Genomic DNA, 891,011 nt, shown 5'->3' on the forward strand with positions numbered 1-891,011 from the left:
TTGAGTAATGAGCTTTGATAATAAAAACCTTATACAAGGTGGACAAGTTGTTTTTTATATGATTAGCATGTTTTTGCAAATCAATAAAATTATCTTTAAATATTTGTCCATCTTTTTTTGTGTATTAGCTGTTTTTATTTTTTTTCCTAAATGCCACCAGTTTTAATGCTATTAAAATGGGGTATTATTATATAGCAAAGTTAAGTGCTTTCGGACTTAATGGTATATAACAATCAACTTAGGGACAAACTCTTTTTCTGCTAGAGCTAGTGATGTTTATAATAATCAATAACTTATAAAAGTTGGCCAATTTTTATTAAATCAAATCTATATATCGGCTATTAGCTCATTTGTTGTTTGTCTTTTTATTGTAACTATGAACAACTCTTCAAAAGACGGGTTTTTAAATCTATTTTTGAAATTCCAAATCTATTCCACCTATTAAAATAAAGCCCCATTTTTCAGCAAAAAGTCGTCAGAAAAGATATTGATTTTATTGAATTTATTTTTGTTGCCAAGTAAGCTAACAAACTACCTTCGGATGATTTTTTATTGCTATTAGTTTATAAATTTCATACTATTACCAAAAAGGAAGGTGATAATATGAAAAAAATTTTGTTAGTTTGTTTAATTGGGTTTGCTTTATTAGGTTGTGGTAAAAAGAAAGTAACTGAGGAAATGCTTATCGGGAATTGGGAATGTAGCTCAATCGAACAAAGAGCAAAATGGAAGAACGGGATGTTTCAAGACTATTCTACATCAATTGACCATGGAAAATCAGTTGTTACCTATTTAAAAGAAAACGATGATTTTTTTGTAAAATGGCCGGGTAGTAATGAAATGGTAAAGGAAGATTTTAAGAAATTGAATAGAAGTTATAACAGCACTTTAAATGGTATGAGGTTGTCTGGTTTCAACAGGTTTGAGTATATATCAGACAATGAGTTTAAGATGATTTCTGAGTTAGCAATAACGCAAGATAAGAAAGAAAACAATGAAAAAAGTAAAATATCAATGCACTGTACCAGAATACAATAACTATAAAACCGGAAAGAAATTATTTTTATTTAGTGCTATTTTATTAAATTCTCTAAGAGAGTTTTTTATTAAAAATTTATCAGTTCAGGCTTGATTTGTAGTGCTTCGGCAATTTTAATTCCTGTTGCTTTTCTTAACTTTTGGCTTTTTTCATATTGAGAATAAGCTGATTGGCTAATACCTATTTTATTCGCAACTTCAACTTCGAATAATTTTAAATACTCACGCCATGCTTGTGTAGGATAATAGTTATTATCAAAAACCATACTAACAACTTTGTTCGTTATACTTGTTTCAATATCGATTGTTCTATTCATTAATTATTTTTATGGCTAATCTTAATATAATTATTATGTTAGTGAAGTACTACCCCAGTTTTACCCTACGAATAAAATCTGATTTTAAAACAATCACTTTAAAGGCTTGCTAGATAAGGCTTTAGAATGGTACGCCCGGGTGGACTCGAACCACTGACCCCCACCATGTCAAGGTGATGCTCTAACCAACTGAGCTACGGGCGTATATTTGAAACACGTAAATATTAACGGGCAAATCGATTTGTATCAAGTAAAAAAATGAAAAATAGCTGTTTTTTTAGTCTGTTGAACAAAATTGGCTGCATAATGAACGTTATTTCTTTTCGGTTTAAAAAAAAAGTCATAACATGGTGGTTCAATGCAAGCTGTTTCCAAAAATTTTCTTATTTTTGGAATGAATTGTAAGTTTCTGTAAGTTCATGGTGGTTTGTTTAATTTAATTTCGCTATACTCGGCGCATTTCGTTAGGCGCTACATATTTAGGTTTGTATGTCGATAAAAGATCAGATAGAAGATGTTCTGCAAAATGTTTTTGGTTACAAGTCATTTAGAAATCAACAAAGAGAAATTATTGAATCTATTATCGATGGACGTGATACTTTAACCATTATTCCTACTGGCGGCGGTAAATCTTTATGTTATCAAATCCCTGCGGTTTTATTGCCAGGGACTGCTATTGTTATTTCGCCTTTAATTTCTTTGATGAAGGATCAGGTCGATCAGTTATTAGCTAACGGTATTCCTGCTGCATATCTTAATGCTTCTCAATCTGCGATAGAACAACAAGAAGTCATCGCAAAATATTTAAATCATTCAATAAAGTTGTTATATGTTTCACCTGAACGTTTGGGAGTGTACGCTTTTTCTACTTTAATTAATGAATATCCACCTTCATTAATTGCTATTGATGAAGCGCATTGTATTTCTCAATGGGGGCATGATTTTAGACCTGATTATCGTCAATTAGGTCAGTTTTCTACTCGTTTTCCTGAGGTGCCGATTGTTGCTTTGACCGCCACTGCCGATAAGATGACGCAATCTGATATCATAAATCAACTTAATTTGGTTGATCCGTTAGTTGTGGTAAGGAGTTTTGATCGGCCGAATATTCGTTATACCGTCGTTGACAAATTTAATCAGATGGAGCAGGTTATTTCGTTTGTTGAAACGCAAAAAGGCAACCCCGGTATTATTTATTGCTCAAGCCGTTCTCGAGTTGAAGATATGACCACTAAACTTGCTGCTCTTGGGTTTTCGGTTATGGCGTATCATGCAGGGTTGTCTAACAATGAGCGCCAACAGGCACAAGATGCTTTTTTAAAAGATGATGTGCAAATTATTGTCGCTACCGTTGCGTTTGGTATGGGTATTAATAAACCCAATGTGCGTTTTGTTTTACATGCGGATTGTCCACGAACGATTGAGGCTTATTATCAAGAAACAGGTCGAGCAGGGCGTGATGGCGTACCAGCCGAGGCGATGCTGCTATTTAATAGTAAAGATCTGAAGTGGTATCATCAAAAAACTGTTGAGAAAATAGATGGTAAGCATAAAGATGTGGAGCTGCAAAAGATCAATGCGATGGAGGCTTTTGCGCAAGGTTTGACTTGTCGGCGTATTGTGTTGCTGAGTTATTTTGGCGAAGAGCGAGCCGAACCTTGTAATAACTGTGATATTTGTTTGTATCCCCCTGAGATGTATGATGGTTTAATTGATGCGCAGAAGGTTTTATCTTGTGTTTATCGTGTTAAACAGCGTTATGGAGCACAATATATCGTTGATATTTTAAGAGGCTCTGCGCGGGCTCACATTAAAGAAGTTGGTCATCACAAATTATCGGTTTATGGTATCGGTAAGCAAAATTCATCGAACTATTGGCTTAGTGTTATTAGGCAGTTGATTTATTTGGGGTATTTAAATCAAGATATATCGAATTATACCACTCTTCAATTAACAGAAAAGGCGCGGTCAATTCTTAGGGGCGAAACCCCTTTATCTTTAGCTAAACCGCGTTTAGAAATCGTGAAAAAGAACCGCATAAATCGATATGCAAGATCAATTAATTTAACTGCGGTTTTATCGTACGAAGAACGAATTCTATTTAACAATCTTAGGCGATTACGTAAAGATATTGCTGATGTTGAAGATATTCCACCTTATATTGTTTTTAGTGATGCGACATTACTTGAAATGGTTCAAACCAAACCAGCAAGTAAAAAGCAATTAATTAACATTACTGGTGTAGGTAAAATTAAGTTAGAAAAGTATGGTAGTTTGTTTTTAGATGCAATAGATGAATTTATGGTCAAAAATTTTTAACATTTTGTACAAATAACATATGATAACCATTTCTAGAAAATTTTGATTATTGTGAAATTTATAATTAACCAATAAAAATAGAGATTTTTATGTCAATAATAAGCAATATGCCACAAATAATTTTATTTGCTACCATTATTAATTATAATTGAATATCAAGTCGATTAAGCTATAATGCGACAATTATTTAATAATTTACAGTTACAATGATTATCGGTTTTATTGGTGCGGGTAAAGTAGGTTGCACCTTAGCTAAGTATTTTTCTTTATGTGGAATGTCGATTGCTGGGTTTTATAGCCGATCTTATGAACATGCAAAAGAGGCAAGTGATTTTACTCATAGTCAAGCTTATGCATCGTTAGCTGATTTAGTTAATGATTGTGATTGTTTATTGGTTACTGTATCAGATAGCCAAATAGCCACTGTTTGGCAAGAACTTTGCCAATTACCTATTGCCAATAAATGGATCGGTCATTGCAGTGGGCTGTTGACGTCACATATATTTAGCCAACATAAAATTGTTCATCCATTTGCGTTTTCATTGCATCCTTTATATGCCATTTATGATAGATTTGAATGCTATACCGCTATGTCAGGTGTTTCTTTTACGCTTGAGGCAAATGAAAGTATTATCCCTCAATTAAAAAACTTTTTTGTTTCACTAAAAAATCCTTTAGCCATTTTACCTGCGAATAAAAAGCCTCTTTATCATGCGGCTTGTGTTATGTTGAGTAATCAAGTTATTGCATTGGTACAAATTGGTGTTGATTTACTTGACCAATGTGGGTTAGATACTGAGTTTAGTGAACAAGCTTGGCATCCGTTATTTTTAGGAAATGCTAAAAATATATGTAAAGTTGGGGTGATTAATGCTTTAACTGGACCTATAGAACGTGGCGATATTGAAGTTATCAAACAACATATAATGGCTATGCCTTCCGAATTAAAACCTATTTATCAGCAATTATCTGCTATTTTACTTAATATTAGTCGAACAAAGCATCCAAACAAGGACTATCGACAATTAGAACTGGAGCTGTTACCTTGAAAAATACGATTGCCACTTTAAAAGAACGTAAACAAAACCGACAAAAAATTACCATGCTAACTGCTTATGATTACACTACAGCCAAATTAATGGATGAAAGTGGTGTAGATTGTTTATTAGTGGGGGATTCTTTAGGTATGGTGATGCTAGGTTACGATAGCACCGTATCGGTTACTATGGAAGATATGATCCATCACTCCAAAGCGGTTGCAAGAGCCGCTAAGTCGGCATTTGTTGTCACTGATTTACCTTTTATGTCTTATCAAACATCTGTGTATGATGCAGTTTTCAATGCCGGTCGCCTAATTAAAGAAGGTCAGGCTCAAGCGGTTAAACTTGAAGGAGGGCAAGCATTTAGTGAACACATCAAAATGATTACGCAAGCTTCTATTCCGGTTGTTGCGCATATTGGACTCATGCCCCAATCTGTTCTTGCATTAGGGGGATACAAAGTTCAAGGTAAAGATTATCAAGATGCTAAAAATGTTGTTCTTGATGCATTAGCGGTTGAACAAGCTGGCGCGATTGCGATTGTACTTGAATGTGTACCTGCTGATTTAGCAAAATTGATCTCACAATTAGTGAGTATTCCAACTATTGGTATTGGCGCAGGTGTAAATTGTGATGGGCAAGTGCTAGTTTATCAAGATATGTTGTCTATGTATGATGGTGTTTCTTCAAAATTTGTCAAATCTTTTGCCCCAATTGGTCATCATATGAAACAAGCGTTTACTGATTATTGCCAAGAGGTAAAACAGCAACAATTTCCAGCTTCGATCCATGAATTTGCGATTGATAGTGAGGTAATGAGCAAACTTAAATCTGAGTTTCAATCATAAGGGATAACTAAATGAATGTTGTAACGACAATTGGACAAGTACGAGAGCAAGTTAAAGCTTGGCGGCAGGCTGGTTATAGTATAGGGCTTGTTCCAACCATGGGCTATCTGCATGAAGGTCATCAGAGTTTAATGGCTGCGGCTAAAAAAGATAATCAAAAAGTTATTGTGACGATCTTTGTTAATCCTATACAATTCGGTCCTTCAGAAGATCTTGCTAGTTATCCACGTGATTTAGAACGGGATAAAATCGCTTGTGAGAAGATGGGGGTAGATTTGATTTTTTGTCCAACTGCCAGTGAAATGTATGATGCTAATTTTAACAGCTATGTTGATGTTAATGGTTTAACAGATGCTTTATGTGGAAAAAGGCGTCCAGGGCATTTCAAAGGTGTTTGCACGGTTGTTACAAAATTATTCAATATCACACAACCTGATCGTGCCTATTTTGGACAGAAAGATGCACAGCAGCTAGCGGTAATTAAACGTATGGTCAGTGATCTGAATTTCGACATTGAAATTATTGGTTGCCCTATTGTGCGTGAAGCAGATGGACTAGCTAAAAGTTCACGTAATAGTTATTTGTCGGAATGTGAACGATCCGCCGCCGTGTGCCTTTATCAAGCAATTGAATGCGCTAATGCAATGATAAAACAGGGAGAAAAGTCGGTAACTGTTATAACAAAAGCTATGCATAATCTTATTGTCAATCAACCTTTAGCCAAGATTGACTATATTGAATTTGTCGATCTAGCATCATTAACATCGGTTGATAGGCTTGAGCAAGATAGTTTATGTGCACTAGCGGTTTATATTGGTAAAACACGATTAATTGATAATTTTATTTATCAACACCACTAATTACAAATTATATTTACAATGATAGATATCAAAAAACCGCTTAATATAAGGCGGTTTTTTTGTGCTATTCATCGTATTATAAAAATTTTTACAATTCGATTAAATCAATGAGTTTATTGTTCTGCTAATTTATTGTTTGGCTATTTTACTGTAGAATAGCAACCATTTTATGCCTTAAATCAGGATTGATGCATTAATTATGAAAAACACGACTTATAACCCACAAGAAATTGAACAACCTATTTATAAGCATTGGGAACAAAGCGGTTACTTTAAACCCAGTGGTGATAAATCACAACCAAGTTATTGTATTGCCATTCCACCACCTAATGTGACAGGTAGTTTACATATGGGCCATGCTTTTCAGCAAACCATTATGGATGCTTTGATTCGTTATCATCGCATGCAAGGTAATAATACCCTTTGGCAATCAGGAACCGATCACGCTGGTATTGCAACGCAAATGGTGGTTGAACGTAAAATTGCGGCTGAAGAAAATAAAACACGCCATGATTATGGGCGTGATGCTTTTATTGACAAAATTTGGCAATGGAAAGCCGAATCAGGCGGTAGCATTACTAAGCAAATGCGTCGCTTAGGGGATTCAGTTGATTGGGATCGTGAACGATTTACCATGGATGAAGGTCTATCAAATGCAGTGAAAGAAGTATTCGTGAGATTATATCAAGAAAATCTTATCTATCGTGGTAAACGCTTAGTCAATTGGGATCCAAAATTACGTACAGCTATTTCTGATCTTGAAGTTGAAAACCGCGAAGTTAAAGGTTCAATGTGGCATTTACGTTATCCGTTAGCTGATGGTGCCAAAACAGCCGACGGCAAAGATTATTTAGTGGTGGCAACCACTCGTCCTGAAACCTTATTTGGTGATACAGGGGTTGCGGTGAATCCTGAAGATCCTCGCTATAAAGATCTGATTGGTCAATTTGTGATATTGCCATTTGTTAATCGCCGTATTCCTATTGTGGGTGATGAACATGCTGATATGAGCAAAGGTACAGGGTGCGTAAAAATTACCCCTGCACACGATTTTAATGACTACGAAGTTGGGCGACGTCATCAATTACCGATGATCAACATTTTAACGTTTGATGGTGATATTCGTCAGCAAGCTGAAGTATTTGATACCAATGGTGAACCAAGCGATGCTTATGATCCAGTTATTCCAGCTCAGTTCCAAACATTGGAACGCTTTGCTGCTCGTAAAGCAGTCGTTGCAGAATGCGAATCATTGGGTATTTTAGAAAAAATTGAACCGCATGATTTAACCGTTCCATATGGCGATCGTGGTGGCGTTGTGATCGAACCTATGCTAACCGATCAATGGTATGTGCGAGCAAAAGTGCTTGCCGAGCCTGCTATTGATGCAGTAAAAAATGGTGATATCCAATTTGTACCAAAACAGTATGAAAATATGTATTTTTCTTGGATGAATGATATTCAAGATTGGTGTATTTCGCGTCAATTATGGTGGGGACATCGTATTCCAGCTTGGTACGATAATCAAGGTAATGTTTATGTTGGCCGTGACGAAGCTGAAGTGCGACGCGAAAATAACCTTGCCAATGATATTGAACTGAAACAAGATGATGATGTGCTTGATACTTGGTTCTCATCTGCACTTTGGACATTTTCAACGTTAGGTTGGCCGAATAATACTGATGATTTAGCCACATTCCATCCAACTAATGTGCTGGTAACTGGTTTTGATATTATTTTCTTCTGGGTAGCTAGAATGATCATGATGACCATGCACTTTATTAAAGATGAACATGGTAAACCACAAGTCCCTTTTAAAACAGTGTATGTCACAGGTTTAATTCGTGATGAAGAAGGGCAGAAAATGTCTAAATCTAAAGGAAACGTTATTGATCCTTTAGATATGATTGACGGTATCTCACTGCCAGCTTTATTAGAAAAACGTACTGGCAATATGATGCAGCCTCAATTAGCTGAAAAAATTGCTAAACGTACTCAAAAACAGTTCCCTAATGGTATTGAAGCGCACGGGACTGATGCGCTACGCTTTACTTTAGCAGCATTAGCCTCAACAGGGCGTGATATTAATTGGGATTTAAAACGTTTAGAAGGTTATCGTAATTTCTGTAATAAACTTTGGAATGCTAGCCGTTATGTGTTGATGAATACAGAAGGGCATGATTGTGGCTTTAAAGGTGGGGATTTAGATTATTCTTTAGCAGATAAATGGATTTTAGCCGAATTTAATCAAACTATTAAAGCTTACCGAGAAGCATTTGATACTTATCGTTTTGATTTAGCAGCTAATATTTTATATGAGTTTACATGGAATCAATTCTGTGATTGGTATTTAGAGCTAACCAAATCCATTTTAGCCAATGGCGAACCGTCACAGCAACGCGCAGCTCGCCATACGTTAATTACGGTATTAGAAGCTCTATTACGTCTTGCGCACCCGATTATTCCATTTATAACTGAAGCAATTTGGCAAAATGTAAAAGGCTTAATGAATATAAGCGCTGACACCATTATGTTACAGCCAATGCCTGCTTTTGATGAACAGCATTCAAATGATCAAGCAGTAGCCGATATTAATTGGATAAAAGATGTCGTGATTGCCGTACGAAACATTCGTGCTGAAATGAATATTGCGCCAAGCAAACCATTGCAGTTATTAATTCGAAAAGGCTCACCAACAGTGCATCGAATCATTGCTGATAACATCAATTTTATTGAATCATTAGCAAGATTATCTGAAATTGTTTTGCTTGATGATGGTGAAACAGGACCATTGTCGGTCACCAAACTGGTTGATGGCGCCGAATTGCTAATCCCAATGGCAGGATTAATCAATAAAGAAAACGAACTTGCGCGTTTAGAAAAAGAAATTGAACGCATCAATGGCGAAATTTCTCGTATTGAAAATAAACTATCTAATGCCAGCTTTGTCGATAAAGCACCAGCAGCAGTAGTTGCTAAAGAAAAAGAAAAACAACAAGGTTATATTGATGATAAAGCCAAACTGCAAGAGCAGTATGTCGCTATAAAAAATCTTTAATCTTTGTAATAAAAAAACCTCTCGTTTGAGAGGTTTTTTTATATTTGCTCATTTAAAATTTATAACCTACACCAATCATTGCAACCCATGGATCAAGCTTATAATTAGCGGTAACTTTAGTATTGCCTAAATGGGTAGTCGCTTTAGTTTCAATATCGATATAACGTATTTGAGCATTCAAAAGCCAATTATCATTTAAAGTATAATCAGCACCGACTTGTGCAGCCCAGCCCCAAGAACTATCGAGATCTAAACCATGAAATCCCGCTTTTTTGGCTTCGCCACTAAGTTTTTCGTCAAAAAAGAAGGTATAGTTGATACCCATTCCAACATAGGGTTGTAACTCATATTGTGAATCAAGTGGATACCAAACAGCACTTAATGTTGGTGGTAGATGTTTAATTTTACCTAAATGAGCACCAGCAAGCCCTGTTGAATTGCCTCCACCTAGTTTAACCTGGTGGCTAAAAGGTGTTGCAGCTAAGAGTTCGACACCAATATTATCCGTCACCATATATTGGAAATTTAACCCAAGTTGAGTATCGTTATCGGCTTTTGCTTTTAGATCACTTTTGGCTCCGCCAACTTTAACATGATCACTTTTATCTTGAGGGTGAACATAAACTGGCCCACCACGAACAATAATTTCATTTGCAGTATGTGCATAAGCTACCGCGCTGGATAATCCCATTGTGATAAGCATAGCAACTGATGATATTTTCATTTCTTTTCTCCCAATTTATTTATAATTCATTATATAATATTTAATTATGTTGAAAAAACGCACTATAGTAAAACATAGACTTATTTAATAATCTAGCAATATTGAAGTTTATCTCAAAATTTTACTAAATAAAATGAGATTGGTGATTTGCATTATTGCTTAAACCTATATACAATGTAGACTAATATTTCAGTGGGTTGTTAGCTCAGTCGGTAGAGCAGTTGACTCTTAATCAATTGGTCGCGGGTTCGATCCCCTCACAACCCACCATTCCTTAATTTTAACGTTTATCCAATCGCTAATCAAAATAAAAACTTCACAAAATATCGATTAAAAAAACTTATAAAAAAAGAGGGCTAACCCTCTAATTCTGTATAAAAGACTTATAAACCTGTTATTTTTAATCTTGAATGCGGGGAAAGGCAATCATCATATACTTGTTTGTCATCAGAAATTTTACATGTTTGTTTTAATCCTTCTATCAAAGTGCTCTTAACATTACCTGTTATTTCATCGACACTTTTGTTATATACTGTGTTATCCTTGAAGTTTAATAAGAAATTTATATCGTTCATGTCAAGAATACTTTGGTTATCTGATGATTTTTCACCTACTATTTTTATTTTCACTTTTTTATCTGGTGGTGTGTCCATATTTGTTAATACATCTTTATATGAATACGCGCAAGTAAAAGTAATAGAATCATTAGATAGGGCTACTTCATTCATTTTTTCTTTACTGATTGAGCAATCTTTAATCATTGGCGAGCTTAAAAATTGATCGATTTTTGAAGAGGTACTTTCCCCAATAAATTGGTAATAACTATAATTATAATTCTTGTTATTTTTGATATCATAAAATACGACTAGCTGTTTTTTGTCCTTTACAGCATCTTTAGCAAAATCTTCAAACTTCTCGGTATTTGAATCTCCACAGCCCATTAAAACTAAACTTAATAATGTAATACTACTTAATCCAATAATTTTATTCATTGTTTTATTCCCGTTCTACTTAGCATTAATTAATTTGTAGGTAATACCGTTTTTACAAACTTTTGTTGTGTATTTACCGTCAATATTTAAATTCATAGCAAGTGTGGCAATATCGAGATTACAATTTTTACTAATCTCATTCATAATGCCCATATAACCCAAACCATTTAAATTAGGGGCTTTTGAATCAAAACCGCTGGCTGTTGCTTTACCTGTTTTTAAATCATAAGTAATTGTGTTTTTATCACCACAACCAACCAAAACAAAACCTAAAACACTAACACACACAAAACTAATTATTTTTTTCATTTTATTGCCCTACTCCCGATGTATTATTTATTTTGTGATTAGCCTCTGAAAAAGAGTATTTATACACTGTTTTTGTACTATTATTATTAAAAAGAATTGTTAATTGTTTGAATAGACCATTAGAATTGCTTTTATTATAAAAAATTGAAACGAATGGAATAGTATCTAATGTAAAATCATGTTTACTATAATTATAATGGTATGCCCAAACTTCCTTACCACCATCAAAATATGTATTTACAGGATCTCCAAATGTTTTTCTTATCTGATTTTGAGTTGTTTTTCCTTCTTTTATTTTCGTTTTAATAGTTTCTTTTGTTTCATCTTTTAAAATCATCTGCCCATTTTCAGCTTTAGTCACACACCCAGACAATAAAAAACCTGTGGTTAACACAATGCTAATAAGTAATTTATTCATTCTTAATTCCTTATAACATTTATTAATTAATGCATAAATGTTAGCAATGTACTACCAACAATAATTAAAAATAAAAGCCAAATAGCAATACCAATAATTCCGCAAATAATTCCTGCTTTAGCAAACCCTAGGCCGTCTTTTTGGTTATTTATTACATCATTTTTACCTATTACACCCAGCACTATTGCTATAATCCCGACAACTATGTTAAACCCAGCCATTGGAAGTATTATTGAAATAATACCGCACACCATTGACGATATTGATAAATAACTTGTTGCTTTTTTTTGTTGTTCCATTTTGTCTCCATAAAAATTTATTAAATTTAAGTAAAGGTTAAGTTAAAGAGGTTGATTATTATATTATGATCGGTTTTACAGATCAATATATTATATTATAATAGGTTTTATCTATCATGATTGACTTTACTGATCGTTGTAATCTTTCAAATTTTTTTTAAAAGTAATAAGTTATGATGATAAGTATAATAAAGCGACTAAGTGGTGTTTTTTATTCTATTAACTTATATTGGTATAAAAGTATTACTAGAAGTGAAAGCATTACCTATAATTTAATCAGGACAACAGAACTACTAGATATTTTTCTATCTAGAAGGATAGGTACATCAATATGTAAGGAGTCATATAAAATAAAAAAAACAGCAGGTAAAAGTCATTTAATCTTGTTTTTAGAAGTAAAAGTGCAGGCTCGCATTTTAAAAATAAAAAGGCACTACAAAGTTCCTTATTTTTAGGTATAATAATTGCTATTATATAGAAATAACGGATCTGTTTTGGTATATGGTTTTGTTTTCATTTTATTGATAATCAATAAGTATTTTTAAAATAGAAGCCTAAGCTATCTAAAGATCTTTCTTTTCAAGCGTTAATAGCTATCTATCTTTACCTTTCTATCAAAATAAGGCAACAAAATATTGTTTTTATCTATTAACGTTTAACAGTTAATTAGATATTGATTTCTCTAAAACTTTAATTTTAGATAGTCAGCTTTTTATTTGACGATTATAGGCATTAATATGAACTCATATTTATTACTTTTTTTTGCAATTATTTGTGAAGTTATTGCAACTTCTTCATTGAAACTATCTGATGGGTTTACCAACATCACTTATTCCATTATTACAATTTTGGGCTATAGTGCTTCGTTTTATCTACTCTCGTTAGCATTAAAAACCATTCCTGTAGGTATTGCATATGCTATCTGGTCTGGAATCGGAATTGTGTTAATAAGTTTAATTGCATGGATCTTTTTAAAACAAACATTGGATCTAGCTGCATTAATTGGCATGGGATTTATCATGCTTGGTGTTGTGATTATTAATTTATTTTCGAAAGTGGCACATTGATTAATCATTTATTAAAATCGCTGCTATCGCAGTAAATCTTAGTTGATCTGAGCTGTTTCCTTTTTATTGTCTCTAGGTATTTATCCTAATCAATATTATAAGGTAACTTTTTATTGCTGTAATACGATTAACAGCCTAGTGGTATTTCCCAAATTTTGTATATTTGTTATTTAAAGATAGTAGTTAATTCTGTGACTAAATTCTGAACTTCGCCAAAATATTAGATAGTGCTCACCTCTATCATTTTATCGTTTTTGTAATCAATCATTGTTTTCATGCACCATATCTCCCTCTATTCAAAACACGAAAAACATATTAAGTTGCTATTTTTACTTACAAAAAATCCGTCAGAAAAGGTATTGATTTTATTTAAGTTTTTCTTGGTGTTTTTTTGTGCTAGCCGTGGCGGTGATAGTCTCAGAAGCGAAAGACAAGAGCCAAAACCGCCTTGATACCGGCACAATCAGCTTTAGTGATATCAAAAACAAAGCGGATTTTAAAGTTAGCCATGTTTCGGTGAGTGGAGGCACCGGCGACCGGGCGCCCCGACGGCGTATCAAAACAGTGGAAAAGAGTCCAGCATAACGCATTCAGCGGTAGAAAATGGGCAACTCATCATCCGTAATAAAGACGACCAAAAACAAGATATCAACGAACTAAGCCGAGATACCGAGCATGCGAATAACTCACTCAAACCGATATTTAACAAACAAAAAGAGCTAGACAAATTAGAATCGGTAGAGCTAGTTAAAGACATCGCTCAACAGGTAAAAGGAGTGATAAACAAATATGACCGCCTACAGGCGCAAAAAGAGGTAGATAAAAACAAGGAAGCGTTATCGAAAAAAGAAGCGGAGAAAGCCTATAATCAGTTAAGTGCGGAAGAGCAAGCACGGATTGATTTTAATAAATATTATGAAGACAATAAAGATTACTGGTATTCAGAGGCGGTAGACAGCCAATTACAAGCAAATATAATGAACGGACTGATTATAATTTTAATCGTTTAGAAGATCAAAACCATTCTACAGGTCAATTTTATTAATAGGGATAAATAATGCAAGATTACATTCTTAAGCTAATAGATATTAATCTATCTTTATTCAGTTTAGAGTTAGATAAAAACTTTATTATTATGGAAATATTGAACATGGATAATGGAGATGAAGTTTGTACTATATTAATTAATAATATTATTGATCTAAAATATAAAAATAATATAGATGAACATAATATTTTACCTGCATATATAGGTGAACTTGAAATCTCAAAAAATCCTGAAACAGGGTATTATTATCTTAAGATGCAAGGATGGATAGATATGACTTTAACTAGTTCAATATGTTCTATTAAATATCCAAGCAGTGATAATTTGTAGTAACTCAAACTGATGATCAATCATATTCTACGGGGCATTTTATGGAATAAATTATGAAATATGAAGATATATGTTTAGGAACTATTGAGTTTAGTAATTTGGGATGTGATCTGATTTTTGACATATGGAGTACTTGTGATGGGCATTCTTTACGAAAAATTCATTGTAAAAATGTGAAGGAATTTGAATGTAAAAATATGCTTGATGGTGAAGAGTTATTTGGTTCTTATATCGCACTCGTGAAAATAGAATCAAAAACTTTAATAATGGAGTCTGGAGAAGTGTGGATTAAGGTAATTAGCAATGAAATAACTTCCACTTTATAGATTAATAATTTCTAGTTAACCAGTAGAAAGTTTGTTTTTAAGTTACAAGTATTGAATAGCAAGTACAAGAATTAACCTATTTTATCCAACCTTAATAGTGAGTGTTGGGAAGAGGATGGGGCTGGCTTCATACATTGTGGTACGTACCCCACGGTGTAAAATCGCTTGTTGGATTGTGCCGCCGGTGCTTTGTCTGTGGTTGATTTGAGCTTGGAATGTATCTTAACCTGACAATTCTAACGTATATTATTGTATTCGTTATTAAAAAAAGTGACAGTTAATACTGTCACTAAATTCGATAATTAATTTTTTAATTACTAATTTTGGCTTAGCATACATTTTAGCCATTATTATTTGTATGCGCCATTGTAGTAAATAAATCCTACTTGTTGCATTTCTTATTGTGGCATATATCCCTCTATTCAAAACATAAAAAATACATTAACTCACTATTTTTATTTACAAAAAATTGGTCAGGAAAGGTGTTGATTTTATTTAAATTTTTTGTTGTTGTTTTTTGTGTTAGCCGTGGCGGTGATATCGTCAGAAGCGAAAGACAAGAGCCAAAACCGCCTAGACACGGGCACAATCAGCTTTAGTGATATAGAAAACAAAGCGGACTACAAAGTGAGTAGCAGCAGTGCAAGCGTTAGCTCGAGCGGTATGCCATCGATGCCAACCAGTCGCAATAAAAGCGAAAGTGAACGTTCGACCACGCATTCAGCGGTATCGGAAGGGACGATAATTATCCGCAACAAAGACGAACAAAAACAAGATATCAACGAGTTAAGTCGAGATACCGAGCATGCGAATAACGAGCTCAAACATATCTTTAACAAAGAGAAAGAGCAAGACATCATCGAGCAAACACAGTTAGTGAGTGAGATAGGTGGTGAAACGTTAACGATGCTCAACCATATAGACCGTATGCGAGCAGAATCAGAAGCGAAAAAAGCGGTTGAAAAGGAAAAAGAAAAAAATAAAAACAAGGGACTAACAGAAGAAGAACAACAAAAAATCTACGAAGAAGCTTACAAAGAAGCAATGAACAAAGGGATGTCGGCGATGGGCAGTAGCACCCGTCAAGGCATCGATATGGCCGTTAGCCTTATCAACGGCTTAATCAGTGGTGATATGACAGGGGCAGCCGCAGGGGCATTAGCGCCGAAGATAGCAACTATTATCAAACAACAGACCGAAGGAAACACCGTCGCCAACACGGTCAGCCATGCCATACTCGGTGCGGTGGTTGCTGAGCTGCAAGGCAACTCTGCACTTGTGGGTGGCATGGGTGCAGCGATAGGTGAACGGGGTGCAGAAGTGATTGCGGGGATCCTTTACCCCGATAAAGACATCAAAGACCTAAGCCAAGAAGAAAGACAACAAATTAGCGCCCTATCACAGCTTGCGACAGGTCTTGCGATAGCTGCTGCAGGTGGTGATATCCAAGATATCAATACTGGGGTAGCTGCGGGGAAAAATGCGGTTGAGAATAACCGACTACTTACCCCTACAGAAAAGAAACGTATTGAAGAGCTTGTTAAAGGAAACGAACGAGAAGATTTATTATATCGTGCAGCAGCTTGTGCATTAATTCATTGTTCAGCTGGATTAGCGGATGATGACCCAGATAAATCAGCGTATTTAGCACTAGAAGAGCTGGGTAATAGCCCTGAGTTAGAGTCTTATAGGGAACAATTGAAAGGTCAAACAGCTGAAATTGAAGTTGAATTGCCACTTTATATTACAGGAGGAATTAAATTATCTTATAAACAAATTGAAGAATTATTTGACTATACGACAGGTAATAAGATTTCAGATACAATAACCTATTATGATAGTGAATACAGTATAAGTACCCGAGCAGGAGGTACTCTTCAAGTTGGGATAGCTGTCTTAGAAGGAATGGCAGCAGTCGCATTATCACCGGGTTGCGTCTCAGGATTTGGGTGTTTACCAAGTGCATATTTAACATGGTCAATGGTTGATAATGGTGCGACTGGATTGATGGTCATTTACAATGGCAAAACTTATCATACGCAAACAGCACAAGGGCTTTCTAAGATATTAGGCATATCAGCATCAGATGCGGAATTGTTATTTTCACTCTCAACAGGTGGAGTTACTGCAAAAGGTTTGAGCGATTTAGCCTGGAAAGCTAGAGCTACAGGGCAGAAGTTATCGGCAAAAGAAGTAGAGCAAATAAGTCAGGATATTAATAGAGTAGCCGGAAAGGGAACGAATAGTGCAACACAGGCTGATGCAGCAAAATATTTTGGGCAAGAGCGAAAATATTGGAGCAAAGATCCTATAGAGTTTAATGGTAATAAGGTTTATCAACGTAATGATTTGTTTGATCCTAAATATATCGATCCTAAATCAGGAAAAACAAATTTGCAGCTTATGGAACAAGGAAGGGCACCAATAGGTTATGATGGCAAACCAATTAATTTACATCATATGACTCAACGACAAGACGGTCCTATTGCAGAGGTAACCCAAAGTTTTCATAAAGGTAACAGCAACACTATACATATCAATAATAATACTATACCATCAGGAATAGACCGAAATAAATTTAATCAATGGCGTTCTTCTTATTGGATAAATAGAGCCAATGATTTTAAATGATAGGAGGAATAACAATGAGTAAGTTAATTAATGTTATTGAGCAATTAAAAAAATTATCAAATGGAGAGGTAATCAATATACCTCTTCCTGATGATAATTTGCTTGATAATTATGAGAAAGAAATAAATTTCTGTTTTTCAAAAGATTATAGAGAACTTCTTAAAGAAGCAGATAATATTTTTTATGGAACAATTGAATTATTATCAGTTACTAAAGAAAAGAAATATCCTTCTGAATTATCATTTGTATTAAATGAAGCAAGGGAGCAAGGTTTACCTAATGATTGGTTACCAATATGTGAAGATAATGGTAGTTATTATTGTCTACTTCCTGATGATACAGTACATTATTGGACATTAGATGGTTATAGCGATGATTCTTGGAAAGATCTTGCAGATTGGGTTGAACAGGTATGGATTAATGGAAATTAAGTATGTTATCAATTAAAATGCAGTAGCTCAAACGTAACCCGACAAACCTAGCCTATATTAGTGTATTTTTCATTAAAAAAGTGACAGTTAATTCTGTCACTAAATTCTATAATTAATTTTTCAAGTGGTAATTTCTGCTTAGTATGCACTTTAGACATTTTAGACATTATTATTTTTATATACTATTTATTTACAAAAAAATCGGTTAGAAATAATATTGATTTTATTTGAGTTTTTATGTCTTTTTTAAGGCGGTTATGATATCACGGTGGGCAACAACACCGACTTAAAAGGTGCGGTGATAGCCTCAGAAGCGGAAGACAAGAGCCAAAACCGTCTAGACACGGGCACAATCAGCTTTAGTGATATCGAAAACAAAGCGGACTACAAAGTGAGTAGCAGCAGTGCAAGCGTTAGCTCGAGCGGTATGCCATCGATGCCAACCAGTCGCAACAAAAGCGAAAGTGAACGTTCGACCACGCATTCAGCGGTATCGGAAGGGACGATAATTATCCGCAACAAAGACGAACAAAAACAAGATATCAACGAGTTAAGTCGGGATACGGAGCATGCCAATAACGAGCTCAATCATATCTTTAACAAAGAGAAAGAGCAAGACATCATCGAGCAAACACAGTTAGTGAGTGAGATAGGTGGTGAAACATTAACCATGCTCAACCATATCGACCGCATACGCGCAACATCAGAAGCGAAAAAACAGCTTAAAAAAGAGCAAGAAGAAGCGGAAGAACAAGGCCTGGTTTTAACCGACGAGCAGCAACAAAAAATCTACGAAGAAGCTTACAAAGAAGCGATGAACCAAGGGATGTCGGCGATGGGCAGTAGCACTCGTCAAGGCATTGACATGGCGGTAAGCCTTATCAACGGCTTAATCAGTGGCGACATGAAAGGGGCAGCCGCAGGGGCATTAGCACCAAAAATTGCTACAATTATCAAACAACAGACCGAAGGAAACACCGTTGCCAACACGGTCAGCCATGCCATACTCGGTGCGGTGGTTGCTGAGCTGCAAGGCAACTCTGCACTTGTGGGTGGCATGGGTGCAGCAATGGGTGAGCGGAGTGCTGAAGTTATTGCGGGGATCCTTTACCCTGATAAAGACATCAAAGACCTAAGCCAAGAAGAAAGACAAAAAATCAGCGCCCTATCACAACTAGCGACTGGCCTTGCGATAGCTGCTGCCGGTGGTGATATCCTAGATATCAATACTGGCGTTGCTGCGGGGAAAAATGCGGTTGAGAATAATTCTGCAGCAATGCTAGCATGGGAGAATGAAACAAGACTCAATGAACAACTACAGCTTCTAGAATTATTTGATGGAGATGGTGAAAAAGTCAGTGCATATGTTCAAGGTGAAGGGAGAGGACAGCTTGACGGAGTTTTAGACGGAACTGCTAATACAGTATCAGGTATTATAGATACTATTATACATCCTATAGATACAGCTGTAGGTATGTATGAAGTGGTCACGAATTTAGATAAAGTTTATGATAATATAAAGGTTTCGGCAACTGAATGGCAAGAACTTTATGAATATGCTTTAGAACATGATCCTGAATCAGCGGGTTATATGATTGGATATGCCCAAGGAAGAATTGGGAGTGAAATTACTGGTGGATTTGTGTTGGGAAATGCTGCTTCAAAAGTTGTTCAAAAGGTAGCCCAATTAAAAACCTTATCTGGAGTAGCTGATAAAATTATTGCTTATAATAGATCTGGTAGTAGCTTAAAAGCTGATCCATCGCATAGAGCAGCAAGCTTCATTACCAAAGAACAACTTAAAAAAGGTAAGGTATTTACAATAACAGGCGGTGATGGTGTTAAGCGAACCTTATTACAAACAGAAGGTTCTTTTAATGGTAAAAGTGGTATATTTGAATATATTATAGATCCTAAAACTCAAAATATTACACATCAACGGTTTATTTCAGGTGGTAAAATAAATGGGAAACCTAATCAGAAGGTTAAATAATCATGAATTTTAATTTAAATAAAAATAAAATTTATCTAAATTGGAAAGATATTTCATGGGGATATCGGAATCATATTATTGGCTGGAAAGATGTCATCAATTATGCAAATGATATGATTATTAATGGTAGTAGTAATCAAGATGTATTTGAACTATCAATGGTTAATTCCTCTAATATTTTTAAGTTAGATGATTTATTGAATAAAATTGCTGGGTCTTTAGAGAATTATAGTAACGCAAAATGGTTATATATTTTGTTACTACAATTATATAATATTCGTAATGACATTAAAGATCCATTAGGTGAAGTAGAAGCAATTTATGAAAATTTTGATTATCCTGAAGAAATAGAGTCTTTCGTGAGATACATGCCTGTATCTAATGATTATGATCCTTCTAAGCATACTCAAGAGGAAAATGAAAAGCGGTTATATTTTAATTGGAAACAATATTTAGATAACCAAGAAAATATTTGGAAATAAAAAATGATTCTATCCCTATCCTAAATTTTGTATATTTACCAGTAAAAAGTGGCAGTTAATACTGTCACTAAATTTTATAATTAATTTTTACTTAGCATCACTTTAGGCATTATTATTTTTTATGCTCTATTGTAGTAAATAAAGCCTACTTGTTGCATTGCTTATTGTGGTATATCTCCTTCTCTTCAAAACATAAAAAAACACATTAACTCACTATTTTTACTTACAAAAATAAATCAGGAAAAACGTTGATTTTAATTGTGTTTTTTGGCGTTAGCAAAGGGGGCTTTGACATCAAGATTGGCAATAACATCGAATTAAAAGCAACAAACAAAGGTCTGGTTTTAACCGACGAGCAGCAACAAAAAATCTACGAAGACGCTTACAAAGAAGCGATGAACCAAGGGATGTCGGCGATGGGCAGTAGCACCCGTCAAGGCATCGATATGGCCGTTAGCCTTATCAACGGCTTAATCAGTGGCGACATGAAAGGGGCAGCCGCAGGGGCACTCGCACCAAAAATTGCCACCATTATCAAACAACAGACCGAAGGAAACACCGTTGCCAACACGGTCAGCCATGCCATACTCGGAGCGGTGGTTGCCGAGCTGCAAGGTAACTCTGCACTTGTGGGTGGCATGGGCGCAGCGATAGGTGAACGGGGTGCAGAAGTGATTGCGGGGATCCTTTACCCCGATAAAGACATCAAAAACCTAAACCAAGAAGAAAGGCAACAAATCAGCGCCCTATCACAACTTGCGACAGGTCTTGCGATAGCTGCTGCAGGTGGTGATATCCAAGATGTGAATACTGGCGTTGCTGCGGGGAAAAATGCGGTTGAGAATAACCGACTACTTACCCCTACAGAAAAGAAACGTATTGAAGAGCTTGTTAAAGGAAACGAACGAGAAGATTTATCATATCGTGCAGCAGCTTGTGCATTAATTCATTGTTCAGCTAGATTAGCGGATGATGACCCAGATAAAGCAGCGTATTTAGCACTAGAAGAGCTGGGTAATAGCCCTGAGTTAGAGTCTTATAGGGAACAATTGAAAGGTCAAACAGCTGAAATTGAAGTTGAATTGCCACCTTATATTACAGGAGGGGGTAAAGAGTCTTATAAAAAAATTGAAGAATTATTTGACTATACGACAGGTAATAAGATTTCAGATACAATAACCTATTATGATAGTGAATACAGTATAAGTACCCGAGCAGGAGGTACTCTTCAAGTTGGGATGGCTGTCTTAGAAGGAATGGCAGCAGTCGCATTATCACCGGGTTGCGTCTCAGGATTTGGGTGTTTACCAAGTGCATATTTAACATGGTCAATGGTTGATAATGGTGCGACTAGATTGATGGTCATTTACAATGGCAAAACTTATCATACGCAAACAGCACAAGGGCTTTCTAAGATATTAGGCATATCAGCATCAGATGCGGAATTGTTATTTTCACTCTCAACAGGTGGAGTTACTGCAAAAGGTTTGAGCGATTTAGCCTGGAAAGCTAGAGCTACAGGGCAGAAGTTATCGGCAAAAGAAGTAGAGCAAATAAGTCAGGATATTAATAGAGTAGCCGGAAAGGGAACGAATAGTGCAACACAGGCTGATGCAGCAAAATATTTTGGGCAAGAGCGAAAATATTGGAGCAAAGATCCTATAGAGTTTAATGGTAATAAGGTTTATCAACGTAATGATTTGTTTGATCCGAATTTGATGACAACTTGGACAGATAAAGGGAAAATAATTAAAGGAACAAATTTAGAAAGAATGGCATCTGGTCGAACACCTATTGGTCATGATGGAAATTCGATTAATTTATACCATATGACACAAAATAAAAATGGAGCTATTGCTGAAGTTACACAAACATTTCATCAACAAAATAAAACTGTGATTCATGTTAATCCTAATACTATTCCTTCGGGAATTAATAGAGGTGAGTTCAATAAATGGAAAACTCAATATTGGATCGAAAGAGCAAAAACATATAGGTAAAAATTATGAATGAAATAACAAAAAATGTACTAATTGAATTCATCAATAAAAACGAAAATATAGTTAATTTTGGTACTCCGGAAGATGCGGTTGATGAATCATGGATTTTAAAAGCTGAAAAATATTTAGGTTTTCCTTTAACTAATTCTTATAAATGGTTTTTACGTGAATACCGTGGTGGTGAAATATGTGGAGAGGAAATATACAGCATTTACGGATTAGATTTTGAATCGGTTAATGGTGGGGATATTATTTATCATCATATCATTGATATGAAAAATAACATTATAAAAAACACACAACTTGTTGTTAGCCAAACAGATTTTGGTGATGTGTATTATTTTGATTATACTAAATTTGATAATGGGGAATGTCCAATATACATTATGTTCCCATCTGCTGAATGTAAGTTTTATGCTACTAATTTTTATGAATTTTTATATAAAAGAATTAAAGATTATTTATAAGTTATAGTTTTTTAAACTCGTAAATCAATCTCTACAATCAACTTGCCCTGTTCAATCTTAATGATAACAGGGCTGCTCACATAAAAGCCGAATTGCTCAAGCGACCTGCCTTTAATGGTCAGTTGTGGTCTGGGGCTTTGTCTGTGGTTTATTTTTAGCTAAGAATATGTCTTAGCTATAGTTAACTCCTTGATAGTTAGTAGAGGTTAGTAGTGGTAGCAGGTTGCCGGCTGTTACTGCTGCGTTACTTGTTGTTTTATCTGTAGTAGCTCAAATTTAACCCGACAATCCTAGCCTATATTAGTGTATTCGTTATTAAAAATAAGTGACAGTTAATTATGTCACTAAATCCTGTAATTAAATTTTTTAAATCGCTAATTTTTGCTTAGTATGCACTTTAGTCATTACTATTTTTATACACATTGTAGAAAATAAAGCCTACTTGTTGCATTGCGCATTGTGTCATATTTCCTTCTATTTAAAACATAAAAAATACATTAAGTTACTATTTTTACTTACAAAAAATCGGTTGGAAAAGATATTGATTTTATTTGATTTTTTGTGCTGACCGTGGCGGTAATAGCCTCAGAAGCGGAAGACAAGAGCCAAAACCGCCTAGACACGGGCACAATCAGCTTTAGTGATATCAAAAACAAAGCGGACTACCAAGTCAGTAGCAGCAGTGCAAGCGTTAGCTCTAGCGGTATGCCATCGATGCCAACCAGTCGCAACAAAAGCGAAAGTGAACGTTCGACCACGCATTCAGCGGTATCGGAAGGGACGATAATTATCCGCAACAAAGACGAACAAAAACAAGATATCAACGAGTTAAGTCGGGATACGGAGCATGCCAATAACGAGCTCAATCATATCTTTAACAAAGAGAAAGAGCAAGACATCATCGAGCAAACACAGTTAGTGAGTGAGATAGGTGGTGAAACATTAACCATGCTCAACCATATCGACCGCATACGCGCAACATCAGAAGCGAAAAAACAGCTTAAAAAAGAGCAAGAAGAAGCGGAAGAACAAGGCCTGGTTTTAACCGACGAGCAGCAACAAAAAATCTACGAAGAAGCTTACAAAGAAGCGATGAACCAAGGGATGTCGGCGATGGGCAGTAGCACTCGTCAAGGCATTGACATGGCGGTAAGCCTTATCAACGGCTTAATCAGTGGCGACATGAAAGGGGCAGCCGCAGGGGCATTAGCACCAAAAATTGCTACAATTATCAAACAACAGACCGAAGGAAACACCGTTGCCAACACGGTCAGCCATGCCATACTCGGTGCGGTGGTTGCTGAGCTGCAAGGCAACTCTGCACTTGTGGGTGGCATGGGTGCAGCGATAGGTGAACGGGGTGCTGAAGTGATTGCGGGTATCCTTTACCCTGATAAAGACATCAAAAACCTAAGCCAAGAAGAAAGGCAAAAAGTCAGCGCCCTATCACAACTTGCGACAGGTCTTGCGATAGCCGCTGCCGGTGGTGATATTCAAGATGTGAATACTGGCATTGCTGCGGGGAAAAATGCGGTTGAGAATAATTATTTGAGTAAAGTAGTTATAAAAGGATGTTCATTAGCAGCACCTTGTAGGAGATTAGTTACTAAAAAAATTATAGAATATGGTGTTAAAGCTGGAATAACTGCTGCTGTTGCCCAATCTATTGCAGATAATATTTCCTCAGAAGATCTTGATCACCTTATTACATTGTTGATGATGGGAAATGATGAGATAACAAATCGGTATTTAAAAGAATTAGAGAGTATATATGCACCTAGTACAATCCTAATCCCTAATTATAAACCTAGATTTGGTAACCAAACTTTTGGTGATAGAATTTATAATGAATCATCCGGTAATAACGATAATAACAATAATGCAGTATCGGGTTCAGGAAGTGTTGCCGCTGGCGGTGCTCCGGGATTACCGCCTGATGATGATAAAGATAATAAGAAACCTAATTCAACCGAGAATATTAAAGAAAAGAAACTTGATGAGCTTCCAAATAATGTTAAAAATACATTTTCACAATATGAAAAAAATGGTTGGAATGGTAATTTTAATGGTCAGACTCCAGGAACTAATGCAGGAAGAATATTTAAAAATAGTGATAATCAATTACCTAAAGTTGATAGCAATGGAAATCCAATCACTTATAGAGAATTTGATGTCAATAATAGAATTCAAGGACAAGCCAGAGACGCCGAACGATTTGTTCGAGGAAGTAATGGTTCTGTTTATTATACAAATAATCATTATCAAACATTTATAAAAATAACCAAATAGAGATTAATTAAAATGAAGAACCAAATTATTCATATTAATAAAGAACAAGAAAATCAATATATTGAAAAGTTAAATTTCAAAAATTATTATATTGCAAAAATTGATGGATCAATTATTTCTACTACTAATGATTATATGAATGCAATAATTGTAGCTTTCCAATTTCCATCAGGTATTTTTTCAAACACAACGAGTATTGATGCTTATAACGATTGGATGAGAGATTTGACATGGATAGATCAATATGATGGATATATATTAGTTATAGAAAATTTTACAAAAATGATGAGTTGTTATCCTAAAGAAAAAGATCAGATTTTAAATGAATTTGATGAGACTATTTTTCCTTTTTGGGCGGAGGAAGTTACTCATACTGTAGTAGAAGGAAAAACAAAAGGTTTTATAGTATTACTTGTAGAATAAATTGATTTCATCTCAAGTAAGGTTTTAACTTACAAGTGTATAACTAATGCAGGTTTTATTTTTTACTAATCTAATTGAACTTGCATTAGCCGATCCAATGGAGATCAACTCCTTGAAGAAGCAGTACCAAAAACTTATGAGCGTTATTAAATGATTATAAGAACACAATAGCTATAGATCCTAATGAGCAGCCAAGATTAGAAGGATACCCAATACCTAAACCACAAGATCCTCTTCTAGGTTATCAACCTTTAGAACCAGATGAATTAGGTTCAACTCATACTGGTGGAAATCAAATTCCAGAAAATGATTGGCGGGATTATGCCCTAAATGCAGAAATAACTCGAGGTGAACATGCGGAAATTAGAAATAAACAAGGACGCCCTGTTGGTGAAGTGATTAATGATATTGAAAACTCAAGACCTCTGATATTCTTGTTCAGGATGATGGTCGATGGGGTATTTTAGGCCCTAATGGTAGAGTTCATATTATTGAACCGGATGGTGAAGTTGTTACTTCTTATAAAAATCCTAGAAACAATACGACAAAACGAATTAAAGATGGTCGTTGGGACGACCAAGTAGTGAAAAACTACAAGAGTTCAGGGATAAGTTTCCAATTATTTTAAGGGGTGAATTATGGAGTTATTAAAACAAGAATATGTAGCTAATGCAGTAACGTTATTTGATCTAAGACTTTCCGAAAGTGAAATTACTATATATTTAGATTGTGTCAATTTCATGTTGGAATACTGTACCAATGAGCAAATAAACCAACATACAGAATTCATGGATAAAGAAGAATTATCGTGGGTAAGAGATGATTTGTTAGAACTTCTAAAAGGCATTGAACATAAGGAGTTTTTGCCAGATAGATATAAGTAATAAAGAGATAATTCTTTTTTAACATGGTCAATGGCTGATAATGGTGTAATGGGGTTAATGGTCATTTATAATGGTAAAACCTATCACACGCAAACAGCAGAGGGGCTTTCTAAGATATTAGGCATATCAGCATCAGATGCGGAATTGTTATTTTCACTCTCAACAGGTGGAGTTACTGCAAAAGGTTTGAGCGATTTAGCTTGGAAAGCTAGAGCTACAGGGCAGAAGTTATCGGCAAAAGAAGTAGAGCAAATAAGTGAGGGGATTAATAGAGTAAAAGCTGGAAAGGGGACAACGCATACAGGAAATAAATTTGGAGAATACCTTGAGGACTTTAAACCATCTTCCACACCGGCAGAATTAGTTCAGCAACAAGCTGGTAAAGGTACTCAGGTAACGATCAATACTGAACATATTTTAAATGGTGAGATAAAAACTTATGCAAATGGTACCAAGGTTGGTACAGGAGGGCATTATTTAAAAGATCCGAATATTAGAGTAGATACATGGACAGGTGCTGCAGATGCTAATGGTGTCACAAAAGGTTATATATCAGTTAGAGATCCTGCAACTGGGAAATGGTATAAAAAACAAGCTGAAACAACCTTCTTCCCTGAGCATTGGTCTAAGCGCCAAACAGAAATGGAAATTAAAAGTGCTTTTGAAAACTCGAAACCACATCAAAAATACAAAAACATGTGGCAGGGAATGTCTTCAAGTGGAATAAAAATGGAAGATTATTATAAAAAACCAAATGGAACCGGAGCAACAGCATGGCCAATTTATAAAGGTAAAAGATAAATGAAGAGTAAAAAAATATTCTTATCTTGGTTAAATGAATATAAAGAATTTTGCCCGACAGGATTGTTATTTGATGAAAATATCAGATATACGCCTAAACAAGGATATGGAGTTTGTGAAATTGCTGCTTGGTTAGGTAACGATATTCAATATTCAATAAACTCAGTCAATATCTGGATTAACAATCTGACAGATTTAGAACATAGCCGAGCACCTGATGGCATGTTTGGCATTGGTAATGCTCACTGGGTATTGATTACTGGGGATTATGTTTTTATTGGTACTGAATATGTTGAAGAGCAACAAGTTATCATGACCAGAGAGCAGCTTTTATATGTGTTAGAGCAATATAAAACTTTTTTAGAAGGAGATTATAAAGATCCTAATAATCCGCCTGGACCTATTGATGTTGAGTTTATTGCTGAAGGTCAAGAAGCAATTGATATCTATAATGGATTACCAAACTCTCATCTGGTTCCTTACGCATGTTAACAAAACCCAGATCCCTAGAACGGGGATCTTTGATTACTTTCTAGAGCTGCAGTAGTTCAAACCCAACCCGACAATCCTAGCCTATGTTAGAGTATTCATTATTGAAAATTGACAATTGATACTGTCACTAAATTTTATAATTAATTTTTTAATTGGTAATTTTTGCTTAGTATGCACTATTGTAGAAAATAAAGCCTACTTGTTGCATTGCTTATTGTGGCATATCTCCTTCTGTTTAAAACATAAAAAACACATTAAGTTACTATTTTTTACTTACAAAAAATTGGTCAGGAAAGGTATTGATTTTATTTAAGTTTTTTGCGGTGTTTTTGTGTCTTTTCTTTGTTAGCAAAGATGGCTTGAACTGTGAACAGAACCCCAGTCAGGAGTGGCTTAGGTACAGTGATAGCTGTCGAGGGTAATGATATCTAAGGTGTGAATATAGGGGGCTGCAGATAAAAATTCAGTTGAGAATAATTTATTAAGTAATTAGGTTTTCTCCCAAATTTAATATTCACCCCCAAAATAGTTTGGGAAAATATTGTTTTTTTAATTATGCCAAGGCTCTTTAAAATAGATTTATTGATCGAATGTCTAATCTATATAGTATTTTGTTTTTTCAAACCTACTAATGAATTGTTTTCTAAGCCATAATGCTATCATTCTTTTTTTCTTATCTTTTTTAAATAGCTTTTTTCTATACTCAGAACGTTGCTTGATGAGTGGTGCTCTATCAGTATGTATTGATGAATTTAATAAATTCTTATCATTAGTTGTTATCAGACTGGGTAATGTTGCATATAATTTGATACCAGTACATAACTTCATTATTCTAAACATATCAGCTTCATAGCGAATAGGAAATAAAAATTTAATTAACTTTTTTGCGGTATCATGAGTGATGATATATCCATTGGCTCTAACTGCTCTTGTTACTTCAAAAACCTCAAAACTATCTAAGTTAAATTTTTTGTTAACAAGATAGTGAAAATCGGCAGTTAATAAAAAAATACCTTTTTTAGTATTTTTAGCTTTAAAGCTATTTAAGAAATCAGGTAATTTTTTATCTAATACGGCATCATCTTCGAGAATTAAGGCATAAGGTAAATTGTTTTGAATAATTTTTTTATATATATTTAAGTGACTGAGTGCACAGCCTATTTCACCCTTTGTTAAAAGGTTATTTGGATAATCGTAGACCGTATTTTGAATAAATGAATCAGATAAAGTATTGCCATCAATGGCATTGTAAATTTCAAAATCTAGTTTTAATTTCTCGCATTCTTTTTTGATGTGTTCTCTTTTTTTTGATTCTTTTTCTAAATTTATTATAAAAATCTTCATTTGTTTACCTTTTTTATAATGATCTCCAAATTGTAACATATCAATAAAAACTTATTAACAAATGATCTACAAAAACAGATGACTTAAGTATATACTCTTTATCAACTAAATTAGATTATCATGGGGTATATTAGTTGTGAGTAATTTAATTGTCGGTATTTATTTTCATCAATATTTTAAGGATCTTTTAGTATGATTTTAGGTAATATTAATCATTTAAGGTTAGTTCCTTATTTACCTTCCAGAATAAAACAATCTATTGAATATATTAAAGACAACGTCAATATTAATACACCTATAGGGCGCTATGATATTGATGGCGATAAGATGTTCTTTATGGTGTCTGAGAGTCAAACGCGTCATATTTATGATGCTAAGCCGGAATATCATGAAAAATATATCGATGTTCAGATTGTTCTGGAAGGGCAAGAGGGAATGGCTGTGAGCATGTTACCGCCCTATACCAAAATGTTAGACAATAAATTGGCAGAAAACGATATTGCTTTTGTCGAAACACCAAAAGAAGAAACCATGTTAATATTACAACAAAATGATTTTATTGTATTTTTGCCCAATGAGGTACATAAGCCGCTTTGTGCTGTTGGTAATAAAATTGAAACAGTTCGCAAAGTTGTGGTGAAAATAGCACTGGATTATTTATAATTAGATTAAGGATATAGGTATAATATGACGACAAATATCGCTGTGATCGGCGAATGTATGATTGAATTGTCGATGAAACAAGATTCGACTACGCGTAGCTTTGGCGGTGATACGCTCAATACATCTGTTTATTTATCTCGTTTATTAAAAGGCAATAATTTTTCGATTCATTATGTGACAGGGCTTGGCACTGATCCTTTTAGTCAAGAGATGTTAGATAATTGGCAAAAAGAAAATATTCAAACTGATTTAGTGCAAAGAATGTCAGATAAGATGCCTGGTCTTTATTCTATTGTAACCGATGAGCAGGGTGAGCGTTCTTTTTATTATTGGCGTAATGACGCTGCAGCTAAATTTTGGTTGCAAACAGCCGAAACAGATAAGATAACGCAGCAAATTGCACAGTGTGATTATGTGTATTTGAGTGGTATTAGTATTGCTATTTTGGATGCTGAAAGTATTCTTAAATTATTAGATCTTTTAAAACGTGTTAAGGCCAATGGTGGTAAAGTTATTTTTGATAATAACTTTCGTCCACGTTTATGGCGTAGCCTTGATTTGGCTCGTAGTGTTTATGCCGATATTCTTAGCGTTACCGATATTGCATTTTTGACGCTAGATGACGAAGATTTGTTATGGGGTAAATTGCCTTATGAGCAAGTTATTGAGCGTACGAGGAAGTTTGGTGTGACTGAAATTGTTATTAAACGTGGTAGCGATAGTTGCATTATTGATTCAGCTGAAGGTCGTTTTGACGTTCCAGCGAATAAGATCCCAAAAGATAAAGTGATTGATACTACCGCTGCGGGAGATTCGTTTAGTGCAGGCTATCTTGGTGCGCGTTTAAGTGGAAGAAATCCTTCGCAGTCAGCGTCACAAGGCCATTTAGTTGCAGGTACGGTGATACAATATCGTGGTGCAATTATCCCTGTTGATGCTACTCCTACATTAATCGATTAATTTATATCAGTAAAAGACGGTCATTTATGACCGTTTTTTATTTTAATTTAGAAATAAGTGTTTCAGTTGATATTTTTGTCAAAAAAACTTAGGGAAGTTTATATTTTGGTGTAAAAATTATCAAATAGTGTATTTGCCTATATAGTAGTATATTTAATCGATTATTACTGTTATAATATACAGTTAAATTTCTATTCATTTTGTTTGAAAAACACACATAAGAAGAGATCTATGTCAATCAAAGATATCGATATTCGTGGCGCTCGCACGCACAATTTAAAAAACATTAATGTAACCATTCCAAGAGATAAGTTAGTTGTTATCACCGGTCTTTCGGGGTCGGGTAAATCTTCGTTAGCATTTGATACTCTTTATGCGGAAGGGCAGCGACGTTATGTTGAGTCGTTGTCAGCATATGCTCGTCAGTTTTTATCATTGATGGAAAAACCTGATGTCGATCATATTGAAGGTTTATCGCCAGCTATTTCGATTGAGCAAAAATCAACTTCGCATAATCCGCGCTCAACAGTTGGAACCATCACTGAAATTTATGATTACTTACGTTTACTTTTTGCCCGAATTGGTGAGCCTCGCTGTCCAAATCATCATTTACCATTAGCAGCACAAACGGTATCACAAATGGTCGATAGTATTATGGCATTGCCAACTGAAAATCGATATATGCTGCTAGCCCCAGTGGTCACCGAGCGTAAAGGTGAATTTGTTAAGTTGTTTGAGCAATTAGCCGCTAGCGGTTATATTCGAGTAAGAGTTGATGGTGATGTCTATGATCTTTCTGATCCACCCATTCTTGAACTACAAAAAAAACATACCATTGAGGTTGTTGTTGACCGTTTCCGTATTCGTGATGATTTAAAGCTTCGTTTGGCCGAGTCGATTGAAACCGTACTTTCGATTACTAATGGCATTGTTAAAGTGGCAAATTTGGATGATCCTCAAGCTGAAGAATATCTGTTTTCGGCTAATTTTGCCTGCCCAATTTGTGGTTATAGTATTTCAGAGTTAGAGCCTCGATTATTCTCGTTCAATAATCCAGCTGGTGCTTGCCCTGAGTGTGATGGTTTGGGTGTGCAACAATATTTTGATCAAAAACGTATTGTCCAAATGCCAGAAGTTTCGTTAGCTGCAGGTGCGATTAAAGGTTGGGATCGTCGCAACTTTTACTATTTTCAGATGTTAAAATCATTAGCGGATCACTATAAATTTGATATTGATAAACCCTATGAAAAATTACCTGAAAAGGTAAAAGATATTTTATTAAATGGTTCAGGTGATACCGAAATCCAATTTATTTATTCAAATGATCGCGGTGATGTAGTTAAGCGTAAACATCCATTTGAAGGCATTATTAATAATTTAGCTCGTCGGTATAAAGAAACTGAATCACAAACTATCCGTGAAGAGTTAGCCAAATATATTAGCCATCGACCTTGCCCTTGTTGTGGAGGTTCAAGGCTGTGTACAGCAGCAAGAAATGTATTTATTAATGATACTAATCTACCAGCCATTAGTGATTTAAGTACTCAAAAAGCGAAAGATTTTTTCGATCAGTTGTCATTGACAGGGCAACGAGCTCAAATTGCCGAGAAAATCTTAAAAGAGATTAACGATCGCTTACAATTTTTGATTAATGTTGGACTTAACTATTTAACACTTTCGCGCTCAGCTGAAACTTTATCAGGAGGAGAAGCACAGCGTATTCGATTAGCTAGCCAAATTGGTGCAGGGCTGGTTGGCGTGATGTATGTGCTAGATGAACCTTCTATTGGATTACATCAGCGTGATAACACTCGTCTAATTGACACTTTAACGCATTTACGCGATTTAGGTAATACTGTTATTGTGGTTGAACATGACGAAGAAGCAATTATGGCTGCTGATTATGTGATTGATATTGGACCTGGAGCAGGGGTTCATGGTGGTGAAGTTGTTGCGCAAGGTACGCCTAAGCAGATTATGGCATGTAAAAAATCTTTAACAGGCCAATATTTATCTGGTAAAGAAAAGATTGAAATTCCAACTGTGCGCACCAAAGTTGATAAGAAAAAAATGTTATCACTTATTGGCGCTACCGGAAATAACCTTAAAGATGTGACATTAAATATTCCGGTTGGATTATTTACTTGTATTACCGGCGTGTCGGGTTCGGGTAAATCAACCTTAATTAATGACACCTTATATCCACTAGCCCAAAATGAACTCAATGGTGCCGAAAAAACAGAAATAGCGCCATATCAAGCCATTAAAGGGCTTAACCATTTTGATAAGGTCATTGCGATCGACCAAAGTCCAATCGGGCGTACACCGCGTTCTAATCCTGCAACTTATACTGGATTTTTTACTTCTATCCGTGAACTTTATGCCGGTGTACCCGAATCCCGTGCACGAGGCTATAATCCAGGACGATTTAGTTTTAATGTTAAGGGAGGACGATGTGAAGCTTGCCAAGGTGATGGTTTAATTAAAGTTGAAATGCACTTTTTACCCGATATTTATGTTCCTTGCGATCAATGTCATGGCGCTCGTTATAATCGTGAAACATTAGAGATTAAATATAAAGGTAAGTCTATTAACGAGATTTTGAATATGACAGTTGAAGAAGGGCGTGAATTTTTTGATGCAGTACCGATGATTGCTCGTAAATTACAAACCCTAATTGATGTAGGTCTTTCTTATATTACCATTGGGCAATCAGCAACAACATTATCGGGTGGTGAGGCACAACGTGTAAAACTTGCAAAAGAATTATCAAAGCGAGATACTGGACGCACTTTATATATATTAGATGAACCAACAACAGGGTTGCATTTTGCTGATGTTAAACAATTACTCACGCAATTACATTCATTGCGCGATAAAGGCAATACAATTGTTGTGATTGAGCATAATTTGGATGTAGTTAAAACAGCTGATTGGATTATTGATTTAGGACCAGAAGGCGGTAATGGTGGGGGAGAGATTATTGCTGAAGGCACACCTGAAGAGGTTGCTAAATCTAAGCATTCCTACACTGGAAAATATTTAAAACCATTGTTGGAAAAATAGTAATCCAAGTAGGGCGGCATTATAACTACTTAGCATAAATAGAGCGAGCGAAGTATAATGCCCGTTCTATTATTATTTTAATACCTACAAAATAGGTTAGATACAGATTTTAGCGTACTTATTAACATTTAGTGTTCAGGTATCAGCAGCAAGCGACAAATGGAAGGAGTGAGTGTGGCATTACAAATTATATTGATGATCATAATTGCCTATTTTTTGGGGTCGCTTTCTGGTGCTATGATTATCAGCCGTATTATGCATTTGCCTAATCCTTCAGAACACGGTTCGCACAATCCTGGAGCAACCAATATTTTACGGCTTAATGGTAAATTACCCGCCATTTTTGTGTTAATTTTTGATATGTTAAAAGGTACCATTCCGGTTTACATCTCTTATCGACTTGGCATTGCTCCTTTCTTTTTAGGTATTATAGGTATTTTTGCTTGTTTAGGGCATATATTTCCCTGTTTTTTTCATTTTCGTGGTGGTAAAGGTGTTGCCACGGCGTTAGGTATGATGGTCCCGATAGGATTTGATTTTACAGGTTGCTTTATTTTAACTTGGTTACTTATATTATTCATCACTGGGTACTCTTCTGTGGCAGCAATAGTTGGTTTTCTTATGGCGCCATTTTATGTTTGGCTATTCAAACCAGAGCTTACTTTACCGGTTGCTATGCTTTCTTGTTTGATTATTATTCGTCACAACAGTAACATTACGCGACTTTCAAAGGGTGAAGAACCGAAAAGTTATTATCGCAGTAAGAATAAAAAATAATCTAAAATTTATGCGTAATACGTTTAAATTTAGAGATTTCTTTCTGTAAAGCTGTTACGTGTTAACCATTATTGTATCGACTGTTTTTTCAGTAAATTTTTTCAACTTTTATCATTATTAAATAAAACAACAGAATAATTCTTGTTTGATAGATTATTGAAAAAAGGTATTATTAACTTAAAATTCAAATATGTGAGAACTAAATAAATTCATGCAAATAAGTCCATTATTAGAATCACTTATGCAAGCACTACGTTGTTTACCGGGCGTTGGTCCCAAATCGGCGCAACGCATGGCCTTTCACTTATTACAACGCAATCGACAAGGTGGCATAAAATTAGCTCATGAGCTACATGAAGCGATGATAAATATAGGTCATTGTAAAGAATGTCGAACTTTTACCGAACAAGAAATCTGTACGATTTGTGCAAATATTCGGCGTCAAAGTAGTGGACAGCTTTGCGTTGTCGAAACTCCCGCTGACATAGTTGCCATTGAACAAACAGGACAATATAGTGGTCGTTATTTTGTATTGTTAGGTCATCTATCACCATTAGATGGTATCGGTCCAAGCGATATTGGTCTTGATTTATTGAAAAACAAGTTAGCATCAGAATTGATTAACGAAGTGATTCTAGCCACTAATCCGACCGTTGAGGGTGATGCAACCGCCAACTATATTGCACAAATGTGTGCAGAGTTTAATGTGACAGCAACAAGAATTGCTCATGGTGTTCCAGTCGGCGGTGAGCTTGAAATGGTGGATGGTACTACCTTATCGCATTCATTTGTTGGGCGTCAAAAAATTGAATTTTAAATTTATTGAAGTTTTAGTACTTGGCTAATCTTTATCACAAAGATTAGAAATAAAAAGAGGTATTATATGAAGTATAAAGCTGTTGCCTTTGATATGGATGGCACGTTGCTAGCCAGTAATCGTTTAGTTTTGCCAGAAACAGTTGAGATGATAAAAAAAATCAGTGCTAAAGGTGTAAAAGTGATTTTAGTTTCAGGGCGTCACCACTCTGTAATTTATCCATATTACTATCAACTCAAATTATCAACTCCCGCAATTTGTTGTAATGGATCTTATCTCTATGATTTTGAAAAACTAAACGCTTTTGCAGCTAAACCAATGACTAAAGATCAAGCAAGAATGCTATTAAAGCTAGTTAATCATTATGGCATCCATACTTTAGTTTATACTGATCAAATGATGACTTATGAAGTGTTAGATGATCATCTAGAAGGCTTTTTTAAATGGGTAAAATCATTGCCCGAATTTTTACAACCAGAAATCAAAAAAGTAGAGAGTTTTGAAAACGTGATTGAACAATCTGGTGCTATTTTTAAATTTGCAACTAGTAGTCATAACCTTCCCGCCCTACAACAATTCTCAAATGCGGTGGATGCGCTAGATGTGTTTTCGTGTGAATGGTCCTGGTCAAATCGAGCAGATGTTGCGGTTAAAGGTAATACTAAAGGAAATGGTTTAACACACTGGGCTGAACATGAAAATATTGATTTAAGCGAAATAGTCGCTTTTGGTGATAGTTATAATGATATTAGTATGTTATCTATTGCTGGATTAGGGATTGCTATGGGGAATGCCGATAACGAAGTGAAAGCAAAAGCAAGTTACGCTATTGGCGATAATAATAACCCAAGTATAGCTGTTGAACTTGAAAAGCTATTTTTCTAATTGGTTTTCAATAAAATAGACTATGTTTGAAATTCTTTATCATGATAATGCTTTAATTGCGATTAACAAACCATCGGGTTGGCTTGTGCATCGCAGTTGGTTAGATAAAAAAAAAACAGTTGTTGTTATGCAAACATTACGAGATCAGATTGGCCAACATGTGTTTCCCGTACATCGACTTGATAGACCAACTTCAGGTGTGTTGCTGTTTGCCCTTTCTAGTTATGTAGCAAGACTTATGTCAGAACAATTTGCCACAAAACAAATTGAGAAAACATATCATGCTGTTGTGCGTGGCTATGTTGAAGGTGAAGCTGTGATCGATTACCCTTTAGTTGAAGAGTTAGACAAAATTGCTGATAAATTTTCTGATAAAAATAAACCAGCACAAGATGCAGTGACTTTATATCGAGGGATTAGCAAAATTGAACTTCCTATTAAAGTTGGTAAGTTTGATACTGCAAGATATAGCTTTGTTGAATTAAAACCACAAACAGGGCGTAAACACCAATTACGTCGTCATATGAAACATCTCTTTCATCCTATTTTAGGCGATAGTAAACATGGCGATCTTCATCAAAATCGTGCTTTTGCTAATTATTTTGGTGTTAAACGCTTGATGTTACATGCTAGTAAGTTAGAGATTTCTCATCCTCTTAACCATAAACCAATCACTATTGAAGCTAAATTAGATCAAAATTGGCAAGATATCCTTGTAAATTTTAAAAAGTAATGTTTCAAAATAAAGTTGCTTTGCGATTATCTTATTACATAGTATTATTTTAACTCTTTCCTTTGATGTTATCTGTATAGTTTAATCGACAGGAAAGAATGTAAAATATTTTATAAATTAGATTTTAATGGAAATAAAAATGAAATTACTAATGAAATTCTTAAGCGTTTTTTTATTGGCACTTATCGTTACAGCGTGTTCGACTGAAGATACTCCAGAAAAAGTATCCGAAAAATTTATCACTGCAATTTATAAAGGTGATACAGATACCGTTATGAATCTGATCAATTTCCCTAAAGATGATAATAACAAAGGTATGGATATGACAATGTTAGTGAAAAGCAAAATGCAAGAAGCGATTCAACAAGGGAAAAAATTTGCTGATGAACATGGCGGCCTTGATAAAGTTGAGTCTGCTCCTGCAGAATATACTAATGATGAAAAAACCATGGCTAAAGTAAAAACGACTGTTTTTTTCAAAGATAATACTAAAAAAGATGAAAGTGTCCTATCAGTAATCAAAACTGATAACAAATGGATGATTAATCTTAAATAAAAGGTAATATAGCAATGTTATATTAGAAAGGGTAGATACTATTTACCCTTTCTAGTTAAGAATGAATTTTGATGAACTACTGTCGCTTTTTCTCTATTATTTTTATTATGCTGGCAACGGTTGTTTTTGCTAATGAGTCTGTTTATTCTTCAAATCCAACCTCTAAATTGCCTTATTCAGTAAAAGTAGGGGATTGGATTTTTAGAAAAGGTATACAAACTGATAGCCTTATTGTCAAACAATTAGGTGGTGGTGATTTTTCACATATTGGCATGATTATATCGACTAATCCCGAAATTAAAATTATTCATGCGACCACGAGTGATGATGACAAATTTCCTAATCAAGTGATTGTATCGACCTTACCCGAGTTCATAGCTCCTGAATTAGCTGAAAAATATGCTATAGCAAGACCTAATTTTTTATCTGATGTACAACAACGGCAAATTGTCGATGATCTTCTAACCAAGCGAGGTAAAGCCTTTGTCTTAGCTCCTCGCGAACAGCCACACCTTTATTGTACAACGTTACTTTTTGATTCGATAACTAAGTTTCAATCCGATTTTAATGTTGAATGGAAATATACCTATTTTCCATCATTAAGCGGTACTTATTTATTTCCAAATGCGTTTGCAAATTATTCTGATATTACTTGGATTTATAAGTATCCCGAAGCATCAGAATAATTTGTAAAAATAAGTAAACCTTAAAAATTCAAATAAAAATGAAGCGATTGCTGTAATTATAATCTATTTAATCTTGACGACTAACCAAGCCAGTGCTACTATTTGTAACCTATTCAGATAGACCTCTAAGGCGCGTTGGCAGAGTGGCCATGCTGCGGATTGCAAATCCGTCTACCTCGGTTCGACTCCGGGACGCGCCTCCATTTCATATTAAATTAATTAATATTCTTAATTATTATTTAGGTTATAGTTAATTTTATAGTCTAATTCATTGGTATTAACTATGAGTTACTTTAATTATCATGCAAAAGCGAAGAAGTTAATCAAGGATGGTTACCTTATTAGGTATGAGTTTGTAGATAATTGGAATGGTATCAAGCCTGCATTAGTTTTATATTTTAGAGAGGTTAACCCCATGCCAGTTAGAGAATATCGATGGAATGAATATTTACCATTGTTGAATAACAAAGATTAACTGAGTTACAATTAATTTTTATATTAATAAATATATTAGACTTATCTTCTAAAAATGAAGGCCTATTTATCAAGTTGTAGTGCAATGTAAAGCAATACACGATCATCAAATTTAGACAGATTCAATCCAGTTATTTTAGCAATACTATTTAGACGATATTCTAAAGTATTACGATGTATAAATAACGCATCGGCTGTTTTGTTATTGTGTAGATTATGATTAAACCAAGTTATGAGTGTTTTTTGTAAAATTCCACTATGATCGGACGAGTTTAATCTTTTTAATGGTGAAAGCAACTCTTCTGCTTGCCAATCATGATTTAAACCATCTAAAAGGACAGGTAGAATTAATTCTTGATAGTAAAAATGACGACAATGTGGCATTCTTTTTTTTCCTACTAACATTGCTGTTTTTGCTGTTTGATAAGAACGTGCAATCATATCAATACCTTGTTGAAAATAGTTTCCTAAAGATATTTTAACCAAAATTTGGCAAGAGGTTTTAATATAGCTAACCAACTTTTCTAAGTTACCTTTGTGTTCAGCAAGATCCCAGCGGTTAAATTTATTTAATGCAGGAATTAGCATAACAATTTCAGTTAAAGATTTTATTGCAACAAGTTTACTTTTGGTAATGATTTGTAGTTCATTTTGAATATGCTGCAATTCACTCATTGCAGTTTGAATGCCTAATTGTCCACTATCTATTTCTATAATAACTGCTACTAGGGGGAAAGAAATATTAATATTAAGTTTTCTGCTCCATTCGTAAAGATCAGGAACTTCATTATCAGATTGGATAATAGATAAAATAAATTCTTCTTTCAATCGATTATCTTGAGATAATTGCTTTAGTAAAAGCTCTTGCTCCATCATCATTTCTGCAGACATACAGACTAATTTTGCAAATTGAGTGATTTCTGTAGGTTCTCCTGTAACGCCGATTACTCCTACAATTTCATCTTTTAACTTAAGAGGAAAATTGACGCCTGGTTTTACGCCTTTTAATTTTTTTGCTGTTGGATTATCAATCGTTACAACTCTTTTTTGCGATATAGCGAGCATAGCTCCTTCATGTAACTCTCCAATTCGCTCTATATCTCCACTACCAATAATTTCCCCACTACTGTTCATTACATTAACATTACAGTTAATAATTTTCATTGTTCGATCAACAATATATTGAGCAAGTTTTGGGGTGATGCTAACAGATTTCATCGATATAGATTCCTAATCTTATTGTTAATCAAAAGGTCATTTTTAATGTAATTAGTATAATTTTAATTTGTATAAATGATATTTATTTATATAATCTTTATAATTCAACTTTTACGAATCAAGATCATTAATTATGATGAATTGAGTTTAATTGCTGTTCTTTTTTTTATAAAAGAGGGAATAGTATTTCCATTATGCTATTCCCCATTTACTATTAATTTATTGTTAGGATTTCAGGTTTGGGTTATTTTAATCAAGCGAGCTATATTCTCACTGGTTCGTTCTATGTTTTGAAAACCATTGTTTAGTAATTCTTCTATTGTAGAAGCAGAAGGGATAATACCAAAAATAGTATCAATTCCTTCAGGATAGAGTTCTTCAATATTTCTTCCAATGGTGCCAGCCAAAGCAATAACAGGGACTTGTTGTGCTTTAGCAACTTGAGCTACGCCAAAAGGCGTCTTACCAAATTTAGTTTGGAAATCAATTCCTCCTTCACCAGTAAAACAAAAATCAGCTCCTTTTAATTTGTTTTTTAAATCACTATAACGAATAACGATATTAATTCCTTTTTCCATTTTACTATTGGTAAATGCCATTAATCCAGCACCTAATCCACCAGCAGCTCCTGCACCAGGAATTGTTGAGACATCTTTCCCTAATTGTGATTTGATGACAGAAGCATAGTGTTGTAGATTTTGATCTAATTGCCTAACCATTTCAGGTGTCGCCCCTTTTTGTGGTCCAAAAACTCTTGAGGCTCCTTTTTCACCACATAATGGGTTTGTAACATCGCTCGCGATAATAAACTCTACTCCATTGAGCAATGGGCTAACTTCGGATACATCAATTTTTGCTAGTTTATCTAAGACTCCACCTCCTTTACCTAACAATTGATTGTTATTATCATAAAATTTAATGCCTAAAGCTTGTGCCATTCCTGCACCACCATCATTAGTGGCACTACCTCCAATACCTAAAATGATTTTTTTTACACCGTGCTTTATACAAGCCAAAATCAACTCACCAGTTCCGTAAGTCGTGGTGATCAATGGGTTACGGTTTTCTTTAGGTACAAGTTGAATTCCACTCGCTGATGCCATTTCAATTACTGCAGTGGTTTTATCTCCTAAAATACCAAAATTAGCCATGACTTTAGTGCCTAATGGGCCCATTACTTCACAAGTATGCAATTTTCCATCTGTAGCATCAACTAATGATTGTGTAGTGCCTTCGCCACCATCAGCCATTGGCACATGAACAAATTTAGCATCAGAAAATACTTTTTTTATGCCAGATTCCATTGCTTTACAAACTTCTTTGGCTGTAAGACTTTCTTTAAAAGAATCTGGTGCCAGTACAAATGTTTTCTGTTTCATAAAATTATTCCTGATATTAAATAATGAATCCATATAATAAAGTCGCAATAAGTGTCATTGTTCCTCCAACAAGGGCTTCGTATGGGATTAGTTTCATACGTTGTTTAATTGACATATTCATACTGTTACCAGTTACATGGAAGTAATTTCCTTGAGGTAATGAATCAATAACTGTAGCACCTGTATGCATCATGACAGCTGCACTAATCGCCGGTATACCCATATTAGTAATTGTAGAACCGAAAGTTCCTGTTGCTAAAATAACACCAGTTGAAGTAGATGCAGTTGCTGCCGCCATTAGGACACCTGAAATTGGTGATAAATAATAACCTGAAACCCCCATTGATTGGATTATATTAATAACTTGGCTGGCAAGATTTGATGCACTAATTAAACCTGCAATAGCTCCAGCACCGACTAAAATAAGAACAGTTGGTGTCATTTTGTCTATTCCTGATTTTGTATACATTGCGATTTTACGATGCTGCCCCATAGCAAACATACCAATCATTCCTGCAACTGGTAGCACATACAATGCGTCAATTTTTAAATTAGCCAAAACATCAATATGACAAATATTACCAATTGGGCTAACCATTAGCAGAATTATTGCAGTAACTGGAGCAACAATAGCTTTTATCAAAGATGGAGTATTGTTTTTACCTTCTAGTTCATCCTTTTTTAAGGCAAGTACTTCTTGCTCCGTGATTTTATCTCCTTTATTTTTAATTAATGAGGCAATAACAACGGTTGCAATTAAACCAAATATAGCAGGAATAAAACCACCTATCATTACATCACTTAAACTTAAGTTAAAACCATTTGCTGCGGCAATAGTATTCGGATTTGGCGATATAATATTTCCTGCTTTACCTCCACCCGATAAGGCTAACAATAGAGCTAATCGTGATATTCCCATTTTATTACCAACAGATAAAGCAATCGGTGAAACGATTAATACTGCTACAGGAATAAAAACACCTGATGCAGTAATAATTCCTGTTGCAAGCGCTAAAGCTAATAGTGCTTTCTTTTCGCCTAATTTTTTCACTACTGCTTGAGCTATCGTTTCAGCTGCTCCTGATTCCATCATAACACCAGCCAAAATACCAGCTGCTAACACTCGAATCACTGTACCCATAATACTTTGCGTACCACTAATTAAAATAGATACAGTTTGAATTAGATTAGCACCACCAACAAATGCCCCAATTATTGCACCAAAAAATAACGAATAAACAGGATTTATTCCTCGCAAAATTAAAAATATAGCAATAAATAATCCTATCAGTGCTCCATACCAAGTAATTATTTCAGTCATTAGGTTACCTCTTATTTATTTCTATACAGCTAAGTTATATTAGTGATTAATTTTATTATTGTAGTAGTCATTGTGCTATGTAGTTTTGCCTAAAAATAATAATTAAAAATTAAAAAAAATTAGGCATAGTTACAAACTGGTGTGAATTCAATCACATTCTTTACTAAAATAACTTTGTAATTAGTGTAATGCTTTATATTGTCTAGCTTGATTATATAATTAATTTGCCAACTGATAGGCTAAAGCGTAAAATGCCCGTCCTATTTTGCTTAATCTATTACTAATTAGTAATACTGACCTGAAATCAGAGGCATTTTTAATGACAAATTTATATGCAAAACCAGAATTACTTTCTCCTGCGGGTTCTTTAAAAAATATGCGCTATGCATTTGCATATGGTGCAGATGCAGTTTACGCAGGCCAACCCCGATATAGTTTGCGGGTTCGTAATAATGAATTCAATCATGAAAATTTAGCAATCGGCATTAACGAAGCTCATGCTCAAGGCAAAAAGTTTTATGTGGTGGTTAATATAGCACCACATAATTCTAAGTTAAAAACTTTTATTCGAGATTTAGAGCCTATTGTAAACATGAAACCGGATGCCTTTATCATGTCAGATCCGGGGTTAATTATGTTAGTTCGTGAACATTTTCCTGAAATGGAAGTTCACTTATCGGTACAATCCAATGCAGTTAACTGGGCAACGGTAAAATTTTGGCATCAAATGGGATTAACTCGCGTGGTATTATCACGTGAATTATCACTGGATGAAATTGCTGAGATCCGTGAAAAAGTGCCCGAAATGGAATTAGAAGTATTTATTCACGGTGCGCTATGTATGGCTTATTCTGGGCGCTGTTTGCTTTCAGGTTATATCAATAAGCGTGACTCAAATCAGGGGACATGCACTAACGCATGCCGTTGGGAATATAAAGTCGCTGAAGGTAAAGAAGACGAAGTAGGGCAAATTGTTCATAAATGTGAACCGATACCAGTGCAACAAGTTGAGCCAACATTAGGTATTGGTCAAACAACCAATAAAGTATTCATGCTTGAAGAGTCAGGGCGTCCAGGCGAATATATGCAAGCTTTTGAAGATGAACACGGTACATATATCATGAACTCAAAAGATTTAAGAGCTGTGGAGTTAGTCGACGATTTAACTAAAATTGGCGTACATTCGCTCAAAATTGAAGGAAGAACCAAATCTTTTTATTATTGTGCAAGAACTGCGCAAGTGTATCGCCAAGCAATTGATGCTGCGAGTGAAGGTAAGCCTTTTGATCCTCGTTTATTACAAGAACTTAATGCACTTGCACATCGAGGCTATACCGAGGGATTTTTACGCCGTCATAAGCATGAAGAAATGCAAAATTACGAACATAGCCATTCGGTTTCAGAAAGGCAACAATTTGTTGGCGAGTTTAGCGGTGAGCGACTCAATGGCTTAGCTGAAGTTATTGTAAAGAATAAATTTTCTGTTGGGGATAGTGTCGAAATGATGACTCCCAAAGGTAATCAAAACTTCATTATTGAACGTATGGAAAACAAAAAGGGGCAACCCGTTCCAGCAGGACTAGGTGATGGCCATATTGTTTATATTCCAATACCTGAAGATATAGATCTTAATTATGCATTATTAATGCGTAATTTTGATTAGTAAATTGGACAATAATAACTGTTCGAGATAACCGAACAGTTATTATAAATCTTATTTTGTTATTGGCGAATTAAATCATCGCCATAACCAATCCACTTATATGTGGTTAAAGCTTCAAGACCCATTGGGCCTCGGGCATGTAATTTTTGAGTGCTAACAGCTACTTCTGCACCTAGACCAAATTGCCCACCATCAGTAAAGCGTGTTGATGCATTGACATAAACTGCAGCTGCATCAACTTGATTTACGAATTGTTCTGCATTAAGTAAGTTGCGTGTGAGAATTGATTCAGAATGACCCGTACCATATTCGCGGATATGCTCTACAGCCAGTTCAAGTGAATCAACAATAATTACGTTTAAATCTTTTGATAACCATTCTTGCCGTAATTCTTCATTTTTTACTGGTAGGATAGTTGCATTACCCGTTTTTAATATGTCATAACAGTTTTGGTCGGTATGTAATACGACGTTATTATCTACCATGACCTGATAAAGTTTTGGTAAAAACTTCTCCGCAATATTTCGATGGACTAGTAACGTTTCAAGCGTATTACAAGTACTTGGACGCTGAGTTTTGGCATTGACAATAATTGGTAGAGCATTATCAAAATCCGCAGTTTCATCAACAAAAATATGACAGACTCCAATACCTCCTGTAATGACGGGTATTGTCGAATATTCACGGCATAATTTATGTAAAGAGGCACCACCTCGAGGGATAATCATATCAATATATTTATCGAGTTTAAGTAACTCATGAATATATTTACGATCAGGATTATTAATACATTGAACAGCTGTTTGAGGTAAACCAACTTGTTTTAACGCTTTTTGGATGACAGAAATTATGGACGTATTAGTATTGATTGTTTCTTTACCTCCACGAAGTATTGCTGCATTACCTGTTTTTAAACAAAGAGCTGCAATATCAATTGTAACATTTGGTCGAGCTTCGTAAATCACTCCAATAACGCCAAGTGGCACCCTGTGACGGTGTAACTTTAAGCCGTTTTCTAAAGTAGAACCATCAATGATTTGACCAATAGGATCAGTTAATGAAACGACTTTTCGAACATCATTGGCAATAGATGATAGTCGCTCAGGTGTTAAGAGTAGACGATCTAAAATGGCTTCGTTTAAACCTTGTTCTTTCGCCGCTTGGATGTCCTTTTCATTTGCAATGAGTATACTTGCGCTATGCTGTTCTAATAAATCAGCAATAACCATCAAACTGTTATTTTTTATTGAGGTAGGACATTGTGCTAGTTGATATGAAGCAAGTCTAGCTGTTTTACCCATTTGCTGTAACATTTTTATCACCACTATTTTATATTGCTATTTGATTGTTTTATATTATTTATTTCTTTTAGTAATGATTGTTTATCATCATCAGTCATATAATTTAAATCTATCAAAATTTGCTTATGAGAAGCATTTTGTTTGTAGTCTATTCTTAAAAAATTATTTTCTTCAATGATAAACTCAATATTTTTTAATAGGATGCAATTCATTTTATTACTTTCATTGCTTCGCATCAAAGCATAGACAATAAAAAACAACGCAAAAAATAATAAATCAATTATTCTTAACTTACTGTTTTTTCCTACTGTTATATAGGTTTGACCCAAAATAATGTATTTTTCCGAACCGCGCAGCAATAAATAAATAATCATAAATATTATTGCTATACCTAATTGTAATGGCAGCTTTAAGGTTAAAGCAAGGCATAAAAAAATAACGAAAACTATAGATAATAGAATAAGGCCATTTTTTATATATTTTCGTTGATAAAATACTAAGTCTTGATTTTCTTTTTTCCAGTTATTTGAATAACTATTAACTTCAATACTCAATTTTCTTTTTTCCCACTTTTTTTGATAATAGTATTTTTTATTAAACGTAATTGTAATATTTTTAACGTTAATTTGTATATTTATAAATCATAAAATAATCAGGTTGATTTATTTTTTGAGAATTGGAAAATATTAGTTTTTTTATTGTCTTGCTTTTATTTATACTTTAAAAACACATACGTAATTTATTTAAAATTTCTTTTTTACGTCATTTTTTTTAAAATTTAAATGTTTTTTTAAAGTGAATTTTTTACGAGCGATTTTATTACAATATGAATAAATTCTTTTTATTCCATATTTGACCGATTAATTTTTTACTACGGGGAAAGCCCAAATTAACTATAAAGTTATGAGAAAAAATACTGCCTTATTGTTTAATTATCATATCATCTCGATGAACTGCAACAGGACCATATTCATAACCTATAATTTTGTAAATTTCTTGCGAATGATGCCCAGCAATTTGTCTTAAAGCATCACTGTTATAACGGCTAACACCTCGAGCAATATGTTTGCCTAAGCTATCACATATATCAATAACTTCACCGCGCGAAAAGTCCTTTTCAACTTTTATAATACCTTTAGGTAATAGCGAACTGCCATTATTTAAAATCGCATTAACAGCACCATCATCTAATAACACTTTGCCTGCTTTAGGTGCGCCAAATAACCAGTGTTTTCGGTGTTCTAATGGTGTCTTTTGAGGAATAAATCGTGTACCAACAGGGTGATTATTGATAATATCAATAATCACATTGGCTCTGTTTCCTGCCGCAATCACAACTTCAATACCCGCACTACCAGCAACTTTTGCTGCTTGTAGTTTCGTTGTCATACCACCAGTGCCAAGCCCTGAAACACTATCACCAGCAATGCTTAGTAATTTATCATCAATGTGATCTACTTCATGAATTAACTTGGCATTTACATCTGCTCTTGGATCGGCTGTATAAAGTCCTTCAATGTCGGTTAATAAAATCAGCTTATCAGCTTCGGCTAAAATTGCTGCTAGTGCTGATAAATTATCATTGTCTCCAACTTTTATTTCGGCGGTTGCAACAGCATCATTTTCGTTAATGACCGGAATGATATGATTATCCAACATGGCTTTTAACACATCTTGCGCATTTAAAAATCGTTCACGATCTTCAAGGTCGGCACGGGTAAGTAACATTTGGCCAATATAGATTTTATAGATAGAAAACAGTTGTTCCCAAAGCTGTATTAATTTACTTTGGCCAACCGATGCAAGCAATTGTTTTGATGCAACAGTATTAGGTAGAGTAGGGAAGTTTAAGTATTCGCGACCTGCTGCAATTGCGCCAGAAGTAACAATAATAATTTTATGTCCATCTTGATGTAAACATGCACATTGTCTTATCAGCTCAACTATTCGTGCCCGATCGAGTTGTTTTGAGCCAGCAGTTAACACACTGGTACCTAATTTAACAACAACAATTTGTTGTTTTTTATTGATCATAACATTGCTCTTATTTTTAATCATGAATTATAAAATAGACTCCATCCATTTTACTGATTGAGTAAACGCTTGATGCAAACTTTTTTGTAACTGTTTTTTAGACACTGTTACTACTTTATTTTGCTTAATTGAATGAATCAATTTTGCTTCACAAAGATTACTTAGCTTATCATCCTCAAATATGATATTCATTACTGGCACATGGCAAGCATGAGTTAAAAGGCCTTGATTTTTTAGTGAAAAGTATTTCAGTTCTGCCGCTAATTGCTGATTGGATATCGAAGGTAATGCCAAGCGACTTGCGAGCATATCTTTGTAGCTATTAGGTAGATTTTTTTGCAGCTCATTATCAACAAAAATTTGGTGAACAAATGGAGTGAAGTTAAATAATCCTTTTATTTTATTTGGCATTAAATAGGCCAAACGTGTAGCAATATGCGAACCAAAACGAAAGCCTGCAACAAAAACACGATGATCATCAACCCATGGCACAGAGGATAATTGCTCTAATATAGCTTGATGAATTTGGCTACTATTTTGTGTTAAAGCAAAGTTACGGCTATACCCAACTGTCGGTAAGTCAACAGTTAACATAGCAAATCCATGTGGGGCTAAAAACTCACTAAAATAACGATAGTAATCGATTTGCAAATTACCTAATGCATTACAGATTAGCACAACAGGGCAAACTTTTTCAGTTTTTGGTAGATGCAAAATTGCTTTGACGCTACGATTATCAACCTTAAATTCAAGCTCTTTAATCAAAAGAGGGGAAAAACTAAGCGCTTTTGTATAAGCTTGATAAGCACAAGTTTGGGCATACATTGCCAGTTCATCATTTTTAAAATGAGGATAACTGGCGATACTTGAAAATTCACTAGCAATAAGGTAATAATTGAGTAAATTGTTTTTATCTTCATTGGTAAGATTAGTTTTATCAATCGACTCTGCTTTAGCTTGCCAGATTGCTGCTTGGTTTAAAAATTCATAAATCCAGTTGCCAGATTGATAACCAACAACGGTGTCTAACCAGTTATCATTTGTATGATGTCTAGTTGAAGCGGCAATTTTTGATAAAACCGCTTCAGCTTCTAATTTAGGTAAACCACGCCAATGCCACAAAATGGGATTAATAATACGATACCATCTTGAATCAATTTCACCATCTAACGCACTAATACTACTGCCATCACTACTATCGATACGATTTATGAGTGTTGAAGTTTCAGGATAATCAAATTGTGGTTTGAATATCTGTGCCGTTAGATTTTCGGTAGTTGCCATAACAACTTTAATTTCCCTATTGATTATTTATGATCACAAATTGGTTTAACGAACATCACTCCAGTATCCCAAGGTTGTTCGATCCAGGTATCTTGAGCGATATCGACAACATAATCATCAACAAGTGGTTTACCTGCAGGTTTTGCAAAAATAGTAACAAAGTGTGCTTTTGGATACATTTCGCGGATAGTGTGAGCGGTGTTACCTGTATCGACTAAATCATCAACGACAATAAAGCCTTCACCATCGCCATTGGCCTGTTTTAATATTAGTTTTTCTCGTTGATGATCATGATCGTAACTTGAAATACAAACCGTATCGACATAACGAATACTTAATTCACGCGCTAAGATAGCCGCCGGAACTAATCCACCACGACTAACGGCAATAATACCTTTCCATTGATTAGCAGGTAATAAGCGTTCTGAAAGTTGGCGCCCGTAGGATTGTAACATTTCCCAAGTGACATTGAATTTTTTCTTTTCAGCAATAAGTTCTGCTTTGTGTTGTTTTTTTGCTTGGATTTCTTGTTCAGTTAATAAAGTTTGTTCTGTTGACATGTGTAACCTGCAATTTTAATCGGATGTAAGAATAAATAAATATTAATGGATTAAAAATAGATGTAAAATTGCACCTTATTATAGAGTGATTAGTTAAAAAAAACCACTCATTAATTTATTACTTACTTAATAATTGAGGTTATATTATGCTTTCTACCTTAACACCTAAATTTGTTTGGCAGATTTTTAATGATATTTGTAAAATCCCCCACCCATCTCACCATGAACAAATGATCACCAAATATATTGTCGATTTTGCCAATACTCATCATATCGATTGCAAACTTGATAAAGTGGGTAATATTTTATTAACAAAGCCTGCGACCAAAGGCATGGAAGCGTGCCCGTCGATTGCATTACAGGCACATATGGATATGGTGCCACAAAAAAACGAAGGCACTAGTCACAATTTTTTAACCGACCCAATACAAGCTTATGTTGATGGTGAATGGGTAAAAGCTAAAGGTACTACATTGGGTGCTGATAATGGAGTCGGACTTGCTTCTGCGCTTGCTGTTTTAATTGATCCAGCAGTTGAACATGGACCAATTGAAGTATTGGTAACCGTATCAGAAGAAACGGGTATGCATGGCGCCTTTGGTTTACAACCAGATTGGCTAAAAAGCCAATATTTAATTAACACAGATTCTGAAGACGAAGGTGAAATATTTACTGGATGTGCTGGTGGTGTTGACTTTACATCGACTTTTTCTATTACTTATGCAGTAATACCTGAAAAACATGATTGTTATATGAGCATTTCGCTTAAAGGGTTAAAAGGTGGCCATTCAGGTTGTGATATTCACCTTGGTCGTGGTAATGCAATAAAATTAATGGCTCGCTTTTTAGCGCAATATGCGCAAGATGTCTCATTTAGATTAGCCGATATCAAAGGTGGATCATTACGTAATGCTATTCCAAGAGAAGCCTTTGCTGAAATCACGCTAAACAAACAGGATTTACCTAAATTAGAGGCTATTATCAAGCAATATCAAACTATTTTACATAATGAGTTAGGGCATGTAGAACCCGCTATTGAAATAACATTATCAGAGGTTGAATCCAATAAAGTAAAACGCATATTAACCACTGAACATCAAGATAAGATCATTAATTGGTTAAATACAGCACCTAATGGTGTGGTTAGAATGAGTGATCAGCTTCATGGTGTGGTTGAAACATCACTTAATTTAGGTATTGTCAGTATTGAAGATAACCAATTTAATACCCATTTTTTAATTCGCTCTCAAGTCGATAGTGCTAAGGATGCTGTTGTATCAACACTGATATCACTTAGCCAACTCGTGAATGCCAATTATGAAATAAGTGGTGGTTATTCAGGATGGGAACCTAATTTAGATTCACAATTACTAAAACTGGCCAAAGATAAATATCACGAAATTTTTTCTCAGCAAGCGAAAATAATGGTGATTCATGCTGGGCTTGAATGCGGTCTATTTAAGCAAAGTTATCCACATATGGATATGATTTCAATTGGGCCAACGATTGTTTCGCCACATTCTCCAGATGAAAAGGTCAATATCCAAAGTGTTTATCGTTATTGGGAATTATTAGTAGCGATATTAAAATCAGCAAGTCTTTTAAAATAATCTACCGCGTTGCCTGCCGATCTTTATCGGTAGGTATTTAAAGTTTTTTGCTTGTATTTACTCAAGAAAATAAAATCATAAATTAGATTCACTTAAAATAGTAAGAAAAAATCCCCAAAAAAAACAAAATGAAATTAAATTCATAAAAAGTGAATAAAAATTCATTTTGGCACTTGTAATAGCCTTATAAATAACCTACTATATACAAATTATTGTATAAAAAATAGATAAGGATAGGTATGTTAAAGGCCATTATTGTAGGAGCAAGTGGTTATGCTGGTGCGAAATTAGCTTATTATTTACATAAGCATCCGCATATAGAACTTATTGCTTTAACAGTATCAGAAAACAGCCAAGATGGTGGTAAGCTTATTTCTGATTACGATTTACATCCCCAGTTAAAAGGTGTTGTTGATTTACCACTTATAGCCACTGCGGATTATTCGGCTTATATTAATGATGTCGATATCGTTTTTTTAGCTACTGAACATGCCGTTAGTCATAATATCGCCCCTTATTTCTTAGAATATGGTTGTACCGTTTTTGATTTATCTGGTGCGTTTAGAGTCAATTCCACCACTTTTTATACTGATTATTATGGCTTTACCCACCAACATCCAAAATGGTTAGACAAGGCTGTTTATGGCTTAGCTGAATGGAATAGTGAACAGATCAAAAGTGCTCAACTTATTGCAGTACCAGGGTGTTATCCTACCGCTTCGCAATTACCTCTTAAACCATTAATTAAAGAAGAACTACTAGACAATTCACAATGGCCTGTCATTAATGCCGTCAGTGGTGTGAGTGGTGCAGGGCGAAAACCTTCGCATAATAATATATTTTGCGAAGTGAGCTTACATGCTTATGGGTTATTCAATCATCGTCACCAACCCGAAATTGCGACACATTTAGGTCAAGAAGTGATCTTTACACCTCATTTAGGCAGCTTTAAACAAGGTATTCATGCCACAATAACTTGCCGAGTAAAAGAGGGCGTAACATCAAAAGATATTCTTACGGCTTTAAATAAATATTACCAAAATAAACCTTTAATCAGAGTCTATCAAAAAGATTGGCCGGCATTAAAATCTGTCATTGGTTTGCCTTATTGCGATATTGGCTTTGTATTAAAAGATCGCCATTTAATATTAATTTCTGTTGAAGACAACTTATTAAAAGGCGCAGCAGCACAAGCAGTGCAGTGTATGAACATTCGATATGGATTTGATGAAACCACATCATTATTATAAAAATGGATGAAATTATATTTAAATTCTGTACAAAAATTTGAACAAATTAGCAGTAGGTTAAATTCATAGGAAACTAAAATGAAACCATTAATTATAAAACTTGGTGGCGTATTACTTGATAACAAAGATGCCCTAAGTAAGTTATTTGTTGTTATTCGTGAATATAAAAAGAATTTTCAGCGGTCATTAATTATTGTGCATGGTGGTGGTACAGTGGTCGATTCATTAATGGATAGACTCTCTTTACCTGTGGTACGTCGAAATGGACTACGAGTCACCCCTGCTGACCAAATCGACGTTATTGTCGGTAGCCTTGCTGGCAGTGCCAATACCACTTTATTATCAGAAGCTAAAAAACAGCAAATAGCCAGTGTGGGACTCTGCTTAGCTGATGGTAATAGTGTAGAAGTCAAACAAATTTCGGAAGATCTTGGTTATGTTGGCGAAGCCAAAACCGGCGATCCTACATTAATAAACCTACTTGTTAATGCCGGTTACTTACCCATTGTCAGCTCGATTGGTATCACTGAAGAAGGGCAAATGATGAATGTCAATGCGGATCATGCTGCGGTCGCGCTAGCTAAAACCTTAAATGCTGACTTGATATTGCTATCTGATGTGGTTGGCGTACTTGATGAAAACAAGCAACGCATTGAATCACTAACGCAATCACAAGCCGATCAGCTGATTGCCAAAGGTATTATTACAGAGGGTATGGTCGTAAAAGTCAATTCCGCTTTTGAAGCTGCCAAAGCCTTAGGACGACCGATTGCAATTGCTAGTTGGAAAGAGTCTGACCAACTGATTCAATTATTTAACGGCCAATCAGGTACAACAGGCACAAGAATTATTGCTTAAATATTAAGCTGATATTATATTAAACTGGTTAGCTATATTTAACAATTTAAAGTAAAGGTCTCTAACTCATTTTTTACCGTAAGTTAATTTAGAAAGGGTGTAGCATGAAAAAAAGTGGAACAAAAAAGGTTGTATTGGCTTATTCAGGCGGTTTGGATACATCGGCGATTATTCCTTGGTTAAAAGAAAATTATGGCGGGTGTGAAGTTTATGCATTCGTTGCTAATGTAGGTCAAGATCCAAAAGAATTAAAAGATGTAGAAAAAAAAGCCAAAGCATCGGGTGCAGTTGCTTGTAAAGTTGTTGATTTACGAGAAGAGTTTGTTAAAGACTATGTATATCCCGTCTTAAAAACAGGGGCTTTATACGAAGGTACTTATTATCTTGGTACCTCGATGGCTCGTCCAATTATTGCTAAAGCACAAGTGGAATATGCGCTAGAGGTTGGCGCTGATACATTATGCCATGGTGCAACGGGTAAAGGTAATGACCAAGTACGTTTTGAAACCACTTATACCGCACTCGCGCCACAACTTAAAGTGATTGCACCTTGGCGTGAATGGGATCTACGTTCACGTGAAGCATTAATTGATTATTTAAAAGTCCGTAAAATTCCAACTACTGCAACCGTTGAAAAAATTTATAGTCGTGACGAAAATGCATGGCATATCTCAACAGAAGGCGGCGTGTTAGAAAGCACATGGAACCAAGCTAATGCTGATTGCTGGGCTTGGACTGTTTCGCCAGAAGAAGCGCCAGACAAACCAGAATTAGTGACCATTGGCATTGAAAAAGGTGAAGTGATTTCAGTCAATGGTAAAAAATTATCGCCTTACAACTGTGTTGCAACATTAAATAAAATTGGTGCAAAACATGGTGTTGGGAGAGTTGATATTATTGAAAATCGCCTAGTTGGCATTAAATCACGGGGTTGTTATGAAACGCCTGGCGGCACAATCATGATGACAGCATTACGCGGTTTAGAACAATTAATCTTAGATCGTGACAGCTTTAAATGGCGCGAACAACTTGGTTTAGAAATGGCATACGTTGTTTACGATGGACGCTGGTTTGCTCCATATCGTCGATCAATTCAAGCTGCAGCCGAAGTTTTAGCGCAAGATATGACAGGCGAAGTAGTGGTTAAACTTTATAAAGGTAATGCGACTGCGGTACAAAAGCAATCACCAAATAGCTTATACAGCGAAGAGTTTGCCACATTTGGTGAAGATGAAGTTTATGATCATAGCCATGCTGGTGGGTTTATTCGTCTATTCTCGTTATCATCACGTATACGTGCATTAAATGAAGAAAAGCAAAAACAACCTGCAAAAAAAGCTAAAACAGCTAAATCCGCTACTAACACAAAAACAGCAGCTAAAAAATCAGCAACAAAAACGAAAAAGTAAACGCTAATGCGCAAATAAAAAAGTGATAATAATAAATATATACAGGTTAAACCCTGTATATATTATTTTTATTCTTGATAAAATTTAAATTATTTAAGCAATTATTGAAGATAATATTGAGGTAATTATGGCATTATGGGGAGGACGTTTTAGTCAAGCGGCAGATCAACGATTTAAGCATTTTAATGATTCATTACGCTTTGACTATCGTCTTGCAGAGCAAGATATCATGGGTTCAATTGCTTGGTCAAAAGCATTGGTGACGGTTAACGTTATATCTTATGATGAACAAAAAAAATTAGAAAAAGCCTTAAATGAATTACTGATTTCGGTTCAACAAGATCCTAAACAGATTTTACAAAGTGATGCCGAAGATATACATAGTTGGGTTGAACAAAAACTGATCGAAAAAATTGGCGATTTAGGTAAAAAATTACATACAGGCCGAAGCCGTAACGACCAATCAACGACCGATTTAAAACTATGGTGTAAAGATCAGATTCCTTATTTAATTAGTACGATTAATCACTTGCGACAATCTCTGGTTATAACTGCCGAACAGCATCAAAATGCGATTATGCCCGGTTACACCCACTTGCAACGTGCTCAACCAATTACTTTTGCTCACTGGTGCTTAGCTTATTTTGAAATGCTTAGCCGTGATGTCAGTCGCTTACAAGATACATTAAAACGCTTAGACGTTAGCCCATTAGGCTCAGGAGCATTAGCCGGAACCGCCTATCCAATGGATCGTGAGCAATTGGCGCATTGGTTAGGGTTTGCTCGAGCAACTAATAATAGTTTAGATTCGGTGTCCGATCGTGATCATATTGTTGAATTATTAAATAACGCCTCAATAGGCATGGTACATCTATCGCGTTTTGCTGAAGATCTTATTATTTTCAACAGTGGCGAAGCCAACTTTGTTGAGTTATCAGATCGCGTTACGTCAGGTTCTTCACTCATGCCACAAAAAAAGAATCCCGATGCATTAGAACTGATTCGCGGCAAAGTAGGGCGGGTTACTGGTGCTCTAATGGGAACACTCATGACTATCAAAGGTTTACCTCTTGCTTATAATAAAGATCTACAAGAAGACAAAGAACACCTATTTGATGCGCTCGACACTTGGCAAGAATGTTTAGATATGGCCACACTAGTGTTAGAAGATATCAAAATCAACTATAAAAGCTGCCAAGAAGCCGCTAAACAAGGTTATTCAAATGCAACCGAACTTGCTGATTATTTAGTTGCCAAAGGCATACCATTCCGCGAAGCTCATCACATTGTTGGCGAAGCCGTTGTTGATGCGATAGCAAAGCAAAAAGCACTCGAAGAACTCTCGCTTGCAGAACTACAAAAATTCAGCCCCGTGATCAATAATGATGTCTATCCAATATTATCGTTAGAATCATGCTTAGCTAAACGCTGTGCTAAAGGCGGCGTTGCACCACAGCAGGTAAAATCAGCGATTGAAGTTGCCAAGCAACAACTTTCATAATCACCTATATCAATCTAATTACAACCATGCCGGCATTCGCCGGTATTTTTATGCTAAAACATATAGTTTCCTGAAACTTTTTTACAAAAAATCTGATTGTATATCTGTCCATACAGTGTAAAAATAGAATCCTTTTTTGAATGGATCAAAGTGAATCGTAATGAATAAAAGTTATAACTTTAGTGCAGGTCCTGCAAAATTGCCTGCTGATGTGTTAAAGCAAGTTCAAACTGAATTATTAAATTGGCGTAATACAGGCGCATCAGTTATGGAATTAAGCCATAGAGGTAAAGATTTTGATGCATGTGCTATTGAAGCCTCTAACGACCTGCGTGCAATTTTAAACATCCCTAATAATTATAAAATCCTTTATTGCCAAGGTGGTGCCAGAGCACAATTTGCCGCAGTTCCATTGAACATCTTAGGTAAGAGAACTAGTGCAGACTATATCAACAGCGGTTATTGGAGCCAATGCGCAGCCAAAGAAGCTAGCAAATATTGCCAAATTAATGAACAAAATGTTGTTATCAAACAAAATGGACTAACAGCTATTAAACCTATGTCAGAATGGCAATTAAATGATAATGCCGCCTATGTACACTATTGCCCAAATGAAACAATTGACGGGATTCAAATCTTTGAAGAGCCCAACTTTGACAATAAAACCGTGGTTGCTGACTTATCATCATGCATATTATCACAACCTATTGATGTAAGCCGATATGGTATTATTTATGCTGGTGCACAAAAAAATATTGGTCCATCAGGCATTACCATTGTTATTGTGCGTGAAGATCTTATTGGTTATGCGCAAAAAATCCTACCATCAGTATTAGATTACAAAATTTTATTGGACAACGATTCCATGTTTAACACGCCACCTACATTTGCATGGTATATGTCAGGCTTAGTATTTAAATGGATAAAAAGCCTTGGTGGACTAAAAGCAATGCAGCAACGAAACCAAGCCAAAGCGCAATTACTATACCAATTTATCGATCAATCCGATTTTTATCGAAATACTGTCGCAACAGCGAATCGATCAATTATGAATGTCACTTTTTTATCCCCAAATGAAGAACTAGATAAAAAATTTGTAAGCGAAGCAACTCAAGCTAACATTATTGGAATCAAAGGTCATCGTATTGCAGGTGGAATGCGTGCATCCATTTATAATGCGATGGATCAAGAAGGAGTGAATTATTTGATTGACTTTATGCGGCAATTTGAAAAACAAAATGGTTAAATTAATACAAGATATTATAATTCATTAATACCAATAAAAAAGGGAGGCAAAGCTCCCTTTCTTATTTAACTAGCCTTATTTACAACTATAAACATCACCAACCATAACCGCATCTGTTGGCGCAATATCCGAAATATATTGCATAGAAGTATCTTGTGCGTTATAAATCACATTCCCCCCCATTGCAGCAGCCTTATTCATCAGCTCAGAAGCTGCATCGCGAATTAGCTCGCTATGAGTTTTAAGGCCAGAAAAGAAACTACTACGACGTCCTTCCGCTTTACCCAATAACTGACAAGAAGCCGCAGGTTTAGTATCAATAAACTGAACTTGACTACCAGCAGAAGTAGGTTGATATTTAGAACCACTACAAGCACCTAAAAGCAAGGTTGCAAACATCGCAACACCAATAAATAATAATTTTCTGATAGACATAACATTTCCTCAACCAATAAAATAACTAACAGTAATAAACCAAATTATTGTATCAGTTTAATTAAACAAAAAATATCAGTAATTAAACTTGCATAAAATCCAATAAATTACAGTTTAATAAATAATCAAACCGACCTATTTTATTAATTAACTATAGCAAATTTGATTCAACTCTATTATAATCATAACCCTACTAACTCAGTAGCACACCCAAATGGCCCCTTAGCTCAGTTGGTCAGAGCAGTCGACTCATAATCGATTGGTCACTGGTTCAAGTCCAGTAGGGGCCACCATTCTAAATCAATATAATCAAAAGCTTACATTTAAAAATCACATTATGAAAATCAGTCAACTTTACTAAGTGGCGGTAAAATGGCGGTTAAATTTTTTATTACTATTATTAAAAAAATAAAGCCCACTAGGTGAGCTTTAATACTAATAATTCTAGTATTTTATAATTTTGCTTGTGCCATGACATTATAGAGTAGATCAGCGATACAACTCACCGCAATAATGAATTCGTTTTTATTGATATGATTTGAATTTAATAAAAATCGGGCGAGTAGTTCAGCTTGTTCGAGTTTTGCAAAGCTATCTAAGTTTAATTGAACAATATCATTTGAAGATGCAATGTTTAAAATCTGATGTTTCATGATTGAATTCCTTGTGGAGTAAATTTATTTAATCACCAACAGCACGCCAATACTGGAGGTGAACTGAACAAGGTTGGCGTACCGCTCCACAAGAATACGGCGAGCCTTTCGGCTCCCTTATCCAGCTCACCATTGAATAGGTACAACTAGATTATAGGCATAAAAATACCGCTTTTAGCGGCTATGCGCTTGTGGAATAATGCAGGACGCCAATCCTGATGTTAGATTTTGCTAACGTGGTTTTAATATACATGAAAAAAAGCGTGTTAGTCAACATTATAAAGTTGGGCTTATAGTTTTTAATTAATAGTTTGTTCTTTCTGCGTTCTTATATTTTGTGAAAAAGGTATTTTTACATTTGGGTTGGGGCAGTTACTCGGTACAATTGTTTCTGATATTGATTGCATCGCTGTAAAAGTATGGCCACAAAATATATTTGAACACTGATAATATTGTTTTCTGGTTAATTCGGATAACGCTTCACTTGAGCGAATAACGGCTTTTAATTTGCAGTGGGGACATTTCATTCTATCACCTGAGTATTAACTTTTAGTTAATTATATATTATTAAAAATTAACTTTAAATTTATTTTTGTAAGGTGTTTTTTATCTAATTAAGGAATGTTTATTGCTAATCGTATAAATATTTATTATAAATATCCTATACTATATGTAAAAAAATCTAGTAATGAGAGAAATATTTATTATGAAAAAAGAATATTATTGGTGGGATCTAGATGAGTCAAAATTTAAGGCAATACTTTATGATTCAATAAATATTTATTTTCTGCATGATCATCCATATAAAAATTGGGATGAGTTTGTTAAAATCGAACCTCATATGGCTTATGCCCATTTAATTTATGTTCGTTTTCATTCATTAGAACAACAATTTGTTGATTTAAGGGTGATCCCTCAAATGCTTGGTGTACAAAACATACCTTTAAAGTCTATTTTACAAGATATAAATAGGTATGATTGGCTTAAATCAATTGTAGATTTATCATTATATAGATTTTCGAGTATCCGAGACATTGTTTTTCACTTTGTTAATCAAGTTTTAGAACTTAACATTCCTGATCACATATTAAATATAAAACAACTCAGTAAAATTATTAAAAATTCTCATCCTGAAATTTTTAATATTTTAAAAATATTGGAAAATTCTGGATCTACACTCCGATTAGAAAGAAATGATAGGGCTCATAAAGGATTTTATAATTTATACACAGACGACGATGAAATGTTTAAAAATATGTCTTGGTCTGAACAAACTAATTCAAAAATCGTTGGTTATGATTTAGTTGCAGTTTATGAAGCATCAAGAGATAAAATTTATTCAATTTTTGTAGAAGAAGTAGAAAAAATATTTATTTCTTGTAATGAATTGCTTAATGAACTTTATCCCTTTTATCGAGATAAATATAAAATTCTTTCAGAAAATTCAAAATCAGGACCATCTCCCCATTTTAAAAACTATCATATGAATCATGCTTAGTTATTTGTTATTAATGGATATGTTATTCATACAAATTTAATCCAACTTAATTTCCAATTCCAAACTTGTCACAAATTCTCCCTGTTGTATTCATAGAGTGTGAACAACGGGGGATTATCCATTTTTATAAATCAATTTCTTATTTAAATCTTTGTACTGTTACCAGCATTTCGGGAAATAGGTATGAGTTATCCTCTGTTTTTGATTGCTCAAATTAGACAAACATTAATTAATTTTATATTAACTTTTAATTAAATCCAGTGTTATTCATTTTCTTCTTTAGGTTTTTCGTCATCTTCTAATTTAATTTCGAGTTCAACATAAGTGGTATAACCGCTGTTTGTGTCTAAGCTGTGCGTGCAACGGGTTATTGTCCATAGTGTTGAGTCGATTTCCTTTTTAAATCCTTCGACTGATGCGGGCATTTCTGGGTAAATGTCAGGACGCCCTTCAGCAAGGTTGATGCTAAATTGTGATGCGCCGCGTTGTAATTTGTACCATTCATTACGAGCCGCTCGGAAGGCGTTTTGTTTTGATGCGTATGTGTGCCGTAATATTTTTACGTTTCCATCAGCACCGACTAGCACGCCATTTTCATCTTTGTTTGTTTGGTTGTTTTTATTTTTTGTTTTTCGAGTTGCTTTGGTCTGTTGTTTTTGCTGTTGACGGTAGTCAATCCAATAAGCTTTTACACCCGTGTAAGCATTTCTATCGGCAATAGCAAAGCGGTGCTGGTCGCCAAGTTTGCGGGTGATTGTTGTTGTCGGGATGTCTTGACCATTTACTGTTTTTGCCAATCCTTTTTTGAAAATAATCAGCATGCCATTTTTTAATGTTACAGCGGCATTAAAATCGTTGTATAGGCGTGTTAAAAATGAAGCATCAGATTCGTTAGTTTGGTCTATATGGGCAATGTGTTCATGCTCTATACTTTTATCTATCCTGTATAGCAGATTGTGCCGTTTTGCGATTTCTTCAGTTATTGCCCCAAGTGTTGTATCAGAGTAGCTTTTTTCGCGTTTTTCGTTTAGTGAGTCACGCAAATTGGCGCTTTTGCCACGAATTGATAGTACGTCTGGCGTTCCGGAGTGCTCGCATTCGTCAATAGTGAAGATGTTTTGTAAAATGACGTTATCATTAACCCAGCCTAGTGATACGCTAATTTGAACTCCTCGCTTGGGTAGTTCAAGTTTGCCGTCGCTATCGTCTAATTCAATAGATATGGTGTCAGCATCTAATCCTCGATTATCAGTAATCTGCATCGAGATAAGACGTTTATCAAAGTTAGATGTAATATCTTTATCATCAATTGTAATTGTGTAGGTTGGTTGTTTCATATCATCCCTATAATATCAGCGAAAGGTAACCAGTCTGGTGGATCAACTTTTGTTAGTGATATAGTGAATTCAATCTTGCGTGGCGCACCATCTTTAAAAAATTCCGTTTTGGTTTTTTTTAAGTTGGTCATAACGAAAAAGCCAAGTGGTATGCCGGTACCTTCGATTAATGGCCACGAGTAACCAAGGTCGGCCATTCTTTCTAAAACTGCTAAACTTAATCTACCCCCCGTTAATTCAGGATACAATACGCCAGATAAGGTTATCGTTTCGTTATCACGACCAATAAATTGTAATGCTGAACGTTGATTTACACGTGAATTTGCTGGAAACCGCCAATCTTTATTTTCTTCCGCAGTCTGATACGGTATTGTTTTTAAGCTGAAAACAAATAAGCCATAACACATCATCATATTAATCGATATCCCTTAAACTTGATCTGTAGCGTGCTGATTGATTGCGTTCACGTCGTTCTATCTCTTTAGCCACACAACGTGCTAATTCTTGTTCATTCATGCTTGGGGTGGCATTTATTGTTATGTAATACTGTGATATACCAGAGGTACCACTAATAGGGCGGCGATTATCTACGACAACACCGCTTGAAAGTTGTGAACCTGTGGTTATTATGTTGTTTGCAAGTTGGCCAACACTTCGTATTGCGTCATTTTGATTTCGTTCAATACCGTTAACATACCCATCAACCGTGTGTCCTCCAAATTTTGCAAACAAACGAGAAGGGGAGTGAATGTCTAATGTGTTTTTAAATCGGTTGCTGATACTTTTCCCTAGTTGACTCATGGAGCGGAATGCATCGCTTTGGTTATGTTCGATGCCGTGTATATAGCCATCGATAGTATAACCGCCAAATTTAGCAAAAACTCTGGATGGTGAGTGAATATCTAAAGTGCTTTTAAACCAGTTGCTAATATTTGCGCCAAGATTTGATACTGTTTTTTTTGTTTCCTCCCATTTGTTGTTTATTCCTAGTATTAGTCCATCAGAAATATCGGATCCAATTCTTGAAAATTTATTCAATAGACCATTCTCACCAGTAAATATTTCCTCTATTTTTTGGGGGAGTTCACGGATTTTATTGGGAATTGATATTATAAACTCAATATCACTTTCAACTATATTATATAGTTTTCTAAATAGTCTTATTAGTCCTCTAATGATGTTACCCACTGACGTACCGAATGATTTACCAGCTTCTGTTGCGTTATCTAATTCTTTAGTAGTTAGCTGTACAGGTTGGAATAAATTATCAAACCAATTTATTAGACTGCTTATCTTGTTGCCAATCCAACTAAATAAGTCGCCAACAGTACGAACAATAGGCATTAGAAATGATAATTCGTCCGATATACCCGTCAACGATTTACATAAACCCTCCAAAAAGCCAATAAAAAAGGTGCTGATGGGTTGCCAGTATTTAGAAATTAATCCAGCAATGATAATAATATTTTTCCCTAGTGGATTGAATATTTTTGCCAACAATTTAATTATTTTATAAAAAGTCTTCCCAAATGATTCGCCAGCGCTTTCGACTTTTTTAAACTCATCTTTAGTTAATTGCATTGGTTCAAACAAATCACCAAACCAATTAATTAAACTACTAATTTTTCCACCAATCCACTTAAATATATTTCCAATAGTGGTGATTGTAGGCTTTAAAAATGCAAATTCCTTTTCGGTTTCAGATAATGATTGACGTAAACCGTTCCAAAACCCAATAAAAAAGGCGCTAACGGGTTGCCAGTATTTATAAAGCAAACTAGCTGCAGTAATAATCCAACCAATTGGGCCAAGAACAAAGCTAACTCCTCTGAGTGCAAAACCAAAAAATTGTAATATACGGGGCATTAATGTTGATTTGCCAAATATTCCAAATAATGAGCTTATTCTTTTAAATGGTAATCCAGTAAATCCAATTCCTCCAAGTAGAAGTTTTTTAGGTGATTTACCAATAGCTAGTATTGATCTACCGATTGATTTTAATATTGAGCCAGTTTTTTACCTGGCACAATAAATGATAATAATGTTTTGCTAAACGACGAAAACCCTTTTTTTGCAACATTCGTTTTTATAAATAAACCACCAAATGATAAACCAATTCTTGATAATATAAATCGGGTCATTAACATTGGGCCAAATACACTCATTAGCATTATTGCAAATGTACCAAATGCAGTGGTGATTGCTGCAAGCCCTGCGCCAACAACAACCAAGGCCTTACTTAATGCGGGATGTTTTTTTAAAAATTCACCAACACCGTGCAAAAATTTAGTTAAGCCCTGAATAGCAGATCGTAGCCAGTCATTGTTTTTTTCGAATAGTTCAACGCTGATATTTTCAAATGCGGCATGTAGCATTGTCATATCACCAGCTAAATTGTCGAGTTTTGTTTTTGCAACTCTGGCTGCTTCGCCATCATATTCCCCTTGCTCTCCACGCATTTTTTTCAAAAAGCCTGTTGATGCTTGAGTTAGCAAAACTTCAAATCCAGTTAAACCAATTTGCCCTGCAATTTGTTTATTTATTTGTGCTCGTTGTACATTGCCCATGTGCTTGGTGGCTTCAGATATTTCTGACATGATATCAACAACATCACGCATATTGCCGTTTTTATCGGCAACTTTAACTCCCAGTTTTGCTACTGCGTTTGATGTTCCAAGTCGTACTAAAATCTGACGTAATGTTGTACCAGCTTGGCTTCCTTGAATGCCTGCATTACCCATTACAGCAGTTAGTGTTGAAATAGTCTCTAAGCTTTGTCCAAAGCTAGCTCCAACTCCTGCGCTATATTTTAAGGATTCACCTAGCATAGGAATATCAACATTATTGCGAGTAAACATAGCTGTTAGAACATCAGCAACGTGATCCATTTTTTCTGCAGGTAACCCCATAGCCATTTGAATATTTGATGCAATATCTGCTGTAGTGCCGAGATCAACATCACCAGCGGCGGATAGATTCAGCATGCCGGGCATTGCTTTTAATATTTGATCTGGGTTATATCCCGTTCTACCTAAGAAATATTGTCCTTGAGCAACTTCGCTATCGGTAAATTTAGAGACTAATGGCAATTCTCGTGCTTGTTTTCGTAGCGCTAACATACGAGGATCTTTTTTGTCATCAATTCTTGTTACTGCTTGGGTTGCACTCATGCTGGCATCAAATTCGTAGCCAACATGTAGCAGGTTTTTCATGCTTCTTGCTACTGTTCGCCCCGTTGATAGGGCACCATAGCCAACACCGCCGAGTACAGCAACTCTTTGCATGCCGGTGTCGTATTTTGATCGAACTTGGTTTATTTTTTGTTGATGTTGGTTTAGTTGTTTTAGTCGTTCGGACTGCTGGCTAATGCTTTGATTGGCGCTAGTTATTTGGTTTTTTAATGTAACTTGATGTTGTGCTAAATTTTTAGTATTAATACCTGATTGTTGTAATTCTGCACGTAATGGCGTTAATTTATCTTTTAATTTTTTTGTTTCTGCTGTTGCTTTATTAAATTCGCGTTGCAGTTCCTTTGTTGGTGTAGATGTGTTTTTTAGTTCGAATGCCAATGACTTAGCTTTATTTTTTGCATCTTCAAACTGTTTTTTTAACTGAATAAAACCATCAACATTTTTTTGAATGTTGTTAAGTTGGTTTAATTGATTGCGTGTGTCTTTTAATTGCTGAGCTAATCCTTTAGCACCACTTGTAACGTTGCGAAGCGGTCGGCTTATGTTGTCGACACCTTTCAAATTAACGTTTAATTGTAAATTATTCATCAGTTGAACCGCTTCTTAGGCGGGCTTGTTCCCGCCATTCCATTAGTTCGGATAATGTAAACTCATACATAGCAGATGGTTGCCAATGAAATATTGAAGCAATATCTGCTATAGCATCTTCTACTCTGTTTGGGATCCCGTTGTTGCATTGTTCGATTTCTCTGACAAAAAACCAGCAATTACTTTTGTTATTTCGGAAAGGTCAATTAAATCTAAATTGAAAACTTCATGTTCAGCAATTGCTGGAGTTGCAATGCGTGGTAGTACTTTTGCTAGTGAATCAATATCTAGTTCGATAAAATCGACCAATTTTACTCCACGAAGATCACCCGTTAAAGGTTTGCGTATTGTTAATTCAGTAATAGTTGTTTTACCTGATTGTAAGCCTGATTTTAATTTAACTTGTTGTGTGTTTTGCATAACTTTTACCCTCATAATAATTTTATTGATAATTGTGATAGCCCTTGCGGGCTATGTTTGTTGATTTGTTAAACTCCGATTGCGTGACGAGCCTGCTTTAATCGGTCTTTTCCACCAATTTTGTCAATCATATTGATATAATCGATTTCTATAGTTTCTTCGTTGTCAATAACTTCCTTATAGTAGACGCAGTGTGTAGTAATCTTCGTTGAGTTACTTTCACCTTGTTTTAATTCGCCGCGATCTTGTTCTTTGTGCCGCCCAGTCATAATAATTTCGACTTTGATAAAATCTTCACTATCATCTTTTTGGTAAGCACCAGCAAAACGTAATTCAACACCGTTTAATAACCCGCCATGTTGTTTTAGTATTTCGTATGCTAAGCCGCCAATTGACCACTCAACAACTAACGCATCATCGTCATAACCAAGATCGATAGGTGCTGAACCAGGCATACCACCGCCGCGGAAATTTTCGAGCTTGCGAGTTAATTTGGGTGGCGTGAATGATTCAACCTGACCGATATAAGAAATACCGTTAACATAAAGGTTAAAGTGTTTGAGTTTTTTAGGTAAAGCCATTTAGTTGATCTCCGCTTAATTAGATGCTACAGAATTAGCCAGATCGACCAAATACTTGTCAGTAATGCGCTGGCGTAACATAAGGTTTTCTAATGGTGGTACTGGGGTGTAATCGTAATCAATATAGAGCTTACCCGCTTTTAGAATGTCTGGCGTGTTCGCTTCTGGATCAAACCATGCTTTGCCATCAACAATGTAACCGTTCGATTTTAATTCACGGAATTTGTTATTAATTGATTCGACTAGATCCCGGATTAATGATGCATGCATCGGTGCGTCAACTAATGCAAATTGTGCTTCTGCAATTGTATCCGCTAAAACTTGGGCGGTACGGGTGTAGTTTTCAAATGCAAATAGGCTATCAGCGGAACATGTGCGAGATCCCCAAAAGCGGTAACCTTGGTTACAAATTAATGTGGTTACTTCATGTTCGTTTAGGTAATTTGAATCAGAGCTTTCTTCTTGCAAATCCCAAAAGACATCATGAGAAATGCCCGTTACACCATTAACGGCAACATTTGATAATGTTTTATGCCAACCGACCTGTTGGTCGATTTTGGCACGCAAGCCAATAGCCCTAGCAGTTGCGGCCAATGTAACATTTTGTCTTTGTGTTGTATCAAAACCAACAAAATCAGGCCAAATTACCATGGCTTCACGCGCACCAAGTTGATCACGATAAAGCACTGCATCTTCTTTGGTTTTTGCTCCGTAAGCTGATAAGTAACAAAATGCACGCAATTTTTGTGCTAGCGATATTAATGCGGTTGCAACCGGTAACGAATCGTAACCAGGCACAGCCAAAATACGAGGTTTAACTTTAAGTTGGGTTTGTGCTGAAAGCAGGGCTTTCATGCCAGTATATTTGCCGTCGTTTGTTGTTGTACCAATGATATTTGCCGTTGTGTCGGCATCTGTTGCGCCTGTTTCAACACGCACAGCAACAATAACGGGTGAACACTGATCCGCAATGGCTTCAAGCGTTGGTTTTAGTGTTCCTTGTGAACCCGCTTTACCAATTACAGAGTTAACGTTGGTAATTAAAATCGGTGTGTTAAGTGGAAAAAGGTTAGCGTCCGCATCATCACTAGTACACACAATACCAATAACAGCCGTTGAAACTGTTCTGATTGCTTGTGTACCTTCATTAATTTCGATAACTCGGACGCCGTGATGGTAATCGTTGGCCATAAGATCTCCGTAGCAGTTTACATATGTAAGGTTGTAAAATAAATGTACGGAGATAGTTGCACATTAAAAAAAATGGTGTTAGTTGTTCAGGTTGTAGATTTTGTTTTTACAAGTTGAACAACTAACATCGATATTTTAAGTAACGTTTGGTTTTTCAGGCCAATTTATATCAGACTGGTTAATATCGACACGCATTAACAAGATCCGATATTTTTTCCATTGTTTAAGTTGTTCTTCTTCGTTTGCTTCTTGCATATCAAGATCAATGGTATCTTGAAGCACTGCTATTTTCCCGTTTGCTTCATTGATTAATGTATTTTTTGTAACTGTATTCTGCTCACAAAAATATTGATTACGTTTATTAACATCTTCAAACCATTTTTTTGTTTTTTCATTCCATTTATGAAAAGGAGAAGGTTTCGGATCAGAGTACGTTAAATCATTAAATATAACGCAACCTTTTTTCATTGCGTTATATAATTCGTCATGCTGTTCAGCTGTGATTTCAATAGAATCAACAGGGATTTCATGATTAATTTCATCTATATAAAATGATTGTGTTGTATGACTGTAAAAATGTTTCATGTTTAGAATCCTATAGCTATGTAAAAAAATCCAGTATCCGCATACGCACCCAACGGGCTTTTACACCAGCATTTGAAATGCGATTTAGATATTGGACCCGCAGCAGTAGAATTGACGCCAGCGTATCTATCACCGGTTATAATTGATACGCATAAATTTGGAAATGTTATATAAAATGGTACAATTTCTCCCTCTTGTCCTCTTGCTGATGTATATTGTGCTAATCCCCATTGAACAAATAACCCGTTAGGTAATTTAATGTAACCATTTTGAGTAAAAGAACTATTAAAATCACTGAGCGTGATTAATTCCGAGTCATTAAAGAAAGGTCGGTTTTTAAATACCGACAGCTCACTTACTTCATAAATAGAGTTTTTGCCATTCATTTTTTTTATGGCGGGTAACGCATTAATATCGACTGCATTTAAAATGATGTCTTGTTTTAATTCTTTGTTATTAATTTTACGTGTGATTGGTACATTCTTTTCTATACTCTCGTCAACATATTCACGAGTTGCCAATACAACAGAAGGATCGATTTTTATTGCCACAGAATCAACATTATCAACAACAATAATCATTCTGATAACTTGTGTTCGGCCACTACCTTCGGCAAGTTTTGGTTTGTATGTTGGCGGGCAGTTGCCGACCGCTATCAAATTGCCTTTATCATCATATAGACCAATTTCGTGAATAAACCAACCGCCCTCCGCCTCAGGTATAACTTGTTCGGCAATAATTTGATTTGGATTATTTTTATCAACAGAAAGCGTATTAATAGCGGCACGTCGCACTTCGTTAATAAGTTTAGTTTGAGTGGCTATGGGGTTTGGTATTGAACCATTACCGTCACCAACTGCCATATGGGTTAATTTTAGTTGTACACCCAGTGCAGTTGCATTAGCGAAAAGTTCCGCACCTAGTTTTGTTAATATCGTGTAGTAAGTTTGACTCATGGTTGTATGCTCATTGTATCGATTAAGTGAATAGTTGTGCCAATCTGACCTTTTGATGATGTTGTAATTGCTTGATTAATATATGGGTAGATATTCAATGTATTACCATCGTAACTGCTGACCCCAATTGTTGTGCTACCGCTTGTTACTAGTTGCAGTGATAAACCTGATAAATGCCGTGAAACAGGTTTAACATCATCAATGATACGGCTTAACTCTTGGTAAGATTCATCGGTAATACCCTTATCTGATATACCAATTTCAATTGCAAATGTGCCAGGTGTTTTGTTGTTTTGCCACCATTCGATAACATTTATCAAATAACCAAATGGTTCAACTGCACGGCGAATGGCTTCCTTGGTACCTTTTAGTTTGTGAATTTCGAATGCTTCAGCAATAACTTTGCGTTTTGTTTGTTCTGGCCAGTTTTCATCCCAGCGATCAACACTATATTGCCAAGCTAAATAGGGTAATAGTTCGAATGGGCAAGTTTTTGGGTCCCAAAGTGAACGTAAATGAATAGGTGGATCACAAATCATAGCTTGTGATAGATTTTTTTCAAGTTGAGTGGCAGATGGTGGTAATAGCGTCCTATTCGTCATAACCGGCAACCTCAACGTGATAATTTGTGCAATAACTGGCTTGTTCTCGATTGATTAATATATCTTGTGCAGGTTGTAGTAATTCGACACGTTGAACACCAGCAACATGTAATGCTGAAATTATTGCACTGCGATTAATTCTACGTCCAATGCGGTGTTTTTCGGTTATATAATCTTGCAAATTTTTGGTAGCCGCTTTTTTGATTGGTTCCGACTCGGGACCCGGATATAAATAAAGCTTGGCTTTTATTTCATACTCAATCAGTGTGACTGATTTAACCGTGACACGATCGGCAATAGGGCGACGATTGTCTTGATTGACAGCTTCGGCAACAATACGAATAAGATCGCTACTGGCTATACCATTATTTTCACGAGATAGAATGGCGAGAGTTACGCAAGCAGGTGCGGGGCTTTCGGCGGCGGCATCTAATACTCGACCGTCAGCACTGCGAGCATAAAACTCATAAGCGGCACGAGGACCAGCAACGGATAAACCTTCAAATGCGGCTTGAATTCGCATTCTAAAATCGCTATCTGATTCTTTTATTTCGGGGATTGATGGCGTGACTGTATTATCTTCGTGCTGAATGATTAAGCGATAAACATGAAAGTTAGCCCCTAGATTATCTAAGTCATTGCCTTTAGCGTGGGCAATCATTAATGCGTGCGATGCTTCGTTTATACGCTGGCGTATAATTAACTCATAATACGTGCTTTCTTGTAGTAGTTTAACGATTGGCTCACTTTCATATTGCAATGTTTTTGCCACTTCATTTTGTTGATCTGCTGGATATAGCGATATAAACTTTTCTCTACGTTGAGCAAATAAAGCTTCAAAGTCTAGTGACTCGATAATATCTGGTGCTGGTAGTTTTGATAAATCAGTTAACGTGGCCATGTTGCGATCTCTATGTCACTGGTAAAAGTTTGATTGGGTTTGTCTGTTCGTGAACCTGTTAATTGCATTATCAGTTTTTCTTTATCGGCAAAAACGTCTACAGCATCTAGTTTTATACGTGGTTCCCATTGATTTAATGCCATGACTGTCGCTGAAATGACACGCAATCTGGTTGCTTCGGTGTTTGGGTTGTCTAAAAGCAAAAATAAAAATGAACCATAATCACGGCGTTCAACTCGTGAGCCTATCGGTGTTGTTAAAATATCTTTAACTGATTGATTAATGTGATCCATATCAGTAATAGTTCTACCGTTCTGGCAATTCATTCCGATATAACTCATTTTTGAGGTCCCCCAGTTAGATCGCCACCAGCTTTGACTCCATTATGTTTATGCGTATCAAGTACAACCCCGTTTGATGACAATTTGCCTTGCTGATGAATTACGTTTCCAGTTAATACACCAGTATTACCGCTAGCACTGCCACCTGTTGCGCTAAATGATTTAAATGTCACATGATCACTACATTCAACAAGTGGTGTATCAAGGTGGATTTTGGTACCCGCTTTAGCGGTGATTTGTTCACTTGCTTCAATAACTGCAGTTTTTATGCCTTTTATGGTTAAACTGCTGTTTTTCGGTTCATATTCAAATGTTGCACCGTCTGGAAATGTTACTAAATAAGCATCTTCTGAAGTTGATGGCGCAGGGTTATCATTACAATAAAGGCTTGGTAATACGCAACCAAGTTCAAGATTACCATTTGGACTTAATATAAAAACCTGTTCACCAATAGAAGGGCGCCACCACGATCGGCTTTTACCTGCACGGTGAGTAAACCATGGTAACCAGGCAGTAACCAATTTGCCAGAACGCACTTTTACCCGATCGCCTTTGGTTTGACAAACAACGCCTTGGCGGATCAGGTTCTCAATTTTTCGTAATATATCGACTAAGTCGGCAGGGTGATAATTTTGCATAGCGTTATCATTAAGATTTACAGACAAATAATAAAGCGTACTAACTTGTAAAATCGATTTTTACAACTTACTGGCTAAGTGGGCGATAGTAATTTGCTCAATCGTGTTATAGTCGTGTTGATTGAATCCAAGCAGCTTTCTGGACGGATATTTAATTGTCCAATCATCTTTTTTATTCACTCGTGCACGCAATCCGTAATGATGAATGCGGGTTATACGAGATACCGAATTAATAAATTTTACAGTAGCGCAGTTGCTGTTTGCTGATATGCGTAGATATTTAGTTGTTCGTAGCTTGGTAAACATTTTACGGCGAATCTTTCCCGTTTTTTTTCGGAATGCTTGATGTCTTTTAGGTTCGAAAGATGTACCATCTGGTTGCCTTTGTGCTGTAATGCGTTTGCGGTTGCTTTCTCGTAATTTTTTGGCAATTTCGCGAGCTAACTTGGTGCGATTACTGTTATTTAGCTGAGTAAGTATGCCGTTTGCATACTCATGTAATTTGTTTAACTCGTCGGCCATATTTCGTTAACCCAATCAGGACGCATATCAATGGGAGGTTCGTCCGTAACGTGTTTGTATTCAAGCCCACTTGTCCCTTTTTTCACAATGACACGCTCAGTTAATTTAAGTTCAATACTGATATCAGCTGTATTATTGTTTAATTGCTCAATCTCAAATTTAATGGCGCCTTTTCTTAATTCTGGGTTTGCCATAAATTCTTGTTGATTGATATACATCCAGCTAATTATCGGCACAATCAGATAGTCAATTGGCTGTTCATAATCAGTAATGATCAGGTTTACTTTATACTCATATTCAAAACTAAGGCTTTTTGCGGCCGTTGCTGTTATGTCACCATCATCGACAAATATATGTAATTTATCGGGATTGGTTTTGATAAACAAATTGTTGTCTTCAAGTACTTTTCGAAGCTGGTTAATTTTTTTCATGCTGATCTCGTTGGCATTGATAAATCATTTCAACTTGAACCGCACATTGATGCCATGCTGTTAAGATGGTTTGATTATCGTCAATTAATGAACGATTTTGCCTTAAATTATTCATGGGAAGATAACAAGGCGTTACGGCTGGACAGCCAGTTTTGATAATCTTCACTTCTTTTGATTTCTGGCCGTGTGTACAACCGTTTAATAACATCAGGCAAATCAGTATCAGACCACATGCGTAATTGTTTATTTTCATTGATAAGTTGCTCCAACTGTTGTTGATATTGACGATTTAACGTATCAACTGCTTGCAGTTGATTTTTTTGTTCTATCAGTTTTTGTTCATTTGCTTGATACTGATCGCTAAGTTCAAGTAATTCATTGTTTTTATAATCAATGATTTCGATTAACTCTTGCTTATCATTCTTTAGTTGTAGATTACTAGCTTGTAATTGTTTGTTTTTAGTGCTTAATAGTTGATCTCGTAAATAACCAAACGACAAACAAAGTAGCAATAGTAACCACGGTAACAATTTACTTTTTAATAGATTTTGCATAGTTTTCGTATGCCTCTTTAAGTTTTGAGTCATAGCTATTTTTTTTATAAGCCGGACCGTTGTAGAGTTTGGCAAACGTTGAAAAATCTTTGTCTTTCATTGCTTGTAATAGCTTGCAATTCGATTTATGAGCAACAAAACGGTAAAACGCATCTAATTGCATTTCTTCGCTTTCTGTCATCTGTTGTTCAAATTGCTGAGCTGATTCATAGCCAAGTAGTTGCCAGTGGAACCCCATAATCTGAAATAAGCCCCAGCTAGCACTTTCAATTGCCGAATCAATATCAATTTGTTTGGCAAGCGTTAGCCGATAGTTTTCACGAGCACCACCTAAATAACCACCAGCGGTAGGGTTGATTAAATCTGGATAAGTATTTGTTAATTTTTCTACATCAAAGCCATGCTTTTTAAGCTGACGGTAAAAGATATGCCTTTCAAATAGAATCACAGGAAAACCGTTTTTAATGCCTGATGAGCGAGCCTCAATTTTGGTTACCGCTTGCACCATAGCCAGCTCAACTTCTAGCTTATTAGCCACATTTTGCAATTGTTCAGTTGTTATCATTGTTTATTTAACCTCTTATTATGCTGATGTTGATTTGGAGAACGGCAAAGCGTGCCAATGTTGCCTTTGCTTTTTAAAAAGCAGATCAGTAGTGCTATATTCATAACTACCTGAGCGCAGTAAGCACGGTTTAATAAACCGAAAGATGAGAATAAAAATACTGATGCACTTGATGTAATCATTAACCATGCTAGCCAGCTATATTTGGCTTTGTATTGGCAATTTTCACGATCGAATGTAAATAATCGAATAGCAATTAATAAACAAAGAAAAGCGTTAAGGGTTATCATGGTTTTCCCCCTTTAAATTTGTCGAATAAATCGGATGGATCATCAAACTTTTTAATTAACCAAAGGAGTAGCTTGACACTTACCGCCGAGGCGACTAATGCACCAAGTCCAAGCGGTACTTTTGTTTGAATATTTGACGGGAAAAAAGGGAGCAATAGATATAATGTTATTTCGGCTAGTAACATTCCTATCGCAAAAGATATAAAAAATAGAATAATACGCCGAAGTACTGAGATGCGTTCTTCACTAATCACCAGTAGAATTGATCCACAAAGTGCGCCTAAAATAATGCCGTTTTCGATATTTGGATAAATCATTGATATTGAAAACGCACTAATAACCGCCGTAAATGTTGTTGTAGTTGGCTCTGTCATTCCATTAATCCCATAAGTTTAATCGTTTTTTTTCTGGTTCTGGCACGGTTTCAGGCACATTTAATGCGGTGCCCATAGGGAGCATTGCCGGTAATTCGCATAGCATTGGGTTGTTTTGATAAATAATTTCAACAATCCCTTTTGTTTTGCCAAAAATTCGATACGCCAATGCGTCAACGGTTTCATTTTGCATTGCATAGATAATCATTAAATCAATTCCATGGTTGATCGTGATTTGCCCAAGATGTCACGAATTGCATAACGTGCATTGCGGTATAAGTTGCCCACGCTTTCGATGTTAGGTTCAATGTCACCTTTGACTTTTGCGGTTGCATCAAAATTAATATACTGTTCATTCAATAATGCATTTGCCCACGAATAAACCGCATGTTTGTATAAAATTAAATATTTTGATTCACCATTAATTTGCTCGTCATTTAAATTGTTAATTGATGTAATACCTGCCGCTTGCTTTGTTAGCCGCCAGTTATATAAGTCGTCATTTACTGCAATAATTGCACTGGCAATTGCTGTTTTTAATCGCTCAGTTGTGACGGTGCCGTCGAGCCGCTGAGTTTTTCGAACATCATTAACATTAATTGCTGGAAAAAACGAAATATTACTGATTTCGAGATTGTCAGCTTTGTTAGCGCTTGCGATAGCCGTAAAGTCGTTCATAATTTACCTTTGTTGATCGGCGGTGGACAAAAGCGCTAACATGTAAAATACATTTATTGCTTCTGTGCCGCCGAGGTGTGAGGGTTCACCCAGTTAAGAATCGGTCTTGTTTAAGGCCTTTTCTAATTCTTTAATAGCTGTTTTTACGCCTGAACTTTCGTCAAGTTCAAGTGCTCGTTTTAAATAGCCTAAAGCTTGCTCTGGCTGTGTTTCTTTTAACACATAGCCAATAGCTTTATTTAATTTTGCTCTGACCTGATCAAACATATCTTTATCAGCCACTAATTCGGCAAATTTAAGCAAAACATCAGCGTTAACTGTTTGCTTATTGCTAATTTGTGCTAGCGTTGTATTAGCTAATTCTTCGGTAATTAGTGTAGCGGTTTGGCGTTGGTACTCATCGGGTGTAACCCAATTGTGTTTTAATGCGTGTTCAGCAAGCGGGTAGGCAAGCTCAAATTGTTTAGTGTCAATCATCCATACCATTAGACGCATAAATACATCATCTTGCTGAGCATTATCAGACTCAAGCACGCCGTTAATCCAATCCATATATTCGGGAATAAGTTGCTTTTTAAGCTCAATTTTTGCTTCTGTTGATTGAAATTTTTTTAAACGAATACGATCGTTATTTAGCTTGGCTAGCATCATTTCGTAAGCGTTTATTGCTCGCAGGTTGTCTGTATTACGCTCCTTTTGAGCGTAATGTTTTTGTAAAAACTTTTGTGCTGGTGATATCATCTATCTTTCCCTTATCTGACTTCAATATTTTCAATTAAACAGCCGGCATCATAACGTTCTACAACAAAGGCTTCGTTGGCAGATTGGAAGTCTTCAATGCGATCACGTTTAGGATTGTCAATAATTTGACGGCGGGCTGTTTCATTTTGAATATAGATAGCTAAATTGCTAAAAGATGTAATTAGCATTGCTCCTTTAGGGAAGTAGGGCACTCGGTATGCTGGTAATTCACCAATTGATTTTTTAGCAAGTAAGATTTGACCCGCTACTTTTTCGGTGTTTTTATCTGCTTCGTTAGCAATAGGGAAGTACTTATCATGAAGTAATCCACGACCACAAATAACAACTAGATCGGTGTCTTCTGAATAAACTGGATCGATTAAGTTTTCAACGGCATCATAGACTAATGCGTCAAGGTTTTTATAGTCACCACCGTTGCTGGCAATAATAATTTTACCTGGCGTCACTGTACCTTCGTTCATTACTCTTTCAGGTGCATCTTCTCGGTAATGTTGTAACCAACCTTTATTTACATCTTGTAGTAAAGGGTATGTGGTTTTATTGGAAGTTGAAGCACGATGGGTACCATTAAATCCAATCATAATACGATCTAATGCTTTTTGTTTAATTAGGGCATCACGCAAAAGGGTTTGAAAGTTCTTTTTGTGGCGCCATGCATCCAATTTTGCATAACGGATTGATGTATCGTAGTTGGTTTGTTCACAACGATAACGGAATTGGTTTAGATCTGAGATATCTACAGCTTCACGTTCTTGTGCTGTGGTATCGGTTGTGCTGGCTGTTGTGCCTGTTACACCAACGCCAACTTTTTCACCTTCTTGGGCATCAACAAATTCAAAGTTAATTTTACTTAAGAATTCAGATGATTGCTGGGTGCGTTTTTCTAATGTTTGGTTTACCTCTGGATTGACAGCAAAACTTTCACTGGCATCATCAATGCCATTAAGCTGTGCAATGCGGTGTTTAAATCCATTAAATAACTTTCGGGTTTCATTTCTCATTATGGGGTTCCTAATTCAGTTAATCTTATTTGTTTGTTATCATTGGTTTTAATCGTCTGCTTTTAGCAGTCGGTTTCAGTGTCCATGGATCCGCCCGCCGAAATTGGCCGTTCTGGCGATTCGGGAAGTTCACTCAATAGCTCGACAAGCTCAGTATTTTGTTTTTTTACTTTGGTAAGTTCGTTGGTTAATTCAACAATTTTGGCATCAAGATTAGTAAAGCGTTCAGTTGTCGCCGTTGCGAACTGTTCGATAATCTCACCAAGTTGTACAAACTTAGTTGAGTCTTTTTCTGATTTACTTTTAAATAAACCCGTTAGACGATCTAACATGGCACTAAAAGCGGTATCATTTTGGGGATCCACCTCTTCAAAGTCGATCACTGTTTCTTCGGCAACAGTGAAAAGGTTATTGGGTGATTGTTTACGGCTAGCTAACGGGTTAACGTTTGCTTTTGCACTGAATTCTAAAAATTCGGTACCAAGGCTAGCAGGGTCGTCAGTAACAGCAAGACCAACAAGGTAAGCTTTGCCTGTGTCAGCAAATTCGGCATTAACTTCGATAGAGGTATAAACTTTTTGCTTAGCTTTATTAAGCTCAATGAGTTCATCGGTTGGTTCAATTTGTGCAAGTAATGCTAGCTTGCCAGCTAATGGACCGGTTTTGATTTCCTCTGCTCGTAATGCTAATACATCGCCATAGCGTTTGAATTGGCTATCAGGTGAATAACCTTTGATATGTTCCAAATTGATACGTGCACCATAAACATCACGATTATAGTTTTCTGCCATTTGCTCGATCCATTCTTTTTGGATCTTACGTCCGTCGGTGGTAGCACCTTCGACCGCAACACGAAACCATTTTGATTTAATTTTTTTTGACTTTTTAACTTCTGTGCCCATTGTTGTAATCCTTAGCTGATTGTTTTGCCTTATGTTGAATTGACAAACAAAAGAGAGCAATTCGGGCAACTTGTAAATTAGAGTTTTACAACCTGAACAAACATAAAAAAACAAAAATGATAGGTAAATTGGAGTTACTAAAGGAGAACACATGGTAAACGTCAATTTATTAGATCATTTAATTAGCGATAATACCGATCCAAGAAAAGCGGCCAGATCGCTGTATTGGGCTGGGTATCGTATTAGCCGTATTTCTGAATTGTTGAATGAAAATATTAATACTATCCATAGCTGGAAACGGCGTGATAGGTGGGATGAGTCAACCGTATTGGATAGGGTTAACGGCGTTCTTGAAGCGCAATTAATCCATCTTGTTATCAAGCCAAATAAAGAAGGCAAAGATTTTAAAGAGATTGATTTACTTAGCCGTCAACTGGAACGTACGGCCAGAATTGAAAAATATCAAAATGGCGGTAATGAAGTTGATTTAAACCCTAATATTGCTAACCGTAATGCCAAGCCGAAGCAAAAGCCTAAAACTAATCTTTTAACTGATGAGCAGATCGAAAAAATTAACGAACTATTTAATGATGGCTTATATGAGCATCAAAAAGTTTGGTACCGAGCTGGTATGCAAAATCGCATTAGAAACATAAATAAATCACGCCAAATTGGGGCAACTATGTTTTTTGCGCAGGAAGGGGCAGTTGATGCTGTGAATACTGGGCGTAATCAGATATTTTTATCCGCATCAAAATCACAAGCATTTCAATTTCGGCAATATATTATTGATTTTTTCCACGGTATCGATATGGATCTGAAAGGGGAAGTCATACATTTTCCTCATAATGATGCTCGCCTTTACTTTTTAGGTACCAACTCTAAAACGGCACAAAGTTATCACGGTAATTTATATCTGGATGAATATTTTTGGATTAATAAATTTTTAGAATTGCGTAAAGTTGCTTCGGGTATGTCTAGCCAAAAACGTTGGCGACAAACTTACTTTTCAACACCTTCTAGCATTAATCACGAAGCGTATAAATTCTGGACTGGCGAGCTATTTAATAAAGGGCGCAGAAAAGAGCAACGTATTAATGTTGATATTTCTCATCAGGCTTTAAAAAATGGCAAATTATGTGCTGATGGACAATGGCGTCAGATTGTCACCATTGAAGATGCGGAAAAACTTGGCTTTGATTTATTCGATATTAATCAACTAAAACTAGAATATAGCCCCGATGAGTTCGCTAATTTATTTTTATGTAATTTTATTGATGATTCATCATCAGTGTTTCCGCTATCCAGTTTACAGCCGTGTATGGTCGATTCTTGGGATGTTTGGGATGATTATAAGCCATTTGCAATGCGCCCACTTGGTGAACGGCCAGTATGGATCGGTTATGACCCGTCACATACGGGTGATAGTGCTGGTTGTGCTGTTGTTTCACCACCATTGGTTGAGGGTGGAAAATTCCGAGTCATTGAAAAGCATCAATGGACAGGTATGGACTTTGCCACACAAGCCGAAGCCATTCGAAAAATGACTGAACGCTATAACGTTACCTACATTGGTATAGATGCTACTGGGTTAGGCGAGGGTGTTTATCAACTAGTTAAGCAATTTTATCCCGCCGTAGTAGCATTTAAATATTCAATTGAAATTAAACAAAGACTAATTTTGAAAATGCAAGATGTGATCAGACGTCAGCGTTTAGAGTTTGATGCAGGTTGGACAGACTTAGCCCAATCATTTATGGCAATTCGAAAAACATTAACGGCCAGCCAGCGTTATGTAACGTATGTGGCTGATCGTAATGAAGATGTATCACATGCCGATATTGCATGGGCAACCATGCACGCAATTTATAACGAGCCGCTAGAAAGCATTGGCGGAGCAAACAGCAACAGCGGATTTATGGGAGTGTTTTAGTCATGACAGAATTAATACAACAAGATGAAAAAATAGAATGTTTTACGTTCGGCGATCGTGAGCCTTTAGCCGATGCCAAAGACTTATTAAATTATTTACAATGCACATCGTGCGGCAATTGGTATGAACCGCCAGTTAATTTCGATACGCTGGCCAATACCTTTAGTTCATCGTCATATCATAGCAGCCCGATATACGTTAAACGAAATATCTTAACCAGTACTTTTATTCCTCATAAATACTTATCACGTCAGGCATTCGAACGCATTGCTAATGATTTTTTAATATTGGGTAACTGCTATCTCGAAAAACGAACAAATATGCTAAAGCAAACCGAGGGGCTAAAACCAACACTGGCGAAATACACACGGCGAGGTGTTGAAGAAAACGAATATTGGTATATTGATAAATATTGGGAAGAACATAAATTTAAAAAAGGTTCAGTTTGGCATATGCTAGCACCTGATATAAATCAAGAGATTTACGGATTACCTGAATATTTAGCATCGATAAATTCTATTTGGCTAGATAACTCGGCTACCGTATTCCGTCAACGTTATTATAAAAATGGTTCGCATGCTGGGTTTATTTTATATTTGTCTAATCCATCACATAACGAAAAAGATATTGAAGAATTAAAGAAAGCATTACAAAGCAGTCGAGGACCTGGCAACTTCCGTAATTTGCTAATGTACTCACCAAACGGTAAGCCAGATGGATTAAAACTGATACCCGTTGGAGAAGTGGCCGCTAAAGATAATTTTGCAGACATCAAATCAGTAAGCCAAGATGATATCTTAACAGCACACCGAGTGCCACCATCATTGATGGGCATCACACCAAAAAACACGGGGGGATTTGGTGATCCAGAAAAAGCCTCTAAAGTATTTGCCCGCAATGAAATTAAACCGTTGCAAGATAGATTTTTACAGCTTAATGACTGGATGGGGGAGGAAGTTGTAAAATTTAACTCTTATAGCCTTGAATAACAATCACAAAACTAAAGCCCGAATGGGCTTTTTTATTACCTTCCATTCAAATTCTCTCTATAACGCTCATGTTGACACTTTTTTATTTATTGTGTGGTGATTAGTCCTTTACTCATTTTATCTATCAGTATGCTTGATTTTTAATATAATTGGGCATTTTGATGATGATTGAAAAGGTATAGATAAAATTGCGATGTTGAAACCCCACGTCACCATCGCATTAAAAGTGTGTGAAACTGTGCAGAATTGCAAATGCCACAAAAGAAGCCCTAGTATAAGGGCTTTGGCTATCCGAGATCCTTTTTAGATCTTGCGATTTCGTGCAGTGTAGGCGTGCATTTACTTTTGCATTGCTAGTATCATATTTTTTGCAATAGCTCTTATTACTGGAACGCATACACTATTTCCAAATTGTTTGTATGCTTGTACATCAGATACGGGGATTTTAAAATTTTCAGGAAATCCTTGTAATCTTGCTGCTTCTCTAGGTGTTAATTTCCTAGGATTTTTATTTTTTTGCTCGATTAAAATTTCACTTCCATCTTTATAATACCTAGCAGAAATTGTATTAGTATATTCGGAATCAAAATTGACGAGGCTATAACCAAATCCTTTACCTTTGGCTTTATTTTCAATTTTTCGCCTCTGATGTCCAGCCCACAGTCTATCGGAAATAGTGTATTTTTGATCAACATTCTTTTCCAAGATATCACCAACTTTTGTCGGTTTATTCAGCGGTTCAGGAAAAGAGAATTGAACTGCATGGTCAAGAAAACCAATGATATAAATTCGTTCTCTATTCTGAGGAATGCCAAAATCTCTAGCTTTTAAAACATCATAATAGACTTTATAACCGGCCTGTTCTAAATGCATCAGAATAGTTTTTAATGTATTACCTTTGTCATGTCCTTTTAGTTGCTTTACATTTTCTAGCAAGAAAGCTTTAGGTTTTCGTTTAAGTAAAATACGTTCGATATCAAAAAACAACGTTCCTCTTGTATCTGAGAAACCTTTTTTTAGTCCAGCTTGAGAAAATGGCTGACAGGGAAAACCTGCTAATAAAATATCATGCTCAGGAATATCCTCTTCACTAATCATGGTTATATCACCAAAAATATTTTCATTACCATGATTTTCAACATATGTTTTTATGGCATGCTGATCTATTTCTGATGTAAATACGCATTCAATATTATTAGATGCCAACTCAAAACCTAAACGTATGCCACCAATACCGGCGAATAAATCTATAATTTTCATAAAATTTAATTATCAATCCAATAACTTAATACACTAGGGATGTCCCTGTTGAAGTAAGTTTCAAAATCTATAACATTATGTCTAGATGCTAATTTTTTAGATATTTTGACAGAATTTAAAACAACAATAATAATATTATGTTGTCCCATTTGTTCTGCTTTGCTTTCAGAAATATCATCGTCAACAGTTAATAAATAAATATTTGGCAAATTAGAACGTTGAATTTCTTCAACTACTTCTTGCCAACGTTCCCTTAAAGTTGTTTTCATTGACCCGACGATAGTTCTATTTCTTAATTTTTTAAATGCCTCAACGCTTGGAAGAATGGAATCAACGACTTTACCTAATCCAAGATTATCAAAGGCTTTTTTACCAATATTAGCTTGTGACTCAAAAGAATATCCAAAATAATCGTATAATGAATAAATTATACCTTCAAATACTTTTCCTGCACGAGATCTTCTTGATTGTGTGTTACTTAAGCAAAGCTGATAAATATATGGACTTATATAACCAGAATAAACACCAAATAACTGATTTAAGCGAGTATAAAAATCCTCTTTTGACACACCAGATAGCGTTAATAATTCATCACTAATTTTATTTAATAAATTTTTAGGAGCATCAAAAATATTAGCAATTTCCTTCAAAATTTCGCCATTAAAAATTGATTCTTGTTTTAAAAATTCATCGTAAGATAATTCTCTCAGCTGTACAATTGCCTCTGAAATTCTTCCATTTTCAAGCAATTTATTTATAAAATCATGGTGGTTATTTCTTGCAATCGTAGTTGTTTCTTTTGGTGGAAGAATCAATTCTTTTCTTTTTGCTTTAATAAATTCTGAAAAACGTTTTTCTTCATCTTCGGGTAACCGAATTAGCGGAGTAAAATTATTAATCATTTTTTGCCTATAAGATAAAAATAGTCGGACAATATTACAGTAAATTTAATTTTTTATCTCGTTATTATTAGTGACAAATTCTTTTAAAGGTTCCAATAAATCACGAATCCAAAACAGTGTGATATCTTTATCACGCTCTGTTAGATGTTCGGATTCTGTTACAACACGGATAAGTAATTCAGCTCTCTCTACTTTTTTTGCTTTTTCTAATTCGTCCATTTCTAATACCTTACTGTTTTTATATACAGTATATTTATACAGTAATTTTTTAGCAAGAAAAAAGTAAAAAAATGTGATCAATGTCTAGTTGTATGATTTTATTACATAAAACCATGTAAAGCTAAAAATCAAACTCAACAAAATCATTTTTAACGGGCTTTCTAGGCCGACTTGGTGAATTGCTAACGATAAGATGCACACCGTTTAAAGTGTTATCTAATTTTAAATACTGGTTGTGGCTGATTTTTATACTTTCACGTAAATAAAGCCGGTTCACAGTGAAATTATCGTCAGGCAGGCCGATTGTTTTTAACTGTTTTCTAATTTCTTCACGCTGATCGCACTGCGGTAATTTTTTAATCTGCGTACAGTTATTGACAGAACTCCAAGGCGTGCGTGCCGCACGTTTTTTAAGGTCAAGGTCCTTGCTTGGTTTTTCTTTTTTAACTATTTTCCATTTAATAAGTCTTGTGCAAATAAAGGACGTTAGTCCCGATAATGGTGAAAATACGCCTTTTATTTTTTTAATTACTTCCTCATATTGATTCAATTCTTCTTCGTAAGATAGCCTGACTTTTAAATCTTTGCGTAAAACCATTGGACCACCTTGGTGATTTGTATATGCTGCCCAGTCGCCAATATCAGCGGACGCTAAAACAGGATCGATAATTTTATTTTCCACTTTTTGGCTTTTTAATCTTCGTAGTTCTCGCCAAACGGTGACAGGTGCGCCGCCTAATTGTTGGAATTGGCGTATTTTCCAACGGCTTGCCCATGCAGTAACAGCTTTAGATGTTTCTTTTAAGTTTTCACCAGTTTCATCATCTACTTCATTATCCAACGCATAACCGTCAATATTTTTAGAAATATATTTAGCGATGTAGCCAGTTGCTGAGCCTTTTTCTTTATCGATCATGGTAAATTCAAAGCGGTTTTTTGCGGCACCTTTTTCTTGTCCGTCTTCATCCATGGCATAGATCCACATTACTTTAAAAGCTGTTTGTAAATCTTCGGGACGCATAAAAACTAAAATATGCCAATGCGGTGTGCCGTCGTGATGAGGTTCTGCAACACGGAAGCCAAAAAACTTAATATCCTCACGATTAAGCTTTGCTCGAATCCTTGACCATACTTTACACAAATAGGCTTGAGTTTCACGTGGATTATTACCTTGCCAATTTTCGACAAATCCGCCTTTTGAGTAGGTACTATGATATTTTGAAGGAGCTGTTAATGTAATAAATGCACCGGTATAACCCATTTCATCAGCCAAATCTTCAAAGCCCCGCATTCGAGTCATTAGCTCAGCACGACGAATAGCTGGATTGGAAATTGATTTATATACCTGCAAATCAAGTGCTATTTGTTCGCCAGTTTCTTGATTTTCAATTGCCATTTGTTCTAAATATTTTTTATTGCGTCGCTTTTGTTCTTTCCATTCTGATTGGCAAGATTGACTGGCATACGGGGTAGCTTTCTTTTGTACTTGCCCAACTGCAATGGCTAAATGTTCATGTTGGAAATCTCGACGAGTTTTTAGCTTGTTATACCACCAATCCTCATTAGTTAATTTTGCCAACGCTCTGACAATATTTTCATTGGTTAACTTTCCATTTTTATAATCGGCAAAGTAGGGCGGTACGATATTGATGCCGTCAAGTTCATTTAAAACAGATTTATAAAGTTGATGCTCAAGCCCAAGCTGATTAACCTCATTGGCAGATAAACAAAATTCATGATCCGCTAATAAGTGTTGTATAAGTTTATCTATATAACGGGCAATTTCGACACTAAGTTCAGCAATTCGCTCTCTGCCAAATGTAGGTAAGTTATCAAACTCAGCAGAAAAGTTAATAGATAGTGTGCTTGGTTTAATAAATTCATATTGTTTATTAACCAGATCAAGTCTTGATTTAATATTACCGCCAAGTGTTTTACGCAAAAATGTATTGGCGGCTTTTCGGCTTTTTGTTTGAAATAATTTGATGTATTCATTTGCAAAATAGCTACTTAAAAAATCTGGCAAACCAGAAAAATAATTAGCTCTAAAATTATGATCTTCGGTATCTACTTGCCATAACTTTATTTCACTATATGAAAGCCCTTGTGGCATTTTAGGTGATAATGCATGTGGATTAACTGGCGTTCTGATAACTTCTTTATTTGGTAAAAACTTGCCGACCGTATCGTAAAAATCACGCATACCAGAAAGCAGAGCGTGTTTAACTCTATCACTTAATATTGGTAGGTTTTGCGTGATTGTGGTCATGTGATTTTCTCTAATCTTGTATGTTATACTGTATTTAAAAATACATAACAAAAAAAGGTGGCCAATATGGAAGATAAATACATTAAAGGCGTTGCAATTAGTAAGATTGATAGTGAAATAACCAAAATCATTGAACAAGTTGACGCAAGAGGTCTTGGCGGCAACCCAATGGTTATTGGAATACAAAATGAAGATGGCGTTGTATATCGAAAAATCATAACTTATGGTCTCGGTTCATATTTAGATTTAGTTCAAAGTATTGCTCGTTTGGGGCTTATCGATTTATATAAAGATGATTTAAACCCACATAAATACGATAGTTTATTTGTACATCCCTAAGATAGTTTTTCTCAAATGGTTGCTTTCATCTGTGCGGCCATGTTTATGTTCATATTTTGCAATATATTTAAGTTTGTCATTAGCTTGCGCTTTATTGCTCATCTGTTTGTTTTTCATAGTTTTTCATCCTTATTGTTAAATCATATCCGGCGTTAACACGCCGATAATTTCTTTTGCGGGCTGACGATTGCCGTTTGCTGCCACCGACCGCGGGGCGTCGATTTCGTAGATTTCGAAATCACTAAAAATACCCTTTACTATAGTGTTGTTACTGTTTGATACGATCGCAGTTGCTCCACGCCTGACAGCATGGACCAGTAAATCACGTAACAATTTTGTAACTGGGTAATTGAACTTATGGGGAGTGTAGCCAGTAAAAATATCGTTTTTAGTTCCTGAAATGTACGGCGGATCGCAATAAATAACGTCGCCTGCTTCGGCCATTTCTATCGACGCCCTAAAATCTGCCGCCATTAATGTAACTGGGACGGAGATCAGCTTGTTGCTGAATTCGATTAGTTCAGTTTTCGGGAAGTAAACCTTTTTATATTTGCCGTGCGGTACATTAAACTCACCTTTTTGGTTATAACGGCAAACACCGTTAAAGCAATGGCGATTTAAATAGATAAATTCAGCAGCACGTTCTAACGTAAATGGTTGCGTTATATTGCAATTAAAGCGGCAGCGAACTTCATAAAAATCGATGTCACTATCAAATAGTGATTGAGCGGTATTTACTAATTTGGCTAAGTCATCACGTAACCAACGATAAACGTTAATTAAATCACGGTTTTTATCAGCTAATATATAGCTACTATAATTTGTATTGATAAACACATTACCCGCCCCAGCAAACGGCTCTATTAGCCGCTTTCCGTCTGGCATGTGTGGTAATAACTGAGGAATAAGCCGACCTTTACCGCCGACCCATTTTAAAAAGGATTTTTCTAACATTTTTTTGAGCCTTAAAGATTGGGGCTGATTGCCCCCTTTCGTTTAATTGAAATATTCTTATTCGTTATATTCCGTGCTTACCTTTTGCTTCTAAAATCTGCTGACAATAAACACACAAACTACAACCCGGAACGGCGTCACGTCTTGCTTCTGGTATCGGCTCGCCACATTCACAGCAATAAAGTGATGATTTGCCGGTGTAAACTTTTCTTTTTGCAATCAAGTTATCAAGCTCTAATTGAGCAATGTCATTGGCTCGGTCGATAACATCACGCATCAGTTCCGGTTCTCATAATGTTGGTTACGCATCGCTTCGGCTTCTTGCTCTAACAGCTCCGCCGATTCGGTCGGTGTTAAGTAGTTGGTGCGGATATGTGTAGCTAGTCGTTCCAGCTTTGCAGTAAATACATCGCATAACCCGCTTTTGGTTTCGTTTTTAGCTTGTTTCAAGGCTTGCAGTAATGCATCGCCCGATAATGCTGTCATTTTCATTTATGCCACCTTTTTGGTTTCTTTTTTAAAATCTTCTTCTTCACATAGTGCGAATGCATCAATAATTGCTTGCAACCGACGTAAACCTTTCTTTAAGTCGTCGACTTCTTTATCTGTCAGATCGTCATATTGCATTTGCCAAGCATGAGTAAATTGACTATCTGAGTTATAAATTTCCGTTGTACGCAATTCGATGCCCGACGCACTCAGCAATAAACGTTTTTGCCCAGGCTTTAAATTGTTAAAAGCCGATCTGGCTAAACTGCGTTTACCGCTTAATATTTGGTGAAATTCACGCAAAAAACTACGTGGCTCAATGGTTTGAGTGCTTTGTGCTACATTCATCTTCATCACCTATTAACGGCTGATGCAACTTAATTACTTGCCCGTTTGACTTTTCGATATAGCCTTTCGGATTGTGTCTATTAGTCTGGATATAAATTAAAGTCGACTTATTAGCCGACTTTGGGCTTAAATAGATTGCGTGGCTCATTACTTATTCCTCTTTAATATTTAACTCAGGATTAAAGGCTTTAGCTCCCTCAAGGGTTAAAGCCACCATATTGATAAAAGTTGTAGAGCGGTCGTACTTGCCTGTGATTTGCTTTTTACGGATAGGAAGCTTGCCTTCACTAATGTATTTTTTTACTGTGCGAGGATTCATACCTGATACACGGGCAAATTCATCAACAGTGACATAAGGCGCTGAAATAGCTATTGATATTCTTGGCGTCATAGTGCATTATTCCTAGTTAGGTGTTTATATGTGTTTATATATAATAAAATTAGGATTTAGTTAATAATAAATTAACATTAAATAAATGTAAATAGGATTTTATTAATTTTTTTGAATCAAATACTAATTAGGTGATTAAGTTGTGAAAATCAATTTTGATACTGGTGGCGCAGATGTTTTAGACAGAGTTTTAAAAGCTTATGGTTTTAAAACTAAATTAATGTTGGCTAATCATTTGAATATATCTTCTGCAAGTCTTGTTCAACGCTATAAAAGGGATCAGTTCCCGTCAGATATAGTAGTGCGTTGCATGGCTGAAACAGGAGCTTCATTAGAATGGTTAGCTAATGGTGAAGGTGAATTTTTACCGAATGAAAAATCAAAAGAAGCCGTTCTAACAGATGAAACGCTAGAAAAGTTGGAACGACTGGCCAACCTGAAGGAAAAGGGTGCAATAACCGATCAAGAGTTTAACGAATTAAAGGCTAAATTGATTTGATAGGAGATTAAAAGATGACAAACAATCATCTATTTTCAAATAAAGTATTATTTTTATTTATGATTGTTTGTTTTTTTGCATTTGTTTCTTCTATTTCATTGGCAACTAATTACGACGAAAAATCTATAATGTTAAGTCTTTTTATTGTCGTTTTATTTTTCTTTTCAGCTTTAGGTTTTTTAGTATCTTTTCTGTTTTTGACCGTAAAAAAATTAATAACAAGCACCAACAAAGTAGTTTTAAAATTTAGTGGCATTAGTTTTTTAATTTTTTGCATATCAATTCTTTTGGCTGTATCTATTGATAAAGATCAGAATGAAGTGTTATTTTTGTCATCATCATTTGCAATTGTTATCTCTTTTTTTTCCTCAATAATATTTACTCTTTTCGTAGCAATACGTTTTATTTTATTCAAGTTAATATCATCCAAAAAAGAAGTTTCTCTTGTTAATGTTACAAATTCCAAACAAGTAGAAAAAGATAACAATCAAAAAGAAATAATAGAACAACATCTAGATTCTAATGTTAAACAAAAAAACAACAAGATGTCTAAAAGTTCACCTGAAAAAATTTTAAAAGCCAGAGCTAAAGCTAAAGCCAAAAAAGCAATTAAAGTAGAAGCAAAAAAAGAAAAGAAACAGAATCCAGTCAGAAGCATTTCTTACACACCTCCAACAGCAGAAGAAGAAAAAGAGAAAAAAGCTAAAGAACGTGATCGATATTTAAAAGATAATTTTGAATCTAAACTAAAAACATTGTGGAAAGGCTCAAAAGATATTGAGTTTTCTTATTCTGACGTAAATGATGATATTAGCCATCGTTATTTAAAATTAAATAAAGTATTGATTAACCAATATGGTGAAATTTATTTTTCTGGTATCTGTGCTATTCGTGATGAAATTCGAACGTTTAAAGTAGAACGCATTATGTCTACTATTGAATATGATTATCATGATTACTCTATTAAGCAGTTTTTAACCCGTGTATTACAAATTAGCAATAATGCTGAAAGTTCGAGGAAAAAAAGTAAAGCTAAAAAAGAAACATTTGATATTCATTTTACAGGGTTTAAACAAGCCGATAAACAACGATTAATCGAACTAGTAGAAGCAAAAGATCTAACAGTAAGAAAAAGTGTTACTCAAAACTTGCAAATATTATGCATAGGTTATAACGCTAGCCAAAACAAAATTGAAAAAGCACAAGAAATGGGAATTAGCATCATGAATGAAAGCGATTTCTTAAACTTTTTAGAAACTGGTGAGATATTGTTAGGGGAGTGATTGTGGACAAAAAAAATAAATCAAAAAAAATAACTTGTTATAGTGCATCAAGTTCTATATTACTAGAAAATAATGATGTTCCAAAAGATGGTGTTTTATTTAAGGATATAGGTTTTTTTGCTGTTGTTTTAACTGCTTTACTATATATGAGTGCATATGTATGCGAGGCAATAACTGCTGTTTATTATGGATTTGATATTGATTTAATATCATTACCAATGTCTACTATTATAAAAAATAACATGTTATCTTTATTTATAATTATCCCAGCAATGTTGCCAATTGTATTTGATTATTTAAGATGCTATCAAACATTGCCTTTAAATGTAAAACCAGTAAAAAAATTTCATTTACTTATCATTGTAATAATATTTGTATCTATATCTATTGGTATTTATAACTTTAACGAAAGTATTTTTTATAGGCTATTTTTACCTGTAACAATTATCTCGATTTTTTCTCTTTTATTTCTTTATTTTCTTTCTAAAATATTTCGATCAACTGGGTTTGTTCAATCATTTTTTTACCTTTTTATATGGATTATTATATGGCTTGTTCTTGTGGGAATGACATTTTTAAGTTTTATTTTAATGAGTGGTAAACATAAACAATATCAAATGTTTAATTATAACAACCAAAACTATGTTTTATTAAGACAGTATGACAATAACCTAGTCGCAAAAAAAATTATTACAAAGGAGCTAAATGGTCAAAAGGAAAACTGTTTTGACAATGAGATTTTATATTTACCAGTCAGCATTTTAGAAAAAGGATTAATTTTGAGAACTGTAGATGTCGTAGATAATTGTAAATAGCTAAGAGTTGAAAAATGACTGTACGTAAAAATAACGGCAAGTGGCTATTCGAAAAATACCTTGATGGTGGTCGTAGAGTTCGTAAAACTTTCGCCACCAAAGGTGAGGCACTTGCTTATGAAAGTTATTTAGAAGAGCAAACCAACGAAAAGCCTTGGTTAGGTGAAAAAATTGATAAACGCCATTTATCGGATTTAATTAACAGTTGGTACTCATTACATGGGCAAACGCTTAAAGACGGGCAAACACGCCTAAAAGCGATGTTATTTGCTTGTGAATGCATTAATGATCCATTAGCCACTCATTTTACAGCCAAACAGTTTACTAATTATCGTCAAAAGCGTATTGATGGTGAGATATTTCGAACAGATAGGATAAAGAATGTTGCCCCTCGTACAATGAATCTTGAATTAACTTATTTTAAAGCTATGTTTAATGAGTTAATTCGACTAGGAGAGTGGCAACATAGCAATCCGCTTGAAAGAATACGCCCATTTAAAACAGATGAGCAAGAAATGGCTTATCTTACTAAAGAGCAAATTCATGAACTCCTATTATCTTGTGAGCAAAGCACCGCTACCGATTTAACCATTATTGTTAAAATTTGCCTAGCAACAGGAGCAAGGTGGAGCGAAGCCGAAAGCCTAAAGGGCGCACAAGTTAAAGACGGAAAAATCACCTACATTAACACCAAAGGCAAACGTAATAGAACCATTCCAATTAGTGACAAACTCTTTAACGAAATCCCCAAAAAGAATGGTAGCTTATTTACTCCCTGTTACTCGGCGTTCCGCTCAGCAATCGATCGTGCAGGAATAGAATTACCCGATCGGCAACTAACCCACGTATTACGCCACACTTTTGCCAGCCATTTTATGATGAATGGCGGTAATATTTTAGTATTGCAAAAAATCCTCGGCCATACCGATATCAAAATGACCATGCGTTACGCACACTTTGCACCTGATCACTTTGAAGATGCGGTAAGGTTGAATCCGTTGGGTTCAAAATGATAAAAAAATTTATCAACGAAACTATAAATCAGCATTATATTTCCCAAGCGGAGCAAAGATTAAATGCAATTAATCCGAAAGCTAAACCTAGCAAGCAAAGAATATATTCATTTAATATTGTTAACCGAGAATCATTTAAAATTGAATTGGAAAATGATAAAGGGATGTTAATTGAGAATAATTTATCTATCTTTGATTTATATAGTTTTGACGTGGATGATGAATCTAAAAAATTACGTTATAACTTTGAATTATTATTTAATAAATATGAATCAAACATCATTATTCATACAAAAAGCTTACTTAAAAAAATAGATAATAGAGATAAAGATATTCTTAATGAATTGTTTAATATTTTTATACTTAAAACACTCAATTCACTTCGAAATCCTTTCTGTATAAAGAAAACAATTAATACTTTAAAACCAATTTTACAATATATACCAACTGACAAGAAATACCAAGAAACATATAGAAAGATAATAAACGGGGAAGTAAAACATCTGAATTATTTATATAACCTTTTAGGAGTAAGTAAAGAACAATACAAGTTATGGCTAAAAGGTTTATTTATGCTTTTAATAGAATTTGAGCATAAAGGGGAAAAAATTAACATGTTGGAGTCTTTTGCTAGAAATATATATGAAAATAAAGACAATTATAAAACAATAACTATAAATTGTTACGATAACCATTCGGTATTACTTTCAGACAGGGGCTTTAATAGTATTGAAGATAATGTAAACTCTATTATTGAATTTAATTTAAGTTCTTCGTCTTTTATCATTTATTCTTTCACAAATTTAAATAAATTTGCAGAATCACAAGGATGGATATCGGACAATCATAATAAAATGATTGAAAGATGTAAAGAAGTTCAAGGTAACATAATCCATGTTTATTATGATAGAAATAACATTGAATTATTAAATCGGTATAACAAAAGAACAATATATCAAGCTCATTCTCATGTTTATAGTGCAAAGAAATCATGGCGATAAAATGGCGGTTGAAAATATTTTTATATAGTAAAATATGTCTATATATGTATTTCTAACCGCTTGATTTGATTATAAGTTATTGATTTTAAATACAGCTTTAAAGAACTCATAATCGATTGGTCACTGGTTCAAGTCCAGTAGGGGCCACCATTCTAAATCATGATTTATATAATTTTTAAGCATTTCTTAGATTTTCCATTGTGCCATTGAATGAGCCTTGTGCCGTAAATGTGACGTTATTTGCGAATTCAAGCATGTGATCTGCGTTTGAATGGGCGTATTTATTCATCACCTCTAACGTCTCCCATCCATTAATATTCTTGAGCATAAAAAGTTCAATTTTCTGCGAAAAGCTTATAGTTATATATTATCTAGTTACCAGCCAATTCCCTTGCAGTATGTCTTTGTTGTTACAGGAGCGATGCTTTCAAAGTTATTTTTAATCATACATTGTTCAAAATAATAATTTGTATAAAATGGAATATCAGGACCTATTTCCGGATAATGATATAATATGCCATCTTTTGGAATATAACGAGCGCACGCCTTATTTAATCTATCAACACTAGGAAAGTTGTCATTGTCGTCATAAGCTAAAAATTTGGTGAGGATTTGTTCTGTTGTACCTGTCAATTTTTCAGTGCTTTTACCAAAATAATAGTTCTCAATATAATTGTGTTGAATCCAAACAGCATCAGGTAAATATTCTTGGGATATATGCCCATCAGTACATAACTGGGTAAAAATATTAATAAGAACAATTCTTGCATTCTCTGCTTCTTGGCTACATTTTTTAATATCGAGCTTTGAAGCTTTAGATTTTTTATTATCAACTGATTGCCAATATGCATTTTTATAATCATTGAATGTCGATTTAACTGTACCAAAAAGGCAAAGCTCTCCACGACTCGAACAAGACGGAACAATAACAACAATAATAGCAACAATAGCAATAATAGGAACAACAAAAAGCATTACTTTTAATTTAACCATTGATTATTCTTAATTCAATTTATGTGAACTCATTTTATATTATAAAAATCAAAAAAAAATTAGAAAATGCCATTTTCACCTAAATGGTGGGATTGTATATTTGACACAAAAAATAGCAACTAATGTCATTGATGATTATAATTCTAATTGCATTAAAAAATTAATTTTATTTAAACTCAGCATCACTTTTTTAACCACAAACATGCAAAAATGATGTTGTTTTATTTATTAAATAATTAAATTAGTTAATTTTTTAAGATTAAAATTTTAATAATTTTTTCAGTCTTTTTATTCTTACCTTTTTAGGCTGATTTAAAGTTATTAAAGATTGAACGTTATTTTGTAAAACCACCATTTTTATAAGATACAAAACCTACTTAATCTCTTGCAATTCACTAGCACTACACTTAATCGTGACTTGTAATCGATCAAATTGATCTTTAGAATCGATTTCCCAGCAGCTTTTCATGATTGGGTTGATTTTTTTGACTAATTCTACTTCTTCATAGTTGTAGCTGCAGCTAACCCAACTACCTCCTTCGTCGTAAATGGTGTTTACGCTCCAAGTTGCTTGATGTTGTTCACCATCAATGATACCGGTTTCTGGTTTTTGCTGGATTTTTTTAGCGGGATTATCGGAATAGACGCCAACGCCATCAAGCAATAATAATGCATCTTTCTTTTCAGAAACCGCCCAATCGTTAGGCAGGTTATTAATATCTAAATGAGCGGATTTAATTGTTACTGAGCTTGGACAAGTTATTTCGTCGGCTTGAGCTGTGGGTAAAGCACTCATCCAAGCTAAAATGACAATACTAAGGCTGATTATTTTATATTTCATGGATAGATCCTGATAAAACATTGAACGTGTAATTATGCCAATGTCATCAATAACGTCAAGTATAAAAATAAGATTTTATTAAGGTTTTTAAAAGTATTGGATATTTTATGGTAAATTTATAAGTGGATCGTTTTTTAACACAATAGTGATAAAAAATCAGTCAGGAAAGGTATTGATTTTATTGAATTTTTTTGTTTTGTTATTTTTAGTAAAATCAAGGGATTATCTAATGTAGATCCCATCAATGTCTCAAATTTAAGTCATTTTTGCATAACCTATTAATTGATTGTTGAATTTGTAGTTATTGTGTTGCATTATTCTTTAGATAAATACACTATACTGATATGAAAAGGAGTGCTAATTGAAATTAGTAACAAAATATATGTTCCAAAAAGTGCTAAACATTCGTCCCTTGCTTATAGCCTTTGCTATTTGTTATTTGTTTATGATTATTCTTATATTGGCGACTATTAAGTTTGATTCTTATTCAAATATTTACTTTCCTATTATTTATTTGTTTTTAGGTTTAACCCTATTGATCGAAGTTGTTTTATGTGTTTTGATGTTGATAAAACTGTTTACTGAGCCAAATACCTGCCAATTTACCTCGTTTTTAGGGCTGTTTTTCGGCGAACTGTTTTGTATTTTTTGGGGGGGAGCTGTTTACTTTAGTGCTGTTGCTTACAGTATTGGTTTAAATGAACTTTTTGTCTTTTTATGTGCATTTTTATTTCCTGTTATAAGTGGCTTGGCATATGGCATATTGTTTATTATTAAGGTATTAAGATGGTTGGTTTGCTTTGTGTTAAAACTAAAGTAACGCTATTTTAAGCACCCCCAAGAGCCCAATTTTTCAAAACAATAGCAATATCAAAAGGATTGATTTTATTTAAAAAAACAATGCAAAACTTAAATAAAATCAATATCTTTCCTGACGGTTTTTTGTGTGATAAAAATAACAATTTCATTGATTTTTTGTTGAAAAATTATACTTGCTTTTTTCTTAAATCAGCGCTTATATATACATTGATAAGCAATTGGGCTTATCGCCAATTTTATCAGGAGGAAACTTATCATGGTACAAAAATTTGCTCCATATGGTAGTGATGTTTCGGCTGGTACTTATAAGTGTGCCGATTGCGGCTATATATATTCAAATCAAAGCAAAAAATCGTTACCTCCTTGCCCTGATCATAATAAAAAGCCGCATAGCAAAAATGGTTGGTATATTATGTCTGGGCAGGGTGATTCAGTTAAAGATCCTCATCCAAATAAAAAGTGATTTTAGTCACTTAAAACGATTAAAGGCAGCCATTGGGTTGCCTTTTTTGATTGTGTCGATTTTAGATAATTGCTGTTTTGATGAATATTTTATTCTGTGTTATTTTTATCTGATTTTTTGTATAAAATAACAACATATTTAGGCTTATCGAAATCAATAATGCCATTAAAATAATATAACTTGATTAAGATTAAATGTAAGGAATCTTGAAGTGAAAAAACGAATAAAATTGGCTGCGCTAGTTTCTGCTTTTTTTATGATTTCGAGTGCGTATAGTGCCTAATTGCCTCCGTCAGCAAATATAACTAAAGCCTTTGCGGATAGTGCTAAAAGATCGATATTAGGCGAAGGTGGAACATTTCCCGTTAAAGTCGAAGCGGGTTACGAAGTCACTAATATTTTTTATAACCTTAATAACGTTGTTTTTGAATACAATATGCCAACTGATAGCCAAAGTGCATCAATGGAAGATATTATCAAAGGCATTAGGCTTGGTCTAAATGCACAATTTTGTGATAAGCAAGACGTGATTGATGTGTTACGTGCTTATGATATTAGCTTCTTGTTCCGCTTTCAATTCACTGATGATCGCATTGTACCTGCAACGTTATCCATTGATAATATTTGTCAAAAACAATAAGCAGATTATCGATTACATCTATATTATCTTTTTCTTTCTTTACTTTAAAAAATTGAAATAGTTAGTGTAATTGTATTTATAATTTTTAAGAAAGATTTTATCCTATCGAAAAATTTAAAAATCGGCTACGAGTTAGTGTAGTTTGTAGGGTTAAACAAACTGTTTATAACTTTAGATTTAGTGAATCGAAAAAGGAAATAACTATGAGACTGAAAAATAGATTAATAGAATATGCACAAACTTTAAATGAAGTTCAAGTTGATCAGCCTTTTAAAAAATTTCCTGATTATAAAGTACTTCGGCATAAACGTAATGGTAAATGGTTTGGTTTAATTATGTCAGTTGAGAAAAATAAATTAGGTTTTGGATCTAATGATATGGTAGAGATAATTGATGTGAAATCCGATCCAGAATTGATTTCTATAATAAAAAATAGTTCAGGTTTATTACCGGCTTACCATATGAATAAAAATCATTGGATCACAATAATGCTCGACGGTTCGATATCATTTGAACAAATCATAAATTTATTAAACCATAGCTATAATTTAACGATCTAAACTGTATGGATATAGCTTTTAGGCAATATATAATTAAGCAATTAGTTTATCCAATAACAAACATGTTATGGATGACTTCTTGAGTGTTTTTTATATAAACTATCTGATCAATGTTTTAGGTAGCATAAAAACCAGATATTGAGCAGATAGTTTAGTTGAAGTGACTCAAAAATCATATTTTGAGCCCACATTTCGCCACTATAAAGATGAGGGTTCAAATCACGAATGTCACGAAAGTTTGCAAAGGTGATATCATCTTTGGCAAAACTGTTAAGGCTAAAAGTGATAAAAGTTAGGCTATTAATACATTTTTAATTCGGTTAAATTTTAAATGCATATATAATCCAACAATAAGGCTGTTATAAGGTGCTAAAAATGTTGGATAAAATGAAGCAGTCTATTGTGAAATTATATTTACTAATATGACTCTAACTTTAGTCTCAGGTTGTAAAATAAACAGTAAATTTTATTATTGAAGATAGACAATAACAAAATAAACAGAAAATATTATGGAATTGCTTTATAATGTAAGCGGACAATCCACTTTTTATTTATTTAGGAATCATTTCATGTCATTTGACTCTCTTGGCTTAGACGCTGAGATTTTAAAAGCAATTCAAGAACAAAACTATACAGACCCAACTCCCATCCAACAGCAAGCTATTCCCGTCATTTTATCCGGTAAAGATCTTATGGCAAGTGCGCAAACCGGTACAGGTAAAACGGCAGGTTTTGGTTTACCCATTTTGCAAAAATGGGTAGAACAGCAAGCCCAAACAACCAATAAACTTGAGGCGAAAAAAGGCAAACGTCCTTTATATGCATTGATTTTAGCGCCGACTCGTGAGCTTGCTGCACAAATTGGCGAAAATATTCGTGAGTATAGCCGTTATTTACCCATTCGGTCGTTGGTAGTATTTGGTGGGGTAAGTATTAATCCGCAAATGATGAAACTACGTGGTGGTGTGGATGTCTTGATTGCAACACCAGGACGATTACTCGATTTAGTGCAACAAAATGCCGTGGATCTTTCAACGATTAAAATGCTAGTATTGGATGAAGCTGATCGCATGTTAGATATGGGCTTTATTCATGATATTCGCCGCGTGATTGCTAAATTACCTAAAAAACGCCAAAATTTGATGTTTTCGGCAACTTTTTCTGATGAAATAAAAGTATTAGCGCAATCGATTTTACATGCCCCTGAATTGGTTGCTGTTGCGAAAACCAATAGCGCTTCAGAGCAGATCACCCAATATGTGCATCGGGTTGATAAACGTCGTAAGCGTGAATTGTTGTCTTATTTAATTGGTAAAAATCAATGGCAACAGGTGTTGGTCTTTACTCGCACTAAATATGGTGCGAATCACTTAGCTGAACAGTTGACTAAAGATGGTATAAAAGCGGCAGCCATTCATGGCAATAAGAGCCAAGGCGCACGCACTAAAGCTTTGGCAGATTTTAAAAGTGGACAAATTAGAGCATTAGTGGCAACCGATATTGCCGCTCGCGGTCTTGATATTGAGTTACTTCCTTATGTGGTGAATTATGAACTTCCGCAAGTGGCAGAAGATTATGTGCATCGCATTGGACGAACAGGACGAGCTCAAAATGAAGGGCAGGCTATTTCGCTGGTATGCATTGATGAGCTTCCTCAATTAAAAGCGATTGAAAAGTTAATTAAAAAAACGATTCCAGAATTAACAACTCAAGGTTTTGAAGTTGATCCTAAAATTAAAGCTGAACCGATAAAAAAATCATCACAAAGGCGAGTACCCCAAAAAAGAGGAAGTGCAAACTCAAATCGATCGCCGCAGTTCAATCAAAATGGTGTGAAATCATCAAGCCGACATAATCACACTAAAAATAAACAACCTAATTAATATTTAATAATGTAGAAGGAAACTATTATGGTAAATCGCAGCAGACGTTTACGAAAAAAATTACACATTGAAGAGTTTAAAGAGTTTGGCTTTACGGTTAGTTGGTCTTTTGACGAAGGCACAAGCGAAGAGACTTTAGATAATATCGTTGATCAGTTTATTCTTGAAGCCATTCAACCCAATGGTTTAGCTTATGAGGGCAGCGGTTATTTAAATTGGAAAGGGATTATTTGCACCCAAAAATTAGGGAACTGTACTGAAGAACATCGTGACATTGTCACAAAATGGCTGGAAACTCATGGTCTGAAAAATGTTAAAGCTAGTCCACTTATTGATATTTGGTGGGATGAGTTAGATTTTTAATTTAATTATTTGAATTATTTCAGTTAGAAAAAAAGCCACATTAGTCAGTGGCTTTTTGTTATCAATTGATATGTTTATTCTAAACGTATCATTCAATTCCTTGACTACGCAAGTAATCTTCATAATTACCCGTATAATCAATTACTTTTTCTGGGGTAATTTCAACAATGCGTGTTGCCAGTGAGCTCACAAATTCACGGTCGTGTGAAACAAAAAATAGCGTGCCTTGATATAGCTCTAATGCCATATTGAGTGATTCGATAGATTCCATATCTAAATGGTTAGTTGGTTCATCCATAACAATAATGTTAGGGCGCTGCATCATCAATTTACCAAATAACATGCGTCCTTTTTCACCACCAGATAAGACCTTAACTTGTTTTTTAATATCGTCTTGTGAAAATAATAATCGACCTAGAATACTACGCACGGCTTGTTCATCGTCGTTTGGTTGTTTCCATTGGCTCATCCAGTCAAATACCGTTAAGTCACCTTCAAATTCGTATTCATGATCCTGCGCATAATAACCAATATTTGCGTTTTCAGACCATTTTATATCGCCTTGCTCAGGAGTCAGTTCACCCATTAGCGTTTTTAATAATGTGGTTTTACCAATACCATTAGTCCCTAAAATAGCTACTTTTTCGCCCACTTCAACCATGAGTTTAAGATTTTTAAAAAGAGGACCATTGTCAAATCCTTTGGTAAGGTCTTCAACAACAAGCGCATTACGAAATAGCTTTTTATCTTGCTCAAAACGAATAAATGGATTTTGCCGACTAGAAGCTTTGACTTCTTCAAGTTTGATTTTTTCAATTTGTCTTGCGCGTGATGTTGCTTGTTTGGATTTTGATGCATTGGCACTAAAGCGACTAACAAACGATTGCAGCTCACTAATTTGTGCTTTCTTTTTGGCATTGTCGGCTAACAAACGTTCTCTCGCTTGCGTTGATGCAGTCATATAATCATCGTAGTTACCCGGATAGATGCGCAATTCACCATAATCTAAATCTGCCATATGAGTACAGACCATATTCAAAAAATGGCGATCATGCGAAATAATGATCATAGTACTTTCGCGTTGATTTAAGGTATCTTCAAGCCAGCGGATTGTATCAATATCTAAGTTATTGGTTGGTTCATCGAGTAATAAGATATCTGGATTTGAAAATAGGGCTTGGGCTAATAATACCCGTAACTTCCAACCTGGTGCGATTTCGCTCATTAATCCATAATGTTGCTCAATTGGAATACCAACACCTAATAATAATTCGCCAGCCCGAGATTCGGCACTGTAACCATCCATTTCAGCATATTGGGTTTCTAAATCAGCAACTTTAAAGCCATCTTCTTCACTCATTTCAGGCAGTGAATAGATGCGATCCCGTTCTTGCTTGATCTGCCATAATTCGGTATGTCCCATAATTACAGTATCAAGGACGGTAAATTCTTCAAAAGCAAACTGATCCTGGCGTAATTTACCGAGTCTTTCATGTGGATCTAAAGCCACATTACCCGATGTAGGTACGAGATCGCCACCAATGATTTTCATAAAGGTGGATTTACCACTGCCATTAGCACCGATTAGACCATAACGATTACCGTTGCCAAATTTAACCGAGATGTTTTCAAATAATGGTTTACTGCCAAATTGCATTGTGATGTTATTTGTACTTAACACGAAAATTAACTCTCTTTAAAATGCGTTTCATTCAAAAGTAATCATTAGCTTTTGAGTGAAGTCGCTAAAATATGAATTGGCGCACATTATGCCATAATTAATCATTTTTGAGGATCTTTGTTTTAGATAACGGCATTTAGGAAGGGGATATTTAATTTAATTATTAATATATTGTAAAGTATAGGAAAATTTCGTGATGTTTACACTTCATAATTAACATAATCCTCTAAAACTCATAAGACGTTTTCTCCGAAATCGCTTTATGCGGTTTAACCATATTATAATAGTTAATAAATCGCTTAAGTTTTTGTTGTCTATCTTTTGAATCTTCGAATATTTGCAGATTATGCCACATCGCCATTAAAGTTCGTATGACTCTTTCTGCTTTTCTATTCGTTTGCTGGCAGGCAGGTTTTGTAAATTTTTGATTGATAGGATGATTATTACATGTTTTAACAAATAGGTATTCACATGTGTCTTGATATTCACGCCCATTATCGGAATAAATACATTCAATGGTATAAGGACATTGGGCTAACACATCATTTTGTAAAAAATAGTGCTGAGCTAAATTGGGATTTATCGGAGTAAATGATCGCATAGAGCTTACGTGAAAAATCATCGATACCAACGAATAAATAGTCTTTAGTTTGTTGTTTCGTTTCATTCTTAAGTAAAGGTAAAGGTAAAGGTTTGGTATCAACTTTAGATGAAAAAAAGTATAGGACAAAGTCAACATTGAAATTGACTCACAAACTCAAGCCATTGTTGATACTGTTGAACGAGTATTAGTCGCAAGAGAATGATAATATTAATCGAATTTGTGTCATATTTAAGCTAATTTGTGCTGATTATAGATTGAAAATTCCTTATGATGGCTTTTATTTAATAGTCAAAAGAGGCTAACATGCGTATTTTGTACAAAGCGAAAACCATTATTTATAGTACATTATTATTGAGTACAAGTTGCAGTTATGCGGCACAATTACAATTAACTAGCACTGATCTTGTCGATAGCGGGTTTACTGCTCGATTTATATCCAATCAATTTGGTTGCCAAGGCGAAAATATATCCCCGCAAATTTCATGGCAAAATCTACCCAAAGCGACAAAAAGTTTAGTATTAACTATGTATGATCCTGATGCACCAACGGGTTCTGGTTGGTGGCATTGGGTGATTGTTAATATTCCTGTACAAACGTCGTTTATTAAACAATCAGCAGGAAATAATCCCAATTTATTACCTAAAGGAAGTAGGTTAGTACGTAATGATTTTGGCGTGATAAATTACGGTGGTCCATGTCCTCCGCTAAATTCGACTCATCGATATCAATTTACACTTTATGCACTAGACATTGATCACATTGAGGTTGATGAACAAACCACACCAGCTCTAATTGGTTTTATTGCTAATTCGCATCAAATAGCGAAGGCAGATATGATTTACTCCTACTCACGTTGATATTGGTTAATAGGCTATTAGGATTATGGATTTTGCTTCAATTGGTCGAGTGACTTATATAACACAACGTTGTAATCAAACCCTAAAGCAGATTCAAAGCAATGATCCAATGATTGTCTATGTCATAAATGGCGAAAAACAGATTGAATGTGAGGGCGAATATTTTAAGGTAAAAACAGGTCAATTAGTCCTAATTCCAGCAGGTAATTTAATGAATATCAATAATTTTTATATTGATGATAAGGATTATCAAGCCATCTGTTATTCTTGGCATGCACAGTTACTAGACCAATTTGCTTTATCTCATCGTTATCAGAGTAGTCAAATTCTTAAAAAAATTAAAGTTGAAACAATATTACCTGAAACTTTTATTACTCGATTGATACAGATTAAAACAGAATTATTGACACATAATCAATGCAATTCTAATCTTGTTAAACATTTATTTATTGAATTATTAATCAGATTATCTGCATTTGGTGTGTATTTTCCCCTGAATAATAACCCGAAAATTAGCCAAAAAATTCGCGAAATTATTAACCAGCAGCCAGACAAAAAGTGGCAGGCAGCAGAAATTGCTAAACAATTTGCTATGAGCGAATCAACTTTACGGCGACATCTTGCTTTAGAAGGATATAATTTATCCAAAATTATCTTAGATATAAGAATGAATTTTGGTTTAATGCTGTTACAAACTACCCAAAAAACGATCCTACAAATTGCCCAAGAAGTGGGATATGAATCAGGCTCTCGTTTTGCTTTTTACTTTAAACAACGTTTTGGATTTTCACCAAAGAGGCTACGTTAGTTAATTTTTATCTATAACATTTTAATTTTATTTATTGAATTGTTTTTTATGCATGTTCATTACCATGGTTTCTCAAATTACTGTATATAGCGCTAGCAATCCCTACAGATTGTCAATTATTTTATCATAGTAATCAATTTTTATGATATAAAGTTTACAAGTGTTAAGCCAATTGATACGATCTATATCTAGTTATTTTTTATATTCATCAATTATGCTTTATCTTATTTTTGTGACAATTATTTGGTCATTCTCATTTAGTTTTATTGCGGTTTATTTAAGTGGACAAGTTGATGCTTGGTTTGCTGTTGTAATGCGAGTGCTATTTGCCTTTATGACTTTTATTCCATTTTTACGTTTTAAGAATATTCGTTTTAAGCAGATGTTGCTTTTAATGGGAGTGGGGGCATGTCAATTAGGGATTATGTACTTTTTTTATTATAATTCTTTTCAATATATTTTGGTGCCTGAAGTCCTGTTATTTACTATTTTTACACCAATTTATGTCACAGTTATTTATGATTTATTGCAGCATCATCCATTAAGGCTTAGCTATCTTTTAATGGCAATTATTGCGGTAATTGGCGCAGCTATTATTCGCTATGATCATATTAGTGCTAATTTTATTATTGGTTTTTTATTGATCCAGGGTGCTAATATCGTTTTTGCATTAGGTCAAGTAGGATATAAAAGGATTATGGAAGTTTATCCAATGCCCCAACATCAAGCTTTTGCGTGGGTTTATTTAGGGGCTGTGGTTGTTGCTATTTTAGGCTGGCTGTTGTTTGGTGATGCATCAAAATTACCAACAACTAGTTTGCAATGGGGAATTATTATTTGGCTTGGAATAGTGGCTTCTGGTGTGTGTTACTTTTTATGGAATTATGGTGCAACCAAAGTGGATTCGGGCACTTTGGCTATTATGAATAATGCGGTTATCCCAACAGGGATTTTGGTGAATGCGGTGATTTGGCATCAATCCATTGATTGGGGAAGATTTTTAATTGGTTGTACAGTTATTATTTTTGCCTTAATTTTGCATAATAAGTTTAAACGTATTAAATGATACTCAATCAATATTAAGCAAAAGGTAACTGCAACATAATAGATAAAATCAATGGCGTTGTGATAGAAGACAGCGTCGTTGATATTAGCAAACTAGAAGCAATAGGACCTTGCAACACTTCAAACTGCCTTGCCATCATATAACAATTTATCGCAATTGAAACCGAACTGAGTAATACCACCACTTGCAATTCTAAACTTGGTAGTCCGATGAGCTTACCTACAATATAAGTAACAACAGGTAACACTGTCAATTTTAATGCACAGATAGCTGTTGTAATTAAAAGTTTATCGCGAATTTTATATTCAGCCAGTCCCATTCCTAGAACAATTAATGAAAGAGGGGCGGTCATCTCACTCACCATTTTGGTTGATTTATCGATAAAGTTAGGTAACGGTAAACCAATAAAATTCACTACAATGCCTGTAAAAATTCCAATAATAATGGGATTTTTTGAAACATTTTTAAAGGCTTTAACAATCCCTTTAGTTGAAAATTTCCCCATTTGCACAAATTCAATAGAAACCGTCGCAAGCGTCCATAAAATTAATGCATTAAAGATAACGACAATGGCAACAATGGGGATGGCATCATCGCCTAATAACATTTTAATAATAGGAATACCAACAAACACTGTATTGGTGTAAATACTACCCATAGCAAATATTGTACTTTCTGAGCCATTTAACTTAAATATTTTTGATGCAATTAAGCAGCCAATTGCAAAGACGATAAAGGAGCCACCAAAAAAGACGAATAACAGTTTTATATCGATTTGCGAATGTTCAGAAAAATGGCTCATGATCTGAAACAGCATGATGGGAAATGCAATATAAAAGGTAAATTTGGTTAAGCTATCGGTGACTGTTTTTTGCCAACGACCTAGTTTAACCGCTAAAAAACCCAATAAAATTAGCATAAAAAGGGGCAGGGTAGATAAAAACTGCGCCCATAATGTAGTCAGAAATTCCATCGTTATTATTTTATTGATGATTGCGTATGAAGTACCATTCTAAGTCAGTTGAGCGTTTTGAATCAAATTGATAGCCCTCTAGATTAAAACTTTTAATATCGTCACTCTTTTCAATGCAATTTTTTATAATGTATCGACTCATCAGTCCGCGTGCTTTTTTAGCATAAAAACTGATAACTTTATAGGTATCTTTGCTTTGATCTAAAAAGATGGGCTGAATAATAGTTGCGTTTAATTGTTTTGGTTTGATCGCTTTAAAATATTCGTTTGAGGCTAAATTGATTAATGTGCGATGTGATGATTTGGCTAGTTCGCTATTAAGGTGTTGAGTTAATTTATCGCCCCAAAATTGATAAAGGTTACTGTTATCGCCATTTTTTAAGCGGATCCCCATTTCTAAACGATAAGGTTGAATTAGGTCAAGTGGTCTTAAAATACCATAAAGACCTGATAATATTCTTAAATGAGATTGTGCAAACTGTAGATCTTTATCAGTAAAATCTTCAACATGTAATCCTTCGTAAACATCACCTTTAAAAGCAAGTATGGCTTGTCTTGCATTTTCAAGATTAAAATCACTATGCCAATTTTTGAATCGTTCATAATTGAGTTCGGCTAATTTTTCGCTAATAGACATTAATTTAGCCAAACTCTCAACACTTAATTTTTGGCAATCTTCAATGAGTATTTTAGTTGAGTTAATAAATTGAGGTAATGTGTGATTTTTGGTTAATAATGGTGATTGGTAATCCAAAGTTTTTGCTGGAGAAATAATTGTTATCATAACGTATATAGCCTATTGTATTTTGCAATAAATAGGTTTATTTTACATCTAATTCAATCCAAAGGAGTAGCAAAATGAACATCGATAAAAAAGAAATACATGATATTAAATCTTGGGCTTCTGTTCGTGAAACCTCGATTGAAATTGCAGAGGCGATTTTTGAGCTAGCTAACCATGATGAAAAACTTGCTGAACAAATTTGGTCGGAAGGTAGTGATGAAGTGTTGAAACTCGCGTTTTCTAAAACCAAAGCCGATAAGTTGTTCTGGGGTGAGCAAACTATTGAGCGTAAAAATGTTTAAATCTTTATGAATCTAACTTTCTTAGGGACAAGTGCTGGTTCCCCAACAACAGAGCGCAATGTAAGTAGTATGGTACTTGATCTTAGACAAGAGAGGGGTAAGTTATGGCTTTTTGATTGTGGTGAGACAACTCAGATGCAAATGCAAAAAGCCAAATGTAGCCTCGCTAAACTTGAGATCATTTTTTTAACACATTTACATGGTGATCATGTATTTGGGCTACCAGGTGTTTTAACGTCCCGTTCTTTGATGCAAAATCAATCACCTTTAACATTGATTGCTCCGAAAGGAATTAAACAGCTTGTCGAAACAGTTATTGAAATTAGCTATTCTTGGTTAACCTATCCACTCAATATTATTGAACTTGAAGAAAATGGCATTGTTTTTGAAGATAATCAGTTTCAAGTTGAAGCAAAATTATTACAACACCGTGTGCCGTGTTTTGGTTATCGTATTATCGAAAAAGATCTACCAGCTCAGCTTGATATTGATAAATTAAAGCAAGCTAATATTCAGGCTGGTTCTTATTATAGTGATCTAAAAAAAGGCAAAAAGCTAGCTATTTTAGGTGATACCATACCTTGTCAAGCATCGATTGAGCTTGCTAATGATGTGGATTTGCTTGTTCATGAAGCAACACAAGAAAACGCACTAAAAGATAAAGCACTCGAACGTGGGCATTCTACAACCATTCATGCCGCAACCATTGCCAAACAGGCCAATGCCAAGCGGCTTATTATGACTCATATAAGCCCTAGATATAGTTTGAATGATAATAAAAAGTTAGTTAATGAAGCAAAAAGTGTCTTTGTTAATACTGAAATCGCTACCGATTTTGCAATCTTTCACGTTTAATTAATCAAATTTTTTTATTAAACTTCGCCGAGGTTATCGGCGAATTGAGATAATTGACTAAAGACAAAAATCCTTAATTAGCCTTTCTATAGTTACTTTGGTTGGTTTTAAAAAGTCCATGGAAATAAACTCATCCGGTTGATGTGCTTGTTCGATTGATCCCGGCCCTAATACAATTGTCGGCGAGATTTGATTTAAGTATGGTGCTTCGGTGCTATAGTTAACCGTTTCGGCACTATGACCGACTAATTTTTCAATATGCTGTAATGCCGGATGATCTTTTTTACATTCGTACCCCGGAATTGGCGCAACTTCATACTGTATCTCGATTCGATTTGGGTATTTATCCATAACGGGTTGTAGTGCTTCACAAAGCGCATGATAAAGTGAATCAACATTGTTATCGGGCAATACACGAATATCAATCACAAGCTCACAACAACCACAAATACGATTGGCTGCATCGCCACCATGAATAACACCTAAATTTAGGGTAGGGTAAGGTACGCTGAACCCGTCATTATGATATTGTTCTTTAAATTTTTGTTTTAGTACTAACAAGCGTTCAATGACTAAATTCATCACTTCGATAGCGTTAATACCTTTATCGGGATCGCTCGAATGTCCTGATTTACCAATTACTTTAATGGAATTAGAGATAAATCCTTTATGTGCACGAATTGGGATTAACGATGTTGGTTCACCAATGATAGTGCAGTCAGGTTGTAGTTTGGTATTCTTGGCAAAAAATGCCGCACCAGCCATTGATGTTTCTTCATCGGCAGTGGCAAGGATATAAATGGGTTTAGTTAACTTTTTAAGATCAATGTCACGTAGAGCATCTAAAATAAAGGCAAAAAATCCTTTCATATCAGCGGTACCAAGCCCATACAGCTTATTATTTTCTTCGGTTAGTTTAAAAGGATCTTTAGTCCACTGCCCATCGTCAAACGGGACAGTATCACTGTGTCCACTTAACAATAACCCGCCTTGTGTTTTATTTTCGCTGTTTGAATAAGTAGCTAACATATTATATTTATGGCGAGTATTAGGAACGGGTTGGATATCAATAACAAAACCTAAATCTTCAAACCAACTTGCTAACTTATCGATAAGTGGTTTATTAGAATAATCTAATTGCTCGTTAGTAACGTTACTAATTGTTGGTGTTGAAATTAATTCATTATATAGTGTTAAAAAAGATGGTAGCGTCATAAATGCACCTTTAAATGACAAATCGAAGATATACTTTTAATAATGTTATAAGCATACCATTTACATTATTTTTTGCATACAACTAACCACTTTGTTTCAATTAATGTTTTATGTTTTGATAGTATTCAATATGTACATTAACTAATGTATAGTTAGCTGATTATGAGTTAAATTGACTGCTAAATTTGTTGAATGTAGTGTTTTTTATGACTTTTATTCATGTTTTAGATAAGCATTTTATATAATAGGAGGAAGGGGAATAATTATATGAAAAATAAACAAAACAATATCATAAAAGTACGGCAAACATTACCTGATAATGTAAGCTTTATTGCAGAAGAAATTGATTATTTAGATTGTCAAAAAAAAGATATTTCTAAAAAATTGACAGCCTATGAAGCTTATAAAATGATGACATCTTATCAACCTAGATGGCTAAAAATACTCTTTAAAATAAGGGATTGTTTAGTGAAATTAATCGGTGTCAAAGCGATTAATGGATTTGATAGTTCTGCGGAAAATAAGCATCAACCAGACGAAAGCAATATGGCCGATTTTTTTACCATAACAGAGGAAACCAACGATAAACTGACATTAGTTGTAAAAGATTGCCATTTAGATGTATGTGTTTGTATTCGTGTTGTAGATAAAGGTAATGACATAAGTAAAAATACAGTATATTTAATTGCATCAGTTAAAAATCACAATATCTGGGGGAAATTATATATGTTACCCGTTGCTATTTTACATCCTTATATTGTTAATAAATTATTTGAAAATATAAAATAATAAGTCATTTATTATAAATAACTTATCAAGTTGTAATGAGCAGATCAGCTTTATTGCATAATACAGTGATGTTATTAATTTCAAATCTATAAATAAAATATAAAACCATCCTGCTTAATTTTTTAGCTTTTATTGCGATTGTTTTATGAACAGATATTATTTGCCATAAACATTTGATACTATCTAACCAATACAGTCAAATAACCTTTAACGATTTGTTATTTCGTTAAGATTTTCCATAAATCGTTTTAAAAAATAAGGTATTATATGAAAAATATAAGCAGGAAATGGATTGTTATTGCAGTTGTTATTATTGCTATTATTTTTATTTTATGGCAACAATTGAAGACAGATGGATATGGTTCGAATTTTGCTAGTGGTAATGGACGCATTGAAGCAACCGAAATTAATATTTCAGCTAAATTAGCTGGTAGAATTGAAAAAATTAATGTTGATGAAGGCGATTTTGTTAAAGCTGGCCAACCACTTGTGGTTATGCAGACTGACACCTTACAGGCACAATTAAACGAAGCACAAGCGCAATATGGGCAAGCAATCAGTAATGAGGCTAGTGCTCAATCACAAGTTGAATTAAAAATGAGCGATAAAGTCGCCGCTCAAGCCGACGTAAGTCAACGTGAAAGTGACTTAGATATTGCATCTAAACATTTACAGAGAACTACTGCGCTTTATCAGAAAGGTGCATTGTCCATCCAACAATTTGATGATGATACCGCTAAATTTAATAGTGCTAAAGCAGCGTTAGATTCAGCAAAATCTCAAGTTACAGCGGCAGATGCTGCCATTGCTGTTGCTCAGGCTGGTGTTGATAGTGCTAAAGCTGCTATTAATGTTGCCAGCGCTAATATAAGGCAAATTCAAGCTGATATCGATGATAGTACTTTAATAGCGCCTGTTGATGGTCGTATTCAATATCGCATTGCTCAGTTAGGTGAAGTTTTGCCGTCGGGCGGTAAAGTACTAAATTTAGTTAATTTGTATGATGTTTATCTAACTTTCTTTTTACCTGAAACTGTCGCGGGTAAGGTGGCTATTGGTGATGAAGTCAGACTTATTTTAGATGCGTTACCAGATAAAGCGATTTCAGCTAAAATTTCGTTTGTTTCAAGCGTTGCCCAATTTACGCCAAAAACCGTTGAAACAAAAGATGAACGTCAAAAATTGATGTTTAGAGTTAAAGCACAATTAAGCCCTGAATTATTAAAATGTTATATTACTCAAGTTAAAACAGGTTTACCTGGTGTGGCTTGGGTTAAGCTTGATCCTAAAACGCCATGGCCAGCTGGCTTATCTGATATTGCAAAATGTCCAACCGAATAATTGGAGATAGCAGATGTCAGATTCAGACAATAAGAATTTAGTTTTATTAAACCAAGCTAAATCCATTGATGATGCAGTGGTAAAAGTAAGCAATGTCACGCTGTATTACAAAAAAAACTGTGCGCTCAATAATATTAGTTTAGCCATTCCACCGCGATGCATGGTGGGTTTTATTGGGCCTGATGGTGTGGGAAAATCGAGTTTATTATCGCTGATTGCTGGTGCACATGTTATTCAAGAAGGCTTAGTGTATGTTTTAGATGGTGATATGAAAGACAAATCACACCGCAAAAACGTCTGTACACGTATTGCCTATATGCCGCAAGGATTAGGCAAAAATCTTTATCCTACTTTATCTGTTGAAGAAAATTTGCAATTTTTTGCTCGTTTGTTTGGTAATGATGCGGCTGAGCGTCGTCGCCGTATTGATGAATTAACGCGTAGTACTGGATTATATCCATTTTTATCTAGACCAGCAGGGCGACTGTCCGGTGGTATGAAACAAAAAGTTAGCTTATGTTCGGCGTTAATCCACGATCCTGATTTGTTAATTCTTGATGAACCCACAACGGGGGTCGATCCGCTCTCAAGAGCCCAATTTTGGCAGTTAATCAACAAAATCCGTAAACAACGACCACAAATGAGTGTGGTTGTGGCAACTGCCTACATGGATGAAGCCCAAAACTTTGATTGGTTGGTTGCGATGTATGGCGGTAAAATTCTTGAAACTGGCACACCAAAATCATTACTAGCTAAAACAGGAAAAAATAATTTAGATGATGCATTTATTCAGCTCATGCCAGAAAGCGCTAGACAAGGTTATCAAACTGTCGAAATTCCACCTTTAGATCTTAATAAAGATTTGCAAACAGCCATAGAAGCAAAAGATTTAACTAAACAGTTTGGTAATTTTATTGCAGTTGATCATGTTAATTTTTCAATTAAACAAGGTGAAATATTTGGTTTTTTAGGCTCAAATGGCTGTGGTAAATCAACCACCATGAAAATGTTAACGGGTTTATTACCGATTTCATCAGGTGAGGCATGGTTATTTGGTAAACCGGTTGATGCCAGTGATATTAATGTTAGGCGTCATTTAGGATATATGTCTCAAGCATTTTCTTTATATAGTGAGTTAACAGTCAAACAAAATTTAGTTCTACATGCGCGTCTGTTTGGTATTGAAGAAAGTAAAATTTCCGCTCGCGTTGAAGAATTACTGAAACGTTTTGGTTTAGAACAAGACGCACAAAATCTGCCCGATAGTTTACCTTTAGGGGTAAAGCAACGGCTTTCATTGTCAGTTGCCGTTGTGCATAATCCGCAAATTCTTATCCTTGATGAACCAACATCAGGCGTTGACCCCATTGCTCGCGATGATTTTTGGCGTTTAATTATCGAACTTTCTAGAAAAGATAAAGTAACGGTATTTATCACAACTCACTTTATGAATGAGGCCGCAAGATGCGATCGAATTTCATTAATGCATGCGGGTAAAGTATTAGCAAGTGATACGCCAGATAACATTATCAGCTCCAAAAATGCTAAAACATTAGAGGCGGCCTTTATTCGTTATCTTGTTGATGCAGGGGCTGATGATAGTAATGCAGAAGAACGCTCTGTTGAACCGCCAAAAGAAATACTCAATCAAGCAACAAAAACACTACCAAATCATCACCTTCAAGGATTTAGTTTTACCCGTATGATAGGTTGTCTATGGCGTGAGACTCTTGAATTATCTCGTGATCCTTTGCGAGCATTATTAGCGTTATTAGGCTCAGCAATTTTAATGTTGGTTATGGGATATGGCATTACGATGGATGTTGAAGATCTGCGTTTTGCTGTGCTTGATCGCGATCAAAGTGTAATCAGCCAAAATTATACTCTAAATTTGTCAGGCTCTAAACGTTATTTTATTGAAAGGGCACCTATCACTGATTATAACGATATGGATGCGCGGTTACGCAGTAATGACATTGCTTTAGCGATTGAAATTCCACCAAATTTTGGTCGTGACATACAACGAGGCGATCCTGTTGATATTGCCATTTGGATTGATGGGGCAATGCCGTTACGTGCCGAAACAATCAAAGGCTATGTGCAAGGCATGCATCTTGCTTGGTTAAGTGAAAAAGTAAAAGAAGTAACAGGAAAATCCTCAACTAGCTTGGCAAATATAGAAACAAGATATCGTTATAATCCTGATATTAAAAGCTTACCTTCCATGGTACCGGCGGTAATACCTATTTTATTATTAATGATTCCATCAATGCTGGCAGCTTTATCGGTCGTGCGTGAAAAAGAGATGGGGTCGATTATCAATTTATATGTAACACCAGTAACTAAAGCTGAATTTTTGCTAGGCAAACAAGTGCCTTATATCATTATTTCTATGTTTAGCTTTTTATTATTGTTATTTATGGCAATCACCATTTTTGGTGTGCCTGTAAAAGGAAGCTTGTTTACTTTGTGCCTAGCTGCATTTGCTTACTGCATTATTTCAACGGGTTTTGGCTTGTTGGCTTCGACTGTCACCCGTAGCCAAATTGCCGTTATCTTTTTAACTTGCGTAGGGACAATGTTACCAGCAATTCAATTTTCAGGATTGCTCAACCCTGTCGCATCTCTAGAAGGCGGTGGCCGTTATATTGGCGAGGTTTATCCAACAACGCATATGCTAATTATTGCTCGTGGTGTGTTTAATAAAGCGCTAGGTTTTATCGATCTGCATAATTCAATATTTGCTTTATTGATCACAATCCCTATTGTATTGGGTGCCAGTATTTTTCTCCTTAAAAAGCAAGAGGGATAGATATTATGCAAAGTTTAATTAATATTTATCGCTTAGGGATTAAAGAGTTATGGGGGTTATTGCGTGATCCTATCATGTTGCTATTAATTGCCTATTGCTTTACCTTTGATATTTATATTGCTGCAACGGCAACTTCTGACTCGTTACATCATGCCTCGATTGCCGTTGTTGATGAAGATAACTCACCCTTATCAAGACAAATTATTACAGCCTTTTATCCGCCAATGTTTAATACTCCTGTTAAATTATATTCAATGGATGATGTCGATCGTGGTATGGATACAGATAATTATACGTTTGCTTTAAATATTCCGCCTAATTTTCAGCGTGATGTGCTAAATAATCAAAATCCAGAAATTCAACTCAATATTGATGCAACAAGAATGGGGCAAGCGTTTGTCGGAAATGGTTATATAACACAAATTATTACTGGTGAAGTGACTGAATATGTCAACCGTTACAGTAAGGTAACAAATTTGCCAGTTAATATACAAGTGCATACCGCCTTTAATCCTAATTTAACGCGATCTTGGTTTGGTTCGGTCATGGAAATTATCAATATTGTGACAACATTATCTATTATCTTAACTGGTGCCGCCTTAATGAAAGAACGCGAACATGGTACGATTGACCATCTTCTTGCCATGCCTGTTACTCCTTTTGAAATTATGATATCCAAAGTATGGTCAATGGGACTTGTGGTATTAATATCAACTTGGGTAGCGTTGTTACTTGTTGTTCATAGTTGGCTAAATGTACCAATTGCTGGTTCGGTAGCTTTATTTTTGATTGGTGCAGCGCTACATCTTTTTGTGACAACGTCACTTGGTATCTTTATGGCAACAGTAGCAAAATCTACTGCGCAATTCGCAATGTTACTTATTTTAATTTTGTTACCATTACAAATGCTATCAGGGGGGAGTACTCCGCGTGAAAGTATGCCAGAAATTGTGCAAAATATTATGATGTTTGCCCCAACAACGCATTTTGTTGAATTAGGACAGGCAATATTGTATCGAGGTGCTGGCTTAAGTGTGGTCTGGACTTCGTTTGCATGGTTATTGGCAATTGGTACCGTTTTCTTTTTAATTGCTTTAAGGCGTTTTCGTAGTTCAATTGTGAATATGGGATCATAGCATTTATATAATTTGGTACATCAGTGTATGATGCGATGTTTTAGCCAACAACAACTATTAATTGTTCTTGTAAATATTGGCACAACACCGCTTACCCATTTATAATGAAAAAAGAAACTCTATTCTAGCTATTGAATAATAGCGCTTAATTACTATTTGGGCAAAATGGTGTTTATCGATAAAAATAAAAAGCTAAATAAGCTTTTTAAGCTAAAATTAGTTTAAATGGGATTACACATTTTACAATGTGGCATAAATGATTTACATTATGTTAATTATTAATTGACTATTAATAAGCAAATTTTTATATATTGTTTTCTCTTTTTATCTTCATTATATAAATATCAGCAAAATATCTTTATAGCAGTAATTTGATATAAAAAAATTAAATCAATTAATTAAATTTGATTTTAGTAGTTTTTATAGCAAATAAAATATGACGAAAACTGTTATTTAAAGAATTTTAGTGCAATATTAATTTTTACCATACTTTAACATTTGTTATTTTTTTTTACTTATTTGTTGTTTTTTAAAGAAATAAATTGCTATTTTTAGTAAATATCGAGCCAAATTTTCGTGTTTTTTTGTTTTTTTAAGACAGTCGAAAGATCTTGGTTGACACAAGGTCTATAAGAATCAGTATAATGCTTTCAAGTTACTATATTTTCATTGAAATATAACAAAAGGTTCCTATATTAATAATGTCTTTTATTAAGCATACTAAATGTGAAATAGCATTTAATAATAACAATTTACAACAAAAAGAACGCTGTTTTGCATGTAATAAAATATATGCGATTTTGTAATCACTTATTTTAGCTAGGTCTATAAATATAATCTCTAATCTGAAGTTACCGGCCATTACCGAATTTGTCTTTTAAGTAATATTATTTTAGGAGTTTTAAAAAAATGAATCTAATCTGGTCAGCAGTTGGACAAGTTGTTAGTTCTTGTCTTCCGGTTTTTTTGTTAATTTTTCTTGGTTGGTTCTGTGTACAACAAGGAATTTTTTCGAAGGATTCTAAAAAATTATTATCTGGACTGGTATCAAACTTTGTCTTTCCTGCATTGCTTTTTGTGCATACTTCTCATGCTAAACCATCACAAATATTTAATGGTATTTGGATGATTGCCTTTTTCTGCACTATGTCATTTTTATGGATAATTTGCTTTTTAACCAATAAATACATTTTGCATAAAGAGTTAAAATCAACAGCAATGAATGCAATGCTTTGCTGCTTTCCCAATATGGGCGGAATGGGGGTGCCTTTTTTAACGTTGATGCTTGGGGCAGCATCTACCATTTCGGTGGCGATTGCTAATTTTGTTGTCGCATTATCATTAATTCCAATGACAATCTTTTTATTAGAACTCTGTGATACTAAATTATCTGGCGGTAAAGTCACTGGGGATATGATCTTTAGTGCAGTAAAAAACTCGCTCATGAAACCGATGTTTTTAGCCGTGATTTTAGGACTAATTGTTAGTGTCACCGATGGAACCCAATGGTTACCTCATTTTGTATTTAACACTTTTGATATTATGTCAAATGCCTGTAACTTTATTTCGCTTATTGCGGTAGGTGTTGGTATTCATGGGGTTAAATTGAAATTATCTAAACCATTAATGGTCAATATTGTATTGAAAAGTTTTATTACACCAATTGTTGCACTTATTGCCGTATATTTATTTGGTATCACAGGGATGGAGGCTGAAGAGCTAGTATTCCTATTGGCAATGCCAACGGCATCAACAGCAGTTATTTTGGCTTATAATTGGAATGTTGAGCAAGAACAAGCATCAAGCATTTTCTTTGCATCAACGGTTCTATCTATCTTTATTTTACCAACTTTATTACTTATTATGGATTTCACCATTCCTGGTGTTGCTTAATAAATAAAGGCTAGATAAATGCCCTTGTTTTATTTGACTTAAACGAGGGCATTTTATTACTTATTACACATTTCTTGTAAGCGACTTTCCCTTAATTGCAATACAACCTCAGAATAAACCTATCCTATTGTTATAACAAAATACTGCTTTATTTCTTATAAAAAATCGGTCAGAAAAGGCATTGATTTTATTGGTTTTTTTGTAATGGTGGGGGATGATTGTATAAAACACCAATGTTATCAACTGATTTTATTAGTAAAATCATAAATGAACACTTTAAGTACTATTGATAGCACTAAGAACATAGCAAATTATTTAAGATAATAATTTGAAAGAAATAAATTGTCGTTTTTTTTATAAGAGTTAATTAGCTTTTTCGTTCTTTCAATCATTTCTTTACGAACATATTCAGGCTCTAAACAAATACATTGATGCCCAAAACTCATCAAAATACCATAACTATAATCATCGTCAATAAAGTTAAAATCCACAATATATTGTTTATCGTTTAATTTATGAAGATCTTGTTCATCGCAGTAATCTAAAATACGTTCTAAAATGGAATTATCTATTAATAATTTTATTTTAAAGACTCTTTTTTCCATGTCTTTTTCGAATGAAGAAAGTGCATCAGGCGTGGTTTGTTTAATAAATTTGGTATTCGTTATTTTTATGTTAGACATTTTAGACAGTTTAAATAGCCGAAAATCATTTCTACTTAAACAAAAAGCCTGCAAGTACCACTCTTTTTCTTTGAAAACGAGTTTATATGATTCAATTAGACGAGAATCTTGTTTATTTTTCAGTTTCATATACTCACAAGATAAACGCAATTGTTTATTTATTGCCGCTTTGATGATCGATATTTTATTATTAATATTCTGTTTAGAAAGCCAAGGCGATAAATCAACAGTCAGTTGGCTTAGATCATTTCTTACTTGATCGAGATCGTGTTTTGATAAAAGACTTTTGATCTTTTCTAGCGTTCTCACATTTTCATCTTCATTTAAAATTGGTGAGGATAATAAGTTCAGGCCTTTTAATAATACAATGACATCTTCTTTAGTGAATAAACCTTTACTAATTTTATAATTTTTTAAAATACTTATTACACCAGCACTTCCTTGATACGTAATAATGGGTATACCAGCTCCCTCAATAACTTGTATATCTCGATAAATAGTCCGCAATGATACATTTAATTTTTCTGCTAATTCTTTACCGCTTATTTTTTCTCTTTGAAGCAATACCATGATGATAGTAATTATACGATTAATTTTCATGCTTTATGTTTACAAAATAATTTATGTTAAATTTTAAATATGACATACAGTTGTCAGCAATGCTACATCATAATATAGATAACCAAAATTAAGTAAATTAAATTTTATCACCAAAAGGAAACAAAAAATGTTTAAACCTAATAGCGTTATTGTTTATGTCAAAGATGTCGATACTAGTACAGAATTTTACACAAAAATACTAGGACGCCCACCTGTTGAAACTTATCCTGGTTTCGCTGTATTTTTATTGAATGATAATTTTATTTTGGGGCTACAAGGGGCTGATGAAATAACTCCAAAGGCACCCAATCATTATGGTGGTTTTGAGTTGTCATTTAGTGATGTAACAAAAAATGATGTAGATGAGATTTATTCGACATGGAAGAAACTAAACGTCAAAATTGAACTTGAACCCCAAATGCTCGATTTCGGATACACATTTGTAGGAAATGATCCCGATGGTCATCGTCTTCGGGTTTGTGCTACCGACACTTCAAAGTTTGAATAAAACATTATCTTAATAAATTAAAACAATGTGGCTTTTATTTGTAAATACCCCATAATTAGTACAAAATAGACATAGAAAATCATGCTGATTGTTTTAGTGTTTTATACTCAATCGGCGTCATATTATTTAATGCTTTATGAGGTCTTTCGGTGTTATAACTGGTTAGCCATTCTTCGGTCATTCTCCTTGCTTGCTCTAGGTTGTTAAAAAGATACAAATCTAACACTTTAGTTCAATAAGTCCGGTTAAATCTTTCAATGTAACCATTTTGATATGGGCTACTGGGATAAATATAATCAAGAGTGATACCGTGTGATTTTGCCCCGTTGGAAAAGACTCTTCCAGTAAATTCCGGTCCATTATCTTCTCGTATTTTGTTGAGTATAAAACCCTAACACAAGAAGGATTATTTTCTACTTGAATCTTGTACTAAGTTTTGGGTATTTACATTAAAGTTCTTCGTTTCTTATTGTTATATATCATATTGTATATACTCAAACACAGTTTATTTTATTATATGTAATATATTAAATTAAATAATATCCAATTAGGGGAAATAAGGGGGATTAATTGTTAATTTGTATAACTTTCTTGGAGAAAATACCTATTCGTTAATTTATAAAACATCTAAGAACTGTCTAGTTAATCAGTATGTTAATGCTAAGCTAATAATAATTTTGTTTAATGTTTTATTTGTAACAACATATACTCATCTTTTTGTCTAATCCACTATGCACTTTAAATATCAGCAAACCGTAATTAAGGGCTGCACTCAAATTTATTAAATCTAAAATCATTGATACTAAATTTAAATGAAAATTTTTTGAATCCTTTTTTAATTTGGCTAGCTCTTTATTAGTGAGATTAATCTTTAACCATAAAAAAGAGAGGTAGATGATGAATTTTAAAAAAAATGTCCCTAGTTTTGAACGTGTATGTAGAGTTTTTATTGGCACGTGTATTGCTTGCTTGGGTTTTCTTTTTGCACCAACTAATTTAGTTATGTGGATAGCCATAGCAGTAGGATGTGTTTTAGCTTGTACTGGCGTTACGGGTTTTTGCCTTATGTGTTTTATCGCGAAAAGAAAAATAGATTAAATCATTAATTGTAGTTTTCCTTGAAGTTCGGTACTCATAAAAACTATTTACTTCAAGGAAGCTAAAGACTGTACTCAGATTTATTGCACTTAAATTCATTAAAATTAAATGAATTTTTTTTGAATTCTTTTTTAGTTTTATATGCACTTTATGTAAGCAGGTTTGCAACTTACATTTAAATGTGAATGGAAAACCATTTTCTTCGATTAAATTGCATACTAAACATAATAACTTTGGAGGCGAAAATATGTTTAAAAGTTCTTCTGTTGTAGTTCATTTGTTACGAGGGTGTCTAGGATTTGTTTTTTTAGGTCTAGCCATCTATTTTTTTATTCAAGGTACTCTGTTAACTGTAGTGTTAGGGGGTTTTTCTGCTATTTGCGGATTTGTGGTATTGCGAGGATGCCCTGCTTGCTGGGTTATAGGTCTCATTCTTACTATTTATAGTTCAGGTAAAACTTGTGAACCATGCGCAAAAAAAGATAAATAGTTTATATGCATATGTGAGGTGGTCGTAGATTGCATAGTTTTGACCCGAAATTTACTAGTTCTAATAGCTCTTAAAACAGAACTATGCACCCTATGTTTATCTAGAAGAATGAAAGCCATAACATGGTGATAGAGGTTAGATAAGATGTCGCAAGAAGATGAAAAAAATTATCTTCAAATAATATTCGTAAAAATTTGAAGAAATATATTTTGGGTGTGGGATTTATGATTGGTTGTATTGTACTAGTTCGAATGGTTTGGCATGGTTATTTTTTCGAAGAGACAAATAATGCTTATGTTCATGGGAATGTAAGTATTGTGCCCACTAGAGTACCTGAAATTATAACTGATGTTCTAGTACTTGATAATCATAAAGTAAGAAAAGGCGATTTATTAGCTATTTTAGGGGATAGTTACAATCGTTGTCATATTTTATGAGAGAGGTTATTCTTCATAAAGAATTATGATGTTATTACCTACTTTCGATAGTAAAAAATTGATGGCATTATATAATAGATATAATTACTAGTTATTGATATATATCTTATAGTTATCATATTTTTAACACTTAAATATTACAGATTTTTATATTCTATTTAAAAAAATATAAAATATTTGAATCCTTTTTATAGAATTAAATCTCTTCTATGTAGATAAATAAGGAGTGTTTATGAATAAAATTGATGAAAATCTTATCGTATTGGCTCGTTCTGGTGACCAAGTAGCTTTACTAAAATTACTTGAAATATGTCAACCAGATCTAAATCGTTTTTCAAGAAAAGTTTGTTCTAATGCTGAGGATGCTGAAGATGCAGTGCAGGTTGCTCTTTGGATTTTATATAAAAAAATAGAGGTCTTACGTACAATCTCTGCATTGTCATCATGGTTGTTTCGTATCATCGAACGAGAATGTTATCGAATTTTTAGGTCAAATAAAAAAAATTTTCATATGGCTCCAAATGAGGTAGAACAATTATATGATGCTAATTATATTAGTAGCTCAGAACAATCAGTCTTAAAAATTGACTTGAGTAGAGCAATAATTTCTCTTCCGGGCACTTATCGAACTGTCTTAATTCTAAGAGATATTAATGAATTAACAGCTCCAGAGGTGGCCGATATTCTTGGACTAAGCATTGAAGCAGTGAAAAGTAGACTTCATAGAGCTAGAAATATTGTACGGAAAAAATTGGAACTTAGTGGCCATTTTTCCTGAATATAATATTTAAGTGTCAGGATTTATAGTTTTTATAATTTTATAGGATTACTAATGAACACTATGAATATTAAACTAGATAATACTACTTATCGAGGAATAAAAATATAGGCGACTAAATCAGTAGGTTAGTCAAAGTTACTAAAGAAACTTATATAGCTCCTAGTATTAGTTTTGTACCAGATAACATTTCGCACAAAATTTTTATTCCTGGGTCTGGGTTAAATGGTCAACCCTATTGTTTTCTCGTTGATATACAAACTTCAAAAGTAAGGGTAAAGCGTAAACAGCGCATTCCTCCACGATGCCCGGAAAGGTTATTAGTACCCAATAAACAAGGTGAATGTTGGTCAATGGATTTTATGAGTGACAGTAGTGGTAATCAACGTCGCTTTAGGACATTCAATGTCATCGATGACTTTAATCGTGAGGCGCTAGGCATTGATATTGCAGTAAGCTTACCGGCAGGGAGAATTACCCGTTACTTAGATAAACTGGCTGAATATCATGGTTATCCAGTTATAACACCGAAAGACCTTATGAAGCATTAAATAATATGACGCCGATTGAATATAAAACACTAAAACAAGTAGTATTATTTTCTACTTGAATCTTGTACTAAGTTTGGGGTATTTACACTGTCATTGTCATCATTGATACTAATTCTAAAGAAGATTCCTTAATTAATGGGAACATTCTTCCTCTTCAACAACAATATGCTAAACAAGCAAATTATTGTACTAATAATAGTTAATATAGCTAATGTAAAATTGAAGGCACTATGATAACTCGTAATGATATCATTAAGCATAATTGACTGAATATTTGTAGCAACATTAGATAGTGGCGCGGTGAGATTTCCACTAGCTACTGAATTTATCCAGTCTTCTATTACATCGATTGACGAATTATATTTTATTAATAAATCCGGTAAAATACCATTAAGATTAGCGGTTAATAATGAACCATATAATACAACTGCTATGGCTTCACTACCTAAACGTAATGTATTCAATAAGCCAGCTGCCATACCTGTATGATGAGGTTCAACACAGCTTAACGCTAGCCCATCAACAAGTCCTGCTGTTAGTCCCATTCCAGCACCGATCATAAATAATGCAAAACCGATTAGGTATAGTTGTCCATCAACACCACCAACTAAAAACAATAAAATTACGCCAAAAATCATTAAAATAAGGCTAATAAATATAATAGATATTGCGGAGACTCCGGATGAAACAATTTTTCCTGCCAGTAAAGGGCAGAATAATACGGGAACAGTTAATGTGATCATGATAATGCCAGCATAAGAAGGGCTGAACTGCATAACGCCAATTAAATAACTTGGATAATAGGTAAGTAAAGTAACAAAGCTGAAACTAGCAACAACAGGAACGAGAATCAAACCTACATATTTTTTATTTTTTAATAGCGTTAGATTTAACACTGGATTAGTGATCGATTTTTCATACATTACAAATATAACACCCGAAAGAAAGCTAACAACCAACAATATTAATGTTTTTATATTTAACCATCCCAATTGGGCGCTTTCACTAATTGAAAACATTAATAGAAACAAAGCTATGGTGAAAATTATTGACCCAATTTTATCAAATGGATGTTGATGTCTAGTGAGATTATCTTTTGTTATAGTTGGTGTCATTAGTATTACTACAGCCAAGACAGCGGTATGTAATATAAAAATAGCTCGCCAGTTGAATAAGTCTAACAAAAAACCTGATATTGTTGGGCCAAATGTAATACCTATGCCCGCTGTTGTTCCAAAAAATGCGAATGCTTTAGTTCTCTTCTCTCCATCAAAAGTTTTGATTAGTATGGCACTTCCACACGAGAATATAGCAGCACCACCCACACCGGCCAAACCTCGAGCTATATCAAGCATTAAAGGAGTAATGGACATAGCGGATAATAAGGAAGCAACCGTATAGATAGTTGCACCTACTATAAATGATTTTTTATGACCAAAATTATCTGCGAATGATCCCCATAACAAAGTAAAACAAGCAAAGGTCAAATTAAAACTATTAACAACCCATTGTAGTGCAGTTAAATTAGCAGAGAGATCAGCACCTATAAATGGTAGTGCAATCGCGGTTCCTGAGATAGATGTTGGTACTACAAATACTGCAAGCAATATGGATATTAATACAATGGCTGTTTTGGGATTGTCAATTTTTTTGTTCATTTGTAAGTTCTCTAGTTAAATATTTTACAACTCGCGACAGGTAATGTGTTAGGGCGTCTCAAAATAATTCCCTCATCCCAAGACATATCTTTAATAAATTTTTGGTCTAAGCTCAAATCGGGCAACAATGTGAGTAGTGTTTTAATAACGGTACAAATTTCTAATCTAGCGAACTCTTGTCCCATACAGTTTTGCATCCCGTATCCAAGCTAAAAATAAATTTAGTTGAGTAAGATATGTTATACAAATGATGAGTAATACAAATTGATACTTGACGGAATACTTGTAACAATAGAGTTGCATCATAATATCCATTTTCTACATCATTAAAGTACATGTGAGTTTTTGGTAGTTGAGCAGCAATAACGTTGCTATTGTTAGACAATTGCTTCATGTCAGTGAGAAATACTTCATTGATAGCTATTCTATGAACTAGTTGTTTTTTAATTGTTTGACAATTTTCTAAGAGGATAGAGTTTTTTTTGTCAACAGAGGCGAGATTCATATTTATTCCCTTATTATTGTAAGTAATAAACTAAATAGTTTATGTTTTATTGATAATCTTGTAGTATGCTCAGCGGGTTGTATTTTACTTACACACAAGGTTTGAAATTTATCGAACCTTCTATTAATATTACATTTTTATCTAAATGTCAATTTTTTAAGCATTTAAATAAGAAAAAGAACTTATGAGAAAAAATGAATTTAATTAAAATATTTAAAGCATTAAGTGATCCAGCTCGTTTATGGATTATTCAAAGTTTAATACAAGATGCCCCTGGAGCTGAGAGGCATTGCACATCATTTGGGTTGCAATTAACAAAAGCTACTCGTTCACATCATTTCAAAATTTTAAGAGAGGCTGGACTCATATCTCAGGTAGATCGGGGGAATTGCTCTCTGGCAACTTTAAGAAGAAAAGAAATTGAAAAAGATTTTCCAGGCTTACTTGAGCTGATTTCTACTAAATGGAAACCCTCTGAAAAATTGTAGGAAGTATTTTCTCTAATATTTAAAAAAAGATTAAATTAACTTCCGCTATCCGCTCATTAAGTGACTTGTCCACGTTGACTAATAAACGCACCTTGCATGGGGTGATTACTGAGTTTAGTCAGTTATCAGTCAATATACCGGAGTTAATGAAACAGCCGCAGAAAATCACTTACAACGGCAATTTGATGTGGGTGATAAAAAGCAAATTGTTGTCGCGGATTTAACCTATATTCGAGTTAACCAACGTTGGAATTATTTATGTGTTTTAGTGAATTTATCCGATAGGCAGATTGTCGGTTATCATATTGGTAAACATAAAACGGCGAAGCTTGTCATGTCGGCATTAAGTCAAATTAAACAACCAACCATTATCGAGATTGAATTTATTTCATTCAGACCGAGGGTAAGAGTTTGATAATCGGTTGTTAGAGGCGTGTTTTAAGACATTTAATATCACGCATTCATTAAGCAAGAAAGGGTGTCCTTATGACAATGCAGTAGCGGAAGCGACATTTAAAACAATTAAAACCGAGTTTGTAAAAGGCCAACGTTTCAACTCAACAGCTGAGTTATAACGCGCTTTTTCGACTTATGCCTATTGGTATAATCAGAAACGATTACATTCTTCGTTAGGCTACTTGCCTCCCGTCGAATTAAAAAAACATTTACCCCCTTCATTTTTTGTTTGAAAATGTGTTGCCATTCCATTATTTATATTCTAAATATTAATTCCAAAGAAGTTGCTTCAACATCATTCGTGCGGTTTATCCCTATGTGCATAGGGAACAGTTTTTAGAATTAAAAGAGTTTCAGGTGAGGAGCGGTTTATCCCTATGTGCATAGGGAACAGACCAATTATAACATTTTGTTTTATAATTAAAATATTTTAGTTTAAATTTCTACCAACTTTTTTAATTATTCTTAAAATAACAATTATTTTATAAAACATTGTTTTTATTAAATTAATATTAAAAATAAAATAGAGAATATGGCGCTTTTTTTATTCTACCAATTAATCTTTAAATTTCTTATAGTTATAACATAGTTAGCAATAAAACAAGGTATTTCTTTATTAAAAAAAGCACAATTTTTGTTAAAAATATTCAGGAGTCTATACCGTTTCAACGTGAAATTATTTTAAATTTAATGAGTTAATAAATTTTATTGATGAAGAATAATATACTATTTAATGTATTTATTCCGATAATGGACGTGAATGTCAAGGCATAAGTAAACACCTATTTGTTAAAACAGGTAATAAACTATAATATCAATCAAAAAGTTACCAAACCAGCCTGCTCACAAACGACTGGCAAAGCGGAAAGAGTGATACGAACTTTGAATTGCGATGTGGCATCATCAGCCAATATTTAGCAATTCAAAAGATAGGCAACAAAACTTAAGCGATCTATTAACTATTATAATACCGTTAAACCGCATAAAGCGATTGCAGGAAAAACGCCTTATGCGTTTTTAAAGGATTATTTGAATCATGAAGTGTAAACAACTCGGCGTTTTCTTATTGCTAAATTATTACATCCCCAAAAACTTAGAAATTGTTTAGTATGAATTGTGGGCTAATTTTTTGAGTATCACTGAATTACTCTGTTCTATCTTGGAAAGTAAAATCACATTTAAACATTGATATAACTTGTTTTATAAATTCTAATGGACTAAGATCGATTTTATATTGGAGCGGGAAACGAGACTCGAACTTTATATGTAACCTGCTGTTATTAATGCATATTATTTACGCTATATAATTTGGTGTACTAGAAAGTGTACTAAATTTATAACGCTGTGAAATAATAACAGATACAGAGTAAAAAACAATATCTCAGATAAGTCTATCTTTTTAAGATTTTCGAATTAATACCATAAAGTAACTATTGTTATAATTTTTAAAACAGGTAAAATTTAGACAAAATAGCTATTTTAGCTAGAAAGGAGAAATAAAATGCCCACTAAAGTTCTAACCGCCTATGAGGTGAAAAACCGATTTGGTGAAGCTGTGCTTAGTGCACAAGCTTCACCTGTGACTGTCACTAAAAACGGTAAGCCCGTGTTAGTGATGATATCGATGGATGAATATCAGCTATTTGAAACGATGAAAAAGAACCATGTTGATGCACAAATCAAGCTAGGCTTAAAAGATATTGAAGAGGGTAGAGCAATTGATGCCGATACCTTCTTTAAGAATCTGTTAAAGGACTAATCGTGCTACCAATCAAAATTACTCAACATGCAGCCAAACAGCTAAAACATATTTATGAGTATTCCATAAAAAATTGGAGCCAAGAGAAAGCAAAAGAGTATATTTCCAATTTGCATAAAACTATCTCTTTGCTTGCTCAGTCGCCAAGTATTGCCATGCAATATGAAAAGGATATTTGCTATTTTCCCAGTCAAAGTCATATTATTTATTTTATTCAAGACAACAAGAAAATGATCGTTTTGACCGTGTTACATAAATCCTGTTTACCTAGTAATGATCCGATATTACAAAAATAATCAATACAGTTAAGCAGCGTCCGCTATTTTAAAATATTTTGTTAAACTCAATTAATCTGTTATCTTTATTACCGTTTTTTAAAACGCTGAGGTACTTCGATTAAATCCAGTAAAATATGTATATAATCACAATAAGCGCAATAGGTAAGAAAAAATTTTGATAGGTTAATTCGCCTTTTTTGCAAATAGTAGAATATATACGATTATATAAAAAGCCTGTATTATCAACTAATTTTTTTAGTAAAATAATCGATAAATACTTTAAGTTTCATTGAATTTTTATATGTTGAAGGATAAAGAAAACAAAACTCCCAAGTATTTCCTTTATTATACTCAGACAAAATTTCAACTAATTCTTTTCTCTTTAACTCTTCTTGTACAGAGAAACTAAAAAGTTGAACTATACCACCATCGTTTAAGGCTAAAAATTTAGTCGCTTGAATACTATCAAAGATTTGTATTTGGCTATTTTCAATATTGTCTTTACATATATTTTTATTCAAAAATGCCCATTGAAATCGTTTATTATTTTGACTAGAGCTAAAATTGATACATTTATGATTTATTAGTTCATCAGGACAAACAATCATGCCATTTTTTGTAAGATAATTTGGGCTAGCATATAATCCAGTTGTAGCGACAAACAAATTTTTTTTAATTAGAAATGCTTCTAGTCTTGTATTTTCTTGTATTAGCCTAACTGAGAGATCATATTCTTCAGCAACGAAGTCAATATTTCTATTAGTTACATGAAAATCAAGTTTTAAATTAGGATATTCTTCGGAAAAATTAGCTAGATAAGGAGATATTTTATAGTTAAAAAAGGTCTCTGGTACGCTTACTTTTAATTTACCCTCTATTGTATTTTTTTCAGTTTTAATAGAGTGTCCAGCATTAATTAGCATATCTAGTATTTCAGAGCATTTTTTATAATAGATACGCCCTTCCTGAGTCAGGTTGACTTGGCGTGTACTACGTGAGAACAAATCAAATCCGATTCTTTCTTCAAGTCTCTTAATAGAACGACTAACAGCAGCGGGAGTAATATTTAAGTATTCAGCAGTAACTGAAAAATTCTCATTTTCTGCTGCTACTAAAAATAACTCAAGGCTAGCGATATGCATAGTTTTAAACTTTTTTTTCATCGAATTGCTTTTATTTACGAAAAATAGCTACTATCGGAATATTTTATAATTTGGATTAATTGATCACAAGAAAAACTTCCTTGTAACCAACATAATGAATTACAAGGAATGTAAATACAATAGCTTATGCTACAAATTGCATCTTTCCGCCACCAAAAGACCAATTTATAGGCTCATTCTCTATTAAGCAAATAGCAACATCATCTATAGATATATCTAGTTGCCGAGATATTTGTTCCGCTATTTTGTAATACAATTGTAATTTACTTTGCTGTGTTCGCCCCTTATTCATTGTAATTTTGATAAAAATAAAGTTATTGCTATAACTAATATCCCAAAGTTGCTCGGGAGTGAGCTATATACAGTATCGGCGATGATTTTTCTTTTAGATTCAAAATTGTTATTTGTATAATAAATATCGATTAATGGTATATGTAATTCCTTATACTATTTTTTTTAAAATAAAAAATAATTGTTGCTCTTGATAAACTGGGTTATTAATTTGATGCTTTTCTATGAGGTGTATATGATCTACCAGATGGTGTTTTAAGCTCAAAGCCACCGTAAACATCAATTTATATTGCTCTTTAAGTTGTCTTTCAATATCTTGAAATTGACCTACAATAAATGAAAACTCATTCATGGCATCTGTGTTTCTAAGCATATAATTCTTGTATAGTACTAAATCAGCTATACATATCTCGTCAGATGTAAATGTTTCATATTTTTGCATCTCTCTAACCCTGTATTACGATCTATCTCAGCAATATGATGAATAGAAGTAACAACAAATAATATATTTTTCATCGAAGTGTTCCTTGTTTTAAAGTTAATGAATTTATTAATTTTATTAAGTGGGTTTTTTATTTCTTATTTTTAATTGATCTCATGAAAATATTATTAAGAATTAGTGCAATAATAGTGATTATCGCTCCTATAATTTCGGTATATGAAATGGTATGGCCTTGATAGATGCCAATAATAAAAGAAATGACAGGTACTAAATTTACAAAAAGAATACCATTGATAGCACCAAGACCATTGATACCAGCATTCCAAGTAATGATTACTAATGTTGTGGTAACAAGCACAAAAATATCAAATCCACTTGAGGTTAATGCATCCAAACTTGGAGGACTTGCAAAGCCTAAGAAAGACGCAGTTAAAGTAATTGCGATAATACTTATTACGCCAAGAGAAGAACTTAATGCGGTTACTCTTAATGCACTCCACTTGTATTTTGCAATTATCGTATTTGCAAAATAGGTATAAATAACCCAACAAGTTGTAGCGGCTAACAATAATAAATCACCAACAAAATTTGATGAGGCTATCAAATTATTGAAATCTCCATTTGTTATAACCAAAACAATTCCTACAAAAGCTAATACCGTGCATAAAATTGTTTTAATATTAGGTATATTGCGAGTAAGGATGGATGACAGAATAATTGATAACATTGGCATTAATGCTAATATAATTGTTGCATGTTCGGCAGAAGAAAAACCAATGCCGATAAAAGTAAGGAAGTTTAATCCGGCAAAACCTATCGTACCAAAAAACCATAACTGGAAAGTTTTTCCTTCCGTTTGATAACTTTTTTTGCCTTCTATAAGAAGCAGAACAGTGCTTACAAGCAGTGCACCAAGAACGTAGCGAATAAAAGTCAGATAGTAACCATCTATACCAGATGATACAGCATGTTTTGAGGCCGGATACATAATCCCCCAACCTAGCACTGTAATTAATAAATATAATGTGTATTTATAATTTTCTATTCTATTCTCTTTCATAAAAGCCAGCCTTGTTTTGCTTATTATTGTTCATTAACCTTTATAATATTTTTTTGAGAAAAGATCATTATTCTGCCTGTAATATCATTTATTACAGCAAGTAATAAATGATATTGCTTTGAACCTAAGCTTCTGATGCCGATCTTAATGCCGTGCGTCGCCTATTCGAATTGTTACTTAGATTTACTAAGGAAGATGTTCCTAGTTTTCAACTGATCGTTATAAAATATGCAAATCTAAGCGAACAATAGTTTCAGAATGCCTTAGTTGAAGAACCGTGGGCTAAACTACCTGTACTTGTTCCAGAAAATTGGTCACAAGAAAGAACCAGCTGATATACTTACAAAACTGAGCTTGTCTAATCTAATGATTTGCTCAGTGCTTATATTGTGCGGAAACTCATTATAATAATGTAAATTTTATTTGAATTTTGAAATAATTATTGTGTACTTGCAGATCGTTAAATAATTTATGCATGGATACAAAAAATATTCAATTCACTGTATGGGTTTGTTTCCAATCTAAAATAAATTAAAATGCTATATATACATCTAACCAACGTGTTTATCGTTATCCATTTTAATATTTTTGATAAATAATTTAAAAATAGTCATTAGATTCAAAAGTTACATCAGTTTTTAATGTATTTATATTTTATACGATAAAAAATATACCATCCCCTATAGCCCTCTATACTCAGCAATCAATTGTTTTATAACAGCTATCGGTAAAAATTAAAAATTGTGGAAAATAAATTGATAATTATCAATATAATCTATAAAAATAAATTGATCCTCGCCAAAATATTAGACAGTGCCCACCTCTATCATTTTTTCGTATTGGTAATATTGTTGTTCATATTGTTCAGGTGATACCCAGCCATTAGCTGAATGACGGCGTATCCGATTATAATAGATTTCAATATATTCAAATAGTGCTTTATTAGCCTGCTTCCTCGTTTTGTAGTAACAGTCATGAATAATATGTGTTTTGAGTGTATGAAAAAAACTTTCAACAACCGCATTATCAAAGCAGTTTCCTCTTCGACTCATGCTTTGCCTTAGTCCATATTGTAACAATAACTGCTTGAAATCAGCACTGCAATATTGGCTTCCTTGGTCACTATGAATGAGTACATTTTTAGGAAAATGACGCCGAAATAAGGCTTGTTTTAATGTATTACACACTAAATGACGGTCTATGTAGCGACTGGTTTGCCTAGCAATCACTTTTCGTCCATATAAATCGATAATCACCAACAAATATAACCAACCTTCACCCGTTTTAATATAAGTAATATCGGTTACCCATGTCGTATTCGGCTTATCAGGGTTAAATTGCCTATCTAACGTGTTGGGCGCAATATTGCGATGAGCAGTGTCTGTTTTATACTTGAATTTACGTTCTGCTTTACTCCGTAATCCTAATTGATGTATTAGATGAAACCTTTGTTCTTATAGAAAATGGAATGAACTATCCTTGCATATATTAAATTCATGATGAAGGTACTGCCACTACAATTCATCAAAATGAATGAGCCTATACAAATTTTTTCTGCATTTGAAGAAACTTTTATAGATATTTATAATGCGGAGTTTTTTAATGGTATCTATGATGATAGCGTATTTAAAAAATACAATATTCCATCCATCAATAAATTGCATGAAATATCCATAAAAGAAAGGCTGAATATTTGGCTGGTAGGATTGTAACTATCCCCTAAAATAGTACAGCAAAAAAGTAGAAAATTCTCTATGATAAAAGAAAAGGGGATTTAATTATGAAAAAAATGACTGAACATCAAATCGTAGCTATTTTAAAAGAAGCTGAAGCTGGTATTCCTGTCTAGGAGCACTGTCGTAAATTCTGGTGATTTTTTTGAGATACGAAACCTACTACGTTAAATTTAGTTTTTATTATACAAGGAGAATAAAGTGATAATTGCAGCCCTAAAGTTTAAAAAACCGATGCCTGAAATTCTTGCAAAACTGGACGAACATAATGTGTTTTTAGATAATTATTTCGCTCAAAATAAATTTTTGGCATCTGGACTTTTAGAGAGTAAAACAAGCGGTATAATTTTAGTAATGAGTGATTCGATTGAAGAAGCAAAAGATATTATGAAAAATGATCCTTTTTATATTTATGACCTCGTAGATTTTGACTACACGTTGTTTAATGCAACGAAATTATCGCCGAGTCTATCTTCAAAATAAATCGACTTTCTTAATTTAAAAGTATTCTTTGTTTACTCGAGATTTTTAACATACCTAAAGTCCTAAATAAATTGAATAATCGATCAGTTTTATCAATTGAAATAAAAAGGTGCTTTAAAAGCACCTCTGATTGCGGTACTGTCAAGTTAACTCATCATTGACGGCTTGTCTTGATAGCGGAATGACATAATCTGGAATAACGTGCCCGGCGTTGACTAAACGCTTAGATTGTTTAATTTCCCCTGCGGGGATCGTCCATACCTGATTATCTAAATCAAATTGTTCTGGTTTTGAAAACCTTAACTCACCTGGTCTAACCCCAGTTAATAACAACAACTTGAGTGCCAGTTTAGTTTGTATATCCCCCGGATAACGAGATAACGCTATTAAAAACCGAGGAATATCCTGCATCTCCAAGTGAGAGTTATTTTTTGGGGCTGGTTTAGGGAGAGCTAAAAAACCAATATCCGTGGTTGGATTGGTTTTGATTAACCCATCGAGCATGGCATGTCGGAAAATATCAATTAGCCAACATCGCAGCTTCTCAGCAATCGACAATGCACCACGTTTTACTTTACGTAACACTTGCTGAATATCTCTCAGGGTGATTTTCTCAATAGGAATAATGCCCAGTGTCGGTAATATATCTTTTTTAAAATAACGTTCAATTTAAGTTTTAGTCGAATTACGACGTTTAGGGCATCAATGCCCAACTTTTTAAATTTTAGGGCTTTTCATCTTGGGATAAACATTCCCAATGTCAATGAAGTGTTATGATGTGCTTCATATCCTTCTTCGTCCAAGATTTCCATTTTAGCTTGAGCAGCACGACGGTGCCCTGGACGGGGATCTGTTCCTTTGGCAATATCAGCGCGGTAATCATCACGCTTCAATCTTGCTTCTTTCAGTGACAGTTCTGGATAGGTGCCTAAAGAAATTCTCGGTTGTTTCCCTTGCCAACTGAATCGAAAGTGCCAATATTTACCGCCACAAGGGACGACACAAAGGCTTAAACCTTCATCATCATTGAGGGTATATCTTTTTTGTTTTGGTTTGGCATTACGAACGGCAATTTCAGTTAAAGCCATAATAAAACTCTCCTTTAGAAATCAAACTAAAAGGCAGAATTATTATATAAAATAAGAGGTTCGTTTAAAAGATAAAAGTGTACTATCCCGAACTCGAAGTGTACTAAATTTGAGTACCTGTGGGTATATTTGGGTACATCTCAGTATACGAAAAACAACTAAATATTAATTAAAAATCATTAAGTTGTATATTTTAGTACAGCTTTATACATCATGAATTGGAGCGGGAAACGAGGTTCGAACTCGCGACCCCGACCTTGGCAAGGTCGTGCTCTACCAACTGAGCTATTCCCGCGTAAGAGGTGTTTGTTTAATGGTGCCCGGGGCGAGACTTGAACTCGCACGGCCAAAAAGGCCGAGGGATTTTAAATCCCTTGTGTCTACCGATTTCACCACCCGGGCTCAAAACTGATTACTAAGAAGTAATTCGTTTTGAATGCAGTGCATTTTACCGATCTTATGATTTCAGTCAATAAAAATTTTAAATTAATCGTTTAATTGTTCAATGTTTGACTGATTATCACTTTAAATGCAGTATTTTGAATTTGAAAGGGGATGAGTAGTTTTGTTTATACGAACTTTTTGAACAAAACTACTCATATAAAAAAATGTTTAGATGGAAATATTAACTAAAAGTTATTCTTCTTCTAATAAATCGCTATGTGCTATCCATAAATATTGTAACATTGATAATAGCGTTAATACTGTTGCAATAAATAATGCTGCAAGACCTGCGTAAATAACAATGTCACAAGGGCGCCAAAGTAGCCAAGTTAGCGCTGTCATTTGTGCTATCGTTTTGATTTTACCAATTGACGAAACGGCTACATTGTTGCGTTTGCCGATTTCAGCCATCCATTCACGTAAGGCCGATACTATAATTTCGCGCGAAACGATAATAATTGCTGGGATTGAGATCCACCATGCTTGGTAATATTGGGTAATTAAAACTAGTGCAATTGTTACCATGATTTTGTCAGCGACTGGATCTAAAAATGCGCCAAATTTAGTTGTTTGACCTAAGCGACGGGCAAGATAGCCATCTAATACATCAGTCACGGCAGCAATTAAAAAAATCAATGCAGAAAAAAAACCAGACCATTTATAGGGAAACAAATAAAATGCCAACACAAAAAAAGGGATTAAAATAACTCGAAATAGTGTTAAGGCTGTTGGAAAATTAATTTTCATGTGACATAAACTCTTTTTTTATTTTATTAATCAATGTATTAGAGATTGATAAAAAACAGTCTTTTCTTAATGGTTATGTTGCCTGAAATATGTTATTTTTTCAATGTGTTATTGTTGTAAATTTAGATAAATTTTTTCAGCTAATGATTTTGATATACCTTGCACTTGAGCTATTTCGTCAATACTGGCACTTTTTAACTCTCTTAATCCGCCAAAATGTTTGAGTAGCGCTTGACGTCTTTTGGCACCAATGCCTTCAATATGCTCTAATGCACTGTCAGTAAGTTGCTTTGTCCCTTTTTTGCGTTGACCTACGATAGCATGATCATGTGATGCATTTCTAATTTGTTGAATGAGCAATAGTGCAGGGGAATGGTCATCAAGGTAATATCCCGTACCATGAGCTTCAAAAAAGAGGGTTTCTAATCCTTCTTTGCGCTCAGCTCCTTTAGCTACACCAATTAAAATAGGGTGATTTTTGTTCCAATTGACATCCAATTGTTCAAATACTTGTAGAGCTTGGTTAAGTTGTCCTTTACCGCCATCAATAAAAATAATATCAGGCACTTTTTCAGTTGGTAGCTCTTTTTTATTGTAACGGCGAGTTAATACTTGTTCCATTGCTGCATAATCGTCACCAGGTGTAATACCGGTAATATTGTAGCGTCGAAACTCAGATTTAATCGGTCCCTTATCATCAAACACAACACAAGATGCAATGGTATTTTTACCCATAAAATGGCTAATATCAAAACATTCCATTCGATTAATTTTGTCAATCCCCAAAAAGGCTTTCAATGCATCGTAACGTTGTTTAATTGTTGAGTTTGCTAGTAGTTTATTTTTAACCCCAGTTTGAGCATTCACAGTTGCAATATTGAGTAATTTAAGATTATCACCTTTGGGTTCATCAACCAGTTTAACTTGATGCTCAGCAATAAGTGACAGTGTCTCTTCCATTGGTTGTTTATCAGACAACGAAAAATTAAGTAAAATCTTTTTAGGGATATTTCTATTTTGATTGCCTTGCAAATAAAATTGTCCCAAAAAGGTTTCAATAACTTCTTCTAGTTCAGTATTCGATGGCACTTTAGGAAAATAAGAGCGATGTCCAAAGGTTTGACCATTTCGAATAAATAAGACATATATACAAGCCAAGCCTGATTCATAATGGAAACCAATGACATCAAGATTATCATTATTATTATATATAGCTTGTTTTTCATTAATATGTTTTATTGCTTGTAGTTGATCACGCAAAACCGCAGCCTTTTCAAAATTGAGCTCTTTACTGGCTTTTTGCATATCTTCGGTTATTTTTTGTAGTATTTGATCTGATTGACCGGATAAAAATAACCTAACATAGTTAACTTGCTCTAAATAGTCTTCATCACTGACTAAATCTGGAACACAAGGACCTAAACAACGTTTAATTTGATATTGCAAACAGGGACGAGTTCGATTTCGATAGGTTGTATTTAAACACTGTCTTATCGGAAACGTTTTTTGCAATAGTGTTAATATCTGTTTAACTGCATAACCACTAGGATAAGGACCAAAAAATTCATCTTTTTTACGATTAATTGCTCCACGATAAAGGGATAGTTGAGGATGCCTCTCTTTGCTTAGTTTTATAAACGGGTAGCTTTTATCATCCTTTAAAAGCACATTATATCGTGGCTGATGTTTTTTGATGTATGTCTGTTCAAGTAGCAGGGCTTCAGTTTCAGTATTGGTAATTGTAAATTCAACATGATGGATATGGCTAACAAGCATATCTGTTTTTAGTGTTTTTTTACTGCTATTAAAATAGCTTTTTAAGCGATTATTGAGATCTTTGGCTTTGCCCACATAAATAATCGTCTCTTTATCATTAAACATCTGATAAATTCCCGGTTTATGTGGGACTGTTTTCAAAAAGGAGGTTGAATCAAATTGGCTCATATTAGTTTTCGAATGTGAGGGCTTTTTTCTCTATAATTCTCATAATGGTGCTCAGTAAGCCATTTATCAAGAGGTATATTAGCCCAGCAACCACAAAAATAGAAAAATCATAGTAATCACCATTTAATTGATTACTATATCCCATAATATCCATCACTTGAATCATTGATACTAAGGCCGTGCCTTTAATCACAAAAATGACTTCATTTGAATAAGTTGAAAGAGCTCGTTTTAATGCATATGGCATGATAACTTTTAATGTTTGTTTTTTATTCATACCAAGCGCTTGACAAGCTTGCCATTGTCCTTGAGGTAAAGATTTTAGTGCACCATAAAAAATTTGTGTTGTGTAAGCTGCACTATTTAGTGTTAAGGCTAAGTATGCACAAAACCAAGATGATGAAATAAGTTCATAAAGGGCAGGCATTTTACTTAACGTATCACTAAATTGCGAAGGTCCGTAATAAATTAAAAATAGTTGGACAAGCAGTGGTGAACCCGTAAATATAATAATATAAGTACGAATAACTTTAGTTAATACATTTGAATTTAATGATAATAAACATGCTAAGACGATTGCCAGTAATCCTGCCGATAGAATTCCCAAAATACCTAAGCTTAAAGTATTAGGTAGACCTTGTAGTATGATTTTAAGGTAATAAATAAAATTATCAGACATAATACGACCTTATTAACTTTTTGCTGATGTTGGTTGTTCAAAATAAGTTGAACGTTTTTCAATTCGTGATATTACTTTTTTGCTTAAAATAGAGATGATGAGATAAATAATCATTGCGATGATATACCATAAAAAAGGTTGATTTGTTCGGGCAATAATGGTTTTAGTTTGCATCATTAAATCATTAATTGCGATGGTCGAAACTAGTGCGGTATCTTTTAACAAAATTAACCACTGATTACTTAATCCAGGTAAGGCATGACGCCACATTTGTGGCATTATAATACGGAAGAATGTGCGTGATTTACTAAGTCCAAGCACTTGGGCTGCTTGTCTTTGTCCGTTGGGAATTGCCTTGAATGCACCACGAAGCGTTTGTGATGCATAGACTGCGTACAAAAGTGAAAGTGCAGCAACACCACATAAAAATGGGTTAATATTAAAGTCTTGAATATCTAGCTGTATTGTCAATGAGGTAAAGTAAAGATTAACTGTAAAACCATCATTTATTAATATGAGCAATAAGGGTAATCCATTATAAATGGCGACAACAATTAATAGTTCAGGTAAAGCTCGAATCGTTAAATTAAATAGAGACATTAACCATGCAACTGGTTTGAATGGAGCTGATTCTAATAGCGTAAAAATAAAGGCAAAAAACATTCCTACAACTAACGATACCAAAGCTAATGATAATGTAATTAATGTAGCTTGCATTAGTGGCAAGATATATCCATCCATCAAAGATAGAATCCAGTTTATTCCATTTGTTAGAAAGTCTGACATAAAAAAACCGTTGTTAAATTAAAAAATAAACTCGCCGCAAAATATGCGGCGAGATCATAGCGAAGTCGAGTTTTACTGTTTAATAATTATTTATTAAACCATTTTTTATAAATAACATCTAATTCACCATTTGCTTTGAGTTTATCCAGAGCTTGGTTAAATTGATTTAGTAATTGATCATTGCCTTTACGAACTGCAATACCTAAACCTTCACCAAAAAATTCATGATCAGTGATTTTATCACTTAATGGTACAATATCAGAATCTTTACCTAGCCACTCACCAGCAACAATTGAACTTGATACGATTGCATCAATTCGTTTGGCTTTTAAATCTAAAAAAGCAAATTGATAACTATCGTAACTAACTTGTTTAATATCAGGGAATTTTTCATTTAGATATTTTGGATAAGTTGTTCCTTTTTGAACACCTACAGTTTTACCTTTTAATTGTTCAAGGTCAGTCAATGTATCTTTTAATGTAATGAATTGAATTGAGCTATCATCATAATAAATTTTGGTAAAATCAACTTGCTTTTGACGTTCTGGTGTAATATCAATTCCAGCTATAGCTGCATCAATTCGACGAGTTTTTAAACTAGGAATTAAGCCATCAAATGATTGATTGACAACTTTGCAAGAAGCTTTTATTTCATCACAAATTTTATTAATCACATCAATATCGAAACCAATGATTTCATTTTTTTCATCAGTAAATTCAAAAGGCGCATAAGTTGCTTCTGTGCCAATTGTTAAAGTGTCTGTTGCTTGAGCTACAAACGCTGTTCCTGCAAGAAAAATGGCTAGTAACGTTTTTTTCATATATCCACCTAAATTTATTTTAATTAATGTGACAAATAAGCTTTAAACTCTTCAGTTTGAGGATGAGCAAAACACTCCAGTTGTCCTTGTTCAATAATTTTACCGTGCTCCATATAAATGACTTGCGAAGCAACTTTATGTGCAAAATCGACTTCATGCGTAACGATAATTTGCGTAATACCTGTTTCAGAAAGTTCATTAATAATTTCAGCTATTTGTGATGTAATTGCTGGATCTAATGCAGCCGTTGGTTCATCAAATAATAATATTTTAGGTTCCATCATTAATGCTCTAGCAATAGCGACACGTTGCTGTTGACCGCCTGAAAGATGAAGAGGATAACGCTTTGCCATATCATCAATTTGTAATCTGTTTAAAATAGCCATTGCTTTATCGCTAGCTTCTTTTTTAGATAACTTTAATATTTGGCAAGGTGCTTCAATCAAGTTTTCTAGCACCGTCAAATGTGGCCATAAATTGTAGTTTTGAAACACCATTCCTACATTTTTACGAAGATGACGAATTGTTGATTCACTGATTTTTTCAGAAAAATCAAAATGTGAATTGGCGATAGTCATCTGTCCAGATGTCGGTATTTCAAGTAAATTAAAAACTTTTAATAAAGAGCTTTTTCCAGCACCACTCTGACCAAGTAATACAATAGTCTCACCAAGTGGATAGCAGAGAGAAATATCATTTAAGGCCTGATGTTTACCATAAAAACAGTTAATATGGTTTAATTCAATATTCATTGTTAGTCATACATTTTTTTGATGCGATAATTGATTAAATATTACATTTTTTTGCATAATAATGCAATCTAATTTATTAGACTATAAGTTTTTTTGCTCTGTTTTTATGCTTAAACACAACTTTCTTGAAATTTTTTTTACAAAATTTTTCTTTCTAAGAATGTTTATTGAACAGTAGAAAGAATCGGAATTACGGGACCAAGGTATTTAGGTTCTTTTTTTAGAACGTAAAGATCAATAAAAGCGCCAACGCGAGCAAACATTTCACGAATGCGAACTAGCTTCATGCTTTTAGGAGAAGGTACGGCAAAACATTGTGCTTGTATGCCTTGTGCAAGAGCAATAAAAATGGCTCGTTCACAATGAAATTCTTGAGTGATGATAGTAAAATCATTTGCATCAAAAACTTTATTCGCTCGAATAATTGAATCAAAAGTACGGAATCCTGCATAATCTAAAACAATTGAATCACTAGGAATACCTGCTTTGACTAAGTCCTTTTTCATGGTGATGGGTTCGTTGTAACTTAAAAGAGCGTTATCGCCACTTAGTAATAGATAATCAACTTTATTTTGCCAATAAAGATTGATTGCACCATCAATACGATTGCGATAAAAATCATTTAAACCACCACCTCGAACATATTTTGATGTGCCAAGAACAACACCAATCGCTCGATAGGGGAGTTTGTTTTCATCATGGTAAATATAAGGTGCAGTTTTATAACTGATCCAATAATCTAAACTGACAATTGCAATCATCGAAATTAAGCTGAAACTAGCAATACAAGCAATAAGCTTTTTTAATTTCATGCTAAAACCAGTTAAAAATAAGTACCATTATTGGAAATAAAAACGGAGCTGTCAACGATGTCATGACACCACATAAAACTAATGATAACGAACTATACGCACCTTCATTATAATCCACCTCAATACAACGAGCAGTACCAACTGCGTGTGATACAGCGCCAATAGATAATCCTCTTGCAGGTGCTGACTTTATTTTTGCTAAATTTAATATCTGGTGCCCAAATATACCACCTAGTGTACCAACAAATATTACACATAATGCAGCTATTGATGGAACACCACCTTGGCTACCTGCAATTGTGACCGCAATGGCTGTAGTAACTGATTTTGGTAGTACTGATGCAGCAATTTCGATATTTCCTCCTAACCAAAATACAATACAAACACCAGTTATCATTGATGCAAGTGAAGCGGTAAATGTAATAATCATTATTGATTTCCATCGCGCTTTAATTTGTGGAATAAGTTCATATAAAGGATAGGCTAAGGCAACAACAGAATAAGGTAATAACTCATTAATGATTTGTACGTTACGGACGTATTTGGTGTAATTCGTTTTAGTTATTAGCAAAATTGGGATTAGAACAATAACCGTAATTACTAAGGGATTAAATAGCGGATTTTTTATTTTAAACGACATTCTTCGAACAATGAGAAAAACACAAAGCGTTAATGGCAACATCCATATCATGGCTGATTATCCTCATTTTTTTGTGATTCAATTGAATTTTGGGGGACTGTTTTATGAAAATATTCTGTTAAAAAAGCGGTAAAAAGTAATACGATAAGAGTACCACCAACACAGCCAAATATAATTGGAATCCAATTTTGCAATAAAAGAGAATAATTATCCATAATCCCCATAGCAGCAGGAACAAAAAGTAATGTCATATAGCGCATAAAAAGATTACAACTATTTTTAATCCAACAAGTTGGGATTAACTGAAAAGCTAATAAAAAAAATAGGATTAGTAGTCCAATAATACTGCCAGGAATCATTATTGGTAATAATTTAGAAATTATATTACCCGCCCATAAACAGAGAGTTAAAACGAGTAAACCTCGACCATAACTAAAAGCAGTATAGTAGAAAGAATAAAGTCGATGTTTGATTGTGGCGTGCTTAGCTAAAAAATGTTTCATTATGTAAATGCTAATTATCTTAATCTTTAATTATGATGATTATGCCTACGTTAGAGTAGACTATATTTGTCTATATGATACGCCCGCGAAGATTAATTATCCAACTAAATAATGGCAATAGTTATAAAGTTCTTTAATTATTGCTAATTTTTTGGGGTTTTGAATATAAGTTTCTGCAAGTTGTTCTAATGTTAATAAGTAATCTTGTATTTTTGATGTATTGAGTTTATCACGACAATAATCTAGCCAGATTATTTGTTCTTGTTCTGTTAGTGTTTGTGGATAATTCCGTGCTTTGTATCTAAAAAATAGGGTTGCTAAGCGAGGGTCATCAAACGTTGGCGATAAAGTATCTAATAAATTAATTGGTGTTGTTCTAATCTTTTCACAACGTAAATTATCTTGTTTATTTAAAAAGCCAGCATATATTTGAGAATCAACATCAGAATGATGTGAGTAATTATCATCTATTATGAATAATTCTCTCATTTTATTTTGTAATATTTTTTGGTGCTGAAATAATTGTTGTTGATTGATCAAACAGTGGTTTACATCAAAATTAAACCTTTTTGCATTTTCAGGTAGTAGTGTTTTTATCGGGGCAACAATAGGGCATTTATTAATATGAATTAGTTTTAAAGGAATTCGTGATTCATTAAGCTCAAGATCTTCTGTTTTGGTATAAAGCTTTTCTTTAATTCTTTCTACAGGCAAATCAATAATTGAATTGATATCACCAGTTAAATCACAAACAATTACGGCGTTATTTTGTAATGGATGCCAAGCTATAGGGCAAACTAATGACATATTACCGCGATAGCTACCAAGCATACCCGATACGTGAACAATGGGTGTCATATTAACGGTATCAATAAGTTCTGCTACTTTATTTTTATTGCGTAATGTAAAAAAATAATTGAAAAGCTTAGGTTGTTTTTCTTTTACTAATTTGGCCATTGCAATAGTTGCATAAACATCAGACATCGCATCATGCGCATGTTCGTGCTCGATATTGTTTGCTTTTGATAAATGTTCTAAACGAAAGCTTGGTAGATTTTCATCATTGATTGGCCAATTAATTCCTTCTGGTCTTAGTGCATAACAAGCTCGAACTACATCAAGAAGATCCCATCTAGAATTTCCATTTTTCCAACTATAAGCGTAAGGATCATAAAAATTACGATATAAAATATTACGTGTTACTTCATCGTCAAAACGAATGTTGTTATACCCTAAAATACAGGTATTGGGCACACTAAATTCTTGATGGATTAGGCGAGTAAATTCTGCTTCACAAACACCTTTTTGATTGGCTTCTTGCGGGGTAATTCCTGTAATTAGTGCTGCTTCTGGGTTAGGCAAATAATCTTGGGCTTGTGAACAATATATAATTAATGGTTCTTTAATAATATTAAAATCTTTATCAGTTCGGACGCCAGCAAACTGTGCTGGCCTATCTAAAGAAGGGTTAACGCCAAAAGTCTCATAATCGTGGAAGTAAAAAGTCTGTTGTTCTTGATCGTTTTTCATTGTGTGATTTCGCTCGTAATTATTTTACTCTATTCCAGAAGCTATTATGTTTATTCTTGAACACAGATATGGTACTAAGGAGATTTTACCTGAATATTCGATTTTAGAAGACCTTACTTTATTTTTTACTAGTTGATAGGCACGCTTTCGATAATATTTGCCAGCTTTTCAAGTGTTAGTCTTAAAAATTTGGGCATGGTTTCTAATTCAATTGAGTCCATAAGGTTTTTTACATAAAGTCCCAATTCAGTATCTCCTTCAACAATTAAGCGGCGTTGAAAAAATAGGGTATCGGGATCTTGACGTCTAGTTGCTATCATAATTAAATCATTAGCATTAGCGATAAAGCTCACATCAGAAATTTCTTCTCGACTAACAACTAGTTTATTTCCGATCAGGCTTACAAACCAGATAAGTCCTAGATCTGTAACTTCAATTTTAAGCCAACGATTTTCTAAAAAATCAAGATCACCATCTTCTAGGGAATGTTCAAATTGTAAACGTAATAATTGTTCTATGGCTTGTTTTTTGATACTAAAAGGAATGCACCGCAAGGTAAGCCCCAAAACATGGGGCGCATTATTGACAAACTGTGAATGAATCTTGCTTAAGATTTGTTTTTTTTCTCCAATCATTTATGCATCCCCAGAAATCATTTTCTCATAAATATCCAAATCGGTATTTAAATGTTCAAAAACCTCTTCACTAACCTCATTACGAACTTTCATTTGTAAAAGAGCAGTACGTTCTGCACCTATAGCAACTAAACGCATACGTCTTTCTAAATTTTCTGCTTCAAGAGCTTTTTGTTCTAAATCTTTAAGACCGGTTCTACGCCTTAGCGAACCGATAACACGTGAGCCGACTTCATGAATAATTTCTTGATCTACTCGGTCTTCAGCTGTTTCTTGCAACAAATTATTTTGCATTTTTTCCAGGCTTACAATTGCCTCTTCAGCCATATGACCTTTTACAGTTAAAATTTCATTGGTTTGTTCTGAATTATCTAAAATAACACTACCTCTTAATAAGATAGGCAATATAATTACTGCAACAACCAATGAAATTAAAATAATACCGGTTGCAATAAAAACAAGCTGATAACGACCGCCAATTGTCATTGGAATAGACAATACACCAGCTAAAGTGATGGCACCTCGAACTCCAGCAAATGTTGAAATAAGCAGGTCTCGGTTTGAATAGGATCTGAATGCAAGAGGTCGTTTGGTTCCAAATGGCATTATAGGCATATGCTTCATTGCCCATAACCAAGCAAATCGAGTTCCCATTAATACTGCAAAAACAAATAGAACAATTAAACATAATTGCCATACTTCAATCGAGGTATCGATCTGATTTTCAGCAAAAGTATTGTGAAGAATACTTGGTAATTGAATACCTAATAACACGAATACAAAACCATTAAAGACAAACGTTAACATTGACCATGTACTATCTGATTGTAAACGCGCAGTTAAAGGAGCATTTCGCATCATACCAGAATGATTAACCGTCATACCTGCACTTACTGCAGCCAAAATACCAGAACAATGACATTCCTCAGCAATAATATAAGCGGCAAACGGAAGTAAGAATAATAATACGATTTGGATTGCAGGGTCATTGTGAGTCAGTTGATTTATTTTACGCAAAATACGTGCATATAACCAAGTAAATAAAACGCCAATAGCCAAGCCACCAATAGCAACTATAAAAAATTGTACGCTAATATCAAAGATGTTAAATACTGCATCACCAACTGCAATAGCAATAGCAAAATTCAAAGATACCAAACCTGAAGCATCATTCATTAATGCTTCACCTTCAATGATTTCCATCTTTTCTTTTTCAATACGCCCTTTACCAACAATTCCACTTAATGCAACAGCATCAGTTGGAGATAACACCGCAGCTAAAGCTAAACCTGCAGCTAATTCAACATTTGGTAATATCCAATGAAGAATATAACCTAATGCTATAATAGAGATAACAACTAAAACTAAAGCCAATCCGACAATTTCTCTACCATTGTATATGAAATCTTTTACTGATGTTTTGCGTCCATCAGCAAAAAGTAAAGGCGGAATAAATAAAACAAGAAATAGTTTTGGATCAAATTCTACATAAACGTTAAACGCCGCCAATATGCAACCTAATAATATTTGCATTAATGGTAGTGGAATTTGAATTGGTAACATTTTAACAACGACACCAGAAAGTGATACAATTAACACTAGAAGTAAAATTATTGAAAAAAGTTCCATAGCTTGTCTTTTATTTATCCTATAATCCTATTGTTTGCATTGATTATATCGGATCTTTAGTTAAATTTCAGGTGAAAATTTCATAGAATTATTTAAATTTTGGTCAAATGCAATTATTAATCAAAAAATAGTGATGTAATTAAAAGGCATTTTGAATGGAAAATTGGCAAAGAGCATTTATACTACATACCCGATCTTATACAGAAAGCAGTTTATTAGCCGATCTTTTTGTTGAAAATGTCGGAAAGGTAACAGTATTAGCAAAAGGAGCTAGAAGAAAGAGTTCAGCATTGAAAGGCATGTTACAACCTTTTACTCCACTCATTGTACAATACTCAGGCCAAGGTGAAATAAAAACATTGCGGCAAGTTGAAGCTATGTCGCTGGCATTGCCGTTGGTATCTGTTTTTTTATATAGCGCATTTTATTTAAATGAATTATTACATCGAGTTTTAGTTGCAGAAACTGAAATACCAACTCTTTTTGATGACTATTTAAAAAGTTTACAACAACTAGCTCAACAAGTACCAGCTGAAAATGTATTGCGAACATTTGAATTATCGTTATTAGAAAATTTAGGTTATCACATTGATTTTTTCCATTGTTATATTACTGGTGATGATGTTGTCAAATCTATGTATTATCAATATCAATCAGAAAAAGGTTTTATGAGCAGTTTATTGCAAAATAGTACTAGTTTTACAGGTGAACAAGTTTTGGCTTTAGGAAAACGTCAATTTAATAATGAAAATACGTTAAAAGCAGCTAAGCGTTTTACTAGAATGGCTTTAAAGCCTTATGTAGGGTCTAAACCTTTTAAAAGTAGAGAGTTATTTCTAAAAATTTAGGATCTTAAATTATTAAAAATAACTTTTAGTTAAACTTTATTAGAAACTTGATTAATTAATATATCAAGCTGATTTGCAAATTTTTCTCGGTCTTTATTGGTAAACATAGTTGGGCCTTTAGACTGTATACCACTGGCACGCATAGTTTCCATAAAATCTCGCATAGTTAATCGTTCTTTAATTGTATCAAGCGTATACTTTTCACCTCTAGGCGTAAGTACGAAAGCACCTTTATTTAAAACATCGGAAGCAAGCGGAATGTCAGATGTAATAACTAAATCATTTGTTTTGACTAACTCAATAATTTTATTGTCTGCAATATCAAATCCTTTTTCAACTTGTAAAGTTTTAATATAAGGTGAGAAAGGGATTGTTAATCGCTGGTTAGCAATCAATGTTGTATAAATTGCTTTGCGATTAGCTACACGATATAAAATTTCTTTAATTGGAGAAGGGCATGCATCAGCATCAATCCAAATATTCATAGCAACTATATCTATATTATTAATAGCTAGCAATTATAACTATTATTCTAAAAAACAACTATTTATTTTTATCGAATGTTTAAATGAATATGCTTTTTAGTTTATTTTTTGAATTTATTTAGAGTGATATAATAGTTATTTTTCTATTCAAAATCCTGATGAAAAGTGGTAGTATATCGGACCAATTTATTTAGTACGCAAGTGCGCTTTCGTGTGGCGCACCACTGTTATAAGGATTTATTATGCCAATTATTACTCTTCCTGATGGAAGTCAACGCCAATTTGATAAACCCGTTACCGTTTTAGAAGTTGCACAAAGTATTGGTGCAGGGCTGGCAAAAGCTTGTATAGCTGGGCGTGTAAATGGTGAGCGTAAAGATGCCTGTGATGTTATTGATCAAGACGCAACATTAGCCATCATTACCGCTAAAGATGAAGATGGACTTGAAATTATTCGCCATTCTTGTGCTCATTTATTAGGTCATGCTATTAAACAGCTATGGCCTGATACACAAATGGCAATCGGTCCAACAATTGATAATGGCTTTTACTATGATGTTGATTTAGAGCGCTCTCTAACGCAGGAGGATCTTGATGCATTAGAAAAACGGATGCATGAATTGGCTAAAAAAGATTATGAAGTAAAGAAAGAAATAGTTAGTTGGGAACAAGCTCGAGAAGTATTTTGGGAGCGACGTGAACCATATAAAATTGCTATCTTGGATGAGAATATCTCTAAAGATTCAAAACCAGCTCTTTATCACCATGAAGAATATATTGATATGTGTCGTGGACCTCATGTACCTAATATGCGTTTTTGCCACCATTTTAAATTGCAAAAAGTTGCAGGTGCTTATTGGCGTGGTAATAGTGACAATAAAATGTTACAACGTATTTATGGGACAGCATGGGTAGATAAAAAACAACTTGATAGCTATCTACAATTTTTAGAAGAAGCGGCTAAACGTGATCACCGTAAAATAGGTAAACAGCTCGATCTTTATCATATGCAAGAAGAAGCACCGGGTATGGTGTTTTGGCATAATGATGGATGGATTATTTTCCGTGAACTAGAGGTTTTTGTTCGTACAAAATTGAAAGAGTACGATTATCAGGAAGTAAAAGGTCCATTTATGATGGATCGTGTTTTGTGGGAAAAAACAGGACATTGGGGTAATTATAAAGAGTTAATGTTTGTCACTTCATCTGAAAATCGTGAATATTGCATTAAACCAATGAACTGCCCAGGACACGTGCAAATTTTTAATCAAGGTTTAAAATCTTATCGTGATTTACCATTACGTATGGCGGAATTTGGTAGTTGTCATCGAAACGAGCCATCAGGATCTTTACACGGATTAATGCGTGTTCGAGGTTTTACCCAAGATGATGCACATATTTTCTGTACTGAGGACCAAATTCGCAGTGAAGTAAACAGCTGTATCAAAATGGTTTATGATACTTATAGTACTTTCGGCTTTAATGATATTACTGTTAAGTTATCTACTCGCCCTGAAAAACGCATTGGTAAAGATGAAACATGGGATCTTGCAGAAAAAGATTTGGCTGAATGTTTAACAGAAAATGGTATTGAATTTGAATATCTACCTGGTGAAGGTGCCTTTTATGGTCCAAAAATCGAGTTTACCCTACATGACTGTTTAGGTCGCGCATGGCAATGTGGTACAGTTCAGCTAGACTTTATGCTGCCAGAACGTTTAGATGCAACTTATGTTGGTGAAGACAACGAACGTCATGTTCCAGTTATGATTCATAGAGCTATTTTAGGTTCAATGGAGCGCTTTATGGGAATTTTAACAGAGAACTGTGCAGGATTTTTCCCTACATGGCTTGCTCCATTGCAAGTTGCAGTAATTAATATTACCGATAATCAAGCTGAATATGCAAAACAATTAACCGCACAACTACAAAAAGTTGGGATTAGAGCAAAAGCGGACTTGAGAAATGAAAAAATAGGGTTTAAAATTCGCGAGCATACTCTTAAACGTGTTCCTTATATGTTTGTTTGTGGAGACAAGGAAATGGAATCAGGAACAATTTCAGTTCGAACTCGTCAAGGTAAAGATCTTGGTAGCTTTGAAGTGAAACATGTTATAGAATTGTTGCTTAACGAAATTCATAGTCGTTCATTAGAACAAATGAATTAATGATAAATTAATTTGGAGGAATGAGATATTAAAGTCAGTAAACGAATTCAGTCAACACGAGCACATAAGATCAACGATGAAATTACCGCTCGTGAGGTGAGATTAACCGGCGTCGATGGTGAGCAGCTCGGTATAGTAAGCTTAGATGAAGCTTTAAAACAAGCTGAAGAAGCAACTTTAGATTTAGTTGAAATAAGCCCTAATGCAGAGCCACCTGTTTGTCGAATTATGGATTATGGCAAGTTCCTCTATGAAAAGAGTAAAGCAACAAAAGAACAGAAGAAAAAGCAAAAGGTTGTTCAGGTTAAGGAAATTAAGTTCCGACCTGGTACAGACGAAGGCGACTATCAGGTAAAACTCCGCAGCCTGATTCGCTTTCTTGAAGATGGCGATAAAGCCAAGGTCACACTACGTTTTCGTGGTCGTGAAATGGCTCACCAACAGTTAGGTTCTGAAATGCTTGATCGCATTAAAGAAGATTTAGCTGATTTGGCGATAATTGAATCTTATCCAACTAAGATTGAAGGCCGCCAAATGATCATGGTGCTTGCGCCGAAGAAAAAGTAATGGTTCTACAAGTGAATTTTTAATTTATTGAAAATTACACCATTATTTTATTTTTATTAACAATGCGAAGTGGAAATTAATAAAATGCCTAAAATTAAAACTGTAAGAGGCGCAGCAAAGCGCTTTAAAAAAACAGCTTCTGGCGGCTTTAAGCATAAACAAGCTAACAAAAGCCATATCTTAACTAAAAAATCAACCAAACGTAAACGTCATTTACGTGGTTTGACAACTGTGTCAAAAGGCGATTTAGGTTTAGTTACTGCGTGTGTTCCATACGCTTAATTCATGGTTAATTATTTAGAGGATATAGTTTATGGCTCGTGTTAAACGTGGTGTTATTGCTCGTGCACGTCACAAGAAAATTTTAAAACAAGCAAAAGGTTATTATGGTGCTCGTTCACGTGTATATCGTGTTGCATTCCAAGCTGTAATCAAAGCTGGACAATATGCTTACCGTGACCGTCGTCAACGTAAGCGTCAATTCCGTCAATTATGGATTGTACGTATCAATGCTGCAGCACGTCAATGTGGTCTTTCATATAGTCGTTTTATCAATGGTCTAAAGAAAGCTTCAATTGAAATAGATCGTAAGATTCTTGCTGATATTGCTGTATTTGACAAAAATGCATTTGCTGCATTAGTCGAAAAAGCTAAAGCTGCACTGTAATAAGCTTTATAAGAGCCGAGTTATCTCGGCTTTTATCATTTTAAGTTTTAATTTTTTATTATAAAGAGTAATTTGATTATGAATTTAGTTATTTTTTGTTTGTTTTTTGGCTTCTTTAGTAATACTAATTCGTGAGGCAAAGAAAAAACAAAAAATGATTATAAAAGCCTCAAAGAGAGGCTTTTTTTATGTAATGAACAATAAGCAGGAGAACTGTATGTCTCAATTAGTTGAACTGGTAAATAATGCCAAATCCGCTATTGAAAGTGCTAATGACATTAATACGATCGAACAAATTCGTGTAGAATATTTTGGTAAAAAAGGCTATTTTACAATACAAATGGCTTCATTACGTGATGTTCCTGCCGATGAACGTCCAGCTGTCGGTCAAAAAATCAATGATGCAAAACAAGAAGTCATTGAAATATTAAATCAAAAGCGCAATCTTTTAGAGCGTCAGGCTCTTGATGCAAAACTAGCTAATGAAACAATTGATATTACGTTACCAGGAAAGTCACTTGAATTAGGTGGACTACATCCAGTCACAAAAACAATTAATCGATTAGTCGACTTCTTTGGTGAACTTGGTTTTGTTGTTGAAACTGGTCCAGAAATTGAAGATGACTACCATAATTTTGATGCACTGAATATTCCTGCTCACCATCCTGCCCGTGCTGATCACGATACATTTTGGTTTGACGCAAAACGACTATTAAGAACACAAACCTCAACCGTACAAATTCGCACAATGGAAAATCAAAAACCTCCAATCCGAATCATAGCTCCAGGAAGAACTTATCGTAATGATTACGATCAAACTCACACGCCAATGTTTCACCAAATGGAAGGTTTACTAGTTGATAAAAATATCAGTTTTACTCATTTAAAAGGGCTATTACACGATTTTTTACATTGCTTCTTTGAAGATGATATGGAAATCCGTTTTAGACCCGGTTATTTTCCATTTACAGAACCTTCAGCTGAAGTTGATATTAAAGCTAAAAATGGCAAATGGTTAGAAGTACTAGGTTGCGGAATGGTTCATCCTAATGTACTACGTAATGTGGGTATTGATCCTGAAGTATATGGTGGTTTTGCTTTTGGGATGGGGATAGAACGATTAACTATGTTACGTTACGGTGTCACTGATTTACGTTCTTTTTTTGAAAATGATTTACGTTTTTTAAAACAATTTAATTAATTCTGGAGATCAAAACATGAAATTTAGTGAAAGTTGGCTACGTGAATGGATCAATCCAGAAATTAGTAGCAGTACACTAGCAGATCAATTAACAATGGCAGGTTTAGAAGTCGATGATATTGAAAAGGTAGCAGGTGACTTTTCTGGTGTGGTCGTTGGTAAAATCATTGAATGTATGCAACACCCTAATGCCGATAAACTACGTATTACAAAAGTCGATATAGGTAAAGCAAAACCACTTAATATTGTCTGTGGTGCGCCAAATTGCCGTCAAGGATTAACCGTTGCTTGTGCAACTGTGGGAGCTGTTTTGCCTGGCGACTTTAAAATTAAAGCTGCTAAACTACGAGGTGAACCATCAGAAGGCATGCTTTGTTCTTATTCTGAATTAGGAATTTCAGATGAGCATAATGGAATTATTGAGTTACCTGATGATGCACCTTTAGGTATGGATATTCGCAACTATTTAAAGCTTAATGACGTTATAATAGATATTAGTGTAACACCAAATCGCGCGGATTGTTTTGGTATTGTTGGTATTGCTAGAGATATTTCAGCAGTTAACAATGTTGTTATGAAAGAACTAAAAGTCGACAGTGTACCAGCAACGATTACCGATACATTACCAGTTCAGGTTGATGAACCAAAAGCAGCACCACGCTATTTAGGTAGAATCATTAAAAATATTAATGTTAATGCAACAACACCTCTTTGGATGAAAGAAAAACTTCGACGTGGTGGAATTCGTTCAATTGACGCAGTGGTTGATATTACTAACTATCTATTATTAGAACTTGGACATCCAATGCATGCATTTGATTTGGCTCAGATAGAAAATGGAATTGTTGTTCGTTATGCAAAGGAAAATGAAAAATTAGTTCTACTAAATGGTAATGAAGTTAAACTTAATGATAAAACTTTAGTTATAGCTGATCACAAAAAAATCTTAGCGTTAGCAGGGATTATGGGTGGAGAAAAATCAGGCGTGACGAAATCGACTAAAAATGTATTTCTTGAGTCAGCCTTTTTTAATCCATTAACCATAACAGGCAGGGCTCGAGAGTATGGTTTGCATACAGATGCTTCACACCGTTATGAACGAGGTGTTGATCCTTTGTTACAATTTACAGCAATGGAAAGAGCTAGCCAATTATTAATTGATATTTGTGGTGGCGAAGTAGGTCCAATTATAGATATAACGCATCAAAATGAGCTTCCTACACAAGCAACTATTGAGTTACATCGTAATAAAATTGATCGTCTCATAGGTTATGAAATAGAAACAAAAAAAATCAGTGATATTTTAATTAGACTTGGTTGTGAAGTTGAATATAATAATAATGTTTGGATTGTAAAATCACCAAGTTGGCGATTTGATTTACACATTGAGGAAGATTTAGTTGAAGAGGTTGTCCGTATTTATGGATATAACAATATTCCAAATGCTAACCTTAAAATTGAATCAGTCATGAAACCTAAACCAGAAAGTCAAATATCGTTACGAAGAATAAAAGACTTATTAGTTGATAAGGGATATCAAGAGGCAGTAACATATAGCTTTGTTGATCCGAAAATTCAGCAAATCCTTCATCCTGAGCAAGCTGAAATAAAATTACCTAATCCAATTTCAAGTGAAATGTCAGTTATGCGTTTATCACTATGGTCAGGGTTATTAGATGCAGTTTTATATAATCAAAATCGTCAGCAAACACGTATCCGATTATTTGAAACAGGTTTGTGTTTTATACCTGATGAAAACTGTGAATTTGGTGTACGACAAGAACTAACGTTGTCTGGTGTTGTTTCTGGTTCTTTATATGAAGAACATTGGCAACTTCCTAAAAAGGATGTGGACTTTTACGATCTTAAAGGTGACCTTGAGACAATTTTTTCTCTTTTAGGCAATACCGAGCAAGTACAGTTTAAAAGAGCAAATCTTTCAGCCTTACATCCAGGACAAAGCGCAGCGATTTATTTAAATGAGGAGCCAATAGGATATTTTGGCGTCTTACATCCAGAAATTGAAAAAAAATTATCTTTAAATAGTAAAACGCTTGTTTTTGAAATAAATTTAGCTAAAATTAGTCAAAAAAGAGTACCTGTTGCTCATGACTTATCCAAATATCCGTCTAATAAACGAGATATTGCTATTATTGTTTCAAAAACAACACCTGCTGCAGATATTATTTCAGAGTGTATAAAAGCAGGTGGAGAGCAACTTATCAAGGTTAATCTTTTTGATGTTTATACAGGTGAAAATATCAAAGAAGATCAAAAAAGTCTTGCTATCAGTTTGATTTTGCAAGATAAATCGCGTACACTTGAAGAAGAAGATATAACAAACATTGTAAGCAAGTGCATCATTGCTTTACAAAATCGTTTTAAAGCCCTATTAAGAGAATAATAATATGACATTAACTAAAGCAGATATTGCAGATCGACTTGCCGAAAAATTTAACATTGATCGTCAAGAAGCTAAAGTCCTTGTTGAACTCTTTTTTGAAGAGATTCGTGTGGCTTTAGAAAAAGGGGAACCAGTAAAGCTATCTGGATTTGGTAACTTTGCAGTCCGTGATAAAAACTCACGTCCTGGACGTAATCCAAAAACAGGTGAAAGTGTAGATATTTCAGCTCGTCGCGTTGTTACATTTAGACCTGGAATCAAATTTAGAGAACGAGTAGAAAAGAACTTAGTTATTTAAATTACTAAAGTTATATTTTTCGTTACTCAATGTAATTGCCTTTCTTTTATTAGCAATATTAGAAAGGCTAGTTTCTTTTTTTATAAAAATAGTTGTATTAATTTCTTAAATAAAGCATAATATTTCCTCCTCAATGGAGTCTCTATGGGTCCTCTTGCAACATTTTTTTGCTCATCAGGTCAGGTCTGGAAGGAAGCAGCCAAAGTAAAAAATATGTGTGTGGGATGTGGCTGATAGGGTCTCCTCCAAGCCTCTCTGTTATTATCTAAATATTATTTGGATTGTGTTTAATAAACCAACAAGTCCTATTTAATCTTAAAATATACTTATATTTATAGTTGTATCTATGATTTATTTTTGCGATCATATACACTACGTATTTTTAATCAAAATATTACGATTTCATTTAATTATTCAAAAATTGATATATACCGAAAGAGAGAAAAATTATGATGCGAGTAGGGTTATTTATTCTAACTAACTTAGCCGTTATGTTTGTATTTGGAATTATCTTAAGCATTTTAGGTGTTGATTCACATAGTACGATAGGTTTACTTATTTTTGCAGCAATATTTGGTTTTGGAGGATCGTTTATATCTCTTCTTTTATCTAAGCGAATGGCTTTAAGATCAGTAGGAGGGCAAATTATTACTCAACCAAGTAATAATCAAGAACAGTGGCTATTTGATGTAGTTCGTCGTTTGTCAGCAGATCTTAATATAAAAATGCCTGATATTGCTATTTATGATGCTCAAGATGTTAATGCTTTTGCAACTGGTGCTACTAAAAATAGATCACTTGTTGCTGTGAGTTCTGGTTTGTTAAATGCTATGACTCAAGATGAAGCTGAAGCGGTGATTGGGCATGAAATGAGCCATATTGCTAATGGCGATATGGTTACAATGACTTTATTACAAGGTGTGCTTAATACTTTCGTTATCTTTATTTCTCGAATTTTAGCATCTGTTGTAGCGCAAGCATTGGATGACCGCAATCGTGGTTTATCACAGTTAGCGTATTTCTTGATAGTTATGGTTTTTGAAACAGTATTTGGTATTTTAGCAAGCCTTATAGCTATGTGGTTTTCTCGTTATCGAGAATTTCACGCAGATGCTGGCTCAGCTAAATTAGTTGGCAGTACAAAAATGATTGCAGCTTTAGAAAAACTAAAAACTAGTTATGAACCAAATGAAGATGCTTCCATCTTAGCATTTTGTATTAATGGTGCAAAAAAAGCGAAATTTTCCGAATTGTTTATGTCTCATCCACCGTTAGAAAAACGTATAGAAGCTTTACGAAATAGAACTTACCAAAACTAATACACGTTTTAGAATAAAAAGTATTGTTTTCCTGAAGATTTTGACAATTATTATTAAATTAACAATAATAATTGTCAAAAAAAGTTCAATCTATCAACTAGTTATATCCTAAAGAGTTTATAATGCCACCATATCATTGCTCCAAGAATAAATTAGAATTACTTAGCCCAGCTAAAAATATCGAAATTGCAAAGCAGGCGATATTACATGGTGCAGATGCCGTATACATTGGTGGACCTAATTTTGGTGCTAGGCATAATGCTGGCAATTCGATAAATGATATTGCCCAATTAGTTGAATTTGCTCATCGCTATTATGCAAAAGTTTTTGTGACTTTAAACACCATACTTCACGATAATGAGCTTGAACCTGCAAGGCAGCTAATTTGGCAATTTTACGATGCAGGTGTTGATGCATTAATTGTGCAAGATATGGGGATCTTGAATATGGACATTCCCCCCATAGATTTGCATGCTAGTACTCAAATGGATATTAGAACACCTGAAAAAGCTAAATTTTTATCCGATGTTGGTTTTTCACAAATAGTACTGGCTCGTGAGCTTAATTTAGCTGAAATAACCCAAATTAGTGAACAGGTTGATGCAAAAATCGAGTTTTTTATTCATGGAGCACTTTGTGTTGCTTATTCAGGACAATGTTATATTTCTCATGCACAAACTGGACGTAGTGCTAATCGAGGGGATTGTTCACAAGCTTGTCGTCTCCCTTTTACTTTAAAAGATGAGCAAGGTCGTGTTGTTGCTTATGAAAAACATCTACTATCAATGAAAGATAATAATCAATCTGACAATCTGCTTGAATTAATTAAAGCCGGTGTAACATCGTTTAAAATAGAAGGACGTTATAAAGATATAAGTTATGTTAAAAATATCACAGCATTTTATCGCCAAAAATTAGATAAGATTTTATCTGAATCATCTGAGTTATCCTCAGCATCAAGCGGTAAGACTGAACACTTCTTTACCCCTGATCCTAATCGAACATTCCACCGAGGAAGTACAGATTATTTTATTAATGGTAGAAAACCAAATATTGGAGCATTTGATTCACCTAAATTTATTGGCTTGCAAATTGGTGAAATAACCAAGGTTACGTCTCAAACTATTGATATCAAATCTGAAAGCACATTAACTAATGGTGATGGTTTAAATATACTAATAAAAAGAGAAATTGTTGGTTTTAGAGCCGATAAAGTTGAAAGGCTTTCGATTAATCTATATCGAATTTATCCAAATGAAATCCCTAAATCGCTTTTTTCAGTCAAATTACCTTATTTGGTTAATCGAAATCTCGATCATATCTGGCAACAAAATTTACTAAAAGAGTCAAGCAACCGTCGTATTGGTGTGTCATTTCAATTGAATAATATAGGAAATGGCGTTGAGCTAGTAGCCAAAAGTGAAGAGGGCATTTGCGTCAAAACAGAACTAAATGGCTATTTCGATCTTGCAACACAACCAGATAAATCACTAAAAAACATTAAAGATAATTTATCAAAGCTAGGACAAACCATATATCACTTAACTGGCTTCACAGCGAATTTATCAGAAATTTATTTTATTCCAAGTAGCCAATTAAACCAACTTAGAAGAGACACTATTGATAAATTAACTATAGCAAGATTAGAAAATTATCATCCTCAAAAACGTAAACCAGAACAAAAACCAGTTCCGATTTACCCTGAAAATCATTTGAGCTTTTTGGCCAACGTTTATAATCATAAGGCAAGAGAATTTTATACACAACATGGGGTCGAATTAATCGAAAGTGCTTATGAAGCACACGAAGTTAAAGATGATGTACCATTAATGACAACCAAACATTGCTTACGATTTGCATTTAATTTATGCCCTAAACAGGCTAAAGGAATTCAAGGTGTTAAAACTAAAGTAACACCAATGAAATTAGTTCAAAATAACGAAGAATTATTACTAAAATTCAACTGTAAAGCCTGCGAAATGCAAGTTTGGGGTAAAATCAAAAATCATATTTTAAAATTACCATTAGCAGGAAGTGATGTTATTTTAATAACCAAAAGTTAAAAATATTTAAAAGAATATTATAAAATTTAGATAAATAATTTGGTAGGAAATAGACAACAAAGTTCGCAATAATGAAAATTATTTAACATAATATAGATTATTAGTTCGTATAAAACCAAAGTATTAACTAAAATTAATTTTTGCATTGCAGAAAACATTTTTTCATAGAATTTTTATACTAAATATCAATTTTACATAGAATGAAATGTAATGATGAAGAAAGTCATATTAAAAACTGTTGTAATATCTTTAACTGCGTATGATGAAAATCGTACTATCGAATATTGGAATTCACAAAGAAGAAAGAAACGAATATTTAGCTAAATGTGGTAATGATGATGTAGATAGAAATTCACAAACTTGTAAAAACATGAATAATTCCAAAAAAGGTTAATTATCAAAAATAAATGTTCACATAGCGAGTATTTCCACTTGTCCAACCCCCAAAATCTAGAATTTTATCGGTATTTAAAACTTTTAAGAAAGATGTTACGGATTGTCTGATGCCAAAAATTTTTAAATTAGCGTCAGATTTTGTTGGTCGCATCTACAGAATTCACGTACGTTTATATTAGTGCGCATAATCTATATTATGTTAAATAATATATTTAAGTATATTTTGCTTGATCTATACGAACACTTTATTGTTATTTTTCTACTAATTTTTGTTTTATTTATAAAATATGATAATCTAATCAATCAACGAACTATGATTATTTTTTTCTGTTAATATGCAAAATATTTTTAAGACATTACGTTCAAAAAGTTATTCCGTCCCATGTGAATTCTGTAGTATCGGATCTCTTTGTATTCCTATATTACTCAATAATAAGTTAGATAATATATTAGACAGAAAAATGTCTTATGCTAAAGATGAAATTATAGTCAAAGCAAATACTCCTTTTACAAAGTTCTATATTATTCATTCTGGAGCATTAAAAACTTTTGTGACAACTCCAGATAATAATCAACAAATTAATGGCTTTTATTTACCTGGTGATATTGTTGGTTTAGATTCTATTTCAACTAAAATATACAACAATAATATTCAATCACTTACTAACACACTTGTTTGTGAACTTTATTATGACGAACTTATGTCACTAGTTGATACTCAAAAAAATGTTAGAGATATGGTATTTAATTTACTAAGTTCTAGTATTAATAATTATCAAAAATTAGTATTATGCTATTCACAGAAAAAAGCAGATGAGAGACTAGCCACTTTTATATATTCGCTTTATCGACACTATGAACAACGAGGTCATTCTTCATTAAATATTAAACTTATGATGAGTCGAGCTGATATTGCTAACTATTTAGGCTTAAAAATCGAAACTATCAGTAGAAACTTATCAAAGCTTCAGGAAAAAAACATTTTATCAGTTAGAGGAAAATATATATTTATTAAAAACTTAAATGCTTTGATAGATTTAGGCAATTAAATTTATTTATGTTAAAATAATCACAATAATTTATTGTAAGGTCTTAATATATGGCAAGTTTAAAAACGACATTTATTGCAGTAACAATGGCTTTATTCCCTCTTTCCTCATTTGCTGCTCAACAACTAACTGAGGAGCAAGCTAAAGAATTACAGTCATTTAAAAGTATAACTATTCGTGGAGCATTTTATACTGATAATGATTATGTTTTAGCTATGTCCAAAGCGGCAGATAAAGAAGGTGCAGTTTCTTTTTTCATAACCACCACCAATATTAGCCCTTCTAATGATACTTTGCGTATTGTTTACGCTAAATTATATAAAGCGGATGCTCCTAAAGCTGAAGAACAAACTGAAAATTTGCGCAAATTTGAAGGTGTCTATGAATATCCAAAATCTAAAGCAATTCGTTTAGAGCCTTTTAATATTGTGCGTATTCGTGGCTATTTTCCTAATGAATATGATATGAATCAAGCGATTGCTAAAGAAGCCTCTGCTAAAGGTGCTTACGCCTTTTATATTGATTCACGTTCTGAATTAGGTAGTAATATACAAGTTGCAGCCTATTTATTTAAAAAGGATGCACCTGAACGTAAACTACAACCAGAAGATGCTATTCCTTATGATTCTGAAGCAGGCCAACAAGCTCTAGCTAAAGGTGGTGATGCTGCAATGCAAGTTGAAAAACCAGGATATTATTCTCCATCAGCGTTTAATGAAAAGTTTTATGCAGATAAATTTAATAATAAAGTAAAAGTTATTGATCAATCTACTGATAAAATGAAAACTTCTGCTGCAACCAGTATTCATGAATCTGAAGTTACCAAGGTCGCAGCTGAACCTCAACGCGTTAATCGTTACACTGTCACCCTATCAGACGGACGAAAAATTCAAGAATTAAATGATGCAACTGCGGCTAAAATGGTGGCATTTGATACAATTAAATTCAGAGGTTATTATGTCACCGATCAGGAAATTTCTTATCAAGCAGGTAAACGAGCTATTGATGCTGGAGCCAAGTATTATCATATTGCTAGAGTAGCGCATGATTCAAATGGTCCGAATATAACTGTTTTTGTCGATCTTTATCGATAAACTCTAGATAACTGGGCGCATAAGCGCCCTATTTTTTATCGCACAAAGACCTTCATTCAATTAATAGTTATAGCTCAGATTTTACTTTGTCGATTTGTTGCTTAATACGTTTTACTGAAATTGGATATGCAGTACCTAACTGCTGAGCAAATAGATTCACTCTAAGTTCTTCAATCATCCAACGGATATTTGTTACTTTTTCTTGTGATTTTAAGTTTTCTGATAAGCTATTCACCCATTTTTCATATTGAACTTCAACTTCATCAATTATATTCATCGACTGCCTATCTTTAGTGGTATTCAACATTAGTTTTTCAATTCTTTTTTCAATCGCCAATAAATAACGATTGATATCTGGTAGTCTCTTATAGCTTGATTGTGCAACAAAGCCTTTATAAATAAGATGATCCATTTGCTTTTTTATATCAGATAAAGCAAAAGCTAATGATATATCAATTCGCCCCTTTAACTTTTTACCGATGTTGTAATATAAAGTCAAAATGGACTCAACTGTTTTGGCAATATCAACCACAACATCATTAATATGACTTTTGGTATAATCCAATAATGCCTCATAATTATCTTGGTTTTGAATTACCTGACCATTTTTTTCAATCAAATAGTCAACACCACAAGCAATGCAGTCATCAATTAAACTCAGTACCGTACCAAAAGAATTGAAGTATAAGCCTAATTTAGATTTATTTGGTAATTTTTCATGTAAGTACTTGATTGGTGATGGTATATTGAGTATAAGCAAGCGTCTTAGCCCTAGTTTTGTAAGTCTTTGTTGCTCATCTTGATTATCGACTAACTTAATGCTTACAGAATGTTGATTATCAATGATTGCTGGATAAGCTTTAATCGTATAATTTTTATGATTTTCTTCATAGATATTAGGCAAAGAGCCGAAATTCCACTCTGTTAAATTATTTTGTTCAATTTGAACCGTTTTCTTAATTGTTAAAGATGAAAATGCTTGTTGGAGTTGATTTTTGAGTTTTTCTTTTAGTAAAACTAGGTCTTTACTTACAGCAATTTCTTTATTATTACTATCAACAATGCTAAAAGTCATCTTCAAATAGTCAGGAATTTGCTCCAATTGCCAATCTTCAGGGGCAACTTTTACACCTGTCATTTTGTGAAATTCGGTTTCTAAACTTTCAAGTAAAGGTTGATTCGTTGAAATACCTCTACTCAAAAATGCATCAGCATAGTTTGGTGCTGGAACAAAATTTCGGCGCAATGATTTAGGTAATGATTTAATTAATGCAATAATTAAATCTTTTCTAAAACCAGGTACTAGCCAATCAAATCCCCTATTTTTGATTTGGTTTAATAGATTAAGAGGTATTTTTATCGTGACACCGTCACGTTTATGTCCGATATCAAATTGATAACTTAGTGCTAATTTCAAATTATCTTGATTCCAAAAATCAGGAAAGTCATTTAAATTAACCTGTTGTGCTGATTGTTTGATCAGCATTTCTTTCTCAACATTAAGAAAATCAGGATCTGATTTCTGTTTTTGTTTCCACCAAACATCAAAATGTTTAGATGACACAACCGATTTATCTATTCGCTTTTCATAAAAATTAAAAAGTTCATCATCATCTATTAAAATATCTTGCCGGCGAGATTTATGCTCAAGATCTTCAACTTCATTAATCAATTTTTTATTTTTTTTATAAAACTGATGGTTGGTAAACCAATCACCTTCAACCAAAGCGTGACGAATAAATAGAGAACGACTTAATTCAGGATCTATTTTACTATAATTCACCATTCGACTAGCAACAATAGGTAAACCAAATAATGTCACTTTTTCATTTGCAATAGTTGTCCCCTGTTTTTTAGACCACTTTGGTTCATTATAACTATATTTCACCAAATGTTTTGCTATGGGCTCAATCCATTCCGCTTCAATTTTAGCTACCGTCCTTCCCCATAGCCGGCTGGTTTCTATCAGTTCACTTGCGATACACCATTTAGGTTGATTTTTGAAAAGTGCCGAATTAGGAAAAATTGCAAATTTAATATTACGTGCACCAATATATTCATGCTTTTCAAGCTCTTTCATTCCGATATGGGATAATAAACCGCTTAGTAATGAAACATGTAATGAATTATAATCTGCTGCTTTACTATTTATAGGGAATGCTAATTGTTTAATGGTTTGTCTAATTTGTGTATAAACATCTTGCCATTCTCGAATCCGAAGGTAGTTTAAAAATTCTTTCTGACACAATCGTCTAAATTGATTTCCAGATAATATGGTTTGTTGTTCTTTAATATAATTCCACAAATTAATCAAAGAGATAAAATCAGATTCCTTATCAACAAAACGACGATGTTTTTCATCCGAGGCTTGCTGTTTATCAAAAGGTCTTTCTCTTGGATCTTGGATTGACAAAGCTGCCGTAATTATCATAATTTCTTTAGTACAACCTAATCGCCTTGCTTCAACCAGCATTCTGGCCAACCTTGGATCGATGGGTAATTGCGCTAAAATTTGTCCTATTTCAGTTAAATGATATCGATGATGTTTAGTAAATATTGCACCAAGTTCTTCTAACAATCGGATACCATCACGAATATATTTTGCATCAGGTGCTTCAACAAAAGGAAATGCCGCAATGTCACCTAACCCTAACGAAGTCATCTGTAATATTACTGATGCTAAATTAGTACGTAAAATTTCAGGATCGGTAAATTCAGGACGAGATAAAAAATCTTTTTCATCATATAACCGGATACAGATACCATCTGAAGTTCGTCCACAACGCCCTTTTCGTTGGTTAGCTGAAGCTTGAGATATTGGTTCAATCGGTAAACGTTGAACTTTAGTGCGATAACTATAGCGGCTAATCCTAGCTAAACCCGTGTCGATAACATATTTAATTCCAGGCACCGTTAACGATGTTTCTGCCACATTTGTTGCTAGAACTATTCGCCTTTTAGTATGCGATTGGAAAATTCGATTTTGTTCTGATGCTGATAATCTTGCATATAATGGTAAGATATCAGTATGACGAAGATCCAATTTATTAAGTGTATCGGCAAGATCTCGAATTTCTCTTTCACCAGTTAGAAAAATAAGTATATCACCATCACTTTCAGCTGAAAGTTCATCAATCGCATCTACGATGGATTGAAAATCACTATTTTTATCGTTGCAAGTATCATCTCTATCTAATATTGAAGGACGATATCTAACTTCAACTGGATAGGTACGACCAGACACTTCAATAATTGGTGCTTGGTTGAAATGTTTAGAAAAACGTTCCACATCAATCGTTGCCGATGTAATTATAACCTTCAAGTCTGGACGTTTAGGTAATAATTGCTTAAGGTAGCCTAAAATAAAATCAATGTTTAAGCTACGTTCATGCGCTTCGTCAATAATAATGGTATCGTATTGTAATAAAAGTTTATCTTTTTGAATTTCAGCAAGCAATATACCGTCAGTCATTAATTTAATCAGTGTTGTTTCACTAACATGATCAGAAAATCTGACTTTGAAACCAACTAATTGCCCTATTTCTGTTTTCAACTCATCTGCAATACGATTAGCTACTGAACGTGCGGCTAACCGCCTTGGTTGGGTATGACCTATAAATCCCTTGACGCCTAAACCCAACTCTAGACAGATTTTAGGAATTTGCGTGGTTTTTCCTGAACCTGTTTCTCCTGCGATTATGACCACTTGATGATGCTTAATTGCGTCATAAATTGTTTGTTTTTTTTCAACAACAGGTAGATTATCTGGAAAATCAATGTTCTTTGGTAATGATTCTATTCTAGCTTGGTAATGTAACTTAGCATTTTGTATAGCAGAATCTATATTAGCTATAGTTTGACTTTTTTGGGCAATTTTTATTATTTTGTGCTTATCTAAGAAAGTCATTGAATCAAGGTATTTTAATCGGTCTTGAGGTAACATAGAGAATCAGATATTTTTAATTAACGTCATAATTAGATTTAATTATAGCAAATTTAACCTATCATTAGGAGTTCATATGAAAAAAACATTATTGATAATTTCGCTATTTACTGTTGCTTTGGTTATGTCTGGATGCCATAAATCGAGTAAGATACAAGATACTGATCTTATGCATCATCGTTTTGTATTAATTAGTGCAAATGGTCAGCATATTCCATTAGATGAGCAAGCCCAGCTTATATTCAGTGAAAAAATGACTATCACAGGCAAAATGTGTAACCAGTTTTCAGGTCAAGTTATTTTAGATAAAAACAACATTAAAGGCACAGTTGCAATGACCAAAATGCTTTGTAATGATGATCAATTAAATCAATTAGATTATATTATTGATCAATTAATTACTAGTGGTGCTGAAATCAATTTAAGCAATAATCAATTGACCTTAAAGAACCACGAAAACGAGCTAATCTACCAACTTAAGGATCTAATGTAACTCTAATGTTTCGTTTTTTTTTATATATTAGACACAAATCGTTTTGTTAAGTTGCTAGAGTTCAATTATTTTACAAAACAATAAAATAAATTTAAGATAAAAACCTTTATTTAAAATACCGTTAAGAATATAATAAGAGCAATTTTTAAAGGATTTAACTTATTGATGAAATTATTATATTCTTCAAATGACTTGTGCAACTTGGGTAGCGGTTTAAAGCTACAAAAAATTCTTTTACCAATAATATTACCAATGCTTTGTCATTGGTTTTTTTTTGCGTAATACTGGTTTATCGAATTTTTAGATTGATTAAAAACTTTAACATTAAATAAATTACTAAGTAGATACTATTATGAAAAAGACAAAAATTGTTTGTACCATCGGGCCAAAATCTGAATCAAAAGAAATGTTAGCAAAATTATTAAATGCAGGCATGAATGTGATGCGTTTAAACTTTTCACATGGTGATTATGAAGAGCACGGCAACCGTATAAAAAACTTACGAGAAGTAATGCAAGAAACAGGTTTAAAAGCAGCTATAATGCTAGATACTAAAGGACCTGAAATCCGTACAATTAAACTAGAAGGCGGTAATGATGTATCACTTGTAGCCGGTCAAACATTTACCTTTACAACAGATAAAACAGTTGTTGGAAATTCTCAACGAGTAGCCGTCACTTATGAAGGATTTGCCCATGACCTTAAACCAGGTAATCGTGTGCTTGTTGATGATGGCTTAATTGCCATGGACGTTAAAGAAATCAAAGGTAACGAAGTTATCTGTACAGTTTTAAATAATGGTGATCTAGGTGAAAATAAAGGTATTAATCTACCGGGAGTTTCAATTAAGCTACCAGCACTTGCAGAAAAAGACAAAAACGACCTTATTTTTGGTTGTGAACAAGGCGTTGACTTTATTGCTGCATCATTTATTCGGAAACGTTCTGATGTTGAAGATATTCGTGCTCACTTAAAAGCTCATGGTGGAGAAGACATAAAAATCATCTCTAAAATTGAAAACCAAGAAGGTTTAGATAATTTTGATGAAATTCTTGAAGCTTCTGATGGTATAATGGTTGCTCGTGGAGATTTAGGTGTTGAGATTGCAGTTGAAGAAGTTATTTTTGCTCAAAAAATGATGATCAAAAAATGTAATAAAGCTTCTAAACCAGTTATAACTGCAACACAAATGCTTGATTCAATGATCAAAAATCCACGTCCTACTCGTGCTGAAGCTGGCGATGTGGCTAATGCAATTATTGATGGAACTGATGCTGTGATGTTATCTGGTGAAAGTGCTAAAGGTAAATATCCACTTGAAACAGTCAATGTTATGGCAACTATCTGTAAACGCACTGATAAAACAATTCCTGCCTCATTAGAATTAACATCCAAAGAAGAAAAATTAAGCATAACAGCCGCTGTATGCTGTGGTGCTGTAGAAATTGCTGAACGTTTAAATGCGCCATTAATTGTTGTTGCAACACGTAGTGGTAAATCAGCTCGTGAAGTTCGTCATTACTTCCCAAGAGCTCGGATTTTAGCGCTTTCATCAAGTCAAAAAACGGTAAATCAATTAGCAGTTACTAAAGGCGTGGAACCTATTTTGATTGATTCAATTAACTCAACGGACGATTTTTATCGTTTAGGTAAAGAGATGGCTTTAAAAGTGTGTGGCTTAAAACAGGGCGATATCATTGTGATGGTTTCTGGTGCGCTAGTACCGAGTGGAACCACTAACACAACATCAGTCCACCGTATCTAAACATTAAATTTCCAATCTATATAAAATAAAAGCTAGCTATCTGCTAGCTTTTTTTTTCACATAAGTTATTCTGTATAAAATATTGTTAATAAAATTTAAAAGACTAACATGATTGAAGAAAAAGTCCATTTACCTAAAGAGCTTAGCTGGTTATCTTTCAATCAGCGAGTTTTACAAGAAGCCGCAGATAAGAGTAATCCTCTTATTGAGAGAATACATTTTTTAGGCATATACTCAAGTAATCTTGATGAATTTTATAAAGTACAGTTTGCTAACTTAAAAAAATATGTACTTATAGAACAAGAACAAGCTCATTCTTCTTCTAATGCTAAAAACTTATTGCGCCAAGTAAATCAAAAAGTTATACAATTAGAATTACAGTTTGACCAACTCTATAATGAATTGTTATTGGAAATGGCTAGAAATCAAATCTTTTTGATTAACGAAAGACAGCTCTCATCATATCAAGAAAATTGGATAAAAAATTATTATAAACAAAATCTTAGACAATACATTACCCCTATTTTACTTGATAGTCACACTGAACTTATTCAATTTTTAAAAGATGATCATGCCTATTTAGCTGTAGAAATTATTTGTGAGGATAGCATCAGTTATGCACTACTTGAACTACCGACAGATAATATTCCTCGTTTTGTATTATTACCGTCAGAAGTATCAACTAAAAATAAGTCCATCATCTTTCTTGACAACATACTGCGCTACTGTTTATCCGATATTTTTAAAGTGTTTTTTGATGCCAAAGAATTAAATGCTTATTCAATTAACATCAATAGAGATGCTGAATACGAATTAAATACAGAGTTAGACAGTTTACTTGAACTGATGTCCCAAGGCCTAAAACAACGCTTAACCGCACAGCCAGTACGTTTTACTTATCAAAAAGACATGCCCAAAGCGTTGTTTGAATTATTGATCAATAAATTACGATTAACTGAACAAGATGCAATGCCTGGAGGGCGTTATCCTAATTTTAAAGATCTTGTTAAATTCCCTGATTTTGGACAAAAGAGCCTATTAAATAAAAAAATCCCAAACTTAAGTTATAATCGATTTAAACAATTTCGTAATGCATTTGATGCGATTAAAGATCGAGATGTATTACTCTATTACCCTTACTACTCTTTTGGCCATGTTCTAGAAATCATGCGACAAGCTTCGTTTGATCCTTCAGTTACACATATTCGAATGAACATTTATCGAGTAGCCAAAGACTCACGCTTTATTCACGCTGCAATTAATGCGGCCAATAATGGTAAAAAAGTTACCGTAGTTGTCGAATTACAAGCACGGTTTGACGAAGAAGCCAATATAAAATGGGCAAAGCGACTAATTAGCAGTGGTATTAAAGTTATTTATTCACAACCAAAACTCAAGATTCACGCGAAATTATTTTTGATCGATCGTAAAGAAAACGATGAAATTGTTCGCTATGCTCATATTGGTTCAGGTAACTTTAATGAAAGAACTGCACGAATTTATACAGACTTTTCACTGTTAACGGCAGATCCTGCTATTACCGAAGAAGTCAAAAAAGTCTTTAATTTTATTGAAAATCCATTTAAACCAGTCGCTTTCAATCATTTACTTGTCTCACCACAAAATACGCGATTACGATTCAATGAATTTATAGAACGCGAAATAAGCAATGCCAAAGCAGGTAAAAAGTCAGGAATTTATCTAAAACTTAACGCCATTACCGATAAAGAAATGATCGACGAACTTTACCGTGCATCTTGTGCTGGTGTGAAAATTAGAATAATTGTGCGCGGTACTTGTGTATTAGTGCCACAAATACCTAATTTAAGCGAAAATATTTATGTGACCAGTATTGTGGATCAATTTTTAGAACATGCTCGTGTGTATATTTTTGAAAATGAAGGAAAAAAAGACACTTACATCTCCTCTGCAGATTGGATGCCTCGTAATATCGATAATCGTATTGAAGTGGGCGTAAAAATCTTTGACTCAATAATAAAATCAACTATCCATAGTATTTTTGACATACAGTGCAATGATAATGTCAAAGCACGCATCATTGATAAAGATGCAACAAATAATTATGTGCAAAGAGGGAATAAGAAAAAAATTAGAGCCCAATATGCCATTTATGATTATTTGAAGCAGTTAGAATCATTTGCATAAGGACTTTAAAATGAATAAATTCAATGAATATGCGGTAGTCGATCTTGGTTCAAATAGCTTCCATATGGTAATTGCCCGGATCATTAATGGTGCAATACAGATTATTTATAAAAATAAAAAAAATATACACCTAGCAACAGGGCTTAATGCTAATAACAAATTGAGTGAATCAAGCATAATGCGAGGTGTGGAATGTCTTTCATTATTTGCTGAGCGATTAAATGGATTCCCTCCTGAACATGTTCGGGTCGTTGCAACTCATACATTACGAGTAGCAAAAAATAGGCATGAATTTTTAACAGCTGCAGCTAAGGTATTCCCTTTCCCTATTGAAATTATCTCAGGTCAAGAAGAAGCTCGTCTTGTTTATTTAGGTACAATGACTGCTGAATCAACATCGTCAACTGATACAAAATTTGTCATTGATATTGGCGGTGGATCAACTGAAATTGCAATAGGAAAAGGAAATGATTTAAACCCCGTGATCGTTGCTAGCCGTCCCATGGGATGTGTCACTTATACAAAACGTTTTTTTCATGAACAAAAAATTAACGCTACTTCCTTTCAACAGGCAAAACTTGCTGCAGAACAACAAATTGAAGGTATGATTAATGCAATAAAAAAATTGAATATTACTGCCGCATTTGGCACATCGGGAACCATAAAATCAATTTATCAGATATTGTTGGATCTTGGTGTTAGCGATGGCATTATTACACCGAAAAGGTTAGATGATTTAATTAGTTATGTTTTAGAATTCGATTATTTTTATGATATTGACTATCCTTCACTTTCCAAAGAAAGAAAAAACGTATTTGTTAGCGGACTGGCTATATTTAGTGGTGTTTTTAATGCACTTGGATTAGAGGCTTTACAATTTAGCCCATGTGCATTACGAGAAGGCGTATTTTACGAATTGATCGACGGCCCTAATTACCAAGATATTAGGCAAAATACCGCACAATCGCTTTCTGAGCATTACAACATAGATAAACGTCATGCTAAGCAAGTGGTTAAAACTGCAAAATATTTATTTTCACAATGGCAACAACAAGCATCAATGACTATTCCCCCTAATCTTGAATCTATTTTATATTGGGCTGCTCAGTTGCATGAAGTTGGATTAAAAATCAACTTTTCTTCGATCCATAAGCATTCAAGTTATATCTTACAAAACAGTAATTTACCTGGATTTAATGAAGAACAGCAGTTACTGTTATCTACTCTTGTCCGTTACCATAGAAAGTCGATAAATATTGATGCAATACCTTATTTTAGTTTATTTGAATACAAGCATATCATATCGTTAATGCAGATTTTAAGATTGTCTATACTAATCAATAATCAAAGAAATCCTGAAATTGATTTACAGGCATTTCAATTAAAATTATTAAAAAATAAACTCACTAATGTGACTTTAGAAATTAATCAAGATTTTGTTGAAAATAACAAATTAATATTGCTTGATTTGGAGCAAGAACAAAAATATTGGAAAACCGTCAATGATTGGAAACTATCGATTGTAATTAGTTAACAATAGAAACACATAAAAATACCGCCAACTAGGGTGGCGGTATTACAATATTAAGAATAAAATTATCTACTTGTTATTAACCAAGACCAATGATCTTCCACCACAAAATACCGACAGTAAAGACAATTACTAGATTCACAACACTACAAATGAACCCCACTTTCCACCATGTTTTTACTGGCACAAAGCCTTCTGCAAATAATAATGGATTTCTCGCATTTGCAAATTGAGTAATTGAACCAAAGTAATTAGTACAAATAACTAATGCAAAAATGGCGATGAGTTGTGGTACACCTAGGGCAATGGAAACAGATAAAAATACGGGAAATAGTGCGGCAATATGAGCATTCCCACTCGCAAAAAAGTAGTGTAAATAAACATAAGCAACACATAAAATAATTAAGACCAACACCCAACTACTTTCGCCTAGATGACCTTTTACAGCACTACCTATTGTGTCACCAAGCCATTTAGTTACACCCAATTTATTTACTTGGGCTGCCATCATAAGTAATGCCGCAAACCAAATTAATGTGTCCCAAGCCGCTTTTTCACCTTTTATATCATCCCAACTTAATACGCCAGTTAAGATTAAAATGGCCAAACCAATAAAGGCTGTAGTTGTTGAATCAATACCAATATTTTTGCCAAAAATCCAAAGTACTAATAATAAAAAAACAGTGCTCCCCATAATGATTTCTTTAACTGTAATTGACCCCATTTTTTTTAATTCTTCAGCAGCTAATTTTGGTGCTTCTGGAGTTCTTTTTAGTTCTGGGTTAGTTAGAAAATAAATTACCAAAGGAATCACAACAAATGAAACTAAACATGGCACAATAGCTGCTACAAACCATTGCCCCCACCCTAGTGTAATACCTAGCGATGTGGTGACTAATTTAGCGGCTAATAAGTTGCCAGTAAATGCCGTTAAGAACATTGCTGAGGTGATGTCATTCATATGACTAATTGTTAGCATTAAAAAGGTACCAATACGATTTCTTGATTCATCTTTAGGATTTGAATTAAAGTTAATGGCTAAAGCCTCTGCTATTGGATATATTACACCACCTGCACGCGCCGTGGTACTTGGAATAGCTGGTGCCAATGCAATATCAGTGACAGATAAACCATAAGCAAGCCCCAATGTATTTTTACCCAACATTTTAACAAGATAATATGCAATGCGTTTACTCAAACCAGTTTTGATAAAACCACGAGCGATCATGAAAGCAATCACAATCAGCCAAATAAGACTACTATTTAATTCGCTTAACGAGATTTTTATCGATTCAGTTGCGGAGGTTGCACCAGATGGTCTTAATACGGCAAAAACGGTAATTGCTAATAAACCAATTGCCCCAATTGGCATTATTTCAGCCACAATGCAAGCTATGGTAGCAACAAAAATAATACTCGTTTGCCAACCTTCTTGGCTAATACCTTCTGGTGGTGAGACATATAACCAAAGTAACGCGGAAATTGCCGCAATAATGATGAGCGCAGGCCATTTCACTGGAGGTTTCTTTACTAAATTCATAGTATTTTCCTTTTAAATTTAAATATTTTAATAAGTTAAGGTTTAATTCTGTTACAATTATGCTACTCTTCATACTATTATTGGCCAAATTTATCGCACTAACATCAGCATAAAAACCTCAATAAAATCAATACCTTTTCTGACAGCTTTTTATTGAAATTAGTTTCCTTTGAATTAAAATACATTAAACAAATCCAAGGAAAAAATATCAATAAAATCAGTATTTTTTCTGAAACATTTTTAATCAAAAATTTAATTTTAATCAGTTTTTATTTGATATTGAGTATCAATTTGTTGAAAAATAAAATTATCGGGGTTTACTAATATGGCTGTTTTATTTTTTAACAAAAAGATAGCCGACAAGTTTTGATGCTTTTGCAAGTATTGTCTGCTTTTATCAACTCCCCATCCATAAAAGACGGTTGAGTAAATATCACCCTCTAATGAAGAATCTGAAATGATAGTTACGCTTTCTAATTCATTATTTAATGGATAACCTGTTTGAGGATTTAATAGGTGATGATAAAGACGATCATTTTGTATAAAAAAACGCTCATAAATGCCCGATGTGACAACTGATTTATCTTTAACTTTTATAATTCCAGATAGTTTTCCATTAGTGGAAAATGGTTTTCTTAATCCTATGTGCCAATAGCCGTTACCATCTGTTAAAGATGAGCCTAATGTTAATACATTACCACCTAAGTTAATGATACCTTTGTACACTTGATGTTGGTGTAAAATTGATTTGACAACATCAGCAATATATCCTTTAGCAATTGCACCTAAATCAATTTCCATTCCCGGTTTTCTTAAAAAAACAGAATATGTATTTGCATCAAGTTCAATATTTTTAGGATCAATTAACAACAGTTTTTCTCTAATTAACTTAGCAGATGGAACTTGATAACCATTGAAACCAATTTTCCAAAGTTTAACTAAGGGACCAATAGCAAAATTAAAGCAACTATTAAAATATAGACTTATTTTTTGCGCTTGTTCAATCAAAGAAAAAACAGAACGGCTCACTATAACGGGGTGGTGTCCCGCAGCTAAATTAATAGACATAACTTCTGATGATGACCTGTTAACGGTCAGTTTATCCTCAAGCATTTTTATGGTTTGAAAAACAGCTTGCACTGCGGTTTCATTAGGCTCAAAAAGCATTAATGAAACCGTTGTTCCTATTAAATGTTGAGTGTATTCATAGTTTACATTTACCATGCTAAACAAGCTCAAAATAGTTGTAACAAATTAGTGTTTAATATAATCAGCCGCTTTTTTACCTGCTTGCATACCAAATATAATGATATCGGCGACAGCATTGCCACCAATACGATTAGCCCCATGAACACCACCTACGACTTCGCCGGCAGCAAATACACCTTGAATCACATGTTTATCGGTATTCAACACTTGTGTTTGGGTATTAATAGTGACTCCTCCCATCGTGTGGTGCACACCTGGTGCGATTTTTATTGCATAAAAAGGCCCTTTTTTGATCGGATGGCGCATGCCTGTTATTCTGCCAAAGTCTTGGTCATGCTTAGTTGACGTAAACTGATTGTAACGTTCAACCGTTTTAACTAATGCGTCGCCATCAATCGATAGCTTTTGTGCTAATTCTTCAAGAGTATTTGCTTGAATAACAAGCTCGTTTGCAACATACTCTTCAACGGCTCTGTTTTCATCACGAACCTGCTGATCAAACAAAATATAAGCATAATGTTCAGGTAATTTAATAATTTCAGCTGATACTTTATCCCTTGTATCAAGTTCATTAACAAATCGTTGACCTTTTTTCGATACCAGAATCGCTCCACCACCACGGATGGATTCAGAAATTAAATAAGACGTTGTCTGTTCAACCGTTGGATGGATTTGAATTTCACCCATATCGACGGTTCCAGCACCCAATTTTTCTAATATCACAATTCCAGAACCAGTTGCACCCTTATGATTAGTGGTCACAAATCCTTTAAGGTCAGGACGATATTTTTCAACCATTGCGGTATTGGCACTAAATCCACCAGTTGCAATAATAACTGCCTTAGCTTTTATTAAATGGATCGAACCGTCTTCTTCTGAAACTTTAACCCCTGTCACTTTATGATGCTCGGTGACAATTTCAGTCACAGCAGTATCAAGTATAACTTCAATACCTCGTTTATTAATATTTTTAACTAGACCACTAATTAAGAAACCACCAACAGCAGCACCACTTTCTGGTCGATGAGTCCGATCAATACTCATTCCCCCCGTTGTAGTAATCCCACTAAGTTCAATGTCATTATCATCTAACCAATTAATCGCATCTGGTGCATTTTCAACAAAATAACGAAGTAAATCAGGATTATTTTTGTTTTTACCTCCGGTCATGGTTTCTTGATAAAATAGATCTTTACTATCAACAATCCCTTTTCGTTTTTGGAATTTGGTTTCAGCCGCATTCATACCCGCTGAGGCTTTATTAGTATTACCACCTATTACAGACATTTGTTCAACAATAACGACACTTGCACCAAGATCATGAGCTTGAATCGCAGCAGTAAGCCCTGCTCCACCACTACCAACGACCACAACATCAAAAGCTCGATCATTAGGATCACCACCTTCGGCAATAATCGCTTCTTTATTAGATCTTGCCATCGCTTTGGTTACGGCTTTTTTAAACGCTTCACATTGTGTTGTTGCGCCAGAAATTGCATCAACATGTGAGCTATTTGAGTCAATAATCCTATGTTTAATTTCAGCAAAATTATCCAAAACTTCATTATCAAAATTTTGGGCATTAATTAATTGCATATCTTTTATAAAATCTTTACCTAGCTCAACATTAATTAAAAACTCATAAGCCTCATCATTAACTTTTTCTTGATAATGACCAGGTTTGAATTTTTTTACATTAAGATTCACATCACGAATCAAACTCTCGACAAGAGAAAAGCGCCATAAAGGTTCTGGAATATTAAGTGTTTCACGCTTATCACTATTAATAAATAATTCTAATTTCTCCCCCTTTTCAATACGGTCAACCCAATCAGGATAAGCAATACAAGCACGTCCTACAGCAACTAAATCATAACCATGCTCAATCGCATCATCCACATCACTTTGATTAACTACATTACCAACACCTACAACGGGAATTTTTGCTAATGTTGCAGAACGCATTGTCACATATTTTTTAATTAATGGAGTCGGATCTTGTGTATCAACAATTGATGGTCTAAGCGTATCGCCCATTGAAAAATGAATATAATCAAGTCCTTTTGCAGCCAATTTTTCAAGCAAATACATTGTGTCATCAAAACGAATTCCTGGAACTTCTAATTCTTCAGGAGAAAAACGGTATCCAACAATAAATTTAGATATTGCATATTGCTTAACCATATTGTGGGTAATATCTAAAACAGCAAGCGCGAATCGCGTACGATTATCACGGTTCCCTCCCCATTTATCATTTCTTTGATTTGAATTAGGTGAATAAAATTGCTGAATTAAATAAGTATTAGCGCCATGAATCTCTACACCATCAAAGCCAGCTTGAATCGCTCGACGTACAGCTTGACCAAACTTATCAATCATGTCGTCTACTTCTGCCGCTGTTAATTCAATTGGAGTGGGGGCATTTGGACGTGGGGCCGCAATAGCGCTAGGTCCAACTGGCGATTGGCCTCCGATAAGTTTAGGCTCCACCATTCTTCCACCATGATAAACTTGAATAACCGCTTTCGAACCCTTTTCTTTGATGGCTTGCGCTATTTTTGCTAACCCTTCAATCTTATCATCACTATTTAAACCAATAGCACCAGGAAATGCTAACCCTTTATTATCAACAAATCCACATTCGACAATAATGGTGCCAATTGATCCTGATCTTGCTCGATAATATTCAATCAAGTCATGCGTAACAGAACCATCATAAAAACCAGAACAAGTTGTCATTGGTGCCATCATTATGCGATTTTTAAGTTCAACACCATTAGGCAAAGTTAATGGCTTAAAAATATTTTCATTTCTCATTTTTTCATACCTAACCATTATCATTTAATCTTTATAGTTATCAACGATGATAACATTACCAATAGTCATTCTCCACTTAGATTAGTTTCATCAGTATTGAGTAATGATAAGTATCATTTTTTCGACATAAATTTTTTAGTTTTATTAATCAATTAGAAAATTATTGATATTAATAAAATAAGATTTTACCGATTTTTGATATTTTATCGTTTTTAAAGTATCGGATATATCATTAAAAATCTAAAAAAAAACACTGTAACTTTTTCATTTAGTTATATTTTTTTGTAATTTTTATGTTGAACTTTAAATTTATTGAGATAGAATACCTTGAAATATAAGGCAAAGAGAACATCGTAATGTTTGTAATACTAGCTAACAGATTAAGATCAACTTTCGATTTTCTATTTATCCTATTTTTAATCCTCCTTCATGGAGGATTTTTTTTTGGTTTAAAAAAACTTTTTTATTTCTATTTTCATTGCAAGGTTAATAATCAATTCTACGTTGAGAACACGTACAGTTAGGAGGCAATATGAAATCTTTAACACCTTTTTATGATCCAAGTATAAGCTACGAAGAAAATTATGCTCAAGGACCATTTGGACTTTTTAGGCAATTAGATAAAGCACAACAAGTATCAATAAAACCTTCAAAATTTTTAAATGTTGAGGTTAATTTACCATTTGGTCAACCTGCAGGCCCACTATTAAATGCAAACTATATCAAAGCTGCTTTTGCTTATGGATTCGACTTATGTGTATATAAAACAGTAAGAACTAAACTACATAAATGCCATCCATTACCTAATGTTTTATCAGTTCACCCTAACGGTAAATTATCGTGTAACTTAGATACGGTATTAGCTGATACCAATTACAGCCAACCATTATCAATAACTAACTCTTTTGGCGTTCCTTCTTTTGCTCCAGATGTCTGGCAACCTGATATGGCTGATGCCGTCAAATCAGCAGGGCACGGTCAATGTGTTATTGGTAGTTTTCAAGGTACACAAGGTAACGGTGAAATTGAAAAAGATTATGCTTTAGCAGCAAAATTAGTTCGGGAAACCAATGCACCTATTCTTGAGGCAAATTTAAGCTGCCCGAATGAAGGGGCTAGTAAATTACTTTGCTTTGATATTGATAAAGTTGAACGAATTGTTAATGAAATTAAAATGGCTGTTCCCGATCGTCCACTTATTTTAAAACTAGCTTATTTTGCTGATGATGAAAAAATTATATCATTACTCAATCGAGTAGGATCCATTATTGATGGTTTAAGTACTATTAACACGTTATCTGCAAAACCTGTTGATGCTCATGGTCATCCTGCATTAGGCGAAAATAGAAAAGAAGGTGGAGTTTGTGGTGATGCAATCCGTTGGGCTGGTTTAGATATGGTGAGCCGTTTAGCTAAATATCGTCAGGAAATGGATCTAAAATTTGCTATTGTAGGCGTTGGTGGTGTTAGTTCTAGTGAACATTATCATCAATTTATAAAAAGTGGTGCTGATGCGGTTATGAGTGCAACTGGTGCTATGTGGAATCCGCTCCTTGCGATAGAAATCAAAAAGAATCTTTAATTTGATAAATATTTCTAGTATAGGGCACTATGCCCTGTTTTTTATTTAAAATAATCAGGAATAGTTTAACAATAAAATTATAACCAATACTCATATTTGCTTAGTAGCACAGAAATAAAGAACGCTCAAGATTCTTACTAGCATAGGAAATGAATTATCAGAAAACACCACAAACAGATAAAAAAAGTATTGCAATAAAAAAAGCACTTTCGTGGAGTGCTTTAATCGATTGATATTCTTAATGAATTGGCGGAACGGACGGGGCTCGAACCCGCGACCCCCTGCGTGACAGGCAGGTATTCTAACCAACTGAACTACCGCTCCGCTTTTTTGATAGCTTTAATGTTAGAGCATTAAAGTAGGCATGATATTAAAGATTATTTTTATTCACGTCAATAAAATTCTATAAATAAATGTTCAACTGAATATAAAACAATCATTAATTCAAATTCCACAATGCTCCACCACATTTTTTATCAATTTTTTTTAAAACCGATTCATGTTCAGAAAGTTCATATTCTGTTGCCTTAATTACTTTTAAAGGCACACCATGGCGTTCAACTCTTTTTATTACATTAGATTCGGATGTAGATGAGTTATTATCCTCTGAACTAAAAGATAAAGTTGTCTGCCCACCAGTCATTGCTAAATAAACTTCGGCTAAAATTTCGGCATCTAATAATGCGCCATGCAATGTTCGGTGAGAGTTATCAATCTGGTAGCGTTCACATAATACATCTAAGTTATTACGTTTTCCTGGAAACAGACGCCTTGCCATAGCTAAGGTATCAGTAACAAGACAATGATCCGAAGTTTTAAAATCCAGTCCACAAAGACGAAACTCATAATCCATAAATCCCACATCAAACGAGGCATTGTGAATAATTAATTCAGCACCATCAATAAATTTGATAAAATCATGTGCTATATTTTTGAATATTGGCTTATCCTTAACAAATTCATCACTGATACCATGAACTTTAAAAGCACCTTCATCAATTAAGCGTTCTGGATTAATGTAGACATGAAAATGGTTACCAGTTAAACGACGATTAATGACTTCAACGGCACCAATTTCAATAATCTTATGTCCTTCATAGTGATTATTGCCACTTTGATTCATACCTGTTGTTTCAGTATCTAAGACAATTTGTCGCGCAGAATTATGTATCACTTTCTTCTCTTTTTATATCAACAATTGGGGAAAAACGTTTTTAATGGTATAGTCTAGCACTAAAATCTTTTAATGTTGATACCTACATAAGTGAAAGTAGCAACCAATTTTACTTATTTATAGAGTAATTATAAATAAATTAGAGTGATACTATTTATCGTTTAATTGGAATACGAAATAAATTAAAATAGTTATAAAAGAAATAAAAAATGTTAAAAAAAATCGAAATATATACTGATGGTTCATGTCTTGGTAATCCTGGTCCTGGTGGTTATGCTGCTATATTAAAATATAAGCAAACCGAAAAAGTATTATCGAAAGGCTTTTTTAAAACAACAAATAATCGTATGGAATTATTAGCTGCCATTGTTGCTTTAGAACAATTAAAACAACCTTGTCAAATTGAACTCTATTCCGATAGTCAGTATTTGCGAAATGGAATTATCAATTGGATAAACGGTTGGAAAAAAAATGGTTGGAAAACAGCTAGCAAACAACCAGTAAAAAATATCGATTTATGGAAAAAGCTTGATGAATTAGTACAAATTCACAAAATTAAGTGGATTTGGGTTAAAGGTCATGCCGGCCATATTGAAAATGAACGTTGTGATATTATGGCAAAAACACAAGCTCAATCCCCTACTTTGCAAGACACAGTATTTGAACAATCTATACAAGATTAATTAATGAAAAAATTTTTTTATGCAACTTTTATAAGTTTATCTACTTCTAAAGTAGGTTCTTCCTAAATAAAGCTAAAACGTAATATGTATCTATTGCATTTTAGCTTTAAAGATAATTATATTTGAATTTTAACCAATTTAGCTAATATTATTGAATTTTGAGAAGCCAGAAATAAGATTAATCATATTAACAAACATAAAATATTCCCCTTGAAATTTTACTGACTATCACCATATTGATTCCACAAACGGGGAATGTGAATAAAAAGTACAATATCTAAACACCGATATTTTCGCCCCCAATGATACCGATTAATTATTTTACTAATTAAGATAAAGCCTCTATTGGTAATTTTAACTTTGACGTAATAGCGGTACCTAAGCACAACGCTTTTAGTCGTGCTTATTTTTTCTGGCGATATTTTAATTTACATAGTTAATGAATATATCTTATTAAATTTAGCATTTGCAACTCAAATGCTACCCTATGATAAAAACATTAAAGACTATTTAGATTTGGTTTCAACAAAATCAGTAACATTACTGTCTATTTTGTCTAAAGAAAAGAAATAAGCTTATTTTTACAATGCATAAATATTAGTAAAAAATAGATTTAAATTTAACAATTAATTATATTTCTTTGCTTTTTTTTAGAAGCCAAAAAGACATTTTTTAGGTATAATGCCAAGCTTAATTTGAGTAAAAATCACAAACTAATGAAAAAGTTATTAATATTTACAGTGTTATGTTTATCTTTGAGCGCCTGTCAGAACCATGGCTATCAATACAATAATAGCGTCTATAAAAAATCTAACTCAAAATCAATAGTTACTAGTAGCATTAAGAGTGGTGGCATTAGTCACACTTCTGTCACGCAAAACCCTTGGCAATTCATGCTAACTCAAATCGATGTGAAAGTACCTGAAAATAGTCGCATCAAAGCAGAAAGAGAGCGGTTGTTACGTAATCCACAAGGATTTGAAACTGTTGCATTACGTTCGGAACCTTACGTTTATTACATTATTAATCAATTAAGAAAAAACGATTTACCTGTTGAATTAGCATTAATTCCATTGATTGAAAGTGCTTACGATCCATTGGCAACTTCACCTGCGCAAGCGGCTGGTTTGTGGCAATTTGTACCAATTACCGCTAAAGAGTATGGAATTAAACAAAATAGTTATTTTGACGGACGACGAGATCTTATTGCTTCAACAAGTTCAGCTATTTCGTTATTGCAAAACTTGAACAATCGTTTTAATGGCGATTGGCTATTAACATTAGCGGCTTACAACGCTGGTGAGGGTCGAGTCAGAAAAGCTATCGAAAAAAACCAAGCGAATGGTTTACCGACAAACTATTGGTCACTTGATTTACCAACTGAAACAATGCACTACGTGCCTAAAATTTTAGCCATTATTGATGTTGTAAAAAATAACAAACGGTATGGTATTAAGTTGCCTGATTGTAATTATGAAAATTCGCTGGTTCGTATTGATATGTCAAAAAATATCTCATTAGCTAAGGTAGCTAAGTATACGGGCCTACCGTTGAATGATTTAATGACATATAACGCTGGTTATGTTCAGCAAAAAGTCAATGGTCCGTTTCATTTACTAGTACCATATATTCATGCTCAAGAGTTATTTAAAAAACTGAAAGCAGAAAACTTAGTGGTAAATCAAGTTACCGAGCTTTTACAAGATGTACCGCATACCAATATGCCATTTGAAGTTAAATCAACGACAAGCATTCAATATAGTGCAATTGATAATAGAAAAACAAACTCTATTTTAACAGCTAATGCAAAATCTAATGGTAAAAAACAGATAACCTACCAGGTTAAAGTTGGCGATAATTTATATTCTATTGCACAAAATTATCGGGTTAAAATAACAGACATACTTCAATGGAATAATCTGAAAAACGCTCGTGTCCAAGAAGGTGATATTTTGACGATTAATATTGTGGATGCAAATCCAATCTAAAACTTACTAATAGAGGATTATGATCTGATGTGGTTGTGCTAATAATTTCTGCTGTATCAAGTCGTAATCCTCGATAAAAAACAAAATCAAGTGGCCTACCCATAAATTTTTTTCGAATATCAACAGAAAAACTAACAGGCTTAAGTTCAATTGAACGAACAAGATTATACAACAAATCAACTCGCTGTTTGCTCCATGCATTAAAATCCCCAGCCAAAATAACTGGGCCATTATGCTCTTTTATTCGAGTTAATAGCATACGTATTTGTTGCCGGTATATTTTTATACCAATGCTAAAATTTACAGCATGAATATTCGCAACTAATAATTGTTGCTTGGAATGATTAATAGGATAAATAGTAATCAAAGCAGATTTAGGAACTCGGATAAGTGGTTCCTTTTCTCTAAAAGAAAAAAGTGAAGTGGGTAATGAATCAGAAATTGTCATTACGCCTGCATAGATATCGTTAAAACAATATGCTGGGACATGATCCGCAATTTTATTATATTGTGAAATAAAATTAAGTAATGGTGGTGTTGTTTGGGCTTCTTGCAACAATATCAGTTTGGCTTTATCAGCATATTGTTGAAGTATATCAATACAATCAGATCTTTTTTGTTTAAAAATATTCCAAACTAAAATCGAAAATGATGTATGTTCAATTAACGGTTTATTACCTATTATTGGTTGATTAGGCAAGATCAACTCAACTTCGCTGCTTGCCTGATATCGTAACGTATAATATCGTTTTTTAAACATTTTTATCGTTCAATTTTTCCGCAAATATTCATCAAAAGTTAAAGTATCACTCTGCTCCTTCTTCTTCTGTTTTTCAATAGATAAATTGCGTTGTTGAACAAAATCACCTTCTGTTAATAATGCTAAGGGTTCTGCCATAAGCTGTTTTTTATATTGGCTTGCTAAAGCTAAACCAAATTTTGCTGTACCTAAATCACTTATTGCTTGTAGTGTTCTTGCTGATAAAGTTAATTCAGGTTGATCAAACATTAAGTCTAAACGCTCACAAACATTACGGTACCCCTGCTTGTCATCTTGATGATCTAAAACATCAGCAACACGTAATAAATCTTTGAATAATTGGTGTCCAACTTTGGCCAAAGGTTCTCGATAGCTATTGCAACCTATACCGATCTCAAGCCCTGGTTTTCGTCCTTCCATTATTACCCTATTCCAATTTAACTTGGCACACTCAAGTTCTTGACTGCTCATTTCAGGCGCAGGTGCTAGTGCACACCAAATTAAAAATAGATCGATAAATCGTATCTGTTCTTCAGTAATCCCCACCGGTGAAAATGGATTAACATCTAATGCGCGTACTTCAATATATTCAATACCGCCACGTAAAAGTGCATCCGACGGCGACTCCCCAGTCATTGTGACTCTTTTAGGTCGAATTGGCCCATAAAATTCATTTTCAATCTGCAATACATTATCGTTTAATTGACGATAATGACCATCAACTTTGATACCCAGTTTAGCAAATTCCGCTGATTTTGTATGCGTTGCTCGTTTTAATCCTTCTACATAACTATCTAAATGATTAAAAGTAATGCCTAGTTGTTTTTGTGCATTATTAGTATACCCAATATCGCTTAACCTTAAAGAGGTTGCGTAAGGCAAATAACAGTTACCATTTGTTTGTTCAATAAAGGCTTTTGCTTTTTGTGGATCTTGAATAAATGAGGAGCACATCGATGGTGATGATCCAAACAAATAAGGAATAACCCACCCAAAGCGATAATAGTTACGAATCAATGTAAAGTAGCCTTCAGAAATAACAGCTTTACCCTCTTCTGTATTTTTTACACCATCTCTTGCTTGCCAAAATGCCATGGGTAATGAAAAATTATAATGAACGCCAGATATGGTTTGCATCATTGCACCATAACGGTTTTTTAGACCTTCTCGATAAACCGTTTTAAAACGCCCTTCATTTGATGATCCATATTGAGCTAAAATAATATCTTCTTCATTGGCAACAAAACATGGCATACTTAATGGCCACATCATTTCATCATCAATATTTACACTAGCATAACGATGAAGATCGCGTAAAAACGTTAGCATATAATCGATATTGGTATTAACTGGTGTAATAAATTCTAGCATTGATTCAGCAAAATCAGTTGTTATCCAAGGATGAGTCAACGCTGCACCAATTTTTGCGGGGAATGAAGTTTTCGACAATGTCCCGTCAGGCAAAATGCGTAAAGTTTCACGTTCAACACCCCGTTGAATACCTTGTAAAATGGTGTAGTGTTTTTCTAACCAGTTAAGCGCTTTAGAAACATCAGGAATCATATTTTGCCTTCCTTAAATGAAATTATTTATTTTTTTATATTAACATAATTTGATATTAACAATGGTCTAATTTATAACAACCACCAAAATAAAAACTAGATATAATTTGTAATTTAATGATAAAAAAATGCAATTCACTCTTTTGTATTAGATTATCTATCTTTTCTTTGTAATAAAACCAAGACTTCCATATGTGAAGTATGGGGAAACATATCAAACAGTTGCACTTTCATGATTTGATAGTTGGATAACAACATCAAATCTTCAACTAACGAGGTTAAGTTACAACTTGAATATAAAATATAGCTTGGTTGTATATTTTCTAAATACTGCATAAGCACTTTTCCAACCCCTCGTCTTGGTGGATTAAGTAGTACTAGATCTGGAATATCTTGCTCAGTAATAGCGTATTGGGTAGCATCAAGTGATTTAAACGTTAACCGCTTAAAACCTAACTTTTTAGCTGATTTTGTTGCACATTCAATCGCATCTGGACTAATTTCAATTCCTGTTAGCTGGATTTGATTTTCAATAGCAAGACTAACACAACTTAAGCCAAAACCACCTACACCACAGAACAAATCCCAAATAGAGTGAATAGATAAATTTGTGACCCAGTCACTTGCAGTTTTATAAAGATTGCTGGCAACATCACTGTTTGTTTGAAAAAAACTTTTAGGCTTAATGAAAAGAGGAACGCCATTTAATGTCATTGGTAAAAATGAGGTGTCGGTTAAAACTAACTCTTCTTCCCCTTCTAAAATAGCTGCATGATTAGGTTGGATATTTATTGAAATTACCTTTAAATTTTGTATTTTATCTTGTAATTGTTTAAAAGAATTATTTATTTTTTCGACAAGTTTGTGCGATCTTAAAACAAATCGCAGCATAAAACAGCTTGTATTATTCTCTTTACTTTCAGTAACAATAACAAATTTCAACTCTCCTTTTCGCTTATTAATATTATAAGGTACAAGTCCCTGTTTACGGATGAAAGTTCGAACAAGTTTTAGGATGTTTTGCATACTATTTGAGTAAAGAGGACAATCACATAAATCGACCATCTCATTATCTGTTTGTATTCCTAAAATAGGTCTTTCAACAGTACCTAACACAGCCATTTTTGCTTTATTACGGAAAGCAAATTCATGACTAGCAAACGGCTCTACAACGTCATTAGGCTTAAATTGAGTTAATTGTTGTAACAGATTATTTTGTTTTTCTGCTAGTTGTGCATCATAGGGCTTATCCATCCACTGACAAGATAAACATTTTTTCTGCTGATAAAAACAACATTGCATTTCGATAAAACCCTTTTTTATAATGAGTTATTATATATATAAAACCTTATTAAAATAAGTATAAGTTTTATTTTATACTAAAACACATTCTTTCCTGAAAGTTTTTACAAAATTTTATAAGAATATAAGTAAAATGCATAATTAATCATCCAGTATGATTTGACGAAATAACGGGGTATGATAGGATATTGTCATTAATATTACAGGAAAAATTTAATGTCTATAAAGTTAAAAACCCCCGTCGAAATTGAAAAAATGCGAATAGCTGGAAAACTTGCAGCTGAAGTATTAGAAATGATTGAACCTTATGTTAAACCGGGCATTAGTACTGGTGAACTAGACAAAATTTGTTATGAACATATTGTTAATGTTCAAAAAGCTATTCCAGCTAATATTGGCTATAGTGGCTATCAACACACCAGTTGTATTTCAATTAATGATGTGGTTTGCCATGGTATTCCAAGTTTTGACAAAAAGTTAAAAGATGGTGATATTTTAAATATTGATGTAACAGTTATCAAAGATGGTTATCATGGTGATACTTCTAGAATGTACATTGCTGGTAAGCCAACTATCGCAGGTGAAAAATTATGCCAAGTTACACAAGAAAGCCTTTACGAGGCGATTAAAATTATCAAACCCGGCATACGTTTAAAGGAAATTGGTAAAACGATTCAAAAATATGTCGATAAGTTTGGTTTTTCTTCCGTTCGAGAATATTGTGGCCATGGTATTGGTGAAGTCTATCATGACGAACCTCAAGTTTTACATTATGACGCTGATGACGGCGGTGTAATTTTAAAACCAGGCATGACCTTTACTATTGAACCTATGATAAATACAGGCGATTGGCGTACCCGTACCATGAAAGATGGCTGGACAGTCAAAACCAAAGATCATGGTCTTTCGGCACAATATGAACATACTATTTTAGTTACTGAAAATGGTGTTGAAGTCTTAACATTACGTAATAACGAAGATTTTCCTCGCATTATTGAACACTAAATAAAGTGGATTCAACAATAAACTATTGTTGAATCCTTTCGCCTTATTACTTTGATAAATCTTAATATAATAAAGTATACAACTTACGTCGATAACTACTGGCCAATGGGTTACTTGTTCCTAATGCTGCTAGTAAATCAAGTAATGTTTTCTTCACTTGTCCGTCACCAACATTAAGATCTTTTGTTAGCGGTTTAAATAACAACTCTAATGCTTCCTCATGACGCCCTACATGCATTAATTGGGAAGACAATTGAATCATTAATTCAACGTTATCAGGGTGTTGAGCAAATTCTGCTTGTAATTGCTGTAATTCAGGAGAATTAGCGGCTTGTTCAAGTAGTTCTATTTCGGCTTGTAATCCATGATAACTTGAATTTTGATCTTGTAGAGGAATAGTTGCAAGCACTTCTTTTGCTTCATTTAGCTGTTTAAGTTCAATTTGTGATTTTATTAGCATTAATGCAATATCTGTTCTTGGTTTGCCCAGATGATCGGTAAGTGATTGCCAAGTTTGCCGTAACAGTGGTAATGCTTCTTCATACTTGGCTTCATGAAATAAATTTTGTGCTTCAATTAATTTAAGCTCATCTTCATTTGGTAGCACTTTTTCTAAAAAAGTTTTAATGGTTTCTTCAGACTGAGGTCCTTGAAAACCATCTACAGGTTGACCATTTTGAAATAAATAAACTGTTGGGATTGCTCGTAAACCAAATTGAGCAGCTAACATTTGTTGTTCATCACAATTAACACTTGCCAAAATAAATTGACCATGATGTTCATTAGCTAATTTAGTTAAAGTTTGAGTCATTGCTTCATAATTTGGACTTCTAGCAGACCAAAAATAAAATAGCACAGGGGATGTCGATGATCTTTCAATCACCTCTTGAATATTTTGCTCATTAATATCAAAAATAAATTGGTTTTGCATATTATGTCCTAAGGTATAATGATTTATTATTTATTTTTTAAAATTTTATCCATTAATCTATCAGGAAGCAAACGTTTAGCAATAGCCGCTATTTTGGTTATTTTTGTTACCCTGTAACGTATTTTAGGTTTATCATGTTCAAGGGCATGGAATAAGTAAGGCAACACTGCCTCGGGCGGCAAAGTAAATCGTTTAGCTATAGGTGGATTTTTTACCATATTCTTTTGCTCTGTCTGATTCACATTGTTTGAGAAATATGTCTTTAATGGGCCAGGTTCAATTAAACAAACCTTTATGTTGGTTTGTGCTAATTCCAACCTTAACACATCAGACCAAGCTTCTAAGGCATATTTGCTAGCTGAATAAGCACCTCTCCCCGGTGTTGCAACAATACCAACAATTGAACTTGTTTGAATAATGCGCCCTTCATCTTGCTTTAGCATGGCTGGAAGTAGTAATTGCGTCAACTGATGGGCACCAAAAAAATTAGTGGAAAATTGAGATTCTAACTGCTCTCGACTGATCGTACTTAATCGCCCATAAACACCGTAACCTGCGTTGTTAAATAACGCATATAATTTGCCTTCAGACAAAGCTAGAACTTCTTGAGCGGCTTGCTTGACCGAGTCTGGATTGTCAAGATCAAGAAGCACAGTTTCAAATCCTTGCTCAATAAGTTTTTGTTGGTCCAATGATTTGCGACACGAAGCAATAATACGATAACCACGTTTTTTTAAAGCAATGGCCGAGATTAGCCCTATTCCACTTGAGCAACCTGTAATAAATATTGTTCGCAATTTCAGCTCCGATTGATTCATATATTGTTAAATTTTTCTTCTCAAACTATGATAGCACATCTAATTTGAAGTTACCCAAACTAAGCCAAGAGGATCGTATGAAAATTGCTATTATTGCTGCAATGGAAGAAGAAGTAGCCATATTAAAAAGTAAAATCACCCATTATCACGTTGAGCGTTATTTAGGTTGTGATTTTCATTTAGGTCAAATTGCTGGTTGTGAAATCGTACTGCTCCAATCTGGTATTGGTAAAGTAGCTGCAGCATCAGGTACTACTTTATTATTAAATAATTATAAAGTAGATGCTGTTATCAACACTGGTTCGGCAGGTGGATTATCTTCCGACCTTAATATTGGTGATATTATTGTTTCAAAGGATGTTTTTTACCACGATGTTGATTTGACTGCTTTTGGTTACAAGCCAGGTCAAATGTCTGGCTGTCCTGTAGCGTTTGATGCTGATCAAAAATACCAATCATTAGCTAAAATCTGTATCAAAAAGCTCGGAGTTAATGCGATTGAAGGTTCAATTGGTAGTGGAGATGCTTTCATAAATGGTAAAAGTAATTTAGCAAGAATAAAACAAACTTTTCCGAATGCTATCGCTGTTGAAATGGAAGCCGCAGCTATTGGTCATGTTTGCTGGTTATTTAAAGTACCATTTGTGGTTGTTCGCGCTATCTCGGATAATGGAGATAGTGAATCTGCAGTTGATTTCCAATCCTTTTTAAAGTTAGCTGCAACACAATCATCACTCATTGTTGAATCAATGTTAAGTGAGCTTGCGTGAGTTATCTTTTTTGGTTTGACATATTAGGTACCATTGTATTTGCTATTTCTGGCGTATTATTAGCAGCTAAAAAAGAGATGGACCCAATCGGTGCCTTAGTACTAGCAGTCATCACCGCTATTGGTGGCGGTACAATCCGCGATATTGTTTTAAATCATGGGCCGATCTTTTGGATCACTGATTCCACTGATTTATATATTGCTATCACCACCTCATTAGTCACCATGCTCTTATTACGTTACTCATCATCAGTTATAGTCCCTAAATGGTTATTTTCTGTATTAGATGCAATCGGTCTTGCTGTGTTTGTGGGTATTGGCGTCAACAAAGCAATTTATTCTGACGTAAACAGCTTAGTGGCAGTTTGTATGGGAGTGATGACTGGCGTAGGTGGAGGTATTATTCGAGATGTACTTGCTCGAGACATCCCAATGGTATTTAAAACCGACATCTATGCTACTGCTTGCGTCATTGGCGGAACAATTCATGTTATCGCCTATAATGCATTCAAACTACCTTTGGAATATTCAACATTCATTGGTATTTTAGTTACACTGGTTATTCGATTATTAGCTATTTATCGTAACCTAACTTTGCCTATTGTTGGATTGAAAAATCATTAAATGCACCACAAACTGCACCTACACTTAATCAATAATCAAAGACAATACTGCTCAAATAAAGGTTTACGCCAACCTATTAATAATGCTGGCGTATTCCCCTTTTTATCGATTTTCCACTTTATGTATTGATTGATTAATCGACGTGAAAGCAATAAATCCTCACTAAGCCCTGTTTGTGAAGAAATAGTCAGTGCTGCTTGTTTTAACTCGCTAGTAATTTTTTTATAATCAGGATAGCTATTAACTCGGCGAATTGGTTGAACTTCAGGTATGGGAGTAGATAAAAGATCCAAAATTATTTGACCATACAAGCGAATTTCTTTTCCTTTCATACCTAACTTATCAAGTTCTCCTAATGATGTCGGTGAATAGCGTGCAATTTTCAATAATACTTCTTCATGTACTACAAAATTTATAGCAATATCGTGTTCTTTCGCTAATCTATATCGCCAGCTTGCTAATTTATACAACTGTCCTAAACTTTTCCCTTTCAATTGCCAACTATTTTTAATATTTAAATAAGCATCATTTGGATCCATTAATTCCGATTTATGGGCAACCACCATTTGGCATTCTTGATAAGCTGCTTGTAAATAATGGTTAGTGCTTAACTGAGACTTTAAAATATTAATTAATGGAAAAAGATATAACACATCATTAATGGCATATTTACACTGTTTTTCAGTTAATGGACGTTGTAGCCAATCTGTTCGGGTTTCACTCTTATCAAGTTCGACCTCTAAATATTTTTTTACTAAACTAGCATAACCACTACTTAATGGATTATCTAGAAAAGAAGCCAATATCTGGCTATCGACAATCGGTGTTGGAACACAGCCAAAATGATAAGAAAAGACCTCGATATCTTCACTACATGAGTGAAAATATTTTTCAATAGTTGGATTATTTAATATAGCCAAGAAAGCCTGCCAATCAGTAATATTAATTGGATCAATTAACGCTGCATGTTCGCCATTAAATACCTGCAGTAAACCCAAATGAGGGTAAAAGGTTCGGGTTCGAACAAATTCAGTATCTAAAGCCAAAGCCGAGCTATTTTCGATTTTTGAACAATAATCAGCTAACTGATCATTACTAACAATAAGTTGATAAGACAAAATCAAATTCCTGTTCAAATATATTTATTCATTGTGCGTATTTTTGTTAAAAACGATATCAATTACCACGATTTCGGAACGAGTCATTAAGCGAATTGGTGGTCCCCAAAATCCATATCCACTACTCACAATGCTGTTAAAATGATCATCTTCTTTTCTATAGAATCCATAAGTATTTTTATACATTAATTTTTCAATAATGTTGATAGGGAATATCTGCCCAGCATGAGTGTGCCCAGAAATCATCAAATCAACCCCCAATTTTTCTGGTTCATTAAGGTCTTTTGGTTGATGATCTAATAAAATAACTGGCGAATCTGTATTAGTGAACATGATAAGATCTGACAGTGAAGCCCTATTTACATTATAACGAAATGAAGAAAAATCATCTCGGCCCACTAATGTAACCCCAATATCATCAAAATAAATGATATCATCCTTTAGTACTTTCATACCGGCTTGCCTAAAAGCGTTAACGATATCTTCTTCTCTATTATTTTCTTGATTAGTCGCTAAGTATTCATGATTACCAAAAATAATATAAGTACCATATTTTGATCTTAATTGTTGAAATTGCTTATCGAAACCATTTTGTGTAAAAGGTTTTAAATATTTATCTAATGTATCACCCGTAATCACAACAAAATCAGCATTAAGTTTATTCACTTTATCAACCATTTGTTGAATAAATCGATTCGTCGTTAGTTCGTTAAGATGAATATCGGAAAGTTGAACAATACGTAAATGTTCAACTTTTGCGGGTTTATCAATTTTAACTTGGTAATGCACAATCTTTGGATTAATTGCCATTTCGTGACCAAAACAAAACAATAATACAGAGGCAACAATATAAACAATTTTAAGCCATAAATTGGGTTTAACCTTTTTTTTACTAAGCCAACGTACAATGTCAAAAATAAGTGAGGTAAAAACGCAACAAATCATCAAACCTATAATGACATTACAACATAATGGCAGCCAATAAGTTGATATATTATCAAATATTTTAGAAAAGATTAGCGATAATCCAGCTATAAAAACAACGATCCAATATATAAATCGATGACAGCCGATCAAATTAAAATCAAACCAAAATAGCCATCGTTTTCCGAGATAGATAGTTATTAAAACACTAACAACAATCGCTATAACAATAGTAATAAAATCGACAAAACCCATAATTATCCGAGCAATTGAATATAAAAAAATGATATGATAACAGAATTAATTTCTATAGTACCAATTAGTTTTATGGATACCAAAAAAGACCAGCTATTCTCGACACCCATTGATAAATTAGGCGATTGGACATTTGATGAAAAAGTCGCTGAAGTTTTTCCTGATATGGTGCAGCGTTCCGTACCTGGTTATTCTAATATCATCTCAATGATCGGCATGTTAGCAGAAAGATTTGTACAGCCTAATTCAACGATTTATGATTTAGGCTGTTCCTTAGGTGCTGCCACATTATCTATTCGTCGTCATGTTAATCACGAAAACTGCCATATTGTTGCGGTCGATAATTCCCAACCCATGGTTGATCGCTGTAAAAGGCACCTTGAATCATATAAAGCAAATACGCCAGTGGATGTAATTTGTGATGATATTTGTAACCTCGATATGCAAAACGCGTCAATGGTAGTACTTAATTTTACTTTGCAGTTTTTGACGCCCGCAAATCGCCAACGTATCTTAAATAACATTTACAGCGCATTAAATCCTAATGGTATTTTAGTACTGTCTGAAAAATTTAGTTTTAGTGATTCAACTGTTGATGAATTGTTATTTAATATGCATCATGATTTTAAGCGTGCTAACGGCTACAGTGAACTAGAAATCAGCCAAAAACGTAATATGTTAGAAAATGTCATGCTAACAGACACAATTGAAACACATAAACAGCGACTGTCTGAAGCTGGTTTTAAACATATAGATACATGGTTCCAATGCTTTAATTTTGGCTCGATTATTGCCATAAAATAAAAAGTTAATTTAAGTGTAATAAATAAGGATAATAGAATGATTGATTTTGGTGATTTTTACCAGATTATCGCAAAAAATAAACTGAGTCGCTGGCTAGAAGTATTACCAGCACAACTGGCAAACTGGCAAAATCAAAATATTGATAACCGTTTTAATCAATGGATCAACAGTATTAAACACTTACCGTCTATCATTCCAGATCAAATTGATTTACTCCATAGTGTATCTGTCAATAGTGAACAACCTATCTCGATAGGTGAACAGCAACGAATTACTCAACTACTAAAAAACATGATGCCATGGCGCAAAGGCCCTTTTCACTTATATGGTATTGATGTTGATACAGAATGGCGTTCAGATTGGAAGTGGGAACGCTTAATTAATCACATTGATAGTTTAGAAGGTAAAATTGTTTTAGACGTGGGGTGTAATAGTGGTTACCATTTATGGCGCATGATTGGTGCAGGAGCAAAACTCGCTGTTGGAATTGATCCTATGGCACTTTACCTATGCCAATTTGAGGCTATTCGCAAATTACTGGGTAACGATCAAAGAGCGCATTTATTACCACTTGGCATTGAGCAGCTACCCAAACTTGGTGCTTTTGATACAGTCTTCTCAATGGGTGTTTTATATCATCGCAGGTCGCCACTTGATCATTTATTTCAATTAAAAGATCAACTCGTTGAAGATGGTCAATTAGTACTTGAAACATTAGTCATTGATGGTGCTGAACATACAGCACTCATGCCGGGCGAACGCTATGCTCAAATGCGGAATGTTTATTTTATTCCATCTGTTCCAACAATGATTAATTGGTTAGAAAAATCTGGATTTTCTGATGCAAAACTGGTTGATATATCACTCACCAGTTTGGATGAACAACGTAAAACAGAATGGATGACATCGGATTCACTTGCAGACTTTTTAGATCCAACCGATTTAACCAAAACCATTGAAGGCTACCCTGCTCCAATGCGGGCTGTTTTTATTGCTAAGAAATAAAGTGAATTAATAATTATAAATGCCGAGGATTTCAAATGATTATCCAATCCCTTTTAATATTTACATTTTATGTATTGTAAGTGGTATTTTTATGTAGAATGTTATAATATTAAAAATAAAATATAAAAAAATTGTTAAAATTTTGAAAAGTATGCGTATTTAAATATAAAACATAATAAAAAAATGATTTTTAGATCTTTATATGAGGAATAGGAATAAATAATGGAATTACTAAAATTAATCTTGCAACTGCCTTTCTATATTTTGCAAAAGGCTTGGGAAATAATCAGTTATTTTCTGCTTTTTTTATTAATTTTAGCAAAAGGATTTTTTTGGTTATTTAGTCCAATTATCGGTGATATAAAATGGTCAACACCAGATTGGTTACCTAATGCAAAAAGATTTTACTATGCAGTAGGTTCTACATTAAAAAAAATAAAAACTTTAATTGGTGCAAGTATTATTTTGGGATTTATTGCTTACTTTTCTGGTAATTACGCCTATCATTGGTATTTAAATCGTCCAAAACCGATTGAACCAGCACCTGTAGTAATAAATACCTATTCAGCTGAATTAACCCCACCAAGTACAAGTGACGGTATAATATATATCCAATTCATCGGTGCTAAACGCCCACCAATTCCCCTAGAATCAATCAACAAAGATGAAATAACAGAAGGTATTACCATTTCACCAAACATTGAGGGGAAATGGACATGGTCAAATGATTCAATAATAAGATTCATACCAAAAGAGAGAAAGTGGCCACTTGGTATCGAATATACAGTCATATTGGATAAGTCAAAATTATTTGCTGAAAACAACGAACTAGAAAAAAATAGTGCAACCTTATCCTTTATTTCTCCTGATTTCGAATATAAGTTCAAAAATCGAGGTGAGCTTTATTCCAATCCTACAGAAACTAATGTTAGGAATGTCATAAATACAGTCAAATTTAGTCATCCTGTTGATAAGCAAAGTTTTGAAAAAAATATTGTTTTATCACTTTATGAAAAAGACAAGAAATATGACAGTTTTTACGAAAAAAACTATGATAAATTCTTAAACCATGTCGATTTTACTATAACCTATGGTGATAATGACAAAATTGCATATATAAAGAGTGCACCTATTCCCTTACTTGATAAAGAAGGTTATTTAAAAATGACAATTAACAAGGGGGTTATGTCAGCTGTAGGTGGTAGCGCAATGAATTACGATATAAATAATAATGTAACTGTACCCGATAAATATCATTTAAGCGTTACAAAAACAGAGCTTACATTGGTCGAAAAAAGCAACGAAAAAATACAGCAGGTATTAGTATTATCATTAAGTCATGCAGTAAGATCTGAAGATGTATCAAAAGCAATCAAAGTTTGGCAATTACCTGAAAATAAAAATGGTTCGTATAATGAAAAATATAACAATAGCACTTCTGGTAGATACGAAATAAAATATAATGTAACACCAGAAATACTCGAAAAAGCAACACCAATATCAATGAAACCAATTGATACTGAACTTACTTATCAGAATCAAATTAGCTTTGAATTCAAAACCGAACAAAACTCAAAATTATATATTGAGGTTAATCAACCTTTATCTTCTCAAGAAGGGTATTTTTTAAAACAAGATTATCAGACAATATTGACAGTTCCTAGTTACCCAACTTATCTTGATTTTGCTGCATCAGGTTCTTTACTATCCTTATCAGGCGAAAAAAAATTACCAATCGTTTCACGTAATTTAGAACAAATGAAGTTAGAAATGGATCGCGTTATTCCTTCACAACTTCAACATCTAGTAGCGTTTAATCAAAGCTACGAATTTAAAGATATGGATTTTGGTGAACTTGATAATGATCATTTTGTTGAAAAATACAGTATAACTAAAGATTTTACAGGAGCTCCAGAGGAAGTAAAATACACCAATGTCGATTTAACTCGTTACTTAACAGCCGATACAAACGGTAATAAAAATCGGGGTGTCTTTTTATTAAGACTTTATGGGAAAAAAACGAAAGATACTCAATATGAGTTCATGGCATCTCGTTTTATTGTTGTGACTGATTTAGGAATTATAGCTAAAAAATCGCTTGATCAATCAAATGATCTATTTATTCAATCGATAAGCTCAGGTGAACCAATTAGTAATGCTAAAGTTTCAGTATTGGGAATGAATGGAATCACTATTACTTCACAAAAAACTGATAGTAACGGCCATGTCCACTTTTCACCATTATCTGAATATTATCAAGGTATTAAACCACTTTTATATGTTGTTGAAAAAGGACGTGATTTATCATTTTTACCAATCAAAAGTTATGAAAGAAATTTAAATTTATCTCGTTTTGATATAGGTGGTATTCGTGAAACCATAGAAGGTGGAGAATTACGTTCACATATTTTTTCAGATAGAGGTATTTATCGTCCAGGTGATACATTCCACATTGGCACCATAGTTCGAGCACAAAATTGGGAAAATTCCTTGGAAGGGATCACTGTAGAAGCAGAAATTTATGATCCAAAATCCAATTTAGTACTAAAACAACCAATTGTACTAGATAAATCAGGATTTAATGAGCTTAGCTATAAAACCAACTATGAGTCCCCTACTGGTGATTGGTATATTAATTTATATTTAAAAAATGATGATGATGAATCTCGGGTATTGTTAGGTTCTAGTTCAATTGTTGTTCGTGAATTTGAACCCGATAAAACAACCGTATCCCTAAAATTATTACCAGAGATAAAAGATGGGTGGTTAAAACCTCAAGATATTCAGGCTGAAATCAAAGCCAAAAACTTATTCGGTACAGATGCTGCTAATCGACGAGTAACAAATACATTGATTCTTGAACCTTCAACCCCTTATTTTAAAAAATATGAGGACTACTATTTTTATCAAAACATTTCAGGGGGAAGAAATAGTTTTAAAGTTGAATTAGATGACAAAACAACAGATGAAAATGGTGTAGTAAAAATCGATCTTAATGAAAATATGCAAAGCTTTGAAGGCAACTATACATTAAGAATGTTAACAGACGTTTTTGAACCAGATAGCGGTCGAAGTGTTGCTGCAACAGCAAGCACCTTTGTATCACCAAATGATTATTTGGTTGGTGCAAAAGCTGATGGTAATTTAAGATACATTAATAAAGATTCGGTTCGTCATCTTGATTTTATAGCTATTAATCCTGCCCTAGAAAAAATAGAGTTATCTGATCTAAAACTTGTTTTAATTGAAGAAAAATATCTTTCAGTATTAGTCAAACAACCTTCGGGGGTTTATAAATACGAATCACGCCGTAAAGAATCGGTACTATTAGAACAGCCATTTAAGATTAGTTCTGAAAAAACAACATACGAATTAGATAGCAAAAATCCAGGTAATTATATTATCCAAATTAGAAATAAAGACGATGAGTTACTTTACCAAAGCAAATACTCTATTGTGGGTACAGCTAATATTACTCGTGATTTAGATCGTAATGCAGAACTAACATTAAAGATTAAAGATGCACAATATAATCCGGGTGACGAAATAGAGGTTTCAATCACTGCACCATATGTAGGTAGTGGTATTATTACCATTGAACGCGACAAAGTGTATTCTTGGAAATGGTTCCATACAGACACCACAAGCTCAGTACAAAAAATAACACTTCCGAAAGACATTAGTGGCAATGGTTATATTAATGTCCAATTTATTCGTGACCCAAATTCAGATGAAATTTTTATGAGTCCACTTAGTTATGGTGTTATACCATTCAAAATTTCAAATGAGCAATTTAACGATAAAATCGTATTACAAGCACCATCATTAATAAAACCTGGAGATACACTGCCAATTACGTTACATACAAATACGCCACAAAAAGCGGTTGTATTTGCTGTAGACGAAGGAATTTTACAGGTCTCAAATTATAAACTTAAAGATCCATTGAATAGCTTTTTACGCAAAAAAGCACTATCAGTAAGAACTTCACAAATTTTAGATCTTATATTGCCAGAATTTCGTCATTTGTTGACAGCTTCCGCTCCTGGTGGTGATGGTGATAATGATGATGTATTATCAAATCATTTAAATCCATTTAAACGCAAAGTAGACGAACCTGTATCCTATTGGTCAGGTATTATTGATGTAGATGGCGATAAAACCTTTGAATATAAAGTGCCTGATTATTTTAATGGCAAAATTCGTATCATGGCTGTATCGGTTGGTGATAAAACAATGGGACATACTCAAATGTCAACAACTGTACATAATGATATTGTTTTACAACCTAATGCCCCATATTTTGCTGCACCAGATGATGAGTTTGAAGTGTCACTAAATGTAACTAATCTGATTGAAAATATTGGAGACAAAGTCATTCCGATCGATATTAAGGTTTCAACATCCCCTAACCTATCAATTATTGGCGACAGTAACAAAGCTATTGAATTAGCTAATGGCAAAACTGGAGTTTTAAAATTTAATTTTAAGGCAACCGACAAACTTGGTAATAGCGATCTTCACTTTTCAGCCAACTATAATGATATTACAATCACACGTGATGTTAGCCTTTCAATAAGGCCATTAACTGAATACAGATTAATCACAAAAATGGGAAGAATGGAAGATCATAAACAAACGTTTACTGATTTTAGAAACATGTATAGTAACTTAAGTAAACGAGAAGCTGCCGCATCTTATTCACCATTTATACTAAGTAAAGGCCTAAGCACCTATTTACAAGACTACCCACACTATTGTTCAGAACAGATTGTAAGTCGAGCAATTCCTGCTTTAATAGCGAGTAAATATCGTGATTTTGATCTGGCTTCGAAAGAAGGGATAGCACCATTATCAGAACTATTCCAAGTGTTGCAATCTCGTCAAAATAGTGAGGGTGCAATTGGTTTATGGTACTCAACTTACAATGTTAATCCTTTTATTACATTATATGCAGTAAACTTTATGCTTGAAGCAAAAGAAATGGGCTATAAAGTACCTAAAAAAATGCTTGATAATGCTAATAAATATCTGCAAACAATTGCTGTATCTAGAGATAATAGTACTTATGGTTTAAGAGTCCGTGCTTATGCTATCTATTTATTAACAAGGCAAAATAAAGTAACAACAAGCTATTTAGCCTCTACCATGAGCGATCTTAATCGAAAAGAAGATTCATGGAAAAAAGATATAACGGCAATGTATTTAGCTTCATCTTATAAAATGTTAAAAATGGATAAAGAGGCAAATAAATTAATCAAACCTGTTTGGCAACAATTAGAAGCTGCATATGATCGTGCTTGGTGGCTAAACAACTATTATGATCCACTAGTCGTTAATGCAGGAAAAATCTATTTAATCGGCAAACATTTTCCTGAAAAAGTAAAAGATATTCCTGCGCAAGCATTAGAAAATATGGTTATCATGCTGAATGAACAAAAATATACTACTCAATCATCAGCAATGACAATATTGGCTTTAAGTAGTTATTCACAGAGCATTGAACAATCAAATTTATCTAAAGATACCCTTCAAATTAATGCAATATCAAAAGATGGAGAAAAACAAAGAATTATTGCAAGTTTAAATGGAATTTTGACTAAAGGTAGGTTTAATGTTCAAGATACGCAATTAAACATAACTAATAAATCAAGCTTACCTGCTTGGTATATGTTTTCCGAACAAGGTTATGACAAAGATATCCCTAAAGAGCCAATTAAAGAGGGGCTTGAAGTATATCGTGAATTTACTGATCTTGATGGCAAACCTGTTGAACAAGTCAAACTTGGCGATAAAATTAACGTAACAGTTAGAATCCGAGCACTAGCAGATGAAGGTGCAACTAATATTGCCATTGTTGATTTACTACCAGGTGGTTTTGAAGTAGTACAACAACCAATAGATTCTCAGGAAGAAGATTCTGACGAATATATTCAAGATAATGAAGAATACGATGACTATGAAGAAGATGATTATGAAGAAGGTGATTATGATGAAAATTATGGTTGGGTTTCACCAATTGGTATAAAAACAGGAAAACATACTTGGTATCCTGAATATACAGATGTACGTGAAGATCGTGTTATTATTTATGGTTCAACTTATAATAATAAAATACAAGAATTTACCTATCAGATCAAAGCAACCAATATAGGAACTTACAGTATTCCTCCTGCATTTGGAGAAGCAATGTATAATCGTGAGATTCAAGCTGTATCAAAAGGTGGACAAAAGATAAGCATCATCCCACAACAATAGTTATTTACAACTAACCATTCACTAAAACGGGCTTATGCCCGTTTTTCAATAAAAGAACCATTATATAGTTACTTTGAGTTGAATTAATTAACCCAGAATTATCAGTTGTTGAAGGTTTTGCTATAAAATTTAACGATTGATTACCGTAAGACAATGTATGCTTACCGTACTCAAATGTATAATTCACACTTGATTTTGCTGGAATGGTTAATTCCTTCACATCAACAATCACTTTAATTTCATTCGGGGTTGGGTTGTCAATCATACGATCAACTAAGCTAGACTAAAAGTTATCTGAACCAAAACAACCAACCAATGTTATATTGCAGACTAGCAACAAAAAATGTTTTATTTTTTCATCGCATTAATTTTTAAAGGTTTTAAAAAGAGCCAGATGTTATCATAAATTTAAAATGAGGTTGGGTCAGTTAATAATAAGCTAAATATAGCAGAATACTGTTTTGGAAGGCTTTATACATAAAAAAACAACTTCAAGCTGAAGTTCTTTTTGTGGACTTGGTGCCAGTGGTCGGACTCGAACCGACACGCTTTTAAGGGCGGCGGATTTTGAATCCGCTGCGTCTACCAATTTCGCCACACTGGCATTAAACGTGTAAATAAGTAAACGTTAGCATTATACTTAGCTTTGCAATATCTGCAACAAGTATTATCGTAAAGTGCTTTATATGCCTAAAAAACAAACTAATATCTAGGTTTCCATGCGGGTAATTTTTTAAGGATTATATAAGCCGTCTGCTTAGCTATTGCATTATCAATATTGTAATTTTTAGCATATTGTAATGTGACTTCATGCCATTTTTCATTAAATGTTTTCATTGTGCCATCTTTATGAGCACAATGCTTACAATATCTTTTAGACATATCAAGCAACGGATAATCAGCAATAGCCGTCATTGGCATGCCACAAGCAATACACATTTTCATATTCTAAATTCCAATAAAATTAAAAAAGTGACTCAATAATTGCCATCTTTATACGTATAAAAAATCCTACTCTTAGTTACACAAGATTACAATATACAATTAAAAAGAGATAAATAGATTTCAAAAATTAAGATCAAATTGTGATGTAAGTGGGTCTAATTGTGGTTGTGGTTGTGGTTGTGGTTGCTGTGATAATAAATAACGGCGCCTTGCTGCCCGTTGTTTGCATAAACGCAAAACATCTTGCTTTTGACTATCACTCAAAGTTAACCACTTAAAGCGTTCGTCTCTTGAGCGATAGCAGGTAATACAATAGCCTTGTTTATCAGTTTCACAAACTCGTTTACAAGGGCTTGGAATATCAAAAAATTCAATCTGATCCAATTTATTCCTCGTTTTTTAGACAAAGCGATATATTTACTAATGTTCTTTTAAGCCCAAACCTTTACTAAGCACTTTGAAACAGTCATCACAATCATGTGTAGCGGCATGGAGTAATGTTTGAGTCGGTGCGTGGATTAATTTATTGGTTAAACGATGGGAAAACTCAGCAAAAACATCGTCAATATTAGCACCCTGCTTGATAGCATTTAAAGCTTTTATTTGTAATTCACGCTTAATACTTTCCGCATTACTACGATACTGCTTAACATAAGCAACTGCATGTCTAGTTTTAATCCAATCAATGAAATGTTCAGCTTGTTCTTGAATAAGATATTGTGCTTCTTTAGCGGCAATAGCGCGTTGCTCTAAATTACTTTCAACCGTTTTTTGTAAGTCATCAATAGTGTAAAGATGCACATTATCAAGCTGATTAACCTCTTCCTCAACATCGCGAGGCACTGCTAAATCAATAAACAGCATTTGACGGTAATTCCTAGCGCGTAAAGTGCGTTCAACCATCCCTTTACCTATGATAGGTAAAGGGCTTGCTGTTGAACTAATCACAATATCAACATCTTTAAGTCGATTAGCAATATCAGGCAATGAAATGATTTCTGCATCAATACCAGCCGCAAGTTTTAATGCCTTTTCACGGGTACGATTGGCAATAATCACGTGATTAAACCCATGCGGTTTTAAGTAGCGAGAGATAAGTTCTATCGTTTCCCCAGCTCCAACAAGCATAATATTTAAATGAGAAGTATCAACAAAAAGATTGCGAGCAACTAAACAAGCGGCATAGGCAACGGATGCCGTATTAGCACCGATATTGGTTTCACTGCGGACAATTTTTGCTACATGAAACACTGTTTGAAATAGTTTTTTTAATTGGACGGATAAACAGTTTTGTTTTTGAGCAAAACTATATGCCTGCTTAACTTGTCCTAAAATTTGTGGCTCACCAATGATCATTGAGTCCAAACCGCTAGCAACCGACATCAAATGCTCAACAGCGTGTTGGTCGTCATACCAATAGAGTGAGTCTTGATATAACTCAATATCAAGATCATGAAATTGCCCCAACCAACTTTCTACAGACTGTTTTAATCTAAGATAGTCAGTTTGATGCTCATAACTCAAATAAATTTCTGTTCGATTGCAGGTAGACAAAATGACACATCCTTCAACCAAAGGATGTTGGTATAGGCTGTATAGCGCTTTATCGACAATCTCAGTAGGAAAAGCAAGTCTCTCCCTTAAAGCGACTGGCGCAGTTTTATGATTAACACCAAAAATTGTAATGGACATTGCATCGCTTCTTTTTTGAAGGTTATATATTGATATAATTATTTTATTTATATTAAACGAGCTCTAAACCTATATTATACATAAAAAAAGAATAAAGATTAATTTACATAGTTACTTTTTCTTATTCAGATAATTATCGGTTATAATACACTCATCGTTGACAACAAACACTAACAACTAAGAGTTACTTCATGTCTAAAATCAAATATGCTTTTATTATCGTGTTATCTTTATTTATTGCCGCTTGCCAATCTACTAAATCACAAAATTCAACTTCAGTTGAGCAACAATGGCAAGCTCACCAACAGAATCTACAACAAATAAATGCGTTTCAAGTAAACGGCAGTATTGCTTATATGAGTAATAAGTCTCGTAATTATGGTCGATTTTTAATTACCCAACAGTCAACAGATAATTACGAAGTCAAATTAACCACCCCCGTTGGTACCAATATTTTAAGCTTAAAAGCCGAGCCTAATTATGCACAACTGATTGATAAAAATGGTGAAAGTTATCAAGATGTCAACGTTGAAAATCTAATGAAAAAAATCTCTAACGTAAATATACCATTAAATTCTTTACATAATTGGTTAAAAGGATTTTCAGACAACAATAATGCTGACAAATTAGACAATTCAGGGCGCTTAATATCAACCGTCTTTATGCAAGGCAATAATAAATGGGCATTAAAAATTTCCAGTTATACAAATTATACCTATAAAAATAAAGAAATTTATTTACCTACAATCATTGAACTTACCCATGATGATGTAGTGGTTCGATTAAAAATTAGCAACTGGGTTTTACGATAACGGATAATATTTATGAAACAATGGTTATCACCCGCTAAATTAAATTTATTCTTATATATTACAGGCCGTCGTGCTGATAATTATCATAACCTACAAACGCTGTTTCAATTTGTAGATTATTGTGACATTTTGACCTTTACAGTCCGTCAAGATGACAACATAAAATTATTAACACCATTTGCTAACATTCCCGACGATAAGAATTTAATTACGATCGCCGCAGAACGATTAAAGTCGTATGCTAACAAAAAAAATATTGGTGTAGATATTACAATTAATAAAAAAATCCCAATGGGTGGTGGACTAGGCGGTGCTTCTTCCAATGCAGCCACTGTATTAGTCGCACTAAATCAGTTATGGCAACTGAACTTATCGACTGACGAATTAATTGAAATAGGTCAAACAATCGGGGCTGATGTGCCAATTTTTATTTATGGACATGCTGCTTTTGCTGAAGGCATTGGTGATCAATTCCAAAGCATCGATATTCCTGAACACTGGTACCTAGTCGCCTACCCCAATATTGAAATATCAACAGCAAAAGTCTTTAACGACCCAAAACTATGCCGTGATACGCCCAAGCTCAGTATGCAAGAACTTATCACTTTACCGTTTGATCAGTTTAAAAACGATTGTGAAAATGTAGTACGCGAGCGTTATCCTGAAGTTGGTAAACTCATAACTTACTTATCACAATTCGCTCCTAGTAGATTAACAGGTACTGGGGCTTGTGTTTTTACACAGTGTGAATCAGAGCAGCAAGCATTGGACATTCAAGGCAAACTTAAAACACTATCAGTCAATAGTTTTGTAGCAAAATCATTAAACAATTCACCATTATACAAAAAGTAAATAAAAAGAACTTAACCAACACATCATTAATTGGTTAAGTTTTTTTATTCTAACGTCTTTATTTATGACAAATTTTCAATATAAAAAATAGTTGTCGTTTTTTCGGTTGCAGCCGCTACTATATTATTTAATATGCATACTAATTATTAGATGTAATAAAATTAAGGCTTAAAAAATTATGGTTATTAGTAATGCGGACAAAATAAGAGAATATTATCAAGCTTTACTCACAAAAGATCAAAAATATGTGGGAATCTTTTATGCAGGGGTTAAAACGACATCAGTATTTTGTATTGCGACTTGCAGAGCAAGAAAACCAAAATTTGAAAATGTTGAATTTTTTAATACATTTAAAGCTGCACTTGATGCAGGATATCGACCTTGTAAAATTTGCAAACCAACTGAAAATGCTAATGAAGCACCTATTGACGTTACTAAAGCCGTCACATTAATTACAGAAAATCCTAAAACAAAAGTATCAGATACCATATTAAAAAAACATCAAATAAGCCCTGAAATGGTAAGACGCTGGTTCAAAAAACATTATGGAATCACCTTCCAAACTTATCAAAGGATGTACCGAATTAACCAAGCTTTTCAAGAGCTTAAAGTCAAAAAAAATGTTATTAATACTGCTTATAATACGGGGTATGAATCTTTAAGTGGTTTTGGATATACCTATAAAAAAATCATCAAAAACACGCCACTAGAAAGTATCAATCAAGACATTATTTTAATTAATCGTTTAACAACGCCATTAGGGCCCATGTTTGTATGTTCTACCAATCAAGGGATTTGCTTATTAGAATTTGTAGATAGAAGAATGCTAGAAACTGAATTCGAACAACTACAAAAACAGCTAAAAATGAAAATTATTTTTGGTGATAATAACCATATAAAACAGACAAAAAAAGAAATTGAAGAATATTTCCAAGGGAAAAGGCAACATTTTAATATCAAATTGCATACACCAGGAACAGATTTTCAAAACAACGTTTGGGATTGTTTAAAACAAATTCCTTACGGAAAACTAACCACCTATAAACAACAAGCAGAAAAGATTAATAATCCACAGGCTATACGTGCAGTGGCAAGTGCAAATGGATTTAATCGAGTTGCGATTATTGTACCTTGTCACCGAGTCATTGGCTCAAATGGCGAATTAATGGGATATGGTGGAGGCTTAGAGCGAAAACGTTGGTTAATTGAACACGAAAAAAAATATTCAAATCAAAACTAAATGTATTTACCTCAAACAAACTGTGTGAATATTGTATTTATTTGTAAAAAAAAGTAAAAAAACAAGTCAACGATTCTATTTTACTGCGATATTGTCTTTTGTTTATTGCCATGCCAAACGACGAGAGTATATAATGAAAAATTGTCCATTCTTATAGAAATGATATAGAGAACATTTAATATGACTCAATTACAAGAAAAACTCGCACTAATTAAAAATAGTATTATCACCATACCCGATTACCCTAAAAAAGGGATTCTATTTCGTGATATTACTAGCCTGCTTGAAGATCCTGTTGCATTTCGATCTTCGGTTGAGCTATTAATCGATCACTATAGAGATAAAAAAATAGATAAAGTGGTTGGCACCGAAGCGCGTGGGTTTATCTTTGCAGCTCCAATTGCATTAGCATTAAATGTTGGTTTTGTGCCAGTAAGAAAACCAAATAAGTTACCGCGTCACGTATTTAGAGAGGAATATCAATTAGAATATGGTACTGATACACTCGAAATTCACTCAGATGCTATTAATCCCGGTGAACGCGTATTAATTATCGATGACTTATTAGCAACTGGTGGTACAGTTGCAGCAACAGCAAAATTGATACAAAAAGCAGGCGGCATTGCTGAAGATGCAGCTTTTGTAATTAATTTACCCACTTTAGAGGGTAAAACTAAACTCACTGATATGGGAATTAATTGTTTTACATTAGTGGATTTTGAAGGTGAATAACCCATCTATTTAAAAAACATTTTTTTAGGGGTAATTTATATTACCCTTTTTATATATCCTCTATCACTTCTATACCGCTGTATAATCATCAATCGATAATTTACTCACAATATCCGCAACAATTTAGAATCAACAATAATTCAAAGCCAACACCATAAAAACAAAGTTGAATAAAAAATCAAATTTAAACTTGATTTAGTCCATTTAGTGAATTATTATTCAAAAATACAGCATAATTATAAAACAAAAGTGAGTTAAAAATGAAAAAATTTAGTCATATTATTGCAAGAACACCAGCTAAATCACTAATCAACGGTTTAACATCAGCTAACTTGGGCAAACCTGATTATCAAAAAGCCTTAGATCAGCACAACAATTACATCCGAGCATTACAACTGTGCGATGTTGATATCACAATTTTACCCGCCGATGAACGCTTTCCAGATTCGGTATTTGTTGAAGATGCAGTCCTTTGTACGCCATATTGTGCCATTATTACAAGACCGGGAGCCGAAAGCCGCAGAGAAGAAACTGAAATTATTGCTGATACCATCGAAAGATTTTATCCAAATAAAGTGGAAAGAATTAACGCACCTGGCACAGTTGAAGCGGGCGATATAATGATGGTTGAAAACCACTACTACATTGGCTTATCGGCTCGAACCAACCAAGCTGGTGCTAACCAAATGATAGCTATTTTAGAAAAGTACGGATTAACTGGCTCAGTAGTTAAGCTCGAAAAAGTGTTACATCTAAAAACGGGTCTTGCTTATTTAGAGAATAACAACTTATTAGCAGCAGGCGAATTTATCACTAAACCCGAATTCCAACACCTTAATATTATTGAAATCCCTGAGCAAGAAAGTTATGCGGCTAACTGCATATGGGTTAACGACCGCGTTATTATGCCTGCAGGCTACCCAATCACAAAAGGTAAAATTGCAAAGCTTGGTTACCAAGTTATCGAAGTGGATACCTCTGAATATCGAAAAATAGATGGTGGCGTAAGTTGCATGTCATTACGATTTTAAAATGATTGAATGAAAACCTACTAATACTCAACTTAACAATAAGCGAACTATGAATACACCAATACAAAAAAAGCTAGGCATACTTCCCCTTACTCTATTAGTTGTTGGCAGTATTGTAGGAAGTGGAATTTTTAGCCTACCGCAAAACATGGCCGAAGGGTCAGGGACTGCAGGGATTTTAATTGCATGGACAATAACCCTTTTAGGCATGTTCATGCTAACACGGGTATTTCAATATTTATCGATCCGATTTTACAAAATCAATGATGGATTATACGGCTATGTACGAGAAGGATTTGGCGATTATATCGGCTTTAATGCAGCATGGGGATACTGGATATCGGCATGGATGTCGTGTACTAGCTACTTAGTTATTTTATTTAGCGCATTAGGATCTTTTGATAGCTTAAACTTCTTTGGTCATGGCACCACATTACCGGCAGTTATTGCAGCTATTTTATTGTTATGGATAGTACATTATTTTGTATTGAAAGGAATATATCGCGCCTTTTTATTAAATTGTTTAGTTACATTAGCTAAAATTGTGCCTATTGGTTTATTTATTGTTTGTGTTAGCCTCGCCTTTAAAATCTCGACATTTAAGATCGACTTTTGGGGAACACCGCAATTAGGATCAATTATTGATCAAGTTGAAAACACCATGCTTTATACCGTTTGGGTCTATTTAGGAATTGAAAGCGCAACGGTTTATGCCAAAAGAGCCAAAAATATTATCAGTATTAGTCGCGCAACCTTTTTTGGCTTTGCCATTACCAGTTTATTACTTATTTGCGTATCTGTGTTATCGCTTGGCATTGTGCCACAGCAAGAACTGGCACAAATGAAAAACCCATCAATGGCCTTAGTCATTGAACGTGTCATTGGTAGTTGGGGGGCGACCTTGATCAACATCGGCTTAATCGTATCGGTCAGTGGAGGATTATTATCGTGGCTAATGCTAGCTGCCGAAATGCTATTTTTAAGCGGTCAAGGCAAACAGCACACGGTGCCAAGTTGCTTTGGTAAACTCAACAAAGCGGGTACACCTTCCAACGCATTATGGTTAACAACAAGCTTAATAACGGTATTAATTATCCTTGCTCATTTCAATCAATCGGGCTACAACACCTTAATCCAGTTATCAACATCAATGGTGCTGATCCCCTACTTGCTTTCGGCACTTTTTGTTTTCAAATTGGCTATTCAACAAGGCAAAGCCTATTTAATTATGATTGGCGCTTTAGGATCGATTTATGGAGTATGGTTGATTTATGCTGGTGGTACAACTTATTTATTACTTTCCATGATACTCTATAGTGTAGGACTATGTTTTTATCTCTATGCCAGAAAGGAACGATCTTTACCAGCATTTAGTTACTTACACGACAAAGTGTATGCTATTGCAATTATCCTATTAGCTGTCATCGCTATTTTATACTTCTTGATCTGATCATATTTAGTCGAGGCTTTTTGACAATCTCAAAAAGCCTCATATGAGCAAAAAATAAAAATATATAAAAGGAATACAAGCGACTTAAATAATAAATTATATTTGTATATAACATTAATTTTATGCTTTAACTTTTGAGGATGAAAATTTCTTTTATCAAGATTTATTACTTACTATTAAATAAATTAGATTCACTATGAAATTAAAAATAAGTAAGCATCTAAGCGTTATTTTCGAAACAGATAAAAATCAGCTAACAACCGTCTAAACTCTTGTGAATAACGTCCATCATCATCTCGCATACACAATTCCTGCGAATTAATCTTATTAGACTGAATTAATGAAAAAGCCATCAACGACAACGAAAAGCCTTTATCTGCACTATATCTAACATTCATCAATTGGTGTAAATATAACTGATTAGATTCACATAATAACCTAAACTGATTGGATAAATGATAAGGCAAAACTAAACAAAATTGACCTGCCGGGTTTAATAAACGCTTAACCGTGTCAATAAGCTGTTGAAAGTTTAAACTTTCGGTATAGCGTGCTAATTGCCTTTGCGGATTACGACAATCAATGGCGGATTCAAAATAAGGGGGATTGGTCACAATCAAATCATAGCCCACGGCATGACTTGGCTCAAATTGATTAATATCGATATTAATCGCATTAACCGAGGTAAACCCAGCTTGTTGGCTATTTTGCTGGCATTGTGCCACTGCCTGCACATCAATATCAATCGCATCAATTTGACAATGATTATGTTCTAATCGCTGGGCTAACATCAACGCAATTACGCCACAACCACAGCCAATATCCAGTATTTTTTGCGGAACAGAACGAATGGGCGCCCATGCGCCTAACAAACAACTATCGGTTGTTACCTTCATTGGACTTTTGTCATGCCCAACAAAAAAACGTTTAAAGGTAAAGCCACCTTTTTTTAATGGTAATGGATTATTGTGCATGTTTAAAATTTTTAAACAAAGGTTTATTTGACGCAATCGCATCAGCCCAGCGAGTGGGTTCAGGCAAGCGATAGCCACGCAAACATAAATTAACCCATTTTAAAGCACTATCTTGACTCACTCGGTGACCGGCCGAAATAAATAAAGGATTGCAATTATTTTTACTGCATAGCACCCAACCTATCTGCTCTTGCTTATCTTGCAAAGGTGTGACACTACCCGCTTGTTTTGGTAATGATTCATACTGACCACACAACTTTTTTTTAGCCACTCCAATCGTTGGCATATCTAGCAACAAACCTAAATGACTAGCAATACCTAAACGTCGAGGGTGAGCAACACCTTGCCCATCAACGAACAATAAATCGGGTTTCTGAGTTACCTGCTGCCATGCCTCGATCAATGCGGGATACTCACGAAAAGATAAATAACCGGGAATATAAGGAAACTGCGTTTTTATTCGAGCAATATGGTATTCAACAACTTTAAAATCAGGATAAGTAAGAACAACCATTGCAGCTCTAGTCACATGACCATCATCCTCAAAGCCTACATCGGTTCCACCAATAAATTTAACCGACTGACAAAACGCATCGGTTAATATAACTTGTTTTGCTAACGTCTGTTGTGTTTGCCTTAATTGTTCTAAATTAATAGACATTTTGATTCTGTTCAGTATTATTATCCACAATAAATTGATTTTACCAGAATTAGCATGCCATATACATTAGCAAATCCCGTTGAACTAACAGAAGAAATAAAAAAAAGCCGCTTTATTGTCAATGCTGCGCCAGTTACAACAGCCGAACAAGCCACCGACTTTATTAACCAAATCAGTGATCCCAACGCTACTCACAACTGCTGGGCATGGAAGATTGGACAACAATATCGATTTAACGACGACGGCGAACCCACCAGCACTGCCGGTCGCCCTATCCTTTCGGCCATTGAAGGGCAAGATTGTGACCAAGTGGTTGTGGTGGTAACTCGCTACTTTGGCGGTATAAAGCTGGGTACTGGCGGGTTAATTCGTGCTTATGGTGGTTCGGCTAGCCACTGCTTGCAACAAGCTGAGCTGATTGAACTTATTGCCCGTATTCCGTTGCAATTTCACTGCTATTATAGTGAATGGCCAATTATTGAAAATCGTCTAAAGGAGCTTGATGCCATTATTGAAAATCAAGAGTTTGATGCTGAAGGTGTCAAAGTCACAACAGGCATAACACAAGATAAATCGCAATTACTGCAAAAAAATATCAGCGACATCACCCGTGGACGCGTTATTATTGAGTTGTAAAAAACAATACTATATAATCAAATAATTAACTAACAACCATAAGGAATTATATGAAAAAAATACTAATATTGATTACTGCCGTGTTTTTATTCGGATGTAACGAAAAGACTTATACAGTAGAAGATTTTAAAAATAATAAAGAACTACTAGATGAATACCGTAAAAAATGTGAGAACGGTGAAATAGATGGTGATAGTTTAAATTGTCAAAATTCTCATAAAGCAATTATTTCAAAAAATAGAGTTGGTAATGCAAGCTGGAATTAATACAAATTTTAGTATTAACTAGCAACCATAAGGAATTATATGAAAAAAATACTAATATTGATTACTGCCATGTTTTTATTCGGATGTAACGAAAAGATTTATACAGTAGAAGATTTTAAAAATAATAAAGAACTACTAGATGAATACCGCAAAAAATGTAAAAACGGTGAAATAGATGGTGACAGTTTAAATTGTCAAAATTCTCACAAAGCAATGATTGGACTTAGTAGACCAACTAATACTGGAAAATGGACTGATTAATTTAAATGAATAAAAGCCACTCATGTGGCTTTTAAAATTTCAATATGTAGAATAAATTTTATTAATTAACTTCAACAGCACGAAGCATGCAGTCCTAGCCGACTCAGCGCCCAAAGCGGGACTGTTTGTTGCTATATTATCCTCTATTAGCACCGTAACCACCCCTGCGGCCCAAGGATTAAGGACTAAGCTATAAAAGCTAAGGTGTGGTGCAAATAGAGGAATAGATGTTGTAGCCTATGTGGCCGTCGGGCAAGGGTCTGCCGACGCTTTGGTCCCAGAGGATCACGATGCCCCAGCTAAAAAGAAGAGAGGAGGCCTTAGATTCATTCAGCCAGAAGGAGTAGCCGAAGTCGCTATTATGGTAGAATTCCATATTGCCCCACTCCGAGAAAAAACCAGCTCCGATATGACGCATGTAATAATTACCAGATGACCTAGGCGTGGCGCCATCTATACCATTTTGACATGGGAAATTAGTATTATCAACACCACACTTTGAGTTAGTTAAATCCCTGAGCCGTGCTACACGATAACCCAAACGACTACACCAAGACATCATTTCGTCAGACCAAAAATACCCTTTATTCCCCCGACTTACGAACCACTTCTGTAAGACAAATCCATACCTCACCTCACGACCATCACCATCCCTACCCACCAACTCAAACTTCTGTGGCAAAGATGGACGTTCAAGTGGACTAGGATTAGCTGACTGTTGTTGAGTATAAGTCGCCACAGGACCGCTTAACCATACCCTTGTTACATAACTGGATTTATCAGTAATCCATTTATCGTAGCTACTGCTTCGGCTTGGTCGCACCCAACGCACATCTGCCCTTATACGACCACTAGTGTTAACAGTCCAACTCAACTGGCTTCCATCCACTCCTGCAGGCATCTCTAAGTCAAAATACACCCCATTAGTACCCGTTGTAGGAAAATTTTGGCCATAAGATGATGAACGCGTTGACTGAGTTAAAAAACCCTTTGTAGGATTCCATATGTTAGATGGACCGGCATATTGAGGACGATATTGACGGCCAGTAGTACCACCATATAACAAATTCGGCCTTACCGACTGCACAAAAAAGAAACAATTTTCATTTGGACTGAAATAATAAGTCTCTCTGTCATTAGTGGTTGAAAATACACGACGATTTGGCACGCCATACTGTGTAGTTAAACTACCACCATCAGAGCTAAGACCTATTGTTAACTGATAAGGCGCCTTACATGCATCTAATGTATCATTAAGACGTACAGTATCTCCATTCTTATCATGTAACGAAAGCCATAAAGTCCCTGTCGCCGTTACACCTCCATCTCCATCATCATCTCCCCAATAATGATAACGATTGACTAAATCATTTAAACTCAAATAAGTGGTCGATGGTGGAAAAATAGTCTTTATATCACCCAAAGTACGCCATGTTGATAATACTATTGGATTTGTCCTACTTGATGTATTCGTTGACGGCGAGACCTTTACACCATGAGGCAACGTAATGGTGAGCAACGATTCAAGGTCTGTTACCTTGGTTTGGCCTCCATCAGATGTTAAATACGGCCCACTACCCTCAATAACCCTTGAGGTTTGCGCTGTTAAGGCCTGTGCACCAAATGAACACAACCAAAACAATAACGCCGCAATGCATAACGAAGACCTTAATAAGAACGATAAAAGATTGAATCTCTGCCTCGACAACAACCCTACCGATAAACTCGGCGAGTTCACTAAGCTAGATGATTTCGGTGATAAAAATAAGAATGGAGTCTGATTTTGACTACGATGATATTGAAAAAGATTTAGGGCGTAGGTTTGGCATGCCAGATGCCAGATGCCAGATGCCGATTATGATAGCGCATTTCGATTATCCTGTCAAGTAAATTTTTGTTTTATTTGAATTTTTTATAATTGACCGCTCAACTAATGAGCACTCCCTTGCTTTAAAAGCGCTTAAATTATAGTCGGTTGATTAATAATGCGCTAGTTTTTTTGTTAAAAATTTGTAAAGTTTTGTTAAAGGCTGCGTCAATCTACGTTGGTATACTGCTAGAAGCTGGTTTTGGGTGGTGTTTTTCGCCTAAAAACCACAGAATAAAAACTTCAATAAAATCAATACCTTTCCTGACCGATTTTTGGCAAAAAATAAAGTACTTTTTGTTATATGTGATTAGAATTAATTAAGTGTGTAGGTTTCGGAAGTTTGCTTTGGGTGTTCAAAGTAACTACCGTGATCACGTCCGATCTAAGCGGATTAGCAAATCTTCTGAGCAATCATCCTGCGCTTGACTGCAGATTGATAAAAAGGGTTAAATGAATTTTTGTTTTTTTGACAATGAGCAAATTTAATCATTAAAAACAGCCATATAATTAATTGATTTTATTTTTATTTTTAGTTTAATAATAAACCATTGTTACGCTGTGTTTTCTTCATGATAAAAATATCCCTTATTGCCTACATTCAATAATAAAATTACAATAATTTCTTTTAACCACTTACAGCAAAAACATGATCACTTACCACAATGCTACGTTAGAAGATTTACCATTTATTGTCGATGTCTATAATTCAACAATTGCTAGTCGTCAAGTGACTGCTGATACGGTACCTGTTTCTGTTGAAAGCCGATTAGAATGGTTTTACCAGCATAACCCTCAAAATCGTCCGCTTTGGTTAATTAAATATCAAGATCAACCTTGTGGTTGGATCAGTTTATCTTCGTTTTATGGGCGCCCTGCTTTTTATAAAACGGTTGAGATTAGCTTATATCTTGATCAGGATTTTCGAGGTAAAAAAATTGGTCAATTTATGGTAGATAAAATTGAACAATTTGCAAAACAAGCAGGAATTGAGGCAATTTTTAGTTATGTGTTTCGACATAATTTACCCAGTGTTAATTTATTTAAAAAAATGCAGTACCAACAATGGGGGCTTCTTCCAAAAATTGCTGAATTGGATAATGTTCAGCGTGATTTAGTAATATTGGGTAAACGATTAGATTAACCCGCCTATTACCAATAAATTCAACTATTCAAAAGGAATTTTAATGAGCACCTTAAATGATATTAAATATTACGCTAGTCAATCTAAAATCACCACGACGCTAGTAGTAATCAACATTCTGTGTTTTTTTGCATTTCGGCTACTTGATAGCCGCGGGTTTTCGCCACTAAATGAAAATCGCTTTTTAATTGATTGGGGTGCCGATATTGCGGAGCTAACTTTTTCTGGCCAGTATTGGCGGATGTTTACTAATTTATTTATGCATGTCAGTTTTACGCATTTAGCCATGAATATGCTGGCATTATGGAGCACTGGACCAATTTTAGAAAAGCGCATTCCCGCCATGGCTTTTTTAGGTATTTATCTTTTTTCAGGCTTAGTTGGAAGCTTATCAAGTGATATTGCAACTATCAATCACAATGTGATTAGCTGTGGGGCATCGGGGGCAATTTTAGGGATTATTACCGCTTTACTAGCTTATTGTTTGGTGTTTAAAACCAATATACAAGAAATGCCAGTCAAAGCAATGCTAGTTAGTTTGGTATTAACTGCAGGATTAGGCTTATTACCTTCAATCGATAATATGGCACATATCGGTGGCGCTTGCGCTGGGTTTGTGCTGGGTGGGCTGATTTCGTTATGCCTTAAAACATTCAAATACCCAAGTAAGCTAAGTTGGCTTATTATTAGCCTTGTATTTATTGTCACTGCATTGGGGATCTATGCACAATATATGCGCTATGCTTTACCTAGTGGTTATTACGTCTATTATTAACAATAAAAAGGCGCTGATTATCATCAATCAGCGCCTTTTTTATGCAAACTTGATACGACTAAAAGCTATTTAAAATCCGTGCAGGATCGATTTTACAAGCCCGTTTAGCTGGATAGTAACTAGCAATTAAGCTGAGTAACATAGCGGTAATAAACACTATTACTACATCAAATAGATGGATTTCAGAGGGTAAAAAGTCGATAAAATAGATATTACTATTTAGGATTTTATGCCCCAGCAATGACTCAACTCCACCCATAATATTCGACAGTTGCCAAGACAATATCACACCTAAAACAACACCCATTAAGCTACCAATTAATCCTGATATCACACCATACCAAATAAAAATATGCCGAATTAACCGATTGGTTGCACCTAGCGTTTTTAATATGGCGATATCTCGCTGTTTGTCTTTGACGGCAATGACAAGCGTTGACACAATGTTAAAACAAGCCACGCCAATCACTACAATCATGGCTAAATACATGATTTGCCGGATCATTTGAATATCGCGATACATAAAGCCAAAGGTCTGTTCCCAACTATTAAATGTTAGGGGTTCATCAAGGGCTAATACAGCCTGCCCTATAAGATTATTAGCTTGATAGACATCATTCACATTGACCATAATGCCTGTAACACTATCGCCCATACTTAGAAGTTTTTGTGCATCGGTTAAGGGGATCAATGCAATATTGTTACTTAAACTACCGCTTAACTCTAAAATGCCCACCACTTGCAAACGAACGCGTTTAGGCGGCTTGAGTTGGTTTGGCCCACTCGATACAGGAATTAATAAAGAAACCCATCCCCCTTCATTTATCGACAAGCTCTTAGCTAGCCCAGCTCCAATAATCACTTGCTGGCTATCGGGCTTAAACTCTTGCCATTTATTATTCAGGACATAATTAGGCAGTGCGCTAACTTGCACTTCTTGTTCGGGATCTAGCCCTTGTACTTGTACTGCGGCTAGTTTGCTGCCGTTTTCGATTAATCCGGTAAAATTAACAAACGGTAAGGCCGATACAATATGGCTGTTACTTTTGAGTTCTTGTTGAATATGTTGCCAATTATCTAAATTGCCGTATTCAGGATATAGTTGCCCATGTGGCACCACAGATAAAACCCGATTATGTAACTCGCGCTCGAAGCCGTTCATGGCACTTAACCCTATAATTAAAGCGGCAATGCCAATGGCGATACTGAGTGTTGAAATGATCGAAATCAACGATACCATACCACTTTTACGGCGACCTTTACGGAATTTAATGGCGGTAATTAAAGATAAATTCATACTAATTACCTATTCATTGATTATCTGATGATGAGTTATCAGATAGTTGCCCATCTCTCATCACCATTTGTTTATCAAGCTTATTAGCGAGCTCAAGATCATGCGTCACCACCAAGAACGCAGTGCCATGTTCGCGATTTAGTTTAATAAGTAAATCAAAAATCGCATCAGCAGTTGATTTATCAAGGTTTCCTGTTGGCTCATCAGCCATGACTAGTGCAGGGTTATTAATTAACGCACGCCCAATTGCCACACGCTGACGCTCACCGCCTGATAGCTCAGATGGACGATGATTAGCTCGTTTAGCCAAATTAACCGATTCAAGCATCGCCATGGCACGTTTTTTTGCTTCATTTGGGGATACACCACCAATTAATAATGGCATTGCGACATTTTCTAGCGCTGTAAAATCGGGCAATAAATGATGGAATTGATAAACGAAGCCGATTTCTTGATTACGTAGCTGCGCCTTTTCGACCTCGGATAATTGGTTAAGTTGTTTGGACTTAAACATAATTTCGCCCGAAGTGGGTTTATCAAGCCCACCTAATAGATGTAATAACGTGCTTTTACCTGATCCTGAACTACCAATAATGGCGAGTAATGATTTTGGGTAGATATCAAACGAGACATTTTTTAACACCTCGGTCACCATTTTGCCTTCGTTATAGGTTTTATAAAGGTTCTTGGCGCTTAGAAGTATTTGTGGATTATTCATAACGTAAAGCCTCGGCTGGTTGTATATTGGCTGCACGATATGCAGGATAAATAGTTGAAATTAGCGATAACATAAGCAATCCAATAATAATAAAAACAACTTGTGTTGGCTCAACCAATGATGGCAATTGAATGCCAGCAAACGATAAACCAAGCACTTGCATAATTTCGTTTAGATAACAAGCAAGTAACAGGCCAAATGCACTACCTAATAACGTGCCAATTACCCCTGAACTTGCTCCTTGAATAATAAAAATCAGCATGATTTTAAAACGAGACAAGCCCTGCGTCTTCAAAATCGCAACTTCGCCTTGTTTTTCCATAACGAGTAAACTTAGCGAGGTGATAATGTTAAAAGCGGCAACAATGACAATTAAACTAATCAATAAGCCCATAACATTTTTTTCCATTTTAATCGCTTGAAACAGCTCACCACGTTTAACACGCCAATCATTAAAAACTAACCCGTCTGGTAATGGAGTATTTGTTACAGAAGCGATATCAAGCGGTTTATCTAAAAATAAACGCCAACTTGTTATCATATTAGCAGGGTAACGTAACAAATTCCGAGCATCGGACTGATGAACATAAATTAGAGATTGATTAATATCATGATTAACTGAAAATAGCCCAACAATATTAAATAAGCGCTGTGAAGGAATGCGTCCAACAGGCGTAATTTGACTAGCATCTGTCACCATTAAGCGAATTTTGTCGCCAACGGTTACGCCTAATTGATTGGCTAATGTTTGCCCAATAATGACATTATACTGCCCTGCCTGCAAGTCCAAAACAGAACCACTATAGATATAATCATTGATTGGGTCATTATCTTCTGGCGTAATACCCATTAAGGTGCTCACAGTGATACTTTGCTCACTTTGCAAAACCACATCACCAGTAACTAAAGGGCTTATATGATTAACGCCTTGAATATGGATAAACTGTTCACGAGTAACAACATTAGGATCAATACGCCCCTGTGGAGTTGTGATCTGCGCTTGAGGTAGAAACTTCAAAATACTACCTTGCATTTGATCTTCAAGCCCATTCATGACCGATAAAACGACAATCAAGCCAATGGAACCAAGCATAATCCCAATCATCGACAACCATGACACAAAGCGACCAAACCCATCCGTTTTTTGCCCATACACATAGCGCAAACCAATAAAAAAGACTAATGGACGAAATATCTTTGACATAAACGTATATATTACCTAAAACTTTTTGACAAAGTTCTGCTAGTTAATTGCAAGGTGCTTATCATACAGGATTAAACAGTTATAGAAAACAACCACGTAATTACGTTATAATCTGTTGATAATTTTTCAGCAATATCAACAAATTCATCATGTCAAAAATACAACCTAGTTCAACATTAATTCCTCAAAAATCGGGTGAAGTAAAGCAAATTGGACAACTCATCGGTTCATCGTTGTCACAATTTTGTGCCCAAGTAATAGACGCACACGATGGTTTAGTGGTGATTATTACTGATGATATGCAACAAACCGCCCGCATACATGGAGAGCTTAAGCAGTTTTCGCCGTTTCCTGCTATCTTTTTTCCCGATTGGGAAACGTTACCTTATGATAGTTTTTCACCACATCAAGATATTGTATCAGAACGTTTATCCTGCCTTTATCATCTTGGTCATTTAACCAAAGGTGCTTTGATTTTACCCATCAATACCTTAATGCAAAAAGTCTGCCCTCAAAGCTATTTAGGCGGGCATGTGTTTATGATGAAAAAGGGTCAGCAAATTAGTCGTGAACACTTACGTTTACAACTTGAAAATGCAGGCTATCGCTCAGTCAGCCAAGTCATGGAGCATGGCGAATATGCTACTCGCGGCGAGCTGTTTGACATCTATCCAATGGGCAGTGATAAGCCTTATCGTATCGACTTTTTTGATAACGAAATCGACAGCATACGCACCTTTGATGTTGAAAACCAGCGAACGCTTAACGAAATTGAAGAAATCCAGCTACTACCTGCACATGAATTTCCATTTGATAAAGCATCAATTGAGCTGTTCCGCAGTAAATGGCGTGAACAATTTGAAGTAAGATTAGATGCAGAAAGCATCTATCAACAAGTTAGCAAAAATATTTTGCCAACCGGCATTGAATATTGGCAAGCTCTCTTTTTTAACGAACCATTAACACCACTATTTTCTTATTTTTTAGCAAATACCTTAATTATCAATACCGTTAATATTGAGCAATATGCTAACAAATATTGGCAAGATATTTCCCAACGTTATGAAAGCCGTAAAGTCGATCCAATGCGTCCATTGCTTGAGCCTGCAATTATTTGGTCTAAAACTGATGAAATTTTTGCCCATTTCAAAAACTACCCAAGAATAGTAATATCAAATTCGACAATCGTAGAATCGAATAGAAATATTAATTTACCTTATTCTGCATTACCTGAAATCGCCATTCAGATCCAACAAAAAGATCCTTATTGGCAATTTCAACAATTTGCTGATAATTTTTCGGGTAAAATCATCTTTTCGGTTGAGTCTGAAGGACGCAAGGAAGCGTTACAAGAAATTCTTGGCAGAATTCGTATTCATCCAACCACCATCAATCAGCTTGATGAACAAACCAATACGGATAACCGTTTTTGTTTAATGATTGGTACCAGTGAACAAGGCTTTATTGATCAACAAAAAAATTACGCTTTTATTACCGAAAACGAACTATTAGGTCGGCGCATTATTCGTCGTAAAAAAGAAAATAAACAAGCGATTAATACCGACTCACTCATTCGTAGTCTAGCTGAATTAACACCAGGAAAACCCGTTGTACATTTAGAGCACGGTGTGGGTCGTTATGCAGGTCTTACAACGTTAGAAACAGGCGGTATTACGGCAGAATATCTAATTTTGTTGTATGCCAATGATACCAAACTTTATGTTCCCGTTTCGTCATTAAACTTAATAAGTCGTTACTCAGGTGGCGATGAAGAAAACGCCCCACTGAATAAATTAGGCACTGATGCTTGGAGTAAAGCTCGGCAAAAAGCGGCCGAAAAAGTGCGTGATGTCGCAGCGGAGTTACTCGATATCTATGCCGAACGTGAAAGTAAACCCGGATTTCAATTTCAACAAGATCGTGAGCAATATGAACTATTTTGCCAAGGATTCCCTTATCAAGAAACTGATGATCAACAAAATGCCATTGGCGCTGTAATTGGCGACATGTGCTCGCCTTATGCCATGGACCGATTAGTCTGTGGTGATGTGGGGTTTGGTAAAACCGAAGTTGCCATTCGTGCAGCCTTTTTAGCTGTTATTAATCATAAACAAACAGCCGTTTTAGTGCCAACAACTCTACTTGCTGAACAACACTACGAAAGCTTTTGTGATCGTTTCGCCAATTGGCCTATTCGTATAGAGAGCCTGTCTCGCTTCAAAACAGCTAAACAACAAAAAGCCATTATAGAGGCTCTTGGCGAAGGCAAAATTGATATTGTGATTGGTACGCATAAATTGCTACAAGAAGATATCAAATGGAAAGATTTAGGTTTACTAATTGTTGATGAAGAACACCGCTTTGGCGTTCGTCAAAAAGAACGCATTAAAGCAATGCGAGCAAATATCGATATTTTAACGCTAACAGCAACCCCAATTCCACGAACACTAAACATGGCAATGAGTGGTATGCGAGATCTTTCGATTATCGCAACGCCACCTGCTCGACGACTGGCGGTAAAAACCTTTGTTCGAGAATATGATGATCTTGTGATTAGAGAAGCCATTTTGCGTGAAATTTTACGTGGTGGTCAGATTTATTATTTACACAATGACATTTCTGATATCGAAAAAGTCAGCGAAAAACTGGCAGAATTGGTGCCCGAAGCACGCATTACCATTGGTCATGGACAAATGCATGAACGCGACTTAGAGCGTGTGATGAATGACTTTCATCATCAACGCTTTAACATACTTGTTTGTACTACCATTGTTGAAACTGGTATCGACATTCCTAACGCTAATACCATTATTATTGATCGTGCCGATAAATTTGGTTTAGCTCAGTTACATCAACTCAGGGGGCGAGTTGGGCGTTCTTACCATCAAGCCTATGCTTATTTGTTAACGCCACATCCTAAATTACTCACTAAAGATGCTAAAAAGCGCTTAGATGCGATCGCATCCCTTGAAGATTTAGGAGCCGGCTTTGCCCTAGCCACACACGATCTTGAAATTCGGGGTGCAGGCGAGCTATTGGGTAGTGATCAAAGTGGACAAATTGAAACTATTGGCTTTAACCTTTATATTGAACTGCTTGATGATGCAGTCAAATCATTAAAAGAAGGCAAAGAACCCACACTGGAATCATTACTTAATAGCCAACAAACCGAAGTAGAGTTAAGATTGCCAACATTAATTCCTGATGACTTTATTCCCGATGTCAATACACGCTTATCGCTATATAAACGCATTGCTAGCATTGATGATCTAGACGAGCTAACCGACATTCAAGTCGAAATGCGAGATCGCTTTGGTCAATTACCCGATGCCGTGCTGTTTTTATTAGAAACCACCAAAATCCGTTATCATGCAAGCCAATTAGGCATTACCAAAATCGAATTTGGCGAAAAAGGCGGTTATATTGAATTTGGTCCAAATAATAAAGTGTCTGTCGATTACTTAATTCAAATAATTCAAAAAGAACCAAAAAATTATCGCCTAGAAAGCTCAAATCGATTAAAATTACAAAAATCAGAATTACAACGCAATGAACGTATTGAATATATTAAAAATTTGTTGACTAATTTTGCAGATCATCAAGAATGATAATTTAAAATATAATAAATAACTAAGAGAACAGGAATGAAAAAAACAACACTCGCTATGGGAATCGTTGCCGTATTAGGAGTTTCTTATGTTGGTACGGCATGGTACACAGGTAACATAATTGAAAGAGATATTGACAGCCAATTAGCGTTAATCACCAACAATATTAACCAAATTCAAGACAAATTTACCTTTAATATTGAAAAGAGCAATTACGACAAAGGAATATTCTCAACTAAACTCCATCTAAAAGTGACATCGTCACAAAATCAATCTTTTGATGAAGCTGCTACCCCCCAAAAACTATTTGATGATGATATCACTATCCACCATGGTCCTTTCCCTATTGCAGCCCTTGCCAAAGGTACATTTGTTCCACAAATGGCTTGGTTAGAATACGAAATGACAGAACAAACTAACCAAAGACTTTGGAAATTAGCGGATAATCAGCCATTTATTTCTGGGCATATGGGAATAAGTTATGGTGAATATGTCACTGCTAAATTGACAAGCAAAGCGATAAAATTTATGGATAACGACTTTGATATTGGCAAAGGTTATTTTACCTTTAGTGGCTATATTGATGGTACTGATATGACGGCTAATTTGCAATTAGATAGATTACCTTTTCTATCAGACGACACATACGACTTTAATGTTATCTTTAGTGACTTGAATCTGTCACTAACACCACTTAGCACACTAGATGAGGTAGATTACAAATTAAATATCGGTAATATAAAATACAGTTTTAGCACATATTCAATAGCAGGTTTGGATATTGATAACATTAAATCAACAGGTAAATTTAATTACAAAACCCAAGATATTGATTTGCAAGGCAGTATCGATAAAATGATATTAGAGTCTCCCCCATCGTTATATACCCCAAATATCAAGACATTGGTTTTTAATAATATTACTATGAAGCAAAAAAGTATCTTAAATAAGGCTTCTAATATAATTGATAATTCGTGTTTTGCTAATATTGATTCGATTATTTATGGTCAACAGAATCTAGGCAATATTCAGACCGATGTCGAGTTTCAAAGTTTGAATAGAGATTGGTCCAGAAACTTATTTGATATGAATGATATGAATTTAAACGATATCAATCTCAAACAGAATATCAAATTTTCACTCAATAAATTCAATTGGCACACGCCTGCAGGTGATATTAATATTAATATTAACTTAATGTTAGATGTATTTGATATATATGAGATGTCTCTTGTTCAAGACCCTTACGAAAATATTAATGCGATAAAATTCAAGCTCGAAGCACCATTTGACGTATTAGCGCGTATATCAGCACAAATAGAAAACCCTAACGATAATAACGTAACACCACAACAAATCACAAAAGCCAATCAAATGATACAATTGGTGGCTAACTTACTTAAATCTAAATCCAGCTTTTTAATGTTAAGCAATGGTAAAACTGATGGCTTTTATTTAGACTTGAACTTAGCTAAAGATAGTGACGAAGTTGAAGTGAATGGTAAAACAATGTCAAAAGAAGAATTCTTAGACAATTTATAACTCATCAGTCAACTTATCTAACTAATCTGATCCGCCAGTCATACTGGCGGATATTATTCAGCTGCCCTTTTCAAAAAAAATAAATTGATAAAAACCGACTTATTACCCTTAAAGAAACTAAAATAATCAAAAAATTATCGCCTATAAACTGCAAATCAATTAAAATTACTACAATAAAATTCAATAAAAAAAGAGAAGAAACAATGAAGAAAAGTGTAATCGCTATAGGCATTATTGCAATATTAGGATACGTTGGCTCGTCTTGGTATACAGGGAACGTAATCAAAAACAACATTGACAAAAAAATAGAACAAATTACACAAAAAATTGACAACGACCAAGATGGGTTTAGCATAACCATTGAATATAGTGATTATCGACAATCAATCTTTTCAACCAACCTACACCTTACTGTAAAGGTAATTCCAAAGAATTTTAGTTGGCTTATTGAAGACACAAAAACACTTTTTAATGACGATATCACCATCCACCATGGCCCATTCCCAATCATTGCCCTTTCAGAAGGGAAATTCACTCCACAGATGGCATGGATAGAATATGCAATGAGCGAAGCACTATCGCCAGAACTTTGGCAACTAGCTGGTAATCAACCATTTATTACAGCTAAGCTCGGTATGAGCTACCAAGAAAATCTCACCATAAAATTAGCCAACAAAGCGCTTAATCTTGTTGATTCAGATTCCAATAATAATTCTGAGATTTTGAGTTTTATTAATGGCTCCTTAGAGGTGTCTGATGGTGATATTAATATTGAAGTCAATAAACATCTTTCCGATTTACATGCCCAAGTGAATATAGATAAATTTATTTATAAAAACTATAAAAATTTCTCAAAACCACAAGTCACCCTACAGAAATTTAATTTATCAGCCTACCCAAATTCAGACAAAACAGGAATACATTATAATATCAATGCCGATAAGATTGCATTAGGCTCTCACAATCACTATATCGAACCGCGAATTACTTTTGATAATCTAAAATATCAAGGCGATACCCTTCATAAAACTGGTGTTATAATCCCAAATCATCATACCGAAATGGGAAAAATGACACTTGAATTTAATACCTCTTCGGAACCCGTTCCAGATGATCAAAAGATCATCATTAACAACTTAATGGTCGATCAAGAAAACATCTTCAACCCAACAAACAATACTGTTGATGGCTTATTAAAAGCCGATGCAGAATCGGTATTACTCGGTTTGCCAAATGTAGGCAGTGTTAGTTTAGATCTTAGTTACCAAAATATTCCTGTCACAATGCTATCTAATAATTTTGATTACACCGACTTTGATGACAAACAAACATCATTAAATTCCCAAATTTCACTAAATAAATTCCATTTTAAAAACACCATAGGTGAAGTTAATGCCAATGCTTTTGTAGCTTTATCAGGAATACGCTCAAGACTGGAACGTTTTATAATCAACATTAACAATATTGATAGCCTTAAACTAAACGTCGATGCACCATTTAACGTATTGGCTTATTTCTCAGCACAGCTCAAAACCCCAAATGAAGAAGCATTAACACCTGAACAAATTGAAAAAGAAAATTTATCAATAAAATCATCAATAGCGGAAAATAATTTTATCAAAATCCCACTATTTACCTTTGAAAAAAATAACATTGAAGGGGTCTATTCTGAGGTGGATTATGCCAAAGATAAACAAGAAGCAACATTAAATGGACAAATATTACCAATACAGGATTTTTTACAAAAAGTTTTTGGAGATAATTAATAACAATTAACAAAAAAGCAGCCCACTCATTTATTGGTGGTATATTAATTTAAACATAATAACAATGAATAGAACAAAACGCCTTATGAATACACAACAATCAATCTCATCAAACAAAAATCAATTCAAACGCACCATGAAAACTCGGCATCTTATTATGCTATCACTTGGTGGCGTTATTGGTACGGGTCTCTTTTTTAACACTGGCTACATTATTGCTACCGCAGGTGCAATTGGCACAATTATCGCATATCTAATTGGTGCATTAGTGGTCTACCTAGTCATGTTATGCCTTGGAGAACTCGCTGTCGCCATACCAGAAACAGGTGCTTTTCATACTTATGCCTCGCGGTTCATTAGCCCTGCAACGGGTTATACTGTTGCTTGGTTATATTGGTTAACTTGGACTGTCGCACTCGGCTCAAGCATTACCGCAGCAGGATTTTGTATGAAGCATTGGTTTCCAAATACACCTATTTGGGTCTGGTGTTCTACTTTCTGTACCGTGATTTTGGCATTAAACATCGTTACCGCACAATTTTTTGCTGAGAGTGAATTTTGGTTTTCGATTATCAAAGTGATCACCATTATCATCTTTATTATTGCTGGTGCAGCAGCTATTTTTGGCTTTGTCCCAATGAAAAACGACATCCCTGCGCCCTTTTTACACAATATTACCGATAATGGTTGGTTCCCTAATGGTGTTACCCCAATTATTATGACGATGGTATCGGTCAATTTTGCCTTTTCAGGCACGGAACTTATTGGTATTGCCGCTGGTGAAACAAAAGAACCAGAAAAGACCATTCCGTTAGCAATAAAAACCACAATTCTAAGACTTATCATCTTCTTTATTGGCACCGTTTTTGTCTTAGCAGCCTTATTGCCAATGGATCAAGCTGGCGTTATCGAAAGTCCCTTTGTTACCGTTTTTGAAAATATCGGCTTACCTTATGCTGCCGATTGTCTTAATTTTGTGATTTTAACCGCCATTTTGTCAGCTGCAAATTCGGGGCTTTATGCTTCTGGACGCATGTTGTGGTCGCTTTCCAACCAAGGTACATTACCAAAATGCTTCAGCAAACTTAATAAGACAGGCGTTCCAGCCTTTGCTATTTCCATCAGTATGTTAGGTGGCTTATTGGCATTACTCACAAGCATTATTGCGCCTAACACGGTTTTTGTTGCCTTGACAGCTATTTCAGGATTTGCCGTGGTGGCCGTTTGGCTAAGTATTTGCGCTTCACACTTCTTTTTTAGAAAAAGTTTAACTCGTGAGGAGCAAGAAAATCTAAAATATAAAGCCCCATTTTACCCACTTGTACCTATTTTAGGCTTTATTTTATGTTTAATTGCTTGTATTGGACTCGCATTCGATCCAGAACAACGTATTGCACTTTATTGTGGCATTCCTTTTGTGGTTGTCTGCTTTATTGCCCACCACTTTACCCAAGCTCATCAAAAGCGAGTGGCAAAAAATGAAAAATAATAATCCAATTGGTACACTGTTAAAGCAAAAAAAATACATCATTATTGATGGCGCACTAGCCAGCGAGCTACAACGTCGTGGTTGTGATCTTAACGACAGTTTATGGTCAGCAAAAGTATTAATCGAAAGGCCAGAACTGATCCGCCAAGTCCATTATGACTATTTTAAAGCTGGTGCTGATTGTGCGATTACCGCTAGCTATCAAGCTACACCATTGGGGTTTGCTAAAAAAGGGATTACACTAGAGCAATCCATCAAGCTAATAAAAACAAGCGTCGAGCTTGCCAAGCAAGCAAAGAGTCAATACCTAGATGAAACAAAACAAAATAAAACACTACTAATTGCTGGTTCAGTTGGTCCTTATGGTGCTTATCTTGCAAATGGTTCAGAATATACTGGTGATTATCAACTTTCTGAATCAGAATTTATCGATTTTCACTATAACCGCATCAAAGCATTGGTTGACGCAGAAGTCGATCTGCTGGCTTGCGAAACACTGCCCTCTTTTGCTGAGATCAAAGCACTTACAAAGCTTCTGAAAGAATTTCCAACTGTAACAAGCTGGTTTTCGCTAACATTAAAAGATCCCAATCATCTTAGCGATGGCACCCCATTATCTTTGGTCATTGAGCATCTTAATCACTGTCAACAAGTAGTTAGTATTGGTGTTAACTGCATTGCGCTAGAAAATGTCACTGCAGCGTTAGAATCGTTACAAAAACTTACGCAAAAACCGCTGATTGTCTATCCCAACTCTGGTGAACAATACGATCCAACCACCAAACAATGGCACAAAAATCATCACCACAGTTGCACCTTCACAAACCAATTACCCATCTGGATAAAACTAGGCGCAACATTAATTGGTGGCTGCTGTCAAACAACGCCAAACGATATTAACGAAATTGCAACGTTATTAAAAGGTAGCTAAATCACTTAATATTTGGGCGTAATAATTTATGATGTTCAACCTATCACATTCAAAAACGCCCAAAAACCAATAACAAAAATGCAATAAAAATCGGTCAGGAAAGGTATTGATTTTATTCAATTTTTTGTCGACATTTAAAGTGCAAAAAAATCACTCAATATTCGCATGCCGACACTTCATTATCTCTGGGGTCTGTTGTAAGCTTTCCATTAAACTATAAATAACACTGTCATAAGTTAGTAATGAGAGTTGCTCAAATGTGCTACCCATTGGTTGGCTTAACTTATCAACTCTTATAGGAATAATAACTATATTATCGGCTAATTTTGCCAAGGTCGAGGTGCCGTTTGTTGTGAATAATATGACTTTGACGCCCAAGTCTTTTGCCTGCTGTGCGTAGGCAATTAAACTTTTGGTTTCGCCTGAATTAGATCCTAAAATTAGCAAATCACCTTTATTGGCTTTGGGTTTACTAACTTCGGTAATTAAGCTGACCTTTAAACCTAAATGCATTAACCGATTGGCAAATGCACTTATCATTAACCCTGAACGCCCTGTTCCCGCTAAAAATAGATGGTTTGCACCAATAATCGCATTTTTAAATTCGTGTAATTGTGCTTCGTTGATTGTGTCTATTTGTGCCGCTATTTCAGTTAATATATTACTTAATATTGTTTTTATGCTCATTGCACTTTCCTTAATTAGTTGCCACTTTTAATTTTTCAATATTGTTTGCAATATCATTATTTTTAAAGATAAACCCACCCGAAACAATATTATTAGCTCCGGCTTTTAAGCATAGTGATAGGGTTTTATCAGTAATATTTCCGTCGACTTGAATATCATAAGAGTAATTATTTTTTTGCCGTTCTAAACTCAGTTGTTCAATTTTTTGTAATGTGAAAGGCAAAAAGGTTTCGTTTTTTTGTCCGGGATTAACGGTCATAACAAGGACAAGATCAACAAGCGGCAATAGCATTTTAATGTGTTCAACCGGTGTGCTTGGGTTGATTGCCAAACCGACTTTTATATTATTGTTTTTTATTTTATTGATGATAAACGAATGATGAACCGTTGCCTCATAGTGAAAAGTGATAATATCGGGTTTAGCTTCAATAAAATCGAAAATTGATAATTCAGGTTTTTCAATCATTAGGTGGCAATCTAAAATAAAATGGGTATGCGATTTCAAATTTGATACAAAACCAGTATTAAAACCTAAATTTGGGACATAGTGATTATCCATTACATCAATATGTAAATGCGTAATGCCTAGTGATTCAAGCGTATCTAACGTTTCTTTGATCAGGTAAAGATCTGAATTAAACAATGATGGAGACAAAATCATAATTATCACCTTTATTAACAGCCCATCAACATAAAATTAACATTGCGGGTTCTTTCTCGTAATGAATCCCAGTCAACAAAATAAATTCGCCCAAGTTCGCCCATAAGAGGCTTGCCATTCTTGATGATTAATACCAATGAAAAACTACCAAATAGCGATGATTTGATATGAGCATCGGTATTAAGCATTACCCATTTTTTAGCAGGATAATTGGGATCATTTAGACTTAAACCAAACTCAATATGCTTTGGTCCAGGGCTATTGTATTGATTTTCGCTAGTCATTTTAGGAACAATCTGCTCTAACACATTATTAATATCAACATGCAAATATTCGTCACCAAAAAAATTGGTGTCGTGCATACATTCATCAAAAAAAAGTGAACATGTCGTATGCGTTGTGGCGATGGTCAGTTGACCATTTTGGATATTTGATTGTGCAATAAATTGGTTTAATTCATTAGTAATATCGTGATAAGAGTGTCGACCAGATACCGTTTCAATTTTTATGGCGTGGTGATAAATGTTCATATTGGTATTATTCCTTGTTTATATGCCCCATTTACTTGTTTGCCGTTGGGCTAAATAGCAATGTAAATGGGGCTTAGTTTTATACACCTTATTTAATTTGATAATGCTAGATGGCTAAACGCTTTTTTAGTTCAGCAAAAAATTCGTTTAAACCAACGCCAGTCAACAAAGCTAAACCATTTATAACTTTACCCTTAATTGATTCTGGTACGATGGTAGTGCTAATAACTACGTCATATGTGTCTATTTTATTTAACTCATCGGCTATTTTTGATTGATAGATTTTGACACTTTCTGTTAATTTTTCATCATTTAGCCATTTAGTCACTTTACTAACAGCAATAGTTGATGTTGCATGCCCTGCACCACACATAATGAGTAATTTTTTCATAATCATGTTCCTTTTAGTACATTTCGATTTTTTTGATTTTATTGATATAAATTAGCGAGCATAAAATCACTAGAGCTAAACCTATCAATCCGATATAACCAAGATAGTTTAATAACAACACAAATAAGGTGACTGGCCATAAACCACATAAAATAACTGTGACAATGCCCGCAGTGCCCACATCATAGTTAGCTAAATGAAATACATCGGTAATAACCGGCGCTAGCCAAGTTGCCATATATAGGCAAATCACTAAATAAATTGTGCCCCCAATAATTGATCGAACAATATTTCCTTTAAAAAACGGAACCATCAAACAGATACCAAAAGCGTAGAAGGCTAAATCACCAAAAGGTAACACTTTATTACCCGGCAAGATTAAGGCTAATAGGAGTGAAACCGGAACCATAATTAATGCCGTTGCCATAACAGCGGGATGTCCAACCGTTAATGCCGCATCCATACCAATATTAACTTGCTTGCCATTAAGTTTTTTACTGGTGAATTCTCGAGCAGCTTCAGCAACCGGTAGTAAACCTTCCATAAACATGGCAACCATTTTGGGCATTATTTTCATAATTGCTGCGGTCGAAATTGCTAGCTTACCGATTTGCGGAACATCATAACCAGCTAAAATTCCCACAACTAAACCAATAATTAAACCAATAACGACCGTATCACCAAAAATACCGAACCTTTTGGTTAAAGTTTCTGAATCGGCATTTAATTGATTAAATCCAGGAATACGATCAAAGATCCAATTTAAAGGAATTGCCACAACAGCGCCCGACAAGGCCATTAAGTGAGTAATTGAAATACCTGGATAGCCAAAAAATGAACTTATCGGTTTTTGTAATAAGTCGGCTAAGAACCATTGCAACATAACAGCCGTGATACATCCAATAATCCCTACCCAATAAAATCCCGTTACTGAATAAGCCACTAGTCCTAAGAATATCGCAAACCAAAAATTCCAAATATCAACATTTAAAGTGCGCGTCCAACCGAGTGAAATAAAGATAAAGTTAATTATCAACGAAATAGGAATAAGCAGTAATCCTAACGTAGTTGAAAACGCCAACGGTCCACCTACTCCACACCCAATATCCATGATGCTTAATGATGTTCCGTATTGTTCCCCCATTTTTTGAATTGCAACACCTAAAGTGTCAGACAATAACGTGATCACTAAACCTAAACCGACTATACCAATACCGACAGTAATACCGGCCATAATCGCTTTGGAAAACGGCACTCTAAAAAATAAGGCGATAATAAAGATAATGATAGGTAAAAATACTACCCCTCCTAAATTTATTAGCCATTGAAAAATGTTAATCACACTATCCATTTTAGGACTCCTTTATAAAAGTTAACTTTCTATTTCACACCAGCTACATTTAAAATAGCGATAAATTCGTTAATTGAATGACATTGTTCCAATAATTTTATTTGTTGTTCATTTTGAAATAAGCCTATTAAGTTTTGTAAATTTTCAACTTGTTCATGAGGTTGTTTCATGGCAAGCATAAAAATAAATTTGACGGGAATTTTTTCGTTTTCATCAGTCATACATCTAAAAATGACTGGCTGTTTTAATGATGCAAAACAAATTTGTGATTGATTAACTCTTGATGAATCCGTATGTGGCAAAGCAAACCCAACAGAATTAACCAATAAACCAGTTGGATATTGTTGTTCTCTTTGTAAAATACCGTCTAAAAAATCTTGTTTAACTATCCCATTGCTAAATAACATTTGTGCCATTTGCGTGAGAACTTGCTCTTGATTTAATGCCTCGATATTTAAAAGGCATAACTGTTTATCAAAGTACATTTTTGATTCCTCTTTGATTATCCAAAAATAATTTTAGTTGTTTAAAGCTGGTGATATTTTTTAATGCTGATATAGCATGCTTGTTCGAAACAATTTCGTAAATTTCAGTAAATACTTCATTGATACTATTAATGTTTTTTTCAGAAAGGCTAACCATAATAATCACGCTAACATCAATAACACCCCATTTGATGGGTTTGCGTAAGGTCATAATGGATATACTAGATTTAGTCACAAACATCGGTGAGCCATGAGGTAAAGCGATACCATTTTCGATAGCCGTGTCGCCTATTTCTTCGCGCTGTAAAACAGAATCGCGGTAGTGAGAAGTGACATAACCTTTATCTTCAAGACGATGTATTAATTTGTTAAGACATTCATTTTTATTATCAATATTGACATTTAATTGAATAAGGTCAGGATCAACAAATTTTGCCATGGATGGATAACAATTCTGTTTTTCAGAAAAATCAGATTGTTTATTTAAGACATAATTGGCATATGCCTGAATAATATTTTGGTAGTCATTAGTATTTAGCAGTGAAGATATTTTAACAACTGGCTTATTCAGATTATTGATATCAAGTGTAGTAATAAATAAATCAACATTACTAAGATTGGTCGATGTCAATTTTGAAATCGAATAAACCTCAATATTATCTTTAGATGGTAATATTTTTCGAACTTTATTAAGAATTAGATTTGATGAACAGCAACCATATTGGCAAACAATCACAATATTATTAGCATCAGCAGCTTTATCTAACGCAATTTGAAAATGAATCAATAAAAATGAGATTTCGTGATCGTTTAAACAAATATCAAATTTACGTTCTAAATCAGAAAGTGCATACCACAATACACTAAATAATTTTGAATATTCGTGTTTTATTTCTTTTAATATCGGATTAATAATACGTATTTGTTTTTGCAAACGGGTAATCATGGGTGGAAAGTGAGATAACAATGAATGGAACAATTTGCTATCTTTCGATAAATCGATTCCTTCAATTTCGCCAATTTTTCTTATAATCTTGCGGATGATTTGTTCATAAAAACTATCATCAACTTTTACCGATTCATCGATAATTCGATGTGCAAAAAACAACTTACTGAGATATTTAATATCATTCGTTGAAAACTCAATGTTAAACGTAACCTCAAGCAGTTGAGCAAGATCGGATGCAATCAAATACGATTGCATATAACGGATATGGTTAAATAAAAAATCATCTTCTTCATCGATGGTATAACCTAGTGTTAACCGTTTTAATTGTATTGCTATCGATATTAATAATGATGATAAATAATATTCAGAGGATCGCTGAACGATTGATTCGTAATGTTCAAATAATAATTGGCTAATTTGCTCAAAAGAATCATCATCCATCAATGACTTCATAAGTTGATTAAGATAATAACTGTCTTGTTTATGAATATATAACAATAAAAAATGCTTAATAGCGCGTTGAATTTGATTTTCTTTACCCTCTACAATAATGGCTTTATGCGTGACATTTAGTAAGACATTTTCAGATGCTAATGAACGGTTAATAAACTCAATATCTTTATGTAGCGATGTTTTACTTACAATATAATCATCAGATAGTTGCTCTAATGAGACGTTTTCTTGATTTAATAAACAACGTTTTACAATATCTAATCGACGATATTCCGGTGTTAATCGACGTGAGTTTTTATTAAAATAGCCATGACTATTGTTTTGCTCTAAATAACCAATGACCGAATCAATACAGCCTTTATTTCCCTTCAGTATTAAGCCTTTGCGGGGGGATTTTTCGATATAAATATCGCTATTTGGGACGGTTAATAGCTGATCATTTAATTTCTCAATGTCAAAATAAATGGTTTTGGTCGAAATGGATAACTTTAAACTAAAATAGGCTGCTGGTCTAAATTCAGACTCTTTAAAAAGTAGTTTCAGTAACTCTATTTGTCTTTCCATTACCAAACTCCTTTTTCATGTTTTGTCGCAATACATTTATAACTCTATGCTTTAAAGTATAATTAGTTAAATAAATAAGACGATGACATTTTTTTCCAGATTAATCTGGAATTAGATGTAATTGAAGAAAACGGGAAAAAGAATATGTTGAAATAATAATGATAAAAGATGGCGTATTTATTGGGATTTTTTCTATGATGTTTTAGTTGGTTTAGGATTTAATCACGACAAAATTTTGTAATGCAGTCATAGCATTTTAAAATAGCTAAAATCTAACTACATAAAAACATTTCATAAAAATCGGATAGCATTTTTCTTAAATTAATCAATTTTGTCAATATAAAGAATTTGAAATAAAGCTTAATTTATTATATTGTTGCGAATCTTTTAATAAATAAGGAGTATTAAGTGTTAAGTAAAGCAATTAATTCATGGCTTGATGGCTATAAAAAAATATTTTGTTATAAAGGACGTTCAACTCGTAGTGAATTTGGATTTTTTCTTCTTATCCAATTTATAGTAATGTACCTCTCTTTTTCATTGCTATTCAATCTGGACAATATATTACCATCAGCTTTACTAGGGCTCTGTGTAATGTTGATTTTTATCACCACTTTTCTTGCAACATTGTCTTACAATGTTAGACGATTACATGATATAGGTCAAAGTGGTCTGTGGTGCTTTGTTTATCTTCTCTGTTCAGGAGCTATAATAATTGCATGTTTAATAATAAAACCAACTCCAGGTGAAAACCAATACGGACCTAACCCAAGAACATTGTCAAAATAACAAAATATCCCTTCACCTCACAAGGTGGAGGGATTGCAGTTTTATCTATATTCAATTCCTCGTTCTTAACTATTTTAAACCCTTTACTCTAGGTTTTAAAATAAGTCTCAGCTTGGCATTTTAATGATTTAATTAATGCAAATTTTTTGTTGCTAATACTCGCTCAACGGTATCAACAATCGCTTGAGTTTGTGAGTCGATTTCGATATTAACTTTATCTCCAACTTTTTTAGCGTCTAATGTAGTAATTGCAAGTGTTTCGGGGATTAGATGAATATGAAAGCAATTATCGCTAACTTCGCCAACTGTCAAGCTAGCGCCATCGATGCCAATAAAGCCTTTGTATAATACATATTTGCTAAATTGTGGTGGTAACTGTAACGTCATTTGACAATTGGTTGTGGTTTTTTCAATATTAACAATCGTTGCTGTGCAAGAAATATGACCAGACATAATATGCCCACCAACTTCATCGCCATATTTAGCACTACGTTCAATATTGACAAAATCTTGGATTTTTTTATCACCTAATGTAGTTAATGCTAAGGTTTCTTGCATAATATCAAACGACACCCAATCTTGCCCAAAACCTGTCACTGTCAAACAACAACCATCATTGGCAACAGATGCACCAATTTCAAGGTGATACATTAATTTATTGGGTAATTTGACTTTATACGTCCTTAATTTATCTTTATCTACAATATCAATAATCTGACCAACGCCTTGCACAATACCCGTAAACATATATATACCTCAATTATTCTTAATATTGAATATTCTATCGTAATCTGATTAGAATTTCCTATTTCTATTTTCTACTGGTATGATCGTTTTATATATTTATTGATCAATTACTATTAATATCGATAACAAATTCTTATCTCACTTTTATAAAGTAACTTTCTATTTCAGTGTATGGGCAAGGATACATTATTATGTTAAAACTAATTTTAGCCATTTCAATCGGCTCTGTGGCAGGTGGTTTATTGCGTTGGTTTTTATCGCTTAAATTGAATATTATCGCTTTTGCAATTCCACTAGGCACACTACTGTCTAATTTAGTTGCAGGTTATATTATTGGCTTTGCTATTGCCTTTTTTAACCACTCTAACCTTTCTGCCGAATGGCGTTTACTTGTCATAACTGGTTTTTGCGGTGGGTTGTCAACCTTTTCAACCTTTTCAGCTGAAATTGTTAACTTTTTACAAGAAGGTCGAATATCTTGGGGCTTAGCAACAATATTGATCCATGTAATTGGTTCAGTTTTAATGACATTTTTAGGTATTTTATCGTATCAATATTTACGTTCTTAAGATAATTCAATTGGAAATAATACAAAAAATAATCATAAATAGAGTTTACAACGCCAAAATACTGTATTAATATACACTGTATATAGAAACAGTATTGAGGTTATTATGTTAATTGAACATTCATCGCAACAACTTATGGCTATTCACTTTGAATCTCCTTTCCAACAACTGTTACAACAACAGCGACCTTTATTAAAATCATTGAATAAAGCCAAAAAATGGCAATTATGGTTATCAGATCGTCCAATGTTAAAACGTTCATGGATCAATACTGCAGGCCTAGACAAACAAAAAGTTGTCCATTTAAGTAATTTAAAAAATGAAAATTTAATATCGACGATAGAAAAGGCTTTACGAAGCAAAACTTGTAGTTATATCGTTGCTTGCATTAACGATCTTAATGAACAAAACAAACAGCGATTACAGCAAGCCGTATTATCAAGCAATACCTGCTTGCTTTTAGTTCACGATGAACAGTGTGGACAACTAATTCAATAGCATCAAGCACAAAATATGGTTAAGAAGACAAATACAATTGAGCGAGTTTTTTCCGATCAACTTTACCAATCCCTGTCATGGGTAATTGATCGATAATGACGATCTTTTTCGGCATTTGATAACGGGCAACTTGAGATTTTAACCAACCAACTAGTACTGTTTCGGTTATTTTTGTATTAGATGCTAAAACAACAAAAGCCACTAACCGTTGCCCAAATTCTGTATCAGGAACACTAATGATGGCGATATCTTTTATATCGGGATGCGACAGTAAGCTTTGCTCTAGTTCAAACGGATACACATTTTCGCCACCAGACACAATCATGTCATCTACTCGACCTTGTAGATAATAATACCCATTAGTATCCTTATCGGCTAAGTCTCCTGTTGCTATCCAACGATTACCTTGTGTTGACCAAGCACATTTGATATAGAGCTCGTTTCGCCCTTTTTTTGTCACTAATTTAGCACAAAGACCTCTAAGTGGTTTACCAATTGTAGTTGGCTCGATAGCTAAATCCTCTGGGGTGGCAATCATACAAACACCTGCCTCTGATGTTCCATATAAATTAAACAAAATCTTACCAAGACAATTTAAAGCTTGTTTAACCAACGTTGCGGTAATGGGAGCGCCACCGCTGATAATACAACGTAAGCTTTTAAGTTGATCTTCAGAATATGTTAGCATTCGATTTAACATTAATGGCACTAATGTAACCACTTCGATTTTATTGTAAGAAATTAATTGGCACGCTTTTGAAGCTTCAAATCGTTTGGTTAAAAACATGGTAGCACCTAACAATACTGACATACATAAAGTAGCTATCCCAAAACCATGATAAATCGGCGTTGCAATATAGATTTTTTTATAATGACTAAGATTCAATTTAATTAGCAATTGGAAAAAAGGACTCATAAAATTTTGCGCCTTACTACTACGACCAGCTATTTTAAAGCGTCCTGTCGTACCACTGGTTAAAACAGTTATTTTTGAAAAGTGTGTCACTTTAATTTTAGTTTGATGCATTAGCGGTAAGGCAGTTAACAAGGAATAAACGGACTGTTTACTTTCATGGTAAGTCGGCAATGCTTTGATGGGTGGCAGATTGGTGATTTCTGGATCATGAATAATCCAATCAAATTGTACATTATTGTTAATATCATTAAGTTGTGTTGCCGATAACTCCGTATTTAATAGATAAATATCAGCGCCAAGCCTTGCAACGGCAAATATTGTATGCACAAGATTAACGTGATTACTTGCGATAATAGCAATTTTTTGATGAGGTTTAATACCACAATACATCGCTAATTGCGTTGCCAAATGTTGAGATTGAGAATAAAGCGTATGGTAATTAATGCAAACACCATCTTCGTTAATCGCAATTTGCTCAGGGCAAAGCTTTTGACGAACATAAAGTAAAGCCATTAAATTCATACCGACAAGGCGAATACTAGCTAATAAATGCCAAATACCTTTAAAAGTCAACAATTGTGTTTTATACAAGGCTAGAATCGATTTTATCATTGTTTTTTCTTAATATAATAAGAATTTAATTTGCACCATACGCCATTAAAAATAACTGAAGCAAGTTGTCCAATAATAACCCACCATGGTTTATATTGACGTTTTTGGCTAACAAGCAAACGGCTAATAATGGTTGCTGCTTGACAGGGTTGCAGTGCAGGTAGTTTTTTATAGATTTTGGTTGGCGCTATCATTCGGGTTTTAACCAAAGGCAAATAAGCTGTAGAAACTTTTATTTGCCGGTTTTCAAGCTCACTACTGGCACAGCGTAGCCACTGATCAAAAGCAGTTTTAGACGCCTGATAAGCTGCCCAATTAACTGTTGGCGCTAACAGCACATTTATAGCCGACACATTAATAATGTGCCCTTTAGATTGTTGTAATTTAGGAATTAACGCCAAACACAATTTGACCGGTGCCAAATAATTTAGCTTGATGGTTCTTTCAAAATCATGCATACGATCTAGTGATTGCATAATTGGACGGCAAATCGATATGCCAGCATTATTAATAAATACATCAACATGGTAAGACGCTAAATAAGCAATAAAACTATCTAACTGTTCAACATCACGCAAATCGGCACAAAACAGATCGATTTTTGCTTTTTTGTTAGATAACGATTGCTCAATTAATTGTAATTTATCTGCAGTTCGAGCTACCAAAATAAGTTGACACTCAATATCGGATAAAAGATGGCACAAAGCTTCACCAATCCCAAAACTCGCCCCTGTAATAATAATAGTTTTATGCCGTAAACACTGCGCTAACTGACAAAAATTAGGTTTGCGTATGGGAAAAAGGAGACAATTAAGCAAGTTAGTCAAAATCTTCATCTATCAATAGTCAGTATTTTAATGTAACAGTATAAAATTAATGTTAAATAAGTCAATATGATAGCCCCTTTAACAAGGGCCCATTAAACAGCCAACCATCATCAGTGGAACAAAAATTGGAAATATAATCAATCCAGCCACATCACCTTTGATATCAAGATCCGAATCTATCTCGTGATTTGGTCTAACTAATACAGTTATTGATTTTGGCAATAAATATTGATCAGACAATGTATTGGCTTGCCTATAAACATTCCCTTTTGTTGTAAATAACACTTGATAATAACCATTTTTCAAAATCACATTTGATTTATACTTTTCGAGTAACTTTTTATCACTTAATCTCTTATTTTCTGGGATAAAATTGATATACTGAGCAGTAATTTCGCCATCTAAATTATCTTGATAAAAAATGATGGATACACTTTCAACATCATTTTTATATTCGGCTAAAAAATCACGATAATTTTTCAGTTTTTTTAACGCATCAGGGTGAGTAAATTGGTATGAGTATTGTTCAGACTCGGCAATAATACCGGTGTTTTCATCTACTTTTAATTTTATAATAGTGTCATTGGTTGGCAAAATTTTGACTTGCTTATGTGCACAACCACAAAGACAAAAAATAAGAATAAAAATAAATCCTTTCATTATAACCTTCCTGCTTTCAATATATTATATGCATCATTATTTTGTCCGTTTTTTACAATCCAAAATAGCCTAACAATATCTGCATAATTTTGATATAAATTATATGAACTTAAAAAATAATTCAAACAATCACTGTTGTTTTTTCAACTAACTGACCATTGATAATCTTTTAGCTCACTAATCAAAAAATCGATTAAACAACGCGTTCGGAGTGGTAACAATTTACGGCTTGGGTAAACCGCATAAATGTTCAAATCCTCAACTTTATAATCCAACAAAACACGCACCAACCGCCCTATTTTAATATCTTGACCAATAATAAAATCAGGTTGCAACGAAATACCGCCCCCTTGTAACATAATCTGACGACAAGTATCACCATTATTACAATAGATATTCGCCTTTAAATTAACCGACAGATCAACATTATCTTTATAAAAATGCCATTGCTCCTTTTTAGCCCATTGGCTATACATCACAATTTTATGATTAAACAAATCATCAGGATCATTCGGCATGCCATATTTAGCGATATAATCGGGCGAAGCGGCAACTATAATTTGCGTGGTTGCCAGTTTACGACTAATTAGCGAGGAGTTTTCTAACCGACCAATTCGAACAGCAAGGTCGTAGCCCTCTTCAAGCAGATCAACTACACGATCTGACAGCGTAATATCTAGCTCAATCTTAGGGTACTTATCGATAAATTTTTGCCATAAAGGCGCTAAATGTAAAATGCCAAAACTAACGGGCACATTAACCCGAAGTATACCTTGTGGACTTGCGTGATCTAAAGTGAGGCTGTTTTCTGCTTCTGCAGTAGCATTAATTATGGCTTTAGCTTGCAAATAAAAAGTTTGCCCTTCAAGAGTGATAACCATTTTGCGCGTGGTTCGTTGTAATAACCGTACTTGCAAGCGATCTTCTAACGCTTGAAGGTAACGTGATACCGCTTGCTTAGACATCTTTAACTTAACCGCAGCATCAACAAAGCTATTACAATCAACCACCGTCACAAAGACCATCATTTCTAGTAATTTATTAGATCTATCCATCTGCCTTCACCTACCAAACAATTGTTCCACTTATTATGACAATAAGTCACATAATAGCTTATTTATCTATAAAAAAATAACTATTAAGATAAACAAATAGTGCTAATCAATCACAATAATTAACTTACAGGAAAAATAAAATGAAACAATATCAAACCGATCTAGCCTCACTCATGTTACGAGTTGCATTAGGTGTCATGTTCTTGGCGCACGGATTAACCAAACTACTCGTCTTTACTCCAACAGGTACAGCACAATACTTTGAATCAATTGGCTTTCCGGGGTTTGTTGGTTATTTGACGATGGTATTTGAAATTGGCGGCGGCTTATTATTGCTTTTAGGCATCTTAATCCGCATTGTTAGTTCATTAACCGTAATTCAAATGGTTGTTATTGCTTTTATTCACTCGGTGAATGGCTGGTCATTTAGCAATGCTGGCGGCGGTTGGGAGTATCCTGCTTTTATGGCGCTAACAGCACTCAGTTTAGCATTGTTGGGAAGCGGTCGGTTTAGTGTGTTATCTAAAAATAGGGAATATTAGTAGGTAAAACTAGCGTTTTTTAAGGTTAAAAAACAACAGCAAAAAACTTTAATAAAATCAATACCTTTTCTGACCGTTTTTTGCTATATTACTTTTTGTGGGTTATCGTGTAGTTTTTTAACTATGTTTTTAGGACCAAGTCAGTTGGTGTATTTTCATATAATTAAATCAAAAACATTCGCATCTTAGTTGGAAGGTTGTAACCTAAGATGTGTATGTCGCTGATTTAACCGTATTCCTTTACTTTCTTCCTTTTTATCAGCAAGTTTGCATGAAAATTTTAGGTTGAAAATCTTGGATGATGAATAAGTGTTGTGCTAGCAGTGTTAATTTTACTGTTAGGTATATTATACCAAGGATTTAATAGATTCCATTAGTTGAATTAACACTACGGTGTCAAAGTACACAGCAAACACTTATCCTTACCACCAATTGCTTGGTTCTTCTTATTTATTTTATATTCATCATTAAATGACATCCAATTTTATTGATTCAGCGCCCAACTGTTGGGGCGCTGTTCTTTGTTAAATTGTACTCTATTTGTACTTTAATCCCCTCCGAAGCCTAACGATTAAGGACTAAAAAATAAAAGCTAAGGTGTAGAACAAATAACAAACTTGCCGCCTTCGGAGAGACGAGCTGCGCGGACGTAATTAAAGCCGTTGCCTGAATTAACTCGGAAGTATACGTTGTTATTTGGAGTATCCCTCGTCCAGTAACCATCAAAGACAGGAAAACCTATATCAATAGCATAAAAGGACAGACTACCCCATTCCGTGAAAAAACCAGCACCTATGTGACGTCTGTAAGAATTAAAAGCAGACAACGGCGTGGCACCATCTATGCCATTTCGACATGGGAAATTAGAATTATCAACACCACACTTCGCGTTAGTAAAATCCTTGACCTGTGGCAAAACATACCCCAAACTGCTACACCAAGAAAATTGGTTAGACCAACTATCTTTTCTACTCCTGCCATAGACGAACCACTTCTGTAAGACAAACCCATACTTCACCTCCTTACCACGATTATCCCTTCCCACCAACTCAAATATCTGCGGCAAAGATGGTTTTTCTAAAGGGATAGGATTAGCTGACTGTATTTGAGTATCACTCGCCCTAGGACCATTTAACGTGACTCGTGTTACATAACTGGATTTATCTCTAATCCAAGCATCAGCGTCTGAACCGCCGCTTGGGGATATGACTCTACCAGAACGCGGCTTTGTCCAACTCACCGTTGCCCTTATACTACCATTCGTAACAACAGACCACGTTAACTCACTTCCATTCACTTCTACAGGCATCTCTAAGTCAAAGTACAATCCATCAGCACCCGTCGTAGGGAAATTAAGACTGTAAGATGAAAAATCATTAGACTGAGTTAAAAAGCCCTTAGTAGAGTTCCATACGCTAGCTGAAATGCCATAATTATCATAAAGATTCGGCCTTGCAAAACAAGCGCCTAAAGGCTGATTCGGACTGATATAATATGACACCGCATGACCAAAAAAATAACTTACATTAGGTAAACCATACTGTGTTTTTAAATACCCACCAGTACTACTTAATGTTACCTTATAAGGAGCTCTACATATACTTAATGAATCACTACGACTTACTGTATTACCATCCTTATCAGTAAAACTTACCGATATACTCCCCGTCGCCGTGATTCCATTTGTACCCTGTCCATCTCCATCATCATCTCCCCAATAATTATATCTAGTGACCAAATCACTTAAACTCACTGAATTCATTGATGATGGGATTAACATATCTATATCTCCCAAAGTACTTCCCACATAAGGCAATCTTATCGGATTTGTCACACTTGATATATTTGTTGACGGTGTGATAACTCGACCATCCTGCAACTTAATAAATAATAAACTGTCTGTATTTGTTATCTTTGTTCGACCTCCATCAAACGTAAAATACGGCAGAGTTCCCTCAATGTTTTTTGATGTATACGCCGTTAATGCCATAGAACCTTGTGTATATAATAACAAGAACAATAGCACGAAGAACAACGATAATTTAGGTAATCTAAATAATTTAAGTAAATTTGGTAATTTAGATAGAAAAGATAAATACCTCGACCTTAGCGATAACCCTGCCGATAGACACGACGACCTCACCAAGCGCGATGAACTCAATAACTTCGGTGATAAAAATAAGAATGGAGTCTGATTTCGACTACGGTGAAATTGAAAAAGATTTAGGGCGTAGGTTTGGCAGGCCAGATGCCAGATGCCAGATGCCGATTATGATAGCGCATTTCGATTATCCTGTCAAGTAAATTTTTGTTTTATTTCAGTTTTTTATAATTGACTGCTCAATTAGCGAGCATTTCCTTGCTTTAAAAGCGCTTAAATTATAATCTGTTGATTAATAATGCGCTACTTTTTTTGTTAAAAATTTGTAAAGTTTTATTAAGAAGATGGAGTTAAGCTTTTGGTGGCATGCTTTGGGAAACGGTTTTGGTGGTGTTTTTTGGCTAAAAACAACCAAATAAAAACTTTAATAAAATCAATACCTTTTCTGACCGATTTTTGGATGAAAATAAAGACTTTTTTGTTTGTTGTGGTCATAGTGGATTAGATGCAGCGGTTTCGGACGTTTGCAGTTTAGTGTTCAAAATAGCGATGTCCGAAACTATTACCTTTATTGTTCTATTCGCATTTCCTCAAAAATTGATGTGACAATTTGATGGGCTTTTTGGGCTGCGGCTATTTGTTTGTCTATATAGGACTGACTGTAGTTTTGGGGTTGAATTGTGAATTCATCTTTTTGTGTTTCGGTTAAATCGTAGGTGTAATCAATATACGCATTTTTTTGATATAGGTAGACAGCACGACAATATTGGTTACCTTCATAATTAAGATTACAATAAAGAGTAAAAGGTTCTTTTTGTGGATGGAGCCAATTCGGATTATTTATGATTATATTATAGATTTTGTTGTATTTATTTCGATCATAAGAAACATATAAAGCAACGCCATTATCAAACTCTTTGTAGTTTTTAAGATGATGATAATCAAGTGGCGCTAAGTCGGTGTTGCCTTGTGTTAGTTGCTTGTTTAAGTCTTCGTTTAGTTTTGTTTGTAAATCTGGCCATATTCGATGACTAGGGACCATATTGTTGGTTGCTTTGATTGTAACATCTGATAACAAGATCTCACCTTGCTTTATGTTATCGCAGTATGCTTTTTGATTCGGCGTTTCAGGATGCCTGCACATTTTTTTAAAGGAATATGACAGTTCAACAACGGGCTTCGGTTCTGTTGCTGAAAATTTGTCACAAAACTCTTTAGTTGTAACATCTGTCATATTTACCCAAAATTCATTACCCCGACTATGTTGGGGATAAAGACGATAAACCGCATCATTCGCCAGTGAAATCAAACGTCCATTTTGCTTGCATTCGCTACTTGGGCGGCTGTTCCAGTATTCAATAAGCATCGGCATTCCAAGATAAATCGGCCAAAAAAAGGTTGCCAATAAGGGGAATACAACATAAACAACGGCAAGATTTAACTTTTGTTTTATGCCTTGGTAGTGTTTTTTGTGCATTTGGCAATAACGAAGACCAACTGGAAAGAGCGCTCCAGTTAACGAAAACAAGAAAAAATGAATATCAGTTGGGGGAAAAATGTATACCAACCACGCACCCACTATAATCATAAAGCCGATTTTTACTTTTTTATTTAATTTAGTATAAACAATAATAGTAGAAAGCAGATAAACCAAATAGAAAAAGGGAAACATTAGCGCCCATAAAAAAGGGTATACTTCAATATTATGGTAATAAGGGTGTAACATGATGACTAAGCCTTTCAATATTCTATATATAATTTATTGAATATAAATAACATAAATTAAATTAGACGTCAAAATTGTGTAGCTGTACTGCTGTTTTGAAGTTGTTAAGCTAATCACGCTGACTATTTTAAATAAAAAACTAGTTGCGAATAAACAAATTCTGTTATATTTTGTTCAGTAGCTTTAATTATCAACTCAGTTAAAGGTTTTTTATTTTTATGAATTGTTTTTGCGTTTTTATTACTAATGCTATTAGTACACATCATCATCACCATCATTCCTGAATAGTCTTCGGGCGATTGGTGCTGGAAGACATTGATCTTCCGGTGATATCGCAAAAGCAAGCAGAGAACCCTCGGAAGATCAAACTTCCGAGGGTTTTTTGTTTGTAGTTTATAAATTTTTAGATAACTTTGGAGAAAGATATGTTGGATAATTCGCGTTTACGCATTGCAATGCAAAAGTCAGGTCGCTTAAGTGATGAGTCAAAAAAGCTACTTGCCCAATGTGGCATTAAGATTAATCTGCAAGAACAACGGTTAATTGCTTTTGCCGAAAATATGCCCATTGATATCTTGCGCGTTCGTGATGATGATATCCCCGGGCTGGTGATTGATGGCGTTGTTGATATTGGGATTGTCGGCGAAAATGTTTTAGAAGAAGAAGTATTAGATAGGCAAGCCGAAGGCGAAGCTCCACAATTTAAAAAATTGCGCAGTTTAGATTTTGGTGGCTGTCGGTTGTCGATCGCAGCACCTCGTGATTTTGAGTATACAGGACCAGAATGTTTAAATGATTTGCGTATTGCCACCACCTATCCTCACCTGCTACGCCGTTATCTGGCACAATATAATGTTACCTTTAAAACCTGCTTGCTTAATGGTTCGGTCGAAGTTGCACCTCGTGCAGGACTTGCCGATGTAATTTGTGATTTAGTATCTAGCGGTGCAACACTTGAGGCCAATGGACTGAAAGAGATCGAAGTTATCTATAAATCAAAAGCCTGCTTAATTCAACGTCAAGGCGAAATGTCACCAATAAAACAGGCGTTAATCGATAAAATCATGACGCGTATTCAAGGGGTTATTCAAGCTCGTGAATCAAAATATATTATGCTCCACGCCCCTACCGAGGTGTTAGATGATATTGTTGCACTATTACCCGGTGCTGAAAATCCTACCATTTTGCCTTTAACTGGCGAGCAAAATCGGGTTGCACTGCATATGGTGAGCAGTGAATCGCTTTTTTGGGAAACGATGGAAAACCTAAAAGCGTTAGGTGCAAGCTCAATTCTTGTATTACCAATTGAAAAAATGATGGAGTAATAATATGAAACTCTCTTATTGGCAACAATGTACAAATGAACAACGAACAGCACTATTAACGCGTCCAGCGATTACAGCCTCTGATTCGATTAGCAAAACTGTTGCAGATATTTTGGCACAAGTTAAACAAGATGGTGATAAGGCATTAAAAGCACTAAGTAGCAAATTTGATAAAGTCCAAATTCAGCAGTTCAAACTCACCAAACAGGAAATCAACGCCGCCGCAGACCGCGTTAAGCCTGAATTAAAACAAGCAATGCAATTGGCAGTTGCGAATATCGAAAAGTTCCACCAAGCTCAAGTAAAACAGACCATTAAGCTTGAAACAATGCCGGGGGTAGAATGCCAGCTAGTTACTCGACCGATTGATTCTGTTGGGCTTTATATTCCAGGGGGATCAGCGCCTTTGTTATCAACAGTATTAATGCTTGCAATACCCGCTAAAATTGCTGGTTGTCGCCAGGTTATTTTATGTTCACCCCCACCTATTGCTGACGAGATTTTATATGCGGCAAACTTGTGTGGTGTCAGCGAAGTATATCAATTAGGCGGTGCACAAGCGATTAGCGCAATGGCACTAGGCACTGAGTCTGTTCCTAAAGTGGATAAGATCTTTGGTCCGGGCAATGCCTATGTTACCGAGGCTAAACGCCAAGTAAGTCAACATCTTGACGGTGCCGCCATTGATATGCCTGCGGGACCTTCTGAGGTGCTGGTTATCGCTGATAGTTCGGCAAACCCTGATTTTATTGCTGCCGATCTGTTATCACAAGCCGAACATGGCCCTGATTCGCAAGTGATTCTGCTTACCCCTGACGAGGTAATTGCGCAAGCGGTATCAATCGCCGTCGATAAGCAACTTGCCCAACTATCGCGCAAAGAGATTGCGGAAAAAGCCTTGAAAGAGAGTCGCTTAATTGTAACGAAAGATTTAACTCAGTGCATTAACATCAGCAATCGTTATGGTCCCGAACACTTAATTATTCAAACAGCCAATGCGGATGAATTAGTTGAACAAATCACCAGTGCTGGTTCAATATTTTTAGGCAATTGGTCGCCTGAATCAGTCGGTGATTATGCTTCTGGGACTAATCATGTACTGCCAACATATGGCTATACCGCAACATATTCTAGCCTTGGGCTGGCTGATTTTCAAAAAAGAATGACAGTACAAAAATTATCACCAGAAGGTTTAAAAGCAATTGGAAACGCAGTTGAACTTATGGCCGAAGCCGAACAACTCACCGCCCATAAACAAGCGGTTACTTTGCGCCTTGCGGCATTAAATTCAATAGGTTAAAAATAGGTGGATAACATGGATATCAATCAATTAGTCAGAAAAAATATTCAGAAACTAACGCCTTATCAATCCGCCCGTCGGATTGGTGGTAATGGCGATGTGTGGCTCAATGCGAACGAATACCCCGTCGCACCACATTTCGAATTAACCGAACAAACATTAAACCGTTACCCTGAGCCACAACCAGAAAATGTGATTCAGCGTTATGCTCAATATGCAGGTGTACAACCCGATCAGTTAATTGTTAGCCGCGGCGCTGATGAAGCTATTGAATTATTAATGCGTGCATTTTGCGAGCCTGAAAAAGACAGCATTTTGTACTGTCCACCAACTTATGGCATGTATCAAGTGAGTGCTGAAACGTTAGGCATAAAAACCAAAACAGTCCCAACCAAAGCCGATTGGCAACTTGATCTTGAAGGTATTGAGCAGCATCTTGATAGCGTTAAACTGATTTATGTCTGTTCACCAAATAATCCAACGGGTAACTTAATTGATCCTGAGGATATTAAGGCGTTGCTCAATATTGCCAACAATCGTGCTTTAGTGGTGATTGATGAGGCTTATATTGAGTTTTCCCCCGACTCAACGGTGGTGAGTTGGCTTGCTAACTACCCTAATTTAGTGGTGTTACGTACACTATCAAAGGCGTTTGCTTTAGCGGGGTTACGTTGTGGTTTTACGATTGCGAATAAACCAGTAATTGATGCATTACAAAAAGTCATTGCTCCCTATCCACTCGCTACGCCAGTGGCCGATATTGCAGCACAAGCTCTGAGTAAAGATGGCATTAATGCCATGAAGTTGCATGTAATCAATTTGAACAAACAAAAAGAAAAATTTGCCAATTCGCTAGCACAGTTATCAGTTGTTGAAAAAGTTTATCCGAGTTCTTCCAACTATTTATGTGTGAAGTTTCAAGATAATAAGGACGTGTTTAATATCTTATGGAATAAAGGGATTATTTTACGCGATCAAAGCAAGTCGATTGGCAAAAATAATATGATCCGAATCACCATTGGTACTCAAGCAGAGTGCGAGGCAGTTCTTTCGGCGCTTAAAGCAATAAAATAGGAGCAAAAATGTTACAAAAATACTTATTTATTGATCGAGATGGCACATTAATTACCGAACCTCCAGTTGACTTTCAAGTTGATCGTTTTGATAAGCTGGCTTTTGAACCGAATGTGATCCCTGCGCTTCTTAAATTGCAAGCCGCTGGCTATAAATTGGTGATGGTGACCAATCAAGATGGACTAGGTACTAAAAGCTATCCACAAGTAGATTTTGATGGACCGCATAATCTAATGATGCAGATTTTTAAATCGCAAGGCATTAATTTTGAAGATGTGCTAATTTGCCCTCACTTTCCCGAGGATAACTGCGAATGTCGTAAACCAAAAATCCAATTAGTGTTACCTTATCTTACTAGTGGTAAATTGGACAAACAAAATAGTTACGTTATTGGTGACAGGGTCACTGATATTCAGTTAGCTGAAAATATGCAAATCAAAGGGTTACGCTATCATCCTGAACAGTTAAACTGGCTTGAAATCGCTCAGCGGTTAACCACCGCAGATCGCTATGCTAAAGTTGAGCGTAATACTAAAGAAACCAAGATTTTAGTAGAAGTGTGGCTTGATCGCCAAGGGGGAAGTAACATCAATACAGGAATCGGTTTTTTTGATCATATGCTTGACCAAATTGCCACTCACGGCGGAATTAAGCTCAATATCCAAGTCGATGGTGATTTGCATATTGATGATCATCATACCATCGAAGATACAGGACTAGCCTTGGGCGAGGCGTTAAAAACAGCACTCGGCGATAAACGCGGCATTACTCGCTATGCATCAGTAATTCCGATGGACGAGTGTTTAGCAAAATGTGCAATGGATATTTCAGGCCGCCCTTATCTTAAATTTAAAGCGGAGTTTACTCACCCAAAAGTAGGCGATATGAGTACACAAATGGTTGAGCATTTCTTTTATTCATTGAGTTATGCTATGGCTATTACGTTACATATTGAAACCGAAGGCAATAATGATCATCACAAAATTGAAAGCTTGTTTAAAGCCTTTGCGCGCACATTAAAGCAAGCAATTAAAATTGAAAGTGATCGACTTCCTAGCTCAAAAGGAGTGCTATAAATGAACATTGTCATTTTAGATACTGGTTGCGCCAATCTTTCATCGGTGAAATATGCAATAGAAAGGCTTGGCTATCAGCCCATTATTAGTCTTGATCCTGATGTGGTATTGAATTCAGACAAGTTATTTTTACCGGGTGTCGGCTCAGCTTTATCTGCAATGCAAAAATTAGAAGAGCGTAATTTAATCGAACTGATAAGAGTTTGTACTCAACCTGTATTAGGGATCTGCCTTGGCATGCAACTTTTAGCTGATTATAGTAATGAAGGACATGTGCATACACTTGGCATAATTAATGAAAAAGTGATTGAAATTCCTGATTGTGGATTACCACTACCCCATATGGGTTGGAATCAAGTCTACCCAAAAGCAGGTCATCATCTATTTAGAGATATTCCTGATGGTGCTTATTTTTACTTTGTACATGGATACGCGATGCCACTATGCTCAGCAACAATAGCAGAAACCAATTACGGCGAAAGCTTTACCGCAGCCGTACAAAAAGAAAACTTTTACGGCGTGCAGTTTCATCCCGAGCGTTCTGGCTCAGCCGGTGCAAAATTGCTCAAAAACTTTTTGGAGATGTAACAATGGCAGTTTATCCAATGATTATCCCTGCGCTTGATTTAATTGATGGTAGCGTGGTGCGATTGCACCAAGGCGATTATGAGCAAAAACGTGATTATGGCAATCATCCACTTTTGCGCTTACAAGACTATGAAAAGCAAGGTGCTAAGCTGTTGCACTTGGTAGATTTAACCGGCGCAAAAGATCCTAATGCTCGTCAAATTTCATTAATACAAACGTTAATTAATGGCGTACAAGTTCCTATCCAAGTTGGAGGCGGAATTCGCTCTGAGAAAGACATACAATCATTATTATCAGCCGGTGCTGCTCGCGTGGTAATTGGGTCAACCGCCATCAAGCAACCAGAAATAGTTAAACAGTGGTTTAAAAAATACGGCGCTGAAAAATTGGTATTAGCACTGGATGTGCGCATTGATACTAAGGGCAATAAATATGTGGCGATTCATGGTTGGCAAGAAGACTCAAAACAGACATTAGAACAAGTGATTGAGGATTATCTACCTTATGGATTGAAACATGTGCTTTGTACTGATATTTCGAAAGATGGCACGCTCAGTGGTTCGAATATTAAGTTGTACCAAGAAATCAGTCAAAAATACCCACAAATTGCTTTTCAAGCATCTGGCGGTATAGGTCAATTAGACGATGTTAAAGCACTTGCCAATAGCGGCGTTGCAGGCGTAATTGTAGGGCGAGCTTTACTCGAAGGCAAATTTACTGTTCAGGAGGCAATTTCATGTTGGCAAAAAGGATAATTCCTTGTTTAGATGTTCGTAATGGTCAAGTGGTTAAAGGTGTGCAATTTCGAAATCACGAAATTATTGGTGATATTGTCCCTTTAGCAAAGCGCTATGCGCAAGAAGGTGCCGATGAGCTCGTTTTTTATGATATTACTGCTTCGTCAGATGGACGAGTAGTCGATAAAAGTTGGGTTGCAAAAGTGGCCGAAGTTATTGATATCCCCTTTTGTGTAGCTGGCGGCATTAAAACGATTGATGATGCAGGGCAAATATTAACCTTTGGCGCTGATAAAATTTCAATTAACTCCCCTGCACTTGCTGACCCTTCTTTAATTACAAGGCTTGCAGATCGTTATGGTGTGCAGTGTATTGTTGTTGGCATTGATACTTGGTATGACAAAGAATCAAACAATTATCACGTTTATCAATTTACTGGTGATGAAAAACGCACCGTTGCCACAAAATGGAACACACTTGATTGGGTAAAAGAGGTTCAAAAACGTGGTGCCGGCGAAATTGTATTAAACATGATGAATCAAGATGGCGTACGTAATGGCTATGATCTTGATCAACTTAAAGCAATTCGTGAGGTTTGTCATGTACCACTTATTGCTTCAGGCGGTGCTGGCACCATGGATCATTTTTTACAAGCCTTTAAAGAAGCCAATGTTGATGGTGCATTAGCGGCCTCGGTGTTTCATAAACAAATTATCAATATTAGCGAACTTAAACAGTATTTAGCTCACAATGGAGTAGAAATTCGATTATGTTAACTCAAAATAGCGATATAAAATTAGATTTACAGCAACTCGATTGGCAAAAAGTAGATCATTTAATGCCGGTCATTATTCAGCATTATGTTTCTGGCGATGTACTAATGCTGGGTTATATGAATCAAGATGCGTTAACTCAAACACAAGCTAGCGGTAAAGTCACTTTTTATTCACGCACTAAGCAACGCCTTTGGACCAAAGGTGAAACCTCAGGCAATTTTTTAAATGTGGTGAGTATATCAGCAGATTGTGATAATGATACTTTATTAATTTTAGTCAATCCCGTAGGTCCCACCTGTCACACTGGGTCTAATAGCTGTTTTACAAAGGCGAAAACCGAGTGGGGATTTTTGTTTGAATTAGAACAGTTACTTGCAGCACGTAAAAATGCCGATCCTAAATCATCCTATACAGCAAAACTGTATCATGACGGCACTAAACGTATTGCCCAAAAAGTGGGAGAAGAAGGTGTTGAAACCGCCCTTGCTGCGACAGTTCATGATCGAGAAGAGTTAAAAAATGAATCTGCGGATTTGGTTTATCATTTATTAGTATTACTCCAAGATCAAAATCTGTCACTACAAGATGTGATTGGCATTTTAAAAGCAAGGCATAAATAATAAAAATAATCAAAGTGCGAATCATATCGCACTTTCCTTTATATCTTTTTTATTATGATGAAAAATAAATTCACTTAGTACACAGGCAATTTTACCCCATTAAACATAGCTAATACTTCGATATTATTTTCACATAACATGAGTTTATCGATAGTTTGTCGATGCAAATGTGGTGAAAACTGCTGAATAAAATCATACATATAACTACGTAAAAATAACGAACGCGCAAAAACGATATAGGTTGTGCTGTAGGGGAATATATGGCCAGCATTCAATACAACAAAATCATCATCTGAAGTATTACTCACCGCCATTTTTGCGACAATGCCAACGCCTACTCCCAACTTAACATAGGTTTTAATTAACTCTGCATCTGTTGTACTAAAAACAATATTAGGCGACTGACGAGCTCGCAAGAAAGCTTGATTTAAATCTGAGCCATCGTTAGAGAAATCATAACTAACTAACGGAAATTTGGAAAGTTCTTCAATTGTAATTAAGCTGCTTTTGGCAAGCGGGTGATCTTTCATCACAATCACGGCTTGGTTCCAGTGATAGCAAGGTAAGGCAATCATATCATCGCTAAGCTGTGAAATGTCGGTCACAATAGCCAATTCGCTCTGTCCTGTTTGTGCTTGAGATATGCACTGTGGTGATGATCCTTGCTCCATATGCAAAGTAATATTCGGATATTGTTGCATAAACTGCCGGATCACAACAGGCAAGGCATAACGTGCTTGAGTATAAGTTGTGGTAATTGTTAATGAGCCTTGATTTGGCTGACTAAATTCTTTGGCAATAATTTTAATATCGTTAGATTTGTTGAGGATTTCTCGAGCAAGCGCAATAATTTTTTCACCGACAGGCGTCACTTCTGAAAGGTGCTTACCCACTCGGGTAAATATCTGAACGCCAAGCTCGTCTTCTAACAATTTTATTTGTTTGCTGATGCCTGGTTGAGATGTATACAGTTTTTCGGATGTTAACGATACATTGAGATCGTTATTGACGACTTCGACAATATAGCGTAATTGTTGCAATTTCATGACAAACAAAAGCTCCTTTAACTGTATGCTTTCTCCCTTTTAATCACATCTTAAAAGGGAGAATTGGTAAGGTAAGTCTTTTCACTGTCTAGCACAAACAATAATAACTATTTTTATACTAAAACATATACTTTCCTGAAACTTTTTAACAAAAGTTTAGTTGCTATTACCTATTTTTTACTATTAATCCATTTGCCATCTACGTATTGCATCACCCAACCTGTCGATTTACCATTAACTTCAGAGGTAACATATTGTTGTTTGCTTTTACGACTAAAACGAACAATGGATGGATTACCGTCAGGATCTTTACTTGGTGCTTCGGTCAAGTAAATAAACTTTTCTGGCAGGCGATCTTTAAAACGTTGTAACTCTTCAATCAACGGTGCACGTGTTTCTCTTGATTTTGGAAAATTATGTGCTGCCAAAAAGATACCTGCGGCACCATCACGCAATACAAAATGTGCATCAGATTTACTACATTGAAGTTCTGGTAAATCAACCGGATCTTCTTTAGGGGGTGCAACATCACCATTTTTTAAGATCTTACGTGTATTTTTACAATCAGGATTAGTACAGCCCATATATAAACCAAATCGCCCTGATTTTAAATGCATTTCTGAGCCACATTTTTCACATTCGATAATTGGTCCTTCGTAACTTTTTACTTTAAAGTTACCTTTTTCAATTAATGAACCATCACAAATTGGATTATTACCACATATGTGTAATTTACGTTCGTTATCAAGCAAATAACTATCCATGGCTGTATGACATTTTGGACAGCGTTTACGTGCTCTTAATGCTTCGGTTTCGGCTGTTTCAGCTTCTTCCAAAATATTTAAAGTTTCGTGCTCCGGAATTAAGTTAATGGTTTGTTTGCAACGTTCTTTAGGCGGTAACGCATAGCCTGAACATGCTAAAAATACACCTGTACCCGCAGTTTTAATGCCCATTTCACGACTACAATTAGGGCATTTAATTTCAGGCGTTAACACTAATGGATTTAGTTGCATACCACCTTTATCAGGCGCTTGTTCGGCAACCTCAAGATGCTGACTAAAATCATTGAAAAACTGGTCAAGTACTTCGCGCCATTCTTGTTTTTTATGGGCAATTTCATCCAATGCATGTTCCATACGTGCGGTAAAATCATAACTCATCAGATCATTAAAGTTTTCGCTGAGTCTATCAGTAACAATTTCACCAATTTTTTCTGCATAAAAGCGACGATTTTCCAAACGCACATAGCCGCGATCTTGAATTGTCGAAATAATGGTTGCATAAGTCGATGGGCGACCAATTTCACGTTTTTCAAGCTCTTTAACCAGTGATGCTTCGTTATACCTAGCAGGCGGTTTGGTAAAGTGTTGATTTGGATTTAAGCTGATTAAATCGAGTTTGTCGTTAACTGATAACGGCGGTAATATTTTATCTTCATTGCTTTTGGCTAGTTGCGGTTGTACTTTAGTCCAACCATCAAAGCGCAATGTACGACCTTTTGCTTTTAAGGTAAAATCGCCAGATTGGACTGTAATAGTAGTTGAGTTATATTCAGCCGATGTCATTTGACATGCCACAAATTGTCGCCAAATTAATTGATATAATTTACAAGCATCAGCATCAATATCACTAATTTTTTCGGCAAGAATGGTGACATCAGATGGACGGATAGCCTCATGTGCCTCTTGAGAATTCTTTTTGCTGCTATATACATTGGCTGACGTTGGTAGATATTTATCACCAAAATTCTTACCAATATAATCGCGTACCATTGTCAATGCATCCTGACTTAAATTGGTTGAGTCAGTACGCATATAAGTAATGTAACCAGCTTCGTACAATCGCTGCGCTAATGTCATCGTTTTTTTAACACCAAAGCCTAAACGCGTGCTAGCGGCTTGTTGCAAAGTCGAAGTAATAAACGGTGCAGTAGGATTACTTTTGGTTGGTTTTTGCTCAATGTTTGTTACATGATATTGGTTTTTATTAAGCTCAGCTAAGGCTATATCAATCGCAACTTTATCTTTTGGTTCGAACGCTTTGTTTTTGTAATTGGTGACCTGTAATGTTAATTGTTCTTTTTGAGCAGTCGTTAAATCAGCATAAAGATCCCAATACTCTTCAGGAATAAAAGCATGGATTTCGCGCTCACGTTCAACCACTAAACGCACCGCAACAGACTGAACACGACCTGCTGATAATCCACGTGCAACCTTTTTCCAAAGTAGTGGTGATAACATAAAGCCCACAACCCGATCCATAAATCGGCGTGCTTGTTGAGCATTGACTCGATCCATATCAAGCATTGATGGTTCATTAAAAGCGTTTTTAATTGCTGTTTTGGTGATTTCGTTAAAAACAACACGACGGTATTTACTCTCATCGCCACCAATAACATCTTTAAGATGCCAAGCTATTGCCTCTCCTTCTCTATCCAAGTCGGTTGCGAGATAGATCATATCAGCGTCTTTAGCCAATTTTTTAAGTTCAGAAACCACCCTTTCTTTGCCCGGTAAAATTTCGTAATGCGCTTTCCAACCGTTATATGGATCAACACTCATACGATCAACTAAAGCTTGCTTTTCAGAACGTTTAACTTTTTTCTCTACTTTGTTTTTTGTATCTTTTGTGTTTTTTTCAGCTCGTTGGCTGCTACCACTCACGGGCAGATCACGAATATGACCGACACTTGATTTAACCACGAAATCTTTGCCAAGATATTTATTAATCGTTTTTGCTTTGGCTGGTGATTCCACAATAACAAGGGATTTTCCCATAATAAAACCTTTTTATTCTGTTGTTTATATTATTTACTATCAAGCTTCACATCAAGAAGCGATAGTAAATCATCTTTAATTGTCGATACTTTTGTTGCATATTGATCTTTCTGCTCGGCATCTTCAATTAATTGTGTAATAGTTTGCGATAATGTACATCCACGACGTTTGGCTAAATTTGCTAATCGTTGCCAAACTAAAAATTCTAAATCAATGGACTTTTTTCGTGTATTTTGTTGTTCTGCATTAAAATGCCGTTTTCGTCTTGCCCGAATAGTTTGCTTCATTCGATTATCTAAGTCGGGATTTAAATGTGCCTTTATCCAATCAACAACTTTCGTTGGATTATGTTCTAATAATAGTAACTCATTGACAGCATGCTCTGCAGCGCTTTTTTCAATATAGCGAGTAATTAATTCGCCTTCTTTATGTCTTTTTACTAAATAGTGCCACTTCCAACCACATTCAAGGTTTTCTAGTTGTTGATATTTCATCGGCTCACCTTGTGACGCTGTAACTAAATAACTTATTTGTAGCATAACCTTGGCACACAATAAAGAAAATTATTACATTTGACAAATTTTTTATAAATCTGCTATCGTTCAGTTTTCATTTTTCTCTCTATGTTAAGGAATCACAAATAATGGCTAAGGCTGATGTTATTTACATTAATGGTTATATTTACACTGCCGACAAACAAGACACCATTTGTCAGGCAATTGCTGTTGCAAACGGCTATATTATTGCAACGGGGACTACACAGCAAATAAATAATAGTCAATATGTCGATAATCATACAACTGTTTACGACTTACAAGGCAAAACCATGATGCCAGGTATTATTGATTCGCATTTGCATACTTTTTGGGGAGGTATGCAATTATCGTCGTGTAATTTGAATTATCAAAGCTTAACTATTGATGATACGTTAGCTATTATACAACAATATTTAGATAAAGATTCTATCAGTGATAATACTCATTGGTTACAAGTTCGTGGCTGGCTAAGGCAAGAGGTTTTACCCATTGGCACAGATATTACACGCTTTGATCTCGATAGACTTAATACAAAACGACCTGTTATTTTGTTTTCAAATGACTGCCATACTTTAGTTGCCAATAGCATTGCTTTAGAGAAATTTGGTTTAGATAGAAACACCCCTGAACCAACCGATGGAAAGATTGGACGTACTGATGACGGTGAATTAAATGGTATATTAGAAGATGCCCCTGCCATGCGTGCGTTTGACAGTATATCTAAACTCACCGATGAACAAGCCGTAAACATTGCTAAATTATCGCAAGCAGAACTTAATAAACAAGGTGTTACGGCAGTTATGGATGCTCGAATTACTGAAACCCAAGCCGATGCATTTTTAAAACTACAGCAACAAAACCAACTATCTATTCGCTTATTTGGCGCGCGCGAGTTACCACCAGATGATGTATCATCAATAGAAGAAATTCCAACTTTACTGAGCAAAGTTAAACAGTTCGCCGCACGTTACGATGACAAAAACTGGCAACCTAAGCCGGGTATTAAAATATCGCATACTAAATTATTTGTAGATGGCGTAATGCAGGCACCTTTAATGACCGCACGCTTGCTTAAACCGTACAATTTAGCCGACGAAAAAGATCGTTACGGTGATCTTTATTATTCCATTGAAATGTTAGATGCTCTAATTCTTGAATCCGCAAAAGCTGGTTTTCATCCGCATATGCATACAGTTGGTGAAGGGGCTATTGAAGTTGTACTTGATGCCATTGAAAAAATGCGTAAAGCATTACCTGATGCCGATATTCGCCCAAGCACTGCGCATAATGAATTAAGTGCAGCACATCAATTTGCAAGGTATAAACAATTGAATGCTTGTGTGGTCTTTTCATTTCAATGGGCAGGATGCAGTTCGGCAATGGTTGAGCAATATCAAACCCTATTTGGTCCAGAACGCTATAGCGGTTTAGAAGCACATGGGCAATATATTGATGCAGGTGTAACATGCGCTTTTGGTAGCGATTGGCCAATTGATCCATTAAATGAATGGTACGATTTCCAAATTGCAATGACTAGACAAATCGATGCCGAGCATCCTCGGTTAAACAGTGATCGTAATCTAACCGCTATTGAAGTATTACGTAGTGCTACTATTAATGCTGCCTATGTACTAAAACAAGATGAATACATTGGGTCAATTGAAAAAGGTAAATTTGCTGATTTGATTATTTTAGATCGCAATCCATTTACCATCCCAGTAACGGATATGCAAAATGTCAAGGTACTAACAACGATTGTCGGCGGTCAAATAGTTTATCAGCAAGCATAGTTTAAACTTCAATTATTTATTAATGCATTGCTACACCAATCACGATTGGTGTAGCATGAGTCATTATTCAGCCTCTAGTCAACTTCAGCTACTGCCTCAGTTTCTACTGCTGTTGGTTTAGTTAAATGTAAAATAGCAGCAATAATTAATGCACCAATAAACATATCAATGACATACCACGCGGCTGCTTTAGTCACCCCACCTAATGCAACTAACCCGCCAAATGCTACCAATGATTCAATACCATTAATCATACCTAGCATACCTGCGATGGCTGTGCCTATCACAATAGCAATAATAACGCGCTTCGGATCTTTAGCCGCAAAAGGAATCGCACCTTCGGTAATACCCGCTAATGACAAAAAGAAAGCGGTAATGCCAAACTCTTTCTCTTCTTTGGTGTATTTTGAACGTGACACAATCAATGATGATACTGCTAATCCTAATGGCGGAATAGCACAGCACATACGAAATACGCCATTTGGACCATAAACTCCCTCAGCCATTGCAGCTAAGGTAAATGCAGTTGCGGCTTTACTACATGGCCCCCCCATATCTAGCGCGGCTAATATGCCAATACCAATACCTAAGAATGCGGCATTGACTTCAGACATACCTTTTAACGTTGCGACCATGGCTTTAACAAACCAATCAAGCGGATAAGATAGCCCATAAATGTAAAGTGGTGCCATCACAAGTATAGTTACAGTTGGAATAATCATCACAGGCATAACCGAAGCTATCACTGGATGAACTTTAACTGTTTTGAACCATTTAACAAAATAACCAATTAAAATACCAAAAATCATTGCACCAATAAATCCAGTACTGACTTGGTTAGAACCAATTGGATTATTTACCACATAGCCCATAATAAATGCAGGTGCTAAAGCAGCATTACCACCAATGGAATAAGCCATATAAGCAGCGAGCACAGGCACCATCATGGCAAAGCCATATAAGGCAACTTGTTTTAAATCAACAAAGAATTGATTACTTGGTAAAATAGTATCGTTTGTTACGTCACCTGTCATTAACACAATTGAAAAAAGTATTCCAGATGCGATAATAACGGGCAAAAACTTACTAATACCCGTATTTAATGCTCTAAATATCTCTTTACCGATACTATCTTTAACCACTTTAGTCGACATAGTTTCTGCATTATTAAAAATATTAACAGTATTTTTAACCGCTTCACCAGTACTCACTTTTATGACATTTTTATAAGGCTCAAGCCTATCGGCGTTTTCAATTGAAATATCAGTCGCTAATAAAATTACATCGGCACTTTTAAGATCTTGTTCGGTTAATGAATTTTCAATACCTGCGGCACCTTGTGTTTCAACCTTATAATCCCATCCTCGCTTTTTTGCTTCATTTTCAATTTTTTGCTTAGCAATATAAGTATGCGCCATACCAGCTGTACATGCACAAATCGCAACAATCTTTTTTTTACTCATATAATCCTCTGATTTTATTTGCTACAGATTGAATATCGCTTTTAAGCAAATCTTCGACAAAATCATCATTAGCTAAATTCGATGCTAATTTAGCAATAATGGATAAGTGCTCTTTATTGGCGTGTTCTGGCGCGCCAATCATCACGATTAACTTCACTTTATTATCATTATTCCAAATGATGCCATCGCTATATTTCCCAACAACAATAAATGGCGTTTTAACAGCACTACTTTTTGCATGTGGCAAAGCAATATCAGGTAACACATCAGTTTCCATCTCTTGTTCATGTGCCATTACATCGTCAAAGAAGGTTTTGACATTAGTTAAATAAGTTTGGCTAGTTTCAACCATTAAATGAATAACTGATGATTTTTGAGTAACAAAATCACCGGTTAAATCAACCGGTAAAACAGGAATAGACTGCATAAATAGCTCCTTTTAAGGATAATAGATTATTCATAATAACTTAATTTCCATTCTACTTGCATTGTAGATAAAATATACAATAATTTATTTACACTGACACTTACTTTGTCTAATAAATAATAGATTTGGATCACAAATATGCAAATCGAAGCGTAATCCTATAACTTAATAATCTAAATTAAATTGAGCTAAAATAACTCGTAAAGCACTTTAAAGCTTATAATTTGTTTGTTTAAGTACCTTTTTACTAAAAATTAACTTGCATAATTATCACAATATGGCAGAATTCCCTGCCGCTTTAAGCGGGTAAAAAAGGCAAAACTATACTTAGTAGTTTTTTATTGTTTTTTGGGACAGAGGAGCAAAGTCATGTCCGCAATAAAAATGAAACGAGTTTTAACCACACCTGCATTAATTGCATTTGGTTTAGCTTATATGGTTCCTTTGGGGATCTTTACCACTTATGGGGAAGTAACTGTTGCCAGTAATGGACACTTACCTATAGCCTATATCATCACCCTTGCCATGATTTTTTTCACTGCATTAAGCTATTGTCGTATGGCAAATAAGTTACCTATTGCTGGTTCTGCTTATTCTTATGTACAACGTACCTTTGGTGGAAAAGTTGGATTTTTGGTGGGTTGGGCACAAATCCTTGATTACCTATTTTTACCAATATTAAATTATTTGGTACTAGGTATTTACCTTAACGAAGCATTTCCTAGCGTTCCTGCGTATGTATTTGTACTTGGATCATTGATTAGTGTTAGTCTCTTAAATTATCTGGGTATTAAGTTGATTAATTCGGTGAATTTCACCTTAATTATTGTTCAGATGATTTTTATTGGGTTATTTATATTTTTGACTTTATTTAATGTGGATTTAACCCCTGAAGCAATGATAAAACCACTACAAGTCAATACAAGTGATTTTAGTGGTTTAATGTCTGGTGCCGCAATATTATGCCTTGCTTTTTTAGGATTTGATGCTATTGCCACCTTAGCAGAAGAGTCTAACGATGCTCAAAAATCGCTACCAAGAGCCATTATCTGGACTGTTCTTATTGCTGGTTGTATTTTTTTAGTGGTTTCTTATTGTGCTCACTTAGCTTATCCTAAATGGAGCGATTTTATCGATAATAAAGATACTGCAAGTTTAGATGTGGTTCGTCAAGTTGGTAATCTCAGCCAATTAGGTAGTAATTTTATGTATAATTTCTTCCAAGCGGCATATTTAACTGGTGTCTTTGCATCGGCTATGACCGCACAAACCAGTGTATCACGGATTTTTTATGCAATGGGGCGTGAAGGAGTGCTACCTAAACAGATTTTTTATAAAATTCACCCACGCTTTAGAACACCTTATTTATCGATTATCTTTGTTGCTTGCTTTTCATTGCTGTCATTAGTACTAGATCTTAATTTAGTGGTTTCAATGATAAGCTTTGGTGCATTAGTAGCTTTTACTTTCGTCAATTTATGTGTGATTAAAAGCTATTTAGGGAAAGGAAGCTCAAAAACAGCATCAATGCTATTTAAATATGGATTATTACCTGCAATTGGCGTGTTACTTTCATTATGGTTATGGACAAGCCTTGATGCGACAGCGATGATTGTTGGTTTAGTCTGGTTAGCGATTGGTTTTCTTTATTTACTTTATCTTACTAGAGGGTTTACACGAATGTTACCTTCGATTGATCATAAAGAACTAAATTCGATAATCAAAGACTAACGGTCTAATTAAAGAAATACGTCTACTCAAAGTATAAAATTAACGCCTTTTTATACAACTCCGTCGACCTAAGTCGACGGAATCAAGTGTTTAAATTGATGATTAGCTAAGCTAATTTAACAATTATTCACCAAAACCAGTAGCAAATAACTCACGAATTTCGTCCATTGCTGCTTGTTCATCTTCACCATCACAGATGATTTCAACCGTTGAGCCACCTTTTACGCCTGCACCAAGTAAACCCATCATGCTTTTTAATTTAATTGCTTTATCATTATAAACAAGCTCAATTGATGATTTATAACGACCAGCTAATTTAACTAGAGTTGTAACAGGACGTGCATGCAAGCCTGTTGAATTTTTTACTACCATTTGCTCTTTTAACATAATAAAGTCCTTATCTATATCTTAATGTTAATACAATGTTTGTATTTATATCATAAATTAAACTGTTTTGCTCATTTTTTACTGGAGATTTTTATATTCATTCACATAATTTTATTTTTTATAATTTATTTAAACTATGGCTATTTAAATATCATGTAAATTTTACACCCAAAAAAAACGTACAACATGAAAGAAAACTGGCGCACTGAAACAGATAGAATCTAGACGATCAAGCACTCCACCATGACCACCGATTAGATTTCCCCAATCTTTTATTCCTCTATCACGTTTGATTGCCGACATAACTAAGCCCCCCAAAAAACCTAATAAGGTGAGCATAAGTGAAATTAACCCAGCTTGCAAAAAACTAAACGGTGTTATCCAAAATAGGCAAGCACCAACAAAACTTGCAGAGAATATGCCACAAAGAAAACCTTCAACCGTTTTTGATGGCGATAAATTTGGGCTAATTTTGTGTTTGCCGAATAATTTTCCAAACACATATTGCAACACATCTGAAAGTTCAACAACCAAAACTAAAAAAGCAATCAAAAGAAGGTTACGATCTTGGTAATGGTCGATTGGCAATGTTAATAATGCCGGTACGCAAGAAATGCTATAAACTGTAATCATTAGTCCCCACTGCACTTCAGCCGTTCGTTCTAAAAAATTATCGGTTGAGCCAGTTATTGCCGCCAAAATGGCTAATAATAAAAAACCATAAACAGGAATAAAAATGCTAAACAATCCATACCACGACATAGCCACCAAAATAAATTGCAAAGGTAAAGCAATAAAATAAGCAAATATCAATGCATAAAAATCATAACGATTAACTGGCGTTAAACTTAAAAACTCTCGAAGCGCAATACCAGATGCCACAAAAAATAGAAAAATTACAGCCAATTTACCTAACAAAAAAGCGATACCAATAATGGCGACCATTATCCACCATGCATTAATGCGAGTATTAAGATTATCAATGACGCTATTTGGGCTTTTAAAACGTCGTTTTAATAGTAAGCCAATTATTGATGCAACAACCAATAACACACCAATACCAACAAATAACAATAAAGTATCGCGTTGATAATTAGACATCCATTTTCTCCTTATTGTATGTTTATCGCTTACTTAAATTTATAATTTTTAACGTTGAATCTTCTAGTTAAAATAAATAATGCCACTGATTAATGTTCCGATTAACAGCAATATTTGTAAAACAAGCCAGATAACTTGTTTTTTAAATAGCTTTATTGTCCCCTTTTGACGTTCACTAATGGAGCGTACTGATAGTTGGCGTGATTTGATTAAATTAAATTGTAGTAATGCATCGTCCAATTCAATAAGTGTGTTAGGTAACCGATCAACATTAATAACTAAATAATCAAATAGTTTTTTATCGAATTCGACTCGCAAGGCATAATATTTACTTATTAATCCAAGTAAAAAAGCGACAAGACAACAAATCGTAAACAAAAAAGATCCTATCCACCAACTTGCCATCATCCCAAAACATAATGCAATTATAGTGAGTAATAATGACAAAACATTTAATTGTTGACTTATCGCTAGCAAACTACAAAATATCACTAGTGTAGTTTGATTGGCAGCTTTTGTTGATTTTGTATTGTCACAACTTAACATACTAACTTCCTTTGTCTATTTGTAATAACCAATCCGATAAGATTAAACGTTGTTTAGCTGAAATGACGATGGTGCTACGGCGCGCTTTTACCATAGCAATTGCTGTATCTAAACTTGGTACTCTTTTCGTCAACAGTAACCAAGCAATAATGGCTGTAGCACTGCGTGAATAGCCCAAAGCGCAACAGACCAATAATTTTCCTTGCTGGTGATACTGCTCAATGATTTCAGCAACATCTTGGCACTGTTTAATAGTTAATGGAGTCATATCCAATACAGGAATCAGATGATAGTAACCTTTAAATTGTGTTATTGGTAATTCAGCACAAAGATCAACAATCGAAATAAAGTGATTTGACTGCAATGTATTATTGGCTGGTATTCGCCCCAAATAAACATTATCACAAATTAAATCTACTGACCTATTTTTAAAAGTCCACAACCGTGAATTAATCCACATAATGATAAAATAAGGTAGATATAAAATAGTAGTAGCCAGATTAAAATGACCATTAACCTGCTTTTGAAAACCTGCCACACCAAATAATAAGTAATTTACTGAAACCAATAAAAACGCGCCTGAAAACCATAATAGCCACAATGCCCAAGAATAAAAGTAAATAGCAATACAAAGCGACAATAAAAACAGTAAAAAATAGATGCTACTCCAAAGATATTGTTTAGGCCGTTGGCAATTTTTTATTGGTGATAGAGCATGATCAGGCCATAGCCAAATACAAAAACACCCAACCCAAACGCCTGTTGGAATGTCAAAAAAATGATGCTGCCAAGTAGTTAATACCGATATTCCAATTAATAAACACCAAATATGCAAAATATAACGCCAGCCACTACGAAAATAGCTAGCATAAAATTTCCACAAAATAACCAATAGTGTAACATGAAGCGACGGAGCTTGGTTAAAGGGTTTATCAAATCCCATCAAAATATCAAATAATCCCCCATACAATCCATCTAATGCAGGACGTTCAAAAGAAAATTTGAGCGGAAACAGCAAAAAACAGATAATGCAAATAATCTGAGCGGATAAAAGTCGAAAACAGAGAATTTTAAGAGTTCGATAAGAGTAAGCCAATAAAATTGCCAACCCATACATAAGATCTATCGACCAATAAGGTACTATAGTCCAAGGCCATAAAGGAATTGAACGCTCCCATCCAAAAACGATATTCCCTATATCACTTCGTGTAGCAGTAAACCAATTGGCAAAATTATAGCTAGTAAAAAAGAAAATAGTTAAGCTAACTAACCATACTAACTTATAAATAGTTAGCTTATCAAATCGTCGTTTTACTCTGTCCATGAATAATTATTTAATTCTTTGCGCTAGTGATACGGTAAAAATGCCCCACTGATCAATACGCATTGTAATTTTTTTAAAACCAGCAGCTGCAACTAACTGATCCATTTCAAGTTGAGTTCGTCTTCGCATAATCCAAGATTGACCATCACGATGTGATGTTAATGCTCTTGCTATAAATTCTAATTGTGGATGCCATGGTTGATTGGTATAAATTAAATATCCTCCTTCTGGTATTGACTCAGCAAGACCTGATAGAGAATCGCATAGCAACTGGTTATCACTAAACAGTTCATACAAACCAGATACAACAGCCAAAGTGGGGTTAGGTGATAATTGAGTTAGTTGCTCTCGACTAAAAGCATCACCTTTTTCAAAGCGAGCTATATTAGCTAAACCTTTTTCTGCTATTAATGCTTGGCCTTGTTGTACATTCATATCGCTATAATCTCGTAATAATACCGAATTAGGCTTATTTGTGATTTGATTGACTGTTTCTAAAATATATCGACCGTGCCCTGCTGCTATATCCACAATATCAACAGAACGATTATGCTCATAAAGTTTATTAATAGCCAGTTTTAATAATTCTTCAAGATGTGCTTTACGTTGCCGAATTCCACGCCAACCTATAGATTGTAAATAAATATAATCAAAAAAACGTCCTAGTTTTGATGTTCCTGATGGCTCATTGCGATAAACATAATCAAGCGTACTACCCGAATCAAAACCAGTATCAAAACCAAGTTTAATTCCATCAGAGAGTTTACTTGCATATTTTAAATTGGCTTTAATAAACTTCCAATATAATGGCTTAATCCAACCCGATGGTGGCATTGTTAAATTATCCGCCTCTTGCCTTGTATAACCAACACGATCTGCATTAACTAGTGATGGGGTACTTAGTTCATTGGCAAAACAACCAACAATAAATCGTCTTGCCCGCTCAATAGCAAACTTTCGATCTTTTTCACCAAAAGTATCATGATAAAAATCAGGCAATATATGAAACTCTTTTTGTTCGGTACCTAAATTATCATAAAATTGTTTTTGTGGTTTACGCCTTACCACATAATCTGAACCCGAGACCAATAACTGTGTTGGAACCCTAATGGCATTGGCATCTTTAACAATACGATCGGACACTGCATATAAATCAAGAAGTAATCGAACCGATATTGGTCGAGTAATTAATGAATCTTGAGTAAATGATTCCGCACGCTCCGTATCATGTGTTAACAATTTAGGTTTAACATAGCTATTAACAAAAAAATTACCTTTTAAATTATATAATAATTTTAACCCTGGTACGGCGAGTGGAACATATAGCTTAACACTAAATGCTGGTGATCCTAAAATCAATGCGCGAATATTGGGTACATAATCATGTACCCAAGCTGATGCAATCACTGCACCAACACTTTGGGCAATAATGGCGATATCTTCTTGATTAAGCCCATACTCATGGATGATATGCTCAATAAAACAGTTAGCATCTTTAATTAATGTTGCAAAATTAGGGGCATCACCGCGCTCGCCTTCCGATTTTCCATTACCTCTGGCATCCCAAGCAAATATCTGATAATCGGGTAGTTCTAATTCCTCAGCTAAGTGCGCCATGCGCCCTGAATGTTCATGTCCTCGATGAAAAAGCACAATTGCTTTAGAAAGATCTGTATTACTATCAACAGCAGGCCAATAGCGATAAAATAGCTGACACCCATCGTGACTAATAAAGGTTTTTTGTTGCTGTTGGCGCATGTTCTTCTCCTTGTTATTTGTTTGCTTCTTGCATACCTTTTCGGACTCGGTTAATGACTGTATAAATAAGTAAAAAACTGATAATCCATAGCAGTGCATTGATCCAACTTAAAGGTAATAGATAAGTTGCAATACCTAAACTTATCATCCCCAAAATAAGCGCACGATCACTTTTCCCCATCGGCCCATCATATCGTCTTGATGCACCAATCATCACACCTAAAATACCACTATATTCCGTTAAAAACGACAGCAGAACTACAAAAATAACTAAATAAATATTTACATCAACTAGTTGCGTAAAAATAAGTAACAGTGCACAGTCAGAAATCACATCACAAATTTCATTCAAATAAGCACCTAAGTTTGATTTTTGGTTGTATTCTCGGGCCAACATTCCATCAATAGCATTAAGTGCCATACGAATAAACATCCATAAAGGAATCAAGCCAAAAATCCATTGATATGATGCCAACAGTCCAACGATAAAAGCAATCACAACAGAGCCTAAACAAGCAAATAAGGTTACTTGGTTAGCTGTAATATTGGATTTATAAAGACGATCTGTATATGGACGGAGTAATGATTGAAATTTGGGTTTTAATTGATAAATTGATAACATCTACGTTCCTGTCGTCAAACCGACTGCTGTAATTAAATTTGAAAAACAATCTAACTATATCATTTTATAAGAATTAAACAATGCACAGTGATTGTGTATTGTTTAAATAAGGAAGCATAAAATATAAATAACTTATGAAAACGGCTAGCTGGTGATCCCAACTGGTATGAAATTTGGTATATATAAGTATTATTAAATCACACGCTTATGGACCTTTATATCGCATCAGCAAGATCAACACAATGACACAAGGTTTTTAGGTAATATATACTTTTGAGTATATATTACCAGATTAAATATGTTAATCGTTTAAAGACTACTTTTGGCTAAACCTTGCTTAGCAATTGTAATCACATTTTTCAAATCAACACCTTGTGCTTTCGCTGCAAAAATACAGCCACAATAACATTGTCGATAAACATCGTACTCTTTGCAAAGTTCGATAGAACGTTTATAACCATTATTTTTTTTAAAATCAGAAGGAAGGTAATTGACCGAGAAGATTTCTTGGATTTCAAACCCCAATTCATTAATTTTTTGGCTATTTTTTTTAGGACTAAGGGTTAATGCACTAGCAAAATAATCAAAACCCAGCTCTTGAGCTTTAATTGCAGCTAAATCCAAGCGCATTTTATAACAAAGATGACAACGCTCACCACCTTCGGGCGCATCACGCAAATGTTCGACTTGTTTAATAAATTCTGCAGGCTGATAAGGAGCTTCTAAAAACTGAACGTTATTACCCGTTTTTTCATTAAAATCAGCAATAAACTTTTGTTGCACTACGCTACGATATTCGTACTCAACACGCGGATGAATATTAGAGTTAGCAAAATAGATTGTAATATCGGCATACTGCGCCAAATATTCTAAAACATAAGTACTACATGGTGCACAACAGCTATGAATCAGTAGCTTAGGTCGAACTTCTCCCGATTGCCAATCAGCAATGACTTCTTTTAGAACAGAATCGTAATTAACTTTATTATGTGGATTTAATTTATCAAGAATAGTTTTAGCATTAATTAACATGAGGACTCATTTATTTGTTATTTTAGTGAATAAAGCCTTTATGGCTGGCTATAATATAATGATATACATAACCCTTCAAGATGAGCGTTAAATTTTTATATTTATAGTTAATTATCAAAACTTAATTTAAGAAATTAGTTTATCGTCATAAAGTTGAAATGATAAATTTATTAAAAAAAGCACCGCGCAAATCAATGCAAAACTTAGAAAGTACTTAATCAACGCTGTGTTTTTATTTTGATTTAAACACAGTAATTTTAATTTTTTTCTTCTCTAATATATGCAGACATTGCCTTTTGAATGCAACGTTTTTCTAACATGAATGCGATACAAAAATAAACAATGGTTAATATCCATAAATGCCAATATTGTGCGCTAAATTCAGCAAAACTTGCCCCCATTTGATTTATTTTTACTGAACCTACTATAGCTGGTACGGCTGGAAATATATCGCCGATCAAGTGGAACAAAGGCGGCATTAATTCTTTTGGCCAAGATAGTCCTGTAACAAAAAATATAACCATACTTGTCGGTATAATTAAACAAAACACATCACTGACCGTATGGACAACATGTGATATCACTTTACCTAACAACGCCGTAGAAAAAATAAAAGGAATAATAAATGATAACGAAACTGAAAGATGACTTAGTCGTGGTAACTCATACCAATAATTAGCAAATACGGTATAAATAATAAAATAGATTAAATAGAGTATTAAATAGGTCAATAATTTACCCGAAAGCAATAATAATGCTGAAGATGAAGCGTTATTCTGTTTTTTAATAAAATCTTGTTCAAAATTAGAGTTTTTGCTAAATAGACGACATAAAATACTGCCAATAAGTAATGTTTGATATAAGATCAAAATAAAAGCGGCAGGAATAATATAGGTTGCATAACCAGATTGAGGATTAAATAAGCTAATCAACTGGGAATTAAACGGCGAAACATTATTAGTCGCTACTGCAGGATCAACACCTTGAGCTATCTTTCGAGAAATTGAAATATTAGCGCCAAAATTACTAGCAACAGTATTAATAGCGGTTGCAACATTACTATAAATCAAAATATAGCTAGCATCACCATAATACAAAACGGGGCTCGTTTTCCCCTCTAAAATATGTTGCTGAAAACGATAAGGTACTAGTATTGCACCATATATTTTACGTTCTTCAATCTGCTTTTTAGCAGTTTGTAAATCCGCAATATGCAAATCTATTTTAATCGATTTATTGGCATCCATTTGCCTTATTAGCTCTCGACTATAGTTGGAATTATCTTGGTCAATAACGGCAATGGGCACATCTCGTATCGCTTCATTTAAGTAAGGTTGTGGATAAAAGAAAAAATAGATAAAAATCCCAACAAACATAACGCTAACTATCGCTTTAGTTTGGAAAATACGTTTTAATTCATCATAGGAAATTAATAGTAAAGATTTAATCATATTAACCGCCTACGGATTTTTCGTAAATGGAGAGTAATAAGCGCGACAACAACGCTCAATTGGATCAATAAATAAACAAATGGTTCTAATGAAGTTATTATACTTGGTGCTCTTAATGTTTGATCTAAACGAATCTCTATATACCACGTCACTGGTAATAAAGCACCCCAAATATAAGCAAAAGTATTCATTGCAAGACGAGGGAAAATAAGCCCTGTAAATCCAAAACATGGAGATGCAACTAAGCTTGCACTACCATAAGCTTGCGCTAGTGTTGAACCTGTTAAACCAAAAAAAACACCATATAAACATGAAGTTAAAATAAATCCCATTCCTCCAAGTAGAAGCAATACAAAATGCCCATTTAGTGGTAGATGAAAATAAGTGATTAAAATAATATCAAATAAACTGAGGCAAAATAAAAAATAGCAAAAATAAGGAAGAATGCGTCCCGATAGAAAAATTAAAATATTATGATTAGCCAATTGAAACGTTTTTTGATAACTTGTTACATCAAAGCGGTCACGAGTAATACTTGTTACCATTGCCATCATAATAATTATTTGCAAAATAGTGGGAATGATACCGCTAATTAAGGTATATAGGTAATTTAAGGTTGGATTATATAGTGGATGTAAACTTGTTGGGACAGTTTGCATTTGGCTTTCCGCCACAGGTGCCGCAATCCCCTTTTCTAACAAACCTTGCAAGACTATTTGGCTATTTGCCGTTTTCAATGCAGAACTCATAGCTCGGAAAATAATCGTACCAGCAGACATATATTGGTTATTATAAAAAGCCACAACTTCTGGTTGATGACCAGCTATAAGGTCTTTTTCAAACTCTGGCTGAATAAAAAGTACTGCATAAACATCTCCCTTAATCAAAGCATGTTTAGCAGAAGAAAGATCTTGATAACGTTTAGCTACTTGTAACTGCGGTGAAGCAGCAACTTGTTGGATCAGTAAACGTGATGATTTAGTTGTATCTTGATCAACAACAGCGATAGGTACCTGAGTAATAATGCCAGCATGGTACATGTAAAGAAATAAAAAAATAAATAATAAAGGATAGATGAAAACCAGTAAAAACAAAAAGCGTTGTTTTATTAATTTACTCAGTTCCCACCTAATCACTTTTAATAGCGAATTAGACATCAATGCCGTTTCCTTTTGTGTAAAATCGCCACCTGAGTGATTATTTTAATGAGATTGCCATTTTGTTGTGACACTCATTCCCGGACGAAGACCAGATACTTTATTGATCGGTTTAGCGCGCATTTCAAAAGTTTTCAGATCAAAATCTCCTGTTGCTTTAGTCGCTTGCCAATTAGCATATTGACCTAATGCATTTAATACAGTGACTTTAACATCAATAATTTGGTTATTTAATGCCGGTACCTTTACTTGAAACGTATCACCGACTTTAAGATTTCCCAGTAAATCTTCACGAATATTAAAGGTAAACCAAATATCATTTAAATCAATAATAGAATAAAGTGGCGTTCCTGGACTATACAATTGCCCTGTTTCGGCAACACGAGTCGTAATTTGACCACTAATAGGGGAAACTAAAGTCAATTCATTTACATCCGCTTTTACCTGAGATAAAGCGGCTTCAGACTGTTCTACCTGTGCATCAGCTAATTTTTTCTGTTCTATACTACTACCATTTTCGGCTAATTCTAAATTAGCTTTAGCTGCTTCATGAGCTTTAATTGCCGCTTGATATTGATTGAAAGATTCATCATAACTCTGTTTTGAAACCGTTCCATTTTTAGCTAAGCGATCAATTCGTTCATAGCTTGTTTGTGCTAAAACTAAATCAGACTTTGCTTTATCTAACTGCGCCTTTTGTACATCAATGGTTTCTGGCCTAGTACTATAAGTATTATCACGGCTCGCCATTGCTACTTTTAACTGTGCTTCTGCGGTTGTTAGTTGAGCTAATAATGCTGGACTTGAAAGGGTAAGAAGAGTATCGCCTTGTTTAACATCATCGCCGACATCATAATTAAACTGAATTACTCGACCTTGCACTCTGGCGGCGACATCGACACGGTTAGATTCAACCTCACCTTGTAATATAATCGTACTAGGTTGATTAGCAAGATATATAATGATAACCAAAGCAATAACAGCAATGATCGCTATAATCAAAGAAAGACGTTTTTTATGCATAAATTATATTTATAAATGATTAGAATAGAACGAGAATAAGATTATTGGCAATAATATAAAGCCAAATATGAAATTACGCAATAAAATATAGCGTTATATGTGTTAGCAATTTAAAAAAAACATTTATTTTTAGTTAATTTTGAATTATTAATATTTAAAAGACCAACATTAAATTATTTATCAACCAATTCCAAATGTATTTTTTAAGCATAAATTTATTTCTGTTAAATAATAGCGTTATAATAAATAGCATATTTTAATGTATAAATTTAGGCCTTAAATTGAATGTTGAAATTATTAGCCGCTTAAAAGAATTTCAAATATATAAAAAAAGACATTCAAATAATGTACTCTTATGGCGAGAAATTTACCCTTTAGCCATTCCTATACTCATTGAAAACCTATCAGTTATATTAATGGGTATTTTTAGTACATTTTTAGTTAGCTGGATAGGCAAAGCCGAGATGGCTGCCGTAGGTCTAGCTGAAAGCTTTAATATGATTATCATGTCATTTTTTATGGCTGTGGCGCTTGGAACATCGGTAGTTGTTGCCTTTAGCCTTGGACGTCACAACCGAAAAAAAGCCGTTGTTGCCGCCAGACAGTCCATTTCATTACTCATTATTATCTCAATTTTATTATTTATTCTTATCGAATTTTCAGGATATTGGATAATTGAAATTATCGCAGGTCAAGCCGAGGCCAATGTTAAAGAATTGTCATTAACCTTTCTTAGATTAACTGTATTAGGTTACCCTGCACTAGCCTTTATTTTGATTGGTTGCGGGGCATTGCGTGGAGCAGGAAATACTAAACTACCCATGTATTTAAACATTATCATGAATATCTTAAATTTATTGATAAGTTATGTATTAATCTACGGTATATTTGATTGGCAAGGGTTAGGATTTATTGGTGCAGGTATTGGCTTAACTATATCACGTTATTGCGGTATGTTTTTTATATTACTAGTATTAACGATCAAACCAAGCCGAGCACTTTTTATCCCTTTTAGAAGCTACTTTCATTCGTTTAATGCAAAAATTCTTATTGATATATTAAGCATCGGTTTACCTGCAAGTGTTGAATCGGTAATGTTTAATATAGGCAAACTACTAACCCAAACCTTTGTAGCAGGAATGGGTACATCAACCATAGCCGCTAACTTTATTGCGTTTTCAATCGCAGGCTTACTTAATTTGCCTGGAGGCACTTTAGGTGCCACATCTACGATCATCGTCGGTAAGCGCATAGGTATGGGACAAATATATCAACCAACCAGACAACTCAAATTTATCTTTCATTTAACTAATTTTCTATTATGCCTTCTAGCTTTTTTATCAATACCTTTTGCGGGATTATTAAGCTCACTATACACCAACGACCAAGAAGTTATTGACATAGCCAAACACCTGCTATGGTTTAATGCTCTATTCACCCCATTTTGGGCATCTTCGTTTGTCTTGCCATACGGCTTTAAGGGTGCAAAAGATGCCAGCTATACCATGTGGATAGCAATAGGCAGCATGTGGATGTGCCGAATTGTAGTTGGATATCTTTTAGGGGTTTATTTTTCATTTGGTGTGATAGGTGTTTGGTTTGGTATGTTTATTGATTGGATAATCAGAAGCCTATTCTTTTATCATCGATTAGTCAGTGGGAAATGGCTCTGGCGCTATAAAAAACAAGATAGAGAACTTTTATCTCAAGAAATAAAAAGCCTTGATTAACAAAGCTTTTTATAAAATATATCTATTTTAAAATTGAATCACTCCCATTCAATGGTAGCTGGCGGTTTTCCACTTATGTCATAAACTACTCGCGAAATACCATTAACTTCATTGATGATGCGATTGGATACACGACCAAGAAAATCATAAGGTAAATGAGCCCAATGAGCGGTCATAAAGTCAATAGTTTCAACCGCTCGCAGTGAAACGACCCAGTCGTATTTGCGACCGTCACCCATTACACCAACCGAGCGTACAGGTAAAAATACGGTAAAGGCTTGGCTGACTTTGTGGTATAAGTCTGCCTTATATAGCTCTTCAATAAAGATGGCATCGGCTTTGCGTAATAAGTCGCAATACTCTTTTTTAACTTCACCAAGTACACGCACACCTAAGCCTGGTCCTGGGAATGGGTGACGATAAAGCATGTCATAAGGTAGCCCAAGTTCTAAGCCTACTTTGCGTACTTCATCTTTGAATAATTCGCGTAATGGTTCAACTAAGCCCATTTTCATATCTTCGGGTAAGCCACCAACATTATGGTGTGATTTAATTACATGAGCTTTGCCGGTATCAGCAGCTGCCGACTCAATAACATCGGGATAAATAGTACCTTGAGCCAGCCATTTTACATCTTTTAATTTTGCTGCTTCTTCATCAAAAACAGCAACAAATTCACGCCCGATAATTTTACGTTTTGCTTCAGGATCTGCTTCACCTTTTAGTGCAGCTAAAAAGCGCTCTTCGGCATTTACTGCAATAATATTTAAGCCAAATTTATTACCAAACATATCCATAACTTGTTGTGCTTCGTTCAAGCGTAATAAGCCATGATCAACAAATACACAAGTTAACTGATCGCCAATGGCTTGATGCAATAGCAACGCTGTAACTGAAGAATCCACTCCACCTGATAAACCAAGTAATACTTTGTCATTACCAACCTGTTCTTTAATGCGCGCAATAGCATCAGTAATGATTGAAGATGGTGTCCAAAGTTTTTCGCAGTGACAGATATCAATCACAAAACGTTGCAATAACTCGAAACCTTTAACAGTGTGAGTCACTTCTGGGTGGAATTGAACACCATAAAATTGTTTTTCGTCATTAGCCATAATAGCAAATGGGCAAGTTTCAGTGCGACCAATCAGTGTAAAACAGTCAGGCAAGGCTGTTACTTTGTCACCGTGGCTCATCCAAACATCAAGTTGATTAATGCCTTGTTCACTTGTACTATCCAATATGCCATCAGTTAATTTTGACGATCCAACAAGATCCACTTTAGCATAACCAAATTCACGTTGATTAGAGCCAGTGACTTGACCGCCCTTACCAACTTGAATTGCCATAGTTTGCATACCATAACAAATACCCAAAACAGGTACGCCGGCATTAAAGACATACTCGGGAGCACGAGGGCTATTAGCTTCTGTGGTACTTTCAGGACCACCTGATAAAATAATACCTTTAGGATTAAATTGTTTAATTTTTTCTTCTGATACATCCCACGGCCAAAGTTCACAGTACACACCAATTTCACGAATTCTACGAGCAATTAATTGAGTAACTTGTGAACCAAAATCGAGGATTAATATGCGCTGTTGGTGGATGTCTTTTTTCATCAATTTTATTCCTAAACTATGAACTAATACAAAATTAGGCTGATATTGTACCATTTACCACATAAATTGAGAGCATTAATTAAAAACAATTATAAATATTTTATATTATTAATAATGTTGAAATCATCTTATTACAAAATTCAATAACAAGGTCATCAAATTCACCTTGTAATAAGTCAACAAATCAAAAATTGAATTGTCTTTACTTAATTAATAAGTGAACTTATAATAAGTTAACTTATCAAAAGGAGACGCTATGAATACCATTTCAATTTCTTTCATATTACCAACCAAAGCTAAACCAACTCAAATTTGGCAATACTATACTGATCTTAATTTAAGAAAATTATGGGAAACTGATCTTGAAGACTTTCGTATATTTGGTGACTTAAAAACAGGGGCTAAAGGTATTTTCAAATTACAAAATATACCGGAAATGGAAGTGACTTTATCAAAGATTATTGATGAGCAAGAATTTACAGAACAATTTGATATGCCTGAAATAGGTTTACTGTTTTTCTCACATCAAATTATTGAAATATCGCATAATCAATATGCTTTAAAATCAGAAATTTCTCTAAAACCGGATTCAAAAATGCATACTAAAGCATCCTATGATTTTATAAAACAGATTTCAGATGATATTATTGATAAAACTTACAAATTAAATGGCTTAGTTGAAGGGTAAATTATGACAAAGGACAATAAGTTTTTAACTCAATTCCAAACTGATTCTGAATCTATTGGTTTTGTTTTTATGAAAACTTATTCGTCCTGGCATACGAATATCAAAAATTGCTTGAAAAAACAGTCTATCACTCATCCTCAATTTATAGTGCTTGCAACGCTTGCTTATCTATCACAGCAACCAGACGAAATAACACAAGTTATTTTATCAAATAAAACAAATATCGATGTGATGACAATTTCCCAAATATTAGAAAATTTAGAAAAAAAGGATTATATAAAGCGCTCTTGCTCAATTAAAGATAGTCGAGCAAAATCCATTCAATTAACCCAAAAAGGATTGAATAAAACAAATGAAACTGTACCTTTGGTTGAACAGATAGATAAAGATTTTTTTTCAACATTACAAGGTGATAAAGAACAATTTATGAAAATGTTATTAACCCTATTAAAAACCAACATGGAGGGATAAAATCATTTATAAATTTTTATTATTTATTGTTTTTATCAACTTTGAATGCTTGGACTTGACTTAAAATAAGTTTTTGAAGAACTCATTACTTGGCTAAATTTAATAAAAAAAGGTGATATTGCATCACCTTTATCTATAGTTAAAACGTTTTGCTAAATTTATTTTGCAGCATTTTGTTCTTGTGCTGATTGAATTGCGGTTAATGCAATAGTGTAGACAATATCATCAACTAATGCACCACGAGACAAATCATTCACAGGTTTACGCATACCTTGTAGCATTGGACCAATCGAAACAAGATCAGCTGAACGTTGTACAGCTTTATAAGTAGTATTACCCGTATTAAGATCAGGGAAGATAAATACTGTTGCTTTACCTGCTACTTGTGAATTTGGTGCTTTCGATTTTGCTACATCAGGCATTACCGCAGCATCATATTGCAATGGACCGTCGATCATAAGATCTGGACGTTTTTCTTGAGCAATGCGAGTTGCTTCTTTCACTTTCTCAACATCAGCACCTTGACCTGAACTACCTGTTGAATAAGAGATCATTGCAACGCGTGGTTCAATACCAAAGGCGATTGCTGTATCAGCTGATTGAATCGCAATTTCTGCCAATTCTTGCGCATTTGGATCTGGATTAATTGCACAGTCACCATAAATATACACTTGATCAGGCATTAACATAAAAAATACTGATGAAACAAGTGAACTACCTGGTGCAGTTTTAATTAATTGTAATGGTGGACGGATAGTATTAGCCGTTGTATGCACAGCACCTGAAACTAAACCATCAACTTCATTTGCTTCAAGCATCATTGTACCAAGTACTACATTATCAGCTAATTGCTCACGAGCAATCACTTCTGTCATACCTTTATTTTTACGTAATTCAACTAAACGAGGTACATATTTTTCACGAATTAATTCAGGATCAACAATTTCAACACCTTGACCTAAACTCACGCCTTGAGAAGCGGCAACTTTACGCACTTCGTCCGGATTACCAATCAATACGCATTTAGCGATATTACGCTCAGCACAAATTGCAGCTGCTTTAACTGTTCTTGGTTCATCACCTTCTGGTAATACCACTACTTTTTTCGCATTACGTGCAAGTTCAGTTAATTGATAACGGAATGCAGGTGGCGACAGACGACGTGCAGAATTCACCACTTCATTTAATGATTTAACCCATTTAGCATCGATATGGTCAGCCATATAATTTTGGGTGTTTTCCATACGCTCTTTATCATCAACAGGAATTTCTAAATTAAATTGTTGTAAGTTAATCGACGTTTGGAAAGTGTTAGTTTTAACTGTAAATACAGGTAACCCCGTATCAAAAGCAGGTTGGCATAATTTTGCGATTTTTTCGTCGATTTCGTAACCACCGGTTAAAAGCACACCACCAATAGCTACACCATTCATAGCTGCTAAACTAATCGTCACTAATACATCAGCGCGATCAGCAGAAGTCACTAACAGTGCATTTGGTTGTAAATGACTAATAATGTTAGGCACACTACGTGAGCAGAAAGAGATATGTTTAATGCGGCGGTTTTTGATATCACCTTCATTAATAATTTTTGCGTCAAAATGTTTTGCAATATCAATAGAACGACAAGCACTTAAATCCATATTCCAAGGAATACATCCAAGTACTGGCAATGGGCTATGTGCATTTAAATCATCGATAGTGATTTTTTTATCATCAAACTTAGGGGTGTGATAAATTTCAGCAACATCAGGACGAGCAAGGCTTTGTTCTTCAACTGGCGCATTGACTTTATTAACAATCACACCAACGATTTTTTCGTTTTTAATGCCGCCAAAATTAGAACGAGCAATCTCAATACGATCTCTAAGTTGTTCAGGCGTATCTTTACCCATGTTGACCACAAAAATAATTTCGGCACCAAGAGTTTTAGCGATATTATTATTAAGCTCATTGGCAAAAGGATAATCTGATGTTGGTACAATGCCTTCAACCAAAACAACATCAGCGCCTTTCGTGTTTTCAGCATAAAGGGCTACGATCTCTTCCATTAACACATCTTGTTGATTTAAACCTAATAGGTTTTCAACATGGCTCATTTTAAGCGGTTTTAGTGTTGGAATTGAAGTATTATGACTAACTAAAGTTGTCGTATTGTCTGGCGCATCGCCACCCGCTCTAGGTTGTGCTACTGGCTTGAACACGTTTAAGTTAATACCTTGACGCTCCATAGCTCGAATAACACCAAGACTCACACCAGTTAACCCGACATTGGTACCAGTTGGAATGAGCATAATAGTACGAGACATAATTGTTACCTCTTAATTCTTTATTGTATAAAAACAAACCGCCATTTAGGCGGTTTTAAATATTTATTACGCAGTTAGACGCGCAGCATCTTGAGCGATGACTAGTTCTTCATTGGTTGGAATTACCATCGCAATAGCAGAACCATCTTTAGTGATTGTGCCACCTTTACCAAAACGAGCTGCTAAGTTACGCTCTTGATCAAGTTCAAAACCTAATATACTTAATTTGTTAAGTGCCATACGACGAACTTCTTCAGAGTTTTCACCAATACCACCAGTAAAGATGATAGCATCTAAACGACCGTCTAAAAGCATTGCATAACCACCAATATATTTAACTAAACGGTGAACAAATACATCTAAAGCATTTTTAGCATTTTCATCTGTTTCGTAATGATCTGTAACATAACGACAGTCACTACTTACACCCGTTAAACCTAATAAACCTGATTTTTTATTTAACAGGTTATTAATATCCGCAACAGACATTTTTAAATTGTCGTGTAAAAAGAACATAATAGCAGGATCGATATCACCACTTCGTGTACCCATGACTAAACCTTCAAGTGGTGTTAGGCCCATTGAAGTTTCAACACATTTACCGTTTTTAACTGCAGTGATTGATGCACCATTGCCTAAGTGACAAGTGATCACATTAGTTTCTTCAACTGGTTTATTTAACAATTTGGCAGCTTGTTGGCTTACATAATAGTGACTAGTACCATGTGCACCATAACGACGGACACCATGTTTTGTGTATAATTCGTTCGGAATCGCATATAAATATGCTTCTTTTGGCATTGTGGTATGGAAAGCTGTATCAAATACCGCCACGTTTTTATTTTTTAAGTGTGGAAACGCAGCAAACGCCTCGCGAATACCAATTAAATGCGCCGGATTATGTAATGGAGCAAAAGCAGCGGCATCTTCAATACCTTTTAATACTGAATCATCGATAACTACTGATTGAGTATATTTTTCACCACCATGAACAATACGATGGCCAATAGACTTAATACTATCTAATAATTCTGGTTTTTTTGGGAAGATACTATTAACAATAAATTTAATTGCTTCACTATGTGCAGCACCTGCACCTAAAGATGCTTCACCTTTAACGCCATCAAGTTTCCACTTAATACGTGCATCAGGCAGGTTAAAACATTCGGCTAATCCAGAAAGAAACTCATCACCGTTTTCAGGGTTTATAATAGCAAATTTTAATGATGAACTTCCGCAATTAAGAACAAGAGCGTTATTACTTGATGACATAGTAATTCCTATAGATTGAATAAAAAGATATATACCAATCAAAATTGGTAACTCTGCACATGATTTAAAAATCAATGTGACTACGCTAAGGTGACTTCTGATATCTTACTTTTTGAGATAGAATAAAAAGAGTCCCCAATTTGAATAGTACTATTTTAAGATAATAAGAAGTGAATGTCGAGGAGTCACAAAAATATGAATCTAATAAACACATATAAAGCTGGACAAAGGTATATGAAGCTTTGCCCGACAGACAAACAACTAGCACATTCATTTCCTGAAGTAAAAATCATTAACCACATAAAAACCGCAACTAAATACCTACCTCCTATCGTGATTAGTTTGCTGGTTTGGCAATATTACATGCCGGCACCAATTGCGGTCACAGCAATAACGATACTATTTACCTTAAGCCTGCCGCTACAAGGAATATTTTGGTTAGGTAAACGTGCCCTATCCCCCTTACCACTTAACTTAGTTGACTGCTATAATCAACTAAAAGGAAAATTAATTACTAAAAAAGTCATTGCCGAAAACGGTACCGAAGCCAACACATTAACATTTGAATCATTTATGAAAATCATAACATTAGCAAAATTGCACTTAGGCGATTATTTTGGTCAAGATAATGATACTCCCACCTTATAACAAAGACTAACAACAATGGCAAATTTACTCGCTACACTACAAAAGCAAATTGACCAATTAGAACAACAAGTTCATTTGGCAAACGAACAGAAATTTAAAGAGCCTTATTTTGACGAACAACTTTTTCATACCAATAAAATTGTAACGGATAAAACGTTTTACCTTGAAAAAATCAAACAAACGTATCACGCATTAGTTGCTAATATTGAATTAGAAAAAGTCGAACAAATTACTTTTTTATCAGAAACATTAGTCAACCAAATGGCGGCTCTGACGCGCGAACTTGCGACCCACAACTTGCGTCAAAAACAGCCCAAAACCATTATTGAAGAAACCCTAGCCCAAAAACACATGCGCCATTTAGATTATTTGCGCCGATTGCAAGAGATGAAATACGAGCTAGAACTATCGCAAGACGTCATTAACCAAAGCAAAATAGCCGCACTTGATAACCGAATTTACCGTTGTGAACAAGCTATTAAGAAGATTGAATTAGAGATGGAAAATGATGTTTCTGGATGAATTTAAAGAAAATTTAGATATTGCTCTTCAGGTTTAACCATCCGTTCATTAAATTATGCCTAAATAACTAAATTTCTACATTTTAATACAATTTAAATTAGGTAAAAAGTACTATTAAGCACTATATAAAAAGCATAATTAGTTATGCTTATGACCAAAACGAATATTGTTATAATTATTAATTAGTACCATCTTTTTTCGTTCTATTTATAATAATAAGTATTATTAGCAAAACAACGTCATGCTATTTCCTTTATAGCAATTAACAAGGATTCTAATATGAGTAAAATATTTGATGATAATTCACAAACCATTGGTCATACGCCACTGGTTCGTTTAAAACATTTTGGTCATGGTAACATATTAGCAAAAGTCGAATCGCGCAACCCTAGTTTTAGTGTGAAATGTCGTATTGCTTCAAATATGATTTGGGATGCTGAAAAACGCGGTTTATTAACCTCTGATGTTGAATTAATCGAACCAACAAGCGGTAATACAGGTATTGCACTAGCGGCTGTTGCTGCTGCTCGTGGCTATAAATTAACATTAACCATGCCTGAAAGCATGAGCATAGAGCGCAGAAAGCTTCTTAAAGCCTTAGGTGCAAATTTAATTTTAACTGAAGCAGCTAAAGGGATGAAAGGCGCAATCGAAAAAGCCGAAGAAATTGTGGCAAGTGATCCTAAAAAAAACCTCATGCTACAACAATTTAGCAATCCAGCTAACCCAGAAATCCACGAAAAAACAACTGGCCCTGAAATATGGCAAGATACCGATGGTCAAATCGATATTTTTATTGCTGGTGTCGGAACAGGCGGTACATTCACTGGCGTAACGCGTTACATCAAAAAAACACAAGGCAAAAATATTACCGCAGTTGCCGTTGAACCGACCAATTCACCCGTCATTAGTCAAGCACTAGCAGGCGAGCCTATCAAACCAGGACCGCACAAAATTCAGGGTATTGGAGCTGGTTTTATTCCGACAAATCTTGATTTAAGTTTAATTGATATAGTCGAAAAAGTATCGAACGAAGACGCTATCGAAACAGCACGCGAATTGATGGAAAAAGAAGGCATATTAGCTGGGATATCATCGGGTGCTGCTGTTTTTGCCGCGGATCGCTTAGCTAAATTACCTGAAAATATCAATAAAACTATTGTGGTTATATTGCCGTCTTCTGGCGAACGTTATTTAAGTACCGATTTATTTAGTGGCATTTTTACTGAAAAAGAACTCGGTTAAGTCAAAATTAGCAATATAGCATCAGTAAATAAAAAAACGTGACTCATCTAATAGTCACGTTTTTTTATGAACCTTAAGTTTCTCACAACCTTAACCTAATTATCCTGAATAATGCCAAAATGGCGATACGCATGTGGTGTTGCGATTCTGCCACGAGGTGTTCGTTGAATATAACCTTGTTGAATTAAAAACGGCTCGAGCACATCTTCTATCGTTTCGCGCTCTTCACCAATGGCAGCGGCAATGTTATCTAATCCAACTGGACCACCCATAAACTTTTCGATAATAGCCAGCAACAATTTGCGATCCATATAATCAAAACCCTCGTTATCAACATCAAGCATATCAAGTGCTTGAGTGGCAATTTTTTTGTCGATAACCCCTTTTGATTTTACATCAGCATAGTCGCGTACACGACGCAAAAGACGATTGGCAATTCGTGGTGTACCGCGTGAACGTTTAGCAATTAAATGTGCACCTTCGTCTGACAAATCCATACCCAAAAATTTAGCGCTACGACTAACAATATATTCCAAATCCTCAACCCGATAAAACTCAAGGCGCTGCACAATACCAAACCTATCCCGCAGTGGCGAAGTTAACGATCCGGCGCGAGTTGTTGCACCAATTAAGGTAAAGGGGGGAAGATCGATTTTGATCGAACGTGCAGCAGGACCTTCACCAATCATAATATCTAATTGGTAGTCTTCCATCGCGGGGTATAAAATTTCTTCAACGACAGGGGAAAGACGGTGGATTTCGTCAATAAACAGCACATCGTTAGGCTCTAAATTAGTCAGCATAGCCGCTAAATCACCAGCCTTTTCTAAAACAGGACCAGAAGTGGTGCGTAAATTGACATTCATTTCGTTCGCCACAATATTGGCTAAAGTTGTTTTACCAAGTCCTGGGGGGCCAAATATAAGTACATGATCGAGCGCATCACTACGTTGTTTAGCTGCTTGAATAAAAATCTTCATCTGCTCCCGCACTTGCGGTTGCCCAATATATTCGTCCAAACATTTAGGGCGAATAGCACGATCAAGTGATTCTTCTTCCTTTTGCGCCTGTGGGGCAATTAATCGATCCGCTTCAATCATAATAAATTCCTATTTATAATGCTGATTTTAAGGCTTCACGAATCAACGTTTCGCTATCCATATCTGGCTTGATGACTTTATTAATAATACGGCTAGCTTCTTGTGGTTTATAACCTAAAGCAATTAAAGCAGAAACGGCCTCGCCTTCAATTTGATTAGCTGATTTAAGAACGTTGCCTGTATCAACAATTGTACTAGCGCTTGATAATTGCTCTCCAAAACGCTTAATACGATCTTTCATTTCAACGATTAGCCGTTCAGCCGTTTTATTACCCACGCCCGGCAACTTAACTAAGGTTTTAATTTCGCCTTGTTCAACCGCACTAATAAATTGCGATGCAGACATACCCGACAAAATAGCTAATGCTAATTTGGGACCAACACCATTAACCTTAATTAGCTCACGAAATAACTCACGTTCCTGCTCTTGATTAAACCCATAAAGCACTTGAGCATCTTCACGCACAGCAAAATGAGTTAACACAATAACTTCCTTCCCGTTTTCAGGTAATTCATAAAAACAGGTCATCGGCATAAACACATTGTAACCGACTCCACCAACTTCAATCAGTACTTTAGGAGGTTGCTTTTCAATAATAGTGCCACGTAAACGACCAATCACAATATATCCTTAATAATAAAGCGTAATAATTAAGCAAATGATTAAAGTAGTTTACCTGATAGCAAAAAAATAATAAAGAAAAACTGTATAAATAGACAGGCATAATTAAAACATTGCCGAGTTGATTAACAAACTCGGCAATATAAAAGAGATAACTAACTAAATGAATGCGTTAACTTAAAACGGCATTTTAAAACCCGGTGGTAATTGCATGCCACCAGTTACTTGCGCCATTCTTTCTTTTTGTGCGTCATCTAAACGGCGAGCAGCATCGTTATAAGCAGCGGCAATAAGATCTTCTAACATCTCTTTATCGTCTTCTGCTAATAGTGATGGATCAATTTCAACACGTTTACAGCTATGCGTACCGTTAATAGTGACTTTAACCATACCCGCGCCCGACTCGCCAGTCACTTCTAATTTAGCGATCTCTTCTTGCGCTTGTTGCATTTTTGCTTGCATTTGTTGGGCTTGTTTCATTAAATTACCCAAGCCGCCTTTTCCACCTGAAAACATAATAATTCCTCGTTAAAAAATATAGCCACGATTATACAGGACGAACACTTGCTTCATCAATCTTGGCATCAAAATATCGGCAAATTGTTGCCACTTTTGGATCTTCGGCAATAGTTATTTTTGCCTGTGCTAGTTTTTGTTGATACAACTCTTCACGCATTTCGATTGGCGTCTTACGATTTTGATCATCATCAATAACAATCTTCACATCAAGCTCTTGATTGTGATATTTACAAAGTGCTTTTTTCACTTTAATCACATTCCCTGCCGAATTAATTAAGTGTTTAACTGCCGATCGCATATGCAACACTATCGTTCCATTATCTACTTGCTCAAAAGCGGAGTTAACCACAATTTGCTTAATCAAAGGCGACAAATCCAACTGCTCAATTTCAGCACACCATGCATCCTTTTGAGCCATTTCGGCAATCAATTTTTTGGTCATTTCGGGGGTCTTTTCACCATTAAGTGACTCTCGAAAAGCTTTTGTATCAACCACAACCTCTTCTTTCATAGCAATTAAGCCACTGGCTTGCCATTGATAATTTTCGGCTGTGATCTCTTCTTCCTCGTTCTCACAACTACCTTCATCGTTATCAGTATTGACTGACTCAACAGTTGCCGAGTTTTGTTTAATTCGTTCAAGTGATGCACTGACTACTGGAGTTTTGGGTTGAGCAACACTAGTCGCGCCAACCGCTTTAGACTTTTTTGGCTTTTGTTCCTCTTTCATCAACTGCATACGCATTTCTAAAATACTCTTAGTCACAGACGAAACATCTTCAGGAATCGCTACATCGTCAGTGGTTGATTTAATATTAGCCGTTTGCTCAACCTTTTGCGCTATAGCAGACGACGTATCACTCACTGGTTGCAAAGAATTTTGTGGTTGTTGTGATAAAGGCGAACTAAGATCTGATTGTTGCGTATTGACGGATGGTGATGTAGTTTGCGCTGAGTGAGTAGCAGAGATATTCTCAGGCTGAGCTACTTGTGGTGCGCTTGTTGTTGGTGCAGGGTCAGCATACTGAGTTTGCGACTGCATTTGCCCTTGTGGCTTCGTATTGCTTTGAACAGAAACAGGACTAACAGCAACGGGGGGAGTGACAGCATCAACCGCCTTAGGCATAAAAGCCAAAGCACGTAAAAAGCTCATTTCAACACCGATTTTTTTATCGGGAGCAAAAGCAAGCTCTTTACGACCCATCAACAAAATTTGATAAAACAACTGCACATCATTCGGCGACATATATTGTGCTAAAAAGCGGATACGGTCTTCGTTATCGGTATAATCACCTAATGCTGTTGGCACTACTTGTAATAACGCAATTTGATGCAACAAGGTAATGGTTTCGGCTAACAAAGTATCCCAATCCGCTCCCTGCATAGCAGCCGCTTCGATTTGTTGCATTAGTGCATTACCATCACCATGATGCAATGCCTCAACAAACGAAAACGGAATTGATTTATCAAGCGTACCAAGCATAACCGCCACCGAATTAGCATCAACCATACCATTACCAAGAGCGATGGCTTGATCGGTCAAACTCAGTGCATCACGCATACTTCCATTAGCGGCTTTTGCCAACATCCCAATCGCTTTAGGTTCGCTACTGATTTTTTCTAACTGTAAAATATGAGCTAATTGTTTGCTGATTAGCGCTGTATCAAGCACATTTAAATGCAAATGCAAACAACGCGACAAAATAGTAATCGGCAATTTTTGTGGATCCGTTGTCGCCAATAAAAACTTAACATGCTCGGGTGGCTCTTCTAGAGTTTTTAGTAATGCATTAAAACTACTGCGTGACAACATGTGGACTTCATCAATCAAATAGACCTTAAAGCGCCCTTTGGTTGGCAAGTATTGAATATTATCAAGTATTTCGCGTGTATCTTCGACCTTAGTACGCGATGCGGCATCAATTTCGAGTAAATCAACAAATCGCCCTTGCTCAATATCACGACAATTATCACAAACCCCACAAGGCGTTGCCGTAATGCCAGTTTCGCAATTAAGCCCTTTAGCTAACAAACGCGCAATTGAGGTTTTACCCACGCCACGCGTGCCTGAAAATAAATAAGCATGATGAACGCGACCAAGTGATAGCGCATTAGACAAAATTTTAAGGACATGTTCCTGCCCCACAACTTCAGAAAATGATTTTGGTCGCCATTTGCGTGCCAGAACTTGATAACTCATAATCACCATAACTTATTGTCGTTGAATTTGACGATAATCATACCATAAACCAATAAAATAGTCTTTAAACTGCCGATAATTGATGCAATATTAAACAATATAAATTACCTCACAACGAGGGAAAGTTGTTTATTGGTGAATTAATTTAAATAAGGGGGATGTAGACAAGCTATTAGTAAAAAGTAGTAGTTAGTAGGTTATCAATACAAATCGATAGATTTTTTAAGTGTTTGATTTTAATTTAAAAAAGGAAAATAAAAACTTCAATAAAATCAATACCTTTTCTGACCGATTTTTAATGAAAAATTGAAGCGTGTTTTAAGAATTAAAAGTAGTTATTGCTTTGGTTGTTTGCGGCTTATGTTGTTGTAGTAATTAACCACAACAGCACAAGCCCCATTTTACTAATCCCCCCAACTCCGCGGAGGCGCTGTTCTTTGCTATATTGCCTTCTTGTTGGCACCATCCGCCCCCGAGCCCTAAGTCTAAGAATTAAAGACTAAAAACTAAGGTACGGTGCAAACAACATGATTGCGGATCTCCGGAAAGTCGAGAAGGACCTTGCCGTCAATCGGGTTGACAGAAAACCACTGATTACCTGAAGCGTCGCTCGTCCAGTTTTCGTAGCGACCAAAGCCCGGACCGCTGTAACTTATCAACTGCCCCCACTCAGTGAAAAATCCTGCACCTATTTGTCGTTGGTAAAAATTATGAGATGATGACGGTGTTGCGCCATCGATTCCGTCTACGCACCGAAAATTAAAATGTATACCACACTTCGCGTTAGTTAAATCCTTTATATGCGGCATTCGATAACCCAAACTATTACACCAAGCTGTTTGAGTTTCTATATCAAAGAACTCATACCCCCGATTGACAAACCACTGCTTCAACATAAACCCATACTTGAGTATCACATTACCACTACTATCCTTACCCACTAACTCAAATGTCTGCGGCAAAACTGGCTTTTCAAGCGTACTAGGATTATCAGAAGCCACCTGACCAGGAGTTGCCCTAGGACCCGTTAATGTTACCCGAGCTACACGGGTTGTTCTATTAAAAATCCAATCATCACTTTTGTTTGGTCTTACCCATGTGACTGTAGCAGTTATCCCGCCCAAGGTGACAGGTGACCACGTCAACTCATTTCCATCTCCGCCACGGACAATTAAATCAAAATACAAACCATCAGCACCCGTAGTAGGAAAATTATTACCGTAAGATAACGGACTGGTTGACTGAACTAAAAAACCGTTGCCGGGATTCCATATGTTAGCTGGGCCTCTAAAATCATGTAAGCCATTATTGAGATTCGGCCTTATATAACAAATACTAGAATCATACGGATTGATATAATACGACACTGAGTAACTATCGAAATGGCTTGTATTAGGGACTCCGTACTGTGTAGTTAAACTTCCTTCTGTACTACTCAATGTTATCTTATATGGGGCCTTACAGGAATCTAATATATCATTACGACCTACCGTATTACCGTCCTTATCAGTAAAATTCACCGAGATACTACCCGTCACAGTAACACCATTGGTATCCTCACCATCTCCATCAGCATCTCCCCAATAATGATAGGTGTTCACTAAATCATTTAAACTTACTGAATCAGCTGATGGTGGTATTAACGTGCCTATATCCCCCAATGTAATCCCTGCATAAGGTAATCTTATTGGATTCATGGCATTTGATGTATTAAACGTTGGTTTAATGATTCGACCATCTGGCAACGTGATAGACAATAAAGTCTTCGCTGAAAACTCTTTAGTTCGCCCCCCATCAAACGTTAAATACGGCTCACTACCCTCAATAACGTTTGATGTACTTGACGACATATAAATCGATAACGCTTGTGTACCAAACGAACACGACAGTAACAACAATGCCGCAAAGACCGGGGAAGACTTTGATAAGGGGGATAAAGGCTTGCACCTTGACCTTGATGATACCTCAGACGGTGACGCTAAGCTCGATGATTTCGATAATAAAAATGAGAATGGAGTCTGTTTTAGACTACGGTGATATTGAAAAAAATTTAGGGCGTAGTTTTGACAAACTAGAATCCAACTATGGTAGCGCACTTCATTCATCCTATTAATTAATTGTTTTATTTTAATTTTTATAATTGCACGCTCAACTAATGAGCATTACTCTGATTTAAAAAATTTAAATTATAATTAGTTGAAAAATAATGTGTTGGCCTTTTTGTTAAAAAACTGTAAAATTTTGTCAGGATGATGGATAAGATTTTATCGGTATGTTTTGGGAAATGGTTTGGGTCGATTAAATAGACTAAATGCGAGAGTTTTGGACGTTTGTAGTTTTATGTTCAAAATAGCTACCATAACCACATCCTATTTAGAGGATTTTTTTGCAAAATAAACAGCTTCTAAAAATGCATTATGTGGGTTGTCTGGAAATTGCTTTAATGCCATAACTCCAACATGGTCACTTTGGTGTGGTGTAAAGGATCGGCGGGTATCGGGGATAAAGAAAGCGTCGTCCATTTTATGTAAGCAATGGATTTTACCATTTTTAAACAGTGTTTAGATAATAAAAAAAGAGGGACGTCCCTCTTTTTTATGAGCCTGCGCGATAATTAGGTGGCTCTTTGGTAATAAGAACGTCATGGACATGGCTTTCTTTCATGCCTGCGCCAGTAATACGGTAGAATGTCGACTTTGTACGTAAGTCATTAATTGTTGCGCAACCAGTTAGCCCCATGCAAGATCTTAAGCCCCCCATTTGTTGGTGAATAATTTCTTTTAGTGGACCTTTATAGGCAATGCGCCCTTCTATGCCTTCTGGTACAAGCTTGTCGGCAGCGTTGTCGGTTTGGAAATAGCGGTCAGAAGACCCTTTGGCCATTGCACCTAGCGATCCCATTCCACGGTATGATTTATAGGCTCTACCTTGGAATAACTCGATTTCACCTGGGGCTTCTTCGGTACCGGCAAACATTGAACCAACCATTACACAAGAAGCGCCTGCGGCGATCGCTTTAGCAATATCACCAGAAAAGCGAATTCCACCATCAGCAATAACTGGGATGTTGTGTTTTTGTGCCACTTCGACCGCATCCATAATAGCGCTAATTTGTGGTACACCAACACCCGTGACAATACGGGTTGTACAAATAGATCCAGGCCCAATTCCAACTTTAACCGCGCTAACACCTGCATCAATTAAGGCTTTGGCGCCTTCGGCTGTTGCAATATTGCCACCAATAATTTGTAGATCAGGATAAGCCTTTCTTGCTTGGCGAATACGCTCTAGTACACCTTCTGAATGGCCGTGTGATGAATCAATTAATAATACATCAACCCCCGCTTCAACTAATGCGGCAATGCGCTCTTCATTTCCGGCTGCAGCACCAACAGCAGCACCTACACGTAGGCGGCCTTTTTCGTCCTTACAAGCATTAGGTTTTTGTTCCGCTTTGTTATAGTCCTTGACGGTGATCATGCCTTTTAGGTGGAATCGTGAATCAACCACAAGAACTTTTTCAACACGGTGTTCATGCATTTTTTTCAGTACGATTTCGCGTTGCTCACTTTCTTTTACAGTAACTAAACGTTCTTTTGGCGTCATAACAGCTGTAACGGGTAAAGATAAATCAGTTGCAAATCGGACATCACGTGCGGTAATAATTCCGACTAATTCTTGGCTTTCAGTTACAACAGGAAACCCTGCAAAACCATATTCTTTTGCCAATTCAATTACTTGCCGTATAGTTGAAGTAGGTAAGACAGATACCGGATCTTGCACAATACCACTTTCATGCTTCTTAACACGTCTTACGTGATTAGCTTGGTTTTCGATGGACATATTTTTGTGTATAAAACCAATTCCGCCTTCTTGCGCTAGCGCAATAGCAAGATCAGCTTCAGTAACTGTGTCCATTGCAGCAGATAGCATTGGAATATTGAGCTTTATTGTTCGGGTTAGTTGAGTGCTAATATCGGCTGTGTTAGGTAATACCGTTGAGTGAGCTGGAACTAACAATACGTCGTCAAACGTGAGGGCTTCTTTAATTATGCGAGACATGACAATATTCACCATTGGGTTGGATTGTTGATAAAATATTGCCGAAGCATTTTACTCACTTTTACTATAAAAAACTAGCGATATTTAGTGTTAGATGCGATTTATTATCGCAAGCTATTTACGATTGGCCATTAAAATGTAGTTAACATCAATATTTGGTCCTAATTGAAATTGGTTTTTTAATAAATGGTATTCCATTCCTATTACATCACCAACAATAAGTTCAGCTTGTTCAACAAGTGTCATTAATTCTGATGGGCGAATAAAACGATTAAAGTCGTGCGTACCTTTGGGTACTAAGCGAGCAATATATTCTGCCCCATAAATTAATAATAATTTGGCTTTATGATTGCGATTGATGGTCGATAAAAACAGTTTGCCTTCGGGTTTAAGTAATGTTGCACAAGCCTGAATAATCGAAAACGGATCAGGCACGTGTTCTAATAACTCCATGCAGGTAATCACATCATAATGCCCTGGGTGTTGTTGTGCATGATCTTCAACCGTTTGTTTTTGATAATTGATCATAAGGCCATTTTGTTCGGCATGAATTTTGGCAACACTAAGCGATTCATCTGCAAGATCAATGGCGGTTACATTTGCTCCCAATTTGGCTAGGCTTTCAGACAAGATCCCACCACCACATCCTACATCAAGTACGGTTTTGTTAGTTAACGATCCACATTTTTGTTGTACATAATCCACTCGCAATGGGTTGATTATATGTAGTGGTTTGCATTTGCCATTTGGATTCCACCAATCGGCGGCAAGTTGTGAAAATTTGTCAATTTCGTTTTGGTCTATATTTTGTGACATAATGACTCTTTAGTATCAATAAAATCTAATATCAACTATATGCTATGTGCTTGTGATTATCAATAAATGGCCCTAATTATTCTTGTTTATAAAATAGCGACCATTGCAATCATCTTAAAATTAAATATCATATATGTCTATTTAACCTGCTAAATTTTCATACAGATTTAACTAATAACCTGAATAATATCTTGTTTATAGGTTTGTTTCATGGCATGATCAAAGGTTTATTAACAAAAAAAACACTATTCACAACGCTGAATTAAATTAATAAGACTAAAGGAAAAATATTAATGAGTACTGGTACTATGAAAAAAAACCACTCACAATGGAGCTCGCGCATGGGATTTATGCTTGCTGCGGCAGGCTCTGCTGTTGGGTTGGGTAATATTTGGAAATTTCCATATATGGCAGGTCAAATGGGCGGTTCTGCATTTGTACTTACCTATTTGCTATTTATGTTTCTTATCGGCTTGCCGATTTTAGTTTTAGAATGGCTAATTGGCCGTCGCGGGCAAAAAAACCCAATCCATACAATGGAGGATGTCGCTGTTGCAGAAGGCCATTCAAAATCTTGGCGCTGGGTCGGTATTATTGGTGTAGTAGGTTCTTTTTTAATCCTATCATTTTATAGCGTTATTGGCGGTTGGGCGACCGATTATATTTTTATAGCAGCTAAAGGCTCATTTGATGGAGCAAGTGGTGCAATTACTCAACAAATTTTTGATGATTTCCGTGGTAACGTAAGCCATTTATTAACTTGGCATACCATATTTATGGCCATCACTGCACTTATCGTTGCGTTAGGTGTTGGTGCTGGTTTAGAGCGTGCTTGTAAGCTGATGATGCCAGGATTAGGTATTTTATTATTAATTCTTGTTGGCTATGCGGCTTATGCTAGCGGTCCATCTTTTGGTGTTGCATGTGAATTTTTATTTTCACCTAATTGGTCAGCGTTAAATGGCACGGCTATTTTAGCGGCATTAGGTCATGCATTCTTTAGTTTATCGTTAGGTATGGGTATTATGATGGCATATGGTTCATACCTAGGACAAGACGTCAACTTATTGTCAACTGCGCGTACAGTTGTAATATTAGACGTTATTGTTGCCGTATTATCTGGTTTAGCTATTTTCCCTTTAGTTTTTGCTAACGGTTTACCTCCAGCAGTAGGAGAAGGCCTTATTTTCGTTACACTACCAATAGCATTTGGTAACATGGCTGGTGGTGCGATTTTAGGTATATTGTTCTTTATCTTCTTAACTTTTGCGGCATTAACGTCTTCTATTTCGTTACTTGAACCAACCGTTGAATTATTAGAAGAAAAAACTCCACTAGGCAGAAAAGCAGCAACGCTCACAAGTAGTATCGTCATTTGGGCTTTAGGTATTGCTTGTTTGTTATCCTTTAACTTATGGTCCGATGTTCAACTCTTTGATAAACACATTTTTGATTTATTAGACTATTTAACAAGTAAAATCATGTTACCAGTGACTGGTTTAGGCACTGTGATATTTGGTGCTTGGATGATGAACCAAAAACGTATCTGCTCAGAGTTAAATTTAAGTCCTTTCTGGTTTAGTATTTGGACTTTATTATCACGATTCGTTATTCCTGTTGCGGTAATTTTTATTCTTGTTTACGGGTTAATGTAATTGTAATTTAGTGTAACGTGTTTTTTTAGTTTAAAGCCTTGATTCATTCAAGGCTTTTTTTACCCTATTTTTGCGGCAGTTTTAGTTAAGTTTATTAACAAAAAATAACCAAACAATGTGTAAGAGATAAATTAATTTTCCCATTTCTATTGAAATCTTTTTTTTTATTCCCATATAGCAATACATCAATAAATCAAACCATTATGTTAATTTTATTCGGTTAATACTAACTGATAATGTACTAAGTAGACAGCGTAAAATAATAAAAGTTGTTATAGAAAATTTATTTTTGTCGTTAGAATTAATTGAAATAGCTAAATATAATAGAGGTACTAGTCAATGAGTAAGCAAGGCACTGAAACACGTGGATTTCAATCCGAAGTTAAACAAATCCTACATTTAATGATTCACTCTTTATATTCAAATAAAGAGATTTTTTTAAGAGAGCTTATTTCTAACGCATCTGATGCGGCCGATAAACTCCGCTTTAAAGCACTTGAAAATCCAGATCTATATGCTGGTGATGGTGAACTTGGTGTGCGTATTTCGGCCAATAAAGAAGCCGGCACTTTAACGATTGCCGATAACGGTATTGGGATGACACGTGATGAGGTGATTGAAAACTTAGGTACAATTGCTAAATCAGGCACTAAAGCATTTTTAGAATCGATTGGTAGTGATCAGGCTAAAGATAGTCAATTAATTGGTCAGTTTGGTGTAGGTTTTTATTCTGCTTTTATTGTCGCCGATAAAGTTACTGTTAGAACACGCGCAGCCACTGCAAAAGCTGACGAAGCGGTTAAGTGGGAGTCAGCGGGTGAAGGTGAATATACAATATCTGACGATAATAAAGAAACTCGTGGTACCGAAATCACTTTACACTTAAAAGAAGACGAAAAAGAGTTTTTAGATGATTGGCGTTTGCGTTCTATCATTAGCAAATATTCTGATCATATTTCACTTCCTGTTGAAGTACAAACCACTGACGAAGAGAGCAAAGAAGTTAAGTGGGAAAAAGTCAACAAAGCCCAAGCACTTTGGACACGTAGCAAATCAGAAGTCACTGATGAAGAATACAAAGAATTTTATAAACACTTGTCACACGATTTTGCTGACCCATTAAGCTGGAGCCATAATCGTGTAGAAGGAAAACAAGAATACACTAGTCTACTTTACATCCCTGCAAAAGCACCTTGGGATATGTGGAATCGCGATAATAAACACGGTCTAAAACTGTATGTACAACGCGTGTTTATTATGGATGATGCTGAACAATTTATGCCAAACTATTTACGTTTTGTTAAAGGCTTAATTGATTCAAATGATCTACCATTAAACGTATCGCGCGAAATTTTGCAAGACAACAAAATCACCCAAAACTTGCGTAATGCATGTACTAAACGTGTATTACAAATGCTTGAAAAACTTGCTAAAGACGACAAAGAACAATATCAACAGTTCTGGAATGAGTTTGGTTTAGTATTAAAAGAAGGTACTGGTGAAGACTTTGCCAACCGTGAAACAATTGCTAAATTACTTCGTTTTACGTCAACTCATACTGATAGCGATGCGCAAACTGTTGCGTTAGATGATTACATTAGCCGTATGCAAGAAGGTCAAGAAAAGATCTACTATATTACCGCTGACAGCTATGGTGCCGCTAAAAATAGCCCTCATCTTGAGCTATTCCGTAAAAAAGGCATTGAAGTATTATTATTGTCCGATCGTATTGATGAATGGATGATGAGCAATTTAACTGAATTTGATGGCAAACAGTTCCAATCTATTAGTAAATCAGACGAATCAATCGAAAAACTTGCCGATCAAGATAGTGAAGAGCAAAAACAAGTTGAAAAAGAACTTGAACCATTTATTGAACGAGTCAAAACCGCATTAGGCGATAAGGTGAAAGACGTTAAATTAACTCATCGGTTAACTGATACACCAGCAATTGTCACCACAGCTGCTGACGAAATGAGTACACAAATGGCTAAATTGTTTGCAGCAGCAGGTCAGAAAGCGCCGGAAATCAAATACACGTTTGAAATCAATCCAGATCATAAATTGGTTAAACGTATTGCCGATACACAAGATGAAAGCGCATTTAACGATTGGGTTGAACTATTACTTGATCAAGCTTTACTTGCTGAAAAAGGCTCGCTTAGCGATCCAAGCAAATTTATTCAAACCATGAATAAATTATTAGCGCAATAATTAAGCTAAATATCAAAATATTACCCGATACGCTTAGTCGATCGGGTTTTTTTTGTAATATTGGGTATTTGTCAATAACTGATCTAGCAAAAGTATGATACTTATCACACTTTTTTATATTTCTGCTTTCTATTTTTTGAGTGCGATTGATAATAGCTTATCTAAAAAGTTAGATTAAATATAATGAAAGTTCATAAAATACTAAATAATAACGTTGTTGTGACAATCGATGAAAAAGGGAAAGAGCTTATTCTTACTGGCCGTGGCATCGGTTTTAAAAAACGCGAAGGCGATTTAATTGATTCAAATCTTATCGAAAAAAAGTTTTCACTAGAAAACAAAGACACAGCATTCAAATTTACCGAGTTACTGTCGCAGATCCCACTTGAGATATTAACCACGTCTGAAATTATTATTAATCATGCGAAACAATTTATTGAAGGTGAATTACAAGATAGTATCTATATTTCGTTAACCGATCATATTCATTGGGCTATTGAACGCCATAAGCATGGTTTTGATATTCCTAATGGTTTTTTGTGGGAAATCAAAAAATTCTATCCTAAAGAATTTAAAATTGGTTTATATGCTCTATCGGTAATTAAACAACGCCTAAACGTAGAACTGCCAGAAGACGAAGCAGGTTACATCACATTCCATATAATTAATGCACAACTTAATGGCACTATGCCTAATATTTTTAATATGACAAAAATCATGCGCGAAATACTCAATATCGTAAAATACCATTTTAACTTTGAATATGATGAAAACTGCCTATCTTATCAGCGCTTTGTCACTCATTTAAAATTTTTTGCACACCGTATACTAAATCAACAATCCCAACCACAACAAGATGCTTCTTTGTATGAAATTATCCGCCAAAAATACAAAAAAGCCTATTTATGTACTAAGCAAATTGATCTGCATTTGATACATCAATATCAGCACCCGCTTTCTGATGATGAAAGTCTGTATTTAACCATTCATATTGAGCGACTGCGTACGGAACTTAAAAATTCATAATGTGAGGTAAATCACATTTTTGTGATCATTATTATAGAAGTCTTATCTATTCTGTAAATTTGTGCTAGTCTAAAAATCACTGAGTGGATTGTTACTGCAAAGTTAAAAACGTTTACTTTGCAAGCAAAACCTAGACCCAAAGCTTGGGGTCTAGGTTTTTTTTTGTCAAAAATAAGGATAAGGTATGAAAAACAAAGAGCTTGCCGAATCAATAATTAATAATATAGGTGGTAAAGATAACATCATCAGCCTAGTGCACTGCGCAACTCGTTTACGATTCGTCCTAAAGGATGAAACAAAAGCTGATGCCGAAGTGCTAAAAAAACAAAAAGGTGTAATAACCGTTGTACAAAGTAGTGGGCAATTTCAAGTAGTAATTGGCAATAATGTTGCTGATGTTTATAGTGACATTATGCAGTTAACTCATCTCAACGAAACCGACAACAAAAAAACTCAATCGAATAAAAAATCGGGGTTATTATCGAAACTAATCGATTTAGTATCAAATATTTTTATTCCTGTGTTAGTCGTCATGGTGGCAGGTGGTATTTTAAAAGGAGTGTTTGCGCTATTACAAACAGTAGATATTGTCCAAAAAGGCACACCAACTTTTAAGTTTCTAGATGCAATATCCGACGCTCCACTCTACTATTTACCGATGATTTTAGGCTTTTCTGCCGTTAAAAAGTTTGGTGGTAACCCTTATATGGGGTTAGCTATTGGCGGTGCATTGCTTCACCCAAGTGTAAGCAACATGATACCGGCAGGCAAACTTTTGCTAAAAACTGAACTATTTGGCATTCCGATTGACTTAATTCCTTATGGCTCATCGGTATTCCCAGTTATTTTAGCTGCATGGTTTTATTCGTTATTAGAACGAAATTTATATAAAATCATGCATGATTCATTCAAAAAATTCATTGCACCATTACTTGGCTTCATTATCACAGTGCCATTGACCTTTGCGCTTATTGGTCCTGCTGTAACTTATGGTAGTGCTTGTATAGCTGCTGGTATTGAATATTTGTATGCACTTAACCCAATTATTGCATCGATGATTTTAGCACCACTTTGGCAAGTATTGGTGATTTTTGGTATTCACTGGGGTCTTGTTCCGCTTTGTTTAAACAATATAGCAACTGTTCATCAAGATTTTCTATTACCAATATTATTTCCAGCCGTGTTTGCACAAGTTGGTGCAGTATTTGCTGTAATGCTAAGAGCAAAAGATCCAGAATTTAAAGCGCTAGCAAGTTCTTCGGTATTATCTGGTATTTTTGGTGTTACTGAGCCGGCTATTTACGGTGTTAACTTACCACTTAAAAGACCATTTATTATTGGTTGCTTATCGGCAATTATTGGTGGTGCAATTGTTGGTTATTACCATAGTGTGATTTATTCTTTTAGCTTTATTAATGTCTTTTCATTTTTACAATTAATTTCACCTGAACACGGCATTGATGAAAAATTTTACGCAGTTGTATTTGGTTGTATTATTTCGTTTATCGTTGCCTTAATCGCTACTTATCTGTTTGGCATTTCACAAGATAAAATTAGCATGATATCAAAAAATGATACTCAAAAAGACGAAGAAAATAACCAAGACAACACCAACCAAACTAATACCGACAGCGTCACTATTTTCAGCCCAATGACAGGCAAAGTTATCCCACTAAGCGAAGTTAACGATCCTACTTTTGCCAATGAATTGATGGGTAAAGGCATTGCCATCATCCCAACTGTTGGTCAAGCCGTAGCACCTGATGACGGTGAAGTAGTATCACTATTTAGAACAAAACACGCGATTGGTTTCCAAACGAATTCCGGTGCCGAAATATTAATTCATATTGGTATTGATACCGTAAAATTAGACGGGCAACACTTTCAAGCGCATATCGAAGCAGGAAGTAAAGTGAAAAAAGGCGATCTATTAGTTAGTTTTGATATCGACGCAATTAAACAAGCAGGATTTGAAGTAACCACACCGATAATTATAACTAATACTGATAATTATCAAGATATAGAGTGTATTTTTAAACAAGATATTACCAAAAATGGTGATGCATTATTATCGCTATCAGCAGATAAGGAGTAAAACATGTCAACACAATTTCCTAGTGATTTTTTATGGGGTGGTGCTATTGCCGCCAATCAAGTTGAAGGCGCATATCGCAAGGCAGGTAAAGGGTTATCAACATCAGACTGCACACCTAATGGCCTGTTTGGCGATATTATTGATCGAAACAAGCACGATATTAGTAGTATAAAAGACAACGCAATTGATTTTTATCACCGTTATCCAGAAGACATCGCTCTATTTGCTGAAATGGGTTTTACCTGTCTGCGTACATCTATTGCTTGGACGCGAATTTTTCCTAATGGTGACGAAAAGCAACCAAATGAAGATGGTTTAGCGTTTTATGATAAGTTATTTGACGAAATGGCAAAACACAATATCACGCCACTTGTCACCCTATCACATTACGAAATGCCCTATTATCTTGTAACTGAATACGGTGGCTGGGGTAATCGCCAAGTGATTGAGTTTTTTACGCGTTATGCCAAAGTCGTCTTTGAACGTTACAAAAATAAAGTTAAATATTGGTTAACATTTAACGAAATTAACATGTCATTACACGAACCATTTACAGGTGTAGGATTAGATAGAAACAGTACAAAACAGCAAATCTACCAAGCTATTCACCACCAACTTGTCGCCAGCAGCCGAGCGGTCAAATTATGTCATGACATCATCCCTGATGCCAAAATCGGTAATATGCTACTAGGTGCTGTTGCCTACCCATTAACACCAAAACCAGAAGACGTTTGGGCTACACATCAAGAAAACCACGGTTGGTTATTCTTTGGTGATATTCAAGTTAGAGGTTATTACCCAACCTATATGAATCGATTCTTTAAAGAACATAACATCAAGCTCGATATTACTGAACAAGACAAACAGGATCTAAAAGAAACCGTCGATTTTGTTTCGTTCAGTTATTACATGAGCTGCTGTGCAACCGCTGACGAGTCGCAAAAAACCAAAGGTAATATCTTAGATATGGTACCAAACCCTTACCTTAAAGCCTCAGAATGGGGATGGCAAATCGATCCTGTTGGTATTCGCTATCTACTTAACTTACTTTATGAACGTTACCAAAAACCATTATTTATTGTCGAAAACGGCCTCGGTGCCAAAGATACACTCGAAGCTGATGGTACTATCCATGATGATTACCGCATCAATTATATGAATGATCACTTAGTACAAATCCGAGCAGCCATTAACGACGGCGTTGAAGTCATGGGTTATACCAGTTGGGGGCCAATCGATCTTATTAGCGCCTCAAAAGCAGAGGTAACTAAACGTTACGGCTTTATTTATGTTGACCTAAACCAAGATGGTTCTGGCACATTAAAACGCTATAAAAAACAAAGCTTTTACTGGTATCAATCAGTAATTTCATCTAGAGGTGAGAATTTAAAATAGTCAGATAATTTAAGGGGGAATGATGATAACTAATTCCCCTATTATCCTAAAATAAATTTTGCAAAATGAGTGTGCCCTACTAACCGTTAGCCACTCAAGGAATATAACATGAAGAAAAAAACAATAAAAACGTTACTAACCAGTACGTTAATCATTATTACAGCTTTACTAACCAGTTGTGCCCACTCGCCATCTAAAGCAAAAGACAACAAGGCTGATGGTGATATAACAATCTACTTTGCTCGCCATGGTAAAACCTTATTTAATACCTATGATTTAGTACAAGGTTGGGCCGATTCGCCGCTTACAGATCAAGGTATTGAACTTGCACACTATCTTGGCGAAGGATTAAAAGATATCCAGTTTGATGCTTATTATACAAGTGATGCAGGGCGACAACGCGAAACCATGCAAGAGCTTCTTAAACAAAAAGGTGTTAAGGATTATAAAATTCGTGAACTTAAAGAATTACGTGAAGTATTTTTTGGCGGTTTTGAAGGTGGACCAAATAAAAAAATGGTTCGTGCTAGCATGAAACTAGCAGGATATAACTCTGTCGATGCGTTTTATAAAAATTACCAAGCTGGCAACCTAACTATAGATGTAATGATAAATTCAACTGCCAAAGCAGATCCCAAACACCAAGCAGAAAGTTACCAACAAGTGAAGGCAAGAACACAAGATGCGTTAAAAACCATCATCCAAAATGCACAACATAATCATGAAAAAACTATTCTCGCTATTTCATCTGGAATGTCAATGCAAGCGATGATTTATGATCTTACTGACAACAAAGATAAAAATAAACCGCTATCAAATGCAACAGTTGTTAAAATTACCTATAAAAATGGTCAATATAACGTGAGTGAAATTGGTAACATGACATATGTCAATAAAGGCAAATCCGCATTAAACAAATAAAAATAAAAATATAATCTATACATAATGGAATTTACTAAATAAAAAATGAATTTTAATTTTTTATTTAAACATAAGCTAGGAAATACAATAATGAAAGTAAAATATCTCACACTTGCATTGCTGAGTCTGTCAACTTGTTCGGCTCTAGCGGCTCAAGTGAACAATAATTCAGCCTTATATAATGCCTTTTTCACAGATTCTAAATTTAATTTTTCTACGCGTAATCATTGGAAATATTTAAAAGAAAATGCAGCCCAACCCAAAGAAGTACACAGTGCTTGGGGACAAGTATTTAGTTTTGATTATAATTCTGGTTATCTATTTGATACTATTGGATTTGATATTACCTATGATAACGTAATAAAATTGGGGGCCAGTGATTACTTTGCATCCCGTAACTTACTTTATAATGATGGTAAAGGCTATAACAAACACAACGCTCAAGGCTTTAATAAATTTACCCAACGTTATGCAAAAATTAAACTAGGAAACGACGACTTCAATTTAAAGGGTAAAGCAGGCTGGCATAGTTTGAAAGACTTTGGAATAATAAGTTCCGCTAAACATCTTACTCGCCATAGCTATCTTGGTTATAGTGGTACACTAAAATATGATAACATCTACTTTTCATTAGCCTATATCGATAGTACCCTTCCTCGAGAATCTGCTAAAAAATTACATTTTTTAACGGCCGATCGTAAAAAAGTCATCGATAACATTTCAACTGCTGAAATCGCTTATAAAGATAAAGATCTAACTTTGGATTATTCTTATGGTGTTGCTAAAGATTACCTAAGGCGCCACGTAGTTGAATTATCCTATAAACCAATGCAAAAATTGATTTTAGGCGGGCAATTCTATGGAAGCTATGCACTTGACAATTATGACGCCATGAAACAAAACAAAAAAGAGTTTGAAGATCATGCATGGCATTATGCAACTGATGTCGAATGGAAAGAAGATGACTGGAGCGTCAAACTTGGCTTAGCTTACACTGATGCTAACAAACACAATGCGATCGGATATTATAACCGGCATTTAGGTAAAAACACCCGAGGTCGCTTTAATGGGTTAGCCGCAGCAGGTGCTGACTATATGCGTGATGGAGAACTTGTCTTCACCAGTGTACTAACTTATGATTTTGTCAAAGATAACAGCACTGGATTATATATGAACTATGGTGAATTTAATTACAAACATGACACACTAAAAAATGGCGAAATAAATGTTTTCGACATATGGAAACCAACCAGCGGTGCATTTAAAAACCTGTCTATTTTATCTAAAGTAGGTTATGGATGGTCTTACAAAACCACCAGCGGATCAGATATTACACCAAAACTCGATAAACATGGAAAAGCCCAACGCTCACCAACACTTTCTGCAGAAACTGTTATTGATTACCGATTTAATTTGTTATAACTAAGGATAAAATATGAAAAAATTTATTATATTAATCAGCTCATTAATCATCGCTATTTCAACTCTATCACAAGCTTTTGCTGATGATGTTTACCTTTACGTCACTCGGCATGGGAAAACCATGTTCAATAACGTACATCGTGCTCAAGGTTGGTCAGATACACCACTAATAAAACCCGGTGTTGAAGTTGCCGAGCAACTTGGCCGTGGTTTAAAGGATGTCAAATTTATTGCTGCTTATTCAAGCGACTTGGGACGTGCACGTCAAACAGCTCGTGTGGTTTTAGAATCTAAAGGCGATACAACCATTAATATCAACGAAATGGAAGGCCTACGCGAAACCTGTTTTGGTGAATTCGAAGGCGATCTTGATCCAAACATGTGGACCCCTGCTGCACAGCATTTAGGTTATGCAACGGATAAAGATTTAATGGCGGATTTCGCAAAAGGAAACATCACCCTTAAAAAAATGATGGATGCCATTGCCGCTGTCGAAAAATCTGGTGAAGCTGAAGATTACAATAAAGTAAAAACACGTATGCAAGCCTCGTTAAAAGCCATTGCCGAATCAGCTAAAGCACAAGGTGGTGGTAACGTCTTAGTGGTATCTCACGGTATGGCTATCATGGCTATGGCTGAAGAATGGTTAGATAAACCAGTGACAGAGGGGCTTGGTAACGCAAGTGTCACTAAAATTCGTTATACTGATGATGGAAAATTTATTGTCGAAAGCTTAGGTGATATGAGTTATATCGAAAAAGGCAAAAACAAAACTAAATAACCGCAAAATATATGGCTCATTGATGAGCCATATTCCCTATTATTTACTATTCAAACAATATTGATAAATAAATTGGTAGTAATTATCATCATAAACAAGCATAATTTAACATCGTTTTTATCGAATAGAGTTAAAAGACAAGATGTTTTATTTATGCAACTATTCATCCCCAATGGGATTAATTACTCTAGCCAGCCAACAAAATAAGTTAGTTGGAGCTTGGATTGAAGGCGAAAAATATTTTGGTTATACAATTAACACTCAAACAGAAGAAAAACCTAATTTAGCTATTTTTAACTCGACAAAAAAATGGTTTGATGATTATTTTTCAGGAAAGAAACCGAATCTATCTCAACTTAAGCTTGCACCAAATGGCTCCCCTTTTCGACAGCTCGTATGGGAAATTTTATGTAATATCCCATATGGCAAAGTCACAACCTACGGTGATATCGCAAAACAGATCGCCCTGAAAACAAACCAAACAAGCATGGCTAGCCAAGCAGTAGGCGGCGCAGTTGGGCATAATCCAATATCCATTATCATCCCTTGCCACCGCGTTATTGGCGCAAACGGTAATTTAACGGGTTATGCTGGAGGTATAGATAAAAAAATTCAATTGCTACAACACGAAGGGGTCGACACCACACTATTTTTTGTGCCTAAACAAGGTCATTTAAGCACAATCTAAAAAAAACGAAATCTTTTTAATTTGTTTATTTTAGGTGATTGGTTATTTGTACATCATATTTACTTTCATCTATAATATTTACCCAACTTGGTATAATGGGTGTTCGACAGTAATAATTAGCTGAAGGCTGTATATCTTTATTTCTAATTTTTTGAAATTCTGGCGTTTGAGGATCATCAAATAGCTCAGGATCCCGACGACGATTCATTTTGGAAAACAAAAATTCTTCATACCAACTGTTGTGTAACCATGGTTTTGGATAACCTAAAGTGGCATAAATACGGTTACAAATAAAAGTTAACCTCCCACCAAAAACGAAGAAAAAAAAGAACACAAAAGCAACAAAGCCAATACAGCTTGTTTTGGTAATTTCTATCACTTCTAAAGAATCCCACTCATGATTGAATAATACGCTAATGAAAATAAAACCATCGGTACATAATATTATCGATCCAACACCAAACATACAATATTTCAGCAATTGCAACGTCGAAAGACCAACTCCTTTAGGAAAAAATAAAGCATGATATTTAGGAAAGCGGACGGCATAAGCTTGATATTTGTTCTTATCAATTTGTTTGACGACCATTTCGACGTAATCACCATTGTTAAAAGCGACATTTTCTAGCTTACCTTTAACTTTGACATTACCGATATAACAAACAAATGGTGTGCCTTTTAATAGCTTGGTTTGTAGTAACCCAAAAGTAAATAAACTAAGGACAAATTCATAAACAAACTTACATATAGCTGCGGTTATTAGAATAAATCCTCCCAGCATTTCGATAAATAGCCCCCAAATTGACTCAATAAAATCACAGTCTTCAGTTTTTTTATTTTGATCCTTTTCTTTATCTACTTTCAATATTTTTAAACGTCTTACTTTACCTTTTAATAAACTATACTTTCCCATTACTTTTTTTACTCCATTTAAGTAGGCTTTGCTTTTTTAAGCTAAAGCCCAACCCCTCCATAGTTAAATAGCGTGATAAATATCGGCATTATAAGTGTTAATAAAAAACCTTGAGCAATAGCTGCCGGTACAATGGCTATTCCCCCACCTTTTTGTAGCATTGGTAGGGTAAAGTCCATTGATGTTGCACCACATAGTCCTAATGTTGTTAATTGATAACGCTTAATCAATGTAGGAATTAAAATAATCGCACACAATTCTCGTAATATATCATTTAAAAATGTAGCACTACCAATAATTGGACCATGGGCTTCTGTCATTAAAATACCAGATAATGAATACCATCCAAAACCAGAAGACATGGCAAGACCAACACGCGTTGGTAGGTTTAAAATAAATGAGCCAATAACGCCTCCAAGGAAAGCACTTATCACAACCAATAGTGTTGTCACTATACCTATTTTGTTGAGTAGAATTTGCTTTATTGAAATATTATTACTACGTAGTTGAATTCCGATTAAGAATAATAAAAAAACCAATACAACCTGAGTAATGTTTTCAGCATATTGCCAAATAAATAATGGCAATAATCCACAAATAAACCCAATAATTAATGCAATACAAACACGTAATGACTCAATAATCATTTTAAAACGTGAAGCATAAGTATGATCTGTTTTATCTGCCTTGCGAGGGAAAATGTAATCAAAAATAATTAAAACAATAAAATTCCCACCAAATGTACAAATAAAAAGAACAATTGCATAATATAAAATAATTTGCAAATTAGTGGTTAAATTATCTAAATGAGCAAGCTCAGCGCCCATAATGAATAAAATAAGGTAAACCATCCAACTCAACGTTTGGTTAATTTTGGTCATCCAGCTGTTGTTTTTAATTTTAATTAAATAGCCTAAACCCAACGGTATTAGCGCAATAAGAATACCAAAATACATATTTTATTCCTTAACTATTCCTTGCTTACATTGTTAAATTATGGGGTAAGCATACGTTTTAATATATTACTACTAATCATTAGGTTAATGATGCTAACGTTTGCTCAATATTAATTTGAAGCTGATCCAATAACGCATAGCGGTTACGATATTCTGAGCGTTTTTTACTGGCAATTTCTTCAATTGATTTTCGATTAATTTGGTTTGGTAGTATAAATAAACCATTAGTATCTTGTTTTCCATCAAGGGTTAACCAAAAATCGTCATAATCAGACAAAATGCGTTCTTGACGGCTATTATAGCGCCAATTGTTATAAATATGAGTTTTGTTACCCACGGCAACAATTTGCGTTAATTGATAGTAACGGGCAACAGTTAATACAGCTTCAACTGCAACACGTTTAGGAAATAGCCCATAGCAGGCTTTAGTTGCTTTTTGTACGCGAGTACGTGCGTCATCGTGTCCTGTGCCTTGTAATCCAGCAATAAAGAGTGTTGGTTTGCCTTGATATTCAACAATTGAAAACGTTAATGTGGTTAAATCAATCCCATCGCTATCATAAAAATAAAGACTTACTTCGCCTTCTCTGGCAAATTTGTTACGGGCTTGAACGGCAATTTGGATATTCGTTTCATTTTTAACAGCAACATTCGCCAATACAAAAGGCGATTGCGGATTATAAAAAGCTTTAGTTACGCTATCGGGTTGTTTTGCTAAAAAGTCATAATGGTAGGCCAATGCATCATAACGTTCTTTTTGGCTCAAACAAGATGCCAAATAAGGACGTTGTAATTTACATGGTAAATTAGTTTGGCACGAGAAATAATAGCCAAGCAATGGATACTGTCTTAATTTATCAAGCCATTTGAGAGTAATTGGGCTTAAGAACAAGGTTCTTAAAAAAAACTTATAACGATAGGTCGGGTTAAGCCATAATTCGTTTAGCGATAATTTACCGGTATAGAGCCAGTTAAAGAGTTGCCATTTACTTTTTGGCTGAGACATATTCGTAATATTATTCATAAGTAGAACTTTAAATCGAGTTAGTTATTTTAACAATTATAGGGCGACTAAATTAATCAATACGGATTAGTTATTAATAAGTCATAAAAAAATCAAACAATAAGAGTACAACACAACTTTAGTCGGTGCAACCATTCCTACATTAAGTAGGTTAAAATTATATGAAAATAAAAAACGGTGAACTGGTCACCGTTTTTTAGTGATAATTTAGTTTATAAAAACTAATTATTGACCTTTAACTTCTTTTAAACCATTGAATGGTGCTTTTGAACCTAAAGCTTCTTCAATACGGATTAATTGATTATATTTAGCAACACGGTCAGAACGGCTCATTGAACCAGTTTTAATTTGACCAGCAGCTAAACCAACTGCTAAATCAGCAATTGTTGAATCTTCTGTTTCGCCACTACGGTGAGAGATAACAGCGGTATAACCGGCATCTTTAGCCATTTTAACTGCAGCGATAGATTCAGTTAATGTACCGATTTGGTTTACTTTAACTAAGATAGAGTTAGCAATACCTTTTTCAATACCTTGTTTGAAGATTTTAGTATTAGTTACAAATAAATCGTCGCCCACTAATTGAATTTTGTGGCCAAGAGCTTTAGTTTGGTATGCCCAACCTTCCCAATCGCTTTCATCTAAACCATCTTCAATTGATACGATTGGATATTGTTCTGTTAAACCTTCTAGATAATGAGTAAATTCTTGCGCAGTGAATTCTTTATTACCTTCACCTTTTAATACATATTTACCGGTTTCTTTGTTATAAAATTCAGAAGCAGCACAGTCCATCGCTAAAGTAATGTCTTTACCTAATACATAACCAGCTTTTTCTACCGCTTCTTTAATGCAAGCTAACGCTTCAGCATTTGAATCTAAGTTAGGCGCAAAACCACCTTCATCACCAACAGCAGTGTTCATGCCTTTAGCATGTAATACTTTAGCTAAGTTGTGGAATACTTCAGAACCCATGCGAATTGCTTCACGTACTGTTTTAGCACCAACTGGTTGAATCATAAATTCTTGTAAGTCAATGTTGTTATCCGCGTGCTCACCACCATTAATGATGTTCATCATTGGTAATGGCATTGAGTATTGACCTGGAGTGCCGTTAAGGTCAGCAATGTGTTGATAAAGAGGAACACCTTTAGCAGCTGCGGCAGCTTTAGCGGTTGCTAAAGATACGGCAAGAATTGAGTTAGCACCTAAATTAGATTTGAAATCAGTGCCATCTAAATCAAGCATGATTTGGTCAATAGCAGCTTGATCTAATGCATCTTTACCAACAACAGCTTTAGCGATTGGTCCATTTACGTTTTCAACTGCTTTTAATACGCCTTTACCTAAAAAGCGAGATTTGTCACCATCACGAAGTTCTAACGCTTCACGTGAACCAGTTGATGCACCTGATGGAACAATTGCAAGGCCAACAAAACCGCCTTCTAAATGAACTTCGGCTTCAACAGTTGGATTACCACGAGAGTCGATGACTTCACGACCATGTACTTTAACGATTTTTGCCATGTTATTTTCCTCTATATGACAGATATATTAAAAATTTTAATTCAAAACTATTTTTGTTGCTGCTCTTGATAAGCTTTGGCAGCCTTAATAAAACTACTAAACAGTGGGTGTCCATCACGTGGTGTAGAGGTGAATTCCGGATGGAACTGACACGCAACAAACCATGGATGATCTGGAACTTCAATGATCTCAACCAGCTTTCTATCCGTTGAAAGACCAGTCACTTTTAACCCAGCTTTAACCACTTCAGGTAATAAATTATTATTCACTTCATAACGATGACGATGACGCTCAGTAATCGACTCATTTTTATACATATCGTATACTAATGAATTAGGCTCTAAATGGCAAATTTGCGAACCTAAACGCATTGTGCCACCTAAATCACTATTTTCATTACGTTGTACTACATTGCCAGATTCATCGCTCCATTCTGTGATTAAAGCAATAATTGGGTTTGCACAATCTTTAACAAATTCGGTTGAGTTAGCATCTTTAATACCTGCAACATTACGTGCATATTCGATCATAGCCACTTGTAAACCAAGGCAAATACCTAAATATGGGATTTTGTTTTCACGCGCATAACGAGCTGCCATAATTTTACCTTCAACGCCACGATAACCAAATCCACCTGGAATTAAGATCGCATCTAAGCCTTGAAGTAATTCTGTGCCACGCGATTCAAGATCTTCTGAATCAATATAACGAATGTGCACCGTTAAACGATTTTTTAATCCCCCGTGTTTTAACGCTTCATTCACTGATTTATAAGCATCCGGTAAAGCAATATATTTACCCACCATACCAATGGTTACTTCACCCACTGGGTTCGCTTCTTCATAAATCACTTGTTCCCATTGCGATAAATCGGCTTCTTTACATTCAAGATTAAATCGTTTGCAAACGAAGGTATCTAAGTTTTGCGATTTTAATAACGCAGGTATTTTGTAAATAGAATCAACATCTTTAAGCGAAATAACAGCACGCTCAGGCACATTACAAAATAGTGCGATCTTAGCCCGTTCATGAGCAGGAATAATACGATCAGAACGGCAGATTAATACATCCGGTTGAATACCAATTGACAGTAACTCTTTCACTGAATGCTGCGTTGGTTTGGTTTTAACTTCACCAGCAGATGCTAAATAAGGCACTAACGTTAAGTGCATAAATAACGTGTGTTCACGACCCACATCCACCGCTAATTGACGGATCGCTTCTAAAAATGGAAGAGATTCAATATCACCTACTGTACCACCGATTTCAACAATGGCAACATCAAAACCTTTTGCCCCATCAATCACGCGTGATTTAATTGCATTAGTGATATGTGGTATAACTTGAACCGTTGCTCCTAAATAATCGCCACGACGCTCTTTGCGTAACACATCAGAATAAATACGACCTGTAGTGAAATTATTTTTTCGCGTCATTTTAGTGCGAATAAAACGTTCATAATGACCCAAATCAAGATCGGTTTCAGCTCCATCTTCAGTCACAAACACTTCACCATGTTGAATAGGACTCATTGTGCCCGGATCGACATTAATGTAGGGATCAAGCTTGAGCATGGTGACTTTTAAATTGCGGGCTTCTAAAATTGCAGCAAGAGATGCTGCGGCAATGCCTTTACCAAGAGAAGAAACGACACCGCCTGTAACAAAAATATAATTCGTGACCATTAATATTAGACCATTATTAATTTATTAGAACAATATTGCATCGATTTTTAGACATCAAAACCAATACAACATACAAGAATCAGACGGGAATGCAGTATAACAGAATCCGCCTTACCTCACAATTGAATAATGAGTTTTAATTGATGTTTTCATTGTATGGATTTGTAAAATTTTTTCTATTTTATTTGTTAGTAGCTCAACATAAGATGTTTAGATTAATAGATAAAATAGCCACATTGCATAGGCTATTTATAGCCATAATATTATATTGCATAGTGGCGCGTTTTTATCTATTCATTTGTTGAATATAAAATATTCAACAATATCCTAATCTGAAATCTTATCATTGCATTTAATAAATTCTTTAAGCTTTTCCATACTTTTGATTTCTAGTTTTCCTTCATTTTTTTCAACAATATCTAATTTAACTAGCTCACTCACAGCTCGACGATAAACACGATCGGTGGTACCAAAACGTTCTGCTTCTAAGTAGTTTTTTTGGAAACTACTTACTGGATGTATATTTAAATAATGCTGATAAAGATCGAACGCAATATTATAACAAATTGAATATAAAGTTCTCTTTAAGAAAATATCTAACGTATCTTGATAATCAAAAGCAATTGCAGTAGCAAAAAACAATGCTAATTTAGGGTATTCAATCAACGATTGATATAATTTATCGGCGCTAACAATTGACAATGTTAACGCCTCTTCAGCAATGATATCAAATTGGCATAAATACCCCGTAAAGAATTCCATTTCACCAAGAATGTGTTCATCGCAATCAAGCGTACCAAGATGAAAACGACGTCCATTAGCGGCTTCGTAACGGATAGAAATCATTCCATTATAAACTAGAACTAAATCATTAACCTTACAACCCTGACGGAACAAAACCGATTTTTCATCGACAATTTTTGTTTCAACAACACATTGTTTAATAACGGACTCAATCAAATTATTGTTATTTTTCCAATATGTACTAAACCGACCTTTATTTAAAGACTTCAACTGCATATAATTTTAGCCACCATCGTATAACTTATCGTTTTTATTCAAAAAATTATTTTTTAAAATATAACATTATTTTAATTAAAATTTATAACTAAAACTAAAATAATGACCGATACCGCTGGTTTTCCCTGCTCCAGATTTATTTTTAATCAATGACATATTATGAAAATACTTTAATCCATAACCCAATGCCATATGATCACTATGCCAATAAAAACCATTATACCATTCAATAGCATTATTACTATACAATGAGTTATCGGTTATTTTATTGGCGCCAAATTGATAATCAAAATAGCCTTGATAATTGATTGTACTTTGATTAGTAAATTGATAAATGGGTTTTGACCAACTTGTTGAATACATATAACCATCCCACTTACCTTCATTAGGTTCATTATAGTTTTCACGAACATAGCGCGCATAAACGTTCATACCCATCACACCAAACCATGGCATATCCACATCGGCGCCTATTCCTAAATATTGTTCAAACAACTCTCGATCACCAATATTATTTACACTAGCAATATACAACTCTTTAACTGCTCCAAACGAAAAATCCGATTGGAATAGACCATCAAGTGAAATTCTTGGTGAAATTTTAGCAAAGAAATTATCGCCCCCATATCGATCATCATGTTTACGATCAAAAATGTCGAAGATATCAACATAGCCATATAGATCCAAAACACCATATCGAGCACCAAACTCCGTCTCAAGATAAGTATCATTTTTTATATCATACGGTATTTTAGCATCGACACTTTGCATCAAATTTAACTGCAACCAACCATAATCATTTTTATGTAAGTTACCATCTTTATAATCAGCAGCATTAACGTTAGCAACACCAAACCAAATCAAAAGCATGCTTAATGTTAACTTTGATAATTTATAATAATTCCTCATGATATTTCCCTTCACTTCAGGTTATTTTTCCGCTTCAACAACTGAGAAATAACCAACATTACAATAATAACTGCATAAAAAACTGGAATTGCATTCATAATAATTTGCGTACCAAAATATTCTTGGAATAAAGAACTAATTGCAGGGCTAAACATTGCCCCAGCACTACCGCTAACAAGAATAAAAGACACATTTTTACTTGATGCATTTTTAACAAATGTAACCCCATAGGCAACAAAAGAGTTATATAGTGCAGAACAAACAAATCCATAGCCATAAGTGAAATAACTAATGTGATTAAGATCCTGAGTATTAACAATCGCAATTGTTATCACAAAGGCTAACAAAATGATTGTCATAAAAAAATGATGAATTTTAACTCGTGAAACAATAGCGGTTGAAACTAACGCCCCAATTAATGCAGCAGCCCAATATTGCGTAATGATATTTCCGGCATCTTCAAAGCTAATCGTAAATTTTTGACTAACAAAAAGTGGTGCCCAAGTTAGAAAAGTGTATAAAGCCAACATAGCCAAAAATAACCCTATACCAGCCGATAAAATGCCAAAATTCCATTCTGATTTTTGATTATTATTTTGTTTTTCAACCTCTTTAGAAGTTATGATCAAATCAAAATTGGTAACCAAAATAATCACTAGCGTCAATACCGCAATAAGACCCACCGTTAAATAGCTACTCGCCCACGATAAAGAATGGGTTAAAGCATAAGTGGTAATAAGCGGAAAGATAACACCAGCAATATTAAACGTTGCATCTTGCACAACCAACATAGTGCTTTGGACTCTATTTTGCCAAATAGAAACGACTATTGTTCCTGCGATACATAGCCCAACACCACCACACAAACCGATTAATGACATGCAAATATCTAACACTATTAATGAATTAGTGAAATACAACATCAATGTACATACAACAATAAGTATGTAACTTAATAGAGTGATGCGTTTGATACCAATAATATCGATCAAGAAAAAAGCTAAAATAGTACCAACTAACGCCCCACCATTAAGTAAAGAAAAGATAAAAGCAATCGTACTGACATCAGCATGAAAACATTGTGCAATCGGTTCGATTAACATACCAAATTGGCTGGCAAAACCCGCCATAATAAAATTAGCCAAAAAACTAATTAGGGTGAGTAACAGCTTATGTTTCATAACATTATCCTAAAAATGATTTAGCATGGTAATTCAAGGTTTAATAGCAACTTGTAAGGCTAGCTTAATCATATTGTTAAATGTCAGCTGTCTTTCTTCTGCAGAGGTTTCCTCACCAGTTAGGCAATGATCAGAAACAGTTAAAATAGCTAAAGACTCAATATTGAATTGTTGAGCAATACCATATAAACCGGCCACCTCCATATCAATACCTAGAACGCCTGATTTTTCTAAAGTACTAATTAACGATTCATCAGGATCATAATAAAGATCACCACTAAAGACATTGCCAGCCTTAACGGGGATATTCATAACTTTGGCAGTTTCATAAGCACTATGTAATAAAGAAAAAGTAGCAGAAGTAGCAATGTTATAACCATTTGCTCTTTTTTGATTAGTTATTGAATCAGTCCCAGCGGCAACGGCTAAAATCACATCACGCATTTTTACGCTGTGCTGCGTTGCACCTAAACTACCGATACGAATAATACGCTTTACATTAAAATCATTGATTAATTCATGGGCATAAAGCGTAATTGACGGAATCCCCATTCCGTGTCCCATAACAGAAACAGGAATACCGTTATATGTTCCGGTATAACCTAACATGTTACGTACATTACAAACTTGCTTTGCATCTGTTAAATAAGTTTCGGAAATAAATTTTGCTCGCAAAGGATCACCAGGCATAATAACGGTTTGAGCAAAATCATTTTTCTTTGCATTAATATGTGCTGTCATAATATTTCTTAACTATTTGAAAAAATGACCTTAAGTATAGTAATGGCTTTTCGCTTTCAACTAGGACATAAGTCCTAAACCCATGATCTATACCACATTTTTACAAAATTGCTTGATAGCTAACGAATTGTTGGATTGATAAGATTAGGTTTTTTTGGGAAGTTTTTGCCTTGGTGGTAATATAGCTATAGTTATATTGAATAATTTGGTGTGTTTTGAATTAAACGAAAAAATAAATAAAATCAATACCTTTCCTGACCACTTTTTGGATGTAATTACATTGTTTTTTAATACAAAAACAACTCACCCCAAAACACCTAAGATTATGTTGTTTGTCTTGCTCCGGCGTCAGAATGTGCCGACAACAGAGCAAGGTTAGCACGCCAAACAGGACGTTTGGCGAGTTTGTGGTGCGCCGGGAGCACGTCCACAAACAGTGCGTTAAGACCGACCGACGGCGTCGGACAAATTTGTCTGGAACAAATTTGAACATCTGAGCACAGCGAAGATGGCCTCGTAGAGGCGAGTATCAGGATGATACGAGTAGTGCCGTAGGCCACATTCTGTAGCCAAAGCGTGGGATTGCAAAGGGAATTAGCTTTAATTCCCTTTGTTCGGACGTGGTCACTGTAGCTATTTTATTCACCAAAGGTCAAAACGTCCGAAACCTTGCCATACTATAAATAGACCACGAATTTAAACCGCCACAGCCTAATCACTATAATTACCAACCACGCTTTCAGAGTTGGCGGCGGAGGCGGCGCGATTGTGGCTTCGCCGCAACAGCGCAACCCTAAGGGAAATGCCCCAACTTACGCGGGGGCTTTATTCTTTGATAAATTATCCTCTATCTGCACTATAACCCCCCCGTGGCCCAAGGATTAAGGACTATGAAATAAAAGTTAAGGTGAGGAGCAAACAGCGTAGCGGCTATCGGAAACGCTGTCGCTGTAGATGTCTCCGCTTTGTGAGTAGACATCGAATCCATTGCTACCTGTTGTGTCACTCGTCCAGTAGCCGTAGTGGACGAAGCCCACATCAGCGTAGCGGTACATGACGCCCCACTCCGTGAAAAAACCAGCACCTATGTGACGCTGATAATAACTAGCAGGTGAACTAGGCCTGGCGCCAGAAATAGAAGGACTATTTGTGCGCACCGCGTTAGTTAAATCCTTGACCTGTGGTAAACGATAACCCAAACTACTACACCAAGATATTTGATTATACTGACTATCCCATTTTTTACCACGATGGACGAACCATTGCTTTAACACAAATCCATACCTCACCTCATTACCTCGACTATCTCTACCAACCAACTCAAATTTCTGCGGCAAAGATGGTACGGCTAGAGGACTAGGATTATTTGTATTTATCTGAGTTCTATCCGCCCTAGGACCGCTTAACGTTACCCGTGTGACATAACTGGATTTATCTCTAATCCATTCATCGGCTTGTAGAATATTTCCATGTGGGTCTGTGAATGCACCAGAACGCGGCTTTGTCCAACTTACCGTTGCTCTTATACTACCATTCGTGACAACAGGCCACGTCAACTGACTTCCATCTACTCCAGCAGGCAACTCTAAATCAAAATACAATCCATCAGCACCCGTTGTCGGAAAATTTTGGTCGTAAGATGAATAATCATTAGATTGAGTTAAAAAGCCCTTTGTAGGACTCCATATGTTAGATGGGCCTGCGTAATGGGAATCGTCACGGATATTATTAACTGTAGCACCAGTACCACCGAAGTACAAATTCGGCCTTGCGTAACAAACTCGAGCAACAGTGTTATACGGGTTGATATAATAATCCACCGTAGCTCCACCGAAATTACTACTCCTTGGCACCCCATACTGGGTAGTTAAACTTCCTTCTGTACTTACTAACCTTACCCTATAAGGAGCATTACATATATCCAATGCATCACTACGATTAACAGTATTGCCATCCTTATCCGTAAACGATACCGATATACTCCCTGTAGCCGTTACTCCATTAGCCCCCTGTCCATCCCCATCATCATCTTCCCAATTACCCTGAACAACCAAATCATTCATACTAATTGAACTCTGTGATGACGGGACGACCATTGTTATATGACCTAAGTTACTCCCCACATACGGCAAACTTATCGGATTTGCTGCACTTGATGAATTAGTAGATGGTGTGATAACCCGACCATCCTGCAATCTTATAGACAACAAACTGTCTGCATCTGTTACCTTTGTCCGACCACCGTCGAACGTTAAATATGGCGCACTACCCTCTATTTCCTTTGATGTATTTGCCGTCAATGCTATAGAACACTGCGCATACGACAATAAGAGTAGCAACGCAAAGAACAACGGCAATTTAGGTAATCTAAATAATTTAAGTAAGTCTGATAATTTAGATAGAAAAGATAAGTGTCTCGGCCTTGGCGATAACCCTGCCGATAAACATGGCGATTTCGCCAAGTGCAATGATTTTGATAATTTAGGTGATAAAAATAAGAACTGAGTCTGATTTAGACTACAGCGAAAATGAAAAAGATTTAGGGCGTAGGTTTGGCAGGCCAGATGCCAGATGCCAGATGCCAGATGCCATGCATGGTAGCGCATTTCGATTATCCTGTCAAGTAATTTTTTGTTTTATTTGAATTTTTCACAACTGACTGCTTAACTGATGAGCTCTCTCTTGTTTTGAAAGAGATTGAATTATAACCGGTTGATTAATAATGTGCTAGTTTTTTTGTTAAATATTTTAAGGTTTTGTTAAGGCTTAAGTCAGCTTATGTTAGTGTGTTTTTGGGAAGGGTTTGGGTGGTGGTTTTGGCTAAAAACCACCAAATAAAAACTTTAATAAAATCAATACCTTTTCTGACCGATTTTTGAGCGGAAAATCAGGCCTTTTTTGGGTTGGTGGATAGAATAAATTGGGTGCGCAGGTTTCGGACGTTTTGACCTTGGGTGGACAAAATAGCTATTGTGACCACGTCCGAGCTAAGGGAATTAGAGCGAATTCCCTTAGCAATCCCGCGCTTGGCTGCAGAATGTGGCCTTCGGCTGCCCGACGCCGGTGCTCGGTCTTAACGCACCGTTTGTGATGCGTTCCCGACGCACCACAAACTCGCCAAACATCCCTGTTTGGCGTGCTAACCTCGCTCTGTTGTCGGCACATTCTGACGCCGGAACAAGACAAACAACATAACCATCTTTTTTGGAAGATATTATGTTTTTATAATTATATGATTTATTTTATTTTAATTAAACGCCTATACGGCGTTAAGGTTGATGCTCTAATTTTGTTGGTTTTCAATATCTTTCTAAACCGCCTATACGACGTTAAGGATTTTGATACACACTCAATTTACGGCTTTGATTTTCTAAACCGCCTATACGGCGTTAAGGAAGTTCTTATTTATGTTTCTTTAGTAATGAAATTTCTAAACCGCCTATACGGCGTTAAGGGCTGTTAAAACCAAATTCTGAGTTTGATAACTTTTCTAAACCGCCTATACGGCGTTAAGGTAGAACTCAAGATTTGATAAATCTTGTTGTATAAAGATAAACAACAATTTCATCTTTGAAAACCCTTTTTTTGAGGTGTTTTATAATTTGTTGATTTTATTTAATTTTAAATTTTCGTTAAAAAAAGGGTTTGGAGCGGTTAATTTGCTGTTATTAGGGTGCTATTCGTGGTTTTGTTGATTTGTTGTGTGTCAGCGCTTTGCTTAGGTTGTTTAAGTGATTGATTTAGCTTAAAAATAGCAAAATAAAAACTTCAATAAAATCAATACCTTTTCTGACCACTTTTTGGATGCAATTTCATTGCTTTTTAACACAAAAATAACTCACAAAAAGCACTAAAGGTTATGTAGTTTGTCTTGTTCCGGCGTCAGAATGTGCCGACAACAGAGTGAGGTTAGCACGCCAAACAGGGATGTTTGGCGAGTTTGTGGTGCGTCTGGAACGCGTCCACAAACGGTGCGTTAAGACCGAGCGGCGGCGTCGGGGAGCCGTAGGCCACATTCTGTAGCCAAAGCGTGGGTTGTCAGGGAATTCGCTTTAATTCCCTGACTCGGACGTGGTCACTGTAGCTATTTTGTTCACTAAAGGTTAAAACGTCCGAAACCTGCGCACTTAATTTATTCTATGTCGGACAAATTTGTCTGGAACAAATTTGAACATCTGAGCACAGCGAAGATGGCCTCGTAGAGGCGAGTATCAGGATGATACGAGTAGTGCCGTAGGCCACATTTTGTAGCCAAAGCGTGGGATTGCAAAGGGAATTAGCTTTAATTCCCTTTGTTCGGACGTGGTCACTGTAGCTATTTTATTCACCAAAGGTCAAAACGTCCGAAACCTGCTGTACTATAAATAGACCACGAAGTTAAACCGCTACAGCGTAATCACTAGGAATGCCAACCACGCTTTCAGCGTTGGCGGCGGGGGGCGGCGCTATTGTGGTTTTGCCACAACTGCCAACCTTAAGGGAAAACATCCAAACTTACGCGGGGGCTTTATTCTTTGTTAGATTATCCTCTATTTGCACCACAACCTCCCCGCGGCCCAAGAATTAAGGACTAAGCAATAAAAACTAAGGTGCGGCACAAACGCCATAGCGGCCGTAGCCATCACTGCTGTCGGTAACGGAGCCATAGTACGAGCTGACACGGAAGCCATTGCTACCTGTTGCGTCGCTTGTCCAGTAGTAGGGGTTGGCGAAGCCAGCAGCGTAGTAGCCCATGGCGCCCCACTCCGTGAAAAAACCAGCACCTATATGACGCATGTAAACATTATTAGATGAACTAGGCGTTGCGCCAAAAATAGAAGGATAATCTGTTTTGACTGCATTGGTTAAATCACTTACTCTAGCAAGACGATAACCCAAACGACTACACCAAGAGGATTGATTAGACTGAGCATCCTGTTTATCACCCCGATGGACGAACCACTGCTTTAACACAAATCCATACATCACCTCATTACCTCGACTATCCCTACCGACTAACTCAAACGTCTGTGGCAAAGATGGCAACGGAGTAAGCGGACTAGGATTACTTGTATTTATCTGAGCACTATCAGCCCTAGGACCGCTTAACGTTACCCGTGTTACATAACTGGATTTATCAGTAATCCATTCATCGGCTTGTCTGGTATATCCTTCTGGGTCTGTGAATGTACCAGAACGCGGCCTTGTCCAACTCACCGTTGCTCTTATACTACCATTTGTGACAACAGACCACGTCAACTGACTTCCATCTATTCCAGAAGGCAACTCTAAATCAAAATACAATCCATCAGCACCCGTTGCCGGAAAGTTTCGGTTGTAAGATGATGGACTTGTTGACTGAACTAAAAAACCCTTAACGGGACTCCATATGTTAGCTGGACCTGCGTAGCGAGGATTATCATTAGAAACAATGTCAGTAGTACCACCCATTAGCAAATTCGGCCTTGCATAACAAACAGGAGCAACAGTGTTATACGGATTGATATAATAATCCACCGTAGCTCCACCGAAATTACTACTCCTTGGCACCCCATACTGGGTAGTTAAACTTCCTCCTGTACTTACTAACCTTACCCTATAAGGAGCATTACATATATCTAATGCATCACTACGATTAACGGTATTGCCATTTTTATCCGTAAACGATACCGATATACTCCCTGTAGCCGTTACTCCATTAGCCCCCTGTCCATCCCCATCATCATCTTCCCAATTACCCTGAACAACCAAATCATTCATACTAATTGAACTCTGTGATGACGGGACGACCATTGTTATATGACCTAAGTTACTCCCCACATACGGCAAACTTATCGGATTTGCTGCACTTGATGGATTAGTGGATGGCGTGATAACCCGACCATCCTGCAATCTTATAGACAACAAACTGTCTGCATCTGTTACCTTTGTCCGACCACCGTCGAACGTTAAATACGGTGCACTACCTTCTATTTCCTTTGATGTATTTGCCGTCAATGCTATAGAACACTGCGAATACGACAATAAGAGTAGCAACGCAAAGAACAACGGCAATTTAGGTAATCTAAATAATTTAAGTAAGTCTGATAATTTAGATAGAAAAGATAAGTGTCTCGGCCTTGGTGATAACACTGCTGATAAACATCGCGACTTCGTTAAATGCAATGATTTTGATAATTTAGGTGATACAAATAAGAACTGAGTCTGATTTAGACTACAGCGAAAATGAAAAAGATTTAGGGCGTAGGTTTGGCAGGCCAGATGCCAGATGCCATGCATGGTAGCGCATTTCGATTATCCTGTCAAGTAATTTTTTGTTTTATTTGAATTTTTTACAACTGACTGCTTAACTGATGAGCTCTCTCTTGTTTTGAAAGAGATTGAATTATAACCGGTTAATTAGGAATGTGCTAGTTTTTGTTAAAAATTTTAAGGTTTTGTTAAGTGTATAAGATTAAGCTTTTGTTGGCCTATTTTTGGGAGGAATAGTTTGGGTCGTGTTTTTTTGAATAAAAAAACACAAAAAATTTCAATAAAATCAATACCTTTCCTAACCACTTTTTAAAGGTAAATTTTTTCTATAATCCAATTACTTATGCACTAAAAACAATAAATAGAATATAAAAGCCCAAAGTTTTACGGCTTTACCAAATAACATTGCTTAAATCATTCCTATACAAATGGTTTAGTTATCGTTCTTCGATAAAGCCTACATTTTTGCTATAAATCAGTTATAAATAGTCATTATGTTATTTTATTTTCATATGATTTAATTATTTTATTTTTTCGCTGCCGATTCGCAATTAATTTATAGCAAATGGTTATGCCATGAAGCAACGCTATTAAAGCAGTGATAATAAAAATAGAGATTCCGATAAATATAGGCGAGGTAAATGACAATAACTGTTCTTGATGGAATCTATATAAAAAATCATCATTAATAGTTAGATCTAAAATTGTGTTATCACTTTGATAATTAACCCCCGTCACTAGTCCTGAAACCTTCACTTTTCCGCCCTTTCCTAGTAACGCATTATAGTATGTTTCTGTCAGGCTTATATCTTTGTCATCGGGATAGCTGATTTTTATCTCTTGTGTATTTGCTAATGCTAAGCCGACACTTTGTGCTGAGTGTTGATAATCAGTTAGAGCTGTGTTTGCTTTTTCTAGGTAGTAAGATAACACACTTCTTTTTAAGTTATTGATTTGTGGTTCTAGGTGTTCAAGCATGCCGGCAACGATAATCTTTTCGTAGTTTGGGTGCTGTTTGCTATATTCAACAAGTTGAGGCCATTGATCGAGTGTGCTGGCGGTTGGTTTAATGGTTTGGAGTAAAATCTGCTTGGCTCGTCTACATTTGTCCTCATCTAACAATTGGCAGCTTTCGTCAACGGTTAGAATTATGCGATCAATATGTAATAGTTTGGTTAATATTACGCCAAATTGGTAATCCTCGTTGTAGTCTGTGTTTTTTCTGTTGTTTAGCTGTTTTTCAAGCTCTGTTACGTCATTATCTCGTGCTGTTTCAATTAATTTATCGCCAAAAAACGCGTATAACAAATCGTTCTCAAATGAGGCATCTTCGGCATTGTTTGCGGTTTGCTCGTTAATAAACACTTTATCGCAATGTTCTAAATACATGTTGCTTTGCGCATTACATGATGCGCCATTGAGTTTTATATTAACCAAGTCGCCCTTTTTGATTGGGCTGTTTTTTAAAGATTCGGCATCTTTAATGTTCCAAATACTGACATGGTCATTAAAAGGATAACTAGCCAGTGTCAAATTATCGGTGATATTAACTAATTTAAAGATGCTAATAGATAAAATAAGCGCTGTAACAAATAGTATTAGATTGCGCATTATAAATTTTGGCGGTCCAAATTCTTCTATTTCACGACTGATGGATAATGAATTGCCATAACGAAGCAGTTTTTTGCTATTTGCAACGATATCCATGTCGATATTTTCATTCGTTTTATCAGGCAGAAATGGAGCCCAATAAGCGGGGTATTTTAAAGTTAGATCATCACCAACGATCATTTGGTTTTTTATTTCATTTTTGTGTCGAATTTTCGTTTTTATGTGGTTAACATCTAATGTATAAGATTCAGCTTTACGAAAGTAAAAGAAAGCAGTAGCAGATAAACTAAGCGCGATAAATACAGGTAAAAAACTATCAAAAGAGTACCAGTACTTAGCAAATAACATCGCTGCTACCACTAAAAAAACGGCGGCAAATATGCCATTGTTTTTTTTACTTCGATTCGCCGATTCTAGAGGTGTTTCTTCACGCTGTTCGACTATTTCACAAGTAAACTTGCTTTTTAATTCAGTATCTTTATCAATTTTAATTATGCTGTCATTTGCATCAGTTAGGTTTTGTTCAAGTTCAAGTTCGACTTCTGCTTTTTGACTTTCCCAAGGCTTCGCAAAATGTGGTTTTAGGTTTGGTTGCTTTTGATTTTGTTGTGCTGTTTTTAGGTCACATTGATTGAGTTTGATCACTATTGCATAGTGTTCGGTAAATACGACTTGTACGATGTTGATGTCTTCAACGTATTGTTCCATGTCATAAGGAAAAAAGACAACGGTATCACCAATTCGATAAGTGTAGATAGGATCATTACGCTTATTAGATTGGTTAATAGCAATACAAGAACCAACAATAACTGAAACTGTTGGACTAACTAGTGAAGGTCCATGTTCATAAGGCCCTACCATAGACGGGTCGTTAAGATAAGGTTCAAGTAGTTGGTATTCTTCTTCTCTTATTGTTCGACTTAAGTTAGAGAAAAATGATAAACCATATTTGTTATTTTCATCATTGGAATTATCACTAAAATCAGCTAACGTGTCTAAACCATAGCCGTTAAAACTAACGGCAATCGCATAGCGCGATGTGAAAACGACTTCCACAACATTATAATCTAAAGCAAATAGTTGTAAATGATAAGGAAATAGGACTTCGATACCATCAATTTTGTAATAAAATTCGGTTTCTTTTGAATCGGTATAAAGACTATGGCGAACGCAGTCTCCCTCAATAATAGATACTTCAGAATTCACTAATGAAGATTGCAATTTATAAGGCTTAACCAATTTTTTATTGGTGAGATAAGGGGTTATCAGCTCAAGTTCTTCTGATGTTAATCTTCTTGTTGTTTGGCGATTATTTATACGCTCTTCTAGGTTTCTTCTGTTTTGTCGACGTTCATATTTAAAATCACTCCACTTCGCAAATCCGATTAAGGCACTAAATAACATGATTAGGAGTAAAATGATTTTTAAAGTAAAAATAGTATCCATTGTTTGGCGTTTTCCTTTTTATTTCAGTGTATTTCTATTTTCTTTATGTTTAACAATGTAGAAAACCAATGCGATTACATTTAATTTTCTATATAACAATATGTTATATAATAATTATATTATTCGATTTTTATATATAGCTAAAATTTTATTCTTACGTCGATGATTAGCCAACAATTTGTAACAAATTACAACGCTATTTAAAATCGAGACTAAAGCCGTAATCATAAAAACAGCAAGACTAACAAAAATTGGGGATACGAATGAAAATAGTTCATCTAAATTCGTACTGTAATGAGAGTTTGCCTTAATCTTCAAACCCGATATTGAATTATCATCTCGATAATAAATATCGCTAACTCGTCCAACAATGTCAATGTTCCCCGCTTTTGCAAATAGCACATCATAATAGTATTCTACATTTAATAATGAAACAGGCCCTGATTTGTCATTATTTATATGTTCTAGTTTGCCCATTTCTAAGTAACTATTTTCGGATAAATCAATCCTAAAACTTGATTTATTATGCTGATAATCTGAAACAACACTCTTTAATCTTGTGATTACATCTGCCTTCAATCTTGAGATTGAACTATCAAGCTTAGAAAAATTTCTGAGGGAAACAATTTCATCATGATTTGGATTAACTTCAGATATATTAACAACTTTTTCCCAATCAGATAAATCATCTGAAAACTGTATATTAAACAAGCCAGTCAACTCTTTCTTGACGCTAAAGCAATCGATTTCAGAAACTTTGCAAACTTTATTCACAGTAATTACGATTTTTCCAACATCTATTAGTTTTGTAAGTGATTCGTTGATATATCGTTGATGTTGAGATGATATCCTATTGATTGAATTATATAAATCAATCAATAGGTCTTGATGTTGCTCAGCTGCAATAACATCTTGATCAACACGAGTATTTATAAAATTATCGTCAAATAAATTTTTCATTGGTTCAGCTATTGATACTATGTAATTCGTTTCGATATCAATAGGTTGATTATTGATGAATAATGTATGACACCTATTTTCATTTTTCTTTTTATTTACATCGCATGATGCACCACTCATTTTTATATTAACTAAATCACCTTTTTGAATTGGACTATTTTTTAAGGTTGATTCATCCTGTAAATTTCTAGTGGTTATATTGTCGTTGAAAAATTGATAAGCTAACATTGCATTATCAACTAAACTTGTTTGAAAATAGACAACAGCAGATAAAATAGTTCCAGTAATTAAGAGTGTTAAATTATGCTTAGCAAATTTTGGTGCTCCAAATTGTTCGATTTCTTGGTTAATTGAAAGTGTATTTTCATAACGAATTAGCTTTCTATCACTTACTAATATGTCCATGTTTGCAGGCAAAGACGACTTTTCAGGAAGAAAAGGCAGCCAATGGTGGGGAATGTTTAAAATATAATCTTCACCAATGGTAACTTCTTTTTTAGAAACGTTTTTATTTTTAATTAAGCCCTTAATGCAAATTACGTTGTTTAAATCGTATTTAGATCTAGGCTGATACCAATAAAAGACAATGGAAAGTATCGTACTAAAAATAACTAAAATAAGGATGGTAGAATTATTGGAATGCCAATAGATAAGGGAAAACACAGTCATCAAAGTTAAAAAAATAGCTGATAATAGACCGTTACCTTTTTTATTTCTATTTTTTGATTCTAATGGTGTTTCTTCACGTTCCAACAATTTTACAAAATCTATTTTTTTGTCAGGGTTCGGTTTTACGCTCGCAACAGTGCCATTACTTGTTTGTTCATCTTCTGGCATTTTAGAATCAAAAGATTGCTCATACATCCAAGGTTCATCTAATTCTGAGCATATGATTCCGCCTTGAGATTCTGCGGCAGTTTTTAGATCATAATCATTGATTTTAACTACAAATGCATATTTTTCGGTAAAAACGACTTCTGCAACGTTAAAATCTGAAATATGGAGGTACATGTTATAAGGGAAAAAGAGTTCAATCCCATCAATCTCATAATAAAAAGATGTTTCTTCAGTATTCGTATATAAACTATAACGGACACAATTTCCTTCTATCTTTGATACTTCTAAATCAATTAATGATGATTGATATTTATACGGAAACACTAACCATTTATTATTCAGATAAGGTTCTAAAAGTTCAAATTCGTTTTCTGTTAATTTTCTTATTGATATGCGATCTTTAATGACATCCTTTAAATTTCGATTATTTGTATGTCTTTTTGAGCTATAGTTAATCCAAGAAAATATAGCAAGGCCTATTAAAAAAATCTTAATTAACCAATAAAACTCCATTTCACTATTTTCCTTATATTATTTTTTTATTCTAATATTTTTAATAACATTAAGGCGCACAATGCGCCTTAACTAAAGATGCTAACAATGAATATCGCTATTTAACTGTTTTTTCACTACGTGATAAACCAATAATCCCAGAGCGTACAGTTTCGACAATATTACAAGTTTCGCGAATTGAAGCTAAGAATGAGTCTAGCTTTTCACTTGTGCCCGATAATTGTACGATGTAATGAGTTGCAGTCACATCGACAATCGATCCTCTAAAAATATCGGCACAACGTTTTACTTCGTCACGCGCATCAGAACCTTTTGCGGCAACTTTGACTAGCATGATCTCACGCTCTACATGTGGTCCTTCGGTTAAATCATGCACGCGATAAACATTAACTAATTTATGCAACTGTTTTTGGATCTGTTCAAGAACATGCTCATCACCCGTTGTTTGAATCGTCATACGATGCATAGTTGGGTCTTCAGTTTGCGCGGTAGTAATTGTTTCAATATTAAAACCACGTTGTGAAAATAAGCCAATTATTCTTGATAATGCGCCGGGTTCGTTTTCGGTTAAAATTGATAAGATATAACGCATTAGGTTCTCTCCGTTTTACTAAGCCACATTTCGTTCATTGCCCCACCTCGCACTTGCATTGGATACACATGTTCAGTGGCATCGGTCATGACATCAACAAAAACCAACCGGTTTTTAATTGCTAACGCTTGTTTTAATTTTGGTTCAAGTTCTTCACGCTTGGTTATGACCATTCCAACGTGGCCATAGGCTTCTGCAATTTTGGCAAAATCAGGTAAAGATTCCATATAAGAACTGGAATGCCGTCCAGCATAAATCATATCTTGCCACTGCTTAACCATGCCTAAAAAACGATTATTTAAATTTAAAACCAGTACAGGTAGGCCATACTGTAATGCGGTTGATAGCTCTTGAATATTCATTTGAATACTGCCATCACCAGTTACGCAAACAACGGTTTTTTTAGGGAATGCCAATTTAACCCCTAAAGCTGCTGGTAAGCCAAATCCCATGGTGCCAAGTCCACCCGATGTAATAAAGTGACGCGGTTTGTCAAATGGGTAATAAAGTGCCGCAAACATTTGATGCTGCCCAACATCGGTTGCCACAAAGGCATCACCTTTGGTCAATTTGTATAATACTTCAATTGCTTCTTGTGGTTTAATGCTTTCTCCATCATGACGATAAGCCAAACAGTGACGAGCTCGCCAATGTTCGATCTGCTTCCACCAATCAACTAATGCATCCAAATCACGATCTACATTTAGCTCATCGATTTGAGATAACATTGTTTCAACCACCATTTTTGCATCGCCCACAACCGGTATACTTGCCATAATGGTTTTTGATATTGAAGTTGGGTCAATATCAACATGAATAATTTTTGCTTTTGGGCAATATTTTTCAACATTATTTGTTGTTCTATCATCAAACCGTGCACCTATAGCCAAAATGACATCGGCATTATGCATAGCCATATTCGCTTCATAAACACCGTGCATACCAATCATGCCAAGGTTATGTTTGTCTGTACCAGGAAAGGCGCTAATACCCATTAATGTTGAAGCAACTGGTAAATTTAGTTTTTTAGCAAACGTTTTGATTGCATCACTTGCATTGGCGGCAATCACACCACCACCAATAAATAAAACGGGTTTTTTAGCTGCTAAAAAAGTCGTTAACGCTTTTTTAATTTGCCCTTTGTGACCTTGTATCGTTGGGTTGTAAGAGCGCATGGTGACAGATTTTGGATAATGATAGTTATACTTATTGGCAGGATTAACCATATCTTTTGGCAAATCAATCACCACTGGCCCCGGTCTACCTGTCGATGCGATATAAAACGCTTTTTTAATCGTTTCAGGGATGTCTTTACTATCTTTAATTAAAAAGCTGTGTTTCACAATGGGGCGTGAAATTCCAACCATGTCACATTCTTGGAATGCATCGTTACCAATTAAATTACTCGCAACCTGCCCGGATAATATTACTAGTGGTACAGAGTCCATGTATGCCGTTGCAATGCCAGTAATGGTATTTGTAGCTCCAGGACCCGATGTAACTAAGACGACACCAACATCACCCGTTGCTCTTGCATAACCATCAGCCATATGTACCGCAGCTTGTTCATGACGAACTAAAATATGTTCAATGCCACCTAATGTGTGAATGGCATCATATATATCAAGAACACTACCACCGGGATAACCAAATATCTGTTTTACTCCTTGGTCAATCAAAGATTGAATAACCATCTCTGCGCCTGACAGTTTTGCCATGGTTGTTGCCTCCAATGTAACTGATTTGTCATTTTTAGAATCATTTTGCATCAACTTGTAAGTAAAATCAATAAAGTCAATTAGCTAAGTTTATTACAAGTAAAATTGAGCACTCACAATATTAATTTTTAAAATATTGTGAATAATATCCATAATCTATCAATTTTATTTAAATATTGCTGATTGATTTTATTGTTATTTTATTGTTTTTTATATACACTCAGAATCTAAGTATTTCTAGTCATAGCAGTACTAGAATTCTTCATTATTCAAAGGTATAAATATGAGCAATATTTCATCTAAACCAATCTCACTTGCTGACTGGCAATTGGTTAAAGTTACTGGCGACGATAGCCGTGTTTTTCTGCAAGGACAAATAACCAACGACATTAACCGACTTTCGGAACAATCAACACTCTATGCCGCTCATTGCGACAATAAAGGCAGAATGTGGAGTACTTTATTATTATTTCAACGCGGTAACGATATTTACTATATTGAGCGTAAAAGCGTTGTTAAAAAGCAAATTGCTGAACTGGCAAAATACGCTGTTTTTTCTAAAGTGACTATCGAACCAGTCCAAGATTTAAATATGATCGGTTTGGTCGGTGATGCGATTCCCACAGCAATCGCTACAAAATTAAGTGATATAAGCTGTTTAACTGAAAATAATATCACCTATATCAAAGTACCTTTACCGGAAATGCGCGTTATTATGATCACGCCAGAACCAATTCCGGATGATTTAAATCCATGTAGTGACTGGTTAAAACTTGATTTGCAAGCGGGTTATCCTATTATTGATGATAGCAATATGGCAATTTTATTACCGCAAGCCTGTAACTTACAATCTTATGATGCAATTAGCTTTGAAAAAGGCTGCTATTGTGGTCAAGAAATGGTCGCTAGAGCGCAGTTTCGTGGTGCTAACACTCGTGGAATGTATGTAATAAAAGGCACCAGTGATATTCTTCCTAAAATTGGCAATACGCTTGAATATAAACTTGCTGGTGGTTGGCGAGAAGGTGGACTGGTATTAGCCGTAGCCAAACTTGATGACAAAGACGGCATTTGTGTTCAAGTCGTTCTTAATAATGGTATTGATTTAAATACACCATTTAGAGTTTTTGGAAATGATAACAGCCGAATGACGTTTTAATTCTTTTTGATCAATAAGCTGGAATAACATCACGTTTATTCCAGCTGTCTTTGTGCCTATCGTTTTATCTTAGTTCGCAAGTTCTTGGTTAACAATTTCAATAAAATAGCTTACACCAGTTGTTAACACTTCATCATTGAAATTAAAGGCTGGGTTATGTAAGTTAGCACCTTTACCAGCACCTAGCCAAACATATACTCCTGGTATTTTTTGCAACATAAAAGCAAAATCTTCTGAGCCCATTGAAGGAAGAGGATCAATAATTACGTTATCTTTCCCAACGATTTTTTTAGCCGCAGTGATAGCAATATCGGCTTGTTTGGCGTAATTAATTGTCGCTGGGTAACGGCGTTGATAATCCACTTCAGCCTTAGCTTCAAAAGTTGTTGCAATACCTGTTGCTATTTGCTTAATGCGACTTTCAGCCATATCTTGCACTTGGGCACTAAATGTCCGAACCGTGCCACGAATCACTGCTTCTTGTGGTAACACATTCCAGGTATCACCACTATGGATTTGCGTTACGCTAACAACCAACGAACTTAAAGGATCAGCATTACGACTCACAATACTTTGTAAACCATTGACGATTTGTGTAGCCGTTACGATGGTATCTTTGCCAAGATGAGGAGCAGCAGCATGCGCACCCACACCTGTTATTTTGATTTCAAATACATCATACGATGCCATCATGGGACCATGATTGATATAAAAGTGATTTAACTCCATATTAGGTTGATTATGAATGCCATACACCGCTTCAATCGGGAATTGTTCAAATAAACCGTTTTCAACCATAACGCGTGCCCCGCCCTCGTTTTCTTCGGCAGGTTGAAAAATAACTACAACGGTACCAGCAAAATCACGGTGTTCACTCAAATACTTAGCCGTGCCGAGCAACATAGCAGTATGCCCGTCATGACCACATGCATGCATTTTGCCATGCGTGGTTGAGCAATAATCGATAGTATTTTCTTCAATAATATCTAATGCATCAATATCAGCCCTAAGCGCAATCCATCGCCCTTCTTGATTACCTTTAATAATGCCAACAACGCCCGTTGGTGCAAAATCAGTATATAACTCGGTAATGCCAAATGATTGCAGTTTTTCGATGATAAATTTGGTGGTGTTGACTTCTTCGAAAGCAGTTTCAGGATGAGCATGAATATGATGGCGCCATGCGATCATTTCGCTTTTCAGTTGGTTAATAGTATTTGATATCATGAATGATTCCTTAATTAGTGACTAACTTACAGCATAACACGCCGATTTAGCTAGCACTATAACGCGATTTTCACTTTTATAAAAATAACTATTTTTACTATGGATAGCAATTTTGGTTATATGTTGAATATATTAAACAGAATAATTACTTTATGCACTTTTAACACATTATTGATTAAATAATTTATTAAAATTAAATGGTTCCTAAAAATTTTTAACAATAATAGTAAAGCACATAACCCGATATTAATAAAAAAGGACCAAATGGAATAATCTTTGTAATATTTTGATTGAGTGCATATCGCAAAAAAAGATAGTACATAATCCCCAGTAACGAGGAAAAAAACAATAATAGGGGTAATAATGTATAAGGTAGCCAAGCTCCCAATGCAGCAAGTAGTTTGATATCCCCACCCCCTAATCCCTCTTTTTTAGAGATTAAATAAAATAATGTGGCGGGTATCTTTAATAACAGATATCCTAAAAAAATGCCCAGTAAAGCATCGGCTAACTCAATGTTTGTTATATTAAAATAGGCAAGCATAATACCTATCCACATCAACGGTTGCGTAAACAGATCAGGTAATAAATAGTATTTAAAATCAATGAACGCCAACAGCAAAAAATAGCAGCCAAGAAGCATTAAAATACAACTTTGAAAATTAATACCTTTATCAAAATAGATAATCGCAAATAATGCTGCGACAAATAATTCAACAATAAGATAACGACATGAAATCTTGGCTTTGCAATAATGACAGCGCCCTTTTAGTATTAGCCAAGCAACAACTGGTACCAATTGCCAAGCATTGAGTCGATGATGACAATGTGGGCAAGCAGATCGGTACACACTAATGTGGTATAAATATTGGCAAGGCGTCAGTGTTGGCAAATAGCGACAATAGGCGACATGCACAAAGCTACCCATGCAAAGCCCCAAACAGATGATCATAAACATTAGCATTAGTGAATCACCTCGCCCATTTGAAAAATAGGTAAATACATCGCCACAATTAAACTACCAATAATCAAGGCTAATACAAGCATTAATAATGGCTCAAACGCTTGTGATAGATTATCAGTTAAAGTCTGATTTTGCTCTTGATAATAGGTTGCTAGCTTATCAAGCATTAAATCTAACGTACCTGACTCTTCTCCCACAAAAATGAGTTGAGCGCATAAGTGGGGAAAGTGTACTTGCCGATGTAATACATGGCTAAATGAATACCCTTGTTCAATGTCTGTAATGATTTGAGAAAGACTATCACGATAAAGACCATAATAAGTGGTATTAGCCGCTGCAGCTAAACCGGCTAATAATGGTATGCCTGCTTTTTGGGTGATAGCAATGGTTTGAAAAATTTGGGCTAAGCAACTGGTTTTAATCACCTGACCGATAAAGGGAAATTTAATTACCATCGCCTCTATTTTATGGCGATAACGCACTTTTAAATAGCGTTGATAACATAAATAACTGATGAAAAAGACTACGCACCAAATTAACCAACTTTGTTGTAAATAGTTGGAAAAATCGATAATCGCTTGTGTAAAAGCTGGCAACTCGGCATCGAAATCTTGATAAATATCCGAAAATTTTGGTAAAACAAATAACAACATCACTAAACTTACAATTACCGCAACTAATAATAAAAATAGTGGATAACGCATTGCCTTTTTGAGTTTTTTTTGTAATTTTATTGATTTTTCAAGTAATAACGCCAACTGCTCAAAGCTTTTATCAAGCTGCCCTGTGAGTTCACCGGTTGCAATAATTTCGCAATACAGTGCAGAAAACACCTCGTGATGTTGCTGTAATACTTGCGATAAAAATTCGCCTTTAGCTACTTGTTGCTGAATATCAAGGAGCAGATATTGCCAGTGTGGTTTGGTTTGTTCTTGGGCGAGCAACTGTAATGTATCAATGATGGATAACCCCGCCTTTAACATAGTCGCTAATTGTTTGGTAATGATCAGCAGATCAGCACGATTAAAACTGCGTGCGGTAATAATATTACCTGCTTTGATCTTAATGGCGATTTTACCTTGTAACAATAACTGACGTTTAACCGCTTGTTGTGATTTAGCGATGATTTTGTGTTGATTAAAATCTATATCATACCAATAATAGAGCCGTTTCATACCGTATCACCCAATACGCGATTTAATTCAGCTAGCGTTGTAATGCCCTGTTTAACTAATATTTGCCCAGCCATTTTTAGCGAAGTCATATTTGAAGGAAAAATAGTTTGATTCGCTAATATCTGCTGTTGAATATTGGGGGTGATAACTAAAAGTTCGTATAGTCCAATTCGTCCTTTATAACCGCCAATACAATTAGGACAACCTGTGGCCAAATAATGTGGCTCGAGTTCATTTCCCAACCTAACCAAATCACTTGCCACCACTTTGCAATGTGGACATAGTTTCCTAACTAGCCGTTGGGCAACAACTAATTGTAGACTTGATGCCAACAAATAATTTTCAATGCCCATCTGTTTTAAGCGGGTTATTGCCTCGACACTTGAATTAGTATGCAAGGTTGAGAGAACTAAATGCCCTGTTTGCGCAGCTTGAATAGCAATTTCGGCAGTTTCACGATCGCGAATTTCACCAATCATCATTACATCAGGATCTTGCCGTAGTAAGGCCCGTAAGACCATAGCAAATGTTAACCCAGCTTTAAGATTAATAGCAGTTTGGTTAATGCCCTCAAGAGGAATTTCAATAGGGTCTTCAACACTGCAAATATTACGTTCGGTTTTATTTAACCATTTTAATCCACTATATAATGTGACTGTTTTACCACTACCAGTTGGTCCAGTAACTAAAATCAATCCTTGGGGATAATCTAGAATTTGTTTGAACGTTAATAGATCAGCATCAGTTAAGCCCAAGTCATTGATTGTTAATTCAGATTCATGATTATCCATTACTCTTAAGACAATCTTTTCACCATGCATAACCGGTAAAGAGGCTATACGCATTGTGTAACGGTCAATCACAAGTTGACCATCTTGGGGCAATCGATGCTCAGCGATATTTAACTTAGACATGATTTTTAGCCTTGCTGTTATCTGTTTAGCCAATGAAAGCTGTGGTGATAACATATCATGTAAAACACCATCAATGCGCATGCGAATACGATAGCTATGTTGGTAAGGCTCAAAATGAATATCCGAAGCGCGCTTTTCTAATGCTTCAAGCAACAATTTGTCGATACTTTCAATTAGTTGTTCTTCTTGCATAAAGGCGCTTCCTTATTTATTAATCGTCAAATACGAACATTAAAATTTAAAGATCTCTTCACAAGCGCTAGTTAAACTGGCATCGACTGGCGATGTGGTGCAAGCGCGAGTCCAATCTAAATTACCATGCGTGGCATTAATGGTTGGTGTCAGTGTGGTGGTTAACCCCGCTAAGGCACTAGTTCCAACCAAGGTAATAACGCCATTATTGACCGTTATTGAAGTTACATAGTTAGACGTTCGGCTTGCCGGTACACCATTATTACCATTACTACAATTGGTTAAACTGCCTTGCTCTACAGCACAAATTTCGACAGCCGTTTTATAAGATGTCATGGTTTGCAGCATATCAGTCAACGCCGCTTTTTTTACATATCCTTGATATGCAGGTACACCAATAGCCGTTAAGATGGCAATGACAATAATGGCAATCATAAGTTCAAACAACGTAAATCCCGATTGATTAGACATAAATACCTCGATTTTTCAGTCAATGATTTAATAGAAGAGCCTTTATAGCAAAACAAAAAAATGGAATAATAGCGAAGTAGTAAGTTTGGAAAGAAAAATCCATTACGCAATTTGTTATTACGTTGTATGCTCAATTTTTCGCGAAGCAGATCGCAAAACAAACAAATCCATACATCGGTTTATTAGATAAGTTGGAGTCAATATGTCCCTAAAAATTGTTAACGGTTGGTTGCAAGGTATAAAACACGTCGTTTCACCTTTTTATAATGAACGACCAGCCAATAAACCGATATCATTACTTGTTATCCATAATATCAGCCTACCGCCCAATCAATATGGAGGGCCTTATGTTGAACAATTATTTACAGGTCAGCTCGATCCTAATAAGCATCCCTACTTTACTTCAATTTATCAACTTGAAGTCTCAAGCCATCTGTTTATTCGGCGAGATGGCGAAATTATTCAATTTGTGCCATTTGATAAACGCGCTTGGCATGCAGGGAAATCCGTATTTGCAGGGCAAGAGAATTGTAACGATTTTTCAATCGGTATTGAAATAGAAGGATGCGATAGCGACAGTTTTACTGAACAACAATATCAGCAATTAGCGAACGTGACGCTATTATTACAACAAACTTATGGGATCGAAAACATAGCTGGCCACAGCGATATTGCCCCAGATCGTAAAACAGACCCTGGTCCCTGTTTTGATTGGCACTACTATCGAAGTTTGTTAGCGCAAAAATCACAAGAACAAAAGCTACTCAATCAAATCGAGCAAATTATTGCAGAGTTACAAAAAATCGATTTATGGCAAATCACACCACCAAAACCTGATGCATTTTTAAGCCAAGAGCCCTTTGCGCTTGACACCATGCAAGCACACGAATGGTTACAATGGATTTTTCTTCCACGAATACAAGCCATGATTGACGCTAAAGTAAACTTGCCAAAATTTGCTTTGCACCCATATTTTGAAGAAGCGTTAAAAGAGCAAGAACAAGATGTTAATCGCCTGCTCAATCTTATTAAACAGCTTGATGAATTATCATAAATTAACAAGATAAAATGTACCGCATTAATATACGGTACATTAGTGTGTAATAATGGTTAAAACCGAAAAAATCGAATAAAAATCGGTCAGAAAAGATATTGATTTTATTGAATTTTTTAAATCTAATTTCCACCATTCGATAACTGTCGATATACATTAACCGCTTGCTGATGGTTGCTATAAGTGGTTGAAAAGGTATGCCCACCTGTTCCATTCGCAACAAAAAACAGATAATTGGTTTTAGCTGGGTGCGCGGCTGCTTCTAATGAAGCAAGGCTTGGCATTGCAATGGGTGTTGGCGGTAGTCCCTCAATGACATAGGTATTATAAGGATTTTGGGTATCGGTTAAATCAACCCGCCTAATGGTACCTTTATAGTTATCACCTAAACCATAAATAATGGTTGGGTCAGTTTGTAACTTCATTTTGCTTTTTAGGCGATTAACAAATACCGAAGCCACATTTGCCCGTTCAGAGCTGATGCCGGTTTCTTTTTCAATGATCGATGCAATAATAAGTAGCTCATAAGGTGATTGGTAAGGAAGATTGCTATCGCGGTTATCCCAGATTTTTTGTAGATTACTTTTCATCGTCATATGTGCACGCTTTAAGATATTAATATCTAAAGTGTCTGCGGTATAAAGGTAAGTATCGGGTGATAACCAGCCTTCAATCGATCCTTCAATGCCTAATAATTTAGCAATTTCGTCCTCTGTTTTGCCTGCTAGGGTTTGTTGAATATACGGGGTGGTTTGAATAACATTTAACCAATCTTTAGCGCGTTTACCTTCAACAAATTGGATCGAAAAATTGCTCTCTTTGCCTGATACCAACAATTGCAAAAATTCTTCGACTGTCATATGTGGATGCAATTGATAAGTTCCTGCTTTAATGGATCTTAACGATGGGTTTAATTTGCATAAATAAGGTAGCAAATATGCGCTTTCGAGTAATTTACTTTCTTTAACTTGCTCAACTAACTGATGCATAGATGTGCCTTTTTTCAAAACAAACATTTGATTTTCGGCAGTGACTTGCATTTGCTTTGTAGAAAACTGCTGTAAAAAATAATAACCAATGCTAATTGAACCACCCGCAATTAAGATCAGGGTGAATAGAGTGTATAAAAATATCTTTTTAATCATAACTTATTTATCTAATATAATGAATTTTTGCGCGTGAAGTTAAGCGCGTTATTAATTCGTAAGCACTAATACCGGTGTGCTTAGCGATTTCTTCAACGGGGAGATCTGGTCCCCAAAATATGACTTCGTCACCAGGTTTTTCAAGGCTGTCGATGCCCAAATCAACCACAATCATATCCATTGAAACTCGACCAACAATAGGCACTTTACGACCATTAATCAAAACAGGGGTATTTTGTGGAATACTACGTGGATAGCCATCACCATAGCCCATCGCAACTACGCCGAGTTGAGTATCTTGTTCACAACACCAAGTCTGACCATAGCCAACCGATTCGCCTTGTTTGTGCTTTCGTACTGCGATTAATTCTGATTTAAATGTCATCGCTGGTTTTAAATCGGCAATTGGTGCATCAAAGGGCGAAACACCATACAAAGCAATGCCTGGACGCACAACATCACGCTGAGCCATTGGCCAAGCCAAAGTGCCACCCGATGCGGCAATCGAACATTTACCTATTAGTGATTTATCGTCAATTGAAGCAATAAACTGATCAAAGCATTCAATTTGCTTTAACGTTTGCTTTGAAGTGAGATCGTCAGCCGAACTAAAATGACTCATAATATTAATCGGTTTACAAACGACAGAACAGTTAGCTAAACGATAAAACTCTTCTTTAGCTTCATCAAGACAAAAACCTAACCTATGCATACCAGTATCGATTTTAAACCATGTAATAATTTGCTTTTCAAGCGGTGATGATTGCAGCACATCGATTTGCCATTTGCTATGAATAGCTGGTTGAACATTAAAATTAATCAAATCCCACATATCATCATGCGGAAAAAATCCTTCCAAAGCCACAATAGGCGTATTAATACCTGTGTTTCGCAATTGTATTGCCTCGGCAAGCCGCGAAACGCCAAAATAATCTACCTTATCGGCTAATAGCTGCGCAATTTCCTCAATACCATGGGAATAAGCATTGGCTTTAATAACCGCAACTAGCTGACTATTGGGTGCTATTTTTTTTAGATATTCAACATTATGAATAACGGATTGACGACTGACTTCAATAACGGCGATAGACATCTTATTACCTAGATTTTGATTAAGTGATTATTTTAAATTTTGTTTCTAATAATAACAAATTTTTATTTTTATATATATCTATTAGTGACTTAACATTATTTATAAATGGGTATCTTTTTATTTACATCGTTAATGATAATAGTTATCATTTGCATTATAACTAAAAATATCAAATTTTTACTGATATAGGAAATGATAAACAATGAAATTAAACGTAATCAAGCTTTATAGACCGACGTCATATATTGCAATGTTAACCCTTTGTTTTAGTGCTGATACTTTTGCCGAAGAAAACCGGACATCTTCTCATGACACCATTATCGTGACAGCTGATCGTAATGAAAAAAGCATATGGGACAGCGCTGTATCGGTTAATGCGATTAACCGTGATGATATTGAAAAGCAAAATGGTGATTCTGTTGCCGAGGTATTACGCGATATTCCCGGCGTTGAAATTACCGACAATTCGCTAGCGGGTCGTAAGCAAATTATGATTCGTGGCGAAGCACCATCGCGCATTTTAATGTTAATTGATGGGCAAGAGGTGACCTATCACCGCTCAGGACACGGTTCTGGAGCAGGTGTATTAATTGATATGGAATCAGTTGAGCGGATAGAAGTCATTAAAGGTCCTCATTCTGTCCTTTATGGTTCACAAGCCATCGGTGGTGTGGTTAATTTTATTACCCGAAAAGGTAGCAAAAACGGAGCTCTCCTTAATGGTGATGTTAAAGTTGTTTATAACCAATCAACTAATGGCTTTACCGAAATGGGCACGGTTAATGGCACAATGGATCAGATTTTTGATTATCGAATCAGTGGCACTCATGCCCAAAATAACGATCGTAAAGCTTATCAAGGCAAACTTCACAATACTGATTTCGGTAATGATAGTTTAAGTTCATGGTTTGGAGTTAATTTAGATAAGCATAAATTTGGACTTGCACTCGATCATTATAGACTTGATACTAAAACTTATTTTGATAAAGATAATAACGCTCCTTCAATTAAAGAATTTTGGGTCAAATTACCCAAATTGCAACGTGAAAAAATTGGTCTATTTTATGACTATAATATTGATAGTAATGTCCTTAAAAAGCTACATTATGATGCCTATGCACAAAAAATGAATCGTGAATTTAGAAATCATGTTGTTGTGTCACCAAGACCTATGATCAAAGTTAACACCAATACAGCCACAAACGATGAACAAAAGACTTATGGCATGACATTTCAATCCGATTTTATACCACATAAAAACATGAAACTAATTACCGGAGCACAATATCAACAAGATAATGTTGATCAAAATTCACATAACTCGTTGGTATCCAAAATGCCATCACCAAGAGCAAGCTATACTCAGCATAAATATTTAGCGAATAAATGGCAACAAACTAGTGTTTCTTTATTTGGACAGAACGATTGGGCAATAACTGATGATATATCTTGGAACATAGGCGCTCGTCAATATTGGGTTGAATCAAAACTCAAAAATGGAACAACGTCCCTAAATAAAATACCCGTTATAGGTCGCCCATCTACAACTTATACTATTGATGGAAAAAAGAAAGATCGCGATAACAATTTTGTTGTGTCGTCTGGATTAACCTATTCTGGCATTGAAAATACACAATTAAGAGCCTCGTTTGCACAGGGCTATGTTTACCCAACACTTTCACATCTTTATGCAGTTACCTCGGCATCAACCCAAACACTTTATGGTAATTCAAATTTAAAACCTGAAAAATCAAATAACTATGAAATAGGATTGCGCTACAATAACAATACTTGGTTAGTTGATAGCGCCATTTATTATTCTGCCGCTAAAAATTATATTACTGAAATGAGTTGTAATGGTTCGGCTATTTGTGATGGTGCATCAGGAGCTAATTTTAATTATTATAATAATGCTAACAAAGCCAACACTCATGGCTTAGAATTTAGCATAGAATATCTTGATCTAGCTTTTATCCCTTATGTTAAAGGCAATTATTTGCGACGTCAGATAAAAACTGAACGGTACACCACTTATGATTCAGGCAATCCGCGTTTTATGGGGAATGCGGGTATCAAACATACAGCTTATTTAGATTGGTTTGATATTGATTCTGATCTATTTATGCGATTTTCAACAAAAGCAACTCGCCGCAGTGATTCATCGGTTTACCGTTATAGTGGTTGGTCAACCCTAAATTTATCAACCACCACTTCATTTGGCACCAATCGCCAATACCGGATTGGTTTAGATATAAATAATATATTAAATAAAAACTATACAACCGCTTACGAAACCATACCTGCAGCAAAATTCCATGCACTACTTAGCGCAAGTATGAAATTTTAACACCTCAAAGATATAATTTAAGATAACAATCAAACCTATTCCATCCATTACCCGTTACTCTTTTTATAATTAGCGGGTAATATCACTGAAGTCAGTAGCCTATTATTTACTCAACAAATTCTTATAAAGATGCCTAAAAGCCATTACTGGATGATAGATGATCATCCTTGGGCCGGCATAGCGCATAACTTGTTTTATTTTTTGTTTATAATCCTTACGATAACAATGTTTTGGGCAACGCTCACAGGTTGTTTTGGCTTCACCAAAACGACACATTGTTAAACGTTGCATAGCATATTGCAATAGATCATTGCATTCATTACATAACTGGTAACGTGAGGTGTGATGATTTTGGTTGCAATATAAATAAATCATTGCACTCACTGTTGCTTTTTCTTGCTGTATTTTAGGACCAGTATTGTTTGCAACCATAAGACATACACATTAATGAAGAAAGTGGTAAAATAAAATCACCAAACTATGATTACAAGGATTTATTGTAATGGCAAGAATTATCAATAAAGACACGACTGTTTGCATGTCCCTTTCAGCCAGACCAAGCAATTTCGGTACTCGCTTTCATAATTATTTGTATGAAAAACTCGATCTTAATTACTTATATAAAGCCTTTACTACCAATAATTTAAAAGATGCAATTTATGGCATTAAAGCCTTAGCAATTCGAGGTTGCGCCATTTCAATGCCTTATAAAGAAGCTTGCATAGAATTTATTGATGAATTAGATGACTCGGTAAAATCTATTCAATCGGTCAATACGATTGTTAACACAAACCATCATTTAAAAGCATATAACACCGATTATATTGCGGTTGCCAAGCTCATTACCGAAAATAAAATCGATAATACTACACCATTTGTGTTAAAAGGCAGCGGCGGTATGGCTAATGCGGTGATTGGTGCTTTTTATGATGCAGGATTTAAAAATGGCATTATTGCAGCGCGTAACCAAGCAAAAGGCGAAGCGTTGGCCAAACGCTACGGTTATAAATGGGTCAAAAATGAACAAGACATATTGCCAAAACAAGCCAAACTGATTATTAATGTGACTCCAATTGGTATGCTTGGAGGTGTTGAATCTGAAGAGCTTGCATTCCCCTCTATCATGATAGAAAATGCCGATATTGTGTTTGATGTGGTTGCATTACCCGTTGAAACACCAATGATAAAATATGCCCAAAAGCTAAACAAAACCATTATTTCAGGTGCCGACGTCGCGGTGATTCAAGCTCTTGAACAATTTGTGTTATATACGGGCGTAACACCTAGCGAAGAGTTGGTGAAAAAAGCAGGTGAGTTTGCAAGACAAGGCTAAATAGTGTTATTCATTCCACTGAGTATATCGGTGGAATGAATAACAAATAGGTTATCACATCACCTGATGTAATTTGTTATACACAGCTAATAATTTTTGATGCATAGCAAATTGCGCTAAATTATCATTAGTCGCTTTATCGGCTGTAGCAGAGTCAGCCAAGCCAAAAAATGTTTTTTCGCCATTAGCGTATTGCCACATATCGTCAACACAAGCTTTACCATACATTTTATTAAATGCAGTTCGATAGTTGTTAAACTGTTTTTTGTCACGTTGCAAAATAAAGTTAACCAGCGTTTGCAAGCAACGATAATCATGATTGCGCTCTGGAGTAAATATAGACTCATTCATTTCAACTGTCCAATCAATCCATTGTTGTGCTTGCACTAGGTCTTTACCTGCCAATGCCAACATTGCTTTTAATTCACCAACGCGCAGTGTAAGCCAAGCATTATCGTTACCGGTTGCAATGCCAAGTAGTTCGCGAACACGTGCATAATCATCAAGACCTTCATCATCAAGCTGTTCAATAATGGCTAGGTACTGTTTAGCAGTGCGTTTTTGATAAGGTAACGACAAAATAAGATCACGCAGACCAATTGCCATATTGCTATTAGCAATTAAAAGATCTTCAGGGGGATAGATTTCCGACATACCAACGGCTAAAATTCGACAAGCATAAACGCCAAGATGCTCATAGTCCATAATTAACACTTCGGTGTTATGACGGGTAAAAATAGCCATTAAATTAGCAAATTCTTGCTCGGTCGTGCCTGAAAAGTCCCAATCGACAAATTCATAATCAGCTTGCTCATTAAATAGATCCCATGAAATCAAACCGCTTGAATCAATAAAATGGGTTTCTAAATTGCTAAGATCAGCAATATCATCATTATCAAAACTTGGTGGTGAAAATACATCAAGATCTTTTAAACTACGCCCTTGTAATAGTTCAGTCACAGTGCGTTCAAGTGCAACGCCAAAATTTGGATGTGCACCAAACGATGCATAACATGTTCCATTTTGCGGATTAAATAACACCACACAAATAACCGGAAACTCACCGCCTAATGAAGCATCAAAACAATAAAGTGGAAATCCCTCGCTTTCAAGCGCCTCAATGGCAGCTAAAACAGCGGGATAGCGATTAATAACTTCGGTTGGAATAATCGGTAAGCTAATGGCCTCGGCAATAATTTTGTTTTTCGTATAACGTTCAAAAATTTCCGATAACCCTTGCACTCGCGCTTCATTACGAGTATTTCCTGCTGACATACCATTAGATGCATATAAATTAGCAATTAAATTAACGGGCACATAGACCGTTTGCTTATCAGACTGCTGCTCAAACGGTAATGCGCAAATACCTCGCTCGCCATTACTTGATTGTAAATCAATTAAATCAGTTGCACTTAACTCATGATCGGGATCATAAAATTTAAGTAGTTTTTCAGATAATAACCCTTTAGGGAGGGAATTATCTTCAGGAATAGAGAACCATTTTTCGGTCGGATAATGCACAAAATCAGCATTTGCAGCTTTTTTGCCTAAATAAAAATCGGAAAAAAAGTAATTGGTTGATAATCGTTCAAAATACTCTCCTAATGCTGATGCTAACGCCGCTTTTTTGCTTGCACCTTTACCATTAGCAAAACACAGTGGGCACTTTGTATTTTGAATATGTACTGACCACACATTAGGCACAGGGTTGAGCCAAGAAGCTTCTTGCACTTCTAAATCATATTTTGTTAATTGTTGCTGAAAATAGTTAATGGAATCTTCAAGGGCTGCATCTTTGCCTGGGATATAAGTTTTCATAGTTAATCTCAAAATAATTTTATGTTATAATTTTCGATTCTTATCGCTTTTAAGAATTTATCACTTTATACGCAAATATAAAAAAATAGAAGTAATAAAATTAACCTACCTAAATAAGGAAATAAAATGAACAAAAAATTTGATTTTAAAGATCTTACCATTAAAGATTTTTTCTTCTTTAATAAAATGTTAACACCTTCATTTATTACTATCGTGTATTGGATCACATTAATTCTTATTGGCTTTAGTACATTGACTATGATATTAGGTAGTTTTGCTTTATTTGCTTATAGTTTTACTGCAGGTTTATTTACCTTTTTTACTGGTATTATTACCTTTGTTGTAGGATTTGTTTCAACTCGTATTGGTTTTGAATTGATTTGTGTGCTATTTAATATTAATCACAATATTCAAAAATTAGCTAACGAAAAAACAGATTCCGAAAAAACGGAAGAATTGTCTAACACCGATACTATTAATTAATAGTATTGATTCAACTATATAGGCAAAAAAGCGGGAACTAGTTCCCGCATTTTTTTTGCTTTTGTTGTAATCTATATTTTTAAATCAAAATAATCGGTTAACTAGCATTAAGCTCGCTAAGAGGCCATCTTGGTCTAACATTGATTGCTAAATCTGAATACTGCTTTGCTTTTAAATGAATCATCCCCGCATAAGCAATCATGGCACCATTATCGGTACAAAATTCGAGTCGTGGATAATAAACCTGTCCTTTACGCTGATGCATCAACTCAGTTAACCTATTACGCAGTGTTTGATTAGCGCTTACTCCGCCGGCTATCACTAAATTTTTAAATCCAGTTTGATCAAGCGCTCGCCGTGATTTAATTACTAATGTATCAACCAAGGCATCTTCAAAGGCTCTAGCAATATCAGCTTTAGTTTGCGCATCAATAATATGATTATCACTATGTTGATGAATGATATTGGCAGCGGCTGTTTTAAGGCCTGAAAAACTAAAATCCAGCCCAGGACGGTCGGTCATCGGTCGAGGAAAATGAAACCGAGCTCCATTACCCTGCTCAGCTAATTTCGACAATTTTGCCCCGCCTGGATAATCTAAACCAAGTAATTTAGCAGTTTTATCAAAAGCTTCGCCTGCTGCATCGTCAATGGATTCGCCAATAAGTTCATATTGACCAATACCTGTTACGCTAATAAGCTGTGTATGCCCACCCGAAACTAATAATGCAACAAAGGGAAATTCAGGTGGATTAGATTCTAACATTGGCGCCAATAAGTGCCCTTCCATATGATGCACAGCAATAGCAGGTACATTCCACGCATAAGCCAGCGAACGACCAATTGATGCACCGACCATCAAAGCACCAATTAAGCCTGGACCTGCTGTATAAGCCACACCAGCAATATCTGCTGGCACCACATTTGCTTCTTTTAATGCTGCTTGAATTAAAGGTACGGTTTTACGAATATGATCGCGCGATGCTAATTCAGGCACCACACCACCATAATCAGCATGCAATTTAATTTGTGAATAAAGTTGATTGGCAAGTAAACCATTGGCATCATCATAAATAGCAACACCTGTTTCGTCGCACGAAGTTTCAATACCTAGAATCTTCATTAATGTTTACCTGCAAAATCGGTAAGGTCTTCTTCACTCCAAAGATCTTGTTCAGTAATGTCTTTATCGGCAATGCGATGTTCCTCAGTTGCCCAATCGCCTAAATCGATAAGCTGGCAACGCTTGCTACAAAATGGACGGTACGGACTATCTTTACTCCATACAACTTGTTTTTGGCAAGTTGGGCAATTGACATATGTAGTGTTATCTTTATTCATTGTGACTCTTTTTTTTTAAAATTAGTATTTAGCAGTACTAACAACAAGCTAATTCAAATTCAATACTATCGCTATTCACGTTATCACAAGTATCAAGCGGTAAAAACCGAATGCTATAGCGTGACATATGACCAGACACTTGGGGATAGACATTTTTATCTAACGAAACCCGAATACGAATTAAATTAACATCACCATTGGTTTCTTGAAAAAAATTATTAGAACAAATAAATGGTTTAAATTCACCCATTTGTCTAATTAATTGCATATAGCATGTTAGAGATTTATCTAAAATTGACAAGTGTTGTAACCAATTTTCAACTTGAATATTACGCCTTTCTTGCGGAATTTTTAACCACAAATGGAACAAAGGCAAATCAAAACTACAACAACCTCCGGGGATCGTTAAACGTTGGCGAATAGCAGTAATAAAACGGTCGTCTTTTAATGGTTGCCCTAGGCGGGTTATCAGATTAAATTGAGCTAAAAAATAATCAAATTGGTGAATCAAGTTGTTAAGTAAATCATAATCCACACCATCAAAAGTTAGCCACAAGATTAACTTTTGTTTTTGTGATTCAAGTTCTTTAATCAAATCACCTTTTACATCGTTACGTTCAATAATTTCTAATAACTCAGACAGCGCGTGAAAAAAAATCAACGCATTATTTTGATCAAACTGACAATGCCTATTTAATTGATTTAACAAAAATTCAACACGAAGCCAAGTACGCATTTTTTCATTTAATGGATGTTCAAAAATAATGTTATTCATCAATCTAAATCTTACAATTAAAGTTATCTAAATATTGTTGATGCAATAAATTAACTTGTGCTGTTAGCCTAGCTAAATTATCATCATTTACAATAATATCATCAGCATAAGATAAGCGCTTTTTTAAAGACACTTGCGACAATATCATCTTTTTTGCTAATGACTCACTAATATTATCTCTTTTTACTAATCGCGCCAATTGTAACGACTCAGGAACATCAATGATTAGCACACGATCAGCCAGCGTATGCAAATTGTTTTCAATCAATAACGGCACAACCCAAATTACATAGGTTGTATTTTGCATAGCAATTTGTTTTTGAGTTTCTTGTTGAATAATAGGATGCAACAAATGATTAAGCCACAGTCGTTCGTGGTCATTATTAAATATAATTTCACGTAGCTGACTGCGATCAAGTTCGCCATTAGCAAGCAAAATTTCTTGGCTAAAGTGCTTAACAATTTGGTTAAACGCATCACTACCGACTTGCACAACTTGCCTTGCAATAATGTCTGCATCAATAATAGGTACGCCCAATTTGGCAAACAAATTGGCGATAGTACTTTTACCACTGGCAATACCGCCACTTAGTGCAACAACATAAGGCATAAGGCAAATTCCAATTCAACAAAAACAGGGCATCATTATAACATATAACTAGGTTGATCATATAACGTAAAATACAGACAAAAACTTAACAATTAATGGGATATTTATCGATAGTAAATTCGTAAACTTACTCACGTCAACGGAAAATTTATCGCCTACTGTCAAATAAATAGAATAAAACAGTTGTTTTATATCATTAGCTGTATATAATCACATGTATATGTATATAAAAACAGGACAAAGTAATGAAACCGTTAACCGAACGTCAACAGCAGATTTATGACTTAATTAAAGACAATATACAAACCACAGGTATGCCACCGACACGTGCTGAAATTGCCCAAAAGCTAGGATTTCGATCTGCCAACGCGGCTGAAGAGCACCTTAAAGCGCTTGCTAAAAAAGGCGCGATCGAAATGATCGCCGGCTCATCTCGTGGGATTCGTCTTTTACTTGAAAGCCAAGCTGAACAAAATGAACTTGAAGGTTTACCCCTAATTGGGCAAGTAGCTGCTGGATCGCCTATCTTAGCGCAAGAACACATCGAAAGTCATTACCAAGTTGATCCGTCACTATTTAAACCCCATGCTGATTTTTTACTAAGAGTACATGGTATGTCAATGAAAGACATCGGTATCTTAGACGGCGATCTATTAGCCGTACATAAAACTCAAGATGTTAAAAATGGTCAAGTTGTTGTTGCCCGTATTGACGATGAAGTTACCGTTAAACGCTTATCACGTAAAGGCAAACATGTTCATCTGCTTGCAGAAAATAGCGAGTTTTCTCCCATTGAAGTCGATTTAGAACAACAAAATTTTGCTATTGAAGGGCTTGCCGTTGGCATTATTCGTAATGGCTCTTGGATGTAATAATGTAGATGTATAAACAAAGATGGTATAGAATAGTAAGCAATAAAAAGTAGGAGATTACTATGTGGCTATTTTGGTTATACGAAGGTTTAGCATTTGTTGCAATCATATTGCTCATTTTTGGATATTGCCGTTTTAGAGGAATTGGTTTTTGGTCCCTCATTTGGAAATATTTAAAATGGTTCTCTTTAGCTGTACTTATTGTTTGGTTAGCCATCGCAATTCTTTGTCGAGTTGACTTATATAACGCTGCTCACTGCTATTTTAGAGGTGAAAGTATGCATGCAAACACCAAATATTCTATCTTTTTAGGTGAGTGCCAAGTTGAAACGCCTAGTGGCAGTTATGTTCCGATTGAGCGAGCTAGAGCATTACCAGGTTCAAGTAACCATGATCACGATGATGACCACAGCGACTCCGGCTCTACAAGTGAATTCTATCCTGTAAATTAATGTATTGAAAATAAATAAAACAATCAAAATCCGGCAAATGTTATTACAATTGTCGGATTTTTGTTTAAGTAATAAATTACAATCTAAATGATGAGTTGAGAGTGGATAAATCGGCAAACCCAATAAAGTTATCCATTGTTTTATTCATTAACTTTCTGAAAAGCCAAGCAACGCTGCTCTAATTTTTTAAAACCAAAAATTAACGTAAAGCTAACACAAAGATAAATCACCGCAGCAATCCCAAAGGCATGAAAAGGTTGATATGTTTCAGCATAAATATCACGTGCAATTTTCATTACATCTGGCACTGTAACCGTAAAGGCAAGCGCCGTTGAATGCAGCATAAAAATCACCTCGTTACTATAAGCAGGCAATGCAATACGAAACGCTCTTGGCAAAATAATATAACGATATAACTGAAAACGGCTAAACCCAAGTGCAGTTGCAGCTTGCATTTCGCCTCTAGGTACATTGCGCATGGCACCAGCAAAAACTTCAGTAGTATAAGCGCAGGTATTTAAAGTAAAGGCTAACACCGTGCAATTTAAACCACTTTGAAAAAAGTCACCCAGCCAAGCATAATTTTTAACCACACTCAATGTATAAATGCCAGTATAAATAATCAGCAACTGTACATATAAAGGCGTGCCCCGAAAAATATAAGTAAACAGCCAAATGGGTAATTTAATCAGCTTATTTTGCGAATTTCGCCCTACTGCTAACCCTAGCGACAAAATGCCACCCATTAAAACTGATAGAATCAAAATCCACAGCGTCATCGCCAGACCAGTGATATTATAACCATCACTCCATAATAGTGCTTGCCAATATTGTTGAATAATTTCTAGCATGAGTTCTTATAACTTAGTTTTGATTGTGCCAATGGAATAACGCCGTTCCAGCCACCATAACACGATATTCGATATTGACGTAAAAAACAGATAAAATGCCCCTGCGATTAAGGCAAACAATAAAGGTTGGTACAAGGCTTCACCTGCGTTTTTAGTGGCTTTAACTAAGTCCGATAATCCCAGTAACGACACCAATGCCGTGGCCTTTAACACCACTAACCAATTATTTGCAATGCCCGGCAAGGCAAAGCGCATCATTAAAGGAAACATCACATAACGAAACACTTGGACTTTACTAAGCCCAAGTGCCGTTGCCGCCGCTAACGTATTTTTAGATACAGCAAGATAAGCCCCTCGAAAGGTCTCGGTAAAATAGGCGCCGTAAATAAAGCCTAATGTAAAAATACCAGCCATTAATGGATTCACTTCAATAAAAGAGGCATTAAAATAATCGGTAATATTATTAACCAAAAACTGCAAACCAAAAAATATTAGCATCATTAGCACTAAATCAGGCACACCTCGAATTAACGACGTATAAGCCTGACAAAGCACATTACACACTTTTGAATCGGCCAACTTGCCCAGCGCACAAACAATGCCAAGTAGCATAGCTAACAGTAGCGATGCTAGTGCTAAAATAATGGTTAGCCATGCCCCTTGGCAAATTAACGAAATATAACCTTGCATGGTTTATTTTTTATTACCATACACATTAAAATCGAAGTACTTATTATTAATTTTTTGGTAAGTGCCATCGGCTAAAATCGCTTTTAACGCTTGATTAAAGGCTTCGCGTAATTCATTATCGTTTTTACGAAAGCCAAGACCCACCCCCACATCAAAATAGTTAGCATCTTTCAATTCATCGCCAGCAAAAACAAAACCTTTACCTTGTGGCTGTTTTAAAAAGGCATAACTTCCAGTAACTTCGTCTTGCAATGCCGCATCTAAACGACCCGCCACTAAATCCGAAAATACTTGCAACTGATTTTGGTAAGGGACAATTACCACGCCATGAGGACGCCACATTTCGTTGGCAAAATGTTCTTGTGAGGTACCTTGCTCAACCCCAACGCGCTTACCTTTTAACGATTCAGCATTAGGCATTAAATTAGTACCTTCTTTAACAATCAAACGCGAGTAAGTCATAAAAATCTCGTCAGAAAATGCAATCTGCTTTTTACGCTTTTCGGTCATCATCAGCGAAGAGGAAATCATATCAATCTTTCTTGATAATAACGAAGGGATCAATGCATCAAAGTCGGTCGATTGAAAGGTGCATTTAATGTTAGCCTTTTCACATAAGGCTTTAGTAATTTCAATGTTAAATCCTGTAATATTACCGTTAGCGTCAATAAAATCAAAAGGCGCATAAGATGTATCAGACCCAACTTTAATCGATTCAGGCAACGCGGCATAACTTGTTATAGGTAAGCTTAAACACCCCAAAATGGCTAACGCTTTTAATAAATTCTTCATAATTTATCTTCCTTCGTTTTTAGCTAAAGGCATAATATAGCGCGTTATGTTGTATTTTTATAATAAAAAAAAGTTATTATTGTTGTCCAAAAAATTAAAATTACTTAACTGTAAACACAAAAATAAAATTTTATTTGTAAATTAAAACACCACTTTTTAGCCTAAAAAACATTAATAAAATCAATACCTTTTCTGACCGATTTTTGTGCTATTTTTATTCTTGTAAAACATAGCTGAAAACGTTATCAATGCGGTCATTTTTGCGACTTAGCATATCCCCAATAATTCAACCACATCAAAAATCTAAATTAAAACCCCCCCCTTCGATTTGCGGCCCCCAGCTTATAGCTGTTATAATTTCCTCATCTTTCAAATTAGGATCACCTTTATGTACACCATTTATGGCATTAAAAACTGCAATACAATGAAAAAGGCCTTTACTTGGCTTGATGAGCATCACATCAATTATCAATTTCATAATTATAAAACTGATGGGCTGTCAGAAGCACTTTTAGATAGTTTTTTGCAATTGGTAGACTGGCAAAGTTTGCTTAATACTCGCGGTACCACATGGCGTAAGTTAGATGAGTCTGTCCGTGCACAGGTTGATAATGAGCAAGCAGCAAAACAGATCATGTTAGCCAATCCTTCCATTTTAAAACGTCCTTTGCTTATTGATGGTAAGCGTGCTTTGTTAGGTTATTCAGACGAACTTTATTCCCAATTTATTTCACAATCTAAATAAAATCGAGACCATTATGAATGAACCTGTTATTGTGCTAACCAAAGCACTCATTGCTGAAAAATCGATAAGCCCTGACGACAAAAACTGCCAAAAACTTATTATTGAACGATTAAAACCACTCGGTTTTATTATTGAAGAAGTCAATATTGGGCAAACCAAGAACTTATGGGCCTATCATGGCGATGCTACCGGCAAAACTTTGATGTTTGCTGGCCATACTGATGTCGTACCAGCAGGTGATGAAAGCAAATGGCTTTATCCGCCATTTTCACCAACGATTGATGAAAATGGCATACTTTATGGTCGTGGTGCATCGGATATGAAAAGTGGTGTTGCTGCCATGGTTTGTGCAGCAGAAGATTTTGTTAAACAATATCCTAATCACACTGGGCGCATCGCCTTTTTAATCACCTCAGACGAAGAAGCCGATGCAAGCGATGGCACAGTTAAAGTGGTCGATCTACTGATGAAACGCCAAGAGCGCATTGATTATTGTATTGTCGGCGAACCGTCGAGCGATACAGTGCTAGGTGATCAAATCAAAAATGGCCGCCGCGGTTCACTGACAGCCAATTTAATTGTGCATGGTATTCAAGGTCATGTGGCTTATCCTCATCTTGCTGATAACCCTGTGCATCGTTTTGCTCCTGCATTAAATGAACTGGTTAATACTGTTTGGGATGAAGGCAATCAATACTTTCCACAAACGACAATGCAAATAGCCAATATTAATGGTGGCACAGGAGCTGAAAACGTCGTGCCGGGTGAGCTTCGTGTACAATTTAATTTCCGTTATAGTAGCGAATTAACCGACGCAGACATTAAAACACGCGTTGAACAGATTTTACAAAAACATAATGTAAACTACACCTTAACTTGGCGGTTATCAGGCCATCCATTTTTAACACCACAAGGCGATTTAACCAATGCGGCTGCTAGCGCTATTAAGGAATTCACCAACATTGATACCAAACTATCCACCAGTGGCGGCACATCTGACGGACGCTTTATTGCCAAAATGGGATGCCAAGTAATTGAGCTTGGGGTACTTAACAAAACCATTCATAAAGTGAACGAAAATGCCAATTGCCAAGATATTATTACCTTAACCGCAATTTATCACCGCATTTTAGAAAAATTGCTGTTAGTATAGTATTGCTAGCATCGTGTTATTGGCATGTATGATTGCTATAGTTGGATGATTTCGATTTTAACTTAAAGGAGAACACGATGGAGTGGCTCAAAGATTATTGGTGGATAATTGTCGTTATTTTAATTGGGATTTTTATTAATACCATTAAGGCACTAAACCGATTGAGTTATAAAGCGTATCTTGAAAAAAAGAAAGGGATAAAACCTATCCCTTATCAAGATGACGACGATGATGATTGGCCGTCAACAAATTCAACGAAAAAAAAGTAATACTTCCCTTAACGAAAATCTTGGCTACCGCTGTCAAATAGTGCTTGATGACGGTAGCGATCAACCCACATTGCCGTTGCGCCACAAACCGCAATAGGCATAATAATTAAATTAAGCACCGGTACCATGGTAAAAAAGCTGACTAACATGCCAAAAGTTAAATTATCGACCCGATCTTGTTTAAGTAACTCACGCATACGTTGAAAAGTGATTTTGTGGTTATCAAAAGCATAATCGGCATATTGGATATTAATTTGCCAAGCCGTAAATAAAAACCAAATCACCGGCGTTACTGATTGCCCAATAACAGGAATAAAATAGGTCAACAGTATCGGAATGGCCCATAACAAATAATTAATCAATTTTTGAAATTCGCGACCAAAAATCCGTGGAAGATCTTTAATGATGCTCATCCACGATGTATCAACTGCTGGCATCCCTGTTAACTGCGCTTCGACTTGTTCAGCCAATAAACCATTAAAAGGTGCGGCAATAATATTTGTCACCGTACTAAAAAAATAACAAAACAAAATCACCAGCATTAAAATCACAATAAAAACTATAATATAGCCCAACCAATGCAACCAACCCGGCACATACGATAATCCCCAATCCACCATGCCAGTAATGGCAGTAAAAAACCAATAAAATAGTGCCGACATAACTACAATATTAGCAATTAATGGTAAAAAAACAAATCGCTTAATCCCCGGACTAAATGCTAACGACCAACCTTTAAAAAAGTATTCAATTCCTGTTGTTGGTTGACGTTTTGGATTGTGGTTGTTTGATTGGTTGTATGTTTGATTTTGCGAATAGCGATGTTGCATCTGATTTTCTAATTTATTATGCATCACATTCAGTTCCTTTTAAATTAAAACGAATTGAGTTAAAACAAATTCAGTCAAAACATGATGACTATTGTAAACATACCGCTTGATAACCTGCAATGGTGATCAGCTATCTTTACTGACTATTTCGGAAAATATTGCATTACTAGCCTGCTTTGCTAACCATGTTTTAACTTCATGTTTAACAGCTTGCATTAATGCATTTTTACCTGCAAGTTGGTATGAATCAATAACTAAAGGCTGATTATTTTTGCTTTTTAACAGTGCGGATAAAACAGGAAAAGAGAATACTTGAGATGATTGTTGGTGTATTTGTATATACCTATTTAATCGACATAATGCAGCATAACTGGCTTCGAATGGCCGATGATAGTGAGCAAATCCAGTAAGTTCATCTAAATCATTGACATCTAAATCTAATGATAATAGCCAACCGCCATCGCTGATAATCATATCGTTAAACGGTAAATCAATGATATCCTTCAGCCAATAGGCGTTACGCTGTAGTTTGTGTTTTAATTTATAGGTTAACAGTTCTCCAGATCGGGTGATTGGTTTAAGCGCCATAACCGAATAACTGCCACTACTAGCTTGTTTATGGCTGCTTACATGAACCAAGACAAAACCACAAGCGGTCCAAAATTGATAATTAGACGAGCTATAAGCAAAACTGACCGACACAAAATCTTTATTTTGCACTTTGGCATGATCACAAATCGTCTGCACCAGTTGTTTTGCGATATGCTGCCGTCGATAATCCTCCATAACCGCAATGCGGTTAACGCGAACTGAGCGCAACTTAGCCGCTAACCGTTCACCAGCATGAGCAACGAGCGATTGCGCCACTAAATTGCCTTTAGGGCGGCGTGTTCCTTGCCATACTTGGGTTATTAGGTTATCAGGCAAATTCCCCTCGGTAAGTGTAAGTGCCGCGGCAATTTGTTTATGGTCTATTGTTGCCTGCCAAACCGACAAATTTTGCGCATCAAACAGACGCCTTAAATCGATTAATGTGGTTTGATAGTGAGCCACTTTTAATAGATAAAAGATCGACCTTAAGGAATCAACATCATTGCGTTCAACCATTGAATATTGGGTTGATGATAGGCCTGTAACAGGGTTATCATCCTGAATTAATAAGCCATTAAGTAATAGCCGATCACTAAATTGCTCTAGCATATCACCTGCCTGCCAACGAATCGGGGTGTGTAGATGAAAATATTGGCATGCTTTACCTGATAGCAATTTCAACAAAAAGCCCTGTCCAGTACCTTCATATCCGTCAACGGTGGTGGTTAACAATATCCGACAATTATTGGCAATTGCCAGTTGTAGCAGTTTTTCGAGCATAGGTAACGGAATCATGGCTGCTTCGTCAATAATGAGATAATCAGCAAAATCAATCTTTGACTGCAAAATTAATTCATCAGGTGCAAAAAATGGCGTATCGGGCTTAGCAAAAGCAAAAAAGGTCGTCAATGCTGATTTATTGGGCGCAGTGACAATACTACGTTGATAATGGCTAAACATTCCTGCTAGTGCCGATTTACCCCGTCCGCGTTTAGCAACTAATACATTTATGGGCTTATTGCTATTTAATAACTGTTTTAATGTGGCTTGTTGTTCGGCTAAATCACAAGGATCATCGCTCATCACTAGCAAAGATGATGTAACGGATATAGCGTTTTTTGGCAAAGATGTTGAATTGATTGACACACCAAATTCGGCCAAAGTTTGTATTAAATGTGCAACAAAATTAGGTACAGTAATCGGATTTTGGCTTTCGTTCCAGCGCAAGCTATCTTGATCATACCAAGTGGACAGATCCTTAGGTAATAACAAAACCAACACACTACCTTTGACTAGCGTGCCAACCAACATGGCAAAAGCATCAAGATTAAATCCTGCCGTTGCATCAAAAATAGCATGTTGATACTGCTGGCCTAATAGTTGTTTGGTTTGATGGGGCTTGAGTACGTTGGCAATTAACGAACTAGGCAAATAATCAGGCTGATAGGTAACAGTTACCCAATCACCAACGTTCTGCTCAAGGATGGAGCTCAATTGTTCAAATAATTGCGTGCTCTCACCCTGTAACACCCATAGCATTCGGGTGCTGTTGGGATTGTGCATAAACTAACTTTTCCCAATTAATAGCGATAATATACCGGCAGCAATCAGTGGACCAACTGGAATGCCTTTGAAAAATGCAACACCAATTAGCGTGCCAATAATTAAGCCATTGATAATGGTAGGATGTGCACCAATGAGCGATATACCACGCGTGCCAAGCCACGAGACTAAAATACCCACCAAAATAGCTAATAGTGATTGCCAAGTAGTAAATGATTTAGCAATATCACCAATTTTTAACGATCCATCGGCCAATGGCACCATCATCGCGGCAGTTAAAATAACAATACCGATAGTTAAGCCATATTTATTTAAAAACGGGAAATAAGTGTCAAGCGGCGTTAATTTAAACAGTAACAATAACAGTACAGCAAATGTCACTGTGTTATTATGAGTTAAATAACACAGTGCCGCTAAACCCAAAAGAAGAAAAAAAGAGATATCAAACTGCGCAAACATTACAAAGGCACACCAATGCGTTTTGCCACTTCTTCATAAGCTTCAATCACTCCACCCAATCCTTGACGGAAGCGGTCTTTGTCCATTTTTTTAAGTGTGGACTTTTCCCACAGGCGACAACCATCAGGTGAAAACTCATCACCTAAAGTAATTTCGCCTTTAAATAAACCAAATTCAAGTTTGTAATCAACCAATATCAGCCCTGCTTTATCAAACAAATCAGTCAAAATGGTATTAATTTTAAAGCTGAGTTCTTTCATTTTGGCTAATTGCTCATCGCTAGCCCAACCAAAGGCTTTACAGTGTGATTCGTTAACCATTGGATCGTGCAATGCATCATTTTTTAGAAATAATTCAAATGTAGGAGGATTTAAAACCTGACCTTCTTCAATCCCTAAACGTTTAACTAAAGATCCCGCTGCGCGATTGCGCACTACACATTCAACTGGCACCATTTGCAATTTTTTAACAAGTACTTCATTGTCAGATAATAAGGACTCAACTTGAGTTGGAATGCCAGCTTGGCGCAATTGCGTCATAATAAAATAGTTAAATTTATTATTCACCATGCCTTTACGATCTAACTGCTCAATGCGTAAACCATCGAATGCTGATGTATCGTTGCGAAACTCAAGGATTAGTAAATCAGGGTTTTCGGTGGTATATACCGTTTTTGCTTTACCACGATAAAGCTCAGCCAACTTTTTCATGTTTATAACCTTATATCAAATTGCTTATAAATAATTAAGGAGCTATACGCTCCTTAAATTCCAAACTTATTCTTAATTTGTACTGCTCACGGCTGTTGCTGGTTTTTTACTTTCGGCCTTATTTTTTTCAGCTTCTTTATCTTGTGCTTTTGGCGGCGCTACACGCATTGAATCTGGTGCAACATCATCCATAATGTCATTAAACAAACCGACAACATAGCGTTGAACTTCAATTGGTTGTGAAGTTAAATCGTCAGTGCCACGAGTTAACGACGTGATCAAAATAGTGATTGTTTCGGTATCACCTAGCAATTGACGTTTAATTGAATAAGAAGCCTCAACCGCTTGCTCTTCATCCGCACGGATTATAAAAGCTTTATTTGTTTGAATAGCGTTGCTATCTTGGCTAGCGATTGAAATATTTCTTTTGCTTAAGCTATTAGGAATGCGTTCCCACACTTGATTACTTAATGGTGCATTAAAGGTAACTGAACCACTATTATAAACCGCAAAAGCATCTGGCACTGTTGGGATTGGTAAACTTGGCGGTCTAATATCCAATTGTTTGCCTAAATTGCCTTTAATCTCGGTTTTATCAACATAAAAGTCACTTGTTGCAGTTGGTACTGAAACGCCTTCGGGAATGATTAACGGTTTTAAAGAGGGAGATTGAAGATAATCTTCGTTACCTTCGACTTCGCGCTTAAAGTTCTGATCACTACCACAACCCGCAAGGAACAAAGAAGCCACAACGGACAAAATCGCCGTTTTTTTAAGGACATTGCTTTTAAATAAGGTTCTGTTCAATGTATTATTTAACATAGATATCTGCTTTTTAATTAAAGGTTATACAAAACTATTACAGTAAATTTGCCTCTTTTAACGCTTGCTCAACCGCTGGAATTGACGAAGTGCTTAGCGATACCAGTGGCAACCGAATTGTTGCGCTTTGCATTAAACCTAATCTTGCGCAAGCCCATTTAGCTGGCGTTGGGTTGGGTTCAATAAATAAATTATGATGTAAAGTCATCAAAGTATCATTTAAACTGCGTGCCTCTTTAATTTGGTTATTAACCACAAGCTGACAAACAGTTGCAACGGCTTTGGCTGCTACGTTGGCAGTGACCGAAATCACTCCATCGCCACCTAAAATCATAAAGTCTAAAAATGTTGAATCATCGCCACTTAATAATTTAAAATCAGGACCGACCAATTTGCGAGTTGGGTAAACTCTTGAAAGATCACCTGTTGCATCTTTTAACGCAACAATATTTTTGATCTTCGCTAAACGCCCAACGGTTTCAGGTTTAATATCACTACTAGTGCGCCCAGGTACGTTATATAAAATCTGTGGCAATGCAGTGCTTTCGGCAATAGCTTTAAAGTGTTGATACATGCCTTCTTGTGTTGGCTTATTATAATAAGGCGCAACAGTTAAGCAACCGACAACACCGATATTTTCAACCCGGCTGGTTAATTCAATAGCTTCCTTCGTTGCGTTTGCACCAGTACCAGCAATAATAGCAATACGCCCATCGGCATAATCAATTGTTCGTTTTATAACATCGATATGCTCATGGTGATCAAGCGTAGCCGATTCGCCAGTAGTACCGACCGAAACAATACCCGATGTCCCATTAGCAATATGGTATTCAACCAATTTTTTTAAGCTTACGTGGTCAACGTTTCCTTTCGTATCCATGGGAGTAACAAGTGCAACCAGACTTCCTGTAAACATAAAATGACCTCTCACATAATCGGTTTATAACATAGGGTAAAGAATAAAAAATCTGCGAATAAGTATGCGATATTTCTAAGGTAAATTCAACTTTTGTTATGCAGGATTATCAATATCAACAAAAATAACCTCAACACCATAACTACTCGCTAACCATTTCCCTAGTTTTTCAATACCATAACGCTCGGTTGCATGATGCCCTGCCGCATAGAAGTTAATACCATATTCGCGTGCAATATGAATGGTGCGCTCTGACACTTCGCCAGTAAAAAAGGCATCCACGCCCATTTGCGCTGCTTGTTCAATATAATCTTGTCCACCACCACTGCACCACGCAATGCGCTTAATCACTTGCGGTGCGTTATCACCACAAAACAGCACTTGCCGTTTATTATTATGTAACAGTTGCTCAAGCTGGTGTTTAAATTGTAAAGCTGTGAGTGGAGTATTTAGTGTGCCAGTAAAAAGTAAATCGATGATATCATTACGCTTATCGACCGAAATACCCAATAAATTAGCCAGCTCAATATTATTACCCAAAATGGGGTGACCATCTAACGGCAAGTGGTAACCATATAGATTAATATCGTTAGTTAATAGTGTTTTTATTCGTTGATATTTAATGCCGGTAATGGTTTGTACTTCATTCTTCCAAAAATAGCCATGATGTACTAGCACGGCATCGGCTTGTAGTTCGACTGCTTTATCTAACAATAACTGGCAAGCGGTCACGCCTGTCACAATCTTATTGACTTGCGCACGCCCCTGCACTTGCAGTCCATTTGGTGCATAGTCCCGATAACGAGCAATTTGCAACTCGTTATTAATAATCTGCTCTAATTCTAAGTGATGCATAATCTGCTCGGTTTTAAAATCATCAAAACATAGGGGATAATTATAATCGCTTTAGCTAATAAGCGCATCTACTCGTTTATCTTAATGTGATTTGCATAAAACTTAGAGAAAATAGATTAACAACAAACGCTTAAAGCCAATACTAGGCGAACCGTTTAAAAACTGGCATAATAGCCTTTTTTGACAAATAAGATAAATTGTTGTGCCAAACGCCAAATTATGTGAACGCTTTCGTGGATTTTATCCCGTTGTCATTGACATTGAAACCTCAGGATTCGATTCAAAACTCAACGCCATTTTAGAAATCGCCGCCATTACCTTAAAAATGACACCCGACGGCTGGTTAGAGCCAGATCAAACCTTGCAATTTAATGTAACCCCATTTAATGGAGCCATTTTAGAGCCCGCGGCACTCGCCTTCAACGGTATCGATCCTGACAATCCACTGCGCGCTGCCGTGGACGAAAGGCAAGCCTTAGACGAGATATTCAAAATGGTCAGAACAGGCATAAAAGACAGCAACTGCACGCGCGCGGTAATGGTTGCACATAATGCGCACTTTGATCACAGCTTTTTAATGGCAGCGGCTGAGCGCTCAGGCATCAAGCGTAACCCTTTTCATCCATTTGCTACCTTTGACACTGCATCGCTCAGTGGTCTAGTTTTTGGGCAAACGGTGCTAGCCAAGGCTTGCCAAGTGGCGCAAATCACCTTCGATCATAAACAAGCCCACAGCGCGCTATATGACACGCAAAAAACCGCTATACTTTTTTGTAAAATTGTTAATCGACTTAAATCGCTTGGGGGATGGCCTTTAGCGGCTATAGATAGTGAAACAGAGACACAACAAGAACAGAACCATAACAGTGCGCAATAAACTAAAAACGAATAAACAGATAAATACAATCGAAAATTAATTTACTCGTAGTATAACTCACACAAAAAAGCGCGCTAAAGTTGCGCGCTTAATTCGTCGCTTAATTAAGATTTATGCTTTTCAGCAGTTTGCTTAATAAGCGTTTGCAATTCACCAGCTTGAAACATTTCTAACATAATATCACAGCCACCTACTAATTCGCCTTCCACCCATAATTGTGGAAACGTTGGCCAATTAGCAAATTTAGGCAATTCGGCACGAATATCAGGGTTTTGTAAAATATCAACATAAGCAAATGGCTCGCCACATTGCGATAAAACCTGCACCGCTTGAGCCGAAAAGCCACAACTTGGCAATCTTGGCGATCCTTTCATATATAGAATAATCGGGTTTTCAGCAATTTGTTTTTTGATTTTATCGAGTGTTGTCATTTCGGTTGTCATGCGATTTCCTTGGTAATTTATTGTAATAATGTAAGCTATTTTAACGCACAATTGGGCTTGTTCCTACTGCTATCTTATAACCGAATTGCTTAATGGAGGTTTTTAGAGCAATTTATGGAGGCGTTGTTTTTGTGAAAAAACAGACAGAAAAAACCTTAATAAAATCAATACCTTTCCTGACCGATTTTTGTGGGGAATTTTTAGCTTTGGGTGGTTGTGTTTTGAGTGGTTTTGAGGGCCAAGTCAGTTGGCGTTTTGATATAACTAAATCAAAAGCCATTCCGCACCCCGCAGTCGGGAAGTTGCAACCTAAGATGCGCATATCGATGGTTTAACAATATCCCCTCACTCTCGTCCTTTTATCAGCAAGTTTGCGTGACAATTTTAGGTTGAAAGCCTTGGGTGATAAATAAATGCTGTGTTGTAGTGCTCATTTTATTGTTAGGCATATTATTCCAAGCATTTAATAGATGCCATTAGTCGAATTAACACCACTATGTTAAAGTACACAGCAAACACTTATCATTACCACCAACTGCTTGGTTATTCTTATTTATTTTGCCCTTGAGCCATCGAAAGCCACGCTTTCAGCGTAGGCGGCGGCGTGGGCGGCGCGATTGTAGCTTCACCACAACAACGCAACCCTAAGGGAAAACGCCCAACTTATGCGGGGGCGTTATTCTTTGATAAATTATCCTCTATCTGCACCATAACCGCCCCGCGGTCTAAGGATTAAGGACTAAGAAATAAAAGCTAAGGTGTGGTGCAAACAGCGTAAACGGTATCGGCAAAGTTATTGCGGTCAACTCTGCCGTCGCCCCCGTTGACAGCGAAGCCTTCGCTACTACTTACTACGTCGCTCGTCCAGTAGGTGTTGGGGACGAACTCCGCACCAGAGTAATTAATCATGCGGCCCCACTCAGTGAAAAACCCTGCACCTATGTGACGCATATAAGTATTATTAGATGAACTAGGTGTGGCGCCGACAGAACCTTGACACCAACTTCCTGAATTTTCACCAGAACAAACCTCATTGGTTAAATCTCTTACCCTAGCAAGACGATAACCCAAACGACTACACCAATTGGAGTGGGTAGACCGGTTACCCGTAGAAATACCCCGATTGACGAACCACTGCTTTAAGACAAATCCATACTTCACCCCATTACCATCACTATCCCTACCCACCAACTCAAATGTCTGTGGCAAAGTGGGTACATCTAGAGGACTAGGATAATTTGAACGTATCCGAGCACTATCCGCCCTAGGACCACTTAACTTAACTCGTGCGACAACTTTTCCCCTATCAACACTAGGAATCCAACTATCACTAGGTGTAACACTTGTCACCGTAGCTGTTATATTACCATTCGTGACAACAGACCACGTCAACTGACTTGCATTAACTCCAGTAGGCATCTCTAAGTCAAAATACAACCCATCGGCACCCGTTGTAGGAAAATTTTGGTCATAAGATGATGAACGCGTTGACTGAGTCAAAAAACCCTTTGTAGGACTCCATATGTTAGATGGGCCTGAGTAGCGAGGGTTGTCACTAGAATTGATGCCAGTAGTACCACCATATAACAAATTCGGCCTTGCCGACTGCATAAAAACCAAACAATTTGCATTTGGTTTGAAATAATAATACTCCCTGTCATTAGTGGTTGAAAATACACGTCGATTTGGCACGCCATACTGTGTAGTTAAACTAGCACCATCGGGGTTTAAACCTATTGTTACCCTATAAGGCGCCTTACATGCATCTAATCTATCATTAGGACGTACAGTATCTCCATTCTTATCATGTAACGAAAGCCATAAAGTCCCTGTCGCCGTTACACCATTAGTACCCTGTCCATCTCCATCATCATCTCCCCAATAATGATAAGTATTGACTAAATCATTTAAACGCACAAAAGTGGTCGATGGTGGAAAAATAGTCTTTATCTCACCCAAAGTACGCCATGTTGATAATACCATTGGATTTGTCCTACTTGATGTATTCGTTGACGGCGTGACCTTTCCACCATAAGGCAACGTAATGGTGAACAACGATTCAAGGTCTGTTACCTTGGTTTGGCCTCCATCAGATGTTAAATACGGCCCACTCCCCTCAATGACCCTTGAGGTTTGCGCTGTTAAGGCCTGTGCACCAAATGAACACAACCAAAACAATAACGCCGCAATCCATAGCGGAGACTTTGATAAGAACGATAAAAGATTGAATCTCTGCCTCGACAACAACACTACCGATAAACTCGGCGAGTTTATTAAGCTAGATGACTTCGGTGATAAAAATAAGAATGGAGTCTGATTTTGACTACGATGATATTGAAAAAGATTTAGGGCATAGGTTTGGCATGCCAGATGCCAGATGCCAGATGCCAAGTATGATAGCGCATTTCGATTATCCTGTCAAGTAAATTTTTGTTTTATTTGAATTTTTTATAATTGACCGCTCAACTAATGAGCACTCCCTTGCTTTAAAAGCGCTTAAATTATAACCGCTTGACTAATAATGCGCTACTTTTTTTGTTAAATATTTGTAAAGTTTTGTTAAGTGCATAAGGTTGAGCTTTTGGTGGCGTGTTTTGGGAAATGGTTTTGGTGAGGTTTTTTGAATAAAAAACAGCTAGAAAAAACTTTAATAAAATCAATATCTTTTCTGACCGATTTTTGGCGGAAAATTAGGTCTTTTTTTGTTTTGGTGAATAGGATGGATTGGGTGCGGTGGTTTCGGACGTTTTGACCTTTAGTGAACAAAATAGCTATCGTGACCACGTCCGAGCAAAGGGAATTAAAGCGAATTCCCTTTGCAATCCCGCGCTTTGGCTGCAGAATGTGGCCTTCGGCACTACTCGTATCATCCTGATACTCGCCTCTACGAGGTCATCTTCGCTGTGCTCAGATGTTCAAATTTGTTCCAGACAACTGTTGTCGGCACATTCTGACGCTGGAATAAGACAAACAATATAGCCATCCTTATTTGGAAAATATTATGTTTTTATAATTATATAATTGATTTTATTTGAATTAAACGCCTATGCGGCGTTAAGGGTCGTTGTTTTTTTACCCTGTACTTGCAGTATTTCTAAACCGCCTATACGGCGTTTAATTAGTGGTTTTCTTACTCTATTTATATTTTTATACAAACGTTACTTCCTTGCATAAATCTTTTTTTCTGAATCAGGAACCGGTTCGCCAACTTCCCTTGCAATTAATTCGAATTTGTTCTCGATGACATTTTTATAAAAGATATCAATAAACTGTTGAAAAGCTAGAAAGTTATCTTTGATTTCGGTGCTTGATGATGGTTTTTGTTCAATAGAAAAATCAAGTATTGTGTCTTTATTGCCAATATTTTCAATATTTAATTTGATACGGATACAATCCAATTTAATAGAGTCAAGAGTATGGATAAAGAAGATGTGGATTCGTTGTAGTGGGATTACCGTTGTTGGTCGTATTTCAGATGATAGGGTTAGGTTGTGTTCATCAATGCTGATTTGTAGATTTTCTTGCTGTTTTTTTACTGTAAGATAAAAGCCTAATCGAAAAGCCGCCGCGGTGATTATGAGATACCCAACACAGATGCCTACTGGCACCATCCAATTTTTTGAAGTACAAGTTAATAGAAGATAAATAAAAATTGCTGTTGGTATGATAAACACAAATAGAAGAAATAACATTTGGATAAAAGTGGAAAAGCCTTTATCTGCAGCGTGCACGGTAAATTTGTAGTTATGGTTCATTAGACACCTAAATATCCTATCCTGATTTTTTTAATTATAAATTAAAGCAATTGTTTTTTATATAAAAAATTAAAGTTATTTTTATTTTCAAACGGTTGTTATGGTGTTTATTTTAGTGGCATAAAAAAACCGACCATAAAGGCCGGTTTGTTGTTTGATGGTTAATTACTGTTTAGCTTCGATATTGTCGCCAACTAAATCTAGATGAATGGTTTTACCCGGAACTAGTTTGCCAGACAGTATTTGCTGTGCCAATGGGTTTTCGATCTCTTGTTGGATTGCTCGTTTTAGTGGTCTTGCCCCATAAATTGGGTCAAAGCCGACTTTAGCAAGTTGTTCCAACGCTGCATCCGAGATATCCAATTGGTAACCACGTTCATCTAACCGTTTTTCAACATGTGCTAATTGAATTTTTGCAATCGCTTTGATGTTTTCTTGACCGAGTGGGTGGAAGACCACTGTTTCGTCAATACGATTGATAAATTCTGGTCTAAAGTGTTTAGCAACAACTGTCATCACTAGCGCTTTCATTTCGTCATAACTTAGATCAACTTGACCTTGAATTAGGTCAGATCCTAAGTTTGATGTCATAATTATGACGGTATTACGAAAATCAACCGTGCGACCTTGGCCATCAGTTAAGCGTCCATCATCGAGAACTTGCAGTAAGATATTAAAGACATCTGGATGCGCTTTTTCGACTTCGTCAAGTAAAATGACTGAATAAGGTCGACGTCTAACTGCTTCTGTTAAGTACCCGCCTTCTTCATAACCAACATAACCCGGAGGTGCACCAATTAAGCGAGCAACAGAGTGTTTTTCCATAAACTCTGACATATCTATACGCACCATGGCATCTTCGCTATCAAACATAAAGTTAGCCAGTGATTTGCAAAGCTCGGTTTTACCTACCCCTGTTGGTCCTAAGAATAGGAACGATCCAATTGGTCTGTTTGGATCTGAAAGCCCTGCTCGGCTACGGCGAATTGCATTAGCAACCGCTAATACCGCTTCGTTTTGGCCAATGACACGTTTATGTAAAGCATCTTCCATATGTAATAGTTTGTCTTTTTCGCTCTCAAGCATTCTAGAAACCGGAATACCTGTCGCTTTAGATAGCACTTCGGCAATTTCGTTATCGGTCACTTTGTTACGCAATAACTTCATGGTTTTGCCTTCTAACTGAGTTGCTGAAGCAAGTTTCTTTTCGAGCTCTGGTATTTTGCCGTATTGTAATTCAGACATTTTGCTCAAGTCGCCAGCTCGACGTGCTTGCTCTATTTCAGTACGCGCTTTTTCTAGCTCAGCTTTGATGCTTTGCGTGCCCGAAACAGCTGCCTTTTCTGATTTCCATTCTTCTTCAAGTGATGCATATTCCTTTTCTTTTTCGGAAAGTTCATCGTTTAACATCTCAAGTCGTTTTTTACTGGCGTCGTCAGACTCTTTTTTAAGCGCTTGTTGTTCAAGTTTAAGTTGAATGATGCGCCTTTCAAGTCGATCTAAAGATTCAGGTTTGGAATCCATTTGCATACGAATGCTGGATGCAGCTTCATCAATTAAGTCAATTGCTTTGTCAGGTAACATGCGATCTGAAATATAACGATGCGATAACGTTGCCGCAGCCACAATTGCCGGATCGGTAATTTGTACATGATGATGCAGTTCATAACGTTCTTTTAAGCCACGCAAAATGGCAATAGTATCTTCAACTGTTGGCTCAGCAACATAGACTTTTTGGAAACGACGCTCTAATGCCGGATCTTTTTCGATATATTGACGATATTCATCTAGTGTTGTTGCGCCCACGCAGTGCAATTCTCCACGCGCTAATGCAGGTTTTAGCATATTACCGGCATCCATTGCACCATCGCTTTTACCTGCACCAACCATGGTATGGATTTCGTCGATGAACAATATTATGCGACCTTCTTCTTTTGCTAAGTCTTTAAGCACGGCTTTTAACCGTTCTTCAAATTCACCACGATATTTAGCACCCGCAATTAATGCGCCCATATCTAGCGATAAAACGCGTTTATTCCGCAATCCTTCAGGCACTTCGCGGTTAACAATACGTTGAGCTAAACCTTCCACAATGGCGGTTTTCCCCACGCCTGGTTCACCAATTAATACCGGATTATTTTTAGTACGGCGCTGTAATACCTGAATTGTTCGGCGAATTTCTTCATCACGACCAATAACAGGATCAAGCTTACCTTGTTCTGCTCGTTGAGTTAAATCAATAGTATATTTTTTAAGAGCACCACGTTGATCTTCTGCATTAGGGTCGTTCACGTTATCGCTACCTCTTACTTGATTGACTGCTTGGCTAAATTTGTCTTTATTGACGCCTGATCTTTTAAGAATATCACTTAAGCTACCTTTGTCTTCTAAAGCGGCTAATATAAAGAGTTCTGATGATATATAACTATCGCCATTTTTTTGGGATAATTTGTCGCATAGATTTAATACACGAACAAACTCTTGTGATGGCATAACATCCCCACCCACACCTTGAACTTGGGGTAATCGATCAATGGCTTGCGTTAATTCTTGTTGCAAAACAGCGACATTTGCACCAGCAGTAGTCAATAATGGCGTTACACTGCTACCTTCTTGATTAAGCATGGCTGATAGAACATGCACAGGCTCTATATATTGATTGTCTTTACCTAATGCCATTGACTGCGCATCAGCTAAAGCTTGTTGAAACTTGTTTGTTAATTTATCTAACCTCATAGTATTTATCTCCTGAGCAATAGATTTGGATTCAATGCTTAACACATTCAACCCATTTGCATGTGATCTAAATGTGTGTTGCAATCTAAATTTCAAGAGCAAATTTAGAATATTTTTTATAAAATTTATACAGCAAGATCAGCAAATATTTAAAGCTTAACTAGCGTTAAAAATAAAGATGATCGCAATTCAATCAATTACCACTCAATGTTGTTTTAAATAAAACTTGCAAGATGACAACTCAGCTTTTATCTATTATATTAGCGCCTTTATTTTGTTAGGTTAGCTAACCGTGGTTCGTAACCCATCCCACGTAAAAAAACTAGGAATATAAAATGTTCAAAATAGCTAAAGAGTTTCAATTTGACGCCTGTCATATGCTAGATGGGCACAATAAAAAGTGTCACAATCTGCATGGTCATACTTATCGCTTATTAGTCGAAATTAGCGGTGATCTTATCGATACTGGTTCGAGTCAAGACATGGTCATGGATTATGCTGATCTAAAAATGATTGTTAAACAGCATATTATTGATCCACTGGATCACGCTTATCTTTACAACCAAAATAACCCAAATGAGTGCCGTATAGCCACGTTACTACAAGAAATGGAGCGCAAAATTTTTGCCTTTCCATGCCGCACTACTGCTGAAGCAATGAGCAAATTCATATTTGATTGCCTGTCGCAATATTTGCCTGTTTCGATGATCAAATTATGGGAAACGCCAACTTCATATTGTGAATATCATCGGAGCCAAAAATGATCGAATTTCGCATTGTTGAAATCTTCGAATCTTTACAGGGCGAAGGTTATAATACAGGCATGCCTGCTGTTTTTATCCGTTTTGCTGGGTGCAATTTAAATTGTGCTTGGTGTGATACTAATTTCCGCCAATTTACCCGGATTACGTTAGATACGCTGCTTGCTAGAGTGAGTGAATATAACAGCAAAAACATTATTATTACTGGCGGCGAACCGACTATGGTTAAAGCATTATCTCAATTGCTTGTACCATTAAAAAATGCGGGTTATTTTATTGCCATTGAAAGTAATGGACTTGGCAAAGTTGATCCGCTTATAGATTATATAGCTCTTAGCCCTAAGTTTTGTTATCGGTCACGCTATCAAGAAATAGTACAAACTACTGCCAATGAAGTGCGGATTGTTGCCGAAAATCATGCTGATTTTATCCCTTTTTGCCAATATATCGAAACTCAAATTCACGCCAAACGCTATTACCTTTCACCGTGCGAAAAAAATGGTGCGTTTAATATGTTTGAAACCATTGAACTATTGGGGAAAATCAACAAAGATCGCTTTGATAATAAATGGCTACTTAGTGTACAAAGCCATAAGTTTGCCAATATTGATTAGTCTTTTAAATTGAAGGAAACGGTTTTGCTATTAAATAGCAAAACCGCTTGGCATGCACTTTTTAATTACTCAGCACGCCAACTGTGCAGGGTGCTGTTCTTTGATAAATTATTTTTTATTTACACCATAAGTATCCCCACAGCCTAAGGATTAGAATCTAAGGCGTGGTGCAAAGGCCATAGTAGTTGTAAGAAGTTCTTTCTTTGCGCACGGTACCGCCGAGCGTGACATGGAACCCTGAGCCATTAATAACATCATCCGTCCAATAATAGAAGCTGTCAACGAAGTTCGCACCGACGTAATCAGACATGCGGCCCCATTCAGAGAAAAACCCAGCACCAATATGACGCATGTAAAAACCCTTAGACCCCCACGGAGTGGCCCCGTTTATACCTCCATAACATGGAAAAGCACTTGTGATACCACACCGATGGTTAGTCAAGTCCTTGATCTTAGGAAGACGATAACCTAACCTACTACACCAAGAGGAATGCTCAGGCTGCGTCGCTGCTCTATTGTTACGATTGACGAACCACTGTTTTAACACAAATCCATATTTAATCATCACATTACCACTTCTATCCCTACCCTCTAACTCAAAAGTATGTGGTAAACTTGGCGCATTTAAAGAACTAGGACTAGTTGTATTTATCTGACTAGTACTCGCTTTAGGACCATTTAACATTACCCTCGTTACAGGCTGAGAGTTAATAAGCCAATTATCACTGTATCTTCCCCATGTGACTGTTGCAGTTATCCCATCATGAGAAACAGGAGACCACGTCAACTGACTTCCATCCATTCCACCGATATCTAAATCAAAATACAAACGATCAGCACCTGTTGTCGGAAAATTTTGGCTGTATAATGTGGGATTGGTTGATGGGCGATCTTTAAAACCCTTCTTAGGATCCCAAGCTGGACCGATATGCCCAGTATCTTGGGGACTGTCGCCCATGATACGACCTGTACCACCATAGAACAAATTCGGCATTACGGAACAGATTTCTGCTCCCGAAGAAATATAATATGTTGCCGTGCCACTAGGAAAATCACTACGATTAGGTAGGCCATAACGAGTTTTTAAACTTCCATTTGTAACACTTAATGTCATCTTATATGGTCCCCAACATGGGAGTAAACGATTACTAAGATAGTTTACATTGTTACCATATCTGTCTATGATCGAAATTGATAAACGTCCCGTCGCAGTAACATTATAAGTACCTTGACCATCTCCATCATCATCCCCCCACCAATTCTGATAGGCCCTCACTATAGTATCTAAATCCGAGGCAAAATTTGGGGAAGGCACAAAAGTCCTTATATCGCTAAAGGTACTTCCGGCAGGTAACATTATCGGATTTCCCGCACTTGTTGTATTAATTGACGGCGTAACCCTTGTACCATTAGGTAATGTGATAGTCAATAAATCATCCGTTGTGGTAGCCCTAGTTCGACCGCCATCATACGTAAAATACGGCGCAGAACCTCGAATAACTTGTGATGTCTGAGCTGTTAACGCCTGCGAACTTTGCGAATACGACAATAACAGCAATGGTGCAAAGGCCAATGGTGACTTCGATAAGTAAGATAAAAAACTCGGCCTCTGCGGTAACGCCAAGCTCGATGATTTAGATAACTTCGGTGATAAAAATGAAAATTGAGTCTTTTTTGGACTACGGTGAAATTGAAAAAGATTTAGGGCGTAGGTTTGGCAGGCCAGATGCCAGATGCCAGATGCCAAGTATGATAGCGCATTTCGATTATCCTGTCAAGTAAATTTTTGTTTTATTTGGATTTTTTATAATTGACTGCTCAGCTAATGAGCATTTCCCTGCTTTAAAAGCGCTTAAATTATAAGCTGTTGATTAATTATGCGCTACTTTTTTTGTTAAAATTTTGTAAAGTTTTGTTAAGGGGTTGGGGTTAAGCTTTTAGTAGTATGCTTTGAGAAATGGTTTTGATGGTGTTTTTTGACTAAAAACCAACAGATAAAAACTTAAATAAAATCAATACCTTTCCTGACCGTTTTTTGAACAAAAATAAGTTTTTGTTTTGGTTAATAAAATATTTGGGTTGGCGGGAGCTGACGTTTGTAGTTTTGATGGTCAAAATATCTCTCTCAAATTTCAGACAAAATTATTCATAATAAATTGATTTTATTAGTTCTTTTAATTTTTCTTTTAAAAAACAAGAATCCTTCACCATATCCAATCAGTGACAATTCTTCACTTTCTCGGTATGATATTAGCTATTTTAGTATATATAGATTAGGTTTAGTGTGAATATTCAACAATTATTAACGCAACGTGTTTCGCAAGCAATGATTATGGCAGGTGCAGATAAAAACTGCGACGCTCTAATTAAGCAATCAGCTAAAGTGCAATTTGGCGATTATCAAGCAAATGGCATTATGTCTGTAGCCAAAAAACTCGGAATGCCGCCTCGGGAGCTTGCTCAAGCGGTTTTACAACATTTAGATATTGACGATATTGCCGAAAAAGTTGAAATTGCAGGTCCAGGCTTTATCAATATCTTTTTAAAAAATAACTGGATTGCCGAGCAAAATGAAGTTGCTTTAATCAGTGATAAACTTAATATCACTTTACCCGCAAAACCACAAACAGTTGTGGTTGATTATTCAGCACCTAATGTCGCTAAAGAGATGCATGTTGGGCATTTGCGTTCAACCATTATTGGTGATGCCAGTGTTCGCGTTTTATCGTTTTTAGGGCATAACGTTATTCGTGCTAACCATGTTGGTGATTGGGGAACACAATTTGGTATGTTAATTGCGTATCTTGAAAAAATGCAAAATGAGCATGCCAATGATATGGCTCTATCTGATTTAGAATCTTTCTATCGCGCTGCCAAAAAACATTATGACGAAGACGAAGTGTTTGCCGAAAAAGCCCGTAATTATGTAGTAAAACTACAAGGTGGTGATGAATATTGTCGCGAGATGTGGCGAAAATTGGTTGATATTACCATGACGCAAAATATTGCCACTTATAAACGTTTAAATGTTACGTTAACAGTTGAAGACACCATGGGCGAAAGCATCTATAACAGTATGCTACCGGGTATTGTTGCCGATTTAAAACAAAAAGGGCTAGCCGTTGAAAGCGAAGGCGCGATTGTTGTGTTTTTAGATGAGTATAAAAACAAAGAAGGTGAGCCGATGGGTGTTATCATCCAAAAACGGGATGGTGGTTATCTTTACGCTACAACCGATATTGCTTGCGCAAAATACCGTTACGAAACGTTACACGCTGATCGTATTCTTTATTATACTGACTCTCGCCAACATCAACATTTGGAGCAAGTTTGGACAATTATTCATAAAGCCAAGTATGTGCCCGAATCTTTAAAACTTGAGCACCATATGTTTGGTATGATGCTAGGTAAAGATGGTAAGCCATTTAAAACACGTTCTGGCGATACCGTTAAATTAAATGATTTGTTAGATGAAGCTTGTGAACGTGCAACAACATTAATTCGTAGCAAAAATCCTGACTTAACAGAAAGTGAGCTTGCCGAAATCGTCGATGCAGTCGCTATCGGTGCAGTTAAATATGCCGATCTTTCCAAAAACCGTACCACCGATTATGTTTTTGATTGGGATAATATGCTGTCATTTGAAGGCAATACCGCACCTTATTTACAATATGCTTATACCCGTGTGTTATCAATATTTAAAAAATCAAATATTGCCGAAGACAGCTTAACAGGTAATATTAGTTTAGAAACCGATAAAGAGCGTGCCTTAGCGACTCGTTTAATTCAATTTGACGAAACAATTTCAATCGTGGCAAGAGAAGGTACACCGCATGTACTTTGTGCTTATCTTTATGAAATTGCGACGCTGTTTTCAAGTTTTTATGAAAACTGTCCTATTTTAACAGCCGACAGCGAAAGCTTGAAGCAAAGCCGCTTGAAATTAGCTTGTTTAACAGCGAAAACACTAAAAATTGGTCTTGATATGTTAGGTATTAAGACGGTTGAAAAAATGTAAGTAAACTGCCACCGATGTGAATGCATGGGTGGCAGTTTTTGCTAACATGCCTAGCATTTTGGACTATTAACTAAATATGATCAGGTTTATTGTTCGTCATCAAAATAAGTTAATGGCTTTGTTGCTGTTATTTATTACAATTTTTGCTATTCGTTTATATCCACATCCCCCACTTTCAGAATCACTAAGCTTTTCAAAGCGCTATTATGATGACAGTGACCAGTTAATTCGCATGACATTAGCCAATGATGATCGTTATCGTTTATGGACGCCTTTAGAAGATATTTCGCCCGATATTGTTAACGGCTTGTTACTGCACGAAGATCAGTGGTTTTATTATCATATTGGTGTTAATCCATTTAGTTTGATGCGCGCTTTTGGCGCAACTTATTTGACTGGAGGCAATCGTCAAGGCGCATCCACAATCACCATGCAACTGGCACGCATGCATTGGCGGTTAAATACTAGAACTATTGGTGGTAAATTGCATCAAATAGCTAGGGCAATTCAGTTAGAATTGATGTATTCCAAGCATGATATTTTAGAGGCTTATTTAAATTATGCGCCTTTTGGACGCAATATTGAAAGTGTTGGCGCGGCATCATTTATTTACTTTAATAAACCACCTGCACAAGTTAATTTACCCGAAGCATTAACGCTGGTGGTTTTACCTCAATCCCCAACCTATCGAGTTGATCGTAAAACAGGATTTGCAGGTAAAGCATTAGTTAAAGCAAGAAATCAATTATTTGATCGTTGGCAAGAAAAATATCATGTTGATAGCCATATTGCAGCGCTTTTTTCGCAAAAGTTGGTTTTGCGTCAACCAGAACAAGTGCCCTTTGTGGCGCCCCATTTTGTGAATCAAATCATTCACCAGAAAAACGACCAAACCCAAAAAGTCAAAACCACATTAGACAGCAATCTGCAAAAAATCATCCATCGCCAAGTCAACGCGTTTATTGAGCGCAATCGTTTGAAAGGCATTAATAATGCCTCAGTGATTTTGGTTGATACCCAAACAATGAAGGTTAAAGCGCTGATCGGATCGGCTAATTATTTTGATAATTCAATTCAAGGTCAAGTGAACGGTACACTTGCCAAACGTTCACCGGGCTCGACGCTTAAACCGTTTATTTATGCGCTTGGCATTGATCAAGGTGTTTTGCATCCCCGGACCATTTTAAAAGATGTAGCAACCGATTTTGGTTCATACACCCCCGAAAATTTCGATCGCAACTTTCGTGGCCCTATTTCGGCTACCGATGCGTTAATTCATAGCCGTAATATTCCTGCGGTATGGGTTGCATCAAAATTGAATAATCCCACTTTTTACCAATTTTTAGTCAACGCCCATATCCAAAAGCTCGCCGACGAAGCGCATTATGGCTTGTCTTTAGTGTTGGGGGGCGGTGAAGTGAGCCAGCAAGAATTAGTTGGCTTATATGCCATGCTAGCTAATGAGGGACGCTGGCAACCACTGCAATTTACCGAATCAGAAACACTTCCCGAACCGGAAAAGTTGTTAAGCCCGCAAGCGGCATTTATGACTATCGATATGTTAAAACAAAATACCCGTCCACAAGATGTGCTGAGCAAAATGCAAAAAAATGTAGTCCCTGTTGCTTGGAAGACGGGTACTTCATGGGGCTTTCGTGATGCTTGGACTGCAGGGACTTTTGGACACTATGCTATGGTGGTTTGGCTTGGTAACTTTGATGGTAGTGGCAATAATGCCTTTGTAGGCGTTGACGCTGCTACACCACTCTTTTTTAATATCGTTGATAGTATTAACGCTTATTATCCTAACTTGCGTGCGCCCTATCGCCCATTACCGCCAAATTTAAGACGCATTGATATTTGCCTAACCAGTGGCAATTTACTTACCCAATGGTGTAAAGCAAAAGGCAAAACGTGGTTTATTCCTGGGGTATCCCCCATTAATCCTGATACTATTTTCAGACCAGTTATGGTCGATAATCAAACAGGTAAAGCGGTTTGCCCTCCTTATGATTTAGCCACATCCCACTTAGCTGTTTTTGAATATTGGCCGTCCGATTTAGCTGCTATTTTTGCCAAAGCAGGTATCCCGAAAAAAGCCCCCCCTTCAACAAAACATTGTCGTTCATCACAAAGCTATTTAGGTGAACCCCCTAAAATAACGTCACCTCTCAAAAATGTGGTTTATCAATTTAGAACAACAAAACAAAAAAATGAACAAATTAGTTTTACCGCTAATAGTGATGGTGATGTTAAAACACTTTATTGGTTTGTCAATGACAATTTTATTGGGCAAACCGATCCCCGAAAGGCAATTAACTGGATCCCAACACAAAGCGGAACGTTTAAAATTTTAGTGCTTGATGACCTAGGGCGAAGTGATTCACGAAGTGTAAAAATCGAACTCTTTGATTAATAAACATGATAGTTAACCTTAAGTAGCTAACTATCATAATCAACTTTTAAGCTACATGATTTGTTTAACTATATTAATTTCTAACCCATCAACGTGATCTTTAGCAAAGTTGGCAAATTCGACAAAATGAGGCGTTGCATTGTGAAAATCAATTGCCTGCTGTGAAGCCCATGTTTCGATCACAACAAAAATATTAGGGTTATCAATACCTTGATTAAGTTCATAGCGCACGCAACCTGCTTCGGCTCTACTACCTGCGACTAATCGTTTAAATATCGGTTGAAATGCATTATAAAATTCTGGTTTAACGGTGATTGTAGCAACGATATTTAATTGGCTCATGTTAACTGCCCTATATTTCAAAATAATTGGTTAGCACAGTATACGCTTGGTATTACGAATAATCCAAAACAGAATAATGAGATGAATAATCTCATTTTTGTGACGTTTAATTATTATTATTAAATAATAAGTTACCATTTAATTTTTTATTATATGAGTAATTTATATTTATTGAACACTTTTTTTTCAGTATAAAATCTAAAAAATAATACTTTAACCATTTCATTTATTTATATATTTTATGAATTATAGTGCTTGCTATTAAAAATATTTTGGTTAGAATTTCTGCAATTTTTAATTGATTAGGTATAAGCGCAATGAACACTTGTAAATCAATAATCCTACTAAATAAAATTATTGATATTACTTTTATCCTCCTTTTTGGGGGATTTTTTTTGCCTATTGCGCTCGATTTTATCCACTTTATTTAAAATAATTGCATTGTAGAGGCACATTATGATTGAACATAAAAACATGTTGTTAACCACAAGAGACCAAAGTTTAAAAGCCTATTTAATGAATAAAATTAAACAAAATGGCGGATGGGTTAATGCTCATATGCATGCCGATCGTGCTTTTACTATTTCGGTTGATAGTTTTGATGTTTATCAAAAACAGACCTTAATTGAAAAATGGGATACATTAGATAAAGTCAAGGCATCAATGAGCGAAGATGATTACTATCGCCATTTTAGTATGGCGGTTGAACGGATGATTGAGCAAGGTGTGAGTGCAATGGGATCGTTTGTTGATATTGACCCTATCGCTCAAGAACGGGCAATTAGAGGCGCGTTAAGAGCACGCGAAACCTATAAAAATGACATCACTATAAAATTAGTCAATCAAACACTTAAAGGCGTTATCGATAAAGAAGCTCGTTATTGGTTCGATAAAGGCGCTGATTTAGTTGATATTATTGGTGGTTTACCACGTCGTGATGAGCGCGATCATGGTGAAGGAATGGGACTGAAACATCTTGATGTGCTAATGCAAACAGGTAAATCATTAGGCAAAATGGTGCATGTACATGTTGACCAGTTTAATTCTCAAGATGAGATCGAAACGGAACAGCTTACCGATAAAACCCTTGAACATGGTATGCATGGTCGCGTTGTTGCTATTCATAGCATTTCGATCACAGCCCACAGTTTAGAATATCGCCAAAAACTCTATAAAAAAATGAAAGAAGCAAAAATGATGGTCATTGCCTGCCCATTTGCTTGGATCGATAGCCCACGCCGTGAAGAACAAGGCCCTACTCGTAACTCACTCACCCCAGTTGATGAACTAGCTGCTGCTGGTATTCCTGTTGCCATTGGTACAGATAATGTTAGTGACTATATGTTACCATTTTCAACTGGCAATATGTGGGAAGAGCTTAAATTGTTAGTGACCGGATGTCGTTATACTGATTTAGATAATGTAATTAATGTAGCAACCAAAAATGGACGAATGGTGCTTGGGCTTGAATAGTTAATCATCTATCTTAAATAAAAATCCCACAAACAATAAATAATGTTGTTTGTGGGATTTTATTTTTGCTGTGCATATAAATATTATGCACACTGATGAGATTAGATTATCTTTTGTAAAAATTAAAATATAAACTTTAATTAGTTATAAATATGAAAGATCTCTAATAATATCGTCAAACCGTGATTTTAGTTCGGTTAATTGCTGTTCTTTTGCTGCTTGAAGCAAGCTATCTTTAGTTTTCAACACTCCTTCACTATGGTTGCGCAAATTAGAGGGCACATTACCAGAATAGATATAATCATGTTTTGCCGATGTTTGAACAATGTCAAATTTTTTATTGTAACTATAAGCACCATGGACATCAATTTCAGTGGTCAAGGTTAATTTATTGCTATGCGTCACCGTTTTTAAATTAAATTGCTGATCTTTGTAGGTTTTAACTTGCTTTTTGTTGCCGTTTTCGTCAGACACTTCAACAAATTTATCAAAGACTTGTTCGGTTTTGGTTTCATTGTTAACAGACTCCCCAAGATCAGAAAATTCAACGTTCGTCGTAATACGGATTGTGACATCTGCCTGACTTGGTTGATAAGCAATGAATTCTATAAAGTCCTTACTTAAGATATCTAATACAAAAGATTTTAACTCTAAAGAATTATAATAAACTTTAATTTTTCCTTTTTTGGTATATTTATCTGCTTGTGAATTTGCATCACGAAATAATCCGTATTGACGATAAGTAGAAGAAGCCGAGGCGTAATATTTAGCAATTTCACGAAATTGATAACGATGCGTTGCAGTCTTTGCTAGTTGTTGTGCTTGTTCATAAGCAATCTCTGCTTGTTGAGTAGAGTATTTTCTATCATTATCAACAGAAAGTTTATCACTATCTTTGTACTTACCAAGTGGTTGATATACCGCCGATGCGTTATTAAATGCCTCGGCAGCGGCTTTAAAATCACCTTGTCGTTCTAACATTTTACCTTGGTCATAATACTCTTTAGCCGCAAGTTGTATATATTTTGTATTGGCATTTTTGTACAAACTTTCGATATTTTTATAGTTGTATTGCTCAAGCCCTTTTCCATATAAATCAGCTCTTATTCTATAACTTTCACTGTCGGTACCAGTGATTGAATTGCCATAATTGTAGTACTCTTTAGCAATATTTTGTTGTAATTGAGTAGTATCATATTTGTTATCGAAAAAACTGATTTCTTGGCTATAAAAACGATCAGTTAATCGCATTTTCATGGCTAATAGGTTTTCGTAGCATTTTATTCGTGTGGCATAATCCGAGTTATTGGTGTTTAAAAGGCTTGTTTCATAATGTTGCATGACATTACTGACTATATTTTGCAGTCGTTGTATATCTTGTTTTCCAAATTCTGCAGGGCCTTTGTCCTCAATGCTGTCACCTAATAGGTTGATACTTTCTAAATATTTTCCTTCTTTATAAGCATCTTCTGCTGTACGTGTATGGCAAGCAGTTAATAAAAACATAAAAAAAACAACTATGATTATACGCATAATTTTCCTTTCAATTCATTGTAGCTTTGTGCTCGTTCATCTATTTATTATGATGAAAACTGTTTTAATTGAACTTAATTAATAAGCAGGCTAGTGAGTTTATTATAAATTGTCTCTAATTTATTAACTTTTTTTGCTAAAGTTGAGCAAAATCTCATCATCAATCAATGAGTGAGATTATTTTAAGGTAATATGAAGTATACAATTTAGTCACACTGTTTACAGTTATTTGTTCAATACGGAGATGAATATACATACAAATATTTTATCACAGACAAGCGATAGGAACTTTCATGGCAATTTGGGTAAAAACGTCTTATGAGTTTTTAGCAGATTATTCGAATCATGAAAAATAAACAACTCGCCATTTAGTCACCTAATATTAGTCAATATCAAGAATATGTTAGCATATTAACAGTCATTAACAATTTTTAACGATATGCTTGTTGATTAAATTAGCATTAATTTATTATTCTACATGTAGTTGTAAAAGTAATGGCTAATCTGATCATAATTTAGTAGAAAATTTTTACTTCCCAAAAGGATCGTAGTCAAGTGAATCAACTTATCCTTAAAACTATTGATGGGAATAATATTGGATAGCCATAAATAAAAAATACCGGATAAAAAATTTAAAAAATGAGTAAAATAATGATTAAACAATTTATAAAATCCGCTTTTTATGTATCTATATTATTTCAGCTATTTCCAATAAGTTATGCTAGCTATACTGCGCACACAGCACAGGTTATTCATGGAACGAGGCCTTCTTTATCACCGCTAATAGAAGAACATATTAATGATTTAAATTTATTTGGTTTAAAATCAGGTGATGAAGAGTATTTCGGTGATGAAGAAATAAAAAACATCTTGCTTTCCGGCTATTCCCCATTAAAAAGTCAATTATCCTCAATATTAAAACAGCCTAATAGTGATGAATTTTTTGATCCTGATGGAGATGAATTTAAAATACTCAACCTAAGGAATCAACATAAAGTTAGCATAACTTGGTATTATACTAATATAAATAATGAATTAGTGGAATTTACTCCTAACAATGAGGATACTTTTTGTAGCTTATCCACAAGAGGCATGTACGCGCCTTTTAAAGTAAAATTATCTGCTAATTTAGATTTATATTCAAAGTATGGCGTACCGAATAACAAAACCTATCCAAATGAAGAGAACTCAACTCTCCCAGCTAAAATGTATACCATATTAGGACCAAACGATGCTTTTATTTGCTTTGCAAGACCTACGTTAAATCCCTCCAGTGTTAGTGGAAGTGAAAAAAAACAATGGAATCCAGAATATGGTTTCTTAACTCAATCGATTAGCAATCCATCTGAGAACTTTCCAACTACAGGTTTTTATGGAGCTAAATTTGACCTACTTTTATCCGACAAAAGAATGGTTTCAAACTACACTTGGGCAATTAAACAAGGCAGTGATCTTGTTACTCTAACCAATCATCCTAACTTTATAACAATAACTTTTAATACAGCTGATGCAAAAGATCCTGGAAAAGCTTGGCAACATGTTATGGGTTCTGATGCTGGGTATACCGTAATAATTGAGGGAAGACACAAAACCACAAATAAAACCATCCAATATGCATTTACCATTACTAAATGGTTTGACACTTGGAAACAAGATACTAATGAAGCAGGAGAACTAATAGCTCTTAAAGCTCCTCTTGAAGAGGTAATAGCTGCATGTAACGCCAAAAGTGGGCATTATCATGTAAGCCACTCAAATGAAATAAGTAATGCGCCGTTTGACAGTGGTACTGGGTATACTAGATATACACGTGAAATAGGTTCATTATTTAGTGAATGGAGTGATGTAGTTCAAAGTGCTTATCCCGGATCTTTTGGGCCAGATCTTGAGAAGCAAAAAGGAGTAGCTATGAGAAGGTATTATGTATGGGATATAAATGAAAAAAAATATTGTGATGTACACGCTCACAATAGTAAATACCACTGCCGTAGTGAACATGAAGAGAAAAATGCCGTATGTGCCTCTACTCCTAAACAAAAAAATATTAGCTACGTTCTTATCCGTCGTCCACGTATGAATTAAAGGTGACAGTTAACTCTGTCACCAAATTCAATAATAAACTAACCGAACACTCTTTTCCTGTTTTGGGTGGATTGTTCCTTTTCCAAAAGTCGTATTATCAAAAAATATAGCAAGATAGCTTATAAAGTTTACATGACATTAATATAAAATTATGATGTTTATCCAGATAACGAATTTGGCTGATGTGATCATAGTAAACAACCTTGCATCTAATCACCAGATGTTAGTCAAATCAATGAATGTTAAAATGTTAACAAATCTTGACAAAAATTAACTATTTTTTAACAGTGTGATTATTGATTAAATTAACATTAATTGATTATTCTATATTTTGTTCATCAAGATAATGGCTAATCTGATCATAATTTATTAGTGGAAGCTTTTTAGCTACCCAAAGGATCGTAGTCAAATGGATAAACTTATCCTTAAAACTATTAATGGGAATAATATTGGATAGCCATAAATAAAAAAAACACCATATAAAAAATTTAAAAAGTGAGTAATATAATGATTAAACAATTTATAAAATCCGCTTTTTATGTATCTATATTATTTCAGCTATTTCCAATAAGTTATGCTAGCTATACTGCGCACACAGCACAGGTTATTCATGGAACGAGTCCTTCTTTATCACCGCTAATAGAAGAACATATTGATGATTTAAATTTATTTGGTTTAAAATCAGGTGATGAAGAGTATTTCGGTGATGAAGAAATAAAAAACATCTCGCTTTCCGGCTATTCCCCATTAAAAAGTCAATTATCCTCAATATTAAAACAGCCTAATAGTGATGAATTTTTTGATCCTGATGGAGATGAATTTAAAATACTCAACCTAAGGAATCAACATAAAGTTAGCATAACTTGGTATTATACTAATATAAATAATGAATTAGTGGAATTTACTCTTAACAATGAGGATACTTTTTGTAGCTTATCCACAAGAGGCATGTACGCGCCTTTTAAAGTAAAATTATCTGCTAATTTAGATTTATATTCAAAGTATGGCGTACCGAATAACAAAACCTATCCAAATGAAGAGAACTCAACTCTCCCAGCTAAAATGTATACCATATTAGGACCAAACGATGCTTTTATTTGCTTTGCAAGACCTACGTTAAATCCCTCCAGTGTTAGTGGAAGTGAAAAAAACCAATGGAATCCAGAATATGGTTTCTTAACTCAATCGATTAGCAATCCATCTGAGAACTTTCCAACTACAGGTTTTTATGGAGCTAAATTTGACCTACTTTTATCCGACAAAAGAATGGTTTCAAACTACACTTGGGCAATTAAACAAGGCAGTGATCTTGTTACTCTAACCAATCATCCTAACTTTATAACAATAACTTTTAATACAGCTGATGCAAAAGATCCTGGAAAAGCTTGGCAACATGTTATGGGTTCTGATGCTGGGTATACCGTAATAATTGAGGGAAGACACAAAACCACAAATAAAACTATCCAATATGCATTTACCATTACTAAATGGTTTGACACTTGGAAACAAGATACTAATGAAGCAGGAGGACTAATAGCTCTTATAGCTCCTCTTGAAGAGGTAGTAGCTGCATGTAACGCCAAAAGTGGGCATTATCATGTAAGCCACTCAAATGAAATAAGTAATGCGCCGTTTGACAGTGGTACTGGGTATACTAGATATACACGTGAAATAGGTTCATTATTTAGTGAATGGAGTGATGTAGTTCAAAGTGCTTATCCCGGATCTTTTGGGCCAGATCTTGAGAAGCAAAAAGGAGTAGCTATGAGAAGGTATTATGTATGGGATATAAATGAAAAAAAATATTGTGATGTACACGCTCACAATAGTAAATACCATTGCCGTAGTGAACATGAAGAGAAAAATGCCGTATGTGCCTCTACTCCTAAACAAAAAAATATTAGCTACGTTCTTATCCGTCGTCCACGTATGAATTAAAGGTGACAGTTAATTCTGTCACCAAATTCAATAATAAACTAACCGAACACTCTTTTCCTGTTTTGAGTGAATTGTTCTTTTCCCAAAAACAGATCAGAAAACATATTGATTTTATTTAAGTTTTTAATTGGTGTTTTGGCTGTTCTTCCCCCTTAAATAAAGTGTATTATTTAAGGGTATATAGAGTTTATTTTTTTGTTGTCCCTTGACGTGGTGAGCGCGATATTTTTGATAAATTGGTTAATTTAGCTCGTTTGGGTTTGATAATTCGTCTATCTGAAGCAGAATGAGTGGTAAAGCTCTTGACTTCTTGTGGTAGACCGACAAGTTCTCGTAAATAATTTACTGAATCAATGCCTAATTCCATCCATGTTCCACGCGATAATCCTTTAGGTAAAGTGATATTACCGTAGCGGATTCGTAATAATCGGCTAACTTGCACTTCTACCGCTTCCCACATACGACGAACCTCTCGATTACGGCCTTCGGTTATCACAACATTAAACCATTGATTAATTCCATCGCCACCTTGTACTTTTATCGATTTAAATGATGCTGGACCATCCTCTAACTGTACACCTTTACGTAACTGAAATATCTGCTGATCGGTAATTTTACCGAATACACGCACGGCATATTCGCGTTCAATTTCGTGGCGTGGGTGCATTAGGCGATTTGCAAGTTCACCATCTGTGGTAAACAATAATAAACCTGATGTATTGATATCAAGCCGCCCAATATTAATCCAGCGTGCATTTTTTAAACGGGGTAAACGTTCAAAAACAGTTGCTCGTCCTTGAGGATCATTGCGCGAACAAATTTCACCTTCAGGTTTATAATAAGCAAGCACTCGGCAAACTTCTTTTTCTTTGCTTCTAAGTGGAACTAAATGACCATTGATGCGAACTTTAGGACTGGCATTAACGTCAACCCGATCACCTAATATGGCAATCTTACCATCGACACTGATTTTACCAGCTATAATCATCGCTTCAATTTCGCGACGTGAACCATGTCCTAAATTAGCTAATACTTTTTGTAACTTTTCTGTGTTGTCATGTGCCGATGTTTTACGTTTTGCTGTTGATGCAATTGGCTTTTTCGGTTTTTCATTGGCTTTGTTTTCTTTAGCCTTAAGGTTACTGTTTTTTTTGGAAAATTGTGGTAATGCAGATCTGCTATTTTTCATATTATCCTCGCTGTTACCTTCTCAGGTATCATTTTTTCTATTCACTTTATTGTCTGAATGTTGACAATAAAAAACGGTCATTTATTCGAATGGTTTAGTATCTCCACTTCCTTGACGAATAATTTCTGGATAGCTATTAGTTAAATCAATCACAGTAGTGGGTTGTTCACCAATATAGCCTCCATGCACAATCGCATCAAGCTGGTGTCCTATTCTATCTTCTATTTCGTCGGGATCGGATTGCGCTTGGTCATCATTAGGTAAAATTAACGTCGCGGTCATTAATGGTTGCCCTAATAATTCAAGTAGGGCTAAATCAATTTTATTATCTGGTACACGTAATCCAATGGTTTTACGTTTTTCGTTCATTAATCGACGTGGAACCTCTTTACTCGATTGTAAAATAAAGACATATTTGCCCGGTGTATTATTTTTTAATAATCGAAAAGTCGTATTATCAACAAAAGCATAGCAAGATAGCTCAGAAAGATCACGGCACATTAATGTAAAATTGTGATGTTTATCCAACTGACGAATTTGGCAGATGCGATCAACACCATGTTTGTTATCCAGTAAGCACCCTAATGAATAGCCTGAATCGGTCGGAAAAGCGATAACACCGCCATCATTTAATATTTTAACAACTTGATCTAATAATCGGGTTTGAGGATTATCTGGGTGAATATAAAAAATTTGGCTCATAATTTATTCTATATCAATTTTTAGTGTTTAGTTCAATGCCATCAATATTTAGGCAAAACGTCAATATAAAGTCATTTAGTCTTAATTTATTTAGCGTTTCCAATTATGCCAAATTGGCGTAACACTACCTGGCAATGGCATTGTTTTGCCTAAATCCAAATAATTAACTAAATCATGAAAATCCGAACCTTGCGATGCTAACATGTCAAATTCATTGGCTAATTTAGCTAGTTGATGTAAATCATCTTGCGTTTGCCTGCTTTGCGAAACCTCAATTGCATCACCACCACAGTCTTTGAATTCACTCAGTAACAATTTCAATTTAGTTAAGGTTAGATCATAACGACTTGGATGCGCAAGCACCGCTTGCCCTCCTGCCATGTGAATGGTATTAACCGCATCAGCGATACTACACCATGTTGGAGGCACATAAGCATATCCCCCTTTACCTAGGTATTTTTTAAATGCGCGTTTGATGTCCTTAACATAACCTTTAGCAACTAAAAATCTTGCAAAATGAGCTCGCGAAACAATGTCTCCTTTAGCAAATTGTTGCGCTTGTTGATAAGCATTTTCAATACTAACCTTTGCCAATTTTTGGCTTATTGCCAACGCTCGATTAATTCGTCCTTGCTCTTGTGATGATAATAGTGTCAATAATTGAGGATGCTCAATATCAATATTGAGTCCCACAATATGGATTTCGTTATTTTTCCAAGCCGTTGATATTTCAACACCACAAACTAATTTAACAGGCAAATTTTCATTAGCAATTGTTTGTTGAGCTTCAGGTAAGCCTTTAACGGTGTCATGATCGGTAATAGCCAAAATATCGATTTGGCTATCCACCGCTCTTTTGACAAGATCGCTTGGCGTTAAAACACCATCCGATGCCGTAGTATGAGAATGTAAATCAACGATCACTTTTTTCTCGAAAATTATTTTGAAACGTGTAATATACCACACAATTTGCATGACCACTAAAAGGTATATTATGAAAGATCAAATTATTCTTGCTCAGCAAGATACTAACGCTATTATTCAAGAATTGTTAGAAGATGGTAGCGATCCTCATGCGCTTTATATTATTGAACATCATGTTTCATCGCAAGATTTTGATAAACTAGAAAAAATAGCAGTAGAAGCTTATAAGTTAGGCTATGAAGCAACCGATCCCGATGAAGATGTTGATGATGCTGGTAACGTTGTTATCGGTTTTGATATCATTACCGAAAGTCCGCTTAATGCTGAATTAATCAATGCGCAAATTGCCGAAATTCTCACCCTTACTGTCCAATTTGGCGTCAATTATGATGGTTGGGGCACTTATTTTGAAGATGGAAGCGATGACGATTTTGATGAAGTTGAGCTAATGGAAACACTTCATTAAATATTATTAATTCTCTTTCTGATGCATTATTCTTATCAGGTAAAAAAATAAAAATATTTTATTTTTAACCTAAAGTTATTTCAGTTTTTCTATACAATTAGCATTTTCTAGTTTGCTGATATAACAAATAAAAAAGAGAAATGATTCACATTTCTCTTTTTTATTAATATATTTATTTACCATCAAATCAAATAACTTTTAAGAAAACATTTAAAGTTAATTTTCTGTATCAATCTCATCAAAACTTTTTACTAACTCATCAATAGCTTTCATCTGTTTTAAGAAAGGCTCTAGTTTATTAAGTGGTAACGCGGATGGTCCATCACATTTTGCATGACTCGGATCCGGGTGTGATTCTAAAAATAGTCCAGCAATACCAACAGCCATACCAGAACGAGCCAGTTCAGTTACTTGACCACGACGCCCGCCAGATGCTGCTCCCATTGGATCACGACATTGCAGCGCATGAGTAACATCAAAAATAACTGGTGAGCCTTTGCTTGCTTTTTTCATAATGTTAAAACCAAGCATATCAACCACCAAGTTGTCATAACCAAAACAACTACCGCGATCACAAAGGATAACTTGGTTATTACCAGCTTCTTCAAATTTCTCAACAATGTTACCCATTTGCCCAGGACTGACAAATTGTGGTTTTTTGACATTAATAACTGCACCTGTTTTCGCCATTGCAACAACTAGATCAGTTTGCCTTGCTAAAAAAGCCGGTAATTGAATCACATCAACCACATCAGCAACCGGTTGACATTGCGCTTCGGTATGGACATCGGTAATAATTTTAATGCCAAACTGCTGTTTAAGCTCTTGGAAGATTTTAAGCCCTTCTTCTAAACCTGGTCCACGATAAGAATGTATTGAAGAGCGATTCGCTTTATCAAAAGACGCTTTAAAAATATAAGGAATATTCAGCTTATCAGTGACAGTGACATAATGCTCACAGATTTTCATTGCTAAATCACGAGATTCAAGTACATTCATACCACCAAATAGTACAAAGGGTAGATCATTGGCAACAGTAATGTCACCAACGTTTACTTTTTTTTGCTGCATAATAAAATTTTCCTAGTTAAGGTTTAAACCAGCGACCCAGTGTAACTCTATCATTACCACTATAGTCGGTGAAGGTTTCTACTAATTGAAATCCGTGTTGTTTAAAAATGGTTTGCACTACCTCGCCTTGTTTCCAACCATGTTCTATCAGTAACCAACCATATTGGTTTAAATGCTTAGTTGCACCTTGTACAATAAGTTTGATATCAGCTAAACCATCATCTTCAGAAACGAGTGCGCTTCTAGGTTCATAACGCACATCACCTTGTGATAAGTGAATATCTGTTGGTTCAATATAAGGAGGATTACTAACAATCATTGAAAACTTGCGGTTTTTTATTGGTTTATACCAATCTCCTTGTAAAAAATAAACATTATTTACTCCAATTTGAGCTGCATTTTGCTGAGCTAAAATTAATGCATCTTTATTCTTTTCAATTGCAGTAAATAAACAGTCTTGACGCTCAGTTGCCATAGCGATAACTATCGCACCGGTCCCCGTACCAAGATCCAATACTTCACAGGGCACTTTAGGTAGATACTCTAAACCTAATTCGACTAATTTTTCGGTATCAGGTCTAGGGATTAACGTAGCGTTAGAAACATTAAACTTTAAAGACCAAAATTCTTTTTCGCCAGTAATATAAGCGATAGGTTCGCCGTTTTGCCGGCGTTTTAAACATTCAGATAAAGCAATTAGCTCATCATCAGTAAGCAATGTTTCGCTAAATGCCATTAAAAATGTTCGCGTTTTGTGAGTCACATAACTTAATAAAATTTCGGCATCTCGCTTTGGGCTTTCACTATCGGTTAACGTTTGAGATGCGCACTTAAGCCATTGTAAATAAGTCATTCATCTTGTTCCGATAAAGCGGCCAGTTGATCTGCTTGATATTCTTGTACAATTGGATCGATTAGCATCTCTAATTTTCCTGCCATTACTTCGTCTAAACGATAAAGTGTTAGGTTAATTCGATGATCAGTAACTCGACCTTGTGGATAGTTATATGTTCTAATTCTATCTGAACGATCACCCGATCCTAATAAATTACGTCTTGTAGAGGCTTCTTCTTGTTGACGCTTGCGCAACTCCGCATCTTGAATACGTGCAGCCAATACCGACATCGCTTTGGCTCTATTTTTATGTTGTGAGCGCTCATCTTGACACTCAACCACAATACCAGTCGGTAGATGGGTAATACGAATGGCCGAATCGGTAGTATTAACATGCTGACCACCGGCACCAGATGAACGATAAGTATCAATTTTTAAATCAGCAGGATTAATTTCGGGCATTTCAGCCTCAGGCACTTCGGGTAAAACAGCAACAGTACAGGCTGAAGTATGAATACGACCTTGCGATTCTGTTTCTGGAACACGTTGAACACGATGCCCACCCGATTCAAACTTCAAATGACCATAAACACCATCGCCACTGACTAACATAATCACTTCTTTATAGCCACCATGCTCACCATCACTTGCGCTCATAATTTCAACTCGCCAATTGCGTGATTCAGCATAGCGTGTATACATTCGGGCTAAGTCACCAGCAAATATAGCTGCTTCATCGCCACCTGTTCCCGCTCTCACTTCGACAAAACAGTTATATTCATCATTAGGATCTTTAGGAAGTAATAGCACTTGTAATTGTTTTTCTTGCTCTTCAATTCGACTTAATGCTTCGTTTAACTCCTCTTGCGCCATTTCGCTCATTTCAGGATCGGATAGCATTACTTTAGCTGTCTCAATATCCGCTTGAGTTTGCTTCCAATCGGTAAAACACTTAACAACACCAGTTAACTGTGAATACTCTTTTGACAGTGTACGAAAGCGATTTTGATCGGCGATAACCGAAGCATCAGACAATAATGCTTGAACCTCTTCATAACGCTCTTGCAGCGCTTCTAACTTACTGATAATTGAAGATTTCATAAAAATATATTTTTATAGAGATTAGTTGAATTTGCTAGGCATTATATACTTAATTGCCTTGAAAATACAGTTTCGGATTATCGCCAAAGTCATCTCCGATCATAGTATAAGCAATCAATAATAAAGCAATTGAATAAAATGAAAATAATAGCGCAGTTAAAATAGATATCACTTGGAATAAATTTAATTTAAGCTACTATTTAACAATACATATTGAACTTGAATCAACTTATATTGAGAGTATAGTTAAACTATTGAATAAAAAATAAATTAACCTTGCAAAATAAATGTAGAGGGGGGGGGGAATAAAGATGAAGCAAACGATATGGAAACTTGAAAATAAAATCAAAGACTATGATTGGGGAAGTATCGAAAATATACCAAAATTATTTGGTTTTAAAAATCCATCCCAAAAACCCATAGCAGAAATCTGGATGGGAGATCATCCTTTAGGGTGTTCATTAGCTATTAATAAACATAATCAAAAAATCAGACTTGATGATCTTATTAAAAACCATCCTTTAGAAATATTAGGAACAAGAACCTTTAAGCAATTTGCTGCTTTGCCTTATTTATTTAAAGTGCTTTCCGCAAATAAAGCACTATCCATCCAAGTACATCCAACTAAAATAAATGCACAACAAGGTTTTGCAAGAGAAAACCAACTAGGCATTGCCTTAGATGATCCAAGGCGCAATTATAAAGATCCAAATCATAAGCCAGAACTAATTTATGCCTTAACACCATTTAAAGCTATGCGATCTTTTCGACCGATTCATGAAATTTTAGAGTTATTTTCTAAAATCAATCTTTTTTCTTTGAATAAAGAGATTGATCAATTACAAAAAAATCCGAACAAACAGCAGTTAAGACAGTTTTTTCATGCATTACTAACACTACCACCAGAAAAAAAGCATCAAGGAATTAATCAATTATTAGAAAGTATTGAACCGTTCTGTGATGAGCCTTATTTAACAATTAAAACGCTAGCCAAAGATTATCCAAATGATATTGGGCTCTTTATGCCTTTAATTTTAAACATTATTGAATTGCAGCCCTCACAAGCAATGTTTTTAAGTGCCGAAACACCCCACGCTTACTTAAGTGGTACTGGGCTTGAGGTTATGGCAAATTCTGATAATGTGTTAAGAGCTGGATTAACCAATAAGCACTTAGACATTGATGAGCTATTAAAAAATACTCAATTTAAAAGTCTAACTTTGAATGAATTATTAACCCAACCTATTACCCAACAAAATAAAATTGATTATCCAGTTCCTGTTGATGATTTTAAATTTGAAATAATTAAAAGCGATAATCAACAAAGAGTTGAAAAAGTAAACAGTCCACAAATTCTATTTTGTATTACAGGAAATATCACACTAAAAACAAAATTTGATACTTTAACCCTAACTAAAGGAGAATCCGCTTTTATTGCTTACGAAGCTCAATGCTATCATTATCAAGGAGAGGGAGTATTGGCAAAAGTTTTTAATTAAATTATAACCAATAAAATATAACTAATTAATTTTAATTAATATTAATGTTTTACATAACAAAAACAATATATTAATATGTGTTAAGATATTAATGCATATTGTTGTCATCATGAACCCTAAAAATAAAATTCCACGCCATCTTTTTATCCAACAAGATTTATTGAAAAAAATTCAGTCAGGAGAGTATGCTCAAGGTCAATTAATTCCAAAAGAAACTGAATTGACCAAAATTTATAAAGTTAGTAGACCGACCGTACGTCAAGCAATTCAATATTTGGCCAATGATGGTTACCTAGAACGTAGAAAACGCCGAGGAACCATAGTTAAACAACAGAAAATAAATCAAGAGTTTACTCATATTATTGAAAGCTATGATTCGGAAATGAATAGAAAAGGTCTTCACCCTAGAACACAAGTTCTTACATTCAAAATTGATAAAGCAACTAATGATATAGCAAACCATTTAGAAATCAATGAACAAGATGAAATTTATAAATTAGTCCGTTTACGTTATGCAGAAAATAAACCGATAGTATTAGTCACTACTTATTTACCATTAAAACTTTTACCTGACTTTTTGAATAATGACTTTGAACAAGAAAAGCTATATTCCGTACTGCAAAAGATGAATTTTCCGGTATTGCAAATACGTAGAAAACTAGATGTTGTCAAAGCAGATGAAACAACAAGTGATTTATTAGATATTGAAGAAGGAAACCCTATTTTTTATTTTCATTCAATTGGTTATACACATAACAGAATACCAATTGAATACTCGATTTCTAAATATCGTGGAGATATCAATTCATTTATTTTTGAATTAAATCATTCAGCTTAAATTATTAGAACCACTAATAAGTAAATTAACAATAAAAATACCCACTTATTAGTGGGTATTTTTAGGTTTAAATATCTGTTTAGGTATAAATTAATTAAATTTCAATAAAGTCTTTTTGGCTATTTTTTAATTCTTGTTTTAACTCTTCAATAATGGCAATACCCGCACTTGTACCAATTCGCTCGGCACCCGCTGCAATCATTTTTTTAAATGTTTCAGCATTACGTATTCCGCCAGCTGCTTTTACTTTAACAATATCACCAACATGCTTTTTCATTAACTCAACATCGGCAAGTGTTGCACCTGAAGGTCCAAATCCTGTCGATGTTTTGATAAAGTCAGGTCTAACTTGAACAGCAATTTTACACAGTGTTATTTTTTCTTCCTCTGTTAGATAACAGTTTTCAAAAATGACTTTCGAAATAACATTGTGTTTACGACATATACTGACAATTTGTGCCATTTCATTTTTAATATATTCCAGATTTTTAGCCTTTAATTCAGAGATATTAATCACATAATCGATTTCGGTTGCTCCATTTTCTATCGCATTTTGCGTTTCAAAGCATTTTGACTCAATAGTTGTTTGTCCAAGCGGAAAAGCAATTGCAGCGCCAATGTCCACTTTAGTATCTTTTAATAACTCTGCACATAATTTCGATTGAACCTGATTAATCGCTACCATTTTAAAGTTATAGTCACTTGCTTCTTTACAAAGTTTTTCCATCATGGCGGTAGTTGCATCCGGCTTTAAATTTGTGTGATCAATAAATTTGCTTAACTCTAGTAAAGAATAACTTTTCATAATTCCTCTCCAACTTAAATATGTATTTACATTATATTAAAAACAATAAAAACATTGTCAATGAGGTTTCCTTTAAAATCGTGACATACTTCTCAATTAATGAAAAATACAACTCAATCCATTTGTTTTAGCCAAAAAATATGTAAACATATATTTAAACAATAACCACAAGGAGTACTATCATAATGAAAATAGTTATAACTTCACATGGTGATTTGTGTGAGGGGATTTTGACAAGTTATAAAATGATTGCAGGCGATACATCAAAATTCATTGCAGTCAAGCTTGATGAAAACGGAATTGGTGATTTTTCATTTAGATTAACGAAAGTTCTTGATGAACAGATAAACGATAATAAAACAGTGATCGTCTTAAGTGACATAATGGGAGGTACACCTTACAACGAAACATTACGTTACATGCTTGCTCATCCCGATAAAGTTTTTTTATTTGCTGGATTAAATTTGCCAATGCTAATCCAAGCAGGCACTTCATTAGAAGAATCCAATATACCAAATCTGCTTAATTCAATTTTAGAAGCTGGTCAAACTTCGGTTTTATTGGCTCCATCAACAATAAGCAATAATGAAGACATAGATTTTTAATAAGTTATACGATAGGAGTAAAGATTTATGGCAATTACATTAACCAGAGTAGATGATCGTGTCATTCACGGTCAAATAATGACACGTTGGACAAAAGTCAGACCCGTCGATGGAATACTTGTTGTAGGCGACAATATTGCCTCGGATGAATTACGAAAACGTGTATTAAAAGCAGCTGCAGGCACACTAAAAATTGGAATTTATACAGTTGAACAAGGTGTTGATAAAATAAAACAAGGTATGGAATCAACTAAAAACTTTTTTTTAATCAGTGATTCCCCACAAACATTTGAAAAACTACTTAGAGCTGGAGCTAAACTGAATCCAACATTAAATATAGGATGTATGAATACTCGGGCAGGAGCAAAAGTATTAGGAAGGACCGTCGCTATTGATGAAAATGACTATAAAGCTTTTGAATATATTGAAGCTCAAGGTATTAAGATTGAATTTCAACTTTTACCAGACGATGAGCCTAAAACTTGGTCAATAATGAAAAAGAAATATGACACTTTATAGATCTCATTCATTGAGGAGAATATTATGGAGACAACACTATTTATTCCAGCCTTACTCACAGGAGTATTCTGTTACTTAGGCGCCATAGAATCACCTTGGTTATTTGGTATGTCAGGCGGTTTTTATATTGTAGGTAGGCCGTTAGTTGCAGGGTTATTAGTTGGATTTGCTTTTGGCGATGTACAAGCGGGTGTTTTGTGTGGCTTAGCTGTTCAAGCTGTTTTTATCGCTAACTTATCAACAGGAGGAGCAACTAATAGTGAGATCACTTATGCTGCTTATGGAGGTATTGGTTTAGCTTTAGCAACAACAAAAGAACCCGCTGTAGCAGTAACATTATCAGTATTATTAGGGCAAACTTTTGGTTTAATATTTTACAACACTCGAATGGCACTTTATTCATTCTGGAATAATAAAGCACAACAAGCTGCAGAACATAATAATACTCGAGGTATTATTTTAAATCATTTATTTTACCCCCAAATAACAACATTTTTATTACGAGCAGTCCCTGTTTTCTTAGCTATTTTCTATGGTTCAGGTCTAGTCGATTGGTTATTAAGTAATGTCCCTGAAGTCATCACAAAAATTATTTCTGTTTTAGGTGGTGTCTTACCAGCGCTTGGTATTGCCATGTTAATGAATATCGTTATTAAGTCAAAAATTCAGCTTATATTCTTTTTTGCCGGTTTTGTTTTATTGGCTTTTGCCGGTTTAAGTATGATCGCGTTGGTGTTTATTTCAGCTTTAGTTGCTTATCTATATTATATGGCAATTAATAAACCAGCATCTTCCGCTGTCAAAGAACCTAATAACTCAAATTCAAATATTTTTGAAGATGATGATCTATTTTGATAGGAGAACTAAAAATGGATAAAAAAATGAATAGCCAATCAAAATTAACCAGAAAAGAATTACGTCAAATTTGGTATCGATGGGGATTTACACATTTATCATCTATGAGCTATGAAAAATTACAAGCACATGCTTGGGCATTTTCTTATATCCCATTTGCTGAAAAATATTACAAAAATGATCCAGAAGCAAAACGTCGATTATTAACAAGACATTCGATGTTTTACAATACAGAACCACAAACAGGTCAAATCATAAATGGTATTGTTGCTTCAATGGAAGAAGAGATAGCATTAGGTAATAATGTGCCAGAAGAATTGCCGGTGAATATCAAAGCAACATTAATGGGTCCATTAGCTGGTATAGGCGATTCTTTAATTCAAGGCATTATCGTTCCTATCTTGTTATCAATTGCAATGGGAATGGCAGCGGGAGGAAATGCCATTGGTCCAATCTTTTATATTTTATCTTATGGTATTTTGGGTCCTTTAATTTCTTATATAAGCTTTCATTATGGCTATAAACTTGGTGTAAATGCCATTGATAATATTATTGGCGATAATGTAAAACGAATTACCGATGCTTTTAATATTCTAGGAATTATGGTGGTTGGAGGACTTGCTGCTGGTAATATCGTGCTAAATTCGCAATTGGAAATTCCAATGGGTGATAGCATGCGTTCGTTACAAAGTGTACTTGATGGTATATTCCCGAAAATACTACCTTTGACTATGGTTTTACTTGCTTGGTGGTTAGTGTCTGCAAAACAAATGACAGCCACAAAAGTCATCTTAATTCTGACTGCAATTACTTCGCTCGGTGTAATTATTGGTATATTTTAATCTACACAAAGACCTTAAACTGCTCAGTAATTAAATATAAAAGTCAGAAAAATAAAAATGCCGTTAGTTTGAGCTAACGGCATTTTATTAAGTAAATAAATGACTTGTTGTCACTATTTTTTCTTTGCCTTGGCATTAGGTAAATCGGTGACTGAGCCTTCATAAATTTCAGAAGCTAAGCCGATTGATTCATGTAATGTTGGGTGAGCATGGATAGTTAATGCAATATCTTCTGCATCACAGCCCATTTCAACAGCTAAAGTGATTTCACCTAGTAATTCACCGCCATTCACACCAACAACCGCACCACCTAACAAGCGATTATCTGCTTTATTGAAGATCAGTTTTGTCATCCCTTCTGAACAATCTGAAGCAATAGCACGCCCTGATGCAGCCCATGGGAAGATTGACACTTCATAATCAATGCCTTTTTCTTTCGCTTCTTTTTCAGTTAAGCCCACCCAAGCCACTTCCGGTTCAGTATAGGCAATAGAAGGAATAGTTTTTGGATCGAAGAAGTGTTTTTTACCAGCAATGACTTCTGCTGCCACATGCCCTTCGTGTACGCCTTTGTGCGCAAGCATTGGTTGTCCCACAATATCACCAATGGCATAAATGTGTGGTACGTTGGTACGCATCTGTTTATCCACTTCGATAAATCCACGATCTGTGACGTTAACGCCAGCTTTTTCTGCACTAATTAACTTACCATTTGGCGTACGACCAATCGCCACTAATACCGCATCATAAGTATGGGTTTCGGTGCTGCCGTCTTTCTTTTCCATGGTGACGTAAATTGCATCATGTTTGGCTTCAACGGTGGTCACTTTGGTTTCAAGTCGTAAAGTGAATTTCTTTTGGATCTGCTTAGTAAAGACTTTAATCACATCTTTATCAGCAGCTGGGATCACTTGGTCAAACATTTCAACCACATCCACTTCTGAACCTAATGCATGGTATACAGTACCCATTTCAAGACCAATAATTCCACCACCCATTAATAATAATTTTTTAGGAATGGTGGTTAGCGCTAAGGCATCTGTTGAATCCCAAATACGCGGATCATCATGTGGAATAAAAGGTAACTTAATTGGACGAGAACCCGCTGCAATAATGGCATTATCAAAGGTAATTTTAGTGATGCCTTTTGATGAAGTCACATCCATAGTATGGCTACCAGTAAACTGCGCTTCACCTTGAATCACATTGACTTTGCGCATTTTTGCCATGCCAGCAAGCCCATTAGTCAGCTGACTAATGACTTTTTCTTTCCAGCCACGCACTTTGTCTAATTCAAGTCTCGGCGTACCAAAATGGATACCATGTTCAGTTAATGATTTTGCTTCATCCATTACTTTTGCAACATGCAGTAATGCTTTTGATGGAATACAGCCTACATTTAAACAGACACCACCAAGTGTTGAATAACGTTCAACAAGGGTAACATCTAGTCCAAGGTCTGCCGCGCGGAACGCAGCGGAATAACCCGCTGGTCCAGCCCCTAAAACCACAACTTGCGTTTTAACATCTTGACTCATAATTTGATCTCCTTAATTACATCACTAAACGACGTAAGTCGGATAAGACGTTAACAATATGGCTTAAGAAGCGCGCACCATCCGCACCATCAATCACTCGGTGATCAAAGGATAATGATAAAGGTAACATTAAGCGTGGTGTAAACTCTTTACCATTCCAAACTGGTTTCATGCTAGAACGAGATACACCTAAAATACCCACTTCTGGCGCATTAACAATTGGTGTAAACGAGGTTGTACCAATACCACCAAGGCTAGAAATAGTGAAACAGCCACCTTGCATATCGCTACCAGTCAATTTACCTTCACGCGCTTTTTTAGAAATTGCCGCAAGTTCTCGAGAAAGTTCAACAATACCTTTTTTATCAACATCTTTAAACACTGGCACAACAAGACCATTTGGTGTATCAACAGCAACACCAATATTAATGTATTTTTTGATGATTAGCGTTTGAGCATCTTCAGATAATGAGCTATTAAAGCGCGGATACGCTGCTAATGCGCTAGCTACCGCTTTCATGATAAACACTAAAGGTGTGATCTTAAGATCGAGCTTCTTCTTATCAGCTTCTGCATTTTGTTGCTTACGGAATGCTTCTAAATCAGTAATATCAGTTTCATCAAACTCGGTCACATGTGGGATCATGACCCAGTTACGGTGTAAATTTGCACCTGATACTTTTTGAATTTTAGTTAATGGTAGGCTTTCAACTTCACCAAATTTGCTGAAATCAACTTTCGGCCATGGTAATAAACCTGGCAATGCACTACCTGCAGCACCACTTTCAACTTGCTTAACTGCATTTTTAACGTACGCTTGAATGTCTTCACGTAAAATACGGTTTTTAGGACCTGTCGCGGTAACTTTAGCGAGATTTACGCCAAATTCACGCGCTAAACGGCGCACTGATGGTGTTGCGTGTGCATAAGCATCATTTTCAACAAAGTCATTACCTGATGCTACAGGCGCTGATTTTGTGGTAGCAGGTGCAGGTGCTGGTGCGGCTTTTTCAGCAACAGGTGCTGAAGCTGCTGGCGCTGTTTGGGTAGCAGGCGCTGCACTAGTTGTGGTTTCAAATTCCATAATTTTGGAACCTGTTTTCACTTTATCACCCACTTTTACTGTGATACTTTTAACTGTGCCAGCAATGCTTGCTGGTACTTCCATTGACGCTTTATCACCTTCAACGGTAATTAACGAGTCATCAACAGATATAGTATCGCCAACTTTTACTAAAAGTTCGGTCACTTCAACTTCATCGCCACCGATATCGGGTACATTGACATCAACAGTCTGACTTGTGGCAGCAGCCGTTGGTGCGACTTCAACTTTTGGTGCTTCTGGTGCTGGAGCTGCAGGCGCTGCACCACCTTGTTCATCAAATACCATAATGTCTACACCAGTTTGGACTTTATCGCCAATTTTTACCGAAATAGATTTAACAATACCGGCTTGTGGTGCTGGAATTTCCATTGATGCTTTATCACCCTCAACAGTCATAATTGACTGATCAGCTTCAACTTTGTCACCTACATTAACCAGAATTTCGGTCACTTCGACCTCATCACCGCCAATATCGGGTAATTTAATTTGAATACTCATTATAACAACCTCTTATGCAATTCGTGGATTAAGTTTATCAGCATTGATTTCGAATTTTTTAATCGCTTCTTCAACAACGCTAACTTCGATATCGCCACGTTTAGCAAGTTCACCCAATGCTGCAACTACAACATAAGATGCATCAACTTCAAAGTGATGGCGTAAATTTTCACGGCTATCACTGCGACCAAAGCCGTCAGTACCAAGCACCCGATAACTTTCAGAAGGTACAAATCCGCGAATTTGCTCAGCAAAAATTTTCATATAATCAGTTGAAACTACTGCTGGATTGTTATTCATAATTTGTGCAACATAAGGCACTTTTGGTGTTTCACTCGGATGTAGCATATTGTATCGTTCACAGTCTTGTCCATCACGAGCAAGTTCAGTAAATGATGTTACGCTATAAACTTCAGAACTAATGCCATAGTTTTTAGCTAAGATATCAGCCGCATCACGTACATGACGTAAAATCGAACCAGAACCTAATAACTGAACAGTCGGTTTACCTTTTTGACCTTCAACAGTATCAAGTTTATAAATACCACGACGAATGCCTTCTTCTGCACCTTCTGGCATTGCAGGTTGTGCATAGTTTTCATTGAGTGTTGTAATATAGTAGTAAACGTTTTCTTGTTCGCCATACATACGACGTAAACCGTCTTGCATAATAACCGCAACTTCATAAGCATAAGCAGGATCATATGAGATACAGTTAGGTATGGTTAATGATTGAATGTGGCTATGACCATCTTGGTGTTGTAAGCCTTCACCATTTAATGTTGTACGACCAGATGTACCACCGATCATAAATCCGCGTGCTTGCTGATCGCCAGCTGCCCACATTAAATCGCCAATACGTTGGAAACCAAACATAGAATAGTAAATGTAGAATGGAATCATTGGGAAATCATTGGTACTATACGATGTTGCAGCAGCTAACCATGAAGCCGTTGCGCCACATTCATTAATCCCTTCTTGTAAAATTTGACCTTTTTCATCTTCACGATAATAAGCAACTTGCTCTTTATCTTGAGGCGTATATTGTTGTCCATGTGGGTTATAAATCCCAATTTGACGGAATAAGCCTTCCATACCAAAAGTACGCGCTTCATCAGCCAAAATTGGTACTAAGCGTGGTGCTAATTCTTTATCCTTAAGCATAATGTTAAGAGCACGGACAAACGCAATTGTTGTTGAGATTTCTTTTGATTGTGCTTCAAGTAGTGATGAGAATTCACTTAATGCTGGAATAGAAACAGTACCAGAGAATTTGGTTAATCTTGATGGAACATAGCCGTGTAATGCATTACGACGTTCATGAATATATTTGTATTCTGGCGTGTGCTCTTCAAATTTGATATAAGGTAATTTTTCAAGTGCTTCATCTGTTACAGGAATATTGAAGAAATCACGCACATGACGCACTCCATCCATATTCATTTTTTTCACTTGGTGAGCAATATTTTTCGCTTCAGCAGCAGCACCCATACCATAACCTTTAATGGTGTGAGCAAGAATAACAGTTGGGCGATCTTTGGTTTCTTTTGCACGCTGGAATGCAGCAAACATTTTAGCAGGATCTTGACCACCGCGATTTAATCTAAAGATTTCTTCATCAGACATATCTTTAACTAATTCAGCAGTTTCTGGATATTTGCCAAAGAAATGCTCACGTACATATGCACCATCTTTTGATTTTAATGTCTGGTAATCGCCATCAAGTGTTTCATTCATTAGACGAATTAATTTACCTGATTTGTCTTTTTGTAGTAATTTATCCCAACGATCACCCCAAAGAACTTTAATCACATTCCAGCCTGCGCCAGCAAATACGCCTTCAAGTTCATTAATAATTTTACCATTACCGGTCACTGGACCATCTAATCGTTGTAAATTACAGTTGATAACAAATACCAAATTATCTAATTTTTCACGCGTTGCAACGGTGATTGCACCTTTTGATTCTGGTTCATCCATTTCACCATCACCTAAGAATGCATAGACTGTCTGTTCAGAAGTATCTTTCAACCCACGATTTTCTAAATATTTTAAAAAACGTGCTTGATAAATGGCACTAACAGGGCCAAGTCCCATTGAGACTGTTGGGAATTGCCAAAATTCAGGTAATAATTTAGGATGAGGGTAAGAAGGTAGTCCTTTACCATGAACTTCTTGGCGGAAATTATCAAGTTGTTCTTCGGTTAAACGACCTTCAATAAATGCGCGTGAATAAATACCTGGTGAAATATGTCCTTGGAAATAGACCAAATCGCCACCATCTTTTTCGTTACGTGCACGGAAAAAATGGTTAAAGCAAACTTCATAAAATGTTGCAGCAGACTGGAATGATGCCATATGACCGCCAAGCTCTAAATCTTTCTTTGACGCTCTTAGTACCATCATAATTGCATTCCAGCGAACAATTGAACGAATGCGGCGTTCTATTTCCCAATCGCCAGGATAAGCAGGTTGTTCTTCTACTGGGATAGTATTGACATAATTACTTGTTGAAGAACCAAAAAGTAGTGGCACACCGCCATCTTTTGCTTTGTTGACTATTTGCTCAATAATATATTGTGCACGTTCTATACCTTCTTCGCGAATAATTGAATCAAGACTCTTGAGCCAATCTTGTGTTTCAATGGGATCGATATCATTCACTTGCATATCCGACATATAAAAACCTCTTTTTTGTTTAAAAAAATGCAGTATTTGCTATCCTTAGCTATAACTAACTATATAAATTACAACTCTGCATTATGGAGTTTCATTTGCATCAGTCTGCCATTTTCATAAAAAAAGTAAAGCAAACCAAAGCTTAGAAAAGCATGTTAATTCCTATCAAATTAATCAACTATTTCAATGATAACATTGAAAACAATGTTAGTGGCTTGATAAAAAGGAAATTTTACTAATAAATAAATACAAAAAAATAGATAGTATGTCTATACCGAAGTCATCTATAAGTTGTCAAATTATAGTAAAATTTGATATATATTGATAAATTTTTTGTTAATGCCACCAATAACAATAAGCAATACTATGAACATTAATAATGTTATCATCCAAGACCTACATATTGTTCCCTATATGCAAACTTATCAGGCTATGCATGACTTTACCCAAAATCGTCATGAACAAACAATTGATGAAATTTGGTTAGTAGAACATCAACCTGTATTTACCCAAGGTAAAGTGGGCAAAGCGGAACATTTATTAAATCATACAGATATTCCAGTTATTCAAACTGATCGCGGCGGTCAAATTACTTATCATGCTCCCGGTCAACAGATCATGTATATCCTAATTGATTTAAGAAGACGCCATATTGGTATTCGCGATATAGTGAGCTTTTTAGAAAATAGTGTCATCCAAACTTTAGCACACTATGGTATCATAGCTTACACAAAAGCAGACGCTCCAGGTGTGTATATTGATCATAAAAAAATTTGTTCGCTTGGTTTACATATAAATCGAGGTTGCACCCTACATGGACTAGCCTTAAATATTGATATGGATCTTACTCCGTTCAATAACATTAACCCTTGTGGTTATGCTGGATTACAAATGACACAATTAAAAGACTATGTTTTTAATATTGACCGCAACGAAATTAAACAACAATTAACCGACAATTTTATTAATCAACTACCTAAGTATTAAGATACCTAATATGCAAAATAATGAAACAACGATCAGAAGCTCAAAATATCGTGATGCAGATAAAACACGCTTAATCCCAACAATCACATTAGAAGATGCAGCGCCACTTAAAAAACCTGAATGGATGCGAATTAAATTATCTGCTCACTCTGATAATATTGCGCATATCAAAAACACCATGCGTAAACATGGTTTGCATTCAGTTTGTGAAGAAGCCTCTTGCCCCAATTTAGCTGAATGCTTTAACCATGGTACAGCCACTTTTATGATTTTGGGTGATATTTGTACTCGCCGTTGTCCATTTTGTGATGTTGCCCACGGCAGACCATTACCGCCAGATCGCGAAGAACCCATAAAACTAGCTAAAACAATTCAAGAGATGAAGTTACGCTATGTTGTTATTACTTCTGTAGATAGGGATGATTTAAAAGATGGTGGTGCCAGTCATTTTGCCTCTTGTACTCAAGAAATCCGAACCTTAAACCCCAATATAAAAGTTGAGACACTCACTCCCGACTTTCGTGGCTGTATTGATGAAGCAATTGAAGTGTTAAGTGCTAATCCACCTGATGTGTTTAATCATAACTTAGAAAATATCCCACGTTTATATAAAAAGATCCGCCCTGGAGCTAACTATGAAGGATCACTCAAATTACTGGCAGCGTTTAAAGCTCGACACCCTCAGATTCCGACAAAATCTGGATTGATGGTTGGGCTGGGTGAAACAAACGAAGAGTTAATTCAAGTATTAAAAGATTTACGTAGTCATGGTGTAACTATGTTGACGCTAGGTCAATATTTGCAACCAAGCAAATATCATTTACCGGTTGAACGTTATGTGTCACCACAAGAATTTGAAGAATTGAAGCAAACAGCATTAAATATGGGCTTTACTCATGCAGCTTGTGGACCATTTGTACGTTCATCTTATCATGCTGATTTACAGGCAATGGGTAAAGAGGTGAAGTAATCTTCACCCTATTTTTTTATTGTTCGTTCTACTCAAAAACTAAATCAATTATCTACGACCATAAAACGGCGATTTTCAGTGACTATTTGCAAAAAGACCGGCAAGCTGATTTTTTCGCCTTTTTGTAATTTACCATTAAGATCATAAATTTTAGAACGACCAAAGGCATCTAAAACCACTGTTTTATCATCATAAAGTGCAGCGATCATATTTTCATCACCAGCAACTAACCATTGTCTAGGTTTAAAGTTAAATAAATTTTCACATTGGCTATACTGCTGTGGCGGTGTTGTGACATAAAATACGTCTTGCATTAATGTACACATAATATCAGTTTGCGAAGTTGCTTGCGTTATTTGTGCGCTTCCTTTATTTGTCCATGACATAATCAAAGGAACTTTTAATGCTTCGCGATTAAAGTCTTTATCTGTATTACGTAATGCTATTTTTTTCGCTTCATCAATTTTAATATCATTCGTACCTGTAATTATAATAACCGTATTATCATAGGCATTAGATAATCTTAAATAAGCAATTAATGACTCAATATACTGATCTAATTTTTTCGCTTCAGATTGAAGAGTTGATATCGACACTTTTTTATTTTTATCAAACATTGAATATTGGATTATAGAAAATAAAGGTGCATGATTATCAAGACTATTCTGTTCTTCATGCCACTTCATCCAGTTTTCAGTTATTTGTTTATTAGACTCTCTTTTAGATTCTGGTATTGAGAAATTAGATAACAAAGCCGAACGATATAAAGGTTCAGCAAAACCGTCTACTGAAAATAATCCTAGATTATAGCGTTGTTTAGTAACAACTTCGAGCAATACGGACGGCTTATGCCCAACCAAAATACTATTATAGTAATTAGGATCTAATCCATAAAATAATGAAAAATCATTCAAATAAGATTGATTACTTGCACCATAATGATTAGTAAAAGCAATATTATCTTGAGAAAATTCATTTAACCACGGCATATATTTTGTCAATAAATCAACATTCAACCCATCAATAACAATCATTAGTACATTGTTTTTTGGTGGTTGCTGATCATAAACAATTCGTCCCAACGGATATTCAATTGTCATCGCAAAAGGGTTTCCTTCTTGCGTAACACGATCCCGATAACCGTTTTCTTTCATAAAACCATAACGTTCAAGAAAATGGCGGGCAGTCAAAGGATAAGAAAGCGGCAAGCTTGCTCGCTGCATAGTAATGGGTCGATAAAAATTAGCATCAGCCCAGCTATGAATCAAATGCGAGGCAACAAAGCAAACAATAAAAACAATCACTATTGGTTTTGCATAGCGTTTGCGTTTACTTAAGCTACGTAGTTTTTTCCAGCTCCATAATGAAAATAAAATCTCAATCAATAAAATAAATGGAATAGCAATAAATACCGTACTTAAATAAGAAACATTTTGTGCTGAAAATAATTGCCAAATCGACAAATTCAGATGCATTCTGAAACGCGAAAAAACCTCAATATCAATAAGCAATAATGAAAGACCGACTGTTGCAAAAGCCGTTGCAATAATCCTTTGCCATCGAGAAGAATGAATAAAAAAACTTAACGGAAAAAGTAAAATTAGATAAGCGATAAAAGTCAAATAGCTAAAATGACCAATTGCACTGATAATGGCATAAAATCGCCCCATAAAAGTACGAGGCCAATCTGCAATAAGTAAATATTGACTACCAAGCAAAATTACAACAAAAATATTAAACAACGTAAACCAATGTCCCCAGCTAACAATTTGTGAGGCACGATCGTCTTTGAAGTAAGTATTTTTGATTTTGAGCATGTTTAGTCGTTGATAATGATGATAGTGAAGTTAAATAAACAATAGGGTTTGGCCTAGTTTACCTGATTTTAAAAAATCTTTCTGTAATTTTTTTATTTGTTAGCACAAAGATTTTGGTAATCTGTTGGCGATACATCGGATACTTGTTATAATTTCAAGATGAAATAAGCTAACAAAAAGACAATAATTTTGGCCATTACACAACTCAACGCACAACAGATCCAACCTGATTTATCTCATATTTCTAAACTCAGAAACACAACTAATACTTCAACGGTATTAGCGTCAGAAAAATCAGAACATTTACTTATGTGGCAACCTCGTGTCGCTTCTGCCTTGTCGCTATTATGTCCTACCAAAAGAGTATGTTATAGCCCACGTTTTATGTTGCTTAAAGCACCTGAAAGCGAACTCTTTTTTGATTTATTCCAGCATGCCATTAAATGTGATTTACCTTCATCCCCACTGGGTTACAGTTATTTTTTTAGCGAAAACAAAATTACACTAACCGAAGCAAAAAGCAAACAAGATAATTTTGCAGCTCAAGATAATTGTTTATTTGCATCTTCTATTGATGCTGAAAAACTTTTTGGTTGTGTTAGACAACCAGAAAATGGTCCAATAAAATTACAAGCAGGACTGGTTCATCGTGCTAATGGTGGCGTTTTAATTTTAGGTCTTCGCTCTCTCCTTAGCCAACCATCGCTATGGACAAAGCTAAAGCAAATGGTAATAAAACAAGAATTTGAGTGGGTTTCAGCTGACGAATCTCACCCTTTACCTTTATCTATTCCGCCTATGCCACTTGATTTACGTGTCATTTTAGTCGGGGATAGATTAAGTTTAGCCGAATTACAAGATTTCGAACCTGAATTTTATTCAACATCTATTTATACTGAATTTGAAAATGAATTACAGATCAAATCACCCGAACAACTTGAACACTGGATTAAGTACTTAAAATTTATTGCCAATAAACAGCAATTACCTGATATTGATACCTCAGCTTTTGCAAAAATTTACAAAGAAGCAACACGCTATACTGGTGATCAATATTACCTAACACTTTCGGTCGACTGGATTAATTCGCTATTAGTCAATGCGACTCATTTTATGCAAAATAGTGTAATTGACGAATCAGCGATCACAACGGCAATAAAACAAAAATTATGGCAAGAAAATTATTTGCACGAGCGACTACACGATGAGATTTTTAGCAATCAGATAATGATTAACACTAAAGATCAAGTCGTTGGTCAAATAAATGGCTTATCAGTCATTGAATACCCAGGACATCCAAAAGCTATAGGTGAACCAACACGTTTAAGTTGCCTTATCCATTTTGGCGATGGTGAGCTAATTGATATTGAACGCAAAACAGAATTAGCCGGTAATATTCATTCAAAAGGCATGATGATAATGCAAGCATTTATTATGTCGGAATTTGCGATTCATCACCAATTACCTTTTTCAACTTCTTTAGTATTTGAACAGTCCTACAGTGAAATTGATGGTGACAGTGCTTCGCTTGCAGGGCTTTGTGCAATCATTAGCGCGTTATCCCAACAACCTATCGATCAGCAATTGGCTATAACTGGTTCAGTCGATCAATTTGGTCATGTTCAAGCAATTGGTGGAGTGAATGAAAAAATTGAAGGATTTTTTGCTGTTTGTCAGCATCAAGGTTTAACAGGTGCACAAGGTGTAATCATACCTGCCACAAATCAGCGCCATTTAAGTTTAAGTGATGAAGTTATTGAAGCTATTGAACAAGATAAGTTTTCAATATGGACAGTTGAACATATTGCCGATGCTCTTTATTTGCTGACAGGTATTCCGTATAAAGATAAAAGTGGTATTAATCTTTATCAATTAATTCATGCACGTATGCAGGCAGTATTATTACAAGACAAAAAACAAGATAGTTGGCTAAGTAAATGGCAAAAATATTGCAAAAAGTGACAATACCCAATAAACTTTAGCCCAAAATTTTATTCATTATGGAATAAAAAAGGACGCTAGGTAACTTTTAATTTTTCAAAGCATGTTTTAATTTACATTAAATAAAAGGTTTTTTTATGACATTTGAACGTAAATCATCGTACGATAAAGCAGATTTAATTAAATCAGGAAATAATGAATTATTTGGCCATGATGGCCCGCCATTACCATCTGATTTAATGTTAATGATGGATCGCGTTATCGAGATGAATGAAAACGGTGGTAATTTTGGTAAAGGTTTTGTCGAGGCCGAACTTGATATTAATCCTGATTTATGGTTTTTTAAATGTCATTTTAAAAACGATCCAGTTATGCCTGGTTGTTTAGGGCTTGACGCTATGTGGCAACTAGTTGGATTCTATTTAGGTTGGATTGGCGGCAAAGGTAAAGGACGGGCTTTAGGTGTTGGTGAGGTTAAATTCACTGGACAAGTGTTACCAAGCAATAAAAAAGTAACCTATAAAATCCATTTTAAACGCGTAATTAATCGTAAATTGATTATGGGTATTGGTGATGGTGAAGTTTTTGTTGATGGGAAACTCATTTATCAAGCATCTGATTTAAAAGTAGGTCTATTTCAAGATACCAACTCATTTTAATTTAACGTTATCCCCCTCCCTCTTGTCAGCTTTACTCTATATGAGTAAGGCTGAATATTATGGTTTTTCTTATCATGTTCAAAACATAAGTAATTCCTAAATAACTAATTAATTTTTAAATAAAAAGAACGTCTCAGTTTACTGAGTTTCAATAATCAATGTATAATACTACAAAGTTTTTGTCTTCTCTTATTAATAATGAATCACTTAAAACGTTTATTTGTTTGTATTATTTTATTTTGTTTCTCAAATACATTAGTTTATGCTGATTTCAGCGGTAAAGTTGTTAAAGTGATTGACGGCGATACGGTAGATATTTTAACTGTCAAAAAACAAAAAGTCCGTGTTCGTTTACTTGATATCGATGCCCCAGAAAGCGGGCAAGCTTATGGTAATGCATCCCGTAAATATTTAGCATCCCTTATTGCGGGTAAAAATGTGTTTGTGAAAGAAAACCAAAAAGATGTTTATACAAGAACTTTAGGCACCATTTTCTTAAATAAAATCAATATCAATACCAAAATGGTCGAAAATGGTTATGCTTGGGCGTATCGTTATCACAACGTAGCTAATAATAAAATAATGGTAAAATTAGAAATAAATGCTAAACAAAACAAAAAAGGACTATGGAAAGATAAACATCCAATAGCCCCTTGGGATTTTCGTCATAACAAACGTTAAATTATATTCTAAAAATCTTATTTTTTAAGTAAACTTGCTTCAACTTGTTTAAGTAAATCCAAACCTTGTTTACAAGCTGAGTCTTGATTATCTGCAGACAGTGACGAAATTTGTTGTTTACCCATTTCTAAGTTTTGTTTAATCATATCAGATTGTTGTTTAGTTAAAGAGCCTTCAGGGATGGCTTTGACTAAACCGTCAACTTTATCAAAATAGGTTTTACAAGATTCAGGTAGATCCGCCATAGAAATTGCAGAAAAACCTAATAACGCAACAGATAATAATAACTTTTTCATTTTCTTTCCTTACATCATAAATTTATTAGAAATATTATTAAAGATGATAATTAATGCTAGAAATAGCCAGAATTATGGTAAAAAATTTAATGAGGGAAGTCTATATAAGAAAATACCCTATCAGTAACTATTTACTGATAGGGTAGAAAATCAAAAAATAAAATTTAAATCATTAGATAATGATAACATCTGCTGCTGCAGGGCCACGAGGGCTATCTTGAATTGAAAATTCTACTTGTTGGCCTTCACCTAATGTTTTGAAACCGTCACCAGAAATTGCAGAAAAGTGTACAAATACATCTTTGCTACCATCAGCAGGAGAAATAAAACCAAAACCTTTACTTTCGTTGAACCATTTAACTTGACCAGTTTTCTTAGACATAATAATCTTCCTATAAATAAATTAATCTCAGCCATTAAAGGCTATATTTAAAAACATAAAACCTAGGTTACTTAATTAACACGAAGAAGAAGATACTGAAGAAAACTAATCTCTAAGACAAAGTAAACTACAAACTACATATATCTAAATGTTATAAAATAAATCCGCATGTCATATGCTTAGGTCTATTTACTCATAAAAAAGTAAGTAATGCAAGCAATCTTTTGAAAAAGATTATTAATAATGAGGAAATAAAAAATTTATAACTTTTAATTCAATGAGATAACATTATCAATTTATGCCCTATTACCCCTCTGCCATTTCCTTTGATTTTTTTATAGCTGCCTCTACCGCATTAATAATTGCAGATCTAAATCCTTTTTCTTCAAGCGCATGAACACCTTCAATAGTCGTACCTGCAGGTGAACAGACCATATCTTTTAATTCACCTGGATGTTTACCAGATTCAAGCAGCAGTTTTGCCGATCCCATAACAGCTTGAGCTGCGAATTTGTAAGCTTGAGCTCTTGATAAACCGCCTTTCACAGCACCATCAGCTAATGCCTCAATAAACATAAAAACAAAGGCTGGAGAAGAACCACTCGCACCAACAACTGCATCAATTAAATACTCTGAAACAACTTCTGTTTCACCAATACAATTTAATAATTGTTGAACTATAGACAATTCTTCATCGGTAACCTCAGTATTAGGAGTAATAGAGCACATAGCGGCATTAACAAGTGCTGGCGTATTTGGCATTACTCGAATAATTTTTTGCTCATAACCTACACATTTTGCAATCGTTTTAATGGTAACGCCCGCTGCAATTGAAATAACGATAGTATTCTTCTTTAATTCTTTTTGAATATCATTAAGTACATCAACAATCACATTAGGTTTAACGGCAACAAATACAATATCAGACTCGCGAGCAACCTCTCTTGCAGAATCAAGATTATTAATTGAATAAACCTGATTAAGAACCTGACCTTTTTCTAAATGAGGATCATAAACATACATTTGTGTTCCAGAAACAATATTGCTCGCTAAAATACCTTGTAATATAGCATTGCCCATATTGCCTAAACCAATAAAACCAATTCGCTGTTCCATTTATTATCCCTTCTTTTACAAAAGACTATTTGAAAGATTATAAATGATTTTAAATATAAATCTCAAAATTTTGCATTTAAAAATGCAACGCTAACTTTTATAAACTATAAACAATAGCAAATAGTGTTAACTTTCTGGCATCACTTGCATACCATATTGTTGGCCTGTTTGCATTAGTGAAAAGATTTGTTTGATCTTCCCTTCATTGATTAAATTACTGACAGCTGGTGTATTGATAAGAATTTCAAATAATGCTTTACGACCATTCTCAGTGGGTACTAACTTTTGACTTATAATTGCTCTTAAATTATTTGATAATTGTGTACGAATAAAATTGCGGGAGCTTTCATCAAATACATCAACAATACGATTAATACTTTGAATGGCAGAACACGTATGTAACGTGGCAAAAACTAAGTGTCCCGTTTCTGCAGCTGTCAATGCAGTTTGGATAGACTTTCTATTGCGCAATTCACCAAGCAATATAATGTCAGGATCTTGCCTTAAAAGACTATCAAGCGCATGGTCAAAATTCGTAAGTTCTCGCTGCTGAATTAATGAATGTTGATTATGATAAACAAATTCAATAGGATCTTCTAAAGTAAGAATGTGTTTAAATTGAGTTGAGTTAATATGCTCAATTAATGATGCAAGCGTCGTTGATTTGCCACTTCCTGTGGCTCCCGTGACTAAAATAATCCCGCTTTCATGCGTTATTAGCTTTTTAAATACCTCGGGGGCACCTATTTCAACTAATTCCGGAATATGGCTTTTGATGATACGAAATACCGCTGAAATACCACGTTGTTGATAAAATATATTGATCCTAAAACGCCCTATTTCAGCAGATTGGTAAGATAAATCAATTTGCTTTTCTTGTTGTAATTGTATTTTTTGTGATTCAGTGAGTAACGTTAATAGTTCAGCTTCTAAGTCTAAAGGTGATAACTTTTCGTTTGATAAGCATTTTAATTGTCCATTAATGCGAATGCGGGCAACGTCACCACTTGAAAGGTGCAAATCGGATGCCTTTTGCGTTACACTAAGCGACAATAGTGAATTTAACATTACATTTGACCTATTAGTTATTAATTGGGAATTAATATGAATACAGTACGTGACAATTTACTCGCCATTAAAAGCAAAATTCAAAAAATAACCGAAAAATGCGAAAGAGATCCCAATACAATCGAACTTATTGCTGTTAGTAAAACAAAACCCGTGGACTTAATCAAACAAGCAATTGATGCAGGCCAACTTTCTTTTGGTGAAAACTATGTTCAAGAAGGTATTGAAAAGATCCAGCACTTTAAACAAAACCTTCCCAATACTCCATTAACGTGGCATTTTATTGGTCCATTACAATCAAACAAAAGTAAATTAGTTGCCGAACACTTCGATTGGATGCATACCATTGATCGCTTCAAAATCGCACAACGTTTAAATGACCAGCGCCCTACATCAATGGCTAAATTAAATGTATTAATTCAGGTCAATATTAGCCACGAAGCAAGTAAATCAGGGATTTTACCTGACCAAGTCGCTGATTTGACTAAGCAAATCCTTACATTACCCAATTTAAAGTTACGCGGTTTAATGGCCATTCCTGAAATCGAAAATGATTTTGACAAACAATTACATGTCTTTACCAAAATGCAGGAACTGTTAAATTCTTTACAATCCGACTATCCATTTATGGACACATTATCAATGGGTATGAGTAACGACATGAAAGCGGCAATTGTTGCAGGTAGCACAATGGTTCGCATCGGTACGGCAATTTTTGGAGCAAGGCAGTATTTGTGATATATTGCCTAGATAGTTTATTTTAAGGAGTGTTGAATGGCATCGCTTTATTTTTTAGGAAAAACCGTTTTAACGATATGCTTATACGTTTTAATTTTGCGCTTATGGATGCAACGAGTACGGGTCAATTTCTATAATCCATTTACCCAATTTATTGTCCGAATAACCCAACCAATTATTGCTCCATTACGTAAAGTTATTCCCTCTATTAAACAGATAGATACAGCTACATGGGTTCTTTTATACTTTTTTGCTTTCATAAAAATTACGTTTATTGGCCATTATGGAATCATCAATAATTTTAGCTGGCCCGTTGGATATCTTTTATATGCTATTGCTGCCATCGCTCATGCTTTTGGACATCTACTATTTTGGTTATTACTATTTAGAGCAATTTTAAGCTGGGTAAGCCGAGGACAATCGAATGCTGATGAGTTGCTTGCACAGCTAACAGAACCATTTATAGCACCAATTCGACGCATCGTACCACCTATTGGTATGATCGATATTTCATTTATGATTTTTGTATTTATTTTGATGTTTTTAAATATGTTTGCTATCGATATTGTTGGGGATTTATGGCTTGTACTTTAAATTCAGATAAGAGGAAGCAATAGCTTTTTTAGATTATTAACAAAGAGCTCGCTTTTAGCGAGCTTATTTTGATCTAATAAAAATAAGTAAATAACTACAAACCTTTCCAATACTGGAAGTTACCCATAAAAAGCAGTCAGAAAAGATATTGATTTTATTTAAGTTTTTATTCTGCTTTTTTAAGAGAAATCACATCATTGATATGCTAAATTAAATCATATAAAGGCTAGTGAGCAATCTGAGGACACTATAACCATTTTTAGAGAATATGATCTTCCCAACAAATCACATCTTTTTCATAAACAATTCGATTTTTAACAGAAATTTTTAGCTTGTGCATAAGCTTCTTATTACCTGTAATAAGTGGATGCCAATCGGGCAATCTCCCCGTTTCAGAAAAATAACGGTAAGTACAAGTTATAGGTAACCATTCAATGGTGAGAAGATTATCGCGAGTCAACTTGATACAATCAGGTTCGTAATCGAAGCGGTTATAATAATGCTTACACTGGCAAGTATTCGAATCTAGCAAATTGCAAGCTACGTTAGTATATAAGATTTCGTCGGTATCTTCGTCCATCAATTTATTTAAGCAACACTGACCACAACCATCACAAAGTTGTTCCCATTCCTCATCACTCATCTGTTCTAGGGTTTTGTGCTCCCAAAATGGTTCAATCATACTTTAAAATCATCTTCTTTTAACATTTGTAAGAAAAAACCATCAGTTTTAATTTTTTCTTCTATTTCATCAGAGCTACCAACAACAAAACGGCGTTTTCCATCAAGTAATACTTTCATGGTAAACACTGGAGTACCAAAAAGAGACATTATTTTTTCAGGAATAGCTGAAAAATCGTTTTCCTTATCCATATATAAATAACAATTTTCTTTTTTGGTACTTCGATAAATATAACACCACATCATAAAACAAAACCTTTACTTATTAACATTATGTAAGACAATTCTGCAAATAAACACCAGCGCCAAACAACCCCGGATCTTCATGAGTTATCACATAAACAGGAACTTTTTTGACTAAATACGACATACGACCTTTATTTTCAAAAGCCTGTCTAAACGGCGATGCTTTAAAAAACTCAATAAAGCGAGGTACTATTCCCCCAGCAATATAAACACCACCTAGCGTATTAAGCATTAATGCTAAGTTACCGCCAAAACGCCCCATAAAAGTACAAAAATAGGTTAAAGTTTGCAAGCAAAGTGGACAACTATGTGATAAAGCTTTCTGTACAATAATGTCTGGCGTAATCTCTTCTACTGGTTGATTATTAATTTGTAATAGAGCTTGATAAATATTAACTATACCATTACCTGATAAAAATCGCTCAGTAGAAACACGTCCAAATTTTTTGCGCAGTTGCACTAAAATACGATCCTCATCATCACTTATCATCGGAAGTTCGGTATGCCCACCCTCTCCAGACAAACTAATCCAACGCTCACTGACTTTAATCAAATGTGACACACCAAGCCCTGTACCTGCGCCATAAATAGCAATAGGATAATTTAAATCAGGTTCATCACCACCAATTTTTACAAGATCCTGTTTGGATAATTTAGGAATTGACATTGATACAGCAGTAAAATCATTAATTACTTCAAGCTTAATCAGATTTAATTCTTTAATAAGTTCAGAACGTGAAAATGACAAATTATTATTGGTCATTTTGATCACATCACTATCATCAATCGGACAAGCAATAGCAATACAAGCCATTTCAACGATTATTGATTGAGATGCTAAATAGTTTTTAATTAATGTTAATAACACATCATCTTTTGCAATAAGTACTTTAGTAATTGCAGATAACTTATTAGTCTCTAAATTATAAAGTGCAAATCGTGCATTTGTTCCACCGATATCGGTGACTAGTGCATATTGATTCATGTTATTTCCTTTGTGATAAATTAATTTTTATTTAAATAACAAGCTTTAACCATCAAGAGAAGAAAGCATAATAGCGAATATTATTAAATTCCGTTAATTACCTTACAGATACGACAAAGGTAATTTCCGCTAAACGAGCAAAGTATTAACGGCTAAAGACAATAGGATTAAGTAAATAGATCTATAACCACTTTTTCAGTTTAAAATAAATATAAGGAGCAACACCTGCTAGTAACATTAATAATAATGAAAATGGGTAACCATATTCCCATTTTAATTCGGGCATAAACTCAAAGTTCATACCATAAGCAGACGCAACCACAGTTGGAGGTAAAAACACAACCGAAACAACCGAGAAAATTTTAATAATTCGGCTTTGTTCAATATTAATGAAACTGGTTGCCGCTTGCATCAAAAAGTTCACTTTCTGAAATAATGACTCATTATGAGGAACAAGTGACTCAATATCACGAATAACTTCACGCGCCTGTTCTAGTTGATCTACTGGCATTTTTGCACGACGAACTAAATAGTTAACAGCACGTTGACTATCCATTAAACAAAGCCGTACTTTCCACGCAGTATCTTCAAGCTCTGCCAATGAGGTAATCGCTTCGTCATAATGTTCTTGCGCAGAACGATCCATAATAATTAAACTTAATTCTTCTAATTCACTATAAATATTTTCGATTTGATCTGCTAACTGCTCAACTTTGACTTCAAATAAGTCAAGTAACACTTCATAAGGATTGCCATCACTCATACTTTGATAGCGCGATCTCATACGATACAAACGAAATGCAGGTAAATCACGTTCACGTAGTGTAAATAAACGTCCATTATGCACTGTAAAAGCTACAGTTGAGTTACCTGCACGATCTTCTGCGTCTTCATAAAAGAAAAATGAGTGAACATGTAGCCCTTCGTTATCTTCAAAAAAACGAGCTGACGCTTCGATATCATCTAGCTCAATACTGGTTGCTAAGTTTTGTCCTAAATGTGTTAAAACAAAATCGCGATCGGCTTCTTCTGGTTCAATTAAATCAATCCAGGTCGCATTATTTATATCGCCTTCATTAATTTTTACTAATTGTTTGTTTTTTAGCCCAAACGCATTAATCATAAGGCCTCCTGTAGGGGGAATAATCTTTTAGAACATAACATTAACAAATGTTTGGCATTATACCCGTTATAACAATAAATTCCTATGTCTAAGCCAATCTTTCTATATTTTTACAAAATGAGGGCAAAATTCCATTATTAAATTAAATTCGCTGATATTACTGCAGTCTCATGCTACAATATGCGCCTTAAAATACTTATGCAATTTTTAGGAGTTAATAATGGCCAATAGAGGAATAAATAAAGTCATTTTAGTCGGTAATTTAGGTCAAGATCCCGAAGTTCGTTACATGTCTAATGGTAATGCAGTTGCTAATTTTAGTATCGCAACATCAGAATCATGGAAAGATAAACAAACAGGCGAAACCCGAGATCGTACTGAATGGCATCGTGTTGTCGTATTTGGTAAACTCGCTGAGATCGCAGGCGAGTATATAAAAAAAGGTACTCAAGTCTATCTTGAAGGACAACTTCAAACGCGAAAATGGCAAGATCAATCAGGACAAGATCGCTACACGACAGAAGTTGTGATCAATCCAATTGGCGGTATTTTACAAATTTTAGGCTCCCGTAATAGCGGTGAAAGCATGGATGGCAGTTCACAAAACTGGGGGCAAAGTGCTAATAACACTTCATCTGCGCCAGCGTCTCAAGCTCGTCCTACAACACAAAACGCACCGACACAACCTACAACTGCGCCAGAGCCTCCAATGGATTTTGATGACGATATTCCTTTCTAGGATCATCATTCATTTATTATACAATGTTGGGCGTTAACTACGCCCACATATCATTTTCTATCTATTTCAATTATACTTAACTGAATTCTTGTCAAATCAAAAAATAAATCTATGTTGGAACTTTTACAAGCTATCGGCTTTGGTTTAATTTTATTTATTCCATTAACAAATCCATTAACCACAGTAGTACTTTTATTAGGTCTATCGGGTGAGATGACCAATGAAGAACGTAATTACCAATCAAAACTAACTTGTATTTATGTATTTATGATTATGGTAGTATCGTTTTATTGTGGGCAATTGGTGATGAGTACGTTTGGTATATCGATTCCCGGATTACGCATTGCTGGTGGTATGATTGTTGGCATTATTGGCTTTAGAATGTTATTTCCACAACAACCATCACATAAAAGCCTTGAAGCAGATGCAAAAAAGAAAGAGATCTCAAATAATATAGCTTTTGTTCCGCTCGCCATGCCAAGTACCGCTGGGCCAGGAACCATAGCAATGATCATCAGTATGTCCTCAACAGTAAAAAGTGGAGGCTATAACGTTTCAACTTGGGTTGTTTACACTGCCTCAATATTAGTGCCTCTATTGTTATCTATTATTCTTTGGTTTTGTATGCGCAGTGCTGGCAGTATAATGCGTTTTATGGGGAAAAGTGGCATTGAGGCCACTTCAAGAATTATGGGATTTTTATTAGTTTGTGTTGGTACACAATTTATAATCAATGGTGTTAAAGAGCTTATATTAAGCTTTCCTAATATTTAATATAAAAAAAATTTAACAAAACTAAAAGGTTGGTATGTTTTTAATCATTTCCACCCGCATCAAATAATCATAAAGTGGAACTAGCTGCTTAAACCCTTTAGTCAATCTTTGGGGTAAATCACTATTTAACACGTCTTCAATATGATTGCTTGTCACCATAACCGCAAGATTTTTTCGGTTATACCATGTAGCTATTTTTGCATCTTGCTCTTTGATTAGTGGCCGTTTATAACTTTCACCAACAAGCTCAAATGGTTTTTTAACACAATGCGTCATTGCTAAAAATTTCTGAGTATCATTAAGGATTTCTTCTCGGAAGATATCCATCGTTTGTTTTGATGAACAATAATAACCAAGACCATATTGATAGCTACTTGGGCTAATTTCAAAAAAATAAGCAGGTGCTTCTTTCCAATCTCGATTGGGTCTTTTAAAAGTCAGCCATAATCGACTACGATAAAGTGATTTATCATTTGAAAAACGAGTATCTCGATGTATACGGGAAATAGTTTTACCAATAGCAGGGCGAGTTTCAAACCACTCATCAATTTTGAGCATTTCTGGTGTTAGTTGCTCAACCAAAAGTCTAAACGGCTTAACTAAATCGCTATCATAAATAGCACGATGTTGTTCAAACCATGGTTTACTATTATTTATCCAAGCATCTTGCAAAAAATTAAGACCAGCTTGGGTAAAGCCGGTAAAATTAGCCATAGCTCAATCCTTAAATAGTGCCCTTACTTTTTCCAAATCTTCTTGTGTATCAACACCAATTGCTGGCGATTGCTTTGCAACTGCAACATGTATTTTTTCGCCGTACCAAAGCACTCTAAGTTGTTCTAACATCTCAATTTGTTCAAGTGTAGATGGCGCCCAGTTGATATACTGACGAATGAAGCCAGCACGATAAGCATAAATACCAATATGACGAAGATAAAAATCACCAATACTGGATTGTTTTAATAAATCAACCGATTTAGCAAATCGATCGCGTTCCCAAGGAATTGTAGCACGAGAAAAATAAAGTGCATAACCCTCTTTGTCGGTCACAACTTTAACCGCACCGGTATTAAATGCCTCTTCAACAGAAGCAATTGGCACCGCTAATGTTGCCATTCCAGTTTTATATTGCACCAAGTTTTCAGCCACTTGATCAATAATAACGGGTGGAATTAAAGGTTCATCCCCCTGTACATTAACAATGATTTCATCATTAGCAAACTGATAAGCATTAATGACCTCTGCTAACCTTTCAGTACCAGAATTATGCTTGTCACTAGTAAGAATGACTTCACCGCCATACTCCTTGACTACATCAAAAACTTGCTGATGATCTGTTGCAATAATCACCCGATTGGCTGACGATTTTTTTGCTTGCTCCATCACCCGAACAATCATAGGTTTACCATGAATATCCGCTAGAGGTTTAGCTGGCAAACGACTTGAAGCATACCTAGCAGGAATAATAACCGAAAAATTCATAATTAACGCCTTATATTTTATTCTTGAACAGACGATGATTGATTGAGTGGTTTTGCTTCACATTCAAGCAAAATGGGAATGTTATCTTTGATTGCATAAACCAGATTATCTGTTTGGCAAATTAACTGCTGATTGTTGGCATCATATTGTAGTTGCCCATGGCATTTAGGACAAGCAAGTGCGCTTAATAAGATTTCTTTCATGTTTTATTCTCTTTGAGATTTTGTCTTAGCTAATAACAAACAGATCTGATCAACTGCCTCTACGGGTATTACCGCATCAATGGGTAGATACCACCAATTTTTCTGGGCAAATTGCCTACATTTAACGGCGTCTTTTTCAGTCATTAAAAGTGTTTGTTCACTACTTGCGACATTGTTTAACAACGGTAAAGTAAATTTTTGATGGTCAGCAAAAGAAACGGTTTTAACCACATCAATTTGCATGTTGATCAGCATATCGAAAAAACGTTTTGGATTACTAATACCCGCAATAGCATAAATATTTTGCAATGAAGATAATGCTTTTTTTTCTTTAGTTAGTAAATTTACTGCATATAGTGGCGTTAATTGCATGGTGTAGGTTTTATTTGGATACTGCTGAGCCAAATTATTTACGCTATCACCGTTTATAATAATCAGATCAACCGATTTTAATCGTCTTTTTCGCTCTCTCATTGGTCCTGCTGGCATCCACCATCCATTACCAAATAAACGTTTTCCATCAACCACTACTACTTCAATGTCGCGCGATAATGCATAATGTTGTAAACCATCATCGGTCAAAATGACATCTAACTCATACTGCTTTAATAATGCTTGAACAGCTTCAGCTCGGTGGGGTGATACAGCAACAGGCACATTAGTACGTTGAAAAATAAGTACCGGCTCGTCACCAGCTTGTTCGGTTGTGGTTGTATTATCTAAAATAAGCGGATAGCTATCAGCCTTGCCACCATACCCTCGCGAAACAACGCCAACTTGTAATCCTTTTTGTTTTAACGATTCAATTAAACCCACAACCAGTGGTGTTTTGCCATTACCACCAACAGATAAGTTGCCAATAACAATAATAGGTACAGGGGAACGCCAAGATTTAAAAATACCTAATCGATACAAAGAGCGGCGAACAAAAGCAATCAAACCATATAATAAAGAAAATGGTATGAACAACCAAAATAATCGATTTTTACCATACCACATTTTTTCAATCATAACTTTAACATCACTTAATTACATTCAGTAAAATTGTCTTATCTTTTAATGTCGATATAACAATTGTTAACATGGTTGCCTATAGCAAACGATAGCCTATTTTACTCATAAATTGGCAAACTACCAAACCAATCATGATACCATCTGGGTTTAATTTCGCCTCGCATGGTTTTTAACTTCCAAGTGTGTTTATCAAAAAATAGGCTTATTTGACCAGTTCTAGCTGTAACATAATAATCTAAGTGTAAATTTTGATACCTTGTTATTACCTTATGGGATGGTAGTTTCCAGGGATTATAACGAGATGTAGACGCTAACGATTTTACCGCTTTAACGTGATTTAAAAAAGTATAACTTGATGAAGTAGTACTACCATGATGCGGAATTTGTAAAATAGTAGAAGCTAACTGATTTCGATATTTTGTGACTAACTGATATTCCTGATTGCGCTCTAAGTCTCCTGTTAATAATACGGAAAAGTGCCCATCAGTTACTTGTATTACACAAGAGTCCTCATTTTGTGCATATTCAACCAGTTTATTAGGCCACAATATATCAAATGTTAGCTCGTTCCAATTAACACGATTACCAGCTAAACATGGATAATCATTATTTAAATCAAAAGAGGAACTCATTAACCATGCCTTAGGGTAAATTTGTTGAAGCAATTTCAAACCTCCAACATGATCATTATGTTGATGACTAATAATAACTCCTTGTACATTCAAATTATGCCATTGCAAAAAAGGTATAATAACCCTTTCCATAGCAGAACTTTTTCCCCAGTTGGCTCCTGTATCGTATAAAATAGCTGACGTTCCATCATGAATAACAATCGCCAATCCGTGACCAACATCAAGCATATCCAATCGCCAACGATAATGCTGATGTTCAAAAAGTGGCGTGACTAATAACATAAAAATGACTAATAAAGTAATTCTAAAACAACGCCACGTTCCAGTACGTATTATAATGACAACTAACCAGCCTAAAAAACTTAACCAATAAAAGTCTGAAGGTATGTTAAGCCACAATAAATTAAGCCAATTCAAACTGAAAAATAACAATTCCAACGATTTATCAGCAACCATCCACCACCATAATGCAATATAAAAACAATCCATCAAAGTAAATGCCAACGCAAATAAAACAGCAGGGAAAGTGCATAATGAAATAATAGGAATCGCAATTAAATTCGTTAAAATAGAAACCGCACTAACACCATGAAAAATAAAAAGTTCAATAGGTAGCAACAACAAGGTCAAACCCAATTGTAAATGCAATAACCTAACTATATACCAACGCTTTTTATGCTTTATTTCTTGAGGTATTGGTAACCATTCAAATAAAAAAATTAAGCTAATTACTGCGTAACAAGATAACCAAAAACTCTCAGATAAAATCATCAATGGATCAAACAACAATAACAACGCAATAATTCGATTAACTTTTTGCCATGCACTAATTTGATGTTTTTTGTAACGTAAATAGATCCAAATTGATAAAGCCAATATAGCACGTAATGTAGGCGGACTGAAACCAGTTAACCATGCGTAAAAAAGTGCGCACAACCAACCAACGATAATCGGCACAAAAAAACAGATAAAACGCTTTGGAATAAAAAACAGAACAGTCTTAACAAAAAAACAACTAAGACCAAAAACCAATAAAATATGCATACCCGATATTGCCATTAGATGGGCAACACCTGTTTGCATCATCACAGTACGAAGCGAGTCATCTAATTGAGAACGATCTCCAAAAGCAAGGGCTAAGAGTATGCCTCGATAACTAAATAGATCAATGTAAGGTAGTGCCAAATCAATAATAGATTGTCTTAAATTAGACTTATCATCTAGCAGTTTGGCGTCAATTACTTTAGCTGATAATAAACTTCGGTTTGCTATCGAAAAGCGCTGACTATCAAATCCTCCTTCATTTAAATATCCATGCACAACTTTTGTTTTTAGTGTTAATTGCCAAATTTGCCCCGATTTTGGCATAGATAAATTATCCCAATAAACCGAGATCAGAATATCGTTAGAAAGCGTAACATCTGAAATAGAAAAAACAGAAAATGACATATAATAAGGTTCAATATCTGTTGTAGCTTGTCTGGTATTGATATTTTGGACCTTTGCTTTAACAACTAACGTTTTATCAATATAAGGCAAAATACTTGATAAATATTGCTTAGAATAAGCAGTAGACCACAAAATACCTAAAACAAACACAACAAAAATAGACAAATACCAGCGCAATTTAGCCGGAACAACCAATGCAAAAATAACCAAAATAATGGCAATAAAATACCACTGAAAATCAGACAATAAATGCGGCAAAAACAGTAATGGCAAACAACCTAATGAAAACATGATCGCCAATAAATCAAGAGAACAAAATTGTCGCATCTACGCTCGCCATATTTATTAATAATAAAAAGCTAGCTTATCAATTGATATTATAAAAAAATAACTGAATTTGAATCTTTCGATCTGAGTTCCATTTTAACTATTAATCTTGATAATATTTACTGAAATTACAGGTAAAGGTTCAGAGATTGTTAACGATGATAACTAACGAAACGTTGATTTGTTTTAACTAATGAATTATGGGGCATGAATAAAATGAGAGAAATTTAAGTTTTTAAAATAAAAAAGCCATTGATTTGACTCAAAGGCTTTTAGCTAAGTATAGAATTTAAAGACTATGCTTTTGCTGCATTATTTACTCTTTCACGTAGCTCTTTACCCGGTTTGAAGTGAGGAATATATTTATGTTTAACTTCAACATTACCACCGGTTCTTGGATTTCTTGCTTTACGTGGTGCACGATAGTTTAAACTAAAACTACCAAAGCCTCGAATTTCTACACGATCGTTACTTTCCATAGCTAAAGCGATCTGCTCAATGATATCTCTAACTGAATCATCAACTAGTTGCATAGGAAGATGTGTCCGCCAGTTAACAATTCGTTCTACTAAATCCGATCTGTTCATGATCACTCCTAATTTATTTATGTGGTATGTAACTTCTTCATTTTATACCATAAAAGAAAAAGAGGGCAAGCCCTCTTTACTCTTTACATCGATATTTTTTACTCAGTTTTTGATGCAGCTTTGAATGCTTCAGCCATCGCATTAGTAAATGATGCATCTTCTTGAGTTGCAGTGTTATTTACCGCAGCAAGTGCTTCTTTTTCATCAGCCTCATCTTTAGCACGTACCGATAATGAAATTGCACGAGTTTTACGATCAATATTCACAATCTTAGCTTCAACTTCATCACCCACTTTTAATACAGTTGTCGCATCTTCAATACGTTCACGAGCAATATCTTGTGCTTTTAAGTAACCTTCGATACCTTCAGCGATTTCGATAGTTGCACCTTTAGCATCAACCTCAGTTACAGCACCTTTAACGATCGTACCTTTTTTATAGTTAGATGCAAAGCTACTGAATGGATCGTCTTCTAGTTGTTTAATACCTAAAGAGATACGCTCACGTTCAGCATCAACTTGTAACACAACCGCTTCAATATCATCACCTTTCTTATAAGCTTTAACTGCTTCTTCACCAGGCATATTCCAAGAGATGTCTGAAAGATGAACTAAACCATCAATACCGCCATCTAAACCAATGAAGATACCGAAATCAGTGATTGATTTGATCTTACCGCTAACTTTATCACCTTTATTGTGTGATTCAGCAAACTGTAACCATGGATTTGGTTTACATTGTTTAAGACCAAGAGAAATGCGACGACGTTCTTCATCAATTTCAAGAACAATCACTTCAACTTCATCACCTAAGCTAACAACTTTAGATGGGTGAATATTTTTGTTTGTCCAATCCATTTCAGAAACGTGAACTAAACCTTCAACACCTGTTTCGATTTCAACAAAACAACCGTAGTCAGTTAAGTTAGTTACTTTACCTGTTACTTTAGTACCTTCAGGGTAACGTTTAGCAATTGAAACCCATGGATCTTCGCCTAATTGTTTTAAGCCAAGTGATACACGTGAACGGTCTTTATCAAATTTAAGCACTTTAACAAGTAATTCTTGACCAACTTCAACCACTTCACTTGGATGTTTAACACGTTTCCAAGCCATATCAGTAATATGAAGTAAACCATCAACGCCACCAAGATCAACAAATGCACCGTAATCAGTAAGATTTTTGATAATACCTTTAACTTCTGAACCTTCTTGTAGATTTTCAAGAAGTTGTTCTCTTTCTGCGCTATTTTCTGATTCAATAACTGCACGACGAGAAACAACGACATTATTGCGCTTTTGATCTAATTTAATAACTTTTAATTCAATTTCTCTGTTTTCGATATGAGAAGTATCGCGTAATGGACGAACATCGACAAGCGAACCAGGAAGGAACGCACGAACCCCATTAAGATCAACCGTAAAGCCACCTTTAACTTTACCATTGATAACACCTAAAACTGTTGCAGCGTCATCAACTGCTTTTTCTAAAACTAGCCACGCTTCATGACGTTTAGCTTTTTCGCGAGATAGGATTGTTTCACCAAAACCATCTTCAATTGAGTCAAGTACAACATCAACAACGTCACCGACTTGAACTTCTAATTCGCCTTGGGCATTTTTAAACTGCTCTACTGGAATTGCCGATTCAGATTTTAAACCAGCATCAACTAAAACAACATCTTTGTCGATAGCAACGACAGTACCGCGGATCATATTACCAGAACGAGTGTCTAGTTGATTTAAAGACTCTTCAAAGAGTTGAGCAAAAGATTCAGTCATATTTTTATATCTTAAATTAATATTAACGTCCACATTACATCCTGTCTTATGGGGTTATTTACGATACTCCACTCATCCTTGAAATAGAGCTTGGTTAACACACGCTGTAAACAAACTTACAACGCAATTTTTTTGTTTATATACGTAATAGATTGATTAAAAACATCTTGAATCGAAAGCGATGTAGTATCAATTATTAGTGCATCAACAGCAGGTTTTAGCGGCGCAACAACCCGATTACGATCACGCTCGTCACGCGCAGTTATCTCCTGCAAAATTTCGGCGAATTTAACATGATTTTGCCTATCTTGCAACTGTTTCATTCGCCTTTCTGCACGAGAGTGCGCACTTGCATCAAGAAAAATTTTAACTGGTGCATCACTAAACACCACACTGCCCATATCACGACCATCAGCAATCAAGCCTGGAGCTTTCCTAAAGTCACGTTGGCGCTGTAATAAAGCTGTTCTAACAGAATTAATTGCCGCCACTTTTGATGCAGCCCCACCCGTTTGTTCTGTACGAATTTCGTTAGTGACATCAACATTATCTAATAACACTTTAACATCACAACCATAAGTATCAAACGTTAGCGGCAAATTAAGGGCTAATTGGGCTAATTGACTTTCATCATCCAATGCAATGCCTTGCTTAAGTGCGCTAAGTGCTAGTACACGATAGATAGCGCCAGAATCTAAAAGATGCCATTTAAAATGATTAGCTAACGCTTGGCATAAAGTGCCTTTACCAACACCACTTGGCCCATCAACAGCAACAACGGGAACAAATTTATTCATTTTATTTTTCGCTTAATCGTTTAAATTGTTCAAAATAATCAGGAAAAGTCTTCATTGTGCATTTAGGATCTAATATTGTCACAGACGTATCAGAAAGTGCCACCAATGAAAAACACATAGCGATACGATGATCATTATAAGTTTCAATTTCGGCATAGGTTAATTTAGCTGGTGGCACAATAGTAATATAATCGCGACCTTCATCAACGGTTGCACCGACCTTTTTTAACTCCGTAGCCATTGCATGTAAGCGATCAGTTTCTTTAACTCGCCAATTATAGATATTGCGAATGGTAGTAGGAGTTTTAGCAAACAGTGCTGTTGTAGCAATGGTCATTGCCGCATCAGGGATATGGTTCATATCCATATCAATACCGTGTAATTCACCACATGAACATTCAATATAATCATCAGCCCAAGTTACTTTAGCGCCCATTTTTTCAAGAACATGGGCAAATTGTGTATCACCTTGTAAACTTTTTTTACCAATACCCGTGACTCTCACTGTGCCACCTTTAATTGCAGCCGCTGCTAAAAAATAAGAAGCAGAAGAGGCATCGCCTTCAACTAAATAATCACCAGGAGCTTGATAACACTGATTAGCTTTAATAATAAATTTTTGATAGTTATGATTTGTCACCGAAACACCAAAAATAGCCATCATTTTGATAGTAATATCAATGTAAGGTTTAGAGACTAAATCGCCAATTATGGTTATTTGAGTATCATTTTGTGCTAGTGGCGAAGCCATTAACAAGGCAGTTAAAAACTGGCTAGATACCGAACCATCAACGTCAATATTACCACCGATAAAACCACCTCGAATATGTAGCGGCGGATAACCTTCATTTTCAAGATAATCAATTTTAGCACCACCTTGGCGTAGAGCATCAACTAAATGACCAATCGGACGTTCTTTCATACGAGGTTCACCCGTTAATACAATGTTATTATGACCAAGACATAACGCTGCAGTTAAAGGGCGCATAGCCGTACCGGCATTACCTAAAAAAAGCTCTAATGTATGGTCAGATTGCAACAAACCTCCCACACCTTGAACATCACAAATGGTACGATCATGCGATAGCTGATACTTCACACCTAAGGACGCAAGTGCATCAAGCATATAACGCACATCATCACTATCCAGTAAATTAGTTAAGCGCGTATTACCTTTACTCAATGCTGATAATAATAAAGCACGATTAGAAACACTTTTTGAACCGGGCAAATTAATCGTACCACTAAATTTTTTTATTGGTTGTAATGTTAAGGATAACATAATGACTCTCTTTAATATTCTTTAAAATCTTTCTAGCGTCGTTTTTAATAAATCAATTGCTTGCTTATCTTTAGCACTATTTTTCCATAACTCATCAAATAAATGTCGATATCTTTTAATAGCATCATAAGATGACGTGATCGACGCAATACCAGTAGTTACATTAGGTAACTCACCTAATCGAAACGGACTCATTGCTAATGAAATAGGATTACTATCTTGATAAAAAATCTGAAAAGCAATTGATGGAATTGCTTCTTGTGTAATAGCAATAGTGGGGGCAAAGGATTGTTGTTCTATTAGCTCAATTAAATGATAAACTTCTTTACGTGCTAATAACATTCTTTCTGACTTCTTGCCTGGAGAAATTGTCAAATTTCCCACTAAACCAATATGCAAAAACCGCTCTACATTACGCAAGCTAATTAAATTAATCACCTTTGGTACTGATTGATAAAACTGCTTTTTACGTTCTTTTAAAATCGACAAAATAACTGAATATTTTTGGTGATCAATCAACTCGTTTGATTCATTTAGCATCATAGCTAAATGAGTCAAATAATCAGGTGAAGTTAATAAAAACGAAAAAGGGTCGAAGTGAGAATAGATATGGGTTGATTGTTCTTCTAACTGGCGCATACGCTCAAAAAAACCGTCACCACTCGAATAATACTCGGTATCAATGCCAAGTAAACTCGCAAAAGAAGTATCGAGTAACAAGGCCAATCGTTCTAAAGTTTCAATTTTAACGATTTCGCCTTTTTCTAACCGATAGACTGCTGCTCTTGAAATTTTAAGGCTATCAGCAACATCTTCAGCCTTCAGTGAAGCGGCAATCCTATACGCACGTAAACGTTGACCTATAGCACAATAATCAATCGATCCAGTAATCATAATATACTCAAACTATTGGGATTTTGGCAGTGTATCACAAGGTGATAACAATGCCAATTTTTGGCAAAATGTTTCCGGTGTAGCCTATATTTTCACAACAACTTAAATAACACCTATTTTAATAACTCATTTTGCAATGCTGATACATTTTCAAATTCAGTAAACTCAGAAATTGCCTCTGGTTGTTTAGCATTATCTTCACGCTTACCAAGAACTTGCGATGCAAATACAAAACCTTTTTTATCCATAACTGAACGGTTATAAAAATCAACTAAATCTTGTTGAGTGATTTTTTTCAATTGTTCAATTTTTTTGTGCCGTGAATCAAACGTAAAACGCGAATTCCGATAGTCAGCTATATAACGACTAAACTCTTCATCCAATGTTTGCGGAGGCATTTTCAACTCATCAAGTACCGCTTTTTTATATTGCTCAATATCTTCTTTAGATAATGCTTTAAGCTTATTTGATATAACAGGATAAAATTCTTGGTAACGCTTAAATAAATAAGCTGGATCGTATTGGTTACTTTGAATGATAAAACTCATTCCAACTGAATCTCCAACTGTAACAGGGCCTGCAAATACAGCGTAGCCGAGTTGCTCGTTAGTACGCAATTGATCAAAAAACCATGGTGATATGATTTTAGACAGCGTATAACTTAGCATACAACTGCTAATCCGATCATAACCGGTTGGAATATAGCTCATCATCAAAGCATTATCAGTGCTTTTCGCATGTTGAGTCATTTTGGCCTCCAATGATTTTTTAATCTGAATATTATCAACAGGAGTAAATTCAACATCACGCACTAGTGTTTTTTGGATGGAATGATAAAGATCTAAAGAATCCTCGTTAGACAAATTACCCAAGCTAAGCATATAAGGTACTGAGTGGGTTAATAAATTATCGCGATAAGTTAACACGTCATTAATAGTCATTGTTTCTGTAATTTGACGTCTTTCATCCCGTTCAAAATATGGTAAATCTGACAATTCATTAACAGGATTAACCGCCAACCAATAACTTTTAGCATGCTCAGATTTATCCAATTCTTGCAAATACCAAGATTTAGCTAACACTAAGCTTTGTTCATCAATCGTCACATTGCGATAACTATTAAGAATTGCTGTCACCATTTTAGGTAAATGCTGACTAAAGCCACTAGCTGAAATCATCAGTCCATTATCATTATTTGTTGATAACGAAATACCCGCAACCCTAGCCTGAAATCGTAATTGTTCTAAATTACGACTTGCAATGTAATCAAGTAAATTAAAAGCGACCTCTGCTTTAGCATCACTAAAAGCCTCGTTATTCCGTAACGAAACCACAATCGCCGCTTTAGGTTCAGTTTTGAAATATTGACTAACAAAATGAAGATGATTACCACGTTTACTAAACCCAGCTGGTTGAGCTTGAGCGCGGTTTTGCTTCACAATTGAAAAATCGTCAGGGATATAAGGATTTAATTCAGGTAAACTAAATGTGAAATTTTTGCCTAAAGCCAACCAATTCGCTTTTTGCTCACTAGTAATATTATCGATTTTATAAGGTGCGTCTACAAAATAAGCCGTCTTATTAGTCGTTTGATTTGGTGAAATAATCCAAGCTCTAACGTTATCCGGCGTTAGGCTTTTTAAGCGAGCGGCGATCGCTGTTTTATCAAAATTATTAGCAATAAAATCAGAGTTTAATATATTTTTAACGGGGTACAACAACATTTGATCAGATAGCCATTCCACATAAGACATATCACGCTCAACATCCTGATACTTAAATTCTAGTGCTAAAACTTTCTTAAGTTCTTCATAATAAGCATCAGAAATTCCTTGCTTTTGAATTAACTGCAAATAATTAAAAATAGCCCCAATAACTTTATCTTTTTGAGCGAGACCATCGTCGGTTAAGCTCACATTAATACTCAACATACCACTATTACCATAACGGATAGGGTTGATAGACGAACTAATACCTTCAATAAGACCCTGCTTTTGTAACTGATCAGACAACGTGTTGGGGCTACTATTATCAATTAAATAAGTGATATATTCATCGCTTTTATCAGCAAATTTATCTAAATTGTTTTCCATTGGAAATTGTAAAAATAGCAATTTCTTAGGTTGCGCTGGCACCATTGCAATCTGTTTGCTTAACACATTTGGAGTGATCGCTGGCTTATCAACTATTGGAGCATTAATGTTTTTATTAGGGATTTTACCAAAGGTGTTTTCAGCTAATTTTGCTAATTTATTGATTGACTGATTACTATAAATTACCCCCACCATGATATTAGACGAATAATAATTTTTATGAAAAGTCACTAAAGCATCTTGTAATTTACTACTTGGTTTATCACTTAATGTTTCTAAATTGCCACCCGAAAATTGTGCCGATGGGTGATTAGGATTAATAGTTTCGGAATTAACTTGTTCAATACGAAAACCATCGTTCGATCTAGCCATCGTCATTTCGGCATTAACAGCATTGCGTTCTTTATCGGCAAATTTAGGATCTAAATTCGGCTCGGCAATAGCATCGGCTAAATGATCCAGCGCTTTATCAAATGCACTATTTTCAACTTCAAAATAAAAAGCCGTTCTATGTGCCGCAGTGCTGGCATTATAACTTCCTGAATGACGACTTAAAAACTGAGAAAAGCTTGCTGGTTCTGGGTAATTTTTCGATCCCATTAATACCATATGTTCAGCATAGTGCGCCAGTCCTTGCTGATCTTTTGGATCTTGCAGTGACCCAACTGGTAATGCTAACGAACCGAGTGACATAACAGCATTAGGATCAGACACAAGTAACACGCGCATTTTATTTGATAGCTCAATCACTTCATATTGGCGCTTATCGCGCTCACTTTGCTGAACTTTTTCTAACAAAACGGGGCTCACAAGCTTATTTTCAATAGCAAACGATACCGGTGAAGTAGTCATAGTTAATAATCCAATAAAACTACCTATTATTAAATTAACTATTTTTTTATTTTTCAAATCCATAATATTCACTCGCTTGACTTTATCGTCAAAAAACTGCTGTTAAAGAGAAAGAAGCGGATTTATCAAAACACCTAGGCATAATAATAAATTCCGCTATTATGTGATAAATACAATTAATGTTCCCGAGTTTTTCTAAATTCAACATCAGGATATCGTTCTTCGGTCAAATTCAAATTAACCATACTTGGCGCAATATAAGAAAGATTATCTCCCCCATCCAAAGCCAAGTTCTGCTCGCATTTGCGCTTAAACTCTTCTAATTTTTTCACATCAGAACATTCAACCCAACGAGCGGTTGTCACATTAACAGACTCATAAATGGCTTCAACGTTATATTCCGATTTTAAACGCGCAACAACCACATCAAATTGCAGCACCCCAACAGCACCCACAATTAAGTCATTATTGGTTAATGGACGAAACACCTGAACGGCGCCCTCTTCAGACAATTGCACTAATCCTTTTAGTAACTGTTTTTGTTTAAGTGGATCTTTAAGACGAATTCGGCGAAATAGTTCTGGCGCAAAGTTAGGAATACCAGCAAATTTCAAATCTTCGCCTTGAGTAAACGTATCACCAATTTGAATGGTCCCGTGATTATGTAAACCAATAATATCGCCAGCATAGGCTTCCTCAACATGTTCACGATCGCCGGCCATAAATGTCAATGCATCTGAGATATTAATATCTTTAGCCAAACGAACATGGCGCAATTTCATGCCTTTTTCATATTTACCCGATACAATGCGCATAAATGCCACACGGTCACGATGTTTAGGATCCATATTTGCTTGAATTTTAAAAACAAAACCACTGAATTTTTCTTCTGATGATTCAACTTCACGCTTATCAGTTTGACGAGGTTGAGGAGTTGGCGCCCAAGCAGTTAAACCATCAAGCATATGATCAACGCCAAAATTACCTAGTGCTGTACCAAAAAAGACTGGCGTTAAATCACCCGACAAGAAAGCATCTAAATCAAATTCATTTGATGCCCCTTGCACTAACTCAAGTTCTTCACGCAGTTGCTGTGCTAAATCATCACCAACAGCCACGTCCAAATCAGGATTAGAGAGCCCTTTAATAATTCGGACCTCTTGTATGGTATGACCTTGACCTGATTGGTAAAGGTATGTTTCGTCTTTCGCTAAATGATAGACACCTTTAAATAACTTGCCACAACCAATCGGCCAAGTAATTGGTGCGCACATTATATTTAGCTCGTTTTCGACTTCATCAAGCAATTCCATCGGATCGCGAATATCACGATCTAGCTTATTCATGAACGTTAAAATTGGTGTATTACGCAAACGCGTGACTTCCATTAATTTACGGGTACGATCTTCAACCCCTTTTGCCGCATCAATCACCATCAAACAACTATCAACCGCTGTTAACGTACGGTAAGTATCTTCAGAAAAATCCTCGTGCCCTGGGGTGTCTAATAAATTAACTAAGCAATCATTATAAGGAAACTGCATCACAGATGTCGTAATAGAAATACCACGCTGCTTTTCCATTTCCATCCAGTCTGACTTAGCATGCTGAGCATTAGCGCCACGGCCTTTAACCGTACCAGCTGTTTGGATTGCGTGACCAAATAAAAGTACCTTTTCGGTAATGGTGGTTTTACCGGCATCAGGGTGAGAAATAATCGCAAAAGTACGACGCGCATTAACTTCATCTAAATAAGCTTGTTCTGTCATAAAATAAACTATTTTAACCTACAAAAAATAATCGCTCATTTTAGCAGGTATCCGCCTATTTTGCCATTGATGTTACATCATAATGCTATTTACCTTATTTGATTATCTATGCATAATATTTCCACTAATCAGTAATGCATGATTTACGGCTTCTTAATAAAAAACCTACTGATCCTGCATTTTAGCGCAATAACCGGAACTAACCATAACTATGAACATTCGTGATTTAAAACTGTATTTACATTTATGCGAAACCTGCCACTTTGGCATAACCGCGAATGCCATGCATGTTAGCCCATCGACCTTATCAAGACAGATCCAACGGCTTGAAGAGCACTTTGGACACCCACTATTTATTCGCGACAATAGGCAAGTACAAATCACTCAAGTCGGCGAAAAGGTCAAACACTTTGCTCAACAGGTCATAAACCTGCACCAACAACTAAAGCACGAGTTAGATCAATCGAACCAACAACTTGTTGGCGAACTGACCCTTTTTTGCTCGGTCACTGCCGCCTATAGCCACCTACCTGAAATACTTGATCGCTTTAGGATCCACTACCCACTTGTGGAAATAAAGCTATCCACGGGAGATGCTGCAGATGCAGTTGAAAAGATACAATCAAATGCAGCCGATTTAGCTATTGCCGGAAAACCAAAACAACTCCCGAACGGCATTGAATTTTTAAAATTTGGTGAAATTGAAATGGTCTTGTTGATCCCTAAACTTAACAGCTCATTTAGCGACAAATTACATCAAAAACAACCAGACTGGCATAATATCCCCTTTATATTGCCAGAACATGGACCAAGCCGTCACCGCATTGATTTATGGTTCAAGCAAAGAAAAATCACCAACCCAAAAATCTACGCAACAGTTGCCGGACACGAAGCCATTGTATCAATGGTTGCTTTAGGCTGTGGCGTAGCCTTATTGCCCAAAGTCGTAATGGACAACAGCCCTGAACGGATAAAAGATCGTATAACCGAATGGTCAACCAACTTAATGGAACCGTTCGATGTCGGCATTTGTGTACAAAAAAAACGATTATCAGAAAAAATCATCGCCGCTTTTTGGGAAATTAGCAATCTAAATTTACCCAATAACGAATAACAAAAATATAGTGTATAATCACGCCTTAAAAGACATAAAACTATAATAATAAATGTATTACCCAACCAGTTAACTATAGCTGGACGTAATTATAATGGAATTAAAAATGAAACAGATAACAATAAAAACATTAGCCTCATTAATACTTCTTTCCGCTTTCGCTATGCCATTGGCCGCGCAAAACAATCCAACAAAAGCGCCTGAAACTGACAAAAGCACAAAAGCAAGTACTTCTAAAAAAAGTACCAATGCAAACAAAAATAAAAATGCTAGTAATAAAGCAAATACTAGTTCAAACACCAATAAAAGTGAGAACACAACCACAATTTTATCTCCAACACCAGAAACCAATACCAATGTAAACAACAATAACAACCCTCAAATTGGTAGTGCTATCACAAAACCAAAGTGGCTAGTTCGTAGTACCTTGGCTTATTATGATGGCGATGAAAATGACCTTGTCACCGCAGGGCTTGGTTTTACGCCATTATCCACAACTATTGTGACACCAGAAGTTGCCATTCCAACCAAACCACACTTTCAAGAACGACGACAAGCCAAACTCAATCGTTATATTGATACAAAAAATGGCGAAGGAACATTATTTGGCTTTAGAAAGCAAGAATTAACTCCTTTATTTGATGGTAAAGTTACAGGTACTGAAATAACTGCCGTACAACGAGAAGACGGTGTCGGCATGTTGTTGCAAATTCCGATTGATTTTAATAAAAATAACCCCTGCATTATTGTCGTTCCGGCTAGTGATTCAGACGGAATATTAAATGCTAAAGATGTACAAATTCGCGGATTATGGGGACTTCGCCACAACTGCGCAGTAGTATATAACGACAAAGGTTTAGGTAATGGCATTTATGACATTGAACACAAAGTTGGCTTTACTGTATGGGGCGATGTAAAAGACAGTAATATCTTATTTTCTACATCAATTAACAATAGAGAGCAATACATCAAAAAATATCCCCACCGTTATGCCATCAAACAACTACACTCAAAACAAAATGCCGAAGCTCGTTGGGGAGAACATGTACTAAAATCCATTGAATTTGCCTTTTATGAACTCAACAGTATGTTTTCACCCAATCAGAAAACAATATACAACAAAGATAACACTCTTGTCTTAGTGTACGGTGCAAGCGATGGTGGCGGAGCAGCACTAAAAGCAGGCGAATTAGATACCCAAAATATGATTGATGGTATTGTGGCAGTCAATCCACAAATTCAACCAAATATAGATAAATCTCAGATTACACTAAAAATAGGCAACACGCCACAACAAAAACTAGCAGCCAAATCGATTGCAAATTATAGTGCTTATGGTGCATTATATATACCTTGTGCGATTCCAGCAATAAAACCCTATAAAGATGATTCTTATGTGCCTTATGCAGATTATTTTCTTTATTCTCAAGAGCGCTGTAATGCGCTAAAAAAAGCAAAATTGCTAACCAAAGGTACTCCTGAAGAAGCGCTAGAAAAACTCCACAAAAATGGCTGGACACCAGACATGGATATTCAGCTACCATACTTCTACTATACCGAATCAATTGGCCTACCTTATCAATATATTAGCGCTTATGGCAAATACGATGTCACCGAAAACATGTGTGGTTTTTCAGTAGCAAGTACTCAGCAAAACCCAATATACTACAGTGGCAAAGTGGCGCCATTAGAAGAAGTTTCATTTGAACAAGTATGGGGAATGGCAAATGGGCATTTACCGCTGTGGAATGGGGATAATGCAACGATTTTGGATCTAGTGGAAAACGAAGATCTTAATACTCCAAGACGCGAATTTTACTCTAGTTCACAAACAAAAGACACGGTTGACTATGGCACTAAAGGTTCAATTTGCGTCTATAAAAAGTCACAAGAGCCCCGCGTTAATCAAGGCATAAAACAAGTTATGGCATCGGGTAATTTACACGGCATAAAAACCTTTATTGTGCATGGTCGTAATAATGTTAAACAACTACCCGACTACACATCGCGCCCTTATGTAGCGTTAAATAGTTTAGTTGAAGGCCAACAATCACAACTAAGATATATCGAAGTTGAAAACGCAAGCTACTTAGATGGAGTAGCACCATTTGACAACACATTACTACCAATTGATTATTATGGTGAAGATGCTATCGAATGGTTATGGGCTAATTTAACTAACGAAGCGACCCTACCTGTAAGTCAAGTGGTACATACAAAACCCCGTGGGGGCAAAAGCGGTTATGCGCCACAAATAACCGACAAAAATTTAAAACCAATAATGCAATCCCCAAGTCGCAATGATATCATTCAAAAAAATGATGGCAAATTAATATTGCCAAATTAACGACCAATACCCCAAAACAACTTTAGCCAATGCCATCTTTTACCGCTAAACAAATTTTGGGGTATAACACAAAAAACAACGACTCAAGTTGCGCATAGTATTGCTTAATATCAACAATGGTTTCTCTTAACAAATACAATTTTGGTCGTCGATTTGCCATGCCACCAAGTACATCACCAACAAAATCAATAGAAGCATAATTTTCTAGCCACGATCCTTGCCACATTGCATTCATAAAATTCTGATAATCGGCAGGATACGCGCTAATATAAGGTTGGATATGTACTTTTGTTACTTGATTAAATTGAGCCACACTTGGAAGTAACCCATAATTAACCCAATGTTTTGACAAAAAGTGATCCCAAACAATATCTAACGCAATTGGAGCTACGCGCTGATGTGATTTTCTAAACAATAACTTAGCTTGCTTAACTTCAAATAGGCTATCGGTCAAACTATCAATTTTACGATGCAGCATAATGCCATCGGCAATATCGCAGTCATAAGTTAAATAAGGATCACCTTTAACAAAATCTGCCACGGTATTACCAATTAACGAACTGCTCGCTAATGTAGCCAAATGCAAATGTGCCAAAATATTCATAAAAATAGCAACACTTATTATTCGCGATGCTTAAATTCGCCCTCGGCAAAACCTTCGCGCCAATAGCTGGTAATATGAAAAGCATCTGGTGACAAATGGCTATATTTTTCCTTAACCGCCTGGCGAACAAGCCGCGCCAACGAACATTCCATGCCTCCCCAAAACAACAGTTTATCGTGTTCTGATAAATCCGCACTCATTACACCATCAACTAATTGATGGGGATTACTTTCATCTTGCACAAACCAGTTAACTTCAATATTTTCGCCATCAACCAATGGCACGATATCATTTTTGTCATTAATTTGAATAAAGGCAAACGCTTTTTGTTTTTTAGGAAGATGTTCAAGTGTGTAACAAATAGCTGGCACAGAAGAAATATCACCAACTAAAACCAAACAATCATCAGTAAACTGTAATTTACTTGCAGCGCCAATCAAACCAATTTGGTCACCAATTTTAGCATTTTGCGACCAAACAGAAGCCAAACCCGAGTCATGAATGGCAAAATCGACAAAAAACTGATTGGTGATACGATCAAATTCCCGCACACTATAACTACGCACAAGCTGACGTACTTTATCACCGATCACGATTTTATTATTATTATCAAGCTTAGGAAATATAATTTCGCCAGTTAAAGGATCGGGAAAAAGTAATTTTAAATAAGGACAAATCCATAGTGGATTGACATTAATAGGTTTATTGCTACTAAACTGGACACGAATAAAACTCGGTGATATTTTTTCAATACTCAATACTGTTAATAATGCATTAACAATAACTTTTTTATCTATTTTAATTTTTTGTTCTTTTTTATCCATCGTATCAGTCCTTATATTTATTGTAGTTAAGTGCATCATACAATAAAAAATGTTAGAGTAATGCTATTTTTACAATTGAAAAAACAGATAAACTTGTTTCACCTAAAATTGATGAAACAAGCTTCAAACAAGATCAAATTGACAATGAAATTTAAAAAGTTAACGATCCAAAGGTACTACGCCAATCTTGATCAAACTTAGCAATGGCTGCATCAACCGCAGGATCTGAAATAAAAAGCTCAGCAACATCAACAGGCAACGTAATTGCCTTACATCCTGCTAGCATGCAATCTAATGCTTGTCTTGGTGTTTTAAAACTAGCGGCCAACACCATAGATTGTGGACAATGCAAATCTAATAATTTTTGCAATTCGAGCACAGTATCTTTACTATTTCCACCTTGAGCATCAATACGATTGACATAAGGTGCAATATATTTAGCGCCAGCAAGCGCACCTAAAAAACCTTGCCCTGCCCCATAAACTGCTGTCCCCAACGTTGGAATACCTTGTTGAGTTAACTCTTTAATTGCAATCAATCCTTGGGCATTAACAGGAATCTTAGTCACAATTGAAGGTACCGCCTTTCTAAGTTGATAAGCTTCTTTTATCATCTCATCAGCATCACTTGAAAGCACTTGTGCAAAAAGTAGTTTATCTGGACCTAAAACCTCTTGTAATTGAACTAATAACGGAAAAATAGGCTTACCTGACTTTGCCACAATACTTGGATTAGTGGTAACCCCACTAATCGGCAACACCTTAGCTAAACGTTTAATAGCAGCAATATCGGCTGTATCTAAATACAATTCCATAGTTAACTCCTAACTCGTATGAATCATCATCAATTAACGTATAACACCATTTTCATAGCCAATATAGTAAAAAAAAATAACATAATGGCCTAGAAGACGATCTTGCCTTTTACTGGATTTTTGTACGCTAAACAAAAAAATGAGATTTAGATCACATAATCAAAAACTAAAAGTAACTTATTAAATAAAATAGCAATTTAAACTAATTTTCATTTTTTATATTCATCTAAAATCTAAAAAATTGCACATTACTTAACTTATCGTCGATACAATTTTATGACCGAATCTATCAATAACGCATTAGCCAAGCTAGTGAATCATCAACAGACTATTAACCACATCTATTTTGCCAACAACAGCGCTAATCCCCCTTTGTTGGCCTACCAAGTCAACTTTCCCAGAATTGAAATCATATTAGAAGGAAAGCAACAAATGTTATGGGCGGATAAAGATGGTAAAACCATTGAAAAAACTTTATTGACTAATGATCTGTTATATATTTCTGCTCAAAGCTGGAACAAACCCATTTGGACAACCCCTGTTACATCATTAAGTATTTTGTTTGGAAAACAACAAATTGGAATGAGCTTATTGCACTGGGATGGCACTCAATTAATCCCCCATGGACAAGTAAACAAACCTAGGCGGGGTCCAAGAGTGGGAACATTTATCATTCAAGCGCTTACAGAACTAAATTGGCAAAATCAACCACTGGAGCAAAACCAAACAGCATACTTTCTGATTCAAAGCTTGCTCAGCAATACACTAGATTTACTTAATGTTGAGATCGAAACATCATCCAAAACCACCAGCTTATTTGAAGCTATTCGCCAATACATTGATACCCACTTTCGTGAAAATATTACACGCGACTTTTTAGCTAATATGTTTTACATTTCGCCCAATTACTTATCGCATCTATTTCAACGCGAAGGCAAAATAGGGTTAAACGAATATTTAAACCATATTCGCTTAGAATATGCAAAATCATTATTGAAAGATTACGATCTGAATGTAAAAGAAGTTGCTTTAGCATCAGGTTTTAAAGATAGTAACTATTTTTGTCGAGTTTTTAGAAACAAAACGGAGCGCTCTCCAACAGAATATCGTCGCCAGTATCACAGTAAATTATTGCGAAAATAACGTGATTATTATCGGGATTAAATCGAAGCATGTTGATAGCAATAAAATTGGATAAAGTCACGATTATTGTTGATAGTTTTGAACTTATCTTTTATTAAAAAGATTGGCAAAAGAGTGCTATACCTTGCCCTTTTTCGACAAGATTTAATAATTGACTTAACGAGTCCACCGTAATTAATTTTTCAGGTGGATAACTGCAATCTAACGTTTTAGCTCGCAGTGGACAATGCTCATCATTATTAATCAATATTGGTATGACGACTAAAATTGAATTAAATGATAATTTTGTTCAAAGCAGATACATGTTAGAAGAAAATTTCATTATTCCTGCTCAATCACAATTAAATAATTTTGATTTTAGAATTCCTAAATATCAATATTATACAGGCCAAGTAGTAATTTATAATCCTGACAAATGCTATATTTACTTTTTTTAAAGACAAACCAACTAAAGCCAATCAAAATTTATATCAAGTTTTACATCTTTCATTAGATAACTAATTTTCAAAATAGACGTTGAGTAACGATAAAAGAGGGGGGATGATCTCCCCTCTTTGCTTGGGCATAATATCAGTGATCATAAAATCCTACATTATTAAAATGTCCATAATAAATCGATATCAAAAAATCAATCTAACTTAGGATGCTGATCAACCAAATCCTGTCGCTGTTTTTTTAAAGTATCGATTTGCTGTTCTATATCTTCGACTTTTTGCTCTATTGAATCAAAGTGATCAGATAAAATTTCTTTGGCTTCTGAGCGATCCGATGCTGCTGGTGTTGCACCTCGAAGTGGTTTATTCGCCGTTTCATTCATTTTTAAGCCAGTCACTAACCCAACTACTGCAACCACCATTAAGTAATAAGCAGGCATATACAAATCACCACTTGCCTCAACCAACCACGCAGCGACAGTTGGCGTTGCCCCAGCAATGAGTACAGAGATATTAAAGGAAATAGCTAAAGCACTATAACGAATACTTGTTGGGAAAATAGCTGGTAAAATAGAAGCCATCACACCCGTAAAACAATTAAGTAATACAGCTAAAATCAATAATCCGATAAAAATAAGTCCAATAACATCGCTGTTAATCATCATAAATGCAGGATAAGCAAGGACAAGTAAACCAAAACTACCACCAACAATAAAAGGTCTTCGCCCAATTTTATCACTAATCAAACCAATCATTGGTTGTACAAATAACATACCAATCATAATGGCGATAATAATTAATACACCATGATCTGCCCGATAATGTAAGTTATGTGATAAATAGCTTGGCATATAAGTAAGTAGCATATAATAAGTCACATTGGTAATAATCACCAATCCGACGCAAACAAATAAACTTTTCCAATATTTGGTGAATATCTCTTTAAAGGTCATTTGGGGTGGATTAGCAATGTTTGTGCGCTTATTGTTATCCAATTTATCGGTGTGTTGCTGAAATGCGGGGGTTTCATCTAGAGCATGACGTAAATACAGGCCAATTAAACCCAATGGTAATGCAAACAAAAACGGAATTCGCCATCCCCAATCTTGGAATTTTACTTCGCCAAGAATACTTGATAACAGCACAACTAAGCCGGCGCCAACTAAAAATCCGGCAATTGAACCAAAATCTAACCAACTCCCCATAAAACCACGCTTACGGTCTGGCGAGTATTCTGCAACAAAAATCGCCGCACCTGAATATTCTCCACCAATTGAAAACCCTTGAGCCAATTTAGCGAGTAACAATAAAAGCGGTGCAAAAATACCAATAGTTGCATAAGAAGGAATCAGCCCAATACAAAACGTACTTAATGACATGATAATAATTGTGACAGAAAGAATTTTTTGACGTCCCAATTTATCACCAAGTACCCCAAACACCAAACCACCTAATGGGCGAACTAAAAATGGAACCGAAAAAGTTGCCAAAGCAGCTACTACCTGAATACTTGGCGATGCATCAGGAAAAAACACTTGCCCCAAAACATAAGCTAAAAATCCATAAACGCCAAAATCAAACCACTCCATAGCGTTTCCTAGTGCTGCTGCGATAATTGCCTTTCTTAATTTATGATCATCAATGATGGTAATATCATTAATATTTAATGGCTTCCTTTTAAATCTTATTGCTTTTTTCATAACATACCGCCTATTTAAACTCAAATAAAGAAAAGGAATAAAGAGGTAACATCAATGATATAATTGTGTGATGTAAAACTAATATCAGCGATATTACACAGAAAAATACACTAAAGGACTAATAAAAATTGATGCAAAATCAAATAAAACAAAATAAAAAGAGGACAATAAAAAGCAAAAACGGGTAAGTGATTTCGGCTAGCCATATTGCGACTTGATAGCTGTGAAACAATTCCTTTTCATGAAAATTGTTTATCAAGTATAACAAAATATCCCACTTTAGTAAAACTCAACAACTAAATAGCCAATGCTACTTTTGCTCACCGCAATTAAGAAGCGTCGATTTTTTCGAACAAAGATAAATACCAATAACAATAAACAATGTACTGATAATATGAAAATTAGCGATTTCGGTATGCAAAAATAAAATACTAAAAATGCCACCTGATAAAGGAATAATATGGGTATAGATCTGCCCACGACTTGCGCCAATTTCAGCAATACCTCTATTCCAAAATAGATAAGACAGCCAAGAAGCAAAAATGGCAATATACAATAACCCAAGTAAAAAGCTAGCATCAGTATAATGCGCTAGGTTTTCAACAGGATAAAAATAGAAATATACTAAAGCAATAGGTAGTAACATCAAAGAACCTAGTACCGCACTAACTGTTACAAAAGCATTACCGGCAATAGATTTATCTTTTAAACGTAAGAAGGCACTATAACAAGCCCAGCTCATTGCTGATGCCATTGCCCATAAATCTCCTTGGTTAATATTACTCAATGAATTTAAATTAGTTAGATTCCCTTGCAAAATAAGGTAAATAACTCCCATCGTACTAAACAACACACCTAAGATATTATTTTTTGAAATTGAATCATTAAATAACAATTTATTCATAACCAAAACCATGCCAGGCGTTGCAGAAAGGTAAATAGACGCATTCAGTGACGAGGTATATTGCAATCCCACATACAGAGTTAAAGGGAACAAAATCTGACCAAAAATCGCCAACAAACAAATTGACCCAACTGAATTTTTAATCTTAACCCAATCATTGCGCACTTGATGGTGATACAAACACAACAATAACACCGCAGTGATAACCCAACGACCTTCTGATATCACCATGGGATCGGCTTGTGTCACCAAAACACGTCCAACAACATAGTTCCCGCCCCAAAAACAAGCAGCCAACGTAAGTAATAGATACGGCATAACAAGCCCCTGACATTAGAATGAAGATACGGTAGAATTTACCAATATTATATACCTAAAATAGAGCAAGAAAATAACCGAACCATACTCTTTACCTACCTATATCATTTTGGCACATCATTATTTTCCCATATTACAGCGATAGCATTGACTTAACCTAGTATCCTTCATCATTATCCATTAAAATAACAAAATAAAAACTGACAAGGTGCCTCTTATGCGTTGGAAAGACCAAAGAGAAAGTGACAATATTGAAGATCGCCGCTCACAATCAAGCAGTGGAATGGGGACCGCAATTCCCATTAAAGGTAAAGGCAAAATTGCTTTATTTATTGTCGTTTTAGTAGCGGGTTATTACGGTGTTGATTTGACTGGATTACTCAGTTCCGACCTAACCACCTCAGACAGCACACAGAAAACCTCCTCAGAATATACAGCAGATGACCGCGAAGCAGCCAAATTCACTTCGGTCATATTAGCTAGCACCGAAGACTACTGGAGCGAGCAATTTCAACGTTTAGGCAAAACCTATGTCCCACCTAAATTAGTGCTGTATACTCACTCAACCCAGACATCGTGTGGCACAGGCCAAGCTGTTATGGGGCCGTTTTATTGTAATATAGATAAAACAGTATATTTAGACCTCTCCTTTTATCAAGAGATGAAACAACGCCTTGGTGGCGGTGGTGATTTTGCGCAAGGATATGTCATCGCCCACGAAATTGGTCATCATGTACAGAATTTACTTGGAACATTTAACCAAGTTGCACAACTAACGCAGGGTCAATCAGACACCGTCAAAAATCAAATATCGGTAAAATTAGAATTACAAGCAGATTGCTATGCAGGTATGTGGGGCAACGCAATGCAAAAAAAGAACATTCTTGAGGTTGGCGATATAGAACAAGCATTAAAAACAGCGCAAGCCATTGGAGATGATCGACTGCAACAGCAAAGTGGCGGTTATGTTATGCCCGATAGCTTTACCCATGGATCATCAAAACAGCGTTATACATGGTTTAAACAAGGATTCGATAACGGCTCGATTAGTCAATGCAATACTTTTGCAGAATCTGAATAAACATCAAAAAGCCCCAAATTGTCTTCCACCATTTGGAAGACAATTTAGCCAATCCCCATCATTAATGCTTATCCTTAACCAAAGCACAAAACAGTAATGAAATGGCAACCATGGCAAATGCAATCCAATAAATAATTTCATGTCCATAAGATTCAGAAACAAATCCCTGAATAATTCCCGCCAAAATAGTGCTACAAATAATACCATTATTAAATAATGTTGAGGCAACGCCCATTCTTGTTGGTAATAGATCTTGAAAATAGATAATACCAATGTTTGCAACAACACCAATAAAAAGGGCATTAAAAAGTTGCAAAGCAAATAATGCAAATTCGTCAGTAAATAAAATCATACCGACATAAAACAGCAAACCACAAATGATAGCGATAAAAAACAAATTTCTCTTACCCAAAACAGGCACTAAATAGCCGGCAATAAGCATAGCTGGAATTTCAATGCCTGCCGCTAATCCCATTAATTGCCCAGGTAATGAATCTGATAAATGTAATACGGAATTCACATAAAGTGGCATATCGATGATATACATCATATTAGCAGTCCACATAAATACAGTCGAAAGCAATAAATAAACGACATTCCTATTTTTAAATAGTCGCTGGTTAGCTGATTTTATATCAATCGTATTATCAAGTTGTAAGATGGGATTTTTTTCAACCGAAGGTAAAAAAAAGGCTGCAAACAACATCGCAACGAAAAACATAGACATCGCACTTAGATACATGACGGTAAAACCATAGTGGATAGCTAAACCAAATGAAAGAGGTGGACCAATCACCCATGCTAAAGAAAGTTGTGCTCGGATTAACGAATTAAATGCTACAACATTACGCCCCGTTTTTACCGCATATTCACGGGCAAGTGCAAAAACTTGTGGCATAGCGGCAGATGATAAAGCAGCAAACAAAACACCAAGCGTAATTAAAATATAATAGTGCCTAGAAAAAGCAAATATCACACTATTAACAACCCCCATCAAACAACAAAATATAACAATATTCCGCCTATCACCTTTTTTGTCTGAATATTTAGCCAATAAAAAACTTCCAATGATACTTGCTAATGCATTCACTGAAAAAAAGAGCCCAACTAAACGGGGATCAGCCTTTACTTCAAAAGTCAAAAACCGACTTAAAGTGGGGGATTGTAAAGCACCGGCAATGCCAACAATAAAAGTAGTAAATAAAAAAGCGACGAAGATAACACCTTGACTTCGGCGAAAGGAAGAAACATTAGCCATAAAACAATCCATAGATGAGTTTTTGTTGATTATATACTTAAAGTCGGCGTAAAAGTAATAAAATTCAAAGGGGGAATAATCTGGATATAAGAGTGTTGCTTTAAAAAGCAACACATAAAAATTTAATAAAATCAATACCTTTTCTGACCAATTTTTGGCGAGAAATAAGGACTTTTTTGGGTTGGTGCATAGAATAAATTAAGTGTAGTAGTTTCGGACGTTTCCGTTTCGTGTTCAAAACAACTATCTTGACCACGTCCGAAATCTTGCCACATTAAAATAAACCACAAATTTAAACCACAACAACGCATTTGCAATAGTTTGCCCCAACTGCGCGGAGGTGCGGCTCTTTGATAACTTGGCCAACTATAGTCATATAAACACCACCGCGAACTTAGGATTAACAGCTAACAGTTAAGGAGTAGTACAAACAGCATAAAGCCCGCCGGCAGTAGCGTAAAGGACCGTACCGGTGTCCGCATTGGCAGCAAACAATCGGCCGGCAGCGGCAAAGTCAGGAGTCCAGTAAAAGTAGTTGGCAAAACCTGCATCGGCGTAACCGTACATGGCTCCCCACTCAGCAAAAAATCCGGCCCCTATTCGTCGTTGGTAATTATTACTAGGTGACGACGGTGTGGCACTTGGGCAACCGTTACAATAGGCATTAGTCAGGTCCTTGAGCTTAGCAAGACGATAACCCGAACTACTACTACACCAAGATGATTGGTTAGATGGGAGATCTCTTTTATCCCGTCTATTGACGAACCACTGCTTCAACTGAAATCCATATTTCACAACCACTCTACCACTGCTATCCCTACCCTCTAATTCAAAGGTCTGCGGTAAAGATGGCACACTTAAACTAAAACTACTTGAATTTATCTGACTATCATTTGCCCTAGGACCATTTAGCGTTACCCGAGTTACATATTGGGATTTATCACTAATCCAACTATCAGATGGTCTGTTAACTCCCGTTGGGTCTGTGAATGTATCAGAGCGTGGCCTTGTCCAATTCACTGTAGCCGTTATTCCACCGCGAGAAACAGAAGACCACCTCAACTGACTTCCATCCACACCACCTATATCTAAATCAAAATACAAACCATCTGAACCTGTAGTAGGAAAATTAAGACCATAAGATGACGGATTTGTTGACTGAACTAAAAAGCCTTTATCAGAATTCCATATATCTGCTGGAGCACCTGAATTTTGAGCAAGATTTGGCCTTGCGTAACAAATCATAGCTGCAGTTGAATTCGGATTGATATAATACTCCACCGAATTACCCCCGAAATTACTACTATTAGGAACACCATATTGTGTAATTAAACTACCACCTGTGCTACTTAATTTCACTTTATAAGGCGCTCTACAGATGTCTAATATATCGTTACGGCTTACTGTATTTCCATTCTTATCAGTAAAACTCACCGATAAGCTTCCCGTTGCCGTTACACCATCAGCTCCTACACCATCCCCATCATCATCATCCCAAAAATAATAGCGATGCACTAAATCATCTAGACTCACTGAAGTCACTGATGGTGGAATTATCATGCCTATATCACTAAGCCTACTTCCATTTATTAATTTTATTGGATTTGTGACACTTGATGTATTGGTTGACGATGTGATGATTCGACCATCAGGCAATCTAATAGCCAATAACATGTCAGTAGTGGCCAACTTAGTTCGACCTCCATCAAATGTTAAATACGGAGCAGAACCTTCAATCACTTTTGAGGTATAAGCCGACAACGCCTGAGAACCTTGCGAATAAGACAATAATAACAATGGAGCAAATACCAAGCACGACCTCAATAAGAACCTCGGCCTCAACGACAACTTTGTCGATGATGTCAAGCTCGATAATGAACTCGATGATAAAAATGAGAATTGAGTCTGATTTCGACTACGGTGAAAATGAAAAAGATTTAGGGCGTAGGTTTGGCATGCCAGATGCCAGATGCCATACATGATAGCGCATTTCGATTACCCTGTCAAGTAAATTTTTGTTTTATTTCGATTTTTTATAATTGACTGCTCAACTAATGAGCTTTCCCTTGCTTTAAAAGCGATGAAATTATAACCTGTTGAAAAATAATACGCTAGTTTTTTGTTAAAAAATTTAAAGTTTTGTTAAAGATTAAATCAGCTTACGTTGGTGTGCTTCGTAGAATGGTTTTGGGTAGTGTTTTTTGACTAAAAAAGCACCAAACAAAAACTTCAATAAAATCAATACCTTTTCTGACTTATTTTTAGTAAGAAATAAGAACTTTTTTTGGTTGGTGCATAGAATGAATTAGGTGTAGTAGTTTCGGACGTTTGCAGTTTAGTATTCAAAATCGCTACCGTGATCATGTCCGAAATCTTACCGCGCTAAAATAGAGCACCAATTTAAACCACAACATCGTAAAACTCCAATAAGGCGCCCCAACTACGTAGGGCGCTGTTCTTTGCTAGATTGTCCTCTCTCTTTGCACCATAACCACCCCCACGGTCCAAGGTTTAAGAACTAAGAAATAAAAGCTAAGGTACGGTGCAAACAGCGTAATAGTTGAAGGATAGGCTGCTGCTTCCAACGAAGCCGCTGACCGAGTAAACATAGAAGCTATTGCTACCTGACACGTCGCTTGTCCAGTAGTTGTAGTCGATGAAGCCCACATCAGCATAGTTATACATGACACCCCACTCCGTAAAAAAACCTGCACCTATGTGACGCTTGTAACGATCAACAGATGAACTAGGCGTGGCTCCGATAGCACCAGTACAAGGATAATTTGGATCAACATTCAAACCAGAACAAACCGCATTAGTTAAATCCTTGACCTTAGCAAGACGATACCCCAAACGACTACACCAAGACATTTGTTCAGACGGATTACCCGTGTTATTACCCCTATTGACGAACCACTTCTGTAAGACAAATCCATACCTCACCTCATTACCTCGACTATCCCTACCCACCAACTCAAAGGTCTGTGGCAAAGATGGCAACGGAGTAAGCGGACTAGGATTATCTGATTGTATTTGAGTACTATCCGCCCTAGGACCTCTTAACGTTACCCGTGTCACATACTGGGATTTATCTCTAATCCAAATGTCGTAATAGTTGGATTGGTTTGGCCTTATCCAACTCACCGTTGCTGTTATTCCACTACGAGTAATAGAAGACCACGTCAACTGACTTCCATCAACCCCAACAGGCAACTCTAAATCAAAATACAACCCATCAGCACCCGTTGTCGGAAAATTTCGGTCATAAGATGATGAACTTGTTGACTGATTTACAAAACCTTTTGTAGAACTCCATATGTTAGATGGGCCGGCGAAGTGAGAATCGTCATTAAGACCATACATAATAGCACCAGTGCCACCAAAATATAAATTCGGCCTTGCGTAACAAACACGAACAACACTGTCCGGATTGATATAATATGTCACTGTTTGACCACTAAAACTGCTTATATTCGGAACTCCGTACTGTGTTTGTAAATATCCATCTGTATTACTTAATGTTACTTTATAAGGGGCACTACATATACTTAATGAATCGCTACGACTGACAGTATTACCATCCCTATCAGTAAAATTTACTAATATATTCCCTGATGCTGTTACACCATTAGCACCCTGACCATCTCCATCATCATCACCCCAATTACCTTGAGTGATTAAGTTACTTAAATTCACGGTATTCGCCCCAGACGGCACCAACATGTGTATATCATTAAAGGTACTTCCATTAACTAACTTTATTGGATTTGTCGGACTTGAAGTATTGGTTGATGGACTGATGGAACTACCATCAGGCAATTCAATAGTCAATAAACTATCCGCTGAAATTACCTTAGTTCGTCCCCCATCAAGCGTTAAATATGGCGCACTACCCTCAATTACCTTTGTGGTTTGCGTCGATAACGCCTGTGATTTTTGCGAATACGACAATAACAACAACGATGCAAAGACCAATGGCGACTTAAATAATTTAGATAAGAAAGATAAGTACCTTGGATTTGGCAACAATCTAGCCAATAATCTCAGCGAGGACGTCAAGCGCGATAACTTTGATGATAATAATAAGGATTGAGTCTGTTTTAGACTACGATAATATTGAAAAAGATTTAGGGCATAGGTTTGGCAGGCCAGATGCCAGATGCCAGATGCCATGCATGGTAGCGCATTTCGATTATCCTGTCAAGTAATTTTTTGTTTTATTTACATTTTTTATAATTTTCCGCTCAGCTAATGAGCGTTCCCTTGCTTTGAAAGCGCTGAAATTATAACCGGTTGATTAATTATGCGCTAGTTTTTTTGTTAAAAATTTTAAAGTTTTGTTAAAGCTTGAGTTAGCTTACGTTGGCGTACTTTGAAGAATGGTTTTGGTGGTGTTTTTTGAATAAAAAAACAAAATAAAACTTTAATAAAATCAATACCTTTTCTGGCCAATTTTTAGTGGGAATAAAGCCTTTTTTGGTTGGTGGATAGAATGAATTAGATGCAGTGGTTTCGGACGTTTGCAGTTTAGTGTTCACAATAGCTACCGTGACCACGTCCGAAATCTTACCGCGCTAAAATAGAATACCAATTTAAACCGCAAGCGCCCCAATTTCGCGAGAGCGCTGTTCTTTGTTAGATTGTCCTCTTGCACCATAATCACCCCTCGACTTCAGGATTAATAACCGAGAAATAAAAGCTAAGGTGCGATGCAAAGGGCATAACGATTGTAGCTGGTAATGCCGCTGTAGACGCCACCGTTGCCCGAGTAGACAGAAAGGCCATTGCTACCTGCAGAGTCGCTTGCCCAGGCATTGCCGTTGACGAAACCTGCATCAGCGTAGTGATACATGTGGCCCCATTCTGTGAAAAATCCTGCTCCTATTCGTCGCTGGTACCAATTATAAAATGAGTTAGGCGTAGCGCCATCTATGCCGTTTATACATGGAAAGTCGGTATTAACACCACATTTCGCGTTAGTTAACTCCCTGACTTGTGGTACACGATAACCCAAACGACTACACCAAGATATTTGGTCAGACTGATAACCCAGTTGGTTACCCCGATTGACGAACCACTGCTTTAACACAAATCCGTACCTCACCTCATTACCATAACTATCCCTACCGACCAACTCAAAGGTCTGCGGCAAAGATGGCGGTATTAAAGGACTAGGATTAGCTGCGTTTATCTGAGCATCACTCGCCTTAGGACCATTTAACTTAACCCGTGCGACAATTTTTCCACTATCAGCACTAGGGATCCATCTGTCATTAGCTGTTACACTTGTCACGGTAGCCGTTATCCCACCACGCGTGACCGGAGACCATGTCAATTGACTTGCATAGACTCCACCTATAAGTAAATCAAAATACAATCCATCAGCACCTGTTGTCGGAAAATTTCGGTCATAAGATGATAAACTCGTTGACTGAGTTACAAAACCTTTTGTAGAGCTCCATATGTCAGATGGGCCGGCGAAGTGAGAATCGTCATTAAGACCATAAATAATAGCACCAGTGCCGCCAAAATACAAACTCGGCCTTGCGTAACAAACACGGACAACACTGTCCGGATTGATATAATATGTCACTGTTTGACCACTAAAATTGCTTGTATTCGGAGCTCCGTACTGTGTTTGTAAATATCCATCTGTATTACTTAATGTTACTTTATAAGGGGCACTACATATACTTAATGAATCACTACGACTGACAGTATTACCATCCCTATCAGTAAAATTTACCGATATATTCCCAGATGCCGTTACACCATTAGCGCCCTGACCATCTCCATCATCATCACCCCAATTACCTTGAGTGATTAAGTTACTTAAATTCACGGTATTCGCCCCAGACGGCACCAACATGTGTATATCATTAAAGGTACTTCCATTAACTAACTTTATTGGATTTGTCGGACTTGAAGTATTGGTTGATGGACTGATGGAACTACCATCAGGCAATTCAATAGTCAATAAACTATCCGCTGAAATTACCTTAGTTCGTCCCCCATCAAGCGTTAAATATGGCGCACTACCCTCAATTACCTTTGTGGTTTGCGTCGATAACGCCTGTGATTTTTGCGAATACGACAATAACAACAACGATGCAAAGACCAATGGCGACTTAAATAATTTAGATAAGAAAGATAAGTACCTTGGATTTGGCAACAATCTAGCCAATAATCTCAGCGAGGACGTCAAGCGCGATAACTTTGATGATAATAATAAGGATTGAGTCTGTTTTAGACTACGATAATATTGAAAAAGATTTAGGGCATAGGTTTGGCAGGCCAGATGCCAGATGCCAGATGCCATGCATGGTAGCGCATTTCGATTATCCTGTCAAGTAATTTTTTGTTTTATTTACATTTTTTATAATTTTCCGCTCAACTAATGAGCGTTCCCTTGCTTTGAAAGCGGTGAAATTATAACCGGTTGATTAATTATGCGCTAGTTTTTTTGTTAAAATTTTATAAAGTTTTGTTAAGGCCTAAATCAGTTTACGTTTGTGTGCTTTGGGGAAGGGTTTTGGGTGATGATTTTTGGCTAAAAAACACCACATAAAACTTAAATAAAATCAATACTTTTTCTGACCAATTTTTGGATAGATAAATAGCTGTTATTAAAGCACTTATTTATGGTTTTGCTAGGGGACATAACATTTATAAATGTTGTATAAACTTTTGATTTTGAATAAAAATAGAAAAATATTAGTGAAATAAATGTGTTTCATGAAAGATTTTTAAGTAAAAACTTTATGATATTTAAATACTATAAAACCCATTAACCTAGATGAACAATGGGTTTTATTGTTATTTTTATGAACATTTTATTTTGTTATACAAACAAAACAAAGTCATGTTCATTTATTTAAAAGCTGTAACGGTATCCTACATTTGCTTGTTTTTGATCAAACTTGTTACCGAGTGAATAACCAATGTCGCCATAAATCTGGTGATTTTTGTTAAATTGCATATTGATACCAATGCCGTTATCCCACCAGTTACCACCAAAATCATATTTTTCTTTAGCTACATGATTAAAGGTGTAAGCTGTTTCGCCATCAAATTCTTTTAGATAACCAGTTTTAAAGTAGATATTTGCTGGGTTATCACTGTCTTGTATTTCGTAACCTAAAATAACACTAGTTCGACCAATAAGTGAGTTATAGCTACTTAATTTGGTTTTTAATCCATTAGTAGCTTTAATTGTTGTGTTATTTTGACGAGAATACGTTAGCTGTGCTTGTGGCTCAATATACCATTCGGACGAGTAAAAACGTTGTCCAACTTCGGCTCCAACTGAAAATCCGTCTGTGTCGCCATCACCTTTAACGTTATAACCACCACCAGTACGACTATTAAATTTATTTGCCATTCGCATATACTTCACTAAACTGTCGACATATAAGCCACTATGCGTTTGCATTGTAGAATATAATGCAGCAGAATAACTTTTAGTGTTGCCATCGCCCACGTTATGATCAATCTTGCCTCGGCCAAAGCCTCCCATAATACCGTAATAGATATCGTAGTTATCATTATCAAGTTGTCGATCAACACCTAGTTGAAAACCATAATAGTTCATATCAAAATTAGACAAACGGCTATCATTAAATGAACTTAATTTACCTGTATAGACTCGCCCCCATGTATCACCACTGGCGCCATTATTCATATTGAGTTGACCCATTCGTTGCAATAATGCTTGGGTTTCAACATAATTCATTAAATAGCTTGAGTTTAGAATATTGGCGGCATTTTGCGCGGTATGAGTTAATAGCGGTTTTTGAGCTATTGGTTTGTTAGGCGTGTTACCATTACCACCAACATCATTGTTGTTATTGTTGTTTCCATTTTGATGAGGTAGTGATCCAGATAAAACCCAATCTTCAGTACCTGCGCCACGAGCGCCATTGACTTTAGTTAATGTATTAAACTGATAAGGACCAACATCAAAAGACTGTGATGACAGACCAAAAACAGCACTACCACCTTCGGTCTCAACAAGCGTTATTCTTTCATTTCCTGTTACCGAGTTTGCACCTGTTTTATCATCAATAAGCGTAATTTTATGATTACCTGTAGCCAAGCCAGTACCAATTATTTTAAGCAAATCATTAGCAATATTTTGACCAATCCCAGTTCGCATTTCAAACACACCGTTACCAGCTAATGAATTTGTCACTAATCTCATCGCATTAGTGCTATTAAGAACATCCACTGAACTTGGCGTTGCATAGCTGTAACCAAAGCTAATTTTAGCATCATTGCCTAACGTTAATGAATCTAGGGATGAATTGTCAGTCATCTTCCATTGGCTTTGACTGCCTAGAAGAGATAAATTAATATCACCCTTACTTAACGGTGTTAATACATTATTTTCCATCGCAGCTAATAGCGTTGAACCATCGGTAAGGTTGAGATTAATAATTCCCCTGCCATTTGCAGTAGTCGTTGCATAAATATCACCTTCAAGATTTGTTTTGCCATCGATATTTACTTCACCAGTATCGGCTTGTACTGCATTGTATTGCAGATTATCACGAGAAATAATATTGTTTATATTTGAACCACTTCTAATGTTCACTTTACCGTTTTGTTGATTAGAATAAATTGTTGTACCATGTTCAGTAATAACATCTAATCCATTATTAAAATTAACAGTAGAGCTTGCATTAGCATTTAGCCCCCCAGATTCGACTCCCGTCTTAATACCAATACCACGTTGCCCCGTCATATGAATGGTAACATTATCATTAAAAATTAAATGAGAGGCTAGCGCATTAGGGTTATTAGACTTGATAGAAATAATACCCGAACTATCTCGCCCCGAAGAAGTGATATACACTTTATCATTAAATTCACTTTTAGATTCGGAAGTTGATAATGCATTGTGACTACGTATACCGTAAAAACCGCCTGTTCCTGTACCTGTGATACTGACCTTTTTCTGGAATAATCCTTCCGAGCCACTAGAGATATAAATACCTGTACCATCAACTATATTCAACTCAAGTTCACTATTAGAAACTATTCGCCCCAATTGTCTTACACTAATACCATAAAAAGAATTCTGGTTACCAACGACATTTCCTTTAATAATAAATTTATCAGTGCTACCTAATGATCCAACAGTTATGTTTTTTCTATTCGATTCGAGTCCTATTCCTCCATTAGTACTTATGTTAATATGTGGTCCAGTGGCAGAAGAGGTCTCTATCAAAATGTCGTCATTACTACGGAGAGTGCTAATCCCTGTAGTGCGATAACTACTAATATTAGTATCATTAATATTCACTGTGGCATCAGTCAGCATAGGAATCATAGGTAGTATGCCTAATGCTCCCCTAAGCAACAACGTGATTTTATTTAAATGTATCATAATTAATTCTTTCCTTTAGTTGTAACTAATATAATTAGCTTGTATATACGTACAACAACAAGCGCCAAAGTAACAAAACACTACCATTACATCTATGTCTAAACACTGCTCAATATCTAAAAAAAATATCAATTTAAAAATACTTTATGCCTAAATATCAATGTGCATTTATTGCTTATTGTTCTGTTTTAACCAACTAAATTTCATACAAAAACATTATCATTGTTCACCAGTAGTGCACAACGATAATATTTATAACTTATTGGATTTTTTAAAACTTTATGTAAAAAACAGCTATTTTACAACACGAAATGGATTGGCTTTTGGTTTAACTTGTTCAGTTTGTTGAGATGAGGTTTCACGCTGTGCGTGATATTGTGGTTCATCCTCAAATCCCATTCCAACACCATTTTCACGAGCATAAATTGCTTCAATTGCCGCCATTGGCACCACAATATGTTGAGGCACACCAGAAAAGCGAGCATTGAATTCAATTTGCTCATTAGTTGCTAAATATTGACCAACTGACTGTGGTGCAATATTTAATATAATTTGATTATTTTGGATAAATTCTTGCGGTACTAATACACCATATACTGATGTATTAACGACAATATAAGGCGTTAAGTCGTTATCTAGTATCCAATCATAAAAAGCCCTAAATATATAAGGACGACGTGGAGTCATTTGCTCAAGTTCCATTAAGGCTACCTTGTCTAAAGTTATCGTAAATAAAGATAAATTTAATTGATTATGCTCTTATTCTTTTTTCTTCTTCGGTTAATGAACTAACAAAAGCTGGACGTTCAAAAATTCGTGCCATATAAGCTAAATAATTCTTTTCAGCCACTTTTGGTAATTCAATACCAATTAATGGTAAACGCCAAAGTAATGGGGCAAAATAACAATCACATAATGTAAAATCATCACTCATAAAATAATCTTTTTCTTTAAACATGATTGAAATTGAAACAAGATCATCAAGAAGATTTTTTCGTGCTATTTTGGCTTCATCGCTATTAGGAGCAGCAATAATTGTTTCGTAAGCACTGTACCACTCTTTTTTTACACGATACATTGTTAAGCGAGAATTAGCACGTACGATTGGATAAACAGGCATTAATGGTGGATGTGGAAAGCGTTCGTCAAGATATTCTAATGCAATGTGTGGTTCATATAACGTAAGGTCCCGGTCAATTAATGTTGGAATTGAAGCATATGGATTAAGATCCAACAATTCCTGAGGTAAATTATCTGCCGTTACAAACTCTATTTCGGCCGTTACCCCTTTTTCTGCCAGAACAAAACGGATCTGATGTCCGTAAATATCTGTTGTATCACAAAATAATGTCATCACAGAACGCTTATTAACAGCAACAACCATATCCACTCCAAATATACAAAAATTAAAATAAGTTTTGATGTTTACTATTCTAACAAATTAGTTAACAAATTTGTTAAAAAAAATGAATTTTATTGCATTCTTTTTATAAAGATCAAATATTGGCAAAAAATTCAAAACAGCATAAAATTTAGCATAAAAAATAAAATTATTTATATTCATTAAGTTAAATAATGTTTTTTTTATAAACAACCATTTTTCATTCAAATTTATTCAGCAAACCGACAAATTATTTTTTCTAATACTAACAATTAGCATAAAAAAACCCAGCTAATGCTGGGTTTTTTTGAAATACAATTGTAATGTTCTTGTAATGTTGCTTCGAAGTTACAATTATCGTTTGCTGAATTGTGGACGACGACGTGCTTTGCGTAGACCCACTTTTTTACGTTCAACTTGACGTGCATCACGAGTAACAAAACCTGCTTGACGTAATGCAGAACGTAAAGTTTCATCATATTCCATTAATGCACGAGTAATACCGTGACGAATTGCACCCGCTTGACCTGAAATACCACCACCTTTAACCGTGATGTAAAGATCAAGTTTGTCAGTCATTTCAACTAACTCTAGTGGTTGCATAACAACCATACGAGCTGTATCACGACCAAAGTATTGCTCTAATGAACGTTTGTTAATAACGATATTACCACTACCTGGTTTGATAAATACACGAGCAGCGGAACTTTTGCGGCGACCTGTACCGTAATATTGATTATCAGCCATCTTTTATCCCCTTAAATATCTAATACTTGCGGTTGTTGTGCCGCATGATTGTGCTCATTACCAGCATAAACTTTTAGTTTACGGTACATTGCACGACCAAGAGGACCTTTCGGTAACATGCCTTTTACAGCAATTTCGATGACTTGTTCAGGATGACGTTCAATCATCTCTTTAAAAGTCGCTTCTTTAAGTCCACCGATGTAACCAGTATGACGATAATAGATCTTATCAGTGCGTTTTTTGCCTGTTACAGCAACTTTTTCTGCATTGATAACGATAATATAATCACCTGTATCAACATGTGGTGTATATTCTGCTTTGTGTTTACCACGCAAACGGCTTGCGATTTCAGTAGCTAAACGACCTAACGTTTTACCTGCTGCATCAACAACATACCAGTCGCGTTTAACTGTTTCTGGTTTAGCTGAAAAAGTACTCATTCGTAATTATCCAATTTTTAATTAATCTCACGTTAATAAATCATTTTGATTTATTTACACTTTTTGATTGCTTCTATTAACCAACTCACCCCTTCGAGTGGCCATATTAATGTCGACAACCGCAAACAACGTTGGGAATAACATTGTCGTAACGTGGGTGGCAGTATTATACAGAAATAATACAAAAGCGCTAGAGCTAAAAAGAAAAAATCATGGCGATAAGAAACGCTTGCTGTTAAAATTTCGCTTAACATTAAATAACGACATGTTGATATAAATGGATAATACAATTTTACTTTCTAAAGATGATTATATAAGCAAAGGGTTACACCGTAAATGCTATCATCATCCAATAGATCCTAATAAATGCATTAAAGTTAATTACAATGACGGCGCAGAAGAAGAAACAAACCGCGAAATAGCTTATTATAAACACCTTATTAGACGTAATATTGCATTTGATGCATTAGCAAAATATTATGGTCCTGTTTCAACCAATTACGGTAAAGGCCATGTTTTCGAGCTTATTCGAGATTATAATGGTGAAATAGCCATACCACTAGAAAAGTACCTTGCTGATAATACATTAACTAACCAATATTATGATGATTTAGTTATATCATTAAAAAATTTAAAATCAGCTTTATTAAAAGATCGCATTATTACAATGACAATCAAAAGCAAGAATATCTTATTTCAGCATTTAAGTGCAGATAAAAGCCGCTTGATTATTATCGACAATATAGGTAATTCAACCCTTATTCCCATCGCTAATTACATTTCTTTTTTTGCGAAAGCCAAAATTGAACGAACTTGGCAACGTTTTTTAACCTCAATTATTAAAGAAAACAGCCAAAATAAATTAATCACTCGTTTAGTTGAAGATGTGAATCAGTAATCCGAAATTGTGCAATAGCACCTTTCACATTATTAGGTCTATTTTTTAAGGTAAATAGACCTTGATGTAATTTAGCAATACGATTAACAATACTTAAGCCAAGTCCAATACCATTATGTTTGCGATCCATACGAAAAAAGGCTTGAGTCAGTTGTTCGCTTTTAGATTCATCAATGCCGTACCCTTCATCTTCGACCGTAATAACTATGTCTTTTTTATCTTGATAACAACTTACCAAGATTTTAGTGTTATCTGGACTATAGCGGTAGCTATTTTCGACTAGATTACGTACTAAAAGTTTTATCAAAGTTGCATCACCATTAAAAATAAGGTCTTTATTAGTCGTATACCATTCGAGCTGTTGCTGTTTTTTTGAAGTCAATTCTGTCAGCTCATCAGATAGCGGAATCATAATGTCATCATAAAAGTTAATATGCTGATACTGTCCTACAGTAAACTTTTGGCTAGCTCGAGCAAGCATTAATAGTTGTTCGACAGTATTGACTAAACGATCTATACGACTGATTAATTCACTACAATCAATCTTATTTTTATTTTCTAACAATTCTAAATGCAAACGAATCCCTGCTAAAGGTGTTCTCATTTCGTGCGCGACATCAGCAGTAAAAAGCCGTTCTTGAGATAGTGTTGCATTGAGCCTAATAAAAAGATTATTCAATACTGATGTAATAGATTTAATTTCACGCATATTACTTATTGGTATAATGGGTTTCAGGTTCTCCTCGGTACGCTGATTAAGATCTTTCTCTAAAATTTCGAGCGGTTTTGTGATCCGCTTGATCGCTTGGTATGCTAAAAATAGTGTCACTAACATCATTGAAAAAGCTGAACAAAATAAAGCAAAAATAGCTTCAAGTTCTTCATGCTCAACAACCTCATTGATTTTATTTTGACTTAACGTTAAGTTAACTAGAACATCAATTTGCTCTTTGCTTTCATGCCATAACCAAAGAACAGTTATAATTTGGCAAACCAACATAATAAAGCCCAAAGTAAAAAAAAGGTTCCAGCGAATACTGTGCCGTATATTACTCAGTGATTTTGAAATCATAATTTAATTATCTAATTTAAATTAATCGAATTATCAACACTCATTGTTAAGTTGATAGCCATAGCCTCGCACTGTGCGAATCACATTTTTACCTAATTTATTGCGTAATCCATGTATATAAACTTCAAGAACATTAGAACTAGGATCACTTTGCCAATCATAAAGATCATTTTGCAATAAATCTCGATGTACCTTTTCGCCAGCTTTTAACATCAATCGAGATAAGACAATAAACTCTTTTGGCGTTAAAACCACCTCTTGGTTATTAAGAGTCACTTTTTTCTGTTTAATATCAATAGCAATGGAGCCATAACTAATAAGGTTATCAGCAGTACCTTGATCTCGGCGAATTAGCGCTCTTACTCTAGCTAATAATTCAGTTAAAGCAAAAGGTTTAATTAAATAATCATCAGCCCCATTATCTAGACCATCGACTCTATCTTCGATAGTATCGCGAGCAGTTAAAATCAGCACAGGGGTTGAAATATGATTTTTCCGCCAGCGAATGAGCAATTCGAGCCCATCACAATCAGGCAGCCCTAAATCCAGAATAATCAAACTAAATTGTCCAAATTGGATATACTGTTCAGCTTGCTTTCCATTTGATGCAACTTCACAGACATAACCATTGGATGTTATACCATCGTATAGCCCTTTTTGTAGCAAGCTATCATCTTCGACAATTAATATCTTCATTGTTGATTTACCTTAATTTGGATATTAAAACTAATCAAAATGCTCAGTTCATCATTATATATAGTATTCAGTATGTCTAAAGCAGAAAATTGTCTCTACCGACAAGACCATCGATTGAGCAATTTATTAATGCTTATCCAAAATTTTTTAATTAAATACACCGATATAATGCTCACAAGAAATCCAACAGCGATATCTAATGGCCAATGAATACCAAGATAGACTCGGCTCCAGCTAACGAGTACTGCAATTAGAGCAAATAAGTATAAAACTATTCTAAAGCGGCATGTGTAATTGAATAAAACAGTAAAAAAAATTGTCCATACAAATACCGCATGTTGACTTGGTAAAGAGCTTGTGTTGTCGTGGAAAAGATTATGGGTTCCAACGTCAACAGCAAAAGGACGTGGAGAATAAAAACAATGACGAATAATAAAAGCGACAAACAGCGCCACTCCTAAACTAATTACCATTTTTAGTATTAATTGACGATAAAAAGGCCGGATAAACCAACCTATTCCCATAATAATAATAGGTATATAAACCAAATATTTCGCACAAAAAATAGCAAAATAAATAAGCAGTTTTGACGCTTTATCAGAAGCGTTAACTAATAGAAATAGTTGGGTATTAAAATCACACCACATAACCTATTTACCTATATTTATTTAAATTATTAATAATTTAACGCATAAACCTTAAAAGAACCTTAATAAAATTCTTATTTACTAAACGGGCCAATATAGATAGATAGAAAATTATTTAGAATGAAATAATCGACATTTTGGCAAAATAGAAACAGCAAAATCAAGCGATGCGCAGATAATAAAATAAACGACAATAACAAATAAAAAGATCTCAGTTGGATAAACCATACTACGATTATTAACTTGAGTAGCAATAAAAGTAAATTCGGCCACTCCGACAATATAGGCCAAAGAAGTATCTTTAATAAGCGATACCCACTGATTGACAAAAGACGGCAACATCATTTTAAGAGCTTGTGGTAAAATGATAAATAGAATAACTTGCTTTTTAGTCAACCCTAACGAAAATGCGGCTTGCCATTGATCTTTAGCCACCGCAATCATACCGGCATGCACTGAATGACCAATATATGCAGCGCCAATTAAGGATAATGCACATATCACCGTTGCAATAGCTGGCACATCAACATTAAGCAATACAGGTAATAAGAAGTAAGTCCAAAAAATAAGCATAATAACAGGAATTGCTCTTAAAAAGCCAAGTATACCAACTAATAAATAGCGTACTGTTCCTTTTAAGACAGTCAATCCTACGCCTGCAAAAATACCTAACAGTGTTGAAACGATAATTGCAGCAAAACTCATTAACAACGTTAAAAAAATGCCTCCAGGAAAGTTTCCCCACATCATATAACTTAAATTGTTATAAATAACCTCTAAACCTTTAAGTTCCATAATTGATTACACCTTACCTATTTGTAATCGTTTTGCTTGATAAATATTACCTAAAGTGCCAACCATCACTATTGCCAAAATATATAATAAAGTTGCAATGGCAAAATCTTGAAAGGTTTTTAATGATTCGGTTTCAACTTGACGCGATACATAAGAAAGCTCTAGTACACCAATAGCCATTGTTAACGACGAATTTTTGATAATATTCATATACTGCCCAATTAAAGGCGGAAAGGCAATACGAAAGCTTTGCGGTAAAATAATAAATCGCATACTTTGCCACCAAGTTAACCCTAATGCTAATGAAGCCTGTCCTTGCCCTTGTCTTATACCAGCAATGCCGGCTCTAAACTCTTCGGCAATAAAAGCACTGGAATAACACGTTAAACCAACTAAACCAATTATAAATTCAAAGGACGGCATTTTCAGTGAAAAAAAGAACAACGAAATTTGTGGTTCATCAAATAGCCATAACTTAAATTTGACTGGTAATAAATTACCCACACCAAAATACCAAAAAAAGAGTTGAGGTAATAATGGAGAATAACGAAAAATTGCGTTATACCCCATTACAATCCCTTGAATAATCTTAATTCGACTTTGTTGAGCAATAACTAATAAAAAACCCAGTAATGTTGAAAAGACGATAGTAAGCAATGAGATAGCTAACGTAACTAAAAAACCATCCCATAACCACCACCAATAACGGGATTCAAGTAATTGCTCGTGCATAACTTACTGACCTTTACCTATTTTAAAATCACCACGAGGCATAGCTGATGTGGTTTCAGGTCCAAACCAACGATTATAAATTGTTAACGCTTGACCATCTTTTTCAAGTGTTAATAAAATTTGGTTCACTTTTTCTTTCAAACGATCTTCCCCTTTTGGTATACCAACTGCTTGATATTCTTGGGTAATACTAAATGGCGAAATTTCAAATGCTGCGCGTTGTTCTTCTGGCACATTAGCGAGTAAACCAATTAATTTAGCATCATCTTGAGTAATTGCCTGTACAACACCATTACGTAATGCCGCAAAAGCAAATGGCGTATCATCATAAGAAATCACTTTTGCAGTTGGGTATTTTTCACGCAGTGTGATTTCCATGACAGTACCTTTATCGGCACCAATACGAAGGTTCTTTAAATCATCGACTGATTTTAAAACACCTTTTTTTGCTATAAATTTTTGACCAGTCGCAAAATAAGGCAAACTAAAATCAACGGTTTTTGCCCGTTCATCTGTAACAGTAAAATTCGCGACAATTAAATCGGCTTTTTGAGATGTTAATAATGGAATTCGATTAGCAGGATTAGTTGGAACAAGATCAACTTTAACATTGAGTGCTTTACCGATTTCATTTGCATAATCAACGTCAAGACCAACAATTTTATTAGTTTTTTCATCAACATATCCAAATGGCGGGTTACTATCAAATACTGCTATTTTGATTTCCCCGCGTTTTTCGATGTCATCAAGGCGGTCTGCGTAAGCAGAATTTGCACCTAACAAACTACTTATTAATGCGACCACTGTTAGTGATTTAGTCAACAATTTCATCCTGATTCTCCCTAATAAAGGTTATGTTATTTTCAGTTAAAGTCTAACAACAAAGAATCAAATGAATAAATAACAAATACTCACATGGTTATAACTTAAAGTTATAAGTCAAATCAAAAACGCCAAAAATGATGACGTTTTAGATTATATATGTGAACAAATTTTACTTTTCTTTTAACTTATTAATGCTAATAACTAAATCCTTTTCATTACCAAAAGCTCCTGCTTTTGTGATAACTTTAATATCTCCATATTCTTCATGAATCAAATTAGACATTACAATCCCTGGTGAAATTTCTTGTTTTATCGAGCATCCTGCAGCATTAATTTTACTCACAATATTTACCGCTGTATCACCTCCCGTTAAAAAAAGCCCAGTAATATTCGATTTTTTTAGTACACTATCGACAATATAAGCTAAACAGGCCTTAACTTTATTTGCCGTATCATATGATGAGAAACCATTATTTTTTGAAACGGATAAAGTCTTTTCATAGTCTTTTTTACTTTTACAAGTTGTTATAATCACATCATTTTTTTGAGACAATAAAAAGGATATTCTCTCGATATAGTTGTCATAAGTTTTACTATCAAAAATATCAGCTGGCTCAATTTTTACGATATTAATACCTTCTGATTCAGCATAATTAATCTGATCTATTGATACTTGACTAATACTCGCAACAACTCCCAATACAGGATCGGTTGGATACAATGAATTAAAAATCCCTTCTGCTAATCCAGCACTTCCAACATATAGAATTCTTTTATTCAAATTCAATAAAATTTCTGATAATTTCGCTATATGCTTATCTGCGGCTATATCAACAATATGTAAATAACCATCTTTAATACTAAAAGTATTTTCTTCTAATTCAGATATTGGATGGTAATAAACTTGCTCCTTGAATGCTTGTTGTAATATTACAGTTAAATCATCAGTTATAATTGGGCTTAATGGATCTTTTGTTAATTCAGTATTCATTAATAATTGCCCATTTAAATACTGTTTACCATTTTTAGTTATTCTATTTAATTTAGGAAATGCTGGGGCAAATACAATTATATCGGGATGAAAAATGTCTGCTACAGCTTTTATTTCTTGTGCTATATTACCTCTTAGTGTTGAATCTACTTTTTTATAAACAATATCAAACTTCCCTAAAGAATAAACTTCTGAAGTCATTTTTTTAACTTTTAAATAGGCTTCATCGGCACATAAATTTCTTGATTCAGTATCAAGAACAATCGAGTTTGAATGAGAGGTCGGGGTAAGTAATACATCAACAGCTATTCCTCTTTTTTTCATTTGAATACCTGTATCATTGGCACCTGTATAATCGTCTGCAATAATTAAATATTGTGTTGTCATTTTGTTTCTCCCTTATTAGCATCTTTTTCTAATTTTGCTTTAAGTTTCTTGTTTTCTAATTTATTTAGAAAACTAACTAAAATAGGGCATAAAACAGCAGTAACAATAACAGCAGCCGCCACTTGTGCTGTAGCTTGAGGCATAATTTCAGCAAAAGTAGGATCTACTGCTGCTACTGCTGCAGGAGTTGCAACTGCATTACCTGCTGTTGCACCTACCGCAGCACCAACTTGAGGAAATTTGAAACGGAAGAGTTTAAAAGCAAAATATCCAGCAAATCCAGTGATTACAACACAACTGATACCTAAAATAATACCTGACACTCCAGCGCTAATGAGCTGGTTAAAATTTAATGCAGCGCCTAAGGGAAATGCAAATAAAGGGATAAGTATACTTGTTCCTGGAGCTAAAAATTTTCTTATATTATCATCCAAATTACCTAAAACAAGACCGAGTAAAATTGGAATTAATGCGGCTAATAAAACTGTAAATGAAATTTGTGCTAACCCAGTGGCACCAAAAGCTAACATTGTAAAGAATGGACCATCAGATAACGCTATAATTGATACTGCTCCAACATCTGTTGAATCTCCATATTCACCGGCCAATGCAGCGTATAAACCACCATTTTTATTGGTTAATGAAGCAATGATTGCTAGTGGGGTAATTCCAAGTACACCATATATACCCCAAAAATGGTTCACTAAAATACCTAATAATGCTCCTATTATAACTTTTACAACTAATAGGATAATTCCTTTTAATACAGGTAGACCTGCTTGTCTAATTTGAATTTGTGCACCATTACACATTAAAAAAGCAGCCAATAAGGCTGGAGCTCCTGTTTTTAGCAATGCCTCAGTAAAGCCTCCAATTGTAAAAACTTGAGGAGCGAAGGTATTAGTAATGGCGCCAAGTACTAATGGAACAACCATTAATCCGCCTGGTATTTTTTTTACCGTATTTAAAATATTCATAATAACTCCTTTGAAAAAGCTTTCGTATAACTTGTGATAAATTATCAACATCATGGATGATTTAAATAAATCATTTTTGATTTATTTAAATCACATATTAATTATATAAATTAATAAAAACAGTTTTTTTGATTGTTTTTATGATTTTGATCACACATAAACAACATTAATGATTAATTTAAATCATTTTAAATGGATTTTTGATAAAAAAAGTTATATAGTTAATCTAAAAGAAGATATAAATTTAATATTTGTAATTAAAGGAGATATATCGTGTCAAAAATCATAGCAATAACAATGGGGGATCCTGCTGGTATTGGACCTGAAATTATTGTCAAAGCATTACAATCTGATGTGCTTAAAAATGTGCATTCTGTTGTAATTGGTTCTGCAAAGCTTTTAGAAAAACAATTAAAAATGGGACTATTCAATAATGTTGCGATTAACGTAATTGATCATGTTAATAAAGCTACTTTTAAACCTAATGTTATTAATGTGATTGATATAAAATTAGAAGATATTGACTCATTAAAACCAGGCGAACTACAACCACAAGCGGGAGATTTAGCATATCGTTGTGTAGTAAAAGCCACTGAACTTGCTTTAAACGGAGACGTAGCAGCGATTGCAACTGCGCCATTAAACAAAGAGGCGTTGCATTCTGCTGGACATATGTACCCAGGTCATACCGAACTATTGGCAAAATTAACCAATAGTAAAGATGTTGCAATGGTTCTTTATACAGATACCCTTAAAGTTATTCATGTGACTACCCATGTTTCATTACGTAACTTTTTAAACAACTTAAGTTGTGAGCGAGTTGAAAAAGTCATTAAAATCGCTGATCAATTTCTTAAAAAAGTTGGAATTAAACAACCTAAAATTGCAGTTGCAGGGGTAAATCCTCATGCGGGGGAACATGGCTTGTTTGGCGATGAAGAGATAAAATTTGTTACCCCAGCTATTGAAAAAATGCGTAATCAAGGTATTAATGCAATTGGGCCATGCGCTCCAGATACCGTTTTTTTACAAGCCCATCAAGGCAAGTTTGATATAGTTGTAGCTATGTATCACGATCAAGGCCATATTCCGTTAAAATTATTAGGGTTTTATGATGGTGTTAATATTGCGGCAGGTTTACCATTCATTAGAACTTCGGCTGACCATGGCACAGCATATGACATTGCTTGGCAAGGTGTTGCTAAACCAGATAGTATGATAGAATCAATTCGATTAGCTGAACTGTTATCTTAAACAACCGCATAACTAAAAAACGAGGATTGTGCTGTGAGAAAATATAATCGACTAGATCAAATCATGGACTATCTTAAAATTCATAATCTGGTAACTGTCGAAGAATTAGTTATAGCAACAGAAGCTTCTCCTGCCACAATTCGTCGCGATTTAATAAAATTAGATCAGCAAGGCGTAATAAGCCGAACACATGGAGGGGTGACACTAAATCGATTTATTCCCACCCAGCCTACAACACTAGAAAAACTGCATAAAAGTTTTACCGAAAAACAACTTATCGCAGATATAGCAGCACAATTAATAAAAGCTGGTGATTCAATCGCTTTAGATGCTGGTACCACAACACTTGAAATTGCGAAAAGAATCACCCAAATGCCAATTAGAGTTATCACATCCGACTTACATATTGCCCTATTCTTGTCTGAATTTAAGCAAATTGAAGTGACAATCATTGGGGGCAAAATTGATGACAGTAGTCAGTCCTGCATTGGTGAACATGGACGTTCATTATTACAACAGATCAATCCTGATATATCGTTCATTAGTTGTAATTCATGGAGCCTTAACAAGGGTGTAACCGCTCCAACAGAAGATAAAGCCTTAATTAAAGCAAGTTTTGCCGAAAAAGCCGATCGTGTGGTGCTTGTAGCCGATAGTAGCAAATATAATTGTTATTCATTATTTACATCAATTCCACTAAATCGCTTTACTGACATTATTACCGATAATCATTTAGATGAAGAAACATTACAACTTCTAAAGTGCCAACCATTTAAATTGCACATTGCAAATTAGTTTACAATCATCACCAACATAAAAGCACAGTGTTTTACAATATTGATTACCCAACTATCTCACTATCAACAAAAAAGTAAGCAATTTCCTTTTCGGCCGAGGTTAAAGAGTCTGAACCATGTACGGCATTTTCGGTCATGCTATCAGCAAAGTCAGCCCGTAAAGTGCCTGTGGTTGCTTTAGATAGATCAGTCGGTCCCATCAATTCCCTATAACGTTTAATGGCATTATCGCCTTCAAGAATCTGAACAACTATTGGGCCAGATATCATAAAGTTAACTAATTTATCAAAAAATGATTTACCTTGATGCTCTGCATAAAAGCCTTCAGCTTGTTCTTTCGTTAATCTAAGCATTTTTAATGCAACAATGTTGAGTTTTGCTTGGTTGATACGCGTGACTATTTCACCAATCAATTGCTTTTTAACGGCATTGGGTTTGATGATGGATAATGTTCGTTCAATAGTCATATGCTTGCTCCTAGTTAATCAAGGGTAAATGACAGTCGTAAAATTTGACCACTTTGATCTAATAGTAATAGATGATGTAAACCTGTTTGAGTTACCCTTAAGGCAACTTTTTGATCGTCATGGGTTTGCTCAATCAGATCACCATCTAGAAACCACCATTTATCGCCTGTACCACCCTGTGGTGTTACATCAATGGTAACATCTTGTTGCCCGGGTAAACGTTTTACCCATTGTTTATCTCGCAGGCCAATAATATTAAGTGGTGAAAAGACATCTTTACCAAACACCGGGCAATCTTTATCCATTTCAGGAAATAGCGATTGCCTGCGTTCTTTCGGTAACAGCCAATTTTCTAACGCTATTGGCCATAATGCAATCTGTTTTTTGTGCGCATTAAAACAATCCGCAGACACACGTTTGCCCTCATTATTAACCCAAATAGTGACCCACCCTGAACGATAGATATTGTTATTAAGCACCGTAAGCGTATCAAGCGTTGGAGGAATCATATTATTTAATATCCAAGCATTTTTCTGCCGGTGACAGTTTTCATCGTTTGCTGGCAGAGCTTGCCCTGATGGCCAACAAATTTTTGCTGAAGTCACCGTTGCCGGTTTTGTTACTAAAGGTAATGGTCTATTGAGTCGTCGCTCTTTATTTAATAATAACGAGTTAACTTGTTGTAAAATCGGCACCGCGGTAATACTGCCGTATTGTCCAACAACAGGCGTTCCATCAGGACGACCAACCCAAACACCAATTAAATAACGAGGGTTCATACCAACCGCCCAAGCATCACGATAGCCATAACTAGTACCTGTTTTATAGACAAGTTGATGATTATTAACTAGCATCTGCCTTGTGATCCATGCGCTACCATCGCTAATAAATGGCTTACTTAGCAATGGTTCATCTTGCGTAAAACGTAAAGGACTAACTTGTCCATGACGAGCAAAGGCACTATAGGCGCTGACCAAATTATCCATTCTTAACGATGCACCACCTAATATATACGATATATTAGGATTATTACCGTTAGACTCAAGCGGTAAACCAATACTAGCAAGCTTACCGGCAAACCGTTTAGGACCATAAAGCTCAATTAGCTCAACCGCAGGTAAATTTAATGAATTTTTTAATGCTTCTGAAGCACTGATTGGACCATAAAAATCTTCATCAAAATTTGTAGGCCTATAATCAGAACTGATTCGCGGTGTATCTTGCAATAGCGACTCAGAATGAATCATACCATCATCAATTGCTAGCGCATACATAAAAGGCTTTAATGTTGACCCTGGTGAGCGAAGTGAGCTTATCATATCGACCTGACCAAACCGCTCTTTATCATTAAAATCAACTGAACCTATATAACCTTTTACTGACATATCGGTATGATCAACAACTAAAATAGCCAGCGAAGTTTTGGGGGGGAGTTGGTTTTTACGATTATTGGCAATATCTTCAAGACTATATTGCAAAGATAAATCGATAGTTGATTGAATAATATCGATATTTGGGTATTGTTGGTTTAATCTTCGAGCTAACAGAGGCGCAAGTTGTGGCTTTTTACGTGGGTAAACCCAGACCTCTTCTTTTTGAACTTGCTCTATAATATCAGGTGACCATACTCGGTATTGAGCTAACCTTGCTAAAACCTTGTCCCGAGCCTGTTTGGCGCGCTTAGGATATCTATCAGGACGCAAACGGCTTGGCGCTTGTGGCAATACCGCTAATAACACCGCCTCGCTACGCGTTAACGCTTTTGGCGCTTTACCAAAATAAGACCAACTCGCCGCTCCCAAACCCTCGATAGTGCCGCCAAATGGTGCTCGGTTAATATACAAAGTTAAAATCTCGTCTTTGGTAAAATGCAGCTCAAGTTGTAACGTTCGAAATATTTGCTTCAACTTACCTATCATCGTACGATCATGCGGATAGAGCAACCTTGCAACTTGCATCGAAATCGTACTCCCACCCGAAATAATTCGCTTATTGGTGATATTTTGCCAAGCGGCTCGTAGTAATGAAGCGGGGTTAATACCCACATGCTCATAAAAATGGCGATCTTCATAATTCAGCAACACATCAAGATAATCGTTAGGCACATCATCTAATTGGATTGGATACCGCCAAACACCATTTTCATCAGCGAAACGCCAAAGGGGTGTGCCATCTTCAGCAAGAATGGTTTGTGTCGTTTTATTGTTTGTAATAGAGAGTGGAAAGAAATGATCGACAACAAAAAAGCCGCCTAATAATACAAGGATGAAAAAAAACAAGAAAACTAAAATATAGCGCAGGCACTTTTTCATTTTGTCAAAAGCTTCAAAAAACTATAGTTGAATATAAAATAGATACCGCTAACGAATGTTAGCGGTATCTATTTATTTATATTTTTAATCATCAAACCGAATTAAGACCTACTATTGTTGATCTGAAATATTCGATTCACCATTACGCTCAACAATAGATATCAAATCAAAGGATTGACCAATGGCAAACCTCTCAGGGCGATACATTGATTCGACGTAAGGATATGGAATCATATAATTCCCCGCTGTTACCGCCCTAGCTAAATAAGCAACGCGAGTACGATATGTACCATCACTCACATAATGATTAATATCAACGGCCGCAACGTATCTATCATCACGAAATTCTTGATATTTAACATCATTGCTGTCTTCATCTTTCAACAAATTAGCTAGTTCAGGAATAGCCTGCAAACTCACACTACTATTGGTTAGATTTTGATTTTCTAACTCAACACCAGCCGGTAAAAAATCAACAATCAATGCATCGTGAACAGCTTCTTTATGCGCGTTAACTTCTAATAAAACTACCATCAAATCCCCTACTTTCATATTATTCGGTTGAATTTTATTACCGTTCAAATCGTAATAAGTACGTTTAATGGTTAATTCACTATTATCACTTGTTGGCGCTGGGGACTTCTTGCCATAACCTGAAACAGTGAATTTGACATAAAGCGGCTGCGCATTTTCTGGATTTGAAATGGTTAAGCCATTAGACAAATCAGCAAAATCCAAAGAGCGCGAGAGTGCTGAATTGACATTATTTGTATGATTATTAATCACAACATCAAATTTTTGCGAGGATTTATGTTGCTCTAACGACCAACCCGCCATAAATAAGGCATTAAGTTCCTGCGTTGAAAAATAACGCGTATCATTGAGTAAATCTGATAACTGAATTAAATAATCCGCTTGTTTATCAACACTGAGTCCGTTGTCGACCAATAAAGATAACACCAATGCGTTATCACGAATAGCACTACCATATTCACCCAACCAAGAATATTGATGATTATAACTTGTAGTAAATACCTGCGGCATTAAACTGTCATAGATATTATCAAAACCAGCCAGTTTCGCAGATAGTGCCAACTGAGCAATCGGCAGAGGTGAAAACACCTTAACATTACCCTGAGTGATCTGTTGATACATTCGATTAATTTCGTTACGCACCGATACCGTGATTTTATTTTGCTTTGTCAGCACCATTAAAGCATAAGCTTTAGTAGCAAAATGTGTATAATCAATTACTTGTGAGTTATCGTAGTAATTTTGCAAACTATTAAACGCATTGGTATCGTAAACATATTGGCTAATACGCGAAATGGCCGCATCAAGTGCATTATTATTCACATTATAGCCCCGCTCTTTGGCTTGCAATAAAAAGTCAGTTGCATACACAGTTAGCCAATATTCTTCGGCACTATCTCTACTCCACAAACCAAAACTACCATTATTGCGTTGCATTGATAAAATGCGCGAAATACCCAATTGCACTTTTTCACGTCGTTTGTCATCCGATTCGGTTTTAATCCCTAAAGCAGAAAGCTGCTCTTGGTTTGCATATAATGACGGTGTTAAACCACTAATGGTCTGTTCCAAACAGCCATATGGATAGGCAAATAACGTTTTAACATATTGAGCAATATTGAGCGGAGGTTGATTTGATACAATTAATTTACCATCAACGGTATTGTCAATCATATCAACAAGACTATCTCCAGGTAATGACCAGCTTTCACCTCCATTGATTGCTATAGAATAATACCGTGTGGTTGCGGCATAAGCAGGTCTAACACCAATGTTCCAAGATCGTTTGATCTGGTAATCAGAACCATCTTCTAACAAAATACCCTTAACATTAACAGTAACCGTACCTTGCCCATAGCCATAATCAGCAGCTATTGGCACTTGAATAATTTGTCTTTGCTTGCTATCAAGCGTTAATGTTACTACCTTATCTGAATTTTGATAAACCAAACCATCAGTAGAAACCTCGATCTGCATCGTTTGTGCTTTGTCAGTTAGATTATTCAAATCCAACGCCAAATTAGCCTGATCACCGCCCGATAAAAAGCGCGGTGTTGATAGTTCAGCCACCACTGGTGATGCAACAAGCATGGTTTGTTCAGCCTTACCAAAACGCGTATCATCCCATGCTTGTGCCATTATGCGCAATTCACCATTAAAATCAGGTAAAGCAAGGTCAACAACACCTTCGCCATCATCATTTAACTGAATGGTTTGCAATTGCTGAGCCACAATATTAACATCATTTGATGGCTTTTTACCGCCTGCACTAGCACCAAGCATTGCATCACCACCAAAGCTCATATTGACATTGCGCCCTTTACCTTCAATCAACTTACCATAAACATCATAAAGATCGACGTTATAACGTTTACGGCCCAAAAACGTACTATAAGGATCAGGCGTTACAAAATTGGTAATATTTAGCACACCAGAATCCACAGCCGAAACTAACACCGTTACCTTATGATTTTGCTGGATTGCATTTTTATCCATTTTGATTGTTATTGGAATGGTCTTTTCAGGCTCTGTCTTTTTGGGCGCTTCAATACTTACATTTAATTGACGATCAGACGTATCAATTGGCAAATAAAGTAAACCAATCGCCCGCTTAATGGTCTGTACCGCGGCATCGGTTGATGGTCGAATAATCATCGCACTAATATAAATATCATGACGCCCCCAATCTTGAATTGGAATATCGACATCAAGACCATCGTCATCAACGGTAATATCTTGCTTCCACAACATACCATCATTGGTTTCGAGCGAAATATAGCCAGAACCCGCAACAGGAGCTTGAACATGTATTTTAGCAGTATCACCAACGGAATAAGCTGTCTTATCAAGACTTAATTTAACCTGATCAGGACGAACAGAATGGGTACCGTTGGTATTATCCTCCCAATCGTAACCACTTCTAAAACGTAAGCTACTGGTCACACCATTTTTAGTATCAATCACCTCAATACGGTAAGAGCCATAATCATCGGTTTGGTAGCTTACTTTAGCGGTGCCATTTTCATCAATAGAAAGCGGTTGCTCTTGCACAACAAATTCGTTCGAATTGTACTCTTGATGCCATCCTGAATCGTCAGACCAGCTCCAATAGTAATTGCGGCGCTCACGAATAACCCTTGCCTTTAAGTTCCTTGCTGCCAGCTTATTGCCCTCAACGTCGACATAAGCTACTTCAAACTCAGCATTGGCGCCTTTATCAACCGTCGGGCTGTTTTGATAGCGATCTAACGACCAATCATAATAAGGTGATTGGGAAAACAACGCACGCACAGCCGGCATTTGCTCGCTTGGCCAAATAGCTTGACTGGCATAACGCGTCACTGGCCGACCACCAGAATCAAGCAAACTGGCTTGTAAAACCACATTAATAGGGGAACTTAACTTACCCCAATCTTTAGTATTAATCTTAATTTGCGCAATACCATTGTTATCTAAAAGCGTATCAATATTATCAAGCTGACGATCTCCCCCATTATCAACCACATTACCGATTTTATAATCAGCAAGCTCAGGGATTGTATCGATCTTCTTAACATAAACATAACTTTCTAAACGATTACCCGAAGCAGGGGCACCATAAAGATACCAACCTTTAACGTCAAAACGAATTTCATTATCAAGCATGATAGGGTTGTTTGATGTGGTAGTAATTTCCATCCCCATGCGCTCTGGCAAAAATTCCTCAACATTAAAATAAGCATAACGGTAATTATCATCCCCTAAATTAAAACGAAAAGCCCATTTGCCTGTTTCGGCATTCGCTGGAATAGCATATTGCCATTGGTATAAACCGTTTGAATCAGCTTTCGCTTTGATTGTAAAATTTTCAACCACCAAATTATCGGGTGACATAACATCAACCACAATCGGCTGAACAGGCAACGGCTTACCATTGGCATCACGCAAAAGCGCATTAAAATAGACCGTCTCTTTCGGCCGATATAAGTCACGAGCGCCAAAAGCAAACAACTGTTTTTGATAAAAAGCCGAACCCATTAAATTATATTCACTTAAATTTAATGCACCACGATCCAAATTAACCAAAGAAATCTGCTTACCATCGCTTGCTGTCAACAAAGCGTACTCCATACCTTTAGGCAAAGTTATATCGGCATAACCATTAGCGTCAGTTTTGGCAGAAACTGTTTTACAGTCCTTATTACTGTCTCGAATACTTTTGCTACATAAAACCGATAAATTGATATCGGAAAGAGGTTTTCCATTATCTAATGCATGGGTAATGACTGATAATTTACCGTTTTCATAGGCATGCACTGCAAAACCAATATTACTGATCGAAAACATCGATACAGGATTTGAATAATTATGAATTCCAGCTTGATTCATCACCGCAAAATAAACACCCTCTTGTTGTAATGGTGTAATGGACGACAAATCAAGTAATACGGTTTCTTGTGAATTACGTTTTGGATTTAAGTCAAATCGAGACGTATAAACTAAATCAACAAACTGATATAAATCCTTAGAGTCCCAAAATGACAATTGATTCATAAAACCATAATTATCAATAAAATCAGACAGCTTTTCAGGCTTAATTTTAAAAAAGTTAACATCGACCTTATCAACGTTAAGAGTAACCACAGGCAAACCACTCATTGATTTGCTTGGCAACAAATAACCACTGCTAGCAAACCCAACCATTGGCTTACGATCTTGAGTTTTAATATGAGTTTGATAAACCGCGGCTAAACTACTACCGTTAATACCTGCTAACATCTTATCTATAGTGAGTTCTAAATCACGGTTTGGTTCAAGGTAACGATGTCTTAATTCTAATCCATTGTCAGACAATTCCCATGCACCATCAACATTCCCCGTTTGACGATCGACTAAACGCAACAAATTCGAAAATTTAAGATTAGGATTTAAAGGAACAGAAAAGGTAATAACCAGTGTACTTGAACCATCAAGAATAACTTCCGAACTATCAATGACCTTTAATTCTTTATCATGATATTTTTCGACTAATTCTGGGGTAGGTTTAAAAAGTGACTTGGATTGATTGTCTATTTTAGCGTTATCATTGGGATCGGTTGTATGGTTATTATCAACTAATTCCGATGGCGTTGTTGATAGTTCAGAATTTGCATTTTGCTTAGCATCTTTATTATCACAGCTAACTAATACTAATAGCATACTCAATACAGCGGCCTGTTTGACTAATCCCATTTTCATTACACCCCATATATCATAATCTATCATAATCGCTATTGTGGATTATTTTTATTTATTAACGGTTATATATTATGCACTAGCCCTTACTTTTTGGCAAAGCGTGTTTAGTAAAGTTTGGTAATTTTTAAAAAATTACTAAAACAAAAAAACTAATATTATCAATAGATTAGTTTTAGGTGCGATTAGGGATTTTTGGGTTGGTGAATAGGATGGATTGGGTGCGGTGGTTTCGGACCTTTTAAGCTTTGATGTACAAAATAGCCACAGTGACCACGTCCGAGTTAGGGAATTTAAAGCGAATTCCCTAACAACCCACGCTTTGGCTGCAGAATGTGGCCTGCGGCTACGCTACTCGTATCATCCTGATACTCGCCTCTTCGAGGCCACCTTCGCTATGCTCAGGTGTTCAAATTTGTTCCAGAAAAATTTGTCCGCCGTCGCTCGGTCTTAACGCACCGTTTGTGGACGCGTTCCAAACGCACCACAAACTCGCCAAACATCCCTGTTTGGCGTGCTAACCTCGCTCTGTTGTCGGCACATTCTGACGCCGGAATAGGACAAACAACATAACCATCTTTTTTGGGATGGGTTGTTGTGTTTTTGTAAGGCAGTTTTTGTTAAAAAACAGCCAGAAAAAACTTCAATAAAATCAATACCTTTTCTGACCGATTTTTGGGCGGAAAATCAGGCCTTTTTGTTTTGGTGAATAGAATGAATTAGGTGCGGTGGTTTCGGACGTTTTGACCTTGGGTGGACAAAATAGCTATCGTGACCACGTCCGAGCTAAGGGAATTAAAGCGAATTCCCTTAGCAATCCCGCGCTTGGCTGCAGAATGTGGCCTACGGCTACCCGACGCCGTCGCTCGGTCTTGACGCACCGGCTATGATTCGCTCCCGGCGAAGCATAGCCTCGCCAAACATCCCTGTTTGGCGTGCTAACCTCACTCTGTTGTCGGCACATTCTGACGCCGGAATAAGACAAACAACATAACCATCTTTTTTGGGAAGATATTATGTTTTTATAATTATGTAATTGATTTTATTTGAATTAAACGCCTATACGACGTTAAGGGATTTAAAGTTGATACGGGTTTGCACGCGTGGTTTCTAAACCGCCTATACGGCGTTAAGGAAACGGAGTGATTATGATTACAGATGAAGAATTTTCTAAACCGCCTACACAGCGTTAAGGTAGAGCTTAAGATTTGATAAATCTTGCTGTATAAAGATAAACAACAATTTCATCTTTGAAAACCCTTTTTTTGAAGTGTTTTATAATTTATTGATTTTATTTAATTTTAAATTATCGTTAAAAAAAGGGTTTGGAGTGGTTAAATTGCTGTTATTAGAGCGCTATTTGTGGTTTTGTTGAGTTGTTGTATGTCGGCGCTTTGCTTAGGTTGCGTAAGTGATTGATTTAGCTTAAAAACAGAAAAATAAAAACTTCAATAAAATCAATACCTTTCCTGACCACTTTTTGGCTGTAATTTCATTGATTTTTAACAAAAAAAATTCACCCAAAACACCTAAGATTATGTTGTCTGTCTTGTTCCGGCGTCAGAATGTGCCGACAACAGAGCGAGGTTAGCACGCCAAACAGGGATGTTTGGCGAGTTTGTGGTGCGCCGGGAGCGCGTCCACAAACGGTGCGTTAAGACCGAGCGGCGGCGTCGGGGAGCCGCAGGCCACATTCTGTAGCCAAAGCGTGGGATTGCAAAGGGAATTCGCTTTAATTCCCTTTGCTCGGACGTGGTCACTGTGGCTATTTTGTTCACCCAAGGTCAAAACGTCCGAAACCTTGCCGTACTATAAATAGACCACAAATTTAAACCGCAACAGCGCAACCCTAAGGGAATGCCCCAACTTGCGCGGGGGCGTTATTCTTTGTTAGATTGTCCTCTCAAGCACCATAACCGCCCCCGCAGCCCAAGGATTAAGGAATAAACGCTAAAAACTAAGGTGTGGTGCAAACAGCACGGATGATGTAGGAAACGCCGCCGCGACTAACGTGGCCGATGTACGAGTCGACAACGAACCCATCGCCACCTGCCGCGTCGCTTGTACAGTAGTCGACGTTGACGAAGCCCGCAACAGCGTAGTAGCGCATGTCGCCCCACTCCGTGAAAAATCCAGAACCTATATGACGCATATAATAATTACCAGATGAACGAGGCGAGGCGCCTAAGGCGGTTGAATTGGTTAAATCCTTAACCTGTGACAAACGATAACCCAAACTTCTACACCAAGATGAGTGGTTAGACTGATTATCGAGTTTACTACCCCTATGGACGAACCACTGCTTTAACACAAATCCATACCTCACCTCATTACCACTTCTATCCCTACCGACCAACTCAAACTTCTGTGGCAAAGATGGTACTGATATTTGAGAAGGCCCCCTTAATGTTACCCGTGTTACATAACTAAATCTATCTCTAATCCAATTATCACCACTGTTTGGTTTTACCCAACTCACTGTTGCCCCTAGACTACCATTTGTGTTAACAGTCCAACTTAACTGTCTTCCATCCACTCCTGCAGGCATCTCTAAGTCAAAATACAACCCATTAGCACCCGTTGTAGGGAAATTCCGGTCGTAAGAGGATGAATCAGTTGACTGAGTTAAAAAACCCTTATCTGGATTCCATATGTTAGCTGGGCCGGCGTAATTGCCTGTGCCACTAATAAGATTAGGCCTTGCGTGACTCACAAAGTAACAACCACCAGAACCACTGTCATACGGATTGATATAATAATCCACCGTAGCTCCACTAAAACTGGTTCTATTAGGAACACCATACTGAGTCTGTAAATATCCCCCTGTACTAACTAAAGTTACCTTATAAGGTGCACGACATTTACTTAATGTCTCACCACGACTAACAGTTCTGCCATCTTTATTATAAATCACTACCCATATATCCCCTGATGCGGTAACTCCATTAGCACCCTGTCCATCCCCATCATCATCTCCCCACTTCCCTTGCCTAATTAGACTATTTAAACTGGTAGATGTTGAACCCGACGGTATCACCATATGAATATCATTAAATGTGAAATTTCCATTAGGTAACATTATCGGATTTGTAGAACTCGATGTGTTAGTTGAAGGCGTGATAGTTCTACCATTCGGCAACTCTATTGCCAAAAAAGTATCTGTATCGGTTGCCTTTGTCTGTCCTCCATCAAACGTTAAATATGGCGCACTACCCTCTATTACCCTTGAAGTACACGCCATGAATGGCTGTGAACAAGGCGTTAATGCCACAGAACCCTGTGTATACGACAACAACAACAATGACGCAAAGAACAACTCCGATTTAGATAACAATGAAGCTCTAAACCATAATGGCGGTTTGTATACCAATGGCGGTTTTAACAACCACTTGGATATCGACGATAATTTTGCCGAAGAGGTGGCCGATGACCTGACCAAAGCGGTTTCCGACGATGTCTCCAAGGATGTTGCCGAAGTACCCGCCGAAAACATCGCCAGTAAAGACCTCGATGACGGCGTCCATTTCGCTACGCGAAATGACTTCGCTGATGAAAATAAGAACTGTGTCTGATTTAGACTACGGTGAAATTGAAAAAGATTTTGGGCGTAGGTTTGGCAGGCCAGATGCCAGATGCCAGATGCCATAAATGGTAATGCATTTCGATCATCCTGTCAAATAAATTTTTGTTTTATTTCGATTTTTTATAACTGACTGCTCTAATAATGAGCACTCCCTTGCTTTGAAAGCGATTAAATTATAACCGCTTGACCAATAATGCGCTACCTTTTTTGTTAAAAATTTGTAAAGTTTTGTTAAAGGATGAGTCAGCTTATGTTGGCGGGCTTTGGGAAATGGTTTTGGTGATGTTTTTTGAATAAAAAACATCAAATAAAAACTTTAATAAAATCAATACCTTTTCTGACCGATTTTTGAGTGGAAAATCAGGCCTTTTTGGGGTTGGTGAATAGAATAAATTAAGTGCGCAGGTTTCGGACGTTTTGGCCTATAGTGAACAAAATAGCCACAGTGACCACGTCCGAGCTAAGGGAATTAGAGCGAATTCCCTGACAACCCACGCTTTGGCTGCAGAATGTGGCCTGCGGCACTACTCGTATCATCCTGATACTCGCCTCTACGAGGCCATCTTCGCTGTGCTCAGATGTTCAAATTTGTTCCAGACAAATTTGTGTTTCCGATTCGGTGCATTCAGATACCAGATAAAGGGCTATCTTGACCTTTGAGTGTTGTGAAATATTAGTGTGTTTTTTTATAATAATAGTTGAGATAGATCATTAAAAAACAATTGATTATAAAGAGTGATTTTTTAGTATTAAACATAAAACTCACCAAAATAATAATGAGCTTTATGTTTGTTAAGGTGAGACAATAAATTTTAGAGTTTAATAATCAATTATTTTTAGGCGCTGAGACTAATTTTTTTAGGATAAAATTTAAAATCATTCCGTAAAGTGGCAAAAAGAATAGCCCACAAATTAGAATTTTAAAACTATAGTCCATTAACGAAATTTCGGTCCAATGATTTGCCATAAATTCATCGCTACTTTGATAAAATGCGATAGCAAAAAAGACAATAGTATCAATACCATTACCAAAGATTGCTGATGCAGTTGGTGCCACCCACCATGATTTATTTTTTCTTAAATAGTTAAAAACAGTGATATCCATCAATTGCCCAACTAGATAAGCAGCAAAACTGGCTAGCGCTATTCGAAATACAAAGCTATTAAATTCGGTCAATGCCGAAAAGCCAACCCAATGTGTCTCAAAAAATAGCACCGAAATAAGGTATGAAAATAGCAATGCGGGGATCATCACCACAAAAATGATCTTTCTTGCCAAACTTGCACCATAAATTCGAATGGTTAAATCGGTGGTTAAAAAGATAAATGGAAAAGTGAAAGCCCCCCATGTGGTGTGAAAACCAAAAATATCAAATGGGATTTGGACTAAATAATTGCTTGAAGCAATAACTAAAATATGAAAAAAAGCCAACCAGTAAAGCGCTTTTTGCTGTTGCCCACGGGTAAAGTTTTTTTCTATCGATTCGAAATGATTCTGTAAGTACATCTTTTTTCCTTTTTAATGGGGTGAGAGAACCCAGTTATTAATAAATCTATCTAGCCCTGGCCATATATTCTTGCAAGCCCTTATCGCGCAGCAAACAACTAGGACACTTGCCACATCCCCCATCAACCCCGTAATAACAGGTGTGGGTATGTTGTTGGACATAATCAAGATAACCCAGTTTATCGGCCATTTCCCACGTTTGTGCTTTGGTTAAATACATCAGTGGTGTAATAAGATTAAACGCATAGTCCATGGCTAAATTCATCGATACATTCATTGATTTAATAAAGATATCACGACAATCTGGATAGCCGCTAAAGTCGGTTTCACAAACACCAATAATAATGTCAGCAATGCCCTGCTGTTTGGCATGGCAGCCAGCTAAAAGTAAAAAGAGCATGTTACGCCCATCCACAAACGTATTAGGATAATCGCCATCTTGAGCCGCTTGAATTTCTTGTGAGTCGTCGATGAGCGCATTATTTGTGGTTTGTTTGATAACTGATGTATCAATGACAGTTTGCTTTATACCTAAATCTTTGGCGATCCATTTGGCTTTTTCAAGCTCAATTGCATGACGTTGACCATAATGAAAGCTGATTGCCTGAACGTTTTCACGTCCATAATCGGCAATGGCTTGCAGTAAGCAGGTAGTTGAGTCTTGCCCGCCAGAAAATATAACGAGTGCTTTACGAGTCTGCATTAAAAGTTCCTGTTTGGATGGATTATAAATTAGCGATTATCCACTTTTTCTGGATACATATCGTGATTAGCTAATCGATTAGCCGCAACTTGTTGCCAATGAGTACCTGATTTGCCATAGTTGGCGTAAGGATCAATCGAAATGCCACCGCGTGGTGTAAATTTGCCCCAAACTTCAATATATTTAGGATCCATTAATTTAATCAGATCTTTCATGATGATATTAATGCAATCTTCGTGATAATCACCATGATTACGAAAGCTAAATAGGTAGAGTTTTAGCGATTTACTTTCGACCATTTTGATATTGGGTACGTACGAAATATAAATCGTCGCAAAATCAGGCTGACCAGTGATAGGGCAAAGGCTAGTGAACTCTGGGCAATTAAATTTAACAAAATAGTCGTTATTCGGATGTTTATTATCGAACGTTTCGAGTATTTCAGGACAATAGGTTGTAGGATAGCGAACAGACTGATCGCCTAGTAGTGTAATTTTATTCATGATGTTCCTTAGTTTTTTAGCGTGGGAGGTTTACGAACCACGTAACAAGCCGCACACCATACTCTTTTTAAATAAAAAAGTCTAGTGTGGTAAAAAATACAAAATATCAAACTAGCACCATCAACAATAACCATTGATAGTGTTAATGATAAAAACACGGTGGAAAAGCAAGCAAAGTGGGTAAATAATCTATCTGTTACTGCTTATCTTAATTTTAATTCTTGATAAAATTTAGCTAATTCAGCTTTAGCTTCATTGAGTTCTTTTTCGGCATCGGCTAATTTGGCTTGTTGTTTGGCAATTTTGTGCTCATTACCTTTTGTTTTTGCCTGATTCAATTCTTGGGTTCTTTCGACAACTTTATCTGTCTTTTCTTGAATTTTTTTATTATATTTTTCTTCTAATTTATCATTTGAACAATAATTATTGACATCATGTAATGCCTTTTCAAGCCCTTGAACTTGGTGAGAATTATTATTTTTTTTGGCATAATCAATCTGTGTTTCAATAGTTTGTTTTTTGCTTTCACACGTTAATCCTTCAGAATGTTCTGAAGCATAAGCACCAAGCGAAAATAAACTCGCCAAAGTAATAATGGTTACTTTAGTCATGACTAGAATTACTGATTTCATATCAATTTCCCCCCTTTTACCCTATTTTCTTAATTGAACCAAATCAACTTTGTGATTTTTACCTTTAGTCAGGATTAAACTCGCCCTTTCTCTTGTAGGTAAGATGTTTTCAACCAAATTTAACTCATTAATTTCACGCCAAAGGCGATTAGCAATGTTGACAGCCTCTTGTTCTGGCAGTTTTGAGTAGTGGTTAAAGTAAGAGTTGGGGTCACTAAATGCACCGGCTCTAAATTTTAAAAAGCGGTTCACATACCAATCATGTAATAACGAAACCTCGGCATCCACATAAATCGAGAAATCGACATAATCAGAGACAAAAACACGGTTATTTGCTTGCGGATAATTCAAGGTGCTTTGTAGTACATTTAATCCTTCAAGAATCAAAATATCTGGGCTATCAATCACCATTTCTTCACCTTCGACAATATCATAAACCAGATGAGAATACACCGGTGCTTTAACGTTAGCTTGTCCTGATTTTATATCCGCAACAAAATTGATCAGTTTTTTAATATCATATGATTGTGGAAAGCCTTTTTTGTTCATTATCCCACGCTCTTCAAGGCATTTATTGGGGTATAAAAACCCATCGGTTGTCACTAACGCTACTTTACGATGCTCTGGCCAACGCGTTAACAATGCCTGCAATACCCGTGCAGTTGTGCTTTTGCCTACTGCAACGCTACCGGCAATACCAATGATATAAGGGATTTTGTGACTTTTGCCTAAAAACTTAGACAGTACCGCCTGCCGGCTAAAGCTGTTACTAATATAATAATTAAGTAATCTTGATAAAGGTAAATAGATGTCACTGACTTCATCCATAGATAAGTCTTCATTAATGCCTTGTAAAGAAGTTAACTCGTCAGGGGTTAACGTCATCGGTACTGCGTTACGCAAACTTGCCCATTCTTGACGGTTAAATTGCATATAAGGGCTCAAATGATTTTTCATTTTATTTTGTTCTCTAATTCGATCTGACAAATTTATTGGGCCCAGATTATACATAAATCTCTTTTTTTACAATCTTAAATTAGCATGACTGCTTCATCATAGCTATATTTAAGACTTACTGATAAAATACGCTGGTTAAATGATTAACCCTAATATTAAACAGAGATTGTATGTTAAAGAATAAATCGAAACAAAAAACTAAAAAAAGCCGTCAAGAGATTAATGAAGAGTCTCGTGAGCTAAAGCGCAAACGTAAGCACAAAGGCTTACCAAGTGGCTCTCGCTTTAATAATCAAGATGATAACAAAAATAAAAATTCGACAAACAAAAGCAAAGATCCACGCATTGGCAGTAAAAAACCGATTTCATTAGTTGTTGAAAGTGCTAGCAATGCAATAAAACCGGTTAAACAACCGAAACCGGCTAAAACAGTTTTATCGCCACAACAAGAATTAGAACAATTAGAGAACGACCCAAAACTAGATATGTTACTGGATTTAGTAGAGCAAAATGCCAAACTCACTAAAGATCAACAAACTTATCTTGATAGCAAATTAAATCGTATTGATGAGTTAATGCAAGAGCTCGGTTATACTGATGATGATTTTGAAGATGAAGAAGAAAAGAAAGAAGATATTGTTAGTTTATTAAAACGAAACTAATAAGGGATAACTGTCATTAGTACTTATTAGTATCTTCTCAATGCAAGCAGAAATAAGATCCTAGTCATTTAATTTCTGCTCATAATTTAAAATTAGAAACTATTATTTTTTATACAATCCGTTGATAACTTAAAAGCGAGCGAATCATAATGCCAATATTAATTATGTTAAGTTTATATTTTGGGTTATTAGTCTGCACATTGTTATATTTAAATAAAACCAATCGAATCAAAATTAAAACAAAAATTAGAAACCAACAAAAACAACAATTAAAAATTCACAAAAATAACAACATTAAACATAGCTCTAAACGGAAGCAACAGCATGACTAATATGCAATTATGGGATCAGGCGTTAATTGAAAAATATAACTATTCTGGTCCAAGATATACCTCTTACCCTACTGCACTTGAATTTAATGAAAACTTTAATGAGCAGGATTTTTTATCGGCAGCAGCACGTTACCCAACAAAGTCATTATCGCTTTATGTGCATATTCCGTTTTGCCATAAACTTTGTTATTTTTGTGGTTGTAATAAGCTTATTACTCGCCAAACGCAAAAAGTCACCAAATATTTAGATATTTTAGATATTGAAATTGCCAAACGTGCCAAATTGTTTAACAATCGCACAGTAACCCAAATGCACTGGGGTGGCGGTACGCCAACTTTTTTAACTAATGATGAAATCACTCGACTAATAACTTCGCTAAAAAAGCATTTCAATTTTGCCGATAACGCTGAACTTTCGATCGAAATCGATCCGCGAGAAATTACCCCACAAACTATTGATCATTTAGCTCACGTTGGGTTTAATCGATTAAGCATGGGAATTCAAGATTTTAATCATGAAATTCAAAATCTAATTAATCGCGAGCAAGATGAAACATTAATACGTTCTCTTATTAATCAAGCTCGCAAAAATAATTTTGACTCAATTAGTTTAGATCTCATTTATGGCTTACCGAAACAAACAGTTACTAGTTTTACCGAAACGCTCAATAAAGTGATTGATATTTCGCCCGATCGTTTAAGTGTATTTAATTATGCCCACTTGCCTAGCCGTTTTGCAGCACAGCGTAAAATTAAAGATGCAGATTTACCTAATGCTAATCAAAAATTACAGATTTTATACACAAGTATTCAAAAACTAACCGAAGCAGGATATCAATTTATCGGCATGGATCATTTTGCCAAACCTACTGATGAATTAGCAATTGCCCAACAAGAGAATCAATTGCACCGTAATTTTCAGGGTTACACAACGCAAGGAGATGCAGATTTACTTGGGCTGGGTGTGTCAGCCATTAGTATGTTAGGTGATAGTTATGCGCAAAACCAAAAAGATCTTAGATCTTATCAAACGCAAGTTGAACAAAAAGGTCATGGATTATGGAAAGGATTCACCTTAAATCGTGATGATATTATTCGTCGTGATGTAATCAAGCAACTCATTTGCCACTTTTATTTAGATAAAAAAGCAATAGAAGAACAATTTCATATCCAGTTCGATAACTATTTTGCTGAGGACTTAAAACTACTCGCTCCATTGCAACAAGATGGGTTAGTTACAGTAAATGACAAGATAATTAAAGTTCAACCTAAAGGGCATTTACTGATACGCAATATTTGTATGTGCTTTGATATTTATATGCGAAAAATGGCTAGGCAACAGCAGTTTTCTAGGGTTATTTAATCTGAAGTCGTTTTCCAAATTACTGTAAACAACGCTAGTGATTCCTACAAAATAAATATTATGATAAAATTTAATCGAATTTAATAAAAAAAATAATAAATTAGCTTTTAAATTCAAAATTTTAGCCTTTAGACATGAAATTTTTATTTTAATAAGGAGTATATTTATAAAATGGGATCGATGAATAAATTAGTAGAAGTATTTCCAACTCGCCCTTTAAAAGTTATGAAACTAAAGCAAGAAGGCTCATTTCATCAAATAAGAAGATTACTTGCGGCAATAATTCTCTTTGTGTTAGCTATATTTCTTGGCATAAGAAATTATCCTGGATTAATTGATGATTATAGAATATCACGGAATCCAGTTGTGGTTAACTATGATGTAGAAGGAACATGTCGTGCAAAACGTTCGATTGATAACTGTTCAGTGAAAATTACCACTGATACAGGACAAGTTATTAAGCGTGATTATACTTTCATTGGAGGGAAAAAAGGAAATTATCAAGTTGTAACTATAGCTTCTGCCGATGATCCATCACTCGTAACAATCGACTTAGCTATTGAGAATATGCGAACTGTATTTGTGGCTACAACTGGTCTTATTATTGCTTTGTTGTTGGTTGCATGGATGAGTTTAGGATGTTTTTTAAGAACACATAAAATGACAAAAGTTATCAAGGAAATTAACGGGCAAAAATTAACACCTGTTATTGTGCCAGTTAAATTAGTTTCTTATGGTAAAACAATAACAGCTTTATATCGTGCAAACAATGCACAAGGAATAAATGCTAAATATGCAGCCAATTTTAATAAAAGCTCAAACGGTGGACCAATCATTATAGGTGATAGGATTAGAAATAAATGTAATGTGTTGGCCGTAGTCGGAGAAAGCAACTCTGTTCCTATTCTTCTTGATCAAGAATTTACGCGCTGTGATTTTACCTATAATGAAATGCAGGCATTAAAAGAAGCTCTCTCTTAATTGAGATATGATATCAATAATAGTGAAATCAGTTTAAGCTTAAATATTTAAATTTTATAAATAGGGCGATAACATCGCCCTATTTTTTTAAACTTGTGATATGTATTGCAACTTATTATTTTTTAAATAAAATAAATAAACTGCGCTTATTAATGACTTGCTAGATAAACCTTAAATTTTGTCGTTTGGGCAATCACTTCAACGCTTTTAAATGTTTCATCTAAAATGGTTTGATACGGTAAAAATGAATTTGCCACAATGCACAAATAACCATTTAATTTTAGGTGTTTTTTCGCCTCTTTAATTAGTGCATTAACGGCTGTGTAATTTGTCTCTTTGCCATCATGAAAAGGTGGATTAGAAACAATTAAATGATATTTATCATTCAGATTAGAAAAAACATCACTCGCCACAACGGTTGCATTCACGTTGTTACTGTTTAATGTTGCTTTACTTGATTCAATTGCTGCACTGCTTACATCGGATAACGTTAGTGCAATATCAGGGTATAATTTACCTAGCACCGTGGATAAGATGCCAGAACCACATCCCACATCTAATACATTACCTTTAATAATATCAGTACGATCCATTAATGCATTTAAGAGTAATTCACTGCCAGCATCTAACCCTTTTTGGCTAAACACACCGGGTAAACTTTTGATTTCAATATTCTGATTTTCAATAGTTAAATGATAACTTAACCACCACTCATCAAGATTAAAGGCTAAACGGCTATCCGCCTGAAAGTGGTATAAACCACAACGCCTTGCACTGTCGATTTTTTGAATTGTACCAAAATCACTCAATAACGCTTCCACGCTTTTTACACCTGTTCTATTTTCACCAATGATAAAAATATCACTGCCTTTTGGCATATTATGCAATAAATAAGAGAGTTGAAACTGCGCTTCGCTTTTTGTTTTTGGCCAATAGTAAATTAGCGTATCCATACCGGCATAGAGTTCTGCTTCTGGCAATAATGAAAAATAAGTATTCTTGCCACGGGCACTATTTTTTAAACGCAAATAAGTATGAAATTGTGTGCAATGAATCTTAACTTGATTTGCCGACATAATAGCCGGATAGCTATCTTGAATATCACCAGCTATAATCACATTTTTATCGTTAAAAAATGTTTGATGACGTTCAAGCACTTGACTTGCTGGAGTAAAAGCAGATGTTGCCATATTTCCTCAATGAAAAACCTTTATAATTTGATGCGTTGATTATACAATTAACTATCTTTAATCTCTAATAAAAAACAGTAAGTCAATAATGACACAACAAGATTGGTACCTAAAACAGTGCAATATAACGCAATATGTTTTGCGTAACACGAATGTCTTTAAAGGCGAAATCGCACCCCATATCAGTGATAAGATCCGTTTAATTGTCGTTGCCAAGCAGCAACCTACCCAAAAAATCTATTTAGATATATTAAATGCGATTAGCCTTACTCAAGATCAGGTGTTAGTATTAACACCATCCCAACTCATTGTACCAGCAAATGATATTAAGACTGTGATTTGGTTTATTGATGTTAAGCCCGAAGAGTCTTGGCAAAATCCATTAACCATTCAAACCGCTAGCTTAGATCAGCTTGCCAAAACACCACAACAAAAACGCCTATTGTGGCAACAATTATGTCAATATGAAAACTATTTCCACCCTGACCGAACATGATTTAACAAAAGCCTTTGAATTAGAACAGATCTGTCATACAATCCCCTGGTCAAAACAGACATTCTTTTCAAACCAAGGTGATCGTTACTTAAATTTTAAAATAACGATTGATAACCAAATAGCAGGATTTTGTATCTGCCAACAAGTCGCCGATGAAGCCAATTTATTTAATATTGCAATACATCCCGATTTTAGAAAACAGGGACTAGCAAAGGCTTTGCTCAATCATTTGATAGACACGTTAATAACTATAAAATCGCCTTGTCCGATTTCGACGCTTTGGCTTGAAGTGAGACAATCAAATAGCCCTGCAATCAAGCTATACCAAACTCTGGGGTTTAACCAAATAACTGTTCGTAAAAACTATTACCCAACAGCCGATGGTAAACAAGAAGATGCAATCATAATGGCTTATACATTAGCTTTATGATAAACCAATAAGATAAGCAAAAGGAAAAGTGTAATGTCGAAAAATAGTGCCTTACTTTTTGTTAACGGTGAACCACCACACCACACCGTTTACCATTTAGATAATTATAGCTACATTGCTTGCACTGATGGCGCTTACCATAATTATCTGTCGGCATTAACAATTGAGCCTGATTTTATTATTGGAGATTTAGACAGTTATCATACTAACAAAACAATTCCACCTAACACCCAAATTATTCACACGCCCGACCAAAATAAGACTGATTTTGAAAAAGCTATTTTATTTTTAGCTAGTAAAGGGGTGACAAAATTTGATGTTTATGGTGCTTGTGGTCGTGCTAGCGATCACTTTTTAGGAAATATTTCTGTCGCAATGCAATATTATCGTCAATATCAAATCACATTTTATGATAACTATTGCTATTTCTTTTTTGCTAAGTATGATCAAAAAATTACCAATGTAAAAGATCATATTATTTCGCTAATGCCACTTTCCAAAGTAATTGGATTAACCATCACTGGCTTTCAGTACCCTTTGATTGACCAGACGCTATCGTTAGGTGGACAGGTTAGTTTACGAAATAAAGCGATCAACAATTTAGTTCAAATATCTTTTAAGGAGGGACACCTAATGGTTTTTATTGAAAATTTACATAATGTTAATTAATATTGACATCAACATTTACATTACTTTACAATGGTTAACCAAAATAATAAGCATAATTACTGGTCAAAGGATATTCGCCATGCTTTTAAAAAAAATTTCTGTTTTTGTTTGTGCCTCATTTGTTTCCTGTATGTCTTTTGCACAAATGAGTGATGCACAAAGCGAAACAGATAACGTAATCGATACGTTTTTTCAATGTGATAATCAGTTTTACGAACAACTTGCCAAACATCAAGAATCAATAAATCAATACGTTGATTTGGCAACCACACCCGATAATGTAACTTATATCCCTGTTGAATCTATTCATGAGAACGATAAAAACAAAGTTCTATTTAAAAAACCATTGGAGTATCGAGGTTTAAAAATTACTGGCTATCAAAGCATCTATATTCCCACCACTTTATCTGGTCAATATTTGTACTGGGGATTTATTTTTGATAATAAAGAAGACGAAATTAAAAACGCTTTAAATAATATTAATTGGTTGCCATACAACACCAATGTTTATATCGCAAATGCTAAAATTTATGATCTCAACGCAAAATTAACCGAATGGCAAGATGACCTTTATGCCATTGATGGTGTTGCACCAAGATTTGGTACCATTAATAAAGCACTTTATTTAGAAGACATTACCGATAAGCAAAGTAGTGTTTTTTGCTCTATCCAAGGTGATTTAAAAAAAGAAATCCTTATTGAAGCCCGTCCGGATCTAAAAACAATCATCGAAAAACAAGAAGCTGAACAACAAGAACGCATTAAAGCATATAAAGAGAAGAAGCAAAAAGAAGAAGCAGAAAAAGAAAAGTTACAGCAACAACAATCTCAACCACAAACTAATACGACAGAAACAACGTCAAAAGATGGAGATAATATTTAAATGAAAAAGCTCAGTTTATTCTTAATTCTCTTTTCTTTTGTAACATTTGCTCATGCAGTTGAAGAAAAAGCCGACACCGAAGCTAAAACAAATACAGCAGCCGAAAGTTTGAAGGATCCTAGAGTAGGTAAGCAATTTATTCCTACCTCTAAATCTACCGAAGATAATATCATTGGTTATTCATTTTTAGATAGACAATCAATCAAGCTGCATCCTTTCAATGAACGAATTCGTGTATTTAGTGAAGTAACTAATTACAGTCCTGAATTAGTACAAAAAAATGATGATGGTACTGAAACACCATATAATTCCATCAAAATTGATTATTATGCCAATTGTGACAAAATGGAGTTAGCAAAAGGTAAACTAAGAACAATCAAAAATAACTTTGGTGATGGCGAATTAGTTAACACCATTGAAATACCAAACCGCTGGGTAGCGATAACTCAAGACAACGAACAATATAAGTTATTTGTTATTGCTTGTTCTTTACCGCTTGCTAATAAATAATTATTAGATCCACCCCCTATTTTACTCTTGCCACCTTGCTGTGGCAGAGTATATCCATTTATGCTACTATCGCACTATTATTTATTTGCATGATGATACCTTTATGAATATCACACAATTCCATACGCTTGCTGATCAGTTATTTAATAAAATCGAACTGTTTTTGGATGATTATGCTGATGAGCATGACATTGATTTAGACTATGAAACCAATGGTAACGTTATTACTATTAGTTTTCCCAATGGTAGTAAAATCATTGTTAATACTCAAGAGCCACTTTTGCAGGTTTGGCTAGCCACACGAAAACAAGGTTATCATTTTGACTATGTTAATGATAATTGGATCTGCAATCGAACTAACGAATCATTTGACCTAATTTTTTCTGAATCAGTAGTAGAGCAATCAGCCCAATAGCACAAACAAAAAAACGGGAATTAATTTAACCATTAATTCCCGTTTTAATTACATCATGATACAAACTAAACAAATAAAAGCTATAATAAAGTAAGATTTGCTAATTTAACCACCAGCCATTTAACCCCTTCATTGACAAAAGCTATTTGTGCTCGCTTATGCTCACCTTCACCATCGATACAAACAATGGTTCCTTCACCAAAACGATTATGTAACACTTTACGACCTAACTTATAACCATCATCAATTTGGCGAGCCTTTTTAGGATAAGCTTTTTTATAGTCACGATATTCGTTTCGATCAGACGATTTGATAGCACCTCGATGGCTGATCTGGTTTAATGCATCCACCGGTAATTCGGATAAAAACCGTGAAGGCAAATTACGCTCTTCACGACCATATAAGCGCCTTATCTCTGCTAATGACAGTGTTAGGCGTTTACGAGCTCGAGTGATACCGACATATGCAAGACGCCTTTCTTCTTCCAGTTTTTCGACATCTTGTGCTGAACGCTGGTCTGGGAATATGCCATCTTCTAATCCAACGATAAACACATTATCGAACTCAAGCCCTTTAGCTGAATGTAGGGTCATCAATTGCACGGAATCTTGTTCATTAACTAAATCTCGGCTTTCTAGTGAAGTGTAAGCTAAAAAAGACTCTAAAACAGTTAATGGTTTACCCGTCTTACTATCTTCAATAACGGTATTTTCAGCAGAATGGTAAAACTGTTCTGCAGCTGATACCAACTCTTCAAGATTTTCTAACCTTGATTGCCCTTTTATACCGGGTTCTTGCTCGTACATCTGTAATATGCCCGATAATTTAATAATAAGATCAAGTTGCTTGTAAATTGGTTGTGATTCTACTTTATCAAAAATAAATTCCATCAAGTCCAAAAAGCGACTCAAACCTAGACATTGTCTTTCGCTCAATGCATTGGTTTGGATTAGCGTTAAACAGGCATCCCACAATGAAATACCATGTTGCTTGGCTACAGTTCTAACTCTATCTAGCGTGATACTACCAATACCGCGTGTTGGAGTATTAATTGCTGCTTCAAACGCCATATCATTATTGTGATCATGTAATAGGCGTAAATAGGCAAGCGCTAATTTTACTTCTTGTCGTTCATAAAAACGAATAGAGCCATAAATTTGGTAAGGTAGTCCCGCTTGTAATAATGTATCTTCAAGTATACGTGATTGCATATTGCTTCGGTACAAAATAGCGCAACTTGAGTAATTGTCACCTTCTTGATGGCGTTTTTTTATTTGATTGGCAACAAACCTTGCTTCATCAACATCGTTGTAACCAACATAAAGCAAAATCTGTTCGCCATCGCCACTTTCTGTCCATAAGTTTTTACCCAATCGCTTGGTATTTTGCGCTATTAACTTATTTGCAGCGTCTAAAATATTACTCGTTGAACGATAATTTTGCTCTAATCGAATAATTTCAGTTTCAGGATAATCATTGATAAATAATTGAAGATTATCCGCATTGGCACCACGCCAACTATAGATAGATTGATCATCATCACCGACAATCATCACATTCGCAGTATTGCCAGTTAATTTTTGTAACAAACGATACTGAATCTTGTTAGTATCTTGAAATTCATCGATTAAAATATTACAAAAACGATGATGACAATACTTCAAGACTTCTTCGTCTCGACAAAGTAGTTCATAGGTTCTTAGAATTAATTCTGAAAAATCAAGATAACCGAGTTTATCACAAATAACTTGGTAATCATGATAAATCGTTTGCCACATGACTTGTTTAGGATCTTCAGGAACAATATCCTCTGCACGAATCCCTTTTTCTTTTTGAGCAGAAATAAAAGCAGCACACTGTTTAGCTGACCACTGTTTTTCATCAATTTTGAGTTCGCGAAAAATCCTCTTGATAAGCCGAACTTGGTCTTCGGTATCAATCAGTTGGAAATTAGGCGGCAGCTTAGCCTGCTCTGAAAACATGCGTAATAACCGATGAGTCAACCCATGGAAGGTACCTACCCACATACCATTAAAATAACTTTCACCAACTAATGCTTGGATACGTTCTTGCATTTCAGCCGCGGCTTTATTGGTAAAAGTAACCGCAAAAATTGAGCCGGAAGAATATTGCTTTTCAATACAAAGCCAAGCAATCCGATGAACTAAAACCCGAGTTTTACCACTTCCTGCACCAGCAAGAACAATGGTGTATTGATTATCAGTGGTGGCAGCATTTTGTTGTTCTGCATTCAGGTCTTTTAATAATGATTTATTCATTTCCATTATATTTGAACCTATTTTAATAATAAAAAATGCTAACAAGCATTAATATTGAAAATGTTAATATTTTCATCATATTCCGAGATGTTTTTGTTGAGCGTGATCAAATAGAATATAAAGGTAATAACAAAGCCATCAAGCGCAACATACCGCACACTCAATAAAGCTTAACTTACCTTTACTTGGATTTACAGTCTATTTATGCAGATAAAGGCAAAATTATAACAGATTATCTAATTCTGGCAATTGAGTTATTTCAATGTGAGGTACACACCTTGCATCATCAAGCTGTAAAATATCACGTTCATAAATATTAATGAAACAAGCTAAAAAACCGTTATTGATGGCACCATTAACATCTGTCAATAAATTATCGCCCACATGTAAGATATGGTGCGATGGAATAGCCAGTTTATGACAGGCCAATTCAAAAATCTCAGGAAAGGGTTTTGAACGCCCGTGTTCACCACCACGTAGTGAAAATTGGAAATAATCGCCCAGACCAATTTGGTTAACATCAACGTTACCATTAGTGATCACAGCCAAAGGGTATTTGGTGGCTAATTTGCTTAATAATATATGGGTTGATTCTGGAACTTGAATCTTATGTCGCCAAAAATTAAAACAAGCAATTGATTCATCAATTACATCTGCAAATTTTTGCACTGGTATGTTAGTTTTACTTAACAACGATTTGATAGTTTGAATTCGCCAAACAATCACATCGTGATAAATTTCAGGATCAGACACAAGCACAGCGTGCTTTTCAGCAAAATATTCCGATATTGTTAGCGTGCGTAATTGTTCATAACCTTGAAGCGTTTTGATCATTTCTTCTTCTGCTTTTTCAACAATCATGCTGTTATCATATAACGTATCATCAAGATCGAAAGTCAATGCTTTAATCGTATTAATAGATCGATAAAAGTTCATCATTTATTTTCCTCTTTTTGCTCGTGGATGCGCTGAATCATAAACTTCTGATAGGTGTGAAAAATCCAAATGAGTATAGACTTGGGTCGTTGATAAATCAGCATGCCCTAGCAACTCTTGGACTGCACGCAAATCTCGACTTGATTCAAGCATATGTGTGGCAAATGAATGGCGTAGTTTATGAGGATGAACATGACTGCTTAAACCTTGTTTAACGCCCCACTGTGCAAATCGTTTTTCAACATTACGTGGTGAAATTCTTCTGCCTAACTTTGAAATAAACAAGGCATCGTCTTGTGGAACAAGACAATCTCTCATAGACAGCCAATGTTTAATCCATTTGATAGATTCTCGACCTAACGGCAGTTTTCGTTCTTTATTACCCTTACCCATTACGCGAATTTCGCCATCGGTAAGATTTAATTTCCGGCAATCAAGGCTAACTAATTCAGAAAGGCGCAATCCTGACCCATACATGATTTCAAGCATTGCTCTATCACGGACTGAAAGTGGATCGTTATAATTGATATCAAGCAACTTATTAATCTCGTCAATATCAATATTTTTAGGTAAATGCTGACCTAATTTTGGATTTAACACTCCGCGAGCAGGGTTAGCTGTAAGGCGCTCATTTTTTACCATCCAATCACAAAAACTACGCAAAGCCGATAGCCTTAATGATAAGCTTCTTGCTTGTAATCCTGTTTGTTTACTGCGACTAATTAACACCCTTACAGCCGACGAATCTAGATCTTGCCACGTTGAAATTTCAGCCTCTTTTGCCAATGAAATAAGCGCATAAAGCTGACGTCGATAATTTATTTGAGTATTTAAACTGAGCTGTTTTTCTGACTTTAAATAATTCAAAAACTGATCAACAGGCAAAGTTAATGTAGCATTACTATTTTCATTAGGCTGAACCATGACATTTCCTTATCTTTTCCGCATAATCCATCGGCTAATTAAAATAGGTAAAATTTCACTCATTTTTTCAAGTAACAATGTACCTTGTCCGGCTTGATAATGTTCTGGATTAGCGCTAGTAAACATTAACAGCCCCAAATCACCAAATTGCCCTAATAAAGATAAAGCTACCGATCCAACATAGCCATGTTCAGGTAATAAAAAATCAAGTTCAGTTGAATTTAGTGTGCCTAAATATTGTTGGCTATACTGTAAATGTCTAACACGAATAAAATCAAATTGTGATGAATTTAAAGCTAAGTGAAGATAATTTGACGGTGCCTTAAGTAGCCATTTATCGTCAAAAAGATATAAATAGGCACCGCTAAGCCCTAACGATTTTGCCCACGTGTTTAATAATACAATTAATTCGCTTAGATCCTGAGCTTTAATCAATTCAATTTGCAGATCCATCAGTTGGCTAAACAACAGCTCGTTAGCACTGGCATGTTCCATCAATAATGAAATCTCGCATTCTAATTGATTAATTTTGTTGCGCTGACGGGCCATGTTCCATTCAGGTAATGAAATAATCCCTCGCACAGGATGAGGTACTCGCATACTCTCAACATACCGTGCATTTCGTATAAAAAAATCAGGATTATCAATAAGATATTGACTCACAATTTCGTCATTTAATTTTACTGATGAACACTGTTGTCGAGCTTTTTTTGCTCTTAAGTTTCGTGTATTTTTACCAACCATATTAACGTCTACTGTATTATTGTGTTATGTTTCTGCTACTTTTGGGCTTTGTTTAATGCGTTGAAGACACAAATAAAAACTTTAATAAAATCAACATCTTTCCTGAACGATTTTTGCCTTGTCATTTTTTATTAACAAATGCTAACATTTATTGGTGATGATATTAAAGTTAAGTCGCAATAAAACCATCATACACATGTGTAGCCGGCCCTGTCATATAAAGTGGTTGATTGCCACCTTTCCATTCAATCAATAATTTACCTCCAGGCAAATTAACATTAACACTTTGATTTAATAACCCTTGATTGATACCAACTGCAACAGCTGCACAGGCACCTGTACCACAAGCTTGTGTTTCGCCAACTCCGCGTTCAAATACTCGTAAGTTAATATTATTGCGATCAATAATATGCATAAACCCAATATTGGCGCGTTCAGGAAAACGTTCATGTTGTTCTAATAGTGGACCAAGCGTTGCAACTTCTGCCGTTACAATATTATCAACTTGAATCACACAGTGAGGATTGCCCATAGATGCAACACCACATAATACAGTCTGTTCTTGAGCTCGAATGATATAGGTTTTTTCTTCTTTAATAGCCTTGAAAGGAATTTTATTCGGTTCAAAAATAGGCACACCCATATTCACACGTACTGTATCATCGTCATTGACGGTTAAAACAATATTACCTTTCATGGTGCTGACTTTTAATACGCGTTTTCGACTCAATCCTTTTAAACGAACAAAACGCGCAAAACAACGCGCTCCATTACCACATTGCTCAACCTCAGAACCATCGGAATTAAAAATACGATAATGGAAATCACTCTCTGGCACATAAGGCGGTTCTACTATAAGGAGCTGATCAAATCCAACGCCTGTATACCTATCTGCCATTCGTTTAATCATTTCAGTCGAGAGATGAACATTTTGCGTCACTGCATCAATAACCATAAAATCATTTCCGAGTCCATGCATTTTTGAAAAGTTCATCGTTAGTTTACCTTCTACTGTAACAGGTTATTATTTATTTTCTTTTTTGTTTCTAGCTTTAAATGTTAAACAGCATCCACTTAAATCTGAAATGTGATTATCATTAAGCAATACAATTTATCCAGATTATAAAACCACTTCACCGCGCCATAAATCTTCGAAAGATTCACGCTCACGGATTAATTTATGCTGTTGTTCATCAATAAGCATCACTTCAGCAGGTCTTGGATGGCTATTGTAATTTGATGCCATACTAAAGCCATAAGCTCCAGCACTACAAATGACCAATAAATCATCCTGCTTAACCGAAAGCTTGCGCTGATAAGCCAATACATCGCTTGATTCACATATTGGCCCAACGACATTGTATACAAAAGATTCATCGCCAGCTTGTGGGTGTTTTTCGGGCAATATATTCATCCAAGCATCGTAAAGTGCTGGACGGATCAAGTCATTCATCCCCGCATCAACAATCGCAAAATGGTTATCATCTTGGTGTTTGGTATATTCTACTTTAGTAATTAACACACCTGAATTAGCAACAATAGATCGTCCTGGCTCAAACAAAATTTCAATATCGGGATAATTAATTAATTTATTTTTCAACTCAGTCACAAGTTGCGATGCTGTCGGAGGTTGTTCACTATCATAGCAAACACCTAAACCGCCGCCTAAATCGATATGTTCAATAATAATGTTATCTGATTGCAATTTATCTACTAAGGCAAGAATACGATCGGCAGCATCAAGAAATGGCGATAATTGAGTTAATTGTGAACCAATATGACAATCAATACCAACAATATTAATATTGGCTAATGATCGTGCCTTTCGGTAAACATCTAAAGCTAACTCGTAGCTAATCCCAAATTTATTTTCGCGTAAACCTGTTGAAATATAAGGATGTGTTTTAGCATCTACATCAGGATTGATTCTTAATGAAATCGGTGCAGTTTTATTTAATCGTTTGGCAACTTCATTAATTCGATACAATTCAGCTTCAGACTCAACATTAAAGCATTTAATACCGACTTCGAGCGCACGTCCAATTTCAACGACTGATTTAGCAACACCAGAAAAGACGATTTTTTTAGGATCAGCACCCGCTTTTAATACTCGTTCTAACTCGCCTTGTGAAACAATATCAAAACCAGCCCCCAGTTTTGCCAGTAAACTTAAAACAGCTAAATTACTATTAGCTTTAACCGCATAACAGACTAAATGCTTATTATTGATCAAAGCTTGTTCATAGGCTAAAAACTGTTTACTTATGTGATCAGCCGAATAAACATATAACGGGGTACCATACTGCTTTGCAAGATCGGCTATCGCTATTTGATTTGCAAATAAATGATCATGTTGATAATTTAAAAAATCCATCGCTTTATTCCATTATGCAATTTTAATCAATATATCGGATTGAATTGAGGCAGTTTTTGTTAGTTGGATTTGTTGCGTTTGTGCCTTTTCAACTGGATGATAAAGTGGGCCCTTTAATCCACATCCCACCAATGCCAAAGTAACGAAAAAGATAGAGAGTGATTTTATAGTTAATTTCATACAACCTTCGCAATTCTTTTCATTTTTTATGATGCTATCTATATTACACGATAGCCATTGCAGTGCAAAGCGCAAATAATCATGGCTAACCAAACAGATATAAAAATGGGTAAACTTATAAAGTTAAAAATTTAAGATTAAAGCCATACATCAATTTACCAAGTAATAAACAATTGAGTAATTAACTGTTTTATAGCAATGAGTTGGATTGATAATAATTTAAAAATATAATTTAAAATCAACACATTAAAGATTACGCATTAATATATTTTTCACGATTTGGTAGCCAGCAATCAACTAATTGCACTGCGCTTTGTGGGTAGTTTTTTTGGATATCATAAGAGGCTTGCTGTACTTCGCTAATCAAATGCTGGTCGCGAATCAGATCAACCACTTTAAAATTAGCCATTCCCATTTGCCGTGTTCCTAAAATTTCACCACCACCTCGAAGTTCAAGATCTTTTTGAGCAATAACAAAACCATCATTACTTTCACGCATTACCTTCATACGTGCTTGGGCAATTTTGCTTAAAGGTGCTTGATACATCAACACACAATGAGACACCGCCGAACCACGTCCGACTCGTCCACGCAACTGATGCAATTGGGCCAAACCTAATCGTTCTGCATTTTCGATAATCATTAAACTAGCGTTAGGTACATCAACACCGACCTCAATGACCGTTGTGGCAACAAGCAATTGAATTTTTCCGGCTTTAAAGTCTTGCATGACGGATTGTTTTAAATCAGATTTCATTTTGCCATGCACTAACGCAATGCTTAAATGAGGTAAACGCGCTTGTAATTCAGCAACCAACATTTCAGCCGCTTGCGCATCAAGCGTTTCGGACTCTTCAACCAAAGTACATACCCAATATACTTGACGATTATCTAAACAAGCCTGATTTACACGTTCAATGATCTCATCACGGCGAGTATTAGGTATAACAACTGTGGTAATCGGCGTTCGTCCCGGTGGTAGTTCATCAATAACTGAAACATCGAGATCGGCATAAACTGTCATGGCTAATGTTCTGGGAATAGGCGTTGCGGTCATAATTAATTGATGTGGATAAAGATGATCTTTAATGCCTTTTTCCCAAAGACTTAAGCGCTGATTAACACCAAAACGATGCTGTTCATCAATAATAACCAAACCTAATGAATTAAATTGCACTTTATCGACAAATACCGCATGCGTTCCAATTAACATGGTAATTTCACCATTTAAAATACGCTCATAACGCTGTCGCTTATTTTTGGCTGTTAAACTCCCTGATAGCCAATCAACAGAAATACCTAGTGGATCAAACCATTGTTTAAAATTGTGATAATGCTGTTCTGCTAATATTTCAGTCGGCGCCATTAACACCACTTGGTTACCGTTTTCAATCGCATTTAATGCCGCTAATGCAGCAACTAATGTTTTGCCAGAGCCCACATCACCTTGAACTAATCGCATCATCGGCACAGGTTTGGTCATATCTTGATAAATATCTTGCACAACTCGTTGTTGAGCACGAGTTGGGGTAAAGGGCAATGATGATAAAAACGGTTTAATCAAGCGTTGATTTGGAAAAAATTGATGCGATTGCTGGTTTTGGTTATGTTTTTTTATCATCAACATACTCAAATGATACGCAAGCAATTCTTCAAAGATAAATCGTTTAATCGCAGGGTGTTCTCCCGATTCTAACTGCGCTATTTGGGTATCAATCGGTGGGTTATGAATAGTATTTAAACAATCTAATGCTGACAAAAAATGACAAGCTAGTTGTGGTGGTAAAATTTCGTCTGGAGGATTATTTTTCAAAAACAATAATGCCGTCATAATCGACCGTCGAATCACTGTTTGAGATAATCCATAGGTGGTTGAATAAATAGGCGTATATTTTTCTTGATCATCATTTAAAGTGGTATTTTTATCATCCCGATTGGTTTTAAGTTTAAATTGAGGATGAATAATTTCAAGGTGGTTTTTTCCGCGTTTTATTTCACCATAAGCACTGACCCATTTTCCTTTTATTAACGAAGCTTTCATACCCGCAGTAAAATGCATAAATCGTAATAAAGCAATGCCTGAATGGTCTTGAACATAGCAAACGAGCATTTTCCGACGGCTAAATGTCACTTCGCTTTTGACAATCACACCTTCGATTGTCGTAAATTCACCGATAACGGCATCACCAATAGCACAAGACGAAGTGCGATCTTCATAGCGTAAAGGGAAATGCAATAGCAGATCTTTGGCGGTATAAATACCTAATGTATTGAATTTTTTTTCTAAACTTGCACCAATCCCCATTAATTTTATTAATGGCAAATGGTCTAGAAAACGATTTATCATAATGACTAATTTATATTTCGTATAACACTTACTACATCAGGTTGAAGTGATATTTTACGAATTAATTCATTAAGTTGTTGAGTATTGTTTACTTCTATCTGTAAGATAACAGTATAAATTTGCCTATCTTTTTCTTCAGTATTTAGCCATTGCAAATGAGTATTGTCATCATTAATAATCGAAAGAATATGAGCTAAAGAACCTTGAGTATTTAAAATATCGACCCAAATTTCAGCAACAAAGCGTTGAGAAATATCTGGTGCCCATTTGAGCGAGATGTATTTTTCTGGGTTATTTTGATAACCAGTAATATTGCGACAAGATTCATGATGCACTGTCAATCCCTTTTCAGGGCTAACATGCCCAACAATAGGATCATTGGGAATAGGATGACAGCACTTAGAAAATGTCACCAAAACGCCTTCGCTACCAGTGATAACAAGTGTTTTATTTTGCTCTGATTTACTTTGTAACAGCGATTTATGTTCTAAACCTTTAGCAATAAAATGACTCATAATATTGCCTAGCCCTATTTCGGCTAAGACGTCATCAAAAGTGGGTAATTGTGCTAATTCAACCGCTCGAGCTTTTTGACTCGATGATAGCCCACTAATACCGCCAGATTTAACTAACGAAAGATTAAGTAAACGTCGGCCTAGTTCAATGGCATCTTCACGTTTAAGTGTTTTTAGCGCATGACGAATACGCAACTTTGCTTTAGCACTCACTACAAAATTCAGCCAATTGGCATTAGGTCGCCCTTCTGGTGAGGTAATAATTTCGACCGTCTGCCCACTGCTTAATGGCTGTGATAGTGGATAAGGTTTACGATCAACAATCGCGCCAATACATTGATAACCAATATCTGAATGAACCGCATAAGCAAGATCAACCGCAGTCGCCCCTTCAGGTAACTGAACAATACGGCCTTTAGGAGTAAAAACGTAAATCTCTTTAGGAAATAAGTCTGATTTTACGTTTTCGATAAATTCAAAAGAGTTCCCTACACTTTGTTGTAGTTCTAGCAGGCTTTGCATCCAACGCTGTGCTTTAATTTGCGTTGTAGTATTGTTTAATTCGTCAGTTTCGTTATATACCCAATGCGCAGCAACGCCCATTTCGGCCATTTGATCCATATCTTCTGTACGAATTTGCACTTCAACGGGGGTTCCGTGTGGACCAATTAACGATGAATGTAACGACTGGTAACCATTCGCTTTAGGAATTGCTATATAGTCTTTAAAGCGATTAAGCCGTGGTTTATATAAATTATGTACCAGCCCAAGCGCACGATAGCAGGCATCCACATCTTTAACCACAATTCTAAAAGTGTAAATATCCATAATGGAATGAAACTGCTGCTCGCGCAGTTTCATCTTTTGATAAATCACATAAATATTTTTTTCAATACCTGTCACTTTTGCATCAATATAAGCATCGAGTAATCGCTGTTTTATTTCAGACAAAATCTGTTGAATAAGCTCTTTTCGGGTATTACGCGCTGTTTTAACCACTTTTTCAATCACTTTAGCGCGATTAGGATGCATTGCTGTAAAGCCCAAAATCTCAAGTTCAGTTTTAATATGATGAATACCTAAACGATGAGCCAAAGGAGCATAAATTTCGAGAGTTTCTTTAGCAATGCGGCGGCGTTTGTCAGGCCTTAAAGCCTCCAATGTGCGCATATTATGAGTACGATCGGCAAGTTTAATTAAAATAACGCGCACATCTTCGGTCATGGCGAGCACCATTTTTCGAAAATTTTCGGCTTGTGCCTCTTGTCTGTTACGGAATTTTAATTTATCAAGTTTAGAGACACCTTCTACTAAAACGGCGACATGATTACCAAATTTGTTTGTAATATCTTGAAAAGTGACTGGAGTATCTTCAATAGTGTCATGTAAAAGTGCGGCAATAATGGTTTCATAATCAAGCCGCATTTCAGCTAAATTTGTTGCCACTGCAACAGGGTGAGTGATATAAGGTTCACCACTACATCGGAATTGCCCTTCATGAGCATTTTTAGCAAAAAGATAAGCATCTTGTATCAATTCGACTTGTTTAGGAGGAAGATAAGATGCTACAAGCTCTTTTAAGCTATCAAAATATTGCATAAGCAATTCCTGTCAAGCTAAACTTATTCGTACGATGGCGTATTTTCGAGAAGAATCGACTCATGAAGCGTTGCACGCACTTCTGCTTCTTCATCTTGGCGTGCTTGGAAATCGGCAACATCAAGAATTTGCTTATTTACAAGACCTTCTTCAATTTCACGCAAAGCAACAACCGTTTCTTTGTCGTTTTCTTCCGGAACCAGTGGTGATTTATTTTCAACTTGTAGTTGACGAGCGCGTCTTGCTGCTACAATAACGAGATCAAAGCGATTACCAATTTTTTCTACTGCATCTTGAACAGTTACACGTGCCATTTTTACCTCTAAAATTGTTTACTAAAATGCTTCATTTGAAAGATCTAGTATTCTACTTAAATTTGTAGGGTATTGTCTATATTAATATTGGCTGATCTATCGAAATCAAGGGATATTTAGATAAATAAAAAAAACAAATCTGTCATATTTAATCACCCATTATGATAACTGGTCATATTCATCGTCAATCTTATTATCCATATGCTCCTTACTTTGAACCAATCTAACCGCAAAATAAAGATCATAAGCGAACTCAACATATTCTTCATCAAGCCTAATATTCATTTTTTTAAACCAGTTTTTCAGCGTTTTACGTCGACCGGATAAAATTAGAATAATGTTTCTTACTTTTAAAGACTTCACCAACTCATCAATTCCCGAAAGCACACTAACATCTTTATAAGTAAAACAAGGAATTGCATCAACAATCACATAGTGTATAGGCTCTTGAGCTTCATCAACATAACTAATAATTCTTCGTTTAAAATACGCAATATTAAAATACGTCAATGGAGAATTAAATCGATAAATCATAGTATTACTGAGCGGCTTTACATCTTGGCTTATTGAATGAATTCGACCACTTTCATCTACGCCTAGCAATTGATCGTTTGGCCTAAATACACGACGTAAAAACAAAAATAGCCCTAATAATACTGCTAACGCCATACCTGGAATAATACCGATAACCAGTACTGATACAAGTGTTGTCAAACTTAAATAAAATGCATCCCGATCAAATTTAAAAAAACGGATAATTGTTTGAAAATTGATTAACGAAATTGAAGAATAAATTAAAATCACCCCTAACACGCAAGTTGGAATAAATTGTAAAGGTGAAAGAAAAAACAACACAACTAGACCAATTAACATTGCGGCAATAATCGAAACGAGCTGAGTTTTCCCCCCATTGGCATCATTCACAGCGGTTCTTGATGACGTACCACTAACCACAAAACCTTGTGATAACCCAGCTACAATATTGGCAATACCCAATGCTTTAAATTCAACATCAGCATTTGTTTCATAATTATTTTTGGATGCAAAACTGCGCACAGTTATCATCATGCTCACAAAACAGATGATGGCAATATTAAGTGAAGGAACAACTAAATCACGCATTAAACCTTTATCAAAATCAAGCCATGATTCGGCTGGAATAAAATCACTACTCACATTACCAATAATCCGAATATTAAAGTGATCAAAATTAAACAGCCATGAAAAAAACGTCATCACAATAACGGCTAACAGCGGCGCTGGATATTGAGGCTTTAAACGCTTTAAAACAATTAAAATTAATAACGTAAAAAATGAAACCAGTGCAGTACCTATATGGATTTGTAGTATTTTAAAGGGGAAATACACAATTCGCTCAATCAAATAAGAATAATCATAACTAAAGCCCAATGTTTTAGCCAACTGATCAACCATAATGGTGATTGAAATACCATTTAGTAAACCAATTAAAATAGGCTGACTAAGCAAGTCGGCCAAGGCTCCTAAATGCAACTTTCCTGCGATGATACACCAAATACCTATCATGATTGTTAATATCACAACTAATTGCCAACGCAATATTGGATCATTTGCCGCTAACGGTAATACAACAGCCGCAACCACTGCACAAGTAGCCGTATCAGGCCCCACAATCAGTTGTTTAGAAGAACCAAAAAGCGCATACACAATTAAAGGCAAAATGGTCGAATATAGTCCAGCTATAGCACCAACGCCAGTCAATTCAGCATAAGCAATTGACACAGGTAATGAAACAGCGGCAACCGATAGACCAGCCTTAATGTCAAAACCTAAATACTCGCGTTTATACTGTAATAAACTGCTTAACCCTGGCATCCATGAAGTTATTTTTTGAAAAAAAGCACTGTGAAAAAATCTGCCCATACTGATCCTTATTTTCCGGCTATGCTCATATTATCAATCAAAATTGATCCACATTGGATATTCGTTCTTGTCTCAATATCATTACCGATTGCCACAATGTTCTTATAGATATTTTTAAGATTACCAGCAATGGTAATTTCGTTAACTGGATATTGAATTTGACCATTTTCAACCCAAAAACCAGTAGCACCACGCGAATAATCACCAGTCACACTATTAACACCTTGCCCCATTAACGAAGTTATAACAACACCTTTATCCAATTTTTTAAGCATATCATCAAAACCCGCATTATTTTGGCTTGGTGATACAAACCAATTATGAATTCCACCTGCATGCCCAGTCGATGTTAAACCCAATTTACGCGCAGAATAATTCCCTAACAAATAAGTCTGCAACACGCCTTGCTCAACAATATTACGTTGAACTGTTTTAGTACCTTCGCTATCAAAAGGTGATGACCCAATACCTTTTAGAATATGAGGATCTTCATAAATGGTTAGCCAGTTAGGAAAAACAGTTTGCCCAACACTGTTTAATAAAAACGAGGATTTACGATAAATTGCCCCGCCACTTATAGCGCCCACTAAATGCCTAATCAGCCCAACGGCAACTTCCGCACTAAATAGCACTGGTGCTTGCATGGTTGGGAGTTGCTTAGCGCCTAAATGTGAAATCGCTCTGTCGGCCGCCTGCCTACCAACCCAATTTGCTGATTTTAGCTCACTAAAATCGCGTGATGAAGTATAAGCATAATTACTTTCCATCTGCCCTGCTTGTTCAGCAATGACAGAACATGAAAGTGAATGTGAACTTGCGCAATAACCTTGTAACATCCCTAAACTATTACCGTACACATAAACACCATAGCGACTACTAAAATAACCGCCATCAGTATTAATTAATTTTGAATGATTGAGCGCGGTTAACTCGGCTTGTTTGGCCTGCTCAATAGCGTTATCGACATTCAAATCACTTGGGTAAAATAAATCTAAATCAGGTGGATTAAATGCCATTTGGCTTGCATCCCCTAAACCAGAACAAGGATCGGGCGAGGTATATTGCATAATATTAATTGCCATATCCACCGTTTGCGAAATAGCCTGTTCGGATAAATCATTGGTTGACGCACTGCCTTTACTTTGATTTTGATAAACAGTTATAGATAGCGCACCATCACTATTAAACTCAACATTTTCAGTTTCGCCTAGACGCGTGCTTACACTAATACCTGTTGATTGATTAATTGATACCTCAACAGCATCAACACGTGATTTTGCTTGATTAATAGCATTAGCGACAATGGCTGATAAATGTTCTTTTTGCTTTAAGGCTTCTTTTTTATTCTGTTCAATGCTCATTTTATTATTTTCTACAATTCTGCTAGTGATACGTTATAATAAGCCAGAATTAAATATTAGTTAACAAAAGAAATAATATGAATCACAATCAAGAGACAAACCTAGAACCCAACTTTGCTATTGACAATGAAGACGAGGAAATCATTTACGTTAGCAAAAGTGAAATTAAACGCGATGCCGAAGCCCTCAAAAAATTAGGTATTGAACTTGTCAATTTAAGTAAAAACGAACTAGAAAAAATCCCTCTGGATGAAGATCTTATTTATGCTATTGAACTTGCGCAGAAAATAAAAAAAGAAGGATATCGCAGACAAATTCAATACATTGGTAAACTGTTACGTAGCCGTGACATTGAACCTATCAGCCAAGCGCTTGATAAACTGAAAAATCGACACAATCAGCAAATTGCCCTATTTCATAAACTCGAAAAGCTACGCGATGACCTGATCACAACTGGCGATGCTGAAACCATTATGGACTTATATCCAACAGCCGATCGCCAGCAACTTCGCACCTTAGCTCGTTTAGCTAAAAAAGAGCAAGAAGCCAATAAACCCGTCAAATCGGCAAGGCAAATTTTTCAATATTTAAAAGAATTGAGCGATACAGAATAATCTTTATAATGTGCCGCTTATTGTTAATAACAAACACTATATAAACTTAGATAGAGGATACAAAAATGGGACTTTTAAATGTACCAGCAGGTAAAGAATTACCAGATGATATTTATGTTGTGATTGAAATTCCAGCTAACGCAGATCCAATAAAATATGAAGTTGATAAAGACACCGGCGCTGTATTTGTTGACCGTTTTATGGCAACAGCAATGTTTTATCCATGCAACTACGGTTATATTAATCACACATTATCATTAGATGGCGATCCAGTTGATGTATTAGTCCCAACACCATACCCATTACAACCAGGCTCTGTTATTCGCTGCCGCCCTGTTGGTGTATTAAAAATGACTGACGAAGCCGGTCAAGATGCAAAACTAGTTGCAGTGCCTCACAGCAAACTATCAAAAGAATATGATCACATTAAAGATGTTGATGATTTGCCTGAATTACTTAAATCGCAAATCAAACATTTTTTTGAACAATACAAAGCATTAGAAAAAGGTAAATGGGTTAAAGTTGACGGTTGGGACAATGCTGAAGCAGCCCGTAAAGAAATTATTGAGTCATTTGAACGAGCCAAAAATAAATAAAATTAAGTAACAAAAAACTTCAACAAAGCCATAAATACCATTTATGGCTTTTATTTTATATAGGGGCTATTGATTTTCCATTATCAATGGTACAAATAAGTTATATCGGAGCGGTGCGTATGATATGGCGAAAAATGTAAAGAAAATTATGATTAATACAAAAAATCAACAACCTCTAATATATCGACTTTCGAAATAATTTAAAAGATTCAATTACCCAGCAATTTACTTTTTATCAATTAATAAGTGACTGTCTAAAAATTTAAGAAAAACTGTATTCTAAGTAAAAAAAATTGTTATTAACATCTTGCTTTCGATTATAAATTATGCGGTAATAGCAATGGGCAAACAACATAGTAAAAAATTACGGAAACGATTCACCTTAATTAATGTAACATTGAGTACATGATTATGGTTTTGAGCTACATAATTAATACAATGTTAATACCCATACGAGCCGAAAGGCTAATTATTAATTATTGTTAGGATGTCTAGTAAATGAATAAGAAAACAGGCCAAGTGAAATGGTTTAATGAAAGTAAAGGTTTTGGTTTTATTACCCCTGCTGATGGAAGCAAAGATGTATTCGTTCATTTTTCTGCTATTTCAGGTGACGGTTTCAAAACCTTAGCTGAAGGGCAACAAGTTGAATTCGCTATCCAAGATAGCCCTCGCGGACCAGCCGCTGCTGAAGTTGTTGTTATCTAATAATTGAAGCTTAAAAAATTCATTTCCATACAGCAAAACGCCCATTCGAAAATGGGCGTTTTTTATATTCTAAAATTACCTAATTTAATGCATAAAAAAAGCGACCCTAAGGCCGCCTTTAAACAAAGCTAAATGTTAATTATTTCTTAGAAATAACCGCAATTAAGTCTAGAACTTTGTTTGAATAACCTACTTCGTTATCATACCAAGAAACAAGTTTAACAAAGTTATCGCTTAATTGGATACCGGCTTTAGCATCAAATACAGATGTGCAAACTTCACCTAAGAAATCAGTAGAAACAACATCATCTTCTGTATAACCAAGAACGCCTTTCATTGGACCTTCAGCAGCGGCTTTGATTGCTTTACAGATATCTTCGTATTTAGCAGGTTTAGCTAAACGAGCTGTTAAGTCAACAACAGAAACGTCTGGAGTAGGAACACGGAAAGCCATACCTGTTAATTTACCATTTAATTCAGGGATAACTTTACCTACTGCTTTAGCAGCACCAGTTGATGAAGGGATGATGTTTTGAGCAGCACCACGACCACCACGCCAATCTTTATGAGATGGACCATCAACAGTTTTTTGAGTTGCAGTAGTTGCGTGAACAGTAGTCATTAACGCTTCAACGATACCAAAGTTGTCGTTGATAACTTTAGCTAATGGCGCTAAACAGTTAGTAGTACATGATGCGTTAGAAACGATATCTTGACCTGCATAATCTTTATCATTAACACCGATAACAAACATTGGTGTGCTATCTTTTGAAGGACCAGTTAAAACAACTTTTTTAGCGCCAGCTTGGATGTGTTTACGCGCAGTTTCGTCAGTTAAGAATAAACCAGTTGCTTCTGCAACAACATCAACACCGACTTCGTTCCATTTTAAGTTTGCAGGATCGCGTTCAGCAGTAACACGGATTGCTTTACCGTTAACAACCAATTTACCGTCTTTAACTTCAACTGTACCGTCAAAACGACCGTGAGTTGAATCATATTTAAGCATATAAGCCATATATTCAACATCTAATAAATCGTTGATTGCAACAATTTCAATGTCTGAACGTTTTTGAGCAGCACGGAAAACAATACGGCCAATACGGCCAAATCCATTAATACCTACTTTGATTGTCATAACAATTACCTTCTTTTTTTGAGTTTTTAATGTAAAAATCCTTTCGTGTAAACTATCAAATTTTATAGGTTTATTCAAGAAGATTCCTAATAATTAAACACGAATTGATTAAATAGATTAGACCAAGTTAAGGTTAGATAAATTATCGCAAATAAAATCATTGTGTTATTTAAAATAATTGCCCAGTATCGTAAGACGTACTATAGTTAAACTATGATTGTAAAAAGTTTATATGCGCGATAGATTCAATTGGATAAAAAGCGGGCTGAAACATTTTTCTTTAAATATCTATTAAAACGACAAAAAACTATATTATATTCTAATAACCTAGTTTAGTTGTTGGCACATTCTGATGCTGGAATAAGACAAATAAAATAAATTATTTTTTTATGATTTACATTTTTTGATTGGGTATTTTTTGTTAAAAACACCAAAAAAAACTCCAATAAAATCAATACCTTTTCTGACCGATTTTTAATGAAAAATTGAATACTTTTTTGAGAATTAAAAGCGATTATTGCTTTGGTTGTTTGGATCTTATGTTGTTGTAGTAATTAACCACGACAACACAAGCCCAGTTTTACTGGTCCGCCCCAACTACGCGGGAACTTTATTCTTTGTTAGATTATCCTCTATCTACACTATAACCCCCCCCGCAGCCCAAGGTTTAAGGACTAAGAAATAAAAGCTAAGGTGCGGTGCAAACAGCGTAAGAGCTATTGCTGATGCTGAGCCCGTTAACGGCGCCGCTGTCCGAGTAGACATTGAAGCCATTACCACCTGAGGCATCGCCCGTCCAGTAGCTGCCGGGGATGAAGTCCGCACCAGCATAGATGCCCATGCTGCCCCACTCCGTGAAAAACCCAGCACCTATGTGACGTTGGTAAACATTATTACTAGACGACGGCGTGGCGCCTACTGCAGCTCGACAAGCTGAACCTGAATTAAAACCAGAACAAGTCGCATTAGTTAAATCCCTAACCTCTGACAAACGATAACCCAAACTTCTACACCAAGAGGATTGATTAGGCTGGCTATAGTTATTAGCCCCTTGATGGACAAACCACTGCTTTAAGACAAATCCATACCTCACCTCATGACCACGACTATCCCTACCGACTAACTCAAACGTCTGTGGCAAAGATGGCACAATCAATGGATTAGGAGTAGCTGACTGTAACTGAGTTCTATCCGCCCTAGGACCGCTTAACGTTACCCGTGTTACATAACTGGATTTATCTCTAATCCATTCATCGGCTTGTAGAATATTTCCATGTGGGTCTGTGAATGCACCAGAACGCGGCTTTGTCCAACTTACCGTTGCTCTTATACTACCATTCGTGACAACAGACCACGTCAACTGACTTCCATCTACTCCACCTATGTCTAAATCAAAATACAATCCATCAGCACCCGTTGTCGGAAAGTTTCGGTTGTAAGATGATGGACTTGTTGACTGAACTAAAAAACCCCTAACGGGACTCCATATGTTAGCTGGACCTGCGTAGCGAGGATTATCATTAGAAACGATGTTAGTAGTACCCCCCATTAACAAATTCGGCCTTGCGTAACAAACTCGAGCAACAGTGTTATACGGATTGATATAATAATCCACCATAGCTCCACCGAAATTACTACTCCTTGGCACCCCATACTGGGTAGTTAAACTTCCTCCTGTACTTATTAACCTTACCCTATAAGGAGCATTACATATATCTAATGCATCACTACGATTAACGGTATTGCCATTTTTATCCGTAAACGATACCGATATACTCCCTGTAGCCGTTACTCCATTAGCCCCCTGTCCATCCCCATCATCATCTTCCCAATTACCCTGAACAACCAAATCATTCATACTAATTGAACTCTGTGATGACGGGACGACCATTGTTATATGACCTAAGTTACTCTCCACATACGGCAAACTTATCGGATTTGCTGCACTTGATGGATTAGTAGATGGCGTGATAACCCGACCATCCTGCAATCTTATAGACAACAAATTGTCTGCATCTGTTACCTTTGTCCGACCACCGTCGAACGTTAAATACGGTGCACTACCTTCTATTTCCTTTGATGTATTTGCCGTCAATGCCATAGAACACTGCGCATACGACAATAAGAGTAGCAACACAAAAAACAACGGCAATTTAGGTAGAAAAGATAAGTGTCTCGGCCTTCGTGATAACACTGCCGATAAACATGGCGACTTCGTTAAATGCAATGATTTTGATAATTCAGATGATACAAATAAGAACTGAGTCTGATTTAGACTACAGCGAAAATGAAAAAGATTTAGGGCGTAGGTTTGGCAGGCCAGATGCCAGATGCCAGATGCCATGCATGGTAGCGCATTTCGATTATCCTGTCAAGTAATTTTTTGTTTTATTTGAATTTTTTACAACTGACTGCTTAACTGATGAGCTCTCTCTTGTTTTGAAAGCGATTGAATTATAATCGGTTGATTAATAATGCGCTAGTTTTTTTGTTAAATATTTGTAAAGTTTTGTTATGGATAATAGGAGTTAAATTACCGTTGCTTGTTTTGGGGAATATTTTTGCTGGTTGCTTTTTTAGTACCTTTAAAAGTACCAACAACTAGGTAAGATTAGCACCTTAAGAAGGAATATGTGGCTTGGCTTTATAGGATTTCGCATAAAAATTCTTCACTCGGGCGTTATCTCAGATGCTATTTATTTTTTAAAGACCAAAACGTCCTAAACCAAACCACTCCCAGCTATTTTATATTTTATATTTTATATATAATAGTAGGTATTAAAATGTTTTTACTGCAAGTTATCTAATTTGATCAATATACCCTTTTACTATATTTACGCTTTTTTCAAAGAGTTGTTTTTCATTTTCGGTAAAGTCGAGCTTGATCACTTTTTTGATTCCATGCTGATCTAAAATTGCAGGGACACCAATAGCAACATTTTTATAGCCATACTCTCCGTCTAAAATACAACTGAGCGCTAATGCTCGGTGGCTGTTGGTGAATATATGTTGGCATATTTCGGTGATAGTGCTGGCAATACCGTATTCGGTACAGTGTTTTCGATTCGCTATTTCAAAGCCCATTTTTCGAGCTTGGCTACCCACTTCATCAAAATCTATTTTGTTTTTTTCTAGATCATTTAAATTAATACCATAAACTGATGAATGAGACCAAACTGGAAATTGCGAATCACCATGTTCGCCCACAATGAAGGCGTCAATGCTTTGTGGGCCTATGTCCATTTTTTCGCCTAACAATCGACGTAATCGTACCGTATCAAGCCATACCCCTGTACCAATTACGCGGTGACGAGGTAGCCCTGATAGTTTCCAGACTTGATATGTGATGGCATCGCAAGGGTTGGTTGCAATTAAGAAGATGCCTTTAAATCCATTACTCATCATGTTAGGTACAATGCTAGCAACAATTTTAGATGTACCAGCAAGTTCTTCGGCTCGGCTTTTTTGGGCTATGCCTGATGTGACGGTGATAATGGCAATATCTATGTCAGCGCAATCTGTCGATTCACGCAAGCTAACTTTAACCATGTTTTGCCGATAAGCGGCGGCATCTAATAAGTCTTGCGCATGTCCATAGGCTAGCTCTTTATTGAGGTCAACGAGTGCGATTTCTTCACAAATGCCTCGGTTAACCAATGTATAAGCTGTTGTTGATCCAACATTACCCACGCCAATAATCATTACTTTTCGTAATTTCATGTTAAGCCTCGCTTGATTTAAGAAATAGGTAAAACAGTAAAAATTAGCTCAATAATATACCTTTAGGTATTATCAATAAAGAGACATTATTGCGACCCAGTTAATTATTTGTTTTGTGCTAACTATTAGTTAAATAGACGGAATTACCTACTATTTAATTGAGTTTTATATACAATAAATTCAGGCTATCGTTATAGCAATAATGAAGCAAGAAACAGCGAGTTTTAAAAAGGATTTGACTTTATTGAACTAAATGATAATAATTCTCATTAACATTTAATTTTATTGCTGTTGCAGACGGTAATGCTGTTTCATTATTATAACTAATTAAATAAAAGATCTCTGCTTGATTATTATATCGCTATCACTGAATTTTGTTATTTGATTATGTGTTGTTTGCAAGGAGTCGCTAATGAAGTTCATTTTTTTTAAAAACCGCAAAACGTTATTAAAGGTTATTTTAACTTCGTTAATTATTTTGGCTGGTCTTTCTGAATCTGCCCATGCGGTAGGAAAAAAGTTTAAAGTGGTTACCACCTTTACCATTATTCAAGATATTGCGCAAAATGTTGCTGGTGATGCTGCTGAGGTTGAGTCAATTACCAAAGTCGGGGCTGAAATTCATGAGTACGATCCCACTCCGAAAGATATCACTAAAGTGCATTCAGCCGATTTGGTGTTATGGAATGGCCTTAATTTAGAGCTTTGGTTTAAACGTTTTTTTGAAGACGTTAAAGATGTACCTTCGGTTGTAGTGACAGAGGGTATTGAGCCAATGCCAATTCAAGAAGGTAGCTATAAAGGTAACCCAAATCCGCATGCTTGGATGTCGCCAACGTTGGCTTTAATTTATGTTGAAAATATCCGTGCGGCGTTTGTTAAATACGATCCTAAAAATGCAGATATTTATAATAAAAACGCAGCCGATTATATTGCTAAAATTAAAGCTCTTGATGCACCATTACGTGAACGTTTAGCTAAAATTCCTGAAGCTAAACGCTGGTTAGTCACCAGTGAGGGCGCGTTTAGTTATTTGGCTCGTGACTATAATTTGAAAGAAGCTTACCTTTGGCCAATCAATGCCGAGCAACAAGGCACCCCTCAGCAAGTTAGGCATTTAATTGATTTAGTTAGAGCAAATGATATTCCTGTTATTTTTAGTGAGAGTACTATTTCAGATAAGCCCGCTAAACAAGTTAGTAAAGAAACCGATATTAAATATGGCGGCGTTTTATATGTCGATTCACTTTCAACTAAAGATGGCCCTGTACCCACTTATATTGATCTACTCAAAGTGACCGTTGAAACTATCGCTAAAGGATTTGAAAAATAATGACTCAAATTTGCTTGAATGTTGATGATATCACCGTGACTTATAATAATGGTCATACCGCAATTTATGATGCTAGCTTTCGCTTAAATGGTGGCACTATCTGTGCGTTAGTTGGCGTTAATGGTAGTGGTAAATCGACGTTATTTAAAAGCATTATGGGGATGGTTCGTCCAACTCGTGGTCATGTCACATTTAATGATATGTCAGTTAAGCAGACCTTAAAACAAAATATCATTGCTTATGTCCCACAAACCGAAGAGGTCGATTGGGATTTTCCTGTCCTTGTGTCAGATGTGGTCATGATGGGGCGATATGGGCATATGTCCTTTTTACGTATTCCAAGTAAAGAAGATAAAAAACAGGTCGATCTTGCCCTTGAGCGTGTCAATATGCTCGATTTTAAACATCGTCAGATTGGTGAACTGTCAGGTGGACAAAAAAAACGGGTATTTTTAGCTCGAGCGTTAGCTCAGCAAGGTAAAGTGCTGTTGCTAGATGAACCCTTTACTGGGGTTGATGTTAAAACTGAAAATGCCATTATTGATCTGTTGAAAAATCTGCGCAAAGAAGGCCATTTGATTTTAGTTTCAACTCATAACTTAGGTAGTGTGCCAGAATTTTGCGATCAAGTGGTATTAATTAATCAAACTGTTTTGGCCTTTGGTCCAACTAAAACAACCTTTACACCACAAAATTTAATGACCACCTTTGGTGGTGCCCTGCGTTACCTGAGTTTGTCGGGCGAACAATTGCACGATGATGAAGATCCTCGTAAAGTATCGATCTTAACCGATGATGAACGCGCTGCAATTTTTTATGGGGAAGGTAAGCATGACTCACCTCATCGAGATTTGCTAGTTAACCATCATGATAATGAACCAAAAGGGCAATAATAAATGGAACTATTACTTGAGCCATTCACCTACGGTTTTATGTTAAAAGCAATTTGGGTAAGTAGTATTGTGGGTGCTGCCTGTGCTTTTTTATCGGCTTTTTTAATGTTAAAAGGTTGGTCACTCATGGGCGATGCGCTTTCGCATTCTGTTGTGCCTGGAGTTGCAGGGGCTTATGCGTTGGGAGTACCTTATTCTGTTGGTGCTTTTTTTACCGGATTACTCGCTGCGCTAGCCATTACGCTAGTGCGTGCCTTTACCCGATTAAAAGCAGATGCCATTATTGGTTTTATCTTTTCAACCTTTTTTGCTGTCGGTTTGTTAATTATTTCGCTCAATCCAACATCAATCAATGCGCAAACCATTATATTTGGTAATATTCTAGGAATTGATGATAGTGATATGTGGCAAGTGCAAATCATTATTTTGGTGTCTTTTATATTACTTTTCTTTTTTTGGAAGGATTTGTTAGTCGTTTTTTTTGATGAAACCCATGCCCGATCCATTGGATTAAAACCACTACCATTAAAAATCCTATTTTTTACCATTTTAAGCGCCTGCACTGTTGCGGCACTGCAAACTGTTGGTGCCATTTTAGTAATTGCTATGGTTGTTACACCTGGTGCAACCGCTTACTTATTGACTAATCGATTTTCGCACTTATTGATTATTTCGGTTCTAATTGGTGCGATAACAAGTGCTATTGGTGCTTGGATCAGTTACTTTTTAAATGGCGAAACCGGTGGCGTTATTGTTACGTTGCAAACGCTAATATTTATTGCTGCATTCTTATTTGCTCCACAGCAAGGGTTAATTGTAAATCGCCTTAGGATCCGCCAAAGCCGTTTAAATAAAAGGGGGCTGGTATGACAGAGTTTTGGGAATATATCTATTATCCGCTTACTCTTCCCCTTATTCAGCGCGCAATCTTAGCTTCGTTAGCAACCGGTATTGTGTGTGCCCTACTATCTTGTTTTTTAGTTTTAAAAGGTTGGTCGTTAATGGGCGATGCGATTTCGCATGCGGTTTTACCCGGCATTGTGCTGGCATATGTAGCAGGTATCCCTATTATCATCGGTGCTTTTGCTTCTGGCCTATTTTGCTCGGTTGCAACAGGTTATATTAAAGAAAACAGTCGCATTAAAGAAGATACGGTCATGGGAATTGTGTTTTCGGGGATGTTTGCTTTTGGCTTAGTGTTATTTTCCAAAGTAGATACATCGCAACATTTAAATCATATCCTATTTGGTAGTGTGCTTGGCACCAGTTATGACGAGCTTAAACAGATCATCTTTATTGCTGTAATTGTCTCGCTTTTAATTATCATTAAACGCCGTGATCTTATGCTCTATTGCTTCGACCCAGTGCAAGCTAAAGTTGTAGGACTGCCCGTTAAGTTACTCCATTACGGTTTGTTGAGTGTTTTGGCTTTAACTATTGTAGGATCATTAAAAGTCGCTGGGATGATTTTAGTTATTGCGATGTTAATAGCCCCTGGCATCACTGCTTTTTCATTAAGTAAACGCTTTGAATGGATGTTAGTGATTGCCGTATTGGTTTCGACATTTTCAACAGTGATGGGAACGTTAATAAGTTATTATATAGATGCGTCAACTAGCGCTTGTATCGTTATTTTACAAGCAACTCTTTTTTTATTTGCCCAAACTTATCAGTTTGTTGCTCACAAAAAAGTGCGCCGTTAAATTAATTTTTGAAACTACTATTGAAATCACTATTAAAACTACATTGTTAATAGCTATAAAAAAAACAGCGTAAATATATTTGTAACTCTATTTACGCTGTACTGATGCTTATTACTTTTAGTTTTTACTCATCATCCAGATATTTACTATTATCTGCATAATTATCAAAACGTGAAAACTGACCTTGGAATTTTAATCGTACTTTACCAATTGGTCCATTTCGTTGTTTCCCTAAAATGATTTCAGCAATACCTTTATGTTCTGATGCTTCGTTATACACCTCGTCGCGATAGATAAACATAATCACATCAGCATCTTGTTCAATGGATCCCGATTCACGCAAGTCTGAGTTAACAGGTCTTTTATCAGCACGTTGTTCCAAACTACGATTAAGCTGAGATAGCGCAACCACAGGCACTTGTAGTTCTTTAGCCAACGCCTTTAGTGAACGTGATATTTCGGCAATTTCTAGGGTACGATTTTCAGAGATATTAGGCACGCGCATAAGTTGTAAGTAATCGACCATAATCATACTCAACCCTTTATGCTCACGATAAATACGTCTGGCTCTTGAGCGTAACTCCATTGGCGTTAAGCCTGATGAGTCATCAATATAGATATTTTTCTTTTCCAGCAATAATCCCATTGTGCTTGAAATTCTTGCCCAATCATCGTCTTGTAATTGCCCTGTTCGAATTCGGGTTTGGTCAACACGCGAAAGTGACGCTAACATACGCATCATAATTTGTTCTGATGGCATTTCTAAGCTGAATATTAACACCGGCTTTTCTTGCTCTAGAGCAGCATTTTCACACAAATTCATGGCAAAGGTGGTTTTACCCATTGATGGCCTTGCTGCAATAATAATTAAATCAGAACGCTGTAAACCAGCTGTTTTTTTATCTAAATCAGTATAACCGGTTGAAACCCCTGTCACACCATCATGTGGACGTTGGAATAACTCTTCAATCTTAGCCACTGTTGCTTCTAGTACTTCGGTAATACTTTTTGGGCCTTCGCCCTGTTTAGTTCGGCTTTCAGCAATTTGGAAGATTTTGCTTTCCGCCAGATCTAAAATTTCGGTACTATCCCGTCCTTCTGTGGCATAACAGTTATCGGCAATATCATTTGATGCGCTAATTAATTCACGCAAAATCGCTTGTTGGCGAATAATATCGCTATAAGCAACGACATTAATCGCACTTGGCGTGTTTTTAGAAAGCTCGGCCAAATAAGCAAATCCACCTACATCGGCTAATAGATCTTTACTTTCAAGACTTTCTGAAAGAGTAATTAAATCAATTGGCGTCCCTTTGCTGACCAAGGTATGCATTTCAGAAAAGATCAATTGATGATGACGCGAGTAAAAATCTCGCTCAGTGATCATTTCAGATACCGCATCCCAACGTTGATTATCAAGCATCAAGCTACCCAGCACCGCTTGTTCAGCTTCGATTGAGTGCGGTGGAAGCTTGATATTGTGCAGATTTGATTTTTCTGCTTCTTGATTTTTAGAATCTTTGTTTGCTCTTGTTCGATCAGTATTCATTACATTCATCTTTTGTTCTAAATTGAATTTATTGCTAAGCTACGTCGCTTATCTTAAAAATAATGGACCTAAACTAGGATCGGGTATTTGGTATTCAGATGGATAATCCACCTGAACTAAATATAATCCTTCTGGTTTTGCTGTTGCGGCAGCTTGCGTTCTGTCCTTAGCTTGCAAAAGTTCATAAATCCACTCTGGACGCTGATTTCCCGCTCCAACTTCAAGTAAACTACCCACAATATTGCGTACCATGTGGTGCACAAATGCATTGGCTTTTATATCAACAATAATATATGCACCTTGCCTTGTCACTTCAATATGATGAATATTTCGCCAAGGCGTTCTTGATTGGCATTGAGCCGCTCGAAATGATGAAAAGTCGTTTTCACCTAATAAATACTGCGCCGCTTGGTGCATTAATATTTCGTTTAATGGTAAATAATAATGTGATACCCCTTTAGCTAAAATAGCAGGACGATAGCGATGATTATAGATCACATAACGGTAACGCCGAGCTATCGCACTAAACCTTGCATGAAAACTATCCTCAACGGTTTGCGACCAGCGCACTGCAATATTATCAGGTAAATGCGAGTTAACGCCCATTGTCCAAGCACTCGGTGAGCGCTCAGCTTGGGTTTCAAAATGCACAACTTGTCCTGTAGCATGCACGCCAGCATCGGTTCGACCAGCACAAAATACGTTGATTGGCGCATTAGCAATAATTGATAATGCAGATTCTAGCTTTTCTTGGATAGAATCGACAGATTGCTGTCGTTGCCAGCCAAAATAACCACTGCCATCATATTCAATACCAAGGGCAATTTTACAGGTAGTCATTAATCAGGATCTCAAGCGTCTCAATTAACATCAATGCCCCTAAATAACGGATATTATCGGCTACTGACCAAAATTGAATTTGTTCATAATGGCCATAACTATGTCTTAAATTCGCTAACTTTATAACCAAATTGTGTTCTGATTCGGTACTGACTTCGGTCACTGGCGTTGGCAAATTATCGCCTTGTACTTCAACACCAAATTCACCAAAGCGTGCCATATCTAATTCAATCGGTAAGCTACTTGATACATTAATAGCTTGTGACACGCCATAAAACACGGGCACAATCACTGACTCGATAGAGACAGGAAGTTCATAATTACTCAATACTTTACGGATCTGATCAACTTGTGATTTTTCTCCTAGTATTGCATCGTGATGTTCGTGCGATACCGGTAATAGATTAAAAGCTAATTGCTTATCAAACAGTTGATTATCAACTGGCATACCATTTAACAAGCGAGCACTTTGCCCTGCCAGCTCATCAACACCCGGCTTACCATACAATGATGCTGGGATAAAACTAGTCGCATGTAAATTTGTTAATAATTCCATATCAGTTAATGAAGCAACACAACGCAACAACTGGCATACAGTGGCACTAGCAACGGCAATGATGTTTTCATTACGGTATTCGGTCAATACACTATTATTGACTTTAGGTACCACTAATGGAATATGATCTTGCTGAGCAAAATAACCACTTGCATCAATTACCACACATCCAGATTCTGCAGCAACTTGCGCATACTTTTCACTAGTTTTAGCACCAGCGACGAAAAAAGCAAAATGGCACTCGCTCCACTCCATTTGCGTACTATCAATCACCGTTAAATTTTTGCCAGCAAAGCGAACTATTTCACCAGCGCTATTGTCGCTACCGACTAAATAAAGATTTTCAATTTTTAGACTACTGTCTTGTAAACTACGTTGCTGTAGCAACTCAACTAGCGCAGAACCAACTTGGCCTGTCGCCCCTATAATAGCAATATTCCATGCAGACATATTTATAAACCCAATAAAAAATTTAGCGGTAATTATATCACTATATTGTCAAAGATAGATGAATAGATTTTATTTGACTATAAGCCTGAACATTAAAACGATAAGCCATCATCAAGATGGCTTTATTGATACTAAGCTTTTAGTTATAGTTAACTCGATTATTATATTAACATCTAGCTACCTAACTCATCTTCCGCATGTTTTATCGCTTGTCGATCTTGTTCAATTAAACAAGTAAGTACTTTATGTAAATAAAGTTCGATATCACTCTCATGAATTGGAGCTGGTGTTGCTAAACACGTTTTATTTATGTTTTGTTTTAATGCTGTAAATGAATCTTGTTGTTGCTTTTTATTATCAAGCTGATTTACTTTTTCTTTTAGCTGATCTTGATAATAATGATAAACTCTAGATGCAAGACTATAATCGGAAGAGCCATCCTTAGATGATTGATCAAAAAGTGCAATTGACTCTTCTAATGTTAAACCATACTCAACAGCGCCTTCGTGAAATTTAGTATTAAATTGGTTAGGATAGATAATGTGATAAGTTGCTTCTGGCATATTGATTTGCATCTCTTTAAGCACAAATCTCATATTACTGGTATCAACATTGTAATGCTTCCATAATGTAGGAAAAGTCCCAGACTCATCCTCAATCGGCTCTGATTTTATTGACAATAATGTGTAAATATCGCCACTTGGTGCAATATAGTAATGCTGATAGCCATTCCAAAGATTAGGATTATTAGAAAAAGAATTATTTGCTAAAAAAAGCTTATCAATTACCTGATTTTTGCTGATTAAAGATAACGTAATATCTCGCCCTAAATTAGGTAAATCTTCTTCGTTTTGATTCTTAGGATTAATTGGGCTAATGCTCAATTTTAGTTGAAAATCATTACCATTATAGGCAATAGGATCTTCATCAATTAATTTATCTAGCCGTTTAAAATCAAATTTCAAATTGTTGAGAGGACAACGGCTATCATATTTTATCTTTTCTTTTTTATCGAGTTGATTATATTCATCTTCGTTTCTAGCGCAATCTTGTTGCAATTGATGCATATCAACACTCATAAAAAATGGTTCACCACGATATTTAGAGTTAATATCAAGTAATTGACCATAGACACAATAACTAAACATAAATAAAATTGCGCCCAATAAAAGTTTCAGTTTCATATCAAATTCCTTTTTCTACCTCATGTTAGAATCATTTCATTCTATTTTTTCATTCAAGTATATTTTTCACATTATATATAACATGGTTATATTACTTATACCATATTTTTGATACAGCATATCCGTTTAAGCGGTTTAGATACCTATGATAGATATTTTGGAACACAGATCGACAAAACAAAATTCGATCCCTTACAAAACAACTCAATATCAGTAAAGTGATAAGCCATTTTAATTAATTTTATTTATTAATATGCCAAAAATCACCCTATCAACAATTGCCAAAAAAGCCAACACATCAGTCGCTTCGGTATCTAGAGTGTTAAAAAAACCACATTTAACGTCCTCTCAAATACAACTACGCGTTTATAAAGCTATTGAGGAATTAAATATGGACACCTCAAAAAATTTCAAACCCTATAAACCAATACATAATAGCGGCAAGATATTAATTATTGATAACCAACTTTTTTCAAAGAGCTTAATCAATATTGGTGTAGAGCAAGAACTAAAAGAAAAGCAGTATCAAGTGTTTTATTTGCAGTTTCCTTATAATAATAAAAGTGATATCCATCATATTATTCGTTATGTTGCTCAAAATGCCTTTGACGGAATTATCATTATTAATGATGCTCCCTACTTAAAAACGTTGGTTGCTTATAAGAATACATTACCACCTATTGTATTAGTTAATCATTTTTCGCTTGATTTTGTTTGTGTGCACTTTGATCATTTATTAATTGGGCATCAAATAACAAAATATTTGATTGATAAATCACATAGCAAAATTGCCATTTTGCTTAACAATGAAACACTAACCAGCTCCATGCTTTTGCTACAAGGTTATAAACAGGCTTTACTGCGCGCCAGTATTGCTATTGAACCCCGATATATTATTCACGGCTGCTTTACCTATCAACATGCTAGATCAGCGGTAAATAAACTAATAAACAGTACAAAATCACCTACTGCGATTATTTGTACCGATCATTTTAGTTTAAATTACTTGAATAAAAATAACTATAAAGAACAACACCACCAATTACCCGATAGCATGGTTCTGGGCGCCTTGCACCAAGCCAATGAAAATAAAGCAAAACTGACTAAACCACTTACAATATCGTATTTTAGTGCCTCTAAGGAACTTAAATACAATGAATTAGATAGCCTGTGCAGAATAAATAAACCATTGTTTAAAATGGGCCAAAAATCGGCTGCTTTACTGTGTGAGCTTATAGAAAACACAATAAAACCCATTAAGCGCTGTACAATCATTAACACTGAATCAATGTTTTATTAATGTTTGAGCCGCATGATTTATTGTTAAACTTATTGTAATCAACGTTTCACCACCAAGTTCACTTACTAGTTACATTTGGTCGATGATGTCTTGTTTTTTTTCTTGGTTAAAGATATGTTTGAGCTCGTTATTGACATGCCAAGTATCACAACTTAATTCGTTGATATCTTGTTTTTGTTCCTCTTTATTACAGATAATAATCGCCCCTTTCGCTACCGCAGTGTAACTACCCCCTAAAATAGTACAGCCCAAAAGTAGAAAATTCTCTATGATAAAAGTAAAAAAGGATTGAAACATGAAAAAGATGACAGAGCATCAAATCGTATCTATTTTAAAAGAAGTTGAAGCAAGTATTCCTATTAAAGAGTTTTGCCATAAATATGGCATGAAAATTCAATATCTTATAAATGTTTTGTTACCAACCATGATAACAAATCCGCCTTTACCGATACAGGAAACACAAAAAACATTAATAAAATCAATACCTTTTCTGACCGTCTTTGTAAGAAAAATAGGAATAAGTGTATTTTTTATTTTTGAATAGAGGATATATAGCACTCAGTCAAATTCAATTCGTTTTGTGTTATTTAGTCCCTAAGAAGCAACAATTCTATCCGCTATCTTTATGAATTGCAGTGGCTGTATCTTCATAGTCTATTTATGATCTGCAAGATCGCAATTTTCGTTGCAAGTACACTGACTTTTACTGTTGGTATTTTAGCAATTTGCTGGATTCCTAAATCAATTTCTAAATAACGATAAGGGAGTTGTAACTATCCTTTTAACTAGTACAGCAAAAAGTAGTAAATTTGCTTTGGTAAAAATAACAGAGTGCCAAATCGTCTTTATATTAAAAGATAATTTAGGCAGGAATTTTCTGAACCTAATTTACAATCACAATTTCTGCTGTACTATTTGCTTGTTTTTTTACAGTGGGATTTAAACCACGCAAGATTAGTTGATGAATGTTGATATTAAGCGTTTTGGCGATAATTTGTTACTTTGCATCACACCGGCACCAATAAATAGCTGACCTTGATAAATTCGCACTAAGGTTTCAACTTGCGTAGTATTTTCAAGTTCAATGGTTCGTCCTAACAATATATCTTTACCTTGTGCATCAGTCAGCGTGATTTTTGGACGTTCTTGTAACGGGCTATCAACAGGCATTAACAGTTCATCCTTTTCGAACCTATTTTGTAATGCATCTAAACTGATCATTTTATCAATCGGATAATTAGATACTTGTAATCGTCTTAAATAAATAACATGTGCCCCACAACCCAGTAATTCGCCTAAATCATCAATAATTGTGCGAATATAAGTGCCTTTAGAGCAGTGTATTTCTAGGGTTAATTCGTTTTTTATAGCATCAAATTGAATAAATTGATTTTCGTAAACGGTAATAGGTCTAGCTTCACGTTCAATGACGATACCTTGGCGAGCATATTCGTAAAGAGGTTTTCCTTGATGTTTTAAAGCCGAAAACATGGTTGGAACTTGTAAAATATTACCTCGAAAATGCGTTAAAGCTTGGTTAATTTGCGATTCGTTCACTTCCACAGGTTTGGTACAAATAATTTGCCCATCCGCATCAGAGGTATCCGTACGTTCACCAAGTTTGGCAATCACTCGGTAGCGCTTATCTGAATCTAATAAATACTGTGAAAATTTGGTCGCTTCACCAAAACAGATAGGTAGCATACCTGTCGCTAATGGATCAAGTGCCCCTGTGTGCCCCGCTTTTTTAGCATTAAATAGCCATTTAACTTTTTGCAGAGCATCGTTGGATGTCATGCCTTGTGGTTTGTCTAGTAACAAAACGCCGTGAAGATCACGGCGAGTTCTTTTTATATTCATCATTTATTTTATACTGAAATGCATAGTTATCTGAAATTTTTTACAAAATTCAGGACTATTTTTAATATTAATCTTTATGACGCTCGTTATCATGCTTGATAACATCCGCCACCAAGCTCGACATTTGCATACCTTTAACGAGCGACTCATCGTAAAAGAATTTGATCTCAGGAATGATTCGCAAACGCATCGCTTTGCCAATCAAAGTGCGAATATAGCCTTTAGCATCATTAAGTACTGCTAAACCTTGTTCAATCACTTGCGGATCATCGTCATTTAAAAAAGTGACAAACACTTTAGCATAGGCAAGATCGCGCGAAATATCAACACCCGAAACAGTAACCATGCCAAGACGAGGATCTTTAATTTCTCGTTGTAAGATAATTGCAATTTCTTTTTGTAATTCATGCCCAACTCGAGATGAACGATTAAATGCTTTTGCCATATCTATTTTCCTTAAAAAATGAATAAGCAAGGCTAAACCTTGCTTATAACATTAATACGTTGTAATTAGATCGTACGTTTGATTTCGATAGTTTCAAAGACTTCAATCGTATCGCCAACACGAACATCGTTGTAGTTACGCACACCAATACCACATTCGGTTCCGTTACGGACTTCGTTAACATCATCTTTAAAGCGACGTAATGATTCAAGTTCTCCTTCATAGATAACTACATTATCACGTAGAACACGAATTGGGTTGTGACGTTTAACCACACCTTCGGTTACCATACAACCAGCAATTGCACCAAATTTAGGTGATTTAAATACATCACGCACTTCAGCAAGACCAATAATCTCTTGTTTGTACTCAGGTGCAAGCATACCACTCATGGCTTGTTTAACTTCATCAATTAAGTCATAAATAACAGAATAGTAACGTAGATCTAAGTTTTCTGATTCGATCACTTTACGTGCTGATGCATCGGCACGAACGTTGAAACCTAAAATAATCGCATTCGATGCTGCAGCAAGCGATGCATCAGTTTCAGTGATACCACCCACACCTGATCCAATAATTTTAACTTTAACTTCGTCTGTTGACAGTTTAAGTAATGAATCAGAAATTGCTTCAGCCGAACCTTGAACATCCGCTTTTAATACGATATTAAGCTCAGAAACGTCGCCTTCTGTCATATTAGTAAACATGTTTTCAAGTTTCGCTTTTTGTTGACGTGCGAGTTTTACATCACGGAATTTACCTTGTCGATAAAGGGCAACTTCACGTGCTTTCTTTTCATCACGCACAACGGTAGCTTCGTCACCTGCTGATGGCACACCAGACAAACCAAGGATTTCAACTGGTATTGATGGACCCGCTTCTGTCACTTCTTTGCCAAGTTCGTTACGCATTGCACGAATACGTCCATATTCAAATCCACAAAGAACGATGTCGCCTTTACGCAGTGTACCTGATTGCACAAGAACAGTAGCTACCGAACCACGACCTTTGTCAAGGAATGATTCAATAACCACACCACTTGCCATACCGGTTTCGTATGCAGTAAGCTCAAGCACTTCCGCTTGTAATAAAATAGCTTCAAGCAGTTGATCAATACCGGTTCCCGCTTTTGCTGAAACATGAACAAACTGTGTATCTCCACCCCAATCTTCTGACATTACACCATATTGAGCAAGTTCACCTTTTACGCGCTCTGGATCAGCTTCTGGTTTATCAATTTTGTTCACAGCAACCACAATTGGCACATTTGCCGCTTTAGCATGTTGAATTGCTTCAATGGTTTGTGGCATCACACCATCATCGGCAGCGACTACAAGTACCACAATATCTGTTGCTTTAGCACCACGCGCACGCATTGAAGTAAATGCCGCATGACCCGGAGTATCTAAGAATGTAATTTCACCGCTTGCGGTTTTAACATGATAAGCACCGATGTGCTGAGTAATACCACCAGCTTCACCTGATGCCACCTTCGCTTTACGGATATAATCAAGCAATGAGGTTTTACCATGGTCAACATGTCCCATAATGGTGACAACTGGAGCGCGTGCAACTTTTTCTGCACCTGTATCACGGTCGCTCATGAGTGATTCTTCAAGCTCATTTTCACGACGTAATACCACTTTATGTCCCATTTCTTCAGCAACAAGCTGCGCAGTTTCTTGGTCAATAACCTGATTGATGGTTGCCATCGCACCCATTTTCATCATAGTTTTGATAACTTCAGAGCCTTTTACTGCCATTTTGTTAGCAAGTTCAGCAACAGTGATGGTTTCACCAATCACAACGTCACGGTTGACTGCCTGTACTGGTTTGTTAAAGCCCTGCTGTAATGTACTTTTACCTTTCTTTTTATGACCACTACGAGTCACTGCACGTGCTTCTTCACGCTCAGCTTTCCCTTCGGATAATTTGCTACCTTTTTTCTGCTTAGTTTGTTTACCACTCCGACCTCGACCACGCGCGCTTTCAACCTCACGATCGGTGTCGTCTTCAGCTGCACGAGCATATTTAGAAGTTGTGACATGGTAATCTTCGTCTTCGGTAGTGTCTTTTTCGTCGATATTACTATATTGTTCAGCTAATTTGCGCGCTTCTTCAGCCATGCGTTTAGCGTCTTCTTCTAGTTTACGACGATTTTCTTCTTCAGCTTTACGTTTAATTTCGTTCGCTTCTGCTTCTAATCGTGCTTTTTCTTCTTGTGCTTTTTTCACTTTTGGATCGTTGGATTGTTCTTGCACTGCTTTTGCTTTTTCTTCTTGTGCACGTTTTTTAGCTTGTGCTTCTTCGCGTTTTTTCGCCTCTTGTGCGGCTAATTTTTCTTTTTCTTCCGCCTCTTTTTTGGCTTTTTGTTCAGCTTCAAGGCGTGCCTTTTCTTGCTCAGCAGCAATTTCGGCTGGATCACGTTTAACAAAAGTGCGTTTTTTACGCACTTCTACTTTAATTTCTTTACTTTTACCACCACCGCTAGACACATTCAAGGTTGAGTGCGTTTTACGTTGCAATGTCAATTTTGTTGGGCCTTGCTGAGGTTTTAAGTGGGCAAGCAAAGCTTCTTTTTCCTTTTGTGTCACAGTATCAGACGCAGTTTTATTCATACCTGCATCGGCAAACTGTTGCAAAAGTGTTTGCACTGGAGTGTTGATTTCTTGAGCCAGTGTTTCGATTGATACTTTGGTCATGTATTACTTTTCCTCAATTATTCATCTGCAAACCAACAAATATTACGTGCAGCCATAATAAAATCGCCAGCTTGTTTGCTTGTTAAGCCTTCAATATCGGCTAGATCTTCGGTACCTTGTTCTGCTAAATCTTCCAAAGTAATGATGTCATGTTGCACTAATTGATAAGCTAACTCTTGTGTCATACCTGGCAGATTAAGTAAATCTTGAGCAGGTTGTTTGTCGCCACTATTTGCTAGTGCAAGTGTTGTTAATGCATCTTTTGCTCGGTTTCTTAATGCTTCAACTAGTTCTTCATCAAGATCTTCGATTTCAAGTAATTCATCAACAGGTACATAGGCAAGTTCCTCAAGCGAGGTAAAGCCTTCTTCAACTAATAGCTGTGCAAGTCCTTCATCAATATCAAGATGTTTAATTAGATTATTGATTGCTGCAAAAGATTCTGCATGGTGTTTTTCTTGCAAATCTTCGGTACTCATTACATTTAATGTCCAACCAGTAAGTTGAGACGCTAAACGAATATTTTGACCATTTCGACCAATGGCTTGTGGTAAAGTGTCTGCATTTACCGCTACGTCCATGGTATGTTTATCTTCATCAACAACGATCGAAACCACATCGGCAGGTGCCATGGCATTGATTACATATTGTGCAGGGTTATCGTCCCATAAAACAATATCAATACGTTCGCCACCAAATTCATTCGATACAGCTTGTACACGCGCTCCACGCATACCAACGCAAGCACCAACAGGGTCAATACGACGGTCATTACTGCTAACAGCAATTTTAGCACGTGAACCCGGATCACGAGCCGCGCCTTTGATGTCGATCATCTCTTCACCGATTTCAGGCACTTCAATGCGGAATAGTTCTTCCATCATTTCGGGGTTCGAACGGCTAATGCAAAGTTGTGCTGGTTTATTATTCTGTTCTACAAGATATAAAATCCCTCGAACACGATCGCCAATACGGAAATTTTCACGCGGTAACATATCATGGCGTGACATCATGGCATCAGCATTGTTGCCTAAGTCAAGAATGACACTATCGCGATTAGTCTTTTTGACAATACCTGTCACAATATCGCCAATACGATGTCTAAACATGTCAATCACCATGGCACGTTCAGCTTCGCGCACTTTTTGCACAATAACTTGTTTAGCCGTTTGCGTGGTGATACGGTCAAAAGCAACTGACTCAATTTGCTCTTCAACATAATCGCCTAGTTGCACTGATGGATCTTCGTATTGTGCTGCATCTAATGTAATTTCTTTCGTTGGTTGGGTAACTTCGTTAACAACTAGCCAACGACGGAAGGTATCATAATCGCCAGTTTTATGGTCAATTTTTACAACAACATCAATATCAACAGCATGTTTCTTTTTAGTGGCCGTTGCTAATGCAGTTTCTAACGCTTCAAAAATTTTGTCGCGCGTAAGCGCTTTTTCGTTTGATACCGCTTCAACAACAGCTAAAATTTCTTTATTCATCCTTTACATCCGTACTCTATTTAAGGTTAAAATTAGGTACAATGTTTGCTTTTTGTATATTGCTAAAAGCAAACACTTCATCATTATCGTCGACAGTTAATGTAATCATCCCACTATCGATAGACTTAATTCGTCCTTTCCATTTGCGACGGTTAGCAACAGGAATACGCAGACTCACTGTGACCTCTTCACCAACAAAACGCAGGTAATGTTCAAGCGTAAACAAAGGCCTGTCCATTCCTGGCGATGAAACTTCAAGATTGTAAGCATCTTTGATAGGGTCTTCGACATCCAGTACTGCACTAATCTGTCGGCTAACATCAGCACAATCATCAACCGTTATACCATTTTCACTATCGATATAGACTCGTAGTACAGGGTAACGACCACGAATATATTCAACCCCGACTAATTCAAAACCAAGAGCATTAACTGGCTCTTGGATAATGTTGGTTAATTGCTGTTCTATATTAGCCAAACAAACCTCCACTGCAAAAAATAAAAAAGGGCATAAAGCCCAACATTTCTTTTAAACTTACGTTTAAATCATAACACAAAAAAAACCTCGACATGCGAGGCTTACATTTAAATACTAACTATAATGAAGCCACTTCATTCGAACTTTCACACAATAGCAGGATAGATTGGTATGAATGAAAATTTAAGTGGTTGCGGGGGCTGGATTTGAACCAACGACCTTCGGGTTATGAGCCCGACGAGCTACCATGCTGCTCCACCCCGCGATAGATGAGTGAGAATTATACGGTATTTTGAATAAAATGCAACTGCAAATCACTGTAGTTTTATTCATATGCCTAAAATTGTGAAAAAACATTACACGTTAATTCTAGCGTGTTTAATAATAATACAAGGCATAACCGATAAATTTATATCGGCACAATAATTCACGTGTCAATGCAACTATTTGTACCGATAATTCAGTGCGTTAAATTACTTATAAGTTGCCTTTTTCATGGTTTTAACAAAATTTGCTAACTGGCTAAGCATTTGTTCTGGGTTATTAAGATTTTCCTCAATAATTTTAACAGTTGCAGATCCACTAATTGCCCCAGCCGCACCTGATTTAATCGCTTCGCTAACTTGAGTTGGCTCGGAAATACCAAACCCTTGTAGAGCAGGAGGCGCTCCAAACTCAGTTAATTTTTTTAACAAATGAGTAAGTGGTTTATTCGCGCGATTTTCAGCCCCCGTAACACCGGCACGAGATACCAAATAGGTATAACCTTTACCATACTTAGCAATATTTTTAATGACTTCATCATCAGCATTAGGTGGACAAATAAAAATGGGTGCGATATTGTATTTTTCCGCTGCAACTGTAAATTCTTGTGCATATTCAACAGGTAAATCAGCAATCAATACCGAATCAACTCCCGCTTTGGCGCACTTGGCATAAAAATTGTCGATACCATTTTTGAACACTAAATTAGCATAAATAAGTAACCCAATTGGAATATCAGCATGTTGCGCTCTCACATTAGTTAGAATCTCAAAACACTTTTCAACAGTTATTCCGCCTTTAAATGCACGAATATTAGCATTTTGGATAGTTGGACCATCGGCCATCGGGTCTGAAAATGGTATGCCTAACTCTAACGCATCGGCACCAGATTCGATCAATGTTTGAATAATGTTAAAAGACAACTCTGGCGTTGGATCGCCAACCGGCACAAAAGGAACAAAGGCACCTCGTTTTTCGGCTGTTAATGTGGCAAACAGTTTTTTATAACGGCTCATTCGACTTCTCCTTTTGCTTTTAAAATATCATAAACAGTAAAAATATCTTTATCGCCACGACCCGATAGATTAACAATTAATAGCTGTTCTTTCGTTGGATTTTCTTTGATCATTTTCATCGCATAGGCTAATGCATGTGATGACTCTAGCGCAGGAATAATGCCCTCATGTCGCGATAAAGCCTTAAAGGCATCAAGCGCTTCATCATCGGTAATGGAGACATAATCAGCACGACCAATACTATCTAAATACGCATGCTGAGGACCAACTGATGGAAAATCAAGCCCAGCTGATATTGAATAAGACTCTTCAATTTGACCTTCATCTGTTTGCATCATGGGTGATTTCATCCCAAAATAGATACCTAGTTTACCATGTTTAAGCGAAGCTCCATGTTCACCGGATTCAATACCATGACCACCAGGCTCAACCCCAATTAATCTGACCGATTTATCATCAATAAAATTAGCAAACATACCAATAGCATTTGAACCACCACCAACACAAGCAATCACCGCATCTGGCAAACGCCCTTCTTTTTCAAGGATTTGTTGTTTTGCTTCACGGCTGATCATTTGCTGAAATTCACGCACAATGGTTGGGAATGGATGAGGGCCTGCTGCCGTACCAAGCATATAATGGGCTTTTTCATAGCTTCCAGACCAATCACGTAATGCCTCGTTACAGGCATCTTTTAACGTGGCTGAACCTGTTTCAACTGGGATCACCGTTGCCCCCATCAGTCGCATTCTAAACACATTCGGTGCTTGGCGTTTAACATCTTTTGCGCCCATATAAATTCGGCATTTTAAACCAAGTAGTGCACAAGCCAACGCTGAAGCAACACCGTGTTGCCCTGCCCCTGTTTCGGCGATAATTTCGGTTTTGCCCATTCTTTTAGCAAGTAACGCTTGCCCTAAAACTTGGTTCGTTTTGTGTGCACCACCATGGACTAAATCTTCTCGTTTTAAATAAAGCTTGGTTTTTGTGCCAGCAGTTAGATTTTTGCATAAAGTTAATGCCGTTGGTCTGCCTGCATAGTTGACTAATAAATCGTTAAATTCTTTTTGAAAGTTGGGATCGTTGATAGCTGAAATAAAGGCGTCCTCGAGTTGCTCAAGTACAGGCATTAATATTTGGGGAACATATTGCCCACCAAATTCGCCAAAATAAGGGTTTAATTTAGACATAACCATTCCTTTTTTAAATTAAAAATTAAATTTGCTCAAATGCAGCTTGAATTTTCTGTTTATCTTTAATTCCTGGTGAAACTTCAACCCCTGAATTAAGATCAACCCCCATCACACCCGTCGCTAAAGCTGCCTTTATATTTTTTGGATTAATACCACCAGCTAAAATGACATTATTTAAATTGTGATCAGCAAGCATTGTCCAATCAAAACATTCGCCCGTGCCACCCGCCCCGTTGTCGAATAGATAGCGTGAAACTAATGGATTGTCATGTTTGGGGATGGTGCTTCCAATACTTAGTGCTTTCCAAATTTGGCAAGTTTTAGGTAATTCTTGTCGTAATGTTTCGATATAGTTTTCATCTTCATCACCATGCAGTTGGACAGCATACAAAGATAACTGTTTTGCGATTTGGCATACGGTTTCAATCTCTTCATTTCGAAAAACACCAACCCAATTCAGTGGTGCAGAGGCAATAACAGATCGTGCCTTAATTGGCTGTATATAACGCGCTGAATTTGGCACAAAAATCAAACCACCATAGACAGCACCAGCTTGATAAGCATTTACTGCATCTTCGGCGCGTGTTAAGCCACAGACTTTATTTTCACCTAACATTACTTTGCGAATTGCCAACGTTAAGTTTGGTTCAGACATTAACGCACTACCAATTAAAAATCCATGAGCGTAATGGCTTAATTCTTTAACTTGATTATGAGTATAAATACCTGACTCACTAATAATAATGCGATCGTCAGGAATTGACTTAGATAAAACTTTTACCCGATTTAGATCAACGGTTAGATCCCTTAAATTACGATTATTAATACCGATTACTTTTGCACCCAATTGAATGGCTCTTTCAACTTCGCTTTCAGTACTAGCTTCAGTCAGTATCCCCATATTAAGTTGATGAGCAATTTTACTTAGATGACGATATTCATCATCGTTCAATACAGATAACATTAATAGTATCGCATCAGCTTGATAATAACGCGCTAAATAGATTTGATATTCGTCGATAATAAAATCTTTACAAAGCACGGGTTGTGTCACTTCATTACGAACTATCGGTAAAAATTCAAAGCTACCTTGGAAATATTTTTCATCAGTCAGCACCGAAATTACCGAAGCATAATCATTATAAACCTTAGCAATATTAGCGGGATTAAAATCATCCCGAATTAATCCTTTCGACGGTGATGCTTTTTTACACTCTAAAATAAAGACAGTTTCAGGTTGATTTAGCGCTTGATAAAAATTGCGATCACTTGGGGTTACCGCTGATTGAAAAGTCGCAAGTGGCTTTACTGCTTGCTGCTCAGTTAACCAAATTTGCTTATCTTCAATAATCTTTTTTAATACTGTTGCCATTTCAACATTTTTTACTAATGCTGCAATTGCCATGTTATTCTCCATTTATTATCTTGCTGCTAATTGTTGTAATAGCGCATAGGCTTTACCACTACGCATCATATCAATTGCACGTTGCGCATTTTGTTTTAAATCTAGTTCACCAAATAAGCTCATTAACATTGCGACATTGGCTGCAATAGCGGCCTCGTGAGCGGGTTTACCATGACCTTGTAAAATGGCAAGCAACATATCACGATTCTGCTCTGGTGTCCCACCTTCAATATCTTTTAAGGTAAATGTTGGTAAGCCAAAATCATCTGGAGTAATTGTAAAATAACGGATTTCGCCATTTTTAACTTCAGCTACTTGAGTTGCTCCATGAATAGCCACTTCGTCCATTCCTGCACCATGCACCACATAAGCATGGGTATAGTTCAACATTTTTAATGTTTCAGCAATAGGTTTAATTAAATCAGGATGATACACACCCAATAAAATACGTTTAGGACGAGACGGGTTTATCAATGGTCCTAATACATTAAAAATGGTACGTGTTTTTAACTGTTGTCGAATAGGAGCTGCATGACGGAAGCCTGAATGATATTGCTGGGCAAACAAAAAGCAGACTCCTAGTTCGTCTAACGCTTGGCGCGACGCTTCAGCGGACATATTTAATCGAATACCTAAAGACGATAACACATCTGAAGATCCCGATTTACTTGATACTCCACGGTTACCATGTTTAGCCACCTTATACCCCAATGCCGCCGCCACAAAGGCACTAGCAGTTGAGATATTAATACTATTGGTACCATCCCCGCCGGTTCCGACAATATCGGTAAAATCGTAATCGGGAATATCAAAAGCATCTGCATTTTCAAGTAAAGCCTGAGCGGCACCTGCAATCTCATCAGGTTTTTCGCCTCGAACTTTCATACTAATAACTGCACTCGCCAATATCGTTGGTTCAATTTTTCCTTGAATAATTAAATTAAATAATACTTTGCTTTCTTCTTGGCTTAATGTTTGTCCTAAATACAATTTATTTAGTGTTGGTTGAATATTGTACTCTTGCTTATCAACAATAGCTTCTTGTTTTGGTTGTTCTTTCTTTTCTGGTGGATTAAGTGCCCACGCAATTGTTTGCTCTAATAGTTTTACCCCTTGAATGGTTAGAATTGATTCAGGGTGAAACTGAAAGCCACAAACACGATCTTCATCATTACGCACCGCCATAACAACATTGTTGCAAAGCGCATTAATAGTGAGTGTTTTGGGAATATTCTCACCTTTTAAAGAGTGATAACGCGCAACTGGTAGCGGATTGGGCAATTCTTTAAACATCGCCTGCTGATCGTGCTCAATCAACGAGGCTTTACCATGTAATATATCACCGGCTGGCACAATACTACCGCCATAAGATTCAACAATTGCTTGATGTCCAAGGCAAATGCCGATTATTGGCAATTTCCCTTTTAAACGTTTAAGCAGATCAGGCATACAACCGGCTTCACTTGGAGCACCAGGACCTGGAGATAACATTAAAATAGGATTTTGCATTTGTGACAATTTTTCAATAATTACATCAGTCGCAATTGTGTTTCGATAAATAGTCACACAATGTTTGTTATTACGTAATTGATCAACTAAGTTATATGTAAAAGAATCAACATTATCAATAAATAAGATATTAGCCATTAGAATTCACCTTCTACATGATGTGCTGCCATAATCGCATGGATGACGGCTCGCGCTTTATTACGCGATTCATCAGATTCTGATTGTGGTTCTGAATCCAAAACCACACCGGCACCAGCTTGTACTGTTGCAATACCCTCTTCTACGTACGCACTACGAATCACAATACAAGTATCCAAATCACCATTAGCAGTAAAATAACCAACCGCACCGCCATAACTACCACGTTTGACTTTTTCAGACTCAGCAATTAATTGCATTGCTCTAATTTTAGGTGCTCCCGTTAATGTCCCCATATTCATGGTAGCTTGATAAGCATAAAGCGCATCTAAATCATCACGCAATTGTCCAACAACCCGAGAAACTAAATGCATAACAAACGAATAACGGTCCACTTTTAATAACTCTTTGGTGTAACGAGTACCTGGTTTACAAATGCGGGCTAAATCATTACGCGCTAAATCCACTAACATCAAGTGTTCAGCCAGCTCTTTTTTATCTGTACGCATTTCAAGCTCTAACCGGCTATCTAAGTCATAATCAATCTCGCCATTGGTGGTTAACCCACGTGGACGGGTGCCCGCAATAGGGTAGATTTCAACTTGATTGGTTGCTTTAGTGTATTTAAGTGCACTTTCAGGAGATGCGCCAAATAATATAAAATCATTATCTTGCATATAAAACATATACGGGCTTGGGTTGTTATTTTTTAATACCCGATAAGCCGATAACGGTTCTGGACAAGGTAAACTAAAACGCCGTGAAGGCACAGCTTGGAAAATTTCCCCCTGCTGAATTGCATCTTGCATCTTTTTGACAATTGTATTGAAATCATCATCGCTTTTATTACAAGTCACTTCAATATCCGTCAACGACTGAGTACTAATTGGTTTTATCGGCTTATTTAATGTTTTTTGTAAGTTTTCTAATTGTTGAGTTAATCGCGAAATCTCAACAGAATCATCCGTAAAAGCTGTCGCTTTTAAAATTGACTCATGATCTTGATGATTAATTTCTAATAGTGTTTCTGCCAAATAAAAACAGAAATCTTGACAACGCTGATCTGTGGGTAAACTAGGTAAGTTCTCAAATCCAGAAACGAGATCATAACCAAATAAGCCACCGACAAAAACTGCATCTTGACCGTATTGTTCTGGAATATCCACAATAGTTAATAATGTTCGTAAGGAGTCAAAAACAGATAATGACTTTAACCGTGAATCTTCATCTTGCATACTATCAATAGCAGGAAAAACCAATTTAAGTGTTTTTTCATCCATTTGAACATTGACTGGTTTATCCAAAAAAGAGTGTTGCAATAAAGGTAATAGCTTTTCACCATTTGTAGTCAATGCCTTAAAAGTGACTTCATTATTTATTGCCGAAATGCGTAATGCACTATCGACAATCATAACACTTTTAATACCTTGCTTATTATCAATTTCAGCCGATTCAAGCAGTAATGTTGCCGGCCTGTTATTACATAATTGACAAAACACTTGAGTCGGATCTTGATAATAACCAATGGTTTTGGTTATCTGTGTTAATGTTGGCTTATTCATTGTTGACTCTCTACATTCAAAGTTTATTCAAATTTATGTGATATTGGCAAGAAGCTACAAAACCCGCTTTTAGCGGGTTTTGTAAAATAAGACAATCTCATTACATCACCCTAAAGAAATCATACTCCAACAACCAAAACGAGTTATTTTATTTATATTTAAGTGATGTTTTTGATATTGCATAATTTTATTTGTTTTGAGTTATTTATCAATTTTGTACTATTAAACTAGTTCATTGATGCAATGTCAAGTGAATATTTTGTACTCAGTAATAAAATTGATATAGAAGGAGATCGTGCATAATTTATTATCTAATAATATATTGTTATTTCAAATAACATTAATTAAAACTGGTCAAAAAATTCAATAACCTATAAAATAATCAATTCATTTTTATTATAAATAATTATAAGGATTTTTGAACTATGCCAGTATTTTATATCGTCATTGGTGTTATTGTTTTACTCGCTTTAATTACTGTCTTAAAAGCAATTACGATTGTTCCCCAAGGTTACCAATATACCATTGAGCGTTTTGGTAAATATACTCATACTCTTGAGCCCGGTTTAAATATTATTATTCCGTTTATGGATGGTGTTGGTCGTAAAATTAATATGATGGAACAAGTGCTTGATATTCCGTCACAAGAAGTAATTTCAAAAGATAATGCCAATGTACAAATTGATGCGGTATGTTTTATTCAAGTGCAAGAAGCTGCAAGAGCTGCGTACCAAGTTAATCAGCTTGAACGCGCTGTAATTAATTTAATGATGACTAATATCCGTACCGTACTTGGTAGCATGGAGTTGGACGAAATGTTATCACAACGTGATCATATAAACTCTAAATTGTTAAGTATTGTTGATGATGCAACTAGCCCATGGGGAATTAAAATTACTCGTATTGAAATTCGAGACGTTCGCCCACCAGCAGAATTAATCGCAGCAATGAACGCGCAAATGAAAGCAGAACGTAATAAACGTGCTGAAATTCTTGAAGCGGAAGGTGTTCGTCAAGCAGCAATTTTACGTTCAGAAGGTGAAAAACAATCTGAAATTTTAAAAGCAGAAGGTGAAAGACAATCTGCCTTTTTACAAGCCGAAGCGCGTGAACGTGCAGCCGAAGCAGAAGCTAGAGCAACTCAAATGGTTTCTGAAGCAATTGCAGCGGGAAATATCAATGCGATTAACTATTTTGTTGCGCAAAAATATACTGAAGCGCTACAACAAATTGGCTCTGCGGACAACAGTAAAGTTATTATGATGCCACTTGATGCGTCAAGTTTAATGGGCAGCATTGGTGGTATTGCTGAATTGATAAAAAATACTAAATAAAATCGATTCTTATACTTAGATATTTTTATACTTAAACATAGTTTTCCGACAATTTTGATAGGCGTGGTCAATTCTATGTTTAAGTTTTTCCTGAATGGATTTTAAAGGTAATTGATAATGACTGATTTTTTTATGGTTATTTATAATTCTCCCCACTGGGTGTTTATTGCTTTAGGTGGTTTACTGCTGATTGCTGAATTACTTGGCACTGGTGGCTATGGGCTTTGGAGCGGAATTGCTGCTATTATTGTTGGTCTAATTGCTTGGGTTTTACCACTTTGTTGGCCTACTTTGTGGATTTTATTTTCAATCCTAACACTTATATCTGCCTACATTTGGTGGCTTTGGCTTCGGAAAAATGGGAAAGATAAATCTAGTAAAGGCGAAATAAACCAACCCCAACAAGATTTAATTGGAATTAAAACAGTTGTGACAGATGCTATTGTTAATGGTTCAGGCCGTGTAAAAATCAAAGACGGTACATGGTCAGCAAGATGCGATCAAGATCTTCACGTTGGTCAACGTGTTGAAGTTATCTCTGTTGATGGTTTGATTTTAAATGTACTTCCCATAAATCATTAATAACATAAATTAATTCTATTTGATTGTCAGAATAAAAATACGCATTAACAATGCGTATTTTTTTGTTATAAAAGCGAAAAATGAATAACGAAAAAATATTTTTCATTTGGATAAATATCAGAAATCACCTTTTTCAACTCACTTAATGTCATATTCTCTTGTTTTGCATGTTCTTCCGTTAATTGTTCAAGAGTAACTGGTGTAACACTGATTATTTTTATAGTACAAAAATACTCATCAGTTTCAAAAGTGCCAACACGAAGCTTATCGCCAGCTTTAAAATGTGACTCTTTATTATCGCGAATAGTAATAACTTTTAAACCAGCTAAAATATCAGACTTAAAACGTTGATAAAAAGTAATATCATTTTGCATAGTAATTATCCTGCATAAGTAATCAGCCAATTTACTTATTGGCTGATTACTTATAATTATAAATTAACGAATAATGAGTACTAAGGTTCAATGCCTATGACTTTCCAATTATGATTAGACTCATCGGTAATTTTTCCTTTTTTCACTTCGATTATATATTTTATTGTCATATTACGTATAGTACCGTCTTCATCACCAAAAGCAGTACGAGAGTTCCAAATTGGTTCAACTCTGCGTCCTTCTAATGGTCCTCCTTTTTTAACCAGCATTTCATAGCGGTAAGCATTCATACCAAGTTTAATTTTCATATCATCAGTAACAGGTTTACCATTAAGTAAAGTTAAGTCTTTAATTCTTTGCCCAACAGGTTGTCTTAGATCAATGATATACTTTACACCACCAAACATATCATAAGTCATATATTTTGATGCGCCGCGAATAGGATCATATTGGTAATTATTATCCATCGGTTTTACTTGAGCAAAATAAGCCGCAGACCATTCCATATAATCCTTTAGATCTCTACCGGTAACTTCAAAAATACTCGTTTCGCCTGCTGTGTATTGATAATTATTGGCAATATCTTTACGTGCTATTTTCCCCTTATTGAGTATAGCTTTTTTATTATCAACTAATACCGATGTCACATCAGCACCGCTATAATAAAGTTGCACTGAGTTCAATAAATTAGTTAATCCTGACTCTTCTAAATAAACAGCGGGAATACCATGAATCAATTGTTGTGGAACTAAATCACTATCGGTTTCACCAATAACTTGATTAGAAATTTCTCTTAGCTGTTGATGATACGGCGCATATATTTCTTCAATTACTGGATCGGCAGGATAAGTTTTGACCGGCAAAGTTTCTGATTTCTTGTGCTCTAGCGTTTTTCTATCAGCTTGAATATCAAAAGTTAGATCCACAACTGACACCACTGTGCCATAACGATGAGGTTCAGTAATTACAACATTATTAATTACTTCTTCACTAATATTTTGGTGATTATGCCCGGCAATAATTACATCGATATCCGGTACTTGTTTTGCTATATCGGCAACACCAGTACCGGGTTTATTATTTTCATTATCTAATCCCATATGAGCAATTAGAACAATTGCATCAACAGATTGTTGTTTTAGCTGATCAACTTGCTTTTTAATTTCTGGAATAGGCATTGTAAATTCCATCTGATCAACATAACCTGTTTTATTTTCATATTCAGGTACAAATGGCGTAGTAGCACCTATAAACCCAATTTTAATTCCCTCTTTTTCAATAATCGTTGACGCCGGAAGGTAAGGCTTTCCTGAATTTTTGTAAAAAATATTGGCGACTAGCGTTTTACCATTGAACTGCGAAATAATTTTATCAACAATTGGCATCCCAAAATTAAATTCATGATTACCTAAGACCATAATGTCATAGTTCATTGCATTTAGAGCAGCCATGGCAGGGTGTTGTTTAACATTGTAAAAACGTTCGATTTGATTATCTTGAATAATATCCCCCGCATCAACCAAGATAACATTAGCATGAGCATTGCGATACTCTTTAATAAACGATGAAATTTGTGCATAAGAGCCCGAAGTATCAGTTTTATCTGTACCATAATTCCAAGGTACCATTCTACCGTGAACATCGGATGTAGCTAAAATGGATACATTAACTTCTTTAGCCAAAGCTTGAAATGAACAACTTAACACTAAAATGTTACATAACGACAATAATTTTTTAGTAATGGGCATCTTTACCTCCTATAAAAATGACACGAATTTTTTATTTTAATAAATAAACGGAAGTAATAATGTGATTTTTTTCACATTTTTAATCTTAACATTTTAGTTAAGTTACATTATCAAGATAACTGTGAGATATTTACTGTTAAAACAAAGTATCATTTATAAAAATGCCCAACAATATGAATATTGTTGGGCAAGTGATAATTTGATTAAAAGCTGATAAAGATAATAAGATGCTGAACTAACTCAGCAGCCTATTACTTAAAACCTAGTGCGACATTGATGTTTTTACACCGCCCTCAGGAATTGGCACATAAGCGGTTTCTTTATCTGTTCTATGTTTATTATTACGCACTTTTAGTGCCGTTTTAATACCAAAGAAGATAATACCGTAAACAACCAATAAGAATAAGATACTTAAACCAGCATTGGTATAGTTATTAATAACAATATGGTGCATATTACTGATTTGTTGAGCGGTTAAATCGCTCCCTTCTGCAATGCGACGATTATATTCATTCGCTAAATAGAAGAAGCCTTCTAATTGCGGATCTTGGCTAAATAACTTCAATGCTAATGCCCAGGTTGTACAAATTAACAACCATATAGCTGGAATGATAGTTACCCAAACATATTGAGCACGTTTCATTTTAATTAATACCACTGTTGCTAAGACTAACGCAACCGCCGCTAGCATTTGGTTAGAGATACCAAATAATGGCCATAAGCTCTTAACACCACCTAATGGATCAACAACACCTTGATAGAGTAAATAGCCCCATAAACCAACGCAACCAAGTGTACCAATAAAGCCGGCAATGAGTGAATCTGTTTTTTTCAAAAATGGAACAAAATTACCCAATAAATCTTGTAGCATAAAGCGACCAGATCGAGTCCCTGCATCAAGGGCAGTTAAAATAAATAGTGCTTCAAATAAAATACCAAAGTGGTACCAAAAGCCCATATTTGCGCCTGGTAGAATTTGATGGAATACATGTGCAATCCCTACGGCTAATGTTGGTGCACCGCCGGCACGATTGAGCACTGATGGTTCACCAATATCTTTCGCGGTTTGGATAATTTGCTCTGGCGAAATAACAAATCCCCAAGAGCTAACGGTCGCCGCAGCATGTGCTGTCACATCTTGTAATTGAGACATGATCATCGGTGCATCAGCAGTACCAAGCTTATGCAGATCTGGCATAGCAATACCTAATGCCGCTGGCGGGGTATTCATTGCAAAATAAAGACCTGGTTCAATAATTGATGCAGCAACTAAAGCCATCATAGCAACAAATGATTCCATCAGCATTGCACCGTAACCAATAAAACGCGCATCGTTTTCGTTGGCAAGTAATTTAGGTGTAGTACCTGACGAAATTAATGCGTGGAAACCAGAAACAGCACCACAAGCGATGGTGATAAATAAGAATGGGAATAATGCCCCTTTCCAAACAGGCCCTGTACCATCAACGTATTGTGTAATAGCAGGCATTTTTAAATCAGGATTTAAAATAACAATACCAATGGCTAAACCTACAATTACACCAATTTTTAGGAAAGTCGCTAAATAATCCCGTGGTGCTAAAATTAACCATACAGGTAACATTGCAGAAATTAATGCATAACCAACCAATACATAAGTAATCGTTGTTGCTTTAAAGGTTAAAGCTGGACCCCAATATGCATCATGTGCAATAACGCCACCAAACCAGATAGATAAAACAAGTAGTACAATACCAATAACTGACACTTCTGCTACTCTACCCGGTCGAATAAATCGCATGTAGATCCCCATAAATAGGGCAATTGGCACGGTTGAACAAACAGTAAAGACACCCCATGGACTTTCAGCCAAGGCTTTAACTACTATTAGTGCTAATACCGCTAAGATGATTAACATAATTAAGAAACAACCAAATAACGCAATAGTTCCCGGTATTGGCCCCATTTCTTCTTTAACCATTTCTCCTAAAGATGAACCGTTACGGCGAGAGGATAAAAACAGTACCATAAAATCTTGCACTGCACCGGCAAAAACCACACCAGCAAGCAACCAAAGTGTACCCGGTAAATAACCAACTTGTGCTGCAAGTACTGGACCGACTAAAGGGCCTGCACCAGCAATGGCAGCAAAATGGTGCCCAAAAAGTACATATTTATTTGTTGGGACATAATTTAAACCATCATTATTAATGACAGCTGGCGTTGCACGAGTTGGATCTAATTGCATTACTTTTTTAGCAATATACAGACTATAGTATCGATATGCGACTAAATAAATCGAAACTGCCGCCGCAACAATCCAAAGTGCACTAATATGTTCACCTCGCCGTAATGCAACAACGCCTAAACAGCATGCACCAACTAAAGCAAGGATGAACCATGGAATATGCTTAAATACTTTATTATTCATAATGATTCTCTTTGTGATTTATAAGATTAATTAGTTTATTACTTAATACTATGTGCATATTAAAAAACGTCGCGATAACATAAAACGAGTATTTTTTATATAAACAAAGATAGCAAGTAACAGCTAAAGACCTTTTCGTGTTTGAGTGTATAGTAATTTTTTGCTCTTAAGAATGATAACCTTATTTGGGTTACAGGTTAGATTAAGAGTATGAGTGGTTAAAATTAGCAACTTAGCGGTAAAAGAAATAAAGCAAAAGATATCGAGGATTATTACAATCCCAACACCTCTTTAAGCGGTTTTAAATAACGACGGCTCACAGGCACCGAAACATCATTAATAAAAATAACATCAACACCGCCAGTTTGATTGAAACGAATTTCTTTAAGTTTTTTCAGATTAATCAGATATTGCCGATGACACCTAACAAGATCGGTTTTATCTTCGAGCGTTTTTAGTGTTAATTCAGTTAGGTACTCATTATTTTCTTGATTAAACACATAAATACCACTCATTTTAGAAGAGATATAAAACACATCATCAAAATTCAATAAATAAATTCGGTTATGCCCAACACATGGGACATATTTCAGCTTCTGATTAACGCCATCTAATTGATTAATATTCCCAGAAAAACAATGATTATGCAGACGATATAAGGTTTTATTTAACCGTTCTTGTTCAATAGGCTTAAGTAAATAATCAAAAGCTTGTTCTTCAAAAGCTTTAACCGCAAATTCACTGTAAGCTGTTAAAAAGACAATTCTTGGCATGGATTCAGGATCAAGCATTGATAACATTTCAATACCGTTTATTTTAGGCAATTGGATATCCAAAAATACGACATCAGGTTGAAGTCGATGAATATCTCGAATTGCCTCCATGGCATTATTACATTCCGCAACGATGCTAATTTCGGGATCGCTTTCAAGCAAGCAGCGCAAATTTTCACGAGCTGGTAATTCATCATCAACAATAATAACGTTTAACATTGAGTACTTACATCCTCTTGCAAAGGTAGTATCAGCATGACTTTGGTATATTCATCAGGTTTACATGCTATCTTTATACCATACTTTTCACCATAACGAATCTTAATTCTTTTATCAACTAAATTAAGCCCTAAGCCTTTGGTGTCTTTCTTATTTTCACGATAATGGCCTGCGCTATCAATTACCTCTAAAACCAACGATTGTTCAAACTTATAAGCACTGATAGTCACGCTACCATGACCAAGCAATTGAGATGTACCATGTTTAATGGCATTTTCAACAATCGGTTGTAACGAAAAAGCAGGTAGTTGTGCATATTCTAATTTTTGGGGAATATCGATTTTGATAGTCAACTGATCCATAAAACGCATTTTTTCAATTTGCAAATAGGCATTCACGTGCTCTATTTCATCTCTTAGTGTGACGATTTCTTCGGTTCGCTTTAAGTTTTTTCGGAAAAAGGTAGATAAATTTTGCACGAGTTGCGATGCCTGTGTTTTATCACGACGAATAACAGCCAGCAATGTATTTAAGGCATTAAATAAGAAGTGAGGATTAACTTGTGCATGTAATAGTTTTATTTCAGTTTTAGATAACAGTTGCCTATAGTGCTCATTTTGTCCTGCTAAGATCTGTGCAGATAATAAACTAGCAATTCCTTCTCCAAGAGTTCGATTGATTGAACTAAATAATGTGTTTTTTGCTTCATAAAGCTTGATCGTACCCACTACCGTATTGTTTTCTCCTCTTAGAGGAATAACGAGTGTCGATCCTAAACGGCAATTTTTATTTATTGAGCATTGATAAGGCTCATGAGCCCCATCAAGATATTGTACTTCATTCTTTTCGATGGCTTCTAAGGTACTATTAGATGTTATTAGTGTTCCTGGTAAATGATGATCATCACCAATACCTATGAAAGCCAATATCTTTTCCCTATCGGTAATTGCAACAGCGCCAATATCAAGTTCTCGATAAATAATTTCAGCCACTTTAGTACTATTTTGCTGATTAAAACCATCACGCAATAAACCTTCTGTACTGACAGCGATTTTTAGTGCTTTTGCTGAAAAGGCCGAAGTATAACGCTCAAAAATCGCTCGTCTATCAAGCAAAATTCGCATAAACATCGCAGAACCAATGCTATTGGCAACAATCATGGGTGCGGCAATGCTCCTAACAGCATGCAAGACTACGTCAAAAGGTCGTGAGATAAGTAACACCAAAATCATTTCGAGTGATTCAACTAATAAACCTAATACACCAACTAACAAAGGATTATAGATTAGATCAACTCGTCCCTTTTTCATTAACACATAATGTAGTAATCCACTAATTAGCCCAATTAAAATGGTAGATAACATACAACTTTCAGCGGTAATGCCACCTAAAGTATAACGATGAATACCGCCAGTTATCCCAACTAGCAGCCCAACGACGGGACCGCCAAGTAACCCACCTAAAATGGCACCAATAGCTCGTGTGTTGGCAATGGTATCCTCAATATGCAAGCCAAAATAACTCCCCATAATACAAAATAATGAAAAGATGCAATAACAGACTAATTTATGAGGCAAATGTACTGTCACTTGCATAAGGGGAATAACGATCGGCGTTTTACTTAGTAGATAAGCAATAACTAAATAAACGCACATTTGTTGAAGAAGTTGTAGGACAAGATCAAATTCAAACATAATACTTATCACATAATAAAACCGTCGACCAATGCCGACGGAAAATTAAAAATTTATTTATCAAGCAAAGTGAAAGTTTTCTTATCTTGTGTTGTTGAATCGGAACCAATAAACACATTAAATTTGCCAGGCTCTGCAACATATTGCATTTTGTCATTCCAGAATTTCAACATATCATATTTAATAACAAATTTTACTTCGCCTTTTTCATGCGGTTTTAAAGTAATATTTTCAAAACCAATCAACTCTTTAACAGGACGACTCACTGATGCGGTCACATCTTGCAAATAGAGCTGAACCGTCTGCATACCTTCTTTATTGCCAATATTTTCAACATTGACGTTAACAACAATTTCGCTATTTTTGTTCATTTCAACACTAGATAAAGAAAAGTCCAGCGCAAAATTAGTATAACTTAAACCAAAACCAAATGGGAATAATGGTTCATTTGGACTATCAAAATAGGAAGTCGTATATTTGCCCATATTTTCAGTACCACGTGGCCGTCCTGTATTTAAATAGCTGTAATAAACAGGAATTTGTCCGACATTATCAGGGAAAGACATCGGTAGCTTACCTGAAGGGTTATAATCACCAAATAACACATCAGCAATAGCATTACCGCCTTCTGTTCCTAAAAACCAAGTTTCAAGCATAGCATCAGCTTGCGTATATTCTTCAGATAATGTTAATGGACGCCCATTCATTAAGACAATAACCAATGGTTTGCCGGTTTTTTTAAGCGCTTTAAGCAACTTTTTTTGGCTCGCTTGTAAAGAGAGATCTGTTCGACTTGATGACTCATGCGCCATACCTTCGGCCTCACCCACAAACGCAACAACAACATCCGCTTTTTTAGCGATACCAACTGCTTCGGCAATCATTTGATCCGCTGGTCTATGATCAAATTTGGTGGTTTCTTCATATAAATTTAAAAAACGATATAAATTTGCATCATCAGAAAGATTAGCACCAAATGCATAACTAACTGATTTTGGGTTATTAACCGCTCTTTTAATGCCTTCTAATGGCGTTACCGCCAAATTAGCACGACCTGCTCCCGACCAACTGCCTAAAATATCTCGTTTTGAATCAGATAATGGACCAATGACTGCAATTTTCTTATTTTTAGATAAAGGTAGAATTTCATTGGCATTTTTTAATAACACAATGCTACGACGTGCCACATCGCGGGCTTCTTCGCGATGTAAACGATCGTCAGCAAACATGGTTTCAATATCTAATTTTGGATCTAATTTACGATAAGGATCACTAAACAATCCCATATCGTATTTAAGTTCAAGAACATGGCGACAGGCTCGATTAATTTCTTCTTCTGTAATAGCACCCTCTTTAACCAATTCAGGAATAAATTGTAAAAAGTATTCATCATTCATACTAATATCAATGCCCGCTTTAATCGCAACACGCACAGCATCTTTCGGATCACTAGCTACGCCATGATTAATCAGTTCACGAATCGCGCCATGATCGCTCACCACAACACCATCAAAATGCCACTGATTACGTAATACTTCGGTTAACAGCCAATGATTCGCAGTTGCCGGAATACCATTAACACTCACGAGCGAAACCATCACCGAGCGACTACCCGCATCGATTGCCGCTTTATAAGGCACAAGATATTCTTGGAACATTTTACGTTCGCTCATGTCCGTGCTGTTATATTCACGTCCGCCTTCAACAGCACCATAAAGTGCAAAATGCTTAACGGTAGTAACTAATGATTTTTTATCAGAAAGAGATTGTTTTTGCATTTTTTCAACAAAAATACGTCCAGCCTCTGAAGACAGATAAGGATCTTCACCAAATCCTTCTGACACACGCCCCCACCTTGGATCGCGCGTAATATCAACCATCGGTGCCCAAGTAATATTCAATCCATCCGAAGTTGCTTCGTCTGCCGAAACTTCAGCAGCTTTAGCTATCGCACTACGATCCCAAGTTGATGCAATACCTAAATTAATCGGAAACACGGTTCTATGACCATGAATAACATCAAACCCAAAATAAATAGGAATCTTATTAGGGGATTTTAAAGCACGTTCTTGCATTTGAGAAAGGTCAGGTTCAACTACAGTATTAAAAATACCGCCAATTTCACCTGCTTCGATTTGATCAAGTGCTTTACTCAATGTTAGATCACCGCCAACACTGACTAAACGCAGTTGCCCCACTTTTTCTTGGAGTGTCATTTTTGATAATAGATTATCAATAAAAACTCTCTTTTCTGCCTTTGTTTCACTATTAGGTTCTTGCGCAAACAAATGCATAGAAAAAATAAGAAAAAATAGAGATAGAGCTAATTTTTTCATCATAATAAGTATTGTTCAAATTAAGAAAACAGACATGTGAATAGCATAGCGTATCCGTACAAAAAAATCTCGCTTTTTACACTACTTATATTTATGTTTTAAAGCATTATAGCCTTTATTTTATAAACAACGATGCAAAAACAAAAAATAAACTTACATCTTCTTAAGATTATTTAAATTTCTTTACAAAATACAGGTGATTAGCTATTTGGAATAGGATAATATTGCCGACAAATATCGGCAATATTACTTGAAAAGAAAATCAATCTCTAAAATTAGTAAACTGGAATGGTTGACCAAATTCACCATTTTTGACTAAAGCCATAGTCGCTTGTAAATCATCGCGTGATTTACCTGTCACTCGAACTTGTTCACCTTGCACTTGAGCTTGTACTTTAATTTTACTGTCCTTAATAGCTTTCACGATTTTTTTAGCTAACTCTTTATCGATACCCTGCTTAAGTTTAACCGTAATACTATAAAACTTACCGCTGTGTTCCATTTCTTCAGGAATTTCAAGTGCACCACCATCAATACCTCGTTTAGCAAGTTTATCACGCAAAATATCAAGTAATTGTTGTACTTGGAAATCAGATTGGCTGGTTGCTTTGATCGTTTCATTCTTTTCATTTAACTCAAACGATGCTTCAACATTTTTAAAATCCCAACGGGTGGCTAGCTCTCGAGTTGCATTTTCAACACCATTTTTAACTTCTGGCATTTGGATTTCTGAAACGATATCAAAAGAAGGCATAAATTCTCCTCTTCTTCTAATGGTTATAAACTTAGTGGTTATAAACAAAAATTAACAAGTTAATAAATAAAATCATAACCGCCTAACAAGCTAGGCGGTTTTAAAACATAAAATTAATCAATCGTACGCAGTAATTCGTTAATGCCTACTTTACCTAAAGTCTTAGCATCTACTTTTTTCACAATAACTGCACAATAAAGGCTATATTTACCATCTTTCGTTGGCAAGTTTCCAGAAACAACCACAGAGCCTGCTGGTACACGGCCATAATGAACTTCGCCAGTTGCACGATCATAAATTTTAGTACTTTGGCCAATAAACACACCCATTGAAATGACGCTACCTTCTTCAACAATAACGCCTTCAACAATTTCACTACGTGCACCAATAAAGCAATTATCTTCAATAATCGTTGGATTAGCTTGTAACGGCTCTAAAACCCCTCCAATCCCCACGCCACCTGATAAATGAACATTTTTACCAATTTGCGCACAAGAACCAACAGTCACCCATGTATCAACCATCGTCCCTTCATCAACATAAGCACCAATATTAACATAAGATGGCATTAACACAGTATTGCGAGCAACATAAGCCCCTTTACGCGCTATAGCAGAAGGAACAACGCGAAAACCTTCTTGTTGGAATCTTGCTTCATCATATTCAGCAAATTTTAATGGTACTTTGTCATAATAGTTAGTCGCGCCACCATTAATCAATTGGTTTTCGTTAATACGGAAAGAGAGCAAAACAGCTTTTTTCAACCATTGGTGAGTCACCCAATCGCCATTGATTTTTTCTGCGACACGCATTTTACCGCTGTCTAATAAAGCGATACATTGGTTGATTGCATCACGAGTTACAGTATCGACATTTGATGGTGTAATTTCAGCACGGCGTTCAAATGCTGCTTCAATAATAGTTTGTAATTGTTGCATCTCTAATTTCCTTTAACTTATAAATCCGTTGGCAAAGAATAAATGAGTAAACAGTATAATATAATATTCCTCGCTTTTTAAGTGGTTTAATCAAAACACCACAATCAATATTTAATCAATCAAAAACAATCGAAATCTTAGTAAAGTCATAGGAAATTTACAAAAAATAGAAAAATAAAAACCTCAATAAAATCAATACCTTTCCTGACCACTTTTTGGATGCAATTTCATTGCTTTTTTACACAAAAACCACTCACAAAAAAAACACCTAAGGTTATGTTGTTTGTCTTATTCCGGCGTCAGAATGTGCCGACAATAGAGCGAGGTTAGCACGCCAAACAGGACGTTTGGCGAGTTTGTGGTGCGTCGGACAAATTTGTCTGGAACAAATTTGAACATCTGAGCACAGCGAAGATGGCCTCGTAGAGGCGAGTATCAGGATGATACGAGTAGTGCCGCAGGCCACATTCTGCAGCCAAGCGTGGGATTGCAAAGGGAATTCGCTTTAATTCCCTTTGCTCGGACGTGGTCACAGTAGCTATTTTATTCACCCAAGGTCAAAACGTCCGAAACCTTGCCGTACTATAAGGACTAAGATATAAAAACTAAGGTGTGGTGCAAACAGCCCAATAGCTGAAGCTAGCAAGGAAGTAGCTGACGCGACCGAAGGCCGGGCCGACATAGAAGCCATTAGCACCGACAGTGTCACTCGTCCAATAGGCGTCGTCGATGAAGCCCAAATCAGCGTAGCGGCTCATGCTGCCCCACTCAGAGAAAAAACCAGCCCCCATGTGACGCATGTAATGATCATCAAATGAGGATGGTAAGGAACCATCTATGCCATTTCGGCATGGGAAAGCAGGAAGCGCACCACACATCGCATTAGTTAAATCCTTAATCTGTGGCAAACGATAACCCAGACTTCCACACCAAGTGGATTGGTTAGACAAGGTATCCCGTTTATTACCCCGATTGACGAACCACTGCTTTAACACAAATCCATACCTCACCTCATGACCTCGACCATCCCTACCGACCAACTCAAATGTCTGTGGCAAAGATGGCACAATTAGAGAACTAGGACTATTTGAACTTATCTGAGCGCTATCAGCCCTAGGACCACTTAACGTTACGCGTGTTACATAACTTGATTTATCAGTAATCCAATTATCGGCTTGTTGTGTATATCCTTTTGGGTCTATGAATGTATCAGAACGCGGCCTTGTCCAACTCACCTCTGCCCTTATACTACCATTCGTGACAACAGACCACGTCAACTGACTTCCATCTGCTCCACCTATGTCCAAATCAAAATACGCCCCATCAGTACCCGTTGTAGGAAAATTTTGGTCATAAGATGATGAACTTATTGACTGAGTTAAAAAACCCTTTGTAGAAGACCATATGTTAGATGGGCCAGCATAGTCGATGTGGCCATAACGAAGATTCGGCCTTGCGTGACAAACAACAGGACCAGTAACACCATATGGATTGATATAATATGTCACCGTCTGACCATTAAAACTGGCTCTATTTGGAACCCCGTACTCTGTTTGTAAATAACCATCAGTACTACTTAAGGTTACCTTATAAGGAGCCTTACATATATCCAATGCATCACTACGATTAACAGTATTGCCATCCTTATCCACAAACGATACCGATATATCCCCTGTAGCAGTAACACCATTTATACCCTGTCCATCTCCATCATCATCTCCCCAATAATTATACCTAGTGATTAAATCACTTAAACTCACTGAATCCACTGATGATGGGATTACCATATCTATATCTCCCAAAGTACTTCCTGCATAAGGTAATCTTATTGGATCTGTAGCACTTGATGGATTAGTTGACGGTGTGTACCTTGTACCATCCCGCAACTTAATAAACAAGAAACTATCCGTTGAAGTTGTCCTTGTTTGACCACCGTCAAACGTTAAATATGGCGCACTACCCTCAATATACCTTGATGTAGACGCCGTTAATGCCATAGAGCACTGTGTATATGGCAACAAAAACAATGGCACGAAAAACAACAATAATTTAGTTAATCTAAATAATCTAAGTAAGTTTGATAATTTAGATAGAAAAAATAAGCACCTCGACCTCGGCGATAACCCTGCCGATAAACACGGAGACCTCGCCAAGCGCGATGAGCTTGATAACTTCGGTGATGAGAATAAGGACTGTATCTGATTTAGACTACAGCGAAATTGAAAAAGATTTAAGGCATAGGTTTGGCAGGCCAGATGCCAGATGCCATGCATGGTAACGCATTTCGATCATCCTGTCAAGTAAATTTTTGTTTTATTTATATTTTTTATAATTGACTGCCCAACTAATGAGCATTCCATTGCTTTTAAAGCGCTTAAATTATAACCGTTTGATTAATAATGCGCCAGTTTTTTGTTAAATATTTGTAAAGTTTTGCTAAGTTGATAAGGTTGAGCTTTTAATGGTGTGTTTTGCGAGGATAGTTTTGGTGGTGGTTTTTGGTAAAAAAAACAAAATAAAAACTTAAATAAAATCAATACCTTTCCTGACCACTTTTTGGCGTAATTTTTAAATAAACCTTTCATCAAAACAAAAAGAAAAGTATTAACGAAAAAAACACGATTTATTTGAGCAATGTATCACAAATCCAGAACAAAAAATAATCAATTGTTTTATTCAAATATACTCTACAACCATTGTGATATATACCAAGACAATATTATGCAAGATTTGGGATTTTCATTACTAGAATTGTTAATAACTATCTGCATTAGCGCTATTTTAGCCGCTATTGGCATTCAACATTGGAAAGAGCAACAACTTCGAAATGAGTTAGCATCCACAACTAAACAGTTGGCTTATTTTATCTACGAAGTTCAAATAAAAGCTTCAAGCAAAAATGAAAATTATATTATCCATCAATTTACATCACCTTGGTGCATCACAATTACTCACGATGAAAAACCCACTTCATGCAGTGAGGGCGTGCTTTATTTTATGAAACCAGACAATTCTGTTGAAATTAGTGAACTATCAAACAATAAAAACGCATTGATTGTAGGTCGCCGTAATTTAGCGCAAACAATGTCTTTTCAATTGCAAAATGAAATAGGCACCAGCAAGGTTCTTGTTTCATTACTTGGGCGAATTCGTTTTTGTGCAGAAAACACTTATATAGCAGGTTTACCACCATGTTAAAAACGTCTGGGTTTTCCTTATTTGAAATGCTTATTAGCGTAATTTTATCTAGCCTGATCGTTATGGGGATGACATCTTTTTATATTCAACTACAAACAAGTATCATGCAATATTACCAAAAAACACGCTTACAGCAGACTATTGACCTTGGATTAGCCGGCATGAAAAAAGATATAAAACGAGCAGGTTTTATTGCTAACGATCCAAAAAAAATGACCGCCAAAGCAATTGAAATTAATGAAAAGATAAAATGTATTATTATTCGATATGACAGTGAAATCCGCAATTCTTGGGTTTGGAACATAGAGACTCCCATGAAGTCAGATGTTTTTACCTACCGTTATAAAGAAAACAATATAGCTTATAGAACAGGGTCATTAAATTGTTTTGGAAACAAGTGGGAGAACTTATTTGATTCAAACGAAATCAAAGTCACCTACTTCGCAATAAAACAGCTACCTGATGCGATTAGATTATCAATTACGGCTGAATTGAGGAAAAACAAACAAATTCAATATCACACAACTGAAATCATCAAAAATGAAAACCGATTTTAACCCGCTCCCAGCACAGTCCGGATTTAGCACAATTATGATGGTGATTATTTTCATGGTTGTGGGATTGGTGCTACTAATTGGTTTCAATCTGCTTATTTGCTCGTGGCAAAAAGCCATCATAATGGAAAGCCAATATTATCAGCAATTTAATCAAGCTAATTCGTCTTTAACTTGGGGAATAACCCAAAATTGGCCAGCACCAAAAGCCCATTGGCATTGTTTAACCGAACCGACTTATCAACTAAAAGCATGCATAAAAAAGTCTTTATTAAAAGTTGATAAATATGTATTAGTCCGCGGCGAAGCCAAAGATGAAGACTTTTATTTATATACACTTGCACATTTTGATAATAATCGATTAATTGTCGAAAAAGGCCATTGGCTCGATTATTGCCCAGAAAAAAGGGCTATTTATTGTGAATAATAAAAATATAGCAGGCTTTAGTTTGATTGAGGTTATGATAGCAATACTTCTATTCTCAATTATTATGCTAGGATTTATTAACTATCAACAAGCATTACTCAATAAACATCGCTACTTTGCAAACTATTTGCGCGCCAATAAAATTGCTTTTCAGCTACTTGATAACTACCCCTATACTACCAATCTCATTATTCCTTCTGGTTGGCGTTATACGATCACCAGTAAAAGATATAATGCTCGGTGCAAAATGATGGAAATAACGGTTAGAGCACCCAACAAGCAGATCACCAAGCAGCAGCGTTTTTTTTGTGATACACATTGATGTTTAAGAATTAAATATCACTTAGTCACCTAACCAGTTATGCAAAAGTTGTAAAACTTGCTGCGTTTTTTCAAAATGAATATTGTGCCCAGCTCCTTCAACCACTTCAATTTTTGCATTAGGAAACTGTTCAAAGATAGCTGTATAAGCCTGATCGGTAATATAAGGTGAATTGCCACCGCGTATAAATAACGTCGGTTTTAACCAAGGTGAAATCGTTTGCCAATCGCAAATATGACCATACTGTTCGTTAATAGCCTGAATATTAAATAACCAATGTTCATTTTTAAACGATTTTAATAAAAAAAGAATAATTGCATCATTAATGCCTTCTTGTCGCATTAAATCCATGATCTGTTTTTTGTCGGTAATCTGGTTTGCAAGGCAATAAGTTAATACTCTTAGAATGATAACATTGGCTGAGCGCTGATATTTTATGGGAGCAATATCAATTACCACTGTGTTTTCGATCAAATCTGGGATCACTTGTGACAATTGCAAAGCAACCTTTCCTCCCATTGAGTGGCCAATTAAGATCAGCTTTTTTAATTGTAAATCATGACAAAGTTCAGCCACATCTTCAGCCATAGCCTGATAGTCCATTTTATCAGACCACGGCGAATTTCCATGGTTACGCAAATCAACCTGCACTGTTTGATGATGTTGTACAAAATCCTTTGCTAACATATTTAAATTATCTAAACTGCCAAATACGCCATGTAAAAACACAATCGGCTGTCCATCGCCCTGCAATTTATAGTTTAATTTCATACTTTAATTAGCCCCATTATTTTAAGTGGCACTATTATACGTCTATTTTCAATGTCATCACCGATTAATTCAATAACCATAATTTGTATAATTATGATAGAATTTAGCACTAATTTTTTAAAAAGTGTTAAGCCATATGTTTCAAAATAACCCATTACTTGCACAATTAAAACAAGAACTTCATGAACAAACTCCTCGCGTTGAAGGCATTGTTCGAGCTCATGAAAAAGGATTTGGTTTTTTAGATACCGATAATAAGAAAAGCTATTTCATCCCTGTTGCTAAAATGAAAACAGTTTGTCATGGCGATAAAGTCTCTGGGTCAATCATCACGAATAACGATAAAGAATCTTTTGATCCCGAATTATTAATCGAAGGTTCATTACAAAAATTCATTGGCAAAATAGGCTTTCAAGATCGTGCAATGGTTATTTACCTTGAAAACATGCCTGCTAATTTTGCTATTCGCTGCAAAATAAACGAGCAAGTGAATGAAAAACTAAAGGAAGGTGACTGGGTTGTTGCAACGCTGGTTTCTCACCCTTTACAAAAAGAAAGTAAACATTTCTTTGCCGAGGTGACTCGTTTTGTTGCTGACGGCAATTCACCCTATCAACTTTGGTTAAAAACCTTAGCACGCTATGATTTAGAAACCCATGCTCCACAAGCCGAAGCATTAACCATTATTGATGCAGAACTTGATAACCGTCAAGATTTAACCGATGTTCACTTTTTTACAATCGATAGTGAAAATACTGAAGATATGGACGATGCCATTGCGGTTTCTAAAGATGAACACGGCGATTATCAATTAATGGTTGCTATTGCTGACCCTACGGCTTATATATTACAAGATAGCGAACTTGATAATATTGCCAAAGCTAGGAATTTCACTACTTATTTACCTGATTTTAATATTCCAATGCTACCCAAAGCGCTTGCCAATGAACTATGCTCATTAAAGGCTAATGAAAAACGCCCTGCAATGATATGTAAAATGCGCATAGACAACGCCGGCAATATTATTGCTGATGATACGACCTTTATGCCTGCTTGGATCGAATCAAAAGCAAAGCTATCTTACAATAATGTTTCTGATTTTTTAGAAAATAATAGCGAATTAGCAACAAATGACTCTACAATTAAACAACAACTTATTTGGTTAGCTGACTTAGCTAAAATCCGCATCACATGGCGACAAACCCATGCATTGGTTTTTAAAGATAATGGTGATTATCGTTTTGAACTGGATGAGAACCGCCAAGTTAAATCCATAATTAAAGAGACTCGTCGAATCGCCAATCATATCGTAGAAGAGGTTATGGTTATCGCTAATCTCGCTTTAACTTTACAATTACAAACTAAAATTGGTTTTGGCATTTTTAATATTCATTCAGGTTTTGATAATAAATATATCGAACAAGCCATAAAATTTTTAAACGATAATGGAATAACTGAGTTTGATAAAGAGTTACTCTTATCTTTTGATGGTTATGTAAAATTGCGACGAATGATCGACAATGAACCATTTCTAGCCGCCAAACTTCGCAAGTTCCAAAGCCCTGCAGATTTTTCGACTGAACCACAACCACATTTTGGTTTAGGATTTGAAGCCTATGCAACATGGACATCACCAATACGCAAATATGGCGATATGGTCAACCACCGATTAATCAAAGCGTATATCCGTTCACAAGAGTTAATCTCGCCAGATAAAGAACAACTAAAAAGCATGAATGAAAGGCGTAAGATGTTACGCTTTGCTGAACGCGATATGGCTGAAAATCTTTATGCTCAATACTTATCAGATAAAATCGATGAAACTTACTCTGCTGAAATTATTGATATTAATCGTGGAGGAGCACGAGTTCGTTTATGTGATATAGGTGCTTTTGCTTTTGTACCACTGTCAATGATTCATTCTGTCAAAGAGGAAATCGCTCCCTTCCCAGAAGAAGGCGTTATCAAAATTAAAGGAGAAAACCGCTATAAACTTGCAGATATAATTTCCGTTGTTATTCACCAAATTAAAATCGAAAATAAATCAATCATTGCCAAATTTGCCGATGAAAATACGGAATGAAACAAGACTATTTTGGCCTGAATTTACTACTTACATCGTCTCTACTTGCCCCATTGTAAATAAGGGGCAAGTCAAACAAAAATTAACAATATTTTTTTAATCTTTCCCCCCTTTTTTTTATTAAAAATATCTGCTATCTTTCACTGCTCAAAATGACAAGTATTGATTTATAAATCAACAACAACTTGGGAGGCCCATAATGTCAATTCATGGACATGAAGTATTGCATATGATGGATGGAAACAATTACACAGAAGCTTCCTTACTTAACGCTATCAACGACAAGTTTGGTGTCGATGCAAAGTTTCATACTTGTTCTCAATCTGACATGAGTGCGGAACAACTCATCGCTTTTTTAAAAGCAAAAGGAAAATTTAAACCTTCTGTTACTCATGGATCTGAATTTACAGTAGATAATAAAAAAATATGTAAACACTAGAAAAAAGAAAACATATGATAGTGTGCTTTTTTATAAATTTAATTTAATCTGCTAGTGTTTTTAAAACAATAAGAGTATATAATTTTGCGTTGCAACAATAATCCATTATTACTAATAGCGCGATTAAATTAGCGGTACAGTTATTCACTTTAAAATACATACACTCAAGAATATGTCTATGGAATTTGATAAATGAAAATAAGTAAGATCCTTATATGCGCCATTGTTTCTATTCTTGTCGCAAGTTGTACTAAAAAAATTTCACCAACGAAAAGTAAAGAAGCGATTTCACAGGCAGAACAGGTATCTTTATTAAAAGAACAAACTGAAGCAAATAACCCTTACGTTATTGCAGCTAAAAATCAATTGCTTCAATTTATTGGTAGTAAAAACTTCGATAACTATATTACTAAACACGGCATTTTAAATTGTGAAGGTGATAATAACCAATCGTCTTGTGTATTGAGTTTTTATTTGAACGAGTATTATAAACTGAATTATGATATGAAACTCAAAAAAGTGATTGAAGAAAACCAAGCGCAACTTGATATTGAATTAAGCAAAATAACAGCAACTGAATCCAATATTAAAAATTATTGTCAATCCTCAGCAGATTTTATTGCAGCAATTTATACAAAAGATACAGCTAAAATAAACCAATATTTTCAACCAAAATTTAGAATGTCTGCGCAAGATATATTATCTTTACAAACAAAAATTTCCAAAGATAACTATTCTCAATTCCTGATCGAAGAAAATCCGAGTATTCTTCAAGAAATAAAAGTAGATTATGTTGAAAAGTGTTTGAATAATCCAAAAGATAATATTATCAATTACTTTAATATTTTTAGATAATAATGCGAGTCTTTATGTACAATTTATTACCCAATAATTCGTTTAATAAAATACTAATTTGCAAGGTGCTTTGTGTGGCTTGCGTTTCTTGCATTAGTTTTTCTTCATGGGCTTTTTCGTTTGATGATGTGGTTGCAAAAGCCGAAAAATTATCCAAAAAAGCTTATGTTCAGCCATCTAAAAACATTCCCAATGAATTGGCATCTTTACAATTTGCTGATTATCAGAAAATTCTATTTAATCATCAAAAAGCCTATTGGAGTGATCAAAAAAGTCGTTTCAAACTTGAGTTCTATCACGAGGGCATGTACTTTGATGTTCCAGTAAAAATCAATGAAATCGTCAATAATCAAGTTAACGAAATAAAATATGATCCAAGTTATTTTGATTTAAGCCCACTCAACCTTGATAAGATTAATAGTAAAGACCTTGGTTTTGCTGGTTTTAAAGTTCATTATCCAATTAATAACCCAACAAAAACTGACGATGAAATATTCTCAGCTCTAGGGGGCAGTTATTTTCGTGCAGTAGGTAAAGAACAGCACTATGGACTTTCCGCCAGAGGTCTTGCCATTGATACTGGCGAAATGTCAGGTGAAGAGTTTCCACGTTTTAAAGAGTATTGGATTGAAAGACCAGAAGCCAACCAAAAACATTTAGTCATCTATGCGTTACTTGACTCACCAAGTGTGGCAGGTGCTTATAAAATAACACTTGTACCAAGTGTTGATACCACAGTCACAGTGCAAGCGAAAGTCTTCTTCCGAGATTCAGTAAAAAAATTAGGCATTGCACCATTAACCAGTATGTTTTTATTTGGCCCAAACCAACCATCTCCTTTATTAAACTACCGCCCTGCAATGCATGATTCTAACGGACTATCTATTTTAGCCAACAATAATGAATGGATCTGGCGTCCATTAAATAATCCTAAGCGTTTATCATTTTCATCATATAGCTTAGAAAATCCGAAAGCTTTCGGTTTAATTCAACGCGATAACGGTTTTGAAGATTATCAAGATCTGGATGATCACTATGAAAAACGACCTAGCGTTTGGACTGAAATTTTAGGTGATTGGCACAAAGGACGCGTTGAATTAGTTGAAATCCCAACTGCTGATGAAACTAACGATAATATTGTTACTTTTTGGGTACCAGAAAAACAATATAAAGCTGGTGATGTGCTCGATATTAAATATCGATTACATTATTCATTAAATGAAAAACAACGCTATCCTAATGATGTAGCAAGAGCAGTGAGCTCTCGTTTATCGCTAGGCGATATAAAACAAGCTAATTTAATTCGTAAACTTGATGGTTCTAATGCATATGTCATCGACTTTGCTGGTCCTGAATTATCAGAAACAGCACCAGTCAAAGTGATTTCAAGCATGAGCAATGGCACTATCTTAAGTTCTGACGTGCAATACAATTCAGAAATTAAAGGCTGGCGAGTTATTGTTCGGTTTAACATTGAAGATAACAAAAAAGCAAGTGACATACGCGTACAACTAGCTTCTCAAGCAACCAATAAAGTCATTTCTGAAACATGGAGTGGGCAATATCCCGCACAATAATTATTATAATAATATGATAAAAATATGAAAAAAGATTACTTTGCAAATCTTTCTGACGCCGAAGTTTGGCGTCAGAAATCTGAAAACAATGCAATACCGCCAGACGATGTTGATTTTTTAAAATATCGTTTAAATCAAGTTGGTGATACCTCCTCTTTTATTGATGACCGAAGGCAACAGCCAAGTTATCCTGAAGTTGATCGTGTTTCGATTCAACCACAAATCTGGAATCAACGTTATACAGCCAAATCAAAACATGGCATAAATATTCTTGCCATCATTCGGCGCTTTATTATGTTTGTACTTATAACCATACAAACATATTATGGAACTACTTATCTTGCATCTTTATTACCTTATCAAAGTTGGCAAAAAATCAATTTTATGACAAATTGGGATATTAATCCTGAATTAGCTATTTACAGCATAATCCCTTATATTATCCAAGGTGCGATTATTATCTTATTTGCTATTTTGTTTTTCTGGATTTCGATTGGTTTTTGGACCAGTATTATGGGGCTAATATTAGCTGTAATGGGGAAAGATCGTTACACAATTCCTATTCCTAATGACCCTGCATCACATATTGATGCTAAGCATCGAACTGCACTTGTTATGCCAATTTGTAATGAAGATGTTGCTCGGGTATTTGCTGGATTACAGGCAACTTATCAGTCCCTCGTTGAAACAGGCCACGCCGCTTGCTGTGATTTCTATATTTTAAGTGATACCAATGATCCCGATCTTTATGTAAATGAACTTAAAGCATGGGCGGAATTTAATGCAGCAAAATCAAACAACGGTTGTAATATTTTTTATCGTCACCGCAAACGTCGAGTGAAACGTAAAAGCGGTAATATTGATGATTTTTGCCGCCGTTGGGGCCATCAATACGAATACATGATGATCCTTGATGCCGACAGTATTATGACCGGTGATTGTATCTTAAAAATGATTGCCATGATGGAAATGACTCCTAAAGCAGGCATTTTACAATCCCCGCCAAAATCCGTCAGAATGACTACGCTTTACGGACGTATTCAACAATTTGCTAACCAAATTTACAGCGATATCTTCTGTTCTGGCACACATTTTTGGCAACTAAGCGAAGCCCAATATTGGGGACACAATGCCATGATTCGCTTAAAACCTTTTATAGAACATTGCATTTTATCGCCACTTCAAAAACGTAAAGGACCAATTCATATTTTATCGCACGACCTAGTCGAAGCAACACTTATGCGTCGTGCCGGCTATGGCGTTTGGATTGCTTATAATATGAACGGCAGTTATGAAGAGCTACCCGGTAATATGATTGAAGATCTAAAACGCGATAATCGTTGGTGTATGGGCAACTTAATTAACCTAAGGTTAATTTTCAAAAGTGGTATCAAATTGACCCATCGCATCATGTTTGCAACTAGTGGTATGGCTTATATATCTTCATTATTGTGGCTGGTATTTTTAATATTCTCAACACTATTATTATTGGTGTTTAATATTTCAGAACCTCAATACTTCTTCCAACCTAACCAATTTTATCCAACTTGGCCAAGGTGGGATGAGCAATTAGCCATACAGCTACTCTCAACCACAATGGTTTTACTATTTGCACCTAAGTTTTTCAGCTATGGCATTATTATAGCCAGAACAGGGGCAAAAGATGTTGGTGGTATATTTAAATTAACCCTATCAATCTTTATTGAAATGATTTGGTCAATGATCTTAGCGCCAATACGCATGATCTTCCATAGTAAATTTGTACTTAGAGCATGGATGGGGAGCAAAATTCAATGGAAATCACCATCACGAAGTGACGATGCGTTAACATGGGGCGAATCATTTTATTTTTGTTGGCCACTATCGCTATTAGGTATTGTATGGCTAGGGATAATAATCTGGCTAAATCCACAATTTACTTACTGGTATATCGCAATATTAATACCTTTAAGCATTTCGCCTTTAGTAATTAGGATATCGGGACTTTCTAGCATCGGTATGAAAGCAAAAAAGGCAGGGTTATTTTTAACACCAGAAGAAACCCACCCTGCAAAAGCAATCACACTTACAGGTGAATATTTAGTTAAAACTGAAGCGGCATTTATTGAAAATGGCTTTATTATGGCGTTGGTCGATCCTGTATATAATGCACTTGCTTGTGCATTATCGACATCACGACATCGAGTAAATACTAAAAACCAACAAAAACGCCATGAGCTTATTGCGCAGTATAAACAAATAGATTTAGAAAAAATGAGTAAAGAAAAGCAGTTAGCGATTTTAGAAGATCCTATTATCCTTTCCGCATTACATCGTCATATATGGCAACAGCAAGAAAAATACGACAATCTATTCACTTTATGGCAAAATGAACGCCAGCAATAAAAATAGGGCTTTAGCCCTATTTTTGTTTTTTTAGTAAATAATCAAATTCCATGGATATTTTTTATGACTTGGCAACCTTCTGCATCTATCAATAATCTACTTAAGCGCGCAAAAATTGTTTCTCAAGTACGTCAATTTTTTGCCGACCGCTGTATTTTAGAGGTTGAAACACCTATATTAAGCCAATATGCAGTAACAGACGTGCATTTAAGCTCTTTCCACACTAAATTTTTAAAACCGGGGGAACTTGAAGGACAACAAGGGCGACAAATGTCATTAATTACTAGCCCTGAATATCACATGAAGCGCTTACTCGCTGCCGGCAGTGGTCCTATTTATCAATTATGTAAATGTTTTCGTAATCATGAAGAAGTTAGTCGTTATCATAACCCTGAATTTACCATGCTCGAATGGTATCGCATCCAATTTGATATGATGCAAATGATCAATGAAGTCGATGACTTACTGCAAACTGTTTTAGATTGTGAACCAGCTGAACGTATCTCTTATCAAAAGGTATTTCAACGTCATCTTAATATTGATCCTTTAGAAGCTGATCACGCAACCTTAGTTAATGCCGCAAACCAACTTGATATTGGGCTTAATACTGACAATTATGATAAAGATGGATTACTCCAATGCTTGTTCACTTTTGGTGTTGAACCGCATATTGGGCAAGATAAACCTATTGCAGTATTCCACTTTCCAGCATCACAAGCCGCATTAGCTGCCATTAGTTCAGAGGATCACCGAGTAGCGAGCCGTTTTGAGTTCTATTACAAAGGCGTTGAACTTGCTAATGGTTTTAAAGAACTTACCAATGCTCAAGAACAACGAATGCGTTTTGAACAAAATAATTTAGATCGCGCAAATCAAAACCTACCAGCTCAAAATATTGACATTGAGTTACTTGCTGCTATGGAAGCAGGCTTACCTGACTGTGCAGGTGTTGCGGTAGGATTAGATCGTTTAATTATGCTTGCTCTAGAGTGCAAAAGTTTAGATGAAGTGATGTCATTTACTTTTGAGAGGGCTTAATTATGTTCAATGATTTAGGATTAGCCGAATGGGTTGCGATTATTATTGGTATTGCCGCCTTAATTTTACTGGTGTTAACGATAAAATCTCAACTGACAATTAATAATTTACATCAACTATTTGATCTGCAACTGCTCCAAAAAAAAGAAGAAAACCAATCTTTAACAATTCAAGTAAGACAGCTGGAGCATGAATTAGATCAGTATCGACAACAAAATCTAGCGCAAAATGTCAAAATTAGTGAACTCAAAACGCGTTTAGAAGAAACGTTAAGTGCTACCCAAGAACGGCAAACGATATTAGAACAAAGTGAACAACGGCTCACGACTCAATTTGAAAACCTTGCCAATCGTATTTTTGAACAAAGTGGTAAAAAAATTGAGCAACAAAATAAACAAAGTCTTGATTTTTTACTTTCGCCGCTCAAAGAACAGCTAGAAGGTTTCAAAAAACAAGTACAAGATAGTTTTGGTCAAGAGGCCAAAGAACGCCACACACTCACGCACGAAATTCGTAACTTGCAACAGCTAAATCAGCAAATGAGCAAAGAAGCAACCAACTTAACCAATGCGCTAAAGGGCAATAACAAAACCCAAGGGAACTGGGGCGAATTTATCCTAAGCCAAATTCTAGATAATTCAGGATTACGTTCAGGTTATGAATATGAAACTCAAGTCAATTTAACGAACGAAAGTAATCAGCGATTACAACCCGATGTTATTGTTCATTTACCGCAGGGCGGGGACGTGGTTATTGATTCAAAAGTAACATTAGTTGCCTATGAGCGTCATTTTAATAGTGATGACGAAACAATTAAAGCGAAAGCGATGACCGAACATTTAGCTGCTGTTCGTAACCACTTAAAGCAACTCAGCCAAAAAGATTATCATAAACTCATTGGCATTAATTCATTAGATTATATTTTGATGTTTATTCCTGTCGAACCTGCATTTTTAAGCGCAATTGATAATGACCCCGCATTAATCAATGATGCCTTGAAAAGTAATATTATGATAGTCAGCCCAACCACATTGCTAGTTGCGTTACGGACAATTCATAATTTATGGCGATTTGAATATCAGAATCGTAATGCCGAGTTGATTGCGGATAGAGCAAGTAAACTGTACGACAAAATGCGCGGCTTTGTTGAAGATATGGAAAACCTAGGCAGTTGTTTAGACAAAGCACAACAGAATTATCAAAATTCCATGAACAAATTATCAAAAGGTCGTGGTAACGTAATTGGACAAATTGAACGATTCCGTGAAATGGGTATCGAAGTAAAAAAACCGATTAATCCAAACATCACCTTACTATCAATGGACGAATCAAATAACGAAGATGAACGTGAATCAACAAATTAGCTTATCGTTAAATCAAAGGTTAATACGCATTAACATCAATTGTTAGATTATAAATAAGCAAATACCATGATTCACGATTATTTGAAATAAGTGTATACTCATCAAACGTAAAGAGGAATTGAAGATGGAAAAAAAACAAGACAAAGAACCGAGTTTCGAAGAAACACTAAAGCAACTCGAAACCATCGTAGCTCAACTAGAAAATGGTGATTTACCATTAGATGAAGCACTAAATGAGTTTGAAAAAGGGATTAAATTAGCAAAAGCAGGACAAAAACAGTTACAACAAGCCGAACAACGTATTCAGATCTTATTGTCTGAAAATAGTGATACCGAATTGTCAGAATTCTTAATTGATGATAATGAATAGCTTAAAACCATTACAAGAACGAATAGACTCATTTTTAACTGCCTGTATTTCACAAATGGAGGCATCCACACTTCAACAAGCAATGGGTTACAGCTTGTTGGCCGGTGGCAAACGGATTCGACCTATTTTAGTCTATTTAACAGGCCAAATGTTTAATTGCCCGCTTTCTAAATTAGACGAAGCCGCCGCCGCAATTGAATGCATTCATACTTATTCATTAATTCATGACGACCTACCCGCCATGGATAATGACGATTTACGTCGAGGTAAACCAACATGCCATATCCAATTTGGTGAAGATCAAGCAATATTGGCTGGTGATGCCTTGCAAACTCTAGCATTTTCATTGCTAGCAAAAAGCGAGTTGATTGATGCTAATACTAAAATTAATATGATAAACGAACTTGCCTATGCTAGCGGCGTTGCCGGCATGTGCCTTGGTCAATCATTAGATTTACAGGCTACACATCAGCAAATAGACCTTGAACATTTGCAAAAAATCCATTGCTATAAAACAGGTGCTTTAATCAAAGCGGCTGTCCGCATGGGGGCTTTTGCTTACGGTGAAAATACAAAACCTTATCGCCTAATGCTTGATCAGTATGCCGAAGCAATTGGTCTAGCATTTCAAATCCAAGATGATATTTTAGATATTATTGGCGAACAATCGATTATGGGTAAACCTAAAGGATCAGACCTTATCCATGAGAAGAGCACATACCCTGCACTAGTTGGACTTGATAACGCAATAAAACTCACTGAGCAACTTTATCAGCAAGCTATCGATAGTCTAAAGCAAATACCCTATAATAGTCAGCCATTGCAAGATCTTGCTGGTTTTATTATTAATCGAAATAGTTAACAACTAACTAAAAGATAACATTATATAATGAATTTAGATAATTACCCTTTGTTAAAACAAATAAACTCGCCCGATGACCTAAGACGTTTTCCTCAGTCACAGTTATCGGCGATTTGCCGTGAACTTAGGCAATATTTGCTAGCATGTGTTAGTCAATCGAGTGGACATTTAGCATCGGGGCTAGGCGTGGTTGAATTAACTACAGCGTTACACTATGTTTATCACACACCGTTTGATAAAATCATATGGGATGTAGGACACCAAGCCTATCCCCACAAGATATTAACTGGTCGTCGCGATCAAATGCTTTCTATCCGCCAAAAAGGTGGGTTACACCCATTTCCTCATCGAAATGAAAGCGAATATGATGTACTAACCACAGGGCATTCTTCGACTTCAATTAGTGCTGCGCTTGGAATTGCAATTAGTGAACAAAAAAAACAATCAGGTAACAAAGTAGCCGCCATTATTGGCGATGGTGCATTAACGGCAGGTATGGCATTTGAAGCGATGAATCACGCTGGTCATGTTAAACCTGATATGCTAGTGATTGTTAACGACAATGACATGTCGATTTCAGCAAATACCGGCGCACTAAACCAACATCTTACTCAAATCTTATCAAGTAGAGCCTATACCTCTTTTCGGGAAAGTGGCAAACGTGTATTAAAAAATATTCCGCCATTAAAAGAACTGATTAAAAAGACTGAAGAACACTTAAAAGGCTTAGTCACACCCGCGATCTTATTTGAAGAGCTTGGTTTTAATTATATAGGTCCTATTGACGGACATGACCTTGATAGTCTAGTCTCAACTTTACAGAAAGTTCGCCAGCTAAAAGGACCTCAGCTACTGCATGTGATTACACAAAAAGGCAAAGGCTATGCGCCAGCTGAAAAAGATCCGACTTTATGGCATGGTGTACCAAAATTTAACCCTAATGATGGCATATTACCTATCGCCAAAAAAGTAACCCCAACATATTCGCAAGTTTTTGGCGATTGGCTATGTGAAATGGCGCAAAATGATAAACGTTTAATGGCAATAACCCCTGCAATGAGCGAAGGCTCAGGTATGACAAAATTTGCCAATCGTTATCCTGACCAATTTTTTGATGTTGCAATAGCTGAACAACATGCTGTTACCCTAGCCGCCGGGTTTGCAATTAGTGACTTAAAACCTGTTGTAGCTATTTACTCAACTTTTTTGCAACGCGCTTACGATCAAGTTATTCATGATGTTGCCATTCAAAACCTACCCGTATTATTTGCCATCGATCGCGCTGGTATTGTCGGTGCTGACGGTGAAACCCACCAAGGTGCATTTGACTTAAGTTATTTGCGCTGTGTGCCCAATATGGTCATCATGACCCCAAGTGATGAAAACGAATGCCGACAGATGCTCTACACCGGCTACTTACATAATGGACCAGCAGCAGTACGTTACCCTCGAGGTGAAGGCTCGGGCACACAACTCATGCCATTAACCGCAATTCCGCTAGGTCAATCTAAATTATGTCGACAAGGCAAAAATATCGCTTTACTTAATTTTGGCACTTTGCTTCCTGAAGTTTTACAAGCTGCAGAGCAAATTAATGCTACAGTCATCGATATGCGGTTTGTTAAACCACTCGATGAAAAAGTCCTTTTGCACATTAGCCAAACTCATAATATACTTGTCACCATTGAAGAAAACAGTATCAAAGGCGGGGCAGGTAGCGGCGTCGGTGAATACTTATTATCGAAAAAAATAAAATGTCATATTTTAAATATTGGACTTCCTGATAAGTTTATTTCGCAAGGTGCTCAAAGCGAAATAAGACAAGAGCTGGGATTAGATCACAAACACATTATCGATAAAATTAATAATTTTATGAATCAATAGGTTAAACATGGAAACTCAAGCTGTCACTATTCAAATTTTTGGACGAACATTAAAGTTCAATTGTCCTGTTGATGAAGTCGAAGCACTTAATCGTGCAGCAAAAGATTTAGATACGCGCTTAACAAATTTACGAGAAAAGTCCCCTCAGGTTGGCAGTGATCAACTTATTATGACTGCGGCGCTAAATATTTCTTACGAACTGACAAAAGAAAAAGAACGAAGTAACGAATTTGGTGATCGGCTAAAAATGTTACAACAATTACTTGATTCTGCCCTAAATACCAACAATTGACTATTTGAATTGTAAATTTAATACAAATGGTATTGTATGATCTGGTAAATTTTGTATTATGTACCCAACTCTGAGATGATCGCGATGTGGGTTAGTCCCCTGAGCCGATAATCTTATCTTAAGAACGGAGTGATTTTTAATTGGTGAGTATGCCTTACTTGTAAGGAAACCTAAAAATTAAAACACGATGTTCACCTTGAACCGTGGGTTCAAGGGTTACGACCCTAACGACATCTTGGAGCTTCCTTTCGACCTTACAACAACAGTGAAAACTGATGAATATTAGGCAAATTATACGTCAAAAAAGACGACAATTATCTCCCAATGAACGTGACACTGCGCAACAAACTATATATCAAAAAATTGCCCGTCACCAAGCGATTAACACTGCAAAAAATATCGCCATATTTTTATCATTCGATGGCGAAGTAGATACAAAACCCATTATCGAATATTTATGGCAGCAAAATAAATCTGTCTATTTACCTATTATCCACCCTTTTGTCTCGACACATTTACTCTTCTTAAAATACACTAGCCAAACCAGACTTATTAAAAATAAATTTGGTATATTAGAACCTGAATTAAACGTATTAAACGTACTACCTAACAACCAACTTGATGTCATCTTTACTCCGCTAGTTGCTTTTGATCAACGTGGTTATCGTATTGGGATGGGCGGTGGATTTTACGACCGATTACTAGCAAATTATCAATCAAAAAAAATCTTACCTATTGGGCTTGCTTTTGCTTGCCAAAAGGTACAACATATTGATAACAAACCTTGGGACGTCAGACTGCCCGAAATTATTTATGCTTAAGTTTATTGATAATAAATTAAACACATTTTTCTAAGTATAAAAATAATCATATAAAACTTTTTTACTATGCACTACTGTTCAATTTCCTAGTACATAATATTCAAAAGCAATTGAGTCTTTCATCTTTAAAAGCTTTTTTAATATCATATAAAGGAGTGTTGCAATGTCAGATAAAAAAGTACTAACCACTAATAATGGCGCACCAATAGCCGATAACCAAAACTCTCGAACTGCCGGTCCTCGTGGTCCAGTTTTGTTAGACGATTTCCAACTTATCGAAAAACTTGCCCATTTTAACCGTGAAAATATCCCTGAACGACGAGTACACGCCAAAGGCTCTGGCGCACATGGTACCTTTACGGTAACAAATGATATCACCCAATATTCTCATGCTAGCCTATTTGCTAAAGTTGGTAAACAAACCCCAGTTTTTGCAAGGTTTTCAACTGTTGGTGGAGAACGAGGCTCATCGGATACAGCGCGTGATCCCCGAGGGTTTTCAGTCAAGTTTTATACCGATCAAGGTAACTGGGATATTGTAGGCAACAATACTCCTGTCTTTTTTATTCGTGATGCGCTCAAATTTCCTGACTTTATTCATACCCAAAAACGTGACCCTAAAACCAATTTAAAAGATCCGCAAATGATGTGGGATTTCTGGTCTTTATCACCAGAATCACTTCATCAAGTCACTATTCTATTTTCTGATCGTGGTATTCCTGATGGTTATCGACATATGCACGGCTATGGCAGCCATACCTATAGCTTAATAAATGAAGATGGCGTTCGCACTTGGGTAAAATGGCATTTTAGGACTGAACAAGGCATCAAAAATATTCATCCCCAAAAAGCGGCAGAGATGGATGGAGCCAATCCAGATTCGGCACAAGAGGATTTATTTAAAGCCATTGAACGTGGCGACTACCCAAAATGGCGTCTTTACATACAAGTCATGACCGAAGAGCAAGCCAATAACCATCCTGAAAATCCGTTTGATGTGACTAAAGTGTGGTCACAAAAACAATATCCATTAATCGAAGTCGGTGTAATGGAACTGAATCGTAATCCTGAAAACTATTTTGCAGAAGTTGAACAAGCGGCCTTTGAACCAAGCAATGTGGTGCCTGGAACAGGTTTATCACCAGATAAGATGCTACAAGGTCGAATTTTTGCTTATGCCGATGCACACCGCTATCGTATTGGTACTAATTATCAACAATTGCCAATCAATGCCCCAAAATGCCCAGTACACAATTATCAACGCGATGGTGCAATGCGTTTTTATAGCCCAGATAATGCCCCTAACTATGAGCCTAATAGCGTCGATAATGCACCAAAACAGCAACCACAATACGCCGAACCACCAATGCATGTACCAGCTGGAACAATGGATAGGCACGATCATCGTGTTGATGACGATTATTACTCACAGCCACGCGCATTATTTAATTTAATGAATCCCGATCAAAAGCAACTGCTTATTGATAATATCGTTGGCTCAATGAAAAATGTAAAGCGTGACATTCAAATTAGACAGCTCAAACACTTCTACAAAGTACATCCTGATTATGGTTCTGGTATTGCGAAAGGATTAGGCATCGATATTGACCTAATAAAAAGCTAGTACTTAAAATAACAATGCCGACTAAAATTGGTCGGCATTATCATTTTGATAATGGCACTATTTATAACTTAACTATTTGCTTCAACTCATTCAATAATCTTGAGTAATCTACTTTAGTAAAGTCAGTGACATCAACTTGAATCAAGTTACCTAAAACAAATTGATCATACTGCCGCATTTGGCAAACTTGATAGAATTGATCCTTAGTGATTAAATCATCAGCAAGATTTCGATTTTCTAACGTATCGCCATAATGATAATGTTGCATAATATGGCATAAATGGCGCTCAGGTGAACGATCACGCAGGTAACGACGTTGCCATATCACATCAAAATCAGCAACTAAGCGAATGGTTATCACTTGATAGTGATATTGCTCAGCAAATTCACTCAGTTGCCTTTTTTGCTTATCACTAAATGGATATTCAGAAATAATCACCCTTTTACCTGCATCCATATACAGTTGTAAAACACCGTAATAAAATTGCCAAACTTTGTGTTCTAACGCTTCCTTTTCAGCTTTACAATTAAAGCCAATAGACTCAGCATATAAAATTTTGGCTTCATCGGGTGTGATAACAAAGCTATCTTTAAATTGCTGTTGCAATTGATTAACTAGATAGGTTTTTCCCGTACATGGACAGCCTGCCAGTAAAATTAAATATTTCTGCATGCTTACATACCTTAGTTAATACGACTATTAACGTTAAGAAACAAACTCATTTTATGTTTGACAATTTCTTTAACTGCTTGATTAGCCGGAATAATATTGTGCCGTAATGATTTATTCACTTCAGTATCAGCAAACTTATCTTTGGCAACTTGCGTCCAATTAACTAATAGTTCGGTACCTACATTAAATTTACGAATACCATTATTAATCAGCTCAGGATAATCTTCTTCTTTAACACCTGTACCACCATGAATAACCAAAGGAATATCTACCATAGCATGAATCTCTTTTAATAGTGGAATATTCACCTCTGTTTTTGATTTAAACTGTCCATGATTAGTACCAATGGCAACAGCTAATGCATCAATACCCGTGGCTTGAACAAACGCTAACGCATCTTTCGGTTTGGTATAAACTCGATCGTTAGGATCAACATGAATACCCTCTTCTGTTCCGCCTATCGTGCCTAATTCACCTTCGACCGATACGCCACGTGCATGCGCATACTCAACCACTGCACGGGTTTTTAAAATATTCTCTTTAAATGGCAAAGAAGAGCCATCAAACATCACCGAGGTAAAACCACTATCGATCGCTTCTTTAATATCATCAAAATTTTTTGCATGATCTAAATGTAATACAGCATCAACAATCTCTTCATCGGCAATGGCTTTTACCGCATTAACCAATACTTTAAAGCCAATATAGCGTGCGGTATCAACGCTAGTTTGTATAATAATTGGTGCACCTACTTCTTTCGCTGCTCGTAGCATATCAGGCAGCATTTCTAAGTTATGCGTGTTAAACGCACCGACAGTAAAATTGAGTTTTTGAGCTAATAATGTGACATCTTTTAGTGTGGTATACATAATAATTTCCTTTAATCTCGTTGAACCGTAACTTGTTTGGCAATGTTGCGCATGGAATCCATCTTATTCATCCAAAAATCAATATCGTCCATTGAACCATGTTTTGCTGCATCGGCACGTTTATGGTTGTACAAATTCATTAATGCTTTATAACCTTCTCCAATTGATTTTTTATGTTGTAAACTCTTTTCTAAATACTCAATTGCAAAATCAACACAATCTAATTGGCAATAAAGAAGTCCTGTTTTTTCATATAATGAGGCTAAAGTTACCGCATCATCTGTATGATCAATTTGTTGTAACAATTGACTAATTGATTGTTCAATTTGTTCAATTTGGTCAATTTGTGTTGATGTCAGGCTACTTGTTATGTCTGGTTTATCAACCAACTCTTTTTTGGGCTTACTTTTTTTAAAAAAGTTAAACATAGCAAACTCCTATCCTAAAAATGCTTTAATAAAGGACTTAAAATCCATGCATAAAGTAACGCCGCTGTAACTGTATCAACATCGGTTGCTGTTGCATTAATAAAGCCCATTTGATTAAAGATAGTCACCAGTAATGCAGGTAATAAAGTAATAAAGAAACCATGCGCAATACCACCAATGAGCGCACCACGGCGACCACCAACAGCATTACCAAATATGCCTGCGGTACCACCAGCAAAAAAGTTGGTTAACATTCCTGGTAAAATCATGGCTAATCCAAAAGCTGGTAACGTCAACATCGCAATCACAGTACCAATTGATGTGGTAATAAAACCTAAAATGACTGCATTTGGGCTATAAGGAAAAAACACAGGACAATCAAGCGCCGGTATAGCATTAGGAACCACTTTCATCGCAATACCTCTAAATGCGGGTACAATTTCACCGAGCAATAACCTAACGCCAGCTAATAACACATAGATCCCCACAACAAAAATAATGGCTTGCGTAAAGGCATACATCACATAATTTTGGCTACCGGATAATGTTGAAGCATACTCCTCACCGGCAAAAAGAACCGTAATAATATAGAGTGGGATCATAACGACCATGACTGACAGATAGGTATCTTGCAAAAATTCAAATGATTTAGGTAATTTCATCTCTTCAATTGAACGTTTGTTTTCACCTTTCTCCCCCACAACATAAGCAACACCCGCTTCAAACAAATACCCAATTGTACAAAAGTGACCAAGCGCAATGTCATTAGATCCCGTCACTTTACGAATAATCGGCTGTGCAATAGCTGGCATAAATACCGCAAAAAGTGCACCAACAAAACCGCCGACTACAATTAACACGACTCCAGAAAGTCCAGCAAAACTACCAAATACCGTGGTCATGGTTGCCATCCAGAGAATAGCCTGACCAGTTAAAAAGATATATTTCCAGCGAGTAAAACGGGCAATTAGAATATTAAAGATAAAAATCATCAAAAAAGTCAAAGCAATATCACGACCTAAACCTAACTGATTCATGGCTTGACCATTAATCGCTTCAATAGACGGGATAATCCCTTGCATATCAAATCCAGCGGTAAAAATGTGCCCGAAATAGGTCAAACTGCCAACAATAATACTTGACCCCGCATTGAGCACTTGAAAGCCCAATAATGTTTTAAGCGATCCCGAAATAATTTGACCTACTGATTTACGTTGCAACATCAAGCCAAACATAGCAATGAGACTAATTGTTATTGAGGCTTGCGTTAAAATATTATCGATAATAAAGTTAATTATGTTCATAGTATTCTCCTATTTGGCAATTTAAAGCAGCCCTTTTTGTTGCAATACTGGACTTAACTTCTCATCTATTTCAGTTTTTGAGACAATATTTTTGAGATAAACAATTGAGGTCTGTTCACGGATATTAAACTTAGCAAACTGTGGACGAAAATTTTCAGCCGTGATAATAATATCGGCGTTCATAGAAGCAGCAGATGAAATATCCGTATGATCCAACTTAGCATCAATTCCTTTGGCTTTTAGCACGTCTTCAGTCGCCATTTGCGCGGCAAAACTACTGCCTAATCCCGCACCACAAACAAATAAAATAGTTAAATTACTCATTTTCAATCCTCCTATAATTTAATGGTTCAATCCGAATTAGGTTCATTAAATAAAATGTTCTTAAATTGCTGTACCGAATGACACATTGTTAAGCTTTCAAGTTTTTGTTCATCATTAATCAACTCAATCAAACTACGCATAATATTGAGATGAGAAAACGAATCGATAGCAGCTAAACAAAATATGATTTTGACAGGTCCCATTTCTGAATTACCAAAATCCACGGGATGGCGGAGAGTCACGACACTCACCCCTAACTGGTTTACACCATCTTCAGGGCGAGCGTGTGCCAGCGCTAAATTTTTGCCTATAACGATATACGGACCATATTGCTCGACCGACGTAATCATGGCATCAATATAAGATGGTAAAATAAATTGTTTTTTTAATAATGGCTCAGCCGCAATTTTGATCGCTTGTTGCCAATTTGAACTATCTTGCTGCAATATAATGTCATTATCGGTAAGAATATCTTTCAACATAGGCTGGATTTTCCTTTTATTGATTTTAAGATTATTAATCGCTAAACATTTTTCGAGTTGGTTATAAATAGGTGCTGACACAATGCCACCACTTTGTTCAATCAAATCAACCAATGAATAGAAAAGATCGGTCGCATCAACCAAATGATTTACAACGCGTTGATTAGCCCTGTGCTTAGCTAAAAAATCAGTGATAATAGGATGATTTTTCTCTTTTAAAATCGGTTCTAACACCAATACTGGATGAGCTAAGTGCGGTAATGGAAAAGTAGAAAATATTAAGTCAAAATCGAGTTGAGCTAATAAATTCTGATCATTACGTCCTAAAATGGCTAGTACATCAATATTAAAAAACTCTTTAAGTGTTTCTGCTAATAAGTTAGAAGTTGCTATACCATGGTCACAAAAGACCACTGCTTTAAAATAGTAGCTTCGCTCTTGATTAATTGCGCTTGCGAAGGTAGAAAAATGAATAGTTAAAAAGGCAATTTCGTCATCAGATACTTTATGAGTTAAGGTCGTTTCAAGTTCTTGCATAAACATAGCAATAACTGAATAAATTGCACCATAGTTTTGTTTGATGTTATCGAGTAATGGATTAATAATATGAATATTATTACTTACTCGCGCAATAAGACCTGCTAAATGTTTACATAAATTTTCGTACAGCTGTTCTTGTTTGGTTGAAAAAGGAATTTGTGTTTTTTCTTCGACATAATTAACTAACTTAATCGCTAATAACTGCGCATTTACCCACTCTATATAGTTATTGATATCCTTGGTATTGAACGCTTCTAGCATATAAATAATGTATTGTTGTTCTTGTCTATTAACTTGCAAAGCAACATGCCGACAAACCAAATGAATAAATTTTGCTATTTCGCCCAAATCATTATTATTAAAATCAGTTCTTATCATGGTGAGATGATGTTGCTGCTGGTTTCTAATTACCCAAATAGCAGTAAAAACAACCAGTTGTTGGATATAAATCTCATCATGAATCTGGCTAATAGTTTGGTGGGCTAATTTTAATAAGTCACAGATAAGAGATTGAGGAATATAATTAAACAATAACTGCTGTATCAAGCTTAATTCATTTAATGGTTTATCAAATTCTAAATTACCTGCGAACTGATTAATCGCTTCATACATCATCAAACGAATAGAGCGTTCTAAACCAACAAACTGCATACCCGATTTAGGCTGGCTACTTAATTCAATATCATATTTTTTCAGCCGAGCTTTGAGTTTTCTAATATCTTCATCTAAAACACTTTTTGAAACAAAAAAAATACTTTCTTTATGACTGAGAATGGTTGGAGAGGCAGAAAACGCAATAGACAGTAACAAATCAAATTGACGTTCATCTTTACTTAAAATTGATGAAGTTGGCACGCCCAACAATGCGTTGTGAATTAACTGTTTTTGATCTTGCGTCGCATTGATTATAAAACCTTTACTACGCACTGTTGAAATTAAAGGAAATTGTCTTTGCGTTAAAAACTCATTAATTTCTTGGATTTCATTGCGAATGGTTCGCGCACTAATCTGAAACTCTTCCGACAACATCTCGGAGGTGATCGGATAGTCGATTGAAATAAATTTTTTAAATAACTCAATGGTTCTTGTTCGCATAAGCTTATTCACCTATTTACTTCATAAATTAAGTATAAGTGAGATAGATTTGCTTACCTAGTTGGTATTTTTGCCAATAAAAATGGCAAAAATTACTAGTAAAAAAAGAAAAAAGATTGAAAGAAGAAAATAGTGTTAAATAACACACACAAAATAATGTTAATAAAATATTGATTATAATTATTTTTTAACAATAACCGCTGAAGATCAGCGACCTGTTCTGCGAACTATTAGTCTATATGAAAAACCGCTTTGCAACCCCGTTTTTATTGTGTATTTTCCCATCTAAAAGGCATTACCATACCCAATAATATTTATAGCCTGAAACGGCTATACAAAAATTTTTAGAATTTATTAATATATAGGGTGAAAGAGTGTTATTTGTCCATCATGTTTAGGTAAAATAATCAAAGGATTAAAGATAAAAAAGGATTAACCAATGAAAATCATTAAGCTAGTTGTTATATTGTTGTTTAATTGTGTCGGAGGATTGCTAAGTTATCAATGGTGCTATCGCTTTATCAAAAAACAATACAATACACCTGAATATTATTATTTAATATATTATGGCTTGTGTTATTTCTGTTTTATTCTTATTTCAATCTTCATTTTAAACAAAATAAAAAAATCATCTGGATTAGTCATTTGTGGTTTACTTATTGGCATTTTAATTAGCCTCATTTTTATGATTATCCGCCAGCTAATTCAAGATCCTTATTTATATCAGCGTTATTTAATTAATTTAATTGGTATTGATTTGCTGATATCATCATGGATTACTCTTAATTTTATAATATATCCAGCAATTTTATTGTGTTGTCATTACTCGATTTTTTTGATTGAAAAAATATATAGCAAAATTAGTTTAAACTGACAGTAAAGTATCAAAACTAATAGATATGCTTTGCTCACTGCGCCGGTATATCAAAAATGTATGCCTGAGTTGTTTTAACATTAACGACGTTTTTTTCGGGCCGTTATCGCCACCAATAACGGACGATGGCATTTATAAATCATGTCTGCAGGTAACATAATTAATTCAGCCAACGGCACCGTCCAATCAGGAATTTCGGTATTTTCAGGGTGTTTATCATCAATAGGAATATCAATAGAATAACGCTGTGCACTGGCAAACAACGCTTGTTTTTTAGCGATATCAGTATCATCGGCATCATTTAGCATTTGGCAGTTATCAAGCACTTTTTGAGCAAAAAGATCAGGCCAATTGGCAGGCTGATCTTTAAGTTCAACAAGCTCGGCGATATGCCGAAGCATATCACGAAATAGCAATAAATAAACCATCTGCAAATTACGACCTGAAAGCTTGGCTAATTGATCGTCAGATAATTTATCATTAATAACACTCGGTCCCCACTTAAAAAACAAAGTATCTTTATAAATTTTGATAATTGGTTTAATTGCTTTAAATTGTGGTTTAATTAGTTTGTCAATTTCACCTGAAAGTTGCATAGTAGGGTAACCAACACGATTACGTCCATTAAGGTCTCGCTCAGTAAGTGGCTTTTGTTTTTTTCGAGATAACAATTTTTTAATTAACCCAAACATATTAATCCCTTACTATCTATTTTTTTGCCGCACAATTTCAAATAAACAAACACCAGTTGCTACCGACACATTAAGCGATGACACAATGCCGGCCATTGGAATGCTGACTAACTCATCGCAGTGCTCTTTAGTTAAACGGCGCATCCCTTCACCTTCCGCCCCCATCACCAAAGCAAGTGGAATCGCTGTTGATGTTTTATAAAAATCGGTTTGATAAAGCGTACAATCAGCTTCGCCAGCAGTACCCACAATCCAAACTTGATATTCATCTTGTAACATTCGCATCGTACGTGCCAAATTGGTCACTCTAACCACCGGTACACTTTCAGCTGCGCCACAGGCAACTTTTTGTGCGGTGGAATTAAGCGGTGCTGAGCGATCTTTTGGCACAATAATAAAATCGACTCCAGCGGCATCAGCGGTACGTATACAGGCACCTAAATTATGCGGATCGGTAACACCATCTAAAATCAAAATAACGGGGGTTGGTTGCTGTTCCATCAATAACGGGATATCATTTTCTTGATATCCTCGGCTCGGTTTTACCATAGCTAAAATACCTTGATGCACACCGTTTTTTGACTTTTCATCTAACCATTGACGATTAGCTATTTTCACTGGCAAGCCAAGTTGCTCTAACTGACGTACAACGGCAATAAGACGCTTATCTTCACGCCCTTTAATAATAAATACTTCAATAATTCTTTCTGGCGAACGCGCTAATAATGCTTCAATGGCATGCAGGCCATAAACTGTTTCACTCATTTATCTGCTACTCTTTTGTTTTATTAACTGATTTGGTTTTATTGACTGATTTTGGTTTCGATTTGTTACGTTTTTTACTTTTAGCTTTCGCTTCAATTTTCGTGCTTGATTTCGCACTCGGTTTAGCCTTTTTTTTAGTACTTGGCTTAGCACTACTTTCGCTAGTTGATTTTTTACCTTTTCGCTTAAGCGGCAAATCAGCATACTGATCGGTTTGGGATTGTTTAGACTTCTCTTTTGCTGTTTTACCTTGACGTTTCGGCTTATTATTACTGCCAACCAGTGAAAAATCAATTTTACGTTCTTCTGGATTAACATTATCCACTTTTACTTGCACTTTATCGCCTAAACGATAAGTAAAGCGGGTATTATCACCAATTAAGCGATTACGCGAACCATCAAAAGTATAATAATCATTTTCAAGCGATGACACATGCACTAAACCATCAATAAATAGATCGTCTAACCGCACAAAGAAGCCAAAATTAACTACGCTTGAAATCGTACCGTTAAAAACCTCGCCTACATGATCTTGCATATAATCACATTTTAGCCAATCAACCACATCACGCACAGCTTCGTCGGCACGTCGTTCAGTCATAGAACAGTGCTCGCCAAAATAGAGCATTTCGCTTGTATTATAACGGTACCCGCCAGTCTTACTAGTCTTTTGTTGTTCATCGGCTAAAATCCATTTAATAGCACGGTGCAAAAGTAAATCAGGATAACGACGAATTGGCGAAGTAAAATGTCCATATTCCTCAAGCGCCAAACCAAAATGACCTCGATTTTCAGGATCATAAATGGCTTGCTTCATTGAACGCAAAATAACGGTTTGCAACATATCATGATCAGGACGTGTTTCAACCACGGTCATTAATTCGGCAATATCTTTAGGTTTAACATTAGCTCCACCACCAAGCGACAATCCTAGTTCGCTTAAAATGCTACGCAGATTATTTATGCGATCTTCATCGGGTCTATCATGCACACGGAATAATGAAGGAATATCAGCCTTAATCACTAATTTTGCCGCAGCCACATTGGCTAAAATCATGCACTCCTCGATGATTTTATGAGCCACATTCCGCTGTGCAAGCTCGACGCTTTCAATACGCTTATCGGCATTAAAGATAAATTTAGGCTCTTCTGATTCAAACCCTATTGCCCCACGGGCAACACGGGCTTTATCAAGCACACTATAAAGCCCGTAGAGGTTCTCAAGATGAGGAACCAAATCATGGTAATGCTCACAAAGTTCCTCATCACCCTCTAAAATTTTAGCCACTTTGGTATACGTTAACCGAGCATGCGAATTCATCACCGCTTCGTAAAACTCGTATCCTGTCAAACGGCCTCGATTAGACACCGTCATTTCACAAACCAAACACAAACGATCCACTTGCGGATTTAACGAACATAGTCCATTAGATAAAACCTCGGGCAACATAGGCACAACTCGTGAAGGAAAGTAAACCGACGTACCACGCAAACAAGCCTCTTTATCTAACGCTTTGCCCGGCCGAACATAATAACTCACATCGGCAATAGCCACCCACAAACGATAGCCACCACCACGATTTTTTTGACAATAGACCGCATCATCAAAATCACGCGCATCTTCACCATCGATGGTAACTAAAGGTAAATTGCGTAAGTCTTTACGACCTTTTTTGGCACTTTCGGGCACTTGATCGGTAAATTTACTAACTTCGGCTTCAACCGCTTGAGGTAATTCATAAGGGATTTCGTGATTACGCAGGGCAATATCAATAGCTAAATTCGTCCCCATCATTTCGCCAAGGACTTCTTTAATCACACCCACCGCTTTTTGGCGACGCTCTGGTCGCTGTTGTAGCTCAACTACCACAACCGATCCCATACGTACGGTGCGATCAGGTTTACCCGTTATTAAAATATCAAAGTTCAAACGGCTATCATCAGGCACCACAAAACCAACACCTTGCTCGATAAAATAGCGACCAACAATTTGATTACTACGCGGCTCTAAAATTCGCACTACCCTAGCTTCGGTTTTACCACGATATTGTGTACCGATAGGCTGGGCTAAAATCACATCACCTTGTAACACCTTTTTCATCTGCTCAGGTGCTAAAAAATAGTCCTCAGGGTTCCCCTCTACCCGCAAAAAGCCAAAGCCATCACGGTGGGCAATAACCTTACCTTTGACCATGTCAAACTTTTCGGGCAAGGCATAACATTTGCGACGCGTAAACACCACTTGCCCATCACGCTCCATTGCGCGCAAACGACGGTGCAATGCCACTTTTTGCTCTTCATTTTTAATGTCGACAGCTTGGGCAATTTTTTCTAAACTTGCTGGTTTTGCTTCTTGTTTAAGGTAATCTAAAATAAGCTCACGGCTAGCAATGGGGGAATCGTACTTCTCGGCTTCGCGGTCAAAAAATGGATCTTTTATCATAAGGGATATCCTGTGACTAATATTAGCGCTAGCATAACATAGAGTGCTATAACTTAAAATGAAGATTCAATTTATAAACAAGCGTCAAAGAGTTGTTAATGTTTTGAGGGTTATGATTGACAAGTATTTTACATAAATAAGGATAAAATTAATTTTATCCTTATTTAAATTCAATTAATCATTTCCATTTTTTCTTTTTTCTAAAAGGTCTAGGGCTTTCAAGCCAGCCAATTGCAAATAGATAAATATAGATAAATATTCCAGCGGATAATAGTAATAGGTCAAACTCAGATGAATATCCTCTGATTGTTTTTTTTTCTCCTAAAATAATGATCAGCATTAATATGACAGCATAGTTTAAGATTAATACTATTCTTTTTTTCCACTTTAACCCATTATCGTATCTATAATCTCTGATGGAATATTTTTTAAATCGATAAGAAATAATAAGAGGTATAATAGAAAAAAAATAAAATAAGATATAAATTAAAGCAACCATATTTATTATTCCAATTCTTCCGGATGTTCATCATATTTGCGATATTGCGAACCATCAGGACGAGTACATAAATAATATTCTGAATTTTTTGTTGGATCAGAACTTATTGCCATAATAAACTCACAATTTTCAACTATTTTACCTACATTATCTATTTCTGCTGGCTGAGGTACTTATAAATTTATTTCACTACTTTCTTCGTCTTTAATGAAATAATTTAAATTCTCAGACAAGGCATAACATTTACGGCACGTAATAAACACTTGCTCGTTTTGCTTCTTGTTTAAGGTAATCTAAAATAAGCTCACGGCTAGCAATGGGGGAATCGTACTTCTCGGCTTCGCGGTCAAAAAATGGATCTTTTATCATAAAGGGATATCCTGTGACTAATATTAGCTCTAGCATAACATAGAGTGCTATAACTTAAAATGAAGATTCAATTTATAAACAAGCGTCAAAGAGTTGTTAATGTTTTGAGGGTTATGATTGACAAGTTCTTTGCATAAATAAGGATAAAATTAATTTTATCCTTATTTAAATTTAATTAATCATTTCCATTTTTTCTTTTTTATGTATCTACGTGGGGTTTCAAGAAAACTAATAAAAAATACATACAATATAAAAATTAAAACAGCCGACCAGAAAAAAATAAGTTCTAAAAAAAGCCCTTCTCCTGGCTGACTTATCATAAACAGGCTATATAAAAAAATAAAATAAAAATAAAGAAGAGCTAAACGTCGTTTACGATTTAAAGTTTTATCATTATCATAGTCCATTGCAATATATTCCGAAAAATAGTGCCGAATAAAACACCCAACAATGGAAAAAAAGTAATAGCTAATCCATATTTCAATAGCCATGCAAATATCCTTATTTTATAAATTAAGATTTGTGGCAGTTTTTTTCCCTCTCAATCGCACGATAACCAATATCATGGCGATAAAAACAACCATGCCAATAAATACCTTTGATGTGCTCATAAGCACGCTGTTGCGCTTCAAGTACGGTGTTGCCAAGTGCTGTTACGCACAACACACGTCCGCCATTGGTGTAAACGCGACCTTTTTCTAGACTAGTACCTGCGTGGAAGATTTTGCAATCATCACTTGATTCGGCAGGCAGTCCAAGGATAACGTCTTGGGTATTATACTCACCCGGGTAACCGCCGGCTGCTAGGACTACACCTAATGCAGGTCTTGGATCCCATTTTGATTTGACGGTATCTAATTTCCCATCCACCGCTGCAAGGCAAAGTTCAGCCAGATCCGATTGCATTCGCATCATTATTGGCTGTGTTTCGGGATCGCCAAATCGGCAATTAAACTCAATAACTTTTGGATTACCTTCTTTATCAATCATTACACCCGCATATAAAAAGCCAACATAAACATTGCCTTCTTGTGCCATACCATTGACCGTTGGGTAGATGATTTCATCCATTATTCGTTTAAAAACAACCTCAGTCACCACTGGTGCTGGCGAATATGCCCCCATACCACCAGTATTTAAGCCTGTATCACCGTCGCCAACACGTTTATGGTCTTGGCTAGTTGCCATGGGCTCTACATGTTTGCCATCCACCATGACAATAAAGCTGGCCTCTTCGCCATCTAGAAACTCTTCAATCACGACTCGGTGACCGGCATCACCAAAGGCATTACCGGCTAACATATCACGCACAGCATCTTCAGCTTCTTCCACTGTCATGGCAACAATCACCCCTTTACCAGCGGCTAGCCCATCAGCCTTAATCACAATCGGTGCGCCCTTTTCACGAATATAGGCAATGGCTGGAGCGACTTCGGTAAAGTTTTGATATTCTGCAGTAGGAATTTTGTGGCGAGCTAAGAAGTCTTTAGTAAAGGCTTTTGACCCTTCAAGTTGTGCAGCGGCTTTAGTTGGTCCAAAGATTTTTAATCCCGCTTTTTGGAAGCTATCAACAATACCAATTACTAACGGGGCTTCAGGTCCCACTATAGTTAAATCGATTTGTTCTTGCTGAGCAAAGCTAAGCAGACCACTTACGTCGGTAGCTTTGATGTTGATATTTTCTAAGCTAGGCTCTAGAGAAGTACCGGCATTGCCTGGTGCAACAAAGACTTTAGAAACCAATGGTGATTGTGCGACTTTCCAAGCAAGTGCATGTTCGCGCCCACCATTACCAATGACTAAAACTTTCATAAAAGATCCTTTAATGATGTCTTTTTAATAATAAACAAGGTCGCCCTATTAAGGTCTAAAATTAGTGCCTAAAATGGCGCATATGCGTAAATATCATTGCAATATTGTGTTCATTGGCCGCTTGAATCACTTCGTCATCACGAATCGATCCGCCGGGCTGAATTACACAAGTCACCCCTGCAGCGGCAGCAGCATCGACCCCATCTCTAAATGGGAAAAACGCATCTGATGCAACAACAGAACCTGCAACGTTTAAATTTTCGTCTTGCGCTTTAATGCCGGCTATTTTTGCGGAATAAACTCGGCTCATTTGCCCGGCACCAATACCAATTGTCATGTTATCTTTTGCATAAACAATGGCATTGGATTTAACAAATTTAGCCACTTTCCAACAAAATAGCGCATCAGAAAGCTCTTGGTCGGTTGGCTTACGCTTGGTGACTACCGTTAATGCATCTGGTGATATCATGCCTAAATCACGATCTTGCACTAACAAACCACCATTGACACGTTTAAAATCTAAACTTGCTGACGCTGATGTTGACCACTCGCCACATTCAAGCACGCGCACATTTTTTTTAGCTTGAATGATGATCAGCGCTTCTTGACTAACTGAAGGTGCAATAATCACTTCAACAAATTGTTTATCAACAATCGCTTGGGCGGTTTTAGCATCTAACTCTCTATTAAACGCAATAATGCCACCAAAAGCTGAAGTGGGGTCGGTTTTAAAGGCTTTTTCATAAGCGTTTAAAATGTTATCGCTAACGGCAACACCACAAGGGTTTGCATGTTTTACAATCACACAAGCGGGCTCGTCAAATGATTTTACGCATTCAAGTGCAGCGTCAGTATCAGCAATATTATTATAAGAAAGTGCTTTACCTTGCAGTTGCTTTGCCGTTGCAATCGAGGCTTCTTTGACATCTTGCTCAACATAAAAAGCCGCTTGCTGATGGGCGTTTTCGCCGTAACGCATATTCTGTTTTTTAATAAATTGTAGATTTAACGTTCTAGGAAACTCGCCCGATGGCTCATTGGTTTCGCCCATATAAGGGGGGACTAATTGCCCAAAATAGTTGGCAATCATGCCATCATATTTAGCTGTGTGTTCAAAGGCTTTAATAGCAAGGTTAAAACGATATTCAAAAGAAAGGGAATTTTGGTTATCATCCATCATGTTAATGATATTGGCATAATCATCACAATCAACCACAATGGCAACATCTTTATGATTTTTAGCGGCAGATCGCACCATCGTTGGACCACCAATATCGATGTTTTCAACGGCGTCTTCTAACGTGCAATTGGCGTTAGCAACCGTTTGTGCAAAAGGGTAAAGGTTGACAACCACCATATCGATTGGCGTAATTTGATGTTGTTGCATCACATCATCATCAACTCCTCGTCGCCCTAAAATGGCGCCATGAATTTTGGGATGTAACGTTTTAACTCGCCCATCCATCATTTCAGGAAATCCGGTATAGTCAGATACTTCCGTTACCGGTATCTGGTTTTCCATTAACAATTTTGCCGTCCCCCCTGTTGAAAGAAGTTCCACATTTCGTTCTGATAAGGCTTTGGCAAACTCTAAAATACCGGTTTTATCGGACACACTAAGTAAAGCACGGCGGATGGGACGAAACTGCTGCATGAGGGAAGCTCCGAGGTTGATATCTAAATTCAAATGGTTAAGTCGACATTATATATAAATTAAGGGTAGATGTTTAGTATTAACTTTTTAAAAAATTTTATTAAACAGGGTCAAAACGAGTAAATCATAATATTTGACGTTGATCACAGAATTAACATTTTCATGGAAAATCACGCATTACTAGCTTTCTTTTTTTGTTTTTCCATAATATTGTTACGCGTAACTGTTATGCATAACAATTTAAAATAAAAGGGAGAAAATAATGAAATCTTTATTCGAACTAAAGGGAAAACGCGCTTTAATTACTGGGTCAGCACAAGGTATTGGTAATTTACTTGCTACAGGCTTAGGTCAATACGGGGCAAGTATTGTTATTAATGATATTACCCAAGAACGCGCTGAAAATGCAGCAAACCAATTAAAATCACAGGGCATCAATGCTGTTGGCATCGGTTTTGATGTAACCAATTACGATTCGGTCAAAAATGCCATTGATCGTATCGAAAAAGAGATCGGCCCCATCGATATATTAATCAATAACGCCGGTATTCAACGTCGTCATCCATTTACTGAGTTTCCTGAAGCAGATTGGGACGCGGTGATTAATGTTAACCAAAAAGCGGTTTTTTTAGTTTCACAACAAGTGGCTAAACACATGATCACGCGTAAGCAAGGAAAAATCATTCATATTTGCTCAATGCAAAGTGAACTAGGTCGCGACACCATTACCCCTTATGCCGCATCAAAAGGCGCAGTCAAAATGCTTGTAAAAGGGATGTGCGTTGAGCTTGCTCGTTACAACATTCAAGTTAATGGTATTGGACCTGGCTATTTTGATACTGAAATGTGTAAAGCACTGGTTGAAAACAAAGAGTTCACCCAATGGCTATGTCAAAGAACACCTGCGGCACGCTGGGGTAAACCAGAAGAACTCATTGGCTCTGCCGTGTTTTTATCCTCTGCGGCATCAAACTTTGTCAATGGACACATTCTTTATGTTGATGGCGGAATGTTAGCCGCAGTTTAAAAAAACATATCGCGGCAATTGTATTTTTAGTTCATCAAATTGAAGAAGATTAAATCAATGTTATTAACAAAAAACGTTGATAAAAATTGTCGCCAAAATCACTTTATTATTATTTAAAGCGAGAAGAGCATGAATATAACAAACAAACTGGCGCCATCTCGTTGGTGGCGATTAATGCCAATCATTTTTATTACTTATAGTTTAGCCTATCTAGACCGTGCCAATTATGGCTTTGCCGCAGCTGCGGGGATTAACAAAGACTTAGACATCAGCCCCAGCACATCCTCATTAATTGGCGCACTTTTTTTCCTTGGTTACTTCTTCTTCCAAGTACCTGGATCTATTTATGCAGTTAGGCGAAGCGTTCGCAAACTCATTTTTGTATGTTTAATACTATGGGGATTATGTGCCGCATTGACAGGAATGGTCAGTAATATTCCATCACTTATGGTGATCCGTTTTGTACTCGGTATTGTTGAAGCAGCCGTTATGCCATCAATGCTAATTTACATCAGCACATGGTTTACTAAAGCTGAACGCTCAAAAGCCAACACGTTCTTAGTTTTAGGTAATCCAGTAACCGTATTATGGATGTCAATTGTATCTGCGCACTTAATCGACCTTTATGGTTGGCGCGAAATGTTCATCATTGAAGGGTTACCGGCTGTATTATGGGCAGTGATTTGGTGGATCCTTGTACGCGACAAGCCATCGGAAGTTAAATGGCTAACTGATGTCGAAAAAGCGGATTTCCAAGCCGCTATGGACAAAGAACAACAAAACATCAAACCCATGCGCAACTATGGCGAAGCGTTTCGTTCAGGCAATGTCATTAAACTTTGTGCAGTGCACGCATTGTGGAGTATTGGCGTATATGGATTTATGATGTGGATGCCATCAATCATCAAATCAGCAGGTAAAGTTGACATCATATCTGTTGGCTGGTTTGCTGCCATTCCTTATTTTGTTGCTATTGCTATGATGTTAATGGTCTCTTTCTATTCCGACAAACTACAAAATCGCAAACTGTTTGTTTGGCCATTATTACTTATAGCAACTATCGCATTTTTTACTGCTTATTTGCTTGGAGCTGAACATTTTTGGATCTGTTTTGTGCTTTTATCACTTGCAGCAGGTTGCATGTACGCACCTTATGGACCTTTCTTTGCCTTAATTCCTGAACTATTACCAAGCAATGTATCTGGCGTGTCAATTGGCTTAATTAATAGCTTTGGGGCACTGGGCGCATTTATTGGTGCTTGGTTAGTTGGTGTTATCAATGCAGTAACTGGCAGTGCGGGAGCATCATATATCTTTATGGGGGTATCTTTAGTTTTATCAGTTATTTTAATGGCTAGTGTTAAAGCACCTAAAAATAATTAATAATATAACCAAAATAAGAAGACAATAGACATTGTCTTCTTATTTATTGTAACGAATATTATTTCTTTTCTTGTTTTTGCTGTTAAAATGCCACACATTCAACCGGCATCCCTTCTAAAATAACAGGTTATGAAAGATAAACGCATTAGTTTACAAGATATTGCCAATTTAACTGGCGTGACTAAAATGACCATTAGTCGCTACCTAAGAGATCCAAAACAAGTCTCTGAAAAAAATCAAGAAAAAATAGCAAAAGTACTAAAAGAAATCCAATACATCCCCAATCTTGCCCCCCAAATAATGCTTGGTTCACGCAGCCATTGTATTGGTATTGTTATACCGTCTTTTAAAAATCAAATATTCACCGAAGTGCTTGCTGGAATTGAATCGGTCGCATCAGCTCATCATTACCAAACAATCATCACTAATTACAATTATGACAAACAGCTAGAAGAAGAAAAAATCATTAATCTACTATCATACAACATTGATGCACTTGTCTTGATGGAAAAGGACCACACCGAAGCCACCCTACAATATCTAAAAACAGCCAACATTCCTGTTGTTGAACTTATGGATATCACCCAAAGTTTTTTTGACATCCAAGTCGGCTTTGATAACGAACAAGCTGCCTATGATATGACATTGCAAATGATTGAATCTGGTAAAAAAAATATAATCTATTTTAACTCAGTCGCCAGTGCTCGAGATACTCAACGCTACCATGGCTATCAGCGAGTCATGAAACAAGCAGGACTCACGCCACACCAAATCATACCTGATGCGATATCATCAATAGACTTAGGCAAAAGCCTATTTCACCAAGCCATTCAAAAATACCCTGATATGGATGGTGTTTTATGTACTAACGATGATATGGCAATTGGGGTCCTGCTTGAATGCCTAAATTATAATATCCCCGTACCAGAACAAATTGCCATTGCTGGCTTTCACGGCTTAGAAATCGGCCGAGCTAACCCCCAAAAAATCGCCACCGTCATCACGCCACGATTTGAGATTGGCAAAGTTGCGATCGAGTTATTGTTAAAAAGGTTGAATGGAGAGAAGGTTAAAAGTAGTGTTAAATTAGATTATAAGATTGATAAGGGGCAGACTGTTTAGGGGATGTTTTTTTTTAGAAAAAACAGCAAAATAAAAACTCTAATAAAATCAATACTTTTTCTGACCACTTTTTGGATATAATTGTATTGCTCCAGCTTCGGGTAGCCAAAGCGTGGAATTGCAAAGGTAATTCGCTTTAATTCCCTTTGCTCGGACGTGATCACTGTGGCTATCTTGTTCACCCAAGGTCAAAACGTCCGAAACCACTGCACAATTTATTCTATTCACCAACTCCAAAAATCCTGATTTTACGTAAAAAATCAGTCAGAAAAGATATTGATTTTATTTAAGTTTTTGTTTTTTCATTTGGCTAATCAAAATAGAAAAGTTTTTTTAGGATTTATTTTGATTTAGTAATATGAGTAATAAATGCGCTATTAATATTTGGAGCGGGAAACAAGGTTCGAAAACAGCTTGGTAACCTGTTGGACTAGTTCCTAGTGGACACTTATGGACTTCTATGGATTCACGAAAAATACTTTTTACTAATCCTCATCTTATGGCGCTAAACCATTCATTGACAAGTTATTGAATAAAAGCATCTAACATTTTGTGTGGTTCAGCTTATCTAAATTGATAGTTAATTGTGATAAATATTTCTCATTATGTAATAAATGATTGGAATTATACAGCTATAAAATTATTTGTTAGCATGAATTCATTGTGTATTACTTACCTAATTATTTAGTAAATCTAAGAATATTTTTCCTATACCTGGCACAAGGAGGTTAAGTTATTTAATTGAAAATATTAAAGTTGTAAATATCACATTAAGTCCAAAGGACATTACCTTTATTGATAAAAGCATGGCTAATTTTGTTATTCATGGAGAACCTTATCCTAAGGAGGATATGGTTAGCTATGGCTTTGATGAATAAATTCAATTTAACCCCAAACAAATTTATAATATGAGCGAATTACATGGAAAGAACAAATAATACATTTCCCACATTGAGCCTTCTTACCTTAGCAACAGCACTGTTTATTTCAATTATGACAGAAGCTTTGCCTGCTGGTTTTTTACTGTTAATAAGTGAAGATCTAAGTGTTACAGAAGCTCAAGCGGGTCAATTAGTGACACTTTACGCATTAGGTTCTCTACTATCAGCTATCCCATTAACAATTGCTACACAAAGTTGGAATAGAAAAAAATTATTAGTAACAGTTATACTTGGTTTTGGCATTACTAATTTTATGACTGCATATTTTCTGTCTTTTACTATGATATTAATAGCTAGATTTTTAGCAGGTCTTTTTGCTGGTCTTTTATGGGCAATGGTGGCTGGTTACGCAACAAGAATGGTTAGTGATGATAAAAAAGGAAGAGCAATAACTATAGTTATGCTAGGGGTTCCGATAGCCTTATCTATAGGTATTCCATTGGGCACATTAATAGGTCAGTTAGTCGGTTGGAGATTAACTTTTCATATAATTACAATAATCTCTTTGTTGTTGGTCATTTTGATATGCCTAAAACTACCTAATTTAGAAGCATTAAAAACGAAGAAAAAGAATGCCATGTTTTCTGTACTATCTATACCTTATGTAAAATCGATTTTAGTAATAAATTTTATTTTCGCTTTTGGTCATAATATTTTTTACACCTATATATCACCATATTTACAACTTTCAGGAAATGAAATGAATGTCGATGCTGTTCTATTTATTTTTGGTATTTCATCGATTATCAGTATTGCTATTGTCGGGATATTTATTGACAAATATTTACGTAAGTTGATTATTTTATCTCTCAGTTTTTTTGCTATCTCCGGATTATTATTTTATGCTTTTGATAACATTTATTCGTTAATCTTAGTCTCAATTGTAGTATGGGGATTGGCTTTTGGCGGTGGAGCAACATTATTTCAAACAGCATCAGCAAAAATAACAGGAGAATCTGCTGATATTGCACAGTCTTTACTTGTATCACTTTGGAATTTGGCAATAGCTGGTGGCGGTTTTTGTGGCGGAATGTTGCTAAATGTTTTCGATGCAAGAGTATTACCAATCATGATGTGTATTTTGTTGATATTAGCTATTTTTATAGTTTTATATGCTGGTAAACTTGGTGTTGAAAATGCAAGCGGAGACGATAATGCATCTCATTGATCTGCATGTTCACACTTTAGCAAGCTGTCATGGATATAGTTCAGTATACGAAAATATAATGTTTGCTAAATACAAGTGGAAGCAAAGTAATCGATTTTTTTTAGTATAAAAAATAAATATTTTACCGTGTAAATAAATTTATTTATTTTTCATCTCATTAATAAAAGTAAGAGCATCAGCACCTGCTCTTTCTTCATTCCAAGACATTCCTATTTTCCATTTTGATCCTTTTCCCATGAGTTCATGATATTTAATTTTTGATTTAATATTATGAACTAAACTATTAGGTAATATCGTTACATTTGAATGTAAATTAGACATAGATATACTATTATAAACATTATTTGTGTAATATACCTGTGGAAAATTTAGTGAGTTTCTTGAAAGAAATTTCGAAATTTTTTGAGATAATTCAAAATGCGAATCACAATTTGGTAAACAAAGAGTATTTTTATCTAAAATTTGATTAATATCATTAAAATTATTAATCTGAAAGTTGTCTTTGGGATTGGATATAATTAATAAATGATCTGTACCTATCTCTTCATATTTTATTTGTTTATTGACAGGCTTTTCCATAAAAGCTATATCTAACTCTCCAGATAATAGCCTTTTTTCCTGCTCTGCTGAATCCAACTCATGTATTTGAATTTTTATCATTGGATGGTGTTCTGTATATCGATTTATCATTTCTGGTAATATATTTATAAAAGAAAATGTATGTCCGATATTCAAAACACCCGTTCTACCTGTTTTTATTTTTTTTACTATACATAAGAATTTATCTAATTCATCGGTTAAATTAAGTGCGTATTTATATATTATTTTACCTTCATCAGTCAGGTAACAACCATGATTATCTCTCAGAAATAGTTGAAAACCGAATATTCCTTCAAGAAGTTGAATTTGTTTTGTAAGTGCTGGTTGAGTTATATTAAGTTTCTCAGCGGCATCGCGAAAACTATCACTTGTAGCTAATACAATGAATGATCTTATTTTTTTTACATACACAGGGAAATCCTTCTAGTTAGCTATTAAGTATTATACTTAATTATTAGATTTTGAAGTTCTAATAATTACACTTGTTCTAACAAATAAAGAGCTAACTTGCACAAATAGCTTGCTGATTACTATGAGATATTGATCCTAAATAGTCTTCAGGCCATACGGGTTCTCCATGTTTTAAACTACACCCCAAAAGTTGTACAAAAAATTAAGCTGCTAGAAAATAATACTCCCGATATTGAACAGGACTCTTTTTGTCCAAGTTTAATTTAATTCTTCTATGATTATAATAATGGATATATTCCTCAATATCCGCTTTTAACTACTCAATAGTATCATACTTATTTAAGTAATAGACTTCGGATTTTAACAATCCAAAGAAATTCTCAATAACAGCATTATCTATGCAATTTCCTTTTCGAGACATAGTCTGTACGATATTTCTTTTCCTTAGTTTTTGTTGATAATGACATATATGATAATGTCAACCTTGGTTTGAATGTAAAAGCTGTATGTCGGCGCTTTGCTTAGGTTGTGTAAATGGTTGATTTTCCTTGAAAATACAAAAATAAAAACTTCAATAAAATCAATATCTTTCCTGACCACTTTTTGGATGTAATTGCATTGCTTTTTTACACAAAAACAACTCACAAAAAACACCTAAGATTATGTTATTTGTCTTGTTCCGGCGTCAGAATGTGCCGACAACAGAGCGAGGTTAGCACGCCAAACAGGGATGTTTGGCGAGGCTATTCTCCGTCTGGAACGGATAATAGCCGGTGCGTCAAGACCGAGCGGCGTCGGACAAATTTGTCTGGAACAAATTTGAACACCTGAGCATAGCGAAGGTGGCCTCGAAGAGGCGAGTATCAGGATGATACGAGTAGCGTAGCCGTAGGCCACATTCTGTAGCCAAAGCGTGGGATTGCAAAGGGAATTCGCTTTAATTCCCTTTGCTCGGACGTGGTCACTGTGGCTATTTTGTTCGCTAAAGGTCAAAACGTCCGAAACCTTGCCGTACTATAAATAGACCACAAATTTAAACCGCAACAGCGCAACCCTAAGGGAAATGCCCCAACTTGCGCGGGGGCGTTATTCTTTGTTAGATTGTCCTCTCAGGCACCATAACCGCCCCCGCGGCCCAAGGATTAAGGAATAAGAAATAAAAGCTAAGGTGCGGTGCAAACAGCATAATAGCTGTTGGAAGCAGGGAGGCTGTAAACGTTGCCGAGGCTCAAGCGGACATAATAGCCATTGCCATGTGGTTCGGTGCCCGCCCAGTAGAAGTCGTCGACGAAGCCCGCACCAGCGTAGCTGTACATGCCGCCCCACTCCGCTAAAAGACCAGCACCTATATGACGCATATAATGATTACCAGATGAATGAGGCAAGGCGCCAGAAATAGGAAGATAATCTCTTCTGACTGAATTGGTTAAATCCTTAACCTGTGGCGCACGATAACCCAAACGACTACACCAAGTGGATTGGTTAGCCAAAGTATCCCGTCTATCACCCCGATTGACGAACCACTGCTTTAACACAAATCCATACCTCACCTCATTACCTCGACCATCCCTACCCACCAACTCAAAGGTCTGTGGCAAAGATAGCGACGGAGTAAGCCGACTAGGATTTCTTAAATACATCTGATAACTACTAGCCCTAGGACCGCTTAACTTAACTCGTGCGACAACTTTTCCTTTATCAACACCAGGAATCCAACTATCATTAGCTGCTACACTTGTCACCGTAGCCGTTATTCCACCACGAGTAACTGGAGACCATGTCAACTGACTTGCATCAACTCCAGTAGGCATCTCTAAGTCAAAAAACAACCCATCCATACCCGTTGTAGGAAAATTTTGGCCGTAAGATGATGGACTTGTTGACTGAGTTAAAAAACCCTTATCTGGATTCCATATGTTAGCTGGGCCGGCGTAATTGCCTGTGCCACTAATAAGATTAGGCCTTGCGTGACTCACAAAATAACAAGCAACAGGACCAGTAACACCATACGGATTGATATAATATGTCACCCTTTGACCGCTAAAACTGGTTCTATTAGGAACCCCGTACTGTGTCTGTAAATATCCCCCTGTACTACTTAAGGTTACTCTATAAGGAGCCTTACATATACTTAATTCATCGTCACGACTAACGGTATTGCCATCCTTATCCCTAAACGATACCGATATATTCCCTGATGCGGTAACTCCATTAGCACCCTGTCCATCCCCATCATCATCACGCCAATAATTATACCTAGTGATTAAATCACTTATACTCACTGAACTAACCGATGACGGGACTATCATATCTATATCATCCAAAGTATTCCCTGCATAAGGCAATCCTATTGGATTTGATACACTTGATGTATTAGTAGACGGCGTGATAACCCGACCATTGTGCAACCGAATAGACAACAGACTGTCTGTATCTGTTGCCTTTGTTAGACCACGGTCGAATGTTAAATACGGCGCACTACCCACGATATACTTTGATGTATAAGCCGTTAATGCCGCAGAGCCCTGTGTATACGACAACAACAATACCACGAAGAACAACGCCGATTTAGAAAATCTAAATAATCTAAGTAAACCTAGTAAGCCTGATAAGCTTGGTAAACTTAGTAAACTTGGTAAACTTGGTAAACCTGAAAATTTAAATAGAAGAGGTAAACGCCTTGACCTCGGTGATAACCCTACCGATAACGTCTCCGATTTCGCTACGCGAAATGACCTCGCTGATGAAAATAAGAATTGAGTCTGATTTCGACTACGGTGAAAATTAAAAAGTTTTAGGGCGTAGGTTTGGCAGGCCAGATGCCAGATGCCAGATGCCATAAATGGTAACGCATTTCGATCATCCTGTCAAGTAAATTTTTGTTTTATTTCGATTTTTTATAACTGACTGCTCTAATAATGAGCACTCCCTTGCTTTGAAAGCGATTAAATTATAACCGCTTGACCAATAATGCGCTACCTTTTTTGTTAAAAATTTGTAAAGTTTTGTTAAAGGATGAGTCAGCCTACGTTGGCGGGCTTTTGGGGGAAAAGTTTTTGGTTAAAAACAACTTAGTCACCGACCAAAAAATCGGTCAGGAAAGTAATTGATTTTATTAAAGTTTTTGTTTTTTTATTTAGCTAATCAAAATAGAAAAGTTTTTAGAATTTATTTTGACTTAGTAATATGAGGAATAAATGCATTATTAAGATTTGGAGCGGGAAACGAGGTTCGAACTCGCGACCCCGACCTTGGCAAGGTCGTGCTCTACCAACTGAGCTATTCCCGCTTATTGAGGTGCTTCAAAAGAAGTGGTGAGCATTATACAAAAAAATTTGTATCTAGCAACCACTTTTTGCCATTATTTTTTATCTTTCCAACTAAGTGATTCAAAAACGCCAAATAAGAACAGACGTACTACTTTGAATTTGTCTTGTTGCTTTTCTTGCTTGGTCATGGTTGAGCTTAGGAACCATGCTTGTAAGCCGTGGGTAACCACAAAGGCAATTAAGCCTATATTGGCAACAATATTGGCTGGTTTTGGATAAGGGCAAATTAGGTTAAATAATAAAAATAACCACATTAACGAATATAAGGTTTTGCCAATAAAGATGAACATTAATTATCTTCCCGTATAAAAAGGTAGCTGTGAACTTGGCCGGCGGTTTTTTCGCGATGTAAGTGCCAGTTATTTGGAATATAGGTTGTTAGGTCGTGCTCGATTTCTGCTTCAATATAGATATAAGCCGACGGTTTGAGCCAGTTGTTGTGTTCAAGTAGGCTGACCGTTTTTGCGACTAAGGATTGGTGAAACGGCGGATCGATAAATACAATATCAAACTGTTTGGATGCAGGTTTGTTAAGCCACGCGAGGGTGTCGGTGTGATAAATGTCGATAGCATCGCTCGCAATTAACTGTTTGTTTTTGTTGAGTAAGTGAGCAACTTGTTTGTCTTTTTCCAGTAAGGTGACGCTTGTGGCGCCCCTTGATGCGGCTTCAAAGCCGAGAGATCCGCTACCAGAAAAACAATCCAAGCAATGACTGCCTTGGATAACTGGCATTAACCAGTTATATAAGGTTTCTTTGATGCGGTCTGTGGTTGGACGTAGTCCTTGTTTGTCAAGCACCGATAACTTTCGTCCACGCCACTTTCCGCCAATAATTCTGATTGAACCATTCATGTTAAATCCTTTATCAGAATAGTTCTGATGTATTGCCTTCAGAGTCGATGACTTTGGTGCCTACTTCTTGTGTTGCATAACCCGTTGGCTCAGTGCCCTTTATAAAATATTCTGACATGGTTTTTGAACCTGAGTTTGGTAATAATCCTGTTTTTTGATCAATCGTGACCGAAATAACATTTTCAGGTTTGACATCTTCTTTTACGGGAACATCTTTTAGGGCGACTTTCATATAATCGACCCATACTGGGTTTGCCGTTACGGCACCGGCTTCGGCTCGGAATGTTCGGCCTAAATCACGTCGGTGGTCATCAAACCCCATCCAAACAGTGGTAACAATATTACCACCAAATCCAGAAAACCAGACGTCTTTAGACGCGTTGGTGGTACCTGTTTTACCACCTACGTCTTTTCGACCTAATGCTTTTACGCGCCATGCAGTTCCTTGCCAATCTGAGCCACCAAATACAATAGATCGAAGTCCATCTTTCATGATATACGCAATACCACTATTGACTGTGTGTGGAGCATATTTTGGTGTAACATCTGTATTTTTTTCGTCTGGATTGATGTCAGGTAATACTAAATTGTCGTCAGCTTTAAGGTTAGCTTGTTCTGGCTCTTCGCTATCTGATTCGTTCAATTCATTTTCGACACTGTCTAATGCCACAGATTTAGTACCCGCTGTGCCGATATCGTCATTACAGTCGTGACAAGCAATCACAGGTTGATGTTGATATATGGTGCCTGCACCATTGTTGTATTCTATCTTTTCAATCAAATATGGCGTAATTAGGTAACCGCCATTAGTGATAACAGAATAAGCTCTTGCAACTTGTAGTGGTGTAAACGATGCCGAACCTAACGCTAATGACTCGTTATGCGAGATGTTTTCTTTAGGGAAGCCAAAACGCTCTAAATACTCTGCTGCATAATCGATCCCTATAGCGCGCAATGCCCTGACCATCATTACATTTTTAGACATTCCAAGGCCGATTCTTAACCGTAATGGCCCCGCATAAGTTGGCGGTGAATTTTTGGGGCGCCATGTTTCACTACCCGTTGAGCGGACAATAGGTGCGTCATTGAGTAGTGTCGCCATTGTCAAACCTTGCTCTAAAGTGGCGGTATAAATAAATGGCTTTATGTTCGAGCCTAATTGCCTTAAGGCTTGTGTAGCGCGATTAAATTTGCTTAAGTTAAAATCGTAACCCCCAACAATGGCTTTGATTGCACCATTGTCGGAATCAAGTGATACAAGTGCAGCATTAACCGCTGGAATTTGTGCGAGTCCCCAGTTGTCGTCCGATTTTTTAACCCAAATAAGCTGCCCTACTTTGAGAGTATCCGACACTTTTTTCGGGAATGCGCCTTGTCGTGAGTCACTAATAAATGGACGTGCCCATTTCATATCTTGGTAGCTAATAGTAATATTACTTTTATCGGTTAATACAGCGGTGGCTTCTTGATCTGATACGGCCATGATCACCGCTGGGCACATGCCGCTATAGCATATATATTTGTTAAGTGTTTGTTGGATCTTTTCAGGATCCCATGCCGTTTCATTCGGTTGCCATAGGACTTTTTCAGGACCACGGTAACCATGTCTGATGTCATAATCGATAATATTTTTTTGAACCGCTTCTGTCGCCGCTATTTGGTCAGTTTTTGAGATAGTCGTGTAGACTTTGTAGCCGTCGGTGTAAGCATTTTCGCCAAATTTATCATACATAAATTGTCGCGCCATTTCGGCAACATAAGGCGCTGAAAATTCGATTTGTGGCGAATGATAGCTTGTGCCAAGAGGTTTTTTAATGGCTTCGTTGTATTGAGCTTGGGTGATATAGGATTGATCTAACATGCGTCCTAAAACCCAATTACGTCTAGTTAGTGCACGATCTGGGTGTGCAACTGGATTATATGCCGATGGTGCATTAGGTAAGCCCGCTAATAAAGCTGCTTCGTCAATGGTTAATTGCTCAGGTGTTTTGCCAAAAAAGGTGTAAGATGCTGCTGCAACGCCATATGCTCTTGAGCCAAAGTTGATCATGTTAAGGTATAAAGCCATGATTTCTTCTTTTGATAGCTCTTTTTCCATGCGGATAGCAAGGATGATTTCTTTGGCTTTACGTGCGATGCTCTTTTCAGGCGTTAGGAAGAAGTTTTTCGCGACTTGTTGAGTAATGGTACTACCGCCTTGAGAAAATCCTTTATGCTTCAAACCAATATACATCGCTCGAACAATACCAATCGGGTCAATACCAAAATGTTCGTAAAAACGGGCATCTTCTGTTGCAATAACTGCGTTAACCACCGTTGGAGGAATTTCGTTATATTTTAATGGTGTTCTGCGTCGTTCACCAAAAATAGCAATTAATTCACCGTCTTTGCTTAGCACTTGCATTGGTGTTTGTAAGCGAATATCTTTTAATGTTGCAACGTCGGGAAGTTCCTTTGAATAATAAGCATAACCGGCAATGCCAATAACTAAAGCACAAAGAAATAAACCGATGAATAATTTTAGAATAAATTTCAAAACTCTAACAAATATCACAAATCTTTCCTATATTCATTTTTTAGGCAAAATAGTGGCATCAGAATTTTCTGCGCCAATATTCATCAATCTTTAGATAAGGATCTTCATTTTGGCATTTTAAAAAATGCGAATGTTTGATCTCTCATTGATTAAATCATACAAAATTGTGGGCATTATCTCCCATCTTTTGTTTTATTTTAAGCAATTTTTATCTGGATCATGAAATAATTCTATTTTAACTTAATAGAGCAAGCATTATGTGGAGCACACAACTTAGCATATCAAAGCAACAATTATGCATTGCAACGCTTTTTTATTCAGTGCTAATAATACTTTGTTGCGTTTTGTTTGCTGATACGACTTTAAATTGTTATACCTTTATTATCATTCCATTATTGATAATAGAATGGTGGCGCTGTCTATACTATTTGCAAACAATTAAAGGCGAATTTGCGTTATTTCACTATATCAATCAACTATATTGGCACAAACAGCGCTGGTATTTGATGCATAAACCATTGATATTCCGTTATGTTGTTATTTTAAATTTAAAATCTCGACACGATGGTAAACATGGTACGCTTTGGTTAATGATTGATAACTTTCAGCCTCATGACTGGCGAACATTACGTTATTATCTAAAACAAATTGAATTAAATTGACACAACTCCATATTTTATTAAAAATTTACCTGAAAGAGCCGTTTCACTAATGTGATTTTTTAATCCAGTATTGATATGGTTCAGATTCTATCTGCGATGAGAGTAATTCGTGATCCATATGGCGGCAAAAGCTAGGGACATCGCGAGTTGTGGCAAAGTCATCAGCAATAACATGAAGAACTTGCCCTATGGCAAGTTCTCGAATGGATTTTCTTATTAACATGATCGGTTCAGGACAACGCAATCCAAGCGTATTGAGTTCTTTGTCGATAGTTATATTCATTTTAGTCTATTTGATAATTATAAAAATAGTTTACTTAGATAATGAGGCACAGCGTCTTGTGCATTTGAGCCGATGACCTCTAATTCTGGCAATAATGCCTTTAATTCAGAGCTACCGTTTTCCATTATACATCCTTTACCGGCGGCTTTTAACATTTCGTAGTCATTCATGCCGTCACCAAAAGCAATGCTGTCTTTTAAACTGTAACCCAATTTTTCAACCACTTTTTTTAATGCACTACCTTTAGAGACGTTTTCGGCCATGACTTCAAGGCAGTTTAATGTTGAAAAAGCAACACTAATTTTATTGCCAAATTTTGCCTCTAACCGATTTTTTAACTGAACAAGGTGTGGGTAAAGTGCATCATCGGTCGTCGTAAAATAAATTTTAGCAATATCATCGGTTGAAAAATCAAGTGGATTAAATAATTGATAAGTGAACTGTGTATCTCGAAAAAATTCTAATGAAAATGTATCTTCTTTATTAATTAACCAATCATCACCACGATATACATGTGTATAAATTAGTGGGTCATCCATGCTCATTTGGGCAATTTCACTAGCAAGTGATGGGGTAATACTTTGGCTAAAGACTAAATTACCTTGGCTATCATGCACTCTTGCCCCATTTGAAGTTATCATAAAAGCATCAATTTCCATATTTTCGCGCATTTGGGCAACATCAATATGGTGTCTTCCTGTTGCAAAAACAAAATGAATGTCTTTTTTGCGTAATGCTTGAAGAACTTGTTTGGTATAAGGTGATAAGCTATGTTCAGGAGTTAATAAAGTCCCATCTAAATCAGAAGCAACAACATGCATAATATTCTCTACTTTTATAATAAATTGTAATAATAATGGCTAAAAATAATATACTTTGAACAATAATTACATATCAAAGCAAAGGCTAAAACAAGTTAAAGTATGATACAACTCCGTTAACATTTACTCAACCAATTGTGGCGTAATAAAAATAACTAACTCGCGTTTTTGTTGTTTTTTGCTGTTGTGTTTAAATAAATTGCCAATAACAGGCATATCACCAGCACCAGGAACTTTGCGGTTATTGTTAGTATTAACTTGTTGAAAGATTCCCCCTAAAACGACAGTTTCGCCATTTTTTATTTGCACTTGTGTTTTGATTTCTTGGGTATCAATCGCTAACGCTTCACCACCATCGCTACGTTTTATTGAGCGCCCTGCCGTATTTTGTGTAATATATAAATCTAAAATCATGCGATCATCAGACACTATTTTGGGCGTCACTTCTAGCCCCAATACCGCGGGCTTAAATTCAATTGATGTCGCCCCATTGCTACCACTAGATACCTCGTAAGGAATTTCGGTACCTTGTTTTATTGAAGCCATGTTTTGATTAGCGGTAAGTAAATTAGGACTAGCGATAATTTCAAGTTGATTTTCAGATTCAAGTGCTGATAGTTCTAAATTAAGTAAACTGCCCGATAGTTTTGCTAAATTAAACCCCACCGAGGTAGTAGGATGTGCCACACCAAGGCCAACCTCGAACTTATCGAATAATTGTGATGACTTGCCGGTGTACCCCCATTTAATACCGAGCGCTGACATACTTTCATCACTCATGGTGACAATATGCGCTGATATATGGACTTGAGGCATGGGTTTATCCAGTGTTTTGATTAATTTTTCGATCTGGTTAAATTGTTTGGTTAGATCGGTGACGATGAGCGAATTAGTCCGTTTATCGTGTGTGACCTTTCCCCTTTCTGATAATAGCCCTTGCTGTTGAATTGTTTCGATTAAAGTAGTTGGATCAGCATGGTTAATGGCTATTGATAACGAATTAAGCGGTTGGTTGAGTTCTTGTTCTTTTTGCGCTAATTGTTGTTTTTGCATTAAAATATCTGGATCTGGCGCTTTGGATACGAACAGAATATTATCATCAATTTCAGCTTGTAAATTTGCTGAGTCTAATACAATCTTTAACGCTTTATGCCAATCAACATTATTAAGTTTAATGGTCTGCTTGATTGCTACATCTTCTGACATGACTAAATTCATCTGCTGACTGTCGGCTAATGCCTGTAGGATAATGGCAATATCCGTTTGGTAAAATGTCATTGAGATATTGTTTTTCTGTTCGGCATTTACTGATTGATCAATATTGGCATGACTAGCATTTATACCAATAATAAAAAAAATAGAAATAATTACGTTTGCCAAATTGATTTTGGCTTGAGTAACTCGACTAATATAGTGGTTTAGCCGTTGTTTTTTGGTGTTGTTGTTATTCATTGAGAGGCATTGTCCATGATACAGTCTGATGGCAATAATTAGGTAAATCTGCTTGCCAAATAATTTTGTCGTTAAGTAAAGATTGCATATGCCAAGGAAACAAAATGTTTGGCACTGTGTCATCGGTTATCGCTAGCCACTGATTATTAGATGATAACCAAATTTGCTGATAAGGTTGATCAATCTGTTTCATTACCCCCCTAAAATGCCAAATTTGGATCTGCTCAAGCAATTGTTCGGTTTGTTCACTGCATGAAACAGAATAATAAGGTTGAAACGGATCTCGTTCTAAAGGCATATTAGCCTTAAGGTCAAAACAGATAAAAAAGCATAAACCGATGTATTGATATATATAACGTATCATTCGTTATCCTTTTTGAACAATAACGTAAACATGATCTGTAACTGTTGATCTTGTTTGCTGATTTTTAAATTTTGAAAATCAAGAAAATAGAAATCATCCATCAATGACGCAAGCAAATTCATAAAATCAAAGAATTGACCATTTAACTCAATATCCCAATTAACGGTTTGGGCTGTTTGATAGCGCTTAAAGGAACTCAACACGAGGTGATGTTGTTCAATCATTTGTGCAAGATCTTGTTCTGATATTAAACTATATAAACTATTTTTACTTGTCTGATAACGCTTCACTTTTGCTTGTAGTAACTCCGTTTCAGTGATTTTTTGCTGATATGTGTTGCTTTTTAATTTTGCTTGTTGCTCAATGTCGTGAATAAAAAATAGATAAATCATCACAGAAACCGCTAAACAGCATAAAACAGACACCAAATATTGTTGCCAAATTGGGCGATAAAAAAAATCACTGTTCATCTAAATAAATTTCCATTTCAAAAACTAAGCTCGTTTTATTAGACGAGACGCTATTTATTTGGCTGTTACTGATATTTTTTAGCGTTAACAGATTTTGATTAAATTTAGTCAATTCAACATAACTAAAGCTTTGTCCGTCGATCCTGATTTTTTGTTGTTCATAATAAAAAGAGTCTAGCCAAATGACAGAAGGTAACTGTGCCGAAAGTAACAATAAAACATTTTGAATCTGTTTGTGGCTTAATGATGGGTTAGGTAAATAATGAGATAATTCAGCAGTGAGCTTTTGCACTACCTCTTGCTGTTCTAACAATTTTTGGTCGTAATGTCGTAGCTCATTTCGGGCTTGAATCCAAAGATAACAGAGCAAACAACTGATTATACCAATTAAACCCGCAACCACGTAGGTTAATTGTTGCAGGTGCTTTGTTTGCTTTTCTTGACGCCATGGTAAAAAATTAATTTTAGCATTATCGAATTGATAACCAGCAAATGTTAATAGCAGTTCATGCTTTTTAAAAAGGTTAATCCAACTTTCAATATAATCACGTTCAACGATCATCACAGTAACATGTTTGTTTTGTTTAGTTGGATAAACAAAGTCAAAAAGTACCTTTTTAGCAGGCAATTGAAATAATTTATAAATATTAGCTTCAACATATAAAATCAATTCACTTAATTTTAGCTTTACATCGGGTAAGGTGAGTTGTTGCGTTTGAATTAAATTGATATCTAAATTAAGTTCGTATTGTGTGCGCCTAGTAAATTTTTTTTGTAACTCACCAATAAAAAATTCAATATCTGCGGCATTTTGATAATTAAATGCAATTAGGTCATCATTAATGGTCAATGCAGTGTTTTGCTTAGTTATGCCTACTGCCTTATAGCGTAAAATGGTAGGTTCAACATAAATAATAACGCGTTTTTTATTAAAAACCATGATTGATTAGCTTTTTATTTTTGATAACCGAATCACTTAATCATAATGCTAGTTGACTAAATAAAAATAAACAAAAGTGATTTTTGCGAACTATCACCCAAAAAATGTTTAAAATTAAACCGAACGAAGTGGATTTTAGAGAAATTTAAAAAAAAAGGTTGACTGGAATAAGCCGTGCCTTATAATGCACACCCACACGGTAAGGGTGATTAGCTCAGTTGGGAGAGCACCTCCCTTACAAGGAGGGGGTCACTGGTTCGAACCCGGTATCACCCACCAATCTTTACCGTGACGTTTTAGTAATAAAACACTTGGGGTGATTAGCTCAGTTGGGAGAGCACCTCCCTTACAAGGAGGGGGTCACTGGTTCGAACCCGGTATCACCCACCATCTCTAGATGGGTCGTTAGCTCAGTCGGTAGAGCAGCGGACTTTTAATCCGTTGGTCGAGCGTTCGAATCGCTCACGACCCACCATTTAATTACACAAATTCTAAGTAAATCAAATTAATCTAATTAAAACAAAAAAGCGATGAGAACGCCAGCGTTCGACAAATTTGTCTGGAACAAATTTGAACAACACGTAGTGTTGGCCCCGAAGGGGTGAGGCACACGATGTGCCGAATAATCGCTCACGACCCACCATTTAAATATATAATCCCTAAGTAAATCAAATCAATCTAATTAAAAACAAAAAAGCGATGAGAACGCCAGCGTTCGACAAATTTGTCCGGAACAAATTTAAATAATCGAACTATACTAAAAAAATAAATACGATAAAATAAGTAAGTTATTTATTTTTTAAAGGAATCTTTATGCTAAAGTTTCTTGCTAAATTATTACTAGTTTTGTGTTTTAGCACTGCTACTTATGCTGAGCAACAACCTTTATTTGATTTTAATGAGGAGTATCAAAAAGCAACCAAACAAAATGATGCTGAAGCACAATATCATTTAGGTCTTATGTATGCTGACGGCTCATATACTAAAAGACGTCATTTTAAAGCCGTCGAAAATGGATTTGAACAACAAGAAGCTAAACCCGATTATACACAAGCAAAGCAGTGGTTTGAAAAAGCAGCCAATCAAGGCAATGTTGCTGCTCAACATAGCTTAGCTTTATTGTACTATAATGGACAAGGGACAAAGCAAAGCTATTCAAAAGGAATTGAATGGGATACTAAAGCAGCGAAAAAAGGTGATGCGGTTGCTCAATATACCTTAGCAACGATCTATTACAAAGGCACAGGGGTAAAACAGAACTACTTTAAAGCTAAACAATGGTTTACTAAAGCAGCTGAACAGAACTATTCTGACGCCAAAGAGAATTTAGTTATTGTAACCAAAAAAGTCAATGCTATTGTAGCCAAACAACAAGCTAAGAAAAAACAAGCTAGTAATAATGATTGTGGTTGTTATTAAGAATAAAATAATCCAACGCATCAAAGATCTGAAATCATAACCAAATGTATATATTGTTCTCATAGTTTGGAGAAATTAAATACCAAATAGCAAATAACAGCTTGATAACGTCTTATATACGAATCATCCACAACTAAAATCAATTGGCTCTATTTAATTAAACTAAAAAACAAACAAAACTAATCGATAAGCAATATAAAACATCACGCAACCTACCAAAAAGTCTAATATGATCCACATCTTTTTCTGTTTAAACAGTGGCGTTAATAGTCTTGCACCATAACCTATTCCAAAAAACCAAATAAACGAAACACAAACCGCGCCAATCAAAAATGCCAATTTTTGTTCACTTGTTAATGTGCCTGCAATCCCCCCCACAATAACAACGGTATCTAGATAAACATGAGGATTAAGCAAGGTAACAGCCAAGGTTGCCAGTACTACTTTGAGTAAACGGTTATTTTGCGGATCTTGAGATTCAATTTGCATGTAACTATTACCTTGAATGGCACTTTTAAAAGCTGAAAATCCATACCAGATCAAAAAAACCGCCCCTAAAATGGCAAGAATGCGAGTTATTAATAGATTAGTACTAATAAACGAACCCACCCCCAAAATACCTACTGACATCAAGACGAAGTCACAAATAAAACAGATTGCCGCTACAAAAAAGATATGATTTTTTAATAATCCTTGCTTAAGTACAAATAAATTTTGAGCACCAATGGCAATAATTAAACTTGCCGAAATTAATGCGCCTTGCATTACATCTTCTAACATATTAAGACACCTAAAAAACTAATCATATTTATCTGATTTCAAAATAGTATAGGCGATATTAGTTGGGTGGTCATCTCTTTATCATTTAAGCTGTTATAATAAAATGCGTATATTTCTAAAATTTTTTGGACATAAATAGTGAATATAATTATTGTCACAGATAGCTTATCAGACGCTTACTCAGTATAATCGTTTAAATAACAATCAAACTGCTTTTTCTTATATGATTTTTGAATTTATTATTTTCCTTTCAATAGGTGCCGCTGCTGGATTATTAGCCGGTATGTTTGGTGTTGGCGGTGGAGCATTAATTGTACCGTCTTTAATTTTTACCTTAAATTACTTTAACCTTGGTGATCCTTGGATTAACCATATTGCCATTGCAACATCATTAGCCACCATCATTGGTACTAGTTTGTCATCTAGCTATATTCACAACAAAAACCACAATATTCAGTGGCCAATTCTAAAAAAAATGGTTTTAGGCTGTATGATTGGCACGTTAGGCGGTTCATATATGACTCCCTATATCCCGGGCAGTTGGTTAAAATGGGTATTTATTATCTTTCTTATCTATGTAAGTTTTAAATTTATTTTACAGATAGATAAAAAAAACAAAAATCTAGTCAGTCAAACGGTTCCCTTTAACAATCAAATTTTTATCTTTGCCGGCACGTTAATTGGTATTTTTGCCGCCCTTGTTGGTGTGGGTGGTGGTGTATTAGTAGTACCATTTTTGCAAAGATGTGGCATTGATATGCGTAAAGCCATTGGCACATCGGCAGCTTTTACCGTGCCAGTTGCAATTGGTGGAACCATTGGCTATATAATCGCTGGTTGGAATAATCCACAATTACCACAGTATTGCTTAGGCTTTATTTATCTACCTGCCGCATTCGTCATTATGCTAGCGAGCATACCAATGGCTAAAGTGGGAGTGCAAATTGCGCAAAAATTATCAATTAAAAAGCTAATCAGATTTTTTGGTATCTTTTTATTATTTCTGGCTATAAAGCTAATCATTTCTTAATATGATAAATAGACACAAAAAAGGTCGCAACTGCGACCTTATCTAAAACCGGCTAGAACATAAAACCAATAGGCAGTACTAACAGATTAATACAAACAACTATCTTGCATCTTTAACCGCAAGCCCTAATTGCCAAACTGCCATGGCATAATGCGTGCTATGGTTGTAACGGGTAATAGTATAAAAGTTTGGTAATCCATACCAAAATTGGTAACTGTCGCCCATATCAAGGCGCAACAAACTGACCTGTGTCTGTCCATCTAAAGAGCTTTTTGGTTTTAATCCAGCTTTTGCTAGTGTTTCAATTGAGTATTTTGTGCTAAAGCCTGTATCAAGTGATGGCGCTTGACCATTAGCCATAACCGCTACTTTTTTGCCTCGTTGCCAGCCGTGCGACTTAAAGTAGTTTGCCACACTACCAATAGCATCAACTGGATCCCATAAATCAATATGACCATCATGGTTAAAATCAACAGCATAACGTCTAAATGCAGACGGCATAAATTGACCATATCCCATTGCGCCAGCAAACGATCCATTTAAATCAAAGGGATCAACGCCTTCATCACGACACATAACTAAAAAATCTTCTAATTCTTCAGAAAAATATTGCGCACGTCTTGGATAGTTAAAAGCCAGTGTTGACAGGGCATCAATAATTTTTGTTTTACCCATTACTCTACCCCAACCCGTTTCAACACCAATAATACCAACAATAATTTCGGGAGGCACGCCGTATTCATTATAAGCACGTTGCAATTCTTTTTGGTATTGGTTCCAAAAATCAACGCCTCGAGGAAGATTACTCGGCGTAATAAATTTATTTTTATATCGAAGCCAAGCACCATTCGGCACCGTCGATGAGCCGATTTTTGGTGCTTGTTTATCCATTAAATTAATGACCCAATCCAGTTTATTGGTTTGTGCAAGCACATTGCGCAACTGTTGCCGATTAAAACCATGTTTACTGGCCATTCTATCGATAAACTTTTCTTTATCGATAGCTAATGGCGAGCTAATGGTTTCAGATGGATTGTGATCTTTTTCAAGATAAACACCACCTTTGACATTGGTATGTCCACGATGTTCTTTCATTGGAGATGTTGAAGATCTCTCACTACTACAAGCTGTAAGCAATAAAATTATGCTAATAAAAATGGCAATACGCTGCATACAAAAAAACCGTATCTTAAGTAATTAAAGAATCAACAACATCATAAGATATTTATTATTATTTAACAATATTCGGACATGGTTTACCTTCAGATATTTGTTTAATGTTATTTAAAGTCGTATCCGAAATATTCAATAATGCTTCCTGCGTTAAAAAAGCTTGATGGCCAGTAAAAATAACATTATGGCAAGAAGATAAACGACGGAACACATCATCTAAAATAACATCATTCGATTTGTCTTCAAAAAAGAGATCTCGTTCATTTTCGTAAACATCCATCCCCAAAGCGCCTATTTTTGATTGTTTTAATGAATCAATAGCCGCTGTTGCGTCGAGTAATGCCCCCCGGCTAGTGTTGATAATCATCACACCATCTTTCATTTTTTTGAAAGACTCTTTATTCAATAAATGATAATTCTCAGGTGTCATTGGGCAATGTAGCGTAATCACGTCGGATTTTGCATATAGTTCATCTAACTCAACATATTGCGCGCCTAATTCAACCGCAATATCATTAGGATAAGGATCATAAGCAAGAATATGCATACCAAAACCTTTTAAAATACGGATGACTGCTTGACCAATTTTTCCTGTACCAATTACGCCAGCAGTACGATTGTGCATATTAAATCCTGTCAAACCATCTAACGAAAAGTTAGCATCACGGGTGCGTTGATAGGCTTTATGAGTTCTTCTATTTAGGGTCATCATCAAAGCCACCGCATGTTCTGCAACAGATTCAGGTGAATAAGCTGGGACACGAACAACGGTAATGCCCAATTTTTCGGCTTCGGCTAAATCAACATTATCAAACCCTGCACAGCGAAGTGCTAAAATTTTAATGCCATAGCCTGCTAATTTTTGTAGCACTTTCTTATCTACTTCATCATTAACAAATGCACAAACCGCATTATAACCTTGGGCAGTAACAACTGTTTTATGACTTAATTTATGCTCATAATATTCGATATCAAAACCAAATTTTTTATTCGCGATGTCTAAATGTTCTTTGTCATAATGTTTACTGCTAAAAACAGCAACTTTAATCGAACTTTTCATATTACTTGACCCCTTTTCATGGTAAATAGTTAATTTTTTTAACTAGTTGTTGGCATTAATCTTTATACTAAAATATATAGATTCAGTATCACTTTTGGTATCTTGAAAAAATGACTTTAGGTAATGGTTTATCTTGGCTTGTAGCATTATTTTTTAATGTTGTGTGCTATGATAGCACTTTGTAAAAAAACTAACCAATAAAGTTAAATAATGAATAAAGTATTAGCTCATGCTTTTTTTAATAGAAAAATGTTGTTGTGCATCTATACAGGTTTTTGCTCTGGACTTCCTTTTTTCTTTATCGTCCAATTAATTCCCGCTTGGCTAAAAATTGACGGTGTAGACATAAAAACAATTGGCGCATTCGCATTAACTCAAATTCCTTACTTATGTAAATTTCTCTGGTCACCATTATTAGATAAGTTATCACCTTTCTCACTAGGATGTCGTAAAGGTTGGTTGTTTTTAACTCAGATCGGGCTCTTAATTATCATGCCTATGTATGGTTTTTTAACTCCCAAAAATAACATCGAAATAGTTGTTATTTTAAGCTTATTAACTGCTTTTATTTCTGCAACTCAAGATATCGCAATTGATGCTTATAGAAGAGAAATTTTGAGCGATAACGAACTTGGCAGCGGAAATAGTATACACATTAATATTTATCGAATATCAGGATTCATTCCTGGAGGATTATCGCTTTTTCTTGCTGATTATCTATCATGGATGGAAGTATTCGCATTCACTGCCGCATTTATTGTGCCAATGCTACTCATTACAATAAGCTTAAAAGAGCCGTCACATATCAGTGTAATTCATCCAGATAAATCTATTTTCCAACAATCAATAAATGAATTTGTTCATCGACAATCATTTCGTAATACTTTATTTATTATTGCTTTTATTTCATTTTATAAGCTTGGTGATAGCCTTGCTACATCTTTGGCAACACCTTTTTATTTAGATATGAATTTTGAAATGAAACATATAGGAACTGTAGCTAAAAATGCGATGGTCTGGCCAAGTTTATTTGGAGCTCTTTTGGGTGGTTTTATTATTTCAAAATATGGCATCAACCGTTCATTATGGATATCAGGTTTTGTGCAAATGTTTTCTATTTTAGGTTTTGCTTTTTTATCTTATGAAGGACCTTTTTTAACGATTAATTACACTCAACTTATCATATTGGCGACTGTAATTAGCTTTGAATCTATTGGTGTTGGAATGGGCGCAGCAGCATTAGTCACTTTTATAGCGAAAAAAACTAGCCCATTATTTACCGCAACACAATTTGCGCTATTAACTAGTTTTTCAGCTATACCAAGAACACTAATAAATTCAATGTCCGGTGTTTTAACTTCACATTTAGGATGGACAAACTTTTTTAGTTTATGTTTTATTCTTGCCATTCCTGGTATGTTATTATTATTAAAAGTTGCCCCGTGGAATAGCCAATCTTAGGAGAAAATATGGACAAGCTAACCCAAGCATTCAACTTTAGACATGCATGTAAAAAATTTGATGACACAAAAAAGATTAATAATGATGATATTGAATATATATTAGAAGCGGGACGACAATCTCCTTCATCATTTGGCATGGAGCCATGGCATTTTGTGGTTGTTGATAGCAGCAAAATAAAAGCAGAATTACGTAGTGTTTGCTACAATCAAGAACAAGTCACCAGTTGTTCACATTTTGTGATTGTGCTTTATCGAAAAGCGAATAATTTTACATCACAGAGCGATTATTTACGACGAGCAATTGCGCGTACTTTGCCCGATCCAAATAATCAAACGTCTATTGATATTGCCTGCCAAGCATTTATTAATTTTTGCGAACAAGGGCTTGCAGATGGCTTAACTATCAATCACTGGTCAGAAATGCAAGATTACATTGCTTGTGCCAATATGATGACTGCTGCAGCATTTCGCGGTATTGATTCATGTGCTATTGGTGGATTCGATCACGATAAAGTGATAAAAATACTAGAAAAACATATTCCACAAATTGGTGAAGAATCATTTGGGGTAGGACTTTGTTTAGCTTTTGGTTATCGAATCAATGAACCAGCAACGCATATTCGTTGGCCACTTGCTGATGTAACGACATATCTCACTGATAATCACTAAACAGATTTAACCACTTGCTACCTTCAATCGTCACACGACGAATGGAGGTAGATATAAATAAAAAAACAGACAAAACTATTATTCAATTGATTGATAGAGTGCTTCGGCATCAGCTGAAGCTGAGTCCATAATAAAAGCAATTCCAGATAAAATATTACCAATCTGAGGATCGCTGACATTTTGTTGTACCGAATTTAAAATCTCTTGTGCCCAATTAATTTTTGTAAGTACTGCTTCTACACTTTCTTTTGAAGGATTATTCATAGCATCTCCCCCGTTTTGTTAGGATGTCAAATAAATTGATAAGCAAAAATACATTATCAAATAATAGAAAAAGAAATTTCAGAATAACAAAGGGACGTATTTTAAACGCAATGAAGCAAAAACAAAAAACAATATCGTTTTAAAAATCACAATTAATTTTAAAATAACTGAAAAGGAAAAGATAACCGGATTATTTAACGTTAAAAAAGCCTATTGTCATTACCTATTGCTACAATAACCAATTTTTTTGCACTATAAAGATTGATAATGTTAGACTTACTGCCATAAATTGCACCAGTTTTGTCTAAAATAGGCAAAGTTGAAAATAAATAAGGATTTAAAATGAAAACCAAACATGCACGTTTATTGATACTCGGTTCTGGTCCAGCAGGTTATACTGCTGCGGTTTATGCTGCACGCGCTAACCTTTCGCCTGTGTTAATTACTGGAATGCAACAAGGTGGACAACTGACAACAACAACGGATCTTGAAAACTGGCCAGCTGGTGCACCCGATTTAACGGGACCAGAATTAATGGTCAAAATGAAAGAACATGCTGAAAGATTTAATACTGAAATTATTTTAGATCAGATCGATCGCGTTGATTTTAGTTCTAAGCCTTATAAACTTTTTGGTAGTGAGACTGAATATAGTTGTGATGCCCTTATTATTGCAACTGGTGCATCAGCACAATACCTAGGTTTACCGTCAGAAGAAGCATTCAAAAGCAAAGGCGTATCTGCTTGTGCAACCTGTGATGGTTTTTTCTATCGCAACCAAAAAGTTGCCGTAGTGGGTGGTGGCAATACCGCGGTTGAAGAAACGCTGTATTTAGCCAATATAGCTAGCGAAGTCCATTTAATTCACCGTCGAGATAGCTTTAGAGCTGAAAAAATATTAATGGATCGCTTAGATCAAAAAATTAAGGAAGGCAAAGTTATCTTACATACGCATCGCGTTATCGACGAAGTATTAGGCGATAATATGGGCGTGACTGGCGTTAGGATCCGCAGTACACAAGATCCAAATATGACCGAACAATTATCTGTTTTAGGCGTATTTATCGCAATTGGTCACAAACCAAATACCACTATCTTTGAAGGTCAACTTGAACTAAATGGTGGTTATATCAAAGTACAATCAGGCACGCAAGGCAACGCCACTCAAACCAGTGTCGAAGGGATTTTTGCTGCTGGTGATGTAATGGATCATGTCTATCGTCAAGCAATCACGTCAGCCGGTACGGGCTGTATGGCGGCTTTAGATGCTGAACACTATTTGGATAACTTAAAATAAGTAGTAAAAATCTTTATGTCACTAGATAAAAAACGCCAGACCTATCTACTTGGCTGGTTAAAACAGTATGCAAAAAGGCATAAGGCTAATTTGCGAGCTTCAATTTTAACTGGCTTTATTTTAACGATATTAATCATTATCCAAGCGGGATTGCTTGCAATAATTTTGCAAAGGATCATTGTTGAACAACAACATTTTGTGGATATTTTGCCCTTTTTTGGTGCATTAATTGCAGTACTATTCGGTCGAGCAGGTTTAATCTATCTACGCGAAAAGATCAACTTTGCCATAGGCAAAAAAGTTCGGCAGCAAATTCGGTGCCAATTAATTAACCAACTTGAATTACATGGTCCATCCTATTTAAATCAAAGCACCACTGGTGCATGGAGCACCTTGTTGATTGAACAAGTCGACAAATTACATGACTTTTTTGCCCGCTACTTGCCACAAATGCGACTAGCAAGTATGGCGCCAATATTAATTTGTATTGCGATTTTCCCTTTTAACTGGGTAGCTGCCGCCATTTTGCTTTGCACTGCGCCACTCATTCCTATCTTTATGATCTTAGTCGGGATGGGCGCTGCGGATATTAACCGCCGTCATTTTAAAGCCCTATCCTATTTAAGCGGCCACTTTTTGGATCGTTTAAAGGGGCTTAATACCATTCGACTATTCAATCAAGGCGAAAAACAGACCAACGAAATCGCCCGCGCGTCTGAGGATTTTCGAATTAAAACCATGCAAGTTCTAAAAGTCGCGTTTTTGTCTTCAGCGGTATTGGAGTTTTTTACTTCTATTTCGATCGCTATTGTGGCGGTTTATTTTGGATTTTCGTATTTAGGCGAATTTAACTTTGGCGCATACAATGGCACAGTCACCTTATTTGCTGGTTTTTTTGCGCTTATCTTAGCTCCTGAGTATTTTCAACCCTTACGCGATCTGGGCACTTATTACCACGCCAAAGCTGAAGCCATTGCCGCAGCCGATAATATCGAAACATTCTTAACCCAAAAATCACCACAACAACACACCAACATAACACCAGCCAATACCCCATTTAATCAAGCGATACAAACAATTGAAGCCAACAACTTAATTGTCATATCAAACGAAGGAAAACCTATTGTCGGGCCGTTGTCATTTTCATTACATGCCCCTTTTAAATTGGCACTTATTGGTACAAGTGGCGAGGGAAAAAGCTCGTTAATGCAAGTATTACTGGGTTTTTTACCTTATCAAGGCTCGCTCAGAATTAACGGTATCGAATTCAACCAGATAGATATCAAAACATGGCAACAACAAATTAGCTGGATCGGACAAAACCCGTACTTAATTAATGGCTCAGTGCGCGACAACATTTTACTTGGTAAACAAAATGCCACACAGCAAGAACTTCAAACCGTCATACGTCAAGCACAATTGACCGAAGTTATCGCCAAATTACCCGCGGGTTTAGATACCCCTGTTGGTGAAGATGCCGTCAGATTATCAGTAGGACAAGCCCAGCGAATCGCATTAGCTCGTGCCATGTTAAAACCTTGCCAATTACTCATCCTTGATGAACCAACAGCAAGTTTAGACAAACAAACCATACAAAACTTAGATCAACAAAATATTGCAACCAATAGCATCACCATCACCCATCAAAATGACGATATGCAACATTTTGACCAAATATGGCAACTATCAAAAGGGGAACTATACTGCCATAACAAGGAGAGTTCATGCTAACCACATTACGCCCATATATTGCACTCTATAAACACTATTTTTGGCAGATTATGCTGGGATTATCGCTATCCATCTTAACCCTATTTGCCAGTGTATTTTTACTATCATTATCAGGGTGGTTTTTAGCGTCTACTGCTGTGGCTGGTGCAGCAGGATTATATACATTTAACTATATGTTACCTGCAGCAGGCGTGCGCGCAGCAGCAATAACACGAACCGCTGCGCGTTACATGGAGCGCTTGGTTGATCACAATACCACCTTTAAACTACTTGCTTATTTAAGAACCCTAGCGTTTAAAAAAATACTACCACTTAGCACCAACCAACTGGCCCAATACCAAAAAGCCGACTTGCTTAATCGCTTTATTGTCGATATTGATGCGCTTGATCACTTATATCTAAAGCTGTTTTCGCCTATTGTCACTGCACTTGTAACTATTGGCGTGTTATTTATTGGGTTAGCAAGTATCAACTTACCGATTGCATTAATCATCAGCATTATTCTAACTTCTACCTTACTTGTAGTACCGGTCATCTTTTATCAAGCTGGCAAACAACTAGGAACAACACTAGCACAACAACAAAACGAATATCGATTACAATTAATCAACTACCTACAAGGACAAGCCGAACTCACCCTATTTAATGCACAATCACGCTATCGCGCAAAACTGGATGAACTTGAATCAAATTGGCTTTACAATCAACAACGCCAATCGACATTAATGGCACTATCAAGTGCACTTGTCTTGCTAATTGCAGGTTTTTTAACATTATTAGTGCTATGGCTAATCACACAATACACGCTATCGCCTTTAGTCGCGTTATTTGTCTTTGTTAGCCTTGCCAGTGCCGAAATACTCATGCCTATACCCGGTGCATTTATCTTTTTAGGGCAAGTACTTACATCGGCTACTCGCACTACCGCTATTTTTAATCAAAAGCCTGATGTACAATTTAAAGCACAAGGACAAATTATTGACTTAAAATCGGCTAACTTACAGTTAAATAACATCAATTTTAGCTATCCAAATCAACCTTTTGCAGTATTAACCGATTTTTCTCTAACGGTCAAAGCTGGCGAACACATTGGCCTAATTGGCAAAACAGGTTGCGGTAAATCGACTTTATTAAGTTTGATCAACCGCTGTTGGGACCCCAATTCAGGAGAGATTTTTATTAACGACATCCCAATCAATCAACTTGACGAACCTACACTTCGCCAAGCGATCGCCGTTGTCCCGCAAGTGATTACTATTTTTAGTGATAGTCTACGGCAAAATTTATTAATTGGTAATGAACAAGCAACCGACGAGCAACTCACAGCAGTATTACATCAAGTCGAGCTCGACAAACTACTCAGTACTGAGCACGGGCTAGAGTTACCGCTTGGACAAGGCGGGCGCTCACTATCAGGAGGCGAAATCCGCCGTATTGGCATAGCAAGGGCATTGCTCCACAATTCACCATTAATTTTAATGGACGAACCAACAGAAAGCCTTGACCAGCAAACCGAACAACAAATTATTCAATTAATTAAACAAACTTGTAGAGGTAAAACTCTGTTGATGGTTACGCATCGTTTGACAGATAACCCGTTGTTTGATCGAGTCGTTTCACTAAAGTAATACCCTAACAGTGGGTATTACTTTTTGTAAAAATTGGTTTATTAATACACAATTTTGAATAAAACAGATACAATAACTACCGTAATTGGCAACGCTCAACCAACAAGACGAATAGAACGTCTGTTTACAACACATTGAGCGGATTATAGTCAATAACAACTTACTGTTAGTTATCTAAAAAAATTTGTCATAAAAAGTATCACAAACATCATTAATCACATTGATAATAATGAATTATTGTTCAACAAGCCCCACGCAAAGGAAAATAATATTATGTCACAAAAATTGATTAAAAATGGATCACAATCCTCTATAAAAGGATCAGAAGAGTTTTTTACTGGCAATGTAAGAATTGACCCACTATTTTCTGCTACTGCTCCATCTCGGACTTCGGGCGCTTATGTGACTTTTGAGCCGGGAGCTCGCTCTGCTTGGCATACTCATCCACTTGGGCAAACCCTAGTGGTCACCTCTGGCGTAGGTTACACCCAAGAATGGGGTGGACCAATTATTGAAATTCTTCCCGGAGATGTCATTACCTGCCCTCCTGGCGTTAAGCACTGGCACGGTGCTTCACCACATAATGCTATGACTCATATTTCAGTAGTTGAAGAACTTAACGGTAAAAACGTAGAATGGTTAGAAAAGGTCACAGACGAACAGTACCTTGCAAAAAAACAGTCACCAAAAACTTAAATAAAATCAATGCCTTTTCTGACGACTTTTTGGTTGGGATTGATTGGGTTGTTTGAAGAATTTGTGGTTTTGCTGGTTTATCACTTTTCTAAAAAATTTTCACCTTAAAATAAGGTCTTTTTTCTTGTTCAAATTTCCTTTAACATTTATCTATTTTTATAAAATGAAATAACTGAAAATTACTCAGTTAGATTGCATGTATTATGAAAGCGATATTTTTCTTACTTTTTTTATTTAATACCAATTTTGCAGAGGCAGCAACAGTTAGAATCTATCCGCGTATTAGTCACAATTACAATCCAATATACCCATCTTTATTAGGTTTATTTTTAGGACTTTTATTCTTTGTGGTTATATCGTCGTTAACAGAGGTGCTAGCTGCACTTAGCATATATAGAGAAAAAAAGCCTAAAGCAGAAAATACAGCAAAAAAGGTAATAAAAGATACAGCAAAAGAAGAGGAACGTTTAGCGATAAATAATCAAAAAAAATTGAAAAGAGACCAAATAAAGAAAAACAGAAAAGAACAGATAAAAAAAATGCGTGAAGATAGATTAGCAAAAAAGAAAAGAAAAGAAAAAAACAATCCCAATAATCAATAAAAATATGTGTAAGTTATCATCACCGTTATTTTATAAATTCGTGATATACTAGCGCTTTATTTTTTAAACATAGAGAGTTTATTTTGCAGCAGTCGTTACAAGATTTTATTATTGATAAGATTGATGATCTAAAAGGTAAGGATATTGTTACCCTTGATGTTCGTGGTAAGTCGAGCATTACTGATTATATGATTATTTGCACGGGCACTTCAAACCGTCATGTTTCGTCTATTGCTAATCACCTGCTTGACGAAGCCAAAAAACAGGGTCATTTAGTGTTAGGTAGCGAGGGTAAGACCGATGCCGATTGGGTTGTGGTTGATATGGATTCAGTGATTGTGCATATCATGCAAGAAGAGAGCCGTCAGCTTTACGAACTAGAGAAGCTTTGGAGTTAATGGCGTGAAGATTCAGCTGATTGCTGTTGGTACGAAGATGCCAAGTTGGGTCACCACGGCTTTTGATGATTATCGTGCGCGCTTTCCTAAGGATATGCCGTTAGAGCTTGTTGAAATACCCGCTGGTAAGCGTACTAAAAATGCCGATATTGTGCGAATTTTAGATAAAGAAGGCGAATTGATGTTAAATGCCTGCGGTAAAAGTAATCGTATTGTGACACTTGATATTCCCGGTAAACCTTACACAACCCATAATTTAGCTGAACAATTAGAACGCTGGAAAGTCGACGGACGCGATGTGAGTTTGTTAATTGGTGGACCAGAAGGTTTATCACCTGCTTGCAAAGCGGCGGCTGAGCAGAGTTGGTCACTGTCGCCACTTACTCTTCCCCATCCTTTAGTGCGTGTCATTGTGGCTGAAAGCCTTTACCGCGCGTGGAGTTTAACCACAAATCATCCTTATCACCGTGAATAATAAAGTAAGGTAAACAAAATAAAATGAGCGCAATTATTTTAGATTTACAAATTGCTACAGAAGATAACCAAAATTTGCCAGCCGAAGCGCAAATTTTGCAATGGTTAGAGGTTATTTTGCCGCAATTTGTGGATAATGCTGAACTGACTATCCGTATTGTTGATGAACAAGAAAGTCAGCAATTAAATAATACTTATCGTCATAAAGATAAACCAACCAATGTTTTATCTTTTCCATTTGAATCACCCATTGAGATTGATGTTCCTTTATTGGGCGATCTTATCATTTGTAAACAAGTTGTCGAAGCCGAAGCCAAGCAACAACATAAATCATTAACTTCGCACTGGGCGCATATGATTGTACATGGCTGTTTGCATTTACTCGGTTATGATCATATTCTTGACGAAGAAGCCGAAGAAATGGAAAATATCGAAGTAGATATTATGCAGCAACTGGGGTTTGAAGATCCTTATCAACCCATTGATGAATAAAAGTGTATGATAAACCGTTTGATTTTATGCTATTTTGTAAGATCATTTAGTAGACAAATTTAGTACACTAAGTAAGAAATATTACATTAATAATAAAGCAAGAAAGGAAGAGTACAAATGAGTGATGATAATCACCGGAGACCTAAAAAAGGGTTTGCATTATGGTTAAGTCAATTATTTAATTCAGAGCCAAAAGATAAAGAAGAACTGATCGAAGTGATCCGCGAAGCCGAAGAAAACGAGCTTATCGATCCAGATACGCTTGATATGATTGAAGGCGTCATGGATATTGCCGAGCAACGCATTCGTGATATTATGATCCCCCGCTCTCAAATTGTTACCATTAAAGACAATTACTCTCTTGATCAGTGTTTAGATATTATTTCTGAACATGGACATTCCCGTTATCCTGTTATTAGTGAAGATAGAGATCATATTGAAGGGATTTTGTTAGCAAAAGATCTGTTGATTTTTATTCGCCAAGGTGTGGATAATTTTGATCTTAAAAAAATCCTTAGACCTACTGTTGTTGTGCCTGAAAGTAAGCGCGTCGATCATATGTTAAAAGAGTTTCGCATGCAGCGTTATCATATGGCGATGGCTATTGATGAATTTGGTGGTGTGTCAGGACTTGTAACTATCGAAGATATTTTAGAGCTGATAGTAGGCGATATTGAAGATGAATATGACGAGGTTGAAGATCGCGATATCCGCCGCTTGTCTCCTTCGGTTTATACCGTTCGAGCACTGACACCAGTCGAGGATTTCAATGACATTTTTGCCACTCATTTTAGTGATGACGAAATGGACACTATTGGTGGACTAGTCATGCAACATTTTGGGCGGTTACCTTTACGTGGCGAAAGCATCACCATTGATGGTTATCAATTTAAAGTTACCATTGCCGATCGTCGGCGCATTATTCAACTCCATGTGACAATTCCAGAAGGGGCAACAGTGCCTAATTTAGAGTTACCTGACAATGTTTAAACACATATTATTGAGCCTATTTTTTGGTGGTGTAGCGGTATTTAGCTATGCCCCTTTTCATATTTGGCCTTTAGCCTTTGTGTCGTTTACGGGGCTATTATGGCTTATTGCCGATAAATCAAAAAAACAGGCCATGTTGCTTGGATTAAGTTGGGGCGTTGGCTACTTTTCGGCTGGGATTCACTGGGTCTATATCAGTATTAAGCAGTATGGGGAATTACCGCCTTTTGTAGCTGTGATTATTTTGGGGCTTTTAATTCTCTATTTGTCGCTTTACCCGATGCTATTTGCTTTCTTATTAAGAATGGTCAATCGATTTGCTCCGCAATTTTCATTTAAACAGCTTGTACTTGTGGCGCCAATTTTTTGGCAAATCACCGAGTTTTTACGTGGCTATATTTTAACAGGGTTTGCTTGGTTGCAATTGGGATATAGCCAAATAGATAGCCCTTTACATGCTTATTTTCCTGTAATTGGGATCGATGGTGTTAATCTGCTTTTAGTACTGTTATGTGGTTTATTGATTTATGGTATAAAGGCCACTAGCACAAAAGTGCCCAAAATGTACACTTTTGGTGCATTTTTTGCACTGCTTGCGATCTTTTTTGCACCAATTTCATTCAACGATATCGATTGGACAACGGTAGATAATACCCGTTCAGCTAATTTTGCTTTAATTCAAGGCAATATTTCGCAGTCAGTTCGTTGGACAAGAGAGCAACTGAATAATACGTTACAAACCTATGCTAAACTCACTAAAGATAACCTAGAAGAAAATAAAATCATTATATGGTCAGAAGCTAGCATCACTGATTACGAAATTAATCAGCAATCATTTTTACAATATTTAGACAACGAAGCCAGATCACATAATGCTGAAATTGCTGTCGGTATTATTGATTATCGTTTTGGTGAAAACGGTTATCAATCCAATGGTGATATCTATAATACGCTATTGATATTGGGCGAAAAAGAACCCTATCAATACCCTACAGTGAATCGTTATCAAAAACACCATTTAGTACCTTTTGGTGAATTTACGCCACTAGAATCAGTACTTGAACCAATTGCGGAATTACTTAACGTTCCTATGTCATCAATGAAATCTGGCGAAGCAAAACAACCACAACTTGAAATAAAAGGCTTTAAATTTACGCCTGCTATTTGTTATGAAATTATTTTGTCAGATTTAATGCGACAAAAATTTACTCCTGATAGCGATTTTTTATTGACGGTGTCAAATGATGCATGGTTTGGTAATAGCATTGGTCCTAAACAACATTTACAAATGGCACAAGCAAGAGCGCTCGAGTTTGGTCGGCCTTTAATTCGTAGCACCAATACGGGTATTACCGCAATTATTGATCAGCATGGCAATATTGTTAAACAATTACCTCAATTTGAAACAGGTGTTTTATTGGCTTCTGTTTCACCCACAACTGGGCTAACGCCTTATGCAACATGGGGAAATGTTCCTTATTTTATCATTATGGCATTGATGTTTATCTCACTTTTGATAAAAAGACGTTCATAATTTATGATACTGGCATAATTATTGCTTAAATATAATTGGGCTTAAGAACTTTTAATGGAATCAATTATTAGCAAAAACACGCTAATTGCTGATTTCATATAGCTCCGATATAGATAAATAAACAGTAAAAAGTACTTTTATACCAAAAAATAAGTTATAATATATGCCCTTTGTAAAAATATTAAATATATTTAATATGATACAAATTACACAGTAGGAGATGAGTATGAACAAAAAGACAAAATTAACCAAATTAGTACTATCATTTGCAATGTTAGGTCTCATGGCTGGTTCGGCTGTAGCAGAAGAATTAAGCGGAACATTAGCCAAAATTAAAGATACAGGTGTTATTGTTGTTGGTCATCGAGAATCTTCGATTCCATTTTCCTATTATGGTGAAAAACAAGAAGTTATTGGTTATTCACAAGATTATTCTAATTTAATTATCGATGCAGTAAAAAAAGAATTAAATTTACCAAATCTTCAAGTAAAATATTTACCGATTACTTCTAAGACCCGTATTCAGTTATTAAACAACTATACTTATGATTTTGAATGCGGTTCGACAACGAATAACCTTGAACGCCAAAAAACAGTTGATTTTTCAGACAGTATTTTTATTGTTGGTACTCGCTTCCTAGTTAAAGCAGATAGCAATATCAATAGTATTGAAGACTTAAAAGGCAAAAATGTGGTAACAACCGCAGGTACAACTTCTGAAATTCGTTTAAACCAAATCAATAGTAAAGATAACTTAGGAATTCGTATCATTACGCCAAAAGATCATGGCGATGCTTTTAACGCACTTGAAACAGGTCGTGCGGTAGCATTTTTAATGGATGATGCTTTACTTGCTGGTGAACGTTCGCGTGCGATTAACCCAGCTGAATGGAAGATTGTTGGTGAACCTTTATCTTATGAGTCTTATGGCTGTATGTTAAGAAAAGGCGATACACAATTTAAGCAATTAATGGATAAAACCATTGCTGATGCGCAAAAGTCAGGAAAGGCATTAGAATCATATAACAAATGGTTTACTCAACCAGTTCCACCAAAAGGTGCAAATATGGGTCTTGAAATTTCACCAAAAATGGTTGAGCTATTTGCCAATCCTAATGATAAAGCATTAGATTAATACTTTTCTTATTCTTTCTAATCCAATGTACTAAATGCTTTCGCATTTAGTACATAATCTAATTTAGCGAATTAAATATATTATGAGTTTTAATTGGACATTATCTTTTGAACCTATTGCAGCTTTATCGTGGCGTTTTTTAGACTCCATCATGAGTTTTAATTGGATGTTATTTTTTCAACCCACCCCTTACGGTGATGGTATTTACTTAAATTGGCTATTAGATGGAGTTCTTGTGACTGTTTCATTAGCAGTTACTGCGTGGATCATCGCTTTTGTGCTAGGGTCTCTTGTGGGAATATGTAGAACTTTAGACAATAAGTTTTTAAATAACTTTGCAGCAGGTTATATTCAACTATTTCGGAATATTCCATTACTGGTGCAAATGTTCTTGTGGTATATGATACTGCCTGTAATATTAAGTGGCCGTTTAAAAATTTGGTTTATATCTGACTTATCACCTAATGTAAGTGCATTTATCACTGCCGCAATAGCGCTAGGGTTGTTTACTTCAGCTCGTATTGCTGAACAAGTTAGAACTGGCATTCAAACGTTACCCAAAGGTCAGCGCTATGCCGCTATTGCTCTTGGTTTAACTAATCGACAAGCTTATATGTATGTTTTACTACCAAACGCTTATCGACGTATTATTCCTCCATTAACATCAGAAATGACCAACATTATTAAAAACTCATCAGTTGCTTCAACAATTGGCTTAATTGATTTGATCGGTCAAATTGATCGTATCAATGAGTCTACCAATAGCATTGTTGAAATTTTGTTGGGTGTTACTATTGCCTTTATGTTGATTAACTATGTGGTAATTACTGTGATGCGAATTGTTGAAAAATACACTCGCTTACCTAACATGAGTCATGGAGGGTAATATGTATTTAATTGATTGGATTACAAATACACAATTATATAATTGGATTGTAAATATACCTCCATTGGTATCAGATAAAAATAATTATCCTGTACTAATTGATGGTTTATGGTTAACAGTGCAAATCACTTTCACAGCTGTTGTTTTTGGTATTGTGTGGGGTACAGCACTAGCTTTAATGCGTTTATCAAATAATAAATTACTTAACTTTTTTGCTAAATGTTATGTTAATTTATTCCGTTCCATTCCGCTATTATTAGTGTTGTTATGGTTCTATTTAGCATTGCCACAAGTCATTAAATATGTGTTTAATCTGCCGCCTTATGCTGAAGTTCGAGTCGCGTCCGCAATGATTGCTTTCGCGCTTTTTGAAGCGGCTTATTATTCAGAAATTATTCGCGCGGGTATTAATGCTGTTGCTAAAGGGCAATATCATGCAGCTTATGCATTAGGTATGACTAAAACTCAAGCAATGCGTTTAATTATCTTACCGCAAGCTTTTAGATCAATGGTGCCATTATTATTAACCCAAGGTATTATCTTATTCCAAGATACATCTTTAGTTTATGTTATGGGGTTAATAGATCTATTTGGCGCAAGTATTACACGCATTGGTAACACACAAGGTGGTACTGATAAGTACTCAATGATTATTTTTGCGGCAGCAAGTTATTTTGTAATTTGTTTTACTGCTTCACGTTTAGTTAATTATTTTAAGAAAGGGATAAATCGATGATCTCCTTAGAAAATGTATCAAAATGGTATGGACAATTTCAAGTATTAAAAAACTGTACAACAAAAGTCGGTAAAGGCGAAGTTGTAGTTGTTTGTGGTCCTTCAGGTTCAGGAAAATCAACCCTGATAAAAACAGTCAATGGTTTAGAGCCAGTACAAAAAGGCCAAATCATTATTGGAGGAAAAGAAGTAACAAGTAAAGCAACTAGCTTATCTAAATTACGTTCTAAAGTGGGCATGGTGTTTCAACACTTTGAACTATTCCCCCATTTAACTATTTTAAAAAATCTAACACTAGCTCAAATCAAAGTGTTAGGCCGAACAGATGATGAAGCGCGTGAAAAAGCACTTAGCCTTTTAGAGCGTGTTGGTTTACTTGCTCATGCAAATAAATACCCTGCCCAGCTTTCTGGGGGTCAACAACAACGTGTTGCTATTGCGCGCGCATTATGTATGGATCCGATTGTGATGTTGTTTGACGAACCAACCTCAGCACTTGATCCCGAAATGGTTAATGAAGTGTTAGACGTAATGGTTGAGCTAGCTTATGAAGGTATGACAATGATGGTTGTTACTCATGAAATGGGTTTTGCGCGAAAAGTGGCAAATCGTGTTATCTTTATGGATGCAGGCGAAATTATTGAAGATACGTCAAAAGAGCAATTCTTCACAAATCCACAATCCGATCGAGCTAAAGACTTTTTAGCTAAAATTATTCATTAAGTTAATTATTACAGGGCTTATCGCCCTGTTTTATTATTGTTCCTTGTTTTATCACATCATCTTATAAAATAATCAGCTTTAATACTCTTAATGGAATAAACTTAGCCATTATTTTGCAATAAACTGACTAAACCACTATGCCTTTGTGTTTGTGATTTAATAGCTTGTAATAAAATTGGTTCAGTGGCATAAATGGAAACCGTTTTTTTAGCACGAGTAATGGCGGTATAAAGCAATGAACGATTTAGTAACGGGGAATAATCAGTTGGCAGGATAATATTCACATGATCAAACTCTGAACCTTGTGATTTATGGATAGTCATAGCGTAAGCCGTTTCATGCTCAGGTAATCGAAACGGTGAAAATCCTTTAATCGAACCATCAGCAAAAGGGAAATATACACGTAATTTTGAACTATCGTGTTCGGCCATTAATGTAATGCCAATATCACCATTATAAAGCCCTAATGAAGTGCTATTACGCAAAATCATAATAGGCCGCCCTACATACCACGTTTCTTTGTTTCTTACATGAATCAATTGGTTTTTCGCTAATAATAATTCAATTTGTTTGTTTAAACCTTCTATACCAAAATGCCCTTCTCTAACAGCACAAAGCAAGCGATATTCGGCAAATTTAGCTAAGACTGCGGCTATGTTGCTAGTACCTTGTTGCTTAATAACATGTAAGTAATGTTTATAATGGTGAATGCTGTCTTGTAATACACTATAATAAGCTTGTTGAGATGATAGTGGATGATATTGGATATCGTTTAGTGACTCGTCTGTTAATAACTGCTTAACCGTACTAGATCGCCCTTCTTTCACTGCATTAGCTAGCAAACCGATACCTGATGACTCGTTAAAACGGTAACTCTTTTGTAATAAGCAAATACTGTCAGTAATTGTAGCTGTTTGCTCGCAAACGGGCACAATATAACCCGTTAATTGGCTTAGCTCTTTTGCACGCGGTTGACTATAACCATGAGTAATAAAAGTACAAAGGTCACCAAATACAGCCCCAGCTTCAACAGATGAAAGCTGATCTTTATCACCTAATAAGATTAAACGGGCAGATGTTGGTAACGCTTCTATTACTCTTGCCATCATATTTAAATCAACCATTGATGCTTCATCAATAACTAACACATCAATATGTAATGGATTATTTTTGTTATGCGTAAATGAACTGTTATCTGCTTTTGCACCGAGTAAACGGTGTAAGGTGATCGCTTCTGCCTTTAGGTTTAGTGATGTAAAAGCAAGTTGTTCTATTGTTCGGCTCAGTGATTCAGTTAACCTTGATGCGGCTTTTCCCGTCGGGGCGGCCGTCACAATTCGAGCATTAGGATTGGTTAACAAAATTCCTGCTAAGATCTTAGCTACGGTAGTTGTTTTACCCGTACCCGGTCCACCTGAAATAATCGCAACTTTGCGCGTTAATGCCGCAGCAACAGCAACTTTTTGCCAATCAATCTGAGATTGATAATGAGTAAAAAGCTGATTTAATATAGCGTTTAAATCAGAATAATAATATGGTTGATCATCAAAAGTAGTATGATTGAAATATTGGGCAACATTCTTTTCGTCAAGCCACATTCTTTGAAAATAAATTTTATCGTCAATAAAGACAAGGGGAGATAAGTTTGTTCCATCACTCACAACCTGACTCTGGCGTGCTTGTTCAAGTGTGGTGTTCCAATCTTGCTCGCTTGGCGAGCCTAAAGCTAACCAGAGCAATGGTTCAATCGTTGCGTGATTTAAGAATGTCAGATTAAGACAAACATGTCCCGCTCTTACCTCCTTACTTAAAGATAAAACCAAAAAACTAAAACGTTTAACAGTAATATCATCATTTAACATCGCTCTATTGGTTAAAAACGCTGCCAAGTGGATATCAAGCAAACTAACTTGGCTATCTTGTTTAAATTGGTTTAACCACTCGTTTAACATACTCTATTTCTATTATTGATTTATTTATAAGCCAATTATATCGTCAACTTTGTCTTTTAGATAAGCCAATTTGAAACTTAAAGTAAGATTTTTATTTTCACTAGGACTGAGCTTAAATTGTCATGTTAATTCGCCCGTTTCTTTATTATATTTTGTGCCATCATATTAGCATCATTAAGTGAAACAGATTTATTTAAAATCATTAGTAACTAATCATAAACAACAATATCAATAAGCAGTTATTTGGCATTTTACGTCAATGGTGTAAGCATATTTTGGTGAAATATTATTACTAAATAACGAGGTAATATCATGACATTATTAAGTGTTACATTATTATCTGCAAACACAATTAAAAAACTATCTTTTGAATTTTCACACCATTCCTTTCAAACTAAGGATTTTCCATTAACCAATTGAATAAAATTAAATTATAACCAGATTAAAAGTAAAATATTTTTGTTTAATATATTGAACAATAATTAAAAATAATATATATTTTGTTAAAAATAAAAAACAAAAAATAAGGGGGCTTCATGAATAGCTTCAGTTATTTAAAGAAGGCAATAAAACGAAAAAATTTGTCATTACAAACCGTGGCCGATGCTTGCCAAATGACTAAAGGTTACCTAAGTCAACTTATCAATGACAAAATCAAAAACCCAAGTGCGCAAAAGTTACAATCTCTTCATCAATATTTACAAATTGAAGCTCCCGTCAAAGACAAAAAAATCGGTGTTATCTTTGGAAAGTTTTATCCTTTACATACAGGACATATTTATCTTATTCAGCGTGCAATTAGCCAAGTTGATGAACTATATGTCGTACTGTGTTCCGATACAATCCGCGACATGGCACTCTTTGAACAAAGTGCCATGTCTCGTCAACCCACTATCAATGATAGGATTCGCTGGCTACTGCAAACATTTAAATATCAAAAAAATATCCACATTGAATTATTAGAAGAAGATGGCATCCCAACTTACCCAAATGGTTGGCATGAGTGGAGTGAACGCGTTAAAAAACTGTTTCAAGAAAAGGGTATAAAACCTGATTGCGTTTACTCAAGTGAACCACAAGATGTTGCAATGTATAAAGATCTATTTGATTTAAATACCGTACTCATCGATCCAAAACGACAATTTATGCAAGTCAGTGGCACACAAATCCGTCAAGCACCACTAAAGAATTGGCAGTATATTCCAACAGAAGTCAGGCCGTTTTTTGTCCGAACAGTAGCTATTTTGGGCGGCGAATCAAGTGGCAAATCCACCTTAGTCAACAAGCTTGCTAATGTATTTAATACTACCAGTGCTTGGGAATATGGTCGGGATTATGTATTTTCACACCTTGGAGGCGATGAACGAGCTTTGCAATATGCAGATTATGATAAAATTGCTTTAGGTCATGCACAATATATCGATTTTGCAATAAAACATGCCAATAAAGTCTCTTTTATTGATACTGATTTTGTCACGACACAAGCTTTTTGTAAAAAATATGAAGGTAAAGAGCATCCTTTTTTACAAGCGATGATTAATAACTACCGTTTCGATCTAGTCATTTTGCTTGGTAACAATACGCCTTGGGTTGCTGACGGTTTACGCCATTTAGGCAGTCCAAAACAACGTAAAGATTTTCAAAAATTACTAGTCGCAATTTTAGAAAAAAATAACATCAACTATATTCAAATTGACTCACCCGATTACGAAGAGCGCTATTTGCGCTGTATTGAACTAGTTAACCAACTTATTAACGATGAAGAGTATTAATTATGAATAAATTAAGCGACATTACTATTTTAATTGGACGCAATAAATTCTATCCATTTTTTTGTATATTATGTGTAACATTGGCATTTTTATACACAGATCCATTTACTAACTTCAATTTACGCTATACAACTTCCTACATAGGTGCTTTTTGTGGTCTATTATGCGTCATTCTATTAGCTAAACGTAAAAACATGGGTAATGTATTGGGTATGTTTGCCGCAGTTGCAGAATGTTGCGCGAATATCCTTGGTGGCAATATTGGTGCTGGATTACCGCCTTTGTACTACTTTTGTTCGCATATCTATGGCTTATTTACATGGAAACAGAACCTTGATAATGATAAAAATGTTAAGGTTCGTTCACTTAATGAAACTGCATTTTTATATACACTCATCTTTCTGATTGTTACAGCCTTTCTCAATATTTATCTAACCGATAAAATTGGTTCATTCAATACAAGCTACCAACTCATTACTAATTGTTTCATCTTTGGATTAGGTTTAGTTGCTCAGTTATTATTAATGATGAGATACTCTTTTAACTGGTATTTATGGATAATATTAAATGTATTAGTAATCGGGTTAAATATTTATACCAATAATATTATTATCGCAACACAGTACTTAATTTATCTATTTAATGCCATTTATGGAATTTGTGAATGGAAACGTTCTGAACAGAAAAATTAGCTATTAAATAACGCAATAAGAAATTTTAAATCTTAATTTATAATTTTCAGGACGATATTTTACGCTCAATAAATGTGGTATAGTATAAAATTATAGGTTATTTACCAGCAATGAGCACCATAAAAAAATTAATATAATTGAATGGTAATTTTAATCAAAATCAATTAAATATAAATATTATGAAAAATACGACCGCAGACAAACTTCTTAATTCAGCAGAAAGGCTTTTTGCTCAAGCTAGTTACAGTGAAGTATCAATTAGAGATATCACAGAAGATGCAGGCGTAAAATTAGCCTTAGTTCATTACCATTTTGGCTCAAAAGAAGAGCTATTTAAAGCAGTCATTCGACGTAGGATTGGTAAATTAAGTTCAGACCGAATCCGTTTGCTTAATTACTATAAAAATCAGAACGGCGATGAGCCTATGTCGTTAGAAAAAATCGTTGAATCTTTTTTAGCACCTTATCTTTATAACACTCTTTATGGTGGTGAAGGTTGGCGTTACTATGCTATTAATGTTGCACGGCTTTTATCATCAGGCTCAGCACTAGGTTTATCAATTTTATGTGAACAATTTGATCCTTATGCCGAATTCTTTATTGTGGAATTAAAAAGAGCCTATCCCTCAGCAACTAAAGAACAAATTCATTGGGGATTCGATTTTTTAGTTGGACTTATGTGTAACACTTTTGCAGAAGCTGATCGAATAAAGTTCCTTTCACATGATATTTGCTCTATCGAAAATCCAGAAATTGCTTGTCAATATCTTTATCATTATTCAATAGAAGGATTACATGCCGTACTAACAAAACCCAAATACGATTACCAATCCACTTTTGATATTATCAAATCCTTTTCAAATATAGATTCTTCCTTTTAACCATACATTACCCTATCAATTAAACTAAAAAATTAGCACATTTTTACCTCAATAATAATTGAACGTTCACTCAAATTTGTGATCGCTGCCATATTTTTAAATATTCAATTTGAATGATCGTTCAATTAATTTTATATTGTGAATAATTTATTTTCAGGTAATAACCAAAACTTAAATGAAAGGAGAAATGAATGGAAATCATAGATCTAAGTATAGTAATTGAAGATCGCACACCTAATGATCCACCTTCTATGCCAACCGAAATTGATTATTGGGATCATATTAAAGGAGCTGAACATATCAAAACTTTTTTTCCAACAGCTACTAATGACGATTTACCAAAAGGCTTGGGCTGGGCAATTGAATATGTCAAATTAACAACCCATAGTGGGACACACCTCGATGCACCTTGGCACTATCATCCAACAATGAATAATGGAGAAAAAGCCAAGACTATTGATGAGATGCCATTAGAGTGGTGCATTTCTGACGGAGTGATGTTGAATTTTTCTCATTTCCCTGCGGGTTATATTGTTACTGCTAAAGATATTGAAAAAGAATTAGATCGTATTGGTTATAAATTGAAACCGTTAGATATAGTACTAATTCAATCAGGCGCACAAAAATATTATGGCTCAAAAGAATATTTGGTAAAAGGTTGTGGAATGGGAAGAGAAGCCACACTTTTTCTACTCAATCAAGGAATAAAAATTGTAGGTACCGATGCTTGGAGCTGGGACAGTCCATTACCACTTGTAGCAGAGAAGTTCAGAGAAACGCATGACAAATCAATTATTTGGGAAGGACATTTTGCAGGCATTGAAAAAGAATATTACCACTTAGAAAAACTAACTAATCTAGATAAATTACCTGCTTTTGGATTTACTGTGTCATGTTTACCAGTAAAAATCAAAAAAGCAAGTGCAGGTTGGACTCGAACCATTGCAATAATGCCATAATTTACAGGAGTAAACGCAATGAAAACAAAATTACTTAATAAATGGCATGTACTTGTTGGCGGTTTTTTTGGGTACATGTTTGATGCAATGGATATTACTTTATTGGCTGTTTCATTACCTGCAATTATGAAAGACATGGATATGACAATGTCCCAAGGGGGACTACTTGGCACCGCAACGCTACTAGGGGTTGGGTTAAGTAGTGTCATTGTTGGTTGGTTTTCTGACAATCATGGAAGAAGAACATCATTAATCTGGAGTTTAATCATTTTTGGAATATTAACTGCTGCAATATCATTAAGTCCAAATTGGATCGTTTTGTTAATGTTACGTTTTACAGCAGGATTAGCGTTAGGTGGAGTGTGGGGTATTATCGCTGCTTATATAGCTGAATCTTGGCCCGCAAAACAACGTGGGAGAGCTGCTGCTTTTGTTTTAAGCTCATTTCCAGCTGGAGCTGGGATAGCTGCATTTCTTTCTTCACTCATAATACCTGAATTTGGTTGGCGAGCTCTATTTTTAACGGGTGCAGGTTCAATTTTTGCAGCACTTTATATCTTCTTTTTTGTGCCTGAATCAGAAGTTTGGAAAAACCAAAAAGAAGATAGAATCGCAAAAGGCGATATAAGCAATATTTCAATTAAAGAGATTTTTGCTCCAAATCTTTTTAAAAGAACAATTCTTGCCACACTATTATCAAGTTTTGCTTTTGTTGCATATTGGGGATCGACTACATGGATACCAACATTTTTAGTACAAGTCCGAAGATTAGACATAAAAACAATGTCTTTGTTTTTTCTAATATTAAACATAGGAATGTTTGTCGGTTATAACTTATTTGGTTGGTTATCTGACAACATAGGGCGTAAAAAAGCGATTATCTTATCATTCATTGGTACCACAATTACATTACCTATTTATGTAATGGTTGAAGACCCAATGATGATTTTATTGATGGGACCATTTTATGCTTTTTTCATCTCTTTTGTGGGGTTATTTGGCTCTTATTTTGGAGAATTGTTTCCTACACGCATAAGAACTTTAGGTGCAGGATTTTGCTTCAATGCAGGACGCGGAATATCTGCATTTTCACCATTTGTGCTTGGTTTTATAGCAACTAAATATGGGCTTACTGTTGGCATTGGAATTTGTGCAGTATTCTTCTTCTTTTCTGCTATTACTATGCTTTTTTTACCGAATACCAAAATTGAATAATTAGAGGTTAAATTATGAATGATAAAGTAATTATTACTGTTGCAACTACAGGTGCCTTTCCAACTAAAGAACATAATAAAGCAATACCAATGACACCACATGAAATAGCAAAAGATGTTTATGCATGTTGGAAAGCTGGTGCAGCTATTGCCCATCTTCATATGAGAGATGATGATGGGCATGGGACTATGAGCGCTGAAAGATTTGAAGAAACAATTTCATTAATTCGTAAAACTGACTGCGATATTATTATCAATTGCACTACTTCGGGCGATCTCCATGCAACAGATGAAACACGAATGATTCATTTATCGAAAGTAAAACCAGAAATGGCTTCATACGATTGTGGAACAATGAACTGGATGAACTCTACCGTATTTTATAACACCCCTGCTTTTTTAGAAAAATTAGGTTATTACATGCAAGAACAAAATGTAAAACCAGAAATTGAAGTATTTGATGCAAGCTTTATCTATAACGCATTATATTATCTAAAAAAAGGAGTACTAAAAGCACCATTACACTTTCAACTTTGCATGGGGGCCCCTGGAGGTATTGCTGCCACTATTGAAAATCTTGTTTTCCTAAAAAATTTATTACCCAAAGACTGCACATGGTCCGCATTTGGTATTGGTTCGAATCATTTACCTACACTTTTTGCAACCATTTCTATGGGTGGACATATCCGTGTAGGAATGGAAGATAATGTATATTATACGAAAGGAGAACTAGCAAAATCAAATTGTCAATTTGTTGAACGAGCTGTTCGTATTATACAAGAAGCAGGAAAACAACCTGCAACACCAAACGAAGCAAGAAAGATATTAAATATCAAATAACTAGAAAGGTGAAACCATCAGTCTTTCTGGTGGTTTTTACTCTATATCCCCTTTAACCAAAGGCACAAATATCACCTCGCCCATATTTTTGGTTACGAAGTTATCTCCATCACGCTCAATTAACTGCAGAATTTGTTTGTTTTCGCCAACAGGAATCACTAATCGACCTTTATCTGCCAATTGTTCGAGCAAGCATAGTGGCACTTCTGATGCAGCTGCAGTCACGATGATGCCATCAAATGGCCCGCGCTCCGGCCAGCCTAACCAGCCATCTCCATGACGCGTTGAAATGTTGTGAATATCAAGTTGCTTTAAACGGCGTTTAGTGTTCCATTGTAGGCTTTTAATTCGTTCTACAGAACAAACATGATCAACTAATTTAGCCAAAACAGCTGTTTGATACCCCGATCCTGTGCCAATTTCGAGGACTTTGGAATTAGGCGATAATTTCAACAATTCGGTCATCTTTGCAACAATATAAGGTTGAGAAATGGTTTGGCCACTACCAATTGGTAGCGGTCGATTGTCATAAGCTTGATGCGAAAGAGCTTCATCAACAAAATGCTCCCGGGGAATAGAAGCAATGGCATCTAAAACACGATCGTCTTTTATTCCGTGTTGACGCAGGAATTTAATTAAGGACTGCATTTTTAAACTTTGCATTTGGACTATTCATTTCCTATTATTAATTCACGAATCACACTTGTCGCATAACAACCTGATGACAAATAGAAATCAAGCTCAAGCGTACAACTATCCAGCCATAGCCAATTAAGCTTCTCTGCTCGTAACAATAACGATCTTCTTGCAGTCTCCACTCGTTCTTGTTTAAATAGAGCATTAAATTCAGACCAATTTTCTAAACACTTTTGCTCAAATTCTAGCGCTTTATATAATGTACCAAGCGGTGAATCTCCTAACAGTGGAGCTGTAATATTAAGTTCAGCGTTTTCTAGACGCTGCTGTAACACCGTTAATTCATCAGCTTGAGCAACAAACCAGCTACCACGTTGCGCTAATTGTAATATATCACCATCAAGTACCGTTTGATGCAAATTTTGTGCAATTCGTTGACTGATAATATCATTGAAAATCGCACTTCGTGCTGCTGAAAGATAAAAGCCACGCTTTTTACGATCTTTAACCGAAATTTCACCACTGGCCCATTTTATGGCTTGAGTAATATTATTTTCATCACGACCAAAACGCTGCTCGCCAAAATAATTAGGCACACCATGTCGTTTAATTAACGCTAATTTAGAATCAATTTCAGATTGAGCATTTAAATTTCTTAATCTAATTTTAAAATAATTACCCTTTAATGCACCTATTTTTAATTTCTTATTATGCCGAGTGACTGTTAATATTTTACACCCTGCCAAATCAAATGCCGAAAAGTCAGGCGTTTGCTGACCTGGCATATGTAAACTAAACCACTGTTCAGTGACAGCTTGGCGATCTTTCAGTCCAGCATAACTTACGAGCTTTGCTGGAATACCAACATATTTAGCTAACTGTTCAGCGACAAAAACAGTATTACAATCACGTTTTTGCAAAAAAACTAAAACATGTTCACCATCGCCAGTCAGTTCAAAACCGAGATCCTCTGTGACGACAAAATCTTCGTATTGTTGTTTATATTGCCCTGTGGTGGTTGGTTTTCCATATAAATAATTAAGTTGTGCTAACACTTGTATTGCCTATTTTTAAATTTAATCTACTTTAGATTTTTTGCTTAATAACACGACTGCTTGACAAGCAATACCTTCTTTGCGCCCAGTAAAGCCCAATTGCTCTGTCGTTGTTGCTTTGACACTAATTTGATCAAAATGAACATTTAGATCTTCAGCAATATTTACTCGCATTTGATCAATATGTGGTCGCATTTTTGGTTCTTGTGCAATGATAGTGGTATCCAAATTCACTAATTCATAGCCTTTTTGTTGAACAAGGATGTACACTTCTTTCAATAATATTCGACTATCAATACCTTTATATTTTGGATCCGTATCAGGAAATAGCTTACCAATATCCCCTAATGCTAATGCACCAATCAACGCATCAATTATTGCATGCAATACAACATCACCATCAGAATGCGCAATAAGCCCATATTGATAAGGAATTTTTACGCTAGCAAGGATTATCGGACCCTCGCCACCAAATTTATGAACATCAAACCCATGCCCTATTCTCATACTTTTACCTATTTAGACTCTGCTTAGTTAAATAAAAAGTTGCCAACGCTAAATCTTCAGGACGCGTTATTTTTATATTATCTCGGCGACATTCAATCAATAAAGGGTGCCCGCCACAATACTCAATGGCTGAAGCTTCATCCGTGATGGCAACACCATGATCTAACGCTTGTTGCAAACATGATCTTAATTCGCCGGCATTAAACAGTTGAGGCGTTGCTGCCCCCCATAAATAAGTACGATCTTCAGAATAATCAACAACGGTATCATTATCTTGATACGCTCGTTTTATTGTATCACTCACACGGGTAGCTAATAACCCACCTTGTTTTTTATTTATTACCGTTGTGATTAACCGAGTAATATCATCATGATCAACACAAGGTCTTGCGGCATCATGAACTAAAGCCCATTGATCATCATTTAATAATTGCAACCCAGCTAATACCGAATCGGCTCGCGTTTTGCCACCTAAAGTGACATTAATCTTATCGTGTAAAGCGATCGAAAGCGTATTAAATATGTCATCTTCAGGACTAATAACAACAATAACTTTGGTTATTTGCTCATGAGTTAATAATTTATTTAACGTATGTTCTAAGATCGTCTTTGAATCGATTTTTAAATACTGTTTAGGAACTTGGCTATTCATACGGCTACCAATTCCGGCAGCTGGCACAATAGCGGTGATATGATTGGTGTTCACATTATGCATTATCGTTTTTTCGAGTCTGAATCAATTATAATACGATAAAAATATTCATTAGGTTTAACCATACCCAAATGGCTACGCGCACGCTCTTCAATAGCTTCAGAACCACGTTGTAAATCGTTAATTTCAGCAAACATTTGTTCATTACGAGCCTTTAACTTTTCATTGTCAGCACGCAAACTGATTAACATTTCAACATTATCTTGATAATCGTACACATTATTTTTGCCATACCATAAAGAATACTGCAAATAACCAAGCACGACCAATAGTAATAAAGGGAGCTTCCATCTTATCATGAATTGAATATTATCCTTTATCTATATACATTTAACGGGTTTTGGTAAACCAGCAAGTTTAGTCGCTTGTTTAGCAGGACCTTCGGGAAATAACTTATACAAATAACGACTGTTGCCCTTTTCTGCACCAAATTTTTTTTCCATCGCTTTAACTAACGCACGTATAGCTGGTGAAGTTTTATATTCTAAGTAAAAATCACGAACAAATAAAATTACTTCCCAATGCGCATCAGTTAATTCAATGGTCTCTTTGGCTGCCAATTCAGGAACCAAGTCAACACTCCAATCCTGCCAATTTTTTAAATAACCTTTATCATCGGTTTCTATCTGTTCTAACATTTTTCAAAGTACGCTATTTAATTTATGCTGTATTATACCCAATTAATCAAAATCCAACACTAATTTTGCAGGCGAATACCCCATCGTTTGCTTAATTTCCACAAAATTTGATGAAATTTAAAGCAAACGATAAAAAATCTTAAAATAGCTATTTACAAATAAGCAAGTCTCCTTTAATATTCACAGCCATTGCGGAAGTGTGGCTGAGCGGTTGAAAGCACCGGTCTTGAAAACCGGCGAGGGGCGACCCTCCCAGAGTTCGAATCTCTGCGCTTCCGCCATTTTCTCCAAGCATTATTTAGAAACCGATAAACCAACTAATCAATTTTTATCAGCACATCATCTAATATACTATTCTCATTCAAATCAAATCAGCTTAAATAATTTTCTATCTGTATTTTAAAACAGCAAATCAAAAAAACCTCAATAAAATCAATGCCTTTCCTGACCAACTTTTGGTTGAATTTATTTTTAAATAATCAGCTAATATGTTGTTTTTATGGGATAGCTAGAAATTCTAGCTTATTTTGATAATTAATCTTAAATTTATATACTGTTTAATTTATAGTAGCATGCTCTAAAAAAACATAGGAATAAACAACAATGAATAATCTATTAAAATTAGTAACTGCATTATCTTTACTTTTTACAGCAACCACATTTGCTGCCCCAAATATAGAAGAAACCCCTATATTTAAAAAACAGCATGAAGTTCTAAACGATGGTATTGAATATTTAACTTACTCAGCAGATATTGATGATGGGCGTTTTGTCATTATTATTGATGAATATAAAGAAACTAAACAAGCTGTTACAAGATATATTGTTGGCAAAAAAGTATATCGATTACTTTCTGTTAATTATTGTGTTGCTGAAACTGATTTATGTGGTGATATCACTACCCTATTAAAACCGTTAGAAGTATTGGCTGATGATTTATATGGAAGTGAAGCAGCTAAAGACTTAGTTTGGCGTATTACTTATGTTAAGAATGATGACATAGTTTCAACTGACCAATTAGTTCCAATTCCAGAACTAGGTGATTTAAAAGACTTTGTTGGTGTTTATAGCGATGATGAAGATGATATGGATGCCCCATATGATGAAAATAGTCATGTTGAACAATACATACCACATATGTTAGGTTGGAATTATGGTCCTAAAGTTAATCCATAAAAACAGCAAACCAATTTGTTATTGCTAGTAAATGGATACAATGTATAACTCTAAAGTCGTTGATCGAGTTGCCCTCTGAAACTGTAATTTTATTCGGTAAACGGCTTTATTCTTTTACAAAACAAGAAATAAAAAATCAAATAAAATCAATATCTTTCCTGACTGATTTTTATATTGCATTTATTTTTATAATAGATAGTGACGTAACGTTTTATTGAGTAAATAAAAACCCTAGATTAACTAGGGTTTTTATGTGGGTTTATTAGTATAGCTATTTAGCTATTTGTTTTTAGCTTTATACTCATCATAATATTCTTCTGCCAATTTGCGCATTGATAAACCAATTGCGGCATATTGGTACTCATTTAAATTAGCTAACGAAGCTCGAGCAGAAGGATGCTGTACAGCAAAGCCTTTACCTGGTAATAATACAACCCCTGCTTCATCAGCAATTCTAAATAACATTTCAGATGGATTTTTATTTTTTAGGATCCATTTTGCAAAATTATCGTCGTATAATTCTCGACAAATATGTTCAAGATCCACTAGCGTATAGTAATCTACACTGTTTTCATCCGTTTGATGTTTAAGACCTAAATGTTGATAAAGTGATGCTGCACGGCGTCGGATTAGTGATTTTAATGCAGATTTATAACTTTGATCACTATCCATCATTTCGCATAATGCAAATAAAACCATTTGTACTTGTTGTGGTGTTGAAAGACCGGCAGTATGATTTAATGCAACCGCACGGCTGTCAGCCACTAGTCGGTCAATAAATTTTAGGTTTTCTGGATCAGTAACAATTGAGCTATAGCGTTTATTTAAGATCTGTTTAGTTTTGTTTGGTAATGCTTTAATTGTTTTGTCGATAACATTATCGCGAGCTGTGGCAATGACACCTAAACGCCAACCAGTCGCACCAAAATATTTAGAAAATGAATAAACTAAAATGGTATTTTGTGGGCATATTGCAAATAAAGATTGAAAGTCATCCGCAAATGTACCATAAACGTCATCGGTCAGAATAATCAAATCAGGGCGTTTTTTAACAATATCAGCAATAATTTTTAGACTTTTATCATCAATTTTAACTGATGGCGGGTTAGATGGATTAACAACGAAAAAGGCTTTAATTGATGGATCTTCTAATTTACGCAATTCTGACTCAGGGTACTGCCAATTTGCATTAGGATCAGAATTGATTAACACCTCAACTAGTTGATAGTCATTGAGTTCGGGAATCTCAAGATAAGGCGTAAATATTGGCGCACCAATAGCAATTTTATCGCCTTTTTGGATTAAACCGTTTTCTTTCATTGAATTAAAAATATAAGCCATGGCAGCTGTGCCACCTTCAACGGCAAATAAATCGATGTTATCACGATCCAGATATTGAGCGCCCATTTGTTGTAAAATATAGGCTTTAACCACATCTTCACTAAAATGTAGCATTCTGTCAGGTACTGGGTAATTGCATCCCAAAATACCTTCTACCATCTCTTGTAAAAAAGCATTTTCGTCCAACCCAAGTTGATCACGAATATAAGAAAAAGCTTTACCTAAAAAGGCAACCCCAGGAGTGTTATAGTTTTGACAAATAAAATGTTCAAAGCGTCCTGTTAATCCAGCTTTGATTGGCATACCACCAACGCCTTCATTTAAATATGAAAATGACATTTCAGATTCTTGAGTTGCAAACACACCTAATTGAAAAAAGGCTTGTCGAGGCCAAGTCGCAAGGAAGTTAGGATTGCCTCTTCCTGCATTTAACATTACGCGATCAGTATGACTTTGTGCCAGTTTAATTAAGTTATCTTTCAATTCAAAAGGACTTAAATTAGCATATTGGCTGTATTGTGTATTGTTTTTCATACATTTGTATCCTTAATTTGATATATCAATTAAACAAAAGCAACAACTAATGGACCTAATAAAGTTAGGAAGACATTAGCTAAAGCATAAGTAATAGCAAAAGAATTAGTTGGTGTTGAGTTGCCAGCTTTATTAAGCACTTCACCAAAAGCAGGATTAGCACTACGTGCTCCAGCTAACGCACCAGCAAATACTGCTGCATTTTTATAGCCAAGCACATATTTACCAAAATAGATGGCAAGCAGCATCGGTAATAAGGTCACAACCACACCAATTAAAAATAGGGATAAACCTTGTTCTTTAATAGTATTAATCGCTTGAAGACCTGAACTGAGACCCACAACAGCAACAAAACCTGCTAAGCCAAAGTCTTTTAAAAGTTGCACTGCACCAGTTGGAATATTACCAATAGTTTGATGAACAGAACGATACCAACCAAATAATAAACCAGATAAAAGCGCACCACCGCCTGCACCTAAAGTAATTGGAATATTGCTAACACGAATCACAACTAAGCCAATAATAAGACCGACAACAAGCCCTAACCCATGGAATATCCAGTCAGTTTTTTCGCTTTTAGTAATTGGCGCACCGATTTTATCAACCACTCGACGAAGATCACCATCAGCACCATAAATGGTAATAACATCACCTAGTTTTAAATAGATATCATTATTAAGGGGAAGAGATTGACCATCACGATGAATAGCCACAAGATAGATACCATGTTTTAATTTCATGACTTCGTCAGAAGTGAGCACTTGTGTAAGATTTTGTCCTACATACTTGTTGTTACGCATTTCAACATCTAGCTTGTTCATCACAACGTCCATACCTGATGCTGAATTAACTTCGGTACCAAGTAGATCATGCGCTTTAATCATTGCATCACGGTGACCAACAACTAGAATGATATCTTTCGACTTTAATACTGTTTCTGGTGTTGCTTCAATAATGTTATTGCCACGCTTGATACGCTCAATGCTAATACCATTAACAGTTTGCTCCACATGCGCAACGGTTTGATTGATTTTGTTTGAAATACGATATAAACGACCACTAATATCTGATAAAGCTAGATTTTGATCAGCCCCCAATAAAAGTGATCCATGAAGCTGTTCAGCTTGTGCTTTAATTGCATCATCGGCGATATCTTTCCCCATGATTTTTGGCAAAATATTAACGCACACAATAATGGCACCTAGTGAACCAAATATATAAGTTACCGCATAGCCAATGGTGACATTTGCTTGCATTTTTCTTAACTCTTCGACACTTAATCCAAGTTGACTTAAAGCATCAGAAGCCGTACCCATAATAGCAGATTGGGTTAAACCACCTGCCGCTAAACCAGCAGCAAGACCTTTATCTAAATTGAATATTTTAGCTAATACCACAACAGTTATAAAACTTGCAACTGCAATAAATAATGCTAAGAAAATTTCGCGTAATGTTTTAACGCCTAGTGAGCGGAAAAACTGAGGACCACTTTCATAACCTACTGTATAAATAAACAGTGCGAAAAGAATCGCTTTAACGCCTGCGTCAATAGTCACACCAAAAACACTTAACGCAACGGCAACAAGTAATGAACCGGCGACACCACCAAGTTGGAATTTTCCCATCCGAATGCCGCCAATTAAATACCCTAAACTCAATGATAAAAATAATAAAATTTCGGGAGAGTGTTTAAGTCCATCTAAAACCCAGTTTGAAAGCCATTGAAACATAATAATTGTCCTCAAGCGTAATGATATGTGAATAAAAAAAGATATGTAATAGAATGGAATGATATCCATCAATTTGTATGAATATAGGTTTATATTAAATCTCAATTAGATTAATAGATATTCAGCTTTAACAATTAATGCTATCGTCAGAAGATAATATAGAGAGATAATTAATATTGATTAAATAAAGGTACTAAATTGATTAATAAATTGTTTTGGAAAAAATTGAGGCGTCGCCATAATATTGATATAAGATTGCGCGTAAATTATAGATTTAAAAAGGGCTATTACAGCCCATTTCCTTGTCTGAAAAATAATTTTTCGACACTTTTTACGACATTTTTTGAAATTTTTTCTGATAATTTTTGTCTACGTTGATAACTAACAGCGATAATTTTATGTGATTCTAAGTGAGATAAAATAAAATCATCACTGGTACTAATTTCGTCAACTAAGCCTTTATCTTTGGCTTGCGTTGCAAACCAGTGCTCACCAGTGGCAACTTGTTCGATATCCACGTTTGGACGATACTCTTTAACAAAATCTTTAAATAAAATATGAGTTTCTTCTAATTCCTGTTTAAATTTTTGGCGACCTTCTTCAGTGTTTTCTCCAAACATGGTTAACGTACGTTTATACGCACCTGCTGTTTGTAACTCAATATCCACATCATGTTTTTTAAGTAAGCGGTTAAAGTTAGGAATTTGTGCAACTACACCAATTGAGCCCACAATGGCAAATGGCGCAGCGACAATTTTTGAAGCTGTACATGCCATCATATAACCACCACTGGCAGCAACTTTATCAACCACAGCGGTAAAAGGAATATCACGCTGTCTAAACCGTAATAGTTGCGATGCTGCAAGTCCATAACCGTGGACGACACCACCAGGGCTTTCCAGTTTAACGACAACTTTATCTTCTGGTTTAATAACAGCCAATACTGCTGTAATTTCTTGACGTAACTCTTCAACCTCATGCGCATCCATACTGCCGTTAAAAGACAATACAAACAATTTTGGTTTTACTTGCTGGTCTGTATGACTCTCTGCTAGCTTGGTTGTATTAACTGGCGTTGACTGTTCGTCAGATTTTTCTTGCTTTTTAACTTGTTTCTTTTTTTGTTTAGCCGCTAACTTTGCCTGCTTTTTCTCAAGTTTTTTCTGTTTTTTAAGATCTTTCATAAACAGCTTAGCTTCTAGTTCGTCCATACTTGACATTAACATATCATCTTTAACTTGCTCATATTCTTGACTAATGTCTTTGACCGATAAACGCCCTGCCACCGTTGCTGACTTACGGCGTTGGCTTAATATAAAAATAAGTACCGCTAAAATTGCAATAACAACTGTTGCTGTTTCAGCTAAAAAAAGTGAATACTCAGAAAACCAATTCATTTAACTATTTTCCTTTTATTGAATGTATTGAGTTATTATAACAAGATAATGGTGACTTGTGCCGAAAATCAATAAAGATAAAATTGTCGCTTTATTCGGCAATTTAAATTATTTATACTGATAGTCTAATTTATTGTTAGATGAGAACTAATATGCCTTTACGCCCAATTACTGAAATCGCTAAACAATGCAACATCCCAGAAGAATTTGTTCTGCCTTATGGCAAACATGTGGCAAAAATCGATCTATCTATTCTTAAAACCAACCAAAACAAACCTAACGGCAAATTAGTGTTAGTTACCGCTATTACGCCAACCCCACTTGGTGAGGGTAAAACGGTGAATACTATCGGACTAAGTGAAGGCTTAAATTATATTGGGAAAAAAGCCATTGCTTGTATCCGTCAGCCAAGTTTAGGTCCTGTATTTGGTGTAAAAGGTGGTGCTGCTGGCGGTGGTCAGGCTGAAGTATTACCTATGGAAACTTTAAATCTGCATTTAACTGGTGATATTCACGCTATTACTGCCGCCCATGATTTGGCATCAGCCGCATTAGATTCACGGCTTTATCATGAAGAACGCTTGGGCGATGAATTTACCGCACAAACGGGCTTGCCTCGTCTCAATATCGATGTAAATCGCATTGTGTGGAAACGCGTGATAGATCATAACGATCGTGCGCTTCGCAAAATTACTGTTGGTGTCGGTGGTGGAGTTAATGGCATTACACGCCAAGATGGATTTGAAATTACCGCAGCGTCAGAACTTATGGCAATTTTAGCATTAGCCTCAGATTTACACGATATGCGTGCACGCATTGGGCGTATTATTCTTGCTTATAATACTCAAGGTGAAGCGATTACCGCAGAACAACTTGAAGTTGCGGGCGCAATGACAGTGTTACTAAAAAATGCAATTAATCCAAACCTGATGCAAACAGTTGAAAATACCCCGGTACTTATTCATGCAGGACCTTTTGCTAATATTGCCCATGGCAACTCCTCTGTCATTGCAGATCGCATTGCTTTGCAACTTGCCGATTATGTCGTAACCGAAGCTGGTTTTGGCTCAGATATGGGCATGGAAAAATTCTTTAATATTAAATATCGCCAAGCAGGAATAAAAGCCTCATGTGTGGTACTGGTTGCAACGGTTCGTAGCTTAAAATCTAACAGCGGTAAATATAATATCAAACCAGGACAAGCGATTCCAAAAGAAATCTCAGAATCTAATGTGGAGCTGCTTGAAATTGGTGCGGCTAATTTAGCGTGGCATATCAACAATGCTAAAAGTTATGGGCTACAAGTGATTGTTGCCATTAATCGCTTTCCACACGATAGTGAAGAAGAACTGGCATTTTTACAAAAATATGCAGTTGAACATGGGGCATTTGCTTGCGAAGTGAGTGAAGTTTTCACTCAAGGCGGTAAAGGCGCTGAAAAACTGGCAGAGCATGTTATCAAAGCGTGTGATATGCCAAGTGAGATCAAATTACCTTACCCTGACAACATGTCACTTGCTGATAAAATCCAAACTATGGTAAAAAAATACGGCGCCAACAAAGCTAATTTATCAGCACAAGCACTGGAAAATATCAAAGAGATAGAAGCATTAAAACTCGATCATTTGCCGCTTTGTATCGCTAAAACCCCTATGTCAATTAGTGCTGATGCCAATCTAAAAAATGTACCTACCGATTTTGATGTCGACATTAGTCACTTAGCTATATCTGCTGGTGCTGGTTTTATTCGTGTTTATGCTGGTAATGTAATGACCATGCCAGGGCTAGGCACTAATCCAGCTTATAGACAAATTGATATTGACAAAGATGGTAATATTGTAGGTTTAAGTTAATGCAAGAAGTGATTATGCAAACCCAACAACAATATAAAGCATTTATTGACGAAGAAAACTGTATTGGCTGCGGCAAATGCATCCGTGTTTGCCCAACCGATGCCATTGTCGGTAGCAAACAAGTATTGCACACAATACTGCCACAATTATGTACCTCGTGTAGTAATTGTATCAATACCTGCCCAACAGACTGTATTACATTAAGTACGTTAGGTAGCGTATTGAGTGAATCAGAAGAGTTAGTGCTAACTCAGAAAAAGCAACAGCGATTAGGCCATAATCAGTTAGTGCCACCAACGATCTTGTTTCCACGCACCATGCCGACGACAAACAAAATCAGCACTCCCACCGATCGTAAACAGTCAATAGCCGACGCCATTGCTAGAGTAAAAGCCAAAAAAAACCTCGCTAAATAGCGAGGTTTCATATTACGGTAGCACTAATACTACATTAGTCTTTATTACCACTTCTAAACGCACGTTTACGATCATTTTCAGTTAAATGACGTTTACGTAAACGGATCGATAATGGTGTAACTTCCACTAATTCGTCATCGTCAATAAACTCTAATGCTTGTTCTAATGACATTTTAATTGGAGGTGAAAGTGTTGTTGCCTCGTCAGTACCTGATGCTCGCATATTTGTTAATTTTTTACCGGTTAAACAGTTAACGGTTAAGTCGTTTGAGCGAGTATGAATACCAATGATTTGACCTTCATAAACTTCAGCACCATGACCTAGGAATAACTTACCACGGTCTTGTAAGCCATATAGCGCATAAGCCAATGCTTTACCAGTACCGTTTGAAATCATTACGCCATTATTACGTTGACCAATTTCGCCTGGGCGAACGTCATCATAATGACTAAAGGTAGAATAAAGCAAACCGGTACCTGAGGTCATGGTCATAAATTCAGTTCTAAAACCAATAAGACCACGACTTGGAATGATATAGTCTAAACGTACGCGACCTTTACCATCTGGTAGCATGTTTGTTAAGTCACCTTTACGTAAACCAAGTGCTTCCATCACTGAACCTTGATGTTGTTCTTCAATATCAAGCGTAACTTGTTCAAATGGCTCTTGTTTTTTACCGTCAATTTCTCTAAAGATAACTTTAGGACGAGAAACCCCTAACTCATAACCTTCACGGCGCATATTTTCGATGAGTACTGACAAATGCAATTCACCACGACCAGAGACTCTAAAGGCATCTGGATCTGGCGTTTCTTCGACACGAAGAGCAACATTATGGACAAGCTCTTTATTTAAACGCTCAAGAATTTGACGAGAAGTGACATATTTACCCTCTTTACCAGCAAATGGTGAGCTATTGACATTGAAGAACATAGTTACAGTTGGTTCATCAACGGTTAACGCAGGTAATGCTTCAACGCAGCTATTATCACAAATCGTATCAGAGATGCCTAGTTCACCAAGCCCCGTTAATGCAATAATATCGCCAGCTTCAGCAACTTCAGCCTCATAGCGTTGTAGTCCTAAATGACCAAGAACTTGACCTACTTTGCCAGTTCGTTTATTGCCTTCACTATCAACAATAGTCACTTGTTGATTTGGTTTAACGCGACCGCGTTTAATACGACCAATACCAATAACACCAACATAATTATTATAATCAAGTTGAGAAATTTGCATTTGGAATGGACCGTCTAAATCAACCTTTGGTGGTTCAACATATTTAACGATCGCTTCAAATAATGGCGTCATATCTTCAGCCATATTTTCATGATCTAAACCTGCGATCCCCATTAATGCTGAAGCATAAACGATAGGGAAATCTAACTGTTCATCAGTTGCCCCTAAATTAACGAACAGATCAAATACTTGATCAACAACCCAGTCAGGACGTGCACCTGGACGATCGACTTTATTGATAACCACAATTGGTTTTAAACCATAAGCAAACGCTTTTTGCGTTACAAAACGTGTTTGTGGCATTGGTCCATCCATTGCATCAACGAGCAATAGCACAGAATCAACCATCGACATAACACGTTCAACCTCACCACCAAAATCAGCATGGCCTGGGGTGTCAACGATATTAATTCGGTAACCATTCCAATCAATAGCGGTATTTTTAGCTAAAATGGTAATACCACGCTCTTTTTCAAGCGCATTAGAGTCCATGATACGTTCGTTATCGTCACCACGTAGATTATCTAACGTACCTGACTGTTTTAATAACTTGTCAACCAAAGTCGTTTTACCATGGTCAACGTGGGCAATAATGGCAATATTTCTTAAATTTTCAATCACAATTAAAATTCCAATTAGGAGACACATTCTATAGGCGCGGTATTGTACACCTTTTTAGCCGAAATGTTGATCTATATCACAAAGTTTATTTAAAAGAACTCGAAAAGTTGATAAGTTTAAAAAAATATCGATTTGTTTGTGAAAAAGTTTCAGGAAACTATGCGTTTAAGTATAAAACTGATCGGCAAACTCATCTACCTTTGCCCAATCCGTATATTCAATCATCGGTTTTGTTACGTCCGTGTCCCCTTTTCCTAACCACATAATAAAGCGGATCATATTGCGATCAAACCAATTATATTGTGGATAATACAGCGCGCCGGCAAAAACCGCAGTAAAAGTTGGCTTCCATGCTATTTTAGCTAAGAATTTTTTAGTGTATAAATTCGTTTCTGGTGTATTTTTATTCGGTTTTCTCGCCACCAAATTTACCCCAAAAAATCCAGACTTCATATTATTTAATTGCTGATAATGCTTATCGATAAACGCTTTCATCACTTTGCTATAAAATCCATAACGAATTGAACAACCCAATAATGCGGCTTGGTATTGTGTTAGATCAATTTTAGTATCAGGTAGTAGTTCAATAACATCGCAATCACATTTACCATTAAGTTGCGTTTTTATGCGTTGCATAATCTTAAATGTCTGATTTTCATGTGTAGTATAGAGTAATAAAACTTTCATCACGGAATTCATAACATTGCCTCCTTCTTTTGTTAAACTCATTGGTAAATATCAACATTACTTTTTTTATGATAAAAATTAAAAGATTGGGGATGATTTCATTAAAAACTTTGATTATAGTATTAGGCTAATTTAACCAGACCGGAACTGATTATGGCAATTTCACCTCCAAAACTGAGTGCAATTATTTTGGCGGCAGGAAAAGGCACACGGATGTATTCCAACCTACCTAAAGTTTTACATAAAATCGGCGCCAAGCCGATGTTACAACATGTTATTGATACAGTTCAACAACTTAATACTGATCGCATCAATATTGTTTATGGCCATGGCAAAGAACAACTTGAAGAAACACTCAAGGATCAACATGTTCAGCTGGTTTACCAAGCTGAACAACTCGGTACTGGCCATGCTGTTCAACAAGCTATCCCTTATATTCAAGATGATGAAGATATCTTAATTTTATATGGGGATACCCCCCTTATATCGGTTCAAACGCTGCAAACTTTAATTGCTAACAAACCAAAGCAAGGCATCGCATTATTGACCGTAATACTTGATAACCCAACTGGATATGGACGTATTGAACGCCACAATGGCAAAGTCGTTGCCATTGTGGAACAAAAAGATGCTACTCCTGAGCAACAAAAAATCAATGAAATTAACACCGGTATCATGCTCGTTACTGGTAAATTATTGAAAAATTGGTTATCTCGTTTAACCAACAATAATGCGCAACAAGAGTTTTACTTAACCGATATTATTGCTTTTGCACACCAAGATGGTTATGACATATTAACCTCACACCCAACACAACCACTTGAAGTTGAAGGCGTCAATAATCGCCTGCAATTGGCAACGTTAGAACGACAATATCAACATCAGCAAGCTCAACACTTATTACTCGCTGGTGTGACACTGCTTGATCCAAATCGCTTTGACTTACGAGGCACACTCTCGCACGGTAAAGATGTCACTATTGATTGTAATGTAATTATTGAAGGCAATGTCACACTAGGTAATAACGTATTTATTGGGGCGGGCTGTATCTTAAAAAATTGCACGATTGATGATAACTCAAACATCAGCCCGTATAGCATTATTGAAGATTCAACTATCGCTAAACAGTGTACTATCGGACCCTTTGCTCGCCTACGACCTGGCTCACAACTTGACGAACAAGCCCATGTCGGCAATTTTGTTGAATTAAAAAAAGCGCATTTGGGCAAAGCCACCAAAGCTGGGCACTTAAGCTACCTTGGAGACAGCGAAATCGGCAGTAATGTCAACATCGGTGCCGGCACTATCACCTGTAATTATGATGGCGCCAATAAATTTAAAACCATTATTGAAGATGATGTATTTGTCGGCTCTGACACACAATTGATTGCACCGGTAAAAGTGGGTAAAGGTGCAACTATTGCAGCAGGCACAACCGTTACCAATAATGTAAATGATAACGAATTGGTTGTAAGTCGAGTTAAACAAAAACAACTTGCTGGTTGGAAACGACCTACAAAGTTAACTAACGAGGAATAAACTATGTGTGGAATCGTGGGGGCTATCGCCAAACGTGATGTTGCTGAAATATTATTGGAAGGTCTAAAACGATTAGAATATCGTGGTTATGACTCAGCAGGACTGGCAATTATTTCACCAGACGGCGAACTGCAACGCGTTCGCCGTGTTGGCAAAGTGCAAGCACTAAAAGATGCCATTGCAAAACATCCACTACAAGGAGCTACCGGAATTGCGCATACTCGATGGGCAACCCATGGTGAACCCGTTGAACATAACGCCCACCCACATGTATCTGGCTTTATTGCTGTCGTGCATAATGGAATTATTGAAAATTTTGAGCCATTGCGTGAAAAGTTGATCGCCAAAGGCTACCAATTCCGTTCAGAAACCGATACCGAGGTTATTGCCCACTTAATTCATGACATTATATCAACCGAAGATTGTTCCTTATTTGACGCCGTGCAAAAAGCTATCCCGCAACTACGAGGCGCTTATGGCACAGTCATTATGGACACGCGCAACCCAGATATATTAGTTGCAACGCGCTCTGGCAGTCCTTTAGTTATTGGTTGTGGCGTAGGTGAAAACTTTATCGCATCAGATCAATTAGCGCTATTACCCGTCACCCGCCAATTTATCTATTTGGAAGAAGGTGATACCGCACTTATCACACACCGCACAGTGACAATCTTAGACAAGAATCATCATGAAGTAACAAGGCCACGTATAGAATCTGATGCAAAATATGATGCGGGTAGCAAAGCAGGCTATAGCCACTATATGCAAAAAGAGATCTACGAACAACCTAATGCGATTAAAAATACCCTTGAAGGTCGTATGGCGCATGGTAAAGTGGATTTATCAGAACTAGGCGATAATGCAAAAAACATACTAAAGCAGGTTGAGCATGTGCAAATTGTTGCCTGTGGCACCGCTTATAATGCCGGTATGGTAGCACGCTACTGGTTTGAAGCCTTAGCAGGAATTCCTTGCGATGTCGAAATTGCCTCAGAATTTCGTTACCGCAACCCAGCCCGTCGCAAGAACAGTCTATTTATTACTCTTTCACAATCAGGCGAAACTGCAGATACACTCGCAGCCTTACGATTGGCTAAAGAAAACCATTACTTAAGCACCCTTGCCATCTGTAATGTAGCGGCATCCACACTCGTGCGTGAAGCCGATTTCGTTTTATTAACCAAAGCAGGGGTTGAAATTGGTGTTGCATCAACTAAAGCCTTTACCACACAATTAACAGTTTTATTGCTACTAGTTGCAAAATTAGGACGTTTAAATAATATGGCACAAAGCACCGAGCAAGCGATTGTCCACGCCTTACAAACCTTGCCAAACCGCATTGAACAAGTGCTTATGTCTGAACCACAAATTAAAAAATTAGCAGAGCAATTTGTTGATAAACATCATGCGTTATTCTTAGGGAGGGGTGATGAATATCCAATTGCTATGGAAGCTTCGTTAAAACTCAAAGAAATCTCTTACATCCACGCCGAAGCTTATGCTGCAGGTGAACTCAAACATGGCCCTCTTGCATTAATTGATGCGGATATGCCAGTGATTGTGATGGCACCAACCAACGAAATGCTAGAAAAACTAAAATCCAATATCGAAGAAGTACGAGCGCGTGGCGGTCAACTGTATGTCTTTGCTGAGCAAGATGCGGGGTTTGTCAGTGATGACACCATGCACATCATCAATCTACCCCATATAGAAGAACTTACCGCACCAATCTACTACACCGTGCCCACACAGCTACTCGCATATCATGTTGCTTTAATCAAAGGCACTGATGTAGATCAGCCTCGTAATTTAGCAAAATCGGTTACCGTGGAGTAAGTTTGACTGTATTAAATACAATGCCATAATGATTTGTACAACAAATTACGTTACGTTTTTGTTGTACTGTCAGGTGGGAATAACCACAATTAGACTAACGTCAAAGTTTACCTATAAAAACTAGTTAAAAAACCATTAAAAAAAACTGACTAAAGAGCAATTTGAATTCGATGCTAAAGTTAAACTTTTTCACCATGATTTTTTTCCTATGATTTTTATTTATATCATAGAGACAACTTCTATTCACTTTTTTGGCGAGGCTCAGAAGATCAACAGTCATATAAACAAATAAATAAGTTATTATTAATTTTAAAATAATCAGTAATAGTTTATCATTATTTGAATATTTATAACGAAACTAAAAAGATAATGGATAAAGATGATAATAGTGATAACGATAATAGGCCTAATTATTAGCTATGTTAGCATATAGATGGTGCTGAATATTTAAAATATTACGATTATCATATTTAAGAAAAGGAATAGCACATATGATTATATTAATCTATATTGCATATTATTTTTTATCTCTTTTGCCTATTATTATTTCTTATCGATTTAGAAAATATACAATAAGCGATTACCAATATAATAAGCAATTGAATTGGAAAAAACGATGGGCGCTATTTTTTAATTATATCGCTTTAATTTTTCAAGTAATAGTTGCAGGTGAACTAAAAAGTAAATTAGATAGCCTAGATAATTCTATTTTAGGCTATGAGCCTATTTTAGTTTCAGCATACATATTTCTTATTGTTTATACACTCTTTCCTATATCATGGTTAGAGAGTCCTAAATCTCACATAAAAAAAGAAAAAATTTAAATAAAAAATTATTCAAGGTAAAAGGAGAAAGTGTTAAACGTGGTTATTTTGATTTATATTTTATTTTATCTTGTTTCTATTCTACCTATTTTTGTTACTATTCGTTATAGGGGATATAGTAGAGTAGATTATATGGAAAATAAGCGTTTAAGATGGGAAAGGCGAATAATGTTATTTTTGTGTTTTATTATTGGATTGACTCATATTTTTATTCTTTGCGCTCACAAAACTATCATTAGTTATTCCTCTGAATATAAACCATTAGTTTTTTCTGCATTTGCGTTTTTTCTCTTTTATTCATTCTTTCCTTTATCATGGTTAGAAAAACCTAAATCTTATATAAAACAGAAAAAATCTAAATAAAAAATTATTCAAGGCGAAAAGAGTGATTCAAAAATAGGTAAATACACAAATTTATTTACGAGACCATTTTATGATTTGTTCTTCAGTGAATCGTTTTTCATAATGAGTTATCCTTGTTTGATTAATACTAATGGACATATCATTTAAATCATGGCGTTCATTTTTTTGGGGGGGATGTTAACTTTTTAATTTTATTTATCACCAGTATTCTATTATTCTTGTTATATCACCTAAATCAATATTTCCATCTTTAATACAATGGCTTTTTGTCCAATCTCCATTTTCATTATGATCGGTGAAATAACACATTATTGTCTTATCTATTTTTGAGTTATTTTCATCTAAATAATGAGTTTGTATTGTTTTCTTCAGTTTATTATTATCATCATAAATAAACTCTATTTTTCTATTATAAAAAGCTTTAAGGATCTTTTTTTCCTCAGAAATAGATTTCAACATATTATTGTTTGTATAGAAAAATTGGTTTTTTGCATTAATATTTGCCCCATTTCCCATGGACATTACCAATCTTTTTTGTTCATCATAATCATACTGATAATGGAAATTAAAACTATTTAATGAAGAAGATTCAATAATATTTTCATCTTTATCAAGAGTTAATTTAATTTGAGTAAAAGGTTTATCATTCATATTCCATACAATAATATTTTTAACATAATCATAAAACAGTGTTGATTTGTATTTTTCGTTACCACTAAAAATAATTAAACCTCTATTATTTGATTCTATAACTAATTTTCCGTCTATAAATCTCATTGCATCTGAATAATCAATAGATGTAATAAATATCTTGATGTTTTATTAGTTCGGAATGTGGTGCTATTTCTGGAATGTATAATGAAAGATAATTGTTATACACTTTAGTATCTACTTCAGCATATGAGTAACCACAAATAAAAATGCCTAATATTCCTGATACTAAGCTTTTCATACTTATTAGTTTCCTATATCCATTATTTTCATATTAAAGTACGGTAGCGAATTATATTTAATTATACGATAAATTGATCAAAAAAATTTTTATATTTGAGCTACGTTCTAATTCTTCTGACTAAATTCAGCCTTTATTTCCCACCATTGCAATTAGTCGGTATAATGCCAGCAATTTTATTGTAAAGTGGATTATGCATGAAAACGCTATTTGCCAGCACATCTCGCGGGCTTGAAGAGTTATTAAAAAAAGAGTTAGAACAAATTGGTGCGATTAATTGTAAAATTGCACAAGGCGGTGTCTATTTTGATGCTGACGAAACAACTGTATATCAATCACTATTGTGGTCACGTTTAGCGTCACGCATTTTATTGCCAATAGCCGAATTTGATATCTATAGCGATTTAGATCTGTATTCTTGCGTGTTCAATATTAAATGGACTGATATTTTTGCTGTCGATAACGCTTTTGTGATCAACTTTGTTGGTGTTAATGAGTTTATTCGTAATAGCCAATATGGTGCACTTAAGATCAAAGATGCCATTGTCGATCATTTTTTACGTAATACAAACCAAAGGCCCAATGTAGCAAAGCAAGATCCGGATATTCGGCTTCATGCTTATTTAAATAAAAACCGTGTCACACTGTCTTTAGATTTGAGTGGTAATAGCTTACATGAGCGTGGTTATCGCCAGCAAACAGGGCAAGCACCATTAAAAGAGACCCTTGCTGCTGCCATTATTATGCGTTCAGGTTGGCAAAGTGATGAACCACTGCTTGACCCGATGTGTGGCTCGGGCACGCTGCTGATTGAAGCCGCTATGATTGCATCAAAAATCCCACCGGGATTACAACGCAAACAATGGGGATTTTTTGCTTGGAAAGGCTTTAATCCAACTTTATGGAATGAGCTATTATTTTCAGCCAAACACAATATTTGTAAACCCAATACCCCTTTTATTGGTTACGATAATAACCCAGCAGTACTTGATCGAGCCAAACAAAATGCCATCCAAGCAGGCGTGGGTGATTTAATTACGTTTTCGATGCAAGATGTAACACAATTAAGTAATCCATTACTAGCACAAACAACAGGTATGATTATTAGTAATCCACCTTATGGCGAACGCTTAGAAAGCGAGCCAGCACTTATTGCTTTGCATACCGCACTGGGTCAACAAATTAAACAAAATTTTGGTGGGTGGAAATTATCGCTATTTAGCGGCGCTCCGCAGTTATTAGATTGTTTACAAATGCGAGCAGATAGACAATTCAAAGCCAAAAATGGTCCACTGGACTGTATACAAAAAAATTATGTCATTGCTAAGCGTAACACTGAACATCCAATCAATAATCCAACGTTGCCAGCTACAGACTTTGCTAATCGATTACGCAAAAATAAGCAAAAGTTAGAAAGATGGGCTGCTCAAGAACAGCTAGAGTGCTATCGACTTTATGATGCGGATTTACCTGAATACAACGTTGCTATCGATCGTTATAAAGATAAAATAGTGATGCAAGAATATGCCGCACCTAAAAATATTGATCCACAAAAAACACGCCAGCGACTTTTTGATATTATCAATGCAACCATGTCAGTACTTGAACTTACTGCCGATCAGCTAGTATTAAAAACGCGTGAAAAGCAAAAAGGTAAACAGCAATACCAAAAGCTTGGACAAAAGCAGGACTACTTTTTAGTACATGAATACCCAATTAATCAACGCAAAACCGCATTTTGGGTTAATGTGACCGATTATTTAGATACAGGATTGTTTTTAGATCATCGCTTAGCGCGAAAAATGATAGGTGAAATAAGTGCCGGCAAGGATTTTTTAAATCTATTTGCCTATACAGGTAGTGCAACAGTTTATGCTGGACTTGGCGGAGCAAAATCAACCACCACGGTCGATATGTCTCGCACCTATTTGGAATGGGCTGATCGTAATTTAAAACAAAATGGTTTAACAGGTAAAAAACATCGATTAATTCAGGCAGACTGTTTGCTCTATTTATCTCAGGCTGATGAGCAATTCGATTTAATTTTTATCGATCCGCCGACATTTTCGAATTCAAAACGTATGCACGATACCTTTGATGTTCAGCGTGATCATCTAAAATTAATGACGGATTTAAAACGTCTGTTAAGACCTAATGGTACTATCATTTTCTCCAACAATAAGCGTGGTTTTAAAATGGATAGTCTCGGTATGCAAAATCTGGGGCTCACCTATCAAGAGATTACTAATAAAACCCTTTCGCTTGATTTTAAGCGCAATAAACAAATTCACTGCTGTTTTATTATAAAGCATCAATAAACAAAACCGCCAATAAGGCGGTTAATTTACACAAAAAAGACAAAAAAATTAAATAAAATCAATACCTTTTCTAACTGATTTTTTAATGACTTTATTTCAATAATTTTTTATTAGAAAATACTTTATTATAATAAATACAAATAAATAAAACACAACTAGTCTAATTTATTAAACTATCTTTGCGACTCTATTATTGCTAGTACAACATAACTCACATATTACCAACAATTATTTATAAGGATATAAATGAAAAGAACAATTTTTTACTTGGCGTTGATGTTATTGTCGAATTTTATTCCGAGCACATCATTAGCCGATGAATTTATACTCAACAAATACGATCCCAATGTTATAAAAACTGGCGAATACTCGCATTTCTACACAGATCCACTTACAGATACAAAAATATCCTTGCCAGCAAATAAATATAGTGCAATGAAAGTTGTCTTCCTTGATAGCTTTGTAGCAAATGATTGTTTATTCCATAAATTTAATCTAGAAAATGGTGAAATTTTTTATTTAAAAGAACAGTGTTTTTCAAAAGAAATTGAATTTAATGGACTAAAATACCTAATTCGACCAGATCAATACAGCGAAATAGAGAAAAATGTACAGGATTTGAAAAAAATAAAAATTCCTAATCTAAATGATGTTGTGGTTAAAACAGTAACTGTCACAAAAGATAATATTTATGAAGTTACTTTTTCAAATGGGTTACAAATACAAAAAGAATATCTCAATGATTTTCTCAATTTAAGCAAAAAAATCACAAACCCAGATGATTTAAAATTATTAATTCACTATATGAAAAAACACCAACTATCTTTTACAACAGGTTATGACAATCGATATTTATTTTCAATGGATAATTCAACATCACCTCTAAAAATTGACATATTTATTTCTACAAATCTAGAGGTTGCTCCCGTAGTAGATATTACATATAAAGGCACTAAGGCTTTGATTAAAAAGTTTACTATCAATCAAAATAAGGCAACATATTCTTCTATTAATACGCGTTTTTACACTATCAACTCTAATAAAGAGCTTACAATATATGAGTTGCTTTTCACCAAGCAAGAAGTAATTGAAAAGTATCGTTTCTATTTGGATAAAAAGATAACAGATTATATAAAATGGCTTAATGACAAAAAAAGTGCAAAAATAGTATTTTATGGAGATCTGCAAGACGTCAGCCAAAAAATAACAAGAAAAAATATTGTTCAATTAAAAGATATGATAAATATCAATGAATTATTAACTAAGTACTTTAAACGATCATTAGTAAGCTTAGAAAAAGATAAGGATGAAGAAGAAGATGACGATTAGCGTTAACTTACCAAGTTAGAGCTTAATTTTGTCCTATCATCAATATCGACAAAAAAGATAGAAGTAATTGATTTTGCATCTTTTATAACTTACACATTAAGTGACTAAAATTAAAAGCTCAAATTATTTATCAGGGGGAATTTTTACATTAAATTCCTCCTGCTTACCTAACTATACTGATCAAAAGTAAATTACAACGGTGCCTTCTAAAAAGACATACTTAACATATAATGCTAAACCTACCGAATCACAAGCACCGCCGTTTTAGCTCCACGCACCACTCCTGACGCATTCGATCCTAAAAGATGCGTTGAAATATTAGGACGACGCGAGCCTAAAATTATTAAGTCTGGTTTGATTTCGTCAGCTAATGCAAGGATTTCATCTCTTGGATGACCAAATGCGATAGAAAAAGATAAATGTTCATGCGGTAAATTAATCGAATCCATTAATTGATGAAGGTATTGTTCCGTTTGTACTGTTGCATGATCTTTAAATTCATCAAATCCAAAAGAGTAAGCATTGATAATAGCCGATGAAACAGGCAAGGCATGAAAAAAGATGACTTCAGCATTAGACAATCTGGCTAAGCACTCTACATGTGGAATGACTTTTTTAGTTAATTCATCTTCAAGCACATCGATAGGAACTAAAATTTTTTTGTACATAACTCCCCCTTGCTTTGACTTGCTTTGTTATAGATTTGATTATATATTCAGTGAATATAAAATATACCTTACTTAGTTAATATGATACTAATTTTAAATGTAACTCTTAATTATTTTTATTCGTTTTATGATAGAGATCAACATGAATTGCATTATTTATCGTACTGATGTCAAACCGACACTCGAACAAGCCACCACCCTTTATCGCCACTGCTCCTTAGGCAAGCGTCGTCCACTTACCGATACCGTACGCTTTCAAGCTATGTTAGATAATGCGAATTTGGTGGTAACTGCTTGGCATGATGATAAACTCATTGGCATTGCGCGTTGTTTAACCGATTTTGTTTATATCACTTATTTGGCAGATCTCGCGGTTGATGAAAATTATCAACGACAAGGCATCGGAAAGCAATTGATTAAAGAAGTGAAAAACAATACTGACAAATCATGTTCAATTACTCTACTAGCTGCACCACAGGCAGTTGATTATTATGCTCATATCGGTTTTAATGCGCATCCTTCAGCTTGGATTTTAAGAGATAATTAAAATGAGAATCATATTAGCCTCGACTTCACCATCACGTAAAAAGGTGCTCGAAAAATTAGCTATCCCTTTTGAGTGTGTGCCACCTGTATGCGATGAAACACCGCTAGTCGGCGAATCAGCTCAGCAATTGGTGGTTCGGCTAGCTAAACTTAAAGCACAGTCATTAGCTGCACAATTTACTGATAGTTTAATTATTGGCTCGGATCAAGCCGGCGTATTAGACGATAATATTGTTTGCAAACCGCATACGGTTGATAATGCCCGCAAACAACTTCGACAAAGCAGCGGTAAAGCCTTCTATTTTTATACGGGAATGACAGTAATTAATACCAAAACTCAACAACAAACTACCATTTGCGAACCATTTAAAGTGACCTTTCGGCACTTAACTGATTCAGAAATTGATGCCTACATTAGCAAAGAGATGCCTTTACAATGTGCTGGCAGTTTTAAATGTGATGAACTGGGCATTACCCTGTTTGATAAACTAGAAGGCGATGATATAAATTCATTGGTTGGATTGCCATTACTAAAACTCAATAAAATTATGATCGAAATGGGCTGTAATCCACTTTTAATATAACAATTGAGCTAATAAATAAACCCATTAATCAATAAATCGTCCTGCTGACATTTTCATAACTTTTTGACTATAATGGGCAACATCGTGATCATGAGTAACAATCAATAACGCTGTACCTTGTTGATGAATTTGAGTAAGTAATTGCATAATCTCGGTTGCACTCTCTTCATCAAGATCACTGGTTGGCTCATCGGCAATAATTATTTGAGGTCTACAAATTAGTGCTCGCAGTATCGCAATACGACGCATTTCACCACCAGACATATTAGCTGGATACGCATCTTGTAAGTGGCTTATTTTGGCTTTTTCAAGCAAACTCTTGGCTTCATTTAAGGGATTTTGGTTTTCTCGTTTGGTTAAATAAAAAGGCAGTCGAATATTATCAATTGCCGTTAAATTAGGTAGTAAACTGCTACCTTGAGGAATATAACCAATATGCTGATTGCGAAAGGCAGAAACTTGCTGATCATTAAGCTCAAACAAATTAGTATCATTAATAGTGATTTTGCCTTGTGTTGGCGTCAGTAAACCAGCAATCATATTAAGTAACGTGGTTTTTCCACTGCCCGATTTACCCATAATGCAAATAAAGTCATCTTTTGTCATTGAAAAACTAACATTATTCACTGCTGAAAAGGTTTGTTGTCCTCTTGTGTAATCTTTACGTAGATTTTTAACATTCAGTAACATTATTATTCGCCCTCTCTAAGAGTACTATAAGTATCAAATTTAGTCATTGATAAGGCACCATAAATGCTTGATAAAGGACCAATAATTAGCGTCAAAATAAAAACAACAATTGCATACAACACTGCATCAAATAGCGAAATATTCATACATGGCAAACCAATAGATTGGCAGATTAATAAACTAAATGCATAAAGTAATACTGCCGCAATGAAAATGCCTGCAATTCCACCTAATGCACTGATAATTAATGATTCACGCAACAACATGTTAACTAAATCTCGACGTGAAGCGCCCAGTATTCGTAATAAACTAATTTCACGCTTGCGTTCATTTAAGGTTGAAGAAAATATCACAAAAATCACAATAATGGCTAACACCCAAAAAATAGCCGATAAGCTATAGACAATGGTTGAAAAGCCTGTTAACCATTTAGCGATATTGCTTAGCATTCCTTTGGTCATAACAAAATCGATATTATAGTCCATGGCATATCTGGGCATAATTTGATTAACAATATCTTTAGGTTGATAATCTGAATTGACCTTAATAAAAATCGACGAGGCATAATCAGCAAAATGGTCAACATCCCCTTCCACTAATTTTGCATTTTTCATTAATGATTGTGCTGCAGACATAGTCATAAAGACAGAGGTATCAAATCCCATCCCTGTACTATCCATTTTAGCGGCAATTTTGAAGGGATGATTAAAAAATATGATTTCATCCCCGACTTGTGAGTTAATTTTAGCACCTACAACCACTTGATTGTCGGTTAACGGTTGCGTCAGTTGCGATTGTAGCCAAGGTTTTATCACAAAGTCGCTCTGCTGTTCAAACCCGATTAACTGTACTTTTGTTGTGCAACATCCCGCATTTAATGAAGCTATAAATAGCTGGGGTGAAATAGCATCAATGCCTTTGATACCTTTGATTTTATCAATCAAATCGACTTTTAAATAAAAGCTACTTGGTTCACCACGCAATAGAGCAACTTCCATATTTTTTTCATAACCATAAGGTACAATAAGAATATCAGCCCCCAATCGGTTAGCCATGCCCGAAATACCAAGACTAAGATTTTTCATCAGCACGCTACCACCAAATAGCGTTGCTGCAAAAAGCATAATGATAATAATCAAACAACAACTTCGAAATGGTCGTCGCTGAATGTTTCGCCACGCTAAATTGGCCATGGTGAGCGGTTTTTCTTGCATGATGACTTCCTGCTTGTTTTATTAAAAGGCTATCTTTGCCTATATCAGGCAAAGATGAGTATGGTTGATGTTTGCTAACAATTAGCTATCGATTTTTAGTCTTTTTATTTAAGTAATAAGTGTTAACTACAGCTACAATAAATAATAAGCTAGATAACAACACCAAAGCTGGTTTAGAGCCCATATTGCATCGCATCATCTCGTTTGAGCAGACACCAATTAAAATGGTTGGAATAGCCATAGCTAATAAAGAAATACAGGCAAGAGCCATGCTTAATCCCATTCGAACAAAAACAGTACGACTAATCAGTAGTAATACGCCAATGGCAATGACTAAACAACCGACACCAATTTCAGCTCTTGCTGTCCAAAAACACTTCATGATTTTCCCTGCACCAGCAGCATGCATGTGTCCGCTATGGGCAAGCTCACTACTTGCTCTATCCATAGCATTACTTACCGTGCCACCCATTGAATCATTCATGGTATGACTCATTGTATCAACTGGCATCACAGCATTTTCAGGCGGTGGGCAAACAGGTAAGATATATAATGGAAATAAAATAATTAATACACCAAGGACAATAAAGATACTTGACGAAATAATACGGTTTTTCATATACGACAACCTTTTGTTGGTTAATTATTAATGATACGCGCGACTTTGCCGTGCTCCAGTACTACTGTGGTTTGAGCATGTTTTGATACTTCTGGTGAGTGAGTAACCACAATGATTGTACTGCCTTCTTCGTGCAGTTGATGTAGTAAGTTCATAACCATCGCTTCATTGCTTTCATCTAAATTACCAGTTGGTTCATCGGCTAGTATTAACTTAGGATAATTAATTAATGCCCTAGCAATACAAACTCGTTGCTGTTCTCCCCCCGATAACTGTCGCGGTAAGTGCTTAGCACGGGCGGCAAGCCCTACCCGCTCAAGTGCTTGCATGGCTTCTTTTTCGTCGACCATACTATGATAATACTGGGCGACCATAACATTTTCTAGTGCTGTTAAATACGGTACTAGATGGAATTGTTGAAAAATCAAGCCTATCTTATCTCGGCGAATTTCTGTCAATTGGGATAAGGAAAGCTGAGTAATATCTTGTCCATCGAGAATAACCGAACCAAGTGAAGGTTTATCCATACAACCAATGATATTCATCAAAGTCGTTTTACCACTACCAGATGGTCCCATGATCGATAACCAATTCCCTTCCTCAACCGTTAGATTCACCTCAGACAATGCATGCAGTGAACCATAAATCTTAGACACATTTTTTACTTCGAGTATATTCATACTTTATATCCTATTCACCACGTAAAACTAACGCTGGTTCAACCTCAAGTGCACGTTTTACCGGAATTAAACACGCAATCACCGTAACTATCGCCGAAATAATAATGGTGACCGGGATTAGATAAAACTCAATAATAATTGAACGACCAAATACATTGGTACTGATGATTTGCGCAAAAATAAATCCACAAATAGCCCCAATCATGCCCCCAACGATACCTAAAACTAATCCTTCGGCTAAAAACTCTTTTGCGATACTTTGGTTAGTTGCCCCGATTGCTTTTTTAAGACCAATCTCTTTGCGGCGTTCCATGACCACAGTCATCATGGTGGTGGCCACACAAATCATAGTTAGTATTAATACCACAAAAGTGACTAAATAAAGTAACGATGATAATTTACCAAGTACCAGGGTTTCAGATTTTGTCACCCATTTAATCAAATGTGGATCGATTGTGCTAGATTGTTGTTTGAGTGTCTCAATATACTGCTGTAACTCAAGTTCAGTTGCCGTAATACTCACTTCGACTACTTCGGCTTGTTCTCTTTCTTCAAATAACTGTTCTAAATCATGTAAGTCAATAAAAATAAAACCATCTTCAGAGCGCCCCGTTTTGACAATGCCGGTGACTTTCAGGTCCTCATCAAAACGTGAGTCTTGTTTAGATTTACCCGAAATGGTCACAGGGCTACCAATGGTTAACTTAGCGAAATTAGCAATATCGGTACCAATCATTATTTCATGTGGATTTTGTGGCAACGTACCTTCAATGTGCCAATAAGGACTGGTTTTAGTTACTTGCTTAAAGTCTGTTCCCACAATAGTATAAGGGTGTTGATTACTGCGAATTGACTCATAACGAAACGGGGTCACGCCAAGTAATTTATCTTTTGGCAAAAAACTCACCGCCTTATTAACATCCGTCATTGCCACCGTTGGCTGATTATTAGCAGGTAACAATAGAAGATTAGCACCATAAGAACGGAACTCTTGCCCCATTTGCCGTGGTATATCATAACAAAGCGTAATCATACCAAGGAGCACTGTTGCGCCAATTGCAACACCAAGCAAAGCAATAGCTATACGAGAACGGCGGCGGATAAGTGAACTAAACACCGTTTTAATAATAAAGCGTCTATTTTTATTCATCATGATAGTGACCTTTCACCTTATCGACCATGTAGCACATCTGTTGGACGTAAAAACATCATAATGCGCAATGCCGGTAAGCTACCTAACAAGGTGATCAAGCTAACCATAATTAGGACTAAAGGCACAATGATCATTTTAGGCTGAACAAACGATCCAAATACGGTATGACCAATGATTTGCGCAAAGCCAAGCCCAATAAAGTAACCAAAAAAACCACCAAGTAAGGCAATAATTAAGATCTCAGTTAATATTAACATCGCAACCGCTGTATTGGTTGCGCCAAGCGCTTTTAATAAGCCAATTTCGGTACTACGTTCAATAACATTAGCTGTCACCAAATTTGAAATCGCCAATGCCGAACAAATCAACGATAAGATAGTCAGCAATAACATTAATAATTGTGTTTTTTGTAATATTGCCCCCTCAGATTCAGCCACTTGCATAATAGCTTTGACTCTAACATCAGGCATTAATTCTTCAAGTTGATAAGCTATTGAACTGATATAAGCGGTACAATACCATGTGTCCCACTCGGTTCTAGATAAGCTATTCGGATCTTGCGCCGCTTTGCGCGCTAATTCGTTTTCGGGGGTGGTTAATGCACTCACCTCAACACGCTCAACCAGCCCTTTTTTATTGGCAAGATCTTGTGCAACAGGTAACGATACATAAATTTGAGCATCTTCTACGCCCCCACTATGAAAAATATTATTCACTGTCAGAGTAAGCTTTTTGTTGTTTTGCATTGAGATAATATCTATCGCATCACCTAGCTTTAAATTCCACTGTTTCGCAACAGTTTCACCTACCATCACACCTTGCAAATTGTCATCGGTCATGGGCTTACCGTCAATTGTCCACCACGATTTCATAGCTAACATGCCCGTATCAACCTGATCGCCAGTTGGTATGTTAAGATGTTTATTAAACCAAGTGCCCACCACCGTAATAGGGTTATCATGAAAGGTCGCTTGAGTTGTTAGAAAAGGCGCAAAATCAACGATATTATAGGCCCAAAATATCATCTTAATTTTGACAAGTTCATCTTGCTTAATATACTGCACAGCTTGCCCTTTATCATTGTTATCAAGTTGATACATTTCGCTAATTACAGAACTACCACGAGGAACGATATTGAGATTAGCACCATAGGCTTTTAATTCTTGGTTCACTTTATCCCCCACGTCAAACATCACATTTAACATGGCGGTAGCAAGCGAAACGCCCAAAGCAACCGTTAGGGCAATAAGAAAGAGTTTCTTTTTTTGGTGAACTAATACACTACATAACATTCTGCGAAACATAACCTATTCCTTTTAATACGCTTTATTTGAAACGACTTTTTTCTGCTTCAAGATTCGCAGGGCGAATCACCATATTGCCGTCAATAATTTCGTATTTAAGTGGGACAGGGTTACACCCACCCGAAAATCCAATCGTTGCAATATTCATGACTACATCACACAAACTGCATACCACTTGATTACCGCGTTGGTAGTAACCACTTGCACCACAAATATCACAAGCATCAAATCCAACACCATAAGCATTTTCGCTTTTTTTGATAATAATAAAGCGGACTAAAGTACCATCCGTTGTTTTATAACCATAACGATGTAAATTACCATCGTTCACCTGATCAAGGGGAATAACAATTAAGCCATGGGTATTAGGGGTCACTGGCTCTGCTGGTGTAAGCTCTACCCCTTTATCAAAAATATAACGCGCACGTGTTACAGTATAAGCAGTGATTGCCGTACCAGCCATAATCATTAAGGCACTTCTTCTATTGCTGTGTAATTGCGCTTTTAGTTTGCGAATTTGAGCTGGATTACTACCCACTAACGAGGTTGTTTTAGACTTGATATATAAAGCAATGGCTAAACAAATCACTATAGCCATAAAAATAAAGATAAAAAAGTTAACATGTCCAAGAATGAAAATAACCAACTTCATCATCCAAGGCTGTGTTGAAATAAAACGTCTAACAATTAAAATTTGTAAAATATTAATGCTATTTTGAATAGCAAAAATAATAATCGACAATGCAGTAATGGTAAAAACAAATTTAGTCGACAATCGACCACAAGCACGATAAACAAACAGCCCCGTTAACAAAATAACCAGCAGAGCAAACCCATAGCCTACCCACTTAAATAAGTAGTCATGATTAAAGATAGAATCCATACCAACTGCAAATTCGAACGGGTAAAGCATTAAATTAGGTAAATATTGAGCACTGATCGAGCCAATACCTACTACAAATAGCACTATCAATACAGCATTGCCAACACGTCCAATGCAATTATCAGTAGATTTTTGTAAACAAATACCTATTACAACGGGTATAGCAATAATAACCCAAGGTATAATTACCCCAAGATCATAAAATTCACGAACAGCAAAACCCGTATTGCGTTTTAAAACGACATAGACTAAGGCAGCAACAAATCCCACTATAAAACCGAATAAAATAATTTTTTTACTATGATTAGGTATTGATTTCACAACTACTGCACTAAGTAGTGCCATCATCATGGCCGGAACGAAAGTATTATCGGTAATATTGATAAGGTATTGAAGCATATTCATTGCCTAGTGATTACAAATGTTATTGGTGAGCATAATGCTCACCAATAACTGACTATTAATTATCAAATATAATTATATTTAGTGTTTAAAACACAATTACCATGCACGTGGAATATAATCAAAGTCCCAAGAAACTTCAATCGGTTTAGTCCAGAAGCGACCTTCTACCCCTGTTTCTTTATCAACGTGTAATAAATAACCTTGTTTTTCAGGATTTTCAATCGTAAACGTGACTTTATATTTACCTGCACCATCAAGTTTAATATTATTACCATAGTGAGGGCCATCCGATGCGTTCATTGGCATAAAGTTACCTTCGATCGCTTTATCGCTACCTTCTTTTTGTATTTTATACTTAACGGTCAAATAAGGGACAAAATCACCAACGCCATAACCTAATTTGTTACCTTCTGCAGCAGAGATATCTGCTTCAATATGCATATCTGATTTTGAAGCTGGCAAACCACCCATTCCAGCCGGTTCCATATCAACAGGTTGGAAATAAACTGCGCCAATATGTAATGGACCGACAGTAACTTCATCACCAATTGGGAACTCTTCAAAACCTTTTTGTTCACCTGGCGCTGGCGCTGCTGCGTGAGCAAACGAAGATAACGCAAGTATTGAAGCAATACCCGCAGATAATACTAATTTTTTCATTGAAAACTCCTTCACTTTCTTTTTAACAACTTTTTTAACGAATATTCCTAAAGGCTTGTCTCTATTTTATTGGTGGCAAATCCGTTCACTCTTCAAACCATTCTTTTAAATGAATTATATTATTAACTCTTATAATTTTTATGACTAGGCTTAAATATGTAATATATAACTGCAAACGCCACAATAAACACCATAATGACTTGTGGAATTAATGTCTCTAGTGTTGGATAAATACCTAAAATCTCAACAGAATGAACAAAATCAACAGGAGTAACCGAAATAATATCAGCCTCTTGCAACTCTTTCACTCCACCACCAGCAAAAGCAATTGCCATAACATACATTAATATACTAGTACCAATAAAGAATGGTTTAATAGGCAGTTTCATTGAGCCAAAACGAATCACCATAAAAATCACTGCCAACACAATTGTTCCAACGGCTAGTCCATACCAAACCTTATCCATATGATCTTGAGCATCAACTAACATGGCTTGATAAAATAAGATCGTTTCAGCACCTTCTCGAAAAACAGCTAAAAAAGCAGCAAAACCTAATGCAAAACGACTTCCTGATGAAATTGCTGTTTGCACTTTACCTTGGACATAACTCTTCCACGCTTCAGCTTCGGCTTTAGAAAACATCCAGTTACTAATAAAAAACAACACCACTGTTGCAAGTAACATTGCCGAACCTTCTATAATTTCTTGATTAGCGCCACTGATTGTAATTGCAGATCGAAGTGCTATCGCAGCAAGTACACTGGCAAAAACAGCAGCAAGTGAACTCATATAAACTACTTTCACCATTGGCATATTCCCAGAACGAACAAGATAAGCTGAAATTGCTGCAATGACTAAAATCGCTTCTAAGCCTTCTCGGAATATAATAATAAATGAAGCAAAGAAAACGCCCCAACCACTCTCTTTTTTGCCATCCAATTCGTTAGCGTCTTCATGCAACATTTTTAAAATTGTATCTATCTCAACACGAACAGCTTTATTTGGTGCACCATCACTCATCAACCGCTTAATTTTAGCAAATTGATATTCAGTATCAGTGCCACGCTTACCCGAAATATAAGACATAACAGCACGCTCTACCCCGTGCTTTTCATAAAAGCCAAAATAGGCATTATTAACACGAGCTTTGGCACGCTCAACATCTTTCATAAAATAGATATCATAAGCGTCATTTAAAATGACATCCATTTCACTAATAATGGCATTCCAACTTTCATATTTTTTTTCTACCGCATAAGACGATGGTGCAAAGGCCATTAAGCTTGCAATAAGGAGCAAAGCAAGTGTAATAAATCTTTTCATATCCCGTTATTACCTCTTATTTTCCTAATAAAAGCATACCAAGTGGTTTACTGCCTTCGGGTAATTCTAGCTCTTGGATGATGACGTCTGGTTTAATAGAATGAATATAACGGGCGCTTAATTTCAACGCTGTCGCAGCTAGATAGGCATTTTGACTCATTGCGCCAACAGCTGTGTAACTAAAATTAGCAATTTGTTCTGGATTGATATCCGTAAATGCATGCGCATCTGACACAAAAATCAACGAATAAGCCGCTCGCTTAGTAAAATTTTGTAAACCAATATCAGCACGAATATCTTTATTATTAATTTCTTTTAAATAATGTCCTTCCCACTCATATAAAAAAGTGCCCTTTTCACCGGCAACATAAATTCGTACGTAAGGAGGATTACCATTAGCCATTGGCACTGTCCAACCGTTTTTGCCTCGGTTTAAACCACTTGCCGCCCAAAGCACAGTTGAAAGTTCATCATCAGCCACTTGACCAGCTGGAAAACCGCCTCCAGGCGTTGAAGAGCGTTTTTTCAAACTTTCAAACAAACTCATGCCTTCTCTAGTTTGTGGTGTTGGTAATGTAATATCGGCATAACAAAAAAAGAAGCAAAATAAAGATAAAATGGCAATGACTTTCCGTATAAAACACGGCATAGCAACCCCTGACATCATAATAATGGAATAGGGATATCTTATTGCGAATGACATCAATTATCAACATCAAATAGTAACAATTATCATTTTGCCCCATAGTAACACTATTTTTATTGGTATTTTATAATACGAAATTAACCGATATTTTTATTTTTTTGCGCATTAAGTATATACTTAAGCAAAATTGATTCTTGAATAAATTGAGCAACACATTTTATGCCATTATCGACACTGATTGTTTTACCACTTTTTATTATCGCAATTGTTTTTGCCACATTTTTTAAACAAAAAAAGTGGCAATTTTTAAGCATAACATTATTCACAGTCTTTATCGTAATGGAGCTCACTTCTATCTACTTTAGTGGTGGCTTTATTGATTATCAGTTTTATGTGAATTTAAACGTTAATGACATTATTGAAGGGCTATTTATCTTTAAATTACAAGCTGCTTTGGTTATTGTCGTCTTTTTTACCCTTATTTTTTTACTATCAAAACTAGCGAATTGGTGCAAACGCAAATGCCCTTTAATTGTTCGTTTATTATTAGCCGTTGTAGCAATTGTATCAATTAGTTATCACAATGGACCATTAAGCCGTTTATACGAAATCTATCAAGTGACAAGTGCCCCTCGTAAGCCATTTGATCAAGCGTTACAATCACTCAATATGACTAACTATACTAATAAAAATCAGCTTGTTAGTCATCAGGGTAAAAATATTATTGTGCTATCTTTAGAATCGTTTGAACAAGGCTTTTTTGATTTTGACAACATAACGCCTAATTTACGACAACTTCGCCAAGATTATACTTTTTTTGCCAATATGCCAATGAGCCCTGGTAGCAGTTGGACTACCGCATCAATGTATACTTATATGACCGGTATGCCTTTTTTAATTGGCGGCTATACCACATCACCATTAATGCGTGCAGATAAAACAAACTTAGTTAGTTTGGGGGATGTGCTTAAACAAGCGGGGTATCAAACCCGTTATGTAATGGCAAGCCCTGATTTTGCTGGTATTGGTCATACTGCTGAGCTGTTTGGTATGCAAGTTATTTCAGAAAAAAACTATGTTGGGCAATATCCAGTAGCACCTTTTGGGTTATATGACAAAGATATTTTTGATGTTGCGCAAAAACAAATTAGCGAAATGCGCGAAGCGAACAAACCCTTTGCTTTATTTGTTTCGACTGTTTCAACCCATGCACCAAATGGTTTTGATGATGAAAGAATGCGCTCAGTTATTTCACCAAAAGCAGATAATATGTCGTTTGTTGCAGCATCATTGGATCATAACTTAGGGCTTTTTATCCAACAATTAAAAGATAAAGGATTATTGGAAAACACGGTATTTTACATTTTTCCAGATCACTTAATGATGGGTTCTGGCACACCAACAATCAATCGTCTTTCACAAAAAGAACGCAAACTTTATTTATTAACAAATGCACGCACACAAGATCTACAAAAAACACCTGATCAGACCATTTATCAAATAGATTTGCCGCGTTTAATTTTAAACGGCGCACAAATTGAAAGTAATGCCAAATTTTTGACTGACTATTTAACCAAGCCTAATTTTGATAAAAAACAGTTTATTGAACAAAATAAATCCAATATTGCAACGATCAATAATTCAGCACAAGTGTTCAAATAGGCGTACAAAATGGCATTTGATACATTAATTTTAGTCTCTACGATTAGTTTTCTAGGTATGATATCACCTGGACCTGATTTCTTTTTGGTGTTAAAAAACAGCTTAAGTTATAACCGCAAAATAGCATTACTCACCTGTTTAGGTGTCATTACAGCTATCTTAGTTCATATGAGCTATTGTGTTGCAGGCATTGCAGTGCTTATCACCACCACACCGCTACTTTATAATGCTTTACGTTATGCGGGTGCTGCTTACCTAATATGGCTTGGTATAAAGGCTCTAATTGCCTCAAAACCAAATACGACCTATATAGGTAAACAACAAACAAAACAATCAATTTCAGAAAAATCAGCCTTTATGCAAGGTTTTTTATGTAATTTACTTAATCCTAAAGCAACGTTGTTTTTTTTAGCAACCTTTACTCAAATTCTTAATGCAGAATCATCAACATTTGATAAACTCATCGTTGCCTTGATTATTTGGATTGAAGCTATATTTTGGTGGCCTTTTGTCGTGTTGATTTTTCAAACACAAAGCGTACAACGCCGTTATTTTAAAATTCAATTTATCATTGATAAATTACTGGGTATCATTTTAATAACTTTGGGAATAAAAGTCGCTTTAGGATTTTAGATTATTAAAAGATAATAGGTAGATATTGTTAAAAAAATACACACTTTTTTGAATATTCAACCGTTAATTGTTAAACTGGTAGTAATTGAGCTTTTATCATCGTTTTTCCTTTGTTAACGGTTATAAATTCACTGAACACTTATTTTCATTCGATAGGCTAATTGAAATGAATAAATTATTACAATATGGTCGAGAGCTTCTTGAATTAGAGATACACGAAGCGCAAAAATTACCAGATCGACTAGGTAACGATTTTGTTAACGCATGTCAGCTTATTTTAAGCACCAACGGTAAAGTGGTTGTTTCAGGTATTGGAAAGTCTGGGCATATAGGTAAAAAAATTGCCGCTTCATTAGCAAGTACAGGTAGTCCTGCTTTTTTTATGCATCCATCGGAAGCCTTACATGGCGATTTAGGGATGGTTACACCAAACGATGTAGCCGTTTTAATTTCTTACTCGGGCCGAGCCAAGGAGTTTAATTTAATTTTACCTATTCTTGCCGAAATGAATGTACCGGTTATTGCTATTACTGGAGGATTAGATTCGCCACTAGCAAAATCAGCTCAGGCCATTCTTGATATTTCAATTGAAAAAGAAGCTTGCCCAATGGGACTTGCGCCAACATCAAGTTCAACCAACACATTATTAATGGGTGATGCTCTTGCGATCGCTGTAATGCGCGCACGGGGCTTTAAAGAGGAAGATTTTGCACGCTCTCACCCTGCTGGTAGCTTAGGTGCTAAATTACTTAACCATGTGAGAGATGTAATGCGTACCGGCGATCGAATTCCGAAAATTTCGCAAACTGCAACGGTATTTGATGCTATGCTAGAATTAAGCCGTACAGGTGTGGGGTTAGTTGCAATTTGTCAAGATAACAATAAAATAATTGGCGTATTTACCGATGGTGATTTACGTCGATTATTATTAAAAAATGGTACATTACAAGATAGCATTATGGAAGTTATGACCAGCCCTGGACATCGCATCCCTGAAAATTGGAAAGCGGTTGAAGCACTAAAATCATTTAATGATCATAACATTACCGCAGCTCCCGTTGTTAACAGCGAAGGCGAATTAGTAGGCGCTTTAAACATCCATGATTTGCACCAAGCGGGTATTAACTAAAACTATTGATAAATACCTATTGCCAAAGGGTGCTATCTATTGAGATAATTACCGACCTAAATTTTTGTCGTTAGACGGAGATCCAAGAAAAGTTACACAGTGATAACGCGAATAACACTATAAAGTTATAGCGCATGATATTGTGTTGTATATTTTAACCAAAATTAATAGATGATGAAACTACAATGGCAGAAAAGCGAAATATCTTTCTAATTGGCCCAATGGGGGCAGGAAAAAGCACAATAGGCCGACAAATTGCACAACAGTTAGGCATGGATTTTTTTGACTCAGATCAAGAGATTGAAAAACGTACAGGCGCTGATATCGCATGGATTTTTGATCTAGAAGGGGAAGAAGGATTCCGTGCCAGAGAAGAAAAAGTCATTAATGAGTTGACAGAAAAACAAGGCGTCGTTCTTGCAACGGGTGGAGGTTCAGTCTTATCTAAAGAAACACGCAATAGATTATCCGCTCGTGGAATTGTTGTCTACCTTGAAACAACGATTGAAAAGCAAATGGCAAGAACACAAAAAGATAAACGTCGCCCACTATTACAAGGTAGTAACACCCCGCGTGAACTTTACGAAGAGCTAGCCGATAAACGCGAACCACTTTATGAAGAAATTGCCGATATTACAATTAAGACTGATGAACAAAGTGCCAAAGGTGTTGCTGGTTATATCATTGATCAAATAGAGCAAATTTAGACCATCATTTTCACTTACGATGGCAAGTTATAGCAAGGCAATAAACCTACTAATAGGTTAAGGAGTAGAAATGCGTGTAGATAGAGAAGATCGTTATATATCTGAACAACCTAATAAAGGCGCTATACTCTCATCAAAATTACCAAAATTGCTACAAGATTGTTTTAAGAAAAAGCGAATTCTACTTGGTCTGGCAGTTGTCATTATTCTATTATTGGTTAGTCTAGTTTTGTTTCGCTCTTCAAACAAAAATGAACCAACACCATTAACGCCACCAGAAATTAATGGTGTTGAAGGATCGCAAGTACCAAGTGACTCCGTTACACATGGACAAGATGAGATGCCCATGAGCCCGGAACAAACCAACTCAGAACAAAATGCAGAGCCAAACACACAAGGTAACAAGCAAAGTTCCGAAATACCTAATGATGTAAACCATAATTTAAACTCAAATGGCAATCTAAAAGATAGACCAGAGGTACCAACCAATCCGGTTATACCTCCATCCAATACAAATGGTGTTGAAAATTCAAATAACATTAAAGCAAATCCGGCTAAAACTAGAGAAAATAGAGGCAACATCAATGGAAAAACATCTCATCATAAACCTGATAAAAATGTAACTACGACAAATAATTTAAAGCTAAAAGATAACAGTTATAGCATACAGCTTACTGCATCTAAATCAGCTGATGGGCTAAAAAAATTTATTAACCAACATAAAATAACTAATTACCAAATTTATGAAACTAAACGTAATAATGAAAAATGGTATATTTTAATAAAAGGCAATTACTCATCATCTGAAGAAGCACATAAAGCAATTAAGTCTTTACCAAGTGCACTGCAAAAAGACAAACCATGGGTTAAATCTGGTGCAACGATTAATAAAGAAAAAGCAGCAAAATAATCAAGGATATCGTTTATTTATCCGAGCAAAGACAAACAGGAGTATCCGTTGAAGAAGCGACGAGCCTTTTTAAAATGGGCTGGAGGAAAATATGAGCTTGTAGACACAATTAAACGGTATCTACCAGAAGGCGATCAACTGATTGAACCTTTTGTCGGCGCTGGCTCCGTGTTTTTAAATACTAACTACAAAAGTTATATTTTAGCGGATATCAATCATGACTTAATTTCATTATTTAAATTATTACAATCGAGTCCTGATAAGTTTATTCATGACCTTAGATTGCTATTTACTGCTCAAAATAACCACCCTGATGCATTTTATCAGTTGCGTGATGTATTCAATGGTAGTCAAGACCAATATTTTAGATCACTCTTATTTGTCTATTTAAATCGACATTGTTACAACGGTCTATGCCGTTATAATAATAGGGGGCTATTTAACGTACCATTCGGACGTTATAAAACCATTTATTTTCCAGAAAAAGAACTCTATTTTTTTGCAGAAAAAGCGCAAAGGGCCCAGTTTATTTGTGCACCTTATTACGAAGTAATGAAGCAAGCAAAACAAAATTCAGTAATTTATTGTGATCCGCCCTATATATCCCCAAATGAATCAGCGGGTTTTACAGCTTATTATTCAAATATATTTGGATTTGAAGAGCATAAAAACTTATCAAAATTAGCCGAAAACATGGCATATAAAAAAAATATACCAGTGCTAGTGTCTAATCATTATACTGATTACACAATGACCCTTTACAGCAAAGCAAGTCAACTATATCGAGCAGAAATGCGACGCTCAATTAGTTGCGCAGGTGAAGGTCGCAAAAAAATCGATGAGATTTTAGCATTATATAAAAAGCCATAAACAGGCTTAACTATAATGAAAGTTATTAGAGGTAGGTTATGAAAAAATACATTATTGCGCCATCAATATTATCAGCTAATTTTGCTCGTCTTGGTGAAGACACTCAAAAAGTGCTCGATGCAGGAGCCGATGTTATCCATTTCGATGTCATGGATAACCATTTTGTACCAAACCTCACAATGGGAGCCATGTTTTGTAAAGCACTGCGAGAATATGGCATTACTGCACCTATTGACGTCCATTTAATGGTATCACCGGTTGAAGAACTCATCACCGCTTTTGCCAAAGCAGGCGCAACCAACATATCCATTCACCCAGAAGCTACTGTACATTTGGATCGTTCATTACAGTTAATTAAAGATCATGGTTGCACAGCCGGTATTGTACTCAACCCAGCAACACCGCTTAATTGTCTAGATTATATTATAGAAAAAATTGACATCATTTTACTTATGAGCGTTAATCCAGGCTTTGGTGGGCAATCGTTTATACCTTCCACCATCAAAAAAATACAACAAGTAAAACAGCGTATTATAGAGTCTGGGCGCGATATTCGTTTAGAAGTTGATGGCGGCGTAAAAGTCGAAAATATTGCAGAAATAGCCAAAGCAGGCGCAGACATGTTTGTTGCTGGATCAGCCATATTTAACCAACCGAATTATAAAGCTGTTATTGATGCAATGCGTAAAGAGTTAGCAGGAGTGACACATGCATAAACTAAATGACATTCAAGCAATCGCCTTTGATTTAGACGGTACCCTTGTTGATAGCGTACCCGGGCTTGCACTAGCGGCACAAAAAATGTTGGCCGACTTAACCCTACCGACAATCAGCAACGAACAGATCAAAAACTTTGTAGGTAATGGTATTGATATCATGTTGGAACGGGTATTTAATGCAATTGGCACAACGCCTTCTGGCGAACTTTTTTCAAAAGCAAAAAACCTTTTCAATCAACATTATAATAAAGTAATGGATGCCGAAACCAAGTTATTCCCTCACGTCAAAGCAACCTTAAAAACACTGCATGACAGCCAATACCCATTGGCATTAGTCACCAATAAGCCGGCACAATTTTTGCCAGCCTTACTGACTTCTTTAGGTATAAAAGAGTACTTTTCATTAGTACTTGGTGGGGGCGATGTCATTAAATTAAAGCCACACCCAGCACCTTTATATCAAGTTATGGCAACCTTTGGACTGTTTAGTGATCAACTTCTATTTGTTGGCGATTCTAAAAACGACATCACTGCAGCACAAAATGCCAATTGCCCAACCGTTGCGTTAAGCTATGGCTATAACTATGGCGTTTCGATTGCTACTAGCAATCCTGATTTTTTATTGGATGATTTTAAAGAGATATTAACATTATTACCTCAGCCAAAAGCTGATGCAAAAAAATAATTAGCATAAATTAGGAACAAATTATGAGTAAACCGATTGTATTTAGTGGCGCTCAGCCATCAGGAGAACTAACACTTGGCAACTATTTAGGTGCATTAAAAAATTGGGTGGCTCTGCAAGGTGAATATGATTGCGTTTATTGTATCGTCAATCAACATGCGATCACTGTACGCCAAGATCCCAACAAACTACGCAAAGCCACATTAGATACACTAGCGCTTTATTTAGCTTGCGGTATTGATCCCAAAAAGAGCACTATTTTTGTACAATCACACGTCCCAGCACATGCCGAATTAGGCTGGGCATTAAATTGTTACACCTATTTTGGCGAACTCAGCCGTATGACTCAATTTAAAGATAAATCGTCTCGTCATTCTGAAAACATCAATGCCGGTTTATTTGATTACCCAGTACTGATGGCTGCCGATATTTTGCTTTATCAAGCCAACTTAGTACCTGTGGGCGACGATCAAAAACAACATCTTGAATTATCGCGCGATATTGCTATGCGCTTTAATGCACTTTATGGCGATATTTTTACTGTTCCAGAACCATTTATTGCCAAAGTAGGCGCCCGCGTTATGTCATTGCAAGAACCAACAAAAAAAATGTCCAAATCAGACGAAAACCGCAATAACGTCATTGGCTTACTTGAAAATCCTAAAGAGATCGAAAAGAAAATCAAACGAGCAATGACCGATTCTGACGAACCACCAGCGGTGCGTTACGACATAAAAAATAAAGCTGGCGTTTCAAACCTGCTTGATATTTTGACAGGTGTCACTGGAAAACCGATTGCCGAACTTGAAAAAGAGTTTGAAGGTAAAATGTATGGTCACTTAAAAACCGAAGTAGCAACGCAAGTTATTGACATGCTAACCACCTTGCAAACCAAATATCATGAGTATCGTGATGACGAAAGTTACTTATTTTCAATCATGCAAGAAGGTGCCGAAAAAGCACGTTCAAAAGCCGAACCAACATTGAAAAAGGTCTATGATGCAATCGGTTTTGTATAATTACCAAATCACTAGCGGATTATCACTAAAAATAAAACAGTATGCAATGGCTTTAACAGACTAAAAAAACTGTCAATAATTAAAGCCATGTAAATATACGGATTAGTTATGAAGATTATTATTCTCGGTGCAGGACAAACAGGTAGTGCGCTTGCTGAATATCTCGTTACCGAAAAACAAAACGATGTCACAGTGGTTGATGAAAACCATGATAAATTACAATCACTACAAGAACGTTTTGATTTACAGGTGATTTGTGGTAAATCGTCCTATCCACAAGTACTAAAAGACGCTGGCGCTGAATCAGCCGATATGCTTGTTGCCGTTACTAATTCTGATGAAATCAACATGATAGCCTGCCAGATTGGGCATGTGATGTTTCACATTCCACAAAAAGTAGCACGTATTAGAGAGCCTGAATACAATGACGAAAATTACTCCTGCTTCAACAAAAACTGTATAAACATCGATCATATTATTGCTCCAGAAAACCTTATCACTAATCATATTAGTCAATTAGTACAATATCCGGGGGCGCTACAATTTGCGTCTTTTTATGACAATCGAGTCTGTTTGGTGGCCGTTACCGCCTATTATGGCGGTGCTTTAGTTGGCAGTGAACTGTCTGGACTTAAAGAGCACTTACCCCATGTTGAAGCACGGGTTGTCGCAATTTATCGCAAAAATCGCTTTATACGTCCACTAGCATCAACCCTAATTGAAGCCGGTGATATGGTTTATTTCATTACCCCACCAGTTAATATCAAAGCTGTGACGAGTGAGTTACAACGCTTAGAAAAGCCTTATAAAAGAATCATCATTAGTGGCGGTGGTGGCGTGGCAGTCACTTTAGCAAAGCGTTTAGAAAACGACTATCAAGTAAAATTAATCGAACGCAATGCCGAACGTGCCGAATTAATTGCTGAGCAACTTACTAATACCACAGTTCTGCACGGCGAATCATCGGATCAAGAATTGCTTTCACAAGAACAAGTTGAACTTACTGATCTATTTATTGCTGTCACCAGTGATGATGAATCCAATATCATGTCATCCATGCTAGCCAAAAGGATGGGGGCTAAAAAAGTAATTGTATTGATTCAACGCCAAGCCTACCTTGAACTAATTAATGACAGTGTGATTGATATTGCAATTTCACCACAACATGCTACCATTTCAGAGCTACTAAGCCATGTAAGGCAAACTGGCGTTGTTAAAGTCGTTTCATTAAGACAAGGTGAATCCGAAATTGTCGAAATTGTTGCCAATGGTAATAGTGAAACATCAAGACTGGTTGGCAAAAATATTAACAGTTTAAAAATACCTTCTGGTGCAACCATTGGGGCGGTAGTCCGTGGTGAGGATGTCATTATTGTCAATACCGATCTAACTATTGAAGACAACGATCACCTTATCATCTTCTTACCTGATAGAAAGGCAATTACCGACATCGAAAAATTATTACAATAACTTGTTAAAAATAGATAGTCAGTTCATAATAACCAAATAAATTTTGACTCGGGGTGTTTTTTGTTTCAACAAAAAACTGAGATTTTACCCGTTGAACCTGATCTGGATTATGCCAGCGTAGGGAAGTCTAAGCCATCAAGTCACAAAATTGGCAAATTCTTCCCAAGATGCACAGATAATAAGGAAGAAATAAATATGCCAACAGTCAAATCATTCAAAACCAACCAAGCAACCTCTTTTATCCACCACGTTAAACAACAACGCCCACTAGTGCATTGCATAACTAATGATGTAGTCCAAAATTTTACCGCTAATATACTACTTGCTATTGGCGCATCACCGGCAATGGTTGTTGCCGAGCAAGAAGTTGCTGCATTTGTTTCCATTGCCGATAGTTTATTGATTAATATTGGTACCATTCACAGCAACATAGTCACAAGTATGTTATTAGCAGCAGCTAAAGCGCAGCAAACACAAACACCATGGGTACTCGATCCCGTCGCGGTAGGACCTGCACTTAATTATCGTACTGAAATTGCATATCAATTATTATCATTAAAACCAACGGTAATACGTGGTAATGCCTCAGAAATATTAACACTAAATGGTCAAAACTCATCGGCAAAAGGACCTGATGGTCAAGACTCAACCCAATCAGCTTTAAACGCTGCCAAAGAGCTTGCGCAAAAATATCAAACTATCGTTGCAGTGACAGGTGATATCGACTATGTCACTAACGGTAACAACGTATATAGCATAACTGGGGGCGATATTGCTTTAACGAAAGTGACGGGAACAGGATGTTCATTATCCGCCATGGTAGCAGCTTTTATAGCCAATTCACCTGACCCTTTATCTGCTACCGCCTCGGCATGTTTTATGATGAAAAAATCCGCTGAACTTGCCAACAAACAGCAAGGATTAGGCACCTTTACGGTATCTCTATTAGATCAACTCTCACTATTTAATCCATCACTTTAATAAGGATAGAAGATGAAAAAACAATTGGATTTAACCCTTTATTTAGTGCTCGATCCACTACTCTGTGGTGGTATTAGTGGTATGGTCAATACAACAAAAATTGCTGTCAAAAACGGCGTAACCGCTATACAGTTAAGATCAGAAAAAGAAATGGCAGGTAAAGATTGGTATCAAGCAGCATTAGCATTGAAAGAAGCGTTAAGTGATACAGCTATTCCATTATTTATAAATGATCATGTCGATATTGCTTTAGCAGTTAATGCCGATGGCGTACATATTGGACAAAGTGATTTACCTGCCGATATCACTCGCCAACTTATTGGCAAAGACAAATGGTTAGGGTTTTCAGTATCTAATCGCCAACAACTTGATACCACTCCTTGGCAACTGGTTGATTATATTGGTATTGGTCCTATCTTTCCAACAACAACCAAAAAAGATGCAACGGCCGCACTGGGAACCGAACAGTTAACCAAGTTAGTAGAACTAAAGCAGCGCCCTGCTGTTGCCATTGGTGGTATTGATGAAAACAATGTAACTAATGTCATCCAAACAGGCATTGACGGTATTGCAGTGGTTTCGGCTATTTGTGGCCAAAAAGATATTCAACAAGCAACGTTATCGCTTATTAACAAAATCAAACAAGCTAAATAGGAAATACTATTATGACAACAATTGCATTAACCATTGCTGGATCTGACCCTAGCGGTGGCGCAGGTATTCAAGCCGATTTAAAAACCTTTTCTGCACTCGGCGCCTATGGCATGTCGGTCATCACGGCCTTAACGGCACAAAGCACACAAGGGGTTGATGCGGTATTAGCGATCTCACCCGAATTTATTGAAGCCCAATTTAATACGCTTTATCAAGATATTCAAATTGATAGTGTAAAAATGGGCATGCTCATGAATAAAGAGATTGTCACAACCGTCCACCACCTGCTAAAAACCAATCCAATCCCGATCATCGTCTTAGACACCGTCATGGTCGCCAAAGGGGGACATTCGCTACTAAAACCTGACGCCATCACAGCCATTCGCGAACTTTTACTCCCCCTAGCAACCATCATCACTCCCAATCTACCAGAAGCCGCCGCGCTACTTGATTGTGACGAAGCAAAAAACGAAGATGATATGCAAAAGCAAGGACATGAATTACTCAAGTTAGGCTGTAAAGCGGTATTAATGAAAGGAGGACATTTGCCCAGCAATGAAAGCCCTGATTATTTAATCACTCAAAATAACACAGTTAAAATAACCGCCCCACGTATTCAAACAAAAAACACACACGGCACTGGTTGCACATTATCCGCAGCGATTGCCGCATTATTACCTAACAACAGCTTGCCAGATGCAATAGCCCAAGCCAAAAATTATCTACATGGCGCAATTAGTCATGCTAACGATTTAAATATAGGGAAAGGGATTGGACCAACACACCATTTTTACCGTTGGTGGTAATCGCACAATAAACAAACTAAATGGGATTTAAGTTGTCAACTATTGTATATAACAACCAATCCCATACCTTAACTAATGCAGATTCTTTGCTTCACTTGTGCTACAAGTAAGTGTCCCTTTTTTTCCTTGTTCATTTTTAGAGTAGTCAGCCCAACAACTTTTCATTGATAAATCAATTTTTTTTATTAACTCAATTCTGCTTGTACTGTAAGCGCAACTAACATAATAAGGTTCAACGTCTGTATAGTGATTAACTTCCCATATTAACTCATGTTTCTTACCATCAACCGTTCCTTTTGCTGGTTTTAAAACCGCCATTCTAGAAGGATGATCATAATAAACAATCATGCTATGAAAAGCGCTACTCAGACTATCTTTCTCAAAAACCTCCCATCCTTCGGGCATTTTTTCTACTTTTTCTTTAACGTCGATTTTTTGTGGGCACTCAATCTGATAAGCATTAACAAAAAAAACCGCACCAAACCAAACTACGACAGCTATTGTCATACTCAATATTTTTTCTTTCATATTATATATCCTGCTAATAATAGCAATATAAATAACGAGATAAAAACTCGCTAAGGTGTCACAATCCTAACAAAGTCATAGCCAGCGTTGTTAACAGCATCAATTACGGCTTCTTGAGAGATAGTACTATTTGCAATATCAACTTCGTGCTTGATTAAATCAACAGTCACCTTTGCCTTTGGATCGATATCATTGATCGCTTTTGTTATTGCTTTAACACAATGTTGACAACTCATATTATCGACGATTAATTTCATAGATTCTCGCTACTTTTACTGGTTATAGTCTTAATAAAAATTTACATAAAAAAAACTAAAATTACTACAATTTTATCCATAATATGATAGCATCATATTTCAATCAACACTTATAACAAATCATTATGATGAAGAAAATAAAATATTGTTTATTATTAACTTTAAGCTTAACCCTTGTGGGTTGTTTTGGTGCTAACCAATCTAGTATCAACCGTTGGATTGACAATCCTACTGCTAACGAAATAAAAGTCACTATAGATGGTAAAGAATTAACGATTCCAGCCAAATCAGGTATTAACTATACATTTGAATACGGCAAACATACCTTATCGTATAATAATGACGACTTCAATTTTGTCGTAAAACCGGCTCAATTTGGCGAATTAGGTCTTATTAACCCAACACAAAGTAACTATTACTTATACACAGTCATCTATTCAACCTCTGAGATGAATGATGAACAATACGAAAAGATCTTAAGAGAAAACAGAGAAATAAATAGCATCCCAGTCATTATTGATGGTAAAGAGCAAGAAATAGAAATGCCAGCAAAATTAATCAATGATGTATTTATTGAACACAGCCAATATCATTGGGATTATTCTTATGATCAGCCTTTCCCAAAAGAAATAACTCAAGACCTAAAATTAAAGAAAAACCAATCTTATCAACAACGTTATAGAAAATTATATCGTGAAAGCGACTTTATTGAATTCTTAAAAGAAGATGAACAAGAAGACATTAGCTTCCCTTACAATCCTAAAAAGTTCAGCGAGATAAGCCAATATGTTATTCCTAAGATTGACTTAAATAACATAAAATGCGAAGCCGGTCGCCAATATATGGAAGGCCTGTTAAATGATTGGAATCATCTTATGACATTAAAAGGTAGTGATTTTACAAAACCATACGACAATTTGGCATCAAATGATGCAATGGCTAAAAGCTATGGTTCAGAAGACAAATGTACAGAAGCAAACGATCCTGAGAAAACTTATAGCAAAGAATTGAGGCAATTCGTTGATGCTCTCAGAAATACTCGCGATGTTAACTTTTATGTAGTTAAATAGTATTGGTAATATTATTTTACTGGAAAGAGGCTGCTTTGCAGCCTTTTTTTGTTTTTGGGTAAAGATTGTTAAATTAAAAATTCAATAAAATTAACACCTTTTCTGACCGATTTTTTGATGATTAAATGGATGTTATTAAAACGCTCTATTCGTGATTTTGTTGATTTGTTGTATACCAACCTTTACTTAGGTTGTGTAAGTGATTGATTTAGCTTAAAAACAGCAAAATAAAAACTTCAATAAAATCAATACCTTTCCTGACCACTTTTTTGATGCAATTTCATTGCTTTTTTACACAAAAACAACTCACAAAAAAACACCAAAGGTTATGCTGTTTGTCTTGTTCCGGCGTCAGAATGTGCCGACAATAGAGCGAGGTTAGCACGCCAAACAGGACGTTTGGCGAGTTTGTGGTGCGTCGGACAAATTTGTCTGGAACAAATTTGAACATCTGAGCATAGCGAAGATGGCCTCGTAGAGGCGAGTATCAGGATGATACGAGTAGTGCCGCAGGCCACATTCTGCAGCCAAGCGTGGGATTGTAAAGGGAATTCGCTTTAATTCCCTTTACTCGGACGTGGTCACGGTAGCTATTTTATTCACCAAAGGTCAAAACGTCCGAAACCTTGCCGTACTATAAATAGACCACGAATTTAAACCGCCACAACGTAATCATTAGAATTGCCAACCACGCTTTCAGCGTCGCCGGCGGGGAGTGGCGCGATTGTGGCTTCGCCGCAACAGCGCCATCCTAAGGGAAAATGCTCCCAACTTATGCGGGGGCTTTATTCTTTGTTAGATTGTCCTCTATCTGCACCATAACCGCCCCCCGTAGTCCAAGGATTAAGGACTAGAGATAAAAGCTAAGGTGTAGTGCAAACAGCATAATCTCCCCAAGGGCTACCCTTGCTGAGGATAGAGCCAGTATGCGAGTAGACACTGAACGGGCCATTACTTCCTACGTCGCTAGTCCAGTGGTTCATACCTCCGAAGCCCGCAGTAGAGTAACCTCTCACGTCGCCCCACTCAGAGAAAAGACCTGCACCTATTTGACGATCGTAATAACCGTTACCTGACCGCGGATAAGCACCAACAGCTCCAACACAAGAATAAGTTGGGTGGATGCGATAACAACCGGCATTAGTTAAATCCCTTACCCGAGAAAGACGATAACCCAAACTTCTACACCAAGATAGATGGTTAGACGGGGTATCTAGTTTATTACCCCGATTGACAAACCACTGTTTTAGCACAAATCCATATTTCACTACCACTCGACCACTACTATCTCTCCCCTCCAACTCAAAAGTCTGCGGCAAAGATGGTAATGGAGTAAGCGGACTAGGATTACTTGACTCTCTCAGACTAACACCTGCATGAGGACCGTGTAACTCTATCCGAGTTACGCTTGTCCGCTCATGAATCCAATTATTTTGAGGGTTTGCAGGATATGCTCTAGCGGTTATTCCACCGTGAGAAACTGAAGACCATGTAACCTGCCTAGCTTCGATGCCACCTAAGAGTAAATCAAAATATAATCCATCAGCACCTGTAGTAGGAAAATTACGACCGTAAGATAACGGATTTGTTGACTGAACTAAAAACCCCTTCTTCGGATTCCATACGCTAGCAGGGCCAGCAAAGTGAGGTTCGTCCCTACTAGCAACACTAACCAAATCGCCAGTACCACCATAGTACAAACTCGGCCTTACGAAACAAACACCAACATTATTATACGGACTAATATAATATGTCACGCGTTGACCATTAAAATTGCTTATATTAGGAACTCCGTACTGTGTTTCTATACTTCCACTTCCACTTACTAATACCACCCTATAAGGTGCCTTACAAAAATCTAATGTATCACTACGACTTACAGTATTACTATCCTTATCATAAAAAAGTACAGATAAACTTCCCGTCGCAGTAACACTATTGGCACCCTGACCATCACCATCATCATCTCCCCAATAATGATATCTATTCACTAAGTCATTTAAACTTACTGAATTAGTTGAAGATGGCACCAACATGCCTATATCACCTAAAGTATCCCTTACATTAGGTAACCTTATTGGATTTTGTGCACTTGATGTGTTAGTTGATGGCGTAACCCTTGTACCATCAGACAATGTGATAGTCAATAAATCATCGGTTGTAGTAGCCTTAGTTCGTCCGCCATCAAACGTTAAATACGGCGCACTACCTTCAATTACTCTTGATGTATGCGCCGTTAATGCCACAGAACCCTGTGAATACGACAACAAGAGCAACAAAACGAAAAACAACGCGGATTTAGGGAGTCTAAATAATCTAAGTAAACTTGGCAAGCCTGAAAATTTAGATAGAAAAGACAACCACCTCGACCTCGGCGATAACCCAGCCGATAAAGCTGCCAATTTCGCTGCGCGAAATAACCTTGGTGATGAAAATAAGAACTGTGTCTGATTTAGACTACGGTGAAATTGAAAAAGATTTAGAACATAGGTTTGGCAGGCCATGTGCCATGTGCCATGTGCCATAAATGGTAACGCATTTCGGTCATCCTGTCAAGTAATTTTTTGTTTTATTTCGATTTTTTATAATTGACTGCTCAACTAATGAGCACTCCCTTGCTTTGAAAGCGATTAAATTATAACCGCTTGATTAATTATGCGCTACCTTTTTTGTTAAAAATTTGTAAAGTTTTGTTAAAGACTGAGTCGGCTTATGTTTGTGTGCTTTGAGGAATAGTTTTGGGTGGTGTTTTTAGCTTAAAACAGCAAAATAGAAACTTAAATAAAATCAATAGCTTTTCTGACCACTTTTTGGTTAGTTAGATGGCTGTTATTAGGATACGCTATTCTTGTTTTTACTAGTTTGTTAGTGTTAGCGTTTTGCCTAGGTTGTGTAAGAGTTTTTTTTAACCTGTTAAAAAGTCTTAACTAAACTATGAACAGCTCATGTTTAATTAGTAACAAAAAAAGACGAATAATGAACTCTCTGCTATAATTCTGTTAATTTTTTACCGTTACCACGTATCGTGTTTTAATTAAATAAGTTTTTATTAAAGGGAAATTTTCTTTATGCCACTAAGTAATAATCAAAAATTAGGTCTATTTTGCCTTGTTTTGTTTTCTGTTTTTTTTATTATTTTAATGCAAGTTCATTTAATGCCGGCAGTGATAGCTGGCTTGTTAACCTATACGTTAACACAAAAATTAGATGATTTTTTATCACGAAAAATGGTACGTTTTAGTCATCAATCAAAATTAGTTTCGGTACTAGTACTCACGACACTGATTATGGGCATTTTTATCGGCGGCTTTTGGTATTTATTTGCTTGGTTTGTTGATATGGCCAAGCATCCAACCGAAACGTTAATGAATTTGAAATTAGTGGTCAATAATGTAATAAACAGTCTACCGCCAAGTATTACCCATTATTTACCTGATGATTTAGACGAAGTTAAATCAACTATAATGATTTACCTTAAAGATCATGTCTTTTATCTACAATCTATCATTAAAAAAGTATTTCATGATTTAATTATATTAATTGTGGGAATGATTATTGGATTAATTTTGGGTTATAAAGAAAATCAACGCAACACTGAACATAATAAAATTACACAAAGAGCATTAACCAAAGCCTTAAAATCCAGCTTAAACCGGTTAGTTGTAGTATTTCAATATGTAGCTATGTCTCAAGTTGTGATCGCATTATTTAATACGATGATGACCGCTATTTTGCTATTTATTATTTTGCCTGTATTTGGCATTCATTTGCCATTTAGTAAAAGTTTAGTGTTAGCCACATTTGTTTTTGGTCTTATTCCAATTATTGGTAACTTGATTGTTAATGGATTAATCTTTTTTGTTGCATTTACCATATCATTTACTGTCGCAATGGGGATTATTGTTTATTTAATCTTAATTCATAAAATGGAATATGTACTTAATGCAAAAATAGTCGGGACAAAAATTCATGCAGGTATCTGTGAATTGTTAATTGCGATGCTCTTTTTAGAGACCCTTTTTGGCGTTATTGGTTTAATTTTTGCACCTATTTTTTATGCATTTATTAAATTATCATTAAAAGAGCTAAGAATTATTTAAATTTAATCATTAATTCATCAAGTTACTATTATCATAAGTTGTGCTATTAAGGAATCAATTGTTTATTATTGATCAATTAGCAAGCTAAATGTTGAACAATCGAATACAGCTATAGCACAACTTATAGCACTGATAATACGATGGGCTAGTTTGTTACTTCTTCTTCCACACTTTCCGCGCCTTAGTAGGTGCTATAGCTTTTTTATCACTTTTATGATTACACCCTCCACCTCTTTTACTTTTATGACAAAGTAGTTTTTAACTTTTGACCGTACTATTTTAGGGGGAGTAACAATGGTTGTTCACCCCAAAAAACAACAAAAAAATAAATTGAATAAAATCAATTACTTTTCTGAACGATTTTTATAAAGTATGTTTACTTACCTATGCAAAACGAACTAAATATGCGACCTAACAAATCATCAGAGGTAAATTGCCCTGTGATTTCACTTAATGCTTCTTGCGCTAGCCTTAGTTCTTCGGCAAGCAATTCACCTGCATGGAATGTGATAAGTTGGTGCTTACCATTGTTTAAGTGATCTGCCGCTTTTTCGAGTGCTTGTAAGTGGCGACGTCGGGCTAAGAATCCACCTTCAGTACTACTAGTAAAACCCATGGCCTGTTTTAGATGTTCACGTAGTAAGGCAATACCTTCACCTGTTCGTGCCGAAAGTTGAATAAGTGAGTAGCCGTTTACTTCACTATATCCTAGTGCTTCGCCCGTTAAATCGGCTTTGTTGCGGATGACAGTGACAGGCATCTGTTTTGGTAAACGTTCAATAAATTCTGGCCATAGTTTTTCTGGATTGGTTTCGTTGGTGGTGGTGCTATCGACCATAAATAATACGCGATCAGCTTGTTCAATTTCTTGCCAAGCGCGTTCAATGCCGATTCGTTCCACTTCGTCACTCGCTTCACGTAGTCCGGCTGTGTCGATAATATGTAGTGGCATGCCGTCGATATGGATATGCTCGCGTAAAACATCTCGGGTTGTGCCTGCTATATCAGTCACAATAGCAGCATCACGACCAGCTAAGGCATTAAGTAAGCTTGATTTACCGGCATTAGGGCGCCCAGCGATGACGACTTTCATGCCTTCGCGTAGTAGTGTGCCTTGCTTTGCTTCTTGCCTGACTTCGTTTAAGTGAGTAATAACTTCATTTAGCTGGGCCTCAATTTTGCCATCAGATAAAAAGTCGATTTCTTCTTCAGGAAAGTCAATCGCCGCTTCGGTAAATATCCTTAAGTGAATCAATGATTCAACAAGCGCATGTATTTTTTTGGAAAATACGCCTTGTAGTGATGAGATTGCCGATTTTGCTGCTTGCTCAGAACTAGCATCAATTAAATCAGCAATCGCTTCGGCTTGAGCAAGATCTAATTTATCATTTAAAAATGCACGCTCTGAAAACTCCCCTGGACGAGCAATGCGGACATTGGGGATTTCAAGAATGCGTTTTAAAAGTAAGTCTAAAATAATCGGCCCACCGTGACCTTGTAATTCAAGGACATCTTCACCAGTAAATGAGTGGGGATTAGGGAAAAATAAGGCAATACCTTCATCTAGAGTGGTGCCATTCGATGCTAAAAACGGTAAATAATCGGCATGACGCGGTTTAGGCAATTTACCTAATACAGCTTGGGCAACTGCTTGCGCTTTGGGTCCTGAAATACGTAAAATACCTACCCCTCCACGGCCGGGTGGCGTTGCTTGTGCGACAATAGTATCAGATTTCATCTTTATTCATTTTTAAATTAAAACAGCAATGTTGCCATGATACCATGGACAACAAGTAAAAACAGCTATTGCTTATGGTGATACTTTGATTAGCCGATTGAATTAAAAACAGTGTATCAATAAAAATCTGAGCTCATCGCAACCATCATTCTTGTTTAAGTTGTTCTTTAGGATGATCAAATAACCAAGAGTTTGCTAATGCTAATGGCTCTCTTATCATTGCGATATATTTATCAAAATTAGACCAATTCAACGGCGCAGAGAGACCTGATATTTGCTCGAATCCTGAACGTTTAGCCAACATGACTGAGCGCAATAAATGAAAGTCATTAGTGACGATGACGGTTTTGCCTAAAGGTAAGATATCATTTGCATAAAGAAATTGTTGAGCGGTGCGAGTTGATTTATCTTCTATATAAACTCTTGATGATTCAATGCCTTTTTTAATTAAGTAATCAGCCATTACACTAGCTTCGGTTGCGGATTCGTCTTTACCTTGTCCACCACAGACTATAGCTTTTGTGTTGGGATTATTGTGTAGATAAGTCACCGCAACATCTAAACGCGTTTGTAATGTCAAGGGCGCCTGCGGAGGTGTTCCCACTACTTGGGATCCTAAAATAACCATGGTGTCAGCATTATCTTGTGGTGGTTGCTGGGTATAGACAAAAATAACCACATTGCAAACAATAAAATAACCGAGTATGCCAATAACGGCATACTTTATTAGTTGTATCATGTTCATTCACTTAAATTCCTTTTTAAAGCAATATTCAAAATGGTCATTGACTAACCCCATGGACTGCATAAAAGCATAACAAATCGTTGAACCAACAAAACTAAAACCTTTCTTTTTTAATGCTTTTGACATTTTGTCCGAGGTTTCTGTGCTAACAGGAAGTTCGCTTTTGTCTTTGTAATAATGAGTAATTGGTTTACCATCAACAAAAGACCAAATAAATTGTGAAAAATCTTCGTTATTTTTTTGCATTAATAAATACGCTTGGGCATTTTTGATTATGCTATTTAGCTTTAGTCGATTACGTATTAGTCCTTTGTTTTCCATGAATAATTCAATATCTTTTTCAGTCAATTGAACAATTTTTTCAGGATTAAAATCAAAAAAACAACGGCGATATTCTTGCCGTTTTTTTAGTACTGTGATCCAAGACAAACCCGCTTGTTGACCTTCTAAGCAAATTTTTTCAAATAACTTAAGGCTATCATATTGGGGAATGCCCCATTCGTTGTCATGATAAGCAATATACAGCGGATCGTTTGTCACCCAACTGCAACGCTTTACTTTTGGATCTATCATTTAATCATCCTTTTGAATTAACCACCATGGTATGGTGATATCTTTTTATCCAATATATTAAGATTATAAATCAAATATACAGTTTAATGTCATTCATTAAATTTTTTTATGATGAAAAAAAAGGCTTGTTTTTGTGGCAGAATGGAGACCTTTATAAGGTTAGGTCAAAAAAGACGAGTTTTCTTGATTTTTTATCTCAATTTAACAATAAGAATAAGGTTAGTTCATGAATCAGTCTGAAATCAATGCACAGTGGCAACCCACTGCGCGTCCATTAAATAGTAAGGACTTAAAAACGTTAGTTTTGTCTTCTTTAGGTGGTACGCTCGAGTTTTATGATTTTGTTATTTATGCACTTTATATCGATACCATCGTTAAACCGCTATTTTTACCTCATACATTATCCCCTTTGACGTTAGATCTGTTTGCGTGGGGAATTTTTGCTGCTGGTTATTTAGTTCGTCCTGTGGGCGGTATTATTATGGCACATTTTGGCGATAAAGTGGGCCGTAAAAAGATGTTTACCCTAAGTGTCGCAATGATGGCGCTACCAACTTTCATCATTGGAGTTTTACCCACTTACGAAATGATCGGTATTTTTGCACCACTATTGCTTTTGATTATGCGCATGTTGCAAGGTGCAGCGATCGGTGGCGAAATGCCAGGTGCTTGGGTATTTATTGCAGAGCATGTGCCAAAACAACGTTATGGACTTGGTGTTGGCACATTAACATCAGGAATTACTGGCGGTATTTTACTTGGGTTTATTGTCACAATTATTATTGATCTTTGTTTTACGACACAAAATATTTTAGATTACGCATGGCGTATTCCGTTTATTATTGGCGGTATTTTCGGGGTTATTTCGGTTTATTTGCGCCGTTTTTTATCGGAAACACCTATTTTCAAGGAATTAGCCGCGCGCAAAGCGATTGAAAAAAATATCCCAGTTGTTACCGTACTACAAAAACACAAAACAGCCTGCGTGATTGTTGCATTGTTAACGTGGTCATTGTCTACCGCTATTATGGTGGGGATTTTAATTACCCCGGGTCGTATTGTTGGCGGTATATATCATTTTGCTAACCTTGATTGGCGGATCGGTGGTTGTATTGCCGCTTTAACCTTAACATTAGGTTGTATTATTTTTGGTTGGTTAGATGATAAGCTAGGTTCAACTAAAACCTCGATGATTTGTTGGGGAGGCCTTGCTGTTTCTAGTCTCTATTTTTATAGTTCATTATCGCCTGATATGTCGCTAACTAAGCTTTATTTAATTTGGGCTATTTTTGGGCTTTTCATTGGCTCTGTTGCCATGACACCGATAATTGGGACAAGGACGTTTCCACCTGCAATTCGTTATTCAGGCTTATCGTTTTCTTATAATTTAGCCTATGCGTTATTTAGTGCATTTACACCAACATTAACCATTTATCTATTAAGTCCTGAACATTTATTAGGGGAATATAGTTATTTGGGTGCGGGTATTTATATCTCTTTTGTGGCATTAATTGCAATTGGAGTGGGTTTCTATCCTTTAGCTAAAAAAGGGTTGGAGCAGTAACTCAACTAATTATTAGCCAGTAATGATTTTAGCAATAACAAAGCGGGAGAGTTTCCTGCTTTGTTATTTAACTTTGTACTATATACTAATGTGATATACAAATAGCTATCATATTAACGCATGGTAACAAACTCTTCAGCTGCTGTTGGATGAATAGCAACTGTATTGTCGAAGTCTTTTTTGGTAGCGCCCATTTTCAGTGCGACAGCAAAGCCTTGTAACATTTCGTCCATACCATATCCAATACCATGAATACCCACAATTTTTTCATCTTTACCAGCGCACACTAACTTCATACGACACGGTTGACGATGTTGCGTAACTGCAGTGTACATGGCCGTAAAGGTGGATTTATAGACTTTGACGTTTTCTTCACCATATTGCAGTATCGCTTCTGGCTCAGTTAAGCCTACTGTACCAATTGCTGGGTGTGTAAAGACGACGGTTGGAATATTACTATAATCTAAATGTTCATCAGGTTTATTGTTAAAAAGCCTTTCTGATAAGCGACGACCCGCGGCAACCGCAACCGGCGTTAATGCCATGGCGCCTGTATCATCACCGACTGAATAAATACCCTGTACATTGGTATTTTGATATTTATCCACTATCACAAAGCCTTTATTATCAATATCAATGCCTGCTGCCTGTAAATTCATGTCTTTTGTAGCAGGTTCACGACCAATTGCCCAAATTAAACAATCGACAGTATAACTTTCGCCATTTTCTAATGTTAAAGTTAATGACTTATCACTATTTTTAGTGACGGATTTTGGCACCGCAAAAGTGTGAAGGTGTTGTCCTTCTGTTTTTATCACTTCCATTAAGGTTTCAACAATTAATGGATCAAAAGTGCGTAATGGTGTGGCATTGCGAACAAATTGATGAGTTTGTGCGCCAAGTGCATGTAATACACTTGCGATTTCGCAAGCAATATAACCTGCGCCGACAACTGCAACACGCTTAGGTAAGGCTTTTAGCGCAAAAAATCCATCAGATGTGATACCATATTGCGCACCTGGGATATTCGGAATCGTTGGTTTTCCTCCAACAGCTATCAGAATATGATCGGCACTATAATGCTCATCATTTACCTCAACTGTATGAGAATCAACAAACTTAGCATATCCATGAATCACATCAACGTTGTTATTATTCAAGACCCGATCATAAGATTGATGGATTCGATCAATATAAGCGCTTCGGCTAGCAATTAATTTATTCCAACTGAATTTATTAATAGTAGTATCAAAACCGTAATCGGGACCATAGTGATTAATGGCTTCAGCAATTTGTGCACCATACCACATCACTTTTTTAGGCACACAACCAACATTCACACAGGTTCCACCTAATAATTTCGCTTCAATAATGGCACACTTTTTTCCATAGGACGCAGCTCGGTTGACTGATGCTATCCCACCACTACCGCCACCAATGGCAATATAATCATAATGTTTGGTCATAAAATATCCTTAATACTCTTTTTCATAATTTGGTCATTAGCTTTGCATAAAGCGCGTAATAAAAAAAGTATTAATTTTGAAATTTAATAATAGTTATTAACGATTAATCATTATAATAAATAGCCCATTATTATTTTCTATAATGTAATTTCACAGAATAAATACAATATAATTTTGATTCTATAAATGGAGAGTTGAAACATAAAGGGGGTTATTTATATAACCCCCCTCAATTGGTTTTATGATTTACATCAATCTACCTTATAATCATGATTCAATATAACGGCAGTTCACTACTTTTATATCTTTATTTAGTACATTTATTTTTAATTTTAACCCGCACTGGTTGAGAAGTCTCTTTATCGATAATTTCCAGATCGCAATATTTATTTTCTAGCTTAAAATTAACTTTATAAGTTTTACCCTTTTCAGCTATAAATTGTTTAGTTTCTGCATAACAAGACGCTTGATTACCTACATTATAATGACTTTCTATAGCAACAGGCTTATTAGCGGGGATTTTTGCACTTAATTCTAAATTAGCTTTAGCCAAAACAAAAATGCTACTTTCTGGGTAATAATAACCAATGTCATTAAAATCACTACAATAATTTGCTTCAGGATTATCAATATTTAAACTAAAGTCAACTGGTAAACTAGTTTCATCACCGAAATCAGTCGAGAATTCTAATTGTGGATCATCTTCCATTGCTAAGTAGTGATAGTCCGATTTTGAAGAGCTACAACCTACAACAAAAGAGGCAATTGATAATAATATGAGTTTCTTTTTCATTAGTTATTCTCTTTATCTAATTTAACGTTAAATAATCGATCCAATAATTCGTTAATTTTTGTATCTGTACTAGTGAAGGTTGAAGAGTTAAGATGTATTAACCCCCCTTCAGTAGTATGACTATATTTTAAAGTACCAACGGAATATCCTTCATGATCATCAACTTGTACATGCATAATAGATAAATAAGTGGGTACCGCAATTGCTCTTCTAACGTCATAATATAATGTGTAAGAACAATCATTTAATTTGTCTTTACTCGTTAATTTATTGGTAATATTTAAAGTATTAAGCTTTTCAGCTATGATTTCTCCTGCTTTATTATAAGAGCTAATAGTACTTACATTTTGATAAATACATACATTGTTTAACTTAGTCGTATCTGAGATAGGTTTTATCTTTTCTCCTGGTTTTTCAAATGAAAAACTACAACCGGTTAACAACATTGAAACTATTGCAATTGCAACAAAATTTTTCTTCATTATCTATATTCCTTATAAAAATTAAAATTTATCAGCAGTAATTTCTCATAATAAAATAAAAAAATTTCATTGTAAAATAAGAAAAAATTATAAATTTTTTTAAAAAAGTAAAAAAATAAAATTAGTTAGCCATTAGAAAAAAAGCCACTTAAATAAGTGGCTTTTTTAGCTAAATTTTAGCGATTTTTTATCGCATTAATAATATTGGTCGTTGAACAGCCATCTTCAAAGTTAAGCACTTTAACGCTACCGCCAGCAGCGATAACTTCTTTGCCCCCAGCGATATCTTCGGGTTTATAATCACCACCTTTGACTAAGACATCGGGCAAGACATTAGCAATGAGTCGTTGAGGAGTTTCTTCTTCAAATGGCACAACCCAATCAACCGAATCAAGTGCACCCAGTACAATCATTCGTTGCATGAGTGGATTAATTGGTCTTGATTCGCCTTTTAGTTTTTTTACCGAGGCATCGCTGTTCACAGCAACAATTAGGCGATCGCCAAGTTTCCGAGCATTTGCCAAATAAGAAACATGCCCTGCGTGTAAAATATCAAAACAGCCATTGGTCATGACAATTTTTTCACCACGCATGCGCGCCTTTCGAACCTCTTCTTTTAGCTCATCTTCGCTCATGACACCAAAACCATCATCAGCACGTGCACGTATGGCGTTTTCTAGTTCGACTTGTGAAACAGTCGATGTACCAAGTTTACCAACAACCACACCGGCTGCAGCATTGGCTAAAAAGCAGCTTTCTTCTAAAGATTGCCCGGCAGCTAAAGAGGCTGCTAATGTCGCAATTACGGTATCGCCGGCACCGGTGACATCAAAAACTTCTTTGGCTTGAGTTGGCAGGTGGTAAATTGGTTTGTCCAATTGTAGTAATGTCATACCTTTTTCACTACGCGTGACTAGCAGGGCTTTAAGATCATACTTTTTGATAAGCTGATAACCTTTTTCGACAATGTCTTCTTCGTTTTGACAATGCCCAACCACGGCTTCAAATTCAGTCATATTTGGCGTTAATAATGTTGCTCCACGATAACGCTCAAAATCCGTACCTTTGGGATCAACTAAAATCGGTACATTAGCTTGATTAGCAAGCTTAATCATTGCTTGAACTGCCGATAATGCGCCCTTAGCATAATCCGACAGAACCAACACTTTATGAGTCGTTAATGCTGTTTGAATGCGTTCAAGAATAGGCGTTGCATCAACATTACCAAACCCTTCTTCAAAATCAATACGAATCAATTGTTGATTGCGTGATAGAACTCGCAATTTGGTGATGGTTGGGTGCGTTGAAACGGATACAAAATCACATTGAACGTTATGTTTACTGAGTTGTTCATCAAGAATTTTGGCTGGCTCATCAATGCCTGTTAATCCAATAAGTCGTGCATTACCACAAAGTGAAGTAATATTCATCGCAACATTGGCTGCACCACCAGGTCTTTCTTCTAAAGAGTCAATTTTCACGACGGGTACAGGGGCTTCAGGTGATATGCGATTAGTTCCCCCATACCAGTAGCGATCTAACATAATATCGCCCACAACTAATACATTGGCACAATTAAAATCAGGTAATGATGTTTTCATTATGACTCGTTATCCTTACTTGTTCAGTTTAATTCATTGGTTATCTGTTTATGTCTATTGTTCAGACTCTTGGCTGTCGTTTTCTATATTGTCATGTTGACGCGGTTGGTAAAAACGGGCAAAAAAAGTGCCAATTTCAAACAGTAAACAGATAGGTACAGCTAATAATATTTGTGAAAAAACATCTGGTGGGGTAACAAACATTGCAACGGCAAACACACCAACAATAATATAAGGACGTTTTTTACGTAGGCTTTTGGGTGTGGTGATTCCAGTCCAGCAGAGCAAAATAATTGCCACAGGCACTTCAAAAGCAAAACCAAATACTACAAAAAGGGTCATGACAAAATCGAGGTATTTGGTAATGTCAGTGTTGATTGCAACATCAACCGGTGCCGTATGAATAAAAAAGTAAAACGCTAATGGAAACACCACAAAATAAGCAAACGCTATCCCCATATAAAATAGGATTGTGCTTGATACGATTAAAGGCATCACCAAACGTCTTTCGTGTTGGTAGAGTGCTGGCGCAATAAAGCCCCAAACTTGGTATAGCACATACGGAATAGAGATGAATATCGCTACCACCGCAGTCAGTTTAATCGGTGTAAAAAATGGCGCGGCAATATCGGTTGCTATCATGCTACTACCTTGAGGTAATTGGCTGATGAGCGGATTTGCTACAATATGATAAATATCATTAGAAAAATAAAGTAAACAAATTAATACTAATAAAATACAGATAATACAACGTAAAAGTCGTGTTCTGAGTTCAACAAGATGTCCAATTAATGGTTGAGTAGCATCGTCTGTCATGATTTTTTATCTGAATGTGTTTGTTGATCGATTTGCGTTGCTGAGTCGATTTCGTTTTGTAATGATTCAGTTACACGCTTTAAGTCGTCAATAGATTCTTGAATTTCTGGCGTCAATGTAGTTAGCCCACTTTGTTCGGCCTTTTTTAGACTGTCTTGTAATTCTTGCAGTTTAAGCTCTTTGTTTAACTCTAGCTGTACTGTTGCTGACATTCGGCGCAGTACTTTTATCCACCCTGCAACGGTTTTTATTGCAATAGGTAATCGTTCTGGCCCTAATACCACCAGACCAATAATTAATACTAATAATAATTGCCCAAAGCTGATGTCAAACACAGGTTACTCTTTTTTGTTATTATTGGTATTAGTATCAGATGAGTCGGTATTTTCGATTTTTTGTGAATTATCACTATCTTTTTTACCATCATCATTCATTGCTTTTTTAAAGCCTTTAATTGACTCACCAAGATCTGAACCCAATGAACGTAATTTTTTTGTTCCAAATAATAATACTACTACAGCTATTAATATGAGTAGTTGAGGTAAGCTTGGCATCTGATTGTCTCCAATGGCGGTATTTAACCAAATTATACACGTAAATTATAATATTCCCAATATCACCAATTTAATAGGTAATTATTAGTCTTCAATCGTTAATTTATGACTAATATCGTAATGCATAAAACACAAATTAACCCCAGCATTCCATACAGATTTCGTTCACGTTTTTTGCTACGCTGCAGTTGCTGATCAATTTGTTTTAATTGCGCATTCATCTGTTTGGTAATTCGTTCGTAATCATTTAATTTTTCAGGCAATGTTGGTAACATATTACGCAATTTAGGTAGCGACTCCAATGCTTGTTGTAGTATCTTTTTTGCACTGTATTTTTCTTGATACCAATTTTCTAAAAATGGTTTTGCTGTTTGCCATAAATCGAGTTCAGGATAAAGCTGACGTCCAAGTCCTTCAATATAAAATAGCGTTTTTTCAAGAAGAGTAAGTTGCGGTTGAATATCCATCTCAAATTGGCGTGCAACTTGAAATAACTTTAGTAAAATCTGTGAAAATGAGATTTCAGCCAGTGGTTTTTCAAATGCGGGCTCACAGACATTGCGCATGGCCATTTCAAGTGCAATAACATCAGTAGTTTCTGGCACCCAACCAGATGCGATATAAGTTTCGGCTATTTTGCGATAATCTCGATTAAAAAATGCTAAGAAGTTTTCGGCAAGATAATGCTGGTCATCATCACTCAATATGCCAACAATGGCACAATCAATTCCAATATAACGTGGATTTTGTGGATCGGTAATATCAACAAAGATATTGCCTGGGTGCATATCAGCATGGAAGAAATTATCACGGAAAACTTGGGTAAAAAAGGCTTGAACACCCCGCTCTGCAAGCAATTTCATATTGACTTTATGTTGTTTTAACTGGTTAATATCGGCGATGGGTACGCCTTTAATGCGTTCTTCGACTATGATATTTTTTCGACATAAGTCTTGGTATACATAAGGAATATACAAAATATCGCTATTAATAAAATTATCACGTAATCTTGCTGTGTTATAAGCCTCTTTGCGTAAATCTAGCTCTTTTAATAGTGTCATTTCATAATCATGCACTATTTCAACCGCACGTAACCTTTCGCCTGATTTTATCCGCTTCGTACATTGTTTAGCAACCCAATACATTAAACCAATATCGGCTTGGATAACAGGTAAAATATTAGGACGTAAAACCTTGATGATAACCTCGGCTTGGCTAGAGTTTAATAACGCAGTATGCACCTGCGCAATTGATGCTGACGCTAACGAAGTTTCATCAAAGTTGGAAAAATAATAATCAATCGGTTGTTCTAATGCTTGTTCAATCAGTTGTTTCGCTATTTTACCGTCAAAAGGTGGAACTTGGTCTTGTAATTTTGCTAAAGCATCAGCTATGTGTTTAGGTAAAACATCACGCCGAGTTGAGATCATTTGCCCAAACTTGATCCAAACAGGACCTAATTCTTGCAGAGCTTGTCGTAACCGTTCGCCTATTTCTTGATGTTTTGCCTTAGGTCTAACCCAAAAAAAGCAGAATAATAAAATACCAAGCCATTTTGATGAACGATGTTTCGGTAACAATTCATTTAATTGATAGGCTCGAAATACGGTTAAGATTTTAAAAAGTCTAAAAAAGGTCATTATTATTCATCGCATCAAAATTTAAAGCCAATATGTAACGCAACAATCCCACCGGTCATATTGTGATATTTCACATCAACAAATCCTGCATCTTCCATCATTTTTTTCAAGGTGTTTTGATCGGGATGCATACGAATGGATTCGGCTAAATAACGATAACTTTCAGAATCATTTGCCACAATTTTTCCCATTAACGGTAACATGGAAAATGAATACAAATCATATGCTTTATTTAGTATTTGATATTGAGGTTTAGAAAACTCAAGAATTAATAAGCGTCCACCAGGTTTCAGTACCCGCCACATGGATCGTAACGCCTTTTCTTTATCGGTGACATTGCGTAAACCAAATGAGATGGTGATACAATCAAAATAGTTATCAGCAAAAGGTAATTCTTCTGCATTGGCTTGTACATATTCGATATTCTTAAATAAGCCTTTATCACGGAGTTTATCTCGCCCAACTTTTAACATTGATTCGTTAATGTCAGCTAAAACAACTAATCCATCATCACCAACCAGTTGTGAGAATTTTGCCGTTAAGTCACCTGTTCCCCCTGCAAGATCTAGAACTTTTTGGCCTTTACGCACACTGCTATATTCAATAGTGATTTTTTTCCAAATACGATGAATACCAAATGACATGAGATCATTCATAACATCATATTTATCGGCAACAGAGTGAAATACTTCAGCAACACGCTTTACTTTTTCTTGCTTTGGAACTTGCGTGTAACCAAAATCAATTTTTTCTTGATTCGTATTGTCTTTATTATCAAAAGATTGAGACATAAAATTTACCTATCACAAAGATTTACTTTATTTTAGCATAAGCCATAATAAATGTGATGAACTAAATCAATAATGCTTCAACCTTCTTTGAGACTGTTTCAAAATATTCGAGTTGGGAGCGTTGTGGTTTTAAGTCTTTTTCGTGAATGACTAAATCAAACTGATAACTGTTTTTTAGGGCTTGTAAAACATCGTTTTCTTTTTCGAAGATTTGGCGGTAATACTGCGCTAATGTTTCAAAATCAATCGAGGTAAAAATAAGCTTATTTGCAGTTTCTACTGCTTTGGTGAGTCGTTCAACGTGTAACATTGCAATTTTAATATAATCACATTCACTTAAATAGTTATGACGGGTCGAAATTTCTCGCTCGATATAATTAATATAGCCATTAGGCACATATTGCGTATTATAAATATTAGCCAGCTGAATAGGTAATTCACAAAATCTACCTTGACCAATAATAGCCACTTTTTTAACAAAAAAAGGTTTTGCTGCTTGCGCAATAAAAGACCAGTTCTTATAAGGGTTTTCACGGATTTGTGTGGCACTGATGTTCATAAAATGTCGATCAGCATCAACAATGGTAACCGAACAACCGAAATAGTGTTCATGATTTTTGACATCTTGAGGTTCGCTGGTAAACACAACATTTGGGATAATTTTATGCTCAGTAAGGAGTTGCTTAACACGATCACTCCAATCTTGCCAACCGTTAGGATAAAACTCAATACCTGCTTCATCAAGTACATGGATATGAATATTATGGCGATCTTTAAACGTCTCTTTTAACCACGAAAAACGGTCGCTTATTTGAGGTTGTTTTGGTAGATGGCTTTTATCAAATAGTTGCTTATCCCGTGATGCTTCACAACCAAGAAAAATATGTAATTCATCGACTTGGCTTATAGCTTTTTCAATCAAATAAATGTGACCACAATGTAAAGGATAAAACTTCCCGAAAATTAAACCAACTTTATGCTTAGCCATAGCTACTACCGACCATATTTAAATACTTATTAATACTCTACAGAAAAAAATCGCAATTTCTAACCAAATGATGCTATTTGATAGCCATCAATAATTAAAAATAACTTTTATCGTCTCAATAATAGATGAGGCGATGATAAAAGCTAAATTCTTACTGGCTTATTTTTTCAAATTTGATAATAAAATGCCCGTTGCCACTGAAATATTAAGCGCAGGCATATTTTCATTGCCTTGTATATGTAAGGTGACGTCAGCATTATTAATTAACTTCATGTTGATTTGCTGAAAAATAACTAAAGCCACTTTTTTGTTAAACCGGATTTTATGTAATTCACTTGATGCAATAGACTTTGACTGACAAGGTAATAACGCAACAACTTGATAGCCATGTTGTTTCAACATATCAATTGAAGCAATAAAATCATCACTTTTAATTGCGGCAACAGCTTCTATTCCACCTTCAGCTACTCGCATAGCTGAACCACTATCAAGTAAATTGGTTTGGCGTAACATCACGCCATTTACCCCATAAAAAGCGGCACTTCGTATTAGCCCCCCCAGATTATGAGGATTGTTAACATCGTCAATGGCTAAAATACAATCATGATCTTTATCACTGCTTTCTTCTAAATAATCCAATAATGTGAGTGGAACACGCTTTTTAACAATTAGACAGACACCACCATGGTGTTGAGTTTGGGTTATTTTGCTAATTTGCTCACTAGAGACAACATCATAACCCAGCCGCTGTTTGACTAGCCAGTCGATTAAATCCTTAAACTGATAAGTCATCTCTTGAGTAATAAATAGCTTTACAATAGCTATGCGTCGATGTTTAAAAACCGCTTTACAACTATTTTCACTATAAACTAACGTTTCTTCTTTACGCTGACGATAACCATCATAACCAAATGTAGGGGCTTGATCATTATTACGTACTTTTTTTTGCCATGGCGAATCATTTGCAATAGCTGATTGAGATTGATTAAGTTCAACAGTAAAACGCTTTTTGACAAACTCAGATTTATCATTTCGAGGTTTGAACGTTTCAATACGGTCATTATGATCACGTTTAGCATTAAACGGAGATGAATTATCTTTACGCTGACCTTTCCACCCACTAGGCTTTTCTTTAGCTGAACGAGAGTGCTTTTTCGGTTCACTATTTTTAGCATAAAAAATAGTTGGTTTGCTTTTTTCGGTATTGTCGTTCATATCAATCTCACTATTAATCGGTTATCGCGTACGAATGGTTGGGGCAATTTTATCTAATACCCCATTAACAAATTTATGACTGTCAGCAGCACCAAACGTTTTTGTGAGATCAATGGCTTCATTAATCACCACTTTATAAGGTACATCTTGACGTTTCATTAATTCATACAGTGCGATTCGCAGTATCGCTAATTCAACTTGCCCCAATTCATCAACAGTACGTTCAGTGAGGTACGGCGCCATTTTTTCATCTAATTCGATGGTATTCTTTGCCACACCGTTTAATAACTCACGAAAATATTTAGCATCAACGCCTTTCATGTCTTGTTCTGCAATAAAACTGGTCTCAACATCGGCAAGATCGTTTTTAGAAACTTGCCAAGAGTAGATTGCTTGTACCGCACACTCTCTTGCTCGACGACGAGGATTGACTAATGCCACTAAATTACTCCTTAATTGCTTTAATAATATTTAGCATTTCTAGCGCAGTTAATGCCGCTTCAGCACCTTTATTGCCTGCTTTTGTGCCTGCACGCTCAATAGCTTGTTCTATACTTTCGGTAGTTAAAATACCAAATCCAACTGGAATGGTGTTATCTAAACTTGCGCTTAATAAACCTGAGCTTGATTCACCCGCGACAAAATCGAAATGCGCTGTGCTTCCACGAATAACAGTACCTAATGCCACAATTGCATCATATTTTTTTGACTGCGCAGCAACTTTTGCGGCAAGTGGAATTTCATAAGCACCAGGAACCCAGATAACAGTAATATTTTTATCATCGATTTGCCCAATACGTGTTAATGCATCAATTGCACCACTTACTAAACTATCATTAATAAAATGATTAAAACGTGCCACTACAATTGCAACTTTGGCTTTTGGTGCAGCCACTTTACCTTCAATTGTTTGCATATTAATTCCTTATCGATTCTATTTTAAATGCGATTTCAGTTTCTTTTAAATGAAAAAATACTAACTAAATTGTATCACGAATTAAAGACTTATCCTATTGGCAAATAGCGTTACGACCAAGTTATATACAAGGTATTATTTAAAAATAACGCAAATAATTTCACTATTGTAAATATATTATTTGTTAATATTAAAATTAATTTAAATTTTGTTGTTATTTTATTTGTTGCTACCAGTAATGATTTTAATTCGTTTTCATTTTGATGTTCATTTTTATACTTAAACACACTCTTTCTTGACAATATTGGTTAAATATTGGGAATTTTATTTTTATCACTTGCAAGCTATTTGGAACGAATTAAAATGGTATGTAAATTTATTAAGGAGAAATAGTAGTGTACATTGACAATATTCGTGATGAGTTAAATCAAGCTGTTGACGTATTAACCAAATTTGTTTCAGACGATAAAAACCTTGAACGGATTCAACAAGCCGCAATTTTAATTGCCAATTCGTTTAAACAAGGAGGCAAAGTTTTATCATGTGGTAATGGTGGTTCTCATTGTGATGCAATGCATTTTGCTGAAGAGTTAACTGGACGTTATCGTGACAATCGTCCGGCTTACCCTGCAATAGCAATATCTGATGTAAGTCATATTTCTTGTGTTGGTAACGATTATGGATTTGATTATATTTTTTCTCGTTATGTTGAAGGTGTTGGACAAAAAGGCGATGTGCTTTTAGGTATTTCAACTTCAGGCAATTCAGCTAATGTGCTGAAAGCAATTGAAGCAGCAAAACAAAAAGGCATGAAAGTCATTACATTAACAGGTAAAGATGGTGGTAAGATGAATGGACTTGCTGATGTCGATATTCGTGTTCCGCATTTTGGCTATGCAGATCGCGTGCAAGAGATTCATATCAAAGTCATTCATATTCTAATCCTACTTATTGAAAAAGAGATGGCTAAATAATATGTGTGAATTATTGGGTATGAGCGCTAATGTGCCAACCGATATCTGCTTTAGTTTTACTAGCCTAATTAAACGAGGTGGGGACAAAGGTCCCCACAAAGATGGCTGGGGAATTACATTTTATGAAGGCAAAGGCTGCCGTACATTTAAAGATCCCGAGCCATGCAGTTATTCACCTATTGCTAAAATGGTGAAAGAATATCCCATCAAATCTAAAGCCGTAATTGCCCATATTCGACAAGCAAATCGTGGCGGTGTCGCCCTAGAAAATACCCATCCATTTACCCGTGAATTGTGGGGTAAAAACTGGACTTTTGCTCATAATGGACAATTAACAGATTACCAAAATTTAGACACAGGACTATTTCAACCTGTAGGAGAAACCGATAGCGAATATGCTTTCTGCTATTTAATTAATCAATTACAGCAAAAATATTCACAAAAACCTGTCGATGATCTTGAGCTATTTAATTTTATTAAACAATGTGCCAATCAGTTAAGCCAACTTGGTATATTTAATATGCTATTGTCTGATGGGCGATATGTGTTTGCCTACTGCTCAACCAATTTACATTGGATAACCCGTAAAGCGCCTTTTGGCAAAGCAAAATTGCTGGACGAAGATGTCGAAATTGACTTTCAACAACATACAACACCGAATGACGTTGTTACGATTATTTCTACATTACCATTAACTTCAAATGAAACATGGCATAAGCTCAATACGGGCGAGGCAATCTTATTTAAAGATGGTAAGATTAACCAATCTTCCTCATTTTAACACGCTGCATTGGTGGCTCATTTTTAAATTGATATTGCAGATAGCTTAAAGTTAATAGACCAATTGTTGTCAGCGCTATCCATGGCAGATGAGGAAATCCTATTTGTATAGCGATATCATATAACCAACCAGCACCGGTATAACCAATAAATCCACCGAGAGCAAGCCCTAAACGACTAAATCCCATATAACTACCTTTCGCCTTAGGATTACTTAGTACTGTTGATAAGGTTTCACGGGCCGGTTCTGCAATAATTGCTCCTAAATAGAATAACGCAATAAGTGATAATAATAATGTTAATTGTGTTGTAAACCCAATAATGATAAAAGCAAATGACATCAAAAATAAACCAAATTTAAGGCGCTGATCTAATCTGAAATATTTTTCACTCCAACGAGCTAATGGATAAAGCAATATGAGTGAAATACTAGCTTGAATGGCATACATCCATTTTACATAACTTGGGCTACCTGATACGTTTGTGATTGTTAAAGGTAACATCAACATAATTTGCACCCATAGCACATAATAACCAGTCAATGTAAGAACATAGCGTGTAAATTTTTTATCTTTCACAACCATTTTCATACCATTCACAATAGGAACTTTACCAACAGCAATATGGTAAGCCGGTAGGAAGAAAATATTAAAAATCCCACATAAGAAAAAAATAAAAGCCCCGCACCAACATACTAAATGGAAGTCATAATCAATCAAAATTCCACCAATAAGAGCACCTATTACTGCTCCGGCATTATCTTGTATCATTAACAGTGATATGAACTTACCTCGCTCATGTGGACGGGTAAACTTAATAGTTAGTCCCATACGAGGCGGATCAAATAATAGTCCTCCTAACGCTGAAAGTAAGCAAGAAAGTAATAATAACCAAGGCTCACTTGCAATAGCCATGCAGATAAAACCAACACAACGTAGAAACATACCGGCGACAATCATAGGTTTTGCGCCAAATCGGTCGGCAATAGCGCCGCCAATAATACCAAAACCTTGTTGAACAAATTGCCTAAATCCCAACGCAAAACCAACAAAGAGTGCACTCCAGCCCACTTGGCTAACAAAATGGGTGGATACAAGTGGGAAAACGACATAAAAACCTAAGACAATAAACAAATTATCAAGTAGTAATATTTGTCGCCCTGTTTTGCGAATTTGAGAGGGTATTGGCATTTATTTAACTCTGTCAGCTAAATAGCTTTGATAATCAGGAATTTCAATATCAACTTCTTGCGTAAAAATAGCAGACTGAATTAACGCATTGGCTGTTGCTTGATTAGTAGCAACAGGAATATTCCAAACCGTCGATAACCGTAAAAGTGCTTTGACATCGGGATCATGAGGTACTGCATTCAGTGGATCCCAAAAAAAGATTAGGATATCAATTTTACCTTCTGCAATTAATGCACCAATTTGTTGATCCCCCCCCATTGGTCCACTAAGCATTGGATTGATATCTAAACCCGTCTCTTTATTAATTAATGTCCCTGTCGTACCTGTACCGCATAAGTTATGCTGAGAGAGTATTTCGCGATTTTTGTTACACCAATTTAGCAAGGATTCCTTCAAGTGATCGTGAGCAACTAATGCAATGTTTTTTCTAGCTAATAATCTACGTGTGGTATAGAGCATTATTGTTATCCTAATTTATTATTATCTTTATCGATTTTTTAACAGAGTATCAATTAAAGTGCAAGGAGTATTTAATTGGTAACAGATAATAAAAAAGGCACCGAAGTGCCTTTTAAAAAAATCACATATAATCAATTAAAATTGATAAATTAAACCAAGTGCAACTGTATCTTTGGTTGTGCCATTGATTTGCGATTTGGTAAATGAGTGATCTTCATATAAAGCACGGCGTGCACCGATATCATCTTTATCTAACAAGTTGATTTTATAATCGATAATAGCTTGTAAGTTTTTGTTAAAGTCATAAGTTAAACCAACATCAACATATTTAACTAAATCATTACTTTTAAGTCCTGCATCACTTGAATAATTAGATGCATCTTTAACTTTATGTTGGATATAAGCAACAGATGGGGTTAAACGACCCACTTCAAAGTCAATACCATATTGTGCAACAAGTTCATAGCCTTTGGTTTTTAAATCATTTGCACTATGAGTAGTTGATGCATTATCCCAACCATATTTTTGTTTGCCTTGGATATATAATGCTGCTAAATAAAGATTGTCATTATCATATTTAATACCAGCAGACCACGCTTTAGCATCTTTATGACCACCAGTTTGAGCATAACCAGCACCAACAGTTAAACCTGTATCAAGCACATCCCAATCAACAACTGAGCCCCATGCTTCAGCACTATCACGTTTATCGTCGCTAGCATGTTTATCAAAGTGACTAGTTGAGCTATTATCGCCATTATCAGCGTATTGAACCGCAAAACGTAACCCATTAACTAAGCCAAAGAAATCAGCATTACGATAAGTAGCAACCGCTTTTGTACGTGCTGTTAATGCATAAAGATCATTGTCTGAAGCATCACCACCAAATTCAGGTAATACGTCAGTATAAGATGTTAACGTTTTTAACACACCGTCATTACGACCATAGTCGAATGAACCAAAATCACCAAAGTTCAAACCAGCAAATGCATAACGCGTTTCATTGTCAGCATTAGAGCCTGTTTTAGCTTCATATTCCCAACGCCCATAGCCAGTAACACTATCAGTCACTTGGGTTTGACCTGACATACCTAAACGTGCTGTGGTTTTATCACCTTCACCAGTTTGGTTATTGCGATCAGTAATATAGTTTAAAGCATAAACACGGCCATAAAAGTCAACTTTATTACCGTCTTTATTCCACACTTCGATAGAAGCGTTTGCTGTACCTGCAATTAAAAGTGCAGGAATAGCGATTGCTAATAGATTACGTTTCATTTTTTACCCTCGTAGGTGTTTTATATTATTAAAGATGCAAATAGTTTTGCTCTTGGTTTAATAAATAACAGCTAATAAATAGCAATTATATTATAACTGTGATATCTATTTTACTAGATAGCAAATAGATTTTATTGTACACATTCACTATTTAATAATGTTAATTAGATTATTTCTGCGAATTTGCGAATATTTTAATACTTAATATGAATTTTTTTAAGCATAAAATGTGCTTTTAGAGTGAAAAAGATTTAAGAAATAAAAAAAGGCACCTAAGTGCCTTTTTATAAGATATTAAGAGATTAGAATTGGTAAATTAAACCAACACCTAACACATCTTTAGTACCTGGTTTATTCAAGTGACGATCACGTTGAACTTTTGTATTATTTGCTGCACCAATGTCTTTACGATCAAGAAGATTGAATTTGTATTCAACAATTGCACTGAAGTTTTTGTTTAGATCGTAAGTTGCACCTACAGATACGTATTTAGCTAAAGGTGAATTAACGCCACGATAGTGGTAATAATACCAGTCATCTTCAAAATGAGCAGAGTCAACTTTAACTTTATGTTGAACATAAGCGATAGATGGAGTTAAACGTCCTACTTCTAAATCAATACCGTATTGAGCAACTAATTCAAAGCCTCTAACTTTTTGATCAAGAGTCTTCAGAGTATCACCAGTTACTGCGCTTACAAGATCTACTCTACGTTTCAATTTGCTTTGGAAATAGTTAGCACCTAAATATAAATTGTAGTTATCATATTTAAGACCGCCAGTCCAAGTGCTGTGACGATGATCTTTTGAAGTTGATTGAGCATAACCAGCACCAGCAGTTAAGCCAGTATCAAAGATATGCCATTGAGCATTTGCACCATAAGCTTCACGTGAACCACCTCTAATAGAATCAGCACTATTAGAATTATCGCCATTATCAGCATACTGTACTGCAAAACTAACATCGTCAGTTAAACCGAAGAAATTATTGTTACGGTAAGTTGCTACTGCTTTAGTACGAGCTGAAAGCACATTCCAAGCATTATTTGCTGCATCACCACCAAATTGTGGTAATACGTCAGTATAAGCAGTGATTGCTTTTAACACACCGTCATTACGACCATAATCGAATGAACCTGCATCACCAAAATTTAAACCAGCAAACGCATAACGAACTTCGTTATTAGAGTTTTTACCTGCTTTCGCTTCATATTCCCAACGACCGTAACCAGTTACGCTGTCAGTGATTTGAGTTTGACCAGACATACCTAAACGAGCTGAAGTATCATCACCTTCACCATCTTGACCACGGTCAGTGATGTTGTTAGCTGCTTTTACTCGGCCATAAAAGTCAACTTTATTACCATCTTTGTTCCAAACTTCAATAGATGCATTTGCACCTGCTGCTACTAAAAGAGCAGGAATAGCGATTGCTAATAGATTACGTTTCATTTTTTACCCTCATGGTTATTTTTCTAAAAAAGACACACCCCATAAGTTTAGTGTCAATTTTGCTTAAAAATCATTCATTCCAAAAATAATAGTATTACTATTATCTTTATTTACTTTTTACAGTATCGTAAATTATGTATAAATTTTTTTTAAAATCAAGCGAACTTTTCATAAAACCCGCTGTCTAAGCCTAAAATCAGGACTGTTTGATGATTTTTTAATCAAATACAGACTAAAAATTAGTTAACTGGAAATCCCAACCCTATATCAGATCGGGAAATTGAATCAGCTTAAAAATTTGCATTACGCGGTGTTCTCGGAAATGGGATCACATCACGTACATTTTGCACGCCGGTGACATAAACAATCAGCCGTTCAAAGCCAAGACCAAATCCAGAGTGAGGTACTGTACCATAACGGCGTAAATCTCGATACCACCAATAATCTTCTTTTTTCAGTCCCATTTCTTCCATACGTTTATCCAACATATCTAAACGCTCTTCACGCTGAGAACCACCAATAATTTCACCAATCCCCGGCGCTAAAACGTCCATTGCTGCAACTGTTTTACCATCATCATTCATACGCATATAAAACGCTTTAATGTCTTTAGGATAGTTTTTGACAACCACTGGCGCTTTAAAATGTTGTTCGGCTAAGTAACGTTCATGCTCTGAGGCTAAATCGATACCCCAACTGACAGGGTTTTCAAACTGAGCATCACAGTTTTGCAAAATAGTTATAGCATCGGTGTAGTCAACTTGCGCAAAATCAGCATTAATAAAGTTTTCAAGACGTTTAATTGCTTCTTTATCAACATGCTGGGCAAAAAATTGCATATCATCAGCTCGTTTTTCCAATACGGCTTTAAACACATATTTCAACATGTCTTCGGCAAGCTTAGCGTTGTCGTTAAGATCAGCAAACGCCACTTCAGGCTCCATCATCCAAAACTCAGCTAAATGACGAGTTGTATTTGAGTTTTCAGCTCTAAATGTTGGACCAAAAGTATAAACTTTAGAAAGTGCACAAGCATAAGTTTCGGCATTTAATTGCCCAGAAACAGTTAAAAATGCTTCTTTACCAAAAAAGTCTTTATCGAAATCGACCTTACCACTATCCGATTTAGGCAAATTTAACATATCCAGTGTCGAAACACGGAACATTTCGCCCGCTCCTTCGGTATCTGATGCAGTAATAATAGGTGTTGATAACCAATAAAAACCGCGTTCGTCAAAAAATTGGTGAATAGCTTGTGCTAGCGTATGGCGTACACGAGTTATCGCACCAACAATATTGGTTCTTGCTCTTAAATGAGCCACTTCTCGCAAGTATTCAATAGAATGACGTTTAGCTGCCATTGGGTAAGTTTCAGGATCATCAACAAAGCCATATACTTCAACTTGTGTTGCTTGTAATTCATATTTCTGACCTTGACCTGGTGATTCTACCACTTTACCAGTGACTTTAACCGAACAACCAGCCGTTAAACGTAAGATCTCTTGTTCATAATTAGGTAAATTATTTTCAATAACCGCCTGAATTGGATCAAAGCAAGAGCCATCATAAACGGCTAAAAATGAAATGCCGGCTTTAGAATCACGCCGAGTTCTTACCCAACCTTGAACAGAAATTGTGCTACCAACAGCAATTTTGCCTTGTAACACATCAACAATAGGTGCAACTGAAGTCATTTTAATTATCCATCTCTACATTAATTGTTTAAGTAATCTTTAAAGTAATACAGATCTATTCTAACGGTTATTCCATAGCAAAATGGAATTCTTAAATAATAAAATCTTGATTACTGATCTCTATTTTCTAATATGAACGATAGGTTAAATATTAATTATTATCAAATTTTAACACTAAAAGTTCGTTTTAATTCATCAATAAAATCTAAATCTTGAGATATTGTTTTCCCTGGACTATCTGATAGTTTTGCAACAGATTGATTATTGCATTCCGTTAATTTAAGTACAATATTCAATGCTTTAGTATTCGCTTCTTTAGAAGGAATATCGCAAGCCAAAAAACCACCTACGCCAAAAGATAATTTTACGCGATGATTAAAATGTTGATAAATATTAAGTGCCTTATCAAAATTCAAACTGTCTGAAAATACCAATAACTTTGTTTTAGGATCAATGCCTAACTGCTGGTAATGCGCAATCGCCTTTTCTCCCCACTCAATTGAATCACCCGAATCATGACGAAGCCCTTGATAGTGAGACGCAAAGTGCAGGTCAAAATCACGTAAAAACGCATCCATTGTAATACAATCGGTCAATGCCACTCCCAAGTCATGAGGATATTCATCTAACCAAACCTGAAGCGCATTTGTTTGACAATCCTGAAGACTATAGCTTAAACGCTGATGAGCTTGAAACCACTCATGTGCTTGAGTTCCAACTGGAGTAAGTCCTAAACGATAGGCAAGTAAATAATTGCTAGTACTGTGAAAGTTATTAAAATGCGTTTTCAAATAACTAACAACAGCCTCTTGCACCGCAAACGAATAACGCCTACGAGTACCAAAATCCATTAAATTAAAACCCGACATATCCATATTAGCTGTTTTCTCATTAAACAACGCTAATTTATCTTTTAGCCTTGCCAATGCTTCAGGAACGCCAATATTTGGCGAACGATCTTTATGGACAATCTCACTGATAATAGCAAGTAATGGCACTTCCCATAAAATGACATCTAACCATTTTCCTTTAATGGTAATGGAAAGCACCCCATCTTCATTTTTTATAGTAAGCAAATTACTATTGAAACGCCATTTTTTAAGCCAATTTAAATAGTCAGATTTAAAAAAGGAAATATTTGATAAATAGTTAAATTCATCATCAGACAAAGCTAATGATTCCATTAATTTCACTTGATGTATTATTTGATCTGCATATTGCCCAAGTAAATCATCACTACGACAACGAAACTGAGCAACCACGGTTGCTTCAGGATAGCGATGAAATACAGCCTGCTGCATATGCAACTTATAAGCATCAGTATCTAATATTGATGTAATGATTGCTGGTAACATGTAAATTTAATGCTATTACTTTAAAGAAAATTCCGAAGATTATAGCAGAATAATAATGAAGATATAGATTAATTATGTAATAAGATTGTTTTTAATCGGCTATAATATTCACTAGCACAACGTATAAATTGAGTCCAAACCAAAAGGTCATAACAACATGAATACAAAAACACCTGAAGCGCAACCTATTGCAAAAAAACGTCTTGATTATAAAGCGCCTAATTTTACTATTACCGACATTGATCTTGATTTTGATTTAGCGCCCGAAATAACAACAGTAACAGCCCGTAGCCGCGTCGTTCAAAAAAACCAGCAAGCGAGCGATTTAATTTTAGATGGCGAAGACCTTAAATTGATCTCCATTAATATCGACGAGCAACCATGGCATGATTATCAAATCACAAAAACAGGACTAATTATTCACAACGTGCCTACCGAGTTTACTTTAACGATTGTTAACGAAATCAAACCAATTAATAATACCGCACTTGAAGGATTATACGTATCAGGCGAAGCGCTTTGTACGCAATGTGAAGCGGAAGGATTCCGACATATCACCTATTATCTTGACAGACCCGATGTACTTGCACGTTTTTCGACACGCATTACTGCGAATAAACAACGCTATCCTTACCTACTTTCGAATGGTAATCGCATCGCGCAAGGTGAACTTGCTGATGGACGTCATTGGGTACAATGGCAAGATCCTTTTCCTAAACCTGCCTACTTATTTGCCTTAGTTGCTGGTGATTTTGATATTTTAAAAGATCAGTTTATCACGCAATCCAAACGTAAAGTTGATTTAGAAATTTATGTTGATAAAGGTAATTTAGATCGTTCTCACTGGGCAATGACAAGCTTAAAAAATGCCATGCGTTGGGACGAAACACGTTTTGGACTTGAATATGATTTAGATATTTTTATGATCGTTGCAGTCGATTTTTTCAATATGGGAGCAATGGAAAACAAAGGATTAAATATCTTTAATTCAAAATATGTGCTTGCCAAACCACAAACAGCAACAGATGATGACTACCTAGGTATTGAAGGGGTAATTGGTCATGAATATTTTCACAACTGGACAGGTAATAGGGTCACCTGTCGTGACTGGTTCCAACTCAGTTTAAAAGAAGGGTTAACAGTATTCCGTGATCAGGAATTTAGCGCCGATATGGGATCTCGTGCAGTCAAACGGATTGAAGATGTAAAACTTTTGCGTACCGTTCAATTTGCCGAAGATGCCAGCCCAATGTCTCACCCTATTCGCCCAGAACAAGTCATTGAAATGAATAACTTTTATACAGTAACCGTATACGAAAAAGGCGCTGAAGTTATTCGTATGATGCATACCTTGTTAGGTGAAGATAAATTCCAAGCAGGCATGAAACTCTATTTCAAACGCCATGATGGTAGTGCCGCAACATGTGATGATTTTGTTGCTGCCATGCAAGATGCCTCTGGCATCGATTTAACTCAGTTTAAATTATGGTATAGTCAATCAGGTACACCGGAACTAACCGTTACTGATAAGTACGATGCAACAAATCAACAATATACTTTAATAGTGGAACAATATACACCACCGACACAAGATCAAAATCAAAAACAGGCATTACATATTCCGCTTGATATTGAATTATATCAACCTAACGGCGAAGTCATTACACTGCAATACCAAGGCAAAGCTATTCACCATGTTTTAAATTTAACGCAAAGCACACAACAATTTATCTTTGATAAGGTAACTGAAAAGCCGATCATTTCATTATTACGTGATTTTTCAGCCCCCGTTAAGTTAACTTATGATTATCAAGATAATGATCTCATTTTCCTAATGCAACACGCGACTAACGCATTTAGCCGCTACGATGCAGCGCAAATGCTATTGGCAAAATATGTTCGTTTAAATGTAAAAAATCATCAAGAAAATCAAAAGTTAACACTACCTGATTCAGTATTAGATGCATTTAGAGCTGTATTGTTATCAGAAAATACTGATCCTTTCCTTATTGCGCAGATCTTGACCTTGCCATCTGAAAACGAATTAGCTAATTTATTTACTGTGGTTGATCCAATCGCTATTCATGAAGTCCGTCTATTTTTACTAACTCAATTTGCAAACGAACTTTATGATGAATTATTAGCCGTTTATCACCACAATAACACTTCACAATATCAAATTAAACATAATGATATTGCTAAACGATCACTTAAAAACTGCTGTTTAACTTTATTAGCTTATGCTGATGACAATTCGCGCGCCAATACATTAGTGAGCCAACAATATCATCAAGCCAATAATATGACTGATTGTTTAGCCGCCTTGAATGTAGCGGTAAAAGCTGAACTTGATTGTCGAACAGAGCTATTAGTAAACTTTGATGATAAATGGCATCAAGATGGACTTGTTATGGACAAATGGTTAGCATTGAACGCAACAAGCCCAGATAAAAATGTCCTTGCTACAGTGAAAAAATTATTAACTCACCGCTCATTTACGCTCAGTAACCCAAATCGCATCCGTGCATTAATTGGTGCCTTTGTAAATAATAACCCTGTGGCATTTCATGCTAAAGATGGTAGTGGTTATCAATTCTTAGTTGAAATCCTCACTGAGTTAAACCAAAAAAATCCGCAAGTTGCCGCAAGACTCATCGATCCGCTGATTCGATTAAAACGTTATGACGAAAAACGTCAACAACAGATGCGAAAAGCACTTGAAGATTTGTTAAAAATTGACAATTTATCTAAAGATTTATTTGAAAAAATTAGCAAAGCATTAGAAGCATAAATAGCAAAAATATTATCATCCTGTAATATTCTTACAGGATGATAATACATAAATGAAAAATTGAAGCTTGATACTAAAAAACATCTCTAGCTAAAATTTTTTGATAATTATTCTCATGAGTCTTAAATAATGACAATAAAAGAAATCACACCAACAGAACTGGCACAAAAACTAAACCAGTCTGATAATATTTTCTTACTTGATGTACGCGAAGCTAACGAGGTCGCTATTTGCAACATTAATGGTGCAACGCATATTCCAATGAACCTAATTCCCTTGTATTTAGACAAAATCCCTGATGAAATCGATATTATTATTTATTGTCATCACGGCATAAGAAGCCTTAATGTCGCTAACTATTTAGCTGAAAATGGTTTTGATACCGATTACCTTTACAACCTTACAGGGGGAATTGATGCTTGGGCATGCATAATTGATCAACAAATGCCAAGATATTAAAATGCCCGTTATCAACGGGCTTTATTTTTTCTCGTTTATTCTTTAGGCATTACCCAATAACCATTTTGATTATGTGTTTTCATATAATCCTTAAACTGTTGGGACTGATAAATGCGTTTAATATCTTGTGCCCATTGGCTATTTTCGTTTCCCTCATTAACTACCACCATAATCTCTAAGTCTGGAATGATAGTTTCTGAAAGAAGTGCTTTATTTGAATCTATATTGGCAGAATAAACGATACTACCTGGGATTACCGCAAAATCTAACTCATCTAATACACGAGGAATGTTAGCCGAATCCATTTCAATGATTTCAATACCTGCGATATTCTCAGCTATATCATTTTTACTCACAATAATAGGGTTAGTGTTTTCCTTTAATTTTATCCATCCTGCCTTTTCTAATAAATTATATGAGCGAGCTGCATTAGAAGCATCTTGCGGAATAGCCACTTTAGCCCCCGAAAAAACTTGCTTTAATGAGGTATATTTATTCGAAAATACTGCAGCAGGCACCGATGGCACATGAACAACCGACTTTAAATGTGCCTTACGTTGTGCATTAAATACGTCCATATAAGCTGTATGCTGTGCAACGGTTAAATCGATACTACCCTCAGTTAGAGCGATATCCGATTCAAGCAAATGTGGAAAACTAACTAGTTTAACTTTATAACCTTCGGATTCAAGTATTGGCTTAACAGCATCATTAAACAAATCATTATAAGGCCCTGGCGATACTCCCATACTGATCTCTTTTTTAGTTTGATTATTAGCTTGGTTTGATGATTTATCGCAAGCCGTAATCAAACTTATTGAGCTAACCACCAATGCGAAGGCAATATACCTAAAAAATTTGTGTTCAGTAAAAAATGTTTTCATAAAAAATACCCCTATAAGTTGCAAACATAAAACACTGTAGCACAAAAAAAGCGGTTCATTTATTCCAAGTGATTCTATCTTATAACTTTAAGGAATAAGATATAAAAAACGATTATTAGGGCAGAAAACTAACCTATGTTACCGTTAAATAAACATAAATTACATCGTTGAATAATAATCCCAAATTTAAAATTCACCATATCATGATAATGCCTTTGGTTAATTATTTATCCAAATATTCAACTCAAACAAAATAAATGGGTTACAAATAATGATTAGATTTGAAAATGTTTTTAAACAATATGAGCGAAATGGCATCACCACACAAGCATTAAACAATATTAATTTAACCATTCGTAAAGGCGATATTTACGGTATCATTGGTTATAGTGGCGCGGGTAAAAGCACATTAGTTCGGTTAATTAACTTTCTTGAAAAACCGACAAAAGGTAATGTCATTATCCAAAATCAAGTTCTCAACCAATTATCAAATAGTGAATTACGGCAAGTAAGACGAAAAATTGGTATGATTTTTCAGCATTTTAATTTATTAGAATCAAAAACTGTATTTGAAAATATAGCCATACCGCTAATTTTACTTAAAGAAAAAAAACAAACTATACAAAAAAGAGTTCATGAACTTTTAGCTTTTGTTGGATTAAGTGAAAAAGCCAATAGTTATCCTAAAGAGCTATCAGGTGGGCAAAAACAACGGATTGGTATTGCTCGTGCTTTAGCAAATAACCCTGATATCTTATTATGTGATGAAGCCACCTCTGCACTTGACCCACAAACAACTCAAGACATTCTAGATTTAATCAAAAAAATTAACGAAAGATATCAAATAACAGTCGTATTAATCACTCATGAAATGCATGTTATTGAGCAAATTTGTCATAAAGTAGCCGTCATGGAAAAAGGAGAAATCATTGAACATGGCAATGTACTTGATGTTTTTGGTCATCCCAAACACCAAACAACACAAAATTTTGTAAGTACCGTGATTAATGATCAAATCCCTGATGGAGTGGTCAAAAACTTGCTCGCGCTAGAAAAAACAAAAGACAATATTCGATTATTCAAACTTGAATTTTTGGGTAGTTCAGCATCAGAGCCCGTAGTAAATAAGCTAATACTGCAACAAAAGGTCATCGTCAATATTTTATTTGCCCATATGTCCGAGATTCAAAATACCGTGCTAGGCAGCATGTTTGTGCAATTAAAAGGAAATGATAATCATATTAATGATTCAGTGAATTATCTGTGTCAGCATGGTGTACAAGTCACCGAAATTAACCATTGGGAGAGCAACTAAAATGGAACAATTCAATACCATTATTCATTATTTAGCCTCTTACTTTACAACGACAGTCACAACAGAGCAATTTATTCAGGCATTTTATGATACCTTTATTATGGTCTTTTTCTCCTTAAGTGTTGGGGTATTATTAGGTATTCCGCTTGGTATCTGTTTAGTCACAACAAGACCGACAGGGTTATTAGAAAACCCACTGATTTATCGGATATTAAATCCAATCATCAACACACTAAGATCGCTTCCTTTTATTATATTACTTGTCGCCATTCATCCACTAACTAAACTGATCGTTGGTAGTTCATTTGGCACACTAGCCGCTATTGTGCCTTTAACCATTTATGTTGCACCTTATATAGCCCGATTAGTTGAAAACTCCTTACTTGAACTTGATAATGGTATTATTGAAGCTGCGCAATCCATGGGTGCAACAACATTACAAATTATTTGGCATTTTATGTTACCTGAAGCCTTCAGCTCGTTAATTTTAACCATAACAACAGCCACCATTGGCTTAATTGGTGCAACGGCAATGGCTGGTGCAATTGGCGCTGGAGGGATTGGTGATTTGGCTATTTCGTACGGTTATCAACGTTTTGATACGGCCGTCACTATTATTTGCGTGGTAATTTTGGTTATTGTTATACAATTTATTCAAAGTTTTGGAAACTATCTAGCACGAAAAGTCAGGCACGAATAATACATAACACTAAAAGGCAAAATACATTTTGCCTTTTTTGCTCTGATTCATTATTGAATGTGATGTGCATTTTATATCAATTATTAGCATTTTAGTATAAAACAATAACTTTAATACATTTCCTTTATTCTCAATTATCAAGTAAAATAGCTCCAATTTTAGATCAGTAGTGTAGGAAATCACTGTGACAAACACATTACAGAAAAATTTGGTTGAAATTCATGATATGTCTTTTTATCGTGGAACAAGACCTATTTATAAAAATATGAGTCTGAATGTCCCAAAAGGAAAAGTCACGGCAATTATGGGGCCATCTGGCATTGGTAAAACCACCTTATTACGTCTGATTGGTGGTCAATTAAAACCGCAATCAGGAAAAATTTTATTCGATGGTGAAGATATACCAAGCATGTCGCGTTCAAGATTGTATGAAGTACGTAAACGCATGAGCATGTTATTTCAATCAGGAGCCTTATTTACTGATCTGACGGTATTTGACAATGTGGCTTATCCATTACGCGAACACCTAAACTTACCTGAACCTATATTGCACAATTTAGTGCTAATGAAATTACAAGCGGTTGGCTTACGTGGCGCAGCTCAAATGATGCCTTCTGAATTATCTGGTGGTATGGCAAGACGCGCCGCTTTAGCTAGAGCTATAGCGCTGGATCCCGATTTAATCATGTTTGACGAACCGTTTGCTGGGCAAGATCCTATCTCAATGGGCGTGATTGTTAAACTGATATCTGAAATTAACCAATCATTAGGATTAACTTGCATTGTTGTAAGTCATGATGTGAGCGAAGTACTCAGTATTGCAGACTATGCTTATATTGTAGCTGAACAACATATTATTGCAGGTGGTACACCGCAGCAATTGCGTGATAATGACGATTCACGGGTTAAACAGTTCCTTGACGGTTTGGCTGATGGACCAGTCCCTTTTCATTATCCTGCTGATGATTACCGATTAGACCTAAGCAGAGGTATAAAATAATGTTGAATTTACTGGCAAAATTAGGGCAATGGTTTATCAATATCATTGCGATGATTGGCCGTTCCGGTGTTATGCTGTTTGGGGCATTAATTGGTAGGCCACAATTTAACAAACAATTTCCATTACTCATTAAGCAATTTTATTTTGTTGGAGTACAATCACTGACCATTATTATTGTCTCTGGTCTTTTTATAGGCATGGTTCTGGCTCTGCAAGGTTATTTTATTCTAACTACTTTTGGAGCCGAAGCAAGCATTGGAATGATGGTTGCTCTAGCCCTACTTCGCGAATTAGGGCCTGTTGTCGCAGGTCTACTGTTTGCTGGCCGTGCAGGCTCTGCTTTAACAGCCGAAATCGGTTTAATGAAAGCAACTGAACAGTTATCAAGTATGGAGATGATGGCAATTGATCCACTACGGCGTATTATCGCTCCGCGTTTTTGGGCTGGATTTTTTAGTATGCCGTTTTTAACTGCAATTTTTGTCACCGTTGGCATTTTAGGTGGCTCGCTTGTTGGTGTTGATTGGAAAGGTATTGATGCGGGCTTTTTTTGGTCATCTATTCAAAGCAATGTTGATTGGTGGCATGATTTAGGAAACTGTTTTGTCAAAAGCTTTGCATTTGCCATCGCTAGCACTTGGATTGCACTTTTTAATGGTTACGATTGTGTACCAACATCAGAAGGAATTAGTCGAGCAACAACAAGCACTGTTGTCTATTCATCATTAGTTATTTTGGGGTTAGATTTTATTTTAACCGCATTAATGTTTAGTCATTGAGGTCATTAAACATGAGTCGTAAAATCGAAATTACAGTAGGATTATTTATGGTACTGGTCATTTGTTCAGTGCTATTTTTATGTTTTAAAGTAACCGATCCAACATCATTTGCAAGCCATAATTCCTATCGAGTTTATGCTGTATTTGAGAATATTGGGGGATTAAAAGCACGTTCTCCTATTAAAATTGGTGGGGTAGTCATTGGTCGCGTCAGTAATATTTCGCTAAATTCGTCAAATGGCAATCAATACAAACCTTATGTAGCCATGGATATTGATGCACAATATAATAAAATTCCAAGTTCAAGTTCACTTGCAATTAAGACATCTGGAATACTTGGAGAACAGTTTATTGATATCAATATAGGCGTTGATAGAGAAACAGAATTTAGTATTGACGCATCAGGCGTTGATCCAGCTATTGTAGCTAAAGCAGAAAAAAATAAAACTCCACCATACTTACTTGAAGGTTTTGTTGTGCAAAACACCACACCTGCTCTCGTTTTAGAAGATCTGATTGGTAAATTCCTTTACAGTATAGGAGGCTCATCAGATAAAGACAAAGCCAACAAAGATAAAAAAGAAGATACAACTGAAAACTAAGGAGTTAGCATGTTAAACAAATTTAAAACAACCATTTTTTTAGTATTAGCTTTATTGTTTAGTTCTACAGCCTTTGCTGAAAACGATCCCTATAAAGAAATGCAAGTTGCTGCTGATAAGATTTTTAGCACTATGAATGCACAATCCGCAGCATTAAAATCAAATCCTAACAAACTCAAAGAGATTGTAAAATCAGATCTGTTACCTTATGTGCAAGTAAAATATGCTGGCGCATTGATTTTAGGTAATTATTATAAAAGTGCAACAGAGGCACAACGCACGGCTTATTTTGAAGCTTTTGAAAACTACCTTGTACAAGCTTTCGCTCAAGCATTATCTATGTATAATGGTCAAACCTATCAAGTTGAATCGCCTAAAGATTTAACTGGCAAAACACTTATTTCTATTCGTGTTTTATTAAATCAACCGGATAAAAATCAACAACCATTGCGTATTGATTTTCAATGGCGTAAAAACTCTATCACAGGCGAATGGAAAGCTTATGATTTAGTTGCTGAAGGTGTAAGCATGATCACCACAAAACAAAATGAGTGGTCAACTATTTTACGTCAAGATGGTATTGATGCATTAACCAAACAATTAACTGAACTTTCAAATCGCAATATTGATCCAAATGCTAAACAAAAAGGTTAGTCGATAATGTCGCGAATCAAAACAGAACAACAACAAGATATATTATGTTTACAGGGTGAACTTGATGTTCACTCCTTAAACGACTTATGGTCAACACAAGACTCTATTTTAAATGGTATAAAATGCATTGATGTAGAGCAACTTACTCGGGTTGACTCTTCAGGGCTCGCGACGTTAATTTATTTTTGCAATAAATATCATGTCAAACTCAAAGGTATTAACCCTCAATTGCAAACGCTCATTACCTTGTATGATTTACAACCTGTAATCAACGTTTAAAATAGATTAGGTTTTGTACTGAGACACTGAGCTAAAAAACGATACTACAACACAGAGTTAACAAAAAATAGTCCTTACATTTATATTAATGATGAGTATTACTAATGAATAAACAAGAAATTATAGATAAATTAAAAAGTTCGCTTGAACTTGATGACGTACATGTCCTAACCGACGATGGTAGCCATTTTCAAGTTATTGCTGTCGGTGAATTATTTGCCGATTTAAGTCGCGTAAAAAAACAACAAGCAATTTATACCCCTTTGGCAGAATTCATCCATGACAACCGTATTCATGCTCTTTCTATAAAAACTTATACCCCTACTGAATGGCAACGCGAACGCAAATTGATGGGATTATAATGCTTCCCAAGTATAACATTCTCTTGAATTAACTGAATTTGCCACCATATTATATTCTATCAATAGACAACCCATGTGTATAAAGGTATCGCTACATGACTAATCCATTATTAACAGATGCACCATTACCACTTTTTTCAAAAATTAAACCCGAGCATGTTTTACCTGCTATACAAGAAACTCTAAAAAACTGCAGAAATACAATTGAAACAGTACTAAAACAAAATAGCCAATACACTTGGGATAACTTAATCCAACCAATTGATGAAGTGGACGAAAAATTTGGTCGAGCTTGGTCGCCAGTTAGCCATCTTAATTCAGTTAAAAATAGCCCTGAATTACGTGAAGCTTATGAAGCTTGTCTGCCATTATTATCTGAATACAGCACATGGGTTGGACAACATAAACCTTTATATCAAGCCTATAAACAACTCAAAGAAAGCGAACAATATGCGACGTTAAGCAAAGCACAGAAAAAAGTTATTGATAATGCATTACGTGATTTTGAATTATCTGGAATTGGCTTACCTGATGATAAACAAAAACGCTACGGTGAAATTGTCGCAAAATTATCAGAATTATCCTCAAAATATAGCAATAATGTACTTGATGCGACCATGGGGTGGTCAAAATTAATTACTGATATCAAAGAACTCTCTGGCATGCCTGAAAGTGCGCTTGCTGCAGCTAAAGAACAAGCAAAAATAAAAGGCGAAGAGGGTTGGTTACTGACTTTAGATATGCCAAGTTACCTTCCTGTTATGACTTATTGTGATAACCGTGATTTACGATTTGAACTTTATCAAGCCTATACGACTCGTGCATCAGATCAAGGCCCTCATGCTGGTAAGTGGGATAATACAGAGATCATTAAACAAATCTTAATGCTACGTCATGAACTTGCACAATTACTAGGCTTCAATACTTATGCTGATAAATCACTTGCAACAAAAATGGCTGAATCTACCTCGCAAGTCATCGAATTTTTAAATGATTTAGCAACTAAAGCTAAACCTCAAGGCGAAAAAGAGCTAGCTGAACTTAAACGTTATGCTTATGAGTTTTTTGGTGCTAGTGATATCAAGCCATGGGATGTGGCTTATTATAGTGAAAAACAAAAGCAATATTTATACAGTATTAACGATGAAGAGTTGCGTCCTTATTTTCCACAGCAAAGAGTAATTAGTGGTTTATTTGAGGTAGTACACCGCATCTTTGGTATTACAGCCAAAGAGCGACAAGGCGTTGAAGTTTGGGATCCTGAAGTAAAATTTTATGATCTGTTTGCCGCTAACGGTGAATTAAAAGGTAGCTTCTATCTTGATTTATATGCACGCGAGCACAAGCGTGGTGGCGCTTGGATGGATGATTGTATTGGTCGTATGCGTTTTGCTGACGGACATGTACAAAAACCGGTTGCCTATTTAACCTGTAACTTTAATCGCCCGGTTGGCGACAAACCAGCGCTATTTACGCACGATGAAGTCACCACCCTATTTCATGAGTTTGGTCATGGTTTACACCACATGTTAACCGAAATTGATACTTCATCTGTCGCAGGTATTAATGGTGTACCTTGGGATGCGGTTGAATTACCTAGTCAATTCTTAGAAAACTGGTGTTGGCAACCCGAAGCGCTTGCATTTATATCAGGACATTATCAAACTGGCGAACCACTGCCAGCAGAAATGTTAGAAAAAATGCTAGATGCTAAAAACTACCAAGCCGCGCTATTTATTTTACGCCAATTGGAATTTGGTCTATTTGACTTTAAATTACATACACAAAAAGATCCTGATATTTTAAACACATTAGCCGAAGTAAGACAGCAAGTCGCCGTTGTGCCTACCGTTGAATGGGGTCGATTCCCACATGCATTTAGTCATATTTTTGCGGGAGGTTATGCTGCTGGTTATTACAGCTATTTATGGGCAGAAGTATTATCTGCTGATGCATTTTCACGTTTTGAAGAAGAAGGCATTTTCAACGCTAAAACGGGAAATGCCTTTCTTGATAACATCTTATCGCAAGGCGGTAGCGATGAACCAATGACACTATTTAAAAACTTCCGAGGTCGCGAACCTCAACTTGAAGCATTACTTCGACATTATGGCATCCACTAGTCCTAACTTAGCTCAGCTAAAATTATTAGCTGAGCAGTGGTTATCGGCAAATGCCGATCTACCGTTCACTCTGGTTACCCAAAACAATCAACTTGAGTTACAAAAGACAGACGAACCCAAATTAGGTTCGATATGTGTTAATTTCGTTTCAGGAACAATGGCTCATCGTCGTCAATTTGGTGGTGGTCGTGGTGAAGCAATTGCTAAAGCAGTCGGGGTAAAAGGTGAGTATTTACCTACCGTTGTTGATATCACAGCAGGGCTTGGTCGAGATGCCTTTGTTTTAGCATCTATCGGTTGTCATGTCACTATGTTTGAGCGGCACCCTGTCGTTGCTGCATTATTAGAAGATGGTTTACAGCGTGCCTATCAAGATCCCCATATTGGTAGTTGGCTTGAGCAGCATTTACGTTTAATTTATCATTCAAGCATTGAGGGATTAAGTACTTACCCAGATAAACCCGATGTGATTTATCTCGACCCCATGTTTCCACATCGTCAAAAAAGTGCACTTGTCAAAAAAGAGATGCGCATTTTCCAACAACTAGTTGGTAGTGATAATGATGCTGATAGTTTATTAGAACCAGCAAGAAAATTAGCAAAAAAACGAGTGGTAGTAAAAAGACCAGATTATGCACCGTTTTTAGCCAATCAAAAACCGACGGCCGAAATTAAAACAAAAAATCACCGTTTTGATATATATACACCTTTAAAGTAATAGAGGAACACGTTTTAAATTATGCGATTAGATAAATTTCTTGCTCATCATTTAGGTGCCAGTCGCACGATTGTCACCAAAGAACTCAAAGCTAAAAAAGTGACTGTCGATGGTGAGATTATAAAATCAGGCGCTTATCAATTATCGCCAAAACAGATTGTTCATTATGATGGTTATCAAATCGAACAAGTTACCAGCCAACGCTATTTCATGCTCAATAAGCCTCAAGGCTATGTTTGTTCAACCGATGATCCTGACCATCCCACTATTCTTTATTTTATTGATGAGCCGATACCTGAAAAATTACATGCAGCTGGCAGGCTTGATCTTGATACGACAGGACTGGTATTGCTGACCGATGATGGAAAATGGTCACACCGAATTACATCACCCAAGCATCATTGTGAAAAAGTCTATGCCGTCACGGTTGAACAACCATTAGGCATTGAACTGATTGATATATTTAAAAATGGCATTCAATTAAAAAGTGAGAAATCACTCACTAAACCCGCTAAATTACATATTATTGATGATTTTCATGCTGAATTAACCATTAGTGAAGGTCGATATCATCAAGTTAAACGCATGTTTGCAGCGGTCAATAATCATGTTGTTGCGTTGCATCGCAAACAGATAGGCAAAGTAATCCTAGATATACCTGAAGGGGAATATCGACCACTTACACAAGATGAAATCGACTCGTTTAATTGATACGTACAATTTACAGAGATCTAAACCACAACTTTTCATTTAGATAATTAAAGATTTTTTAAATAATTTTGTGTCATTGATTGTCGCGCATTTTGTTATGTGCATTTTGAATAAAATTTGAAGGAAGTACGACGTGCCAACCCAAAATACTTTAGTTAATCTTAAAATATCTAAACAAGCACTTATTTTTATTCTTGGATTACTCTCTATGTTAATGCCTTTATCCATAGACATGTATTTACCAAGTATGCCAACTATTGCTCGTGATTTTAATGTAGCTGATTCGGCTGTACAGCTAACAATTAGCTGCTATTTATTAGGATTTTCTGTTGGTCAACTTTTATTTGGACCACTCACAGACAGTTATGGACGACGTAACGTATTAATTTTTGGTCTAATTATTTTTATAGTTGCAGCGTTAAGCTGTGGTATTGCAGTCAATATTAATCAATTAATCACAGCTCGCTTTTTTCATGGCATTGCGGCAGCAGCAACAACAATTGTAATAAATGCGCTAATGAAAGATATTTATCGTGATCGTGATGAATTTTCTAAAATGATGTCGTTTGTGATGCTAATATCTAATGTTGCCCCTTTATTAGCGCCAATTATTGGTGGATTTATTTTATATTGGTTCAATTGGCAAGCCAATTTCTACACTATAAGCCTAATTGCTTTAACCTGCTTTGGTCTAGTCATCACCTTTATTCCGGAAACACTAGCAAAAACAAAACGTGATAAATTTAGCTTAATTCGCATTTTAAATAATTTCATTACGCTATTCCGCCATAAACAAGTATTAATTTATATGATGATAGGTGCATTTTCTGGTGCGGGATTGTTTTCATTTTTAAGCTTAGGGCCTTTTGTTTATATGAACCTGCACGGTGTTGCATCAATTAATTTTGGTTACTACTTTGCTTTCAATATCATAGTTATGGTCCTAATGAATACATTAAATAGCCGTTTTGTAAAACATGTTGGCTCTATTAAAATGATGCGCTTAGGCCTGTCGCTCCAATTTATTATGGCAATAGGACTGATGATCGTCACGTTCTTTAATTTGGGGTTTGCCTATCTTGTTGCTTGTGTTGCTGGTTATATCGGTTGTATGTCAACCATTGGTGGCAATAGCATGGCAATCATTTTAGACTTTTACCCCCATATTGCAGGCACGGCATCTTCTCTTGCCGGTACGATTCGATTTGCCGTTGCAGGGGCAATGGGTATATTATTATCAATATTAGTCTCAACGCATACTGCTGCAACTATAACGATCGACAATACAACAGAATGGCTAATGGTTGGCTCTATGGTGTTATGTAATTTCCTTTCTGTTGGATTATTTTTAAGGATCAAAAACATCAAAAGGTAATAGTAATGATTTATCAACTAGGTAATTTACATCCACAAATTCATCAAAATTGTTTTATCGCAAAATCTGCCGATATTATTGGTGATGTTGTTTTACAAGAAGGTGTCTCTATCTGGTTTAATGCTGTTTTACGGGGTGATATTGCACCGATCAGCATTGGAAAAAATAGTAACGTACAAGATAACTGCACAATACACCTTGAAACCGACATCCCTTGCATTGTTGGCGAAAACGTCACTATCGGTCACAACGTCATTCTTCATAGCTGTACGATTGAAGATAATGTGTTAATTGGCATGGGCAGTACAATTCTCAATAACGCCAAAATCGCAAAAAACTGCTTAGTAGGGGCTAACTCACTAGTTACCCATTCACTCCCTTATGAAGAAGGATGTCTAATTATGGGATCACCAGCGAAAATTATCCGCAAATTGACCGAAGCAGAAATCAACGGCAATATAAAAAATGCACAACATTATGTACAAAATGGAAAACGATTTAACCAAAATCTAACCCCAGTTAATCCATAACGACACTATTGATAATAATAAATGCGGTTTTATCTTTTATTCGCTCTTTGAGAGAGTGCAATTTATGATAAAATGCCCACAATTTTAATAGCGACAATGTTTAGGTACGTGTTTGAAAAAGCCCAAAATTACAAGAAAACAAATTACAACTCAATTTATTCTATTTACAATAATCGGGTTAGCTGTTTGTTTATTTTTATCACAGTACAGTTACGATCCGTCTGATCCTGGTTGGTCTCGTACTGCTTGGCACGATCCTATTAGTAATTTTGGCGGTTATATTGGCGCATATACCTGCGATATTCTTTTTCAATTTTTAGGTTTTATCGCTTATAGCCTACCTTTCATTGTTATTTTTATTTGTTTACAGTCAATTGTCTATTTTTACAAGCATGCTAATGAGCCTATTAACTACTTTAGTCTTTCATTTCGGATTATTGGAGTTTTAGCGTTTATATTTAGTGCTACAGGATTTTTTGCTTTAAATATTCGTGATTCTGAACAGTTTGAAGCTGGTGGTTATTTGGGTGCGATAGTCATCGAAAGCCTTTTACCCATTATAAATAACGTTGCTTTATCATTCATTCTTCTTGGAACTTGCCTAGCCTGTGTCACGTTATTAACTGGATTATCATGGCTCAATCTAATCGAAAAATTAGGTGCTTTTGTCATGCTTCTACTATTACCGATTAGATGGTTAATTAAATCTCGCCCGACAAATAACTATGAACAACCTGACTCACACCATGAAAAACCAATAATAGAGTCTGATGAGGAGACAAAATCACCTCAATTTACCATACCGTTTGAAACAAAAAATGATAATTCCCATATCATTCAAACATCAACCGCAATCCCGAGCAATGAAACCTTCCAAGAGCAGTCTTCAAATACTACGGCATTGACTGACAATGAAGAAATTTTAATCAAAACTACTGCTGAATTAATCGGATCACCGCGCGAAGATGCCCAATTACCACCGTCAAGTACAACCTCACAAACAATTGACAACCCGCCTAGGAAAGAACTTGACCCAGACGAAATTCTATCGCGCCTTGAATCGATTATTCAAAACATAAATGCGGACAAAGCCACACCCGATCAAGAGCAAGCATTGTCTTCATCAATGGAGCAAATAAAACAGGTAATACAAACGCAAAAATCAGCAGAAAAATTGTCTTTTGAAGAGCCAGACAAATACACTATTTCTGATGCTCCAAGTAAACCCTTATTTACTTCGGTACATAATGAGCCTGAAATTAAATTCACTCATGAACAAACACACATTGAACCAGCTATAGACGTTGCAAAGGTTGAAATAATTGAATCTAAGCAACCATTTATCCAAGAACCAGAGGTTAATACTGACCAAGCAAATATTGTTAGCATAGCAGACACAGCAGATACAGAAACTGACACAGAAGTAAAAGCAGAATCAGAAGCCAAACAACTGGAATATATTGATACCGAAGCGCTAAAAAAAGCCAATCCAATCATTGACGACATCTATCCTGAAGAAGATCGTGTTGAAGATGTACAACACTACCATTCCAACGAAAGCGACGAAGAAAGTTTAATTCATCCATTATTACGACGAAATGATAAACCATTACCTAAACCAACTACACCTTTGCCATCGCTAAACTTGTTAACCGCGCCACCGACAGCGCGAATCGAAGTTGATCATGCTGCTTTAAATGCCATGTCTGAACTAATTGAAAAAAGTTTGTCGGATTACCGCGTAAAAGCTAAAGTGGTTGATTATTTACCGGGACCTGTAATTACTCGTTTTGAAATTGAACTGGCACCGGGTATTAAAGCCGCACGAATTTCAACGCTAGACCGTGATTTAGCCCGTTCACTATCCATGCCATCAGTACGTGTAGTCGAAGTCATTCCGGGTAAACCTTATGTTGGCATCGAATTACCTAATAAAAATCGCCAAACGGTCTACTTTAGGGAGGTCTTAGATAGTCCTCAATTTAAAGATGCGCCATCACCGCTAACGATAGTATTAGGGAAAGATATCTCTGGACAATCGGTGGTTGCTGATTTGGCGAAGATGCCACATTTATTAGTTGCCGGTACGACAGGTTCAGGTAAATCAGTCGGCGTTAATGCAATGATTTTAAGTATTTTATATAAATCGCAACCTGAAGATGTCAGGTTTATAATGATTGACCCGAAAATGCTTGAATTATCTATTTACGAAGGGATACCACACTTATTAACCCAAGTAGTAACCGATATGAAAGATGCCGCCAATGCGCTTAATTGGTGTGTTAACGAAATGGAACGACGCTATCGACTCATGTCGGCGTTAGGTGTCCGTAATATTGCCGGTTATAACGAAAAAATCAAACTGGCAGAACAAATGGGCAGGCCTATTCCCGATCCGCTATGGAAACCAACCGATAGCATGGATCTTAACATGCCAACACTAGAAAAATTACCATACATTGTAGTTATGGTTGATGAGTTTGCCGATCTTATTATGGCTGTTGGCAAGAAAGTAGAAGAGTTAATTGCACGCCTTGCTCAAAAAGCACGGGCGGCTGGTATTCACTTGGTATTAGCGACACAGCGCCCGTCAGTTGATGTCATTACCGGCTTAATCAAAGCAAATATTCCAACACGCATTGCCTTTACAGTATCAAGTAAAATTGACTCGCGTACCATTTTAGATCAAATGGGCGCTGAATCACTACTTGGTATGGGGGATATGCTTTATTTAGCCCCTAATAGTTCCATTCCAATTCGCGTTCACGGTGCCTTTGTCCGTGATGAAGAAGTGCACGCCGTTGTACAAGATTGGAAAGCACGTGGCACACCAAAATATATCGAAAATGTCACTGTAGCAACCGACGAAAGTGAAAACGGTAACGCAGATACGTTAGGCGAAGAGCTCGATCCATTATTCGACCAAGTTGTCGCTTTTGTTATTGAAACACGAAGAGCGTCAATTTCTAGCGTACAACGCAAATTTAGAATTGGCTATAACCGAGCTGCCCGCATTGTAGAACAAATGGAAGTAGAAGGCATTATTAGCGCCCCAAGCCACAACGGTAATCGGGAAGTACTTGCGGTATCAACACACAGTGATTATTAATCCTTATAATAAACCAAGCCATTTAAAACAATGGATTGGTTTATTACGCCATTACAGCGCACAACAGAATAACTATCATCGCCAATAGGTAACAAATAATAATGAACGCTTATTATCAGCAAATAGCATTATTAGAACTAAAACTCAATAATGACTCCAATCGATGCTTACCTGCACAATTAGCAACCCAAGCATTAATTAAAGAAATTTGCCTATCACCTAAGCCCGGATTAGTTGACATGAATAACAGTGGTGCCCACCGCGACATGAATTTTCAAACCTTTGTCCACAGCATCAGCGCTATTAGCAACTGGTTTGAACGTTTTTATCAATATGGCAAAGCATCCGCTTTACACGATAACAAACTATTTTTAGCGGGAATTAGACCGATTGGTATTGAGTGTGAACAAGCCATGTTCCAAGCCACCAACCAAGTCAACACCCATAAAGGCGGCATATTTGCTTTTGGATTGCTATTGGGTGCAATTGGACGATTAGAACAACTTGGCTTACCCACCCATGCACAAAGCATCTGTGACCAAGTTTCAGCCATTTGCCAAGGTATAGTTCAAAGCGAACTACAGCAAAATAACCAAGCTAATTCGATAGGCGAAAAGCTATTTAAACGTCATCACTTATCTGGTGCACGTGGCGAAGCAGAATCAGGTTATGCAACAGTTCGAAACGTTTCACTACCTATCTATCAAGAAATGCAAAATCACGGTCACGATGAAGAAACTAGCCTATTGCAAGCAATGTTACATTTGCTTGCATTTAATCAAGATACCAACTTAGTTGCACGGGGTGGACTTGATGGCTTGGCTTTTGTGCAAGAACAAGCGAAAAAACTCATCAAACAAGGTGGCATAACCAATCCCAAAGTACGGGAAAATTTGTATCAACTTGATACCGAATTAATAAAACGCAATTTAAGCCCCGGTGGTTCGGCTGATTTAATTGCGATCACTTGGTTTTTGTCTCAATATAATAAATACCTTTTCTGACCGATTTTTGGCGAAAATCAGGCCTTTTTTTGTTTTGGTGTATAGGATGGATTGGGTGCGGTGGTTTCGGACGTTTTGACCTTTAGCGAACAAAATAGTTACAGTGACCACGTCCGAGTCAGGGAATTAAAGCGAATTCCCTGACAACCCACGCTTTGGCTGCAGAATGTGGCCTACGGCTACGCTACTCGTATCATCCTGATACTCGCCTCTTCGAGGCCATCTTCGCTGTACTCAGATGTTCAAATTTGTTCCAGACGGAGAATAGCCTCGCCAAACATCCCTGTTTGGCGTGCTAACCTCGCTCTGTTGTCGGCACATTCTGACGCCGGAATAGGACAAACAACATAACCATCGTTTTTGGGATGGGTTGTTGTGTTTTTATAAGGTGATTTTTGTTAAAAAAACAGCCAGAAAAAACTTTAATAAAATCAATACCTTTCCTGACCGATTTTTGGGCGGAAAATCAGGTCTTTTTTGTTTTGGTGAATAGGATAAATTGGGTGCGCAAGTTTCGGACGTTTTGACCTATAGTGAACAAAATAGCCTCAGTGACCACGTCCGAGCTAAGGGAATTAGAGCGAATTCCCTTAGCAATCCCGCGCTTTGGCTGCAGAATGTGGCCTGCGGCTACGCTACTCGTATCATCCTGATACTCGCCTCTTCGAGGCCACCTTCGCTATGCTCAGGTGTTCAAATTTGTTCCAGACAAATTTGTCCGCCGTCGCTCGGTCTTGACGCACCGTTTGTGGACGCGCTCCCAGCGCACCACAAACTCGCCAAACATCCCTGTTTGGCGTGCTAACCTCGCTCTGTTGTCGGCACATTCTGACGCCGGAATAAGACAAATAACATAACCATCTTTTTGGGGATGGGTTGTGTGTTTTTGTTAGGCGGTTTTTGTTAAAAAACAGCCAGAAAAAACTTTAATAAAATCAATACATTTTCTGACTGATTTTTGGGCGGAAAATCAGGCCTTTTTTGTTTTGGTGAATGAAATGAATTGAGTGCGGTGGTTTCGGACGTTTTGACCTTAGGTATACAAAATAGCCACAGTGACAACGTCCGAGCTAAGGGAATTAAAGCGAATTCCCTTAGCAATCCCGCGCTTTGGCTGCAGAATGTGGCCTACGGCACTACTCGTATCATCCTGATACTCGCCTCTTCGAGGCCATCTTCGCTGTGCTCAGATGTTCAAATTTGTTCCAGACAAATTTGTCCGCCGCCGCTCGGTCTTAACGCACCGTTTGTGGACGCGCTCCAAGCGCACCACAAACTCGCCAAACATCCCTGTTTGGCGTGCTAACCTCGCTCTGTTGTCGGCACATTCTGACGCCGGAACAAGACAAACAACATAACCATCCTTTTTTGGAAGATATTATGTTTTTATAGTTATATAATTGATTTTATTTGAATTAATCACCTACACGGCGTTAAGGATAAAGGACCAGAAATGTTATTCCGGCATTACTTTCTAAACCGCCTACACGGCGTTAAGGATTTTTAACTTGATTGTGATAGCTTCCTCCAATTTCTAAACCGCCTACACGGCGTTAAGGTAGAGCTCAAGATTTGATAAATCTTGCTATATAAAGATAAACAACAATTTCATCTTTGAAAACCCTTTTTTTGAGGTGTTTTATAATCTATTGATTTTATTTAATTTTAAATTATCGTTAAAAAAAGGGTTTGGAGCGGTTAATTTGCTGTTATTGGGGCGCTATTCGTGGTTTTGTTGATTTGTTGTATGTCGATGCTTTGCTTAGGTGGTGTAAGCGGTTGATTTTCCTTGAAAATACAAAAAATAAAAACTTCAATAAAATCAATACCTTTTCTGACCACTTTTTGGATGCAATTTCATTGCTTTTTTACACAAAAACAACTCACAAAAAACACCTAAGGTTATGTTGTCTGTTTTATTCCGGCGTCAGAATGTGCCGACAACAGAGTGAGGTCAGCACGCCAAACAGGGATGTTTGGCGAGGCTATTCTCCGTCTGGAACGGATAATAGCCGGTGCGTTAAGACCGAGCGCCGGCGTCGGACAAATTTGTCTGGAACAAATTTGAACATCTGAGCACAGCGAAGATGGCCTCGTAGAGGCGAGTATCAGGATGATACGAGTAGCGTAGCCGCAGGCCACATTCTGTAGCCAAAGCGTGGGTTGTCAGGGAATTCGCTTTAATTCCCTTTGCTCGGACGTGGTCACTGTGGCTATTTTATTCACCAAAGGTCAAAACGTCCGAAACCTTGCCGTACTATAAATAGACCACAAATTTAAACCGCCACAGCATTATCCACTAGGATTGCCATCGACACTTTCAGCGTCGCCGGTGGCGGGGCGGCGCGATTGTGGCTTCGCCGCAACAGCGCAACCCTAAGGGAAGTGCCCCAACTTGCGCGGGGGCGTTATTCTTTGTTAGATTGTCCTCTCAGGCACCATAACCGCCCCCGCGGCCCAAGGATTAAGGAATAAACGCTAAAAACTAAGGTGCGGTACAAACAGCGGGATGAGTGTAGGAAACGCTGCGGCTAAAAGCGGTGCCGAGGTACGAGCTGACAGTGAACCCATCGCTACCTGCCGCGTCACTTGTCCAGTAGTCGTAGCCGAAGCCCGCACCAGCGTAGTGGCCCATGGCGCCCCACTCCCCGAAAAATCCGTAATCTATACCACGCCTGTAATTATTACTACTAGGACAAGGCAGACCATCCAGACCAATGCAGCCATACTTAACCAATTCCTTCATCTGTGACAAACGATAACCCAAACGACTACACCAAGTGAATTGGTTAGCCTTAGTATCATCTTTATTACCCCGATTGACGAACCACCGCTTTAACACAAATCCATACCTCACCTCATTACCTCGACTATCCCTACCGACCAACTCAAACTTCTGTGGCAAATCTGGTACATCTAGAGGATTAGGATTATCTGAATTTATCTGAGCACTACTCGCCCTAGGACCATGCAATGTTACCTTACCATTACTATCGACTGTAGCTGTTATATCACCATCCGTGACAACAGACCATGTCAACTGACTTGCATTAACTCCAGTAGGCATCGCTAAGTAAAAATACAAACCATCTGCCCCCGTTGTTGGGAAATTTTGGCCGTAAGAGGATGAATCAGTTGACTGAGTTAGAAAACCAGAACCATAACGCCATAGCCAAGATGGGCCTGCGTATTCGCCTGAGCCCCAGGTGAGATTCGGCTTTGCGGACGTCACAAAGTAACAAACACCAGTATCCTCATACGGATTGATATAATAATCCACCGTAGCTCCACTAAAACTACTACTCCTTGGCACTCCATACTGAGTAGTTAAACTTACTCCTGTACTTCTTAATGTTACCTTATAAGGTGCACGACATTTACTTAATCTATCAATACGACTGACGGTATTGCCATCTTTGTCCGTAAACGATACCGATATATCCCCTGATATACCATTCACAGCCGGCTCATCTCCATCATCATCACGCCAATAATTATACCTAGTGACCAAATCACTTAAACTCACTGTATAGATACCATTGGATTGACTGACTGATGATGGCACCAACATACCTATATCATGCAAAATACTTCCTGCATAAGGTAATCTTATTGGATTTCTTGAACTTGATGGGTTGGTTGACGGTGTGTACCTTGTTCCATCCTGTAACCTAATATACAATAAACTATCTGTATCCGTTACCTTTGTCCGACCGCCATCGAATGTTAAATACGGCGCACTACCTTCAATTGCTCTTGATGTCTGGGCCGTTAATGCCACTGAACCCTGTGAATACGACAACAACAATACCACGAAGAACAACGCCGATTTAGGGAATCTAAATAATCTAAGTAAGCCTGATAAACTTGGTAAACCTGAAAATTTAAATAGAAGAGGTAAACGCCTTGACCTCGGCGATAACCCTGCCGATAACGTCTCCGATTTCGCTACGCGAAATGACCCCGGTGATGAAAATAAGAACTGTGTCTGATTTCGACTACGGTGAAAATTAAAAAGTTTTAGGGCGTAGGTTTGGCAGGCCAGATGCCAGATGCCAGATGCCATAAATGGTAATGCATTTCGATCATCCTGTCAAGTAAATTTTTGTTTTATTTCGATTTTTTATAACTGACTGCTCTAATAATGAGCACTCCCTTGCTTTGTAAGCGATTAAATTATAACCGCTTGACCAATAATGCGCTACCTTTTTTGTTAAAAAATTGTAAAGTTTTGTTAAAGGATGAGTCAGCTTATGCTTGTATGCTTTGGGGAATAGTTTTGGGTGGTGTTTTTTAGCTAAAAACCAATAAATAAAAACTTGAATAAAATCAATACCTTTTCTGACCGATTTTTGTTTAAAAATCGTCCTTTATTTGCACCATCTTCCCCTTAAGCCGAAGGACTAAACTAAGGTGTGGTACAAACAGCAAGTTCTGTATAAGATTGGCTATGGTCATGGGCATAGACGTAGATTCTGCCATCGTACGCACTGGCTCGGCTGACAGGGCCTGATATGTCGCCAGCCCAATAGTAGCTGACAACGAAGCCCGCATCAACGTAATTGTACATGAGTCCCCACTCCGTGAAAAAACCTGCACCAATGTGACGCTGGTAATAATTACCACCTGAAGATGGCGTAGTACCATCTATACCATGTATACATGAGAACCAACTATTATCTACACCACACTTCGCGTTAGTCAAATCATTAACCTTAGGAAGTCGATAACCCAAACGATTACACCAAGATATTTGATTAGATAAAGTCTCCATTTTATTCCTTCTATTGATAAACCACTGCCTCAACACAAATCCGTACTTCACCTCATTACCGCGATTATCCCTACCCACCAACTCAAAGGTCTGTGGTAAAGAGGGTACGGTTAGTGAGCTAGGATTACTTGATTGTATTCGAGAGCTATCCGCCTTAGGACCAATGATCGTCACCCGCGTTACATTCTTGGATTTATCAGTAATCCAACTATCGGCTTCTATGGGCTGTCCACCTGGCGGGATGAATGTGCCTGAATGTGGTCTTGTCCAATTCACTGTAGCTGTTATCCCACCATGAGAAGCAGAAGACCATGTCAACTGACCTCCATCTACTCCCGCTATATCTAAATCAAAATACAAACCATCAGCAGCCGTAGTAGGAAAATTACGACTGTAAGATGACGAACTGGTTGATTGAACTAAAAAACCCTTCTTCCGGTTCCAAATGTTAGCCGGGCCAGCGTAATGAAGGTCATCGCCATAGGAATAAGAGCCAAATTTCAAATCCGGCCTTGCGTAACAAATTTTAGGCTGTTGTGAATTCAGGTTGATATAATACACCGCTGAACTACCTCTAAAAATCCTACTATTCGGCACGCCATACTGTGTAGCTAAGCTGCCTCCAGTACTACTTAATGTTACTTTATAAGGCGCATCACATATATCTAATGTGTCGCTACGACTTACTGTATGGCCATTCTTGTCAGTGAAACTTACCGATATACTCCCCGTCGCCGTTATGCCATTTGCACCCTGTCCATCTCCATCATCATCTCCCCAATAATTATATCTAGTGACCAAATCACTTAGACTCACTGAATTCACTGATGATGGGATTAACATATCTATATCTCCCAAAGTACTTCCTGCATAAGGTAATCTTATTGGATTTGCTGCACTTGATGTATTAGTTGATGGCCTGATAACCCGACCATCCTGCAACTTAATAGACAATAAACTATCTGTGGAAGTCGCTTTAATTCGCCCCCCATCAAACGTTAAATACGGTGCACTACCTTCAATAACCTTTGATGTATAAGTCGATAACGCATGTGTACTAAACGAACACGGCAATAACACCAACCCCGCAAAGGCCAATGAAAACTTTGATAAGGGGGATAAAAGCTTGAATCTCGATGATAACCCAGACGATGGCGCCAAGCTAGATGGTTTCGATAATGAGGATGAAGTCTGTTTCAGACTACGGTGATATTGAAAAAGACTTAGGGCGTAGGTTTGGTTCCATCCATGATAGCGCATTTCGATTGCCTTGTTAGGTAGTTTTTGTTTTATTGGTGTTTTTTATAATAGCCAGTTCAATTAACGAACACTTCTTTGCTTTAAAAGCACTTAGACTATAGTCGGTTGAAAAATAATGTACTAGTTTTTTTATTAAAAATTTGTAAGGTTTTTTAAAGAGTTAAGGTTGAGATTTTTTTGGTGTGTTTTAGGGGGGAATAGTTTTGGTAGTTTTTTACTAAAAACCACCAAGAAAAAACTTTAATAAAATCAACTACTTTCCTGACTGATTTTTATAGATATCATTCCTTTCTTTGAAGGATTACTTCCCTAATCGTCTATATAATCTTTCTGGGCGTCCAATTTTTCCGTGATTAAGTTCGACAGTTAATAATTTAATTTGGACACAATATTCTAAATATCGCCTAGCGGTTGTTTTGCTGATATTGGATTTTTCTACGATTTCGTCAACGGTGAGTGCTTTATCGGTTTGCATAAAGAGATCTTTTACTTTTTGTAATGTGATTTCTTCAATACCTTTTGAGCGGCGATTCATGTTGACAAAGTCTTTGGTCTGTAAATTAAAAAGTTCGTCAATTTTGCGTTGATTGACGTGTTTTTGTATGCTTTGTCGATATAAAAAGAGCTCAAAACGTTCAAGCGAGTGCTTTAGCCGTTGGTAAGATACGGGTTTAATTAAATAATCAAATGCACCATAACGGATCGCTTTGCTGCAAGTATCCATGTCGCTCGCTGCAGTAATAAAAATAACATAACTGTTTAGGTGGTTATTGATTATGTATTCAAATAATTCTATTCCCTGTCCATCTGGTAAATAGTTATCAAGTAAAATTAAGGTTGGTTTTAGCTTTTCAACCATTATTTTGGCTTCTTCTAGATTTGATGCGATACCAATGACGTTGACTTTTGTGTCTTTTTGAATAAACTCTGCATTTAATTCGGCTAATATTGGCTCATCTTCTACAATCAGTACTTTGATGATGTTTTCTTGGAATTCGTTCATACAATTACCTTTCGATTATTTAGGAATAAATACAGAAAAAATTGTTCCATATGGGGTATTATCTTCAAATGTAATATAACCATTGGCCTTTTTGATATAGGTTGAAACAAGGTGTAAACCAATGCCATGTTCTTTCCCTTCTTGAGATGTAACGCCGGGTTCAAAAATGGAATCACGAATATTTTCATCAATACCACAACCTTGATCACTGATCTCAAGTACAATTTCATCTGTTACATCACTAAGATATAAATAAATTGTTTTATCGCCATGATCATTTTTTAAACTGGCATTAAAGGCATTATCAAGCAAATTACCTAAAATTGACATAAATTCTGTTTCGGTGATAAGTGAAGGTAATGCACTTAATTGGCATGCAGGATCAAATAGTAGATTTAAACCTATTTCATGTGATTTTGCATATTTACCAATTAGTAATCCACATACAGCTGGTACCTTAAAATGTGCGGAAATAAAATCTAAATTACTTTGATTATCTGCAGAATGTAGCGCGATAAAAGATTGCGCTTCTTCATACCGTTTCATATAAATTAAACCAGATAACGTTGCCAACCAGTTTAAATGCTCATGTCTTAATGCTCGTAAATTATCAACATATTGTGTCACTTGTGTTAATTGCATACTTAATATATTAATATCATCAAAGTTACGAAATGTAATGACCCAACCTTGAGTTTTATCATCAATGACCACACGAACTTTGCTAGCAATGACAATAATGTTGTTGAAATAACAAATATGATCATGTATGTCTTCAGTTTGATTGTCATTTTTATAAATAAAATCGCTTGATTTAACAAATGTCCTTAAATCATGTTCATGTAATTCATCATCACTTATCTGAATATCTAACATTGTACGAGCAGATTGGTTAATATTGATAATTTTATAATTAAGATCAATTGCAATGACCCCTTCAAAAATCGATTCCATGATCGACTTTTGGCTTTTCACCAATAATGCAATTGCTTTAGGCTCTAAATTAAACATCTGTTTTTTAATTGCTTTTGAAAAGCAATATGAAAAAATAAATAATGCTAAAAACAATAAGGAGCAAAAAAAGATAAATGGTATAAATTGCTTTATATGCAATGCATAAATACCATCAATCATGTAACCGACCGAGACTATGCCGATAATTTTACCATGATCGATAATTGGTGCTTTCCCCCTTAATGCTAAGCCAAGAGAGCCTTCACTAATGGAGATGCTACTATTACCGTTAAGAACCTCTTGATTATCGCCACCAACCATTGGCGAGTATAACGGGCTATTAGCCGTATGAAATAAACGATTAGCATTCGCATCGCCAATAACAATATAACTTGCGTCGCTTTGTTCAAATATCTCTGTGATTAAATTAGCAATTTTATTTGTATCTTTTTCTTTGACATATTCAATTAAACTTGGTAAAACAGATAACTCTTTTGCTTGAATTTGCGCCTTTTCGCCCAAACTTCTATATAAGTTCGTTTCGGTGGTGTTCCAAATATAGCTTTGTAACAGCGCAAGAACGATCAATGAAAAAAACAAAAGCGATAAAAAAAGTTTTGTTGCAAACGATACCTGTAATTTTTTTCGCATTCTACATTACTATTCAAATTAAATTGAAATAAGTGTAACACAGCATTAAAAAACATATAGCCTTTAAAACCATAAAAACCACAGTTAATTTATGATTTATATCACAAAAATTTCATTAATTTTTTGTAAAGATACGCACCATTAATTTTGAATAAATCAAATCATTTTGGAGAAAAAAATAATGGTGAATTTTAACTCATCTGAAAAGGACTATAATGGCAAAAAATCAATCAGTAAGCCCTTTGAACAAAAGCTAACTGGTTGGCCATATAATTGGTGGCGACTGATGGATAACTATAAAATCGGTGTTATCCCGCTTCCATTATTCATTATTGCTGGCATTCTTATTTTTGCTGAAGTGGCCGTAACAGGTAAATTACCTAGCGAAATCGTTGTAATGATAGTCGCTTGTGGTTTCTTTGGTTTCTTATGTGGTGAAATTGGTAAACGCTTACCAATTGTAGGTAAAATGGGCGCAGCAGCAATTTGTGCAACATTTATCCCGTCAGCACTTGTTTATTATGGTATTTTGCCAACACCAATTGTTGAAGCAACAACAAAATTCTATAAAGATACACATATTCTTTATTTATACATTTGTTGTATCATCGTTGGTAGTATCATGAACATGGATAAAAAAACACTTATCCAAGGATTCTTAAAAATTTTCGGACCAATGGTGTGCGGTGAAATCGTTGGTATGTTAGTTGGTGTTGGCGTGGGTTATTTACTAGGTTTAACGCCGTTTGATACATTCTTTTTCTTAGTTCTACCTATTATGGCTGGTGGTGTTGGTGAAGGTGCTATTCCACTTTCAATCGGTTATGCGGCAATTTTACATATGAATCAAGGTGAAGCGTTAGGTCGTGTGTTACCAATCGTTATGTTAGGTGGTTTAACTGGTATTATTTGTGGTGGTATTCTTAACCGTATTGGTAAAGCTTATCCACACTTAACAGGTAACGGTCGTTTATTACCTGCATCAGCTGACGATGAGGCGACAGATCAAAAAGCTACTAAAACTGAATCTGTCATTGATGTAACAACATTTGCATCAGGTGTATTATTAGCTGCGATTCTTTATATGATTGGTATGATCGGTCATAAAGCAACCGGTATTCCTGCTCCAGTGGGTATGCTATTTGCAGCAGTTTTTGTTAAACTAATTTCAGGTGTTTCACCTAAAGTATTAAGTGGTTCGCAAGTTGTTTATAAATTTTTCCAAACGTCTGTTACCTATCCAATTTTATTCGCAGTTGGTGTGGCAATCACGCCTTGGGATAAAATTATTTCTGCCTTTACGTTAACAAATTTGACTGTTATCGTTTGTACAGTGGTAAGTTTAGTAACAACTGGTTTCTTTGTTGCTAAAAAATTAGGTATGTATCCAGTTGATGCGGCGGTTATTTCTTGTTGTCAAAGTGGTCAAGGCGGAACAGGTGACGTTGCTATCTTGACTGCAGCTGAACGTATGGAATTAATGCCATTTGCACAAATTGCAACGCGTATTGGTGGTGCAATCAATGTTTCAGTATCATTACTTATTCTCGGCAATTTCTTAGTATAGACTTTACACATTAAAGAACAACCTTAGTTTATACTAAGGTTGTTCATTTTTATTTTATATTTACAATTACACAAACAGCTTTTAAGGAGTTTTCATGAAGCTTGTCAGTTATCTTGTCTCTGGTAGAGCAAGTTTTGGTCTTCTTACTCACAACGGTATTGTTGATTTAAGAAAAAAATTAGACGATAAATACGTTGACTTAAAATCGCTACTTGCCGATGACGAAGGACTAGCTATTGCTAAAACCTATCTTGATGCCGCAAGTGACATTAACGAGCAAGACATTACTTACTTACCTGTAATCCCAAATCCAAACAAAATTTTATGTGTTGGTATGAATTATGCTGAAAAACGAGCAGAATTTAATGAAACCAGTTCAGCGCCAACTCTATTTATTCGCTTTCCTGATTCTCAAACAGGAAATAAGACTAATATTATAAAACCAGCTATCACTAATGAATTAGATTATGAAGGCGAGTTAGCCATTATCATTGGTAAAGCGGGTTTTCGTATTAGCCAAGAAGAAGCTTTATCATATGTGGCAGGATATAGTTGCTATATGGATGGCTCAATCCGCGATTGGCAGTATACTTGGTTTACCGCAGGTAAAAACTGGCCAAATACAGGTGCATTTGGTCCATGTTTAACTACCGCGGATGAAATTCCAGATCCTAAAGTTTTAACATTAGCAACTTATTTAAACGGTCAAGAAATGCAACATGATTCAATCAAAAATCTAGTGCATACTGTTCCCGAATTAATTGCTTATATTAGTACCTTTACCCATTTGTCACCGGGCGATGTGATTTTGACCGGTTCACCTGGTGGTGTAGGTAAAAAACGTAATCCTCCCGTATTTATGAAAGATGGTGATACAATAGAAGTTGAAATTTCTGGAATTGGCCGTTTAACTAATTATGTGGTAGCTGAAAAAAGGTAAATTTATGTACGATTCAGTTGATTATACCGTTGTCGATATTTCTAAATCAGATCAAAACTGTCAAGAAATTAAGCAATTATTATCACAATATGATCTTGATTTAGATTCACAAGTTACCATTTTCATGGTAGCTAAAATGAGCAACAAAATTATTGCTTGTGCAGGAATTGATCGTAACATTATAAAATGTGTTGCTGTTGATTCTGAATATCGAGGTAATCAACTTAATCTAACATTAATGGATCACACCATAAAATATGCTAACGAAAATGGCTATTTTCATCTTTTTTTATATACAAAACCTGAAAATATAGATTTTTTTAAAGGATGTGGTTTTTATCCTCTTGTTGAAATAACAGATCTTGTTGTCCTAATGGAAAATAATCCTGTTGGCATAAAACACTACTGTAAACAACTGCACACACAGCAAAAAGACGGAAAAAAGATTGGTAGTATTGTGATGAATGCCAATCCTTTTACTAAAGGTCATCAATATCTTGTGCAATACGCTGCCAGTCAATGTGACTGGTTGCATGTTTTTGTCGTCAATGAAAATGCATCACTATTTTCATTTGATACACGCTTAAAGTTAGTTAAAGATGGCACGAAGCAGATAAACAATGTTACAGTGCATGCAAGTTCACCTTATATTATATCAAGAGCAACATTTCCTACTTATTTTCTAAAAGATAAGGCAAAAATAGATCGCGCTTATATGGGTATCGATCTCCTTATATTCCGAAATTATATTGCGCCAACGCTTAATATAACCCACAGATTCGTTGGAACTGAGCCTTATGATGAAGTTACTAAGGCTTATAATGAAGCAATGCGTTATTGGCTAGAGGATAATACTGTCAGCCATTATTCGCCTATTACCGTTGTTGAGGTTGAACGAAAAACTGAAGGAGATACTATCATATCAGCTTCACTGGTAAGAAAGTTATTGGCTTCCAAGCAATATGAAGAGATAAAAAAGTTAGTTCCATCAACAACATGGGATTACCTTTCAGCTAATTTAGATAAATTTAAAATTTAATACATTTTAAAAGGTAAAAAAATGAAAATACAAAAAGAAGCCATGGCAGGGACTCTCGAATCAAGCGATTTGTTAGTCAAAGTCATGCCTAATACCGGGGTTGAAATTGTTATTAATAGCGATGTTAATAAACAATTCGGCGATCAAATTCGCGCTGTAGTTGAGCAAACATTACAAGATCTGAACGTAACAGATGGCTTAATTATTATTGATGATAAAGGCGCTCTTGATTGCGCTATCAAAGCAAGAATTCAATGTGCAGTATTACGTGGCGCAGAAGAAGAAAACTTAGATTGGAGTAAATTACTATGAAAAAATTACGTCGAAGTATGTTATTTCTTCCAGGCGCAAACGCGGCAATGTTATCAACATCTTTTGTTTATAAGCCTGATTCAATTATGTTTGACCTTGAAGATGCAGTTTCAATTAAAGAAAAAGACTCCGCACGCTTATTGGTAGCACAAACATTGCTCCTTCCTGTTTATAAAGAGCACGGAATTGAAACAGTAGTGCGAATTAACGCCCTGAATACTCCATTTGGTTTAAAAGACCTTGAAGCAGTGGTAAGAGCTGGTGTTGATGTAGTACGTTTACCGATGACTAACAGTGCTGAAGATATTCATGAGCTAGAGGCACACGTTGCAAGAATTGAAAAAGAGTGTGGCCGTGAAGTAGGTAGTACTAAATTAATGGCCGCAATTGAATCCGCTCAAGGCGTTGTTAATGCCGTTTCTATTGCTCAATCTTCCCCACGTTTAATTGGTATTGCACTAGCTGCATTTGACTATCTTGTTGATATGCAAACTGAACGTGGCGATGGTACCGAGTTATTTTATGCTCGCTGCGCTGTTTTACATGCTGCGCGTGTAGCTGGCATTGATGCCTTCGATGTGGTGTATTCAAATGTTAATGATGATGAAGGTTTCTTAAAAGAAGTTAGCCTAATCAAAAAACTTGGTTATAACGGTAAATCACTTATCAATCCACGACAAATTGAACTGTTACACAATGCTTATGCGCCAACAGCCGCTGAAGTTGAAAATGCCCAAAAAGTGGTTGAAGCAGCTGAAGAAGGTGAAAGAAAAGGCCTTGGCGTGATTTCTCTAAATGGCAAAATGATTGATGCACCGATTATTGCTCGTGCTAGAAAAGTAATTGAGTTAGCAAAATATTCCGGTGTACGTAAAGAAATTTGATAGGATTAAAATGATGACTTCTATAAATAAAAAAATTGATGATTTGCTTAAACAGCATCCAGATCTCAAAAATATCACGCCATTTATTGACGCTAACGCTACGACTCCTTATTTAAAAGATGAGTCTAAATATACGCGTAAATTGTGTGACTCTATCGAACAAGCAATCCATAAATGTGAATTACGTGATGGTATGACTATTTCTTTCCATCATGCATTCCGTGAAGGCGATAAAGTTATCAACAAAGTAGTTGAAACGATTAGCAAATTAGGAATTAAAAACCTAACATTGGCATCAAGTTCCCTATTAAGTTGTAACTCAGCACTTATTCCTCATATTGAATCTGGTGTGATCACTAAAATCTATACATCAGGTTTACGTGGTAAATTGGCTGATGCGATTTCACACGGTTTAATGGATAATCCTGTTCATATCCATTCTCATGGTGGACGTGTAAAACTTATTCAAAGCGGTGAAATTAATATTGATATCGCATTTTTAGCGGTTTCAACTGCCGATGAGCAAGGTAACGCGAATGGTGTATCAGGTAAATCACAATGTGGTGCACTTGGTTATGCTATGGTTGATGCGCAATTTGCGAAGAAAGTAGTATTACTTACTGAAGATATCGTTGGTTACCCTAACCATCCAGCAAGTATCCGTCAAGATCAAGTCGACTATATTGTGAAAGTTGATGAGGTTGGCGATCCAACTAAAATTAGTGTCGGTGCTGCTCGTATTACTAGTAACCCTCGTGAACTGATGATTGCACGTTATGCAGCAGATGTTATTGAGTATTCTGGTTATTTTAAAGATGGTTTTTCTATTCAAACCGGTTCTGGTGCGTCATCAACTGCAGCAACGCGTTTCCTTGAAAATCGTATGCGCGCAAAAAATATTACGGCATCATTTGCATTAGGTGGTATTACCGCAAGTATTGTTGATCTTCATGAAAAAGGTTTGGTTAAACGCTTATTAGATACTCAAAGCTTTGATGGCACCGCCGGACAATCTTTAGGTAAAAATAAAGATCATATTGAAGTGTCAACCAATGTTTATGCAAACCCTGCATCAAAAGGTGCAAGTGTTGATGAACTTGATATCGTTATTTTAAGTGCCTTAGAAATTGACCTTGATTACAATGTGAATGTATTAACGGGTTCTGATGGCGTTATGCGTGGTGCATCTGGTGGTCACTGTGATACTGCCGCTGGTGCAAATTTAACCATTATTGTTGCTCCATTAATCCGTAGCCGAATCCCTACAGTGATTAAGAAAGTCACAACGGTTGTTACACCAGGTGAAAGTGTCGATGTTCTTGTTACTGACCATGGTATAGCAGTTAATCCTGCTCGTCCTGAAATTGCAGAGCGACTAAAAGCAGCTAATTTGCCAGTCATGAGCATTGAAGAACTATATCAACGTGCTGTTTCGTTAACTGGAGAACCAAAACCAATCGAATTTAACGATAAAATCGTTGGTGTTGTCCATTTCCGTGATGGCTCAATCATTGATGTGGTTCGTCAAGTTAAAGACTAATTAACCACAGATAGCATGACATTATCAGATGTCATGCTATTTATATCTTTTACTATGAATAATATATTAATAAAATTCGATGATGGTACGCCAATTACACTTGAACAGATGCTATTGGCTAAAGAAAGGCGGGTGCAAAACCAACAAAATGCAATAAATCTTTACCATTATCCGCTTATTTCGCTAAGTTTAGTTATCCCCGGTCCAATAAAAAACAGTAGTGGTGCAAATCGGTTATTTAAAGAAGCAATCACCGCTATACACAAAGCCTTATCAAAAAATGCAATTCCATTAGTACATGAATCTCATTTTCATAATATCACTGGCTATGAAGCAATTATTTCAGCAAAATGCTCTGCCGATACACTAAAACAATGCTGTATTGATATAGAAGACAACCATCCGTTAGGTCGACTATGGGATATTGATGTGATTGATCCAATTACACAACAAAGTATTTCACGCGCTAAATTTGATCATCCATCAAGACAATGTTTAATCTGCCAAGATATCGCAAAAATATGTAGTCGAAGTAAAAAACATACTATCGATGAGATTTTTTCTGCCATTGAAAATAAGATGAAAGACTATTTTGGCGTATCAGTACGTTAAGTTATATCCAAAATATGGCAAGAAGTAAGATTAATGAAATAATCATATTTCATTAATCCAAACAACCAAGTATAGATGAGACTTAAGTCTAAATTAGACTTGTTCCAATGCTTGTTCCAAATCTGAAAGTAAATCGGTGATATCTTCTAACCCAACAGAAATACGTAATAATTGATCTGAAATCCCCGCCGTTTTTCGTGCTTCAGCACTAATGCCTGAATGTGTCATTGTTGCAGGGTGGCACACAAGGCTTTCAACTCCACCGAGAGATTGGGCTAAAGTGAAAATATTGAGCGCTTTTAAAAAAGCGGGCATGACATTAGCATCGCCAGCTAATTCAAAACTGAGTAACGAACCAAAGCCTTTTTGTTGTTTTTTAGCTATATCATGTCCAAGGTTTGAAAATAAAGATGGATGATAAACGTTGGCGACCTTCGGGTGATTGACTAAAAACTCTACGACTTTTTGCGCATTATCTTGTTGTAACTGTACTCGAGCGGAAAGTGTACGTAATCCTCGTAACAAGAGATAACTATCAAATGATGAAGTCATCGTACCAATATTATTGGCCCACCATAATACATCAGTAAAAAGATTTTGATCTTTAAATACTAAAATACCTGCCAGTAAATCGGAATGACCATTTAAAAATTTGGTACAAGAGTGAGTAACAATATCAGCACCAAGTGCTAAAGGTTGTTGTAAAATAGGCGTCATAAAGGTGTTATCAACTAAAACTAACGCCCCAACTTTATGAGCTTGCTCTGCAATTTTCTTAATATCTACAACTCGCAATAAAGGGTTGCTTGGTGTTTCAATTAGTACCAGTTTTGGACGTAAACTGAGTGCTTCTTTTAATGCCTCAGGATCTGACTGATCTACAAATTTAGCTTTAAAATAGCCTCGTTGACTTAAACTATTAAAAAGGCGATAGCTACCTCCATAGCAATCATGCGGTGCAACGACTAAATCATTAGGCGTCAATAATGCAACACTGATTAAATGAATCGCTGACATACCGCAATTTGTTAAAATAGCATCAACGCCACCTTCTAATTTTGCAATCGTTTGCTCAACCAAACGACGGCTAGGGTTTGCTTTTCGACCGTAATCAAACTCCCTTGGCTTAGCAAACTCTTCATAGCGATAACAAGTAGATGGTGTGATAACAGGCACGACACTTCCATATTGTTTATCGGTATTTAATCCACCACGAACTGCAATAGTCCCCTGACTTAAATTTTTAGTTTGAATAGTCATGATAATGCCCTCAAACAATACTTTTAATATAAAATTAGTCTTGTAAGCATAACACATTAAAAAAAGACGTCAACATGTCTAGACGTCTAACTGTCTTGGTGTATAGATTGCAGTAATATGAAAAAAACGATAAAATTACCCATATTATTTGTGATGTATTTTTTTGGTGAACAATGATGGAATGGAATGGCGAATACATAAGCCCTTATGCAGAGCATGGTAAAAAAAGTGAGCAAGTAAAAAAAATTACAGTGTCAATTCCACTTAAAGTATTGAAAATTTTAACTGATGAGCGTACTCGTAGACAAGTGAATAATTTACGCCATGCCACAAATAGTGAATTATTGTGTGAGGCTTTCCTTCATGCTTATACGGGCCAACCTTTACCTTGTGATGAAGATTTGCAAAAAGACCGTGAAGATGGCATCCCAATGAAAACACAAAAAATGATGCGCAATTTAGGTATCGATCCAGATTTCATTGATGAGTAAAATTATTGTTTTATCAATATTCACATTTTCTAAAAAAACAAAAAGGCGCATTAAGCGCCTTTTTAATTATTGCTTATCGCAATATTATTTTTTACCACCAACCATAGCAAAACGTTGTTTAAATTTATCTACACGTCCGCCAGTTGCAACATCACGTTGTTTACCTGTATAAAATGGGTGACACTCACCACATACGTCAAGATGAATATCATGACCAATAGTTGAATGAGTTTTAATCACGTTACCACAAGAGCAAGTTGCATTAATTGCAGTATATTCTGGATGGATACCTTCTTTCATAATAAACCTCTAAAGTTTGTTCGTATCGCTATATAAATGGCTAAAAGCAAAATCTATACACCATACGAGTGTTAAAAAACATGATAAGGTTGCGAATTATATGCCTTAAAGGTTAAATAATCAAGCCATAAAAAGACAAATTAAACGGGTAATTGCCCTATTGTTACTTGTAATTCAACCTTTTCACCATTCCGCAATACAATAATGGGGACAATCGTACCCGGTTTCAACTCGGCAATTTGATCCATTGTTTCAACAATGGATTTAACTGGCTGATGATTTACCATAATCAAGATATCATTAGCTTGTATACCGGCTTGTAATGACGGACCTTCAGCATTAGTTACTAAAATACCTAATACAATTGGCATATCACTTGGATTTTGAGTTGGCGCAAATTCTAATCCATCAATACCAATATAACCACGAATAATTTTGCCATCCCGAATCAATTTATTCATAATTTTAACAGCTAAAGCTGTAGGAATCGCAAATCCTATTCCTTCAGGAACTTCGTTACCTAGATTTTTTGCAAAGGTAAGAGTGTTAATCCCCATTAGTTCACCTTTGCTATTAACTAATGCTCCCCCTGAATTACCATGATTTATTGATGCGTCAGTTTGAATAAAATTTTGTCTTCTGTATGGACTCAACCCATCACGACCCGTTGCACTAATAATACCTTGTGTAATAGTTTGCCCTATATTGTAAGGATTCCCTATAGCTAAAACAACATCCCCAATCTTTGGTTCACGCCGAGGATTAATAGATATAGTTGGGATGTTAGTTGCTTCAATTTTTAACACAGCAATATCAACTAGCTTATCAGAACCAACCGAAAGCGCCTCAAAAATTCGCCCATCTTGCAAAGCAACAATGATTTGTTCTGCACCATCAACAACATGATAATTAGTGATAATATAACCCTGCTCACTCATAATCACGCCTGATCCTAATGGTGTTATAGCACTATCTTGTGACTGCTTAGAAACAGAATTAATGGAGCGGCTATATATATTAACCACTGCTGGGGCTGCGATTTTAACGGCATCAGAGTAACTCAGCGGATCATCATTGAAAATAGATCTTGGAAAACTAGATTGTGTTCCATTACGCAAAGATGGAAAAATAGTTAATAATACAAAGGCTAACACTGCACCAATCAATATTGGCCACAAAAATTTTTTAAGCATTAGTGTGATTATTCTGGTAGAAAATGATTAGATATGATTTTATCATATCTAATCAAAGGTGAATATGTATGTTTTTCGCCGATAAGGCTATCGGCGAAATTGAAGCTTAATAAGAAATTAGCGTAAAATTAGATAAATTCGGCTATCACCCCTTATAATATTTAAAGCAATAACTGAAGGTTTACTATCAATCATTTTACGCAAGTCAGCAATGTTATTGACTCTTTCTTTGTTAACACCTGTAATAAGATCACCTTCTTGTAAGCTTAAGCGAGATGCTGGCGAATTTTTAGCAATGCTTTCAATTAATACCCCTTTTTGTCCTTTTACTTCTCCATTACTCAAGTTTGCACCATCAAGAGCGGCATGAAGTGATTTGGCCTCAGTAGACGATTCATCACTATTTTTCAATTTCACACTAACGGTCATTTGTTTACCATCTCTAATTAAACCTAACTGTACAGTTCGCCCTGCTCCAGTTGTTGCAATTTTTGCTCGTAATTCAGCAAAACTATCAATGGCCTTACCATCCATCGAAACAATAATATCGCCAGATTTAATTCCTGCAGCTTGTGCGGCTGAATTATCAATAACTTCGCTAACAAAGGCACCTTTTTGAACATCAACATCAAACGCTTTTGCTATATCTGATGTCAACTCATTACCTTTGATACCAAGCACACCACGTTTTACTTCACCAAATTCAATCAGCTGTGAAGTTAAACTTTTTACCATATTACTAGGAATAGCAAAGCCAATCCCAACATTACCACCGCTTGGCGCAATAATCGCTGTATTAATTCCAACGAGTTCACCTTTTAAATTGACAAGTGCTCCACCAGAATTTCCTTGGTTAATTGATGCATCTGTTTGAATAAAATTTTCAAAACCATTCATATTAAGCCCACTGCGAGCCAAAGCTGAAATAATCCCCGAAGTAACAGTTTGACCAATACCAAATGGGTTACCAATAGCAACGGCATAATCCCCAACACGCAAATTATCAGAATCGGCCAATTTAATCGCTGTTAATTTTTTTGCGTCATCAACTTTAAGTAATGCAATATCACTTTGTGGATCTTTACCGATTAGTTTTGCTTTAAATTCATGTCCATCATTTAGAACAACTGTAATTTTATCCGCATTATCAATAACATGATTATTGGTAACAATATAGCCCTTTTCGGAATCAATAATCACACCAGAGCCTTCACCTGTAAACGCTCTTGATTGGTTATCAGGATAACCAAAAAACCGTCTAAATTCTTCCGGCATATTATTTTGCATTTGTGCAGTGCCCTCAACTTTAATACTAACAACTGAAGGCAAGACAGTTTCCAGCATAGGGGCTAAACTTGGTTGCTGTGCATTATTATCGGTTGGAATAGAAGGAAAAGAGGCATAAGCATTCGGAAGTACAGTTAAACTGACACCTACACTTAATGCTAAAATGCTTAACAATTTTTTTTGTTTTTTTAATGAATCAATCATTTTATAACTCTCTCTTTTACAAAAAGTTAATCTATATAAAAATGCTTCGTTATTGATGAGCGAAGAATAACAGTATAATAGTTAAGACTTATTTTCATCTGCTTTAAATAAACCAGAAGGATTATCAGAATAATCTCTAGGTTGCTTATCAAATGTAATTTCTTTTTTTTCGACTAAATTCTCGTTAGAATCAGAATCAAAATCCAAAGTTGGGACGTTCTCTCTATCCATAAATTGATTAGAATTTTCTGCCATATGTTGATAAAGGCGACGAAACTCTTTAGCCATATTATCCAATATCTCAGCACTGTGAGAAAAATGTTTAGCTATCATTTGTTTTTGCGCTATTAATTCATCTTTTGTTTGATCTAGTTCTTGTTTAACTTTGGCATATTTACGAGCCTTAGGGCTAATAACACTTATAAAAATAGAACCAATAATAAAACCAATTATTAATCCGATTACAAGATAAGTAAGCATATCTTTATCCATCATTCACTCCTTATATCCTTTAGATATATAATTTTATAAAATTGAAATCCAATTATCAGCATTTATTTTGCATGGTTAGCAAGTTTTATCAATTGTTTTTTTAACTTATCTGGTGCATTTTCCGCTAATGCATATAAAAACATTGCACTTTTTGGGGTCATAACACTCGAAAGTAAAGATAATTTAGATACCTGACAATGGCACTGTGACAACTTGGTCGAAATATTTGGGTTTATCTGATATTGGATAGAAGATAAGGAGGGTAAAATATTTTTCCGTATCTCAGATATTAAATTGCTTTGTTCATATTTTAATCTAGTTAACCAGCTCGCAGAACTGACTTCAAGAACAAGCACACCTTGACGATAATTAGCAACCCGACATTGTTGTTTCAATAAAGACGGTAACAGCTCATTGACAATATTGCTTAATTTACTTAATGCAAATGTTCTATCTTTTATCTCAGATAAACACGACTCTTGAGATAAGATTGATGATAACATTTTTGGCTCATTATAACGCATATTTTATATTTACTTCCTAATAAAAAATAAGTCAACTAATCCTGTATAAATTAACAACTCAATCTCAATAATTTACCTCATTTCATTAAAAATGTCCTGTTTAAAAAATATATTTACAGTTTGATAAAGATTTCTTTATTAAAAATAATAAAGATTAACTGCTACATTTTGCAGTTAATCTTTTTAAGAAAGGACAATCAAGCAATAATACTTATGATAAGTACAACAGTTAAGCCAACAATTGAATTAACTAATTCTAATAAGCCCCATGTTTTTAAAGTATCTTTAATCGATAAATCAAAGTAACCTTTAAATAACCAAAATGAAGCATCATTGATATGAGTTAACGTATTAGAGCCAGCTGCAGTTGCAAGCACGAGTAGTGCAGGGTTAACTCCATTCATAACGCCTGTTGTTGGATCAATAACTGCAGCGCCAATGATTCCCGCTGCTGTCATTGCAGAAACAACACCTTGCCCTGTAGCTAAACGAATTAACACTGTAATTAACCATGCCATAATATATGGTGATACGCCCCCTGTTGACATTAATTGTCCAATAACATCACCAATTCCAGTATCAATAATAATTTGTTTTAGTGCACCACCAGCCCCGATAATTAATACCACCATTGTAATACCTTTTACCGCATTATCAAAAGAATGCATAACCCATTCCATTGAGTGATTAAGTTTTTTTCCAAATAATATAAATGCGGCGATCATTGCAATAAACATGGCAATTTGAGATGAACCGATAAAATTAAGAACAGAATAAGTAATTGTTCCTTTTTCTAACCATATATTTGCTATTGTCGTTGCAATCATAATGTAAGCTGGGATCAAGGGAACAGTAATTGATGTAAAAAAGGAAGGAAGATTATTTTCATCAACAGGATTTTCAGATTGTAAAAATTGAGGTGTGGGTCTTTCCAGATTACCTAAAAATTTAGGAAGAATCAGTCCAGCAAAAATGACAGAAGGAATCGCAACAATTACCCCATAAATATAGACCATTCCCATATCAGCATTATATGAATTCACTAGTGCAACAGGTCCTGGTTGTGGTGGAAATAAAGAGTGAGCAGTTGTTGCCGCCGCAACGCCAGGTATAGCTAATTTTAAAAATGGGATTTTAGCCTCTTTGGCTAATGCGATCACCAGCGGTGCTAAAATTATGAATGCCGCTTCATAAAACATCGCTAAACCAAATATAAGCCCCATAATAATAATGGCTATTTTTACATATTTAATGCCTAATTTTTTCAATAGCGTTTGAGCAATCTGATGAGCTGCGCCAGAATCAACCATTAATTTACCAATCACAGCACCAAATACGACAATAATAGCTAATTCGCCAAGTGTTCCACCAAACCCTGATTTAATCGTTTTAAGAATGCTCAATAAATCCATCCTAGCCATCAAACCGACGAATATTGCAGCAGCTAATAATGCAACCATTGAGTTTATTTTAAAGCGAATATTTAAAACTAACATTAATCCTATCCCTAGGATAACCCAAAGAATATTTAAAAGTTCCATGAATAAAAACCTCTATTCTTAATTTTATTTTTATTGTTTAAACATTAATTAGATAAAACATAATGATTAACTGTTTGTTTTGCACCATTCTGCATTAAAGAAAGATAATACTCAGTAACCTTTTCTTTAAATAATGAACTGGTCGGTAAATCAGAACCAAATATATCTTGCAACATAAATAATTGATTAATTCTCTCAATTCCATCTGTACTAGAGTTCACTATTTGTTGTAATTGTTCGCGCATTGGATCACGTATATCTATTGGTTGGTTGTTATCATCTATTCCACCGACATAGCGCATCCAACCAGCAACACCCAGTGCAAGTAATGAGAAATCTGATCCATTTTTAATATGCCAACGAATGGAATCCAACATTCTTTGAGGTAATTTTTGAGTACCATCCATCGCAATTTGCCATGTTTTATGTTTTAACGATGGATTACTAAAACGTTCAATAAGTTTGTCTGCATATTCTTGCAAATTAACATGATCAGGAACGTGAAGTGTTGGTGCTTGTTGTTGCATCATCAATGCTAAAGTTGCTTTTTTATAATTAACATCATTCATGCAATCATTAATGTGCTCATAACCGGCTAAATAACCTAAGTAGGCTAAAAAAGAATGGCTACCATTTAGCATACGAAGTTTCATCTCTTCATATGGAACAACATTATCAACAAATTCAGCACCGACTTCATTCCAATTAGGGCGGTTAGTCACAAAATTATCTTCTATAACCCACTGAATAAAAGGTTCACAAGCAATACCACATGGATCAAACATACCGCCTAATGTATCTTCAATTTCAGTTAATGTTTCGGATGTTGCTGCTGGGACAATACGGTCAACCATAGTACATGGGAATGTTGTATTAGACTCAATCCAAGTTGCTAATTGTGGATCTCGAGCGTTAGCTAATCCTAATATTGCTTTTTTTAAGACTAACCCATTTTCAGGAATATTATCGCATGATAAAGCAGTGAAAGATTTTAATCCTCGTTGCATTCTTCTATAAAGCGCCTCCACAATAACACCTGGGGCAGACATAGGCTTTGTTGGATTCGCTAAGTCAGCTTTAATTAATGCATTATTTAAATCTAATCCAGCGCCACTAGGTAACATGCAATAACCCTTTTCTGTTACTGTTAATGAAACAATTTCAACTACTGGATCAGTCATCTTTTCTAAAATTGCATCTATACCATCTGTTGGTGCTAACAATGATTCTTTTACGCTACCAATAATAAATGCTTCTTTTGATGTCACACCTTTTTCTAACACAGTATACAAATGGTCTTGTTTACGAATTTCATTAATTAATTCTTCACCACCAACAATATTAACTTCACAAATACCCCAATCACTGTTTCCCTTGTTAAGGAGACGATCGGTCAATAACGCTTGATGAGCGCGGTGGAAAGCACCGAATCCCAAATGAACAATTCTTGAGGTTATTTTTTGCCGGTCATATAAAGGTCTATGTTTGATTGATTTAGGAAGATTTAATAAATTTAACATTCTATTCACCGTGATTATCTGTTTAACTACCTTATTGGTTAGACATATTTCCATTTGTCGGCAAATTTTTCATCCCAATTTTTCTTTTTTTGTGATACGAATCACTTTTTTTGGTTTATTTTGTATATGATGCTCAAAAAAAATCTATAATACAAAACCATATTGGCATTCCAATTATGAAATTAAATGAATTTATCCCATAATTAACTTATAGTACTTGTAATAATTAGCATATAATTATCCTAATTAGACCAAAATTAGAATGAGGATTATAAATAATGCTAACGGTTAATCGGCTATACCAAAAAATTGGTAATGAGCTGAAATCATTATTAAAAAGTGGCACCTATAAAATTGGTGAGCGGTTACCGCCAGAAAGAGATATTGCAGAAGCGTTCAGTGTAAGTAGAACTGTTGTCCGTGAAGCTCTAATCATGCTGGAGCTTGAAAATTTAGTCACAGTCAAAAAAGGTTCTGGCGTATATGTAATTGGTTTACCAAATGAAATATTATCAGAAACAGATAAAAAAATTGAAGAAGAAGATTTTGGTCCTTTTGAACTATTACAAGCTAGACAATTAATTGAAAGTAATATCGCTGCTTTTGCCGCTTCACAAATTGTAAAATCAGATATTATTGAATTGAGAGCTATCTTAGAGCAAGAACGACAAATTTTAGAACAGGGTATTTTAGACGATTACAGTGCAGATGAAATGTTTCATATTGCAATAGCAAGAGCAACCAAAAACTCAATACTTGAAAGTTTGCTAGATGATTTATGGCAAAAACGTTCTGCTAGCAAAATGTGGAATCAATTACACTGTAGAATTACTGATCATAGTTATCGAAAAAAATGGCTTTATGATCACGAAAAAATTCTACAAGCATTACAAGTGAAGGATGCAATGGCTGCACGCCATGCTATGTGGCAACATTTAGAAAATGTTAAGCAAACATTAATGACAGTTTCTGATAGTGAAGATCCAAATTTTGATGGTTATTTATTTGATTCTATTCCTGTTAACATTGTTAACCAATAGACAACATAAAACTAGCGCTAGTTATAGATCTTTTAATTTCAGAAATAAAATAAATTAAAATTTTTTAAGGAGAATTTAAATGGAACAAACAATGCGTTGGTTTGGTCCTAGCGATCCAGTATCATTAGATGATATTAAGCAGGCTGGGGCAACAGGAATTGTTACAGCTTTGCATCATATTCCAAATGGCGAAGTATGGACAATAGACGAAATTCAAAAACGAAAAAAAATCATAGAAGAAAAAGGTTTAACTTGGTCCGTTGTTGAAAGTATTCCTGTACACGAAGAAATTAAAACCCACTCAGGTAATGTTAAACAACATATCACAAATTATCAGCAGTCAATTAGAAATTTAGCTGTTTGTGGAATTGACACTGTTTGTTACAATTTTATGCCAGTTTTAGATTGGACTCGAACAGATCTTTCTTATGAATTACCTGATGGTTCAAGGGCATTACGGTTTGATCAAGTTGCCTTTGCCGCATTCGATATTTATCTATTAAAACGACCTAATGCAGAAAAAGATTATTCACAGCAAGATGCCATTTTAGCAAAAACATATTTTGAACAAATGACACAAGCAGATAAAGATAAACTTGTTGCAAATATCATTGCAGGTTTGCCCGGAGCAGAGGAAGGTTATTCACTTGATCAATTTCGTGCTCATCTCGCAACTTATGATAATATTGATAAAGAAAAATTACGTGAAAACTATGCCTATTTTTTAAAAGCTATTGTCCCTGTTGCTGAAGAAGTTGGTGTTGTTTTGACGGTTCATCCTGATGATCCTCCGCGCCCAATTTTAGGCTTACCTCGTATTGTTTCAACCATTGAAGATATGCAATGGATTAAAGATACCGTTGATAGCATTCATAATGGTTTTTGTTTTTGTACTGGCTCTTATGGTGTTCGTAGCGATAATGATTTAGCAATCATGGCTGAAAAATTTGCCGATCGTGTCCACTTTATTCACTTGAGAGCAACTGTGCGAGAAGATAATCCATTATCCTTTCATGAAGGGGACCATTTAGCTGGTGATGTCGATATGTATGCAGTAATTAAAGCATTAATCACTGAAGAAGAACGACGCAAAAAAGCAGGAGTTAAACGCTCCATACCTGTTCGACCAGATCATGGGCATCAAATGTTAGATGATCTTAGAAAGAAAACCAATCCAGGTTATTCTGCAATTGGTCGTTTAAGAGGTTTAGCTGAAATTCGCGGGGTTGAATATGCAATAAAGCGTGCTTTTTTCAATAAGTAAAACTAAATTAATCAATTGTAATAAATACATTCCCAAATCCTAACAATTTCAATGCCCTTTTAAGGGCATTTTTATTTAAGACGAAAATAATATAACTCAAAATTTAAAATTACTCATTTATAACCACAATTAATTTAATATTATAAAAGTAGTTAATATGATTAACATTTTTGTAAATACTGTTCAGTAATACATAAAATGCTATTAAATTATAATCACTTTGACATTTCCAATTTCGGGGAGTTATATATAAGTTAGTGTATGCATCTAAATAGTTCAACAATAAAAACAGTGGAGAGTGTAATATGGGTATCTTAAATAACATTTTTTCTAAAGTATTTCCTAGCGCTCAAGCAGCAGTAGATCATGCAGTTGATGTGGTGAAAGATAAAGTTGAGAATCTAACTGGATCAGCCAAAGATACAGTATCAAATGGTTCAGAACAAATTAAAGAAAAGGTAGAACAAAGCGTATCTGCAGCTAATGTTGATGTCACCTCTATCCTTGATAATTTAGCTAAAAAGCATCCAGAAGTACTCAATTGGAAAACGTCTATCGTTGATCTATTGAAATTATTAGGTATGGACAGTAGTTTAGATGCGCGTAAAAAATTAGCACAAGAACTAAATTATACTGGTAACACTGATGACACTGCAGCAATGAATACATGGCTAATTAAAGAAGTCATGAAGAAAATAGCAGAAAAAGGTGGTAATGTCACTCACCTATTTTCTTAACCTAATAGATTAAAGTAATTACAATCCACCCAATTTTGGGTGGATTTTTTATACAAGCCACTGCGTTTTTTATTAGTGTTTTTTGATTCACTAAATAAACTAAGTTTTAAAAGAGTGTAACTGATTCATTGCAGCTTCGACACTTTGCGATAATAAAATATCAGTACAACGCACTGATTCATTAATAACTTGATCAATCAAATCTTGTTCAGGTCTAGAGGGTTTGTTAAGAACATAGCCAACAACTTTATTTTTATCACCAGGATGACCGATACCAATCCTTAACCGATAAAAATTTAAATTATTACCTAATTTGCTAGCAATATCTTTTAACCCATTATGCCCACCATGACTACCACCAAACTTAAGTTTAGCTATACCGGGATTCAAGTCCAGTTCATCATGAGCAATTAATATTTCTTCTGGCTTTATTTGGTAAAATGTTGCCATAGCTTGCACCGCTTTACCACTTAAATTCATAAATGTAGTTGGAACTAATAAACGCACATCATGACCTGCAATATTGATTCGTGATGTGTAACCAAAAAATTTTGGTTCATTTTTTAATGATTGATTATAACGCTGAGCCAATTGTTCAACAAACCATGCACCTGCGTTGTGCCTTGTTGCTGCATATTCATTTCCGGGATTGGCAAGACCTACTATCAGTTTTATCGTTGTCATAATATTTTTATTGTCACTGATTTTATTGTGAAAAATGCCCCAAAAGGGGCATTTAACTCAATGATAAAATAGATTATTGATGGAACATAGCTGAAATCGATTCTTCATTACTGATTCGACGAATTGCTTCAGCAAGCATACCTGACAAAGTTAATTGGCGAACATTTTTCAATGCTTTTACTTCAGTCGTTAATGGAATTGTGTCACAAACAACGATTTCATCAATAGTGCAGTTTTTTATATTACTTACTGCTTTACCTGAAAAAATTGGATGCGTTGCATAAGCAAACACTCTTTTTGCACCTCGTGCTTTTAAGGCATCAGCTGCTTTACAAAGTGTTCCTGCTGTATCAATCATATCATCAACTAAAATACAATCTCTATCAGCAACATCGCCAATTATATTCATCACTTCAGCTTCATTTGCACGTTGACGGCGTTTATCAATAATAGCCATATCAGTATCATTAAGTAGTTTAGCTATCGCGCGAGCACGCACCACACCACCAATATCTGGAGATACCACAATCGGACGTTCAAAATCACGTTGCAACATATCTTCTAAAATTACTGGGCTAGCAAATACATTATCAACAGGCACATCAAAAAAACCTTGGATTTGTTCAGCATGAAGATCAACGGTTAATACCCTATCAACACCAACTGTTGATAAAAAATCAGCGACAACTTTAGCGGTAATAGGTACACGAGCCGAACGAACTCGACGATCTTGTCTTGCATAACCAAAATAAGGAATAACCGCAGTAATACGACCTGCAGATGCACGACGCATTGCATCGATCATGACCAGCAATTCCATTAAATTATCATTGGTTGGAGCACAAGTTGATTGAATAATAAAAACATCTTCACCACGGACATTTTCATTGATTTGGACATTAACTTCACCATCACTAAAACGGCTTACAACAATGTCACCAAGAGAAGTATAAAGACGATTAGCTATACGCTTTGCTAGTTCGGGTGTGGCATTACCAGCAAAAAGCTTCATATCAGGCACGAGAAATCCTCAAGCATGTTATCATGATTACTTATACGTAATCGGTTAAATCGGAGTGACAATTATATAATCATTTACAGATTATGCTCAACCACATTATAAAAATTTATTAAAAATATTTTGTATATATAGTAATAATAGATAAAAAAATAAGTAGATAATATGTTTTTTGAAGTGAATTAAAAATCGGTTAAACTATTACTTATTATTAGTCATAGTGAATAATAAATTTCAACAATTCTTAAACAAAAAGACAACGTAATGAATGAACAATTAATTACCAATCAAATTGAAGATATAAAATCCAAAAGAGCTATTCGCAGCTTTGTTTTAAGGCAAGGTCGCTTAACCAAAGGTCAACAGCAAGCTTTAGTCAACTTATGGCCAGTGTATGGTATTGACTACAATGCAAACTCAAAGGTGAGTTTCGATACAGACAAACCATTAGTATTAGAAATCGGTTTTGGCATGGGCGCTTCATTAGTTGAAATGGCAAAACATACTCAAAATAAAAATTTTCTAGGTATTGAGGTACACAAACCAGGTGTAGGCGCTTGTTTAATGGCGATTGAAGAAAACCAAATAACTAACTTAAAAGTCATGTGCCACGATGCAGTTGAAGTGCTAGTTAATATGATTGCAAATCATTCGTTGGACAAAGTGCAAATTTTTTTCCCTGATCCATGGCATAAAGCAAGACATAATAAACGTAGAATTATTCAACCAGAATTTGTACAGTTAATTCGTCAAAAATTAAAATCCAGCGGCATTTTGCATCTCGCAACAGATTGGCAACACTATGCAGAACATATGCTTGAAGTATTGACCCAAGCTGAAGGGTTCGAAAATTTATCTCCAACGGGTGATTATATCCCTAGACCAGATGATAGACCAATTACTAAATTTGAAAAACGAGGTCAAAATTTAGGTCATGGCGTTTGGGATCTTCAATTTGTAAACAAATAATCATACTAAGAAGCCACTATGAAAAATGAAACCATTAATCTACTTTGTCGACACCGCTCTATTCGTGCTTATAAAACTACTAGTTTAACTCAAGAACAAATAGCGTCTATAGTTCGATCAGCACAGTCAGCTTCTAGTTCTAATTTTATTCAATGCTCGACAATTATTCGTATTACAGATCCTCAAAAACGTGAAAAACTAGCTCATTATGCTGGTGATCAAAAATATGTTAACCAAGCCCCTGAGTTTTGGGTGTTTTGTGCCGATTTTAATCGGCATTTTCAAATTGAGCCAACACTCAATCTTGGCAAAGCAGAGCAGTTATTATTGGGTTGTGTTGATACAGCAATTATGGCTCAAAATGCAGTAACTGCGGCTGAGTCCTTAGGACTTGGTGCTGTGTATATTGGTGGACTACGCAATAATCTTGATAAAGTAACCCAATTACTTGAGTTGCCCAAATATGTTCTTCCTCTTTTTGGGCTTTGCCTTGGTTACCCCGATCATAATCCAGAAATAAAACCAAGATTACCTAAAGAGCTTCTCTTTTTTGAAAACCAATATCAACCACTTGATCATGCAACTTTAGCAAAATATGATACCCAAATAGGTGATTACTATCAAAACCGTAGTACTAATCAAAAAACTGGTGGGTGGAGTGATAAAATTACAAATACAATAAATAATGAACAACGTGATTTTATTTTAGATTATTTACATAAACAAGGATGGATCACAAAATGAAAAACAACCATTACCGATTAGATAAAGTCGTTATACTTAGCCGCCATGGTATTCGTACACCTTTACAAAATACACTCGAATTTCTTGAGCAAGCAACACCTTTTAAATGGCCTACATGGCAACACCCTTATGGCTATTTAACAACACGAGGAGGAGCTTTAGAAGTTTATTTTGGCCACTATCTATCACAATGGCTTGAGAACCACGGCATTAAACCTTCGGTAACTATGCCAGAGGTATTTGTTTATGCTAATAGCTTACAAAGAACGGTGGCAACCGCACAATTTATTATAGCTGGTGCTTATGCTGGTTATGATATTACGGTTAACCACAAATATCCAATCGAAAAAATGGATCCTATTTTTGATCCAAGCCTAAGGGATGATTCCCCAGAACTAAAACAAGCGGTATTAAGTGATATTGAAGAAACAAATAAAGCAGAAGCCATCTTTAAAAATTTAGCACCTGCTTATGAAATTTTATCAGATATTTTAGATTATCGTCACTCAACACTATATGCTCAATATCAATGCCCACTAGCTGATATCCCGATTAAGCTTCATTTTAAGAAAAATGAAGAACCAGCACTGCTTGGTGCATTAGCCATAGGTGCATCTGCGGTTGATGCATTTTTATTACAATATTATTCCGCATTCCCTCAAGAACAAATTGCATGGGGCAGGATAAACGACTTAGCACAGTGGCAACAAATAGTTGAAATTCGGAATCAATACGTTAATTTAATATGCCATACTAAAACATTAGCCAAACATTCTGCTACACTCATCATCAACACCATAAGCGATCTTATGCAACAACAGAATAAAGTCAATCTACTCGTGGGACACGACAGTACAATTGCATCGTTGTTAGGAGCATTAAATTTTGAATCTTACCAACTTCCAAATCAATTTGAAACTACACCAATTGGCGGAAAACTGGCTTTACAGCGTTTTCAACATTCATCCACGGGCGAATATTTCTTTAAAGCCGAATATATTTATCAAAGCTTTGAGCAACTTTATAACGGACAAGTACTTGATGCCAATAACCCACCTGAGCATTTTCAACTTAAATTGAAAGATGCACCATTAAACAGTGATGGATTTTATACTTGGAAAGATTTTGAAAAACGGCTTAACATTTACCAAGCAAAGTGAATACAACCGTAAAAAGTTATTATTTTGCTATTCTATTTACGTCCATATTTTTAAGTCTAATGTATGTTAAAATAGATTTTTGAAGGAGCATATCTAGTTCTTAGCTTGATCGTATTTAATTTTACGCTGATTTATTCCTTCATATTATCAAAGCGTAAGCCATAGGACAGATAGATATATCAAAACAGTGAATATACTGAAAATTAACAGAAGATCACTATAATTATTATAATTAGATGTAGGTTTATTATGAAAATATTAGTAACTGGTGGCTGTGGATATATAGGAAGTCACACCTGTGTACAATTAATTCAATCAGGTTATACCCCAATAGTGATTGATAATTTATTCAATAGCAAAGTATCAGTATTAGATAGAATACAGAAAATCACCGGAAAAAAAGTTGATTTTTATCAAGGTGATGTTTGTGATGCACAATTATTAAAAAAAATATTTGCAGAACATAGCATTAGTGCAGTTATTCATTTCGCAGGACTCAAAGCGGTAGGTGAATCAGTACATAAACCCCTTGAATATTATGAAAATAATGTTTATGGCAGTATTGTACTTATGAAAGCAATGCGCAATGCAGGGGTCAAACAGTTAGTATTTAGCTCATCAGCAACAGTTTATGGTGAACTAGCACCCGTCCCTTATGTGGAAACCTTACCGCAAGGTCTACCAACTAGTCCATATGGTAAAAGTAAGTTAATGGTCGAGCAATGTATCATGGATTTAGCTGTTGCGGAACCTGATTGGTCATTAACGTTACTTCGTTATTTTAATCCTGTTGGTGCTCATCCAAGTGGTTTAATGGGCGAAGATCCGCTCGGAATTCCCAACAATCTTATGCCATATATTACACAAGTTGCAGTCGGCAAACGGGAATCATTAGCCGTTTTTGGTAAAGACTATCCAACGACAGATGGCACATGTGTTCGTGATTTTATACATGTTGTTGATTTAGCCGATGGACATATTGCCGCACTTAAAGCTGATCATAATAAAACTGGCGTACATATTTATAACTTAGGTTCCGGTGTTGGCTACAGTGTGTTACAAGTCATCAATGCTTTTGAAAAAGCCTCAGGAAAACCACTTAATTGGCACTTTGCACCAAGACGCGCTGGCGATTTACCCGCATTTTGGGCTGATGCAAAAAAAGCTGAACAAAAATTAGGGTGGAAAACAAAATTAACACTTGATGACATGGTAAAAGACTCGTGGAATTGGCAATCAAAGAACCCACAAGGTTATCCTGATTAACTGATACCAATCAATAACCTCAACACCCAAAAAGTAAAATGGTTAAGTTTAACCTCGTTATCCCCATTAACTAACCAATGGGGATAGTTTCTTCATATTGAGCGAAATGACTTGGGTAAGGTCAAAAAGAAATGTTTGTATTTGATAACAATTTTACTGTATTAATAAAGATCTTTTAAATACACTAACATATATAGCTAAATAGCTTACTTACAATCTAAACAAATATATAACAACCAAACTACTTACCAATTTATTATAAATTAAGTCATTTAACTCACTACGCTATCGTAGATCAATAAAACCTAGTTTTTTATATTTATATAACCAGTATAATTGAACCAAAGAATTTTGTAGCGTTAAACTAACAATCCAAAGAAAAATTAGGTATGATACAGCCATCATACCTAATGGATAATATGAAATATGAAAAGCAAAGCCTTGACAGCTATTTTTCCGGGCACTTTTGATCCCATTACTAATGGTCATATCGATCTTGTTACTCGTGCGTCGTTATTGTTTCCTCGATTAATCGTTGCTATTGCACAAAACCCTAACAAAAAAACACTGTTTACATTAGAAGAGCGCGTCAACTTAGCTTCAACTGCTGTTGAACATCTACTCAATGTTGAAGTTATCGGTTTTAATAATTTAATGGCCAACTTTGCGCAAACGCACAATGCCACTGTTATCGTTCGTGGAGTACGCACCACACATGATTTTGAATATGAAAGGCAACTTGCTGAAATGAATCGTGCGTTAAAATCTGATTTAGACACTATCTTTTTGATGCCATCTATTGCAATGGGTTTTATTTCATCGACAATCGTAAAAGACGTCGCCTATCATGGTGGTGATATTACAAATTTAGTACCACTGCATGTCAAAACAGAATTATTAAAACGCTTAACATAAATAAACGTCTATGGTTAATTTTTATACTCCACAGAAAAAAAAGTACATACCACAAAAATTGACAGTAACAGTCTCATCCTTAGATGCTTTTGGACAAGGCGTTGCCAATCATAAGGGTAAAACAATTTTTGTTAAATCTGCCTTGCCTGATGAAACCGTTGATATTGAACTAACTGAAAATAAAAAAAATTACGCTAAAGCCAAAGTCATTCGATATCATAATCAAAGCAAAGAGCGTGTAAAACCACAATGTGAATACTATGAAAAATGCGGTGGTTGTGAATTACAACATATGGCGCCTCATCTGCAACAACAAGCAAAGTTTGATTCATTAATCAAACTATTACAAAAAGAAACAGGACAACCCTTAGCCAATATTCTTCAACATTCGGCCCAAATTATTGCTGATCAACCTTACCACTATCGTCGAAGAGCAAGACTTTCGATCAATATTGTTAGAGGTGAGTTAGTCATTGGATTTCGCCAAGCCGAATCAAATCAGATAACTAATATTAAGCATTGCCCAGTATTAGTTGTTGAATTAGATTCCTTGCTAGTGCCTTTACAAGACGTACTAAATCGCATAAAACAAAAAAAAGCACTTGGCCATATTGAATTAATTTCAGTTGATAGTGGTATTATTATCGTTTTAAGACACACCATTCCCTTAACTGATCATGATGTTAAATTGTTAAAAACATTCGCTGAAGATAACAATATTTCACTTTATTTTCACGGAAAAGATTTAGTGCATATTGCCGGTAGCACTGAACATTTTTATTTGCTTAATCATTTAAAATTAACGTTTAGCCCTCTCGATTTTATTCAAGTAAATTGTAAAATTAACCAAAAAATGATAGCGCAAACGCTTGATTGGCTAGCATTAAAGCCAACTGACCAAGTTTTAGATCTCTTTTGTGGCATGGGTAATTTTTCATTACCTATGGCAACATTATGCAAAACTGTAACAGGCGTTGAAGGTATTGATGCACTGGTTGAAAAAGCAAAATTTAACACTATATTAAATAATAATGAGATTTGTGCTGAAACCAATTTTTTAACTAGCAACTTAGACGATAACCAACAATTTTCAATATGGAGCCAATCGCGATTTAATAAAGTACTATTAGATCCAGCAAGAGCTGGTGCGTTAAATGCAACGATAGAAATAGTAAAATTAGCTCCGTCAAAAATCGTTTATATATCGTGTAATCCTGCAACTCTAGCTCGAGATAGCAAACAACTTATCGAAGCTGGATATCAAATTAATAAAGTTGCTATTTTAGATATGTTTCCACAAACCAAACACATTGAATCAATGTTGTTGTTAACGAAATCAGGAACATAAATTATGGTATCGATTAGAGGCGCACACCAACATAGCGAAAAGCATTATTCTCTTACCCAATTTGATGTTGAACAATGGATAAAACAAGAATTATTATTAACCAACCCTGCATCTTATAAAAAATTTAGAGATGTTTTAGATTTTTGTTTTGAAAACAGCGCTGGCGCACCAGAGCAGATCCATTGTTTCCAAAATGCAATAGAAATGGTTGAGATTTTATCGACACTTAATATGGATATTAATAGTTTATGCGCCGCTTTGTTGCTTCCTTTTGTCGATACAAAAATAATTCGTCGAGAAGATATTCCTGAGGATTTCGATCGTGAAATTTCTCATATCATTTCTAGCATTGTCAGAATGAAAGAAATTCGCCAACTACGAGCGATCCGTAACGGCAGTGCCACTACCGAACAAATTGATAGTATTCGTCGCATGTTACTGGCAATGGTCAATGACTTCCGAAGTGTAGTCATTAAATTGGCAGAACGCATTACCTATTTGCGTAATTTAATCAATGCCCCCCAAGAAGAACAAGTACTTGCTGCTAAAGAATGTTTTAATATTTATGCACCTTTAGCCAATCGCTTAGGAATAGGCCAATTAAAATGGGAATTGGAAGATTTTTGCTTCCGCTATCTACATCCTGATGAATACCGCTTTATTGCTAAAAAATTACAAGAAAAGCGATTAGATCGGGAATTATATATCAACCAATTTGTTAGCCATTTGCAAGAGCTAATGGACAAAGATCATGTTCGTGCAGAGGTTTATGGTCGTCCTAAACATATTTACAGCATATGGCGAAAAATGGAACGTAAACACCTTGAGTTTGAAGAGCTATATGATATCCGAGCTGTACGTATTATTAGTGATAGTATTGAAGATTGTTATAATGCATTAGGCATTGTTCACAGCCATTACAAACATATCGCCAAAGAATTTGACGATTATGTTGCTAATCCTAAACCAAATGGTTACCAATCTATCCATACTGTTGTTTATGGACCACAAGATAAAACCATCGAAATTCAAATCCGAACTGAACAAATGCACAATGATGCAGAACTCGGTGTTGCCGCTCATTGGAAGTATAAAGAAGGCAGTACCGACAAAATGACCGCTTACGATCAGCGAATATCTTGGTTGCGCAAATTATTAACATGGCAACAAGAAATGTCCGAAAGTGGCGAAATTCAAGAAGCTGTTCGTAGCCAGATTTTTGATGACCGAGTTTATGTTTTTACACCAAAAGGCGATGTTGTTGATTTACCAGCAGGATCGACGCCTCTTGATTTTGCTTATCATATCCATAGTGATGTTGGGCATCGTTGTATTGGCGCTAAAATAAGCGGGCGAATTGTACCATTTACCTACCATTTAAAAATGGGCGATCAAGTTGAAGTCATTACCCAAAAACAACCTAATCCAAGTCGCGATTGGTTAAATCCTAATACAGGATTTGTTAACAGTAGCCGTGCAAGAGCAAAAATTCAAGCTTGGTTTAAAAAACAAGATCGACATAAAAATATCGCCGCCGGACAACAAATTTTAGAGCACGAGCTGGAATCTTTAAATATTAATATAAAAAGCGTTGAAAAGATCTTAATTAATAAATATAACGCCCATTCGTTTGACGAGGTACTAGCTGGTATTGGGAGTGGTGATGTAAGGATTAATCAATTAGTTAATTTCATAAATGCACAATTTAATAAACCAACAGCAGAAGAAGAAGACGAAGCCGTATTAAAGCAGATTGCCCAAAAATCAAATATACAAACCAAAAATACGAATAAAACCAGCAATAAAAAAGGCTGTGAAATTATTATTGAAGGTGTTGGTAACTTAATGTACACCATTGCAAACTGCTGCCGCCCTATTCCTGGTGATCCCATTACTGGTTTTGTTACCCAAGGACGAGGTATCTCAATTCATCGCTCTGATTGTGAACAATTACAAGAGCTTAAAAATCACGCTCCCGAACGAATTACTCATGCTATTTGGAGCAATAGTACCAACTCAAGCTACACCATGGTTGTACAAATTATTGCCAATGATCGAAGTGGTTTATTGCGAGATATTACTACGATTTTGGCTAATGAAAAGGTTAATGTCCTTGGTCTAATTAGTCGCTCTGATATGAAGCAACAGTTAGCGACTATTGAGGTCGATATGGAAATTTTTGATCAGGACTCGTTAAATCGAGTGCTCAACAAAATAAAACAACTACCTGACGTTATTGAAGCTAAACGTTTTTAAGGTTAATTAACGTATTAAATTGCTACTTTTTAATTTTAGTGGCAAATTTAATCAAAAAAAATTAACCTTTATGGTTTTCTCTCTAAAACTTCAAATTGATATAAATAACCATTTTTATCATCGGGTTGATGGCTTTCCTGATGAATGACTTGCCATTGCTCAGACAAATAATCAGGAAAATAAGTATCACCTTGTAGTTCTGCATCTATATGAGTCAAATAAAGCCGATCAACTAAAGGTAACGCCTGTTGATAAATATTACCACCACCAATAATAAACGCTTCATCAACATGCCGCGTTTGAGCTAACAATATAGCTTCCTCGATCGATTGTACCCAACTTACATGCGGAATTGTGTGAGATCCTATTACTGCTTGTCTTGAAATAATAATATTGTGGCGGTTAGGTAATGGGCGCCCAATAGACTCAAATGTTTTTCGTCCCATAATAACAGGTTTATTAATCGTGTTTTTTTTAAACCAAGCTAAATCCGCAGGTAAATGCCAAGGCATTTGGTTATTTAAACCAATAACACGATTATGCGCCATCGCCACAATAATACTTAAAACCATTTTTGTTCCTTTATACATTTATTTATACATAACCTAAAGATTTAATACGGTTATTTACATTTTCAGGAAACACCGTCTGACTCCAAAGTCGTTCACTTAAAGAAAGTAACGACTCTTTTTGACCTGCAACAATCCAATTAGCTAGTGCTGTCGCCACATCAGGATAAATTATTGTTTTTGGAGAAGGTAAATCAAGCCAATACTTAAGTTTGATACAGTTTAAATTTTCCATAACCGTTGCCATATCAAGAGATTGCAGACATTGTGCATTATAAATTTGCTCAAACTGCCCTGAAACAGGCTTAGTCAAAATCTTTTTACCTAGTGCTAAGGCTTCTGAAATTAAGGCAAAACCTGTATTTGAAATAATACCAGAGCAACTAATTAAAGCGTGGGTAAAACTATCTCGCCCAAGCGGTTGCAAAGATACATTGCTATATTTAGAAGACTGTTTAATATCAGGATGGAAACAAATAAAATCTTGATTCTGAAATTGTTTTAACATAGCAATGATTTCATCTAGGCCTTCAAACGGCAAATAAACCACAACATTACCATCTTCTGTTGGCGTAGTTTGGAATGTATCAACCATTGGTGGTAATAATTTATGCCCAAAATGGAACCAATGTAAACCAATCGGCTTTGTAACAGGTGCATAATATTTCATAATGACATTAGCCATCATTCCATATTCTTTAGGTTTAAGATATTGACACACCGCCTGATTGCTTATCCCTAAGCACTCTCGATGCTGATGATGCGCTGCCCAAGCGCTTACTGGTTCAAAATCACTAATAATGCAATCATACTTTGATAAATCAAGCTCACGTACATCTTTAATTAGCCGAAATGCTCGTATTCGTTGTACAGTCTTACGAAAATTAATTTTACCATTAAGCGTTGCAAAAGAGACTCCTCGATAAGTTTTATAGTCTCCAAAAGCTTGCATATCAAAATAGTCTTTAGGGTCTCGTCCACTAAAAATATAATCAACATCAGCACCAGCTATTTTCAGAGCTTTAGCTAATGTTCTACAACGACTGACATGGCCATTACCAGTTCCTTGAACACCAAAGAGAATTTTCATATCTTTATGATTCGTCAATTTAAGTTATGCAAATATAATAGCAGAACAGCTCATTATTATGTCAATTATTTTGTATGACTAAATAAAGTTATTACATTAATCAATTATCATTATTTAACAAATCAATTTAGCCTTAAACTAACACAAAATAACGTGAGTTTGTTTTTCTAATTCAGCAACTTGAATGGGATCTGCCATATCATTAGTAATGAGCGCTGTTATTTCACACCAATCACAAATCTTATATAAACTTTTACGACTGAATTTAGTATAGTTCGACTAAAGGCATTGTATTTAGGCAAATGGAAAATGCTGACTTAATGGTAACTTGCCATTTAATCTTTAATTTGGCGTTATCAACTAGTAATCAACATTTATCGATCCTTAAAAAACTCTTTACTTCATTTCAGAACGAAACTTTTATTACCCAGTGTCAGCATTTAAGTTGTCAACAAGCCAAAGAATGGATTGCTCAGCAATTAAATACGAAATGAATTTAAATTTTGGTAAAGTTTTATTGGAAAATAAATAACAATAATTTACTAATAAAAATAAAAGCTTAAGTTAAATAATAGCATATTTTTATCTCGGCAATAGTTCAGGCTATTGCCCTTATTAAGGAAAAAAAATGCAATCACAATTAATCATTGACGAATTAAATCGTTCGGTTAAAACATTAACGGAACAAAATATTACGAACTTGATACAAAAAATACAACAACATAATCGTATTTTTGTTTATGGTACAGGGCGATCTGGCCTTATGCTAAAAGCTTTGGCAATGAGGCTTATGCAACTTGGGCTAAATGCCTTTGTCGTAGGTGAAACAACAACACCATCGACACAACAAGGCGATTTATTAATTGTAGCATCGGCGTCGGGAGAAACAAACAGTGTCAATATGATAGCAGAATCTGCACTAAAGCAAGCTATTGATCTTGCTATTATCTGGCATCGCCTAATTCTACACTAGCAAAAATTCAGACTCCTGATATTATTTTGCAATCTGGCAATAAATATTCCACATCACAAATAAGCCAACAACCTCTGGGGAGCCTTTTTGAACAAATGTTACTTGTCATCTTTGACACAGTCATTCTTACCATGAGCAATCAACAAAAAGACAGTAATGATGATATGGCACATCGCCATGCAAGTTTAGAATAATGCCTAACTGATTTGATTTAAAGCCACTTATTTTTTAAAAACAAGTGGCATTTACCAAAAAATCAGATAATCATAACCGTACTAGTTTAATGTCCATATTACTCAGTATTCTCCTAAAAGGTTTATTTTATTCATATGTAAATTAAAATAATAAAAAATTACCATTTGTAATAATTGTTTTTCATTTGAGTAAAAAATGCTAACATAACACCGTTATGACAATGATCAACTATTGGCAAAAACTCAGCAAACGCTTAATTATTAAAACCGCTTTATCACACTTATTATTAGGTGCAATTGCTGCTGGATTCAGTTTATATCAACAAGAAGCGCTACCTTTAGAAGCTTCTGTCTCGCAAATTGGGATTATTGCAATTTCATCCATTGTACAAGACCACCAAGAAGCAGATCAAAAAAAATCACAAACGATACCGCATTCACAAAAACAATGCATTGCAGCGCTCTTTATCACACCTAACGATATTGAACTTTCATCCAGCAAAGTGATTCGACTATCTCCAGATAATGGCATAAGGGCTGGTCCCAAAGCTACCGCTTAATGCATTTATAACTCAAATAAAACTAATTTTTATATAAGGTTAATTCCTTATATCCGCATTGAAAAGAAGAGAAAAGTTATGTTATTAAAATTATTAACAAAAGTATTTGGTAGCCGTAATGAACGCGTTTTAAAAAGCATGCGCAAGCGAGTTGAAAACATTAATGCACTCGAACCAGCCATGGAAGCATTAACCAATGATGAACTAAAAGCAAAAACCACCGAATTTAAACAAAAAATTGCTGCTGGAACCCAATTAGATGATATATTGGAAGAAGCTTTCGCGGTAGTACGTGAAGCGAGTAAGCGTGTATTTGGCATGCGTCATTTTGATGTACAGTTAATTGGTGGTATGGTACTCAATGAACGTTGTATTGCCGAAATGCGTACCGGTGAAGGTAAAACCTTAACAGCAACATTACCAGCCTACTTAAACGCATTAACCGGTAAAGGCGTGCACATTATTACAGTTAATGATTACTTAGCACAGCGAGATGCTGAAAATAACCGCCCTTTATTTGAATTTTTAGGCTTAACCGTTGGGATCAACCTGCCAAATATGCCCGCACATATAAAACGCGAGGCTTACAATGCTGATATAACCTACGGTACGAATAATGAATATGGCTTCGATTATCTACGCGATAATATGGTATTTAACAAAGATGCCCGAGTACAACGTCCATTGCATTACGCTTTAGTCGACGAAGTCGACTCAATTTTAATTGATGAAGCAAGAACACCGCTGATTATTTCAGGTCAAGCCGAAGATAGTTCTGACAGATATATTAGTGTTGATAAGATTATTCCTTATTTAACCAGTCAAGAAAAAGAAGACTCTGAACAATTCCAAGGGGATGGAGACTTCTCCATTGATGAAAAATCACGCCAAGTTAATTTAACTGAACGTGGATTAGTAAAAGTTGAAGAATTACTTATTAAACAAGGCATCATGAAAGGTGATGAATCACTTTACGCACCGAGCAATATCGTATTAATGCATCACGTTAACGCCGCATTGCGAGCTCACCACCTCTTCCATCGTGACGTTGATTATATTGTTAAAGATAATGAAATTATCATCGTTGACGAACATACTGGTAGAACAATGGACGGGCGACGTTGGTCTGATGGTTTACACCAAGCAGTTGAGGCAAAAGAGCACGTTAAAATCCAAAATGAAAACCAAACGCTTGCATCAATCACTTTCCAAAACTATTTCCGTTTATACGAGAAATTAGCAGGCATGACGGGCACAGCCGACACAGAAGCATTTGAATTTAATCAAATTTATGGTTTAGATACGATTGTTATTCCAACTAATCGTCCAATGCAACGAAAAGATCAATCTGACCTTGTCTATATGACCGAAAAAGAAAAGATCAACGCAATTGTGGCGGATGTACAAGAATGTGTAAAACGCGGTCAACCAGTTTTAGTTGGGACAGCATCAATTGAAAAATCAGAGCTTGTTTCGCAAGCATTTAAAAAAGCCGGTATTAAACACAATGTTTTAAACGCCAAATTCCATGCTCAAGAAGCTGAAATTATTGCTAATGCTGGTAGCAAAGGCGCTGTGACTATTGCTACTAATATGGCGGGGCGTGGTACCGATATAATGCTAGGTGGAAACTGGCAAAGCGAAATAGCAAAAATAGAAAACCCAACTCCAGAAGATATCGAAAAAGCAAAACAAGCTTGGCAAGCAAAACACGAAGAAGTGATTGCATTGGGAGGGCTGTACATTTTAGGTACAGAGCGTCATGAATCACGTCGTATCGACAACCAGTTACGTGGTCGTGCAGGTCGTCAAGGTGACCCAGGTGCTTCACGTTTTTACCTATCACTTGAAGATCCATTGATGCGAATCTTCGCCTCTGAACGTGTAGGTAACATGATGCGTAAACTAGGCATGAAAGAAGGTGAAGCTATTGAACATCCATGGGTAACTAAAGCCATTGCCAACGCTCAAAAGAAAGTGGAAAGTCGCAATTTCGATATACGTAAACAACTTCTAGAATATGATGATGTTGCTAACGATCAACGTAAAGTTATTTATCGTGAACGAAACGGCTTACTGGATAATACCGACATAAAAGATACTATTGATTCAATCCGAAACGATGTATTTAATACGCTAATTGACCAATATATCCCACCACAATCAATTGAAGAAATGTGGGATATTCCGGGACTGGAATCGGCGCTAAAAACAGACTTTGACTTAGATTTACCAATAGCAAAATGGTTAGATGAAGAACAAAATCTACATGAAGAAACACTGCGCGAACGTATTTTACAAATGGCACAAGACAGATATTTAGAAAAAGAAAACACTGCTGGTGCTGAAGCATTTAGACACTTTGAAAAAAGTGTCATGCTACAAACACTTGATACGCTTTGGAAAGAACATTTAGCTTCAATGGATTATTTACGTCAGGGTATTCACCTACGTGGTTACGCGCAAAAAGATCCAAAACAAGAATATAAGCGAGAATCATTTAATATGTTTGCCAGCATGTTAGAATCATTAAAATATGATGTTATTGGTATTCTAAGCCGTGTACAAATTCGCTCGCAAGAAGAAGTAGACGAAGCCGAACGCCAACGCCTTGCCGAAATGGAAAAATTAATGGCTAAGCAGCAAGCTAATCATGAATCACTAGCCGGTATGAGTGGTGAAAGTGAAGCGCAGCCAACTGGTGCACCACAACCAATGGTACGCTCACAATCCAAAGTAGGACGCAACGATCCATGTCCTTGTGGTTCAGGTAAAAAATATAAACATTGTCATGGTGCTGTTAATTAAGATAAAAATTTAGTATTATCGAATAAATTAATGTTTAAATCACCGATTAAAGTCGGCGATTAAATAAAAAGGGAAAGCTTCTACTTTCCCTAAATTTACAGATAAACAGACAGGATTATGAAAAAACATACTGAAATTGCTGTAGGTATTATTCGTTCACAAAATTGTCAAATTTTTATCACCCAACGCGGCGAAGATTCCCATCTTGCCGGTTTTTGGGAGTTTCCGGGTGGGAAAATTGAGAACGGTGAAACCCCATATCAAACCTTACTACGCGAAATTGCCGAAGAAGTCGACATTCACATCCATCAAGCCCAATTCTTAAAAGTCTTTAAACACAGTTATGAAGATCGCGACATCACCATCCATGCTTATTTAGTCGAAGAATGGGATGGCGTTCCTTTTGCTAAAGAAGGACAACCAAGTCGTTGGGTTGACCAAGAAGATATCAATGCTGACGAATTCCCAGACGCCAATAGGCCAATTATTGAGATGCTAAAGAACTTAGATAAGCAAATTTAATGCTTTTATTTTTATAAAAAAACAAATAAAATCAATATCTTTTCTGACCACTTTTTAAGTGGCAACTAGTCCTCTTTTAACAAAAAAGCAACTCACAGAAAAAACACCCAAGGTTATTTGGATTGTATCGTCTCAGAGTCAGCATATGCCGACAGCAAAGCAGATTAATACGCCAAACAAATGTTTGGCGTATTATTATTTATCAGGAACAATTTGAACATCATAGCAAAAAGAAAATGGCCTTGAAGAGACAAGCATAAGAATGATACGATTAGCGTAACCGCATACTTACATTACGCAGCCAATGACACCTTCAGCATCGTCTGCCGAGAGGTGCTTTTGGGGCTTTCAGTCATTAAAGCGCAAGGCTGGCAAGCCAGCCCCGCTCGGCTCCGCAACTCAGGAGCTTGTTTCTTTGTTATATTACTCTCTATTGGATTCATAAGCGTCCCCACTTATAAAGATTAGGAACTAAGGCGCAGTAATGCAAACAGCTGGATGTTCACCGCCGTCGTATTTGGCGACGTAACCATTCAACGAGTTGACATCAAAATAATTGTCAGATATCACATCACTCGTCCAATAGCCAGTGAAAAACATGAAGCCAGCATCGGGGTAATTGCTCATTCCGCCCCACTCTGCGAAAAAACCTGCACCTATTCGACGCTGAAAATAGTTAGCACCTGACGACGGCGTGGCGCCATCAATCCCTCCTAAACATGGAAAAGACAGATGCACACCACATTTCGCATTGGTTAAATCCCTTATCCTAGACAGACGATAGCCCAAACTACTACACCATTGCATGTGACCTGGAACTGTATCTATTATATCACTTCGATTGACGAACCACTGCCTCAACTTAAATCCATACTTGACCACCACATTACCTCGACTATCCTTACCCTCTAACTCAAAAATCTGTGGTAAACTAGGTCTACTAAGTGGACTAGGATTATCTGATTGTATTTGAGTGCTATCCGCCCTAGGACCACTTAACTGAACACGAGCGAAAACTTGTCCCCTATCACGGATAGGAATCCAAGTTTCATTAGGAATTACCATTGTTACGGTAGCCGTTATGCCACTACGCGTGACTGGAGCCCACGTCAACTTACTTATATCAGTCCCACCTACAGCTAAATAAAAATACAACCCATCAGCACCGGTAGTAGGAAAATTAAGTCCATAAGATGAAGAACTTGTTGACTGAACCAAAAAACCCTCATCATAATTCCATATACCAGCAACGCTATTACTAAAGCCAAGATACGGCATTGCATAACAAACTCTAGGCTGATTTAAATTGATATAATACGTCTTTTCCTGACCATCAAGATGAGAAGCACGAGGCACCCCATACCGTGTTATTAAATTATGCCTTGTACTACTTAATATTACCTCATAAGGACCCTTACATACATCCACTGTATCACTACGATCTACTGTACGACCATACTTATTACGAATACGCATCGATATACTTCCGGTCGCCGTTACACCATCAGTACCTTGACCATCCCCATCATCATCCCCCCAATTACCTTGAGCAATTAAGTCACTAAAATTCACGGTATTTTTCCCCGATGGCACCAGCGTGTGTATGCCATCAAAAGTACTTATATTCCCTACTAGCATCGGATTTGTTCTACTTGAAGTATCGGACGAAGGAGTGACCCTCGTGCTATCTGGCAACGTGATGGCCAATAAATCATTCATTGTCGCCCTAGTTCGTCCCCCATCAAACGTCAAATACGGTGCACTACCCTCAATAGCACTTGTGGTTTTCGCCGATAAAGCCTGCGAATCAAACGAATACGGCAATAACAACAACGCAAAGGCTAACGGTGATGATGATTTCGCTAAGTTCCGTGATGAAAATAAGTATTGCATCTGTTTTTGACGACATAGATAATTAAGCAAATTTAATATATAGGCTTGGCAAACCTGAGGTTTAATACCAAAAATGATACTGAAACAATTCTTCATAATGTCTTACCTGTCAAGTAGCTTTTGAATTTTATTTTCAATAGTTTTATATTGGTTTTATACTCTATTTGAGTAGTTTTTCTTTCAAAGTATAACTAGTTAAAAACAGATAACCACTTTTTTTTATTAAAGTTTTGTAATGTTTTGTTAGTTTTAGTATTGAAACTTTAGTTGGAAAAACTTTTAGGTGCGTGTAAATAAATATTATACATTAGTTAACAATTGATGGAACAAAAATCGATTAAACGTATCTATTTTTAAACAAACTGATTATGCTCTTGAAAGTAAAAAATTAAAAAGTATATAATGCCGTCCCATTTTTGGAGTGACTTATTATTAAAAATAATGATTTATTAAAAGCTAAGGAATTAATTATATGAAAGAATATAAGGTTATTGTTTTTCAAGAAGGAACTTTGTCTTCGTTACTTTTGGGTAACGCTAATGTTAATGAGGTTAAATTTACTGAAGCCTTAAATAAAAATGCAGAACAAGGTTGGCGAGTTGTTACCATGGAAAAAGACATACGTCGCTTATTTTTATTTTGGAAAAGAGAAGCTTATTTAGTGGTACTTGAACGAGAACGAAACTAAATAAACCTAAATTCGCTTATCTATTTTTACACATAATTTGTCTTACAAAGTAAAAATAGATAAGGGATGTCTGATAGTTAGATTAGGAATCAATGCGGTTATTCACTCTCTCCTAAATAAACTCAACTTCATCTTCATACACAAAGTAATATCGCCTATTTTTTTATAATTAAGTATAAATTTCAATAGAAGAAGCTAAAAACTAGGATTTACGCTGCAATCTTTGCTCGGCCAAGGCAAGGAAAATGATGCCAATAATAATACATAACGCACCTAATAACCGAGTGATGGTAATTTGTTCATTAAAAACAATAACCGATACAAACATAACTGTAACCACTTGTAAATGAGAAGCCGCAAACGCAGGACCTACTGGTGCTTTTTTTAATAATACCATCCAAGTAATAAAAGCCCCTGTATAGCCCAGCATAACTAAGTAAGCCCAACCATAAGTAAAAATTCGGACTAACCAATCAAAACTAGCTTCAAAAGGCAAGGCTGATAGTGCGGTTAATTTAAAACTAGTTTGCCCAAAGGTGTCAAAAAATAGCAATAAAATAAAACCGATGATATAAAATTTTTTCATTAAGTTAGCCCCACTAATACTACGCCAGTCGTGATAAAAAATATTCCTATGATTCGGAATAAAGTAAGGTGTTCTTTAAATAAGATCCGCCCAGCTAACATCACTGTGATAATATTAAAGGATCCCAATAAAATGCCTGCTGATAATGGCACTTGACTTAAAAATGCCAACCAAAAAATAAACCCAAGAAAGTAAGCACCAAAGCCGATCCAAAGCCAGAAATTTCCAAATAATTGTTGCCAATAGCATAAGCCTTGCTTTTTTGGAGATGTGATCGCCGCATACTTGAACGCAATTTGCCCAACGGTGTCGCAAACAATATTTATTAACCAAAGAACGATAATTAAGGTTGGCACTGCTGACAAAGTCCATGTATTTCAAGCACGCTGTGCTTTATTAAAAATTGATTTTGGTGCGCAAGTTGTTTTAGCTGTTCTTCGATTTGCTCAGAGTGTTTTTCAATAATTTGTTGGCATTTATCACAAATCAATAAAATTGATATATGCTCCGGGTCTTGAAAATGTGGGCAAATAATATAGCTATTCGAAGATTCCACTTTGTGGATAAAGCCTTGCTCAAGTAGAAATTCAAGCGCACGATAAATTGTTGGCGGTTTAGCTTGTGGTTCGCTGACTTTAAGTAGATCAAGAAGATCATACGCACTCATTGCTCTATTAGCCGTTAACATGATGTCTAAGACAGTTCGACGTTGCGTTGTCAGTTTAATACCACGTTTTTTGCATAAAGTTTCAATTTTTTCAATTAGCATATTATGCATTTGGTTTCCTTTGCCTTTAGTGATGATTTTTTTGTGTCGCTTTTTTTCGTCTTATTTCTTTAGGATCATTGATTAAAGGGCGGTATAGTTCAATACGATCACCATTTTTAACCAATTCATTAAGATTACAACGCTTTCCATAAATGCCAATTAAATGCTCATCTAATTTTATTTGGCATATCGTTAAGATATTGGATTTTGTAATTGCTTGCAAGACATTCGTTTGTTCGTCAACATTGCAATCAATGACTGTGGAGTTATTCGGTAACGCATAAACAACTTGAATATTAATCATCTTGATAAATCTGCCTTGCTCGTTTTGAAAACGCATTAACCATACCCGTCATGACTTCTTTAAAAACGGGGGTAAAAGTCATACCTAATAATTTATTTTTGAACTCAAAATTTAAATTCAAACTAATTTTACTTTTGTTTTCAGCAATTTCAACAAATTGCCATCGCCCTGATAATTGTTTAAATGGACCATCTAAAAGTCTCATATCAATTGAATTAGGTTCATTGATTTGATTTAATGTAGTGAACGATTTTTTAAAACCAAACTTTTCAACCTCAATAAATGCAGCAATAGTATTATCTTGTTTTCTAATAATACCAGTTGCTATACAATCAGGGACAAATTCTGGGTATTTTTCAATATCATTGACTAAAGCAAACATTTGCTCAATTGAATAAGGTTCGATAACTTCGTGAAAAACATGTGCCATAATAATAAAATAAAAAAGTAAAATTAGTAGCATATAATATCACGTAACTCTATAATAACGCACATTATGACTAAGAAAAAATCACACAAGCCAGGTTCGGCAACTATTGCATTAAATAAACGAGCACGCCATGAGTACTTCATTGAAGAAGAAATCGAGGCGGGCTTATCCCTGCAAGGCTGGGAAGTGAAATCACTGCGAGCAGGCAAGGCCAATATTAGTGATAGCTATGTTCTACTCAAAGACGGTGAAGCATGGCTGTTTGGGGCAACCATTACACCACTAAATGTCGCCTCGACGCATGTTATTTGCGAACCAATGCGTAATCGCAAGTTACTACTAAATGAGCGAGAGCTCAATTCATTATTTGGTCAAATTAATCGCCAAGGTTATACCGTTGTTGCCCTTTCTTTATATTGGAAGAACGCATGGGCAAAAGTAAAAATTGGTGTTGCCAAAGGGAAGAAAGAATACGACAAACGCACTGATATTAAAGAACGTCAATGGCAAGTTGATAAAGCACGCATTATGAAAAATGCAAATCGATAGCGGCTTTACTTTATACTGTTTTTTCAATGTGGCTAAAAAGCATCTAACTACTAACAACTATTCATATTTTAATTGTTGCTATAAAAAAATAACCGCTACAAAGCGGTTATTTTTGGCGATAATATTAAACCGTAAGACTTACTAATTTACCATCTTGTTTGACAAATGATTGATTAACATAAACGTTCGTACTGTTTCTAATATTCAGTGGTTCGCTAACGATATTATCAATAATTACATTGTTAAATAAAATGCTATCTGCGTTTTCAATAAAAAATCCTTTTCCTGCTTCAGGTTTGACATCTTTAAACATGTCAACTTCCCCCGCTTGAGCATTAACTTGCATTGATATCCGGATATTATCAAACGAAATATTAGATATTGGTGATTCAGGAATACCATATAAAAATCCGGCATAAGCTCGGACATTTTTCGCAATAATATTAGAAAAACTGATATTATTACATGCTGGTGTTGATTCATTAACTTGTAATGCCTCTTTATTCCAAACAATAGGATCATTACCTTTAGGCCCACAATAGTAATAGTAGTTCATGACAAATGCTGACAGTACTTCGTCCATAACAATATTGCTAAAAGTAATATCCGAAATTATTCCACCTCGACCCCGGCGAGTTTTAAATCTAACTCCACGATCGGTTTTTTGAAACACACAATTAGTAATAGTCACATTCCTAATACAGCCACTCATTTCACTACCTAACACTACGGCTCCGTGACCATGAATCATATTACAATTAGTAATTAAAATGTTTTCACAAGGGCTTTTTTCAGCTGTTTCTTCTGTACCTGCTTTAATCGCAATACAATCATCCCCCACGTCAATATAACAATTTGATATTCTAACATTACGACAAGATTCTGGGTTAATTCCATCTGTATTTGGTGAGTCAGCAGGATTTAAAATCGATACATTATCTATAACCACATTATTTGATTCCATTGGATGTACCGTCCAGCTTGGTGATTGAGTTAAAAATAGTTTTTCAATAGTTACTCGTTCACAAAAATCAAATCCAATCAGATAAGGTCTTGGATATTTAAGGCTACTACGCTCATTACGGAAAATATGCCACCATTTTTGACCATTACCATCGATTGTACCGCCACCAGTGATAATCACATTTTCAATATTTTTTCCATATATACATGGCATGTATATATCTTGTTTTACGCCTTCCCAACGCGAATTAACAATAGGATAATCATTTGAATTATTAGAAAATAGTAAAGTTGCACCTTGCTCAATAACAAAAGTTAAATTGCTACAGAATTGAATTGCCCCTGTATAATAAATGCCTGAAGGAACAACGACTGTTCCTCCACCTAACTTTTTAATATGCTGTATTGCTTTTTCAAAAGCAATGGTATTCATTGATTTCCCATCACCAATAGCGCCAAAATCTATTACTGATACTGTTGTCATTATTTTTCCTTACTGTTTTATAAACGGTAATTAAATAATTTTTATTTACCGTTTATTAATTAACGAATAAATAACAGAATTTGCAATAATTAATCCTGATAATTTATTTAATAAATTCTATTTTGTCGTTACACTTTTTGTTTAAAACCAATATTGTTATTACCAAAGCATTTTTCATAAGCAATACCTGATAATTCTTCGACTACTTTTTTGGTTTCAGGGGTAACATCTTCCATTTTTCCACCTTGTCGAATACGTGCAACTTCATTAATAATGACTGAATGTGTAGCATGATCAAGTTTCATTCTCCACGCAAAGAAACAACCGATCAATGCCATGCCAATAACACCATAAATAATAATGCCATTAATAGCATCAATGGCACTTTGCGGCTGTACATGTGATTTTGATTCAAATCCATAAGCACTTAATATAATACCGAGTATAAATACAATAGATGCGCGAACTAATTTTCCTGCCATTGTCATCGCGCCAGCATAAACACCTTCACGGCGTCGATTCGTCACTACTTCATCAACGTCAGCAAGGAAGACATAAACACTCCACGGAATGTAATAAACACCGCCAGTTCCTAAACCAAACCAAATGGTAATACCAATAACAATCCAAGTCGCCTGAGGAAGATTAAAATAGTAGATGCCGACATAACCAATCATTGATGAAACAACAATCAGTAACGCAATAATGAACGGTTTTTTAAATCCTTTTTTAGCACAATACATCATAAAGAAAGCAGTTGAAAATAATTGACAAATACTACTCAAAGAGTTCATTGAGGCAACAAATGATCGTGGTTCACCTAAGCTAAATACGATAAAATAAGTAAATACAGCAGTAAATAACCATTCGGCACCAAAACCAAACAAATACATTCCTAAATGAGTTCTAAAAGTTTTAATACGGAAGGTCGAAAATATATCAATAAAAAGTTTTTTGATTGCTTCAAAAAAGCTATGTACATGTTCATCTTTAACTTGCTCTTTTGGTTTTTCCCAACTGTTACAATAGAGCAAAATTAACGCCGACATCATAATCGCAGCATAAGTAATACCAGTTAACAAAAACGGAGTTGCTGACTCTTTGCTATAAAAGTAAAAGAAAACCCCCGGTATTGCAGCACCTAAGAAATTAGCTACTTTACCAAACATTGCTTTTGAACCAGTTAAATAAGTACGCTGAGAAAAATTAGAAGTCATTTCAACAGGTAAGGTATTAAATGGGATCATAATACTGGTATAAATGATTTCAAATAGAATATATGTAATAAGGTAATACCAAAATCCCATTCCATTAATCCATAACATTGGGTAAATCGTCATCAATGGAATACCCATTAGGATAAAAAATCGACGCCTCCCAAAACGTTGACCTATTTTAGTTTGATAAAAATTGTCGGTAATAAAGCCCATTAATGGGTTCAAGATTACATCCAAATAAGTCGCAATAGAGAAAATTACTGCGGCTTGAACAACGGTTAACCCACAAAATGTAGTATAAAAATAGAGTAACCATGCACCACTAATTGCAAGCGCACCACTACCAATTAAATTACCACTTCCGTAGGAAAATCTTACTAACCATGTGATTTTTCTATCTTTATTATTTTCCATAATATGATTCCTATATTATTTATAAAAAAAAGCCTCCTGCATTAAGTAAAAGTGACTTAATGACATCATTAACTAATAAATGAATAATTATTTTTAGAGAGTTACGCCACTTTTTAAAATGGCCAAATTTCTGAAATTATTTTTTTCGTTGCATGTTTTCTTTCCGTTAGCAATAAGAACGATATGCTCAATGAATTCTGTTAATAGTGATTGCATTGAAACTCCATGGATAAGTTTTCCTGCATCAAAATCAATCCAATTCACTTTTTTTTCTGCTAATTGACTATTAGTAGAAATTTTGACAGTAGGTACAACTCCACCATAAGGCGTTCCTCTACCTGTTGTAAATAACACCATATGGCACCCTGCTGCAGATAAAGCACCTGTCGCAACCGCATCATTTCCTGGAGCACTGAGCAAATTAAGTCCTTGTTTTGTTAACATTTGCCCATATTTAAGAACATCTATAACTTCACTTCCACCAGCTTTTTGAGTACAGCCGAGTGATTTTTCTTCTAGTGTGGTGATACCGCCAGCTTTATTTCCTGGTGAGGGGTTTTCATAAATAGGTTGATTATTTGAAATAAAATATTGCTTAAAATCATTAATCATATGCACTGTTTTATCAAAGGTCGACTCATCAACACAATGCGACATTAAAATATTTTCAGCCCCAAACATTTCTGGCACTTCAGTGAGTACACTGGTTCCACCATGTGAAATAACGTAATCAGAAAATAACCCAAGCATTGGGTTGGCGGTAATACCAGAAAAACCATCCGAACCACCGCACTCTAAACCAAATTTCAATTCACTTAATCGACCTAATTCACGCTTATCATTTTTCATAATAGCGTAAAGTTCTCTTAGGTGACTTAAAGCTGATTCAACTTCATCTGTTTCTTGTTGCGCAATAAGGAATCTGACTCGAGATTCATCATATTCACCCAAATCATCTTTGAACTCAGATATTTGGTTATTTTCACAACCCAGTCCAATCACTAACACTGCTCCAGCATTAGGATGTTTGACTAAATCTTGTAAAATAATTTTGGTATTTTTATGATCTTGTCCTAATTGAGAACATCCATAAGGATGCTCAAGCACGGTAATACCATCAATTTCTAATTGATTATTTAACTCATCACAAAACTGTTTAACAATTTGTTGTGCTATACCATTAATACATGTCACAGTCGGTATAATCCAAAGTTCATTACGAATACCTACTTGACCATTTTTACGACGGTAAATCTGCACTTCCTTGTCTGGTATTTCGTGTAATGAATCATTTTTAGACAAATGTGGATGATACTGATAATCATCAATATCATTCAAATTGGTTTTCAAATTTTGTGAATGGATATGTTCACCAGCTTTAATTGAGCAAGTTGCATGCCCGATAGGCAAACCATATTTAATAATATTTTCACCTTGCTCAAGATCTTTAAGAGCAAATTTATGCCCTTGTTTGATAGATTGTTGTAGATCAATATGGTGACCATCGACCACAATATTGGCTTCGTGTGCTTCCAAATCTGATAATGCTATACCAACATTATCTTTGTTATTTATTTTTATAAATTTAATCATCACATCGCTCATTCTATTTACCACTAATACCACATTGTTCAATCGCAGAGCGTACACCTTTTTCGATGATGACAGCTAAATACTGAGTTATTGTTTCCGCTAATTGAGGAATACTTAGTAAATTATGCTCCCAATGAGTATCGTCACTTAATATAGTGTTAACTAAATCAGCAAAGGTTCCTCGACCTTCAGCAATTTTCATCCATCCAGAACGAAAACGCTCTAACCAAATGGCATCATCTTGTAATGAGTAATTTTGTTCATTACGAATACCTCGATATAAAGCGATTAAAGCCGCAAAAGAAAAGACTAAATGTTTAGGTAATACACCTTTCTCTTTTTGATAAGCAAGTAATTGTGGAAGAATCCGAGTTTTGAATTTTGTCATGCTATTTAAAGCTATTGACATTAATTGATGTTCAATAAATGGATTTTTAAAACGGCTAATCACGGACTCGGCAAAATCCACCAATTCTTGACGTGGTAAATCTAAAACAGGGATAATCTCATCAAAAATCGTATCTTTAATATAAGATAAGATTTGAGGGTCATTCATTGACTCACCCACTGTGTCAATCCCGGCAAGATAAGCAACAGGTACTAATGCAGTATGTGCACCATTTAAAATAGCTACTTTTCGCTCTTTATATGGTTTAATATCATCAACAATTTTGATATTCATATTGCACTTATCTAGGCAGAGTTTTTCAGCTAACCATTGAGGTCCTTGAATAACAAATAAATAGAAGTACTCAGCAGAATCAATGAAATTATCTTTATACCCTAATTCGGCTTCTAGTTCGGTTATTTGTGCTTTTGGATAACCGGGCACAATTCTGTCGACTAATGTTGAACAAAATAAGTTATCATTTTCGATCCATGAAATAAATTTATCTGATAACTGCCATTGTTGAGCATAGTTAAGTACTAATTTTTTAAGTGCATCGCCATTATAATCAATTAATTCACAAGGAATTATAATTAACCCGCTTTCTTTACTACCAGAAAAATGTAAAAATCTCTCATGTAAAAAAGCAGTTAGTTTAGCGGGATAGCTAATAGCAGGCTTATCAGTGATTTTATCGCTTTCAACATAACTGATGCCTGCTTCGGTAGTGTTAGAAAAAATAAATTGAATATTAGGATCTTTAGCCAATTGAAGATATTGATCATACTGAGTATAAACATTTATCTCACTATTGACTGAACGTATCATTCTAAATTCTTTTACTGCTTCACTATTTCCATTTAAACCACGAATCAGTGTAGTATATAATCCATCTTGAGTATTTAACGATGGTGGAAAGTCTGTGTTTAATGGGCGAACAACGACAACGCCAGCATCAAGATCTGTTTTTTCGTTAAGGATGTCTAATTGCCAATCTAAAAATGCACGTAAAAAATTACCTTCGCCAAACTGAACAACACGTGTAGTATATTTTGCGCCGGGAAAGTCTTTTCTGTTTAATGTCTTCATGAGCATCACTCTTTTTTAACTAGTTAACTTAATTCAATACCAAAATAGTTTTTAGCATTATCAAAACTAATATTTTTGACCATTTGACCTAATAACTCGATATCACGAGGGGCTTCGCCATCTTCAACCCAACGGCCAATCATGCGACATAAAATGCGCCTAAAATATTCGTGCCGAGTATAAGAAAGAAAACTACGGCTATCAGTTAACATACCGATAAAACGACTTAATAAACCAAGTTGCGCAAGTTGAGTCATTTGACGAATCATGCCGTCTTTCTGATCATTAAACCACCATCCTGAACCAAATTGCATTTTTCCTCGAATACCTTCTCCCTGAAAATTACCTATCATCGTACCTAGAATTTCATTATCAGAAGGATTTAAACAATAGAGTATTGTTTTAGGTAATGCATTTTGTTTTGCTTGTGCATCTAACAAACGAGATAGTGGCTGAGCAATTGGTGAATCATTAATCGAATCAAAGCCCACATCAGGTCCCATCAAATTAAACATTTTCGAGTTATTGTTACGCAATGCACCAATATGATACTGCTGTATCCAACCGCGTTTGTGATATTCACCACCTAAAAAGATAAGTACTGCCGTTTTAAATTGTGCTGTTTCTTTAGCACTCAACATAGCACCCGACAATCGTTTAGTTAAGATAGTATCTAACTCTTGTTCTGAGGCTTCTTCATAAACAACAGTATCTAATGCATGGTCAGACACTTTACAACCATGTTGCTCAAAATGATCCATTCTTTTTGATAACGCTTGGCAAAGTACGTGAAAGCTTGATATTGTCATATCTGCAGCCGCAGATAATTTCTCTAAGTAAGCAACAAAAAATTCAGAGTCAATATTAAACGCTTTGTCGGGGCGCCAACTTGGTAACACTTTAATATCAAATGAGCTATCTTGTGCAATCGTTTTATGATGAACTAAATCATCAATCGGATCATCAGTAGTACCGACCATTTTGACGTTCATTTTTTTCATAATGCTACGGGCTGAAAAAGCTTTAGTTTCTAGCATTGCATTACATTTATTCCAAATCACTTCAGCAGTTGATGGAGATAATAAAATATTATCAATACCAAATGGTCGACGAAGCTCTAAATGAGTCCAATGATATAGAGGGTTGCCTATGGTATGTGGTACGGTTTCAGCCCAAGCTTTAAATTTTTCAAAGTCATCTACGTCAGTACCAGTACAAAATTTTTCAGCAACACCATTAGTACGCATCGCACGCCATTTATAATGATCACCTTTTAACCAGATGTCATACAGGTTTTTAAATTGATAATCTTGAGCAATTTGTTCAGGTGGTAAATGACAGTGGTAATCAAAAATCGGCTGTTCAGCAGCATAATTATGATAAAGCTGACGAGAAAATTCTGTGTCTAGTAAAAAATCTTCAGTTAAAAAAAACATTTTCTTCTCCATAATGTAGTATTAACTATTTAATTACATAGGTTAATATCATATGTAATCAAATTAATTATTATTCATTTGTTGTCGGTGTTTTTAAAATTGTCCATACTGCAACAGCAGCTAAAAGATCAAGACAAGTTAAAATGATAAATAGTGGGCTAAAGCCAACAGTATCAGCAAGTGCGCCAACAATTAACGCAAAAATTGTACTTGCTAACCACGCCGCCATACCTGTAAAGCCATTTGCTGTCGCTACTTCATTTCGGCCAAAAACATCTGATGATAAGGTAATTAAAGCACCTGATAATGTCTGATGAGCAAAGCCTCCAATACAGAATAAAAATATAGCGACATAAGGACTTGAGAATAAACCAATTAAACCTGGTGCTATCATCAATACTGCCCCGACAGTAACCACCCATTTACGAGAGTTAATCAAACTAACATTAAAACGTTTTTGAAAAAATGGAGACATATACCCACCAAGCACACACCCAATATCAGCAAATAACATTGGCATCCAAGCAAATATTGCTATTTGTTTTAAGTCAAAACCATAGGCAGTAAACATAAATAAAGGGATCCAAGCGTTAAACGTCCCCCAAGCTGGTTCAGCTAAAAATCTTGGCAATGCAATACCCCAAAAACGTCGACTGGAAAGGATTTTACTAGCTGGTAATTTTTCAGTGTTGGAAGTTTGATGACTAGCCTCTTGACCAGATAAAATATATTTTTTTTCCTCTTCAGATAAATATTTTTGTTTAGTTGGATGACGATAAAGTATGAACCAAAAAATCCCCCAAATAAAACTTAATAAGCCACATAAAACAAATGCCCATTGCCAACTATGGAACCAAATAGCCCATGCAACTAATGGAGGAGCAATCATAGCACCTAATGACGAACCCAAATTAAACCAACCAACCGCAATTGATCTTTCTTTTGCGGGAAACCATTCACTAGTTGCTTTTAAGCCAGCAGGAATCATAGCAGCTTCAGTTGCACCCACCGCACCACGTGCAAATGCTAGCCCAACCCAACTGCCTGAAAATGCAGTGCTAATACAAAATACAGACCATAATAAAGCAAAAACGGCATAACCTAGCCGTGTACCTAATAGATCTAAAATATATCCTGCAACAGGCTGCATGATAGTATAACAAGCTGAATATGCCGCGACGACATACGAATATTGTTGAGTTGTCAGACCCATTACTTCATTCAAAACAGGAGCAGCAACAGCTATAGAATTTCGTGTAAGATAACCTAATATTGTTCCTATGGTTACTAACGCTATCATATACCATCTTAAGTTTTTAATTGTTTTATACATATTAATACTCCAAGTATGCTTATATCTTGGCTCATATTAACATGTATGACAACTAAAAAAGTTGACATACATCACATAATTAAAACTCATAAATTATATGACAAACTTACCATTTGTAAGTTATCTTTGATGAATGGTCTCTTAAATTGAAAAAAATAGAACAATATTATTTAATTCCACACGATTAGATGTTATTTTACAATGATGAGCAATTTAGGAATTATGTAAAAGTTACCATGACTCAGGAACAAAACGAATATCAACGACTTTATCAAATTATTGCAACCGAATTAAAAAAAAGAATTATTAATGGTACTTACCCAGTTGGTAGCAAATTACCGTCAGAAAGATTAATTTGTGAGGAACTAGAAGTTAGTCGCTCAGTTGTAAGAGAAGCAATTATTATGCTTGAAGTTGAAGGTTTTGTTGATGCACGAAAAGGATCTGGTATTCATGTTATTGCCAATAGTTTACAATCCAATATTTTAACATCTTCACCCGGTTTAAATTTTTCTACCACTGGGCCATTTGAACTACTGCAAGCTCGTCAACTAATAGAAAGCAATATTGCAGAATTTGCCGCAACTCAAATTACTAAAGATGATATCGTTAAACTATTAGAAATCCAACATAATGCAAAAAAAGAAGATCACTATCGTGATTCGAATTGGGACTTAAAATTCCATACTCAAATCGCTATGATAACTCGTAATACAGCTTTAACTACCATTGTTCAAGAAACATGGCGACAAAGAACATTAAACCCTTTATGGAAAAAACTTCATGAGCATGTTCAACAACAAGATATTGAAAGTTGGTGGGAAGAACACGACAAAATTTTAGAAGCTCTCATTAATCGAGATCCTAAAGCTGCTAAATTAGCTATGTGGCAACACTTAGAAAATACGAAAAAAATGCTATTTGATGCCATAAGCGAGGATTTTGAGACTAAACGCGATCATTATCTATTCTCTGATAATCCAGTTGTCAGCATTAATGAAGATAACTACGAGTAAATACTTTTTCATCAGACAAGATAAAAAAAACACTAACAATAAAATTGTCAAACTAAATTAATTGGCGTTATTTTATATACCAAATAACGCCAACATAATAATTTTTTACATAAAAAATATTATAAAACTCTAGCGTTGATCATCAATAGTCACACCAGCTGGTGGTGTAAACTTGAACTTGTCTAATGATACTTTACCTAATTTTTGTCGAGACAAATCATAAAAACTACGTTGGCCATCTTCTTCAATGATAGTGAAATTTGAAATCATACCTGTAGGTAATACAGAAATAATAAAATCTTGATTAGACCCATCCGTCGGTTTAAGTGTAAATGAGTCTTGCTTGCGAGTCACTTGATAAACATCCCAAATTGGATTGTGGCTATCAGTAATAAGTAACATTAAACGATTATCAACCGCTTTTTTTAAATCCATTACGCTTACTTGCTCAACCGCTGGCGTATACACCCACATATTTTTTCCATCAGAAATAATTGAAGTTTCATCTGGCTCATTCATTGTCCAATTAAAATAGTAAGGCCTATTAACCCATAAATCTCCTTTACCGTCCTGCACAGGTTGATTGTCTTCAGTTTTCACATTTTGAGAAAAACTGGCATAAAATCCTTCAATTTTATCTAAACGTTGTTGCAATACTTCTTTATCTCCAGCCCATACTGATAAGCTCGCTAATAACCCAATTAACAATAAACACTTCTTCATGCCCAATCCTTACTTTTCATCTAACAATTTAAATAAAGTCTAATAACTAAATTAGTTCAAAATATTACCGTTTTTATGCTAATGGGAAAAGATATTTTCTTTTCTTTTTTCACTTATTAAATAACGAGTATATAATAGATTCAATTTGTCAATTTGGATAATGATCTTCCATGCCAAGTATGTCTTTTGAATTTACCACTGATGAGTTTAAACCGTTAGCAGCAAGAATGCGTCCTAGAACCTTATCTGAATATATAGGGCAAGCGCACTTGCTAGGTAAAAGCAAGCCGTTACCAAAGGCCATTGAAGCTGGTAATTTGCATTCAATGATTCTTTGGGGGCCACCAGGTACCGGTAAAACAACATTAGCAGAAATCATTGCTCACCATGCGAATGCAAAAGTTGAACGAGTATCTGCCGTTACATCCGGTATAAAAGACATTCGCGAAGCGATTGAACGAGCTAAAATTAATCAACAAGCAGGCATTCGCACTATTTTATTTGTTGACGAAGTTCACCGCTTTAACAAAAGCCAACAAGATGCCTTTTTACCCTATGTTGAAAACGGCACCATAACATTTATTGGCGCTACGACCGAAAATCCATCATTTGAACTCAATTCCGCCTTACTATCGCGCGCACGAGTTTATCTGCTTAAATCATTAACCAACTACGACATTGAACAGATTTTACAACAAGCAATGGACGATCCCAACCGTGGTTACGGTAACCGAAATATTCTGCTGCCCGAAGAAACCAAAAAACAGATTGCTGAATTTGTAGGAGGGGATGCAAGGCGTGCGCTTAATACACTTGAGCTATTGGTTGACATGTCCGATGGTCAAGATCTATCCCCTGAACTACTCAAGGAGGTAATGGGTGAACGCAGCGCTAGGTTTGATAACCAAGGTGACCGTTTTTATGATTTAATTTCAGCTGTCCACAAATCGATTCGAGGCTCAGCACCCGATGCTGCACTTTATTGGTATGCTAGGATTATCTCGGCCGGTGGCGATCCCCTTTATGTCGCTCGTCGGTTATTAGCTATCGCCTCAGAAGATGTCGGCAATGCCGATCCAAGAGCGATGCAAGTGGCACTAGCAGCATGGGACTGTTTTACCCGAGTTGGTCCAGCTGAAGGAGAACGAGCAATTGCACAAGCTATTATCTACCTTGCTTGCGCCCCAAAAAGCAATGCGGTTTACCTTGCTTTTAAACAAGCAATGGCCGATGCACAATCTAAACCAGATTATGATGTTCCAGAACACTTACGTAACGCACCAACTAATTTAATGCAAAAACTAGGCTACGGTGCCGAATATCGCTATGCCCACGACGAGCCAAATGCTTTTGCCGCAGGTGAAAATTACTTTCCTCAAGAAATGGCAGACACAAAATACTACCACCCCACAACACGTGGTGCAGAAAAAAATTACACAGATAAATTAGCATGGCTAGATGCACAAAACCAAGCGAGTTTAATTCAACGCTATAAGTCTAAAAAAAATCAAGTTTAATTTCATACTTTTACATATCCATCCAACCAATCAACTAAAATTTGATCAATTAGATATCTTTAAAAAAGATATCATTTGACTAGTTATCATGGCCTAATCTAAAATCGCCAACTTTTAAAAGTAGTCATCATTTTATGATGACTTTTAATTTTTTTAGGATAAAAAAAATAATGAAAAGGAGTTCAAACATGAATCAAGTAATAATAAAAAAACATTTAAAATCGGTGATATACACCACAATATTATCGCAATTTTCCGAAATAAGTCATGCAAGTCTTAGCGTTCACACAACTCAAGCTATTCACGGGATACACCCATCTCTATCTCCAATAATTGAGCAGAGTATCGATGATTTAAATTTATTTGGTTTGAGTGTAAATAACAAAAATTATTATGGAGATGAAGTAAAATATTTACCCATTCAGCATCACTACCCTTTCAAAAATACAATTAATGCAGCGCCAATAAAACAACCGAATAATAATGAGTACTTTGATCTTGATGGCGATGAATTAAAAGCACTTGAACTCATGGGACAACAAAAAGTTAATATGACTTGGTATTATACTAACCGAAATAATGAACTTGTTGAATTTACCCCTAAGGATAACGATACTTTTTGTAGCTTATCCTCAAAAGGAATGCATGCACCTTTTAAAGTCAAATTATCGGCTGATTTAATTTTATCTTCACAGTATGGTATCCCTAATACCAATACCTATCCTAATGAGGATGTCATCACTCATCCATCTAAAACGTATACTATATTAGATGATGCTTTTGTTTGTTATGCTAAACCTTCATTAAATCCATCTACGGTTAAAGGGAGTCACAAGAACCAATGGGATCCAAATTATGGTTTCTTACATCAATCGAGTGTTAATCCAGTAAAGAACTTCCCAACTACAGGTTTTTATGGTGCTAAATTTAATTTGATTTTGTCCAACCCAGGTATCGCCTCAAACTACATTTGGAAAGTTAAGCAAGGCAATGCACTAGTTAATGTCACCAATAATAATAATTATGTCACGGTAACTTTCAATACCCCTGATGCAAGAAATCCAGGTAAAGCTTGGCAACATGTTATGGGCTCTGGCTCTGGGTATACAGTTGTAATTGAAGGAAAAAACAAAACTAAAAATACAACAATTCAATACTCATTTACCCTTACCAAATGGTTTGATGCTTGGAAGCAAAAATATAACAATAAAGGAATACTACAAGCGATGAAAGGTGATCTTGATGAGGTTATTGAGGCATGTTCAAATAAAAGTGGTCGTTATCGCTTAAGTCACGATCGCGAAGTAAGTAATGCGAAGTTAAGTGATAAGAAAAAAGAAATATTATATACACGTGAAATAGGAACATTATTTAGTGAATGGGGCGATCCGGGCCAACAACCTTATCCAGGATCTTTTGGACCAGATGAAGACCAATCAAAGAGTTATAATCGATACTACTTATGGAATACATGGGTAGGAGAGTATTGTGATATACATACTTATGACGGAAAATATCATTGTCGCGATAAAGAAAAAGAAGATAAAAATGGCATATGCGTATCTATACCTAGAAGATAAAGTATTGACGACGCCCCTGTAAATTTTAAGATCTATCTATTCATAGGTAGATCTTATCATATACAATATTTTCATTTTTTCCACTTATACCAATCTTTATGGGGCTGTTAATAAAAACTGACAGTACCTTTTAAAATCAATAAAACCTGATTTTCGTTAATAAAATCAGCATTACCAATTAACAATCCTACTATATATAGTAATTAAATAATTAATAGGTACTATATATTGTATATTTTGATAAATATCAATTACTATAAATATTACAAAAATACATAATTACAGTGAATGAAAAATGAATAAATCAATACTTGTCACAAAGCGAAACGGCAAAAAAGAGCCAATAAATCTTGATAAAATCCATAAAGTCATTACATGGGCAGCCGAAGGATTAGATAATGTTTCGGTATCACAAGTTGAATTGCGTTCTCATATTCAATTTTATGATGGAATCCGCACTTCAGATATCCATGAAACAATTATTCGTGCTGCAGCCGATCTTATATCTCAAGATGCCCCTGATTACCAATACTTGGCCGCACGCTTAGCTATTTTTCATTTACGTAAAAAAGCCTTTAACCAGTTTACACCACCATCTCTTTACGAACATGTTAAGAAGTTAGTAGAAAATAAACGATACGACGAACATCTGCTTGAAGATTATACTCCAGAAGAATTTGCGGAAATGGATAAGTTCATCGATCATTGGCGAGATATGTCTTTTTCATATGCAGCAGTTAAACAACTTGAAGGAAAGTATTTGGTACAAAATCGTGTTACTGGAGAGATTTATGAAAGCGCGCAATTTTTGTATGTTCTCGTCGCAGCCTGTTTATTTGCCAATTATCCAAAAGAAACACGCCTTAGCTATATAAAACGTTTTTATGATGCTGTATCTACCTTTAAGATTTCACTACCAACTCCAATTATGGCAGGTGTTCGTACGCCTACTCGTCAATTTAGTTCCTGTGTATTAATTGAGTGTGATGATAGTTTGGATTCAATCAATGCAACAGCAAGCGCTATTGTAAAATATGTATCGCAACGTGCAGGAATTGGAGTCAATGCAGGAAGAATTCGTGCTTTAGGAAGTTCAATTCGTGGTGGTGAAGCATTTCATACTGGCTGCATTCCCTTTTATAAATATTTTCAAACTGCGGTTAAATCATGTTCACAAGGTGGTGTCCGTGGTGGAGCCGCAACCGTTTTCTATCCTCTTTGGCATTTAGAAGTCGAAAGCTTGTTAGTCTTACGAAATAACCGTGGAGTTGAAGAAAACCGTGTTCGCCATTTAGATTATGGGGTACAAATCAATAAATTAATGTATCAACGGTTAATCAAAAACGAAAATATTACTTTATTCAGCCCATCAGATGTCCCAGGGCTTTATGATGCTTTTTTTGCCGATCAAGATAAGTTTGAAACGCTTTACCACCAATATGAACAAGATGTCAATATTCGCAAACGAGTGGTTAAAGCCGTTGAACTCTTTGCACTATTAATGCAAGAGCGCGCATCAACTGGACGCATTTATATCCAAAATGTTGATCACTGTAATACTCACAGCCCATTTAATGCTCAATTAGCGCCAGTTCATCAATCTAATTTATGTATGGAAATTGCGCTACCAACAAAGCCACTTAATAATGTCAATGATGAAAAAGGTGAAATTGCACTTTGTACGTTATCAGCCTTTAACCTTGGCCAAATCGAATCATTAGATGACTTTGAAGAACTTGCTGACTTAACGGTACGTGCGCTTGATTCGCTACTGGATTACCAAAATTACCCTGTTCCTGCGGCTCGAAACTCTTCAATCAATCGTCGCACATTAGGCGTTGGCGTTATTAACTATGCTTATTATTTAGCCAAAAATGGCGTTAAATATTCTGATGGTAGTGCAAATAATTTAACGCATCGTACTTTTGAAGCCATGCAATATTACTTGTTAAAAGCCTCTAATAATCTTGCTAAAGAAAAGGGTGCATGCCCACTATTTAACGAAACAACTTATGCTCAAGGCATTTTACCAATCGATACTTACAAAAAAGATTTAGATACTATTACAAAAGAACCTTTACATTATGATTGGGAATCATTACGAGAATCTATCAAAGCCCATGGGCTACGTAATTCAACTTTATCGGCATTAATGCCATCAGAAACTTCTTCACAAATATCCAATGCAACAAATGGCATTGAACCACCTCGAGGCTTTATTAGTGTTAAAGCTTCAAAAGATGGTATCTTAAAACAAGTTGTTCCAGATTATAATAATCTGAAAAACTTCTACGAATTACTCTGGCAAATTCCAAATAATACAGGTTATTTACAATTAGTAGGAATTATGCAGAAATTTATTGACCAATCAATTTCGGCTAATACGAATTATGATCCGACTAAATTCCCAAATGATAAAGTACCAATGAAACAGCTATTATCAGACTTATTGACCGCTTATAAATTTGGCGTAAAAACACTCTATTATCATAATACACGCGATGGGGCTGAAGATATTCAAGGTGATATTGTTCCAACAACACACAGTGACGATGGTTGTGAAGGTGGCGCTTGTAAAATTTAGCTATTGTTAAGACCTAAACAGTACATACTAAAATAAAATTTTTATGAGGGGAAAATCATCCCCCCACCATTTACCTTTTACACTGTCGAAAGGTAGCGGTAAAAGCAACGATAAATTAGTAGGAGTTCTTTTATGAGTATGAATTACAGTACCTTTTCGCATGTGCATAACGACCAACTTAAAGAACCTATGTTCCTTGGACAGCCAGTAAATGTTGCGCGTTATGATCAACAAAAGTATGAAATGTTTGAAAAATTAATTGAAAAACAACTCTCTTTCTTTTGGCGCCCTGAAGAAGTCGATATTTCTCAAGATCGTATTGATTACGCCGCATTGCCAGAACATGAAAAACATATTTTTATTAGTAATTTAAAATATCAAACCTTGCTTGATTCAATTCAAGGACGCAGCCCCAATGTTGCATTATTGCCCCTAATTTCTATTCCAGAACTTGAAACATGGGTAGAAACTTGGTCGTTTTCAGAAACCATTCATTCACGTTCATATACGCATATCATTCGTAATATTGTTAACGATCCATCTGTCGTTTTTGACGATATTGTTACCAATAAAGAAATACAAAAACGTGCCGGTGACATTGCAGGTTATTACGATGACCTTATTAGCTACGCAAGTTACTATAATTTATTTCACGAAGGTAACCACAACATCAATAATCGCACTGTTTCTATTAATTTACGCGAACTAAAAAAGAAACTTTATTTGTGCTTAATGAGTGTCAATGCACTTGAAGCTATTCGTTTTTATGTTAGTTTTGCTTGTTCCTTTGCCTTTGCAGAACGTGAGCTCATGGAAGGTAATGCAAAAATCATTAAACTTATTGCCCGTGACGAAGCCCTACATTTAACCGGCACACAATTTATGATTAATACGCTACGAAGTGGCGAAGATGATCCTGAAATGGCAGACATAGCCAAAGAGTGTGAACAAGAGTGTTATGACCTCTTTTTGCAAGCGGCAAATCAAGAAAAAGAGTGGGCAGAATACTTGTTTGAAGGTGGATCAATGATTGGTTTGAATAAAGACATTTTATGCCAATATGTCGAATACATCACTAACATCCGTATGCAAGCGGTTGGACTAAAATTGCCATTTGAAGCTAAATCAAATCCAATTCCATGGATCAATAATTGGCTAGTATCTGATAATGTACAAGTTGCACCACAAGAAGCCGAAATGAGCTCTTACTTAGTTGGGCAAATTGATGCTGAAATGAATGAAGATGATTTAAGCGATTTTACCTTATAGGTTTTATACTAAAACTTATATTTTATTGAAAGTTTTAAAAAAGGAACAAATTATTGTTCCTTTTTTATTATAAAAATCAGTCATAAATAATCATATTATTCTAACGGTAGCTTGACACTCATTGAAAATCGGGTAAGGATATGGCTATTGAATTATCTTGATTTGATAATATGATCATGACTAAAACGCATCTGTTTTACCCTGTATCGCCGCTTGATTTTAGCGATGAACAAATAAATATCCTCTATCTAAAGCAACAACTCGAAGCTTTTCAACAATGGTCTATGATGCAATTTGAGCAACAAATTGATATTGATACGCTAGTGCATTTACGTAGTCAATTTATCGATCGTTTGCTTGAACGATTATGGTCTTTCTACCAAATACCTAAACATGTCTCCTCTTTCTTTAAACGCAACCGCATCGCTTTGGTTGCCGTTGGTGGTTATGGACGGGCTGAATTGCATCCATTGTCAGATATTGATATTTTGATTCTTAGTGATTATCCGTTAACTAAAGAAATTGAAAAACAAATTGGTGATCTTGTTCGCTTATTATGGGATTTACATTTAGATATAGGGCACAGTGTTAGGACATTAAAAATTTGCCTACAAGAAGCGAAAAATGACATCACCATAATGACTAATTTGATTGAGTCAAGACTTATTTCGGGAAATCAATTACTGTTAGATGAACTACATAAACAAATTTTTAGCGATAAAATCTGGCCTTCCCATGCCTTTTATAAAGCAAAAATTCAAGAACAACAAGAACGCCACAAACAATATCACAGTACCTCTTATAATCTAGAACCTGATTTAAAAAATAGTCCAGGTGGTTTGCGAGATATGCAAATCATTCAATGGATCGCAACTCGCCATTTTGGTGGCGAATTTTTGCAAAAAATGTCCGATTTCAACTACTTAACCCCTGAAGATATTGCAGACTTTAAAACGTGTCGTAAATTTTTATGGCGAATGCGTTTTGCCTTGCACTGTGTGATCTCTCGTTATGATAACCGCTTGCTTTTTGATCGACAACTTAGCATTGCCAATATGTTAGGTTACAAAGGTGACGGTAACACACCTGTAGAAAAAATGATGCATGATTATTATCGTGTTGCTCACAATATTACTGAACTCAATCAAATGCTATTACAGCTGTTTTATGAGTCTATTCTTAATCATAGCCCACAAAATAAACCTTATAATATCGATGAATATTTTCAAATTAGAGACAAACTCATTGATGTAAGAGATGATGAGATCTTTAAAAAAGAGCCTATTATGATTATGCAGCTGTTTTATACAATATTGCTTAATCCTCAAGTGATTGGCCTTTATTCTAATACCATTAGACAATTACGCTCAGCAAGACGTTCTCTAACTAATTTACTCTGTGAAAATGCCAAAGCAAGATCGCTTTTCATGTTAATTATCAAACACCCAGATGCAATTGAAAAAGCAATTTTACCCATGCATAAATATGGCATACTTTCGGTCTATATACCGGGCTGGAAACAGATATCTGGCATGATGCAATTTGACCTGTTTCATGCTTACACCGTTGATGAACACACCATCCGCTTATTGCTTGAGCTCGATAGTCTAAAAACAGAAAGCGGCAAGCAAAAACACCCTAATAGCGCAAAAGTCTTTGCTAAATTATCTAAACCTGAATTATTAGTTATTACAGGGTTATTTCATGATATAGGTAAAGGACGACATGGTGATCATTCTGAAATTGGAGCCCATCTAGTTGAAGAATTTTGCCAATTGCATGGATTAGAAACCAAAGATACTGAACTAGTTATTTGGTTAGTACGTTATCACCTACTAATGTCGGTAACAGCACAAAGCCGCGATTTACAAGATCCTGCCGTTATAAACGAGTTTATTCAAATTGTCAAAAGTAAACGTCGTTTACAGTATTTGCTTTGTCTTACAGTAGCGGATGTGTGTGCAACAAACGAAACGCTGTGGAATAGTTGGAAACAAAGTTTAATGCGTGAACTCTACCTTAATGCAAAAAACTCCTTTGATTCAGATATCCGCCAAATTCCTGAGCAACGAAGTATAGCACGTAAAAATAAACAAGAAGCGTTAGCCATTTTACTTAAGCAAAATTATGATGAACAGATCGTTAAAGATCTTTGGCAATGCTATCGTGTTGATTACTTTCTTCGTTATACTAAAGAACAGATTGTATGGCATACACAAATTTTATTACAGCACGATTTGACCAAAATATTGGTAGCCATAAATCCCCACCCATATCATGGTGGCAGTGAAATTTTTATTTATTCGCCAGATAGACCTTACTTATTTGCAACTGTCTGTAATACGCTAAGTATGCACAATTTAACAATTCACGATGCGCTTATCATTACGAATAAAAAAAGCTTTGCGCTTGATACTTTCATTGTATTAGATCCTAATGGACAAACAGTGCAAGAAGATCGAAATCAAGGCCTAGTGAATGCACTTGATAAAGCACTACAGCAACCTGTTTATAAAGGTGTAACCATTAAACCACCTAAACAACGGTTACGATCGTTTTTAGTACCCACTCAAGTTAACTTTCTTTCTGCTTTCAATGACAGCCAAACTTATATGGAGCTCATTGCACTCGATAGGCCGGGGTTGCTTGCTTATGTGGGTGAAATATTTGCTAACTTAGACTTATCATTACGCAGTGCAAAAATTGCAACTATCGGCGAACATATTGAAGATCTGTTTATTCTAACAGATAAACACAACCAAGCGCTTGATGATGATACTTGTCAAAAGCTTCGAGAATCAATCGTTATTGCTCTTGATTCAATGAATTAATAAAATTAACCAAAAAAGATATAACTTATGCAATTTTTTATTATTTTATTCCCTATTTTTTGTATTTTTATTGTGGGCTTCATCGCACAAAAAGCCTTAAATTTTGATGTTGCTAATCTATCAAAAATGTCACTTTATGTACTATCCCCTTTTTTGGCATTTAAAACATTTTATACACATAATTTGACTACCGATTATCTATTTTATATTTGTTATATTTTGGGTCTTTGTTTTTCATTAGTTATTATCATCTCAATTTTGTCTATGATAATGAAATATTCAACCAAAGAGCGCTGCGCCATGATTTTAAGTTCATGTTTTATGAATAATGGTAATTATGGTACACCAGTACTGTTAATTTTTTTTGGCTCAGTAGGGTTTGATCTTGGCGTAATTATGATGGTATTACAACAATTTGTAATGAGCACTGTTGGTATCTATTATGCAGCAAAAGGCAGCGCTCGTAGAGACATTGTCAGTCAAAAGGATGTCATCAATAAAGTTATCCGAATGCCTGTAGCTTATGGCGCTTTTTTAGGTATTCTTTTTCAGTTATGTCATATTCCTTTATCTAAATCAATTATGACATCCATTGGAATGATTGGCGATTCGTCGATCGTTGTGATTATGATTATTTTGGGAATGCAACTTGCCAAAATAAAGATCCAACAACTGGATTATCCCAAGCTTTCACTTTCATTACTGACCCGAATGATCATTTCACCACTAGTCGCATTTTGCATGGTCTATTTTATGCCCATTTTACCAATTTATAAGCAGGTATTAATTGTATTAGCTGCAATGCCAAGTGCAGCCAATACAACACTCATGTCAGTTCAGTTTGATACTCACCCAGAACTGGTATCAAGTGCAACCTTATTAAGCACATTATTAAGTTTAATCACGTTACCTATTGTTCTGTGGCTTGTTGGTGCACCAATACCGTTCTAATTGTAAAAAAACTAAGCGAGCTTGAGATAAATTAAAAACCGTTTTTAAGGTAGCGTACGGCATACTCGCCTAACTCTACTATTCAAAAATTAGGTGATCATATCATGAGTTTTCACCCAACCACTCTTTTTCAAACTGCGCGACAAATTGAACCAAAAAGCGATGCCTCTGCTTAGCCATTTTTTTTGCGGTTTTAGTATTCATCATATCTTTAAGCAAAAAAAGCTTCTCGTAAAAATGATTAATGACGGTATTAGGTTGTTTATAATTCTGTTCTGTCATTGACGTTCTTGGTGGAATTAAAGGATCGTGCATTATATTATGCTTATTTCCTCCATAATAAAAAGTACGCCCAATGCCAATTGCGCCTAGTGCATCTAAACGATCCGCATCCTGCACAATTTGACCTTCAAGCGATAACGTTTTTTTATTTGAAAGATTTTTTCGATATGACATGTTTTCGATAATAGCAAAAATCAACTCAATTTCGTTATTAGTCAAAGCAAGCGATGTTAAATACTGACGTAGTTCAGTAGTAGCTTGGTTGACATCGTCAACTACTTTGTCATCAATAACATCATGTAAATAAGCACTCACAATCACAATAAAGCTATTGGCTTTGGGTTCATGTTGCAAAATCTGCATAGCCAATCTCACCACCCGTTCAATATGCGCCATATCATGACCAGAAAAGTCATTAATAAGTTTTTGTTTCACAAAAAGTTGGATATCCAAAACAATTTTTTGTTGTTGCTGTGTTAATTGTGTATTTGGTAATTTATTCATCCAGTTTTTACTCAAAAAGTTAATTAAGATAAAATGATAAACGTAAAAAATTTAAATAGAATTAATAACAAATAGTTGGCAAATACTTTACTAAACATAGTAAATTAATATTCATTTTGACTAATGATTAACCTTAGCTATTTATATATTATTGCGATAAAATCTTATCACCTTAATGGCATTTATCTATAACGTTTCTCACCACCATTGCATACTAATATTTCGAGTTATATAAATAAACAAACTTCTAACTATCTTTTTAAATATTAAGTAAACTTGATAACGTAAATTAAAAAAATATTTAATGTGAATATTTTTTATGTTTCTATGATTGTTTTAACTAGATTGGGAAGGTAGAATGCGAAAATAAAAATATTATCGAAGCAAGTATTGGAGTTGATTAAGTGAAAATATCAGCGCGTAAAGTTTTGCCTTGGCAGTTCATAGAATACTTCACTCGCTATCGCCAATTTTTAGCTCTACTATTTGGCCTATCTATTTTTTTCATAGCACTTATTGTATGCTGGCACTTACTTAAAGAAATCAATCTTAGTGAGTTAAAACTCGCAATACATAATTTATCTATGCGTACAATTGCATTATCGTGTCTATCTGCGATCGGTAGCTATTTAATGTTAATCTGTTACGAATGGTCAGCCGCACGTTACGCAGGCGTTAATTTAAAACCCTCTACTATTATTGTTGGTGGAATTTGCGCCTCTGCTATTGGTAATGCAATCGGTCTATCGGCATTATCAGGTGGTGCTGTAAGGTGTCGTCTTTACTTTAAACAAGGTTTAACCGCTATAGATGTTGCTAGAATGTCTCTTTTTGTGACATTATCATTAGGTTTTTCATTACCGTTGTTTGCAGCAATCGCAGCCCTCATCCATCCTCATCAAACCATGTTAGCGCTTCATATGACAAAAAACAGCGTATGGTTAACTGCAGGCTCAATATTTAGCATCTATGCCTTGTTGCTCATTTTTTTATGCTATCATCGATTGCCTGAAAGGCCGAATGAAAATACCAGATTATTTAAATTATTTCGTTGGACAATCCGTTTACCTAACATTCAACTGGCAAGTTGTCAGCTTGTTATCACTTTATTTGATGCTGTTTTAGCTGGTGCTATACTTTATTTTTTATTGCCAATACAACCTAATTTCTTCACTTTTATTATGATTTACATTCTCGCATTAGTCGCTGGAGTGTTAAGCCATGTGCCTGGTGGCGTAGGTGTTTTTGAAGCTATTATGCTAGCGTCATTATCATCAGAAATTGGGACCGCATCGTTAACCGTTGCACTTGTTCTCTATCGTATCATTTATATTTTACTCCCCCTAATTCCAGCCAGTATCTTGTTACTTGCCAATGAAGGGAAACACTTTTTAGCTCCTCCACAAGCTAAAGAAGCCAAAACAGGTATTGCTGCATCAGTCATGGCAGCAACAGTTTTTTTTGCTGGCGTTGTTATGATGTTCTCAAGCGTTTTACCTGGTTTTAACCGCAAATTAATCATCTCACTTATTCCTGAAAAAGTGATCAACATTGCGCATTTAAGCGCTAGCTTAATTGGTGTTTTATTCTTATTACTCGCAATGGGATTACGCCGCCGGTTATTTTCGGCTTGGAGTGTTTCGGTCATATTATTACTAATAGGATCTGCACTTTCATTACTACGAGGATTGCATTGGATAGAGGCCAGCGTATTATTATGCGTCGCAATCTTATTAATCCATTTTAGACATGCTTTTTATCGAAAAAGCCGCTTAATCGTCATACCGTTTTCTTTTAATTTTTTTGCAATTTGCTTTTGTACCATAGCCCTTTTTGTTTGGGTAATATTATTCATCTATCAAGACGTACCTTATAGCCACTCATTATGGTGGCAATTTGAGTTAGATAGCAAAGTTCCTCGAGCACTACGCGCAGCTTTGGGAAGCTTTATTTTATTAAGCTGTGTCATGCTATTTTGGATTTTCCGTCCCGCATTACCTATTTTAACCACGCCTAACAATGACCAGCTTAGCAAAGCTTACCAAATTGTTTTAGATTCAAAACAACCAGAAGGTGGGCTTGCGATGAGTGGTGATAAATCATTACTTTTTAATGCCAGCGAAACAGCATTCATCATGTATTCAAGACGAGGGAGAAGCATGGTCGCCCTTTATGACCCAATAGGAGATAACGCCGAAAAAGCCGATTTGATTTGGTCATTCCGTGATTTATGTGACGAACATCACCTACGTCCTGTGTTTTATCAAGTCAAAGCGGCTAATCTGCCTTTCTATATGGATATTGGTTTGCGCACAGTTAAGCTCGGCGAAGAAGCATTAGTTAACTTAAAAATATTTGACTTAACATCAAAAACTTATAAAGATCTTCGTTATACATGGAATCGTGGGCAACGCGATGGACTCTCATTAAAATTCTATCCACCAGGAACTGCTCCACTTGAGCAATTAAAAGCTGTATCGGATGCTTGGCTTAAAAACAAACATTCGAAAGAAAAAAAATTTTCATTAGGATCTTTTTCTAAACAATATTTAGATAATTTTACAATCGCAGCCATCGAATATGAAGGACGCATTATTGCTTTTGTTAATTTGTTAGAAACTAATCAAAACTATTCAGCTAGTATCGATTTAATGCGTGTTGTGCAAGATATTCCCAAATTAACGATGGAATTTTTGATGGTTGGTTTGATTTTACATTATCAAGAAAAAGGATTTAAATACTTCAGCTTAGGTATGGTACCCCTTGCTGGAATGCAAAGGCGTCGGGGAGCTCCTATGATTCAAAGGCTCGGTGCATTAGTTTTTCGTCGTGGTGGGCGTTTTTATAATTTTCAAGGATTACGCCGTTTTAAAGAAAAGTTCGCAACACATTGGGAACCGCGTTATATGGCCGTTCCTGCAGGACTTGATCCTTTAGTTGCAATAATTGACACAACCATGCTCATTTCAGGCGGTATAACAGGGCTAAAAAAGAATAAGAGTTCATAAAATGAAAAAAATAATACGTTATATTTTATTCTTAATTACCGTAATACTCATAACATTACTAGGATTTATTGGTTGGTATTTGATAAAAAACCAAAGTCGTGCATCAGTAAAAACGATAACAATCAGCAATGACCTTTCGATCATATCAGCAAGCCCTAAACAACGAGCTGAAGCTGCTGCTATTATTGTTGCCACCAATAGAAATCATTTTACAGAACAACAGCTATTAGACTTATCTGAAAAAATGGGTGCCAAACTAGTACAGTTTGAATTAAAACCAAAAGAAAAGAGTTGTAGCGAACAACAAAACCGCTTTAATCAAGCCGTCAAGATATTAAATGAATCACAATTTGTCGTTGCAGGAATGCAAGAAGGTGCGGCTTTTGCTTACCGTTGGTTAACAGAGCAAAAAAGTGATGATGCGAAAGCACTATCAATTGAATTTACATTAAATCATAAAGATTGTGACCTCCCTTTGCCAGCACAAGCAAGCCATGGAACATGGCAAGTGATTTGGAATAACCCACCTGAAGAAGAAGTGGCTGTCTTTCCACGTGAACAAAAAAAAATTGCTGTCACAACGTCAATAGGGGAGTATCAAGCCTCGCCAGTTGAACTACTAAGCTTACACCTTGCATCGGTTTTGTTTGGGAAATATGAACAACTACCTGTTATTGAATTACCGGCAACCAATAAAGAAGTTCACCCTAATACAGTAACACTTTATTATTCGGGTGATGGGGGCTGGCGTGATTTAGATAAAGTATCGGCAGAATACATGGCTTCGCACGGTTATTCCGTGGTTGGAGTTGATGCATTAAAACTATTTTGGCAACATCGTTCGGTTGAACGTAGTGCTAAAGATCTGAGCTACTTAATGCAACAATACCGAGAAAAATGGGGAACAACCCGTTTTGTGCTGGCAGGGTATTCATTTGGTGGAGACATCTTACCTTCGCTTTATAATCGTTTATCAATTGCAGATCAAAATAGCATTCAAGCAATTGTTATGATTGCCTTTTCAAAAGATGCCAATTTTGAAATCGAAATCAGTGGCTGGCTTGGCCAATCAGGCAACGAAATGAAAACAGGGCCAGAAGTCAACAAAATTCCAGCAAGCAAACTATTTTGTATTTACGGTGAAGAAGAAAAAGACGAAACAGGATGCTTACAACCAGAAATGAAAGGGGAAGCATTCAAACTACCCGGCGGACACCATTTTGATGAAAATTATGAGCATCTTGGACAAATTATTATGGATGCCATCGACAAAAGAACACAGTAAATTAATTAACGATATCAAAATATAAAAACAGCCTCAGACCCAAGAGACTAATGCGCCTTTTGGGCTTTCGTAGACAAATAAAAAATTAGCTTCTTTTTATACTAACCTTACTTTCTGACAACAGTACACCGCAAAGCGTAAACAATGTACCAATAGCGGCAATCCAAGTAAAAGACTCATTCAAAATAATAACTGCAGCAATAATGGTAAGAATAGGGACTAAATATAAATAAATACTAATCTTGACTGCCCCTACTAATTTAACAGCATAATTCCAAGATGCAAAACAAATTGCCGAAGCACCGACACCTAAAAATAAAATATTGAGTAGATTTACAGGATCGGTAAAACGAGACAAATGCCATTCAAAATCGAAGAAAGACAATACTGGCAACATCAACATCAGACCATAAAAAAAGAATCTTCTTGTTAATAAAATTATATTGTAACCATAATTACTACTCTTTTTTACCAAAATTGAATAACAAGCCCAAAACAAACAAGCTAACATAGTTAGCAGATCACCAAGTGGATTGAGTGAAAGAACAAACTTGCCATTAAAACTAATAAACCCAACGCCAACAACGGCAAATAAGCAACCAATATAAAAACGCTTAGGTGGTGTTTCCGCCTTTAAAAAGAATATCGATAATATCGCAGTAAATATTGGCGCTAAAGTAGTAATAACTCCAACGTTAGACGCTGTTGTATAGGTTAATGCAATATTTTCACACAAAAAATAACAAGTGACACCACACAGCCCAGCACACAAAAACATAAACTCTTTTTTAAAACCCTGCCATGCCAAAAAACGCGGTGCTAAGATCCAAAGGACAACATACCCTAAACTAAATCGAAAAAACAGAATTTCAATCGGCTTAAAATCGATTAATAAAACTTTAGTTGCAATAAAAGTTGTTCCCCAAATAAACACTGTCATAAGTGCAACAAGGTGCCCTTGTATTCTTTTTGTAAATAACATGAAAACTCTCTCAGCTCACATAAATAAAACTATTATTAAAGCGCATTTTATTGCTAGATATTTATTTTTAGAATTAGCAACTCAACATAAAGTGAAAAATATTGAAGGAAGAATTGATAAAATAATGCTATTTAATAACCTAAATAGATACTATATTTCTGTTTAACTAAACGCAAATTATTTTTCACCAAAAACAAGGCAAAAAAAATCCACTCGAATATTCGAGTGGAGGGCAAAAAATGAAAAACATAATCTGTTAATATAGACAATCTAAATAGCAAAAAGTTCAATTTAATTTCACCTATTTTTTAATATTTAATGAAAAAAATCACTAATACAATGATTTTTAATAAATAATTATTTTAATTTTTTTTAAAATTTAAAATAAAGTTATCAATACAATAAAACCTTATCTATTAATTTTAATCAAAGCACAAAATCAGTACACAACCAACATTACTATCTAAACTATTACAAATTTTATTTTTGACTTATACACATGCTTTCTTAAAACTTATTAACATACATAAAATCGGCCAATTTTGATTGAATTACAATTCTAAAAAATAGCGGTATACTTTTACAAAATGATGTAAACAAAATTATATAGGCGAGTATATGAAAAAGAACGTAGTTTTATTCAGTAAAATTCCTGCTGACCAACAAACGAGACTAGAGCAAGCTTTCAATTTAACCGTATTTGATGACAACATAGATTACAATTCAACAAGTTATACTAACGCACTAGCTAATGCCGAAGGTATGATTGGCAACATCTCCACTCGTATTGACGACAACTTTTTAGCCAAAATGCCAAAATTAAAAGCAGCAGCAACCATTTCAGTTGGTTTTGATAACTACGATCTTAATGCCTTAAAAAAACACGGCATCCGATTAATGAATACACCAAAAGTATTAACTGAAAGCACCTCTGATCTAATTTTTACACTAATGATGGCAACCGCACGCCGAACTGTTGAATTATCTAACCTCATTCATAACGGAAAATGGAAAAAAGGGATCACACCAGAATATTATGGAACCGATATTTACGGGAAAACCATCGGTATTTTAGGCATGGGACGAATTGGACAAGCGATTGCCAAACGCGCTCATTGTGGCTTTGATATGAACATTATTTATTACAATCGATCAGCTCGGCATGATATCGAACAAACCTATAATGCTAAACGTCTTGAACTCGACAACGTATTAAAACAAGCCGATTTTATAGTGATCATCCTACCTTTAACCGAAGAAACGACAAAACTAATCACAAAAGAAAAACTCGCCTTAATGAAACCATCAGCCATACTCATTAACGGCGCAAGGGGCAAAATTATTGATCAACAAGCATTATTTGAAGCACTAAAAAATAAAACCATCAAAGCTGCTGGCCTAGACGTATTCGAGATAGAACCGCTCCCGACTAACTCACCATTGCTAGAGCTTGATAACGTATTATTATCGCCTCATGTAGGATCAGCAACGGTAGAAACTCGTTACGCGATGGCAAAATGTGCTGTTGATAATATCATTACGGCATTAAAAGACGAAAAACCAACCGAAAACTGGGTTAATCCCGAAGTCGGCTAACTTGTATTCATACTTGAATTCACCTATAATGGCCCGATATTGTACATAGTTACAAATCACAATTGGGGCTGATTCTGGATTCGACGGGATTTGCGAAACCCAAGGTGCATGCCGAGGTGCGGTAGGCCTCGTAAATAAACCGCAAAAAAATAGTCGCAAACGACGAAAACTACGCACTAGCAGCTTAATAACCTGCATAGAGCCTTCTCTCCCTAGCCTCCGCTCGTAGGACGGGGATCAAGAGGAGTCAAACCCAAACGAGATCGTGTGGAAGCCTTGCTTGGGGCGGAAGCATTAAACTTAATCAAGCTAGTTTATCAGTGGCGTGTTTGTTCGCAGCGGGTAGATGAAATTCAAAAACAAACTACGCATGTAGTACCGAGGATGTAGAGATTTCGGACGCGGGTTCAACTCCCGCCAGCTCCACCACTTAGTCCTTTGCCATCCGCATTAAGTTAAATTTATAAATAAATTTTTACTTAACATACAATTCAGATGTATCTAATTTAACTTCATCATAAATATCAAGTTTTTTCATAATATGCGCTAAAACTTGATTAATAGTACGCATTCCAACTAATAACTCATCCATATAAATATCTGGATGTAATCGCTGTAAATACCCCAAACTTAGTACACAACTCACGTAGAAAATCATGCTGCTTGTTTTAGTGTTTTATACTCAATCGGTGTCATATTATTTAATGCCTCATGCGGTCTTTCGGTATTATAAATCGTTAACCATTCTTCGGTTATTCTCCTTGCTTGCGCTAAATTGTTAAAAAGATATAAATCGAGTACTTCAGTACGATAGGTACGATTAAATCGTTCAATATAGCCATTTTGATAAGGGCTACCGGGCTGGATATAATCAATGGCTATATCAATGGGATTTAGCCCAGTTTATAAAGGTTTTTCCTGTAAATTCTGGCCCATTATCGACCCGTATTTTTAATGGATAGCCATGATATTTGGCCAGTTTATCTAAGTAACGGGTAATTCTCCCTGCCGGTAAGCTTACTGCAATATCAATGCCTAGAGCCTCACGATTAAAGTCATCGATGACATTGAAAGTTCTAAACCGGCGTTGATTGCGACTGTTGTCACTCATAAAATCCATTGATCAACATTCACCTTGTTAATTGGGTGCTGATAGCCTTTCTGGGTTTCGTGGAGGAATGCACTGTTTACGCTTTACCCTGAGATTAAGCTTTAATTCACAATACACCCGATACACCCGTTTATGATTCCATTTATAGCCGAGCTTTTTGATACGATTAAAGCATTTAGGAAAGCCCCAGCGTAAATGCTGGTCTGTAATAGCATTCAACACCGAAACAATCATCGAATCAGCCTGTAACTTAGGTTGATAATAGTAAGCACAACGGCTTAAGCCAACAATGGCACAACTCATAGCAATAGTAACTGAATGATTTTGTTGTAGTTGCTGTGCCCACGTTTTACGTGCCTTTGTGGGCACTAAAGCTTTTTTATGATTTCTTCCTGAAGCTGAGATTTTAAGCTCAGTTCGGCAAACATCTGCTTAAGCTTGCGGTTTTCGGCCTCCAGCTCCTTTAAGCGTTTGATATCCGAAGTTTCCATTCCGCCGTATTTTTCCCGCCATTTATAGAAAGTTGAATTACCCATGCCATATTTACGACAGAGTTCCTTGACAGGAATACCCGCTTCAGCTTCTTTTAAAATAGCGACGATTTGATATTCAGTCATTTTTTTCATAATTAAATCCCCTTTACTTTTATCATGGAGAATTTTCTACTTTTTTGCTGTACTATTTTAGGGGATAGTTACAATCTTTATTAATTTGTTTTGTTGATGAGCTTTATACTTAAGTGAAATTATTTTTTAATATTTCTTGACAAGGAATATGTTTTTTTTATAATCCAGATATAGTTAGATGTCTAACTATTTTTTTGGCAGTTTAGTTAGACATCTAACTATATTAAAAGGAGGTCATAATCGTGAAGTTGGAAAAAAAATATATATCATTAGCTCGTATTATTAAAAAACATAAAGCAGCCAATATATTATCGGTAGAAGCTTGTTTTAGTATACTTTCTACTGGAATGAGAATAGACAAAGAATGTGCTAAACGACTAAGTGATTATCAGTTATCTGAGGGGCGTTTTATGGTGCTCGTACTTCTATTTGAGCATAAGGTGCTATCACCGCAAGAAATTGCTACTCTGAGTGGAGTTACAAAACCAACGATAACCTCTTTCATTCATTCTTTAGTTAAAGAAAAATTGGTCAATAAAACTGAAGACATCACCGATGGAAGAAAAATTGATATTACTCTGACTAAAAAAGGCCAAGATTTGATACACCGAATCTTCAAGGAACATAGTCTTTGGATTGCTAACATTACAAAAAATTTAACAGATTCTGAAATTAAAACGCTCGTTTGTATTTTAAATAAAATGTCTCAGCTTAAAGATGATTAATTATAATTTATGAATTTAGAGATTACTGATATGCTTCAGGAAACAAAGAATCTTAGAATTGTTACGCATCTTAACAAATCATCTTTTATTAAAGATAAGATAACAATAAAATTTGCTTCCACGTATGATGCGTTTTTTGAAGCTATTTGGTTGATAAGTCGAGAATATGTTCTCAAAGGGCTTATTAAAAGTGAACGAAAACTACCTTATTTCTCTCCGTACTTAATAATTATGCCGAATAATCGGCTTTTAATAGTATTACATGTAGATCAGATTATTGATTGTTATTATGAATTGCTGACAATGGGAAGAACCTTCGGTTTTACTCCATATCGACTTCATTCGGTCTTTATGAGTCAGTATTTTATGAGTGATACGATACATGGAAAGTTAACTGAACAGATTAAAAAATCATCTACCCCAACAATATCATATTACCAGGGTGTTACGAATAATGAATCGTATTGACATATTGAATAACGGGCTTGGTGCCACGACTAATCTCAATGAATGCTTACAAATAGATCAAGAGCATTTATTTAGAGTGGTTCTTACCCAAAAGAAACCTCCACTATCGCTACAAGAATTACTTATCCAGATTCAATCTTACGCTAAAGATATCCACTTTAGAGTTTGCAAATGGGTTTGGATGGCCGTTCGAGAAAAATTATCTTCTGATTTAATTGTTTCTATTCAATTACTTTCTACTTGGGTAATAAACCCAAATCCCTACGTTAGGTGGTTTGCCATTCCAGTTGAATGTTTAAGGCCTAGAGGGGGTTGGTCTAAGCATATTAGTGAGTTAAAAACACAACCTGAAATGGCTCTTTCTTTACTTGAACCATTAAAAAACGAACCTGAAAAATATGTCCAAGATTCAGTTGCTAATTGGTTAAATGATGCAAGTAAAACTCGACCAAGTTGGGTATCAGACCTCTATTCACAATGGTTATCAGAAAGTGATTCAGCATTTACACAGCGTATTGTTAAAAAAGCTATACGCACAATAAATAAACCTCTAAAGGAAAATAATCATGAAATTAAATGAAAAACTTGAGCTAATACAAAAAGAAATGGCGCAAACTGTGCCAGTTGATATTTTAAATGCGTTCGGACAATCACTTCATGAACTTATAGAGCTAAATTTAGAAAACCACGCTCTTAAAGTCGGTGATATAGCTCCTGATTTTACGTTGCCAGATGCTGAGGGTCTACCTATTTCGCTCTACGATACATTGCAACATAATCCAGTTATACTTAGCTTTTTTCGTGGTAATTGGTGTCCGTTTTGTATGGCTGAATTAGCACATTACCAAGAAGCTATAAATAACAATCTTATTGATAGTGCAACGGTTATTGCGATTTCTCCTCAAACTATTCATTTTAATCACGATGTAACGGTACGAAATAACCTCGAATTTAGAATACTTTCTGATAAAGGGAACGAAATTGCTGATAAATATGGGCTTGTTTTTACGCTGCAAGAAAATGTTCGTGATATCTATAAAAACATGGGAGCAGATTTAGAATTATTTAATAATGATAAGACGTATAAACTGCCTATCCCTGCAACTTATCTTATTGATAAAAATAAAAAAATTCTATTTTCTTCAGTTTCCACAAATTATATGGAAAGAGCTGATGTATGTGATATTAAACTTTAAAAATCATTTGGATTAATTTATATAGAGTCTAAAGGGCTTATATAAAAAAGAATAAACTAATCATAATTGGTAATGGAATTGCAGGAAATTTAGCAGCACTATTTATTTCACAGAAACTACCTAACTAGCAATAACTATCGTAGGCAAGTCGAATAAACTACGTTCAATTGTGGGAGGAATCTACTGTTGAATTATCCACACTTCAATGTCATCGATGACTTTAATCGTGAGGTGCTAGGCATTGATATTGCGGTCAGTTTGCCGGCTGGCAGGATCACCCGTTATCTGGATAAACTGGCTGAATATCATAATTATCCACTCAAAATACGAGTAGATAATGGACCGGAATTCACTGGAAATACGTTTATTAACTGGGCTAAATCACATGATATAGCCATTGATTATATTGAGCTCGGCAACCCATATCAAAATGGGTATATTGGAACGATTTAATCGTACCTATCGTACTGAAGTACTCGATTTATATCTTTTTAACAACTTAACACAAGCAAGGAGAATAACCGAAGAATGGTTAACGATTTATAATACCGAAAGACCTCATGAAGCACTAAATAATATGACACCGCTCGAATATAAAACATTAAAACAGGCAGCTTAATTTTCTACGTGAGTTGTGTACTAAGTTTGGGGTATTTACAAATGGTAGATTTTAAAAGTTTTATTTTTCTTAACGATTTTATCATTTATATGTTGAATATAATTTTCAACATTAGAAGATATGAAGTCCTGATAACTATATTTACCATGATACATAGAGTTAAAAAGCATTTCTAAACTAAGCTTTTCTTGAGGCATGTCATATTCCTTCAATTCATATTGTAAAACCATTTGATATTAACATAAGTTTTGAAAGAGTAAATAATTGAAAGATAAGTTAAATTGATATAGTAATTTACAATATGCGGTACAAGTTAGTTAATACTAATTTATACCGCATCAGTAAATATATCTGATGGACCGGTAGAGACCAGCTAATCGACTGGAGATACTCCTAGTCACTGGCATGTTTATAGAATAATATATTCTATAATTTTAGTCAAAAGAACAATCAATAACCTAAAAACAAATTGTTGTAGCTAATGCAGTAAACATCCTAAAAAATAATAAATTATTAAGATCATCATTATCATTTTTATTATTATTGATATTTAATCTTAAATAAGATCGAGCCTTTCTATTAAATTTCTAGTTTAGACTATTTACTATAATCTTAGTTAAAACAACATATAGGTACTTTTTTGGATTCGTAATGAATGCCTTTCTTTATTAGTAAAAGAGATTGATTCACAAGCCAAGGTTGCACAGAAAGAAGATCAATCCGAAATCGCCGAAGATATCTGGAGTTAATTGGAAAAAGACTTCTTGCCCTGAATTGAAAATATGGTAACTACTTAGATTAAAGTAGCTCTTGTTGATAACGACACAAATGAAGTAACACGAACCTATAACCACTCAACCTATTTAAAGCAATTCAAAGAATTAATAACTTGATTGGGTGAGAGGGCTTATTAAAAAGACAATTGATTTCAATTAATGATATAATACAAAAACATGGTTTCAATTTTCTCAGCCTATTATTAATCGTTATAAATAGGATTATTTTATTGATGAAGTATGAATTAAAAAGCTGGAATACAAATATCCCTCATGAAGATAAGCGAAAAAAGCTTATTCTTAAAACAATAATATTCATCCTTTTCGGTTTTTTTATGCTTCATGTTCTCTTTTTTATAAAAATTAGCCAAAGAATAATCGTTTCGTTGCCTATACCGGATATTCTAATTTCTCTAGTATTTGCAGTATTCATTGCATTCATATTTTCCTTTCGCCGTAAGTTGCTTATCAATAAACCGATTAGAAAAAGAGTAACACAATATTGTAATCGATTTTATGGTATTACTTGTTTGTGCTTTATTATAATTTTACCTTTATTTGATTATTATGTTTATTTTTTCCCTAAAGAAACAAATACATATTTAACTTATTACGAAATTACTACTCCTGGTCCTCGCATTGGACGATTTAGTAATTGCAATAAAGGAATAAAAATACATGATCAATACACATCAGATATTTTTTTCCTATGTTTTAATGATAAAAAACATTCTGATTATAATATTCAAGCATTAGTTACTGTACAAAGTAATTCTATAGGTTCTTATTTGGTTAATTATAATCTTTCACGACTGAATCAATATTAGGCTTAGTATTTTGTGGTCTTATTAAGATGACCACTATTCCCCCGAAATATCCAAACTAATATTAATTTATTTTGCTTTTTCAGTACTACACACTAATTTATCAAGTGTTCCTTGATGCTGATTTTGGGTGTCAACTGCCCAACAAGTTTTCAGTGATGCATCAATAGGCTTTGTCAATTGTACTTCGTTATTGTAGTTATAATTACAGCTAGCCCAAAAGCTCATTTTATTAGTATCATCACTGCTCTCTAACAACCAAACTGCCTTATATTTTTTCCCATTTATCGTTGCGGGCTTGGGTTTTATTCGTTTTGCTGAATCAGGTGATTTTCCGGAATATACTTCCACTTGATTGAGTCGAATAAGAGAACTGGTGTGAGCGATATCTTCTGGCAAGATTAAACCATTAATTTTATTCTTATCATAGCCTTTTTCAGACACTTCCCAGCCTTCAGGCACAACTTCTAGTTCAGGTTTAGCATATTTTATTTTTACCGATTCGGGACAAACTATTTCTTGATTTGCATTAGCTGAACGGCAAAAACTCCCCCCTATTACGACAATTGCTGCTAGACTTAAAATTTTTCCTTTCATGTTAACTATTCCTTTTTAATTATAAAAAACACAATTTTTATTGTTGAATAATATAACTTCTTTTAATTCATGCTGGGTTTATGTATTGCTGTCATATCGGTGAGCGCTATTGCTCTAAAATTAAGACTACTTTTCTTTGATGATTTGACTTTAATTTGCCAATAATCATGCTTTCATCTCTAAAAGCATATAACGATAGGTGGTTCAGTTAACCTATCCACTCGTATTTATAGAATATGATTGATGACAATCAAGATGCTGAGGCACTAAAGATAAGATAAAGATAAAAAACACCTAAACATAAAATCAATAAAGCAGTCCTGATTATATGACTTTTCATGTTTTGACAGGATGTTAATATTATTTGATGATAGCGTAAAATTTCTATATGGTATTCGTGTAATCTAGGATGCCATTAAAAAATACATTATATATTTTATTGTGTTATAAGTGATAAGTGCACTAATTATTGGCTCTACTCACTCTCACCATAGAGCCAAAAAGTATTAATTAACTATCACTCGTCCATTCAAAGGTTGAACTGGACGGTTGTTATCATGATGTATGATTGAATGGAACTTTTCAATTTGTTCAGCAGATGCACTACTTTCTTGCTCTAACACAATCCATCGAACACCTTCAGAGCAAGGTGGCGTTGTCAAAGATCCACTAAAGCGATAAAAATCTAACCTATTCGGTAATAAAGCCTTAATATCGACAGGCTGATTTAATGCTGCTGTATCCCCTTCTTCTTCTGGCATTTGTTGCCAAGCTTTCGCCAATTCAGGGTTAGCTTTTCCCTTATTAAACATCAGGCCGATAACCGCTAAGTCACCATTTTTGTTTTTATAAACAAAATGAGCCTCCATAGGGAAGTGTTTGCCTTTAATCTTATTTTCGCTTGGTGTATGGAAATGGAATTGTTGTAACGTAAACACTTCGTTGTCAATTTCAAGCGTATTGCCATCATTAACATTAACTTGAATTGTATGACCGTTATTGATGATTTCTTGCTTACTTTGTTTAAATGCTAGTTTAAGCTTGTCATGGTGCGTTTTAAAAACATGCTCAATATTGATAGGTGATTGGTTTTTTCCAGTTTCGCAGGTTGAAAATTCTGGCGAAAGACTTCCCCAATTTTCTGGGCTATTTTCACCTTCGTAGCCCCAATGAGGAGCGGGTTCTGTTGCAGCACAAGATAGACTTGTAACCATTAAGGCCGCAATTATTGCATTAAATTTCATCTTGATTTTACGCTAGAAAGTTGATTAGTGGGAACCAAATTATACGCCACAAAAAATCACCTTACTAGAATCGTACATCATCACTTTTTAATATTTTTATAAAAAAATTGTTTGACATTTATACAAAAAAACAGGCTAGAAAATAGCCTGTTTTATTTGGTGCTAATTTTACTCAATTTTTATGATAATAATGTCCAATTATTGATATTAAGAAACTATTTACTCCTTGAGCATCGTCGGTCGGAAGTGGCACGATTATGGGGCTCAGCCGCCACGGCGCACCCCCTAATAAGCACCCCAACTGGGCGCTGTTCTTTGTCAGATTATCTTTAATTAGCACCATAAGCACTCTCACAGCTTAAGGATTAAAGACTAAAAGTCAAGGTGTTACGCAAATGCCACGACGGTAAAAACTGGAGCGGGAGTTTTCTATGTGGCCGTCAAACGAGTCGACAAATAAATCTGCTACGTCACTCGCCCAGAAGAGTGAGGTTCCGATATTATAAAATCCCAAGCTGCCCCACTCCGAAAAAAATCCTCCCCCTATTCGACGCTCATAATAATTACCTGTTGACGACGGCATGGCGCCAATAACAGGGGTACTACCTGTCTTCACTGCGTTAGTCAAGTCCCTAACCTGTGGCATACGATAACCCAAACTACTACACCAAGATGAATGATTTCTCCGAGCAGCTTCAATAGTTCGGTCCACGAACCACTTCTGCAATACAAAACCATACTTGACCACCACATTGCCACTGCTATCCCTACCCTCTAACTCAAAGGTCTGCGGTAAAATTGGCACCCTTAGACGACTAGGATTATTTGAACCTGTTTGGCTATTATTTGCCTTAGGACCATTTAACGTTACCCGAGTTACATATTGGGATCTATCATGAATCCAAGCATCGTATTGTATGTTGTTTCCCTGTCTGTCAGAGAATGAGCCAGAACGTGGTCTTACCCGATGCACTGCCGCTGTTATTTCCTCATGAGTAACGGGAGACCAAGTCAACTGATTTTCATCTACTCCACCTATATCTAAATCAAAATAAAGACCATCAGCACCTGTTGTCGGAAAATTAAGACCGTAAGAGGATGGGGTTGTAGACTGCATTAAAAAGCCCTTTTCAGGATTCCATATGCTAGATGGGCCTGCATAGCGACTGTCATCACGCGTCGCATTAGAAACAAAATAATCAGCGCTACCCAAATATAAACTCGGTCTTGCGTGACAGACTTTAGCCTGTTTTGGACTGATATAATACACCACGAGCGAACTACGACCAAAAGTACTGCTATTTGGCACGCCATACTGGGTCGTTAAACTTCCACCAGAAGTACGTAATCTCACTTCATAAGGCGCCTTACAGGGATCTAAAATATCACTACGGCTAACAGTAAGATTATTCTTATCAGCAAAATTCACCGATAAATTCCCCGTTGCTGTTAGACCATTAGTACCCTGTCCATCTCCATCGTCATCCCCCCAATAATGATATGTATTCACTAAATCGTTTAAACTCACTGAATAGAAAACACCCGATTGGTTGACTGATGGTGGCACAAAAGTAACTATATCACCCATAGTATCCCCTGCATTAGGTAACTTTATGGGGTTTGTGGCACTTGATGTGTTGGTTGACGGTGTAAAAGTTCTACCATCCGACAACGTAATAGACAATAAACTATCTGTTGAAGTCGCTTTAGTTCGACCTCCATCAAACGTTAAATACGGTGCACTCCCCTCTATTGCCCTTGATGTATATGCCGTCAACGCCTGTGTTCCTTGCGTATATGACAATAAGAGCAGTGGCGCAAAAACCAGCGAGGATTTAGATAATAATGAAGATTTAGATAACAAATTGGAAATCGGCGATCGCCTTGCCAATAAAGTTGTCGATTTCGGTAATGAAAATAAGAATGGTGTCTGTTTTTGACTACCGTGAGATTCTATAAGTTTTAGGGCATAGGTTTGGCATGCCAGATGCCAGATGCCAGATGCCAAGTATGATAGCGCATTTCGTTCATCCTGTCAAGTAAATTTTTGTTTTATTTAGATTTTTTATAATTAACCGCTCAACTAATGAGCTTTTCCTTGCTTTAAAAGCGGTGAAATTATAATCTGTTGAATAATAATGCGCTAGTTTTTTTGTTAAAAATTTGTAAAGCTTTGTTAAGTTAATAGGATTAAGATTTTTGTTGGTGTGTTTTGGAAAATGGTTTTGGTGTTTTTTAAAACAAAAACACCAAATAAAAACTTCAATAAAATCAATATCTTTTCTGACAACTTTTTGACGAAAAATAAATCCTTTTTTGTTTTGGTGGATGGATTGGGTGTATTGGTTTCTGACTTTTGTAGTTTAATTTCAAAATAGCTATAGCGATCACATCCGAGTTAGGGAATTAAAGCGAATTCCCTGAGAATCCATGCTTTGGCTGCAGAATGAATCCTTCGATAACCAATGCCGTCGCTCGGTCTTAACGCATCGACTATGATTACTCATATCATCGTGATACTCGGCTCTTTGAGACCATCTTCTCGATACTCAAATGTTTAAATTTGTTCCAGACAAAACACAGACTCGTCAAACATCCCTGTTTGGCGTGCTGACCGCCTCTATTATCGGCACATTCTGACGCCGAAATAAGGCACACAACATAACCTTGGGTGTTTTTTGTGAGTTGCTTTTTGTTAAAAAAATAACGCAATTAAATCCAAAAATTGGTCAGGAAAGGCATTGATTTTATTAAAGTTTTTATTTTATGTTTTTAACAAAACATTATGACCTTTCTATTATTAAAATAAAATAGCCCACTTTCCATAAAAGTGAAAAGTGGGCTATTTATATTGGTTACTTACTTGTTATCTAAAATTCGGCTTACTTTTACTAAATAATTCCGCGACTCTTGCGAAACATGCGAAGTGACTAGCTTTCGATATACTTGTTGCGGTGTCATTGAGTTGATAATGTTGACGGCTTCGTTGCGATCATTTGAAAACGTACGCAACACACTACCCGCCCCACCGTTGTAAGAAGTAATCATTGCATATCTTAACGAAATTGGGTTGTTAATGCCTGCTAAGTACTTGGTTTTTAATAATGATAAGTACGCTGTTCCCATATCGACATTATTACGCGGATCTAGTAAGAACTTTCTACTTGGTTCACCGGATTTTCCTCGTAATTTAAAAATATCACGACCGGCAGTATGTTGTTGTACTTGCATTAATCCAAGTGCATCTGTACGGCTAACCGCATAGGGGTTAAATGCGGATTCGACCTCCATAATGGCAAGTATCAAGCGTTCGTCGATAAAATAACGATTCGATGCTTCGGTAACAATTGGTAAGAATTTTTTAGCACGTTGGTTAATGTGGTTAGGAACAAGTTTGATTTCAACATAGGCGATTTTATGTGGGCCAGAGGTGCGGAATTTTAGGTTGTTGGCAAGAACATAATCAGCAAAGCTGTTGGCCCGACCGCTCCAACGAATCGGTTGGTGGTCTTGGTCTAATACCTGATTGAATAAAAATGGATCTTTAGATAAGTTTTGGCTAATCTTATCGTGACGAATAATATCAACCGGCTCGGGCATGAGTAATGTTGAAACGATCGCTTCTTTTAAATTTTCTATCGGCGATTCGGCCATGGTTTCAATGGTTATGACACCCGAAACGAAGTTAATATGGACACGGGTTTTGAGATTATCTTCATATTGAACATAGTCTTTAGGACCCGCTATAAGGACTTCTTTTGGCCCCCAAATTTGTTCGATGTTGTTAGCATATTGGCTGATTAAGATATTGAAGGCATTGGTATCTTTGACGTAGTAGTCTTCATCATCTTTGTGCGAATTTTGGCTAGGACAGCCTGTTAGTAGGCTGACAGTAATAATTAATGCAATGAGCTTTTTGCTATTTTTCATTTTTTATCTCAATTTTGAGGTTTATACCCATCAATAACAACATCTTCACCTTCGAATAGGAATTTAACCATTTCGGTTTCAATTTTTTTGCGGTGTTCTGGATTCATCATGTTAAATTTATTTTCGTTAATTAACATGGTTTGCTTTTTGAGCCACTCTTGCCATGCTTGTTTTGATATTTCATTAAAAATTCGTTTGCCTAGCTCTCCTGGATAAAGCTGGAAATCTAAACCATCCGCTTCTTTTTTTAAATAATGGCAATAAATAACACGACTCATTTTTATCTCTTTTTAAGTACAATGAACGAACAGTTGCTGATTATACCTGAAAATAATTAGAGAGCAGAAGAAAATTATTTAACAAGTTTGCAAATTAAAACTGTTTTTCAAATTGAATATTAATTTAAAATAATTGAATAATTATTTACTTTACACTGCAATTAATTCGCTTAAAATAATATGAAATCATTTAATAAAAATAAATAAGGATGAAACAATGCCCGCAAAAATCACTCGTGAACTTTTTGATCAAGTCATTTTACCTGTTTATGCACCGGCTCAATTTATTCCTGTCAAAGGCCAAGGTAGTCGTGTTTGGGATCAAAATGGTGAAGAATATATTGATTTTGCTGGCGGCATTGCAGTTAATGCACTTGGTCATTGTAACCCTCGGTTAGTAAAAGCCTTGCATGAGCAAAGCGAAAAGTTGTGGCATGTTAGTAATGTATTTACTAATGAACCCGCATTAAATCTAGCTCAAAAACTGATTGACAATACTTTTGCTGATCGTGTTTTTTTTGCTAACTCAGGGGCGGAAGCTAATGAGGCCGCATTTAAGCTAGCGCGATATTATGCAGCACAAAGATATAGCCCTTATAAGAGCAAAATCATTGCTTTTTATCACTCTTTTCATGGTCGTACGTTTTTTACTGTTTCGGTAGGCGGACAGGCAAAATATTCTGATGGTTTTGGACCAAAACCAGCTGATATCATTCATGTTCCATTTAATGATCTTGATGCGGTAAAAGCGGTAATCGATGATCATACCTGTGCTATTGTATTAGAGCCTGTTCAGGGCGAAGGTGGATTAACATCAGCAACACCTGAATTTTTGCAAGGTGTTCGCAAACTATGTGATGAATATAAAACATTACTGGTGTTTGATGAGGTGCAGTGCGGCATGGGAAGAACAGGTAGTTTATATACTTATCAGCAATATGGAGTAACGCCTGATATTCTAACCTCTGCTAAGGCATTAGGAGGTGGCTTTCCAATTAGTGCGATGTTAACAACCAATGACATTGCTTCAGTCATGCATCCCGGCGTACATGGTACTACTTATGGTGGCAATCCCCTTGCTTGTGCTGTGGCTTGTGAAGCCTTTGACATCATCAATTCCCCTGAAGTACTTGAAGGCGTACAAAACCGACGCGCACTGTTCATTGAACAACTTGAAGAAATTAATAATAAATTCAAGCTGTTCCGCCAATATCGAGGAAAAGGATTATTGTTAGGTGCAGAACTACAACCTGAGTACCATAATAAAGCTCAAGATTTTTTAAATGCCGCTACTGAGAGTCAAGTGATGATTTTAAATGCAGGCCCAAATGTACTGCGTTTCACCCCATCTTTGCTAATAACCGAGGACGAAATTAAAGAAGGTATGAGACGATTGACAAAAGCCGTCGAAAAAGTTGTCAATGCTTGAGTTTTTCTATACAGTAACAGCATTTTAATCAATTAAGTGCCGTTAGCGCATTTAAAGGATACTTTTTTATGACCGATATTCGACCATTAAACTATGCAAAAACACATTTTATTTTAAGTGCACCTGATATTTCTCATTTACCAAGTGATAGCGGGGTTGAAGTGGCATTTGCCGGTAGATCTAATGCAGGCAAATCCAGCGCACTTAACACGTTGACCAATCAAAAAGCATTAGCAAGAACCAGTAAAACACCAGGCAGAACTCAATTAATCAATCTTTTTGAAGTGGAAGAAAATTGCCGTCTCGTTGATTTACCCGGTTATGGCTATGCGCAAGTTCCTGAAGCAATAAAACGTAAATGGCAGAAATCGTTAGGAGAATACCTTCAAAAACGCGAAAGCTTGAAAGGGTTGATTGTATTAATGGATATAAGACATCCTTTAAAAGATTTAGATCAACAAATGATTGAGTGGGCCGTTTCGGTTGATATTCCCGTGATGTTACTATTAACTAAAGCCGATAAATTGGCTTCTGGCGCACAAAAAAAACAGGTCAACATGGTTAAAGAAGCGATTTTACCTTTTCAGGGCGATATTACTGTTGCACCTTTTTCATCACCTAAACGCATGGGTTTAGAGCCTTTAAAACAGAAGTTAGATGAATGGTTTAGCCAACAATGAAACCTGTAATGGATAATGCTGCTTTTTCATTTCATGCTTTATCGCCTGAATTAATTTTTGATAGTTTGGCATCAATCGGCATTCGCATTGATTCAGGTCTTACCGCTTTAAATAGTTATGAAAATCGAGTTTATCAATTTCATGATGAGGATCGCACTCGCTATGTCGCGAAATTTTATCGACCTCATCGTTGGAGTAGTGAGCAAATCGTTGAAGAGCATCAGTTTACCAAGCAATTAGCTGACGCTGAAATTCCTGTTGTTGCTCCTTTAATATTCAATAATACCACGCTCCATGAGCATCTAGGTTATCGGTTTGCCCTATTTCCAAGTGTTGGCGGACGGCAATATGAAGTAGATAATCTGGAACAGATGGAATCCGTTGCCATGTTACTTGGTCGTATTCATCAAATTGGCACTAGACAACCTTTTTTGCATCGTCCAACCATCGGATTAGAAGAATATCTTTATCATCCCCAAGAGAGGATATTATCTTGCCATTTTATTCCTAGAAAAGTGCAATCCGATCTGAAAACAATTTTGGCACAATTAATAACAACAGTTGAACAATATTGGCATAATGATTGGCAACCTATCCGACTGCACGCCGATTGCCATGCTGGCAATATTTTATGGCGAGATGGTGCAATGTTTGTTGATTTTGATGATGCTCGTAATGGACCTGCTATTCAAGATCTGTGGATGCTACTTTATGGCAACCAACAAGAGCAACGCTTACAGTTAGATATGTTAATTGAAATGTATCAAGAGTTTTGTGACTTTGATAAAGAACAACTTAGATTAATTGAGCCATTAAGAGCGATGAGAATGGTTCACCATTTAGCATGGATTATCGCCCGTTGGCAGGATCCGGCTTTTCCTATCGCTTTTCCATGGATAACTGATGAAGATTTTTGGCGACAACAGTTATTAGAATTTAACAAGCAAATTGAAGCAATCAAAGCGCCATCGATAAAACTAATGTCGATAATGTAAACTTTAACATTTTGATTAATTGATTAATTTTAATAATTCATCAAAATTGGGACGGTTTTTGACTAATGCCTCTTTTTTCTGCTTAGAGAGCTGTTTTATTTTATATTCAAGCTTTAGTGCTATCGATTTGTCACCAATAAAAATCTGATACACAACCGTCAAATCCTGATGGCCTTTTAAACATTTAGCACCTTTGCCACTTTGATGTTGCTGTAAACGTCTAGCAACATCAGTGGTAATACCTGTATATAACAATTGATTTGCTGTTCTAACGATGTATAAAAACCAGTTAGATACTTTATTGGACATAAATAACCGACAAAACAATATGAAGTGGATAATTTAACCATATAATATCATTTTGATCATCTAACTAATATTTTTGATTTTTAGAACGCTATTATTTAACAATACAACCTTATTAACCATTACAGTTTCATTTACTTTAATGCTGATAATGTTTAAGATAAACCAACTTTTTTTGATGTACTCTGGGATAATAAATTTGAATAACTTTGCAAAAATTATTGAAGTCGAACGCGGAGACATGACGTTCGCTTACATACAAAATGATAAAATAAATTATCTAGACCTTTTTGACCAATTTTTGTCCGAAGAAGGACATCATGAGTTGCTCGATCCAAGCGATAAATTAGAACGATATACTTATTTAATTAATCATAATCAAACAAAATTTATTTTTAAAATCGATGGGGGCGTTGAGCACCGTTTAGAACGTAAACTCATTGCCAAAATAACCGGTGATTTTTATTTTAATTTAATTCGAAAGCTGGCAAAAATATCGCTAGATAAATGTGATATAGCTTATGAACTTTATTTGGTCGCTTTTGACAAAAGAACCAAACGTCACTATATGATATTTAATTTTATTGAGGGTCGCAGCCTAAAATGGGAAGAGATGAGAGAGTATGGTGAGCAAGTCAAAAGCTGTATCGAAAAACTTCACAGTTATAACTTAGTATCTAATGATGTGCATGGTGGTAATTTTATCTTAACGCCAGAAGGAAAAATCAAAGCAATTGATTTAACTAACTCAGGTTTTATATGGTTAACTAAAGCTAATGATGCGATAGAGGCACAAGAACGTTTTGGTATCGAAATTAAAGTTCCTTTTTTTGCCATGGCAATTAAGAAATTTACTCATGGGTTTAAACGCTTATCTCGTAAGATCCGCGGTAAAGAAGATTAGCAATCTTCTTATTAAAGGTGCTTTAGTGAAATTGGCATTTGTCATTTTAAAAAATTAACTCATCAGTTACTAAAAAATAAAATTAATTAGACTTAAAAAAGGATGTAGTATGAAAAAGTTAATTGGTTATTTTGCTGTTTTAACTATTCTAACTAGCTGTGCATCTCAAAAAATGATGTCAATTTATCATACAGAAGGCGTTGAAATCACTAAAGATTCGTCAGGTATCGATATATTAAATAAATTTAGCACATCACGACCGATTACCATCCTTCACTCCTCTTTATCGTTATGTATTGCACAAGAATTAGATAACAGCCCCGTTGTGCTAAGTAGTGAAAACTATTTGGGTGCACAATGGTGGCCATATTGGAATATGCCTACCCAACAAGCTATTACAGTTAATGGTGGCGATACCATCAAATTAGTTGAAGGTAATCATGTTGTCGCCAATGCTATCGTAGACTATCAATATCATGCTAAATATTTTGTTAGTTATACTTTAACAGCAACTCGTAACCAACACGATATTAGTTATCTATTCAGCAACATTAAACAAGCCCAACAGTATACAGGGTCTGTTGTTAATGATGGATTTGAAAATGTAAAAACACTTGAAAGATATCACCCTAACTTAGTTATTGAAGCACTTAATAATGAAGTTAGTAAAATTCAGGAATGTTTATTACGCCAATAACCGAACGTAGGGAGGTTTCAGGTAGCACATATATTTTAGTTTATTTTATTTAATAAGGTAAAAAAAATTGTAGATGACTAAAACGTTTATAGCGTTTTAAGACGCCTTAACAAAACTACAATCTGTTTTAATTATACCATTCCTTTGCTTAATAACTTTCTTAATCTTCTAATTTATGCATCTATAGCTCTATACTGATTATGCGTTATAAAAAAATAAGCAGTATAAAAGGTATATTATGAGCATGATGCTTGATTACCTAGACAAGTTAGGCAAACTTGAAAGCTATCTGACCTATCTATCAATAAGTCAAGCTGTTAAGCGTTATATTTATCATAAGTGGAAAAGCTATTTATCCATTGTGATTTCATCTAATGATAAACTAAAGCTAGGAAGAAAAACATCCAAAAAGTAGTTCATTTCAGGGCTATTACGTTCAGACAAAGTCTTTTTTAAACGTTGTTCGGCCAATTTAAATTCATTATTACCTGCACTCAATTCTTCAATAGTTTTAAGATAAGCACATAATGCATCAGCCTGTTTTACGATACTTTTTTCTGCTTCATCATAAAAATCATCATCGATTAATGCTCTAAAGTCATCTTGTAACTCTTTAGGGAGCATATTAATAAGTTTATGTTGTGCTATTTTTTCAATCTTTTTATATTCAACCGTGATTTGCGGATTATAATACTTTGTAGGTGTTGGTAGGTCACCAGTTATGACCTCTGAAACATCATGATACATGGCTAATAATGCGATTCGCTCAGGATTCACCTTACCATTAAATTTTTTGTTTTTAATTATGGCTAAAGCATGTGCAACAAAAGCGACTTGTAAGCTATGCTCCGATACATTTTCCGTTCTTACATTACGCATTAAAGGCCAACGGTTAATTAGTTTTAATCGTGATAAATGAGCAAAAAAATGACTATTATTCATACTATTATCTCTTTAAATATAAAATAAAAACGCTCCCATTAAAAATAGGAGCGTTTATAATATATAACAATATTGCTTATGATTTTACGCTAAAATAAGCTGTTGAGTACCCAACGCAAGTGGTACAGTTTGCTCTTCTGTAAAGGTCACATATTCCCATGCATCTTGTTTAGCAAGCAATGCTTGCAATAATTGATTATTCAATGCATGACCTGATTTATAACAAACTACTTCACCAATCATATTATGACCGCTCATATATAAATCGCCGATAGTATCAAGCATTTTGTGACGTACAAACTCATCTTCAAAACGTAAACCGTCTTCATTAAGTACTTTATAATCATCAACCACAATTGCACAATCTAAACTACCACCTAGACATAAACCTTTAGACTGTAAAGCTTCAATATCACGCATAAAACCAAAAGTTCTTGCACGACTGATCTGACGAATAAACGATTCAGATGAAAAATCCAATTGATAACGTTGAGAACTACTATCGATAGCTGGATGATGAAAATCAATAGTGAAATCTAACCTAAAACCACTATAAGGTCTTACCTCAGCCCATTTATCACCATTTTCAACTCGAACTACTTCTTTTACTCGCAAAAACTTTTTAAGCGCATTTTGTTCAGCAATACCTGCATCAAGCAACAAATAAACAAAAGGACTTGCGCTACCGTCCATAATTGGTATTTCAGGGGCATTAACTTCAATAATAAGATTATCAATACCTAGCCCTGCTAAAGCAGAATTGATATGCTCAACAGTTGAAATACGAACATTGTCTTCGTTTACTAAACAAGTACAAAGCATTGTGTCGCGCACTGATTTTGCATCCACAGGAAAATCCACATATGGATTTAAATCAGTACGACGATAAATAATACCTGTGTTTTCAGGCGCAGGACGTAATGTCAAAGTAACTTTCTTGCCGGTATGTAAACCAACACCAGTTGCTTGAATAGTCTTTTTTAATGTTCTTTGTTTCACTTTGCACCTACTTTTTTACTTGTATTTCCTATTGACTTTGACAATAAAAAATCAAATAAGTTCAACTTTAATTCGCTTGCTTACGGATGAAAGCAGGAATATCTAAAATTTTATGATCTTCAATAGAAGAAACTGTTGGTTCATTAACAACTTTAGCCAATTTTTCTTCTTGTTGCCCCAACGTATTATTTGGAGTAAATAATTCATTGCGTGGTACAGGTTTAGGTATTTTAACTTCAGAACGCTTATCCATACCAATACCGGTTGCAACCACTGTTACTCGAATTTCATCAGACATATCTGGGTCAAAAGTTGTACCAACAACCACTGTCGCATTGTCAGAAGCAAATGCCCTAACTGTACTACCTACTGTTTCAAATTCTTCTAAGCCAAGATCTAACCCTGCGGTTACATTGACTAATACGCCTCGAGCACCAGATAAATCGATATCTTCAAGTAAAGGGCTAGAAATCGCCATTTCAGCAGCTTCTTCCGCTCGATTATCACCACTAGCTCGACCAGAACCCATCATAGCATATCCCATTTCAGACATCACTGTTCTTACATCAGCAAAGTCCACGTTAATATGACCAGGTTTAGTAATAAGTTCGGCAATACCTTGTACCGCACCTTTTAGAACACCATTAGCAGCGGCGAAAGCGTCAAGTAATTTAACACCTCGACCTAATACTTTTAATAGTTTGTCATTTGGAATAGTAATCAAAGAATCAACATGCTTTGCTAATTCAGAAATGCCTTGTTCAGCAAAAGCCATACGCTTTTTACCTTCAAAGCCAAAAGGCTTAGTGACAACAGCAACGGTTAGAATACCTAACTCTTTTGCTATTTCCGCAACGACTGGGGCCGCACCTGTTCCTGTTCCCCCACCCATTCCTGCTGCGATAAAGACCATATCCGCACCTTCAATAGCACTACGAATAACCTCACGATCTTCTTCAGCAGAATTTCTACCGACTTCTGGATTAGCGCCTGCACCAAGCCCTTTAGTGACATTAGTACCGATTTGGATAGTTTGACCTACCTTAATTCGTTTTAATGCCTGCGCATCTGTATTTGCCGCAAAAAACTCAACACCTTCAATATGTTCAGCAATCATATGCTCGACAGCATTACCACCGCCACCACCGACACCAATAACTTTAATGACTGCTGCTGGTTCATCATCTGCAACCATAGGCTCAAACATAACTTATCTCCAAATTTACGATCTTGGAACATTGTACAGATAATCGTCTACAATGTCCACGAAGTTCTTGAAATATACTAGCTAAAATTCTTTTTTAAACCAACCGGTCAATCGTTTAGCTATCCCTTTTAATGATGATTTATTACTGTCTTTTGCATCATCACTTAATAAACTTTGTTTTCCATAATGCAATAGCCCTATAGTTGTTGAACAATAAGGTTTTTGTACATAATCGGTTAAGCCTGATATATTTAATGGTTGCCCGATACGAACTTGATTTTGAAAAACTTTTTCGGCACACTCTACCATTCCTTTTATTTGAGCCGCACCGCCAGTTAAAACAATACCTGCCGCTAATTGATATTTAACATTTTGTTTTTTTAGTTCTTCTTGCAATGCAAGTAACTCTTTTTGTACCAATGAAAGTAGTTCTGAATAACGAGGTTCAATGACATCGGCGAGTGTTTGTCGTTGTAATGAACGAGACGGTCTTCCCCCAACACTTGGTACATCGATGACTTCATCTTTTCCAATTAGTGAACCTACAGCACACCCATAACGAATTTTAATGTTTTCTGCATCCATAGGCGGCGCACCAAACGCATAGGCAATATCACTAGTAACAACATTACCAGCATAAGGAATGACAACAGAATGGCGTAAGGCACCACCAGTATAAACCGTTACATCCATTGTACCGCCACCGATATCAATTACGCAGACACCAAGTTCTTTTTCATCATCTGTTAAAACTGCATAGCTAGAAGCCAATCCAGAAAAAATCAGTTGATCCACTTTCAATCCGCAACGCTCAACAGCCTTCACTATATTTCTAGCCATATCATTATGGCAGGTAACTAAATGCACTTTGGCCTTCATTCTTACTCCAGATAGGCCAATAGGATTTTTAATACCTTCTTGTAAATCGATAGAATATTCTTGCGCAATGACGTGTAAAATACGATGCTCGTCTAAAATTCTGACTGATTTTGCAGTATGAACAACATTGTCTACATCTTCTGCAGTAACTTCTTCATCCGCTATTGGCACCATGCCTATTTCATTTTGACAGCGGATATGTTTACCAGAAAGGCTTAAATATACTGAAGATATTTGGCAATCAGCCATAAGTTCAGCTTGATCAACTGCTCGTTGGATTGATTTAACGACGGACTCTAGATCGTTCACACCACCTTTATCAACCCCTTTTGATGGACAATGTCCCACACCAATAATATTAACTATACCATCAGGAAGAACTTCACCAACAAGGGCAAGTACTTTGGATGTACCAACTTCCAGCCCAACAACCAATTTTTTTTCTGTTGCTTTCATACTCCAGCCTTAATTTATTCCTTACTGCACCATTTTTTCTCTTTGTACTGAAATACCATTTTCGTAACGTAAATCAGCTACCATTATTCTTTCATTTTCTGGAACTCTTGATTGAATTTCTGGAAATAATTTAATAAATTGTTGATATCGCTGTTCAATATTTTCATTACCTAACAACAACTTTATTTCCTGATTTTCAAGACAAAAACCAGATACACACTGTTTTACCATCAATTGCCATGCATTACGCTCATCTGTTATAGCCGCTTTAATATGTAATGCCAACTGATTATTCGCTAATTTTTTAGAAAGATTTTCTAATTTATAATAAGTTTCTAACGCCAATTTAGCTTTACCCTCAGGACCATATAGTCTTGGCAATTGTAACTCGGTAATACGGTCAAGTGGCACGCTAAAAACATTACCATTTTCATCAAGTAAAAATAGGTCATTCCAATAAAAAACTGGTTTATATTCTTCAACATAGACAATTAACCTATCTGGCCACTGTTTACGTACACTCGTTTGCTTAACCCATGGAAATCGCATTACTTCTTGTTGAATATCATTAACATCTTGTCCAATGTAAGTATTAGGCAATCCTAACCCTAAAATAGCTTCCCTAAGATCACCCTCAGTTGTATAAGTGTGTTCGCCACTTAACGTTAATTGCGACAATACCATTTGTTCGGGATCATCCATCCAATTTTTAAAGCTTTTAACAACCCAAATACTAATAAGAATAATCATAATTAAGAACAAAAAGCCTACTAATTGCTCTGTATTACGAAAGATAAGCAGCCGCCTTCTATTTTTATCTTCTCGTCTATGCGCCGCCTGTCTAACTTGTTTCATAACAATAAGGGCCAATTATAGGGTTGCCAAATTTAAAATTCTGACAACAAGCTCATTAAATGACCAGCCATGTTGTTTAGCAGCCATTGGTACCAAGCTATGATCTGTCATACCAGGAGCTGTATTGACTTCCAGTAAGAATGGTTTTTGATTAGCATTAAACATTATATCAACTCTTCCCCATCCTCGACATCCTACAGCTTTATAAGCATCTAAGGCTAAATTACGAATTTCTTGTTCTTTATCATCTGGTAAACCACTTGGACAAAAATACTGAGTCGTATCAGATAAATATTTAGCATCATAATCATAAAATTTGCTTGTAGGTTTAATATGAATTGATGGTAAAACTTCTTCACCTACAATAGCCACTGTAAATTCAGAACCGGCTAAAAATGACTCAACCATCACAACACTGTCATATTTAAAAGCTGCATTAATGGCCTCTTCCAATTCAGATGCTTCATTGACTCTAGCCATCCCTACGCTTGAACCTTCATGACTTGGTTTAACAAACAATGGTAAACCAAGCTGCTTAACAATAGCATTTGTATCAATTGATTGCGATCTTTCTACCATAACATAATCAGCAACAGGTAAATTAAGCGATTTCCAAACTAGTTTAGTTTTCAATTTATCCATTGTTAATGCTGATGACAAAACATCACTACCTGTATAAGGGATATTTTGATAAGTCAAAATTGCTTGCACAATACCGTCTTCCCCACCACGTCCGTGCAGAATAACAAAAGCTTTTGTATATCCTTCTTCTTTTAAATTAGTAATAGGATGATATTTAGTATCAATAAGATGCGCATCAATACCATTTGCCAATAATCCTGCATGTACAGCTTTTCCTGACTTAAGTGATACGTCTCTCTCGGCAGAAGTACCGCCATACAATACAGCTACTTTATCAACCATTTTTATAAAACCTCTTTTGAAGATAATTGAGTTTTGGCTAATTGGCGCGCTATACGACCAACACTACCAGCTCCTTGTGTAATTAATAAATCACCGCCTTGTAATACTTCTTGCATAATTTCAGGCAATAAATCTAAATCAGAAATATAAATTGGATCAACTTTACCTCGATTACGAATTGAACGACACAAAGATCGGCTATCTGCACCTGCAATCGGTTGTTCTCCCGCTGAATAGACATCCAACATAACAAGTGCATCAACTTGAGAAAGCACTTGTGCGAAATCATCAAATAAATCACGAGTACGTGTATATCTATGAGGTTGAAATAACATGACAAGTCTTCGCTCAGGCCAACCATTTCTTGCCGCCTGAATTGTTGCATTAACTTCACTAGGATGATGACCATAATCATCAACCATCATAATATCTGCACCATCGGCATGAGGAAAAACACCTAATAAATCAAAACGTCGACTTGTGCCAGCAAATTTAGCTAATGCATTTATAATTGACTGATCATCAATACCCTCTTCAGTTGCAGCAATAATTGCAGCTGCCGAATTTAAAGCATTATGTTTACCTGGTGCATTTAACTCAATATTTAAATCTTGGCGATCTGGGCGGCAAACGGTGTAATAACTAACCCCTCGTTCTTGACGATAATTTTTAATAACTACATCAGCCTCTTCACTAAACCCATAAGTAATGACTTTACGTCCAACAATCGGCAATAATTCACGATTGATGGAATCGTCATAACACATAATCGCTAAACCATAAAATGGAAGATTACGTAAAAATGAAATAAATGTCTGTTTGAGGTTATCAACACTACCCTGATAAGTATCCATATGGTCTGGTTCGATATTTGTTATAATAGAGACCATTGGCTGCAAATGAAGAAATGATGCATCACTTTCATCGGCTTCAGCAATAAAATAACGACTACTGCCTAATTGCGCATGAGTTCCAGCCGCTTTAACTAAGCCTCCATTGACAAAAGTTGGGTCAAGTTTTGCCTCTGCATAAATAGCTGTAACCATCGCGGTAGTAGTTGTTTTACCATGTGTACCAGCAATAGCGATTCCATAGCGAAAACGCATTAATTCGGCCAACATTTCCGCGCGTTGGATCACTGGTATGCGCGCTTCACGTGCAGCAATTACTTCAATATTATCCTGTGAAATAGCAGAAGATATAACGACCACACTTGAATTAATCACATTTTCAGCCGCATGACCAATAACAATTTTAGCACCTAACATTTCTAAATGTTGAGTCACAGCATTTTCAGCAATATCTGAACCACTAATTTCATAGCCTTCATTGGCTAGAACTTCTGCAATACCGCCCATACCTGCGCCACCAATACCCACAAAGTGGATATGTTTGACTCTTTTCATTTCAGGAATAATGGCTCTTAATTTAGCTAATTCCTTTGTATTCACTATAGAACTCCTAATCATTCTTTGTTATGTAGTGTACCCTGTCATATCAACATTGAACATTTGTATCCTAGTTATTTTTTAGTCCAAACAAATCATTGACTCAAATACCTACATAAACTAAAAATTTTTTACAAAATTATTACACAATAATACCAAAAACTAGTTATTTTATCACTGAGTTAAGGGATTCCGCTACTTTCTCAGTGGAATTTACAATAGATAAACTTTTAGCTTTAATTGCCATTTCTAGTAACTTGTCGCGATTCAAATTTAATAATAACTTTGATAATGATTCAACATTAAAATTTGGTTGTTCTATTATATCCGCAGCACCTATATCCGCTAATGATTTTGCATTCCAAAATTGCTGACGATCTTTATGCATAAACGGAACAAAAATAGCACCAATACCAACAACTTCAATTTCACTAACAGTCAATGCTCCGCTACGACAAATCACAATATCTGCCCAATTGTATGCATTTGTAACATCAGATATAAACTCTGTCACTTTATTATTAGCCATATCACAATTTTGATAAGACTGAATTACCGAATCCAACATTCCTTTACCTGTTTGATGCCATACTACATATTCATCTGATAATTTAGTTATCACCTGGGGCACAATATCATTAATAATCTTCGCACCTTGACTTCCGCCCATGACTAATACTCTGATTGGTCCATTACGATCTTTGAACCTTTCTTCGGGTTTTACAACAGTTAAAAGATCACTACGCACAGGATTACCTACGACTTCAGCGTTAGGAAAAGCACTAGGAAATGCTTGCAAAACTTTAGTCGCAATTTTAGCTAGCCACTTGTTAGTTAAACCAGCTATACCATTTTGTTCATGTAATACAATCGGTATGCCAAGTGTTTTTGCTGCGATCCCTCCAGGACCAGAAACATATCCGCCCATACCTAACACAACATCTGGACGATAGGCTTTCAAAATTTTTCTTGCTTGTAAAACTGCTTTTAGAATTTTATAAGGTGCTTTTAATAATGCCATCACACCTTTTCCTCTTAGCCCTGATATTTCGATAAAGTCGATCTCTATACCATTTTCAGGAACGAGATGTGCTTCCATTCGATCAGCAGTACCTAACCATCTTACTTGCCAACCTTGCTTCATCAAATAATGCGCAACAGCAATACCGGGAAAGACATGTCCGCCTGTTCCCCCTGCCATAACTAATAATTTTTTCATTATTTAACTAACCTTATTCTTGCTTGCGCTTGTTGTTGCCTAAATTCAAAATCTATTCTGAGTAATATTGCAACCGCAATACTCATCACAATAAGGCTTGAACCACCATAACTAATAAATGGTAATGTTAATCCTTTAGTTGGTAACATACCAGATGTAACACCAACATTAACAAATGTTTGAAAACCAAACCATATTCCAATTTCACAGGCTAAATAACCCGAAAATAATACCCCCTCATTCAGTGCTCGATAACCAATTGCGAGAGCTTTAAATGTCAAGAAGAAAAGTAATGACAATAAAACAACTACACCTATATATCCATACTCTTCTGAAATAATCGAAAAAATAAAATCGGTATGACATTCAGGTAAATAACCTAATTTCAGAATAGAATTGCCCATACCTTGTCCCGTAATTCCTCCACTACCAATTGCCATTAATGAGGCAACTAATTGATAACCTGAACCAGTTGCATCTTGCCAAGGGTCAAGAAAGGTTAACAGTCGAGTTAAACGGTAAGCCTCGTATAAAATCAAACAAATCACTGCACCAACACCTGTTAGCAAAATAGCAATAAATTGCCACAATTGGGCACCAGCAATAAATAGGATACCAATAGTTACCATAAATAAAACGATAACAGTACCTAAATCAGGTTGCTTAAGTAATAAAATAGAGAGTACGGCCATAACAACCATTGGTTTAAAAAAACCCCAAAACCCACTTTGTACCTCTTCAGATTTACGCGATAAATAACCAGCTAAAAATAAAAATAGTGCTAATTTTGAAAGCTCTGCAGGCTGAAAATTAAATACCCCTAAAGGTATCCAACGCGATGCACCGTTAATTGAAGAACCTATACCCAATACAACAATTAACATAATAATAGCAATGATTAGTAACACTGAACCGAACTGTTGCCAACGTTGCATCGGAATATACAACGTAATAGACATTAAAAATAACGATATTCCTAACTGAATAAGCTCTCGTTGTGTATAAAAGAATGGATTACTATCATTAAATGACATTGAAGACGATGTTACCATTATTAAGCCAAAAATCATTAAACCAAGCACAGTCCAAAGTAACTGATTGTCAAATGGGATATGTGGATTAACTTGTTTTTTTAACCAAAATAATGTCATATTCCACTCCCTTGAGTATATTGTTCAGCAAGATATGCGAACTGTTTTCCTCGTTCAACGTAACTTTTAAACTGATCTAAACTTGCACAAGCGGGAGAAAGTAGAACCACATCATTTGATACCACTTTTTTAGCAATAATTTGCATTGATTCAGCCATTGTCTCTGTGATTGTTGTTATATTTGGAGCTAATTTACTAAGTAAATAACGATCTCGACCAAAACAAAAAACCTCTATATTCCTATTTTTTAAGTAAGGAATTAATAACGAAAAGTCAGCAGATTTCCCATCTCCACCTAATAATAAATATAATTTTCCTTTGCAAACCACACTGTTTAGAGCGGCTTCAGTGCTACCAACATTGGTTGCTTTGGAATCATTAATCCACTTTACACCATTCTTTTCCAACACTAATTCAAACCGATGTGGTAAACCATGAAATGAAGCAATTGTTGCAATGCTTGATTGTCGTGAAATATTTAATTTATCAGCTATCGCTAAAGCTGCTAGTGCATTAAGATAGTTATGACATCCAGTTAATTTCATCATTTTTGTTACTAGCAAAGGTTGATCTTGTACAATCAGATGCTCATAGTGGTTATCTAAATGATAATTACCTTTATCAACACCAAATGAAACTATATCGCTTTGTTTATCTGTTGGAATGGTTAATTGGTCGTCATTGTTAATCACACAGTATGTTGCATTATGATAAATTCGGTGCTTAGCCTCAACATATTGCATTAAACCAAGAGGATAACGATCCATATGGTCTTCTGAAATATTTAAAATTGTTGCAACTGTTGCTTTTAAGCTGTAAGTCGTTTCTAGCTGAAAGCTCGATAGTTCTAAAACATATACATCGTAATCTTGGTTTAATAAAGATAATGCAGGCTGTCCTATATTACCACCAACACCAACACTAATACCTGCTGACTTAATGATTTCACCAATTAATGTAGTAACAGTAGTTTTACCATTTGCGCCAGTAATAGCAACAATTTTTTTATTAGATTTGGCATTAACTTCACGACAAAAAAGTTCAATATCACCTATAATTTCTACGCCTTTTTCTTTAGCTTTTTGTAATTCAGGGGTTGATAATGGAATGCCTGGGCTAACGATAATTAAATCGGCATTTAGCAACCAATCAATTTTTAAATCTCCCAAGTGATAATTAATTCGGTTATCTAATTGTTCTAATCCTTGCGGCTTTAAACGAGTATCGATTACTTTTGGGATAATATTTTGAGCAAGGAAATAATTCACACAAGAAAGACCAGTGATACCTAATCCGACAATAACAATATTTTTACCTTGATAGCTAACCATGATTCAATCCTGAGCTGTTTTTAAATTAACGTAATTTCAAAGTTAATAAACCGATTAATACCAACATTAATGAAATAATCCAAAAACGTACAATAACACGAGGTTCTGGCCAACCTTTTAATTCATAATGGTGATGAATCGGTGCCATTTTAAATATCCGTTTACCTCTTAATTTATATGAACCAACTTGCAAAATTACGGATAATGTTTCTACAACAAATATGCCACCCATTATCAATAATAGGAATTCTTGTCGTAATAAAACAGCTATAATGCCAAACACCCCCCCCAATGCAAGCGATCCGACATCACCCATAAAAACCATAGCAGGATAAGTATTAAACCATAGAAAACCTAACCCAGCACCAATAATTGCGGTACAGACAATCATCAATTCACCACCAAATTTAATATAAGGAATATGTAAGTAAGCAGCAAAATTAACATTGCCAGTTGCCCAAGATACTAGAGCAAAACCAGCAGCAACAAAGACTGTCGGCATAATAGCTAATCCATCCAGCCCATCGGTTAAATTAACAGCATTGCCAGCCCCCACAATGACAATATAGGTAAAAAGAATAAATAATAATCCTAACTGTGGCATAACATCTTTAAAAAAAGGCACAACTAGTACAGTTACTGAGCTATCTTTTCCATAAACATAAAGACCAAAAGCAACAATTAATGCAATGACCGATTGCCAAAAATACTTCCATCTTGCAATAAGACCCGCTGTATTTTTACGAATAACTTTTAAATAATCATCAGCAAAACCAATAATTCCATAGCCAATCAATACAAATAATGCCAGCCAAACATAAGGGTTACGAAGATCTGCCCATAAAAATACCGAGATCGAAATTGATGCAAGAATTAATGTACCTCCCATTGTTGGTGTACCTTTTTTACTTAAATGAGATTCAGGTCCATCATGGCGAACAACTTGGCCAATTTGTAATTTCTGCAACCAATCAATGACTTTTTGCCCCATTATTAATGAAATTAACAATGAGGTTAACAACGCTAAAATTGCTCTTACGGTTAAATAAGAAATAACATTAAAAAAACTAAAATATTTAACTAAATATTCTGATATCCACACCAACATAATTTTAATCCTGATTCATTTTGAGTTGTTCAATTTGAATTTTTTCGATAAGCTCTTCCATTTTCGCACTACGCGAACCTTTAACTAACATTGTTAAAGAGGGATGTTGATTTAAGAGCATTAACAGAAAATTTACTGCATCTTGTTTATTATTAAAATGATAACCTACACCACTATACTGACTAATATATTGACTTAATTTACCGACACTAACGACACAATCTAGCTTTTCTTGATAAGCAAGCTCGCCGATTTGTCGATGATATTTTTCAGCCTCATTACCAAGTTCCCCCATATCACCAACGACTAAAACTCGATACCCTGGTTGTTTTGCTAATACCTTAACTGCCGCTGACATTGACCCAACGTTGGCGTTATAAGAATCATCCCAAATTAATTGAGTTTGGTTTAATCTTATTGGATATAATCGACCTTTTACTGGTTTTAAAGTTGTTAAACCGTTTCTAATTTGATCCAAATTTGCACCAACAGAAATTGCTAAAGCGGATGCAGCGATCGCATTTGACACATTATGCAATCCAACTAGCGGTAAGAGAATTGAGCATTCACCTTTTGGCGTATGCAATGTAAAGGTCGTACTTTCAGTATGTTGAATATTACTAGCATAAAAATCTGCTGATGAATTTGCTAATGAAAAAGTCCAAACTTTTTTGTTTGTTAGCTGAGTAAACCATCTATCAGAGCAACTATCTAAATTAATGATAGCAATGCCATTTTGAGGTAAGCCTGCAAAAATTTCACCTTTAGCCGTTGCCACGCCGTTAAGTGAACCAAAACCTTCAATATGGGCCTCGGCAATATTATTAATTAAAGCGCTTTGCGGTTTAACTATATTAGTTGTATAGGCAATTTCGCCAATATGATTAGCACCTAGCTCTACCACTGCAAATTGGTCTTGCTCGGTTAAGCGAAATAATGTTAATGGTACACCAATATCGTTATTAAAATTACCTTGCGTGTAAAGTGTTTGCCCACAATGTTGTAAAATTGCCGCCGTCATCTCTTTAACGGAAGTCTTTCCTGATGAGCCAGTTAAAGCAACAATTTTAGCTTGGCTCTGTTCTCGAATAAAAGTGGCAATTTGTCCGAGTGATTGCCGAGTATCATCGACGACTATTTGTGGTATTGAAGCATCATCTATTTTATGATTAACAATAGCCAAAATAGCACCATCTTTTATTGCCTGTGAAACAAATTGATGCCCATCAAAATTATCACCAGTTAATGCAATAAACAGTGACAGTGGGGTAATTTTTCTGGAATCTGTACAAATAGAATCAATAACCTTATTTTCATCTTGAATATAATAAGACTGACCATTCACAACTTCTTTTATTTTTTTAATTTTTAATGGAATCATGATCGATTCTCTGCTCCTAAAAACTGTTTCACTATTTCTTGATCAGAATAATGATATTTAGTTTTACCAATTATTTGATAGTCCTCATGACCTTTACCTGCAATTAAAATCACATCATTAATTTTGGCTTGCGATAATGTTTGTGTAATAGCCTGAACTCTATCCGGGATTATTTGTATGTTGTCAGTGCTATGTAAACCTTGTTGAATATCGTGAATAATCTTGATTTCATCTTCGGTTCGGGGGTTATCATTAGTTAGCACAATTTTGTCAGCAAATTGTTCCGCAATTTCTGCCATTAATGGTCTTTTCCCTGTATCTCTATCACCACCACAACCGAAAATAACCCATAACGTTCCTTGGCAGTGGATCCGGCTCGCTTGTAATGCCTTTTGTAATGCATCTGGCGTATGCGCATAATCAACAATGACTGTAGGGCTATTTTTTTCATGTAACACTTCCATCCGACCACAAATCGGCTTAAGAAAGCAAGCCATATTCACTACAGCAAAAAATGGATAATTAAGTGTTAGTAATGTGGCAATAGATATTAATAAGTTAGAAACATTAAATTCACCTAATAACCGACTATTGATAATGGCATTTCCCCAACTTGACTCCATATAAATTTTAGCGCCTTTATCATTATATTCGATCATAGAAACACCAACATAAGGTCTATTTAAAGCTTTTAACCGACATAATGATTTCGGTTGGCATGATACAGCTGTCACATGTGAAAGCTTTTCAATCCATCGTTTACCATATTTATCATCATAATTAATAATCGATTTTCCCGAAGTTTCAACTAACCTTTCTTTTTCATCAGGACTAAATAATGACCATTTTGCTTTTGCATATTTACTCATGGTTTTATGATAATCAAGATGATCACGACTCAAATTGGTGAAGACTGTTGCTGCACAATTTAAACCTTTAACTCGATTCATTACAAGTCCATGAGAAGAAACCTCCATCGCTACAACTTTTACTTGTTCTTTTACAAAATCAGATAATAAAGATTGCACATCTATTGCCGATGCGGTTGTATTTACAGCTGGTTCAAGTTGATTATAAATACCATTACCAATAGTTCCTAAAATTGCCGTTTTATCGTTGAGTAATGTTGTGCATTGAGCAATGAGTTGTGTAACAGTTGTTTTTCCATTTGTTCCGGTTACACCAATAACGGATAATTTTTTAGAAGGAGAATGATAAAAATCATTAGCAATCACAGACAAACGCCGTGAAAGTTGAAAAACACTAATTTGTGGGATTACAAATAAATTATCATGCTCAAGATAATCTATTTTTAAATCACTTAATTTGCTATTTGTTTCGACTAGCACAGCGACTGCACCGGCTGAAATAGCTTGAGGGATGAATGCACGACCATCAACAGAATGCCCCTTTATAGCAACAAAAACATCATTTTTTTTCACATTACGACTATCAATACGCAAATGATTAAGCGGAAAATCGTCCAGTTCTAAATTTTGATTCCCACCTAATAATTCAAATAATGTTTTAAACGTGCTTGTAGCCATCATTTTTTACCTATTAATAAATAATCATTTGTCCATCAACTTGGCGATCAGGCTGAACATTCATGGTTCTTAACACGCCACCCATAATGCGACTAAATACAGGAGCTGAAACTGAACCACCATAATATTGACCAGCTTTAGGGTTATCAATAACAACAACCAATGAATATTTTGGCCCTGTAGCTGGTGCGATACCTGCGGTATAAGCAAGATATTGATTAACATAGCGTCCGCCAGATAATTTCTTAGCTGTACCAGTTTTTACACCTACACTATAACTAGGAACAGATGCCTTGGTCCCACCACCAGTCACTGCAACCGCTTCCATTAATTGAACTACTGTTTTAGCTATTTTTTCTTCTACAACTCGCTCACCTTTAACAGGTTCGGTCACTTTTAAAATAGAAACAGGGCGATAAACTCCATAACTACCAATAGTTGCATAGGCCCTTGCTAATTGTAGAGGAGTCACGCTTAACCCATATCCAAAAGCAAAAGTTGCCCGCTCAATATCTGCCCACTTTCGGGTTCTATCAGCCGCAATTGAACCACTAACTTCACCGCCCAAACCAAGGCCGGTTGGTTGACCTAACCCAAAACGACTATAATATTCAACAAGCTCATTAGACTGCATTTGTAAGGCTAATTTACTCACACCTACATTACTTGATTTTTCTAAAATACCAGCCAAATTCAATGATTTTTGATACGATACATCTTTAATTTCATAACGATTTACTAAAAATGGTCTGGTATCAACAATAGTATTCAAATCCGCAATTTTTTTCTCTAAGGCAGCCATCACAACTAAAGGTTTAACTGTAGAACCTGGCTCAAATGCATCGGTAACAGCTCTATTTCTCAATAAACTATAATCAATTGATGAACGATTATTTGGATTATAAGATGGACTGGTTGCCATCGCTAAAATCTCACCGGTATGCACATCTATTAAAACCGCAGTACCACTATCAGCCTTATTAAACTCAACTGCCTGACTTAGTTCACTATAAACTAAAGATTGTAAACGTTCATCAATACTTAAAGTTAAATCTGATGCTGTTTCACTTTCCGTTCGCTCTAATTCTTCAATAACACGGCCTACTCGGTCACGCCTAACTATTCTTTGCCCAGATTCTCCAATTAACCACTTATTGAAACTTTTTTCGATACCTTCAGACCCCTTTTCAGTGCCATTTTCATCAATATCTGTTAAACCAATTAATTGAGCTATATTTTCTGCCGCTGGGTAATAGCGTTTAGATGTTTTTGCAAATGATATTCCCGGTAATTTCAGTTTTTTTAAATAGTCAGATATTGTTGGTGTTACTTGTTTAGACAAATAAACAAATCGCATTGATGGATTGCCTAGTTTTTGTTCTAATGTTGACATAGGGATATTTAACGTTTTAGCTAACCCTTGCCACCTAATATCATGTGCTTTAACACCACCTTTTTGTACCACAATTTTAGGATCCGCCCAAACATCAAACATCGGCACACTTACTGCTAATGCTCGACCATTACGATCGGTGATCATGGCTCTTGGTGCATCCATTTCTTGGTGACGAATAGAACGCTTATTGCCTTCAGCAATAAGTTTATCAGGCTCAATAATTTGCAATAGTGCCATTCGAATAATAAGACAAATAATCGCAAAAATAATAAAACCATATACAATGTAAAAACGATTCAGTGTAAAAAACTGTTTTTTACTATTCAGCTTATTGGCTTTATTTACCTTTACAATCTTTTTAACTTTATCTTTTTGATGTTTAGTGACAGGTTTCATTATTTACTCTTTATCACAATAACTGTTTCATTTTGTGGTGTCACATAAGACATACCTAATTGGTTCTTAGCTTTTTCTTCAACACGCTTTGGATCAGCAAGTACATTTTCCTCAATAACCAAATTTCTCCATTCACTTTCTAAAACATCTTGTTCTAACAAAAGTTGCTCGCGTTCAAATAGCTGTTTACGAACCTGCTGCGTTGTTATTAATACAGCACCAGCAGAAATAATAATCATTACAAGTAATATCAATGAAATTTTTTGATGAGCAAATAAATCACCAATAATTAAACCAAATAAACTCCTACTCGGTTTTTTTTGAGGATCTTTATCAATGTAGGTTTTATCTGGAAAAGTCTCATTATATTGGTTACTATTCATTTTTCCTTTCTGCCACCCTTAATATTGCACTTCGAGAACGTGGGTTATTATTAATTTCAATCGTATTTGGCTTAATTTTGCCAAGAGATCTGAATTTAGCACCACCATATTGTTTAATTTGTTGTTCTGTCAGTGGTAATCGATCAGGTAAATTCGGACCTTTACTCTGTTTACTAATAAATTGCTTTACAATTCTATCTTCTAGAGAATGAAAGCTAATAACAGCAAGCCTTCCATGATTGGCAAGAACAGATAAACTACTATTTAATACTTGCTCAACTTCTTCCAATTCGCTATTAATATAAATACGAATAGCTTGAAAACTGCGTGTAGCGGGATGCTTGTTTTTATCTTTTCTTGGTGTTGCTTTTTCAATTAAATTAGCCAACTCCAATGTACGGGTGATTGGTGAAACTTTATTCTGTTCCACGATCGCTCGAGCAATGCGTTTGGCAAATTTCTCTTCACCGAATGTCTTTAATACCCATGTAATATTTTCTTCGTCACTGCTGAGTAACCATTCACTTGCTGTCAAACCTTTATGGTTATTCATCCTCATATCAAGCGGCCCATCACGCATAAAAGAAAATCCTCTTTCGGGATCATCAAGTTGTGGTGATGAAACACCGAGGTCTAACAAAACACCATTAATTTTACCCAATAGCTCTAATTCACTAATATATTGATATATATTTGAAAACTCTCCACGAATAAAAGTAAATCTTGAATCCTCTATCTGCAAAGCGGCTTGCTCAGCAAGCTCATCACGATCAATAGCAATCAATCGTCCTTGTGCTCCAAGTTGTTCAAGTATTAAACGAGAATGACCTCCTCGCCCAAAAGTACCATCAACATAAATGCCATCTTTTTTTATATTTAATGCTTCTACAGCTTCGTTTAATAATACTGTTGTATGTTGATAATCCATTAATCTTTTACTCTTATTAAATAGTTAAACTTTTTAAATTATCTGATAAACTTTCAATATCTGTGGGTAACGCAGCAATATCGTCGCTTATTTGTTGATACCAAATTGTCTCATCCCAAATTTCAAATTTATTAGATTGACCAACAAACATTGTATTTTTTTCTAATTTTGCATAAGTACGTAATGTAGGTGGCAATAAAATTCGACCTGAATTGTCCATCAAACACTCAGTTGCATAACCCAATAACAATCGCTTAATTCTACGTTCAGCTTCTACAATCGTTGATAATGTTGCAAGCTGTTGCTCAATACATTTCCATTCAGATAGAGAATAAAGCGTCAAACAAGAATGGTATAAACCAATTGTGCAAACAATACCTTCAGATAAAGGTTCACGGTAACGAGTAGGAATTGCTAACCGTCCTTTATTATCTAAATTGACCGAAATTGCACCACTAAACATAAAAGTACCATTATTTATTAATTTTTCATTAGTTTTTAATCAATAGAAATCAACGTGTTAATAAACAACCCTATTTTTACCACTTAACCCCACTTTTTACCACAAAATTTTATAAAATAATAGGTACTTGGTTAATTATTTATAAAAGATTGATATTTGTCCTAAAAATGAACAAATATCACAAAAAATCATAGAGGGAAACATATTATAGTTAAAAAATTTAAAGGACAGTTTAAAACAACAATTGGTAAATTGTGCCTTAACCAATGCCTATCTTTTTATTGGCGAGTTAGCTAAACATTTTGGAGTAGGCGAAGCAACATTAGATGAGTGAATTAGCTAGTTTTTACGACACAAAAAATTATCTATATCAAAAAAATATTAGGGGCTGTTGATCTTTGCTGTACATAAATTGCTCAACAATACATTGGCAGCCACATTAACATAAATGCCAGTGATACCATACTGGCATAATTCCTTTCTAACTTATCGTATCTAGTTGATATTTGACGATATTGCTTGATTCTAGCAAAGGCATTCTCGACTAAATGACGATAGCGATAAAGGCACCTATCTATACTGCTTTTATCTATATCCTTACCATAATTACGTTTAGCAATCACCGTTCGTCCGCTTTTTTGACGAACAAAGCACCAAAAAGGCTCGCTGTCATAACCTTTATCGGCTATCACTGTATTCACTTCATCGAGTTTTTCAACTAGGGTTTCTGCATAAGTGATATCATGTCGTTGTCCTTCAGATAGCTCAAAACAAATAGGCAAACCACCACTATCAACCGCAAGATGAATTTTAGTTGAATGACCACCACAGCTCTGACCTATTTGCTCGGAATGCTCCGTTGCAGCGCCTGTACTGTGTTGATGAGCCCTGATAATCGAGCCATCTAGGAACACCCATTCAAAATCCGCTAGTTGTGATAAATGTTTGAAAATATCAACTAATATTCCTTTTTTAGACCACAAATTAAATCGTCTATAGACGGTGCTCCATTCACCAAACTCTTCTGGCAAATCTCGCCAAGGAATACCGGTTCTCATTCGGAAAAGGAGCCCTTCAAACGTCATCCGATGCTCGGATTTATTATAAACTCGGCCGGTATTTTTCATTATTTGTAGTAGCTTTTCCCACCGTTTATCTGTTAGCATTGTTCTTGGCATGATGAATCGAGTTATGGTTGTTTTTTGCAGAATTATTATAACTCACATCATGCCGTCTAAAAAATAATCACGAAAGATCAACACGCCCTAATTTATCATTAATATAATTATCATTTTAAATGATAGTGTCATTAAAGTTTCTCCATGGGCGGTTATTTCTCATCGCTTTTTGATAGTTACCTGGAGTTACCCCGAAATTTCGACGGAAAATAGCAATAAAACCACTAATATTATCATAACCTAAATTTAAAGAAATTTCTGTGATAGGTCTGCCCGCAACAAGCAACTCTAAAGCTTTTAACATACGTAGTTTCTGTCGCCATTCTGTGAAATTAAATCCAGTTTCATTTGTAAATCGACGAGTTAATGAGCGTCGAGAAATCCCAGCCCAAACGCTCCATTCATTAATGTTTCTATCATCACTAGGATTATTAGACAAAGCTAAAGCAATTTTTAACAAACGAATATCTTTTGGCATTGGGAGTGCTATATCAACTTGAGGTATTATACTAATCTCGTCGACAATCACTGCCATCAATCGCTTATGCTCGGGTTGCAATTCTGAATTATTCCATGTCATGGTTCGGGTAATTGCTTCACGCAATAGAGTAGATAATTCTAGCATGCAGGATTTATTCGGCAGATTATTACATTCGCTTTTTTGTATATAGATACTCCATCCGTAGAATGGCCCATGTGATCCGAGAAGAGAATGCTGTGTATCTGGAGGTATCCATATACCATGAGTTGCGGGTATTACCCATTGACTACTTTCCACTTCAATTGAAATTAAACCTTGTAATGTACCAGCTAGTTGTCCTCTCGAATGATGATGACGTTCTGTTACTTTCACTGATGGGGATTTGAGTGATGCCGATATAATCATAGGTTCGCTATCAGAAGAAGCGACCTCTGGCGAAATGAGTGAAATATTCATTTATATGGCCTCTAAGTAATATTTTGTGGCTGGAATTAGTTAGTAAATTTTTGTTTTACTAACTATCCTAAATTAGCCCAACTTAATTCAAATAAAATAAATATAACTATATATATTAAAAATAAATTAGCAATAAATCATGAATGATTTAAAAAAATATTATTTAATATAAACAATTGAAATTATTAATGTTATATATATTTTTAGTAACTAGCTGTCTAGAAAGAGGTATAAAATGAAATGAAAGGAAAACATGTTTACTGAAGATATCGCACTATTTGCATCTGAAGAATTGGAAAAAGTGATATTGGATTTAATCGATGAACGTAAAAAGTGTGCTGGAGATGATATTATTTCTTTTATTATTCATAATAGTAATGAAAGTGAAATATTAAGTGATAGTGAGATAGTCGCGCTTTCATTAAACATTTTACTTGCAGCTTCAGAACCAGTTGATAAAGTTTTAGCAAATTGTATCTATCACTTTTATAGAAATGAATCTTATATTGATCTAGTTATCTCCAATGATTGCAGCACTAATAGTATCTTGCAGGAAAGCTTACGTATTACACCACCTGTTCATTTAATTCCACGCCAAGTCGAGGATGATAGTTGTGTTGAAGGTGTTAACTTAAAAAAAGGAGATTTAATATTTTCCTTAATACCATCAGCAAATAGAGATGAAAAATATTTTGAACATCCAAACACATTCAATCCACGAAGAGAATTTAAGGGACATCTTTCATATGGAGTGGGAATTAATGCTTGTATTGGTGCTCAATTTACAAATATACAATTAAATATCGCCCTTCAAAAATTAGTTTCAATACTTAAAAATTACAAAGAAATTACACCACCAACGTTCAGTGAAATATATACACTAGGCGCAACTCAATATAATCTGGAAAGAGTTTAATATGAAACAATCGATTGACCTGACAACCTCAGAAAGAAAGTTAGTGTTTGCTATGACACTATCTAGTATATTGCCATTATTAGATAGCAGTATTGTTAATGTTATTTTACCCTCAATTTCGAATGACATTAATGCCTCTTATGCTTATATGCAATGGGCTGTTACTATATATATGCTTGCTTGCGCAGCTGGCATATTACTATCACCTTATGTACATGAAAATTTTGGACTCAAGAAAGCATGGGTATGCTCAATTTTTGTCTTTCTTGTTGGTTCTATATTAGTTGGATTTTCATATAATCTGGTTTCTTTAATCTTGTATAGATGTTTACAAGGTTTTGGTGCAGGAATTTTAATTCCTATTACTCAATCTACAATAGCAACTTATTTTGGTAAGGAAAGACTAAAGCCGGTTATGGCATTGATTGCTATTCCGTCAGTCTTTGCCCCTGCACTAGGGCCAATTTTTGGAGCAATCATATCAGAACAATTAAATTGGAGAATAGCTTTTTTTATCAACATACCTTTAGTACTTATGGCTTTTTTATTTGGTAGAACGACAATGCCTGATAATAAAACGTCTAAATACAATATGAATATTTATGTATTAATGACATTTTTAATTGCTTTAATAATATTTTTCATCTCTATTAAAAATATCACTTTTGGGCATTTTTTTGATATTTTTAATATTATTATGCTAGTTTTAGGTATTGGTTTGATGATGGTTTCGCTTATTATTAATAACAAGTCAGACAGTAAACTGATCGATTTAAGTTCATTTAGTTGTATTCAATATTCGTTCGCAATAATTATGGGATTTCTGACGTCACTTATCTTTTTTGGTTTCATGATTTTTTTTCCTTTAATACAAGCAATAAATGATAATATATCTATTACATATATTGGTATGTTGCTAGCTCTACAAGGTGTAGGTGCCTGGTTGGCTAGAAAATTTATTTATAAATCTCTAAGTGAGATAAATTCATTTCTAATTATTGGTGTAGGATTAATAATATCAGCAATAAGTATATTAATAATTCAAGTAGGTGGCAACGCCTTTGAAATTATCGGTTTTACTGTTCGAGGTTCCGGATTAGGCGTCGCCACGATTGCTGTTCTCTCTTCTCCATTTGAGTTCTGTGATAAAAATCAAATTAAGGATACGAGCGCTATCACGCGTGTTACACAGCAAATTGGTGGTGCATTTGGAGGCATATTATCAGGAATATTAATCAACCTCACTCAACATCAAATAATTTCAATAAACTGCGCTTATCAGGCAATGTTTTTTGTGTCTCTGGCTTTTGGTTTTCTAGCGGTTATTGTCTATATTTTCTTTGGCCGAGTGAATACAAGGATTTAGTATACAAAAAAACGGAACATGTGAGTTCCGTTTTTTTTCGCTTATTCAGCGATACTGCTAAGCCACTTATTCAGTGTTGAACAATTGCATGTACTATAAAGAGTCTCAACCGCTGACGCAGGTTTCAACTTGAATAAGGTATTTTTTCTGTTTAAACTAATTTTCTAAACCACTTACACTGTGCTTTGGAAGCAAAATTTATTGTAAAAATTCATTACCGACGCAAGTTGGCAAACAAAACTGAAGAAAATTTAAGATGCAGTCCAAAACCCTGTGACATTCACTTTGTCCTGCTGCAAAACAGCTCGAATAGGCATTTGATTAACATTATGATCTTTTTCGGCTTGTTCTAATACCTGCATTTTACTTTCACCAACTAAATGTAGATAGATATTTTTACTATTTAAAATAGTAGGTAACGTTAAAGTAATACGATCAAGTGGCGCTGTTAATGGTGTCATCCCGACAACTTTTCGACCTGATTTCATATCTAAACCGGCCGCTAAATTAGCTGCCCCTGGGAATAATGAAGCTGTATGTCCATCTTCGCCCATACCTAAAACAATTACATCAAATGGCATCGGAATTTTATCTAACATCTTGTCAGTCATTTCGGCGCCATCAAATGGATTATCACAACTGTTTTTTAAACCGACAAAATTAGCCAATTTTGCATTGTTTTGTAATAAATGCGTCATCACTAACTTTTCGTTACTGGCATCATCATTATCATCAACCCATCTATCATCAACTAATGTAATAAAAACTCGGCTCCATTCTATATTTTGTTGACTTAATGAAACAAATAATGGAATAGGTGTTTTACCTCCCGAAACCGCAATAGAAGCATGTCCTTTTTGTACAATTGCCTGTTTTAATTCATTGACAATATGTGAGGTTAGATCTTCGATCAATAACTGACTATTTTGATATTTATTTAACGTAAACATAGTTACTTTTCCTTTATTCAAATTCGTGCCATGAATGCCCATCTTTAGTGATTAAGGCAACCGATGCGACGGGTCCCCAAGTTCCAGCTTGATAAGTTTTTGGTGGTTCTTTTTCTGTTTCCCATGCACTAATAATTGAATCAACCCATTTCCATGCTGCTTCAACTTCATCACGATGAACAAATAACGCTTGGCGCCCCCGCATAACTTCAAGTAATAAACGCTCATAGGCATCAGCGCTTTGTTGGTGAAAAGTTTCGCTGAAACTTAAATCAAGTTTAGTGGTTTGCAGATTATGAGTGCTATCTAACCCAGGTACTTTGTTTAGAATTTCAATATCCATTCCTTCATCAGGTTGTAAACGAATCGTCAATTTATTTTGTGGTAATTGTGGATAAAATTCACTAAATAGATTAAGCGGTAATGGTTTAAAATAAACAACAACTTCAGAACATTTGCTCGGTAAACGTTTACCTGTACGTAAATAAAATGGGACGCCCGCCCAACGCCAGTTATCAATATCAACTCGAATGGCAACAAATGTTTCGGTATTGCTTTTTTGATTTGCACCGTCTTCTTCTAAATAGCCCGGTACATTAACACCATTAACAAATCCTGCTGTATATTGTCCACGAACCACTTTTTCGCGTATATTGGTTTTATCAATTGGTCTAAGGGCATTTAGTACAGCTATCTTTTCACTACGTAAACTATCATCTTTAAGGTCAGCAGGTGGTGACATGGCAATCATAGTTAAGATTTGTAATAGATGATTTTGTACCATATCACGCATTTGACCAGCTTTATCAAAATATCCCCAGCGACCTTCAATACCTACTTGTTCTGCTACCGTAATTTCGACATGATCAATAGAATTACGATCCCAAAATGACGCAAACACTGTATTAGCAAAACGTAAGGCTAAGAGATTTAGTACTGATTCTTTCCCTAAGTAATGATCAATACGATAGACTTGCGATTCGCTAAAAAATTTAGCCACCGAATCATTGATTTCGCGAGATGATTGCAAATCAGTTCCAAGCGGCTTCTCCATCACAATACGGTTTTGCGATTGATTTAATCCAGCAGCAGCTAAACCTTGGCAAATAGTCCCAAAAGTACCTGGGTGCATTGCAAAATAGAAAATAGCGGGATGACCTGAATCCAGTTTATTTTTCAATCGTTCAAAACCAGCGCTATCATTAACATCTAGTTTATGAAAATCCAATCGTTGACTAAATCGTTGCCAAATACTATCGTCTAGCGGCTCCGGCATAAATGAGGTTAACGCATCTTTTGCTACCTCACAATAAGCAGCATGATCCCAATCAGCGCGCCCTACGCCTAAAATTTTGGTCTGTTCAGGTAGTTTTCCATACTTTTCTAATTGATATAAAGACGGTAGTAATTTACGTCTAGTCAAATCCCCTTTAGCACCAAAAATAACTAAATCGCAAGCTGGGATATCAGACATGGTTTTCTCCTAGGATGGTGTAATATAATCATTCTATTATGTTGGATGGTTAGTGTACAGGATAAATCATAACAATAGGCATTAGCCTGCATTAGCTCTAAAACAAAAAGGTCACCTCTGTGGTGACCTTTTGTTTGAAACAAGTATGGATAATATTCCACTACATAAATTACGCGCGTACAAAATCCATATGAACTAATTTTGGTTTAAACGCATGACGTTGAACTGCTTGTACTTTGACTTTAACTGCTTTGCCGTCAACCTCAACAGTTAACACGTCAGAATAAAATTCTGGTTTCTCTTGCATATTAAAGATTTGGTTGTGATCAAGCACAACAGAGATTGCAGGTTCAGTTCCACCATAAATGATGGCTGGGAATTGACCAGCGTGACGCAGGCGGCGGCTCGCACCCTTACCATGCTCTTTTCTAACTTCAGCTTTGAATGTAAACATATTTATTTCTCTTAATTATTAAAAATAAAAGCCAATTACAGGCGACCCAGTAGTTGACTATCAAACTAGCACTTTAAAAAGTGTTGTGGATTATAAAGTGTTATCCCTATAAACGCAATCAATTAATCATATGCAAATTGAGTAAAACATTGATTGCGTATGTGGCATAAAATATGAACGATTAGATCACCTCTATAAGAAAACCATAAGTTGATTTCTTATTGGGAGATGATTTCAATGGTTTTGTAATACAACCGGCTTCAACACAAACCATTGATTTATATTCATCATCACCAAAATCCGCCATTGCTTTAGCTTTATTTATCCATGGATTCCAAGTAACTACATCACTGACATTAGTGTTGGTTAATCGAATTGTTCGGATGCCATCAGTTATCGTTAGTTGTTTACTCGCATCAGTATAAATACGATCGACTTCTTGATTAAAAGTCAATTGACCTACTGTCACTGGTTTGTTTTCAACAGCAAGTCGTTCTTGATAAGTTTCCCCCAAACCTTTGACGACAACATGGTCAATATTATCAATACCAAAATAAGTATGTAGCGCACTAGTTATATCAAAGTCAGCAAAACAGCTTAAAGTAACTTCACAAGTTTTACCTAAATGAAGATTTAATGACACAGTAAAAGGTTGGCGACAATAAGGTTCTGTCTGCTGATTATTCGTGAGTGACAAAATGAGATCAACACCATTGTCATCCTCTTTACAAGAATCTAATTGCCATTCAACAATACGCGCAAAACCATGAGAAGGATTTCCTAACTGACCAAACCATGGCCAGCAAACCGGTATCCCACCTCGAATAGCCACCCCTTGTTTAAAATTTGTTTTGTCGCTTAGCCAAACAACGGGAGTTTGTTCAGTAGCAGGCTGCCAAAATAACAAATGAGCACCTTGTAATGTAACCGCTGCCTTGCAAGTTTTATGGTTAATAACCACAATAGGGAGTTCACCATAAGTCGATTGCTTAACCGATGAGCTTAGTGATACGCCTGATAAGCCACTATCTAAAATCGCTTTATATATACTCATACTTACTCCTAAATAATAAATTTAATCAACAATTAATATCGAAACATATCGATAATTGTACGCTTTTTAACTTAATAATAAAAACACTATAGATGCCAAAAGCTTTTTTTAATAAATTGGAGTAAAATGGCAGGCTATAAAAATAAGATAACACACGGGTTATTTTTGTTAAAAAGTTTCAGGAAAGGCTACGTTTATGTATAAAATCCCAATGAGTTTGTATATTCATATGCCATGGTGTGTACAAAAATGTCCTTATTGTGATTTTAATTCACATACCGTTAAAAGAACGCCAGATTATAAAGCCTATATAGCGCATTTGATTAAAGATTTACAGCATGATGCTGTTTTTTGTTCAAACCGTTCAATTCATTCAATCTTTATTGGCGGAGGTACACCGAGCCTGTTTTCTGCTGAATTGATTGATAAATTATTATTGAATATAAATAAGATTATCCCCATAAATAAGAATGCAGAAATTACCATTGAAGCCAATCCAAATTCTGTAGATATAGAAAGATTTAATGGTTATCAACAAGCAGGTATAAATCGCATATCAATCGGTGTGCAAAGTTTTCAAGCCGATAAGCTGGTTAAATTAGGGCGGATACATGATCCCAAAGAAGCAATCACAGCAGGAAAACTAGCCCAAACATTAAATTTAAGAAGTTTTAATTTAGATTTAATGCATGGCTTGCCAAATCAAAGTATTGATGATGCCATATATGACTTAGAACAAGCCATTGCTATCGCACCACCTCATTTGTCTTGGTATCAATTGACTATTGAACCCAATACACTATTTGGATCAAAGCCTCCCGTTTTGCCTGATGACGATAAACTTTGGGAAATTTATCAACGAGGTCATCAATTATTAACAAAACATGGTTACCAGCAATATGAAACCTCGGCTTATGCTAAAGAGGATTTACAATGCCAACATAATTTAAATTATTGGCGATTTGGAGACTATTTAGGCATTGGATGTGGTGCTCATGGTAAATTAACACAACCTGATGGCAAAGTTATTCGCACCATAAAGACACGTCATCCAAAAGGTTATTTAGAAGGACGTTATTTGGATAAATATTATACGGTACCAAAAGAAGATCTACCCTTTGAATTTTTTATGAATCGTTTTAGGCTTTTTGAACCCACACCTAAACAAGAATTTGAACAACGGACTTATTTACCTTTACAAACAGTAGAGAAACAAATAACAACCGCCATTGAAAGAAATTATTTAATTGAAAACAAACAAAACTGGCAAATAACTGATTATGGGAAGTTATTTCTTAATTCACTATTAGAACTTTTTTTATAGTTAAATTAATGAGTTACTTTTTAAGATAATAAAAAAATCTTTCTTTACGGTTATTTAACAAAATAAGCACTAACTATTTAAGTAATAATTCACTTCCCTTTACACACATTTACCAATAAAAAGTGCATAATACAATCCGACAATGCATTTATTTCATTGTTTTCCTATTCCTTATGTTTTCCCAATAACATTGTTATTGGGATTTTTTTAGGTTAGAAAAATAAATATTGATGAAATTAAACCGATCTAGGTGTATTTTTAGAGATGAATGTTTCAATTTCAATAAGGGATGATATTCCTTCCATCGGACCTTTTTTAGCAGCAGCTAACGCACCACTTGCATTTGCATATTCTAATGCCTTTTCGATAGAAAAACCTGCTAACATTAGACTTACAAATGTTGCGTCAAAACAACAAGTTGCCCCACTAGAATCAACTATATCCCTAAAAAAACCATCAACATGAATCATTTTAAAGTTATTTTGTTCGTCATATCCATAATAATTAGCGCCTTGAACTCCATTTTTGATCACTATATGTTTAATGCCTTTTTTAAACAGACTTAATATAGTTTCCTTTTCGCTTTCATCATTATTATTTGCAAAATAACGCACTTCGCATTTACTAAGTAAAAATATATCAGCATACTCCAAAATATAATCAAAAGATTGCGCCATTTCAGGGATATCTAACATTTCTTTATGTAAATTAGGATCAAAAGAAATTGTTCCTCCATTACTCTTGATAAGATCAAGCGCTTTACGCATCGCATCAATGGCACGAAAAGAATATAATGATGACCCCATAACATGTAAATGATTACAATTATTTAATAAGTTTTCATTAATATGGTGGAATGAAATTAAACCGCAGGCACTATTGGGAATATTAAAAATGAAATCTTTTTCACTAATATTTTTATTAACAACAAAAGTGCTACCTGTATTAGCTTTATTATGAATAGTAATACCATCAATAATAACACCATCCTGTTTTAGTCGATCAATGCACATTTTCCCAAATACATCTCTGCCAACACAACTAAAAAAAACTACAGGAACCCCCAATTTTGCCACCTGATCAGCAAATATTGCTGGAGCACCACTGGGATAAGGACCTGTAAATTCACCAGTTTCATAAAACCGTTGATTGGGCTCTTTTGCAATAAATTCAACAAGCAACTCTCCAATTGTACAAATTTTAACATTCATATTATTTATACCTAAAGTAGATTATGATAAGTTACACAATATTTATTTACTGCAAGCTGCTTAAAATTAGAGTCTATCAATTGTTGATGATATTCCGTAACAGCATGTCTTGATAATATAACGACATCCATGTGTTTTAATTTTCCAATACTGTGACTATCACAAATCTCTTCTTGAGGTGGCAAGATACCAATGGTATGGTCAGCAATTTTTAGTATTTGTTGATAAGTTTTCTGATGTTCAATATTTTCAATCACCAAGTGATTATTCGTATTGATAGCGGAAAATTCGAAAATAAAATGTGAAATGGAAAATTGAGTTAAAGGATTATTATTTTGTAAAACATTTCCCTCAAGTAAAACCCCTCCGATAAGAATTACTTCAGCATCGGAAAATTCTTTAACCAATTGTGCATTATTAATATCATTCATAATCACTTTCAATGACTTTTTATTATGCAAAAAAGGAATTAACTTTCTAATTAAACGTCCATGACTCAAAAAAAGAGTATCGCCATCATTAATATAACTTAAACAAGTTTTTACAAAATTCACGTCACCACTATCAGTTTTAATTCCTGAATAACGCTGACAGGAAAATATATTTGGTGTACTATTAATAAAGTCCTCAGGTGAAATATAACTTGCACCACCAAAAAAACGTTTCAAATAACCTTGTTGTTCTAGATAAGTTAGATCTTGGCGAATTGTTACATTTGAAACCTGAAGCTGCTCAGATAATTCTTCAACTTTAACTTCACCACGTATACGAACAATTTCTGCGATTTCCAATCGACGTTTCAATAAGGCTGAAGATACTCTAGCCAATGTTCACTTCCTATGTTACAGATGACTACTTAATATTAATGATAATAAAATTTATCATACAACTTATCAACCTCAAACAAAAGATTAACATGCGAATTTTTAACATTTATCTTCGTTTTAAGACCAAAAGTAAATAAGTTAACAATTAAATTATCACTCAAGAAACTCAACACTTTTTACAACTGAGATGAGGTTCACTTTTTTAAAATAACTCGTAAATCTTCACCGACCATAGTAGCTGATTTAACTCGAAACTTTGGTGCCATTGACAAATTCTGTAAGTTAGGCAATATACACATGTCTTTCGCATTATGGCCTAGTAATTTAGGCGCATAATAGATAATCAATTCATCAACTAAATCTTGCTCTATCAATGCCCCTGCTAGGTGAGCACCAGCTTCAACCCAAATAGAATTTATTTGATTGTTGTTAGCTAATAAAGAAAATAATTTAGTCAAATTAATATTCTTATTCGCTGATGATTCGATGATTAACTTTGTATTTGGTTTAGTAACAGGCATATCTTGCTTCCGCACGATCCATGTTTCACCTAATTGCTTAAAGATATTTTCATTCCCTGTGAGTTTATTTTGACTATCAATAATAATACGCACTGGTTGCCGAATCTTTTCGGAAGAATAAATTTGCTTGATATCATCAGGTAATTCGGCATCTCGAACTGTAAGACTAGCGTTATCCGATTGTACCGTAGCTCTGGTACTTAAAATACAACAGGATTGTGCTCTAAATTTTTGTACATCCTGCCTTGCAACACTCGAAGTAATCCACTTACTTTCACCTGATGCCATGGCTATTTTACCATCTAATGATGTTGCCAATTTAAGTTGTACGTACGGCATACCTGTTCGCATCCGTTTCAAAAAACCTTTATTAAGTTCTTCGGCCTGTTCAGTTAAAACTCCCACTGTGACTTCAATTCCCGCATCACTTAATCGTTTAATACCATTACCAGCAACAGTTGGATTAGGGTCTTGCATTGCAATAACAACACGTTTAAGTTGCGCTTTAATCAAAGCATCTGCACAAGGAGGAGTTCTACCAAAATGACTACAAGGCTCTAACGTTACATAAGCAGTAGAGTCTTTCGCCTCATCACCAGCCATTTGTAGCGCATATACTTCAGCATGTGGTTGTCCTGCTTTTTTATGATAGCCTTTACCAATAATCTGGTTATCTTTAACAATTATGCAACCAACATTTGGATTTGGGGTTGTGGTGAAACGACCTAACTTAGCAAGTTCTATTGCTTGTTGCATATAAAATCGATCGTTATCACAAGTTATGTTCATATAAATGATTATTTTTGTTGTAATTTCGCAATTTCGTTACTAAATTGCTCAATATCATCAAAGCTAAAATAAACCGAGGCAAAACGAATATAAGCAACTTTATCCAAATGTTTGAGCTCTTCAATCACATAGTCACCAATTAATTTTGCAGGAACTTCACGTTCACCGGTTGCTCTAAGTTTAGACTTTATACGTGTAATTGCATCTTCAATGGCATCAAAACCAACTGGACGCTTTTCAAGAGCCCTTTTGATACCATTACGCAGCTTATCCTCATTAAATGGTTCTCGAATTTTATTACTTTTAATAACATTTGGCATTATTAATTCAGCGACTTCAAATGTCGTAAAACGTTCATTACATTCGACACATTGTCGTCTTCGACGGACTTGAAAGCCTTCTCCAACAAGCCGAGAATCAATCACTTTTGTATCATCTGCATTACAAAACGGGCAGTACATAAAAAAATATCCTAACAATGTTATAATTCATACTAAAATAGCCGAAAATATTAATTTAAACAAGGATTCTTTTATAACAAGTCGGGTTAATATGTTCAATTCAAAATTACTGTTTATACAAATTTTATCGGCCCATAATCTACACTAAGCACTTATTTTAAGGGAGGATAAACTAAAAAAATAAACATCATTGCTAATAGTTATACTAAATATTTATTAAATATTAATAAAATCAACTGATGAATTAAATGGATAAAATTTATTGAAAGCCTATAAAAATGAATCCGTCGCTAAAATAGCGACGGGAAAACAACCTACCAATCTAATTTAATTAAAAAATTCCGCAATTTATCAAAATCATCAGGCATATAATGAGAAAGTAACGTCATATCGGCCCGTTCAGCTAATGCTTTAGGAAGTGATATAGATTTACCTAGAATATCTTCAACCACTTCTTTAAATTTAGCCGGATGGGCGGTACCTAAGAAAAGACCATATTCTCCCTCTTGCAATTGATCACGCAGTGCGCGGTAAGCAATTGCACCATGTGGTTCAGACAAATAACCCATGCTATCAAGTTCACGAACTGTTTGTTTAGAAATTTCATCTGACACGCCTGCATGGCCAAGTGATTTAAGATCCCAACCTTCACGGGCATAAATCTCTTCAATTCGAGGCCAATTATTGGGTTGGCTAACATCCATTGCATTAGATAGCGTTGCAACTGTTGCGTGAGGTTCCCATTTCCCAGTTTCTAAATATCGTGGCACGGTATCATTTGCATTAGTTGCAGCAATAAAACGTTTAATTGGTAAGCCCATTGTTTTTGCTAGTAAACCAGCAGTCAAATCACCAAAATTACCGCTTGGTACTGAAATCACAAGTTGTTCTCGTTGCTTAGGCGTTAGTTGTGCGTAAGCTTCAAAGTAATAACAAATTTGTGCTAGTAATCTGCTAATATTTATAGAATTAGCAGAATTCAAACCAATGTTAATTTTTAATTCTTCATCATCAAATGCCTTTTTAACTAATGCTTGGCAAGCGTCAAAGTCGCTTTGAATCGCAATCGTATGGATGTTATCACCAAGTGTACAAAAAAGTTTTTCTTGTAATGGGCTAATTTTTCCCTCAGGATATAAAATTACAACCCGAATATTAGGTAAATGATAAAATGCATGGGCTACAGCAGCTCCAGTATCACCAGATGTAGCGGTTAAAATAGTAATTTTTTTATCTGCAGCAACTTGCACTAATGCTTGCGCCATAAAACGTCCACCAAAATCTTTAAATGCGAGCGTTGGCCCATGATAGAGTTCTAGTGAACCGATGTCAGCTTCTATCGATTTTACAGGTGCAGGAAATTGGAATGCATTTTTAACTAGCCTGTGCATATCATCAAAGCTGATCTCATCGCCAATAAAAGCAGATAAGATTTTGGCGCTACGAGTAACAAAATCTAGTTTTAATAGTGATTCAATGTCATTTGCAGAAAATTTAGGTAGTGTTTCAGGGAAAAATAAACCTTGCTCTCTTCCCAATCCTTGCTGTACTGCTTGTGCAAAGTTAACTTGCTGTGAATGATCTTTTAAGTTGTACAATTTCATAATATTTTCCGATTATCTTTATGCTTTCATTGTTCACTCTTTCTGATATCAGCTTAATCAGTAAGAAATTGAAGAAAAAATCAAATTAAATAACTTTTGCTCCTTGAGTATCTATTTTACAAATATGAGTAAAACCTTCATCATTTTGTAAATAACAATGCTGAAGTAGTGATTCGATCTGCCTTGCAGTTTCAAGCTTATCTGCCACAACAAACATCGTTGGGCCTGAACCTGAAATCCCCGACGCTAATGCACCTAGCTGTGTGACTCGTTTTTGTGTTTCATCAAAGTTAGGTAATAACTGTTTACGATAAGGTTCGGCAATATTGTCACATAACATTGATGCTGCCAATTCTGATTGGTTGGTATAACAGGCATGAATAAATCCACCAACATATCGACCATGTGCAACACAATCTGCTTTTTGATACAAAGCCGGTAAAATTGCACGAGCCTCAGCGGTTGATACTTTTATACCAGGATATGCCATAACCCAGTACCAATCTTCAAAATGAGGTATAGATTCACTAATTATACCCATTTCATCAAGGATAAGTTGCATACCGCCTAAATAGCAGGGTGCAACATTATCATAATGTACACTACCTGAAATCCGCCCTTCAAGCTCACCCATCATCGAAAGTAATTCAAACTGATTAAATGGTTTATCAAAAAACGCATTTAAAGCAACAAATGATCCGACTACTGAACAGGCACTTGAGCCTAATCCAGATCCAATTGGCATGTTTTTTTCAAGTGTCATACTAACTGGTAACGTTCTACCCATTGCTTGGCAGAAGCGTTGCCAACATTGAAACACAATATTATATTTGGGATCGCGTGGTAATTTTTTAACAAATTGACCTTTGCTAGTAAGAGAAAATTCCTTGGCAGTTTCAACCGTTATACAATCACCAAGCATCACACCACTAATTGGGCTAATTGCTGCACCTAATATATCAAAACCAACACTAATATTGGCCATCGAAGCAGGCGCGTAAACTGTTAATGATTTATGATTCATTTAGCCTCCAATTTTGCCTGATGTTGTGCGCAAAATATCAGCAAAAACCCCCGCAGCGGTGACATCATTCCCAGCCCCATAACCACGTAACACTAGCGGAATTGGTTGGTAATAACGGGTATAAAATGCCAATGCATTTTCACCATTTTTTACTTTATATAGTGGATCATCACTATCAATAGTCTCGATTTTAACGCTACATTGATTATTTTCAATGCTACCAACATAACGTAACACTTTGCCTTCTTTTGCTGCTTGTTCATATTTTATTTTAAACTCTGCATCTAATTGCGGCAATTTAGCCATAAATTCATCAATGCTACCTTGTGCATATTCAGCTGGTAGAACTGATTCGACATTGATTTGATCTAGTTCTAATTGTAATCCTGCTTCTCGCGCTAAAATTAATAATTTTCTAGCGACATCCGTGCCCGATAAGTCATCACGAGGATCGGGTTCAGTAAAACCTTTTTCTTTAGCAAGTTTAGTTGCATCTGACAGCGACACTCCTTCATCAAGTTTACCAAATATAAAAGAAAGAGATCCCGACAAAATTCCTGAAAACTTGATTAGCTCATCACCTGCATTTAATAAATTTTGCAGATTTTCAATGACAGGCAATCCTGCTCCTACGTTAGTATCATATTGAAACTTGCGTTTACTTTTTGCCGCTTCTTGGCGTAAACGCAAATAATAGGCCATTGAACTCGTATTCGCTTTCTTATTTGGCGTAACAACATGAAAACCATTAGCTAAAAAGTCTGCATATTTATCAGATACTTCACTACTAGAAGTGCAGTCCACTAAAATTGGATTGAGTAATCTATTATTTTTTGAAAACTCAATAATACTATCTAATGTGTAGTCATTTTCGCTGTGTTTGATTTGCTCTCGCCAATTATTAAGATCAATACCATCACGATTAAGCAGGCTATGTTTAGAATTAAATAGCCCACAAACATGCAAATCAATCTGTTTGTTTTTTAGCCATTCTTGTTGTCGTCTGATTTGATCAATCAAAGCTCCACCTACGCCACCAACACCAACAACAAATACATCTAACATTTTATCTGTACCAAACAACATTTGATGAGCAACCCGTACGCCCATTACTGCAACATCGTTATCCACAACGACAGAAATCGACCTTTCAGATGAACCTTGCGCAATAGCGACAATATTAATATTAGCCCTAGCTAGAGCTGTAAAAAAGTTTGCTGATAATCCTCGTAATGTACGCATACCATCACCAACAACAGAGATAATTGCCTGTTTTTCTATTATCTCAATTGGCTCAAGTAATCCATCTTTTAATTCTAAGAAAAATTCATCACTTAATGCTTCTTCTGCTCGATAAAGTTCAGTTTGAGGTACACAAAAGCTAATACTGTATTCAGATGATGATTGAGTAATAAGTACAACTGAAATGCCAGCATAAGACATTGCAGAAAAAACTCGAGCCGACATGCCAACCATCCCTTTTAATCCAGGACCTGAGACATTGATCATTGCCATGTTATTTAAATTAGTGATACCTTTTACAGGTGTTGTTGAATCAACCACATTGGCACCAATAAGTGTTCCTGGTGCATCAGGGTTATTAGTATTTTTAATTAAACAAGGAATCTGAAACTGCGCAATAGGTAAAATAGTTCTAGGATGAAGTACTTTTGCACCAAAATATGAAAGTTCCATCGCCTCTTGATAAGACATCGTTTTAAGTAATTTTGCATCTGGAACAATATGTGGATCACAAGTATAAACACCATCGACATCTGTCCATATTTCACAGCTATTAGCACGTAAACACGCTGCTAATACCGAAGCAGAGTAGTCCGAACCATTACGACCAAGTACAACAAGCTCGCCTTTCTCGTTACCTGCAGTAAACCCTGGCATTAAAATAATATGATCTTGTGGAATATGCATTTCACTAATTCGATGTGAAGATTCAGCAATATCAACAGTTGATTCTAAATAGGTACCTTCTGCAACTAACATGGTAACAGGATTAATCACGGTCACTAAATGATTTTTAGCTTTAAGAAGTTCTTGCATAATGGCAATAGAGAGCTTTTCACCTCGGCAAATAATTGATGCATTAATACTGTCTGGACATTGACCAAGTAAACCAATACCTTCAAGCAATTTCTTAATAGTGTTTAATTCATCAAGTGCAAAACGCTTCATTTCATCATAAGCAAAATTAGGTTGTGCTTTTGTAATACCATCCAATAATTCAGCAAAAATTTTCTCTGCATCATAGATATTACTTTGTATATCTTGCTTTGCGACTGTTTTTTCCACCATTGCAACTAAATGATTGGTAATTTTAGCAGGTGCAGATAAAACAGTAGCAGTTTGCTCTTGCTTCGCATTATTTTCAATAATCTCTGCAACGCGCAAAAAACGTTCAGCGTTAGCAACAGATGTTCCTCCAAATTTTAAAACTTTCATATCACACCCTACTTATTATCCTAATTAATGCCCATTATTATTTAATATATTGTTGTAGTACTTATTTATAGATATTAAAAATTTTGTAGTGTTATCACGCTATTTCCATCTTTAATTCTTCACTTTTTACTTTGCTCATATTAACAACTTTACTTTTACACAAAATAAAAACCCGCCTTTAAGGGCGGGTTTTTGAATATTTTTTGGAAAAATCAACCCGCCCTAGATCGCGTAATAGTACCTAAGGTATTAATAATGCCTGTCATATTGGTTGAAATTATCATAATTTTCCTAAAAATATTAAATTAATCTCTAAAAAAAAACAGCCTGACACTTTCATGTCAGGCTGTTACTTTAAAAGACTTTTTTGCTGTTTTCATACTCATTAACAACTTTATTCAATGCTTGATATATGCTCTGAGCATCTTGTTTCTTTAATGCTTCATCTAAAATATTGAGATACGATAACATTAATTTTTGATTATCTTCAGCAAATTGAGGAGATACTTCCTGATCCTCGTATAACATAACATATGTGCGAGCAAATCCAAAAATCAAAAAATAAACCGAAGCATTTTTTGGGTCTTCTTGAATTAGAGTTCTCATTGCCTTTCTTAGTTTTACATAACTATCTGTACCAGGCAAACTTGTCGCAAATGTTTTCGTTACTTCAGAAAATGTCATTGCCATAAACCTCAATCAAAATCACAAGACAAAAGAATAACAACCCATTAACAGAAGTGCAAGTCTATTTTGTTTTACAAACCTATTTTTTTAATTCTCAATAAAAAACACTAGAAATATTCAAAACCAATGGATACATTATTAGTTATTTTTTTTACAAACAGACAACCCTGCCGAAGCCTGTGCAACAGGCATTATTTCAATTGAGTTAACATTAAAATGAGTTGGCGTGTTAATCAACCAAGAAACCGTATTAGCAATATCTTCTGGAGTAATAAATTCAACGCCTTGATAAACCGCAGCTGCTTTCTGCTCATCACCATGAAATCGTACATTCGAAAACTCTGTACCGCCACACAATCCAGGTTCAATATTGGTAACTCTAATATTTTTACCTAATAAATCTGTACGCAAATTAGCACTGAACTGTTTAACAAAGGCCTTAGATGCACCATAAACATTTCCACCTTTATAGGCATAAGTACCCGCAACAGATCCTAGATTAATAATATAACCAAAATTACGCTCAACCATCTCTGGTAAAATTTGGCGAGTTAAATTCACTAATCCAATAATGTTAGTTTCAATCATTGTTTCCCAATCACGACAATCTGCTTCATAAGCAGGTTCTAAACCTAATGCCAAACCTGCATTATTAATCAATATATCAATTGGTTGAAATTCTTTAGGCAATTGTAACAAAATAGAACCTACTGCATCTTTGTGGGTTATATCTAATGGTAATGGTAAAAAATTAACGCCTAACTCATCTGCAAGTTTTTGTAGTTTATCCGCACGTCTAGCTACGCCTACAACTTTATAACCATCAGCAATTAACTTACGACAAATAGCTTGTCCAAATCCAGAGGATGCCCCAGTAACTAAAGCGATATTCATATTAGCTCTCCTTATAGGCTAAATCACAATTTAAGTACATTTCGATAACCAACAATAAGCATAAATAAGCAATAGTAAATAGACTAAAACACACACTTATTTTTCTTAAAATCCAAAATAGTTATACGATACCTATAAAAAACCCGCTAATTAAGCGGGTTGGTATTTAAAACTTCATTTAGCTTGCTCTTCGGCTGGTTCTTCATCCTTTAATGGAACGATCAAAGTATCAATGTGAGTATTATTAATAAGTTGACGAGCAGAAGACATTAATTTACTCCAAAAATCTTGATGGTGACCACACACTACAAGATCAGCACCATATTCATGAATAGCTTCAATTAATACTTGACCAAATTCACCGTTACCAGAAAGAGTATGAGCAATAGGGTAACCGGCATCATCGGCGAGTTTATTTAAAGCAATATGAGCATCTTCGGCAATACGATCTTTCATATCATTCATATTGATATCAACTAAACCCGTGTAAAGGTCTGAATAATTAATACCAACGTGAATCAACGATATTTGAGCATTATATGGCCTAGCCATAGACACGGCTTTTTCGACAAGAACCTCACTTTCAGGTGATAAATCAACTGCGACTAATATATGTTTATAAGCCATAATACTTTACTCCTTCCTATTGTTAATGCCCTAAAAAATTAAAAACCAATACACTAGTTTTACTACTAAATTAATTTTTGAGCAAGCCAAAAAAGTGACCCAGATAACAAAATAGAAATCGGAAGTGTTAAAATCCATGTTAGGGCTATATTTTTAATAGTTTTACTTTGTACACCACCTCCATCAACAATCATCGTCCCGGCAACAGATGAAGAAAGAACTTGAGTTGTCGATACTGGCATGCCGGTGTAACTTGCAATTCCGATGGATAAAGCTGTTGTGATTTGTGCCGATACGCCTTGAGCGTAAGTCATTCCTTTTTTACCAATTTTTTCACCGATAGTAATAGCCACACGACGCCAACCAATCATCGTCCCTACAGCTAATGCCGAGGCAACCGCAACAATAATCCAAATTGGGGCATACTCTACCGTCTTAAGTAAATCATTTTTTAAAGATTTAAGATATTGTTTGTCTTCTGATGATACATTCGGTTGTTTGGCAACATGAGATACCGTATCAGATAGACATAACAATATACGTCTAGTTTGTGACCGTTGTTCAACAGTTAGCGAGTCGTAATCATTTATTTTGTTAAATAAATGATTAGCAATCCCTAATGTGACAAATGAACGTGAATAATCACAATGATATTTATTCAAATCACCTTCTGGAATACTGGTGTCTAACGCAGGTTGAGTACCAATTATCGTATTTAAGTCATCGTTATGAGTAACAAAGTACTCTTGAATATTGTGAATTGCATTGCGCGTATTTGCAATATCATAAGTAGAAGCACTCATGTTAACAATAAAGCCAGCAGGTGCAATCCCCATTAATACTAACATCAATAAGCCGATACCTTTTTGACCATCATTAGCACCATGCGAAAAACTCACACCAGCGGCTGAAATTATAAGCATAATACGAATCCAAAAAGGAGGTTTCTTTTTACCATAGAGTTTTTCACGTTGCTCTGGCGTCATGAAAATACGTTCTCGTTTTTTACTACTTTTTTTACTTTGGCTTTTACGTGTCCAATATTTCCGCAGCAAAAAGATCATCAAGCCCGCAACCACAAGACCAACAATAGGGGACACAATTAATGATAAAAAGATATGAATCATCTTAGGAATATTAAGCGCTTCTATTATTGATGTATCCATAATAAATGCGTTAGTAAGTGCCACACCGATAATTGAACCAATCAGGGTATGGGAACTTGACGCTGGAATACCAAGATACCATGTTCCAAGATTCCAAATGATAGCCGCAAATAAAATAGAAAAGACCATAGCAAGCCCATGTGATGAACCTACATTGAGTAATAAATCAGTAGGTAACAAATGAACGATAGCATAAGCCACACTAAGACCGCCAAGCAAAACGCCAAAAAAGTTAAACATACCAGCCATAAAAACAGCAAGTTGTTCTTTTAATGCTCTTGTATAAATTACTGTTGCAACAGCATTAGCTGTGTCATGAAATCCATTAATTGCTTCATAAAAGAGAACAAAAAACAGCGCCAAAACCAATAGCATAATGGTCGAAAATTCTAATTCAGCAAATAGATGTAACATAACATATCTCTCTGTTGTTAATAGCGTGCCTATTATCCTTGAGAATAGAGCAATGAGCAAAACAAATTTTTACATTTTTCGTTTTGCATAACGGGCTGCTAACACAGCACAAACCATTAATTGAACTTGATGAAAAATCATTAATGGTAAAATAATGACTCCCATTATTGATATTGGGAAGATAACACTAGCCATAGGAATACCGCTTGCTAAACTTTTTTTCGAACCACAAAACACGATAGTAATTTCATCTTCTTTGCTAAAGCCAAATAATCTTGAACCATAAGTTGTTATTAATAAAACAATAGTTAATAACATAATAGAGTACAAAACAATTTCTAGAAGTGATAACAAACTAATTTGAGACCAAATGCCGTTTGCAACGGCATCACTAAAGGCAACATATACAACTAATAGAATCGAAAGTCGATCGGTTTTAGAAATGACACTTTTATATTTATCAACCCATTTACCAATAAAGCGCCTAGATAAATGACCAAGCACAAATGGTAACATTAGCTTTAGCATAATAGATGTAATAGCGTCTAACATATTCATAGCACCAGAAGATTGGGTATTCATTAATAAACCTACTAAAACAGGAGAAATAAACACACCCAATAATGTTGATGCTGAGGCACTACAAATTGCAGCAGCCACATTGCCTTTGGCAATTGAAGTAAACGCTATCGCAGATTGAACTGTTGCAGGTAAAACACATAGATATACAAATCCTAAATAAAGTTCTTGAGATAAAAAAGAGGGTACAAGAAATTTCATCATCAAGCCTAATAGAGGAAAAATCACAAATGTCGTTGCAAAAATTAACAAATGTAATCTCCAATTTTTAATACCTAAAACAATGGATTGCAAGGACAGCTTAGCGCCATGCATAAAGAATAGCAGACCAATGGCAAAAGTAGTAAGGTGTTCAAAAATGATTTTAGCTTGTCCTTCACAAGGAAACAAACTTGCTGTAACCACAACACAAATAAGTACCAACAAAAATGGATCAATTTTAAAACGTTGCAGTATATTCATAGTGTTCGCGTCTTGAATTAAAAAAATCGCCACAAAAGTGGCGATATATTTAGATGTAAAAGTTTATTCCAAAAAGCTACGAAGCACATCGGAACGACTTGGGTGACGTAATTTCCGTAATGCTTTAGCTTCGATTTGACGAATACGTTCACGGGTTACATCAAATTGTTTACCGACTTCTTCTAACGTATGATCTGTATTCATATCAATACCAAATCGCATACGCAACACTTTTGCTTCTCTTGGTGTTAATCCAGATAAAATGTCACGCGTTGCACTACGTAAACTTTCAGAAGTTGCCGCATCTAACGGTTGTTCGAGAGCCGTATCTTCAATAAAGTCACCTAAATGAGAATCCTCATCATCGCCAACAGGTGTTTCCATTGAAATAGGCTCTTTAGCAATCTTAAGTACCTTACGAATTTTATCTTCTGGCATTTGCATACGTTCAGACAATTCTTCAGGCGTTGGTTCACGGCCAATTTCTTGTAACATTTGACGCGAAATACGATTTAACTTATTAATTGTTTCAATCATATGCACAGGAATTCGAATTGTTCTCGCTTGGTCAGCAATAGAGCGGGTAATGGCTTGCCTAATCCACCAAGTTGCATAGGTTGAAAATTTATAGCCACGGCGATATTCAAATTTATCAACCGCTTTCATTAAACCAATATTACCTTCTTGAATAAGATCTAAAAATTGTAATCCGCGGTTGGTATATTTTTTCGCAATAGAGATAACTAATCGTAAATTAGCCTCAACCATTTCTTTCTTAGCACGGCGAGCTTTAGCTTCACCAATAGACATGCGTCGATTAATATCTTTGATTTGCTCAATAGATAGATTGGTTTCGGTTTCTATTTGTTGTAACAAATTTACTTGAGCAGCAACTTGCTCATCAAAATCTTTTAAATTAACCGCAAATGCATTTTTAGAATTTAATGCTTTCTTATACCAATCCATGTTATTTTCGTTGCCGGTAAAATAAGTCATAAATTGTTTTTTCGGCATTTTGCATCGTTCAACACAAATTTTCATAATCGCACGTTCATGAGTTCTAACGCGCTCCATCATGCTTCTCATGTTATTGACAAGAATATCAAACTGCTTAGCAACTAAACGGAATTGTTTGAAGATTTCAGATAAATTCTCGATCTCTTTTTGTGCTTTTTTATGAGCTCGTCCATATTTTTTAATAGCAGCGGAAGTTTTATCATGTTGCTCTTTTAATTCAGCAAATTTAGCTTTTGCAACTTCAGGATCGATAGAAACGTCATCATCAGTTGAAGCATCACTTTCTTCATCCTCGTTTTCATCATCGCTATCATCAATTTCGATTTCGGCTTCACTAACCACTAAATCTTCAGGCAGTTCATCAGCAGCTTCTTCAGCATTTGGATCAACAAAACCTGTAATCAAATCAGATAAACGAACTTGCCCACTTTCGATTAAATTATATTGCTCTAAAAGATAAGTAATGGCTTCCGGATATTCTGATACTGAAGTTTGAACCTGATTAATGCCATCTTCAATACGTTTAGCGATATCGATTTCGCCTTCACGTGTTAACAGTTCAACCGCTCCCATTTCACGCATATACATACGAACTGGATCGGTTGTTCTACCAATTTCTGACTCAACATTAGATAATACTAATGCTGTTGCTGCTTCAACGGCTTCTTCATCGGGGACATTATCTGAAAGTAATAACTCATCAGTATCTGGGGCTTCTTCAAGAACTTGAATCCCCATATCATTAATCATTTGGATAATATCTTCAATCTGATCTGAATCAATAATCTCTTCAGGCAAGTGATCGTTGACATCTGCATAGGTCAGGTATCCTAGCTCCTTACCTCGGATGATCAGGAGTTTTAACTGTGACTGAGAATTTTGCTCCATAAAAGGTATCCACTTTAGTTATTTGGTCATCTATATTATATATGTAAAGTACTAGTTGGGTTCTACATATACCCTATATATTTAGTCTTTTTTTGATAAAACAAGTATTAAGGTCGCCAATTCTTTTTTCTCTGCAGTGCTTAAACCAGAGACTCTCTCTTTTGCGATCAGTTCATCTTGCCTTTGGGCGAGTATATTATCATATAACTCTTTTAAAGTATGTGAAAAAATTGAGTCTATTTCATCATCTTGATAATGGCAATCCCATGTAGACAAGCGACTTAACTGCTTATAAAAAGGCCTATCTATACACTCTGTTAATATTTGTGCTGTCGTTATATTAGGGTAACGTTGACATAATTCAAGTAATTCAATAAAAATATCAATACCTGCCATTTTAACCTGACGAATCACATTGATATCAGAAACCTGCGTAGCAAGATTAGGATATTGAAGTAATAAACCGATTAACACTCGCATCGTAGTTAATTTGATGCGTGATGCAGGAACGTTTTCATTTACTCTTTCATCGCCTTTAGAACGAATCGTACTCAATAATTGCTCTAGTTGAGAAACATCAAGTAAACCTAAATAATTGCCAAGTTGTTGTAATAAATTTAATCTAAATGCCTTTGCTTTAATTTGATCAAACAACGGTAAAGCTAATGAGCTCAATTTAGCTTTTCCTTCAGGTGTTTTTAAATCAACTTGTTTCAAAAGCTCATCAAATAAAAATTTTGATAAATTTGAAGCTTCACTTAAATAATTTTCAAAACCGTCTTTACCAATTTTACGAACAAGACTATCTGGATCTTCATCTTGCGGTAAAAAAGCAAAAGCAATTTTTTTGCCATCTATCAAGCAAGGCAAGAGAACATTAAGTGCTCGCCAAGCTGCACTTCTTCCAGCGTTATCACCGTCATAACAAAATATTACAGAATCTGTTGCCCTAAATAATAATTTAATATGTTCTTCTGATGTTGCCGTGCCTAACGCGGCAACAGCATAATCAATACCATATTGAGCTAAAGAAACAACATCCATATACCCTTCAACCACTACAAGTTGCTGAGGATTACGATTAATCTCTTGAGCCTCATAAAGGCCATACAACTGATATCCTTTATGAAAAATCGGTGTTTCAGGTGAATTTATATATTTAGCTGAATCATTAACAATGGTTCGCCCACCAAATGCAATCACATTACCTTGTCTATCGCGGATAGGAAACATAATCCGCCCGCGAAAACGATCATATCGATTACCGCTATCGTTGATCACTAACATGCCAGCTCGCTCATAAAGCACTGTTTCAGAATGACTTTTAACCACATTTTGTGATGTTAGCCGCCATTCATTAGGTGCAAAACCGATTTTATACCTGGCTATAATTTCAGCATTCAATCCTCGTTGTTCAAGGTATTTACGGGCTTCTGTCGATGTTGGTAATGTTAATTGTTGTTGATAAAAATTGGTGATTTTAGCCATTAATGCATATAGATCACGACGAACATTTCGAGATTCAATTTGTTTAGATTGATCGATTTGATTATTATCGCTGTCTATATAAGGAACTCGAATCCCCTGCATACTAGCTAATTCTTCAATTGCTTCAGGAAAAGACAAATGCTCATATTGCATTAAAAAATTCACTACTGAGCCAGATACTCCGCAGCCAAAGCAATAATAAATTTGTTTTTTTTCACTTAGCGAAAAAGAAGCGGTTTTTTCATCATGAAAAGGACAACAACCAAAGTAATTATTTCCTTTTTTTTTCATTTTTACGCGTTTGCCGATCACATCAAGAATATTTGTGCGAGCTATCAAATCTAAAGTAAAATCGCGAGGAATATGACCTTTCATTATGAATTTTAACCAATTTTGGCGTTATAGAAAGAAAACAAGCCGTATCAAAAATACGGCTTGTTAGAATTCTTTATATTAAAAATATAGCAAATTGATTTTAATATCAATTCAAGTTTTCAGTATAAATAATCTTAAAATATTAATATAGACGAGTGCGACGAGCGTTTTCTCTTTCTAATTTTTTAGCATGGCGTTTAACAGCGGCCGCTTTTGCGCGTTTACGAACAGTTGTTGGTTTTTCGTAAAATTCACGATTACGAACTTCAGCTAAAACTCCTGCTTTTTCACAAGAACGTTTAAAACGACGTAACGCTACATCGAAAGGTTCATTTTCACGTACTTTAATTACTGGCATGTGCCTCTCACCTCAAATTTGTTTAATATCACAAGGGATTAAAATTAGTGCGCAATTTTACCTCTAATTAATATATTTTGTAAAGTAAAAAATAGAATTATTGTAAGAGAGAAAATTAATTTGCTAATCAACATATAGCATCAGATAATAAATCATATCTATTAAGAATAAACAGGAGTTTTTCATGCCTTCATTAATTACTGGCCTATATCCAAATCGTCGCTTACGCCGTAATCGTGCCCATGATTTTAGTCGACGAATGGTTGCAGAGCATAACTTGACAGTCAATGACTTAATTTATCCAGTTTTTATTGTTGAAGGTAATAATATTACACAGCCGATTACCTCAATGCCAAACGTTAACCGAATGAGTATTGATGTATTATTAAAAGAAGCAGAACAAATCGCAAAATTAGGAATTCCTGTTCTTTCCTTATTTCCAGCTATTGAATCGGAAAAAAAATCATTACTTGCACAAGAGTCATATAATAAAAATGGCTTAGTACCAAAAGCTGTTCGAGCATTAAAAAAAGAATTTCCTGAGCTTGGCATACTTACAGATGTCGCACTTGACCCTTATACAACGCATGGGCAAGACGGTATTATTGACGAGCAAGGGTATGTGCAAAATGATATTTCTGTTGAAACACTGGTGAAGCAAGCTTTAATGCAAGCAGAAGCTGGAGTGGATATTATTGCGCCAAGCGATATGATGGATGGACGCATTGGAGCAATACGTCATGAACTAGAAAAACACGGTTTTGTTAACACCCAAATTATGGCTTATTCAGCCAAATATGCCTCTTGTTTTTACGGTCCTTTCCGTGATGCTGTCGGCTCTGCCAAAAATATTAAAGGTGGCAATAAAAAAACTTATCAGCTCGATCCCGCTAATAGCAATGAAGCATTACAAGAAATCTATCAAGATTTAAGCGAAGGTGCAGATATGGTCATGGTTAAACCAGGCATGCCTTATCTTGATATCGTGCAAAGAGTGAAAGAAACCTTTGCTGTTCCTACTTTTGCCTATCAAGTTTCTGGCGAGTATGCCATGTTAACAGCAGCAATTCAAAACGGTTGGTTAAATGAAAAGTCAGCCATTATGGAATCTTTACTTTGCTTTAAACGTGCTGGAGCCGATGGTGTTTTAACTTATTTTGCCAAACAAGTGGCTGAATGGTTACATCAACAATAACAAAGTTTATTTAAATAATGGAAAAGGCGCTTTTTATGTTAATAAGCTTCACCTAAATAAACGTGCGCCTAAGACTATAAGCAAAAAATAAGTAAGGAGGCAATTTAATTGCTATATAAACGTATTTAGCATTCATGCATTTACCCATTTTTATTAATTTCAAAAATTTAAAAATAGGTTAATATTAAAACAGTTTTAAGAATACGTTTTCCGTAAAACGTGTAGAATAGCATCAAGAAAGCCATATGTTTATAGTAAAGTGTTGATAACATTTGCTAGGATAAGTAATAAGAGAATAAAAATGATTTATGAACTTGTACCAAACGAATTACATGACGAATTAAAAGCATTTCATCATGTCCTAGAAAAAATAATATCACAACATGTAGACGTTTGTCCGTTTTGCAAAAATACAAAGTTTTATTCAATCCGTTCACAACCGACTAAAACATACCGCTGTAAAGACTGTCATAAATATTTTACCGTTTCAACCAATACTCCTTTCAATCGCCTTGCACCATTTAATTGGTTAGAAGTGATTTTCACTAGTCGTATAAAAAATATTAGTTATCCCAATATTGCTAAAAGTCTTGAAATTTCAATCGAAAAAGTAATGCGTCGAGAGCGTGCAATAATTAATTATCTTCAGATCCACTACCCTTCATTACAGAAGTGGTATACTCATCAAAAGCAAACTACATTAATTCCAACTTTAGCAGAACAATATAAAACCATAAAAGAAAAAGTAACCACTTTATTAAATGAGCAAAATCCAATTTGCATACATTGTGGTTCCAATGAAACAACCAAAGTCGGATCTCGAACTTGCTATCGCTGTAAACGCTGCCGACATAGTTTTAACACTTTAAGCAATACTCGTTTGAACCGCATGCCAAAACCTGAATTATGGTTACAATTTATTGAACTTCTGGTTTCTGGTGCTAATAACGTACAAATAGAAAAAACGCTCAATTTTCACAACGATACTATTCGTAAATGGCGTTACATTTGGTGCAACATGATGAAAGATTGGCATTGTGAAGCACTTGCCATTTGGTGTAGGCATAAATAACTACTTAGTTTAACGTTTTATTATTAATATTTTCAAACAATAGGATAAATAGGGATGAGCTTTATGAAAAAGAATAGTCTATTTTTATACATATGCGTTATTAGCAGTACATTATTAATTAGCGGTTGTGACGATAAAAAAAAACCGGATGAAAAAATATCAGAAAAATCATCTCAGCAGTTAGCAACAACTGTCATTAATAGTTATCTTTTTCATACTGAACCCGAGCTATTACCAAATAGCAAATTAATTAAACAACAAAAAATAACGGGAGCCTCATCAAATAAAGTCATTAACTATAACGCACAAGGTTATGTTGCTAATTATGATTTAGACGGACTGTATGGCGAAGTCAATTATGATACAGCTAAATACATTTATGGTAATAACCGAGAGCAATACGATATTATTTTTGATGCACAAAAAAATATTCTTGGAATGAAAAACAATGACGGTGATATTGTCGAAAATTCTGAGTTTGATGAACAAGGCCATTTAGTTGAAACAACTTTGTCCCATTTTGCAGAAAATAACGTCATTTTTAACAACAAAATTATTTATGAAAATGACCATGTAGAGCTTATTTTATATAATGCATATGTTCCAGTCGATGAGAAAACAAAATTCCCAATTTTAGCGCAAGAAAAAGAGATCATTTATAACGAAAACAACCAAATAGAAAAAACCATTCTCAAAACATACAAGTTAACATCAAATGGTGAGATCATCATTAATAATAAAAATGAACAAGAAGTCGAATTAACCGAAACCTGTACTTACACTAACTACAATGAAAATCAAGATTGGACCAAGGCTGTTTGTGTCAAAACAGGGGTTGAATCCGAAACGGTTGAGCTAACTCGTACGATTGAATATCAATAGACCTACGCCTATTGATACTTAAGTGAATATGGTTAATTTTCACCGAATTCATCATATTCACGACATAGAACAATCGTATCTTCAATTAAACGTCTTGCAATGGTGCCATACTCTGGGATTTTAGGTAACTGTGTATAATGGTACCAGTTTGCTTCAATAAGCTCGTTTTTATCTACCACTATGTCACCGCTATCATAATCAGCTAAATAAGCCATCATAAGCGAATTTGGAAAAGGCCAAGGTTGTGAGCCAACATAGCGAATATTTTTAATTTTAATCTTCGACTCTTCAAAGACTTCACGTTCAACTGCCGTTTCCATGGTTTCACCAATTTCAGTAAAACCAGCCAAAACAGTATATAAGTTATCTTGATTATGCCTAACGTGCTTAGCTAACAAAATTCTATTATTATGACGAATTGCCACAATAATCGATGGCGAAATTTGTGGATAATAACGCTCTTTACAATGGTCACACATACAGCACCATTCCGTGTTACTGAGATACATTTCATGCCCACAATATCCACAATATTTATGTGAGCGGTAAAACTCAGCAAGTTGCACAGCCCGACCAGCCATATTAAATAATGAGGGATCAGTGCTATTAAGTAATGGACGAATTGAACTCATCGCATTTTTTATTTCATGACAAATCAGCCAAGCTATTTGCCCATTCCATTCACCGATTGGCTGAGCAAGTTGGTTAGTAAAACCAAATTCTCTAGCACAACCAACAGGCACCTCGCCATTAGGCAACCATAACCGACCATTGGCACTAACAAACCAGTAGCCGGTTTCATTACCCGTTAAATTAAATTGTTGCTGTATATTCATACTATTAACACCCAAAATAAAAAAGGAGGATTTTACCCCTCCTTTATTTATACTATTTCTTTTTCTTCTCGTGAAGTCCCTTTTTTTCAAGTTCCCAGTAGATAATACGTTGCTGAGCAATTGTGAACAAGTTACTAACGATATAATATAAAACCAATCCCGATGGGAACCACAAGAAAAATACCGTAAAGATTAATGGCATATAAGTCATCAATTTTTGTTGTAACGGATCTGTGACTGGTGTTGGTGACATCTTCTGAATTAAGAACATGGTACCACCCATCAATAATGGCAGAATATAATATGGGTCTTGTGCTGACAAGTCATGAATCCAAAGAGCAAATGGAGCATGACGTAGTTCAACTGTATTGCCTAACATATAGAACAATGACAAGAAAATCGGCATTTGAATAATTAAAGGCAAACAGCCACCCAATGGATTCACTTTTTCTTGCTTATAAAGCGCCATTGTTTCCATGCTCATTTTTTGTCTATCATCACCATAACGCTCTTTCAAAGCCTGTAAGCGAGGTTGCAATAGCTTCATCTTAGCCATAGAACGATATTGGGCTCGCGTTAATGGGAACAAAAGGCCACGCACAATAAATGTAATAACAATAATTGAAAAGCCCCAATTACCAATAAAACTATGGATAAAATTCAACAAGTAAAATAACGGTTGAGACAAGAACCATAACCAACCATAATCAACAATTAAATCAAGATGATTAGCGGTTTCTTTCAATTGGCTTTGAACTTCTGGTCCTAACCATAGTTTTGCAGTAATAGACTGATTACCACCAGCTTGAATAACCGTTGGCTCACCTTTAAAGCCAATGGTTGCTTGTGAGTTTTTAGCGGTTGAGCGCGTATAAAACAAGTTATTTTGCTCCTGCGCTGGCACCCATGCCGATGCAAAATAGTGCTGCAACATCGCAACCCAACCTGTTTGCGTTTCAACGGTTAAAGCTTTATCTTTAACTTCATCAAAACTATATTTGCTATAATTAGTACTAGAACTAGAATAAGCAGTACCACGGAATGCACTTTGCCCTAACCCATTACCGCCTTCAGTTGGAATATCATCTGGTAATTTAACGGTTTGTTTTAATTGACCGTACATTGACACTTCAACTGGCGCACCACTTTGGTTATTAATATCATATTGAACATCAACAGCATAATTACCACGATGCAATACATAATATTTAGTATAAGTAACGCCGTTAACTTGATAAGTTAGTGGTACTCGCAATTCATCTTGCCCATCAGCTAAAACATATTCTGTTTGCGCGGTTTGATAGACAGGGCGTTTTGAGCCTTGAGTCGCATTATCAGGACCATCTTTACCGGTTAAACCGCTTTCAGCAATATAAACAAAATCAGGGCGTGATGTTAATAATTGAAAAGGTGTACCTGAGTGAAGTGTTTGCTCATATTTTAGCAATTGAGCAGCTTGCACATCACCACCATAGGTATTAATAGTGAGTGACAATACGTCAGATTTAACGGTAATTGTTTTACCTTGTGCTGAACCATCGGTTGAATCATCTTCACTGACTGATTGTGTCAACTGATTAGCGACGGGGGGTTTTGGCGCATGGTCTTCTTCCCACGCTTTCCAAATAAAAAAAGATAAAAAAAGTAAAACAATGACTAAAATATTACGTTGCGATCCCATTAGTGTTTTTCTCTATTGGTTTTAGTTTTGGGAGGAACAAAATCTTCTCCTCCTTCATGTAAAGGGTGACATTTTAATACACGTTTAGCTGTTAGCCAACCACCTTTTATTAACCCAAAGCGTCTTAGTGCAATTATTGCGTATTGCGAACATGTCGGCGTAAAGCGGCATTTAGGACCCAGTAAAGGACTAATAACACGCTGATATACACGAATCAAAAACACAAAAACATTAACTATCATATCCTTACATGCACAAACATGCAATTTGATAATCAATATAAATTTATTTAACCCTTTTGTTTGGCGATGATCCGTTGGCATAATTGATTAAGTGTCTCAACGATTTGTTGATTATCTAAGTCTACAACAGGCTGTTTAGCCATCAGAATAAAATCGATATTAGGAAACTGATGTTGATGATGCCGAAAATACTCTTTAGCCAGTCGTTTAATACGATTACGCTCATGAGCTCGTTTCACCTGCTTTTTAGCTATAGCAAACCCTAACCGAGGATGATCTAAGGTATTTCTTCGTGTAACTAAGGTAAGAAACGGGGAGCCAACTCGAATAGACTCTTGAAAGACATGATTAAAATCAAAGGGAGTTAACAAGCGCAACTCCCGAGGAAAAGTGAGCTTAATCACCCAACTTTAAATCAGCTAGCAACAGTTAAACGAACACGGCCTTTAGCACGACGGCGAGCAAGAACTTGACGACCGTTTTTAGTTGCCATACGAGCACGGAAACCGTGAGTTCTATTGCGTTTTAATACTGATGGTTGAAATGTGCGTTTCATGACGATTTATATCCAAATCTAATTTATCAACAAGTTGCAGAGTAAAACTCCACAGCATTAATTAAAGAGGTCGGAATTATAGTGCCTATTTTATTTTTCGTCAATGAGATTTTAACAGATAAATACGAATAAATTCGATTAGCTCTTTATTATGATACGACAAAACTAAATAAAGTAAACACATTACAAAACAACCACTTACAAAAACAAACTCAATTCACTTTTCAGTAAAAACAAGTACACGCTTACTTTTTTCGCCACCGATTTCGCGTGCCAACTTAGGCACTAAATAGCCAGATACTTGCTCGGCAAGTTGTTTCATAATAACTTTGGCAGACTCATCATCCACAAAAAAATGAGCTGCACCTTGTACTTTATCTAACAAATGAATGTAATAAGGTAAAATACCTACATCAAAAAGCCGATCACTTAACATCGCCAACACATCGGCATTATCATTAACGTTTTTCAACAAAACACTCTGATTAAGCATCGTCACACCATGTTGTTTCAATGACAAAACCGCCTGAGCGACATCATCATCAATCTCGTTTGGGTGATTAATGTGAGTAATCACTACACATTGCAACCGACTTTTAGCAAACAACTGACATAACGCAGGTGTAATGCGCGACGGAATTACCACCGCTAAACGGGTATGAATCCGCAACCGCTTAACGTGAGGGATTTTTTCTAATTCGTCGATCAAAAAAGCCATTTCATGATCTTTAGCCATTAACGGATCCCCTCCTGACAGAATAATCTCGTCAAGTTCAGGATGATTAGCAATATACTCAAGCGCCACAGCAAGATTCTGTTTACTGCCTTGATTATCATGATAAGGAAAATGCCGCCTAAAACAGTAACGGCAATTAATCGCACAGGCTGTCTTCGTAATTAATAACGCACGGTTATGGTATTTATGCAACAATCCCGGAATGACATTATCCTGCTCTTGCAAGGGATCGTGGCTATAGCCATCCACGTTTAGCATCTCGTCATCATGACAAAGCACTTGTAACAAAAGTGGATCTGATTTATCGCCCTTTTTCATCCGGCGAATAAACGCCATCGGCACTCGAAGAGGAAACTGCTTTCTTGCCTGCAGCATCAGGCTCGAAATCGCATCCGCATCCAACTCTAAATAAGAATATAGAACATTGATATCGGTCACAACATTGGCAAGATCAACAATCCATTTATCTTTATTATTTTGTGGTTCAATTTTTTGCTGTATAATGTGGTTCATTTTTTTGTAATTCAGAATTTTAGTTGGAGCTTTTATGGCATCTTATAGTACTAATGAGTTTAAAGCTGGTCTTAAAATAATGCAAGATGGCGAGCCGTGTGTCATTGTTGAAAATGAATTTTATAAACCGGGTAAAGGACAATCTATTAACCGGGTAAAAATTAAAAAATTACTTTCAGGCAAAACAGTCGACAAAACGTTCAAATCTGGCGAATCAGTTGAAGCGGCTGACGTTATTGACATGAATTTAACGTACCTTTATACCGACGGCGAGTTTTGGCACTTTATGAATAACGACACATTTGAACAACTATCGGCTGATGCCAAAGCAGTTGGTGACAATGCAAAATGGTTAGTTGATCAAGCGGAATGTATTTTAACATTATGGAATGGCCAACCGATTGCAGTTACACCACCGAATTTTGTTGAACTTGAAGTGATCGAAACCGATCCAGGTTTAAAAGGTGACACAGCAGGAACCGGCGGCAAACCAGCAACATTATCAACTGGAGCGGTTGTTCGTGTACCTTTATTTGTGCAAATTGGTGAAGTGCTTAAAGTGGATACTCGTTCAGGTGAATATGTATCACGCGTTAAATAAATAACGCACAGCGTAAGTTAGCATTTATCGTAAAAAAAGAGAGGTTTTTGGCCTCTCTTTTTTTGGCTACTTTTAGCAGTCCAAATACAGCAACTTCATCGGCTTAATGCCCTCCCTACAGATTTAGGGGCTACTTGCCTTAATAGTTTTCCCATTATTTTCGTCATATAAAAGTCCCCCTCATCGCAAGGATTAGTAATGGCTAGGGTAAACACAAACCCCACTAAGACCACCAGGGCCGCCAGGGGGGCGGGCATAGCAATCATTAGGGTGATAACTGGATCTCAACATAGTATTACTTATACTGCCTGAAGGAGAAATATATATCCGAGGCGAGTTGGTTCTATTATAAGTACAATATTTGCCGCTACTAAAGCCTACGCCGTAATGACTTACATTACCCCACTCATTAAATAAACCTCCTATACTACGATAAGAAACCAACCCGAACCTACTGGTGGTTCCTGCCAGTTCACTTGACATTGGAATCCTATATCCAAAAGCATCACACCAAGGTTTAATCTGATTATTACCACCGTAGTTTTCTCTTATATGTCCTCGGTGAACAAACCACCTCCCCAATACAAACCCATATTTGATTACCGCTCTACCACCACTATCTCTACCTACTAACTCAAATGTCGCAGGTAAATTTGGGCGGCCAATTGAGCTATAGCTAACAATATAATTTTGACTTCTTGCCTCTGGACCTGTTAGCGTTACACGCGTGACAACTTCTGAACCATTAGGCAGCCAGCTATCGTTTGCGGTTACCCTTGTCACTGTTGCTGTAATGCCCTCATGAGTGACAGGCGCCCAAGTGAGCTGACTTGCATCAATCCCAGCAATGTCTAAATCAAAATATAAACCATCCGCACCCGTTGTAGGAAAGTTACGATTGTAAGATGCAGGATCGGTAGACCGAGTAAGATGACCTTTTGTTGAGTCCCAAGTTGATGTATTGCCGTATTGTCCATTAAATATCAAATTCGGCCTTGCATAACAGATACGAGGCGATGGTGGTGGAGTGATATAATAGGTTGCCGAGCTACCACTGAATGTACTGCTATTAGGTACACCGTACTGTGTGGTTAAACTCCCCCCGCTACTATTTAACACCACTTTATAAGGGGCATGACAAAGACTTAAAACCGTACCACGTCCTACAGCTTGGTTGTTTTTATCGGTGATAGCAACCGATAAGCTACCTATTGCCGTAACGCCATTTGCTCCCTGCCCATCCCCATCATCATCACCCCAATAATGATAACTTGTCACTAAGTCATTTAAACTAACAGAATTGGTTGATGGTGGCACCATCATATGAATATCAGTAAAACTTTGACCTGCGACGGGTAATACAATGGGGTTGGTCGCACTTGAACCATTGGATGGCGTAAATGTTCGATTATCTGATAATGTAATACTGAGTAAATCAGCGGTTGTTGTCGCTTTGGTTCTGCCATTATCATACGTTAAATACGGTGCAGAGCCTTCAATTGCCCTTGAGGTATAAGCCGATAATGCCTGTGAATCAAACGAATACGGCAATAGCAACAATGGAGCAAAAAGCAACGATGACTTTGATAAGAAAGGTAAAAGCTTCGGCCTTGGCGATTTCGATAACTTCGGTGATAAAAATAAGAATTGAGTCTGATTTAGACTACGGTGAAATTGAAGTAGATTTAAGACATAGGTTTGGCATGCCAGATGCCAGATGCCAGATGCCGATTATGATAGCGCATAACGATTAACTTGTCAAGTGAATTTTTGTTTTATTTCGATTTTTTATAATTATTCGCTCAACTAATGAGCGTTCCCTTGCTTTAAAAGCGGTGAAATTATAACCTGTTGAATAATAATGCGCCAGTTTTTTTGTTAAAAATTTGTAAAGTTTTGTTAATAAGATGGGTTAAGCTTTTGTTGGCGTGTTTTGGGGAATAGTTTTGGTGGTGTTTTTTTGAATAAAAACTACTAAATAAAAAATCTAATAAAATCAATACCTTTTCTGACCGATTTTTGGGTGTTAAATGACTGCTATAGGGCATGCTATTTTCAGTTTTGCTGGTTTGTTAGTTTTCAGCACATTGTCAAAGTAGTATAAGCTGTTGATTTTCTTAAAAACAGCCAAATAAAAACTTCAATAAAATCAATACCTTTCCTGACCGATTTTTGGGTGGTAATTGAGTTGCTTTTAACAAAAAAAGAAACTCAATTATCACCTAATGCTATGTTTATTTGTATTATTCCGGCGTCAGAATGTGCCGACAACTGAAGTAGGTTCGCATATCAATCAGAGATATGTGGTTAGGCGTTATAAGATTTTGCATAAAAATAACATAACTTAGACATTATCACTGATATTATTTATCCCTTCCCCCAAAAAATCTCAAAATATTGGAAACCTTACCGCTCTTAGTAGATATTGAAAAAAAACAAAATATTTAGGCTATTATACGATTAAGTATAAAAATTATAGATTGATTATATTGAATATTCCTTACAAAATATAATCTATACAAAAGACAAAGGAGATGTCAGTGTTATTTTCAATTATAAGATCAGTTACTAGCGGGTGTTTGGTGCTTTTGTGGGCTATTTCTGTTTGTAGCTTTTTCTTCAAAAATTATTATATTGGACTCACATTTATCATTATTGGCGTTTTAGCTTACTATCTGGTATTTATTAAATACACAAATATTATTATTAATAAACATATTACAATTTTTAAAAGTGAGTTTAAGGATGAGTTTGTTCGTTCAAATTTTTATTGCGATAGAGCCTATGAAAATTTTATGTATTTTGATCGAATAAATAAACAAATCTGTTTTACAGATCAAGATACAAATAAAATTGTATCAAGGCTTAATTATGATGATTTATTATCTGCTAAATTTAGTTCTAATCCTTATGTTATCATGAAATTTAAATTAATAAACCAAGAAATTAAAGTTAAATTTGATTATTTTTCAAAAGATTATATTTCATTAAGAACAAGATTTTCTCGATTAACAACTATTTATGAATAATTAAGTTATTTAGACAGTAATAACGTTGCTTTTAGTGTGCCAAGTATTAGTATAGCCTCAAAGGCTCGAGGCTATCACACAACTAATTCAGCAATATTTTAGAGTTTGTTAATATTTATCTGCTTTCTTAGTTTTCTTGGTAAATAACTTTAAAAATAATTACTTTTATTATAAATAAACTATATGAGTGCCTTTTTCTGGTTGAAAGGTAGCTTTACCAAACTCATCTAGGAAATAGGCAATATGATCGGCTTTATCCCCCACTAGGCGCCCTTTGACCTTGTTCCATGTCATAAGGACTATCATGGCATCAGGTTCACAGCAAATTAACATGGGTTGTTCAAACTCTTCGTTCCAATAAAACTCGCCACCATATAATTTATGGGCGGTGAGTAATAAATAACATCCGTATTCTTGCGATATCATGTTGAGTTGTTCTTCTGATATGCTGAAGTTCTTTTCAGCCAGTTCACTGATGATCATTTCAACAACAGTGATGCTCTTTTCAGAGTAATCGAGCTGATTAATACTCCAAGTCGGGCTGTTTAAAATGGCATTTTGTGCCCAAGCTTCGATTTCTTGATACAATTCGTTTTTTTGTTCAGTCATTTTTATTCACTTCGCTATTGAGTTTAATCTGTTCTAATTGTTTAACACTTTGCCACGCGTCTTCCATTTGTTCAAGCGTTGCATCAATTAAAGACAAATTTTTTTGTTTAAGTATCGATTCTACTTGCTGAAATCGCCGAGTAAATTTTTTATTAGCTTGCTGTAAACAGAGTTCTGATTTAATCTTTAAATGCCTAGCTAAATTGACGGTAGCAAACAATAAATCCCCTAACTCTTCTTCAATTTTTTGTGGATCTTGTTTGTTTTGTTCAAGCTCTTGCTCAACTTCACCAATTTCCTCTTTTACCTTATCAAGCACAGGTTTTATATCATGCCAATCAAAACCAACCGAGGCGCAGCGTTTTTGAATTTTTTCAGCTTGCATTAAGGCGGGTATTGCTTGGGGAATATCATCAAGCAATGAGTATTGTGCTTTTTGATCGCGCTCTTTTTGTTTAAGTTGTTCCCAGTTAGGTTTTTCAACCTTATTTTCGGTAAAAATATGGGGATGACGATAAACTAACTTATCAGCAACCGCTAAACATACCTCATCTAAATCAAAGCTTCCCTGTTCTTGGGCTAAATCAGCATAAAAGACAATGTGAAATAGTAAATCACCCAGTTCTTTTTTTAGCTCATCCATATCTTGTTTATCAATGGCATCAAGTACTTCGTACGTTTCTTCTAATGTATATGATTTTAAAGATGCAAAAGTTTGAACTCTATCCCATTCACAACCATTAACAGGATCACGAAGTTGTTTGATAATAGCTTGTAAGCGCTGTAATCCGTTCAAAATATCCCCCCACAAATAAGTCATTGATCAGCGTCATTGTAAAGGTTTCATAACAAAACGGTTATTTTTTTAAAGGTTAATAGCAATATATTTTGATGTTATTGCTAATTATTTCACCAAAAATAATGATAAAAGCGACTAAAATGTAGCTATTTACGGAACCTCTAGCCGATAAAAGCGAATTAAGTATATAATACTCCCCTATTAAATTAACTTTATTGATATATGAATAATTTACGTGAACTTACTTTAAGGGGCACCATTCTTGGTGCTTTTATTACTGTCATTTTTACTGCATCAAATGTTTATCTTGGTTTAAAAGTGGGATTAACGTTTTCATCCGCAATCCCTGCTGCAGTAATTTCAATGGCAATATTGAAACTGTTTTCTGGATCAACTATTTTAGAAAATAATATGGTGCAAACTCAGGCATCGGCAGCAGGCACATTGTCTTCCATTATTTTTGTGCTTCCGGGTTTGTTAATGATTGGTTACTGGCAAAACTTTCCCTTTTGGCTAACCTTTGCAATATGTGCCGCTGGTGGAATGCTTGGGGTTTTATTTTCAATCCCATTACGACATGTCATGGTCGTTAAAAGCAATTTGCCTTATCCTGAGGGAGTGGCTGCTGCTGAAATTTTGAAGGCAGGATCTAAAACCGATAATAAAGAAACTAATGATGGTTTAAAGGATATTTTATTTGGTGGCGTGATTGCATCCACTGTTAGCCTTTTTACTAATGGTTTTCGTGCGTTATCTGAAAGTACTGCTTATTGGTTTACTGCTGGCAAATCCATTTTTCAACTTCCTATGGGATTTTCGTTAGCGCTACTAAGTGCAGGTTATTTGATTGGGATTATGTCTGGCATTGCTATTTTAATTGGAACCATTATTGGTTGGGTATTTGGCGTTCCAATTTTAAGTGCAATTACCGATTATGATACTAGTCTGCCTTTATCTAAAGTTGCAATGGGATTTTGGGCAAAAGATATACGCTTTATTGGAGCGGGAGTCATTGCTATTGCAGCGGTTTGGACACTACTGACATTAATCAAACCGATGATTGAAGGTTTAAAAATATCATTTAAAAGTATACGTTCAGATGTATCTGGCAATGATATTGCATCAACCGAGCGAGATTTATCACCTAAAGCTATTTTATTAATTATGGGTGGTATGTTAGTTATTTTATTAGTGACTTTTTATAGCTTCATTGCCGATAGTGGATTATCAGCAGGCATGGCTTGGACATTAGTTTTTTGCGCTGTATTATTTGCTTTTATTATGGGCTTTTTAGTGGCTGCCGCGTGTGGTTATATGGCTGGACTTGTTGGCTCATCAGCAAGCCCAATATCAGGAATAGCAATTGTTGCCGTAGTTGTCATTTCATTAATATTATTGGGCTTAGGCGAAGCGAATGGTATGCTGTCTTCTATTGAAGGTTCTAATTTTGCAACAGCACTTGCACTCTTTACTACCAGCGCTGTATTAGCAATAGCTTGTATTTCAAATGATAATCTACAAGACTTAAAAACAGGTTATTTAGTTAATGCTACCCCATGGAAGCAACAAGTGGCATTATTACTTGGCTGTATTGTTGGTGCCATTGTTATTGCGCCTATTTTAGAGATTTTATATAACGCTTACGGCTTTACTGGCGCTTTACCTCGTTCTGATATGGATGCAACTCAAGTTTTGGCAGCACCACAAGCAACACTGATGACAACAATTGCTAAAGGTATTTTTGCCCATCAACTTGACTGGACAATGATTTTAATAGGGCTTGCTTTAGGCGCTGTTATTATTATTATTGATTTAATTCTTGCCCAAAATAAATCTAATTTTCGCATACCAGCTCTTGCTGTTGGGTTAGGTATTTATTTACCGCCAAGCATTACAACACCAATTATTATTGGTACTTTTTTATCATGGATACTTAAACGTAATGCATACAAAAAAGCCCTAGCGCAAAATTTAGATCCACAAGAACAATACCAAAAAGTTGATCGTAAAGCGGCGCTAATTGCATCTGGCTTGATTGTTGGTGAGAGCTTAGTTGGCGTGTTGTTGGCTATTGTAATTGTGATTAGCATCACCAATGGCGGAAATGATGCTCCACTCGCAATACCGCTTGATTTAGGTATGTTACCTCAACTTTTAGGTCTCTTTGTTTTTGTTGGTATATGTACGTTCTTTATTCGTCGTGCTTTATCAGCAATTAAAAAATAGGCCTACGAATAATTAAATTTAAGCCCTTTTCGTTTCAACAAAGGGCTTTTTTGTTTAAATTGATTGTTTTATAACGTTCCTGATTTTAGATGATTAAAACAATTTTTATTAACCTACTTTATTTTGAATAATAGACATAAATATCATGATAGTTTTTGATTCAATCCAAGTGCGCCGAGGCGTTAACTTACTTTTAGATAATGCTTCAGCAACCATTAATCCTCAACAAAAAGTGGGATTAGTAGGTAAAAATGGTTGCGGAAAATCGACACTCTTTTCACTAATTAAAGGTGAAATTCAAGCAGATGCTGGCACATTAAGTATACCATCGCAATGGCAACTTGCTTGGGTCAATCAAGAAACACCCGCATTAGATATCCCTGCGATTGAATATGCTATTGATGGCGATCGTGAATATCGTCAATTAGAAAAGCAGTTAAATATTGCCAATGAGCAAAATAATGGTCAACAAATTGCGGTCATTCATGAAAAGCTTGATACCATAGATGCATGGACAATTCGTGCACGAGCTGCAACATTATTACATGGATTGGGGTTTTCTAATGAGCAATTAATGTTACCGGTTAAGTCCTATTCCGGTGGTTGGCGAATGCGATTGAACTTGGCACAAGCGTTAATGTGTCGTTCTGATTTATTATTGCTTGATGAACCAACCAATCACCTTGATTTAGATGCTGTCATTTGGCTTGAAAAATGGCTAAGCAACTATCAAGGAACTTTAATTTTAATTTCTCACGATCGTGATTTTTTAGATCCTTTAGTCAATAAAATTATTCATATTGAACAAAAAAGTTTATTTGAATACACTGGTAACTACTCCTCATTTGAGATTCAACGAGCTACAAAGTTAGCACAACAACAGTCTCTTTATGAAAGCCAACAACTCAAAGTTGCACACTTACAAAATTATATCGATCGCTTTAGAGCCAAAGCAACAAAAGCTAAACAGGCGCAAAGCCGTATAAAAATGTTAGAAAGAATGGAACTGATTGCACCAGCGCATGTTGATAATCCATTTCATTTTAATTTTAAGCCATCAGAATTCTTACCAAGCCCTTTGTTAATGATGGACAAAGTCGTAGCGGGTTACGATGATAAAATTATACTAGAAAAAATTAAGCTTAATTTAGTTCCGGGCTCGCGCATTGGCTTATTAGGGCGTAATGGTGCCGGGAAATCAACGCTTATTAAATTACTCGCCGGAGAACTTGCACCTAAAGAAGGACATATTAATCTCGCTAAAGGTGTTCAATTAGGCTATTTTGCTCAACATCAATTAGAATATCTACGCCCCGATGAGTCACCGCTTTGGCATTTAACGCAACTTGCCGAACCGAAAAATACAGAGCAAGAATTGCGTAATTATTTAGGTGGATTTGATTTTCAAGGCGATAAAGTCACCGAGCCAGTTAAAACTTTCTCAGGTGGTGAAAAGGCGCGACTTGTTTTAGCCTTAATTGTCTGGCAAAAACCGAATCTTCTTTTATTAGACGAGCCAACTAATCATTTAGACTTAGATATGCGACAAGCATTGACTGAAGCGCTAATTGATTTTGATGGTGCATTAGTTGTGGTGTCACATGATCGCCATTTACTACGTTCGACCACCGATGAATTCTATTTAGTCCATGATCATAAAGTTGAACCATTTGACGGCGATCTTGATGATTATCAAAAATGGTTAGCCGAAGCACAAAAAGATGATAACCAATCAAATGACGAAATAAATTCACCCAAAAAAGAAAATACAAGTAATATATCAGCTCAAGATCGTAAAGAGCAAAAACGTAAACAAGCTGAATTACGTGCACAAATGCAGCCAATAAAAAAACAGTTACAAAAAGAAGAACAGATGCTTGATAAATTAACCCATCAATTAAAGCAAATTGAAGAACAACTGTCTGATCCTGCAATCTATGATGCGAGCAAAAAAAACGAACTTACAACTTTGTTACTAGAGCAAAGCCAACTTAAAAATCAATTAGAAGAAACAGAACTACAATGGTTAGAATTACAACAACAGCTGGAATCGTTTAATTTAGATTAAATTGATCATTTCGATTAAGAGGCTTTAGGTAATTGGCTATCCATTGTCTATAAGCCAGCTATTTAAATTCATAGGTTATCCTCGCCAATGTTATCGACGATATCATAGATATACATTTTTGCCTGTTCAAAATCATATCCCTCAATACCAAAAACGGATGTGCAAGATATCATACCTTCAAGTATTAACATAATTAGGCAAGATGCTTGTTCACATGACTTTGTGCCTCCTAGACATTCAAAAATCCTATCTTGAATCCATTTTTTATGTTCACTAACAATAGCGCATATTTCTTCACTTTTATTGTTATATTCAGACTTAGCTCGTACAAACATGCAACCGCGGTAATTATCATTCTTAAACCATTTTATATGCCATGAAATAATTGCATTGATTTTGTCTTTTTTCTCAGAAAAAACAGCGATAACATCTGTAAGTGATTTTTTAAAAAAATCATTCCTCTTAAGTAACACTTTACTTACAAGCCCATTTTTGTCACCAAAATATTTATATAATGTTCTTTTTGATACACCTGCATTTTCTGCAATAAGCTCTAAACTAACAGGATGATAACCATATTCATTAAACAGCGATTCAGCCGCAGCAAGTATCATATCAACAATTTCAGGCTTCAATTTCATTTTTTATTATTTGTAATTGCTAGAATATTTTTGATTCTATCACAACAACTCTAATATAGTTAATTATAAATAATATTTGACCTTTATAGTTAATAAATATACATTAAGTAAACGATACAGTTTACTTAATAGACTTACTAGTTTTATTAAAACCCCACATTAACCAAACAGGAGAGATTTATGCTAGAAAAATTAAAAGGAGGAGAGGTGATGTCACCTAAACCTAACGCAGTAGCTATATTGAGAGGATTTATTGGGGGTGCTTTAGGGATTTTAACTTTGCTCGTAATCACTCAGTGGGGAGGTACATTAGCAATTATGGCTCCATTTGGTGCAACATGCGTCTTGTTATTTGCTGCACCTAAATCTCCATTAGCACAACCAAGAAGTGTTATAGTAGGGCATTTTATTTCGTCTTTTATAGGTGTGTTGTTCATTAATTTATTTAGTAATGGAATTATACCGATAGCATTAGCAGTTGGGACATCTATCGCATTGATGCAGTTACTACGTGTAGTTCACGCTCCAGCTGGTGCAAACCCTATTCTAATCATGATGTCTGGAATTACTAACTATTCATTCTTGATAACACCAGTACTTATAGGTTCAGTTTTATTAGTCATGGTTGCTTTAATAGTTAATAATATAGGAATCGAAGCACGTTGGCCTAACTATTGGTTGGGATATCACTTTGATATGGGTAAAAGAATAAAAAAATCTAAAAAAGAATAGATTGCCTGTATTATATTAATAATAAGTTAAATTATGATCCGATAGTGGTTTTATCTACCTTGGCGACTCACTTTAATTAAATATATTAGAAACAGAACTATTATTCCCAAATTCTCGAAAGGCATTATATTTATTTTATAAAAGAAAAACCACAAGATAGACTCTTGTGGTTTTGTAAAAGATACTGCTAATTCAGTGAAAAAACTATATCAAAAGATTAGCTTTTCTCCACTTGACTAAAATCAAGCTCTACAGGCGTTGAACGTCCAAAAATAGAAACGGATACTTTTAAGCGGCTTTTTTCGTAGTCAACTTCTTCAACAACGCCGTTAAAGTCAGCAAATGGACCTTCGTTAACACGAACAAGTTCACCTGGCTCAAACAAGGTTTTAGGACGCGGTTTATCACCAACTTGTTGCAAACGGTTCATGATAGCATCAACTTCGCGTTGGCTAATAGGTGCTGGTCTATCAGAAGTACCACCAATAAAACCCATTGTTCTTGGCACGCTTTTCACTAAATGCCAAGTTGCATCATTCATCATCATTTCAACTAATACATAACCAGGGAAAAATTTTCGTTCACTTTTACGACGTTGACCACTTTTCATTTCAACGACTTCTTCGGTTGGTACTAATACCTCACCGAATGCATCTTCCATATTATGTAATTTGATATATTCACGTAATGATTGTGCAACACGTCCTTCATAGCCGGAATAAGCCTGAATAACATACCACCGTTTTTGTTGTGATTCGCTCATATTAACGCCCTATTGATGTTAAATAAAAGATTATTGAACGGAATAAAGAATCCATTCCCCAAAGCGCTAAACCAACAATAACTGTGATAGCTGCAATAAGTAAAGTTGTCTGTGTTGTCTCTTTACGAGTTGGCCATACAACTTTTCTTAACTCTTTTCTAGATTCATTTAGAAATGATAAAAATAACTTTCCTTTGTTTGTTGTGACCGCAATAAACAGAGTTAATAGCGAAACAACAACAACTATAATAATCCGAACGATTGTATTAGGTTGATATATATCATTAGGTTGAGAAAAATAAAAATTTCCCCAAACAATAAACGCAATCAATACTAGAACTAAACCCCATTTCAATTTGTCTAGAATAGTATTTGTATTTTGACTCTCGTTACTTACTAGCATATAAAACCTATATTATGTTATTTATAATAATATCTATTTTCCAAAATGCTCTTTTAATAAAAACATTTTGCTAAACAGACTAGATAAGAAAGGGCATCGAATGATACCCTTTCTATTGCCGCTAAGGCTTAATTCAATTATTTAATAACTTTAGCAACCACACCAGCACCAACAGTACGACCACCTTCACGAATCGCAAAACGTAAGCCGTCTGCCATCGCGATTGGGTGAATTAATGATACTGTCATTTTGATGTTATCACCAGGCATTACCATTTCTACGCCTTCTGGTAATTCGATAGTACCAGTTACGTCAGTTGTACGGAAGTAGAACTGTGGACGGTAACCTTTGAAGAATGGAGTGTGACGACCACCTTCATCTTTACTTAAGATATACACTTCTGATTCGAAATCAGTATGTGGAGTGATTGAACCTGGTTTTGCAAGTACTTGACCACGTTCGATTTCTTCACGTTTTGTACCACGTAGTAATACACCAACGTTTTCACCCGCACGACCTTCGTCAAGCAATTTACGGAACATTTCAACACCAGTACAAGTTGTTTTAGCAGTTGGTTTGATACCAACGATTTCAACTTCTTCACCAACTTTGATTACACCGCGTTCAACACGACCAG

The 891,011-nt window shown here is 35.7% G+C and carries 821 protein-coding genes, 14 tRNA genes, 3 other RNA genes, 12 pseudogenes, 1 CRISPR repeat array, 3 riboswitches and 1 other annotated feature (1 of these 855 only partly in view); of the genes and pseudogenes, 371 read left to right on the plus strand and 479 right to left on the minus strand.

The features are described from left to right. On the plus strand, positions 1 to 8 hold the end of the coding sequence (locus GYX25_RS02645; protein ID WP_174786638.1) for a hypothetical protein. Its footprint begins 325 nt before the window's first position; only the last 8 of its 333 coding nucleotides appear in the window; its start codon lies beyond the left edge, outside the window; its stop codon occupies positions 6 to 8. 595 nt (positions 9 to 603) lie between these two features. Next, positions 604 to 1,038: a hypothetical protein gene (locus GYX25_RS02650; protein WP_174786639.1), complete on the plus strand. Its 435-nt coding sequence runs from the start codon at positions 604 to 606 to the stop codon at positions 1,036 to 1,038. 68 nt (positions 1,039 to 1,106) lie between these two features. On the opposite strand, the gene GYX25_RS02655 is transcribed toward GYX25_RS02650, so the two are convergent. Continuing rightward, a complete protein-coding gene (locus GYX25_RS02655) occupies positions 1,107 to 1,355 on the minus strand; it encodes a helix-turn-helix domain-containing protein (RefSeq protein ID WP_091346689.1) in 249 nt (82 codons plus the stop codon). A 127-nt stretch (positions 1,356 to 1,482) separates the two neighbouring features. Then, positions 1,483 to 1,559: transfer RNA gene (locus tag GYX25_RS02660), tRNA-Val, on the minus strand. A gap of 285 nt (positions 1,560 to 1,844) precedes the next feature. Between GYX25_RS02660 and recQ the strand changes: the two genes are divergently transcribed. The 5 genes from recQ (at position 1,845) to GYX25_RS02685 (ending at position 9,480) form a co-directional block, all read left to right on the plus strand. Next, entirely contained in the window at positions 1,845 to 3,674 is a 1,830-nt protein-coding gene (gene recQ, locus GYX25_RS02665; RefSeq protein WP_174786640.1) for a DNA helicase RecQ, read from the plus strand. A 206-nt stretch (positions 3,675 to 3,880) separates the two neighbouring features. Next, a complete protein-coding gene (locus tag GYX25_RS02670) occupies positions 3,881 to 4,723 on the plus strand; it encodes a Rossmann-like and DUF2520 domain-containing protein (protein WP_091346692.1) in 843 nt (280 codons plus the stop codon). After that, a complete protein-coding gene (gene panB, locus GYX25_RS02675) occupies positions 4,720 to 5,562 on the plus strand; it encodes a 3-methyl-2-oxobutanoate hydroxymethyltransferase (RefSeq protein ID WP_174786641.1) in 843 nt (280 codons plus the stop codon). The genes GYX25_RS02670 and panB overlap by 4 nt, the downstream gene beginning before the upstream one ends. 11 nt (positions 5,563 to 5,573) lie before the next feature. Continuing rightward, positions 5,574 to 6,422 carry a pantoate--beta-alanine ligase gene (gene panC / locus GYX25_RS02680; RefSeq protein ID WP_091346695.1) on the plus strand — a complete coding sequence of 283 codons (849 nt, stop codon included), beginning with the start codon at positions 5,574 to 5,576 and terminating at the stop codon, positions 6,420 to 6,422. A gap of 199 nt (positions 6,423 to 6,621) precedes the next feature. Further along, positions 6,622 to 9,480, plus strand: a complete 2,859-nt coding sequence (locus GYX25_RS02685) for a valine--tRNA ligase (protein ID WP_174786642.1) — start codon at positions 6,622 to 6,624, stop codon at positions 9,478 to 9,480. A 52-nt stretch (positions 9,481 to 9,532) separates the two neighbouring features. Here the strand turns inward: GYX25_RS02685 and GYX25_RS02690 are convergent, their stop codons facing one another. Next, the gene (locus GYX25_RS02690; protein ID WP_091346699.1) at positions 9,533 to 10,204 is read right to left on the minus strand and encodes an OmpW family outer membrane protein; all 672 of its coding nucleotides are present in this window, start codon (positions 10,202 to 10,204) and stop codon (positions 9,533 to 9,535) included. A gap of 194 nt (positions 10,205 to 10,398) precedes the next feature. On the opposite strand from GYX25_RS02690, the gene GYX25_RS02695 reads away from it, so the two are divergent. Further along, positions 10,399 to 10,474: transfer RNA gene (locus tag GYX25_RS02695), tRNA-Lys, on the plus strand. A gap of 113 nt (positions 10,475 to 10,587) precedes the next feature. On the opposite strand, the gene GYX25_RS02700 is transcribed toward GYX25_RS02695, so the two are convergent. The 4 genes from GYX25_RS02700 to GYX25_RS02715 are packed head-to-tail and all read right to left on the minus strand — an operon-like array spanning position 10,588 to position 12,222. Continuing rightward, the gene (locus GYX25_RS02700) at positions 10,588 to 11,196 is read right to left on the minus strand and encodes a hypothetical protein (RefSeq protein ID WP_091346701.1); all 609 of its coding nucleotides are present in this window, start codon (positions 11,194 to 11,196) and stop codon (positions 10,588 to 10,590) included. A gap of 15 nt (positions 11,197 to 11,211) precedes the next feature. Beyond that, positions 11,212 to 11,505, minus strand: a complete 294-nt coding sequence (locus tag GYX25_RS02705) for a hypothetical protein (protein WP_174786643.1) — start codon at positions 11,503 to 11,505, stop codon at positions 11,212 to 11,214. A 1-nt stretch (position 11,506) separates the two neighbouring features. Beyond that, positions 11,507 to 11,923 (minus strand): hypothetical protein, encoded by a 417-nt coding sequence (locus GYX25_RS02710; RefSeq protein WP_174786644.1) that lies wholly within the window; start codon positions 11,921 to 11,923, stop codon positions 11,507 to 11,509. A gap of 26 nt (positions 11,924 to 11,949) precedes the next feature. Continuing rightward, positions 11,950 to 12,222 (minus strand): DUF4190 domain-containing protein, encoded by a 273-nt coding sequence (locus tag GYX25_RS02715; RefSeq protein ID WP_091346706.1) that lies wholly within the window; start codon positions 12,220 to 12,222, stop codon positions 11,950 to 11,952. Between the two features lie 737 nt (positions 12,223 to 12,959). Here GYX25_RS02715 and GYX25_RS02720 point away from each other — a divergent pair. The 10 genes from GYX25_RS02720 (at position 12,960) to GYX25_RS02765 (ending at position 22,997) form a co-directional block, all read left to right on the plus strand. Beyond that, the gene (locus tag GYX25_RS02720) at positions 12,960 to 13,289 is read left to right on the plus strand and encodes a DMT family transporter (protein WP_091346708.1); all 330 of its coding nucleotides are present in this window, start codon (positions 12,960 to 12,962) and stop codon (positions 13,287 to 13,289) included. 776 nt (positions 13,290 to 14,065) lie between these two features. Then, positions 14,066 to 14,299 carry a hypothetical protein gene (locus GYX25_RS02725; RefSeq protein ID WP_091346712.1) on the plus strand — a complete coding sequence of 78 codons (234 nt, stop codon included), beginning with the start codon at positions 14,066 to 14,068 and terminating at the stop codon, positions 14,297 to 14,299. A gap of 47 nt (positions 14,300 to 14,346) precedes the next feature. Beyond that, the gene (locus GYX25_RS02730) at positions 14,347 to 14,667 is read left to right on the plus strand and encodes a hypothetical protein (RefSeq protein WP_091346714.1); all 321 of its coding nucleotides are present in this window, start codon (positions 14,347 to 14,349) and stop codon (positions 14,665 to 14,667) included. A gap of 53 nt (positions 14,668 to 14,720) precedes the next feature. Further along, positions 14,721 to 14,993, plus strand: coding sequence for a hypothetical protein (locus GYX25_RS02735; RefSeq protein ID WP_091346716.1), 273 nt, complete (start codon positions 14,721 to 14,723; stop codon positions 14,991 to 14,993). Between the two features lie 534 nt (positions 14,994 to 15,527). Continuing rightward, entirely contained in the window at positions 15,528 to 17,624 is a 2,097-nt protein-coding gene (locus tag GYX25_RS11295) for an HNH/ENDO VII family nuclease (RefSeq protein WP_174786645.1), read from the plus strand. 14 nt (positions 17,625 to 17,638) lie between these two features. After that, complete coding sequence (locus GYX25_RS02745; protein ID WP_091125320.1) at positions 17,639 to 18,055, plus strand: SMI1/KNR4 family protein; 417 nt, start codon at positions 17,639 to 17,641, stop codon at positions 18,053 to 18,055. A gap of 268 nt (positions 18,056 to 18,323) precedes the next feature. Continuing rightward, positions 18,324 to 20,048, plus strand: a complete 1,725-nt coding sequence (locus GYX25_RS11300; protein ID WP_174786646.1) for a VENN motif pre-toxin domain-containing protein — start codon at positions 18,324 to 18,326, stop codon at positions 20,046 to 20,048. A gap of 2 nt (positions 20,049 to 20,050) precedes the next feature. After that, positions 20,051 to 20,530, plus strand: a complete 480-nt coding sequence (locus tag GYX25_RS02755; protein ID WP_091346720.1) for a DUF2247 family protein — start codon at positions 20,051 to 20,053, stop codon at positions 20,528 to 20,530. A 260-nt stretch (positions 20,531 to 20,790) separates the two neighbouring features. Next, entirely contained in the window at positions 20,791 to 22,530 is a 1,740-nt protein-coding gene (locus tag GYX25_RS02760; RefSeq protein ID WP_342211581.1) for an HNH/ENDO VII family nuclease, read from the plus strand. A 5-nt stretch (positions 22,531 to 22,535) separates the two neighbouring features. Next, positions 22,536 to 22,997, plus strand: coding sequence for an SMI1/KNR4 family protein (locus tag GYX25_RS02765; protein ID WP_174786648.1), 462 nt, complete (start codon positions 22,536 to 22,538; stop codon positions 22,995 to 22,997). An 11-nt stretch (positions 22,998 to 23,008) separates the two neighbouring features. Here the strand turns inward: GYX25_RS02765 and GYX25_RS11355 are convergent, their stop codons facing one another. Continuing rightward, positions 23,009 to 23,149 carry a SymE family type I addiction module toxin gene (locus tag GYX25_RS11355; protein ID WP_174787026.1) on the minus strand — a complete coding sequence of 47 codons (141 nt, stop codon included), beginning with the start codon at positions 23,147 to 23,149 and terminating at the stop codon, positions 23,009 to 23,011. Between the two features lie 418 nt (positions 23,150 to 23,567). Between GYX25_RS11355 and GYX25_RS11305 the strand changes: the two genes are divergently transcribed. The 5 genes from GYX25_RS11305 (at position 23,568) to GYX25_RS02795 (ending at position 27,886) form a co-directional block, all read left to right on the plus strand. Further along, positions 23,568 to 25,286, plus strand: a complete 1,719-nt coding sequence (locus tag GYX25_RS11305) for a VENN motif pre-toxin domain-containing protein (RefSeq protein ID WP_174786649.1) — start codon at positions 23,568 to 23,570, stop codon at positions 25,284 to 25,286. 12 nt (positions 25,287 to 25,298) lie between these two features. Beyond that, positions 25,299 to 25,709, plus strand: coding sequence for a barstar family protein (locus tag GYX25_RS02780; RefSeq protein ID WP_174786650.1), 411 nt, complete (start codon positions 25,299 to 25,301; stop codon positions 25,707 to 25,709). A gap of 638 nt (positions 25,710 to 26,347) precedes the next feature. Beyond that, positions 26,348 to 26,593, plus strand: coding sequence for a hypothetical protein (locus GYX25_RS02785; RefSeq protein WP_174786651.1), 246 nt, complete (start codon positions 26,348 to 26,350; stop codon positions 26,591 to 26,593). A 30-nt stretch (positions 26,594 to 26,623) separates the two neighbouring features. After that, positions 26,624 to 27,394: an EndoU domain-containing protein gene (locus GYX25_RS02790; protein WP_174786652.1), complete on the plus strand. Its 771-nt coding sequence runs from the start codon at positions 26,624 to 26,626 to the stop codon at positions 27,392 to 27,394. Continuing rightward, positions 27,395 to 27,886, plus strand: a complete 492-nt coding sequence (locus GYX25_RS02795; protein ID WP_174786653.1) for a hypothetical protein — start codon at positions 27,395 to 27,397, stop codon at positions 27,884 to 27,886. 594 nt (positions 27,887 to 28,480) lie between these two features. On the opposite strand, the gene GYX25_RS02800 is transcribed toward GYX25_RS02795, so the two are convergent. Next, positions 28,481 to 29,269, minus strand: coding sequence for a glycosyltransferase family 25 protein (locus tag GYX25_RS02800; RefSeq protein WP_174786654.1), 789 nt, complete (start codon positions 29,267 to 29,269; stop codon positions 28,481 to 28,483). A gap of 153 nt (positions 29,270 to 29,422) precedes the next feature. Between GYX25_RS02800 and GYX25_RS02805 the strand changes: the two genes are divergently transcribed. The 11 genes from GYX25_RS02805 to GYX25_RS02855 all read left to right on the plus strand — a co-directional run bounded on the left by GYX25_RS02805 (position 29,423) and on the right by GYX25_RS02855 (position 38,848). Beyond that, complete coding sequence (locus tag GYX25_RS02805; protein ID WP_174786655.1) at positions 29,423 to 29,893, plus strand: YhcH/YjgK/YiaL family protein; 471 nt, start codon at positions 29,423 to 29,425, stop codon at positions 29,891 to 29,893. Between the two features lie 24 nt (positions 29,894 to 29,917). Beyond that, on the plus strand, positions 29,918 to 30,853 hold the full coding sequence (locus tag GYX25_RS02810; protein WP_174786656.1) for a sugar kinase: 936 nt from the start codon (positions 29,918 to 29,920) through the stop codon (positions 30,851 to 30,853). 237 nt (positions 30,854 to 31,090) lie between these two features. Next, positions 31,091 to 33,919, plus strand: a complete 2,829-nt coding sequence (uvrA, locus tag GYX25_RS02815; protein WP_091347239.1) for an excinuclease ABC subunit UvrA — start codon at positions 31,091 to 31,093, stop codon at positions 33,917 to 33,919. A 174-nt stretch (positions 33,920 to 34,093) separates the two neighbouring features. Beyond that, a complete protein-coding gene (gene plsY, locus GYX25_RS02820; RefSeq protein WP_202983808.1) occupies positions 34,094 to 34,696 on the plus strand; it encodes a glycerol-3-phosphate 1-O-acyltransferase PlsY in 603 nt (200 codons plus the stop codon). A 211-nt stretch (positions 34,697 to 34,907) separates the two neighbouring features. After that, positions 34,908 to 35,513 carry a recombination mediator RecR gene (gene recR, locus GYX25_RS02825; protein WP_174786658.1) on the plus strand — a complete coding sequence of 202 codons (606 nt, stop codon included), beginning with the start codon at positions 34,908 to 34,910 and terminating at the stop codon, positions 35,511 to 35,513. 66 nt (positions 35,514 to 35,579) lie between these two features. Continuing rightward, the gene (locus GYX25_RS02830; RefSeq protein ID WP_091346731.1) at positions 35,580 to 36,398 is read left to right on the plus strand and encodes a pyridoxal phosphatase; all 819 of its coding nucleotides are present in this window, start codon (positions 35,580 to 35,582) and stop codon (positions 36,396 to 36,398) included. 22 nt (positions 36,399 to 36,420) lie between these two features. Further along, the gene (truC, locus tag GYX25_RS02835; protein ID WP_174786659.1) at positions 36,421 to 37,131 is read left to right on the plus strand and encodes a tRNA pseudouridine(65) synthase TruC; all 711 of its coding nucleotides are present in this window, start codon (positions 36,421 to 36,423) and stop codon (positions 37,129 to 37,131) included. A gap of 139 nt (positions 37,132 to 37,270) precedes the next feature. Then, positions 37,271 to 37,687, plus strand: a complete 417-nt coding sequence (locus tag GYX25_RS02840; RefSeq protein ID WP_167349277.1) for a DUF4878 domain-containing protein — start codon at positions 37,271 to 37,273, stop codon at positions 37,685 to 37,687. A gap of 71 nt (positions 37,688 to 37,758) precedes the next feature. Continuing rightward, positions 37,759 to 38,373: a YiiX/YebB-like N1pC/P60 family cysteine hydrolase gene (locus GYX25_RS02845; protein ID WP_091346737.1), complete on the plus strand. Its 615-nt coding sequence runs from the start codon at positions 37,759 to 37,761 to the stop codon at positions 38,371 to 38,373. Positions 38,374 to 38,502: 129 nt separating this feature from the next. Further along, positions 38,503 to 38,576, plus strand: a tRNA-Cys gene (locus tag GYX25_RS02850). Positions 38,577 to 38,656: 80 nt separating this feature from the next. Then, positions 38,657 to 38,848: a thermostable hemolysin delta-VPH gene (locus GYX25_RS02855; protein WP_091346739.1), complete on the plus strand. Its 192-nt coding sequence runs from the start codon at positions 38,657 to 38,659 to the stop codon at positions 38,846 to 38,848. A gap of 62 nt (positions 38,849 to 38,910) precedes the next feature. Here GYX25_RS02855 and GYX25_RS02860 read toward each other — a convergent pair whose 3' ends face one another. The 3 genes from GYX25_RS02860 to GYX25_RS02870 form a co-directional block, all read right to left on the minus strand. Beyond that, positions 38,911 to 40,065, minus strand: coding sequence for a sugar diacid recognition domain-containing protein (locus GYX25_RS02860; RefSeq protein WP_174786660.1), 1,155 nt, complete (start codon positions 40,063 to 40,065; stop codon positions 38,911 to 38,913). Positions 40,066 to 40,298: 233 nt separating this feature from the next. Beyond that, positions 40,299 to 41,444 carry a glycerate kinase family protein gene (locus GYX25_RS02865; protein WP_091346742.1) on the minus strand — a complete coding sequence of 382 codons (1,146 nt, stop codon included), beginning with the start codon at positions 41,442 to 41,444 and terminating at the stop codon, positions 40,299 to 40,301. A 16-nt stretch (positions 41,445 to 41,460) separates the two neighbouring features. Beyond that, entirely contained in the window at positions 41,461 to 42,765 is a 1,305-nt protein-coding gene (locus GYX25_RS02870; RefSeq protein WP_091346744.1) for a GntP family permease, read from the minus strand. A 319-nt stretch (positions 42,766 to 43,084) separates the two neighbouring features. Between GYX25_RS02870 and trhP the strand changes: the two genes are divergently transcribed. Continuing rightward, complete coding sequence (gene trhP / locus GYX25_RS02875; protein WP_091346746.1) at positions 43,085 to 44,428, plus strand: prephenate-dependent tRNA uridine(34) hydroxylase TrhP; 1,344 nt, start codon at positions 43,085 to 43,087, stop codon at positions 44,426 to 44,428. A 59-nt stretch (positions 44,429 to 44,487) separates the two neighbouring features. Here the strand turns inward: trhP and proA are convergent, their stop codons facing one another. The 5 genes from proA to gpt all read right to left on the minus strand — a co-directional run bounded on the left by proA (position 44,488) and on the right by gpt (position 49,607). After that, positions 44,488 to 45,741, minus strand: a complete 1,254-nt coding sequence (proA, locus tag GYX25_RS02880; RefSeq protein ID WP_174786661.1) for a glutamate-5-semialdehyde dehydrogenase — start codon at positions 45,739 to 45,741, stop codon at positions 44,488 to 44,490. Between the two features lie 11 nt (positions 45,742 to 45,752). After that, positions 45,753 to 46,283, minus strand: coding sequence for a hypothetical protein (locus GYX25_RS02885; protein WP_091346749.1), 531 nt, complete (start codon positions 46,281 to 46,283; stop codon positions 45,753 to 45,755). Positions 46,284 to 46,650: 367 nt separating this feature from the next. Next, positions 46,651 to 47,763 carry a glutamate 5-kinase gene (proB, locus tag GYX25_RS02890; RefSeq protein ID WP_174786662.1) on the minus strand — a complete coding sequence of 371 codons (1,113 nt, stop codon included), beginning with the start codon at positions 47,761 to 47,763 and terminating at the stop codon, positions 46,651 to 46,653. Between the two features lie 27 nt (positions 47,764 to 47,790). Next, positions 47,791 to 49,047, minus strand: coding sequence for an alpha/beta hydrolase (locus GYX25_RS02895; RefSeq protein WP_174786663.1), 1,257 nt, complete (start codon positions 49,045 to 49,047; stop codon positions 47,791 to 47,793). 23 nt (positions 49,048 to 49,070) lie between these two features. Then, the gene (gene gpt, locus GYX25_RS02900; protein ID WP_091346754.1) at positions 49,071 to 49,607 is read right to left on the minus strand and encodes a xanthine phosphoribosyltransferase; all 537 of its coding nucleotides are present in this window, start codon (positions 49,605 to 49,607) and stop codon (positions 49,071 to 49,073) included. 146 nt (positions 49,608 to 49,753) lie between these two features. Between gpt and GYX25_RS02905 the strand changes: the two genes are divergently transcribed. The 6 genes and pseudogenes from GYX25_RS02905 (at position 49,754) to serC (ending at position 57,481) form a co-directional block, all read left to right on the plus strand. After that, positions 49,754 to 51,217, plus strand: coding sequence for an aminoacyl-histidine dipeptidase (locus GYX25_RS02905; RefSeq protein ID WP_174786664.1), 1,464 nt, complete (start codon positions 49,754 to 49,756; stop codon positions 51,215 to 51,217). 239 nt (positions 51,218 to 51,456) lie between these two features. Then, positions 51,457 to 52,467 carry an N-acetyl-gamma-glutamyl-phosphate reductase gene (gene argC, locus GYX25_RS02910; protein WP_174786665.1) on the plus strand — a complete coding sequence of 337 codons (1,011 nt, stop codon included), beginning with the start codon at positions 51,457 to 51,459 and terminating at the stop codon, positions 52,465 to 52,467. A gap of 78 nt (positions 52,468 to 52,545) precedes the next feature. After that, positions 52,546 to 53,325: an acetylglutamate kinase gene (argB, locus tag GYX25_RS02915; RefSeq protein WP_174786666.1), complete on the plus strand. Its 780-nt coding sequence runs from the start codon at positions 52,546 to 52,548 to the stop codon at positions 53,323 to 53,325. 104 nt (positions 53,326 to 53,429) lie between these two features. Next, positions 53,430 to 54,647, plus strand: a pseudogene (locus tag GYX25_RS02920) (argininosuccinate synthase); the annotation flags it as partial. A 214-nt stretch (positions 54,648 to 54,861) separates the two neighbouring features. After that, on the plus strand, positions 54,862 to 56,235 hold the full coding sequence (gene argH, locus GYX25_RS02925; protein WP_091346763.1) for an argininosuccinate lyase: 1,374 nt from the start codon (positions 54,862 to 54,864) through the stop codon (positions 56,233 to 56,235). A 160-nt stretch (positions 56,236 to 56,395) separates the two neighbouring features. Continuing rightward, positions 56,396 to 57,481 carry a 3-phosphoserine/phosphohydroxythreonine transaminase gene (gene serC / locus GYX25_RS02930; protein WP_091346765.1) on the plus strand — a complete coding sequence of 362 codons (1,086 nt, stop codon included), beginning with the start codon at positions 56,396 to 56,398 and terminating at the stop codon, positions 57,479 to 57,481. A gap of 75 nt (positions 57,482 to 57,556) precedes the next feature. On the opposite strand, the gene GYX25_RS02935 is transcribed toward serC, so the two are convergent. Further along, complete coding sequence (locus GYX25_RS02935) at positions 57,557 to 57,916, minus strand: DUF4156 domain-containing protein (protein ID WP_085247993.1); 360 nt, start codon at positions 57,914 to 57,916, stop codon at positions 57,557 to 57,559. A 216-nt stretch (positions 57,917 to 58,132) separates the two neighbouring features. Here GYX25_RS02935 and GYX25_RS02940 point away from each other — a divergent pair. Continuing rightward, a tRNA-Ile gene (locus GYX25_RS02940) sits at positions 58,133 to 58,209 on the plus strand. 159 nt (positions 58,210 to 58,368) lie between these two features. Here GYX25_RS02940 and GYX25_RS02945 read toward each other — a convergent pair. Both GYX25_RS02945 and GYX25_RS11360 read right to left on the minus strand, forming a co-directional pair. After that, positions 58,369 to 58,569, minus strand: a complete 201-nt coding sequence (locus tag GYX25_RS02945; protein WP_065590148.1) for a hypothetical protein — start codon at positions 58,567 to 58,569, stop codon at positions 58,369 to 58,371. A gap of 299 nt (positions 58,570 to 58,868) precedes the next feature. After that, entirely contained in the window at positions 58,869 to 59,096 is a 228-nt protein-coding gene (locus tag GYX25_RS11360; protein ID WP_065590149.1) for an ogr/Delta-like zinc finger family protein, read from the minus strand. Between the two features lie 179 nt (positions 59,097 to 59,275). Between GYX25_RS11360 and GYX25_RS02955 the strand changes: the two genes are divergently transcribed. After that, a complete protein-coding gene (locus GYX25_RS02955; protein WP_174786668.1) occupies positions 59,276 to 60,067 on the plus strand; it encodes a Cthe_2314 family HEPN domain-containing protein in 792 nt (263 codons plus the stop codon). Between the two features lie 263 nt (positions 60,068 to 60,330). Here the strand turns inward: GYX25_RS02955 and GYX25_RS02960 are convergent, their stop codons facing one another. The 26 genes from GYX25_RS02960 to GYX25_RS03080 form a co-directional block, all read right to left on the minus strand. Continuing rightward, positions 60,331 to 61,404 (minus strand): phage late control D family protein, encoded by a 1,074-nt coding sequence (locus tag GYX25_RS02960; RefSeq protein ID WP_174786669.1) that lies wholly within the window; start codon positions 61,402 to 61,404, stop codon positions 60,331 to 60,333. Next, positions 61,401 to 61,817 carry a phage tail protein gene (locus tag GYX25_RS02965; protein ID WP_065608886.1) on the minus strand — a complete coding sequence of 139 codons (417 nt, stop codon included), beginning with the start codon at positions 61,815 to 61,817 and terminating at the stop codon, positions 61,401 to 61,403. Before GYX25_RS02965 ends, GYX25_RS02960 begins: the two co-directional genes overlap by 4 nt. 1 nt (position 61,818) lies before the next feature. Beyond that, positions 61,819 to 63,270, minus strand: coding sequence for a phage tail protein (locus GYX25_RS02970; RefSeq protein ID WP_174786670.1), 1,452 nt, complete (start codon positions 63,268 to 63,270; stop codon positions 61,819 to 61,821). Between the two features lie 131 nt (positions 63,271 to 63,401). After that, positions 63,402 to 65,183: a phage tail tape measure protein gene (locus GYX25_RS02975; RefSeq protein WP_174786671.1), complete on the minus strand. Its 1,782-nt coding sequence runs from the start codon at positions 65,181 to 65,183 to the stop codon at positions 63,402 to 63,404. Continuing rightward, positions 65,176 to 65,340: a GpE family phage tail protein gene (locus tag GYX25_RS02980; protein WP_442902644.1), complete on the minus strand. Its 165-nt coding sequence runs from the start codon at positions 65,338 to 65,340 to the stop codon at positions 65,176 to 65,178. Before GYX25_RS02980 ends, GYX25_RS02975 begins: the two co-directional genes overlap by 8 nt. Continuing rightward, positions 65,304 to 65,603 (minus strand): phage tail assembly protein, encoded by a 300-nt coding sequence (locus GYX25_RS02985; protein WP_065574048.1) that lies wholly within the window; start codon positions 65,601 to 65,603, stop codon positions 65,304 to 65,306. The genes GYX25_RS02980 and GYX25_RS02985 overlap by 37 nt, the downstream gene beginning before the upstream one ends. Before the next feature lie 68 nt (positions 65,604 to 65,671). Continuing rightward, complete coding sequence (locus GYX25_RS02990; protein WP_174786672.1) at positions 65,672 to 66,184, minus strand: phage major tail tube protein; 513 nt, start codon at positions 66,182 to 66,184, stop codon at positions 65,672 to 65,674. A gap of 15 nt (positions 66,185 to 66,199) precedes the next feature. After that, entirely contained in the window at positions 66,200 to 67,375 is a 1,176-nt protein-coding gene (locus GYX25_RS02995) for a phage tail sheath protein (RefSeq protein WP_174786673.1), read from the minus strand. Between the two features lie 135 nt (positions 67,376 to 67,510). Continuing rightward, positions 67,511 to 67,960: a tail fiber assembly protein gene (locus GYX25_RS03000; RefSeq protein WP_174786674.1), complete on the minus strand. Its 450-nt coding sequence runs from the start codon at positions 67,958 to 67,960 to the stop codon at positions 67,511 to 67,513. Between the two features lie 2 nt (positions 67,961 to 67,962). Then, the gene (locus GYX25_RS03005) at positions 67,963 to 68,916 is read right to left on the minus strand and encodes a phage tail protein (protein ID WP_174786675.1); all 954 of its coding nucleotides are present in this window, start codon (positions 68,914 to 68,916) and stop codon (positions 67,963 to 67,965) included. Continuing rightward, a complete protein-coding gene (locus GYX25_RS03010; RefSeq protein ID WP_174786676.1) occupies positions 68,913 to 69,518 on the minus strand; it encodes a phage tail protein I in 606 nt (201 codons plus the stop codon). Before GYX25_RS03010 ends, GYX25_RS03005 begins: the two co-directional genes overlap by 4 nt. Beyond that, a complete protein-coding gene (locus GYX25_RS03015; RefSeq protein ID WP_174786677.1) occupies positions 69,508 to 70,419 on the minus strand; it encodes a baseplate J/gp47 family protein in 912 nt (303 codons plus the stop codon). Before GYX25_RS03015 ends, GYX25_RS03010 begins: the two co-directional genes overlap by 11 nt. After that, positions 70,407 to 70,760: a GPW/gp25 family protein gene (locus tag GYX25_RS03020; RefSeq protein ID WP_065590159.1), complete on the minus strand. Its 354-nt coding sequence runs from the start codon at positions 70,758 to 70,760 to the stop codon at positions 70,407 to 70,409. The genes GYX25_RS03015 and GYX25_RS03020 overlap by 13 nt, the downstream gene beginning before the upstream one ends. Then, complete coding sequence (locus tag GYX25_RS03025) at positions 70,757 to 71,398, minus strand: phage baseplate assembly protein V (protein ID WP_065590160.1); 642 nt, start codon at positions 71,396 to 71,398, stop codon at positions 70,757 to 70,759. Before GYX25_RS03025 ends, GYX25_RS03020 begins: the two co-directional genes overlap by 4 nt. 60 nt (positions 71,399 to 71,458) lie before the next feature. After that, positions 71,459 to 71,920, minus strand: a complete 462-nt coding sequence (locus GYX25_RS03030) for a phage virion morphogenesis protein (RefSeq protein ID WP_174786678.1) — start codon at positions 71,918 to 71,920, stop codon at positions 71,459 to 71,461. After that, a complete protein-coding gene (locus GYX25_RS03035; RefSeq protein ID WP_174786679.1) occupies positions 71,905 to 72,351 on the minus strand; it encodes a phage tail protein in 447 nt (148 codons plus the stop codon). Before GYX25_RS03035 ends, GYX25_RS03030 begins: the two co-directional genes overlap by 16 nt. Beyond that, positions 72,338 to 72,559 (minus strand): Rz1-like lysis system protein LysC, encoded by a 222-nt coding sequence (gene lysC / locus GYX25_RS11145; RefSeq protein ID WP_238785954.1) that lies wholly within the window; start codon positions 72,557 to 72,559, stop codon positions 72,338 to 72,340. The genes GYX25_RS03035 and lysC overlap by 14 nt, the downstream gene beginning before the upstream one ends. Continuing rightward, entirely contained in the window at positions 72,459 to 72,905 is a 447-nt protein-coding gene (locus GYX25_RS03040) for a hypothetical protein (RefSeq protein ID WP_174786680.1), read from the minus strand. Before GYX25_RS03040 ends, lysC begins: the two co-directional genes overlap by 101 nt. Next, positions 72,883 to 73,470: an N-acetylmuramidase family protein gene (locus tag GYX25_RS03045; protein ID WP_174786681.1), complete on the minus strand. Its 588-nt coding sequence runs from the start codon at positions 73,468 to 73,470 to the stop codon at positions 72,883 to 72,885. Before GYX25_RS03045 ends, GYX25_RS03040 begins: the two co-directional genes overlap by 23 nt. After that, positions 73,467 to 73,760 (minus strand): phage holin family protein, encoded by a 294-nt coding sequence (locus GYX25_RS03050; RefSeq protein WP_174786682.1) that lies wholly within the window; start codon positions 73,758 to 73,760, stop codon positions 73,467 to 73,469. Before GYX25_RS03050 ends, GYX25_RS03045 begins: the two co-directional genes overlap by 4 nt. Beyond that, a complete protein-coding gene (locus GYX25_RS03055; protein ID WP_174786683.1) occupies positions 73,757 to 74,134 on the minus strand; it encodes a putative holin in 378 nt (125 codons plus the stop codon). The genes GYX25_RS03050 and GYX25_RS03055 overlap by 4 nt, the downstream gene beginning before the upstream one ends. 4 nt (positions 74,135 to 74,138) lie before the next feature. Beyond that, positions 74,139 to 74,342 carry a tail protein X gene (locus GYX25_RS03060; protein ID WP_174786684.1) on the minus strand — a complete coding sequence of 68 codons (204 nt, stop codon included), beginning with the start codon at positions 74,340 to 74,342 and terminating at the stop codon, positions 74,139 to 74,141. Then, positions 74,342 to 74,812 (minus strand): head completion/stabilization protein, encoded by a 471-nt coding sequence (locus GYX25_RS03065; RefSeq protein WP_174786685.1) that lies wholly within the window; start codon positions 74,810 to 74,812, stop codon positions 74,342 to 74,344. Before GYX25_RS03065 ends, GYX25_RS03060 begins: the two co-directional genes overlap by 1 nt. Before the next feature lie 93 nt (positions 74,813 to 74,905). Next, positions 74,906 to 75,553 (minus strand): phage terminase small subunit, encoded by a 648-nt coding sequence (gpM, locus tag GYX25_RS03070; RefSeq protein WP_174786686.1) that lies wholly within the window; start codon positions 75,551 to 75,553, stop codon positions 74,906 to 74,908. Between the two features lie 11 nt (positions 75,554 to 75,564). Next, complete coding sequence (locus GYX25_RS03075; RefSeq protein ID WP_174786687.1) at positions 75,565 to 76,575, minus strand: phage major capsid protein, P2 family; 1,011 nt, start codon at positions 76,573 to 76,575, stop codon at positions 75,565 to 75,567. A 62-nt stretch (positions 76,576 to 76,637) separates the two neighbouring features. Further along, complete coding sequence (locus GYX25_RS03080; protein ID WP_174786688.1) at positions 76,638 to 77,477, minus strand: GPO family capsid scaffolding protein; 840 nt, start codon at positions 77,475 to 77,477, stop codon at positions 76,638 to 76,640. 151 nt (positions 77,478 to 77,628) lie between these two features. On the opposite strand from GYX25_RS03080, the gene GYX25_RS03085 reads away from it, so the two are divergent. Both GYX25_RS03085 and GYX25_RS03090 read left to right on the plus strand, forming a co-directional pair. Beyond that, entirely contained in the window at positions 77,629 to 79,410 is a 1,782-nt protein-coding gene (locus GYX25_RS03085) for a terminase large subunit domain-containing protein (protein WP_174786689.1), read from the plus strand. 2 nt (positions 79,411 to 79,412) lie between these two features. After that, positions 79,413 to 80,399: a phage portal protein gene (locus GYX25_RS03090; RefSeq protein WP_174786690.1), complete on the plus strand. Its 987-nt coding sequence runs from the start codon at positions 79,413 to 79,415 to the stop codon at positions 80,397 to 80,399. 339 nt (positions 80,400 to 80,738) lie between these two features. On the opposite strand, the gene dcm is transcribed toward GYX25_RS03090, so the two are convergent. The 4 genes from dcm to GYX25_RS03110 form a co-directional block, all read right to left on the minus strand. Further along, positions 80,739 to 81,659 (minus strand): DNA cytosine methyltransferase, encoded by a 921-nt coding sequence (dcm, locus tag GYX25_RS03095; protein WP_065574065.1) that lies wholly within the window; start codon positions 81,657 to 81,659, stop codon positions 80,739 to 80,741. 5 nt (positions 81,660 to 81,664) lie between these two features. Then, the gene (locus GYX25_RS03100; protein ID WP_174786691.1) at positions 81,665 to 82,561 is read right to left on the minus strand and encodes a type II restriction endonuclease; all 897 of its coding nucleotides are present in this window, start codon (positions 82,559 to 82,561) and stop codon (positions 81,665 to 81,667) included. Positions 82,562 to 82,606: 45 nt separating this feature from the next. After that, a complete protein-coding gene (locus GYX25_RS03105; RefSeq protein WP_174786692.1) occupies positions 82,607 to 82,780 on the minus strand; it encodes a hypothetical protein in 174 nt (57 codons plus the stop codon). 121 nt (positions 82,781 to 82,901) lie between these two features. Continuing rightward, complete coding sequence (locus GYX25_RS03110; protein WP_174786693.1) at positions 82,902 to 85,049, minus strand: replication endonuclease; 2,148 nt, start codon at positions 85,047 to 85,049, stop codon at positions 82,902 to 82,904. A 66-nt stretch (positions 85,050 to 85,115) separates the two neighbouring features. Here GYX25_RS03110 and GYX25_RS03115 point away from each other — a divergent pair, with 66 nt between their 5' ends. Then, positions 85,116 to 85,388, plus strand: a complete 273-nt coding sequence (locus tag GYX25_RS03115) for a hypothetical protein (protein ID WP_174786694.1) — start codon at positions 85,116 to 85,118, stop codon at positions 85,386 to 85,388. On the opposite strand, the gene GYX25_RS11240 is transcribed toward GYX25_RS03115, so the two are convergent. From GYX25_RS11240 to GYX25_RS03140, 6 genes are all read right to left on the minus strand, one after another. Further along, entirely contained in the window at positions 85,371 to 85,505 is a 135-nt protein-coding gene (locus GYX25_RS11240; protein WP_255457019.1) for a hypothetical protein, read from the minus strand. The two genes, GYX25_RS03115 and GYX25_RS11240, sit on opposite strands and share 18 nt — an antisense overlap. Before the next feature lie 18 nt (positions 85,506 to 85,523). Further along, on the minus strand, positions 85,524 to 86,342 hold the full coding sequence (locus tag GYX25_RS03120) for a DNA adenine methylase (RefSeq protein WP_174786695.1): 819 nt from the start codon (positions 86,340 to 86,342) through the stop codon (positions 85,524 to 85,526). A 64-nt stretch (positions 86,343 to 86,406) separates the two neighbouring features. Continuing rightward, a complete protein-coding gene (locus GYX25_RS03125; protein WP_174786696.1) occupies positions 86,407 to 86,619 on the minus strand; it encodes a TraR/DksA family transcriptional regulator in 213 nt (70 codons plus the stop codon). Beyond that, positions 86,619 to 86,834 carry a DUF2732 family protein gene (locus tag GYX25_RS03130; protein ID WP_174786697.1) on the minus strand — a complete coding sequence of 72 codons (216 nt, stop codon included), beginning with the start codon at positions 86,832 to 86,834 and terminating at the stop codon, positions 86,619 to 86,621. The genes GYX25_RS03125 and GYX25_RS03130 overlap by 1 nt, the downstream gene beginning before the upstream one ends. Next, positions 86,835 to 87,179 carry a hypothetical protein gene (locus GYX25_RS03135; protein ID WP_086320062.1) on the minus strand — a complete coding sequence of 115 codons (345 nt, stop codon included), beginning with the start codon at positions 87,177 to 87,179 and terminating at the stop codon, positions 86,835 to 86,837. 151 nt (positions 87,180 to 87,330) lie between these two features. Beyond that, positions 87,331 to 87,570 carry a MerR family transcriptional regulator gene (locus tag GYX25_RS03140; RefSeq protein WP_065585298.1) on the minus strand — a complete coding sequence of 80 codons (240 nt, stop codon included), beginning with the start codon at positions 87,568 to 87,570 and terminating at the stop codon, positions 87,331 to 87,333. A gap of 142 nt (positions 87,571 to 87,712) precedes the next feature. On the opposite strand from GYX25_RS03140, the gene GYX25_RS11310 reads away from it, so the two are divergent. From GYX25_RS11310 to GYX25_RS03165, 5 genes are read left to right on the plus strand one after another with little or no spacing between them, the layout of a single operon-like run. Next, complete coding sequence (locus GYX25_RS11310) at positions 87,713 to 88,069, plus strand: helix-turn-helix domain-containing protein (RefSeq protein ID WP_174786698.1); 357 nt, start codon at positions 87,713 to 87,715, stop codon at positions 88,067 to 88,069. Between the two features lie 14 nt (positions 88,070 to 88,083). Continuing rightward, complete coding sequence (locus tag GYX25_RS03150) at positions 88,084 to 89,352, plus strand: hypothetical protein (protein ID WP_174786699.1); 1,269 nt, start codon at positions 88,084 to 88,086, stop codon at positions 89,350 to 89,352. A gap of 2 nt (positions 89,353 to 89,354) precedes the next feature. Continuing rightward, positions 89,355 to 90,167, plus strand: coding sequence for a hypothetical protein (locus tag GYX25_RS03155; protein ID WP_174786700.1), 813 nt, complete (start codon positions 89,355 to 89,357; stop codon positions 90,165 to 90,167). 14 nt (positions 90,168 to 90,181) lie between these two features. Next, on the plus strand, positions 90,182 to 91,180 hold the full coding sequence (locus tag GYX25_RS03160) for a phage integrase (RefSeq protein WP_174786701.1): 999 nt from the start codon (positions 90,182 to 90,184) through the stop codon (positions 91,178 to 91,180). After that, positions 91,177 to 92,181: a hypothetical protein gene (locus GYX25_RS03165; protein WP_174786702.1), complete on the plus strand. Its 1,005-nt coding sequence runs from the start codon at positions 91,177 to 91,179 to the stop codon at positions 92,179 to 92,181. The genes GYX25_RS03160 and GYX25_RS03165 overlap by 4 nt, the downstream gene beginning before the upstream one ends. A 175-nt stretch (positions 92,182 to 92,356) precedes the next feature. Here GYX25_RS03165 and GYX25_RS11365 read toward each other — a convergent pair. The 3 genes and pseudogenes from GYX25_RS11365 to GYX25_RS03175 form a co-directional block, all read right to left on the minus strand. After that, positions 92,357 to 92,515: pseudogene (locus GYX25_RS11365) on the minus strand (site-specific integrase); the annotation flags it as partial. A gap of 41 nt (positions 92,516 to 92,556) precedes the next feature. Beyond that, positions 92,557 to 93,174, minus strand: a complete 618-nt coding sequence (locus GYX25_RS03170; RefSeq protein ID WP_174786703.1) for a hypothetical protein — start codon at positions 93,172 to 93,174, stop codon at positions 92,557 to 92,559. 373 nt (positions 93,175 to 93,547) lie between these two features. Beyond that, complete coding sequence (locus GYX25_RS03175; protein ID WP_174786704.1) at positions 93,548 to 94,015, minus strand: STY0301 family protein; 468 nt, start codon at positions 94,013 to 94,015, stop codon at positions 93,548 to 93,550. 361 nt (positions 94,016 to 94,376) lie between these two features. On the opposite strand from GYX25_RS03175, the gene GYX25_RS03180 reads away from it, so the two are divergent. The 6 genes from GYX25_RS03180 to GYX25_RS03205 all read left to right on the plus strand — a co-directional run bounded on the left by GYX25_RS03180 (position 94,377) and on the right by GYX25_RS03205 (position 98,743). After that, positions 94,377 to 94,835 carry a hypothetical protein gene (locus GYX25_RS03180; RefSeq protein ID WP_174786705.1) on the plus strand — a complete coding sequence of 153 codons (459 nt, stop codon included), beginning with the start codon at positions 94,377 to 94,379 and terminating at the stop codon, positions 94,833 to 94,835. Between the two features lie 255 nt (positions 94,836 to 95,090). Further along, on the plus strand, positions 95,091 to 95,297 hold the full coding sequence (locus GYX25_RS03185) for a hypothetical protein (RefSeq protein WP_091346771.1): 207 nt from the start codon (positions 95,091 to 95,093) through the stop codon (positions 95,295 to 95,297). Positions 95,298 to 95,580: 283 nt separating this feature from the next. Continuing rightward, on the plus strand, positions 95,581 to 95,937 hold the full coding sequence (locus tag GYX25_RS03190; RefSeq protein WP_174786706.1) for a hypothetical protein: 357 nt from the start codon (positions 95,581 to 95,583) through the stop codon (positions 95,935 to 95,937). 203 nt (positions 95,938 to 96,140) lie between these two features. Continuing rightward, positions 96,141 to 96,497: an MmcQ/YjbR family DNA-binding protein gene (locus GYX25_RS03195; RefSeq protein WP_091346775.1), complete on the plus strand. Its 357-nt coding sequence runs from the start codon at positions 96,141 to 96,143 to the stop codon at positions 96,495 to 96,497. Between the two features lie 569 nt (positions 96,498 to 97,066). Further along, entirely contained in the window at positions 97,067 to 98,380 is a 1,314-nt protein-coding gene (gene rhlE, locus GYX25_RS03200) for an ATP-dependent RNA helicase RhlE (protein ID WP_174786707.1), read from the plus strand. 27 nt (positions 98,381 to 98,407) lie between these two features. Continuing rightward, positions 98,408 to 98,743 carry a YggL family protein gene (locus tag GYX25_RS03205; protein ID WP_180214324.1) on the plus strand — a complete coding sequence of 112 codons (336 nt, stop codon included), beginning with the start codon at positions 98,408 to 98,410 and terminating at the stop codon, positions 98,741 to 98,743. Between the two features lie 88 nt (positions 98,744 to 98,831). Here GYX25_RS03205 and GYX25_RS03210 read toward each other — a convergent pair whose 3' ends face one another. Both GYX25_RS03210 and GYX25_RS03215 read right to left on the minus strand, forming a co-directional pair. After that, positions 98,832 to 100,424, minus strand: a complete 1,593-nt coding sequence (locus tag GYX25_RS03210) for an ABC-F family ATPase (protein ID WP_091346780.1) — start codon at positions 100,422 to 100,424, stop codon at positions 98,832 to 98,834. A gap of 226 nt (positions 100,425 to 100,650) precedes the next feature. Further along, complete coding sequence (locus GYX25_RS03215; protein ID WP_174786708.1) at positions 100,651 to 101,025, minus strand: integrase core domain-containing protein; 375 nt, start codon at positions 101,023 to 101,025, stop codon at positions 100,651 to 100,653. A 133-nt stretch (positions 101,026 to 101,158) separates the two neighbouring features. Here GYX25_RS03215 and GYX25_RS11370 point away from each other — a divergent pair. The 4 genes and pseudogenes from GYX25_RS11370 to GYX25_RS03235 form a co-directional block, all read left to right on the plus strand. Continuing rightward, a pseudogene (locus tag GYX25_RS11370) lies at positions 101,159 to 101,230 on the plus strand (riboflavin synthase); the annotation flags it as partial. A gap of 101 nt (positions 101,231 to 101,331) precedes the next feature. Beyond that, positions 101,332 to 101,886 (plus strand): YbhB/YbcL family Raf kinase inhibitor-like protein, encoded by a 555-nt coding sequence (locus GYX25_RS03225; protein ID WP_174786709.1) that lies wholly within the window; start codon positions 101,332 to 101,334, stop codon positions 101,884 to 101,886. A 25-nt stretch (positions 101,887 to 101,911) separates the two neighbouring features. After that, complete coding sequence (locus GYX25_RS03230; protein ID WP_174786710.1) at positions 101,912 to 102,694, plus strand: AraC family transcriptional regulator; 783 nt, start codon at positions 101,912 to 101,914, stop codon at positions 102,692 to 102,694. A gap of 214 nt (positions 102,695 to 102,908) precedes the next feature. Further along, entirely contained in the window at positions 102,909 to 103,760 is an 852-nt protein-coding gene (locus GYX25_RS03235; RefSeq protein WP_091346785.1) for a carboxylate/amino acid/amine transporter, read from the plus strand. A 13-nt stretch (positions 103,761 to 103,773) separates the two neighbouring features. On the opposite strand, the gene GYX25_RS03240 is transcribed toward GYX25_RS03235, so the two are convergent. Further along, positions 103,774 to 104,733 carry an AEC family transporter gene (locus tag GYX25_RS03240; protein WP_238785956.1) on the minus strand — a complete coding sequence of 320 codons (960 nt, stop codon included), beginning with the start codon at positions 104,731 to 104,733 and terminating at the stop codon, positions 103,774 to 103,776. A gap of 10 nt (positions 104,734 to 104,743) precedes the next feature. Further along, the gene (yaaA, locus tag GYX25_RS03245; RefSeq protein WP_174786712.1) at positions 104,744 to 105,517 is read right to left on the minus strand and encodes a peroxide stress protein YaaA; all 774 of its coding nucleotides are present in this window, start codon (positions 105,515 to 105,517) and stop codon (positions 104,744 to 104,746) included. Positions 105,518 to 105,591: 74 nt separating this feature from the next. On the opposite strand from yaaA, the gene GYX25_RS03250 reads away from it, so the two are divergent. After that, the gene (locus tag GYX25_RS03250) at positions 105,592 to 105,819 is read left to right on the plus strand and encodes a YccJ family protein (protein ID WP_085247933.1); all 228 of its coding nucleotides are present in this window, start codon (positions 105,592 to 105,594) and stop codon (positions 105,817 to 105,819) included. Between the two features lie 6 nt (positions 105,820 to 105,825). Next, positions 105,826 to 106,674 (plus strand): ribonuclease Z, encoded by an 849-nt coding sequence (locus GYX25_RS03255; protein ID WP_174786713.1) that lies wholly within the window; start codon positions 105,826 to 105,828, stop codon positions 106,672 to 106,674. Positions 106,675 to 106,731: 57 nt separating this feature from the next. On the opposite strand, the gene argE is transcribed toward GYX25_RS03255, so the two are convergent. Further along, a complete protein-coding gene (gene argE, locus GYX25_RS03260) occupies positions 106,732 to 107,889 on the minus strand; it encodes an acetylornithine deacetylase (protein WP_174786714.1) in 1,158 nt (385 codons plus the stop codon). 267 nt (positions 107,890 to 108,156) lie between these two features. On the opposite strand from argE, the gene GYX25_RS03265 reads away from it, so the two are divergent. From GYX25_RS03265 to GYX25_RS03285, 5 genes are all read left to right on the plus strand, one after another. Next, positions 108,157 to 108,678, plus strand: a complete 522-nt coding sequence (locus tag GYX25_RS03265; RefSeq protein WP_160402647.1) for a DUF2867 domain-containing protein — start codon at positions 108,157 to 108,159, stop codon at positions 108,676 to 108,678. A 267-nt stretch (positions 108,679 to 108,945) separates the two neighbouring features. Continuing rightward, positions 108,946 to 110,019: an HlyD family secretion protein gene (locus tag GYX25_RS03270; RefSeq protein ID WP_085246554.1), complete on the plus strand. Its 1,074-nt coding sequence runs from the start codon at positions 108,946 to 108,948 to the stop codon at positions 110,017 to 110,019. Positions 110,020 to 110,032: 13 nt separating this feature from the next. Then, on the plus strand, positions 110,033 to 112,831 hold the full coding sequence (gene rbbA / locus GYX25_RS03275; protein WP_174786715.1) for a ribosome-associated ATPase/putative transporter RbbA: 2,799 nt from the start codon (positions 110,033 to 110,035) through the stop codon (positions 112,829 to 112,831). 5 nt (positions 112,832 to 112,836) lie between these two features. Further along, the gene (locus GYX25_RS03280) at positions 112,837 to 113,967 is read left to right on the plus strand and encodes an ABC transporter permease (protein ID WP_085246552.1); all 1,131 of its coding nucleotides are present in this window, start codon (positions 112,837 to 112,839) and stop codon (positions 113,965 to 113,967) included. Positions 113,968 to 114,876: 909 nt separating this feature from the next. Then, complete coding sequence (locus tag GYX25_RS03285) at positions 114,877 to 115,860, plus strand: AEC family transporter (RefSeq protein ID WP_085246551.1); 984 nt, start codon at positions 114,877 to 114,879, stop codon at positions 115,858 to 115,860. A 311-nt stretch (positions 115,861 to 116,171) separates the two neighbouring features. Here GYX25_RS03285 and GYX25_RS03290 read toward each other — a convergent pair whose 3' ends face one another. Next, on the minus strand, positions 116,172 to 117,143 hold the full coding sequence (locus GYX25_RS03290) for a helix-turn-helix transcriptional regulator (protein ID WP_174786716.1): 972 nt from the start codon (positions 117,141 to 117,143) through the stop codon (positions 116,172 to 116,174). Between the two features lie 127 nt (positions 117,144 to 117,270). Between GYX25_RS03290 and GYX25_RS03295 the strand changes: the two genes are divergently transcribed. Beyond that, positions 117,271 to 117,651 carry a VOC family protein gene (locus tag GYX25_RS03295; RefSeq protein ID WP_085246549.1) on the plus strand — a complete coding sequence of 127 codons (381 nt, stop codon included), beginning with the start codon at positions 117,271 to 117,273 and terminating at the stop codon, positions 117,649 to 117,651. 79 nt (positions 117,652 to 117,730) lie between these two features. On the opposite strand, the pseudogene GYX25_RS11255 reads toward GYX25_RS03295, so the two are convergent. Next, positions 117,731 to 118,036 (minus strand): annotated as a pseudogene (locus GYX25_RS11255) (transposase). A 512-nt stretch (positions 118,037 to 118,548) separates the two neighbouring features. Between GYX25_RS11255 and GYX25_RS11375 the strand changes: the two are divergent. The 4 genes from GYX25_RS11375 (at position 118,549) to GYX25_RS03330 (ending at position 121,005) form a co-directional block, all read left to right on the plus strand. Next, positions 118,549 to 118,749 (plus strand): YgaP family membrane protein, encoded by a 201-nt coding sequence (locus GYX25_RS11375; protein WP_425337777.1) that lies wholly within the window; start codon positions 118,549 to 118,551, stop codon positions 118,747 to 118,749. Between the two features lie 714 nt (positions 118,750 to 119,463). After that, the gene (locus tag GYX25_RS03320; RefSeq protein ID WP_085246545.1) at positions 119,464 to 119,676 is read left to right on the plus strand and encodes a hypothetical protein; all 213 of its coding nucleotides are present in this window, start codon (positions 119,464 to 119,466) and stop codon (positions 119,674 to 119,676) included. Between the two features lie 232 nt (positions 119,677 to 119,908). After that, on the plus strand, positions 119,909 to 120,454 hold the full coding sequence (locus GYX25_RS03325; protein ID WP_174786719.1) for an RNA polymerase sigma factor: 546 nt from the start codon (positions 119,909 to 119,911) through the stop codon (positions 120,452 to 120,454). A 362-nt stretch (positions 120,455 to 120,816) separates the two neighbouring features. After that, entirely contained in the window at positions 120,817 to 121,005 is a 189-nt protein-coding gene (locus tag GYX25_RS03330; protein WP_174786720.1) for a hypothetical protein, read from the plus strand. Between the two features lie 128 nt (positions 121,006 to 121,133). Here the strand turns inward: GYX25_RS03330 and GYX25_RS03335 are convergent, their stop codons facing one another. Then, positions 121,134 to 122,663, minus strand: a complete 1,530-nt coding sequence (locus tag GYX25_RS03335) for an MFS transporter (RefSeq protein ID WP_174786721.1) — start codon at positions 122,661 to 122,663, stop codon at positions 121,134 to 121,136. A gap of 160 nt (positions 122,664 to 122,823) precedes the next feature. Next, a complete protein-coding gene (locus GYX25_RS03340; RefSeq protein ID WP_174786722.1) occupies positions 122,824 to 123,168 on the minus strand; it encodes an AfsA-related hotdog domain-containing protein in 345 nt (114 codons plus the stop codon). A 194-nt stretch (positions 123,169 to 123,362) separates the two neighbouring features. Here GYX25_RS03340 and GYX25_RS03345 point away from each other — a divergent pair, with 194 nt between their 5' ends. The 5 genes and pseudogenes from GYX25_RS03345 (at position 123,363) to GYX25_RS03360 (ending at position 126,167) form a co-directional block, all read left to right on the plus strand. After that, the gene (locus tag GYX25_RS03345; protein WP_085246540.1) at positions 123,363 to 123,656 is read left to right on the plus strand and encodes an ArsR/SmtB family transcription factor; all 294 of its coding nucleotides are present in this window, start codon (positions 123,363 to 123,365) and stop codon (positions 123,654 to 123,656) included. Positions 123,657 to 123,843: 187 nt separating this feature from the next. After that, positions 123,844 to 124,071 carry a hypothetical protein gene (locus GYX25_RS03350; protein ID WP_174786723.1) on the plus strand — a complete coding sequence of 76 codons (228 nt, stop codon included), beginning with the start codon at positions 123,844 to 123,846 and terminating at the stop codon, positions 124,069 to 124,071. Between the two features lie 184 nt (positions 124,072 to 124,255). Further along, positions 124,256 to 124,345: pseudogene (locus GYX25_RS11380) on the plus strand (hypothetical protein); the annotation flags it as partial. 1,268 nt (positions 124,346 to 125,613) lie between these two features. Further along, on the plus strand, positions 125,614 to 125,871 hold the full coding sequence (locus GYX25_RS03355) for a type II toxin-antitoxin system prevent-host-death family antitoxin (RefSeq protein WP_174786724.1): 258 nt from the start codon (positions 125,614 to 125,616) through the stop codon (positions 125,869 to 125,871). 2 nt (positions 125,872 to 125,873) lie between these two features. Then, on the plus strand, positions 125,874 to 126,167 hold the full coding sequence (locus GYX25_RS03360; protein WP_174786725.1) for a type II toxin-antitoxin system RelE/ParE family toxin: 294 nt from the start codon (positions 125,874 to 125,876) through the stop codon (positions 126,165 to 126,167). Positions 126,168 to 126,391: 224 nt separating this feature from the next. Here the strand turns inward: GYX25_RS03360 and GYX25_RS03365 are convergent, their stop codons facing one another. The 4 genes from GYX25_RS03365 to GYX25_RS03380 form a co-directional block, all read right to left on the minus strand. Further along, entirely contained in the window at positions 126,392 to 127,312 is a 921-nt protein-coding gene (locus GYX25_RS03365) for a LysR family transcriptional regulator (protein ID WP_174786726.1), read from the minus strand. 124 nt (positions 127,313 to 127,436) lie between these two features. Further along, positions 127,437 to 127,643: a tautomerase family protein gene (locus GYX25_RS11385; RefSeq protein ID WP_446718909.1), complete on the minus strand. Its 207-nt coding sequence runs from the start codon at positions 127,641 to 127,643 to the stop codon at positions 127,437 to 127,439. A 111-nt stretch (positions 127,644 to 127,754) separates the two neighbouring features. Then, on the minus strand, positions 127,755 to 128,045 hold the full coding sequence (locus tag GYX25_RS03375) for a hypothetical protein (protein WP_091346850.1): 291 nt from the start codon (positions 128,043 to 128,045) through the stop codon (positions 127,755 to 127,757). Between the two features lie 130 nt (positions 128,046 to 128,175). After that, positions 128,176 to 129,105, minus strand: coding sequence for a DMT family transporter (locus tag GYX25_RS03380; protein ID WP_091346852.1), 930 nt, complete (start codon positions 129,103 to 129,105; stop codon positions 128,176 to 128,178). Positions 129,106 to 129,236: 131 nt separating this feature from the next. On the opposite strand from GYX25_RS03380, the pseudogene GYX25_RS11390 reads away from it, so the two are divergent. Next, positions 129,237 to 129,440: pseudogene (locus tag GYX25_RS11390) on the plus strand (DUF3732 domain-containing protein); the annotation flags it as partial. A gap of 471 nt (positions 129,441 to 129,911) precedes the next feature. On the opposite strand, the gene GYX25_RS11155 reads toward GYX25_RS11390, so the two are convergent. Beyond that, the gene (locus GYX25_RS11155; protein WP_174787029.1) at positions 129,912 to 130,541 is read right to left on the minus strand and encodes an IS3 family transposase; all 630 of its coding nucleotides are present in this window, start codon (positions 130,539 to 130,541) and stop codon (positions 129,912 to 129,914) included. 60 nt (positions 130,542 to 130,601) lie between these two features. On the opposite strand from GYX25_RS11155, the gene GYX25_RS11160 reads away from it, so the two are divergent. Together GYX25_RS11160 and GYX25_RS03390 are read left to right on the plus strand one after the other, a co-directional pair. Next, positions 130,602 to 130,817, plus strand: a complete 216-nt coding sequence (locus GYX25_RS11160; RefSeq protein WP_238785958.1) for a hypothetical protein — start codon at positions 130,602 to 130,604, stop codon at positions 130,815 to 130,817. Between the two features lie 222 nt (positions 130,818 to 131,039). After that, entirely contained in the window at positions 131,040 to 131,321 is a 282-nt protein-coding gene (locus tag GYX25_RS03390; protein ID WP_065586252.1) for a YciI family protein, read from the plus strand. Between the two features lie 141 nt (positions 131,322 to 131,462). Here the strand turns inward: GYX25_RS03390 and GYX25_RS11315 are convergent, their stop codons facing one another. The 16 genes from GYX25_RS11315 to GYX25_RS03470 form a co-directional block, all read right to left on the minus strand. Next, complete coding sequence (locus tag GYX25_RS11315; protein ID WP_446718910.1) at positions 131,463 to 131,990, minus strand: tyrosine-type recombinase/integrase; 528 nt, start codon at positions 131,988 to 131,990, stop codon at positions 131,463 to 131,465. A 65-nt stretch (positions 131,991 to 132,055) separates the two neighbouring features. Further along, a complete protein-coding gene (locus GYX25_RS03400; protein WP_085248691.1) occupies positions 132,056 to 132,409 on the minus strand; it encodes an Arm DNA-binding domain-containing protein in 354 nt (117 codons plus the stop codon). A gap of 219 nt (positions 132,410 to 132,628) precedes the next feature. Continuing rightward, a tRNA-Gly gene (locus GYX25_RS03405) sits at positions 132,629 to 132,704 on the minus strand. A gap of 19 nt (positions 132,705 to 132,723) precedes the next feature. Then, a tRNA-Leu gene (locus GYX25_RS03410) sits at positions 132,724 to 132,811 on the minus strand. 234 nt (positions 132,812 to 133,045) lie between these two features. Beyond that, positions 133,046 to 133,600, minus strand: a complete 555-nt coding sequence (gene pgsA, locus GYX25_RS03415) for a CDP-diacylglycerol--glycerol-3-phosphate 3-phosphatidyltransferase (protein ID WP_174786729.1) — start codon at positions 133,598 to 133,600, stop codon at positions 133,046 to 133,048. Between the two features lie 108 nt (positions 133,601 to 133,708). Continuing rightward, complete coding sequence (gene uvrC / locus GYX25_RS03420) at positions 133,709 to 135,544, minus strand: excinuclease ABC subunit UvrC (RefSeq protein WP_174786730.1); 1,836 nt, start codon at positions 135,542 to 135,544, stop codon at positions 133,709 to 133,711. A 1-nt stretch (position 135,545) separates the two neighbouring features. Continuing rightward, positions 135,546 to 136,223: an arginine ABC transporter permease ArtM gene (gene artM, locus GYX25_RS03425; RefSeq protein WP_174786731.1), complete on the minus strand. Its 678-nt coding sequence runs from the start codon at positions 136,221 to 136,223 to the stop codon at positions 135,546 to 135,548. Between the two features lie 12 nt (positions 136,224 to 136,235). Next, positions 136,236 to 136,964: an arginine ABC transporter permease ArtQ gene (gene artQ, locus GYX25_RS03430; protein WP_174787030.1), complete on the minus strand. Its 729-nt coding sequence runs from the start codon at positions 136,962 to 136,964 to the stop codon at positions 136,236 to 136,238. Positions 136,965 to 137,095: 131 nt separating this feature from the next. Next, positions 137,096 to 137,830 (minus strand): transporter substrate-binding domain-containing protein, encoded by a 735-nt coding sequence (locus GYX25_RS03435; protein WP_091346866.1) that lies wholly within the window; start codon positions 137,828 to 137,830, stop codon positions 137,096 to 137,098. 23 nt (positions 137,831 to 137,853) lie between these two features. Continuing rightward, entirely contained in the window at positions 137,854 to 138,582 is a 729-nt protein-coding gene (gene artP / locus GYX25_RS03440) for an arginine ABC transporter ATP-binding protein ArtP (RefSeq protein WP_091346868.1), read from the minus strand. 164 nt (positions 138,583 to 138,746) lie between these two features. Continuing rightward, positions 138,747 to 139,394, minus strand: a complete 648-nt coding sequence (locus GYX25_RS03445) for an ElyC/SanA/YdcF family protein (protein ID WP_091346871.1) — start codon at positions 139,392 to 139,394, stop codon at positions 138,747 to 138,749. A 1-nt stretch (position 139,395) separates the two neighbouring features. Continuing rightward, positions 139,396 to 140,085: a CidB/LrgB family autolysis modulator gene (locus GYX25_RS03450; protein ID WP_160402281.1), complete on the minus strand. Its 690-nt coding sequence runs from the start codon at positions 140,083 to 140,085 to the stop codon at positions 139,396 to 139,398. Further along, a complete protein-coding gene (locus tag GYX25_RS03455; protein WP_091346875.1) occupies positions 140,082 to 140,537 on the minus strand; it encodes a CidA/LrgA family protein in 456 nt (151 codons plus the stop codon). The genes GYX25_RS03450 and GYX25_RS03455 overlap by 4 nt, the downstream gene beginning before the upstream one ends. Positions 140,538 to 140,633: 96 nt before the next feature. After that, positions 140,634 to 142,067: an exodeoxyribonuclease I gene (gene sbcB / locus GYX25_RS03460; RefSeq protein ID WP_174786732.1), complete on the minus strand. Its 1,434-nt coding sequence runs from the start codon at positions 142,065 to 142,067 to the stop codon at positions 140,634 to 140,636. A 128-nt stretch (positions 142,068 to 142,195) separates the two neighbouring features. Beyond that, a complete protein-coding gene (gene ubiT, locus GYX25_RS03465; protein WP_174787031.1) occupies positions 142,196 to 142,681 on the minus strand; it encodes a ubiquinone anaerobic biosynthesis accessory factor UbiT in 486 nt (161 codons plus the stop codon). A gap of 21 nt (positions 142,682 to 142,702) precedes the next feature. Beyond that, positions 142,703 to 144,331 carry a Na+/H+ antiporter gene (locus GYX25_RS03470; protein WP_091346879.1) on the minus strand — a complete coding sequence of 543 codons (1,629 nt, stop codon included), beginning with the start codon at positions 144,329 to 144,331 and terminating at the stop codon, positions 142,703 to 142,705. A gap of 155 nt (positions 144,332 to 144,486) precedes the next feature. On the opposite strand from GYX25_RS03470, the gene recO reads away from it, so the two are divergent. Then, a complete protein-coding gene (gene recO / locus GYX25_RS03475; RefSeq protein ID WP_091346881.1) occupies positions 144,487 to 145,179 on the plus strand; it encodes a DNA repair protein RecO in 693 nt (230 codons plus the stop codon). A gap of 29 nt (positions 145,180 to 145,208) precedes the next feature. Here recO and GYX25_RS03480 read toward each other — a convergent pair whose 3' ends face one another. Further along, positions 145,209 to 145,664: a YaiI/YqxD family protein gene (locus GYX25_RS03480; protein ID WP_091346884.1), complete on the minus strand. Its 456-nt coding sequence runs from the start codon at positions 145,662 to 145,664 to the stop codon at positions 145,209 to 145,211. Positions 145,665 to 145,906: 242 nt separating this feature from the next. Here GYX25_RS03480 and thrS point away from each other — a divergent pair, with 242 nt between their 5' ends. The 12 genes from thrS to GYX25_RS03540 all read left to right on the plus strand — a co-directional run bounded on the left by thrS (position 145,907) and on the right by GYX25_RS03540 (position 158,890). Further along, complete coding sequence (gene thrS, locus GYX25_RS03485; RefSeq protein WP_174786733.1) at positions 145,907 to 147,832, plus strand: threonine--tRNA ligase; 1,926 nt, start codon at positions 145,907 to 145,909, stop codon at positions 147,830 to 147,832. 27 nt (positions 147,833 to 147,859) lie between these two features. Further along, on the plus strand, positions 147,860 to 148,399 hold the full coding sequence (gene infC / locus GYX25_RS03490; RefSeq protein ID WP_065587350.1) for a translation initiation factor IF-3: 540 nt from the start codon (positions 147,860 to 147,862) through the stop codon (positions 148,397 to 148,399). 84 nt (positions 148,400 to 148,483) lie between these two features. Beyond that, positions 148,484 to 148,681 carry a 50S ribosomal protein L35 gene (gene rpmI, locus GYX25_RS03495; protein WP_025315575.1) on the plus strand — a complete coding sequence of 66 codons (198 nt, stop codon included), beginning with the start codon at positions 148,484 to 148,486 and terminating at the stop codon, positions 148,679 to 148,681. A 31-nt stretch (positions 148,682 to 148,712) separates the two neighbouring features. Beyond that, positions 148,713 to 149,066, plus strand: a complete 354-nt coding sequence (gene rplT / locus GYX25_RS03500; RefSeq protein WP_024496189.1) for a 50S ribosomal protein L20 — start codon at positions 148,713 to 148,715, stop codon at positions 149,064 to 149,066. A gap of 217 nt (positions 149,067 to 149,283) precedes the next feature. Then, a complete protein-coding gene (gene pheS, locus GYX25_RS03505; RefSeq protein ID WP_174786734.1) occupies positions 149,284 to 150,267 on the plus strand; it encodes a phenylalanine--tRNA ligase subunit alpha in 984 nt (327 codons plus the stop codon). A 16-nt stretch (positions 150,268 to 150,283) separates the two neighbouring features. Beyond that, complete coding sequence (gene pheT / locus GYX25_RS03510; RefSeq protein WP_174786735.1) at positions 150,284 to 152,671, plus strand: phenylalanine--tRNA ligase subunit beta; 2,388 nt, start codon at positions 150,284 to 150,286, stop codon at positions 152,669 to 152,671. Between the two features lie 4 nt (positions 152,672 to 152,675). Beyond that, a complete protein-coding gene (locus GYX25_RS03515; protein WP_065637551.1) occupies positions 152,676 to 152,969 on the plus strand; it encodes an integration host factor subunit alpha in 294 nt (97 codons plus the stop codon). A 143-nt stretch (positions 152,970 to 153,112) separates the two neighbouring features. Beyond that, positions 153,113 to 153,208: signal recognition particle sRNA small type (ffs, locus tag GYX25_RS03520), an RNA gene on the plus strand. 210 nt (positions 153,209 to 153,418) lie between these two features. Beyond that, positions 153,419 to 154,288 carry a protease HtpX gene (gene htpX / locus GYX25_RS03525; protein ID WP_091346891.1) on the plus strand — a complete coding sequence of 290 codons (870 nt, stop codon included), beginning with the start codon at positions 153,419 to 153,421 and terminating at the stop codon, positions 154,286 to 154,288. A gap of 122 nt (positions 154,289 to 154,410) precedes the next feature. After that, on the plus strand, positions 154,411 to 156,351 hold the full coding sequence (locus GYX25_RS03530; protein WP_091346892.1) for a peptidase U32 family protein: 1,941 nt from the start codon (positions 154,411 to 154,413) through the stop codon (positions 156,349 to 156,351). A gap of 857 nt (positions 156,352 to 157,208) precedes the next feature. Continuing rightward, positions 157,209 to 157,796: a helix-turn-helix domain-containing protein gene (locus GYX25_RS03535; protein ID WP_167349283.1), complete on the plus strand. Its 588-nt coding sequence runs from the start codon at positions 157,209 to 157,211 to the stop codon at positions 157,794 to 157,796. A 50-nt stretch (positions 157,797 to 157,846) separates the two neighbouring features. Continuing rightward, positions 157,847 to 158,890: a YdgH/BhsA/McbA-like domain containing protein gene (locus tag GYX25_RS03540; RefSeq protein WP_174786736.1), complete on the plus strand. Its 1,044-nt coding sequence runs from the start codon at positions 157,847 to 157,849 to the stop codon at positions 158,888 to 158,890. Between the two features lie 67 nt (positions 158,891 to 158,957). On the opposite strand, the gene hrpA is transcribed toward GYX25_RS03540, so the two are convergent. After that, the gene (gene hrpA / locus GYX25_RS03545; protein WP_174786737.1) at positions 158,958 to 162,833 is read right to left on the minus strand and encodes an ATP-dependent RNA helicase HrpA; all 3,876 of its coding nucleotides are present in this window, start codon (positions 162,831 to 162,833) and stop codon (positions 158,958 to 158,960) included. Positions 162,834 to 162,909: 76 nt separating this feature from the next. On the opposite strand from hrpA, the gene GYX25_RS03550 reads away from it, so the two are divergent. From GYX25_RS03550 to GYX25_RS03565, 4 genes are all read left to right on the plus strand, one after another. Next, positions 162,910 to 163,326 (plus strand): META domain-containing protein, encoded by a 417-nt coding sequence (locus GYX25_RS03550; RefSeq protein ID WP_091346900.1) that lies wholly within the window; start codon positions 162,910 to 162,912, stop codon positions 163,324 to 163,326. Between the two features lie 352 nt (positions 163,327 to 163,678). After that, complete coding sequence (gene pykF, locus GYX25_RS03555) at positions 163,679 to 165,091, plus strand: pyruvate kinase PykF (protein WP_091346902.1); 1,413 nt, start codon at positions 163,679 to 163,681, stop codon at positions 165,089 to 165,091. Between the two features lie 108 nt (positions 165,092 to 165,199). Beyond that, positions 165,200 to 167,257 (plus strand): polyphosphate kinase 1, encoded by a 2,058-nt coding sequence (gene ppk1, locus GYX25_RS03560; RefSeq protein WP_174786738.1) that lies wholly within the window; start codon positions 165,200 to 165,202, stop codon positions 167,255 to 167,257. Positions 167,258 to 167,267: 10 nt separating this feature from the next. Beyond that, a complete protein-coding gene (locus tag GYX25_RS03565) occupies positions 167,268 to 168,791 on the plus strand; it encodes a Ppx/GppA phosphatase family protein (RefSeq protein ID WP_174786739.1) in 1,524 nt (507 codons plus the stop codon). 76 nt (positions 168,792 to 168,867) lie between these two features. Here GYX25_RS03565 and GYX25_RS03570 read toward each other — a convergent pair whose 3' ends face one another. The 3 genes from GYX25_RS03570 to GYX25_RS03580 all read right to left on the minus strand — a co-directional run bounded on the left by GYX25_RS03570 (position 168,868) and on the right by GYX25_RS03580 (position 174,354). Next, complete coding sequence (locus GYX25_RS03570; protein ID WP_174786740.1) at positions 168,868 to 170,328, minus strand: DASS family sodium-coupled anion symporter; 1,461 nt, start codon at positions 170,326 to 170,328, stop codon at positions 168,868 to 168,870. Between the two features lie 258 nt (positions 170,329 to 170,586). Continuing rightward, the gene (locus GYX25_RS03575) at positions 170,587 to 171,552 is read right to left on the minus strand and encodes an FAD:protein FMN transferase (RefSeq protein WP_174786741.1); all 966 of its coding nucleotides are present in this window, start codon (positions 171,550 to 171,552) and stop codon (positions 170,587 to 170,589) included. A 30-nt stretch (positions 171,553 to 171,582) separates the two neighbouring features. After that, positions 171,583 to 174,354, minus strand: coding sequence for a flavocytochrome c (locus tag GYX25_RS03580; protein ID WP_174786742.1), 2,772 nt, complete (start codon positions 174,352 to 174,354; stop codon positions 171,583 to 171,585). A gap of 532 nt (positions 174,355 to 174,886) precedes the next feature. Here GYX25_RS03580 and GYX25_RS03585 point away from each other — a divergent pair. Next, complete coding sequence (locus tag GYX25_RS03585; protein ID WP_091346914.1) at positions 174,887 to 175,936, plus strand: dihydroorotate oxidase; 1,050 nt, start codon at positions 174,887 to 174,889, stop codon at positions 175,934 to 175,936. Between the two features lie 247 nt (positions 175,937 to 176,183). Here GYX25_RS03585 and GYX25_RS03590 read toward each other — a convergent pair. Both GYX25_RS03590 and dnaQ read right to left on the minus strand, forming a co-directional pair. Next, positions 176,184 to 176,260, minus strand: a tRNA-Asp gene (locus GYX25_RS03590). Between the two features lie 115 nt (positions 176,261 to 176,375). Next, positions 176,376 to 177,110 (minus strand): DNA polymerase III subunit epsilon, encoded by a 735-nt coding sequence (gene dnaQ / locus GYX25_RS03595; protein ID WP_202983810.1) that lies wholly within the window; start codon positions 177,108 to 177,110, stop codon positions 176,376 to 176,378. 209 nt (positions 177,111 to 177,319) lie between these two features. Between dnaQ and rnhA the strand changes: the two genes are divergently transcribed. Next, a complete protein-coding gene (gene rnhA / locus GYX25_RS03600) occupies positions 177,320 to 177,793 on the plus strand; it encodes a ribonuclease HI (RefSeq protein WP_091347028.1) in 474 nt (157 codons plus the stop codon). 716 nt (positions 177,794 to 178,509) lie between these two features. Next, entirely contained in the window at positions 178,510 to 179,781 is a 1,272-nt protein-coding gene (locus GYX25_RS03605) for a transglycosylase SLT domain-containing protein (RefSeq protein ID WP_238785965.1), read from the plus strand. Here GYX25_RS03605 and GYX25_RS03610 read toward each other — a convergent pair. The 3 genes from GYX25_RS03610 to rlmC form a co-directional block, all read right to left on the minus strand. Further along, positions 179,753 to 180,541 (minus strand): endonuclease/exonuclease/phosphatase family protein, encoded by a 789-nt coding sequence (locus GYX25_RS03610; RefSeq protein ID WP_091347032.1) that lies wholly within the window; start codon positions 180,539 to 180,541, stop codon positions 179,753 to 179,755. The two genes, GYX25_RS03605 and GYX25_RS03610, sit on opposite strands and share 29 nt — an antisense overlap. Before the next feature lie 9 nt (positions 180,542 to 180,550). Further along, entirely contained in the window at positions 180,551 to 182,104 is a 1,554-nt protein-coding gene (gshA, locus tag GYX25_RS03615; RefSeq protein WP_174786744.1) for a glutamate--cysteine ligase, read from the minus strand. A 152-nt stretch (positions 182,105 to 182,256) separates the two neighbouring features. Then, complete coding sequence (gene rlmC / locus GYX25_RS03620) at positions 182,257 to 183,405, minus strand: 23S rRNA (uracil(747)-C(5))-methyltransferase RlmC (RefSeq protein WP_174786745.1); 1,149 nt, start codon at positions 183,403 to 183,405, stop codon at positions 182,257 to 182,259. A 216-nt stretch (positions 183,406 to 183,621) separates the two neighbouring features. Here rlmC and map point away from each other — a divergent pair, with 216 nt between their 5' ends. After that, positions 183,622 to 184,410, plus strand: coding sequence for a type I methionyl aminopeptidase (gene map / locus GYX25_RS03625; RefSeq protein ID WP_091347038.1), 789 nt, complete (start codon positions 183,622 to 183,624; stop codon positions 184,408 to 184,410). Between the two features lie 61 nt (positions 184,411 to 184,471). On the opposite strand, the gene GYX25_RS03630 is transcribed toward map, so the two are convergent. Together GYX25_RS03630 and GYX25_RS03635 are read right to left on the minus strand one after the other, a co-directional pair. Next, entirely contained in the window at positions 184,472 to 185,341 is an 870-nt protein-coding gene (locus GYX25_RS03630) for a co-chaperone YbbN (protein WP_174786746.1), read from the minus strand. Positions 185,342 to 185,367: 26 nt separating this feature from the next. Further along, positions 185,368 to 186,159 carry an SDR family oxidoreductase gene (locus GYX25_RS03635; RefSeq protein WP_174786747.1) on the minus strand — a complete coding sequence of 264 codons (792 nt, stop codon included), beginning with the start codon at positions 186,157 to 186,159 and terminating at the stop codon, positions 185,368 to 185,370. 77 nt (positions 186,160 to 186,236) lie between these two features. Here GYX25_RS03635 and mtnN point away from each other — a divergent pair, with 77 nt between their 5' ends. Further along, positions 186,237 to 186,929, plus strand: a complete 693-nt coding sequence (gene mtnN, locus GYX25_RS03640; protein WP_091347043.1) for a 5'-methylthioadenosine/S-adenosylhomocysteine nucleosidase — start codon at positions 186,237 to 186,239, stop codon at positions 186,927 to 186,929. Further along, entirely contained in the window at positions 186,926 to 187,552 is a 627-nt protein-coding gene (locus GYX25_RS11320) for a TRIC cation channel family protein (protein WP_202983811.1), read from the plus strand. The genes mtnN and GYX25_RS11320 overlap by 4 nt, the downstream gene beginning before the upstream one ends. Before the next feature lie 35 nt (positions 187,553 to 187,587). Here the strand turns inward: GYX25_RS11320 and rnd are convergent, their stop codons facing one another. Both rnd and GYX25_RS03655 read right to left on the minus strand, forming a co-directional pair. Next, positions 187,588 to 188,670 carry a ribonuclease D gene (gene rnd / locus GYX25_RS03650; protein WP_091347045.1) on the minus strand — a complete coding sequence of 361 codons (1,083 nt, stop codon included), beginning with the start codon at positions 188,668 to 188,670 and terminating at the stop codon, positions 187,588 to 187,590. 24 nt (positions 188,671 to 188,694) lie between these two features. Beyond that, positions 188,695 to 189,480 carry a metallophosphoesterase gene (locus tag GYX25_RS03655; RefSeq protein ID WP_167349289.1) on the minus strand — a complete coding sequence of 262 codons (786 nt, stop codon included), beginning with the start codon at positions 189,478 to 189,480 and terminating at the stop codon, positions 188,695 to 188,697. Between the two features lie 402 nt (positions 189,481 to 189,882). Between GYX25_RS03655 and cmoA the strand changes: the two genes are divergently transcribed. The 3 genes from cmoA (at position 189,883) to GYX25_RS03670 (ending at position 197,916) form a co-directional block, all read left to right on the plus strand. Continuing rightward, positions 189,883 to 190,653, plus strand: coding sequence for a carboxy-S-adenosyl-L-methionine synthase CmoA (gene cmoA, locus GYX25_RS03660; protein ID WP_174786748.1), 771 nt, complete (start codon positions 189,883 to 189,885; stop codon positions 190,651 to 190,653). A gap of 36 nt (positions 190,654 to 190,689) precedes the next feature. Continuing rightward, positions 190,690 to 191,658 (plus strand): tRNA 5-methoxyuridine(34)/uridine 5-oxyacetic acid(34) synthase CmoB, encoded by a 969-nt coding sequence (cmoB, locus tag GYX25_RS03665; protein ID WP_174786749.1) that lies wholly within the window; start codon positions 190,690 to 190,692, stop codon positions 191,656 to 191,658. Between the two features lie 222 nt (positions 191,659 to 191,880). Then, entirely contained in the window at positions 191,881 to 197,916 is a 6,036-nt protein-coding gene (locus GYX25_RS03670; protein WP_174786750.1) for an alpha-2-macroglobulin family protein, read from the plus strand. A gap of 10 nt (positions 197,917 to 197,926) precedes the next feature. Here GYX25_RS03670 and GYX25_RS03675 read toward each other — a convergent pair whose 3' ends face one another. From GYX25_RS03675 to hemA, 5 genes are all read right to left on the minus strand, one after another. Then, positions 197,927 to 198,181 carry a hypothetical protein gene (locus tag GYX25_RS03675; RefSeq protein WP_174786751.1) on the minus strand — a complete coding sequence of 85 codons (255 nt, stop codon included), beginning with the start codon at positions 198,179 to 198,181 and terminating at the stop codon, positions 197,927 to 197,929. Positions 198,182 to 198,433: 252 nt separating this feature from the next. Then, positions 198,434 to 198,520 (minus strand) — tRNA-Leu (locus GYX25_RS03680). Between the two features lie 98 nt (positions 198,521 to 198,618). Further along, complete coding sequence (locus GYX25_RS03685; protein ID WP_174786752.1) at positions 198,619 to 198,861, minus strand: zinc ribbon domain-containing protein; 243 nt, start codon at positions 198,859 to 198,861, stop codon at positions 198,619 to 198,621. Between the two features lie 120 nt (positions 198,862 to 198,981). Beyond that, a complete protein-coding gene (locus tag GYX25_RS03690; RefSeq protein ID WP_174786753.1) occupies positions 198,982 to 199,245 on the minus strand; it encodes a DUF1289 domain-containing protein in 264 nt (87 codons plus the stop codon). A gap of 36 nt (positions 199,246 to 199,281) precedes the next feature. Further along, entirely contained in the window at positions 199,282 to 200,553 is a 1,272-nt protein-coding gene (gene hemA / locus GYX25_RS03695; protein WP_174786754.1) for a glutamyl-tRNA reductase, read from the minus strand. A 191-nt stretch (positions 200,554 to 200,744) separates the two neighbouring features. On the opposite strand from hemA, the gene lolB reads away from it, so the two are divergent. From lolB to GYX25_RS03725, 6 genes are all read left to right on the plus strand, one after another. Further along, positions 200,745 to 201,365, plus strand: a complete 621-nt coding sequence (gene lolB / locus GYX25_RS03700; protein ID WP_091347061.1) for a lipoprotein insertase outer membrane protein LolB — start codon at positions 200,745 to 200,747, stop codon at positions 201,363 to 201,365. 12 nt (positions 201,366 to 201,377) lie between these two features. Continuing rightward, positions 201,378 to 202,217 (plus strand): 4-(cytidine 5'-diphospho)-2-C-methyl-D-erythritol kinase, encoded by an 840-nt coding sequence (ispE, locus tag GYX25_RS03705; RefSeq protein WP_091347063.1) that lies wholly within the window; start codon positions 201,378 to 201,380, stop codon positions 202,215 to 202,217. Between the two features lie 178 nt (positions 202,218 to 202,395). Then, positions 202,396 to 203,457: a bifunctional transcriptional activator/DNA repair enzyme AdaA gene (locus GYX25_RS03710; protein WP_174786755.1), complete on the plus strand. Its 1,062-nt coding sequence runs from the start codon at positions 202,396 to 202,398 to the stop codon at positions 203,455 to 203,457. Between the two features lie 180 nt (positions 203,458 to 203,637). Beyond that, a complete protein-coding gene (gene apt / locus GYX25_RS03715; RefSeq protein ID WP_091347065.1) occupies positions 203,638 to 204,189 on the plus strand; it encodes an adenine phosphoribosyltransferase in 552 nt (183 codons plus the stop codon). A 260-nt stretch (positions 204,190 to 204,449) separates the two neighbouring features. Further along, a complete protein-coding gene (gene ddaH, locus GYX25_RS03720; RefSeq protein ID WP_091347067.1) occupies positions 204,450 to 205,220 on the plus strand; it encodes a dimethylargininase in 771 nt (256 codons plus the stop codon). A 49-nt stretch (positions 205,221 to 205,269) separates the two neighbouring features. Then, complete coding sequence (locus GYX25_RS03725; RefSeq protein WP_085247989.1) at positions 205,270 to 206,670, plus strand: basic amino acid/polyamine antiporter; 1,401 nt, start codon at positions 205,270 to 205,272, stop codon at positions 206,668 to 206,670. 227 nt (positions 206,671 to 206,897) lie between these two features. On the opposite strand, the gene GYX25_RS03730 is transcribed toward GYX25_RS03725, so the two are convergent. After that, positions 206,898 to 207,644, minus strand: coding sequence for a tRNA1(Val) (adenine(37)-N6)-methyltransferase (locus tag GYX25_RS03730; RefSeq protein ID WP_167349290.1), 747 nt, complete (start codon positions 207,642 to 207,644; stop codon positions 206,898 to 206,900). After that, positions 207,634 to 208,299, minus strand: coding sequence for a deoxyribonuclease V (nfi, locus tag GYX25_RS03735; protein ID WP_446718911.1), 666 nt, complete (start codon positions 208,297 to 208,299; stop codon positions 207,634 to 207,636). The genes GYX25_RS03730 and nfi overlap by 11 nt, the downstream gene beginning before the upstream one ends. Positions 208,300 to 208,359: 60 nt before the next feature. Here nfi and GYX25_RS03740 point away from each other — a divergent pair, with 60 nt between their 5' ends. From GYX25_RS03740 to GYX25_RS03750, 3 genes are read left to right on the plus strand one after another with little or no spacing between them, the layout of a single operon-like run. Further along, positions 208,360 to 208,941: an IMPACT family protein gene (locus GYX25_RS03740; RefSeq protein ID WP_091347074.1), complete on the plus strand. Its 582-nt coding sequence runs from the start codon at positions 208,360 to 208,362 to the stop codon at positions 208,939 to 208,941. 50 nt (positions 208,942 to 208,991) lie between these two features. Beyond that, on the plus strand, positions 208,992 to 209,207 hold the full coding sequence (locus tag GYX25_RS03745; protein WP_091347076.1) for an EexN family lipoprotein: 216 nt from the start codon (positions 208,992 to 208,994) through the stop codon (positions 209,205 to 209,207). Between the two features lie 39 nt (positions 209,208 to 209,246). After that, positions 209,247 to 209,468: an EexN family lipoprotein gene (locus GYX25_RS03750; protein ID WP_091347078.1), complete on the plus strand. Its 222-nt coding sequence runs from the start codon at positions 209,247 to 209,249 to the stop codon at positions 209,466 to 209,468. A 199-nt stretch (positions 209,469 to 209,667) separates the two neighbouring features. On the opposite strand, the gene GYX25_RS03755 is transcribed toward GYX25_RS03750, so the two are convergent. Further along, complete coding sequence (locus GYX25_RS03755; protein ID WP_174786757.1) at positions 209,668 to 211,110, minus strand: hypothetical protein; 1,443 nt, start codon at positions 211,108 to 211,110, stop codon at positions 209,668 to 209,670. Between the two features lie 874 nt (positions 211,111 to 211,984). Between GYX25_RS03755 and GYX25_RS03760 the strand changes: the two genes are divergently transcribed. Beyond that, positions 211,985 to 212,479 (plus strand): GNAT family N-acetyltransferase, encoded by a 495-nt coding sequence (locus tag GYX25_RS03760; RefSeq protein ID WP_091347083.1) that lies wholly within the window; start codon positions 211,985 to 211,987, stop codon positions 212,477 to 212,479. A gap of 43 nt (positions 212,480 to 212,522) precedes the next feature. Beyond that, positions 212,523 to 213,254, plus strand: coding sequence for a rhomboid family intramembrane serine protease (locus GYX25_RS03765; protein WP_174786758.1), 732 nt, complete (start codon positions 212,523 to 212,525; stop codon positions 213,252 to 213,254). A gap of 58 nt (positions 213,255 to 213,312) precedes the next feature. Here GYX25_RS03765 and lolE read toward each other — a convergent pair whose 3' ends face one another. Genes lolE through lolC form a run of 3 tightly spaced genes read right to left on the minus strand, consistent with a single transcriptional unit; the run spans position 213,313 to position 216,464 of the window. Continuing rightward, positions 213,313 to 214,551: a lipoprotein-releasing ABC transporter permease subunit LolE gene (lolE, locus tag GYX25_RS03770; protein WP_180214326.1), complete on the minus strand. Its 1,239-nt coding sequence runs from the start codon at positions 214,549 to 214,551 to the stop codon at positions 213,313 to 213,315. Positions 214,552 to 214,564: 13 nt separating this feature from the next. Beyond that, positions 214,565 to 215,269, minus strand: a complete 705-nt coding sequence (gene lolD / locus GYX25_RS03775; RefSeq protein WP_091347090.1) for a lipoprotein-releasing ABC transporter ATP-binding protein LolD — start codon at positions 215,267 to 215,269, stop codon at positions 214,565 to 214,567. Next, complete coding sequence (lolC, locus tag GYX25_RS03780) at positions 215,262 to 216,464, minus strand: lipoprotein-releasing ABC transporter permease subunit LolC (protein WP_091347251.1); 1,203 nt, start codon at positions 216,462 to 216,464, stop codon at positions 215,262 to 215,264. The genes lolD and lolC overlap by 8 nt, the downstream gene beginning before the upstream one ends. Before the next feature lie 158 nt (positions 216,465 to 216,622). On the opposite strand from lolC, the gene mfd reads away from it, so the two are divergent. The 5 genes from mfd to mmuM all read left to right on the plus strand — a co-directional run bounded on the left by mfd (position 216,623) and on the right by mmuM (position 225,809). Then, entirely contained in the window at positions 216,623 to 220,081 is a 3,459-nt protein-coding gene (mfd, locus tag GYX25_RS03785; RefSeq protein ID WP_174786759.1) for a transcription-repair coupling factor, read from the plus strand. Positions 220,082 to 220,117: 36 nt separating this feature from the next. Next, positions 220,118 to 221,623, plus strand: coding sequence for a YdgA family protein (locus GYX25_RS03790; RefSeq protein ID WP_174786760.1), 1,506 nt, complete (start codon positions 220,118 to 220,120; stop codon positions 221,621 to 221,623). A 203-nt stretch (positions 221,624 to 221,826) separates the two neighbouring features. Then, positions 221,827 to 223,389, plus strand: coding sequence for a DUF945 family protein (locus tag GYX25_RS03795; protein ID WP_174786761.1), 1,563 nt, complete (start codon positions 221,827 to 221,829; stop codon positions 223,387 to 223,389). Between the two features lie 64 nt (positions 223,390 to 223,453). Further along, entirely contained in the window at positions 223,454 to 224,878 is a 1,425-nt protein-coding gene (mmuP, locus tag GYX25_RS03800) for an S-methylmethionine permease (protein WP_238785969.1), read from the plus strand. After that, entirely contained in the window at positions 224,868 to 225,809 is a 942-nt protein-coding gene (mmuM, locus tag GYX25_RS03805) for a homocysteine S-methyltransferase (RefSeq protein ID WP_091347099.1), read from the plus strand. The genes mmuP and mmuM overlap by 11 nt, the downstream gene beginning before the upstream one ends. 150 nt (positions 225,810 to 225,959) lie before the next feature. Here mmuM and hxlB read toward each other — a convergent pair whose 3' ends face one another. From hxlB to GYX25_RS03840, 7 genes are all read right to left on the minus strand, one after another. Continuing rightward, positions 225,960 to 226,496 carry a 6-phospho-3-hexuloisomerase gene (gene hxlB / locus GYX25_RS03810; RefSeq protein ID WP_085247948.1) on the minus strand — a complete coding sequence of 179 codons (537 nt, stop codon included), beginning with the start codon at positions 226,494 to 226,496 and terminating at the stop codon, positions 225,960 to 225,962. A gap of 10 nt (positions 226,497 to 226,506) precedes the next feature. After that, positions 226,507 to 227,157 carry a ribulose-phosphate 3-epimerase gene (locus tag GYX25_RS03815; protein WP_180214328.1) on the minus strand — a complete coding sequence of 217 codons (651 nt, stop codon included), beginning with the start codon at positions 227,155 to 227,157 and terminating at the stop codon, positions 226,507 to 226,509. Positions 227,158 to 227,171: 14 nt separating this feature from the next. Next, positions 227,172 to 227,687, minus strand: a complete 516-nt coding sequence (locus tag GYX25_RS03820; RefSeq protein ID WP_091347102.1) for a YjbQ family protein — start codon at positions 227,685 to 227,687, stop codon at positions 227,172 to 227,174. A 106-nt stretch (positions 227,688 to 227,793) separates the two neighbouring features. Then, on the minus strand, positions 227,794 to 228,078 hold the full coding sequence (locus tag GYX25_RS03825) for a PTS sugar transporter subunit IIB (protein ID WP_091347103.1): 285 nt from the start codon (positions 228,076 to 228,078) through the stop codon (positions 227,794 to 227,796). 13 nt (positions 228,079 to 228,091) lie between these two features. Further along, complete coding sequence (locus GYX25_RS03830; RefSeq protein WP_085247951.1) at positions 228,092 to 229,429, minus strand: PTS galactitol transporter subunit IIC; 1,338 nt, start codon at positions 229,427 to 229,429, stop codon at positions 228,092 to 228,094. 29 nt (positions 229,430 to 229,458) lie between these two features. Next, positions 229,459 to 229,914 (minus strand): PTS sugar transporter subunit IIA, encoded by a 456-nt coding sequence (locus GYX25_RS03835; protein ID WP_085247952.1) that lies wholly within the window; start codon positions 229,912 to 229,914, stop codon positions 229,459 to 229,461. Then, positions 229,904 to 231,880: a BglG family transcription antiterminator gene (locus tag GYX25_RS03840; protein WP_174786762.1), complete on the minus strand. Its 1,977-nt coding sequence runs from the start codon at positions 231,878 to 231,880 to the stop codon at positions 229,904 to 229,906. The genes GYX25_RS03835 and GYX25_RS03840 overlap by 11 nt, the downstream gene beginning before the upstream one ends. Before the next feature lie 408 nt (positions 231,881 to 232,288). On the opposite strand from GYX25_RS03840, the gene GYX25_RS03845 reads away from it, so the two are divergent. Beyond that, positions 232,289 to 232,669, plus strand: coding sequence for a DUF805 domain-containing protein (locus tag GYX25_RS03845; RefSeq protein ID WP_091347107.1), 381 nt, complete (start codon positions 232,289 to 232,291; stop codon positions 232,667 to 232,669). 132 nt (positions 232,670 to 232,801) lie between these two features. Here GYX25_RS03845 and GYX25_RS03850 read toward each other — a convergent pair whose 3' ends face one another. After that, positions 232,802 to 233,416, minus strand: a complete 615-nt coding sequence (locus tag GYX25_RS03850; RefSeq protein WP_174786763.1) for a riboflavin synthase subunit alpha — start codon at positions 233,414 to 233,416, stop codon at positions 232,802 to 232,804. 191 nt (positions 233,417 to 233,607) lie between these two features. Between GYX25_RS03850 and crcB the strand changes: the two genes are divergently transcribed. Then, positions 233,608 to 233,985 (plus strand): fluoride efflux transporter CrcB, encoded by a 378-nt coding sequence (gene crcB, locus GYX25_RS03855; protein WP_091347111.1) that lies wholly within the window; start codon positions 233,608 to 233,610, stop codon positions 233,983 to 233,985. 105 nt (positions 233,986 to 234,090) lie between these two features. Then, entirely contained in the window at positions 234,091 to 234,483 is a 393-nt protein-coding gene (locus tag GYX25_RS03860; RefSeq protein WP_091347113.1) for a SulA-like leucine-rich domain-containing protein, read from the plus strand. 19 nt (positions 234,484 to 234,502) lie between these two features. Here the strand turns inward: GYX25_RS03860 and GYX25_RS03865 are convergent, their stop codons facing one another. The 4 genes from GYX25_RS03865 to GYX25_RS03880 all read right to left on the minus strand — a co-directional run bounded on the left by GYX25_RS03865 (position 234,503) and on the right by GYX25_RS03880 (position 238,553). Beyond that, entirely contained in the window at positions 234,503 to 236,011 is a 1,509-nt protein-coding gene (locus GYX25_RS03865; RefSeq protein WP_174786764.1) for a class I adenylate-forming enzyme family protein, read from the minus strand. Beyond that, the gene (locus tag GYX25_RS03870) at positions 236,008 to 236,847 is read right to left on the minus strand and encodes an SDR family NAD(P)-dependent oxidoreductase (RefSeq protein WP_174786765.1); all 840 of its coding nucleotides are present in this window, start codon (positions 236,845 to 236,847) and stop codon (positions 236,008 to 236,010) included. Before GYX25_RS03870 ends, GYX25_RS03865 begins: the two co-directional genes overlap by 4 nt. A gap of 69 nt (positions 236,848 to 236,916) precedes the next feature. Further along, a complete protein-coding gene (locus GYX25_RS03875) occupies positions 236,917 to 237,498 on the minus strand; it encodes a hypothetical protein (protein WP_174786766.1) in 582 nt (193 codons plus the stop codon). A 143-nt stretch (positions 237,499 to 237,641) separates the two neighbouring features. Next, complete coding sequence (locus GYX25_RS03880; RefSeq protein ID WP_174786767.1) at positions 237,642 to 238,553, minus strand: LysR family transcriptional regulator; 912 nt, start codon at positions 238,551 to 238,553, stop codon at positions 237,642 to 237,644. Between the two features lie 140 nt (positions 238,554 to 238,693). Between GYX25_RS03880 and GYX25_RS03885 the strand changes: the two genes are divergently transcribed. Then, positions 238,694 to 239,095, plus strand: a complete 402-nt coding sequence (locus tag GYX25_RS03885) for a DoxX family protein (protein ID WP_174786768.1) — start codon at positions 238,694 to 238,696, stop codon at positions 239,093 to 239,095. A gap of 592 nt (positions 239,096 to 239,687) precedes the next feature. Here the strand turns inward: GYX25_RS03885 and GYX25_RS03890 are convergent. After that, positions 239,688 to 241,256, minus strand: coding sequence for a hypothetical protein (locus tag GYX25_RS03890; protein WP_238785970.1), 1,569 nt, complete (start codon positions 241,254 to 241,256; stop codon positions 239,688 to 239,690). Between the two features lie 508 nt (positions 241,257 to 241,764). Further along, positions 241,765 to 242,922 (minus strand): hypothetical protein, encoded by a 1,158-nt coding sequence (locus GYX25_RS03895; protein ID WP_174786770.1) that lies wholly within the window; start codon positions 242,920 to 242,922, stop codon positions 241,765 to 241,767. Positions 242,923 to 243,184: 262 nt separating this feature from the next. Beyond that, positions 243,185 to 243,309, plus strand: a sequence feature (His leader region). A gap of 38 nt (positions 243,310 to 243,347) precedes the next feature. Here GYX25_RS03895 and hisG point away from each other — a divergent pair. Genes hisG through hisIE form a run of 8 tightly spaced genes read left to right on the plus strand, consistent with a single transcriptional unit; the run spans position 243,348 to position 250,418 of the window. Further along, positions 243,348 to 244,247, plus strand: coding sequence for an ATP phosphoribosyltransferase (gene hisG, locus GYX25_RS03900; RefSeq protein ID WP_174786771.1), 900 nt, complete (start codon positions 243,348 to 243,350; stop codon positions 244,245 to 244,247). 4 nt (positions 244,248 to 244,251) lie between these two features. After that, positions 244,252 to 245,547 (plus strand): histidinol dehydrogenase, encoded by a 1,296-nt coding sequence (hisD, locus tag GYX25_RS03905; protein ID WP_174786772.1) that lies wholly within the window; start codon positions 244,252 to 244,254, stop codon positions 245,545 to 245,547. 15 nt (positions 245,548 to 245,562) lie between these two features. Next, positions 245,563 to 246,621, plus strand: a complete 1,059-nt coding sequence (gene hisC, locus GYX25_RS03910; protein WP_174786773.1) for a histidinol-phosphate transaminase — start codon at positions 245,563 to 245,565, stop codon at positions 246,619 to 246,621. Between the two features lie 8 nt (positions 246,622 to 246,629). After that, positions 246,630 to 247,697, plus strand: coding sequence for a bifunctional histidinol-phosphatase/imidazoleglycerol-phosphate dehydratase HisB (hisB, locus tag GYX25_RS03915; RefSeq protein WP_091347135.1), 1,068 nt, complete (start codon positions 246,630 to 246,632; stop codon positions 247,695 to 247,697). Beyond that, positions 247,698 to 248,285, plus strand: coding sequence for an imidazole glycerol phosphate synthase subunit HisH (hisH, locus tag GYX25_RS03920; protein ID WP_174786774.1), 588 nt, complete (start codon positions 247,698 to 247,700; stop codon positions 248,283 to 248,285). Between the two features lie 17 nt (positions 248,286 to 248,302). Next, positions 248,303 to 249,040 carry a 1-(5-phosphoribosyl)-5-[(5-phosphoribosylamino)methylideneamino]imidazole-4-carboxamide isomerase gene (hisA, locus tag GYX25_RS03925; protein WP_091347253.1) on the plus strand — a complete coding sequence of 246 codons (738 nt, stop codon included), beginning with the start codon at positions 248,303 to 248,305 and terminating at the stop codon, positions 249,038 to 249,040. After that, positions 249,022 to 249,798 carry an imidazole glycerol phosphate synthase subunit HisF gene (gene hisF, locus GYX25_RS03930; RefSeq protein WP_091347139.1) on the plus strand — a complete coding sequence of 259 codons (777 nt, stop codon included), beginning with the start codon at positions 249,022 to 249,024 and terminating at the stop codon, positions 249,796 to 249,798. The genes hisA and hisF overlap by 19 nt, the downstream gene beginning before the upstream one ends. Further along, positions 249,792 to 250,418 (plus strand): bifunctional phosphoribosyl-AMP cyclohydrolase/phosphoribosyl-ATP diphosphatase HisIE, encoded by a 627-nt coding sequence (hisIE, locus tag GYX25_RS03935; RefSeq protein WP_174786775.1) that lies wholly within the window; start codon positions 249,792 to 249,794, stop codon positions 250,416 to 250,418. The genes hisF and hisIE overlap by 7 nt, the downstream gene beginning before the upstream one ends. A 74-nt stretch (positions 250,419 to 250,492) precedes the next feature. On the opposite strand, the gene cysB is transcribed toward hisIE, so the two are convergent. The 3 genes from cysB to matP all read right to left on the minus strand — a co-directional run bounded on the left by cysB (position 250,493) and on the right by matP (position 254,738). Next, the gene (gene cysB / locus GYX25_RS03940) at positions 250,493 to 251,464 is read right to left on the minus strand and encodes an HTH-type transcriptional regulator CysB (RefSeq protein WP_091347143.1); all 972 of its coding nucleotides are present in this window, start codon (positions 251,462 to 251,464) and stop codon (positions 250,493 to 250,495) included. Positions 251,465 to 251,634: 170 nt separating this feature from the next. Then, on the minus strand, positions 251,635 to 254,244 hold the full coding sequence (gene topA, locus GYX25_RS03945) for a type I DNA topoisomerase (protein WP_174786776.1): 2,610 nt from the start codon (positions 254,242 to 254,244) through the stop codon (positions 251,635 to 251,637). Positions 254,245 to 254,273: 29 nt separating this feature from the next. Next, a complete protein-coding gene (gene matP, locus GYX25_RS03950) occupies positions 254,274 to 254,738 on the minus strand; it encodes a macrodomain Ter protein MatP (protein WP_091347147.1) in 465 nt (154 codons plus the stop codon). A 149-nt stretch (positions 254,739 to 254,887) separates the two neighbouring features. On the opposite strand from matP, the gene GYX25_RS03955 reads away from it, so the two are divergent. Beyond that, the gene (locus GYX25_RS03955; protein ID WP_174786777.1) at positions 254,888 to 256,570 is read left to right on the plus strand and encodes an amidohydrolase; all 1,683 of its coding nucleotides are present in this window, start codon (positions 254,888 to 254,890) and stop codon (positions 256,568 to 256,570) included. Positions 256,571 to 256,644: 74 nt separating this feature from the next. On the opposite strand, the gene GYX25_RS03960 is transcribed toward GYX25_RS03955, so the two are convergent. Together GYX25_RS03960 and GYX25_RS03965 are read right to left on the minus strand one after the other, a co-directional pair. Beyond that, positions 256,645 to 258,033: a PTS fructose transporter subunit IIC gene (locus GYX25_RS03960; RefSeq protein WP_091347151.1), complete on the minus strand. Its 1,389-nt coding sequence runs from the start codon at positions 258,031 to 258,033 to the stop codon at positions 256,645 to 256,647. Further along, positions 258,026 to 258,460, minus strand: coding sequence for a PTS sugar transporter subunit IIA (locus GYX25_RS03965; RefSeq protein WP_174786778.1), 435 nt, complete (start codon positions 258,458 to 258,460; stop codon positions 258,026 to 258,028). Before GYX25_RS03965 ends, GYX25_RS03960 begins: the two co-directional genes overlap by 8 nt. Before the next feature lie 369 nt (positions 258,461 to 258,829). Here GYX25_RS03965 and GYX25_RS03970 point away from each other — a divergent pair, with 369 nt between their 5' ends. Beyond that, positions 258,830 to 260,191, plus strand: coding sequence for an APC family permease (locus GYX25_RS03970; protein ID WP_091347155.1), 1,362 nt, complete (start codon positions 258,830 to 258,832; stop codon positions 260,189 to 260,191). Positions 260,192 to 260,314: 123 nt separating this feature from the next. On the opposite strand, the gene GYX25_RS03975 is transcribed toward GYX25_RS03970, so the two are convergent. The 10 genes from GYX25_RS03975 to GYX25_RS04020 form a co-directional block, all read right to left on the minus strand. Continuing rightward, on the minus strand, positions 260,315 to 260,578 hold the full coding sequence (locus GYX25_RS03975) for an HPr family phosphocarrier protein (protein ID WP_034913021.1): 264 nt from the start codon (positions 260,576 to 260,578) through the stop codon (positions 260,315 to 260,317). 162 nt (positions 260,579 to 260,740) lie between these two features. Further along, positions 260,741 to 261,679 (minus strand): phosphatidate cytidylyltransferase, encoded by a 939-nt coding sequence (locus GYX25_RS03980; protein WP_091347159.1) that lies wholly within the window; start codon positions 261,677 to 261,679, stop codon positions 260,741 to 260,743. 63 nt (positions 261,680 to 261,742) lie between these two features. Beyond that, positions 261,743 to 262,225, minus strand: a complete 483-nt coding sequence (locus GYX25_RS03985; RefSeq protein ID WP_174786779.1) for a hypothetical protein — start codon at positions 262,223 to 262,225, stop codon at positions 261,743 to 261,745. Between the two features lies 1 nt (position 262,226). Beyond that, positions 262,227 to 263,549: a phosphatase PAP2/dual specificity phosphatase family protein gene (locus GYX25_RS03990; RefSeq protein ID WP_174786780.1), complete on the minus strand. Its 1,323-nt coding sequence runs from the start codon at positions 263,547 to 263,549 to the stop codon at positions 262,227 to 262,229. A 6-nt stretch (positions 263,550 to 263,555) separates the two neighbouring features. Continuing rightward, on the minus strand, positions 263,556 to 265,307 hold the full coding sequence (locus GYX25_RS03995) for a bifunctional alpha/beta hydrolase/class I SAM-dependent methyltransferase (protein ID WP_091347165.1): 1,752 nt from the start codon (positions 265,305 to 265,307) through the stop codon (positions 263,556 to 263,558). Between the two features lie 13 nt (positions 265,308 to 265,320). Then, on the minus strand, positions 265,321 to 265,929 hold the full coding sequence (locus GYX25_RS04000; protein ID WP_091347167.1) for a CDP-alcohol phosphatidyltransferase family protein: 609 nt from the start codon (positions 265,927 to 265,929) through the stop codon (positions 265,321 to 265,323). A gap of 309 nt (positions 265,930 to 266,238) precedes the next feature. Then, positions 266,239 to 266,961 carry an epoxyqueuosine reductase QueH gene (locus tag GYX25_RS04005; RefSeq protein WP_091347169.1) on the minus strand — a complete coding sequence of 241 codons (723 nt, stop codon included), beginning with the start codon at positions 266,959 to 266,961 and terminating at the stop codon, positions 266,239 to 266,241. A 257-nt stretch (positions 266,962 to 267,218) separates the two neighbouring features. Further along, complete coding sequence (locus GYX25_RS04010; RefSeq protein WP_091347171.1) at positions 267,219 to 268,412, minus strand: ABC transporter permease; 1,194 nt, start codon at positions 268,410 to 268,412, stop codon at positions 267,219 to 267,221. Then, positions 268,409 to 269,569: an ABC transporter permease gene (locus GYX25_RS04015; RefSeq protein ID WP_091347173.1), complete on the minus strand. Its 1,161-nt coding sequence runs from the start codon at positions 269,567 to 269,569 to the stop codon at positions 268,409 to 268,411. Before GYX25_RS04015 ends, GYX25_RS04010 begins: the two co-directional genes overlap by 4 nt. 45 nt (positions 269,570 to 269,614) lie before the next feature. Continuing rightward, positions 269,615 to 270,592 (minus strand): HlyD family secretion protein, encoded by a 978-nt coding sequence (locus GYX25_RS04020; RefSeq protein WP_091347174.1) that lies wholly within the window; start codon positions 270,590 to 270,592, stop codon positions 269,615 to 269,617. A gap of 281 nt (positions 270,593 to 270,873) precedes the next feature. Between GYX25_RS04020 and GYX25_RS04025 the strand changes: the two genes are divergently transcribed. Beyond that, a complete protein-coding gene (locus GYX25_RS04025) occupies positions 270,874 to 272,322 on the plus strand; it encodes an EmmdR/YeeO family multidrug/toxin efflux MATE transporter (protein ID WP_180214329.1) in 1,449 nt (482 codons plus the stop codon). Positions 272,323 to 272,360: 38 nt separating this feature from the next. Here the strand turns inward: GYX25_RS04025 and guaA are convergent, their stop codons facing one another. Next, complete coding sequence (gene guaA / locus GYX25_RS04030; protein WP_091347176.1) at positions 272,361 to 273,944, minus strand: glutamine-hydrolyzing GMP synthase; 1,584 nt, start codon at positions 273,942 to 273,944, stop codon at positions 272,361 to 272,363. Between the two features lie 256 nt (positions 273,945 to 274,200). Here guaA and GYX25_RS04035 point away from each other — a divergent pair, with 256 nt between their 5' ends. Then, a complete protein-coding gene (locus GYX25_RS04035) occupies positions 274,201 to 274,632 on the plus strand; it encodes a hypothetical protein (protein ID WP_174786781.1) in 432 nt (143 codons plus the stop codon). A gap of 3 nt (positions 274,633 to 274,635) precedes the next feature. Continuing rightward, on the plus strand, positions 274,636 to 275,103 hold the full coding sequence (locus GYX25_RS04040) for a MarR family winged helix-turn-helix transcriptional regulator (RefSeq protein WP_174786782.1): 468 nt from the start codon (positions 274,636 to 274,638) through the stop codon (positions 275,101 to 275,103). Between the two features lie 158 nt (positions 275,104 to 275,261). On the opposite strand, the gene pta is transcribed toward GYX25_RS04040, so the two are convergent. Then, positions 275,262 to 277,412, minus strand: coding sequence for a phosphate acetyltransferase (gene pta / locus GYX25_RS04045; RefSeq protein WP_091347180.1), 2,151 nt, complete (start codon positions 277,410 to 277,412; stop codon positions 275,262 to 275,264). A gap of 66 nt (positions 277,413 to 277,478) precedes the next feature. After that, on the minus strand, positions 277,479 to 278,684 hold the full coding sequence (locus GYX25_RS04050) for an acetate kinase (protein WP_091347182.1): 1,206 nt from the start codon (positions 278,682 to 278,684) through the stop codon (positions 277,479 to 277,481). Between the two features lie 195 nt (positions 278,685 to 278,879). Between GYX25_RS04050 and yfbV the strand changes: the two genes are divergently transcribed. The 3 genes from yfbV (at position 278,880) to cysK (ending at position 281,099) form a co-directional block, all read left to right on the plus strand. Beyond that, positions 278,880 to 279,332, plus strand: coding sequence for a terminus macrodomain insulation protein YfbV (yfbV, locus tag GYX25_RS04055; protein WP_174786783.1), 453 nt, complete (start codon positions 278,880 to 278,882; stop codon positions 279,330 to 279,332). A gap of 15 nt (positions 279,333 to 279,347) precedes the next feature. Then, a complete protein-coding gene (gene priC / locus GYX25_RS04060; RefSeq protein WP_091347186.1) occupies positions 279,348 to 279,854 on the plus strand; it encodes a primosomal replication protein PriC in 507 nt (168 codons plus the stop codon). 279 nt (positions 279,855 to 280,133) lie between these two features. Further along, on the plus strand, positions 280,134 to 281,099 hold the full coding sequence (gene cysK / locus GYX25_RS04065; RefSeq protein ID WP_091347187.1) for a cysteine synthase A: 966 nt from the start codon (positions 280,134 to 280,136) through the stop codon (positions 281,097 to 281,099). Positions 281,100 to 281,194: 95 nt separating this feature from the next. On the opposite strand, the gene ruvB is transcribed toward cysK, so the two are convergent. The 8 genes from ruvB to ubiG all read right to left on the minus strand — a co-directional run bounded on the left by ruvB (position 281,195) and on the right by ubiG (position 290,418). Continuing rightward, the gene (gene ruvB / locus GYX25_RS04070) at positions 281,195 to 282,199 is read right to left on the minus strand and encodes a Holliday junction branch migration DNA helicase RuvB (RefSeq protein WP_091347189.1); all 1,005 of its coding nucleotides are present in this window, start codon (positions 282,197 to 282,199) and stop codon (positions 281,195 to 281,197) included. A gap of 13 nt (positions 282,200 to 282,212) precedes the next feature. Next, positions 282,213 to 282,821, minus strand: coding sequence for a Holliday junction branch migration protein RuvA (gene ruvA, locus GYX25_RS04075; protein ID WP_091347191.1), 609 nt, complete (start codon positions 282,819 to 282,821; stop codon positions 282,213 to 282,215). Positions 282,822 to 282,998: 177 nt separating this feature from the next. Further along, positions 282,999 to 283,337 carry a YbaB/EbfC family nucleoid-associated protein gene (locus GYX25_RS04080; RefSeq protein ID WP_091347193.1) on the minus strand — a complete coding sequence of 113 codons (339 nt, stop codon included), beginning with the start codon at positions 283,335 to 283,337 and terminating at the stop codon, positions 282,999 to 283,001. A gap of 31 nt (positions 283,338 to 283,368) precedes the next feature. Further along, the gene (dnaX, locus tag GYX25_RS04085) at positions 283,369 to 285,540 is read right to left on the minus strand and encodes a DNA polymerase III subunit gamma/tau (protein ID WP_174786784.1); all 2,172 of its coding nucleotides are present in this window, start codon (positions 285,538 to 285,540) and stop codon (positions 283,369 to 283,371) included. 506 nt (positions 285,541 to 286,046) lie between these two features. Further along, the gene (locus tag GYX25_RS04090; RefSeq protein ID WP_174786785.1) at positions 286,047 to 287,636 is read right to left on the minus strand and encodes a hypothetical protein; all 1,590 of its coding nucleotides are present in this window, start codon (positions 287,634 to 287,636) and stop codon (positions 286,047 to 286,049) included. Between the two features lie 273 nt (positions 287,637 to 287,909). Next, positions 287,910 to 288,062 (minus strand): hypothetical protein, encoded by a 153-nt coding sequence (locus GYX25_RS04095; RefSeq protein ID WP_174786786.1) that lies wholly within the window; start codon positions 288,060 to 288,062, stop codon positions 287,910 to 287,912. 73 nt (positions 288,063 to 288,135) lie between these two features. Then, positions 288,136 to 289,602: an IMP dehydrogenase gene (gene guaB, locus GYX25_RS04100; protein ID WP_174786787.1), complete on the minus strand. Its 1,467-nt coding sequence runs from the start codon at positions 289,600 to 289,602 to the stop codon at positions 288,136 to 288,138. Positions 289,603 to 289,716: 114 nt separating this feature from the next. Further along, positions 289,717 to 290,418, minus strand: coding sequence for a bifunctional 2-polyprenyl-6-hydroxyphenol methylase/3-demethylubiquinol 3-O-methyltransferase UbiG (gene ubiG, locus GYX25_RS04105; protein ID WP_091347203.1), 702 nt, complete (start codon positions 290,416 to 290,418; stop codon positions 289,717 to 289,719). Between the two features lie 293 nt (positions 290,419 to 290,711). On the opposite strand from ubiG, the gene GYX25_RS04110 reads away from it, so the two are divergent. The 9 genes from GYX25_RS04110 to GYX25_RS04150 all read left to right on the plus strand — a co-directional run bounded on the left by GYX25_RS04110 (position 290,712) and on the right by GYX25_RS04150 (position 302,615). Continuing rightward, on the plus strand, positions 290,712 to 292,073 hold the full coding sequence (locus tag GYX25_RS04110) for a sodium-dependent transporter (protein ID WP_202983813.1): 1,362 nt from the start codon (positions 290,712 to 290,714) through the stop codon (positions 292,071 to 292,073). A 339-nt stretch (positions 292,074 to 292,412) separates the two neighbouring features. Beyond that, positions 292,413 to 294,287, plus strand: coding sequence for a molecular chaperone HtpG (gene htpG, locus GYX25_RS04115; RefSeq protein WP_091347204.1), 1,875 nt, complete (start codon positions 292,413 to 292,415; stop codon positions 294,285 to 294,287). A gap of 183 nt (positions 294,288 to 294,470) precedes the next feature. Beyond that, the gene (gene licT, locus GYX25_RS04120; protein ID WP_174786788.1) at positions 294,471 to 295,313 is read left to right on the plus strand and encodes a BglG family transcription antiterminator LicT; all 843 of its coding nucleotides are present in this window, start codon (positions 294,471 to 294,473) and stop codon (positions 295,311 to 295,313) included. A 184-nt stretch (positions 295,314 to 295,497) separates the two neighbouring features. Further along, positions 295,498 to 297,408, plus strand: coding sequence for a beta-glucoside-specific PTS transporter subunit IIABC (locus GYX25_RS04125; protein ID WP_174786789.1), 1,911 nt, complete (start codon positions 295,498 to 295,500; stop codon positions 297,406 to 297,408). A gap of 3 nt (positions 297,409 to 297,411) precedes the next feature. Beyond that, entirely contained in the window at positions 297,412 to 298,803 is a 1,392-nt protein-coding gene (locus GYX25_RS04130) for a glycoside hydrolase family 1 protein (protein WP_091347209.1), read from the plus strand. Positions 298,804 to 298,911: 108 nt separating this feature from the next. Continuing rightward, positions 298,912 to 299,724 (plus strand): histidine phosphatase family protein, encoded by an 813-nt coding sequence (locus tag GYX25_RS04135; RefSeq protein ID WP_174786790.1) that lies wholly within the window; start codon positions 298,912 to 298,914, stop codon positions 299,722 to 299,724. 90 nt (positions 299,725 to 299,814) lie between these two features. After that, a complete protein-coding gene (locus GYX25_RS04140; protein WP_174786791.1) occupies positions 299,815 to 301,146 on the plus strand; it encodes a hypothetical protein in 1,332 nt (443 codons plus the stop codon). 13 nt (positions 301,147 to 301,159) lie between these two features. Continuing rightward, positions 301,160 to 301,927, plus strand: a complete 768-nt coding sequence (locus GYX25_RS04145; protein ID WP_091347216.1) for a histidine phosphatase family protein — start codon at positions 301,160 to 301,162, stop codon at positions 301,925 to 301,927. A gap of 142 nt (positions 301,928 to 302,069) precedes the next feature. Then, positions 302,070 to 302,615, plus strand: a complete 546-nt coding sequence (locus tag GYX25_RS04150; RefSeq protein ID WP_091347218.1) for a methylated-DNA--[protein]-cysteine S-methyltransferase — start codon at positions 302,070 to 302,072, stop codon at positions 302,613 to 302,615. Positions 302,616 to 302,640: 25 nt separating this feature from the next. Here the strand turns inward: GYX25_RS04150 and GYX25_RS04155 are convergent, their stop codons facing one another. From GYX25_RS04155 to ilvI, 15 genes are all read right to left on the minus strand, one after another. Further along, on the minus strand, positions 302,641 to 303,528 hold the full coding sequence (locus tag GYX25_RS04155) for a hypothetical protein (RefSeq protein WP_091347220.1): 888 nt from the start codon (positions 303,526 to 303,528) through the stop codon (positions 302,641 to 302,643). A 41-nt stretch (positions 303,529 to 303,569) separates the two neighbouring features. Further along, positions 303,570 to 304,484, minus strand: coding sequence for a lysine exporter LysO family protein (locus GYX25_RS04160; protein ID WP_091347223.1), 915 nt, complete (start codon positions 304,482 to 304,484; stop codon positions 303,570 to 303,572). Positions 304,485 to 304,563: 79 nt separating this feature from the next. Next, positions 304,564 to 305,508, minus strand: coding sequence for a VirK/YbjX family protein (locus GYX25_RS04165; protein WP_091347225.1), 945 nt, complete (start codon positions 305,506 to 305,508; stop codon positions 304,564 to 304,566). Between the two features lie 225 nt (positions 305,509 to 305,733). Continuing rightward, entirely contained in the window at positions 305,734 to 307,035 is a 1,302-nt protein-coding gene (gene eno / locus GYX25_RS04170; RefSeq protein ID WP_086358974.1) for a phosphopyruvate hydratase, read from the minus strand. Between the two features lie 47 nt (positions 307,036 to 307,082). Continuing rightward, positions 307,083 to 308,720: a glutamine hydrolyzing CTP synthase gene (pyrG, locus tag GYX25_RS04175; protein WP_085247896.1), complete on the minus strand. Its 1,638-nt coding sequence runs from the start codon at positions 308,718 to 308,720 to the stop codon at positions 307,083 to 307,085. Between the two features lie 327 nt (positions 308,721 to 309,047). After that, on the minus strand, positions 309,048 to 309,740 hold the full coding sequence (locus GYX25_RS04180) for a Crp/Fnr family transcriptional regulator (RefSeq protein WP_091347227.1): 693 nt from the start codon (positions 309,738 to 309,740) through the stop codon (positions 309,048 to 309,050). Positions 309,741 to 309,815: 75 nt separating this feature from the next. Further along, positions 309,816 to 310,610, minus strand: a complete 795-nt coding sequence (locus GYX25_RS04185) for a nucleoside-specific channel-forming Tsx family protein (protein ID WP_425337781.1) — start codon at positions 310,608 to 310,610, stop codon at positions 309,816 to 309,818. Positions 310,611 to 310,660: 50 nt separating this feature from the next. Next, positions 310,661 to 311,830 carry an MFS transporter TsgA gene (gene tsgA / locus GYX25_RS04190; RefSeq protein WP_091347231.1) on the minus strand — a complete coding sequence of 390 codons (1,170 nt, stop codon included), beginning with the start codon at positions 311,828 to 311,830 and terminating at the stop codon, positions 310,661 to 310,663. Positions 311,831 to 311,863: 33 nt separating this feature from the next. Further along, entirely contained in the window at positions 311,864 to 312,571 is a 708-nt protein-coding gene (gene deoD / locus GYX25_RS04195) for a purine-nucleoside phosphorylase (protein ID WP_091347233.1), read from the minus strand. Positions 312,572 to 313,473: 902 nt separating this feature from the next. Then, positions 313,474 to 315,177 carry a hypothetical protein gene (locus GYX25_RS04200; RefSeq protein ID WP_174786792.1) on the minus strand — a complete coding sequence of 568 codons (1,704 nt, stop codon included), beginning with the start codon at positions 315,175 to 315,177 and terminating at the stop codon, positions 313,474 to 313,476. 641 nt (positions 315,178 to 315,818) lie between these two features. After that, positions 315,819 to 316,086: a CRISPR direct-repeat array (repeat unit 28 nt; unit sequence TTTCTAAACCGCCTATACGGCGTTAAGG). 1,069 nt (positions 316,087 to 317,155) lie between these two features. Then, on the minus strand, positions 317,156 to 318,829 hold the full coding sequence (locus GYX25_RS04205) for a hypothetical protein (protein ID WP_174786793.1): 1,674 nt from the start codon (positions 318,827 to 318,829) through the stop codon (positions 317,156 to 317,158). Positions 318,830 to 319,294: 465 nt separating this feature from the next. After that, positions 319,295 to 321,859 (minus strand): IgaA/UmoB family intracellular growth attenuator, encoded by a 2,565-nt coding sequence (locus GYX25_RS04210; RefSeq protein ID WP_174786794.1) that lies wholly within the window; start codon positions 321,857 to 321,859, stop codon positions 319,295 to 319,297. Positions 321,860 to 321,973: 114 nt separating this feature from the next. Continuing rightward, the gene (locus GYX25_RS04215) at positions 321,974 to 324,169 is read right to left on the minus strand and encodes an IgaA/UmoB family intracellular growth attenuator (RefSeq protein WP_174786795.1); all 2,196 of its coding nucleotides are present in this window, start codon (positions 324,167 to 324,169) and stop codon (positions 321,974 to 321,976) included. Positions 324,170 to 324,266: 97 nt separating this feature from the next. Continuing rightward, positions 324,267 to 324,761, minus strand: a complete 495-nt coding sequence (ilvN, locus tag GYX25_RS04220; RefSeq protein WP_065586122.1) for an acetolactate synthase small subunit — start codon at positions 324,759 to 324,761, stop codon at positions 324,267 to 324,269. Then, positions 324,761 to 326,479, minus strand: coding sequence for an acetolactate synthase 3 large subunit (gene ilvI / locus GYX25_RS04225; RefSeq protein WP_091350268.1), 1,719 nt, complete (start codon positions 326,477 to 326,479; stop codon positions 324,761 to 324,763). Before ilvI ends, ilvN begins: the two co-directional genes overlap by 1 nt. Before the next feature lie 283 nt (positions 326,480 to 326,762). Here ilvI and ygfZ point away from each other — a divergent pair, with 283 nt between their 5' ends. After that, the gene (gene ygfZ / locus GYX25_RS04230) at positions 326,763 to 327,638 is read left to right on the plus strand and encodes a tRNA-modifying protein YgfZ (RefSeq protein ID WP_174786796.1); all 876 of its coding nucleotides are present in this window, start codon (positions 326,763 to 326,765) and stop codon (positions 327,636 to 327,638) included. A 69-nt stretch (positions 327,639 to 327,707) separates the two neighbouring features. On the opposite strand, the gene GYX25_RS04235 is transcribed toward ygfZ, so the two are convergent. From GYX25_RS04235 to ppdD, 5 genes are all read right to left on the minus strand, one after another. After that, the gene (locus GYX25_RS04235; protein ID WP_091350262.1) at positions 327,708 to 328,865 is read right to left on the minus strand and encodes a M20 aminoacylase family protein; all 1,158 of its coding nucleotides are present in this window, start codon (positions 328,863 to 328,865) and stop codon (positions 327,708 to 327,710) included. A gap of 214 nt (positions 328,866 to 329,079) precedes the next feature. Beyond that, a complete protein-coding gene (locus GYX25_RS04240; RefSeq protein WP_174786797.1) occupies positions 329,080 to 329,829 on the minus strand; it encodes a prepilin peptidase in 750 nt (249 codons plus the stop codon). Beyond that, on the minus strand, positions 329,829 to 331,004 hold the full coding sequence (gene hofC / locus GYX25_RS04245) for a protein transport protein HofC (RefSeq protein ID WP_174786798.1): 1,176 nt from the start codon (positions 331,002 to 331,004) through the stop codon (positions 329,829 to 329,831). Before hofC ends, GYX25_RS04240 begins: the two co-directional genes overlap by 1 nt. Next, positions 331,001 to 332,110 carry an ATPase, T2SS/T4P/T4SS family gene (locus GYX25_RS04250; RefSeq protein WP_091350254.1) on the minus strand — a complete coding sequence of 370 codons (1,110 nt, stop codon included), beginning with the start codon at positions 332,108 to 332,110 and terminating at the stop codon, positions 331,001 to 331,003. The genes hofC and GYX25_RS04250 overlap by 4 nt, the downstream gene beginning before the upstream one ends. 39 nt (positions 332,111 to 332,149) lie before the next feature. Beyond that, positions 332,150 to 332,581: a prepilin peptidase-dependent pilin gene (gene ppdD / locus GYX25_RS04255; protein WP_091350251.1), complete on the minus strand. Its 432-nt coding sequence runs from the start codon at positions 332,579 to 332,581 to the stop codon at positions 332,150 to 332,152. Positions 332,582 to 332,783: 202 nt separating this feature from the next. Between ppdD and ampD the strand changes: the two are divergent. Both ampD and GYX25_RS11400 read left to right on the plus strand, forming a co-directional pair. Beyond that, a pseudogene (gene ampD, locus GYX25_RS11395) lies at positions 332,784 to 333,329 on the plus strand (1,6-anhydro-N-acetylmuramyl-L-alanine amidase AmpD); the annotation flags it as partial. Then, on the plus strand, positions 333,312 to 333,635 hold the full coding sequence (locus GYX25_RS11400) for a YqcC family protein (RefSeq protein ID WP_446718912.1): 324 nt from the start codon (positions 333,312 to 333,314) through the stop codon (positions 333,633 to 333,635). The pseudogene ampD and the gene GYX25_RS11400, both read left to right, overlap by 18 nt. A 122-nt stretch (positions 333,636 to 333,757) precedes the next feature. Here the strand turns inward: GYX25_RS11400 and mltG are convergent, their stop codons facing one another. Continuing rightward, the gene (mltG, locus tag GYX25_RS04265; RefSeq protein WP_174786800.1) at positions 333,758 to 334,780 is read right to left on the minus strand and encodes an endolytic transglycosylase MltG; all 1,023 of its coding nucleotides are present in this window, start codon (positions 334,778 to 334,780) and stop codon (positions 333,758 to 333,760) included. 7 nt (positions 334,781 to 334,787) lie between these two features. Continuing rightward, positions 334,788 to 335,873: an alanine racemase gene (gene alr, locus GYX25_RS04270; RefSeq protein WP_091350241.1), complete on the minus strand. Its 1,086-nt coding sequence runs from the start codon at positions 335,871 to 335,873 to the stop codon at positions 334,788 to 334,790. A 202-nt stretch (positions 335,874 to 336,075) separates the two neighbouring features. Between alr and GYX25_RS04275 the strand changes: the two genes are divergently transcribed. Beyond that, on the plus strand, positions 336,076 to 338,220 hold the full coding sequence (locus GYX25_RS04275) for a TonB-dependent receptor (protein WP_174786801.1): 2,145 nt from the start codon (positions 336,076 to 336,078) through the stop codon (positions 338,218 to 338,220). Positions 338,221 to 338,322: 102 nt separating this feature from the next. Here GYX25_RS04275 and GYX25_RS04280 read toward each other — a convergent pair whose 3' ends face one another. After that, positions 338,323 to 338,652 (minus strand): nitrous oxide-stimulated promoter family protein, encoded by a 330-nt coding sequence (locus GYX25_RS04280; protein WP_091350233.1) that lies wholly within the window; start codon positions 338,650 to 338,652, stop codon positions 338,323 to 338,325. 70 nt (positions 338,653 to 338,722) lie between these two features. Here GYX25_RS04280 and GYX25_RS04285 point away from each other — a divergent pair, with 70 nt between their 5' ends. Beyond that, positions 338,723 to 339,553, plus strand: coding sequence for a shikimate 5-dehydrogenase (locus tag GYX25_RS04285; protein ID WP_167349344.1), 831 nt, complete (start codon positions 338,723 to 338,725; stop codon positions 339,551 to 339,553). Positions 339,554 to 339,607: 54 nt separating this feature from the next. Here GYX25_RS04285 and ycaO read toward each other — a convergent pair whose 3' ends face one another. Beyond that, positions 339,608 to 341,371, minus strand: a complete 1,764-nt coding sequence (gene ycaO, locus GYX25_RS04290; protein WP_174786802.1) for a 30S ribosomal protein S12 methylthiotransferase accessory factor YcaO — start codon at positions 341,369 to 341,371, stop codon at positions 339,608 to 339,610. A 126-nt stretch (positions 341,372 to 341,497) separates the two neighbouring features. On the opposite strand from ycaO, the gene GYX25_RS04295 reads away from it, so the two are divergent. Continuing rightward, positions 341,498 to 341,854, plus strand: coding sequence for a DUF4282 domain-containing protein (locus GYX25_RS04295; RefSeq protein ID WP_180214330.1), 357 nt, complete (start codon positions 341,498 to 341,500; stop codon positions 341,852 to 341,854). A 97-nt stretch (positions 341,855 to 341,951) separates the two neighbouring features. Here the strand turns inward: GYX25_RS04295 and tsaD are convergent, their stop codons facing one another. The 4 genes from tsaD to coaE are packed head-to-tail and all read right to left on the minus strand — an operon-like array spanning position 341,952 to position 344,580. Continuing rightward, positions 341,952 to 342,977, minus strand: coding sequence for a tRNA (adenosine(37)-N6)-threonylcarbamoyltransferase complex transferase subunit TsaD (gene tsaD / locus GYX25_RS04300; RefSeq protein ID WP_091350227.1), 1,026 nt, complete (start codon positions 342,975 to 342,977; stop codon positions 341,952 to 341,954). Then, a complete protein-coding gene (gene yacG / locus GYX25_RS04305; protein ID WP_091350225.1) occupies positions 342,977 to 343,195 on the minus strand; it encodes a DNA gyrase inhibitor YacG in 219 nt (72 codons plus the stop codon). Before yacG ends, tsaD begins: the two co-directional genes overlap by 1 nt. A 37-nt stretch (positions 343,196 to 343,232) precedes the next feature. Further along, a complete protein-coding gene (gene zapD, locus GYX25_RS04310; RefSeq protein ID WP_174786803.1) occupies positions 343,233 to 343,970 on the minus strand; it encodes a cell division protein ZapD in 738 nt (245 codons plus the stop codon). A gap of 4 nt (positions 343,971 to 343,974) precedes the next feature. Next, on the minus strand, positions 343,975 to 344,580 hold the full coding sequence (gene coaE, locus GYX25_RS04315; protein WP_091350216.1) for a dephospho-CoA kinase: 606 nt from the start codon (positions 344,578 to 344,580) through the stop codon (positions 343,975 to 343,977). A 245-nt stretch (positions 344,581 to 344,825) separates the two neighbouring features. Here coaE and lexA point away from each other — a divergent pair, with 245 nt between their 5' ends. Both lexA and GYX25_RS04325 read left to right on the plus strand, forming a co-directional pair. Then, the gene (lexA, locus tag GYX25_RS04320) at positions 344,826 to 345,452 is read left to right on the plus strand and encodes a transcriptional repressor LexA (RefSeq protein WP_091350213.1); all 627 of its coding nucleotides are present in this window, start codon (positions 344,826 to 344,828) and stop codon (positions 345,450 to 345,452) included. A 62-nt stretch (positions 345,453 to 345,514) separates the two neighbouring features. Beyond that, positions 345,515 to 345,904 (plus strand): hypothetical protein, encoded by a 390-nt coding sequence (locus tag GYX25_RS04325; protein ID WP_091350209.1) that lies wholly within the window; start codon positions 345,515 to 345,517, stop codon positions 345,902 to 345,904. A gap of 140 nt (positions 345,905 to 346,044) precedes the next feature. Here GYX25_RS04325 and hisM read toward each other — a convergent pair whose 3' ends face one another. Genes hisM through GYX25_RS04340 form a run of 3 tightly spaced genes read right to left on the minus strand, consistent with a single transcriptional unit; the run spans position 346,045 to position 348,237 of the window. Further along, entirely contained in the window at positions 346,045 to 346,755 is a 711-nt protein-coding gene (hisM, locus tag GYX25_RS04330) for a histidine ABC transporter permease HisM (RefSeq protein ID WP_174786804.1), read from the minus strand. Between the two features lie 6 nt (positions 346,756 to 346,761). Continuing rightward, positions 346,762 to 347,445, minus strand: coding sequence for an ABC transporter permease (locus GYX25_RS04335; RefSeq protein ID WP_091350203.1), 684 nt, complete (start codon positions 347,443 to 347,445; stop codon positions 346,762 to 346,764). Between the two features lie 3 nt (positions 347,446 to 347,448). Continuing rightward, positions 347,449 to 348,237, minus strand: a complete 789-nt coding sequence (locus tag GYX25_RS04340; RefSeq protein ID WP_091350199.1) for a lysine/arginine/ornithine ABC transporter substrate-binding protein — start codon at positions 348,235 to 348,237, stop codon at positions 347,449 to 347,451. Between the two features lie 388 nt (positions 348,238 to 348,625). Here GYX25_RS04340 and GYX25_RS04345 point away from each other — a divergent pair, with 388 nt between their 5' ends. The 3 genes from GYX25_RS04345 to GYX25_RS04355 all read left to right on the plus strand — a co-directional run bounded on the left by GYX25_RS04345 (position 348,626) and on the right by GYX25_RS04355 (position 350,404). Further along, positions 348,626 to 348,982, plus strand: a complete 357-nt coding sequence (locus tag GYX25_RS04345) for an ArsC family reductase (RefSeq protein ID WP_091350195.1) — start codon at positions 348,626 to 348,628, stop codon at positions 348,980 to 348,982. A gap of 13 nt (positions 348,983 to 348,995) precedes the next feature. Further along, positions 348,996 to 350,135 (plus strand): succinyl-diaminopimelate desuccinylase, encoded by a 1,140-nt coding sequence (dapE, locus tag GYX25_RS04350; protein ID WP_174786805.1) that lies wholly within the window; start codon positions 348,996 to 348,998, stop codon positions 350,133 to 350,135. 77 nt (positions 350,136 to 350,212) lie between these two features. Next, on the plus strand, positions 350,213 to 350,404 hold the full coding sequence (locus tag GYX25_RS04355; protein WP_091350188.1) for a YpfN family protein: 192 nt from the start codon (positions 350,213 to 350,215) through the stop codon (positions 350,402 to 350,404). 8 nt (positions 350,405 to 350,412) lie between these two features. Here GYX25_RS04355 and cysZ read toward each other — a convergent pair whose 3' ends face one another. From cysZ to GYX25_RS04390, 7 genes are all read right to left on the minus strand, one after another. Then, the gene (gene cysZ / locus GYX25_RS04360) at positions 350,413 to 351,258 is read right to left on the minus strand and encodes a sulfate transporter CysZ (RefSeq protein WP_238785974.1); all 846 of its coding nucleotides are present in this window, start codon (positions 351,256 to 351,258) and stop codon (positions 350,413 to 350,415) included. 102 nt (positions 351,259 to 351,360) lie between these two features. Then, positions 351,361 to 353,388 carry a GNAT family N-acetyltransferase gene (locus tag GYX25_RS04365; protein WP_174786806.1) on the minus strand — a complete coding sequence of 676 codons (2,028 nt, stop codon included), beginning with the start codon at positions 353,386 to 353,388 and terminating at the stop codon, positions 351,361 to 351,363. A 3-nt stretch (positions 353,389 to 353,391) separates the two neighbouring features. Further along, positions 353,392 to 353,847: a DUF441 domain-containing protein gene (locus GYX25_RS04370; protein ID WP_091350181.1), complete on the minus strand. Its 456-nt coding sequence runs from the start codon at positions 353,845 to 353,847 to the stop codon at positions 353,392 to 353,394. Then, complete coding sequence (gene purC, locus GYX25_RS04375) at positions 353,847 to 354,557, minus strand: phosphoribosylaminoimidazolesuccinocarboxamide synthase (protein ID WP_091350174.1); 711 nt, start codon at positions 354,555 to 354,557, stop codon at positions 353,847 to 353,849. Before purC ends, GYX25_RS04370 begins: the two co-directional genes overlap by 1 nt. 72 nt (positions 354,558 to 354,629) lie before the next feature. Further along, on the minus strand, positions 354,630 to 355,379 hold the full coding sequence (gene bamC, locus GYX25_RS04380) for an outer membrane protein assembly factor BamC (RefSeq protein ID WP_091350171.1): 750 nt from the start codon (positions 355,377 to 355,379) through the stop codon (positions 354,630 to 354,632). A 37-nt stretch (positions 355,380 to 355,416) separates the two neighbouring features. Next, positions 355,417 to 356,295 carry a 4-hydroxy-tetrahydrodipicolinate synthase gene (gene dapA / locus GYX25_RS04385; RefSeq protein ID WP_091350169.1) on the minus strand — a complete coding sequence of 293 codons (879 nt, stop codon included), beginning with the start codon at positions 356,293 to 356,295 and terminating at the stop codon, positions 355,417 to 355,419. Positions 356,296 to 356,391: 96 nt separating this feature from the next. Continuing rightward, complete coding sequence (locus tag GYX25_RS04390) at positions 356,392 to 357,150, minus strand: Nif3-like dinuclear metal center hexameric protein (protein WP_174786807.1); 759 nt, start codon at positions 357,148 to 357,150, stop codon at positions 356,392 to 356,394. 202 nt (positions 357,151 to 357,352) lie between these two features. Between GYX25_RS04390 and rnt the strand changes: the two genes are divergently transcribed. Further along, the gene (rnt, locus tag GYX25_RS04395; RefSeq protein WP_209435399.1) at positions 357,353 to 358,027 is read left to right on the plus strand and encodes a ribonuclease T; all 675 of its coding nucleotides are present in this window, start codon (positions 357,353 to 357,355) and stop codon (positions 358,025 to 358,027) included. 104 nt (positions 358,028 to 358,131) lie between these two features. Here the strand turns inward: rnt and GYX25_RS04400 are convergent, their stop codons facing one another. Then, a complete protein-coding gene (locus GYX25_RS04400; RefSeq protein ID WP_091350279.1) occupies positions 358,132 to 358,458 on the minus strand; it encodes a Grx4 family monothiol glutaredoxin in 327 nt (108 codons plus the stop codon). 143 nt (positions 358,459 to 358,601) lie between these two features. Between GYX25_RS04400 and GYX25_RS04405 the strand changes: the two genes are divergently transcribed. Beyond that, positions 358,602 to 358,805: a hypothetical protein gene (locus GYX25_RS04405; protein WP_174786808.1), complete on the plus strand. Its 204-nt coding sequence runs from the start codon at positions 358,602 to 358,604 to the stop codon at positions 358,803 to 358,805. 418 nt (positions 358,806 to 359,223) lie between these two features. On the opposite strand, the gene GYX25_RS04410 is transcribed toward GYX25_RS04405, so the two are convergent. The 3 genes from GYX25_RS04410 to clpB form a co-directional block, all read right to left on the minus strand. After that, complete coding sequence (locus GYX25_RS04410) at positions 359,224 to 360,861, minus strand: hypothetical protein (protein ID WP_174786809.1); 1,638 nt, start codon at positions 360,859 to 360,861, stop codon at positions 359,224 to 359,226. Between the two features lie 767 nt (positions 360,862 to 361,628). Then, positions 361,629 to 362,225, minus strand: a complete 597-nt coding sequence (locus tag GYX25_RS04415; protein WP_174786810.1) for a hypothetical protein — start codon at positions 362,223 to 362,225, stop codon at positions 361,629 to 361,631. Between the two features lie 165 nt (positions 362,226 to 362,390). Continuing rightward, entirely contained in the window at positions 362,391 to 364,961 is a 2,571-nt protein-coding gene (gene clpB, locus GYX25_RS04420; protein WP_174786811.1) for an ATP-dependent chaperone ClpB, read from the minus strand. Between the two features lie 286 nt (positions 364,962 to 365,247). Beyond that, positions 365,248 to 365,293, plus strand: a riboswitch (PreQ1 riboswitch). A 3-nt stretch (positions 365,294 to 365,296) separates the two neighbouring features. Between clpB and queD the strand changes: the two genes are divergently transcribed. Together queD and GYX25_RS04430 are read left to right on the plus strand one after the other, a co-directional pair. Next, positions 365,297 to 365,725, plus strand: a complete 429-nt coding sequence (gene queD, locus GYX25_RS04425) for a 6-carboxytetrahydropterin synthase QueD (RefSeq protein ID WP_174786812.1) — start codon at positions 365,297 to 365,299, stop codon at positions 365,723 to 365,725. Further along, positions 365,722 to 366,336: a 7-carboxy-7-deazaguanine synthase QueE gene (locus GYX25_RS04430; RefSeq protein ID WP_174786813.1), complete on the plus strand. Its 615-nt coding sequence runs from the start codon at positions 365,722 to 365,724 to the stop codon at positions 366,334 to 366,336. Before queD ends, GYX25_RS04430 begins: the two co-directional genes overlap by 4 nt. Before the next feature lie 157 nt (positions 366,337 to 366,493). On the opposite strand, the gene GYX25_RS04435 is transcribed toward GYX25_RS04430, so the two are convergent. Beyond that, positions 366,494 to 368,083: a hypothetical protein gene (locus tag GYX25_RS04435; protein WP_174786814.1), complete on the minus strand. Its 1,590-nt coding sequence runs from the start codon at positions 368,081 to 368,083 to the stop codon at positions 366,494 to 366,496. 537 nt (positions 368,084 to 368,620) lie between these two features. Here GYX25_RS04435 and argS point away from each other — a divergent pair. Both argS and pbpC (GYX25_RS04445) read left to right on the plus strand, forming a co-directional pair. Then, the gene (gene argS, locus GYX25_RS04440) at positions 368,621 to 370,354 is read left to right on the plus strand and encodes an arginine--tRNA ligase (RefSeq protein ID WP_091350142.1); all 1,734 of its coding nucleotides are present in this window, start codon (positions 368,621 to 368,623) and stop codon (positions 370,352 to 370,354) included. Positions 370,355 to 370,430: 76 nt separating this feature from the next. Beyond that, complete coding sequence (pbpC, locus tag GYX25_RS04445; RefSeq protein ID WP_174786815.1) at positions 370,431 to 372,770, plus strand: penicillin-binding protein 1C; 2,340 nt, start codon at positions 370,431 to 370,433, stop codon at positions 372,768 to 372,770. 51 nt (positions 372,771 to 372,821) lie between these two features. Here pbpC (GYX25_RS04445) and GYX25_RS04450 read toward each other — a convergent pair whose 3' ends face one another. Further along, complete coding sequence (locus GYX25_RS04450; protein WP_174786816.1) at positions 372,822 to 373,112, minus strand: putative quinol monooxygenase; 291 nt, start codon at positions 373,110 to 373,112, stop codon at positions 372,822 to 372,824. Positions 373,113 to 373,568: 456 nt separating this feature from the next. Between GYX25_RS04450 and GYX25_RS04455 the strand changes: the two genes are divergently transcribed. Next, positions 373,569 to 374,585 carry an amidohydrolase family protein gene (locus GYX25_RS04455; RefSeq protein ID WP_202983816.1) on the plus strand — a complete coding sequence of 339 codons (1,017 nt, stop codon included), beginning with the start codon at positions 373,569 to 373,571 and terminating at the stop codon, positions 374,583 to 374,585. 144 nt (positions 374,586 to 374,729) lie between these two features. Here the strand turns inward: GYX25_RS04455 and GYX25_RS04460 are convergent, their stop codons facing one another. Then, on the minus strand, positions 374,730 to 376,118 hold the full coding sequence (locus tag GYX25_RS04460; RefSeq protein WP_174786817.1) for a hypothetical protein: 1,389 nt from the start codon (positions 376,116 to 376,118) through the stop codon (positions 374,730 to 374,732). A gap of 651 nt (positions 376,119 to 376,769) precedes the next feature. On the opposite strand from GYX25_RS04460, the gene GYX25_RS04465 reads away from it, so the two are divergent. Together GYX25_RS04465 and GYX25_RS04470 are read left to right on the plus strand one after the other, a co-directional pair. Next, complete coding sequence (locus GYX25_RS04465) at positions 376,770 to 378,200, plus strand: hypothetical protein (protein ID WP_174786818.1); 1,431 nt, start codon at positions 376,770 to 376,772, stop codon at positions 378,198 to 378,200. 507 nt (positions 378,201 to 378,707) lie between these two features. Next, on the plus strand, positions 378,708 to 380,138 hold the full coding sequence (locus GYX25_RS04470) for a hypothetical protein (protein WP_174786819.1): 1,431 nt from the start codon (positions 378,708 to 378,710) through the stop codon (positions 380,136 to 380,138). 187 nt (positions 380,139 to 380,325) lie between these two features. On the opposite strand, the gene rluB is transcribed toward GYX25_RS04470, so the two are convergent. The 3 genes from rluB to rnm form a co-directional block, all read right to left on the minus strand. Further along, complete coding sequence (gene rluB / locus GYX25_RS04475) at positions 380,326 to 381,327, minus strand: 23S rRNA pseudouridine(2605) synthase RluB (RefSeq protein ID WP_174786820.1); 1,002 nt, start codon at positions 381,325 to 381,327, stop codon at positions 380,326 to 380,328. 81 nt (positions 381,328 to 381,408) lie between these two features. Next, the gene (locus GYX25_RS04480) at positions 381,409 to 382,029 is read right to left on the minus strand and encodes an L-threonylcarbamoyladenylate synthase (protein ID WP_091349774.1); all 621 of its coding nucleotides are present in this window, start codon (positions 382,027 to 382,029) and stop codon (positions 381,409 to 381,411) included. 90 nt (positions 382,030 to 382,119) lie between these two features. Beyond that, positions 382,120 to 383,004, minus strand: a complete 885-nt coding sequence (gene rnm, locus GYX25_RS04485) for an RNase RNM (protein ID WP_174786821.1) — start codon at positions 383,002 to 383,004, stop codon at positions 382,120 to 382,122. A 19-nt stretch (positions 383,005 to 383,023) separates the two neighbouring features. On the opposite strand from rnm, the gene rraB reads away from it, so the two are divergent. After that, positions 383,024 to 383,419 carry a ribonuclease E inhibitor RraB gene (gene rraB, locus GYX25_RS04490; RefSeq protein ID WP_174786822.1) on the plus strand — a complete coding sequence of 132 codons (396 nt, stop codon included), beginning with the start codon at positions 383,024 to 383,026 and terminating at the stop codon, positions 383,417 to 383,419. A 216-nt stretch (positions 383,420 to 383,635) separates the two neighbouring features. Here the strand turns inward: rraB and kdsA are convergent, their stop codons facing one another. Genes kdsA through prfA form a run of 3 tightly spaced genes read right to left on the minus strand, consistent with a single transcriptional unit; the run spans position 383,636 to position 386,425 of the window. Further along, on the minus strand, positions 383,636 to 384,490 hold the full coding sequence (kdsA, locus tag GYX25_RS04495; RefSeq protein ID WP_160402554.1) for a 3-deoxy-8-phosphooctulonate synthase: 855 nt from the start codon (positions 384,488 to 384,490) through the stop codon (positions 383,636 to 383,638). A 16-nt stretch (positions 384,491 to 384,506) separates the two neighbouring features. Continuing rightward, on the minus strand, positions 384,507 to 385,343 hold the full coding sequence (gene prmC, locus GYX25_RS04500) for a peptide chain release factor N(5)-glutamine methyltransferase (RefSeq protein WP_174786823.1): 837 nt from the start codon (positions 385,341 to 385,343) through the stop codon (positions 384,507 to 384,509). Further along, entirely contained in the window at positions 385,340 to 386,425 is a 1,086-nt protein-coding gene (gene prfA / locus GYX25_RS04505; protein WP_091349790.1) for a peptide chain release factor 1, read from the minus strand. The genes prmC and prfA overlap by 4 nt, the downstream gene beginning before the upstream one ends. Before the next feature lie 311 nt (positions 386,426 to 386,736). On the opposite strand from prfA, the gene manA reads away from it, so the two are divergent. Both manA and GYX25_RS04515 read left to right on the plus strand, forming a co-directional pair. Continuing rightward, positions 386,737 to 387,924, plus strand: a complete 1,188-nt coding sequence (manA, locus tag GYX25_RS04510; RefSeq protein WP_174786824.1) for a mannose-6-phosphate isomerase, class I — start codon at positions 386,737 to 386,739, stop codon at positions 387,922 to 387,924. A gap of 91 nt (positions 387,925 to 388,015) precedes the next feature. Beyond that, positions 388,016 to 388,762: a GntR family transcriptional regulator gene (locus tag GYX25_RS04515; protein WP_202983818.1), complete on the plus strand. Its 747-nt coding sequence runs from the start codon at positions 388,016 to 388,018 to the stop codon at positions 388,760 to 388,762. Between the two features lie 94 nt (positions 388,763 to 388,856). On the opposite strand, the gene deoC is transcribed toward GYX25_RS04515, so the two are convergent. Beyond that, complete coding sequence (deoC, locus tag GYX25_RS04520; protein WP_174786825.1) at positions 388,857 to 389,567, minus strand: deoxyribose-phosphate aldolase; 711 nt, start codon at positions 389,565 to 389,567, stop codon at positions 388,857 to 388,859. A 185-nt stretch (positions 389,568 to 389,752) separates the two neighbouring features. Between deoC and GYX25_RS04525 the strand changes: the two genes are divergently transcribed. The 4 genes from GYX25_RS04525 to GYX25_RS04540 are packed head-to-tail and all read left to right on the plus strand — an operon-like array spanning position 389,753 to position 392,388. Beyond that, entirely contained in the window at positions 389,753 to 390,172 is a 420-nt protein-coding gene (locus tag GYX25_RS04525) for a PTS sugar transporter subunit IIA (RefSeq protein WP_091349799.1), read from the plus strand. Between the two features lie 27 nt (positions 390,173 to 390,199). Next, complete coding sequence (locus tag GYX25_RS04530) at positions 390,200 to 390,691, plus strand: PTS system mannose/fructose/N-acetylgalactosamine-transporter subunit IIB (protein ID WP_091349803.1); 492 nt, start codon at positions 390,200 to 390,202, stop codon at positions 390,689 to 390,691. A gap of 24 nt (positions 390,692 to 390,715) precedes the next feature. Continuing rightward, entirely contained in the window at positions 390,716 to 391,546 is an 831-nt protein-coding gene (locus tag GYX25_RS04535; RefSeq protein ID WP_091349806.1) for a PTS mannose/fructose/sorbose/N-acetylgalactosamine transporter subunit IIC, read from the plus strand. Positions 391,547 to 391,560: 14 nt separating this feature from the next. Next, positions 391,561 to 392,388 (plus strand): PTS system mannose/fructose/sorbose family transporter subunit IID, encoded by an 828-nt coding sequence (locus GYX25_RS04540; protein ID WP_091349810.1) that lies wholly within the window; start codon positions 391,561 to 391,563, stop codon positions 392,386 to 392,388. 113 nt (positions 392,389 to 392,501) lie between these two features. Here the strand turns inward: GYX25_RS04540 and lpdA are convergent, their stop codons facing one another. From lpdA to aceE, 3 genes are read right to left on the minus strand one after another with little or no spacing between them, the layout of a single operon-like run. Further along, a complete protein-coding gene (gene lpdA / locus GYX25_RS04545) occupies positions 392,502 to 393,926 on the minus strand; it encodes a dihydrolipoyl dehydrogenase (protein WP_160431355.1) in 1,425 nt (474 codons plus the stop codon). A 16-nt stretch (positions 393,927 to 393,942) separates the two neighbouring features. Further along, positions 393,943 to 395,529: a pyruvate dehydrogenase complex dihydrolipoyllysine-residue acetyltransferase gene (gene aceF, locus GYX25_RS04550; protein WP_174786826.1), complete on the minus strand. Its 1,587-nt coding sequence runs from the start codon at positions 395,527 to 395,529 to the stop codon at positions 393,943 to 393,945. 12 nt (positions 395,530 to 395,541) lie between these two features. Beyond that, a complete protein-coding gene (aceE, locus tag GYX25_RS04555) occupies positions 395,542 to 398,208 on the minus strand; it encodes a pyruvate dehydrogenase (acetyl-transferring), homodimeric type (protein WP_174786827.1) in 2,667 nt (888 codons plus the stop codon). Positions 398,209 to 398,574: 366 nt separating this feature from the next. On the opposite strand from aceE, the gene lipB reads away from it, so the two are divergent. Together lipB and lipA are read left to right on the plus strand one after the other, a co-directional pair. Beyond that, on the plus strand, positions 398,575 to 399,195 hold the full coding sequence (gene lipB / locus GYX25_RS04560) for a lipoyl(octanoyl) transferase LipB (protein ID WP_174786828.1): 621 nt from the start codon (positions 398,575 to 398,577) through the stop codon (positions 399,193 to 399,195). Between the two features lie 10 nt (positions 399,196 to 399,205). Continuing rightward, complete coding sequence (gene lipA / locus GYX25_RS04565; protein ID WP_091349827.1) at positions 399,206 to 400,165, plus strand: lipoyl synthase; 960 nt, start codon at positions 399,206 to 399,208, stop codon at positions 400,163 to 400,165. 44 nt (positions 400,166 to 400,209) lie between these two features. On the opposite strand, the gene GYX25_RS04570 is transcribed toward lipA, so the two are convergent. Next, positions 400,210 to 401,982 (minus strand): DUF3413 domain-containing protein, encoded by a 1,773-nt coding sequence (locus GYX25_RS04570; RefSeq protein ID WP_091349831.1) that lies wholly within the window; start codon positions 401,980 to 401,982, stop codon positions 400,210 to 400,212. Between the two features lie 189 nt (positions 401,983 to 402,171). On the opposite strand from GYX25_RS04570, the gene GYX25_RS04575 reads away from it, so the two are divergent. The 3 genes from GYX25_RS04575 (at position 402,172) to GYX25_RS04585 (ending at position 405,263) form a co-directional block, all read left to right on the plus strand. Then, the gene (locus GYX25_RS04575; protein ID WP_091349834.1) at positions 402,172 to 403,944 is read left to right on the plus strand and encodes an AAA family ATPase; all 1,773 of its coding nucleotides are present in this window, start codon (positions 402,172 to 402,174) and stop codon (positions 403,942 to 403,944) included. Positions 403,945 to 404,060: 116 nt separating this feature from the next. Beyond that, positions 404,061 to 404,582 (plus strand): bifunctional 3-hydroxydecanoyl-ACP dehydratase/trans-2-decenoyl-ACP isomerase, encoded by a 522-nt coding sequence (gene fabA, locus GYX25_RS04580; RefSeq protein WP_091349837.1) that lies wholly within the window; start codon positions 404,061 to 404,063, stop codon positions 404,580 to 404,582. Positions 404,583 to 404,780: 198 nt separating this feature from the next. Continuing rightward, positions 404,781 to 405,263, plus strand: a complete 483-nt coding sequence (locus GYX25_RS04585; protein ID WP_091349839.1) for a thermonuclease family protein — start codon at positions 404,781 to 404,783, stop codon at positions 405,261 to 405,263. Between the two features lie 17 nt (positions 405,264 to 405,280). Here the strand turns inward: GYX25_RS04585 and GYX25_RS04590 are convergent, their stop codons facing one another. The 4 genes from GYX25_RS04590 to GYX25_RS04605 all read right to left on the minus strand — a co-directional run bounded on the left by GYX25_RS04590 (position 405,281) and on the right by GYX25_RS04605 (position 408,125). Then, the gene (locus tag GYX25_RS04590) at positions 405,281 to 405,559 is read right to left on the minus strand and encodes a DUF5339 domain-containing protein (protein WP_091349842.1); all 279 of its coding nucleotides are present in this window, start codon (positions 405,557 to 405,559) and stop codon (positions 405,281 to 405,283) included. Between the two features lie 172 nt (positions 405,560 to 405,731). Beyond that, positions 405,732 to 405,941, minus strand: coding sequence for a transcription antiterminator/RNA stability regulator CspE (cspE, locus tag GYX25_RS04595; RefSeq protein ID WP_091349846.1), 210 nt, complete (start codon positions 405,939 to 405,941; stop codon positions 405,732 to 405,734). Positions 405,942 to 406,247: 306 nt separating this feature from the next. After that, positions 406,248 to 407,057, minus strand: coding sequence for a pyrroline-5-carboxylate reductase (gene proC, locus GYX25_RS04600; RefSeq protein WP_091349849.1), 810 nt, complete (start codon positions 407,055 to 407,057; stop codon positions 406,248 to 406,250). Between the two features lie 126 nt (positions 407,058 to 407,183). Further along, positions 407,184 to 408,125 (minus strand): type IV pilus twitching motility protein PilT, encoded by a 942-nt coding sequence (locus GYX25_RS04605; protein WP_091349853.1) that lies wholly within the window; start codon positions 408,123 to 408,125, stop codon positions 407,184 to 407,186. Between the two features lie 36 nt (positions 408,126 to 408,161). Here GYX25_RS04605 and GYX25_RS04610 point away from each other — a divergent pair, with 36 nt between their 5' ends. Together GYX25_RS04610 and GYX25_RS04615 are read left to right on the plus strand one after the other, a co-directional pair. Further along, complete coding sequence (locus GYX25_RS04610; RefSeq protein ID WP_174786829.1) at positions 408,162 to 408,863, plus strand: YggS family pyridoxal phosphate-dependent enzyme; 702 nt, start codon at positions 408,162 to 408,164, stop codon at positions 408,861 to 408,863. A 36-nt stretch (positions 408,864 to 408,899) separates the two neighbouring features. Next, complete coding sequence (locus tag GYX25_RS04615; RefSeq protein ID WP_091349860.1) at positions 408,900 to 409,457, plus strand: YggT family protein; 558 nt, start codon at positions 408,900 to 408,902, stop codon at positions 409,455 to 409,457. 259 nt (positions 409,458 to 409,716) lie between these two features. Here the strand turns inward: GYX25_RS04615 and GYX25_RS04620 are convergent, their stop codons facing one another. The 4 genes from GYX25_RS04620 to corA all read right to left on the minus strand — a co-directional run bounded on the left by GYX25_RS04620 (position 409,717) and on the right by corA (position 412,492). Beyond that, positions 409,717 to 410,139 carry a YcgN family cysteine cluster protein gene (locus GYX25_RS04620; protein ID WP_091349864.1) on the minus strand — a complete coding sequence of 141 codons (423 nt, stop codon included), beginning with the start codon at positions 410,137 to 410,139 and terminating at the stop codon, positions 409,717 to 409,719. Next, on the minus strand, positions 410,136 to 410,384 hold the full coding sequence (locus GYX25_RS04625) for a YcgL domain-containing protein (RefSeq protein ID WP_091349868.1): 249 nt from the start codon (positions 410,382 to 410,384) through the stop codon (positions 410,136 to 410,138). The genes GYX25_RS04620 and GYX25_RS04625 overlap by 4 nt, the downstream gene beginning before the upstream one ends. Before the next feature lie 25 nt (positions 410,385 to 410,409). Beyond that, positions 410,410 to 411,369, minus strand: a complete 960-nt coding sequence (gene glk / locus GYX25_RS04630) for a glucokinase (protein WP_091349871.1) — start codon at positions 411,367 to 411,369, stop codon at positions 410,410 to 410,412. A 181-nt stretch (positions 411,370 to 411,550) separates the two neighbouring features. Continuing rightward, on the minus strand, positions 411,551 to 412,492 hold the full coding sequence (gene corA, locus GYX25_RS04635) for a magnesium/cobalt transporter CorA (protein ID WP_091349874.1): 942 nt from the start codon (positions 412,490 to 412,492) through the stop codon (positions 411,551 to 411,553). A 220-nt stretch (positions 412,493 to 412,712) separates the two neighbouring features. Between corA and GYX25_RS04640 the strand changes: the two genes are divergently transcribed. Together GYX25_RS04640 and GYX25_RS04645 are read left to right on the plus strand one after the other, a co-directional pair. Continuing rightward, positions 412,713 to 413,231, plus strand: a complete 519-nt coding sequence (locus GYX25_RS04640; RefSeq protein ID WP_091349876.1) for a single-stranded DNA-binding protein — start codon at positions 412,713 to 412,715, stop codon at positions 413,229 to 413,231. A 111-nt stretch (positions 413,232 to 413,342) separates the two neighbouring features. Further along, the gene (locus tag GYX25_RS04645; protein ID WP_091349879.1) at positions 413,343 to 414,005 is read left to right on the plus strand and encodes a MarC family NAAT transporter; all 663 of its coding nucleotides are present in this window, start codon (positions 413,343 to 413,345) and stop codon (positions 414,003 to 414,005) included. 21 nt (positions 414,006 to 414,026) lie between these two features. Here GYX25_RS04645 and GYX25_RS04650 read toward each other — a convergent pair whose 3' ends face one another. From GYX25_RS04650 to prfC, 12 genes are all read right to left on the minus strand, one after another. After that, positions 414,027 to 414,719: a DUF2461 domain-containing protein gene (locus tag GYX25_RS04650; RefSeq protein ID WP_091349883.1), complete on the minus strand. Its 693-nt coding sequence runs from the start codon at positions 414,717 to 414,719 to the stop codon at positions 414,027 to 414,029. A 3-nt stretch (positions 414,720 to 414,722) separates the two neighbouring features. After that, on the minus strand, positions 414,723 to 415,487 hold the full coding sequence (gene kdsB, locus GYX25_RS04655) for a 3-deoxy-manno-octulosonate cytidylyltransferase (RefSeq protein WP_091349887.1): 765 nt from the start codon (positions 415,485 to 415,487) through the stop codon (positions 414,723 to 414,725). A gap of 17 nt (positions 415,488 to 415,504) precedes the next feature. Next, a complete protein-coding gene (locus tag GYX25_RS04660; RefSeq protein ID WP_091349890.1) occupies positions 415,505 to 415,690 on the minus strand; it encodes a Trm112 family protein in 186 nt (61 codons plus the stop codon). Positions 415,691 to 415,693: 3 nt separating this feature from the next. Continuing rightward, complete coding sequence (lpxK, locus tag GYX25_RS04665; RefSeq protein WP_091349894.1) at positions 415,694 to 416,701, minus strand: tetraacyldisaccharide 4'-kinase; 1,008 nt, start codon at positions 416,699 to 416,701, stop codon at positions 415,694 to 415,696. Positions 416,702 to 416,802: 101 nt separating this feature from the next. Further along, on the minus strand, positions 416,803 to 419,112 hold the full coding sequence (locus GYX25_RS04670) for a DNA internalization-related competence protein ComEC/Rec2 (protein ID WP_174786830.1): 2,310 nt from the start codon (positions 419,110 to 419,112) through the stop codon (positions 416,803 to 416,805). 296 nt (positions 419,113 to 419,408) lie between these two features. Next, a complete protein-coding gene (gene ihfB / locus GYX25_RS04675) occupies positions 419,409 to 419,699 on the minus strand; it encodes an integration host factor subunit beta (protein ID WP_091349902.1) in 291 nt (96 codons plus the stop codon). Between the two features lie 98 nt (positions 419,700 to 419,797). Further along, positions 419,798 to 421,480: a 30S ribosomal protein S1 gene (gene rpsA, locus GYX25_RS04680; protein WP_091349995.1), complete on the minus strand. Its 1,683-nt coding sequence runs from the start codon at positions 421,478 to 421,480 to the stop codon at positions 419,798 to 419,800. Between the two features lie 116 nt (positions 421,481 to 421,596). Further along, the gene (gene cmk / locus GYX25_RS04685) at positions 421,597 to 422,277 is read right to left on the minus strand and encodes a (d)CMP kinase (RefSeq protein ID WP_091349905.1); all 681 of its coding nucleotides are present in this window, start codon (positions 422,275 to 422,277) and stop codon (positions 421,597 to 421,599) included. Between the two features lies 1 nt (position 422,278). Then, on the minus strand, positions 422,279 to 423,562 hold the full coding sequence (aroA, locus tag GYX25_RS04690; protein ID WP_091349908.1) for a 3-phosphoshikimate 1-carboxyvinyltransferase: 1,284 nt from the start codon (positions 423,560 to 423,562) through the stop codon (positions 422,279 to 422,281). A gap of 18 nt (positions 423,563 to 423,580) precedes the next feature. Next, complete coding sequence (locus tag GYX25_RS04695) at positions 423,581 to 424,453, minus strand: helix-turn-helix domain-containing protein (RefSeq protein ID WP_091349911.1); 873 nt, start codon at positions 424,451 to 424,453, stop codon at positions 423,581 to 423,583. A gap of 113 nt (positions 424,454 to 424,566) precedes the next feature. Next, positions 424,567 to 427,398, minus strand: coding sequence for a pitrilysin (ptrA, locus tag GYX25_RS04700; protein ID WP_174786831.1), 2,832 nt, complete (start codon positions 427,396 to 427,398; stop codon positions 424,567 to 424,569). A 176-nt stretch (positions 427,399 to 427,574) separates the two neighbouring features. After that, entirely contained in the window at positions 427,575 to 429,167 is a 1,593-nt protein-coding gene (gene prfC, locus GYX25_RS04705; RefSeq protein ID WP_174786832.1) for a peptide chain release factor 3, read from the minus strand. Between the two features lie 211 nt (positions 429,168 to 429,378). On the opposite strand from prfC, the gene ilvY reads away from it, so the two are divergent. Beyond that, a complete protein-coding gene (ilvY, locus tag GYX25_RS04710; RefSeq protein ID WP_091349921.1) occupies positions 429,379 to 430,281 on the plus strand; it encodes an HTH-type transcriptional activator IlvY in 903 nt (300 codons plus the stop codon). 106 nt (positions 430,282 to 430,387) lie between these two features. Continuing rightward, a complete protein-coding gene (locus tag GYX25_RS04715; protein ID WP_174786833.1) occupies positions 430,388 to 432,628 on the plus strand; it encodes a 3-hydroxybutyrate oligomer hydrolase family protein in 2,241 nt (746 codons plus the stop codon). Between the two features lie 22 nt (positions 432,629 to 432,650). Here the strand turns inward: GYX25_RS04715 and GYX25_RS04720 are convergent, their stop codons facing one another. The 3 genes from GYX25_RS04720 to fsa form a co-directional block, all read right to left on the minus strand. Then, positions 432,651 to 433,232 (minus strand): acyl carrier protein phosphodiesterase, encoded by a 582-nt coding sequence (locus GYX25_RS04720; protein ID WP_091349927.1) that lies wholly within the window; start codon positions 433,230 to 433,232, stop codon positions 432,651 to 432,653. 17 nt (positions 433,233 to 433,249) lie between these two features. Next, complete coding sequence (locus tag GYX25_RS04725; protein WP_174786834.1) at positions 433,250 to 434,056, minus strand: siderophore-interacting protein; 807 nt, start codon at positions 434,054 to 434,056, stop codon at positions 433,250 to 433,252. Between the two features lie 151 nt (positions 434,057 to 434,207). Next, positions 434,208 to 434,870, minus strand: coding sequence for a fructose-6-phosphate aldolase (gene fsa, locus GYX25_RS04730; protein WP_091349931.1), 663 nt, complete (start codon positions 434,868 to 434,870; stop codon positions 434,208 to 434,210). A 276-nt stretch (positions 434,871 to 435,146) separates the two neighbouring features. Here fsa and GYX25_RS04735 point away from each other — a divergent pair, with 276 nt between their 5' ends. After that, positions 435,147 to 436,013 (plus strand): helix-turn-helix transcriptional regulator, encoded by an 867-nt coding sequence (locus GYX25_RS04735; RefSeq protein WP_174786835.1) that lies wholly within the window; start codon positions 435,147 to 435,149, stop codon positions 436,011 to 436,013. Positions 436,014 to 436,107: 94 nt separating this feature from the next. Here the strand turns inward: GYX25_RS04735 and GYX25_RS11180 are convergent, their stop codons facing one another. The 3 genes from GYX25_RS11180 to GYX25_RS04745 form a co-directional block, all read right to left on the minus strand. Continuing rightward, positions 436,108 to 436,260: a hypothetical protein gene (locus GYX25_RS11180; protein WP_238785976.1), complete on the minus strand. Its 153-nt coding sequence runs from the start codon at positions 436,258 to 436,260 to the stop codon at positions 436,108 to 436,110. 381 nt (positions 436,261 to 436,641) lie between these two features. Next, on the minus strand, positions 436,642 to 438,147 hold the full coding sequence (gene proP, locus GYX25_RS04740) for a glycine betaine/L-proline transporter ProP (protein WP_174786836.1): 1,506 nt from the start codon (positions 438,145 to 438,147) through the stop codon (positions 436,642 to 436,644). 310 nt (positions 438,148 to 438,457) lie between these two features. Further along, positions 438,458 to 439,369, minus strand: coding sequence for a DMT family transporter (locus tag GYX25_RS04745; RefSeq protein WP_174786837.1), 912 nt, complete (start codon positions 439,367 to 439,369; stop codon positions 438,458 to 438,460). A gap of 217 nt (positions 439,370 to 439,586) precedes the next feature. Here GYX25_RS04745 and ypfJ point away from each other — a divergent pair, with 217 nt between their 5' ends. Next, positions 439,587 to 440,450, plus strand: coding sequence for a KPN_02809 family neutral zinc metallopeptidase (ypfJ, locus tag GYX25_RS04750; RefSeq protein ID WP_091349953.1), 864 nt, complete (start codon positions 439,587 to 439,589; stop codon positions 440,448 to 440,450). Positions 440,451 to 440,511: 61 nt separating this feature from the next. Here ypfJ and GYX25_RS04755 read toward each other — a convergent pair whose 3' ends face one another. The 9 genes from GYX25_RS04755 to rplM all read right to left on the minus strand — a co-directional run bounded on the left by GYX25_RS04755 (position 440,512) and on the right by rplM (position 453,664). Further along, positions 440,512 to 441,708, minus strand: coding sequence for an MFS transporter (locus tag GYX25_RS04755; protein WP_091349976.1), 1,197 nt, complete (start codon positions 441,706 to 441,708; stop codon positions 440,512 to 440,514). Between the two features lie 414 nt (positions 441,709 to 442,122). After that, the gene (locus GYX25_RS04760; protein ID WP_174786838.1) at positions 442,123 to 443,688 is read right to left on the minus strand and encodes a hypothetical protein; all 1,566 of its coding nucleotides are present in this window, start codon (positions 443,686 to 443,688) and stop codon (positions 442,123 to 442,125) included. A 552-nt stretch (positions 443,689 to 444,240) separates the two neighbouring features. Next, positions 444,241 to 445,881 carry a hypothetical protein gene (locus GYX25_RS04765; RefSeq protein WP_174786839.1) on the minus strand — a complete coding sequence of 547 codons (1,641 nt, stop codon included), beginning with the start codon at positions 445,879 to 445,881 and terminating at the stop codon, positions 444,241 to 444,243. A 526-nt stretch (positions 445,882 to 446,407) separates the two neighbouring features. Beyond that, positions 446,408 to 448,027, minus strand: coding sequence for a hypothetical protein (locus tag GYX25_RS04770; RefSeq protein ID WP_174786840.1), 1,620 nt, complete (start codon positions 448,025 to 448,027; stop codon positions 446,408 to 446,410). 555 nt (positions 448,028 to 448,582) lie between these two features. Continuing rightward, positions 448,583 to 451,096, minus strand: a complete 2,514-nt coding sequence (locus tag GYX25_RS04775) for an autotransporter outer membrane beta-barrel domain-containing protein (RefSeq protein WP_174786841.1) — start codon at positions 451,094 to 451,096, stop codon at positions 448,583 to 448,585. 294 nt (positions 451,097 to 451,390) lie between these two features. Next, positions 451,391 to 451,798 (minus strand): ClpXP protease specificity-enhancing factor, encoded by a 408-nt coding sequence (locus tag GYX25_RS04780; RefSeq protein WP_091350870.1) that lies wholly within the window; start codon positions 451,796 to 451,798, stop codon positions 451,391 to 451,393. Between the two features lie 49 nt (positions 451,799 to 451,847). After that, entirely contained in the window at positions 451,848 to 452,480 is a 633-nt protein-coding gene (locus GYX25_RS04785) for a glutathione S-transferase N-terminal domain-containing protein (protein WP_091350867.1), read from the minus strand. 351 nt (positions 452,481 to 452,831) lie between these two features. Then, on the minus strand, positions 452,832 to 453,224 hold the full coding sequence (gene rpsI / locus GYX25_RS04790; protein ID WP_034915459.1) for a 30S ribosomal protein S9: 393 nt from the start codon (positions 453,222 to 453,224) through the stop codon (positions 452,832 to 452,834). Between the two features lie 11 nt (positions 453,225 to 453,235). After that, complete coding sequence (rplM, locus tag GYX25_RS04795; RefSeq protein WP_065566227.1) at positions 453,236 to 453,664, minus strand: 50S ribosomal protein L13; 429 nt, start codon at positions 453,662 to 453,664, stop codon at positions 453,236 to 453,238. A 277-nt stretch (positions 453,665 to 453,941) separates the two neighbouring features. Here rplM and GYX25_RS04800 point away from each other — a divergent pair, with 277 nt between their 5' ends. After that, positions 453,942 to 454,562, plus strand: a complete 621-nt coding sequence (locus GYX25_RS04800; protein ID WP_091350865.1) for a YrbL family protein — start codon at positions 453,942 to 453,944, stop codon at positions 454,560 to 454,562. On the opposite strand, the gene pmrB is transcribed toward GYX25_RS04800, so the two are convergent. The 8 genes from pmrB to GYX25_RS04840 form a co-directional block, all read right to left on the minus strand. Continuing rightward, a complete protein-coding gene (pmrB, locus tag GYX25_RS04805; RefSeq protein ID WP_091350862.1) occupies positions 454,531 to 455,634 on the minus strand; it encodes a two-component system sensor histidine kinase PmrB in 1,104 nt (367 codons plus the stop codon). The two genes, GYX25_RS04800 and pmrB, sit on opposite strands and share 32 nt — an antisense overlap. 33 nt (positions 455,635 to 455,667) lie before the next feature. Beyond that, positions 455,668 to 456,330 carry a two-component system response regulator PmrA gene (gene pmrA, locus GYX25_RS04810; protein WP_091350860.1) on the minus strand — a complete coding sequence of 221 codons (663 nt, stop codon included), beginning with the start codon at positions 456,328 to 456,330 and terminating at the stop codon, positions 455,668 to 455,670. Between the two features lie 95 nt (positions 456,331 to 456,425). Then, entirely contained in the window at positions 456,426 to 456,977 is a 552-nt protein-coding gene (locus GYX25_RS04815) for a phosphatase PAP2 family protein (RefSeq protein WP_174786842.1), read from the minus strand. Positions 456,978 to 457,088: 111 nt separating this feature from the next. Beyond that, complete coding sequence (locus GYX25_RS04820; protein ID WP_174786843.1) at positions 457,089 to 457,772, minus strand: amino acid ABC transporter permease; 684 nt, start codon at positions 457,770 to 457,772, stop codon at positions 457,089 to 457,091. Between the two features lie 6 nt (positions 457,773 to 457,778). After that, a complete protein-coding gene (locus GYX25_RS04825; RefSeq protein ID WP_174786844.1) occupies positions 457,779 to 458,504 on the minus strand; it encodes an amino acid ABC transporter permease in 726 nt (241 codons plus the stop codon). A gap of 3 nt (positions 458,505 to 458,507) precedes the next feature. Continuing rightward, positions 458,508 to 459,341 (minus strand): ABC transporter substrate-binding protein, encoded by an 834-nt coding sequence (locus tag GYX25_RS04830; protein WP_446718913.1) that lies wholly within the window; start codon positions 459,339 to 459,341, stop codon positions 458,508 to 458,510. A 157-nt stretch (positions 459,342 to 459,498) separates the two neighbouring features. After that, positions 459,499 to 460,707: a four-carbon acid sugar kinase family protein gene (locus tag GYX25_RS04835; RefSeq protein WP_174786846.1), complete on the minus strand. Its 1,209-nt coding sequence runs from the start codon at positions 460,705 to 460,707 to the stop codon at positions 459,499 to 459,501. Further along, complete coding sequence (locus GYX25_RS04840; protein ID WP_091350844.1) at positions 460,704 to 461,684, minus strand: 2-keto-3-deoxygluconate permease; 981 nt, start codon at positions 461,682 to 461,684, stop codon at positions 460,704 to 460,706. The genes GYX25_RS04835 and GYX25_RS04840 overlap by 4 nt, the downstream gene beginning before the upstream one ends. Before the next feature lie 273 nt (positions 461,685 to 461,957). Here GYX25_RS04840 and pdxA point away from each other — a divergent pair, with 273 nt between their 5' ends. Both pdxA and GYX25_RS04850 read left to right on the plus strand, forming a co-directional pair. Next, positions 461,958 to 462,938 (plus strand): 4-hydroxythreonine-4-phosphate dehydrogenase PdxA, encoded by a 981-nt coding sequence (gene pdxA, locus GYX25_RS04845; RefSeq protein WP_091350842.1) that lies wholly within the window; start codon positions 461,958 to 461,960, stop codon positions 462,936 to 462,938. A 33-nt stretch (positions 462,939 to 462,971) separates the two neighbouring features. Then, the gene (locus GYX25_RS04850; RefSeq protein WP_091350840.1) at positions 462,972 to 463,733 is read left to right on the plus strand and encodes a DeoR/GlpR family DNA-binding transcription regulator; all 762 of its coding nucleotides are present in this window, start codon (positions 462,972 to 462,974) and stop codon (positions 463,731 to 463,733) included. A 46-nt stretch (positions 463,734 to 463,779) separates the two neighbouring features. Here the strand turns inward: GYX25_RS04850 and ndk are convergent, their stop codons facing one another. From ndk to coaA, 9 genes are all read right to left on the minus strand, one after another. After that, on the minus strand, positions 463,780 to 464,202 hold the full coding sequence (gene ndk / locus GYX25_RS04855; protein WP_174786847.1) for a nucleoside-diphosphate kinase: 423 nt from the start codon (positions 464,200 to 464,202) through the stop codon (positions 463,780 to 463,782). Between the two features lie 14 nt (positions 464,203 to 464,216). Next, positions 464,217 to 466,514 carry a penicillin-binding protein 1C gene (gene pbpC, locus GYX25_RS04860; protein WP_174786848.1) on the minus strand — a complete coding sequence of 766 codons (2,298 nt, stop codon included), beginning with the start codon at positions 466,512 to 466,514 and terminating at the stop codon, positions 464,217 to 464,219. A gap of 111 nt (positions 466,515 to 466,625) precedes the next feature. Beyond that, on the minus strand, positions 466,626 to 471,758 hold the full coding sequence (locus GYX25_RS04865; protein WP_174786849.1) for an alpha-2-macroglobulin family protein: 5,133 nt from the start codon (positions 471,756 to 471,758) through the stop codon (positions 466,626 to 466,628). 1,960 nt (positions 471,759 to 473,718) lie between these two features. Further along, entirely contained in the window at positions 473,719 to 475,407 is a 1,689-nt protein-coding gene (locus GYX25_RS04870) for a hypothetical protein (RefSeq protein WP_174786850.1), read from the minus strand. Between the two features lie 763 nt (positions 475,408 to 476,170). Continuing rightward, on the minus strand, positions 476,171 to 476,851 hold the full coding sequence (locus tag GYX25_RS04875; RefSeq protein WP_091345884.1) for a 7-cyano-7-deazaguanine/7-aminomethyl-7-deazaguanine transporter: 681 nt from the start codon (positions 476,849 to 476,851) through the stop codon (positions 476,171 to 476,173). Positions 476,852 to 476,897: 46 nt separating this feature from the next. Next, on the minus strand, positions 476,898 to 477,554 hold the full coding sequence (queC, locus tag GYX25_RS04880; RefSeq protein ID WP_091345886.1) for a 7-cyano-7-deazaguanine synthase QueC: 657 nt from the start codon (positions 477,552 to 477,554) through the stop codon (positions 476,898 to 476,900). Between the two features lie 29 nt (positions 477,555 to 477,583). After that, positions 477,584 to 478,057: a preQ(1) synthase gene (queF, locus tag GYX25_RS04885; RefSeq protein WP_085246647.1), complete on the minus strand. Its 474-nt coding sequence runs from the start codon at positions 478,055 to 478,057 to the stop codon at positions 477,584 to 477,586. A gap of 2 nt (positions 478,058 to 478,059) precedes the next feature. Beyond that, positions 478,060 to 478,104: riboswitch (PreQ1 riboswitch) on the minus strand. A 156-nt stretch (positions 478,105 to 478,260) separates the two neighbouring features. Beyond that, complete coding sequence (locus tag GYX25_RS04890) at positions 478,261 to 478,689, minus strand: DUF1090 domain-containing protein (protein ID WP_091345888.1); 429 nt, start codon at positions 478,687 to 478,689, stop codon at positions 478,261 to 478,263. 21 nt (positions 478,690 to 478,710) lie between these two features. Further along, positions 478,711 to 479,646 (minus strand): type I pantothenate kinase, encoded by a 936-nt coding sequence (gene coaA, locus GYX25_RS04895; protein WP_091346594.1) that lies wholly within the window; start codon positions 479,644 to 479,646, stop codon positions 478,711 to 478,713. Between the two features lie 170 nt (positions 479,647 to 479,816). Between coaA and yihI the strand changes: the two genes are divergently transcribed. The 3 genes from yihI to GYX25_RS04910 all read left to right on the plus strand — a co-directional run bounded on the left by yihI (position 479,817) and on the right by GYX25_RS04910 (position 482,984). After that, the gene (gene yihI / locus GYX25_RS04900) at positions 479,817 to 480,308 is read left to right on the plus strand and encodes a Der GTPase-activating protein YihI (protein WP_091345890.1); all 492 of its coding nucleotides are present in this window, start codon (positions 479,817 to 479,819) and stop codon (positions 480,306 to 480,308) included. 324 nt (positions 480,309 to 480,632) lie between these two features. After that, the gene (hemN, locus tag GYX25_RS04905; protein ID WP_091345894.1) at positions 480,633 to 482,003 is read left to right on the plus strand and encodes an oxygen-independent coproporphyrinogen III oxidase; all 1,371 of its coding nucleotides are present in this window, start codon (positions 480,633 to 480,635) and stop codon (positions 482,001 to 482,003) included. Between the two features lie 180 nt (positions 482,004 to 482,183). Further along, on the plus strand, positions 482,184 to 482,984 hold the full coding sequence (locus GYX25_RS04910; protein WP_174786852.1) for a hypothetical protein: 801 nt from the start codon (positions 482,184 to 482,186) through the stop codon (positions 482,982 to 482,984). Positions 482,985 to 483,133: 149 nt separating this feature from the next. Here GYX25_RS04910 and rsmC read toward each other — a convergent pair whose 3' ends face one another. After that, the gene (gene rsmC / locus GYX25_RS04915; RefSeq protein WP_174786853.1) at positions 483,134 to 484,174 is read right to left on the minus strand and encodes a 16S rRNA (guanine(1207)-N(2))-methyltransferase RsmC; all 1,041 of its coding nucleotides are present in this window, start codon (positions 484,172 to 484,174) and stop codon (positions 483,134 to 483,136) included. An 88-nt stretch (positions 484,175 to 484,262) separates the two neighbouring features. Here rsmC and GYX25_RS04920 point away from each other — a divergent pair, with 88 nt between their 5' ends. The 6 genes from GYX25_RS04920 to cyaY all read left to right on the plus strand — a co-directional run bounded on the left by GYX25_RS04920 (position 484,263) and on the right by cyaY (position 487,577). Further along, entirely contained in the window at positions 484,263 to 484,670 is a 408-nt protein-coding gene (locus GYX25_RS04920) for a DNA polymerase III subunit psi (protein ID WP_091345899.1), read from the plus strand. After that, positions 484,639 to 485,100 (plus strand): ribosomal protein S18-alanine N-acetyltransferase, encoded by a 462-nt coding sequence (rimI, locus tag GYX25_RS04925; protein WP_091345900.1) that lies wholly within the window; start codon positions 484,639 to 484,641, stop codon positions 485,098 to 485,100. The genes GYX25_RS04920 and rimI overlap by 32 nt, the downstream gene beginning before the upstream one ends. Before the next feature lie 33 nt (positions 485,101 to 485,133). After that, positions 485,134 to 485,769: a thiamine diphosphokinase gene (locus GYX25_RS04930; RefSeq protein ID WP_174786854.1), complete on the plus strand. Its 636-nt coding sequence runs from the start codon at positions 485,134 to 485,136 to the stop codon at positions 485,767 to 485,769. Between the two features lie 79 nt (positions 485,770 to 485,848). Continuing rightward, a complete protein-coding gene (locus GYX25_RS04935) occupies positions 485,849 to 486,652 on the plus strand; it encodes a hypothetical protein (RefSeq protein ID WP_174786855.1) in 804 nt (267 codons plus the stop codon). Continuing rightward, positions 486,653 to 487,162 carry a surface-adhesin E family protein gene (locus tag GYX25_RS04940; RefSeq protein ID WP_091345906.1) on the plus strand — a complete coding sequence of 170 codons (510 nt, stop codon included), beginning with the start codon at positions 486,653 to 486,655 and terminating at the stop codon, positions 487,160 to 487,162. 103 nt (positions 487,163 to 487,265) lie between these two features. Then, complete coding sequence (gene cyaY, locus GYX25_RS04945) at positions 487,266 to 487,577, plus strand: iron donor protein CyaY (protein WP_174786856.1); 312 nt, start codon at positions 487,266 to 487,268, stop codon at positions 487,575 to 487,577. 80 nt (positions 487,578 to 487,657) lie between these two features. Here the strand turns inward: cyaY and uvrD are convergent, their stop codons facing one another. From uvrD to pmbA, 12 genes are all read right to left on the minus strand, one after another. Beyond that, positions 487,658 to 489,856 carry a DNA helicase II gene (gene uvrD, locus GYX25_RS04950; protein WP_174787036.1) on the minus strand — a complete coding sequence of 733 codons (2,199 nt, stop codon included), beginning with the start codon at positions 489,854 to 489,856 and terminating at the stop codon, positions 487,658 to 487,660. A gap of 222 nt (positions 489,857 to 490,078) precedes the next feature. Continuing rightward, complete coding sequence (gene yigB, locus GYX25_RS04955; protein WP_174786857.1) at positions 490,079 to 490,795, minus strand: 5-amino-6-(5-phospho-D-ribitylamino)uracil phosphatase YigB; 717 nt, start codon at positions 490,793 to 490,795, stop codon at positions 490,079 to 490,081. Further along, positions 490,796 to 491,716, minus strand: coding sequence for a tyrosine recombinase XerC (xerC, locus tag GYX25_RS04960; protein ID WP_091345912.1), 921 nt, complete (start codon positions 491,714 to 491,716; stop codon positions 490,796 to 490,798). It abuts the gene before it with no gap. A 9-nt stretch (positions 491,717 to 491,725) separates the two neighbouring features. Continuing rightward, the gene (locus tag GYX25_RS04965) at positions 491,726 to 492,460 is read right to left on the minus strand and encodes a DUF484 family protein (RefSeq protein WP_174786858.1); all 735 of its coding nucleotides are present in this window, start codon (positions 492,458 to 492,460) and stop codon (positions 491,726 to 491,728) included. A 169-nt stretch (positions 492,461 to 492,629) separates the two neighbouring features. After that, positions 492,630 to 493,454, minus strand: a complete 825-nt coding sequence (gene dapF, locus GYX25_RS04970) for a diaminopimelate epimerase (protein ID WP_091345918.1) — start codon at positions 493,452 to 493,454, stop codon at positions 492,630 to 492,632. A 126-nt stretch (positions 493,455 to 493,580) separates the two neighbouring features. Then, the gene (gene lysA, locus GYX25_RS04975) at positions 493,581 to 494,834 is read right to left on the minus strand and encodes a diaminopimelate decarboxylase (RefSeq protein ID WP_174786859.1); all 1,254 of its coding nucleotides are present in this window, start codon (positions 494,832 to 494,834) and stop codon (positions 493,581 to 493,583) included. Between the two features lie 12 nt (positions 494,835 to 494,846). Next, a complete protein-coding gene (gene lptM / locus GYX25_RS04980) occupies positions 494,847 to 495,014 on the minus strand; it encodes an LPS translocon maturation chaperone LptM (RefSeq protein ID WP_091345922.1) in 168 nt (55 codons plus the stop codon). 253 nt (positions 495,015 to 495,267) lie between these two features. Beyond that, positions 495,268 to 497,361 carry an ATP-dependent DNA helicase RecG gene (recG, locus tag GYX25_RS04985; RefSeq protein WP_174786860.1) on the minus strand — a complete coding sequence of 698 codons (2,094 nt, stop codon included), beginning with the start codon at positions 497,359 to 497,361 and terminating at the stop codon, positions 495,268 to 495,270. A 5-nt stretch (positions 497,362 to 497,366) separates the two neighbouring features. Next, entirely contained in the window at positions 497,367 to 499,475 is a 2,109-nt protein-coding gene (gene spoT, locus GYX25_RS04990; protein ID WP_091345927.1) for a bifunctional GTP diphosphokinase/guanosine-3',5'-bis pyrophosphate 3'-pyrophosphohydrolase, read from the minus strand. Between the two features lie 23 nt (positions 499,476 to 499,498). Continuing rightward, positions 499,499 to 499,789: a DNA-directed RNA polymerase subunit omega gene (rpoZ, locus tag GYX25_RS04995; RefSeq protein WP_091345929.1), complete on the minus strand. Its 291-nt coding sequence runs from the start codon at positions 499,787 to 499,789 to the stop codon at positions 499,499 to 499,501. A gap of 159 nt (positions 499,790 to 499,948) precedes the next feature. Then, positions 499,949 to 501,691, minus strand: a complete 1,743-nt coding sequence (locus GYX25_RS05000; RefSeq protein ID WP_202983819.1) for a SulP family inorganic anion transporter — start codon at positions 501,689 to 501,691, stop codon at positions 499,949 to 499,951. 8 nt (positions 501,692 to 501,699) lie between these two features. Next, positions 501,700 to 503,052, minus strand: coding sequence for a metalloprotease PmbA (pmbA, locus tag GYX25_RS05005; RefSeq protein ID WP_091345932.1), 1,353 nt, complete (start codon positions 503,050 to 503,052; stop codon positions 501,700 to 501,702). Between the two features lie 77 nt (positions 503,053 to 503,129). Here pmbA and yjgA point away from each other — a divergent pair, with 77 nt between their 5' ends. The 3 genes from yjgA to cspE (GYX25_RS05020) all read left to right on the plus strand — a co-directional run bounded on the left by yjgA (position 503,130) and on the right by cspE (GYX25_RS05020) (position 504,970). Next, positions 503,130 to 503,666, plus strand: coding sequence for a ribosome biogenesis factor YjgA (gene yjgA / locus GYX25_RS05010; RefSeq protein ID WP_091345934.1), 537 nt, complete (start codon positions 503,130 to 503,132; stop codon positions 503,664 to 503,666). A gap of 65 nt (positions 503,667 to 503,731) precedes the next feature. Beyond that, entirely contained in the window at positions 503,732 to 504,262 is a 531-nt protein-coding gene (gene ppa / locus GYX25_RS05015) for an inorganic diphosphatase (RefSeq protein WP_065561528.1), read from the plus strand. A gap of 498 nt (positions 504,263 to 504,760) precedes the next feature. Beyond that, positions 504,761 to 504,970: a transcription antiterminator/RNA stability regulator CspE gene (gene cspE, locus GYX25_RS05020; RefSeq protein WP_025315032.1), complete on the plus strand. Its 210-nt coding sequence runs from the start codon at positions 504,761 to 504,763 to the stop codon at positions 504,968 to 504,970. Between the two features lie 139 nt (positions 504,971 to 505,109). Here the strand turns inward: cspE (GYX25_RS05020) and gapA are convergent, their stop codons facing one another. From gapA to GYX25_RS05035, 3 genes are all read right to left on the minus strand, one after another. Then, positions 505,110 to 506,108: a glyceraldehyde-3-phosphate dehydrogenase gene (gapA, locus tag GYX25_RS05025; RefSeq protein WP_091345936.1), complete on the minus strand. Its 999-nt coding sequence runs from the start codon at positions 506,106 to 506,108 to the stop codon at positions 505,110 to 505,112. 688 nt (positions 506,109 to 506,796) lie between these two features. After that, positions 506,797 to 508,452: a hypothetical protein gene (locus tag GYX25_RS05030; RefSeq protein WP_174786861.1), complete on the minus strand. Its 1,656-nt coding sequence runs from the start codon at positions 508,450 to 508,452 to the stop codon at positions 506,797 to 506,799. Positions 508,453 to 508,907: 455 nt separating this feature from the next. Then, positions 508,908 to 509,828 carry an L-lactate dehydrogenase gene (locus GYX25_RS05035; RefSeq protein WP_091345940.1) on the minus strand — a complete coding sequence of 307 codons (921 nt, stop codon included), beginning with the start codon at positions 509,826 to 509,828 and terminating at the stop codon, positions 508,908 to 508,910. 412 nt (positions 509,829 to 510,240) lie between these two features. Between GYX25_RS05035 and GYX25_RS05040 the strand changes: the two genes are divergently transcribed. From GYX25_RS05040 to GYX25_RS05055, 4 genes are read left to right on the plus strand one after another with little or no spacing between them, the layout of a single operon-like run. Next, positions 510,241 to 511,161: a metal ABC transporter substrate-binding protein gene (locus tag GYX25_RS05040; RefSeq protein ID WP_091345941.1), complete on the plus strand. Its 921-nt coding sequence runs from the start codon at positions 510,241 to 510,243 to the stop codon at positions 511,159 to 511,161. Next, positions 511,161 to 512,054 carry a manganese/iron ABC transporter ATP-binding protein gene (locus GYX25_RS05045; RefSeq protein WP_091345943.1) on the plus strand — a complete coding sequence of 298 codons (894 nt, stop codon included), beginning with the start codon at positions 511,161 to 511,163 and terminating at the stop codon, positions 512,052 to 512,054. The genes GYX25_RS05040 and GYX25_RS05045 overlap by 1 nt, the downstream gene beginning before the upstream one ends. A 3-nt stretch (positions 512,055 to 512,057) precedes the next feature. Continuing rightward, positions 512,058 to 512,924, plus strand: a complete 867-nt coding sequence (locus tag GYX25_RS05050; RefSeq protein ID WP_174786862.1) for a metal ABC transporter permease — start codon at positions 512,058 to 512,060, stop codon at positions 512,922 to 512,924. Further along, on the plus strand, positions 512,921 to 513,757 hold the full coding sequence (locus GYX25_RS05055; protein ID WP_091345949.1) for a metal ABC transporter permease: 837 nt from the start codon (positions 512,921 to 512,923) through the stop codon (positions 513,755 to 513,757). The genes GYX25_RS05050 and GYX25_RS05055 overlap by 4 nt, the downstream gene beginning before the upstream one ends. Positions 513,758 to 513,881: 124 nt before the next feature. Here the strand turns inward: GYX25_RS05055 and dnaB are convergent, their stop codons facing one another. From dnaB to GYX25_RS05075, 4 genes are all read right to left on the minus strand, one after another. Next, positions 513,882 to 515,306: a replicative DNA helicase gene (dnaB, locus tag GYX25_RS05060; protein ID WP_174786863.1), complete on the minus strand. Its 1,425-nt coding sequence runs from the start codon at positions 515,304 to 515,306 to the stop codon at positions 513,882 to 513,884. Between the two features lie 48 nt (positions 515,307 to 515,354). After that, a complete protein-coding gene (truA, locus tag GYX25_RS05065; protein ID WP_091345953.1) occupies positions 515,355 to 516,146 on the minus strand; it encodes a tRNA pseudouridine(38-40) synthase TruA in 792 nt (263 codons plus the stop codon). Beyond that, positions 516,133 to 517,152 carry an aspartate-semialdehyde dehydrogenase gene (locus GYX25_RS05070; protein WP_174786864.1) on the minus strand — a complete coding sequence of 340 codons (1,020 nt, stop codon included), beginning with the start codon at positions 517,150 to 517,152 and terminating at the stop codon, positions 516,133 to 516,135. Before GYX25_RS05070 ends, truA begins: the two co-directional genes overlap by 14 nt. 173 nt (positions 517,153 to 517,325) lie before the next feature. Beyond that, entirely contained in the window at positions 517,326 to 518,336 is a 1,011-nt protein-coding gene (locus GYX25_RS05075) for a hypothetical protein (RefSeq protein WP_174786865.1), read from the minus strand. Positions 518,337 to 518,589: 253 nt separating this feature from the next. On the opposite strand from GYX25_RS05075, the gene GYX25_RS05080 reads away from it, so the two are divergent. Beyond that, complete coding sequence (locus GYX25_RS05080) at positions 518,590 to 519,636, plus strand: LacI family DNA-binding transcriptional regulator (RefSeq protein WP_174786866.1); 1,047 nt, start codon at positions 518,590 to 518,592, stop codon at positions 519,634 to 519,636. 69 nt (positions 519,637 to 519,705) lie between these two features. On the opposite strand, the gene GYX25_RS05085 is transcribed toward GYX25_RS05080, so the two are convergent. Next, positions 519,706 to 519,933 (minus strand): hypothetical protein, encoded by a 228-nt coding sequence (locus tag GYX25_RS05085; protein ID WP_238785980.1) that lies wholly within the window; start codon positions 519,931 to 519,933, stop codon positions 519,706 to 519,708. Between GYX25_RS05085 and GYX25_RS05090 the strand changes: the two genes are divergently transcribed. Beyond that, on the plus strand, positions 519,932 to 520,180 hold the full coding sequence (locus GYX25_RS05090; protein WP_174786868.1) for a hypothetical protein: 249 nt from the start codon (positions 519,932 to 519,934) through the stop codon (positions 520,178 to 520,180). The genes GYX25_RS05085 and GYX25_RS05090 overlap by 2 nt on opposite strands. A 410-nt stretch (positions 520,181 to 520,590) precedes the next feature. On the opposite strand, the gene truB is transcribed toward GYX25_RS05090, so the two are convergent. From truB to GYX25_RS05145, 11 genes are all read right to left on the minus strand, one after another. Further along, complete coding sequence (truB, locus tag GYX25_RS05095) at positions 520,591 to 521,499, minus strand: tRNA pseudouridine(55) synthase TruB (RefSeq protein ID WP_174786869.1); 909 nt, start codon at positions 521,497 to 521,499, stop codon at positions 520,591 to 520,593. A 64-nt stretch (positions 521,500 to 521,563) separates the two neighbouring features. Continuing rightward, entirely contained in the window at positions 521,564 to 521,941 is a 378-nt protein-coding gene (gene rbfA, locus GYX25_RS05100; RefSeq protein WP_065586528.1) for a 30S ribosome-binding factor RbfA, read from the minus strand. A 65-nt stretch (positions 521,942 to 522,006) separates the two neighbouring features. After that, positions 522,007 to 524,643, minus strand: a complete 2,637-nt coding sequence (infB, locus tag GYX25_RS05105) for a translation initiation factor IF-2 (protein ID WP_091345964.1) — start codon at positions 524,641 to 524,643, stop codon at positions 522,007 to 522,009. A gap of 17 nt (positions 524,644 to 524,660) precedes the next feature. Continuing rightward, positions 524,661 to 526,136, minus strand: coding sequence for a transcription termination factor NusA (nusA, locus tag GYX25_RS05110; RefSeq protein WP_091345966.1), 1,476 nt, complete (start codon positions 526,134 to 526,136; stop codon positions 524,661 to 524,663). A gap of 16 nt (positions 526,137 to 526,152) precedes the next feature. Continuing rightward, positions 526,153 to 526,614 carry a ribosome maturation factor RimP gene (gene rimP / locus GYX25_RS05115; RefSeq protein ID WP_091345968.1) on the minus strand — a complete coding sequence of 154 codons (462 nt, stop codon included), beginning with the start codon at positions 526,612 to 526,614 and terminating at the stop codon, positions 526,153 to 526,155. 188 nt (positions 526,615 to 526,802) lie between these two features. Next, positions 526,803 to 526,879 (minus strand) — tRNA-Met (locus GYX25_RS05120). 208 nt (positions 526,880 to 527,087) lie between these two features. Next, positions 527,088 to 527,894 (minus strand): tryptophan synthase subunit alpha, encoded by an 807-nt coding sequence (trpA, locus tag GYX25_RS05125; RefSeq protein ID WP_174786870.1) that lies wholly within the window; start codon positions 527,892 to 527,894, stop codon positions 527,088 to 527,090. After that, positions 527,891 to 529,084, minus strand: coding sequence for a tryptophan synthase subunit beta (gene trpB, locus GYX25_RS05130; RefSeq protein ID WP_085247493.1), 1,194 nt, complete (start codon positions 529,082 to 529,084; stop codon positions 527,891 to 527,893). Before trpB ends, trpA begins: the two co-directional genes overlap by 4 nt. A gap of 25 nt (positions 529,085 to 529,109) precedes the next feature. Continuing rightward, a complete protein-coding gene (trpCF, locus tag GYX25_RS05135; RefSeq protein WP_174786871.1) occupies positions 529,110 to 530,504 on the minus strand; it encodes a bifunctional indole-3-glycerol-phosphate synthase TrpC/phosphoribosylanthranilate isomerase TrpF in 1,395 nt (464 codons plus the stop codon). A gap of 3 nt (positions 530,505 to 530,507) precedes the next feature. After that, on the minus strand, positions 530,508 to 532,139 hold the full coding sequence (gene trpD / locus GYX25_RS05140; protein WP_091345984.1) for a bifunctional anthranilate synthase glutamate amidotransferase component TrpG/anthranilate phosphoribosyltransferase TrpD: 1,632 nt from the start codon (positions 532,137 to 532,139) through the stop codon (positions 530,508 to 530,510). Further along, positions 532,139 to 533,701 carry an anthranilate synthase component 1 gene (locus GYX25_RS05145; RefSeq protein WP_091345985.1) on the minus strand — a complete coding sequence of 521 codons (1,563 nt, stop codon included), beginning with the start codon at positions 533,699 to 533,701 and terminating at the stop codon, positions 532,139 to 532,141. The genes trpD and GYX25_RS05145 overlap by 1 nt, the downstream gene beginning before the upstream one ends. A 425-nt stretch (positions 533,702 to 534,126) precedes the next feature. On the opposite strand from GYX25_RS05145, the gene GYX25_RS05150 reads away from it, so the two are divergent. After that, complete coding sequence (locus GYX25_RS05150; protein WP_091346000.1) at positions 534,127 to 535,035, plus strand: SPFH domain-containing protein; 909 nt, start codon at positions 534,127 to 534,129, stop codon at positions 535,033 to 535,035. A 117-nt stretch (positions 535,036 to 535,152) separates the two neighbouring features. Continuing rightward, positions 535,153 to 535,617 carry an NfeD family protein gene (locus tag GYX25_RS05155; protein ID WP_174786872.1) on the plus strand — a complete coding sequence of 155 codons (465 nt, stop codon included), beginning with the start codon at positions 535,153 to 535,155 and terminating at the stop codon, positions 535,615 to 535,617. A 65-nt stretch (positions 535,618 to 535,682) separates the two neighbouring features. On the opposite strand, the gene yqfB is transcribed toward GYX25_RS05155, so the two are convergent. The 9 genes from yqfB to GYX25_RS05200 all read right to left on the minus strand — a co-directional run bounded on the left by yqfB (position 535,683) and on the right by GYX25_RS05200 (position 549,136). Next, entirely contained in the window at positions 535,683 to 535,991 is a 309-nt protein-coding gene (yqfB, locus tag GYX25_RS05160; protein ID WP_091346002.1) for a N(4)-acetylcytidine aminohydrolase, read from the minus strand. An 80-nt stretch (positions 535,992 to 536,071) separates the two neighbouring features. Further along, positions 536,072 to 537,739 carry a bifunctional metallophosphatase/5'-nucleotidase gene (locus GYX25_RS05165; protein WP_174786873.1) on the minus strand — a complete coding sequence of 556 codons (1,668 nt, stop codon included), beginning with the start codon at positions 537,737 to 537,739 and terminating at the stop codon, positions 536,072 to 536,074. A gap of 262 nt (positions 537,740 to 538,001) precedes the next feature. Then, the gene (locus GYX25_RS05170) at positions 538,002 to 540,149 is read right to left on the minus strand and encodes a carbon starvation CstA family protein (RefSeq protein ID WP_180214332.1); all 2,148 of its coding nucleotides are present in this window, start codon (positions 540,147 to 540,149) and stop codon (positions 538,002 to 538,004) included. A 272-nt stretch (positions 540,150 to 540,421) separates the two neighbouring features. Further along, a complete protein-coding gene (gene btsR / locus GYX25_RS05175) occupies positions 540,422 to 541,141 on the minus strand; it encodes a two-component system response regulator BtsR (protein ID WP_091346005.1) in 720 nt (239 codons plus the stop codon). Continuing rightward, entirely contained in the window at positions 541,135 to 542,835 is a 1,701-nt protein-coding gene (locus tag GYX25_RS05180) for a sensor histidine kinase (RefSeq protein ID WP_091346006.1), read from the minus strand. The genes btsR and GYX25_RS05180 overlap by 7 nt, the downstream gene beginning before the upstream one ends. A gap of 53 nt (positions 542,836 to 542,888) precedes the next feature. Beyond that, complete coding sequence (gene bglX, locus GYX25_RS05185) at positions 542,889 to 545,171, minus strand: beta-glucosidase BglX (protein ID WP_446718914.1); 2,283 nt, start codon at positions 545,169 to 545,171, stop codon at positions 542,889 to 542,891. Positions 545,172 to 545,433: 262 nt separating this feature from the next. Continuing rightward, complete coding sequence (locus GYX25_RS05190) at positions 545,434 to 545,925, minus strand: YajQ family cyclic di-GMP-binding protein (RefSeq protein ID WP_091346008.1); 492 nt, start codon at positions 545,923 to 545,925, stop codon at positions 545,434 to 545,436. 113 nt (positions 545,926 to 546,038) lie between these two features. Next, the gene (dapD, locus tag GYX25_RS05195) at positions 546,039 to 546,863 is read right to left on the minus strand and encodes a 2,3,4,5-tetrahydropyridine-2,6-dicarboxylate N-succinyltransferase (protein ID WP_091346009.1); all 825 of its coding nucleotides are present in this window, start codon (positions 546,861 to 546,863) and stop codon (positions 546,039 to 546,041) included. Between the two features lie 605 nt (positions 546,864 to 547,468). Continuing rightward, positions 547,469 to 549,136 (minus strand): hypothetical protein, encoded by a 1,668-nt coding sequence (locus tag GYX25_RS05200; protein ID WP_174786875.1) that lies wholly within the window; start codon positions 549,134 to 549,136, stop codon positions 547,469 to 547,471. A gap of 448 nt (positions 549,137 to 549,584) precedes the next feature. Here GYX25_RS05200 and GYX25_RS05205 point away from each other — a divergent pair, with 448 nt between their 5' ends. From GYX25_RS05205 to GYX25_RS05220, 4 genes are read left to right on the plus strand one after another with little or no spacing between them, the layout of a single operon-like run. Further along, positions 549,585 to 550,061 (plus strand): prepilin-type N-terminal cleavage/methylation domain-containing protein, encoded by a 477-nt coding sequence (locus tag GYX25_RS05205; protein WP_160403673.1) that lies wholly within the window; start codon positions 549,585 to 549,587, stop codon positions 550,059 to 550,061. Continuing rightward, positions 550,055 to 550,618, plus strand: coding sequence for a prepilin peptidase-dependent protein (locus GYX25_RS05210; RefSeq protein WP_174786876.1), 564 nt, complete (start codon positions 550,055 to 550,057; stop codon positions 550,616 to 550,618). The genes GYX25_RS05205 and GYX25_RS05210 overlap by 7 nt, the downstream gene beginning before the upstream one ends. Beyond that, positions 550,602 to 551,042: a DUF2509 family protein gene (locus GYX25_RS05215; protein WP_091346020.1), complete on the plus strand. Its 441-nt coding sequence runs from the start codon at positions 550,602 to 550,604 to the stop codon at positions 551,040 to 551,042. Before GYX25_RS05210 ends, GYX25_RS05215 begins: the two co-directional genes overlap by 17 nt. Next, positions 551,035 to 551,364, plus strand: coding sequence for a type IV pilus modification PilV family protein (locus tag GYX25_RS05220; protein WP_167349269.1), 330 nt, complete (start codon positions 551,035 to 551,037; stop codon positions 551,362 to 551,364). Before GYX25_RS05215 ends, GYX25_RS05220 begins: the two co-directional genes overlap by 8 nt. Before the next feature lie 21 nt (positions 551,365 to 551,385). On the opposite strand, the gene GYX25_RS05225 is transcribed toward GYX25_RS05220, so the two are convergent. Further along, positions 551,386 to 552,135, minus strand: coding sequence for an alpha/beta fold hydrolase (locus tag GYX25_RS05225; RefSeq protein WP_091346024.1), 750 nt, complete (start codon positions 552,133 to 552,135; stop codon positions 551,386 to 551,388). Between the two features lie 136 nt (positions 552,136 to 552,271). Between GYX25_RS05225 and GYX25_RS05230 the strand changes: the two genes are divergently transcribed. The 14 genes from GYX25_RS05230 to GYX25_RS05295 all read left to right on the plus strand — a co-directional run bounded on the left by GYX25_RS05230 (position 552,272) and on the right by GYX25_RS05295 (position 567,729). Further along, positions 552,272 to 554,218 (plus strand): exoribonuclease II, encoded by a 1,947-nt coding sequence (locus tag GYX25_RS05230; protein ID WP_174786877.1) that lies wholly within the window; start codon positions 552,272 to 552,274, stop codon positions 554,216 to 554,218. Between the two features lie 199 nt (positions 554,219 to 554,417). Then, entirely contained in the window at positions 554,418 to 554,657 is a 240-nt protein-coding gene (locus GYX25_RS05235) for a YecH family metal-binding protein (protein WP_180214333.1), read from the plus strand. A gap of 192 nt (positions 554,658 to 554,849) precedes the next feature. Next, a complete protein-coding gene (locus GYX25_RS05240) occupies positions 554,850 to 555,512 on the plus strand; it encodes a hypothetical protein (RefSeq protein ID WP_091346030.1) in 663 nt (220 codons plus the stop codon). A 14-nt stretch (positions 555,513 to 555,526) separates the two neighbouring features. Then, the gene (locus tag GYX25_RS05245) at positions 555,527 to 557,089 is read left to right on the plus strand and encodes a glucan biosynthesis protein G (protein ID WP_091346032.1); all 1,563 of its coding nucleotides are present in this window, start codon (positions 555,527 to 555,529) and stop codon (positions 557,087 to 557,089) included. 24 nt (positions 557,090 to 557,113) lie between these two features. Continuing rightward, positions 557,114 to 559,474, plus strand: a complete 2,361-nt coding sequence (gene mdoH / locus GYX25_RS05250) for a glucans biosynthesis glucosyltransferase MdoH (protein ID WP_174786878.1) — start codon at positions 557,114 to 557,116, stop codon at positions 559,472 to 559,474. A gap of 63 nt (positions 559,475 to 559,537) precedes the next feature. Beyond that, positions 559,538 to 560,512, plus strand: coding sequence for an elongation factor P--(R)-beta-lysine ligase (gene epmA / locus GYX25_RS05255; RefSeq protein WP_091346036.1), 975 nt, complete (start codon positions 559,538 to 559,540; stop codon positions 560,510 to 560,512). 2 nt (positions 560,513 to 560,514) lie between these two features. Next, the gene (rmuC, locus tag GYX25_RS05260; RefSeq protein WP_174786879.1) at positions 560,515 to 561,876 is read left to right on the plus strand and encodes a DNA recombination protein RmuC; all 1,362 of its coding nucleotides are present in this window, start codon (positions 560,515 to 560,517) and stop codon (positions 561,874 to 561,876) included. A gap of 124 nt (positions 561,877 to 562,000) precedes the next feature. Continuing rightward, the gene (gene xseB, locus GYX25_RS05265) at positions 562,001 to 562,246 is read left to right on the plus strand and encodes an exodeoxyribonuclease VII small subunit (RefSeq protein WP_091346041.1); all 246 of its coding nucleotides are present in this window, start codon (positions 562,001 to 562,003) and stop codon (positions 562,244 to 562,246) included. Then, on the plus strand, positions 562,239 to 563,108 hold the full coding sequence (gene ispA / locus GYX25_RS05270) for a (2E,6E)-farnesyl diphosphate synthase (protein ID WP_202983821.1): 870 nt from the start codon (positions 562,239 to 562,241) through the stop codon (positions 563,106 to 563,108). Before xseB ends, ispA begins: the two co-directional genes overlap by 8 nt. A 27-nt stretch (positions 563,109 to 563,135) precedes the next feature. Continuing rightward, positions 563,136 to 564,992, plus strand: a complete 1,857-nt coding sequence (gene dxs, locus GYX25_RS05275; protein ID WP_174786881.1) for a 1-deoxy-D-xylulose-5-phosphate synthase — start codon at positions 563,136 to 563,138, stop codon at positions 564,990 to 564,992. 7 nt (positions 564,993 to 564,999) lie between these two features. Next, complete coding sequence (gene zapA, locus GYX25_RS05280) at positions 565,000 to 565,284, plus strand: cell division protein ZapA (protein WP_091346048.1); 285 nt, start codon at positions 565,000 to 565,002, stop codon at positions 565,282 to 565,284. A 64-nt stretch (positions 565,285 to 565,348) separates the two neighbouring features. Beyond that, positions 565,349 to 565,530: non-coding RNA, 6S RNA (gene ssrS / locus GYX25_RS05285), on the plus strand. A 29-nt stretch (positions 565,531 to 565,559) separates the two neighbouring features. Further along, positions 565,560 to 566,105 (plus strand): 5-formyltetrahydrofolate cyclo-ligase, encoded by a 546-nt coding sequence (locus GYX25_RS05290; RefSeq protein ID WP_091346050.1) that lies wholly within the window; start codon positions 565,560 to 565,562, stop codon positions 566,103 to 566,105. 163 nt (positions 566,106 to 566,268) lie between these two features. After that, positions 566,269 to 567,729: a catalase gene (locus GYX25_RS05295; RefSeq protein ID WP_174786882.1), complete on the plus strand. Its 1,461-nt coding sequence runs from the start codon at positions 566,269 to 566,271 to the stop codon at positions 567,727 to 567,729. Between the two features lie 61 nt (positions 567,730 to 567,790). Here GYX25_RS05295 and GYX25_RS05300 read toward each other — a convergent pair whose 3' ends face one another. Genes GYX25_RS05300 through GYX25_RS05325 form a run of 6 tightly spaced genes read right to left on the minus strand, consistent with a single transcriptional unit; the run spans position 567,791 to position 573,444 of the window. Then, complete coding sequence (locus GYX25_RS05300) at positions 567,791 to 568,402, minus strand: AAA family ATPase (RefSeq protein ID WP_160430170.1); 612 nt, start codon at positions 568,400 to 568,402, stop codon at positions 567,791 to 567,793. Between the two features lie 11 nt (positions 568,403 to 568,413). Then, the gene (locus GYX25_RS05305; RefSeq protein ID WP_174786883.1) at positions 568,414 to 569,271 is read right to left on the minus strand and encodes a class II fructose-bisphosphate aldolase; all 858 of its coding nucleotides are present in this window, start codon (positions 569,269 to 569,271) and stop codon (positions 568,414 to 568,416) included. 11 nt (positions 569,272 to 569,282) lie between these two features. Beyond that, positions 569,283 to 569,699, minus strand: a complete 417-nt coding sequence (locus GYX25_RS05310; protein ID WP_174786884.1) for a tetratricopeptide repeat protein — start codon at positions 569,697 to 569,699, stop codon at positions 569,283 to 569,285. A gap of 14 nt (positions 569,700 to 569,713) precedes the next feature. Beyond that, positions 569,714 to 571,003, minus strand: a complete 1,290-nt coding sequence (locus tag GYX25_RS05315; RefSeq protein WP_174786885.1) for a PTS sugar transporter subunit IIC — start codon at positions 571,001 to 571,003, stop codon at positions 569,714 to 569,716. A gap of 21 nt (positions 571,004 to 571,024) precedes the next feature. Continuing rightward, the gene (locus GYX25_RS05320; protein ID WP_091346064.1) at positions 571,025 to 571,327 is read right to left on the minus strand and encodes a PTS sugar transporter subunit IIB; all 303 of its coding nucleotides are present in this window, start codon (positions 571,325 to 571,327) and stop codon (positions 571,025 to 571,027) included. Positions 571,328 to 571,353: 26 nt separating this feature from the next. Then, positions 571,354 to 573,444 (minus strand): BglG family transcription antiterminator, encoded by a 2,091-nt coding sequence (locus GYX25_RS05325; protein ID WP_174786886.1) that lies wholly within the window; start codon positions 573,442 to 573,444, stop codon positions 571,354 to 571,356. 439 nt (positions 573,445 to 573,883) lie between these two features. Between GYX25_RS05325 and GYX25_RS05330 the strand changes: the two genes are divergently transcribed. Then, positions 573,884 to 574,318 carry a hypothetical protein gene (locus GYX25_RS05330; protein WP_091346067.1) on the plus strand — a complete coding sequence of 145 codons (435 nt, stop codon included), beginning with the start codon at positions 573,884 to 573,886 and terminating at the stop codon, positions 574,316 to 574,318. 80 nt (positions 574,319 to 574,398) lie between these two features. On the opposite strand, the gene GYX25_RS05335 is transcribed toward GYX25_RS05330, so the two are convergent. From GYX25_RS05335 to purH, 8 genes are all read right to left on the minus strand, one after another. Next, positions 574,399 to 575,010 carry a hypothetical protein gene (locus tag GYX25_RS05335; RefSeq protein ID WP_091346069.1) on the minus strand — a complete coding sequence of 204 codons (612 nt, stop codon included), beginning with the start codon at positions 575,008 to 575,010 and terminating at the stop codon, positions 574,399 to 574,401. 12 nt (positions 575,011 to 575,022) lie between these two features. Then, positions 575,023 to 575,775, minus strand: coding sequence for a 23S rRNA (guanosine(2251)-2'-O)-methyltransferase RlmB (gene rlmB, locus GYX25_RS05340; RefSeq protein ID WP_174786887.1), 753 nt, complete (start codon positions 575,773 to 575,775; stop codon positions 575,023 to 575,025). A 7-nt stretch (positions 575,776 to 575,782) separates the two neighbouring features. After that, positions 575,783 to 578,218 carry a ribonuclease R gene (rnr, locus tag GYX25_RS05345; protein ID WP_174786888.1) on the minus strand — a complete coding sequence of 812 codons (2,436 nt, stop codon included), beginning with the start codon at positions 578,216 to 578,218 and terminating at the stop codon, positions 575,783 to 575,785. A 178-nt stretch (positions 578,219 to 578,396) separates the two neighbouring features. Beyond that, positions 578,397 to 578,717 (minus strand): hypothetical protein, encoded by a 321-nt coding sequence (locus tag GYX25_RS05350; RefSeq protein WP_160403626.1) that lies wholly within the window; start codon positions 578,715 to 578,717, stop codon positions 578,397 to 578,399. Between the two features lie 243 nt (positions 578,718 to 578,960). Continuing rightward, positions 578,961 to 579,086: a hypothetical protein gene (locus tag GYX25_RS11270; protein ID WP_255457035.1), complete on the minus strand. Its 126-nt coding sequence runs from the start codon at positions 579,084 to 579,086 to the stop codon at positions 578,961 to 578,963. A gap of 179 nt (positions 579,087 to 579,265) precedes the next feature. After that, on the minus strand, positions 579,266 to 579,577 hold the full coding sequence (locus tag GYX25_RS05355; protein WP_174786889.1) for a hypothetical protein: 312 nt from the start codon (positions 579,575 to 579,577) through the stop codon (positions 579,266 to 579,268). A 22-nt stretch (positions 579,578 to 579,599) separates the two neighbouring features. Then, the gene (purD, locus tag GYX25_RS05360; protein ID WP_091346078.1) at positions 579,600 to 580,898 is read right to left on the minus strand and encodes a phosphoribosylamine--glycine ligase; all 1,299 of its coding nucleotides are present in this window, start codon (positions 580,896 to 580,898) and stop codon (positions 579,600 to 579,602) included. A gap of 61 nt (positions 580,899 to 580,959) precedes the next feature. Then, positions 580,960 to 582,552 (minus strand): bifunctional phosphoribosylaminoimidazolecarboxamide formyltransferase/IMP cyclohydrolase, encoded by a 1,593-nt coding sequence (purH, locus tag GYX25_RS05365; RefSeq protein WP_174786890.1) that lies wholly within the window; start codon positions 582,550 to 582,552, stop codon positions 580,960 to 580,962. A 262-nt stretch (positions 582,553 to 582,814) separates the two neighbouring features. Here purH and idnO point away from each other — a divergent pair, with 262 nt between their 5' ends. The 4 genes from idnO to GYX25_RS05385 all read left to right on the plus strand — a co-directional run bounded on the left by idnO (position 582,815) and on the right by GYX25_RS05385 (position 588,193). Next, on the plus strand, positions 582,815 to 583,579 hold the full coding sequence (gene idnO / locus GYX25_RS05370) for a gluconate 5-dehydrogenase (protein ID WP_091346082.1): 765 nt from the start codon (positions 582,815 to 582,817) through the stop codon (positions 583,577 to 583,579). A 129-nt stretch (positions 583,580 to 583,708) separates the two neighbouring features. After that, complete coding sequence (locus tag GYX25_RS05375; RefSeq protein WP_174786891.1) at positions 583,709 to 584,962, plus strand: MFS transporter; 1,254 nt, start codon at positions 583,709 to 583,711, stop codon at positions 584,960 to 584,962. Positions 584,963 to 585,091: 129 nt separating this feature from the next. Next, positions 585,092 to 586,084 (plus strand): DNA-binding transcriptional regulator IdnR, encoded by a 993-nt coding sequence (idnR, locus tag GYX25_RS05380; protein ID WP_174786892.1) that lies wholly within the window; start codon positions 585,092 to 585,094, stop codon positions 586,082 to 586,084. Between the two features lie 921 nt (positions 586,085 to 587,005). Next, positions 587,006 to 588,193, plus strand: coding sequence for an MFS transporter (locus GYX25_RS05385; protein WP_174786893.1), 1,188 nt, complete (start codon positions 587,006 to 587,008; stop codon positions 588,191 to 588,193). 138 nt (positions 588,194 to 588,331) lie between these two features. Here GYX25_RS05385 and GYX25_RS11185 read toward each other — a convergent pair whose 3' ends face one another. The 8 genes and pseudogenes from GYX25_RS11185 to GYX25_RS05425 form a co-directional block, all read right to left on the minus strand. Continuing rightward, complete coding sequence (locus GYX25_RS11185) at positions 588,332 to 589,204, minus strand: LysR substrate-binding domain-containing protein (RefSeq protein WP_160404081.1); 873 nt, start codon at positions 589,202 to 589,204, stop codon at positions 588,332 to 588,334. A gap of 91 nt (positions 589,205 to 589,295) precedes the next feature. Further along, positions 589,296 to 589,391, minus strand: a complete 96-nt coding sequence (locus GYX25_RS11405; RefSeq protein WP_160404082.1) for a hypothetical protein — start codon at positions 589,389 to 589,391, stop codon at positions 589,296 to 589,298. 15 nt (positions 589,392 to 589,406) lie between these two features. Then, positions 589,407 to 589,706, minus strand: a pseudogene (locus GYX25_RS11195) (IS3 family transposase); the annotation flags it as partial. Between the two features lie 661 nt (positions 589,707 to 590,367). Beyond that, positions 590,368 to 592,044, minus strand: a complete 1,677-nt coding sequence (locus GYX25_RS05405) for a hypothetical protein (protein WP_174786894.1) — start codon at positions 592,042 to 592,044, stop codon at positions 590,368 to 590,370. A 373-nt stretch (positions 592,045 to 592,417) separates the two neighbouring features. Then, a tRNA-Gly gene (locus GYX25_RS05410) sits at positions 592,418 to 592,493 on the minus strand. Positions 592,494 to 592,565: 72 nt separating this feature from the next. Then, complete coding sequence (locus GYX25_RS05415) at positions 592,566 to 592,823, minus strand: DUF1145 domain-containing protein (protein WP_174786895.1); 258 nt, start codon at positions 592,821 to 592,823, stop codon at positions 592,566 to 592,568. Continuing rightward, positions 592,823 to 593,386 (minus strand): 16S rRNA (guanine(966)-N(2))-methyltransferase RsmD, encoded by a 564-nt coding sequence (rsmD, locus tag GYX25_RS05420; RefSeq protein ID WP_174786896.1) that lies wholly within the window; start codon positions 593,384 to 593,386, stop codon positions 592,823 to 592,825. Before rsmD ends, GYX25_RS05415 begins: the two co-directional genes overlap by 1 nt. 13 nt (positions 593,387 to 593,399) lie before the next feature. Next, complete coding sequence (locus GYX25_RS05425; protein ID WP_174787039.1) at positions 593,400 to 595,922, minus strand: PBP1A family penicillin-binding protein; 2,523 nt, start codon at positions 595,920 to 595,922, stop codon at positions 593,400 to 593,402. A gap of 257 nt (positions 595,923 to 596,179) precedes the next feature. Between GYX25_RS05425 and GYX25_RS05430 the strand changes: the two genes are divergently transcribed. Then, a complete protein-coding gene (locus GYX25_RS05430; protein WP_160401799.1) occupies positions 596,180 to 596,584 on the plus strand; it encodes a protein YgfX in 405 nt (134 codons plus the stop codon). A 46-nt stretch (positions 596,585 to 596,630) separates the two neighbouring features. On the opposite strand, the gene tusA is transcribed toward GYX25_RS05430, so the two are convergent. From tusA to GYX25_RS05460, 6 genes are all read right to left on the minus strand, one after another. Next, positions 596,631 to 596,867, minus strand: coding sequence for a sulfurtransferase TusA (tusA, locus tag GYX25_RS05435; protein WP_091346100.1), 237 nt, complete (start codon positions 596,865 to 596,867; stop codon positions 596,631 to 596,633). A gap of 17 nt (positions 596,868 to 596,884) precedes the next feature. Continuing rightward, positions 596,885 to 597,691 (minus strand): Cof-type HAD-IIB family hydrolase, encoded by an 807-nt coding sequence (locus GYX25_RS05440; protein WP_091346102.1) that lies wholly within the window; start codon positions 597,689 to 597,691, stop codon positions 596,885 to 596,887. Positions 597,692 to 597,811: 120 nt separating this feature from the next. Continuing rightward, positions 597,812 to 599,140 (minus strand): secretin N-terminal domain-containing protein, encoded by a 1,329-nt coding sequence (locus GYX25_RS05445; protein ID WP_202983823.1) that lies wholly within the window; start codon positions 599,138 to 599,140, stop codon positions 597,812 to 597,814. After that, positions 599,133 to 599,504 carry a hypothetical protein gene (locus tag GYX25_RS05450; RefSeq protein ID WP_091346105.1) on the minus strand — a complete coding sequence of 124 codons (372 nt, stop codon included), beginning with the start codon at positions 599,502 to 599,504 and terminating at the stop codon, positions 599,133 to 599,135. Before GYX25_RS05450 ends, GYX25_RS05445 begins: the two co-directional genes overlap by 8 nt. Then, complete coding sequence (locus GYX25_RS05455; RefSeq protein ID WP_174786897.1) at positions 599,501 to 599,974, minus strand: hypothetical protein; 474 nt, start codon at positions 599,972 to 599,974, stop codon at positions 599,501 to 599,503. The genes GYX25_RS05450 and GYX25_RS05455 overlap by 4 nt, the downstream gene beginning before the upstream one ends. Then, the gene (locus tag GYX25_RS05460) at positions 599,964 to 600,914 is read right to left on the minus strand and encodes a PilN domain-containing protein (RefSeq protein WP_091346109.1); all 951 of its coding nucleotides are present in this window, start codon (positions 600,912 to 600,914) and stop codon (positions 599,964 to 599,966) included. The genes GYX25_RS05455 and GYX25_RS05460 overlap by 11 nt, the downstream gene beginning before the upstream one ends. Positions 600,915 to 601,117: 203 nt before the next feature. Between GYX25_RS05460 and GYX25_RS05465 the strand changes: the two genes are divergently transcribed. From GYX25_RS05465 to GYX25_RS05480, 4 genes are all read left to right on the plus strand, one after another. Then, positions 601,118 to 601,193 (plus strand) — tRNA-Val (locus tag GYX25_RS05465). A 35-nt stretch (positions 601,194 to 601,228) separates the two neighbouring features. Further along, a tRNA-Val gene (locus tag GYX25_RS05470) sits at positions 601,229 to 601,304 on the plus strand. Positions 601,305 to 601,313: 9 nt separating this feature from the next. Beyond that, a tRNA-Lys gene (locus GYX25_RS05475) sits at positions 601,314 to 601,389 on the plus strand. Between the two features lie 338 nt (positions 601,390 to 601,727). Beyond that, a complete protein-coding gene (locus tag GYX25_RS05480) occupies positions 601,728 to 602,333 on the plus strand; it encodes a tetratricopeptide repeat protein (protein ID WP_091346111.1) in 606 nt (201 codons plus the stop codon). A gap of 162 nt (positions 602,334 to 602,495) precedes the next feature. Here GYX25_RS05480 and GYX25_RS05485 read toward each other — a convergent pair whose 3' ends face one another. Then, positions 602,496 to 603,113, minus strand: a complete 618-nt coding sequence (locus GYX25_RS05485; RefSeq protein WP_091346112.1) for a LysE/ArgO family amino acid transporter — start codon at positions 603,111 to 603,113, stop codon at positions 602,496 to 602,498. Positions 603,114 to 603,336: 223 nt separating this feature from the next. On the opposite strand from GYX25_RS05485, the gene GYX25_RS05490 reads away from it, so the two are divergent. Then, positions 603,337 to 604,143 carry a sulfite exporter TauE/SafE family protein gene (locus GYX25_RS05490; RefSeq protein WP_238785983.1) on the plus strand — a complete coding sequence of 269 codons (807 nt, stop codon included), beginning with the start codon at positions 603,337 to 603,339 and terminating at the stop codon, positions 604,141 to 604,143. 99 nt (positions 604,144 to 604,242) lie between these two features. Here the strand turns inward: GYX25_RS05490 and mltB are convergent, their stop codons facing one another. Beyond that, positions 604,243 to 605,316, minus strand: coding sequence for a lytic murein transglycosylase B (mltB, locus tag GYX25_RS05495; RefSeq protein ID WP_174786898.1), 1,074 nt, complete (start codon positions 605,314 to 605,316; stop codon positions 604,243 to 604,245). Between the two features lie 58 nt (positions 605,317 to 605,374). Then, entirely contained in the window at positions 605,375 to 606,364 is a 990-nt protein-coding gene (locus tag GYX25_RS05500) for a 2-hydroxyacid dehydrogenase (protein ID WP_174787041.1), read from the minus strand. Positions 606,365 to 606,586: 222 nt separating this feature from the next. Here GYX25_RS05500 and GYX25_RS05505 point away from each other — a divergent pair, with 222 nt between their 5' ends. Next, the gene (locus GYX25_RS05505) at positions 606,587 to 607,837 is read left to right on the plus strand and encodes an AmpG family muropeptide MFS transporter (protein ID WP_174786899.1); all 1,251 of its coding nucleotides are present in this window, start codon (positions 606,587 to 606,589) and stop codon (positions 607,835 to 607,837) included. 8 nt (positions 607,838 to 607,845) lie between these two features. Next, positions 607,846 to 608,508, plus strand: coding sequence for an NAD(P)H-dependent oxidoreductase (locus GYX25_RS05510; protein ID WP_174786900.1), 663 nt, complete (start codon positions 607,846 to 607,848; stop codon positions 608,506 to 608,508). A 78-nt stretch (positions 608,509 to 608,586) separates the two neighbouring features. On the opposite strand, the gene GYX25_RS05515 is transcribed toward GYX25_RS05510, so the two are convergent. Beyond that, positions 608,587 to 608,772: a hypothetical protein gene (locus tag GYX25_RS05515; RefSeq protein WP_065585956.1), complete on the minus strand. Its 186-nt coding sequence runs from the start codon at positions 608,770 to 608,772 to the stop codon at positions 608,587 to 608,589. 342 nt (positions 608,773 to 609,114) lie between these two features. Between GYX25_RS05515 and trxB the strand changes: the two genes are divergently transcribed. The 14 genes from trxB to GYX25_RS05585 all read left to right on the plus strand — a co-directional run bounded on the left by trxB (position 609,115) and on the right by GYX25_RS05585 (position 622,092). Next, positions 609,115 to 610,068 (plus strand): thioredoxin-disulfide reductase, encoded by a 954-nt coding sequence (gene trxB, locus GYX25_RS05520; protein WP_091346121.1) that lies wholly within the window; start codon positions 609,115 to 609,117, stop codon positions 610,066 to 610,068. Between the two features lie 15 nt (positions 610,069 to 610,083). After that, positions 610,084 to 611,799 carry a heme ABC transporter permease/ATP-binding protein CydD gene (cydD, locus tag GYX25_RS05525; protein WP_174786901.1) on the plus strand — a complete coding sequence of 572 codons (1,716 nt, stop codon included), beginning with the start codon at positions 610,084 to 610,086 and terminating at the stop codon, positions 611,797 to 611,799. Then, positions 611,793 to 613,427: a heme ABC transporter ATP-binding protein/permease CydC gene (gene cydC / locus GYX25_RS05530; RefSeq protein ID WP_174786902.1), complete on the plus strand. Its 1,635-nt coding sequence runs from the start codon at positions 611,793 to 611,795 to the stop codon at positions 613,425 to 613,427. The genes cydD and cydC overlap by 7 nt, the downstream gene beginning before the upstream one ends. 273 nt (positions 613,428 to 613,700) lie before the next feature. After that, entirely contained in the window at positions 613,701 to 614,123 is a 423-nt protein-coding gene (locus GYX25_RS05535; RefSeq protein WP_174786903.1) for a (R)-mandelonitrile lyase, read from the plus strand. 203 nt (positions 614,124 to 614,326) lie between these two features. Beyond that, positions 614,327 to 614,725: a hypothetical protein gene (locus GYX25_RS05540; RefSeq protein ID WP_174786904.1), complete on the plus strand. Its 399-nt coding sequence runs from the start codon at positions 614,327 to 614,329 to the stop codon at positions 614,723 to 614,725. Positions 614,726 to 614,805: 80 nt separating this feature from the next. Further along, the gene (gene rsfS / locus GYX25_RS05545; RefSeq protein ID WP_091346127.1) at positions 614,806 to 615,123 is read left to right on the plus strand and encodes a ribosome silencing factor; all 318 of its coding nucleotides are present in this window, start codon (positions 614,806 to 614,808) and stop codon (positions 615,121 to 615,123) included. Between the two features lie 4 nt (positions 615,124 to 615,127). After that, complete coding sequence (rlmH, locus tag GYX25_RS05550; RefSeq protein WP_091346129.1) at positions 615,128 to 615,598, plus strand: 23S rRNA (pseudouridine(1915)-N(3))-methyltransferase RlmH; 471 nt, start codon at positions 615,128 to 615,130, stop codon at positions 615,596 to 615,598. Positions 615,599 to 615,621: 23 nt separating this feature from the next. Further along, on the plus strand, positions 615,622 to 616,089 hold the full coding sequence (gene ybeY, locus GYX25_RS05555; protein WP_174786905.1) for an rRNA maturation RNase YbeY: 468 nt from the start codon (positions 615,622 to 615,624) through the stop codon (positions 616,087 to 616,089). 117 nt (positions 616,090 to 616,206) lie between these two features. Beyond that, the gene (gene corC, locus GYX25_RS05560; protein WP_091346132.1) at positions 616,207 to 617,079 is read left to right on the plus strand and encodes a CNNM family magnesium/cobalt transport protein CorC; all 873 of its coding nucleotides are present in this window, start codon (positions 616,207 to 616,209) and stop codon (positions 617,077 to 617,079) included. Continuing rightward, a complete protein-coding gene (lnt, locus tag GYX25_RS05565; protein WP_174786906.1) occupies positions 617,072 to 618,613 on the plus strand; it encodes an apolipoprotein N-acyltransferase in 1,542 nt (513 codons plus the stop codon). Before corC ends, lnt begins: the two co-directional genes overlap by 8 nt. A 226-nt stretch (positions 618,614 to 618,839) precedes the next feature. Beyond that, positions 618,840 to 619,748 carry a glutamate/aspartate ABC transporter substrate-binding protein gene (locus GYX25_RS05570; RefSeq protein WP_091346135.1) on the plus strand — a complete coding sequence of 303 codons (909 nt, stop codon included), beginning with the start codon at positions 618,840 to 618,842 and terminating at the stop codon, positions 619,746 to 619,748. 151 nt (positions 619,749 to 619,899) lie between these two features. Beyond that, a complete protein-coding gene (locus tag GYX25_RS05575; RefSeq protein ID WP_091346612.1) occupies positions 619,900 to 620,634 on the plus strand; it encodes an amino acid ABC transporter permease in 735 nt (244 codons plus the stop codon). A 1-nt stretch (position 620,635) separates the two neighbouring features. Then, the gene (locus tag GYX25_RS05580; RefSeq protein WP_091346136.1) at positions 620,636 to 621,370 is read left to right on the plus strand and encodes an ABC transporter permease subunit; all 735 of its coding nucleotides are present in this window, start codon (positions 620,636 to 620,638) and stop codon (positions 621,368 to 621,370) included. Continuing rightward, positions 621,367 to 622,092, plus strand: a complete 726-nt coding sequence (locus GYX25_RS05585; protein WP_091346138.1) for an amino acid ABC transporter ATP-binding protein — start codon at positions 621,367 to 621,369, stop codon at positions 622,090 to 622,092. The genes GYX25_RS05580 and GYX25_RS05585 overlap by 4 nt, the downstream gene beginning before the upstream one ends. A 101-nt stretch (positions 622,093 to 622,193) precedes the next feature. On the opposite strand, the gene recD is transcribed toward GYX25_RS05585, so the two are convergent. Beyond that, positions 622,194 to 624,044, minus strand: a complete 1,851-nt coding sequence (recD, locus tag GYX25_RS05590; protein WP_174786907.1) for an exodeoxyribonuclease V subunit alpha — start codon at positions 624,042 to 624,044, stop codon at positions 622,194 to 622,196. 536 nt (positions 624,045 to 624,580) lie between these two features. Here recD and nadR (GYX25_RS05595) point away from each other — a divergent pair. The 6 genes from nadR (GYX25_RS05595) (at position 624,581) to GYX25_RS05620 (ending at position 630,402) form a co-directional block, all read left to right on the plus strand. Further along, entirely contained in the window at positions 624,581 to 625,816 is a 1,236-nt protein-coding gene (nadR, locus tag GYX25_RS05595; RefSeq protein ID WP_091346144.1) for a multifunctional transcriptional regulator/nicotinamide-nucleotide adenylyltransferase/ribosylnicotinamide kinase NadR, read from the plus strand. A 2-nt stretch (positions 625,817 to 625,818) separates the two neighbouring features. Then, the gene (gene pnuC / locus GYX25_RS05600) at positions 625,819 to 626,508 is read left to right on the plus strand and encodes a nicotinamide riboside transporter PnuC (protein ID WP_091346146.1); all 690 of its coding nucleotides are present in this window, start codon (positions 625,819 to 625,821) and stop codon (positions 626,506 to 626,508) included. A gap of 179 nt (positions 626,509 to 626,687) precedes the next feature. Next, entirely contained in the window at positions 626,688 to 627,389 is a 702-nt protein-coding gene (locus tag GYX25_RS05605) for a TetR/AcrR family transcriptional regulator (RefSeq protein WP_141683304.1), read from the plus strand. 191 nt (positions 627,390 to 627,580) lie between these two features. After that, positions 627,581 to 628,348 carry a cyclase family protein gene (locus tag GYX25_RS05610; RefSeq protein WP_174786908.1) on the plus strand — a complete coding sequence of 256 codons (768 nt, stop codon included), beginning with the start codon at positions 627,581 to 627,583 and terminating at the stop codon, positions 628,346 to 628,348. 18 nt (positions 628,349 to 628,366) lie between these two features. After that, on the plus strand, positions 628,367 to 629,563 hold the full coding sequence (locus GYX25_RS05615; RefSeq protein ID WP_091346151.1) for an MFS transporter: 1,197 nt from the start codon (positions 628,367 to 628,369) through the stop codon (positions 629,561 to 629,563). A gap of 14 nt (positions 629,564 to 629,577) precedes the next feature. Beyond that, positions 629,578 to 630,402 carry a 3-keto-5-aminohexanoate cleavage protein gene (locus GYX25_RS05620; RefSeq protein WP_174786909.1) on the plus strand — a complete coding sequence of 275 codons (825 nt, stop codon included), beginning with the start codon at positions 629,578 to 629,580 and terminating at the stop codon, positions 630,400 to 630,402. Positions 630,403 to 630,438: 36 nt separating this feature from the next. On the opposite strand, the gene GYX25_RS05625 is transcribed toward GYX25_RS05620, so the two are convergent. From GYX25_RS05625 to GYX25_RS05650, 6 genes are read right to left on the minus strand one after another with little or no spacing between them, the layout of a single operon-like run. Beyond that, positions 630,439 to 631,065 carry a protein-L-isoaspartate(D-aspartate) O-methyltransferase gene (locus GYX25_RS05625; RefSeq protein WP_160401827.1) on the minus strand — a complete coding sequence of 209 codons (627 nt, stop codon included), beginning with the start codon at positions 631,063 to 631,065 and terminating at the stop codon, positions 630,439 to 630,441. A 5-nt stretch (positions 631,066 to 631,070) separates the two neighbouring features. Continuing rightward, on the minus strand, positions 631,071 to 632,093 hold the full coding sequence (truD, locus tag GYX25_RS05630; protein ID WP_174786910.1) for a tRNA pseudouridine(13) synthase TruD: 1,023 nt from the start codon (positions 632,091 to 632,093) through the stop codon (positions 631,071 to 631,073). A 21-nt stretch (positions 632,094 to 632,114) separates the two neighbouring features. Continuing rightward, on the minus strand, positions 632,115 to 632,600 hold the full coding sequence (ispF, locus tag GYX25_RS05635) for a 2-C-methyl-D-erythritol 2,4-cyclodiphosphate synthase (protein WP_174786911.1): 486 nt from the start codon (positions 632,598 to 632,600) through the stop codon (positions 632,115 to 632,117). Between the two features lie 4 nt (positions 632,601 to 632,604). Beyond that, entirely contained in the window at positions 632,605 to 633,315 is a 711-nt protein-coding gene (ispD, locus tag GYX25_RS05640) for a 2-C-methyl-D-erythritol 4-phosphate cytidylyltransferase (protein ID WP_085246790.1), read from the minus strand. Next, a complete protein-coding gene (gene ftsB / locus GYX25_RS05645) occupies positions 633,315 to 633,611 on the minus strand; it encodes a cell division protein FtsB (protein ID WP_091346162.1) in 297 nt (98 codons plus the stop codon). Before ftsB ends, ispD begins: the two co-directional genes overlap by 1 nt. 21 nt (positions 633,612 to 633,632) lie before the next feature. After that, positions 633,633 to 633,950 carry a TusE/DsrC/DsvC family sulfur relay protein gene (locus GYX25_RS05650; RefSeq protein WP_091346164.1) on the minus strand — a complete coding sequence of 106 codons (318 nt, stop codon included), beginning with the start codon at positions 633,948 to 633,950 and terminating at the stop codon, positions 633,633 to 633,635. A gap of 193 nt (positions 633,951 to 634,143) precedes the next feature. Here GYX25_RS05650 and GYX25_RS05655 point away from each other — a divergent pair. Further along, a tRNA-Ser gene (locus GYX25_RS05655) sits at positions 634,144 to 634,231 on the plus strand. A gap of 322 nt (positions 634,232 to 634,553) precedes the next feature. Beyond that, on the plus strand, positions 634,554 to 635,126 hold the full coding sequence (locus GYX25_RS05660) for a hypothetical protein (RefSeq protein ID WP_174786912.1): 573 nt from the start codon (positions 634,554 to 634,556) through the stop codon (positions 635,124 to 635,126). A 279-nt stretch (positions 635,127 to 635,405) separates the two neighbouring features. On the opposite strand, the gene GYX25_RS05665 is transcribed toward GYX25_RS05660, so the two are convergent. The 3 genes from GYX25_RS05665 to sohB all read right to left on the minus strand — a co-directional run bounded on the left by GYX25_RS05665 (position 635,406) and on the right by sohB (position 640,128). Further along, positions 635,406 to 637,001, minus strand: coding sequence for a bifunctional aspartate transaminase/aspartate 4-decarboxylase (locus GYX25_RS05665; RefSeq protein ID WP_085248216.1), 1,596 nt, complete (start codon positions 636,999 to 637,001; stop codon positions 635,406 to 635,408). Between the two features lie 29 nt (positions 637,002 to 637,030). Continuing rightward, a complete protein-coding gene (gene aspT / locus GYX25_RS05670) occupies positions 637,031 to 638,731 on the minus strand; it encodes an aspartate-alanine antiporter (RefSeq protein ID WP_174786913.1) in 1,701 nt (566 codons plus the stop codon). Between the two features lie 287 nt (positions 638,732 to 639,018). Further along, complete coding sequence (gene sohB / locus GYX25_RS05675) at positions 639,019 to 640,128, minus strand: protease SohB (protein ID WP_174786914.1); 1,110 nt, start codon at positions 640,126 to 640,128, stop codon at positions 639,019 to 639,021. A 140-nt stretch (positions 640,129 to 640,268) separates the two neighbouring features. Here sohB and GYX25_RS05680 point away from each other — a divergent pair, with 140 nt between their 5' ends. Both GYX25_RS05680 and GYX25_RS05685 read left to right on the plus strand, forming a co-directional pair. Then, the gene (locus GYX25_RS05680; RefSeq protein WP_174786915.1) at positions 640,269 to 641,981 is read left to right on the plus strand and encodes a formate--tetrahydrofolate ligase; all 1,713 of its coding nucleotides are present in this window, start codon (positions 640,269 to 640,271) and stop codon (positions 641,979 to 641,981) included. After that, positions 641,981 to 642,397 (plus strand): RnfABCDGE type electron transport complex subunit B, encoded by a 417-nt coding sequence (locus tag GYX25_RS05685; RefSeq protein WP_091346178.1) that lies wholly within the window; start codon positions 641,981 to 641,983, stop codon positions 642,395 to 642,397. The genes GYX25_RS05680 and GYX25_RS05685 overlap by 1 nt, the downstream gene beginning before the upstream one ends. A 34-nt stretch (positions 642,398 to 642,431) precedes the next feature. Here the strand turns inward: GYX25_RS05685 and typA are convergent, their stop codons facing one another. Continuing rightward, a complete protein-coding gene (gene typA, locus GYX25_RS05690; RefSeq protein ID WP_091346614.1) occupies positions 642,432 to 644,258 on the minus strand; it encodes a ribosome-dependent GTPase TypA in 1,827 nt (608 codons plus the stop codon). Between the two features lie 165 nt (positions 644,259 to 644,423). Continuing rightward, positions 644,424 to 644,957 (minus strand): menaquinone-dependent protoporphyrinogen IX dehydrogenase, encoded by a 534-nt coding sequence (gene hemG / locus GYX25_RS05695; protein ID WP_202983826.1) that lies wholly within the window; start codon positions 644,955 to 644,957, stop codon positions 644,424 to 644,426. Between the two features lie 141 nt (positions 644,958 to 645,098). Here hemG and glmU point away from each other — a divergent pair, with 141 nt between their 5' ends. The 3 genes from glmU (at position 645,099) to GYX25_RS05710 (ending at position 649,144) form a co-directional block, all read left to right on the plus strand. After that, positions 645,099 to 646,484: a bifunctional UDP-N-acetylglucosamine diphosphorylase/glucosamine-1-phosphate N-acetyltransferase GlmU gene (glmU, locus tag GYX25_RS05700; protein WP_174786916.1), complete on the plus strand. Its 1,386-nt coding sequence runs from the start codon at positions 645,099 to 645,101 to the stop codon at positions 646,482 to 646,484. Positions 646,485 to 646,487: 3 nt separating this feature from the next. Next, the gene (gene glmS, locus GYX25_RS05705) at positions 646,488 to 648,320 is read left to right on the plus strand and encodes a glutamine--fructose-6-phosphate transaminase (isomerizing) (RefSeq protein ID WP_174786917.1); all 1,833 of its coding nucleotides are present in this window, start codon (positions 646,488 to 646,490) and stop codon (positions 648,318 to 648,320) included. A gap of 491 nt (positions 648,321 to 648,811) precedes the next feature. After that, positions 648,812 to 649,144: a hypothetical protein gene (locus GYX25_RS05710; protein ID WP_091122968.1), complete on the plus strand. Its 333-nt coding sequence runs from the start codon at positions 648,812 to 648,814 to the stop codon at positions 649,142 to 649,144. A 561-nt stretch (positions 649,145 to 649,705) separates the two neighbouring features. Here the strand turns inward: GYX25_RS05710 and GYX25_RS05715 are convergent. Continuing rightward, entirely contained in the window at positions 649,706 to 650,284 is a 579-nt protein-coding gene (locus tag GYX25_RS05715) for a hypothetical protein (RefSeq protein WP_174786918.1), read from the minus strand. Positions 650,285 to 650,297: 13 nt separating this feature from the next. Continuing rightward, entirely contained in the window at positions 650,298 to 650,459 is a 162-nt protein-coding gene (locus tag GYX25_RS05720) for a hypothetical protein (RefSeq protein ID WP_174786919.1), read from the minus strand. 197 nt (positions 650,460 to 650,656) lie between these two features. Here GYX25_RS05720 and rlmKL point away from each other — a divergent pair, with 197 nt between their 5' ends. Continuing rightward, positions 650,657 to 652,777, plus strand: coding sequence for a bifunctional 23S rRNA (guanine(2069)-N(7))-methyltransferase RlmK/23S rRNA (guanine(2445)-N(2))-methyltransferase RlmL (rlmKL, locus tag GYX25_RS05725; RefSeq protein WP_174786920.1), 2,121 nt, complete (start codon positions 650,657 to 650,659; stop codon positions 652,775 to 652,777). A 246-nt stretch (positions 652,778 to 653,023) separates the two neighbouring features. Further along, positions 653,024 to 654,106, plus strand: a complete 1,083-nt coding sequence (locus tag GYX25_RS05730) for a hypothetical protein (RefSeq protein ID WP_174786921.1) — start codon at positions 653,024 to 653,026, stop codon at positions 654,104 to 654,106. Between the two features lie 239 nt (positions 654,107 to 654,345). On the opposite strand, the gene GYX25_RS05735 is transcribed toward GYX25_RS05730, so the two are convergent. Further along, positions 654,346 to 654,774 (minus strand): universal stress protein, encoded by a 429-nt coding sequence (locus GYX25_RS05735; protein ID WP_174786922.1) that lies wholly within the window; start codon positions 654,772 to 654,774, stop codon positions 654,346 to 654,348. 142 nt (positions 654,775 to 654,916) lie between these two features. Between GYX25_RS05735 and GYX25_RS05740 the strand changes: the two genes are divergently transcribed. Next, positions 654,917 to 655,321, plus strand: coding sequence for a GNAT family N-acetyltransferase (locus GYX25_RS05740; RefSeq protein ID WP_174786923.1), 405 nt, complete (start codon positions 654,917 to 654,919; stop codon positions 655,319 to 655,321). 1 nt (position 655,322) lies between these two features. Next, positions 655,323 to 655,904, plus strand: a complete 582-nt coding sequence (locus tag GYX25_RS05745; protein WP_174786924.1) for a Maf family protein — start codon at positions 655,323 to 655,325, stop codon at positions 655,902 to 655,904. 24 nt (positions 655,905 to 655,928) lie between these two features. On the opposite strand, the gene GYX25_RS05750 is transcribed toward GYX25_RS05745, so the two are convergent. From GYX25_RS05750 to GYX25_RS05795, 10 genes are all read right to left on the minus strand, one after another. Continuing rightward, the gene (locus GYX25_RS05750) at positions 655,929 to 656,594 is read right to left on the minus strand and encodes an ABC transporter ATP-binding protein (protein WP_091346202.1); all 666 of its coding nucleotides are present in this window, start codon (positions 656,592 to 656,594) and stop codon (positions 655,929 to 655,931) included. Between the two features lie 2 nt (positions 656,595 to 656,596). Then, positions 656,597 to 657,808, minus strand: a complete 1,212-nt coding sequence (locus GYX25_RS05755) for an ABC transporter permease (protein ID WP_174786925.1) — start codon at positions 657,806 to 657,808, stop codon at positions 656,597 to 656,599. An 85-nt stretch (positions 657,809 to 657,893) separates the two neighbouring features. Next, positions 657,894 to 658,427: a DUF4418 family protein gene (locus GYX25_RS05760; protein ID WP_091346205.1), complete on the minus strand. Its 534-nt coding sequence runs from the start codon at positions 658,425 to 658,427 to the stop codon at positions 657,894 to 657,896. A 20-nt stretch (positions 658,428 to 658,447) separates the two neighbouring features. Beyond that, a complete protein-coding gene (locus GYX25_RS05765; protein ID WP_091346207.1) occupies positions 658,448 to 659,107 on the minus strand; it encodes an ABC transporter ATP-binding protein in 660 nt (219 codons plus the stop codon). Positions 659,108 to 659,117: 10 nt separating this feature from the next. Next, entirely contained in the window at positions 659,118 to 660,257 is a 1,140-nt protein-coding gene (locus tag GYX25_RS05770; protein ID WP_238785985.1) for an ABC transporter permease, read from the minus strand. Positions 660,258 to 660,277: 20 nt separating this feature from the next. Further along, a complete protein-coding gene (locus GYX25_RS05775) occupies positions 660,278 to 661,564 on the minus strand; it encodes an ABC transporter permease (RefSeq protein WP_174786926.1) in 1,287 nt (428 codons plus the stop codon). Between the two features lie 22 nt (positions 661,565 to 661,586). Then, positions 661,587 to 662,852: a Fe-S-containing protein gene (locus GYX25_RS05780; protein WP_238785987.1), complete on the minus strand. Its 1,266-nt coding sequence runs from the start codon at positions 662,850 to 662,852 to the stop codon at positions 661,587 to 661,589. A gap of 96 nt (positions 662,853 to 662,948) precedes the next feature. Continuing rightward, positions 662,949 to 663,512 (minus strand): iron transporter, encoded by a 564-nt coding sequence (locus GYX25_RS05785; protein WP_091346214.1) that lies wholly within the window; start codon positions 663,510 to 663,512, stop codon positions 662,949 to 662,951. Between the two features lie 122 nt (positions 663,513 to 663,634). Beyond that, positions 663,635 to 664,837, minus strand: coding sequence for an FTR1 family iron permease (locus GYX25_RS05790; RefSeq protein ID WP_202983827.1), 1,203 nt, complete (start codon positions 664,835 to 664,837; stop codon positions 663,635 to 663,637). A 16-nt stretch (positions 664,838 to 664,853) separates the two neighbouring features. Then, entirely contained in the window at positions 664,854 to 665,486 is a 633-nt protein-coding gene (locus tag GYX25_RS05795; RefSeq protein ID WP_174786928.1) for a nitroreductase family protein, read from the minus strand. A 216-nt stretch (positions 665,487 to 665,702) separates the two neighbouring features. On the opposite strand from GYX25_RS05795, the gene GYX25_RS05800 reads away from it, so the two are divergent. From GYX25_RS05800 to thiD, 13 genes are all read left to right on the plus strand, one after another. Further along, the gene (locus GYX25_RS05800) at positions 665,703 to 667,145 is read left to right on the plus strand and encodes an LTA synthase family protein (protein WP_174786929.1); all 1,443 of its coding nucleotides are present in this window, start codon (positions 665,703 to 665,705) and stop codon (positions 667,143 to 667,145) included. 9 nt (positions 667,146 to 667,154) lie between these two features. Continuing rightward, entirely contained in the window at positions 667,155 to 667,778 is a 624-nt protein-coding gene (locus GYX25_RS05805; RefSeq protein WP_174786930.1) for a LysE family transporter, read from the plus strand. 166 nt (positions 667,779 to 667,944) lie between these two features. After that, entirely contained in the window at positions 667,945 to 668,907 is a 963-nt protein-coding gene (gene gutQ / locus GYX25_RS05810; RefSeq protein ID WP_091346224.1) for an arabinose-5-phosphate isomerase GutQ, read from the plus strand. Positions 668,908 to 669,092: 185 nt separating this feature from the next. Next, positions 669,093 to 669,614 (plus strand): shikimate kinase AroK, encoded by a 522-nt coding sequence (gene aroK, locus GYX25_RS05815; protein ID WP_091346226.1) that lies wholly within the window; start codon positions 669,093 to 669,095, stop codon positions 669,612 to 669,614. Between the two features lie 70 nt (positions 669,615 to 669,684). Further along, positions 669,685 to 670,524: an SPOR domain-containing protein gene (locus GYX25_RS05820; RefSeq protein ID WP_174786931.1), complete on the plus strand. Its 840-nt coding sequence runs from the start codon at positions 669,685 to 669,687 to the stop codon at positions 670,522 to 670,524. Between the two features lie 48 nt (positions 670,525 to 670,572). After that, entirely contained in the window at positions 670,573 to 671,394 is an 822-nt protein-coding gene (locus tag GYX25_RS05825) for a Dam family site-specific DNA-(adenine-N6)-methyltransferase (RefSeq protein WP_091346229.1), read from the plus strand. Between the two features lie 38 nt (positions 671,395 to 671,432). Then, entirely contained in the window at positions 671,433 to 672,110 is a 678-nt protein-coding gene (gene rpe / locus GYX25_RS05830) for a ribulose-phosphate 3-epimerase (protein WP_091346231.1), read from the plus strand. After that, positions 672,103 to 672,798, plus strand: coding sequence for a phosphoglycolate phosphatase (locus GYX25_RS05835; RefSeq protein ID WP_091346233.1), 696 nt, complete (start codon positions 672,103 to 672,105; stop codon positions 672,796 to 672,798). Before rpe ends, GYX25_RS05835 begins: the two co-directional genes overlap by 8 nt. 23 nt (positions 672,799 to 672,821) lie before the next feature. Then, complete coding sequence (gene trpS / locus GYX25_RS05840) at positions 672,822 to 673,817, plus strand: tryptophan--tRNA ligase (protein ID WP_174786932.1); 996 nt, start codon at positions 672,822 to 672,824, stop codon at positions 673,815 to 673,817. Positions 673,818 to 673,925: 108 nt separating this feature from the next. Further along, the gene (trkA, locus tag GYX25_RS05845) at positions 673,926 to 675,287 is read left to right on the plus strand and encodes a Trk system potassium transporter TrkA (protein ID WP_091346237.1); all 1,362 of its coding nucleotides are present in this window, start codon (positions 673,926 to 673,928) and stop codon (positions 675,285 to 675,287) included. A gap of 39 nt (positions 675,288 to 675,326) precedes the next feature. Then, a riboswitch (TPP riboswitch) is annotated at positions 675,327 to 675,428 on the plus strand. Between the two features lie 54 nt (positions 675,429 to 675,482). Further along, positions 675,483 to 676,268 carry a hydroxyethylthiazole kinase gene (thiM, locus tag GYX25_RS05850; RefSeq protein WP_174786933.1) on the plus strand — a complete coding sequence of 262 codons (786 nt, stop codon included), beginning with the start codon at positions 675,483 to 675,485 and terminating at the stop codon, positions 676,266 to 676,268. Between the two features lie 12 nt (positions 676,269 to 676,280). Further along, positions 676,281 to 676,922 carry a thiamine phosphate synthase gene (gene thiE, locus GYX25_RS05855; RefSeq protein WP_091346240.1) on the plus strand — a complete coding sequence of 214 codons (642 nt, stop codon included), beginning with the start codon at positions 676,281 to 676,283 and terminating at the stop codon, positions 676,920 to 676,922. 11 nt (positions 676,923 to 676,933) lie between these two features. Then, the gene (gene thiD / locus GYX25_RS05860) at positions 676,934 to 677,728 is read left to right on the plus strand and encodes a bifunctional hydroxymethylpyrimidine kinase/phosphomethylpyrimidine kinase (RefSeq protein ID WP_174786934.1); all 795 of its coding nucleotides are present in this window, start codon (positions 676,934 to 676,936) and stop codon (positions 677,726 to 677,728) included. 72 nt (positions 677,729 to 677,800) lie between these two features. Here the strand turns inward: thiD and GYX25_RS05865 are convergent, their stop codons facing one another. Together GYX25_RS05865 and GYX25_RS05870 are read right to left on the minus strand one after the other, a co-directional pair. After that, entirely contained in the window at positions 677,801 to 678,256 is a 456-nt protein-coding gene (locus GYX25_RS05865; RefSeq protein WP_174786935.1) for an STY0301 family protein, read from the minus strand. A gap of 50 nt (positions 678,257 to 678,306) precedes the next feature. Further along, a complete protein-coding gene (locus GYX25_RS05870) occupies positions 678,307 to 678,513 on the minus strand; it encodes a heavy-metal-associated domain-containing protein (protein WP_091346246.1) in 207 nt (68 codons plus the stop codon). Between the two features lie 125 nt (positions 678,514 to 678,638). Between GYX25_RS05870 and GYX25_RS05875 the strand changes: the two genes are divergently transcribed. Continuing rightward, positions 678,639 to 679,583, plus strand: a complete 945-nt coding sequence (locus GYX25_RS05875) for a hypothetical protein (RefSeq protein ID WP_091346247.1) — start codon at positions 678,639 to 678,641, stop codon at positions 679,581 to 679,583. Positions 679,584 to 680,446: 863 nt separating this feature from the next. Here GYX25_RS05875 and GYX25_RS05880 read toward each other — a convergent pair. Continuing rightward, positions 680,447 to 682,108: a hypothetical protein gene (locus tag GYX25_RS05880; protein WP_174786936.1), complete on the minus strand. Its 1,662-nt coding sequence runs from the start codon at positions 682,106 to 682,108 to the stop codon at positions 680,447 to 680,449. Positions 682,109 to 682,651: 543 nt separating this feature from the next. Here GYX25_RS05880 and GYX25_RS05885 point away from each other — a divergent pair. Further along, a complete protein-coding gene (locus GYX25_RS05885; protein ID WP_091346249.1) occupies positions 682,652 to 683,683 on the plus strand; it encodes an AI-2E family transporter in 1,032 nt (343 codons plus the stop codon). A gap of 376 nt (positions 683,684 to 684,059) precedes the next feature. On the opposite strand, the gene mnmE is transcribed toward GYX25_RS05885, so the two are convergent. The 3 genes from mnmE to GYX25_RS05900 form a co-directional block, all read right to left on the minus strand. Beyond that, positions 684,060 to 685,421, minus strand: a complete 1,362-nt coding sequence (gene mnmE, locus GYX25_RS05890) for a tRNA uridine-5-carboxymethylaminomethyl(34) synthesis GTPase MnmE (RefSeq protein WP_091346251.1) — start codon at positions 685,419 to 685,421, stop codon at positions 684,060 to 684,062. Between the two features lie 145 nt (positions 685,422 to 685,566). Next, positions 685,567 to 686,166, minus strand: a complete 600-nt coding sequence (locus GYX25_RS05895; RefSeq protein ID WP_174786937.1) for a YdcF family protein — start codon at positions 686,164 to 686,166, stop codon at positions 685,567 to 685,569. Next, positions 686,167 to 686,739: a DNA-3-methyladenine glycosylase I gene (locus tag GYX25_RS05900; protein ID WP_091346254.1), complete on the minus strand. Its 573-nt coding sequence runs from the start codon at positions 686,737 to 686,739 to the stop codon at positions 686,167 to 686,169. Between the two features lie 226 nt (positions 686,740 to 686,965). Here GYX25_RS05900 and GYX25_RS05905 point away from each other — a divergent pair, with 226 nt between their 5' ends. Further along, the gene (locus GYX25_RS05905; RefSeq protein ID WP_091346256.1) at positions 686,966 to 688,303 is read left to right on the plus strand and encodes an MFS transporter; all 1,338 of its coding nucleotides are present in this window, start codon (positions 686,966 to 686,968) and stop codon (positions 688,301 to 688,303) included. A gap of 113 nt (positions 688,304 to 688,416) precedes the next feature. Here GYX25_RS05905 and gorA read toward each other — a convergent pair whose 3' ends face one another. The 13 genes and pseudogenes from gorA to ribH all read right to left on the minus strand — a co-directional run bounded on the left by gorA (position 688,417) and on the right by ribH (position 699,565). Further along, positions 688,417 to 689,769: a glutathione-disulfide reductase gene (gorA, locus tag GYX25_RS05910; protein ID WP_174786938.1), complete on the minus strand. Its 1,353-nt coding sequence runs from the start codon at positions 689,767 to 689,769 to the stop codon at positions 688,417 to 688,419. 307 nt (positions 689,770 to 690,076) lie between these two features. Beyond that, on the minus strand, positions 690,077 to 690,562 hold the full coding sequence (locus tag GYX25_RS05915) for a hypothetical protein (RefSeq protein WP_091346260.1): 486 nt from the start codon (positions 690,560 to 690,562) through the stop codon (positions 690,077 to 690,079). Then, positions 690,562 to 691,044, minus strand: coding sequence for a hypothetical protein (locus tag GYX25_RS05920; RefSeq protein ID WP_174786939.1), 483 nt, complete (start codon positions 691,042 to 691,044; stop codon positions 690,562 to 690,564). Before GYX25_RS05920 ends, GYX25_RS05915 begins: the two co-directional genes overlap by 1 nt. A 176-nt stretch (positions 691,045 to 691,220) precedes the next feature. Beyond that, positions 691,221 to 692,645 (minus strand): bifunctional D-glycero-beta-D-manno-heptose-7-phosphate kinase/D-glycero-beta-D-manno-heptose 1-phosphate adenylyltransferase HldE, encoded by a 1,425-nt coding sequence (hldE, locus tag GYX25_RS05925; RefSeq protein ID WP_091346264.1) that lies wholly within the window; start codon positions 692,643 to 692,645, stop codon positions 691,221 to 691,223. A 54-nt stretch (positions 692,646 to 692,699) separates the two neighbouring features. Next, a complete protein-coding gene (tatC, locus tag GYX25_RS05930; protein ID WP_091346266.1) occupies positions 692,700 to 693,461 on the minus strand; it encodes a twin-arginine translocase subunit TatC in 762 nt (253 codons plus the stop codon). A 56-nt stretch (positions 693,462 to 693,517) separates the two neighbouring features. Then, positions 693,518 to 693,796: pseudogene (tatB, locus tag GYX25_RS05935) on the minus strand (Sec-independent protein translocase protein TatB); the annotation flags it as partial. Between the two features lie 3 nt (positions 693,797 to 693,799). Further along, complete coding sequence (gene tatA / locus GYX25_RS05940) at positions 693,800 to 694,015, minus strand: twin-arginine translocase TatA/TatE family subunit (protein WP_091346270.1); 216 nt, start codon at positions 694,013 to 694,015, stop codon at positions 693,800 to 693,802. A gap of 98 nt (positions 694,016 to 694,113) precedes the next feature. Then, a complete protein-coding gene (ubiB, locus tag GYX25_RS05945; protein ID WP_174786940.1) occupies positions 694,114 to 695,655 on the minus strand; it encodes a ubiquinone biosynthesis regulatory protein kinase UbiB in 1,542 nt (513 codons plus the stop codon). 14 nt (positions 695,656 to 695,669) lie between these two features. Further along, a complete protein-coding gene (ubiE, locus tag GYX25_RS05950; protein ID WP_091346274.1) occupies positions 695,670 to 696,446 on the minus strand; it encodes a bifunctional demethylmenaquinone methyltransferase/2-methoxy-6-polyprenyl-1,4-benzoquinol methylase UbiE in 777 nt (258 codons plus the stop codon). Between the two features lie 61 nt (positions 696,447 to 696,507). Continuing rightward, positions 696,508 to 697,434: a multifunctional transcriptional regulator/nicotinamide-nucleotide adenylyltransferase/ribosylnicotinamide kinase NadR gene (gene nadR, locus GYX25_RS05955; RefSeq protein ID WP_174786941.1), complete on the minus strand. Its 927-nt coding sequence runs from the start codon at positions 697,432 to 697,434 to the stop codon at positions 696,508 to 696,510. Between the two features lie 159 nt (positions 697,435 to 697,593). Further along, entirely contained in the window at positions 697,594 to 698,649 is a 1,056-nt protein-coding gene (locus tag GYX25_RS05960; protein WP_174786942.1) for a TrmH family RNA methyltransferase, read from the minus strand. A 21-nt stretch (positions 698,650 to 698,670) separates the two neighbouring features. After that, a complete protein-coding gene (nusB, locus tag GYX25_RS05965; protein WP_091346280.1) occupies positions 698,671 to 699,090 on the minus strand; it encodes a transcription antitermination factor NusB in 420 nt (139 codons plus the stop codon). Between the two features lie 4 nt (positions 699,091 to 699,094). Then, positions 699,095 to 699,565, minus strand: coding sequence for a 6,7-dimethyl-8-ribityllumazine synthase (gene ribH / locus GYX25_RS05970; protein WP_091346282.1), 471 nt, complete (start codon positions 699,563 to 699,565; stop codon positions 699,095 to 699,097). 395 nt (positions 699,566 to 699,960) lie between these two features. Here ribH and lpcA point away from each other — a divergent pair, with 395 nt between their 5' ends. Then, complete coding sequence (gene lpcA / locus GYX25_RS05975; protein WP_091346283.1) at positions 699,961 to 700,539, plus strand: D-sedoheptulose 7-phosphate isomerase; 579 nt, start codon at positions 699,961 to 699,963, stop codon at positions 700,537 to 700,539. 1 nt (position 700,540) lies between these two features. Next, on the plus strand, positions 700,541 to 701,320 hold the full coding sequence (locus tag GYX25_RS05980) for a class II glutamine amidotransferase (RefSeq protein ID WP_174786943.1): 780 nt from the start codon (positions 700,541 to 700,543) through the stop codon (positions 701,318 to 701,320). Here GYX25_RS05980 and mdtH read toward each other — a convergent pair. From mdtH to pncB, 6 genes are all read right to left on the minus strand, one after another. Beyond that, positions 701,298 to 702,509, minus strand: coding sequence for a multidrug efflux MFS transporter MdtH (mdtH, locus tag GYX25_RS05985; protein WP_174786944.1), 1,212 nt, complete (start codon positions 702,507 to 702,509; stop codon positions 701,298 to 701,300). The two genes, GYX25_RS05980 and mdtH, sit on opposite strands and share 23 nt — an antisense overlap. After that, positions 702,510 to 702,968 (minus strand): methylglyoxal synthase, encoded by a 459-nt coding sequence (locus GYX25_RS05990; RefSeq protein ID WP_091346288.1) that lies wholly within the window; start codon positions 702,966 to 702,968, stop codon positions 702,510 to 702,512. 135 nt (positions 702,969 to 703,103) lie between these two features. Further along, on the minus strand, positions 703,104 to 704,246 hold the full coding sequence (locus tag GYX25_RS05995) for a porin (protein WP_091346289.1): 1,143 nt from the start codon (positions 704,244 to 704,246) through the stop codon (positions 703,104 to 703,106). A 302-nt stretch (positions 704,247 to 704,548) separates the two neighbouring features. Further along, a complete protein-coding gene (locus GYX25_RS06000) occupies positions 704,549 to 705,697 on the minus strand; it encodes a porin (RefSeq protein ID WP_174786945.1) in 1,149 nt (382 codons plus the stop codon). Between the two features lie 290 nt (positions 705,698 to 705,987). Next, positions 705,988 to 707,391 (minus strand): asparagine--tRNA ligase, encoded by a 1,404-nt coding sequence (asnS, locus tag GYX25_RS06005; RefSeq protein ID WP_091346293.1) that lies wholly within the window; start codon positions 707,389 to 707,391, stop codon positions 705,988 to 705,990. 161 nt (positions 707,392 to 707,552) lie between these two features. Further along, positions 707,553 to 708,746 carry a nicotinate phosphoribosyltransferase gene (pncB, locus tag GYX25_RS06010; RefSeq protein ID WP_091346295.1) on the minus strand — a complete coding sequence of 398 codons (1,194 nt, stop codon included), beginning with the start codon at positions 708,744 to 708,746 and terminating at the stop codon, positions 707,553 to 707,555. Positions 708,747 to 708,903: 157 nt separating this feature from the next. Here pncB and pepN point away from each other — a divergent pair, with 157 nt between their 5' ends. Then, complete coding sequence (pepN, locus tag GYX25_RS06015) at positions 708,904 to 711,537, plus strand: aminopeptidase N (protein WP_174786946.1); 2,634 nt, start codon at positions 708,904 to 708,906, stop codon at positions 711,535 to 711,537. Between the two features lie 129 nt (positions 711,538 to 711,666). Then, positions 711,667 to 711,996, plus strand: coding sequence for a rhodanese-like domain-containing protein (locus tag GYX25_RS06020; protein ID WP_091346299.1), 330 nt, complete (start codon positions 711,667 to 711,669; stop codon positions 711,994 to 711,996). Positions 711,997 to 712,031: 35 nt separating this feature from the next. Here the strand turns inward: GYX25_RS06020 and GYX25_RS06025 are convergent, their stop codons facing one another. Next, positions 712,032 to 712,880, minus strand: coding sequence for a MetQ/NlpA family ABC transporter substrate-binding protein (locus tag GYX25_RS06025; RefSeq protein WP_091346300.1), 849 nt, complete (start codon positions 712,878 to 712,880; stop codon positions 712,032 to 712,034). A gap of 271 nt (positions 712,881 to 713,151) precedes the next feature. Between GYX25_RS06025 and GYX25_RS06030 the strand changes: the two genes are divergently transcribed. The 15 genes from GYX25_RS06030 (at position 713,152) to citG (ending at position 728,141) form a co-directional block, all read left to right on the plus strand. Then, positions 713,152 to 714,195: a methionine ABC transporter ATP-binding protein gene (locus GYX25_RS06030; RefSeq protein WP_174786947.1), complete on the plus strand. Its 1,044-nt coding sequence runs from the start codon at positions 713,152 to 713,154 to the stop codon at positions 714,193 to 714,195. A 100-nt stretch (positions 714,196 to 714,295) separates the two neighbouring features. Beyond that, positions 714,296 to 714,895 carry a methionine ABC transporter permease gene (locus tag GYX25_RS06035; protein ID WP_446718915.1) on the plus strand — a complete coding sequence of 200 codons (600 nt, stop codon included), beginning with the start codon at positions 714,296 to 714,298 and terminating at the stop codon, positions 714,893 to 714,895. Between the two features lie 184 nt (positions 714,896 to 715,079). After that, positions 715,080 to 715,895, plus strand: a complete 816-nt coding sequence (gene mlaF, locus GYX25_RS06040; RefSeq protein ID WP_091346306.1) for a phospholipid ABC transporter ATP-binding protein MlaF — start codon at positions 715,080 to 715,082, stop codon at positions 715,893 to 715,895. After that, the gene (gene mlaE / locus GYX25_RS06045) at positions 715,895 to 716,674 is read left to right on the plus strand and encodes a lipid asymmetry maintenance ABC transporter permease subunit MlaE (protein ID WP_180214338.1); all 780 of its coding nucleotides are present in this window, start codon (positions 715,895 to 715,897) and stop codon (positions 716,672 to 716,674) included. Before mlaF ends, mlaE begins: the two co-directional genes overlap by 1 nt. Before the next feature lie 11 nt (positions 716,675 to 716,685). Further along, positions 716,686 to 717,276 (plus strand): outer membrane lipid asymmetry maintenance protein MlaD, encoded by a 591-nt coding sequence (gene mlaD, locus GYX25_RS06050; RefSeq protein ID WP_174786949.1) that lies wholly within the window; start codon positions 716,686 to 716,688, stop codon positions 717,274 to 717,276. A 9-nt stretch (positions 717,277 to 717,285) separates the two neighbouring features. After that, positions 717,286 to 717,930 (plus strand): phospholipid-binding protein MlaC, encoded by a 645-nt coding sequence (gene mlaC / locus GYX25_RS06055; RefSeq protein ID WP_091346313.1) that lies wholly within the window; start codon positions 717,286 to 717,288, stop codon positions 717,928 to 717,930. Positions 717,931 to 717,936: 6 nt separating this feature from the next. Beyond that, entirely contained in the window at positions 717,937 to 718,209 is a 273-nt protein-coding gene (locus tag GYX25_RS06060) for an STAS domain-containing protein (RefSeq protein WP_174786950.1), read from the plus strand. Positions 718,210 to 718,313: 104 nt separating this feature from the next. Continuing rightward, the gene (locus tag GYX25_RS06065) at positions 718,314 to 718,571 is read left to right on the plus strand and encodes a BolA family protein (protein ID WP_174786951.1); all 258 of its coding nucleotides are present in this window, start codon (positions 718,314 to 718,316) and stop codon (positions 718,569 to 718,571) included. Between the two features lie 95 nt (positions 718,572 to 718,666). Beyond that, positions 718,667 to 720,694 (plus strand): oligopeptidase A, encoded by a 2,028-nt coding sequence (gene prlC, locus GYX25_RS06070; protein ID WP_174786952.1) that lies wholly within the window; start codon positions 718,667 to 718,669, stop codon positions 720,692 to 720,694. Beyond that, a complete protein-coding gene (locus GYX25_RS06075; protein ID WP_174786953.1) occupies positions 720,681 to 721,412 on the plus strand; it encodes a class I SAM-dependent methyltransferase in 732 nt (243 codons plus the stop codon). The genes prlC and GYX25_RS06075 overlap by 14 nt, the downstream gene beginning before the upstream one ends. A gap of 21 nt (positions 721,413 to 721,433) precedes the next feature. Then, positions 721,434 to 722,123: a 16S rRNA pseudouridine(516) synthase RsuA gene (gene rsuA / locus GYX25_RS06080; protein ID WP_174786954.1), complete on the plus strand. Its 690-nt coding sequence runs from the start codon at positions 721,434 to 721,436 to the stop codon at positions 722,121 to 722,123. Positions 722,124 to 722,256: 133 nt separating this feature from the next. Next, positions 722,257 to 723,498, plus strand: coding sequence for a Bcr/CflA family multidrug efflux MFS transporter (locus tag GYX25_RS06085; protein WP_202983828.1), 1,242 nt, complete (start codon positions 722,257 to 722,259; stop codon positions 723,496 to 723,498). 5 nt (positions 723,499 to 723,503) lie between these two features. Beyond that, positions 723,504 to 724,028 (plus strand): gamma carbonic anhydrase family protein, encoded by a 525-nt coding sequence (locus GYX25_RS06090; RefSeq protein ID WP_174786955.1) that lies wholly within the window; start codon positions 723,504 to 723,506, stop codon positions 724,026 to 724,028. A 112-nt stretch (positions 724,029 to 724,140) separates the two neighbouring features. Then, the gene (locus GYX25_RS11410) at positions 724,141 to 727,137 is read left to right on the plus strand and encodes a DNA translocase FtsK 4TM domain-containing protein (protein ID WP_174786956.1); all 2,997 of its coding nucleotides are present in this window, start codon (positions 724,141 to 724,143) and stop codon (positions 727,135 to 727,137) included. Positions 727,138 to 727,238: 101 nt separating this feature from the next. Then, the gene (citG, locus tag GYX25_RS06100) at positions 727,239 to 728,141 is read left to right on the plus strand and encodes a triphosphoribosyl-dephospho-CoA synthase CitG (RefSeq protein WP_174786957.1); all 903 of its coding nucleotides are present in this window, start codon (positions 727,239 to 727,241) and stop codon (positions 728,139 to 728,141) included. Between the two features lie 2,485 nt (positions 728,142 to 730,626). Here the strand turns inward: citG and GYX25_RS06105 are convergent. The 4 genes from GYX25_RS06105 to GYX25_RS06120 form a co-directional block, all read right to left on the minus strand. Then, positions 730,627 to 732,207 (minus strand): hypothetical protein, encoded by a 1,581-nt coding sequence (locus tag GYX25_RS06105; protein WP_174786958.1) that lies wholly within the window; start codon positions 732,205 to 732,207, stop codon positions 730,627 to 730,629. Between the two features lie 342 nt (positions 732,208 to 732,549). Further along, a complete protein-coding gene (locus GYX25_RS06110) occupies positions 732,550 to 734,175 on the minus strand; it encodes a hypothetical protein (protein ID WP_174786959.1) in 1,626 nt (541 codons plus the stop codon). Positions 734,176 to 734,476: 301 nt separating this feature from the next. Then, the gene (locus tag GYX25_RS06115) at positions 734,477 to 735,178 is read right to left on the minus strand and encodes a response regulator (protein WP_091346331.1); all 702 of its coding nucleotides are present in this window, start codon (positions 735,176 to 735,178) and stop codon (positions 734,477 to 734,479) included. Positions 735,179 to 735,193: 15 nt separating this feature from the next. After that, entirely contained in the window at positions 735,194 to 736,783 is a 1,590-nt protein-coding gene (locus GYX25_RS06120; RefSeq protein WP_174786960.1) for an ATP-binding protein, read from the minus strand. A 274-nt stretch (positions 736,784 to 737,057) separates the two neighbouring features. On the opposite strand from GYX25_RS06120, the pseudogene GYX25_RS06125 reads away from it, so the two are divergent. The 7 genes and pseudogenes from GYX25_RS06125 to citX all read left to right on the plus strand — a co-directional run. Further along, positions 737,058 to 738,350, plus strand: a pseudogene (locus GYX25_RS06125) (2-hydroxycarboxylate transporter family protein); the annotation flags it as partial. Positions 738,351 to 738,444: 94 nt separating this feature from the next. Continuing rightward, on the plus strand, positions 738,445 to 739,290 hold the full coding sequence (locus GYX25_RS06130) for a fumarylacetoacetate hydrolase family protein (RefSeq protein ID WP_091346337.1): 846 nt from the start codon (positions 738,445 to 738,447) through the stop codon (positions 739,288 to 739,290). A 4-nt stretch (positions 739,291 to 739,294) separates the two neighbouring features. Beyond that, positions 739,295 to 740,329 (plus strand): [citrate (pro-3S)-lyase] ligase, encoded by a 1,035-nt coding sequence (gene citC, locus GYX25_RS06135; RefSeq protein ID WP_160403387.1) that lies wholly within the window; start codon positions 739,295 to 739,297, stop codon positions 740,327 to 740,329. Between the two features lie 21 nt (positions 740,330 to 740,350). Then, positions 740,351 to 740,641 carry a citrate lyase acyl carrier protein gene (citD, locus tag GYX25_RS06140; RefSeq protein ID WP_091346340.1) on the plus strand — a complete coding sequence of 97 codons (291 nt, stop codon included), beginning with the start codon at positions 740,351 to 740,353 and terminating at the stop codon, positions 740,639 to 740,641. Then, a complete protein-coding gene (gene citE, locus GYX25_RS06145; RefSeq protein ID WP_091346342.1) occupies positions 740,638 to 741,525 on the plus strand; it encodes a citrate (pro-3S)-lyase subunit beta in 888 nt (295 codons plus the stop codon). Before citD ends, citE begins: the two co-directional genes overlap by 4 nt. Positions 741,526 to 741,535: 10 nt before the next feature. After that, complete coding sequence (gene citF, locus GYX25_RS06150; RefSeq protein WP_237410337.1) at positions 741,536 to 743,065, plus strand: citrate lyase subunit alpha; 1,530 nt, start codon at positions 741,536 to 741,538, stop codon at positions 743,063 to 743,065. Between the two features lie 15 nt (positions 743,066 to 743,080). Further along, a complete protein-coding gene (gene citX / locus GYX25_RS06155) occupies positions 743,081 to 743,677 on the plus strand; it encodes a citrate lyase holo-[acyl-carrier protein] synthase (RefSeq protein ID WP_091346346.1) in 597 nt (198 codons plus the stop codon). Between the two features lie 93 nt (positions 743,678 to 743,770). On the opposite strand, the gene metB is transcribed toward citX, so the two are convergent. Next, positions 743,771 to 744,937 (minus strand): cystathionine gamma-synthase, encoded by a 1,167-nt coding sequence (metB, locus tag GYX25_RS06160; RefSeq protein ID WP_091346348.1) that lies wholly within the window; start codon positions 744,935 to 744,937, stop codon positions 743,771 to 743,773. 173 nt (positions 744,938 to 745,110) lie between these two features. Between metB and metJ the strand changes: the two genes are divergently transcribed. Beyond that, positions 745,111 to 745,428 (plus strand): met regulon transcriptional regulator MetJ, encoded by a 318-nt coding sequence (gene metJ / locus GYX25_RS06165; RefSeq protein WP_091346351.1) that lies wholly within the window; start codon positions 745,111 to 745,113, stop codon positions 745,426 to 745,428. A gap of 84 nt (positions 745,429 to 745,512) precedes the next feature. Here metJ and rpmE read toward each other — a convergent pair whose 3' ends face one another. The 7 genes from rpmE to GYX25_RS06200 form a co-directional block, all read right to left on the minus strand. Further along, positions 745,513 to 745,728, minus strand: coding sequence for a 50S ribosomal protein L31 (rpmE, locus tag GYX25_RS06170; RefSeq protein WP_065636780.1), 216 nt, complete (start codon positions 745,726 to 745,728; stop codon positions 745,513 to 745,515). Between the two features lie 140 nt (positions 745,729 to 745,868). Then, positions 745,869 to 746,921, minus strand: a complete 1,053-nt coding sequence (degS, locus tag GYX25_RS06175) for an outer membrane-stress sensor serine endopeptidase DegS (protein WP_091346353.1) — start codon at positions 746,919 to 746,921, stop codon at positions 745,869 to 745,871. Positions 746,922 to 747,038: 117 nt separating this feature from the next. Then, on the minus strand, positions 747,039 to 748,412 hold the full coding sequence (locus GYX25_RS06180; RefSeq protein WP_091346355.1) for a Do family serine endopeptidase: 1,374 nt from the start codon (positions 748,410 to 748,412) through the stop codon (positions 747,039 to 747,041). Positions 748,413 to 748,493: 81 nt separating this feature from the next. After that, complete coding sequence (locus GYX25_RS06185) at positions 748,494 to 748,904, minus strand: YhcB family protein (RefSeq protein WP_238785988.1); 411 nt, start codon at positions 748,902 to 748,904, stop codon at positions 748,494 to 748,496. Positions 748,905 to 748,966: 62 nt separating this feature from the next. Beyond that, positions 748,967 to 749,407 (minus strand): DUF721 domain-containing protein, encoded by a 441-nt coding sequence (locus GYX25_RS06190; protein WP_167349271.1) that lies wholly within the window; start codon positions 749,405 to 749,407, stop codon positions 748,967 to 748,969. A 218-nt stretch (positions 749,408 to 749,625) separates the two neighbouring features. After that, on the minus strand, positions 749,626 to 750,969 hold the full coding sequence (gene gntP, locus GYX25_RS06195; RefSeq protein WP_174786962.1) for a gluconate permease GntP: 1,344 nt from the start codon (positions 750,967 to 750,969) through the stop codon (positions 749,626 to 749,628). 44 nt (positions 750,970 to 751,013) lie between these two features. Continuing rightward, a complete protein-coding gene (locus GYX25_RS06200) occupies positions 751,014 to 752,489 on the minus strand; it encodes a mannitol dehydrogenase family protein (RefSeq protein WP_091346363.1) in 1,476 nt (491 codons plus the stop codon). A gap of 278 nt (positions 752,490 to 752,767) precedes the next feature. Here GYX25_RS06200 and GYX25_RS06205 point away from each other — a divergent pair, with 278 nt between their 5' ends. The 3 genes from GYX25_RS06205 (at position 752,768) to GYX25_RS06215 (ending at position 755,530) form a co-directional block, all read left to right on the plus strand. Then, positions 752,768 to 753,529, plus strand: a complete 762-nt coding sequence (locus tag GYX25_RS06205) for a GntR family transcriptional regulator (protein ID WP_091346365.1) — start codon at positions 752,768 to 752,770, stop codon at positions 753,527 to 753,529. 79 nt (positions 753,530 to 753,608) lie between these two features. Beyond that, positions 753,609 to 754,793 (plus strand): mannonate dehydratase, encoded by a 1,185-nt coding sequence (uxuA, locus tag GYX25_RS06210; RefSeq protein WP_174786963.1) that lies wholly within the window; start codon positions 753,609 to 753,611, stop codon positions 754,791 to 754,793. A gap of 305 nt (positions 754,794 to 755,098) precedes the next feature. Then, a complete protein-coding gene (locus tag GYX25_RS06215; protein ID WP_174786964.1) occupies positions 755,099 to 755,530 on the plus strand; it encodes a DUF3597 domain-containing protein in 432 nt (143 codons plus the stop codon). A 99-nt stretch (positions 755,531 to 755,629) separates the two neighbouring features. Here the strand turns inward: GYX25_RS06215 and pth are convergent, their stop codons facing one another. Both pth and GYX25_RS06225 read right to left on the minus strand, forming a co-directional pair. Then, positions 755,630 to 756,214 carry an aminoacyl-tRNA hydrolase gene (pth, locus tag GYX25_RS06220; RefSeq protein ID WP_174786965.1) on the minus strand — a complete coding sequence of 195 codons (585 nt, stop codon included), beginning with the start codon at positions 756,212 to 756,214 and terminating at the stop codon, positions 755,630 to 755,632. 73 nt (positions 756,215 to 756,287) lie between these two features. Then, positions 756,288 to 757,235, minus strand: a complete 948-nt coding sequence (locus tag GYX25_RS06225; RefSeq protein ID WP_091346373.1) for a ribose-phosphate pyrophosphokinase — start codon at positions 757,233 to 757,235, stop codon at positions 756,288 to 756,290. Positions 757,236 to 757,496: 261 nt separating this feature from the next. Between GYX25_RS06225 and trmB the strand changes: the two genes are divergently transcribed. The 7 genes from trmB (at position 757,497) to relA (ending at position 765,890) form a co-directional block, all read left to right on the plus strand. Continuing rightward, positions 757,497 to 758,201 (plus strand): tRNA (guanosine(46)-N7)-methyltransferase TrmB, encoded by a 705-nt coding sequence (trmB, locus tag GYX25_RS06230; RefSeq protein ID WP_174786966.1) that lies wholly within the window; start codon positions 757,497 to 757,499, stop codon positions 758,199 to 758,201. Positions 758,202 to 758,219: 18 nt separating this feature from the next. Then, positions 758,220 to 758,945: an oxygen-insensitive NADPH nitroreductase gene (gene nfsA, locus GYX25_RS06235; protein WP_174786967.1), complete on the plus strand. Its 726-nt coding sequence runs from the start codon at positions 758,220 to 758,222 to the stop codon at positions 758,943 to 758,945. Beyond that, positions 758,942 to 760,105, plus strand: coding sequence for a histidine-type phosphatase (locus GYX25_RS06240; protein ID WP_174786968.1), 1,164 nt, complete (start codon positions 758,942 to 758,944; stop codon positions 760,103 to 760,105). Before nfsA ends, GYX25_RS06240 begins: the two co-directional genes overlap by 4 nt. Positions 760,106 to 760,354: 249 nt before the next feature. Beyond that, positions 760,355 to 761,371: a UDP-glucose 4-epimerase GalE gene (gene galE / locus GYX25_RS06245; protein WP_174786969.1), complete on the plus strand. Its 1,017-nt coding sequence runs from the start codon at positions 760,355 to 760,357 to the stop codon at positions 761,369 to 761,371. A gap of 426 nt (positions 761,372 to 761,797) precedes the next feature. After that, positions 761,798 to 762,286 carry a pantetheine-phosphate adenylyltransferase gene (coaD, locus tag GYX25_RS06250; RefSeq protein WP_091346382.1) on the plus strand — a complete coding sequence of 163 codons (489 nt, stop codon included), beginning with the start codon at positions 761,798 to 761,800 and terminating at the stop codon, positions 762,284 to 762,286. A 10-nt stretch (positions 762,287 to 762,296) separates the two neighbouring features. Continuing rightward, the gene (gene rlmD / locus GYX25_RS06255; RefSeq protein ID WP_174786970.1) at positions 762,297 to 763,634 is read left to right on the plus strand and encodes a 23S rRNA (uracil(1939)-C(5))-methyltransferase RlmD; all 1,338 of its coding nucleotides are present in this window, start codon (positions 762,297 to 762,299) and stop codon (positions 763,632 to 763,634) included. Positions 763,635 to 763,637: 3 nt separating this feature from the next. Beyond that, positions 763,638 to 765,890 (plus strand): GTP diphosphokinase, encoded by a 2,253-nt coding sequence (gene relA / locus GYX25_RS06260; RefSeq protein WP_091346386.1) that lies wholly within the window; start codon positions 763,638 to 763,640, stop codon positions 765,888 to 765,890. Positions 765,891 to 765,958: 68 nt separating this feature from the next. On the opposite strand, the gene folA is transcribed toward relA, so the two are convergent. From folA to GYX25_RS11415, 3 genes and pseudogenes are all read right to left on the minus strand, one after another. Then, positions 765,959 to 766,462 carry a type 3 dihydrofolate reductase gene (folA, locus tag GYX25_RS06265; RefSeq protein ID WP_174786971.1) on the minus strand — a complete coding sequence of 168 codons (504 nt, stop codon included), beginning with the start codon at positions 766,460 to 766,462 and terminating at the stop codon, positions 765,959 to 765,961. Between the two features lie 22 nt (positions 766,463 to 766,484). Continuing rightward, the gene (locus GYX25_RS06270; RefSeq protein WP_174786972.1) at positions 766,485 to 767,549 is read right to left on the minus strand and encodes an MJ1255/VC2487 family glycosyltransferase; all 1,065 of its coding nucleotides are present in this window, start codon (positions 767,547 to 767,549) and stop codon (positions 766,485 to 766,487) included. Positions 767,550 to 767,687: 138 nt separating this feature from the next. Then, positions 767,688 to 767,825, minus strand: a pseudogene (locus GYX25_RS11415) (DeoR/GlpR family DNA-binding transcription regulator); the annotation flags it as partial. A gap of 26 nt (positions 767,826 to 767,851) precedes the next feature. Here GYX25_RS11415 and GYX25_RS06275 point away from each other — a divergent pair. The 5 genes from GYX25_RS06275 (at position 767,852) to mutT (ending at position 772,606) form a co-directional block, all read left to right on the plus strand. Further along, positions 767,852 to 768,043, plus strand: coding sequence for a PTS sugar transporter subunit IIA (locus GYX25_RS06275; RefSeq protein ID WP_174786973.1), 192 nt, complete (start codon positions 767,852 to 767,854; stop codon positions 768,041 to 768,043). A 134-nt stretch (positions 768,044 to 768,177) separates the two neighbouring features. Then, on the plus strand, positions 768,178 to 768,522 hold the full coding sequence (locus tag GYX25_RS11085; protein ID WP_202983829.1) for an SIS domain-containing protein: 345 nt from the start codon (positions 768,178 to 768,180) through the stop codon (positions 768,520 to 768,522). A 415-nt stretch (positions 768,523 to 768,937) separates the two neighbouring features. Continuing rightward, positions 768,938 to 769,276 (plus strand): hypothetical protein, encoded by a 339-nt coding sequence (locus tag GYX25_RS06285; RefSeq protein ID WP_238785992.1) that lies wholly within the window; start codon positions 768,938 to 768,940, stop codon positions 769,274 to 769,276. 78 nt (positions 769,277 to 769,354) lie between these two features. Further along, complete coding sequence (secA, locus tag GYX25_RS06290; protein WP_174786975.1) at positions 769,355 to 772,084, plus strand: preprotein translocase subunit SecA; 2,730 nt, start codon at positions 769,355 to 769,357, stop codon at positions 772,082 to 772,084. A 117-nt stretch (positions 772,085 to 772,201) separates the two neighbouring features. Further along, complete coding sequence (gene mutT, locus GYX25_RS06295) at positions 772,202 to 772,606, plus strand: 8-oxo-dGTP diphosphatase MutT (RefSeq protein WP_174786976.1); 405 nt, start codon at positions 772,202 to 772,204, stop codon at positions 772,604 to 772,606. Positions 772,607 to 773,077: 471 nt separating this feature from the next. Here mutT and GYX25_RS06300 read toward each other — a convergent pair whose 3' ends face one another. Beyond that, entirely contained in the window at positions 773,078 to 774,595 is a 1,518-nt protein-coding gene (locus GYX25_RS06300) for a hypothetical protein (protein ID WP_174786977.1), read from the minus strand. A 376-nt stretch (positions 774,596 to 774,971) separates the two neighbouring features. On the opposite strand from GYX25_RS06300, the gene GYX25_RS06305 reads away from it, so the two are divergent. Beyond that, positions 774,972 to 775,187 (plus strand): DUF4177 domain-containing protein, encoded by a 216-nt coding sequence (locus tag GYX25_RS06305; RefSeq protein ID WP_091346406.1) that lies wholly within the window; start codon positions 774,972 to 774,974, stop codon positions 775,185 to 775,187. A 202-nt stretch (positions 775,188 to 775,389) separates the two neighbouring features. Here GYX25_RS06305 and GYX25_RS06310 read toward each other — a convergent pair whose 3' ends face one another. The 5 genes from GYX25_RS06310 to GYX25_RS06330 are packed head-to-tail and all read right to left on the minus strand — an operon-like array spanning position 775,390 to position 777,309. Then, entirely contained in the window at positions 775,390 to 775,773 is a 384-nt protein-coding gene (locus tag GYX25_RS06310; protein WP_174786978.1) for a DMT family transporter, read from the minus strand. After that, a complete protein-coding gene (locus GYX25_RS06315; RefSeq protein ID WP_174786979.1) occupies positions 775,773 to 776,129 on the minus strand; it encodes an EamA family transporter in 357 nt (118 codons plus the stop codon). Before GYX25_RS06315 ends, GYX25_RS06310 begins: the two co-directional genes overlap by 1 nt. Further along, the gene (zur, locus tag GYX25_RS06320) at positions 776,117 to 776,551 is read right to left on the minus strand and encodes a zinc uptake transcriptional repressor Zur (RefSeq protein ID WP_091346412.1); all 435 of its coding nucleotides are present in this window, start codon (positions 776,549 to 776,551) and stop codon (positions 776,117 to 776,119) included. Before zur ends, GYX25_RS06315 begins: the two co-directional genes overlap by 13 nt. A gap of 16 nt (positions 776,552 to 776,567) precedes the next feature. Continuing rightward, positions 776,568 to 776,846: an RnfH family protein gene (locus GYX25_RS06325; protein WP_202112723.1), complete on the minus strand. Its 279-nt coding sequence runs from the start codon at positions 776,844 to 776,846 to the stop codon at positions 776,568 to 776,570. After that, positions 776,839 to 777,309, minus strand: a complete 471-nt coding sequence (locus tag GYX25_RS06330) for a type II toxin-antitoxin system RatA family toxin (protein ID WP_202112722.1) — start codon at positions 777,307 to 777,309, stop codon at positions 776,839 to 776,841. The genes GYX25_RS06325 and GYX25_RS06330 overlap by 8 nt, the downstream gene beginning before the upstream one ends. 33 nt (positions 777,310 to 777,342) lie before the next feature. Here GYX25_RS06330 and smpB point away from each other — a divergent pair, with 33 nt between their 5' ends. Beyond that, on the plus strand, positions 777,343 to 777,825 hold the full coding sequence (gene smpB, locus GYX25_RS06335) for an SsrA-binding protein SmpB (RefSeq protein ID WP_091346417.1): 483 nt from the start codon (positions 777,343 to 777,345) through the stop codon (positions 777,823 to 777,825). A 124-nt stretch (positions 777,826 to 777,949) separates the two neighbouring features. On the opposite strand, the gene GYX25_RS06340 is transcribed toward smpB, so the two are convergent. From GYX25_RS06340 to GYX25_RS06365, 6 genes are all read right to left on the minus strand, one after another. Continuing rightward, the gene (locus GYX25_RS06340; RefSeq protein ID WP_091346419.1) at positions 777,950 to 779,272 is read right to left on the minus strand and encodes a glycoside hydrolase family 28 protein; all 1,323 of its coding nucleotides are present in this window, start codon (positions 779,270 to 779,272) and stop codon (positions 777,950 to 777,952) included. Positions 779,273 to 779,400: 128 nt separating this feature from the next. Continuing rightward, positions 779,401 to 780,903 (minus strand): MFS transporter, encoded by a 1,503-nt coding sequence (locus GYX25_RS06345; RefSeq protein ID WP_091346421.1) that lies wholly within the window; start codon positions 780,901 to 780,903, stop codon positions 779,401 to 779,403. 93 nt (positions 780,904 to 780,996) lie between these two features. Beyond that, on the minus strand, positions 780,997 to 782,496 hold the full coding sequence (locus tag GYX25_RS06350; RefSeq protein WP_091346624.1) for a UxaA family hydrolase: 1,500 nt from the start codon (positions 782,494 to 782,496) through the stop codon (positions 780,997 to 780,999). Positions 782,497 to 782,509: 13 nt separating this feature from the next. Next, on the minus strand, positions 782,510 to 783,973 hold the full coding sequence (locus GYX25_RS06355; protein WP_174786980.1) for a tagaturonate reductase: 1,464 nt from the start codon (positions 783,971 to 783,973) through the stop codon (positions 782,510 to 782,512). A 23-nt stretch (positions 783,974 to 783,996) separates the two neighbouring features. Further along, on the minus strand, positions 783,997 to 785,409 hold the full coding sequence (gene uxaC, locus GYX25_RS06360) for a glucuronate isomerase (RefSeq protein WP_174786981.1): 1,413 nt from the start codon (positions 785,407 to 785,409) through the stop codon (positions 783,997 to 783,999). Between the two features lie 70 nt (positions 785,410 to 785,479). Further along, entirely contained in the window at positions 785,480 to 786,742 is a 1,263-nt protein-coding gene (locus GYX25_RS06365) for an MFS transporter (RefSeq protein ID WP_091346427.1), read from the minus strand. Between the two features lie 236 nt (positions 786,743 to 786,978). Between GYX25_RS06365 and exuR the strand changes: the two genes are divergently transcribed. After that, the gene (gene exuR / locus GYX25_RS06370) at positions 786,979 to 787,758 is read left to right on the plus strand and encodes a transcriptional regulator ExuR (RefSeq protein ID WP_091346429.1); all 780 of its coding nucleotides are present in this window, start codon (positions 786,979 to 786,981) and stop codon (positions 787,756 to 787,758) included. Positions 787,759 to 787,887: 129 nt separating this feature from the next. On the opposite strand, the gene lolA is transcribed toward exuR, so the two are convergent. Beyond that, positions 787,888 to 788,481: an outer membrane lipoprotein chaperone LolA gene (lolA, locus tag GYX25_RS06375; RefSeq protein ID WP_091346431.1), complete on the minus strand. Its 594-nt coding sequence runs from the start codon at positions 788,479 to 788,481 to the stop codon at positions 787,888 to 787,890. 179 nt (positions 788,482 to 788,660) lie between these two features. Here lolA and GYX25_RS06380 point away from each other — a divergent pair, with 179 nt between their 5' ends. The 6 genes from GYX25_RS06380 to GYX25_RS06405 all read left to right on the plus strand — a co-directional run bounded on the left by GYX25_RS06380 (position 788,661) and on the right by GYX25_RS06405 (position 799,213). Beyond that, positions 788,661 to 789,998 (plus strand): replication-associated recombination protein A, encoded by a 1,338-nt coding sequence (locus tag GYX25_RS06380; RefSeq protein ID WP_274600332.1) that lies wholly within the window; start codon positions 788,661 to 788,663, stop codon positions 789,996 to 789,998. A gap of 188 nt (positions 789,999 to 790,186) precedes the next feature. Further along, entirely contained in the window at positions 790,187 to 791,578 is a 1,392-nt protein-coding gene (locus GYX25_RS06385) for a hypothetical protein (RefSeq protein ID WP_091346435.1), read from the plus strand. A gap of 295 nt (positions 791,579 to 791,873) precedes the next feature. After that, positions 791,874 to 794,162, plus strand: a complete 2,289-nt coding sequence (nrdA, locus tag GYX25_RS06390; protein ID WP_091346436.1) for a class 1a ribonucleoside-diphosphate reductase subunit alpha — start codon at positions 791,874 to 791,876, stop codon at positions 794,160 to 794,162. Between the two features lie 138 nt (positions 794,163 to 794,300). After that, on the plus strand, positions 794,301 to 795,431 hold the full coding sequence (nrdB, locus tag GYX25_RS06395; RefSeq protein ID WP_091346625.1) for a class Ia ribonucleoside-diphosphate reductase subunit beta: 1,131 nt from the start codon (positions 794,301 to 794,303) through the stop codon (positions 795,429 to 795,431). A gap of 176 nt (positions 795,432 to 795,607) precedes the next feature. Beyond that, positions 795,608 to 798,262: a bifunctional uridylyltransferase/uridylyl-removing protein GlnD gene (gene glnD, locus GYX25_RS06400; RefSeq protein WP_174787042.1), complete on the plus strand. Its 2,655-nt coding sequence runs from the start codon at positions 795,608 to 795,610 to the stop codon at positions 798,260 to 798,262. A 27-nt stretch (positions 798,263 to 798,289) separates the two neighbouring features. After that, positions 798,290 to 799,213 (plus strand): AEC family transporter, encoded by a 924-nt coding sequence (locus GYX25_RS06405; protein WP_174786983.1) that lies wholly within the window; start codon positions 798,290 to 798,292, stop codon positions 799,211 to 799,213. A 102-nt stretch (positions 799,214 to 799,315) separates the two neighbouring features. Here the strand turns inward: GYX25_RS06405 and GYX25_RS06410 are convergent, their stop codons facing one another. Beyond that, a complete protein-coding gene (locus tag GYX25_RS06410) occupies positions 799,316 to 799,999 on the minus strand; it encodes an HD domain-containing protein (protein WP_174786984.1) in 684 nt (227 codons plus the stop codon). A 404-nt stretch (positions 800,000 to 800,403) separates the two neighbouring features. On the opposite strand from GYX25_RS06410, the gene mprF reads away from it, so the two are divergent. Both mprF and GYX25_RS06420 read left to right on the plus strand, forming a co-directional pair. Further along, a complete protein-coding gene (gene mprF / locus GYX25_RS06415) occupies positions 800,404 to 803,007 on the plus strand; it encodes a bifunctional lysylphosphatidylglycerol flippase/synthetase MprF (protein ID WP_202983830.1) in 2,604 nt (867 codons plus the stop codon). A 1-nt stretch (position 803,008) separates the two neighbouring features. Beyond that, positions 803,009 to 804,292 (plus strand): virulence factor family protein, encoded by a 1,284-nt coding sequence (locus GYX25_RS06420; RefSeq protein WP_174786985.1) that lies wholly within the window; start codon positions 803,009 to 803,011, stop codon positions 804,290 to 804,292. Positions 804,293 to 804,377: 85 nt separating this feature from the next. Here GYX25_RS06420 and GYX25_RS06425 read toward each other — a convergent pair whose 3' ends face one another. Next, positions 804,378 to 805,274, minus strand: coding sequence for a DMT family transporter (locus tag GYX25_RS06425; RefSeq protein ID WP_174786986.1), 897 nt, complete (start codon positions 805,272 to 805,274; stop codon positions 804,378 to 804,380). Between the two features lie 618 nt (positions 805,275 to 805,892). On the opposite strand from GYX25_RS06425, the gene GYX25_RS06430 reads away from it, so the two are divergent. Continuing rightward, a complete protein-coding gene (locus tag GYX25_RS06430; RefSeq protein ID WP_174786987.1) occupies positions 805,893 to 806,870 on the plus strand; it encodes a 2-hydroxyacid dehydrogenase in 978 nt (325 codons plus the stop codon). Between the two features lie 64 nt (positions 806,871 to 806,934). Beyond that, positions 806,935 to 807,299: a transfer-messenger RNA gene (gene ssrA / locus GYX25_RS06435) on the plus strand. A gap of 46 nt (positions 807,300 to 807,345) precedes the next feature. On the opposite strand, the gene GYX25_RS06440 is transcribed toward ssrA, so the two are convergent. Next, complete coding sequence (locus tag GYX25_RS06440; RefSeq protein ID WP_174786988.1) at positions 807,346 to 807,516, minus strand: hypothetical protein; 171 nt, start codon at positions 807,514 to 807,516, stop codon at positions 807,346 to 807,348. 8 nt (positions 807,517 to 807,524) lie between these two features. Next, a pseudogene (locus tag GYX25_RS06445) lies at positions 807,525 to 808,607 on the minus strand (IS3 family transposase). A 242-nt stretch (positions 808,608 to 808,849) separates the two neighbouring features. Between GYX25_RS06445 and GYX25_RS06450 the strand changes: the two are divergent. The 5 genes from GYX25_RS06450 (at position 808,850) to GYX25_RS06470 (ending at position 811,615) form a co-directional block, all read left to right on the plus strand. Further along, positions 808,850 to 809,332 (plus strand): MarR family winged helix-turn-helix transcriptional regulator, encoded by a 483-nt coding sequence (locus GYX25_RS06450; protein ID WP_065581812.1) that lies wholly within the window; start codon positions 808,850 to 808,852, stop codon positions 809,330 to 809,332. 454 nt (positions 809,333 to 809,786) lie between these two features. Then, complete coding sequence (locus GYX25_RS06455) at positions 809,787 to 810,380, plus strand: DNA alkylation repair protein (protein WP_091346453.1); 594 nt, start codon at positions 809,787 to 809,789, stop codon at positions 810,378 to 810,380. Beyond that, the gene (locus GYX25_RS06460; protein WP_065581809.1) at positions 810,367 to 810,996 is read left to right on the plus strand and encodes a peroxiredoxin-like family protein; all 630 of its coding nucleotides are present in this window, start codon (positions 810,367 to 810,369) and stop codon (positions 810,994 to 810,996) included. The genes GYX25_RS06455 and GYX25_RS06460 overlap by 14 nt, the downstream gene beginning before the upstream one ends. A gap of 186 nt (positions 810,997 to 811,182) precedes the next feature. Next, a complete protein-coding gene (locus GYX25_RS06465; protein WP_065581808.1) occupies positions 811,183 to 811,449 on the plus strand; it encodes an IS3 family transposase in 267 nt (88 codons plus the stop codon). Next, positions 811,436 to 811,615 (plus strand): integrase core domain-containing protein, encoded by a 180-nt coding sequence (locus GYX25_RS06470; protein WP_174786989.1) that lies wholly within the window; start codon positions 811,436 to 811,438, stop codon positions 811,613 to 811,615. The genes GYX25_RS06465 and GYX25_RS06470 overlap by 14 nt, the downstream gene beginning before the upstream one ends. A gap of 35 nt (positions 811,616 to 811,650) precedes the next feature. On the opposite strand, the gene GYX25_RS06475 is transcribed toward GYX25_RS06470, so the two are convergent. After that, positions 811,651 to 811,812 (minus strand): hypothetical protein, encoded by a 162-nt coding sequence (locus GYX25_RS06475; protein ID WP_174786990.1) that lies wholly within the window; start codon positions 811,810 to 811,812, stop codon positions 811,651 to 811,653. Between the two features lie 812 nt (positions 811,813 to 812,624). Between GYX25_RS06475 and GYX25_RS06480 the strand changes: the two genes are divergently transcribed. Further along, positions 812,625 to 813,218, plus strand: a complete 594-nt coding sequence (locus tag GYX25_RS06480) for a hypothetical protein (RefSeq protein ID WP_174786991.1) — start codon at positions 812,625 to 812,627, stop codon at positions 813,216 to 813,218. 66 nt (positions 813,219 to 813,284) lie between these two features. Here the strand turns inward: GYX25_RS06480 and GYX25_RS06485 are convergent, their stop codons facing one another. From GYX25_RS06485 to GYX25_RS06505, 5 genes are all read right to left on the minus strand, one after another. Next, positions 813,285 to 813,812 (minus strand): STY0301 family protein, encoded by a 528-nt coding sequence (locus tag GYX25_RS06485; protein ID WP_174786992.1) that lies wholly within the window; start codon positions 813,810 to 813,812, stop codon positions 813,285 to 813,287. 506 nt (positions 813,813 to 814,318) lie between these two features. After that, positions 814,319 to 815,056 (minus strand): carbonic anhydrase, encoded by a 738-nt coding sequence (locus GYX25_RS06490; protein WP_174786993.1) that lies wholly within the window; start codon positions 815,054 to 815,056, stop codon positions 814,319 to 814,321. Between the two features lie 379 nt (positions 815,057 to 815,435). Next, entirely contained in the window at positions 815,436 to 817,064 is a 1,629-nt protein-coding gene (locus GYX25_RS06495; RefSeq protein ID WP_174786994.1) for a hypothetical protein, read from the minus strand. Positions 817,065 to 817,915: 851 nt separating this feature from the next. Beyond that, positions 817,916 to 818,986, minus strand: a complete 1,071-nt coding sequence (gene mltC, locus GYX25_RS06500) for a membrane-bound lytic murein transglycosylase MltC (RefSeq protein WP_091346466.1) — start codon at positions 818,984 to 818,986, stop codon at positions 817,916 to 817,918. An 8-nt stretch (positions 818,987 to 818,994) separates the two neighbouring features. After that, positions 818,995 to 819,264: an oxidative damage protection protein gene (locus GYX25_RS06505; protein WP_160403950.1), complete on the minus strand. Its 270-nt coding sequence runs from the start codon at positions 819,262 to 819,264 to the stop codon at positions 818,995 to 818,997. Positions 819,265 to 819,481: 217 nt separating this feature from the next. On the opposite strand from GYX25_RS06505, the gene argD reads away from it, so the two are divergent. The 3 genes from argD (at position 819,482) to GYX25_RS06520 (ending at position 822,368) form a co-directional block, all read left to right on the plus strand. Continuing rightward, on the plus strand, positions 819,482 to 820,693 hold the full coding sequence (argD, locus tag GYX25_RS06510; protein ID WP_174786995.1) for a bifunctional acetylornithine/succinyldiaminopimelate transaminase: 1,212 nt from the start codon (positions 819,482 to 819,484) through the stop codon (positions 820,691 to 820,693). A gap of 77 nt (positions 820,694 to 820,770) precedes the next feature. After that, positions 820,771 to 821,373, plus strand: coding sequence for a ribosome biogenesis GTP-binding protein YihA/YsxC (yihA, locus tag GYX25_RS06515; RefSeq protein ID WP_174787044.1), 603 nt, complete (start codon positions 820,771 to 820,773; stop codon positions 821,371 to 821,373). 8 nt (positions 821,374 to 821,381) lie between these two features. Then, positions 821,382 to 822,368, plus strand: a complete 987-nt coding sequence (locus GYX25_RS06520) for a serine/threonine protein kinase (protein ID WP_091346627.1) — start codon at positions 821,382 to 821,384, stop codon at positions 822,366 to 822,368. A gap of 15 nt (positions 822,369 to 822,383) precedes the next feature. Here the strand turns inward: GYX25_RS06520 and GYX25_RS06525 are convergent, their stop codons facing one another. Further along, positions 822,384 to 822,677 carry a GIY-YIG nuclease family protein gene (locus GYX25_RS06525; RefSeq protein ID WP_091346472.1) on the minus strand — a complete coding sequence of 98 codons (294 nt, stop codon included), beginning with the start codon at positions 822,675 to 822,677 and terminating at the stop codon, positions 822,384 to 822,386. 196 nt (positions 822,678 to 822,873) lie between these two features. On the opposite strand from GYX25_RS06525, the gene GYX25_RS06530 reads away from it, so the two are divergent. Together GYX25_RS06530 and GYX25_RS06535 are read left to right on the plus strand one after the other, a co-directional pair. After that, complete coding sequence (locus GYX25_RS06530; protein ID WP_160403947.1) at positions 822,874 to 823,578, plus strand: lipopolysaccharide core heptose(II) kinase RfaY; 705 nt, start codon at positions 822,874 to 822,876, stop codon at positions 823,576 to 823,578. Between the two features lie 109 nt (positions 823,579 to 823,687). Then, positions 823,688 to 824,275, plus strand: a complete 588-nt coding sequence (locus GYX25_RS06535; protein ID WP_091346476.1) for a hypothetical protein — start codon at positions 823,688 to 823,690, stop codon at positions 824,273 to 824,275. A gap of 348 nt (positions 824,276 to 824,623) precedes the next feature. On the opposite strand, the gene yfbR is transcribed toward GYX25_RS06535, so the two are convergent. The 19 genes from yfbR to GYX25_RS06630 all read right to left on the minus strand — a co-directional run bounded on the left by yfbR (position 824,624) and on the right by GYX25_RS06630 (position 845,403). After that, positions 824,624 to 825,217, minus strand: coding sequence for a 5'-deoxynucleotidase (gene yfbR, locus GYX25_RS06540; protein ID WP_091346478.1), 594 nt, complete (start codon positions 825,215 to 825,217; stop codon positions 824,624 to 824,626). A gap of 84 nt (positions 825,218 to 825,301) precedes the next feature. Beyond that, positions 825,302 to 826,216 carry a UDP-3-O-acyl-N-acetylglucosamine deacetylase gene (lpxC, locus tag GYX25_RS06545; RefSeq protein ID WP_091346480.1) on the minus strand — a complete coding sequence of 305 codons (915 nt, stop codon included), beginning with the start codon at positions 826,214 to 826,216 and terminating at the stop codon, positions 825,302 to 825,304. A gap of 67 nt (positions 826,217 to 826,283) precedes the next feature. Beyond that, entirely contained in the window at positions 826,284 to 827,423 is a 1,140-nt protein-coding gene (gene ftsZ / locus GYX25_RS06550) for a cell division protein FtsZ (protein WP_091346482.1), read from the minus strand. An 81-nt stretch (positions 827,424 to 827,504) separates the two neighbouring features. Then, on the minus strand, positions 827,505 to 828,758 hold the full coding sequence (gene ftsA, locus GYX25_RS06555) for a cell division protein FtsA (protein ID WP_091346484.1): 1,254 nt from the start codon (positions 828,756 to 828,758) through the stop codon (positions 827,505 to 827,507). A 21-nt stretch (positions 828,759 to 828,779) separates the two neighbouring features. Next, the gene (locus GYX25_RS06560; protein WP_141683312.1) at positions 828,780 to 829,613 is read right to left on the minus strand and encodes an FtsQ-type POTRA domain-containing protein; all 834 of its coding nucleotides are present in this window, start codon (positions 829,611 to 829,613) and stop codon (positions 828,780 to 828,782) included. A 15-nt stretch (positions 829,614 to 829,628) separates the two neighbouring features. Beyond that, positions 829,629 to 830,537: a D-alanine--D-alanine ligase gene (locus GYX25_RS06565; protein ID WP_174786996.1), complete on the minus strand. Its 909-nt coding sequence runs from the start codon at positions 830,535 to 830,537 to the stop codon at positions 829,629 to 829,631. A 2-nt stretch (positions 830,538 to 830,539) separates the two neighbouring features. Next, positions 830,540 to 831,988, minus strand: coding sequence for a UDP-N-acetylmuramate--L-alanine ligase (gene murC / locus GYX25_RS06570; RefSeq protein WP_091346490.1), 1,449 nt, complete (start codon positions 831,986 to 831,988; stop codon positions 830,540 to 830,542). Positions 831,989 to 832,151: 163 nt separating this feature from the next. Further along, positions 832,152 to 833,204, minus strand: coding sequence for an undecaprenyldiphospho-muramoylpentapeptide beta-N-acetylglucosaminyltransferase (murG, locus tag GYX25_RS06575; protein WP_174786997.1), 1,053 nt, complete (start codon positions 833,202 to 833,204; stop codon positions 832,152 to 832,154). Next, positions 833,204 to 834,355, minus strand: coding sequence for a cell division protein FtsW (gene ftsW, locus GYX25_RS06580; RefSeq protein ID WP_091346495.1), 1,152 nt, complete (start codon positions 834,353 to 834,355; stop codon positions 833,204 to 833,206). Before ftsW ends, murG begins: the two co-directional genes overlap by 1 nt. Then, positions 834,352 to 835,686 (minus strand): UDP-N-acetylmuramoyl-L-alanine--D-glutamate ligase, encoded by a 1,335-nt coding sequence (gene murD / locus GYX25_RS06585; RefSeq protein ID WP_174786998.1) that lies wholly within the window; start codon positions 835,684 to 835,686, stop codon positions 834,352 to 834,354. Before murD ends, ftsW begins: the two co-directional genes overlap by 4 nt. A 25-nt stretch (positions 835,687 to 835,711) precedes the next feature. Further along, on the minus strand, positions 835,712 to 836,794 hold the full coding sequence (gene mraY / locus GYX25_RS06590; protein ID WP_091346499.1) for a phospho-N-acetylmuramoyl-pentapeptide-transferase: 1,083 nt from the start codon (positions 836,792 to 836,794) through the stop codon (positions 835,712 to 835,714). 4 nt (positions 836,795 to 836,798) lie between these two features. Further along, positions 836,799 to 838,175, minus strand: a complete 1,377-nt coding sequence (gene murF, locus GYX25_RS06595) for a UDP-N-acetylmuramoyl-tripeptide--D-alanyl-D-alanine ligase (RefSeq protein WP_174786999.1) — start codon at positions 838,173 to 838,175, stop codon at positions 836,799 to 836,801. Then, on the minus strand, positions 838,172 to 839,722 hold the full coding sequence (gene murE / locus GYX25_RS06600) for a UDP-N-acetylmuramoyl-L-alanyl-D-glutamate--2,6-diaminopimelate ligase (protein WP_174787000.1): 1,551 nt from the start codon (positions 839,720 to 839,722) through the stop codon (positions 838,172 to 838,174). Before murE ends, murF begins: the two co-directional genes overlap by 4 nt. Positions 839,723 to 839,735: 13 nt before the next feature. Next, a complete protein-coding gene (gene ftsI / locus GYX25_RS06605; RefSeq protein ID WP_091346504.1) occupies positions 839,736 to 841,514 on the minus strand; it encodes a peptidoglycan glycosyltransferase FtsI in 1,779 nt (592 codons plus the stop codon). Further along, a complete protein-coding gene (gene ftsL, locus GYX25_RS06610) occupies positions 841,514 to 841,897 on the minus strand; it encodes a cell division protein FtsL (protein ID WP_091346506.1) in 384 nt (127 codons plus the stop codon). Before ftsL ends, ftsI begins: the two co-directional genes overlap by 1 nt. After that, complete coding sequence (gene rsmH / locus GYX25_RS06615; protein WP_174787001.1) at positions 841,890 to 842,825, minus strand: 16S rRNA (cytosine(1402)-N(4))-methyltransferase RsmH; 936 nt, start codon at positions 842,823 to 842,825, stop codon at positions 841,890 to 841,892. Before rsmH ends, ftsL begins: the two co-directional genes overlap by 8 nt. A 16-nt stretch (positions 842,826 to 842,841) precedes the next feature. Continuing rightward, positions 842,842 to 843,288: a division/cell wall cluster transcriptional repressor MraZ gene (gene mraZ / locus GYX25_RS06620; RefSeq protein WP_091346510.1), complete on the minus strand. Its 447-nt coding sequence runs from the start codon at positions 843,286 to 843,288 to the stop codon at positions 842,842 to 842,844. Positions 843,289 to 843,704: 416 nt separating this feature from the next. After that, positions 843,705 to 844,466 carry an IS5 family transposase gene (locus tag GYX25_RS06625; protein WP_141683313.1) on the minus strand — a complete coding sequence of 254 codons (762 nt, stop codon included), beginning with the start codon at positions 844,464 to 844,466 and terminating at the stop codon, positions 843,705 to 843,707. Positions 844,467 to 844,581: 115 nt separating this feature from the next. After that, entirely contained in the window at positions 844,582 to 845,403 is an 822-nt protein-coding gene (locus GYX25_RS06630) for an AraC family transcriptional regulator (RefSeq protein ID WP_091346511.1), read from the minus strand. Between the two features lie 253 nt (positions 845,404 to 845,656). On the opposite strand from GYX25_RS06630, the gene GYX25_RS06635 reads away from it, so the two are divergent. After that, positions 845,657 to 846,319 (plus strand): cytochrome P450, encoded by a 663-nt coding sequence (locus GYX25_RS06635; protein WP_091346513.1) that lies wholly within the window; start codon positions 845,657 to 845,659, stop codon positions 846,317 to 846,319. Between the two features lies 1 nt (position 846,320). Further along, the gene (locus GYX25_RS06640) at positions 846,321 to 847,685 is read left to right on the plus strand and encodes an MFS transporter (protein ID WP_174787002.1); all 1,365 of its coding nucleotides are present in this window, start codon (positions 846,321 to 846,323) and stop codon (positions 847,683 to 847,685) included. A gap of 251 nt (positions 847,686 to 847,936) precedes the next feature. Here GYX25_RS06640 and pgl read toward each other — a convergent pair whose 3' ends face one another. The 4 genes from pgl to GYX25_RS06660 all read right to left on the minus strand — a co-directional run bounded on the left by pgl (position 847,937) and on the right by GYX25_RS06660 (position 851,617). Beyond that, positions 847,937 to 848,635, minus strand: a complete 699-nt coding sequence (pgl, locus tag GYX25_RS06645) for a 6-phosphogluconolactonase (RefSeq protein WP_091346517.1) — start codon at positions 848,633 to 848,635, stop codon at positions 847,937 to 847,939. Between the two features lie 13 nt (positions 848,636 to 848,648). Beyond that, a complete protein-coding gene (gene zwf / locus GYX25_RS06650) occupies positions 848,649 to 850,109 on the minus strand; it encodes a glucose-6-phosphate dehydrogenase (RefSeq protein ID WP_091346518.1) in 1,461 nt (486 codons plus the stop codon). A 169-nt stretch (positions 850,110 to 850,278) separates the two neighbouring features. Then, positions 850,279 to 850,563 (minus strand): 50S ribosomal protein L25, encoded by a 285-nt coding sequence (gene rplY / locus GYX25_RS06655; RefSeq protein WP_091346520.1) that lies wholly within the window; start codon positions 850,561 to 850,563, stop codon positions 850,279 to 850,281. A gap of 181 nt (positions 850,564 to 850,744) precedes the next feature. Further along, complete coding sequence (locus GYX25_RS06660) at positions 850,745 to 851,617, minus strand: D-hexose-6-phosphate mutarotase (RefSeq protein ID WP_091346522.1); 873 nt, start codon at positions 851,615 to 851,617, stop codon at positions 850,745 to 850,747. A 196-nt stretch (positions 851,618 to 851,813) separates the two neighbouring features. Here GYX25_RS06660 and hemW point away from each other — a divergent pair, with 196 nt between their 5' ends. After that, on the plus strand, positions 851,814 to 852,941 hold the full coding sequence (gene hemW / locus GYX25_RS06665) for a radical SAM family heme chaperone HemW (protein WP_091346524.1): 1,128 nt from the start codon (positions 851,814 to 851,816) through the stop codon (positions 852,939 to 852,941). Between the two features lie 236 nt (positions 852,942 to 853,177). Here the strand turns inward: hemW and GYX25_RS06670 are convergent, their stop codons facing one another. From GYX25_RS06670 to rpsU, 15 genes are all read right to left on the minus strand, one after another. After that, positions 853,178 to 854,152: a sugar kinase gene (locus GYX25_RS06670; RefSeq protein WP_174787003.1), complete on the minus strand. Its 975-nt coding sequence runs from the start codon at positions 854,150 to 854,152 to the stop codon at positions 853,178 to 853,180. A gap of 11 nt (positions 854,153 to 854,163) precedes the next feature. Continuing rightward, a complete protein-coding gene (locus GYX25_RS06675) occupies positions 854,164 to 854,979 on the minus strand; it encodes a DeoR/GlpR family DNA-binding transcription regulator (protein WP_091346527.1) in 816 nt (271 codons plus the stop codon). A 194-nt stretch (positions 854,980 to 855,173) separates the two neighbouring features. Beyond that, positions 855,174 to 856,289 (minus strand): bifunctional diaminohydroxyphosphoribosylaminopyrimidine deaminase/5-amino-6-(5-phosphoribosylamino)uracil reductase RibD, encoded by a 1,116-nt coding sequence (ribD, locus tag GYX25_RS06680; RefSeq protein WP_091346529.1) that lies wholly within the window; start codon positions 856,287 to 856,289, stop codon positions 855,174 to 855,176. 8 nt (positions 856,290 to 856,297) lie between these two features. Continuing rightward, positions 856,298 to 856,750, minus strand: a complete 453-nt coding sequence (gene nrdR, locus GYX25_RS06685) for a transcriptional regulator NrdR (protein WP_091346531.1) — start codon at positions 856,748 to 856,750, stop codon at positions 856,298 to 856,300. Positions 856,751 to 857,064: 314 nt separating this feature from the next. Then, the gene (gene thrC / locus GYX25_RS06690) at positions 857,065 to 858,354 is read right to left on the minus strand and encodes a threonine synthase (protein ID WP_091346533.1); all 1,290 of its coding nucleotides are present in this window, start codon (positions 858,352 to 858,354) and stop codon (positions 857,065 to 857,067) included. A gap of 85 nt (positions 858,355 to 858,439) precedes the next feature. Next, positions 858,440 to 859,378 (minus strand): homoserine kinase, encoded by a 939-nt coding sequence (gene thrB / locus GYX25_RS06695; protein ID WP_174787004.1) that lies wholly within the window; start codon positions 859,376 to 859,378, stop codon positions 858,440 to 858,442. Next, positions 859,379 to 861,835 (minus strand): bifunctional aspartate kinase/homoserine dehydrogenase I, encoded by a 2,457-nt coding sequence (gene thrA / locus GYX25_RS06700; RefSeq protein WP_174787005.1) that lies wholly within the window; start codon positions 861,833 to 861,835, stop codon positions 859,379 to 859,381. A gap of 354 nt (positions 861,836 to 862,189) precedes the next feature. Continuing rightward, positions 862,190 to 862,519, minus strand: coding sequence for a hypothetical protein (locus GYX25_RS06705; RefSeq protein ID WP_091346539.1), 330 nt, complete (start codon positions 862,517 to 862,519; stop codon positions 862,190 to 862,192). Between the two features lie 141 nt (positions 862,520 to 862,660). Beyond that, on the minus strand, positions 862,661 to 863,416 hold the full coding sequence (locus GYX25_RS06710; protein ID WP_174787006.1) for an SDR family oxidoreductase: 756 nt from the start codon (positions 863,414 to 863,416) through the stop codon (positions 862,661 to 862,663). Between the two features lie 174 nt (positions 863,417 to 863,590). Further along, positions 863,591 to 864,043, minus strand: a complete 453-nt coding sequence (uspA, locus tag GYX25_RS06715) for a universal stress protein UspA (RefSeq protein ID WP_091346543.1) — start codon at positions 864,041 to 864,043, stop codon at positions 863,591 to 863,593. Between the two features lie 65 nt (positions 864,044 to 864,108). Continuing rightward, positions 864,109 to 865,623, minus strand: coding sequence for an inorganic phosphate transporter PitA (gene pitA / locus GYX25_RS06720; protein WP_091346546.1), 1,515 nt, complete (start codon positions 865,621 to 865,623; stop codon positions 864,109 to 864,111). Positions 865,624 to 865,692: 69 nt separating this feature from the next. Then, positions 865,693 to 866,664 carry a bile acid:sodium symporter family protein gene (locus GYX25_RS06725; RefSeq protein WP_091346548.1) on the minus strand — a complete coding sequence of 324 codons (972 nt, stop codon included), beginning with the start codon at positions 866,662 to 866,664 and terminating at the stop codon, positions 865,693 to 865,695. 63 nt (positions 866,665 to 866,727) lie between these two features. Then, positions 866,728 to 868,569: an RNA polymerase sigma factor RpoD gene (gene rpoD, locus GYX25_RS06730; protein ID WP_091346550.1), complete on the minus strand. Its 1,842-nt coding sequence runs from the start codon at positions 868,567 to 868,569 to the stop codon at positions 866,728 to 866,730. Between the two features lie 81 nt (positions 868,570 to 868,650). After that, entirely contained in the window at positions 868,651 to 870,432 is a 1,782-nt protein-coding gene (dnaG, locus tag GYX25_RS06735) for a DNA primase (protein ID WP_091346551.1), read from the minus strand. A 142-nt stretch (positions 870,433 to 870,574) separates the two neighbouring features. After that, on the minus strand, positions 870,575 to 870,790 hold the full coding sequence (gene rpsU, locus GYX25_RS06740; RefSeq protein WP_091346553.1) for a 30S ribosomal protein S21: 216 nt from the start codon (positions 870,788 to 870,790) through the stop codon (positions 870,575 to 870,577). A gap of 184 nt (positions 870,791 to 870,974) precedes the next feature. On the opposite strand from rpsU, the gene hemB reads away from it, so the two are divergent. The 3 genes from hemB to GYX25_RS06755 all read left to right on the plus strand — a co-directional run bounded on the left by hemB (position 870,975) and on the right by GYX25_RS06755 (position 873,939). Beyond that, a complete protein-coding gene (gene hemB, locus GYX25_RS06745) occupies positions 870,975 to 871,985 on the plus strand; it encodes a porphobilinogen synthase (RefSeq protein WP_091346555.1) in 1,011 nt (336 codons plus the stop codon). 301 nt (positions 871,986 to 872,286) lie between these two features. After that, complete coding sequence (locus GYX25_RS06750) at positions 872,287 to 873,057, plus strand: transposase (RefSeq protein ID WP_091346557.1); 771 nt, start codon at positions 872,287 to 872,289, stop codon at positions 873,055 to 873,057. A gap of 63 nt (positions 873,058 to 873,120) precedes the next feature. Beyond that, a complete protein-coding gene (locus GYX25_RS06755; protein ID WP_141683314.1) occupies positions 873,121 to 873,939 on the plus strand; it encodes a hypothetical protein in 819 nt (272 codons plus the stop codon). A 32-nt stretch (positions 873,940 to 873,971) separates the two neighbouring features. Here the strand turns inward: GYX25_RS06755 and nudC are convergent, their stop codons facing one another. The 6 genes from nudC to epmB form a co-directional block, all read right to left on the minus strand. Further along, on the minus strand, positions 873,972 to 874,775 hold the full coding sequence (gene nudC, locus GYX25_RS06760) for an NAD(+) diphosphatase (protein WP_091346561.1): 804 nt from the start codon (positions 874,773 to 874,775) through the stop codon (positions 873,972 to 873,974). Between the two features lie 52 nt (positions 874,776 to 874,827). Continuing rightward, positions 874,828 to 876,456 (minus strand): membrane protein insertase YidC, encoded by a 1,629-nt coding sequence (gene yidC / locus GYX25_RS06765; RefSeq protein ID WP_091346563.1) that lies wholly within the window; start codon positions 876,454 to 876,456, stop codon positions 874,828 to 874,830. Next, a complete protein-coding gene (gene yidD, locus GYX25_RS06770; RefSeq protein ID WP_091346565.1) occupies positions 876,456 to 876,698 on the minus strand; it encodes a membrane protein insertion efficiency factor YidD in 243 nt (80 codons plus the stop codon). The genes yidC and yidD overlap by 1 nt, the downstream gene beginning before the upstream one ends. Positions 876,699 to 876,745: 47 nt before the next feature. After that, positions 876,746 to 877,102 (minus strand): ribonuclease P protein component, encoded by a 357-nt coding sequence (gene rnpA / locus GYX25_RS06775; RefSeq protein WP_174787007.1) that lies wholly within the window; start codon positions 877,100 to 877,102, stop codon positions 876,746 to 876,748. 11 nt (positions 877,103 to 877,113) lie between these two features. Beyond that, positions 877,114 to 877,254: a 50S ribosomal protein L34 gene (rpmH, locus tag GYX25_RS06780; protein WP_025314679.1), complete on the minus strand. Its 141-nt coding sequence runs from the start codon at positions 877,252 to 877,254 to the stop codon at positions 877,114 to 877,116. Positions 877,255 to 877,471: 217 nt separating this feature from the next. Continuing rightward, complete coding sequence (gene epmB / locus GYX25_RS06785; RefSeq protein ID WP_174787008.1) at positions 877,472 to 878,503, minus strand: EF-P beta-lysylation protein EpmB; 1,032 nt, start codon at positions 878,501 to 878,503, stop codon at positions 877,472 to 877,474. A gap of 34 nt (positions 878,504 to 878,537) precedes the next feature. Here epmB and efp point away from each other — a divergent pair, with 34 nt between their 5' ends. Further along, complete coding sequence (efp, locus tag GYX25_RS06790; RefSeq protein WP_091346571.1) at positions 878,538 to 879,104, plus strand: elongation factor P; 567 nt, start codon at positions 878,538 to 878,540, stop codon at positions 879,102 to 879,104. A gap of 192 nt (positions 879,105 to 879,296) precedes the next feature. On the opposite strand, the gene GYX25_RS06795 is transcribed toward efp, so the two are convergent. Continuing rightward, positions 879,297 to 880,655, minus strand: coding sequence for a hypothetical protein (locus GYX25_RS06795; RefSeq protein WP_174787009.1), 1,359 nt, complete (start codon positions 880,653 to 880,655; stop codon positions 879,297 to 879,299). An 8-nt stretch (positions 880,656 to 880,663) separates the two neighbouring features. On the opposite strand from GYX25_RS06795, the gene GYX25_RS06800 reads away from it, so the two are divergent. Then, entirely contained in the window at positions 880,664 to 880,858 is a 195-nt protein-coding gene (locus GYX25_RS06800; RefSeq protein WP_174787010.1) for a hypothetical protein, read from the plus strand. A gap of 786 nt (positions 880,859 to 881,644) precedes the next feature. Further along, entirely contained in the window at positions 881,645 to 882,133 is a 489-nt protein-coding gene (locus GYX25_RS06805; protein WP_174787011.1) for a hypothetical protein, read from the plus strand. 168 nt (positions 882,134 to 882,301) lie between these two features. On the opposite strand, the gene GYX25_RS06810 is transcribed toward GYX25_RS06805, so the two are convergent. Both GYX25_RS06810 and mazG read right to left on the minus strand, forming a co-directional pair. Continuing rightward, entirely contained in the window at positions 882,302 to 882,742 is a 441-nt protein-coding gene (locus tag GYX25_RS06810; RefSeq protein WP_091346579.1) for a hypothetical protein, read from the minus strand. Further along, a complete protein-coding gene (gene mazG, locus GYX25_RS06815) occupies positions 882,735 to 883,538 on the minus strand; it encodes a nucleoside triphosphate pyrophosphohydrolase (protein ID WP_202983833.1) in 804 nt (267 codons plus the stop codon). The genes GYX25_RS06810 and mazG overlap by 8 nt, the downstream gene beginning before the upstream one ends. Before the next feature lie 225 nt (positions 883,539 to 883,763). On the opposite strand from mazG, the gene GYX25_RS06820 reads away from it, so the two are divergent. Then, positions 883,764 to 885,767 carry an OPT family oligopeptide transporter gene (locus GYX25_RS06820; protein ID WP_174787013.1) on the plus strand — a complete coding sequence of 668 codons (2,004 nt, stop codon included), beginning with the start codon at positions 883,764 to 883,766 and terminating at the stop codon, positions 885,765 to 885,767. A gap of 145 nt (positions 885,768 to 885,912) precedes the next feature. Beyond that, positions 885,913 to 887,835: an ABC transporter ATP-binding protein gene (locus GYX25_RS06825; protein WP_174787014.1), complete on the plus strand. Its 1,923-nt coding sequence runs from the start codon at positions 885,913 to 885,915 to the stop codon at positions 887,833 to 887,835. 68 nt (positions 887,836 to 887,903) lie between these two features. On the opposite strand, the gene GYX25_RS06830 is transcribed toward GYX25_RS06825, so the two are convergent. Continuing rightward, the gene (locus GYX25_RS06830) at positions 887,904 to 888,476 is read right to left on the minus strand and encodes a TetR/AcrR family transcriptional regulator (RefSeq protein WP_174787015.1); all 573 of its coding nucleotides are present in this window, start codon (positions 888,474 to 888,476) and stop codon (positions 887,904 to 887,906) included. 180 nt (positions 888,477 to 888,656) lie between these two features. Here GYX25_RS06830 and GYX25_RS06835 point away from each other — a divergent pair, with 180 nt between their 5' ends. Further along, positions 888,657 to 889,208: an HPP family protein gene (locus GYX25_RS06835; protein ID WP_174787016.1), complete on the plus strand. Its 552-nt coding sequence runs from the start codon at positions 888,657 to 888,659 to the stop codon at positions 889,206 to 889,208. A 217-nt stretch (positions 889,209 to 889,425) separates the two neighbouring features. On the opposite strand, the gene nusG is transcribed toward GYX25_RS06835, so the two are convergent. From nusG to GYX25_RS06850, 3 genes are all read right to left on the minus strand, one after another. Continuing rightward, positions 889,426 to 889,971 carry a transcription termination/antitermination protein NusG gene (gene nusG, locus GYX25_RS06840; protein ID WP_091346588.1) on the minus strand — a complete coding sequence of 182 codons (546 nt, stop codon included), beginning with the start codon at positions 889,969 to 889,971 and terminating at the stop codon, positions 889,426 to 889,428. 1 nt (position 889,972) lies between these two features. Continuing rightward, positions 889,973 to 890,374: a preprotein translocase subunit SecE gene (secE, locus tag GYX25_RS06845; RefSeq protein ID WP_091346590.1), complete on the minus strand. Its 402-nt coding sequence runs from the start codon at positions 890,372 to 890,374 to the stop codon at positions 889,973 to 889,975. Between the two features lie 137 nt (positions 890,375 to 890,511). Continuing rightward, a partial coding sequence (locus GYX25_RS06850; protein WP_255457048.1) for an EF-Tu C-terminal domain-related protein occupies positions 890,512 to 891,011 on the minus strand: 500 nt, incomplete at its 5' end.

It is taken from the genome of Gilliamella sp. ESL0254 (assembly GCF_013344985.1).
Classification (GTDB): domain Bacteria; phylum Pseudomonadota; class Gammaproteobacteria; order Enterobacterales; family Orbaceae; genus Gilliamella; species Gilliamella bombicola.

Bases quoted from the DNA above. Each gene is read 5' to 3' on its own strand.
- GYX25_RS03240 (WP_238785956.1), bottom strand. From the start codon at position 104,733: ATGGAATTTCTGACTACATTATGGGCGCAGTTTTTATCTACCCTGCCC.
- GYX25_RS05430 (WP_160401799.1), top strand. From the start codon at position 596,180: ATGTGGAGCACACAACTTAGCATATCAAAGCAACAATTATGCATTGCA.
- aspT (WP_174786913.1), bottom strand. From the start codon at position 638,731: ATGTTTCAATGGCTTTCAAACTGGGTTTTAGATGGACTTAAACACTCT.
- murE (WP_174787000.1), bottom strand. From the start codon at position 839,722: ATGGCTACAAGCACGTTTAAAACATTATTTGAATTATTAGGTGGGAAT.
- proB (WP_174786662.1), bottom strand. From the start codon at position 47,763: ATGATCAATAAAAAACAACAAATTGTTGTTGTTAAATTAGGTACCAGT.
- idnR (WP_174786892.1), top strand. From the start codon at position 585,092: ATGAAAGATAAACGCATTAGTTTACAAGATATTGCCAATTTAACTGGC.
- yidC (WP_091346563.1), bottom strand. From the start codon at position 876,456: ATGGGATCGCAACGTAATATTTTAGTCATTGTTTTACTTTTTTTATCT.
- bglX (WP_446718914.1), bottom strand. From the start codon at position 545,171: ATGAAAAAATTAGCTCTATCTCTATTTTTTCTTATTTTTTCTATGCAT.
- GYX25_RS04460 (WP_174786817.1), bottom strand. From the start codon at position 376,118: ATGCGTATAATCATAGTTGTTTTTTTTATGTTTTTATTAACTGCTTGC.
- GYX25_RS06525 (WP_091346472.1), bottom strand. From the start codon at position 822,677: ATGTCCAATAAAGTATCTAACTGGTTTTTATACATCGTTAGAACAGCA.
- GYX25_RS04735 (WP_174786835.1), top strand. From the start codon at position 435,147: ATGACCGAATCTATCAATAACGCATTAGCCAAGCTAGTGAATCATCAA.
- ubiG (WP_091347203.1), bottom strand. From the start codon at position 290,418: ATGTCACAAAATATAGACCAAAACGAAATTGACAAATTTTCACAACTT.
- GYX25_RS03825 (WP_091347103.1), bottom strand. From the start codon at position 228,078: ATGAAAAAATTACTCATTATGTGTGGTGCAGGGCATGCAACATCAACT.
- rpoD (WP_091346550.1), bottom strand. From the start codon at position 868,569: ATGGAGCAAAATTCTCAGTCACAGTTAAAACTCCTGATCATCCGAGGT.
- GYX25_RS05230 (WP_174786877.1), top strand. From the start codon at position 552,272: ATGTTTCAAAATAACCCATTACTTGCACAATTAAAACAAGAACTTCAT.
- GYX25_RS03325 (WP_174786719.1), top strand. From the start codon at position 119,909: ATGAATAAAATTGATGAAAATCTTATCGTATTGGCTCGTTCTGGTGAC.
- ftsA (WP_091346484.1), bottom strand. From the start codon at position 828,758: ATGAAAGCAACAGAAAAAAAATTGGTTGTTGGGCTGGAAGTTGGTACA.
- GYX25_RS05535 (WP_174786903.1), top strand. From the start codon at position 613,701: ATGTCACAAAAATTGATTAAAAATGGATCACAATCCTCTATAAAAGGA.
- rplM (WP_065566227.1), bottom strand. From the start codon at position 453,664: ATGAGTACTTTTTCAGCTAAACCAGAAACAGTTAAACGCGACTGGTAT.
- GYX25_RS06205 (WP_091346365.1), top strand. From the start codon at position 752,768: ATGCTAACGGTTAATCGGCTATACCAAAAAATTGGTAATGAGCTGAAA.
- GYX25_RS03965 (WP_174786778.1), bottom strand. From the start codon at position 258,460: ATGCAGTCTATTCCTGTTTTACCGGTTGATTTAACCGGTGATTTTGTT.
- GYX25_RS05710 (WP_091122968.1), top strand. From the start codon at position 648,812: ATGATTATATTAATCTATATTGCATATTATTTTTTATCTCTTTTGCCT.
- GYX25_RS04335 (WP_091350203.1), bottom strand. From the start codon at position 347,445: ATGCAAGGTTATATTTCGTTAATTTGCCAAGGGGCATGGCTAACCATT.
- GYX25_RS05080 (WP_174786866.1), top strand. From the start codon at position 518,590: ATGCCAAAAATCACCCTATCAACAATTGCCAAAAAAGCCAACACATCA.
- prlC (WP_174786952.1), top strand. From the start codon at position 718,667: ATGACTAATCCATTATTAACAGATGCACCATTACCACTTTTTTCAAAA.
- GYX25_RS04005 (WP_091347169.1), bottom strand. From the start codon at position 266,961: ATGTTAATTAATGCTAAAACTATTCTTGATAAATTAAATCCACATAAT.
- GYX25_RS02710 (WP_174786644.1), bottom strand. From the start codon at position 11,923: ATGAATAAATTACTTATTAGCATTGTGTTAACCACAGGTTTTTTATTG.
- GYX25_RS04525 (WP_091349799.1), top strand. From the start codon at position 389,753: ATGAAAATAGTTATAACTTCACATGGTGATTTGTGTGAGGGGATTTTG.
- GYX25_RS06480 (WP_174786991.1), top strand. From the start codon at position 812,625: ATGAAGTATGAATTAAAAAGCTGGAATACAAATATCCCTCATGAAGAT.
- GYX25_RS06330 (WP_202112722.1), bottom strand. From the start codon at position 777,309: ATGCTACTAATTTTACTTTTTTATTTTATTATTATGGCACATGTTTTT.
- GYX25_RS04295 (WP_180214330.1), top strand. From the start codon at position 341,498: ATGAACAAAAAATTTGATTTTAAAGATCTTACCATTAAAGATTTTTTC.
- uvrC (WP_174786730.1), bottom strand. From the start codon at position 135,544: ATGAGCCAATTTGATTCAACCTCCTTTTTGAAAACAGTCCCACATAAA.
- argC (WP_174786665.1), top strand. From the start codon at position 51,457: ATGTTAAAGGCCATTATTGTAGGAGCAAGTGGTTATGCTGGTGCGAAA.
- lpdA (WP_160431355.1), bottom strand. From the start codon at position 393,926: ATGAGTCAAGATGTTAAAACGCAAGTTGTGGTTTTAGGGGCTGGACCA.
- GYX25_RS03865 (WP_174786764.1), bottom strand. From the start codon at position 236,011: ATGATAAAATCGATTCTAGCCTTGTATAAAACACAATTGTTGACTTTT.
- GYX25_RS06020 (WP_091346299.1), top strand. From the start codon at position 711,667: ATGACAATAAAAGAAATCACACCAACAGAACTGGCACAAAAACTAAAC.
- GYX25_RS04215 (WP_174786795.1), bottom strand. From the start codon at position 324,169: ATGGAGTTTTATTGGTTAATTAAGATTTTTTTAATAGGCCTTGCTATA.
- citG (WP_174786957.1), top strand. From the start codon at position 727,239: ATGAACGCTTATTATCAGCAAATAGCATTATTAGAACTAAAACTCAAT.
- zwf (WP_091346518.1), bottom strand. From the start codon at position 850,109: ATGTCTGATATCCCAGCTTGCGATTTAGTTATTTTTGGTGCTAAAGGG.
- GYX25_RS03955 (WP_174786777.1), top strand. From the start codon at position 254,888: ATGGCTAAGGCTGATGTTATTTACATTAATGGTTATATTTACACTGCC.
- GYX25_RS03450 (WP_160402281.1), bottom strand. From the start codon at position 140,085: ATGATATGGATGTTGCCATTAACGCTTTGTGTTTTTCTCATTGTTCGA.
- pnuC (WP_091346146.1), top strand. From the start codon at position 625,819: ATGAATAAATTAAGCGACATTACTATTTTAATTGGACGCAATAAATTC.
- GYX25_RS03765 (WP_174786758.1), top strand. From the start codon at position 212,523: ATGAGCACCTTAAATGATATTAAATATTACGCTAGTCAATCTAAAATC.
- ndk (WP_174786847.1), bottom strand. From the start codon at position 464,202: ATGACTATTGAACGAACATTATCCATCATCAAACCCAATGCCGTTAAA.
- GYX25_RS06405 (WP_174786983.1), top strand. From the start codon at position 798,290: ATGCAATTTTTTATTATTTTATTCCCTATTTTTTGTATTTTTATTGTG.
- dapA (WP_091350169.1), bottom strand. From the start codon at position 356,295: ATGTTTACAGGAAGTCTGGTTGCACTTGTTACTCCCATGGATACGAAA.
- rnm (WP_174786821.1), bottom strand. From the start codon at position 383,004: ATGCAAATTGTGTGGTATATTACACGTTTCAAAATAATTTTCGAGAAA.
- GYX25_RS02705 (WP_174786643.1), bottom strand. From the start codon at position 11,505: ATGAAAAAAATAATTAGTTTTGTGTGTGTTAGTGTTTTAGGTTTTGTT.
- yaaA (WP_174786712.1), bottom strand. From the start codon at position 105,517: ATGATAACAATTATTTCTCCAGCAAAAACTTTGGATTACCAATCACCA.
- GYX25_RS03380 (WP_091346852.1), bottom strand. From the start codon at position 129,105: ATGAAAGAGAATAGAATAGAAAATTATAAATACACATTATATTTATTA.
- GYX25_RS05190 (WP_091346008.1), bottom strand. From the start codon at position 545,925: ATGCCTTCTTTTGATATCGTTTCAGAAATCCAAATGCCAGAAGTTAAA.
- nfsA (WP_174786967.1), top strand. From the start codon at position 758,220: ATGAAAAATGAAACCATTAATCTACTTTGTCGACACCGCTCTATTCGT.
- GYX25_RS05610 (WP_174786908.1), top strand. From the start codon at position 627,581: ATGGAAATCATAGATCTAAGTATAGTAATTGAAGATCGCACACCTAAT.
- GYX25_RS02795 (WP_174786653.1), top strand. From the start codon at position 27,395: ATGAAGAGTAAAAAAATATTCTTATCTTGGTTAAATGAATATAAAGAA.
- metB (WP_091346348.1), bottom strand. From the start codon at position 744,937: ATGACTATTCAAACTAAAAATTTAAGTCAGGGGACTATTGCAGTTCGT.
- GYX25_RS04610 (WP_174786829.1), top strand. From the start codon at position 408,162: ATGAATACAGTACGTGACAATTTACTCGCCATTAAAAGCAAAATTCAA.
- GYX25_RS03880 (WP_174786767.1), bottom strand. From the start codon at position 238,553: ATGGATAGATCTAATAAATTACTAGAAATGATGGTCTTTGTGACGGTG.
- GYX25_RS04285 (WP_167349344.1), top strand. From the start codon at position 338,723: ATGGCAAGAATTATCAATAAAGACACGACTGTTTGCATGTCCCTTTCA.
- hxlB (WP_085247948.1), bottom strand. From the start codon at position 226,496: ATGAGCATAAAAACAATATTAAGTAATATATTAACTGAAATAGCGGCA.
- cmoB (WP_174786749.1), top strand. From the start codon at position 190,690: ATGATTGATTTTGGTGATTTTTACCAGATTATCGCAAAAAATAAACTG.
- GYX25_RS06430 (WP_174786987.1), top strand. From the start codon at position 805,893: ATGAAAAAGAACGTAGTTTTATTCAGTAAAATTCCTGCTGACCAACAA.
- GYX25_RS04670 (WP_174786830.1), bottom strand. From the start codon at position 419,112: ATGCGACAATTTTGTTCTCTTGATTTATTGGCGATCATGTTTTCATTA.
- GYX25_RS03975 (WP_034913021.1), bottom strand. From the start codon at position 260,578: ATGTTAAAAGAGCAAATGGTAGTAAAAAATTCAACAGGCTTGCATGCA.
- trxB (WP_091346121.1), top strand. From the start codon at position 609,115: ATGAAAACCAAACATGCACGTTTATTGATACTCGGTTCTGGTCCAGCA.
- GYX25_RS03205 (WP_180214324.1), top strand. From the start codon at position 98,408: ATGGTAAATCGCAGCAGACGTTTACGAAAAAAATTACACATTGAAGAG.
- GYX25_RS02935 (WP_085247993.1), bottom strand. From the start codon at position 57,916: ATGTCTATCAGAAAATTATTATTTATTGGTGTTGCGATGTTTGCAACC.
- rmuC (WP_174786879.1), top strand. From the start codon at position 560,515: ATGTTCAATGATTTAGGATTAGCCGAATGGGTTGCGATTATTATTGGT.
- hisM (WP_174786804.1), bottom strand. From the start codon at position 346,755: ATGCTAGAAATTATTCAACAATATTGGCAAGCACTATTATGGAGTGAT.
- GYX25_RS04125 (WP_174786789.1), top strand. From the start codon at position 295,498: ATGAAAAACAAAGAGCTTGCCGAATCAATAATTAATAATATAGGTGGT.
- citF (WP_237410337.1), top strand. From the start codon at position 741,536: ATGATGACTTCTATAAATAAAAAAATTGATGATTTGCTTAAACAGCAT.
- GYX25_RS03010 (WP_174786676.1), bottom strand. From the start codon at position 69,518: ATGACGAATAGGACGCTATTACCACCATCTGCCACTCAACTTGAAAAA.
- GYX25_RS05225 (WP_091346024.1), bottom strand. From the start codon at position 552,135: ATGAAATTAAACTATAAATTGCAGGGCGATGGACAGCCGATTGTGTTT.
- GYX25_RS11360 (WP_065590149.1), bottom strand. From the start codon at position 59,096: ATGAAATGTCCCCACTGCAAATTAAAAGCCGTTATTCGCTCAAGTGAA.
- GYX25_RS03580 (WP_174786742.1), bottom strand. From the start codon at position 174,354: ATGAGAAATGAAAATATTTTTAAGCCATTAACTTTGCCTAATGGTGTT.
- epmA (WP_091346036.1), top strand. From the start codon at position 559,538: ATGACTTGGCAACCTTCTGCATCTATCAATAATCTACTTAAGCGCGCA.
- GYX25_RS04415 (WP_174786810.1), bottom strand. From the start codon at position 362,225: ATGAACCATAACTACAAATTTACCGTGCACGCTGCAGATAAAGGCTTT.
- apt (WP_091347065.1), top strand. From the start codon at position 203,638: ATGACTCAATTACAAGAAAAACTCGCACTAATTAAAAATAGTATTATC.
- GYX25_RS04870 (WP_174786850.1), bottom strand. From the start codon at position 475,407: ATGGCATCTGGCATCTGGCATCTGGCCTGCCAAACCTACGCCCAAAAT.
- yihI (WP_091345890.1), top strand. From the start codon at position 479,817: ATGTTAAAGAATAAATCGAAACAAAAAACTAAAAAAAGCCGTCAAGAG.
- GYX25_RS04165 (WP_091347225.1), bottom strand. From the start codon at position 305,508: ATGAATAATATTACGAATATGTCTCAGCCAAAAAGTAAATGGCAACTC.
- ribD (WP_091346529.1), bottom strand. From the start codon at position 856,289: ATGAACATAACTTGTGATAACGATCGATTTTATATGCAACAAGCAATA.
- rimI (WP_091345900.1), top strand. From the start codon at position 484,639: ATGAAAACTATTTCCACCCTGACCGAACATGATTTAACAAAAGCCTTT.
- GYX25_RS05030 (WP_174786861.1), bottom strand. From the start codon at position 508,452: ATGGCATCTGGCATCTGGCATCTGGCCTGCCAAACCTACGCCCTAAAT.
- btsR (WP_091346005.1), bottom strand. From the start codon at position 541,141: ATGTTAAACGTTATTATTGTTGATGATGAATTACCAGCTCGTGAAAAT.
- GYX25_RS05755 (WP_174786925.1), bottom strand. From the start codon at position 657,808: ATGCAAGAAAAACCGCTCACCATGGCCAATTTAGCGTGGCGAAACATT.
- rpmH (WP_025314679.1), bottom strand. From the start codon at position 877,254: ATGAAACGCACATTTCAACCATCAGTATTAAAACGCAATAGAACTCAC.
- GYX25_RS03110 (WP_174786693.1), bottom strand. From the start codon at position 85,049: ATGACCACAATCACGCAAAACCTACCAATATTAAGTGATAGAGTTAAA.
- gapA (WP_091345936.1), bottom strand. From the start codon at position 506,108: ATGACAATCAAAGTAGGTATTAATGGATTTGGCCGTATTGGCCGTATT.
- GYX25_RS05990 (WP_091346288.1), bottom strand. From the start codon at position 702,968: ATGCTCTATACCACACGTAGATTATTAGCTAGAAAAAACATTGCATTA.
- ftsB (WP_091346162.1), bottom strand. From the start codon at position 633,611: ATGATAAGATGGAAGCTCCCTTTATTACTATTGGTCGTGCTTGGTTAT.
- GYX25_RS03725 (WP_085247989.1), top strand. From the start codon at position 205,270: ATGAATACACCAATACAAAAAAAGCTAGGCATACTTCCCCTTACTCTA.
- GYX25_RS06755 (WP_141683314.1), top strand. From the start codon at position 873,121: ATGAAAAAGAATAGTCTATTTTTATACATATGCGTTATTAGCAGTACA.
- mraZ (WP_091346510.1), bottom strand. From the start codon at position 843,288: ATGTTTAGTGGTGCAATTTCGGTCAATTTAGATAATAAAGGACGGTTA.
- GYX25_RS03335 (WP_174786721.1), bottom strand. From the start codon at position 122,663: ATGAACAAAAAAATTGACAATCCCAAAACAGCCATTGTATTAATATCC.
- exuR (WP_091346429.1), top strand. From the start codon at position 786,979: ATGACTCAGGAACAAAACGAATATCAACGACTTTATCAAATTATTGCA.
- GYX25_RS05685 (WP_091346178.1), top strand. From the start codon at position 641,981: ATGCAAGAAGTGATTATGCAAACCCAACAACAATATAAAGCATTTATT.
- queF (WP_085246647.1), bottom strand. From the start codon at position 478,057: ATGAATAAAATTACACTACTAGGCGATCAGTCTGTTCGCTATCCTACA.
- GYX25_RS06460 (WP_065581809.1), top strand. From the start codon at position 810,367: ATGAAATTAAATGAAAAACTTGAGCTAATACAAAAAGAAATGGCGCAA.
- GYX25_RS06200 (WP_091346363.1), bottom strand. From the start codon at position 752,489: ATGTTAAATTTATTAAATCTTCCTAAATCAATCAAACATAGACCTTTA.
- GYX25_RS05575 (WP_091346612.1), top strand. From the start codon at position 619,900: ATGAGTTTTAATTGGATGTTATTTTTTCAACCCACCCCTTACGGTGAT.
- GYX25_RS05155 (WP_174786872.1), top strand. From the start codon at position 535,153: ATGACTGATTTTTTTATGGTTATTTATAATTCTCCCCACTGGGTGTTT.
- GYX25_RS06475 (WP_174786990.1), bottom strand. From the start codon at position 811,812: ATGCCTCAAGAAAAGCTTAGTTTAGAAATGCTTTTTAACTCTATGTAT.
- GYX25_RS04835 (WP_174786846.1), bottom strand. From the start codon at position 460,707: ATGACAACACAATATTTAATTATTGCAGACGATTATACAGGTGCCAAT.
- GYX25_RS04235 (WP_091350262.1), bottom strand. From the start codon at position 328,865: ATGATATCAAATACTATTAACCAACTGAAAAGCGAAATGATCGCATGG.
- GYX25_RS02650 (WP_174786639.1), top strand. From the start codon at position 604: ATGAAAAAAATTTTGTTAGTTTGTTTAATTGGGTTTGCTTTATTAGGT.
- GYX25_RS04840 (WP_091350844.1), bottom strand. From the start codon at position 461,684: ATGAATATTTTAAATACGGTAAAAAAAATACCAGGCGGATTAATGGTT.
- infB (WP_091345964.1), bottom strand. From the start codon at position 524,643: ATGACCAAAGTATCAATCGAAACACTGGCTCAAGAAATCAACACTCCA.
- GYX25_RS05660 (WP_174786912.1), top strand. From the start codon at position 634,554: ATGAATAATCTATTAAAATTAGTAACTGCATTATCTTTACTTTTTACA.
- GYX25_RS03795 (WP_174786761.1), top strand. From the start codon at position 221,827: ATGAAGAAAAGTGTAATCGCTATAGGCATTATTGCAATATTAGGATAC.
- GYX25_RS04930 (WP_174786854.1), top strand. From the start codon at position 485,134: ATGTCGAAAAATAGTGCCTTACTTTTTGTTAACGGTGAACCACCACAC.
- GYX25_RS06060 (WP_174786950.1), top strand. From the start codon at position 717,937: ATGTCGCGAATCAAAACAGAACAACAACAAGATATATTATGTTTACAG.
- thrC (WP_091346533.1), bottom strand. From the start codon at position 858,354: ATGAAATTGTACAACTTAAAAGATCATTCACAGCAAGTTAACTTTGCA.
- GYX25_RS04865 (WP_174786849.1), bottom strand. From the start codon at position 471,758: ATGGGATTAGTCAAACAGGCCGCTGTATTGAGTATGCTATTAGTATTA.
- GYX25_RS03055 (WP_174786683.1), bottom strand. From the start codon at position 74,134: ATGACAGAGCCAACTACAACAACATTTACGGCGGTTATTAGTGCGTTT.
- GYX25_RS05920 (WP_174786939.1), bottom strand. From the start codon at position 691,044: ATGAAGAAAAATTTTGTTGCAATTGCAATAGTTTCAATGTTGTTAACC.
- GYX25_RS02965 (WP_065608886.1), bottom strand. From the start codon at position 61,817: ATGATGATGTGTTATGGCTTATTTGTTTTCAGCTTAAAAACAATACCG.
- gutQ (WP_091346224.1), top strand. From the start codon at position 667,945: ATGAATAAATTATTACAATATGGTCGAGAGCTTCTTGAATTAGAGATA.
- hemW (WP_091346524.1), top strand. From the start codon at position 851,814: ATGTATAAAATCCCAATGAGTTTGTATATTCATATGCCATGGTGTGTA.
- tatC (WP_091346266.1), bottom strand. From the start codon at position 693,461: ATGACAGACGATGCTACTCAACCATTAATTGGACATCTTGTTGAACTC.
- GYX25_RS06120 (WP_174786960.1), bottom strand. From the start codon at position 736,783: ATGCGAAAAAAATTACAGGTATCGTTTGCAACAAAACTTTTTTTATCG.
- ilvI (WP_091350268.1), bottom strand. From the start codon at position 326,479: ATGGCAAAACTGTCAGGCGCAGAGATGGTTATTCAATCTTTGATTGAC.
- GYX25_RS06725 (WP_091346548.1), bottom strand. From the start codon at position 866,664: ATGAATATACTGCAACGTTTTAAAATTGATCCATTTTTGTTGGTACTT.
- mfd (WP_174786759.1), top strand. From the start codon at position 216,623: ATGTCAAAAATACAACCTAGTTCAACATTAATTCCTCAAAAATCGGGT.
- nrdR (WP_091346531.1), bottom strand. From the start codon at position 856,750: ATGTACTGCCCGTTTTGTAATGCAGATGATACAAAAGTGATTGATTCT.
- map (WP_091347038.1), top strand. From the start codon at position 183,622: ATGTCTATAAAGTTAAAAACCCCCGTCGAAATTGAAAAAATGCGAATA.
- GYX25_RS05540 (WP_174786904.1), top strand. From the start codon at position 614,327: ATGAAAGCGATATTTTTCTTACTTTTTTTATTTAATACCAATTTTGCA.
- proC (WP_091349849.1), bottom strand. From the start codon at position 407,057: ATGGAACAGCGAATTGGTTTTATTGGTTTAGGCAATATGGGCAATGCT.
- nadR (WP_174786941.1), bottom strand. From the start codon at position 697,434: ATGGCTAAGCATAAAGTTGGTTTAATTTTCGGGAAGTTTTATCCTTTA.
- GYX25_RS05480 (WP_091346111.1), top strand. From the start codon at position 601,728: ATGCTAAAGTTTCTTGCTAAATTATTACTAGTTTTGTGTTTTAGCACT.
- GYX25_RS03635 (WP_174786747.1), bottom strand. From the start codon at position 186,159: ATGAATCAATCGGAGCTGAAATTGCGAACAATATTTATTACAGGTTGC.
- purD (WP_091346078.1), bottom strand. From the start codon at position 580,898: ATGAAAGTTTTAGTCATTGGTAATGGTGGGCGCGAACATGCACTTGCT.
- GYX25_RS05615 (WP_091346151.1), top strand. From the start codon at position 628,367: ATGAAAACAAAATTACTTAATAAATGGCATGTACTTGTTGGCGGTTTT.
- fsa (WP_091349931.1), bottom strand. From the start codon at position 434,870: ATGGAATTGTATTTAGATACAGCCGATATTGCTGCTATTAAACGTTTA.
- GYX25_RS04940 (WP_091345906.1), top strand. From the start codon at position 486,653: ATGAAAAAGCTCAGTTTATTCTTAATTCTCTTTTCTTTTGTAACATTT.
- GYX25_RS02870 (WP_091346744.1), bottom strand. From the start codon at position 42,765: ATGACTGAAATAATTACTTGGTATGGAGCACTGATAGGATTATTTATT.
- GYX25_RS03470 (WP_091346879.1), bottom strand. From the start codon at position 144,331: ATGGAACTTTTTTCAATAATTTTACTTCTAGTGTTAATTGTATCACTT.
- GYX25_RS03885 (WP_174786768.1), top strand. From the start codon at position 238,694: ATGAAACAATATCAAACCGATCTAGCCTCACTCATGTTACGAGTTGCA.
- GYX25_RS03895 (WP_174786770.1), bottom strand. From the start codon at position 242,922: ATGTTACACCCTTATTACCATAATATTGAAGTATACCCTTTTTTATGG.
- GYX25_RS04020 (WP_091347174.1), bottom strand. From the start codon at position 270,592: ATGCATAAAAAACGTCTTTCTTTGATTATAGCGATCATTGCTGTTATT.
- GYX25_RS05650 (WP_091346164.1), bottom strand. From the start codon at position 633,950: ATGTTAGAACAGATAGAAACCGATGATAAAGGTTATTTAAAAAATTGG.
- GYX25_RS06385 (WP_091346435.1), top strand. From the start codon at position 790,187: ATGAATCAAGTAATAATAAAAAAACATTTAAAATCGGTGATATACACC.
- ispA (WP_202983821.1), top strand. From the start codon at position 562,239: ATGAATAGCTTAAAACCATTACAAGAACGAATAGACTCATTTTTAACT.
- ispF (WP_174786911.1), bottom strand. From the start codon at position 632,600: ATGAGAATAGGGCATGGGTTTGATGTTCATAAATTTGGTGGCGAGGGT.
- sbcB (WP_174786732.1), bottom strand. From the start codon at position 142,067: ATGAAAAACGATCAAGAACAACAGACTTTTTACTTCCACGATTATGAG.
- rpsA (WP_091349995.1), bottom strand. From the start codon at position 421,480: ATGACTGAATCTTTTGCTCAACTCTTTGAAGAGTCTTTAAATCAACTA.
- GYX25_RS02745 (WP_091125320.1), top strand. From the start codon at position 17,639: ATGAGTAAGTTAATTAATGTTATTGAGCAATTAAAAAAATTATCAAAT.
- GYX25_RS05075 (WP_174786865.1), bottom strand. From the start codon at position 518,336: ATGAAACTGAAACTTTTATTGGGCGCAATTTTATTTATGTTTAGTTAT.
- GYX25_RS03235 (WP_091346785.1), top strand. From the start codon at position 102,909: ATGCTTTATCTTATTTTTGTGACAATTATTTGGTCATTCTCATTTAGT.
- GYX25_RS05210 (WP_174786876.1), top strand. From the start codon at position 550,055: ATGTTAAAAACGTCTGGGTTTTCCTTATTTGAAATGCTTATTAGCGTA.
- rsuA (WP_174786954.1), top strand. From the start codon at position 721,434: ATGCGATTAGATAAATTTCTTGCTCATCATTTAGGTGCCAGTCGCACG.
- gorA (WP_174786938.1), bottom strand. From the start codon at position 689,769: ATGACCAAACATTATGATTATATTGCCATTGGTGGCGGTAGTGGTGGG.
- queC (WP_091345886.1), bottom strand. From the start codon at position 477,554: ATGCAGACTCGTAAAGCACTCGTTATATTTTCTGGCGGGCAAGACTCA.
- GYX25_RS05580 (WP_091346136.1), top strand. From the start codon at position 620,636: ATGTATTTAATTGATTGGATTACAAATACACAATTATATAATTGGATT.
- GYX25_RS05995 (WP_091346289.1), bottom strand. From the start codon at position 704,246: ATGAAACGTAATCTATTAGCAATCGCTATTCCTGCACTTTTAATTGCA.
- artQ (WP_174787030.1), bottom strand. From the start codon at position 136,964: ATGGATGGATATATCTTGCCACTAATGCAAGCTACATTAATTACATTA.
- GYX25_RS02690 (WP_091346699.1), bottom strand. From the start codon at position 10,204: ATGAAAATATCATCAGTTGCTATGCTTATCACAATGGGATTATCCAGC.
- GYX25_RS05715 (WP_174786918.1), bottom strand. From the start codon at position 650,284: ATGAGATTTATAGACGGAAAATTAGTTATAGAATCAAATAATAGAGGT.
- thrB (WP_174787004.1), bottom strand. From the start codon at position 859,378: ATGAATCATAAATCATTAACAGTTTACGCGCCTGCTTCGATGGCCAAT.
- GYX25_RS03670 (WP_174786750.1), top strand. From the start codon at position 191,881: ATGGAATTACTAAAATTAATCTTGCAACTGCCTTTCTATATTTTGCAA.
- GYX25_RS05295 (WP_174786882.1), top strand. From the start codon at position 566,269: ATGTCAGATAAAAAAGTACTAACCACTAATAATGGCGCACCAATAGCC.
- GYX25_RS02685 (WP_174786642.1), top strand. From the start codon at position 6,622: ATGAAAAACACGACTTATAACCCACAAGAAATTGAACAACCTATTTAT.
- topA (WP_174786776.1), bottom strand. From the start codon at position 254,244: ATGGGAAAATCCCTTGTTATTGTGGAATCACCAGCCAAAGCAAAAACG.
- mlaD (WP_174786949.1), top strand. From the start codon at position 716,686: ATGAGTCGTAAAATCGAAATTACAGTAGGATTATTTATGGTACTGGTC.
- GYX25_RS05315 (WP_174786885.1), bottom strand. From the start codon at position 571,003: ATGAACATAATTAACTTTATTATCGATAATATTTTAACGCAAGCCTCA.
- GYX25_RS05745 (WP_174786924.1), top strand. From the start codon at position 655,323: ATGAGAATCATATTAGCCTCGACTTCACCATCACGTAAAAAGGTGCTC.
- GYX25_RS04430 (WP_174786813.1), top strand. From the start codon at position 365,722: ATGATCGAATTTCGCATTGTTGAAATCTTCGAATCTTTACAGGGCGAA.
- GYX25_RS04585 (WP_091349839.1), top strand. From the start codon at position 404,781: ATGAATCACTTAAAACGTTTATTTGTTTGTATTATTTTATTTTGTTTC.
- GYX25_RS03255 (WP_174786713.1), top strand. From the start codon at position 105,826: ATGAATCTAACTTTCTTAGGGACAAGTGCTGGTTCCCCAACAACAGAG.
- GYX25_RS03585 (WP_091346914.1), top strand. From the start codon at position 174,887: ATGAAATCTTTAACACCTTTTTATGATCCAAGTATAAGCTACGAAGAA.
- lolE (WP_180214326.1), bottom strand. From the start codon at position 214,551: ATGAATTTATCTTTAATTACCGCCATTAAATTCCGTAAAGGTCGCCGT.
- citX (WP_091346346.1), top strand. From the start codon at position 743,081: ATGACATTATCAGATGTCATGCTATTTATATCTTTTACTATGAATAAT.
- hisH (WP_174786774.1), top strand. From the start codon at position 247,698: ATGAACATTGTCATTTTAGATACTGGTTGCGCCAATCTTTCATCGGTG.
- GYX25_RS06130 (WP_091346337.1), top strand. From the start codon at position 738,445: ATGAAGCTTGTCAGTTATCTTGTCTCTGGTAGAGCAAGTTTTGGTCTT.
- GYX25_RS02655 (WP_091346689.1), bottom strand. From the start codon at position 1,355: ATGAATAGAACAATCGATATTGAAACAAGTATAACGAACAAAGTTGTT.
- GYX25_RS03995 (WP_091347165.1), bottom strand. From the start codon at position 265,307: ATGCGCCAACAGCAACAAAAAACCTTTATTAGTCACGATGGGTGTCAG.
- argE (WP_174786714.1), bottom strand. From the start codon at position 107,889: ATGACGCTACCATCTTTTTTAACACTATATAATGAATTAATTTCAACA.
- hisG (WP_174786771.1), top strand. From the start codon at position 243,348: ATGTTGGATAATTCGCGTTTACGCATTGCAATGCAAAAGTCAGGTCGC.
- GYX25_RS03020 (WP_065590159.1), bottom strand. From the start codon at position 70,760: ATGAGTTATATCGGAATGAATTGCCAGAACGGTAGAACTATTACTGAT.
- GYX25_RS02810 (WP_174786656.1), top strand. From the start codon at position 29,918: ATGACGACAAATATCGCTGTGATCGGCGAATGTATGATTGAATTGTCG.
- GYX25_RS05310 (WP_174786884.1), bottom strand. From the start codon at position 569,699: ATGTTTAACTTTTTTAAAAAAAGTAAGCCCAAAAAAGAGTTGGTTGAT.
- GYX25_RS06105 (WP_174786958.1), bottom strand. From the start codon at position 732,207: ATGGCATCTGGCATCTGGCATCTGGCCTGCCAAACCTACGCCCTAAAA.
- zur (WP_091346412.1), bottom strand. From the start codon at position 776,551: ATGCATAATATGCTAATTGAAAAAATTGAAACTTTATGCAAAAAACGT.
- GYX25_RS03400 (WP_085248691.1), bottom strand. From the start codon at position 132,409: ATGGCTTTAACTGAAATTGCCGTTCGTAATGCCAAACCAAAACAAAAA.
- GYX25_RS05035 (WP_091345940.1), bottom strand. From the start codon at position 509,828: ATGAAATTACGAAAAGTAATGATTATTGGCGTGGGTAATGTTGGATCA.
- cysB (WP_091347143.1), bottom strand. From the start codon at position 251,464: ATGAAATTGCAACAATTACGCTATATTGTCGAAGTCGTCAATAACGAT.
- GYX25_RS02715 (WP_091346706.1), bottom strand. From the start codon at position 12,222: ATGGAACAACAAAAAAAAGCAACAAGTTATTTATCAATATCGTCAATG.
- GYX25_RS03375 (WP_091346850.1), bottom strand. From the start codon at position 128,045: ATGCAAAAATATGAAACATTTACATCTGACGAGATATGTATAGCTGAT.
- GYX25_RS06625 (WP_141683313.1), bottom strand. From the start codon at position 844,466: ATGCCAAGAACAATGCTAACAGATAAACGGTGGGAAAAGCTACTACAA.
- purC (WP_091350174.1), bottom strand. From the start codon at position 354,557: ATGAAAAAGTTGGCTGAGCTTTATCGTGGTAAAGCAAAAACGGTATAT.
- pykF (WP_091346902.1), top strand. From the start codon at position 163,679: ATGAAAAAGACAAAAATTGTTTGTACCATCGGGCCAAAATCTGAATCA.
- GYX25_RS05300 (WP_160430170.1), bottom strand. From the start codon at position 568,402: ATGCAGAAATATTTAATTTTACTGGCAGGCTGTCCATGTACGGGAAAA.
- GYX25_RS06505 (WP_160403950.1), bottom strand. From the start codon at position 819,264: ATGAGTCGTGTTATTTATTGCCATTATTTAAAAAAAGAAGCGGATGGT.
- metJ (WP_091346351.1), top strand. From the start codon at position 745,111: ATGATGGAATGGAATGGCGAATACATAAGCCCTTATGCAGAGCATGGT.
- GYX25_RS06310 (WP_174786978.1), bottom strand. From the start codon at position 775,773: ATGAAAAAATTTTATATCATCGGTTTTATTTTATTGCTATTTTTTGAC.
- GYX25_RS06535 (WP_091346476.1), top strand. From the start codon at position 823,688: ATGAAAAAGTTAATTGGTTATTTTGCTGTTTTAACTATTCTAACTAGC.
- GYX25_RS02955 (WP_174786668.1), top strand. From the start codon at position 59,276: ATGAAAAAAGAATATTATTGGTGGGATCTAGATGAGTCAAAATTTAAG.
- xseB (WP_091346041.1), top strand. From the start codon at position 562,001: ATGGAAAAAAAACAAGACAAAGAACCGAGTTTCGAAGAAACACTAAAG.
- rlmB (WP_174786887.1), bottom strand. From the start codon at position 575,775: ATGAGTGAAACAGTTTATGGCCTGCATGCCATTGAAGCATTATTAGCG.
- pheT (WP_174786735.1), top strand. From the start codon at position 150,284: ATGAAATTTAGTGAAAGTTGGCTACGTGAATGGATCAATCCAGAAATT.
- GYX25_RS05485 (WP_091346112.1), bottom strand. From the start codon at position 603,113: ATGTTAGAAGATGTAATGCAAGGCGCATTAATTTCGGCAAGTTTAATT.
- GYX25_RS04110 (WP_202983813.1), top strand. From the start codon at position 290,712: ATGAGTACTGGTACTATGAAAAAAAACCACTCACAATGGAGCTCGCGC.
- GYX25_RS03035 (WP_174786679.1), bottom strand. From the start codon at position 72,351: ATGAAAAAAATTAACCAGCTTCGAAAAGTACTTGAAGACAACAATTTG.
- GYX25_RS05740 (WP_174786923.1), top strand. From the start codon at position 654,917: ATGAATTGCATTATTTATCGTACTGATGTCAAACCGACACTCGAACAA.
- xerC (WP_091345912.1), bottom strand. From the start codon at position 491,716: ATGGTTCAGCCTAATGAAAATAGTAATGCTACATTAACTTTGCCTGTT.
- GYX25_RS04540 (WP_091349810.1), top strand. From the start codon at position 391,561: ATGGATAAAAAAATGAATAGCCAATCAAAATTAACCAGAAAAGAATTA.
- folA (WP_174786971.1), bottom strand. From the start codon at position 766,462: ATGGTTTTAAGTATTATTGTGGCGATGGCGCATAATCGTGTTATTGGT.
- ftsW (WP_091346495.1), bottom strand. From the start codon at position 834,355: ATGACATTATTTTGGTTAAAAAAACAAGTTAATCCACATATCCCATTT.
- GYX25_RS03140 (WP_065585298.1), bottom strand. From the start codon at position 87,570: ATGACGCCAAGAATATCAATAGCTATTTCAGCGCCTTATGTCACTGTT.
- citC (WP_160403387.1), top strand. From the start codon at position 739,295: ATGTACGATTCAGTTGATTATACCGTTGTCGATATTTCTAAATCAGAT.
- GYX25_RS02670 (WP_091346692.1), top strand. From the start codon at position 3,881: ATGATTATCGGTTTTATTGGTGCGGGTAAAGTAGGTTGCACCTTAGCT.
- lipB (WP_174786828.1), top strand. From the start codon at position 398,575: ATGAACATTAATAATGTTATCATCCAAGACCTACATATTGTTCCCTAT.
- spoT (WP_091345927.1), bottom strand. From the start codon at position 499,475: ATGCAATATTTTGATAGCTTAAAAGAGCTTGTAGCATCTTATCTTCCT.
- GYX25_RS03710 (WP_174786755.1), top strand. From the start codon at position 202,396: ATGGTTATTAGTAATGCGGACAAAATAAGAGAATATTATCAAGCTTTA.
- GYX25_RS03745 (WP_091347076.1), top strand. From the start codon at position 208,992: ATGAAAAAAATACTAATATTGATTACTGCCGTGTTTTTATTCGGATGT.
- lexA (WP_091350213.1), top strand. From the start codon at position 344,826: ATGAAACCGTTAACCGAACGTCAACAGCAGATTTATGACTTAATTAAA.
- GYX25_RS05785 (WP_091346214.1), bottom strand. From the start codon at position 663,512: ATGAAAAAATTAGTATTATCTGCGGGTATTGCTTCAATACTTGCGTTA.
- prfC (WP_174786832.1), bottom strand. From the start codon at position 429,167: ATGACAGAACAAGCTTATTTAGATGAAGTTAATGCGCGTCGTACTTTT.
- GYX25_RS04355 (WP_091350188.1), top strand. From the start codon at position 350,213: ATGGAGTGGCTCAAAGATTATTGGTGGATAATTGTCGTTATTTTAATT.
- GYX25_RS06670 (WP_174787003.1), bottom strand. From the start codon at position 854,152: ATGAATGTTAAAATTTGTACAATTGGAGAGTTGCTTGTTGAATTTATT.
- GYX25_RS04620 (WP_091349864.1), bottom strand. From the start codon at position 410,139: ATGATTGAACCATTTTGGGAGCACAAAACCCTAGAACAGATGAGTGAT.
- GYX25_RS03065 (WP_174786685.1), bottom strand. From the start codon at position 74,812: ATGAACGACTTTACGGCTATCGCAAGCGCTAACAAAGCTGACAATCTC.
- GYX25_RS04725 (WP_174786834.1), bottom strand. From the start codon at position 434,056: ATGGATAAAAAAGAACAAAAAATTAAAATAGATAAAAAAGTTATTGTT.
- GYX25_RS06635 (WP_091346513.1), top strand. From the start codon at position 845,657: ATGTTTACTGAAGATATCGCACTATTTGCATCTGAAGAATTGGAAAAA.
- GYX25_RS04480 (WP_091349774.1), bottom strand. From the start codon at position 382,029: ATGAGCCAAATTTTTTATATTCACCCAGATAATCCTCAAACCCGATTA.
- pitA (WP_091346546.1), bottom strand. From the start codon at position 865,623: ATGTTACATCTATTTGCTGAATTAGAATTTTCGACCATTATGCTATTG.
- GYX25_RS06410 (WP_174786984.1), bottom strand. From the start codon at position 799,999: ATGAATAAATTACCAAATACACAATTAACACAGCAACAACAAAAAATT.
- eno (WP_086358974.1), bottom strand. From the start codon at position 307,035: ATGGCAAAAATCGTTAAAGTACATGGTCGTGAAGTCATCGACTCTCGT.
- GYX25_RS05865 (WP_174786935.1), bottom strand. From the start codon at position 678,256: ATGAAAGAAAAAATATTGAGTATGACAATAGCTGTCGTAGTTTGGTTT.
- GYX25_RS05730 (WP_174786921.1), top strand. From the start codon at position 653,024: ATGAAAAGAACAATTTTTTACTTGGCGTTGATGTTATTGTCGAATTTT.
- GYX25_RS05240 (WP_091346030.1), top strand. From the start codon at position 554,850: ATGAAAATAAGTAAGATCCTTATATGCGCCATTGTTTCTATTCTTGTC.
- GYX25_RS03165 (WP_174786702.1), top strand. From the start codon at position 91,177: ATGATAAAAAAATTTATCAACGAAACTATAAATCAGCATTATATTTCC.
- uxuA (WP_174786963.1), top strand. From the start codon at position 753,609: ATGGAACAAACAATGCGTTGGTTTGGTCCTAGCGATCCAGTATCATTA.
- GYX25_RS04935 (WP_174786855.1), top strand. From the start codon at position 485,849: ATGCTTTTAAAAAAAATTTCTGTTTTTGTTTGTGCCTCATTTGTTTCC.
- ilvN (WP_065586122.1), bottom strand. From the start codon at position 324,761: ATGCGTTATATCTTATCAATTTTAACCGAAAACGAACCCGGCGCATTA.
- GYX25_RS05415 (WP_174786895.1), bottom strand. From the start codon at position 592,823: ATGTTCATCTTTATTGGCAAAACCTTATATTCGTTAATGTGGTTATTT.
- GYX25_RS04535 (WP_091349806.1), top strand. From the start codon at position 390,716: ATGGAGACAACACTATTTATTCCAGCCTTACTCACAGGAGTATTCTGT.
- uxaC (WP_174786981.1), bottom strand. From the start codon at position 785,409: ATGTTTTTTTTAACTGAAGATTTTTTACTAGACACAGAATTTTCTCGT.
- GYX25_RS04470 (WP_174786819.1), top strand. From the start codon at position 378,708: ATGATTAAACAATTTATAAAATCCGCTTTTTATGTATCTATATTATTT.
- serC (WP_091346765.1), top strand. From the start codon at position 56,396: ATGAATAAAAGTTATAACTTTAGTGCAGGTCCTGCAAAATTGCCTGCT.
- secA (WP_174786975.1), top strand. From the start codon at position 769,355: ATGTTATTAAAATTATTAACAAAAGTATTTGGTAGCCGTAATGAACGC.
- alr (WP_091350241.1), bottom strand. From the start codon at position 335,873: ATGTCTATCGCCGTTATTGAAGTCAGTCGTCAATCCGTTATTCATAAT.
- GYX25_RS03530 (WP_091346892.1), top strand. From the start codon at position 154,411: ATGCCACCATATCATTGCTCCAAGAATAAATTAGAATTACTTAGCCCA.
- nusA (WP_091345966.1), bottom strand. From the start codon at position 526,136: ATGAATAAAGAAATTTTAGCTGTTGTTGAAGCGGTATCAAACGAAAAA.
- GYX25_RS03130 (WP_174786697.1), bottom strand. From the start codon at position 86,834: ATGAAAATGACAGCATTATCGGGCGATGCATTACTGCAAGCCTTGAAA.
- GYX25_RS05330 (WP_091346067.1), top strand. From the start codon at position 573,884: ATGAAAATCATTAAGCTAGTTGTTATATTGTTGTTTAATTGTGTCGGA.
- rpmE (WP_065636780.1), bottom strand. From the start codon at position 745,728: ATGAAAGAAGGTATCCATCCAGAATATACTGCAATTAATGCAACTTGC.
- GYX25_RS04370 (WP_091350181.1), bottom strand. From the start codon at position 353,847: ATGTTTGCGCAGTTTGATATCTCTTTTTTTCTTCTTTTGGGTTTAGCG.
- efp (WP_091346571.1), top strand. From the start codon at position 878,538: ATGGCATCTTATAGTACTAATGAGTTTAAAGCTGGTCTTAAAATAATG.
- murF (WP_174786999.1), bottom strand. From the start codon at position 838,175: ATGATTCCATTAAAAATTAAAAAAATAAAAGAAGTTGTGAATGGTCAG.
- thrS (WP_174786733.1), top strand. From the start codon at position 145,907: ATGCCAATTATTACTCTTCCTGATGGAAGTCAACGCCAATTTGATAAA.
- proP (WP_174786836.1), bottom strand. From the start codon at position 438,147: ATGAAAAAAGCAATAAGATTTAAAAGGAAGCCATTAAATATTAATGAT.
- GYX25_RS05795 (WP_174786928.1), bottom strand. From the start codon at position 665,486: ATGCCGTGTTTTATACGGAAAGTCATTGCCATTTTATCTTTATTTTGC.
- GYX25_RS04050 (WP_091347182.1), bottom strand. From the start codon at position 278,684: ATGTCATCAAGTAATAACGCTCTTGTTCTTAATTGCGGAAGTTCATCA.
- truB (WP_174786869.1), bottom strand. From the start codon at position 521,499: ATGATGAATATAAAAAGAACTCGCCGTGATCTTCACGGCGTTTTGTTA.
- GYX25_RS02735 (WP_091346716.1), top strand. From the start codon at position 14,721: ATGAAATATGAAGATATATGTTTAGGAACTATTGAGTTTAGTAATTTG.
- GYX25_RS03340 (WP_174786722.1), bottom strand. From the start codon at position 123,168: ATGAATCTCGCCTCTGTTGACAAAAAAAACTCTATCCTCTTAGAAAAT.
- GYX25_RS02765 (WP_174786648.1), top strand. From the start codon at position 22,536: ATGAATGAAATAACAAAAAATGTACTAATTGAATTCATCAATAAAAAC.
- GYX25_RS05040 (WP_091345941.1), top strand. From the start codon at position 510,241: ATGAAGTTCATTTTTTTTAAAAACCGCAAAACGTTATTAAAGGTTATT.
- GYX25_RS05455 (WP_174786897.1), bottom strand. From the start codon at position 599,974: ATGAACAGTGATTTTTTTTATCGCCCAATTTGGCAACAATATTTGGTG.
- murD (WP_174786998.1), bottom strand. From the start codon at position 835,686: ATGGTTAGCTATCAAGGTAAAAATATTGTTATTGTCGGATTAGGTATC.
- rsmH (WP_174787001.1), bottom strand. From the start codon at position 842,825: ATGGATTATCAACATACAACAGTATTATTAAACGAAGCTGTAGAAGCA.
- GYX25_RS05895 (WP_174786937.1), bottom strand. From the start codon at position 686,166: ATGAACATGATACAACTAATAAAGTATGCCGTTATTGGCATACTCGGT.
- GYX25_RS06455 (WP_091346453.1), top strand. From the start codon at position 809,787: ATGAATCGTATTGACATATTGAATAACGGGCTTGGTGCCACGACTAAT.
- GYX25_RS06180 (WP_091346355.1), bottom strand. From the start codon at position 748,412: ATGATTGATTCATTAAAAAAACAAAAAAAATTGTTAAGCATTTTAGCA.
- ppk1 (WP_174786738.1), top strand. From the start codon at position 165,200: ATGATTGAAGAAAAAGTCCATTTACCTAAAGAGCTTAGCTGGTTATCT.
- GYX25_RS02995 (WP_174786673.1), bottom strand. From the start codon at position 67,375: ATGGCCAACGATTACCATCACGGCGTCCGAGTTATCGAAATTAATGAA.
- GYX25_RS06340 (WP_091346419.1), bottom strand. From the start codon at position 779,272: ATGACAACAGTATCAGTAATAGATTTTGGCGCTATTGGTGATGGGAAA.
- hisB (WP_091347135.1), top strand. From the start codon at position 246,630: ATGTTACAAAAATACTTATTTATTGATCGAGATGGCACATTAATTACC.
- GYX25_RS03630 (WP_174786746.1), bottom strand. From the start codon at position 185,341: ATGCAAAACCAATTTATTTTTGATATTAATGAGCAAAATATTCAAGAG.
- GYX25_RS04625 (WP_091349868.1), bottom strand. From the start codon at position 410,384: ATGATGTGGTGTTATATTTATCGAAGTACCAAAAAAGAAAATTGTTAT.
- hemN (WP_091345894.1), top strand. From the start codon at position 480,633: ATGACTAATATGCAATTATGGGATCAGGCGTTAATTGAAAAATATAAC.
- GYX25_RS03990 (WP_174786780.1), bottom strand. From the start codon at position 263,549: ATGGACAGAGTAAAACGACGATTTGATAAGCTAACTATTTATAAGTTA.
- yfbR (WP_091346478.1), bottom strand. From the start codon at position 825,217: ATGAATAATAGTCATTTTTTTGCTCATTTATCACGATTAAAACTAATT.
- GYX25_RS06345 (WP_091346421.1), bottom strand. From the start codon at position 780,903: ATGGAAAATAATAAAGATAGAAAAATCACATGGTTAGTAAGATTTTCC.
- GYX25_RS05350 (WP_160403626.1), bottom strand. From the start codon at position 578,717: ATGGTTGCTTTAATTTATATCTTATTTTATTTTTTTTCTATTATACCT.
- GYX25_RS04390 (WP_174786807.1), bottom strand. From the start codon at position 357,150: ATGCATCACTTAGAATTAGAGCAGATTATTAATAACGAGTTGCAAATT.
- GYX25_RS05805 (WP_174786930.1), top strand. From the start codon at position 667,155: ATGGCATTTGATACATTAATTTTAGTCTCTACGATTAGTTTTCTAGGT.
- rluB (WP_174786820.1), bottom strand. From the start codon at position 381,327: ATGAAAAATAGCAGATCTGCATTACCACAATTTTCCAAAAAAAACAGT.
- GYX25_RS02720 (WP_091346708.1), top strand. From the start codon at position 12,960: ATGAACTCATATTTATTACTTTTTTTTGCAATTATTTGTGAAGTTATT.
- GYX25_RS04040 (WP_174786782.1), top strand. From the start codon at position 274,636: ATGACAAAGGACAATAAGTTTTTAACTCAATTCCAAACTGATTCTGAA.
- dnaB (WP_174786863.1), bottom strand. From the start codon at position 515,306: ATGAATACTGATCGAACAAGAGCAAACAAAGATTCTAAAAATCAAGAA.
- pepN (WP_174786946.1), top strand. From the start codon at position 708,904: ATGAATACAAAAACACCTGAAGCGCAACCTATTGCAAAAAAACGTCTT.
- GYX25_RS04130 (WP_091347209.1), top strand. From the start codon at position 297,412: ATGTCAACACAATTTCCTAGTGATTTTTTATGGGGTGGTGCTATTGCC.
- lipA (WP_091349827.1), top strand. From the start codon at position 399,206: ATGCAAAATAATGAAACAACGATCAGAAGCTCAAAATATCGTGATGCA.
- GYX25_RS05245 (WP_091346032.1), top strand. From the start codon at position 555,527: ATGTACAATTTATTACCCAATAATTCGTTTAATAAAATACTAATTTGC.
- GYX25_RS06705 (WP_091346539.1), bottom strand. From the start codon at position 862,519: ATGACATTTTCTGAAGTAACGAAAACATTTGCGACAAGTTTGCCTGGT.
- proA (WP_174786661.1), bottom strand. From the start codon at position 45,741: ATGTTACAGCAAATGGGTAAAACAGCTAGACTTGCTTCATATCAACTA.
- aroK (WP_091346226.1), top strand. From the start codon at position 669,093: ATGGCAGAAAAGCGAAATATCTTTCTAATTGGCCCAATGGGGGCAGGA.
- GYX25_RS03540 (WP_174786736.1), top strand. From the start codon at position 157,847: ATGGCAAGTTTAAAAACGACATTTATTGCAGTAACAATGGCTTTATTC.
- GYX25_RS11085 (WP_202983829.1), top strand. From the start codon at position 768,178: ATGCAATCACAATTAATCATTGACGAATTAAATCGTTCGGTTAAAACA.
- GYX25_RS04010 (WP_091347171.1), bottom strand. From the start codon at position 268,412: ATGATTAAATCTTTACTATTAATTTCCTATGATGAATTAAAACGTATT.
- GYX25_RS04365 (WP_174786806.1), bottom strand. From the start codon at position 353,388: ATGCACAATCCCAACAGCACCCGAATGCTATGGGTGTTACAGGGTGAG.
- GYX25_RS05150 (WP_091346000.1), top strand. From the start codon at position 534,127: ATGCCAGTATTTTATATCGTCATTGGTGTTATTGTTTTACTCGCTTTA.
- GYX25_RS04765 (WP_174786839.1), bottom strand. From the start codon at position 445,881: ATGGCATCTGGCATCTGGCATCTGGCCTGCCAAACCTATGCCCTAAAT.
- hemB (WP_091346555.1), top strand. From the start codon at position 870,975: ATGCCTTCATTAATTACTGGCCTATATCCAAATCGTCGCTTACGCCGT.
- GYX25_RS05905 (WP_091346256.1), top strand. From the start codon at position 686,966: ATGAATCAGTCTGAAATCAATGCACAGTGGCAACCCACTGCGCGTCCA.
- rsmD (WP_174786896.1), bottom strand. From the start codon at position 593,386: ATGAATGGTTCAATCAGAATTATTGGCGGAAAGTGGCGTGGACGAAAG.
- GYX25_RS05680 (WP_174786915.1), top strand. From the start codon at position 640,269: ATGAGAACTAATATGCCTTTACGCCCAATTACTGAAATCGCTAAACAA.
- GYX25_RS02990 (WP_174786672.1), bottom strand. From the start codon at position 66,184: ATGGCTTTACCTAAAAAACTCAAACACTTTAACCTTTATGTTAACGGT.
- GYX25_RS02945 (WP_065590148.1), bottom strand. From the start codon at position 58,569: ATGAAACATCAGATTTTAAACATTGCATCTTCAAATGATATTGTTCAA.
- GYX25_RS04660 (WP_091349890.1), bottom strand. From the start codon at position 415,690: ATGAAAGAAATCTTATTAAGCGCACTTGCTTGTCCTAAATGCCATGGG.
- GYX25_RS04785 (WP_091350867.1), bottom strand. From the start codon at position 452,480: ATGGTTGTTGCTGTTAATAAGCGTTCTGTGATGACATTATTTTGTGAT.
- GYX25_RS05450 (WP_091346105.1), bottom strand. From the start codon at position 599,504: ATGATACGTTATATATATCAATACATCGGTTTATGCTTTTTTATCTGT.
- GYX25_RS02860 (WP_174786660.1), bottom strand. From the start codon at position 40,065: ATGAAATCTGTTAGCATCACCCCAAAACTTGCTCAATATATTGTTGAT.
- GYX25_RS03480 (WP_091346884.1), bottom strand. From the start codon at position 145,664: ATGAATATTTGGATTGATGCTGATGCATGCCCTTCTCCAATTAAAGAA.
- GYX25_RS04015 (WP_091347173.1), bottom strand. From the start codon at position 269,569: ATGTCTAATTCGCTATTAAAAGTGATTAGGTGGGAACTGAGTAAATTA.
- ispE (WP_091347063.1), top strand. From the start codon at position 201,378: ATGAAACAATGGTTATCACCCGCTAAATTAAATTTATTCTTATATATT.
- GYX25_RS03790 (WP_174786760.1), top strand. From the start codon at position 220,118: ATGAAAAAAACAACACTCGCTATGGGAATCGTTGCCGTATTAGGAGTT.
- glnD (WP_174787042.1), top strand. From the start codon at position 795,608: ATGACTAAAACGCATCTGTTTTACCCTGTATCGCCGCTTGATTTTAGC.
- GYX25_RS06300 (WP_174786977.1), bottom strand. From the start codon at position 774,595: ATGAAGAATTGTTTCAGTATCATTTTTGGTATTAAACCTCAGGTTTGC.
- cydC (WP_174786902.1), top strand. From the start codon at position 611,793: ATGCTAACCACATTACGCCCATATATTGCACTCTATAAACACTATTTT.
- hofC (WP_174786798.1), bottom strand. From the start codon at position 331,004: ATGAAACGGCTCTATTATTGGTATGATATAGATTTTAATCAACACAAA.
- purH (WP_174786890.1), bottom strand. From the start codon at position 582,552: ATGCAGCAGTTTCGTCCCATCCGCCGTGCTTTACTTAGTGTGTCCGAT.
- GYX25_RS03060 (WP_174786684.1), bottom strand. From the start codon at position 74,342: ATGATTATCTATGCAATGCAAAATGAAACCGTTGACGCATTGGCGTAT.
- GYX25_RS03045 (WP_174786681.1), bottom strand. From the start codon at position 73,470: ATGATAACAACTGAACAATTGCAAAATGTGGCTAATAAGCTAGAAGTT.
- nrdA (WP_091346436.1), top strand. From the start codon at position 791,874: ATGAATAAATCAATACTTGTCACAAAGCGAAACGGCAAAAAAGAGCCA.
- matP (WP_091347147.1), bottom strand. From the start codon at position 254,738: ATGAAATATCAACAACTAGAAAACCTTGAATGTGGTTGGAAGTGGCAC.
- trkA (WP_091346237.1), top strand. From the start codon at position 673,926: ATGAAGATTATTATTCTCGGTGCAGGACAAACAGGTAGTGCGCTTGCT.
- GYX25_RS03015 (WP_174786677.1), bottom strand. From the start codon at position 70,419: ATGGCCACGTTAACTGATTTATCAAAACTACCAGCACCAGATATTATC.
- GYX25_RS06820 (WP_174787013.1), top strand. From the start codon at position 883,764: ATGAATAATTTACGTGAACTTACTTTAAGGGGCACCATTCTTGGTGCT.
- nusG (WP_091346588.1), bottom strand. From the start codon at position 889,971: ATGAGCGAATCACAACAAAAACGGTGGTATGTTATTCAGGCTTATTCC.
- GYX25_RS04250 (WP_091350254.1), bottom strand. From the start codon at position 332,110: ATGCAAGAAGAACAACTAATTGAAAGTATCGACAAATTGTTGCTTGAA.
- GYX25_RS05180 (WP_091346006.1), bottom strand. From the start codon at position 542,835: ATGTTTGAATTTGATCTTGTCCTACAACTTCTTCAACAAATGTGCGTT.
- GYX25_RS05385 (WP_174786893.1), top strand. From the start codon at position 587,006: ATGGAAAGAACAAATAATACATTTCCCACATTGAGCCTTCTTACCTTA.
- GYX25_RS06215 (WP_174786964.1), top strand. From the start codon at position 755,099: ATGGGTATCTTAAATAACATTTTTTCTAAAGTATTTCCTAGCGCTCAA.
- rnr (WP_174786888.1), bottom strand. From the start codon at position 578,218: ATGATAAAAGATCCATTTTTTGACCGCGAAGCCGAGAAGTACGATTCC.
- GYX25_RS05490 (WP_238785983.1), top strand. From the start codon at position 603,337: ATGATTTTTGAATTTATTATTTTCCTTTCAATAGGTGCCGCTGCTGGA.
- GYX25_RS04920 (WP_091345899.1), top strand. From the start codon at position 484,263: ATGACACAACAAGATTGGTACCTAAAACAGTGCAATATAACGCAATAT.
- uspA (WP_091346543.1), bottom strand. From the start codon at position 864,043: ATGGCTTATAAACATATATTAGTCGCAGTTGATTTATCACCTGAAAGT.
- GYX25_RS06350 (WP_091346624.1), bottom strand. From the start codon at position 782,496: ATGATTAAATTTATAAAAATAAATAACAAAGATAATGTTGGTATAGCA.
- cydD (WP_174786901.1), top strand. From the start codon at position 610,084: ATGTCACTAGATAAAAAACGCCAGACCTATCTACTTGGCTGGTTAAAA.
- GYX25_RS05750 (WP_091346202.1), bottom strand. From the start codon at position 656,594: ATGTTACTGAATGTTAAAAATCTACGTAAAGATTACACAAGAGGACAA.
- GYX25_RS05305 (WP_174786883.1), bottom strand. From the start codon at position 569,271: ATGTATACCACACTAAAAGATGTCACATTATTAGCTCAAAAACTCAAT.
- GYX25_RS02805 (WP_174786655.1), top strand. From the start codon at position 29,423: ATGATTTTAGGTAATATTAATCATTTAAGGTTAGTTCCTTATTTACCT.
- GYX25_RS03435 (WP_091346866.1), bottom strand. From the start codon at position 137,830: ATGAAAAAAACGTTACTAGCCATTTTTCTTGCAGGAACAGCGTTTGTA.
- ptrA (WP_174786831.1), bottom strand. From the start codon at position 427,398: ATGACTACTTCACCGGTATCGTTTGCTATTGAAAATAAGCTTGTGAGC.
- GYX25_RS02905 (WP_174786664.1), top strand. From the start codon at position 49,754: ATGCTTTCTACCTTAACACCTAAATTTGTTTGGCAGATTTTTAATGAT.
- GYX25_RS04140 (WP_174786791.1), top strand. From the start codon at position 299,815: ATGAAAGTAAAATATCTCACACTTGCATTGCTGAGTCTGTCAACTTGT.
- GYX25_RS06110 (WP_174786959.1), bottom strand. From the start codon at position 734,175: ATGCGCTATCATGGATGGAACCAAACCTACGCCCTAAGTCTTTTTCAA.
- GYX25_RS06030 (WP_174786947.1), top strand. From the start codon at position 713,152: ATGATTAGATTTGAAAATGTTTTTAAACAATATGAGCGAAATGGCATC.
- lolA (WP_091346431.1), bottom strand. From the start codon at position 788,481: ATGAAGAAGTGTTTATTGTTAATTGGGTTATTAGCGAGCTTATCAGTA.
- GYX25_RS05355 (WP_174786889.1), bottom strand. From the start codon at position 579,577: ATGGCTATTGAAATATGGATTAGCTATTACTTTTTTTCCATTGTTGGG.
- GYX25_RS03005 (WP_174786675.1), bottom strand. From the start codon at position 68,916: ATGAGTCAAACTTACTACACGATATTAACAAAACTAGGTGCGGAACTT.
- dapF (WP_091345918.1), bottom strand. From the start codon at position 493,454: ATGAACTTTTCAAAAATGCATGGACTCGGAAATGATTTTATGGTTATT.
- GYX25_RS05290 (WP_091346050.1), top strand. From the start codon at position 565,560: ATGAATATTAGGCAAATTATACGTCAAAAAAGACGACAATTATCTCCC.
- cspE (WP_025315032.1), top strand. From the start codon at position 504,761: ATGAATAAGAAAACAGGCCAAGTGAAATGGTTTAATGAAAGTAAAGGT.
- GYX25_RS06285 (WP_238785992.1), top strand. From the start codon at position 768,938: ATGATCAACTATTGGCAAAAACTCAGCAAACGCTTAATTATTAAAACC.
- hemG (WP_202983826.1), bottom strand. From the start codon at position 644,957: ATGAATTCCGTGATGAAAGTTTTATTACTCTATACTACACATGAAAAT.
- kdsA (WP_160402554.1), bottom strand. From the start codon at position 384,490: ATGCAGCAAAAAAAAGTAAACGTTGGTGACATTACTGTTGCCAATGAT.
- argH (WP_091346763.1), top strand. From the start codon at position 54,862: ATGGCATTATGGGGAGGACGTTTTAGTCAAGCGGCAGATCAACGATTT.
- GYX25_RS03850 (WP_174786763.1), bottom strand. From the start codon at position 233,416: ATGTTTACGGGTATTGTGCAAGGCGTTGGTCAGATTATTGATATTGTA.
- rlmKL (WP_174786920.1), top strand. From the start codon at position 650,657: ATGAAAACGCTATTTGCCAGCACATCTCGCGGGCTTGAAGAGTTATTA.
- lnt (WP_174786906.1), top strand. From the start codon at position 617,072: ATGTTTAAACACATATTATTGAGCCTATTTTTTGGTGGTGTAGCGGTA.
- mdoH (WP_174786878.1), top strand. From the start codon at position 557,114: ATGAAAAAAGATTACTTTGCAAATCTTTCTGACGCCGAAGTTTGGCGT.
- GYX25_RS06065 (WP_174786951.1), top strand. From the start codon at position 718,314: ATGAATAAACAAGAAATTATAGATAAATTAAAAAGTTCGCTTGAACTT.
- GYX25_RS04210 (WP_174786794.1), bottom strand. From the start codon at position 321,859: ATGGATACTATTTTTACTTTAAAAATCATTTTACTCCTAATCATGTTA.
- GYX25_RS04180 (WP_091347227.1), bottom strand. From the start codon at position 309,740: ATGCAGTTGAAGTCTTTAAATAAAGGTCGGTTTAGTACATATTGGAAA.
- GYX25_RS05800 (WP_174786929.1), top strand. From the start codon at position 665,703: ATGCCATTATCGACACTGATTGTTTTACCACTTTTTATTATCGCAATT.
- nudC (WP_091346561.1), bottom strand. From the start codon at position 874,775: ATGAATATACAGCAACAATTTAATTTAACGGGTAATGAAACCGGCTAC.
- GYX25_RS03730 (WP_167349290.1), bottom strand. From the start codon at position 207,644: ATGCACAATAATCCATTACCATTAAAAAAAGGTGGCTTTACCTTTAAA.
- trhP (WP_091346746.1), top strand. From the start codon at position 43,085: ATGACAAATTTATATGCAAAACCAGAATTACTTTCTCCTGCGGGTTCT.
- rbbA (WP_174786715.1), top strand. From the start codon at position 110,033: ATGTCAGATTCAGACAATAAGAATTTAGTTTTATTAAACCAAGCTAAA.
- GYX25_RS04325 (WP_091350209.1), top strand. From the start codon at position 345,515: ATGTGGCTATTTTGGTTATACGAAGGTTTAGCATTTGTTGCAATCATA.
- GYX25_RS04780 (WP_091350870.1), bottom strand. From the start codon at position 451,798: ATGGAACTTGAGCAAATGACTCCACGTCGTCCTTATATATTTAGGGCT.
- recD (WP_174786907.1), bottom strand. From the start codon at position 624,044: ATGTTAAACGAGTGGTTAAACCAATTTAAACAAGATAGCCAAGTTAGT.
- GYX25_RS04205 (WP_174786793.1), bottom strand. From the start codon at position 318,829: ATGCATGGCATCTGGCATCTGGCCTGCCAAACCTACGCCCTAAATCTT.
- dnaG (WP_091346551.1), bottom strand. From the start codon at position 870,432: ATGAAAGGTCATATTCCTCGCGATTTTACTTTAGATTTGATAGCTCGC.
- mnmE (WP_091346251.1), bottom strand. From the start codon at position 685,421: ATGAAATCTGATACTATTGTCGCACAAGCAACGCCACCCGGCCGTGGA.
- GYX25_RS03960 (WP_091347151.1), bottom strand. From the start codon at position 258,033: ATGAGTAAAAAAAAGATTGTTGCGATTTGTGCATGTACAGCTGGTATG.
- GYX25_RS02960 (WP_174786669.1), bottom strand. From the start codon at position 61,404: ATGAAACAACCAACCTACACAATTACAATTGATGATAAAGATATTACA.
- GYX25_RS05980 (WP_174786943.1), top strand. From the start codon at position 700,541: ATGTGTGAATTATTGGGTATGAGCGCTAATGTGCCAACCGATATCTGC.
- glmS (WP_174786917.1), top strand. From the start codon at position 646,488: ATGTGTGGAATCGTGGGGGCTATCGCCAAACGTGATGTTGCTGAAATA.
- recO (WP_091346881.1), top strand. From the start codon at position 144,487: ATGGAAAATTGGCAAAGAGCATTTATACTACATACCCGATCTTATACA.
- GYX25_RS05325 (WP_174786886.1), bottom strand. From the start codon at position 573,444: ATGCGAACAAGAACCATTGAGTTATTTAAAAAATTTATTTCAATCGAC.
- GYX25_RS05165 (WP_174786873.1), bottom strand. From the start codon at position 537,739: ATGCCCATTACTAAAAAATTATTGTCGTTATGTAACATTTTAGTGTTA.
- GYX25_RS11375 (WP_425337777.1), top strand. From the start codon at position 118,549: ATGAATTTTAAAAAAAATGTCCCTAGTTTTGAACGTGTATGTAGAGTT.
- crcB (WP_091347111.1), top strand. From the start codon at position 233,608: ATGTTAAAACTAATTTTAGCCATTTCAATCGGCTCTGTGGCAGGTGGT.
- GYX25_RS03610 (WP_091347032.1), bottom strand. From the start codon at position 180,541: ATGTTTAAAAAACGATATTATACGTTACGATATCAGGCAAGCAGCGAA.
- rpoZ (WP_091345929.1), bottom strand. From the start codon at position 499,789: ATGGCACGTGTAACTGTTCAAGATGCAGTAGAAAAAATTGGTAATCGC.
- zapD (WP_174786803.1), bottom strand. From the start codon at position 343,970: ATGAATAACATTATTTTTGAACATCCATTAAATGAAAAAATGCGTACT.
- rpsI (WP_034915459.1), bottom strand. From the start codon at position 453,224: ATGGCTGATAATCAATATTACGGTACAGGTCGCCGCAAAAGTTCCGCT.
- sohB (WP_174786914.1), bottom strand. From the start codon at position 640,128: ATGAATTGGTTTTCTGAGTATTCACTTTTTTTAGCTGAAACAGCAACA.
- GYX25_RS03215 (WP_174786708.1), bottom strand. From the start codon at position 101,025: ATGCGATCATTTACTCCGATAAATCCCAATTTAGCTCAGCACTATTTT.
- GYX25_RS02845 (WP_091346737.1), top strand. From the start codon at position 37,759: ATGAACTACTGTCGCTTTTTCTCTATTATTTTTATTATGCTGGCAACG.
- GYX25_RS05820 (WP_174786931.1), top strand. From the start codon at position 669,685: ATGCGTGTAGATAGAGAAGATCGTTATATATCTGAACAACCTAATAAA.
- GYX25_RS06365 (WP_091346427.1), bottom strand. From the start codon at position 786,742: ATGTATAAAACAATTAAAAACTTAAGATGGTATATGATAGCGTTAGTA.
- GYX25_RS06565 (WP_174786996.1), bottom strand. From the start codon at position 830,537: ATGGTTGATAAAGTAGCTGTATTGTATGGCGGTACTTCTGCCGAGAGA.
- GYX25_RS04465 (WP_174786818.1), top strand. From the start codon at position 376,770: ATGATTAAACAATTTATAAAATCCGCTTTTTATGTATCTATATTATTT.
- GYX25_RS03320 (WP_085246545.1), top strand. From the start codon at position 119,464: ATGATTGGTTGTATTGTACTAGTTCGAATGGTTTGGCATGGTTATTTT.
- hrpA (WP_174786737.1), bottom strand. From the start codon at position 162,833: ATGTTACCTCAAGACCGATTAAAATACCTTGATTCAATGACTTTCTTA.
- GYX25_RS06270 (WP_174786972.1), bottom strand. From the start codon at position 767,549: ATGAAAATTCTCTTTGGTGTTCAAGGAACTGGTAATGGCCATGTCAGT.
- pbpC (WP_174786848.1), bottom strand. From the start codon at position 466,514: ATGAAAAAGTGCCTGCGCTATATTTTAGTTTTCTTGTTTTTTTTCATC.
- ihfB (WP_091349902.1), bottom strand. From the start codon at position 419,699: ATGAACAGATCGGATTTAGTAGAACGAATTGTTAACTGGCGGACACAT.
- rpmI (WP_025315575.1), top strand. From the start codon at position 148,484: ATGCCTAAAATTAAAACTGTAAGAGGCGCAGCAAAGCGCTTTAAAAAA.
- GYX25_RS05505 (WP_174786899.1), top strand. From the start codon at position 606,587: ATGAATAAAGTATTAGCTCATGCTTTTTTTAATAGAAAAATGTTGTTG.
- GYX25_RS06425 (WP_174786986.1), bottom strand. From the start codon at position 805,274: ATGTTATTTACAAAAAGAATACAAGGGCACCTTGTTGCACTTATGACA.
- GYX25_RS02790 (WP_174786652.1), top strand. From the start codon at position 26,624: ATGGCTGATAATGGTGTAATGGGGTTAATGGTCATTTATAATGGTAAA.
- GYX25_RS06325 (WP_202112723.1), bottom strand. From the start codon at position 776,846: ATGATTAATATTCAAGTTGTTTATGCGTTACCGAATAACTCCACAGTC.
- ispD (WP_085246790.1), bottom strand. From the start codon at position 633,315: ATGCATAATGTGAACACCAATCATATCACCGCTATTGTGCCAGCTGCC.
- GYX25_RS04820 (WP_174786843.1), bottom strand. From the start codon at position 457,772: ATGGAACTTAAAGGTTTAGAGGTTATTTATAACAATTTAAGTTATATG.
- GYX25_RS03815 (WP_180214328.1), bottom strand. From the start codon at position 227,157: ATGATTTTGTCTCCATCATTGTTTAATTCAGATCTTTACCTGATCAAA.
- mlaC (WP_091346313.1), top strand. From the start codon at position 717,286: ATGTTAAACAAATTTAAAACAACCATTTTTTTAGTATTAGCTTTATTG.
- GYX25_RS05880 (WP_174786936.1), bottom strand. From the start codon at position 682,108: ATGGCACATGGCACATGGCACATGGCCTGCCAAACCTATGTTCTAAAT.
- gpt (WP_091346754.1), bottom strand. From the start codon at position 49,607: ATGTCAACAGAACAAACTTTATTAACTGAACAAGAAATCCAAGCAAAA.
- corC (WP_091346132.1), top strand. From the start codon at position 616,207: ATGAGTGATGATAATCACCGGAGACCTAAAAAAGGGTTTGCATTATGG.
- GYX25_RS03570 (WP_174786740.1), bottom strand. From the start codon at position 170,328: ATGAATTTAGTAAAGAAACCTCCAGTGAAATGGCCTGCGCTCATCATT.
- GYX25_RS03250 (WP_085247933.1), top strand. From the start codon at position 105,592: ATGAACATCGATAAAAAAGAAATACATGATATTAAATCTTGGGCTTCT.
- GYX25_RS03105 (WP_174786692.1), bottom strand. From the start codon at position 82,780: ATGGACGAATTAGAAAAAGCAAAAAAAGTAGAGAGAGCTGAATTACTT.
- GYX25_RS04615 (WP_091349860.1), top strand. From the start codon at position 408,900: ATGGCATCGCTTTATTTTTTAGGAAAAACCGTTTTAACGATATGCTTA.
- nadR (WP_091346144.1), top strand. From the start codon at position 624,581: ATGAATAGCTTCAGTTATTTAAAGAAGGCAATAAAACGAAAAAATTTG.
- GYX25_RS03830 (WP_085247951.1), bottom strand. From the start codon at position 229,429: ATGGATAGTGTGATTAACATTTTTCAATGGCTAATAAATTTAGGAGGG.
- hisF (WP_091347139.1), top strand. From the start codon at position 249,022: ATGTTGGCAAAAAGGATAATTCCTTGTTTAGATGTTCGTAATGGTCAA.
- GYX25_RS03750 (WP_091347078.1), top strand. From the start codon at position 209,247: ATGAAAAAAATACTAATATTGATTACTGCCATGTTTTTATTCGGATGT.
- GYX25_RS05585 (WP_091346138.1), top strand. From the start codon at position 621,367: ATGATCTCCTTAGAAAATGTATCAAAATGGTATGGACAATTTCAAGTA.
- queD (WP_174786812.1), top strand. From the start codon at position 365,297: ATGTTCAAAATAGCTAAAGAGTTTCAATTTGACGCCTGTCATATGCTA.
- coaA (WP_091346594.1), bottom strand. From the start codon at position 479,646: ATGAAAAATCATTTGAGCCCTTATATGCAATTTAACCGTCAAGAATGG.
- ycaO (WP_174786802.1), bottom strand. From the start codon at position 341,371: ATGAAAACTTATATCCCAGGCAAAGATGCAGCCCTTGAAGATTCCATT.
- htpX (WP_091346891.1), top strand. From the start codon at position 153,419: ATGATGCGAGTAGGGTTATTTATTCTAACTAACTTAGCCGTTATGTTT.
- GYX25_RS05870 (WP_091346246.1), bottom strand. From the start codon at position 678,513: ATGAAATTAATCGTCGATAATATGAGTTGTCAACATTGTGTTAAAGCA.
- GYX25_RS06190 (WP_167349271.1), bottom strand. From the start codon at position 749,407: ATGTTATCATCAATCTTATCTCAAGAGTCGTGTTTATCTGAGATAAAA.
- mmuM (WP_091347099.1), top strand. From the start codon at position 224,868: ATGAAAAATAATAATCCAATTGGTACACTGTTAAAGCAAAAAAAATAC.
- recQ (WP_174786640.1), top strand. From the start codon at position 1,845: ATGTCGATAAAAGATCAGATAGAAGATGTTCTGCAAAATGTTTTTGGT.
- GYX25_RS04770 (WP_174786840.1), bottom strand. From the start codon at position 448,027: ATGGCATCTGGCATCTGGCATCTGGCCTGCCAAACCTATGCCCTAAAT.
- GYX25_RS03230 (WP_174786710.1), top strand. From the start codon at position 101,912: ATGGATTTTGCTTCAATTGGTCGAGTGACTTATATAACACAACGTTGT.
- panC (WP_091346695.1), top strand. From the start codon at position 5,574: ATGAATGTTGTAACGACAATTGGACAAGTACGAGAGCAAGTTAAAGCT.
- yjgA (WP_091345934.1), top strand. From the start codon at position 503,130: ATGAATCACAATCAAGAGACAAACCTAGAACCCAACTTTGCTATTGAC.
- GYX25_RS06035 (WP_446718915.1), top strand. From the start codon at position 714,296: ATGGTCTTTTTCTCCTTAAGTGTTGGGGTATTATTAGGTATTCCGCTT.
- ftsZ (WP_091346482.1), bottom strand. From the start codon at position 827,423: ATGTTTGAGCCTATGGTTGCAGATGATGAACCAGCAGCAGTCATTAAA.
- GYX25_RS03295 (WP_085246549.1), top strand. From the start codon at position 117,271: ATGTTTAAACCTAATAGCGTTATTGTTTATGTCAAAGATGTCGATACT.
- trpS (WP_174786932.1), top strand. From the start codon at position 672,822: ATGAGTAAACCGATTGTATTTAGTGGCGCTCAGCCATCAGGAGAACTA.
- GYX25_RS05885 (WP_091346249.1), top strand. From the start codon at position 682,652: ATGCCACTAAGTAATAATCAAAAATTAGGTCTATTTTGCCTTGTTTTG.
- GYX25_RS04345 (WP_091350195.1), top strand. From the start codon at position 348,626: ATGTACACCATTTATGGCATTAAAAACTGCAATACAATGAAAAAGGCC.
- GYX25_RS04650 (WP_091349883.1), bottom strand. From the start codon at position 414,719: ATGGCTAATTTTACCGGCTTTACCCAAGCTGGTCTTAATTTTTTGCAA.
- GYX25_RS05335 (WP_091346069.1), bottom strand. From the start codon at position 575,010: ATGTTTGGGTTAATTAAAAAATTGTTATCTCGAAAAAAACAAAAGCCA.
- GYX25_RS04570 (WP_091349831.1), bottom strand. From the start codon at position 401,982: ATGCTCAAAATCAAAAATACTTACTTCAAAGACGATCGTGCCTCACAA.
- GYX25_RS04965 (WP_174786858.1), bottom strand. From the start codon at position 492,460: ATGGTTGGTAAAAATACACGAAACTTAAGAGCAAAAAAAGCTCGACAA.
- pncB (WP_091346295.1), bottom strand. From the start codon at position 708,746: ATGTTACCAGCAATCATTACATCAATATTAGATACTGATGCTTATAAG.
- GYX25_RS04910 (WP_174786852.1), top strand. From the start codon at position 482,184: ATGAATAAATTAGTAGAAGTATTTCCAACTCGCCCTTTAAAAGTTATG.
- GYX25_RS03285 (WP_085246551.1), top strand. From the start codon at position 114,877: ATGAATCTAATCTGGTCAGCAGTTGGACAAGTTGTTAGTTCTTGTCTT.
- citD (WP_091346340.1), top strand. From the start codon at position 740,351: ATGAAAATACAAAAAGAAGCCATGGCAGGGACTCTCGAATCAAGCGAT.
- mraY (WP_091346499.1), bottom strand. From the start codon at position 836,794: ATGTTGGTGTGGATATCAGAATATTTAGTTAAATATTTTAGTTTTTTT.
- GYX25_RS04150 (WP_091347218.1), top strand. From the start codon at position 302,070: ATGTTTTATTTATGCAACTATTCATCCCCAATGGGATTAATTACTCTA.
- ddaH (WP_091347067.1), top strand. From the start codon at position 204,450: ATGAAAAAATTTAGTCATATTATTGCAAGAACACCAGCTAAATCACTA.
- gpM (WP_174786686.1), bottom strand. From the start codon at position 75,553: ATGATATCACCAGCACAAAAGTTTTTACAAAAACATTACGCTCAAAAG.
- trpB (WP_085247493.1), bottom strand. From the start codon at position 529,084: ATGTCTAAATTAAACCCTTATTTTGGCGAATTTGGTGGGCAATATGTT.
- GYX25_RS03330 (WP_174786720.1), top strand. From the start codon at position 120,817: ATGAGTGACAGTAGTGGTAATCAACGTCGCTTTAGGACATTCAATGTC.
- GYX25_RS05605 (WP_141683304.1), top strand. From the start codon at position 626,688: ATGAAAAATACGACCGCAGACAAACTTCTTAATTCAGCAGAAAGGCTT.
- GYX25_RS03090 (WP_174786690.1), top strand. From the start codon at position 79,413: ATGACAGAATTAATACAACAAGATGAAAAAATAGAATGTTTTACGTTC.
- rsmC (WP_174786853.1), bottom strand. From the start codon at position 484,174: ATGGCAACATCTGCTTTTACTCCAGCAAGTCAAGTGCTTGAACGTCAT.
- GYX25_RS05625 (WP_160401827.1), bottom strand. From the start codon at position 631,065: ATGCAAAGTTTAAAAATGCAGTCCTTAATTAAATTCCTGCGTCAACAC.
- GYX25_RS03135 (WP_086320062.1), bottom strand. From the start codon at position 87,179: ATGAATGTAGCACAAAGCACTCAAACCATTGAGCCACGTAGTTTTTTG.
- GYX25_RS03760 (WP_091347083.1), top strand. From the start codon at position 211,985: ATGATCACTTACCACAATGCTACGTTAGAAGATTTACCATTTATTGTC.
- lysA (WP_174786859.1), bottom strand. From the start codon at position 494,834: ATGGATTTTTTAAATTATCAACATGATCATTTATTTGCAAATCAAATA.
- GYX25_RS06075 (WP_174786953.1), top strand. From the start codon at position 720,681: ATGGCATCCACTAGTCCTAACTTAGCTCAGCTAAAATTATTAGCTGAG.
- GYX25_RS05775 (WP_174786926.1), bottom strand. From the start codon at position 661,564: ATGTTTCGCAGAATGTTATGTAGTGTATTAGTTCACCAAAAAAAGAAA.
- GYX25_RS02780 (WP_174786650.1), top strand. From the start codon at position 25,299: ATGAAGAACCAAATTATTCATATTAATAAAGAACAAGAAAATCAATAT.
- GYX25_RS04095 (WP_174786786.1), bottom strand. From the start codon at position 288,062: ATGGACGACGCTTTCTTTATCCCCGATACCCGCCGATCCTTTACACCA.
- GYX25_RS06490 (WP_174786993.1), bottom strand. From the start codon at position 815,056: ATGAAATTTAATGCAATAATTGCGGCCTTAATGGTTACAAGTCTATCT.
- GYX25_RS03025 (WP_065590160.1), bottom strand. From the start codon at position 71,398: ATGCAAAATTATCACCCTGCCGACTTAGTCGATATATTACGAAAAATT.
- lolD (WP_091347090.1), bottom strand. From the start codon at position 215,269: ATGAATAATCCACAAATACTTCTAAGCGCCAAGAACCTTTATAAAACC.
- GYX25_RS03125 (WP_174786696.1), bottom strand. From the start codon at position 86,619: ATGCGTGATGTTATCGACCGAGCCAATGACATTGCTCAATTAGAGCTT.
- ubiE (WP_091346274.1), bottom strand. From the start codon at position 696,446: ATGTCTCAATCTTTTGATAATAAAGACAATACGAATCAAGAAAAAATT.
- GYX25_RS06640 (WP_174787002.1), top strand. From the start codon at position 846,321: ATGAAACAATCGATTGACCTGACAACCTCAGAAAGAAAGTTAGTGTTT.
- priC (WP_091347186.1), top strand. From the start codon at position 279,348: ATGGCAAATTTACTCGCTACACTACAAAAGCAAATTGACCAATTAGAA.
- GYX25_RS05205 (WP_160403673.1), top strand. From the start codon at position 549,585: ATGCAAGATTTGGGATTTTCATTACTAGAATTGTTAATAACTATCTGC.
- GYX25_RS02840 (WP_167349277.1), top strand. From the start codon at position 37,271: ATGAAATTACTAATGAAATTCTTAAGCGTTTTTTTATTGGCACTTATC.
- ribH (WP_091346282.1), bottom strand. From the start codon at position 699,565: ATGCAAACAATTGAAGGTAAAGTGGCTGCACCAAAAGCCAAAGTTGCA.
- truA (WP_091345953.1), bottom strand. From the start codon at position 516,146: ATGACTACCTGTAAAATTGCCCTTGGTATTGAATATGATGGCAGTGGT.
- GYX25_RS04450 (WP_174786816.1), bottom strand. From the start codon at position 373,112: ATGAGCCAATTAAATATCGTTGCTACAATCACCGTTAAACCAGAATTT.
- GYX25_RS04160 (WP_091347223.1), bottom strand. From the start codon at position 304,484: ATGTATTTTGGTATTCTTATTGCGCTAATACCGTTGGGTTTAGGCTAT.
- GYX25_RS02700 (WP_091346701.1), bottom strand. From the start codon at position 11,196: ATGAATAAAATTATTGGATTAAGTAGTATTACATTATTAAGTTTAGTT.
- prfA (WP_091349790.1), bottom strand. From the start codon at position 386,425: ATGAAATCTTCAATTATCAGTAAGTTAGAAGCGCTGCAAGAGCGTTAT.
- yacG (WP_091350225.1), bottom strand. From the start codon at position 343,195: ATGAATAAAGATAACACTACATATGTCAATTGCCCAACTTGCCAAAAA.
- GYX25_RS06560 (WP_141683312.1), bottom strand. From the start codon at position 829,613: ATGAAACAAGTTAGACAGGCGGCGCATAGACGAGAAGATAAAAATAGA.
- GYX25_RS05320 (WP_091346064.1), bottom strand. From the start codon at position 571,327: ATGAGTAATTTAACTATTTTATTTGTTTGTGGTGCGGGATTAGGCAGT.
- GYX25_RS06275 (WP_174786973.1), top strand. From the start codon at position 767,852: ATGGAAAATGCTGACTTAATGGTAACTTGCCATTTAATCTTTAATTTG.
- GYX25_RS04755 (WP_091349976.1), bottom strand. From the start codon at position 441,708: ATGGCTAATGTTTCTTCCTTTCGCCGAAGTCAAGGTGTTATCTTCGTC.
- relA (WP_091346386.1), top strand. From the start codon at position 763,638: ATGGTATCGATTAGAGGCGCACACCAACATAGCGAAAAGCATTATTCT.
- GYX25_RS03120 (WP_174786695.1), bottom strand. From the start codon at position 86,342: ATGTTAGAAAAATCCTTTTTAAAATGGGTCGGCGGTAAAGGTCGGCTT.
- GYX25_RS05445 (WP_202983823.1), bottom strand. From the start codon at position 599,140: ATGAATAACAACAACACCAAAAAACAACGGCTAAACCACTATATTAGT.
- mltB (WP_174786898.1), bottom strand. From the start codon at position 605,316: ATGCAGCGTATTGCCATTTTTATTAGCATAATTTTATTGCTTACAGCT.
- mmuP (WP_238785969.1), top strand. From the start codon at position 223,454: ATGAATAGAACAAAACGCCTTATGAATACACAACAATCAATCTCATCA.
- GYX25_RS03740 (WP_091347074.1), top strand. From the start codon at position 208,360: ATGCCATATACATTAGCAAATCCCGTTGAACTAACAGAAGAAATAAAA.
- GYX25_RS04890 (WP_091345888.1), bottom strand. From the start codon at position 478,689: ATGAAATCAGTAATTCTAGTCATGACTAAAGTAACCATTATTACTTTG.
- GYX25_RS05375 (WP_174786891.1), top strand. From the start codon at position 583,709: ATGAATATAACAAACAAACTGGCGCCATCTCGTTGGTGGCGATTAATG.
- GYX25_RS02730 (WP_091346714.1), top strand. From the start codon at position 14,347: ATGCAAGATTACATTCTTAAGCTAATAGATATTAATCTATCTTTATTC.
- coaD (WP_091346382.1), top strand. From the start codon at position 761,798: ATGAAAAGCAAAGCCTTGACAGCTATTTTTCCGGGCACTTTTGATCCC.
- GYX25_RS05765 (WP_091346207.1), bottom strand. From the start codon at position 659,107: ATGAATATACTCGAAGTAAAAAATGTGTCTAAGATTTATGGTTCACTG.
- hisD (WP_174786772.1), top strand. From the start codon at position 244,252: ATGAAACTCTCTTATTGGCAACAATGTACAAATGAACAACGAACAGCA.
- recG (WP_174786860.1), bottom strand. From the start codon at position 497,361: ATGATAAATCGTTTTCTAGACCATTTGCCATTAATAAAATTAATGGGG.
- GYX25_RS05055 (WP_091345949.1), top strand. From the start codon at position 512,921: ATGACAGAGTTTTGGGAATATATCTATTATCCGCTTACTCTTCCCCTT.
- GYX25_RS03820 (WP_091347102.1), bottom strand. From the start codon at position 227,687: ATGAACATTTATCACCACGCCATAAAAATTGAAACGGTATCTGGTCGA.
- GYX25_RS04530 (WP_091349803.1), top strand. From the start codon at position 390,200: ATGGCAATTACATTAACCAGAGTAGATGATCGTGTCATTCACGGTCAA.
- bamC (WP_091350171.1), bottom strand. From the start codon at position 355,379: ATGTTAAATAATACATTGAACAGAACCTTATTTAAAAGCAATGTCCTT.
- rpsU (WP_091346553.1), bottom strand. From the start codon at position 870,790: ATGCCAGTAATTAAAGTACGTGAAAATGAACCTTTCGATGTAGCGTTA.
- GYX25_RS05915 (WP_091346260.1), bottom strand. From the start codon at position 690,562: ATGAAAAAGAAACTCATATTATTATCAATTGCCTCTTTTGTTGTAGGT.
- GYX25_RS05835 (WP_091346233.1), top strand. From the start codon at position 672,103: ATGCATAAACTAAATGACATTCAAGCAATCGCCTTTGATTTAGACGGT.
- mlaE (WP_180214338.1), top strand. From the start codon at position 715,895: ATGTTGAATTTACTGGCAAAATTAGGGCAATGGTTTATCAATATCATT.
- GYX25_RS04515 (WP_202983818.1), top strand. From the start codon at position 388,016: ATGCATATTGTTGTCATCATGAACCCTAAAAATAAAATTCCACGCCAT.
- GYX25_RS04745 (WP_174786837.1), bottom strand. From the start codon at position 439,369: ATGCCGTATCTATTACTTACGTTGGCTGCTTGTTTTTGGGGCGGGAAC.
- GYX25_RS04340 (WP_091350199.1), bottom strand. From the start codon at position 348,237: ATGAAGAATTTATTAAAAGCGTTAGCCATTTTGGGGTGTTTAAGCTTA.
- GYX25_RS06240 (WP_174786968.1), top strand. From the start codon at position 758,942: ATGAAAAACAACCATTACCGATTAGATAAAGTCGTTATACTTAGCCGC.
- rplY (WP_091346520.1), bottom strand. From the start codon at position 850,563: ATGTTTACATTCAAAGCTGAAGTTAGAAAAGAGCATGGTAAGGGTGCG.
- GYX25_RS05960 (WP_174786942.1), bottom strand. From the start codon at position 698,649: ATGAACGACAATACCGAAAAAAGCAAACCAACTATTTTTTATGCTAAA.
- GYX25_RS05780 (WP_238785987.1), bottom strand. From the start codon at position 662,852: ATGAATATGCTTCAATACCTTATCAATATTACCGATAATACTTTCGTT.
- dxs (WP_174786881.1), top strand. From the start codon at position 563,136: ATGAATTTAGATAATTACCCTTTGTTAAAACAAATAAACTCGCCCGAT.
- GYX25_RS04400 (WP_091350279.1), bottom strand. From the start codon at position 358,458: ATGACAACACTCGATAAAATCAAAAAACAAATTGCTGAAAACCCGATT.
- zapA (WP_091346048.1), top strand. From the start codon at position 565,000: ATGGAAACTCAAGCTGTCACTATTCAAATTTTTGGACGAACATTAAAG.
- GYX25_RS06380 (WP_274600332.1), top strand. From the start codon at position 788,661: ATGTCTTTTGAATTTACCACTGATGAGTTTAAACCGTTAGCAGCAAGA.
- asnS (WP_091346293.1), bottom strand. From the start codon at position 707,391: ATGACTTCAGTTGCACCTATTGTTGATGTGTTACAAGGCAAAATTGCT.
- GYX25_RS03985 (WP_174786779.1), bottom strand. From the start codon at position 262,225: ATGTTAAGTTGTGACAATACAAAATCAACAAAAGCTGCCAATCAAACT.
- GYX25_RS04135 (WP_174786790.1), top strand. From the start codon at position 298,912: ATGAAGAAAAAAACAATAAAAACGTTACTAACCAGTACGTTAATCATT.
- GYX25_RS04605 (WP_091349853.1), bottom strand. From the start codon at position 408,125: ATGTTAAATTCACTATTGTCGCTTAGTGTAACGCAAAAGGCATCCGAT.
- GYX25_RS06710 (WP_174787006.1), bottom strand. From the start codon at position 863,416: ATGAATATCGCTTTAGTTACTGGGGCATCCTCTGGATTTGGACAAGCT.
- GYX25_RS03365 (WP_174786726.1), bottom strand. From the start codon at position 127,312: ATGAAAAAAAAGTTTAAAACTATGCATATCGCTAGCCTTGAGTTATTT.
- GYX25_RS03345 (WP_085246540.1), top strand. From the start codon at position 123,363: ATGAATTTAATTAAAATATTTAAAGCATTAAGTGATCCAGCTCGTTTA.
- mltG (WP_174786800.1), bottom strand. From the start codon at position 334,780: ATGATTAAAAAGATATTTTTATACACTCTATTCACCCTGATCTTAATT.
- GYX25_RS04080 (WP_091347193.1), bottom strand. From the start codon at position 283,337: ATGTTTTCAGGTGGAAAAGGCGGCTTGGGTAATTTAATGAAACAAGCC.
- GYX25_RS03270 (WP_085246554.1), top strand. From the start codon at position 108,946: ATGAAAAATATAAGCAGGAAATGGATTGTTATTGCAGTTGTTATTATT.
- GYX25_RS04775 (WP_174786841.1), bottom strand. From the start codon at position 451,096: ATGATACATTTAAATAAAATCACGTTGTTGCTTAGGGGAGCATTAGGC.
- GYX25_RS06485 (WP_174786992.1), bottom strand. From the start codon at position 813,812: ATGAAAGGAAAAATTTTAAGTCTAGCAGCAATTGTCGTAATAGGGGGG.
- GYX25_RS03605 (WP_238785965.1), top strand. From the start codon at position 178,510: ATGAAAAAGTTATTAATATTTACAGTGTTATGTTTATCTTTGAGCGCC.
- GYX25_RS04280 (WP_091350233.1), bottom strand. From the start codon at position 338,652: ATGGTTGCAAACAATACTGGTCCTAAAATACAGCAAGAAAAAGCAACA.
- cysK (WP_091347187.1), top strand. From the start codon at position 280,134: ATGAGTAAAATATTTGATGATAATTCACAAACCATTGGTCATACGCCA.
- GYX25_RS03160 (WP_174786701.1), top strand. From the start codon at position 90,182: ATGACTGTACGTAAAAATAACGGCAAGTGGCTATTCGAAAAATACCTT.
- GYX25_RS03355 (WP_174786724.1), top strand. From the start codon at position 125,614: ATGCCCACTAAAGTTCTAACCGCCTATGAGGTGAAAAACCGATTTGGT.
- murG (WP_174786997.1), bottom strand. From the start codon at position 833,204: ATGAAAAAATTATTAGTTATGGCAGGGGGAACAGGCGGACATGTCTTT.
- GYX25_RS06660 (WP_091346522.1), bottom strand. From the start codon at position 851,617: ATGAGTATATATAAAGCGATTTTAGATAGTGGCTTATCAGGCGTATCA.
- clpB (WP_174786811.1), bottom strand. From the start codon at position 364,961: ATGAGGTTAGATAAATTAACAAACAAGTTTCAACAAGCTTTAGCTGAT.
- trpD (WP_091345984.1), bottom strand. From the start codon at position 532,139: ATGGCTAATATCTTATTTATTGATAATGTTGATTCTTTTACATATAAC.
- GYX25_RS03280 (WP_085246552.1), top strand. From the start codon at position 112,837: ATGCAAAGTTTAATTAATATTTATCGCTTAGGGATTAAAGAGTTATGG.
- tsgA (WP_091347231.1), bottom strand. From the start codon at position 311,830: ATGAAACATAAGCTGTTACTCACCCTAATTAGTTTTTTGGCTAATTTT.
- tatA (WP_091346270.1), bottom strand. From the start codon at position 694,015: ATGCCAAGCTTACCTCAACTACTCATATTAATAGCTGTAGTAGTATTA.
- ybeY (WP_174786905.1), top strand. From the start codon at position 615,622: ATGAGCGCAATTATTTTAGATTTACAAATTGCTACAGAAGATAACCAA.
- GYX25_RS03080 (WP_174786688.1), bottom strand. From the start codon at position 77,477: ATGGGCACAGAAGTTAAAAAGTCAAAAAAAATTAAATCAAAATGGTTT.
- GYX25_RS04455 (WP_202983816.1), top strand. From the start codon at position 373,569: ATGATTGAACATAAAAACATGTTGTTAACCACAAGAGACCAAAGTTTA.
- pta (WP_091347180.1), bottom strand. From the start codon at position 277,412: ATGTCTCGTACTATTATGCTCATTCCAACTGGTACCAATGTCGGGTTA.
- GYX25_RS06185 (WP_238785988.1), bottom strand. From the start codon at position 748,904: ATGGATAAAGATATGCTTACTTATCTTGTAATCGGATTAATAATTGGT.
- ypfJ (WP_091349953.1), top strand. From the start codon at position 439,587: ATGCGTTGGAAAGACCAAAGAGAAAGTGACAATATTGAAGATCGCCGC.
- GYX25_RS05405 (WP_174786894.1), bottom strand. From the start codon at position 592,044: ATGGCATCTGGCATCTGGCATCTGGCCTGCCAAACCTACGCCCTAAAA.
- nrdB (WP_091346625.1), top strand. From the start codon at position 794,301: ATGAATTACAGTACCTTTTCGCATGTGCATAACGACCAACTTAAAGAA.
- GYX25_RS04035 (WP_174786781.1), top strand. From the start codon at position 274,201: ATGAATACCATTTCAATTTCTTTCATATTACCAACCAAAGCTAAACCA.
- glmU (WP_174786916.1), top strand. From the start codon at position 645,099: ATGGCAATTTCACCTCCAAAACTGAGTGCAATTATTTTGGCGGCAGGA.
- GYX25_RS05760 (WP_091346205.1), bottom strand. From the start codon at position 658,427: ATGAAAAACCGTATTATTTCGTCAAGTATCTTTATTGTCCTTGGTGTA.
- trpCF (WP_174786871.1), bottom strand. From the start codon at position 530,504: ATGGAGAATAACATGGCAATTGCAGCATTAGTAAAAAATGTTGAAATG.
- GYX25_RS04715 (WP_174786833.1), top strand. From the start codon at position 430,388: ATGAAACAGATAACAATAAAAACATTAGCCTCATTAATACTTCTTTCC.
- GYX25_RS05665 (WP_085248216.1), bottom strand. From the start codon at position 637,001: ATGAAAAACAATACACAATACAGCCAATATGCTAATTTAAGTCCTTTT.
- GYX25_RS03175 (WP_174786704.1), bottom strand. From the start codon at position 94,015: ATGAAATATAAAATAATCAGCCTTAGTATTGTCATTTTAGCTTGGATG.
- GYX25_RS02855 (WP_091346739.1), top strand. From the start codon at position 38,657: ATGAGTTACTTTAATTATCATGCAAAAGCGAAGAAGTTAATCAAGGAT.
- aceE (WP_174786827.1), bottom strand. From the start codon at position 398,208: ATGTCGGATATGCAAGTGAATGATATCGATCCCATTGAAACACAAGAT.
- lolB (WP_091347061.1), top strand. From the start codon at position 200,745: ATGTCTAAAATCAAATATGCTTTTATTATCGTGTTATCTTTATTTATT.
- pth (WP_174786965.1), bottom strand. From the start codon at position 756,214: ATGACAACGATAAAACTGATAGTAGGTCTTGCCAATCCCGGAAATGAA.
- GYX25_RS06800 (WP_174787010.1), top strand. From the start codon at position 880,664: ATGGAGCAAAAAGCAACGATGACTTTGATAAGAAAGGTAAAAGCTTCG.
- degS (WP_091346353.1), bottom strand. From the start codon at position 746,921: ATGCTTAAAAAATTTTTGTGGCCAATATTGATTGGTGCAGTGTTAGCC.
- cysZ (WP_238785974.1), bottom strand. From the start codon at position 351,258: ATGCATAATAAATTAGAAAATCAGATGCAACATCGCTATTCGCAAAAT.
- GYX25_RS06825 (WP_174787014.1), top strand. From the start codon at position 885,913: ATGATAGTTTTTGATTCAATCCAAGTGCGCCGAGGCGTTAACTTACTT.
- GYX25_RS03455 (WP_091346875.1), bottom strand. From the start codon at position 140,537: ATGAAACATTTTTTAGCTAAGCACGCCACAATCAAACATCGACTTTAT.
- prmC (WP_174786823.1), bottom strand. From the start codon at position 385,343: ATGACTTATTTACAATGGCTTAAGTGCGCATCTCAAACGTTAACCGAT.
- cmk (WP_091349905.1), bottom strand. From the start codon at position 422,277: ATGAATAAATTTGTTCCCGTTGTTGCTGTTGATGGGCCAAGTGGTGTT.
- GYX25_RS03835 (WP_085247952.1), bottom strand. From the start codon at position 229,914: ATGTACTTTGATAAACAGTTATGCCTTTTAAATATCGAGGCATTAAAT.
- pbpC (WP_174786815.1), top strand. From the start codon at position 370,431: ATGATCAGGTTTATTGTTCGTCATCAAAATAAGTTAATGGCTTTGTTG.
- artP (WP_091346868.1), bottom strand. From the start codon at position 138,582: ATGAATATTGAATTAAACCATATTAACTGTTTTTATGGTAAACATCAG.
- GYX25_RS06810 (WP_091346579.1), bottom strand. From the start codon at position 882,742: ATGACTGAACAAAAAAACGAATTGTATCAAGAAATCGAAGCTTGGGCA.
- ubiB (WP_174786940.1), bottom strand. From the start codon at position 695,655: ATGACCTTTTTTAGACTTTTTAAAATCTTAACCGTATTTCGAGCCTAT.
- GYX25_RS03675 (WP_174786751.1), bottom strand. From the start codon at position 198,181: ATGATTGACAACCCAACCCCGAATGAAATTAAAGTGATTGTTGATGTG.
- GYX25_RS03075 (WP_174786687.1), bottom strand. From the start codon at position 76,575: ATGAGAAATGAAACCCGAAAGTTATTTAATGGATTTAAACACCGCATT.
- GYX25_RS03085 (WP_174786689.1), top strand. From the start codon at position 77,629: ATGGTAAACGTCAATTTATTAGATCATTTAATTAGCGATAATACCGAT.
- lysC (WP_238785954.1), bottom strand. From the start codon at position 72,559: ATGTTATTAAACGGTTGTACACACGGCCAGAAATCAAAAGAAGTGAAG.
- GYX25_RS05045 (WP_091345943.1), top strand. From the start codon at position 511,161: ATGACTCAAATTTGCTTGAATGTTGATGATATCACCGTGACTTATAAT.
- GYX25_RS06830 (WP_174787015.1), bottom strand. From the start codon at position 888,476: ATGAAATTGAAGCCTGAAATTGTTGATATGATACTTGCTGCGGCTGAA.
- lptM (WP_091345922.1), bottom strand. From the start codon at position 495,014: ATGAAATTAACTATAAAATCACTCTCTATCTTTTTCGTTACTTTGGCA.
- GYX25_RS05720 (WP_174786919.1), bottom strand. From the start codon at position 650,459: ATGAAAAGCTTAGTATCAGGAATATTAGGCATTTTTATTTGTGGTTAC.
- GYX25_RS03515 (WP_065637551.1), top strand. From the start codon at position 152,676: ATGACATTAACTAAAGCAGATATTGCAGATCGACTTGCCGAAAAATTT.
- mltC (WP_091346466.1), bottom strand. From the start codon at position 818,986: ATGAAAAATAGCAAAAAGCTCATTGCATTAATTATTACTGTCAGCCTA.
- GYX25_RS03840 (WP_174786762.1), bottom strand. From the start codon at position 231,880: ATGGAAAGACAAATAGAGTTACTGAAACTACTTTTTAAAGAGTCTGAA.
- cyaY (WP_174786856.1), top strand. From the start codon at position 487,266: ATGAATATCACACAATTCCATACGCTTGCTGATCAGTTATTTAATAAA.
- GYX25_RS11160 (WP_238785958.1), top strand. From the start codon at position 130,602: ATGATGAAGGTACTGCCACTACAATTCATCAAAATGAATGAGCCTATA.
- yidD (WP_091346565.1), bottom strand. From the start codon at position 876,698: ATGATAGTTAATGTTTTTGTGTTTTTGATTCGTGTATATCAGCGTGTT.
- guaA (WP_091347176.1), bottom strand. From the start codon at position 273,944: ATGAAAAAAGACATCCACCAACAGCGCATATTAATCCTCGATTTTGGT.
- truC (WP_174786659.1), top strand. From the start codon at position 36,421: ATGTTTGAAATTCTTTATCATGATAATGCTTTAATTGCGATTAACAAA.
- GYX25_RS05900 (WP_091346254.1), bottom strand. From the start codon at position 686,739: ATGATAGATCCAAAAGTAAAGCGTTGCAGTTGGGTGACAAACGATCCG.
- GYX25_RS06115 (WP_091346331.1), bottom strand. From the start codon at position 735,178: ATGAACGAATTCCAAGAAAACATCATCAAAGTACTGATTGTAGAAGAT.
- GYX25_RS02785 (WP_174786651.1), top strand. From the start codon at position 26,348: ATGGAGTTATTAAAACAAGAATATGTAGCTAATGCAGTAACGTTATTT.
- pyrG (WP_085247896.1), bottom strand. From the start codon at position 308,720: ATGGTCACGAATTATATTTTTGTTACAGGCGGTGTCGTTTCTTCTCTT.
- GYX25_RS05050 (WP_174786862.1), top strand. From the start codon at position 512,058: ATGGAACTATTACTTGAGCCATTCACCTACGGTTTTATGTTAAAAGCA.
- GYX25_RS05735 (WP_174786922.1), bottom strand. From the start codon at position 654,774: ATGTACAAAAAAATTTTAGTTCCTATCGATGTGCTTGAAGATGAATTA.
- rbfA (WP_065586528.1), bottom strand. From the start codon at position 521,941: ATGGCAAAAGCATTTAATCGTTCATCTCGAGTTGGGCATGAATTACAA.
- galE (WP_174786969.1), top strand. From the start codon at position 760,355: ATGAAAATATTAGTAACTGGTGGCTGTGGATATATAGGAAGTCACACC.
- rlmC (WP_174786745.1), bottom strand. From the start codon at position 183,405: ATGCAATGTTGTTTTTATCAGCAGAAAAAATGTTTATCTTGTCAGTGG.
- GYX25_RS04760 (WP_174786838.1), bottom strand. From the start codon at position 443,688: ATGTATGGCATCTGGCATCTGGCATGCCAAACCTACGCCCTAAATCTT.
- GYX25_RS02800 (WP_174786654.1), bottom strand. From the start codon at position 29,269: ATGTTACAATTTGGAGATCATTATAAAAAAGGTAAACAAATGAAGATT.
- GYX25_RS03225 (WP_174786709.1), top strand. From the start codon at position 101,332: ATGCGTATTTTGTACAAAGCGAAAACCATTATTTATAGTACATTATTA.
- fabA (WP_091349837.1), top strand. From the start codon at position 404,061: ATGACATTTGAACGTAAATCATCGTACGATAAAGCAGATTTAATTAAA.
- GYX25_RS03550 (WP_091346900.1), top strand. From the start codon at position 162,910: ATGAAAAAAACATTATTGATAATTTCGCTATTTACTGTTGCTTTGGTT.
- rraB (WP_174786822.1), top strand. From the start codon at position 383,024: ATGAAAGATCAAATTATTCTTGCTCAGCAAGATACTAACGCTATTATT.
- GYX25_RS02830 (WP_091346731.1), top strand. From the start codon at position 35,580: ATGAAGTATAAAGCTGTTGCCTTTGATATGGATGGCACGTTGCTAGCC.
- GYX25_RS04640 (WP_091349876.1), top strand. From the start codon at position 412,713: ATGGCCAATAGAGGAATAAATAAAGTCATTTTAGTCGGTAATTTAGGT.
- licT (WP_174786788.1), top strand. From the start codon at position 294,471: ATGAAAGTTCATAAAATACTAAATAATAACGTTGTTGTGACAATCGAT.
- GYX25_RS04145 (WP_091347216.1), top strand. From the start codon at position 301,160: ATGAAAAAATTTATTATATTAATCAGCTCATTAATCATCGCTATTTCA.
- epmB (WP_174787008.1), bottom strand. From the start codon at position 878,503: ATGAACCACATTATACAGCAAAAAATTGAACCACAAAATAATAAAGAT.
- GYX25_RS05235 (WP_180214333.1), top strand. From the start codon at position 554,418: ATGTCAATTCATGGACATGAAGTATTGCATATGATGGATGGAAACAAT.
- ruvB (WP_091347189.1), bottom strand. From the start codon at position 282,199: ATGATTGAAGCGGATCGATTAATTGCCCCACAGGCGCAAAAGGAAGAA.
- GYX25_RS03535 (WP_167349283.1), top strand. From the start codon at position 157,209: ATGTCTTATGCTAAAGATGAAATTATAGTCAAAGCAAATACTCCTTTT.
- thrA (WP_174787005.1), bottom strand. From the start codon at position 861,835: ATGAAAGTTTTAAAATTTGGAGGAACATCTGTTGCTAACGCTGAACGT.
- GYX25_RS03195 (WP_091346775.1), top strand. From the start codon at position 96,141: ATGAGACTGAAAAATAGATTAATAGAATATGCACAAACTTTAAATGAA.
- GYX25_RS03970 (WP_091347155.1), top strand. From the start codon at position 258,830: ATGTCCGCAATAAAAATGAAACGAGTTTTAACCACACCTGCATTAATT.
- trmB (WP_174786966.1), top strand. From the start codon at position 757,497: ATGAATGAACAATTAATTACCAATCAAATTGAAGATATAAAATCCAAA.
- GYX25_RS02865 (WP_091346742.1), bottom strand. From the start codon at position 41,444: ATGAAACAGAAAACATTTGTACTGGCACCAGATTCTTTTAAAGAAAGT.
- GYX25_RS05085 (WP_238785980.1), bottom strand. From the start codon at position 519,933: ATGTTTCAATCCTTTTTTACTTTTATCATAGAGAATTTTCTACTTTTG.
- GYX25_RS05000 (WP_202983819.1), bottom strand. From the start codon at position 501,691: ATGGGCAGATTTTTTCACAGTGCTTTTTTTCAAAAAATAACTTCATGG.
- GYX25_RS04645 (WP_091349879.1), top strand. From the start codon at position 413,343: ATGTTGGAACTTTTACAAGCTATCGGCTTTGGTTTAATTTTATTTATT.
- GYX25_RS03575 (WP_174786741.1), bottom strand. From the start codon at position 171,552: ATGGTAAATGTAAACTATGAATACACTCAACATTTAATAGGAACAACG.
- rplT (WP_024496189.1), top strand. From the start codon at position 148,713: ATGGCTCGTGTTAAACGTGGTGTTATTGCTCGTGCACGTCACAAGAAA.
- rnhA (WP_091347028.1), top strand. From the start codon at position 177,320: ATGTTAAAAAAAATCGAAATATATACTGATGGTTCATGTCTTGGTAAT.
- GYX25_RS05200 (WP_174786875.1), bottom strand. From the start codon at position 549,136: ATGCATGGCATCTGGCATCTGGCCTGCCAAACCTATGCCTTAAATCTT.
- GYX25_RS03000 (WP_174786674.1), bottom strand. From the start codon at position 67,960: ATGAAACATTTTTACAGTCATACAACACAATCATTTTATATAGATGAA.
- GYX25_RS04000 (WP_091347167.1), bottom strand. From the start codon at position 265,929: ATGTTATCAATTTATCAATTAAAACCCAAATTTCAATCATTACTCCGT.
- ftsL (WP_091346506.1), bottom strand. From the start codon at position 841,897: ATGAATAGTAACCAATATAATGAGACTTTTCCAGATAAAACCTACATT.
- GYX25_RS03030 (WP_174786678.1), bottom strand. From the start codon at position 71,920: ATGGCCGACGAGTTAAACAAATTACATGAGTATGCAAACGGCATACTT.
- smpB (WP_091346417.1), top strand. From the start codon at position 777,343: ATGACTAAGAAAAAATCACACAAGCCAGGTTCGGCAACTATTGCATTA.
- GYX25_RS05070 (WP_174786864.1), bottom strand. From the start codon at position 517,152: ATGTCTGCATGGAATATTGCTATTATAGGGGCGACAGGCCAAGTTGGT.
- GYX25_RS04200 (WP_174786792.1), bottom strand. From the start codon at position 315,177: ATGCGCTACCATGCATGGCATCTGGCATCTGGCATCTGGCATCTGGCC.
- GYX25_RS04240 (WP_174786797.1), bottom strand. From the start codon at position 329,829: ATGCTAATGTTTATGATCATCTGTTTGGGGCTTTGCATGGGTAGCTTT.
- GYX25_RS06420 (WP_174786985.1), top strand. From the start codon at position 803,009: ATGAAAAAAATAATACGTTATATTTTATTCTTAATTACCGTAATACTC.
- manA (WP_174786824.1), top strand. From the start codon at position 386,737: ATGAAGCAAACGATATGGAAACTTGAAAATAAAATCAAAGACTATGAT.
- GYX25_RS04720 (WP_091349927.1), bottom strand. From the start codon at position 433,232: ATGAATATTTTGGCACATTTGCATTTGGCTACATTAGCGAGCAGTTCG.
- GYX25_RS03565 (WP_174786739.1), top strand. From the start codon at position 167,268: ATGAATAAATTCAATGAATATGCGGTAGTCGATCTTGGTTCAAATAGC.
- GYX25_RS05460 (WP_091346109.1), bottom strand. From the start codon at position 600,914: ATGGTTTTTAATAAAAAACGCGTTATTATTTATGTTGAACCTACCATT.
- argD (WP_174786995.1), top strand. From the start codon at position 819,482: ATGCCCGCAAAAATCACTCGTGAACTTTTTGATCAAGTCATTTTACCT.
- GYX25_RS02975 (WP_174786671.1), bottom strand. From the start codon at position 65,183: ATGAATAATTTACAATTAAACGTTAATTTGAAAGGTGTCGACAACATA.
- GYX25_RS03100 (WP_174786691.1), bottom strand. From the start codon at position 82,561: ATGATTAATAATTTTACTCCGCTAATTCGGTTACCCGAAGATGAAGAA.
- citE (WP_091346342.1), top strand. From the start codon at position 740,638: ATGAAAAAATTACGTCGAAGTATGTTATTTCTTCCAGGCGCAAACGCG.
- guaB (WP_174786787.1), bottom strand. From the start codon at position 289,602: ATGTCTCGCATAATTAAAGAAGCCCTCACGTTTGACGACGTATTGTTA.
- lpxK (WP_091349894.1), bottom strand. From the start codon at position 416,701: ATGATTGAAAAAATGTGGTATGGTAAAAATCGATTATTTTGGTTGTTC.
- dnaX (WP_174786784.1), bottom strand. From the start codon at position 285,540: ATGAGTTATCAAGTTCTGGCACGCAAATGGCGACCAAAATCATTTTCT.
- uvrD (WP_174787036.1), bottom strand. From the start codon at position 489,856: ATGAATAAATCATTATTAAAAGACCTGAATGCAGAACAACAAAATGCT.
- GYX25_RS03290 (WP_174786716.1), bottom strand. From the start codon at position 117,143: ATGAAAATTAATCGTATAATTACTATCATCATGGTATTGCTTCAAAGA.
- ppa (WP_065561528.1), top strand. From the start codon at position 503,732: ATGGGACTTTTAAATGTACCAGCAGGTAAAGAATTACCAGATGATATT.
- hemA (WP_174786754.1), bottom strand. From the start codon at position 200,553: ATGTCCATTACAATTTTTGGTGTTAATCATAAAACTGCGCCAGTCGCT.
- hisIE (WP_174786775.1), top strand. From the start codon at position 249,792: ATGTTAACTCAAAATAGCGATATAAAATTAGATTTACAGCAACTCGAT.
- ygfZ (WP_174786796.1), top strand. From the start codon at position 326,763: ATGAGCAATATTTCATCTAAACCAATCTCACTTGCTGACTGGCAATTG.
- GYX25_RS05515 (WP_065585956.1), bottom strand. From the start codon at position 608,772: ATGAATAATCCTTCAAAAGAAAGTGTAGAAGCAGTACTTACAAAAATT.
- GYX25_RS03150 (WP_174786699.1), top strand. From the start codon at position 88,084: ATGACAAACAATCATCTATTTTCAAATAAAGTATTATTTTTATTTATG.
- GYX25_RS04275 (WP_174786801.1), top strand. From the start codon at position 336,076: ATGAAATTAAACGTAATCAAGCTTTATAGACCGACGTCATATATTGCA.
- GYX25_RS03185 (WP_091346771.1), top strand. From the start codon at position 95,091: ATGGTACAAAAATTTGCTCCATATGGTAGTGATGTTTCGGCTGGTACT.
- GYX25_RS03860 (WP_091347113.1), top strand. From the start codon at position 234,091: ATGTTAATTGAACATTCATCGCAACAACTTATGGCTATTCACTTTGAA.
- GYX25_RS05875 (WP_091346247.1), top strand. From the start codon at position 678,639: ATGATGAAGAAAATAAAATATTGTTTATTATTAACTTTAAGCTTAACC.
- GYX25_RS06000 (WP_174786945.1), bottom strand. From the start codon at position 705,697: ATGAAACGTAATCTATTAGCAATCGCTATTCCTGCTCTTTTAGTAGCA.
- GYX25_RS06305 (WP_091346406.1), top strand. From the start codon at position 774,972: ATGAAAGAATATAAGGTTATTGTTTTTCAAGAAGGAACTTTGTCTTCG.
- pheS (WP_174786734.1), top strand. From the start codon at position 149,284: ATGTCTCAATTAGTTGAACTGGTAAATAATGCCAAATCCGCTATTGAA.
- secE (WP_091346590.1), bottom strand. From the start codon at position 890,374: ATGCTAGTAAGTAACGAGAGTCAAAATACAAATACTATTCTAGACAAA.
- GYX25_RS03685 (WP_174786752.1), bottom strand. From the start codon at position 198,861: ATGAAAATGTGTATTGCTTGTGGCATGCCAATGACGGCTATTGCTGAT.
- GYX25_RS03170 (WP_174786703.1), bottom strand. From the start codon at position 93,174: ATGGTTAAATTAAAAGTAATGCTTTTTGTTGTTCCTATTATTGCTATT.
- glk (WP_091349871.1), bottom strand. From the start codon at position 411,369: ATGAATCAATATGCACTAGTCACCGATATCGGTGGAACAAATGCACGA.
- deoC (WP_174786825.1), bottom strand. From the start codon at position 389,567: ATGAAAAGTTATTCTTTACTAGAGTTAAGCAAATTTATTGATCACACA.
- cspE (WP_091349846.1), bottom strand. From the start codon at position 405,941: ATGTCTAAGAAAACTGGTCAAGTTAAATGGTTCAACGAAAGTAAAGGT.
- aceF (WP_174786826.1), bottom strand. From the start codon at position 395,529: ATGAGTATTCAAATTAAATTACCCGATATTGGCGGTGATGAGGTCGAA.
- GYX25_RS04590 (WP_091349842.1), bottom strand. From the start codon at position 405,559: ATGAAAAAGTTATTATTATCTGTTGCGTTATTAGGTTTTTCTGCAATT.
- GYX25_RS05090 (WP_174786868.1), top strand. From the start codon at position 519,932: ATGAAAAAGATGACAGAGCATCAAATCGTATCTATTTTAAAAGAAGTT.
- GYX25_RS04185 (WP_425337781.1), bottom strand. From the start codon at position 310,610: ATGCTTTTGATTTGGTTTGGTGTTGCTAACGTTAATGCTGCTGATTAT.
- GYX25_RS05145 (WP_091345985.1), bottom strand. From the start codon at position 533,701: ATGAATAAGCCAACATTAACACAGATAACCAAAACCATTGGTTATTAT.
- GYX25_RS04825 (WP_174786844.1), bottom strand. From the start codon at position 458,504: ATGCACGAGCAATTACTTGAATCCCGTTATTGGTGGTGGTTATGGGAT.
- yfbV (WP_174786783.1), top strand. From the start codon at position 278,880: ATGAATCTAATAAACACATATAAAGCTGGACAAAGGTATATGAAGCTT.
- GYX25_RS05620 (WP_174786909.1), top strand. From the start codon at position 629,578: ATGAATGATAAAGTAATTATTACTGTTGCAACTACAGGTGCCTTTCCA.
- GYX25_RS03040 (WP_174786680.1), bottom strand. From the start codon at position 72,905: ATGCAAAATCTATTAAAAAGTAAATTGTTACCGTGGTTACTATTGCTA.
- pmrA (WP_091350860.1), bottom strand. From the start codon at position 456,330: ATGAAGATATTAATTGTCGAAGATGATAGCTTGCTACAAAAAGGGCTA.
- tusA (WP_091346100.1), bottom strand. From the start codon at position 596,867: ATGAATATAACTATCGACAAAGAACTCAATACGCTTGGATTGCGTTGT.
- ppdD (WP_091350251.1), bottom strand. From the start codon at position 332,581: ATGTCTAATCAATCGGGATTTACGTTGTTTGAACTTATGATTGCCATT.
- GYX25_RS04695 (WP_091349911.1), bottom strand. From the start codon at position 424,453: ATGATTACTGGATCGATTGATTATTGTGCTATAGGTCAACGTTTACGT.
- thiM (WP_174786933.1), top strand. From the start codon at position 675,483: ATGCCAACAGTCAAATCATTCAAAACCAACCAAGCAACCTCTTTTATC.
- gshA (WP_174786744.1), bottom strand. From the start codon at position 182,104: ATGATTCCTGATGTTTCTAAAGCGCTTAACTGGTTAGAAAAACACTAC.
- dcm (WP_065574065.1), bottom strand. From the start codon at position 81,659: ATGAAAATTATAGATTTATTCGCCGGTATTGGTGGCATACGTTTAGGT.
- GYX25_RS02970 (WP_174786670.1), bottom strand. From the start codon at position 63,270: ATGCCCCGTATATTACAATTTTTTGGTTTTGCACTCAGAGGAGTTAGC.
- thiD (WP_174786934.1), top strand. From the start codon at position 676,934: ATGACAACAATTGCATTAACCATTGCTGGATCTGACCCTAGCGGTGGC.
- GYX25_RS06630 (WP_091346511.1), bottom strand. From the start codon at position 845,403: ATGAATATTTCACTCATTTCGCCAGAGGTCGCTTCTTCTGATAGCGAA.
- artM (WP_174786731.1), bottom strand. From the start codon at position 136,223: ATGTCTGATAATTTTATTTATTACCTTAAAATCATACTACAAGGTCTA.
- GYX25_RS06835 (WP_174787016.1), top strand. From the start codon at position 888,657: ATGCTAGAAAAATTAAAAGGAGGAGAGGTGATGTCACCTAAACCTAAC.
- trpA (WP_174786870.1), bottom strand. From the start codon at position 527,894: ATGAGCCGTTATAAAAAACTGTTTGCCACATTAACAGCCGAAAAACGA.
- GYX25_RS06750 (WP_091346557.1), top strand. From the start codon at position 872,287: ATGATTTATGAACTTGTACCAAACGAATTACATGACGAATTAAAAGCA.
- yigB (WP_174786857.1), bottom strand. From the start codon at position 490,795: ATGATGAACTTTTATCGATCTATTAATACGATTAAAGCATTGACTTTC.
- idnO (WP_091346082.1), top strand. From the start codon at position 582,815: ATGAAATCTTTATTCGAACTAAAGGGAAAACGCGCTTTAATTACTGGG.
- GYX25_RS03115 (WP_174786694.1), top strand. From the start codon at position 85,116: ATGGAAGATAAATACATTAAAGGCGTTGCAATTAGTAAGATTGATAGT.
- GYX25_RS03265 (WP_160402647.1), top strand. From the start codon at position 108,157: ATGAAAAATAAACAAAACAATATCATAAAAGTACGGCAAACATTACCT.
- cmoA (WP_174786748.1), top strand. From the start codon at position 189,883: ATGATAACAGAATTAATTTCTATAGTACCAATTAGTTTTATGGATACC.
- rhlE (WP_174786707.1), top strand. From the start codon at position 97,067: ATGTCATTTGACTCTCTTGGCTTAGACGCTGAGATTTTAAAAGCAATT.
- coaE (WP_091350216.1), bottom strand. From the start codon at position 344,580: ATGCCTTATGTTGTTGCACTAAGTGGCGGTATTGCCAGTGGTAAAAGT.
- GYX25_RS05215 (WP_091346020.1), top strand. From the start codon at position 550,602: ATGAAAACCGATTTTAACCCGCTCCCAGCACAGTCCGGATTTAGCACA.
- GYX25_RS11240 (WP_255457019.1), bottom strand. From the start codon at position 85,505: ATGAAAAACAAACAGATGAGCAATAAAGCGCAAGCTAATGACAAACTT.
- rpe (WP_091346231.1), top strand. From the start codon at position 671,433: ATGAAAAAATACATTATTGCGCCATCAATATTATCAGCTAATTTTGCT.
- gntP (WP_174786962.1), bottom strand. From the start codon at position 750,969: ATGGAACTTTTAAATATTCTTTGGGTTATCCTAGGGATAGGATTAATG.
- GYX25_RS05770 (WP_238785985.1), bottom strand. From the start codon at position 660,257: ATGAATAAAAATAGACGCTTTATTATTAAAACGGTGTTTAGTTCACTT.
- corA (WP_091349874.1), bottom strand. From the start codon at position 412,492: ATGATTAATGCGTTTGGGCTAAAAAACAAACAATTAGTAAAAATTAAT.
- GYX25_RS11270 (WP_255457035.1), bottom strand. From the start codon at position 579,086: ATGATAAAAGATCCATTTTTTGACCGCGAAGCCGAGAAGTACGATTCC.
- GYX25_RS06090 (WP_174786955.1), top strand. From the start codon at position 723,504: ATGATTTATCAACTAGGTAATTTACATCCACAAATTCATCAAAATTGT.
- GYX25_RS03445 (WP_091346871.1), bottom strand. From the start codon at position 139,394: ATGAAATTAAAAAAGCTTATTGCTTGTATTGCTAGTTTCAGCTTAATT.
- ftsI (WP_091346504.1), bottom strand. From the start codon at position 841,514: ATGAAACCTGTCACTAAACATCAAAAAGATAAAGTTAAAAAGATTGTA.
- GYX25_RS02895 (WP_174786663.1), bottom strand. From the start codon at position 49,047: ATGGCAACTACCGAAAATCTAACGGCACAGATATTCAAACCACAATTT.
- GYX25_RS03870 (WP_174786765.1), bottom strand. From the start codon at position 236,847: ATGAAGATTTTGACTAACTTGCTTAATTGTCTCCTTTTTCCCATACGC.
- mutT (WP_174786976.1), top strand. From the start codon at position 772,202: ATGAAAAAACATACTGAAATTGCTGTAGGTATTATTCGTTCACAAAAT.
- pgsA (WP_174786729.1), bottom strand. From the start codon at position 133,600: ATGAAAATTAATTTTCCAACAGCCTTAACACTATTTCGAGTTATTTTA.
- GYX25_RS06025 (WP_091346300.1), bottom strand. From the start codon at position 712,880: ATGAAAACATTTTTTACTGAACACAAATTTTTTAGGTATATTGCCTTC.
- argB (WP_174786666.1), top strand. From the start codon at position 52,546: ATGAAACCATTAATTATAAAACTTGGTGGCGTATTACTTGATAACAAA.
- pmbA (WP_091345932.1), bottom strand. From the start codon at position 503,052: ATGAGCATTGAACAGAATAAAAAAGAAGCCTTAAAGCAAAAAGAACAT.
- GYX25_RS06355 (WP_174786980.1), bottom strand. From the start codon at position 783,973: ATGAAGACATTAAACAGAAAAGACTTTCCCGGCGCAAAATATACTACA.
- deoD (WP_091347233.1), bottom strand. From the start codon at position 312,571: ATGACAGCACATATTAATGCAAAGAAAAATGATTTTGCTCAAACCGTT.
- rlmD (WP_174786970.1), top strand. From the start codon at position 762,297: ATGGTTAATTTTTATACTCCACAGAAAAAAAAGTACATACCACAAAAA.
- GYX25_RS02985 (WP_065574048.1), bottom strand. From the start codon at position 65,603: ATGCAAAACACACAACAAGTTAAATTAAAATCAGGCTTACAATCAGGT.
- pgl (WP_091346517.1), bottom strand. From the start codon at position 848,635: ATGTTTACGTTAAATAAATATCAAAATAGTCAGTTATTGATCGAAGAT.
- GYX25_RS03050 (WP_174786682.1), bottom strand. From the start codon at position 73,760: ATGATAACCCTTAACGCTTTTCTTTGTTTATTAATTGCTATTCGATTA.
- GYX25_RS04875 (WP_091345884.1), bottom strand. From the start codon at position 476,851: ATGTACTTACAGAATCATTTCGAATCGATAGAAAAAAACTTTACCCGT.
- kdsB (WP_091349887.1), bottom strand. From the start codon at position 415,487: ATGAATTTTTCGGTTATTATTCCTGCTAGGTATGCTTCAAGTCGTTTG.
- GYX25_RS05570 (WP_091346135.1), top strand. From the start codon at position 618,840: ATGAACAAAAAGACAAAATTAACCAAATTAGTACTATCATTTGCAATG.
- tsaD (WP_091350227.1), bottom strand. From the start codon at position 342,977: ATGAAGATTCTAGGTATTGAAACTTCGTGCGACGAAACAGGTGTTGCT.
- yqfB (WP_091346002.1), bottom strand. From the start codon at position 535,991: ATGCAAAATGATATTACTTTTTATCAACGTTTTAAGTCTGATATTTTA.
- mdtH (WP_174786944.1), bottom strand. From the start codon at position 702,509: ATGCCAATACCCTCTCAAATTCGCAAAACAGGGCGACAAATATTACTA.
- GYX25_RS05170 (WP_180214332.1), bottom strand. From the start codon at position 540,149: ATGAATAATAAAGTATTTAAGCATATTCCATGGTTCATCCTTGCTTTA.
- GYX25_RS04800 (WP_091350865.1), top strand. From the start codon at position 453,942: ATGGATAATACAATTTTACTTTCTAAAGATGATTATATAAGCAAAGGG.
- hisC (WP_174786773.1), top strand. From the start codon at position 245,563: ATGGATATCAATCAATTAGTCAGAAAAAATATTCAGAAACTAACGCCT.
- GYX25_RS05790 (WP_202983827.1), bottom strand. From the start codon at position 664,837: ATGAAAAGATTTATTACACTTGCTTTGCTCCTTATTGCAAGCTTAATG.
- GYX25_RS04155 (WP_091347220.1), bottom strand. From the start codon at position 303,528: ATGGGAAAGTATAGTTTATTAAAAGGTAAAGTAAGACGTTTAAAAATA.
- GYX25_RS04815 (WP_174786842.1), bottom strand. From the start codon at position 456,977: ATGTGGTGTGATTTTAATACCCAACTATTTCTATTAGTTAACGCTTCT.
- GYX25_RS02755 (WP_091346720.1), top strand. From the start codon at position 20,051: ATGAATTTTAATTTAAATAAAAATAAAATTTATCTAAATTGGAAAGAT.
- GYX25_RS06520 (WP_091346627.1), top strand. From the start codon at position 821,382: ATGGATAATGCTGCTTTTTCATTTCATGCTTTATCGCCTGAATTAATT.
- ilvY (WP_091349921.1), top strand. From the start codon at position 429,379: ATGAACATTCGTGATTTAAAACTGTATTTACATTTATGCGAAACCTGC.
- recR (WP_174786658.1), top strand. From the start codon at position 34,908: ATGCAAATAAGTCCATTATTAGAATCACTTATGCAAGCACTACGTTGT.
- dapD (WP_091346009.1), bottom strand. From the start codon at position 546,863: ATGCAACAATTACAAACTATTATTGAAGCAGCATTTGAACGCCGTGCT.
- thiE (WP_091346240.1), top strand. From the start codon at position 676,281: ATGAAAAAACAATTGGATTTAACCCTTTATTTAGTGCTCGATCCACTA.
- GYX25_RS03980 (WP_091347159.1), bottom strand. From the start codon at position 261,679: ATGTCTAATTATCAACGCGATACTTTATTGTTATTTGTTGGTATTGGT.
- hisA (WP_091347253.1), top strand. From the start codon at position 248,303: ATGATTATCCCTGCGCTTGATTTAATTGATGGTAGCGTGGTGCGATTG.
- GYX25_RS03875 (WP_174786766.1), bottom strand. From the start codon at position 237,498: ATGAAAGGATTTATTTTTATTCTTATTTTTTGTCTTTGTGGTTGTGCA.
- htpG (WP_091347204.1), top strand. From the start codon at position 292,413: ATGAGTAAGCAAGGCACTGAAACACGTGGATTTCAATCCGAAGTTAAA.
- mtnN (WP_091347043.1), top strand. From the start codon at position 186,237: ATGAAAATTGCTATTATTGCTGCAATGGAAGAAGAAGTAGCCATATTA.
- hldE (WP_091346264.1), bottom strand. From the start codon at position 692,645: ATGAAAACATCATTACCTGATTTTAATTGTGCCAATGTATTAGTTGTG.
- pmrB (WP_091350862.1), bottom strand. From the start codon at position 455,634: ATGATTTCAAAATCACTGAGTAATATACGGCACAGTATTCGCTGGAAC.
- GYX25_RS03655 (WP_167349289.1), bottom strand. From the start codon at position 189,480: ATGGCAATTAATCCAAAGATTGTGCATTACCAAGTTAAAATTGATAAA.
- dapE (WP_174786805.1), top strand. From the start codon at position 348,996: ATGAATGAACCTGTTATTGTGCTAACCAAAGCACTCATTGCTGAAAAA.
- GYX25_RS05510 (WP_174786900.1), top strand. From the start codon at position 607,846: ATGGACAAGCTAACCCAAGCATTCAACTTTAGACATGCATGTAAAAAA.